The sequence below is a fragment of the Halomonas sp. PAMB 3232 genome, from assembly GCF_031954225.1.
Classification (GTDB): Bacteria; Pseudomonadota; Gammaproteobacteria; order Pseudomonadales; family Halomonadaceae; genus Vreelandella.
Genome location: NZ_CP134865.1, coordinates 1486910 through 2409655 on the forward strand (window position 1 = coordinate 1486910; position 922746 = coordinate 2409655).

832 protein-coding genes, 12 tRNA genes, 6 rRNA genes, 2 other RNA genes, 6 pseudogenes and 2 riboswitches (2 of these 860 only partly in view) are annotated in these 922746 nt (G+C 61.8%); of the genes and pseudogenes, 387 read left to right on the plus strand and 471 right to left on the minus strand.

Annotation, left to right across the window (positions count from 1 at the left end):
• Positions 1–195: the 3' end of a DNA topoisomerase IV subunit A gene (parC, locus tag RN346_RS06715; RefSeq protein WP_311962533.1), read on the plus strand. 2058 nt of this gene lie to the left of the window's left edge; only the last 195 of its 2253 coding nucleotides appear in the window; its start codon lies off the left edge, out of view; its stop codon occupies positions 193–195.
• Positions 196–199: 4 nt separating this feature from the next.
• Positions 200–1129: a phosphoserine phosphatase SerB gene (serB, locus tag RN346_RS06720; protein WP_311962534.1), complete on the plus strand. Its 930-nt coding sequence runs from the start codon at positions 200–202 to the stop codon at positions 1127–1129.
• A 102-nt stretch (positions 1130–1231) separates the two neighbouring features.
• Here the strand turns inward: serB and RN346_RS06725 are convergent, their stop codons facing one another.
• The 7 genes from RN346_RS06725 to RN346_RS06755 form a co-directional block, all read right to left on the minus strand.
• A complete protein-coding gene (locus tag RN346_RS06725; RefSeq protein WP_263584391.1) occupies positions 1232–1618 on the minus strand; it encodes a Na+/H+ antiporter subunit G in 387 nt (128 codons plus the stop codon).
• Positions 1619–1649: 31 nt separating this feature from the next.
• Positions 1650–1919 (minus strand): K+/H+ antiporter subunit F, encoded by a 270-nt coding sequence (locus RN346_RS06730; protein ID WP_263584390.1) that lies wholly within the window; start codon positions 1917–1919, stop codon positions 1650–1652.
• Positions 1913–2410, minus strand: coding sequence for a Na+/H+ antiporter subunit E (locus tag RN346_RS06735; protein WP_311960635.1), 498 nt, complete (start codon positions 2408–2410; stop codon positions 1913–1915). Before RN346_RS06735 ends, RN346_RS06730 begins: the two co-directional genes overlap by 7 nt.
• Positions 2407–3918: a monovalent cation/H+ antiporter subunit D gene (locus RN346_RS06740; RefSeq protein WP_311962535.1), complete on the minus strand. Its 1512-nt coding sequence runs from the start codon at positions 3916–3918 to the stop codon at positions 2407–2409. Before RN346_RS06740 ends, RN346_RS06735 begins: the two co-directional genes overlap by 4 nt.
• Positions 3915–4247, minus strand: a complete 333-nt coding sequence (locus RN346_RS06745; protein ID WP_311962536.1) for a Na+/H+ antiporter subunit C — start codon at positions 4245–4247, stop codon at positions 3915–3917. Before RN346_RS06745 ends, RN346_RS06740 begins: the two co-directional genes overlap by 4 nt.
• A gap of 1 nt (position 4248) precedes the next feature.
• Positions 4249–7074, minus strand: coding sequence for a monovalent cation/H+ antiporter subunit A (locus RN346_RS06750; protein WP_311962537.1), 2826 nt, complete (start codon positions 7072–7074; stop codon positions 4249–4251).
• 208 nt (positions 7075–7282) lie between these two features.
• Positions 7283–7498 (minus strand): hypothetical protein, encoded by a 216-nt coding sequence (locus RN346_RS06755; RefSeq protein WP_263584385.1) that lies wholly within the window; start codon positions 7496–7498, stop codon positions 7283–7285.
• A gap of 505 nt (positions 7499–8003) precedes the next feature.
• On the opposite strand from RN346_RS06755, the gene RN346_RS06760 reads away from it, so the two are divergent.
• Positions 8004–8867, plus strand: coding sequence for an ion transporter (locus RN346_RS06760; RefSeq protein WP_263584384.1), 864 nt, complete (start codon positions 8004–8006; stop codon positions 8865–8867).
• Between the two features lie 59 nt (positions 8868–8926).
• On the opposite strand, the gene RN346_RS06765 is transcribed toward RN346_RS06760, so the two are convergent.
• From RN346_RS06765 to RN346_RS06780, 4 genes are all read right to left on the minus strand, one after another.
• The gene (locus tag RN346_RS06765) at positions 8927–9829 is read right to left on the minus strand and encodes a ParB/Srx family N-terminal domain-containing protein (protein ID WP_311960639.1); all 903 of its coding nucleotides are present in this window, start codon (positions 9827–9829) and stop codon (positions 8927–8929) included.
• A 154-nt stretch (positions 9830–9983) separates the two neighbouring features.
• Positions 9984–12005 carry a pyrroloquinoline quinone-dependent dehydrogenase gene (locus RN346_RS06770; RefSeq protein ID WP_311962538.1) on the minus strand — a complete coding sequence of 674 codons (2022 nt, stop codon included), beginning with the start codon at positions 12003–12005 and terminating at the stop codon, positions 9984–9986.
• Positions 12006–12013: 8 nt separating this feature from the next.
• Positions 12014–12379 (minus strand): hypothetical protein, encoded by a 366-nt coding sequence (locus RN346_RS06775; RefSeq protein ID WP_263584381.1) that lies wholly within the window; start codon positions 12377–12379, stop codon positions 12014–12016.
• Positions 12380–12466: 87 nt separating this feature from the next.
• On the minus strand, positions 12467–13426 hold the full coding sequence (locus RN346_RS06780; RefSeq protein ID WP_311962539.1) for an AraC family transcriptional regulator: 960 nt from the start codon (positions 13424–13426) through the stop codon (positions 12467–12469).
• Between the two features lie 239 nt (positions 13427–13665).
• Here RN346_RS06780 and RN346_RS06785 point away from each other — a divergent pair, with 239 nt between their 5' ends.
• Positions 13666–15828: a TonB-dependent siderophore receptor gene (locus RN346_RS06785; protein WP_311962540.1), complete on the plus strand. Its 2163-nt coding sequence runs from the start codon at positions 13666–13668 to the stop codon at positions 15826–15828.
• A gap of 103 nt (positions 15829–15931) precedes the next feature.
• Positions 15932–17011: a hypothetical protein gene (locus tag RN346_RS06790; RefSeq protein ID WP_311962541.1), complete on the plus strand. Its 1080-nt coding sequence runs from the start codon at positions 15932–15934 to the stop codon at positions 17009–17011.
• On the opposite strand, the gene RN346_RS06795 is transcribed toward RN346_RS06790, so the two are convergent.
• From RN346_RS06795 to RN346_RS06820, 6 genes are read right to left on the minus strand one after another with little or no spacing between them, the layout of a single operon-like run.
• Complete coding sequence (locus tag RN346_RS06795; protein ID WP_311962542.1) at positions 16961–18178, minus strand: four-carbon acid sugar kinase family protein; 1218 nt, start codon at positions 18176–18178, stop codon at positions 16961–16963. The two genes, RN346_RS06790 and RN346_RS06795, sit on opposite strands and share 51 nt — an antisense overlap.
• A gap of 2 nt (positions 18179–18180) precedes the next feature.
• The gene (locus RN346_RS06800; RefSeq protein WP_263584376.1) at positions 18181–19428 is read right to left on the minus strand and encodes a RuBisCO large subunit C-terminal-like domain-containing protein; all 1248 of its coding nucleotides are present in this window, start codon (positions 19426–19428) and stop codon (positions 18181–18183) included.
• On the minus strand, positions 19425–19970 hold the full coding sequence (locus RN346_RS06805; protein ID WP_263584375.1) for a VOC family protein: 546 nt from the start codon (positions 19968–19970) through the stop codon (positions 19425–19427). Before RN346_RS06805 ends, RN346_RS06800 begins: the two co-directional genes overlap by 4 nt.
• A gap of 8 nt (positions 19971–19978) precedes the next feature.
• Positions 19979–21253 (minus strand): TRAP transporter large permease, encoded by a 1275-nt coding sequence (locus RN346_RS06810; protein WP_311960648.1) that lies wholly within the window; start codon positions 21251–21253, stop codon positions 19979–19981.
• The gene (locus RN346_RS06815) at positions 21244–21744 is read right to left on the minus strand and encodes a TRAP transporter small permease (RefSeq protein ID WP_311962543.1); all 501 of its coding nucleotides are present in this window, start codon (positions 21742–21744) and stop codon (positions 21244–21246) included. The genes RN346_RS06810 and RN346_RS06815 overlap by 10 nt, the downstream gene beginning before the upstream one ends.
• A gap of 3 nt (positions 21745–21747) precedes the next feature.
• The gene (locus tag RN346_RS06820) at positions 21748–22752 is read right to left on the minus strand and encodes a TRAP transporter substrate-binding protein (RefSeq protein ID WP_311962544.1); all 1005 of its coding nucleotides are present in this window, start codon (positions 22750–22752) and stop codon (positions 21748–21750) included.
• A gap of 108 nt (positions 22753–22860) precedes the next feature.
• Between RN346_RS06820 and RN346_RS06825 the strand changes: the two genes are divergently transcribed.
• Positions 22861–23892 carry a LacI family DNA-binding transcriptional regulator gene (locus RN346_RS06825; RefSeq protein ID WP_311962545.1) on the plus strand — a complete coding sequence of 344 codons (1032 nt, stop codon included), beginning with the start codon at positions 22861–22863 and terminating at the stop codon, positions 23890–23892.
• 109 nt (positions 23893–24001) lie between these two features.
• Here RN346_RS06825 and atzF read toward each other — a convergent pair whose 3' ends face one another.
• The 8 genes from atzF to epmB form a co-directional block, all read right to left on the minus strand.
• On the minus strand, positions 24002–25822 hold the full coding sequence (atzF, locus tag RN346_RS06830) for an allophanate hydrolase (protein WP_263584370.1): 1821 nt from the start codon (positions 25820–25822) through the stop codon (positions 24002–24004).
• Between the two features lie 55 nt (positions 25823–25877).
• Entirely contained in the window at positions 25878–29501 is a 3624-nt protein-coding gene (uca, locus tag RN346_RS06835; RefSeq protein WP_311962546.1) for an urea carboxylase, read from the minus strand.
• A gap of 77 nt (positions 29502–29578) precedes the next feature.
• On the minus strand, positions 29579–30220 hold the full coding sequence (locus RN346_RS06840; RefSeq protein ID WP_263584368.1) for an urea amidolyase associated protein UAAP2: 642 nt from the start codon (positions 30218–30220) through the stop codon (positions 29579–29581).
• Between the two features lie 10 nt (positions 30221–30230).
• On the minus strand, positions 30231–30953 hold the full coding sequence (locus RN346_RS06845; protein ID WP_263584367.1) for an urea amidolyase associated protein UAAP1: 723 nt from the start codon (positions 30951–30953) through the stop codon (positions 30231–30233).
• Positions 30950–31744: an ABC transporter ATP-binding protein gene (locus RN346_RS06850; protein WP_311962547.1), complete on the minus strand. Its 795-nt coding sequence runs from the start codon at positions 31742–31744 to the stop codon at positions 30950–30952. The genes RN346_RS06845 and RN346_RS06850 overlap by 4 nt, the downstream gene beginning before the upstream one ends.
• Complete coding sequence (locus RN346_RS06855) at positions 31741–32568, minus strand: ABC transporter permease (RefSeq protein ID WP_263584365.1); 828 nt, start codon at positions 32566–32568, stop codon at positions 31741–31743. The genes RN346_RS06850 and RN346_RS06855 overlap by 4 nt, the downstream gene beginning before the upstream one ends.
• 77 nt (positions 32569–32645) lie before the next feature.
• Positions 32646–33695: a putative urea ABC transporter substrate-binding protein gene (locus RN346_RS06860; protein WP_263584364.1), complete on the minus strand. Its 1050-nt coding sequence runs from the start codon at positions 33693–33695 to the stop codon at positions 32646–32648.
• A 126-nt stretch (positions 33696–33821) separates the two neighbouring features.
• Positions 33822–33938, minus strand: a riboswitch (guanidine-I (ykkC/yxkD leader).
• A 216-nt stretch (positions 33939–34154) separates the two neighbouring features.
• Entirely contained in the window at positions 34155–35174 is a 1020-nt protein-coding gene (epmB, locus tag RN346_RS06865) for an EF-P beta-lysylation protein EpmB (protein ID WP_311962548.1), read from the minus strand.
• Positions 35175–35297: 123 nt separating this feature from the next.
• On the opposite strand from epmB, the gene efp reads away from it, so the two are divergent.
• Positions 35298–35864, plus strand: coding sequence for an elongation factor P (gene efp / locus RN346_RS06870; RefSeq protein WP_263584362.1), 567 nt, complete (start codon positions 35298–35300; stop codon positions 35862–35864).
• An 83-nt stretch (positions 35865–35947) separates the two neighbouring features.
• Positions 35948–36928 carry an EF-P lysine aminoacylase EpmA gene (gene epmA, locus RN346_RS06875; protein ID WP_311962549.1) on the plus strand — a complete coding sequence of 327 codons (981 nt, stop codon included), beginning with the start codon at positions 35948–35950 and terminating at the stop codon, positions 36926–36928.
• 4 nt (positions 36929–36932) lie between these two features.
• Here the strand turns inward: epmA and RN346_RS06880 are convergent, their stop codons facing one another.
• On the minus strand, positions 36933–38483 hold the full coding sequence (locus RN346_RS06880; RefSeq protein ID WP_311960656.1) for a DHA2 family efflux MFS transporter permease subunit: 1551 nt from the start codon (positions 38481–38483) through the stop codon (positions 36933–36935).
• Complete coding sequence (locus RN346_RS06885) at positions 38480–39643, minus strand: HlyD family secretion protein (protein ID WP_311962550.1); 1164 nt, start codon at positions 39641–39643, stop codon at positions 38480–38482. The genes RN346_RS06880 and RN346_RS06885 overlap by 4 nt, the downstream gene beginning before the upstream one ends.
• A 60-nt stretch (positions 39644–39703) precedes the next feature.
• Between RN346_RS06885 and RN346_RS06890 the strand changes: the two genes are divergently transcribed.
• A complete protein-coding gene (locus RN346_RS06890; protein ID WP_311962551.1) occupies positions 39704–40459 on the plus strand; it encodes a TetR/AcrR family transcriptional regulator in 756 nt (251 codons plus the stop codon).
• Here RN346_RS06890 and asd (RN346_RS06895) read toward each other — a convergent pair.
• Genes asd (RN346_RS06895) through rsgA form a run of 3 tightly spaced genes read right to left on the minus strand, consistent with a single transcriptional unit; the run spans position 40449 to position 43242 of the window.
• Positions 40449–41306: an archaetidylserine decarboxylase gene (asd, locus tag RN346_RS06895; protein WP_311962552.1), complete on the minus strand. Its 858-nt coding sequence runs from the start codon at positions 41304–41306 to the stop codon at positions 40449–40451. The genes RN346_RS06890 and asd (RN346_RS06895) overlap by 11 nt on opposite strands.
• A 49-nt stretch (positions 41307–41355) precedes the next feature.
• Positions 41356–42198 carry a sulfurtransferase gene (locus tag RN346_RS06900; RefSeq protein WP_311962553.1) on the minus strand — a complete coding sequence of 281 codons (843 nt, stop codon included), beginning with the start codon at positions 42196–42198 and terminating at the stop codon, positions 41356–41358.
• A gap of 12 nt (positions 42199–42210) precedes the next feature.
• A complete protein-coding gene (rsgA, locus tag RN346_RS06905) occupies positions 42211–43242 on the minus strand; it encodes a small ribosomal subunit biogenesis GTPase RsgA (RefSeq protein WP_311962554.1) in 1032 nt (343 codons plus the stop codon).
• 94 nt (positions 43243–43336) lie between these two features.
• On the opposite strand from rsgA, the gene orn reads away from it, so the two are divergent.
• Complete coding sequence (gene orn / locus RN346_RS06910) at positions 43337–43906, plus strand: oligoribonuclease (protein WP_263584354.1); 570 nt, start codon at positions 43337–43339, stop codon at positions 43904–43906.
• 1 nt (position 43907) lies between these two features.
• On the opposite strand, the gene queG is transcribed toward orn, so the two are convergent.
• Positions 43908–45014, minus strand: coding sequence for a tRNA epoxyqueuosine(34) reductase QueG (queG, locus tag RN346_RS06915; RefSeq protein ID WP_311962555.1), 1107 nt, complete (start codon positions 45012–45014; stop codon positions 43908–43910).
• Positions 45015–45191: 177 nt separating this feature from the next.
• Here queG and RN346_RS06920 point away from each other — a divergent pair, with 177 nt between their 5' ends.
• The 11 genes from RN346_RS06920 (at position 45192) to RN346_RS06970 (ending at position 58401) form a co-directional block, all read left to right on the plus strand.
• Positions 45192–46709, plus strand: a complete 1518-nt coding sequence (locus RN346_RS06920; RefSeq protein WP_311962556.1) for an NAD(P)H-hydrate dehydratase — start codon at positions 45192–45194, stop codon at positions 46707–46709.
• 9 nt (positions 46710–46718) lie between these two features.
• Positions 46719–47177: a tRNA (adenosine(37)-N6)-threonylcarbamoyltransferase complex ATPase subunit type 1 TsaE gene (gene tsaE, locus RN346_RS06925; RefSeq protein WP_263584351.1), complete on the plus strand. Its 459-nt coding sequence runs from the start codon at positions 46719–46721 to the stop codon at positions 47175–47177.
• A gap of 31 nt (positions 47178–47208) precedes the next feature.
• Positions 47209–48666, plus strand: coding sequence for an N-acetylmuramoyl-L-alanine amidase (locus tag RN346_RS06930; RefSeq protein WP_311960661.1), 1458 nt, complete (start codon positions 47209–47211; stop codon positions 48664–48666).
• A gap of 81 nt (positions 48667–48747) precedes the next feature.
• Entirely contained in the window at positions 48748–50661 is a 1914-nt protein-coding gene (gene mutL / locus RN346_RS06935; protein ID WP_311962557.1) for a DNA mismatch repair endonuclease MutL, read from the plus strand.
• Positions 50662–50685: 24 nt separating this feature from the next.
• Positions 50686–51624 (plus strand): tRNA (adenosine(37)-N6)-dimethylallyltransferase MiaA, encoded by a 939-nt coding sequence (miaA, locus tag RN346_RS06940; RefSeq protein ID WP_263584348.1) that lies wholly within the window; start codon positions 50686–50688, stop codon positions 51622–51624.
• 182 nt (positions 51625–51806) lie between these two features.
• Positions 51807–52055: an RNA chaperone Hfq gene (hfq, locus tag RN346_RS06945; protein ID WP_263584347.1), complete on the plus strand. Its 249-nt coding sequence runs from the start codon at positions 51807–51809 to the stop codon at positions 52053–52055.
• Between the two features lie 33 nt (positions 52056–52088).
• On the plus strand, positions 52089–53399 hold the full coding sequence (gene hflX / locus RN346_RS06950) for a ribosome rescue GTPase HflX (protein ID WP_311962558.1): 1311 nt from the start codon (positions 52089–52091) through the stop codon (positions 53397–53399).
• Positions 53400–53519: 120 nt separating this feature from the next.
• Entirely contained in the window at positions 53520–54803 is a 1284-nt protein-coding gene (gene hflK, locus RN346_RS06955; protein ID WP_263584345.1) for an FtsH protease activity modulator HflK, read from the plus strand.
• On the plus strand, positions 54804–55715 hold the full coding sequence (gene hflC, locus RN346_RS06960) for a protease modulator HflC (protein WP_263584344.1): 912 nt from the start codon (positions 54804–54806) through the stop codon (positions 55713–55715).
• Positions 55716–55909: 194 nt separating this feature from the next.
• On the plus strand, positions 55910–57103 hold the full coding sequence (locus RN346_RS06965; protein WP_311960664.1) for an ATP phosphoribosyltransferase regulatory subunit: 1194 nt from the start codon (positions 55910–55912) through the stop codon (positions 57101–57103).
• Positions 57103–58401 carry an adenylosuccinate synthase gene (locus RN346_RS06970; protein ID WP_263584342.1) on the plus strand — a complete coding sequence of 433 codons (1299 nt, stop codon included), beginning with the start codon at positions 57103–57105 and terminating at the stop codon, positions 58399–58401. The genes RN346_RS06965 and RN346_RS06970 overlap by 1 nt, the downstream gene beginning before the upstream one ends.
• A 107-nt stretch (positions 58402–58508) precedes the next feature.
• Here the strand turns inward: RN346_RS06970 and cobO (RN346_RS06975) are convergent, their stop codons facing one another.
• On the minus strand, positions 58509–59108 hold the full coding sequence (gene cobO / locus RN346_RS06975) for a cob(I)yrinic acid a,c-diamide adenosyltransferase (RefSeq protein ID WP_263584341.1): 600 nt from the start codon (positions 59106–59108) through the stop codon (positions 58509–58511).
• 172 nt (positions 59109–59280) lie between these two features.
• Here cobO (RN346_RS06975) and RN346_RS06980 point away from each other — a divergent pair, with 172 nt between their 5' ends.
• From RN346_RS06980 to RN346_RS06995, 4 genes are all read left to right on the plus strand, one after another.
• Positions 59281–59766 (plus strand): YajQ family cyclic di-GMP-binding protein, encoded by a 486-nt coding sequence (locus RN346_RS06980; protein WP_263584340.1) that lies wholly within the window; start codon positions 59281–59283, stop codon positions 59764–59766.
• A gap of 144 nt (positions 59767–59910) precedes the next feature.
• Positions 59911–62541 carry an aminopeptidase N gene (pepN, locus tag RN346_RS06985; protein WP_311962559.1) on the plus strand — a complete coding sequence of 877 codons (2631 nt, stop codon included), beginning with the start codon at positions 59911–59913 and terminating at the stop codon, positions 62539–62541.
• A 33-nt stretch (positions 62542–62574) separates the two neighbouring features.
• On the plus strand, positions 62575–63534 hold the full coding sequence (gene yegS, locus RN346_RS06990; RefSeq protein ID WP_263587326.1) for a lipid kinase YegS: 960 nt from the start codon (positions 62575–62577) through the stop codon (positions 63532–63534).
• Positions 63535–63594: 60 nt separating this feature from the next.
• Complete coding sequence (locus tag RN346_RS06995; RefSeq protein WP_311962560.1) at positions 63595–64983, plus strand: hypothetical protein; 1389 nt, start codon at positions 63595–63597, stop codon at positions 64981–64983.
• A gap of 72 nt (positions 64984–65055) precedes the next feature.
• On the opposite strand, the gene RN346_RS07000 is transcribed toward RN346_RS06995, so the two are convergent.
• On the minus strand, positions 65056–65259 hold the full coding sequence (locus tag RN346_RS07000; protein WP_252107491.1) for a cold-shock protein: 204 nt from the start codon (positions 65257–65259) through the stop codon (positions 65056–65058).
• A 130-nt stretch (positions 65260–65389) separates the two neighbouring features.
• Here RN346_RS07000 and RN346_RS07005 point away from each other — a divergent pair, with 130 nt between their 5' ends.
• Positions 65390–66046: a LysE family translocator gene (locus RN346_RS07005; RefSeq protein ID WP_311962561.1), complete on the plus strand. Its 657-nt coding sequence runs from the start codon at positions 65390–65392 to the stop codon at positions 66044–66046.
• A 19-nt stretch (positions 66047–66065) separates the two neighbouring features.
• Here RN346_RS07005 and RN346_RS07010 read toward each other — a convergent pair whose 3' ends face one another.
• Positions 66066–68030, minus strand: a complete 1965-nt coding sequence (locus RN346_RS07010; RefSeq protein WP_263584336.1) for a transglycosylase SLT domain-containing protein — start codon at positions 68028–68030, stop codon at positions 66066–66068.
• A gap of 135 nt (positions 68031–68165) precedes the next feature.
• Here RN346_RS07010 and RN346_RS07015 point away from each other — a divergent pair, with 135 nt between their 5' ends.
• From RN346_RS07015 to sixA, 4 genes are all read left to right on the plus strand, one after another.
• Positions 68166–68498 carry a YkvA family protein gene (locus RN346_RS07015; RefSeq protein WP_263584335.1) on the plus strand — a complete coding sequence of 111 codons (333 nt, stop codon included), beginning with the start codon at positions 68166–68168 and terminating at the stop codon, positions 68496–68498.
• 151 nt (positions 68499–68649) lie between these two features.
• Positions 68650–70554 carry a molecular chaperone HtpG gene (gene htpG, locus RN346_RS07020; protein ID WP_311962562.1) on the plus strand — a complete coding sequence of 635 codons (1905 nt, stop codon included), beginning with the start codon at positions 68650–68652 and terminating at the stop codon, positions 70552–70554.
• Between the two features lie 135 nt (positions 70555–70689).
• A complete protein-coding gene (locus tag RN346_RS07025; protein WP_311960669.1) occupies positions 70690–71760 on the plus strand; it encodes an NAD(P)H-dependent glycerol-3-phosphate dehydrogenase in 1071 nt (356 codons plus the stop codon).
• Positions 71750–72229: a phosphohistidine phosphatase SixA gene (sixA, locus tag RN346_RS07030; protein ID WP_263584332.1), complete on the plus strand. Its 480-nt coding sequence runs from the start codon at positions 71750–71752 to the stop codon at positions 72227–72229. The genes RN346_RS07025 and sixA overlap by 11 nt, the downstream gene beginning before the upstream one ends.
• Positions 72230–72307: 78 nt before the next feature.
• On the opposite strand, the gene gatB is transcribed toward sixA, so the two are convergent.
• Genes gatB through gatC form a run of 3 tightly spaced genes read right to left on the minus strand, consistent with a single transcriptional unit; the run spans position 72308 to position 75569 of the window.
• Positions 72308–73762 carry an Asp-tRNA(Asn)/Glu-tRNA(Gln) amidotransferase subunit GatB gene (gene gatB, locus RN346_RS07035; protein ID WP_263584331.1) on the minus strand — a complete coding sequence of 485 codons (1455 nt, stop codon included), beginning with the start codon at positions 73760–73762 and terminating at the stop codon, positions 72308–72310.
• Positions 73762–75222, minus strand: coding sequence for an Asp-tRNA(Asn)/Glu-tRNA(Gln) amidotransferase subunit GatA (gene gatA / locus RN346_RS07040; protein ID WP_311962564.1), 1461 nt, complete (start codon positions 75220–75222; stop codon positions 73762–73764). Before gatA ends, gatB begins: the two co-directional genes overlap by 1 nt.
• A gap of 59 nt (positions 75223–75281) precedes the next feature.
• A complete protein-coding gene (gene gatC / locus RN346_RS07045; RefSeq protein ID WP_263584329.1) occupies positions 75282–75569 on the minus strand; it encodes an Asp-tRNA(Asn)/Glu-tRNA(Gln) amidotransferase subunit GatC in 288 nt (95 codons plus the stop codon).
• 226 nt (positions 75570–75795) lie between these two features.
• Between gatC and RN346_RS07050 the strand changes: the two genes are divergently transcribed.
• The 7 genes from RN346_RS07050 to tldD are packed head-to-tail and all read left to right on the plus strand — an operon-like array spanning position 75796 to position 85692.
• Complete coding sequence (locus RN346_RS07050; RefSeq protein ID WP_018915723.1) at positions 75796–76833, plus strand: rod shape-determining protein; 1038 nt, start codon at positions 75796–75798, stop codon at positions 76831–76833.
• Positions 76834–76856: 23 nt separating this feature from the next.
• Positions 76857–77798, plus strand: a complete 942-nt coding sequence (mreC, locus tag RN346_RS07055; RefSeq protein WP_263584328.1) for a rod shape-determining protein MreC — start codon at positions 76857–76859, stop codon at positions 77796–77798.
• Complete coding sequence (mreD, locus tag RN346_RS07060) at positions 77791–78285, plus strand: rod shape-determining protein MreD (protein WP_263584327.1); 495 nt, start codon at positions 77791–77793, stop codon at positions 78283–78285. The genes mreC and mreD overlap by 8 nt, the downstream gene beginning before the upstream one ends.
• Positions 78282–78884 carry a nucleoside triphosphate pyrophosphatase gene (locus tag RN346_RS07065; protein ID WP_263584326.1) on the plus strand — a complete coding sequence of 201 codons (603 nt, stop codon included), beginning with the start codon at positions 78282–78284 and terminating at the stop codon, positions 78882–78884. Before mreD ends, RN346_RS07065 begins: the two co-directional genes overlap by 4 nt.
• A 54-nt stretch (positions 78885–78938) precedes the next feature.
• The gene (gene rng, locus RN346_RS07070; RefSeq protein WP_311962565.1) at positions 78939–80402 is read left to right on the plus strand and encodes a ribonuclease G; all 1464 of its coding nucleotides are present in this window, start codon (positions 78939–78941) and stop codon (positions 80400–80402) included.
• A complete protein-coding gene (locus RN346_RS07075) occupies positions 80402–84241 on the plus strand; it encodes an AsmA-like C-terminal region-containing protein (protein WP_311962566.1) in 3840 nt (1279 codons plus the stop codon). Before rng ends, RN346_RS07075 begins: the two co-directional genes overlap by 1 nt.
• A complete protein-coding gene (gene tldD / locus RN346_RS07080) occupies positions 84241–85692 on the plus strand; it encodes a metalloprotease TldD (protein WP_311962567.1) in 1452 nt (483 codons plus the stop codon). The genes RN346_RS07075 and tldD overlap by 1 nt, the downstream gene beginning before the upstream one ends.
• Before the next feature lie 22 nt (positions 85693–85714).
• Here tldD and yjgA read toward each other — a convergent pair whose 3' ends face one another.
• Entirely contained in the window at positions 85715–86245 is a 531-nt protein-coding gene (gene yjgA, locus RN346_RS07085) for a ribosome biogenesis factor YjgA (RefSeq protein ID WP_263584322.1), read from the minus strand.
• 93 nt (positions 86246–86338) lie between these two features.
• Here yjgA and pmbA point away from each other — a divergent pair, with 93 nt between their 5' ends.
• Entirely contained in the window at positions 86339–87679 is a 1341-nt protein-coding gene (gene pmbA / locus RN346_RS07090) for a metalloprotease PmbA (RefSeq protein WP_263584321.1), read from the plus strand.
• Positions 87680–87753: 74 nt separating this feature from the next.
• On the opposite strand, the gene RN346_RS07095 is transcribed toward pmbA, so the two are convergent.
• From RN346_RS07095 to RN346_RS07145, 11 genes are all read right to left on the minus strand, one after another.
• A complete protein-coding gene (locus RN346_RS07095; RefSeq protein ID WP_311962568.1) occupies positions 87754–88293 on the minus strand; it encodes a hypothetical protein in 540 nt (179 codons plus the stop codon).
• A gap of 72 nt (positions 88294–88365) precedes the next feature.
• On the minus strand, positions 88366–88635 hold the full coding sequence (locus RN346_RS07100; protein ID WP_263584319.1) for an HPr family phosphocarrier protein: 270 nt from the start codon (positions 88633–88635) through the stop codon (positions 88366–88368).
• Between the two features lie 55 nt (positions 88636–88690).
• Positions 88691–89605, minus strand: a complete 915-nt coding sequence (rapZ, locus tag RN346_RS07105; RefSeq protein WP_311962569.1) for an RNase adapter RapZ — start codon at positions 89603–89605, stop codon at positions 88691–88693.
• A gap of 96 nt (positions 89606–89701) precedes the next feature.
• Positions 89702–90172, minus strand: a complete 471-nt coding sequence (locus tag RN346_RS07110) for a PTS sugar transporter subunit IIA (protein ID WP_263584317.1) — start codon at positions 90170–90172, stop codon at positions 89702–89704.
• 4 nt (positions 90173–90176) lie between these two features.
• A complete protein-coding gene (hpf, locus tag RN346_RS07115) occupies positions 90177–90485 on the minus strand; it encodes a ribosome hibernation-promoting factor, HPF/YfiA family (protein WP_263584316.1) in 309 nt (102 codons plus the stop codon).
• Positions 90486–90566: 81 nt separating this feature from the next.
• Positions 90567–91979, minus strand: coding sequence for an RNA polymerase factor sigma-54 (locus RN346_RS07120; protein ID WP_311962570.1), 1413 nt, complete (start codon positions 91977–91979; stop codon positions 90567–90569).
• Positions 91980–92084: 105 nt separating this feature from the next.
• Positions 92085–92810, minus strand: coding sequence for an LPS export ABC transporter ATP-binding protein (gene lptB, locus RN346_RS07125; RefSeq protein ID WP_263587325.1), 726 nt, complete (start codon positions 92808–92810; stop codon positions 92085–92087).
• A gap of 34 nt (positions 92811–92844) precedes the next feature.
• A complete protein-coding gene (gene lptA / locus RN346_RS07130) occupies positions 92845–93336 on the minus strand; it encodes a lipopolysaccharide transport periplasmic protein LptA (RefSeq protein ID WP_263584314.1) in 492 nt (163 codons plus the stop codon).
• Between the two features lie 2 nt (positions 93337–93338).
• The gene (gene lptC / locus RN346_RS07135) at positions 93339–93977 is read right to left on the minus strand and encodes an LPS export ABC transporter periplasmic protein LptC (RefSeq protein WP_311960677.1); all 639 of its coding nucleotides are present in this window, start codon (positions 93975–93977) and stop codon (positions 93339–93341) included.
• Between the two features lie 121 nt (positions 93978–94098).
• Entirely contained in the window at positions 94099–94629 is a 531-nt protein-coding gene (locus tag RN346_RS07140) for an HAD family hydrolase (RefSeq protein ID WP_263584312.1), read from the minus strand.
• Positions 94630–94664: 35 nt separating this feature from the next.
• Complete coding sequence (locus tag RN346_RS07145) at positions 94665–95651, minus strand: KpsF/GutQ family sugar-phosphate isomerase (protein WP_311960678.1); 987 nt, start codon at positions 95649–95651, stop codon at positions 94665–94667.
• Between the two features lie 272 nt (positions 95652–95923).
• Between RN346_RS07145 and RN346_RS07150 the strand changes: the two genes are divergently transcribed.
• The 9 genes from RN346_RS07150 to hisD all read left to right on the plus strand — a co-directional run bounded on the left by RN346_RS07150 (position 95924) and on the right by hisD (position 102733).
• Positions 95924–96745: an ABC transporter ATP-binding protein gene (locus tag RN346_RS07150; protein WP_263584310.1), complete on the plus strand. Its 822-nt coding sequence runs from the start codon at positions 95924–95926 to the stop codon at positions 96743–96745.
• Positions 96745–97545, plus strand: a complete 801-nt coding sequence (gene mlaE / locus RN346_RS07155) for a lipid asymmetry maintenance ABC transporter permease subunit MlaE (RefSeq protein WP_311960679.1) — start codon at positions 96745–96747, stop codon at positions 97543–97545. The genes RN346_RS07150 and mlaE overlap by 1 nt, the downstream gene beginning before the upstream one ends.
• A 15-nt stretch (positions 97546–97560) precedes the next feature.
• Positions 97561–98025: an outer membrane lipid asymmetry maintenance protein MlaD gene (gene mlaD, locus RN346_RS07160; protein WP_263584308.1), complete on the plus strand. Its 465-nt coding sequence runs from the start codon at positions 97561–97563 to the stop codon at positions 98023–98025.
• Positions 98026–98102: 77 nt separating this feature from the next.
• Positions 98103–98762, plus strand: coding sequence for a phospholipid-binding protein MlaC (locus RN346_RS07165; protein WP_263584307.1), 660 nt, complete (start codon positions 98103–98105; stop codon positions 98760–98762).
• The gene (locus RN346_RS07170; RefSeq protein WP_311962571.1) at positions 98759–99097 is read left to right on the plus strand and encodes an STAS domain-containing protein; all 339 of its coding nucleotides are present in this window, start codon (positions 98759–98761) and stop codon (positions 99095–99097) included. Before RN346_RS07165 ends, RN346_RS07170 begins: the two co-directional genes overlap by 4 nt.
• Positions 99098–99200: 103 nt before the next feature.
• Entirely contained in the window at positions 99201–99452 is a 252-nt protein-coding gene (locus RN346_RS07175) for a BolA family protein (protein WP_263584305.1), read from the plus strand.
• A gap of 10 nt (positions 99453–99462) precedes the next feature.
• Positions 99463–100725 (plus strand): UDP-N-acetylglucosamine 1-carboxyvinyltransferase, encoded by a 1263-nt coding sequence (gene murA / locus RN346_RS07180; RefSeq protein ID WP_263584304.1) that lies wholly within the window; start codon positions 99463–99465, stop codon positions 100723–100725.
• 27 nt (positions 100726–100752) lie between these two features.
• Entirely contained in the window at positions 100753–101409 is a 657-nt protein-coding gene (gene hisG, locus RN346_RS07185; RefSeq protein ID WP_252107526.1) for an ATP phosphoribosyltransferase, read from the plus strand.
• Between the two features lie 10 nt (positions 101410–101419).
• Positions 101420–102733 carry a histidinol dehydrogenase gene (hisD, locus tag RN346_RS07190; RefSeq protein ID WP_263584302.1) on the plus strand — a complete coding sequence of 438 codons (1314 nt, stop codon included), beginning with the start codon at positions 101420–101422 and terminating at the stop codon, positions 102731–102733.
• A 54-nt stretch (positions 102734–102787) separates the two neighbouring features.
• On the opposite strand, the gene RN346_RS07195 is transcribed toward hisD, so the two are convergent.
• Positions 102788–104029 (minus strand): Do family serine endopeptidase, encoded by a 1242-nt coding sequence (locus tag RN346_RS07195; protein WP_311960682.1) that lies wholly within the window; start codon positions 104027–104029, stop codon positions 102788–102790.
• Between the two features lie 216 nt (positions 104030–104245).
• On the opposite strand from RN346_RS07195, the gene RN346_RS07200 reads away from it, so the two are divergent.
• Positions 104246–105007, plus strand: a complete 762-nt coding sequence (locus tag RN346_RS07200) for a Nif3-like dinuclear metal center hexameric protein (protein ID WP_311960683.1) — start codon at positions 104246–104248, stop codon at positions 105005–105007.
• Positions 105008–105078: 71 nt separating this feature from the next.
• On the opposite strand, the gene RN346_RS07205 is transcribed toward RN346_RS07200, so the two are convergent.
• The gene (locus RN346_RS07205) at positions 105079–105594 is read right to left on the minus strand and encodes a ZapG family protein (RefSeq protein WP_311962572.1); all 516 of its coding nucleotides are present in this window, start codon (positions 105592–105594) and stop codon (positions 105079–105081) included.
• A gap of 220 nt (positions 105595–105814) precedes the next feature.
• Here RN346_RS07205 and zapE point away from each other — a divergent pair, with 220 nt between their 5' ends.
• The 5 genes from zapE to RN346_RS07230 all read left to right on the plus strand — a co-directional run bounded on the left by zapE (position 105815) and on the right by RN346_RS07230 (position 109411).
• Positions 105815–106996 (plus strand): cell division protein ZapE, encoded by a 1182-nt coding sequence (zapE, locus tag RN346_RS07210; protein WP_311962573.1) that lies wholly within the window; start codon positions 105815–105817, stop codon positions 106994–106996.
• Positions 106997–107223: 227 nt separating this feature from the next.
• Positions 107224–107652 carry a 50S ribosomal protein L13 gene (rplM, locus tag RN346_RS07215; protein ID WP_252107532.1) on the plus strand — a complete coding sequence of 143 codons (429 nt, stop codon included), beginning with the start codon at positions 107224–107226 and terminating at the stop codon, positions 107650–107652.
• 13 nt (positions 107653–107665) lie between these two features.
• Positions 107666–108055: a 30S ribosomal protein S9 gene (rpsI, locus tag RN346_RS07220; RefSeq protein ID WP_252107534.1), complete on the plus strand. Its 390-nt coding sequence runs from the start codon at positions 107666–107668 to the stop codon at positions 108053–108055.
• Between the two features lie 204 nt (positions 108056–108259).
• On the plus strand, positions 108260–108886 hold the full coding sequence (sspA, locus tag RN346_RS07225; RefSeq protein WP_263584298.1) for a stringent starvation protein SspA: 627 nt from the start codon (positions 108260–108262) through the stop codon (positions 108884–108886).
• A gap of 48 nt (positions 108887–108934) precedes the next feature.
• Complete coding sequence (locus RN346_RS07230; protein WP_263584297.1) at positions 108935–109411, plus strand: ClpXP protease specificity-enhancing factor; 477 nt, start codon at positions 108935–108937, stop codon at positions 109409–109411.
• A 98-nt stretch (positions 109412–109509) separates the two neighbouring features.
• Here RN346_RS07230 and RN346_RS07235 read toward each other — a convergent pair whose 3' ends face one another.
• Genes RN346_RS07235 through RN346_RS07250 form a run of 4 tightly spaced genes read right to left on the minus strand, consistent with a single transcriptional unit; the run spans position 109510 to position 112607 of the window.
• Positions 109510–110082 carry a BON domain-containing protein gene (locus RN346_RS07235; RefSeq protein ID WP_263584296.1) on the minus strand — a complete coding sequence of 191 codons (573 nt, stop codon included), beginning with the start codon at positions 110080–110082 and terminating at the stop codon, positions 109510–109512.
• Between the two features lie 48 nt (positions 110083–110130).
• Positions 110131–110724 (minus strand): phosphoheptose isomerase, encoded by a 594-nt coding sequence (locus tag RN346_RS07240; protein ID WP_311962574.1) that lies wholly within the window; start codon positions 110722–110724, stop codon positions 110131–110133.
• Between the two features lie 19 nt (positions 110725–110743).
• A complete protein-coding gene (locus tag RN346_RS07245) occupies positions 110744–111115 on the minus strand; it encodes a YraN family protein (protein ID WP_311962575.1) in 372 nt (123 codons plus the stop codon).
• On the minus strand, positions 111105–112607 hold the full coding sequence (locus tag RN346_RS07250) for a penicillin-binding protein activator (protein WP_311960684.1): 1503 nt from the start codon (positions 112605–112607) through the stop codon (positions 111105–111107). The genes RN346_RS07245 and RN346_RS07250 overlap by 11 nt, the downstream gene beginning before the upstream one ends.
• 128 nt (positions 112608–112735) lie before the next feature.
• On the opposite strand from RN346_RS07250, the gene rsmI reads away from it, so the two are divergent.
• The 17 genes from rsmI to lpxC all read left to right on the plus strand — a co-directional run bounded on the left by rsmI (position 112736) and on the right by lpxC (position 131916).
• Positions 112736–113593, plus strand: a complete 858-nt coding sequence (gene rsmI / locus RN346_RS07255; RefSeq protein ID WP_263584293.1) for a 16S rRNA (cytidine(1402)-2'-O)-methyltransferase — start codon at positions 112736–112738, stop codon at positions 113591–113593.
• A 76-nt stretch (positions 113594–113669) separates the two neighbouring features.
• Positions 113670–114017, plus strand: an RNA gene (gene rnpB / locus RN346_RS07260) — RNase P RNA component class A.
• Between the two features lie 45 nt (positions 114018–114062).
• Complete coding sequence (gene rsmH / locus RN346_RS07265; protein WP_311960686.1) at positions 114063–115013, plus strand: 16S rRNA (cytosine(1402)-N(4))-methyltransferase RsmH; 951 nt, start codon at positions 114063–114065, stop codon at positions 115011–115013.
• 2 nt (positions 115014–115015) lie between these two features.
• The gene (ftsL, locus tag RN346_RS07270; RefSeq protein WP_263584291.1) at positions 115016–115348 is read left to right on the plus strand and encodes a cell division protein FtsL; all 333 of its coding nucleotides are present in this window, start codon (positions 115016–115018) and stop codon (positions 115346–115348) included.
• Entirely contained in the window at positions 115345–117051 is a 1707-nt protein-coding gene (locus tag RN346_RS07275) for a penicillin-binding protein 2 (protein WP_263584290.1), read from the plus strand. Before ftsL ends, RN346_RS07275 begins: the two co-directional genes overlap by 4 nt.
• A 15-nt stretch (positions 117052–117066) precedes the next feature.
• Positions 117067–118560 (plus strand): UDP-N-acetylmuramoyl-L-alanyl-D-glutamate--2,6-diaminopimelate ligase, encoded by a 1494-nt coding sequence (locus RN346_RS07280; RefSeq protein ID WP_263584289.1) that lies wholly within the window; start codon positions 117067–117069, stop codon positions 118558–118560.
• On the plus strand, positions 118560–119903 hold the full coding sequence (gene murF / locus RN346_RS07285) for a UDP-N-acetylmuramoyl-tripeptide--D-alanyl-D-alanine ligase (protein WP_263584288.1): 1344 nt from the start codon (positions 118560–118562) through the stop codon (positions 119901–119903). Before RN346_RS07280 ends, murF begins: the two co-directional genes overlap by 1 nt.
• 19 nt (positions 119904–119922) lie before the next feature.
• Complete coding sequence (mraY, locus tag RN346_RS07290) at positions 119923–121005, plus strand: phospho-N-acetylmuramoyl-pentapeptide-transferase (RefSeq protein ID WP_263584287.1); 1083 nt, start codon at positions 119923–119925, stop codon at positions 121003–121005.
• 33 nt (positions 121006–121038) lie between these two features.
• Positions 121039–122415, plus strand: a complete 1377-nt coding sequence (gene murD / locus RN346_RS07295) for a UDP-N-acetylmuramoyl-L-alanine--D-glutamate ligase (protein WP_311962576.1) — start codon at positions 121039–121041, stop codon at positions 122413–122415.
• On the plus strand, positions 122412–123593 hold the full coding sequence (gene ftsW, locus RN346_RS07300) for a putative lipid II flippase FtsW (RefSeq protein WP_263584285.1): 1182 nt from the start codon (positions 122412–122414) through the stop codon (positions 123591–123593). Before murD ends, ftsW begins: the two co-directional genes overlap by 4 nt.
• Before the next feature lie 14 nt (positions 123594–123607).
• The gene (murG, locus tag RN346_RS07305; protein ID WP_409335789.1) at positions 123608–124705 is read left to right on the plus strand and encodes an undecaprenyldiphospho-muramoylpentapeptide beta-N-acetylglucosaminyltransferase; all 1098 of its coding nucleotides are present in this window, start codon (positions 123608–123610) and stop codon (positions 124703–124705) included.
• A gap of 53 nt (positions 124706–124758) precedes the next feature.
• Complete coding sequence (gene murC, locus RN346_RS07310; RefSeq protein WP_263587323.1) at positions 124759–126171, plus strand: UDP-N-acetylmuramate--L-alanine ligase; 1413 nt, start codon at positions 124759–124761, stop codon at positions 126169–126171.
• A complete protein-coding gene (locus RN346_RS07315; RefSeq protein ID WP_263584283.1) occupies positions 126168–127097 on the plus strand; it encodes a D-alanine--D-alanine ligase in 930 nt (309 codons plus the stop codon). The genes murC and RN346_RS07315 overlap by 4 nt, the downstream gene beginning before the upstream one ends.
• Before the next feature lie 22 nt (positions 127098–127119).
• A complete protein-coding gene (locus tag RN346_RS07320) occupies positions 127120–127833 on the plus strand; it encodes a cell division protein FtsQ/DivIB (protein ID WP_311962577.1) in 714 nt (237 codons plus the stop codon).
• A 506-nt stretch (positions 127834–128339) separates the two neighbouring features.
• Complete coding sequence (gene ftsA, locus RN346_RS07325; RefSeq protein WP_263584281.1) at positions 128340–129629, plus strand: cell division protein FtsA; 1290 nt, start codon at positions 128340–128342, stop codon at positions 129627–129629.
• Between the two features lie 34 nt (positions 129630–129663).
• Positions 129664–130839 carry a cell division protein FtsZ gene (gene ftsZ / locus RN346_RS07330; protein WP_263584280.1) on the plus strand — a complete coding sequence of 392 codons (1176 nt, stop codon included), beginning with the start codon at positions 129664–129666 and terminating at the stop codon, positions 130837–130839.
• A gap of 165 nt (positions 130840–131004) precedes the next feature.
• Positions 131005–131916, plus strand: coding sequence for a UDP-3-O-acyl-N-acetylglucosamine deacetylase (gene lpxC / locus RN346_RS07335; protein WP_263584279.1), 912 nt, complete (start codon positions 131005–131007; stop codon positions 131914–131916).
• 119 nt (positions 131917–132035) lie between these two features.
• Here the strand turns inward: lpxC and RN346_RS07340 are convergent, their stop codons facing one another.
• Positions 132036–132506 carry a DUF721 domain-containing protein gene (locus RN346_RS07340; RefSeq protein WP_263584278.1) on the minus strand — a complete coding sequence of 157 codons (471 nt, stop codon included), beginning with the start codon at positions 132504–132506 and terminating at the stop codon, positions 132036–132038.
• Positions 132507–132611: 105 nt separating this feature from the next.
• On the opposite strand from RN346_RS07340, the gene RN346_RS07345 reads away from it, so the two are divergent.
• From RN346_RS07345 to RN346_RS07360, 4 genes are all read left to right on the plus strand, one after another.
• Complete coding sequence (locus tag RN346_RS07345) at positions 132612–132998, plus strand: hypothetical protein (protein ID WP_311962578.1); 387 nt, start codon at positions 132612–132614, stop codon at positions 132996–132998.
• Positions 132999–133052: 54 nt separating this feature from the next.
• Entirely contained in the window at positions 133053–135791 is a 2739-nt protein-coding gene (gene secA, locus RN346_RS07350) for a preprotein translocase subunit SecA (protein ID WP_311962579.1), read from the plus strand.
• A 42-nt stretch (positions 135792–135833) separates the two neighbouring features.
• Positions 135834–137051, plus strand: a complete 1218-nt coding sequence (gene argJ, locus RN346_RS07355; RefSeq protein WP_311962580.1) for a bifunctional glutamate N-acetyltransferase/amino-acid acetyltransferase ArgJ — start codon at positions 135834–135836, stop codon at positions 137049–137051.
• Positions 137052–137169: 118 nt separating this feature from the next.
• A complete protein-coding gene (locus RN346_RS07360; protein WP_311962698.1) occupies positions 137170–138117 on the plus strand; it encodes a Nudix family hydrolase in 948 nt (315 codons plus the stop codon).
• Positions 138118–138202: 85 nt separating this feature from the next.
• Here the strand turns inward: RN346_RS07360 and RN346_RS07365 are convergent, their stop codons facing one another.
• On the minus strand, positions 138203–139105 hold the full coding sequence (locus RN346_RS07365; protein ID WP_311962581.1) for a carbon-nitrogen hydrolase: 903 nt from the start codon (positions 139103–139105) through the stop codon (positions 138203–138205).
• Positions 139102–140172 (minus strand): agmatine deiminase family protein, encoded by a 1071-nt coding sequence (locus RN346_RS07370; RefSeq protein WP_311962582.1) that lies wholly within the window; start codon positions 140170–140172, stop codon positions 139102–139104. The genes RN346_RS07365 and RN346_RS07370 overlap by 4 nt, the downstream gene beginning before the upstream one ends.
• A gap of 201 nt (positions 140173–140373) precedes the next feature.
• Here RN346_RS07370 and RN346_RS07375 point away from each other — a divergent pair, with 201 nt between their 5' ends.
• Together RN346_RS07375 and RN346_RS07380 are read left to right on the plus strand one after the other, a co-directional pair.
• Positions 140374–141615 carry a lipoprotein-releasing ABC transporter permease subunit gene (locus RN346_RS07375; RefSeq protein ID WP_263584272.1) on the plus strand — a complete coding sequence of 414 codons (1242 nt, stop codon included), beginning with the start codon at positions 140374–140376 and terminating at the stop codon, positions 141613–141615.
• A gap of 10 nt (positions 141616–141625) precedes the next feature.
• Complete coding sequence (locus RN346_RS07380) at positions 141626–142345, plus strand: ABC transporter ATP-binding protein (RefSeq protein ID WP_263584271.1); 720 nt, start codon at positions 141626–141628, stop codon at positions 142343–142345.
• A gap of 4 nt (positions 142346–142349) precedes the next feature.
• Here RN346_RS07380 and RN346_RS07385 read toward each other — a convergent pair whose 3' ends face one another.
• The gene (locus RN346_RS07385) at positions 142350–142901 is read right to left on the minus strand and encodes a DUF2062 domain-containing protein (protein WP_263584270.1); all 552 of its coding nucleotides are present in this window, start codon (positions 142899–142901) and stop codon (positions 142350–142352) included.
• 91 nt (positions 142902–142992) lie between these two features.
• On the opposite strand from RN346_RS07385, the gene RN346_RS07390 reads away from it, so the two are divergent.
• Genes RN346_RS07390 through murB form a run of 7 tightly spaced genes read left to right on the plus strand, consistent with a single transcriptional unit; the run spans position 142993 to position 150554 of the window.
• The gene (locus RN346_RS07390) at positions 142993–145260 is read left to right on the plus strand and encodes a DNA internalization-related competence protein ComEC/Rec2 (RefSeq protein ID WP_311962583.1); all 2268 of its coding nucleotides are present in this window, start codon (positions 142993–142995) and stop codon (positions 145258–145260) included.
• A 55-nt stretch (positions 145261–145315) separates the two neighbouring features.
• Positions 145316–147052 (plus strand): lipid A export permease/ATP-binding protein MsbA, encoded by a 1737-nt coding sequence (gene msbA, locus RN346_RS07395; RefSeq protein ID WP_311962584.1) that lies wholly within the window; start codon positions 145316–145318, stop codon positions 147050–147052.
• Complete coding sequence (gene lpxK, locus RN346_RS07400; RefSeq protein WP_311960699.1) at positions 147049–148104, plus strand: tetraacyldisaccharide 4'-kinase; 1056 nt, start codon at positions 147049–147051, stop codon at positions 148102–148104. The genes msbA and lpxK overlap by 4 nt, the downstream gene beginning before the upstream one ends.
• Positions 148097–148306, plus strand: coding sequence for a Trm112 family protein (locus RN346_RS07405; protein ID WP_252107600.1), 210 nt, complete (start codon positions 148097–148099; stop codon positions 148304–148306). The genes lpxK and RN346_RS07405 overlap by 8 nt, the downstream gene beginning before the upstream one ends.
• Entirely contained in the window at positions 148307–149086 is a 780-nt protein-coding gene (kdsB, locus tag RN346_RS07410) for a 3-deoxy-manno-octulosonate cytidylyltransferase (RefSeq protein WP_263584266.1), read from the plus strand.
• Positions 149083–149547: a low molecular weight protein-tyrosine-phosphatase gene (locus tag RN346_RS07415; protein WP_311962585.1), complete on the plus strand. Its 465-nt coding sequence runs from the start codon at positions 149083–149085 to the stop codon at positions 149545–149547. The genes kdsB and RN346_RS07415 overlap by 4 nt, the downstream gene beginning before the upstream one ends.
• On the plus strand, positions 149547–150554 hold the full coding sequence (gene murB, locus RN346_RS07420) for a UDP-N-acetylmuramate dehydrogenase (RefSeq protein ID WP_311962586.1): 1008 nt from the start codon (positions 149547–149549) through the stop codon (positions 150552–150554). The genes RN346_RS07415 and murB overlap by 1 nt, the downstream gene beginning before the upstream one ends.
• A 100-nt stretch (positions 150555–150654) precedes the next feature.
• Here the strand turns inward: murB and rne are convergent, their stop codons facing one another.
• Entirely contained in the window at positions 150655–154092 is a 3438-nt protein-coding gene (gene rne / locus RN346_RS07425; RefSeq protein WP_311962587.1) for a ribonuclease E, read from the minus strand.
• A 720-nt stretch (positions 154093–154812) separates the two neighbouring features.
• On the opposite strand from rne, the gene RN346_RS07430 reads away from it, so the two are divergent.
• The 3 genes from RN346_RS07430 to sppA are packed head-to-tail and all read left to right on the plus strand — an operon-like array spanning position 154813 to position 157579.
• A complete protein-coding gene (locus RN346_RS07430; protein WP_311960702.1) occupies positions 154813–155754 on the plus strand; it encodes an RluA family pseudouridine synthase in 942 nt (313 codons plus the stop codon).
• Between the two features lie 9 nt (positions 155755–155763).
• Complete coding sequence (locus RN346_RS07435) at positions 155764–156417, plus strand: HAD-IA family hydrolase (RefSeq protein WP_311962588.1); 654 nt, start codon at positions 155764–155766, stop codon at positions 156415–156417.
• A 37-nt stretch (positions 156418–156454) separates the two neighbouring features.
• Entirely contained in the window at positions 156455–157579 is a 1125-nt protein-coding gene (gene sppA, locus RN346_RS07440) for a signal peptide peptidase SppA (protein WP_311962589.1), read from the plus strand.
• Here sppA and RN346_RS07445 read toward each other — a convergent pair.
• Positions 157576–158190 (minus strand): Maf family protein, encoded by a 615-nt coding sequence (locus RN346_RS07445; RefSeq protein ID WP_311960703.1) that lies wholly within the window; start codon positions 158188–158190, stop codon positions 157576–157578. The two genes, sppA and RN346_RS07445, sit on opposite strands and share 4 nt — an antisense overlap.
• Before the next feature lie 388 nt (positions 158191–158578).
• Between RN346_RS07445 and RN346_RS07450 the strand changes: the two genes are divergently transcribed.
• The 15 genes from RN346_RS07450 to RN346_RS07520 all read left to right on the plus strand — a co-directional run bounded on the left by RN346_RS07450 (position 158579) and on the right by RN346_RS07520 (position 171618).
• Positions 158579–159127, plus strand: coding sequence for a YceD family protein (locus RN346_RS07450; RefSeq protein ID WP_263584258.1), 549 nt, complete (start codon positions 158579–158581; stop codon positions 159125–159127).
• Positions 159128–159163: 36 nt separating this feature from the next.
• Positions 159164–159334, plus strand: coding sequence for a 50S ribosomal protein L32 (gene rpmF, locus RN346_RS07455; RefSeq protein ID WP_252107626.1), 171 nt, complete (start codon positions 159164–159166; stop codon positions 159332–159334).
• A 42-nt stretch (positions 159335–159376) separates the two neighbouring features.
• A complete protein-coding gene (gene plsX / locus RN346_RS07460) occupies positions 159377–160429 on the plus strand; it encodes a phosphate acyltransferase PlsX (RefSeq protein WP_263584257.1) in 1053 nt (350 codons plus the stop codon).
• 87 nt (positions 160430–160516) lie between these two features.
• On the plus strand, positions 160517–161479 hold the full coding sequence (fabD, locus tag RN346_RS07465; protein ID WP_311962590.1) for an ACP S-malonyltransferase: 963 nt from the start codon (positions 160517–160519) through the stop codon (positions 161477–161479).
• A 44-nt stretch (positions 161480–161523) separates the two neighbouring features.
• Entirely contained in the window at positions 161524–162267 is a 744-nt protein-coding gene (gene fabG / locus RN346_RS07470; protein ID WP_263584255.1) for a 3-oxoacyl-ACP reductase FabG, read from the plus strand.
• 124 nt (positions 162268–162391) lie between these two features.
• A complete protein-coding gene (gene acpP, locus RN346_RS07475) occupies positions 162392–162625 on the plus strand; it encodes an acyl carrier protein (RefSeq protein ID WP_008956801.1) in 234 nt (77 codons plus the stop codon).
• 186 nt (positions 162626–162811) lie between these two features.
• Positions 162812–164050: a beta-ketoacyl-ACP synthase II gene (gene fabF, locus RN346_RS07480; RefSeq protein ID WP_311962591.1), complete on the plus strand. Its 1239-nt coding sequence runs from the start codon at positions 162812–162814 to the stop codon at positions 164048–164050.
• A 6-nt stretch (positions 164051–164056) separates the two neighbouring features.
• Positions 164057–164860: an aminodeoxychorismate lyase gene (gene pabC, locus RN346_RS07485; RefSeq protein WP_311962592.1), complete on the plus strand. Its 804-nt coding sequence runs from the start codon at positions 164057–164059 to the stop codon at positions 164858–164860.
• Between the two features lie 18 nt (positions 164861–164878).
• Positions 164879–165886 carry an endolytic transglycosylase MltG gene (mltG, locus tag RN346_RS07490; RefSeq protein WP_263584252.1) on the plus strand — a complete coding sequence of 336 codons (1008 nt, stop codon included), beginning with the start codon at positions 164879–164881 and terminating at the stop codon, positions 165884–165886.
• A gap of 47 nt (positions 165887–165933) precedes the next feature.
• The gene (tmk, locus tag RN346_RS07495) at positions 165934–166587 is read left to right on the plus strand and encodes a dTMP kinase (RefSeq protein WP_311960708.1); all 654 of its coding nucleotides are present in this window, start codon (positions 165934–165936) and stop codon (positions 166585–166587) included.
• On the plus strand, positions 166578–167561 hold the full coding sequence (locus RN346_RS07500; protein WP_311962593.1) for a DNA polymerase III subunit delta': 984 nt from the start codon (positions 166578–166580) through the stop codon (positions 167559–167561). The genes tmk and RN346_RS07500 overlap by 10 nt, the downstream gene beginning before the upstream one ends.
• A gap of 49 nt (positions 167562–167610) precedes the next feature.
• Positions 167611–167946 carry a PilZ domain-containing protein gene (locus RN346_RS07505; RefSeq protein ID WP_311962594.1) on the plus strand — a complete coding sequence of 112 codons (336 nt, stop codon included), beginning with the start codon at positions 167611–167613 and terminating at the stop codon, positions 167944–167946.
• A gap of 51 nt (positions 167947–167997) precedes the next feature.
• Positions 167998–168828, plus strand: a complete 831-nt coding sequence (locus tag RN346_RS07510) for a TatD family hydrolase (RefSeq protein WP_311962595.1) — start codon at positions 167998–168000, stop codon at positions 168826–168828.
• Positions 168829–168862: 34 nt separating this feature from the next.
• Complete coding sequence (locus RN346_RS07515) at positions 168863–169423, plus strand: DUF1285 domain-containing protein (protein WP_311962596.1); 561 nt, start codon at positions 168863–168865, stop codon at positions 169421–169423.
• The gene (locus tag RN346_RS07520; protein WP_311962597.1) at positions 169420–171618 is read left to right on the plus strand and encodes an ATP-dependent helicase; all 2199 of its coding nucleotides are present in this window, start codon (positions 169420–169422) and stop codon (positions 171616–171618) included. Before RN346_RS07515 ends, RN346_RS07520 begins: the two co-directional genes overlap by 4 nt.
• 64 nt (positions 171619–171682) lie before the next feature.
• Here the strand turns inward: RN346_RS07520 and RN346_RS07525 are convergent, their stop codons facing one another.
• Entirely contained in the window at positions 171683–173347 is a 1665-nt protein-coding gene (locus tag RN346_RS07525) for an electron transfer flavoprotein-ubiquinone oxidoreductase (protein WP_263584245.1), read from the minus strand.
• A 426-nt stretch (positions 173348–173773) separates the two neighbouring features.
• Here RN346_RS07525 and RN346_RS07530 point away from each other — a divergent pair, with 426 nt between their 5' ends.
• From RN346_RS07530 to RN346_RS07640, 23 genes are all read left to right on the plus strand, one after another.
• A complete protein-coding gene (locus tag RN346_RS07530) occupies positions 173774–174523 on the plus strand; it encodes an electron transfer flavoprotein subunit beta/FixA family protein (protein WP_263584209.1) in 750 nt (249 codons plus the stop codon).
• A 52-nt stretch (positions 174524–174575) separates the two neighbouring features.
• Positions 174576–175502 carry an FAD-binding protein gene (locus tag RN346_RS07535; RefSeq protein ID WP_311962598.1) on the plus strand — a complete coding sequence of 309 codons (927 nt, stop codon included), beginning with the start codon at positions 174576–174578 and terminating at the stop codon, positions 175500–175502.
• A gap of 235 nt (positions 175503–175737) precedes the next feature.
• Entirely contained in the window at positions 175738–176349 is a 612-nt protein-coding gene (locus RN346_RS07540; RefSeq protein ID WP_252109813.1) for a superoxide dismutase, read from the plus strand.
• Positions 176350–176880: 531 nt separating this feature from the next.
• Entirely contained in the window at positions 176881–177102 is a 222-nt protein-coding gene (gene nrdH, locus RN346_RS07545) for a glutaredoxin-like protein NrdH (RefSeq protein ID WP_252109812.1), read from the plus strand.
• 9 nt (positions 177103–177111) lie between these two features.
• Complete coding sequence (gene nrdI / locus RN346_RS07550; protein ID WP_263584244.1) at positions 177112–177543, plus strand: class Ib ribonucleoside-diphosphate reductase assembly flavoprotein NrdI; 432 nt, start codon at positions 177112–177114, stop codon at positions 177541–177543.
• An 11-nt stretch (positions 177544–177554) separates the two neighbouring features.
• Complete coding sequence (gene nrdE / locus RN346_RS07555) at positions 177555–179708, plus strand: class 1b ribonucleoside-diphosphate reductase subunit alpha (RefSeq protein ID WP_409335796.1); 2154 nt, start codon at positions 177555–177557, stop codon at positions 179706–179708.
• A 24-nt stretch (positions 179709–179732) separates the two neighbouring features.
• Positions 179733–180704 carry a class 1b ribonucleoside-diphosphate reductase subunit beta gene (gene nrdF, locus RN346_RS07560; protein WP_263584242.1) on the plus strand — a complete coding sequence of 324 codons (972 nt, stop codon included), beginning with the start codon at positions 179733–179735 and terminating at the stop codon, positions 180702–180704.
• Between the two features lie 6 nt (positions 180705–180710).
• Entirely contained in the window at positions 180711–181148 is a 438-nt protein-coding gene (locus RN346_RS07565) for an NUDIX domain-containing protein (protein WP_311962600.1), read from the plus strand.
• 179 nt (positions 181149–181327) lie between these two features.
• On the plus strand, positions 181328–183250 hold the full coding sequence (gene thrS, locus RN346_RS07570; protein WP_311960717.1) for a threonine--tRNA ligase: 1923 nt from the start codon (positions 181328–181330) through the stop codon (positions 183248–183250).
• A gap of 60 nt (positions 183251–183310) precedes the next feature.
• On the plus strand, positions 183311–183802 hold the full coding sequence (gene infC, locus RN346_RS07575; protein WP_263584239.1) for a translation initiation factor IF-3: 492 nt from the start codon (positions 183311–183313) through the stop codon (positions 183800–183802).
• Positions 183803–183883: 81 nt separating this feature from the next.
• Entirely contained in the window at positions 183884–184078 is a 195-nt protein-coding gene (gene rpmI / locus RN346_RS07580) for a 50S ribosomal protein L35 (protein ID WP_311960718.1), read from the plus strand.
• 36 nt (positions 184079–184114) lie between these two features.
• Positions 184115–184468: a 50S ribosomal protein L20 gene (gene rplT, locus RN346_RS07585; protein ID WP_009097607.1), complete on the plus strand. Its 354-nt coding sequence runs from the start codon at positions 184115–184117 to the stop codon at positions 184466–184468.
• Positions 184469–184667: 199 nt separating this feature from the next.
• The gene (pheS, locus tag RN346_RS07590) at positions 184668–185687 is read left to right on the plus strand and encodes a phenylalanine--tRNA ligase subunit alpha (RefSeq protein WP_263584237.1); all 1020 of its coding nucleotides are present in this window, start codon (positions 184668–184670) and stop codon (positions 185685–185687) included.
• Positions 185688–185713: 26 nt separating this feature from the next.
• Positions 185714–188089, plus strand: a complete 2376-nt coding sequence (pheT, locus tag RN346_RS07595) for a phenylalanine--tRNA ligase subunit beta (protein ID WP_311962601.1) — start codon at positions 185714–185716, stop codon at positions 188087–188089.
• Between the two features lie 56 nt (positions 188090–188145).
• Entirely contained in the window at positions 188146–188442 is a 297-nt protein-coding gene (locus tag RN346_RS07600) for an integration host factor subunit alpha (RefSeq protein ID WP_252109802.1), read from the plus strand.
• 258 nt (positions 188443–188700) lie between these two features.
• A complete protein-coding gene (locus tag RN346_RS07605) occupies positions 188701–189159 on the plus strand; it encodes a flavodoxin domain-containing protein (RefSeq protein ID WP_263584235.1) in 459 nt (152 codons plus the stop codon).
• On the plus strand, positions 189159–189527 hold the full coding sequence (locus RN346_RS07610) for a hypothetical protein (RefSeq protein ID WP_263584234.1): 369 nt from the start codon (positions 189159–189161) through the stop codon (positions 189525–189527). The genes RN346_RS07605 and RN346_RS07610 overlap by 1 nt, the downstream gene beginning before the upstream one ends.
• Before the next feature lie 171 nt (positions 189528–189698).
• Positions 189699–191045: a trigger factor gene (gene tig / locus RN346_RS07615; RefSeq protein WP_263584233.1), complete on the plus strand. Its 1347-nt coding sequence runs from the start codon at positions 189699–189701 to the stop codon at positions 191043–191045.
• A 75-nt stretch (positions 191046–191120) separates the two neighbouring features.
• Positions 191121–191738 carry an ATP-dependent Clp endopeptidase proteolytic subunit ClpP gene (gene clpP, locus RN346_RS07620; RefSeq protein ID WP_252109798.1) on the plus strand — a complete coding sequence of 206 codons (618 nt, stop codon included), beginning with the start codon at positions 191121–191123 and terminating at the stop codon, positions 191736–191738.
• Between the two features lie 75 nt (positions 191739–191813).
• The gene (gene clpX, locus RN346_RS07625; RefSeq protein ID WP_263584232.1) at positions 191814–193094 is read left to right on the plus strand and encodes an ATP-dependent Clp protease ATP-binding subunit ClpX; all 1281 of its coding nucleotides are present in this window, start codon (positions 191814–191816) and stop codon (positions 193092–193094) included.
• A 277-nt stretch (positions 193095–193371) separates the two neighbouring features.
• Positions 193372–195792 (plus strand): endopeptidase La, encoded by a 2421-nt coding sequence (lon, locus tag RN346_RS07630; RefSeq protein WP_311962602.1) that lies wholly within the window; start codon positions 193372–193374, stop codon positions 195790–195792.
• A gap of 190 nt (positions 195793–195982) precedes the next feature.
• On the plus strand, positions 195983–196255 hold the full coding sequence (locus tag RN346_RS07635; RefSeq protein WP_252109795.1) for an HU family DNA-binding protein: 273 nt from the start codon (positions 195983–195985) through the stop codon (positions 196253–196255).
• Between the two features lie 111 nt (positions 196256–196366).
• On the plus strand, positions 196367–198190 hold the full coding sequence (locus RN346_RS07640) for a SurA N-terminal domain-containing protein (protein ID WP_311962603.1): 1824 nt from the start codon (positions 196367–196369) through the stop codon (positions 198188–198190).
• A 122-nt stretch (positions 198191–198312) separates the two neighbouring features.
• Here the strand turns inward: RN346_RS07640 and RN346_RS07645 are convergent, their stop codons facing one another.
• A complete protein-coding gene (locus tag RN346_RS07645) occupies positions 198313–199095 on the minus strand; it encodes a UDP-2,3-diacylglucosamine diphosphatase (protein ID WP_311962604.1) in 783 nt (260 codons plus the stop codon).
• A gap of 14 nt (positions 199096–199109) precedes the next feature.
• Complete coding sequence (locus tag RN346_RS07650) at positions 199110–199607, minus strand: peptidylprolyl isomerase (RefSeq protein ID WP_263584228.1); 498 nt, start codon at positions 199605–199607, stop codon at positions 199110–199112.
• Between the two features lie 166 nt (positions 199608–199773).
• Between RN346_RS07650 and RN346_RS07655 the strand changes: the two genes are divergently transcribed.
• The 10 genes from RN346_RS07655 to RN346_RS07700 all read left to right on the plus strand — a co-directional run bounded on the left by RN346_RS07655 (position 199774) and on the right by RN346_RS07700 (position 212265).
• Positions 199774–201453 (plus strand): glutamine--tRNA ligase/YqeY domain fusion protein, encoded by a 1680-nt coding sequence (locus RN346_RS07655; RefSeq protein ID WP_311960723.1) that lies wholly within the window; start codon positions 199774–199776, stop codon positions 201451–201453.
• Between the two features lie 7 nt (positions 201454–201460).
• Complete coding sequence (gene cysS, locus RN346_RS07660) at positions 201461–202852, plus strand: cysteine--tRNA ligase (RefSeq protein ID WP_263584226.1); 1392 nt, start codon at positions 201461–201463, stop codon at positions 202850–202852.
• Positions 202853–202934: 82 nt separating this feature from the next.
• Positions 202935–203843, plus strand: coding sequence for an ABC transporter substrate-binding protein (locus tag RN346_RS07665; protein ID WP_311960725.1), 909 nt, complete (start codon positions 202935–202937; stop codon positions 203841–203843).
• A 3-nt stretch (positions 203844–203846) separates the two neighbouring features.
• Entirely contained in the window at positions 203847–205043 is a 1197-nt protein-coding gene (locus tag RN346_RS07670) for an ABC transporter permease (RefSeq protein ID WP_311962605.1), read from the plus strand.
• On the plus strand, positions 205040–206005 hold the full coding sequence (locus tag RN346_RS07675) for an ABC transporter ATP-binding protein (RefSeq protein WP_311962606.1): 966 nt from the start codon (positions 205040–205042) through the stop codon (positions 206003–206005). Before RN346_RS07670 ends, RN346_RS07675 begins: the two co-directional genes overlap by 4 nt.
• Entirely contained in the window at positions 205995–206762 is a 768-nt protein-coding gene (locus RN346_RS07680; RefSeq protein WP_311962607.1) for an ABC transporter permease, read from the plus strand. The genes RN346_RS07675 and RN346_RS07680 overlap by 11 nt, the downstream gene beginning before the upstream one ends.
• Positions 206763–206943: 181 nt before the next feature.
• Complete coding sequence (locus RN346_RS07685; RefSeq protein WP_311962608.1) at positions 206944–208146, plus strand: thiamine pyrophosphate-dependent dehydrogenase E1 component subunit alpha; 1203 nt, start codon at positions 206944–206946, stop codon at positions 208144–208146.
• Between the two features lie 2 nt (positions 208147–208148).
• Positions 208149–209126: an alpha-ketoacid dehydrogenase subunit beta gene (locus RN346_RS07690; RefSeq protein ID WP_263584222.1), complete on the plus strand. Its 978-nt coding sequence runs from the start codon at positions 208149–208151 to the stop codon at positions 209124–209126.
• Positions 209127–209141: 15 nt separating this feature from the next.
• On the plus strand, positions 209142–210413 hold the full coding sequence (locus RN346_RS07695) for a 2-oxo acid dehydrogenase subunit E2 (RefSeq protein ID WP_311962609.1): 1272 nt from the start codon (positions 209142–209144) through the stop codon (positions 210411–210413).
• A gap of 31 nt (positions 210414–210444) precedes the next feature.
• Complete coding sequence (locus RN346_RS07700; protein ID WP_311962610.1) at positions 210445–212265, plus strand: protein kinase domain-containing protein; 1821 nt, start codon at positions 210445–210447, stop codon at positions 212263–212265.
• A gap of 4 nt (positions 212266–212269) precedes the next feature.
• Here the strand turns inward: RN346_RS07700 and RN346_RS07705 are convergent, their stop codons facing one another.
• The 5 genes from RN346_RS07705 to RN346_RS07725 form a co-directional block, all read right to left on the minus strand.
• Entirely contained in the window at positions 212270–212890 is a 621-nt protein-coding gene (locus RN346_RS07705) for an ABC-type transport auxiliary lipoprotein family protein (protein WP_311962611.1), read from the minus strand.
• Positions 212887–213828 carry an MlaD family protein gene (locus tag RN346_RS07710; RefSeq protein WP_311960731.1) on the minus strand — a complete coding sequence of 314 codons (942 nt, stop codon included), beginning with the start codon at positions 213826–213828 and terminating at the stop codon, positions 212887–212889. The genes RN346_RS07705 and RN346_RS07710 overlap by 4 nt, the downstream gene beginning before the upstream one ends.
• A 7-nt stretch (positions 213829–213835) precedes the next feature.
• The gene (locus RN346_RS07715) at positions 213836–214651 is read right to left on the minus strand and encodes an ABC transporter ATP-binding protein (protein ID WP_311962612.1); all 816 of its coding nucleotides are present in this window, start codon (positions 214649–214651) and stop codon (positions 213836–213838) included.
• A complete protein-coding gene (locus RN346_RS07720) occupies positions 214648–215760 on the minus strand; it encodes an MlaE family lipid ABC transporter permease subunit (protein ID WP_311962613.1) in 1113 nt (370 codons plus the stop codon). Before RN346_RS07720 ends, RN346_RS07715 begins: the two co-directional genes overlap by 4 nt.
• A gap of 109 nt (positions 215761–215869) precedes the next feature.
• On the minus strand, positions 215870–217570 hold the full coding sequence (locus RN346_RS07725; RefSeq protein WP_311962614.1) for a sulfate permease: 1701 nt from the start codon (positions 217568–217570) through the stop codon (positions 215870–215872).
• Between the two features lie 250 nt (positions 217571–217820).
• Between RN346_RS07725 and RN346_RS07730 the strand changes: the two genes are divergently transcribed.
• Positions 217821–219464 (plus strand): methyl-accepting chemotaxis protein, encoded by a 1644-nt coding sequence (locus RN346_RS07730; RefSeq protein WP_409335790.1) that lies wholly within the window; start codon positions 217821–217823, stop codon positions 219462–219464.
• Here RN346_RS07730 and rarD read toward each other — a convergent pair.
• Positions 219441–220343 (minus strand): EamA family transporter RarD, encoded by a 903-nt coding sequence (gene rarD, locus RN346_RS07735; protein WP_311960735.1) that lies wholly within the window; start codon positions 220341–220343, stop codon positions 219441–219443. The two genes, RN346_RS07730 and rarD, sit on opposite strands and share 24 nt — an antisense overlap.
• A gap of 77 nt (positions 220344–220420) precedes the next feature.
• Here rarD and RN346_RS07740 point away from each other — a divergent pair, with 77 nt between their 5' ends.
• Positions 220421–221236, plus strand: coding sequence for an amidohydrolase (locus RN346_RS07740; RefSeq protein ID WP_311962616.1), 816 nt, complete (start codon positions 220421–220423; stop codon positions 221234–221236).
• Complete coding sequence (locus RN346_RS07745; RefSeq protein ID WP_311960737.1) at positions 221236–221940, plus strand: pseudouridine synthase; 705 nt, start codon at positions 221236–221238, stop codon at positions 221938–221940. The genes RN346_RS07740 and RN346_RS07745 overlap by 1 nt, the downstream gene beginning before the upstream one ends.
• A gap of 207 nt (positions 221941–222147) precedes the next feature.
• Here RN346_RS07745 and RN346_RS07750 read toward each other — a convergent pair whose 3' ends face one another.
• From RN346_RS07750 to gloB, 6 genes are all read right to left on the minus strand, one after another.
• Positions 222148–223740 (minus strand): dipeptide ABC transporter ATP-binding protein, encoded by a 1593-nt coding sequence (locus tag RN346_RS07750; RefSeq protein WP_311962617.1) that lies wholly within the window; start codon positions 223738–223740, stop codon positions 222148–222150.
• Positions 223733–224803: an ABC transporter permease gene (locus RN346_RS07755; RefSeq protein ID WP_263584193.1), complete on the minus strand. Its 1071-nt coding sequence runs from the start codon at positions 224801–224803 to the stop codon at positions 223733–223735. Before RN346_RS07755 ends, RN346_RS07750 begins: the two co-directional genes overlap by 8 nt.
• A 2-nt stretch (positions 224804–224805) precedes the next feature.
• Complete coding sequence (locus RN346_RS07760; protein WP_263584192.1) at positions 224806–225879, minus strand: microcin C ABC transporter permease YejB; 1074 nt, start codon at positions 225877–225879, stop codon at positions 224806–224808.
• A 30-nt stretch (positions 225880–225909) separates the two neighbouring features.
• Positions 225910–227766: an extracellular solute-binding protein gene (locus tag RN346_RS07765; RefSeq protein WP_409335791.1), complete on the minus strand. Its 1857-nt coding sequence runs from the start codon at positions 227764–227766 to the stop codon at positions 225910–225912.
• A 115-nt stretch (positions 227767–227881) separates the two neighbouring features.
• Positions 227882–229114: a transglycosylase SLT domain-containing protein gene (locus tag RN346_RS07770; RefSeq protein WP_263584190.1), complete on the minus strand. Its 1233-nt coding sequence runs from the start codon at positions 229112–229114 to the stop codon at positions 227882–227884.
• A 24-nt stretch (positions 229115–229138) separates the two neighbouring features.
• Positions 229139–229906 (minus strand): hydroxyacylglutathione hydrolase, encoded by a 768-nt coding sequence (gene gloB, locus RN346_RS07775; RefSeq protein WP_311962619.1) that lies wholly within the window; start codon positions 229904–229906, stop codon positions 229139–229141.
• 112 nt (positions 229907–230018) lie between these two features.
• On the opposite strand from gloB, the gene RN346_RS07780 reads away from it, so the two are divergent.
• Genes RN346_RS07780 through nudC form a run of 4 tightly spaced genes read left to right on the plus strand, consistent with a single transcriptional unit; the run spans position 230019 to position 232813 of the window.
• Positions 230019–230813 (plus strand): methyltransferase domain-containing protein, encoded by a 795-nt coding sequence (locus RN346_RS07780; protein ID WP_311960741.1) that lies wholly within the window; start codon positions 230019–230021, stop codon positions 230811–230813.
• Complete coding sequence (rnhA, locus tag RN346_RS07785; protein WP_311962620.1) at positions 230810–231295, plus strand: ribonuclease HI; 486 nt, start codon at positions 230810–230812, stop codon at positions 231293–231295. The genes RN346_RS07780 and rnhA overlap by 4 nt, the downstream gene beginning before the upstream one ends.
• Positions 231283–232020 carry a DNA polymerase III subunit epsilon gene (gene dnaQ / locus RN346_RS07790; RefSeq protein WP_311962621.1) on the plus strand — a complete coding sequence of 246 codons (738 nt, stop codon included), beginning with the start codon at positions 231283–231285 and terminating at the stop codon, positions 232018–232020. Before rnhA ends, dnaQ begins: the two co-directional genes overlap by 13 nt.
• Entirely contained in the window at positions 232013–232813 is an 801-nt protein-coding gene (nudC, locus tag RN346_RS07795; RefSeq protein WP_311962622.1) for an NAD(+) diphosphatase, read from the plus strand. Before dnaQ ends, nudC begins: the two co-directional genes overlap by 8 nt.
• 4 nt (positions 232814–232817) lie before the next feature.
• On the opposite strand, the gene RN346_RS07800 is transcribed toward nudC, so the two are convergent.
• The gene (locus RN346_RS07800; protein ID WP_263584184.1) at positions 232818–233129 is read right to left on the minus strand and encodes an SCP2 sterol-binding domain-containing protein; all 312 of its coding nucleotides are present in this window, start codon (positions 233127–233129) and stop codon (positions 232818–232820) included.
• Between the two features lie 195 nt (positions 233130–233324).
• On the opposite strand from RN346_RS07800, the gene sohB reads away from it, so the two are divergent.
• Positions 233325–234365, plus strand: a complete 1041-nt coding sequence (gene sohB, locus RN346_RS07805; RefSeq protein WP_311962623.1) for a protease SohB — start codon at positions 233325–233327, stop codon at positions 234363–234365.
• Between the two features lie 26 nt (positions 234366–234391).
• Here the strand turns inward: sohB and RN346_RS07810 are convergent, their stop codons facing one another.
• Positions 234392–234712, minus strand: a complete 321-nt coding sequence (locus RN346_RS07810) for a metalloregulator ArsR/SmtB family transcription factor (protein ID WP_263584182.1) — start codon at positions 234710–234712, stop codon at positions 234392–234394.
• A gap of 313 nt (positions 234713–235025) precedes the next feature.
• Here RN346_RS07810 and RN346_RS07815 point away from each other — a divergent pair, with 313 nt between their 5' ends.
• Together RN346_RS07815 and RN346_RS07820 are read left to right on the plus strand one after the other, a co-directional pair.
• The gene (locus RN346_RS07815; RefSeq protein ID WP_311962624.1) at positions 235026–236942 is read left to right on the plus strand and encodes an acetate--CoA ligase; all 1917 of its coding nucleotides are present in this window, start codon (positions 235026–235028) and stop codon (positions 236940–236942) included.
• 122 nt (positions 236943–237064) lie between these two features.
• A complete protein-coding gene (locus RN346_RS07820) occupies positions 237065–237424 on the plus strand; it encodes a hypothetical protein (protein WP_311960745.1) in 360 nt (119 codons plus the stop codon).
• Positions 237425–237620: 196 nt separating this feature from the next.
• Here RN346_RS07820 and RN346_RS07825 read toward each other — a convergent pair whose 3' ends face one another.
• From RN346_RS07825 to RN346_RS17055, 6 genes and pseudogenes are all read right to left on the minus strand, one after another.
• The gene (locus RN346_RS07825; protein ID WP_311962625.1) at positions 237621–238037 is read right to left on the minus strand and encodes a DUF3617 family protein; all 417 of its coding nucleotides are present in this window, start codon (positions 238035–238037) and stop codon (positions 237621–237623) included.
• 99 nt (positions 238038–238136) lie between these two features.
• A pseudogene (locus RN346_RS07830) lies at positions 238137–238451 on the minus strand (integrase core domain-containing protein); the annotation flags it as partial.
• Positions 238447–239523, minus strand: a complete 1077-nt coding sequence (locus RN346_RS07835) for a hypothetical protein (protein WP_311962626.1) — start codon at positions 239521–239523, stop codon at positions 238447–238449. The gene RN346_RS07835 and the pseudogene RN346_RS07830, both read right to left, overlap by 5 nt.
• Before the next feature lie 112 nt (positions 239524–239635).
• Positions 239636–240007 (minus strand): KilA-N domain-containing protein, encoded by a 372-nt coding sequence (locus tag RN346_RS07840; RefSeq protein ID WP_311962627.1) that lies wholly within the window; start codon positions 240005–240007, stop codon positions 239636–239638.
• A gap of 638 nt (positions 240008–240645) precedes the next feature.
• Positions 240646–240879, minus strand: a complete 234-nt coding sequence (locus RN346_RS07845; RefSeq protein WP_311962628.1) for a DUF6246 family protein — start codon at positions 240877–240879, stop codon at positions 240646–240648.
• Positions 240774–241016, minus strand: coding sequence for a terminase small subunit (locus RN346_RS17055; protein WP_409335797.1), 243 nt, complete (start codon positions 241014–241016; stop codon positions 240774–240776). Before RN346_RS17055 ends, RN346_RS07845 begins: the two co-directional genes overlap by 106 nt.
• Before the next feature lie 153 nt (positions 241017–241169).
• Between RN346_RS17055 and RN346_RS07850 the strand changes: the two genes are divergently transcribed.
• Complete coding sequence (locus RN346_RS07850; RefSeq protein ID WP_311962629.1) at positions 241170–241784, plus strand: hypothetical protein; 615 nt, start codon at positions 241170–241172, stop codon at positions 241782–241784.
• A 5-nt stretch (positions 241785–241789) separates the two neighbouring features.
• Here the strand turns inward: RN346_RS07850 and RN346_RS07855 are convergent, their stop codons facing one another.
• Positions 241790–242050 carry a hypothetical protein gene (locus tag RN346_RS07855; RefSeq protein WP_311960748.1) on the minus strand — a complete coding sequence of 87 codons (261 nt, stop codon included), beginning with the start codon at positions 242048–242050 and terminating at the stop codon, positions 241790–241792.
• 323 nt (positions 242051–242373) lie between these two features.
• On the opposite strand from RN346_RS07855, the gene RN346_RS17060 reads away from it, so the two are divergent.
• Positions 242374–242844 (plus strand): site-specific integrase, encoded by a 471-nt coding sequence (locus RN346_RS17060; protein WP_409335798.1) that lies wholly within the window; start codon positions 242374–242376, stop codon positions 242842–242844.
• Positions 242845–242883: 39 nt separating this feature from the next.
• Here RN346_RS17060 and RN346_RS07860 read toward each other — a convergent pair.
• A tRNA-Ser gene (locus tag RN346_RS07860) sits at positions 242884–242974 on the minus strand.
• A 57-nt stretch (positions 242975–243031) separates the two neighbouring features.
• The gene (locus tag RN346_RS07865) at positions 243032–244738 is read right to left on the minus strand and encodes a potassium/proton antiporter (protein ID WP_263584179.1); all 1707 of its coding nucleotides are present in this window, start codon (positions 244736–244738) and stop codon (positions 243032–243034) included.
• 145 nt (positions 244739–244883) lie between these two features.
• Between RN346_RS07865 and RN346_RS07870 the strand changes: the two genes are divergently transcribed.
• Positions 244884–246086 (plus strand): ABC transporter substrate-binding protein, encoded by a 1203-nt coding sequence (locus RN346_RS07870; RefSeq protein ID WP_311962630.1) that lies wholly within the window; start codon positions 244884–244886, stop codon positions 246084–246086.
• A complete protein-coding gene (locus tag RN346_RS07875) occupies positions 246083–247468 on the plus strand; it encodes an exonuclease domain-containing protein (RefSeq protein ID WP_311962631.1) in 1386 nt (461 codons plus the stop codon). The genes RN346_RS07870 and RN346_RS07875 overlap by 4 nt, the downstream gene beginning before the upstream one ends.
• Before the next feature lie 3 nt (positions 247469–247471).
• On the opposite strand, the gene RN346_RS07880 is transcribed toward RN346_RS07875, so the two are convergent.
• Positions 247472–248278, minus strand: coding sequence for an alpha/beta fold hydrolase (locus tag RN346_RS07880; RefSeq protein WP_311962632.1), 807 nt, complete (start codon positions 248276–248278; stop codon positions 247472–247474).
• Positions 248279–248309: 31 nt separating this feature from the next.
• Positions 248310–248978 carry a 7-cyano-7-deazaguanine/7-aminomethyl-7-deazaguanine transporter gene (locus RN346_RS07885; RefSeq protein WP_263584175.1) on the minus strand — a complete coding sequence of 223 codons (669 nt, stop codon included), beginning with the start codon at positions 248976–248978 and terminating at the stop codon, positions 248310–248312.
• A 509-nt stretch (positions 248979–249487) separates the two neighbouring features.
• Here RN346_RS07885 and RN346_RS07890 point away from each other — a divergent pair.
• Entirely contained in the window at positions 249488–249715 is a 228-nt protein-coding gene (locus tag RN346_RS07890) for a hypothetical protein (protein ID WP_263584174.1), read from the plus strand.
• 64 nt (positions 249716–249779) lie between these two features.
• Here RN346_RS07890 and RN346_RS07895 read toward each other — a convergent pair whose 3' ends face one another.
• The gene (locus tag RN346_RS07895; RefSeq protein ID WP_263584173.1) at positions 249780–249953 is read right to left on the minus strand and encodes a hypothetical protein; all 174 of its coding nucleotides are present in this window, start codon (positions 249951–249953) and stop codon (positions 249780–249782) included.
• Between the two features lie 101 nt (positions 249954–250054).
• Between RN346_RS07895 and RN346_RS07900 the strand changes: the two genes are divergently transcribed.
• Complete coding sequence (locus tag RN346_RS07900; RefSeq protein WP_311960752.1) at positions 250055–250231, plus strand: hypothetical protein; 177 nt, start codon at positions 250055–250057, stop codon at positions 250229–250231.
• 71 nt (positions 250232–250302) lie between these two features.
• On the opposite strand, the gene RN346_RS07905 is transcribed toward RN346_RS07900, so the two are convergent.
• Positions 250303–251073, minus strand: coding sequence for a dienelactone hydrolase family protein (locus RN346_RS07905; protein WP_311962633.1), 771 nt, complete (start codon positions 251071–251073; stop codon positions 250303–250305).
• Positions 251074–251276: 203 nt separating this feature from the next.
• On the opposite strand from RN346_RS07905, the gene RN346_RS07910 reads away from it, so the two are divergent.
• From RN346_RS07910 to RN346_RS07930, 5 genes are all read left to right on the plus strand, one after another.
• On the plus strand, positions 251277–251957 hold the full coding sequence (locus tag RN346_RS07910) for a Bax inhibitor-1/YccA family protein (RefSeq protein ID WP_263584170.1): 681 nt from the start codon (positions 251277–251279) through the stop codon (positions 251955–251957).
• An 87-nt stretch (positions 251958–252044) separates the two neighbouring features.
• Positions 252045–252434 (plus strand): sulfurtransferase complex subunit TusD, encoded by a 390-nt coding sequence (gene tusD, locus RN346_RS07915; RefSeq protein ID WP_263584169.1) that lies wholly within the window; start codon positions 252045–252047, stop codon positions 252432–252434.
• 49 nt (positions 252435–252483) lie between these two features.
• Positions 252484–252849, plus strand: a complete 366-nt coding sequence (locus RN346_RS07920; RefSeq protein WP_263584168.1) for a DsrE family protein — start codon at positions 252484–252486, stop codon at positions 252847–252849.
• A gap of 25 nt (positions 252850–252874) precedes the next feature.
• Positions 252875–253162 carry a sulfurtransferase complex subunit TusB gene (gene tusB, locus RN346_RS07925; RefSeq protein WP_263584167.1) on the plus strand — a complete coding sequence of 96 codons (288 nt, stop codon included), beginning with the start codon at positions 252875–252877 and terminating at the stop codon, positions 253160–253162.
• Between the two features lies 1 nt (position 253163).
• On the plus strand, positions 253164–253514 hold the full coding sequence (locus RN346_RS07930; protein WP_311962634.1) for a TusE/DsrC/DsvC family sulfur relay protein: 351 nt from the start codon (positions 253164–253166) through the stop codon (positions 253512–253514).
• A 9-nt stretch (positions 253515–253523) separates the two neighbouring features.
• On the opposite strand, the gene RN346_RS07935 is transcribed toward RN346_RS07930, so the two are convergent.
• Positions 253524–254156, minus strand: a complete 633-nt coding sequence (locus tag RN346_RS07935) for a helix-turn-helix domain-containing protein (RefSeq protein WP_263584165.1) — start codon at positions 254154–254156, stop codon at positions 253524–253526.
• A 91-nt stretch (positions 254157–254247) separates the two neighbouring features.
• Entirely contained in the window at positions 254248–255201 is a 954-nt protein-coding gene (locus tag RN346_RS07940; RefSeq protein WP_311962635.1) for a histone deacetylase family protein, read from the minus strand.
• Between the two features lie 99 nt (positions 255202–255300).
• On the opposite strand from RN346_RS07940, the gene RN346_RS07945 reads away from it, so the two are divergent.
• Positions 255301–258048 carry a bifunctional acetate--CoA ligase family protein/GNAT family N-acetyltransferase gene (locus tag RN346_RS07945; protein WP_311962636.1) on the plus strand — a complete coding sequence of 916 codons (2748 nt, stop codon included), beginning with the start codon at positions 255301–255303 and terminating at the stop codon, positions 258046–258048.
• A 59-nt stretch (positions 258049–258107) separates the two neighbouring features.
• On the opposite strand, the gene pdxH is transcribed toward RN346_RS07945, so the two are convergent.
• The 4 genes from pdxH to RN346_RS07965 all read right to left on the minus strand — a co-directional run bounded on the left by pdxH (position 258108) and on the right by RN346_RS07965 (position 260414).
• Positions 258108–258752: a pyridoxamine 5'-phosphate oxidase gene (pdxH, locus tag RN346_RS07950; protein ID WP_311962638.1), complete on the minus strand. Its 645-nt coding sequence runs from the start codon at positions 258750–258752 to the stop codon at positions 258108–258110.
• A 71-nt stretch (positions 258753–258823) separates the two neighbouring features.
• Positions 258824–259213: a DUF2069 domain-containing protein gene (locus RN346_RS07955; RefSeq protein ID WP_263584161.1), complete on the minus strand. Its 390-nt coding sequence runs from the start codon at positions 259211–259213 to the stop codon at positions 258824–258826.
• Positions 259210–259833: an NAD(P)H:quinone oxidoreductase gene (gene wrbA, locus RN346_RS07960; protein ID WP_263584160.1), complete on the minus strand. Its 624-nt coding sequence runs from the start codon at positions 259831–259833 to the stop codon at positions 259210–259212. Before wrbA ends, RN346_RS07955 begins: the two co-directional genes overlap by 4 nt.
• On the minus strand, positions 259830–260414 hold the full coding sequence (locus RN346_RS07965) for a gamma-glutamylcyclotransferase family protein (protein WP_311962639.1): 585 nt from the start codon (positions 260412–260414) through the stop codon (positions 259830–259832). The genes wrbA and RN346_RS07965 overlap by 4 nt, the downstream gene beginning before the upstream one ends.
• A 136-nt stretch (positions 260415–260550) precedes the next feature.
• Between RN346_RS07965 and smrA the strand changes: the two genes are divergently transcribed.
• Positions 260551–261165 (plus strand): DNA endonuclease SmrA, encoded by a 615-nt coding sequence (gene smrA, locus RN346_RS07970; RefSeq protein WP_263584158.1) that lies wholly within the window; start codon positions 260551–260553, stop codon positions 261163–261165.
• 91 nt (positions 261166–261256) lie between these two features.
• On the opposite strand, the gene RN346_RS07975 is transcribed toward smrA, so the two are convergent.
• From RN346_RS07975 to metH, 3 genes are all read right to left on the minus strand, one after another.
• On the minus strand, positions 261257–261805 hold the full coding sequence (locus RN346_RS07975; protein ID WP_311962640.1) for a DUF934 domain-containing protein: 549 nt from the start codon (positions 261803–261805) through the stop codon (positions 261257–261259).
• Positions 261795–263450: a nitrite/sulfite reductase gene (locus tag RN346_RS07980; RefSeq protein WP_311962641.1), complete on the minus strand. Its 1656-nt coding sequence runs from the start codon at positions 263448–263450 to the stop codon at positions 261795–261797. The genes RN346_RS07975 and RN346_RS07980 overlap by 11 nt, the downstream gene beginning before the upstream one ends.
• Positions 263451–263629: 179 nt before the next feature.
• On the minus strand, positions 263630–267346 hold the full coding sequence (metH, locus tag RN346_RS07985; RefSeq protein ID WP_311962642.1) for a methionine synthase: 3717 nt from the start codon (positions 267344–267346) through the stop codon (positions 263630–263632).
• A gap of 280 nt (positions 267347–267626) precedes the next feature.
• Here metH and nfuA point away from each other — a divergent pair, with 280 nt between their 5' ends.
• Together nfuA and RN346_RS07995 are read left to right on the plus strand one after the other, a co-directional pair.
• Positions 267627–268229, plus strand: coding sequence for a Fe-S biogenesis protein NfuA (gene nfuA, locus RN346_RS07990; protein ID WP_263584154.1), 603 nt, complete (start codon positions 267627–267629; stop codon positions 268227–268229).
• Positions 268230–268549: 320 nt separating this feature from the next.
• A complete protein-coding gene (locus RN346_RS07995) occupies positions 268550–270190 on the plus strand; it encodes a BCCT family transporter (protein WP_263584153.1) in 1641 nt (546 codons plus the stop codon).
• A gap of 52 nt (positions 270191–270242) precedes the next feature.
• Here RN346_RS07995 and RN346_RS08000 read toward each other — a convergent pair whose 3' ends face one another.
• Positions 270243–271316, minus strand: coding sequence for a DNA-binding protein (locus tag RN346_RS08000; RefSeq protein WP_311962643.1), 1074 nt, complete (start codon positions 271314–271316; stop codon positions 270243–270245).
• Between the two features lie 292 nt (positions 271317–271608).
• Between RN346_RS08000 and RN346_RS08005 the strand changes: the two genes are divergently transcribed.
• Together RN346_RS08005 and RN346_RS08010 are read left to right on the plus strand one after the other, a co-directional pair.
• The gene (locus tag RN346_RS08005; protein ID WP_311962699.1) at positions 271609–272730 is read left to right on the plus strand and encodes a tyrosine-type recombinase/integrase; all 1122 of its coding nucleotides are present in this window, start codon (positions 271609–271611) and stop codon (positions 272728–272730) included.
• A gap of 47 nt (positions 272731–272777) precedes the next feature.
• The gene (locus RN346_RS08010) at positions 272778–273194 is read left to right on the plus strand and encodes a SufE family protein (RefSeq protein WP_311960769.1); all 417 of its coding nucleotides are present in this window, start codon (positions 272778–272780) and stop codon (positions 273192–273194) included.
• Here RN346_RS08010 and yidD read toward each other — a convergent pair.
• The 15 genes from yidD to RN346_RS08085 form a co-directional block, all read right to left on the minus strand.
• Entirely contained in the window at positions 273191–273481 is a 291-nt protein-coding gene (gene yidD, locus RN346_RS08015; RefSeq protein WP_263587318.1) for a membrane protein insertion efficiency factor YidD, read from the minus strand. The genes RN346_RS08010 and yidD overlap by 4 nt on opposite strands.
• Before the next feature lie 55 nt (positions 273482–273536).
• Complete coding sequence (gene hisI, locus RN346_RS08020) at positions 273537–273998, minus strand: phosphoribosyl-AMP cyclohydrolase (RefSeq protein WP_263584150.1); 462 nt, start codon at positions 273996–273998, stop codon at positions 273537–273539.
• 36 nt (positions 273999–274034) lie between these two features.
• On the minus strand, positions 274035–274499 hold the full coding sequence (locus RN346_RS08025) for a transcriptional repressor (RefSeq protein WP_263587317.1): 465 nt from the start codon (positions 274497–274499) through the stop codon (positions 274035–274037).
• A 30-nt stretch (positions 274500–274529) separates the two neighbouring features.
• A complete protein-coding gene (locus tag RN346_RS08030; protein WP_311962644.1) occupies positions 274530–275531 on the minus strand; it encodes an alpha-L-glutamate ligase-like protein in 1002 nt (333 codons plus the stop codon).
• Entirely contained in the window at positions 275528–277051 is a 1524-nt protein-coding gene (locus RN346_RS08035) for an inactive transglutaminase family protein (RefSeq protein WP_263584148.1), read from the minus strand. The genes RN346_RS08030 and RN346_RS08035 overlap by 4 nt, the downstream gene beginning before the upstream one ends.
• A 63-nt stretch (positions 277052–277114) precedes the next feature.
• A complete protein-coding gene (locus RN346_RS08040; protein ID WP_263584147.1) occupies positions 277115–277948 on the minus strand; it encodes an ATP-dependent zinc protease in 834 nt (277 codons plus the stop codon).
• 260 nt (positions 277949–278208) lie between these two features.
• Positions 278209–278604, minus strand: coding sequence for an ectoine synthase (locus RN346_RS08045; protein WP_263584146.1), 396 nt, complete (start codon positions 278602–278604; stop codon positions 278209–278211).
• A gap of 63 nt (positions 278605–278667) precedes the next feature.
• Positions 278668–279939 carry a diaminobutyrate--2-oxoglutarate transaminase gene (gene ectB / locus RN346_RS08050; protein WP_263584145.1) on the minus strand — a complete coding sequence of 424 codons (1272 nt, stop codon included), beginning with the start codon at positions 279937–279939 and terminating at the stop codon, positions 278668–278670.
• Between the two features lie 97 nt (positions 279940–280036).
• Positions 280037–280618 (minus strand): diaminobutyrate acetyltransferase, encoded by a 582-nt coding sequence (ectA, locus tag RN346_RS08055; protein WP_263584144.1) that lies wholly within the window; start codon positions 280616–280618, stop codon positions 280037–280039.
• 248 nt (positions 280619–280866) lie between these two features.
• The gene (gorA, locus tag RN346_RS08060) at positions 280867–282249 is read right to left on the minus strand and encodes a glutathione-disulfide reductase (RefSeq protein WP_311962645.1); all 1383 of its coding nucleotides are present in this window, start codon (positions 282247–282249) and stop codon (positions 280867–280869) included.
• 190 nt (positions 282250–282439) lie between these two features.
• Positions 282440–283060 (minus strand): peptide-methionine (S)-S-oxide reductase MsrA, encoded by a 621-nt coding sequence (msrA, locus tag RN346_RS08065; RefSeq protein WP_311960774.1) that lies wholly within the window; start codon positions 283058–283060, stop codon positions 282440–282442.
• A gap of 9 nt (positions 283061–283069) precedes the next feature.
• Complete coding sequence (locus RN346_RS08070; protein ID WP_311962646.1) at positions 283070–287500, minus strand: translocation/assembly module TamB domain-containing protein; 4431 nt, start codon at positions 287498–287500, stop codon at positions 283070–283072.
• Positions 287501–287509: 9 nt separating this feature from the next.
• On the minus strand, positions 287510–289360 hold the full coding sequence (locus RN346_RS08075) for an autotransporter assembly complex protein TamA (RefSeq protein WP_409335792.1): 1851 nt from the start codon (positions 289358–289360) through the stop codon (positions 287510–287512).
• A gap of 85 nt (positions 289361–289445) precedes the next feature.
• On the minus strand, positions 289446–290267 hold the full coding sequence (locus RN346_RS08080; protein ID WP_263584140.1) for a hypothetical protein: 822 nt from the start codon (positions 290265–290267) through the stop codon (positions 289446–289448).
• A 9-nt stretch (positions 290268–290276) separates the two neighbouring features.
• On the minus strand, positions 290277–291566 hold the full coding sequence (locus RN346_RS08085; RefSeq protein ID WP_311962647.1) for a nucleotide sugar dehydrogenase: 1290 nt from the start codon (positions 291564–291566) through the stop codon (positions 290277–290279).
• A 206-nt stretch (positions 291567–291772) separates the two neighbouring features.
• Here RN346_RS08085 and ubiG point away from each other — a divergent pair, with 206 nt between their 5' ends.
• Complete coding sequence (ubiG, locus tag RN346_RS08090; RefSeq protein ID WP_263584138.1) at positions 291773–292516, plus strand: bifunctional 2-polyprenyl-6-hydroxyphenol methylase/3-demethylubiquinol 3-O-methyltransferase UbiG; 744 nt, start codon at positions 291773–291775, stop codon at positions 292514–292516.
• Positions 292517–293221: an HAD-IA family hydrolase gene (locus RN346_RS08095; RefSeq protein ID WP_311962648.1), complete on the plus strand. Its 705-nt coding sequence runs from the start codon at positions 292517–292519 to the stop codon at positions 293219–293221.
• A 48-nt stretch (positions 293222–293269) separates the two neighbouring features.
• On the opposite strand, the gene RN346_RS08100 is transcribed toward RN346_RS08095, so the two are convergent.
• From RN346_RS08100 to RN346_RS08160, 13 genes and pseudogenes are all read right to left on the minus strand, one after another.
• A complete protein-coding gene (locus RN346_RS08100) occupies positions 293270–294031 on the minus strand; it encodes a YciK family oxidoreductase (protein ID WP_263584136.1) in 762 nt (253 codons plus the stop codon).
• Positions 294032–294049: 18 nt separating this feature from the next.
• Positions 294050–294862, minus strand: coding sequence for a tol-pal system protein YbgF (gene ybgF, locus RN346_RS08105; protein ID WP_263584135.1), 813 nt, complete (start codon positions 294860–294862; stop codon positions 294050–294052).
• An 84-nt stretch (positions 294863–294946) separates the two neighbouring features.
• Positions 294947–295501, minus strand: a complete 555-nt coding sequence (gene pal, locus RN346_RS08110) for a peptidoglycan-associated lipoprotein Pal (RefSeq protein ID WP_311962649.1) — start codon at positions 295499–295501, stop codon at positions 294947–294949.
• 77 nt (positions 295502–295578) lie between these two features.
• Positions 295579–296865, minus strand: a complete 1287-nt coding sequence (tolB, locus tag RN346_RS08115; protein ID WP_263584133.1) for a Tol-Pal system beta propeller repeat protein TolB — start codon at positions 296863–296865, stop codon at positions 295579–295581.
• The gene (tolA, locus tag RN346_RS08120; RefSeq protein WP_311962650.1) at positions 296865–298100 is read right to left on the minus strand and encodes a cell envelope integrity protein TolA; all 1236 of its coding nucleotides are present in this window, start codon (positions 298098–298100) and stop codon (positions 296865–296867) included. Before tolA ends, tolB begins: the two co-directional genes overlap by 1 nt.
• A gap of 7 nt (positions 298101–298107) precedes the next feature.
• Entirely contained in the window at positions 298108–298551 is a 444-nt protein-coding gene (gene tolR / locus RN346_RS08125) for a protein TolR (RefSeq protein WP_263584131.1), read from the minus strand.
• Positions 298552–298562: 11 nt separating this feature from the next.
• Positions 298563–299243, minus strand: coding sequence for a protein TolQ (tolQ, locus tag RN346_RS08130; RefSeq protein ID WP_311962652.1), 681 nt, complete (start codon positions 299241–299243; stop codon positions 298563–298565).
• A gap of 116 nt (positions 299244–299359) precedes the next feature.
• Complete coding sequence (gene ybgC / locus RN346_RS08135) at positions 299360–299758, minus strand: tol-pal system-associated acyl-CoA thioesterase (RefSeq protein ID WP_263587315.1); 399 nt, start codon at positions 299756–299758, stop codon at positions 299360–299362.
• Positions 299759–299817: 59 nt separating this feature from the next.
• A complete protein-coding gene (gene ruvB, locus RN346_RS08140) occupies positions 299818–300855 on the minus strand; it encodes a Holliday junction branch migration DNA helicase RuvB (RefSeq protein ID WP_263584129.1) in 1038 nt (345 codons plus the stop codon).
• A 59-nt stretch (positions 300856–300914) separates the two neighbouring features.
• Complete coding sequence (gene ruvA, locus RN346_RS08145; protein WP_311962653.1) at positions 300915–301523, minus strand: Holliday junction branch migration protein RuvA; 609 nt, start codon at positions 301521–301523, stop codon at positions 300915–300917.
• A gap of 119 nt (positions 301524–301642) precedes the next feature.
• Positions 301643–302194 (minus strand): crossover junction endodeoxyribonuclease RuvC, encoded by a 552-nt coding sequence (ruvC, locus tag RN346_RS08150; RefSeq protein ID WP_263584127.1) that lies wholly within the window; start codon positions 302192–302194, stop codon positions 301643–301645.
• Between the two features lie 129 nt (positions 302195–302323).
• On the minus strand, positions 302324–304105 hold the full coding sequence (aspS, locus tag RN346_RS08155) for an aspartate--tRNA ligase (RefSeq protein WP_311962654.1): 1782 nt from the start codon (positions 304103–304105) through the stop codon (positions 302324–302326).
• A gap of 133 nt (positions 304106–304238) precedes the next feature.
• Positions 304239–304517: pseudogene (locus tag RN346_RS08160) on the minus strand (FmdB family zinc ribbon protein); the annotation flags it as partial.
• A 187-nt stretch (positions 304518–304704) separates the two neighbouring features.
• On the opposite strand from RN346_RS08160, the gene RN346_RS08165 reads away from it, so the two are divergent.
• The gene (locus RN346_RS08165) at positions 304705–305652 is read left to right on the plus strand and encodes a D-2-hydroxyacid dehydrogenase (RefSeq protein WP_311962655.1); all 948 of its coding nucleotides are present in this window, start codon (positions 304705–304707) and stop codon (positions 305650–305652) included.
• 33 nt (positions 305653–305685) lie between these two features.
• On the opposite strand, the gene RN346_RS08170 is transcribed toward RN346_RS08165, so the two are convergent.
• The 9 genes and pseudogenes from RN346_RS08170 to RN346_RS08210 form a co-directional block, all read right to left on the minus strand.
• Positions 305686–305961 carry an acylphosphatase gene (locus RN346_RS08170; RefSeq protein ID WP_311962701.1) on the minus strand — a complete coding sequence of 92 codons (276 nt, stop codon included), beginning with the start codon at positions 305959–305961 and terminating at the stop codon, positions 305686–305688.
• Between the two features lie 21 nt (positions 305962–305982).
• Positions 305983–306882, minus strand: a pseudogene (locus RN346_RS08175) (YihY/virulence factor BrkB family protein); the annotation flags it as partial.
• Between the two features lie 152 nt (positions 306883–307034).
• Positions 307035–307952, minus strand: a complete 918-nt coding sequence (locus RN346_RS08180; RefSeq protein ID WP_263584124.1) for a LysR substrate-binding domain-containing protein — start codon at positions 307950–307952, stop codon at positions 307035–307037.
• A 33-nt stretch (positions 307953–307985) separates the two neighbouring features.
• Positions 307986–309404: a cardiolipin synthase gene (cls, locus tag RN346_RS08185; RefSeq protein ID WP_263584123.1), complete on the minus strand. Its 1419-nt coding sequence runs from the start codon at positions 309402–309404 to the stop codon at positions 307986–307988.
• A 100-nt stretch (positions 309405–309504) separates the two neighbouring features.
• A complete protein-coding gene (locus tag RN346_RS08190) occupies positions 309505–311010 on the minus strand; it encodes a fumarate hydratase (RefSeq protein WP_311960781.1) in 1506 nt (501 codons plus the stop codon).
• 200 nt (positions 311011–311210) lie between these two features.
• Complete coding sequence (gene nei / locus RN346_RS08195) at positions 311211–312035, minus strand: endonuclease VIII (protein WP_311962656.1); 825 nt, start codon at positions 312033–312035, stop codon at positions 311211–311213.
• A 2-nt stretch (positions 312036–312037) separates the two neighbouring features.
• The gene (uvrB, locus tag RN346_RS08200; RefSeq protein ID WP_311960782.1) at positions 312038–314062 is read right to left on the minus strand and encodes an excinuclease ABC subunit UvrB; all 2025 of its coding nucleotides are present in this window, start codon (positions 314060–314062) and stop codon (positions 312038–312040) included.
• Between the two features lie 24 nt (positions 314063–314086).
• Positions 314087–314521 (minus strand): OsmC family protein, encoded by a 435-nt coding sequence (locus tag RN346_RS08205; RefSeq protein WP_311960783.1) that lies wholly within the window; start codon positions 314519–314521, stop codon positions 314087–314089.
• Complete coding sequence (locus tag RN346_RS08210) at positions 314518–314715, minus strand: hypothetical protein (RefSeq protein WP_263587268.1); 198 nt, start codon at positions 314713–314715, stop codon at positions 314518–314520. Before RN346_RS08210 ends, RN346_RS08205 begins: the two co-directional genes overlap by 4 nt.
• A 208-nt stretch (positions 314716–314923) precedes the next feature.
• Here RN346_RS08210 and RN346_RS08215 point away from each other — a divergent pair, with 208 nt between their 5' ends.
• Positions 314924–315877, plus strand: a complete 954-nt coding sequence (locus tag RN346_RS08215) for a folate-binding protein (RefSeq protein ID WP_311962657.1) — start codon at positions 314924–314926, stop codon at positions 315875–315877.
• Between the two features lie 101 nt (positions 315878–315978).
• Here the strand turns inward: RN346_RS08215 and RN346_RS08220 are convergent, their stop codons facing one another.
• From RN346_RS08220 to RN346_RS08250, 7 genes are all read right to left on the minus strand, one after another.
• Positions 315979–317568, minus strand: a complete 1590-nt coding sequence (locus tag RN346_RS08220) for a peptide chain release factor 3 (protein ID WP_263587266.1) — start codon at positions 317566–317568, stop codon at positions 315979–315981.
• Between the two features lie 222 nt (positions 317569–317790).
• Positions 317791–318000, minus strand: a complete 210-nt coding sequence (locus RN346_RS08225) for a putative motility protein (protein WP_311962658.1) — start codon at positions 317998–318000, stop codon at positions 317791–317793.
• Positions 318001–318114: 114 nt separating this feature from the next.
• Positions 318115–319359, minus strand: a complete 1245-nt coding sequence (locus tag RN346_RS08230) for an FAD-binding oxidoreductase (protein ID WP_311962659.1) — start codon at positions 319357–319359, stop codon at positions 318115–318117.
• 340 nt (positions 319360–319699) lie between these two features.
• Positions 319700–319774, minus strand: a tRNA-His gene (locus tag RN346_RS08235).
• Positions 319775–319827: 53 nt separating this feature from the next.
• Positions 319828–319902 (minus strand) — tRNA-His (locus RN346_RS08240).
• 55 nt (positions 319903–319957) lie between these two features.
• Positions 319958–320034, minus strand: a tRNA-Arg gene (locus tag RN346_RS08245).
• Between the two features lie 88 nt (positions 320035–320122).
• Positions 320123–320199, minus strand: a tRNA-Pro gene (locus RN346_RS08250).
• A gap of 201 nt (positions 320200–320400) precedes the next feature.
• On the opposite strand from RN346_RS08250, the gene folD reads away from it, so the two are divergent.
• On the plus strand, positions 320401–321255 hold the full coding sequence (gene folD, locus RN346_RS08255) for a bifunctional methylenetetrahydrofolate dehydrogenase/methenyltetrahydrofolate cyclohydrolase FolD (protein WP_311962660.1): 855 nt from the start codon (positions 320401–320403) through the stop codon (positions 321253–321255).
• Between the two features lie 54 nt (positions 321256–321309).
• Positions 321310–322014, plus strand: coding sequence for a 5'-methylthioadenosine/S-adenosylhomocysteine nucleosidase (mtnN, locus tag RN346_RS08260; RefSeq protein WP_311962661.1), 705 nt, complete (start codon positions 321310–321312; stop codon positions 322012–322014).
• A gap of 134 nt (positions 322015–322148) precedes the next feature.
• Here mtnN and pyrC read toward each other — a convergent pair whose 3' ends face one another.
• A complete protein-coding gene (pyrC, locus tag RN346_RS08265) occupies positions 322149–323186 on the minus strand; it encodes a dihydroorotase (RefSeq protein WP_311962662.1) in 1038 nt (345 codons plus the stop codon).
• Positions 323187–323396: 210 nt separating this feature from the next.
• Between pyrC and RN346_RS08270 the strand changes: the two genes are divergently transcribed.
• The 3 genes from RN346_RS08270 to RN346_RS08280 are packed head-to-tail and all read left to right on the plus strand — an operon-like array spanning position 323397 to position 325690.
• A complete protein-coding gene (locus RN346_RS08270; RefSeq protein WP_263587260.1) occupies positions 323397–323822 on the plus strand; it encodes a hypothetical protein in 426 nt (141 codons plus the stop codon).
• A gap of 23 nt (positions 323823–323845) precedes the next feature.
• Positions 323846–325123 carry an ATP-binding protein gene (locus tag RN346_RS08275; RefSeq protein ID WP_311962663.1) on the plus strand — a complete coding sequence of 426 codons (1278 nt, stop codon included), beginning with the start codon at positions 323846–323848 and terminating at the stop codon, positions 325121–325123.
• 27 nt (positions 325124–325150) lie between these two features.
• Positions 325151–325690, plus strand: coding sequence for a response regulator transcription factor (locus RN346_RS08280; RefSeq protein ID WP_263587258.1), 540 nt, complete (start codon positions 325151–325153; stop codon positions 325688–325690).
• A gap of 36 nt (positions 325691–325726) precedes the next feature.
• On the opposite strand, the gene RN346_RS08285 is transcribed toward RN346_RS08280, so the two are convergent.
• On the minus strand, positions 325727–326500 hold the full coding sequence (locus RN346_RS08285; RefSeq protein ID WP_311960789.1) for a 3-hydroxybutyrate dehydrogenase: 774 nt from the start codon (positions 326498–326500) through the stop codon (positions 325727–325729).
• A gap of 155 nt (positions 326501–326655) precedes the next feature.
• On the opposite strand from RN346_RS08285, the gene RN346_RS08290 reads away from it, so the two are divergent.
• Positions 326656–326916, plus strand: coding sequence for a GrxA family glutaredoxin (locus RN346_RS08290; protein WP_263587256.1), 261 nt, complete (start codon positions 326656–326658; stop codon positions 326914–326916).
• Positions 326917–327026: 110 nt separating this feature from the next.
• Positions 327027–327791 (plus strand): DUF1338 domain-containing protein, encoded by a 765-nt coding sequence (locus RN346_RS08295; protein WP_311962664.1) that lies wholly within the window; start codon positions 327027–327029, stop codon positions 327789–327791.
• 30 nt (positions 327792–327821) lie between these two features.
• On the opposite strand, the gene RN346_RS08300 is transcribed toward RN346_RS08295, so the two are convergent.
• Both RN346_RS08300 and RN346_RS08305 read right to left on the minus strand, forming a co-directional pair.
• Entirely contained in the window at positions 327822–328487 is a 666-nt protein-coding gene (locus RN346_RS08300) for a CoA transferase subunit B (protein WP_263587254.1), read from the minus strand.
• A 61-nt stretch (positions 328488–328548) separates the two neighbouring features.
• Positions 328549–329247 (minus strand): CoA transferase subunit A, encoded by a 699-nt coding sequence (locus RN346_RS08305; RefSeq protein ID WP_311960790.1) that lies wholly within the window; start codon positions 329245–329247, stop codon positions 328549–328551.
• A gap of 156 nt (positions 329248–329403) precedes the next feature.
• On the opposite strand from RN346_RS08305, the gene RN346_RS08310 reads away from it, so the two are divergent.
• From RN346_RS08310 to RN346_RS08320, 3 genes are all read left to right on the plus strand, one after another.
• Positions 329404–330327, plus strand: coding sequence for a LysR family transcriptional regulator (locus RN346_RS08310; protein ID WP_311962665.1), 924 nt, complete (start codon positions 329404–329406; stop codon positions 330325–330327).
• A 150-nt stretch (positions 330328–330477) separates the two neighbouring features.
• Positions 330478–331359 carry an acyltransferase gene (locus RN346_RS08315; protein ID WP_311962666.1) on the plus strand — a complete coding sequence of 294 codons (882 nt, stop codon included), beginning with the start codon at positions 330478–330480 and terminating at the stop codon, positions 331357–331359.
• 83 nt (positions 331360–331442) lie between these two features.
• Positions 331443–332249, plus strand: a complete 807-nt coding sequence (locus RN346_RS08320) for a LysM peptidoglycan-binding domain-containing protein (protein WP_311962667.1) — start codon at positions 331443–331445, stop codon at positions 332247–332249.
• A gap of 72 nt (positions 332250–332321) precedes the next feature.
• Here RN346_RS08320 and gcvT read toward each other — a convergent pair whose 3' ends face one another.
• Both gcvT and RN346_RS08330 read right to left on the minus strand, forming a co-directional pair.
• Entirely contained in the window at positions 332322–333434 is a 1113-nt protein-coding gene (gcvT, locus tag RN346_RS08325; protein WP_311962668.1) for a glycine cleavage system aminomethyltransferase GcvT, read from the minus strand.
• Positions 333435–333536: 102 nt separating this feature from the next.
• Positions 333537–334937, minus strand: a complete 1401-nt coding sequence (locus RN346_RS08330; RefSeq protein ID WP_311960795.1) for a sodium:alanine symporter family protein — start codon at positions 334935–334937, stop codon at positions 333537–333539.
• Positions 334938–335364: 427 nt separating this feature from the next.
• On the opposite strand from RN346_RS08330, the gene gcvH reads away from it, so the two are divergent.
• Both gcvH and gcvP read left to right on the plus strand, forming a co-directional pair.
• Positions 335365–335751: a glycine cleavage system protein GcvH gene (gene gcvH / locus RN346_RS08335; protein ID WP_263587247.1), complete on the plus strand. Its 387-nt coding sequence runs from the start codon at positions 335365–335367 to the stop codon at positions 335749–335751.
• A 74-nt stretch (positions 335752–335825) separates the two neighbouring features.
• Positions 335826–338723, plus strand: coding sequence for an aminomethyl-transferring glycine dehydrogenase (gene gcvP / locus RN346_RS08340; protein ID WP_311962669.1), 2898 nt, complete (start codon positions 335826–335828; stop codon positions 338721–338723).
• Positions 338724–338836: 113 nt separating this feature from the next.
• Here the strand turns inward: gcvP and RN346_RS08345 are convergent, their stop codons facing one another.
• Positions 338837–339727, minus strand: coding sequence for a LysR family transcriptional regulator (locus RN346_RS08345; protein ID WP_263587312.1), 891 nt, complete (start codon positions 339725–339727; stop codon positions 338837–338839).
• A 162-nt stretch (positions 339728–339889) separates the two neighbouring features.
• Between RN346_RS08345 and ppnN the strand changes: the two genes are divergently transcribed.
• The 4 genes from ppnN to RN346_RS08365 all read left to right on the plus strand — a co-directional run bounded on the left by ppnN (position 339890) and on the right by RN346_RS08365 (position 342605).
• A complete protein-coding gene (gene ppnN / locus RN346_RS08350) occupies positions 339890–341275 on the plus strand; it encodes a nucleotide 5'-monophosphate nucleosidase PpnN (protein WP_311960797.1) in 1386 nt (461 codons plus the stop codon).
• Positions 341276–341305: 30 nt separating this feature from the next.
• Positions 341306–342031 carry a sulfite exporter TauE/SafE family protein gene (locus RN346_RS08355; RefSeq protein WP_311962670.1) on the plus strand — a complete coding sequence of 242 codons (726 nt, stop codon included), beginning with the start codon at positions 341306–341308 and terminating at the stop codon, positions 342029–342031.
• 97 nt (positions 342032–342128) lie between these two features.
• The gene (locus RN346_RS08360) at positions 342129–342332 is read left to right on the plus strand and encodes a hypothetical protein (protein ID WP_263587244.1); all 204 of its coding nucleotides are present in this window, start codon (positions 342129–342131) and stop codon (positions 342330–342332) included.
• 93 nt (positions 342333–342425) lie between these two features.
• Positions 342426–342605 (plus strand): hypothetical protein, encoded by a 180-nt coding sequence (locus RN346_RS08365; RefSeq protein WP_263587243.1) that lies wholly within the window; start codon positions 342426–342428, stop codon positions 342603–342605.
• A gap of 54 nt (positions 342606–342659) precedes the next feature.
• Here RN346_RS08365 and RN346_RS08370 read toward each other — a convergent pair.
• The 6 genes and pseudogenes from RN346_RS08370 to RN346_RS08395 form a co-directional block, all read right to left on the minus strand.
• Positions 342660–342736: transfer RNA gene (locus tag RN346_RS08370), tRNA-Pro, on the minus strand.
• 104 nt (positions 342737–342840) lie between these two features.
• Entirely contained in the window at positions 342841–343644 is an 804-nt protein-coding gene (locus RN346_RS08375) for an inositol monophosphatase family protein (RefSeq protein WP_311962671.1), read from the minus strand.
• Between the two features lie 65 nt (positions 343645–343709).
• Positions 343710–344162, minus strand: a complete 453-nt coding sequence (locus RN346_RS08380) for an anti-virulence regulator CigR family protein (protein WP_311962672.1) — start codon at positions 344160–344162, stop codon at positions 343710–343712.
• Between the two features lie 314 nt (positions 344163–344476).
• Positions 344477–344611: a hypothetical protein gene (locus tag RN346_RS08385; protein ID WP_311960801.1), complete on the minus strand. Its 135-nt coding sequence runs from the start codon at positions 344609–344611 to the stop codon at positions 344477–344479.
• 73 nt (positions 344612–344684) lie between these two features.
• A pseudogene (locus RN346_RS08390) lies at positions 344685–344966 on the minus strand (anti-virulence regulator CigR family protein); the annotation flags it as partial.
• 274 nt (positions 344967–345240) lie between these two features.
• On the minus strand, positions 345241–345672 hold the full coding sequence (locus RN346_RS08395) for a prepilin-type N-terminal cleavage/methylation domain-containing protein (RefSeq protein WP_311962673.1): 432 nt from the start codon (positions 345670–345672) through the stop codon (positions 345241–345243).
• 221 nt (positions 345673–345893) lie between these two features.
• Here RN346_RS08395 and pilB point away from each other — a divergent pair, with 221 nt between their 5' ends.
• From pilB to RN346_RS08425, 6 genes are read left to right on the plus strand one after another with little or no spacing between them, the layout of a single operon-like run.
• Positions 345894–347639 carry a type IV-A pilus assembly ATPase PilB gene (gene pilB, locus RN346_RS08400; RefSeq protein WP_311962674.1) on the plus strand — a complete coding sequence of 582 codons (1746 nt, stop codon included), beginning with the start codon at positions 345894–345896 and terminating at the stop codon, positions 347637–347639.
• Between the two features lie 8 nt (positions 347640–347647).
• Positions 347648–348874, plus strand: a complete 1227-nt coding sequence (locus RN346_RS08405) for a type II secretion system F family protein (RefSeq protein ID WP_263587239.1) — start codon at positions 347648–347650, stop codon at positions 348872–348874.
• A gap of 53 nt (positions 348875–348927) precedes the next feature.
• A complete protein-coding gene (locus tag RN346_RS08410; protein ID WP_311962675.1) occupies positions 348928–349773 on the plus strand; it encodes an A24 family peptidase in 846 nt (281 codons plus the stop codon).
• 28 nt (positions 349774–349801) lie between these two features.
• Positions 349802–350428: a dephospho-CoA kinase gene (gene coaE / locus RN346_RS08415; protein WP_311962676.1), complete on the plus strand. Its 627-nt coding sequence runs from the start codon at positions 349802–349804 to the stop codon at positions 350426–350428.
• Positions 350429–350485: 57 nt separating this feature from the next.
• Positions 350486–350716 carry a DNA gyrase inhibitor YacG gene (gene yacG, locus RN346_RS08420; RefSeq protein WP_263587236.1) on the plus strand — a complete coding sequence of 77 codons (231 nt, stop codon included), beginning with the start codon at positions 350486–350488 and terminating at the stop codon, positions 350714–350716.
• Positions 350717–350761: 45 nt separating this feature from the next.
• Entirely contained in the window at positions 350762–351634 is an 873-nt protein-coding gene (locus RN346_RS08425) for a DNA replication terminus site-binding protein (RefSeq protein ID WP_311960806.1), read from the plus strand.
• On the opposite strand, the gene RN346_RS08430 is transcribed toward RN346_RS08425, so the two are convergent.
• The 10 genes from RN346_RS08430 to RN346_RS08475 all read right to left on the minus strand — a co-directional run bounded on the left by RN346_RS08430 (position 351606) and on the right by RN346_RS08475 (position 364179).
• Entirely contained in the window at positions 351606–351956 is a 351-nt protein-coding gene (locus tag RN346_RS08430) for a hypothetical protein (protein WP_311960807.1), read from the minus strand. The two genes, RN346_RS08425 and RN346_RS08430, sit on opposite strands and share 29 nt — an antisense overlap.
• A 614-nt stretch (positions 351957–352570) precedes the next feature.
• Complete coding sequence (locus RN346_RS08435) at positions 352571–352957, minus strand: histone-like nucleoid-structuring protein, MvaT/MvaU family (RefSeq protein WP_311962677.1); 387 nt, start codon at positions 352955–352957, stop codon at positions 352571–352573.
• 263 nt (positions 352958–353220) lie between these two features.
• Entirely contained in the window at positions 353221–354903 is a 1683-nt protein-coding gene (gene rpsA / locus RN346_RS08440) for a 30S ribosomal protein S1 (protein ID WP_252108694.1), read from the minus strand.
• A 193-nt stretch (positions 354904–355096) separates the two neighbouring features.
• Complete coding sequence (gene cmk, locus RN346_RS08445) at positions 355097–355786, minus strand: (d)CMP kinase (protein WP_311962678.1); 690 nt, start codon at positions 355784–355786, stop codon at positions 355097–355099.
• The gene (locus RN346_RS08450; protein ID WP_311962679.1) at positions 355783–358050 is read right to left on the minus strand and encodes a bifunctional prephenate dehydrogenase/3-phosphoshikimate 1-carboxyvinyltransferase; all 2268 of its coding nucleotides are present in this window, start codon (positions 358048–358050) and stop codon (positions 355783–355785) included. Before RN346_RS08450 ends, cmk begins: the two co-directional genes overlap by 4 nt.
• 17 nt (positions 358051–358067) lie before the next feature.
• A complete protein-coding gene (gene pheA / locus RN346_RS08455; RefSeq protein WP_311962680.1) occupies positions 358068–359159 on the minus strand; it encodes a prephenate dehydratase in 1092 nt (363 codons plus the stop codon).
• Between the two features lie 4 nt (positions 359160–359163).
• On the minus strand, positions 359164–360267 hold the full coding sequence (serC, locus tag RN346_RS08460) for a 3-phosphoserine/phosphohydroxythreonine transaminase (RefSeq protein WP_311957879.1): 1104 nt from the start codon (positions 360265–360267) through the stop codon (positions 359164–359166).
• Positions 360251–362980, minus strand: coding sequence for a DNA gyrase subunit A (gyrA, locus tag RN346_RS08465; RefSeq protein ID WP_311962681.1), 2730 nt, complete (start codon positions 362978–362980; stop codon positions 360251–360253). Before gyrA ends, serC begins: the two co-directional genes overlap by 17 nt.
• Positions 362981–363272: 292 nt before the next feature.
• The gene (locus RN346_RS08470; protein WP_311960872.1) at positions 363273–363602 is read right to left on the minus strand and encodes a DUF3140 domain-containing protein; all 330 of its coding nucleotides are present in this window, start codon (positions 363600–363602) and stop codon (positions 363273–363275) included.
• Between the two features lie 142 nt (positions 363603–363744).
• Positions 363745–364179 (minus strand): thioesterase family protein, encoded by a 435-nt coding sequence (locus RN346_RS08475; RefSeq protein ID WP_263587226.1) that lies wholly within the window; start codon positions 364177–364179, stop codon positions 363745–363747.
• A 201-nt stretch (positions 364180–364380) separates the two neighbouring features.
• Here RN346_RS08475 and RN346_RS08480 point away from each other — a divergent pair, with 201 nt between their 5' ends.
• The 6 genes from RN346_RS08480 (at position 364381) to nth (ending at position 370741) form a co-directional block, all read left to right on the plus strand.
• Positions 364381–365319: a recombination-associated protein RdgC gene (locus RN346_RS08480; RefSeq protein WP_263587225.1), complete on the plus strand. Its 939-nt coding sequence runs from the start codon at positions 364381–364383 to the stop codon at positions 365317–365319.
• A 68-nt stretch (positions 365320–365387) separates the two neighbouring features.
• A complete protein-coding gene (locus RN346_RS08485; protein WP_263587224.1) occupies positions 365388–366566 on the plus strand; it encodes a 1-acyl-sn-glycerol-3-phosphate acyltransferase in 1179 nt (392 codons plus the stop codon).
• A gap of 102 nt (positions 366567–366668) precedes the next feature.
• Positions 366669–366950, plus strand: a complete 282-nt coding sequence (locus RN346_RS08490) for a hypothetical protein (protein ID WP_263587223.1) — start codon at positions 366669–366671, stop codon at positions 366948–366950.
• Positions 366951–367084: 134 nt separating this feature from the next.
• Positions 367085–369121, plus strand: coding sequence for a methionine--tRNA ligase (metG, locus tag RN346_RS08495; protein ID WP_311960873.1), 2037 nt, complete (start codon positions 367085–367087; stop codon positions 369119–369121).
• 1 nt (position 369122) lies between these two features.
• Positions 369123–370109, plus strand: coding sequence for an RnfABCDGE type electron transport complex subunit B (locus tag RN346_RS08500; RefSeq protein ID WP_311960874.1), 987 nt, complete (start codon positions 369123–369125; stop codon positions 370107–370109).
• Positions 370106–370741, plus strand: coding sequence for an endonuclease III (gene nth / locus RN346_RS08505; RefSeq protein ID WP_311960875.1), 636 nt, complete (start codon positions 370106–370108; stop codon positions 370739–370741). The genes RN346_RS08500 and nth overlap by 4 nt, the downstream gene beginning before the upstream one ends.
• Positions 370742–370751: 10 nt before the next feature.
• Here the strand turns inward: nth and RN346_RS08510 are convergent, their stop codons facing one another.
• Positions 370752–371810 carry a DUF3524 domain-containing protein gene (locus RN346_RS08510; protein ID WP_311960876.1) on the minus strand — a complete coding sequence of 353 codons (1059 nt, stop codon included), beginning with the start codon at positions 371808–371810 and terminating at the stop codon, positions 370752–370754.
• 262 nt (positions 371811–372072) lie between these two features.
• Here RN346_RS08510 and RN346_RS08515 point away from each other — a divergent pair, with 262 nt between their 5' ends.
• Together RN346_RS08515 and RN346_RS08520 are read left to right on the plus strand one after the other, a co-directional pair.
• Positions 372073–374028, plus strand: a complete 1956-nt coding sequence (locus RN346_RS08515) for an exonuclease domain-containing protein (RefSeq protein ID WP_311960877.1) — start codon at positions 372073–372075, stop codon at positions 374026–374028.
• 145 nt (positions 374029–374173) lie between these two features.
• The gene (locus RN346_RS08520; protein ID WP_311960878.1) at positions 374174–375394 is read left to right on the plus strand and encodes an EAL domain-containing protein; all 1221 of its coding nucleotides are present in this window, start codon (positions 374174–374176) and stop codon (positions 375392–375394) included.
• 11 nt (positions 375395–375405) lie between these two features.
• On the opposite strand, the gene RN346_RS08525 is transcribed toward RN346_RS08520, so the two are convergent.
• Positions 375406–375720: an HlyU family transcriptional regulator gene (locus RN346_RS08525; protein WP_263587216.1), complete on the minus strand. Its 315-nt coding sequence runs from the start codon at positions 375718–375720 to the stop codon at positions 375406–375408.
• Positions 375721–375819: 99 nt separating this feature from the next.
• On the minus strand, positions 375820–377040 hold the full coding sequence (locus RN346_RS08530) for an argininosuccinate synthase (RefSeq protein WP_263587215.1): 1221 nt from the start codon (positions 377038–377040) through the stop codon (positions 375820–375822).
• 210 nt (positions 377041–377250) lie between these two features.
• Between RN346_RS08530 and rnt the strand changes: the two genes are divergently transcribed.
• Positions 377251–377919, plus strand: a complete 669-nt coding sequence (rnt, locus tag RN346_RS08535) for a ribonuclease T (protein ID WP_311960879.1) — start codon at positions 377251–377253, stop codon at positions 377917–377919.
• 133 nt (positions 377920–378052) lie between these two features.
• Entirely contained in the window at positions 378053–379312 is a 1260-nt protein-coding gene (locus RN346_RS08540) for a 6-phosphofructokinase (protein ID WP_263587213.1), read from the plus strand.
• An 83-nt stretch (positions 379313–379395) separates the two neighbouring features.
• Here RN346_RS08540 and RN346_RS08545 read toward each other — a convergent pair whose 3' ends face one another.
• Positions 379396–381108 (minus strand): protein kinase domain-containing protein, encoded by a 1713-nt coding sequence (locus RN346_RS08545; protein ID WP_311960880.1) that lies wholly within the window; start codon positions 381106–381108, stop codon positions 379396–379398.
• 351 nt (positions 381109–381459) lie between these two features.
• On the opposite strand from RN346_RS08545, the gene ppa reads away from it, so the two are divergent.
• From ppa to purH, 8 genes are all read left to right on the plus strand, one after another.
• Positions 381460–381990, plus strand: a complete 531-nt coding sequence (gene ppa / locus RN346_RS08550) for an inorganic diphosphatase (protein ID WP_263587211.1) — start codon at positions 381460–381462, stop codon at positions 381988–381990.
• Positions 381991–382140: 150 nt separating this feature from the next.
• Positions 382141–383964 carry a protein-disulfide reductase DsbD gene (gene dsbD / locus RN346_RS08555; RefSeq protein ID WP_311960881.1) on the plus strand — a complete coding sequence of 608 codons (1824 nt, stop codon included), beginning with the start codon at positions 382141–382143 and terminating at the stop codon, positions 383962–383964.
• A 286-nt stretch (positions 383965–384250) separates the two neighbouring features.
• Positions 384251–384724: an acetyl-CoA carboxylase biotin carboxyl carrier protein gene (gene accB, locus RN346_RS08560; RefSeq protein ID WP_311960882.1), complete on the plus strand. Its 474-nt coding sequence runs from the start codon at positions 384251–384253 to the stop codon at positions 384722–384724.
• Between the two features lie 31 nt (positions 384725–384755).
• Positions 384756–386096, plus strand: coding sequence for an acetyl-CoA carboxylase biotin carboxylase subunit (accC, locus tag RN346_RS08565; protein ID WP_263587208.1), 1341 nt, complete (start codon positions 384756–384758; stop codon positions 386094–386096).
• An 87-nt stretch (positions 386097–386183) separates the two neighbouring features.
• Positions 386184–387095: a 50S ribosomal protein L11 methyltransferase gene (gene prmA, locus RN346_RS08570; RefSeq protein ID WP_311957889.1), complete on the plus strand. Its 912-nt coding sequence runs from the start codon at positions 386184–386186 to the stop codon at positions 387093–387095.
• Between the two features lie 84 nt (positions 387096–387179).
• Complete coding sequence (gene dusB, locus RN346_RS08575; RefSeq protein ID WP_311960883.1) at positions 387180–388220, plus strand: tRNA dihydrouridine synthase DusB; 1041 nt, start codon at positions 387180–387182, stop codon at positions 388218–388220.
• Positions 388217–388531 (plus strand): DNA-binding transcriptional regulator Fis, encoded by a 315-nt coding sequence (gene fis / locus RN346_RS08580; protein WP_263587205.1) that lies wholly within the window; start codon positions 388217–388219, stop codon positions 388529–388531. Before dusB ends, fis begins: the two co-directional genes overlap by 4 nt.
• 61 nt (positions 388532–388592) lie before the next feature.
• Positions 388593–390173, plus strand: a complete 1581-nt coding sequence (gene purH, locus RN346_RS08585; RefSeq protein ID WP_311957891.1) for a bifunctional phosphoribosylaminoimidazolecarboxamide formyltransferase/IMP cyclohydrolase — start codon at positions 388593–388595, stop codon at positions 390171–390173.
• A gap of 101 nt (positions 390174–390274) precedes the next feature.
• On the opposite strand, the gene RN346_RS08590 is transcribed toward purH, so the two are convergent.
• From RN346_RS08590 to RN346_RS08605, 4 genes are all read right to left on the minus strand, one after another.
• Positions 390275–391735: an NAD-dependent succinate-semialdehyde dehydrogenase gene (locus RN346_RS08590; protein WP_311960884.1), complete on the minus strand. Its 1461-nt coding sequence runs from the start codon at positions 391733–391735 to the stop codon at positions 390275–390277.
• Positions 391736–391871: 136 nt separating this feature from the next.
• The gene (folE, locus tag RN346_RS08595) at positions 391872–392423 is read right to left on the minus strand and encodes a GTP cyclohydrolase I FolE (protein ID WP_263587202.1); all 552 of its coding nucleotides are present in this window, start codon (positions 392421–392423) and stop codon (positions 391872–391874) included.
• Positions 392424–392575: 152 nt separating this feature from the next.
• Entirely contained in the window at positions 392576–393571 is a 996-nt protein-coding gene (locus RN346_RS08600; RefSeq protein WP_311960885.1) for a serine/threonine protein kinase, read from the minus strand.
• Between the two features lie 31 nt (positions 393572–393602).
• Positions 393603–394322 carry a ComF family protein gene (locus RN346_RS08605; RefSeq protein ID WP_311960886.1) on the minus strand — a complete coding sequence of 240 codons (720 nt, stop codon included), beginning with the start codon at positions 394320–394322 and terminating at the stop codon, positions 393603–393605.
• 79 nt (positions 394323–394401) lie between these two features.
• Here RN346_RS08605 and RN346_RS08610 point away from each other — a divergent pair.
• Positions 394402–394486, plus strand: a tRNA-Leu gene (locus RN346_RS08610).
• A 145-nt stretch (positions 394487–394631) separates the two neighbouring features.
• On the opposite strand, the gene RN346_RS08615 is transcribed toward RN346_RS08610, so the two are convergent.
• Positions 394632–395129 carry a hypothetical protein gene (locus RN346_RS08615; RefSeq protein ID WP_311960887.1) on the minus strand — a complete coding sequence of 166 codons (498 nt, stop codon included), beginning with the start codon at positions 395127–395129 and terminating at the stop codon, positions 394632–394634.
• 224 nt (positions 395130–395353) lie between these two features.
• Here RN346_RS08615 and RN346_RS08620 point away from each other — a divergent pair, with 224 nt between their 5' ends.
• Positions 395354–395983, plus strand: a complete 630-nt coding sequence (locus RN346_RS08620) for a hypothetical protein (RefSeq protein ID WP_263587198.1) — start codon at positions 395354–395356, stop codon at positions 395981–395983.
• A gap of 28 nt (positions 395984–396011) precedes the next feature.
• Here RN346_RS08620 and RN346_RS08625 read toward each other — a convergent pair whose 3' ends face one another.
• Positions 396012–396773 carry an SDR family NAD(P)-dependent oxidoreductase gene (locus RN346_RS08625; RefSeq protein ID WP_263587197.1) on the minus strand — a complete coding sequence of 254 codons (762 nt, stop codon included), beginning with the start codon at positions 396771–396773 and terminating at the stop codon, positions 396012–396014.
• 122 nt (positions 396774–396895) lie between these two features.
• On the opposite strand from RN346_RS08625, the gene RN346_RS08630 reads away from it, so the two are divergent.
• The 4 genes from RN346_RS08630 to RN346_RS08645 all read left to right on the plus strand — a co-directional run bounded on the left by RN346_RS08630 (position 396896) and on the right by RN346_RS08645 (position 400571).
• Positions 396896–397435 carry an FxsA family protein gene (locus tag RN346_RS08630; RefSeq protein ID WP_311960888.1) on the plus strand — a complete coding sequence of 180 codons (540 nt, stop codon included), beginning with the start codon at positions 396896–396898 and terminating at the stop codon, positions 397433–397435.
• A 233-nt stretch (positions 397436–397668) separates the two neighbouring features.
• On the plus strand, positions 397669–397962 hold the full coding sequence (locus tag RN346_RS08635) for a co-chaperone GroES (RefSeq protein ID WP_252108658.1): 294 nt from the start codon (positions 397669–397671) through the stop codon (positions 397960–397962).
• Positions 397963–398022: 60 nt separating this feature from the next.
• Positions 398023–399666, plus strand: a complete 1644-nt coding sequence (groL, locus tag RN346_RS08640) for a chaperonin GroEL (RefSeq protein ID WP_311960889.1) — start codon at positions 398023–398025, stop codon at positions 399664–399666.
• Between the two features lie 167 nt (positions 399667–399833).
• Positions 399834–400571: an RNA methyltransferase gene (locus RN346_RS08645; RefSeq protein ID WP_311960890.1), complete on the plus strand. Its 738-nt coding sequence runs from the start codon at positions 399834–399836 to the stop codon at positions 400569–400571.
• Positions 400572–400643: 72 nt separating this feature from the next.
• On the opposite strand, the gene RN346_RS08650 is transcribed toward RN346_RS08645, so the two are convergent.
• Positions 400644–401990 (minus strand): Na+/H+ antiporter family protein, encoded by a 1347-nt coding sequence (locus tag RN346_RS08650; RefSeq protein WP_263587194.1) that lies wholly within the window; start codon positions 401988–401990, stop codon positions 400644–400646.
• Positions 401991–402205: 215 nt separating this feature from the next.
• On the opposite strand from RN346_RS08650, the gene RN346_RS08655 reads away from it, so the two are divergent.
• The 5 genes from RN346_RS08655 (at position 402206) to mntR (ending at position 406264) form a co-directional block, all read left to right on the plus strand.
• Positions 402206–403600, plus strand: coding sequence for a GntP family permease (locus RN346_RS08655; protein ID WP_311960891.1), 1395 nt, complete (start codon positions 402206–402208; stop codon positions 403598–403600).
• A gap of 82 nt (positions 403601–403682) precedes the next feature.
• Positions 403683–404444, plus strand: a complete 762-nt coding sequence (locus tag RN346_RS08660; protein ID WP_263587192.1) for a DUF1538 domain-containing protein — start codon at positions 403683–403685, stop codon at positions 404442–404444.
• Entirely contained in the window at positions 404441–405214 is a 774-nt protein-coding gene (locus RN346_RS08665) for a DUF1538 domain-containing protein (protein ID WP_311960892.1), read from the plus strand. Before RN346_RS08660 ends, RN346_RS08665 begins: the two co-directional genes overlap by 4 nt.
• 23 nt (positions 405215–405237) lie before the next feature.
• Complete coding sequence (locus RN346_RS08670; protein WP_311960893.1) at positions 405238–405576, plus strand: P-II family nitrogen regulator; 339 nt, start codon at positions 405238–405240, stop codon at positions 405574–405576.
• Positions 405577–405787: 211 nt separating this feature from the next.
• Positions 405788–406264 (plus strand): manganese-binding transcriptional regulator MntR, encoded by a 477-nt coding sequence (gene mntR, locus RN346_RS08675; RefSeq protein ID WP_263587189.1) that lies wholly within the window; start codon positions 405788–405790, stop codon positions 406262–406264.
• 13 nt (positions 406265–406277) lie between these two features.
• Here the strand turns inward: mntR and RN346_RS08680 are convergent, their stop codons facing one another.
• The 6 genes from RN346_RS08680 to RN346_RS08705 all read right to left on the minus strand — a co-directional run bounded on the left by RN346_RS08680 (position 406278) and on the right by RN346_RS08705 (position 409608).
• On the minus strand, positions 406278–406979 hold the full coding sequence (locus RN346_RS08680) for an RES family NAD+ phosphorylase (RefSeq protein ID WP_311960894.1): 702 nt from the start codon (positions 406977–406979) through the stop codon (positions 406278–406280).
• Positions 406973–407371: an antitoxin Xre-like helix-turn-helix domain-containing protein gene (locus RN346_RS08685; RefSeq protein WP_263587187.1), complete on the minus strand. Its 399-nt coding sequence runs from the start codon at positions 407369–407371 to the stop codon at positions 406973–406975. Before RN346_RS08685 ends, RN346_RS08680 begins: the two co-directional genes overlap by 7 nt.
• Positions 407372–407444: 73 nt before the next feature.
• On the minus strand, positions 407445–408206 hold the full coding sequence (locus tag RN346_RS08690; RefSeq protein WP_311960895.1) for a DUF3750 domain-containing protein: 762 nt from the start codon (positions 408204–408206) through the stop codon (positions 407445–407447).
• A 126-nt stretch (positions 408207–408332) separates the two neighbouring features.
• Positions 408333–408429: signal recognition particle sRNA small type (ffs, locus tag RN346_RS08695), an RNA gene on the minus strand.
• 52 nt (positions 408430–408481) lie between these two features.
• Positions 408482–408558 (minus strand) — tRNA-Met (locus tag RN346_RS08700).
• Positions 408559–408675: 117 nt separating this feature from the next.
• Positions 408676–409608, minus strand: coding sequence for a choline ABC transporter substrate-binding protein (locus RN346_RS08705; protein WP_409335759.1), 933 nt, complete (start codon positions 409606–409608; stop codon positions 408676–408678).
• A gap of 193 nt (positions 409609–409801) precedes the next feature.
• Here RN346_RS08705 and betI point away from each other — a divergent pair, with 193 nt between their 5' ends.
• The 5 genes from betI to RN346_RS08730 all read left to right on the plus strand — a co-directional run bounded on the left by betI (position 409802) and on the right by RN346_RS08730 (position 418214).
• Entirely contained in the window at positions 409802–410386 is a 585-nt protein-coding gene (gene betI, locus RN346_RS08710) for a transcriptional regulator BetI (protein WP_263587184.1), read from the plus strand.
• 36 nt (positions 410387–410422) lie between these two features.
• Entirely contained in the window at positions 410423–411892 is a 1470-nt protein-coding gene (gene betB / locus RN346_RS08715) for a betaine-aldehyde dehydrogenase (RefSeq protein ID WP_311960896.1), read from the plus strand.
• A gap of 56 nt (positions 411893–411948) precedes the next feature.
• Complete coding sequence (gene betA, locus RN346_RS08720) at positions 411949–413631, plus strand: choline dehydrogenase (protein ID WP_311960897.1); 1683 nt, start codon at positions 411949–411951, stop codon at positions 413629–413631.
• A gap of 263 nt (positions 413632–413894) precedes the next feature.
• Positions 413895–416384: an acyl-CoA dehydrogenase gene (locus RN346_RS08725; RefSeq protein WP_311960898.1), complete on the plus strand. Its 2490-nt coding sequence runs from the start codon at positions 413895–413897 to the stop codon at positions 416382–416384.
• Between the two features lie 174 nt (positions 416385–416558).
• Positions 416559–418214, plus strand: a complete 1656-nt coding sequence (locus RN346_RS08730) for an FAD-dependent oxidoreductase (protein ID WP_311960899.1) — start codon at positions 416559–416561, stop codon at positions 418212–418214.
• A 58-nt stretch (positions 418215–418272) separates the two neighbouring features.
• Here RN346_RS08730 and RN346_RS08735 read toward each other — a convergent pair whose 3' ends face one another.
• The 3 genes from RN346_RS08735 to RN346_RS08745 all read right to left on the minus strand — a co-directional run bounded on the left by RN346_RS08735 (position 418273) and on the right by RN346_RS08745 (position 421693).
• Positions 418273–418497 carry a hypothetical protein gene (locus RN346_RS08735; RefSeq protein ID WP_263587179.1) on the minus strand — a complete coding sequence of 75 codons (225 nt, stop codon included), beginning with the start codon at positions 418495–418497 and terminating at the stop codon, positions 418273–418275.
• Between the two features lie 498 nt (positions 418498–418995).
• The gene (locus RN346_RS08740) at positions 418996–419754 is read right to left on the minus strand and encodes a DeoR/GlpR family transcriptional regulator (protein ID WP_263587178.1); all 759 of its coding nucleotides are present in this window, start codon (positions 419752–419754) and stop codon (positions 418996–418998) included.
• Positions 419755–419833: 79 nt separating this feature from the next.
• Positions 419834–421693 carry an SLC13 family permease gene (locus RN346_RS08745; RefSeq protein ID WP_311960900.1) on the minus strand — a complete coding sequence of 620 codons (1860 nt, stop codon included), beginning with the start codon at positions 421691–421693 and terminating at the stop codon, positions 419834–419836.
• Between the two features lie 215 nt (positions 421694–421908).
• On the opposite strand from RN346_RS08745, the gene RN346_RS08750 reads away from it, so the two are divergent.
• A complete protein-coding gene (locus RN346_RS08750) occupies positions 421909–422556 on the plus strand; it encodes a TenA family protein (RefSeq protein WP_263587176.1) in 648 nt (215 codons plus the stop codon).
• Positions 422557–422610: 54 nt separating this feature from the next.
• Here the strand turns inward: RN346_RS08750 and RN346_RS08755 are convergent, their stop codons facing one another.
• Complete coding sequence (locus tag RN346_RS08755) at positions 422611–423588, minus strand: NADPH:quinone reductase (protein ID WP_311960901.1); 978 nt, start codon at positions 423586–423588, stop codon at positions 422611–422613.
• Positions 423589–423726: 138 nt separating this feature from the next.
• On the opposite strand from RN346_RS08755, the gene RN346_RS08760 reads away from it, so the two are divergent.
• Positions 423727–424482 carry a glycerophosphodiester phosphodiesterase family protein gene (locus RN346_RS08760; protein WP_311960902.1) on the plus strand — a complete coding sequence of 252 codons (756 nt, stop codon included), beginning with the start codon at positions 423727–423729 and terminating at the stop codon, positions 424480–424482.
• A 42-nt stretch (positions 424483–424524) separates the two neighbouring features.
• The gene (gene nfo, locus RN346_RS08765) at positions 424525–425385 is read left to right on the plus strand and encodes a deoxyribonuclease IV (RefSeq protein WP_311960903.1); all 861 of its coding nucleotides are present in this window, start codon (positions 424525–424527) and stop codon (positions 425383–425385) included.
• Here nfo and RN346_RS08770 read toward each other — a convergent pair.
• Positions 425355–425942 carry an XRE family transcriptional regulator gene (locus RN346_RS08770; RefSeq protein WP_311960904.1) on the minus strand — a complete coding sequence of 196 codons (588 nt, stop codon included), beginning with the start codon at positions 425940–425942 and terminating at the stop codon, positions 425355–425357. The two genes, nfo and RN346_RS08770, sit on opposite strands and share 31 nt — an antisense overlap.
• 161 nt (positions 425943–426103) lie before the next feature.
• On the opposite strand from RN346_RS08770, the gene RN346_RS08775 reads away from it, so the two are divergent.
• Positions 426104–427522: an amidase gene (locus RN346_RS08775; protein WP_311960905.1), complete on the plus strand. Its 1419-nt coding sequence runs from the start codon at positions 426104–426106 to the stop codon at positions 427520–427522.
• Positions 427523–427686: 164 nt separating this feature from the next.
• Complete coding sequence (locus tag RN346_RS08780) at positions 427687–428886, plus strand: benzoate/H(+) symporter BenE family transporter (RefSeq protein WP_311960906.1); 1200 nt, start codon at positions 427687–427689, stop codon at positions 428884–428886.
• Positions 428887–428907: 21 nt separating this feature from the next.
• Here RN346_RS08780 and RN346_RS08785 read toward each other — a convergent pair whose 3' ends face one another.
• A complete protein-coding gene (locus RN346_RS08785; RefSeq protein WP_263587169.1) occupies positions 428908–429342 on the minus strand; it encodes a hypothetical protein in 435 nt (144 codons plus the stop codon).
• Between the two features lie 266 nt (positions 429343–429608).
• Here RN346_RS08785 and RN346_RS08790 point away from each other — a divergent pair, with 266 nt between their 5' ends.
• The 6 genes from RN346_RS08790 to RN346_RS08815 all read left to right on the plus strand — a co-directional run bounded on the left by RN346_RS08790 (position 429609) and on the right by RN346_RS08815 (position 436675).
• Positions 429609–431336 carry a proline--tRNA ligase gene (locus RN346_RS08790; RefSeq protein WP_311960907.1) on the plus strand — a complete coding sequence of 576 codons (1728 nt, stop codon included), beginning with the start codon at positions 429609–429611 and terminating at the stop codon, positions 431334–431336.
• Positions 431337–431354: 18 nt separating this feature from the next.
• Positions 431355–431897: a transglycosylase SLT domain-containing protein gene (locus tag RN346_RS08795; protein ID WP_409335760.1), complete on the plus strand. Its 543-nt coding sequence runs from the start codon at positions 431355–431357 to the stop codon at positions 431895–431897.
• A 412-nt stretch (positions 431898–432309) separates the two neighbouring features.
• A complete protein-coding gene (locus RN346_RS08800; RefSeq protein WP_311960908.1) occupies positions 432310–432879 on the plus strand; it encodes a methylamine utilization protein in 570 nt (189 codons plus the stop codon).
• Positions 432880–432950: 71 nt separating this feature from the next.
• A complete protein-coding gene (locus tag RN346_RS08805) occupies positions 432951–435293 on the plus strand; it encodes an EAL domain-containing protein (protein ID WP_311960909.1) in 2343 nt (780 codons plus the stop codon).
• A gap of 27 nt (positions 435294–435320) precedes the next feature.
• Complete coding sequence (locus tag RN346_RS08810; protein ID WP_311960910.1) at positions 435321–436193, plus strand: DUF3034 family protein; 873 nt, start codon at positions 435321–435323, stop codon at positions 436191–436193.
• Between the two features lie 11 nt (positions 436194–436204).
• Entirely contained in the window at positions 436205–436675 is a 471-nt protein-coding gene (locus RN346_RS08815) for a group 1 truncated hemoglobin (RefSeq protein WP_311960911.1), read from the plus strand.
• Between the two features lie 6 nt (positions 436676–436681).
• Here RN346_RS08815 and RN346_RS08820 read toward each other — a convergent pair whose 3' ends face one another.
• The gene (locus tag RN346_RS08820; RefSeq protein WP_311960912.1) at positions 436682–437200 is read right to left on the minus strand and encodes a peptidylprolyl isomerase; all 519 of its coding nucleotides are present in this window, start codon (positions 437198–437200) and stop codon (positions 436682–436684) included.
• A gap of 106 nt (positions 437201–437306) precedes the next feature.
• Here RN346_RS08820 and RN346_RS08825 point away from each other — a divergent pair, with 106 nt between their 5' ends.
• On the plus strand, positions 437307–438665 hold the full coding sequence (locus RN346_RS08825; protein WP_263587162.1) for an AmpG family muropeptide MFS transporter: 1359 nt from the start codon (positions 437307–437309) through the stop codon (positions 438663–438665).
• 27 nt (positions 438666–438692) lie between these two features.
• On the opposite strand, the gene RN346_RS08830 is transcribed toward RN346_RS08825, so the two are convergent.
• A complete protein-coding gene (locus RN346_RS08830; RefSeq protein WP_311960913.1) occupies positions 438693–440531 on the minus strand; it encodes an SEC-C metal-binding domain-containing protein in 1839 nt (612 codons plus the stop codon).
• Positions 440532–440676: 145 nt separating this feature from the next.
• On the opposite strand from RN346_RS08830, the gene RN346_RS08835 reads away from it, so the two are divergent.
• A complete protein-coding gene (locus RN346_RS08835) occupies positions 440677–441270 on the plus strand; it encodes a GNAT family N-acetyltransferase (RefSeq protein ID WP_311957926.1) in 594 nt (197 codons plus the stop codon).
• 4 nt (positions 441271–441274) lie between these two features.
• On the opposite strand, the gene RN346_RS08840 is transcribed toward RN346_RS08835, so the two are convergent.
• Complete coding sequence (locus RN346_RS08840; protein WP_311960914.1) at positions 441275–442534, minus strand: AarF/ABC1/UbiB kinase family protein; 1260 nt, start codon at positions 442532–442534, stop codon at positions 441275–441277.
• A 111-nt stretch (positions 442535–442645) separates the two neighbouring features.
• Here RN346_RS08840 and RN346_RS08845 point away from each other — a divergent pair, with 111 nt between their 5' ends.
• Complete coding sequence (locus tag RN346_RS08845) at positions 442646–444586, plus strand: DNA topoisomerase III (RefSeq protein ID WP_311960915.1); 1941 nt, start codon at positions 442646–442648, stop codon at positions 444584–444586.
• 202 nt (positions 444587–444788) lie between these two features.
• On the opposite strand, the gene RN346_RS08850 is transcribed toward RN346_RS08845, so the two are convergent.
• A complete protein-coding gene (locus RN346_RS08850) occupies positions 444789–446114 on the minus strand; it encodes a DUF945 family protein (RefSeq protein ID WP_311960916.1) in 1326 nt (441 codons plus the stop codon).
• Positions 446115–446504: 390 nt separating this feature from the next.
• Between RN346_RS08850 and RN346_RS08855 the strand changes: the two genes are divergently transcribed.
• Positions 446505–447935: a YfcC family protein gene (locus tag RN346_RS08855; protein WP_311960917.1), complete on the plus strand. Its 1431-nt coding sequence runs from the start codon at positions 446505–446507 to the stop codon at positions 447933–447935.
• 16 nt (positions 447936–447951) lie between these two features.
• Here RN346_RS08855 and RN346_RS08860 read toward each other — a convergent pair whose 3' ends face one another.
• Entirely contained in the window at positions 447952–448887 is a 936-nt protein-coding gene (locus tag RN346_RS08860) for a LysR family transcriptional regulator (protein WP_311960918.1), read from the minus strand.
• 168 nt (positions 448888–449055) lie between these two features.
• Between RN346_RS08860 and RN346_RS08865 the strand changes: the two genes are divergently transcribed.
• Complete coding sequence (locus RN346_RS08865; RefSeq protein ID WP_311960919.1) at positions 449056–450489, plus strand: M20 family metallopeptidase; 1434 nt, start codon at positions 449056–449058, stop codon at positions 450487–450489.
• Between the two features lie 99 nt (positions 450490–450588).
• Here the strand turns inward: RN346_RS08865 and RN346_RS08870 are convergent, their stop codons facing one another.
• The 6 genes from RN346_RS08870 to RN346_RS08895 form a co-directional block, all read right to left on the minus strand.
• Positions 450589–451212 (minus strand): NUDIX hydrolase, encoded by a 624-nt coding sequence (locus tag RN346_RS08870; RefSeq protein WP_311957933.1) that lies wholly within the window; start codon positions 451210–451212, stop codon positions 450589–450591.
• A 25-nt stretch (positions 451213–451237) separates the two neighbouring features.
• Positions 451238–451477, minus strand: coding sequence for a hypothetical protein (locus tag RN346_RS08875; RefSeq protein WP_311960920.1), 240 nt, complete (start codon positions 451475–451477; stop codon positions 451238–451240).
• Positions 451478–451547: 70 nt separating this feature from the next.
• Positions 451548–452846 carry a S8 family serine peptidase gene (locus RN346_RS08880; RefSeq protein ID WP_311960921.1) on the minus strand — a complete coding sequence of 433 codons (1299 nt, stop codon included), beginning with the start codon at positions 452844–452846 and terminating at the stop codon, positions 451548–451550.
• A gap of 143 nt (positions 452847–452989) precedes the next feature.
• Positions 452990–453763 (minus strand): M48 family metallopeptidase, encoded by a 774-nt coding sequence (locus RN346_RS08885; RefSeq protein ID WP_409335799.1) that lies wholly within the window; start codon positions 453761–453763, stop codon positions 452990–452992.
• A gap of 44 nt (positions 453764–453807) precedes the next feature.
• Positions 453808–454845 carry a hypothetical protein gene (locus tag RN346_RS08890; protein ID WP_311960922.1) on the minus strand — a complete coding sequence of 346 codons (1038 nt, stop codon included), beginning with the start codon at positions 454843–454845 and terminating at the stop codon, positions 453808–453810.
• A gap of 204 nt (positions 454846–455049) precedes the next feature.
• Positions 455050–455418, minus strand: a complete 369-nt coding sequence (locus RN346_RS08895) for a DoxX family protein (RefSeq protein WP_311960923.1) — start codon at positions 455416–455418, stop codon at positions 455050–455052.
• Positions 455419–455519: 101 nt separating this feature from the next.
• Here RN346_RS08895 and RN346_RS08900 point away from each other — a divergent pair, with 101 nt between their 5' ends.
• Positions 455520–456905 (plus strand): PAS domain-containing methyl-accepting chemotaxis protein, encoded by a 1386-nt coding sequence (locus RN346_RS08900; RefSeq protein ID WP_311960924.1) that lies wholly within the window; start codon positions 455520–455522, stop codon positions 456903–456905.
• Positions 456906–457015: 110 nt separating this feature from the next.
• Positions 457016–457939, plus strand: coding sequence for a 2-dehydropantoate 2-reductase (locus tag RN346_RS08905; protein WP_311960925.1), 924 nt, complete (start codon positions 457016–457018; stop codon positions 457937–457939).
• 45 nt (positions 457940–457984) lie between these two features.
• On the opposite strand, the gene RN346_RS08910 is transcribed toward RN346_RS08905, so the two are convergent.
• The 9 genes from RN346_RS08910 to RN346_RS08950 all read right to left on the minus strand — a co-directional run bounded on the left by RN346_RS08910 (position 457985) and on the right by RN346_RS08950 (position 467112).
• On the minus strand, positions 457985–458611 hold the full coding sequence (locus tag RN346_RS08910) for a glutathione S-transferase family protein (RefSeq protein ID WP_263587144.1): 627 nt from the start codon (positions 458609–458611) through the stop codon (positions 457985–457987).
• 69 nt (positions 458612–458680) lie between these two features.
• Positions 458681–459583 (minus strand): 3-hydroxyisobutyrate dehydrogenase, encoded by a 903-nt coding sequence (mmsB, locus tag RN346_RS08915; protein ID WP_311960926.1) that lies wholly within the window; start codon positions 459581–459583, stop codon positions 458681–458683.
• Between the two features lie 63 nt (positions 459584–459646).
• Positions 459647–460762 (minus strand): enoyl-CoA hydratase/isomerase family protein, encoded by a 1116-nt coding sequence (locus RN346_RS08920; RefSeq protein ID WP_311960927.1) that lies wholly within the window; start codon positions 460760–460762, stop codon positions 459647–459649.
• A 72-nt stretch (positions 460763–460834) separates the two neighbouring features.
• Positions 460835–461989, minus strand: a complete 1155-nt coding sequence (locus RN346_RS08925; RefSeq protein ID WP_311960928.1) for an acyl-CoA dehydrogenase family protein — start codon at positions 461987–461989, stop codon at positions 460835–460837.
• Between the two features lie 219 nt (positions 461990–462208).
• The gene (locus tag RN346_RS08930) at positions 462209–463201 is read right to left on the minus strand and encodes a branched-chain amino acid ABC transporter permease (protein WP_263587141.1); all 993 of its coding nucleotides are present in this window, start codon (positions 463199–463201) and stop codon (positions 462209–462211) included.
• 2 nt (positions 463202–463203) lie between these two features.
• Positions 463204–464091: a branched-chain amino acid ABC transporter permease gene (locus RN346_RS08935; protein ID WP_263587140.1), complete on the minus strand. Its 888-nt coding sequence runs from the start codon at positions 464089–464091 to the stop codon at positions 463204–463206.
• Between the two features lie 53 nt (positions 464092–464144).
• The gene (locus RN346_RS08940) at positions 464145–465380 is read right to left on the minus strand and encodes an ABC transporter substrate-binding protein (protein ID WP_263587139.1); all 1236 of its coding nucleotides are present in this window, start codon (positions 465378–465380) and stop codon (positions 464145–464147) included.
• Between the two features lie 176 nt (positions 465381–465556).
• Positions 465557–466318 (minus strand): ABC transporter ATP-binding protein, encoded by a 762-nt coding sequence (locus RN346_RS08945; RefSeq protein ID WP_311960929.1) that lies wholly within the window; start codon positions 466316–466318, stop codon positions 465557–465559.
• Positions 466315–467112: an ABC transporter ATP-binding protein gene (locus tag RN346_RS08950; RefSeq protein ID WP_311960930.1), complete on the minus strand. Its 798-nt coding sequence runs from the start codon at positions 467110–467112 to the stop codon at positions 466315–466317. Before RN346_RS08950 ends, RN346_RS08945 begins: the two co-directional genes overlap by 4 nt.
• A 350-nt stretch (positions 467113–467462) precedes the next feature.
• Here RN346_RS08950 and RN346_RS08955 point away from each other — a divergent pair, with 350 nt between their 5' ends.
• The 9 genes from RN346_RS08955 (at position 467463) to RN346_RS08995 (ending at position 477725) form a co-directional block, all read left to right on the plus strand.
• Positions 467463–467882 (plus strand): MerR family DNA-binding transcriptional regulator, encoded by a 420-nt coding sequence (locus tag RN346_RS08955; RefSeq protein ID WP_263587136.1) that lies wholly within the window; start codon positions 467463–467465, stop codon positions 467880–467882.
• 68 nt (positions 467883–467950) lie between these two features.
• The gene (locus tag RN346_RS08960; protein ID WP_263587135.1) at positions 467951–469120 is read left to right on the plus strand and encodes an isovaleryl-CoA dehydrogenase; all 1170 of its coding nucleotides are present in this window, start codon (positions 467951–467953) and stop codon (positions 469118–469120) included.
• Positions 469121–469129: 9 nt separating this feature from the next.
• Positions 469130–470737 carry a carboxyl transferase domain-containing protein gene (locus RN346_RS08965; protein ID WP_311960931.1) on the plus strand — a complete coding sequence of 536 codons (1608 nt, stop codon included), beginning with the start codon at positions 469130–469132 and terminating at the stop codon, positions 470735–470737.
• 16 nt (positions 470738–470753) lie between these two features.
• Entirely contained in the window at positions 470754–471575 is an 822-nt protein-coding gene (locus RN346_RS08970; protein ID WP_311962702.1) for an enoyl-CoA hydratase-related protein, read from the plus strand.
• Complete coding sequence (locus tag RN346_RS08975) at positions 471572–473608, plus strand: acetyl/propionyl/methylcrotonyl-CoA carboxylase subunit alpha (protein WP_311960932.1); 2037 nt, start codon at positions 471572–471574, stop codon at positions 473606–473608. Before RN346_RS08970 ends, RN346_RS08975 begins: the two co-directional genes overlap by 4 nt.
• 2 nt (positions 473609–473610) lie before the next feature.
• Positions 473611–474513, plus strand: coding sequence for a hydroxymethylglutaryl-CoA lyase (locus tag RN346_RS08980; protein ID WP_311960933.1), 903 nt, complete (start codon positions 473611–473613; stop codon positions 474511–474513).
• Between the two features lie 62 nt (positions 474514–474575).
• Positions 474576–476285, plus strand: coding sequence for an AMP-binding protein (locus RN346_RS08985; RefSeq protein ID WP_311960934.1), 1710 nt, complete (start codon positions 474576–474578; stop codon positions 476283–476285).
• The gene (locus tag RN346_RS08990; RefSeq protein WP_311960935.1) at positions 476282–477100 is read left to right on the plus strand and encodes a class I SAM-dependent methyltransferase; all 819 of its coding nucleotides are present in this window, start codon (positions 476282–476284) and stop codon (positions 477098–477100) included. The genes RN346_RS08985 and RN346_RS08990 overlap by 4 nt, the downstream gene beginning before the upstream one ends.
• A 37-nt stretch (positions 477101–477137) precedes the next feature.
• The gene (locus RN346_RS08995; protein ID WP_263587129.1) at positions 477138–477725 is read left to right on the plus strand and encodes a hypothetical protein; all 588 of its coding nucleotides are present in this window, start codon (positions 477138–477140) and stop codon (positions 477723–477725) included.
• A 79-nt stretch (positions 477726–477804) separates the two neighbouring features.
• Here the strand turns inward: RN346_RS08995 and RN346_RS09000 are convergent, their stop codons facing one another.
• The gene (locus RN346_RS09000; protein ID WP_252108577.1) at positions 477805–477996 is read right to left on the minus strand and encodes an E3 binding domain-containing protein; all 192 of its coding nucleotides are present in this window, start codon (positions 477994–477996) and stop codon (positions 477805–477807) included.
• Positions 477997–478042: 46 nt separating this feature from the next.
• Positions 478043–480715 carry a pyruvate dehydrogenase (acetyl-transferring), homodimeric type gene (gene aceE / locus RN346_RS09005; RefSeq protein ID WP_311960936.1) on the minus strand — a complete coding sequence of 891 codons (2673 nt, stop codon included), beginning with the start codon at positions 480713–480715 and terminating at the stop codon, positions 478043–478045.
• 132 nt (positions 480716–480847) lie between these two features.
• Here aceE and RN346_RS09010 point away from each other — a divergent pair, with 132 nt between their 5' ends.
• A complete protein-coding gene (locus RN346_RS09010) occupies positions 480848–481744 on the plus strand; it encodes a LysR family transcriptional regulator (RefSeq protein WP_311960937.1) in 897 nt (298 codons plus the stop codon).
• A gap of 60 nt (positions 481745–481804) precedes the next feature.
• Here RN346_RS09010 and RN346_RS09015 read toward each other — a convergent pair whose 3' ends face one another.
• A complete protein-coding gene (locus RN346_RS09015) occupies positions 481805–483700 on the minus strand; it encodes a monovalent cation:proton antiporter-2 (CPA2) family protein (protein WP_311960938.1) in 1896 nt (631 codons plus the stop codon).
• A 130-nt stretch (positions 483701–483830) separates the two neighbouring features.
• Here RN346_RS09015 and RN346_RS09020 point away from each other — a divergent pair, with 130 nt between their 5' ends.
• The 3 genes from RN346_RS09020 to RN346_RS09030 are packed head-to-tail and all read left to right on the plus strand — an operon-like array spanning position 483831 to position 486198.
• Entirely contained in the window at positions 483831–484118 is a 288-nt protein-coding gene (locus RN346_RS09020; RefSeq protein ID WP_263587125.1) for a trp operon repressor, read from the plus strand.
• On the plus strand, positions 484115–485542 hold the full coding sequence (locus RN346_RS09025; protein WP_311960939.1) for an anthranilate synthase component I family protein: 1428 nt from the start codon (positions 484115–484117) through the stop codon (positions 485540–485542). Before RN346_RS09020 ends, RN346_RS09025 begins: the two co-directional genes overlap by 4 nt.
• The gene (locus RN346_RS09030; RefSeq protein WP_263587123.1) at positions 485539–486198 is read left to right on the plus strand and encodes an aminodeoxychorismate/anthranilate synthase component II; all 660 of its coding nucleotides are present in this window, start codon (positions 485539–485541) and stop codon (positions 486196–486198) included. The genes RN346_RS09025 and RN346_RS09030 overlap by 4 nt, the downstream gene beginning before the upstream one ends.
• 78 nt (positions 486199–486276) lie before the next feature.
• Here the strand turns inward: RN346_RS09030 and rluF are convergent, their stop codons facing one another.
• The 6 genes from rluF to cysM all read right to left on the minus strand — a co-directional run bounded on the left by rluF (position 486277) and on the right by cysM (position 495693).
• The gene (gene rluF, locus RN346_RS09035; RefSeq protein WP_311960940.1) at positions 486277–487329 is read right to left on the minus strand and encodes a 23S rRNA pseudouridine(2604) synthase RluF; all 1053 of its coding nucleotides are present in this window, start codon (positions 487327–487329) and stop codon (positions 486277–486279) included.
• A 72-nt stretch (positions 487330–487401) separates the two neighbouring features.
• Positions 487402–490050, minus strand: coding sequence for a phosphoenolpyruvate carboxylase (ppc, locus tag RN346_RS09040; protein WP_311960941.1), 2649 nt, complete (start codon positions 490048–490050; stop codon positions 487402–487404).
• Positions 490051–490089: 39 nt separating this feature from the next.
• Positions 490090–490917 (minus strand): nucleoside triphosphate pyrophosphohydrolase, encoded by an 828-nt coding sequence (gene mazG / locus RN346_RS09045; RefSeq protein WP_263587120.1) that lies wholly within the window; start codon positions 490915–490917, stop codon positions 490090–490092.
• Positions 490917–493193, minus strand: coding sequence for a GTP diphosphokinase (gene relA, locus RN346_RS09050; protein ID WP_263587119.1), 2277 nt, complete (start codon positions 493191–493193; stop codon positions 490917–490919). Before relA ends, mazG begins: the two co-directional genes overlap by 1 nt.
• 65 nt (positions 493194–493258) lie before the next feature.
• Positions 493259–494677 (minus strand): methyltransferase domain-containing protein, encoded by a 1419-nt coding sequence (locus RN346_RS09055; protein ID WP_311960942.1) that lies wholly within the window; start codon positions 494675–494677, stop codon positions 493259–493261.
• 119 nt (positions 494678–494796) lie between these two features.
• Entirely contained in the window at positions 494797–495693 is an 897-nt protein-coding gene (cysM, locus tag RN346_RS09060; RefSeq protein WP_311957957.1) for a cysteine synthase CysM, read from the minus strand.
• 90 nt (positions 495694–495783) lie between these two features.
• Here cysM and RN346_RS09065 point away from each other — a divergent pair, with 90 nt between their 5' ends.
• Positions 495784–498489, plus strand: coding sequence for an ATP-binding protein (locus RN346_RS09065; RefSeq protein ID WP_311960943.1), 2706 nt, complete (start codon positions 495784–495786; stop codon positions 498487–498489).
• An 8-nt stretch (positions 498490–498497) separates the two neighbouring features.
• On the opposite strand, the gene acpS is transcribed toward RN346_RS09065, so the two are convergent.
• From acpS to rpoE, 11 genes are all read right to left on the minus strand, one after another.
• Complete coding sequence (acpS, locus tag RN346_RS09070; RefSeq protein ID WP_311957959.1) at positions 498498–498875, minus strand: holo-ACP synthase; 378 nt, start codon at positions 498873–498875, stop codon at positions 498498–498500.
• Positions 498876–498877: 2 nt separating this feature from the next.
• A complete protein-coding gene (pdxJ, locus tag RN346_RS09075; protein ID WP_311957960.1) occupies positions 498878–499693 on the minus strand; it encodes a pyridoxine 5'-phosphate synthase in 816 nt (271 codons plus the stop codon).
• A 91-nt stretch (positions 499694–499784) separates the two neighbouring features.
• On the minus strand, positions 499785–500486 hold the full coding sequence (recO, locus tag RN346_RS09080) for a DNA repair protein RecO (RefSeq protein ID WP_263587307.1): 702 nt from the start codon (positions 500484–500486) through the stop codon (positions 499785–499787).
• Positions 500487–500511: 25 nt separating this feature from the next.
• On the minus strand, positions 500512–501411 hold the full coding sequence (era, locus tag RN346_RS09085) for a GTPase Era (RefSeq protein WP_263587113.1): 900 nt from the start codon (positions 501409–501411) through the stop codon (positions 500512–500514).
• Positions 501408–502103 carry a ribonuclease III gene (gene rnc / locus RN346_RS09090; RefSeq protein WP_263587112.1) on the minus strand — a complete coding sequence of 232 codons (696 nt, stop codon included), beginning with the start codon at positions 502101–502103 and terminating at the stop codon, positions 501408–501410. Before rnc ends, era begins: the two co-directional genes overlap by 4 nt.
• A 40-nt stretch (positions 502104–502143) precedes the next feature.
• Positions 502144–502947: a signal peptidase I gene (lepB, locus tag RN346_RS09095; protein ID WP_311957962.1), complete on the minus strand. Its 804-nt coding sequence runs from the start codon at positions 502945–502947 to the stop codon at positions 502144–502146.
• A gap of 15 nt (positions 502948–502962) precedes the next feature.
• Positions 502963–504777 (minus strand): translation elongation factor 4, encoded by a 1815-nt coding sequence (gene lepA / locus RN346_RS09100; RefSeq protein ID WP_263587110.1) that lies wholly within the window; start codon positions 504775–504777, stop codon positions 502963–502965.
• Positions 504778–505025: 248 nt separating this feature from the next.
• Positions 505026–506441 (minus strand): DegQ family serine endoprotease, encoded by a 1416-nt coding sequence (locus tag RN346_RS09105; RefSeq protein WP_263587109.1) that lies wholly within the window; start codon positions 506439–506441, stop codon positions 505026–505028.
• A 167-nt stretch (positions 506442–506608) separates the two neighbouring features.
• Positions 506609–507631, minus strand: coding sequence for a MucB/RseB C-terminal domain-containing protein (locus RN346_RS09110; RefSeq protein WP_311960944.1), 1023 nt, complete (start codon positions 507629–507631; stop codon positions 506609–506611).
• A gap of 61 nt (positions 507632–507692) precedes the next feature.
• Positions 507693–508448 carry a sigma-E factor negative regulatory protein gene (locus tag RN346_RS09115; protein ID WP_311960945.1) on the minus strand — a complete coding sequence of 252 codons (756 nt, stop codon included), beginning with the start codon at positions 508446–508448 and terminating at the stop codon, positions 507693–507695.
• Between the two features lie 261 nt (positions 508449–508709).
• Positions 508710–509309, minus strand: coding sequence for an RNA polymerase sigma factor RpoE (rpoE, locus tag RN346_RS09120; protein WP_263587106.1), 600 nt, complete (start codon positions 509307–509309; stop codon positions 508710–508712).
• Positions 509310–509799: 490 nt separating this feature from the next.
• Between rpoE and RN346_RS09125 the strand changes: the two genes are divergently transcribed.
• A complete protein-coding gene (locus tag RN346_RS09125) occupies positions 509800–510870 on the plus strand; it encodes a 3-deoxy-7-phosphoheptulonate synthase (RefSeq protein WP_311960946.1) in 1071 nt (356 codons plus the stop codon).
• A 103-nt stretch (positions 510871–510973) separates the two neighbouring features.
• Here the strand turns inward: RN346_RS09125 and dinG are convergent, their stop codons facing one another.
• Positions 510974–513103, minus strand: a complete 2130-nt coding sequence (gene dinG, locus RN346_RS09130; protein WP_311960947.1) for an ATP-dependent DNA helicase DinG — start codon at positions 513101–513103, stop codon at positions 510974–510976.
• Between the two features lie 5 nt (positions 513104–513108).
• Positions 513109–514383, minus strand: a complete 1275-nt coding sequence (locus RN346_RS09135; RefSeq protein ID WP_263587103.1) for a DEAD/DEAH box helicase — start codon at positions 514381–514383, stop codon at positions 513109–513111.
• A 143-nt stretch (positions 514384–514526) separates the two neighbouring features.
• On the opposite strand from RN346_RS09135, the gene RN346_RS09140 reads away from it, so the two are divergent.
• Together RN346_RS09140 and xthA are read left to right on the plus strand one after the other, a co-directional pair.
• Positions 514527–514775 carry a hypothetical protein gene (locus RN346_RS09140; protein ID WP_252108537.1) on the plus strand — a complete coding sequence of 83 codons (249 nt, stop codon included), beginning with the start codon at positions 514527–514529 and terminating at the stop codon, positions 514773–514775.
• Positions 514775–515602 carry an exodeoxyribonuclease III gene (gene xthA / locus RN346_RS09145; protein ID WP_311960948.1) on the plus strand — a complete coding sequence of 276 codons (828 nt, stop codon included), beginning with the start codon at positions 514775–514777 and terminating at the stop codon, positions 515600–515602. Before RN346_RS09140 ends, xthA begins: the two co-directional genes overlap by 1 nt.
• A 26-nt stretch (positions 515603–515628) precedes the next feature.
• Here the strand turns inward: xthA and RN346_RS09150 are convergent, their stop codons facing one another.
• The 9 genes from RN346_RS09150 to RN346_RS09190 all read right to left on the minus strand — a co-directional run bounded on the left by RN346_RS09150 (position 515629) and on the right by RN346_RS09190 (position 523741).
• On the minus strand, positions 515629–516705 hold the full coding sequence (locus RN346_RS09150; RefSeq protein WP_311960949.1) for a hypothetical protein: 1077 nt from the start codon (positions 516703–516705) through the stop codon (positions 515629–515631).
• Between the two features lie 2 nt (positions 516706–516707).
• Positions 516708–517490, minus strand: coding sequence for a TonB family protein (locus tag RN346_RS09155; protein WP_311960950.1), 783 nt, complete (start codon positions 517488–517490; stop codon positions 516708–516710).
• Complete coding sequence (locus RN346_RS09160) at positions 517487–517894, minus strand: biopolymer transporter ExbD (protein WP_311957970.1); 408 nt, start codon at positions 517892–517894, stop codon at positions 517487–517489. The genes RN346_RS09155 and RN346_RS09160 overlap by 4 nt, the downstream gene beginning before the upstream one ends.
• Positions 517887–518429 (minus strand): MotA/TolQ/ExbB proton channel family protein, encoded by a 543-nt coding sequence (locus RN346_RS09165; protein ID WP_263587097.1) that lies wholly within the window; start codon positions 518427–518429, stop codon positions 517887–517889. Before RN346_RS09165 ends, RN346_RS09160 begins: the two co-directional genes overlap by 8 nt.
• On the minus strand, positions 518430–519788 hold the full coding sequence (locus RN346_RS09170; protein ID WP_311960951.1) for a MotA/TolQ/ExbB proton channel family protein: 1359 nt from the start codon (positions 519786–519788) through the stop codon (positions 518430–518432).
• Entirely contained in the window at positions 519785–520555 is a 771-nt protein-coding gene (locus RN346_RS09175; RefSeq protein ID WP_311957972.1) for a DUF3450 domain-containing protein, read from the minus strand. Before RN346_RS09175 ends, RN346_RS09170 begins: the two co-directional genes overlap by 4 nt.
• A 393-nt stretch (positions 520556–520948) precedes the next feature.
• Positions 520949–521818, minus strand: coding sequence for an OmpA family protein (locus RN346_RS09180; RefSeq protein ID WP_263587094.1), 870 nt, complete (start codon positions 521816–521818; stop codon positions 520949–520951).
• 295 nt (positions 521819–522113) lie between these two features.
• Complete coding sequence (locus RN346_RS09185) at positions 522114–522581, minus strand: DUF2489 domain-containing protein (protein WP_311957973.1); 468 nt, start codon at positions 522579–522581, stop codon at positions 522114–522116.
• Between the two features lie 134 nt (positions 522582–522715).
• A complete protein-coding gene (locus RN346_RS09190; protein WP_311960952.1) occupies positions 522716–523741 on the minus strand; it encodes a COX15/CtaA family protein in 1026 nt (341 codons plus the stop codon).
• Positions 523742–524091: 350 nt separating this feature from the next.
• Here RN346_RS09190 and RN346_RS09195 point away from each other — a divergent pair, with 350 nt between their 5' ends.
• Both RN346_RS09195 and RN346_RS09200 read left to right on the plus strand, forming a co-directional pair.
• A complete protein-coding gene (locus RN346_RS09195) occupies positions 524092–524301 on the plus strand; it encodes a hypothetical protein (protein WP_263587091.1) in 210 nt (69 codons plus the stop codon).
• A 10-nt stretch (positions 524302–524311) separates the two neighbouring features.
• Positions 524312–524641, plus strand: coding sequence for a DUF6482 family protein (locus tag RN346_RS09200; RefSeq protein ID WP_263587090.1), 330 nt, complete (start codon positions 524312–524314; stop codon positions 524639–524641).
• Positions 524642–524666: 25 nt separating this feature from the next.
• On the opposite strand, the gene RN346_RS09205 is transcribed toward RN346_RS09200, so the two are convergent.
• Positions 524667–525299 (minus strand): TetR family transcriptional regulator C-terminal domain-containing protein, encoded by a 633-nt coding sequence (locus RN346_RS09205; protein WP_311957975.1) that lies wholly within the window; start codon positions 525297–525299, stop codon positions 524667–524669.
• A 180-nt stretch (positions 525300–525479) separates the two neighbouring features.
• Between RN346_RS09205 and xdhA the strand changes: the two genes are divergently transcribed.
• From xdhA to guaD, 4 genes are read left to right on the plus strand one after another with little or no spacing between them, the layout of a single operon-like run.
• A complete protein-coding gene (gene xdhA, locus RN346_RS09210; RefSeq protein ID WP_311960953.1) occupies positions 525480–526931 on the plus strand; it encodes a xanthine dehydrogenase small subunit in 1452 nt (483 codons plus the stop codon).
• The gene (gene xdhB, locus RN346_RS09215; protein ID WP_311960954.1) at positions 526915–529338 is read left to right on the plus strand and encodes a xanthine dehydrogenase molybdopterin binding subunit; all 2424 of its coding nucleotides are present in this window, start codon (positions 526915–526917) and stop codon (positions 529336–529338) included. The genes xdhA and xdhB overlap by 17 nt, the downstream gene beginning before the upstream one ends.
• Complete coding sequence (gene xdhC / locus RN346_RS09220; RefSeq protein WP_311960955.1) at positions 529335–530207, plus strand: xanthine dehydrogenase accessory protein XdhC; 873 nt, start codon at positions 529335–529337, stop codon at positions 530205–530207. Before xdhB ends, xdhC begins: the two co-directional genes overlap by 4 nt.
• A 14-nt stretch (positions 530208–530221) precedes the next feature.
• A complete protein-coding gene (gene guaD / locus RN346_RS09225; protein ID WP_409335800.1) occupies positions 530222–531526 on the plus strand; it encodes a guanine deaminase in 1305 nt (434 codons plus the stop codon).
• A 111-nt stretch (positions 531527–531637) separates the two neighbouring features.
• Here guaD and rrf (RN346_RS09230) read toward each other — a convergent pair.
• The 11 genes from rrf (RN346_RS09230) to RN346_RS09280 form a co-directional block, all read right to left on the minus strand.
• Positions 531638–531753 (minus strand): 5S ribosomal RNA (gene rrf / locus RN346_RS09230).
• 130 nt (positions 531754–531883) lie between these two features.
• A 23S ribosomal RNA gene (locus RN346_RS09235) occupies positions 531884–534773 on the minus strand.
• A gap of 264 nt (positions 534774–535037) precedes the next feature.
• Positions 535038–535113, minus strand: a tRNA-Ala gene (locus tag RN346_RS09240).
• A 110-nt stretch (positions 535114–535223) separates the two neighbouring features.
• Positions 535224–535300 (minus strand) — tRNA-Ile (locus RN346_RS09245).
• Between the two features lie 85 nt (positions 535301–535385).
• Positions 535386–536920: ribosomal RNA gene (locus tag RN346_RS09250) — 16S ribosomal RNA — on the minus strand.
• Together the 16S, 23S and 5S rRNA genes with 2 tRNA genes alongside form the textbook arrangement of a ribosomal RNA operon.
• Positions 536921–537197: 277 nt before the next feature.
• Complete coding sequence (locus RN346_RS09255; protein ID WP_311960956.1) at positions 537198–538196, minus strand: adenosine deaminase; 999 nt, start codon at positions 538194–538196, stop codon at positions 537198–537200.
• A gap of 26 nt (positions 538197–538222) precedes the next feature.
• Positions 538223–539932 (minus strand): thiol reductant ABC exporter subunit CydC, encoded by a 1710-nt coding sequence (cydC, locus tag RN346_RS09260; RefSeq protein ID WP_311960957.1) that lies wholly within the window; start codon positions 539930–539932, stop codon positions 538223–538225.
• Positions 539929–541602 (minus strand): thiol reductant ABC exporter subunit CydD, encoded by a 1674-nt coding sequence (gene cydD, locus RN346_RS09265; protein WP_311960958.1) that lies wholly within the window; start codon positions 541600–541602, stop codon positions 539929–539931. The genes cydC and cydD overlap by 4 nt, the downstream gene beginning before the upstream one ends.
• Before the next feature lie 4 nt (positions 541603–541606).
• Positions 541607–542608, minus strand: a complete 1002-nt coding sequence (gene cydB / locus RN346_RS09270; protein WP_263587082.1) for a cytochrome d ubiquinol oxidase subunit II — start codon at positions 542606–542608, stop codon at positions 541607–541609.
• Between the two features lie 2 nt (positions 542609–542610).
• Entirely contained in the window at positions 542611–544026 is a 1416-nt protein-coding gene (locus RN346_RS09275) for a cytochrome ubiquinol oxidase subunit I (RefSeq protein ID WP_311957982.1), read from the minus strand.
• A 203-nt stretch (positions 544027–544229) separates the two neighbouring features.
• Positions 544230–545204 (minus strand): calcium/sodium antiporter, encoded by a 975-nt coding sequence (locus tag RN346_RS09280; RefSeq protein ID WP_311960959.1) that lies wholly within the window; start codon positions 545202–545204, stop codon positions 544230–544232.
• A gap of 216 nt (positions 545205–545420) precedes the next feature.
• Here RN346_RS09280 and RN346_RS09285 point away from each other — a divergent pair, with 216 nt between their 5' ends.
• The 8 genes from RN346_RS09285 to RN346_RS09320 all read left to right on the plus strand — a co-directional run bounded on the left by RN346_RS09285 (position 545421) and on the right by RN346_RS09320 (position 553741).
• A complete protein-coding gene (locus RN346_RS09285) occupies positions 545421–546770 on the plus strand; it encodes a paraquat-inducible protein A (protein ID WP_263587079.1) in 1350 nt (449 codons plus the stop codon).
• Complete coding sequence (gene pqiB / locus RN346_RS09290) at positions 546763–548445, plus strand: intermembrane transport protein PqiB (RefSeq protein ID WP_263587078.1); 1683 nt, start codon at positions 546763–546765, stop codon at positions 548443–548445. The genes RN346_RS09285 and pqiB overlap by 8 nt, the downstream gene beginning before the upstream one ends.
• A gap of 12 nt (positions 548446–548457) precedes the next feature.
• Entirely contained in the window at positions 548458–549045 is a 588-nt protein-coding gene (locus RN346_RS09295) for an ABC-type transport auxiliary lipoprotein family protein (protein WP_311960960.1), read from the plus strand.
• 221 nt (positions 549046–549266) lie between these two features.
• Positions 549267–550550 carry a DEAD/DEAH box helicase gene (locus RN346_RS09300; protein WP_263587076.1) on the plus strand — a complete coding sequence of 428 codons (1284 nt, stop codon included), beginning with the start codon at positions 549267–549269 and terminating at the stop codon, positions 550548–550550.
• Positions 550551–550630: 80 nt separating this feature from the next.
• Positions 550631–551134: a hypothetical protein gene (locus tag RN346_RS09305; protein WP_311962704.1), complete on the plus strand. Its 504-nt coding sequence runs from the start codon at positions 550631–550633 to the stop codon at positions 551132–551134.
• 2 nt (positions 551135–551136) lie between these two features.
• Positions 551137–552345 (plus strand): MFS transporter, encoded by a 1209-nt coding sequence (locus RN346_RS09310; protein WP_263587075.1) that lies wholly within the window; start codon positions 551137–551139, stop codon positions 552343–552345.
• Complete coding sequence (locus RN346_RS09315; RefSeq protein WP_311960961.1) at positions 552342–553418, plus strand: asparaginase; 1077 nt, start codon at positions 552342–552344, stop codon at positions 553416–553418. The genes RN346_RS09310 and RN346_RS09315 overlap by 4 nt, the downstream gene beginning before the upstream one ends.
• Before the next feature lie 83 nt (positions 553419–553501).
• Complete coding sequence (locus RN346_RS09320; RefSeq protein ID WP_263587073.1) at positions 553502–553741, plus strand: DUF2789 domain-containing protein; 240 nt, start codon at positions 553502–553504, stop codon at positions 553739–553741.
• Between the two features lie 16 nt (positions 553742–553757).
• Here RN346_RS09320 and RN346_RS09325 read toward each other — a convergent pair whose 3' ends face one another.
• Both RN346_RS09325 and RN346_RS09330 read right to left on the minus strand, forming a co-directional pair.
• Positions 553758–554426, minus strand: coding sequence for a TVP38/TMEM64 family protein (locus RN346_RS09325; RefSeq protein WP_263587072.1), 669 nt, complete (start codon positions 554424–554426; stop codon positions 553758–553760).
• Positions 554419–554835: an SRPBCC family protein gene (locus RN346_RS09330; RefSeq protein ID WP_311957984.1), complete on the minus strand. Its 417-nt coding sequence runs from the start codon at positions 554833–554835 to the stop codon at positions 554419–554421. Before RN346_RS09330 ends, RN346_RS09325 begins: the two co-directional genes overlap by 8 nt.
• A 199-nt stretch (positions 554836–555034) precedes the next feature.
• On the opposite strand from RN346_RS09330, the gene queC reads away from it, so the two are divergent.
• From queC to RN346_RS09350, 4 genes are read left to right on the plus strand one after another with little or no spacing between them, the layout of a single operon-like run.
• Positions 555035–555751 carry a 7-cyano-7-deazaguanine synthase QueC gene (gene queC, locus RN346_RS09335; RefSeq protein WP_311960962.1) on the plus strand — a complete coding sequence of 239 codons (717 nt, stop codon included), beginning with the start codon at positions 555035–555037 and terminating at the stop codon, positions 555749–555751.
• Positions 555738–556382 (plus strand): 7-carboxy-7-deazaguanine synthase, encoded by a 645-nt coding sequence (gene queE, locus RN346_RS09340; RefSeq protein WP_311960963.1) that lies wholly within the window; start codon positions 555738–555740, stop codon positions 556380–556382. Before queC ends, queE begins: the two co-directional genes overlap by 14 nt.
• The gene (locus RN346_RS09345; RefSeq protein WP_311960964.1) at positions 556382–557218 is read left to right on the plus strand and encodes a 6-carboxytetrahydropterin synthase; all 837 of its coding nucleotides are present in this window, start codon (positions 556382–556384) and stop codon (positions 557216–557218) included. The genes queE and RN346_RS09345 overlap by 1 nt, the downstream gene beginning before the upstream one ends.
• Before the next feature lie 2 nt (positions 557219–557220).
• Entirely contained in the window at positions 557221–557511 is a 291-nt protein-coding gene (locus RN346_RS09350; RefSeq protein WP_263587067.1) for a YkgJ family cysteine cluster protein, read from the plus strand.
• 33 nt (positions 557512–557544) lie between these two features.
• On the opposite strand, the gene RN346_RS09355 is transcribed toward RN346_RS09350, so the two are convergent.
• Positions 557545–561444 carry an AAA family ATPase gene (locus RN346_RS09355; protein ID WP_311957988.1) on the minus strand — a complete coding sequence of 1300 codons (3900 nt, stop codon included), beginning with the start codon at positions 561442–561444 and terminating at the stop codon, positions 557545–557547.
• A 30-nt stretch (positions 561445–561474) separates the two neighbouring features.
• On the minus strand, positions 561475–562131 hold the full coding sequence (locus RN346_RS09360; RefSeq protein ID WP_263587065.1) for a tRNA-(ms[2]io[6]A)-hydroxylase: 657 nt from the start codon (positions 562129–562131) through the stop codon (positions 561475–561477).
• Positions 562132–562630: 499 nt separating this feature from the next.
• On the opposite strand from RN346_RS09360, the gene acnB reads away from it, so the two are divergent.
• The 3 genes from acnB to RN346_RS09375 all read left to right on the plus strand — a co-directional run bounded on the left by acnB (position 562631) and on the right by RN346_RS09375 (position 567855).
• Positions 562631–565234 (plus strand): bifunctional aconitate hydratase 2/2-methylisocitrate dehydratase, encoded by a 2604-nt coding sequence (gene acnB / locus RN346_RS09365; protein ID WP_311960965.1) that lies wholly within the window; start codon positions 562631–562633, stop codon positions 565232–565234.
• Between the two features lie 165 nt (positions 565235–565399).
• On the plus strand, positions 565400–565906 hold the full coding sequence (rraA, locus tag RN346_RS09370; RefSeq protein WP_409335761.1) for a ribonuclease E activity regulator RraA: 507 nt from the start codon (positions 565400–565402) through the stop codon (positions 565904–565906).
• A gap of 71 nt (positions 565907–565977) precedes the next feature.
• A complete protein-coding gene (locus RN346_RS09375; protein WP_311960966.1) occupies positions 565978–567855 on the plus strand; it encodes a glycerophosphodiester phosphodiesterase family protein in 1878 nt (625 codons plus the stop codon).
• Between the two features lie 28 nt (positions 567856–567883).
• Here RN346_RS09375 and ggt read toward each other — a convergent pair whose 3' ends face one another.
• Both ggt and ppsA read right to left on the minus strand, forming a co-directional pair.
• Complete coding sequence (gene ggt, locus RN346_RS09380; RefSeq protein WP_263587061.1) at positions 567884–569674, minus strand: gamma-glutamyltransferase; 1791 nt, start codon at positions 569672–569674, stop codon at positions 567884–567886.
• A gap of 147 nt (positions 569675–569821) precedes the next feature.
• A complete protein-coding gene (gene ppsA / locus RN346_RS09385; protein ID WP_311957992.1) occupies positions 569822–572200 on the minus strand; it encodes a phosphoenolpyruvate synthase in 2379 nt (792 codons plus the stop codon).
• A gap of 294 nt (positions 572201–572494) precedes the next feature.
• On the opposite strand from ppsA, the gene RN346_RS09390 reads away from it, so the two are divergent.
• Positions 572495–573328, plus strand: a complete 834-nt coding sequence (locus RN346_RS09390) for a pyruvate, water dikinase regulatory protein (RefSeq protein WP_263587059.1) — start codon at positions 572495–572497, stop codon at positions 573326–573328.
• A 20-nt stretch (positions 573329–573348) separates the two neighbouring features.
• On the opposite strand, the gene RN346_RS09395 is transcribed toward RN346_RS09390, so the two are convergent.
• The 4 genes from RN346_RS09395 to RN346_RS09410 all read right to left on the minus strand — a co-directional run bounded on the left by RN346_RS09395 (position 573349) and on the right by RN346_RS09410 (position 576279).
• Positions 573349–573927: a hypoxanthine-guanine phosphoribosyltransferase gene (locus RN346_RS09395; RefSeq protein ID WP_263587058.1), complete on the minus strand. Its 579-nt coding sequence runs from the start codon at positions 573925–573927 to the stop codon at positions 573349–573351.
• A gap of 94 nt (positions 573928–574021) precedes the next feature.
• Positions 574022–575032: a beta-N-acetylhexosaminidase gene (gene nagZ / locus RN346_RS09400; protein WP_311957993.1), complete on the minus strand. Its 1011-nt coding sequence runs from the start codon at positions 575030–575032 to the stop codon at positions 574022–574024.
• A 73-nt stretch (positions 575033–575105) separates the two neighbouring features.
• Positions 575106–575624, minus strand: coding sequence for a L,D-transpeptidase (locus tag RN346_RS09405; protein WP_311960967.1), 519 nt, complete (start codon positions 575622–575624; stop codon positions 575106–575108).
• A complete protein-coding gene (locus RN346_RS09410) occupies positions 575602–576279 on the minus strand; it encodes a TetR/AcrR family transcriptional regulator (RefSeq protein ID WP_263587055.1) in 678 nt (225 codons plus the stop codon). The genes RN346_RS09405 and RN346_RS09410 overlap by 23 nt, the downstream gene beginning before the upstream one ends.
• A gap of 217 nt (positions 576280–576496) precedes the next feature.
• Between RN346_RS09410 and lexA the strand changes: the two genes are divergently transcribed.
• Positions 576497–577171 carry a transcriptional repressor LexA gene (gene lexA, locus RN346_RS09415; protein WP_263587054.1) on the plus strand — a complete coding sequence of 225 codons (675 nt, stop codon included), beginning with the start codon at positions 576497–576499 and terminating at the stop codon, positions 577169–577171.
• Positions 577172–577365: 194 nt separating this feature from the next.
• Here the strand turns inward: lexA and purU are convergent, their stop codons facing one another.
• A complete protein-coding gene (purU, locus tag RN346_RS09420) occupies positions 577366–578220 on the minus strand; it encodes a formyltetrahydrofolate deformylase (RefSeq protein WP_311960968.1) in 855 nt (284 codons plus the stop codon).
• 260 nt (positions 578221–578480) lie between these two features.
• Here purU and RN346_RS09425 point away from each other — a divergent pair, with 260 nt between their 5' ends.
• Positions 578481–580064, plus strand: a complete 1584-nt coding sequence (locus RN346_RS09425) for a ribonuclease J (RefSeq protein WP_263587052.1) — start codon at positions 578481–578483, stop codon at positions 580062–580064.
• A 49-nt stretch (positions 580065–580113) separates the two neighbouring features.
• Here the strand turns inward: RN346_RS09425 and moaE are convergent, their stop codons facing one another.
• The 10 genes and pseudogenes from moaE to RN346_RS09475 all read right to left on the minus strand — a co-directional run bounded on the left by moaE (position 580114) and on the right by RN346_RS09475 (position 587966).
• Positions 580114–580614, minus strand: coding sequence for a molybdopterin synthase catalytic subunit MoaE (moaE, locus tag RN346_RS09430; RefSeq protein ID WP_311960969.1), 501 nt, complete (start codon positions 580612–580614; stop codon positions 580114–580116).
• Positions 580615–581409 (minus strand): cyclic pyranopterin monophosphate synthase MoaC, encoded by a 795-nt coding sequence (moaC, locus tag RN346_RS09435; RefSeq protein ID WP_263587304.1) that lies wholly within the window; start codon positions 581407–581409, stop codon positions 580615–580617. It abuts the gene before it with no gap.
• 108 nt (positions 581410–581517) lie between these two features.
• Positions 581518–581994 (minus strand): annotated as a pseudogene (mobB, locus tag RN346_RS09440) (molybdopterin-guanine dinucleotide biosynthesis protein B); the annotation flags it as partial.
• Positions 581995–582006: 12 nt separating this feature from the next.
• Complete coding sequence (locus RN346_RS09445) at positions 582007–583236, minus strand: uracil-xanthine permease family protein (protein ID WP_311957999.1); 1230 nt, start codon at positions 583234–583236, stop codon at positions 582007–582009.
• 131 nt (positions 583237–583367) lie between these two features.
• Positions 583368–583997 (minus strand): uracil phosphoribosyltransferase, encoded by a 630-nt coding sequence (gene upp, locus RN346_RS09450; RefSeq protein ID WP_252109223.1) that lies wholly within the window; start codon positions 583995–583997, stop codon positions 583368–583370.
• 79 nt (positions 583998–584076) lie between these two features.
• Positions 584077–584760, minus strand: coding sequence for a uracil-DNA glycosylase (ung, locus tag RN346_RS09455; protein ID WP_263587049.1), 684 nt, complete (start codon positions 584758–584760; stop codon positions 584077–584079).
• A 6-nt stretch (positions 584761–584766) separates the two neighbouring features.
• A complete protein-coding gene (gpt, locus tag RN346_RS09460) occupies positions 584767–585246 on the minus strand; it encodes a xanthine phosphoribosyltransferase (RefSeq protein ID WP_252109225.1) in 480 nt (159 codons plus the stop codon).
• Between the two features lie 7 nt (positions 585247–585253).
• The gene (locus tag RN346_RS09465) at positions 585254–585799 is read right to left on the minus strand and encodes an adenine phosphoribosyltransferase (RefSeq protein WP_252109226.1); all 546 of its coding nucleotides are present in this window, start codon (positions 585797–585799) and stop codon (positions 585254–585256) included.
• 38 nt (positions 585800–585837) lie between these two features.
• On the minus strand, positions 585838–587136 hold the full coding sequence (locus tag RN346_RS09470; protein ID WP_311958000.1) for an NCS2 family permease: 1299 nt from the start codon (positions 587134–587136) through the stop codon (positions 585838–585840).
• 209 nt (positions 587137–587345) lie between these two features.
• The gene (locus RN346_RS09475) at positions 587346–587966 is read right to left on the minus strand and encodes a riboflavin synthase subunit alpha (protein WP_311960970.1); all 621 of its coding nucleotides are present in this window, start codon (positions 587964–587966) and stop codon (positions 587346–587348) included.
• A gap of 435 nt (positions 587967–588401) precedes the next feature.
• Between RN346_RS09475 and RN346_RS09480 the strand changes: the two genes are divergently transcribed.
• From RN346_RS09480 to RN346_RS09495, 4 genes are all read left to right on the plus strand, one after another.
• A complete protein-coding gene (locus tag RN346_RS09480; RefSeq protein WP_263587046.1) occupies positions 588402–589445 on the plus strand; it encodes a methionine ABC transporter ATP-binding protein in 1044 nt (347 codons plus the stop codon).
• A complete protein-coding gene (locus RN346_RS09485; RefSeq protein ID WP_263587045.1) occupies positions 589426–590079 on the plus strand; it encodes a methionine ABC transporter permease in 654 nt (217 codons plus the stop codon). Before RN346_RS09480 ends, RN346_RS09485 begins: the two co-directional genes overlap by 20 nt.
• 117 nt (positions 590080–590196) lie before the next feature.
• Positions 590197–590991: a MetQ/NlpA family ABC transporter substrate-binding protein gene (locus tag RN346_RS09490; protein WP_263587044.1), complete on the plus strand. Its 795-nt coding sequence runs from the start codon at positions 590197–590199 to the stop codon at positions 590989–590991.
• Between the two features lie 102 nt (positions 590992–591093).
• A complete protein-coding gene (locus tag RN346_RS09495; RefSeq protein WP_311958004.1) occupies positions 591094–591573 on the plus strand; it encodes a GAF domain-containing protein in 480 nt (159 codons plus the stop codon).
• Positions 591574–591635: 62 nt separating this feature from the next.
• Here RN346_RS09495 and RN346_RS09500 read toward each other — a convergent pair.
• Together RN346_RS09500 and RN346_RS09505 are read right to left on the minus strand one after the other, a co-directional pair.
• Positions 591636–591712 (minus strand) — tRNA-Val (locus RN346_RS09500).
• 36 nt (positions 591713–591748) lie between these two features.
• Positions 591749–591825, minus strand: a tRNA-Val gene (locus tag RN346_RS09505).
• Between the two features lie 166 nt (positions 591826–591991).
• Here RN346_RS09505 and RN346_RS09510 point away from each other — a divergent pair.
• Positions 591992–593062, plus strand: a complete 1071-nt coding sequence (locus RN346_RS09510; RefSeq protein WP_311958005.1) for an endonuclease/exonuclease/phosphatase family protein — start codon at positions 591992–591994, stop codon at positions 593060–593062.
• 18 nt (positions 593063–593080) lie between these two features.
• Here the strand turns inward: RN346_RS09510 and RN346_RS09515 are convergent, their stop codons facing one another.
• The gene (locus RN346_RS09515; protein WP_311960971.1) at positions 593081–594457 is read right to left on the minus strand and encodes a class II fumarate hydratase; all 1377 of its coding nucleotides are present in this window, start codon (positions 594455–594457) and stop codon (positions 593081–593083) included.
• A 306-nt stretch (positions 594458–594763) separates the two neighbouring features.
• Between RN346_RS09515 and RN346_RS09520 the strand changes: the two genes are divergently transcribed.
• On the plus strand, positions 594764–595138 hold the full coding sequence (locus RN346_RS09520; RefSeq protein ID WP_311960972.1) for a phasin family protein: 375 nt from the start codon (positions 594764–594766) through the stop codon (positions 595136–595138).
• Between the two features lie 29 nt (positions 595139–595167).
• On the opposite strand, the gene hda is transcribed toward RN346_RS09520, so the two are convergent.
• Both hda and RN346_RS09530 read right to left on the minus strand, forming a co-directional pair.
• A complete protein-coding gene (gene hda, locus RN346_RS09525) occupies positions 595168–595872 on the minus strand; it encodes a DnaA regulatory inactivator Hda (RefSeq protein ID WP_311960973.1) in 705 nt (234 codons plus the stop codon).
• Positions 595869–596975 (minus strand): AI-2E family transporter, encoded by a 1107-nt coding sequence (locus RN346_RS09530; protein ID WP_263587038.1) that lies wholly within the window; start codon positions 596973–596975, stop codon positions 595869–595871. Before RN346_RS09530 ends, hda begins: the two co-directional genes overlap by 4 nt.
• Positions 596976–597170: 195 nt before the next feature.
• On the opposite strand from RN346_RS09530, the gene purM reads away from it, so the two are divergent.
• Together purM and purN are read left to right on the plus strand one after the other, a co-directional pair.
• The gene (purM, locus tag RN346_RS09535; RefSeq protein ID WP_311960974.1) at positions 597171–598253 is read left to right on the plus strand and encodes a phosphoribosylformylglycinamidine cyclo-ligase; all 1083 of its coding nucleotides are present in this window, start codon (positions 597171–597173) and stop codon (positions 598251–598253) included.
• Entirely contained in the window at positions 598250–598984 is a 735-nt protein-coding gene (gene purN / locus RN346_RS09540; protein WP_263587036.1) for a phosphoribosylglycinamide formyltransferase, read from the plus strand. The genes purM and purN overlap by 4 nt, the downstream gene beginning before the upstream one ends.
• A gap of 78 nt (positions 598985–599062) precedes the next feature.
• On the opposite strand, the gene dcd is transcribed toward purN, so the two are convergent.
• The 3 genes from dcd to RN346_RS09555 all read right to left on the minus strand — a co-directional run bounded on the left by dcd (position 599063) and on the right by RN346_RS09555 (position 601904).
• Positions 599063–599629 (minus strand): dCTP deaminase, encoded by a 567-nt coding sequence (gene dcd / locus RN346_RS09545; protein WP_252109239.1) that lies wholly within the window; start codon positions 599627–599629, stop codon positions 599063–599065.
• A gap of 9 nt (positions 599630–599638) precedes the next feature.
• Positions 599639–600439, minus strand: coding sequence for an iron-sulfur cluster carrier protein ApbC (apbC, locus tag RN346_RS09550; protein ID WP_311958010.1), 801 nt, complete (start codon positions 600437–600439; stop codon positions 599639–599641).
• Positions 600440–600584: 145 nt separating this feature from the next.
• Complete coding sequence (locus RN346_RS09555) at positions 600585–601904, minus strand: kinesin (RefSeq protein ID WP_311960975.1); 1320 nt, start codon at positions 601902–601904, stop codon at positions 600585–600587.
• Between the two features lie 281 nt (positions 601905–602185).
• Between RN346_RS09555 and RN346_RS09560 the strand changes: the two genes are divergently transcribed.
• The 3 genes from RN346_RS09560 (at position 602186) to RN346_RS09570 (ending at position 605976) form a co-directional block, all read left to right on the plus strand.
• Positions 602186–603085, plus strand: coding sequence for a GGDEF domain-containing protein (locus RN346_RS09560; RefSeq protein WP_311960976.1), 900 nt, complete (start codon positions 602186–602188; stop codon positions 603083–603085).
• 125 nt (positions 603086–603210) lie between these two features.
• Positions 603211–604401, plus strand: a complete 1191-nt coding sequence (locus tag RN346_RS09565) for an amino acid aminotransferase (RefSeq protein ID WP_311960977.1) — start codon at positions 603211–603213, stop codon at positions 604399–604401.
• A 93-nt stretch (positions 604402–604494) separates the two neighbouring features.
• Entirely contained in the window at positions 604495–605976 is a 1482-nt protein-coding gene (locus tag RN346_RS09570; RefSeq protein WP_311960978.1) for an NCS2 family permease, read from the plus strand.
• On the opposite strand, the gene RN346_RS09575 is transcribed toward RN346_RS09570, so the two are convergent.
• The 18 genes from RN346_RS09575 to leuC all read right to left on the minus strand — a co-directional run bounded on the left by RN346_RS09575 (position 605939) and on the right by leuC (position 626128).
• Positions 605939–607261 (minus strand): MATE family efflux transporter, encoded by a 1323-nt coding sequence (locus RN346_RS09575; RefSeq protein WP_311962706.1) that lies wholly within the window; start codon positions 607259–607261, stop codon positions 605939–605941. The genes RN346_RS09570 and RN346_RS09575 overlap by 38 nt on opposite strands.
• 148 nt (positions 607262–607409) lie before the next feature.
• The gene (locus tag RN346_RS09580; RefSeq protein WP_311960979.1) at positions 607410–607994 is read right to left on the minus strand and encodes a YceI family protein; all 585 of its coding nucleotides are present in this window, start codon (positions 607992–607994) and stop codon (positions 607410–607412) included.
• Positions 607995–608057: 63 nt separating this feature from the next.
• Entirely contained in the window at positions 608058–608615 is a 558-nt protein-coding gene (locus RN346_RS09585) for a cytochrome b (RefSeq protein ID WP_263587030.1), read from the minus strand.
• A 266-nt stretch (positions 608616–608881) separates the two neighbouring features.
• Entirely contained in the window at positions 608882–610090 is a 1209-nt protein-coding gene (locus tag RN346_RS09590) for an O-succinylhomoserine sulfhydrylase (RefSeq protein ID WP_311960980.1), read from the minus strand.
• 29 nt (positions 610091–610119) lie between these two features.
• Positions 610120–611640 (minus strand): amidophosphoribosyltransferase, encoded by a 1521-nt coding sequence (gene purF / locus RN346_RS09595; protein WP_263587028.1) that lies wholly within the window; start codon positions 611638–611640, stop codon positions 610120–610122.
• A gap of 99 nt (positions 611641–611739) precedes the next feature.
• Positions 611740–612330: a CvpA family protein gene (locus tag RN346_RS09600; RefSeq protein ID WP_263587027.1), complete on the minus strand. Its 591-nt coding sequence runs from the start codon at positions 612328–612330 to the stop codon at positions 611740–611742.
• A 2-nt stretch (positions 612331–612332) separates the two neighbouring features.
• Complete coding sequence (locus tag RN346_RS09605; RefSeq protein ID WP_311960981.1) at positions 612333–613004, minus strand: SPOR domain-containing protein; 672 nt, start codon at positions 613002–613004, stop codon at positions 612333–612335.
• 58 nt (positions 613005–613062) lie between these two features.
• A complete protein-coding gene (gene folC, locus RN346_RS09610; RefSeq protein ID WP_311960982.1) occupies positions 613063–614352 on the minus strand; it encodes a bifunctional tetrahydrofolate synthase/dihydrofolate synthase in 1290 nt (429 codons plus the stop codon).
• On the minus strand, positions 614345–615349 hold the full coding sequence (accD, locus tag RN346_RS09615; RefSeq protein WP_311960983.1) for an acetyl-CoA carboxylase, carboxyltransferase subunit beta: 1005 nt from the start codon (positions 615347–615349) through the stop codon (positions 614345–614347). The genes folC and accD overlap by 8 nt, the downstream gene beginning before the upstream one ends.
• Before the next feature lie 99 nt (positions 615350–615448).
• Positions 615449–616252: a tryptophan synthase subunit alpha gene (gene trpA, locus RN346_RS09620; protein WP_311958017.1), complete on the minus strand. Its 804-nt coding sequence runs from the start codon at positions 616250–616252 to the stop codon at positions 615449–615451.
• A gap of 8 nt (positions 616253–616260) precedes the next feature.
• Positions 616261–617448, minus strand: a complete 1188-nt coding sequence (gene trpB / locus RN346_RS09625) for a tryptophan synthase subunit beta (protein ID WP_311962707.1) — start codon at positions 617446–617448, stop codon at positions 616261–616263.
• A gap of 145 nt (positions 617449–617593) precedes the next feature.
• Positions 617594–618223 carry a phosphoribosylanthranilate isomerase gene (locus tag RN346_RS09630; protein WP_311960984.1) on the minus strand — a complete coding sequence of 210 codons (630 nt, stop codon included), beginning with the start codon at positions 618221–618223 and terminating at the stop codon, positions 617594–617596.
• A gap of 57 nt (positions 618224–618280) precedes the next feature.
• Positions 618281–619237: a tRNA pseudouridine(38-40) synthase TruA gene (gene truA / locus RN346_RS09635; RefSeq protein ID WP_311960985.1), complete on the minus strand. Its 957-nt coding sequence runs from the start codon at positions 619235–619237 to the stop codon at positions 618281–618283.
• Positions 619238–619270: 33 nt separating this feature from the next.
• Complete coding sequence (locus RN346_RS09640; protein ID WP_311960986.1) at positions 619271–621508, minus strand: FimV/HubP family polar landmark protein; 2238 nt, start codon at positions 621506–621508, stop codon at positions 619271–619273.
• A 176-nt stretch (positions 621509–621684) separates the two neighbouring features.
• Positions 621685–622797 (minus strand): aspartate-semialdehyde dehydrogenase, encoded by a 1113-nt coding sequence (gene asd, locus RN346_RS09645; protein WP_263587019.1) that lies wholly within the window; start codon positions 622795–622797, stop codon positions 621685–621687.
• Between the two features lie 98 nt (positions 622798–622895).
• On the minus strand, positions 622896–623978 hold the full coding sequence (leuB, locus tag RN346_RS09650; protein ID WP_263587018.1) for a 3-isopropylmalate dehydrogenase: 1083 nt from the start codon (positions 623976–623978) through the stop codon (positions 622896–622898).
• A gap of 29 nt (positions 623979–624007) precedes the next feature.
• Positions 624008–624655: a 3-isopropylmalate dehydratase small subunit gene (leuD, locus tag RN346_RS09655; protein WP_263587017.1), complete on the minus strand. Its 648-nt coding sequence runs from the start codon at positions 624653–624655 to the stop codon at positions 624008–624010.
• A 3-nt stretch (positions 624656–624658) separates the two neighbouring features.
• The gene (leuC, locus tag RN346_RS09660; RefSeq protein ID WP_263587016.1) at positions 624659–626128 is read right to left on the minus strand and encodes a 3-isopropylmalate dehydratase large subunit; all 1470 of its coding nucleotides are present in this window, start codon (positions 626126–626128) and stop codon (positions 624659–624661) included.
• 183 nt (positions 626129–626311) lie between these two features.
• On the opposite strand from leuC, the gene RN346_RS09665 reads away from it, so the two are divergent.
• The 5 genes from RN346_RS09665 (at position 626312) to RN346_RS09685 (ending at position 633390) form a co-directional block, all read left to right on the plus strand.
• Complete coding sequence (locus RN346_RS09665) at positions 626312–627184, plus strand: LysR family transcriptional regulator (RefSeq protein ID WP_263587015.1); 873 nt, start codon at positions 626312–626314, stop codon at positions 627182–627184.
• Positions 627185–627391: 207 nt separating this feature from the next.
• Positions 627392–629818 carry a poly-beta-1,6 N-acetyl-D-glucosamine export porin PgaA gene (gene pgaA, locus RN346_RS09670; RefSeq protein WP_311960987.1) on the plus strand — a complete coding sequence of 809 codons (2427 nt, stop codon included), beginning with the start codon at positions 627392–627394 and terminating at the stop codon, positions 629816–629818.
• Positions 629818–631770: a poly-beta-1,6-N-acetyl-D-glucosamine N-deacetylase PgaB gene (gene pgaB / locus RN346_RS09675; protein WP_311960988.1), complete on the plus strand. Its 1953-nt coding sequence runs from the start codon at positions 629818–629820 to the stop codon at positions 631768–631770. Before pgaA ends, pgaB begins: the two co-directional genes overlap by 1 nt.
• A complete protein-coding gene (gene pgaC / locus RN346_RS09680; protein WP_311960989.1) occupies positions 631767–633041 on the plus strand; it encodes a poly-beta-1,6-N-acetyl-D-glucosamine synthase in 1275 nt (424 codons plus the stop codon). The genes pgaB and pgaC overlap by 4 nt, the downstream gene beginning before the upstream one ends.
• Positions 633007–633390 carry a PgaD family protein gene (locus RN346_RS09685; RefSeq protein ID WP_263587011.1) on the plus strand — a complete coding sequence of 128 codons (384 nt, stop codon included), beginning with the start codon at positions 633007–633009 and terminating at the stop codon, positions 633388–633390. The genes pgaC and RN346_RS09685 overlap by 35 nt, the downstream gene beginning before the upstream one ends.
• A 146-nt stretch (positions 633391–633536) precedes the next feature.
• On the opposite strand, the gene RN346_RS09690 is transcribed toward RN346_RS09685, so the two are convergent.
• Positions 633537–633995, minus strand: a complete 459-nt coding sequence (locus RN346_RS09690) for a hypothetical protein (protein WP_311960990.1) — start codon at positions 633993–633995, stop codon at positions 633537–633539.
• 86 nt (positions 633996–634081) lie between these two features.
• Positions 634082–634498 (minus strand): GFA family protein, encoded by a 417-nt coding sequence (locus RN346_RS09695; RefSeq protein WP_311960991.1) that lies wholly within the window; start codon positions 634496–634498, stop codon positions 634082–634084.
• Positions 634499–634700: 202 nt separating this feature from the next.
• Here RN346_RS09695 and RN346_RS09700 point away from each other — a divergent pair, with 202 nt between their 5' ends.
• A complete protein-coding gene (locus RN346_RS09700) occupies positions 634701–636014 on the plus strand; it encodes a hypothetical protein (RefSeq protein ID WP_311960992.1) in 1314 nt (437 codons plus the stop codon).
• A gap of 21 nt (positions 636015–636035) precedes the next feature.
• Here the strand turns inward: RN346_RS09700 and RN346_RS09705 are convergent, their stop codons facing one another.
• A complete protein-coding gene (locus RN346_RS09705; RefSeq protein ID WP_263587007.1) occupies positions 636036–636554 on the minus strand; it encodes a zinc ribbon-containing protein in 519 nt (172 codons plus the stop codon).
• A gap of 183 nt (positions 636555–636737) precedes the next feature.
• On the opposite strand from RN346_RS09705, the gene leuS reads away from it, so the two are divergent.
• The 5 genes from leuS to RN346_RS09730 all read left to right on the plus strand — a co-directional run bounded on the left by leuS (position 636738) and on the right by RN346_RS09730 (position 642295).
• Positions 636738–639323 (plus strand): leucine--tRNA ligase, encoded by a 2586-nt coding sequence (gene leuS / locus RN346_RS09710; RefSeq protein ID WP_311960993.1) that lies wholly within the window; start codon positions 636738–636740, stop codon positions 639321–639323.
• Entirely contained in the window at positions 639320–639826 is a 507-nt protein-coding gene (locus tag RN346_RS09715) for a hypothetical protein (RefSeq protein ID WP_311960994.1), read from the plus strand. Before leuS ends, RN346_RS09715 begins: the two co-directional genes overlap by 4 nt.
• A complete protein-coding gene (gene holA, locus RN346_RS09720; RefSeq protein ID WP_263587004.1) occupies positions 639823–640884 on the plus strand; it encodes a DNA polymerase III subunit delta in 1062 nt (353 codons plus the stop codon). The genes RN346_RS09715 and holA overlap by 4 nt, the downstream gene beginning before the upstream one ends.
• A gap of 78 nt (positions 640885–640962) precedes the next feature.
• The gene (locus tag RN346_RS09725; RefSeq protein ID WP_263587003.1) at positions 640963–641361 is read left to right on the plus strand and encodes a PA2779 family protein; all 399 of its coding nucleotides are present in this window, start codon (positions 640963–640965) and stop codon (positions 641359–641361) included.
• Positions 641362–641368: 7 nt separating this feature from the next.
• Positions 641369–642295, plus strand: coding sequence for a PA2778 family cysteine peptidase (locus RN346_RS09730; RefSeq protein WP_311960995.1), 927 nt, complete (start codon positions 641369–641371; stop codon positions 642293–642295).
• 60 nt (positions 642296–642355) lie between these two features.
• Here RN346_RS09730 and sthA read toward each other — a convergent pair whose 3' ends face one another.
• The 9 genes from sthA to RN346_RS09775 form a co-directional block, all read right to left on the minus strand.
• On the minus strand, positions 642356–643747 hold the full coding sequence (gene sthA, locus RN346_RS09735; RefSeq protein ID WP_311958038.1) for a Si-specific NAD(P)(+) transhydrogenase: 1392 nt from the start codon (positions 643745–643747) through the stop codon (positions 642356–642358).
• A gap of 70 nt (positions 643748–643817) precedes the next feature.
• Entirely contained in the window at positions 643818–644072 is a 255-nt protein-coding gene (gene nqrM / locus RN346_RS09740) for a (Na+)-NQR maturation NqrM (RefSeq protein WP_263587000.1), read from the minus strand.
• Positions 644073–644317: 245 nt separating this feature from the next.
• Positions 644318–645550, minus strand: a complete 1233-nt coding sequence (gene nqrF, locus RN346_RS09745) for an NADH:ubiquinone reductase (Na(+)-transporting) subunit F (protein WP_263586999.1) — start codon at positions 645548–645550, stop codon at positions 644318–644320.
• 61 nt (positions 645551–645611) lie between these two features.
• The gene (gene nqrE / locus RN346_RS09750) at positions 645612–646229 is read right to left on the minus strand and encodes an NADH:ubiquinone reductase (Na(+)-transporting) subunit E (RefSeq protein ID WP_227390977.1); all 618 of its coding nucleotides are present in this window, start codon (positions 646227–646229) and stop codon (positions 645612–645614) included.
• A 1-nt stretch (position 646230) separates the two neighbouring features.
• Positions 646231–646899 (minus strand): NADH:ubiquinone reductase (Na(+)-transporting) subunit D, encoded by a 669-nt coding sequence (locus tag RN346_RS09755; protein WP_263586998.1) that lies wholly within the window; start codon positions 646897–646899, stop codon positions 646231–646233.
• 2 nt (positions 646900–646901) lie between these two features.
• On the minus strand, positions 646902–647723 hold the full coding sequence (locus RN346_RS09760; RefSeq protein ID WP_263586997.1) for a Na(+)-translocating NADH-quinone reductase subunit C: 822 nt from the start codon (positions 647721–647723) through the stop codon (positions 646902–646904).
• Positions 647723–648946 carry an NADH:ubiquinone reductase (Na(+)-transporting) subunit B gene (locus tag RN346_RS09765; protein WP_263586996.1) on the minus strand — a complete coding sequence of 408 codons (1224 nt, stop codon included), beginning with the start codon at positions 648944–648946 and terminating at the stop codon, positions 647723–647725. Before RN346_RS09765 ends, RN346_RS09760 begins: the two co-directional genes overlap by 1 nt.
• 1 nt (position 648947) lies before the next feature.
• Complete coding sequence (locus RN346_RS09770) at positions 648948–650297, minus strand: Na(+)-translocating NADH-quinone reductase subunit A (protein WP_263586995.1); 1350 nt, start codon at positions 650295–650297, stop codon at positions 648948–648950.
• A 281-nt stretch (positions 650298–650578) separates the two neighbouring features.
• Positions 650579–652036, minus strand: coding sequence for a glyceraldehyde-3-phosphate dehydrogenase (locus RN346_RS09775; RefSeq protein WP_311960996.1), 1458 nt, complete (start codon positions 652034–652036; stop codon positions 650579–650581).
• Positions 652037–652389: 353 nt separating this feature from the next.
• On the opposite strand from RN346_RS09775, the gene mfd reads away from it, so the two are divergent.
• On the plus strand, positions 652390–655842 hold the full coding sequence (mfd, locus tag RN346_RS09780; protein WP_311960997.1) for a transcription-repair coupling factor: 3453 nt from the start codon (positions 652390–652392) through the stop codon (positions 655840–655842).
• 95 nt (positions 655843–655937) lie between these two features.
• The gene (locus RN346_RS09785) at positions 655938–657080 is read left to right on the plus strand and encodes a L,D-transpeptidase family protein (RefSeq protein ID WP_311958051.1); all 1143 of its coding nucleotides are present in this window, start codon (positions 655938–655940) and stop codon (positions 657078–657080) included.
• A 176-nt stretch (positions 657081–657256) separates the two neighbouring features.
• On the opposite strand, the gene RN346_RS09790 is transcribed toward RN346_RS09785, so the two are convergent.
• The 6 genes from RN346_RS09790 to RN346_RS09815 form a co-directional block, all read right to left on the minus strand.
• A complete protein-coding gene (locus tag RN346_RS09790) occupies positions 657257–657520 on the minus strand; it encodes an Lpp/OprI family alanine-zipper lipoprotein (protein WP_252109286.1) in 264 nt (87 codons plus the stop codon).
• Between the two features lie 240 nt (positions 657521–657760).
• Positions 657761–658387 (minus strand): L,D-transpeptidase, encoded by a 627-nt coding sequence (locus RN346_RS09795; protein ID WP_311960998.1) that lies wholly within the window; start codon positions 658385–658387, stop codon positions 657761–657763.
• Between the two features lie 103 nt (positions 658388–658490).
• Complete coding sequence (locus RN346_RS09800; protein WP_311960999.1) at positions 658491–658961, minus strand: 2-hydroxyacyl-CoA dehydratase; 471 nt, start codon at positions 658959–658961, stop codon at positions 658491–658493.
• A 112-nt stretch (positions 658962–659073) separates the two neighbouring features.
• Positions 659074–659535, minus strand: coding sequence for a DUF6586 family protein (locus RN346_RS09805; protein WP_311961000.1), 462 nt, complete (start codon positions 659533–659535; stop codon positions 659074–659076).
• The gene (gene topA, locus RN346_RS09810) at positions 659532–662159 is read right to left on the minus strand and encodes a type I DNA topoisomerase (RefSeq protein ID WP_263586988.1); all 2628 of its coding nucleotides are present in this window, start codon (positions 662157–662159) and stop codon (positions 659532–659534) included. The genes RN346_RS09805 and topA overlap by 4 nt, the downstream gene beginning before the upstream one ends.
• Positions 662160–662498: 339 nt before the next feature.
• Complete coding sequence (locus RN346_RS09815; protein WP_311961001.1) at positions 662499–665102, minus strand: DUF3141 domain-containing protein; 2604 nt, start codon at positions 665100–665102, stop codon at positions 662499–662501.
• A 206-nt stretch (positions 665103–665308) separates the two neighbouring features.
• Here RN346_RS09815 and RN346_RS09820 point away from each other — a divergent pair, with 206 nt between their 5' ends.
• Complete coding sequence (locus RN346_RS09820) at positions 665309–666298, plus strand: LysR family transcriptional regulator (protein ID WP_263586986.1); 990 nt, start codon at positions 665309–665311, stop codon at positions 666296–666298.
• A gap of 203 nt (positions 666299–666501) precedes the next feature.
• The gene (gene lipA, locus RN346_RS09825) at positions 666502–667554 is read left to right on the plus strand and encodes a lipoyl synthase (protein ID WP_311961002.1); all 1053 of its coding nucleotides are present in this window, start codon (positions 666502–666504) and stop codon (positions 667552–667554) included.
• A 99-nt stretch (positions 667555–667653) separates the two neighbouring features.
• On the opposite strand, the gene lipB is transcribed toward lipA, so the two are convergent.
• From lipB to RN346_RS09880, 11 genes are all read right to left on the minus strand, one after another.
• The gene (lipB, locus tag RN346_RS09830; RefSeq protein ID WP_311961003.1) at positions 667654–668328 is read right to left on the minus strand and encodes a lipoyl(octanoyl) transferase LipB; all 675 of its coding nucleotides are present in this window, start codon (positions 668326–668328) and stop codon (positions 667654–667656) included.
• Between the two features lie 29 nt (positions 668329–668357).
• Positions 668358–668669, minus strand: a complete 312-nt coding sequence (locus RN346_RS09835) for a DUF493 domain-containing protein (protein WP_311961004.1) — start codon at positions 668667–668669, stop codon at positions 668358–668360.
• Positions 668670–668739: 70 nt separating this feature from the next.
• Positions 668740–669939 carry a D-alanyl-D-alanine carboxypeptidase family protein gene (locus RN346_RS09840; protein WP_263586982.1) on the minus strand — a complete coding sequence of 400 codons (1200 nt, stop codon included), beginning with the start codon at positions 669937–669939 and terminating at the stop codon, positions 668740–668742.
• Between the two features lie 61 nt (positions 669940–670000).
• Positions 670001–670975 carry a septal ring lytic transglycosylase RlpA family protein gene (locus RN346_RS09845; protein WP_311961005.1) on the minus strand — a complete coding sequence of 325 codons (975 nt, stop codon included), beginning with the start codon at positions 670973–670975 and terminating at the stop codon, positions 670001–670003.
• Positions 670972–671991: a lytic murein transglycosylase B gene (mltB, locus tag RN346_RS09850; protein WP_311958061.1), complete on the minus strand. Its 1020-nt coding sequence runs from the start codon at positions 671989–671991 to the stop codon at positions 670972–670974. Before mltB ends, RN346_RS09845 begins: the two co-directional genes overlap by 4 nt.
• Before the next feature lie 46 nt (positions 671992–672037).
• Positions 672038–673198 carry a rod shape-determining protein RodA gene (gene rodA / locus RN346_RS09855; RefSeq protein ID WP_263586979.1) on the minus strand — a complete coding sequence of 387 codons (1161 nt, stop codon included), beginning with the start codon at positions 673196–673198 and terminating at the stop codon, positions 672038–672040.
• Positions 673198–675105 (minus strand): penicillin-binding protein 2, encoded by a 1908-nt coding sequence (gene mrdA, locus RN346_RS09860; RefSeq protein WP_263586978.1) that lies wholly within the window; start codon positions 675103–675105, stop codon positions 673198–673200. Before mrdA ends, rodA begins: the two co-directional genes overlap by 1 nt.
• 63 nt (positions 675106–675168) lie before the next feature.
• Entirely contained in the window at positions 675169–675636 is a 468-nt protein-coding gene (rlmH, locus tag RN346_RS09865) for a 23S rRNA (pseudouridine(1915)-N(3))-methyltransferase RlmH (RefSeq protein ID WP_263586977.1), read from the minus strand.
• A 27-nt stretch (positions 675637–675663) separates the two neighbouring features.
• Positions 675664–676059, minus strand: coding sequence for a ribosome silencing factor (rsfS, locus tag RN346_RS09870; protein ID WP_263586976.1), 396 nt, complete (start codon positions 676057–676059; stop codon positions 675664–675666).
• A gap of 78 nt (positions 676060–676137) precedes the next feature.
• On the minus strand, positions 676138–676794 hold the full coding sequence (gene nadD / locus RN346_RS09875) for a nicotinate-nucleotide adenylyltransferase (RefSeq protein WP_311961006.1): 657 nt from the start codon (positions 676792–676794) through the stop codon (positions 676138–676140).
• Positions 676791–678098, minus strand: coding sequence for a glutamate-5-semialdehyde dehydrogenase (locus tag RN346_RS09880; RefSeq protein ID WP_311962708.1), 1308 nt, complete (start codon positions 678096–678098; stop codon positions 676791–676793). Before RN346_RS09880 ends, nadD begins: the two co-directional genes overlap by 4 nt.
• A gap of 272 nt (positions 678099–678370) precedes the next feature.
• On the opposite strand from RN346_RS09880, the gene RN346_RS09885 reads away from it, so the two are divergent.
• Genes RN346_RS09885 through RN346_RS09895 form a run of 3 tightly spaced genes read left to right on the plus strand, consistent with a single transcriptional unit; the run spans position 678371 to position 681599 of the window.
• A complete protein-coding gene (locus RN346_RS09885) occupies positions 678371–679237 on the plus strand; it encodes a hypothetical protein (protein ID WP_263586974.1) in 867 nt (288 codons plus the stop codon).
• Positions 679234–680166 (plus strand): diguanylate cyclase domain-containing protein, encoded by a 933-nt coding sequence (locus RN346_RS09890; RefSeq protein ID WP_311961007.1) that lies wholly within the window; start codon positions 679234–679236, stop codon positions 680164–680166. The genes RN346_RS09885 and RN346_RS09890 overlap by 4 nt, the downstream gene beginning before the upstream one ends.
• Positions 680167–680201: 35 nt before the next feature.
• Positions 680202–681599 carry a bifunctional DedA family/phosphatase PAP2 family protein gene (locus RN346_RS09895; protein ID WP_311961008.1) on the plus strand — a complete coding sequence of 466 codons (1398 nt, stop codon included), beginning with the start codon at positions 680202–680204 and terminating at the stop codon, positions 681597–681599.
• A gap of 11 nt (positions 681600–681610) precedes the next feature.
• Here the strand turns inward: RN346_RS09895 and RN346_RS09900 are convergent, their stop codons facing one another.
• The 3 genes from RN346_RS09900 to mpl are packed head-to-tail and all read right to left on the minus strand — an operon-like array spanning position 681611 to position 684305.
• Positions 681611–682234: a LysE family translocator gene (locus RN346_RS09900; RefSeq protein WP_263586971.1), complete on the minus strand. Its 624-nt coding sequence runs from the start codon at positions 682232–682234 to the stop codon at positions 681611–681613.
• A 55-nt stretch (positions 682235–682289) separates the two neighbouring features.
• The gene (locus RN346_RS09905; protein WP_311961009.1) at positions 682290–682928 is read right to left on the minus strand and encodes a flavin prenyltransferase UbiX; all 639 of its coding nucleotides are present in this window, start codon (positions 682926–682928) and stop codon (positions 682290–682292) included.
• Positions 682929–684305: a UDP-N-acetylmuramate:L-alanyl-gamma-D-glutamyl-meso-diaminopimelate ligase gene (gene mpl, locus RN346_RS09910; RefSeq protein ID WP_263586969.1), complete on the minus strand. Its 1377-nt coding sequence runs from the start codon at positions 684303–684305 to the stop codon at positions 682929–682931.
• Between the two features lie 218 nt (positions 684306–684523).
• On the opposite strand from mpl, the gene RN346_RS09915 reads away from it, so the two are divergent.
• A complete protein-coding gene (locus RN346_RS09915) occupies positions 684524–684910 on the plus strand; it encodes a glutathione S-transferase N-terminal domain-containing protein (RefSeq protein WP_263586968.1) in 387 nt (128 codons plus the stop codon).
• A 27-nt stretch (positions 684911–684937) separates the two neighbouring features.
• On the opposite strand, the gene RN346_RS09920 is transcribed toward RN346_RS09915, so the two are convergent.
• Positions 684938–685492, minus strand: a complete 555-nt coding sequence (locus RN346_RS09920; RefSeq protein ID WP_311961010.1) for a hypothetical protein — start codon at positions 685490–685492, stop codon at positions 684938–684940.
• A gap of 307 nt (positions 685493–685799) precedes the next feature.
• Between RN346_RS09920 and RN346_RS09925 the strand changes: the two genes are divergently transcribed.
• The 7 genes from RN346_RS09925 (at position 685800) to pepQ (ending at position 693903) form a co-directional block, all read left to right on the plus strand.
• A complete protein-coding gene (locus tag RN346_RS09925) occupies positions 685800–687386 on the plus strand; it encodes an ABC transporter substrate-binding protein (protein ID WP_311961011.1) in 1587 nt (528 codons plus the stop codon).
• Between the two features lie 161 nt (positions 687387–687547).
• A complete protein-coding gene (locus tag RN346_RS09930; protein WP_311958076.1) occupies positions 687548–688597 on the plus strand; it encodes an ABC transporter permease in 1050 nt (349 codons plus the stop codon).
• The gene (locus tag RN346_RS09935; protein WP_263586964.1) at positions 688594–689529 is read left to right on the plus strand and encodes an ABC transporter permease; all 936 of its coding nucleotides are present in this window, start codon (positions 688594–688596) and stop codon (positions 689527–689529) included. The genes RN346_RS09930 and RN346_RS09935 overlap by 4 nt, the downstream gene beginning before the upstream one ends.
• A gap of 7 nt (positions 689530–689536) precedes the next feature.
• A complete protein-coding gene (locus tag RN346_RS09940) occupies positions 689537–690553 on the plus strand; it encodes an ABC transporter ATP-binding protein (RefSeq protein WP_311961012.1) in 1017 nt (338 codons plus the stop codon).
• Complete coding sequence (locus RN346_RS09945; RefSeq protein WP_311961013.1) at positions 690550–691629, plus strand: oligopeptide/dipeptide ABC transporter ATP-binding protein; 1080 nt, start codon at positions 690550–690552, stop codon at positions 691627–691629. Before RN346_RS09940 ends, RN346_RS09945 begins: the two co-directional genes overlap by 4 nt.
• Positions 691630–691678: 49 nt before the next feature.
• Positions 691679–692590: a LysR family transcriptional regulator gene (locus tag RN346_RS09950; protein WP_263586961.1), complete on the plus strand. Its 912-nt coding sequence runs from the start codon at positions 691679–691681 to the stop codon at positions 692588–692590.
• Positions 692591–692601: 11 nt separating this feature from the next.
• Positions 692602–693903 (plus strand): Xaa-Pro dipeptidase, encoded by a 1302-nt coding sequence (gene pepQ, locus RN346_RS09955; protein WP_311961014.1) that lies wholly within the window; start codon positions 692602–692604, stop codon positions 693901–693903.
• Positions 693904–693942: 39 nt separating this feature from the next.
• On the opposite strand, the gene RN346_RS09960 is transcribed toward pepQ, so the two are convergent.
• Positions 693943–694719, minus strand: coding sequence for a TatD family hydrolase (locus tag RN346_RS09960; protein ID WP_311961015.1), 777 nt, complete (start codon positions 694717–694719; stop codon positions 693943–693945).
• Between the two features lie 119 nt (positions 694720–694838).
• The gene (locus tag RN346_RS09965; protein ID WP_311958082.1) at positions 694839–695447 is read right to left on the minus strand and encodes an OmpW family outer membrane protein; all 609 of its coding nucleotides are present in this window, start codon (positions 695445–695447) and stop codon (positions 694839–694841) included.
• Between the two features lie 612 nt (positions 695448–696059).
• On the opposite strand from RN346_RS09965, the gene RN346_RS09970 reads away from it, so the two are divergent.
• Both RN346_RS09970 and RN346_RS09975 read left to right on the plus strand, forming a co-directional pair.
• Positions 696060–696914 carry a MoxR family ATPase gene (locus RN346_RS09970; RefSeq protein ID WP_311961016.1) on the plus strand — a complete coding sequence of 285 codons (855 nt, stop codon included), beginning with the start codon at positions 696060–696062 and terminating at the stop codon, positions 696912–696914.
• A gap of 3 nt (positions 696915–696917) precedes the next feature.
• The gene (locus RN346_RS09975; RefSeq protein WP_311961017.1) at positions 696918–698093 is read left to right on the plus strand and encodes a VWA domain-containing protein; all 1176 of its coding nucleotides are present in this window, start codon (positions 696918–696920) and stop codon (positions 698091–698093) included.
• 89 nt (positions 698094–698182) lie between these two features.
• Here the strand turns inward: RN346_RS09975 and RN346_RS09980 are convergent, their stop codons facing one another.
• The gene (locus RN346_RS09980) at positions 698183–698743 is read right to left on the minus strand and encodes a hypothetical protein (protein WP_311961018.1); all 561 of its coding nucleotides are present in this window, start codon (positions 698741–698743) and stop codon (positions 698183–698185) included.
• A 177-nt stretch (positions 698744–698920) separates the two neighbouring features.
• Between RN346_RS09980 and RN346_RS09985 the strand changes: the two genes are divergently transcribed.
• Positions 698921–699358: a RidA family protein gene (locus RN346_RS09985; RefSeq protein WP_263586954.1), complete on the plus strand. Its 438-nt coding sequence runs from the start codon at positions 698921–698923 to the stop codon at positions 699356–699358.
• Positions 699359–699366: 8 nt separating this feature from the next.
• Here the strand turns inward: RN346_RS09985 and RN346_RS09990 are convergent, their stop codons facing one another.
• A complete protein-coding gene (locus RN346_RS09990) occupies positions 699367–700854 on the minus strand; it encodes a cobyric acid synthase (RefSeq protein WP_263586953.1) in 1488 nt (495 codons plus the stop codon).
• A gap of 98 nt (positions 700855–700952) precedes the next feature.
• A complete protein-coding gene (locus RN346_RS09995) occupies positions 700953–703322 on the minus strand; it encodes a S8 family serine peptidase (RefSeq protein WP_311961019.1) in 2370 nt (789 codons plus the stop codon).
• 340 nt (positions 703323–703662) lie between these two features.
• On the opposite strand from RN346_RS09995, the gene RN346_RS10000 reads away from it, so the two are divergent.
• The 7 genes from RN346_RS10000 to RN346_RS10030 all read left to right on the plus strand — a co-directional run bounded on the left by RN346_RS10000 (position 703663) and on the right by RN346_RS10030 (position 710347).
• Entirely contained in the window at positions 703663–704583 is a 921-nt protein-coding gene (locus RN346_RS10000) for a glutaminase (RefSeq protein WP_311961020.1), read from the plus strand.
• A gap of 119 nt (positions 704584–704702) precedes the next feature.
• Positions 704703–705743, plus strand: a complete 1041-nt coding sequence (locus RN346_RS10005; protein WP_311961021.1) for a LacI family DNA-binding transcriptional regulator — start codon at positions 704703–704705, stop codon at positions 705741–705743.
• Complete coding sequence (locus RN346_RS10010; RefSeq protein ID WP_311961022.1) at positions 705736–706749, plus strand: ABC transporter substrate-binding protein; 1014 nt, start codon at positions 705736–705738, stop codon at positions 706747–706749. Before RN346_RS10005 ends, RN346_RS10010 begins: the two co-directional genes overlap by 8 nt.
• Before the next feature lie 2 nt (positions 706750–706751).
• A complete protein-coding gene (locus tag RN346_RS10015; RefSeq protein ID WP_311961023.1) occupies positions 706752–707636 on the plus strand; it encodes an ABC transporter permease in 885 nt (294 codons plus the stop codon).
• On the plus strand, positions 707633–708421 hold the full coding sequence (locus RN346_RS10020; RefSeq protein ID WP_311961024.1) for an ABC transporter permease subunit: 789 nt from the start codon (positions 707633–707635) through the stop codon (positions 708419–708421). The genes RN346_RS10015 and RN346_RS10020 overlap by 4 nt, the downstream gene beginning before the upstream one ends.
• 38 nt (positions 708422–708459) lie before the next feature.
• Positions 708460–709524: an ABC transporter ATP-binding protein gene (locus RN346_RS10025; protein ID WP_311961025.1), complete on the plus strand. Its 1065-nt coding sequence runs from the start codon at positions 708460–708462 to the stop codon at positions 709522–709524.
• Positions 709517–710347, plus strand: a complete 831-nt coding sequence (locus RN346_RS10030; RefSeq protein WP_311961026.1) for a phosphodiesterase — start codon at positions 709517–709519, stop codon at positions 710345–710347. The genes RN346_RS10025 and RN346_RS10030 overlap by 8 nt, the downstream gene beginning before the upstream one ends.
• On the opposite strand, the gene RN346_RS10035 is transcribed toward RN346_RS10030, so the two are convergent.
• Positions 710328–710840 (minus strand): O-acetyl-ADP-ribose deacetylase, encoded by a 513-nt coding sequence (locus tag RN346_RS10035; RefSeq protein ID WP_311961027.1) that lies wholly within the window; start codon positions 710838–710840, stop codon positions 710328–710330. The genes RN346_RS10030 and RN346_RS10035 overlap by 20 nt on opposite strands.
• Positions 710841–710864: 24 nt before the next feature.
• Complete coding sequence (locus RN346_RS10040; RefSeq protein WP_311961028.1) at positions 710865–711734, minus strand: methylated-DNA--[protein]-cysteine S-methyltransferase; 870 nt, start codon at positions 711732–711734, stop codon at positions 710865–710867.
• Positions 711735–711936: 202 nt separating this feature from the next.
• Here RN346_RS10040 and RN346_RS10045 point away from each other — a divergent pair, with 202 nt between their 5' ends.
• Positions 711937–712527: a LysE family translocator gene (locus tag RN346_RS10045; RefSeq protein WP_311958097.1), complete on the plus strand. Its 591-nt coding sequence runs from the start codon at positions 711937–711939 to the stop codon at positions 712525–712527.
• Here RN346_RS10045 and RN346_RS10050 read toward each other — a convergent pair.
• The gene (locus RN346_RS10050; protein WP_311961029.1) at positions 712486–713361 is read right to left on the minus strand and encodes an AraC family transcriptional regulator; all 876 of its coding nucleotides are present in this window, start codon (positions 713359–713361) and stop codon (positions 712486–712488) included. The two genes, RN346_RS10045 and RN346_RS10050, sit on opposite strands and share 42 nt — an antisense overlap.
• Before the next feature lie 174 nt (positions 713362–713535).
• On the opposite strand from RN346_RS10050, the gene RN346_RS10055 reads away from it, so the two are divergent.
• On the plus strand, positions 713536–714348 hold the full coding sequence (locus tag RN346_RS10055; protein ID WP_311958099.1) for a DUF1206 domain-containing protein: 813 nt from the start codon (positions 713536–713538) through the stop codon (positions 714346–714348).
• 14 nt (positions 714349–714362) lie between these two features.
• Positions 714363–714965, plus strand: coding sequence for a VTT domain-containing protein (locus RN346_RS10060; RefSeq protein WP_311958100.1), 603 nt, complete (start codon positions 714363–714365; stop codon positions 714963–714965).
• On the opposite strand, the gene RN346_RS10065 is transcribed toward RN346_RS10060, so the two are convergent.
• A complete protein-coding gene (locus tag RN346_RS10065; RefSeq protein WP_311958101.1) occupies positions 714962–715276 on the minus strand; it encodes an antibiotic biosynthesis monooxygenase in 315 nt (104 codons plus the stop codon). The genes RN346_RS10060 and RN346_RS10065 overlap by 4 nt on opposite strands.
• A 189-nt stretch (positions 715277–715465) precedes the next feature.
• Here RN346_RS10065 and RN346_RS10070 point away from each other — a divergent pair, with 189 nt between their 5' ends.
• Together RN346_RS10070 and RN346_RS10075 are read left to right on the plus strand one after the other, a co-directional pair.
• Positions 715466–716047 (plus strand): isochorismatase family protein, encoded by a 582-nt coding sequence (locus RN346_RS10070; protein ID WP_311961030.1) that lies wholly within the window; start codon positions 715466–715468, stop codon positions 716045–716047.
• Positions 716048–716108: 61 nt separating this feature from the next.
• On the plus strand, positions 716109–717068 hold the full coding sequence (locus RN346_RS10075) for a helix-turn-helix domain-containing protein (RefSeq protein WP_311961031.1): 960 nt from the start codon (positions 716109–716111) through the stop codon (positions 717066–717068).
• Here the strand turns inward: RN346_RS10075 and RN346_RS10080 are convergent.
• The gene (locus tag RN346_RS10080) at positions 717037–717456 is read right to left on the minus strand and encodes an MAPEG family protein (protein ID WP_263586935.1); all 420 of its coding nucleotides are present in this window, start codon (positions 717454–717456) and stop codon (positions 717037–717039) included. The genes RN346_RS10075 and RN346_RS10080 overlap by 32 nt on opposite strands.
• Before the next feature lie 282 nt (positions 717457–717738).
• Here RN346_RS10080 and RN346_RS10085 point away from each other — a divergent pair, with 282 nt between their 5' ends.
• Complete coding sequence (locus tag RN346_RS10085; RefSeq protein WP_311961032.1) at positions 717739–718482, plus strand: class I SAM-dependent methyltransferase; 744 nt, start codon at positions 717739–717741, stop codon at positions 718480–718482.
• A gap of 34 nt (positions 718483–718516) precedes the next feature.
• On the opposite strand, the gene RN346_RS10090 is transcribed toward RN346_RS10085, so the two are convergent.
• Positions 718517–718924, minus strand: a complete 408-nt coding sequence (locus RN346_RS10090; protein ID WP_263586933.1) for a DUF4019 domain-containing protein — start codon at positions 718922–718924, stop codon at positions 718517–718519.
• A gap of 296 nt (positions 718925–719220) precedes the next feature.
• On the opposite strand from RN346_RS10090, the gene RN346_RS10095 reads away from it, so the two are divergent.
• Positions 719221–720663 (plus strand): hypothetical protein, encoded by a 1443-nt coding sequence (locus tag RN346_RS10095; protein WP_311961033.1) that lies wholly within the window; start codon positions 719221–719223, stop codon positions 720661–720663.
• 78 nt (positions 720664–720741) lie between these two features.
• Here the strand turns inward: RN346_RS10095 and RN346_RS10100 are convergent, their stop codons facing one another.
• From RN346_RS10100 to RN346_RS10125, 6 genes are all read right to left on the minus strand, one after another.
• Entirely contained in the window at positions 720742–721215 is a 474-nt protein-coding gene (locus RN346_RS10100) for a DUF1456 family protein (RefSeq protein ID WP_311961034.1), read from the minus strand.
• Between the two features lie 9 nt (positions 721216–721224).
• A complete protein-coding gene (locus tag RN346_RS10105; RefSeq protein ID WP_263586930.1) occupies positions 721225–721647 on the minus strand; it encodes a tetratricopeptide repeat protein in 423 nt (140 codons plus the stop codon).
• Between the two features lie 110 nt (positions 721648–721757).
• Positions 721758–722372: a DNA-3-methyladenine glycosylase I gene (locus tag RN346_RS10110; RefSeq protein ID WP_311961035.1), complete on the minus strand. Its 615-nt coding sequence runs from the start codon at positions 722370–722372 to the stop codon at positions 721758–721760.
• Positions 722373–722511: 139 nt separating this feature from the next.
• On the minus strand, positions 722512–723066 hold the full coding sequence (locus RN346_RS10115; RefSeq protein WP_311961036.1) for a GNAT family N-acetyltransferase: 555 nt from the start codon (positions 723064–723066) through the stop codon (positions 722512–722514).
• A gap of 128 nt (positions 723067–723194) precedes the next feature.
• Entirely contained in the window at positions 723195–723644 is a 450-nt protein-coding gene (locus RN346_RS10120; protein ID WP_263586927.1) for a GNAT family N-acetyltransferase, read from the minus strand.
• Positions 723645–723690: 46 nt separating this feature from the next.
• A complete protein-coding gene (locus RN346_RS10125; protein WP_263586926.1) occupies positions 723691–724434 on the minus strand; it encodes a class I SAM-dependent methyltransferase in 744 nt (247 codons plus the stop codon).
• A gap of 256 nt (positions 724435–724690) precedes the next feature.
• On the opposite strand from RN346_RS10125, the gene RN346_RS10130 reads away from it, so the two are divergent.
• From RN346_RS10130 to RN346_RS10145, 4 genes are all read left to right on the plus strand, one after another.
• A complete protein-coding gene (locus RN346_RS10130; RefSeq protein WP_311961037.1) occupies positions 724691–724948 on the plus strand; it encodes a helix-turn-helix domain-containing protein in 258 nt (85 codons plus the stop codon).
• On the plus strand, positions 724945–726219 hold the full coding sequence (locus RN346_RS10135; protein ID WP_311961038.1) for a HipA domain-containing protein: 1275 nt from the start codon (positions 724945–724947) through the stop codon (positions 726217–726219). Before RN346_RS10130 ends, RN346_RS10135 begins: the two co-directional genes overlap by 4 nt.
• 106 nt (positions 726220–726325) lie before the next feature.
• Entirely contained in the window at positions 726326–727813 is a 1488-nt protein-coding gene (locus RN346_RS10140; protein WP_311961039.1) for a mechanosensitive ion channel family protein, read from the plus strand.
• A gap of 106 nt (positions 727814–727919) precedes the next feature.
• Positions 727920–728417, plus strand: coding sequence for a type VI secretion system-associated protein TagO (locus tag RN346_RS10145; RefSeq protein WP_311961040.1), 498 nt, complete (start codon positions 727920–727922; stop codon positions 728415–728417).
• Positions 728418–728432: 15 nt separating this feature from the next.
• On the opposite strand, the gene RN346_RS10150 is transcribed toward RN346_RS10145, so the two are convergent.
• Together RN346_RS10150 and sugE are read right to left on the minus strand one after the other, a co-directional pair.
• A complete protein-coding gene (locus tag RN346_RS10150; RefSeq protein ID WP_311961041.1) occupies positions 728433–728753 on the minus strand; it encodes a hypothetical protein in 321 nt (106 codons plus the stop codon).
• Positions 728754–728771: 18 nt separating this feature from the next.
• Positions 728772–729089, minus strand: a complete 318-nt coding sequence (gene sugE / locus RN346_RS10155; protein ID WP_311958120.1) for a quaternary ammonium compound efflux SMR transporter SugE — start codon at positions 729087–729089, stop codon at positions 728772–728774.
• A 240-nt stretch (positions 729090–729329) separates the two neighbouring features.
• Between sugE and RN346_RS10160 the strand changes: the two genes are divergently transcribed.
• Positions 729330–730526: a DEAD/DEAH box helicase gene (locus RN346_RS10160; protein ID WP_311961042.1), complete on the plus strand. Its 1197-nt coding sequence runs from the start codon at positions 729330–729332 to the stop codon at positions 730524–730526.
• A gap of 126 nt (positions 730527–730652) precedes the next feature.
• Here RN346_RS10160 and rho read toward each other — a convergent pair whose 3' ends face one another.
• Positions 730653–731606: a transcription termination factor Rho gene (rho, locus tag RN346_RS10165; RefSeq protein WP_311961043.1), complete on the minus strand. Its 954-nt coding sequence runs from the start codon at positions 731604–731606 to the stop codon at positions 730653–730655.
• Positions 731607–731692: 86 nt separating this feature from the next.
• Complete coding sequence (locus RN346_RS10170; protein WP_311961044.1) at positions 731693–732091, minus strand: GFA family protein; 399 nt, start codon at positions 732089–732091, stop codon at positions 731693–731695.
• Between the two features lie 147 nt (positions 732092–732238).
• On the opposite strand from RN346_RS10170, the gene RN346_RS10175 reads away from it, so the two are divergent.
• A complete protein-coding gene (locus RN346_RS10175; protein ID WP_311961045.1) occupies positions 732239–732511 on the plus strand; it encodes a type II toxin-antitoxin system Phd/YefM family antitoxin in 273 nt (90 codons plus the stop codon).
• Between the two features lie 28 nt (positions 732512–732539).
• Entirely contained in the window at positions 732540–732803 is a 264-nt protein-coding gene (locus tag RN346_RS10180) for a Txe/YoeB family addiction module toxin (RefSeq protein WP_311962709.1), read from the plus strand.
• Positions 732804–732836: 33 nt separating this feature from the next.
• Here RN346_RS10180 and RN346_RS10185 read toward each other — a convergent pair whose 3' ends face one another.
• From RN346_RS10185 to cbiE, 11 genes are all read right to left on the minus strand, one after another.
• Entirely contained in the window at positions 732837–733292 is a 456-nt protein-coding gene (locus RN346_RS10185; protein ID WP_311961046.1) for a hypothetical protein, read from the minus strand.
• A gap of 95 nt (positions 733293–733387) precedes the next feature.
• Positions 733388–733957: a HEPN domain-containing protein gene (locus RN346_RS10190; protein ID WP_311961047.1), complete on the minus strand. Its 570-nt coding sequence runs from the start codon at positions 733955–733957 to the stop codon at positions 733388–733390.
• Positions 733958–734104: 147 nt separating this feature from the next.
• On the minus strand, positions 734105–734992 hold the full coding sequence (locus tag RN346_RS10195; protein WP_311961048.1) for a hypothetical protein: 888 nt from the start codon (positions 734990–734992) through the stop codon (positions 734105–734107).
• A 119-nt stretch (positions 734993–735111) separates the two neighbouring features.
• Positions 735112–735495, minus strand: coding sequence for a hypothetical protein (locus RN346_RS10200; RefSeq protein WP_311961049.1), 384 nt, complete (start codon positions 735493–735495; stop codon positions 735112–735114).
• 194 nt (positions 735496–735689) lie between these two features.
• Complete coding sequence (locus tag RN346_RS10205) at positions 735690–736406, minus strand: DUF4365 domain-containing protein (protein ID WP_311961050.1); 717 nt, start codon at positions 736404–736406, stop codon at positions 735690–735692.
• A 496-nt stretch (positions 736407–736902) separates the two neighbouring features.
• Positions 736903–737343, minus strand: a complete 441-nt coding sequence (locus RN346_RS10210) for a YtoQ family protein (protein WP_311961051.1) — start codon at positions 737341–737343, stop codon at positions 736903–736905.
• A gap of 99 nt (positions 737344–737442) precedes the next feature.
• On the minus strand, positions 737443–737976 hold the full coding sequence (locus tag RN346_RS10215) for a hypothetical protein (RefSeq protein WP_311961052.1): 534 nt from the start codon (positions 737974–737976) through the stop codon (positions 737443–737445).
• Between the two features lie 37 nt (positions 737977–738013).
• Complete coding sequence (gene cobF, locus RN346_RS10220; RefSeq protein ID WP_311961053.1) at positions 738014–738778, minus strand: precorrin-6A synthase (deacetylating); 765 nt, start codon at positions 738776–738778, stop codon at positions 738014–738016.
• On the minus strand, positions 738775–739569 hold the full coding sequence (gene cobM / locus RN346_RS10225; RefSeq protein ID WP_311961054.1) for a precorrin-4 C(11)-methyltransferase: 795 nt from the start codon (positions 739567–739569) through the stop codon (positions 738775–738777). The genes cobF and cobM overlap by 4 nt, the downstream gene beginning before the upstream one ends.
• The gene (locus RN346_RS10230; RefSeq protein WP_311961055.1) at positions 739569–739973 is read right to left on the minus strand and encodes a cobalamin biosynthesis protein; all 405 of its coding nucleotides are present in this window, start codon (positions 739971–739973) and stop codon (positions 739569–739571) included. Before RN346_RS10230 ends, cobM begins: the two co-directional genes overlap by 1 nt.
• Entirely contained in the window at positions 739970–741178 is a 1209-nt protein-coding gene (cbiE, locus tag RN346_RS10235) for a precorrin-6y C5,15-methyltransferase (decarboxylating) subunit CbiE (protein WP_311961056.1), read from the minus strand. The genes RN346_RS10230 and cbiE overlap by 4 nt, the downstream gene beginning before the upstream one ends.
• Between cbiE and RN346_RS10240 the strand changes: the two genes are divergently transcribed.
• Positions 741177–741917, plus strand: a complete 741-nt coding sequence (locus RN346_RS10240) for a cobalt-precorrin-6A reductase (protein WP_311961057.1) — start codon at positions 741177–741179, stop codon at positions 741915–741917. The genes cbiE and RN346_RS10240 overlap by 2 nt on opposite strands.
• Here RN346_RS10240 and cobJ read toward each other — a convergent pair.
• The 19 genes from cobJ to cobT form a co-directional block, all read right to left on the minus strand.
• Positions 741906–742655, minus strand: a complete 750-nt coding sequence (gene cobJ / locus RN346_RS10245; protein WP_311961058.1) for a precorrin-3B C(17)-methyltransferase — start codon at positions 742653–742655, stop codon at positions 741906–741908. The two genes, RN346_RS10240 and cobJ, sit on opposite strands and share 12 nt — an antisense overlap.
• Complete coding sequence (gene cobI, locus RN346_RS10250) at positions 742652–743377, minus strand: precorrin-2 C(20)-methyltransferase (protein WP_311961059.1); 726 nt, start codon at positions 743375–743377, stop codon at positions 742652–742654. Before cobI ends, cobJ begins: the two co-directional genes overlap by 4 nt.
• Positions 743374–744003, minus strand: a complete 630-nt coding sequence (locus RN346_RS10255) for a precorrin-8X methylmutase (protein WP_311961060.1) — start codon at positions 744001–744003, stop codon at positions 743374–743376. Before RN346_RS10255 ends, cobI begins: the two co-directional genes overlap by 4 nt.
• The gene (locus RN346_RS10260; RefSeq protein WP_311961061.1) at positions 743987–745144 is read right to left on the minus strand and encodes a cobalamin biosynthesis protein CobG; all 1158 of its coding nucleotides are present in this window, start codon (positions 745142–745144) and stop codon (positions 743987–743989) included. Before RN346_RS10260 ends, RN346_RS10255 begins: the two co-directional genes overlap by 17 nt.
• Positions 745141–748956, minus strand: a complete 3816-nt coding sequence (gene cobN / locus RN346_RS10265; RefSeq protein ID WP_311961062.1) for a cobaltochelatase subunit CobN — start codon at positions 748954–748956, stop codon at positions 745141–745143. Before cobN ends, RN346_RS10260 begins: the two co-directional genes overlap by 4 nt.
• The gene (gene cobW, locus RN346_RS10270) at positions 748956–750056 is read right to left on the minus strand and encodes a cobalamin biosynthesis protein CobW (protein ID WP_311961063.1); all 1101 of its coding nucleotides are present in this window, start codon (positions 750054–750056) and stop codon (positions 748956–748958) included. The genes cobN and cobW overlap by 1 nt, the downstream gene beginning before the upstream one ends.
• On the minus strand, positions 750043–751431 hold the full coding sequence (locus tag RN346_RS10275; protein WP_311961064.1) for a cobyrinate a,c-diamide synthase: 1389 nt from the start codon (positions 751429–751431) through the stop codon (positions 750043–750045). Before RN346_RS10275 ends, cobW begins: the two co-directional genes overlap by 14 nt.
• Positions 751431–752018, minus strand: a complete 588-nt coding sequence (gene cobO / locus RN346_RS10280; RefSeq protein ID WP_106375451.1) for a cob(I)yrinic acid a,c-diamide adenosyltransferase — start codon at positions 752016–752018, stop codon at positions 751431–751433. Before cobO (RN346_RS10280) ends, RN346_RS10275 begins: the two co-directional genes overlap by 1 nt.
• Entirely contained in the window at positions 752015–753736 is a 1722-nt protein-coding gene (locus RN346_RS10285; protein WP_311961065.1) for an ATP-binding protein, read from the minus strand. Before RN346_RS10285 ends, cobO (RN346_RS10280) begins: the two co-directional genes overlap by 4 nt.
• Positions 753733–754587: an ABC transporter ATP-binding protein gene (locus RN346_RS10290; RefSeq protein WP_311961066.1), complete on the minus strand. Its 855-nt coding sequence runs from the start codon at positions 754585–754587 to the stop codon at positions 753733–753735. Before RN346_RS10290 ends, RN346_RS10285 begins: the two co-directional genes overlap by 4 nt.
• A complete protein-coding gene (locus RN346_RS10295) occupies positions 754584–755561 on the minus strand; it encodes an iron ABC transporter permease (protein WP_311961067.1) in 978 nt (325 codons plus the stop codon). Before RN346_RS10295 ends, RN346_RS10290 begins: the two co-directional genes overlap by 4 nt.
• Positions 755558–756439, minus strand: a complete 882-nt coding sequence (locus RN346_RS10300) for a cobalamin-binding protein (protein ID WP_409335762.1) — start codon at positions 756437–756439, stop codon at positions 755558–755560. The genes RN346_RS10295 and RN346_RS10300 overlap by 4 nt, the downstream gene beginning before the upstream one ends.
• A complete protein-coding gene (locus tag RN346_RS10305; protein ID WP_311961068.1) occupies positions 756429–758240 on the minus strand; it encodes a TonB-dependent receptor domain-containing protein in 1812 nt (603 codons plus the stop codon). Before RN346_RS10305 ends, RN346_RS10300 begins: the two co-directional genes overlap by 11 nt.
• A gap of 135 nt (positions 758241–758375) precedes the next feature.
• Positions 758376–758581, minus strand: a riboswitch (cobalamin riboswitch).
• A gap of 20 nt (positions 758582–758601) precedes the next feature.
• Complete coding sequence (locus tag RN346_RS10310) at positions 758602–759069, minus strand: bifunctional adenosylcobinamide kinase/adenosylcobinamide-phosphate guanylyltransferase (protein WP_263586889.1); 468 nt, start codon at positions 759067–759069, stop codon at positions 758602–758604.
• Positions 759021–759665, minus strand: coding sequence for a histidine phosphatase family protein (locus tag RN346_RS10315; protein ID WP_263586888.1), 645 nt, complete (start codon positions 759663–759665; stop codon positions 759021–759023). Before RN346_RS10315 ends, RN346_RS10310 begins: the two co-directional genes overlap by 49 nt.
• A complete protein-coding gene (locus RN346_RS10320; RefSeq protein ID WP_311961069.1) occupies positions 759617–760378 on the minus strand; it encodes an adenosylcobinamide-GDP ribazoletransferase in 762 nt (253 codons plus the stop codon). Before RN346_RS10320 ends, RN346_RS10315 begins: the two co-directional genes overlap by 49 nt.
• Positions 760375–760965, minus strand: coding sequence for a bifunctional adenosylcobinamide kinase/adenosylcobinamide-phosphate guanylyltransferase (locus RN346_RS10325; RefSeq protein WP_311961070.1), 591 nt, complete (start codon positions 760963–760965; stop codon positions 760375–760377). The genes RN346_RS10320 and RN346_RS10325 overlap by 4 nt, the downstream gene beginning before the upstream one ends.
• An 82-nt stretch (positions 760966–761047) precedes the next feature.
• A complete protein-coding gene (cbiB, locus tag RN346_RS10330; RefSeq protein ID WP_311961071.1) occupies positions 761048–762016 on the minus strand; it encodes an adenosylcobinamide-phosphate synthase CbiB in 969 nt (322 codons plus the stop codon).
• Positions 762016–763050 carry a nicotinate-nucleotide--dimethylbenzimidazole phosphoribosyltransferase gene (gene cobT / locus RN346_RS10335; protein WP_311961072.1) on the minus strand — a complete coding sequence of 345 codons (1035 nt, stop codon included), beginning with the start codon at positions 763048–763050 and terminating at the stop codon, positions 762016–762018. Before cobT ends, cbiB begins: the two co-directional genes overlap by 1 nt.
• A 451-nt stretch (positions 763051–763501) precedes the next feature.
• On the opposite strand from cobT, the gene edd reads away from it, so the two are divergent.
• The 3 genes from edd to RN346_RS10350 all read left to right on the plus strand — a co-directional run bounded on the left by edd (position 763502) and on the right by RN346_RS10350 (position 767386).
• A complete protein-coding gene (edd, locus tag RN346_RS10340; protein ID WP_311961073.1) occupies positions 763502–765391 on the plus strand; it encodes a phosphogluconate dehydratase in 1890 nt (629 codons plus the stop codon).
• Positions 765391–766356, plus strand: coding sequence for a glucokinase (gene glk, locus RN346_RS10345; RefSeq protein WP_311961074.1), 966 nt, complete (start codon positions 765391–765393; stop codon positions 766354–766356). The genes edd and glk overlap by 1 nt, the downstream gene beginning before the upstream one ends.
• A gap of 76 nt (positions 766357–766432) precedes the next feature.
• Complete coding sequence (locus tag RN346_RS10350) at positions 766433–767386, plus strand: carbohydrate kinase (RefSeq protein ID WP_311961075.1); 954 nt, start codon at positions 766433–766435, stop codon at positions 767384–767386.
• 83 nt (positions 767387–767469) lie between these two features.
• On the opposite strand, the gene RN346_RS10355 is transcribed toward RN346_RS10350, so the two are convergent.
• From RN346_RS10355 to zwf, 3 genes are read right to left on the minus strand one after another with little or no spacing between them, the layout of a single operon-like run.
• Entirely contained in the window at positions 767470–768132 is a 663-nt protein-coding gene (locus RN346_RS10355) for a bifunctional 4-hydroxy-2-oxoglutarate aldolase/2-dehydro-3-deoxy-phosphogluconate aldolase (RefSeq protein WP_263586879.1), read from the minus strand.
• Positions 768133–768170: 38 nt separating this feature from the next.
• Positions 768171–768836, minus strand: a complete 666-nt coding sequence (pgl, locus tag RN346_RS10360; RefSeq protein ID WP_263586878.1) for a 6-phosphogluconolactonase — start codon at positions 768834–768836, stop codon at positions 768171–768173.
• A 1-nt stretch (position 768837) separates the two neighbouring features.
• Positions 768838–770331, minus strand: coding sequence for a glucose-6-phosphate dehydrogenase (zwf, locus tag RN346_RS10365; RefSeq protein WP_311961076.1), 1494 nt, complete (start codon positions 770329–770331; stop codon positions 768838–768840).
• Between the two features lie 261 nt (positions 770332–770592).
• Between zwf and RN346_RS10370 the strand changes: the two genes are divergently transcribed.
• Complete coding sequence (locus tag RN346_RS10370) at positions 770593–772083, plus strand: TrkH family potassium uptake protein (RefSeq protein WP_311961077.1); 1491 nt, start codon at positions 770593–770595, stop codon at positions 772081–772083.
• Here the strand turns inward: RN346_RS10370 and RN346_RS10375 are convergent.
• The 6 genes from RN346_RS10375 to RN346_RS17065 form a co-directional block, all read right to left on the minus strand.
• Positions 772080–772802: a response regulator transcription factor gene (locus RN346_RS10375; RefSeq protein WP_311961078.1), complete on the minus strand. Its 723-nt coding sequence runs from the start codon at positions 772800–772802 to the stop codon at positions 772080–772082. The two genes, RN346_RS10370 and RN346_RS10375, sit on opposite strands and share 4 nt — an antisense overlap.
• A complete protein-coding gene (locus RN346_RS10380; RefSeq protein ID WP_311961079.1) occupies positions 772792–775404 on the minus strand; it encodes a sensor histidine kinase KdpD in 2613 nt (870 codons plus the stop codon). Before RN346_RS10380 ends, RN346_RS10375 begins: the two co-directional genes overlap by 11 nt.
• Positions 775405–775480: 76 nt before the next feature.
• On the minus strand, positions 775481–776158 hold the full coding sequence (gene kdpC / locus RN346_RS10385; RefSeq protein WP_311961080.1) for a potassium-transporting ATPase subunit KdpC: 678 nt from the start codon (positions 776156–776158) through the stop codon (positions 775481–775483).
• Between the two features lie 11 nt (positions 776159–776169).
• Entirely contained in the window at positions 776170–778206 is a 2037-nt protein-coding gene (kdpB, locus tag RN346_RS10390) for a potassium-transporting ATPase subunit KdpB (RefSeq protein ID WP_311961081.1), read from the minus strand.
• A gap of 10 nt (positions 778207–778216) precedes the next feature.
• Entirely contained in the window at positions 778217–779908 is a 1692-nt protein-coding gene (gene kdpA, locus RN346_RS10395) for a potassium-transporting ATPase subunit KdpA (protein WP_311961082.1), read from the minus strand.
• A 9-nt stretch (positions 779909–779917) separates the two neighbouring features.
• The gene (locus tag RN346_RS17065) at positions 779918–780031 is read right to left on the minus strand and encodes a potassium-transporting ATPase subunit F (RefSeq protein WP_208623638.1); all 114 of its coding nucleotides are present in this window, start codon (positions 780029–780031) and stop codon (positions 779918–779920) included.
• 173 nt (positions 780032–780204) lie between these two features.
• Between RN346_RS17065 and trkA the strand changes: the two genes are divergently transcribed.
• A complete protein-coding gene (trkA, locus tag RN346_RS10400) occupies positions 780205–781578 on the plus strand; it encodes a Trk system potassium transporter TrkA (protein ID WP_263586870.1) in 1374 nt (457 codons plus the stop codon).
• Between the two features lie 4 nt (positions 781579–781582).
• On the opposite strand, the gene RN346_RS10405 is transcribed toward trkA, so the two are convergent.
• From RN346_RS10405 to RN346_RS10415, 3 genes are all read right to left on the minus strand, one after another.
• Positions 781583–782314 carry an anti-sigma factor domain-containing protein gene (locus tag RN346_RS10405; RefSeq protein ID WP_311961083.1) on the minus strand — a complete coding sequence of 244 codons (732 nt, stop codon included), beginning with the start codon at positions 782312–782314 and terminating at the stop codon, positions 781583–781585.
• Positions 782311–782874 (minus strand): sigma-70 family RNA polymerase sigma factor, encoded by a 564-nt coding sequence (locus RN346_RS10410; RefSeq protein ID WP_263586868.1) that lies wholly within the window; start codon positions 782872–782874, stop codon positions 782311–782313. The genes RN346_RS10405 and RN346_RS10410 overlap by 4 nt, the downstream gene beginning before the upstream one ends.
• Positions 782875–783004: 130 nt before the next feature.
• Positions 783005–783526, minus strand: coding sequence for a DUF3455 domain-containing protein (locus tag RN346_RS10415; protein ID WP_263586867.1), 522 nt, complete (start codon positions 783524–783526; stop codon positions 783005–783007).
• 268 nt (positions 783527–783794) lie between these two features.
• Between RN346_RS10415 and RN346_RS10420 the strand changes: the two genes are divergently transcribed.
• Entirely contained in the window at positions 783795–785786 is a 1992-nt protein-coding gene (locus RN346_RS10420; protein ID WP_311961084.1) for a bifunctional 2',3'-cyclic-nucleotide 2'-phosphodiesterase/3'-nucleotidase, read from the plus strand.
• A gap of 135 nt (positions 785787–785921) precedes the next feature.
• Here the strand turns inward: RN346_RS10420 and gap are convergent, their stop codons facing one another.
• Complete coding sequence (gene gap, locus RN346_RS10425; RefSeq protein ID WP_263586864.1) at positions 785922–786926, minus strand: type I glyceraldehyde-3-phosphate dehydrogenase; 1005 nt, start codon at positions 786924–786926, stop codon at positions 785922–785924.
• Positions 786927–787204: 278 nt separating this feature from the next.
• On the opposite strand from gap, the gene pyk reads away from it, so the two are divergent.
• Together pyk and RN346_RS10435 are read left to right on the plus strand one after the other, a co-directional pair.
• Positions 787205–788668: a pyruvate kinase gene (gene pyk / locus RN346_RS10430; protein ID WP_311961085.1), complete on the plus strand. Its 1464-nt coding sequence runs from the start codon at positions 787205–787207 to the stop codon at positions 788666–788668.
• Between the two features lie 58 nt (positions 788669–788726).
• The gene (locus RN346_RS10435) at positions 788727–789215 is read left to right on the plus strand and encodes a methylglyoxal synthase (RefSeq protein ID WP_263586862.1); all 489 of its coding nucleotides are present in this window, start codon (positions 788727–788729) and stop codon (positions 789213–789215) included.
• Between the two features lie 28 nt (positions 789216–789243).
• On the opposite strand, the gene cra is transcribed toward RN346_RS10435, so the two are convergent.
• Complete coding sequence (gene cra, locus RN346_RS10440; protein WP_311961086.1) at positions 789244–790221, minus strand: catabolite repressor/activator; 978 nt, start codon at positions 790219–790221, stop codon at positions 789244–789246.
• 193 nt (positions 790222–790414) lie between these two features.
• Between cra and ptsP the strand changes: the two are divergent.
• The 4 genes and pseudogenes from ptsP to pgi all read left to right on the plus strand — a co-directional run bounded on the left by ptsP (position 790415) and on the right by pgi (position 797774).
• A pseudogene (gene ptsP / locus RN346_RS10445) lies at positions 790415–793250 on the plus strand (phosphoenolpyruvate--protein phosphotransferase).
• Complete coding sequence (pfkB, locus tag RN346_RS10450) at positions 793250–794218, plus strand: 1-phosphofructokinase (RefSeq protein WP_311961087.1); 969 nt, start codon at positions 793250–793252, stop codon at positions 794216–794218. The pseudogene ptsP and the gene pfkB overlap by 1 nt, the downstream one beginning before the upstream one ends.
• A complete protein-coding gene (locus tag RN346_RS10455) occupies positions 794215–795954 on the plus strand; it encodes a PTS fructose-like transporter subunit IIB (RefSeq protein ID WP_311961088.1) in 1740 nt (579 codons plus the stop codon). Before pfkB ends, RN346_RS10455 begins: the two co-directional genes overlap by 4 nt.
• 161 nt (positions 795955–796115) lie before the next feature.
• On the plus strand, positions 796116–797774 hold the full coding sequence (pgi, locus tag RN346_RS10460; protein ID WP_311961089.1) for a glucose-6-phosphate isomerase: 1659 nt from the start codon (positions 796116–796118) through the stop codon (positions 797772–797774).
• A gap of 547 nt (positions 797775–798321) precedes the next feature.
• Here pgi and RN346_RS10465 read toward each other — a convergent pair.
• The 4 genes from RN346_RS10465 to RN346_RS10480 form a co-directional block, all read right to left on the minus strand.
• Positions 798322–799134, minus strand: coding sequence for a DUF2971 domain-containing protein (locus RN346_RS10465; protein WP_311961090.1), 813 nt, complete (start codon positions 799132–799134; stop codon positions 798322–798324).
• Positions 799135–799176: 42 nt separating this feature from the next.
• On the minus strand, positions 799177–800064 hold the full coding sequence (locus RN346_RS10470; protein ID WP_311961091.1) for a hypothetical protein: 888 nt from the start codon (positions 800062–800064) through the stop codon (positions 799177–799179).
• 79 nt (positions 800065–800143) lie between these two features.
• A complete protein-coding gene (locus RN346_RS10475) occupies positions 800144–800899 on the minus strand; it encodes a HEPN domain-containing protein (RefSeq protein WP_311961092.1) in 756 nt (251 codons plus the stop codon).
• A 268-nt stretch (positions 800900–801167) separates the two neighbouring features.
• Positions 801168–801647, minus strand: a complete 480-nt coding sequence (locus RN346_RS10480) for a GNAT family protein (protein WP_311961093.1) — start codon at positions 801645–801647, stop codon at positions 801168–801170.
• A gap of 150 nt (positions 801648–801797) precedes the next feature.
• On the opposite strand from RN346_RS10480, the gene RN346_RS10485 reads away from it, so the two are divergent.
• Together RN346_RS10485 and RN346_RS10490 are read left to right on the plus strand one after the other, a co-directional pair.
• Entirely contained in the window at positions 801798–802001 is a 204-nt protein-coding gene (locus RN346_RS10485; RefSeq protein WP_311961094.1) for a hypothetical protein, read from the plus strand.
• A 24-nt stretch (positions 802002–802025) separates the two neighbouring features.
• Positions 802026–802736 (plus strand): hypothetical protein, encoded by a 711-nt coding sequence (locus RN346_RS10490; protein ID WP_311961095.1) that lies wholly within the window; start codon positions 802026–802028, stop codon positions 802734–802736.
• A gap of 115 nt (positions 802737–802851) precedes the next feature.
• Here RN346_RS10490 and RN346_RS10495 read toward each other — a convergent pair whose 3' ends face one another.
• The 6 genes from RN346_RS10495 to RN346_RS10520 all read right to left on the minus strand — a co-directional run bounded on the left by RN346_RS10495 (position 802852) and on the right by RN346_RS10520 (position 809808).
• On the minus strand, positions 802852–804693 hold the full coding sequence (locus tag RN346_RS10495; protein ID WP_311961096.1) for an autotransporter domain-containing protein: 1842 nt from the start codon (positions 804691–804693) through the stop codon (positions 802852–802854).
• A gap of 223 nt (positions 804694–804916) precedes the next feature.
• Complete coding sequence (locus RN346_RS10500) at positions 804917–806143, minus strand: amidohydrolase family protein (RefSeq protein ID WP_311958187.1); 1227 nt, start codon at positions 806141–806143, stop codon at positions 804917–804919.
• A 23-nt stretch (positions 806144–806166) separates the two neighbouring features.
• Positions 806167–807474 carry a TRAP transporter large permease gene (locus RN346_RS10505; protein ID WP_263586848.1) on the minus strand — a complete coding sequence of 436 codons (1308 nt, stop codon included), beginning with the start codon at positions 807472–807474 and terminating at the stop codon, positions 806167–806169.
• 9 nt (positions 807475–807483) lie between these two features.
• A complete protein-coding gene (locus tag RN346_RS10510; RefSeq protein WP_263586847.1) occupies positions 807484–807984 on the minus strand; it encodes a TRAP transporter small permease subunit in 501 nt (166 codons plus the stop codon).
• Positions 807981–808610, minus strand: a complete 630-nt coding sequence (locus RN346_RS10515) for a TetR/AcrR family transcriptional regulator (RefSeq protein WP_263586846.1) — start codon at positions 808608–808610, stop codon at positions 807981–807983. The genes RN346_RS10510 and RN346_RS10515 overlap by 4 nt, the downstream gene beginning before the upstream one ends.
• Before the next feature lie 61 nt (positions 808611–808671).
• Positions 808672–809808 carry a C4-dicarboxylate TRAP transporter substrate-binding protein gene (locus tag RN346_RS10520; RefSeq protein WP_311961097.1) on the minus strand — a complete coding sequence of 379 codons (1137 nt, stop codon included), beginning with the start codon at positions 809806–809808 and terminating at the stop codon, positions 808672–808674.
• Between the two features lie 184 nt (positions 809809–809992).
• On the opposite strand from RN346_RS10520, the gene RN346_RS10525 reads away from it, so the two are divergent.
• Both RN346_RS10525 and RN346_RS10530 read left to right on the plus strand, forming a co-directional pair.
• Positions 809993–810712: an AzlC family ABC transporter permease gene (locus RN346_RS10525; protein ID WP_311961098.1), complete on the plus strand. Its 720-nt coding sequence runs from the start codon at positions 809993–809995 to the stop codon at positions 810710–810712.
• Complete coding sequence (locus tag RN346_RS10530; RefSeq protein ID WP_311961099.1) at positions 810709–811017, plus strand: AzlD domain-containing protein; 309 nt, start codon at positions 810709–810711, stop codon at positions 811015–811017. Before RN346_RS10525 ends, RN346_RS10530 begins: the two co-directional genes overlap by 4 nt.
• A 15-nt stretch (positions 811018–811032) precedes the next feature.
• On the opposite strand, the gene RN346_RS10535 is transcribed toward RN346_RS10530, so the two are convergent.
• The 5 genes from RN346_RS10535 to RN346_RS10555 all read right to left on the minus strand — a co-directional run bounded on the left by RN346_RS10535 (position 811033) and on the right by RN346_RS10555 (position 814652).
• The gene (locus RN346_RS10535; protein ID WP_311961100.1) at positions 811033–811479 is read right to left on the minus strand and encodes a hypothetical protein; all 447 of its coding nucleotides are present in this window, start codon (positions 811477–811479) and stop codon (positions 811033–811035) included.
• Positions 811476–812036 (minus strand): cysteine hydrolase family protein, encoded by a 561-nt coding sequence (locus tag RN346_RS10540; RefSeq protein ID WP_311958192.1) that lies wholly within the window; start codon positions 812034–812036, stop codon positions 811476–811478. Before RN346_RS10540 ends, RN346_RS10535 begins: the two co-directional genes overlap by 4 nt.
• Before the next feature lie 67 nt (positions 812037–812103).
• Positions 812104–812487, minus strand: a complete 384-nt coding sequence (locus RN346_RS10545; protein WP_263586840.1) for a nuclear transport factor 2 family protein — start codon at positions 812485–812487, stop codon at positions 812104–812106.
• A gap of 169 nt (positions 812488–812656) precedes the next feature.
• Positions 812657–813100 carry a hypothetical protein gene (locus RN346_RS10550; protein WP_311961101.1) on the minus strand — a complete coding sequence of 148 codons (444 nt, stop codon included), beginning with the start codon at positions 813098–813100 and terminating at the stop codon, positions 812657–812659.
• 109 nt (positions 813101–813209) lie between these two features.
• The gene (locus tag RN346_RS10555; RefSeq protein WP_311961102.1) at positions 813210–814652 is read right to left on the minus strand and encodes an alkaline phosphatase; all 1443 of its coding nucleotides are present in this window, start codon (positions 814650–814652) and stop codon (positions 813210–813212) included.
• A 180-nt stretch (positions 814653–814832) separates the two neighbouring features.
• On the opposite strand from RN346_RS10555, the gene RN346_RS10560 reads away from it, so the two are divergent.
• Positions 814833–815918, plus strand: coding sequence for a PA0069 family radical SAM protein (locus RN346_RS10560; RefSeq protein WP_311961103.1), 1086 nt, complete (start codon positions 814833–814835; stop codon positions 815916–815918).
• Positions 815919–815924: 6 nt separating this feature from the next.
• Here the strand turns inward: RN346_RS10560 and RN346_RS10565 are convergent, their stop codons facing one another.
• Positions 815925–816176, minus strand: a complete 252-nt coding sequence (locus tag RN346_RS10565; RefSeq protein WP_263586836.1) for a hypothetical protein — start codon at positions 816174–816176, stop codon at positions 815925–815927.
• Positions 816177–816186: 10 nt separating this feature from the next.
• Positions 816187–817359 carry a Na/Pi symporter gene (locus RN346_RS10570; protein WP_311961104.1) on the minus strand — a complete coding sequence of 391 codons (1173 nt, stop codon included), beginning with the start codon at positions 817357–817359 and terminating at the stop codon, positions 816187–816189.
• Between the two features lie 143 nt (positions 817360–817502).
• Here RN346_RS10570 and RN346_RS10575 point away from each other — a divergent pair, with 143 nt between their 5' ends.
• Positions 817503–817817 carry a winged helix-turn-helix domain-containing protein gene (locus tag RN346_RS10575; RefSeq protein ID WP_311961105.1) on the plus strand — a complete coding sequence of 105 codons (315 nt, stop codon included), beginning with the start codon at positions 817503–817505 and terminating at the stop codon, positions 817815–817817.
• Here the strand turns inward: RN346_RS10575 and RN346_RS10580 are convergent.
• The 5 genes from RN346_RS10580 to coxB are packed head-to-tail and all read right to left on the minus strand — an operon-like array spanning position 817814 to position 824985.
• Positions 817814–818764 carry a bile acid:sodium symporter gene (locus RN346_RS10580; protein WP_311961106.1) on the minus strand — a complete coding sequence of 317 codons (951 nt, stop codon included), beginning with the start codon at positions 818762–818764 and terminating at the stop codon, positions 817814–817816. The genes RN346_RS10575 and RN346_RS10580 overlap by 4 nt on opposite strands.
• Positions 818761–820992 (minus strand): cation-translocating P-type ATPase, encoded by a 2232-nt coding sequence (locus RN346_RS10585; RefSeq protein ID WP_311961107.1) that lies wholly within the window; start codon positions 820990–820992, stop codon positions 818761–818763. Before RN346_RS10585 ends, RN346_RS10580 begins: the two co-directional genes overlap by 4 nt.
• A gap of 22 nt (positions 820993–821014) precedes the next feature.
• Complete coding sequence (locus RN346_RS10590; protein WP_311961108.1) at positions 821015–821374, minus strand: hypothetical protein; 360 nt, start codon at positions 821372–821374, stop codon at positions 821015–821017.
• Positions 821375–823918 carry a cytochrome c oxidase subunit I gene (gene ctaD, locus RN346_RS10595; protein ID WP_311961109.1) on the minus strand — a complete coding sequence of 848 codons (2544 nt, stop codon included), beginning with the start codon at positions 823916–823918 and terminating at the stop codon, positions 821375–821377.
• Entirely contained in the window at positions 823915–824985 is a 1071-nt protein-coding gene (gene coxB / locus RN346_RS10600; RefSeq protein ID WP_311961110.1) for a cytochrome c oxidase subunit II, read from the minus strand. The genes ctaD and coxB overlap by 4 nt, the downstream gene beginning before the upstream one ends.
• Before the next feature lie 35 nt (positions 824986–825020).
• Here coxB and RN346_RS10605 point away from each other — a divergent pair, with 35 nt between their 5' ends.
• The gene (locus RN346_RS10605) at positions 825021–825482 is read left to right on the plus strand and encodes a DUF2231 domain-containing protein (protein ID WP_263586829.1); all 462 of its coding nucleotides are present in this window, start codon (positions 825021–825023) and stop codon (positions 825480–825482) included.
• 60 nt (positions 825483–825542) lie between these two features.
• Here RN346_RS10605 and RN346_RS10610 read toward each other — a convergent pair whose 3' ends face one another.
• From RN346_RS10610 to RN346_RS10645, 8 genes are all read right to left on the minus strand, one after another.
• A complete protein-coding gene (locus tag RN346_RS10610; RefSeq protein ID WP_263586828.1) occupies positions 825543–825968 on the minus strand; it encodes a CopD family protein in 426 nt (141 codons plus the stop codon).
• Between the two features lie 197 nt (positions 825969–826165).
• Positions 826166–826972: a DUF2797 domain-containing protein gene (locus RN346_RS10615; RefSeq protein ID WP_311962711.1), complete on the minus strand. Its 807-nt coding sequence runs from the start codon at positions 826970–826972 to the stop codon at positions 826166–826168.
• Positions 826973–827024: 52 nt separating this feature from the next.
• Positions 827025–827309, minus strand: a complete 285-nt coding sequence (locus RN346_RS10620) for a DUF1315 family protein (protein ID WP_311961111.1) — start codon at positions 827307–827309, stop codon at positions 827025–827027.
• 24 nt (positions 827310–827333) lie between these two features.
• A complete protein-coding gene (locus RN346_RS10625) occupies positions 827334–828185 on the minus strand; it encodes a rhomboid family intramembrane serine protease (protein ID WP_311958204.1) in 852 nt (283 codons plus the stop codon).
• A gap of 231 nt (positions 828186–828416) precedes the next feature.
• Positions 828417–829382: a metallophosphoesterase gene (locus RN346_RS10630; protein ID WP_311961112.1), complete on the minus strand. Its 966-nt coding sequence runs from the start codon at positions 829380–829382 to the stop codon at positions 828417–828419.
• Positions 829382–830311, minus strand: a complete 930-nt coding sequence (locus RN346_RS10635) for an NAD(+) kinase (RefSeq protein WP_263586823.1) — start codon at positions 830309–830311, stop codon at positions 829382–829384. Before RN346_RS10635 ends, RN346_RS10630 begins: the two co-directional genes overlap by 1 nt.
• Positions 830312–830432: 121 nt before the next feature.
• Positions 830433–831314 carry a carboxylate/amino acid/amine transporter gene (locus RN346_RS10640; protein WP_311961113.1) on the minus strand — a complete coding sequence of 294 codons (882 nt, stop codon included), beginning with the start codon at positions 831312–831314 and terminating at the stop codon, positions 830433–830435.
• Between the two features lie 80 nt (positions 831315–831394).
• On the minus strand, positions 831395–831982 hold the full coding sequence (locus tag RN346_RS10645; RefSeq protein ID WP_311961114.1) for a YqaE/Pmp3 family membrane protein: 588 nt from the start codon (positions 831980–831982) through the stop codon (positions 831395–831397).
• A gap of 322 nt (positions 831983–832304) precedes the next feature.
• Here RN346_RS10645 and RN346_RS10650 point away from each other — a divergent pair, with 322 nt between their 5' ends.
• The 5 genes from RN346_RS10650 (at position 832305) to RN346_RS10670 (ending at position 839499) form a co-directional block, all read left to right on the plus strand.
• Positions 832305–832664, plus strand: a complete 360-nt coding sequence (locus RN346_RS10650) for a hypothetical protein (RefSeq protein ID WP_263586820.1) — start codon at positions 832305–832307, stop codon at positions 832662–832664.
• A gap of 189 nt (positions 832665–832853) precedes the next feature.
• Complete coding sequence (locus RN346_RS10655; protein WP_311961115.1) at positions 832854–833687, plus strand: AraC family transcriptional regulator; 834 nt, start codon at positions 832854–832856, stop codon at positions 833685–833687.
• 174 nt (positions 833688–833861) lie between these two features.
• Positions 833862–837053: a bifunctional proline dehydrogenase/L-glutamate gamma-semialdehyde dehydrogenase PutA gene (gene putA, locus RN346_RS10660; RefSeq protein ID WP_311961116.1), complete on the plus strand. Its 3192-nt coding sequence runs from the start codon at positions 833862–833864 to the stop codon at positions 837051–837053.
• Between the two features lie 163 nt (positions 837054–837216).
• On the plus strand, positions 837217–838707 hold the full coding sequence (gene putP / locus RN346_RS10665; RefSeq protein ID WP_263586817.1) for a sodium/proline symporter PutP: 1491 nt from the start codon (positions 837217–837219) through the stop codon (positions 838705–838707).
• A 153-nt stretch (positions 838708–838860) separates the two neighbouring features.
• The gene (locus RN346_RS10670) at positions 838861–839499 is read left to right on the plus strand and encodes an OmpW family outer membrane protein (RefSeq protein ID WP_311961117.1); all 639 of its coding nucleotides are present in this window, start codon (positions 838861–838863) and stop codon (positions 839497–839499) included.
• Between the two features lie 91 nt (positions 839500–839590).
• Here the strand turns inward: RN346_RS10670 and RN346_RS10675 are convergent, their stop codons facing one another.
• Positions 839591–839923, minus strand: coding sequence for a YqcC family protein (locus RN346_RS10675; protein ID WP_263586815.1), 333 nt, complete (start codon positions 839921–839923; stop codon positions 839591–839593).
• A 288-nt stretch (positions 839924–840211) separates the two neighbouring features.
• Between RN346_RS10675 and RN346_RS10680 the strand changes: the two genes are divergently transcribed.
• From RN346_RS10680 to RN346_RS10695, 4 genes are all read left to right on the plus strand, one after another.
• Positions 840212–841246 (plus strand): DUF3549 family protein, encoded by a 1035-nt coding sequence (locus tag RN346_RS10680; RefSeq protein ID WP_311961118.1) that lies wholly within the window; start codon positions 840212–840214, stop codon positions 841244–841246.
• Between the two features lie 152 nt (positions 841247–841398).
• The gene (locus tag RN346_RS10685; protein WP_311961119.1) at positions 841399–841839 is read left to right on the plus strand and encodes a RimK/LysX family protein; all 441 of its coding nucleotides are present in this window, start codon (positions 841399–841401) and stop codon (positions 841837–841839) included.
• Positions 841840–841877: 38 nt separating this feature from the next.
• Positions 841878–842786: a 30S ribosomal protein S6--L-glutamate ligase gene (rimK, locus tag RN346_RS10690; RefSeq protein WP_263586812.1), complete on the plus strand. Its 909-nt coding sequence runs from the start codon at positions 841878–841880 to the stop codon at positions 842784–842786.
• A gap of 88 nt (positions 842787–842874) precedes the next feature.
• On the plus strand, positions 842875–843321 hold the full coding sequence (locus tag RN346_RS10695) for a hypothetical protein (protein ID WP_252109740.1): 447 nt from the start codon (positions 842875–842877) through the stop codon (positions 843319–843321).
• 12 nt (positions 843322–843333) lie between these two features.
• Here RN346_RS10695 and RN346_RS10700 read toward each other — a convergent pair whose 3' ends face one another.
• From RN346_RS10700 to RN346_RS10755, 12 genes are all read right to left on the minus strand, one after another.
• A complete protein-coding gene (locus RN346_RS10700) occupies positions 843334–844131 on the minus strand; it encodes an ElyC/SanA/YdcF family protein (protein ID WP_311961120.1) in 798 nt (265 codons plus the stop codon).
• A 20-nt stretch (positions 844132–844151) separates the two neighbouring features.
• Positions 844152–844721: a putative Fe-S cluster assembly protein SufT gene (gene sufT / locus RN346_RS10705; RefSeq protein WP_263586810.1), complete on the minus strand. Its 570-nt coding sequence runs from the start codon at positions 844719–844721 to the stop codon at positions 844152–844154.
• A gap of 5 nt (positions 844722–844726) precedes the next feature.
• The gene (locus RN346_RS10710) at positions 844727–845992 is read right to left on the minus strand and encodes a cysteine desulfurase (protein ID WP_311961121.1); all 1266 of its coding nucleotides are present in this window, start codon (positions 845990–845992) and stop codon (positions 844727–844729) included.
• Between the two features lie 25 nt (positions 845993–846017).
• A complete protein-coding gene (gene sufD / locus RN346_RS10715; RefSeq protein ID WP_311961122.1) occupies positions 846018–847358 on the minus strand; it encodes a Fe-S cluster assembly protein SufD in 1341 nt (446 codons plus the stop codon).
• Positions 847355–848104 carry a Fe-S cluster assembly ATPase SufC gene (gene sufC / locus RN346_RS10720; protein ID WP_263586807.1) on the minus strand — a complete coding sequence of 250 codons (750 nt, stop codon included), beginning with the start codon at positions 848102–848104 and terminating at the stop codon, positions 847355–847357. The genes sufD and sufC overlap by 4 nt, the downstream gene beginning before the upstream one ends.
• A gap of 82 nt (positions 848105–848186) precedes the next feature.
• On the minus strand, positions 848187–849629 hold the full coding sequence (sufB, locus tag RN346_RS10725) for a Fe-S cluster assembly protein SufB (RefSeq protein ID WP_263586806.1): 1443 nt from the start codon (positions 849627–849629) through the stop codon (positions 848187–848189).
• Between the two features lie 69 nt (positions 849630–849698).
• Positions 849699–850163 carry an SUF system Fe-S cluster assembly regulator gene (locus RN346_RS10730; RefSeq protein ID WP_263586805.1) on the minus strand — a complete coding sequence of 155 codons (465 nt, stop codon included), beginning with the start codon at positions 850161–850163 and terminating at the stop codon, positions 849699–849701.
• A gap of 225 nt (positions 850164–850388) precedes the next feature.
• Entirely contained in the window at positions 850389–850727 is a 339-nt protein-coding gene (locus RN346_RS10735; RefSeq protein WP_311958214.1) for a zinc ribbon domain-containing protein YjdM, read from the minus strand.
• A gap of 66 nt (positions 850728–850793) precedes the next feature.
• Positions 850794–851267 carry a YbhB/YbcL family Raf kinase inhibitor-like protein gene (locus RN346_RS10740; RefSeq protein WP_311961123.1) on the minus strand — a complete coding sequence of 158 codons (474 nt, stop codon included), beginning with the start codon at positions 851265–851267 and terminating at the stop codon, positions 850794–850796.
• Positions 851268–851326: 59 nt separating this feature from the next.
• Positions 851327–851869 (minus strand): hypothetical protein, encoded by a 543-nt coding sequence (locus RN346_RS10745; protein ID WP_311961124.1) that lies wholly within the window; start codon positions 851867–851869, stop codon positions 851327–851329.
• 65 nt (positions 851870–851934) lie between these two features.
• Entirely contained in the window at positions 851935–852324 is a 390-nt protein-coding gene (locus RN346_RS10750; RefSeq protein WP_263586801.1) for a thiol-disulfide oxidoreductase DCC family protein, read from the minus strand.
• A 168-nt stretch (positions 852325–852492) separates the two neighbouring features.
• Positions 852493–865896 (minus strand): carbohydrate-binding protein, encoded by a 13404-nt coding sequence (locus tag RN346_RS10755; protein ID WP_311961125.1) that lies wholly within the window; start codon positions 865894–865896, stop codon positions 852493–852495.
• A gap of 607 nt (positions 865897–866503) precedes the next feature.
• Here RN346_RS10755 and RN346_RS10760 point away from each other — a divergent pair.
• The 3 genes from RN346_RS10760 to RN346_RS10770 all read left to right on the plus strand — a co-directional run bounded on the left by RN346_RS10760 (position 866504) and on the right by RN346_RS10770 (position 870160).
• On the plus strand, positions 866504–868261 hold the full coding sequence (locus tag RN346_RS10760) for a type I secretion system permease/ATPase (protein ID WP_311958217.1): 1758 nt from the start codon (positions 866504–866506) through the stop codon (positions 868259–868261).
• Positions 868258–869592, plus strand: a complete 1335-nt coding sequence (locus RN346_RS10765; RefSeq protein WP_263586798.1) for an HlyD family type I secretion periplasmic adaptor subunit — start codon at positions 868258–868260, stop codon at positions 869590–869592. Before RN346_RS10760 ends, RN346_RS10765 begins: the two co-directional genes overlap by 4 nt.
• A gap of 100 nt (positions 869593–869692) precedes the next feature.
• Complete coding sequence (locus RN346_RS10770) at positions 869693–870160, plus strand: flavodoxin family protein (RefSeq protein WP_311961126.1); 468 nt, start codon at positions 869693–869695, stop codon at positions 870158–870160.
• Positions 870161–870221: 61 nt separating this feature from the next.
• On the opposite strand, the gene fadA is transcribed toward RN346_RS10770, so the two are convergent.
• Both fadA and fadB read right to left on the minus strand, forming a co-directional pair.
• A complete protein-coding gene (gene fadA, locus RN346_RS10775; RefSeq protein WP_311961127.1) occupies positions 870222–871400 on the minus strand; it encodes an acetyl-CoA C-acyltransferase FadA in 1179 nt (392 codons plus the stop codon).
• Positions 871401–871424: 24 nt separating this feature from the next.
• Positions 871425–873596: a fatty acid oxidation complex subunit alpha FadB gene (fadB, locus tag RN346_RS10780; RefSeq protein WP_311961128.1), complete on the minus strand. Its 2172-nt coding sequence runs from the start codon at positions 873594–873596 to the stop codon at positions 871425–871427.
• A 282-nt stretch (positions 873597–873878) separates the two neighbouring features.
• Between fadB and RN346_RS10785 the strand changes: the two genes are divergently transcribed.
• Both RN346_RS10785 and slyA read left to right on the plus strand, forming a co-directional pair.
• Positions 873879–875084 carry a DUF5924 family protein gene (locus RN346_RS10785; RefSeq protein WP_311961129.1) on the plus strand — a complete coding sequence of 402 codons (1206 nt, stop codon included), beginning with the start codon at positions 873879–873881 and terminating at the stop codon, positions 875082–875084.
• Between the two features lie 72 nt (positions 875085–875156).
• Positions 875157–875609, plus strand: a complete 453-nt coding sequence (gene slyA, locus RN346_RS10790; protein ID WP_263586793.1) for a transcriptional regulator SlyA — start codon at positions 875157–875159, stop codon at positions 875607–875609.
• Here slyA and RN346_RS10795 read toward each other — a convergent pair.
• On the minus strand, positions 875606–876124 hold the full coding sequence (locus RN346_RS10795) for a preprotein translocase subunit YajC (protein WP_311961130.1): 519 nt from the start codon (positions 876122–876124) through the stop codon (positions 875606–875608). The genes slyA and RN346_RS10795 overlap by 4 nt on opposite strands.
• A 142-nt stretch (positions 876125–876266) precedes the next feature.
• Between RN346_RS10795 and RN346_RS10800 the strand changes: the two genes are divergently transcribed.
• Positions 876267–876719: a universal stress protein gene (locus tag RN346_RS10800; protein WP_263586791.1), complete on the plus strand. Its 453-nt coding sequence runs from the start codon at positions 876267–876269 to the stop codon at positions 876717–876719.
• 78 nt (positions 876720–876797) lie between these two features.
• Here RN346_RS10800 and RN346_RS10805 read toward each other — a convergent pair whose 3' ends face one another.
• Positions 876798–878714: an ATP-binding cassette domain-containing protein gene (locus RN346_RS10805; RefSeq protein ID WP_311961131.1), complete on the minus strand. Its 1917-nt coding sequence runs from the start codon at positions 878712–878714 to the stop codon at positions 876798–876800.
• A 98-nt stretch (positions 878715–878812) separates the two neighbouring features.
• The gene (locus RN346_RS10810; RefSeq protein ID WP_311961132.1) at positions 878813–880465 is read right to left on the minus strand and encodes a fatty acid--CoA ligase; all 1653 of its coding nucleotides are present in this window, start codon (positions 880463–880465) and stop codon (positions 878813–878815) included.
• Positions 880466–880646: 181 nt separating this feature from the next.
• On the opposite strand from RN346_RS10810, the gene RN346_RS10815 reads away from it, so the two are divergent.
• Positions 880647–881507, plus strand: a complete 861-nt coding sequence (locus RN346_RS10815; RefSeq protein WP_311961133.1) for a TatD family hydrolase — start codon at positions 880647–880649, stop codon at positions 881505–881507.
• A 1-nt stretch (position 881508) separates the two neighbouring features.
• A complete protein-coding gene (locus RN346_RS10820) occupies positions 881509–881991 on the plus strand; it encodes a hypothetical protein (protein WP_311958227.1) in 483 nt (160 codons plus the stop codon).
• Here the strand turns inward: RN346_RS10820 and RN346_RS10825 are convergent.
• A complete protein-coding gene (locus RN346_RS10825; RefSeq protein WP_311961134.1) occupies positions 881988–882578 on the minus strand; it encodes an elongation factor P hydroxylase in 591 nt (196 codons plus the stop codon). The two genes, RN346_RS10820 and RN346_RS10825, sit on opposite strands and share 4 nt — an antisense overlap.
• A gap of 138 nt (positions 882579–882716) precedes the next feature.
• Between RN346_RS10825 and RN346_RS10830 the strand changes: the two genes are divergently transcribed.
• From RN346_RS10830 to RN346_RS10840, 3 genes are all read left to right on the plus strand, one after another.
• A complete protein-coding gene (locus RN346_RS10830) occupies positions 882717–884138 on the plus strand; it encodes an MATE family efflux transporter (protein WP_311961135.1) in 1422 nt (473 codons plus the stop codon).
• A gap of 4 nt (positions 884139–884142) precedes the next feature.
• Positions 884143–885141: a DUF3080 family protein gene (locus tag RN346_RS10835; protein ID WP_311961136.1), complete on the plus strand. Its 999-nt coding sequence runs from the start codon at positions 884143–884145 to the stop codon at positions 885139–885141.
• A 113-nt stretch (positions 885142–885254) separates the two neighbouring features.
• Positions 885255–885953: a hypothetical protein gene (locus RN346_RS10840; protein WP_263586783.1), complete on the plus strand. Its 699-nt coding sequence runs from the start codon at positions 885255–885257 to the stop codon at positions 885951–885953.
• Positions 885954–885974: 21 nt separating this feature from the next.
• On the opposite strand, the gene tusA is transcribed toward RN346_RS10840, so the two are convergent.
• On the minus strand, positions 885975–886217 hold the full coding sequence (gene tusA / locus RN346_RS10845) for a sulfurtransferase TusA (protein WP_263586782.1): 243 nt from the start codon (positions 886215–886217) through the stop codon (positions 885975–885977).
• 26 nt (positions 886218–886243) lie between these two features.
• Here tusA and RN346_RS10850 point away from each other — a divergent pair, with 26 nt between their 5' ends.
• Positions 886244–886531 (plus strand): antibiotic biosynthesis monooxygenase, encoded by a 288-nt coding sequence (locus tag RN346_RS10850; protein WP_263586781.1) that lies wholly within the window; start codon positions 886244–886246, stop codon positions 886529–886531.
• 32 nt (positions 886532–886563) lie between these two features.
• On the opposite strand, the gene rlmM is transcribed toward RN346_RS10850, so the two are convergent.
• The 8 genes from rlmM to RN346_RS10890 form a co-directional block, all read right to left on the minus strand.
• Positions 886564–887631 carry a 23S rRNA (cytidine(2498)-2'-O)-methyltransferase RlmM gene (gene rlmM / locus RN346_RS10855; protein WP_311961137.1) on the minus strand — a complete coding sequence of 356 codons (1068 nt, stop codon included), beginning with the start codon at positions 887629–887631 and terminating at the stop codon, positions 886564–886566.
• Between the two features lie 189 nt (positions 887632–887820).
• Positions 887821–888012: a hypothetical protein gene (locus RN346_RS10860; RefSeq protein WP_263586779.1), complete on the minus strand. Its 192-nt coding sequence runs from the start codon at positions 888010–888012 to the stop codon at positions 887821–887823.
• Between the two features lie 163 nt (positions 888013–888175).
• Positions 888176–888291, minus strand: a 5S ribosomal RNA gene (rrf, locus tag RN346_RS10865).
• Positions 888292–888421: 130 nt separating this feature from the next.
• A 23S ribosomal RNA gene (locus tag RN346_RS10870) occupies positions 888422–891311 on the minus strand.
• 282 nt (positions 891312–891593) lie between these two features.
• A 16S ribosomal RNA gene (locus RN346_RS10875) occupies positions 891594–893128 on the minus strand.
• 553 nt (positions 893129–893681) lie between these two features.
• Positions 893682–895490 carry an acyl-CoA dehydrogenase C-terminal domain-containing protein gene (locus tag RN346_RS10880; protein WP_311961138.1) on the minus strand — a complete coding sequence of 603 codons (1809 nt, stop codon included), beginning with the start codon at positions 895488–895490 and terminating at the stop codon, positions 893682–893684.
• A gap of 192 nt (positions 895491–895682) precedes the next feature.
• A complete protein-coding gene (locus RN346_RS10885; RefSeq protein WP_311961139.1) occupies positions 895683–896450 on the minus strand; it encodes an SDR family NAD(P)-dependent oxidoreductase in 768 nt (255 codons plus the stop codon).
• Between the two features lie 15 nt (positions 896451–896465).
• Positions 896466–898142 (minus strand): AMP-binding protein, encoded by a 1677-nt coding sequence (locus RN346_RS10890; RefSeq protein WP_311961140.1) that lies wholly within the window; start codon positions 898140–898142, stop codon positions 896466–896468.
• A gap of 387 nt (positions 898143–898529) precedes the next feature.
• Between RN346_RS10890 and RN346_RS10895 the strand changes: the two genes are divergently transcribed.
• Positions 898530–899717 carry an acetyl-CoA C-acyltransferase gene (locus RN346_RS10895; RefSeq protein WP_311961141.1) on the plus strand — a complete coding sequence of 396 codons (1188 nt, stop codon included), beginning with the start codon at positions 898530–898532 and terminating at the stop codon, positions 899715–899717.
• 75 nt (positions 899718–899792) lie between these two features.
• On the opposite strand, the gene pstB is transcribed toward RN346_RS10895, so the two are convergent.
• The 5 genes from pstB to RN346_RS10920 all read right to left on the minus strand — a co-directional run bounded on the left by pstB (position 899793) and on the right by RN346_RS10920 (position 905915).
• The gene (gene pstB, locus RN346_RS10900) at positions 899793–900602 is read right to left on the minus strand and encodes a phosphate ABC transporter ATP-binding protein PstB (protein WP_252109181.1); all 810 of its coding nucleotides are present in this window, start codon (positions 900600–900602) and stop codon (positions 899793–899795) included.
• Between the two features lie 84 nt (positions 900603–900686).
• Positions 900687–902045, minus strand: coding sequence for a phosphate ABC transporter permease PstA (gene pstA / locus RN346_RS10905; RefSeq protein WP_311961142.1), 1359 nt, complete (start codon positions 902043–902045; stop codon positions 900687–900689).
• A 6-nt stretch (positions 902046–902051) separates the two neighbouring features.
• Entirely contained in the window at positions 902052–903431 is a 1380-nt protein-coding gene (pstC, locus tag RN346_RS10910) for a phosphate ABC transporter permease subunit PstC (RefSeq protein ID WP_311958236.1), read from the minus strand.
• Positions 903432–903557: 126 nt separating this feature from the next.
• Entirely contained in the window at positions 903558–904574 is a 1017-nt protein-coding gene (locus RN346_RS10915; protein WP_311961143.1) for a substrate-binding domain-containing protein, read from the minus strand.
• A 153-nt stretch (positions 904575–904727) separates the two neighbouring features.
• The gene (locus RN346_RS10920; protein ID WP_311958238.1) at positions 904728–905915 is read right to left on the minus strand and encodes a multidrug effflux MFS transporter; all 1188 of its coding nucleotides are present in this window, start codon (positions 905913–905915) and stop codon (positions 904728–904730) included.
• Positions 905916–906107: 192 nt separating this feature from the next.
• Here RN346_RS10920 and RN346_RS10925 point away from each other — a divergent pair, with 192 nt between their 5' ends.
• Complete coding sequence (locus RN346_RS10925; protein ID WP_311958239.1) at positions 906108–907751, plus strand: methyl-accepting chemotaxis protein; 1644 nt, start codon at positions 906108–906110, stop codon at positions 907749–907751.
• A gap of 28 nt (positions 907752–907779) precedes the next feature.
• On the plus strand, positions 907780–908715 hold the full coding sequence (gene tal, locus RN346_RS10930) for a transaldolase (RefSeq protein ID WP_311961144.1): 936 nt from the start codon (positions 907780–907782) through the stop codon (positions 908713–908715).
• A 106-nt stretch (positions 908716–908821) separates the two neighbouring features.
• Here tal and RN346_RS10935 read toward each other — a convergent pair whose 3' ends face one another.
• The 8 genes from RN346_RS10935 to RN346_RS10970 all read right to left on the minus strand — a co-directional run bounded on the left by RN346_RS10935 (position 908822) and on the right by RN346_RS10970 (position 919918).
• The gene (locus tag RN346_RS10935) at positions 908822–909337 is read right to left on the minus strand and encodes an STAS domain-containing protein (RefSeq protein WP_263586769.1); all 516 of its coding nucleotides are present in this window, start codon (positions 909335–909337) and stop codon (positions 908822–908824) included.
• Complete coding sequence (locus RN346_RS10940; RefSeq protein WP_311961145.1) at positions 909327–910520, minus strand: PP2C family protein-serine/threonine phosphatase; 1194 nt, start codon at positions 910518–910520, stop codon at positions 909327–909329. Before RN346_RS10940 ends, RN346_RS10935 begins: the two co-directional genes overlap by 11 nt.
• An 8-nt stretch (positions 910521–910528) precedes the next feature.
• Positions 910529–911248: a VacJ family lipoprotein gene (locus tag RN346_RS10945; protein WP_409335801.1), complete on the minus strand. Its 720-nt coding sequence runs from the start codon at positions 911246–911248 to the stop codon at positions 910529–910531.
• A gap of 135 nt (positions 911249–911383) precedes the next feature.
• On the minus strand, positions 911384–912505 hold the full coding sequence (locus RN346_RS10950) for a beta-ketoacyl-ACP synthase III (RefSeq protein WP_311961146.1): 1122 nt from the start codon (positions 912503–912505) through the stop codon (positions 911384–911386).
• 115 nt (positions 912506–912620) lie between these two features.
• Complete coding sequence (gene hrpA / locus RN346_RS10955) at positions 912621–916622, minus strand: ATP-dependent RNA helicase HrpA (RefSeq protein WP_311961147.1); 4002 nt, start codon at positions 916620–916622, stop codon at positions 912621–912623.
• A gap of 101 nt (positions 916623–916723) precedes the next feature.
• Positions 916724–918418, minus strand: a complete 1695-nt coding sequence (locus RN346_RS10960) for an AMP-binding protein (protein ID WP_311961148.1) — start codon at positions 918416–918418, stop codon at positions 916724–916726.
• A 187-nt stretch (positions 918419–918605) separates the two neighbouring features.
• Entirely contained in the window at positions 918606–919385 is a 780-nt protein-coding gene (locus RN346_RS10965; protein ID WP_263586763.1) for a class II glutamine amidotransferase, read from the minus strand.
• Positions 919386–919411: 26 nt separating this feature from the next.
• Positions 919412–919918, minus strand: a complete 507-nt coding sequence (locus RN346_RS10970) for a hypothetical protein (RefSeq protein ID WP_311961149.1) — start codon at positions 919916–919918, stop codon at positions 919412–919414.
• A 61-nt stretch (positions 919919–919979) separates the two neighbouring features.
• On the opposite strand from RN346_RS10970, the gene RN346_RS10975 reads away from it, so the two are divergent.
• Together RN346_RS10975 and RN346_RS10980 are read left to right on the plus strand one after the other, a co-directional pair.
• The gene (locus tag RN346_RS10975; RefSeq protein ID WP_409335763.1) at positions 919980–922070 is read left to right on the plus strand and encodes a S9 family peptidase; all 2091 of its coding nucleotides are present in this window, start codon (positions 919980–919982) and stop codon (positions 922068–922070) included.
• 224 nt (positions 922071–922294) lie between these two features.
• On the plus strand, positions 922295–922429 hold the full coding sequence (locus tag RN346_RS10980) for a hypothetical protein (RefSeq protein ID WP_263586760.1): 135 nt from the start codon (positions 922295–922297) through the stop codon (positions 922427–922429).
• Positions 922430–922444: 15 nt separating this feature from the next.
• Here the strand turns inward: RN346_RS10980 and RN346_RS10985 are convergent, their stop codons facing one another.
• Positions 922445–922746: the 3' portion of a YcgN family cysteine cluster protein gene (locus tag RN346_RS10985; protein WP_263586759.1), read on the minus strand. 145 nt of this gene lie beyond the right edge of the window; the window shows 302 of its 447 coding nt (coding positions 146–447); its start codon lies beyond the right edge, outside the window; its stop codon occupies positions 922445–922447.

The following is a 922746-nucleotide window of genomic DNA, read 5'->3' on the forward strand; positions in this document are numbered from 1 at the left end:
GCCGCGCGGCGCGAAGAGTTCGTGCGCGATATGGTGGTGCTCAGTGAAACCACCGAGCTCGTCATCCACGCCGGCAAGCGCAAGCTCACCCTGAAGAGCGCCGATCTGGCATACTACCGCGGCGAACGCGGGCGCCGGGGCAGCAAGCTCCCGCGCGGTTTTCAGAAAGTGGATCGGCTAGAGGCTGGAGAGTAGCCACATGGCACGTAGCGAAAAACGCCTGACCGTACTGGCGCCGGTACTGACACCGGCCATCGAATCTAAAGTGGCCGCACTGATGGGGCGCTTCGACCTTACCGAGCAGCGCGCCACCCGCCTGGCAAGCCGCGGCGAGGGCGCGGCGCTGGACGCCATCGAATACGTGGTGAGCGCCCCGGTTGCGCAGGACGACCCGCAGTGGCAGGCGCTTCGTCACGCCGCGCTCGAGGTCAGCGAAGCGCACCCGGTGGATATCGTTTTGATGGAGGCCGGCGAGCGCGCGTTCGAGCTCGTCTGTTTCGACATGGATTCGACGCTGATCAAGGCCGAAGTGATCGACGAGCTTGCCAAGCGCCACGGCGTGGGTGAGCTGGTCGCCGAGGTCACCGAGCGCGCCATGCGCGGCGAGCTCGACTTCAAGGCGAGCTTTCGCGAGCGCATGGCCAAGCTCGAGGGCCTGTCCGAAACCGTGCTCGAAAGCATCGCGTTGGAACTTCCTTTGATGGACGGTGCCGAGCGGCTGATGAAGAACTTGAAGCGCCTGGGCTATCGTACCGCGATTCTCTCCGGCGGTTTTACGTATTTCGCCCGTCATCTGCAAACGCGCCTGGGCTTTGACGAGATTCACGCCAACGAGCTGGTGATCCGCGATGGCCTGGTTACGGGGGAGACGAGCGAGCCGATCGTCGATGCCGAACGCAAAGCGCTGCTTCTGGAGGAGATCGCCCACCGCGAAGGGGTATCGCTTGCCCACACCGTGGCGGTAGGGGATGGCGCCAACGACCTGAAGATGCTCGCCAAAGCCGGCATGGGCGTGGCCTATCATGCCAAACCGTTGGTGCGCGCGAAGGCGCAGCTGGCGGTGTCGACTGTGGGTCTCGACGGGCTTTTATACCTTCTGGGCCACGCGGAAGACGCGCTTTCGCGCTAAAACGTGGATCGACTCATGAAAAAAGCGGCGCCTAGAGCGCCGCTTTTTCGTATCTGTCGTTTTCGTACCTGTCTTTTCCGTAACGGTGAAAGGGAAAGGGCTCTAGCCGTGGCCCTTGTCCGGGTGCGGTACCGGCTTTTTGCCCACTTCCTCGTCGCGCAGCTCGAAAGGCACGCCGCCGGTCTTTTTGGCGTGCTTCAAGCGCAGGTGCAGGCCGGTCTTGGCCAGCAGGTGGGCGCTGACCGGCGCGGTGATGAACAGGAACAGCGTAATCAGCATCTCCTGAATGTCGATGTGGCCATCCACGCTCCAGAAGTAGCCCATCGAGGCGACCAGCATACACCCGATACCCAGCGTCGAGGCCTTGGTCGGCCCGTGCAGGCGCATGTAGAAGTCTCGCAGGTGCGCCATGCCAAGCGAGCCAATGAACACGAACACGCCGCCGGTCACCAGCATGAGCGACACCAGCGCTTCGATTAGAAAGGCCATGGCCGCGCTCCTTGTAACGTCGAAAGAAGACTCATTCGATGATATCCCCCCGCAGAATGTATTTGCACACCGCGACGGTGCTGATGAAGCCGAGCATGGCGATCAATAGCGCCGACTCGAAGTAGGTCTTGCCGCCGAGCCACAGCCCGAGCAGCACGATCAGCGCGATGGAGTTGACGTACATGGTGTCCAGCGCCAGCACGCGATCCGGCAAATCCGGCCCTATCACCAAACGGTACAGGTTCAAAATCAGGGCGATCACCACCAGCGTCGAGGTGATGTACAAGGCCACGCTCAGCATTCGTAAATCTCCTTGAGAGGGCGCTCGTAGCGCTCGCGAATCTGCTCGATCAGCGCCTGCTCGTCCTCCACGTCCAGCACATGGATCAACAGCGACTTGCCGTCCAGGCGCAGGTTGGCGGACACCGTGCCCGGCGTCAGGCTGATGGTGCTGGCCAGCACCGTGATGGTGAAGCGCTCCTCCAGCATCAAGGGGTACTCGATGAAGTGCGGGTTGAGCCGCTTCCACGGGTTGATCAGAAGCTTGGCCACCTCGAAGTTGGCGATCACGATGTCCTTGAGTACGCGCAGGATAAAGCGCGCCAGAAGCCGCGGCTTCTTGATCTGCATGTGGCCATCCCAGAAGCGGTAGGTCACCAGAGGTATGAGGATGGCCAGCGTACCTCCGAGCAGTATCTGCCCCGGGGCGTAGCTGCGCGCCATCAACAGCCACACGATCAGCAGTAGAAGTGACAGAACCGGCGTGGGCAGCCATTTACGCGGGGTAATCATAGTTGGCCTCGCGACGGTGAAAGAAGCGTTTCGGTCAAGCGCTCGGGGTTGGCGAGCTGCTCGGCGGTGGCCTGGGTATAGACGCTGACCGGGTGGGCGAACACCACCAGCAGAGGCGCCGCGCTCAAAAGCCAGATCACACCGAACCACTGCAGCGCCGGAAGCCTTGTGCCGGAAGGACTACCGTGGGCGCTGCGCCAGAAAAGCGTCGAGCCCGCCCGGGAGAGCGCGATCATCGAGGCCAGGCTTGCCAGCAAAAGCGTGGGCCAGAGCCACAGCCGCTGGGTGTCATCAGCGGCGGCAAGCACCAGCGCCTTGCCGATCGCCCCGGAAAGCGGCGGCACGCCGACCACGGCAATCGCGCCGATAAAGAACAAAAGCGCCAGCGCCTTGCCCTGTACCAGCGGGCGCGCCTTGACCAGCCGCGTGCCTGCCTTGCCGCGCTGCACGCCGATCATCTCGGCGAGCAAAAAGAGCCCGCCGGTGATCAGGGTGGTGTGAACCAGATAATAGAGCAGCGCCGAGGCGGACACCTCGCTTCGCATGCCGGCGCTCACCAGTAATGTGCCCACCGACAAAAGCACCAGATAGGCGATGAGCATACGCAGATCGCGCGACGACAGAATGCCCACGGCGGAGGCGGCCAGTGTGGCCAAACCCAGCCACCACACCCAGGCCTGTTCGAGGGCGGCCAGAGGACCGGCGGCGTCGCCGAAGATCAACAGATAAACGCGCAGGATGGCGTAGATGCCCACCTTGGTCATGATCGCAAAAAGCGCCGCCACCGGCGCAGGCGCTGCGGCGTAGGCCCGCGGCAGCCAGAAATAGAGCGGCAGGATCGCGGATTTGAGCCCGAACACCACCAGCAGAATCAGCCCTCCGGCGGTCACCAGCCCCTGACGGTCGGCGGGAAGCTCGGCCACGCGAAGCGCCATGTCCGCCATGTTCAAGGTGCCCAACGCGCCGTAGAGAATGCCCGCGGCGATCAAAAACAGCGACGAGCCGGCCAGGTTCATCACCACGTAGTAGACGCCGGACTGAATGCGTGCCTTGCCGCCGCCGTGAAGCAGCAGGGCGTAGGAGGCGAGCAGCAGCACCTCGAAGAAAACGAACAGGTTGAACAAATCGCCGGTCAAAAAGGCGCCGTTGATCCCCAACAGCTGCCACTGAAAAAGCCCGTGAAAGTTGCTGCCCTTTTCGTCGTCGCCGGCGCAGGCGAACACCACCGCGCCCAGGGCAAGCACGGAAGTGAGCAGCAGCATCAGCGCGGAGAGGCGGTCCAGCACCAGCACGATGCCGAACGGCGGCTGCCAGTCGCCCAGCGCGTAATAGAGAATCTCGCCGCTTGACGCGCGCCCGACCAGCGCCATGGACACCGCCAAAAGCATGAGCGTAGCCACGACGCTGACCGCACGCTTGAAACGGACCAAGCCTTCACGGCGGTAGAGCAGCAGAATACCAGCGACCAGCGGTACCACGATGGGAAAAACTACAAGGTGTTGCATCATTCGCGGTCTTCCTTCTTGCCGTCGACCTGGTCGTTACCCAGCTCGCTTCGCGCGCGCATGGCGAGAATCACCACGAAGGCCGTCATGGCGAAGCCGATGACGATGGCGGTCAGCACCAGCGCCTGGGGCAGCGGGTCGGCGTAGGCCCCTTCACCGTGCACCAGCGCTGCGCCGTCGGTGGTGAGCCCGCCCATCGAAAACAGAAACAGATTCACTGCATAAGAGAGTAACGTTAGCCCCACTACTACCGGGAAGGTGCGCCCCCTGAGTGTGAGATAGAGACCGCAGGCGCTGAGCACGCCGGTGGTCACAGCGTAAAGCGTTTCCATGTCAGAGGCTCTCCTTGTTCGTGCCGGCGTCGTCGGATTTGGTCGCGTTCACCACCGGGCGGTGGGCGGTCGTGACCTTACCCAGGTTCGCGAGAATCATCAGCGTGGCGCCGACCACGGCCAGATACACCCCGAGATCGAACAACAGCGCCGTGGCCAGCTCGAACTTGCCCACCACCGGCAGGCTAAAGTAGCCAAACGCCGAGGTCAGGAAGGGATGGCCGAAGAGCCAGCTGCCAAGCCCGGTCAGCGTGGCCACGGCCACACCTACGACGGCTATCGGCTGGAAAGGGAAGTCCAGTCGGCTTTGGGCCCACTCCACGCCACGGGCCATATAAAGAAGAATCAGGGCCACCGCGGTGATCAGCCCGGCAATGAAGCCGCCGCCGGGTTCGTTGTGCCCGCGCAGGAAGATGAACGCCGACACCAGCAGCGCCAGCGGCAAAAGCGCCAGCGAGATCGAGGTGAGAATCGCCGGGTAACGGTCCGGCGACCAGATCCGGCCTTCACTGTCGCTGTGAGGGATGAACAGCCGTAGCCGGTTCAGAAGCTTGAAGATGGCAAGCCCGGCCAGCGCCAGCACGGTAATCTCGCCCAGCGTATCGAAGCCGCGGAAGTCGACCAGAATGACGTTGACCACGTTATGGCCACCACCGCCGGGCACGCTGTTGTCCATGAAAAACTGCGAAATCGAAAACGATTCGCGGGTCATGACGGCGTAGTTGAGACTCGCCACCACGCCGCCGAGCCCGCCGGCCAGTACGATATCGCGCAAGTTACGCTTGGCGCTCGACTCCGGCGGGGTCTTTTGCGGCAGGAAAAACAGCGCCAGCATCAGCAGAATCATCGTGACGACCTCGACCGAAAGCTGAGTCAGGGCCAGATCCGGCGCCGAGAAGCGCGCGAAGGTCAGCGCCACGAAAAGCCCCACCACCGACAGCATTAAAAGCGAGATCAGACGGTAGCGGTGGGTGATGGCCGTGGCCAAGCCCCCGAAGATCAGCATGACCGCGCCCAGCACCACGATGCCATCCACCGGCTGATTGCCAAGCTCCCCGGTCAGCTCGGTCATTTGGGCAAGGCCGATGGCGCCCATGACAAACGTCGCCAGCAGCAGCCAGCCCATGTAGCGCTGCAGCGACTGGCCATCCCAGACGGCGATCAGCTGCTCGCAGCGCTGACCCAGACTCACCAGCGCGCGTTCGAACACGCGGGTGGCATCGACCGGCGCGAAGGACTCCTTGAAGCGGCGCAGGTGCGCGTGCTGCCAGTAAAGCGCGCCGCCGATGACGAAGGCGACCACGCTCATCAGTAGTGGCAGATTGAAGCCGTGCCAGATCGAAAGATAGAAATCGAACGGTGCCTGCAGTACTGCCTGACTTGCAAGCGATAAAAGGCCCGTTGCCATGAACGCGGGAAGAATGCCGATCAGCAAGCACAGCCCCACCAGAATCTCCACCGGAAGACGCATCATCCGCGGCGGCTCGTGGGGCGCCTTGGGCGACGGCTGGCGGGGTTGTTTGACGCACACTGCGATGACCAGACGCACGGAGTAGCCGACCGACAGGATGCTGGCGATGGTCGCCAGCATCGGTATCAGCCAGCTCAACCCGCCCAGCAGCGATGATTCGAGCGTTTCGGTGAGAAACATCTCCTTGGAGAGAAAGCCGTTGAACAGCGGCACCCCGGCCATGGATGCGGCGGCCAGTGTCAGCAGAAGGGCGGTGATCGGCATGCTCTTTCTGAGCCGGCCGAGCATTTTGAGTTCGCGAGTGCCCGCTTCGTGATCGATGATGCCGGAAATCATGAACAGCGCCGCCTTGAAGGTGGCGTGGTTGAGAATATGGAAAAGCGCTGCCAGCACCGCCATGGGGGTGCCTATGCCCAACAGCACCGTGATCAGCCCCAGGTGACTCACGGTCGAAAACGCGAGAATGCCCTTGAGGTCGGTCTTCAAGAACGCGAACCAGGCGCCGTAAAGCAGCGTGATCATGCCAACGATGGGCACCACGAGCTGCCAAAGCGCGCTATCGGAAAGTGCCGGATGCAGGCGCGCCATCAAAAAAATGCCCGCCTTGACCATGGTCGCCGAGTGCAGATACGCGGACACCGGCGTGGGTGCTGCCATGGCGTTGGGTAGCCAGAACTGAAACGGAAACTGGGCGGATTTCGTGAACGCGCCCAACAGCACCAACGTGAGCATGACCGGGTAGCGCGCATCCTCGACGATCAGCGCTCCGCTTGCCAGCACCTGGTCCATGTCGAAGCTGCCGACGATATCGCCTAACAGCAAAACCCCCGCCAATAGCGCAAGGCCGCCGGCGCCGGTCACGGTCAGCGCCATGCGCGCGCCCTTGCGCGCGTCGTTCTGGTGCGACCAAAAGCCGATCAGCAGAAACGACGAAAGGCTCGTCAGTTCCCAGAAAAGCCACAGCAAGAGCAGGTTGTTGGACAGCGATATACCGACCATGGAAGCCATGAACAGCATCAAAAAGCTGTAAAAACGCCCCACCGGCTCCTCTTCGGAGAGATAGAAGTGGGCGTAAAGCAGAATCAAAAGCCCGATGCCGAGAATCAAGAGGTTGAACAGCAGCGACAGGCCGTCCAGGCGAAAGGCCAGGGCAAGGCCAAGCTCAGGTAGCCAGTCGGCGAAAAACCGAAGCGACTCCCCCGCGTTGAGCGAAGGAATCTGCCAGAGCGTCAGGCCCAGGGCGATCGCGGGCGCGACCATGGTGGCGAGCGAACACGTCAAGCGGGAGCGCCGTCCCGCCATGAGAGGCACCAACACTCCCAAAAGCGGAAGTAAAGCAATCCAGAGCAATGTCATCGGGGCATCCAGCACAGGTGTAATCGTGGCGAGCGCCTTTAGCGCTTTCGAACGAATTCGGGCTTTAAAGCCAGCTCAGCGTAAACAAACCGAAAGAGGATACCACTAACGGGAAGGCTTGCGGCTTTGGTCTGAGACGCACACTTAAAATGACCGCCTACGTTGGTGTCAATTTTGTCCATTCAACCGCGGCGGGGACAAGAACGCTTTAAAGCGTGCCGATGACTCTGAAGCTGTAGTCGCTTTCGTCGACCTCGAGTACTTCGACGGAGTAGCCGCCGCAGCCGTGGGCACGGTCGACGGGGAAAAGCCCAGTGGGAATCGCCACGACATCGCCCATGCTTATACGGTCGTTGACGAGAACTTCGAGATCCTTGCGAGGTATTCGTTGCGTGGTATCGATCACGTCGCGGTGCCTGGTCATGGGGCTTTCCTTAGCCAAAGCATGATGTTAGATGAACGGATGAGCATCATTTAAACGATCGAGGCGGATTATAGTAATCGAACGCCCATTCGCCAACGCGTTTTTTACGCCATTCGTTTGCACATTTTCTTGCATTCTGTACATGGCTGGTATAACTTTAAGTCGTTCGCGGCAGGACGCCGCTTCTGGATACGGATATCGCGTTCACGGATGAATGCATGATGCCATGATGGCAGCCCGTCGCCCCCGCAAGGGGGCTTTTTTTGCCCGCTTCAAGGCCATTTCAGCGGCTACTGAACGCCGCCGCCTGCACGCCTTACGCTCCTGTTTCTTCTCTGCCCCATTCTGGCGCTTTTTCGTTGCGTTTTTGCGACACGAAAAGCCGTAACTTCCAACGTCGGATCAATATCGTCTGCTCTATCGAACGCGTATTTTAGGGTAGAATGCCAGCGCTCGCGCCCGGCGCGTGCTCTTTCTTCCCTGGCTTAAAGGCGTATAGGTTTAGATGAGTGCTTCCCTGAGTACCTGGCAGGCGCGCTTCGAGAAGCTGCGCAGTAACAAGGTCTTCGAAACCTTCGTGATCTCGATCATCGTGCTGTCGGCACTGGTGATCGGTGCGCGCACCTACGACGAGGTGAGCCGATTCGAGCGGTGGCTGGGCTATCTGGACGTAGCGGTCACGCTGTTCTTTCTGGTCGAGGTGCTGATTCGCATGGCCGCCGAGCCGCGCTTGCGCGACTTCTTCAAAAAGGGCTGGAACGTCTTCGACTTTTTGATCGTCACGGCAAGTTTGATCCCGATGGATGAGTCGGAGATGGTGCTGCTGGCCAGGCTTCTGCGCATTTTCCGCGTGCTGCGACTGGTGTCGATGATTCCCGAGCTTCAAATGCTGCTCTCGGCGCTGGTGAAGTCGATTCCACGAATGGGCTACGTCGCGCTTTTGATGTTCATCATCTTCTATATCTACGCCGCGATCGGAAGCTTTCTGTTTCATACGGTGGACGAGCAGCTTTGGGGCAACATTGCGCTGGCCATGCTCACGCTTTTCCAGGTCGCCACCTTCGAGAGCTGGGCGACGGCCGTGCTGTATCCCACCATGGAGCAGTTTCCCTACGCCTGGATCTACTTTCTGACGTTCATCTTCCTCAACGCCTTCGTATTTCTGAACATGATGATCGGCATCGTGCTCGATGTGATGCAAAAGGAGAGCGCCCAGATGGCGCTGGATAACGGCGAGGGCGAAGAGGCGGAGATATCGATGCTACGCGGCGACGTCAAAAAACTTCAGGCGCAGCTCGACCGTATGGAGGCGGCGATGACTGGCCAGCGCGACGGCTCGAATGCCGACCGACCCGTGTCCGGACAGTAACGCCGTTCATTTTGCGTCACCGATGAGCCGCGCCTCGGCACCCGCCGAGGCGCGGCTTTTTACTCGGTAAAAAACGCGTAGGTGAGCTTGCCACGAGGGGAGAGCAGCTTGTCGAGCGCCGGCTGGTCGAAGGCGTCGAGCCGGCCCATCTGCTCGGCGGTCAGGGGGCCGCTGGCCGTCTCGGCGATAACCGTGTCTGCAGGGGCGTTCACCATCAGGCGCGCCGCGTGCTCCACCGCCTCGGCGTAGCCATCAAGGCTCTCCAGATCAAAATTCGCCAGCGCCATGCGCTCTTCGAGCCACTGCCCCCAGTAGAATTCGAGAAACGGCGGCGGCGTCTCCGGCTTGTCGTAACCCACACCGCGAGTGAAATAGACCAGTGACCGGTAAGCGTCGTCGACCTGATGCGCGCGACCGAGCCGTTTGGGCAGCTCATCGACGGTAATAGGGCCAGAGGGGCTTTCGAGCCATACCTGGCGCTCGGCCTGCAGGGTGTTCCAGAACGTCTGCCTATCCGCAAGGTCGCTGTAGTCGTCGGTGATCAGCACTGGCATGCGAAAGGCATCGCCCTGCAAGGTAATGAAGTTGCTGAACGTGTGGTGGCCATCGGTCAGGTAGAACTCGCCGCCTGGGGCGATCACGGCCGTCTTCATGTCTTCGGGGTGGCTGCCTGGCGCGTCGACGCAGTCGAAGCTCGCTAGATCTTCAAGCGTTGAGGCGTCGTCGAAGCGCGCGATTTCGCTCTGGCCGGCGGTTTCGCAGTACTCGTCGAAGAGTTTTTCCCGGTCCTGGGCGAAGCGGCCCTGCTTGTAATCCATCTGGCGGTAGCCAAGCGCCGGCTGGGTAGGGCGCAGCTCGCCCAGGGTGACTGTTTCGATACGCACGGCCTCATTTTGTGCAAGGGCCGAGGCGGCTATCGGGGCAAGAGCGACGAGGGCCAGAAGTGGCAGCGTTGTCTTCATTTTTTCTCCACGTGAGGGGCGATGCGCGCCCATTGTGGTGATCGAAGATGACACTGCGTTGACGGTCAGCCGTTTTATCCTGTTTTGGCTGGTTTTTTTGGCGTTCTTATAAAAAAAGGGCGACCCGCAGGCCGCCCTTTGATGAATGCCGGCGTTACTCCGGCAGCGCGTAAACCACGACCTGGTCGCCCACGTGGTCCTTCAGGATGGTGTTACCGCCGGCCACGAAGGCCACGTACTGGCGGCCCTCATACTCGTAGACCGCCGGGTTGGCGACCACGGGGGCCTGCGCCTGGTCGGACCAGAGCTGCTCGCCGGTCTCGAGCGAGTAGGCACGCACCTTGGCATCCATGGAGGCACCGATGAAGATCAGGCCACCGGCGGTGACCGCCGGGCCGCCAATGGTCGGCGAGCCCCAGCTTTCGGGCATGAAGAAGCCGAACTGCTGAGAGGCGCCGACCGGGCCGCGCCATTTCACCTCACCGGTGGTCATGTCGATGGCCACCAGTTCGCCGAAGGGCGGCTCCCAGCAGGGCATGCCCAGCCAGTTGCGCGCTACTTCAAGACGCATACCGTAGGGTGCGCCCTGTTGAGGCGCGAAGCCGCTCTCGTTACCCGAGCCGCTGTCGGCTTCTTCGTACGCCTCGCGATCGAAGAGCTTGACGTACTGCACGATGTGCGAGGTGTTGACCACCGCCGTTTGGCTTGCCGGGTCGAAGGCCACGCCGCCCCACTGAACGCCGCCGGCGCTGTCCGGGTAGGCAAGCGTGCCTTCGCCCTCGGTGGTCGGTGGGGTATACATGCCCTCGTACCAGAGATCGTCCCAGAGCGCGGAGCACTGTCCGAAACTCACCGCGTCCGCCAGCGCCCAGATGTCGGGCTTCTCGGACTGATCGAGCAGTGGGGCGGGCAGCGTCGGGAAGGGCTGGGTAGGCGCGTAGACTTCGCCTTCCACGTTGCCATCGCCACCGGGCACCTCGCGCTCCTCGATCGGCCAGACGTCCTCGCCGGTTTCGCGGTTGACCACGAACAGAAAGCCCATCTTGGTGGCCTGCATCAGCGCGGGAATCTCTTCGCCGTCGACGGTGATGTCCATCAGCGTGGGGGCAGAGTTGATGTCGTAGTCCCAGATGTCGTGGTGCACCCACTGGCGCGACCAGACCACTTCGCCGGTGTCGATATCGAGCGCGGTGGTCGAGGTGGCAAGCGGCACTTCCTCGGTGCGGTTGCCGCCCCAGAAGTTGGGCGAAGGCGAGGCCACGGGCAGATACACGAGCCCCAGCTCCTCGTCGGCGCTCATGTGCGTCCAGACATTGGTGGTGCCACTTCGCTCGCGCATTTCATCAGAAAGTGCCTCAAACGTCCATTCGCGCTCGCCGGTGCGCGCGTTGATGCCAAACACCGTGCCCGCAGGCGCCACGCTCTCGGCCCAATCCTTGCCCGCCCAGCCGAGAATCAGCCGGTCACCCACCACCGTGGGCGGCTGCAGTAGCGACAGGGGCCAGTTTTCCGGCATGTTGTTCCAGCTATTGACGTTCAATACGCCGCCGTCGGCGAAATCCTCGCACAGCTCGCCGGTGTCGGCATCGAGTGCGAAGAGCTGAGCATCCATGGTGCCAAAATAAACGATCTTCTGGCAGGCTTCGCCTTCGACCGGATCGTCGGCCTCCCAGTAGGCCACGCCGCGGCTTTTCAGCGCCGGCTGGGTCAGCGCCTCTTGAGACGACTGGGTGTCGAACTGCCAGCGCTCCTCGCCGGTGGCAGGGTCCAGGGCAAAGACGCGATACATGGGCGTGCCGATGTAAACCGTGTCGTTGGCGAACACCGGCGTGGCGGACCAGACCGAGGGCGCGGTATCGCTGGAGCCGTCCGAGACGTCGCCGGTATGAAACTCCCAGGCCTTTTCGAGATCACCCACGTTTTCGACGTTGATCTGGTCCAGCGGGCTGTATTTCTGGGCGTTTAGCTGGCCGTGAAAGCCATCCCACACCGCACCTTCTGGTACCAGAGGAATCGGAGAGGCGGCGGCTTCACTGGCCTGTGCTTCACCGTCGGCGGGCGGCGACGGCTGGGCGAACAGCGGGAGTGGCAGCAAAAGGGTGGCAAGGCCGAGCCGGGGCAGGCTTTTCGATAACGCGTCGGTCGGGCGCAAACGATGACTATTCGTGGTCGACATAAAGCGGCTCACCGGCGGTCAGAAGTGGAAGATGACGATCGAGAAAACGTGTCGATCAAAAGCCCCAGAAGGCCCAGAATCAGCACCGCGCAGAGCCACCACTGATGCAGCAGCAGCGCGGCGAACCCGGTGCCTAAAAGCCCGATCAGCGCCAGCACGCGAAGCGCGATGGCACCGGCTCCCCGGCGCCACTTGAAAAGTAAAAGCGCGGCCACGGCAAGTGCAATACAGCCAAAAAGCGCTGTCAGCGCCCCCAGCGTTCCGGTCACGCCGGTCAGCGGCGTCAGGTAGGCGTACAGGGCAAGGCCCGCGCCCACCAGGCTTGCCACCAGTAAAATTCCAACGCCCGGGCGGCGTTTCGATGCGTCATCCATCGCGCGTGCAACTCCTGAATTGATCAATGGGTAGGCCCATGAGGCTGCCTTAGCTTAGCAAAGGTCTGGTCGAGTGTTCGGAAAAAATCAGCGGCCGCGTTGCGCCATGGCAAGCGCGCGGCGTCGATAGCCGTTCGGGGAGGTGCCGAATTCGCGCTTGAATGCCGTGGCGAAGTTGGTGGCGCTGCTGTAGCCGGCAAGGGTCGCGGCCGCTTCCACATCCGCGGCACCGCGCTCCAGCGCCTCGCGGGCAAGCGTCAGATGGTGGCGGCGTAGAAACTGCCCCAGTGCCTCGCCGTGGGCTTGATAAAAGCGCCGCTGCAGAGTGCTCAGGCTCATGCCAAGGCGTTTGGCCAGGGCTTTTTGATCGAGCCCGCGCGCCTCGCCCCGGTCGATGAGGGCCATGAGGGGGTCGAGCCGGCGCTGACGCGGCGCGGGGGCCTCGACAGGCGCAAGCGAAAGCGCCTCACCGGCCAGAAGCCGGGCAAACCCGCCAAGCATCAAACGCGTCGCCGGCGTCATGGCATCGAACCGTTGGGCGAAGAGCGCATCGCCCAGCGCCAGAAGCCCCGGTGAGGGCGTCCAGCGGCGAAGCTCGCAGGTGACGGACGACGACGCGTAGCCGTGGCGGGAAAGCCAGTGAGGTGAGAGCGACAGTGTCAAGGTGCGCTCGCGCGCGCCCACGCGCCCGGACCGCGTGAAGGCGGTTTTATCCGGCAATGTGACGATGAGCGCGCGGTCGGGCTCATCGGGCCCAAGGCGTGCATCGCACTCGCCGTAGCGCACCTGGGCGCCCCCCTCCATGACCAGCGCGATCTTCACGCCCGCCGGTAGCAGCGCCTGGCTCTTGAGACCGAAGCGGTCCTCGACATCCGCCAGGCGCAGCTTCATGCCTGGCTCAAGCTCGCTGACCCACAGGCGCCCGAGTAGCGGCGGCGCGCGCTGGTCCCAGCTGGGCGCTTCGAAGCGCGGGCGTTTGACGAGCTGCACCGAGTGTTCGTGCAGGTCGGTGGTGCTGATTTGTCCTTTATCGCCTTCGCTATCCACGTCCCTGGTCCTGTTGGTAAGCCCGCTTACCGGGTTGGCTGTTTCTGCATGGCACCGTTTACGCGTAGCAACGTTTATGCATAGCAACGTTTTCGCATAGCAATGTGACGCGCCTGCAAAGGTTAAAGGCGTTGCGAGCTGCCATAATCCGCTGCCTCGAATTTTATTGCAACGTATTCTCATTCGCAAAGAAAGCGCCGGTTGCGTGACCAATTTCAAGGGATCAAGAGAGAGCTGACATGACGTTCGATAGAGCGCGTATTTATCAAGGTGTGGCCGCCGCGGGCAGCGCTGCGCTGCTGCTGGGATGGGCACCGAATGCACTGGCCCAGGCGAGCGCCGAAGCCACACGGCTTGAGACCGTCACGGTTCAGGGCAATCACCTTTACCAGATGCTACCCTCGGAAGTGACCGGCGGTTATAGCGTCGATGCCGCCACGGTAGGCACCAAAACGCCGGCATCGCTGCGCGACATTCCTCAGTCGGTCAGCGTCGTCACCCGTGAGGCGATCGAGGATCAGAACTTCACCACCCTCGATGAGCTTGGCCGGCGCACGCCGGGGCTTCGCGTGCTCTCCAACGACAACGGCCGCTCTTCGATCTATGCCCGCGGCTTCGAGTATGACGAGTACAACATCGATGGGCTGCCCGCGCCGATGACCAGCATTACAGGGTCGGTGCCAACGCTTGCGGCGTTTGACCGGGTCGAGATCATGCGCGGGCCGTCCGGGCTTTTCAACAGCACCAGCGAGATGGGCGGGATCGTCAACCTGGTGCGCAAGCGGCCCACCCATGACCCGCAAGGGCGTATCAGCGTCGGCGCCGGCACCGACCAGCAGCGCGCCGCCCAGGTGGACGTCTCCGGCCCCATCGACGGCGATGACGGCCGCGTGCGCGGTCGGCTGGTGATCGATCGGACCCACCACGGCGAATTCGTCGATCGCAACACCAATCGCCAGAACGATATCTACGCGGCGATCGATGTCGACCTGGATGACGCGACCACTTTCGGGCTTGGCTACATTCACAACAGCAAGGACATCCGCGTCAACAACGGCCACCCGGTCGGGCCCAGCGGCGAACTACTCTACGGCTCGCGTTCGGATTTCTATGGCGCAAACTGGAATGATTTCGACAGCTATGCCAACGACTGGATCGCCGAGCTGACCCACCGCTTCGACGGCGGCGGCTTCGGGCGCCTCGCGGCGCGCTACTCCGATCGTAACGCCGGCTATAACTACGCCTTCGGCGGCAGCGCCCTGGACCAGAACGAGCTCCTGACGGTCGCCGGCATCGGCAGTCGTATCGACCAGCAGGCGGTCGCGCTGGACGCCAGCTACAGCCAACCCTTCGCCGCTTTCGATAGCGTCAGCGAGTTCGTGCTCGGCGCCGACTACAAGCGCTTCGATACCGATACCGAGTCCGGGCGTTCGCGTAGCCTGACCGGCAGCCGCGTGACCCGAGGCGAGCTCAACGAGATAAGCTACGTCGACGTGCTGGGCGCCGCGCGTGCCACCGGCAGAGGCTACGCCCATACCGATACTCGGCTGGAGGAGAGCGGCCTCTACGGCAAGCTGACGCTGCGCCCGGTGGACCCGCTCGCGCTGATCGCCGGCACCCGAGTGAGTCACTACGCCGTCGATTTCGAAGACCTGGCCGCCGACAATGACCAGGATCGCAGCGGCACCGAAGCCACGCCCTACGCCGGGGTGGTGTTCGACGTCGACGCCAATCACTCGCTCTACGCCAGCTACTCCCAGGTGTTCAAGCCGCAGACCGCCGAGGGCCCGGACGGCAACCTGATCGAGCCGCGCGAAGGCGATCAGTACGAAGTCGGCGTAAAGGGTAGCTACCTGGGCGGCGACCTCAACGCCCGACTCAGCGCCTTCCGGCTGTATGACGATAACCGCGCAGGCACCCCGCCAGATACCGGCGCAAGCTACGCAGTGCCGATCGGCAAGATGCGCATCCAGGGCGCCGAGTTCGAAGTCACCGGCAGCGTCACCGACCAGTGGGACGTGATCGCCGGCTACACCTATCTCGACACCGAGGTGCAGCAAAGTGGTGATGATCGTGAGGACGCCATCTTTCTGCTGATGCCACAAAACGTCGTCAACCTCTGGACCCAGTACGATTTTGCCGGCGAGGCGCTTGGCGGACTGCGCGTGGGCGCCGGCATGACGGCGATGAGCGACTTCAACTCGAGCAGCGGCGTCGAGGCGCCGGGCTACGCCGTGTTCGACGCGATGATTGGCTACGATTTCAACGACAACGTCAGCGGCCAGCTGAACTTCAACAATATCTTCGATCGCGAGTACTACAACCGGGTCGGCGGCGTGAACACCTTCAACATGCCGGGCGCGCCCGCCAACGTCATGGCGACCCTGAGCTACGACTTCTAACGCCCGCCCGTCAAGGCGGCTCGCTCCCGCGCGCCGCCTTTCATCTTGAGTTTTCGCCGCGTTCGTCTTTAATGGGCGCTTTGGCCACCCTGGAGGAGCGCCCATGAACCCGGCACGCATCACTCTTGCACTGGCCGTGGGGCTTGCCGGGTTTCTGACCGCGCTGGCCTCGAGTGAGGCCTTCGAACCGCGCCTGGTACGGCTGGAGGCGCAGCGCGCGCTGCCCTCGATCGACGCGTCACTCGCCCAGGAGAGCGCCGAGATCAACGCGGTGTTTCTGCACTACGCCGACACCCCCGCGCTCTGGATGAACGCGCACCTGGCGCTGGAGCGTTTTGGCTCCGCCGCCCGTGAGGCGCTGCTCGCCTATGCCTATCTTCCCGCTTTTCAGGACGTGCTGGCACGCTTCGGGGCGCAGGCGCTGTTGCCGATTGCCTACTATCGCGAACACGATGTCGCAACGCTCAAAGCCCGGCACTGGCTGGGTGAGCGCTACCGCGAGGCGAGCCGCTGGTGGAACGAAGCCGATGACACGCCGGTCGAGACCGCCGAGTGGAGCGCGGATCAGCGCGGACTGATGGGCATTGCGCTACTTGGTGAAGATGGCCACGCGCTGTTGAACCAGTTCGCGGTGGACTCGAGCGGTGACATCCACTGGCTGCAAGGCGAGCGTATCGTCACCGGAGTGGGGGACTTCTTCACTGGCGGCGTGCGCGGGCTGGAAGGGCAGTGGCGCCGCGATGAGGCGATCGGCGCGGCGGACGTCGGCTGGGCCGGGGTCGATCTCTTGCTGATGGCGAGCACGGTGAAGGTGCTGCGCGCCGGTCGCTTGGCCCGCGGTGCCCGGGTAGGCAGCGTGGAAGCCCGCGGCGCCCAAGCGGGCGCGCGCTCCGGCGCGTTTGCCGGCACCGCCCGCTTTGCCACGCTCCCACGAGTGGCGAAAGTAGCTGCCTTCACCGCCACCGCCGTGGTGGTGATCCGCCACCCGTCGCTGGTCAGCGCGCTGGGCGCCAACCTGGCAAAGTGGCTGGGCCTGCCCGCCTGGCTTGGACAGTTCGCGATCTGGCTGGTCGTGCTGCTGCCTTTATTGATCGCGGTGCGGTTTGTGTGGCGGTGGGTGCTGGCGCCGCTTTTATGGAGCCTCGCCCTGCTGATGCGTCATTCGAAACGCCCGATCAAATAGCTTCACCGCGCCCATCTGGCCGCCTTTCATGATGACGGGAAGCGTACGCCCGTCCGCCAGGTTCGCCACGCAGATGGGAACGCCGGTATCGAAAGGGCCGAGATAATCGATGCTTTTCGGCGCTATCTGGCGAAGCGCCAAACTCGAGGTATCGCCCCCGGCAATCAGCAGCGTGCCGACCGGCGTGGCCGCCACCAGCGAGGCGATCAGTTCGGCGCAGCGCTTTGCTACCTCAAGCGGGCTCATGGCGTGGGTGGTGTCGGCGTCCAGGGCGACCAGCACGCTTTGGCCTTCCTGCAAACGGCGCGCGATGCGTTCGCGATCGGGCTTTTCATTATCTGCCAGGCTGCGCGTCGAAATCGAAAGGCATTCAAACTGCCGAACGGCGGCGACCTGCTCGGCGGTCACAGCGGAGCGGCTGCCGGCAAATACGAGCAGCGGGCCGGGCAGCTGGGTGGGGGAAGGCAGCGTCCGTTGCTCGGGGTACAACGCCTGGGCGACGCTACTTGCCCCGACCCAGAGCTGGGGCATGGGCTCGGAGCTAAAACGTTGGCCGATCCGCTCGAGATCCCGCTGCTCCAGAGCGTCGCAAAGAAGTGGGCCGGCGGGCAGCGCCTGATCGCTTTCAAGGCTCGCGCGATCGAGCAGCGTGACATTTGCAAGCCCCATGGCGTCGAAATGACGGCGCAGGTCCGCCTCGTTCATGGGCGTGACCGGATGGCGCTGCATGACCGGGTGACGGTCGATGCGGTAGGTGTGGCCGTCGCTTGCCCTGGCGAAAAGAGTCCCGAAGACGCAATAGCGTCCCAGGCTCGGCTGGCCGCCGATGATCAGCGTCGTCGCGGGCTTGAGCTCGGCGCTCAGCACTCTGATCGCAACGGCGATGTTGCCGGTCGTTTCGCTGCTGTCGAAGGTGGAGCACACCTTCAGATGAAGAATATCCGGGCGGTGAGGACGCAGCTGTTCGCCCAAGCAGCGCATCTTTTGGGCAAGGCGCGATTGATCCATGCTGCGTGCCGAGGTGGCGATGCCGAAGGCGTCCAGGTCGGCCACCTCGTCCACTGTGGGGGGGGCGAGATAGAGCCGTGCTCGCAGCCCCGCGCGGCACAGAGTGGCCAGCGTATCCGAGGCGCCGGTAAAGTCATCGGCGATGAATACGTAGCGCATGGCTAGCGGCTGCCGAAAAAGTCGAGCGCCTCGGCCAGCGCCGGGCGGTGAGTGCAGGACAGCGGCTCACCGGCCTCGATGCTCTGCCAGGCTTCTTTAAGGCTTGCGACTCCCGCCGCCGCGCCGCCGGGGTGGGCTAGAATGCCGCCACCGGCAAGAAACATGAAGTCGGCACTTTGGGTCTTGTCGACGGTGAAGGGCAGCGTGCCCGCCCACTGGCCCGAGGAGAACACCGGCATCACGCGATCGTCGGTGGCGCCGAGAGGCATGAGCGACAGTTTGGCCGCCTGGGCTACCTCCTCGGTGGCGTCGGCGAACTTGCCGTTCATGCCGTGCACGTGCATGTGATCAATCCCGGTCAGGCGGTAAAGCGTCTGATAGGCGTTGAAGTCGATGCCCAGCGCCGGGTGGCGGGCGAAAGCGCCGAAACCGTTGCGGTGGCCGTGAATGGCGAGCTCCGTCGAGGCGCGCAGGGTCTGCATCGCCGAGAGCCCGCACCAGTTGAGGCTCGCCATCACGCAGTGGCCGCCCTCTCTTTGGACGTGGTCGGCGTGGCGGCGCATGGCGTCGAGCTCGTCGGTGATGTTGAACGCCACCATGACGTTGCGCCCGCTGCGCTCCTGGTAGCGTTTGAGGCGCGGCATCACCGCGCTAACCCGCGCCTCGACCGGGGCGTGAGGAAGATTGCCGGCGATTTCGTCATCCTTGATGAAATCCACCCCCGCTTCGCAAAGCCGCTCGACCAGATCGGCGGTCTCCTCCGGGGTCATGCCAATATTGGGCTTGAGGATGGTGCCAAAGAGCGGGCGCTCGAACGCCCCCACGGCCTCGCGAGTACCCGCCACCCCCAGCGCCGGCCGCGGGTAGCGGTCGCGGTACTCAGGGGTGAGCGCAATCGCCATTAGACGAAGCCCGGTCAGCTCGCCCAGATCGAACAGATTGCCGGCCACCGTTGCCGCCAGGGTCGGCAGGTTCACCCCGACGTTGTCCTCGGGGTACTCGATGTCGACCGCTACCTTCTTCCAGGGGCCGCGCACGTTTTTGCGCGCCAGATAGGCGCTGTAAAGCGTGGGCGCCTCCCGTTCCTCGAGCACTTCGAGCCTCGTCACGCGCGCCCGGAAGCGTTCACGTAGGGCGTCGGTTTCGCTCTCGAGCCTGACGAAAGTGGCGCAGCTCTGTTCACCGGCCATCATGTCTGCCACCTGATGCGGGTCGAGGGGCGTTTCCAGATGATAGGTGGCGCGAATCATTTCCGGGGCTCCGAAAGATCGGGGAAAGAACGTATTGGGTCGCTGCCGTCCCAGTTTTCTGACGCCTCACGAATCATCTCGAACATCCGTCCCTTGGGGCCGAGCACTTCGGAAAGCTCGATGACGGTGCCCGGGTGGTACTCGCGGTCGAAATAGACGAAACGGCCGTTACGGCCCACTTCGCCGCTCATCTTGACGCGATAGCCGCGAGCCTGCATGGCGGCCAGATCCGCATCAAAGGTTTCGGTCCAGAACGCAACGTGCTGCAGGCCCGTGTTACCCGCTTCAAGAAAATCGCGGTACATCGAGGGAGCATCGTTGCGCGCCTGGATCAGCTCTACCTGAATGAAGCCGGCGTTGGCCAACGCCACCGAGTTGTGCACCTCGTAATGTTCTCCTTCGTAGAGATAGTTTTCGATGGGCACGCGAGGGTTGTAGAAGAAGGGCCCCACGCCCATCACATCGGTCCAGTAGGCCATGGCTTTTTCGATATCGGTGACCACGTAACCCAGTTGGCGAAGCGCTCCAAGATATTGGCTCATGACGTTTCCTACATGACAAGGTTGGGCAACCAGGTGGACAGGGCGGGCACCAGAGTGACCAGCGCCAGGGCTGCGAAAAGTGAGAGATAAAAGGGGGCCACGCCGCGAATGATCTCCGAAAGCGGCATTTTGGTGATGATCGACACCATGTAGAGGCTCATGCCCACTGGCGGCGTCAAGAGTCCGAGCATCAGGTTGAGCACGAACACCACCCCAAGCTGCTCTGGCGCCACCCCCGCCTGCAAAAGTGCCGGGGTGACGATCGGTGCGATGATCAATATGGCCACGATCGCCTCCAGAAACATGCCCACGACCAGCAGTAGAAGATTCAATAGCAGCAGCAAGACGAGCGGGTTATCCGATACGTTCAAAAGCCACTCGCCGGCCAGGGCCGGGATGCGGTCCATGGTCAGCACCCAGGCAAACAGCGCCGCCGAGGCCACCACGAACAGCACGTTCGCCGTCGACAGCACGGTTTCACGGGTACATTCCAGAAACGAGCGCACGCTTAACGAGCGGTAGACGAGCACGCCGATCAGCAGGGCGTAGGCCGTCGTGACGCCCGCCGCTTCCGTTGGCCCGAAGTAGCCGCTGATCATGCCGCCCACCAGCAGCACCGGTGCCAGAAGCGCAGGCAGCGAAATCAGCGTTTTTCTACCCAGCGCCTCGAGACTCGGCTGCACGTCGTCCCGGGGGAGCTTGTAGTGCCTTGCCATGAGGCCGATCTGCACCATCAGCGCGATCGCCACGACAATGGCCGGAAGCACCCCGGCCAGCAGCGCCCGAATGGTCGATACCTCCGCTGCCGTTGCGAAGATGATCAGCGGTATCGAGGGTGGAAAGATCGGGCCAATCGTCGCCGCGGCGATGGTCAGGCCCGCAGCGAACCGTTTGGTATAGCCCTGTTGCTCCATCTGGCGAATCTGGATGCCGCCAAGCGCGCCGATGTCCGCCAGCGCCGCGCCGGACATGCCGGAAAAGATCAGGCTGGTGAGCACGTTGACATGGGCCATTCCGCCGCGAATGCGCCCGACCACCATGCGCATCAGCTCGAATAGATGCGTAGTGACGCCGGTCGCGCCCAATAGAGACGCTGCAAGTATGAATAGCGGTACCGCCAGAAGCGGCGTGCTGTCCAGGGTATTGATCGCTCGCTGAGCCATCACCGTGAACGGCAGGTCATAGAGAAAAATGACCGCGCCGGCGGAGAGCCCCAGGCTGACAGCCACCGGCGCGCCGAACAGCAGGCTGGCTGCAAAGATCAGCAGTAGCGTCAGGGACATGAGGGTGTCTCCCGGTGAGCCAGCCGCGAAAGGCGATGAAGCGAGACCACTGCCAGCAGTGCGATGCTGACCAGCGCCGGCATGTAGAGCCACAGGTTTGGAATGCTCAGCGCCGGTGAGGCGAAGCGCCCGGCGCGTAGCAAAAACCGGTAGAAGCCGTAGAGCGTCAGCGCGCAGAAGCCGAGGGTGGCAAGTTCACCTAATGCCAGGCATAACCTGCGTTTTACCCCCGACAGGGCGTCCGCCAGCATCGTTACCGCCACGTGCTGGCCGTGAAAGAGCAAGTAAGGTGTGGCCAGATACACCATCGAGATGCCCGCAAAGCGCGCCGCCTCGTCCGCCCAGGGAAGTCCCGTGTTGAACAGGTTGCGAGCAATGACCTGGGCGACTACCAGTACTGTGATGATGACGAGTAGCGTCATCGCGATCCCCAGACAGAGCTCGGTCAGCCGGCCAAGGCTTCGCGTCAATAGAGTGTTTTCGGTGCTCATGGCTTAGCGCGTTTCGCGAATCAGCTGGTAGAGATCGCCGTACTGCTCGTCAAACTCCTCGGCAATGCGCGCTTGAACGCGGCTTTTAAAGGTTTCTACGTCCAGCCCCTGCTCCGGCCCGACGATCTGCATGCCCGCCTCGGCAAGCGTTGCAAGGTCACTGGCTTCGGCCTCCAGCATGGCGTCGGTGGCGCGCTGGCGTACTTCCTGAGCGGCTTCGGCGATCGCTGCCTGGTTTTCTGGCGACAGCGACTGCCAGGTATCGTCACTGATCACAACGACTTGGGCGGCGCTGATGTGGCCGGTCAGCATCAGATGACTCTGCACTTCGTTGAGCTTGGCGGTGACTACGACGTTGACCGGATTCTCCTGCCCCTCGACCACGCCGGTGGCAAGCGCAGTGGGCACTTCCGACCAGTCGACGGGCACCGGAATGGCACCCATGCCTTCGACGGTGGCCATATAGATGGGGAAGGGGATCGAGCGAATCTTGACGCCGTCGAGATCCTCGGGCGTCAGAATTTCCTGATTCGCCGTCAGGTGACGGGTGCCGAAATAGAAAGCGTAAAGAAGGCGCACGCCGGAGGCCGCGGCGAGCTCCTCGTTGAGCTCGCTCATGACCGGCGAGTCGACATCCATCACCGCCATCAGGTGATCGACATCACGATAAAGGTAGGGTGTATCAAAGGCGGCGAAGGGGGCATAGAGCGAGCCAATAGCGCCGGCGGTGTTATGGGAGAGCGCAATTGACCCCGTCGAGACCGCCTCGGCAAGCTCTTGAAGCCGACCAAGCTGGGAGTTCGGGTACATTTCGACGCTCACCTCGCCGCCTGTTTTCTCCTCGATGGCCTCTGCCAGCCATTCGGCCTGCATGCCGGCGATGGAGGTGGGCGTGTGCATGTGCCCGTAGCGCAGCGTGACTTCCTGAGCCGAGGCAGTGGCAACGCTCAATCCGAGAGCGCCGGCCAGTAACGTGAGATGGCTAGTGCGTACCAGTTTGGCTAGCATTGTTATTCTCCTGCTGATGGTTTTTTATTGTTTTGCAGCCAGGCGTTTTTCACCCACCCGCAGGTTTGAGGCTAGGGCAGCTCGGGGTGCTTGGGCAATGAGGAATTCATGATGGTTTTTGATGTAAAACGCCCGCTGATTTCTGATATCGCCTCTGCCGCCGGGGTGTCGACGGCGACCGTGGATCGCGTGCTCAATCGTCGCCCTGGCGTGCGAAAGGTGACGCTGACCCGAGTACTCAAGGCCGCCGTCGAGGTGGGCTATCTGGACGCAGCGGACATGAACCGGCGGCTCGGACCCACTTTCGCCAAGGTGGTCTTTCTATTGCCTCAGGGCAGCAACCCCTATCTCACCGGGCTCAACCGCTACGTTCGCGAAATGGCCAAGCTCTCCGTCGAACCGTTGAAAGTCAGCAGCCACTTCATCGAAAGCTTCGATCCCGAAGCGCTGGTGCAGGCACTGCGCCGCTACGGAAAACCCTCGGATGTGGTGGTTTTCATGGCCATTGAACACCCCAGAGTGCGCCAGGTGATCGACGAGTTGACCAGTCTTGGTAAGCGGGTAGTGACCATCATTTCCGACTTGCCTACCTCGAGTCGAAACGCCTACATCGGCATCGATAACTTCGCCGCCGGGCGCACGGCCGCCAAAGTGATGGGGCGTTTTTGCCGCGCCGCCTCGGGAAAGGTGGCGCTGGTGGCCGCAAGCCGTGCCTACCGCTCTCACATGGAGCGCGAAATGGGCTTTCTGGCGCTGATCGAAGAGAGCTTTCCCCACCTGACGGTGATCGGCCCCCAGGAAGGTCACGACAATCGGGATGAAAACTACGTTAACGCAAGCCGCCTGTTGGCCAGGCATTCGGATATCGTGGGTATCTACAACGTGGGCGGCTCCTCCGACGGTATCGGCCGCGCCCTGCGAGAATCGAGACGAGACAAGGCGGTCTGCTTCATGGGCCACGGGCTCACGCCGGATACGCGCACCATGCTGGTGGACGGGACAATGGACATGGTCATCACCCAAAGCCCCAGCGCCATCTACGCCCGCGCGATGGAGATCGCCAGCGGCGAAATGGCTGAAACCACCGGCACCGTGGCCATGGAAATCTATTTTTCGGAGAATTTGCCCGCCGTGCGCTAGCCGGTAAGCAGCCCAGGACTCCACTACAGTCGCTTACCGGTAGGTTAGAAAGGCTCGTTATACAGTGAAAGGGACAGTGAAAGGGTATCGCTGCAACTGTATCCAGTGTTTATTTCGCTTGCTTCAACCACCCCCGCCAGCCGCCGTAATCACTCACGTCCCTGGCGGGGCCGGGCTCGTTGAGCGCGCCGGCGCTGCAGATGAAGCCGCACTTCCAGCTTCCGTCCGCGAGCTCGACCTGGCCAAGGCCCAGCGGGACGGGGATGCCCGCCAGGAAACTGCCTACGGTATCGATGGGCAGGCGCCATACTTCCACCTCGATCGCTTGGCCCTGCTCATCGCGCACCATCGCCGGGCGCGCGGGTGGCCCGCCGGCAAGGGCATAGAGCTTGTAACGCGGTGCGCTTTGGGTGCTCTCCACCTTGATACCGCCGCGCTCGGTCAACTGATGATTGAGCGGCAGCCCTTCCAGGTGCGCGCCGCAGACCACGATCTCCATGGTGCCGTTTTGAGCCGGTGTCGCCAGTGGCTCGATGGCGGGTCTCTCGATTCCGCTGGCGCCCAGCGGAAGCCGAGTGCGCGCCTCGAGTGCGCGCGCCAGCGACAAAAGCTGCAGGTCGGCGAAGGCCGGACCGAAGAGCGTCACGCCTACCGGCAACTCGCGCTCGGTAAAGCCGATCGGCACGGCCAGTGCGCTGTAGTCCAGAAGATTCATGAAGTTGGTCCAAATACCTAGGCGCGAATTGGCGCCGATCGGATCCTTGGCGACCTCGGCCTTACTCGGATGCGTGACGGTCGTCGGTGAGAGCATGACGTCTACTTGCTGGATCAACGCATCGGCCTGACGTTTGTATTCGGCTAGCTTGTAGCGAGCATCGAAGGCGTCCACCGCCAGCGGCGTTGCTCCGCCCTGGGTGATCTGAAACGTCACTGGATGCACGGCCTTTGGGCTTTCGGCCATGAGCTTTTGGATCACATGGTAGCGCTCGGCGACCCATGGTCCTTCGTAGAGTAGGCGGGCAGCGGCCAGAAGCGGAGTACAGTCGAGCTCGACCTTTTCACCGCCCAGCGCTTCAAGCTTTGTAATCGCCTGGTGCATGCCTTGGGTATAGGCCGCATCGGTCTGCCACTGTGATTCTAGCGGCACCCCGAAACGAAACGCCGCAGGCGGCTGACCGTAGCGTTGGCCCTGCACGGCGAAATCGAAGCGACGCGACCAAGCGCACTGCTCGTCGTACACCGCAGTTAGCGCCAGCAGAGCGGCGGCGTCGTCGCAGGTCAGGGTAAACAGGCTAATGGTATCGAGCGTGGCGCAGGCAGGGACGACGCCGCGGGTGCTCAGAAGCCCAAGGCTCGGCTTGACGCCGTAAAGGTTGTTGAAACAGGCGGGCACGCGCCCCGAGCCCGCGGTATCGGTGCCCAGCGCAAAGCTCACCATACCCGCCGCGGTCACCACCGCCGAACCACTACTGGAGCCACCGGGAATGAATGTCGGGTCGAAGGCGTTGGCCGGTGTGCCGTACACATCCAGCGCCCGTTCACCTACCAGCCCTGTGGCAAACTGGTCCAGGTTGGTCTTGCCCAAGGGAAGGGCCCCGGCATCGATCAACTGTTGGACCACGAAGGCGTGCTCGTCAGGCGTGTAGGCGTAGGCAGGGCTTCCCGCCGTAGTGGGTACGCCCGCCAGATCGATATTATCCTTGATGGCAAACGGAACGCCGTAAAGCGGCAACGTAGCGGGAGACTCTTCCTCTAGCTTCTGAAGGTAGGGCGTTAACTGCTCGCGGGTTAGGCGAGTGATCCAGGCGGAATTTGGACCGAGACGTTCAGCCTGGTCCAACAACTCGTCGATCAAGCTGGCAGGCGTCAGCTCACCGCTTGAATAGGCTTGATGAAGACTTTTGATGTCCAGCGGGCGCAAGGCGGTCATGAGCGGCTCCTTGGGTGATGGAGTGGGTGTCGATGCGGTGTTGCATGCGTAACGCTTATGAGTCGACATCCACCGGGTCCTCGAGAACGATCAACGGCTGGCCCGGCCCCACCGCGCCTCCTTCGGCCAGGGGTAAGCGAGCCACGCGTCCGGCGCTTTGAGCGCTGATCTCCACTTCCATCTTCATGGATTCGACCAGTGCCACGGGCTGGCCCGCTTCCACCAGGTCGCCCTGTTTCACCAGCAGTCTCCATAGGCTGCCCGTCACCGGGCTTTCGACGCCCCGCTCATTTTCATCGAGCGCTCCCACCTCGGCGCTGGCGGGTACCTGATCCTCGAAGGTGAACTGTCCGTTGGCGCGCCAGGCGGCCATTTCGGCTTGGAACGCTTCGTCGCGCTTGCGGCGAAACGCCTCGATGGCCTCGACGTTCTTGTCGATTTCGGCCTGGTAGTCGGCCAAGCGAAAGCGAGTGGTTTCGATGGAAAGATCAAAGCGGCCATGGGGGAAATCGCGACGAATTTGCATCAGTTCGTCATGGCTAACGTCGTAAAAGCTCAACTGATCAAAAAAGCGCAGCAGCCACGGGTTCGTAAAGTGCTCGGTCGTGCGGTAACGATTCCACATCTGAAGCGTTCGGCCGACGAACTGATAGCCCCCGGGCCCTTCCATGCCGTAGACGCATAGATAGGCGCCGCCGATGCCGACGGAGTTTTCCGCCGTCCAGGTGCGCGCCGGGTTGTACTTGGTGGTTACCAGACGCTGGCGCGGGTCGAGCGGCGTGGCGACCGGCGCGCCCAGATAGACATCCCCCAGCCCCATGACCAGATAGCGGGCGTTGAAGACGATGTCGCGCACCTGCTGCTCGCTGTCGAGCGCGTTGATGCGGCGGATGAAATCCAGGTTACTCGGACACCAGGGTGCGTCAGGGCGCACGCTGCGCTGATACTTGTCGATCGCCTCTTGGCAGGCCGGGTCGTCCCAGGAGAGCGGCAGATGCACCACGCGGGATTCGACCTCGAGCGATTCGATGTCGGCAAGTTCGTGCTCGGCGCGGGCCAGGTGCGCAAGTAGCGCTGCAAGGCTCAGGGTATTTGGATCGTAGTGAACCTGCAGCGAGCGGATGCCGGGCGTCAGCTCCATGAGTCCGGGCAGGGTATGTTCGCGCAGCCAGAGCATCCAGGCATGGGCGCGAAAGCGCAGGGCGATGTCCAGCGTCATGGGGCCAAACTCGATCAGCAGGAAGTCATCTCCCGCGCGACGGTAGACGATGCGCTCGCCGGCCTGCTCGGCGCCAACCTCGCGCAGGATCGGGCTCGAGGCGTCGCGCTCGATATCGATCTGGCCGGCGGCGCTGAGCGAGGCGAGCTGCTCGCACTGGCGTTCATCGAGTGCGCGGGCGCTTTCGAGCGTGACCGGCACGAAGCGTACCTTGCTTCCGGCGGTGAGCTGGCCCAGCTTCCAGCGCTCGGCGCGCACGACGGTCGCCGGGCAGACGAAGCCGCCAAGCGATGGGCCATCCGGGCCCAGAATCACGGGCATGTCGCCGGTGAAGTCGATGGTGCCAAAGGCATAGGCGTTGTCGTGAATGTTGGAGGGGTGTAGACCCGCCTCGCCGCCGTCCGTACGCGCCCACTCCGGACGCGGGCCAATCAGGCGCACGCCGGTGCGGCTCGAGTTGTAGTGCACTTCCCATTCGTGAGCGAAGAACTGCTCGATATCCTGATCGGTAAAAAAGTCCGGCGCGCCGTGGGGGCCGTAAAGCACCGCGATTTCGACCACGCTGGCCGGGTCGTCGATGGCAGGTATCAGTGCGGGGTCCAGCGTCTGGTGAGACGTGGGTTCGAGTGCAGGCAGATCCAGCAGGTCGCCGCTGCGTAGTGCCCGCCCGCCGTGGCCGCCGAACTGGCCCAGGGTGAAAGTGCTGCGCGAGCCCAGATAGCGTGGGCAGTCGATGCCTCCGCGCACCAGCACGTAGGCGCGTGCGCCGGCACTGGCCTTGCCAAGGGCCAGGGTGGCGCCGGCCGGTACGTCCAGTACCTGCCAGAAATCTACCGGGTTGCCGTCGAGCGAGGCGGAAAGCGGTGCGCCGGCCAGCACGATTTGCGTGGCGCGATGAAAGCGCAGGGTCGGGCCGTTGAGAGTAATCTCGAGCCCGGCGGCTTCGGCTGGGTTGTCGAGCAGGCGGTTGCCCAGGCGAAACGACCAGTCATCGAAGGGACCTGAGGGTGGCACGCCCACGTCCCAGTGGCCCTGGCGGCCCGGGTGGTCCTGAATCGTGGTCAGCGTTCCCGGCGCCAGCACCTCGATGGCCGGCGGCGCCCAGTCCAGCGTGGTCAGCCAGTGGGTGTCGATGGCAGCCGTCTTGAAGCGCTCGGCGCGCAGCACGTGAGAGAGCCAAGTGCGGTTGGTAGCGATGCCATACACTGACGATGCTTCGAGGGTGGCGGCGAGCTCCTTGATGGCGTGTTCGCGACTGTCGGTGTGCACCATCACCTTGGCGAGCATCGGATCGAATAGCGCTGAGACCTCCAGCCCCGATTCGATGGCGTGATCGACCCGGAGCCCGGCGCGCTCTGGGAAGTGAACCTCGGTAAGAAGCCCTGCACTTGGGCGGAAGTCGTGGGCCGGGTCTTCGGCGTAGAGGCGTACTTGCATGGCGTGGCCGAGAGGGGCGAGCGCGGCGGCCAGTGCTTTCAAGTCGAGCGCTTCGCCCGCGCCCAGCCGCACCATCCACTCTACGATGTCGACGCCGTACACCAGCTCGGTGACGCCGTGCTCGACCTGCAGGCGGGTGTTGACCTCGAGAAAGTAGAAGGCTTCACGGTCGGTATCGTAGATGAACTCGACAGTGCCGGCGCTACGGTAGGCGACGGCTTCGCCCAGTTTGACTGCGGTGGCGTGCAGCGCCTGACGCACAGACTCGGGCAGGTTGGGTGCCGGGCACTCTTCGATTACCTTCTGATGGCGGCGCTGAGTGGAGCAGTCGCGCTCGCCGAGTGCGATGACCGTACCCCTGCCATCGCCAAAAAGCTGCACCTCCAAGTGGCGGGCGCTGGCGATATAGGCTTCCAGAAACACGCCGTCGTCGCCGAAGTTGCGCTCACCCAGCCCCTTGACCGACTCAAACGCGCGGGAGAGCTCGGCCGGGTTGCGGCAAACCTGCATGCCGATGCCGCCGCCGCCGGCGGTAGATTTGAGCATTACCGGGTAGCCGATACGCTCGGCGCTGGCGTGTGCCTCATCGAGGCTTTTCAGAAGCTTTGATCCCGGCACCAGTGGTACGCCGGCGCGTTCGGCCAGCGCGCGCGCTTCGTGCTTCAAACCGAACTGGCGAATCTGCTCGGCGGTCGGGCCGAGAAACGTAATGCCTGCAGCGTCGCAGGCCTCGATAAAGCGGGTATTTTCGGATAAAAAACCGTAGCCCGGGTGCACCGCTTGGGCGCCGCTCTGGCGGGCGATGGCGATCAGTTTATCGATAGCGAGGTAGGTGTCGGTGGCGCCGCCTTCGCCGAGTGAATATGCCTCATCGGCCTGGTGGACGTACGGGGCGTCGCGGTCGGCGTCGGCATATACGACGACGCTCTGGATACCGAGGCGGTGCAGCGTGCGCAAAAGCCGTGTCGCGATGGCGCCGCGGTTGGCGATCAAAACTTTGGTGAAAGAGGTGGCGTGTGTCATGGCGGCCTACCAGCAAGGCGGGTCGTCCCGCGTAAGTTCAGGCGATCCGGGGTCGTCCCCGGGCCTCTCGCTGCGTGTCAGTCTTCCCAGACGATCAGTTCGATCGGGGTAGGGTTGTAGCCGTTGCAGGGGTTGTTGAGCTGCGGGCAGTTGGAGACCAGTACGGTGACGTCCATATTGGCGACCATCTCGACGTACTTGCCCGGAGCGGAAATACCATCCTCGAAGGTCAGCCCACCGTCGGCGGTCACCGGCACGTTCATGAAGAAATTGATGTTGTGGGTGATGTCGCGCTTGGTGAGTCCGAACTCCGGATAGTTGGCGATCGCTTCCATCCAGTTATCGCGGCAGGAGTGCATATGGCGCTTCTCCAGGTCGTAGCGCACCGTGTTGCTTTCGCTCGAACAGGCGCCGCCCAAGGTGTCGTGGCGACCGCAAGTGTCGGCGGTGATGGTCAGCATCACGCGGCCCTCGCTTGAGATCAGACGCGAGCCGGTGGTGAGATAGACCGCCTGCTGTTCACGCACGGTGTCCATCGCGCTGTAGCGCTCTGCGCTGTCCTCGGCGCTGAAAAAGAGCGTGTCGGCGGCTTGGTTGCCTTCGAGATCCAGAATGCGCAGGGTCTGGCCGCGCTTGACGGTGCCGATGTAGTGGTCGCCGGCGTCGATCCGAGTGCGGCTGAGCGCAGTGTCTGGATTCAGGGGACTGTCGGTGATCATGGCGCTCTCCTTATAGGCCGAGATGATAAAGACGGTTGTTGGCGAACCCTCGAGCGTTTTCCGGGCGTGACTGGAAGCACGGGTCGTCGATCGTCGGCGCGGCGGCGGTATCGAGCGCGATATCGACGCCGCGATGCGGGTACTCCTTTGCCGGGTCGAGCGGGTGCGGGCAGGTGTGCAGCAGCACGAGGGTGTCCATCTCAAAGCGCAGCGTCACGCGGCTGCCGGGCTGGCAGTGGCCGGACACGTAGCGGAGCCGGCCTTCGTTGTCGCTTTCCACCCGCGAGAAGAGGTTTAGGTTGGCCGCCATGTCGCGCCGGCCCAGCCCGTACTTGGCAAGCTCGACGAGAAAGGCATCCACACCTGTACGAGTCCACTGATTGCGCGCCTTCTGGTAACTTTGGTGTGCCCAGCCCTTGGCCTTCAGGTGTTGCGCCATCAGGTTGCCGCCGACGCTGTCATGCCAGCCCAGCTCGTCTTTCGTGATAGAGGCGAAGATGCGGCCCATGTCGGAGTAAAGGCAGTGGCCCTCGGTCAGCTTGAAGGTGTGCTGGCACTTCAGGGTGTCCGGCAGGTTCAGCCGTTCCAGCAGGTTTTCCGGGTTGTAGCACAGCAGGCCCACGTTCGTGTCGGCGTCGCGGGCGGTCAGCGTCAGCGTCGTGTGGCGGCGCACACGCAGCGACCAGTGATGCCCGCCGGGCAGATGGGTGGTGTAGGCGGGGTCGCTTGTCATAATAGAGTCTCCTCGATATGGGTTTTCACGCCACCTCGCGTCAGTGCCTCGGTAAGGGCCGTGGCCGGGCGCTCGCGCGATATCGGCAGGTCGTAGGTGATGGTGGCGCCATAGGCCTCTGGCGCCTGAGGGTCGTGGCGCGTCTTGTCGAAGACCCAGAGCCGCGTGCCCAGCTCGAAGGCCTCCTTGAGGTCGTGGGTGATCATGAAAATGGTCAGTTTCTGCTCCGCCCAGAGTTTGGTGATCAATGCATGCATGTCCTGGCGGATGCCCGGGTCGAGCGCACCGAAGGGTTCGTCGAGCAGCAGAATGCGCGGGCGCATCATCAGTGCCTGGGCGATCGCCAAGCGCTGTTGCATGCCGCCGGAGAGTTCGTGAGGATACTTGTTAAGAGCGTGGCTCAAGCCCACCTCATCGATCCGTGCGCGGGCGTTTTCGATGGCACGGCGCCGGGCGCGGCCGAAACTCTTGCCAAGCAGAGGCGAGGCCTCGAGCTCCTCGGCCATCATGACGTTACCCAGTACTGTCAAATGCGGAAAAACCGAGTACTTCTGGAACACCACGCCGCGGTCCGGGCCAGGCTCGTTGGGAATCGGGCAGCCATCGAGGGCAAGCTCGCCCTTCGAGGCATTTTCGGTGCCCAGCAGCATCTTGATAAAGGTGGTCTTGCCACAGCCCGAGGCGCCTACCAGAGTGACGAATTCGCCTTCATCGACCTCGAAGTTGAGGTTCTCGAGCACCACGTGGTGCCCATAGTGTTTTTCCAGTCGCTTGGCGGTTAAAAGACTCATGACTTGTCTCCTTCACCGGCGTGGTACCACGGGAAAACGAGCCTTGAGGTCCATGCCAACAGCTGGTCGAGCACGAAGGCGAGCAGCGTGATCCAGGCGACATAAGGCAGGATGATGTCCATGGAGAGATAGCGGCGTACCAGGAAGATGCGATAGCCCAGCCCTTCCTGCGCGGCGATGGCTTCGGCGGCAATCAGAAACAGCCAGGCGGTGCCGAGCGCCAGGCGCGTGGCGTTGAGAAGCCGCGGTGTCAGCTGCGGCAGAAGAACGCGCAGCAGTACCTGCCAGGAGCTGGCGCCCAGGGTTTGGGCCTTGATCAGCTGTTCATCGGGCAGGCGCAGTGCGTGACCCTGCAGGTCGCGAATCAGAAAGGGCGTGACGCCGATCACGATGAGCGCGATCTTCGAGGCTTCACCGGTCCCGAAGGCGATGAACAGAATCGGCAAAATCGCCATGGGCGGAATCAGCGAAAGCACCGTGACTAGTGGCGAGAGTTTGGCGCGAAGGATCGGCAGCCCGCCGGTCAGAATGCCGATTAGAAGGCCCAGCAGCGCACTGATACCAACGCCGATCAGCAGTCGCTCGAGGCTTGCAAAGGTGTCGGTCCAGAGCGTGATCTCGCCGGTGCGGACGTTCTCGGCGCTCGCCAGGTGGTAGAAGGATTGGGCCATGGTGGCGGGTGCCGGCAGCAATCGATCATTGGGGTTATTCGCCAGGCGCTCGCTCGACAGGCTGATATAGAGCATGGCGAGCAGTGCAAAAGGCACCAGCCCCAGCAGCCAGCGGCCGCCTCGCGGAGGCGTTAAATTGATAAGGCGCTTCATGGCAGTGTCCGTCCAGGGGTGAGTCCAGAGTGGCGGCGGCTTTCAACCCGCCGCCGGGCGGTGCACGTCGGGGCGGCTCAGCGAGCGTCCATGTACGCCTGGGTGAAGGTGGGGTCGAAACGCAGTTGCACGTTGTTTTCATCGCCGAAGACGCCGCTGGGAGTTTCGATGCCGATGATGTCGTAGTCCGGCGCCATTTCGCCCAGCAGCCCGTGGCGGAAACTGAACTCGGCGACCCGCTCCATGTTCTCCAACAGCGCCGGGCTCTCCATCAGCTCGACCGCCTCGGCGGGGTCGGTGTAGAGGTAGGTAGCAGCGAGCTGTTCGCGGTAGCCGTCGAGATCGGTGCCCGCGGCATCGGCCATCGTCGAAAGGGCCGCTTCATCGCCCTGCTCAATGAGCCCCATGACCTCGTACCAGGCGCCGACCAGCGCATGGCCGAGTGCCGGGTTGTCGGCAAGCGTTTGAGTGTTGACCACCATTAGATCCAGGATCTCACCGGGAATTTCCGCCGAGGTATACACCACGCTGGCATCGTTCATGTCGGCGATGGTGCCGAGCTGCGGGTTCCAGGCGACCACCGCCTCGGTAGTCGCGCTGGCGAAGACGCCGACGATATCGGCATCGGCGGTGTTGACGGTTTCGATATCTCGCTCGGTCAGGCCTACACTTTCGAGCGCCCGGGCGAGGAAGTAGTGCGACACGCTGAACTGCACCAGATTGACCTGGCGGCCCTCGATATCGGCCAGGCTGTCGCTGCCCTTGAGCACGATGCCATCGTTGCCGTCGGAGTAGTCGTTAACGATTAGGGCGGTGGAGTCCACGCCGCTGGCGGCGGGAAGGGTGAGGGCATCCATGTTGGTCATGGCACAGCCGTCAACATTGCCCGAGGTGTACTGATTGATCGATTCGACGTAGTCGTTGATCTGGACGACATCGATCGTAATGCCGTATTCATCCGCCCATTTATCGACGATGCCCTCGACATCGGCGTAGGCCCAAGGCATCCAGCCGGCGTAAATCGACCAGCAGACGCTGAAGCTATCGCGCTCCTGAGCTGCGGCAGGGGGAGAAACGGTGGAGAGCGCAAGTGTGGTCGCCAGCACGGCGGAGGGAAAAGCTGTCAAGCGCAGACGTTTTATGGGAAAAGGGTTTTTTACAGCAGAAGCGGCGGCGATTGAAACGTAGCGGGTCATGAGAGCCTCCAGCGGCTAAATAAAATATCGGGGGCATCGGCGCATTTCTGTGCCTTATCCTCCCGGGCTTTTATCCCGCCGTGTAACCCTGCGCTTGCAGGGTCGATCGCTCTCGGACCAGTCACACCGTCGGGGCGTATCTATGACGGTGCCGGAACCCTAGCGATCCATTGGAAACTCGATTGTGTGGCAGCTGGCTGCCGATACCCCGTATTCAACGCTAAATTCAATACAAGATGCCGGCCATCCTTTTTTTAATCCTTTTAATTCAGATGCTTGAGTTTAGGGTTGCGCTTGTCCTTGGAAGCACTACCCACGCGGTCGCGCTTTGCTGGTGCGTAAAAAAAACGATGGCGCTGTTTTGGTGCAGTCAAGAGCTCATGAAGCGCCTCAAAGCGGCGTCTTGCTCACTTCACCTGGCACCTCGCGAACGAGCCGTGGCATCAAAAAACCGGGTAGGTGGGCGCGCAGTTGAGCCACCAGCGCGCGCGCCTCGTCGTCCGGCACGTCGAAATGCGCCGCGCCTTGCACCGGGTCGAGCACATGCAGGTAGTAGGGCAGTATGCCTGCCTCGAACAGCCGCTCGGAGAGCGCGGCCAGTACCGGAACATCGTCGTTGACGCCGCGTAACAGTACGCTTTGATTTAAAAGCGTTACCCCGGCGCGCGTGAGCCGCTTGCAGGCGTCGATCACTGCCTGGTCGATCTCGTTGGCGTGGTTGATGTGCAGCACCATCACTTTTTGCAGGCGCGTGGTCGAGAGCCAGGCGAGCAGGGTGTCATCGATGCGGTCAGGGATCACCACTGGCAGCCGGGTATGGATACGCAGGCGCTTGAGGTGCGGGATCGCCTCGAGCTCGCCGACAAGCCAGGCGAGCTGACGATCGCTTGCCGCCAGCGGATCGCCGCCGGAGAGAATCGCCTCATGGATGCTGGCGTCCTGGCGCAGGTAGTCGAGGGCTTCCTGCCACTGAGCGCGAGAAGGGGAGTTCTCGGCGTAGGGGAAGTGGCGGCGAAAGCAGTAGCGGCAGTTGACCGCGCAGGCGGGACTGGCGATCAAGAGCACTCGGCCCCGGTATTTATGGATCAAGCCGCGGGCGGGGCGGTGCTCGGCTTCCTCCAGCGGGTCCTGAACGAAACCCTCGAACATTCGCGTTTCGTCACCCAGTGGCAATACCTGGCGCAGCAGCGGGTCCGCCGGGGCGTTATAGGCCATGCGCGAAAGATACGCCTCGGGCACGCGCACCTCGAACAGCGCGTGGCCCTGGCGGGCGCCGGCCAGCCACCGATCATCCAACCCCAGGCGCTCGAGCAGAACCCTGGGGTCGCGAATCGCGTGTGAGAGCTGGCGCTGCCAAAGGGGGCGGGCATTATCCTGGCCGTCGTCGGTGCGGGCGGTCGGGATCCTCATGTTCTCCTGCAAAAAAGTCCTCCTTCGGGTTATCATGCGCGCACTTGTTCAAGGCATCGCTAAAAAGGTGCCTAACCGCAGCGTCGATATGCGTTATTCAGCAACCGATTAGTGAGAGAGATCATGGCGAACTATTCTACCAACGAATTCAAGGGCGGTTTGAAAGTAATGCTCGACGGCGACCCGTGTTCGATCGTCGACAACGAACTGGTTAAGCCCGGCAAGGGCCAGGCGTTCAACCGCGTGAAGCTGCGTAACCTCATGACCGGCCGCGTCTGGGAGCGTACCTTCAAGTCCGGCGAATCGCTGGAAGGCGCCGACGTCATGGAACTCGAGATGGAGTATCTCTACACCGACGGCGACATGTGGCACTTCATGAAGACAGACGGCTCCTTCGAGCAGTACGCGGTCGAGAAAAAAGCGCTGGGCGACACGGCCAAATGGTTGAAAGAGCAGGTGGCTTATACCGTTACCTTGTGGAATGACAAAGCGATTGCCGTATCGGCCCCCAATTTTATCGAGCTCGAAGTCGTCGAGACCGACCCGGGCCTGAAGGGCGACACCGCCCAGGGCGGTTCCAAACCGGCCACGCTCTCCTCGGGTGCCGTGGTGCGCGTACCGCTGTTCATCAACCAGGGCGAAGTGTTGAAAGTCGATACCCGCTCCGGCGAGTACGTCTCGCGCGCGTGATGTTACCCGGCTCGTCGTCCATTCGCCGAGCCTCACCTTGAAGCCACGCCGATGCGTGGCTTTTATTTTTTAAGGATACGGCAATGGCCATCGAGTGGCGCCCCAGCGCGGAGATCGAAACGCTCAAGGCGCGTGCGCGCCTGCTGACCCGAGTACGCGCCTTCTTTGCCGAGCGCGGCGTGCTGGAGGTAGAGACGCCCGTACTCGGTCAGGGCGGCAGCACCGACGTGCATCTGGCGTCGCTTTCGACCCGCGCGCTGACCGGCATGGAGTCGCGCACGCTCTGGCTTCAAACCTCGCCGGAGTTTCACATGAAGCGGCTTTTGGCCGCGGGAAGCGGGCCGATCTTTCAGTTGGCGCGAAGCTTTCGCGATGGCGAGGTGGGCGCACGCCATAACGTCGAGTTCACCATGCTCGAGTGGTACCGCCCCGGTTTCACCCTGGTCGATTTGATCGAGGAGACGACCGCGCTGATCAAGGCGCTGCTGCCCGCACCCAACCTGCCACTTGCACGTTACGGCTACCGCGCGCTGTTCCAGCGTCACCTTGGCCTGGACCCGTTCACCGCGCCGCTTGATGGGCTGCGCCGGCTGGCCGAGCAGCGCGGCCACATGCCGGCGGGGCATCTGGCGGCAGAGCCACGCGATACGTGCCTCGATCTACTGATGAGCGTGGTGATCGAGCCGACGCTTGGTCGTGACGAAATCAGCGTGGTGATGGACTACCCGGCAAGCCAGGCGGCCCTGGCCCGCCGCCACCAGGATGATGACGGCGAGTGGGTCGCCTCGCGCTTCGAGCTCTACGTAGAGGGCCTGGAGCTTGCCAACGGCTACGACGAGCTGACGGACCCCTCTGAGCAACGCGCGCGATTTATCGAGGATAACGCCGCGCGCGAGCGACTCGGCCTTGCGCCGGTGGCCATCGACGAGCGGCTTCTAGCCGCGCTCGAACACGGCATGCCCGAAGGCGCCGGCGTAGCGCTGGGCATCGACCGGCTGATTCAGCTGGCGCTTGGCAAGCACCGCCTGGAAGAGGTGCTCGCGTTCGCCACGCCCCGCTGCTGAAAGCTCAGGCGCGAATGCGCTTGAGCAGAAATACCAGCGGTACCGTGACGATGTAGACAAGCCCCAGCCAGGTGAAGATGTCGTTGAAGGCGAGCACCTGGGCTTGCTGGGAGACGCGCTGAGCGATCAGTCCGATGGCCGCCTGGTGGGCATCGGCGACGGCGCCCGAGAGCATCGCCTCGTATTTGGCGATTTCGGCCACGACCACCTCGCGGCTGGTATCGATGGCCGGAATCAGCTGATTCCAGTGAAAGTCCTCGCGAATGTCGCGCACCGTATCCATGAGCGCCAGCCCCACGGCGCCGCCGAGGTTGCGCATCACGTTGAACAGCCCGCTGGCGTTGCCGACTTCCTGGGCCGGCAGCGTGCCGAGCGCAATGCGTGAGGCGGGGATGATGCACATGATCAACCCCATGCCGCGCACGATCTGCGGCAGGCAGAACTGCCAAAAGCCGGACTCCACGGTGAGGTTCGCATTCATCATCGTGCCGACGCCGACCAGCAGAAAGCCCGCGAACAGCAACAAGCGCAGGTCCAGATGGTTGGTGGCCTTACCGACCAGCGGCGCGCAGAAGAACATCGTCACCCCGGTGACGAACATCACCTGGCCGATCTGCAGGCTCGAATAGCCGCGCACGTAGCCGAAGAACAGCGGCATGATGTAGACCAGCCCGTAAAGCGCGATGCCGATGATAAAGCCCATGCCCGCGCCAATGGCGAAGTTGCGGTTGGCGAAGGCGCGCAGGTCGACGATCGGGTGCGCGCTTCTCAGCGTTCGAGTAAAGAACCAGACGCCCGTGACCAAACAGAGCAGGCTGAACAGGACGATCTCGTGGCTGGCGAACCAGTCCTCGCCCGGGCCCTCTTCCAGCACGAACTCCAGTGAGCCGAGAAACAGCGCGATCAGGGCAAGCCCGATCACGTCGAGCCGGCGTGCAAGCGCGTGATTGGGCTTGTCGATATCCAGAAAATTCCAGGCCGCCCAGCACACCAGAATGCCGGGAATCACGTTGGCCAGAAACAGCCAGTGCCAGCTCTGGGTTTCAGTGATGTAGCCGCCGATGGTCGGGCCGATCGATGGCGCCATGGTCACCACCATGCCGATCACCGCCTGCACGCTGCCCATCACCCGCCGCGGGAAGATCGAGAAACTGATCGCCTGGGTGATCGGGATCATCGCCCCGCCCATGAAGCCCTGAATGGCGCGCAGCACGATCAGCTGCTCGATGGAGCCTGCCAGCGCGCAGCCCAGGCTTGCCAGGGTAAATCCCGCACAGGAGAGGGTGAAGGCGACCCGCGTGGAGAGAATGCGCATCAGCATGCCGGACAGCGGAATCATCACGATCTCGGCAATCAGATACGAAGTCTGCACCCAGGAGATCTGATCCTGGCTCGCCGAGAGCCCGGACTGGATCTCGGTGAGCGAACTGGCGACGATCTGGATATCCAGAATCGCCATGAACATGCCAAATACCGCGGCGATGAAGCCGATACGCTGCGGCCAGGGCGGCATGTCGCTGACGCCCTGGCGGCCTGGTGGGGAGGTCGTGCTCATGGTGTCGCTTGAACGTCGGACGAGGCGTTGGTTTTTCGATCGTCGCGCTCGGGATCAAGGTCACGCGTGTCGATCTCGGGCACCACAGAAAGGCCGGCACGTAAAAGGCCGAGTGACTCACGAGGCCCGGTCACGCGAATGCGCACCGGCACGCGCTGCACGATCTTGTTGAAGTTGCCGGTGGCGTTGTCCTGAGGCAGCAGGCTGAATTCGGTGCCGGTGGCCGGCGACAGGCTCTCGACCACGCCTTCGAAGGTGATGTCCGGGTAGGCGTCCAGATGAACGGCGGCAGGTTGGCCCAGGCGGATGCGCTCGAGCTGGGTCTCCTTGTAGTTGGCGCTGACGTAGGCCGACTCGATGGGCACGAGCTGCATCAGCGTCAGCGACGGCTGTGCAAGCGCGCCGGTTTTGACCCGCAGGTTGCCGATGACGCCGTCGCGCGGGGCGGTGAGGCGGGTCTTGTCGAGCTGGTGCTGGGCGTAGGCCAGATCGGCGGCGGCGGCCTCCTGGCTTGCCTCGGCGCGGGTAACGTCGCTTTCGGCCACCGCCAGCTGGCGCTCGGCGGAAACGACGGCGGCGCGGCGGCTGGCCAGGTTGGCCTCGGCCACGCGCAGCGCGCTCTCGTCGTCCTCGCGCTGTTGGCGCGAACCGTAGTTGTTGGCGGCCAGCGACGACGAGCGCGCAAGGTGCGAGCGCGCACGGTCGACGTCGGCCTGGGCGGCATCCACCTGAGTGCGCGCCTGGTCGATGGCGGCTTGCTGCAGCGCCACTTGGCGCTGGGATTGGGCAAACGACGCCGCGGCCACGGCCTGCTGCGCTCGGGCCTGGTTGAGCTGGTCGCGGTAGCTGGCATCGTCGAGCTGCACGAGCAGATCGCCCTGCTCAACGGCCTGGTTCTCGATCACCGCCACATCGACCACCCGCGCCGAAAGCTCCGCGCTCACTGCGACGCTGTCGGTGCGTATGTAAGCGTTGTCGGTGTCGATCATGAACCGCCCCACCTGCCACCAGCCGACGAGCCACCAGCCCAACGCGGCTAGCGCGATCAAACCGATGACCAACAAGAGCCATTGTCGCCCGCGCTTTTTAGGTTTGGCCTGCGCGGTAGGCGCACCGTGGGAAAGGTTGGCGGTATCGCCTTGAACGTCGCCCTGAGCCATGGCTACTCCTGAGTTGGAACGTTTCGGCCGCGTGCCGAAAGGATAAGGATCAATAGTGTAATGAATGCTACACTACATATCCAGCGCTGCGAGATCAGCGCAGTTTTTTTGTCGGTGGCGCCGGGTAGCTTTAATGTGCCGACCAGGCGTCGCGAAAAGAACAAGTCGATGGGAGCGGAAAGGACAGTGGAAGCAGAGGAAAATAGTGATGCCCGGATCCCCCGGGGCGTAGCACGACGTGAGCGGCTGTTGGATGCGGCAAGAGACGTGTTTCTGGAACAGGGGTATGCCGGGGCCAGTGTTAACGACGTGGTGGCCCGCGCCGGCGGGTCGCTCGCCACGCTCTACAAGCAGTTCGGCAGCAAGGAGGGGCTATTCACCGCGGCGATGGAGCGCCATATCGAGACCGCCTGGGCGGTGATCGAGGCGGGGCGGCGCGACCGCCAGGCGCCGGAGCAGGTCCTTTTTGAACTTGGCCGGCGCATGCTGATGCTGGTGTTCGACCCCGGCGTCATTCGGCTGATGCGCGGGCTTGCGTTCGAGGCCGAGCGCGCCCCGGCGCTTGGCGAGCTGTTTCTCGTACGCGGCCCGGACCGTACCCGCGAGGCGCTGGCGGACTATCTAAGTGATCAGGTCGAGCAGGGGAGGTTGGCACTCGAGGCGCCCCGGGAAGCGGCGGGCATTTTCATGGGCATGTTAATGGGCGAGTGGCACATCAATGCGCTGCTCGGCCGGGACCTGGTCATCGACGAGGCGCGCTGCAACGCCCGGGCCCGACACTGCGCAGCGATCTTTCTGGAGGGTGTCAGGCGCTGACCGGCGTGATAGCGGGCATATCGGCCAAACGCTGGCCCATCTGGACCGGTGTCTCCGGCGCCAGATCGTCGAAATCGACCGGGTTCTCGAAGCACATCACCACCGTCGAGCCCAGCTTGAACCGCCCCATCTCCACGCCGCGCTCGAGGGTGATCGGTTGCTCGAAGCGGGTGCGCTGCGGCGTGCCTGCCAGTGGCGTGATCTGGCCCGCCCACACGGTTTCGATCGCGGCCACCACCATCGCGCCGACCAGCACCATCGAAAACGCCCCCTGGGGGCTATCGAAAATGCACACCAGCCGCTCGTTGCGGGCAAACAGGTTCGGCACATGGCGAGCCGTGGCCTGATTGACCGAGAAGATGCGCCCGGGCACGTAGATCATCTCGCGAAGCGTGCCGGTCAGGGGCATGTGCACGCGGTGATAGTCGCTTGGCGACAGATACACCGTGGCGAAGCTTCCGCCCATGAACTCTTCGGCAAGTACCGCGTCGCCGCCCAGAAGCGTCTGTGCCGAATAGGTGTGGCCCTTGGCCTGCAAAAGCTGGCCAGCCTGTATCCGCCCGTGGCGCGAAAGCGCGCCGTCCGCAGGGCTCAAAAGGCCGTCGCCGAGCGGACGGGCATCCGCTTTGAGCGCGCGGGTGAAGAATGCGTTGAAGTGGGGGTAGGCCGTCGGGTCGGGTTCCAGCGCCTGGCTCATGTCGACGTTGAAGCGCTTGATGAACGCCTTGATCAGCGCGTTCTTGAGCCAGGGCGTTTCGCTCTGGGCAAACACGCCGGTCAGCCGCGAGATCGCGTGGTGCGGAAGCGGATACTGAATCAGCGAAAAAGCTTTTTGAGATAGCGTCACGTGGCGTTCTTTTCGTCAGAGGATCAAACATCCCGGCGCGGGGCGGGCACTACTTTTCGATCGGCGTGTCGTCGCGGTTGCCCCATTCGCCCCAGGAGCCGGCATAGCCGCGAATGTTGAACCCGAGCGCTTTGCCGACCAGCCAGGTAAAACTGCTGCGGTGGTGGCTCTGGCAGTGGGTGGCGATCTCCATGTCCGGGGTCAGGCCCATCGCCTCGAGCTCGGTGACAAGCTCGGCGTAGTCGCGAATGCGAAGCGCGCGCTTTCGGTCCATGGCGTCGACCCAGTCCATGTTCACCGCGCCCGGAATGTGGCCCAGGTGCTTGTTGTTGCCTTTTTCGCCGTCGTACTCGCCCCTGGAGCGTGCATCCCACACCGCAAAATTTCGATCCTCGAGCTTGCCCTTGATCTCGTCACAGGTGATCAGCACCTGCGGATTGAGAATCTCGGCGTGGTACTCGGAAGGCGTGGGGCGGGTCTGCTCCTGGCTTTCGTCGAGGCCTTCGTCGCGCCAGGCGTGAATGCCGCCGTTCAAGTACGAGTAGCGGGTGTGGCCGATGAGCTCCAGCGTCCAGAGAAGCCTTGCTGCCCAGCCGCCGCCTTCGTCGTCGTAGGCGATTACGTGGGTATCGCGAGTCAGGCCCAGGGCGCTGAACAGCTGCGAGAGAAAGCCCACGTCCGGCACGTCGTTGGGCACCGGGCCCTCGCCGCGCAGCAGGTAGCGAAAGTCGAGATACACCGCGCCCGGCACGTGGCCCTGGCGGTAGCTGTCCGGGTTGGCCGGCACGTCGATGATCAAAAGCTCGGGGGCGTCCAGTTTGGCCGCAAGCTCTCCTGGCTCGACGATCAAGGGCAACACGTTGGCTTCGCTGGATGGGTGTTCAGCACTCATGAACCGCTCCTGTCATTGGGCGCCTGGGGCGCTTAGGCTATCGAGTATGCGCCGGTAGCTGGCAAAACGTTCAGGATGAATCTTGCCTGCCTCGACGGCGTCAAGTAAAGCGCAGCCAGGCTCCTGGCGATGGCGACAGTCGCGAAAGCGGCAGTGGCCGATAAAGGGATGAAACTCGATGAAGCCGTCGGTCACTTCCTGCTCGCTCAGGTGAACGAGCCCGAACTCGCGAATGCCGGGCGAGTCGATCAGCTCCCCATCCTCCACCTCACGGGCGTTCATGGTGTAGAGCCTGGCGGTGGTGGTGGTGTGCGTGCCCTTGCGCGAATCCTCCGAGAGCGCGCCGATCCTGAGCGACTCCTCGGGCAGCAGCAAATCGATCAACGATGACTTGCCTACGCCGCTCTGGCCGACGAACACCGAGGTGCGGCCATTGAGCTGTTCGCGAAGCGCACTCAGGCCTTCGTCCGTGGCCGTCGTGGTGCGTACCACCGGGTAGCCAAGGCCTGCGTAGCGCTCCAGCAGCGCGCCGAGCTCGCCGCCGTCATCGGGTAAAAGGTCGGTCTTGTTGAGCACCAGCACCGGCGCGATGCCGGTCGACTCGGCGGCGACCAGGTAGCGGTCGATCAGATTGGGGTGAGGGGCGGGCTCGACGGCGAAAACGATCAAAATCTGGTCGATGTTGGCCGCCACCGGCTTCAAGAGCCCGCGGGCGTCCGGGCGCTTGAGCACGCTCTCAGGCTCTACGCGGGCGACCACCACGCCGGAGCCCTCCTGGCCGGCGCGCCAGATCACCCGGTCGCCGGTGACCAGGCCTTCGAGATTGGCGCGCAGGTGGCAGCGCACCGGGGTGCCTTCGGCATCGCGGACCTCGAGCGTGCGACCGAAATGCGCCATCACGCGCCCGGGCTGCTCGGCGCCGTATTCGCCGGCGGCGAGCTTTTCGCTATCGTCGGTTTCGCGCTTTTGCGCCCGGTTGGCGCGCTCGGCCTGGATCTTCTCGACCCGCCAGCGCTGCTGGCGGCTTAATTTACGTTTGCTCATGACCACCTGATGATCGGTACAATGGCATTAGTGTACCTGTTAACGTGGCGCGGGTAACGACCCCGCCGCCCTGATCCTCGCTTTGGAGAACACCATGCCTGACACAACTGCCCCGCGCCGCGACCTGCTCGTCTGGATCGACCTGGAAATGACCGGACTCGACCCGAACAAGGAGCGCATCATCGAGGTCGCCACGCTCGTCACCGACGCTGACCTGAACGTGGTCGCCGAAGGCCCGGTGATCGCGGTGAATCAGAGTGATCGCCTGCTCGCCGGCATGGACGACTGGAACCAGAAAACCCACGGCGAGTCCGGTCTCGTCTCCCGGGTCAAGGCAAGCCAAGTGGATACCGCCCAGGCCGAGCGCGAGACGCTGGCGTTTTTAAGCCGCTATGTCGAACCCGGCACCTCGCCGATGTGTGGCAACAGCATCCACCAGGACCGGCGCTTTCTGGAACGCGAAATGCCTTCGCTCTGGGCGTTTTTCCACTACCGCAACCTGGACGTCTCTACCGTGAAGGAGCTGGCCAAGCGCTGGAACCCGAAGGCGCTCGAAGGGTTTGGCAAGAAGAACGTACACCTGGCGATGGATGACATCAAGGAGTCGATCGCCGAGCTTGCCCACTACCGCAAGACGTTCTTGAAAGCCGACGCCGGGCAGTAATCTAGACGGCGGAGGCGATGCGCGCGCCGCGCTTTTGTCGCTGCTCGGCGAGCGCCCAGGCGACGTGCTCGCGCACGAGCGCGCTTGGGTAGGCGCGCCGGGCACTGAGCGCGGCTTCCACCTCACGGCTCCAGGGGGCGTTACCCAGCCCCACCGCCAGGTTTCTCAGCCAGCGCTCGAAGCCGATGCGGCGAATGGCACTGCCGGCGGTCTTGTCGAGAAACTCCTCTTCGCTCCAGGCGAACAGCGAGATCAGCGAGGCGCGGTCCAGGTCGTGGCGGGGGGCGAAGTCCTCCTCCGCGCTCGCCCTGGTAAAGCGGGTGAAGGGGCAGACCAGCTGGCAGTCGTCGCAGCCGTAGACCCGGTTGCCCATTGCGCGGCGAAACTCGAGCGGGATCGCGCCGTGAAGCTCGATGGTCAGATACGAGATGCACTTGTTGGCGTCGATGATCTTGTCATCGACGATGGCGCCGGTAGGGCAGGCCGTCTGGCAGGCGTTGCAGCGCCCGCAGTGCTCGGTGTCGAAAGGCGCATCGACCGGCAGCGGCAGATCCGTGTAGAGCTCGCCAAGAAAAAACAGCGACCCGGCTTTCGGGTTCAACAGCATGGCGTTCTTGCCGAACCAGCCAAGCCCCGCCTTCTGCGCCAATGCCCGCTCCATCACCGGCGCCGAGTCGACGAACGCCCGGTAGCCAAACGCGCCCACCTCCTGCTCGATCTTTTTGGCAAGCGTGGCCAGGCGCTTTCTGATCAGCTTGTGGTAATCGCGGCCCAAAGCGTAGCGCGAGACGTAGGCGAGCCCCTTTTGGCCGAGCACCCTGGTGGTTTCGACCTCCGGCGGCAGGTAGTCCATGCGCGCGCTGATCACCCGTCGGGTGCCGGGTTCGAGCTCGGCGGGGCGGGTACGTTTGGTGCCGTGTTTGGCCATGTAGGCCATTTCGCCCTGATAGCCGTTATCGAGCCAGGTCTCGAGATGCGCTTCGTGCTCGCCAAGGTCGGTATCGGTGATGCCGATCTGCTGAAAGCCGAGCTCGCGCCCCCAGGTCTTGATCAGCGACGCCAGACGTTCGAGTTCATCGACAGAGAGTGAAGCGGTGGGTGTCGCCATGGTGGATCAACGTAGATGAGTGTGGCAGGTGAATGAAACGGCAAAGCGCGGGCGCGCTATGCTACCCCATAAGTCGTTTTGACGACACGGCCATGCATTTCGATCCATACTGTGTCGATCAATACTGTGGGCCAGACCCCGTTCACCGACCCTTTACCGATAGCATAAGGAGCTTTCGTGTCGATTTCAGGCCAGACGCTCAACCCCGCGCTTACCGTCGAGGCCCTGCGCCCGCTTTACAAGGCCGCCCAGGTGCGCGAGCTCGACCGGCGCACCATCGCCGCCGGCATCGAAAGCTTTGCGCTGATGCAGCGCGCCGCTTCCAGCGCCTGGCACAGCTTTCGCTCGCGCTGGCCCCAGGCGAAAAGCGTCACCGTGGTGTGCGGCAGCGGTAATAACGGCGGCGACGGCCACGTGCTCGCGGCGCTTGCCATGCAGGCCGGGCTCAAGGTGCAGCGCATATCGACCCGCGCGCTCGAGTCACTTGAAAACGACGTTGTCCGCGCCGCCGAGCTTGCCAGCGCCGCCGGTGTAGGCTTTGAGCGCTACCGCGAAGGCATGGCGCTGACCGGCGAGGTGATCGTCGATGCGCTGTTCGGCACCGGGCTTTCGCGTCCGGTCGAAGGCGAGGCGCGCGCGGTGATCGACGACATCAATCGCGCAGGGCAACCGGTACTGGCGCTGGACGTGCCGTCGGGCATCGCGGCGGATACCGGCGCGGTACAGGGCGCCGCGGTGCACGCCCACTGCACGGTGACGTTCATCGGCGACAAGATCGGCCTTCACACCGGCGATGCGCCGGGCTACACCGGCGAAATCGATTTTCGCGCGCTCGGGGTCAAGGCCCAGGCCTTTTTCGATATCGTGCCCGCCGCCTGGCGCCTGGACGAGAGCTGGCTGGCGCCGGCCTTCGCGCCCCGGCCCCGCGCCGGGCACAAGGGCGCTTTCGGCCACGTGCTGGTGATGGGCGGCGCGCCGGGCTTTGGCGGCGCTGCGCTTTTGGCCTCCCAGGCGGCGGCGCGGCTGGGCGCCGGCAAGGTCAGTCTGGCCACCGCCGCCGAGCACGTTAGCGCAAGCCTGACGCGCTGCCCGGAGGTCATGGCCCGCAGCGTGACCGGCGGCGCCGATGCCCTCGCGTTTGCGGGTATGGCGGACGTCATCGTGGTTGGCCCGGGGATGGGCGAGGGTGCCTGGGGGCAGGCGGTGCTGCAGGCTGCGCTCAAGACGGATGCGCCGCTGATCGTCGATGCCGATGCGCTCAACGTGTTGGCGGCGCGTTGGCCGGGGCTTTCTCGCGACAACTGGGTGCTCACACCCCATCCGGGCGAGGCGGCAAGGCTTTTGGGCTGCTCCACCGCTGAGGTGCAGGCCAACCGGCCGGCGGCCGCCCGCGCGCTGCAGCGAAGCCGGGGCGGAATCGTGGTGCTCAAGGGCGCGGGTAGCCTGATCGCGGGGCCTGGGGGCTTGGTGGTGTGCCCGTTTGGCAACCCCGGTATGGCCTGTGGCGGCATGGGAGATGTGCTCAGCGGCATGCTCGGCACGCTCGTCGCCCAGTTCGACGATCTCGAGCTTGCGACGCGCCTGGGCGTCATGGTGCACGCACTGGCCGGCGACGCGGCGGCAAAAGAGCACGGCGAGCGTGGCTTGCTGGCAAGCGATCTGGCATCCTATGCACGCATTTTGATCAACCCGTGAAGGCCTTCCATGCAGGTGCAGTTGAATGACGAAAACGCCCATGTCGCCTTTGGCGAGGCGCTGGGGCGCGCGCTCGAAGGGCGCGGGCGGGTGTATCTCGAAGGCGAGCTGGGCGCGGGGAAAACCACACTCACCCGCGGCATCCTGCGCGCCTATGGCCATCAGGGCGCGGTGAAAAGCCCGACCTACACGCTGGTCGAACCCTACGAGTTCGACGACCGGCGCGTGTATCATCTCGATTTGTACCGTCTTGGCGACCCCGAAGAGCTCGAGTTCATCGGCGGTCGCGACATTTTAAGTGACGAGGCGCTCTGTTTGATCGAGTGGCCCAGCCGCGGCGCCGGCTGGCTGCCCGGCGCCGACGTGCACATCGAATTGAGCGTGGCCGCCCAGGGACGAACGGCCACGCTGACGGCAAAGAGCCCGTGGGGCGAGCAGGTGCTCGCCAACGTGAAGGCGTTTACGTGATAAACCGCAAAAGTGGTGTGAATCAATGGAAATGAGTAGCCCATTCAAACGTCTGCTCAAGGCAACCGTGCTCGGTACTTTGGCGCTATCGGCGTCCCTTCAGGCCGCGACGGTCGAAAGCATGCGCCTTTGGGCGGCGCCGGACCACGCGCGGCTGGTGTTCGATCTCTCCGGCGCCGCCAGCGCCGACGTCTTTTCGCTGGACAACCCGTCACGGCTGGTCATCGATATCGACGACACCCAGCTCGACACCGACGCCTCGACGCTGCCGCTTAATGACAGCGCCATCGATGCGGTGCGCACCGGAAGGCTCGACGGCGGCGGGCTGCGCGTCGTGCTCGAGCTCAACCGCGCGATCACCCCGCGCCACTTCATGCTGGCGCCGAACGATCAGTACGGCCACCGGCTGGTGGTGGATCTGGAGTACCCCGGCGAAAGCGCGGTCGAAAACCCCATCGACCCGATCGAGGCGATGATCCGCGAACAGGAGATCCAGGCTCAGCGCGCCACCGCTCAGGCCCAGGCGATCGCACCGCCGGATGCGCCGGTGGCCGAGCGCGCCCCCACGGCGGTCCAGCCCGCCCAGCCCCATCCGCGTCGCGACATCATCATTGCCGTCGATGCCGGTCACGGGGGCGAAGATCCGGGGGCGATCGGCCCCAGCGGCACCCGCGAAAAGGACGTCGTACTCGATATTGCCAAGCGCCTGGCTGCAGACATCAATGCAACCCAGGGCTTCAAGGCGGTCCTGACCCGCGATAGCGACTACTACATCGGCCTGCGTCAGCGCACCCAGCTCGCCCGCGAGCAGAAAGCGGATTTCTTCGTGTCGATTCACGCCGACGCCTTTTCCAGCCCGCGCCCTCAGGGAAGTTCGGTATTTGCGCTGTCGCAGCGCGGCGCGACCTCGGAAACCGCCCAGTGGCTTGCCGACAGCGAAAACCGCTCGGACCTGATCGGCGGGGTGGACGGGTCGCTGTCGCTGCGCGACAAGGACCAGGTGCTGCGCGGGGTGCTGTTGGATCTGACCATGACTGCAACGCTCAACGACTCGCTCGCCATCGGTGGTGAGGTGCTCGACCGGCTCGGGCGGATCAACCGGCTGCACAAGTCGCGCGTCGAGCAGGCAGGCTTTATGGTGCTGAAGTCGCCGGACATCCCGTCGCTTCTGATCGAGACTGGCTTCATCTCCAACCCGGACGAGGAGCGAAAGCTACGCGATCCGACCTACCAGCACACGCTGGCCCAGGCGATCTTTGGCGGCCTGCGCGCCCACTTCGAGCGCAACCCGCCGCCGGCGAGTCTGCTTGCCTGGCAGCGCGACAACCAGCGCGCGCCGACCGGCAACGAGTACCGCATTCAGTCCGGCGATACGCTCTCGACGATCGCGCTTCGCCACGGCGTGCCGGTGAACCAGCTCCGTCAGGTCAACGACCTGAATGGCGACGTCATCCGCGTGGGCCAGGTGCTGCGCATTCCCGGCTCCTGAGAACTTGGCTTGAGAAAATGCCGTCAGAACGTAAGTTGAGAGCCTGGCGTGAAAACCAGGCTTGAGAACGTGAGGTGATGAGTGTCTGAACAAGGTCGAACCCCGCGGATCCACGTGCTCGACCCGCGGCTTGCCAACCAGATCGCCGCGGGCGAGGTGGTCGAGCGGCCGTCGTCGGTGACCAAGGAACTGATGGAAAACGCCATCGACGCGGGCAGCCGGCGCATCGAAATCGAGATCGAGCAGGGCGGCACGCGCCTGGTGCGCGTGCGTGACGACGGCATCGGCATAGGCGAGGAGGATCTGCCGCTGGCGCTGGCCCGTCACGCGACCAGCAAGATCGAGAGCCTCGAGGATCTGGAGGGCGTGAGTTCGCTCGGCTTTCGCGGTGAGGCGCTGGCCTCGATCAGCTCGGTGTCGCGCCTCGAGCTCGTCTCCAACGCCAGCGACGATCCGACCCGCGGCTTTCGCGTCGTCGCCGAAGGGCGCGGCATGGAGGCGCGGGTCGCCCCGGCGCCGCACCCCAAGGGCACCAGCGTGGCGGTGCGCGATCTGTTCTTCAATACCCCCGCCCGGCGCAAGTTTCTGCGCACCGAAAAGACCGAGTTCGCCCACGTCGAGGAGGCGTTTCGCCGCCAGGCGCTGTCGCGCTACGACGTCACCTGGGTGCTGCGGCACAATCAAAAAACCGTCCATCAGCTGCCCGCCGGCGACTCCGCCGCCGCCCGGGAGCGGCGCATCGCTTCGCTTCTGGGCAAGAATTTCATCGAGCACGCCCGCTATATCGAACGCGAGGCGGGCGGGCTCAAGATGAGTGGATGGGTGGGGCTGCCCACGCATTCGCGCGCCCAGGCGGATCAGCAGTACTTTTTCGTCAACGGGCGGGTAGTGCGCGACCGGCTGGTGGCCCACGCGGTGCGCCAGGCCTACCGCGACGTGCTCTACAACGGCCGCCACCCGGTGTTCGTGCTCTATCTCGAGCTCGACCCGGACGTGGTCGACGTCAACGTCCATCCGACCAAGTACGAAGTGCGTTTTCGCGACTCGCGCATGGTGCACGACTTTCTCTACTCGAGCCTGCACCACTGCCTGGCGGCCTCAAAGCCCTTTGATGCCAGCGCCGAGGGCGACGAGCCGCCGGCGCCTGAGGCGTCGCCAACGGCCGACGGTAATGCCGCCGCGCCAGATGAGCCCACGCCGCGCTGGCAGCAGCAGGGCATGGCGCTCGGCGAGGGCCCCGCGCGCCACCCCGGCGCCGAGCGCGTGCGCCGCTTCATGCAGGGCTATCAGGCGCTGCACCCGGATCACGAAGAGAGCCTGCTCACGCCGCAGCCGTCTCCCGAGCAGCGCCCTGACTCTTATCAGGTGCGCGAAGCGCCGGTGGCGATGCCGGAGAGCGACCCGACCAGTGCGCCGCCGCTCGGTTTCGCGCTGGGTCAGCTTCACGGTATCTACATTCTGGCTCAGAACGCTCACGGGCTGGTGCTGGTGGACATGCACGCCGCCCACGAGCGCATCGTCTATGAGCGCATGAAAGCCCAGATGGCCCGCCAGGGGGTGGATACCCAGCCGCTGCTGGTGCCGGTGTCGCTCGCCGCCAGCGGTCAGGAGGTGGCCACCGCGGAGAGCGAGCACGAGGCGATTGCCGCGCTGGGCCTGGAGCTCGACATCGCAGGCCCGGAGACGCTTCTGGTACGCAGCTTGCCGGCACTGCTGAGCGGCGCCGACCCGGAAGGGCTGATTCGCGAAGTGCTCGAGGAGCTTTCGAGCTTTGGCCAGAGCCACCAGGTCGAGGCGAGGCTACACGCGCTTTTATCCACCATGGCCTGCCACGGCAGCGTGCGCGCCAATCGCCGGCTGACCCTCGATGAAATGAACGCGCTGCTGCGCGACATGGAGCGCACCGAACGAAGCGATCAGTGCAATCACGGCCGGCCCACCTGGACACAAATGAGCATGAAGGCGCTGGACAAGCTCTTTTTACGCGGCCAGTAGCCCTCGATACGGAGTCTTTCGGCCATGGTCGACACACGCCCTTTGGCGATTTTTTTGATGGGTCCGACCGCGGCGGGCAAGACCGACACCGCGATCGCTCTACACGAGCGCCTGGGCTGCGAGCTGATCAGCGTCGACTCGGCCATGGTCTATCGCGGCATGGACATCGGCAGCGCCAAACCGAGTCAGCAGGAGCTTGCTCGTGCGCCGCACCGCCTGATCGATATCCGCGAACCGGAAGCGCCCTATTCGGCGGGGGATTTTCGCGACGACGCCCTGAATGAGATGCGACAAATTACCGCGGCGGGGCGCGTGCCGCTGCTGGTCGGCGGCACCATGCTCTACTACAAGCGCCTTTTTGAAGGCGTCGCGGATCTGCCCGCCGCGGATGAAACCGTGCGCCGGGAGCTGGACGCGCAGCGCGAGGCGCTGGGTTTGAGCGGCCTTCATGCGATGCTTGAAAAGGTCGACCCGGTCTCCGCCCAGCGCATTCACCCCAACGACCCTCAGAGGCTGTTGCGTGCGCTGGAGGTGCACCGCATTACCGGTCGGCCCATGAGCGCGCTCTGGGCCGAGCAGCGCGTCGAAAACTTTCCATACCGCGTGGTGTCGATAGGTCTCGCGCCCGCCGAGCGCCGCGTTCTGCACGAGCGAATCGCGCGGCGTTTTGAAACAATGTTGTCCGAGGGCTTGATAGACGAGGTGGCCGCCCTCAGAAAGCGAGGTACCTTACACAAGGACCTGCCGGCCATGAAGAGCGTCGGTTACCGGCAGGCCTGGGAGCACCTGGAAGGTGAATACGACGAGCATACGCTTTGCGAGCGCGGCATCATTGCTACTCGCCAGCTCGCTAAACGTCAGCTAACCTGGTTGAGAAGCTGGCCGTCACTTCACTGGATCGATTCAAGCGCTTTGGGTCTTGACGATAAGGTGCTGAAAATCGTGCGCGAAAGCGGTGCTTAGCGTAAGATAGTGTTTTCGTGAGCGCGTTTTTAAAAGCCCTCGACGACATTCGTAACGCCTGGTTTTAATACCCGGTTGTAGCATTTAGTGGTAACACCCAGCCTTTCGGGCAATAAGATTGCGGTAGCGCCCCTGGCGCGCCATTTAACAACCCACTCCAGACAGTTTTAGGGAGAAGCAGCATGTCCAAAGGGCAGTCCCTCCAGGATCCGTACCTGAATATCTTGCGCAAGGAACGTATTCCGGTTTCTATTTTTCTGGTCAACGGTATCAAGCTTCAGGGCCAGATCGAATCCTTCGATCAGTTCGTGATCCTTTTGCGTAATACCGTGAGCCAGATGGTTTACAAACACGCTATTTCCACCGTGGTGCCGTCGCGCAACGTACGTTTGCCGGCCCAGGACCCGGCCGCTCCTGAAGCGGACCTCTAAGCGGTGGATAGCCTGAAAGACATGAGGTATTGATTGTTTTTTGAACGCCCAGACGCCGGTGAAACGGCGGTGCTTGTTCACGTTGACTTTTACGATGAACAGGCCAGAGAAGACCCGGGTGAGTTCCTCGAGCTTGTACGCTCTGCCGGAGCCGAACCCGCGACACTGCTGACGGCCAGCCGGCAGCGCCCTGACCCGCGCACGTTCATCGGGTCGGGCAAGCTCGACGAACTAAGAGCCTTGCTCGCCGCCCACGAGGCGGAGCTTGTGATCTTCAATCACAGCCTGGGTCCCTCGCAAGAGCGTAACCTCGAGCACGAGCTCAAGTGCCGCGTGCTCGATCGCACCGGTTTGATTCTCGATATCTTCGCTCAACGAGCCCGTACCCACGAAGGTAAGCTGCAAGTCGAGCTTGCCCAGCTTGAATACATGTCCACGCGCCTGGTGCGCGGCTGGACCCACCTCGAGCGCCAGAAGGGCGGTATCGGTCTTCGCGGACCGGGTGAAACCCAGCTCGAAACCGACCGCCGCCTGCTGCGAGGTCGTATCAAGGCGATTCACAAGCGCCTTGACAAGGTGCGCAGCCAGCGCGAACAGAACCGCCGCGCGCGCTCTCGCGCCGAGATTCACAGCGTTTCGCTGGTCGGCTATACCAACGCCGGCAAGTCAACGCTTTTCAACGTGCTCACCGATGCTAAGGTGTACGCCGCCGATCAGCTTTTCGCCACGCTCGATCCCACCCTGCGCCGTTTGGAAATCGACGACGTCGGGCCGATCGTGATGGCCGATACCGTCGGCTTCATTCGTCATTTGCCGCACAAGCTGGTCGAGGCGTTTCAGGCAACGCTCCAGGAAGCCGCCGAAGCATCGCTTTTGATTCACGTGATCGATGCGGCAGATCCGGATCGCGAGCTCAACGTCGAGCAGGTGGACCGCGTGCTCAAGGAGATCGGCGCCGACGACGTGCCGGTGCTCAAGGTGATGAACAAGATCGACCGCTTCGACAGCGCCCCGCGCATCGAGCGCGACGATAGCGGGCGCCCGGAAGTGGTTTGGCTCTCCGCGCAAAATGGCCAGGGTCTCGATCTTTTGCACGAAGCGCTCTCACAGCGCCTGGCCGACGACGTCATCGGATTTTCGCTGACGCTCTCACCGGAGCAGGGTAAGCTTCGAGCGGGCCTTCACGAGCTCAACGCCGTGCGCGAAGAAGCGTTTGATGAGAACGGCCGCTCGGTGTTGGATGTTCGCCTGCCCAGGCGCGATTTCAATCAGCTAATGGCTCAGCTTGGTGAGCGTGCCAATACCTACTTGCCCGAGTCGCTAAAAGTGACCGATGAGTGGTAGCGTATCGATAGACGCCACGCAAACGGCACAAGGATTTTTTAAAGCAATAATATTATAAGCACGGCGGCCTCGCTCTCACGCGGGGCCGTGTGCAGGTGAACACCTTAGTGGAGACGAAGTATGGCCTGGAATGAGCCTGGTGGTGGCAACCAGCATGACCCCTGGAGTGGCGGTGGCCGACGCGGTGGCAAGGATGACCGTGGCCCGAACGGGGGAAGTAATGGCGGCAATAATGGGGGCAACAACGGCGGCAACAATAACGGCGGAAACAATCAGGGACCGCCGGATTTGGACGAGGCGCTGAAGAAGTTCCAACAAAAGCTCAACGGCATGCTCGGCGGTAGCGGCAAGAAAAGCGGCAACGGCGGCGGTCAAAGCGGCGGCGGCAAGCCGCGCAACTCCTTCGCGCTGCCGGGGCTGTTGATCGTACTGGCACTGGCGATTTGGGCGGCCATGGGGTTTTATCTCGTGGATCAGTCCGAGCGCGGCGTCGTGCTTCGCTTTGGTGAGTACCAGGGCATCGTCGAGCCGGGCCTGCAGTGGAACCCGCCCTTGATCGACGACGTGCGCATGGTCAACGTGACCCGCGTGCGTTCGGTATCGCAAACCCAGTCGATGTTGACCCGCGACGAGAACATCGTCGAGGTCGAGATATCCGCTCAGTATCAGGTCTCCAACCCGCGTGATTTCGTGCTCAACGTGCGTAACCCGTCGCTTTCGATCGAAAACGCGCTGGATTCCTCGCTGCGTCACGTCGTGGGCGGTACCGACATGATCGATATCCTGACCTCGGGCCGTGAGATTCTCGGCAGCTCCGTGGCTAGCCGCCTGCAAACCTATCTGGACGCCTACGGTGCCGGTATTCGTCTGCAGACCATCAACATCGAATCGACCTCCGCACCGGCGCCGGTCATCGACGCCTTCGACGACGTCATTCGTGCCCGCGAGGATCGCCAGCGTACGATCAACGAAGGCATGGCCTATGCCAACGCCATTATCCCGGCGGCTCAGGGGCAGGCGCAGCGTATCGTCGAGCAGGGCCAGGGCTACCGTGAATCCGTGGTCGCCGAAGCCCAGGGTCAGGCGAACCGCTTCACCGCACTGGTAGGCGAGTATCGGAATGCCCCCGAGATCATGCGTGAGCGTATGTATCTGGACACTCTCGAAGAGGTCTACGGCAACACGCCCAAGGTGCTTTTGGACGTCAGCGACAATGCGCCCTTGATGTACCTGCCGCTGGATCAGCTGCGTAGTGGCAGCGGCGGTGGCAACCGTGCCGCCAGCACCTCGAACCAGAACGATGAACAGATCGACCCGTCGGTGCTCGAAACCCTGCGCAACACTCAGGGCAGCAGCAACAGTTCGTCGTCTAACAATGGCACCATTCGCAGGGAGGGCCGCTAAATGATTAACAACCGATCCCTGCTGATCGTCGGTGGCCTGGCCGCCATCGCCTGGCTTGCCAGTAATACCCTCTACGTAGTGGACGAGACCGAACGTGCGGTGAAGCTGCGCTTTGGTGAGGTCGTCGAAGAGAACATTCAGCCTGGCCTGCACGCGAAAATGCCGATCGCCCAGACGATCCGCAAGTTCGATACCCGGCTTCTGACGCTGGATACCGACACCAGCCGCTACCTGACTCTCGAGCAGAAGGCGGTCATCGTCGACTCCTACGTCAAGTGGCAGGTGGTCAATCCGACCCGCTACTACGAGGCCACCGCCGGCGATGAGATGATGGCGATTCGCCTGATCCAGCCCCGCGTGGACGAGAGCCTGCGTAACGAGTTTGGCCGACTGAACCTTCAGGAAATCATCGCCGAGCGCCGTGATGACCTGATGATCGGTCCGACCGAAGAGCTCGACAACCTCATGCGTGAAGAGCTGGGCGTGGCGATACGCGACATTCGCATCAAGCGAATCGATCTGCCCGATGACGTTTCCGCGGCGGTTTTCCAGCGCATGCGCTCCGAGCGCGAGCGCGAGGCCCGCGAGTGGCGCGCTCAGGGCCAGGAAGAGGCGGAGCGTATTCGCGCCAACGCCGACCGCCGCCGTCAGGTACTGCTCGCTCAGGCCAACGAGCGCGCCGAAACCCTGCGCGGTGAAGGCGATGCGGAAGCCGCGGCGATCTTCTCCCAGGCGTACGGTCAGGACCAGGAGTTCTTCTCCTTCTGGCGCAGTCTGGACGCCTACCGCACGAGCTTCGCCGACGATGGCAACATGCTGGTGCTGGAGCCGGATAGCGACTTCTTCCGCTACCTGCGAAGCCCCGACCAGGACAATGGCGCAAGCCAAAACGCCGGTGCGGGCGACGAATAAGCGTTGCGGGTCGAGCCTCGCCGGCGGATAGTCGGCGGGGTTCACCTGACCGCCAAACGTGGTAGACTTAATTGAACCGGGCGTTCGCCCGGTTTTTTTGTGGCCCTCGTTTGGCGCGGGTGCGTTTTTGGCCAGGGTGCCAACGACGATTTCATCGAGTCCCGGGGCCTTCATCGTCTTGCAGGATTGTTCACATGACCATCGCTGACCGCTGGCTGCTGCCCGACGGCATGGATGAGGTGCTACCGCCTCAGGCAAGCCGTATGGAAGAGCTGCGCCGTACGCTGCTGGATCTCTATTACGTCTGGGGCTACGACCAGGTGATGCCGCCGCCCGTCGAGTTTCTGGACTCGCTGCTGACCGGCACCGGCACCGAGCTCGATCTGCAAACCTTCAAACTGACCGACCAGCTGACCGGGCGCATGATGGGCGCCTCCGCCGACGTGACCCCGCAGGTCGCGCGCATGGACGCCCACTCGCTCAAGCGTCAGGGCCCGGTGCGCCTTTGCTACTGCACCAACGTGCTACGCGCCAAGGCCGACCAGCATCAGGGCGGGCGCAGCCCGGTTCAGGTCGGCGTCGAGCTCTTCGGGCACGCCGGGCTCGAGGCGGATAGCGAGATCATCCGGCTGGCGCTGGCGAGTCTTTCCGCCGCCGGGGCGAGTGAGATCCACCTGGCACTGGGCCATATCGGCATCTTTCGCGCGCTGGTCGAGGCTGCTGCCCTCGACCGCGACCAGGAGAGCGCAATTTTTGATGCCCTGGCGCTCAAGTCCCCGGGCGAGCTTTCGCGTCAGGTGAGTGCTCACGTCAAGGACCCGGTGCTTTCCGACATGTTTTTGGCGCTGGGCGAGCTTCACGGCGACGCCACGATCCTGGCCGATGCCCGCGAGCGCTTTGCCGGTGCCCCGGCGTCGGTCGCCGCCGCGCTCGATCAGCTCGAAGCGCTCAACCGGACGGTGCTTGCCCACTTCGATGTGGCGCTCTATTTCGATCTGGCGGAACTCAGGGGCTACCAGTACCATACCGGCATGATGTTTGCCGCCTACGTGCCCGGCTACGGCCACGCTCTGGCCAAGGGCGGGCGCTACGATGATACCGGCCGCGCCTTCGGCCGGGCCCGCCCGGCGACCGGCTTTTCGATGGATTTAAAGCAGCTGGCCTCGCTTGCCTCGGCCGCGAAGGAGCCGGGGTTGATCTGGGCGCCGTCAACGGACGACGAGGCGCTACAAGCGGCGATCGAGTCGCTTCGCCAGCAGGGCGAGCGGGTGATTCAAGCGCTGCCCGGACAGCGCAGTGAACCGGCGGAGCACGATTGTGATCGCCGCCTCGAGTTTATCGACGGTCGTTGGCAGACAACGGCCCTGACACAAGAGACGAGTGCATAATGGGTAAGAATGTCGTAGTCCTGGGCACCCAGTGGGGTGACGAAGGCAAGGGTAAGATCGTGGACCTGCTGACCGAGTCGGCAGCGGCGGTCGTGCGCTTTCAGGGCGGCCACAACGCCGGCCATACGCTGGTCATCGACGGTGAAAAAACCGTCCTGCACCTGATTCCCTCCGGCGTGCTGCGCCCGGGCAAGACCTGCATCATCGGTAACGGCGTGGTGCTATCGCCGGAAGCGCTGATCAAGGAGATCCGCGAGCTCGAGGACAAGGGCGTGCCGGTGCGCGAGCGCCTGCGCCTGTCACCGGCATGCCCCTTGATCCTGCCCTACCACGTGCGCCTGGATCAGGCCCGCGAAAAGGCTCGGGGCGTGGCCAAGATCGGCACCACCGGCCGCGGCATCGGCCCGGCGTATGAGGATAAGGTGGCGCGTCGCGGCCTGCGTCTGGGCGACATGCTCCACCGCGAGCGTTTCGCCTCGAAACTCGGCGAAGTGCTCGATTACCACAACTTCGTGCTGGTGAACTACCACGGTGAAGCGCCGGTCGATTTCCAGGAAGTGCTTGACAGCGCCATGCAGATGGCCGACGAGCTGCGCCCGATGGTGGGCGACACCGTGAGCCAGGTCCACGATCTGCGCAAGGCCGGTGAGAACATCCTGTTCGAAGGCGCCCAGGGCTCGCTTCTGGACATCGACCACGGCACCTACCCGTACGTGACCAGCTCCAACACTACCGCCGGCGGCACCGCTACCGGTTCCGGCGTGGGGCCCTTGTATCTCGACTACGTGCTGGGCATTACCAAGGCTTACACCACCCGCGTTGGCTCCGGCCCGTTCCCGACCGAGCTTTTTGACGATCACGGCCGGCATCTTGCCGAGCGCGGCCACGAGTTCGGCGCCACCACCGGCCGGGCGCGCCGCTGCGGCTGGTTCGACGCCGTCGCACTTCGCCACGCGGTGCAGATCAACTCCGTCTCCGGCATCTGCCTGACCAAGCTCGACGTGCTCGACGGGCTCGAGAACATCCGCGTCTGCGTGGGCTATCGCAGTAAGGATGGCGACGTGCTGGAAAATCCGGTGGATTCCGAAGGCTACGAAGCCGTCGAGCCGGTCTACTTCGATCTGCCGGGCTGGAAGGAGTCGACCCTCGGCGCCAAGAAGGTCGAGGATCTCCCGGCCAACGCTCGCGCTTATATCAGCTATTTGGAAGAGCAGGTGGGCACCAGCATCGACATCATCTCGACCGGCCCGGACCGTAACGAGACCATCGTGCTGCGTAATCCGTTCGATGAGCAGTAACGTCTAAAGCGACGCGCTGAGAAACGCAGGCCCGCCGGGCCCGCTCGAAAACGCCGCCGGCTTTCCGGCGGCGTTTTGCGTTTAACCGATGAGTCCGACTCAAGAACTCAAAAATCGATACCGCGGCGCGCTTTCAGGCCGTTGTTGAAGGCGTGGCGGGTTTCCTGCATCTCGGTGACGGTGTCCGCCATGGCCACCAGCTCCCGATGGGCGTTGCGCCCGGTGATGATCACGGTCTGCTCACGGGGGCGATTCTCGAGCGCCTTCTTGACCCGCCCGATCTCCAGATAGCCGAATTTGAGCATGTAGGTGATCTCGTCGAGCACGACGAGGTAAGTCTCGGGGTCGGCCAGCATTTTCTCGGCCTCTTCCCACACTTCAAGGCATGCCTGCGTGTCGGTGTCGCGGTTCTGGGTTTCCCAGGTGAAGCCGGTCGCCATGATGGCGACACGGAGGTTCGGGTCGTCCTCCAGCCGGTTGCGCTCGCCGCACTCCCAGAGCCCCTTGATGAACTGCACCACACCCACCTTGTAGCCGTAGCCCAGCGCCCGGGTCACCGTGCCCCAGGCGGCGGTGGTCTTGCCCTTGCCGTTACCGGTGTTGACCAGAATCAACCCCCGCTCCTCATCGGCGCTGGCCACTTTCTCATCCACGCGGGCCTTGAGTTTTTCCATCGACGCCTTGTGGCGGCTTTCGCGATCGCTCATGTTCGTTTCCTTCGATAGTCAGGCTCGCTCAGGGTAATGGATCGCGGCGGCGTTGGGTATGGCGGTCGCTGCGGCGGTAAATGTATCGCGGCGAATGGATCACGACCGGCGTATCGCAACCGGCGTCTGGCTGCTCTAGAATGGCGGGCAACCTCTTGTTAAGGAACGCACCATGCCCTCATTTGATATCGTCTCCGAATTCGATCGCCACGAAGCGGCCAACGCGGTGGATCAGGCCAACCGCGAAGTGGGCTCGCGCTTCGACTTCAAGGGGGTCGACGCAAGCTTTGCCCTGGAAGGGGACAACGTGGCGCTGGAGGCCGAAGTGGATTTCCAGCTCAAACAGATGCTCGACGTACTGCGCGCCCGCCTGATCGCTCGCGGCATCGATGCCCGCTGCATGGAAGAGAAAGACCCGGTGCTCTCCGGCGTCAAGGCGCGTCAGGAAGTGGCGCTCAAGCAGGGCCTGGACGCGGCGCAAACCAAGGATATCGTCAAGCGCATCAAGGCCAGCAAGCTCAAGGTGCAGGCGCAGATCCAGGGCGAAAAAGTGCGCGTCACCGGTAAAAAGCGCGACGACCTGCAGGCCGTCATGGCGCTGTTGCGTGGCGAAGAGGGCCCGGACCTGCCGCTTCAGTTCGACAACTTCCGCGACTAGGGCCCATGAGAGAGGGCTTGTAAGTCCCGACCCGTGCAATTGATTCGCGTCCGGGTCGACCGAGCCGCGCCAACACGAAAGCGCGTCTCGTCTATACTGGATGTTCCAAAAACAGCGATGTGACCCAGCAAGGAGCTATGCAACATGTCCGATCCGCAGCCGGTTTATCTAAGCGACTACCAGCCGCCCGATTACAGCGTGACCCACACCGAGCTGACGTTCGATCTTGACCCTGCTGCTACCCGTGTCAAAGCCCGTCTTTTTATCGAGCGAAGCGCCACCGCCGCTGAAAGCGCGCCGCTGGTGCTCGACGGTGAACACCTTAAACTGATGTCACTGTCGCTCGACGACCGCGTCCTTGCGCCTGACGACTACGCGCTGACTGACGAAACACTCACCATCGCTCAGGTGCCGGCGCGGTTTTGTCTTCAAAGCGAGGTCGAGATCGACCCGCAAAGCAATACCGCACTCGAAGGGCTCTACCAGTCCAGCGGCATGTACTGCACTCAGTGTGAAGCCCAGGGCTTTCGCCGAATTACCTTTTACCCGGACCGCCCGGACGTCATGGCCACGTTCAAGGTCACCGTCGTCGGCGATGAAACCCGCGAGCCGGTACTGCTTGCCAACGGCAACCCGGTCGAGAAGGGCACTTGTGAAGGCGGGCGCCACTTCGCGGTGTGGGAAGATCCGCACCCCAAGCCGAGCTATCTGTTCGCGCTGGTCGCCGGCGACCTGCACAAGGTGAGCGACAGCTTCACCACCCTGAGCGGCCGTGAAGTGGCCCTCGAGATCTGGGTGGAAGAGGAGAACCTGAACAAGACCGAGCACGCGATGGCCTCCCTGAAGCGCGCCATGGCCTGGGACGAGCAGGCCTACGGGCGCGAGTACGACCTGGATCTGTTCATGATCGTGGCGGTGAACGATTTCAACATGGGCGCGATGGAGAACAAGGGGCTCAATATCTTCAACTCGGCGGCGGTGCTGACCCACCCGGACACCGCCACCGACGCAACCTTTCAAACCGTCGAAAGCATCGTCGCCCACGAGTATTTTCACAACTGGTCCGGCAACCGGGTCACCTGCCGCGACTGGTTTCAGCTCTCGCTCAAGGAGGGTTTCACCGTCTTTCGCGACCAGTGCTTCTCCGCGGACACCAATTCCGCGCCGGTCAAGCGCATTCAGGACGTGTCGTTTTTCCGCACCGCCCAGTTCGCCGAAGACGCCGGCCCCACCGCCCACCCGGTGCGCCCGGACCACTATATCGAGATCACCAACTTCTACACCCTGACGATCTACGAGAAGGGCGCGGAAGTAGTGCGCATGCTGTGTAACCTGATCGGTGAAGAGACGTTTCGCCAGGGCGCGGACCTCTACTTCGAGCGCTTTGACGGCCAGGCCGCCACCATCGAAGATTTCGTCGGCTGCATGGCCGAGGTCTCCGGCCAGGATCTTTTACAGTTCATGCGCTGGTACGGCCAGGCGGGCACGCCGGAAATCGATGCCTTCGGCGAGTACGACTACGTTCACGGCGAGTACCACCTCACGCTTCGCCAGCGCACGCCGGCAACGCCTGGCCAGACCGACAAACAGCCGCTGCACATTCCTGTGCTGATGGGCCTGGTCGGCACCAAGTCCGGCCAGGATCTGACGCTGACCCTGAACGGTGAGTCGCTTGGCAAGCAGGGCGTGGTGCACTTGACCGAAAACGAGCAGACGTTCGTCTTCGAACACGTGGCCGAGGCGCCGGTGCCGTCGCTTTTACGCAACTTCTCCGCGCCGGTGACGCTGCACTACCCCTACTCCCGCGAGGATCTGGCATTTTTGCTGACCCACGACAGCGACGGCTTCAACCGTTGGGACGCCGGCCAGCGCCTGTCGATGCTGGCGCTGGACGACTTGATCGCCGCGCATCGAAACGGTGTCGAGAAGGTCATGGATACGCGGGTGGTCGAGGCGTTTCGCGCGCTGTTGACCGAGGAGCAAAACGACAAGGCGGTGCTGGCCGAGATGCTCACACTGCCTACCGAAGCCTATATCGCCGAGCAGCAGCGCATCGTCGATGTCGACGCCATCCATAACGCCCGCGAATTCATGCGCCAGTCGCTGGCGCTGGCGCTTCGCGACGAGTTCATCGCCACGTATGAAGCGAACACCCAGGACGAGCCCTACGCGCCGACGCCGGAGCAGATCGCCACGCGCAGTCTGAAGAACGTCGCGCTTGCCTACCTGATGTCGATCGAGGACGAGAAGGGCGTCGCGCTCTGCCAGGCGCAGTTCGAGGCGGGGCTCAATATGACCGATGTGCGCCAGGCCCTGACGCTTTTGGTACACAGCGACCGCGACGATCTGGCGACCCCGGCACTCAAGGCGTTCGGCGAGCAGTGGGCGCACGATTCGCTGGTGATGGATCAGTGGTTCACGGTGCAAGTGACGCGCCCGCAGTCCGATGTGCTCGAGCGCGTGCGTTATTTGATGGACCACCCGGCGTTTTCGATCAAAAATCCCAACAAGGTGCGCGCGCTGATCGGCGCGTTTACCCAGAACCGGATCAACTTCCACCGTCTCGACGGCCAGGGGTACCGGCTTTTGGCCGACGTAGTCATCGAGCTCAACCGCCTGAATCCGGAAATCGCCGCGCGTTTGATCACGCCGCTGACGCGCTGGCAGCGTTTTGATGAGCCACGCAAGGTGCTGATGCGCGACGAGCTCAAACGAATCAGCAGGGAGCCGCTCTCCTCCAACGTGTTCGAAGTGGTGGAGAAGGCACTGGCCTGAAAGGGCGAACCAACCATGGAAAGGAAACCGCCGGTGACAGACTCGCAAAAGCGTTACTTACTGATCGTGAACGGTAAATCCTCGGGTGATCCGATGCTTCGCGAGGCGGTCCTGGCCGAGCGGAAGGCGGGAAAAGAGATCACGGTGCGCGCGACCTGGGAAGGCGGTGACGCCGCCGAGTTCGCCGAAAAAGCCGTCGATGACGGTATGACTCACGTGATCGCCGCCGGCGGCGACGGTACGGTCAACGAGGTGGTCAACGGGCTGATGCGCGTGGCTCACGACCGTCGCCCGGCGCTGGGCATCGTGCCGATGGGCAGCGCCAACGACTTCGCCACCTCCGTCGGGCTGCCGTTGGAACCGGGGCCGGCGCTGTCGGCGGCGCTCTCTTTTGAGGGGGCACCGATCGACGTGGTGCGCATGACCGCCGGGCAGGGCAGCGAGGCGGACGTTAGCTACTATATCAACATGACCACCGGCGGCTTCGGCGCCGAAATCACCTCCACCACGCCCAAGATGCTCAAGCGCATGCTGGGAGGCGGGGCCTACTCGCTGATGGGGGCGCTCAAAGCCTGGCGCCACCAGAGCTATCGCGGCACGCTGCACTGGCAGGAGCACGAGCAGAGCGAGTCGCTTTTGCTGTTGGCGCTGGGTAACGGCCGCCAGTCCGGCGGTGGCCAGGTGTTGGCCCCGCGTGCCAGACTTGATGACGGCCGCCTCGACGTGCTGCTGGTCAAGGATTTTTCATCGGTATGGGAGCTGCCCACGCTGATCGGCGAGCTGCAGAATTTTCCCGCCGAGGGGCGCTACGTACGCTACTTTACCGCGACGAAGCTCACGGTCACGACCAAAGCCGACGATGCGCCTTGGCCCTTGACCCTGGATGGCGAGGCCCGTCATCACGAACGCTTTAGTGTCGAGGTCGTGCCGCTGGCGCTCAGCGTTTTGTTACCCGAGGGCTGCACGCTGCTGTCCGCCAATGATCATCCCTGATAACCCATATTGAGCCATCAATAGCGCCATTACACATGGCCACCAAAGGAGAGTCGCCCGATGGTAAATCGCTTGTGGATTCCGCTGCTGGCAAGTCTGGCGCTCGTGCTGAGCGCCTGCGGTGATAGCCAGGAAGAGCCGACCGTCGAGCCGGAATCGACGGACAGTGCCGTCTCCGATGATGAGGTCATCGACAACGAAGAGGCCCCCTTGGCCGCCGAGAACGCCGCCGACATGCCCGATGCCGGTGAAATGGAGGACGACGTCGAAGCGCGCCAGGCCGCTGAGGAGCTCGAACAGGCCGAGGCGCTCGACGCTGAAGGCGCCGAGTCGACGGTCGGCGAAGAGGTGCAGGCCGGTGAAGATACCCTGGCTGCCGACCCGGAAGAGGCGCTCGATGAAGAGAGCGCCATGCCAGGTGAAACCACCCGCTCCGATGTCGATGAAGTGATCGCCGAAACCGAGCGCCGCTTCGAGGAGGCGCAGCGCCAGCTCGAGCAGCAGTTCCAGGAGGTCGAGAACCAGACGCCGGAACTCGACCCCGCGGAGAGTGAAAGCTTCTCCAGCGACTGGGAAGTCGAAAGTAGCCTGCCCGAAAGCGAGCGCCAGAACGAGAACCTGGACGCGACGGATGTCGATGCCCTGATCGAGGATACCGAGCGGCGCTTCGAAGAGGCGCAGCAGCGTCTGAACGAGCAGTTCCAGGAGATGGAGCGCGAGCGTAGCACCGGCGCAACGAACGCCGCGGCGCTGGGCACAAGCGCCCACCAGCCCGGCAGCGGAAGCTCGATGCTCAGTACCGCCGCGATCGCCGGCGCCGCGGCGGTAGCCACCGCGCTCATCGCCAACCGTGGCGGCAACGATAACGATGACGAAGACCGATCCGCCGCGCAACAAAGCGCTGCTCAGAGCGACGTTTCCGAGCAGAGTGTTGATCCGTCATCCAGCGCCTCGATGAGCGATAGCGCAGGGAGCACCAACGCCGACGCCGCGTCTTCGAGCGAGACGGCAAGCGGTGCCGCTCAGCCCGGGCCAGCCGCTACCCCCCAGGAAGCGACGGCGGCCCCGGGCGGCGATACCAGCGCCGGCGATGAGCAGGGTGCTTCCACTTCGCCAAGCGACGATACGGCGCAAGCGCCTGCCAATGACGACGGTACCGAGGCGTCGCAAAACGCAACCGCGGCCGAGACTGAAGAAGCCGCCGCCGCGCCGGGTGGCGAAAGCGTAGAGGAGGCTGACGCAGCGAGCGACGACGCTTCGATCGATCAGCGCGCCAATGACGAGAGCGACAATGGCTCGAGTGCGGCTACAGAGGAGCCCGGCGCGCTGGAATCAAACGGAACCGGCGAAGTAGAAGGTGAAGAAGTAAACGACGCCGACGCTGAAAATGACGAGGCGCCGCTCGACGAGCAGGAGCGCGATCTCGATGAGCTGAACGCCGCGCAGTGACCCGGCGGCACTTTAGTCGATGTTCAGGCAATAAAAAGGCCCGCCAGGCGGGCCTTTATCTTCGCGCGCCGATCAGGAAACGCGAATGTTGGAAGCCTGAAGGCCTTTCTTGCCTTGCGTGACTTCAAAAGTGACTTTTTGACCGTCCTGCAGGGTCTTGAAGCCTTCAGCCTGAATTTCTGAGAAGTGCGCAAAAAGGTCGTCGCCGCCGTCATCCGGAGAGATGAAGCCATAACCTTTCGTGTCGTTGAACCACTTGACGGTACCAGTTGCCATCTTTCGTTTCCTTAACGAGCTTTTAATAATAGATAGGCGCTTTTAGCGCCTACAAAATCACTTTAGAAGTAAAAAAAGGGGTCGTCCAGTGACGACGTCAGGATTCTTTTAACGCAAAGAGCGCCGCTTTATGAGCCCTATTACGCTGGTAGATGCCCAGTTCATTCCCTTTCTGATCGCGATCACGCTGCTCTCGATCACCCCCGGCGTGGACACGCTGCTGGTGATTCGCAATACCGCTCGCGGCGGCGTGCGCGACGGCGTCGTCACCAGCCTTGCGATCTGCTGCGGGCTGTTCGTGCACGCCACGATTTCCGCGCTGGGTATCTCGCTCATTCTGTTGCAGTCCGCGATGGCGTTCAATCTGCTCAAGCTCGCCGGGGCTGGATATCTGGTATGGTTGGGCATCACCAGCCTGCTGGCCGCCAGGCGCGGCGTGGCGTTGCCCGTCGGCGCGCTCGACCAGCCGCACTCGCCGGTGCCGCTGTGGAGGCCGATTCGCGAAGGGCTCTTGTCCAACGTGCTCAACCCCAAAACGGTGGTGTTCTACATGGCGTTTTTACCGCAGTTCATCGCCCCCACCGAGCCAGTGCTTTTGAAGTCGCTGTGGCTCGCCGGCGTGCATTTCGTGATTGCCAATGTCTGGCAAATTGGCGTGGTGCTGCTGGTGGGAAGTGCCGGGCGATGGCTGGCCAGCGCTCGCTTTGCGCGAGTGCTCAACGCCACGACTGGCGCGGTGCTGGTGCTCTTCGGCCTGCGCCTGGCGCTCGAGCAGCGCCCGGTTTAGCCGGGCGCTGAGGATGTGGCTAGCGAAGCGTGAGCAGGGCGCGGTCGTAGCGACTCTGCTGCTCGTTATCGCTCAAGAGCGTCACGCCCTGGCTGTCGCCGCCCCGGGCCAGGCTTTCGAAAATCACTCGGTAGCTCAGCACCGCCTGAACGTAGTCGCGGGTTTCACGAAACGGAATGCTCTCAACGAACAGGTCGAACGACTCCATGCCGCTGCCCAGCCACTGGTCGACCCGGCCGGGGCCGGCGTTGTAGGCCGCCGTCGCCGCCAGGCGGTTGCCGCGGTAGCGGTCGAGCTTTTCACGAATATAGGTGCTGCCCAGGCGAATGTTGAGCTCCGGGTCGAGCACCCCGTAAGGCCCCGGGTCGGCCAGGCCCAGCTGGCGGGCCACCTGGGCGGCGGTGCCCGGCATCAGCTGCATCAAGCCGCGGGCACCGGCAGGCGAGAGCGCCACCGGGTTGTAGGCGCTTTCGCGACGGGTAATCGCCATTAAAAGGTAAGGGTCGACCCCGGTCTGGTTGCCCCAGCGCATGAAACTTTCACGGTAGGCCGGCGGGAAGCGCCACTCCAGTGCATCCCACATCTCGCCGGCGATGGTGGTTTGCACCAGCCGCGCGTACCACTGACGCTGGGCGGCGTAGTCTGCCAGCGCCCGGGCCTCCAGCGGGGGCAAGGTGCGCGCGGCGTAAAGCCACTCGCTGTTGGCCAGGCCGTCTTCACCGATACGCAGCAGTGCCTCGGTGCGCTGCACCACCGGAAGGTTCGCGGTGCGCTCGCGCGACACCTCGTCGAAGTAGCTGACCTCGTTGTTCAACCGGTAGGGAATGCCGAGCTTCTCCGCGGCGGCGAAGCCGTAAAAACTGCGGTCCAGCGCTGCCTCGCGATAGCGCGCCTCGGCGGCGTCCCGGTTACCCAACTGCTCGTTGGCCCGAGCCAGCCAGTACTGCCAGCGGCTGCTCTCCTGCTGGGTCGGCGGCATCTGGGCGATCCAGCGCATGACGTCCTGCCACTGGCGATCTTCGAGCGCGCGGCGCACGCGGAGCTCGAGCACTCGCTCGCTGCCAAGCGAAGGCAGCACGCTGTCCACCCAGCCAAGCGCGCCGGGTACGCTTCGAACCAGCGCATAAAAGGCGAGTTCTTCCTCGATGACGCGCTGCGCGTCGCTATCGAGCGCCAGCCGGGGCGACAGGCTCTGCCAGGCGCTCAGCGCGGCGGGCGTGTTTTCCTGGGTGTAGCGCTGCATGCCGGCCTGATAGAACGCCGCGCTTGCCGCGCACTGTGGGCCCAAACACGCCGGCGCCTGGGCAATCATCGAGGCGCTGCGGTGGGTGGCCTCCACGGTGTCGATGGCGCTTTGCCACTGCCCGCCCAGCAGGCCGTTAAGGTAGTTCGAAAGTCCGATGTCACCGGCCTGCCAGGCCAGCATCTTGCGTTCCCACACCGCGCGGTCATCGATCGTACCGTCGGCGCGCAGGCGATTGAAGAGCGTGTCGCAGGCGTTGGGCTGGGAGCTGCCAGTGCGCCAGAGATCGAGCCCTGCGGCGCGCGCCTCCAAAGGCGCCCGGTCCAGCAGTGCCGTGTAGTAGTAGCATTGGCGGGCGGTGCCGTCCGGCACGCCGTCGGCGATAGCCAACAGGTCGTTGTAACGCCCGGCGTAGCCGTAATTGGCGATTGCCTGGCCGCGCATCCACTCGGAAAGTGGCGAATCGCTGTAGCGCTGGAGAAAGTCCTGAACCTCGCCGGAAGAGACGTTGGGAAGACGCCCGCGCAGGCGATGATACTCGACGTAGCCTTCGAGCACGTGGCCGGCGATGGCGCGCTCGTCGACGCGCTGCCACTGCTGGTCGCGGGCAGCGTTGAGTGCCGCGCTCATTTGGGCGTCCGTTGCCGCCAGACTCGGCGTGGCAACTCCCTGGGCGGCTAAACCGACGAGCGCGGCGACGCCCAGCGCTTTAAGGCGAAAACGTAATCGCAAAACCGGCATGGCTTCCTCTCTTTAAACGGGTGGCGCTGACTGCTGGGGTATTGAGCGTCTATAGTGGACCATAACGGCGCCGCTTGCCCCTACAATTGGGGGACTTGACGCGTTGACCTGCATTTTTCACAAGGACGAATACTCATGGCACGATGGATGAAAGGGTGGTGGCTTGGGCGCTTGAAAGGCCGTGTTGGGGCGTTCAAGCGTATCGCGCGGGCGTTGAAACTGTTTTTCCCCATGACGCGCGATGTCGTGAGCGGCCGCTACCGTCCGGTGCCCTGGTCGGCGTTTGGCATGATGGCGCTGGCGCTTGGCTATCTGATCATGCCCTTCGATTTGATTCCGGACTTTCTCTTTCTCATCGGCGTCGTCGATGACGCGCTGATCATTGGCTGGCTTCTGGATCGCATCGACCGGCGTTTGATTGGCTATCGGGCGTGGAAGTACGGCGACCCGGAACCGCTGGACACCTGATCCTTGAACCTGAGCCTTGAACCCCGGGCCCTTGCTCGGTATCACCGTGTTCTTGAAATCATTCGGCCTGGCCCCATATTGACGTTCACACGAACGTTTCGCGCTAAAAAAGCGCATTGGTAACGCAGCAATAGGCAATTGAGGGCTACGCATGAGCACGGCAACCCACGAAGAAACGCTTGGTTTTCAAACGGAAGTCAAACAGCTTCTGAACCTGATGATCAACTCCCTGTACTCCAACCGGGAGATCTTTCTCCGCGAGCTGATCTCCAACGCTGCGGATGCCTGCGACAAGCTTCGCTACGCCGCGCTCGATAGCGACGCGCTGTACGAAGGCGACAGCGACCTGCGTATCGAAATCGAGCACGATGCCGCCGCCAACACCGTGACGCTGCGCGACAACGGCATCGGTATGAACCGCGACGACGTGATTTCCAATTTGGGCACCATCGCGCGCTCCGGTACCGCCGAGTTCATGCAACAGCTCACCGGCGAGCAGCAAAAGGACGCCAAGCTGATCGGCCAGTTCGGTGTCGGTTTCTACTCCGGTTTCATCGTTGCTGACGAAGTGGTCGTGCGCACTCGCAAGGCGGGCAGCGAGAAAGGTGAAGGCGTGGAATGGCGCTCGAAGGGCGAGGGCGAGTTCAGCGTCGCCGACCTCGAGCTCGATTTTCACGGCACCGAAATTACCCTGCACCTCAAGGACGATGCCAAGGAGTACGCCGACGACTACCGCTTGAAAGGGCTGGTGCGCAAGTACTCGGATCATATCGAAGTGCCGGTGCGTATGCCGAAGGTCGAAACTGCAAAGGACGATGACGGCAACGAGATCGAAGGTAGCGAAGTCACGACCTGGGAGACCATCAACGAAGCCACCGCGCTTTGGGTGCGTCCGAAATCCGAGGTGAGCGACGACGAGTACAAGGCGTTCTACAAGCACGTCGCCCATGATTTCAGCGACCCCTTGACCTGGAGCCACAACAAGGTCGAAGGCAAGCTCGAGTACACCAGTCTTCTGTATGTGCCCGGCCGCGCGCCGTTCGACATGTTCGAGCGCGACGGTGCCCGCGGCGTGAAGCTTTACGTACAGCGCGTGTTCATCATGGACGACGCCGAGCAGTTTTTGCCGCTCTACCTGCGCTTCATCAAGGGGGTGCTGGATACTCGCGATTTGTCGCTCAACGTGTCGCGTGAAATTCTTCAGCAGGACCCGAAGGTCGAAAAGATCAAGGGCGCACTCACCAAGCGCGCGCTGGACATGCTCAAGAAGCTCTCGAAAGACAGCGAGCAGTACCAGACGTTCTGGAACACCTTTGGCAGCGTGCTGAAGGAAGGCCCGGGCGAAGATCCCTCCAACCGCGAAAACATTGCCGGTCTTCTGCGCTTCGCTTCGACGCATACCGATACCGCCGCTCAGGATCAGTCGCTGGCCGGCTACATCGAGCGCATGAAGGAAGGTCAGCAGAAAATCTACTACGTGGTCGCGGACAGCTTCAACGCAGCGAAGAACAGCCCGCACCTCGAAATCTTCCGCAAGAAAGGCATCGAAGTCCTGCTGCTGTCGGATCGCATCGACGAGTGGCTGATGAGCCATCTGACCGAGTTCGACGGCAAGTCGTTTGCGGACGTGGCCAAGGGCGAGCTCGACCTTGGCGATGTGGAAGACGAAGAGGAGAAGAAGGCCCAGGAAGAGACCGCCAAATCGAAGGAGGCGCTGGTCAAGCGAGTGAAAGAGGCGCTGGCCGAGGGCGTTCAGGAAGTGAAGATCACCCATCGCCTGACCGACTCCCCGGCCTGCGTGGTGCTGCCCGAGCACGAAATGGGCTACCAGATGCGCCGCATCATGGAGGCCGCCGGCCAGCCGATGCCCGAGGTGAAGCCGATTCTCGAGCTCAACCCGGATCACGCTCTGGTGGCGCGCCTGGAAGGCGCCGAGGGCGAGCAGTTCACCCAGCTGGCCCACATCCTGCTCGACCAGGCCATCATCGCCGAAGGTGGCCATCTCGACGACCCGGCCGCCTACGTCAAGCGGTTGAATAGCGTTCTTACCGCCTGATCAGCGTTTAAGCAATGCGGCCCGCCTTTTGGCGGGCCGTTTTTTTAGCGCTAGAAAACAGGCCGTTATCCAGCGTCCTGGTCAAAGCGATAAGTGATAAAGTAGCTGCATCGCCCGAAAGAGTAGGATGACGTCATGGCTTTGGAGCAGATCAAGGTTGCGGTGCTCGGCGGCGGAAGCTTCGGCACCGCGCTTGCCAGTATCGCCGCCGATAACGGCGCCCAGGTGTGCCAGTGGATGCGCGACGAGGCGCTGGTCGAGCAGATCAACACCGAGCACCGAAACGGGCGCTACCTGCCCGACTACGCAATCAACGAGGCAGTCACCGCCTCGACCAACATCCGCGAAACCGTCGAGGGCGCGGCGCTAGTGCTCGTCGCCATTCCCTCCAGCGCCTTTCGAGACGTCGTGCGTCAGGCCAAACGGTGGCTTACAAAAGAGCAAATTCTCGTCAGCACCACCAAGGGCATCGAGCAGGACAGCTTTTTGCTGATGAGTCAGGTGCTGGAAGAGGAGACGGGTTTTCCCCATATCGGGGTGATCGCCGGCCCCAACCTTGCCTCGGAAATCGCCGACAAGCAGCTGACCGCCACCGTGGTGGCAAGCCAGGACCCGCTGACTCGCACCCGTGTGCAGCAGGCGCTGGGCTGTGGCTACTTTCGCGTTTACGCCAGCAACGACCGCCACGGCGTGGAGCTCGGCGGGGCGCTCAAGAATATTTACGCCATCTCCGCTGGCATGGCCGCCGCGCTTGGCATGGGCGAGAACACCCGCAGCATGCTGATGACCCGGGCGCTGGCGGAAATGGGCCGCTTCGCCGTCGCCCAGGGGGCGAACCCGATGACCTTTCTGGGCCTGGCCGGGGTGGGCGATCTGATCGTGACCTGCTCGTCGAAGCTTTCGCGCAACTATCGCGTGGGCTTTGCCATGGGCGAAGGGCGTACGCTCCAGGAGGCCATCGACGCGCTGGGCCAGGTGGCGGAAGGCGTCAATACGGTCAGGCTCGTGCGCGACAAGGCGAGGGAGATGAACGTCTACATGCCGCTTGCCGAAGGGCTCAACCGGGTGCTGTTCGAAGGCGTGGCGCCCAAGGAGATGGCCGGCATGCTGATGATGAACGAGCACAGCAGCGACGTGGAGTTCGTGCTGCCCCGAGAGGCCGTCCATCGGGCGCACAGCGAAACGGGAGGCGCCCATGGCAAGTGATGCTCGCCTTTTGATCATGCGCCACGGCGAAGCAGGGCCGGGGCAGGTCGACCATGCGCGCACGCTGACCGCCCAGGGCGAGTACGAGGCGGCGCGCATGGCCGGCTGGCTTGCGGCTCAGGACGATTTGGGGGCGGTCAGGCTCTGCGCGAGCCCCTATCGGCGCGCTCAGCAAACCGCCGCCGCGGTGAGCGATGCGCTCGGCGTGCCGGTCGAAACGCTATCGAACATCACGCCGGACGATGCGCCGCGGGCGGTGAGCGATTGGCTCCTGGCGCAGCCGGAAGGCGAGACGATCATGCTCGTGAGCCACATGCCGCTGGTCGGCGCGCTGTGTGGCTATCTGGTCGAGGGGCGCGAAACCCGTGGCCCCGCCTTTGCCACCGGCGCCCTCGCCGAGCTCACGGCGCCGGTATGGGCGGCCGGGGTGGCCCGGCTCGTGCGCTTTATTGAGCCCGGCCAGCTTTAGCAGGGCCGAGCGTCAGATACCCAAACGGCGGCCCGAAGGCCGCCGTTTTGGCGTTAAGCAACTGCCCTGCAAAAGGGATCAAAGCAGCGCGTCGAGCTTCTCTTTCAAGAGACCGTTGACCTGCTGCGGGTTGGCGGTTCCGCGCGAGGCTTTCATCACCTGACCGACGAAGTAGCCGATCATCTTGCCGCGCTTTTCCGGCTCCGCGTCGCGGTACTGCGCGACCTGGGCCGGGTTCTCCGCAATCACCTCGTCGATCATCGCCTCGATGGCACCGGTGTCGGTCACCTGTTTCAGGCCCTTGGCCTCGATCACCTCGTCGGCGTCGCGCCCCTGGCCGTTCCACAGCGCCTGGAAGACCTCCTTGGCAGCCTTGCCATTGATCGTGCCGTCGACCACGCGCTTGATGAGCTGACCCAACTGCTGCGCTGACACCGGGCTTTGCGCAACGCCCAGGTTTTCCCGGTTGAGCGCCCCGGAGAGTTCGCCCTGAACCCAGTTGGCCGCCTGCTTGGCGTCACCGCAGACCTGGTACACTTCCTCGAAAAACTCCGCCATTTCGCGACTGGCAGAGAGCACGTTGGCGTCGTACGCCGACAGCCCCAGCTCGTTTTGAAAGCGCGCGCGCTTGTCGGCGGGTAGTTCCGGCAGCTGACCTTTCAAATGGTCGAGATACGCCTGGTCGAGTACGACCGGCAAAAGGTCCGGGCAGGGGAAGTAGCGGTAGTCGTTGGCTTCCTCTTTTGTCCGCATGCTGCGCGTCTCGTCGCGCTCCGGGTCGAACAGGCGCGTCTCCTGGACCACCTTACCGCCGTCCTCGATCAGCTCGATCTGGCGTTCGACCTCGAAGGCGATGGCGCGCTCGACGAAGCGAAACGAGTTGACGTTCTTGATCTCGGCGCGGGTGCCAAACGCTTCCTGTCCTTTGGGGCGCACGGAGACGTTGACGTCGCAGCGCATCGAGCCTTCCGCCATGTTGCCGTCGGAAATGCCAAGATACGTGACGATCGAGTGGATCGCCTTGAGATACGCCGCTGCCTCTTTCGCGCTTCGCATGTCCGGCTCAGAAACGATCTCCAGAAGCGGGGTGCCGGCGCGGTTCAGGTCGATGCCGGTCATGCCCTGGAAGTCTTCGTGCAGCGACTTGCCTGCGTCCTCTTCCAGGTGCGCGTGGTGGATGCGGATGCGCTTGGTCACCTCGTCATCCAGGGTGATCTCGACCTCGCCCGGGCCCACGATGGGGTGGTACATCTGGCTGGTCTGATAGCCCTTGGGCAAATCCGGATAGAAGTAGTTCTTGCGATCGAACACCGATACTTCGGGAATGCCGGCGTGTACTGCGAGGCCGAACTGAACGGCCATCGCCACGGCCTGCTCGTTGAGCACGGGCAAGCTGCCGGGTAGCCCCAGGTCTACCGCGCTTGCCTGGGTGTTGGGCTCACTGCCGAACGCGGTCGACGCCCCGGAGAAGATCTTGGAGCGGGTAGCGAGCTGAACGTGAACCTCCAGCCCGATGACGGTTTCCCATTGCATTAGGCGTTCTCCTCGGCGAGTGCGGGACGTTGAAGGTGCCAGTCGGTGGCCTGCTGGAACTGGTGGGCCACGTTCAGAAGCTGCGCCTCGGCGAAGTGGGTGCCAAGAATCTGAAGCCCGACCGGGCGGCCGTCGACGAAGCCTGCCGGCACGCTCATGCCGGGAATGCCCGCCAGGTTGACGGCGATGGTGTAGATATCCTGCAGATACATCGACACCGGGTCCTTTTTCGCGCCCAGGTCAAACGCCGTGGTCGGCGCGGCCGGGCCCATCAGCACGTCGACGTCCTCGAACGCATCGAGGAAGTCCTGACGGATCAGACGGCGGACTTTCTGCGCCTTGATGTAGTAGGCGTCGAAAAAGCCTTCCGAGAGCGTGTGCGTGCCGATCAAAATGCGCCGCTTCACCTCTTCGCCGAACCCTTCCTGGCGGGTACGGGTATAAAGGTCGATCAGATCCCTTGGATCTTCACAGCGGTGGCCAAAGCGCACGCCGTCATAGCGCGACAGATTCGACGAGGCTTCTGCCGGGGCGATGACGTAGTAGGCGGGAATGGCGTAGTGGGTGTGCGGCAGGCTCACCTCGCGCACGGTCGCGCCGAGCGACTCGTACACCTTCACCGCCTCGCGCACCGCGCGCTCGACGTCCGGATTCAGGCCGTCACCGAAGTACTCTTTCGGCAGGCCGATCTTGAGCCCGGAAAGCGGCGCATCGAGCTGCTCGGTGTAGTCCGGCACGCCGCGGGTGGCGCAGGTGGAGTCGCGCACGTCGTGACCGGCGATGACGTTGAGAAGATGCGCGCAATCCTCTGCGCTGCGCGCCATGGGCCCGGCCTGATCGAGGCTCGAGGCGTAGGCGATCATGCCAAAGCGCGAAACGCGCCCGTAGGTGGGCTTGAGGCCGGTGATGCCGCAAAACGCGGCGGGCTGGCGAATCGAGCCGCCGGTGTCGGTGCCGAGCGCGGCTGGCACCAGGCCCGCCGCGACCGCCGCTGCACTGCCGCCGGAGCTTCCGCCGGGCACTGCCCGGAGATCCCAGGGGTTTTTCACCGGGCCATAATGGCTGTTCTCGTTGGAGGAGCCCATGGCGAACTCGTCCATGTTGGTCTTGCCAAGGCTTACGGTGCGCGCGGCATTCAGTTTTTCGACCACGGTCGCATCGTAAGGCGCTTCGAAGTTATCCAGCATTTTCGAGCCACAGCTGGTTTTAACGCCTTTGGTGCAGAAGATGTCCTTGAGCGCCAGTGGAATACCGGCAAGCGCGTGGGTGTCGCCCGCGGCGCGCGCCTTGTCGGCGGCTTCGGCGTTATCCAGCGCCTGTTCGGCGGTCACGCTGATAAAGCTGTTGAGCTTGCTGTCGAGCCGCTCGATCCGCTGTAGATAGTGGGCGGTGATCTCTCGGCTCGAGAGCTCGCCGCTTTTCAAGGCGGCCGCCAGCTGGGTTACGGTTTGATTATGCATGACCCAAAAGCTCCGTTCGGGGCGAATATGAAAAGTCGAAAGGGCGGGAGGAGGTGGCCTCACTCCACCACGCGAGGCACCAGGTATAGGCCGTCTTCCACCGCTGGCGCGCAGCGCTGATACTCGTCGCGCTGATTGGAATCGGTGACTTCGTCGGCGCGCAGGCGTTGGGTGGCGTCGAGCGGATGGGCGAGCGGGGCGACGCCGTCGGTATTCACCTGCTGAAGCTGGTCGACCATGTCCAGAATTCGGCTGAGATCGTCCACAAAACGGCCGGCCTGATCGTCGCTGATCGCCAGCCGCGCCAGGTGCGCGGCCCGGCGCACGTGAGATTCTTCAAGTGCCATGATCGCGGTTTCCTCACAAACGTAATGGAACGTATTTCGCGTTGGGCGGTATACGTACGGTCAACAAGACGCCGTCAATCGACAGAACGTCACTAAAATAGCCGCAAAAGGTACCACACAATCCACACAACGGGCAGGGGAGCGACTCGTGCTTGCTGCCAAGGGGTTGCGGTGATACCGTTTGCATCCGCACAGGGTTCCCGGTCTGCACTAGGTAACAACATCCATGTTCAAACGCTTGAGGGGGCTGTTTTCCAGCGATCTATCGATCGATCTGGGTACGGCCAACACACTGATTTATGTACGCGGTCGCGGCATCGTCCTGGACGAGCCTTCCGTCGTCGCCATTCGCCAATCGGGCAATATGCGTAGCGTCGCCTCCGTCGGCGCCGATGCCAAACGGATGCTGGGCCGCACGCCGGGCAACATCACGGCGATCCGTCCGATGAAGGATGGCGTCATCGCCGACTTCACCGTGACCGAGCAGATGCTCCAGCACTTCATTCGTAAAGTGCATCAAAGCACCTTTTTGACCCCCAGCCCCCGCGTTCTCGTGTGCGTGCCGTGCATGTCGACCCAGGTCGAGCGCCGCGCCATTCGTGAATCCGCCGAAGGCGCGGGCGCCCGCGAAGTGTTTCTGATCGAAGAGCCGATGGCCGCCGCGATCGGCGCTGGACTTCCGGTCGAGGAAGCGCAGGGGTCGATGGTCGTCGATATCGGTGGCGGTACTACCGAAATCGCGATCATCTCGCTCAACGGCGTCGTCTACTCCGAATCCATCCGCGTAGGCGGTGACCGTTTCGATGAGGCGATCACCGCGTACGTGCGCCGCCACTACGGCAGCCTCATCGGTGAAGCTACCGCCGAGCGTATCAAGGAAGAGATCGGCTGCGCCTACCCCGGCGGCGAGCTTCGAGAAATCGATGTTCGCGGGCGTAACCTGGCCGAAGGCATCCCCAGAAGCTTCACGCTCAACTCCCACGAGATTCTCGAGGCACTGCAGGAGACGCTCGGCTCGATCGTCGCCGCGGTCAAAAGCGCGCTCGAGCAGTCACCGCCCGAGCTTGCCTCGGACATCGCCGAGCGCGGCCTGGTGTTGACCGGTGGCGGGGCGCTCTTGCGCGATCTGGACAAGCTGATCGCCGAAGAGACGGGCCTTCCCGTGATCGTCGCCGAAGACCCGCTGACCTGCGTGGCGCGCGGCGGTGGTAAAGCGCTGGAAATGATCGATCAGCATACCTTCGAGCTGCTCTCGAGCGACTGATTCCAGCGGTTTACTGCGAGGGGTTGCCTATTAAACCGCTATTTTCGCACGGCCCCATTCCGGGCTACCGGTTCTTCTTTTGCGTGCTGGCGGCAAGCGCCTTGATGTTTGTCGACCAGCGCTTTACGCGCATGGAAGACGTACGCGCTCAGCTCACCATGGTCGTTGCACCGGTTCAGTGGGTCGTGAGCCTCCCAAGCGACCTGCTGAACTGGGGCTCTTTGGTGCTTTCCGACCAGCAAGCGTTGGTGGATGAAAACCGTCTTCTGCGCGAGCAGATTCTGACGCTTTCACACCGCGGCCAGCGTCTGGCCAACCTGACCTCCGAAAACGCCGAGCTGCGCGAGCTTTTGAGCGCCGCCGAGCGTACCGAAATTCCCTACATGTCGGCGGAGCTTTTGTCGCTCGATAACGACCCGTTCAGCCACCAAATGGTGATCGACCGCGGCCACCGCAACGGCGCCTACGTCGGCCAGCCGGTGATCGACGCCTTCGGGCTGGTCGGCCAGGTGACGGCGGTGTCGGCCTACTCGAGCCGGGTGCTGCTGCTGGCCGATGCCAGCCACGCCTTGCCGGTGCAGGTGAATCGTAACGGGCTGCGCTTCATCGTGCAGGGCACCGGGCGCTACGACAGCGTCAGCGTCCTTCACGTGCCGGACACCGCCGATATCCGCGAAGGCGATCTCTTGACCACCTCGGGGCTTGCCGGGCGCTTTCCGCCGGGCTACCCAGTGGCGCGGGTCACCGAGGTCTATCACGACCCGGGCCAGCCTTTTGCTCAGGTGAGTGCGGTACCGTCGGCGCAGCTGACCCGTTCGCGCCACTTCTTGTTGCTGTTTCCGCCGCCGCTGGAACAGGAGGACGAACCACCGTTGTGGGACGCTTCGATGACGATTTCGCCGGCGGCGATCCACGCCTCGCAGCGCCTTAACGAGGCGGCGTCTTCGGAGGTCCCCAATGGCTAGAGCGCCGGTGATTCCGCTGGTGGTGGTATGGCTGAGCCTGGTGCTCTCGCTGTGCCTGCAGGTCATGCCGCTGGCCGATGGTTGGCAAGCCTTTCGCCCGGACTGGATCGGTTTGATGCTGGTCTACTGGTGCATGCGCGTGCCGGACCGCGTGGGGGTACTGCACGGTTTCATGATCGGGCTGATGCTGGATCTGATCGAGGGCAGCGTACTGGGGCAGCACGCGCTGGTGTACACCACGCTCGCGTTTCTGGCGGCGCTGGTGTACCCGCGCTTTCGCGCCTACTCGCTGGTTCAGCAGGCGGTGCTGGTGCTGGTGCTGCTAGGGCTCGTGCAGCTCATCGAGCAGTGGCTGCGGGTGCTGACCGGCAATTTCACCATCCATCTCTCGTTTTTGATCTCCGCGCTGATCAGCGGGCTGCTGTGGCCCTGGCTTGCCACCATGCTCCTGGCGCTCGAGCGCCGAGCGGTCAAGGGCGCGTCGTGAGTGTTGATGGCGCCCACCGCGCGCCGACGCTGTGTCTGGCCTCTGCCTCGCCTCGGCGCAAGGCGCTTTTGGCCTCCATTGGCGTGGCGGTCGAGGTGCGCGCCAGCAACATCGATGAAACGCCCCTGGAAAACGAGTCGGCCCACGACTACGTCGAGCGCCTGGCCATCGCCAAGGCCCGGGCGTGCTTTGGTGCGACCGGGCTAGCCGTACTTGGCTCCGATACCGCCGTGGTGCTTGATGGCCGCGTGCTGGGCAAGCCTGAAAGCGCTGCTCACGGCCGCGAGATGCTCGCCGCGCTTTCCAGCCGGACCCATCAGGTCATGACCGGGGTCGCCGTGATCGGCCCTGCGGGTACGCTCTCAACGGTGGTCACCACCGAGGTGCGCATGAGAGCGATCAGTGATGCTGAAATCGCGCGCTACTGGGAGACCGGCGAGCCCTGGGACAAGGCCGGGGGCTATGCGATTCAAGGCCTGGCCTCCGTATTCGTCGAGGAAATTCGGGGCAGCCACTCGGCGGTGGTCGGACTTCCGCTTTTCGAGACGGCGGCGTTACTTTCGCGCCAGGGTGTGTCCGTTTGGTCGGCTCGCCTGTAAAGTGGTTGGGACATGGAACCCCCTTGAGGCCAGCGAGCCCATAAGGAAGAGCGCATGAGCGGTGAAGTCCTGATCAATCTGACCCCCATGGAAACCCGCGTGGCGCTGGTCGAAAACGGCGTGCTGCAAGAGGCGCTGATCGAGCGTTCGCGCCGGCGCGGGATCGTAGGCAATATCTACAAAGGCAAGGTGGTGCGGGTTCTGCCTGGAATGCAGGCTGCCTTTGTCGATATTGGCCTCGAGCGCGCCGCCTTCATTCACGCCCACGAAGTGATGGCCGAGGCGGGCGCCGGCGAGCCGCACCCGCCGATCGGGGTACTTCTGCACGAGGGCCAGGCGCTGGTGGTGCAGGTCACCAAGGACCCGATCGGCACCAAGGGTGCGCGGCTGACCACGCATCTGTCGATTCCGTCGCGCTATCTGGTCTACATGCCCGACTCGCCCCACCACGGCGTTTCCCAGCGCATCGAGGACGAAGGCGAGCGCGAGAGGCTGAAGGCACTGCTCGACAGAAGCATCGAAGCACAAAGCCTGGAGATCACCGGCGGCTTCATCGTGCGCACCGCTGCCGAAGGCGTGGGTGACGAGGAGCTCGAAAGCGACATGTACTTTCTGCTGCGCATCTGGCGCAAGGTGAGCGAGCGCAAGGTGAGCGCTACGCCCCCGAGCGTCATTTACGACGACCTGCCGCTGTTCATGCGTATTCTGCGCGACGTGATGCGTGACGACATCGAAAAGGTGCGCATCGACTCGAGAGAGAACTTCGTCAAGCTGGTCGAGTTCGCAGAGGAGTTCATGCCCTACGCGGTGGATCGCATCGAGTACTATCCCGGCGAGCGGCCGATCTTCGATCTCTACAGTGTCGAGGACGAAATTCAAAAGGCGCTGGCGCGCAAGGTGCAGCTCAAGTCCGGCGGCTATCTGGTGATCGATCCGACCGAGGCGATGACCACCATCGACGTCAACACCGGCGGCTACGTGGGCCACCGCAATCTCGAGGAGACCATCTTCAAGACCAACCTCGAGGCGGCCACCGCCATCGCCCGCCAGCTGCGCCTTCGAAACCTGGGCGGTATCATCATCATCGACTTCATCGACATGATGGACGTCGAGCACCAGCGCCAGGTGCTCAGAGTGCTGGAGAAGGCGCTGGAGCGCGACAACGCCAAGACCAAGTGCACCGGTGTGACCGAGCTCGGACTGGTACAGCTGACGCGCAAGCGCACCCGTGAAAGCCTCGAGCAAACGCTTTGCGAGGCGTGTTCGACCTGCCACGGACGCGGCACCCTGAAAACGCCGGAAACCGTCTGCTACGAAATCTTTCGCGAGATTCTGCGCGAAGAGCGCGCCTACAGCGCCGATACTTACCGAGTGCTGGCCTCCCAGCCCGTGGTCGACCGGCTGCTCGACGAGGAGTCCGCGGCGGTCGCGGATCTGGAGGCGTTCATCGACAAGACCATTCGCTTTCAGGTCGAGCAGCACTACTCACAGGAACAGTACGATATCGTGCTGATGTAATGACGCCAGTGGCTTATCTTCTACGCGGACTGCTGATGCTGGTAGCCGCGCTCCTTGCCCTGATTGCCGTGGCCCTTTTGGTGCTGCGGCTTTCGTTTAGCCAGGCCGACAGCCTGATTCCCTCGATCGAGTCCCTGCTCGAGACCCACATCGGCGCGCCGGTCTCCATCGAGCATCTGTCGCTATCGCTCGAGCGAAACGATCTGGTACTGCGTTTGGAGGGGCTTACGGCCAGCACTGACCAGGCGCCGCTTTTAACGCTGCCGAGTGCTTACCTTCGCCTGGACACCTGGGCTTCGCTCAAGGCGTTTGCGCCGATTTTCAGCGATGCCCGGATAAGCGAACTCGACGTTCACCTCTACCAGCTCGACGATGGATCCTGGGGATGGCCCGACCCGGCAACGCTTCCGCTGCTGTTCGCCCAGGAGCCCAGCGTGGATCTCAACCGGATCGACCGCTGGACCGCGCTGGTGCTCAAGCAGCGGCTTTGGCTGCGCGATAGTCAGCTGACCCTGCACGGACGCGAGCAGACCCTGGCGCTGAACGCGCCGCGTTTGCTGCTCGGCGGTAGCGACGAGCTCGCCCGCTTCGAAGGTACGGTCAATATTCTCGATGCAGATACACCCGCTGACCAACGCGCCTTGCCTGCGCTAATCGTGCAGGCGGAAATGCAGCCGGGCCCCGGCGGGCCGAGCGACTTCTCCGCCGCGGTACAGCTGGAGCTTCAGCTCGATCATCTGGTGGCGCTTGGCGACGTGTTCCGCGCCGATCACATGCCTTACATCGAGCAGGCCGGCGGGTCGGTGCGGCTTTGGGGCGAGTGGTTCGGCGGCCGGCTCGATCGGGTGCGCGCCGGCGTCGGTATTCCCCAACTGACGCTCAGACAGCAAGAGCAGTTCGCCGTTCTGCGCGATATTCAGGCCAGCGGCGAGTGGGAGCGCGACGGCGACGGCGGCGAGGCCTGGCTCAGCGGCGACGCCAAAAGCGTCGAGTGGGCGCAGCCGGACAACGTCAGCGAAGGCCCGGCTCTGCCGCGCCACTGGTATTTGACCCACCAGCCTGGCCGCTGGGCACTGCGCACCAGCGCGTTTGAACTGGCTTCGCTGACGGCCTGGCGAGAGTACGCCTTTTTGCCCGAATCGCTGACTCGGGTATTGCAAACGCTTTCGCCCAGCGGCCAAGTGAAGGGGATTGCACTTGGTCAGCGTGACGGCCACTGGGGCGTGGACGTCGCACTCAACGACGTAAGCGTCGAGCCTTGGCAGCAGGCGCCGGGAGGCGGGCCGCTCGATGCCTGGGTACAGGCGCGGGACCGTCGCGGACGGGTAACGTTTTCAAGCGACGGTGACAGCCAGCTCAACTTTCCCGGCGTGTTCGCCGAGCCCATGGCGCTTCGCCACGCCCGCGGTATGGTGGAATGGGTCTACGACGGGCCCAATACCATGGTCAGCGGCCGCGAGCTCGACATCGATTGGAACGGCGCCGAGATCACCGGGGGCTTTGGTTTGATCAACGGCCAGGGCCGCGGCCAGTTCGGCCTCAATATCGACTTTGCCAACGTCGACGCTATCGCCACGCCGCTGCCCCAGTGGCTCCCGGTGAAGGTGTTGGACGAGGGCCTGCTGGAGTGGCTTTCAAACGACGTGGGCGGGGTCGTGCCCAGCGGCTCGCTGCGGCTAGGGCTTCCTATTGGTGAAAACCGCTCGGGCAACCCGCCCACCGTGGCGTTGGCGCTCGATATCGAGCAGGGTTTCTTGCCGATCGGCGAGGGCTGGCCGATGATCGAGGACGTCGCTGGTCGGCTGAGCTTTAAAGGCCAGACGCTCAGCGCGCGCGTCGACCGCGCCCAGAGCCTGGGGGTCCAGGCGCGCGATGGCGAGGTGACGCTCGAGGATGACCACTTGGCGGTCGACGGCGAACTCGCCAGCAGCGCGGCCTCGATGATCGATTTCATTCAGGCCATACCGGAGGTCGACACGTCGTTTCTAAGCGATGTGCGCGCCAGCGGCGAGGTCGATGGCGACCTGCAGCTCACCCTTGAGCTGGATGAGCCCGACACGCTCGCGCTCGACATCACGGCGCGTCCATCGCTTTCGCGGCTAAGTCACGCTGCTTTCGCGCAGGCCCCGCTGACCGACATCGGCGGCGAGCTGAACTGGCAGCAGCGTGGCGAGCGCTTCGCGCTTTTGGGTAACGCCCAAGGGCGACTGCTCGACGGGCCCGTTCGCGCCGACTTCGACGTGCCGGAAAGCGGTATTTCGCTTGGCGGCGTGGTCGATACCGGCGAGCTTTTCACCCTGGCCGGGGTGGACCCTCAGCGCACCAATGCGCTGTTGAATGGCCGGGCTGACTGGAACGGCCACATTCGTCTGGAGCCCAGCATCTGGCTTGGGTTTCAAAGCGATCTGGTGGGCGTCGAAAGCCGCTTGCCCGCACCATTCAACAAATCCCGCGGTACGCCCTGGCCGCTCGAGATCGAAGGCGAGGTCGAAAATGGCGCGCTACATGCTCGCCTGGGCGAGGTGGTCGAGGCTCGGCTGCGGCTAGGTGACGCCGTCGACGGGGCGGTGGCCATTGGCCGCGCCGCGACGCTACCCGAGGTGCCTCCCGGCGGCGGGCTGGCGCTCCAGGCGAATCTTGCACGGCTCGACGTGCTCGACTGGCAGCGTGCGCTCGCCCCGCTGACCGAGGGCAGTGGGCAACGCGAGGGACCGCCAGAGATTCCGCGCTTCGATACCCCGGTGAGTCTGATGCTCGATACGCCGTGTTTGAGCGCCAATCAGCGCTGCCTGGGGGCGCTCAGCCTGTCGGCGCAGCTGGCTGATCAAACGCTCGACGCTCGCGTTGGCGGCGATATCGTCTCCGGCCGGGTGGCGTATCAGCCAGCGCTTGAGCGGCCTCTGGACATTACCGTGGCCTCGCTCGACGCCGACCGGCTGGTGGGGCTTTCGCTGGGCAGTGAATCTGCTCCGGCGCCGGACTCCTGGCTTGCGGCGGTCGAGACCTCGCCGCCCGAGGTGTTCAGCGCCCCGGCCTGGCTTGGTGATGTGCCCAACGGACGCTTGAGGCTTGCCGAAGTCAGCCTTCATGATCACCGCATCGGCCCGCTCACCGCTTACTGGCAAACCGGGGAGCGACGCTTTGCGCTGTCGCCGGTGGGGCTTACGCTGGGCGAGCTGTCGTTGACCGGCGAGCTTTTCTGGCAGGATCACCAGACCCGGGCGGATATCGCCGTGCGCGGTGGGGACCTTGGCACCGCGCTCGAGGAGCTCGGTCAGCCGGTGCCGATGACCAGTCGCGTGACGCGCGCTAACGCGTCGCTCGAATGGTTGGGGGCGCCCTGGCAGGTCGATCTGGCCCGCGCCACCGGCGAGCTCGATACCGATATTCGTGATGGCCGCTTTTTATCGATGAACTCGCCCTCGGCAAAGCTCGTCGGGCTCTTGAATTTCGACAACCTGCTGCGTCGTTTACGGCTCGATTTTACCGACATCACCGGCGAAGGCATGGCCTTCGATCGTCTCAAAGGCAGTGCAACGGTCGCCGGTGGGCGTTTAACGCTTCGCGAACCCTTGCAAATCGAAGCGCCGGCCGCCACGTTAAGATTCAATGGACATGTTAACCTGCTCCAACGCGAACTCGACCAGCATCTTGGCGTCACACTGCCCGTTAGCCAGACGCTCCCCATCGCCGCGCTCGCGGTGGGCGCGCCGGTGGCGGGCGCGGCGCTGTTCGTTGCCGACCAGCTGTTTGGCGAGACGCTAAACCGAGCGACCACTTTACATTTTCGCGTGCAGGGTCCCTGGACCTCGCCGCGGGTTACGCTAAAAGGCCCCTAATGACCGCACACACGAGTGATTTGGATTTTGCCGCCTCTATCCTGTTGACGCCCGGGGGGCTGGATTTAAAGGCGCTGGACACCGGGCTCGACGTCGCGCTTGGCGCCGGGGTCGACTACGCGGATCTCTACTTTCAGCGGACCTGGCAGGAGGGCTGGGTGCTGGAAGATGGGCGCGTGAAAGAGGCCAGCTACAACATCGACGGTGGCGTAGGCGTACGTTCTCTGGCCGGTGAGAAGACCGGCTTCGCCTACTCCAATCAGATCAACGCCAACGCCCTGCTGGATACCGGACGTACCGCGGCGGGCATCGTGCGCAGCGGCCAAAAGCGCGCCGGCCAGCCGGTAGCGATGACTCATGCCGAGCACTTCTATGCCGGGATCGATCCGCTGGCGGGGCTTAGCGCTGAGGAGAAGGTGGCCATGCTGATGGAGGCCGACCGGGTAGCGCGGGCGGCGGATCCGAGTGTCAGCCAGGTCAGCGCTTCGCTTTCCGGCACTTATGAGGTGGTGCTGGTGCGGGCAAGCGACGGCACGCTCGCCGCGGACATTCGTCCGCTGGTGCGCTTCAACGTCAGCGTGATTGCCTCCAAAAACGGCCGCCGCGAGCGCGGCGGCGCCGGCGGCGGCGGGCGCTACTCCATGGCCACGTTAAAAGAGCAGGGCGCGCCGGCGATTTACGCCAGGGAGGCGGTACGCCAGGCGCTGGTCAACCTGGAGGCCATCGATGCCCCAGCGGGTCAGATGCCGGTAGTGCTCGGTGCGGGCTGGCCGGGCATTTTGCTCCACGAAGCCGTCGGCCACGGCCTGGAAGGTGACTTCAACCGCAAGGGCAGCTCGGCGTTTTCCGGGCGCATGGGGCAACAGGTCGCCGCCAGAGGCGTGACCGTGGTGGACGACGCGACGATCATGGACGGGCGCGGCTCGCTGAGCGTCGACGACGAAGGTACGCCTGGCCAGAATACGCCGTTGATCGAGGACGGTATTCTTACCGGCTACATGCAGGACAAGCTCAACGCACGGCTGATGGGCATGGCGCCGACCGGCAACGCGCGGCGCGAGTCGTTTGCCCACCTACCCATGCCGCGCATGACCAATACGGTGATGCTGGCCGGTCAGGACGACCCGGACGAGATCATCAAAAGCGTCAAGCGCGGCATCTACGCGGTGAGCTTTGGCGGCGGCCAGGTGGATATCACCTCGGGCAAGTTCGTGTTCTCGGCAAGCGAGGCCTACATGATCGAGGACGGCAAAATTACCGCGCCGGTCAAGGGTGCGACGCTGATCGGCAACGGCCCCGAGGCGATGGGGCGAGTGTCGATGATCGGCCACGACATGGCGATGGATACCGGCGTCGGCGTATGCGGCAAGGAAGGCCAGGGCGTGCCGGTTGGCGTGGGTCAGCCCACGCTCAAGCTCGACGAGCTGACCGTGGGCGGCACCCAGTCCTGACGCGCCTGGCGGTGAAAGAGGATTAGAGAACGAGCGTTTCGCGAAGGTGTTTGAAAAGCTTGCGGGCGCTGGCCGGCGGCTTTTCCTGCTCACGCTCCTTTTGAGCGTTGCGAACGAGCTGGCGAATGGCCTGGCGATCCGCGGTGGGGTGCTCCGCCATGAACGCATCGACCGCTGGATCGCCTTCGTCGATCAGCCGGTCGCGCCACTTTTCGAGGCGGTGAAAGGCGTGATCGCGCTGGTTCTTCTCCGCTTCAATGGCGTCGAACACCGCCTGAATCGCGTTCAGATCCTCCTTGCGCACCAGCTTGCCTACGTACTGCATGTGGCGCCGGCGACCTTCATGGGAGCGAATGCGGGAGGTTTCATCGATGGCGGCGAGCATGTCGTCGGAGAGCGGAAAGCGCGCGCGCTCGGCGGGCCTCATCGCAATCAGCGTTTCGCCCAGCGCCTGCAGCTCGTGCATTTCGCGCTTGAGCTGGGATTTGCTGGGCCGCTCCGGGGCGTCGTCGAGCTCATCGAAAGACTCGACCGCAGGGCGTTTTTTAGGCATACGTCACTCACTTGATAGATTTGTCGCCGGCTAGTATATCAGCTGCGACCCTTACATTGATCCGCCCGCGACAGCGGCGATAAGGAGAACGTTATGGCACAGGCATTCGACGCGGCCGCGCAGCAGCAGGAGCTCGTCGCGCGGGCCGAAGAGGCGCTGGCGCTGGCCAAAAAGCTGGGCGCCGACCAGGCCGAGGTAGGCGCCAGCGTCGACCAGGGACTGTCGGTGAGCGTACGCCTGGGTGAGGTCGAAACCGTCGAGCTTTCCCGGGATCAAGGCATCGCGGTGACGCTTTACGTGGGCAGCCGCAAGGGCAGCGCGTCCTCCAGTGACGCGAGTTCCGCCTCGATCAAGGCGGCAGTCGAGAAGGCGCTGTCGATTGCGCGCTATACCGGTGAGGACCCGGCGGCCGGACTCGCCGAGGCCTCCCTGATGGCCACCCACCTGCCTGATCTCGACGTGCATCACCCCTGGGCGCTGGATACCGAGCGCGCCACGGAGCTCGCGCTTGCCTGCGAGCGCGCCGGGAGCGAGGTGGCCGGCATTCATCAGTCCGAAGGCGCCTCGCTTTCAAGCGGCGAGGGTGTGCGGGTGTACGCCAATAGCCACGGTTTCGTAGGCACGCAAAAGGGCAGCAGTCACTCGCTCTCCTGCATGCTGATCGCCCAGGATGAGCAGGGCATGCAGCGCGATTTTGATTACACCAGCGCCCGCGACCCGCGGGCGCTGAGAGACCCACAAAGCGTGGGGCGCGAAGCGGCCAGGCGTACCCTGCGCCGGCTGGGCGCCAAACGCCCGCCGACCGGCACGTTCCCGGTGCTGTTCGACCCGTCTCTGGCATCCGGGCTGGTGGGGCATCTCATGGGAGCGCTGGCCGGCGGCGCGCTCTACCGCGAGGCCTCTTTTTTGTGCGACAAGCTGGGCGAGCCGCTGTTTCCCGAGTGGTTCAACCTCGAGGAGCGCCCGCTGGAAGTCGGCGCCATGGCAAGCTCGCCCTTCGACGGTGAAGGCGTGCAGACGCGCCACAATCGCTTTATCGAAGATGGGCGCATCGCAAGCTATATGCTCTCGTCCTACAGCGCCCGGCGCCTTGGCATGACCACGACCGGCAATGCGGGCGGGGCACGCAACATCCGCCTCGAAGCGCCGCAGGAAAGCCTGGAGTCACTGCTGGCGCGCATGGGGCGCGGCGTGCTGGTGACCGAACTGATGGGCCAGGGCGTGAACAGCGTAACCGGCGACTACTCCCGCGGCGCTGCGGGTTTTTGGGTCGAGAACGGCCAGATCCAGTATCCGGTCGAGGAGTTCACCATCGCGGGTAATCTGATGACGATGTTCAAGGGCCTCCAGGCGCTGGGCGACGACATCGATACCCGGGGCAGTATCCACACGGGAAGCTGGCTGGTCGACGCCATGACCGTCGCCGGCGACTAAACGCGCAACACGTACGATAGCCCGCGACGGCTCGAACTGCGTCGCGGGTTTTTTTATGGGTAGCGTTTTTCAAATTAGCTTTTGGGGCGGTACTGGGCGTCCAGGTTCAGGCGCTCGAGCAGACGCTCGAACAAAAAGTACTCGGGCCCGGCGAGCGAGCGACTCAGGCAGTCCAGATACTCCCGGCGTGGGTAGCGCCGCCAGCGCGGCAGCTTGTAAGCGTCGAGGTCGATGGCCACCATGCGGCCCTCATGGACCAGAAAATTCTCGGTGTGCAGGCCGCGACAGTGAATGCCCTCGTGATCGAAAGCGGCCAGCGCGTCCAGATACTGCTCCTGTAGATTTGGGGAGTCGAGAATGTGGGCCCTGAGCGGCTCACCGTGGACGTTGTCGGTGACCAGCCGGTAAGGGCGAGCCTCGACGATGCGCGGCGTGGCGATACCGAGCGCCTCCAGGCGCCCGGCGACCAGGGCGAAGTTGTGCCCAGGGTAGGGGCGAATGCGCGTTAGATAGCGCAGCCGGTCGAAGGCCTTGGGATGAAAGGTTTTGATGAAATGATCGCGGGCCGGGTCGAAATAGACCCGGGAGTACTTGCCGGTCTGAATGAGCTGCATGATGGGGCCCGATAGATGAGCATCGGCCGCTGAGAACCGATCGATGAAAAGGCGTAGCGCCCTGGACGGGGATCAGGCGTCCTCGTCGAAGCGCGCCTCGAACAGCGCCTGTAGGGCGTCCAGCGCCGCCTCGGCATCGTCGCCCGTGGCCTCTACAACGAGCTCGGTGCCGCAGGGTGCGGCCAGCATCAAAAGTGACATGATATTGGCGGCATCGGCTTTCTGGGTCTGCCGGTAGACGTGCACGCTCGCCTCGAAACGCTGCGCGCAGGTTACGAGTTTGGTGGCGGCGCGGGCATGCAGGCCGCGCTGATTGGTCAGTGTCAAACGTCTTTCTGGCACCTGTTTCCCTGTTTTCCGCTCGTTGCTTATGGTGGTGCTGATCCCGGCCCCTGCGTTACGCCGTTGATCGGTCGTCAACAGCGTTTGAGCCGCTCGTGGCGTCGAGGCTAAAGTGAAGGCCCAGCTCCCGGTGGCGAACTTGAACACCCCCGCGCGAGGCGAGCAGATCCTGCGCCAGCCGGTCGACCATGTAGACCGAGCGGTGCTGGCCGCCGGTGCAGCCAATCGCAACGGTCATGTAGCTACGCTGGCTATTCTGATAGGCGGGCAGCCACTTCTCGAGCCAATCGAGAATGTCCTGGCGCATATCACCGACCACCGGGTAGCTCTCCAGAAAACCGACGATCGCGTCGTCGCGACCGGTGTGGGGGCGTAGCGTCGGGTCCCAGTAGGGGTTGGGCAGGCAGCGAATGTCGAAGACGATATCGGCGTCCAGCGGCACGCCACGCTTGTAGCCGAAGGACTCGAGCGTGAGCGTAAGCTGGCTTTGGCGCTGGTGCCCCAGCTGGTCGGTGATGCGTCGGCGCAGATCGTGCACCGTGAGCCGCGAAGTGTCGATCATCAGATCCGCCAGCTCGCGAATGCCGAACAGCGTCTGCTCCTCCTGGGAAATCGCCTCTTCCAGCGTCATGTCGCTGTCGCGGGTGAGCGGATGGCGCCGACGAGTGGCGGAGTAGCGCTCAAGCAGCGTGCGCGCGTCGGTGGTCAGATAAATGACCTGAACGCGGGTGCTGCCGTTTTTGATGTCCTTGAGCAGCGCAGGGAAGCGTTCAAGCGCGGTGGGCAGATTGCGTGCATCGATGCTCACCGCCAGGTGCGTGCGCTCACCGTGCTGGCCAAGCTCTTCGACCAGCGAGCCCAAAAGCATTGCCGGCAGGTTGTCGATGGCGTAGTAGCCCAAATCTTCCAGCGCCTGAAGCGCAATGGACTTCCCCGACCCGGAGCGGCCGCTGATGATCACAAGTTGCATCGTGTCTCTCTTCGGTCAGTGAGCGCTCTTATCGGCACACGCCTGTACGTAAGCGCGATTGCGATTGAAAGGCCGGGAAAAGCGAAGGTGGTGGGCTTACCCCTGCGCCTGCTCGCGAATGCGGGCGGTGACCAGCTCTAAAAGCTCGCGCTGGCTTTCACACTTTCGAAACTGCGCGCGGGTCGTGGCGTCGTTCATGATGGTGGCGACCTGGCCCAAAAGCGCCAGATGCGTGTCGTCCGCCTCTTCCGGTACCAGCAGCACGAACACCAGATCCACTGGATCGCCATCGATGGCGTCGAAGTCGACGGGTTCGGCGAGCTTTAGAAAGCCGGCGATCGGCGCGCTGCAGTGCGGACTTCGGGCGTGGGGAATCGCGACCCCATTGCCGATGCCGGTACTGCCAAGGCGCTCACGACCGACCAGCCGGCTGAAGACTTCCTGACTATCCAGGCTCGGTGTGTTTTGAGCGATGAACGTGCTGAAGAACTCCAGCACCCGTTTTTTGCTGCCCCCGGGGACGTCGAACAGCACGCGCTCCGGGGGGAGTATGGTTTCCAGGGTCATCGAATTAACGCACGCCAGCGCCCTGGGCGCGGGCCTGTGCTTTTTCCTTGTGTTTTACCAGTTGGCGGTCGAGCTTGTCGGCCAGGGCGTCGATGGCGGCATACATATCATTGTCCTCGGCTTCGGCGTGTACGTCGGCGCCCGAAGCATGCAGCGTGCAGGCGGCCTGCTGACGCTCCTTTTCGATCGACAGCGTCACCTGCACGGTGGTGATGTTGTCGTAGTGGCGTTCGATACGCTCGAGTTTCTCGTTGACGTAGTCACGCAGGGCGTCTGTCAGTTCCAGGTGATGACCGGTAATGTTCACTTGCATCGACGTACTCCTAATCCAGGACTGTCCTTCGATTGTAACCCTTTTTCCGCCATTGCAAAGCCCTGCCGGCAAGTTTCCCGTTTAACGTAAACGGCGCCGCTCACTGGAGGAGGGAATGCCCATCGCTTCGCGGTATTTGGCCACGGTGCGCCTGGCCACGTTGATGCCGTTGGCCTCAAGTAGCGTGACCAAATGGCTGTCCGATAGCGGCTTGCCTGGCGTTTCGTCTTGAATCAGTTTTTTGAGCCGGGCGCGGATCGCGGTGCTGGAGTGGCTGTCGCCGCCGTCCTGACCGCTCACCTGGCTCGAGAAAAAGTACTTGAGCTCGAATACGCCGCGGGGCGTGTGAATATATTTTTGCGTCGTGACCCGCGAGATCGTCGACTCGTGCATCTCCACCGCTTCGGCGATGTCGGCGAGAATCAACGGTTTCATCGCTTCTTCGCCGCGCTCCAGAAAACCGATCTGGCGAGCGATGATTTCGCGGCCAACGCGCAAAAGGGTGTCGTTTCGACTCGACAGGCTCTTGATCAGCCAGCGCGCCTCCTGCAGGTGTTCTTTCAAGAACTGATTGTCCTGGCTCTTGTCGGCGCGCTTGATGAGGCTGGCGTAGTCCGGCTGAACGCGAAGCTTGGGCAGCGCCTCCGGATTGAGCTCGAGATGCCAGCCTTCCTGGTCGTGACGGACCACCAGATCCGGGGTGATGTAGCTTTGGTTGGTGGCACCAAAGGCGCTGCCCGGGCGCGGGTCGAGGCTTCGAATCAGCCGGACGACGTCGTCGAGCTGCTCGTCATCGAGGCTGAGGCGGCGTTTCAACAGGCGCAGGTCGTTCTTGCCCAGCGCTTCCAGAAACTGACGCACCAGGCGCCGGGCCTGCATCAGCAGCGGGGTATTGTCGGCAAGCGCTGCCAGCTGTAGCAGCAGACACTCGCGCAGATCGCGGGCGAACACGCCGGTGGGCTCGAACTGCTGCACGCGCAGCAGCACGTTTTCCACCTCCCGCTGGCTCAGGCCGTCCAGGCCCTGGGCCTTGAGGCCTTCGCGAATGTCGTTAAGCGGCTGGGTCAGGTAGCCGTTGGCATCCAGCGCGTCGATCAGGCTTTCGGCAATGGCATGGTCTCGTGGGCTGGTATCCGTCATCGCCAACTGCCACAACAGATGCCCCTGAAGGCTTTGGCCAGCGGCCTGGCGCTCGAAATCCGGGCCTTCGCCGCTGCCACCGGCGGCCATGTCCTGGTAGGTGTCGGACCATTCGCTGTCGGTGGCAAGCTCCTGGGGGATGCTCTCTTCCCACTCGGTTTCTGGCGTCTCCTGGGTTGTCTCTTCGCCGAATTCGTCTTCCTGCTCTAAAAGCGGGTTGGCGTCGAGCGCCTGCTGGATCTCCTGGCGCAGGTCCAACGTCGAGAGCTGCAGCAGGGCGATCGCCTGCTGCAGCTGCGGTGTCATGGTCAGCTGCGTACCGACGCGCAGCTGTAGAGAAGCTTTCATGACCATCGAAGAACCACTCGTTACTCGTAAAGCTCCACACTAGAGCGAGACGGGGTTCGACGCAAGTGCAATAAATATGCCACTACCCGGAACTTTATGGTTGTCACCGGGTTAGAGGCGAAAATCTGCGCCCAGATAGACCTCGCGCACCTTTTGATCGCCAAGAATGGCGTCGGCGTCGCCGCTTGCGATGATATGGCCGTCGCCGACGATATAGGCGATGTCGCAGATATCCAGCGTTTCACGGACGTTGTGGTCGGTGATCAACACGCCGATATGGCGCGCCTTGAGCGCAAGGATGATCGACTTGATCTCGCCGACGGAAATTGGATCCACCCCGGCGAAGGGTTCGTCGAGCAGGATGAAGGCCGGGTCAGTGGCCAGCGACCGGGCGATTTCCACGCGGCGGCGCTCGCCGCCGGAGAGGCTCATCCCCAGGTTGTCGCGAATGTGGGTGATGTGAAAATCTTCCAGCAGCTGCTCCAGGCGCGCCTGGCGGGCAGGGCGGTCCAGCTCCTTGCGCGTCTCCAGAATGGCCATGATGTTGTCGGCCACCGAGAGCTTTCTAAAGATCGATGCCTCCTGGGGCAGATAGCCGATGCCGGCGATGGCGCGCTCGTGCATCGGTGCCCGGGTCAAATCCAGCTCGTCGATACCTACGCTTCCGGCATCCGCCTTGACCAGCCCCACGATCATGTAAAACGAGGTCGTCTTGCCCGCCCCGTTAGGGCCAAGCAGGCCCACGACGCTGCCCTGGGTGATCTCCAGATTGATATCCTTGACCACCCGGCGACGCTTGTAGCTTTTGGCCAGGTGGCGGGCGTGAAGCGTCTTGATCGCTTCAGGTTGGGTGCTCGACACGATGACTCTCCTATTGCGCGGGCTGCAGCGTCATGCGGATGCGCTGGTTGTCGCCACCGCTGACGTCGGAGCGCGCCTGAACCACTTCGCGGTCGATAAAATACTCCAGCCGCCCGCCACGAAAGCGGTCGCTGCGCTGGGTGAGCTCGGCCTGATCGATCAGCTCGACCCGGCGCTCGCTGACGTGGTAAACGATGCGTCGCGCCCAACCCTCCATGGGCGCCGGCTCATTTTCGAGCTGGTTGCGAAGATAGGCGCGCTCGCCGGTGGCGGTCGCCTGGGAGAGCTCGCCGGCATCGTTGCGCGTGATTTCGACGCGGTCGCCGCGAATCTGCATCTCGCCCTGGCGAATGTTGACGTTGCCGGAATAGACCGCGGTGCCCGCACGCTGGTCGAGGTCGAGCCGGTCGGCTTCCACTTCGACGGGCGCCTGGCTGGTTTGCGCCTGGGCGGTCAGCGGCAGCGCCAGGCTCAGCAGTGCGATTCGTAAATAAGCGTGCATAACTACTCCTGCAAGGTGGAATCCGAAACGGTAGGGTCCTGGGGTGTCGGGTCGGCGGCTTGTTGCGCTTGAACCGGCGGATGCGTGCCGCGCACGTTGTCGCTCAGGCGTACCTGGCTTTCATCGAGCCAGACGTCCATGCGCTCGGCACTCATACGTTGGGGCGGCTGCTGCAAAAGTGCGGGCGCCTCGGTATAGGCGTGGCGCTCGAGACCCTCGTAGTGTAGGCGCTCGGTATCGAGCTGCCAGCCCTCGTCCGGGGCGAGCAGCCGGGCATTGCCTTCCAGGATCAGCGTCTGGCGCTCGTTTTGCAGCGTGCCATGATCGGCGCTGGCAAGCCATTGACGCTGCTCACTGTCGTAAAGCGTTGCCCGCGGCGCCTCGATTTCGGTCAGCGCGCGCTGGGGCGTATGCACCAGCCGCGGCGTATCGAGGCGCTGAGAGACCCCGCCGGTGTCGTTGAAAAGCGTAAGCCCTGCATTCTCGAGCACGTGGCCGGGCTCTTCGCGCTGTACGTCCGGGTCGACCGCGACCGTCGCCGGGCCGCCCGGGTCCAGCCACACAAGCCAGGCGCCCAGGGCGATGACCAGGGCGGGAAGCCAAAGGCGTTTTTTGATCCGTCTTGCCGTCGAGCCCGGCATCGTGTCACCTCGGGGTCGGTTCAAGGGCGGCTTTCGTCGAGGAGAGCCGGTGAGTCTTGCGCGCGATCATCGCGACCGCAAGGTTATAGACAGGTAGTCATGTTAAAGATAGGTAGTCATGTTAAAGATAGGTATCCATCACCGCGTCCCAGTGGCCCTGGGTCATCAGCAGCGTGTCGCAAATTTCGCGCACCGCACCGTGGCCGCCGAGCGCATCGGTGATCCAGTCGGCGTGGGTGTGCATATAGTCCGGGGCGTTGGGGACGGTGATGCCGACGCCTGCGCGCTTGATGCACTTGAGATCCGGCAGATCGTCACCGCAGTAGGCCACCTGATCGAGATCCAGTGATAGCCGCGAGCAGAGCGCTTTAAGCGTGGCGAGCTTGTCCTCGACCCCCTGGTGGACGTGGGTAATGCCGAGGGCGGCGGCGCGCTGGCTGACCATGGGAGAGTCGCGGCCGGTAATCAGCGCAACGTGAAAGCCGGCGCGTTTGAGCAGTTTGAGCCCGTGTCCATCCTGGGTGTGAAACGCCTTGATCTCGATGCCGTCGGCCTGGAAATAGAGGCGTCCATCGGTCATGACGCCATCCACGTCGATGGCAAGCAGGCGAACGTTACGAAGGCGGTCGTTGAGAGCGTCGGGGACGGCCATGGGGACTCCGTTATCATCAATAAGGTAAACGTTGATCAAATCACGCCGCTGGAGAGCAGGTCGTGCATGTGTAAGGCACCGATCGGGCGCTCGTGTTCATCCACGACCGCCAGCGCCGTGATACGGCTATCTTCCATCAGGCGTACCGCTTCGGCGGCGAGCATGTTGGGCCCCACGCGCTTGCCGGGCCGTGTCATCACCTCGTCGACGCTGACTTCGCGAAGGTCGAAATGCTCGTCCAGGGTGCGGCGCAGATCGCCGTCGGTATAGACACCGGCCAGACGCCCCTGATCGTCCACCACGCAGGTAAAGCCCAGCCCCTGGCGGGTGATTTCCAGCAGCGCATCGCGTAGCGGGCTTCCAAGCGCCACCGCCGGCAGGCGATCGCCGCTGTGCATCAAGTCCTTGACGCGCAAAAGCAGGCGCTTGCCAAGACTGCCGCCGGGATGCGATAGCGCGAAATCCTCGGCGGTGAAGCCTCTCGCTTCCAGCAGCGCCACCGCCAGCGCATCGCCCAGTGCAAGGGCGGCGGTGGTCGAACTGGTCGGGGCGAGATCCAGCGGGCACGCCTCGCGGGCAACGCCGCTGTTTAGATGCGCATCGGCGTGAGTGCCAAGCGTAGAGTCCGGCCGGCCGGTCATGCTGATCAAGGGCACACCCAGACGCTTTAATAACGGCAGCAGCGCTGTGACCTCGGCGGTTTCACCGGAGTTGGACAGTGCGATGACCACATCGGCGCGGGTGATCATGCCCAGATCGCCGTGGCTCGCCTCGCCCGGATGGACGAAAAACGCCGGCGTACCGGTGCTGGCAAGCGTGGCGGCGAGTTTACCGGCGATATGGCCGGATTTCCCCATGCCGGTGACTACGACGCGCCCCTGGCAGGCGAGAATCAGGGCGCAGGCCCGGTCGAAATGTTCGTCCAGCTTCTCCTGGAGCTCGCCAATGGCGGCCTGCTCGATCGAAAGCGTGCGCAGGGCGCTTTCGCGTAAAGCGCCGGGGGTGCCGTGAAACGCGGGCATGAGGGCCTCTTGAATAAAGATGTCGTGGGACAGCGCTCTAGAATAGCATTTTGCGCTGGCGCACTGGTACGGCCATTTTTAACAAGGCGTTAGCGCCTTTGGCGTCAAGGATTTGCGCGTTGGTTAAGGCGGCGACAGGTGGCGTTAAGGTACAATGTTCGCTACTATTCGAAAACACTGTTTTTTTTGAAAGCCGGTCCTGATGAGCCCGCGTTCCTGCGTTTGCGGTTAGTTGGTCAGCTATCCGCCCCAAGAGGAGGGTTTATCCACCCATGACTCCCGCGCCCTTCATCGAAATCGAAAATCTGCATTTCTCTCGCGGTGACCACGACATCTTCCGCGGTGTGAACCTTCGTATTCCGCGCGGTCAGGTCACCGCCATCATGGGGCCAAGCGGTACGGGCAAAACGACGCTTTTAAAGCTCATGGGCGGGCAGCTCACGCCGGACCGTGGACGGATTCTGATCGACGGTCAGGACGTGCACCGGCTTTCGCGCAAGGCGCTGTTCACGCTGCGAAAGCGAATGGGCATGCTGTTTCAAAGCGGGGCGCTGTTTTCGGATTTGAACGTATTCGAAAACGTCGCGTTTCCGCTGAGAGTACACACGGACCTCCCTGATGCCATGATTCGCGATCTGGTGCTAATGAAACTGCAGGCAGTGGGGCTGCGTGGCGCCCGCGAGTTAACCCCTGCCGAGCTCTCCGGCGGTATGGCCCGGCGCGTGGCGCTGGCTCGCGCCATTGCGCTCGACCCGGAGCTGGTGCTCTATGACGAACCTTTCGTTGGTCAGGACCCGATCTCGATGGGCGTGCTGGTCCAGCTCATCAAGCGGCTCAACGAAGCGCTCGCTTTGACGTCGGTGGTAGTGTCTCACGACATCAAGGAGACGCTGAGTATTGCCGACTACCTCTATCTGATCGCCGATGGTCAGGTCGTGTCCGAAGGCACGCCGGCCACCTTCGATACCAGCGACGACCCGCGGGTGAGCCAGTTCGTTCACGGCGAGCCGGACGGCCCGGTGCCGTTTCACTACCCGGCGCCGGGATTTTATAGCGATATGCTGGGCCAGACGCACCCCAAAAGGACAGGATGATGCGGTCACTACTAACGCAAGCCAGCCACCGCATCACGCGGTTCGGCCGTAAGGCGTGCGAAACCGTCGAAGCATTGGGCCGGGCCGGCGCGTTTCTCGCCCAGGCAGGCATTGGCGTTCCTTCCAGGGAAGGGTTTTCGCTGTGGCTTCGTCAGATGCACTTCGTGGGCGTGCTGTCACTGGCCATCGTGCTCGTCTCCGGGCTTTTTATCGGCATGGTGCTGGCGCTGCAGGGCTATACTATTCTGGTCGACTTCGGCGCCGAGCAGGCGCTGGGGCAAATGGTGGCACTGTCACTGCTGCGCGAGTTGGCCCCGGTCGTAGCCGCCTTGCTCTTTGCCGGACGCGCAGGCTCGGCACTGACCGCCGAAATCGGCCTGATGAAGGCGACCGAGCAGCTCACCAGCATGGAGATGATCGGGGTCGACCCGCTCAAGCGCGTGGTCGCGCCCAGACTTTGGGCCGGGTTCGTTGCACTGCCCATTTTGACCGTTGGATTCAGCGTCGTGGGCATTTACGGCGGCTATCTTGTCGGTGTCGAGTGGCTGGGCGTGTTCGAGGGCTCCTATTGGAGCAACATGCAGGCCAGCGTCTCTTTCATCGTCGATGTAGGCAACGGCATGATCAAGAGTCTGGTGTTCGCCCTGGTGGTGACCTGGATTGCGGTGTTCCAGGGGTATGACCTGGTGCCTACTTCCGAGGGGATTTCCCGCGCCACTACCCGCACCGTCGTGTACTCGTCTCTGGCGGTGTTGGGGCTCGATTTTGTACTTACCGCCGTGATGTTCGGCGGCCTTTGATAGCGGAGCACGTTGATGAAACGCAGTAAAACCATGGAGTTCGGCGTGGGTTTGTTCATGCTTGCGGGCATTGTCGGGCTGGTGTTCCTGGGCCTTCGGGTCAGCGGGCTGTCGCTGTCGGCGCCAACGCAAACCTTTCAGCTTCAAGCCAACTTTTCCAATATCGGCGGTCTAAAGCCCCGAGCCCGTGTGACCATGGCCGGCGTCACCGTTGGCCGGGTCGAATCCATCGATCTCGACACCGAGTGGTACGACGCCCGCGTCGTGCTGAGTCTGGACAGCGAGCTGGAAGGCCAGCTCTCCCAGGACTCGACCGCGGCGATTTTGACCGCAGGGCTTCTGGGCGAGCAGTACATCGGGCTTAGCGTCGGCGGTTCGCCCGAGATGCTCGAGGATGGCGGCGTGATTCGCGACACCCAGTCGGCGCTGGTGCTCGAGGAGCTCATTCAACAGTTCGTATCCAACATGGCGGGCAGCTAGCGGCTGAACCGTATAGATAGGTCAATATTCACCAGATCGACACTCACAAGACCCACACTCACAAAGAGGTAAGTGCCATGCAAGCGATCCAACACCCGCTCCGTTACTGGCTGACCGCGCTGCTGGCGGCGGTGGCCTTTGCTCTGCCGCTGACCGCAAGCGCCCAAAGCCAGTCGCCAGAGGCGATGATTCGTGACAACGTCACAAGTTTCATGTCACGCCTGGAAGGGCGTAAGGACTACTACGCCAGCAATATCAACGAGCTCAAGGACGTCGTCGACGATACCCTCGACGAAGTGGCGGACTTTCGCTACATCGGCGCAAGCGTCATGGGCAGCTACTTCCAGAACGCTACGCCGGACCAGCGCAGCCGTTTCGCCCAGGTGTTTCGTCAAACGCTGATCGACACCTACGCCAAGGGCCTGGTCACCTACGACTATGAGGACCTGCGCGTACTCGACAACCAGCGCGGTCAGCGCTACGAGGACCAGGCCAGCGTCGATATGGAAGTCGTCGCCACCAACGGCCAGGTCTATCCGGTCAGCTACAGCTTGCGGCTTGCCAACGGCGAATGGAAGGTCGTCAACGTCATCGTTAACGGCATCAACCTGGGGCTGACGTTCCGCAACCAGTTCGACCAGGCGATGCGCCAACAAAATCGCGACTACGATGCGGTCATTCGCAACTGGGCACCGGAAGTGGGCGTCGACGAGCTCGAGCGCGGAGGCGATGCGTGAGCCAGCTGTTACAGCACGGCGGCGTCACTCTCGGCCATTCAAACGAGGTGCTCGTGGTTGAAGGCGACTTGATCATGAACGTGGCGGCCCGAGTGGCCGCTGCGGGCACGCAGTGGCTCGAAAACGAGGCGACCTCCCGGGTCGCCTTCGATTTATCCGGCGTACAGGTGGCCGCGAGCGTGGCGATCAGCGTGCTGCTCGAGTGGCTTCGGACCTGCCGCGAGCGCGGGCTCGATGTCGAGCGAATTACGCTTTCTGCGCCTTTGATGCGGCTCGCCGTTCTGGCCGAGCTCGACGAATTGGTTGCTCATCCTCACCACGCGCTGACCGACTAATCCCCGCCCATCGCCAAGCGCGGCGCTTTTCTTTATGATGTCGGCTCCGTTTTCGACGACCGATTTTCAATTCACCGACGTCCCCAGAGGAGTTTTCTGTCTCATGCAACCCAACGAGGTAAAAGCGCTGCTTGAATCCCGCATCGACGGATGTGACTTTCATATTCAGGGGGAAGGTTGCAACTTTCAGGTGGTTGCCGTGGGGGAAGCCTTTGAAGGGCTTTCACCGGTCAAGCGTCAGCAGCTTGTCTATCAGGCACTGAGCGACGAAATCGCCTCCGGCGCGCTGCACGCGATCAGTATCAAAACCTATACTCCGGCGCAGTGGCAAACCGCGCCGGAAAACGCCCAATAAGAGGCGGAGCATGGATAAACTCCTGATTACCGGCAACGGCCGCGCCGACGGTGAAGTGTGGGCGAGCGGCGCGAAAAACGCGGCACTCCCCATTCTTTGCGCCAGCCTTCTATCGAAAGGGCCGGTCGTGATCGGCAACCTGCCGCACCTGCAGGACATCACCACGACCCTCGAACTGCTGGGCCGCATGGGCGTTGAGCCGGTGATGGGCGAGCGTTTGAGCATTCAGCTCGACGGCTCCCAAGTCACCGAGTGCCACGCGCCGTATGAGCTGGTCAAGAAAATGCGCGCCTCGATTCTGGTGCTCGGCCCGCTGCTTGCCCACTTTGGCCAGGCCGATGTGTCGTTGCCCGGCGGCTGTGCGATCGGCTCGCGCCCGGTGGATCTGCATATCCGCGGGCTGGAGGCAATGGGCGCCTCCATTCGCGTCGAAGCCGGCTACATTCGCGCAAGCGTCGATGGCCGCCTCAAGGGCGCGACCATCTACTTCGATACCGTGACCGTCACCGGTACCGAAAATCTGCTCATGGCGGCCACGCTCGCCGAAGGTAAAACGGTGCTGGAAAACGCGGCCCGCGAGCCGGAAGTGGTGGATTTGGCCGAGTGCCTGATCAAGATGGGCGCCAACATCAAGGGGCACGGCACCGACACCATCGTCATCGAAGGGGTCGAGTCGCTTCACGGCTGTGAGCACGACGTCATGCCGGATCGCATCGAAACCGGAACGTTTCTGGTCGCGGCGGCGATGACTGGCGGACGGGTGAAGGTGACGCGCACGCGGGCCGACATTCTGGAGGCGGTGCTCGCCAAGCTCGAGGAGGCGGGGGCCGATATCACCTGCGGCGAAGACTGGATCGAGCTCGACATGCACGGCAAGCGCCCGAAAGCGGTCAATATTCGCACCGCGCCCTATCCAGCGTTTCCCACCGACATGCAGGCGCAGTTCGTGGCCATGAACGCCGTGGCCGAAGGCCACTCGCGGGTGGTGGAAACCATCTTTGAAAACCGCTTCATGCACGTTCAGGAGCTCAACCGCATGGGCGCCAACATCGCGCTCGAGGGCAACGCGGCGCTGATCACCGGGGTAGACCGGCTCTCTGGCGCGCCGGTGATGGCCACCGACCTTCGCGCCTCGGCCTCTCTCGTGATTGCGGCGATGATGGCCGAAGGCGAGACGTTGGTAGACCGCATCTACCATATCGATCGCGGCTACGAGTGTATCGAAGAAAAAATGCAGTTGCTGGGGGCGAAGATTCGCCGCATTCCCGGCTAGCCACGCGACCAACCACTGGCCTAATCCATGAGTAAGCAACTGATTCTGGCGCTCTCCAAGGGGCGCATTCTGGAAGAGACGCTGCCGCTTCTGGCCGACGCCGGCATTACGCCGGCGGAGGATCTCGGCAAAAGCCGCAAGCTGTTATTCGATACCAACCTGAGCGATGTCAAACTGGTCGTCATTCGCGCCACCGATGTGCCTACCTACGTCCAGCTCGGTGCGGCAGATCTGGGGATCGCCGGCAAGGACGTGCTGCTCGAACACGGCGCCGAAGGCCTTTACGAGCCTGTCGATCTCGACATTGCCCGATGCAAGCTGATGACCGCCGGTGTCACCGGGCAGGCGCCCTTGAAAGCGCGTCGCCGGGTCGCCACCAAGTTCGTCAACGTGGCCCGGCGCTACTACGCCGAGCAGGGCATTCAGGCCGAGGTGATCAAGCTTTATGGCGCCATGGAGCTTGCGCCGCTGATGAACCTCGCCGATGAGATCGTCGATATCGTCGACACCGGTAACACGCTACGCGCCAATGGTATGGAGCCGCGGGAGCTGATCGCCGAAATCAGCACGCGGCTGGTGGTCAACAAGGCTGCCATGACCATGAAGCACGATCGCATCAAACCCTTGCTTTCACGGCTGCAGGACGCGGTTTCAAAGCGCCAGGCAGCGTCTGCCCAATCCTGAGAGGTGTTCGATGAGTGATAAAGCGGCCTTGATCCACCGGCTCTCCACGGCCGACGGCGCGTTTGATGCAAGGCTCGACGCGCTGCTCGATTGGGAGGGGGTTTCCAACGAAGAGGTTCAGGCGCGGGTGAGCGCCATTCTTGCCGATGTCAAAGCGCGCGGCGATCAGGCGGTGATCGAGGCGACCAATCGCTTTGATCGCCTCAGTGTTGCCAGCATGTCCGAGCTTTGCCTTGCGCCAGAGCGGCTCAAGGCCGCCTTCGATGGCCTGCCTTCGGATCAGCGTGAGGCGTTAAACGTCGCTGCCGAGCGCATTCGGCGCTACCACGAGCATCAAAAGCCCAGCGGCTGGCAGTATGAAGAGCCGGACGGCACGGTGTTAGGGCAAAAGGTGACGCCGCTCGATCGCGCCGGTATCTACGTGCCCGGTGGCAAGGCGGCGTACCCCTCGTCGGTGTTGATGAACGCTCTTCCCGCCCATGTGGCAGGTGTCGGCGAGATCGTCATGGTCGTGCCGACGCCGGACGGTGTGCTCAACGAGCTGGTGCTCGCGGCGGCGCATCTGGCCGGGGTGGACTACGTCTTCACCATCGGCGGCGCCCAAGCGGTAGCGGCGCTCGCATTTGGTACCGAAAGTGTGCCGCGGGTCGACAAGATCGTCGGGCCGGGCAACATTTACGTGGCCACCGCCAAGCGCGCGGTGTTTGGTCAGGTCGGCATCGACATGATTGCCGGGCCCTCGGAAATTCTCGTGGTCTCGGACGGGCAGACCGACCCGGAGTGGCTGGCGATGGATCTCTTCTCCCAGGCCGAGCACGACGAGGACGCCCAGGCGATTCTCGTTAGCTGGGACGCCGAGCACCTCGACGCCGTCGAGCGCGCCATCGAGCGGCTTTTGCCTACGCTCGAGCGCGAGGCGATCGTGCGCGCGTCGCTCGCTCGGCGCGGCGCGCTGATTTTGTGCCAAAACGAGGAAGATGCGCTGGCGCTGGTCAATCGCGTCGCCCCCGAACACCTGGAGCTGTCGGTGGCCGAGCCCGAGCGGCTTGCCGAGCACGTGCGTCACGCCGGTGCGATCTTCATGGGCCGCTATACCGCCGAGGCGCTGGGCGACTACTGCGCCGGGCCGAATCACGTGCTGCCCACCTCGGGCACCGCGCGGTTCTCGTCGCCTTTGGGCGTGTTCGACTTCCAAAAGCGCTCGTCGATCATCCACTGCTCTGCCGAAGGCGCCTCGGCGCTTGGCAAAACGGCGTCCGTGCTTGCCCGGGGCGAGTCGCTTACCGCCCACGCCCGCTCGGCGGAATACCGTATTCGCGATTGAGCGTCGGTAAGGGCTACCCTGAGATTTTTGGCAGCGCCTGGCGCTGCCTTTTTTTCAGGACTCGGCGCGCCGGTCGAGCGTCATTTCGGTCGGCGTGGGGCGCTCGCCCACTTCCAGCGTTAATTCGATACGCTCACCGTTGCGTACCACGGTGAGCGGAAGCGTGGTGCCCGGTGCGATCGAGGCGATGTCGCTCATGGTCGCGCGGGCATCCAGAATGGCCTGGTTGTCGATGGAGAGCAGCACATCGCCGGGCTGAAGGCCCGCCTGGGCCGCCGGGCCGCCGCTCACCACGCCTGCCACGATGACGCCCTGCGGGGTGCGCAGCCCAAACGATGCCGCCAGCTCCCGCGACAGCGCCTGCGCCTCGATACCCAGCCACCCGCGGATGACCCGACCGCGCGTCACCAGCTCGTTCAAAATGCTGTGGGCCAGGTTCGCCGGAATGGCGAAGCCGATGCCCTGAGACCCGCCGGAGCGTGAAAAAATCGCCGTGTTGATGCCGACCAGGGCGCCTTCGGCGTTGACCAGCGCGCCGCCGGAGTTGCCCGGGTTGATCGCCGCGTCGGTTTGAATGAAGTCCTCGTAGGCGTTGAGCCCCAGATGGCTGCGGCCGGTGGCGCTGATGATGCCCATGGTGACCGTCTGCCCCACGCCGAAGGGATTGCCAATCGCCAGCGCCACATCGCCCACGGCGACTTCCTGGGAGTCGCTTAGCTCGATCACCGGAAGATCGTCCAGGTCGATACGCAGTACCGCCAGATCGCTTTCCGGGTCGGTGCCGACCACGTCGGCCAGGGTTTCGCGCCCGTCGCGCAGCGCCACCTGGATCTGGTCGGCGTCGTTGATGACGTGGTGGTTGGTCAGTACGTAGCCGTCCTGACTAATGATCACCCCGGAGCCCAGGCTCGACAGCATGCGCTGGTGCGCGGTCGGGTCATCGCCGCGGAAAAACTGTTGAAAGAAGGGGTCGGACATCAGTGGGTGCTGGTCGCGCTCGACGATGCGCGACGAGTAGATGTTGACCACCGCCGGGGCGGCCTGGTCCACCGCGTCGGCGTAGCTTGCCGGGCCCTGGGTGCGGTCGAGCGGAGCGGCCTGGCGAATTTCCGGGCGCGGACGCTCTGGTGCCTCAATACTATTCTGCGAGGTCGGCACCATCGCCTGCGGCGGCGCGGGCTCGGGTGTCGATCGAAACGGGTTGGGCAGATGATTCGGAAAAACGAAGAGTAAAAACGCCGCTAAAAGGACGCCGGTCACGATAGGCCACACATAGGGCAGCACGTAGCGGTGCATGCGGTACATCCTCAGCCGTTGGCGATCACTGGGTCTCGATGGGAGCCGCGTGCCGGTTCGCGGTAACGCGGCGTGGGCTTTACACTATAACGTTTTGCAGCAACATCACGTTTTGCAGCAACATCAAATTCTGCAACGACATAAAGCTCTGCAATAACCGTTAGGGTAACACTTTTGCCCACCTTCCTCAGTAGCTTAGCTCTAAAAGGAGACGACGTGGTTAACCGCGACCAGCTAGCCAGTGCCCTCGACCATCAGCTTCGCGCCTCGCGCTTCAAGGATTACACCGTCAACGGCCTTCAGGTGCAGGGGCGTGAGTCCATCACCCGCCTCATGACCGGCGTCACCGCAAACCAGGCACTGCTCGACGAGGCCGTGGCCTGGCAGGCCGACGCGGTGCTGGTGCATCACGGCTACTTCTGGAAAAACGAGCCGGTGGCGCTGACCGGCATGAAGTACCGGCGCATCAAGACGCTGCTCGATCACGACATCAACCTGCTGGCCTATCATTTGCCGCTGGATGCCCACGCGGATCTCGGCAACAACGTCGAGCTCGCTCGGCGGCTGGGTTGGAAGGTGGAAGGGTGTCTCGACGGCGAGCTGGGCGAGGGGCTTTTGTACGCCGGTCGGCTACCCGAGGCGCAGTCGATTCAAACGCTTGCAGCCAGCGTCGAAGCCGTACTCGAGCGTGCGCCCACGGTGATCGAAGCGCCCAACGTGGCGAGTATCGAGCGCATCGCCTGGTGTACCGGCGGCGCCCAGGACATGATCACTCAGGCGTTTGATGCGGGGGCTCAGGCGTTCGTCTCCGGCGAGATCTCCGAGCGAACCACCCACCTGGCTCGGGAGATGGGAATTCACTATCTGGCCGCTGGCCATCACGCCACCGAGCGCTACGGCGTTCAGGCGCTCGGTGAGTGGTTGGCCGACGAGTACGGGCTGACCCACCGCTTCGTGGATATCGATAACCCGGCGTGATTCTTGCGCCTTCAAACGAAAAAAGCGAGGACTCGACGCCCTCGCTTTTTGGGTGGTGATGCGCCAGTCCATCAATAACGCGGCGGCTGATCCACGGCGGGTTCCTTGGCCCTGGAGTCCTTGAGGCCGTACTCTTCGGAGAGCGTACCGCCCTTGCCGTCGGCGTAGTCGCGCGGCGTTGGCGGGGTCTCTGAGGTTTGCGGAGTCTTTGACGTCGCTTCAGCCGGCGCCGGTGCGGCGGGCTTTACAGGTTTGGGCGGGGCAGTGGTCTTGCTCGCCTGAACGGTCTCGTCGAAGGGGGCGGCCGGAGTGTGGGCGAGCTCCCACTGCTCGGTGTTGGTGTCGAGCTTGTCCTCGAGCTCATCGGCCTGATGTCGAATCGCCTCCAGGCATTGGCGAACCTCGCCAACATGGCGCCCCTGGGCCTTTTTCAGCTCGGCAATCTGATGCTCGCGCTCCAGAAGCGTTTGTTTCAGTGATGCCCGATGGCGTTCCCCTTTGCTCATGAGGCGATAGCACAAAAGGCCGATCAAAAAGCCAATGACCAGGCCGATGAGCACGAATAACAAGGGTGAGTTTGCTTCCACAGTTTTCTCCCTAAAACCAGGTTGGATCAGTTCAAGCGCAGCGCTCACGCAAACTTCATTATAGGCGCCTGTAGGCCTTGTGGGTCAATGCGCCGATGCGCCAAGGCGTGATCGTGCGTATAATCAGCCGAATTTACAGCGCGTTGCATCGCGCTTGCCCACTACACCGCCTTGCGGCAGTTCCGTGACTGGCCGCGGTTTAAACCGGGAGAGTGTTTGAATGTCATCGAAAGCCGCCTCGGCAAAGGTTTCCGCCACGCATCCGTCCACGCCCATGGCGCGCTACAAAAGTGATCTCGAGCGCGATGATTTTCAATACGATGCCACCCAGGAGAAAGCGGTCGAGCACCTGCAGCGCCTCTACGACGATCTGTTGGCCACCCCCTCGACTACGCCCAAGACCGTGGTCGCCAACAAGGGGTTCAAGGCGCGCATGGCTGGGTTCGTCGGCAAGAAGAAAACCCCGGATGAGGCGCCGATGCCGCGGGTCAGTGGGCTCTACTTCTGGGGCGGCGTGGGGCGTGGCAAAACCTACCTGGTCGACACCTTCTATGATGCGCTGCCGTTTTCCGAGAAGATGCGCACCCACTTTCACCGCTTCATGCAGCGGGTGCACAACGAGCTCAATCACTACAAGGGCGAGAAGAACCCGCTGGAGCTGATCGCCGGCAAGTTCGCGTCTGAAGCGCGAGTGATCTGCTTTGACGAGTTCTTCGTCAAGGACATCACCGATGCGATGATTCTGGCCAACCTGCTGGAGGCGCTGTTCAAGCGCGGCGTCGTACTGGTGGCGACCTCCAACATCGTGCCGGATGATCTCTACAAGGATGGCCTGCAGCGCGCGCGCTTTCTCCCCGCCATCGATCTGCTCAACCGCCATTGCGAGGTGGTCAACGTCGACTCCGGCGTCGATTATCGCCTGCGCGCACTACAGCGTGCCGAGATCTTTCATACCCCCTGCGACGAGGCCGCCGAAAAAGAGCTTGCGCGAAGCTTCAGGGAAATTGCCGGTCAAAGCGGAGAGGAGGGCGCGCCGCTCGAGGTCAACCACCGCGTGCTCAAAACACGCCGGCTCTATGAAGGGACCGCCTGGTTCGAGTTTCGCGAGCTTTGTGACGGCCCGCGTAGCCAGAACGACTACATCGAGCTCGCCCGGGAGTTTCACACCGTGCTGGTGTCGAACGTGCCCCAAATGAGCGCTAAAACAGAAGACCAGGCGCGGCGTTTCATCAATATGGTCGATGAGTTCTACGACCGCGGAGTGAAGCTTTTGATGTCGGCCCAGGTGTCGGTGGAGTCGCTTTACACCGATGGCAAGCTCGCTTTCGAGTTCGAGCGAACGCTCTCAAGGCTTCAGGAGATGCAGTCTCAGGAGTACCTGGCGCTGGCGCACAAGCCCTGACTCCTGGGCCCGGGCTCATGAACCAGGATTCACAAGCGCTGGCGCGGTGACGATGGCGCCCGGAGAAAAATTCGCCCGGGCGCTTAACTTGTCGCTACTGCTCGTGTAGAATGCCGCCTCGCTAACCGTTACTGGCCGCGTTTGACGGGTCGTAACCAAAAAAAATAGGGATGGTGCACGGCCCTGGGCCGCGTTACCCAATACACTTTATCTGGTGAATTTCATCCATGAAGACGTTCAGTGCTAAGCCGCAGTCCGTCCAGCGCGACTGGTATGTTGTCGATGCCACGGACAAAACGCTCGGTCGTCTGGCTACCGAAATCGCTCGCCGCCTGCGTGGCAAGCATAAGCCCGAATTCACGCCTCACGTTGACACCGGCGACTACATCGTCGTGATCAACGCCGAGAAGATTCAGGTCACTGGCAAGAAAGCCACTGACAAGAATTACTACCGTCACACCGGATACCCGGGCGGTCTGCGTTCCATGACCTTCAACCAGCTCAAGGATCATGCGCCGGAGCGTATCATCGAGTTTGCCGTCAAGGGCATGCTGCCGAAAGGTCCGCTGGGTCGCGCCATGCACTCCAAGCTCAAAGTGTACGCGGGAACCGAGCATCCCCACGCCGCCCAACAGCCGCTTGAACTGAACATTTAAGGAAATCTTCGCCATGTCACAGCAATACTACGGTACCGGGCGCCGCAAGACTTCCACCGCTCGTGTGTTCCTCAAGCCGGGTTCCGGCAACATCACCGTTAACAACCGCGCGCTTGACGAGTTCTTTGGTCGCGTTACCGGTCGTATGGTGGTTCGCCAGCCGCTCGAGCTGACCGAAACGCTGAACCAGTTCGACGTCTACGTGACTGTCGAAGGCGGCGGTGGCTCTGCCCAGGCCGGCGCCATTCGTCACGGCATCACCCGCGCGCTGATGGAGTACAACGAAGACTTCCGTCCTGCGCTGCGTGCCGCCGGCTACGTGACTCGCGATGCGCGTCAGGTCGAGCGTAAGAAAGTCGGTCTGCGCAAAGCACGTCGTCGTCCGCAGTTCTCCAAGCGTTAATTTTTTTACGCGCTTTGAAGACAACGCCCAGGCCCTTGGCCTGGGCGTTTTTTGTGTCAGGTCGTTGCGTTGACGCCACCCGGGTCCAAACCGCGCTGAAAATGTTAAGGTGCCTTGGGCGCTTTGGGATGGCGCGGGGCCGTATCCCCCAGGCGGGCGCTGACATGTTATTATTGTCTATTGTTTTGATGCGAGGATGCTTTCATGGGTGTTGTGGCCAAGCGGTCTTCTATGATCTTTTACTCCGGTAATGACGATCATTTTAGCCATCGAGTGCGCATTGTTCTGGCTGAAAAAGGGGTCGCCGTCGACATCGTTGACGTTAGCGACGATCAGCCGCCGCAGGAATTAGCCGATCTCAACCCCTACAACAGCGTACCCACGCTTTTGGATCGCGATCTGGTGCTGTACGAGTCCAAGGTGATGATGGAGTACCTGGACGAGCGTTTCCCGCATCCGCCGCTTCTGCCCGTTTATCCGGTTGCCCGCGCTCAGAGCCGGCTCTGGATGCACCGCATCGAGCGCGAGTGGTGCCCGATGCTCGACCAGATCCGCACCGGCGGCAAGAAAGAGGCCGAGAAGGCGCGTAAGGAGCTTCGTGAAAGTCTGATCGGTATCTCGCCGATCTTCGAGGATATGCCTTTCTTCATGAGTGAAGAGTTCACCCTGGTGGACTGCTGCCTTGCACCGATCCTTTGGCGTTTGCCGGAGCTCAACATCGAGCTTCCGGAAAAGCAGGTCAAGCCGCTGATGGATTACATGGCGCGGGTATTCGAGCGCGATGCGTTCAAGGCTGCCCTGAACGAGCGCGAAAAAGAGATGCGCGCGTAAATGCTTTTGGTCCCGCTCGCGGGGCGTTATGGAAACAAGGGGAGTCTTATGAAGTCGAGCCGTCCCTATATTGCCCGGGCGCTGTACCAGTGGCTTCTGGACAACGAGCTGACCCCGCACCTGGTGGTCGATGCGACCCAGCCCGGCGTCGAGGTGCCGCGTCAATTCGTGCAAAACGGTCAGATCGTGTTGAACGTCGCCCCAACGGCGGTGCGCGATCTGTTCATGGAGAACGAGGCCATCGGCTTCAGCGCACGCTTTGGTGGCCAGCCGATGCAGGTCATGGTGCCGATTGAGGCGCTGATCGCCATTTACGCCCGTGAAAACGGCGCGGGCATGGTGTTTGGTCAGGAGCCGGAACTCGACAGCGACGATGAGGAGCTCGAAACCTCGGAGATCGATGAGAGCGAAAGCACTGGCCCGCAGCTAAGCGTCACCGGCCCTGCCGACGAAAGTCAGGGCGATGCGCCGAGTAAGGAGAAGGGCAAGGCCAAAAAGAAGCCAACGCTTCGCGTCGTCAAATAGCCGCACCCTTCGCACGAAAAAGCCCCGCACACGGTCAGTGTGCGGGGCTTTTTCGTGGCTTGTGATCGCGCCAATGATTCAGGCCTTCAAGGCGCCGATCAGTCGATGTAGTCGAATACCTTGACGATGCGCTGGATACCGCTGACGGCAGAGGCCGCATTGACGATGCGATCCGCTTCCTGACGCGTCACCATGCCCATCAGGTAGACGCTGGCGTTCTCGGTGGTCACCTTGAGCTTCGATGAATCGATGTGCTCGTTGGTGGCCAGGTGGCTTACCACGTTGGTTGTCAGCCAGGTATCGGTCAAGCGCTGGCTCGTGGGTAGGTTGGCGGCGATCGAGAGCTGGTTGTGTACCTGGTTGACGCCACGCAAGCCGCCGGTCACCTCACCCGCCATGGTGCGTAGCTCTTCGCTCGGCACCTGGCCGACCAGCAGCACCGTGCCGTTATAGCTGTGGGCGCGAATGCGCGCGTCGCCCAGACGGGCGTCCGCCTGATCGAGAGCGCGCTCGATCTGGCGCTCGATGGTGGCGTCGACCGCCTCGACGTCGTCGCTGCGCTGGGCGTAGTTGGACGGGTTGGACGCCGAGTTGTTGGCGCAGCCGGCCAGCAGCACCGCGCTGCAGGCGGTGATCAGGCAAAAGGAACGAAATGCGTTGCGAAGGGCCATCGCCGACTCCTGAAAATATGAATAAAAAAGGTCGTGTGAGCGGTGGGCCTAAGCGCCGCCGCCGAATAGCTGCTCGTCGATGAGATCGCACAGGCAGTGGATCGCCAGCAGATGTACCTCCTGGATGCGCGCGGTCGAGGTGGCCGGCACGCGGATTTCACAGTCGTCCTGACCCAGGAGCGAAGCCATGTCGCCGCCGTCGCGCCCGGTCAGCGCGACCACCGCCATGTCGCGATCATGAGCCGCCTGGATCGCCTGAACGATGTTGGCGGAGTTACCGCTGGTCGAAATCGCCAGCAGGATATCGCCTGGCTGGCCCAGCGCCCGAATCTGCTTGGAGAAGACTTCGTTGTAGCTGTAGTCGTTGGCGATCGAGGTGAGCGTCGAGGTGTCGGTGGTCAGCGCCAGTGCCGGAAGGCTTGGGCGTTCGCGCTCGAAGCGGTTTAAAAGCTCAGCCGAGAAGTGCTGGCTATCGCCGGCGCTGCCGCCGTTGCCGCAGGCAAGAATCTTGCCCTCGTTGACCAGGCATTGCACCATCATTTGGCTGGCGACTTCGATGAACGGCGGCAGCACTTCGCTGGCGTAGGTTTTGGTATCAATGCTGGCATTGAAGTGGCTTAAAATGCGGGATTGAAAGTCCATGAGGGCTTCCTGGTATAAGTCAATATGCGTCAAACGCCGCCTTCTCCCAATGAAACTCGAGAGCAGGTGGATGACCGGTGATCGCTAGAATATCAAAACGACAGGGTGTCGAGACAGCCGTGTGCGCTAAATAGAGCGACGCCGCCCGAATCAGGCGGCGCTGCTTTTGTAGCGTAATGGTTTCGAGCGGGTGACCGCTTCGCGTCGTGGCGCGGTGCTTGACCTCGACAAATACCAGCGTGTCGCCATCTCGCATGATCAAATCGAGCTCGCCGCCCTTGATCTGATAGTTCGCGCTGACAAGCGTCAAGCCTCGCTCTTCGAGCCACCGAGCCGCAAGCTGCTCGGTGGCGGCACCGCGACGGCGCGCGGTTTGCGGCTTATTCGTCACCCAAAAGTCCCGGCGACAGAATCGGCGCGGGGCGGCCGTTCTGGAAGCGCGCCCAGGGCAGTTCGCGGTAAATACGTCCGTCGCCGGCGATCGACAGCGTGCCGGTGCTGCCGTTGAAGCCTTGAAGGGAGGAGAGATCGGACAGGTGCGTAGCAAGCTCGAGCGCATCGACGCCCATCGCCTGAAGGCGGAACAGCGAGGCGTCGCCTTCGCCGTGAAGCGCCTGGTAGCTCGAGTAGAAGGGCAGCGCTTCGGCTCCGCCCACCGCAGCGTCCGGAATTTGCCACGGGATGTCGACGAACATCACGTCATCGAGATCCTGATTCAAGCGCCGCTCCTGGGTGCCTTCGTGCAGGTGCGAGGTGGCGTAGATCGGCAGCTTCTGAGCGTAATAGAAGTCCATCATCGGCGGCACCTGGCGGGCGTACTCGGGCAACGCGAGCAAGAATAGCCCATCGGTGTCACCCAGCTGAGCGCGACCGCCGCTGACGTTCAGTGCCGTTTCCACCGCGCTTGAGACGTCGTTGCTCGGGTTATAGCGCACGGCGTTGGGTACTTCGCCGCCCAGTTGGTGGAACTCGTTCCAGAAGGCCTCGCCCACGCGGCGGCCCCAATCGTTGTCCGGCACCATGACCGCTACCTGGCGGCGACCGTCCTGATAGGCGCGCCGCGCTACCTGGCGGGCTTCGTCTTCGGCGGACAAGCCGTACTGGAAAAGGCCCGCGGCCTGGTTTTGTGCGCTGCTGCCGTAGTTCAGCGCCAGCGTCGGAAGCGGAACGCTCGCGCGCTGCTCGAGTTGGGTAACGTCTTCCTTGTCCAGCGGGCCGACGATCAACTGGGCGTTCATTTGCTGGGCGCGGCTGTAAAGCTCGTCCGTGGAGTACTGCGAGGAGTCGATGAAGGTCAGCTCGACGCCCTGGCCGCGAACCTTGTTGTGCTCGCGCATGGCGTTACTGATGGTGTCGGCAACGCTACTGAGTGGTCCGGACTGGGGTAGTGCGACCATGATTCGGCGAATGTCTTCGCCCTCCAGTGCCGGCAGGGTGGCCTGAACACGGCCCGGCTCGTCCATTGCCTGGCGGGCCCACTGTGCCCGCTCGCGCAGGGTTTGCTGCTCATTACCCTGCATCGGTAGCTCGTCATCCAGCACTTGCGTTGCGCGCAGTACCGCGCGTGGGTCGTCGAGTGCCCGAGCGAGTTCAGAGTAAAGCAGTGCCCAGCGTACCCGGTCGCGCTCGGACAGGCTAGCCTCGTCCACCGCAGCGGCGGCGTCGAACGCCGCTTCGCGCTGGCCTTGGCCTGCCAGAATGGTGGCGGCTTCGAGCCGGCTCAGTGAGGCCTGCTCGGGGCCTTGCTGTTCGGCCTGGCTCAACAGCCGCCCGGCGTCTTCGTCGGATATGCGGTCGACACCGCCGGGCTGTTGAATGGCACAGCCGCTGATCAGTAAAGCCGTAAAGGCGGTGGCGAGCAGGCCACGGAGTGAACGTTTCATGTATGCTTCCTTGGTTTTTTCGTTGGCGCTGTTTAAAGCCGAGGACGAATCCCTTAATCCTTGCACAAGCATAGCGCACCATCAGCGATAGCTATCGGTCAATCCAGAATAGTCAATCAGGAGCCAATATGAGCTACCAGCCTCCGGGCACATTGTACGTGGTTGCCACGCCAATTGGGAATTTGGAGGACCTGACGCCGCGTGCCGCCCGGATTCTTGAAAGCGTATCGCGCATCGCCGCCGAGGACACCCGGCACAGCGCAAGGCTTTTAAGTCACTTGGGGATCAGCAAGCCTCTACTGTCGCTTCACGAGCACAACGAAGCGCACCGGGTAGACACGCTCGACGCCTATCTCGAAGCCGGCGAAAGTATCGCCTTGATCAGCGATGCCGGAACGCCCCTGATCAGTGACCCGGGGTTCATTCTGGTAAGAGCGCTGCGTTCGCGCAACCGCCATATCGTCCCCATTCCCGGGGTGTGTGCGCTGACGGCCGCGCTTAGCGGGGCGGGGCTACCCACCGACCGCTTCATCTTCGCCGGTTTTTTGCCCGCCAAGGCCGGCGCCCGGCGCCAGGTGTTGGAGAACTACCAAAAGCGCGAAGAGACGCTGGTGTTCTACGAATCCCCTCACCGGATAGCGGCCACCCTCGAGGCGCTCGCCGAGCAGATGCCAGAGCGTCCCATCGTGCTGGCCCGTGAGCTGACCAAAACGTTCGAGACCTTCTTGCAGGGGGTGGCATCAGAGCTTCTCGATATTCTGGCCGCAGACCCCAATCAGGCGCGCGGCGAGTTCGTGGTCATGATCGGCGGCGCGCCGGCAGCACGCGAGGTGCGCGAGCAGAGCATCGACGACGAAACGCTGTTGAAAACGCTGCTCGATGAGGGCGTGGGCGTGAAGCAGGGCGCGGCGATTGCAGCGAACCTTCTGGGCGGGCGCAAGAAAGAGTGGTACGCGCGGCTTCAAATGATGAAACCCGACTCATAAGGTAGGTAAGGGCCTTGAAACGCGTAATGAAAACCGAGCATTGAGGCGCGGGCAGGGCGCTGGTATGCTTGCCGCCGGAGTTGGCCAGACAGTCGCCGCTGCGCGTGCGCAGGGGAGGAAAGTCCGGGCTCCATAGGGCAGAGTGCCAGGTAACGCCTGGGCGGCGCGAGCCGACGGAAAGTGCAGCAGAGAGTAGACCGCCGGTTCCTTGTGGACCGGTAAGGGTGAAAGGGTGCGGTAAGAGCGCACCGCACGCCTGGCAACAGTGCGTGGCAAGGTAAACCCCACTCGGAGCAAGACCAAATAGGGACCCATTGGCGTGGCCCGCGCTGGGTCCGGGTAGGTTGCTTGAGCGCTTTGGCGACAAAGCGCCTAGAGGAATGACTGTCCACGACAGAACCCGGCTTATCGGCCGACTCCCCATTTCCATAAAAGGCCCGTCAGGGCCTTTCAACACAGCGTGCGTAACATGTCCTCTGTAAGCCAGCCCGTTTCCGACTTTCGCCATACCAGCGTGTTGCTGGACGGCGCGGTCGATACCCTCGTTCATCAAACCGACGGTGTCTATCTGGACGGGACCTTTGGCCGCGGTGGCCATTCGCGCCTGATTCTTTCACGCCTCGATGAGAGCGGCCGGCTTTTGGCCATGGACCGCGACCCGCAGGCGATCGCTGCCGCCGCCGAGATCGACGACCCACGCTTTGCGATCACCCGGCGCGAGTTCGCTCGCCTTGGCGAGTACGCCAAAGAGCTCGGCCTTCACGGCAAGCTCGCCGGCATCCTGTTGGATGTCGGCGTGTCGTCGCCACAGCTCGACGACCCGGAGCGCGGTTTTAGCTTCATGCGAAACGGCCCGCTCGACATGCGCATGGATCCGACCCAGGGCGAAAGCGCAGCGGATTTTCTGGCGCGCGCCAGCGAAGCCGATATCGCTCACGTGTTCAAGGCTCTCGGCGAGGAGCGCTTTGGCAAGCGCCTGGCGCGTGCGGTCGTGACCCGCCGCGCGGAAAAACCCTTTACCCATACCCTCGATCTGGCCGAGGTGCTCAAGGCCGCCCATCCCGCCTGGGAGAAAGGGCGCCACCCTGCGACCAAGGCCTTCCAGGGGCTGCGGATTCACTTGAACGGCGAGCTCGATCAGCTCGACGCCGCGCTCGAGGCGGCGCTCGAGGCGCTGGCGCCGGGTGGGCACCTGGTGGTGATCAGCTTTCACTCGCTCGAGGACCGCCGGGTCAAACGCTTCATTCGCCACCACGTGCGCGGCGATAACGACCTGCCCCGCGGCGTGCCGATTCGTGACGATCAGATCAATCGGCGGCTCGAGGCGCTCAACAAGGGCGTGCGGCCAAGCGAGGACGAAGTGGCGCAGAATCCGCGCGCGCGAAGCGCCGTCATGCGGGCGGCCAAAAAGCGAGGCTAGCCATGCTGGATCGAATCGATTACTGGTGGTCTGTCATGCGCAGCGAATGGCCGTTCAAGCTGCGCCTGCGCGCGTGGCCGCTGATCATTGCCGCGCTGTTTCTGGCCTGTCTGCTGACCGCCCTGGCCGTGGTGGTGACCACCCACATGACGCGTACCCAGTTCGCCCAGCTCCAGCGTCTGGAGCAGGAGAAGAACCAGCTGCAAACCGAATGGGGCCAGCTGCTGCTCGAAGAGGGCGCCTGGTCGACGCCGGCCCGGGTCGAGCAGATCGCCACCGAGCGTCTTGAAATGCGCATTCCCGATGTAGACGATGTCGAGGTGATTCGGCCATGAATCAACGCCGCCGGGGAGGCTCGTCCCGACAGCACCCCGTAGCGCCGCCGCTGGCGGGCGGGCGCTTTCTGTTCATTTTGATTCTGGTGGCGCTGGCCGCCTGCGTGCTGGTCGGGCGCATCACGCTTTTACAGGTCATCGATCGGCCCTTTTTGCAAAGCCAGGGCGATGCGCGCACGCTGCGCCACGAAGTGATCCCTTCCCACCGCGGCATGATCACCGATCGAAACGGCGAGCCGCTGGCGATCTCGACGCCCGTGGTGACGCTTTGGGCCAACCCTCAGGAGCTGCCATCGGATGGCATTCAGCGCGTCATGCTCGCCCAGGCACTGGGGATGAGCCTTGATGATTTCGAGGCGCGCGTCGAGCGTTACGATAGCCGCGAGTTCATGTATCTTCGCCGCCAGATGACGCCGGAGGCGGCCCAGCGCATTCTCGATCTGCGCACCCCCGGCGTGTATCAGCAGCGCGAGTACAAGCGCTACTATCCGGCCGGCGAAGTCGCCGCCCAGCTTCTGGGCGTGACCAATGTCGACGATGTGGGCCAGGAAGGCCTCGAGCTTGCCTACCAGCCATTTTTGGCTGGCCACCCGGGCCAGCGCCGCGTGCTCAACGACCGGCGCGGACGGCTGGTGCGCGAGCTTGGTGTGATCAGCGACGCTCAGCCCGGCGGCGAGCTGACCCTCTCCATCGACCAGCGCATCCAGTACATGGCCTATCGCGAACTGCGCGCGGCAGTAGCGGAGAACGAAGCCGACGGCGGCGTGCTGGTGACCATGGACGTGCGCACCGGCGAAGTGCTGGCGATGGCCAACCTGCCATCCTACAACCCCAACAACCGCGCCGGGCTCGACCCTCGGGGGCTTCGCAACCAGGCGCTGGTCGACGTGTTCGAACCCGGCTCGGTCATGAAGCCTTTGGCCATGGCGGCGGTGCTGGAGAGTGGCGTGGTGGATCGTGACGTGGTGATCGACACCTCCCCTGGCTGGATGCGTATCGACCGCTTCACCATTCGCGACGTCAGCAACCACGGCAAGCTCACTCTGGCCGGCATTCTGGAGAAGTCCTCCAACATCGGGATGTCGAAGCTCGCGCTCCAGCTCGACGACACCGCGATCTGGGAAAAATATAACCAGCTTGGCTTTGGCCAGAGCCCGGGCACCGGCTTTCCCGGCGAGTCCACGGGCAGCCTGCCGGCGCCGGTGCGCTGGTCGCGCAGCGAGCGCGCCGCGCTCTCCTACGGGTACGGGCTTTCGGCCTCGGCGGTGCAGCTCGCCAGCGCCTATACCGCGCTTGCCAACGACGGCGTGCGCATGCCGCCTTCGATTCTGCGCCTCTCCGAGCCGCCCCAGGGCATTCCGGCGATTCAGCCAAGCGTTGCCAACGATCTGCTCGACATTCTGGAAAGCTCCGTCGGGCCTGATTCCGGCGGGCGCCGTGCCCGGGTCGAAGGGTATCGGGTCGGCGGCAAGACCGGCACGGTGCGCAAGACCGGCCAGCAGGGCTATGCCGAAAACGCTTACCGCAGTGTGTTCGCCGGCATTGCGCCAATTTCCGACCCGCGCATCGTCACGGTAGTGATGATCGATCATCCGCGGGCCGGGCAGTTCTATGGCGGCGCGGTCGCCGCGCCGGTTTTCTCCAGCGTCACCGGTAACGCCTTGCGCCTGCTCGACGTGCCGCCCGATTACGAAGTGCAATAGCGTAAAGGAGACAAGATGACGTCCAGCCCCGCCCGCCTTTGGGAGGCGTTGACCAAAGGATGGCCGCCTCAGCAGCTGCCATCGGCGCTGCCGGCGCTTGCCGATGAGTTTTGCATCACCAGCGACTCCCGCGCGATCAAAAGCGGCGACGTATTCGTCGCGGTGCCCGGCAGCGCCCGGGATGGCCGCGAGTTTATCGACGCAGCGCTCGAGCAGGGCGCGGCACTGGTACTCGCCCAAGCCGATGGCCCGAGCGTGCATCTGGAAGGCCAAGTGCTGCATCTTCCGCATCTGTCGCGCCGGCTGGGTGAGTTCGGTCGAGCGCTCTTTGCCGTACCCGGCGGGCTCGACCTCATTGGCGTGACCGGCACCAACGGCAAAAGCTCGGTGACCCACTACATTGCCGCACTCAGCGAGCAGCTGAACACACCAGCGGGGGTGATCGGTACGCTCGGCACCGGTCGGCTCGACCGTTTGAGCGATAGCGGCCTCACCACCCCGGGGCCGCTGGCGCTCCAGCACGCGCTATCAAAGCTTGCCCAAAGCGGCGCCCGGCGCGTGGCGCTGGAGGCGTCGTCCCACGCGCTCGATCAGGGGCGCCTCGACGGCTGTCCGATCAGCGTCGGCGTGTTCACCAACCTGAGCCGCGATCATCTGGATTATCACGGCAGCATGGCCGCCTACGCGGCGTCCAAGGCCAAACTTTTTCGTCGCTCCGAGATTACTCTCGCCGTGGTCAACGCCGCAGACCCGCTGACCCGGCTCATGCTGGCCGGGCTTGAAAAAGGCGTGCGCGTGCTGGCGGTGGGTGAGGATCAGGCCTGCACGCTGCGCGTCGTGGGCTGGCATCCTCACGCGCTGGGGCAGAACGCACTGATTGCTACGCCGGACGGCGAAAAGACGCTCGAACTCGGCCTGATGGGGCGATTCAACCTCGACAACGTGCTGCTCGCCATCGCCACGCTCTATGGTTTGGGCGAGCCGCTGGAGGCGCTGTTCGACGCCGCCGGCCGGCTTGCGCCGGTGCCCGGTCGCATGGCGCTGCTCAAGGAGCAGGGCGCCCCGAGCGTGGTCATCGACTACGCCCATACCCCGGATGCCCTCGGCGCCGCCCTCGGCGCGCTTGGCGAACATCTGGGCGATGCCGGCAAGCTCTGGTGCGTCTTCGGCTGCGGCGGCGAGCGCGATACCGGCAAGCGCGCGGAAATGGCGCGCGTCGCTGAATCTCTCGCCGATCACTGCGTCATCACCGATGACAATCCGCGCGGCGAGCCCGCCGACGTCATCCGCCGGATGATCATCGAAGGCTTTAGCGAGAACGCCTCGTTTCGCGAGGTGGGCGATCGTCGCGCCGCCATTGCGGAGGTGGTCGCCCAGGCCAGCCCCCAGGATGTCGTTTTGATCGCCGGTAAAGGGCACGAGCCCTACCAGGAGATCGACGGCGTGCGTCATGCCTACCGCGACGATCTCGAGGTGCAAAAGGCGCTGGCCGCTCGAGGCGTGCGCTGATGCAGTGGAGCTCACAGCGAGTCGCCAAGGCGCTCAACGTCACGCTTGCCGATGACTTTCCGGCGTGCTCGTTTTCGGGCGTCACTACCGATACGCGCCAAGTCATTCCTGGCGCGCTTTTCGTAGCGCTCAGAGGCGAGCGTTTCGACGGCCATGACTTTCTGGCGCAAGCGCTGGAGCAGGGCGCCGCGGCGGCGCTGGTCGAGACACCCATCGAGAGCGCGCTGCCCCAAATCGTCTGCGCCGACACGCGCCTGGCGCTGGGGCTTTTGGGTCGCGCGCAGCGCCAGCAATTTGCCCATCCTCTGGTGGCCGTCACTGGCAACAGCGGCAAGACCACGGTCAAGGAGATGACGGCAGCGCTGCTTGCTCCGCTCGGCCCGGTGCTGGCAACCCAGGGCAATCTGAACAACGACTTTGGCGCGCCGCTGACGCTTCTGCGCCTGGCCCCCGAGCATCGGGCAGCGGTGGTGGAACTCGGCGCCAATCATCTGGGTGAGATCGCCTGGACCAGCCGGCTCGCCGCGCCGGAGGTTGCCATCATCACCAACGTGACCGGCGCGCACGTCGGCGAATTTGGCGGCCTGGGGCAGATCGCCCAGGCCAAAAGCGAAATTCTGCTCGGGCTCTCGCCCGCGGGTATTGCCGTGCTTAACGCCGAGGATCACTACTTCTTGACCTGGGCGGCGCTCGCTCCTGGGCCGGTGGTGAGCTACGCCGTCGAGGCCGAGGCGGATGTCTGCGCCCGGGCTCTTTCCTGCGACTCGCAAGGGCGGTATGCTTTCACGCTTGTTCAAAACGGTGCTTCGCTTGGCGAGGTGCAGCTCAAGCTTGCCGGCAAGCACAACGTCAGCAATGCCTTGGCCGCCGCCGCCGCCGCGCTTGCCGTGGGAGTGGCACCCAAACGCGTCGTCGAGGCGCTGTGCGCTTTTGCGCCGCTGAAAGGGCGGCTTAGTGTCATGGGAGGGCCAAGCGGCACGACGCTTCTGGACGACACCTACAACGCCAACCCGGGGGCGATGAAGGTCGCACTCGAGACGCTCATGCGCTTTCCCGGCCCACACTGGTTTGCCATGGGGGCGATGGGCGAGCTTGGCGAAGAAAGCGAGGCGCTTCACATTGAGGTTGGCCGCTTTGCGCGAGCGCTGGGGGTCGATACGCTGCTGACCTGCGGCGACGCCGCGCGTGCAGCGAGCGATGCCTTTGGTCGCGGGCACCACTTCGACGACCACGAGACGCTTGCGCGTCATCTTATTAATACGCTGCCGCCCAACGCCACGCTGTTGGTGAAAGGGTCACGCAGTGCGGGCATGGAACGCGTCATCGCCGCGCTGCTCGGTTGAAACAGGGTAAACGCCGTTCATGTTACTTCACCTGGCGAACTTTTTAGCTCAATACCAAAGCGCCTTTCAGGTTTTCAACTACCTCACGCTTCGCATCATTCTTGCCGCCATCACCGCGCTGATGATTTGCCTGTGGCTTGGCCCCTGGGTCATCCGCCGGCTCGTCGAGGGCCAGATCGGCCAAGCGGTGCGCGACGATGGCCCACAGTCGCACCTCTCCAAGGCCGGTACGCCCACCATGGGCGGGGTCATGATTTTGATGTCGATCGCCATCAGCACGCTGGTGTGGGGCGATCTGACCAACTACTACGTGTGGGTGGTGCTGGCGGTGACGCTGGGTTTCGGCGCAATTGGTTGGGTCGATGACTACCGCAAGGTCGTGGAAAAAAATCCCCGGGGCTTGCCCGCGCGCTGGAAATATTTCTGGCAGTCGGTAGTGGGTCTGGGCGCGGCCCTGATTCTCTATCTCAATGCCACCAGCGCCGCCGAGACCAGCCTGTTACTGCCGCTGGTCAAGGATTTTGCGCTGCCGCTGGGGCTTTTCTATATCGTGCTGACCTATTTCGTCATCGTCGGCAGCTCCAACGCGGTCAACCTGACCGATGGCCTGGATGGTTTGGCGATCATGCCGACGGTGCTCGTCGCCATGGGGCTGGCGGTGTTTGCGTATGCCAGCGGCAACGCGGTGTTCGCCAACTATCTGCATATTCCCTTCATTCTCGGCACCGGTGAAATCGCGGTGTTCTGCGCCACCATCGCCGGTGCCGGGCTTGGCTTTCTGTGGTTCAACACCTATCCCGCCCAGGTCTTCATGGGCGACGTAGGGGCGCTTGCGCTGGGCGCTGCGCTGGGCGTGGTCGCGGTGATCGTGCGCCAGGAGATCGTGCTGTTCATCATGGGCGGGATCTTCGTGGTCGAAACGCTCTCGGTCATCCTGCAGGTGGGCTCGTTCAAGCTCACCGGTCGGCGCATTTTCCGCATGGCGCCGCTTCATCACCACTACGAGCTCAAGGGCTGGCCGGAGCCGCGCGTGATCGTGCGCTTCTGGATCATTACCGTGGTGCTGGTGCTGTTGGGGCTTGCCACCCTCAAGGTGCGCTAGCCTCGGGCGGGGTGCAACGTAAGGAGCCAACCCATGCATATTCCCGAGGGAGTGACCGCAGTGATCGGCCTGGGCGTGTCGGGGCGGGCGATTTGCCGCCACCTGACGCGCCTGGGGCGCTCCTTTGCGATGCTCGATACCCGCGCTGCGCCGCCCGGGCTCGAGGCCTTCAAGGCCGAGTACCCGGACGTTGCTACCTACTGCGGCCCGCTCGACGCGGTCGATTTCAGCCGCGCCTTCGAGGTGGTGATAAGCCCCGGGGTCGACCCGCTCACACCGGGTCTGGAAGGGCTTCTGGACGAGCACAACCCGGCGACCAACGAGCCCAGGCTTGTCGGCGAAATCGCGCTGTTCAAGCGAGCGGTAAAAGCACCGGTTGCCGCCATTACCGGCGCCAATGCCAAATCCACCGTGACGACGCTGCTGGGCGAGATGGCGCATGCATCCAACGTGGCCGCCGCGGTGGGGGGCAATCTGGGCACTGCGGCGCTCGATCTGCTGGAAGCCCATCCCGATGCCGAGCTTTACATTCTCGAGCTTTCGAGTTTTCAGCTCGAAACCACGCCGCGTTTGGGCGCGGCGGCGGTGGCGTTTTTAAACCTGAGCGAAGATCATCTCGATCGTCACGCCACCCTCGAGCGCTACCGCCAGGCGAAGGCGCGTATTTTCATCCATGCAGGACTTGCCGTCGTCAACGCCGACGACCCGCTTACCTGGCCTGATGACACCGCCGTGCCGGTCGTGCGCTTTACCGGCCACGCCCCGGGTCAAGAAGAGTGGGGGCTTGTCACCTTCGAGGGCCAACAGTGGCTCGCCAGAGGCGCTGATCGCGTGATGCGTGTTGATGCGCTCGGCATGGCCGGACGGCACAACTATATGAACGCGCTGGCGGCGCTGGCGCTTGGCGAGGCGCTGGGATTTTCCCGCGCGGCGATGCGTGCGGTGCTCGAAACGTTCAAGGGCTTGCCGCATCGTAGCGAAGTGGTCGACACCTTGAACGGGGTGCGCTTCGTCAACGACTCCAAGGGCACCAACGTCGGCGCCACACTTGCCGCCATCGAAGGGATCGGCGCCACGCTCGAAGGCCGGCTGGTGCTGCTGGCCGGCGGCGTCGGCAAGGGCGCGGATTTCACGCCGCTAGCCGCTCCCCTGGCGCGCTACGCCCGCCAGGTGCTGGTGTTCGGCGCCGATGCCCAGCGCCTCAAGGCCGCCCTGACCCCGACGGTAGCGGTTCGCGAAGTAGAGACGCTTGAGCAGGCGCTGGAAGCCGCGCTGGAGGTGGCCAGGCCCGGCGACTGTGTGCTGCTGTCACCGGCCTGCGCGAGTCTGGATCAGTTCGCCAACTATGAGGCGCGCGGTGAGGCGTTTCGCCAATGGGTGTTACGACAACGCAGTGAGGTGAACGCATGACCCGGCGCCAGCGCTTCTTGAAGGCGATCAGTACGAAAAATCTACCCTGCGACGTATGGCTGATCGTGGCCGTGGTCACCCTTGCCGGGCTTGGCTGGATCATGGTCAGCTCCGCCTCCGTTGGGCTTTTGGAAAACAGCTTCTACTATTCGCGCCAGCACGCCCTTTTCCTGCTGGTCTCGGGGTCGGCGTGTCTGTTCATGCTCTGCGTACCGCTGGAGGCCTGGCGCCAGAACGCCTCGCTGATCCTGATGGCCAGCATTTTTATGCTCGTTCTGGTGTTGCTGGTGGGCCAGGAAGTCAACGGCAGCAAGCGCTGGATTTCGCTGCCCGGCCCCTTGCCGAGTCTGCAGATCTCTGAGCTTGGCAAGGTGGGGCTGATCTTTTACATGGCGGCGTTCATGTCGCGCTTCACGTATGAGCTTCGCACTCGCGCGTTCAGCATGTGGCGGCCGATCGCGGTGCTTGCCGTACCCGCGGGGCTGCTGTTTTTGGCGCCGGACTTCGGCGGCATGGTGGTCTACACCGTTTGCGTGATCGGGATGCTGATGATGAGCGGCGCCTCGATGGTGCTGTTGATCGGCAGCGGCGGCGTGCTCGCCTTCGGCGCGGTGATGATGGTCGTGATGGAACCCTACCGCTTGGCGCGCTGGACGAGCTTTCTCGACCCCTGGGCGGATCAGTTCGCCACCGGCTACCAGCTGACCCAGGCGCTGATCGCCTTCGGTCGCGGCCACATTTCCGGCACCGGCCTTGGCAACAGCGTGCAAAAACTCCACTACCTGCCCGAGGCGCACACCGACTTCATCTTCGCGGTCATCGCCGAGGAGCTCGGTATGATCGGCGCGGTCTGCGTGGTGGCGCTGTTCACCCTGTTCGTTACCCGTGCCATGCTCATTGGCCGAAAGGCAGAGCTTGCCGGCCACCTTTTCGGCGCCTATGTGAGCTACGGCATCGGCTTCATCATCGCCGCCCAGGCGTTCATCAACATGGCGGTGAGTTCAGGGCTTTTGCCCACCAAGGGGCTTACGCTCCCGCTGATTAGCTACGGCGGCTCGAGCCTTCTGGTCACCGGTATGATGATCGGGCTTTTGCTGCGCGTGGATGCGGAAACCCGTCACCGCCCGCGGCGCGCCTCTACCCCTTATAAATCTCGCTTCGAGCCGCGTTTATCTTGAGTAAGGAGTCGTTTGTGACGACGAACGCACGTCGACGCATGTTAATCATGGCCGGCGGGACCGGCGGCCACGTCATTCCCGCGCTGTCGCTGGCCCGGGCGCTCATGGCCCAGCACGTGGACGTGGAGTGGCTGGGCAGCCCTCGTGGTATCGAAAACCGCCTGGTGCCGGAGGCGGGCATCCCGCTCAATACCGTGGCGATCAGCGGGCTTCGCGGCAACGGGGCGGCGGGCTGGTTCAAGGCGCCGCTGAATTTGAGCCGCGCCGTGCTGGATGCCCGCCGCGTCATCAAACGCTTCAAGCCGGACGTCGTCGTGGGCCTGGGCGGCTTTGCCAGTGGCCCAGGGGGGCTTGCGGCCAAGCTCTGTGGCGTACCGCTGGTGATCCACGAGCAAAACGCCGTGGCGGGGCTGACCAATCGCGTATTATCACGGCTGGCCAACAAGACCTACGCCGCCTTCGGCAACGCCTTCGGCCCCCGAGCCGAGGTGATCGGCAACCCCGTACGTAGTGACATCGCCGCACTGGGCGAAACGCCGCGCACCGATGTCGAGCTCAGCACGCGCCCGCTCAGAATGCTGGTGGTGGGGGGCTCGCTCGGCGCCGTCGCACTCAACGAGCGCCTGCCGGTAGCGCTGGCCGCACTCGGCGAAGGCGATCGCCCGGAGGTGTGGCACCAGGCGGGGCAGGAGCGCGACGCGGCGACGCGCGAGAGCTACCAAACGCTTGGAGTGCCGGCGCGGGTCGAGGCGTTCATCGACGATATGGCGGCGGCCTACGACTGGGCAGATCTGGTCGTCTGCCGCGCCGGCGCCTTGACCGTAGCGGAGCTCGCCGCCGCGGCCAAACCGGCGCTGTTAGTGCCGTTTCCCTTCGCCGTGGACGATCATCAGCGCGTCAACGCCGAAGTGCTCGTCGAGGCGGGTGCGGCGCGCTGCGTGGTGCAAAGTGAGCTGACCCCGGAGCGGCTGACCGCGCTTTTGGACGAGCTATTGACCCGTGACACCCTGGTCGAGATGGCCGCTTGCGCGCGCCAAGCGGCGCATCTGGACGCTTTGGAGCGTTTGACGGCAGGATGCCTTTCGTTAGTGAAGCAAGGAGATTCGGCGTGACCGATTTGACAACCGATAAGCCATCGCACAGCGTGCGTCCCAGCGGCCCCGGTATGCGGCGCATCAAGCGTCTACACTTCGTCGGTATTGGCGGGGCGGGCATGTGCGGTATCGCCGAAGTGCTCGCCAATCAGGGCTATGTGGTCAGCGGCAGCGACATGCGCGTATCGCCTGTTATTGATCGCCTACGCAGCTGTGGGGTCGAGGTCTTCATCGGTCACGCCGAGCTCAATGTTCAGGGCGCCGACGTCGTGGTGGTGTCGAGTGCCATCGACGAGACCAACCCGGAAATCCGCTGGGCCCACGAGCATCGGGTGCCGGTGGTGCGCCGCGCCGAAATGCTCGCCGAGCTGATGCGCTTTCGCCACGGCATCGCGGTGGCCGGTACCCACGGCAAGACCACGACGACGAGCCTGACCGCGACGCTTTTGGCCGAGGGCGGGCTCGACCCGACCTTCGTGATCGGCGGCAAGCTCACCAGCGCCGGGGCCAACGCTCGCCTTGGCGAAGGCGACTACCTGGTGGCGGAGGCGGACGAGTCCGACGCGTCGTTCTTGCACCTTCAGCCGATGGTGTCGATCGTCACCAACATCGACGCTGACCACATGGCGACCTACGGCAACGACTTCGAGCGGCTCAAGACCACATTTATCGAGTTTCTGCACAATCTGCCGTTTTATGGCCTTGCCGTGCTCTGCACTGACGACGCCCACGTCAAGGGCCTGTGTGAACAGGTGAAGCGCCAGTTCGTGACCTACGGCTTCAACGAAGAAGCGGACTACCGTATTACCGATTTCAGCCAGCGCGAGGGCGAGGTGAGCTTCACCGCGCAAAGGCCCGACGGCGCCGCCCCGCTTGACGTGCGCCTGGCGATGCCTGGGCGCCACAATGCGCAAAACGCCATGGCCGCCATCGTGGTGGCCACCGACGCTGGCGTCAGCGACGAGGCGATTCTTGCGGGCCTGGCAAGCTTCGCCGGGGTGGGGCGGCGCTTTCAGGTACACGGTCACTTTCCCGCGCCGAATCAGACCGGCGAGGTCATGCTGGTGGACGACTACGGCCATCACCCGCGAGAAGTCGATATGGTGATTCAGGCGGTGCGCGCGGGCTGGCCCAAACGGCGGCTGGTGATGCTGTACCAACCTCATCGCTATAGCCGCACACGCGACTTGTTCGAGGACTTCGTGCGCGTGCTCTCCCAGGTCGATACGCTGGTGCTTCTGGACGTTTACAGCGCCGGGGAGGCAGTGATTCCCGGTGCGGAAGGGCGTACGCTTGCCGGCTCCATTCGCCAGCGTGGCGAGGTCGACCCGCTGTTCGTCGAGCACAAGCACGAGCTTGCAGCGCTTTTGAAACGGGTGCTGCGCCCGGACGACATTTTGATTACCCAGGGCGCCGGGGACGTCGGCGGTATTTCGCTGGCGCTGGCGAAGGCCGGGCTTGCGTTGGATGAGGTTGAGCTATGAGCGTAACGGCAGCGGGCAGCGCGGCTGAGAACGTGGTGGTGGTGCTGGGCGGCACGTCCGGCGAGCGCGAAGTGTCGCTGAAAAGTGGCGCGGCGATCCTGGAGGCGCTCAAGCGTCAGGGCATCAACGCCCAGGGGTACGACCCGCGTGAGGGCGGACTCGCTGGGCTCGAGGCGCTGGCGCCCTCAAAGGTGTTCATCGCGCTTCACGGGCGCGGTGGCGAGGACGGCACCTTGCAAGGGGCGCTGGAGCTTTTGAACATTCCGTACACCGGCAGTGGCGTGCTCGCCTCGGCGCTCGGTATGGACAAGGAGCGCACTAAGCAGGTATGGCGCGCCCAGGGCTTGCCAACGCCGGAGAGCATCACGCTAAGTGACGCCGCCGACTGGTCGGCGGTCGTCGACACGCTGGGTCTGCCCATGATCGTCAAGCCCGTGCATGAGGGCTCGACGCTGGGAATCAGTATCGTCAAAAGCGAGGCCGAGCTAAAAGCCGCCTACACGGAAGCGGCTCGCTTTGACGCCCAAGTGATGGCCGAGCGCTTCATCGCCGGTGAGGAGTACACCGTCGCGATTCTGGGCGATCAAGCGCTGCCCGCCATTCGTGTAGAGGTCCCCGGCGGGTTTTACGATTACGAAGCCAAGTACCACTCGAACACCACGCTTTATCATTTGCCCTGCGGGCTGAGCGAGGAGGGCGAGCAGGCGTTGGCGGCGCTGTGTCAAAAAGCGTTTCGCGCCATGGGCGGCCGTGGCTGGGGGCGCATCGATGTGATGCGCGATAAGGACGGCGCGTTCTGGCTCATCGAGGTCAACACCGTGCCCGGCATGACCGACCACAGCCTCGTGCCCCAGGCGGCGGCTCACGCCGGCATTGGCTTCGATGAGCTGGTCGTCAACATTCTCCAGACCGCCGTCGTCCGGTGAGCAATCCCGGTGATAGGACCTTATGAAAAAGCGTAACGCCTGGCTTGGGATCATTCTGCTCGCACTGCTGCTCGGCGGCGGGGGCAGGGCGCTGTGGCTCTGGCTTGACCGTCCCATCGAGCGCGTCTCGATTCGCGGCGAGTGGGAGTACGTCAGCGCCGACTATCTGCGCACCCAGTTGGCGCCGCTGGTACAAAACGCCACCTGGCTATCGGCGGATCTTGGTGAGCTGCGTGAACGCGCGCTCACCATCGGCTGGCTTTTCGAGGTGCGTATTTCGCGGGAGTGGCCCAACGCGCTGGTGTTCGAGCTCATCGAGCAGCAACCGATCGCGCGCTGGAACGACGATTTCCTGCTCAACCCGGAAGGCGAGCCCTTCGCGTTCGCCCCGCTCGCGGTACCGCCGAACCTTCCTGACCTCGCGGGGCCAGTGGGCAGTAGCGAGGAAGTGCTCGACTACTATCAGCGCCTGACGAATCACTTCGCGACATTGTCACTGTCGTTATCTCAGCTTCGTCTCGAGCCGCGCGGGGCCTGGCGGCTACAGCTCGATAACGGCGCGTGGGTGATGCTCGGGCGGCGCGAACACGGCACGCGCCTGGCGCGGCTTACCGCCTCCTGGCAGCGCGAGCTTTCGCGTCAGGGTGACCAGATTCGCTATATTGATTTGCGCTATCCCAATGGCGTAGCGGTCGCCTGGCACGGCGAAACCGAATTCGACGATAGCGAAGAGTAATGACTCCCTCGTCATTAACCGCGGTCGACGTTTACTTAAAAGTGAGCGTTTGCCAACAAGGAAAAGCCATCACTGGGGTTTAAATTCTTCGCCAAGCCCATTATCGTGGGCGGGAGCAGTCGTATAATGGTGGGCGTTTCTATATGATGGCTTTCGACCGTCTCTTCTAGCGCTTTTTGGACAGTCAAGCGATTCAAGGCGATAGATGATCGAATCAGGGCGGCTTTAACGGGGGATGCGTTCAAGCCCGCTTTTTATAAAAGCATGTATAAATAAACATGTGTTGGCGTCGATGTACAGTGCATTTTAGAGAAAAGCCGTGATAGTGATGACGATTTGTTTTTAACAAGGCGTTCATAAACGCGGCGCTTTTTGGATTTAACGGATCAGGCCGACGCCCCTGCTCGTTTCATCCGATCCATGTTGATGTTCATTGGTAGATAAGCGGTTGCCGACCATCGATCGTTTATCGGTTAAAAGATTACTATAAGGAGATAACCCGACTCATGGCAGGCTCACCCAACGCATCCAATATGGTTGTCGGGCTGGACATCGGAACGTCCAAGGTCGTCGCGATCGTCGGTCAACCCACCGACGATGGCGGCATCGAAATTGCGGGTATAGGTTCTCACCCTTCACGGGGAATGAAGCGCGGCGTCGTGATCAATATCGAATCGACGGTTCAGTCGATTCAGCGTGCGGTCGAAGAAGCCGAGCTCATGGCTGGCTGCGATATCCATTCGGTCTACGTCGGCGTCGCCGGCAGTCATATTAGCTCGATGAATTCAGATGGCGTCGTCGCGATCAAGGAACGCGAAGTCACTCCTTCTGACATTGATCGTGTTATCGACTCGGCCCGTGCCCGGGCCATTTCCGAGGGGCAGCGGGTGTTACACGTGCTGCCCCAGGAATTCTCCATCGATGCCCAGGGCGGTATTCGCGAGCCGCTGGGCATGTCTGGTGTGCGCCTGGAGGCGCAGGTGCACCTGGTCACCGCGGCCTTGAACGCGGTGCAGAATATCGAAAAGTGCGTGCGCCGCTGCGGGCTGGAAGTCGACGCCATCATTTTGGAGCAGTTGGCCTCCAGCATGGCGGTACTGACCGAAGACGAGCGCGAGTTGGGTGTTTGCATGGTGGATATCGGTGGGGGAACGACCGATATGGCCATCTTCAGTGAAGGCGCGATTCGCCATACGGCGGTCATTCCCATCGCGGGCGACCAGGTCACCAACGATATTGCGATGGCGCTTCGAACGCCGACGCAGCACGCCGAAGAGATCAAGGTCAAGTACGCTTGCGCGCTGACCCAGCTGGCCGCAAGCGATGAAATGATCAAGGTGCCCAGTGTAGGCGATCGAGCGTCGCGCGATCTTTCGCGCCAGGCACTGGCCGAGGTGGTCGAGCCGCGCTACGAAGAGCTCTTTACACTGGTACGCGATGAATTACGCCGTAGTGGCTACGAAGACATGGTGGCCGCCGGGGTCGTGTTGACCGGCGGCACATCGCGCATGGAAGGGGTGAGCGAGCTGGCAGAGGAGATTTTCCACATGCCGGTACGTATCGCCTGCCCGCAGAACGTGCGGGGGCTTGCGGACGTGGTTCGCAATCCCATCTATGCGACAGGCGTCGGGCTTTTGCACTATGCACTGCAGGAGTCCCGCCACGGACAGGGTCTTGAGAGCCATGGTCGGGCCAACGCACCCCACAAGGGGCGCGGTGAGCACGTCCAGCGTGATAGCAGGGACGATCATTCGGCGCTAGCGAAAATCAAAGGCTGGTTCAAAGGAAATTTCTGACAGGGCCGCAAGCGCGGTTCAGGAGACGGGGCTTATGTTCGAATTGGTAGATAACGCACCCTCGAGCAGTGCGGTCATCAAAGTAGTGGGTGTGGGCGGCGGCGGTGGTAACGCCGTCAACCACATGGTGGAAAGCAACATCGAAGGCGTCGAGTTCATCTGCGCCAACACCGACGCGCAGGCGCTCAAGCGCGTTTCCGCCAAAACGGTATTGCAGCTGGGCGGCGAGATCACCAAGGGCTTGGGCGCCGGTGCGAACCCGGAAGTCGGGCGCCAGGCCGCCATGGAAGATCGCGAGCGGATCGCGGAGCTTCTGGAAGGTGCCGATATGGTGTTCATCACCGCCGGCATGGGCGGTGGTACCGGTACCGGCGGTGCGCCGGTGGTGGCTCAGGTCGCCAAGGAGCTGGGGATTCTAACGGTGGCGGTGGTCACGCGCCCCTTCCCGTTTGAAGGCCCCAAGCGTATGCGCGCCGCGGAAGAGGGCATGAAGGAGCTTTCCGAGCACGTCGATTCGCTGATCACTATCCCAAACGAGAAGCTTCTATCGGTACTGGGCAAGAATGCTACGCTCTTGACCGCCTTTAGTGCGGCCAACGACGTGCTGCTCGGCGCCGTTCAGGGCATCGCCGAGCTGATCACCAGCCCCGGTATCATCAACGTCGATTTCGCCGACGTGCGCACGGTCATGTCCGAAATGGGTATGGCGATGATGGGTACCGGCGGGGCCACCGGTGAGAACCGCGCTCGCGAAGCCGCTGAAAAGGCGATTCGCAGTCCGCTGCTCGAGGATATCGACCTGCACGGCGCTCGCGGCATTCTGGTCAACATCACCGCGGGCCCGGATCTGTCGATTGGCGAGTTCAACGACGTCGGTGCGACGGTTCAGGAGTTCGCTTCTCAGGAAGCGACCATCGTGGTGGGAACCTCCATCGACATGGAAATGTCCGATGAGCTGCGCGTGACCGTGGTCGCTGCTGGCCTCGATGGCACCAAACCCAAACAGGCCGCCCGCGAGCCGGCTCGCCGCGCCACTTCCGAGCCTGCCGACTACCGCAAGATGCAGCAGCCGACGGTGACGCGTCAGCAGTCCGCGGCTCGCGCCGAGGCGCAGGAGTCTTCACCCAAGCCGCGCGCCGAGAAACGTCGTTCGGCCGAGTCTGACGACTATCTGGACATCCCCGCGTTTTTGCGCCGCCAAGCGGACTGATTTAAACGACCGTCGGTTTTACCCCAGCGGGCGAGCGTTTTAACCGAGAAATATTGGTTAAAACGCTCGTTTGCTGTTAAAGTAAACACTGTTCGATAACTTCCCTTTTTACGGTCGGCGTCGGTTTCTTGACGAAGACCCCGTTATCAGAGTTTTACCACGCCCATGATCAGACAACGTACATTACAAAACGTGATTCGCGCTACCGGAGTGGGTCTGCACTCGGGTAAAAAAGTCCATCTGGCGCTGCGCCCGGCCCCCGCGAACACCGGTATCGTATTCGTTCGAACCGATCTGGACCCCGTGGTACACGTGCCCGCTCGCGCCGAGCTGGTCGAGGACACCCGTCTATGCACCGCGCTTTCGCAAAACGGCGTCAAGGTCGCGACCGTCGAGCATTTGATGTCGGCGTTTGCCGGTCTCGGTATCGATAACGCCTACGTCGATGTGAGCGCCGCCGAAATTCCGATCATGGACGGCAGTGCCAGCCCTTTCGTATTTTTGATTCAGTCCGCTGGCATTCTCGAGCAGGACGCCGCCAAGAAGTTCATCCGTATCAAGGAGCGGATCGCGGTTCGGGATGGCGACAAGGAAGCGGTATTTTTGCCCCATCAGGGGTTCAAGGTGTCGTTCTCCATCGATTTCGATCACCCGGTGTTCGAGCAGCAGCATCAGGACGCGCTGATCGACTTCTCAACGACCTCCTTCGTCAAGGAAGTATCGCGGGCGCGTACCTTTGGCTTCATGCGTGACCTGGAGTTTTTGCGCTCCAATAACCTGGCGCTCGGCGGAAGCCTCGATAACGCCATCGTGGTCGATGACTACCGAATCGTGAATGAGGGCGGTTTGCGCTACGAGGACGAGTTCGTCAAGCACAAGGTGCTGGACGCGATCGGCGATCTCTACCAGCTGGGCTTTAGCCTGATCGGCGAGTTCCGCGGCGTTAAATCCGGTCACGCGCTGAACAATCAGCTTTGTCGCGAGCTGCTCGCTCGCCCCGAAGCTTATGAAGTCGTCACGTTCGAAGACGAAAAGGACGTAGCGCCGATCTCCTACGCCGCGCCGGCCATGGCCTGATTCTTCAGACCAGACGCTGAGCCCTGAAGTATGAGGGTTGGCGTTTTAAAGCGGGGCGCGGTTGAAAACGTCATCGGCTCCCCCATTTATAAAGCACCGCTTGGCGGTGCTTTATGCGTTCAGGAAGATGGGTTCTTGCGTGCAGCGTGGGAAGCCAGGCGCTCGAGCGCCCCTCTTAGGCGGCTATCCTGAGTATCTTCGGCGCACTGGGTGAGCGTTTCACTCGCTTTTTGCGAAAGCGCCCGGGTATTGCGTGGCGGCGCGACGATCGGGCGAACCGGGCGTACCTTGAAGTGAAAGCCGGTAACGGCTTCGAACCCGGGCAGCTGATGCAGCAGCTGTAAAAGTCGGTGCTGCTCGAATCTAAGCCAGGCAAGCCAGCTTGCCTGGCCGCTGATCAGGGTCAGACGGGCGTCGCTGAAGCCGCCGACAAAAATGTGCTCACGCATCTCTTCAGGCAGGTGGGCGCGCAGGTGGCGCTGGGCCTGATCGATCAGCCGCGACTGACGCATCAAGTTGCTAATGTCGGAAGAGCTTTTAAGCACCTGGCCGATGGGCTGTGCGCGAGAACGCTTAACCTTTATACTCATACGCTTAATTCCAGAAAACCGGATCCGTGCGCTTTCGGGCCGCCAGTTGCGAGCGGCCGGGGCGTTATCGAAAGAGCCTAACACGCCAGGGAGTCGACACCCAGCATGTCATCCATGTCCGCGCCTAGCCCCCGGATAGCCCTGCGGCGCGCTCGCCGCAGCGGGCTTGCGCGCTGGTGGCTGGCGGGGCTTCTGGTCAGTTGCCTGCTACCGGTGTCGCTATCACCGCTATCCGCCGTCAAGTCAAGCGAGCGCGCGGCGACGATCTGTCTTTGGGTGCCTGCCATTCTGCGGGTTCAGTCGCAGCGTTTGGCCCGTCGGCGTCGAGTTCGCTCCCTATTGCGTCGTGTCAAAAAAATCACCACGCGCGTAGAAAAGCGTCGTTTGATCGCCTCTCGCCTGGCCTTGCCCCGGGTCGCCGCCCGCGACGTATTGATTCCGCGCGGCCCGCCCGCCGCCCAGCGTCACTTCCGTCTTTACCGTTTCGCTTGAAACAGCTTTTTTAAGGGTGCTCCGCTGGTGCGCTTGAAATGATTTGGAAACTTCATGATTAACACATTATTGCGCAAGGCCATTGGCTCCAAGAACGACCGCGACGTGAAACGCATGACGAAAAGCGTGCAGGACGTCAACAAGCTCGAAGCCGAGATCGAGGCGCTGGACGACGCCGCGCTACAGGCGCAGACCGGCGAGCTACGTACGCGCCTGGAGTCCGGCGAATCGCTGGACAAGCTGTTGCCCCACGCCTTTGCGGTCGTGCGCGAGGCGAGTAAGCGCGTCATGGGCATGCGCCACTTCGATGTTCAGATGGTCGGTGGCATGACGCTTCACCGCGGGCGCATTGCGGAAATGAAAACCGGCGAGGGCAAGACGCTGGTGGCGACGCTGGCGGTCTATCTCAACGCGCTGCCCGCCAAGGGCGTGCACGTGGTCACGGTCAACGACTACCTGGCCCGGCGTGACGCCGAGTGGATGCGCCCGCTCTACGAATTTCTCGGATTGACCGTGGGCGTCATCTTCTCGGGCCAGACCGGTGAAGAGAAGCGTCACGCCTACAAGTGCGATATCACCTACGGCACCAACAACGAGTTCGGTTTCGACTACCTGCGCGACAACATGGCGTTCTCGCTGGAAGAGAAGGTGCAGCGCGACCTGCACTTCGCCATTGTCGATGAGGTCGACTCTATCCTGATCGATGAGGCGCGCACGCCCTTGATCATCTCCGGCGCGGTGGACGAGAACACCGAGCTCTACAACGTGGTCAACGGCTTGGCGCAGCACCTCGAGCGTGGCGAAGTGAGCGAGGACGACGAAACGCCGGTCAGCGGCGACTTCGTGCTCGACGAGAAGCAAAAGCAGGTCGAGCTTACCGAGCAGGGCCACAACAAGGTCGAGGAGATGATGCGCTCCCAGGGCCTGCTGGGCGAACACGACTCGCTCTACGCCGCCCAGAACCTGAACCTTCTCCAGCACATGCACTCGGCGCTGCGCGCGCGCAATCTCTACCAGCGTGACGTGGACTACATCGTCGTCGAAGGCCAGGTGGTCATCGTCGACGAGCATACCGGGCGTAGCATGCCGGGCCGGCGCTGGTCCGAGGGCCTGCACCAGGCCGTGGAGGCGAAAGAGGGCGTGACCGTGCAGCGCGAGAGCCAGACGCTTGCCTCCACGACCTTTCAGAACTACTTCCGTCTCTACGAGAAGCTCGCCGGCATGACCGGCACCGCCGATACCGAAGCCTTCGAGTTCCGTCAGATCTATGGCCTCGACGTGGTGGTCATCCCGACCAACCGGCCGCTTGCGCGCAAGGACTTGAACGACCTGGTCTATCTCAGCGGCGAAGAGAAGTTCGAAGCGATCATCAAGGACGTCCAAAAGGTGACCGAAGCGGGTCGCCCGGTGCTGGTGGGTACCGCTTCGATCGAGACCTCCGAGTACCTGGCCCAGCTGATGCGAAACGCCGGCATGCAGTTCAACGTACTCAATGCCAAGCAGCACCAGAGCGAGGCCGAGATCATCGCCCAGGCCGGTCGCCCCGGGGCCGTCACCATCGCCACCAACATGGCCGGACGCGGTACCGACATCATGCTCGGCGGCAACTGGGAAGCGGATGTCGCCAAGCTCGACAACCCTGACGAGGCGCAGATCGCCGCGCTCAAGGCCGACTGGCAACAGCGCCACGATGCGGTGCTCGAGGCGGGCGGGCTGCACGTGATCGGCTCCGAGCGCCACGAGTCGCGGCGCATCGACAACCAGCTTCGCGGCCGCGCCGGTCGTCAGGGCGACCCGGGCTCCACGCGCTTCTTCCTGTCACTGGAAGATAGTCTCATGCGTTTGTTCGGCTCCGACCGGGTCAAGCGCCTGATGCAGGCACTGGGACTCGAGCGCGGTGAGGCGATCGAGCACAAGATGGTGTCGAACGCCGTCGAGCGGGCGCAGAAGAAGGTCGAAGGACGCAACTTCGACATTCGTAAGCAGCTTCTGGAGTACGACGACGTCGCCAACGATCAGCGCCGGGTAATCTACGAGCAGCGCAACGACGTGCTGGCCGCCAATGAGGTATCCGAGGCGGTGATCGGCATTCGTGAAGAGGTGATGGAGAGCACCATCAGCGACTACGTGCCGCCCCAAAGCCTGGCCGAACAGTGGGATCTTCCCGGGCTCGAAGCGCACCTGAAAACCGAGTTCAACCTCGACGCGCCGGTCACCCAGTGGGCTGCCGAGGACGATCGCTTCAGCGAAGAGAAGCTCAGAGAGCGCCTGCAGACCATGCACCGCGAAGCGTATGACGCCAAGATCGTCGCCGCCGGTCAGGCGCTGATCCAGCGCTTCGAGAAGCAGGTCATGCTCCAGGTCCTCGATACCCGCTGGAAAGAGCACCTGCAATCGATGGATCACTTGCGCCGGGGTATTCACCTGCGCGGCTACGCGCAGAAAAACCCCAAGCAGGAGTACAAGCGCGAAGCCTTCGAGCTCTTCCAGCAGCTTCTGATCAACATCAAGGAAGACGTGACGCGTATCCTGAGCCACGTGCAGGTGCGCCAGCCCGAAGAGGTAGACGCTCTCGAGCAGAAGCGCCGTGAAGACGCCGCGCGCGAAAAGGCAGCCGCCTCCGAGGCCCAGCGCGCCGCGGACTCAGGCGGCGCCGAGGCCCCGGCTTCACGCTTGGACGGCGGTAGCGAAGCCGCCCCGCAGCGGCGCGAAGCGCCGAAGGTCGGGCGTAACGACCCGTGCACCTGCGGCTCTGGCAAGAAGTACAAGCAGTGCTGTGGCAAGCTTCAATGACGCGCGCCCTACGCGCACCGATAGACGTTACAGGAGAAGAGCATGGCGGTGGGTCACTGTCCGTTTCCAACGATGGCGCCTCTTGAAGGGGTACGCCTGGGCTCCGCCATGGCGGGGATCAAAAAGCCCCAGCGTCGCGATCTGGTGGTCATCGAGCTTCCAGCCACCGCCGTAACGGCGGCGGTGTTTACCCAAAATGCGTTTTGCGCTGCGCCGGTCATTACCGCCAAATCGCATCTGGCGGCAACGCCGTCCTCACGCTACTGGGTCATCAATACCGGCAACGCCAACGCCGGTACCGGCGAAAAGGGGCTTGAAGACGCCAGGCGCACCTGTGAGGCAGCGGCCGAGCAGGCTGGCGTTGCCAGCGAGCAGGTGCTGCCGTTCTCCACCGGCGTGATCGGCGAGCCGCTGCCCATGGAGCGGCTGCTGGCGGGGCTCCCTGACGCGTTTAAAGCGCTATCCAGTGACAGCGAGGCCTGGAAGCTTGCCGGTGAGGGGATACTGACCACCGATACCCGCGCCAAGGGTGCCACGGTCACCGCCGAGATCGATGGCGAGCGCTTTAGTATCAACGGCATCACCAAAGGCTCGGGCATGATCAAGCCCAACATGGCCACGATGCTTGGGTTCGTGGTGACCGATGTCCGTATCGAGCAGTCGCTTTTGCAGCGGCTTTTGCGCGAAACCGTGGACCGCTCCTTCAACGCGATCACGGTGGATAGCGACACCTCGACCAACGACGCCTGCATGCTCGCCGCGACCAACACCGGCGTCTGCATTGAAACCGACGAGCAGATCGCGGTGTTTCGCCAGGCGCTACAGGGCGTGATGACCGAGCTTGCCCAATCGATCATTCGCGATGGTGAAGGGGCGACCAAGTTCGTCACTCTGGACGTTGAAGGCGCAATGACCCGCCAGGAGGCGCTGGACGTCGGCTTCACCGTAGCGCACTCGCCGCTGGTAAAGACCGCGCTTTATGCCAGTGACGCCAACTGGGGGCGGATTCTCGCCGCCGTCGGGCGCGCGCCGGTCGATGACTTCGATGTCAGCCGCGTGGTGATCGATCTGGGTGATGTGCGTCTGGTCGAAAACGGCGGCCGGGCGGCGAGCTACTCTGAGCAGGCGGGCAGTCGGGTGATGAAGGGGGAGGAGATTACCATTCGTATCGATCTGGGCCGGGGCGAGACGCGCGCAACCGTCTGGACCTCGGATCTGTCGCACGATTACGTCTCCATCAACGCCGACTATCGAAGCTAGGCGCGCCGTCTTTTTAAAGCCGTTTCTGGACAAGAGCGCTAGTACAAGGCTTCGCTCTTTGTAGTCAAGTGCCCGGCTCGCCGGGCGCTCCAATGTGGAAAAGAACGTCATGAATGTAATGGTAAAACGACGGGTTCACGTCGCCGCGGCCGCCATCGTCAGCGCCGATAAAAAGCACGTACTGATCGCACGACGGCCCTCCAACGTGGATCACGGCGGGCTGTGGGAGTTTCCCGGCGGCAAGCTCGCGCCCTACGAAACCGGGCTCGAGGGCTTGAAGCGCGAGCTTCACGAAGAGCTCGGTGTCGAGATCCGCCGCGCCCAGCCGCTCATTCGCGTTCACCACGAGTACAGCGACAAGCATATCCTGCTCGACGTTTGGCAGGTGCACGAATTTGCCGGCGAGCCGTTCGGGCGTGAAGGCCAGGCGGTTCGCTGGGTCGCGATGGAGGATCTGGTCGGTTATCCCTTCCCGGCGGCCAATCTGCCCATTTTGCGCGCGGTGATGCTGCCCAAGGAGTACCTGATCACCGGCGAGGAGCCGGACGATGAGCGCTTTGAAAGCCTTCTGCGCCGCGCGCTCGACGAGGACGGCGTTCGCCTCGTTCAACTGCGTGCGAAGGGCCTTGCGCGCGATGCCTACGTACAGCGCGCGCAAACGGCGCTGGCGCTGTGCCGCGAGTTCGGCGCCAGACTTCTGCTCAACGGCGAGCCCGAGCTTCTGGAGCAGGTCGACGCCGACGGCATTCACCTGACCAGCCAGCGCCTGATGGAGCTCGAGCGGCGCCCGATCGGCGAGGGCAAGTGGCTTTCTGCCTCGACCCACGATCAAACTCAGCTCGACAAGGCGGCCACGCTTGGCTGCGATTTCGTCACGCTGTCGCCGCTTCGCACCACGCCGTCGCACCCGGATGTGGCCCCCATGGGCTGGCATGACTTTCAGCAGCTCGTCGAGCGCGCCGGCATGCCGGTATTCGCGCTGGGCGGGATGACGCGTTTCGATGCCAACCACGCCCGCGCCGTCGGCGCCCAGGGCATCGCCTCGATTCGCGATTTCTGGAAATAGACGCCAACGTCGAACCCGTTCTGGCTTGAACGAAAACGCCGGCGCTCAATGCGCCGGCGTTTTCGTATTGAGTGAAGAGGGCGTATCAGTCGCGATAGCGCCGCGTCAGATCGCCGTAGCCGTCCACGCGGCGGTCGCGCAGGTAAGGCCAGATGCGCCGGGTGCGCTCGCTTTTTTCCATGTCGAGAGTGACCACCAGCTGCTCGGTCTCGTTGCTGGCGTGGGCCAGAAGCTCGCCCTGAGGGCCGCAGACGAAGCTGCCGCCCCAGAAGTCGATGCCCGAGCCGACGCCGGAGTGGTCCGGCTCGAACCCTACCCGGTTGGCGACCAGCACCGGCAGGCCGTTGGCCACGCCGTGGGCACGCTGAACCAGCGTCCACGCCTCCTTCTGGCGGGCCTGTTCCTGCTCGTCGTCGGTCTTGTCCCAGCCGATCGCGGTGGGGTAGAGCAGCAGCTCTGCACCGGAGAGCGCCATCAGCCGCGCCGCTTCCGGATACCACTGATCCCAGCACACCAGCACGCCGAGCCGGCCGACTGAGGTATCGATCGGTGTGAAGCCTTCGCCCCGGCGCTCATCGACGTCGCCCGGGGTGAAGTAGAACTTCTCATAAAAGCCCGGATCGTCGGGAATGTGCATCTTGCGGTACTGGCCGACGCGGCCACGCGCGCCGTCGAAAACCACCGCGGTGTTGTGATAGAGCCCCGCGGCGCGCTTTTCGAAAATCGAGCCGACCAGCACGATGTCGAGCTCGCGGGCGAGCGCTTCCAGGCGCTGGCTCGTCGGCCCATCCAGCGGCTCGGCCAGGTCAAAAAGCGCCGGGTCCTCGTACTGACAGAAGTAGTGGGTGGCGTGAAGCTCCTGGAGCAGCACAAGCTTCGCCCCGCGCCCGGCGGCGGCGCGTACGCCCTCTTCGGAGGCCGCAAGGCTCTTCTCCTTGTCCGGCCAGGCGTTTTGCTGAATGACGGCGACGGTCAGTTCTCGGCTCATGAGGCCTCCTTGAAACGGGCAGGGTTGAGCGTGCCCTTGGGTAGCTGCATGGTCAGGCAGTGCAGGCTGCCGTGCTGGCGAATCACGCTGTGGCACTCGATGGGAACGATCTGGCGCTCGGGAAACGCCTGAGCCAGGGCATTGAGCGCCTCCACATCCGCCGGGTCGGCGTAGGTCGGCACGAGCACGGCGCCGTTGATGATGGTGAAGTTGGCGTAGGTCGCCGGCAGCCGGTGGCCGTCGTCCGGGTCGAGCGCCGTGGCAGGCCAGGGCAGGGCGATCAAGCGGTAGGGCTCGCCGTTTGGCTGGCGAAACGCCTTGAGCTCGGCCTCCATCGCTTTTAGCGCCGCATGGTGCGGGTCTAACTCGTCGTCGCAGCGCACGTAGGCGATGGTGTCAACGCTGCAAAAGCGCGCCAGGGTGTCGATGTGGCTGTCGGTGTCGTCGCCTTCGAGATAGCCGTTTTCGAGCCACAGAATGCGCTCGACGCCAAAGTCTGCCTTGAGCGCTTGCTCGACCTCTGCCTGGGAAAGCGTTGGATTACGGTTCGGGTTCAAAAGGCACGCTTTGGTCGTCAGTAACGTTCCCTGGCCGTCGGTTTCGATACCGCCCCCTTCGAGCACCAGCGCCCGTGGCAGCACCTGACAGGCCCAGACGTTCTGCGCCTCGAGCGCGCGTGTCAGGGCGTTGTCTCGACGAGCAGGAAACTTGCCGCCCCAGCCCGTGAAGGTGTAATCGAGCAGCGCCATGTCACCGTCTTCCGCCATAACGCCAAGCGGGCCATGATCTCGCGCCCAGGTGTCGTCGGTGTCGGCCTCGATAAGAAGCAGCCGCTCGCGGGGTACGCCAAGGGTCGCAAAGCGGGACTCCAGGCGCGCACACGTGGCGGCGTCCGGCACGCTTACGATAACGCGCTGATAGCGCGCAGCGGCCAGCACGATGCGCTCCATCGTTGCCTCGATGCGCTCTAAAAGCGGCTGCCAGTCGCCGTCGGCGCGCGGCCAGGTGAGCTGCAGGCCGTCCTGAGGGTGCCATTCCGGCAGCAAACGGTAAGGGAAAGTTGCCAAGGATGAGTGCTCTCGTTGCCAGGGAAAACGCCGGCGTCGAGACCGGCCAAAAGGCGCAATGTAGGGGGTCACCGGGCAAGTTGCAAGCCAGCCGTGCCCGGCCAGGCGGGTGAGAAGGTTTGTATTTACAAGGCGCGTTTACCCATGCAGGGCGTTGAAAAAAACCGTACCATGGGCGCCAGTTAACCAAGAGATGACGCCATGCTTGATCGTTTGCCTTTTCTGGTGGGGCTGCGCTACGTGCGCGCTAAACGCCGGAACCACTTTATTTCGTTTATTTCGCTGATTTCCATGCTGGGGCTCACACTCGGCGTGACCGTGCTGATTCTGGTGCTGTCAGTGATGAACGGCTTCGACTACGAACTGCGAAACCGCATTCTGGGCATGGTGCCGCACACCAAGATCGAATACCGCCCGGGGCTCGTGGAATGGGAGGCACTGGCCGACCGGCTGATCGAGCGCGACCGGGTGATCGGCGTCGCCCCCTACGTCGAGCAGCAGGGCATGTTCTCGGCCAGCGGGCGCAATCAGGGCGCGATGGTGACCGGCATCGACCCGGCCTGGGAAGACCAGGTGTCGATCATCGGTGATCACATGCGCGAAGGCGAGCTTTCTGATCTGGCGCCGGACTCCTGGAACGTGGTGCTCGGCTCGATGCTGGCCAACCGGCTGGGAGTAGGCGTCGGCGACCGTGTCACGCTGTTGGTGCCCGAGGCCTCGATCACCCCCGCGGGTGTGTTTCCACGGCTCAAGCGCTTTACCGTTAGCGGCATCTTTAGCGTCGGCGCCGATCTCGACGGAAGTCTGGCCTACGCCAATATTTCGGATATGCAGACGCTGGCGCGGCTGGGCGACGCCATCGGCGGGCTGCGCTTGGAGCTCGACGATCTGTTCGCTGCCGGTAGCGAAACTCAGGCGATCGTCAACGATCTCGGGCCGGGCTACATCGGTCGGGACTGGACCTTCACCCAGGGCAGTCTCTTTCAGGCGATCCAGATGGAGAAGCGCATGATCGGGCTGCTGCTGACCGTGATCGTCGCAGTGGCCGCGTTCAATATCGTCTCGACGCTGGTCATGGTGGTCACCGACAAGCGCGCCGACATCGCTATTTTGCGCACCATTGGCGCCACACCGCGCTCGATCATGGGCATCTTCATCGTTCAGGGGTTGACCATCGGCATCATCGGTATCGCGCTTGGCGTGTTGGCCGGGGTGGTGCTGGCGCTAACGATTTCGGACGTGATCGGCTGGTTCGAATCCGTCACCGGCATTCAGTTTTTGGATTCCGGCGTCTACTTCGTCAGTCACCTGCCCTCGAAACTGATTTTCAGCGACATTCGCAATATCGTACTCGCCGCTTTCGGCCTGACCTTCCTGTCGACGCTCTATCCGGCCTGGCGGGCCGCGCGCGTGCAGCCGGCGGACGTACTGCGCTATGAATAAGGACGCGCCCATGACCACAGCCACTTCCCACGCCCCGGTGATGCTCTCCTGTCAGTCGCTCACCCGCATCTATAGCGAAGGGCCCCAGGATTTGACGGTACTCGACGGGCTCACCCTCGAGGTGCGCGCTGGCGAGCGCGTGGCCATCGTCGGAAGCTCCGGCTCCGGCAAGACGACGCTTTTGAACCTGCTCGGCGGTCTCGACCGCCCAAGCCAGGGCAGCATCACCATCGCCGACGAGTCGCTGGCCGGGCTCAACGAGACCCAGCTTGGCCACTTTCGAAACCGCTACATCGGCTTCGTCTATCAGTTTCATCATCTGCTGGCGGAATTCAGCGCGCTGGAGAACGCAGCGCTTCCGCTGATTATTCGCGGTCAGCGCAAAAAGGTCGCCGAAGAGCGTGCCATGCAGATTCTGACGCGGGTAGGAATGAAGGCGCGGGCGGATCACAAGCCCGGCGAGCTCTCCGGCGGCGAGCGCCAGCGCGTGGCGATCGCACGCGCCCTGGTCACCGACCCGAGCCTTGTACTGATGGACGAGCCGACCGGCAATTTGGATCAAACCACCGCCGGCACCATCCTGAGTTTGATGGACGAACTCGCCCGCGAGAGCGCCTGCGCTTTCGTGATCGTGACCCACGATGTGGGCCTTGCCGCTCATCAGGATCGCGTGATGCGCCTGAACGCGGGGCGGCTGGAAAACGACACGCCCGGCGCTACGTTCAAGTAGCGCGTTACTTGTCGAACTCGGATTCGATTTTGGCCCGACGCCGCCGACGCTTTTGTCGGCGGCGTTTCCAGTTGTAGGAGACGTGCCAGCGCCAGAGCAGGCGAATGGCCACGTTGGCGAGAACGGCGAGCACAACGGCCGTGACGATCGAGCCTAAAAACAGCGGCGGCAAGAGATCGTGCATCTGCTCGGCCAGCCAGCGCGTCGAAATACGCGACGGTGCCTCGCGCACCGGCGCGCCCATCAAAAACGTTCCCACCCGGTAGTTGAAGTAAAAAATCACCGGCATGGTCAGCGGGTTGGTGATCCAGACCAGACTCACCGATAGCGCCAGGTTGCAGCGCACGATCCGCGCGCCGAGCGCGGCCACCATCATCTGCAGCGGAATCGGCAGCAGGGCGCAAAAGATACCGACGCTAAAGGCGTTGGCCACGCTTTTACGCGTTAACAGCCAGAGCCCGGGGTCGGCGATCAGGGGCGCCATGAAGCGAAGCGATCGCTGGCGTCTCAGGGTGTCGGGCTTGGGCATGTAGCGCTGCAGGAAACGGCGCGGCATGTCGGTTACTCTTTGAGATAGTGCGCTCCATTATCCACATCGCGCGCCGCGAAGGCTACGCCGGTCGTCACGTACCGGTATGGGGGGGAACATGCGAACAGGGGTGGTCGCGCCGGCGGCCATGGCAGCGCTCGGCGCGGCGATACTTGCCGAGTACAGCGGCGCCGAAGGGCGTTTACTGCCCGCCCTCGGCGCGGTGCTGGTGGCCACGCTTTTGCTCGTCAATCGCGTTCCCCGGGTGCTGCCCGCGCTGCTGGCCGGCGGCTGGGTACTGTTCGGCGTTCATCTCGAGTGGCAGCGAACCCTGCCGGCGGGGCTCGGCGGCGAGGATCTCAGCGTCATTGCGCGCATCGATGAGGCGCAGCGCGATGAAGGCTTGAGCCGGCTAAACCTGCAGCTGCTCGAGTGCGAAAGCCCGGCGCAGCGCCTGGCGTGCTCCGGGCTCGATCGCGTGCGCGTCAGCGCCTACGGCGATACCGCCTTTGAAGCGGGCCAAACCTGGCGGCTCACGCTTCGCCTGCGCCCGCCCGGCGGGTTCAAAAACCCACATCGCTTCGATTACGCTCGTTGGCTCTGGCGCGAGGGCATCCATGCCACCGGCTACGTGCGCCCGGCCCCGGCCCCGCAGTTGATCACCCCAGAGCGTTCGACGTTGAGGTCACTTGCACTTGCACATATCGACGCCACTTCCCTGGATGCACGCACCAAACGCTGGCTCGCCGCGCTCAGCCTGGGCGCGAGCCAGCGGTTGACCCAGGACGATTGGACGCTCTTGAACGCCACCGGCACCACGCACCTGGTGGTCATCTCAGGCTTGCACGTGGGGCTGGTGGCCTCAATGGTGCTCTGGATCAGCCGGCTGTTGGCCAAGCTGACAACGCCGCAAAACTGGCGGCTGCGCGCCTGGCCCTGGGCCGCGGCGGGGCTTGCCTGCGTGGGTTACGCCGCGCTTGCGGGGCTGGGGCCGCCGGCAATGCGCGCCATGGTGATGACGCTGCTCGGGCTCTGGGTACTCAGCGGGCGCCACGCGCCAGGGGTCTGGCAGGCCTGGTGGCTGGCGCTTTTACTGGTCGTGCTGGTCGACCCACTTGCACCCTGGCGTCCAGGGCTATGGCTATCGTTTGTCGCCGTGGCGTGGCTGATCGTCATTTGGCAGGGGCGAGCGCGCCCTCAGGGCGTCAAGGGCTGGGTCTGGGCGCTGGTGCGAACGCAGCTTTTATTGTCGCCGCTGATGGCAGCGGCGGTGCTGGTCAGCTTTGGTCGCGTGGCGCCGGGGGCGCCGCTGGTGAATCTGCTCGCCGTGCCCTGGGTGAGCGCGGTCATGGTTCCGCTGGCGCTGCTGGGCTGGCTGCTGGCGCCGCTGTTCGGCGCCGGCGAGCTCGTCTGGCGCGGCTTTGGAGCCGCCCTCAACGTTTTTGATGCGCTGTTACGCATCGCCCTTGAAGCGCTACCGCTTTGGGAGCCCGCAATCGAGCTGCGTTTTGCGCTGGCCGCGGCGCTTTTACTATTGGCGCTCTGTTTCGGGCTCGCCTTCGTGCCACGCTGGCTGCGGGTGGCCTCCTGCGCGGTGGCCGTCGCGCTGCTGTTTTTCTCCCAGCCCAAATCGCTTGCGCCCGGGGTTTTGCGCGTCACCGTTTTCGATGTAGGCCAGGGCCAGCTCATCGAGCTTCAAAGCGCCACACAGCGGCTTTTGTACGATACCGGTCCGCGTTTTCGAAGCGGGTTCATGCCGATCGAGTCCTTATGGCCGCCGGGACAGCGCTTCGATCGTGTGATCGTCAGCCACGGTGACAGCGACCACGCCGGCGGCGTTCGGGCGCTTTTGAGCGAACACAAGGTTACGGCCTGGCAGGCGCCCGAAGGCGAGGCGGTAGCCGCACCGTTTACGCCCTGCGCCCGAGGCCAGCACTGGACACACGACGAAATCGCGTACCGCGTGCTCTGGCCACCGGCCGGGGAGAACGCGCTCACGCCTAACGAGCGCTCCTGCGTGCTCGAGGTCAGCGTGGGCGAACATCGGCTATTGATCACCGGTGACGTCGGGCGCCAGACCGAGCGGCGTCTGATCGGTGATTTGAAGTCCCCGGTCAGCGTGCTGGTGGCGGGCCACCACGGCAGCCGCTCGAGCTCCGGGGTACAGTTCGTACGTGAAAGTGCGCCTGGGCATGTGATCTTCAGCGCCGGGCGTGACAACGCCTTTGGCCATCCGGCGGATGAGGTGGTGCGCCGGTATCAAAGCGTGGGGAGCTGCCTTTGGAGCACCGCGGAGGACGGAGCGCTGACATTTCATGTCGAGAGGGGCCAAGCAATACGCGTCGAAACGGCGCGCGCGTCGGTGAAAGGGCGCAAGCGGTGTTGATACGCCGCGCCTTAGGGTAGAATTCGGCGCACTGCACTTTAGGGCTGGAGCACGCGTGACCGATTCGAGCTGGGCGTTGTACAAACGCTTGTTGGAGTACGTAAAACCCCATTGGAAAATGTTTGCGTTGGCGATCATCGGTTTCGTGATCTACGCCGCGTCCAGCACGGCGCTGGCCGAGATGATGAAGCGCCTGATCGACGGGATACAGAACCCGGACGCCGCCTTTCGCTTCTTTTTGCCGCTGTTCGTGGTGCTGATGTTCGCCGCCCGCGGGGTAGGAACGTTCTTGAGCACCTACTACATGGCGTATGTGGGTCGCTACGTGATTCATACGCTGCGCTGCGACGTGTTCGATCACATGCTGCATCTGCCCGGGCGCTTTTTCGATCAGCACTCGAGCGGTCATCTCGTCTCGCGCGTCACCTACCACGTCGAGCAGGTCGCGGGTGCGGCAACCAACGCGGTCACGGTGATTCTGCGCGAAGGGCTCTTCGTCGTCGGGCTGGTGCTCTATCTGCTCTGGACCAATTGGATGCTGACGCTGCTCTTTTTGGCCGTGACTCCGGTGATCGCCGTGGTCGTGAGCTTCGTCAGCAAGCGCTTTCGCAAGATTTCCAAGCGGATACAGAACTCTGTGGGCGATGTGACCCACGTGGCATCAGAGGCGCTCTCCGGCTATCGGGTAGTGCGCACCCACGGCGCCGAGACCTTCGAGAAAAAACGCTTCGAGCGCGCCAGTGAAGAGAACCGCCGCCAGAGCATGAAGCAGGCGATGACCAAGGCGATCAGCTCGCCGGTGATTTTGATGCTGGTGGCGATTTCCATGGCGCTACTGGTGTGGCTTGCCATGGCGCCGGCCTTTTTGGCCGACATGACGCCAGGCGAGTTCGTGGCCTTCATCACCGCCGCGGCGCTGATGATCAAGCCGGTGCGCCAGCTCACCGAAATCAACGGCGACATTCAAAAGGGGCTGGCCGCCGCTTCCGAGCTGTTCGCGGTGGTGGATCTGTCCACCGAGCCGGATAACGGCACGTTGATGCCCGAAACGCTCAAGGGGGAGGTGCGCTTTGAAAACGTGAGCTTTCGCTACGATGAGGAGCAGCCCAACGTGCTCCACGACATCGACCTGCACATCGCGCCGGGCGAGATGATCGCCATCGTGGGGCGCTCCGGCGGCGGCAAGTCCACGCTGGTCGGGCTTTTGCCGCGCTTTTATCGGCCATCCGAGGGGCGTTTGCTCATCGACGGTGTCGATAGCGACGACTACGCGCTCGGTGCGCTTCGAAAGCACATCGCGATCGTCTCGCAGCAGGTCACGCTGTTCAACACCACCATCGCCGCCAATATCGCCTACGGCGAGGACGCGCCAGACCGGGCGCGCATCGAGGAGGCTGCAAAGGCGGCCTACGCCAGCGAGTTCATCGACCAGCTTCCGCAGGGCCTTGATACGGTGGTCGGCGAAAATGGCCTCACGCTTTCCGGCGGCCAGCGCCAGCGCCTGGCGATTGCCCGTGCGATCTATCGCAATGGGCCCATTCTGGTGTTCGACGAGGCGACCTCGGCGCTCGATTCCGAATCCGAGCGCTATATTCAAAAGGCGCTCGAGTACGTCTGTAAAGGCCGCACGACGCTGGTGATCGCTCACCGACTCTCTACCATCGAGCGCGCCGATCGCATCGTCGTGATGGACCAGGGGCGGATCGTCGAGCAGGGCACTCACGAGGCGCTGCTCGAGCGCCAAGGCGCTTACGCCGCGCTCCACCAGATACAGTTTCAGGAGTACGCGTGAGCCTTGCCAGCCGCTGGCTCGACGGGGTCTACCGGGAGCGTCTCTCCCGGGCGCCCTGGCTTCTACCGCTTCTGCCCTTGAGCGCGCTTTATGGCGCCGTGATCAAGCGCCGCGCTCGCGCCTATCGCACGGGTAAAAAAAGCGTCTGGCGCGCGCCGGTGCCGGTCATCGTGGTGGGTAACATCACCCTCGGCGGTACCGGCAAGTCGCCGCTGGTGGCCTGGCTTGCCGCTTTTTTGACGCGTCAGGGCTATACGCCTGGCATCGTCACGCGAGGCTACGGCGGCCGCGCGCCGGCTTATCCGCTGATCGTGGAGGAAACGACCCCGGTCGAGCACTGCGGCGACGAGCCGCTGATGCTCTTTCGCCAAACCGGCGCGTGCGTGGCGGCGGACCCGAACCGTCCGCGCGGCGCCCAGGCGCTCATCGAGCGCGGCTGCGACATCATCATCAGTGACGATGGCCTGCAGCATCTGGCGCTGGGCCGCGATATCGAGCTTCTGGTGGTCGACGGCGTGCGGGGGCTTGGCAACCGGCGCTGCCTGCCCGCCGGGCCGCTGCGGGAGCCGGCGGACAAGCTTGAAAGCGTGGACGCGGTGATCGTCAACGGTACTCTCGCAAGACCGCTGCCCGTCGAGCCGGTCATGATGACGCTCGCCCCGGCGCGATGGCAGCGGGTGGGCAGCGGCGAGCACGCCGCGCTCACACCGCTCCCCTTCGAGTCTCCAGTGCACGCGGTGGCGGGTATCGGCAATCCCGAACGCTTTTTCAAGACGCTGGAGGCCCTTGGCGTCGAAGGCGAACGACACGCGTTTTCTGATCATCACGCGTTCGATGCCAAAACGCTTGCGTTTACTCCGCCCAGGCCGCTCGTGATGACGGCCAAGGACGCGGTAAAGTGTCGGACGTTGGCACCAAAAGAGAGCTGGGCGCTGGAGGTCGAGGCCGAGCTTCCCGACGCGTTTGGCGTTTGGCTTACCGACGCGCTGGCCACGCGGCCCCCGAATGAATCACTATCGACCCACACACACGAGGAAGGCGTTCATGGATAAGGAACTCTTGGCAATGCTGGTTTGCCCGCTCTGTAACGGCAAGCTCGAGTATGACCGCGACGCGCAGGAGCTCATCTGCTACTACGATGGGCTGGCCTACCCGATTCGTGAGGGTATCCCGGTAATGCTGCCGGAAGAGGCGCGCGTACTCAGCGCCGACGAGAAGCTCAACACCTCCCCGGGACGCACGGGGCAGGCGTAAATGGCAGGCTCAACGGATTTCGTCGTCGTCATTCCGGCGCGCTTTGGCTCCTCGCGCCTGCCCGGTAAGCCGCTTCTGGAGATCGCCGGTGAACCAATGGTGGCCCACGTTTGGCGCCGCGCCAACCAGAGCCAGGCCCAGCGCGTGGTGGTGGCCACCGACGACGAGCGTATTCGCGAGGCGCTGGTGCCGCTGGGCGCCGAGGTCGTCATGACCCGCGCTGATCATCCCTCCGGCACCGACCGCCTGGCGGAAGTGGCCGAGCGGCTGGGCCTCGACGACGACACACTGATCGTCAACGTCCAGGGCGATGAGCCCTTGATTCCGCCGGCGCTGATCGACCAGGTGGCCGGGCGGCTGGCCGACGACCCTGAGGCGTCGATCGCCACGCTTGCCGAGCCGATCGTGGATGTCGAGACGCTATTCAATCCGAACGTGGTGAAGGTGACCTGCAGCCACGCCGGGCGCGCGCTCTACTTCTCACGAGCGCCTGTGCCCTGGGATCGCGAGCAGTTCGCGCAGAAGCCGAGCCTTCTGAGTACCGATGCCTGGCTCAGGCACATCGGCATCTACGCCTATCGAGCGAGCTTTTTGCGCGATTACCAAAACATGGCGCCCTCCCAACTCGAGCAGCTGGAGCAGCTCGAACAGCTCAGAGCGCTTCAGCACGGCCACTTCATTCAGGTGGCGCTGGCCTGCGCGCAAAACCCCACCGGGGTGGATACGTTTGAAGATCTGGCGCGGGTGCGTTTACTCATCGAACAAACGGAGGCCCAATGACGCGGGTACTGTTCGTCTGTCTGGGCAATATCTGCCGCTCACCGAGCGCCGAAGGCGTGTTTCGCAAGGCACTCTTTGACGGCGGGCTCTCTTGTGATGTCGAGGTCGATTCCTGCGGCATCGGCGACTGGCACGTGGGTAAGGCGCCGGACGAGCGCGCTCAAAAAGCGGCGCTTCGCCGCGGGGTGGATATCGGCGGGCTCAAGGCGCGCACGCTTCGTCGCGAGGATTTCGACGCCTTCGACTACGTGCTTGGCATGGACCGCGATAACCTCGATGCCATTCGAGCAATGGCGCCTGACGGCTGCCGTGCGCGCACCGGGCTCTTTCTGGAGTACTCGGATGCCGGCGAAACCGAGGTGCCGGACCCGTACTTCGGCGGCGAGCAGGGCTTCGAGCACGTCCTGGATCTGATCGAGGCTGCCTCGCACGGGCTGATTAGAGCGCTGAGAAAGCGCTGATGGCTGCAACGCTTGAACAGCGGGTGGATCTGACCCGCGCCAATACGTTGAGGCTTCCCTGCACGGCGGACATCGGCGCCCGCCCCAGAACGCCTGGTGAGCTTCGCCAGGTGCTGGATACGTGCCGCGAAAACGAGTGGCCGGTCACGCTGCTCGGCGGCGGCAGCAACGTGCTGCTGCCAGAGCATCTTCCTGGTGCGGCGATCACGCTGGAGTTCGATCAGTGGTGGATCGAACGGAGCGGTGATGGGGGCGTCGCTTACGTAGGCGCCGGCGTTCACTGGCATACGCTGGTGATGACGCTCGCCGAGCGCGGCTGGTGGGGGCTCGAGAACCTGGCGCTGATTCCTGGGCGCTGCGGGGCGGCGCCGGTGCAGAACATCGGCGCCTACGGCGTCGAGCTCGGCGACTGCCTCGAAGGCGTACAGGTCATGGCGCTTGACTCCAGACGCGTCTACTGGCTCTCACGGGAGCAGTGTGAATTGGCCTACCGTGACAGCATCTTCAAGCGCGAACTGGCGGGAAAAGTCGCGATTCTGCGCCTGGCGCTGCGGCTCTCCCGAACCGGAGCGCCCAAGCTTGGCTACGGTGATCTGGCCCAACGAGTCACCAGCGAGGCAACGCCGCTTCAGGTTGCAAAGGCGGTGTGCAGCACGCGTCGGGAGAAACTGCCGGACCCGAACGTGCTCGCCAACGCCGGCAGCTTTTTCAAAAACCCGGTGGTAAGCGACGCCACGGCCCAGACGCTGCGCACTCGGTACCCGGATATGCCGAGCTTTGCACAGCCCGACGGGCGCTATAAGCTCGCCGCGGGCTGGCTCATCGATCAGTGCGGGCTCAAGGGCCAGCGCTTCGGCGCCTTTGGGGTACACGAGCGCCAGGCGCTGGTGATGGTGCATTTTGGCGGCGGCAGCCGTGTGGAGCTGCTCGATGTCGCCCGGCGCCTGGTCGAAACGGTCGAATCCCGCTTTGGCGTGCGTTTGGAGCCGGAGCCGCGAAGGCTGTGAGCGCTTTTGTAAGCTCGCGTTTTTCCAGGCACGTCCTGCCAAACACGTGATTCAGACATAAAAAAACCCCGCCAGAGGCGGGGTTTTTCATGGGCGCGGTTTACTCCTGGCCGGCACTGCCTTGCTTGCGCTTCTCGCGTGGGTCGTTGTGCGCCCGGCGGCGGCGCTTCGGCGCCGGTTTGGCGGAGGCGCTGTCGCCTTGAGAGGCAGGCTCGGCGTTTGCCTCGTCAACGCTCTTTTGCGCCTCGGTTGGCTCGGCCGCTGCGCGCTCTGTCGGCGCAGCAGGCGCTGCCTCCGGCTCGACCTCGGCCGCTACATTGGCGGCGCTGTCAGCGTTCGGATCGGTTTGATCCTCGGCGCTGGCATCGACCGTCGCGGCAGTTTCGGCTTTCGGCGCTGGCTCAACGCTTTCGAGCTGCTCCGTCGGGTTTGACGTCTCGCGGCTCACGTTGAGTGAAGTCTCATCGGCAGGGGCGTCGTCCTGAGCCTCGGAAGAGGCGAGGGCTTGCTCCTTCGGCGTCTGAGCATCGTTTTCAACCGGCACTGGTTCGTCGGTCGGCGCCGGCTGCGCTTTGGGCGTTTCCTCGGCAACCGCTTGGCCGGAAGCCGCTTCCTGATCAACGGTCGCGGGCGTCTCGACGGCCGGGGTTTTTTCCGGCTGCGGTGCGACGCTTTCCGCCGCGGGAGTCGGCTCGGCGGTTTCGGCGTTTATCAACGCTTCGTCGGCGCTTGAACCCGTATCGGCATCCAGGGCATCGCTGTCGGTCGACGCTTTGGGCGCCTGGGCCGAGGGCTGAATGTCGCTCTGCGTCGGGGCGCTTGCCGCGTCAATCGTTTCCGGCTTGGCGGTGTCTGCCTGCGGCGTTTTTTGCTCAGCAACGGGCTCGCTGGTCTCTTGCAAAGCCTGTGCTTTGCTTTCCTGCTTCAGGGGCTGCGCGGCGAGAGCGTCCTCGGTGCCTGGCGCCGGCGCTGCAGCCGGGGCGTTCTCGGCGGCAGGCGCTTGCTCGCTCTTCGCCTTGTTTGCCGGTGCCTGCTCGCGCTGAGGGGACTCGACGCTGGCGGGCTCGCTTGCCGTACTCTTCACGTCGCTGACGCTCTCAGCGGGCGCCGGCGCGTTGGCGGCATCGCGCTGAAGCGCAAGCTGCTCGGCTTCGGCTTTCGGGTTGATCGCCTGCTTGCGCGAGCGGTTGCGCGGGTTGTTGCGGGTGCGCTTGGGCTTGCCATCGTCCTTGGGCGCGTCCTGCTTCGACTCGGCCTTGACATCGGCTTTCTGCTCGCCCTTGGGCTCGGGCTTTGGCTCGCTTTTGGGCGCTGCCTTGGCGTCGGTCTCGGCGGGCGCGCGGCTCTCGTTTTTGGGTTTGGCGTCGCGCGACTTGTCGCGGCGGCCGTCGCTTCGTTTGTTGGACTGAGCCTGGCCGGCGTCGCTTTGCTCACCGCCACGCTCGCCTTGACGCGCGGGCTTGGCGCTATCGCTGGCCTTCGCCTCGCCGGATTGCGCGTTGCTCGCCTGGGCGCTGTTGGACTGGCCGTTGCGACGACGATTACGCGTGCGGTTCGGGCCACTGCGCTTGTCGCTCGACTCGTCGTCGCCCTTGGCACTTTGGCCACTGCGGGCCTCCGCTTGGCTCGACTCGCTGCGGGCCGCGTCGTTGTCCGGGCGCTTCTCGCGCGCCGGCTTTCCGCGCTCGCTGTTTTGACCGCGCTCACTGCCCTGGCCGCGCTCGTTGGAGGCGCTTTTTTCGCTTGTCCGGGGCTTGCGAGAGGCGGGCTCGGCGGCGGGCTTTTGCTCGCTGGTGGCGGCTTCATCGCTGCCCAGCAGTTTGGCGAAGCCGCGAATCAAGCGGCCCAGTACGCCGGTCTCCGCATTGCCCGGCGCCTCGGATTTGGCGGCGGGAGCGGGGGCGGTATCGGTTTGCAGCGATGCTGGTGCCGGGGCGTTGTGAGCGACGGTCTTGACCGCGGCTTCGGCGCGTTGGGCCGGCGGGGCGAAGCTTGCATCCGGCTCCTTGCCGACCTCGGTCTCCATCGAGAGCTCGTAGCTCGAAAGGGTATGGCTTTCGTCCTCGTCGAGGTGATCCGAGCGCAGGCGTTGCACGTCGTAGTGTGGCGTGTGCATGTCCGGGTTGGGTAAGAGCACCACGCGAACGTCCTGACGCGCTTCGATATCGGCGAGCACGCTGCGCTTTTCGTTGAGCAAGAAAGTGGCGACCGGCACCGGCAGAATGGCGCGAATCTGGGCGCTGCGCTCTTTCATCGCCTCCTCTTCGATCAAACGCATGATCGAAAGCGACAGTGAGCGTACGTCACGAATACTGCCCTGGCCGTCACAGCGCGGGCAGACCCCGCCGCTGGTTTCGCCAAGTGAGGGGCGCAGACGCTGGCGCGACATCTCCATCAGGCCGAAGCGCGAGATACGTCCGATCTGGACGCGCGCACGGTCGAGCTTGAGCGCGTCGCGCATGCGGTTTTCGACTTCGCGCTGGTTGCGCGCCGGGCCCATGTCGATGAAATCGATGACCACCAGCCCGCCGATATCGCGCAGGCGCAGCTGGCGGGCGATCTCGTCAGCGGCTTCCGAGTTGGTCTGAAGGGCGGTTTCCTCGATGTCGCTGCCACGGGTGGCGCGCGCCGAGTTGATGTCGATGGAGACCAGCGCCTCGGTATGGTCGATCACGATCGAGCCGCCGGAGGGCAGCTTCACTTCGCGCTGATACGCCGTTTCGATCTGGGATTCGATCTGAAAGCGCGAGAACAGCGGCACTTCGTCGGTGTAGAGCTTGATCTTCTGCTGATACGACGGCATTACCTGGCGAATGAAGCCCAGCGCCTCGGCGTGAATGTCGGGGCTGTCGATCAGCACCTCGCCGATGTCCTGGCGCAGGTAGTCGCGCATGGCGCGAATGATGACGTTGGACTCACGGTAAACGAGAAACGGTGCCGGACGCTTGGAGGCTTCGGCAGTGATCGATTCCCACACCTGGGCCAGGTAGTCCAGATCCCACTGAAGCTCTTCGGCGCTGCGCCCGATGCCGGCGGTACGCACGATCAGCCCCATCTTGTCCGGCACGGTCATCTGCGACATCGCATCCTTGAGCTGGCTGCGATCATCGCCTTCGATACGCCGTGAGATGCCGCCGGCGCGCGGATTGTTGGGCATCAAGACCAGAAAACGTCCGGCCAGGCTGATGAAGGTGGTCAGCGCCGCCCCTTTGTTGCCGCGCTCCTCTTTATCGACCTGAACGATGACTTCCTGACCTTCCTTGAGCACTTCCTTGATGCTGGGGCGCCCGGAAACGTCTTTCAGAAAGTATTCGCGTGAGATCTCCTTGAGCGGCAAAAAGCCGTGGCGCTCGGCGCCGAAGTCGACGAACGCCGCTTCCAGAGAGGGCTCGACCCGGGTGATCTTGCCGCGGTAGATATTGGCTTTTTTCTGTTCGCGGGCGCCGGATTCGATATCCAGATCGTACAGGCGTTGACCGTCGACGAGCGCAACCCGCAGCTCTTCGGGCTGGGTTGCGTTGATGAGCATTCTTTTCATGGTGTCTCGCAATGCGTGTGCACCGATGCGCCGTCAAGGCGTTGGCGTCGACGAATCGCTTTTGCTGCGTGCTTGTGCTCGGCGCATGGCTATGCTGACGCATTGAGCCGGGGGCAGTGTGGCCCACGCGGCTAGGAGGCGTTGAGTACGTGGCGGAGGCAGAACGTGTTTCGGTGGCGTTGACGTCCATCCGGCCCTGCTGACACCGCCGACACCTGGCATTCATCGATTCGTCAACGCCGGTATCGGCACAGCGTTGATCCTGACGCGCCGGGCCGGGTTTTGGATGGCACTTTCGATCGATAACTCGAGCAGTGACATTTGAACCCCGAGCCGGGGCGTAACGTATATTCCAATTTTTCGCGGCGGCCAACCAGGCATCACCACGAACGCTACCGCCTGTCGGGCGGCAGGTTTACTGCGTTTTTTTACATCCGGTAATGGGTAATGCGTACACTATTCCATTGGACCTTCGCTCGGGCCTGCGTGTTGGACGGGCAGGCGCTTGGGCAGAGCGCTTGGGCAGGAAAACAACGGTGTCTGTCGGGCGTACCCAACCTGCATCACGCCCTGCCAATGAGCCATTTGGAATATAACAGGTAAGCCTGGCGCCAGCAATTGACGCAATGGCGCTAGCACTGGGTTAGAATGGGGCGCTTTGGCATTGATGGTTCTACAACCGACCAGACGAGTGTCACAACCGACCAGGAGCATGCGGCGATGGCCGAAGGGCGCGAAGTGCAGTGGGTGGAGATCGCCCCGGAACAGGCGGGTCAGCGGATCGATAATTTTTTGATGACCCGTTTAAAAGGGGCGCCCCGCGCCTTGATCTACCGCATCGTGCGTAAGGGCGAAGTGCGCGTCAATAAAAAGCGCGTCAAGGTGGACTATCGACTCAACGCCCATGATCTGGTGCGCGTGCCGCCGCTTCGCCTGACCCCGCGCGAGGCGCAAAAGGAGGTCAGCGACAGCCTGCGCGATCTTCTGATCGGCAGCGTCATCATGGAAGGCCCGGAATGGATGGTGTTGAACAAGCCATCGGGCCTTGCGGTGCATGGTGGAAGCGGCGTGAAGATCGGGCTGATCGAGGCGCTTAGGCAGGTGCGCGACGACCTGAGCTTTTTAGAGCTGGTTCATCGGCTGGATCGTGACACCTCCGGATGTTTGCTGCTCGCCAAGTCCCGCGAGGCGCTGGTGACGCTCAATGAGTCGCTCAAAAAGCACGCCATGGACAAGCGCTACGTGGCGCTGGTCAGCGGGCGCTGGCCGGCGCGCAAGACCTATGTCAGCGCACGCCTGGACCGGTATGACGCCGGCAACGGCGAGCGCCGCGTGCGGGTCGACCCGAATGGCAAGGTCTCGCGCACCCATTTTCAGGTGCTGGAAGCCTTCGAGAAAGCGACGCTGATCGAGGCGGAGCCGGTGACCGGGCGTACCCACCAGATTCGCGTGCACGCCGCCCACGCCGGCCACGCGCTGTTGGGCGACGACAAGTACGCCACTAAAGAGAGCGGCCACATGTCGCGCCAACTCGGCGTCGAACGGCTGTTTCTGCACGCCCGCGCGCTGACCTTTCCCGAGCCCGGTAACGGCCGCCCTGTTACGGTGAAGGCGCCGCTGCCCGAAGCGCTCGAATCCGCCCTTGCCCGCGCGCGCCGCTAAGGATCGACCATGCGTTATGAGCTGATCATTTTCGACTGGGACGGCACGTTGATGAATTCGGTGCCTAAAATCGTCGCCTGCATGCAGGCCGCCGCCCGGGAGGCCGAGTGGGGCGAACTCGAGGTGGGCGCGATCGAGAACATCATCGGCCTGGGGTTGCCCGAAGCGATTGCCACGCTCTGCCCGGGCATCGACGATGAGCGCGCCGAAGCGCTCAGGCAGCGCTACTCGCACCACTTCGTGGTCGAAAACACCACACCCATGCCGTTTTTCGACGGCGCTCTGGAGGGGCTTTCGCGGCTCAAGTTTCGTTCGGGGCAGCGCCTGGCGGTGGCCACCGGCAAAAGCCGCCGCGGGCTCGACCGGATCTTTCGCGAAACCGGTAGCGGCGAGCTTTTTGATGCCAGCCGCACTGCGGACGAAACCCGCTCGAAGCCCCATCCGCAGATGCTCGAGGAGCTCTTGTGCGAGCTCGATATCGATGTCTCCCGCGCGGTGATGGTCGGCGACACCGAGTATGACCTTGAAATGGCCCGCGCACTCGGTATGGACCGTGTCGGCGTCACCTACGGTGTCCATACCTCTGCCAGACTTCGCCAAAGCGAGCCCCGCTGGGTGGCGCACAGCGTTTCCGATCTTTTCAACTGGCTCGAAGGCGAGTAGCTCGCCCGACCGCCCATCCCGCTGACAGGAACATGCCATGAACAACGACGAGGGACGTTTCGACCCGCCGCCGCGCCGCCGTCTGGACGCGCAGAACGATACGGCGACCGGCCGTGAGGATCGCTGGACTGAGGGGCCGGAAGTGGCCAAAAGCGAGCGCGGCGAGACGCTTGCGGGCGCGCCGGATGACAGCAGCGAGACCCTGCGCGAGCGCCAACGGCTGGCGCAGATCGAAATGATGGATCGCTGGATCGGCGGCGTACTCACCGAGCAGCGCCGCAGCCGGCGTTGGAAGCTCTTTTTCCGTCTTCTCATGCTGACGCTGGTGCTCGCGCTGCTCTTTTTTGCGCTCTACCGCGTATTCTTCCCGACTTCCGGTAGCGCCGCGCCCACGCAAAAGCACCTGGCGCTGGTCGAGGTTCATGGCGTGATCGCCGGTGATGCGCCGGCCAACGCGGAGCGCATCATCAAAGGGCTCGACCGCGCCTGGGAGGCGGACAGCGCGGCCGCCATCGTGCTGCATATCGACAGCCCCGGCGGAAGCCCGGTGCAGTCTCAGCGAGTCTACGCGGAGATCATGCGGCTCAGAGAGCAGGGCGACAAGCCGATCATCGCCGTGATCGAGGATATCGGCGCCAGCGGCGCCTACTACATCGCTTCGGCGGCGGACACCATCGTCGCCTCGCCGGCGAGCCTGGTGGGCTCCATTGGCGTGATCTACGCGGGCTTCGGTTTTCAGGAAGCGATCGATGAGCTCGGCGTCGAGCGCCGGGTGATGACCGCTGGCGAGAACAAGGCGTTTCTGGACCCGTTCCAGCCGCTGAATGACGAGATCGCCGCCTTCTGGCAGGGCGTGCTGGAGCAGACGCATCAACAGTTCATCGATGACGTCGTCGCCGGGCGCGGCGATCGGCTGGTGCAGAGCGACGAACTCTTCTCCGGTTTGATCTGGAGCGGTGAGCAGGCAATCGAGCTGGGGCTCATCGATGAGTTGGGTAGCCTTGAGCAGGTCGCCCGCGCGCAGGTCGACGAGGCCGCCTGGGAGAATTATACCCCGCGCCTCGACCCCTTCGAGCGCTTTACGCGGGGCTTCACCGGCGCGGCGGCAGAGCTTCTGGGCGTCGAAACCACGCGCTCGCCGCTGCGTTTCGAGGCGCGTTAGGCCGTCGCCACGCGCTCGCCGAGCGGGTCCATGCCCGCCTGGCGCAAAAGCGTGCATAGCGCCATGAGCGGAAGGCCGATGAGCGCGTTGGGGTCACGCCCGTCGAAGGCGTCGAACAGCGTGATCCCAAGCCCTTCCATGCGAAAGCTGCCGGCGCTATCCAAGGGCTGCTCGGTCGCAACGTAGCGCTCGATCTCGTATTGAGTCAGCGTTCGAAAGACGACCTCGAAGGGCTCGACGATGACCTCGTGCTGACCGCGGCGGGTGTCGAGCAGCGCCAGGCCGGTCAAAAAGCGCACCCGGTGGCCGGAGAAGCGCGAAAGATTGGCGCAGGCGCGCTCATGAGTGTGCGGTTTGCCGAGGATCTCGCCGTCGAACAGCGCGATCTGGTCCGAGCCGATGATCAGGTGGTCGGGAAACTCATCGGCAACGGCGCTCGCCTTGCCCAGCGCCAGGCGGTGCACCAGCGCCTCTGGCGACTCATTCGACTCAGGCGTTTCGTCGATATCCGGCGAGCGGCACTGGTAAGGAAGCTGGAGGCGGTCGAGCAGCGCTTTGCGAAAGCGGGAGCTCGAGGCGAGTACGAGCGGGGCATTGGCGACTTCGGGCACGGTGTTCTCCTTGGGCCTTTAAAGGGCGTTATAAAACGTCAGTATTCAAAAGTCGGTCAGCTCGGTAAAAGCACTCGTCCGGGTTGTATTAAACCGCTGTCGCCCACAAGTTTTAAAACGCGGTGCAAGGCGGTTTATAAAAGACTTTGAAAACCTGATCTAAAACAGTAGTTAAAAACAGCCCGCCAGGGTAGTGCTGGATGACTCAACGTAGCTTTAGGCAGGCGGGCGCTTAAAGAGGAAAGCGCTTTTTAGAACGTTTTAATACCCATTGATAACGCTTTTTATACCGCCTTGCGTAAAACGTGTGAGATTAACGCCTAAAAGGGCAAAGAAATGGTGGTACGGCTTTGACAGGGCCGCGGCGAGTGCCTATCATTGCGCGCCTATGTTGACCTCACAACTCCCCAGTCGGGTCGAGCCTTATAAGCTCGCCGCCCGCGACGAACGACTCGAAGGCCAAGTGGCGCTCGATAGAATGCCCCGTTTGGCCGAAGAGGCTGGTGAACAAACCGGCGAATGCTTTGCATCGCTTGCGTTTGGTATCGATGCCCAGGGTCGTCGTGAAATTCGTGGCCATGTGCGTGCAACGCTCTCGCTTGCGTGTCGCCGCTGTCTGGTGCCGCTAAGCCAGGACGTGTCGAGCGACTTCCTGCTGGGAATGATTGCCGACGAGGCGCTGGCGTCCGAGCTTCCTGCCAGTCACGAGCCGGTACTGGTGGAAAACGAACAGCTGGACTTGCTGACGGTTCTCGAGGACGAACTCATCCTCAGTTTGCCGCAAGTGGTCTATCACGACGAGGCCGAGTGTCATGTCTCGTCAGATCAGCTGGTCAGCAAGACGGACGGCGCAGCCGATGCGCCTGCCCCCGCATCGAATCCTTTCGCGGTGCTTGGCGCCTTGAAAGGAAAGGACTCATCCGACGGTAAGAAGTAAGCGGTACTTACCTACTTAATCCAGGAGTAACATCCCATGGCAGTTCAAAAAAGTCGTAAAACTCGTTCCAAGCGCGGCATGCGTCGTAGCCACGACGCCCTGACGGGCCCGACCCTGTCCCAGGACAAGGAAACCGGCACTACCCACCTGCGCCACCACGTTGCGCCGGACGGCTTCTATCGCGGTCGCAAGGTCGTCGAGGTATAAGCCTCACGTCTTGTTTAAACGGCAAAACGGAGCCAGTCTCACGTGCGCCTAGCGATTGATGCAATGGGGGGCGATGAAGGCCCCCGTTGTATCGTCGAAGGGTCTGCCAGGGCGGTAGTCGAACGCCCGGAGCTTGAACTGGTTCTGTTTGGCCCTGCTCAGCGCCTGGCGACTGAGCTTAAGCGCTTGCCGCGGCCTTTGGCTGCGGCAGCGTCGCGTTTGGTGGTTCGTGATACGCCGGATTATGTGCGTCCGGACGCCACTGCGGCCTGGGCGCTACGCTACGGCCACGCCACCAGCATGGCCGCCATGCTGTCGATGGTCAAAAGCGGCGAGGCGAGCGCCGGCGTGAGCGCAGGCAACACCGCCGCGCTCGTCGCGCTGGCCCGACGCGACGTGGGGCTTTGCGGTGGGCTCTCGCGCCCGGCGATCAGCACGTCGATTCCGTCCGGGCAAAACGGGCGCTGCTATTTACTGGATCTCGGCGCCAACGTGGACTCGCCGCCGGAGCGGCTGGTGGATTTCGCCCTGATGGGGGCGGCGATGGCGCAGTGTCTGGACGGCATCGAGAAGCCCAGCGTTGCGCTATTGAACGTGGGAGTCGAGGCAGTCAAGGGCAGTGCCAGCGTGCGAAAGGCCGATGCGTGTCTTCGCGAGCGCGCCGAGTCGCTCGGTCTTGATTATCGCGGCTATGCCGAGGGCGGCGATATCTACCGGGGCGAGTTCGACGTGGTGGTCTGCGATGGTTTCATCGGCAACGTGACGCTCAAGGCGAGTGAAGGTCTGACCCGTATGCTCGTAAAGCGTTTGCAAACGGCGCTTGGGTCGCGTCCGAGCGGGCGGCTGGCGAGTTGGCTGGCAAGGCCCTTGTTGCGCCAGCTTCAGCATGAATTGAGTCCGGTGCGCTATAACGGTGCCACTCTTTTGGGTCTTAAAGCGAGCGTGGTGAAAAGTCACGGCAGCGCCGACGCCGAAGGTTTTTACTACGCGATCGAACGCGCGCTACACCAGGTAGCGCACAGTCTGCCCGCCCGTGTCGAGCGCCTGCTTTTAGAGCGAGGCCCGCGCGGGGCGAGCAATAAAACAACGCATTGAAAGTTGATTGGACGGCCGGCTGCCAGCGGCGCCGTCTTGTCCATGTGCTCGAATGAGCAAATGCCTACTAGAGCAAAGGTGAACGATATGTCACAACCCCTTGCCTTCGTGTTTCCCGGTCAGGGTTCGCAGCAGCCAGGCATGCTGCGCGAGCTGGCCGAGCGCTACAGCGTGGTGGGAACGACATTCGAGGAAGCGTCGGATGCCCTGGGCTTCGATCTGTGGAAAATCGTCCAGGATGGCCCGGAGGAGGCGCTCAACAAAACGGCGTGCACTCAGCCGGCGCTTTTGACCTCAAGCGTTGCGATCTGGCGCGTCTGGCAGGAGCTCGAAGGCCCGCGGCCCGGCATCATGGCCGGCCACAGTCTGGGTGAGTACAGCGCCATGGTGTGCGCTGGGGTCGTGGGGTTTGCCGAAGGCGTGCGCATGGTGCGCCTGCGCGGCGAGGCGATGCAGGATGCCGTGCCCGACGGTGAGGGCGCGATGGCTGCGATTCTGGGCCTTGGTGACGACGCCGTGGAAGCGGCGTGCGCAAGTGCTGCCCAAAACGAGGTGGTCGCCGCCGTCAACTACAATTCGCCCGGCCAGGTCGTGATCGCTGGCCACAAGGGCGCGGTGGAGCGGGCGATCACTGCCTGCCAGGAAGCCGGTGCCAAGCGCGCGATGGCGCTACCGGTATCGGTGCCATCACACTGCGCGCTGATGCGTCCGGCCGCCGAGCGGCTCAGCGCCCACATGAAAGAGATCGAATTTCGCGCGCCACGCTATAAGGTCGTGCAAAACGTCGATGCAAAGGCTCACGCCGACATCGACACGCTGCGCACGCGGCTGATCGAGCAGCTCTATCAGCCGGTGCGCTGGTCGGCCTGCGTCGAAAAGATGGTCGACCAGGACGCGAGCGTTTTCATCGAGTGCGGGCCGGGCAAGGTATTGACCGGGCTCAACAAGCGTATCGTGCGCTCGATCAAGGGTTTGGCGGTCAACGATCCGGACAGTCTCGAGCAGGCCCTCGAGCTTGCCCGCGAAGCGGTCGCCGACCATCGCGCGTAGGCGCTACACTGGTCAGATTCTCAAACGGTTAAAGGCAAAGCGTTATGACCATCGAAAGTAAAGTTGCGCTGGTAACCGGCGCCAGTCGCGGCATCGGTCGCGCCATCTCGCACGAGCTCGGCCGCCAGGGTCGCATCGTCATCGGTACGGCCACCAGCGAGTCCGGTGCGCAAAAGATCGATGCGGATTTGAAAGAGCAGGGTATCGAAGGCGCGGGTATCTGCTTGAACGTTACCGATCAAGCGAGCATCGATTCTGTGCTCAAGGAGATCGGCGAGCGTTTTGGTGCCCCGACCATTCTGGTCAATAATGCCGGCATCACGCGCGATAACCTGTTGATGCGCATGAAAGAAGACGAGTGGGATTCGGTCATGGATACCAATCTCAAATCCGTTTATCGTGTAAGTAAAGCTTGCCTTCGCGGTATGACAAAGGCACGCTTTGGGCGTATCGTATCGATCAGCTCGGTAGTGGCCACCATGGGCAATCTGGGCCAGACCAACTATGCGGCCGCCAAGGCGGGCATGGAGGGCTTTAGCCGGGCGCTGGCGCGGGAAGTCGCGTCTCGTGCGATCACCGTCAATACCGTGGCGCCAGGGTTTATCGCAACCGATATGACCGAGGCGCTGCCCGAAGCGCAGCACGAAGCGCTGTTGAAACAGATTCCTCTGGCGCGCCTGGGCGGGCCGGAAGAGATCGCTGCGGCGGTGGGCTTTTTGACCAGCGACGCGGCAGGCTACATTACCGGCGAGACGCTTCACGTGAACGGCGGTATGAATATGCGTTGATGGCCCGGATTCGACGGTTGCGTCGACTCTGGGGCGTCTATAAACTACCCGCAGCTTTTGGCTAGCGGTTCCCGATATAGCTGGTTATCAATAACGGCTAACTGTGAATGACTGGAGTACGTTGATGAGTACCATTGAAGAGCGCGTTAAAAAAGTCGTGGCCGAGCGCCTGAACGTCAAGGAAGAGGATATCCAGAATAGCTCTTCGTTCACCGAAGATCTGGGCGCTGATTCGCTTGACACCGTAGAGCTCGTTATGGCGTTGGAAGAGGAATTCGACACCGAAATTCCTGACGAAGAAGCCGAAAAGATCACCACGGTTCAGGAAGCGATCGACTACGTCAACGCCCATCAGTAAGGGCTGATCGACGCGATCGTCCAGACAGGCAGTCGATGTCTGGAGAAAAAAGAGCCGCCCCCATCCGGGGCGGCTTTTTTGTGTCGGCGGTTAAGTGAATTCGTTGGCCAATCTCCGGTATACTAGGCGAAATTTTTTACAGCAGGCCGTTTGGGTCTTGTACCAAGGATGCCGGGAGGAAAGCTGATGGCGCGTAGAAGGGTAGTGGTAACCGGGCTTGGCCTGGTCACGCCAGTGGGCAATACGGTCGAGCAAACGTGGGCCAATATCGTGGCGGGTAAAAGCGGCATTGCGCCGATCGAGCATTTCGATGCCAGCAGTTTCAATACTCGTTTTGGCGGGTCGGTGAAGGGCTTCGATATCGGCGAGTACCTTAATCCCAAGGACGCTCGCAAGATGGATCTGTTCATTCAGTACGGCATGGCCGCGGGTGGACAGGCAATCAGCGACGCCGGGATCGAGTGCACCGAAGAGAACGCCGCGCGTATTGGTGTGGCGATCGGCTCGGGCATCGGCGGGCTTCCGATGATTGAGCAGAACCACAACGCGCTCAACAAGGGCGGCGCGCGGCGCGTGTCGCCGTTTTTCGTGCCCGGCTCGATCATCAATATGATCTCAGGCAACATGGCGATCCAGCACGGCTTCAAGGGCCCGAACATTGCGATCACCACCGCCTGTACCAGCGGCACACATAACATCGGCTACAGCGCACGCACCATCGCCTATGGTGACGCCGATGTAATGATCTGTGGCGGTGCCGAAATGGCGACTACGCCACTGGGTCTGGGCGGCTTTTCTGCAGCGCGAGCGCTCTCCACGCGTAACGACGACCCGCAGGCGGCCAGCCGCCCCTGGGACGTGGATCGCGACGGCTTCGTGCTCTCCGACGGCGCTGGCGTGCTGGTGCTCGAAGAGTACGAACACGCCAAGGCGCGCGGCGCGAACATCTACGCCGAGCTTTCGGGCTTTGGCATGAGCGACGACGCCTTCCATATGACCGCGCCGCCGGAAGACGGCCGCGGCGCGGCGCTCGCCATGAGCAACGCCATCAAGGATGCCGGCATTGACCCGGAGAAAGTCGACTATATCAACGCTCACGGCACCTCGACCGCGGCGGGCGATCTCGCCGAAAGCCGGGCCATCGAGCGCGTCATCGGCGCGGGGGCCAAAAACGTGGCGGTGAGCTCGACCAAATCGATGATCGGCCATCTTCTTGGCGCGGCGGGCGCGGTCGAAGCGGTCTTCAGCATTCTGGCGATTCGCGACCAAATCGCGCCGCCGACCATCAACCTGGACAACCCGCAGCCGGGCTGCGATCTCGACTACGTGCCGCACACGGCGCGCGAGATGCGCATCGACACTACGCTCTCCAACTCCTTTGGGTTTGGCGGCACCAACGGCTCGCTGCTGTTCACGCGGGTATAAACGCCGATGCCCGAGGCCTGCCACGTACCCGGCGATGACCGCGGGCTCGCGTTTGGCGACGGGCTGTTCGAGACGGTGCTGATGCGCGCGGGCCAGCCGCTTTTGTGGTCCTTCCACGTCAAGCGTCTGGCCCGCGGTTGTCAACGGCTCGACCTTCCCATGCCTTCGCTCGATGCGCTGGAGGCGAGCTTTACGCTTGACCCGGCGCGCGGGCTCGAAGTGCTCAAGCTGGTCGTGACCCGGGGCAGCGGTGGCCAGGGGTACCAAACGCCCGAGGTATCCGAGCCGCGCCTGCTAGTGAGCTATCGCCCCTTTACCGCTCCGGTCGAGCGCTGGCGCCACGGCGCCTGCGTGCGACTTTGCGAGCTGCGCTTGGGCCATCAGCCCCGGCTTTCGGGCATCAAGCATCTGAGCCGGCTCGAGAACGTGCTGGCGCGCCAGGAGTGGCGTGACCCGGACATTCACGAAGGACTTTTGCTCGATACCCAGGGGCTGCTCATTGAGGCGGTCAGCATGAACGTGTTCTGGCGTGACCGCGGGCGAGTGTTCACCCCAATGCTCGAGCAGTGCGGCGTGGCGGGAACGCTTCGCGACGCGCTGATCGAGCAGGGCCACGTCGAGGTTGCCGAGATCGACGCGCGCGCGCTTTTGGGCGTCGAGGCGCTGTGGGTCGGCAACTCCGTTCAGGGGCTTTGGCCGATTCATACCCTGCTCGACGCCGGTGGTGCCGCGCTTGCGCACTGGCCGCTCACGCCAGGCAGCCTTCAGCGCGAGGCGCATCGTCTTCTGGGCTACCCGGATTCATTTTGACAAGAGGCAGCGAGTGACATGGTGAAACGACTGCTGGGGGCGCTGCTGGTACTAGCGCTGCTCGTCGGGGCGGCGCTGGCCGGCGGCTACGTGTACTGGCAAAGCCGGCTCGACGCGCCGGTGACCCTCGATGAACCGACGCTTTATTACGTAGCCCCCGGTACCGGGTTCAACCAGGCGATCGCCGATCTCGACGCCCAGGGCGTGGTCGACGATAGCTGGGCGTTTCGCCTGCTGGCGCGCATCGCACCCGATGAGGTGCCACGGCTTCGCGTCGGCGAGTACCGCATCACGCCGGACATGAGTGCGCGCGAGGTCATGGCGCTACTGGGCAGTAATGACGTGGTGACTTACGCGCTGACCGTGCCCGAAGGATGGACGTTTCGTCAGATGCGCGAACGTCTGGACCGCGCCGAAAAGCTCGACAACCGCACTGCCGGCATGAGCGATGACGAGGTGATGGCGCTTCTGGGTCGCGAAGGCACCTACCCGGAAGGCTGGTTCTTCCCGGATACCTACCGCTATCACTTAGGCATGAGCGACGTCGACATCCTTCGCCAGGCGCTCGAGCGTATGGAGCAGATGCTCGATGAGGCCTGGGAAGACCGCGCCGATGATCTCACCATCGAGTCGCCCTATGAGGCGCTGATCATGGCTTCGCTCATCGAGCGTGAAACCGGGGCGCCGGAAGAGCGTCGCGAAATCGCGGGCGTGTTCAAGCGGCGCATGGAGCAGGGCATGCGCCTGCAAACCGACCCCACGGTGATCTACGGTATGGGCGAGCGCTACGATGGGCGCATCACTTACGCGGATTTGCGTGAAGCCACGCCCTACAATACCTACGTGATCGACGGCATGCCGCCCACGCCCATCGCAATGCCTGGCCGGGCCTCACTCGAGGCCGCCGTCAACCCGCTTCCCGGTGAGACGCTCTATTTCGTCTCCAAGGGGGACGGCACGCACCATTTTTCGCGCACCCTGCGCGAGCATAACAACGCCGTCAATCGCTATATACGCAATCAGTAAGGCAGCGCCGGGGAGCCCGGCGCTGCTCACGGTTTTACGAGGTGTCAATGACCCAGCGCGGTCGCTTTATTACCCTGGAAGGGGGCGAAGGGGTGGGCAAATCCACCAACGTTGCCTTCGTGGCGCAGTGGCTTCGAGCACAAGGGCGTGAGGTCATCATGACCCGCGAGCCCGGCGGCACCCCGCGGGCCGAGTCGATCCGCGAGCTGCTGCTGGCCACCACGTTTGATGAGCCGCTCGATAGCGACGCCGAGCTTCTTTTGATGTTCGCCGCCCGCGCCCAGCACCTGGCCGAGAAGATCGAGCCGGCGTTGGCCCGCGGGGTTTGGGTGGTGTGCGACCGCTTCACCGATGCTACCTTTGCCTACCAGGGCGGCGGGCGCGGCATCGATCCCGCACGCATTGAAATTCTCGAGCGCTTCGTACAAAAGGGGCTCGCGCCGGATCTGACCCTGCTGCTCGATATGCCGCCGGAGGCGGCGAAGGCGCGTTTGGAGGGCCGGCGACAGGCCAGCAATACCGAGCCGGATCGCTTCGAGCGCGAGCAGGCCGCCTTTTTCAGCGCCGTACGCGATGCCTACCATGCGCGCGCCGCGGCCGACCCAAAGCGCTTTGCCTTGATCGATGCGCAAAAGCCGCTCGATCAGGTTCAAGCCGCCCTGACACGGGCGCTGAGCGAGCGGGTGGCGGCATGGCGCTAGCGGATCTTCTGCCGTGGCATCGCGAGATGTGGCAGCAGTTTCTGCGACTCTCACGCGAGAGGCGCATGCCCCACGCGCTGCTGCTCAGCGGCGCCCGCGGGCTTGGCAAACAGCAGCTTGCCGATGCGCTGGTGGCGCGTACGCTGTGCCTGGACCCTGGTGAGCAGGCCTGCGGCCACTGCCACAGCTGCAGCATGCTCGCCTCGGGCTACCATCCAGATTTGATGCGCATTAGCCTGGAGGAGGGCAAGCGTCAGATTCGGATCGACCCGATTCGTGAGGTCAATCGCTTCGTTCACCAGACCGCCCAGCAGGGCGGCTACCGGGTGATCGTCATCAGCCCGGCAGAGGCGATGAACAGCGCCGCCGCCAACGCGCTGCTCAAGAGTCTCGAGGAGCCCGGCGAGCAGACGCTGTTTATTCTGCTGTCGGACGTGCCCTCGCGCATGCTGCCCACCATACGCTCGCGCTGTCAGCAGTGGTCGCTGCCGAGCGTGCCTTTCGAGCAGTGTCAGGGCTTTTTGACCGAGCAGTTGGGCAGCGACGAGGCACTTTTCTGGTGGCAGGTGTCCGGGGGGCTGCCGCTCTTGGCCGTCGAGCTTGCCGCCCCGGACGAGCGCGCGCTGCGCCACCAGATTCACGATAGCTTCGAGCAGCTGGTGCGCGGCGCGGAGCCGGTTTCTGAAGCGGCGCGGCTGGACCGCCAGATGATCGACGCCATATTATGGTACGGTATCGCCTGGCTCGAGGATCTGATCCGGCTCGGCCTGACCGGCCAGACCACGGCGCTGCACAATCCGGATCTGGAGCCGCTCTACCGGCAGGCGGTCAAGAATGCCCGTGTTCAGGACTGGTTTCGCCTGCTGGATTACGCGCGCGAGCAGCGCCGGCTACTGTCGATGGGTACCAACCCCAATCCTCAGCTGGTGCTCGAGGCGTGGCTGGTGCGCTGGTCGGCGCTTCTGCGCTCCTGACCGCTGCCTGGCCGCCACCACCCGTTTAACGCCACTGCACGAGGTGTCGATGACCGCTCAAAAAGCCCTTTCGCTGACGGTGCCGGATATTCCCACGCTGCTCTCGGCCTACATGCCTTATCTTGAGCGCGGCGGCATGTTCGTTCCTGTCGACACGTTCTATCGCCTCGGGCAGGTAGTGCACCTGCTGATCACGCTGCCCGGTGAAAGCGAGCGGCTGAGCGTGACCGGCACGGTCGTTTGGGTCTCGCCGGCCGGTATCAGCGGGCGGCGTATGGCGGGTATCGGCGTGCATTTTGGTCTTCAGGACTACGCGGTGCGCGACAAGATCGAAACCCTGCTCGCCGGCCAGCTCGACGACGCGCCGGCCTCCTTTACGCTCTAGCTAACACGTCATACCTTCGCATCCCAACGTGTCGTTTTATCCGAGGCCTTAATGTTTGTTGACTCGCACTGCCATCTGGATCGTCTCTCCGAACACACCCACGACGGCGATGTCGACGCTGCCCTCGCGGCGGCGCGCGCCGCCCACGTGAGCCAGTTTCTGGCGATTGCGGTCACGCTCGACGATATGCCCGGTCTGGCCGCGCTGGCGCGCCGCCATCAGGACGTGGCGATTTCCGCGGGGCTTCATCCGCTGGCCAAGGTGGAGCGCGAACCCAATGTCGAGATGATCAAGGAAGCCGCGGAGCAGTTCGCAGCGGTGGCGATCGGTGAAACCGGGCTCGACTATCACTACCGCGATCGCGTGAGCATCGAGGTGCAGCACGAGCGTTTCAAACGCCACTTGATCGCCGCCACCGAGCTCGAGCTTCCGGTGGTGGTACACACGCGCGAGGCGAAAGAAGAGACCCTGGCGCTTTTGCGCGAGCATACCGACCCCAATGTCGCCGGGGTGCTGCACTGCTTCACCGAAGATATCGAGATGGCCCGCGAGGCGATTCGCCTCGGCTTCTACATCTCGCTTTCCGGCATCGTCACGTTTGCAAGCGCGAAGTCGCTTCGCGAGCTCGCTCGAGTGCTGCCGCTGGATCGGCTGTTGATCGAAACCGATAGCCCATATCTTGCCCCGGTACCTCATCGCGGTAAACCCAACGAGCCCGCCTGGGTAGTAGAAGTCGCCGAATGCATCGCCGCCGAGCGCGGTATCAGCGTCGACGAAGTCGCCATGCAGACGACGGCCAACTTCTACCGTCTCTTTCGCGGCGCCGCCCCCGATGCGCCGCCCCACGTTCAACAGGCGCTCGCCCAGGCCGGGCTCGTGTGAGCCCCGCCTGCGTGGGCCCCGTCGGGAGAACGCCATGAACATCGATCGTCTGCTCTCGCACCGTCCGGACTCGGCCACTGTGCCGCCGGTGGATCAGTGGCACCCGGCGCTTAGCGGCGATATCGATATCGTCATCGACGCCGACGGGCGCTGGCGACACGAAGGCGAGCCCTTCGGCCGCCCGGAAATTCCACACCTTCTGGCCACGCTCTTGCGCCGCTTCGATGAGGGGATATGTCTGGTCACGCCGGTCGAACGCTGGCGAGTCACGGTCGAGGATTTACCTTTCGTGATCGTCGAAGCGGATTTCAGCGAGGGCGCCTGGTGGTTCACCACCCAGTTCGACGACGTCGTGCGCCTCGATGACGCCCGCCCGATGACGCTCAGCGAAGCCCCGAACGGCGAGCTCATGCCGGAAATCCCGGTGCGCTTTGGCCTGGCCGCCAGGCTTCACCGCAACGTTTTCTACCGGCTGGTCGACGAGGCGGTGCTCGAGGAGCACCCGGCTGGGGCAAGGCTGTGTCTCGAGAGTGCCGGCGCGCGCTACCCGCTTGGCGAGCTTGGCGGCGACGAGCGCGCCCGCGAGACGCCGTGAACCTGACGCCGGAACAGCGCGCGGTCATCGAACACGCAGATGGCCATGCCCGGGTGGCGGCGGTGGCCGGTGCGGGCAAAACCACGACGATGGCCGCCCGTGTGCTGCGCCTTCTCGAGCGCGGTGTCGCCCCCAGGCGTATTCTGGTGCTGATGTTCAACCGCTCCGCGCGAGAGGATTTTCAGCGTCGCCTGGCGATCATGGCGCCCGCCGGCCAGGCGCTTCCCGACGTGCGCACGTTTCACTCGCTGGGGCACCGGCTCACCCAAAGCCTGTGCCGGTGGGGGGCGCTGGAGCAGCGCCAGCTTCTATCGGCGGAGTGGCAGCTCGAGCGGCTGCTGCGCCAAGCGAGTCTCAACGTGCTGGCGGATCAGCCCGAGCGGCGCGAAACCGCGCTCGACGCCGACCGGCTCGAAACGCTGGCGCACTTTTGTGGGCTGGTGAAGGCGGAGCTCTGCACCCCGCAGATGCTTTTCGAACGGTTGGAGCTCGAGCAGGAGAGCGATTACTTTCCCGACGCCTTTGTCGAGGCCGAGCGGCTTTTGAAGGATCACGCGCTGATGACCTACGCGGATCTTCTCTATCGCCCGCTGAACGCGCTGGAGGCAGACGCAGCGCTTCGCGCGCGCGTCGAGGGCTTTCTCGACCACGTCATCATCGATGAGTATCAGGACATCAATACCGCCCAGCAGCGGCTTTTGAAGGTGCTGGCAGGCAACACGGCGAGCGTGATGGCGGTAGGAGATGCCAACCAATGTATCTATGAGTGGCGCGGTGCCCGGCCGGACACCATGCTCGACGACTTCACCGCGACCTTTGGCGCAGCCACCGACTACCCGCTGTCGAGCACCTTTCGTCACGGCCATGCACTGGCACTGACGGCCAATCACGCGATCATGCAAAACGCTCGCCGCCCGGACCAGCTCTGCCTGGCCGCACCGGGCAATGTCGCTACCCGGATCGAGGCCGGCCAGGGCAATCGGCTGCTGCTCGAGGTGCTCGGTCAGTGGCAGGCGTCAAACAGAGCGCTCGACGAGGTGAGCCTTCTGGTGCGCAGCTGGGCGCTGTCGGTGCCGTTTCAGCTGGCGCTGCTGCAAGCGGGCATTCCGTTTCGTTTGGCACGCGAGGACCGCTTCGTGTTCCGCCTGCCGCTGGTGCAGGCGCTGGCCGGGTATCTCAAGCTTTCGCGCCGCCCGGCGCTGTTGAAGGACCCGAACCATCTCATGCTGCTGCTCGCCCAGCCCACGCCCTTCGTGGCGCGAGAGCGGCTGAGCCGTCTGGCGCACCGGCTGGCCGAGACTCAGACCTTTCCCGAGCGCAGTGACCCGCTTCTGGCCTCGCTCAAGCCGATCCAGCAGCGCACGCTGAAAAAGCGCTGGGCACTGCTGTGCGACCTGCCGACGCTCAGCGCCTGGCCGCCGGCGAAACTTTTGCAGCACGTGGTGACGACCATCGAGGCGGAAAAGACGCTCAAGCGCGCCGCCGCGCGCCGCGATAAAGGTGAAGAGGACGTGCGTCTTTTGGACGTGCTGATCGAGCAGGCGCAGAGCGTACAGGACCCGGACGCCTTCATCGAGCTGCTGGAGCGCCCGGTGGAAAATCAGGCCGGCGGCGTGCTGATCAGCACGGTGCATGGGGCGAAGGGCCTGGAGTGGCCGCTGGTCGTGGTCGCCGGGGTCAACGAAGAGGATTTTCCCCATTACAGCCGCGACAACCCGCTTTCCGATGCGCGCCTGGAAGAAGAGCGTCGGCTTTTCTACGTGGCGATCACTCGCGCCCAGGAGCGGCTTTTGATTCTCAACGACGCGGGGGCGCACCGTGCCAGCCGCTTCATTGCCGAGAGCCGCTGGCACGACGGCGTGCGGGTGGCCGAGGCGCTTAAGGCACCGTCCCCGCCGGAAGCGGCGCTTAGCGTCGAGTCGACGGCGCTGATCGAGCGCTATCTCACGCGCCTGGGGCGTGAGGACATCCCCTTGACGACGGCGCCGGCAGGCAAAGCGCCGGCGCAAGGCGTGGGCGAGTTCTATCCGGGGCAGCGGTTGATGCACGAGGTATTTGGCGAAGGGGAGGTCGCCGCGGTGGAGGGCAATCCTCAGGATCCGGTGATCGACGTGCGCTTTACGCAGGCCGGGCGGCGCCGGCTGATTGCCCGGCGCGCGCCGATTACGCTGCTGGAAACCGCCAGGCCCGCCTGATCGGCGGGCCTGGCGGTTTGAGAAAGCTCGGCCTCGTGAGGCCGAGCTGATACATGCAAAGGTGCTACATGTTGGGGTAGTTCGGCCCGCCGCCGCCTTCTGGTGCCACCCAGGTAATGTTCTGGGCCGGGTCCTTGATGTCGCAGGTCTTGCAGTGCACGCAGTTCTGGAAGTTGATCTGAAAGCGCGGTTTGCCCTGATCGTCCTCCACCACCTCGTACACTCCGGCCGGGCAGTAGCGCTGCGCCGGTTCGGCGTATTTGGGCAGGTTGTGCTCGATGGGAATCGACGGATCCTCGAGTTTCAAGTGACAGGGCTGGTCCTCTTCATGGTTGGTGTTGGAAAGAAACACCGAGGAGGGCTTGTCGAAAGAGAGTTTGCCGTCCGGTTTGGGGTAATCGATCTTCTCGAACTCGTCGGCGGGCTTTAAAGCGCCGTGGTCGGTGGTGGTGTCATGAAGCGTCGGCAGCTTGTTGCCAACGAGCTGGTTGACGAAATTGAACGCGCCGCCGCCGACGTTACCGTACTTGTGCATCGCCGGGCCAAAGCTCGCATTCTCCTTGAGCTCCTGATAGGCCCAGCTCGACTCCCACTTCGCGGTGAAGCTTGAAAGCTCGGCACCACCTTCATCATTTGACTTGATCGCCTCGAATACGCTCTCGGCGGCCACCAGCCCGGATTTCATCGCAGTATGAATGCCCTTGATCTTGGCGAAGTTCAGCGTGCCGGCATCGCAGCCGATCAGAAGCCCACCGGGGAAGGTCATTTTCGGCAGGCAGTTGTAACCACCCTTGGTAATGGCGCGCGCGCCGTAGGCGACGCGTTTGCCGCCTTCCAGATACTGGCGTAGCACTGGATGGTGCTTCATGCGCTGGAATTCGTCGAAGGGCGAGAGCCACGGGTTTTTGTAACCCAGGTCCATGATCAAGCCGACCACGACCTGCTGGTTTTCAGCGTGGTAAAGAAACCAGCCGCCGTGGGTGTCGTTTTGAAGCGGCCAGCCGGAGCCGTGGACTACCAGCCCCGGCTCGTGCTGTTCGGCGGGTACGTCCCAAAGCTCCTTCAAGCCAATACCGTAGTGCTGGGGGTCGCGGCCTTCGTCGAGGGAAAACTCGCGGATCAGGCGCTTGCCCAGGTGCCCGCGCGAGCCCTCGGCAAAGAGGGTGTATTTGGCCCGCAGCTCCATGCCCGGCATATGGCCATCCTTGGGCGTGCCGTCGGCGGCAACGCCCATGTCGCCGATGAGAATGCCGCGCACCGCGCCATCTTCGATAATCACGTCCTGAGCGGCAAAGCCGGGAAAGATTTCGACCCCCAGGGCTTCGGCCTGCTCGGCCAGCCAGCGACACAAATTGCCCGCGCTGATCACGTAGCGGGTCTGGTCGCCGCCGGTGTTGTGCATGCTCTTCGGCACCAGCGCGTGGGGCAGTTTGCGAGCGTTCTCGCTATCCTTTAACAGGTAAAGGTCGTCGCGGGTGGCCGGCGTGTTGAGCGGGGCGCCGCGCTCTTGCCAGTCCGGGAAGAGCTCATTCAGCGCGCGCGGCTCCAGCACCGCGCCGGATAGAATATGGGCTCCGACTTCGGAGCCTTTCTCCACGACGCATACGCTGAGCTCCTGCTCGGCTTCGTTGGCTTGCTGCATCAGGCGACACGCCGCCGCCAGGCCAGAGGGCCCCGCACCAACGATGACAACGTCCATCTCCATGACATCGCGCTCTGCGTTTTCCACTGGTCTCTCCTTATTCTCGTTAGTACCGTATCTTATAAAAACACGGACTTAATACTAAACGGTCGTTTGCTTCTGGTTATACCCCATGATAGGCATAATACCGGGCCTGGGTCATCACGACGATGGTCTGCCGGGCATTTGTGGCGCCTTGACCAGCGTTTCGGCTTTGTCGGAGCGCCGGATTTATCGTTTCAAAAGCGCTATATTAGCGTCAGACGGCATTTTAACGGTCTGGCGTTGTCGGGCGTAGACAAGCTGTGGCACATTGATGTGAACACTCGTCTGTCAAACGCTTGAATGAATATCGTATCGAGCAGGCCTTTTTCATTTTTTAGAGCCAAGCGGCATTAGCCACCGCCACAACGCACTGGCCGCCGAGTTACTCACGCCAGCGCCCGGGCTTCTTATCAGCCAAGCGAGGAAACCATGAAAGTACTAGTCGCGGTCAAACGCGTCATCGACTACAACGTGAAAATTCGCGTCAAGGCCGATCATTCGGACGTGGATCTGACCAACGTCAAGATGGCCATGAACCCCTTCTGCGAGATCGCCGTGGAAGAGGCGGTGCGCCTGAAGGAGCAGGGCGTGGCCACGGAAGTGGTCGCCGTGAGCATCGGCCCGAAAGCTGCCCAGGAGCAGCTGCGCACCGCGCTCGCGCTGGGCGCCGACCGGGCGATCCAGATCGAGACCGACGAGCGCGTCGAGTCGCTGGCAGTGGCGAAGCTGCTGGCGAAGGTGGTCGAACAGGAGCAGCCGGGTCTTGTGATTCTCGGCAAGCAGGCGATCGACACCGACAACAACCAGACCGGCCAGATGCTCGCAGCACTGTCCAATCTGCCCCAGGCCACCTTCGCCTCGAAGGTTGCCGTCGACGGCGACCGGGTCAGCGTCACCCGCGAGATCGACGGCGGCCTGCAGACGCTGTCACTGTCGCTTCCGGCGATCGTCACCACCGATCTGCGCCTCAACGAGCCGCGCTACGCCAAGCTTCCCGACATCATGAAAGCCAAGAAGAAGCCGATGGACGTCAAAACGCCGGCGGACTACGGCATCGAGGTGGCCTCGAAAGTGAGCCTGGTGAAGGTCGAAACGCCGGCCGAGCGCAAGGGCGGGGTAAAAGTGGCCTCGGTCGACGAGCTGGTCGACAAGCTCAGGAACGAAGCGAAGGTGCTTTGATCACCCCACCTTCCGCTTGCCTCTTTCACCGTTATTCCAGGGAGTACACTCCATGAGCATTCTGGTACTGGCCGATCTTCACGACGGCCATCTGCTTGACGCCACCGCCCACGTGGTGGCCGCCGCCCGCGAGATCGGCGGCGATATCGATGTGCTGGTCGCCGGCGACGGCGTCCAGGCCGCGGCGGAGGCCGCCGCGAAACTCGACGGCGTCACCCGGGTTCGCCTGGCGGATAACGCCGTCTACGCCCACCAGCTCGCCGAGCCGCTGGGTGCGCTGGTGGTGTCGCTGGCCGACGACTACAGCCATATTCTCACCAGCGCCTCGACCACGGGCAAGAACGTGCTGCCGCGGGTCGCCGCGCTCAAGGACGTCAGCCAGCTTTCCGAAATCGTGGCGGTCGACGGCCCGGACACCTTCAAGCGTCCGATCTACGCCGGCAACGCCATCGCCACGGTGAAAAGCGACGACACGCTCAAGGTCATGACCGTGCGCACCACGGCGTTCGATGCCGTGGGCCGCGACAACGCGGCCGCCATCGAGGCAGTGGACACCGTGGTCGAGAACGACCAGTCGCAGTTCGTCGGTGAGGAGCTCGCGCAGTCCGACCGCCCGGAGCTGGGGGGCGCGAAGGTCGTGATCTCCGGGGGCCGTGGCATGGGCAACGGCGAGAACTTCAAGCTGCTCGACGGCATCGCCGACAAGCTCGGTGCGGCGGTCGGCGCCTCCCGGGCGGCGGTGGACGCGGGCTTTGTGCCCAACGACATGCAGGTGGGTCAGACGGGCAAGATCGTCGCGCCGGATCTGTACATCGCGGTGGGCATCAGCGGCGCCATCCAGCACCTGGCGGGGATGAAGGACTCGAAGGTGATCGTGGCGATCAACAAGGACGAGGAAGCGCCGATCTTCCAGGTGGCGGACTACGGCCTGGTGGGGGATCTGTTCGAGCTTCTGCCGGAGCTTGAGAGCAAGCTCTGATCGCGTCTTGACGTTTTTCCGCCTGTTGGCGGATGATCGAAAGTCGGCTGCCGGGCAGCCGGCTTTTTATTGCGCGCCTATTAGATAAAGCGCTGATTGTTAGCTAGAGTGCTAGGGCGCGCAGCGCCAATGCACGTTTGCGTTTCGAGGAAAATTCCGCCCAAGCGGTTGAAAAGAGTAGGGCGTGACCGCACCTATTCGATGAACATCAAAAGTCACTCAAGGAGATGATGACATGGCACATACACTACCCGAACTGCCGTATGCCTACGACGCACTCGAGCCGAACATCGACGCGATGACGATGGAAATTCACCATTCGCGTCACCACAACACCTACGTGACCAACCTGAACAGCACGCTCGAAGGCACTGGCCTTGAAGATCTGTCGATCGAAGAGCTGGTGTCCAATCTGGACCGCGTGCCGGAAGAGAAGCGTCAGGCCGTGATCAACAACGGCGGCGGTCACGTCAATCACTCCATGTTCTGGCAAATGATGTCGCCCAACGGCGGCGGTCAGCCCAAGGGTGACGTTGCCAAGGCGATCGACAGCGAACTGGGTGGCTTCGATACCTTCAAGGAAGAGTTCAAAAAGGCCGCCACCGGCCGTTTTGGCAGCGGTTGGGCGTGGCTCTCCGTGACGCCGCAGAAAAAGCTGGTCGTCGAGAACACGCTGAACCAGAACAGCCCGCTGATGGACGGCAACACGCCGATTCTGGGTCTCGACGTGTGGGAACACGCCTACTACCTGAAGTATCAGAACAAGCGCCCGGACTACATTGCCGCCTTCTTCGAAGTCGTCAACTGGGACGAAGTCGAGCGTCGCTACCAAGCCGCTATTGCCTAAGACGTTGACCGATCAGCAAGGCGCTTTGAGCGCCTTGTCGAAAGCCCGGCTCCGGCCGGGCTTTTTGCTGCGCGCTTGACGCACACGCTGTTTTTTCATCGCGGCTCTCTCGCCGCCTCGCTGCCTTCTCCATCGCTGTAGGGCCTGGGTATTCATTGTCGGCATTCATCCCGACATGCCACCACGCACATTCTTGCGTTTTCACACGGCTCGATTTTGCTGGAAGCGCGTTTTTTTGACGTCAAAGCTAAGGTGGATAACCTTTCAAAACCCGGTCATTAACGTCGCTCAAAACGGCTTTAATCGATGGATATCGCGCTTGCAGTTCGCTTTTTTTCAAAGCCCTTTTTGGCTGAGCCGCGCCGCTGCGCTGGGTACACTTTGTCAATAACCTGTGGATTAAAAAATACCATATATGCTTGAATTGATTTTGCAGTGGTCTATATATAGTATGCGTAGTCTGTTTAGAGGGGGTCGGGCACAACCGGTGCTCTAGCCCAAAAACGCCGCTATGAAAAGGAAAAAATAGCCATGGCCATCCAGATTTACAGCAAGCCCGCCTGCGTTCAGTGCACCGCCACTTACCGCGCGATGGACAAGCAGGGAATCGAGTACACCGTGATCGATATCACCGCTGAAGACGGCGCCCAGCAGGAAGTCGAGGCGCTGGGTTATCGCCAGCTGCCCGTCGTCGTGGCCGGTGACGATCACTGGTCGGGCTTTCGTCCGGATCGTATTCAGGCACTGGCTTAATTTCGTGCCATGCTGACGGACGCTCACGCACCGTTGGCTGGCACGCTGGTGTATTTTTCCACCCGGTCAGGCAACACCCATCGTTTCGTGGAAAAGCTGGGGTTGGCGGCGCACCGGCTGCCGATCAACCGCAACGACCCGGTTCCTCATATCGACACCCCTTACGTGCTCATTACCCCGACGTATGGTGGGGGCGGCACTAAAGGGGCGGTGCCGGGTCCGGTGATCCGCTTTTTGAACGATGAGCACAACCGGCGCCTCATCCGAGGCGTCATTGCCGCTGGCAATACCAATTTTGGCGAGGCTTACGGGCTGGCGGGGCGTATCGTCGCCCAGAAGTGCCAGGTGCCGCTGCTTTATCGATTTGAGCTTTTGGGCACTGACGATGACGTCGCCAGGGTTCGCAAAGGAGTAGAAGAGTTTTGGAAACGACAAACGTAGCCACTACCAACGTGCCTGAAACGAAAAAACCGGCGGCAGAAGCGAGCCAGACGCGTACGCTGGACTATCACGCGCTGAACGCGATGCTGAATCTTTACGGTGCCAATGGCGAGCTTCAGCTCGACAAGGACCGTGAAGCGGCGCGCCAGTACTTTCTGCAGCACGTCAATCAAAACACGGTTTTTTTCCACTCGCTGGAAGAGAAGCTCGACTACCTGGTGGAAGAGGGCTACTACGAAGCCGAGGTGCTTGGCCAGTACGCGCCGACTTTCGTCAAGGCGCTGTTCGAGCAGGCCTACGCCTACAAGTTTCGTTTCCCAAGCTTTCTGGGCGCGTTCAAGTACTACACCAGCTATACGCTGAAAACCTTCGATGGCAAACGCTATCTCGAGCGCTACGAAGACCGCGTATGCATGGTGGCACTCACGCTTGCCCGCGGTGACGAGGCGCTTGCCAAATCGCTGGTCGACGAGATCATCAGCGGGCGCTTCCAGCCGGCTACGCCAACGTTTTTGAACTGCGGTAAGCAGCAGCGCGGCGAGCTGGTGTCGTGCTTTTTGCTGCGTATCGAAGACAACATGGAGTCGATCGGCCGTTCCATCAACTCGGCGCTGCAGCTCTCCAAGCGCGGCGGCGGCGTGGCGTTCTTGCTGAGCAACATTCGCGAGTCCGGCGCACCGATCAAGCGCATCGAGAACCAGTCCTCCGGCATCATTCCCATCATGAAGCTGCTGGAAGACGCCTTCTCCTACGCCAACCAGCTCGGCGCGCGCCAGGGCGCGGGTGCGGTCTACTTGAACGCCCACCACCCGGACATCCTGCGCTTTCTGGATACCAAGCGCGAAAACGCCGACGAGAAGATTCGTATCAAGACGCTCTCGCTCGGGGTGACCATTCCGGATATCACCTTTGAGCTTGCCAAGCGTAACGACGACATGTACTTGTTCTCGCCCTACGACGTGGAGCGGGTTTACGGCAAGCCGTTTGGCGATATCAGTGTCAGCGAGCACTACCACGAGATGGTGGCAGATGCGCGCATTCGCAAGCAGAAGATCAACGCACGCGCCTTCTTCCAGACGCTGGCGGAGCTGCAGTTCGAGTCCGGCTACCCCTACATCATGTTCGAAGACACGGTGAACCGGGCCAACCCGATCGCCGGGCGCATCAACATGAGCAATCTGTGCTCGGAGATTCTGCAGGTCAACACGCCGACCGAGTACGATGAAAGCCTGAACTACAGCAAGATCGGTCAGGACATCTCCTGCAACCTGGGCTCGATGAACATTGCCAAGGTCATGGACTCCGGCGATATCGGCACCAGCGTGGACATCGCCATTCGTGGCCTGACCGCAGTCTCCGAGATGAGCAACCTCAAAAGCGTGCCCTCGATCGCCGAAGGCAACGCCAAGTCGCGCGCCATCGGTTTGGGTCAGATGAACCTGCACGGCTTTTTGGCTCGCGAGCACATCTACTATGGCTCGGAAGAGGGGCTGGATTTCACCAATCTCTACTTCTACTGCGTAGCGTTTCACGCCATTCGTGCGTCGAATCAGTTGGCGATCGAGCACGGTGATACCTTTGCAGGCTTTGCCGACTCCACCTACGCCTCGGGCACGTTCTTCGACAAGTACACTGACGAGGCGTGGCTGCCGAAGACCGAGAAGGTGCGCGAGTTGTTCGAGCGCAGCGGCATCGCGCTTCCGACTCAGGGTGACTGGGAGCAGTTGAAGACGTCGGTCATGGCGCACGGCCTTTACAACCGTAACCTGCAGGCCGTACCGCCGACCGGGTCGATCTCGTACATCAACCACTCCACCTCGAGCATTCACCCGGTAGCGGCGAAGATCGAGATTCGCAAGGAAGGCAAGCTTGGCCGCGTTTACTACCCGGCGCCGTTCTTGAATGAAGAGAACTTCGACTACTTCCAGGATGCCTACGAGATCGGCCCCGAGAAGATCATCGACACCTACGCCGAGGCGTCCAAACACGTCGATCAGGGCTTGTCGCTGACGCTGTTTTTCCCGGATACCGCCACCACGCGCGATATCAACAAGGCGCAGATCCACGCGTGGCGCAAGGGCATCAAAACGCTTTACTACATTCGTCTGCGTCAAAGCGCGCTGGAAGGCACCGAAGTCGAAGGCTGTGTTTCCTGCACGCTGTAACCACGTAACGAAAGAGACCACTCAATGAACACCATGCAACGTCTATCACGGGTCGACGCCGTTAACTGGAACCGGCTGCAGGACGACAAGGACCTGGAGGTCTGGAACCGTCTGACGAGCAACTTCTGGCTGCCGGAAAAAGTGCCGCTGTCCAACGATATCCAGTCCTGGAACACGCTGACTCAGCAGGAAAAGCAGCTGACCATCCGTGTGTTCACGGGCTTGACGCTTCTGGACACCATCCAGGGCAGCATCGGCGCGCCAACGCTGATGGAGGATGCGCGCACGCCCCACGAAGAAGCGGTGTACACCAACATCGCCTTCATGGAGTCGGTGCACGCGCGCTCCTACAGCTCGATCTTCTCGACGCTTTGTACCACGCGCGATGTCGACGACGCGTTTCGCTGGAGCGAAGAGAACCCAATGCTCCAGGCGAAGTCCGAGCTGATTCTCGAGCGCTACCGCGCAGACGATCCCTTGATGCGCAAAGTCGCCAGCGTCTTTCTGGAGTCGTTTCTGTTCTACTCCGGCTTCTACCTGCCCATGTACTGGTCGAGCCACGCCAAGCTCACCAACACGGCGGATTTGATCCGCCTGATCATTCGCGATGAGGCGGTGCACGGCTACTACATCGGCTACAAGTTCCAGCAGGCGCTCGCCGAGGCCACCCCGGAGCGCCAGCAGGCGGTCAAGGATTACGCCTACGAGCTGCTTTTGGAGCTTTACGACAACGAGGTGCGCTACACCGAGTCACTTTATGACGCGGTCGGCCTGACCGAGGACGTGAAGAAGTTTTTGCACTACAACGCCAACAAGGCGCTGATGAATCTGGGCTTCGAGCCGCTCTTTCCGAGCAGCGTGACCGACGTGGACCCGACCATCATGGCCGCGCTTTCGCCAAGTGCCGATGAAAACCACGACTTCTTCTCCGGCTCCGGTTCGTCCTACGTGATCGGCAAGGCGGTCGCCACTGAAGATGACGACTGGGCGTTTTAAGTCATCATGAGCGATAGCGTTGTAGCAGCGAAAGCGCCCACGGGGGCACCCCTGCCTACGCTTTACATCGCCGCGGCGATTGTGATCAACGCCGCCGACGAGCTTTTGCTGGTGCGAAAGCGCGGCAGCCGTTTTTTCATGCAGCCCGGCGGTAAAATCGAGCCGGGTGAGCCGGCAAGGCAGGCGCTGGTTCGCGAGCTCGAAGAGGAACTTGGGGTTTGCGTTTCGCCGGAACGTCTCGAGCATGTGGCGCGCCTCAAAATCGAAGCGGCCAATGAGTCGGATACGCTGATCGATACCGAGCTCTTTCGTCTGGACCTCGATGAGCGCGTCGAGGCGGCGGCGGAGATCGCCGAGGCGGTGTGGGTCACGCCGCACAAGGCCCGGGCGCTTACGCTCGCGCCGCTGACCCGTGAGCACGTTCTGGCGCTGGTGCGCGGCTAACGATTTCAAGCGCCGCAAGGGTAAGCCCGGCGCCGGTGTCTCGCCGCCTGAAAGTCTGCTAGGCTACGCGCCTGCTCATCAATGGGCAGGCGCTTTTGCGTTTGAAACGAACCCTCAAGCCATTGATAGCGATATGTGATCCCTGGTATGGATCACCACTGCGCTCAAGGAACACCCGAATGCCCATAGTGACACTGCCCGACGGCAGCCAACGTACGTTTGACGAACCGCTTTCCATCATGGCTCTCGCCGAGTCCATTGGCCCTGGTTTGGCCAAGGCGTGCGTGGCCGGAAAGATCGACGGTGTGCTGGTCGATGCGGCCGATGTAATCGAGCACGACGCCGAGGTCGCGATCATTACCGCCCGCGACCCGGAAGGCATCGACATCATTCGCCACTCCAGCGCGCACCTGATTGGGCATGCGGTAAAGCAGCTCTACCCGGACGCCAAAATGGCGATCGGCCCGGTGATCGAAAACGGCTTCTATTACGATATCGATTTTGGCCGCTCGGTCACGCCGGATGATCTGGAAGCGATCGAAAAACGCATGCAGGCGCTGATCGACACCGAATACGACGTGGTCCGCGAATACGTCGACCGCGACCAGGCGCTGGAAACCTTCGTTGCCCGCGACGAGCCCTACAAGCAGGAGATCGTGCGCGAGATCCCGGACGGCGCGGCTATCCGCCTGTACCACCACGAAGAGTACACGGACATGTGCCGGGGCCCGCACGTGCCCAACACGCGTCATCTTAAAGCGTTCAAACTGACCAAGCTGGCCGGCGCCTACTGGCGCGCAGACGCCTCCAACGCCATGCTCACGCGCATCTACGGTACGGCTTGGGGCGACAAAAAGCAGCTCAAGGCCTACCTGAAGCGCCTGGAAGAGGCGGAAAAGCGCGACCACCGTAAGCTGGCGCGCAAGCTCGATCTCTTCCACATGCAGGAAGAGGCGCCGGGCATGGTGTTCTGGCATCCCAACGGCTGGGCGCTGTGGCAGCAGGTCGAGCAGTACATGCGCGGCGTCTATAAAGAGGGCGGCTACCAGGAAATCCGCTGTCCGCAGGTCATGGACGTGTCGCTGTGGAAGAAGTCCGGCCACTGGGACAACTACGCCGACGGCATGTTCTTCACCGAATCGGAGAAGCACGAGTACGCGCTCAAGCCGATGAACTGCCCGGGCCACGTCCAGGTGTTCAACTCCGGGCTTAGAAGCTACCGCGAGCTTCCGGTACGCTTTGGCGAGTTCGGCGGCTGCCACCGCAACGAGCCGTCCGGCGCGCTGCACGGTATCATGCGCGTGCGCGCCTTTACCCAGGACGATGGCCACGTCTTCTGCACCGAGGCTCAGGTCGAGCCGGAAGTCACGAGTTTCCATCGCCAGGCGCTGAAGGTGTACCAGGACTTTGGCTTCGAGGACATCGCGATCAAGATCGCGCTGCGCCCGGAAAAGCGCATCGGCAGCGACGAGGTGTGGGACCGCGCCGAAGACGCTCTGCGCGGTGCGCTCAAGGCCTGTGACGTCGAGTGGCAGGAACTTCCCGGCGAAGGCGCGTTCTACGGCCCCAAGATCGAGTATCACATGAAGGACTGCCTGGGTCGTGAGTGGCAGGTCGGCACCATGCAGGTCGACTTCATGATGCCCGAGCGTTTGGGCGCGCAGTACGTGACCGAAGAGGGCGAGCGCAAGGCGCCGGTCATGCTGCACCGGGCGATCGTCGGCTCCATGGAGCGCTTCATCGGCATCCTGATTGAACATTACGCCGGGGCTATGCCATTATGGCTGGCACCCGAGCAAATGGTCATCATGAATATCACCGATTCGCAGCGTGATTACGCGCTGGAATTGGAGAAACGCTTGCAAAAAAGCGGTCTTCGCGTCAAGGCAGACTTGAGGAACGAGAAGATCGGCTTTAAAATCCGTGAGCATACGTTACAGAAAATTCCCTATCTCCTTGTGGTCGGAGATAAGGAAGTCGAAGCTGACTCAGTGGCCGTGCGAACTCGCAGCGGCGAAAACCTCGGCACCATGACCGTCGATGACTTCATCGAACGCGCAAGCGCCGAGAGAGCAGCCCTGGCGACATCGTCAATTGCCTAAGGAGACAGAGCAATCAAGCGAAGCAACCCGCGCGGGCGTCCTGCAGACAAGCGCCCACCAATGAACGAGCGTATTACCGAAGAAGAAGTCCGTTTGATCGACGCTGAAGGTGAGCAGCTGGGCGTTGTGCCCACTACCGAAGCGTTGGAACGTGCTGAAGCTGCCGGTTTGGACCTCGTGCAAATTTCAAATGCCGATCCTATCGTCTGCAAGATCATGGATTACGGCAAGTTCGTTTTTGAGTCGAAAAAGCAAAAAGCGGCTCAAAAGAAAAAGCAAAAGCAAATCCAGGTCAAGGAAGTCAAATTCCGGCCCGGCACTGACGAAGGCGATTACCAGGTGAAGCTCAAAAACCTGATTCGCTTTCTCGAAGGTGGTGACAAGGGCAAGGTCACTTTGCGTTTTCGTGGTCGCGAAATGGCGCACCAGGACATCGGCCGCAAGCTGATGGAACGGATCGCGGCAGACCTCGAAGAGATCGGTTCGGTGGAATCCTTCCCGAAAATGGAAGGCCGCCAGATGATCATGATTCTTGCCCCCAAAAAGAAGTGATCCAACGGCGAATTTAACGGGTCAGCGCTTGGCGCTGACCGGCCCTGGGTTTTCTAAAAAACATCGAGCGGAGTTATTCTCATGCCGAAAATCAAAAGCAACAGCGGCGCTGCCAAGCGCTTCAAGAAGACGGCTAACGGCTTCAAGCACAAGCAGTCTTTCCGTAGCCACATCCTGACCAAGAAATCGACCAAGCGTAAGCGTCAGCTTCGCGGTATGAAGCAGATTCACGCAGCAGACAAGCCGCTGATCCAGCGCATGCTGCCGAATCTGTAAGTCGTTTTCGAATTTTTTTAAAGTCAGGAGTGTGTCATGACTCGAGTCAAGCGTGGCGTTGTCGCCCGTCGTCGTCATAAGAAAGTACTGAAGCAGGCTAAAGGCTACTACGGTGCTCGTTCGCGCGTTTTCCGCGTTGCCAAGCAGGCCGTCATCAAGGCCGGCCAGTACGCGTACCGCGACCGTCGTAACCGTAAGCGTCAGTTCCGTGCCCTGTGGATCCAGCGTATCAACGCCGGTGCCCGCATTAACGGCATGTCTTACAGCCGTTTCGTTGGTGGCTTGAAGAAAGCCGGCATCGAAATCGACCGTAAGGTACTGGCGGATCTGGCGGTTCACGAGAAAGCAGCGTTCGCTGCCATCGTGGAAAAAGCCAAGGCTGCCCAATAAGGTTTTAGGCCCGCTTTGGCTTGAAACCAGGGTCATGTCCCGATGACCCATGCAGGGGAAGAGCAGCCGCTCTTCCCCTGTTTTTTTGCCATCGAAAAATCATTGCTATTGAAACCCTGGCTATTGAAAATTCATCCAATAAGGTCCCGTTCTGGCGACGCCTTATTGGATGAAAACCGCTTAATTCGGAGTTTAATGGATGGACCACCTGCCTACGCTGGTATCAGAGGCGCGCGACGCGATCAAGGCCGCGCAGAGCGTCGCTGAACTGGACGAATTACGAGTTCGCTACCTGGGCAAGAAGGGCGAGGTCACCGCGCTGTTGAAGGGGCTCGGTAAGCTCAGCGCCGAGGAGCGCCCGGCGGCGGGCGAGCGGATTAACCAGGCGAAACAGACGTTAGCTGGGGAAATCGACGCCAAGCGTGAGGCGCTGGAAAGCGAAGCGCTCAACGCGCGCCTGGCGGCAGAGAAGATCGACGTGACGCTGCCGGGGCGCGCCCACGCGCCGGGTGGACTGCATCCGGTGACGCGTACCCTCGAGCGTATCGAGAGCCTGTTTACCCGTATCGGCTATGACGTAGCGGTGGGGCCTGAGATCGAGGACGACTACCACAACTTCGAAGCGCTCAATATTCCCGCGCACCATCCGGCCCGCGGTATGGCGGACACCTTCTATTTTGACGCCACGCGCCTTCTGCGTACCCACACCTCGCCGGTGCAGGTGCGTACGATGAAAGAGAGCGAGCCGCCGATTCGCATTGTCTGCCCCGGGCGGGTCTATCGCAGCGACTCGGATCTCACCCACACGCCGATGTTTCATCAGGTCGAGGGGCTGCTGGTCGATGAGGGCGTAAGCTTCGCCGATCTCAAGGGCACTATCGAAGACTTCCTGCAGGCGTTTTTCGAGCGTGACGATCTGATGGTGCGCTTTCGTCCCTCCTACTTTCCGTTCACCGAACCCTCTGCCGAGGTGGATATTCAGTGCGTAATGTGTAGCGGCGATGGCTGTCGGGTCTGCTCGCACAGCGGCTGGCTCGAGGTCATGGGCTGCGGCATGGTGCATCCGGAAGTGTTCAAGCACTCTGGCATCGACACCGAGCGCTACACCGGTTTCGCCTTTGGCATGGGCGCCGAGCGCCTGGCGATGCTGCGCTACGGCGTCAACGACCTGCGACTGTTCTTTGAGAACGATCTGCGTTTTTTACGTCAGTTTGCCTAACCACGCCGCCAGACACAGGAACGAGCATGAAATTTTCAGAACAGTGGCTGCGTGAGTGGGTATCGCCGCAGCTGGACACCCAAACGCTTGCCGACCAGATCACCATGGCGGGCCTCGAAGTCGACGCCGTCGAGCCCGTAGCCCCCGCCTTTGAAGGCGTGGTAGTCGCCGAAGTCATCGCCAAGGAGCCGCATCCGGACGCCGATAAGCTCAACGTATGCCGCGTCAACGACGGCACCGGTGAGGTGCAGGTGGTGTGCGGGGCGCGCAACGTGGCCGTTGGTCAGCGTGTTCCTTTCGCCCAGGTCGGCGGGGTGCTGCCCGGCGACTTCAAGATCAAGAAAGCGAAGCTTCGCGGCGTCGAGTCCTTCGGCATGATTTGCTCCGCCTCGGAGCTTGGCCTCGAAGAAGAGACCTCCGAGGGTATTTTCGTCCTGCCGGAAGACGCTCCAATCGGCGACAGCGTGCGTGCCTACCTGATTCTCGATGACGCGACCATCGAAGTGGACCTGACGCCTAACCGGGGCGATTGTCTGAGCGTCAAGGGCATGGCCCGAGAAGTCGGTGTGCTCAACCGTCTGCCGGTTCAGGCGCCTGCCTGTGAGCCGGTGGCGCCGAGCATCGAGCAGCGCTTTCCGGTCAGCGTCAGTGCCGGTGAGCAGTGCCCGCGCTACGTATCGCGGGTGATCGACGGCATTGATCTGACGCGGCCTACGCCGCTCTGGATGGCCGAGCGCCTGCGCCGTAGCGGCGTGCGCACCATCGACCCGGCGGTCGACGTCACCAACTACGTCATGCTCGAGCTCGGCCAGCCGCTTCACGCCTTCGATCTGAATAACCTGAGCGAGGGTATTCAGGTGCGTATGGCAGAAGAGGGCGAGCGACTGACGCTGCTCGACGGTCAGGACATCGCGCTGCGCCCGGATACGCTGGTGATCGCCGACGCCTCTGGGCCGCTGGCCATGGCCGGCGTCATGGGGGGTGAGTCCTCCGGCGTCAGCGCCACCACGCGCACGCTGTTTCTCGAGGCCGCCTACTTCACCCAGCTAGCGGTCGCCGGCCAGGCACGCTCCTACGGGCTGCACACCGACGCCTCTCACCGTTTCGAGCGCGGTGTCGACCCGTCGTTGACCGTTCAGGCGATCGAGCGGACTACGCGCCTGTTGATCGATATTTGTGGCGGTCAGGCGGGGCCCGTGTGTGAAACGCAAAACGAGGTGGATCTACCCAAGGCGCGCCGTATCACGCTGCGTGAGACGCGCCTTGGTCAAGCGCTCTCCAAGGAGCTCGCGGTTGACGAGGTCAGCGATATTCTCGACCGTCTCGGGCTTACAAGCTCGTATGCCGACGGCGAGTGGCAGGTCGCGGTGCCGAGCTGGCGTTTCGATATTGCCATCGAAGAGGATTTGATCGAAGAGATCGCCCGCATCCACGGCTACAACAATCTGCCGGTACGCCGCCCGGCGGCGCGTTTGGCGTTGCGCTCGGCCAACGAGGCTCGGCTGACCCAGTCAGCGTTCAAGAACCGGATGGTCGCTCGCGGCTATCAGGAGGCGATCACCTACAGCTTCGTCGCGCCGGAGCTTCAAAAGACGCTCATGCCCGAGGCGGTCTCGCCGGTGCTGGCCAATCCGATCTCGGCGGATCTGTCGGTCATGCGTGCAAGTCTTTTCCCGGGGCTGGTGCGCGCGCTTTCGCACAACCTGAACCGCCAGCAGCACCGTGTACGCCTGTTCGAAACCGGGCTGGTTTTCCAGGGCGAGCTCGATTCGCTCACCCAAGCGCCGATGCTGGGCGCGCTTGCGTGCGGGCCGCGCGAGCTCGAAGGGTGGAGTAGCGACAAGACCGCGGTGGATTTCTTCGATCTCAAGGGCGATCTCGAAAGCCTTCTGGCGATGGGCGACGACAGCGCCTGGCGCTTCGAGCCCGGCGAGCACCCGGCGCTACATCCGGGCCAGTGCGCCGAGCTGTTCCACGGCGATCAACCCGCCGGCTGGATCGGTACGCTACACCCGAAAGTGCGCGCGGAGCTTGGTTTAAAAGTCGACGCGGTACTGTTCGAGGTGCGCCTCGATGCACTGAGCGAAGGCGTGATTCCCGCCTTCGCGCCGCTGTCCCGCTATCCGGAAGTGCGCCGCGATCTCGCCTTTAGTCTCGATGCGCAAACGCCGGTGCAGGCGCTTCTCGACTGTGTGAGCCGCGAGGCCGGCGATCATCTTGAGGATCTCAAGCTTTTCGACGTCTACACGGGTAAAGGGGTGGAACCGGGGCAGAAGAGTATCGCCCTGGGCTTGACCTGGCAGCATCCATCGCGCACGCTGAATGATGATGAAATCAATCAGCGGGTGGATTCGATCGTGGCCGAGGCAAACGCCACGTTGAATGCGCAGCTTCGCGGCTGACACGTAACGGTCGCAAGCAACATCGTTGGCAATGGTGGGCGACAAGGAGAAGCGATATGGGGGCGTTGACCAAAGCGGAGCTGGCCGAGCATCTACACACTGAGCTTGCGCTGTCCAAGCGCGAAGCCAAGGCCATGGTAGAGACGTTTTTCGAAGAGATTCGTGCCTGCCTGCGGGAAAACGAGCAGGTCAAGCTTTCCGGTTTTGGCAACTTCGATTTGCGCGACAAGCGCGAACGGCCGGGTCGAAACCCGAAAACCGGCGAGGAGATCCCGATTTCCGCCCGCCGCGTGGTGACCTTTCGCCCGGGCCAGAAGCTCAAGCAGCAAGTCGAGCACTTCACCGACGCTTGAAGGTCCATACCTGAGTCGTTGCGCGCGACGCGCGTGCCCGTATCAGGCGCCTCTTAACGGGGGCGCCTTTTTTGTGCGCTGCCTTGCGTCAGCGGGCGGGCGCCAACGCGCCCGAAATGCGTTTTGCGGTCAAGTCGTGTTAATATCCGAGCAAATTCATCGGGTATAGGTCGGATACTGTCCGCCCCGTGCTTTCATCGTTTATAAGAACGTTTATCGAGAACGTTTTTCAAGAATTGCTTACCGAGGAGTTCATCAATGCCTCAGCTCAATATTCTGGTGGGTACCATGTACGGCGGGGCGCTCGATGTGGCCGAGCAGGTCAAGCCGCTGTTCGAAGCCGCCGGGTATACGGTCGCCATCAAGGAGCAGCCGGTCGTTGAGGACGTCAAGGAGCAGGCGCTGGCGCTTTTTTGCGTCTCCACTACCGGCAGCGGCGATTTTCCGGGTAACTTCGTTCCCTTCGTACGCCAGCTCAAGGATCAAAGCCCGGCGCTAACAGAGCTCAATTACGGGCTCATCGCGCTTGGCGATAGCTCCTATGACGATACCTTCTGCGGTGCCGGCCGGGCGCTTGACGCGCTGCTCGAGGATCTGGGCGCAAAACGCCTGGGCGAGCGTCTGGAAGTGGACGCCATGGAGACCTTCATGGCGGACGACGCCGCGCTCCCCTGGGTCGAGGCCTGGATCGACGAGCAGTCGCTCAAGGTCGCCTGATGCAGCCGGGACGCTGTGAACGGGTAGGGGTAGCGATCGGCCTGTGCGTGCTCATGTTGTCGGTGATGCCACGCTACGTGGCCGGCGGTTTCGATACGCGTTTGACCCTACTGCTGGTCGCCATCGTTTTGGTGGCCGGCGCGGCGATTGCCAACTGGCGCATGCTTTCAAAAGAGGAGCGCAAGCGCCTGCCGTCGCTGTTGAAACGGCTGGTGTTGTCGCTGGGTCTTGGCACCGCCGCTATGGGAGTGTGGCATCTGCTGATGACCGACTGGCTAAGCTGGCAGCAGTTCATCTCCCACGCCGCCACCTGTGGACTTTTACTGTTTGCCGTCAGTCTTGGCTGGCAGCGAAAACCGTCTGACTGAAAAGGGAGCGCGGAATTTCACTGAAACTCCCTTGTAATTACGCAGTGCGCCCCCATCTTGCGAACATGGTGGGCACCCCGGCGCTTGCCAGTTCGCGCCGGGGTTCTTAAAATCGCCCCTTTAACTATCGATACATATTCACTACAACGCCCAGCCGCTAGAGGACAATTCATGCAAGTTTCTGTCGAGACGACCTCCCCCATCGAACGTCGCATCACCATCCAGGTACCGGCGGCGGACATCGACGAGGCCGTCAGCGCTCGCTTGAAAGACACCGCGAAAAACGTTCGCTTGAACGGTTTCCGCCAGGGCCGGGTTCCGATGGACGTCGTGCGTCAGCGCTATGGCGACAGCGTTCGCAGCGAAGTGGTGGGCGAAGTCATGCGCGAGCGCTACGTCCGCGCCATTACCGACGAGGGTTTGAACCCCGCCGGCTACCCGCAGATCGAGCCGAAGGTCAACGAAGCGGGTAAGGATTTCGAATTCGTGGCGGTCATGGAAGTGTACCCGCAGGTCGAGCTGAACTCGATCGAGGGTACCGAGGTGGAGCGCCCGGTCGTTGAAGTCAGCGAAAGCGACGTCGACGAGATGATCGAAACCCTGCGCAAGCAAAATGCCGAGTGGCAGGAAGTGGACAAGGCCGCGGCAGACGGCGACCAGGTCACCATCGATTTTCAGGGCTACCTGGGCGACGAGCCGTTCGAAGGCGGCAGCGCCGAGAACCATTCGCTGGTCATCGGCTCCAACAGCTTCATTCCGGGCTTCGAAGAGCAGCTGATCGGCGCCAAGGCGGGTGAAGAGAAGACGCTCAACGTCACCTTCCCGGAAGATTACCAGGCCGAACATCTGGCCGGTCAGCAAGCGTCCTTCAAGGTCACGGTTCATAAGGTCAGCGCCCAGGAACTTCCGGCGGTCGATTCCGCGTTCTTCGAGCGTTTCGGTGTCGAAGATGGCGACGAGTCCAAATTCCGCGCCGAAATCAAGAAGAACATGACCCGCGAAGCGTCCCAGGCGGTTGATAACCGCGTCAAGCAGCAGGTGCTAGACGCGCTTAAAAACGCCAACGACATTTCCGTTCCCAGTGCGCTGGTGCAGCAGGAAACCGACGGTATGAAGCGTCAGGCCGCTCAGCAGTTCGGCCTCGGCGAAGACTTCGACGTCAGCCAGCTGCCGAACGAATTGTTCGCCGACCAGGCCAAGGGGCGCGTTCAGGTCGGCCTGCTGCTTGCCGAAGTCATCAAGGCCAACGAACTCGACGCCTCTGACGACGAAATCAAGGCGAAAGTCGAGGAGTTGGCCGAGCAGTACCAGGACCCCTCTGAAGTGGTCGAGTACTACATGGGTAACAATGAGCTCAAAACGCAGGTCAAATCCGCTATTCTCGAAGAGAAAGCGGTCGACAAACTTCTTGAGCAGGCAAACGTCAAGGATGTCGAAATGAGCTACCAGCAGGCGCTGGCCGCGGCTCAGCAGCAGGCGGAGCAGGGCGAGGAAGAGAGCGAAGAGTCCAACGCCTGACCTTGATCCTGAATGATCTCGTGGCGCACTCCCTCCGGTGCGCCTCTCCCTTACCGGACGCAAGGAATCACCCGTATGAGTGAGTTTGATATTCAAAACGCCGGCGGTTTAGTGCCCATGGTGGTTGAGCAAAGCGCCAAAGGGGAACGAGCTTACGATATTTATTCACGGCTTTTGAAAGAGCGCGTCATTTTTCTCGTTGGCCCGGTCGAAGACTATATGGCCAACCTGGTCGTGGCGCAGATGCTCTTTCTGGAGTCTGAAAATCCGGATAAAGACATCCACCTGTATATCAACTCGCCGGGTGGCTCGGTCACTGCAGGAATGTCGATTTACGACACCATGCAGTTCATCAAACCGGACGTGTCGACCGTGTGTATCGGTCAGGCCGCCAGCATGGGCGCGCTACTTTTGACCGCAGGTGCCGCGGGCAAGCGTTACTGTCTGCCCAACTCACGCGTTATGATCCACCAGCCGCTGGGCGGCTATCAGGGGCAGGCCTCTGACATCGAGATCCACACGCGGGAAATTTTGGGTATTCGCGAAAAACTCAACCACATTCTTGCCCATCACACGGGCCAGGATATCGAGAAAGTCGCCCGCGATACCGACCGCGACAACTTCATGAGCGCCAACCAGGCTCAAGAGTATGGCCTGATTGACGCAGTGCTGGATAAGCGGCCTGCATCCTGATAGCGTAAACGGATTTCCGCTTTTCCAACGAGCTTTTCCGGCGGCGAAAGCCGCCGCAGTGATAGGGGTACGCCAATGGCCGACGGCAAAGGCAAGGACGAAGGTGGCAAACTGCTTTACTGCTCGTTTTGTGGCAAGAATCAAAACGAAGTTCGTAAGCTGATTGCTGGCCCGTCCGTATATATCTGCGATGAGTGTGTCGATCTGTGTAACGACATCATTCGCGAGGAAGTTCTCGAAGCCGATGCCGAGAGCGACGAAGAGCGTCTGCCTACACCTCGCGAAATTCGTTACACCCTGGATGACTACGTCATTGGGCAAGACCGCGCGAAAATGGTGCTTTCCGTTGCGGTGTACAATCACTATAAGCGTTTGAAGACCGACGTGCGCGAAAGCGATGTGGAGCTTGGTAAGTCCAACATCCTGCTGATCGGCCCGACCGGTAGCGGCAAGACGCTTTTGGCTGAAACCATGGCGCGGCTTTTGAACGTGCCGTTCACGATTGCCGATGCCACCACGCTGACCGAAGCGGGTTACGTGGGTGAAGATGTCGAAAACATCATTCAAAAGCTTTTGCAAAAGTGTGATTACGACGTCGAGAAAGCCGAACGCGGTATCGTCTACATCGATGAGATCGACAAGATCTCGCGCAAGTCGGACAATCCCTCGATCACTCGCGACGTGTCCGGCGAAGGCGTGCAGCAGGCGCTTTTGAAGTTGATCGAAGGCACGACCGCGTCGGTTCCGCCCCAGGGCGGGCGCAAGCATCCGCAGCAGGAGTTCGTGCAGGTCAACACGGCGAATATGCTCTTCATCGTAGGTGGCGCCTTTGCCGGCCTCGACAAGGTCATTCGCGACCGCTCCGAAAAGGGCGGTATTGGCTTCAACGCCAGCGTGAAGAGCAAGGAAGCGTCCAAGGGCGTGGGCGAGCTTTTGGCCGCTGTCGAGCCGGACGATCTGGTCAAGTTTGGTTTGATTCCCGAGTTCGTCGGGCGTCTTCCGGTCATCGCAACGCTCACCGAGCTTAACGAAGACGCGCTGATTCAGATTCTGACCGAGCCGAAGAACTCGCTGGTCAAGCAGTACGCCAAGCTCTTCGAAATGGAAGATGTGACGCTTGAGTTTCGCGAAGAGGCGCTTCGCGCCGTGGCCGCCAAGGCCATGGAGCGCAAGACCGGCGCGCGGGGCCTGCGCTCGATTCTCGAATCGGTACTGCTCGACACCATGTACGAGATTCCCTCGCTCGAGGACGTCAGCAAGGTAGTGATCGACAAATCGGTCATCGAGGGCGAAAGCCAACCGCTTTTGATCTACACCAATCAGCAAGAGAAGCGCGTTGACGGAACCGACGGCTAATCGCCCCGCGTTCGATCCAGGATCTGCTTGCACCACCGTCAAGGGGTCGCCTATGCGACCCCTTGTTGTTGTAGAAAGGTCGCCGACGCAAGGTTCTTGACCGAAGGTTGACCCAGCGCCGATCGCGTGGCGCTTTACCAGTGCGCCGCGCCGGGCCGAACCCGGATCACTCAGCGAGCCAGCGGCTGACGTTACCAGGCCGCGTCTTCCACATTGTTGGGCGCTTTGAAGTGGTAACGCTTTATCGAGCGCCTATCCGATTTGAGGAACGTCTGCGATGCAGCAGAACGCCGATCAGACACAGTGTTTACCCATGTTGCCGCTGCGCGACGTGGTGGTATACCCGCAAATGGTGATTCCGCTGTTTGTGGGGCGGGAAAAATCCATCCATGCGCTGGAAGCAGCCATGGAAGCGGACAAGCGCGTCCTGCTGGTGGCCCAGCGCGAAGCCTCCCAGGACGAGCCCGATAACGACGACCTGTACCGCATGGGTACCGTCGCCGACATCATGCAGCTTTTGAAACTGCCCGACGGCACCGTCAAGGTGCTGATCGAAGGCAGTTTCCGCGCCGACGTGGTCGATATCGAAGAGAACGAGGCGGGCTACACCCAGGCCCATTTGACGCCGCGGGAAAGCGAGCCCTTGACCTCGCGCGAGCAGGAAGCGCTGGTGCGCGTGCTGCTCAATCAGTTCGAGCAGTACGTCAAGCTCTCCAAGAAGGTGCCCAACGAGGTGCTCAATTCGCTTTCCGGCATCGAGGATCCGAGCCGGTTGGTGGACACCATTTGCGCCCACCTGTCGCTCAAGATCGGCGACAAGCAGGAGCTTTTGGAGATGGATCGCGTGCGCGATCGCATCGAGCACCTGATGGCGCTGATCGAGTCCGAAATCGATCTGCTGCAGGTCGAAAAGCGCATCCGCTCCCGGGTCAAGGAGCAGATGGAGAAGACCCAGCGCGAGTACTACCTCAACGAGCAGATGAAGGCCATCCAGAAAGAGATGGGCGAGCTCGACGACGTGCCTAACGAAGCCGAGAAGTACGAGAAGGCGATCCAGGACGCCGGTATGCCCAGGGAGGCCGCCGAGAAAGCCACTCAGGAGCTCAACAAGCTCAAGATGATGGCCTCGAACTCCGCCGAAGCCACGGTGGTGCGCTCCTATCTTGACTGGCTGATCGCCGTGCCGTGGAAAAAGCGCACCCGGGTCAAGCACGACCTGATCAAGGCCCAGGAGGTGCTCGACGAGGACCACTACGGGCTTGAAGAGGTCAAGGCGCGCATTCTCGAGTACCTGGCGGTACAAAAGCGCGTGAAGAAGATGAAAGGGCCGGTGCTTTGTCTGGTCGGCCCGCCCGGGGTGGGCAAGACCTCTCTGGGTCAGTCGATTGCGCGGGCCACCAACCGCAAGTACGTGCGTTTGGCGCTCGGTGGAGTGCGCGACGAATCCGAGATTCGCGGCCACCGGCGCACCTACATCGGCTCGCTTCCGGGTAAGCTGATGCAGCGCATGGCGCGCGCCGAAGTGAAAAACCCGCTGTTTCTGCTCGACGAAGTCGATAAACTCGGTATGGATCACCGTGGCGATCCGTCTTCGGCGCTGCTCGAGGTGCTCGACCCGGAGCAGAACAACAGCTTCAGCGATCACTATCTCGAGCTCGATTACGATCTCTCGGAGACGCTGTTCATCTGCACCGCGAACTCGATGAACATTCCCGGGCCGCTGCTGGACCGGATGGAGATCATTCGCCTACCGGGTTACACCGAAGACGAGAAGCTCGCGATCGCCAAGCGCTATCTGTTGCCCAAGCAGCTCAAGGCCAACGGCCTGAAGAGTGAAGAGCTGGCGCTCGATGACGAGGCGCTATTGGAACTCGTGCGCTACTACACCCGCGAGGCGGGCGTGCGTGAGCTCGAGCGTCAGATCGCCAAGGTGTGCCGTAAGGTGTTGCGTGAGCGTGTCGAGGCAGAGGTAAGCAAGTCAAAAGACGCCAAGGAGCCGCCGCGCACGCTCGAAGCCGAGCACATCGAGACCTACGCCGGCGTGCGTCGCTATAGCTACGGCCTGGCCGAGCAGGAAGACCAGGTGGGTCGCGTGACCGGGCTTGCCTGGACCTCAGTGGGCGGCGAAATTCTCAACATCGAATCCGTGGTCACGCCGGGCAAGGGCCGGATCAACAAGACCGGCTCGCTTGGCGATGTGATGAAGGAGTCGGTGAGCGCTGCGCACACGGTGGTCAAGGCGCGGGCGGCCACCTTTGGTATCGCTGCAGAGCGCTTTGAGAGCGAAGATCTGCACATCCACGTGCCAGAGGGCGCTACGCCGAAAGATGGTCCCAGCGCCGGCGTTGCCATGGTAACGGCGATGATCTCTGCCTACACCGGTCGCCCGGTTCGCTGCGATGTGGCGATGACCGGCGAGGTCAATCTGCGCGGCGAAGTGATGCCGATTGGCGGGTTGAAGGAGAAATTGCTGGCAGCGCGCCGGGGTGGTATAAAGACCGTCCTGATCCCTGAGGAAAACCGCCGTGATCTCAAGGAGGTACCGGATAACATCAAGGGAGCGCTTGATATTCGCCCGGTACAGTGGATAGATGACGTGTTAGCGGTAGCCTTGGCCGAGGAGCCGGTAGCGGGGGCGCCTGCGCTTAAAAACGCCGATCCGTCGTTTACCGGCAGTACCACGGCCAGTACGCATTAAGCGTTAGAGCCCGTAGAGGCTTGCAAGTATAAGGAGCGCCCGGGCCCTTCGTTGGGGCGGGCGCTCGTATCCGGGTCGCTTGACAGGTATTTCAAGGCATTGCTATAAAACGCAGCTATGCTTTGAGCTTGTACCCGCCGGTGACCGCGCCGTTCAGAGCCATTTTTTCGAAACATTTAAGGGGTGAAGTGTGAATAAGTCCGAGCTGATTGAAGCTATTGCCGCGTCTGCAGATATTCCGAAAGCAGCGGCAACCCGCGCATTGGATGCCATGGTCGAGTCTGTCACCGATAGCCTCAAAAAAGGCGAGAGCGTTTCACTGGTGGGCTTTGGTACGTTCGCCATTAAGGAGCGCGCCGCGCGTACCGGCCGTAACCCGCAAACCGGCAAGCCGATCCAGATCAGCGCTGCCAAGGTGCCCAACTTCAAGGCGGGTAAAGCGTTGAAAGACGCCGTCAACTGATTGACCCGCGTTTGCTGTAACGTAATGGGCGCATCGCGAAAGCGATGCGCCCATGTTATTTAAAGGGCCCTCACCGGGCGCGACAAATGGCTGTGACGATCTGAGGCAAGCATGCTGCAAAGTATTCGCAACGGTTCCCGAAGCTGGGGGGCTAAAATCATCATTGGGCTCATGGTGGCCGCCATGGCGCTGTTTGGCGTGGAGTCGCTGTTCAGCGCTTTCGGTCGCGACCCCAATCAAGTGGCAAGCGTCAATGGCGAACCCATTATGCGCCAGCAGGTAGAGGTCGAGGTGCAGCGAGCGATGCGCTCGGGCCAGGTACCGCCGGAGCAGGAGCGCGCGCTTCGAAACGACGTGCTCGACCAGCTGATTACCCAGGAACTGTTGGGCCAGTACGCCGACGACGGCGGCTTCCATCTGTCCGACGAGCAGATCGATCAGGTCATCGTCACGCTGCCTGAGTTTCAGGACGGGCAGGGCCGCTTCAACGCAGATATCTTTCGCAATCAGCTCGGCCGTGCAGGCTATACCCCACTGGCGTTTCGCGAAGAGCTAAGAAACGATCTCAAGCGCAGCTACCTGCAACAGGGCCTGGCCCAAAGCGATTTCGTGCTGCCCAGCGAACGCGAACGCATGCTCGCGCTGCAAAACCAGCAGCGCAGCTTTCGCTACGTGATGCTCGACCAGGGCGATATCGACTTCAATCCGAACGTCACCGACGAGCAGGTCAGCGACTACTACGATACCCACCCGGAGCGCTTCGAGCGTCCAGAGCAGGTGAAGGTGGAGTACGTGGTGATCGACCGTCAGGAGATGGCTGAGAGCGTCGAGGTCGACGATGCGGCGCTGCGCCGCGCTTACCGCGCCCAGAGCCAGACCAGCGACCGCCAGATGTCCCACATCATGGTCACGTTTGGCGACGAGCGCAGCCGTGAAGAGGCAAAGGCGCGCGCCGAGCAGGCGCTGGCTGCCATCGAAGGCGGCGAATCCTTCGAGCAGGCGGCCCAGGAGTACTCCGACGATACCGCCAGCGCCGAGCAGGGCGGTGATCTGGGCGTCGTCTCCCCGGGCATCATGGGCGAGGCTTTTGACGACGCCGCGTTCTCGCTGGCCGAAGGGGAAACCTCGGGGCTGGTGGAAATGGGCAACGCCTTCCACGTGCTGCGCGTGACCAGCGTCGAAGGCCCGAGTTTCGAGGAGCAGCGCGAAAGCCTCGAGCAGACCGCCGCCCTCGATGAGGTCAACGACGACTTCAACCGCCAGGTACAGCGTTTGATCGATGAAAGCTTCGCCGCCGACGATCTGCAAAGCGTGGCGGAGGATCTGGGCTTGACGCTATACCAGACCGACTGGATCACCCGTGATGGCGGAACCGGCGTGCTTTCAGAGCCTGGCGTCATGGATGAGGCCTTCACCGACGACGTGCTGGAAGAAGGCTACAACAGCCAGGTCATCGAGCTCGATGACGACCGCCGTTTGGTGCTGCGCGCGGCGGATCACCGTGACGCCACGCTGCTGCCTTTGGACGAGGTGCGAAGCGACATCGAAGGGTACGTCGCCGCCGCCCAGCGCCAAAATGCGCTGCAGGAAGAGGCCCAGCGGCTTATCGAGGCGCTGAGAGATGATGAGTCGGTCGACATCGACTGGCAAGAGGCCAGCGATATTTCCCGCCAGGGGCCGACGACGCTGCCGGCGACGCTGGTCGACGGCGTGTTTGCCATGCCGCGCCCGGTTGACGGTGACTCAAGCTACGCAAGCGTACTGATGCCCGCAAGCGTGGCCGTGGTGGCGCTCGATAGCGTAAGCACGCCGGAGAGCGGCGAAGGCGATCAGGCAAGCGAGTTCGTCGCCCGCATTTCCGAGCAGCTTCGCGCCCAGGCCGCGGTCCAGGGGCTGATCGAGCAGCTCAGAGACGACGCCGACATCGAGCGTTAGACACTCAATCGAGCCCTCGTTATCACTGGAGGGCTCTCTTGAATGATACGAAAAAGCCGATCCAGTGGATCGGCTTTTTCATGTCCGCGGGTTGCGTGCCTTTGGCGCCGCGCCGGTCGTGTTTAACCGGCGTCCGGCTCGGGCGGCGCATCCAGCGCGAAGCGGCGAAGCCGCGGGGTTGGCAAGCCATCACAGGCTTCGATCACGATGTCCCACCCCTGGTGCGGCTGCCAATCGCCCAGCACAAAGCGCCGGGCCGGTACGTCCTCGACGGTCAGCTCGTGCACCATCGGGCGATGGGTGTGGCCGTGAATCATGGTGCTCACACCGGTTTGGCGCAGTAGCGCCGTCACCTCTGACGGGGTGACGTCCATAATCGCCTCGGCCTTGCCGGCATTGGCGCTGTCCGACTCCAGGCGCAGCTTCCTGGCCAGCGCCAGGCGCTCGCCCAGCGGCATGGCGAGAATGTGCGCCTGCCACTCGGGGTTTCGCGACTGGGCGCGAAACGCCATGTAGCTCTCGTCCTGAGTGCAGAGGCTGTCGCCGTGCAGCAGCACGACGGGCAGGCCCTGAAGCTCGGTCTCGAAGGTGTCGGGCAAAAGCGTGGCGCCGCAGTCGCTTAAAAAGCGCTCGCCAAGCAAAAAGTCGCGGTTTCCGTGCTGAAAATAGACGGCGGTACCGGCATCGACCAGCGCGCGCAGGCGCGTGGCGACCTCGCTTGCCACCTGGGCGCTGGGGTGCGGGGCGTCGAGGGTGTCGTCGCCGATCCAGGCGTCGAACAGATCGCCCAGAATGTAGAGCGCCTCGGCCCCTTGGGCGGTGTGTTCAAGATAGCGAAAGAACCCCCGGTTGATCTCGGGGGTATCGCCGCTCAAGTGCGTATCGGCTACCAGCAGCGTGCGCATAGGCCTCCCGGTGATCACTCGTCTTTGACGTAAGCGCGCTCGATGACGACGTCCTCGGCGGGTACGTCGGCGTGCATGCCGCGGCGGGTCGTGGAGACGCCCTTGATGGCGTTGACCACGTCCATGCCGTCGACCACTTCGCCGAACACCGCGTAGCCCCAGCCCTGCAGGTTCTTGCCGCTGTGGTTGAGAAAGCTGTTGTTACCCACGTTGATGAAAAACTGCGAACTCGCCGAGTGCGGGTCCTGGGTGCGCGCCATGGCGAGTGTGCCAATGGTGTTCTCAAGGCCGTTGTCGGCTTCGTTTTCGATCGGGTCGCGGGTCGGCTTTTGCTCGAAGTTGGTGTCGAAGCCGCCGCCCTGGACCATGAAGCCGTCGATCACGCGGTGAAACAGCGTGCCGTCGTAGAAGCCGTCACGCACGTACTGCTCGAAGTTGGCGGCGGTGTTCGGGGCCTTGTCGTGATTGAGCGCAACGGTGATGTCGCCCATGCTGGTCTGTAATACGATCATGGTTAAATTCCTGTTGAATGAAGGCGTTCGCCTTGGCGCTGTGCATCGGCGTCGCGTTATAATAGCGGTTTTGCCCGGCGCCGCGAAGCGCTACGGTTTTACTCCGGGACGACGCGCACTGCTTTTCGTCCGGCACGCCATCCACTGTGAGGTTATCAACACCGCCATGACCAACGAGACCACCAAAGCGCCGAACTTCATTCGCAACCAGGTACGCGACGAGATCGAAAGCGGGCAGGTCAGCACGATCGTGACGCGTTTCCCCCCGGAGCCCAACGGCTTTTTGCACATTGGCCACGCCAAGTCGATCTGTCTCAACTTCGGGTTGGCCCGTGAACTCGGTGGTGACTGTCATCTGCGGTTCGACGATACCAACCCGGCGAAGGAGGAGCAGGCCTACATTGACGCCATCAAGGAGGACGTCGAGTGGCTGGGGTTCGAGTGGGCGGGCGAGGTGCGCTTTGCATCGAGTTATTTCGACCAGCTCTACGCCTGGGCGCAGCACCTGGTGCGCGAAGGCAAGGCCTACGTCGATGACCTGAATCCTGATGAGATTCGCGAATACCGCGGCACGCTGACCGAACCCGGCCGCCCGAGCCCTTATCGCGAGCGCGGAGTCGAGGAGAACCTGGATCTGCTCGAGCGCATGCGCCTAGGTGAGTTCGGTGAAGGCGAGAAGGTGCTGCGCGCCAAAATCGACATGGCCTCGCCGAACATCAACCTGCGCGACCCGATTCTTTACCGCATTCGCCACGCAAGCCACCACCAGACGGGCGATGCCTGGAAGATCTACCCCTCTTACGACTTCACCCACGGCCAGTCGGATGCGCTCGAAGGCGTCACCCACTCGATCTGCACCCTGGAGTTCGAGGATCACCGCCCGCTTTACGAGTGGTTTCTGAACAACCTGCCGGTGCCCAGCAAGCCGCGCCAGATCGAGTTTGCGCGCCTGAACCTGAACTACACGCTCACGTCCAAGCGCAAGCTGAAACTGCTGGTCGATGAGAAGATCGTCGAGGGCTGGGACGACCCGCGCATGCCGACCATCTCCGGCATGCGCCGGCGCGGCTACACCCCGGCCTCGATTCGCAAGTTCTGCGAAATGATCGGCGTGACCCGCGCCGACGGCGGTCTGGTCGACATCGCCATGCTGACCCACGCGATCCGCTCGGATCTCGAGGACAATGCCCCGCGCGCGATGTGCGTGATGAAGCCGCTCAAGGTGGTGCTGACCAACGTCGACGAAGGCTTCGAGGAGGTGTACGAGGTGCCCGGTCACCCGGCCCGCGACGACATGCCCGTGCGCCGCGTGCCGCTGACCCGCGAGCTCTATATCGATCAGGAAGACTTCATGGAGGATGCCCCCAAGAAGTTCTTCCGCCTGGCGCCGGGCAAGGAAGTGCGCCTACGTAACAGCTACGTGATCTGCTGTGACGAAGTAATCAAGGATGATGCCGGCGAGATCGAGGAGCTTCGCTGCTCGGTGGATTTCGATACCCTCGGCAAGAACCCGGAAGGGCGCAAGGTCAAGGGCGTGATCCACTGGGTGAGCGCGGTTCACGGCGTGCCCATGGAAGTGCGCCTCTACGACAACCTGTTCATGGTCGAGCAGCCGGACCGTGACAAGGACGCGGATTTCCTCGATCACCTGAACCCGGAGTCGCTGGTCGTCTGTCAGGCCGTTGGCGAGCCGAGCCTTGCGGATGCCACGCCGGAGTCACGCTACCAGTTCGAGCGGGTGGGCTACTTCTGCGCCGACCGCCACCTCTCGACGCCGGAAAAGCTCGTCTTCAACCGCACCGTCGGGCTGAAGGACAGCTGGGCGAAAATTCAGAAAAAGGGCTGAGGTGGCCATGCAGATCTACAACACGCTTACCCGGGCCAAGGAAACCTTCACCCCGATCGAACCCGGCAAGGTGCGCATGTACGTGTGCGGCATGACGGTGTACGACTACTGCCACCTGGGTCACGCCCGGGTGATGGTGGCGTTTGATGTGATCACCCGCTACCTGCGCGAGCGCGGGTTCGAGGTCGACTACGTGCGCAATATCACCGACATCGATGACAAGATTTTAAAGCGCGCCGAAGAGAACGATGAGCCGATCGGCGCGCTCACCGAGCGCATGATCGCCGCGATGCACGAGGACGAGGCGCGTCTTGGGGTGCTTCCGCCGTCACGAGAGCCGCGGGCCACTGGCCACATCGACGACATCACCGCGATGATCGAGACGCTGATCGACAAGGGCTTTGCTTACCGTGCCGACAACGGCGACGTCTACTACCGGGTACGCAAGTTCGCAGGCTACGGCAAGCTCAACAACCGCCAGCTCGACGACATGCGCGCGGGTTCTCGTATCGAGGTGGACACGCACAAGGAAGACCCGCTCGATTTCGTACTCTGGAAAGCCGCCAAGCCGGGTGAGGCGCACTGGGGCTCGCCCTGGGGCGACGGTCGGCCTGGCTGGCACATCGAGTGCTCGGCGATGTCGACGTGCTGCCTGGGCAATACGTTCGATATTCACGGCGGCGGCCCGGACTTGACCTTCCCGCACCACGAAAACGAGATCGCCCAATCCGAGGCCGCCACCGGCCAGACCTACGTCAATACCTGGATGCATGCGGGCGCGGTGCGCGTCGACCAGGAGAAGATGTCCAAGTCGCTCGGCAACTTCTTCACCATCCGCGACGTGCTCGAAGAGCATGACCCAGAAGTGGTGCGTTTTCTACTGGTGGCGAGTCACTACCGAAGCCCGATCAACTACTCGGTGGGCTCGCTGGTCGAGGCGCGAAAATCGCTGATCCGCTTCTACACCGCGCTTGACGGTGTCGAACTTGCCTCTGCGTCGCAGCCGATGGAGGAGACATCGTTCGATGCTCGCTTCAAGGCGGCGATGGACGACGACTTCAACACCCCGGAAGCGCTGGCGGTGCTGTTCGATCTGGCCCGCGAGGTCAACCGCGCCAAAACCGAGGCGCCGTCGGGCGCGCCGGCGTTGGCTTTTGAGCTCGTTCGCCTGGCCGGCGTGCTGGGGCTTTTACAGCAGGCACCGAGCGCGTTTCTCAAGGGCACCGCGAGCGCGGCGATCAGCGACGCCGACATCGAAGAGAAGATCGAGCAGCGCAAGCAGGCCAAGATGGACAAGGACTTCGCCCGGGCCGACGCCATTCGCGACGAGCTGGCAGCGCTCGGTATCGTGCTCAAGGACTCCCGCGAAGGCACGACCTGGGTGGTCGAGGCGAGCTAGAGCGGGGAGTGGGTGTGGCGCTTGACGGCGCGACACCTATACTCAACGCTTTGATGAGCCAATTGAATAAAGGATGATGACAATGCGCTCCATGGTTAAACCCACGCTTGCAACGCTGGCGCTCGCCCTCACAACCAGCGCCGCCCAGGCCGATGATCCGGTGGTCGTCGCGTCGAAAATCGATACCGAAGGCTCGGTGCTTGGCGAGCTGATCATTCAGACGTTGGAGCGCGAAGGGATTCCGACGGAAAACCGTCTGCAGCTCGGTGCCACCAGCGTGGTACGAAGCGCCATCGAAGCCGGCGAAATCGATCTCTACCCGGAGTATACCGGCAACGGCGCGTTCTTTTTCGACATGACCGACAGCCCGGTCTGGAACGACGCCGATCAGGCCTTTGAAGCCGTGCGCGAGCGCGACGCGCAAAATGGTCTGGTGTGGCTGCGCCCGGCCAGCGCCAACAACACCTGGGCGATCAGCGTGCGCGGCGACCTGGCCGAGGAGAACGATCTCAAGACGCTGGACGATTTGGCCGAGTACCTGGAGCAGGGCGGTGAATTCAAGTTCGCCGCCAGCGCCGAGTTCGTCGAATCCGAGCAGGCGCTGCCGGCGTTCCAGAACGCCTATGGCTTCGAGCTGTCCGACGATCAGCTGCTGGTGCTTTCCGGCGGCAACACGGCTGCCACCATGCGCGCCGCCGCTCAGCAAACCAGCGGCGTCAACGCGGCGATGACCTACGGCACCGACGGCGGACTCAACGCGCTCAACCTCGTCGTGCTCGAGGACACCAAAGGCGTGCAGCCGATCTATCAGCCCGCGCCGCTGGTGCGTGAAAGCGTACTCGACACCTACCCGGCCATCGAGGAGAGCCTGGAGGCGGTGTTCGAGACGCTCGATCTCGAAACCCTGCAGCGCTTGAACGCCGACGTAGCGGTCAACGGGCTGTCGCCGGATCAGGTGGCCCGCGACTACCTCGATAGCCTGGGCGACTGATCGATGCCATTACGGGCAGTGGCCCGGCTCAAGGCCGGGGCGCGAACGCTTGCGCCCAATGCGGTACTGCTGACGCTTTCGATCGTCATGCTCGCGGCGCTTTGGCTGACCTCCACGGTCAGCGTTGCGCCCAACCGTATCGTCCCCGGTAGTGCGTTTGGCGTCGTCGATGCGTTCGGCGTGGTGGGAGCGCTTTTGATCTCGCTGCTGCTGCTGGCGCTGGCGGCGCTGTCGCTCAAGGCCGAGCCGGTCAATTACCAGGCGATGCTGCTGCTCGTGGTGCTGATTTTGCTGCTGATGCCCTTCGGGTTGATGGTCGCTGGCCATTTACTGATCGACCCGGCGCTTGCCCAGGCGCGGCTCGGTATCGGTGCGGGCTACTGGACGCTGCTGTTCGTGCTGCTGTTGTGTCTGATCGAGCTTCGCCTGCGGCTTGGGCTCAAACGCCTGGCCACCGCCGCGCTGCTGGTCGGCGTGACGCTCATCTGGTGGCTCTGCGCTCGCCTCTGGCTCGACGAGCTGGCGCTGGTACAGGAGTTTCATTCGCGTCAGAGTGCGTTTTACGCCGCCTTGTCCCAGCATCTGGTGCTGGTCGCCAGCGCCGTGGGCGTAAGCCTGGTACTGGGTATGACGATTGCGCTGTTGATGCGCCGTTTCACTCGAGTGGAAAAAGTCGGGTTTGCGCTACTGAACTTCTTTCAAACCATCCCCAGTCTGGCGCTTTTCGGGCTCTTGCTGGCGCCGCTTGCCTGGCTTGGTGCCAACGTGACTTTTTTGCGCGATCTCGGCGTGAGCGGCATCGGCAATACGCCGGCGCTGGTCGCGCTGATCGCCTATAGCCTGCTGCCCATTGCGCGAAACACCTATATTGCGCTGGGCGAGGTGCGCCCGGACACGCTGGAAGCCGCTACCGCCATGGGGATGCGACCGGCCCAACGGTTCTGGCAGGTTCGGTTTCCGCTGGCGCTGCCGGTGCTGCTGGAAGGCGTGCGTATCACCACCGTTCAGGCCGTGGGACTTACCGCGGTGGCCGCACTGATCGGCGCCGGTGGATTGGGCACGTTCATTTTTCAGGGGCTGGGCCAGGCCGCCATGGACATGGTGCTGCTCGGGGCGCTGCCGATCGTGGTCATGGCGCTGATCGTGGATGCCGGGCTCGGGGCGCTGGCCGAACTCACCCGTCACGGAGGACAGGCATGATCGAGCTCTCTCACGTTTCCAAGCGCTTTGGTGAAGCCACCGCGGTCGACGATATCTCGCTGACCGTCGGCCAGGGCAAGTTCTGTGCGCTGGTCGGCACGTCCGGCTGTGGGAAGTCGACCACGCTTCGCATGATCAACCGGCTGATCCCGCATAGCGACGGCGAGATCACGCTGAATGGCGAGCCTCTCGAGAGCTTCGATCCGGTCAAGCTAAGACGGCGTATCGGCTACGTTATCCAGAGTACCGGGCTGTTTCCCCACTGGAGCGTGGCGCGCAATATCGGCCTGGTGCCAAGGCTTTTGAAATGGCCCGCGGAGAAGGTCAACGCGCGGGTGGAGGAGCTGATGGGCGTTTTCGGACTGCCCGTGAACGAGTTCGCCCATAAGTACCCTCACCAGCTCTCCGGCGGTCAGGCGCAGCGAGTGGGCGTTGCGCGGGCGCTGGCCGCCGACCCGGATATTCTGCTAATGGACGAGCCGTTTGGCGCGCTCGACCCACTGACGCGCGAAAAACTCCAGGACGAGCTCTTACGCCTGCAGGCCAAACTGCACAAGACCGTAGTGTTCGTTACCCACGACATGGACGAGGCGTTGAAGCTTGCCGACCACCTGGTGGTGATGCGCGATGGTCGCATCGTGCAGCAGGGCAGCCCGCTGGCGCTTTTACAGCACCCGGCGGACGCCTTCGTGGAATCCATGCTCGGCGGGCTCGAGCGCGGGCTCAAGCAGGCCGCGCTGACCAGGGTGAGGGATCACATGACCTCGCTTGGCTCGGCCATTCCTGCCCATGCGCGTATTCCCGGCGACTTCACCCTGCGCCAGGGGCTTTCGATGATGATGCGCGATCACTGCGACCGGCTCACGGTGGTCGACTCAAGCGACGTGCCCATCGGTGAGCTCACGCTTCGCCGGTTGATCAAGGAAGCCCAGACCGAGCGGGGCGTTCACCGTGCAGGCTAATGTTGCATCGTTGCGCCCCGGTTGTTCACCGCGCTGGCTGGTGCCGCTTGGCTGGGTGGCGCTGCTGGCACTGGCGGTCTTCGGCATGCCCTATGTCGACGGTTTTTTTCGCTGGGTTGCACCGGATGCCCGCCAGGTCATCTATAGCCGCGCCAGCTTTCTCGACCTGTTGGGCCGCCATTTACTGGTGGTCGGCGTGGCCGGAGCGGTCACTATCGTGGTCGGCGTGCTGGCGGGCATCGGCGTCACCCGCCGGCGTGGGCGCGACTTTCTGCCGCTGGCGGGTCAGCTTGCCTCCATTGGCCAGACCTTTCCGCCGGTAGCGGTACTGGCGCTGGCGGTACCGGTGCTGGGCTTTGGCACGCTTCCGATCATCGTTGCGCTCATGCTGTACGGGCTTTTGCCCATTTTGCGCAACACGCTGGCGGGTCTACAGGGCGTGGACGTTGGTACCAAAGAGGCGGCGCTCGCCATGGGCATGACCCAGCGACAAATTCTCTGGCGTGTGGAGCTGCCGCTCGCTGCTCCGGTGATTCTCGCCGGCATCCGCACTTCGATCACGATCAATATCGCCACCGCCGCGCTGGGGGCGACGGTCGGGGCGAGCAACCTGGGCGACCCGATCATCTCCGGCATCGTCAATGCCAACATGGCTTACGTCCTCCAGGGCGCGCTCTTGATCGCGCTGCTGGCACTCACCGTCGATAGCCTTTTCGACCTTTTCCAGCAGGCGCTGGCCAGGCGCTCCGCCGCTTAACCCCCATCTTGTTAGCGCTTTCCAAGCGCGCGCTTGGGCTCTGCGCCCTAAGTCGTATCTCTAAAAGTGGTTCGCTGCGTTACTGTTCACGTGTTGCGTTGATCGCTGCTGGTTATATCCACTGGCAAAAACGGTCGACACCGACAACACTGCCTTCAAAAGGGGCATACAAGGATAAAAAATGACACGCTTCGATCACCAGCCGAGTTTCATGACCGGCGACGAGTTTTCCATCCCGACCTTTGGCCTGCTCGACCCGGAAGGGACGCTTTATGACGGTGCCACGGCCCCGGCGCTCGAGCGCGACCACGCTCGGCGCTTGTACAAGGCGATGCTCGCCACCAGGCTTCTCGACGAGCGGATGCTCGCCGCCCAGCGCCAGGGGCGGCTGAGCTTTTACATGCAGTGTACCGGTGAGGAGGCCGCCATCGTCGGTGCCACCGCTGCCCTCGATGAGCGCGACATGATCATGGCGCAGTACCGCGAGCAGGGCGCGCTGATGTATCGCGGCTTCACCATCGATGAATTCATGAACCAGCTGTTCGGCAATGAGCTGGACTACGGCAAGGGCCGGCAGATGCCGGTGCACTACGGCTCGCGCAAGCTGCACTACATGACCATTTCATCGCCTCTGGCAACCCAAATCCCCCAGGCCACGGGCTACGCCTACGGCCAGAAACTCGCCGGTGACGGCCTCTGCACGCTGACCTTTTTCGGCGAAGGCGCGGCCTCGGAAGGCGACTTTCACGCCGCGCTCAACATGGCGTCGGTCCACCAGGTACCGGTCATCTTTTTTTGCCGTAACAACGGCTACGCCATCTCGACGCCCGCGGTCGAACAGTTCGCCGCCGACGGTATCGCCCCACGGGCGATGGGCTATCGCATGCACGTCATTCGCGTGGATGGTAACGACGCGCTGGCGGTGTTCGAGGCGACCCGCCAGGCGCGCGGCATCGCCGTCGAACAGAACAAACCGGTGCTGATCGAGGCGATGTCCTATCGTCTCGCGGCCCACTCTTCGTCAGACGACCCGTCGGGCTACCGCGCCAAGAGCGAAGAGGAGACCTGGCGGCTCAAGGACCCGGTGCTGCGCTTTAGAAAGTGGCTTACCCACCAGGGGTGGTGGAGCGACGATGAGCAGAGCGAGCTCGAGGAGTCGCTGCGCCGCGAGGTGCTGGAGACCCTGAAGCGCGCCGAGAAGCGTGCCGCGCCGCCGCTGGACTCCCTGATTACCGACGTTTACGCCGAAGTGACCCCGGAGCTTACGCGCCAGCTCGACGGACTCAAGCGCCATATCCGCCGCTACCCGGAGGCCTACCCGAAGGGCGCCAAATCGCTGGATCTGGACATCGCGCCCGCCGCGTCCACGGATGAGGAAGTGTAGCCATGGCTAAAATGAATCTGCTTCAGGCGATCAACGGGGCGCTGGATATCGCCATGGCCGAGGATGACAAGGTCATCTGCTTTGGCGAGGACGTGGGCGTGTTTGGCGGCGTTTTCCGCGCCACCAGCCATCTTCAGGAGAAGTACGGCAAGGCGCGCTGCTTTAATACGCCGCTGGTCGAGCAGGGCATCATCGGCTTCGCCAACGGCCTGGCCGCGCAGGGCTCGGTGCCGGTGGCCGAGATCCAGTTCGCCGACTACATCTTTCCGGCGTTCGATCAGATCGTTAACGAAACCGCCAAGTTTCGCTACCGCTCCGGCGATCTTTTCAACGTCGGCGGTTTGACCATCCGCACGCCCTACGGCGGTGGCATCGCCGGCGGGCTCTACCACTCGCAGTCGCCGGAAGCCTATTTCACCCATACGCCGGGGCTCAAGGTGGTGGTGCCGCGAAACCCCTACCAGGCCAAGGGGCTTCTGCTCGCCGCGATCCGTGACCCGGACCCGGTGCTGTTTCTCGAGCCCAAACGCCTTTACCGCGCCGCCACCGGCGAGGTACCGGAAGAGGACTACCAGCTCCCCCTCGGACAGGCGGAGATCACCCGCGAAGGCGGCGACATCACGCTGGTCGGTTGGGGCGCGCAGATGGAGGTGATTCACAAGGCCGCCGAGCTTGCCGAGGAGCAGGGCATCGACTGCGAAGTGATCGATCTTCGCACGCTGGCGCCCTGGGATAGCGACGCCGTAGTCGAGTCGGTGCTAAAGACCGGGCGGCTGGTGATTAGCCACGAGGCGCCGTTGACCGGCGGGTTTGCCGGCGAGATCGCCGCCACCGTGGCCGAGCGCTGCTTTCTCTACCTGGAATCCCCCATTCGCCGCGTGACCGGGCTGGACACGCCGTTTCCGCTGGTGCTCGAAAAAGAGTATCTGCCGGATCACCTCAAGATCTTCGAGGCGATCCGTGAAAGCGTCGATTTCTAATCCGGGAGAGACACCATGAGTGATTTTGTACTGCCGGACATCGGCGAAGGGATCGTGGAGTGTGAAGTGGTCGAGTGGCGCGTCCAGGAGGGCGACCGGCTCGAAGAGGACCAGCCGGTCGTCGAGGTGATGACCGACAAGGCGCTGGTCGAGATCACCGCCGCCGAGGCGGGCGTGGTCACCAGGCTTTACGTGCAAAAAGGTGAGATCGCCAAGGTGCACGCGCCGCTCTACGCCTACCAGGCCGATGACGCTGAACCCGATGAGGAGAGCGCTGGCGCAGCGAACGAGAGCAAGGTCGAGGCATCCCCGAGTGAACAGCCGGCGTCACGACCGACAGCGCCAGAAGCTTCATCCGTCTCCAATACTGATACCCAAAAGGCGCCGGATGCTTCGCCTCAACAGCGCCATAGCAAAACGCCGGCGAGCCCGGCTGTGCGTCGGCTAGTGCGCGAGCACGATCTCAAGCTCGACGAGATCAAGGGCAGCGGTAAGGACGGCCGGGTGCTGAAAGAAGACGTGCTGGCGCATCTGAACGGCGTAAGCAGCGATAAGAACCAGGTGCCAGCCGAGGACACTTCTGGCGAGCGCACCGAGCCACTTCGCGGAATGCGTGCCGCGATGGCCAAGCGCATGGTGCATTCGGTCAGCACCATTCCCCACTTTCACTACGGCGAAGAGATCGACGTCACCGAGCTTCTGGCGCTTCGCGAGCGGCTCAAGCCCTCGGTCGAGGCAGGCGGCGAGCGGCTGACCCTGATGCCGTTTTTCATGAAAGCGATGGCGCTGGCGATCGCGTCCGAGCCGCTGGTCAACGCCCGGCTTAATGAGGCGGCAGACACCCTTCACTACGCCGCCCACTGTAATATTGGCATGGCGGTGGATGGCAAGGCGGGGCTGATGGTGCCCAACGTCAAAGGGGTCGAGGCGCTCACGCTGATGGAGCTTGCCAGGGAGATCGGCCGGCTGACCCAGGCGGCGCGAGAAGGGCGCGTCGATCAGGCGGATCTCAAGGGCGGCACGATCACCGTCTCGAACATCGGTGCGCTTGGCGGCACCTACGCCGCGCCGATCATCAACGCCCCGGAGGCGGCGATCGTCGCCATCGGCAAAAGCCAGTGGCTGCCGCGTTTCGATGCAGCGGGGACGGTCGAGCGCCGGGCGATCATGACGGTGACCTGGGCAGGCGATCACCGCTTCATCGATGGCGGCACCATTGCGCGCTTTTGTAATGCCTGGAAAGGCTTTTTGGAGGCGCCGGAGTCGATGCTTTTGCATCTACGCTAGCCACTGACCGCAAAAGCCCGACGAGGGAGCGATGCCCAAGGCGCTACAGCAGTTCTACATTCCCGAAGAGCAGTCGGTTTATCTTCTCAACCATCGGGATGCGCGAAAGCTCAAGGACTGGGTAGCGCTTTGCCAGGCCGAGCTCGGCCAGCTCGGGTTCGAGGCGATCGAGCTGATCGGCAAGGGCGCCTACGGCTTCGTCTTTGCCGGCCGCGCCGAGCAGGGTGCCACCCTCCGCCATTACGTGTTCAAATTCTCGCGTATCACCCTACCCACGCATCTGCAGGAGCGCCTCGAGGAGGAGGCGTTCATGCTCGATCAAATTGACCATCCGCGCATACCGCGGCTGATCAGCTATCAGCGCATTCGCGGCCAGTCGATTCTGGTCATGGAGCGGGCGCCGGGCCTGAATCTGGAGGAGATTTCGCTGCGCTACGGGCGGCTATCGCCCCGGCTGGTCGTCAACATCGCCGCGCAGCTCGCCGATATTCTGCTGGCGCTGCGTCAGGAGACCGGCCCCCACGGCCGTCCGCTAGTGCATGGCGACATCAAACCCTCGAACCTGGTGTATGACGCCGCTCGTGAGACCGTGGCGCTGATCGACTGGGGGTCATCGGTCTTCGCCCAGTTGGATAGCGACCTGCAGCCGGTCGGCAGCAACGTCATGGAGCTGATGTCCAATCATCTCCAGCACACCAACGCGCGCCTGGGCGACGTCTATTTCATTGGCGAGGAGCAGCTGAGCGGGGCGCTGTCGTCACCGCGTTTTGATGAGCAGGGCGTGGCCGGCACGCTCTACGCACTCGCCTCGGCTCAGTCCTGCCGATTCGGCCACCGCGCCATTCCGGCAAGCTCGCTGGGCCTTCCCGTCGAGTTCGCCCGCACGCTCGACGCCATGCTCGACCCGGACCCCGCTACGCGTCGCCAGGCCGGCGACTACTTTCTCGCGCGCATGCCCGCCATGGCGCGCACGGTGATGGTGGATCTGCCTGAAAAGCCCGCCGTGGCGCTGATTCCGGTCTGGGCACGCCCGGCCGGCGCCGAGATCGATACCGTGGTATACAGCTCGCGCAAGGCGTTTCTGCGCGAAGCCAACGTCGAGCCGGCGCTGGATGACGTCAATGACGTGCAGCTCGACCGCTACTACAAGCAGTTCATGCAGGGGATGGGGGAGACCGAAAAGGCGTTTCTCGCCTCAGTGAGCCGGCTGGGCAGATACCCGGTCGTGGGGGGGCTCGCCATTCGCTGGGAAGCCGACGGGGTCTATATCGACTCCTCCTTGAACCTGCACGACCCGGCCAAACGCCCGGCGTTCACTCAGGCAGTCAACAACATGGTACACCTGGCCCGCGCCATTCATCGTCAGGGGGTGTTCAAAAGCTGCCTGTTCGACGCCCGCCAGACGCTGCATCTGGAACGGGCGAGCGAAGCTGAGCCTTTTGAGCGCCAGCCAGACACCCGTATTCGCTTCGAGCAAAGCGCCACGCCGGAGGAGAACCGCACCCGCCAGCACAGCTACTTCGAGGACGGCCCCGATCCGGAAGAGCTTTTGGCGCTGCCTGATACCATCATGGCGCTGCTCAAACGGCTCAACGAGATCCACCACACCGGCATGATCATCTTCGAGGCCCATCCGCGACACCTGAAGATTCACAGCTACTACCGGCTGCTCGACCCGGACCAGGAGCACGCCTTTACAGCGCTACTGGATCGGATACTCGACGCGGTCAATTTGATCGACGGGTTGGGGGTCTCCGGCTTCATGAAAATGCCCTATAAGGACACCCGGTTTTTTTCCCACCTCGAGCGCCAGCCCGAACGCTTTTACCCCAAAAACCCGCGGGCGCTTTGACGTTTCAATTCAGGCGCTCGGATTCGAGCGCGTCGCTTGAAAGGTTGGCGAGCCACTCAACGAGCGCGGCGCTCAAGCGGTCGCTGGCCTCGCCAAAGGCGTCGACGACATCGGGAATTTCGACGCTTGCCGCGCGGGCGCTAGCGATCAGGGTTTCGTTGGCGATCGGCTGTCGCTTTCCATCGACGAGCTGAACGTCGAGCTGGATGCGCGCCGCTGGAGGCGTGCGGTCGTACTCGCTTTGAAAGTGCCTGAGCTCGCTCACCAGCAGCAGATCCGACGGCAGCCGGTCGACGCTAACACCTTCGAACAGACCGCTTTGCGAAAGCGCATCGATCAGGCGGGTTTGTATCAGCGCTGGAGCGTCCTCGTGCCAGCGCGCTCCTTCGTAAACGTTGACCACGTTGCGATCCGGATAGACCACGATACGGTTGCCGCTGAACAGATGCCCCGCTTCCGGGGCGGCGACGCCCAGGCGCTTATCGCCGAGCAAGGGGTTGTTCGCCGGGGGTTGACTGGCGGCGACCGGCAGGCGGTAGAGCGTGGCCGGGTCGCTTTTCGGCAGCACCGAACAGCCCGCCAGCAGCGCGGCCGCGAAAAGGCCAAGGCCTACGCGAATCTTCATGGGCGAAACTCCTCTATTTGGTCACGACCCAGTAAAAAGTCGGTCGGGTTCTCTTCGAGATCGCGGGTGATACGATCAAGCGTGGTCAGCGTCGAGCGCAGCGCCGAGAGAGCCGGGGCGACGTCCTGAGTGCTGGCAAGGGTACTTTCGACCGCGGCGGCGTTGTCGTCGACCAGCTGCTCGATGCGCTGAGCGGCCCGGGCAACGTCCTGGCTGGCGCTGGCCGCGCTCGCCATGACCTGCTGGCCATCCTCGCGCAAAAGCCGGGTGGTCTCGTCGCTGAGCACCTCGATGCGTTCAAGTGTGGCGGTAGCCTGGCGGGACGTATCGCCAAACAGCGCCATGTTCTCGTCGAGCGCGGCACGCTGGGACGCGATCATGTCAGTGATCTCGGCAATATCGGTCAGAATGTTGCCCGCCTGCTCGCGGCTCTCGTCGTTGAACAACCGGTTCACGTTCTCGAGAATGGCGTTGACGTTGTCGATCATCTCCTCACCCTGCTCCATGAACGTGGCAATGGGCGAAGGATCCGCCTGGATGAACGGCACCGCATCATCGGACTGTGCGTACAAAAGCGGACTTTCCGGCGCGCCGCCTTCAAGCTGTACCGACATGCTGCCGGTGATGCTGGGAATCGAGAGCTTGGCGCGGGTATCGATCTTGATCGGCGTCTCCCTTTCGACGCGAATCGACACCACTACCTGGCGCGGGTCGGTCGGGTCGAGCGCCATATGGGTGACCTCGCCGACCTCAATGCCGTTGTATTGCACCGAGCTCCCTTCGGATAGCCCGCTGACGCTTCTGTCGAACAGAATGCGGTAGGGCCGATACTCCTGTTCACCGGCGGCCTGGCTCATCCAGAGCGCGAACACGAGCGCGCCGGCCGCGGTCAGCAGGGTAAAAAGGCCAATTAAAACGTGATGCGCACGGGTTTCCATGAGCGTGTCACTCCTGATCGAAAGAGGAAGCGGCGGCGCGACCCCGCGGGCCGTTGAAGTACTCCTGAACCCACTCGTCGTCGGTTTGGGCAACGTTTTCCAACGTATCCGCCACCAGCACGCGCTTTTGCGACAGCACCGCGACCCGGTCGCAGGCCGCATGGAGCGTGTCCAGGTCGTGGGTCACCAGAAACACGCTGAAACCGAGCGCATCGCGCAGCGTCTTGATCAGCTGATCGAAAGCGGCGGCGCCGATGGGGTCGAGCCCTGCGGTGGGCTCGTCCAGAAACAGGATATCCGGGTCCAGTGCCAGCGCGCGGGCCAGCGCCACCCGCTTGATCATGCCGCCGGAGAGCGATTCCGGCGACTTGCGTGCGTCCTCTGGTGAAAGTCCCACCAGCGAGAGCTTGATGCGCGCCAGATATTCGGCGTCCTCGCGCGGCAAGCCGCTGTGCTCGATCAGCGGCAGGGCGATGTTCTCCTGCAGGTTCAGCGAGCTAAACAGCGCCCCCTGCTGAAACAGCACGCCGAAGCGACGCTCGACCCGGCTGCGCGCCTCGTTGTCCAGCGTCGAGAGATCCGTCCCCAGCACCTCGATGGTGCCTTCGTTAGGACGCTGCAAACCAACGATGCTTCGAAGCAGCACCGACTTGCCGGTGCCCGAGCCACCCACCACGCCGAGAATCTCGCCTTTTTCGACGGTCAAATCGAGATGCTCGTGCACGGTGTGATCGCCGAACCGGTTGACCAACCCCTGAACGCGGATGACCGGCTCGCGACCAGCTTCTGTGCTTTTTGCGGTCGTGCCATCGTCGCGACTCACCAGCCCATCTCCATGAAAAAGAGCGCGGCCAGCGCGTCGATCAAAATCACCATGAAGATCGACTGCACCACGCTCGAGGTGGTGTGAGCGCCGACCGACTGGGCGCTCCCGGCGACCTTGAACCCCTCAAGACAGCCAATGACCGCGATGATGAAGGCGAACACCGGCGCCTTTACGAGCCCGACGAGTAAATGATTGAGCGAGACGCTCTCCTGCAGCGTACTCATGAACTGATAGAACGGTATATCGAGCGACACCGCACAGACCACCGCACCGCCGAGCAGGCCGCTGAGCATGCCGATGAACGCCAGAAGCGGCAGACTCACCAGCATCGCCAGAATGCGCGGCAGCACCAGAAGCTCGATCGGGTCGAGTCCCAGCGCCTTGAGCGCATCGATCTCCTCGTTGGATTTCATTGCGCCAAGCTGGGCGGTAAAGGCGCTGGCCGTGCGCCCGGCCAGCAGAATGGCGGCCAGGAGCACGCCGAATTCGCGCAGAAACGAGAACGCTACCAGATTGATGGTATAGACGGTCGCGCCGAAGCTCTGCAGCACCGTTGCGCCTAAAAAGGCGACCACCGCACCCACCATGAAGGTGAGCAGCATGACGATGGGCACGGCGTTCAAACCACTTTGCTGAACATGGGCGACGGTCGCCGTTACCCGCCAGCGCCGCGGATTGACCATCACCGGCAGCGCCGTTGCCAGCACCAGCCCGATAAAGCCTAAAAGCTCGCGCTGCTGACGATAAAGCGCCTCGACCTTCTCGCCGATGCCGGCGAGCATCGACACCAGCCGATTCGGCGTGTCGGTCTCCAGGGTCAGCGAAACGTCCATGGCGCTGGCAATACGCATGATCAGCGCGCGCTGCGAGTCGGGTAAATCGCTTGCCCACTCATCGACCTGAACGGCGCGCTCGACGCCTAGAAGATCGACCAATAGCGCCGCGCCGGCAGTATCAATGCGATCAAAGCCCTCGAGCTTTACCTCGGGTTCGGACTTTTGACCAAGGTCGTCGAGCGCCTTTTTAAGCGCCATGTAATGCTCGAGCGTCCACTCCCCCTTGAGAGTGAGCGTGTCTCCCTCGCGTTTGAACCACTGCGTTGGCATTGCCGCTCCCGCGTCCTTTCGATCTCGCGCTTTTCATGATGCATTCAAACGAGCGTTAGTGAAAAGCTCTGGACGCAAGCTTAGCGCACTATGCGCGGTTTGGGAGCGATCAGTAAAATTCGCGCCAGGCGGTGTAGGTACTCAAAAACACCCGTCCGGTGAGCGCATCCAGAAAGTCGCTCTGCTTGAGCCGGTCCATGACCGGCCCCTTCACTTCGGAAAGGTGGAGCTTCACGTTGGAGTCTTTTAGACGTGCGTTGATCGCATCCAGACTTTCGAGTGCCGAGGCGTCGATCAGGTTGACCGCCGAGCAGATCAACACCACGTGCTCGATTTCCGGGCGGCTGGCCACCAGATTGTAGACGGTATCTTCCAGGTAGCGCGCGTTGGCGAAATAGAGGCTTTCGTCGATACGCAAGAGCGCGGCGCTCTTCGGCGCCTGCACATCGTGGCGCTGGATATTGCGGAAGTGCTCGGTGTCCGGCACCCGCCCGACCAGCGCACTGTGCGGCCGGCTGGTACGGTAGAGAAACAGCGCAAGCGAGAGCGTTACGCCGCCGATAATCCCCGCCTCGACGCCTTCCACCAGGGTCAGCACGATGGTGAGCGCCATGGCGGCAAAGTCACTGCGCGAGTAGCGCCAGGTCTGACGCAACATGGGGATGTCGACGAGGGTCAAAATCGACACCGTGATGGTCGCGGACAGCGTCGCGATAGGGAGATAAAACAGCCAGCCGGTGAACGCCAGCGTGACCAGCGCAATGCCGAGGGCAGTAAAAGCGCCGGCCGCGGGCGTTTGCGCGCCGGCATCGAAATTGATTACCGTGCGCGAGAGCCCACCGGTCACCGGCATGCCGCTGGTCACCCCAGCGGCCAGGTTCGCCGCGCCCAGGCCCACCAGCTCCTGATTGGGTGAAATGCGCTGGCGCCGTTTGGCGGCGAGCATCTGTCCCATCGAGACCGACTCTACAAAGCCCACCAGGCTGATCAGCAAAGCGGGAATAAACAGCGCCTTCCATAGCGTAATGTCGCTTAGCGGAAAGCTGAACGCGGGAAGGCCGCCGGGTACGTCGCCGACCACGGCCACACCTTGTGACGCCAGATCCCAATGCCAGCAGACGAGCGTAGTCACGATCACTGCGAATACCGGCCCCGCTTTGGTCAGAAGATCCGCAAGCCCTGCTGGAACGCCAATCTTCGCAAACGCCCGTTTGCCAAATCGACGCATCCCGACCAAAAAGAGCAGCGTCCCCACGCCGATCACGACCGTGAAAACATTGATGGACATCAGGTTGGGCGCAAGCGTCATGACGCGCTCGACGAGGGTGAAGCCGCTGCTCTGGATGCCCAGCAGGCTGCCAAGCTGACTGGCGGCGATCAAAATGCCCGAGGCGGTCAAAAAGCCGGAAATCACTGGATGGCTTAGAAAATTGCTAAAAAAACCCATGCGGGCGATGCCCATACCCACGAGTATCAGCCCGGAAAGTAGCGACAGCACCAGCGCCGCCTCCAGGTACAGTGCGGAGCTGGGCTCGGCGACTGCGCTCAGCGCCGCGCCGGTCATCAGCGCGATGATCGCCACTGGCCCGACCGCCAGCGTGCGGCTGGTGCCCATCAAGGTATAGAAAAGCTGCGGCAGAATACTGGCGTAGAGCCCCACTACCGCAGGCAGGCCCGCCAGCAGCGCGTAGGCGAGTGATTGCGGAATCACCATGACCGTCACGATGAGTCCAGCCAGAAGGTCCGCGCTAAAAAGCCCCCGGTGGTAGTGGGGTAGCCAGGTAAGGATGGGGAAGTAACGCTTGAGCATAAAAAAGGAGTCGGCCTCTGAAACGTTGCATTACGCCTCTATAGTAGCGCGTTCGATCTAACCTTAGAGCTTATCGATAAAAAAAGAGCGTCATTCTCCCAAAGTGCTACTTTCAGACCGCGCATTACGGGGTAATCTCGATGGCAAGTACCAGGCTTTTCGAGGGTGCACTGTCAGTAAAAAGTACTGCCACACGTTTTAATAGACGCCACCTTTATAACCATAATAATCATGTTGAAAAGGGAATTTTATGTTTTTACTCCGATGGCTGATGCCAGCTGTGCTTTTAATGCTTGCTTTTTGGCTGGTGACGCTTGGGGGGCATTTTGGCTATCTTGCCCAGCTTCCAGGCGTGCTGGCAGGCGCGCTGGCGCTCGCCGCTTTTTTACAGCGTGTGTACGATTCACGGGATCAGGGGGCGGCCCGCGCGGGGCACTTCAAGCCGCTTGCCGACTACGCCTCGCTCAAGGCGATGGCCTACCGGTTGATGGGGCGGGCCAGCAGCACGGCGATCGCCTCGGCACAGGTGTCGCACACCGCCGATCTGATGGATCAGCGGCTTGTCAATCAGGAGCGCATGGCAAGCGAGGCGGCATCGAGCATGGCGTCGATCAACGCGACGATTCTACAGGTCAGCGCTAGTGCGACGCGGGTCGCCGAGCTCGCCGAAAAAGCGCGCCATGCAAGCCATCATCATCAGTCGAGCCTAACGGCGATCGTGGACGACATGAACGACGTGGCGAAGCAATCCGTCGAGGCCCTCGATGAGCTGGCCGCGCTCAACGATAGAATCGAACGCGTGCGCAGCGTGACGTCGATGATCGAAGCCATTTCCGAGCAAACACATCTTCTTTCGCTCAATGCGTCGATCGAGGCGGCCCGCGCCGGTGAGCACGGCTGTGGCTTTGCCGTGGTGGCCGGCGAAGTGCGAAGTCTGGCACAGAAAAGCTCTGAAGCGACTCAGCGGGTCGACGAGCTGGTGCGTGACATGCACCAGAGCGGTCAACGCGTCATGTCGACCATGAACGAACTGATGGTACGGGTTCGCGAGCGCTCCAGAGGCATGCAGGCGGTCGGGGCTGGGCTTGATGACACGACCCGCGAATTCGATGATGTCGGTGAGGAGATCGGCGGGGTGGCAAAGGCAATGGAGAATACGAAGGCTCACAGCGAGACGGTGACCCGAACGCTCTCCCAGCTCGAGCGCGATGTAGACGAGGGCAATCGCGACATGCACGACCTGGCGGTTCAGGCGCGAGAGCTCATGGCCGCCGCCGAAGGCGTGGATGGTGAACTTGCTCAGCAGCGCCTGCACGGCCGCCATCAAACGGTTTTCGCAGCCGCGCGCGAAAGTGCCGATCGCATCCAGGCCCTGTTTGAAAAAGCGATCGCCCGCGGCGAACTCACTCAAGAGGCGCTGTTTGCCCGGAATTATCAGCCCGTGGCGAATACCGACCCACCGCTTTATCGAACCGGTTTCGATGCCTTCACCGATGCGCATCTACCCACGCTTCAGGAGCCGCTGCTGACGTCGCTGGAGGTGAACTACGCCATCGCCTGCGACCGTCAGGGATACGTACCCACTCATAACGCGGCGGTGAGCCGCGCGCCCACCGGCGACCCGGCCCACGATCTGAAGTATTGCCGCAGCAAGCGAATTTTCGACGACCCGACGGGAAAGCGCTGCGGCGCGCACACCCAGCCACTTCTGCTGCAAACGTACCGGCGCGACACCGGCGAGATCATGCACGATCTGTCGGTGCCGATTTTCATCAACGGCAAACATTGGGGTGGTTTTCGCGTGGGCTACCCGCCCGAACGCATCGAGCGCGAGCAAGGCGAGAAGCTCAGGCCCCCGGCGCTTGCCTCGCTAAGCGCCGGCGCGCGGACGTGACTGCCAGGAGGACCACGAGTAGAGCGCAAGCCCCAGCCAGATCATGATGAACGTGATGAGTTGGATGGTGCCGAGCGGCTCGTCGAACACGGTCAACGCAATCAGAAACTGCATGCTCGGGTTGATGTACATCAAAAAGCCGATGGTCGACAGGCGCAGCCGTCGGGCGGCGCCAGCAAAGGCCAAAAGCGGAAGCGCCGTTGCGACACCACAGCTGATCAAAAGCGCGCTGGTCGGCGCATCCATTAGGAAATGCGAGGCGCCCTGGGCGCTGAGCCAGGCCAGCGCGAGCAGTGCCAGTGGCAACAGCAATAGCGTTTCGACGAACAGCCCCGAAAGGCCGTCCAAAGGCACCTGCTTGCGAAAGAGCCCGTAGCTTCCGAAACTCAGTGCCAGCATCAGACTAATCCAGGGCAGCTCGCCAAGCGTGACGAGCTGAATGACGATCGCAATACTGGCAAGCCCGAGGGCGGCGAGCTGCGTTTTGACCATCGTTTCACGCAGCACGATCACCCCGAGGGCGACGTTGATTAGCGGCGTCAAAAAGTAGCCAAGGCTCGCCTGAAGCACCTGGTGGCTTTCCACCGCGTAGATATAGAGCCCCCAGTTGGCGCCGATCAGCACCGCGCAGATCAATACCCGCCCCAGCCGCCTGGGCGCTCTCAATGCACTCGTCACCGGCGCCCAGCGCTTGAGCAGCGTAATCACCGCGATCAAAAACACGCAGGACCAGACGATGCGGTGAAGCAGCACCTCAAAAGCGGGCACGCCGCTAAACAGTGCGAAATAGAGCGGAAAACAGCCCCACATCACATAGGCGGTCAGTCCAAAGGTAACGCCCTTGACGGCTTCCGGGTCGCGAGTAGGGGGCGATAGCATGACGGCCTCATCATCAAAAAATGCTAATCTAGCACACAATGTCATCATTCATCGGTAGAGCAACAAGGAGACCCGGTATGGCCGAGTTGAAAACGAGCCTGGTGCAGTGCGACCTGCGCTGGGAAGACCCCAAGGCCAATCACACGCATCTTCAAACGCTACTTGGCGAGCTCGACGGCCGCGATACCGACCTGATCGTGCTGCCGGAAATGTTTGCCACCGGCTTTACCATGAACTCCCGAGACATGGCCCAGCCCATGGCGCAGAGCGAGAGCGTGGCTTGGCTCTTGGACCAGGCGAAGGCGCGCGACTGCGTGATCACCGGGAGCGTGGCAATCGTCGATGACGGTGAGTACTACAACCGCATGATCTGGGCCACTCCGGACGGCAAGATCGACTATTACGACAAGCGCCATCTGTTTCGCATGGCCGGCGAGCACGAGCGTTACGGTATGGGCCGCGAGCGCAAACTCGTCGAACTCAAGGGCTTCAAAATCCTGCTCAGCGTCTGCTACGACCTGCGCTTTCCAGTCTGGTCGCGCCAGCAGCCGGGCGAGGGCGAGCACTTCGAGTACGACGCGCTTTTGTGCGTGGCCAACTGGCCGGCGCCGCGGCGCAATCCCTGGCGTACGCTGCTTCAGGCGCGGGCCGTCGAGAACCTGAGCTACGTCATCGGCGTCAACCGCGTGGGCGAAGACGCCAAGGGGCTCGCCTACAGCGGCGATTCGATGCTGGTCGACTTCAAGGGCGAGCCGCTCATTGACCGGCCCGCGCATAGCGCCTTCATTGAAACCGGCACGCTCGATAAAACCGCCCTCGATGAATTTCGTGAGAAGTTTCCCGCCTGGCAGGACGCGGACCGCTTCGAGCTTTTGCCAGGAGTGGGCCAGTAATGCGTCTGGATCGTTTTCTTAGTGAAACCACCGAACTCACGCGAAGCCTGGCCAAGCGCGCGCTCAAAAATGGCGAAGTGACGCTCAACGGCGAACCGGTCAAGCAGGCATCCATTCACGTCGATACCGCCCAGGATGTCATCGAGTTAAGCGGTGAACGGCTGGCGCTCGTTGGGCTTCGTTACGTGATGCTCCACAAGCCCGAAGACGTGGAGTGCACCGCACGGCGCGGGCTCTACCCGCGCGCGATAGATTTGATCGATCTGCCCAGGGCGGAGCGGCTACAGCCGGTCGGGCGCCTCGATGTGGATACCACCGGGCTTTTGCTGTTGACCGATGACGGACAGTGGTCTCACCGCATCACCTCACCGAAGCACCGCTGTGCCAAGGTTTACATTGCTGACCTTGCCGAGCCCGTCGAAGGGGCCGCAGCAGAGCGCGCCGTTGCGCAAATCGCCGAAGGCGTGCTGCTCGATGACGACGATACGCCTACCGCACCGGCGACACTCGAATTTCTGAGCCCGACGCGGGCATCGCTTGTGATCACCGAGGGACGCTATCACCAGGTCAAGCGGATGTTCGCCGCGCTCGGCAACCGCGTGGTGTCGCTTCATCGTCAATCGATCGGGCCGATCGCGCTGCCCGACGAACTCGCCCCGGGCGAGTGGCGCGAACTGACGGCGGAGGAGATAGCGCGTTTCTGAGTATTTCAGAGGCCACCCATAACTGCGTACTCACAAGCTCAATTTATACCGTTATCTTGCCTGTTGGCTACAAGCTGCAAAGTAGTGGCGAAATTGGAAATCGTTAAACAGAGTTTTCGAGCAGTGCTATGCACCGGTCATGAAAACCGGTGCATTTGAGTCGACGCAATGCCCGTTTTGGGCTGAAACCCGTTTTAGTCGCGCCTGCTAGGGTTCTACGGCAGCGAGCTGAGCGGCGTCGAGCAGCGCGCGGGTGTAGGCGTGCTGCGGGTTTGCCAGCACCTCGTTGGTGGGCCCCTGTTCGACGACTTCGCCATCCTTTAATACCAGTACGCGGTGCGCCATGGCGCGGACCACGGCCAGGTCGTGGCTGATGAACAGGTAGCTGAGCTGGCGCTTGGCCTGCAGCTCGCGCAGAAGGGCGATGAGCTGCTTTTGCACCGTGCGGTCCAGCGCCGAGGTCGGCTCGTCCAGCACCAGAAGCTCGGGCTCCAGAATGATCGCCCGGGCCACCGCGATGCGCTGGCGCTGGCCGCCGGAGAACTCATGCGGGTAGCGCGCCGCACAGCTTTCGGGCAAACCCACCTCCTTGAGCGTGTGCGTCACGCGGCGCGCGACCTCTTCGCTTGAGAGTTTTGGGTAGTGAAAGCGCAGCCCTTCGCTGACGATATCGAACACCGACATACGCGGTGACAGCGCCCCGTAAGGGTCCTGAAACACCATCTGCAGGCGGTGGCGCTCGGCTCTCAAGGCGCGACCGCCCAGCGTACCCAGCGGCGTCTCGCCCAGGGTGATTTCACCCCGAGAGGGCACCAAACGCATGATCGCCGAGGCCAGTGTCGTTTTGCCAGAGCCGGATTCGCCCACCACGCCTAGGGTTTCCCCCGGGGCGATGTCGAGGTCTACAGTTTTGACTGCCTCGAACGCGGGGCGCTTGCGTTTGAATAGCCCGGCGGCGGGGCGCTCGAAGCGCACGCTGAGCCCGCGGGCACGCAAAAGCGGCTTGGTGGCGCTGACCGGCGCTGGCTGCCCGGTAGGCTCGGCATCGATCAGCGCCTGGGTATAGGCGCTTTGTGGGTGGCGAAACACCTCCTCGACCCGGCCGGTCTCCTCGACGCGGCCCGCCTTCATGACACACACCCGCTCGGCGAAGCGGCGTACCAGGTTCAGGTCGTGGGTGATGAACAGCATGCCCATGCCGTACTCGTCGCGAAGTGCTTTCAACAGCGCCAGAATCTCCTGCTGCACGGTAACGTCGAGCGCGGTGGTGGGTTCGTCGGCGATCAAGAGGGCCGGGTTGTTGGCGATCGCCATGGCGATCATCACCCGCTGGCGCTGCCCACCGGAAAGCTGGTGCGGCCAGGCACTCAAAAGCTCGTCGGCGCGGGGCAGTTTGACCTGCTCCAGTAGCTCCTTCGCCCGCCGGTGGGCGGCCTGGCCTCTCAATCCCTGATGCAAGCGCAGCGCCTCAAACAACTGCTTGCCGATGCGGTGCAGCGGATTCAGTGAGGTCATGGGCTCCTGAAACACGAAGCCCACGCGGCTGCCGCGAAGTCCGCTCCACTGCGCCTTGCTTTGACGGTTGAGGTCGGTGCCCTCCAGCCAGCGCTCGCCGCTCACCCGGGCGCTGGCGGGCAGCAGATCGATCGCTCCCAGCGCCGACACCGACTTGCCCGAGCCGGATTCCCCCACGATCGCCAGCGTTTCGCCGCGATGAACCTCGAGTGAAAGCCCGTCCACCACCGGCTGACCGTCGAAGGCAACGCTAAAATGGTCGAGGCGAAAAAGCGGTTCAGGCATGCGAGGCTCCCGGCGCAGGCGTGGCGCCGTGGCTGACGTGGCGAGGATCGAAAGCGTCTCTCAAACCCTCGCCGATGAACACCAGCAGCGAGAGCATGATGGCAAGCGTCATGAAGGCCGTGATGCCAAGCCAGGGCGCGTGCAGGTTGTTCTTGCCCTGGGCCGCCAGCTCACCAAGCGAGGGCGCGCCCGGCGGCAGGCCAAAGCCGAGAAAGTCCAGCGCGGTTAGCGTGCCGATGGCACCAGTGAACAGAAACGGGATGAAGGTGAGCGTGGCGACCATGGCGTTGGGGAGCACGTGGCGCCACATGATCAGCCGTGAGGGTAGCCCCATGGCTTTGGCCGCGCGCACGTACTCCAAATTACGCGCGCGCAGAAACTCGGCGCGCACGATATCGACGAGCCCCAGCCAGGAGAAGAGCAGCATGATGCCCAACAGCCACCAGAATCCGGGTTGCACGAAGCTTGCCAGAATGATCAGTAGAAACAGCACCGGAAGCCCCGACCAGATCTCGGTAATGCGCTGGCCGATCAGGTCCACCTTGCCGCCAAAATAGCCCTGCACGCCGCCGGCGAGTACGCCCATCACGATCGACCCGGCGGTGAGCACCAGGGCGAACGCCACCGACAAACGAAAGCCGTAAATGACCCGAGCCAGCACGTCGCGGCCCTGGTCGTCGGTGCCCAGCCAATGGCGCGAATCCGGCGGTGCCGGCGAGGGCCGGCTCATCTGCATGTCGAGCGTCTGATAGGAGAACGGAATCAGCGGCCACAGCGCCCAGCCGTTGTCCGCGATCTGCTCGCGAATGAAGGGGTCGAGGTAGTCGGTGCGGGTCGGTAAGAAGCCGCCGAACTCGGTTTCCGGGTAGTCGATGAGAAGTGGGGCGTACCATTGGCCATCGAAGTGCATAACCAGCGGCTTATCGTTGGCGATCAGCTCGGAGGCTAAGCTTACGACGAACAGTACGCCAAAGATCCAGAGCGAGACCCGGGCGCGGCGGTTGGCGCGAAACGCCGCCAAGCGGCGTCGGGTAATGGGCGAGAGGCGGTGAGCAGCGGCCATGGTCAGGACTCCCTGGTCGCAAAGTCGATGCGCGGATCGACCCAGACGTAGGTCAAATCGGACAGCAGCTTCAATAGCAGCCCGATGACGGTATAGAGAAACAGCGTGCCGAAAATCACCGGGTAGTCGCGCTGCATCACCGCTTCGAAGCCGAGCAGGCCCAGCCCGTCGAGCGAGAAGATGACCTCGATCAAGAGCGCCCCGGTGAAGAAAATGCCGATCAGCGCCGCGGGAAGACCCGCGATGATGATCAGCATCGCATTACGAAACACGTGGCCGTAGAGAATGCGATTTTCGCTTGCGCCCTTGGCGCGGGCGGTGAGCACGTACTGCTTGTGGATCTCGTCGAGAAAGCTGTTCTTGGTCAGCATGGTGAGCGTGGCGAAGCTGCCAATCGCGGTGGCCGCGACCGGCAGCGCAATGTGCCAGAAGTAGTCCTTGATTTTGCCAAGCGTCGAGAGCTCGTCGAAATTGGGCGAGGTGAGGCCTCTGAGCGGAAACCAGTCCAGGTAGCTGCCGCCGGCGAACACCACGATCAGCAGAATCGCGAATAGAAAGGCGGGGATCGCATAGCCCACGATGACAAGCCCCGAACTCCACACGTCAAAGCGCGAACCGTGGTGCAGCGCCTTGCGAATGCCCAGTGGGATCGAGATCACATAGACCAGCAGCGTGGACCAGAGCCCGAGCGAAATCGACACCGGCAGGCGCTCGATCATCAGGTCGATCACCGGGCGGTCGCGAAAGAAGCTGGTGCCGAAATCCAGCCGCGCGTAGTCCCACAGCATGGTGAAAAAGCGCTCGTGAGCGGGCTTGTCGAAGCCGAACTGCTGCTCGAGCTGTTCGATGAAGCGCGGGTCGATCCCTCGCGCCCCGCGGGAGTCGTCGTTGACCTGGATGTCGGCGCCGCCCATGTCCAGTCGCGTGCTGGCCATGGCGTTCGCGCCTTCGAAGCGCGCCAACATCTGATCGATCGGCCCGCCTGGCGCGGCCTGCACGATGATGAAGTTGAGCAGCATGATCCCCAGCAGCGTGGGGATCATCAGCAGCAGTCGGCGAAGAGTGTAGCGGGCCACGGTGCGCTCCTGGCGGTGGTCGAAAAAGCCCTAGCGGTGGCGCTCGAGCCGGGCTTCGCGTTCGCGGTCCACCCACCAGGCGTCGAGGTCCATGGCGTAGGCGGGAAACGGCTCCGGATAGCCGAACTTGTCCCACACGGCGATACGCGTCTCGCCGGAGTAGTAGTGCGGGATGGCATAAAAGCCCCAGCGCAGCACGCGATCCAGCGCTCTTGTCGCGGTGTCGAGCTCCTCGCGGTCGGAGGCCGAGATGATGTGGTCGACCAGATCGTCCACCGCCGGGTGGGCCAGCGCCATGCGGTTGCGGCTTTGCGGCGCCTCGGCGGCGGCGCTCGTCCAATAGTCGCGCTGCTCGTTGCCCGGGTTGTTCGACTGCGGATAGTGGCTGATGACGATATCGTAGTCGTAGTTGCGCACCCGGTTCAGGTACTGGTTGATATCGACGATGCGCATCGAGGTCTCGATACCGAGGCGCGCCATGTTCCGGAGCATCGGCTGCACCACGCGCTCGAGCGCGGCGTCATACATCAGCACTTCCAGCCGCAGCGGCCTGCCCGTTTCACGGTGGATCAGCTCGCCGTCCTCCACCTCGTAGCCGGCCTCGCGCAAAAGCGTGAGCGCCCGGCGCAGGCGTTCGCGAAGCGCGGTAGGCTCATCAATGGGCAGCGGCTCGGTGAAAAGCCGATCCGAGCCGTGGGAGGCCAGCAGTTCCTCACGGTGCGGCTCCAGAAGCGCAAGCTCGGCTTGCGAGGGCAGCCCGGTCGCTGCCATCTCCGAGTCCTGGAAGTAGCTTTCGGTACGCTGGTAGGCGTTGTAGAAAATATTGGTATTGAGCCAGGGGAAATCGAAGGTGAGCGAGAGCGCCTCGCGTACCCGCGGATCCTGGAATTTCTCTTTTTTCAGGTTGAAAACGAAGGCCTGCATCATGGCCGGGTTGACGTCCGGCACGGTGATACGCTTGATCAACCCGTCGTTGTAGGCGGGAAAGTCGTAGCCGATCGCCCAGGTCGCCGCGCGGGCGTCTTCGCGAAAATCGATCAGTCCCGCCTTGAACGCCTCCCAGGCGATATCGCGGTCGCGGTAGTAGTCGTAGACGATGCGATCGAAATTGTAGCGGCCGATATTGACCGGCAGGTCCTTGCCCCAGTAGTTCTCGTCGCGCTCGAACACGATACGCCGGCCCGGGTCGACCTCGCCGATGCGGTAGGGCCCGGAGCCCGGGTGGGCGGCGAGGGTGGGCGAGGTAAAATCCCTGGGCTCCCAGTAGTGGCGCGGCAGGATCGGCAGCTGCGCCACGATCAGCGGAAGCTCTCGGGAGGTGGTGTCGCTGAACTCGAAGCGTACCTGGTGCTCGCTCTGGGCGATCACGTTCGAGACCCCCGCGTAGTAGCTGGCAAAAAACGGGTTACCCTCTTCGCGCAACAGGTTGAACGTAAACACCACGTCGTAGGCGGTAACCGGTTCGTTGTCCTGAAAGCGCGCCTCCGGGCGCAGGTCGAACTCGATCCACTCGCGCTCCGGGTCCAGGCGCACGCCTTCGGCGAGAAGCCCGTAGAGGCTGAAGGGCTCGTTCGGGTTGCTCGCCATGAGGGTATCATAGACGTAGCTGCTCACCCCAGTGGCAGGGGTGCCGCGAATGATGAACGGGTTGGTCGAATCGAAGCTCGACCCCACCGAGGTGTGCACGATGGAGCCGCCCTTCGGCGCCTGGGGATTGACGTGGGGAAAGTAGGCGAAGCCGTCGTCAAGCTCCGGGCTATCGTAGAGCGAGAGCGCATGAGTGGTTTCGACCATCGCACTTTCGGGTTCGTCCAGAAGCGCCTGGGGCACGTGCTCGCTCTGCGCCAGCGCCGGTAGCGCTAGCGCCCAGGCGGTAAGCGCCAGCACGCGCAAGCTCGTTACCCGTAAGCGCTTTATCCAAAAGCTCTTTACAAAGGCCACACCGCTTCGCATCGAGGATGTCCTTGGGGTTAAAAAGTCACGACGCAGCAGCCTGAAAGCGTTATGTGTTGCTCTCCTGACGCGCCGACAGTGCCAAAAGCTGGCCCGGCTGGATCGCACTCGGCCGCTCGAGTGCATTCCAGCGAATCAGGTCGCGCTGGTCAAGATTATAGCGCGCAGCGATGGCAGAAAGGCTATCGCCGCTTTCAACGCGATGCACCGACGGCGTCTGCGTCGAGGCGAGCACCGGGGCGCTGTTTTGCGAAAGCTCGGCGATTAGCGCGGTGTCGGCCTCCTCGGGAACCAGCAGCGTCTGGGCGCTGCGCGGGCCGGCCTGTGCCGCCAGAAGCCCCGGGTTCAGCTCCACCAGACGCTGCTGGCTGACGTCCAAAAGGGCCGACGCCTCGGCCAGGCTCAAGGGCGTTGCCAGCTGCACCTTGGCGAAGGCCGGCGAGGCGTGAATGTCGGGTAGCGTCACGCCGTAGCGCTCAGGATCCTGAATGATGGTCGAAATCGCCTTGAGCTTGGGCACGTACTGCAGCGTCTCCGAAGGCAGACTGAGATCCCAGTAGCTGCCTTCCAGCCCTTGTCCCTGGGCGCGGCGCACCGCCTTGTTCACCGTACCGGCGCCAGCATTATAGGCGGCAAGCGAGAGCATCATGTCGCCGTGGTACCACTGCTCGGCCTGGGATTCGAGATAGTCGAGCGCCGCCTGGGTCGAGGTTAGCACGTCCAGCCGGCCGTCGTAGCGGCTGTTGCGGGTCAAGCCCAGCGCGTCGCCGGTCCGTGGCATGAACTGCCAGAGCCCCGCCGCGCCCATGTGGCTTTTCGCGCTGGGGTCAAACGAGCTTTCCACAAAAGGAATCAGCGCAAGCTCGCCGGGCAAGCCGCGTTCGCTGACCTGCTCGGTGATATAGGCAAGCCAAGGCGTTGCCCGCTCGATAATGGCGACGATGTTTTCCGGGCGCGCGCGGTAGTGTTCGATCCACTCGTCGACACGGGCCTGGGCGTCCGGGCGCAGTGTTTTGTCCTGCCACTGAAAGGAGGTGCGAAGCGTGGTCCAGACGCTTTGCGGCTCCAGAGTGAGTGAATCCCAAAAGTGAGCGTGATAGGCATCGAGTCTGGCCGGGCGCTCGGCGGCGCGCTGTGAAACGCTCGGCGCGGTTGGGGCCGGCGTGAAAGTCGGGCGGTTGGCAGAGGCTTCGGAGTTCGTCGCAGCGGCCATCAAAAGGCCCATGATGACGGTGCTGCCAGCGCTTAGCACAAAGCGCTGGCGAATCGTTTGATAGGTCATAGCAAATCTTGTCGGGTAAAGGCGTTAGAAACGGTTTTTCCACTCGCGAAGCGTGGTAAACGTCGCGAGGTCGTCACCATTTGGGCCCTGTTCCCCGGCGGCGCGGCGCACGCTGTCGGTGCCCACGCGCAGATAGGGATTGATGGCAAGCTCGCGCCCAATGGTGCTTGGGAGGGTGGGGCGATCCATCGCACGCGCTTTCTCGCACTCATCCAGTGCGTTGGGAATGGCCTTGTTGTCCGGGTCGGCCGCCCGGGCGAAGGTGAGGTTGGCCTTCGTATATTCATGCCCGCCAAACACCAGCGTATCGTCGGGAAGTTTGGCAAGCGTTTGGAGCGAGGCGTGCATCTGCGCGGGCTCGCCTTCGAACAGCCGCCCGCAGCCGGCGCAAAAGAGCGTGTCGCCGCAAAACAGAAGCGCTGGAATGCCCGCGGCAAAGTAGCTCACATGATCCAGGGTGTGGCCGGGGGTGGCGATGACCTCGAACATGCGGCCCATGACGCGAATTTCGTCGCCGTGACCGACCACCTCATCGAGTCCTTCGATGGTGGAGTCCTTCGGGCCGATGACGTGAGGCGAATAGCGTTTTTTGAGCTCCTTGATCCCACCGGTATGGTCGTGATGGTGGTGGGTGATCAGCATAGTGGCGAGCGTCAGGCCCTCACGCTCCAGAAGCTCGATGACGGGGGCGGCTTCACCGGGGTCCACGACACAAACGTTGGGGCTGGTATCCTGTCTTAGCAACCAAATATAGTTGTCGCTAAGGGCGGGAATCGGTGTCACGCTCATCATGGGCGAGATCCTTTAACGTTTTTCAAAACGCTACTGCGTGTGCCTGCCGCGTCTGCAAGAATTCGCACGTAGCCGCGCAAAAAAGTCGCTACTTTGGAGGGAAGCGCGTTTCATGTCAAATTCCCCGATGGCCGCAGAGCTTGCTCGGCGTATGGTCCAAAGCCAACCTTATTGGCAGGGCCCGGCGGGTCGCTCGCTTTGGGAAGCCCAGCGCGCCTGCCTTGGGCCGGTAGTCGAAAATCGCCGCGGCCAGCACTGCCTGGAGATGAGCATGGGCCGTTCGCTGATGTCGCTTTCTCAAATTCCTCATCGCGTGCGCTGGGCGCCGACTCATGAGCTTGCCGAGTCGGACTCGACACTGGTGTGTCCGCCGGACTGCTTTGCGCTGCCGGAGCGGTCCATGGATACCGTGATCCTCCATCACTGGCTCGAACAGCTGCCGGATGCCCACTTCACACTCAAGGAAGCCGCCCGGGTGACGAGTGACCACGGCGTACTGGTACTATTTGGCTTCAACCCACTGTGCGCCAGCGGGCTTTTGAAGCGCCGGCGCCAGGGCCACTCGGCGTTTCCTTTCAACGGTGACTGGCAGGGCGTGAACCGGCTGCGCGACTGGCTGGCGTTTGTCGACTTCGAGGTGAAACGCGTAGACTACTGCTGTTTTCGCGCCCGTATGAGCGCAGCCTGTGGCGAGCGCTGGGAGGCCTGGGGGCGGCGCCATAACCTGCCGCTGGGGCAAAGCTACATGATCCAGGCCTGCCGGCGAGAGCGCGGCGCGCCTATCGAGCGGGTTCGGTTCAAGCTGCCCTCGCGGGCGCCGTCCTCATCGCTTGGCGCCTCGCGCCACGGTGCCCGACTTGCGCCCCCAGGCGAATCCTCCTCTCGTATGTCAAAGGAACGTCAGTGACCAAGCAAGACAAAGAGCCCCGTGTGGTGGTGTACACCGACGGCGCCTGCCGTGGAAATCCAGGCCCCGGCGGCTGGGGCGTGGTACTTGAAAGCGGCCCGCACCAAAAGACCCTCAAGGGATTCGAGCCGCAGACCACCAACAATCGTATGGAGCTGATGGCCGCCATCATGGCGCTGCGCACGCTCAACACTGCCTGTCGGGTCGAGCTCTGGACCGACTCCCAGTACGTGCGCCAGGGCATTACCCAGTGGATTCACAACTGGATCAAGCGCGGCTGGAAAACTGCCTCGAAGCAGCCGGTCAAAAACGCCGAGCTTTGGAAAACCCTGCACGAAGAGACCAGGCGTCACCGCGTCGAGTGGCACTGGATCAAGGGACACAGCGGTCACCCGGGCAACGAAAAAGCCGATGACCTGGCCAACGAAGCGATCGATGAGGCCAGCGACGATCAGAAAAGGAGTAGCGCATGCGGCAAGTAATCCTCGACACCGAAACCACGGGTATCGAAACCCGAGACGGCCACCGCATGGTCGAGATCGGCGCGGTAGAGATGATCAACCGCCGCCTGACCGGACGCACCTATCACCAGTACATCAACCCGGAGCGCCACATCGACGCAGAAGTCGTGGCGGTCCACGGTATTGACGACGCGAAGGTGGCCAACGAGCCGGTGTTTTCCCAGATCGCCGATGAGTTCTGGGCGTTCATCGAAGGGGCGGAGCTGGTCATACACAACGCACCGTTCGACGTAGGCTTTATCGATCACGAGCTGAACCTGGCCAATCAGCGTCGCCAGGGCCCGGCGCTTGGCCCGGTGCGCGATCACTGTCGCGTGCTCGATACGCTGACCATGGCGCGCCAGATGCACCCGGGCCAGCGCAACAGCTTGGACGCGCTGTGCAAGCGTTATGATATCGACAACGGCCACCGCGTCCTTCACGGCGCTCTGCTTGACGCCGAGATTCTCGCCGACGTCTATCTGGCGATGACCGGCGGCCAGACCGCGCTTAGCCTCGATGCCGAAGCGAGCGCCGAGCGCGAAGAGTCTTCCGCGGCAAGCGAGGGGCTATCGATCCAGCGCCTGTCGCTTAAGCCCGGCGCGCTCAAGGTGGTTCGCCCCACCGAGGAAGAGGAGGCGGCCCACGCTGCCAAGTGCCAGGCGCATTCGCTTCACTGGCTTGAGAGCGCTACCCCCAATGCTTAAACGCAACATCCCCCTGAATGCCGGCGAAGGCCATGTGATTCGCCTGGCGCGTGGGCGGCTGGCGCCCGGCGTCAGCACGCAAGAGGGTACGCTGACGCCGCTTCAGCCGTGGCAGCCCTGGAGCGCCGATATGCAGCCGCTTTGCTACTGGGACGACGAGCCGGTGGCGCTCTCTATCGAGCAAACGCCGCAGGAGGGCTGGATCGAAGGTCGGGAGTGGCTTTCGCTACTGCCGGAGAGCTGGTTCAGCCTGCTGTCGACGGCGCTGCAGGTGAGCGCTTGGCTCGACAACCACCGCTTCTGCGGGCGTTGCGGCGCACAGGCAACGCGGCTGGGCGCCGAGTTCGCCATGCACTGCGACGCCTGCGGTCACCGCAACTATCCGCGCATCTCGCCCTGTATCATCACGCTGGTAACCCGGGGGGAGGCAATGCTGCTGGCGCGTAGCCCGCGCTTTGCACCCGGGCGCTACTCCACGCTTGCCGGCTTCATCGAACCCGGCGAATCGGCGGAGGAGGCGGTTCACCGCGAGGTGTTTGAAGAGGTGGGTGTGTACATCGATAATCTGCGCTACCACAAGAGCCAGGCGTGGCCGTTTCCGCATTCGCTGATGCTGGGCTACTTTGCCGAGGCCACGACCCGGCGCATCCACATTGACGGCGTCGAGATCAGCGATGCGGCCTGGTTTTCACCGCGCAAGCTGCCAACGCTTCCTCCGGCCTACTCCATTTCCCGCGAGTTGATCGAGACACACCTGGCGCGCGTGCGCGGCGACGACTACTTGACTGAATAGGCGTCTACTGGCTGGGGAACAGGCTCGTCAGTTTGGTTGCCAGCATGACGTTGCCAGAGGCCTTGAGTTTACCGCTCATGAACGCGCTCATGCCGCTGATGTCGCCGGTCATGATGCCGCGTAGCGTCTCCGTGCTGGTTGTCAACGTCACCGACGGGTCATCGTGCTCGCCTTCGTGAATGCCGAGGGTGCCGTCCTGAACGTGCAGGTAGTGGCTCTGCTCGTCAGTGAAGTGAAACTGAAAGATTTCATCCATGCCCTTCGCCGCTTGTGGGTCGAAGCGCGATTCGAGCTTTTCAAAGGTGGTCGAGGACATCGAGGGTTTCCTGTAGCGTGTCGTTTAAAAAATTGGGCGATGTTTCGCCACGATAGGAGGATACTGGATAGAAGGAGTCTAGCGTGGCGCCCGCGAAGAGCCTATTTAAAACACGCGTTTTAATCAAGCGAGTATATTGGGCTATCCTGGCTTCGTACTTGCGCATCGAGGCGTATCGACCCAAAGGAGAGGGACATGAGTGAATGGACGGCTGAGATAGGCACCTTTCTGGTTCAGAGCGTGATTCTTACCCTGCTGGTGCTGTTGGCAGGCTTTCTTCTCATGCGCGGAAAACGTGGTGGGGAGCGCGGCGCCTCGCTAAAGGTCGAGTCGCTCAACGATCAGCGCCGCGCGCGCAACCGGCGGCTCAAGGTGAACGCCACCGCTCAGGGCGCGCGTAAGAAGCTGATCAAGCAGCTGCGCCGCGAGGAGAAGGAGCGCCAGAAAACGGCCAAAAAGAGCGAAGAGGGCGCGGCCGCGCGCCTCTGGGTGCTCGATTTTCACGGCGATATCAAGGCCTCTCGCACCGAGCAGTTCGCCGAGGAAGTATCGGCGGTGATCGAAGTGGCGGGCGCTCAGGATGAAGCGGTGATCCGTCTCGAGTCCGGCGGCGGGCTGGTGCATGCCTATGGGCTTGCCGCCGCACAGCTCGACCGACTTCGCGAGGCGGGTATTACCACCACGGTGTGTATCGACAAGGTCGCCGCCAGCGGTGGCTACATGATGGCGTGCACGGCGCATCATATAAAGGCCGCACCCTTTGCGGTGATCGGCTCGATCGGCGTGGTCGCCCAGGTGCCCAACATCCATCGTTTGTTGAAACGCAATGATATCGACGTCGAGATGCTCACCGCCGGGCGCTACAAACGCACGCTGACGGTGCTGGGTGAAAACACCGAAGAGGGCCGGGCCAAGTTCATCGACGATCTTGAAAATACGCATAAACTCTTCAAGCAGTACGTGGCCCGTCATCGTCCGGCCCTGGATATCGACCGCTTGGCCACCGGCGAGATCTGGTACGGCAGCGAAGCGCTGGACGAGCGGCTGATCGATAGCGTCGGCACCAGCGAAGCGTATCTGGTCGAGCGCATGAAAGAGGTGGAGGCGTTCACGGTCAAGCTCGAGCCGCCCAACACCCTGGGGCGGCGCATTAGTGTCGCAGTATCCAGCGGTATCGAGCAGGCCGTGACCAAAGCGCTGGGCGCTATCGACGCGACCGGCTGGCAGCGGCGTTAGCGCCTGTCGATATCGGTCTTTGAAAATCAAGCCGCGTAGTGAAGCGCCAGGGCGGAAAGTATCGCCCTGGCGCTTTCGCTTTTGAGCGAGTAATAGATGGTTTGCGACTCCCGCCGGGTTTGTACCAGCCCATCGCGACGCAGAATGGCCAGATGCTGGGAAAGCGCGGACTGGCTTAGCGCAAGCTGCTGGTTGATCTGCGTGACCGAAAGTTCGGCCTCGGCCAGCAGGCAAAGAATCTGCAAGCGTTTTTCATTGGCGAGCGCCTTGAGAAGCAGGGTGCCCGCTTCCAACGCCTGCCCATTATGCTCGAGAAGGCGAGCGGCGGCGCTTGAGTGAGTAGCCATGGTTTTCTCCTTGCCGAGACGAGGGAAACGCGTGTTCCCGTCAAAATGCCATCGCGGCGATGCGGTTTGGTAGCGGTCAGCGGTCTTTCGTTGAAATATTGTTAATCAATAGTCGGTAAATTAGCGAATTTTGTCCAAATCGGCGTTTAACGCTGAGTCAATGATAGTAAATACAGCTGACTGTCGACAATTTTCACCATTTCGCACCCAAGGGTGCCGGATTATCCGATGGTTTAACGGCGAAGCTCCCGGTTTTGTGGTTAAAGTGTCAACAACAGGGGTTGACCGCTAACACAATAAAGACAGGGTGACCATGAGCCGCTATCACGCTACCCACGCATACTCCATCGAATCGCCCGCCGAGTTTTGGCAGGAGCAGGCCCAACGCATTCCCTGGAAGCGCTTTCCCGAGACCATTCTTTCCTGGGACGAACAGAGCCACGCCCGCTGGTTCGAGGACGGCACGCTCAACATCTGTTACGCCGCGCTCGATCACCATGTTGAAAAAGGCCGTGGCGAGCAGGTGGCACTCTACTACGACTCGCCGGTCACCGGCGCCCGGGAAGTGCTCACCTACCGTGCGCTGCGCGACCGGGTGGCCTACGTGGCCGGCGGGCTCGATAAGCTGGGCGTTGGCAAGGGCGACCGGGTCGTGATCTATATGCCCATGGTGCCGGAGGCGGTCATCGCCATGCTGGCCTGCGCGCGGATCGGCGCGGTTCACTCGGTGGTGTTCGGCGGCTTCGCCGCCAGGGAGCTTGCGCTTCGTATCGAGGACGCCGAGCCCAAAGTGGTGATCAGCGCTTCCTGCGGGATCGAGGTGAACACGGTGCTGCCCTACAAGCCAATCGTCGATCAGGCCATTGCCCAGAGCGTCTTCAAACCCGAGGCGCTGGTAGTGTTCCAGCGCGAGGCCGAGCGCGCCCCGTTGAACGAGGGCGAACACGACTGGCAAACTCTCGAGCAGAGCGGCGTGTTCGCCGAGTGCGTCGAGGTCGAGGCGACCCACCCGCTCTATATCCTTTACACCTCCGGCACTACCGGCAAGCCCAAGGGCGTGGTGCGCGATACCGGCGGCTACGCCGTGGCGCTTGCCTACTCCATGGAGGCGGTGTATGGCCTGGCGCCGGGGGACGTATGCTTTACCGCCTCTGACGTCGGCTGGGTGGTGGGCCACTCCTATATCGTCTACGGGCCGCTTTTGCGCGGCTGCGCAAGCGTGGTGTATGAGGGCAAGCCGGTAAAAACGCCCGACGCCGGCAGTTTCTGGCGCATCATCGATGAATACAGGGTGAAAAGCTTTTTCACCGCGCCCACCGCCTTTCGCGCGATCAAGAAGGAGGATCCGGAGGCGCTCGAGCGGCGCCGCTACTCGCTTGCGAGCCTTGAGCACGTCTTCGTTGCCGGCGAACGCCTCGACCCGCCAACGTTTCACTGGCTAAGCGACGTGTTGAACGTGCCGATCATCGATCACTGGTGGCAAACCGAAACCGGCTGGCCCATCGCCGCCAATTTGGCGGGCATCGAGCTCGCCCCGGCCAAAGCGGGTTCGGCAACCTACCCGGTGCCGGGCTTCAACGTCGAGATCATTGGCCGCGAAGGCGAAAAGAGCGCGGCGATGGAGGAGGGTAGCGTATTGATCAAGCAGCCGCTGCCGCCAGGCTGCTTGAGCGGTATCTGGCGCGACCCGGCGCGTTTTCACAGCGCCTACATGGCCGCGTTTCCCGGCTACTACCTGACCGGCGACGGCGGCTATTTCGACGACGACGGATATCTCTTCATCATGGGGCGCACGGACGACGTGATCAACGTGGCCGGCCACCGGCTCTCGACCGGCGAGATGGAGGGCGTGCTCGGTGCGCACCCGGCGGTGGCCGAGTGCGCGGTCATCGGTATTCATGACGACCTGAAAGGCCAGCGCCCGGTGGGGTTTGTGATTCCCAAGGACGGCTTCGACGGCGAAGAGGCCGCTTTGGAAGCCGCGCTCATTCAGCAGGTGCGCGAGACGATCGGCCCGGTAGCCGCGTTCAAGCAGGTGCTGATCGTCAACCGCCTGCCCAAGACCCGCTCGGGCAAGATTTTGCGCAAACTGCTGCGCACGTTGGCCGACGGCAAGCCCTATACCGTACCCTCGACCATCGACGACCCGACAAGCCTCGACGACGCCCAGGTCGCCATGTCTCGCCACGGCGTAGGGCGTGTCGATGAAGCCAGACCGGCGGAGCAGTAAGCCAGGCGCGGCCCTGAAGTGGCCAAGAGCAATATCCTGCAGGCCGGTAAGCAGGTAAAATCGCATGCTAAAGGATGCGAGCCAAATAGAGATCGTTTAAGCACACATGCGGAGTGAATGGGATGATGAAACCGGTAGGCTTGCTCGCGGCGCTGTTGCTGATGAGCGCGGCCCACGCTCAGGACAATCGCTACACCTTCGATGACATGGAGCAAACGGTGAACGAAGCCTTCGCTAAAGGAGTGGAGTGCCAGGCCAGCACCGATGAGGTGATGACGCCCGAGTGCGAAGCGTTCAGGGAGTTTCACATCGAGCGTTACTCCACCGGGCTTTTGAAATTCGGCCAGGAAATGAACACGGCTGATTACAACGTCTACGGCGGTATCAAGGAGTCACGGATCGATGAGATGTTTCGAAAAATCGATGAAATCGGCAAGATGGAAACGTTTATCGACTCGCTATCGCCGCGCTCAAGGATTTAAGCGAACGAGTCGCTAGCGGCCAGCGAGAGCCTGGCTTTTTCTTTGGTTACCCCTGGCCGATGCTGGCGCCTGACTCGGAATAGTGCCCCAGCGTTCGGGTATGACGCTGCGAATACCCTAAAAAGTGGGTCAGAAGAATAAAAGACATCAAAAAAGCCACTTCAATGGGCGGCCTTGAGTGGAGGCGCTGGCTGCGTTAACAGTCTTCTGAAACCCAATGGCTCTCTTGCGATGAGGTCATGGTGTCGACGTTTGTGACGTGAGTTCTCGTAGAGAAATGTTTATCGCTATGCCGTGTTGACGATATAGCGATATCGACATTCAAATCAGGCGTGAACTTTGAGGCTTTAACCTCCAGCGTGTCCGTATCATCCGAGATATCGATTTCTTGAAAGCCTTCTTCAGAGAAGTGTTGTCGTATAGTGGGCTTGAAATCCCGCGCTTCCTCCGCGGTGATGCATTGGTGTTCGATGTAGGTTCCTTGCTGTACTTCTGGAGGCGCTTCCCCTTCGATCGTGACCGTTGTTTCCCATAGGCCAGGTTTAACTTCAAAGGCCCCGGCTGGTAGAGAAACCACTACAAGCAATGAGCCAAGCAGGCATTTCTTCAGCATATTTCCTCCATACATAAATCAAAAAGCGCCATGGATAGCCCAAGTCGTGGGCGGCTTTAAGCGTGACGAGATTAGGCAGCTCAAACGCACGTGTAGTGCTCAAGTAATTAGGCCACTATTTTTTTGAGCTTTCCAATAGAGCCGCTCAGCCACATTGGGCGGCAGCCCATCATTATGCTTGTGGGGCCGGTGGTCACTGTAACAGCCGATTAGATAATCCGTGATTGACCGCTTCGCCGGGACAAAGCACGAATAACCGGTCTCCGATGTCCATTCCGTTTTCAAACTTCTGAAAAAGTGCTCTGTCGGGGCGTTATCCCAGTAGTTCCCTCGATGGCTGGGGCTCTGCGTGATCTGATATCGCCAGAGTAGCTGGCGGAATGCCAAGCTGGTGTACTGGCTCCCCTTGTTATTCGTCTTCGTCCTCTTCTTGGTTTTCTAACTCCTCGAGCTTATCACTCCAATCAGCAGGGCTATCGTATATCTCGCCGATGCTGATTAGTGTCCCGCGAATAAAATCGCCGTTATCATCGTTAAATACGGCTGAATATTCTATCTCGACGGATTTTCGAACGTTATCGGAAAAGGCCTCCATTAGGCGGTTTTCTTTTCTTGTGCCTAAGTAGCCCATGTCGTACTTGATCGTTATTTGTCGATCGAACTGTGGCGAATAAAAGGAAACTCTTACCTCCTGTCGAGAAACTAGGCGCTTCATTTGCTCAACAGTTACGATATCAGTGTAGGTTTCCGAGTCAGCCGATACAGGCATATCGTGAGTAATGCGTTCAATATCCTGCTCTTCTAAATTCTGTCCAGAGTAGTTTATGTGATCAGCATCACTGACAGAGTGAACAATCCCTCTGTGCCCCTCTTCTACATGACGACGAAAGCCGCTTATCGCCTGCTCAGCTCTTGGACTAGCGCTTGATACCTCGACAATAAGCTCGGCAATACTCTCGGTGTGATCGTAGGCGTCACGCTGCCGATCATTATTGATTTGTGCCATTTCTTGAGCGTGTTGATGCTCTAGATACGAATCAAAAGCAAAATACCCCGCAGTGATACCTGCTACGATTCCAATAGTTGCAATTTTCTGTCGGGGCGTCATGTCTTTGAATCCATCCCTGATGCTTTGAGCAATAGCTTCAAAAATCCTCTCAAAGCCCTTGGCGATTACATCTGAACAACCTTCTGTAATTTTGAAGGTGATCGAGTCGAAAAGAGCAATATCTTCTTTTTTCAGACGCTGAAGGTTGCTGGTGCCATACTTGATTTCAGCATAGCCACGCTTCAAATCGTAGACAAAATCATAAAGAGACTTCGCCAGGTCGGGCGTGATAGTGCTGTGATACTTGTCACCCTCAATCTTAATCTGAAGCGTTGGCCACTCCGAGAAATCGAGTCTATCGATATCATGAAGCGAGCCATTTTCCAGAAGCTCGAAAATCTGGCCCATGCCATTCAGTACAATTCTGTCATCTACCATGCCGCTCCCCAGCGCTAAATTTTATTCGCTCAGGGTATCGCGAAGGTGATGGCGGCGCTAGCCTTCGACGCATACCGCAGGCGGCGAAGTAGGCTAGGCGTAGATTGGTTGGCTATGCTTGGCGATCCCGTATAGGCAGACTCATTTGCAGCTGATCGCGCCAATATTCAGCCCTCGCCTCAAATATTGGCTTCTGCCAACGGTGAACAGCCAGTTCCTCAACCCAGCGAGCAAAGGCAACTCCCATTCTAGGGTGAAGCCATGTGACGCCATACCTCCCGCGCTGGGACCTAATTAAATACCCGGAATCAAGGGTATTGAGAAATCGAGCCAGTGAATCCATATAAAGCTGCATTCCGATGTTTTCCAGCCAGTGTTCCAAGCGCTTGCCAAAATGCTTAGCAATGTCGGTCGCATTAATCCAGCCATCAACGTTGAACCGGAATACCTGATCCTGATACAGGAAGGGGATAACGTTTTTCATTGCGGGCTTCCCTTGAGTAAAAAACTCTGTTGCCCAAAAACGTCAGCCCCTAGTGGGTCCACCGACCGCTGCCAACGTTTCTCCAAGGCTCTTTCTGAAAGGTTCTAGGGATTGATCACATCGGGCATGGCGCACAAAAAAGCTGTCTCAGTGTGCGGCTGCTGGCAAATGTTGAAGATTTGCTAATACTGGTAGGGCGTGTGTCCGCACGCTCAACTAGGAGGATATTATGTCTAAATGGCCAGATAACAAAGGCAAGGCGTGGTCTAAGCAAGATGTCGCCCAGCTAAAGAAATTTGCAAAAGACAACACGCCGACAAGGGTCATTGGGTTAAAGCTTGGTAGAACGGAAGACTCCGTTTACTCAAAGGCCCAGCAGGAAGGGATTAGCCTAAAACCGACTAACCAGTCTCCTTATAATAGGAAGAAGTAATTTCATTCCATAGCTCGTATGCATGCCGCTCCTCGTCAATAGACCTGAAGTTATGACCGGCGAGGGCGGTTCACGATTCATGGTTTTCGAGGAGTTCTAAAGACTGCCTTTGACGAGCTTGGGCTGCTCTTTGATGCGCTGCCGAAACTGAATAATGTGTTCGACCGCCGCCGCCGCCTCCTCGGTCGGCTGCTCCGACTTCTTGCTATCTGCTTCCGGAAACTTGGCATCCATCGCGCTGAAACTTGATCATGGTCAAAGACCAGACTTCGCGGGCGGATAGTCCAAGATGCGTCTGTACGGCGGCCACGAACTCGGCAGAGTCGAAGGCGTTCATCGGTTTGCCACCACCCTTACGCGGCTTGGGCGCGCCGACAATACCGGCCACTGCCAGCCCGGCGCCCAGCACATAGACGTTTTGCAGCGGCAGTGTGGCCATGACATACCCCGGCCTGCGGTCTTCTTGCTGTACCCGGCACGGATCGCAGTTTGAGTTGCGCTAATGTCAATAATGTACTCATCAACGAAACGAGACTGCCGGGCTGTCAGCGCGGCAGCACTTATGGCAGTCTTCATGGTTTTCCTAATATTCAAACAGCCATGCAATGAAGGCTGGCTTAGTTTTATGAGGTAGGCACGATGGGGGAAAGTTACCTGCAAGTCTTTGTGGCTTCGCTGCCAGTAATAGGGGCTCTAATAACGTGGATCACTCATTCTCGAAGCTACAAATTGACCCAAAGCAATATCCAAACGAATTTCAGGCTGAAGATCTTTGACTTTTGGTTATTACACCAAAATGAAGCTGTACTGTCAGACGATCCTGATAAGCAGTTGAAGCATCTATTCTACCTCTACTCGGGTAAAAGCGTGGATGGTCGTCTCGTATGGGCCGCATTACGTGGACATCCTGACCCGGAGGCTCTTGAACGGTTGCCTTTAGCTTATACTGATGTAGAGGTGGATGAGTCTTCAGGATTAATACGTCAGAAACAGCCGCCTTGGAAGATCGACGGCAAGGAGGCCGTCCTTTTCATATTCTACTTCCTTGCTGCAGCGTGCTGGGTGTTTCTTTTAGGCCCTTGGCCTGGATGGGTTTACCAAGAGCCTGAGGCGATAAGCTTTGGGCGGAAGATTGGCGTTGCCGCAGTTGTCATATTAGTAAACGCTGTCTTCTTGATGTACGTAAGGTATTGTTTCCATTTCATGGGTAAAGCGAGAGCTGTGAGACTGCTGACCCAGACTAAGCGCATGAAGATAAGGCACTCGATTCGTCTCTGGTGGCTTAATTTATTTCAGAGGATTAAAAGGCTTTCCTGTTGGTTTAGGAAGCGAGATTCACTCTGAAACAGCTATTTCTGAATGTACTGGTAGATTTTTTGTGGGGCACGGGCCTGCTTTTTCGCGACTTGGCCTTGCTGCCAAGTAGTAATGCCGTGTTCGGCGGTTTGGCCGGCAATATACCCACCCACGCCCAACTTCATCAGATTCCAAAGCGCTTCGGGCACGGGCAGCGTGACCCCGGCGCCGAACATTGCGCTCAGGTAGGGCGCGATGAGGTAGTTGTTCGCCACGATGGTCAGCATCAGAATCGGGCGCCAGTTGCGCTGCATCCAGCTTTCGCCGGCGGCCTCGCCCAGAATTACCTACATCGGGCTCTTAAGCGCGCTGTTCTCCCTATCGATGAGCTGGGTCTCGTACTTAAGTCTAGAGGCTTCTTCCTTGTCCGTGATGGAGTGGGCACTGCCCACCCAACCAAGGCGGGGACTCAAGGAGCTGCCCGTGCGTGTTCGCTGGATTACGGAGTCAGATGCTGATCGACTAATCAAAGCCGCGCGTACGACTCGAGAGGGCGACTGCCTTGCTGACTTTATCGTGCTGGCACTGAATACTGGCGGCAGAAAAAAACGAGTTGCTCAAGCTCGAATGGCGGCGAGTGGACTGGGAGAACGCGTTGATAACGCTGGAGCCGGATGACATCAAGTCAGCGAAGCGGCGAACCATACCGCTAAATGATAACGCGATGGTCGCCTTGAAGCGACGATACCGGTACAGCCAAACGTATCGCGCGGCATCGCCCTGGGTTTTCTGCAAGCGTGATGGCAGCCGTTACGTTTACCCGAAACCGGTGTTCAAGAAGGCATGGGAGAAGCCGCGGATTGTTGATTTCCGGATTCACGACTTGCGATATACCTGCGCTAGCTGGTTGGTTTCCAAGGGAGTGCCGTTGGCTGACGTCAAAGACGTGCTGGGCCACTCCACGATCAACATGACTGAGCGGTATGCCCAGCTGGCAACTCACCGGGCGAGGGATGTCGTAGCTAGACTGGGATCACGTTCCAGTCACGCTGGATCACCGGTAGGGAATACTGAAGAGTTGATGGTTAGGAAAGGCGAAGGGCAGTAACGAAAAAAGCCCCGTAGAAACGGGGCTTTATAATCGATTTGGCGGAGGGACAGGGATTCGAACCCTGGATAGGCTATTAACCTATGCCGGTTTTCAAGACCGGTGCATTCAACCGCTCTGCCATCCCTCCGGCTTATGGGTGCGTATACTACCACTATTTCCTTGGAAGTCAACGCCTTTGGCCAAATTAGTAAAGCCTTAGGCCGACGCGGGTGATATTGCCACCCTGCATTTCGCTCACGACCCAGTGGATGCCGTGCCAGTCGATGTCGTCGCCGACCACCGGGTGGCCGCCCACGCGCAGCGAAACGAATTCCGCCAGGCTCATTTCCTGTTCGCCGGGACTCAAGGTCAGCCCGTAGGCCTGGGCGATGTCCCGCATGTAAGCGCTGCCTTCCAGAGTGAAGGTACCGAAGAAAGCGCGCTCCTGCTTGAGCTTGGCGTCGCCGTTGAACAGCCGGTTGAGCGCGGTCAAATCTTCCGACCGACCGATGACGCAGATCACATCCTCGAGTTTCAGCCGGGTGTTGCCCTTGGGGTGGAGCATGACGTGATTACGAAACAGCGCCGAGATGAGCGCACCGGAAGGGAAGCGCAGCAGGCGGATCGGCACGTCCTCGAGATCCTGGTTTTCGACCACGTAGACGAACATCTCGAAGTCGTTCTCCGGCAGAATGCCCAACGGCCCGCGCCGGTTGGGCGTCGTGCCGGCGGGCACCTGGATCTTGAGCCAGCGGGCGACCAGCGTGAGCGACCCCCCTTGGATCAAAAGCGACATCAGCACTACCGCAAAGGCGACGTTGAAGTAGAGCGAGGCGTTCTCCACGCCGCCGATCACCGGAAAGATCGCCAGCACGATCGGCACCGCGCCGCGAAGCCCGACCCAGGCGATGAAGAACGTCTCGCGCCAGCGAAACTTGAAAAACGGCTTGATGGTGATGAACACCGCCAATGGGCGAGCGATGAAAATCAGCGCCAGCGCCACCAGCCCCGCCGGCAGGATGACCTCGACCAGCTGGCTCGGCGTAACCAAAAGCCCCAGCACCAAAAACAGGCCGATCTGGCTAAGCCAGGCCAGGCCGTCGTGGACGGGCAGGATGAAGTTCAAATGCCGCCCCGGCTGGTTGCCGATCATTAGCCCCGCCAGATAGATCGCCAAAAAGCCGCTGCCGCCGAGAACGCTGGTCAACCCGAAGACGCTAAAGCCCAGCGCCAGAGCCAGCATGGCGTAGAGCCCCGGCGCCAGGTCGAGCCAGCGCAAGAGCTTCGCAGAAAGCCAGCCGCCGCCCAGGCCCACGACCAGGCCGATGCCAAATTGCGAAACGAAGAATACGAGGGTTTCGACGATGCCGCCCATGTCGCCGACGAGCAGCTCGACCAGCATCAGCGTGAGAAAGATCGCCATCGGATCGTTGGTACCGGACTCGATCTCGAGCGTGGCGCTGACCCGCTCGTTGAGGCTGACCCCGCGGCCGCTGAGCATCGAAAACACCGCCGCCGCGTCGGTGGAGCCGACGATCGCCCCGACCAACAGGCCTTGAATCAGGCTGAGCTGAAACACCCACATGGCGATGATGCCGACGATGGCGCTGGTGATGAACACCCCGGCGGTGGCCAGCGACAGCGCCGGTTTGAAGCCGACCCTAAAAGTTTTGAGGCGAGTGCGAAGCCCGCCGTCGAGCAGAATCATCGCCAGTGCCAGGTGGCCGATGACGAAGGCCATGCTGTAGTCGTCGAATACGACGCCAAGCAACCCCTCTTCGCCGGCGAGCATGCCCAGCCCCAGAAAGATCAGCAGCAGCGGAACGCCAAACATTGATGAGAGCCGGCTGGCCAGAATGCTCAGCGTCATGAGAATGCCGCCGATCAAAAAAAAGGTATACAGTGCGTCCATGTCTCTCCGTCTCTACATCAATGCCGCTCTATTATTGCACGCCCCCCGCTATTTTACTGCGCCTTAAGGCTTTATGGCGGGCCAGGGCTGGTCAGGGCCGGCGGCCACCCGCTACACTCCGGCTTCACGCCCCTGGAGTGTAGCGATGCCTCACCTGACTATCCGCCGGCAAGCGCGCTTGCTGTTCGCCGGTGCGTTTTGTCTATTGTTTTTTTCCTGGCCGGCGCTGGCCGCAGAGGGGGAGGCGGGGTCTGATCAAGATGCGGGGGCTGTGTCGCTCGAAAGCGAGGTCATGCTACCGCCCGAGCTATGGCCCGACGCCGCCCCCCTGGCCCGCGATGAAAGCACCGCCGGCGCCGAGCCTCGAGCCGCGCCGCCGGCTCAGTCCGAGCCGGTGCCTTCGGCCACCCTTGCGCTGCCGCCGCCGCTTGATCCGCCGCCGCTGACCGAAGTGACGGTCATGCTGGACTGGTACCTGAGTCCACAGCACGCCATGCTTTTGATCGCCCAGGCGCGGGAACTGTTCAAGGCGCAGGGGCTGGCGGTAGAGCTTTTGAGCCCGGCGGACCCGACCATTCCGCTCAAGCTATTGGTGGCCGAAGAGGTGGACCTGGCGCTGACTCGCCAGCCCATACTGCATCTGCAGGCACATCAGGGCGAGCCTCTTACGCGGGTGGGAACGCTGATCGAAACGCCCTTGAACGCGGTGATCGTGACCGGCAGCGTTGCCGAAACGGACGACGTTGCCTTGCTGGCCGGGCGCGATTACGGCTTTTCTACCCGAGAAGGCGAGACCATCGTAGCCGAGCGGCTCATCCCTCAGTCGCTGCGTCAAACCGATGGCTTCAAGGCGCCGGTCAATGTGCACTTCGACGCCGCCGCTGCCGTGGTGCGCGGTGACGCCAACGTGATCGCCGACGGCTACTTTGCCTCGCTTCCCCAGCAGCTCGCACCTGAGGGGATCGAGAGCCACGTCATTCGTTTTGAGGAGATTGACATTCCCCGTCACGATGGCGTCATCGTCGTGGCCAACAGCCAAACGCTTGGTCGCCATGGCGCGACCTGGGCGCGCTTCATGAGCGCCGTCGAGCAGGCGAGCCACTGGATGATCGAAAACCCCGAAGCGTCCTGGACGCTGGTCGCCGAGCAGCACCCCATTCTCGATAATGCGATCAATGAGGCGAACTGGGAGTCGCTTCTGCGCCGCCTGTCGTTGAGCCCGGCGGCGGTGAACACGCGCCGCTACCAGGCGTTTGAGACCTACTTGCAAAAGCGAGGCCTTATCGAGGAGACGTTACCGGTATCGCGGCTGGCGGTCGACCCGCACACGCTGGGCGCAGAGCCATGAGCGAACCCGCCCTGACGTTTATCGACGTGGAAACCACCGGTACGAGAGCCACCCGCGATCGCATCACCGAAATCGCCGCGCTGAAGGTGGTTGAAGGGGAGATCGTCGATCGCTGGGTGAGCCTGATCGACCCGGGCACCAGCATTCCGCCGTTCATCTCGAAGCTTACTGGCATTCACGACGATATGGTCGCCGACGCCCCGCGTTTCGAGACGATCGCCGAGGCGTTCAAAACGTGGCTTGGTGAGAGCTGTCTGGTGGCGCATAACGCCCGCTTCGACGCGAGCTTTTTGCGCAACGCCTTCAAGCGCGCCGGGCTCGACTATCGCCCCCGGCTGATGTGTACCCTGCGTATCTCGCGAAGGCTCGAACCCGAGCAGCGCCAGCACAACCTGAAAAGCCTGCTCGCGCGCTTCGATATTCAGACCGCGCGCGCCCACCGCGCCGAGGACGATGCCGAGGCGCTTTGGCGGCTGTGGCAGGCCTGGCAGCAGCGCTTTCCCGCCGAGCAGTGGCAGGCCGCTACCGGTCAGGAGCGAGAGCACCGCAACCTGCCAGCGCATCTCGACAGCGCTCTGGTGAGCGAGCTCCCGCCGCGTCCTGGAGTGTATCTCTTCTATGGCCACAATCGGCTGCCGCTTTACGTGGGTAAAAGTATCAACCTGAAAAATCGGGTGAAGGGGCACTTTCAGCGCGACCACCAGGACGACAAGGCGATGCGCATGCTCCAGCAGATTCAGCACATCGAGTGGGAGGAGACCGCCGGCGATTTGGGCGCCCAGCTCCGCGAGGCGCAGCTGATCAAGGAGCTGATGCCGATCATGAATCGCCAGCTACGCCGTCAGGGCGGCCTGAAAACCTGGTTCTGGCCCGACGGCGAACACGTGCCGACGCTTGCCGGAAGCGCCGTACTGATCAGCTCGGCGCCGGGCGAGCGTTTCGGGCTTTTTCGCCACGCGCGCGAGGCCAAACAGGCGCTCAAGACGATCATCGAGGAGCACAAACTCTGCCCGCAGGTGCTGGGGCTCGAGAAGGGAAAAGGGCGCTGCTTTGCCAATCAGCTCGGCAAGTGCGCCGGCGCGTGCTGTGAGAAGGAGTCGCTCGAGGCACATACCCAAAGAGCGCAGGCGGCACTCGAGCGTTTGAAGGTGAGTGCCTGGCCCTGGCCCAACAGGATCGTCATCCGCGAAAAAAGCGTTCATACCCGTAAAAGCGCCTATCACACGGTGGATCACTGGTGCTACCTCGGCAGCGCGGTGTCGCTTGCCAAGGCCAGACGGCTCGATTTCGAGGCAGTTCAGTTCGACGTGGATACCTATCGCATCCTGAACCGCTTTTTGCGAAGCCCCGAGGAGCATGGGCTAAGCATCACGCCGCTCTAGGCCTTATTTATCCTCTTCATTCATGAAAGCGCTGACCGCTTGCTGGAACGCCTCGGGCTGGTCGGCGTGCAGCCAGTGGCCCGCCTCTTTTAGCGTGATCACTCGCGCGGTCGGCAGCATCTCTTTCAAGGCCGGGATCATGTCATCGGTGACGTAGTGTGAGTCGGCGCCGCGCAGCACCAGCGTTGGGCCCTGGTAGGGCTCTTCGCCGGCGGGCAGGCCGATGATGGCGTCATAATCTGCCTGAATCTCGTCGAGGCCCACGCGCAGCGACATCTGTTTGTCGTCATTGCGCACCAGATTGGTCGCCAGAAAGAGTCGAGTAGGGCGAGCGCTAACGTGCTCGGCCATGACCGCATCGGCACGCTTGCGATCGGTAGGTTTGGCTTCGCGCACCGCGTTCAAGGCGCTAAAAACGTCGTCGTGGCCGTGGTCGTAGCGCACCGGGGCGATGTCGCCGACGATCAATGATGCCGTAAGCTCCGGCGCCAGCCGCGCCAGGCTGATGGCGACTTTGCCGCCCATCGAGTGACCCAGGATGTGTGCCCGCTCGATCTTCTCCTTTTTGAGCAGCGCAATCACGTCCTGACTCATCGCCTGGTAGTCCATGCCGTCGGCGTGGGGGGAGCGGCCGTGGTTGCGAAGATCCACCGCTAGCACTCGGCGCTGCTGTTGCCATACCTTCAGGTGCGAGCGCCAGTTGTCGGCGCTACCGAGAAGGCCGTGCAGCACGACGAGCGGCGTTTTGTCGGGGTCAGCGCCTTCGAGGGCCTCGATGAAATGAAGATCAACCGGAGTAACGCGGCTCATTGAGCCTCCTTGATGGGCACGTTTTTTTGAATCAGGCGACTCGTGGGGCGCGGTCGCGCTGTCCTGTCCAGACCACGAGACGCCGGGTTAGCCAGGCCAGCAGCAGGCCGTACAGCGGCAAAAAGAACAGCAGGCTGATGGCCAGCTTGATCGCATAGTCCACCGCGGCGATTTCCACCCAGTGGGCCGCCATGAACGGGTCCGGGCTATTGTAGAAAGCGGTGAAGAAAAAGGCGAACGTGTCCGCCAGGTTGCCCAGTACCGTCGAGAAGACCGGCGCGACCCACCAGGCCCACTGGCGCAGCCGGTCGAACACCTGAACGTCGAGCAGTTGGCCGAGAAAGTAGGCCAGAAAGCTTGCCAGTGCGATGCGCGCCACGAACAGGTTCCACTCACCAAGCGCGCCGATGCCGGCGAAGCTTCCTTGAGGGAAAATGACCGATACCACGTAGGAGATCGCAAGCGCCGGGAACATGACACGCAAGATGATCGACCGCGCCGGCCCCTTGCCGAACAGGCGAACGGTCAGATCGGTGGCCAGAAAGATGAATGGAAAGCTAAACGCCCCCCAGGTGGTGTGAAACCCGAAAAGCGTGAAAGGTAGCTGAACGAGGTAGTTGCTGGCGGCAATAACGCCAATATGAAACAGCACCATGATCAGAAGGCAGCGGCGGTGCTGAGCGTCGGTCAGTGCAAACATGTGAACGGCCTTTTTAATAGCAGGAGGGGTTAGGGAACCCTCTGATAGGCGCAAGCGCCGGGGCCGCGCATTATACGCAAACCCCCGGCCAATTAAAGCGGATGCCTCTTTTCGAGGCTTGCTCTTTTTGGCAGGTGCTCCCTTGTTTCCAAACTGCGGCTATACGCCGCGTCCTGCAGGCGTGGCAAGGTGGTTATTCTTGAGCATCGAAGCCTGTGGCCAAGCGCGCTAATAAACCTCGAAAAGCGAGATGTTGGCGAGTAAAACCAAAGGTGTTGAGTTGCCGCTGACTTTATCGGGCGGTGGCATCGAGGGTTATCTATAAGATTGAATTAGAAAGATAGTTGAATAGACGCGACCGTGGATGATGGGCGACACTCGCTTGAATACCGCGATAAAAAATGGCCGGAACCACTCACACCGCGTCAGCGGTGATTGAGGTTATTTTCAGGAACCTATTGGCACTTGGCGTGTTCAATATCATCAGGTGGTCAGGAAAGGAGAAACCAATGAAGCATCTTGAGAAGTGCGAGCAGTGTGGCAAGGAGTATGACCCCTCTGAACCCAAGGGAGCGCCGGAAGACCCGGACAATTGCGGTAGCTGCGGCGCCGACATCAAGCCCAAAGGGCGTCATTCGAGCTTTCTGGTCGATGACAGCAACGAAGAAGACGGCGGCGAGCACAGCCTTGAAAAAACGTTGAGAGAAGCCTCTCACAAGGCCGACACAGACGATTAAACAAAAACGGTTCAGCTTAAGCTGAACCGTTTTTTTATGCGGTCGAGGCGTTTAGATGCGTAGCCTAGTAGGTCGCCTCCGTACGTGAGCCGCGCAGGCAGTCGCCATAGTGCATGGTATCACCAAGCTGTTCTGCCTGTTTACGACACTCTGCCGAGCGCGAAGAGCTAGTGCCAGAGGCGCAGCCGGCGCTTACCAGCATGATGGCCACCAGACCCAGAGCGAACATGGACTTCATAACTTTCTCCTGACATTGACTTGTTTAACACCGTGCGATGATAGCAGTCCTGCCTCTCTTTGGGCATTGGCTGTATGCATACGAACCCGCAAGGAGGACCGATGGATAAAATCTATGCCTGGGATGTCAAGCGCGAACGCATCGTATACCGCGTTCCCGGACAAACCCTCGAGGACGGCCGCGAGGATAGCGATCTACACCCGGTTTGGCTGCCCGCCGAAGCCGACGACCTGCCCGAGGGCGTCGAGATCGAGGATTTGCGGGAGGTCGAAAGCTGAAAATCCCGCCCCTAATGAGTTCCAGAAAAAGGGGCAGGCATCGATGGGCAGGCGTTTCTAACACGCTTGGCTCAAAGCATTTCCTCGAGCCACTGCTGGAACGTGGCCCAGGAGCGTTGATCGGCGCGTTCGTCATAGCGGTCGCTGCCAAAAACGCTAAAGGCGTGGGGGGCTCCAGAGTAGATGCCGATCTCATAGGTGATGTTGGCCTCTTCGAGCTCTGAGGCCAGCGTTGCAACATCGTCCAAACTCACCATTTCATCAGCGCCGCCGTGAGCGATAAAAATCGGCGGCGTATCGCTTGCGTAGGACTGACCCTCGGGCGTATCCAGGCCGCCGTGAAAACTCGTGTAGGCGGCGATGTCATCGGCTTCACCGGAGCGTGCCATCTCAAGCGCCACGGTGCCGCCGAAACAGTAGCCCATAATGACGGTTGCGCTTGCCGCACCCTGCTCGCGCGCCTGCGTCAAGCCTGCCAGCGTCAGTTCGCGCATCCGCTCACGATCTTCGTATAGCGCGCTGGTAGCGGCCTGCTTCGCTTCCACTTCCTGGGGGCGGTTACCCTGACCGAAGAGATCCACCGCGAACGCATCGTAGCCCTGTTCGGCTAGCATGTCGGCGCGCTCGCGCTCGTAGTCGTCGACGCCGTCCCAGTCGTGGACGATCAATACGCTGCCTTTCGACTCGCCCTGGGCTTCAACGAAATAACCTTCGAAGCTCTCGTCACCGACCTGGTAGGTAACGTCTTTCCCTTGAGGGTCAAAGCCAAATGCCTGGGTACTTAGAAGAACTGCAACAGTCAGCGCGTTGAGTTTCAGGATACGATGAGTGGATAGCGTCATGGTGACTCCTTTTATCAGGTGTAAGTAGAGCGAATAAACTCGCATTTATTCGGGGCGTGGTATATCCATGAAGTTAGCATAGACACATTGCGTTGAATCTTCGTCCAACGATGAGCTTTTTTTGAATTTGAAGGGCTTGCACCGGGAACTACGTCACGGCATGCTTGTCCGTTGTTAGTACGACTACCAGGGAGTTTATAACCATGGCGTTCAACGATTCGCACACCGTACGACCGCAGCAGGATCAGGCGGTTAGCGGCGCTAGAGCCAACAAGGTACTGCGTAATACCTACGCACTTTTGGCCATGACGCTGCTGTTCTCGGCCGTTACCGCTGGCGCTTCTGTCGCGCTCGGCGTACAGCAGATGAACATTTTCGTCTTCTTCATCGGCGCTTATGGGCTGATGTTTTTGGTGCATAAAACCGCCAACTCCGCCGCTGGGCTTCTGGCCACGTTTGCCTTCACCGGTTTCATGGGCTTTACCCTTGGCCCGATCATCTCGGCCTATCTGACGCTGCCCAACGGCGGTGCGCTGATCATGAACGCGCTGGCCATGACCGGCCTGACCTTCATCGGTCTTTCCGCCGTCGCGCTGATGACCAAAAAGGACTTCAGCTTCCTTGGCAACTTCCTGATGGCGGGCGCCATCGTGCTGATCCTGGCCATGGTGGCTGGACTGATCTTCCAAATTCCGGCGCTGTCATTGATGGTTTCTGCCGGTTTCGTACTTTTCGCCTCGGCGGCGATTTTGTACCAGACCAGCGAGATCGTTCACCGCGCGGGCGAAACCAACTACATTCTGGCGACCGTTACGCTCTATGTCTCCATTTACAACCTGTTCGTAAGCCTTCTCTCCATTCTGGGCATCATGAGCAGCGACTGATTTTTTGGTCGACCCGCTACCCAAACAGACCCTACTTCGGTAGGGTCTGTTTTTTTATAGGCAGTTCATGCCCGCAACGAGAGCGAAATGAAATACGGACTACTGGTGACCGGCGCACCCTATACGAGCCCGGCACCGCATTCGGCGCTACGCTTCGCCCACGCCGTAATCGACAGGGGCCACACGCTAATCGGCGTGTTTTTCTATCAGGATGGCGTGCACAATGCCTCGTCGCTAATGAGCCCGCCCCAAGATGAGCTTAATTTAAGAGAGGCGTGGGCAGCGCTCAATCGTGATCACGCCACGGCGCTTGACGTATGCGTGGCGGCGTCGCTTCGCCGAGGCGTGCTCGACCGAGCCGAGGCCAAACGCCATGGTCTGACCCAGCACACGCTTGAAGCGCCCTTCGAGCTCACGGGGCTGGGCCAGCTTTTGACGCTGCAAAAAAGCTGCGACCGATTCATTACCTTCGCCTGACGCTTCACTCCCCGAGCGTGATTCCCGAACTCTCCACTCGAGGCAAACGATGACCGAGCACCCCGCCCGCCTGATTACGCTAAGAAGCGCCCCCTTTGCGTCCAACGCGCTCAGAGAAGGCCTTGACGTGGCGCTGGTGGCCGCGGCGTTCGGTGAGCCGGTCACGCTTTTATTCGCCGGCGAGGGCGCTTTGGCACTACTGAAATCGCAACAGGCCGGTGCGCCGGGGCAGAAGGCCGTGCTACCCACGCTCGAGATGTTAGAGATGTACGATATCGAGGAACTGCTGGTGCCCGAAAGCAGCCTGGTAGAGCAAGGGCTCGACGCCGGTCTGCTGATCGATGCCGCGCGAGTGATTTCTGAAAGCGAGCTGGCCGCGCTTTATCAGCGCGCGCGAGACGTTCTTCATTTCTGATGGTTGCCGATATTAAAGAGGACGCATGCTGCATATCTTGAATCAGCGGGTCGATGCGAATTGCGCAACGAACATGCTGCGCGTGGTCGCCAAAAGCGACGAGGTCGTGCTGATCGAAAAAGCCGTTCAGGCGTGCCTGAAGCCTGAGTGGACAGGGTTCGAGCAGTGCAAGGGCCGGGTATATTTACTCCAGGAAGACCTGGCGTCACGAGGGCTCATTGATGTCGCCAAGCGGCAGACGTTTTCCATAGTGGACATGGCAGGATTTTTAGCGCTCTCGGAGCGCCATGAACAGTGTGTGACTTGGTATTGATATGAAAGATGAAAATTTATACCGTTATCTTGATTGCAACGAAAATCTGAAACTGGATCCTGAAGGATATCTGGTGGATCAAAAGTCGTGGAACAATGAGGTTGCCGAGGCGTTGGCGCGTGATGAAGGGTTGGCGCTGACGCCGGCACATTGGGAAATCATTGCCGTCGTGCGGGAATTCTACGCTCGTTTTGAGATGGCACCGGCCATGCGTGCGCTGGTCAAGGCCACGCGCCAAGCGCTGGGTGAAGAGAAGGGCAATTCGCTTTATTTGATGTCGCTTTTCCCGGAAAGTCCGGCGCGGCGCGTGGCGCGCTTGGCCGGGCTCCCCAAACCGACCAACTGCCTTTGAGAGCCGGGGCTAGATCAAGTCGCCCCGCGTACATACGGACAGTACCACCGCATCCTCGACGCTGGTCGATACCAGCGCGTGGCCCATGTCGCTGTCGAAGTAGATGCTGTCGCCCTCGGTGAGCGCCTGCGGGGCGTAGAACTCGCTGTAGAGCAGTATGTCGCCTTCCAGCACCATCAAAAACTCCTCACCGTCATGGCGTACCCACTGCTGGTACGCCTCGAAACTCCGCGCCCGCACGACCGTCTTGAAAGGTATCATGCGCTTTTGCGCCAACTGGTGGCCCAAAAGCTCGTGTTCATAAGTCGGGGTAGGGTGAAGCTGTCCTTTACCCTTGGGCGTCAAGTCACGCCGGCCCATGGTGTAATGTTCGCGCTTGGGCGGGGTGAATAGTTGGGGCAGGTCGATGGCAAGCCCGGAGGTGAGTTTCTGGACGACGCTAAACGTCGGCGAGACCTGGTCGTTTTCGATTTTTGATAGCGTCGAGCGGGCGATGCCGGTGCGACGGCTGACGTCTTCGAGTGTCCAGGTATTGGCCAGGCGAATCTCCTTGAGCCTGGCGCCCAAGCGCAGCGGCTCGACGAACTCCTTGCGCCCCGATGCGATCCTTAAGGCCGCGTGCTCGTCATACGTCTCGGTCATGAATCAGCGCCGTCCTGTTTGCCTGTCGTTACCATGATCAAGGCGCCATGTTAACACGATTGCCTTTTATACCGTTTCCATGCACGGTCTTTCATGCGCCAGCCCCGGGAGCGGCCTCGAAAGGTAGACCCAATAGTGCCTTGAGATGCGCGCTGCAGCCGCTGGCCAACGACTTCGGGTTGTAGCCGCCCTCGAGAACAGACACCAGTCGGTTTTCAGCGTAGAGTTTTGCAATCTCCATGGCCTGGCACGTGATCCAGTAGTAATCCTCATCCTCGAGCTCGAGCTCGCCCATGGGGTCGTCGCGGTGGGCATCAAAACCGGTGGAGAGCAGTACCAGATCCGGCTTGAAGTCGTGTAGCGCGGGCAGCCATTGCTGCTCGACGGCCGATCGAAAGCCTGCGCTTTTGGTCCCCGCCTCCAGCGGCGTATTGACTACGTTTGGCCACTCGCTTTTGAGATAGCGCCAGGGGTAGAAGGGAAACTGGTAGCTTGTGCAGATCAACACGTCTGGGTCGTTTTTGAAGATATCGATGGTGCCGTTGCACTGGTGAACGTCGAAATCCAGAATCGCGACGCGCTTTGCGCCGTAATGTTCGCGGGCGTGGGCCGCGCCAACGGCGACGTTGTTGTAAAAGCAAAATCCCATGGCGTCGGCGGCCTCGGCGTGGTGGCCTGGCGGGCGCACGGCGCAGAACACGTTGTCGGCCTGACGCTTGAACACCTGGTCGATGCCCTTGACCACCGCGCCCGCTGCCACCCGGGCGGCTTTGAGCGTATCCGGGTTCATCAGCGTGTCGCTATCAAGCGATGTGAGGCCTTGCTCGGGGAGGCAGCGCTCCAGCGCCTCGAGATGGCGCTTTGCGTGAACCCGCGCAAGCGCTGCCGGCTCGACTTCCCTGGCTTCGCCCTGCATGGTTTGCTGCAAGAGCCCATCCAGCAACAGGCGCGCCCGTATGGCCTCGAGCCGCGCAGGGCTTTCCGGGTGGTCCGGGCCCATGTGGTGCAACACGCAGTCGGGATGGGTAAGGTAGGCGGTAATCATGCAGGCGCTCCATTCAATGTCAGGCTACCTTAATCGCTATGAGTGCGTGCGCGACACTGATCATAAGTCGTACATGAAATACCCCCAGGAGATGCGTTCGTGAGCACCCGCTTTTTACATCACTTTTTCGAGCCGCAAACGATCGCCGTCTTTGGCGCCTCTGAAAAGCCGGAGTCTCTGGGCGGGCTGGTGCTCGGCAATCTTCAGGAGGGTGGGTTCAAAGGTAAACTTTGGGCGGTCAATTTAAAAGGCTACGACGAGGTTTTCGGCGTTCCCTGTTTCAAAGGCGTCGATGAGCTTCCCGAGCCGCCGGGGCTTGCGGTGATCTGCTCGCCGGTGGAAGGGGCACCCGGGCTCATCGAAAAGCTCGGTCGCAAGGGCGTCAAGGCGGCGCTGGTACTCTCGGGCGGGGCGTATCTCGATCGCGAGCAGGGCAGCGAAGGCTCGATTCGAGAGCAAATGCTTCAGGCCGCTCGTGTCTCGGGCATTCGCGTGCTGGGCCCGGAGTGCATGGGGCTGATCGTGCCCAGCAAAAAGCTCAACGCCTCCTACGCCAGCCAGCCGGTCAAGCCCGGGCGGGTGGCGTATCTGGGCCAGTCCGGGATGCTCGCTAACGCCATGATCGACTGGGCGGCGGGGCGCGAAGTAGGCTTTTCTCACCTGATCAGCGTGGGTGATAGCGTCGATGTGCTGCTGCCGGATCTGATCGACTACGTGAACCAGTTCTCGCCGGCCCAGGCCATCTTGCTCCACCTGGAGCGTATCAAGGACGCGCAGCACTTCATGACGTCGGTACGCGACGCCTCGCGTAACCGGTTGGTGCTGGCGATCAAAAGCGGGCGAACGCCGGAGTCGGATATCTCCGGTATGGCGCCGACGCCGGGTATCACCCACCGGGACGTGGTGTTCGATGCTGCCTTCGCCCGTGCCGGCGTCGTGCGCGTCAACGATTCCGACGAGCTCTTCGACGCGCTGGAGACGCTTTCACGCATGCGCCCGCTGCGCGGCGACCGCCTTGCGGTGGTCTCCAACGGCCTTGGCCCGGCGATGCTCGCCATCGACAAGCTCATAAGCGCCGGCGGCACACTCGCACGCTTTAGCGATGAAACCCAGACCGCGTTGACCGAGCGTAAGGTCGATCGCAGCAAGCCCGGCGAGAACCCGGTGGATCTGGGCGGCAATGCCACCCCCAGGCGCTTCGTCGAGGCACTGGAGATCGTCACCGCCGACCCTAACGTGGACGCGGTACTGGTCGTCCATGCGCCGACCCGCCTGGCGCCGTCGGTCGAAACCGCCCAAGCGCTGATCGACAGCCGCAAACGCTTCAAGCGTAACCTGCTGACCAGTTGGATGGGCCTCAAGGAGGCGCTCAAAGCGAGAAGCACGTTTAGCGCCGCGGGTATTCCTACCTATATTTCGCCGGAAAAAGCGGTCAAGGCGTTCATGCACATGGTCGACTACCAGCGGGTACAGGCGCTTTTGCACGAGATTCCGCCCAGTTTGACCTTCGACACTCGCGCCGCTGACCGTCAGGCCTGCCGGGAACTGATCGCGAAAGCCAAGGAACAGCGCCGCTACACGCTCACCCACTCGGAAACCGCGACAGTGCTCGAGGCCTACGGTATCCCCACCGCGCCGAGCGTCTATTTGCAAAACCCGAGCGATGCGCTCAAGGAGCAGGGGCACTTCGCCGGCCCCAAGGCTCTAAAGGTGGTACACGATGGCAACTGCCACCCGTACCGTTACCGCCGCCACCCGCACAAGATTTCTGCCGGGCTGCTGCAGGATCTGGTCACCCCAAGCCAGGTCGCCGAAGGCGTTCAGCGTCTGGGCGACAAGGTGCGCGAGAAGTTTCCCGAGTACACCATCCAGGAGTACTGCCTGCAGCCCATGCAGCGCGGCAAACACTCGATGCAGATCTGTGCGGGCATCACCCGTGATCCGGTGTTCGGCCCCTTGATCGTGTTCGGTATCGGCGGCTACAAGGTGAACGTGTTGGCGGATCGCCAGGTGGCGCTGCCGCCGCTCAACATGAGTCTGGCCGCGGACATGGTGGGGCGCACCCACGCCGCCTCGCTGATTCGCGAACACTCGGGCGAGGCGGAGCGCGATATCGAGCGGCTCTGCCAGTTGCTGGTCAAGCTTTCGCAGATGGCTTCGGATCTGGTTGATCTGCGCGGGCTCGAGCTCAATCCGCTTTTGTTGAACCGCGATGGGCTGCTCGCGGTCGATTTCGCCATGGATCTGGGCCCGCCGGCGCGCTTTGCGATCATGCCGTATCCGGAGGAGCTTCGTGAGTGGGTTACGCTCAAAAACGGTTGGCAGGTCGAGGTGCGCCCGATTCGCGCCGAGGATGCACCGCTGATTACCCGCTTTCACACTCGGCTTTCCGAGGAGAGCATCCGGTTTCGCTACTTCCACAACAAGTCGAACCTGTCCCAGCGAGATCTGTCGATCCTTTCGCACATCAACTACGACCGCCAGATGGCGTTCATCGCCGAGCACCAGCACGATGACGGTAGCAAGGAGATGCTGGGGGTGGTACGGGTCTACAACGACGCCGACAACCTGCGGACCGAGTTCTCGATCATCGTGCGTGACGATCTGCAGGGGCTGGGAATCGGTAAGCTATTGATGGAAAAGATGATCAGCTACTGCAAGAGCGTGGGCACCATCGAAATGATCGGCAAGATCATGATGGATAATCATCCGATGCGCGCGCTGATGAAACATCTGGGGTTCACCAGCCGCTACAACATGGACGAGCAGGTGATCGACGCCGTCCTACGCCTCAACGAGCCGGACAGCGATTGGCAGCGCCATCGCCTTGAAAGCCTGCCGGATTGAGCTGCATCAAAACGCCCTTGGCAGCCCAGGGCGGGCAGGGGCGTTTGTCGATGCGGGTATCAAGGCGCGAGGCGAAAGCGGCTCCAGGGGCCGTCGTCCTGGCGCTCGAAGCGTATCCGATCGTGCAGGCGGCTGGGTTGGCCCTGCCAGAACTCGATCATGTCCGGCTTTATGCGATAGCCGCCCCAGTGGATCGGCCGCGGTATCGTTTGGCCATCGTAGGCATGCTCAAAACGTACCTGGCGCTCCTCGATCCATTTGCGATCCGGGATCACCACGCTTTGGGTCGCGATCCAGGCGCCCAGCTGACTACCTCGCGGCCGGCTCTGAAAGTAGGCGTCGGACTCTTCAGGCGCGACCTGCTCGACTGCGCCCTCGACCCGTACCTGGCGAGAAAGCCCCGGCCACCAGAACGTTGCCGCCGCGAAGGGCACATTGGCAAGCTCGCTCCCCTTATGGCTGTGGTAGTTGGTGTAAAACGTCAACCCTTGGGCATTGACGCCTTTTAACAGCACCACGCGGGCGTGAGGACGGCCCTGGCTGTCGGCGGTGGCCAGCGTCATGGCGTTGGCGTCCTGGCCATCGCTTTCGAGAGCGGCCTCTAACCACTGGTCGAAAAGCGTGAAGGGGTCGTCCGGCATGGCGGCTTCTTCCAACAGCCCGCCTTCGTAGTCACGCCGAACATCGGCAATATTACGGTTCATGATCGCTGCTCCCTGAAGCGTGGTTGAGTGTCGTTATTTTAACGGGTGTCGTCGTTTTTTCATCGAGCCGGTCAGCGCGACACCTTTCGCGCGCCAAACCGGGCATAGCCCAGCGAGCCGAAAAACAGCGCGGCAGCGGCGGCGATTTCAAGCGCCCCGCGCAGAAACTGCCCGGTGGCCGCGGCAAACATCACGCCCTGGGCGATATACAAAAGGCTGACGAAGGCGAGCCAGGCATGGCCCCGGGGCCGCTTGCCGATGATCGACGGCAAAAAGAGCAACAGCGGCAAAACAAAAGCCAGTACCGGGCGCCAGCTGTACTCGTCGCCCTGGACCTGAAAACCGCGCAGCATCACAAGCCCCAGCAGTACCACGAAGCTGATCAACACCAGCCGGCGCGTTTTTTGGCTCAGCGCCTCGCGCCCGTGACGGCGCTCCAGATCGAGAAGCCACTGCCTCATGAGGACGCCTCGCGAAGCGCCTCTAGCGCCACCGCCAGCCGCGCCACACGTCTGCCCTGGGCGACGCACAGGGCGCGCTCGTGCTCATCGATCACGCGATCGCTGCGCCCACCCGCCACGTGGCTCGCCCCATAGGGCGTGCCGCCGGTTTGGGTCTCGATCAATTCGGTTTCATTATAGGGGATGCCCGCGTAGACCATGCCGTGGTGCAAAAGCGGCACCAGCATGGTCAAAAGCGTGCTCTCCTGACCGCCGTGCATGCTCGAGGTCGAGGTGAAGCAGGTGGCGGGCTTGTCGATCAGCGCGCCGTTCATCCAGAGATTGCTCGTGGTATCGAGAAAGTATTTGAGCGGGGCGGCCATGTTGCCAAACCGGGTAGGGCTTCCCAGTGCCAGGCCGCTGCAGTGGCGCAGATCCTCAAGGTCGGCGTAAATGGCGCCTTCTTCCGGCACCTCGCTTTCCACGGCTTCGGTCGTGGGCGAAACCGAAGCCACCGTGCGAAGCCGCGCCTTGATACCCGCCACGCTTTCGACCCCCGCCGCGACCTGGCGCGCCATCTCCCGCGTGGCGCCGGAGCGCGAATAGTAAAGCACCAGAATATAGGGGGTGTTGTCGCTCATGAGGTTTCCTTGAAAAGCCGAGTCTTGGCGCGCGGATCAGTTGCGTCGTTTGCCGCCGGCCAGTGGTAACCCGGCAGGTCCGGGGCGCCTGAACCGGCAAGCACCATTCGCTTATATCCTACCAGAGCCTGCTCGTTGGGCGCAGCCGCGTTGGTTGACGCCTCATTGGCCAAGCGCCGGTAAACCCAGGCCACCTCGCCGCTTTCGAGCTCGACCTCTTCACGGCGGTAGCGAACGCCCAGCCGCTCATAGCGGTCGAGTCGCGAAAGCTGCTGGGGCGTAACGGTTAGCAGAAGCCCTTGAACCGTGCCCTGCGGGGCCGGCGAAAGGTCGAGGCCATTTTTGGTGAAGCCTTTTAGTGCGTCGGCTTGCGCTTCGCCACCGGTATGCATCACCACCCAGCGCACCGGAGCAAAACGCAGCGTGCCGTAAACGAACACCTGGTGGCTTCGCTGCTCGATAGGCGCAATATGGGCCGGGCGCTCGTAAAACCAGGGGCTTAGCATGGTCATCCAGAGCCACATCGCCACGCCCAGCACGACGAGTAGCCCCAGGGCCAACCCCCTTTTTATCCAGATCATGTTCTATCCTTGTAGTGTCCGCCGTCCCTGCATGATGCAAAACGTGTCATGCAAGATAGTCCTTGAAAAGAGAGCCCTTAAGCCCGGCGCCGCTTTATGCCAGGATATCGATTGCACCCACTCCGAGGAGCCCGCCATGAATCAGCCACTTCGTGATGATTTTCGTGAAGACTTTCGTGAAGACATGGATTTTCGCGCTTTTGTCGGTGATGTGAAACCCCTGGCGAAGGGCCGCCGGGCGGATACGGGCGACCGGCGCTCCAGGCCCTCCGAGGCGCAGCTGGCCCGGCGAGAAAGCGCCGAGGCGGCTATTGATCAGAACAACTTTCTGTCCGACGACTTCGTCGATCTATTGCCGCCGTTCGACCCGCTCGAGTACCGCCGCGAGGGTATCCAGCAGGGCGTGGTCGATAAACTCAAGCACGGCGGCTACCCCGTTCAGGCGCAGCTCCACCTGCTCAGGCGCCCGCTCGCCGAGTGCCGGCGGATGCTCTTTCCCTTTATCCAGGACGCTTTTGGTCATGATCTGCGCTCGGTGATGATCGTTCACGGCCGCGGGCGTGAGATCGACAGCCCCGCCAACGTGCTGCGCTCGTATCTGGCCAAGTGGCTTTGCCAGTTCGATGAGGTGCAGGCGTACGTTTCGGCGCAGTCTTCTGACGGGGGGCTCGGAGCGACCTGGGTAATGCTGCGCAAAAGCGACCGCGCCAAGGCCAACAACCGCGAGCGCCAGCAAAAGCGCCGCGGCTAACGCGCTCAATGCGCCAACGACAAAAAAGGCAGCCCGTAGGCTGCCCTTTCAATTAGCGGCCAGAAACGCGCCGCTCGGTTTTATAAAGCGTTTACTCGGCAGCGGCCAGGCGGCGCTCGAACAGCGCTGAGCGCGTCTGGACATCGGTCTGATAGCGCACGCTGAACGCCCTGAGCGCGCGCAGGGCGGTTTCCGGATCCTGATCCTGGCGCAGCGCCATGGCGTTGAAGCCGCAGCGCTCCATGTAGTTGAGCTGATCGATCAGCACATCGCCCACCGCGCGAAGCTCGCCCGTAAAGCCGTAGCGCTCGCGCAGAAGCCGCGCCAGGCTGTAGCCGCGCCCGTCGGTGAAGGCGGGGAAGTCGATCGCCACCGCGTGAGCCTTTTTCAGCTCTTCACCCAGCGCCGGTGTAAGCTCGGTGTCGCTGGTCAACAGCGGGGCGAGGTCGGTGTCACCCAAGTGCTCGCGCCAGAGCGCCAACGGGACGAACGCCGGCAGCTGCTCGGGCAGGGCCTCACCGTCATACGAGACGCACCAGGCGTTCTCGGCGGCGAGCTCGCCGTCATTGATCAAATGGTCGACGTGAACCGGCGCCGGGGCGGTATCCTGTGCCGCGGCGTCTTTGGCATCAGTGGGCATACACGCGCTCCTTGAAGGGTTTCAGGCCGATGCGGCGGTAGGTATCGAGAAAGCGCTCGTCCTCGTGGCGCTCGGCCACGTACACTTCGAGCACTTTTTCGACCACGTCAGGCACGTCTTCGCGGAAGAACGACGGGCCCAGAATCTTGCCAAGCGAGGCGTCGTCGGTGGAGTTACCGCCGATCGAGACCTGGTAATACTCCTCGCCTTTTTTATCGACCCCGAGAATGCCGATGTGGCCGACGTGGTGGTGGCCGCAGGCGTTCATGCAGCCCGAAATATTGAGATCGATCGGGCCCAAATCATAGAGGAAATCCAGATCCTCGAAGCGCTCCTGCAGCGACTGGGCGATCGGGATCGACACCGCGTTGGCCAACGAGCAGTAGTCGCCGCCGGGGCAGCAGATGATGTCGTTGAGCGTGCCGACGGTGGGGTTGGCCATGCCGAGCGCCTCGAGCTCCTGCCAAAGCGTTTCGATCTCGTCGACCGGCACGTCGGACAGCACCAGGTTCTGTTCGTGGGTCACGCGAATTTCGCCGAAGCCATAACGGTCTGCCAGATCCGCGACCGCGTCCATCTGATCGGCGGTCACATCGCCTGGGGCGTGCTCGCGGCGCTTGAGCGAGAGCGTTACCGCCTTGTAGCCCGGCACCTTGTGGTCGGTCACGTTGTTGGTGACAAAGCGCGCAAAGGCGCGGTTCTCGCCGCGTAACGACTCGAAAGCGTCGATTGCGCTTTGTGCCACTTCGCGGCGCTCGGGCTCGGGGAAGTGGCGTTTGGCGTCATCCACCGCGGCCTGGTTCAGCGTCTGGGGGCCGTCTTTCAGATGCGCCCACTCCTCTTCGACGCGGCGGCGATACTCTTCGACGCCCAGCGCCTTGACCAGAATCTTGATGCGCGCCTTGAATTTGTTGTCGCGGCGGCCGAACTGGTTATAGACGCGAACGCAGGCCTCGAGATAGGTGAGCAGGTGCTGCCAGGGCAGGTCCTCGCGTACGGTTTCGGCGATCATCGGCGTACGGCCCAGCCCGCCCCCGGCGAGTACCTTCACGCGTAGCTCGCCGTCTGCGTTGTACCAGAAGCGCAGGCCGATATCGTGAACCTGAATTGCCGCGCGGTCGTGACTGGCGCCGCTGACCGCGATCTTGAACTTGCGCGGCAGGTAGGCGAATTCCGGGTGCAGCGTGGACCACTGGCGAATCAGCTCGCACCACGGGCGCGGGTCTTCGACCTCGTCGTTGGCGATACCGGCGAACTGATCGCTGGTCGTGTTACGAATACAGTTGCCGCTGGTCTGGATGGCGTGCATCTGCACCTTGGCGAGCTCACCCAGAATGTCCGGCACGTCTTCCAGCGCCGGCCAGTTGAGCTGCAGGTTCTGGCGCGTGGTGAAGTGGCCGTAGCCACGGTCGTAGCGCCGCGTGATCTCGGCCAGCGCTTTCAACTGATGGCCGGCGAGCATGCCGTAGGGAATGGCGATGCGCAGCATCGGCGCATGGCGCTGAATATACAAACCGTTTTGCAGGCGCAGCGGGCGAAATTCCTCTTCTCCGAGCTTGCCGGCCTGGTAACGCTCCATCTGATCGCGGAACTGAGCGACCCGCTCATCGACGAGCGTTTGGTCGTGAATATCGTAACGGTACATGTGCACGGTCCTGCATGGCGAAATGGTCACGTCGAGACGGACGGTCGAGTACCGCCACCTTAACGCAGATCGTCATATTCTATGAAAGAATATATAATTATCTTTTTATTCTTGAATGATATTTATAAAGCGTATGCACGCCGGCACCGGTTGTAAAGCCGGCGCCGGGTGGCGGCACTTCAAACCGCGGCGCTGGCCGCCGGTTCCGGCTCGTAGGAGAGCACTGGAGAGAGCCAGCGCTCTAGCTCCTCGAGGCTCATGGCCTTGCGCGCCGCCAGCGCCTCGACCTGGTCGCGGGTGATCTTGCCCGTGGAGAAGTACTTCGACTGCGGGTGGGCGAAGTACCAGCCGGACACCGCCGCGGCTGGCCACATGGCGAAGTTCTCCGTCAGCGCCAGCCCGGTGTTCTCGGTGGCATCCAAAAGCCTGAACAGGGTGGCTTTCTCGGTGTGGTCGGGGCAGGCCGGATACCCCGGCGCCGGGCGAATGCCCTGATATTTCTCGGCAATGAGCGCATCGTTATCGAGCGTTTCATCTTTCACGTAGCCCCAGAACTCCTTACGCACGCGCTCGTGGATGCGCTCGGCAAACGCCTCCGCCAGCCGGTCGGTGAGTGCCTGGACCATGATCGCGCTGTAGTCGTCACCGGCTTTTTCATAGGCTTTCGAGAGCTCATCGACGCCATGACCGGTGGTGACCGCAAAGCCGCCGATCCAGTCGGGTTTGCCGCTCTCCTTGGGCGCGACGAAGTCCGCCAGGCTGTAACAAAGCCCGTCGCGGCCCTTGGTGGTCTGCTGGCGAATATGGTGCAGCCGCTCGACGACCTGCTCGCGGCTTTCATCGGCGTAGACCTCGATCACATCGTCATCGACCGTGTTGGCCGGCCACAGCCCGATTACCCCGCGGGCGTGGATATGGCCCTCGGAGAGCAACTTCTCGAGCATCACCTGGGCATCCTCGAACAGGTTGCGCGCCGCCTCGCCGACGACTTCATCGTTGAGAATCTTCGGATACTTGCCGGCGAGCTGCCAGCTCATGAAAAACGGCGTCCAATCGATGCGCTCCACCAGCTCACGCAAATCGTAGTTTTCGAACACGGTGATGCCGGGCTGCAAGGGGGCGACGGGCGTCACCTCGTTCCAGTCGGTCTTGAAGCGGCGCTTGCGCGCTTGGGTGTAGTCGAGATCCGCCGCCTTGGGTCTGCGCTTGGCGTTGCGCTCGCGCACCACCACGTACTCATCGCGAATGCTCTGGACATACTCCGCCTTCAGGCTCGGCGTCAACAGCCGCCCGGCCACGCCGACGGCCCGCGAGGCGTCGGTGACGTAGATCACCGGGTGCTCGTACTGCGGCTCGATTTTCACCGCGGTGTGCGCTTTCGACGTGGTGGCGCCACCGATCAGAAGCGGCAAATCCATGCCGCGGCGCTGCATCTCCTTGGCCACGTGTACCATCTCGTCGAGCGACGGCGTGATCAGCCCGGAGAGGCCGATGATATCGGCATTGTGCTCTTCGGCGGCCTTGAGGATCTTTTCGGCGGGCACCATCACGCCCAGGTCGATCACCTCGTAGTTGTTGCACTGGAGCACCACGCCGACGATGTTCTTACCGATGTCGTGAACATCGCCTTTTACCGTGGCCATGACGATCTTGCCCTTGGCCTGGGTGTCCTCGCTCTTTTCCGCCTCGATGTAGGGAATCAGATACGCTACCGCCTGCTTCATGACGCGGGCGGATTTAACCACCTGTGGCAAAAACATCTTGCCGGCGCCGAACAGATCGCCGACCACGTTCATGCCGTCCATCAGGGGGCCTTCGATCACCTCGATGGGGCGCGCGGCCTGGGCGCGGGCCTCTTCGGTGTCGGCTTCGATGTGGGCGGTGATGCCCTTGACCAGCGCATGCTCGATGCGCTTGTTCACCGGCAGGCCGCGCCACTCCAGGTCCTCCTTTTTCGGGCCGCTGCTGCCGTCGCCCTTATACTCGTCGGCAATGTCCAGAAGGCGCTCGGTGGCGTCATCACGGCGGTTGAGCACCACGTCCTCGACCGCGTCGCGCAGTTTGGCCGGCAGGTCGTCGTAGACCGCGAGCTGACCGGCGTTGACGATGCCCATGGAAAGACCGTTCTTGATCGCGTGGAACAGGAACACCGAGTGGATCGCTTCGCGCACCGGGTTGTTGCCGCGAAAGGAGAACGACACGTTGGAGACGCCGCCGGAGATCATGGCGTGGGGCAGGTTCTCGCGAATCCAGCGGCACGCTTCGATGAAGTCCACCGCGTAGTTGTTGTGCTCCTCGATGCCGGTGGCGATGGCGAAGATGTTGGGATCGAAGATGATGTCCTCGGAGGGAAAGCCGATTTCATCGACCAGCAGGCGATACGCTCGTTCGCAAATTTCGGTCTTGCGCGCGAAGGTGTCCGCTTGGCCTTCCTCATCGAAGGCCATGACCACGATCGCCGCACCGTAGCGCATGCACTTGGTCGCCTGCTCGCGAAAGGCGGCTTCGCCTTCCTTCAACGAGATCGAGTTGACGACCGCCTTGCCCTGCACACACTTGAGCCCGGTTTCGATGATCTCCCATTTGGAGGAGTCGATCATGATCGGCACGCGCGCGATGTCCGGCTCGCCGGCGATCAGGTTCAGAAAACGCTCCATGGCTTCCTGGGATTCGAGCATCCCTTCGTCCATGTTGATATCGATCACCTGGGCGCCATTTTCCACCTGCTCCAGCGCCACCTCGAGCGCGGTGGTGAAGTCCTCTTCGACGATCAGGCGCTTGAAGCGCGCTGAGCCCGTGACGTTGGTGCGCTCGCCGACGTTGACGAACAGCGAGTCCGCCTCGATGTTGAACGGCTCGAGCCCGGAGAGCCGGCACGCCGTCGAGCGCTGCGGGATTTGACGCGGCGCCACATCGCGCACCGCGTCAGCAATGGCGCGAATGTGTTCCGGGGTCGAGCCACAGCAGCCGCCGATGATGTTGACCAGCCCGCTTTGGGCGAACTCGCCGACGATGGCGGCCATCTCTTCCGGGGTCTGATCGTACTCGCCGAACTCGTTGGGAAGCCCGGCATTGGGGTGTGCGGAGACATAGGTGTCGGCGCGGGTCGAAAGCTCTTCGAGATAGGGGCGCAGCTCCTCGGCGCCAAGGGCGCAGTTGAGCCCGACGGTCAGGGGCTTGGCGTGGCGCACCGAGTTCCAGAACGCCTCGGTGGTCTGACCCGACAGCGTACGCCCGGAGGCGTCGGTAATCGTGCCGGAGATCATCACGGGAAGGCGCTTGCCCAGATCCTCGAACAGCACTTCGAGCGCGTAGATTGCCGCCTTGGCGTTGAGCGTATCGAAGATCGTTTCGATCATGATCAAGTCGCTGCCGCCATCGATCAGCGCCGCCGCGGCTTCATAGTAGTTCTCGTACAGCGCATCGAAGGTGACGTTGCGCTTGGCCGGATCATTGACGTCTGGCGAGAGCGAGGCGGTGCGCGAGGTCGGGCCCAGCACCCCGGCCACGAAGCGAGGGACGCCGGTCTCTTCGGTCACCTCGTCACACACCCGGCGCGCAAGCCGCGCGGCTTCGCGGTTGAGCTCGATTACCAGCTCCTCCATGCCGTAATCGGCCTGGGAGAGGCGGGTGCTGTTGAAGGTGTTGGTTTCGAGTATGTCCGCGCCGGCCTCGAGGTAGTCGCGGTGGATGCGCGCGACCAGTTCGGGCTGGGTCAGCGCCAGCAGGTCATTGTTGCCCTTGAGATCCGATGGCCACGCCTTGAAGCGCTCGCCACGGAACTCCGCCTCGCTGAGCGCTGCGTTTTGCAACATGGTGCCCATACCGCCATCCAGAAGCAGGATGTTTCGGGAAAGACGTTGGGTGAGCGATGCGGTCATATCTCGTAAAGCCATGGCGAAGGGGAGTCTCCAACAGCGCAATCAGGGAAGTTCGGCGCGAACATCGACGCAAATGGCGCTTATCATATCAAACGCGCTTGATCGGGGCAGCACTCGGGGCGTCAACTGGCCAGGCTTTCGCGCCAATATCGACGGTAAAAGGGCTGGCAAGAGCTGCAGGAACTAATAGTTTACTAAAATGGTCGGGATTGTGTCCGCAGTCGGTTTTGCATACCATAGAGGCAAATGACATGTGACGCGGCACCGCCGCTACCACAGGAGGATGAGACCGCTCATGACCACGACTATCGAAGCGCCCGGCATCGACATCACCGATAGCGCCCAGGACTATCTTGCGGAACTGCTGGAAAAGCAAAACGTGGATGGCATTGCGGTGCGTATCTTCATCACCCAGCCCGGCACCCCCTACGCGGAAACCTGCCTGGCTTACTGCCGCCCAGGCGAAGAAGAGCCTACGGACGTGCTGCTCGAGCTCGAGAAGATCAACGTCTATCTCGACAAGAACAGCTTGGCGTTTTTGGAAGAGGCAGTGGTGGATTTCAACGCCGACCGCATGGGTGGACAGCTCACCATCAAGGCGCCCAACGCCAAGATGCCCAAGGTGAATGCGGATAGCCCGCTGGAAGATCGCATCAACTACGTGCTTTACAGCGAGATCAACCCGGGTCTTGCCGCTCACGGTGGCGAGATCAAACTGATTGAGCTGACCGACAAGAAGGTGGCGGTTCTCGCCTTCGGCGGCGGCTGCCAGGGCTGCGCGGCGGTGGATTTGACATTGAAAGACGGCGTCGAGAAAACCCTGATCGAGCGCATTCCGGAACTCGCCGGTATCCGCGACGTGACCGACCACTCGGATACGACCAACGCTTACTACTGATACGTGTCTGTAAATGGTCGGCTGAGGTTGTAGGCGTTTTTACTGCCTTATCGAACACGCTTGACAGTGAAAAGCGCCCCGCCATCGCGGGGCGCTTTTTTTAGCGCTTGGGTCACCGGTATCGATCACGCTGCTCCGGTCGACAGCGGGATTTTAACCGACAGTCAACGCTTGGCTGCGTCAGAAAATTGATAAAACGGCGCCCGGTAGTATGGTTGAGTAAAGACGTGCGACTTGGGTTTCGCTCTCTTGAGCCCAATCACTAATAACTCTTAACTCTACCAACACGTTCGGGAGACAGGATCATTAAAACGTCGTCGATGTTATCCAACATTCACAAGCCGATCTTTTTCGGCTCGCTAGGGCTTTTGCTGCTGGTAACGCTACCCTTGATTCTCTTTCCAGAAGTGGGGCGTGTGTGGGTCATGGCGGCGCAGGCGTTCGTGTCGCGTAATTTTGGCATGCTCTACTTGGGAATGGGGCTCGCGTCACTAGGCTTCATGATCTATATCGTGTTCAGCGACATCGGCCAGATCAAGCTCGGCGATATCGATGCCGAGCCGGAGTTTTCGCTGCTCTCCTGGGGGGCGATGCTGTTTGCCGCCGGGATCGGCGGGGCGGTGGTGTTCTGGGGCATGGTGGAGTGGATGTACTACCTTCAGTCGCCGCCGTTTCATCTCGAGCCGTTTTCCGAGGAGGCGACCGCTTGGGCGGCCACTTATGGCATGTTCCACTGGGGGCCGATCGCCTGGTCGATCTATCTCGTACCGGCGCTTCCCATGGCGTACTTTCTTCATGTGCGCAAGAACAAGGTGCTGCGCATCAGCGAAGCGATTCGCCCGGTACTGGGAGAGAAACTCGCGCGAAGCTGGCTGGGCAACGTCATCAATATTCTGTTCATCTTCGGTATGCTGGGCGGCGGCGCGACTTCATTGGGCATTCTGGTACCACTGATCAATGAAGGACTGGGCAACCTTTTCAATTTCACGCCTAACGCCTTTAGCCAGATTCTGGTGCTGATAGGTACCACGGCGCTCTTTGCCGCCAGCGCCTGGCGCGGTCTCAAGGGCGGTATCGAGCTTCTGTCCGACATCAACATGTGGTTGGGTCTTGGCGTGCTGCTGTTCGTTCTGGTGGCCGGCCCGACGGTGTTCATTCTGGAGACCGGACTCAACTCGATTGGCCTGATGCTGAGCAATCTAGTGCGCATGGCGACCTGGACCGAACCCTTCGGCGCGCTTGGCGGTTTCGAGGAGACCGGCTTCTCACGTAGCTGGACGATTTTCTACTGGGCCTGGTGGCTGGTGTTCGCACCCACGGTCGGGCTTTTCATCGCGCGTATTTCCAAGGGGCGCCGGATCAAGACCATGGTCGCGGGATCGATCTTTTTCGGGTCGCTGGGCTGTGCGCTATTTTTCATCATTCTGGGTAACTACGGGCTCTACCTGCAGTTGAGCGGCACCCTGGACGTCATTCAGATCATGAACGACAGCTCTGCCAACGCGGCGTTCTACGCGGTGCTCGGCGAATTGCCGCTAACCTGGCTGGTCACGGCGGCGGTCGTGATACTGCTGTCGATCTTTACTGCAACCACCTTCGACTCCATTGCCTACATTCTCTCGTCTGCGGCGGAGAAGAATCTGGAGGAGGAGCCGGGGAAATTCCACCGCCTGTTCTGGGCGTTCACGCTGTCGTTTCTGCCCATGTCGCTGCTGTTTTTGGGCGGGCTCGAGACGCTGCAAACCGCCAGTATCGTTAGCGGCGTACCGCTTCTGTTGATCGCGGTGCTGTTGATGATGTCGATGGTGCGCGCGGCAAAGTACGATCTGCGCTACCAGCCGGACTATTCGGATCCCGAGATCAATATCGAGGAGTTTCCCGAGAACGATCCCTGGAGCGAGGAAGGCAGCTGGGAGCTGCCCGATGAAGCCGAGGACGAGGCGCCAAAACCGCAAACCTGAGCGTCTGGTTTTAATCGGCTCGCCTCACATGGGCTCTACGAAGGCCACTCCGTCAGCGGGGTGGCTTTTTCGTTTCTTCTTTTTGACGCGCCGCTTTAAGGGTTTGAGGCAACTCCTTGAGCTGGCGATGAAGCGCCTCGACCTGCTCATTGAGCGTCTGCTGCCAGGCGTTGGCCTCGCTCGCTTGCGAGCGCGTTGTTATCAGACGCTGTTCGGTCTCTTCGCGTTCTCGCGCCAGCGTCGCGTTTTGCTCCTTGAGGCGCTGATTCTCCTGCTCGAGGCGCGCCAGGCGCTGCTGGGCGCTTTGCTCGTCGCGACTTTTTTGCTGTAGCGCCTGCTTTTGGCTCGCCAGCGACTCTTCCAGAGCGCCCAGTTTTTGCTCCATTTGACTCACACGCTTTTGGTGCGCCTTGTCCTGCTGGGCGCGCTCCTGTCTGAGCGTATCCAGTAGCGCCATGAGCTTGCCTTCCGAGGCCTCGTTGCGCTCCTCTTCCTGACTCAGCCGCTGCTCCCAGCTGCTTTGAAGCGCCTGACGCTCCTTTTGGCCGCTCTCTTCCAGCGCGTGATAGCGCTTCTCCAACGCCTCGAAGGCGCGATGAGAACGTTCGGTTTGCTGTTCGGCGCGGGTGGCCTGCTCGACGAGCTGACTCTGGGTCGATTCGAGCGTGGCCAGATCACGGCTCAACGCTTCGAGTCTCGCTTCGGTGTGACGCAAATGCTCTGTCAGTGCTTTCTCGCGCTGCTCGGCGTCAAGAGCGTTCTGGTCGGCCTGCTCGGCGGCTTCGCGCGCCTCGAGCACCTGGCGATTGGCATCCTCCCGATAATGGGCCAGCGCTTCGTTGGCGACCTCCTGAGCCTGCGCCCAAAGCGAGCTGGCCGCGTTGGCCACCACTTCCGGCACTCCTTTGGGCGGCGGCACGTCGCGATTTTGCTCGCGCTCACTGCGCCACTGACGAAAGTGCTCACTGATGGTGGTGAAACTGCCGGTGCCCAGCACCTCGCGAATACGCTGAACGCTGGGAGTGTCTCCCTGACTCAACAGCGTATCGATCGCCTGTTGAACGTCCCCGTACTGAATACCGCTACGCGCCATGATGTCGATTCCAATGACTGGTAAAGACACCATTTTGCGACATCTTTTCGATTTAAACAATAATTACGTAAAACGTAATATGTAATTTTATTTATTATACTGTTAAAAAACTCAAGATTACACGTATTATCTTGAGTTTTTTTAGATGTGGCGGCAGAATTTGGCGTGAGGCGTGAGGCGTGAGGCGTGAGGCGTGAGGCGTGAGGCGTGAGGCGTGAGGCGTGAGGCGTGAGGCGTGAGGCGTGAGGCGTGATGCGTGATGCGTGAGGTATTAAAGAGGTAAGGCGTAGTGAGTAATGAGGTTTACACCCTTCAAGAAGATGATATTTCGAGGGTTTTTGACGTCATCGGTAGGGCAGAAGGCGTTGCCCATATTACGGCTTCAAGCGACGCCGAGGCGGTCGGACTATGGCTAGCCGAGTACCGCGAGAGCCCGCAAACCTTCAAGGCGTATCGGCGCGAGGCGGAGCGGCTGCTGCTGTGGCTCTCAGACACACGGCGGCGTTTGGGCGAACTCGATCGGGAAGGGCTGCGTGAATTCGAGGCGTTTCTCGAAGACCCGCAGCCGGCCTCGCGCTGGGTGGGGAGTGGAGCGCCGCGCTCGAGCCCCGCCTGGCGGCCGTTTCGTGCAGGGCTGTCGCCGGCGAGCCGGCGTCAAAGTCTGGTGATACTTCAAGGGCTTTACGGCTGGCTGGTCGAGGCCGGGTGGGTCGCGCACAACCCGTTTCGGCTGATGCGCGACAAGTCGCGTCGGCTCAATAACCAAACACTTGGCGTCGAGCGTTACCTGGAGTACGAGCTTTGGCAATGGCTTTGGGGCTGGCTGAATGGAGATACGGAGGAGGGCGCGAGTACCCGTCAGCGCTATGAGCGGGCGCGGTGCCGGTTCATTTTCAGTTTTGCCTATCTGCTGGCCCCGCGTATTAGTGAGATGGCCAGCGCCCGTATGGAGGATTTCGTTTTCAGGGAAGGGCGCTGGTGGTGGGTGGTGACCGGCAAGGGGCAGAAAACCGCACGCATTCCTCTGCCCGAGGATATGCTGGGCGCACTGGCCGAGTGGCGCTTGGCGCTGGGGCTCTCATCGCTTCCTGCGTTTGACGAGGCAACGCCGCTTCTGCGCGCGCTCGACGGTGTTCGCGGTATCAGCGACAACCAGCTCTACCGGCTGATCAAAAAAACCTTCGCCCAGGCCGCCGAGGCGCTGGAGGCGGAGCAGGGCGCGCCGGGCCACATCGAGGCCCTACGCCACGCGACACCCCACTGGCTGCGCCATACGTCGATTACTCACCAGGCGCAGTCGGGTATCGAACTCAGGTACCTGGCCCAAAGCGCGCGCCATGCGCGTCTTGAAACCACCAGCCGCTATCTGCATACCGAGGCCGAGCAGTGGCACACCGAACAGCAGCGCCATCGTCTGGGCGCTTCACCCACAAAACGGCGCGATTGAGCGTTATAATGACGGCCAAATTTGCCTAATGCCTTCAAGGAGAAACCATGAGCACGCCAGGCCCCGAGCTCGCCCAGCAGGAACTGATCGAAGAGTTCGAGATGTTCGACAACTGGATGGATCGCTACCAGTACATCATCGATATGGGCAAGCAGCTGCCCGACTTTCCCGCCGAGTGGCAAACCGAGGAGTACAAGATTCAGGGGTGTCAGTCCAACGTCTGGATGAACCACGAGCAAGACGGCGACAAGCTGGTATTCAAGGCGACCTCAGACGCGGCCATCGTTTCCGGCCTTATTGGCGTGCTGCTGCGCATCTACAGCGAACGCACCCCGGCCGAGATTACCGCCACCCAGCCGCACTTTTTGCAGGATCTGGGCCTCGATAAGCACCTTTCGCCGACGCGCAGCAACGGCCTGCACGCCATGCTCGAGCGCATCTATCAGGTCGCGCAAAGCGCCTAATCGGATCGATCGTTGCAGCAGTGTGTGTTGCCGGTTTTGGATTTATCGCACTCGATTTCGTCGTCGCGGCAAAGCGCTTCGCTGCGCCCGCCGGGCACCGGGTCCATGCCGCCGGGGTGGCCCGGATGGCATTTGACGAGTCGTTTCAAGGCCATCCAGCCGCCCTTAAGCGGGCCGTGTACCTGGATGGCCTCGATCGTGTAGGAGGAGCAGCTCGGCCAGAAGCGACAGCGCGGGCCGAGCAGGGGGCTCAGGATGAGCTGGTAGAGCCGAACCAGCGCGATCATCAGGGCGCCAGGGGTTTTGATGATCCCTTTCTTGACCGCCCGCCAGGCGTTCACGTTAGCGCTTGGCGTAGAGCGTGGCCGGGTCGATGAGCGGCGCGCTGGTGATGGCGGCTTTCTCAAAGTCGACGGCGATATAAAAGCAGCTGCGCCGGCCGGTGTGGCACGCCGGACCGGTTTGGTCTACCTGCAAAAGCACGGTATCGGCGTCGCAGTCGAACGCGGCGGACACCAGCGCCTGCTGCTGGCCGGAGCTTTCGCCCTTCCGCCAGAGTTTGCCGCGCGAGCGGGAATAGTAGCAGACCCGGCGGGTCGAGAGGGTCTCCTCGAGCGCCTCGCGGTTCATCCAAGCCATCATCAGTACTTCGCCGCTGTCATGCTGCTGAGCGATGGCGGGTATCAGGCCGTCGCTATTGAACCTGGCCGCGTCCAACAGCGTTTGGGTCGGCGGCAGCGTCTCATCGCATCCGGCGGATTCGAGCGCCTTGAAAAGCGAGGCGTGCGGGTCGAAACGGGACATAACGGATACTCGTTTGAAGGGTCGCTAAGAAAAAGGTCAGTCGGCGGCGGCGTTTGCCTGGCCGCTTTCCCGGCAGGTAGCGCAGTAGCCCTGTAATTCGATGGTCTGACGCTCGACGTTGAAGCCTTTTTCTCGCGCAAGACCCACCAGCTCGTCGCTGATGGCATCCAGGTGCAGCTCTTCAACGTGACCGCAAAGGCGACAAATCAACAGCTGAAAGCCGTGGGTGTGCTCGGGGCAGGCGCAGGCGATGTAGGCGTTTTGAGACTCGATGCGATGAACGAAGCCTTCGGTGATCAAAAACTCGAGCGCGCGGTACACCGTCGGCGGACGCGCGGCGGCGTGTTCGCTGGAGAGCTGGTCGAGCAGGTCGTAGGCTTTCAGCCCACCGCCGCTGTCGGCGATCATTTCGAGCACGCGCTTGCGAATCGGGGTGAAGCGCACGCCGCGATTGATGCATTGCGATTCGGCTTGCTGCAGTAACGTATTGGTTTTCATCATCAGCGACCGGGTCAACATGGTGAGCCTAGTTTACGCGCTCGCCGTCTCTGTGTCAGGGGCGCTAACGAGCTCACTTTGGCGCGCGAAGTGATGCTGGGCAAACGCCACGCGCTCCTTGGCGCTGACGCCGTCGGGCTGGCGTTCGATCAGATCGAGGCGTCGGCGAAGTCCTTCGCCGTTGGTCATCTGAATGGCAAGCCCGGGCCGGGCGTTGAGCTCCAGCAACATGGGGCCGTGTACCCGGTCGAGCACCATGTCGGTGCCCAGATAGCCAAGGCCGGTCATTTCATAACAGCCGGCGGCCAAATTCAGGAGCGTGTCCCACTGTGGCACGACCAGGCTCGCCAGATCGTGGCCGGTATCCGGGTGGCTGTAGCAGGGGCGGTCGAACTGAACGCCTCTGAGTGCCGCGCCGGTGGCGATGTTGAGCCCCACGCCCACTGCACCCTGGTGCAGGTTGGCCTTGCCATCGGAGGCGGCGGTGGACAGGCGCATCATGGCCATCACCGGGTAGCCCTTAAAAACGATGACGCGAATGTCCGGCACGCCTTCGTAGGTGTAAGCCATCAGGCTTTCATCGAAGTTGATCAGTGTTTCGATCACCGCGACGTCCGGCGAGCCACCAAGCGAATAGAGCCCGGAAAGGATGTTCGACACGTGACGCTCGAGGTCGACCAGGGTCAAGTGCGCGCCGCTGGGTTTGATGAAGACGTTGTCATCGTCAACGTTTTCGATGACCAGAATCCCCTTGCCGCCACTGCCCTTGGCAGGCTTGATCACAAACCCCTTGTGCCCGGTGAGCATGGCGCCGATATGCTTGACGCCGAACTGGGTGCTCACCGTGCCGATCAGCGCGGGCGTGGTGATGTCATAGCGCTGGGCCAGCAGCTTGGTCTTGAGCTTGTCATCCACCAGCGGGTAGAGCTTGCGCGAGTTGTAGCGGCCGATGTAGCGAATGTTGCGCCGGTTCATGCCGATGATGCCCTTGTCTCTTAGCCTGGAAGGCCAGGTCCAGTCCTTGAACCAGCTCATGAGGGCTTCTCGTCATCAATAATCGGCTTGAAGCGGCGCAGTTCGAGCAGGCGATAACCGGTGTAGTTACCCAGCATCAAAATGAACGCCATCAAAATCAACTGCACGCCGAGGAAGTTGAAGGTGATGTGGCGAATCCAGGGGTTGTTCATGGCCAGATACGCGAGCACCGCGGTCACCAGACTGCCACCGCCTTGGATCAGTACCTGCTTCGGGCCTTCTTCCTCCCAAAGAATCGACATACGCTCGATGGTCCAGGCCAGAATGATCATCGGGAAGAAGGTGACGGTGAGCCCCGCCGAGAGGCCCATGCGATAGGCGAGCACGGTGAAGGCGGCGATGATCGCGATGACCGTGATGATGACCGCCGATACCCTCGCCACCAGCAGCAAATTCAAGTGCGACAGGTAGTTTCGGATCACCAGGCCCACCGCGACGATGAGCAGAAAGCCGATCAGGCCGGTTAAAAGCGTGGTTTGAATGAACGCCAGCGCGATCAGAACCGGCATGAAAGTACCCGAGGTTTTCACCCCGATGAAGACGCGCAAAAGCACCACCACCAGCGCCCCGATGGGGATCAGCAAAATGGTCTGGAACAGCGCCTGCTCCTCCAGCGGTAGGCTGTGAATCGAGAAGTTCAAGAGCGTGCTGTCCGAGCGGTGGTTACGCACCGCCGCCGACGCCGGTTGGTTGTGGGTCAGCATCGAGAAGCTGACCTGGGAATTGGTGCCGCCCTGAACCTCGAGTACCGCGCGGCCGCCGGTTTCCCACAGCAGCAGATTGTCCGGGCGGCCACGCTCACCGGTCCTTGGATTGAACACTGTCCACTGCTCGCCGGTTTCGTCGAACACCTGAATCCAGCTGGTCAGCGACTGGCGCCGGCGCGCGTCTTCGAGCATGAGGCCGCTGATTTCCCGCGCCTGAACACCGGCCTGGTTCAATAGCCGTACGATCAGCGCCGTCGGCGTCTCCTGGCTCAACAGCAGCCGCGCGTTCTCGGCCTGACGTTCGCCGTTGAGATCGAGGATCAACTCGCGGGCAAACGTGGCGTTATCGGCGCTTCGCGCCCAGGCCCGCTCGATGATCTGCTCGGCGGCGCTATCGTAGGGCGCCCCCCAGGGCGTCGGCGTCGATAGCCCGGGCGGCGTCTGGATAGGCGCGCGCGCTTCGGGCGATACCAGCATTTGCACCGAGTAGTAAAGCTGCTGGCTACCGGCGGCGTTGCGGATGGTCCACTGCGCCTGGCGGCCCAGCTCGTCGGCGCTATAGGCGAGGCCATAGCCCGATGAGGCCGTGTTTTCGGTCAATACACGATAGCCCGCCTGATGCGACGGCAGCGCCAAATCGACCTGAACCGGGCCATCCTGGGCGTTGAACGTGATCACCGCCTCGATCTCCCACACCTGGCGCTGCTCGCCGGGGGTCCAGGGGATTTCGAACTGAACGTGACGATGAATGCTGGCCGCGATACCCACGACCAGCAAAAAGCCCACGATTAAATAAAACGCCAAGCGTGACATGAAGGTTGATTCCTTGCGGCATTAAACGACAGGGGAGAGCGGTGGCTCGAGGAGGTAGAGCGGCTACTCTTCTGTATCGTCCTGATCTTCAGAGACTTCATCGTCAGCGGCCTGGTCGGCAGGTTCGCCGCCGGGGAATTCGGGCCGATCGTGAACGTAGGTTTGGGCGACGTCGATGGTGGCAATATCCATCATGAAGCGCCGTCCCAGCAGCACCGGGAAATCCAGGTGGGTACGGTCGTTGAGCGTGAATTCGACGTTTTCGCGAATGGGCCCTAACGTCATCAACAGCGAAATGACCGGGCGCGACTCTTCGCCGGAGGCCTGCACGATGCGCACGCGACGCTGGATCGGCGCTTCGATCCATTCGTCTTTAACGCGCTCGACCGCCACGTCTTCGTCGTTGAGCGCGAGCTTGAAGCGTACCCAGTCTTCGCCGTCACGCTCGAAGCGCGTGATATCGGACGCCGACAGCGACGATGTCGAGGCCCCGGAGTCGATACGCGCCTTGAGGTAGGTACCGATCGCTGGAAAGCCGACCCATTCGCTGCGCCCGAGCACCGTTTTGGCGTTGTGTACCGGCTGAGCTTCGCACTCTTCACGCACGATGAGGGGTTCGCCGCCGCGCGCCTCGATAGTCGCCACGTCCTTTTGCAAGACACGCAGTAGGTTGCCCACTTCATGCATGTTGGATCTGAGCGTTTCGTACTGGCTCGTTTGGCGCGACTCCAGCGCTTGGGTGTCACACTGTTCTAAAAGCGTGGACTCGAGCTTTGTGATGCGCGCGTTGAACGCGGCATCATCAAGCGGCGGGGGCTCTTGAGGCGCTGGCGGTTGAGCAGCGCAGGCTACCAGTAGCGGCATGCCTGCCATCAGCCAGGTCAGTTTCGTGCGCATAGATCGGAAGTCCCTTACCAAACAAGAGCTGGGATAATATGAAGAAGTGCGTCCGGTTGTCCAATGATGTTAAGGGTTTTACTCAATGACTGCCATATGATTTAACATAATATATATTATGCGAACTAGTAGATGCCGGTCTGATGTGTAGAGATCTGCTTGCCCATGCAAGGTTAAAACGTCACAGGAACCCGGCCATAAAAAAGACAGCCCGCTTGGGCTGTCTTCGAGATACTGCATCATGGTGTCACGAGCGACGCTTACTCTTCAGGCGGCGCGTAGGAGCCGTCTTCGCGGTGTACTTCCTTGCCGGTCAGCGCCGGCGTGAAGACACACGCCACGGTCATGCCCTGTTCCTTGCCACGCAGCAGGTGCTCGTCGTGCTGGTCGAGCATATAGATGTCGCCGGCCTTGATCGGCCAGATTTTACCATCGGCGATGGTTTCCACTTCACCTTCGCCTTCGTAGCAGAACACGGCTTCGTAGTGGTTCTTGTAGTGAATGTGGGTTTCGGTGCCCGGAAAGATCCGGGTGATGTGAAACGAGAAACCGGCCTTGTCGCTGGCCAGCACCAGACGCGTGCTGTCCCAGTTACCGTTCTCAGCGGTTACCAGGCGGTCGGTCTTGCGGGCTTCTTCCAGGTTGCGAACGATCATCGGTGTGCTCCTTGAAAGGCGGCCGTCGATGGCCGCCGAAACGATGGCTTGGCGTTGGATCCGTTATTGGCCGCTGATCACGGCGTCGACACATTTTTCCAGAATATCGAGGCCTTCGATCAGGTCTTCATCGCTGATGGTCAGCGGGCACAGGCACTTGACGACTTCGCCGGCCTGACCGCTGGTTTCGATGATCAAACCGTGCTCGAACGCCTTACCGGTGATCGCATCGGCGATATCGCCATCGACCACGTCAATACCGCGCATCAGGCCACGGCCACGCTCGGTGGCGGGCATGCCGTTATCCGACAGGCGCTTGGCCAGCGTCTTGAAGCGCTCCTCGACGATATGGCCCTTGCGTTGAACATCGCGCTCGAAGGTATCGTTGGACCAGTATTTTTTCAGTGCAGCGGTCGCGGTGATCATGGCCAGGTTGAAGCCGCGGAACGTGCCGTTGTATTGGCCCGGTTTCCACTGGTCGAGCTCCGGGCGCATCAACACATGAGCAAACGGCAGGCCGAAACCGGACAGCGACTTGGAGTTGGTGACCATATCCGGTTTGATGCCGGCGTGCTCGAAGCTAAAGAACTTGCCAGTACGCCCGCAGCCCGCCTGAATATCATCGACGATCAATAGCAGATCGTGGTCGTGACAGATACCTTCCAGACGCTTCAACCATTCGAGGCTCGCCACGTTGATACCGCCCTCGCCTTGCACGGTTTCGACGATGACCGCCGCAGGAATATCGAGCCCGCCGGACTTGTCCGCCAACAGCTTCTCAAAGTAGTCAAGGGTATCGGTGTGCTCGCCCATGTAGCCGTCATAAGGCAAGAAGCTTGCGCCCTGGGTCGGAATGCCGCCGGTGGCCTCGCGGAACTTGCGGTTACCGGTAGTCGCCAGCGCCCCCATGGTGACACCGTGAAAGCCGTTGGTGAAGGTGACGATGTTGTGGCGCCCTTTGGCCACCCGCGCCAGGCGAATGGCGGCTTCGACGGCGTTGGTACCGGTCGGCCCCGGCAGGTGCACCTTGTAGTCGAGCCCACGCGGCTTGAAGATCAGCTCGTTGAGCGTATCGAAGTAGTCACGCTTGGCCGCCGTCCACATGTCCAGCCCGTGTACTACGCCGTCCGAGGCGAGGTAATCGATCATCGCTTCTTTCAGGTGCGCATTATTGTGGCCGTAGTTCAACGTGCCAGCGCCGGCGAGGAAATCGATGTATTCGCGGCCGTTTTCATCGGTCAAACGGGCGTTTTTAGCCTTGGTGAATACTACGGGAAACGAACGCGAATAGGTGCGTACGTTGGATTCCATCCGTTCAAACGTTTGGGTCTGCATCATGACCTCCCTTTCAAAAAATTTCCTGTCTCAAGCGCTTAAAAAACCTTGAGACGGTTCGATGAATTTTCAAGGTGTCGCGCGGCGCTCGACCTGGCTAGACGATGTGATCGGTTTGAAAAGGTCCGATGCGCACGAGGTTTTCCGGGTCGTGCTCACCGCCGAGCTGTTCGGTGGAGAAATATTCGCGGCTGTTGAGCGGTGCCTGCCAGCGCGCCGCCAAGCGGCGAAAAAGCCCCCAGGACGCGAGATTGTCCGGTGTGATAGTGGTTTCCATGTGGTGTACGGCGCTGAGCTCGTCACGCGACATGATGGCCTCGATCAGCCTGCGCGCTAACCCGGTACCGCGCGCTTTCTCTCCTACCGCGACCTGCCACAGAAAAAACGTGTCCGGTGCGTTGTCCTTTACATAGCCGGAAACGAAGCCGACGATCTCGCCCTCTTCATTGGTCGCCACGGCGCAAGTATCGCGAAACTGGGTGGCGAGCAGCAGATAGGCGTAGGCAGAGTTGACGTCCAGCGGGGGGCACGCCTTGACCAGCTCGAAGATACCCCAGCCGTCGTCGGCATTGGGCTTGCGGATATAGAGCGGCGTCTGTTCATTACCGACCACGGCGTCAGCGACGGTCGGCCGCGCCAGGTCGAACGATGGGGTAAAAGGCGTTGTAGGCATGCTCATGGTGATACTTCGCCGTTGCGAATTCCAGCAGGATCATAACAGCTGATGACGTATAACTCAAAGCTCATATTATCCTTGGCTCCCTTTTCAATAATTTTTAATTATATGTGACGGGCAATGCTGTACGGTATATCGATCCTCTCTGTGACCGTTAAAAGCTTAGTCCAACTTCGATGAAGTGGTAAAAAAAAGCGGGCTTTCGCCCGCTTGTCATGAATCGCCCCGGTTACACTACGTCAGCATGCGGGTCAGGTACGCGAGGGTTCGCGCATGGTGACGAGTTCCTCGGAGCCGGTCGGGTGAACGCCCAGAGTGCGGTCGAAATCGGCCTTGGTGAGCCCGGCGCGTACGGCAATGCCGACGTTTTGAATCAGCTCGCCCGCCTCTTCACCCACGATATGCGCGCCGACCACAACGTCGCTTTCATCATCCACCACCAGCTTCATCAGCATTCGCTCGTCGCTTCCGGAAAGCGTGTGCTTCATGGGTTTGAAGTCGGTACGGTAAACACGAATGTTGGCGAAGCGCTCCCGGGCAGCCTCTTCGGTCAGGCCAACGGTGCCGATGTTGGGCTGGCAAAATACCGCGGTGGGAACGCGCTCGTAGTCCAGCGGCTCCGGTGTAGTCTCGCCAAAGTGATGCTCGACGATCTGCATCGCCTCGGCGATCGCCGCCGGCGTAAGCTCCGGACTATCGATCAGATCACCCAGGGCCAGAATCGAGGGCACGCTGGTCTCGAAGCGCTCGTTGACCGGAATCTTGCCGCTGTCGTCGAGCTCGATGCCCAGCGCCTCGATCCCCAGCCCGCTGACGTTGGCACGCCGCCCGGTGGCCACCAGCACGGTATCGACGGTGAGCGTATCGCCATTGGTGAGCCCCACGTTCAGGCCATCGTCGCCGCGCTCGATGCGCTCGATGTTGGTGTCAAAGTGCAGATTGACGCCCTTTTTCTTCATTTCGTCGCGGGTAAAGGCGCGTACCTCGTCATCGAAGCCGCGCAGGAAAAGCTCGCGGCGATAAATCAGATGCGTTTCGCTGCCCAGGCCGTTGAAGATACTGGCGAACTCGACGGCGATATAGCCCCCGCCCAGTACCAGAAAGCGCTGGGGAAAGGTGTCGAGATCGAATACCTCATTGGAGGTGACGGCCAGGTCGCTGCCCGGAAAGTCGGGTACCCAGGGCCAGCCGCCGGTGGCGAGCAGAATTTTGGCCGCGCTCACCTCACTTTCGCCCTTGGCAGAGCTCATTGACACGGTATGGGCATCCTTGAGCGTCGCCCGGGCGTTATAGAGCGTGACGCCGGCGTTTTCCAGCAGGCGCTGATAGATGCCGTTTAGCCGCTTGATCTCGCCGGACTTGTTGTCTCTGAGCGTCGGCCAGTCGAAGGTCGGCGTATCCGGCAGATGCCAGCCGTAGCCCGCGGCGTCATCGAAGCTGTCGCGAAAGTGAGAGGCGTAGGCGTAGAGCTTTTTCGGCACACAGCCCACGTTGACACAGGTGCCGCCCAGGTAGCGGTCTTCGGCAATGGCCACCCGTGCGCCTCGAGCCGCTGCGGTACGCGCGGCGCGCACGCCGCCGGAACCGGCTCCAATGACCAGGAGATCGTAATCAAAATCAGCCTGAATCGACATAAATACTCCTTGCAGTTCGACGTCGTTCAATCGAAGAGCCGTTTCATTGAACAGCTGTCGTAGTGAACCGTCGTCTTCTTTAACGTAAGCCGCTCGCTCGAGAGGCTCGAGCGAGCGGAAAAGGCCAACAGGTTGGAAAACGCAGACGACCGGCTAGACCGCCGATGGGGTCTGCGTGAATCAATAAAGCTTAGCCAATCGCACAGGTCACGCCAGTGCCCTTCAAACCGCAGTAGCCGCCGGGATTCTTGTCCAGGTACTGCTGATGGTAGCCCTCGGCATAGTAGAACCTGTCCAGCGGATAGATGTCGGTGGTGATGCGCCCCTTGCCCTGCTCATCGAGCGCCTTCTGATACGCATCACGGCTCTGCTCGGCCTGCTCGCGCTGGGCGTCGGTCGTGGTGAAAATCGCCGAGCGGTACTGGCTACCGATATCGTTGCCCTGCCGGTTGCCTTGGGTCGGGTCGTGCTCCTCCCAGAAGGTGCGCAAAAGCGTGGCCAGCGAGACCTGGTCGGGATCATAGACCACTCGCACCACCTCGGTATGGCCGGTGCGCCCGGTGCAGGTTTCGTCATAGGTCGGGTTGGGGGTTTCGCCACCGGCATAGCCTGCGGCGGTCACGTGTACCCCGGGAATTTGCCAGAAGAGACGCTCGACGCCCCAAAAGCAGCCCATGCCGAGGACGATCTCCTCGAAGCCGTCAGGGATCGGCCCCTTCAGGGCGTTGCCGTTGACGGTATGGGTCTCGCTTGTTTCGATCGGCGTATCACGGCCTGGCAGTGATCCCGATGTTCTGGAAAAAAGTGTCATGGCCACCTCTTATTGCCGTGGGAGTATCGGTGGAAGTATCGTCGGTGAGCCCGGACGCGAGAAGGTGTAGATCAAGTCGACCGCCTGACTCGTGCCGGTAACCACCTGGACGTAGAAATTACGCCAAAGCGTATAGCGTAAGGTTAGTTCAGCGATGGGCGAAAAGATTCCCACACCGTAGCTAATTCGCAAATCGTCGGTAAGCTGACCGCTGAGTGCGACCTGGCTTTCGTCACCGGCGCCGGTGGTATCCAGAGTCAAGTCGTTGATGCCGAAAGCCTCCCCAATCGAGCCGACCGCCCCGCCGGTGCGCCCGAGCGACATACCGATCAGCGCCGTGGTCAAGGCGCTGTCGACACCGCCGGAGGAATCCGGGGCGCGCCCGCGAAGTACATAAGAAAGCGCGCTGTTCTCCGGCATCGCCGGCTCCGAGAAGATCGCTACGTTCGGTTCTTCGGCGGTGCCGGTGACTCTGAGCCCCGCGATCACGTCGTCCTGAGTCACTTCCGGGTTTCGGATCGCCTCGAAATTGAGCACGGGAAGCCCGGGCGGGCCGCTGAACAGCAGCTGACCGCGACGAATGAGCAGATCCTGACCGAAGGCCTGGAAGCGCCCGTCTACCAGGTTTACCTCGCCAAAGAGTTGCAGCACCCCGCTGTCCTGGCGCACCTCCAGACTGCCCGCCAGGTTCGATTCCAGCCCATAGGCGGAGAGCTCCATGTCGTCGCCCAGGTTCAGCGTGATCAGCATGTCGATCTCCATACCGCCGGCGGCGAGTTCATCCGCCGCGCTCGGGCCTTCGCCGTTGGCGGTGCGCAGCCGTGCGATGCGCTCGGCCTCGCGGTCGTCGCGCTCGGTGATGATGATCTCGTCGCCGCTTGGGGTAATCGCCGAGGCCGGCAGGCTGCCGATTTCCAGCCGCGCCCAGGGAATATCGACGTTGCCGCGAATCTGGAGTCGCTCCGGGTTGACGCGGATACGAATGTTTGGCGCCGCTTCGAGGCGCCCGAACTGGGGCAGCACGACCAAAAGCGGCTCCTGAACCGCGTTCAGGTCGACGCCTGCCCGCCACTGCTCGTTCTCCGGCCAGTAGGCGTCACCGGAGATGTTGAGCCGGCCGCGCTCGGCGGCGATGAAGCCGTCGATGCTGCCCTGGCCGCCGTCGAAGCGCAGCGCAAGCTCGCCGTCCTGAACGTCGATCGGAATGTCCGGGCCGCGGGCACGCACGCCGCGAAGGGCCAGCGTGCCCTGCAAATCCGGCTGGGCGGTCGTGCCGCCAATCGAAACGGTGCCGTTGAGCGCGCCCTGCAGCTCATCGAGCTGTGCGACCAGCGGCAGGTACGGTTCGAGCACGATATTGCTGGCGCGCAGCTCGCCGTTGAGCCCGCCCCGGCCGATCGGGTCGCTCACGCTCAGATCCAGCGCCAAACGCCCCGCCTCGGACAGCGACAGCACCACGCTGGCGTTGGCGTTGGCCTGGTTGGCGTCGATCTGAGCGTCCAGATTGATCACCGGCAGGCGCACCGGCTGGCCGTAGCCGTCGACCGCGGTGATCGCCAGTTCGCTCAAAAGCTCGACGTCGGCCTGCCAACGCGCACCGCCCTGGCTCCAGGAGAGCGCCAGGTCCGCGGTGGTGTCGCCGTCCAGACGCCACTCTTCGGGCAAAAACGGCTCGAGCGCTTCCATCGGCACTTCGCGCACGGTCAGAAGCGCCCGGCCCTGTTCGGCCGAAGCGTTGACCGTTTCTGTCGAGCAAACGAGCCCGCCTTCGAGCCGGCGCAGGCAGAACGGCGACAGCCGCGCCTGGCCATTGGCCAGGTTGTAGCGCAAATCCAGCGGGCTCTCCAGACGAATATCGCCAGCGTCAGAGTCGATCTCAAGCGGCGTAACGTTGGCCTGATAGAGCTGGTTGGCCTGATCGAAACGTCCGCGCAGGGCAAGCTCGGCGCGCTGCAAGGCGCTGGTATCATCGCCCTGCACATCAAGCGACAGCGTGTGCTGGGAAAGCAGGCCCTCGAGGGTCAGCTCCAGGCGTTGCAGCGTCTGGCCACCAGCCACGACCCGGTCGAGCAGCAGGTCGATGTCCAGGCGCGGGTCATCGATGCCGCTGATATCGGCGTCAAGCGAAAGCCGCTCGACGGCGTTGTCGGCAAAGCGCAGGTCGCTGCCTTCGAGGGCGGCGTTGATTTGCGGCTGCTCGATGCTGCCGCGCGCCTGAACATTGCCGGCCAGACGCCCGGCAAGCTGCGGGTGAATGGTTTGCAGCTGATTGAGCGCGATGTCGGCATCGATCGACAGCGCCTGCTGGCTCGCCCGGCCCTGGGCGGTCAGGCGGTTGTTGCCTTGGGTGAAGACCAGGCTCTCGATGTCGGCCTCGAGATCCGAGTTGGCGCGCAGAGACGCCGCCAGCGTGAGCGGGTAATCGCGAAGCTCGCCCTCGATATCGAGCGTAGGGAGATCGATCAGCCAGCGCTCGCCCTGCTGAAGCACGCCCAGTTCGATATCGCCGTTGAGCGAGCCGTCGAGGTCGGCAACGAAGTGGGACGGATCAAACTCGTCGAGGCGAATCGTCGTGTCCAGCGTAATGGCGTTGGCCCAGTTCACGCGCCCCTGGCTTGCCAGGCGGCTCTCGTCGATTTGAAGCGCAAGCGTCGACCAGCCGAAGCTGCCCGTATCGCCGCTACCCTCCAGGTTCAGCGATAGAAGCGGCACGTCCGGGCCTTCGGCCTCGACGTCGAGGGCCAGGGTGTAGGCATTGATATCGCCGCTGGCGCGCAGATCCAGATTCTGCACCACCCAGGGGGGGACGTCGGCGCTCTCGGAAGTGATCAGCGGCCACTGCAGCCGATCACTTTGAAGCCGCGCAGTAAAGGGATAGTTCGGGTCCTCGATATCGGCGCGCGCCTCGAGTCGGGTGTTCTCCACGCCGTCGGCATCCAGCGTTACCGTGAATTCTTCGAGGCTACCGTTGGCGCGTAGATCCAGGTTCTGCACCACGAAGGGCTCGGCGGCGGTGTCGGCGTCTTCCGGCACGTTGAGCGGCCACTGGAAGCGCTCGCTTTGCAAACGCACATCGAAGGGGTAGCTCGGATCATCGAGATCCACCTGCCCATCCAGGCGCGTGTCATCGATGCCCTCGGCATCGACGGTCACCGCGAAGGCTTCCAGATTGCCGCTGGCGCGAAGGTCGAGATCCTCGACTCGGATGGGCTCGGCGTCACTGCCCTCCACCGGTGTGAGCGGCCACTGCAGCTCGTCGGTTTGCAGGCGCACGTCGAACGCGAACAGTGGGTCGAGTACGTCGACGCTGGCATCGAGCACGACGTTGACCAGCCCCTCGGTATCGAGCTCGCCTTCAAGTTCGGCAAGCGAGCCGGACAGTGCAAGCGACACCGTGTTGCCGGAAAGCTCGGGAAAGCGCTCCGGCAGGTAGAGCGTGGTGGCCAGGTTCAGATCGAGCGGATACTCCTCGGCCAGGCGGATCGTGCCGTCGAGATTCACCTCGGCGTCCGGAGTAAGCACGTAGAAGGTATCGATCGCGATGTCGTGCTCGACCGCCGAGCCCACCAGGGTGAGCCGCTCGACGCTGTAATCGACCGCGCCTTCCAGGGCGAAGTCGTTGATGGCGAGCTCTTCGACGATGACGTCGATCGGCAGCATGATGTCGGGAAGCTGGGTACGGCCCTGTTCCGTGACCAGCACCCCGCTGTCCTCCTGCTCGGCGGGCTCGGGCGCCGGCGGCGTATGCACGGCAATGGCGCCGTCGATTCCGGTGGCGTCCAGCGGCGTCTCGAGCCCCTGAGTCAAACGCACGCCCGGCGACGGCGGAAGGTAAACTCGGGGCTGGTCAAGCTCCGTGGGGGCCAGGCGTACGCTCTGGCCCTCGGCGATCGCGGCGCTGGTCAGCGAATCGACGGTGATGCGCGTGCCGTCACCGAGCGTGACCGCGGTATCGTTCAACACCAGTTCACGAAGCTCGATGGGAAACGGCAGCGTGATGCGAAGCGGCGGCTGGTTGTCCGGCGGCGGCTCCGGCTCGTTCTGGCTCGCGCCCAGGCGAATGTCGGCGCCTTCGGCGCGCAGCGTGTCGATACAGAGCCTACCGGAAAGCAGGCAGTCGTCGGCCCAGCGAAGTTCGAGATCGTCGATCGCCACCTGCACGCCGGCGACGTTCATGCGAAAGCCCTGTAGCGTGAACTCGTCGAGCAGACCGCCGGACTGCGCCTCAACACTGACGTAGCCGCGTTTCTCGGCCTGGGAGAAGAGCTGCGCCGTCCCCCAGGGCGACAGTGCCGCGCCCAGTACCAGTGCGACCAGGCCAAACAGCCATAGCGGCACGAGGATCAACAGGCGAATCACACTCCAAACGGCCAATCGGGTACGCGCGCCGGAGGAGAGCCGCTTTTTCGTTCGCGGCTTTTTCTTTGCAACGTCTGCCAAAATGCGCTCCTAGAACTCGGGGCCGATAGAGAAGTGAATGCGAAAGTCGTTGTCTTCATCATCAAAAGGATGGGCGACGTCGAAGCGAATGGGGCCGACCGGCGATATCCAGCGCACGCCAAGTCCGGCGCCGGTTTTAAGATCGTCGGCGCTCCAATCGTCGAAGGCGTTGCCGTTGTCGACGAAGGCCGCGCCCCACCAGTCGCCGGTGACGCGGCGCTGATACTCGAGCGTCGAGGTCAACATCTGCTGGCCGCCACGCAAAAGCCCATCGTCGTCGCGAGGCGACAGGCTCTCGAAGGAGTAGCCGCGCACGCTTTGATCGCCGCCGGTGAAAAAGCGCAGCGACGGCGGAATCTTGTCGAAATCGTCGGTTTCGATGGCGCCGACGCCCAAGCGCGCCAAAAAGCGGTTGCTGTCGCCCAGGGTGCGAATCCACTCGGTATCGCCGGTCACGCGCAAAAACGTGGCGTCCGAGCCCCATAACGTATCGGAATACTCCAGCGACAGCTGCTGGCGGTCACCCCAGAGCGGAAAGCGCGTGGGCCGCGTGCGTGTGCGCGACCATTGAATGCCGGGATAGTAGAGCCACACTTCATCCGAAAGATTACCCTGGGTGAAATCCTCGTAGGTGGTGCGCACGTAAAGGGTTTGCACCCAGCGGTTGTCGAACTCCCAGCGCCGCGCGAACTCTACCGTGCCCTCGAGCGACTCGGTGTCGTTGTCTTCACGCTTACGAATACCGTACTGCAGTCGGTAGTTGTCGCGAATCGGGTCTTCGAGCGGAATGTTGTAAACCCCGGTGAAGCGCTGGTCCGGCCCCGAGATATAAAGGTCGTGGTTCAGGCTGTGACCGAGGCTATTGATCCAGGGCTGCTGCCAGCCAAAACGAAGCCTGGGGCCAACGTCGGTGGCGTAGCCGATACCGGTTTCGAACTGATGACGGTCGGCGGGCTCGACGGTGACATCGATCGGCAGACGGTAGTCGTTGGGCTGGCCCACGCTCAACGCACTTGCAAAGGCGGCGCTCGAGAGCCTTGGGCGCTTTGGCTGGGAGGCAGTGGCGGAGTCGTACCAGGCCGCCCCACCGCCGGTCGGCGTAATGACGAGCTCCTGAGCGGTTTGCAGGCGCGGGCGAACGGTCACCGAGCGAAACCAGCGGGTCTCGCCCAGGCGCTGGTTGTAAAGCGCGATCGACTCGGCAAGATAAGGGTCGCCGGGCTCAAAATCCTGCATCTGTTTGAGCCGCTCCGGCTGGATATGGCTTCCCACGATGCGCGTTTGGCCAAACCGGTAGCGCGGGCCGCTATCGAAATCCATGTAGAGGCGCGCGCTTTCCTGATAAGGGCGCACTTCCATGCGCCGGTCAGTAAAGCCCCAGTCGAAGTAGCCGCGCTCGATGGCAAGCCCGGAGAACTCGGAGCCGAGCTGATCCCAGGGCTCGTGTTCGAGCACATCGCCCTCTTTGAGCGGGAAGTCGTTCAGCGCCTCTTGAAACGGCGGGTCGTCCTGAGCATCGCCTTCGATGTTGATCGAAAGCGTTTCGATGCGCACCTGGGGGCCGGGCTCGATACTGACTCGAACGGGTTCGGCGAGGGTCACCTCGACCTCTGGCTCGTAGTAGCCGAATACGCGCATCGCTTCCTGAGTGCGTTGGCGAATTTCGCCTTCCAGGCGCAGGTCGGTGTAGCGCTCTTCGTCGATATTTTGCAGGTAGGCGTCGATGTTCTCTTCGACCGGGCCCGACACGCCGCTGACGGTGGCTTCCAGCGCCCAAAGCGGCGGGCTTATCATCAATAAAGGGGCTGCCAGGTAGAACGCTACGGGCATCGCCGTAAATCGCTGACGGTATCGTTGCATGGTGTCCTTCTTTTACCTGATCAGACGGGCGACAGGCGAAGGCCGGGCGATACCCTTCGCCCCGGCGTTTTCACCCTTTTTTGAATTATCGCAGCATTTCCATTTGAGCACTAAACGCTAATTGCGCCTGACGCACCTGACGAACATCGCTCTCAAGTGCCCTGATACGCTCATTGAGCGAGGCGGTAGCGCGCTCGAGCGCCTGCTGGTCGATACCCGTTTCAGCGTTTTGGGACGCCTCGGCGAGTTCATCCAAACGTTCATCGAGATCATTGCGAAGCTCGATCAGTTGGTTGTCGAGGGTCACGCGCTCGCGGCCTAGCCGCTCTTCCAACGCGGCGACCCGCTCGGCGGTGTTCTGGTCTAAAGAGGCCACCTCTTCGAGCAGGTTTTGGCGCCCGGCGGTGCCCGCCTGCTCGAGCGCGCTCACCGAACTGCGTACGGCTTTGAGCTGGCGCTCGTTGAGCTCGGCCGCCTCGCGCTGCGCCGTTAGCGTTTCGCGAAGCTCGTCGATCGCCTCGAGCGACACCGTGTCCTCGCCATCGGTCAAAAGCCCGTAAAGCTCTTCACGGGTATTGGTCAGGCGCACGGCGAGTTGTTCCTGTTCCTGAAAAAGCGTGGTCATCTGGGCCTGCATGTAGCTGACCGAGTCGACCACGTCGGTGTCGCTGGAGTCCAGCCGTGCGTGCAGATTGGAGACTTCACCACTTACCCGGCGAACCTCGTCCAGAAGGCGCTCGCGCTCGTACCAAAGGCCCGCGGCCAGCGCCGCCAGCAGCGCGATGACAAGCAGTAGTACGAGCCACAGCGGCCAAAGGCGCGGACCTCGACGATGGCGCAGATGCTGGGCGCCCAGGCTCTGGTCCACGTCGGGCACGATACGCTGGGACGGGGTGGCGTCAGACATTAAAGTTCCTCAATGAGTCGTTGGGTCGGCGCGTCGGCCGATGCCTCGGTAGCGCAGCCCGCAGCTGGCAACGAAGGCCGGATCGAAAATATTGCGTCCATCCAATATCAATTTAGCATTTAAAAGCTCGGTCAGACGGTGCCAGTCCGGGTTCCAGTAGTTTTTCCACTCGGTGACCAGCATCAGCGCATCCGCCCCTTCGCAGGCCTGGTAAGGATCGTCGGTATAAAGCGTCAGATCCTCGCGCTCACCGAGCAGCGCGGCAAGCGCCGGGGTGGCGGCGGGGTCGTGAAGCTGCACCTTCACGCCTTGAGCCCAGAGAGCTTCCAGCAGTGTGAGCACCGGCGCATGGTCGATGCGTGCGGTGCCGGGTTTGAACGCCGCCCCCCAGATCGCCACGGTCTTACCGGCCAGGTCGCCGTCGAAAAACGTCCAGAGCTTTCTAAAGAGCGTCTCTTTTTTCTGCTCGTTGATATCCATGACCTGCTCGAGCAGCGCGGAGTAACGCCCGCTTTGCGACTGCACGTCGGCCAGGCGCATCAAATCCCGTGAGAAGTTGGGCCCGCCGAAGCCACACCCCGGGTAGAGATACTCAAAGCCAATACGCGTGTCAGCCCCCATCCCCTGGCGCACGTGCTCGACGTCCACGCCCAGGGTGTCAGCGAGCCCGGCGATTTCGTTCATGTAGCTGATACGGGTTGCCAGCATGCCGTTGATGGCGAGCTTGGTCAGTTCCGCGGCGCGCCTTGGCATCAGTTGAAACACATCGCGGCGGCGATTGAAAGCGCGCAACAGCTCGCGAGCGATTTGTTCGCCCTGGGCATCGTCACAGCCTAAAAGCCAGCGGGTCGGGCGCGTGAACGACTCCCAAGCCCGCCCCTCCTCGAGGGTATCCGGCAACGCAACGCTACTGTGCTGTTCACCCATCAGAGCATTGAGGCGCTCGGTATCGCCAACGGGGAACGTGGAGTTATTGATGAGTACCGCGCGATGCTCGCGAAGGAGCGGTGCGCTCACAAGTGTCTCCGCTGACCGGCGCTGTTCCGGCGAAAGAGCCAGCCACACCACGTCCATCGGCGCTGCCTCGTCGAGGGAGGTCACGATGCGAAGCGTCTGCTGTTCGAAGGCCTGACCGATATGGGCCATGAGTTCGGGCTCACGGCGCAGCCAGTCGAGGGTGGAAATCACCTCCCAGGGGGCGTCCTCGTGCAAAAGCCAGTCGATGCGATGACCCACGAAGGCCAGCGCCGACGCCGCCGTGGCGGCACTGAGTTCGCTGCCGTAAAGAAGTACGCGCATCAACCATGCTCCTTGCGCAATTGCCGGATAAACAGGGCCTTTTGGGTCATGTCGACGTCCTTTTCATGCGCTTCGCGCCTGGAGTGGTTAGAATGCAATAATACAAAACCGGGGGGTGGATGCCACCTTGTAGCTTAATGTAACCAATTTTTTTGGTAAACGGGCGCCGGTAACGTCTCGCGTTGACAGGATAAGGGAGTAAACCCATGCAAGCGACCCCAGAGGATAGCACCGCCAATCGCTATCAAGGTAACGTCGATCAGGCGGAAGTGGCGAAATTTGAAGCACTTGCCAGCCAGTGGTGGGATGAGACAGGAGAGTTCAAGCCGCTTCATGAGATCAATCCGCTACGCCTTGATTTCATCGACGCCCGCGCCGGGCTTGCGGGCAAGAAAGTGCTCGACGTGGGCTGTGGCGGCGGAATTTTGAGTGAGTCGATGGCGCGCCGCGGCGCCGAGGTGATTGGCATCGACCTTGGCGAGGCCCCGCTGGGCGTGGCACGGGTGCACGCCGAGCATCAAAACGTCGAGCTTACGTATCGCAACGTCAGCGTCGAAACCCTGGCCGACGAGTCGCCGGGAGCGTTCGACGTCGTCACCTGCATGGAGATGCTCGAGCACGTGCCGGACCCGGCCTCGGTCATTCGCGCGTGCTGCACGCTGGTACGCCCCGGTGGCTATGTCTTCTTCTCGACGATCAACCGCACGCCGAAATCCTACGCCTTCGCCATCGTCGGCGCCGAGTACGTGCTGAACCTCTTGCCCCGCGGTACCCACGACTACGCCAAATTCATTCGGCCATCAGAAATGGCGAGCTGGGCACGCAAGGCGGGGCTCGAGGTGCGCGAGCAGACCGGGCTGACCTACAACCCTTTCACTCGGCGCTACAAGCTGGTGGCCAACGACGTCTCGGTCAACTACATGATGTACTGCCGCCGGGTGGGCCACTGAATGGCTCTCGCTTCCACCAATCACGTGACCAACTCGGCCAGCGCCGAGCTTCCCGCGCCCAGGGCCATTTTGTTCGATCTGGATGGCACGCTGGTCGATACCGCGCCGGATCTGGCCAATGCCACCAACGCACTGCGCCGCTTTCACGGCCAGCCGCCCCTGCCCTTCGAGCAGATTCGCCGGGAAGTCTCCAACGGCGGCAGCGCCCTGGTGACGCTGGCGATTGGCCTTACGTCGGACGCCGAGGGCCACGCAGAGGCGCGCCAGTATCTACTGGATGCCTACGAGCAGGCCGTCGCCACCCATAGCCAGGTGTTCAAACCGCTGGACACCTGGCTTGCCGGCTGGCACGGCGAACAAAAGCCCTGGGGGATCGTCACCAACAAGCCTCGCCGCTACACGCTGCCGCTGTTGGAGGCGCTGGCGCTTTCGCCCGGCGCACTTCTGTGCGCCGACGATCTGAGCGTGAAAAAGCCGGAACCCGAGCCGCTCTGGGAGGCGGCGCGGCGCCTCTCGATCGACCCGGCGCACTGTTGGTACATCGGTGATCATCGGCGAGACATCGAAGCGGCGAAGGCGGCGGGCATGACCGCCATTGCGGTGGGCTACGGCTATATCAGCGAGCAGGATGACTACCGCCGCTGGCCCGCCGATATCTGGTTTGACACCTGCGAGGCGCTGGTCGAGCGGCTGGCCACGTTTTAGCGCTCTAACGTTTTGACGCCTCGGCCGCCGCTCGTCCATGTTAGCCCATCAGGCTTTTGGCGGCTGGGCGTCAATTTTTTGTCCGGTCACGCCGCGGCTATCCGGGCCCATCAGCCACAGGTAGGTCGGCATGATTTGCTCCGGGGTGCGCAGCGTGGTCGGGTCCTCGTCCGGGTAGGCGCCGGACCGCATATCGGTGCGAGTCGCGCCCGGATTCAGCGTATTGATGCGAAGATGCTCGTGCGCCTTGAACTCGTCGGCCAGCACTTCCATGAAGCCTTCGGTCGCGAACTTCGACACGCTATAGGCACCCCACTGCGCCCGCCCTTTTCGGCCCACGCTGGATGAGGTGAAAATCAGCGAGGCATCGTCGGCGCTGTCCAGCAGCGGCAAAAGCGACTGGGTCATCCAGATCGGACCGTTGATATTGACCTGCATCACCTGCTCCCAGAGTTCCGGCTCATACTCCTCGAAGGGCGTGATGGTGCCCAGCAGTCCGGCGTTATGCAGCACGCCATCCAGACGGCCAAACTCACGGTCCAGCCGGCTTGCCATGTCGTCGTAGTCCTCGAGCAGCGCACCTTCGATATTGAGCGGAAAGATCGCCGGCTGCGGGTATCCCTGGGCTTCGATCTCGTCGTACACGCGCTCGAGCTTTTCGAGGGTGCGGCCCAGCAAAATGACGGTGGCGCCGTGGCGGGCATAGTCGAGCGCGGCGACGCGGCCGATACCATCACCGGCGCCGGTGACGAGAATAACGCGATCCTTGAGCAAGTCAGGTCGGGCCTGATAATCGATCTTGCAGGTCATGCATAACCTCGGGGTGAATTATCCGGCGGACTGGCGAAGAAAGTCGTTGGCCAAGCCGGCGGCGCTGCTTTGCGGGTAATCGTCTCGCACCTGCTCGAGCAGCTCGCGGCTGCGCTCGGTTTCACCCTGGCGTGCCTTGACCAATCCCAGCTTATAAAGCGCGTCCGGCACCTTGGAGCTTGAGTCGAAATCGTTGATGACGCGGCTAAACGCGTCATCCGAGGCGGAGAGCTCGTTTTCAGCAGCGTAAAGCTCACCAAGCCAGTAGTAGCCGTTGGCGGTCAGGCTGGTATCCGGATGAGCGGTGACGAAATCGTTGAAGGCATCGATCGCCTCGCTAAAGCGGCGTGCCTGGACGTGGGCGAAGGCGGCCTGATAGTCCGCCTGAGCGTCTTCGCTGACGTTGCTTGCCGAGGACGATGAAGACGATGCGGCCACCTCCTCGGCGGCCTCGGGTTCGACCTGGGGTGCGGTCGGTGCTGACGGCGTGGGCGCCGGGGCACTTTGCAGGTTCATCAAGCGGTCTTCGATATCGAGATACTGCTGCTGCGACTGGCGTTTGAGTTGCTCCATCTGATGGCGAAGCTCCTCGATTTGACCCCGCAGGCGTTGAATCTCCTGCTGATGCTCCTCGACCTGATTGAACAGTACCAGGTTACCGCCAGAGGCTTCCTGACGCTGAGTTTGCGAGTAGAACCCGCCGGAACCGGAGGACATGTCCTGAACCAGCGGCTGCTGAGCGAGCACCGCGAGAGGCAATACGGACAGCGGGAGCGCAATGGCTCCCGCACCGCACAGCCTCCCAAAAAAACGTTTGAGACTGTGATTCATGATGACTCCCAAAGACGCCCCAAGGCAGTACTGCCCCGGGGCGCTTGATAGCTTAACGTCTAACCGTCTGACCCATTAGCCGAATTAGTAGCTAAAGACCACGCGACGGTTTTGCGAGTAGGCGCTGTCGCCCTGACCGCTGGCCGCCGGACGCTCTTCGCCGTAGCTGACAACGCTCATTTGAGACGGGGAAACGCCTTGAATGTTCAAAAAGCGCTGAACGGCGCGGGCGCGACGCTCGCCAAGTGCCATGTTGTATTCACGCGTACCGCGCTCGTCGGTGTGACCCTGTAGCGTCACGCGGGCGTTGGGGTTGGCCTGCAGGTAGCGCGCATGGCCCATCACGACGGATTCGTACTCGCTTTTGATCGTGTCGCGGTCGTAATCGAAGTAGATGGTACGCACTTCAGGAATGCGTGAGTCGGCCTGCTGGCCAGCGCCGTAGCCGGAGCCCGAGGTGGAACCGTACTGGCCGCTACCGTTGGTGCCCATACCGGAACCGGTGCCGGTACCGGCGGTGCTGCCGCTTTGGCTACCGTATGCGTCACCGTCCTGGGTGCCGCCGGTGCTCGAACAGCCCGCAACGGCCAGAATGGAGAAGGCGACTGCTAGAGAGCGAGCCAATGGCTTAAGTTGCATGATCAGACTCCTTGCCTGAAAAACAGAATTCAATGTTGTTCAACGTTTCTGTGGTTCAACGTTTCTGTGGTTGAACTTCAGTTTAAAAAGGGAGACCACGCGGGGTCGCGTACTTCACCCTGTGCTGCCGGCAGTCTGAATGACGAGCGGCCATCCGCCGAAACGGCACTCAAAAAGCCACTTCCACCCTGTTGGGTAGCGAAGATTACCATGGTCCCGTTCGGTGCAACACTAGGAGATTCATCCCGCGTTGACTCACTCAAGACCACCAAACGACCGCCGTCGAGTTCCTGGCGTGCCACTTGATAACCGCGGTCCGACCGGTGGACCAAAAAGATCTGATCGCCTTCCGGTGAGTAGCGCCCGCGAGCGTTGTAGTTGCCGGTGTAGGTCACCCGATTGGCGTTTCCACCGTTGGCGGACATCTGATAGATCTGGGGGCCGCCGCTGCGATCCGAGGTGAAAAGAATGTTGGCGCCGTTGGGCGAAAAAGCCGGTTCGGTGTCGATGCTGTTGCTGTCGGTCAAGCGATTGAGCGAGCGGCTGCCGATATCGAGTACGTAGATATCCGGCTGGCCATCCTTGGAAAGCGACATCGCCAAGCGGCGGCCGTCCGGCGACCAGGCCGGCGCGCCGTTGATGCCCTCGAACGATGTTGCCTGTACGCGTTGACCGCTTGAAACATCCTGAATATAGATCGCCGGGCGCTCGGTTTCAAAGGAAACGTAGGCCAGCTTACGCCCATCCGGAGACCAGGCCGGCGACATGATCGGCTGATCCGACGTCAGCACCTGTTGGCTGCGGGCACCGTCGGCGTCTGCTACGTACAGGCCGAACTGCATGTTGTCGCCCAGCCCCTGAGCGGTAACGTAAGCGATTTTGGTCGAGAACGCGCCGCGGATGTCGGTGATCGCCTCGAACACCTGGTCACTGATGTAGTGGGCCGCACCGCGCAGGTCGTTGCCGCTGACGTTGACGGTTTCGCCGATCATGCGCGTCTGGCCGCTGATATCCATCAGATCGAACTGAATCTGATAGCCGCCGCCGGTTTGCTGGGCACGCCCGACCACCAGGTAGCGCGTATCGAGCGAGCGCCAGGTGCCGAACTGAACGTCGTTTGCCTGACTTGGGCGTTCGAACATGGCGCTGCGCGCGAGCGGCGCGAACATACCGCTACGCTCCAGATCGTCCTGAACGATTTGCGCCACGTCTTCCGGCAAGCCCTCGCCCCCTTCGAAGGGCACGACGCCAATGGGAAGCGCCTGATCACTGCCGCGCGTGATTTCGATCGTCAGGTTGGCGCTTGCGACGCTGCTGATCAGCAGCAGCACACAAAATAGCCAGGCTTTACTCAAGGTTTGCATCAACGTACCCCCGATGGAGTGAAGTTAAAGTTTATCGGTCGCGATCGTATATCGCGCTGCTGTTCCGGTGTCAGCTGTAACAGCTCACGAAACGGTGCGGCTTGTTCGACCGCCTGAACGGCGGATTGATCGAAAGCGCTGTTGCCGCTCGACGTTACTATATTAGTCAATAGAACTTCCCCCGAGGGACCCAGGCGCGCACTTATTACCGCGCGCAGGTTGTCGGCCCCGCCCGGAATAATCCAGGCCTGCTCCACGGCACGCTGCACCAGGTTACTGAAGTTGTTCGCCGCCTGCTGCGCTTGCTGGGCGTTGGCCGCGGCGGCCGCCGCCTCGCCTTCGAGCTGACGCTGCATGGCGGCTTCTGCCTCGCGCTGGCGCTGTGCTTCGGCTTCGCGTTCACGCTGCGCCTCGGCCTCGCGCTGACGCTGCTCCTCTACTTCTCGCTCACGCCGCGCTGCCTCCTCGCGTTCGCGCTCGGCCTGGGCTTCTGCTTCGCGACGAGCTTCTTCTTCGCGCTGACGCTCGGCTTCCGCTTCCGCTTCGGCCTGGCGCTGGCGTTCGGCCTCGGCCTCGGCCTCAGCTTCGGCTTCACGGCGGGCTTCCTCTTCACGCTGACGCTCGGCTTCCGCTTCTCGCTCCTGGCGGGCCTGCTCTTCACGCAGCCGTTGCTGTTCAGCCTCTGCCTCGGCGCGCGCCTGCTCTTCGGCGGCGCGCTCCTCGGCCAGCCGCTGGGCCTCCTCTTCGCGTGCCTGGGCCTGAGCTTCCTGCTCCTGGGCAAGCCGCTCGGCTTCTTCAGCGCGGCGTGCGGCTTCGGCTTCGGCCTCTTCAAGCGCCCGGGCGCGCTCCGCCGCGGCGGCTTCGGCTGCCGCCTCGGCCTCGGCCTGGGCGGTACTTTGATCGGGTTCAGGTTCAGGTTCTGGGTCAGGCTCGGGCTGCGGTTCGGGGTCCGGCGCGGGCTCGGGCTCGGGAGTCGGCTCCGGCGACTGTTGGGTTTCGCTACTGGCGCCGCTTTCAAGCGCAGCCTGTTGCTCGATCGCCTGCTGCGCCTGATCGGTGAAGGTTTCGGTACTCACAAACGTCGCCTGAACGATCGAGGTGGTATCCGGCTCCTCGGTGGACGATGGCCAGCTCACAAGGCTGAAAAGAAGAATCAGCGCGTGCACCGCCACGGCGAGCACTAGAGGCCAGGTGTAGCCGACGTCCTGTGGGTCACGAAAAGCGTCATGGGCCATAAAAGCGTTACCCTTGGCCGTCCTGCGGCGGCTCGGAAAGAAGCCCCACGTTGGCCACGCCCGCACGCTGAAGCGTACTCATGAGCACCACGATCTGACCGTAGGGCACGTTGCGATCGCCCCGAACCATGACCGGCGTATTGGGCACGCGCTGCAAAATGGCGACCACACGCTCGGAGACTTCGTCGATGGTGACGCTGCTGGTGTCTTCGCCCAACGTGATATAGAAGCTCCCCTCGTCATCGACGGAGATGATGATGGGATCATTGTCTTCCTGATTCTCGATGGGCTCGGAGCTGACCTGGGGCAGGTCGACCTGAACGCCCTGGGTCAGCATGGGGGTTGTGATCATGAAGATCACCAGCAGTACCAGCATGACGTCGATGAAGGGAACGACGTTGATCTCGCCCATCGGCTTTTTCTTGCCGCCGCGATTGAATGGCCCGTGCATGGTGAACTCCCTTAGCCGACGCTTTTGGTGCTATCGCGACCCTGAAGATTGCGATACAAAATGGCGTGAAACTCTTCGGCAAAGTCTTCGTACTTGCCCAGCAGCCGGCCGACATCGTTGGAGAGACGGTTATAGAAAATGACCGCCGGAATGGCCGCAAAAAGGCCCATGGCGGTCGCGATCAGCGCTTCGGCGATCCAGGGCGCGACGGTGGCAAGGGTGGCCTGTTGGGAAAACGACAGCGCTTGAAACGAGCCCATGATGCCCCAGACCGTACCAAAAAGACCGATGTACGGGCTTGCCGAGGCGACGGTGGCCAAAAACGTCAGATGCTGCGTCAGACGGTCCTCTTCGCGCGACCACGCCACCCGCATGCTGCGCTGAACGCCTTCCAGAACGGTGTCCGGGTTGCGCGTTTTGGGCATCAAACGGTTGAATTCGCGGAAACCGGATTGAAAGATGTGCTCAGCGCCGTGGCGCGGGTCGTCGGCGGGAATGTCGCGGTAAAGCTCGTTGAGATCCACCCCGGACCAGAACGACTCTTCGAACTCGCTGTACTCGCGCTTGGCGCGACGCAGAGCGATACTGCGCTGGAAAATCACCACCCATGAGAGGATCGACCCCACCACTAGCAGCAGCATGACCAGCTGTACGACGGTGCTGGCACTCATTATCAGGTGGGGGATGGACATGGTGTTATCGTTCACAGTGGCCCTCATTGGTCAGTCAGCGCAAACGCGCCTGGGTGGTCCGTCGGTTGAATACAAAGCCCCGCTCAAATGCCTTTAGCAAGTGCCGCGCTCAAGCGTCAAGCCGATGACGTCTGGCACTCGGCCGAAACCGTTCGGAGCGCTTCGGGCCATGCCCGGGGGCGCAGCGTGTGGCGATCAAGGCAGGCTATCTCGACTGTCGCGCGGCAAAGGAGTTCCTCGTTTCGCCAAACGCGCTGCTCGAACGTCATCCTGCAGCGGCCCATATGCTCGACGTGCGCATCGACGCTGAGCGCATCGTCGAGCCTTGCCGGCTTGCTGTAGTGACAAGCCAAGCGGTATACCACTAGCTGCGTGCCTTCGTCCAGCAGCGTTTGCTGGGAAAAGCCCAATGCTCGTAGCCATTCGCTGCGAGCGCGCTCCATGAACTTCAAATAGTTAACGTAGTAGACGATGCCGCCGGCGTCGGTATCCTCGATGTAAACGCGCACCGGCAGTTGAAACGCCTGGTTTTGTTTACATTGGCGCTGTTCGCACTCAACTGGTTCGGACTGGCTCACGGGCGGCGCTCCCCTTCCACATCGACGCTCTGCTCGTGGGGCACGCGATCGAAATGCAGCCACGCCTGGCGTGTCACCATGCGACCGCGCGGCGTGCGCATCATCAAGCCCTGCTGGATCAGGTAGGGCTCGATCACGTCCTCGATGGTATCGCGCTCCTCGCCGATCGCCGCCGAGAGTGAATCCACGCCAACCGGGCCGCCGTCGAACTTGTCGATCATGGCGAGCAGCAAGCGCCGGTCCATGTGATCGAGCCCGTGGTGATCCACGTTTAGCATATTGAGCGCGGCGTCCGCTAACGCTGCGTTAACGACGCCGTCGCCCTTGATGTCGGCGTAGTCGCGCACGCGGCGCAAAAGCCGGTTGGCGATTCGCGGCGTGCCGCGCGAGCGCCGGGCCACTTCGATGGCGCCCTCCTCGTTGGTTTCGACGTTCAAGAGCCTGGCCGAACGGGAGACGATTTCGGTCAGCTCTTCGAGGTTGTAAAACTCGAGGCGCTGTACGATGCCGAAGCGGTCGCGCAGCGGCGAGGTCAAAAGCCCGGCGCGGGTGGTGGCGCCGACCAGGGTAAAGCGTGGCAGGTCGAGCTTGATCGAGCGCGCCGCCGGGCCTTCACCGATCATGATATCGAGCTGAAAATCCTCCATCGCCGGGTAGAGAATTTCCTCGACGACTGGCGAGAGCCGGTGAATTTCATCGATGAAGAGGACGTCCCCCGGCTCCAGGTTGGTGAGCATCGCGGCGAGATCGCCGGCGCGCTCGAGCACCGGGCCTGACGTGGATTTGAGCCCAACGCCCATTTCGGTGGCGATGATGTTGGCAAGCGTAGTTTTGCCAAGCCCTGGCGGGCCGAACACCAACGTGTGGTCCAGGCTCTCTTCGCGCAGGCGCGCCGCGCCGATGAAGATCTCGAGCTGCTCGCGCACGCGCGGCTGGCCGATATAGTCGCGAAGCTTTTTAGGCCGAATGGCGTGGTCGAGCCGCACTTCGCCCTGTTCCGGCGCGGCGGCGATGAGCCGGTCGTGTTCTAGCATAAAACCCCATGACTGGCTGACGTAGAATTGGTTGGCCTCGAATGAGTGGGTGCGTTCACTCAGCCTCCCATGCGCCGCGTCAGCGCCGCCTTGATCAGCGCTTCGGTGCTCTGATGCGGATCAAGGTCGGACAGCATTTTAGCGGCTTCGGTCAGCTTGTAACCCAAACTCACCAGCGCGGCTTCGGCGTCGGCGGTGTTGTCGCGCGGTGGCGCCTCGCCGGTGGCGCCTTCCAACGCCAACGGCGCGTATTCACCTCGCTCCCATTCCGGGAACCGGTCACGCATCTCGATAATCAGCCGCTCGGCGGTTTTCTTGCCCACTCCTGGAAGCTTGGTCAGCGCCTTGGCGTCGTCGTCGCGCACGCAGCGCATGAAGGCGTCTTCATCCATGCCGGAAAGAATCGCAAGTGCAAGCTTCGGCCCCACGCCGTTGACCTTGATCAACGCGCGAAACAGCGCGCGTTCCTGCTCTCGGGCGAAGCCGTACAGCAGGTGCGCGTCATCGCGGATCGTCAGGTGGGTGTAGAGCGAGACTGGCTCGCCCGGAGCGGGCAGCGCCACCAGGGTCGTCATCGAGGCCTCCAGCTCATAGCCGACGCCGTGCACGTCGACGACCACCCAGGGCGGGTGTTTTTCCAGCAGCGCGCCGCTTAAACGACCAATCATGAACGACCTCATTCCCAAACCAGAAGATGATCAAGCGCTGGCGGGCAGCGCTCGAAACCGGGATTACTATATGACGACTCTGTACTTATGACCAGTGGTGCCGGTGCCTTGTGGCGTTGTCAAAGCCGCCAGCGCCCGCTCGAACGACGCCTGGCGCCGCGCGCGGGCGTGGCCAGAAGCCCCTGGCCCGCGTAGGCGTGGCTCAGCGCGATCGCCAACGCGTCGGCGGCGTCGGCCTGGGGCGTGGCGGAAAGGTTCAAAATCGCGGTGACCATGTGCTGCACCTGAGACTTGTCCGCGCCGCCCTGGCCGGTCACCGCCTGCTTGATCTGGCGGGCAGCGTATTCGGCGATGTTTAAGCCGTGGTTGGCCATGCACACCAGCGCCACGCCCCGGGCCTGGCCAAGCTTGAGCGCTGAATCCGGGTTTTTGGCCATGAACACGCGCTCGACGGACACTTCAGTAGGCCGGTGAAGCCCGACCACCTCGGCAAGGCCGGCGTAAATTTGCGCCAGGCGCTGCTCGAGTGCCCCGTCGGCGGTACGAATACAGCCGCTGGCAACGTAGACCGGCCGGGCGTTGACCAGCTCGATCACGCCGTAGCCGGTGATTCGCGAGCCCGGGTCGATGCCCAGAATGCGCCGGGGCGGATCAGTGGGCCGTTCATTCATGTTGCTGCTCTCCAACCGGCTGGTCTCCAGCCGGCAAAGGTGGGCCTCTTGTCTGAATAGAAAGGCACCTTGAAACGAAAACACCGGCGCGAACGCCGGTGTTTGAGCCTGCTCGATAGTGAGACGACGTTACTGCGCGGCGTCTTCGGCTTTCGCTTTCTGGCGCAGGCGGATGTTGAGCTCCTTGAGCTGCTCGGCGCTCACCTCGCCCGGGGCGTCGGTCATCAGACACGCCGCGCTTTGGGTTTTCGGGAAGGCGATCACTTCACGAATGGTCTTCGCGCCGGCCATCAGCATGACCAGACGGTCGAGGCCGAAGGCCAGGCCGCCGTGGGGCGGCGCGCCGTACTGAAGCGCGTCGAGCAGGAAGCCAAACTTCTCCTGGGCTTCCTCTTCACCGATGCCCAGGATCTCGAACACGCTGCGCTGCATGGTTTGATCGTGGATACGGATCGAGCCGCCGCCGAGTTCGGTACCGTTGAGCACCATGTCGTAGGCGCGCGACAGCGCCTGGGCCGGATTGGCCTTGAGCTCTTCCGGCGAGCAGGACGGTGCGGTAAACGGATGGTGCAGCGGGCTCAGGCGGCCGCTGCCATCGGTTTCGAACATCGGGAAGTCGACGACCCACAGCGGCGCCCACTCCTGGGTGTAGAGTTTGAGGTCGGCGCCGAGCTTGACGCGCAGCGCGCCGATCGCTTCGTTGACGATCTGAGTCTTGTCCGCGCCGAAGAAGATGATGTCGCCATCCTCGGCACCGACACGCTCCAGAAGCTCTTCGACCACGTTCTCCATGAACTTGACGATCGGCGACTGCAGCCCTTCGAGGCCCTTAGCGCGCTCGTTGACCTTGATCCAGGCCAGGCCCTTGGCGCCGTAGATACCCACGAATTTGGTGTACTCGTCGATCTCCTTGCGCGACAGGCTGGCGCCGCCCTTGACCTTCAGCGCGGCCACGCGGCCATCGTCGGCGTTGGCCGGGCCGGAGAAGACCTTGAAGTCGACCTGCTTCATCAGGTCGTCGACGTCGGTCAGCTCGAGCGGAATGCGCAGATCCGGCTTGTCGGAGCCAAAGCGGTCCATGGCCTCCTGCCAGGTCATGCGCGGAAAGTCGGGCAGCGTGACGTCGAGCACTTCCTTGAAGAGCTTTTGGATCATCGACTCGGTGATACCCATGATATCGCTCTCCTCGACAAAGGAGGCCTCGATATCGATCTGGGTGAACTCGGGCTGACGATCGGCGCGCAGGTCCTCGTCACGAAAGCACTTGGCGATCTGGTAGTAACGATCGAAGCCGGCGACCATCAGAAGCTGCTTGAACAGCTGCGGCGACTGCGGCAGCGCGAAGAATTCGCCAGCGTGGGTGCGGCTCGGAACCAGGTAGTCGCGCGCGCCTTCCGGTGTTGCCCGGGTCAGTACCGGCGTCTCGATGTCGAGAAAGCCTTCGTTTTCGAGAAACGCGCGTACGCTGTGGGAAATGCGCGAGCGCAGGCGCAGCTTCTCGATCATGTCCGGGCGGCGCAGATCGATATAGCGATGCTTCAAGCGCACTTCTTCACCGACCTTGCCGTGTTCATCGAGCTGGAACGGCGGCGTAGCGGCGGTGTTGAGTACCTCGACGTCCTTGGCCAGCACTTCCACCATGCCAGTGGGCATGTTGGGGTTCTGGGTACCTTCCGGGCGCAGACGGACGCGACCGGTAATACGCAGCACGTATTCATTGCGAGCACGGTCGGCGGTTTCGAACGCCTGGGCGGTATCCGGGTCGACGACGAACTGCGCGATGCCGTCACGATCGCGCATGTCGAGGAAAATGACCCCGCCGTGATCACGGCGACGGTGGACCCACCCACAAACGGTCACCGTTTGATCTACCAGAGTTTCGTTAAGCTGGCCGCAATAATGGCTGCGCATGTTTCATCCTGTTCTGTTACGTGGCAATAAAAGTGGCGCGGGCATCGCGCCGTGACCGGCGCGGCTAGGCCGCGGCGCCCTTATCCTTTGATGAACCGCCTTTTGACGAGCCGTTTTTCGACGAGCCATCCTTTGCAGAGCCGCTCGGCGTAGGCGCGTCGCTTTTCGCACTGGTGCTATCCTTACCGCTCGAGGCGCCCTGACTGTCCGCGGCAAGATTTTTCTTACCACCGGTCTTGAAATCGGTTTCGTACCAGCCGCCACCGGCCAGGCGAAAGCCCGCCGCCGATACCAGCCTTGAAAGCTCGTCCTGGGCACATGCCGGGCAGTGGGTCAGCGGGTCGGCGCTGATTTTCTGTAATTTTTCCATGCGATGACCGCAGGCCTTGCACTCATACTCATAGATGGGCATGTTGATGGCTCCTGAAAAGCTCAACTGGACAGGACGTCGATGACCCAAGCGTTGCTGGGCCGTGACAATATGTGGCCTGTGGTCATAAATTCCAAGACAGCGGCCCGCAAAGCCGCCCATTATACCCTTTTGTGCCCCCTGCCAAGCAAGGTTTGGCGGGGCTCGCCGTCCATATGGAGATCATCAAATGCCCCACGCGGTAATGCTCGATGCGAAAAGCATGGGTCCTGGTATCGATTTCACCGCCATTCGCGACAGCGTGTCGTCGCTCGAGGTGTTCGACCAGACAGCGTCGGACGAGGTTGTCGAGCGGCTCAAGAACGCTGATATCGCGCTGGTCAACAAGGTCAAACTGAGCCGCGACGCCCTCGACGCCCTACCCTCGCTCAAGCTGATCTGCGTGATGGCCACCGGGGTCAACAATATCGATATGGACGCCGCCAGGGACAACGGCATCGCGGTGAAAAACGTCACCGCCTACGGTACGGCGAGTGTCTCGCAACACACGCTGATGCTGATGCTCACCCTGGCCGCGCGCTTGCCGCGCTATCAGCAGGATGTCGCCTCCAGGGCCTGGCAGCAGAGTGCGTTTTTCTGCCTGCAGGACTACCCAACGCTGGAGCTTGCCGGCAAGCAGCTCGTGATGGTCGGCCAGGGAGAACTCGGCTCCGAAGTAGCGCGGCTGGCCGAGGCGTTTGGCATGAACGTGCGTTTTGCGGCCCGCCCCGGCGATGAGGCGAACGACGAGCGCCAAAGTCTTGATGAGCTGCTGCCCCAAGCCGACGTGATCAGTCTGCACTGCCCGCTCAACGAACAGACGAAGCATCTGATCAACCAGGCGCGCCTGGAGAAAGCGAAATCCACGCTTTTACTGATCAACTGCGCCCGCGGTGGCATCATCGATGAGCACGCCGCGCTGCAAGCGCTTCGCGACGGTCAGATTGGCGGACTCGCCGTCGATGTGCTGCCCGAAGAGCCGCCTCGCGAGGGGCACGCGCTACTGGATGCGCTGACAGCCATTGAGCCGCTCAATCTGATCGTCACCCCGCACAACGCCTGGATCACTCCCGAAGCGCGTCAAAACATCGTTCGTTTGACCGCCGAGAACATCGACGCCTACAAAAAGAGCGCCTGAGGCGCTCTCGTAAAACGGGTTTTGCCACGGCCCTCATGCCGTGGTGAAACTTTCGGGCACGTGGGCCTCCTTGACTTGCTCGAGGCTCACGTCAGTCACATGAGCGCCTTCCGGGCCATGCCATAGCCAATCGACGAGCGAGTCGACCGCCTCCTCTTCCCCGCATATCAGTACCTCGACGCGGCCGTCGGAGAGATTTTTAGCGTAGCCGCTGACACTGGTGGCCAGCGCCTTTTCCCGTGTGGTGCTGCGAAAATTGACGCCCTGGACCTTCCCTGTCACAAATGCCCGTACGCTTTTAGTCGACATGTCAGCCTCCTTGAACTCCTTCACGAACTCGTGCTTGACGCGAACGGCGCTGTTACGCGGAATGATCGCCCGACCACGGCGGGTCAATAGCGAGCGCGTAAACGCCGCGCCGAACAGCAGAATCAGCGAACTGTAATAGACCCATAAAAGCACCATGACCACCGAGCCCGCCGCCCCGTAGGTCGAGGCCGTGGCGGTATAGGCAAGATAAATGGCGATCAAATTGCGCCCGATGGTGAATAGAATCGCCGTGACCAGGCCGCCAATGAACACGTCTCGCCAGCGCAGCACGACGTCCGGCAGCACCTTGAAGATGGTTGCGAACAAAAGCGTCACCATGCCAAGCGATACCAGCGACTCGACCGCGCGGGTAAAAAAGCTGACATAGGGCACGATATAGTTCGCCGCCTGCAGCATGCCCCTCACCACGACGCCCAATACCAGCGATACCAGCAGGATGAAGCCGATGGCAAGCACCACGGTGAGCGACAAAAGACGGGTCTTGATGAAGATGAATACGCTGTTGGAAGTAGGCTTGGCGGTTACATCCCAGATCGTGTTGAGCGAGAACTGCATCTGACCAAAAACGGTCGTTGCGCCGATCAGCAGCGCTCCAAAGCCCAAAAGCGTTGGCAGCAATCCCGACTCCTCGATACGCGATTGGGCGACCGCCTGCTCGATGGCGGAGGCCGCATCGAGGCCGAGCGTTCCCTGAAGCTGAGCCACGATCTGCCCCTGGGCAGCTTCTTCACCGAGCACCATACCAATGACCGTCACGGCGATGATGATCGTTGGCGCGAGCGAAAAAAGCGTATAGAAGGCCAAGGAGCCTGCGTAGCTAAAGGCGTTTCGCTCGAGCCAGAGCGCGATGGCGTCCTGCACCACGTGCCACCAAAAAAGCAGTGTTCTTTTTACCTGCATGTTGATTCCCTTGCAAAATGCATTATAAGTGCGCCTTATATCGAGCGCTTGTATGGTCTGATCAGCATATCTAACTATAGTCTGCCGCGCAGCGTTGTCGTGATGTCGGCAAAACTTGCCCCTAAGCGCGCAATGAACGGCTTTGAGGATTATCAGGCCTGCAAAAAGTCGCGGGGAAGCTTCATCATCTGGCGCCACAGCCGCTCGACGCCCGGTTTGTGGACCAACGAGCAGCGGTAAAGGCGAATTTCCAGTGGGATATCGAGACTCTCGTCGCCGGCGCGTACCAGCCGGCCACTTTTAAGCTCTTCGCGAATGCAGAAATCCGGGATCCAGGCCATGCCTACGCCTTGCAGCACCATCCCTTTCAGCCCTTCCGCCATTGCGGTTTCGTACACCGTACGCAGATTCAATCGGCGCGGGTCGTTCTTGAGCACCATGTGCACGCTTTTACCCAAAAAAGCCCCCTGGCTATAGCTCAGATATGGTACCGGGTCGGGTTGGTCGAGGGTAAACAGCGGCTTGCCCTGTGCGTCTGCAAGCGATACCGGCAGCATGTTGACGTTACCGATCGAAAACGAGGGAAAGACCTTGGTGTCGAGCTGCATGGTGGCAAAGGGGTCGAAGTAGGCGAGCATCAGATCACAGTTGCCCTCGCGCAGCACGTGGATCGCTTCGCCGACGTTCATGGCCACTAATCGGGTGGGTAGCTCTCCCACTCCCTTTTGCAGCCGCGAGATCCAGGGGGGGTAGAAACTTAGCGCAAGCGAGTGCGCCGCGACGATATCCAGCGCCTCGTTGGCGATCGATAGCCCCCTCAAGTGGTTCAACGATTCATTGAGCTGATCGACCAGGTTGCGCGCGGTGACCAAAAAAAGTTGGCCCTCCGCAGTCAGCCCGATGGGTGTGGTCGAGCGATCCACCAGCGTGGTGCCCAGCGCCTGCTCCAGAGCGCGAATGCGCCGGCTGAACGCGGGCTGAGTGACGTGGCGCTGTCGTGCAGAGGTGGAAAAACTGCGCGTATTGGCGAGCGCGACGAAATCCTCGAGCCATTTGGTTTCCAGATTCACCCGGTTCTCCTCGATTCGGCCTTCATCCTAGCGCTACTGAATGGGCGCGGTTAAATACGCGGCTCGCGACACGACCTTTTTCCAAAGCGGGCGATTGCGAATTTCATCGATCGTCACGCGACGACAGTGGGTAAAGTCCTCTTCCAGCATGTGGGCGACGCTCAAGGCAAAGGATTCAGACGGCATATACGCGGTAATTTCGAAATTGAGGCGAAACGAGCGGTTATCCAGATTTACCGTGCCAACCGTTGCGGCTTCTGAGTCAATAAGCATAACCTTTTGATGTAGAAATCCGGGAAGATAACGGTATATTTTTACACCCGCACGCAGCATGTCGGGTAAAAATGAAAAAGCCGAAAGAAACACCAGAAGATGGTCCGGACGCTCGGGGATCATGACGCGCACGTCCACTCCCCGCATGGCCGCCAGGCGCAGCGCGTCCTGAACGCCCTGGTCCGGCACGAAATAGGGGCTGGTCACCCATAGCCGGTCGTTGGCGCTATGAATCAGCTGCTGTACCAGAAGACTTGCGGTATCGTGCTTGTCTGCCGGCCCGGAGGGTACGATCACCACCTGATGATCCATTTGGGCGTGATTTTCCGCGTGCCAATTCAGCGTGATCACTTCCCCGGTCGCCCAGTGCCAATCTTCCCAAAAAGCTTCCTGGAGGCCGAGTACGCCCGGGCCCTGAAGCGCCAGGTGCGTATCTCGCCAGGGGCCGTGACGCGGGTTCTCCCCCAGATATTCGATACCCACGTTGAAGCCCCCGACCCACCCCTTTTTACCGTCTACCACCATGATCTTGCGATGGTTACGAAAATTGAGCTGAAACCGGTGCTTGAAGCCGCGGGAAGATCCGAACGGGCTAACCGCTACCCCTTCGCTTTCGAGCTCCTTGAAGTAGCTGTCGCGCAGTTTGCGGCTGCCAAGCTCATCATAAAGAAAGTAGACCCGTACGCCGCGCCTGGCCGCCTCGAGCAGGCGCGCTTTTAGTGCCTGACCAAGCCGGTCGTCACGTACGATGAAAAATTGCAGCAGCAGGTAGTCGGTCGCCTCGTCGATTCCCTGAAACAGATTTTCGAAAGTGGCTTCCCCATCGATCAGGAGCTCGGCGTGGTTACCCTTGGTCAACGGCATCATCGCCAGTTGCTCGACCGCCTGAATGTCCCGCGTGGCGGGCAGCGAAATATGCGGCTTCATGTTATTACGATAGCGGCGCAACACGCGGCGCAACACGTTGTCTTTGGCGCCACGAGCGGTCACGTAGCCGTAAAAGCGCGGCCGGCCGAACAGCCAGTAAGCGGGCAGCGCAACGTAGGGGAACGTGAGAAGTGACATGATCCAGGCAACGGCGCCCTGGGAGGTACGGCTCGACATCAGCGCCATGACGGCGGACACGACCCCCATGAGATGAATCAGTAAAATGGCCGTACCGATAAGCCATGAGGTCATCTAACGCTCCCTGCCATGGACATGAATTCCCTTGTGATTTCGCATGTGCAAAAGCCCCGCAATACGGGGCTTTGTCGGTCTATAATTGCAGGCGTTCAGTTTACGCGGTTTCGGCGATGATTGCCTTCCATTTGGCCGGGCCGGTCTGGTGCACCGACGTACCTTTCGTGTCGACGGCGACGGTGACCGGCATGTCTTCTACTTCGAATTCATAGATGGCTTCCATCCCCAGGTCCTCGAACCCGACCACGCGCGACTTCTTGATTGCCTGGGCGACGAGATAGGCCGACCCGCCGACGGCCATCAAATAAACCGCCTGGTTGTCGCGAATCGCCTCGATAGCAGCCTCGCCCCGCTCCGCCTTGCCGACCATGCCCAAAAGGCCGGTCTCCTCGAGCATGGTGCGAGTGAACTTGTCCATCCGCGTGGCGGTGGTCGGACCCGCGGGGCCAACCACCTCGTCGCCGATTGGGTCGACCGGGCCGACGTAGTAAATGAAGCGCCCTTTCATATCGACAGGCAGCGGTTCGCCCTTGCTGATCATGTCGGTCATGCGCTTATGGGCGGCGTCGCGCCCGGTCAAGAGTTTGCCGTTGAGCAGCAGCGTATCGCCCGGCTGCCAGGTTTTGACTTCTTCCGGCGTGACGCTGTCGAGATCGACCCGCTTGACGTTTTCACCCACTTCGCGAGTAATCTCCGGCCAGTCCTCGAGTTTGGGCGCAGGCAGCGCGACCGCGCCGGAGCCATCGAGGGTGAAGTGCGCGTGACGGGTGGCGGCACAGTTGGGGATGATGGCGACCGGCTTGTTCGCCGCGTGGGTCGGGTAATCCTTGACCTTGATGTCGAGCACCGTGGTCAGGCCACCCAGGCCCTGCGCGCCGATACCGGTTTTGTTGACTTTATCGAACAGCTCCAAACGCAGCTCTTCGGCACGATTACTCGCCCCACGTGCCTGCAAATCCTGAATGTCGATCGGATCGAGCAGCGCTTCCTTGGCGATTTCCATGGCTTTCTCGGCGGTGCCGCCGATACCAATACCGAGCATGCCCGGCGGGCACCAGCCAGCGCCCATTTTAGGTAGCTGTTCCAGCACCCAATCGACGACGCTATCGGACGGGTTCAGCATCGCGAACTTGGATTTCGCCTCGCTACCCCCGCCTTTCGCCGCCACGTGGATATCGACCTTGTCGCCGGGCACGAGCTTGTGGTGAATGATGGCGGGCGTATTGTCTTTGGTGTTCTGGCGCTTGCCGTCCGGGTCGGCAAGCACCGAAGCGCGCAGTACGTTGTCGGGCAGCAGGTAGGCGCGGCGAACGCCCTCGTTGACCATATCGTCGAGGCTCATGTCCGCCTCCCAGGTCACGTTCATGCCCACGTGAACAAACACGGTCACGATGCCGGTATCCTGGCAAATCGGCCGATGGCCGGTGGCGCACATCCGCGAGTTGATCAGGATCTGGGCGATGGCGTCCTTGGCGGCAGGGTTCTCTTCGCGCTCATAAGCGGCCGCCATGGCGTCGATAAAGTCTTTCGGATGGTAATAGGAGATGTACTGAAGGGCGTCGGCAACGCTTTGAATAACGTCATCCTGCTTGATCACGGTCATGAACAACGGGCTCCTCGGTGGATCGATTTCAAGCGGCTATTTATCAAGGGGATTTTTCAACCCGTTAGCCGTTCTAATTCATCGATTATACCTGATCGCTGCATCGCCGGCAGCTTTGCTGTTGTCGCTGGATTTTTTGCAAAGACCTAAATTATAAATTTTTTATGTTGCATAAAAGATAACGGTATAAATATTTATCGTTAAGTCGCCGGCTGGCAGTGCGGGCACCAGTAAAGGCGCCGCGACCCTACCATTTGTCGTTCGATGATGTCGCCACAGCGATGACATGAGAGCCCGGCGCGCTCGAATACGCTAAAGCGCCATTGGCGCCTGGTTTCACCCGCTGCCTTGGCCTGCTCGATCCACGCCTCGCGGTTCGTCACGCCCGCCTGCCGGTAAGCCTGCCACGTGGTGTCGATAATGATCTGCGCCAGCTGCTCTCGCTCGTTATCGCCAAGGTCGACCGGGCGCTTTTTGGGGTTGAGCCCGGCGTAGAACAAAATTTCCGAGCGTAAATAGTTGCCGAGCCCCGCCACGAGCCCCTGATCCAGCAGCAGCGCCCCGAGGCTTCGACGGTGAAAACGCGAATCGTCGAGCCGCGCCAGCACGCTGGCAGCCGAGACGTTTTGACTCAAGAGATCCGGTCCAAGCCTTGCGAGAAACGGATGTTCATTAAGCGCATCAGCGTCGAGTAGCGCGATGCTTGATGCGCTGTAGAGACTCGCCGCCCTGCCCTCGGTGACGAGCCTTACGCGCAGCGAGCGATTGGTCTGAGGCGGCTTGTGGGCGGCGTGGAGTTTCCATACCCCGTAGAGCTGATTATGAGAATAGAGCACGCGCTGGTTATCGAAACGAATCAGCATCGCCTTGCCGCGGGTTTCGACGGCTTCGACCCGCGTGTCGGTCAGGGAATCCGCCTGGGTTTGTAGCTCTTCGAAGGCGAACCAAGCGTGCTCCAGCACGCGCCCGCCAATCTGTTTTTCGATGCGATCCGCTGCGCGGCGGATCTCTGGTCCTTCCGGCATGTTTACCCCAGTACCAGCTGTTTCTCTTTCATTTGGTTGAGCTGGTCGCGAAGGCGCGCCGCTTCCTCGAATTCAAGATTCTGGGCCGCCTCGAACATGGCGTCTTCCAGCTTGCCAATCGCTTCACCCAGCTCGTGCTGGCCCATGTTGGCGATATCGTAGTCCGGCGTAGCACTTTTCTTGCGATCTGCCCCGCGACGGCCGTTGGTCTTCTTCGCCCCGGGGGCCTGGGCTGCCTCGAGAATGTCGGCCACGGAGCGCGTGACGGTGGTCGGCGTGATGCCGTGCTCTTCGTTGTGCGCCATCTGTTTGGTGCGACGCCGCTCGGTTTCGTCCATCGCGCGGCGCATCGAGTCGGTAATACGATCGCCGTAGAGAATCGCCTTGCCGTGGGCGTTACGCGCAGCACGGCCGATGGTCTGGATGAGCGAGCGCTCGGCGCGCAGAAAGCCCTCCTTGTCCGCATCGAGAATCGCCACCAGCGACACCTCGGGAATATCCAGGCCCTCACGCAGCAGGTTGATGCCCACCAGCACGTCGAATTTGCCCAGGCGAAGATCGCGGATGATCTCGACCCGCTCGACGGTGTCGATATCCGAGTGCAGGTAGCGTACGCGCACGTCGTGGTCGTCGAGATATTCGGTCAAGTCTTCGGCCATGCGCTTGGTGAGGGTGGTGACGAGCACGCGCTCGCCGACCGCCGTGCGCTTGTGTACCTCGGAGAGCAGATCATCGACCTGGGTACTGGCCGGGCGCACTTCGATTTCCGGGTCCAGCAGGCCTGTCGGGCGAACCACTTGCTCGACGACCTGGCCCGCGTGTTCGGCTTCGTAGTTGCCGGGCGTGGCGGAAACGAAGATCGTCTGCGGGCAGATCGACTCCCACTCCTCGAATTTCATCGGCCGGTTGTCCAGCGCCGAGGGAAGCCTGAAACCGTATTCGACCAGCGTTTCCTTGCGCGAACGGTCGCCCTTGTACATGCCGCCCACCTGCGGAACGCTGACGTGGGATTCGTCGATGAACAGCAGCGCGTCGTCGGGCAGGTAGTCGAAGAACGTCGGCGGCGCATGGCCTGGGTCGCGCCCGGAAAGATAGCGTGAGTAGTTCTCGATACCGTTGCAGTAGCCAAGCTCCAGCATCATCTCGATATCATAGAGCGTGCGCTGCTCGAGACGCTGCGCTTCCACCAGGCGTTCGTGCTTTCTAAGCCACTCCAGGCGCTCCTTGAGTTCACCCTTGATCGACTCGATCGCCTCGAGGATCGTTTCGCGCGGAGTGACGTAGTGGGATTTCGGGTAGATCGTCATGCGCGGCACCTGACCGCGCACGTCGCCAGTCAGCGGGTCGAACAGGCGGATGGAGTCGATCTCATCGTCGAACAGCTCGACCCGCACCGCCTCCTCGTCGGAGTCCGCGGGAAAAATATCGATGACGTCGCCGCGTACCCGGTAGGTGCCGCGGCGAAAATCCATGTCGTTGCGCGTGTACTGAAGTTCGGCAAGGCGGCGCAGGAACGCGCGCTGATCGATCAACTCGCCCCGAGTAAAGTGCAGGCGCATCTTCAGGTACTGGTCCGGGTCACCCAGGCCGTAAATTGCAGAGACCGATACCACGATCAGCGCGTCGCGGCGCTCCAGCAGCGCCTTGGTCGCCGACAGGCGCATCTGCTCGATGTGATCGTTGATCGAGGCGTCCTTCTCTATGAAGGTGTCCGAGGACGGCACGTAGGCTTCCGGCTGGTAGTAGTCGTAGTAGGAAACGAAGTACTCGACCGCGTTGTCCGGAAAGAACGCCTTGAACTCGCCATAAAGCTGAGCGGCCAGGGTCTTGTTAGGCGCCATGACGATGGTCGGGCGCTGAAGCTGTTGAACGATATTGGCCATGGTGAAGGTCTTGCCCGAGCCGGTCACGCCCAACAGCGTTTGATGGGCAAGCCCCGACTCGAGCCCGTTGATCAGGCCCTTGATGGCATTGGGCTGATCGCCCGCAGGCTGAAACTTCGACGTTAGCCGGAACGCTTTGCTCATCACTACTCCCGTTCTTGAAAAGGACTATTGGCGCGAGGCGTCAGTCGCACTCGCAAGCCGGGTCTCGATGGTGACCGTTGCCTCGGTCATCAAGCGCTGCACCGGGCAGCGGCTGCTGATGTCCAGAAGTTTCTGTTTCATCGCGTCATCCAGCGGCCCCTGGAAGTCGAGACGTACGTCCAGCCCATATTCGCCTTCACGCTCCTTGCGGTCGTCACGCGCAATGGTCACCGTGATACCTTCGAGCGGCCACTCCTTGCGCCTGGCGTACATCTGCACGGTGATCGCCTTGCAGCTGCCCAGCGCCATATCGAAGTAGTCGTGGGGGTCCGGGTCCTGGCCGTCGCCGCCAAGCCCTTTGGGGGCATCGGCGTAAAGGGCCTCGATGCTTTCGACCTCGATACGGTGGCGAAACGTCCGGTTGCGTTCGCTGATCAGCGTGATGGGGGTGCGCATCATGAGACCTCGACGCCTAGCTTGAGATCCTTCACCGCCTTGACGAGGGTCTGGTGGCTCGCCCGTCCTTCCACTTCCGCACCGTGGCGGCCGACCTCCGCACTCTCCACGCCGTCGAGCATCATTAGCGCGGTGGTGATTCGGTTGACCTGATCGGCGTTTTGTACACCCTTGAAGCTCAGCGATTGAGTAGCCATGACACGTCCTTTACTTGAGCCGGCGCCAGCGCCGGTAAACTCGTGCAAAGGCTTGCTGCAAAACCGGGCAGCAGAACCTATGCAAAACTGATACAGACCGAGAAGTCTAGCACGGCGGGCCAGGCTTGCAATTACAACCTGGCGCCCGCACCTGCCTTGAGTAGTGTTAGGCTAGACGCATTCTCAATCCCCTTGCCGTGGAGCATGTATGGCAACCGAACACCTACCCACTTTTAATGGTGAAGTGCGCCTCGATCACCTATCAATACTGGACATCAAGGGCGAGAACGCCGAGAAGTTCCTTCAGGGCCAGACCAGCGCCCAGGTGAGCCTGGCCAACGGTTCTTTCGCCCCGCTCACCTGCTTCTGCACGCCCAAGGGGCGCATCATCGCCAACGGTCAGCTTTTCCGGGTTGCCGAGCACCATTATCGCCTGCTGGTCAGCACCACGCTGGCGGACAAGCTCGCGACTCACCTTAAAAAGTTTGCCGTGTTCTATCGCGCCGAGCTTAGCCTCAATTGCGCCATCGCTCTGGTGGGTGCCGGACCAGCCCAGGCCCTCGAGCGCGCCAGGGCACTGGGGCTCGTGCTACCCGCAAGCGGCTATCTGCACAGTGGCGACGAGAAGGCATCGGTACTGCGTCTGCCTTTTGAAGAGCGCTACCTCTTTTGTATCGAGGACGATATGCCCGACGCCGATGCGGCGCTCGAAAACGCCTGGCGGCTGGCGGACATTCGAAGCGGCATCGCCTGGCTTGACGAAGTCCAGGAAGATCATTTCCTGCCGCAAATGATCAACTGGGAAGCGCTGGGGGGTATCAGCTTCAAGAAAGGGTGCTACACCGGCCAGGAAGTCGTAGCGCGGGCGCACTTTCGCGGCCAGGTCAAGAAGCGCTTGGTGCGCGCAAGCCTGAAGGCGGATGCACTGCCCGCCGCCACTGAATCGCTGGTAAGTGACGAAAACAAAAGCCTGGGCGAGGTGGTCAGCAGTGCCTTTGGTGATCAGGGGCACGTCGAGCTGCTGGCGGTGGTGGCAACCAAGGCCATCGAGGAGCCGCTGCCGCTTTATTTGAACCAGCAGCCCGTAACGCTCGAGTCGCTGCCCTACGCCGTCGAGCGCCTGGACCCGGAGCAGCTCTCGGCGAGTCTGATGTCGACCTAACGAGCCCGCTATATCAAACGGCCCGGCAAACGTCAGTCTGCCGGGCCGTTTTGCCTGAAGCCGCGTTATGCAATAAACGACTTCAACATGCTACGAGAGACTTAGTGCTCGCGGGTAGGCTGGAAGCGAATGTCTGGCCAGCGCTCCTGAGTCATCTGCAGGTTGACCCGGGTCGGGGCGATATAGGTGAGATAGCCTCCGCCATCGATGGCAAGGTTCGCACTCGCTTTGCGCTTGAACTCCTCAAGCTTCTTCGCATCGTCGCAGTATATCCAGCGGGCGGTCTGCACGTTCACCCCTTCGTAAATACAGTCGACCTTGTACTCCTCTTTCAGGCGGTGCGCGACTACGTCGAACTGCAGCGTTCCCACCGCGCCGAGAATCAGGTCGTTGTTGTCCATCGGCATGAAGACCTGGGTGGCGCCCTCTTCCGAAAGCTGCTGCAAGCCTTTCTGCAGCGCCTTCATTCTCAGCGGATCTTTCAGGCGCACGCGCTTGAAAAGCTCCGGGGCAAAGTGTGGGATGCCGGTAAAGCGCATGTCCTCGCCCACGGTGAAGGTATCGCCGATCTGTACCGTGCCGTGATTGTGCAGGCCGATGATATCGCCAGGCCAGGCTTCCTCGACCTGGGAGCGGTCCGAGGCCATGAAGGTCAGGGCGTCGGCGATCTTGACGTCCTTGCCAATACGCACGTGGCGCATCTTCATGTTCTTCTCGTACTTGCCGGAGCAAACCCGTAAAAAGGCGATGCGGTCGCGGTGATTCGGGTCCATGTTCGCCTGAATCTTGAACACGAAGCCGGTGAAGCGCTCGTCACTGGCGGTCACTTCCCGGGTGTCGGTCTCGCGCGGCTGCGGCGCCGGGGCGTATTCGACGAAGCCATCGAGCATTTCGCGCACGCCGAAGTTGCCCATGGCGGTGCCGAAGTAGACCGGGCTCAGCGCGCCGCGCCGGTAGGCGTCGAGATCGAAAGCGTGGGAGGCGCCGCGCACCAGCTCGATCTCCATGCGAAGCTCTTCAGCCTGCTCTTCACCGAGCAGCGTATCGACTTCCGGACTATCCAGCCCTTCGATGCGCTTGTCTTCGGAAATACGATTGCCTTGGCCCTGGGTATAGAGATGGATCACATCGTTATAGAGGTGATAAACCCCCTTGAAGTGACGCCCCATACCGATCGGCCAGGTCATCGGCGCACACTGAATGTTGAGAACCGTTTCGACCTCGTCCATCACCTCGATCGGGTCGCGAATGTCACGGTCCATCTTGTTGATGAAGGTGAGAATCGGCGTGGTGCGCAGTCGGCACACTTCCATCAGCTTGATGGTACGGTCCTCGACGCCCTTGGCGCCGTCGATCACCATCAGGGCGGAGTCGACCGCGGTCAGCGTCCGGTAGGTATCTTCCGAGAAGTCCTCGTGACCGGGGGTGTCGAGCAGATTGACGATACGCCCACCATAGGGGAACTGCATCACCGAGGTGGTCACCGAGATACCGCGCTCCTGCTCCATCTTCATCCAGTCGGATGTCGCGTGGCGGTCATTGCGCTTGCTCTTGACCGAGCCCGCCATCTGAATGGCGTTTCCAAACAGCAGCATCTTCTCGGTAATCGTGGTTTTACCCGCATCCGGGTGCGATATGATAGCGAAGGTGCGTCTAAGCTCCGCTTCACGGGCCAACTGCGTCTCTTTCATCGTGCCTCAATAAACATGTGTACTCAGCCATGTACTCAAGACATGTGCTAATAAAGTTGAGCGGGCTGAGTGAGTAGGATTGGGGCGAATTGTAACGTTCCGGGCCAAACGGTGCCACGCCCTTTCAAGCGTGCTATCGAATGCCTGCATAGGTGCATAAAAAAAGAGCCGCCAATAGCGACTCTTTTTTGTTGTAGCCTACACCAGGTGGGGTTTGCTCGATCAAGCGTAGGTGTTGATTTGCGTTCCCAGCGACCCTTCGGTTGCCAGATCCGGCTGCGCCGTCACGTTGGCACTGGCCAGTACTTCGGTCACCTGCTGGGCCTGCATGTCGAGTGCCTGGCGAAAAAGCTGCATTTGCGCCTGTTCAGCGGTTTGCGCCTGATTCATGTAAAGCGCCTGACTAACGGCGTTGCTAGCTGTGATATCCATTATCTCACCTCACATTAAAACCGTAATGTCGTCAAGCTTAGCAAGCACTAGAAAAATGCGCCAGCAAAGCGCCATTTTACCAATTCAAAAAACCGGTTCATTAAAACCTATTTATTAGAAACGATCGGCGCGAAACGGCGACATATCGATGGCAGGTGTCTTGCCTTCCATGATATCCGCCAGAAGCTCGCCGGTCGCAGGCCCCAGAGTAAAGCCCTGATGGCCGTGACCGAAAGCGAACCATAGCCCTTGATGGCGAGGCGCCGGGCCAATGATCGGTTTCATGTCCGGTAGACACGGCCGTGCGCCCTTCCAGGCGACCGGCTCCTTGCGCTCGGCGAGCGGGAAAACGCCCCGAGCGACGTTTTCAGCAGCCTCGAGCTGGTGCTCGTCTGCCGGCGACTCAAGCCGGTCGAGCTCGGCGCCGGTGGTCAGACGCACACCCGCGTTCATGGGCGCTAGCAGATACCCGACCTCGGCATCCATCAGCCAGTAGTTGAGCTTCGCCGGCGCCTGTGTGGCGTAGTGCATGTGGTAGCCGCGCTTGACGAACGTGGGAATGCGATAGCCAAGCTTCGAGGCCCACTGGCCCGCCCAGGGGCCCAGCGCCATGACCACATCGTCGACCGCAAGCTCACACTGATCGGTCTTTACCCGATAGCCTTCGCCTTGGGGCTCCACATCCTCGATATCGGCCTGAAGGATGGTACCGCCTTGCAGAACGAACGCATTGGCGTAAGCGGCCACCAGCGCCCCCGGGTCGGCCACCGTCCAGGGATCGAGCCAGTGGATGGCGCCGATGATCTTCTCACTCAGATCCGGCTCCTTTTCGATGAGCGCGGCGCGGTCCAGCACCTCGAAGCGAACGCCATAGAGCTTGAGCGCCTCTTTGGCCTCGACCCCGCGCTTGTCGAGTTTTTCCTGAGTCCGGTAGATTTCCAGCCAGCCATCCCGACGCACCAGATGACCCGCGCCGGCCGCTTCGATCATCTTGCCGTGCGCCTCCAGGCAAAGCCCGATGAGTGAGGCGTACTCGGGAACGATTTTCTGATACCGCCCGGTGGAAGAGTTGTGCCAGTAGCTCACAAGTGGCGAAAAAGCGTTGAGCATGCCTTTGGGGCGGTAGCGAATGTCGACGCGCCTGTTGGGCAGTACGCTTAAAATCGTTTTCATGTCCCGAGGAAACGCGTAAGGGCGAACGGCTTCTCGCTGAACGATGCCGGCGTTGCCATAGGAGGTTTCGCGTCCGGGCTGGCGCCGGTCGATCAGCGTTACGTCGAAACCCCGCTTTTGAAGATGCCACGCGACGCTGACGCCCACCATTCCCGCACCGAGTACCGCTACCTGCCGCTTGGCCATCGACTCTCTCCCGCCCTGTCATTATGTGTGGTGGTAAAACTGGATATCCTGAATGAGGATAAAATTACCACCTCTTGCGGGCGCAATGCACAGCGGAATCGACCGTTTTAATCGTTTTACTCAGGCTGAAATATTGGTTTATCTGATTCCGCGGTGGAAAATGTCTTTAAAGCCCAATAAACAGGAAAAAACACTACGGCCAATAAAGTGACTTTATTGAGCAGGAATGGCCATTTGAAAAGGTTTAAAACGCACAAAACCTTCGAGGCGAAAGCGCTCGAAGTAGGAGAAAATACGATAGGAGGAAACATTGACCAACGGAGGGAAAAGTAAAGGTTACTGGGGTGGATGATGGGGATCGAACCCACGACCACCGGAGCCACAATCCGGGGCTCTACCACTGAGCTACATCCACCACAACCTGTTACCTGTACTGCCTTGACCATACGCTGCTTTGACTGCCATCAATGGGGTGGATGATGGGGATCGAACCCACGACCACCGGAGCCACAATCCGGGGCTCTACCACTGAGCTACATCCACCATTGACGCTAAAGCAAAACGTACTGCCTGCGCTCGAGCACTGCGACCACTTTCGTGGCACGCCCAGCAGGACTTGAACCCGCAACCTACGGCTTAGAAGGCCGTTGCTCTATCCGGTTGAGCTATGGGCGCACAAGGTATTCTCGAACCGAACACCGCTGAGCACTCTACCACAACCCACGCCCGGAGAAGCTCTATGCCACTTGAAGCGCGAGGTACGTGGTCGGGATGGAGGGATTCGAACCCCCGACATCCTGCTCCCAAAGCAGGCGCGCTACCAGACTGCGCTACATCCCGATGACTACCCTTGACGCTGCCGCTTGGCCCGTCTCAAGCGAGGCACATACTACTATTTTTAATTTTAAAGTCAAGACTTAAAGGCTTTGACGCTGTTCGCTTTGCCTACCAGGCCCAACATGCGAAAATTGGTCATTCGCTGACGTCTCCACCTTGCGTCGGCTTTTGATTCGCTCATCACCTCCTAAGGGACCTCACTACATGACCGCCCAACTCATCGATGGCAAAACCATCGCCGCTAATGTCCGCCATCGCGTTGCCGAGAAAACCGCTGCCCGCTTACAGGCCGGCGCTCGCGCCCCCGGATTAGCCGTGGTGGTGGTAGGCGATGACCCGGCCTCTCATGTGTACGTCAATAACAAACACCGCGCCTGCGACCAGGCCGGCATTCTCTCCTTTCAGCATCAGCTCTCGACCAACACTACCCAGCACGAGCTCGAAGCACTGGTCGACCGTTTGAACAACGACACCCAGGTCGACGGCATTCTGGTTCAACTGCCGCTGCCGGAGCATCTGGATGCCCGCCCGATCCTCGAGCGCATTCGCCCGGACAAGGATGTCGACGGCTTTCACCCCTATAACCTGGGCCGGCTGGCTCAGCGTTCTCCCGCGCTACGCCCCTGCACGCCCAAGGGGATCATGACGCTGCTATCAGAGAGTGACATCGACGTGCGCGGCCTGGACGCCACGGTGGTCGGCGCTTCCAACATCGTGGGCCGGCCGATGGCCATGGAGCTGATGCTGGCGGGCTGTACCACCACCGTGTGTCATCGCTTCACCCAGAATCTGGAGGCTCACGTTCGCCGCGCGGATCTGGTCGTGGTCGCCGTAGGCAAGCCAGGGCTCGTCAAGGGCGAGTGGATCAAGCCAGGGGCCGTGGTCATCGATGTCGGCATCAACCGCCAAGAGGATGGCAAGCTCGCCGGCGACGTGGATTTCGAAGCGGCCGCCGAACGCGCAAGCTTCATCACGCCGGTACCCGGTGGCGTCGGCCCGATGACCGTGGCCACGCTTTTGGAGAACACCCTGGAAGCCGCCGAAGCGCACGACGCTTGAATCACCTGAACGACTCCCCCACTGGACCTACAATCGACCAAGGAGCACGCCCGAGTGCAACGCATTGGAATCATCGGCGCGATGGCGCAGGAAGTAAGCATACTGGCGGGCCAGCTCGAAGGGGTTGAGCGCCTCGAGCATGCCGGGTTCGTGTTCTATAGCGGCACGCGTCACGGCCTCGAGGTCGTCATCCTGCAGTCAGGTATTGGTAAGGTGAACGCCGCGGTGGGTACGGCGGTGCTGCTCGAGCGCTACCAGCCCGAGGCGATCATCAATACCGGCTCGGCCGGCGGCTTCGCCCTGGATCTCGATATCGGCGACATCATCATCTCGAGCGAAGTGCGCCATCACGATGTCGATGCGGTGGTGTTCGGCTATGAAATGGGTCAGGTACCCGGCATGCCCGCCGCCTACGTGGCCGATAGCGCGCTTTGCGACGTCGCCCGTCAGGCAATTATCGACCTTGGTGAAGTGAACGTGCGCGAAGGTTTGATCGCAACCGGCGACGCCTTCATGGCGGACCCGGCGCGCGTTGCCGCCACACGCGCGCAGTTTCCCGCAATGCTTGCGGTCGAAATGGAAGCCGCGGCCATCGCGCAAACCTGCTATCTCTACGGCTGCCCCTTTGTGGTGATCCGTGCGCTTTCCGATATTCCCGGCGCCGGCGACAATCACCTCTCCTTCGAGCAGTTTCTGGACATCGCGGCGGATCACTCCTCGCGCATGGTCGACGCCATGCTGATCCGGCTCGGTCAATAAAAGACCTGGCTAATAAAAGACCTGGCCAATAAAAGCGCCTGACGCTTCTTCAAAATGCACGTCGTCAAAACACATCGAGCGCGCCTAACGGCGCGCTCGATGTGTTTATATCAACAGCACTTTCCAATGCACTGTTAGCGCACCATCGACCACTCCAGCGCTTCTCCGGCCAGCAGCGGTACGATCGAGCATCCGTCGCCGTAAGCGTAGTGGGAGGGCAGCGCCAGCGCACGACGCTCGAGGGTAACGCGATCAGCATTCGGCGCCAGCCCGTAAAAGCGTGGGCCGTTGAGGCTCGCGAAGGCCTCGAGTTTATCGAGCGCTCCCATTTGATCGAAGGCAGTGGCGTAAAGCTCGAGCGCTGCCGGCGCGGTGTAGGCGCCCGCGCAGCCGCAGCTCGACTCCTTGTCGGCCTTCTCGTGCGGCGCGCTGTCGGTACCCAAAAAGAATTTCGGGCTTCCGCTGGTGGCGGCTTTCAGCAGCGCCTGGCGGTGCTGTTCACGTTTTAGAATCGGCAGGCAGTAGTAGTGCGGGCGAATGCCGCCGGCCAGCATCTGGTTCCGGTTGAACAGAAGATGATGCGCGGTAATCGTGGCGGCCAGGTTATCGGGGCCATTGGCCACGAACTCGGCGGCCTGCTGGGTCGTGATGTGCTCGGACACCACCTTGAGCGTCGGGTGGCGTTCGAGCAGCGGCTTGAGCACGCGCTCGATAAAGGCCGCTTCGCGATCGAAGATGTCGATATTGCTATCGGTCACCTCACCGTGAATCAAAAGCGGCATGCCGACCCGCTCCATGGCGGTAATCGCGGCCTCGCAATGGGCGATATCGGTCACCCCGGACGCCGAGTTGGTCGTCGCTCCAGCCGGATAGAGCTTGACTGCCTTGACCACACCGCTGGCATGCGCCTTCTCGATCTCGTCAGCGGTGGTGAAATCGGTCAGGTAGAGCGTCATCAAGGGCTCGAACGCACTGTCCGGCGCGAGCGCCTTCAAAATGCGCTCGCGGTAAGCCAGCGCCTGGTCGGTCGTGGTGATCGGCGGCTTCAGATTGGGCATGATGATCGCACGCCCCATCTGCGCGGCGGTGTGGTTCACGACCGCCTCGAGCACCTCGCCGTCGCGCAGGTGAAGGTGCCAATCATCAGGGCGAGTCAACGTAATAGAGTCCACGGTCTATCCTTTACAAGCGGTATGTAGAAAGCGCCCGCCAGTATACCCGAAGCCAGCCAGGGATGAATCCGGAGCTTCGATGCAACGGTTCGACCAGCAGTTTAATCCTCCGCCGGGGGGCCACAGCGCCTGGCAAGTGTCGTATCATGTCAGCGCTTTACTTCGCTTTGTCATCTCACATTCAGACCTTTTCCAGGACATTATCCGCCTATGCAAAACGTGAGGCGCTACGCTGACATTCTCACCAGCATCGAGGGGCTAATGTGGCTCGCGCTCGCCTGGTCCGTTTCCGCATCGACCCATCGGGGCAGTACCGAACCAACGATTGCGATGCTCTTCGTGGTGGGCACGCTGGTGCTGTTTAGCTGGGCGCATAAGCCCATGCGTTTCATGCTGCGCCGCTACCATGTGCGCAAGCGCCGCACCGATATGTGGATTCACACCCTGGCGCTGCCGCTTCTGCTGGCCATGCTCTTGCATATTTTATTGGAGGCGCTTGTGGGCCGGGCCTGGCTTCCGCCCAAGATTCTGGTTTTCAACCTGCTGGCGACCGCTGGCTGGCTGACCTATGTGATGACGCTTTTCATCAAGTTCGTCATTCACTCGGTCAAGACGTCTCGCGCGCACTCCCATTGACCGTCACCGACAAGTAGCCTTTCATGCAAACCGCCCTGCCGCTGCCGCTTTCGACCCCCAACCGCAACCTGGTGCGCCTGACCATCGTTCGAGGTATCACCTGGACCGGCTTTTTGTTGGCGATCCTTATAGGCGTCGAGGTGCTCGATTTCGAGCTCGAGACCGCCACGGTCATCAGCGTCGTGGTATCCATGGGCCTTTTGAACATCCTCACCTGGTGGCGGCTCGGGCGCCCGCGGGCCGTCAGCCATCTTGAGTATCTTCTCCACCTGCTGGCGGACATTGCCGGGCTGACACTGCTGTTCTACTTCACTGGCGGTTCGACCAATCCATTCATTACCTACTACCTGGTACCGGTGACCATTGCCGCGGCAACGCTGCCCTGGCGCCACGCCTGGATCATCGCCGGTTGCGCCATGGCGGGCTACAGCTACCTGATGGTGGATTACCACCCCATCGCCCAGCTCAGCCATATCGATAGCGACAGCCTTTTGAACCTGCATGTCGTGGGTATGTGGCTCAACTTCGGGCTTTCGGCGGGGCTTGTTACCTTTTTCATTTACAAAATGGCCCATGCGCTTCGAAGCCGCGACAAGGCGCTATCGCGCACCCGTGAAGCCGCACTTCGAAACGAGCAGGTGCTGGCGGTGGCCACCCAGGCAGCGGGCACCGCTCACGAACTCGGCACACCGCTTTCCACCATGGCGGTGCTTTTAAAAGAGATGCAGGCGGAAGCCGCTGACGACTCGCCGCTTTATGAGGACATCGCGCTGTTGCGCCAGCAGGTAGATGTCTGCAAATCACGGCTGCAGCACCTGGTCACCAGCGCCGACCGTCGACGCATGGCGGAGCCGGAGGTTCAGGATGGCGAGGCCTGGCTTTCCAGCGTCATCCAGCGCTGGCTGGTCATCCGCCCGGATGTCACCCATACGCTCGAGACGCCGAATCGCCGCGGGCGACCCTGGCTACTGGTCGATGCTACCCTCGACCAGGCACTGACCAACCTTTTGAACAACGCCGCCGACGCGCATCCGGACCAAATCGCCATTCGACTGGACTGGTTCGACGATAACGTCATCATCGACATTCGCGACCACGGTCCGGGGGTTTCGATGTCGATCGCCGACCAGCTCGGCGACACCTTCGTGTCGACCAAGAGCAAGGGCATGGGCATTGGTCTATTTTTAACCCATGCCACCATCAACCGTTTTGGCGGCGGCGTGAGCCTTTATAACCACCCGGAAGGCGGCACGCTTACCGAGGTAACGCTGCCGCGCAGCGACGCGCCGGAGAAGGCGTGAGTGCTGCCCAACGAAAGCGAGAAGACCATGCACACAGATGACCAGCGCCTTTTGATCGTGGATGACGACGACGTGTTTTGCCACGTGTTAAGCCGAGCGCTTACCCGCCGCGGCTTCGATGTGAAGGTCGCTCACGATGCCGAGCAGGCGCTCGAGATCGCAACGTCGTTCTCACCGACCATCGCCACACTCGATCTCAAACTCGAGCACAGCTCCGGGCTCAAGCTTTTGCCGGAGCTCCTATTGGTGGTGCCGGATTGTCGCGTCGTGGTGCTCACGGGCTACTCGAGCATCGCCACCGCCGTCGAGGCGATCAAGCTTGGCGCGGTGCACTACCTGTGCAAGCCGGTGGACGCCGACGATGTCATCGCGGCATTTGAAAACGGCGGCGGCGACCCGGACATCGAGCTTGCGGACAACCCGCCGTCAATTAACCGTATCACCTGGGAGCATATTCAGAAGGTGCTGCAGGAGCACGACGGCAACATTTCCGCCACCGCGCGGGCGCTGGGCATGCACCGGCGCACCCTGCAGCGAAAGCTGCAAAAACGTCCGGTTCGACGCTAATGCAGCCATTCGGTAAAACGAAGTTACCCAGCCGAATCAGTGCGCCGTCCAGCCAAGGTCGATATTGAAGCTCGAGCCGGTCACGGAGCCGGCGGCATCGGAGGCCAGATAGCACACCAGCTGAGCGACCTCGGCGGGTTCGATCAGGCGCTTGATTGCAGCGTCCTTGAGCATGATCTTCTCGATGACTTCCTGCTCGTCCATCTTGTGCATCTTCGCCTGATCGGCGATCTGGTTTTCGACCAGGGGCGTTTGGACGTAGGCCGGGCACACGGCGTTGGCGGTAATGCCCTGCTCCCCACCCTCCAGCGCGGCGGTTTTGGTCATGCCGATCAAACCGTGTTTGGCGGTCACGTAGGCGGCCTTGCCCGGTGAGGCCACGTGGGCGTGAATGGAGGCGATATTGATGATGCGGCCCCAGCCGTTTTCGCGCATCGAGGGCCACACCGCCTGGGTAAGCAAGAACGGCGCGGTGAGCATCAAATTCATGATCGCTCGCCACTTCTCTTCGGGAAACGACTCGATATCGCTGACGTGCTGAATACCCGCGTTGTTGACCAGGATATCCACTCGACCAAAGCGCTTGATCGCCTCCTTGACGGCGTTTTTACACGCCTCGGGGTCGGTCAGGTCGGCCTGGTAGAACGCCGCGCCCTGGTCGCTGGCGATCTTTTCACCCGCCTCGTTGAAATCCACCGCCAGCACCTGAAACCCTTGCTTGCAAAAGTGCTCGACCACGCTTGCGCCGATTCCACTGCTCGTACCCGTTACCAGTGCCACCCGAGGCGTTGTATCCGCACCTGCCGACATAGTCATCTCCTATAAAAAAGACATCCAGTTACTATGAGAACCCACTCAGTATAGAACCGTGATCGTGCGTTGAACCAACGCGACGCGTTATTGTTCAACGCAGCCCTCCTGAGCGACAATGATCGAAACGCCATTCACCAACCCAAGGAATTTTCATGTTCGTGGTAATTTTTGGCCGTATGAGCTGCCCTTTCTGCGTTATGGCCAAGCAGCTCGCCGAGCAGCTCGAAAACGCTCATAAAATAGAGGGTTATCGCTACGTCGATATGCCCTCGGAAGGCGTGACCAAGGAAGATATCGCCAAAACCGCCGGCAAACCGATCCACACCGTGCCTCAAGTATTCATCGACCAGAACCACATCGGTGGCTTCTCCGAGTTCGACCGCTACGTTCGTGACAACGACCTGCTCGCCTGATGCGTTGATAGCCCTCACACTCTCACGCGGAACCCGTGTAGAACCTTGCTGCCTATACTGGGAGGGCATCCTCCCTAACAAGACCGAAAAAGTCGGCAAGGACACGCGCCATGCAACGTGAAGAGTTCGAACGCCAGCTTTGGCTCGATTACATTCATACCCATCCGGATGTTGGCGGGCTGGGCATCTGGCCGCTGGACGTCAAGGCGGACTACCTCACCCTGCTGACCCTCAATCACGGCCCCTTCAGCGCACGGCGTCTCACCCAAACGCTCCAGCGAATGGGGTACGCTTGCGCTACTCAATACGCCCTGGCAGACAAGGGGCTGATCATTCATTTGCTCGGAGCGCCGGGCAGCAGCTGGCTGGTGCTGGTAGAGCTTCAGCTTGGTGCCCTGTGCACCACGCCGCGCAACGCCTTGATGGCGCTGATCGAACAGAGCCACCCGCAGGACTGCAAGGGACATAACCTGTTGTGTCGCGGGCGGCCCTGGCCCATGCCCTCCTGGGCGCTCTATCAGCAGCTGGAAGCGGAGCACCCGCTGGCAGCATGGCTCGCCGCCATGGGTCCACGGCTGCACCATGCCGGCTTTGACTGCCGGGCGCTCGGCGAACCCATCACCGCCCTCGACAAAGCGCTGGGCCAAGCCGGTATGCAGTGCTCGACGAACCGACAAAACGGCATTTTCCCCGTCTCGAGTTCGCTCGAGCACCGCTTCTATCCCGCCATGCCGCAAAAGCTGGTGTTTCGCGAGGGCGATGAGCACCGGCTCTGTCTTGGCGGGCTGGCACTGGCGCAAAAGGTGCTGAGCGAAAGCTCCGCCACCCTGGGCGAAGAGCTTTTACCGGCCCACACCCGCTGCGAGATGGCGTGACGAACACGCCATCTCGCCTTTTACGTGACATCAGGGCTCGGCAAACTCCATCTCCGGCACGTGATCGGGCACGATGAGTTTGCCGGCAGTTTTCTCCTTGATCTCCTCGACGCTCACTCCCGGCGCACGCTCTTTCAACACGAACGCCCCGTTCTCGATCTCAAGATAGGCAAGATCGGTCAGCACGCGGCTAATGCAGCCCGCACCGGTCAGCGGCAGTTCGCATTTTTCCAACAGCTTGGATTCACCGTTTTTGGAAGCATGGGTCATGGTGCAAATGATGTTCTCGGCGCCGGCGACCAGATCCATCGCCCCCCCCATGCCCTTGATCAGCTTGCCGGGAATCATCCAGGAGGCGATGTTGCCATTCTGGTCCACCTCGAAAGCGCCCAGAACGGTCAGATCCACGTGGCCGCCGCGAATCATGGCAAACGACTCTGCGGATGAAAAAATCGCCGCCCCCGGGCGGGCCGTGACCGTTTCCTTGCCGGCGTTGATCATGTCCGGGTCGAGCTCTTCGTCAGTCGGGTAGCGCCCCATGCCCAACAGCCCGTTTTCGGACTGCAGCATCACGTCGATGCCTTCCGGGACATAGTTGGCCACCAGGGTGGGAATGCCGATTCCGAGATTGACGTAGAAGCCGTCCTTGAGTTCGCGGGCAACGCGCTGGGCCATCTGCTCACGTGTTAGCGCCATGGTAATGTCCTCAAATCAATAATGATTGGTCGATGGAGTCGGTGTCGATGACGTCCGGCGGTTAGTTTCGAACCGTGCGTTTTTCGATGCGCTTTTCGAACGAGCCCTGAATGATCCGGTCGACGTAGATGCCCGGCGTGTGAATCTGGCTCGGGTCCATTTCGCCGGGCTCAACGATCTCCTCGACTTCCACGACGGTGATTCGGCCGGCGGTGGCGGCCATGGGGTTGAAGTTCTGCGCGGTGTGGCGATACATCACGTTGCCGTAGCGGTCCGCCTTCCAGCCCTTGACGATGGCGAAATCACCCACCAGTGCCTCTTCGAGAATGTAGTGGCGGCCGCCGAACTCACGTACTTCCTTGCCTTCAGCGATCGGCGTGCCGTAGCCGGTCGCGGTATAGAACGCCGGAATGCCCGCGCCGCCGGCGCGCATTCTTTCGGCTAGCGTCCCTTGAGGCGTCAGTACGACGTCGATCTCTTCGTTGAGCATCTGCTGCTCGAACAGCGCGTTCTCGCCGACATAAGAGGCGTAGATCTTGCTGATCTGACGCTTTTCGAGCAGAAGGCCGAGGCCGAAGCCGTCGACACCGCAGTTGTTGGAAGCCACGGTCAGATCCTTGACGCCGCGGCGCTGGATCTCGGCAATCAGGTTTTCAGGAATGCCGCAGAGCCCGAAGCCGCCCGCCAGCACGGTCATTCCGCTCTCGATACCTTCCATCGCTTCTTCATAAGAAGCGACGCGCTTGTCGAATCCTGCCATGGGTAACCTCGCTGTTGTCGGTAGAGCCTCTCGCACTGAAAAGGCGAACAGGCGTATTCAAGAGGATAGCTGCCCGAGCCAGTGTTGTGCCGGGCGATATATTTGTTAAGTTTGTTTTTCTTATGAATTGATTTAAACAACTTATGAAGAGTCGCCATGACCGTCAAGCAGCTTCGTGCGTTTCTGGCCGTCGCTCAAACCCTGAGCTTTACCCAGGCCTGCGAGCGGTTGCACCTTTCACAGCCGGCGCTCTCTCTGGCGATCAAGGGTCTGGAGGAGTCGCTCGGAGGCAAACTTCTGATCCGCAGCACCCGCCACGTTCGCCTGACCCCGGAAGGTGAATCGCTTCTGCCACTGGCCAAGCACTTATTGGCGCAGTGGGAAAACACCGAGGAGCGTCTGCGCGAACGCTTCACGCTGCAGCTGGGTCGGCTCAGCGTGGCGGCCATGCCCTCCTTTGCCTGTGGCCTACTGCCCGAGGCGCTGGCGAGCTTTCGCCAGCGCCACCCGAAAATCAACGTCACGGTACACGATGTCATCAATGAGGACGTCATGGCCATGGTGCGTGCCCGTCAGGTCGAGGTCGGCATCCTGTTCGCCCCGGAAGGACTGGGCAGCTTGACCTTCACGCCGCTTTTCGAGGACCACTTCGTCGCCGTTGTCCCACCCGAAAGCCCGCTTGGCCGTCGACCACTTGACTGGCAGCGGCTCTTGCAAGAGGACATGATCACGCTGCAGCGCCCGTCACGGGTGCGCCGCCTGCTCGAGGATGGCTTGGCGCGCCAGGGATTTGAGCTCTCCATCGCCTTCGAGAGCCACCAGCTTTCGACCGTGGGAAGTATGGTCGCCCGAGGGCTCGGGGTGAGCGCGGTTCCGTCGATGTGCATTCCCCAGATGCACGCGCTGGGCGCGCGCTGTGTAGCGCTCACTGAGGGGTTGATCGAGTGCCAGGTGGGCATGCTCACGCATCAGGAGCTCTCCATAGCCGCCCAGGCGCTTCGCACGGTGCTGATCGACACCGCCGCTCCTCTTTTTGAAGCCCGCTGGCAGTCGCCGAGCACCGGATTTACTGGGAAGTAACGCCTTGATCCTTTAGGATTTAGCCAAAAGCCGGCGGGGGCCGCCGGACAATGCGTTCCAACCGGGCCGCCGGGCGTGCCAGCGCGGTCACGGGCAAAGCGGCTTACCAAGAGTCAATAAAAGGGCGCGGGGCACTTAAGGAGGGTGAGTATGCCGGTCATCAAGGGAGTCGTTAGCATAGTGCTAATGACGCTTACCACGCTTTTCTGGGGCGTGCCGCTTCTCGTACTCACCTTTCTCAAGGTCGTGGTACCGGGGCGGCGTGCTCGTCAGTGGCTGCTCGACCGGCTCTGCGCGGTGGCGCTGAACTGGATCGGGCTCAACCTTTGGTGGATGAAGCGCTGGCTCAAGCCCAACGTCTCCCTGGACGTTCCCGACTCGCTAAGCCCTGAGCAGTGGCTTCTGGTGATTTCCAATCATCGCAGTTGGACCGATATTTTCATCCTGTTCATGGCGATGCATCGGCGCATTCCCATGCCGCGGTTTTTTCTCAAACACCGGTTGATCTGGATTCCCATCGTCGGTCTGGCCTTCTGGGCGCTGGAGTTTCCCTTCATGCGCCGTTTTAGCCGCGAGCAGATTGCCAAAAATCCAAAGCTCGCTACCATTGACCGGGAGTCGACCGAGCGCGTGTGCCGCCAGGCGCGCCACGCGCCAATTTCGATCTACAATTTCGTCGAAGGCACCCGTTTTAGCGTGGCCAAACGCGACGCTCAGCAGAGCCCGTATCGACATTTACTGCGGCCCAAGGCCGGCGGCGTCGCCCAGGTGCTCGGGCTCCTTGGCGACCAACTCGACGGCGTTATCGATGTCACCATCAGCTACGCCAACCCATCGCCAACCTTCTGGGGTTTTCTTTGTGGTCAGGAAGCGCCCATCACGCTGGTGGCCCGCAAACTCGAGATCCCCGACTGGATGCACACCGCAAGCTATCATCAACAACCGCAGCACAAGGAACGTTTCCACGCATGGATCAACTCACTCTGGCAGGAAAAAGACGCGCTGCTGGAAACGCTCAGCGATCACGCCTAACGCTTTGGATTGGTGTTTGCCTGCTGGCCGGCGTTCTTGGCGGGTGCGCGGGCTCGTCACCCTCGTCGGGTCAGCGGGTTAGCGTGGGTAGCAGCGCCAGCGCCATTAACGGTCAGTGGGTCGAGGTACGCCGCGGCGATACACTGGGTGAGCTTGCCAACCGCGCGGGCGTACCGCTGGAGCGCCTGGAGCGGTTTAACCCCGGGGTCAATGCCAGAGGCCTGGCGGTGGGGCAACGCCTTTTGATTCCTACTCAACAGGAGCGCGCCCCGTCCGGCGGGCCCTATCGCTACCAGATCCGCCCGGGCGATACGTTTTCCAAAGTCGCGCGCCACTTCAACACCACGGCGGGGCGCATTCAAAGTGCCAACTCGGGCACCTCACCCACCGCGCTGCGTGTGGGCCAGGTCATTAGCGTACCGCTGAGTGGCGCATCCGCCGCACGAGCAGCCTCCTCCAACGCCTCGAGTAGCGCCAGCCGCCCGGCCCCCACGCCGAGCGCCAGCGTCCCGTCGTCGGCGCGCAACTGGCCTTGGCCGCTGGAGGATTACCGCATCGTGCGCCGCTTCGGCACCGACAGCCGAGGCACGCTTCAACCGATGCTGCTGGCGACTCAAGCGGGCGCGCGGGCCCAAGCGGTCGCTCCGGGTGAAGTGCGTTTCGCCGATGGTATGCGCCAGCTGGGTGAAGTCGTGATCGTGCATCACGCCGATAACCTGCAAAGCGTCTACGCGCTGTGTGACAACATCCTGGTCAGCACCGGCCAGAACGTCAGCGCCGGCGAGCCGCTTTGCGAAGTCGGTCAGAGTAACGCCACCCAGCGTTATGACCTGCTGTTTGATTTGCGCCTGGGTGGCCAGCCGATCGATCCGCGCCAGGTGCTTCGCTAGCGCCCCAACGCGTTACGGACAGCTACAAAAAAGCCCCGGCCATCGCCGGGGCTTCTCGGTCAGGACGTAGGCCTAGCCGCGATAGTACCCCGGAGCAACGAACGGCGTTTTAACCACGGTCATCGGCAGCCTCTTTCCACGCACTTCGGCGTAGACCACCGTCTCCACCGCTTCGAATTCGCGGGCCACGTACCCCATGGCGATCGGCTTGCCAACGCTTGGCCCAAAACCGCCGGACGTGACCACCCCAACCTCGTCACCCTGCTCATCGACTAGGCGCGCGCCTTCGCGTACCGGTGCCCGGCCATCGGCGACCAGACCCACCCGCTTGCGCGTATGATCCTTCGCATCGATCTGGTGAAGCACCACGTCGGCGCCAGGAAAGCCGCCTGCGCGTTCGCCGCCGTGGCGGCGGGGCTTGCCGATCGCCCAGATCAGGCCGGCCTCGATGGGCGTGGTCTGCATGTCCATATCGTGACCGTAAAGGCAGAGCCCAGCTTCCAGGCGCAACGAGTCCCGCGCGCCCAGGCCGATCATTTCCACCTCCGGCTCGCTCAAGAGTGCTTTAGCGAACGGCTCACAGTCCGGCTCGGCTACCGAGATCTCGAAGCCATCCTCACCGGTATAGCCACTGCGGCTGACCCACACGTCAAAGCCGGCCACGTTGAAACGCCCATGCTGCATGAAGGTCAGCGCGCACGCATCCGGGCAGAGACGCTGCATGACGTTAACAGCCTCCGGGCCCTGCAGTGCCAGAAGGCCGCGCTCCAACACCTCGATATCGTGGGTGTTGCCCAACGTGGCGCGCAGGTGCGCCAGATCCTGATCCTTGCACGCCGCGTTCACCACTAGGTAGAAATGATCACCGGCGTTGACCAGCATCAGATCGTCGATGATGCCGCCCTCGGTGCCGATGAACAGCCCGTAGCGCTGATGATCTTTCGACAGGCCCACGAGGTCGGCGGGAACCAGCGATTCAAGCGCCTTTGCAACGTCCGGGCCGGACACCGCGATCTGGCCCATGTGGGAAACATCGAACAGCCCGCATTGTCGGCGGGTATGTTCGTGCTCTTTCTTGACGCCGAGCGGGTACTGCACCGGCATCTCATAGCCGGCGAAGGGCACCATTTTGGCGCCCAGCGACTCGTGCAGCGCGTGTAGCGGGGTTTTCTTGAGTTCGGTCATGCTCGTTCCTCAATATCTGATCTTCGATATCTTTTCATCGACATCAAAAGAGCCGGGAAGCGTGATTCGCCCCCGGCTCGAGTCAACGTGTTGCGCTCATGCTTACTTGTCGTGATCCAGCGCTTCGCCGGGGAGCACGTCCTTGCCGGCGAAGTAGTCGCGCGCAAGCTTGAACACCACCGGCGACAGTAGCGCCAGCGCGATCAGGTTGGGAATCGCCATCAGCGCGTTGAACGTATCCGCCATCAGCCAGATGAACCCCAGCTGAGCCATGGCACCCAGCGGCAGCGCCAGCACGAACAGCACGCGGTAAAGCATGATCGAGCGCGTGCCGAACAGAAACTGAAAGCACTTCTCGCCATAGAACGACCAGCCCAGGATGGTGGTAAAGGCGAAGATCGCAAGCGCGACGGCCACGATCTGATTGCCCCAGCCGGGCAGCGCCGCATCGAAGGAGAGCGCGGTCAGCGAGGCGCCCTCCTCACCTTCGAGCCAAACCGTGGAGGTCAGAATGACCAGCGCGGTAATGGTGCACACGACAAGCGTGTCGATGAAGGTGCCCAGCATCGCGATCAGACCCTGGCGCACCGGATTTTTGGTTTGCGCCGCGGCGTGAGCGATCGGCGCGCTGCCAAGACCCGCTTCGTTGGAGAAGATACCGCGCGCCACACCGAAACGAATCGCCGCCATGACCGCCGCACCGGCGAAGCCGCCAGCGGCCGCCGCCGGGTTGAAGGCGTAGTAGAAGATCAGCCCGAACGCTTCACCGAGCTGGTCGGCGTTGACCACCAGAACCGCAAGCCCTGCCAGCACGTAGGCGATGCCCATGATCGGTACCAGCTTGCCCGCCACGTTGGCGATCCGCTTGATACCGCCCAGAATCACCGCGCCGGTGAGTACCATGATCACGACGCCGGTCAGCCAGTGCGGCACGCCAAAGGTCGCATCCATGGCATCGGCCACGGAGTTGGCCTGAACGGTATTGCCGATGCCGAAGGCAGCGACCGCGCCGAAAAAGGCGAACAGTACGCCGAGCCACAGCCACTTTCGGCCCAGGCCGTTCTTGATGTAGAACATCGGCCCGCCCACGTGGTGGCCGTTGCTATCGGTTTCACGATAGCGCACGGCGAGCACTGCCTCGGCGAACTTGGTCGCCATGCCAACCAGCGCAGTGATCCACATCCAGAACACCGCCCCCGGCCCACCCAGGGCAATCGCCGTGGCCACACCGGCGATATTCCCCGTACCGACGGTGGCGGAAAGCGCGGTCATCAGCGCGTTGAACGGCGAAATCTCGCCGTCGTCGGTTTTATGCTCGACGCCCTTCACCCGTTTCGGGTCGCGCCCCTGCCACAACAGCTTGAAGCCCGTGCCGAGCTTGCGCACCGGCATCAACTTCAAGCCCACCTGAAGATAGATCCCCACCCCGAGCAACAGGATGAGCATCAAAGGCCCCCATACGACGCCGTTCACGGCGCCTACCAGACTGGTTAAAGTCTCCACGACATTACTCCTTATCCCTTGAAGCATCCGCTGGATGCTTTTTGTTATGGCTGATTTTTATGTTCGGCTCGCCCTGCTCTATACGGTGGCAAAGCGTTGACTGAACGCCGAGCGCGACCAGGCCCAGGACCCGTCCCCATTCGGCGCTCGATTTCCCCGTTTTACACCATTACCCCTATCGCCCGCCATGCGCTTTACGCGTTTTAGCTCGCAAAACCTCGCCAAGCGATTGATTTCACGCACTGCTACAAATGATCGGGCGCTTTCACAAGGCTATTTTCTTATACCCGATCGCGCTATGGAAATTTGTTTCCTATCAGAAACACGGTACCATAGCGTCCATCATCGACGCCCGGCGAGAGGCTCGCCAAGCCCCCGGCCAGGCGCTACCATGGTGGTTCAGACAACCGTTCAATAGGGAAACGACATGAGCAACTTGCCTTCCAACCTTCGCTACGCCAAAAGCCACGAATGGGTGCTCGATAACGAAGACGGTACCGTTACCGTGGGCATTACCGATCACGCTCAAAAGGCGCTGGGCGACGTGGTGTTCGTCGAGCTTCCGGACGTTGGCCAAACCCTGAGCAAGGGCGACGAGTTCGGCGTCATCGAGTCGGTCAAGGCGGCCTCGGATCTCTACGCGCCGGTCAACGGCGAAGTGGTCGAAGTCAACGAAGCGCTCGACGATGCGCCGGAAACCGTCAACGAAGCGCCCTACGAAGGCGGCTGGATCATGAAAGTGCGTCTCGACGATACCGGCCTTGACGGCCTGCTCGACGCCGATGCCTACCAGGCCACACTCGCCGACGAGTGATCTTGAAGCGCCTGCCCTGGCAGGCGCCTGCGTTTTACCCTGCACGGTTTTTCCATCACGTCCGGAATTTTCTCATGCCCTTTGAAACACGCCGCCTGGCCGAACTGGCCGACCACGATGCCTTCATCAAACGCCACAACGGCCCGGGAGAGCGCGACGTTAGCGCGATGCTCCAAGCGCTGGGCATCGAAGGCTTAGAGGAGCTGATTCAGCGCACCGTGCCCGATGACATTCGCCTGGGCCGCGAGCTCGCACTCGACGACCCCCAGGGCGAAGCCGAGGCGCTGGGCTATCTTGCCCAGCTGGCGCGCCAGAACCGGGTTGCCAAAAGCTACATCGGCCAGGGGTATTACAACACCCATCTGCCGGCGGTGATTCAGCGTAACGTGCTGGAAAATCCGGGCTGGTACACCGCCTACACGCCCTACCAGCCGGAAATCTCCCAGGGCCGTTTGGAAGGGCTTTTGAACTTCCAGCAGGTGGTGATGAATTTGACCGGCATGGAGCTTGCCAACGCCTCGCTGCTGGACGAAGCGACCGCGGCGGCAGAGGCCATGGCGCTTTGCAAACGCGCCAACAAGAAGAGCAAGTCCAACGCCTTCTTCGTTGCCGACGACGTCTTCCCACAAACCGTCGACGTGGTACGCACCCGCGCCGAGTGCTTCGGCTTCGAGCTGATCATCGCCCCGGCAGAATCGCTTGCCGAGCACGACGTCTTCGGCGCGCTGTTTCAATACCCCAACGCCAGCGGCGCCATCACTGCGCTCGAAACGCTGTTGACCACCGCCAAAGAGCGCGGCGTGATGAGCTGCGTGGCGACGGATCTTTTGAGCCTGGTACTGCTCAAGGAGCCCGGCGCGATGGGGGCCGACATCGTTATCGGCAACTCCCAGCGCTTTGGCGTGCCGATGGGCTTTGGTGGCCCCCACGCGGCGTTTTTTGCCACCTCCGACAAACTCAAGCGCTCGATTCCCGGGCGGATCATCGGTGTGTCCCAGGACAGTCGCGGCCATACCGCGCTGCGCATGGCGATGCAAACCCGCGAGCAGCACATCCGCCGTGAGAAAGCGACCTCCAATATCTGTACCGCCCAGGCGCTGTTGGCCAACATCGCCGGCTTCTACGCCACGTACCACGGCGCCGAAGGGCTCAAAAAGATCGCCGCCCGGGTTCACCGCCTGACCACCCTGCTGGCGTTGGGCCTCGAGCAGGCCGGCGTAACACTTACAAGCGACAGCTGGTTCGACACGCTACGCCTGACCGGCGTGGATGCGGGCAAGATTCACGGCCGCGCGATGACCGTCGATATCAACCTGCACTATTTCGAAGGCGGCGACATCGGCGTGAGCCTCGACGAAACCACCACCGCCCACGACGTGAGCACGCTGTTCGATGTGCTGCTGGGCGATGAGCACGGTCTGTCGCTGCCGCCGCTCGAAGAGCAGGTGATGAATGAAGAGCGCTCGGGCATTCCGGCCGCCTATCGCCGTGAAAGCGATTTTCTGACTCACCCGACGTTCAAGCGTTACCGCAGCGAAACCGAAATGCTGCGCTACCTGAAGCGCCTGGAGAACAAGGATCTGTCGCTGGCCCACGCCATGATTCCGCTGGGCTCATGCACCATGAAGCTCAACGCGACCAGCGAGATGATTCCGATCTCCTGGCCGGCGTTTGCCAAACTGCACCCCTTCGCGCCGCGCGACCAGGTGGCCGGCTATCATCAGATGATCGATGAGCTGGCAGCGTTTCTGGTCGAGATTACCGGCTATGACCACGTGTCGATGCAGCCCAACTCCGGCGCTCAGGGCGAGTACGCGGGGCTTTTGGCCATTCGCCGCTACCAGGCCGCCCAGGGCGAGGGCCACCGCAACGTCTGCCTGATCCCGAGCTCCGCCCACGGCACCAACCCGGCGTCCGCGGCCATGGTGAGCATGGAAGTGGTCGTGGTCGAGTGTGACAAGCAGGGCAACATCGACCTTGATGACCTGACCCAAAAGGCTGAGCAGCACAAGGATCGCCTCTCCGCGGTGATGATCACCTACCCGTCGACCCACGGCGTGTTCGAATCCCACGTGCGTAAGGTGTGTGAGGTGGTGCACGCCAACGGCGGCCAGGTGTATGTCGATGGCGCCAACATGAACGCTCAGGTCGGTCTAACCCGGCCTGGCGACTTCGGCGGCGACGTTTCGCACCTGAACCTGCACAAGACCTTCTGTATTCCCCACGGCGGCGGCGGTCCGGGCATGGGACCGATCGGGGTAAAAGCGCACCTGGCACCCTTTGTTGCCAATCACGTGGTCACGCCGATCAGCGGTGTAAAAACCGAAGGCGGCGCGGTGGCCGCGGCGGCCTTCGGCAGCGCCTCGATCCTGCCGATCTCCTGGGCTTACATCAAGATGATGGGCGCGCGCGGACTGCGCGAGGCGACCGAACTGGCGATCCTCAACGCCAACTACATCGCCAAGCGCCTCGAAGAGAGCTACCCGATTCTCTATCGCGGCCAAAACGGCACCGTGGCTCACGAGTGCATCATCGATATTCGCCCGCTCAAGCAGAGCTCCGGCATCAGCGAGGAGGATATCGCAAAGCGCCTGATGGACTACGGCTTCCACGCCCCGACCATGTCCTTCCCCGTGCCGGGTACGCTGATGATCGAGCCGACCGAGTCGGAGTCGCTTTACGAGATCGACCGTTTCTGCGACGCCATGATCAGCATTCGAGGCGAGATCAAGCGTGTCGAAAACGGCGAGTGGCCGCTCGAGAACAATCCGCTGGTCAATGCCCCGCACACCCAGCGCGATCTGGTCGATGCCGAATGGGATCGTCCCTACGATCGGGCACTCGGCGCGTTCCCCTCGGAGGCGGTCATGGCGGCGAAGTACTGGCCCGCGGTCAACCGGGTCGATAACGTGCTTGGCGACCGGCAGTTGATCTGCTCCTGTCCGAGCATCGACGACTACCGAAGCGAATAGCCCCCTCGTCTTTTGGCACGACAAGCCCCGCCGCGCGCATCGCGGCGGGGCTTTTTTATACGTTTCGATACTTATGCGTTTCGTTGCCAACGCTTTCGTTACTTATGCCTGCGTTACTGAGCGGTTTCCTGAAGCCGCTGCGCCTTGAAGCCGTCGAGCAGCTTTTGATAACGCTTGGGCGGGGTGGCGTCGCGCCGTGTCAGTACGTAGAGCACCTCGTCGACACCGACCGGAAGCGAAAGCGCCCGTACCTGGCGCTGCCAGGGCGAGGTTTCGAGCACCAGCCGCGACACCACGGTAAACCCCAGGCCCCGGGCCACGGCGTCGAGCACCATGCTCACCTCATTGGTAAATCCTTGATGGCGGAAGTGGCTCATCGAGCGAAATTCGTCGGGATAGTTGGCGCGCAGCAGGTGGTTGGCGTGGTTGATGCCGTCGTAGTAGTTGATGAAGCCCAGGCCCATCAACTCGGCAAGCGTAGAGCCAGCGAAGTCCGCCGGCACGACCAGGCAAAGCGGCTCGGTATGCCAAACGGTGCAGGAGAGTTCCGCACTTTTGACCTGTTCGGTGGCGATACCGATATCGTAGCGCCCATTGATCACATCCCCGACGATCTCGTGGTTGAAGGCGAAGCTGTAGCTCACCGTCAGGTTGGGGTGCATCTGCTGCTGCCCCAGAATGAACGGGTAGAGCATGAGTCCTACGCTTCCGGGTGATGCAATACGGCACTCGCCGCTATCGATTAAATCATCATCCAGGGCGTGTCGAAACTGCTCGTGCTCGGCAAAGAGCTTGAGCGCGTAGTCGTAGGCGCGACGCCCGGACTCGGTCAGCGTGAAGCTCTTGCCCTTGCGCTCGATCAGCGTTTTATCCAGATACCCTTCGAGCTTTCGAATGTGCTGACTGACACCCGGCTGGGTCATTTCCAGGCGCTTTGCGGTGCGCGTGAAGCTGCCGGTTTCCACCAAAGTGATGAACGTTCGAAAGTAGTGGGCATTGAACATGAGAAGCGCCATGGCAAAAGAGTCGTCAGGTGACGCAACCCGGCCACCCAAACGCGTAAGGTTAGCATAACCGGCAAGTGAAGGCGGCCTTGCGCCAGCCCCGATGCTTGCGTGATAGTATGGAAATCAACCGCGATCAATTACATAGAGACCGTCTCACGCATGAATGAAGTTCTGTCACCTCGCCCGACCATCTCCAGCATCATCTCGCCGGAGGGCAGCCTCGAAGTACTCTCGCAGCAGGAGGTCAACCGGCTGCAGAGCACCTCGCAAACCGGTCTGCACGACCTTTTGCGCCGCTGCGCGCTAGCGGTGCTCAACTGCGGCAACCCCTCCGATGACAGCCTCGCGATTCTCGAAGCCTACAAGGATTTCGACATTGAGGTGCTCCAGCAGGATCGTGGTATTCGCTTGAAACTGACCAACGCCCCGGCGGAAGCCTTCGTCGACGGCCACATGATCCGCGGTATTCGCGAGCATCTCTCGTCGATTCTTCGCGATATCGTTTACGTCTATAACGAGATCCAGCAGCACAATCGCTTCGATCTGACCACCGGTGAAGGTACGACCAACGCGGTGTTTCATATTCTGCGCAAGGCGGGCACGTTAAAGCCCGGCCTCGACCCGAGCCTGGTGGTGTGCTGGGGCGGCCACTCGATCTCACGCCAGGAGTACGACTACTCCAAGGACGTGGGCTATCAGCTGGGCCTGCGCGAAATGGACATCTGCACCGGCTGCGGCCCGGGCGCCATGAAGGGCCCGATGAAAGGCGCCAACGTGGCCCACGCCAAGCAGCGGCGCAAGGGCGGGCGCTATCTCGGGATTTCCGAGCCGGGCATCATCGCCGCCGAAGCGCCGAACCCGATCGTCAACGAGCTGGTGGTAATGCCGGACATCGAAAAACGCCTCGAGGCCTTCGTGCGCCTGGGCCACGGCATCATCGTGTTCCCCGGCGGAGTGGGTACTGCCGAGGAGATTTTGTATCTGCTCGGCATTTTGCTCCACCCCAACAACGCCACCATGCCCTTCCCCCTCATCTTCACCGGCCCCGCGGATTCCGCTGCCTACTTCGAGAAGATCGACGAGTTTCTGGTCTACACCCTGGGTGAGGAGATTCGCCGCTACTACACCATCATTACCGGCGACGCGGTGGCGGTCGCACGGCGCATGCGCGAAGGCATCGACACGGTTACGCACTTTCGCCGCGAGCACCAGGACGCGTTCTACTACAACTGGCGCCTCAACATCGCCCGTGAGTTCCAGGCGACCTTCGAGCCGACCCACGAAGCGATGAAAAGCCTCGCGCTTCACCGCCATCAGCCGACTCACGAGCTTGCCGCCAACCTGCGCCGGGCGTTTTCCGGTATCGTCGCCGGCAACGTAAAAGAGCCGGGCATTCGCGCGATCAAGGCGTATGGGCCCTTCGAGCTCTCCGCCGAGCCGGAACTGATGACGCGCCTGGACGAGCTCTTGAGCTCCTTCGTCGCCCAGGGGCGCATGAAGCTCGACGGCCAGCCCTATACGCCCTGCTACGTGCTCAAGAAGTGAGCTTTTACCGACTCATCCAGAGATGAAGGCGTGATCGTTGCGTTTTTGACCCTACTTGCCGCCGGCGTCGTCAAGGGAGCGATTGGCTCCGGCGTGCCGGTGATCGTGGTGCCGATCTTCACCATGCTCTACAACGTGCGGGTGGCGATTGCGCTACTGGTGGTCTCCAATCTTTGCAGCAACGCGCTTCAGGTGTGGCAGTACCGCCGACATCTGCTGCCCTGGCGCTTTCTGGCCACCTTCTCGATCGCCGGGTGTGCTGGCATCGTGGTCGGCACCTGGGGGCTCGTCGCGCTGTCTCACGATACCCTGTCGCTTGGCGTCGCGGGGGCGATCGTGCTTTACCTGATAATCAAACTGCTGCGGCGCAAAATGGCGCTTTCGATGGCCTGGGCGCAGCGGCTCGTTTTACCGGTGGGTCTGGTCGGCGGCGTACTTCAGGGCGCGGCGGGCATGTCGGCCCCCGCCTCGATCACGTTCTTGAACGCCATGCAGCTCGAACGGCGCGTATTTATCGGCTCGATCTCGGTTTTTTTCTGCGCGATCACCGTCGCGCAGATTCCCGCGCTGCTGGCTGCGGGGCTTTTAAACGTGGAGCTTACGCTTTACAGCGCGGCTGCCTTTGGCGTCATTGCACTGGGCATGCCGCTTGGCACCGCACTTGGCAAGCGATTGCCCTACGTGTGGTTCGACAATCTCATCGTGCTGCTGCTAGCCGCCATCGCGGTAAAAATCATCTCCGATACGTTTCTTTGAATCAGACGTGCAACGTTTGACGCAAATGCCGAACGAAACACTATACTGAGTACACGCGACATCGCGCTTTATGTACTCCCAAGGAAAGGATACTCACATGGAAATGATCAACCAGCTTCAGGAAGGCCCGACCAAGGCGTTCGCCAAACACTGCTTCGAAGCCCACTCCCCGGAAGAGCTCGAAAAGGCGGCCGAAGGCGCGCCGGACGAAGCTGAAATGGAGCATTGGGGTATCAACGCGGGCCAGTGGGAAGAAGCCGTAACCACCGCACTCGCCGACCACCGCGCCCAGCAGGAGTAAGTGCCTTGCATTGCCGCTCCAATCGAGCGGCGTTATAGCTCGAACGCTGCACGCTAGACAACCAATGCCCTCTTACTTTATCAAGGAGGCTGTATGAGAAAGTGGATCATGCTGGCGGTGTTCAACTGGCTGCGAAAGCCCGCCAATCGCCAGAAGGTAAAAAACGCCTGGGACAAGCATCGCGGAAACACTCCCAATCAAGCTCAGCGCCCTCAAAACGCGCGCCCTGGTGGCCAGCAGGGCCGACCAAATGAGCTCAATGACCGCTACTGACCAGCCATAAAAAAACCGCCGCTCGGGATAAACCAAAGCGGCGGTTTTTAGTATTGGTCGGAGTGACAGGATTCGAACCTGCGACCTTTGCAACCCCATTGCAACGCGCTACCAAGCTGCGCCACACTCCGATGCCCATTGGCTTAACGCCTCAGGACGGTGCGTATACTAGCGTTTTGCGCTTCAAATGAAAAGGCCTTTTTACGCTTTCTTATCAAATGCTTGGCCAAGGCTTTCAAATTGCATCGAGTAAAAGCGACTTCATCGATTGGAAAACACCGGGCGCGGTGATCAGAAGCTCTTTTGGGTAAAGATCGATTGAGACACCTTCAGGTACCTCGACCAGCCGGCCCACCGTCGCCCCTGCTTCCCGGGCAATCACCCAGCCCGCGGCGAAATCCCAGGGCGATACCGTTTCGACATACGCGTCCAAGCGCCCGCAGGCGATGTCGCAAATATCGAGTGCGGCCGCGCCATTGCGGCGGATATCCTGGCAGTGGGTCAGAATCGTTTCCAAACGTGGCATCAGCGCCTTGCGTGCGGCGCGCTCATAGGGAAAGCCGGTGCCTACCAGCGTGGATGGAAGCTCGGTGGCGCTACTTGGCTTGATCGGCTGGCCATTGCAGAATGCGCCGCCACCCTCACATGCGGTAAAGGTTTCATCGAGAAACGGCGCGTGCACGACGCCGACCTTGCCCGCACCCGCCTCGAGCCACGCGATCGAGACCGCTACATGACGAAGTCCCTGGGCGAAGTTGACCGTGCCGTCGATGGGGTCCACGACCCATAGCGGCGATTTCGTACCGAGCCCCTGCTCCGGACTCAGCTCTTCACTCAACTGCAGCTCGCCGGGGAAGTGTTTGTCGAGCTGCTGACTGATAAAGGTATCGACCGCCACGTCCACATCGGTGACCAGTTCGATACCTTCCTTCAAGCGCTGATCGAAGCACTGCTCTTCTCGCGCTTTAACGATCATGCGCCCTGCCTCTTCGGCAATGCGCACCGCCTCGGCTAAACGTGCTTCCAAAGTAACCGCCATGCTGACTCCCTTACCGTTGTGCTAAACGCTTTATGGTAAGGAGTCCTCATGGCGGTGTCATGACATTAACGAACCAGCGCGTTGGTGATGATATCGACGACCACTTGGGTAGCCGCTTCGATCAGCACCACATCGGCCCCCACGCGGCGCCACTCATAGCCGGAATACTGCGGAAGCTCACGATAAACGGAATCGTCGAAGCGTTTGGCGATCCCGGGCGGCAAGGGTTTACCCTGCTCCAAACGGTTTTGCATACCCGGCGGCAGGGAGGAGTCAGCGCGAACATCGTACTGGCGAAGGATGCGCAGAATATCCTGGTCGTTGAAACGCGGCAGGTCGCTGTAGGAGTGCGACTCGTCATGGCCGCGGTGTGAATTGCCGCGCTGATGGTGTTCCTGGTGATGGCCTTGCGAATTGCCTCGCGCGCCATGGGCTGGCGCGTGGGCGGGTTGGGCTAGCGCAACGGTGTGCCACGTCAAGGAAGCGGCTACCACGATGCTTAATGTAGAAATTTTCATATCAAGGCTCCTTTTGAATGGAACCCTTAGCTTAGTATGAAATTAAGGATGAATTATGAACTTAGATGTAACTATTATTTTTTAAAAAAACAAATTATCATCATGTTATTACAAAGACCATCTTACACCATTAATAACTAATGCATGATCACTTTGACAGGTTATGCATCTGCATTTTGGTTCTTATATTTTGTTACAGCTACATCGTCAACATTAACTTTAAATCTCAGTTAATCATTAAACTGCATCTAACTGATGAAAACCGGGTGAGCTCTTCGCTGATAAAAATATTGATCGCCACATCGACATCGACATCAGTCATCAGCTCGACTCTTTTTCTTTAAACGCTGGTTCAAACTCTGCTCTTCTCGCGCTCTAACGACCATACGCCCCGTCTCTTCGGCGATGCGCCCCGCCTCTTCCAAACGTGACTTTAAAGTAACCGCCATGTTGACTCCCTTACCATTGTGCTAAACGTTTTATGGTAAGGCGTCCTCATGGCAGTGTTATGACCGTAACGAATCAGCGCGTGACAATTATATCTACAACTACTTGAGTAGCCACTTCGATCAGCACCACATCGGCTCCTATGCAGTGCCACTCATAGCCGGAATAATGCGGAAGCTCACGATAAACGGAATCGTCGAAGCGTTTGGCGATCCCGTGCGGCAAGGGTTTACCCTGCTCCAAACGATTCTGCGTACCTGGGGGCAGGGAAGAGTTAGCGCGAACGTCATATTGGCGAAGAATGCGCAGAATATCCTGGTCGTTGAAACACGGTAAATCGCTGTAGGATTGCGACTCTTCATGGCTGCTATGCGAATTGCCGCGCTCGTGGTGCTCCTGATGCTGACCTTGCGAGTTGCCTCGCGCGCCATGTCAGTAAAGTGACCAACGCGATGCTTAACTTTAAGATTTTCATATCAAGGCCCCTTTGAATGGAACTCTAGCTTAGTTTGAAACTGAGGACTGATTATGAATTAACATCATTTACAGGAAGTTTAAATATTTAATTAAAAATCCAGCATCAAATCAATAAACGACCGCCTGGAGACGGCCGCTTATTGTATTTTTGAATCTAAATAGAATCTTGATCGGCGGTAATTTGACCACGGTTAGTAATATAAACTTCTTGCCCGCGGTTTTGTGTCACAACTGTCTCAGCTAATGCAGAATCTGCGGTTGCACCGTCGCTACTTGTTCCAACCTGTTGAAATAGAGCGATCAATTCATTAGATGTTGGATCACTTGAATCATTTACGTTACAAGATTGAAAATCAAAGGTTATAGAATCCGTATCACCAGTAGCTGACGATGCTACTGCCAGAGAGCGAAAAGAATTCAATTCGGCAATACAAGCACTACGCTCAGACCGATCCAAATAATTACCATACTGCGGCACCGCAATCGCCGCCAAAATACCGATGATCGCGATGACGATCAAAAGCTCGATCAAGGTAAAACCGCTTTGGTAGTACCGGCGTAGCTGAGAAGTCGTGGGGGTTTGCATACGTTGGATCCCTTGCGTTGTGCATTATGGAGCTAAAATAGCTTAGCCGCTTGGCTTGTCACATTAGCTCAGCCCCTGCAAGCTGACAACTAGCTTTATAAGCCTTTTTTTAGCGCTATTCAGACGTTTTGACCAAACACATTCGTGCAGTATAGTGCTTTTAGGTGGCAGCGTCCGATGTCAGCTGCTTTCCCCATGCACCTCCTGCGCTGCGAGCCCCTATGTCCTCATCCGCCTTCGATCAGCCCTTGGCTTCACGCGCGCTTAGCGGTATCGCGAAACGGCTCGTCGCTCATGAGGTGATGACCCAGGGGCAGGCCGAAGTCGCCGATACGACGTCTGCCGAGCTCGAAGTCTCCTTTCTGGAACACGTGGTACAAAGCGGGCTGGTGGGCTCGGTCGATGCAGCGCTCGCGGCGGCCTGGGAGTACGGTTTGCCGGTGGTAGATCTGGAGGCGATCAAGATCAGCGCGCTTCCCCCGGCCAGCGACTATCCGGTCAAGATTCTCGAAAAGCTGAACGTTTTGCCGCTGGCACGCCACGGCCACCGGCTGACCGTAGCAGTCCCCTACCCGGCCACGCTCACACGGCTCGACGAGCTTCAGTTTGCGACCAGCCTGAGTGTCGAGGGCGTGCTGGCGCCGGTCGAGCAGATACGCAATAACCTGGCGCAGTACGTCTCGCAAAACGAGCGCAGCCTGCTGGATGAGTTGGAAGGCGTGGACGACGCCGTGGGCGAGCTCAATGTCGTGCAGCAGGAAGAGGATGAAGAGGTTACGCTCGAGTCCTCGGTGACGAACAAGGATGACGCACCGGTCGTGAAGTTCGTCAATAAGGTGCTGCTGGACGCCATCGGCCGCGGGGCGTCGGATATTCACTTCGAGCCGTTCGAATCCCAGTACCGGGTTCGCTTTCGTATCGACGGCATGCTCATCGAGGTCGCTAAACCGCCCTTTTCGATGCGCGACCGAATCGCCGCACGCCTGAAGATCATGTCGCGACTCGATATCTCCGAGCGTCGCCTGCCCCAGGACGGCGCGATCAAGCTTCAGCTCTCGCGCACCCGCTCGATCGACTTTCGCGTCAACTCACTGCCCACCGTGTATGGCGAAAAGCTGGTGCTGCGGATACTCGACCCCTCCTCGGTGCGACTCGGCATCGAGCAGCTGGGCTTTAGCCCCACACAGCAGCGCGAGTACGAATACGCGCTCAAGCGCCCTCAGGGCATGATTCTGGTCACCGGGCCAACCGGCAGCGGCAAGACCGTGACACTTTATACCGGCATCAACATGCTCAATGAGATCGAGCGCAATATTTGTACCGCTGAGGATCCGGTCGAGATCAAGGTGTCCGGCATCAACCAGGTCAACGTGCTGCCCAAAATCGGACTCAACTTTGCCAGTGCCCTACGGGCGTTTTTGCGCCAGGATCCGGACGTGGTCATGGTCGGCGAGATTCGCGATCTCGAAACCGCCGAGATCGCCGTCAAGGCGGCGCAAACCGGCCACATGGTGCTCTCCACGGTTCACACCAATTCGGCGGCGCAAACCCTGACGCGCCTGGCCAACATGGGGGTGGCCTCTTATAACATCGCAAGTTCGGTCACGCTGATTATTGCTCAGCGCCTTGCGCGCCGGCTTTGCCCGAGCTGCAAAGCGCCGGCGGACATTCCTCAGGAAGCGCTTTTAAAAGCCGGCTTTAGCAAGGAGCAGCTGACCAACGTGACGATCTATAAAGCGGTTGGCTGTAAACAGTGCACTCAGGGGTACAAGGGCCGGGTCGGTATTTATGAAGTGCTGCCGATCAGCGATGCCATGCGCAACCTGATCATGCGTGACGGCAACGCACTCGAAATCGACGAGCTGGCGCGCAAGGAGGGCCACCCGAGCCTTTACCAAAGCTGTCTTGCGCGCGTACTCGATGGCAGCACGAGCCTTGAAGAAGTCAACCGTATCAGCAAGGAGTAGCCCCGGTGATGGCCAAAGCAAAAGCGCGGACGAAGCTTGCCCCCCTGCATCGCTGGAAATGGCAGGGCAAGGGGCCGAAGGATCGCCTCATGAAAGGCGAGCTGATCGGCCGCAGCCGGGAGGAAATCGTCGACCAGCTCGCCAAGCAGCGCATCACCGTTCTCAAGATTCAAAAACGCAGCAGCTTTAGCGGCCGAGGCAAGGTAGCCAGCGTCGATATCATGCTGTTCGCACGCCAGATGGCCACGATGATGCGCGCCGGCATTCCGATTCTCCAAGCGCTTCAGGCGATTTCCGAAAGCATGAAAAAGCCCGCCATGGTCGATCTCACCCAGCAGATCATGCGTGATGTCTCCTCCGGCGATAGCCTCTCCCAGGCCATGGCGCGCCACCCCAAACAGTTCGACCGGTTGTTCGTGAACCTGGTCAATGCCGGGGAGCAGGCCGGCGCGCTGGATCAGATGCTCGAGCGTATCGCGATTTACAAGGAGAAAGTCGCCTCGCTCAAAAGCCGGGTGAAAAAGGCGCTCTGGTATCCGGCCGCAGTACTCACCATCGGCCTTGCCGTGACCATGATTCTGCTGGTCGTCGTCGTGCCGGAATTCGAAAGCATGTTTCAGGGCTTCGGCGCGGAGCTTCCGATGCTGACCCAGCTCACCGTTCAGTTTTCCGAACTCGCTCAGGTGTTTTGGCTGCCCACACTGGCGCTGATCGTCGGCGCCATACTGCTGCTCAAGGCGGCGGCGCGGCGCTCGGATAAGGTCGCGTACAAGATCGATCAGTTTCTGTTGCGCCTGCCGGTGCTGGGCGACATTTTGCATAAATCCGCGGTATCGCGCTTTACGCGCACGCTGGCGACCACGTTCAGTTCCGGCGTGCCGCTGATCGAAGGCCTCGAAACCGCCTCCGGCGCGGCGGACAATCGCGTTTACATGAAGGCGATCAATGAAGTACGCCAGGATGTGACCACCGGCCAGCAGCTTCACTTTGCCATGCGCCTGACCAACCGCTTTCCCGCCCTGGCGGTTCAGATGGTGAACATCGGTGAAGAAGCCGGTTCCCTGGATGCCATGCTCAATCGAGTGGCCGACTATTACGAAGAGGAGGTCGAAAACAAGGTCGATACCCTCACCTCGCTGATGGAACCGGTTATAATCGTGGTGTTGGGGCTTCTGGTCGGCGGCGTCGTCGTCTCCATGTATCTGCCCATTTTCGAAATAGGAACCGCGCTTTAATCGCGTAGGGTCATTCAACTACACACCGCCATTCAACCACGCTTCGGAGCACCATGGGCGTATCGCCAGCCATTCTGTACCCGCTCGTTTTCGTCACTGGCCTCTGTTTTGGCAGCTTTTTGAACGTTGTCATCACGCGTTTACCCGTTATGCTGATGCGACGCTGGCGTGAGGAGGCGCAGCAAGCCCTCGAAATTCCTGTCGATCACGCACCGCGCTTCAACCTCGCCGTGCCCGCCTCGATGTGTCCGCGCTGTGAAGCACCCATCGCCTGGCACGACAACCTGCCACTTCTGGGCTGGCTCAAGCGCCGCGGCCGCTGCGCCCATTGCCAGACGCGCATCAGTGGGCAATACCCGCTCGTCGAGCTCGCCGGTGGACTCCTGGCGGTGGCCGTCGCCGCGCTTCATGGCTTTGAGTCTCAAGCGCTGTTGGTATATGCGGCCTGTTTGACGCTGCTGGCGCTGGCCGTGATCGACTTTCGCACTTTTTTACTGCCGGATACGTTGACCCTGCCGCTGCTATGGCTAGGGTTGGTTTATCAGCTGCTGTTTCAGCCGTTTATACTCACGCAGGCAGTCATCGGGGCGATCGCGGGCTATCTAGCGCTCTGGAGCTTCTACTGGCTCTTCAAGCTGGTTACCGGTAAGGAAGGCATGGGCTATGGCGACTTCAAATTGCTGGCGGCGCTGGGCGCCTGGCTTGGCTGGCCATTCTTGCCGCTTTTGCTAGTGCTCTCAGCGGGGCTTGGCGCAGTGGTCGGTGGGCTCGCCCAACTGCTCTCGCCCACTCTGCGCGGCAAGCCTCTTCCCTTTGGCCCGTTTCTAGCGCTCGCCGGGTGGGTGTGTCTTTTGGTCGGTGATGAGCTGTTCGCGCTCTACGCCGCGCTAAGCTATTGATCCGTACTCAAGTAAATGGCGCGATAATATGATCATTGGATTGACGGGCGGTATCGGCTCGGGCAAATCGACGGTGGCAAAAGCGTTCCAAGCGCTTGGCATCGGCTACGTGGATGCCGACGACGTTGCCCGAGAGATCGTCGAGCCTGATGAGCCTGCGCTTTCAGAAATCGCCGATCATTTCGGCCGGCACCTATTAAAAACGGATGGCAGCCTCGATCGCGCCGCGCTTCGCGAGCGTATCTTCAACGAGCCGTCCGAGCGCGCGTGGCTCGAGTCGGTTACCCATCCGCGCATCCGCCAACGCATTGTCGAACGCTTGCAGGTGCTGAAGCGCCACTCCCCTTACGTGCTGCTCGTCTCGCCGCTGCTGTTCGAATCCGGCCAGGCGGCGCTGGTCGCGCGAACGCTGGTCGTCGATGTTAGTATGGATACCCAGCGCGAGCGAACCCTGCGACGGGATGGCGTTAGCGCCGCACAAATCGAGGCCATACTGGCCGCTCAGCTTTCGCGCGAAGAGCGTTTGGTGCGCGCCGACGATGTGCTGGACAACGATGGCGCCCCGGAGCGACTCAAGGCGCAGGTGGCGGCGCTTGACCAGCGCTATCGCCACATGAGCGAGTCGAACTCGCCGCAGGAACCAAAGCGTTCGTAAATATTCCAACAGGAAGTTAAATCCGATACCGCGAAAGCGTTTTTACTCAGGAGTTTTATGTCCCCTGCCAACGATTCCCCGTTCGAAGTCGACTGCCCTCAGTGCGCTACCAAAGTGGCTTGGGCGCCGGAAAGCGCCTATCGACCGTTTTGCAGTAAGCGCTGCCAACTTCTGGATTTGGGCGCCTGGGCAGATGAGTCGCATCGTATCGGCGGCGAATCGGCCATGGATGAAGCGGATATCGAAACGCTGCTCGCCCAGGCCGACAAGGATGCGCCGCTCTCATGAGGGGCTTTGCCGATACGGCGCTCTACGCCGGGGCTGCACTCTTCCATGACTAGCCCGGCGCCTGCTGCCTATCATCTTTTCTTCGAGCTGGATGCGCGCTTCGATGAGCTAATGGCGGCGATCGACCACGCAGCGTCGCTTTTCGAGGCTCAGCCGCCGCTTAGCTGGCGACTCGAAACGAACGCCGAGGGGCCCCACTGGTTTCGTCAGGCACTGATGGATATGTGGCACGTTGAAGGTCAGGACGGGCGTGAAACGCGTAATTACATCGCCGTCGTGGCGGCGGATGAACCACTCCTTCTAGCGGTCGAAGAGGTCAATCGGAAGAAAGATGCTATTGGCGAACTGATTGGGCGTATCAAGGCGCTCTCTCCTCACGCGCTATCTGAGGCCAAGAGTAGACTGCCTGCACGCCACCCCCATGTGGACGACATGCTGCGTAAAAGTGGTATGGCGCGCCTTCATTTAAAGCAGTGCTGGCGCCATGTACCGATCGCGCCGGCGCCGGTGGCCAGGGTTCGGCTTGCCTGGTACACCAGCGGGCGCTCGATCAAAAAACTCAGCGTCCGGGATGCTGAAAAAAAGCTTTTGCAGCTCGATACCGACGCACCTCATATTCGGATTCAGCTGCAAAAACTCGCGGGGATCCCCAGTAGTGAAACGCTGGCTCAGGTGCAGGCCCAGGCTCCGCTCATGCGCGCCAATCTGTTTTTTATCGAACCGCTGGAAGATGGCCACACGCGAAGAGCGCATAATATTGCCATGCCGCTGATCGTTCCAAACGTCGAGGCACGTTTGCCGCATATCAAGGCGCCTAACAGCCAGGCGCCCACCGAGCGAACTCGCGCCAAGCGTCGTGATGAAAAGCTCGAGAGCGATCCGTTTCTGCCTAGCCTTCGGATCTATCGCTACCGCTGAGCGCTGCCACGGTAGGTTCGCTGATCGCAGGCGTATCTTCTCTGGACCAAAGACCGCATTCCAGCAGACTTTCAATCAATGCCAGGGCTTTTTTATCGCGGTAGCCTGACTCGATGCACAGCGCTTTCAAGCGCTCCTCGAATTGGCGCTCACGCTCTTGTAAGCGCGTCTGATGCTCTTCCTCTTCCAGATCCTTGAGCGAGCGCACGGGAGGGCCGGTGGGGATATCAAAACGATTGCCTGGACTTTCAAGCTGTCGCAAGGCTTCGGCGAAGGCGTCGTCGAGCTCGCGAAACTTGCGCAGTTTATCGCGTTCATCCACTTGTTTATGGGCCTTTTGATATTTCATTGAACTTGAATTCACACCTTACTTAAGAAAAGAGAGCGTTCTTTATTGGCACTAATTGCTGACTTTAACGGCACTATTTTCATGTGTGCAAAACTCGTCAGCGTCAACCGGAATCAGGTGCCTTGAAACGACAAAAGCTACAAATATTCAAACCGCGGTGAGAGCATATCCTGCTCTGTATCCACGTAAAGCGTCAGTGAAAAAAGCCAGAAGGTAGCCGCTTCATCTTGGCGGGAGGTTGCTCGTTAATACTCGTCGACAAATACTACGAAAGATACCCGGGTCTGGGACGCCCTCCTGCCCATCGAATACGAGCGCCTACTACTATAGCGCATATATCCGAGTCTGGAAGAACGATATTAATCGAATCACCCTAACGGTGAGCGCTTGAACCATGAAGTCAAAATTTGATGCCATTTTCCGGATTGAGTTCCGTAGGCAAGGCTTCGAATATCGCAGTGTCTTAAAACAAGGCAGAGTTGCCGGCAGGAATGCCTAACACTACCAGACACGTTTACCGCTCATGAACACTGCTACCACCCCGAGAAACAAAAAACCGGCGCCCCAACGAGGGCGCCGGTCATGTTTTAGCTATCCTGCTGCTCGAGCCAGGATTCTACGGTTTCATCACCGTACTCGTCTTTCCAGCTGCGCAGGCCTTTATGATTGCCGCCACGGGTTTCAATGACTTCACCAGTGTGCGGATTCTTGTACACTTTCAAACGGCGCTTACGGCGATTGCTGGGGGTAGCAGAAGCCTTGGAAGCAGCACTGCTGCCTCGCTGGTCGCTTGACGGGTCAAGCATGGCAATAACATCGGTCGGTTTTTTACCGAACTCGTTCATTAACGCTTCGAGTTTGGATTTAAACTCCAGCTCACTTTTAAGTCGCTGATCGCCTTCCAGACGTTGAAGGTCTTCCTGCAGCTGCTTTAACTGCTGCTCTTTTTGCATGTATTCATTCAGCAATGACATGGGGCTTCCTTGATAAACTATGGCTGGAAAAGCAAAACGTCTTTTAAAGCCGTCTACTTATCGCGAGGCGGCGACATTATTACTTCAATTTCACTAATTGACAATAGTCTAGTCCATTCAAGGACAAATACTAATCGTTTTTTATATCAACGCTTGAAACTTAACAACTTGTGGTCGTAAAGAGTGCGTCATGGAAAAGATTCAACTCAGCCAAAAAAAAACGCCACCCGAAGGTGGCGTTTTTTGAGATAGAGCCGGAACGATTAGTCCTGACCCATCTGCTGCTTGATCAGATCACCGATCGTGGTAGCACCGCCACCGCCGGTTTCGGAGTCCTGCTCGCGCAGTTTCTTCATGTTCTGACGAGTATCGTCCTGCTCTTTCGCTTTGATCGACAGATTGATCTGACGGCTCTTGCGATCGACGTTCACGATACGCGCTTCGACGCTGTCGCCTTCGTTCAGCACGTTACGCGCGTCTTCGACACGGTCAGCGCTGATTTCAGACGCCTTGAGGATAGCAACAACATCGGTTGCCAGCTCAACGTGCGCTTCTTTTGCATCGACTTCGACAACGCGGCCAGTCACGATGCTGCCCTTGTCGTTGACCGAGAGGTATTCAGCCACCGGATCGGAATCCATTTGCTTGATACCCAGGGAGATGCGCTCGCGCTCCGGGTCGATCGACAGGATAACGGCTTCGGCTTCATCGCCTTTCTTGAAGTTACGAACCGCTTCTTCGCCAGTCTCTGTCCAGGAGATGTCGGACAGATGAACCAGACCGTCGATGCCGCCTTCCAGGCCAATGAAGATACCGAAATCGGTGATCGACTTGATGGTGCCAGAAACGCGGTCGCCCTTGTTGTACTCGGCGTTGAAGGTTTCCCACGGGTTAGCGGTGCACTGCTTGATACCCAGGGAAATACGACGACGCTCTTCGTCGATGTCCAGAACCATGACGTCGACATCGTCGCCCACTTGAACGACCTTGGACGGATGGATGTTCTTGTTGGTCCAGTCCATTTCAGAGACGTGAACCAGACCTTCGACACCCTCTTCGAGCTCTGCAAAGCAGCCGTAGTCGGTCAAGTTGGTCACCACGGCGTGCACCTTGGTGCCTTCCGGGTAACGCGCCTTAATGTTGACCCACGGATCTTCGCCCAGTTGCTTGAGACCCAGCGATACGCGGTTACGCTCGCGGTCGAATTTCAGCACCTTGACGTTGATCTCATCGCCCACGGCGACGATTTCGGACGGATGCTTGATGCGCTTCCAAGCCATGTCGGTGATGTGCAGCAGGCCGTCGACGCCGCCGAGGTCGACGAAGGCGCCGTAGTCGGTCAGGTTCTTGACGATACCCTTGATCTGCTGGCCTTCCTGAAGCGTGGCAAGCAAAGCTTCACGCTCGGCGCTGTTTTCAGCTTCGAGGACGGCGCGACGCGATACAACGACGTTGTTACGCTTCGGGTCGAGTTTGATGACCTTGAAGTCGAGTTCCTTGTTTTCCAGGTGCGCAGTATCGCGAACCGGACGAACGTCGACCAGTGAACCCGGCAGGAAGGCACGGATGGAGTCAACGTCGACAGTGAAGCCGCCTTTAACTTTACCGTTGATCACGCCCTTGATGATTTCGTCTTTCTCGAAGGCCGCTTCCAGAATCTTCCAGGCTTCAGCACGCTTGGCTTTTTCACGCGACAGGCGCGTTTCGCCGAAACCGTCTTCGACGGCTTCCAGTGCAACGTGAACGTCATCGCCGATGGCGATAGTGAGTTCACCGTTGTCGTCGCGGAACTGTGCCGCGGGGATTTGGCCTTCGGATTTCAGACCAGCATTAACGGTAACCCAGTCACCGTCGATGTCGACAACCTGGGCCGCGACGATGGCGCCCGGCTCCATGTTGATGTCGTTAAGAGACTGTTCAAACAGTTCAGCAAAGCTTTCGCTCATGGTTTTCCTACGTGATCAACGTTGTTGAGGCGTAATGCCTTCTCCGTACCACCAGCGAGTACGGGCCTATGTAACTCAGCTTTCAGGGGTGTTAGCGCTGGTTGGACCTGACCGGGCTCTCGGATATGAACGATCATATGACTTGCCGCCCTGCCATGTCGTGACACCTTCCCAAAAACGCCGCAAGGGAGAATCAGTCTGCGCTTGAAAGCCCTTTTTGGGCCAGCAACTGCGTTAGACGATCAACCACTTCCGGTATACTCAGGCGCGTGGTGTCAAGCGTTACGGCATCGGATGCCGGCTTGAGCGGAGCCACACTGCGCTGCGTGTCGCGTGCATCGCGTGCCTGAATCTCCTTCAAAAGACTCGAAAGACTAGCATCCACGCCGGCGTCCTGCAACTGCCTGAAGCGTCTTCGCGCCCGTTCCTCGGCACTGGCGGTCAAAAATACCTTGACCGGCGCATCGGGGAAAACGACCGTACCCATATCCCGCCCATCCGCCACAAGCCCGGGCGTCTGGCAAAAGTTGCGCTGGCGCTCCAAAAGCCCCTGGCGAACGCCGGGAAGCGATGCCACCTGGGAGGCGCGCTCGCCGGCCTGCTCGGTGCGAATGGCCAGCGTGACGTCTTCGCCTTCCAGTAGCGTACGCGGCGTGCCCTCTTCTACTGGAAACGCGACGTCCAGCGACATCGCCAAGCGTTCGAGGCCGCCTTCGTCGTCCAGCGCCACGCCGTGCTTGAGCGCCGCCTGGGCGGTCAGCCGGTAAAGCGCGCCGCTATCGAGCAGATGCCAGCCCAAGCGTTCGGCGATCAAGCCGCTAATGGTGCCCTTGCCGGCGCCCCCGGGGCCGTCGATGGTGAGAACGGGAACCTCGACATTCACTGGCGCACCTCCTCGGCACTCATGCCGATACGCTCGAGAAGCCCTAGAAAGCCCGGGAAGGAGGTCGCCACATTGGCGCAGTCGTCGATCGTGATTTCGCTGGAGGCGCGCAGCGCCGCCACCGCAAAGGCCATGGCAATACGGTGATCGCCCAGACTATCGACGTTGCCACCGGTGTAGTTGGGCGCCGGTGAATCATCCTGCTGAGCGCCCACGATATCGATACCGTCATTGAGCATCGTGTGCTCGATACCCAGAATCGCAAGACCGTCGGCCATGGCCTGCAGCCGGTCCGACTCCTTGACGCGAAGCTCTTCCGCCCCGCGCAGGCGCGTAGTGCCCTGGGCGTTGGCGGCGGCAATGAACAGCGCCGGAAATTCGTCGATGGCCAGCGGCACCTGCTCGACCGGAATATCGATGCCCGTCAGCGGCGCGTAGCGAATACGAATATCCGCCACCGGCTCGCCGCCTACCTCGCGCTCGTTATCGAACGCAAGATTCGCCCCCATCAGCGTTAGAATATTGATCACGCCGATGCGCGTCGGATTCATGCCCACGTGCTCGAGGGTAATATCCGACCCCGGGGTGATCGCTGCGGCCACCAAAAAGAAGGTCGCCGAAGAGATATCCGAGGGCACGTCAATGGGCCCGGCGGTCAGGCCGTGGCCGCCTTCCAGCCAGCACGTATCGCCTTCGCGGTGAACCGGGTAGCCAAAGCCATTGAGCATGCGCTCGGTATGATCGCGGGTCGGCGCGGGTTCGCGCACGCGGGTTTCGCCTTCGGCGTAAAGCCCGGCGAGCAGCAGGCATGACTTCACCTGGGCGCTGGCCATCGGCATATCGTAATGGATCCCCTTGAGGGCCGCGCCGCCCTTGATGACGAGCGGCGGGCGCCCGCCGTCGGCGGTCTCGACGGTGGCCCCCATCGCTCTCAACGGGTCCGCCACGCGGCCCATCGGGCGCTTGGTCAGCGATTCGTCGCCAGTGAGTTCGCTATCAAAATCCTGCCCGGCCAAAAGCCCGGCAAACAGGCGCATGGCAGTGCCGGAGTTACCGACGTAAAGGGGCCCCGCCGGCGCCTTGAGCCCGTGCAGGCCCACGCCGTGAATGATTACACGCCCCTGGTGCGGGCCTTCGATGGCCACCCCCATTTCGCGAAACGCCTGAAGCGTGGCCAGACTGTCCTCGCCTTCGAGAAAGCCCTTGACCTCGGTTACGCCTTCGGCAAGCGCCCCCAGCATGATGGAGCGGTGCGACATCGATTTGTCGCCGGGCACCCGCAGGCGCCCCTGGGCCTGGCCGCCGGGCTTGACACGGTAGGTAACGCGCGCATGAGAGTGCATATGGTATTCCGCCTGATAGCTTGTTTGACTGAGTAAGGTTCCAAAGTAGCGCCGCGCATGGCTGGCTCGATCGAAGGTGGCGATCAACGCGTCGCTATCGCCGCGCTCGATGGACGTTCTAAGCGTTTTCAGGCCCGCCTCGAAGTCGTCGAGCGACGCCAGCACCGCCTCGCGGTTGGCAATGAAGATGTCGCGCCACATGACCGGGTCGCTGCCGGCGATTCGCGTGAAATCGCGAAAACCGCCAGCGGCGTAGCGAAAGATATCGAGGCGCTGGTCCTGACGTGCCAGCGTATCCACCAGCGAGAACGCCAGCAGGTGCGGCAGGTGGCTGGTGCGCGCCAGCACCTGGTCGTGGCGCTCAACGCTCATCTCCAGCACCTCGGCGCCGCAGGCTTGCCAAAGCGCGTACACTCGGCCCAGCGCCACGGGATCGGTGTCGGGCTCTGGCGTCAAAATCACCTTGTGGTCGATGTAGAGCGCCGGGTTGGCAGCGGCCACGCCGCTTTTCTCCGAGCCGGCGATCGGATGCCCCAGCACGACATTGGTGGGAAGCTCACTGAACACACGCTCGACGCAGTCGCGAATCACGCCCTTGGTGCTGCCGACATCGGTCACGACGACGCTGGCCGCCGCACGGTCGAGCCCCGCCTTGAGACGTTCCAGCACCGGCTCCATCGCCAGCACCGGCACCGCCAGCACCACCAGCGAAACGCCATCCAGCAGCGCTTCGAGCTCACGGCCACCGCTGTCGATCAGCCCCATTTCGACGCCGAGCGCGATCTCGCCTTCGTCCGGGTCGCAGGCCAGAATCTCGCCTTCGAAGCCCCTGCTCTTGAGCGCAGCGGCGAGCGAGCCGCCCATCAGGCCAAGCCCGACGATGAGAATGCGCGGCTCATAACACACCCCTGCAACGCTCATCGAAGAGAGCCGCTTTGTCACATGACACCCTGGGGGTAGGAACCCAGTACGCGCAGCTCGAGCGCGCCGCGGCTGACCTCTTCGAGTACCGACGCCACTTCGGGCTCGTCGGTGTGGCCCTTGAAGTCGATGAAGAACACATAGTTCCAGGCGCCGGTGCGTGAGGGGCGCGTTTCGATGCGGGTAAGATCGATACCGTGACGGTGAAACGGCTCGAGCAGATCGTGAAGCGCGCCGGGCTGGTTGCGCATGGCCACCACGACCGAGGTTTTGTCTTCACCGCAGCTCGGTACGCCTTCGCTGCCGATGATCAAAAAGCGGGTGGAGTTATCCGGCCGGTCCTCTATCTTTTCTGCAATATGGGTCAGCCCGTAGAGTTTGGCCGCCATGTCGCCGGCGATCGCCGCGCTGTGCCACTCGGTCTTGACCAGCTTCGCCGCCTCGGCATTGGAGGCCACCGGCACCCGTTCGGCGTGGGGGAAGTGGGCGTCGAGCCATTTGCGGCACTGGCCAAAGGATTGCGGATGCGAATAAATTCGCGTGACCTTGTCGCGGCGAGTATTCTCGCTGACCAGCAGGTGGTGATGAATACGCAGAACGACTTCGCCGCAGATCTTGATCGACGAATCGATGAAGGTATCCAGGGTGTGATTGACCACGCCTTCGGTGGAGTTCTCGACCGGCACGACTCCATAGTTGACGGCGCCCGCCTCGACCTCGCGAAAGACTTCATCGATGGCCGCCATCGGCAGACTCACGGCGCTGTCGCCAAAATGCTTGAGCGCCGCCTGCTGGGTAAAGGTGCCTTCTGGTCCGAGATACGCCACCTTGATGGGCTTCTCCAGCGCCAGACACGCCGACATGATTTCACGAAATAGCCGCGCCATCTCTTCGTCGTCCAGCGGCCCTTCGTTGAGCGACATGATCCGGCGCAGCACTTGGGCTTCGCGCTCGGGCCGGTAAAATACCGCGTTCTCATCGTCGGCAAGCTTCACGCGGGCGACCTGCTGAGCGCAGCGGGCGCGATCGCTGATAAGACGCACGATATCCTCGTCGAGCTGGTCGATGCGCTGGCGAAGTTCACCCAAATTGATTGGCGTATCTGACATGGGGTTAGCCTTTTCGTTGTTCGAAATCGTGCATGAAGGCGATCAGCGCGTCCACCGCGGCTTCGGGCACGGCGTTATAAAGACTTGCGCGCATGCCGCCGACACTGCGGTGGCCCTTCAGGTTCAAAAGCCCCGCCGCCTCCGCCTCGCTCAAAAACGCCTTGTCCAGGGCGCTATCGGCCAGTACGAACGGCACGTTCATGCGCGAACGGTTATGTTTGGCGATCGGGTTGGAATAAAAGCCGCTTTCATCGATGGCGCGGTAGAGCTTGTCGGCCTTGCGCTGGTTCAGCGCATCCATGGCGTTTAAACCGCCCATGTCGTTCTTGAGCCAGTCGAACACCAGCCCCGACAGATACCAGGCGTAGGTCGGCGGCGTGTTGACCATCGACTCGGCCTCGGCCAGCGCCTGATAGTCGAACAGCGTCGGCGTCTTCGCCACGGCGTGACCGGCGAGATCCTCGCGCACGATGACCAGCGTCAGCCCCGCCGGGCCGATGTTCTTCTGGGCGCCGGCGTAGATGATGCCGAAGTCGGCCACGTTGGTCGGCCCGGACAAAATGCTGGAGGACATGTCGCACACGAGCGGCACGTCAACGCCGTCGGCGCGCGCAATCGTTGGGACATAGTCGAACTCGAGCCCGCCGATGGTTTCATTGGCGGTATAGTGCAGGTAAGCGGCGGCGTCGCTTATTGAGAGGCTTGAAAGCGGCGGCACTTCGGTATGGCCGTTGGATTCGCTCTCACCCGCTACGTGGCAATCGAACCCTAACCGTTTGGCCTCGGTGAGCGCCTTCTTGCCCCAGATACCGGTCTGAATGAAGTTGGCGCTGCCGCCTCGCCCGAGCAGGTTCATGGGGAGCATGGCGAACTGCATGCTCGCCCCACCCTGCAGGAACAGCACCCGGTAGTTATCGGGAATGGCCATCAGCTCGCGAAGATCCGCTTCCGCCTGCCTGGCGATTGCGATGAACTCGTCGCTTCGATGGCTCATTTCCATCACCGAGAGGCCGCGCCCCTGGTAGTCGAGCATCTCACGCTGAGCGCGCTCCAGAACGGCGGTGGGCAGGGCCGCAGGCCCCGCGCAGAAGTTATAGTGACGTGTCATCGGCGCTACCTTGCTCTTGCTCACCCTGATTGTCGCCGGCGTTCTCGGCGGTGCTGGCGTCAGCCTCGAGCGCCTCCGCTTCGTCGACCAGCACCTCCTCAGGCTCATCGACGCGCACGGTTTTAACGAGCTGTTCTTCCTTGCCCAAGCGAATCAGCATCACGCCCTGGGTGTTGCGCGAGGTGGTGGAGACCTCCTCGACTCGCGTGCGCACCAGCGTGCCGCGGTCGGTGATCAGCATCATTTCGTCGGCGTCATACACCTGCATGGCCGCCACCAGCGCGCCGTTACGCTCGCTGGTCTGCATCGCGATCACGCCCTGACCGCCGCGGCCCCTGAGCGGGAACTCCTGAAGGCGCGTACGCTTGCCGTAGCCTTTCTCGCTGGCGGTCAGAATGTAGATCTGCCCCTCTTCGATCGGCGTCTCGGCGGCCGCTTCGGGTGCCGCCGACTCATCGTCGCCGCCGTTTTCCTGGTCGATCTGCTGGCTCTTGGGAATGATCAGGCTGATCACTTCCGCGTCGTCGAGCAGGCGCATGCCGCGAACGCCGCGGGCGGTGCGGCCCATGGCGCGCACGTTACCCTCTTCGAAGCGGATCGCCTTGCCGTTGGACGAGAGCAGCATGGCGTGATCGGTACCCGACGTGATCGCCGCGCCCACCAGGCGGTCGTCCTCTTCGAGATCGATGGCGATCAGGCCCACCGAGCGTGGCCGCGAGAACTGCTCGAGGCTCGTGCGCTTGACGGTGCCCTTGGCGGTGGCGAAGAAGATGTAGTGCTCCGGGTCGTAGTCGCGCACCGGCAAAATCGCGTTGATCGCCTCGCCTTCGTCGAGCGGCAGCATGTTGACCAGCGGCTTGCCGCGTGAGCCACGGCTGGCGTTGGGCATTTCGTACACCTTGAGCCAGTACACCTTGCCGCGGTTGGAAAACAAGAGCACGGTGTCGTGGGTCGAGGCGACCAGCAGATGCTCGATGACGTCCTCGTCCTTCATCGAGGTCGCGGACTTGCCGCGACCACCACGGCGCTGGGCCTGGTAGTCGGACAGCGGCTGGGTCTTGGCGTAGCCGGAGCGCGACACGGTGACGACCATGTCCTCTTCGGCGATCAAGTCCTCCATGGAGAGGTCGAGGTGGCTTGCCTGGATCTCGGTACGGCGGTCGTCGCCGAACTGGTCGCGCACCGCGTGAAGCTCTTCACGGATGACTTCCATCAAACGATCCGGCGAGGCCAGAATCTCGGTCAGCTCGGCAATGCGCTGAAGAATCGCCAGGTACTCGTCGAGAAGTTTTTCGGTTTCAAGCCCGGTCAAACGGTGCAGGCGCAGCTCCAGAATCGCCTGGGCCTGAGCCGGCGATAGCCGATACTCCGTGGCCAGCGTATTGAGGCCAAAGCCTTCGTCGAGATCCTCGGGCTTGCAGGAGGTCGCCCCGGCGCGTTCGAGCATCGCCGTGACCTGGCCTGGCTGCCACACCTGTTCGAGCAGCTTCTCCTTCGCCTCGGCGGCGTTGGGCGAGGCCTTGATGAGCTCGATCACCTCATCGATGTTGGAGATCGCAACGGTCAGGCCTTCGAGAATATGGCCACGCTCGCGCGCCTTCTTGAGCTCGAACAGCGTGCGCCGGGTGACGACTTCGCGGCGGTGGCGAATGAACGCCTCGAGCATCTCCTTCAGATTCAGCGTGCGCGGCTGGCCGTTCTCCAGTGCCACCATGTTGATGCCAAAAACGTTTTGAAGCTGAGTCTGGGCGAAGAGGTTGTTGACCACCACCTCGCCGGATTCGCCGCGCTTGATCTCGATGACCACGCGAAGCCCTTCCTTGTCGGACTCGTCGCGAAGCTCGGCGATGCCTTCGATGCGCTTCTCTTTCACCAGCTCGGCGATCTTCTCGATCAGCCGCGCCTTGTTCACCTGATAGGGCAGTTCGGTGATGATGATGTGATCGCGGCCGCTCTTGTCATCGTGCTCGATGGTGTGCAGCGCGCGCACGTAGATGCGCCCACGTCCGGTGCGGTAGGCGTCCAGAATCCCCGCGCGGCCGTTGATGATACCCGCAGTGGGGAAATCAGGCCCCGGGATGTACTGCATCAGATCATCGATGGTCAGCGTGTAGTCGTCGATCAGCGCCAGACAGCCGTCGATCACTTCGCGCATGTTATGCGGCGGGATGTTGGTCGCCATACCCACGGCGATACCCGAGGAGCCGTTGATCAGTAGATTCGGTACGCGCGTCGGCAGTACCTCGGGGATTCGCTCGGTGCCATCGTAGTTATCGACCCAGTCGACGGTATCCTTTTCCAGATCCGCCAGCAATTCGTGGGCCAGGCGCGCCATGCGCACCTCGGTGTAACGCATGGCAGCGGCGTTGTCGCCGTCGATCGAGCCGAAGTTACCCTGGCCGTCGACCAGCACATGGCGCATCGAGAAGTGCTGCGCCATGCGAACGATGGTGTCGTAAACCGCGCTGTCGCCGTGAGGGTGGTATTTACCGATGACATCGCCGACCACACGCGCCGACTTCTTGTACGGTTTGTTCCAGTCGTTGCTCAGCTCGTGCATGGCGAACAGCACGCGGCGATGCACCGGCTTCAAACCGTCGCGCACGTCGGGTAGCGCGCGGCCGATGATGACGCTCATCGCGTAGTCGAGGTACGACTGTTTTAGCTCGTCTTCGATATTGACGGGCAATATTTCTCTGGCGATGTCACCCATGAAAGTCAGATCCTTTGCACTGCATTGGCACTGCGAGAGTTGAAAGCGCTTGAAGGCCGCTTGAACGGCCTATCAGAGGCGAACATAGTCGCAGGTATCATACCACTGTGTGAGCATCATGGGCAGTCAGAGAGCACGCCAAAGCGTTGACCTGAAAGAACAGTAGGCCCCCAAGGGGTCGTGAAAAAAGCGCGTGGCGGGACACTCAGACGCGCCGAGTCTGAATCGAGCGTGTTAAAAGCGGCCAAAGGCAGTGCTCGGCCGCGGGTAAAACCCGAGAGGCGTTCGCCGATTATTTCAGCGGATCGTGTCCCCAGTTCATTAACGAGTAGCGCCAGCGCGAGGTCTTCTTGTCCTCTTTCTTTGGTGGTTGCTTGAGATGACGCGCCACGTACTGGTTCACCTTCTTCATATGGCTATAGTCGCTATCGGTCAGCTCGTCCTTGTTTTTGCGCTTGATCTCGACGATACGCCGCCCCGACTTGTGCCCGGTCGACTCACCGCCGTCACTATCCCCCACGGATTTGGACTCGTCGGTCTCAAGCCACTCCTCGAGCTCCTTGGGCGCCATGTTGACGGCCTCCCGAAACTCCGTGTAGATCGCATCCTTGTCATCGCTCATAGCGAATGCCCTTTCCCATCGAGAGTGTTGTCAAGGCGCAGCCATCGCCCGCTGCGCTTGGCCTGGTAACCCGCGCTCTGGGGCGGCGGGATAGTAAGAGTCTAGCCCCTAAAATCGCAAAAAATGAAAGCGAGTGGGCGACTTAAAGGGCGAACTCGGTTTTGGCCACTCGAATGCGCTTCATCGTCTCGAGAATTTCGCCGTCGATCGTGCTGGCTCGGCCGGCATTCATGTCCATCAGCACGAACGTCAGGTCCGCTTGAGCCACTACCTTGCCGTCGGCACGCAAAATGCGGTGATGGCAAAGCGCGCTGCGCTCGCCGACCTCGATCAAGCCGGTCATTACAGTGAGGTCATCGTTTTGCACCGCGGCGCGTTTGTAATCGATGTTCAAATTGACCACGACGAAAGCGCGCCCGGAATCGTGCATTTCGCGTACGAGCCGCGCGTGCTGATCGAAGTAGGACCAACGCCCCTCCTCCATGAACTCGAGATAGCGCGCATTGTTGACGTGCCCATAGCCATCCAGGTGATAACCCCGAACGCGAAGGCCGACTCGATTGATCAAAGATGACATACTGACTCCTTATTCGATGTAAAAAACGCGCATTTCGCTTTTGGCAGGCGCCCCGAAGAAGAATAATTATCCGTCTAACGACCGCTTACGCAATCAAACACAAGTTTGAAACGTAGGCAATAAAACCCGGTGCATGCGTGAGGCTGGCAGTCGCGTCGGCGTTTCGCCATAATGTGCCCCCTTTTGGATAGGATTGGTGATATGTGGTTTAAACACCTGCACTTGTATCGTCTGCACGGCGAGGTAGCACCGGATGCCGCGGCACTCGAGCGCGCTCTGGAGCCTTTAGCATCGAGGCCGCTGGGCGGCTCGGATGCTCGTCGGCTCGGGTGGACAGCGCCGGCAGGTCGTTTGGGAAGCGGTCAGCTTCTGCACGAAATTCAAGGTCACCGCCTGTTGTCGGTATTGCGCCAGGAGCGTCTTCTGCCTGCCTCGGTCGTCAAGGAGGAGCTCGATGACAAGGTCGCCGATATCGAAGCCCAGGAGGCGCGCAAGGTTTCCCGCAAGGAGAAGACCGCACTCAAGGAGCAGATCACCGAAGAGCTGATGCCGCGCGCGTTCGTGCGCAGCCAAAAGGTAGATCTATGGTGGGATACGAAAACCAATCTGATCGGCATCAACGCCAGCTCGCGCACTCGCTGCGAAGAGATTCTCGATCTGCTGCGCGAGAGCCTGGGTAGCCTCAAGGTCACTCCCGTAAGCTCCGAAACGCTGCCGATTCGCGCGATGACGGCCTGGCTTGGCGACGCCGCCAGCCGCCCGGCGGACATGCAGCTCGGTGATCAGGTCGAGCTCAAGGCCAAGGGCGACGACGGCGTACTGCGCGCCCGCCAGGTCGACCTCGACAGCGACGAGATTCAGCAGCTGTTGGAGAGCGGCCGCCAGGCGAGCAAGCTCGCTCTCGGGCTCGAAGGCCGGCTGAATTTAGTGCTTCACGACGATCTGGCGCTGAAGTCGCTGCGCTTTGGCGACGCGCTGATCGAAGAGGCCGATCACGCCGATGATGGCGACGACGCCCTGGCGCGACTCGAAACCGATTTCATCCTGATGGCGCAGTCGCTTTCTCAGGACATTCCCAGGCTGCTCGAGTGGCTTGGCGGCGAGGCGAAAAAAGAGCCGGACGCCCCGCAAAGCGCTTGATGCGAGTTGAACGGCGCGCGCCGCTGTCCAACGCTTCTCGATTTGGCTCACTCTAATAAACGGATCGCATGACTGACCAACTCCACGCCCCCAACGCCTCGACCGATGATCCCTGGGCCGACATTCGCCCTTACATGGATCACGAGGTGCACGACGTGCTGTCGCGGCTCGCGCGCGACAGCGAGCTTCTGGACGCGTTGACCCGGTTCAAGCTGCCCCGATTGGCCAAGTGGGCCCCCGGGGTGGCACGCCTGCTCGCCGGGCGCGCCGTGCGCCGCGAGGTCGATAACGTCGCCTCGGTGTATGATTTCCAAATGCGTATCGCAAGCTACATGGAACGCATGATACGCACCACCACCGATGCCTTCGAAGTCACGGGGCTCGAGAAGCTCGACGACGACAGCGCCTATCTGTTCATCGGCAACCACCGCGACATCTCGCTCGACCCGGCCTTCGTCAACTACGCGCTCTACCAGGCCGGACGCGACACGGTGCGTATCGCTATCGGTGACAATCTGTTGAAAAAGCCCTACGTCACCGATCTCATGCGGCTCAACAAGAGCTTCATCGTGCCCCGAAGCGCCCGCGGCAAACGCGCGATGCTGGCGGCCTACCAACAGCTATCGGGCTACATTCGCCACTCGATCACCACGGACAACCACTCGATCTGGATGGCCCAGCGCGAAGGGCGTGCCAAGAACGGTATCGATCGCACCGATCCGGCGATCGTCAAGATGCTCACCATGGCGCGCCGTGGCGACGCCGGCGAGTTCGTTTTCGGCGATGCGATCGCCGAGCTCAAGCTGGTACCGGTGTCGATCAGCTATGAGTACGACCCTTGCGACGTGCAAAAAGCCCAGGAGCTTTTCGACATCGCTAACAAGGGCAGCTATTCAAAGACCGAGTTCGAGGACATCCGCTCGATCGTTGCCGGCATCACCGGCACCAAGGGGCGCGTGCAGCTGCGCTTTGGTCAGCCGATCGGCGCGGACATGGCGACCCCGGACGAAGTCGCCGCCGAGATCGACCGCCAGGTGATCGGCGGCTACCGGCTGTTCCCGAGCCACTATTTGGCCCTCGAGGCGCTGGGAGAGGCGCCGGAGCTGATCGCCCGCAGCGCCATCAGCCGCGATGATCGCGCACGGTTCAACGAGCGGCTGGCCTCGGTTTCCGATGAGCTAAAACCCTATTGGCTGGCCCAGTACGCCAACCCGGTCAAACACAAGGCCGGGCGGCTGCGCGTCTAGCCGCAGCGCGTGCCTCATGCCGCGCGTGGCAAAAAGTGCTATGGTCAAGGCATATTCGAAATGGTCAAGGCCTTGTGATGACAAGGCGATAAGGAGCGCATCATGTCCGCATCCGAAATTCAGAAAACCCGCGTGATCAACGAGCTGCGCGGCTTCATCCGTAAGCTTTTACAAGACCCGGAAATTCTCACGCAGTCGCTGAACGTGGCGCGCCAGGAGTTCGCCGAAGGCTCGAGCCCGGCGGTCATGGCGCGTATCGCCAACGAGATCTCGGGCACCACCAGCGTCCATATTCCCGAAGACCCCGCCGAGCACTCTGAGGCGGACAAGCTTTTTCTAGAGCTTTTAAAGGAAGTGGTACAAGAGGAGCAGGCGCTCTACTGAACCCCTGCTGACCAGCGCGGCCCAACGTGCCGCGACCTGCGGCTTTTTGAGTGCCCCGTTATCGGCGAAGTATCGGCAAAGTGCCCTCTTCGCCGTCTTTATTTGTTACAGGCTAATTGGAACGTCCACGAACCATGTCAAACACTGCCCCGCGCAACATTCTGGTGACCAGCGCTCTCCCCTACGCCAACGGTGACATTCACCTTGGCCACCTGCTCGAGTACATTCAAACCGACATCTGGGTGCGCTTTCAAAAGAGCCGGGGCCAGCGCTGCTTCTACGTGTGCGCCGATGACGCCCACGGCACCGCGATCATGCTGCGCGCCGAGCAGGAAGGCATCACCCCCGAGGCGCTGATCGAGCGAGTGTCGAACGCCCACCAGGCGGACTTCGCCAAATTCGGCGTGGGTTTCGATAACTACCACTCCACCCACTCGGAAGAGAACCGCTACTTCAGCGAGCAGATCTACACCCGCCTGCGCGACAAGGGCCATATCGCCACCCGTGACATCGAGCAGATGTTCGACCCGGTCAAGGGTCTGTTTCTCGCGGACCGCTTCATCAAGGGCACCTGCCCGAAGTGCAAGGCCGACGACCAGTACGGCGACAACTGCGAAAAGTGCGGCGCGACCTACACGCCGGCGGAGCTGATCGACCCGGTATCGGCGATCTCGGGTGCGACGCCAGAAGTGAAAAGCTCCACCCACTACTTCTTCAAGCTGCCCGAGTTCAGTGAGTTTTTGCAGGCGTGGATCAGTGACGGCCACGTGCAGCCGCAGATTCGCAACAAGCTGATGGAGTGGTTCGAATCCGGCTTCAACGAGTGGGACATCTCCCGCGACGCCCCCTACTTCGGCTTCGAGATTCCCGATGCGCCGGGCAAGTACTTCTACGTCTGGCTCGACGCGCCGATCGGCTACCTGGCCAGCTTCAAGAACCTGTGCGAACGCGAAGGCATCGATTTCGATAGCTTCTGGGAAAGGGACTCCGAGGACGAGGTCTACCACTTCATCGGCAAGGACATCGTCTACTTCCACGCCCTGTTCTGGCCGGCGATGCTCCACGGGGCGGATATGCGCACCCCCACCGCGGTGAACTGCCACGGCTTTTTGACCGTCGACGGCGCCAAGATGTCGAAGTCGCGGGGCACCTTCATCAAGGCTGCCACCTACGCCGAACACCTGAATCCGGAGTATCTGCGCTACTACTTCGCCGCCAAGCTCAGCGCCGGCGTCGACGATCTGGATTTGAATCTCGACGACTTCACCGCCCGGGTCAACTCCGATCTGGTCGGCAAGGTGGTCAACATCGCCAGCCGCTGCGCGGGCTTCGTCAAAAAGCTCGGCGGCGGCACGCTTTCCGCAGACTGCGCCGAGCCGACGCTCGTACAGCGCTTTATCGATGCCGGCGACGACATCGCTCAGGATTTCGAAGCGCGCGAGTTCGGCCGCGCCATGCGTAAAATCATGGAGCTCGCCGACGAGGCTAACACCTACATCGCCGATAAGGCGCCCTGGGCATTGGCCAAGGAGGAAGGCCGCGAGCAGGAGGTGCTGGATATCTGCTCCGTGGGCATCAACCTGTTCCGTCAACTGATGGTGTACCTGGCGCCGGTCGTGCCCGCCATGGCCGTTGAAGCGCAGCGCTTTCTCAAGCTCGAGCGCCTTGACTGGCAAAGCCGCACGGCCGTACTGACCGATCACGCCATCGAGAAATTCAAGCCGCTGATGACGCGCATCGAGCGCGACAAAATCGACGCCATGATCGAGGCATCGAAGGAGGACCTGGTGGAAGAGCAGAAACTCAAGGAAACACCCAAGGGGCCGCTGGCGGAAGAGCCGATCGCCGATGAGATCGGTTTCGACGACTTCGCCAAGGTCGATTTGCGCATCGCGCGGATCGCCAAGGCGCAGTACGTCGAAGGCGCGGACAAGCTTTTGCAGCTCACGCTGGATTTGGGCGGCGAAACCCGCAACGTCTTCTCCGGCATTCGCAGCGCCTACTCGCCGGAGGCGCTCGAGGGTCGGCTGACCGTGATGGTCGCGAACCTGGCCCCGCGCAAGATGCGCTTTGGTATGTCCGAAGGCATGGTGCTGGCAGTAGGCGATAATGAGGGCATCTACCTGATGTCACCGGATAGCGGCGCCAAACCGGGCCAGCGGGTGATGTAACGTGCTCGCCACGCAGTTAATCGATGCCATCGACGCCGAGCTTCCGCAAACCCAGTGCACCAAGTGCGGACATGACGGCTGTCGTCCCTACGCCGAGGCGATTGTCCAGGGCGAAGCCATTAACCGCTGCCCGCCCGGCGGCGATGAAACGCTCAAGCGGCTGGCCGGGCTGACCGGTCGCCCGGTCATTGCGCTGGCCGAGCCGCCCCAGCCCCCGCTGCTGGCGGTGATTCGCGAGGCCGAGTGTATCGGCTGCACCAAGTGCATCCAGGCCTGCCCGGTGGATGCCATTCTCGGCGCGGCCAAACAGATGCATACCGTGATCGAGAGCGAATGCACCGGCTGCGAGCTGTGCGTCGCGCCCTGCCCGGTCGACTGCATCGACCTGGTACCTCATCCGCAGTGGCAGGCGGCGTCCACACCCGACGAGCAAACCGATTACCTGGAGCAGCGCGCCCTCAAGGGGCGCTCGCGCTTTATTGCGCGTAACCAGCGCCTGGCCGCCGAGGCCGAGGCCAAAGCGCAGCGCCGCGCCAAACGTCACGCCGCCAGCCCGCCCGCTGTGGCCGCCCCGCAAGCGCCCGAGCTCTCGCCAAGCGCCCTGCGTGCCAGTCGCGCCCGCCAGGCGGCGGCGCTCAAGCGCCTCGAGCGCAAGCTGGCCGCCGAGCAGGATGACGCTCAGCGCCAGGTCGTAGCCGATCAGCTAGCGGCGCAGCGCCAGAAACTGGACGAGCTCGACACCACGCTTGAACGCCTTTCCGGCGTCGCGCCCGCCACGACGACCGAGCCCAACGCCACGCGCCGCCACCAGAAGCGGCTGGCGCTCAAGGCCGCCGAGCAGTCGCTTCGCCACGTGCGCCAGCAGCTCGCTCACGCCAAGCGCCAGCAGGATAGCGCGGCGGTGCGCCAGGTCGAAGAGCAGCTCGACAAGGCCCAGCAGGTGGTCGATTCAACCCGCGCGGCGCTCGATTCGGAAACGACTCCATGAATGCTCAAAAACGTACCGAGATCTTCTCCCGGCTTCAGGCGGAAAACCCGCACCCGACCACCGAGCTCAACTGGAGCACGCCCTTCGAGCTTCTGACCGCCGTGCTCCTGTCGGCCCAGGCGACCGACGTTGGCGTCAACAAGGCGATGGCCAAACTCTTCCCCATCGCCAACACGCCACCGCAAATTCTGGCGCTCGGATTGGAAGGACTCAAAGAGCACATCAAGACCATCGGCCTTTACAACACCAAGGCGCAGAATCTGATGAAAACCTGTCAGTTGCTCGTTGAGCGCCATCAGGGCGAGGTGCCCAAAAGCCGCGAGGCGCTGGAGGCGCTGCCCGGCGTCGGGCGCAAGACCGCCAACGTGATCCTCAACACCGCCTTCGGCGAGCCGACCATCGCGGTGGACACGCATATCTTTCGCGTCTCCAACCGCACCGGCATCGCCAGGGGCAAGAACGTGCTGGAAGTGGAGCAAAAGCTCGAGCGCCACGTGCCCCGCACGTTCAAGCAGGACGCTCACCACTGGCTGATTCTGCACGGCCGCTACACCTGTATCGCCCGCAAGCCGCGCTGCGGCAGCTGCCTCATCGAGGATCTGTGCGAATACAAGGAGAAAACCGAGCTCTGACCGCCCCCGGTCATTTCCCCACAATTAATTCGCGGTAGCGCGCCTGCCACTGCGGCCACTCGAACGTCTGAAGGTCGAGCGCTGGTGGCCGGCTTTCCGGAACCTCCAGCCACCCCTTCAGGCGCTCGAAAAGTCCGTCGCGTGTACCGTCGTAACAAAACGCTGCCGGGTAGAGTTCGGGAAAGCAGAGCCGCGCAGGGACCAGCGGGCGAGCGCCGCGCTGGGCGGCCTCCATGATGGCAAGCCCCTGAAACTCGTGCCAGGCGGTCGATACCACGATGCCGCCTTCGTCCAAAAGCGCCTGGTATTGTTGGTATTCGAGCGGCCCCCAGCAGTGGATATGCGCGCCAAGGCGCTCCCTGGCCTCATCAAAAACCGCCGGGGCGTCGCGAAAACGCTGCCCCACCACGGCAAGTTCAAACGAGACGCCTGCCTGGCTTAGTTGGAACAGCACCTCAAAAAAGTCCTGCGGGTTCTTGTCGTACTCCCAGCGATGGTTCCAGATGATTCGATTGATAGACGAACCTGAAGCGGCCTCGCCTGGACGTGTCTCGAGCGGTACCGGGAGAACACGTGCGCGACGCCGTAGCGCCTCCAGCGGCGCGGCAACGGGGAGTTTGTCCGGCATCTTTTTTAGAAACGCCTTCGCGCCGTCGATGAAGGAATCACGATTGAAGGCGGTGTTGAACGCGACCTCGTCGGCGGCCAGCGCCGAGTAGAGATTGACCATCATCGCCTCGACGGGCGGGCGCTGCTCGCTCGAACTCGGATAGGCAAACTGGTTTTCGTGGAAGTAGACGATCTTGCGCGCCTGCCCCAGGTGCGGAAAAAGCCCGATGAGCGTGGCCAGGTCCACCATCGAGGTAGCGAGTACGACGTCAAACGCCTGACTCAAGGTGGCGTGCTCCCTGAGCCACCAGCTCAGCGGATTGCCGCGAATACGCCACGCGAAATGACGCGGCGTAAGGCTTAGCCGCACCCACTCGATATCGTCCAGCCGCGCCGTCAACTGATCCGCCCAGTAGCGGTGGCTAACCGCCTCGTACGCCGAGAGTAGCAGTACCCGCATGCCCTGTCCTATTGACTAACGCTTTTAAAAGAGGCGGGATTATAGCAATCCTCGATGCGCCCCGCTTTCAAGCAATCACCGGCGGATTTGCACCAAGGTCGCCTAGGCGCAAGGCGCCTATCTACTTAAACTTCATTTTCAAAGCCCTGATGGGAATCGAGGCCTATCGCTATATCGAACCACTCAAAAGGCGTGATATTGCACACTCCGGTTACGGCTCTACCCCGTCGCCAGGCGTTTGGCCTTTTCAGGAGTAAACGCCATGCGTAAAGGGCTACCCACCCCGCAATGGCTCGTAGGCCTTTGGCTGTTACTGGGAGGCATAAGCCTCGCAGGCGGCACCATTTTCGCAGCGTGGCTCGACAGTCGTCTGGCGCTGGAGCCTGCTGCCAGGCTTTTAATGTGGCTTTGCGCACTTTCAGGTGGAGCGACGCTGCTGGCGGTTGGGTATCTGCTCGAGCGTTATCTCTTCATACCGCTGCGTACGCTGCATTCGGAGCTGGGTAAACTGATCGCCCATCCGGACAAACCCATCGATGCTCCCGGCGGCTGGCTCGAAAGCCTGGGCCCGGACCTTTGTCAGATTGCCAGGCGCTGGAGAGACGACCGCGAACGGTTAAAGAACGCCCACCGAGACGGAGCGCGAGAAGCCGCGCGAATCCGTCAGGAGTTGGAAGGCCTGATCGAGCGTTTACCAACCCCCGTACTGCTTTTCGATCAGCACGGCAGGTTGCTACTTTTCAACCCGGCGGCCAGCGCGCTTTTCCCCTCGCCGTTCAATTTGGGCCTGGGCAAGGAGCTCAAGCATCTTCTGCCCGACCCGGTACTGGCCGCGCGTTTTAATGCGCTAGTTGAAGCGATGGATGCGGACGACACCTTTTCGCGCGACGTCCTGACCAGCGCTTTTGAGCGGACGATATCGGCTAGCCTGACCCGGCTTTCCTACACGCCTTGCGAGATTCTGGTGACACTCAAGGACGTTACGCGCGTCTGGCAAAACGAGTTGGGAATTAGAAAACGCCTGACGCTGACGCTTGATTCGCTCGAGCAAACCGTGCCGGCATCGTCACTCTCCCTACTCAAGGAGCTTTGGCACCATAGTGAGTTGGTCAACGAGCGCCTGAGCTCGATCTGGTCCAACGCGTTCTGGCATACCCTGGATGAGCAGTTAAATCCCTCGCTCAAACTGATCACGCCGATCGGGGTACCGGGCTGGTTCAAGGGCCACGCGCCGTCGCTGATCGCGCTTTTCGATTTACTGGTGACCCAGCTGCACGGCCAACTGCCTCAATGCCGCTTCGAGGGCTCGCTGGTTCATGAGGAAAAAGGCGTTTGGCTAGCTTTCATCTGGCAAGGGGGCGCCATCGAGCAGACACGACTAAATCAGTGGCGAAACGCGGTGATCGACTCACTTCCGCTTTCGCCCACGGTGGGCGACATTCTTGGACTCCATGGCAGCGAACTTTGGAGTGAACAGGACGCGGATGGTGTTCACGCGCGCCTTTGCGTATCGCTTAAAAGCTCGACGCGCCAAAGCGCTCCAGACCCCGATATTGCCTCACGGCCCGAGTTTCATGACTTCGATATCGCCCGCCTGGCGCCGCCCCAAACGCCGCTTTCCGAGCGCGCGCTGGATCAACTGGCTATCGTTGCCTTCGATACCGAAACGACCGGGCTCGACCTTCGCGGCGCCGATACGCTATTGAGTCTTGGCGCCTGTCGCATCGTCAATAACCGGCTGCTGGCAAGCGACGTGTTTGAGCGCTACATCAACCCCAAGCGCGCTATCCCCGCCGCGAGTACGGCCATTCACGGCATTCGCGATGAAGATGTGCGCGATGCTCCCGCCGCAAGCGTGGTGCTTGAAGCGTTTGAAACCTACGCTCGCGAAGCGGTGCTTTTGGCCCATAACGCCTCGTTCGATCTGCTCGCACTGAGCCAGGCAGGTAAGCGTCTCTCCCATCCGATACTGGATACCCTGCTGATATCCAAAGCGTTGGACAGTGCTCTGCCCGGCCACGATCTCGAATCCCAAGCAAAACGCTATGGACTATCGATTCCCCCGGGGGCTCGCCACACCGCTTTGGGGGACGCCCAGCTAACCGCCGAACTGTGGCTTTCGATGTTGCCGCGTCTCAAGGCGCGCCACATTCTCACACTCGATCAACTATTGGCTTTTCAAGCCAGCGCTCTGGACCGCCGTGATGGCAGCTTGTAGACACACATCAACTGTCGTTTTAGGCATAAGCCGTTTACACTAAAGCAATCATTATTTTCTTAAGCACAATAATGTGACTATAACCAGATTAATATAAATTAATTTGACGCTCCAACTCCCTGCAAACTCGGAATGCACTCATCGAATGAACAGTGACACACCCGCGGAGGCTAGTAAAAACTATACGATTGCCCTGCAACCCATCGTTGACGGTCAACTTCGCCATGTCGCAGATGAGCTTCTTTATCGCGGCCACTTTGATGCCACCACAGCCAGTATCGACGACGATGTCAAGGCAACCGCCCGCGCCTGCTCCGTTGCAATTTATGAAATTGGATTAAAAAAACTTTGTGGCGCGCGCAAACTGTTCGTCAACGTCTCGGAGCAGTGGCTGCTCAACCCCGACTTGCACGCCTTGCCTGCCAACCAGGTGGTACTGGAAATTCTTGAATCGACGCGCCCGACCCAGGAGGTCAAAAAGGCGCTGGAGCGGTTAAAAGCGCAAGGCTACACCCTGGCGATCGACGACTTTCAAACACAGGAAGATCACCAATCGCTGTTGGAATACTGCGATATCGTCAAGCTGGATATTTCATCCGATATCACCCATGAGATGATCAAATCACTTCAGCAACAAAAACTGACGCTACTGGCCGAGCGCGTGGAAACGCGTGAGGAGTTCGAGCATTTCAAGGCGTTGGGAGTGACGCTTTTTCAGGGCTATTTTTATGAGCGGCCAACCGCTCAAAAAACTCGCTATGTTCGCCGCTCATCTCCAAAGGCCAACCTGCTTCGCCTGATTGCCAAGCTCTACAAGCCGGAAATCAATATGCAGGAGATCAGGTCGTTGGTCGCGCAGGACCCTTACCTGGTGGAAGCCGTATTGAGACGCGCCAACTCGGTTTGGCACGCGCTTGCAAAGCCCTCCTACAAGTTGAGTGATTGCATTCAGCTTCTGGGGGTCAACGAGCTTAGAACGATGGTGACGATTATTCTTTTTGCCAATAACAGTCCGGCCAACAAGCTCAACCTGATCAAGGGCTTGACCAAGGCACTGGCCTGCGAGCAGGTAGCGAAAAGCAGGCACATGGATGACGAAGAGGGGTTTATCATCGGACTCTTGTCGCACATGCCGGTGATTCTGAATATCGATCTGGACACGTTGATGAAAGAGCTCAACCTCGGCGGCAGCTTTTGGCGCGCCCTGATCACGCGAGAAGGTCATTTCGGCGCGATGCTCAACGACGTCGAATCAGCCGAAAGCGGTATCAAACTGGAGGGCCTGCCGGATTCATTGATACTAAGCGCTGCCGCGCGCGCACGATCACTGATCGACAATACGCTCGTGTTATACCGACAGCGTTAGGACTCGACCCGTCAGCTTTTATCTCGCGGGTCCGGCTCGAACATCGCCTCTCCGACCTCATCGATATAGCGCTTGGCCTTGGTGACCATCATTTCGTCGCAGGCCTGGCGCGACGGCAGCATGTCCGAGCGCTCGAAGCGGTGCTCACGCGCTTGGCCATCCTCAAATGTTTTGCTGATCGTACCGCTCACCCGGTACTGCCCGCTCTGGGCATCCGGTGTGGAGACGATCGCGAAGTCGCAATAGATTACCGGTTCGGAAGCCCGGGATGTGGCAGCGGGCTTCTCGCTCCCGCCCATCAGGGCCGATAGTAGTTTCTTGAACATGACGCTCTCCAGAATCGATTGACCGACAACATCTTGATATGAAAACGGCCAGTCAGACTGGCCGTTTTTATTCACATCAAGCGTGCATCACGGGGCGGCTCAGCTCTGCTTGCGGCCCTTGCCAGCGGCGATGCGCAGGCGCAGCGCGTTGAGTTTAATGAAGCCCTCCGCGTCTTTTTGGTCGTAAGCGCCGGCGTCATCCTCGAACGTCGCAATCGACTCATCGAACAGCGACTGCTCGGACTTGCGGCCCACCACGGTGGCGTTGCCCTTGTAGAGCTTCATGCGCACGACGCCAGACACGTTGCCCTGGGTCTCATCGATGGCGGCCTGCAGCATGCGCCGCTCCGGGCTCCACCAGTAGCCGTTGTAGATCACTTCGGCGTACTTCGGCATCAGCTGGTCTTTCAGGTGCGCTTCTTCGCGATCCAGCGTCAGCGACTCGATGGCGCGGTGGGCGCGCAGCATGATGGTGCCACCAGGCGTTTCGTAGCAGCCGCGTGACTTCATACCGACGTAGCGGTTCTCGACGATGTCCAGACGGCCGATGCCGTTATCGCCGCCGAGCTTGTTGAGCTTCTCGAGCACTTCGTGGGGCTTGAGGGCTTCTCCGTCGATCGCGACGATATCGCCCTTCTCGAAGGTGAGCTCAATATAGGTCGGGGTCTCGGGCGCCTCTTCCGGCGAGACGCTCCAGCGCCACATGTCTTCTTCGGCTTCCGCCCAGGGGTCTTCCAGAATGCCGCCCTCGTAGGAGATGTGCAGCAGGTTGGCGTCCATGGAGTACGGCGATTTCTTCTTCTTGTTGGAGAAGTCGACCGGGATGTTGTGCTCTTCGCAGTAAGCCATCAGCTTTTCGCGTGAAGTAAGGTTCCACTCGCGCCAGGGCGCGATGACCTTGACGCCGGGCTTCAGGGCGTAGCCGCCGAGCTCGAAGCGTACCTGGTCGTTGCCCTTGCCGGTCGCGCCGTGGGAGATCGCATCGGCACCGGTTTCGTTGGCGATCTCGATGAGGCGCTTGGCGATCAACGGGCGGGCAATGGAGGTGCCCAGCAGGTACTCGCCTTCGTAGATGGTGTTGGCGCGGAACATCGGGTAGACGTAGTCGCGAACGAACTCTTCGCGCAGATCCTCGATGTAGATTTCCTTGACGCCGAGGGCCTGCGCCTTGGCGCGCGCCGGCTCGACTTCCTCACCCTGGCCGATGTCGGCTGTGAAGGTCACGACCTCACAGTTATAGGTCTCTTGCAACCATTTGACGATTACGGATGTGTCCAGGCCGCCTGAATACGCCAGCACAACCTTTTTGACATCGGACATTCTTGACTCCTTGGGGTTAGCAAAGCCCGTTTTAACGTCGGACTTTATCGAATGAGTTAAACCAAGAGTATAGCGCTCTCAATGAGCCGGGAACACCGTCAACGACGCCGCCAGGGTAAAGCTGCTAGAATCAGGGCACTGTTAGCGAACGCCTTCGCTATCCCCGACCGACGACTTCTTTACCGACTACTCGCTTTTAAGGAGAGCTGCATGAGCGAGGCAATAGCCCGCGACCTGATGGCCCAGCGTTTTCGCAGTTATCTACCGGTCGTCATCGATTTGGAAACGGGCGGCTTCAACGCCCAGCGCGACGCGCTGCTTGAAATCGCCGCGGTGACGCTGACGATGGACTCCGACGGCAACCTGCTACCCGATGATACCTACTCGTATCACATTCAGCCTTTTGAAGGCGCCAACGTCGAGCAGTCCGCGCTCGATTTTACCGGCATCAACCTGGACGACCCGCTCAGAAAACAGGTCGCGCTCTCCGAGGCCGACGCGCTCGGCGAAATTTTCAAGCCGATCCGCAAATCGGTCAAGGCGCACAACTGCTCTCGCGCCATTCTGGTCGGCCACAACGCCGCCTTCGACCACGGCTTTTTGAACGCCGCCTCCGCTCGCTGCAATGTCAAAAGAAGCCCCTTTCACCCTTTTTCGAGCTTCGATACCGCAACGCTTGCGGGCTTCGTTTACGGGCAGACGGTGCTGGCCCGCGCCTGCCGCGCCGCAGGCATCGAGTTCGACAACAAGGCCGCGCACTCGGCGCGCTACGATACCGAACGCACCGCCGAGCTCTTTTGCACCATGGTCAACCGCTACAAGGATTTGGGTGGCTGGCGGCTGGCTCAGCAGGAGCAAGACCTGGATATAGCGGAGTAAGCACTCGCCCAACCATACTTGGGCCTGATGCAGTCCCGAGCGCTTTACGCTAAAATCCCGCCGTTTACGATGCGACTGGCCGGGCTCAAACGACCGGCCACGCTCTCTTTTGATCAGGAGTTAAAAGGTTTCCATGGCTCAGCACAACGCCTTCTACGCCCAGTCCGGTGGCGTCACCGCCGTCATCAACGCAAGCGCCTGCGGCGTGATCGAAGCCTGCCGCCAGGCGCCCGACCAGATTGGCAAGGTGTACGCCGGTCACAACGGCATCATCGGCGCGCTGACCGAAGATCTGATCGACGTGACTCAGGAGAGCGACGACGCCATCGCCGCACTGCGCCACACGCCCGGCGGCGCGTTTGGCTCGTGTCGCTACAAACTCAAGGATATCGAGACTCACCGTGCCCAGTACGAGCGCCTGATCGAAGTATTCAAGGCCCATGATATCCGTTACTTCTTCTACAACGGCGGCGGCGACAGCGCCGACACCTGCCTGAAAGTCTCCCAGCTTTCGGAAAAGCTTGGATACCCGCTCACCGCTATCCACGTGCCTAAAACCGTGGACAACGACCTGCCGATCACCGACAACAGCCCGGGCTTTGGTAGCGTGGCCAAGTACATCGCCACCTCCACCCGAGAGGCCTCCCTGGATATCGCCTCCATGTGCGCCACCTCGACCAAGGTGTTCGTACTGGAAGTAATGGGCCGCCACGCCGGCTGGATCGCCGCCTCCGGAGGGCTGGCCGGTGAAGGTGAAGGTGAGCCGCCGCACCTGGTGATCTTTCCGGAGATCGCCTTCGATCGCAAGGCCGTCATGGCACGCGTCGATGAGAGCGTCAAGAAGTACGGCTACTGCGTGATCGTGGTGTCGGAAGGCGCGCGCTATGAAGACGGTACTTTCCTGGCGGACGCCGGCAACACCGACGCCTTCGGCCACCGCCAGCTCGGCGGCGTGGCGCCCACGCTTGCCGGCATGGTGAAGCAGGATCTGGGCTACAAGTACCACTGGGCGGTCGCGGATTATCTGCAGCGCGCCGCGCGTCACTTGGCCTCCAAAACCGACGTCGAGCAAGCCTACGCCGTGGGCCGCGAGGCCGTGAGCCTGGCGCTGGCGGGCAAAAACTCGATGATGCCGGCGATTCGCCGTATCTCGCAAACGCCTTATCAGTGGGACGTAATCTCGGCGCCGCTGTCGCAGATCGCCAACCAGGAGAAGTTCATGCCACGGGACTTCATCTCGGACAACGGCTTCGCCATCACCCAGGCCTGCCGCGACTACCTCTCGCCGCTGATCCAGGGCGAGGACTTCCCGCCGTTCGAGAACGGCCTGCCGAAGGTCGCCAAATTGAAGCTTGCAAAGGTCGAGCAAAAGCTGCCTACCTTTACCCTTTGAGCGCGATCGACTTGCGCCGGTGACGGCCGATAAAAAAGCGGGGCGATGATTACATCGCCCCGCTTTTTTGTGCTCGCCAAACGCTAGCGTAAAAGCCAGGAGAGCACGAGCAGCAGCAGCAGGATACCTGCCACGCCCTGCCAAAAACGCCGGGGCTCGCTTCGCATTTCGACATGGGGCACACGGCCAAGCGGTACGCGAAGCGCGTACAGAAGTTCCGACATTTTGCGAAAGCGAAGTGCCCGCTGCGGGTCCAACGCCCGGCGCAACGCATCGTCCAGCGCCGAGGTAATCTCGGGGTTGGCGCTGCGCGCGCTTTTGTAGGTAAGCGACTCGAGATCGGTGTGGCTTCTAAGCCGGTCCGGCGTCAGCGTGTAGGGGAGCGCGCCGGTCAAAAGCCAGTAAACGGTGGACGCCAGCGAATACTGATCGCTTCGCCTTCCAACGCTGTCGCCAAGCGCATACTCGGGAGCGGTGTGCTCGGTGAACCCCACCTGGCGCAACAGCTCGCCGGAGTTACGGTGGCCTTCCATATCGCGCATGTGGCAGGCGCTAAAGTCCGCCAGCACTACCTTGCCGTGGGTATCGATCAGCACGTTGTCCGGCGAAATTTGCTGATGAATGATGTCGCGATGGTGTAGCGCCTGCACCGCCTTACCGAGCTGATTGGCGATATCCAGGCGCTGTTTCAGGCTCGCTTGGGGGTGGCGGTCTGCCCACTCTCTGAGCGTTTCGCTTTCGACAAACGCCATCAGGTAGTAAAGGTAGCGTCTGGGCCTTGATGGCTCGATCACCCGCACCACGAAGGGCGAGTTGACTCGCTCCACGACCCACTGCTGAAGCAGAAAATGCTCGAGGTAGGCGTTTCTCAGCGAAAGTTCCGGGCTTGGCGCCTTCATGACCATCTGGCGCTGGGAGTGAACATCGCGCACCTGGTAGACGCGGGACTGGGCGTTGCGCGATAAAACCCGCTCGACTTCCAGCCCGTCCAGGCGCTGCCCCGGGGAGAGCTCCGGTGGAATCGGCAAATCGCCGTAAATCAGCGCTGGGTCGTCCTCGGTCTCTTCGGGCAGCTCGTCGATGCGCAGTATCTGAAAGCAGAACTGATCCCCGCCGTAGCCGCGCTCCTGGGCGCGCTCTCTGGCTTCGCTTGCCAACCGCTCGCAGGCGGCGTCCAGGTCACTGGCGTTTTCGCGGATCAGGCGCACGTAGTCCGACGGCATGAGCGTGCCGCGAACGCCTTGCGTGGTGAAGACGAAAAAGTCGCCCTGCTTGAGTTCGACCAGGCTGTAATCGATGTCGAGGCTGCCATCCATGCCCAGCGCCCGGGAGGGGTAGCGATAGCCGCCCACGTCGGTGACGTGGTCGCGGGTAAGCTGCTCGAACTCGGCCCCACGCAGGCGAAACACCAGCGTATCGCCCATATGAAACAGATTGGCTTCACCGCCTCTGAAGATCATTGCCGACATCGAGGAGACGAAGCTGCCCTCCTTGACGTGCTGGCTCTGGCTGTAGCACCAGCTATTGAGCGCCAGCATCACCCGGGTGGCCGAGGTCTTGATATCCCAGTGCTCGGGCGTGGAGTAGTAGTCGGCCATGAAGCCGCGCACGCTCAGATCGCCGGCCTGTTTGGCCATGGTGTTGCGCGACAGCGAATCGCTGATCACCGCGCAGGCACCCTTGAGGTTGAGCAAGGGAGTGTCGGGCACGCTCACCGACATGGAGCTTCTGTGCTTTCGCCGGTCCGGGGCGACGAAGGCCTGGCCGTAGCTGATCAGTAACTGAGCGTGCCCCACTGTATTCTCCTTGGCCTAACGTGCTACATCACTAAGGTACGTCGACAAAAGGCGTCGCGTCCAATGCACCGGGCGCGTCCCCGAGCGCTCCCTCGATGTTCGCTATCATACACGCTGCGCTATGGTTGCGATGCCCCATTGATCCTCGGTATAGCCAAACGTCCCTCTTGCCTTCTCGAAGGCGGCAGCGACGTCGAATCGAGGCGTGAAATTTGGTGTTCGAGCGTCGTTGAATTGGTAATCAGCGGCGCTTGTTCGTATAATTCGTCACAATTACGCAAGACATCAATCGCTTAAACCATCAACTAAACCACCGCTTGAATCACGCACGTCAAAAGCCAAGGATTGAAAATGAACTTCGACCACATTCCCGCTGGAAAGGATCTGCCCAACGATATTTACGTGGCAATCGAAATTCCGGCTAACCACGCGCCGATCAAGTACGAAATCGACAAGGATATGGGCGCGCTGCTGGTTGACCGCTTCATGGCAACGCCGATGTTTTACCCGGCCAACTACGGCTTCATTCCGCACACTTTGGCTGACGACGGCGACCCGCTGGACGCGCTGGTCGTCACACCGCATCCGGTCGCGCCCGGCAGCATCATTCGCGCTCGCCCCGTCGGCATCCTGAACATGACCGACGAAGCCGGCGAAGACGCCAAGCTCGTCTGCGTGCCGCATCCCAAACTGAGCACGCTTTACGACGACGTGCAGGAAGTCACTGACCTGCCGGAACTGCTTCGCCAGCAGATTGCCCACTTTTTCGAAAACTACAAGGATCTCGAAAAAGGCAAATGGGTCAAGGTCGAGTCCTGGGAAGGGGTCGAGGCCGCGCGCAAGGCGATCGAAAAATCCGTGTCGGCCTACGAGAAAGCGTAACCCCTCGTTGGTCCACCGTGAAAGAAGCCGCCTTCGGGCGGCTTCTTTCGTTGAAGTGCCAGCGTCTATCGGCGCGTCACGTCACCGCAGTCGCTACGCTCACCGTCTCCGGTCTGCTATTTTGGCCAGGTACGTTTTCAGGAAGCCGCCGTGTTATCGATCAAACGCTTACTTTGTCTTCTTTTGCTGATAGCCCCGCTGGGTGCTCAGGCGCAGTTTTTTTCCAGCAGCGGCCAGTCCGACTTTCTCCCGGTACTCGAGGCATTCGAAAGCCAGGCCTGGCACGACGGCGAGCGGGTTTACGTCGGCGTCGACATCGCCGATGGCTACTATCTTTACCGCCATCAGCTTGACCTTGAAGGCAACGGCCTCGAATCGCTCCAGATTCCCCAGGGCGAAGCGCACACCGATGAGTTTATGGGCGAAGCCCAAGTGTTCCGGCATCAGTTGGTGTTCCAGGCGCCGCTGGTCGAGGCGCATGACGGGCCGATGTCGCTCGAGTTTCGCTTTCAGGGCTGCGCCGACGCGGGGCTTTGCTATCCGCCGGAGCAGATCACGCTCGAGGCGGCGCAAACCACCGCGCCCCCCGCCTTTGCCGATGCCCTCGCCGAAAGCGACACCGCCGCCCCCATCGATACACCGGTGGATTTTGGCGCAGTGCAAAGCGAGGACGGGCACTTTAGCGCGCTGATCAGCGAGGCGAGCCTGCCGCTGGCGCTCGGTCTTTTCCTTTTGGCCGGTATCGGGCTGACCTTCACGCCCTGCGTGCTGCCGATGCTGCCGATCCTCTCGTCGATCATCGTCGGCCAGAATCCGAGCCGGCCGCGCGCCTTTATGCTTTCGCTGAGCTATGTGCTGGGCATGGCGATGACCTACGCGCTCGTGGGCGTACTGATGGGGCTTTTCGGCGCTGGCCTCAATCTGCAGGCAAGGCTTCAGTCGCCGCCGGTGCTGATCGGCTTTGCTGCTCTTTTCTCTCTATTCGCGGTCGCCATGCTGGGCGCGTTCAACCTGAGCCTTTCGCCCAAACTCGCCAACCGGGTCGAGCGCTGGCAGTCGCGTGCGCAGCAAAGCGGGCCGATGGGGCTTGCGCTTGCCGGGGCGCTGTCGGTACTGGTGGTATCGCCGTGCGTGACCGCGCCGCTGGCCGGGGCGCTGGTGTTCATCTCGAGTACCGGTGACGCGTTGATGGGCGCAGCGGTGCTGTTTACCCTCGGGCTTGGCATGGGGCTTCCGCTACTGCTGGTCGGTACCTTCGGCACGACGCTTCTGCCGCGCTCCGGCGCCTGGATGAACGGGGTCAAGACCGCGTTTGGGCTATTGCTGTTTGGGGTGGCCATCTGGATGGTCGAGCGTTTGATCGCCCCACCGCTGGCGCTGCTGCTCTGGGCGGCGCTGGCCATTTCCACCGCCCTGACGCTTGGGGCGCTTGCGCGCGCCGCCGACGGCTGGGCGCGGGCGCGCCAAACCCTGGGGCTGATGCTGCTGGTGTGGGGTGGCGCGCTGGTGCTGGGCGCCGCCGGCGGCGGCGGTGACCCGCTGCGCCCGCTGGATCACGCTGCTTCATCGTTCTCGCCTGGCCAAAGCCTTGAGGCGCGCGCCTTCGAGAGCGTCGAGGGACTCGACGGACTCAACGAAGCACTCTCACGAAGCGACGAACGACTCGCGTTCGTTCACTTCACCGCCGACTGGTGTATCTCCTGCAAGCTGATGGAGCGCGATGTCTACCCCGACCCACGCGTGATCGACGCCCTCAAGGACATGGCGCTGATCGAGGTCGACGTTACGCAGACGACGCCCAACACTCGCGCTGCTTTAGAGGCCTTCGATCTGTTCGGCCCCCCGAGCCTGCTGTTTTTCGACGGTGGCCGCGAAATTCGCCAGGCGCGTATTCAAGGCGAAGTCGATGCAAAAGCGCTTGCCGAGCACCTTTCTTCACTCAAACGCGCTTTAAACACGAGACCGAGCGCCTGATGCAAACCGTCGTACTCCTGGCGCCCTCGTTTTCAAGCAGTACTGACCCCTGGCGCCGCAGCGGCCGCCCCCATCGAGAGCCCTACGCTGGACAACGCCGGCGTTTTTCGGCAAACTCCGCTCCCAATGGCGTTAGCGGCGGTTTTAAGGCATAAAGGCCTGTAACGTTCGTTAACGTGTCGCCTTTCGTTCGTTTTATCGTTTGGTTTACTGCGCCCTTCGGCGTGCCCCTTGAAGGTGCGCCAAGGCACATTTATTCACTGTTCAACACTACCGGGGCCCAGCAATGGATATTCGCAAGGTTAAAAAACTGATCGAACTGCTCGAAGAGTCCAACATCAGCGAGATCGAGATTCAAGAAGGGGAAGAGTCGGTACGCATTAGCCGCCACCCGGACGGTTCGACCTGGCAGCCCCAGCCAATGCCGCAGTACGGCTACCCGAGTCACGCCCACCCCGCGCCGGCCCCCGCCGCGCCCGCTTCCGGCGGTGACGCGAGCGCAGAAGCGCCGGCCAAAAGCTATCGCGGCGAAGCGGTCAACTCGCCCATGGTCGGCACGTTCTACAGAAGCCCGGCGCCGGGTGCGAAGTCCTTCGTCGAAGTGGGCGATACTGTCAAACAGGGCGATACGGTGTGCATCGTCGAGGCGATGAAAATGATGAACCAGATCGAAGCCGATCGCGACGGCGTGGTAGAGGCCATCCTGGTGGAAGACGGCGAGCCGGTGGAATTCGACCAGCCCATGGTCGTCATCGCTTAACTCTTTCATTTCAATACGGGTGGATTCTCCCATGCTGGACAAGGTACTTATCGCGAATCGCGGCGAGATTGCCCTGCGCATACTTCGCGCCTGTAAAGAACTCGGAATCAAGACCGTGGCGGTGCACTCCAAGGCCGACCGAGATCTGATGCACGTGCGTCTGGCCGACGAAGCGGTCTGCATTGGGCCGGCGCCGTCGGCGCAGTCCTACCTCAACATTCCGGCGCTGATCAGCGCCGCCGAGGTCACCGACTCGAGCGCCATACACCCCGGCTACGGCTTTTTGTCCGAAAACGCCAACTTCGCCGAGCAGGTCGAGCGCTCCGGTTTCACCTTCATCGGCCCGCGCGCCGAGACCATCCGCCTGATGGGTGACAAGGTCAGCGCCATCGAGTCGATGAAGGCGGCGGGCGTGCCGACCGTGCCCGGCTCCGACGGCCCACTGGGCGACGACGATGCCGCCAATCTGGCGACCGCCAAGCGCATCGGCTACCCGGTGATCATCAAGGCCGCCGCTGGCGGCGGCGGTCGCGGTATGCGCGTGGTGCATACCGAAGGGCACCTGCTCTCGGCGATCACCGTGACGCGCACCGAAGCCAGCGCCGCGTTCGGCGACGGCACGGTGTACATGGAGAAGTTCCTCGAGCGTCCGCGCCACGTGGAAGTCCAGGTACTGGCCGACGGTCAGGGCAACGCCATTCATCTCTATGATCGCGACTGCTCGCTTCAGCGCCGCCACCAGAAGGTACTGGAAGAGGCCCCGGCACCGGGCATCGACCCCGAGGCGCGCGCCAAGGTGCTGCAAGCGTGTCGTGACGCCTGCATCGAGATCGGCTACCGCGGCGCCGGCACTTTCGAGTTCCTGTATGAGGACGGTGAGTTCTTCTTTATCGAGATGAACACTCGCGTGCAGGTCGAACACCCGGTCACCGAAATGGTCACCGGTGTCGATATCGTCAAGGAGCAGCTGCTGATCGCCTCGGGCTTGCCGCTGTCGATTAGCCAGGATGACGTGCAGATCAACGGCCACGCCTTCGAGTGTCGGATCAACGCCGAGGATGCGCGCACGTTCATGCCCTCGCCTGGCAAGGTCACGCTGTTCCACGCCCCGGGGGGCCTGGGCGTGCGCATGGACTCGCACATGTACACCGGCTACAGCGTACCGCCCCACTACGACTCGCTGATCGGCAAGCTGATCACCTGGGGCGCAAGCCGCGATACGGCGCTGACGCGCATGCGTAACGCGTTGGACGAGCTGCTGGTGGAAGGCATCAAGACCAATATCGACCTGCAAAAAGACCTGGTGCGCGATAGCTACTTCCGCCAGGGCGGCGTCAATATTCACTATCTCGAGAAAAAGCTCAGCAGCTAATCCCTGCGCGTGCTTGACACGGGGTGGCCTGGCCACCCCGTTATCGTTTATCCCGATCCCATTTCGACCCCATTTTCGGAGAGTGCCATGCCCTGGCTACAGCTTCGCGCCCACGTTGCCCCGGAGCAGGCAGAACTGCTCGAAGAGCTTTTGCTGGAAGAAGGCGCCACGGCCATTGGCCTTCAGGACGCCGAGGACGATCCGGTGTTCGAACCTGACCGCGGCACCACCCCGCTCTGGCAGGAAACCATTCTGACCGGTCTTTACGACGATCTCGAAGGGGTCGATGCGATGCTTGGTCGAATCGAAGCGGCCTGGGCGGAACAGATGCCCGGCGAGGCGTGCCCCGCCATCGAATACGAGCTCTTGGCCGATCGTGACTGGGAGCGCGAGTGGATGGACGACTTCTCGCCGCTCAAAATGGGCGAGCGGCTCTGGATCGTGCCGAGCTGGCACGAGCCGCCGGAGCCCCACGCGGTCAACCTGATTCTCGACCCGGGCCTGGCCTTCGGCACCGGTACTCACGCCACCACCGCGCTGTGTCTCGAGTGGCTCGATGGCCTGGCCGTCGAGGGGCAACTCGATGACAAGACCGTGCTCGACGTTGGCTGCGGCTCGGGAATTCTCGCCATCGCCGCGCTCAAACTGGGCGCAGCCCGCGCCGACGGCACCGATATCGACCCCCAGGCGCTTCAGGCCAGCCGCGAAAACGCCGAACGCAACGCCATCGCCGAGGAAAGGCTCTCGCTTTACTACCCGGAGCAGCTCGAAGGTGAAGGCTACCCCGTGGTGACCGCCAATATCCTGGCCGGCCCCCTGGTCGAGCTCGCGCCCACCATCGCAGGTTACGTGGCGCCCGGCGGGCGTATCGCCCTCTCCGGCATTCTGGCCAACCAGGCCGATGACGTGGTGAAAGCCTACGAGGCCGAAGGCATCGTGATCGACGAGCCGGCCCTCAGGGAAGGCTGGGTGCGGCTGACCGGCAAGCGCCCGGGTTAATTGCCGCATGGCCTTCACGCTCGCGGCGCTGCGGCGTATCATACGCCCCTTTAATGCGCCTACCGCTTGCTCGATACCAACACCATGACGCGACCTTCTTCAACGCTTTTGACCATCGGCGACTACCAGCTGCAAAGCCCGGTCATGCTGGCGCCAATGGCTGGCGTGACCGACCGCCCGTTTCGCAGGCTCTGCCGGCGCCTTGGCGCGGGCTGGGTCGTGGGCGAGATGGTCACCGCCGACCCCTCGCTTTGGAACACCCGTAAATCGCGCCTGCGCATGGATCATCAGGGCGAGCCCTCACCTCGCGTGGTGCAGATCGCTGGCGGTGACGCCGCGATGCTCGCCAATGCCGCCAGACTCAATGCCGAGCTCGGCGCCCAGGTGATCGATATCAATATGGGGTGTCCGGCCAAAAAAGTGTGCAACAAGGCGGCAGGCTCGGCACTGATGCGTGATGAGGCGCTGGTCGCCGAGATTCTCGAGGCCGTGGTCAGCGCGGTGGACATTCCGGTGACGCTCAAGATTCGCACCGGCTGGTGCGCCGACTCCAACAACGCGCTGGCCGTTGCCCGGCTTGCCGAATCCAGCGGCATTCAGGCGCTGGCGATCCATGGCCGTCACCGCGAACAGCGCTATACTGGATTGGCCGAGTACGACACCATCGCCGAGGTCAAATCAAGGCTGTCGATTCCCGTGATCGCCAACGGGGATATCACCTCGCCAGAGAAGGCCGCGTTCGTTTTGCGCCACACCGGCGCCGACGCGCTGATGGTCGGTCGCGCCGCACAGGGTAACCCGTGGATTTTCGAGCAGATCAATCACTACCTGGCGTACGGCGAACGGCTCGAGACGCCGCCGCTTACCACCCGGCGCGACGTACTCGATGAACATATAAAGGCCCTGCACGCCTTCTATGGCGATACCATGGGCGTTCGCATCGCGCGCAAACACCTTGGCTGGTACCTCGATGAGGATACGCGCTTTGATAGCGCCCAACGCAAGACCCTAAAACAACAATTCAACGCGCTCGGTACGCCACAGGCCCAGTTCGAATGGATCGACAAAGCAATGACACCAGACGCCGCGGCGCACCTGCTCGCTAAAGGAAGCCATGCTGCATGAACGAACGTTTCTTGATGAACAGCGAATTGACCCCGCTTGGCCATCCGCCTTCAGGGGCGCAGGAGCCACCTCAGCCGCTCAGAGAAGCCGTAGAGAGCGCTATGCGCCGTTACTTCGAGCATCTCGATGGCAGTCAGGCAACTGATCTGTACGCCATGGTGATGGCCGAAGTAGAGGCGCCGCTTCTGGCCTGCGTGATGGATCACACCGACGGCAACCAGACTCGCGCCGCCGACGTGCTGGGCCTTAACCGCGGTACGCTGCGCAAAAAACTCAAGCAGTACGGTCTTATTGAAAGTGACGCCCCTTGAGTGGGGCGTCGTCGTTTTTAATCCCTGACTCTTTTTATCCCTAACTTCCATGAGCACCCCAATGGCAGATAGCACCCCCACCCCCGTTCGCCGCGCCCTTCTCAGCGTCTCCGATAAAACCGGCATCGTCGACTTCGCCAAAGGGCTGGTCGAGCAAGGCGTCGCCCTGCTCTCCACCGGTGGCACCTTCCGCCTCTTGCAGGAAAACGGCGTCGAGGTTCAGGAAGTGTCCGAGCATACCGGCTTTCCCGAAATCATGGACGGCCGCGTCAAGACCCTGCACCCGAAAATTCACGGCGGCATTCTGGCCCGCCGCGGCCAGGACGATGCGGTAATGGCTGAAAACGACATCGACCCGATCGACATGGTGGTGGTGAATCTTTACCCCTTCGCCGCGACCGTCGCCCGCGACGACTGCACCCTGATGGACGCTATCGAGAATATCGACATCGGCGGGCCGACGATGGTGCGTGCCTGCGCCAAGAACCACGCCTACACCACCATCGTCGTCAACGCCGACGACTACGCCCGCGTACTCGGTGAAATGGCCGTCCAAAACGGCGCGGTAAGCGACGCCACTCGCTTCGACCTGGCGGTCAAGGCCTTCGAGCATACCGCCAGCTACGATGGCGCCATTGCCAACTACCTGGGTCGCAAGGTCAGCGACAGCGACGCCGCGTTCGCCCGCACCTTCAATCTGCAGCTCGAAAAGAAACAGGACATGCGCTACGGCGAGAACCCGCATCAGCAGGCGGCGTTCTACATCGACCCCGATGCCAGCGAGCCGAGCGTGGCCACCGCCGTGATTCGCCAGGGCAAGCCGCTCTCCTACAACAACGTGGCGGATACCGACGCGGCCTTCGAGGCGGTCAAGGCGTTCGATGAAACCGCGTGCGTGATCGTCAAACACGCCAACCCCTGCGGCGTAGCCACCGGTGCCACGGCGCTCGAGGCCTACGACAAGGCGTTCGCCACCGACCCGACCAGTGCCTTTGGCGGCATCATCGCCTTCAACGTGGCGCTCGATGCCGACACCGCAAGGGCGATCGTCGATCGCCAGTTCGTCGAGGTGATCATCGCCCCCGGCATCAGCGATGAAGCGGCCGAGATCGTCGCGGCGAAAAAGAACGTACGCCTTCTGGAAGTCGCGCCGCTGACTGGAGCACACCCGGGCGCAGCGTTGGACTACAAGCGTGTCAACGGCGGTCTGCTGGTACAGGAGCTCGACCAGGGCAGCGTCACCCGCGACGAGCTGACCGTGGTGAGCAAGCGTGCCCCCACCGAGCAGGAGCTGAGTGACTTGCTCTTCGCCTGGCGCGTGGCGAAGTTCGTCAAATCCAACGCCATCGTCTATGCCAAAAATGGCCAGACCATCGGCGTGGGCGCGGGCCAGATGAGCCGCGTTTATTCGGCCAAAATTGCCGGTATCAAGGCCGAAGATGAAGGCCTTACGGTGCCCGGCTCGGTCATGGCGTCTGATGCCTTCTTTCCCTTCCGCGACGGCATCGATGCCGCGGCGAAGGCCGGTATCACCGCGGTGATCCAGCCCGGCGGCTCCATGCGCGACCAGGAGGTGATCGACGCCGCCGATGAGGCCGATATCGCCATGGTCTTTACCGGCATGCGCCACTTCCGCCACTAACGTGGCGCTGAGCCAAGCGACATCGCCGCGCGCGATACCGCTAAATCAAAAAGCCCGGGCGAATGCCCGGGCTTTTTTCATCGAGAAAGCAGTATCGAACGTCAGCTTCCCAGATCGATACACAGATACTTGGTCTCCAGGTACTCCTCCAGGCCCTGATGACCGCCCTCTCGACCCAGGCCCGACGCCTTCACGCCGCCAAACGGTGCCGCCGCGTTGGAGATCAAACCGGTGTTGATACCGACCATGCCGTACTCCAGCGCCTCGGCGACCCGCCAAACGCGCGCCAGATCCTTCGAATAGAAGTAGGAGGCAAGTCCGTACTGGGTATCGTTGGCCATTTCGATGGCGGTCTCTTCGTCATCGAAAGGAAAGACCGCCGCCAGCGGGCCGAACGTCTCTTCACGGGCCACTTTCATCGAGTCGTTAGCGAAGCTGATCAGCGTCGGGGTGAAGAAATTACCACCGAGCGGATGCGGCTGACCGCCGAGCAGCAGCTCGCCGCCCTTGTCCACCGCGTCCTGAACGTGCTCGCTCACCTTCTTGACCGCGTTATCGTCGATCAGCGGGCCGATGTTGATGTCGGGTTTTGTGCCATCACCGACGTGCAATTCGCTGTTCATCGCCGCCGCGAGCTTTTCACAGAAGGCGTTGATGACGCTGGACTGCACCAGAAAACGGTTGGTACAGACGCAGGTTTGGCCGGCGTTGCGAAACTTGGCCGCCATGGCGCCTTCGACAGCGGCGTCCAGGTCCGCATCCTCGAACACGATGAACGGCGCATTACCGCCCAGCTCCAGCGAAATTTTCTGGATGTGTTGAGAGGCCTTGGCCATCAGGTCGCGGCCCACCTCAGTGGAGCCGGTGAAAGTGATCTTGCGAACCTTGGGGGACTCGGTCAGCGCTGCGGCGATCTCGCTGGCGCTCCCCGGCACCACGTTGAACACCCCGCGGGGAATGCCCGCACGCTCGGCCAAAAGCGCAAGTGCGGTGGCGGAAAACGGCGTTTGGCTGGCGGGCTTGACCACGATAGTACAGCCAGCGGCCAGCGCCGCGCCCGCTTTGCGGGTAATCATGGCGGCCGGGAAATTCCAGGGAGTGATGGCGCCGACCACGCCGACCGGCTGTTTGGTCACCACGATGCGCTGGTTGGCGCTCGTGGCCGGAATGGTTTCGCCGTAGATGCGCCTTGCCTCTTCGGCAAACCAGCGAATGAAGCTCGCCGCGTAAGCGATCTCGCCTTCGGCTTCCTTGACCGGCTTGCCCTGCTCATGGGTCATCAAAACGGCCAGGTCGTGCTGATGCTCCATGATCAGATCGAACCATTTGAACAGCAGATCCGAACGCTCCTGGGCGGTCATCGCCCGCCAGGCGGGGAGCGCGCGATCGGCGGCGTCGATCGCACGCTCGGTTTCCGCCCGGCCCAGACGCGGCATGTCTCCCATGCTCTCGCCGGTCGCCGGATTGATGACGTTGATCTGCTCGCCGCTGTCCGCGGCGACCCAGCTGCCGTCGATATAGGCAAAGGGGCAGTACAGTTCGGTTTCCTTGAGCGCTTCCATGACATACTCCTGACCGAAAGGTGGTCGCTATTGGCCAAACTCTCTATCGAGCTAAACATGTCATGCTAGGACGAATCGATGCGTTTGACCAAATGTTTACCCGCCCCATCGCACATTTTCGTAAGGCCAAGCCGACTCAGTTAACCAAAGTCAAAAACTCCTGGCGCGTGGCCTGACTGCTTCTAAAGCGCCCGAGCATGACCGAGGTGGTCATACTGGAGTTCTGCTTTTCGACCCCGCGCATCATCATGCACAGATGGCGCGCCTCGATCACCACGCCCACGCCCTTGGCACCGGTCACTTCCTGCACCGTTTCGGCGATCTCGCGGGTCAGGTTCTCCTGGATCTGCATGCGCCGGGCGTACATGTCGACGATACGCGCGAACTTGGAGAGCCCGAGCACCTTGCCATCCGGCAGGTAAGCAATGTGGCACTTGCCGATGAACGGCAAAAGGTGATGCTCGCACATCGAGTAGAGCTCGATGTCTTTCACCAGCACCATTTCGTCGGTCTGCGACTCGAATACGGCGTTGTTGATGATTTCGTCCAATGACGTTTTATAACCCGCATTGAGAAACTGCATCGCCTTGGCGGCACGGGTCGGGGTATCGCGCAGTCCTTCCCGGTCGGGGTCCTCGCCGAGCGCGGTGATAATGTCGCGATAGTTCTTTGCAATGTCATCGGTCATGATGAGCCTCGTTCAACCTGGCTTTCGGACAGCAGTGAATAGAAAAGCAGTATGCTGGGCGCATTTTACCCTACCCGGCGCGGGGAAGGCAGAGTCAAGCCGTTCAAAAAGCGTGACGAAACATCCACATCCCGACATCGAGCGGTAAAACGTCAAGCCAGCCAGCGCGGCTGCTCGAGCTGCAACAGCTGCTGTTCGAGCTGGCGAATGTGCTGATCCCAGTAGCCGTTATCGCCCACCCAGGGAAAGGCGCGGGGAAAGGCCGGATCGCTCCAGCGCGACACGAGCCAGGCGGTGTAGCGAATCAGCCGGTAGGCGCGCAGCGGCTCGATGAGCGTTAACTGCTCGCTCGGAAAGGGCCGGCTCTGCTCGTAGCCTTCGACGACCTCGTTTAGCCTCGCCTGCCACCCCTGCTCGTCCTCGGGCAGAAGCATCCAGACGTCCTGAATCGCCGGCGCCATCATGGCGTCGTCGAAATCCACCAGCGTAAAGTGCTCATCGCGGCCAAGTACGTTGCCAAGATGGCAGTCGCCGTGGATGCGAATCAAGGGAGCGCTGGCCCAGTCGCAGCGCGCAAGCGCGGTCAGGGTTTTATCGACCGCGCTCGAATAGGCCCGGCGCTGCTGCGCATCGAGCCGGTCGCTTGCCAGCACCCGTCCCCTTGCATCCTCGATGTCGGCGTCGACGTCGAACGTGTGGCGATGCACGAAAGCGCGCTGGGCGCCCTGCTCGTGAAGCGCCCCCAGCGCCTCACCAAGCGCAAAGAGGTGCGCCGGGTTGTCGAGCTCCGGCGCCTGCCCGGTGCACTGGCGAAACAGGGCAAAGCGAAGCCCTTGATACTCGAAAAGCGATTGGCCTTCGTCATTGCGCCAGGGGGCGCTTACCGGCACACGAGCCCGGTCGAGCTCGGTGAGAAAATCGTGCTCTTCCTGGATCGCCGCGTTTGACCAGCGCGCCGGGCGGTAAAACTTCACCACCCAGCGCGCTCGGTCGTCGTCCTGAAACATCAGCACGCGGTTTTCGTAGCTGTTGAGCGCGAAGGGCTCGACGGCCGGGTAGACACCGACGGATTCCACGGCGGACATGACGACGTCCGGGGAAAGCGCGCTAAAGTCATGGGCCGTGGCATTGGCCATCGCATCGACCATAAGAGAGTTCCTGAACAAAACTTGGATTCTATCAGCTGTTGCCCAGCGGCGTCCGCGCCGGCGCCCAAAGGTCGACCCGTTCAGCGCCCTGCTCAAGCGCCAGCCGCGCGAGTTCGTGGGCGGTCGCGCCGGTGGTGACGACATCGTCGATGATAGTGAGGTGCGCCGGCAGCGGCGCAGATAGTCGAAACGCCCCCTTCAAGTTGGCCGCCCGCTGGCGGCGGCCCAGCGTACGCTGCGAGGGCAACTGCTTGACACAGGTGGCGCCAAGCAGGGGCAGTGAGAGCCGCCGCGAAAGCTCATGGGCCAACCAGTGGGCCTGGTTGAAGCCGCGCTCACGAGCACGGCCGGGGTGCATGGGCACTGGCAGCAGCGCCTGCCCCAACTGCGCCGGCGGCTTTGCGAGCATCAGCTCGACCAATAGCGTCCCCGCGCGGGGCGAGGCCTGAAACTTGAAGTCGCGCACCAGCGCCTTGACGGCCCCTTCGTAAAGATACTCCGCCGTGGTCACGGTAAACGCTGGCGGCGCACTCAGGCAGTGGCCGCAAAGCCGGGCGCTTGTCTGATGGTCGAAGGACGTTAACGGCTCTTTACAGCGAGGGCAGGCGGCATCGTTATGCTTTAACAGCGCAAAACACTCATCGCACCAGCCCTCGATACGCGCGTGAGACGACAGGCAAAAAGCGCAGTAGCCCGGCAGCGCCCTCTTGAGCCAGCTACCGGCCGTCACAACCCAACGTGTCCACGCCATTTCGCCCTCCCGCGGGTAAAATACCCGCGCTAGCGTATTGACCCTGCTCGAAAAGTTGGTACCATACGCCTCGTCTTCTGCGGATGTGGTGGAATTGGTAGACACGCTAGATTTAGGTTCTAGTGCCGTAAGGTGTGGGAGTTCGAGTCTCCCCATCCGCACCAATTTGATTTTCCTCGTATTTCTCTCTTCCAGCAGTTCCTTTCGAGCCTACTGAATTAATCGATGTGACCAAGTTGTGACTCGGTTAACGCACCCTTGACGGCTTTATCGACTCTCCTTTCAAGCTATATCTTTCCGAACCATCCCTCATTGTGGCGAAAACGCGTAGTCCACCACTAGCAAGTTCATCGTGCCGCTCTCATCGTCGACCTCGGTAAGCTCGATCTTATCGGCCATGCGGATCAGGTTAAAGTTGTGCGGCATGTAGACGTAGAAGTCCGCATCGGTACCGCTTTCCAGCGTAATGGTCTCATGAGTGTTAGGCGGGCCATAAAGATCCCGGATTCTCTCTGCCTCGGCGCGCGCATATTTGCCCTTGTACGTCGCCTGCAGCTCGGTCAGCCAATTATCGTGGAAGGTGTAGAGATAGGTTGCCGGATGCACTTCTCTCGGCGCCTCGAGCGCGTGATAGCGTTTGACCGCCGGGGGCCCTTGTTCGTCCATCGCTGGATCGTGTTCGAGATCGATCAACGCTCTTACCTGCAGATGCGAAAGCCCGTTCTCGAGCCCTAGCGCACCATTCCACGCCAGAGCCGAGCCGCTAACCAATATCAGGACCACAGCCAGCACCCACTTTCGTATCACGATGTCACCTCTAAATGCGTTGCTGGATCATTGAAACGGTGCGTCACGTCCGCCAAACGCTTATGGTAGCAAAGCCCCTTGAGAAAGGTCCCCTGCGCTTTCGCGAAGCGCAAGGATAAAGCCAACACACCGCTGACACGACATCGCATCACATACATCAAGGATTTTACATCGGCGCTCGGATAGATTTTCCACCCACCCTCATTTGTTAAAAGGATACAGCCATGGAGTGGCTCAATAACAACGCCCAGGCCATCTCGGCGGTCACCAGTATTTGTACGCTGTTCGTCTGGCTTTTCTACGCTCAACTGCTCTACTACAACTTCTCCCGCCAGCGCCGTCCGCGCGTGATTATCAACCGGGGTAAAGGCGTTGGGCTGGATGCGCTGTGTCTGGTCAGTAATATGAGCACCGAGTCGGTTTACATTCAGCACGTCATTGCGGTTTTGCACACCGACAGCCACGACTACCATCTGGACATCGTCGAGTATCAGCAGCAAAGCGATGACGATGAGGAAGATTGCTACCGCACCCACCAGGGGCCGCTGGACTCGGGCGATCATATCCATCTTCAAAGCTTTGGCTCGATCGTCAATCAGATTCAGAACCACTGGGACGTCGACCAGCGCTCTCTCGAGCAGTCGAACCTGCAGCTCGAAATCCGCGTGATCGCCATTTACGGGCCGGAAGACCTGCCCATTGGCGCCTCACGCCGTTTCGATCTCGTCATGAACGCGGAACCCAACCGCCAGCTCGTTCCCACCAGTATCGATACCGAACGCCTGGTGAGTCGTCGCTCGCGCAAGCGCGTCGTGAAGTGGGCCAAGGACATCGAGCTTCACAAGGCCCAATAGTGTTCGCAGGCGTAACGGCGCCTGAACGTTAAAGGCGCAGCCCTCCGTCGCACTCGATGATGCGGGCGGTGAAGTAGTCGTTCTCGAACACGAACGCCACGCTTTGGGCGATGTGGGACGGCTCGCCAAGCTCCTTGAGCGGCACGCTCTTCTTGATGCGCTCGAGCATGTCCGGACGCATCGCGGCGGTCATCTCGGTGGCCACGAAGCCAGGGGCGACGGTCGCGGCGCGAATATTGTAACGGGCGAGCTCCTGGCCCCAGGTCACACTCAGCGCGTGGATCCCCGCCTTGGCTGCGGCGTAGTTGCTCTGGCCCATGTTGCCGGCTTTGGAGATACTCGAAATATTGACGATAACGCCCGCGTGGTTCGCCTCGATCATCTGCGTGGCGGCTTCGCGCCCGCAGAGAAACGCGCCGGTCAGGTTCACGTCGATCACACGTTGCCAGGCCGAGAGCGACATGCGCTTTTCGATTGCGCCCTCCCGGGCTTTCACCAGCATTGCATCGTCAGTGATCCCCGCATTATTGACGCAGCCGCTGACCGGGCCAAGCGCCTCCTTGATGGCGGCAAAACCGTCGATCACCGACGCCTCGTCTGAAACGTCGACCACGAACCCTTTCGCCTGAATGCCGCGCTCGTTCAATGACGCTACGGCCTTATCGAGCGTGTCACGATGCGTATCCAAAAGCGCGACGCTGGCGCCCTGCTCCCCCAAATGCTTGGCCATGGCCAGGCCCAACCCCCGGGCCCCGCCGGTAATCGCGATCACCTTGTTATCCACGTTCATTTGATTTTTCCCCAGTTGATCCAACGTTCAAAAGCGGCGTTGATGAGCTGATGACACACGCGGCTGCTTGTTTTTACGTTTTTTGACACCATAGAGGGTACTAACGTTAGCGGGAGGCAGCCATGCCCATATTACTGTTTATATCGATTTTCACCCTGCTCGACTTCGTCGTGCTGTTTTCGGTGGGAAGCCATATCGGCCTAATGACCACGTTGATACTGGTGCTCCTCACCGGCTTTATCGGGCTTCATCTCATTCGCCGCGAAGGAGTGTCGACCTTGGCACGAGCGCGCTCGCGCCTACAGGCCGGCGAAATTCCGTCTTCCGAGCTTTTCACCGGCGCGGCGCTGATTTTCGGCGGCGCGCTATTGATGGCGCCGGGCTTTCTCTCCGACGCTCTGGGCCTTGCGTGCTTGATTCCCAACGCCCGCCGACTGATGGGCCGGGCGTTTACCTGGTTTGGCCTCAAGGCGAGCGTTTATCAGCCGGGTCAGTCACAGCGCTCGGGCGCGTATACCGCTGAGGCACCGTTTGGCCATGACCAGCAAACACACCGGGAGTCGCGGGCCGGCTCAAATGAGCACCGCGCCGGATTTGACGAGCGTGAGCCCACCACGCTCGAGGGTGAATTCATCAGCCGCGACGATCAGCGCCAGCGCTGATCCAGCTAGAGGGTTTTGAGACTTAAGTCCAGGCGCCCGGGATAATTTTTTTGTCACCGGGGCCTTGAAAGGATCAGGCTAGCCCCCACTTTTCGAGTCAGCACAGATTCGGCAACGGCATACGCGGTTGCCTTTGACATGAAGGCAAAATGCCTTCGCTTCTCGAGGCCCCGCCACGAGAATTCACTTAAAATTGCCCGCCGGGCTTTGACGAACCTCAGGAGAACGAGAGCATGAATATCCGTCCCTTGCACGATCGCGTCGTTATTCGTCGCGTGGAAGAAGAACAGAAAACCGCTGGCGGCATCGTGCTACCGGGCAACGCCCAGGAAAAGCCCACGCGGGGCGAAGTGCTCGCGGTAGGCAATGGCCGCATTCTGGACAACGGTGAAGTTCGCGCCCTCGACGTCAAGGTAGGCGACACCGTGATTTTCAAGGACGGCTTCGGCGTCGAAAAGCAGAAAATCGACGGTGAAGAAGTTCTGATCATGAGCGAAGCCGATATTCTGGCGGTCGTCGAAGGCTAATTCGACTGTCTCGCGTATTTACTTTCACACTTTTTATCTTGAATTCAGGAAGTAACGATCATGGCAGCTAAGCAAGTCAAGTTTTCAGATGATGCTCGTAAACGTATGGCGCGCGGCGTTGATACGCTGGCCAACGCGGTAAAAGTGACGCTCGGCCCGAAAGGCCGCAACGTGGTACTGGACAAGTCCTTCGGCGCGCCGACCGTGACCAAGGACGGTGTATCTGTCGCCAAGGAAATCGAACTGAAAGACAAGTTCGAAAACATGGGCGCGCAGATGGTCAAGGAAGTCGCTTCCAAGACCTCTGACGCCGCCGGCGACGGCACCACCACCGCTACCGTTCTGGCCCAGGCAATCGTCGCCGAGGGTTTGAAAGGCGTGACCGCGGGCATGAACCCGATGGACCTCAAGCGCGGCATCGACCAGGCGGTTGCAGCGGCGGTCAAGGAAATCCAGGCGATGTCCGTGCCCTGCACCGACACCAAGTCCATCGCCCAGGTCGGCACCATCTCTGCCAACGGCGACAAGCGCATCGGTGAAATCATCGCCGAAGCGATGGACAAGGTCGGCAAGGAAGGCGTCATCACCGTCGACGAAGGCCGTGGTTTCGAAGACGAGCTGGAAGTGGTCGAAGGCATGCAGTTCGACCGTGGCTACCTCTCGCCCTACTTCGTCACCAACCAGGACACCATGTCCGTCGAACTAGAAGACCCGTACATCCTGCTGGTCGACAAGAAAGTCTCCAACATCCGCGAGCTGTTGCCGGTGCTGGAAGCCGTTGCCAAGCAGGGCAAGCCGCTGGCCATCATCGCTGAAGACATCGAAGGCGAAGCGCTAGCGACACTGGTCGTGAACAACATGCGCGGTATCGTCAAAGTGGCCGCCGCCAAGGCGCCGGGCTTTGGTGATCGTCGCAAGTCCATGCTGCAGGACATCGCGATCCTGACCAACGGCACCGTGATTTCCGAAGAAGTGGGTCTGACGCTCGAGCAGGCGAACCTGGATCATCTGGGTACCGCCAAGCGCATGACCATGTCCAAGGAAAACACCACCATCATCGATGGCTCCGGTCAGGAAAACGACATCGAAGCACGCGTCAATCAAATCCGCACGCAGATCGAAGAGACCTCTTCGGACTACGACAAGGAGAAGCTGCAGGAGCGTGTTGCCAAGCTCGCCGGCGGCGTCGCGGTTATCCGTGTGGGTGCCGCGACCGAAGTCGAAATGAAAGAGAAGAAAGCCCGCGTTGAAGACGCGCTGCACTCTACTCGCGCAGCGGTCGAAGAAGGCGTCGTACCTGGCGGCGGTACCGCGCTGGTTCGCGTCATGGCCAAGGTACAGGGCCTGACCGGTGACAACGAAGACCAGAACCACGGTATCAACATGGCCCTGCGCGCCATGCAGTCGCCGCTGCGTCAGATCGTGACCAACGCCGGTGAAGAGCCTGCGGTCGTGATCAACCGCGTGAAGGACGGCGAAGGCAACTTCGGCTACAACGCGCAAACCAGCGAGTACGGCGACCTGTTCGAAATGGGCGTACTGGACCCGGCGAAAGTGACCCGCACCGCGCTGCAGTCAGCAGGCTCCGTCGCTGGCCTGATGATCACCACCGAGTGCATGATTGCCGACGATCCGGAAGAGAAAGAAGCCGCGCCGGACATGGGTGGCATGGGCGGAATGGGTGGCATGGGCGGCATGATGTAAGCCCCCAATCCCTGTTGTAATGCCTTGAGCTAGCCTTTTACAGCTAGCCTTGAAAGAACCCCGCCTCGTGCGGGGTTCTTTGCGTTGAGCTCTTGTCAGCACGCGTACTGCCCGGGCTTTAAAGCGTGCTACCATGCGCGCTTTTCCAGACGCCAAGGTCTTTCGCCGTGCTTTCCCGAATTCGTATCGTGCTCGTTCATACCTTCCACCCCGGCAACATTGGCGCCGCCGCGCGGGCAATGAAGACCATGGGCCTGATTGATCTCGTGCTCGTCAACCCGCGTGAATTCCCAAGCGAGGAGGCGACCCGCCTGGCCGCCGGCGCCACGGACGTGCTCGAAAGCGCTCGCGTAGTCACAAGCCTGAATGAAGCGGTGCAGGATTGCGTGCAGGTGATTGGCGCCAGCGCCCGCCTGAGAAGCCTGCCGCTGCCGCACTTCGACGAGCCCGACGAGATGGCCCAAAGCGCCGTGGAGAACGCCGAACACGCCCCGGTGGCGCTGGTGTTCGGCCGCGAGCGTTCGGGGCTGACCAATGACGAGATTCGCGAGTGCACCCACCAGGTGAGCATTCCCGCCAACCCGGAATATGGCATTCTCAACCTCTCCCAGGCGGTGCAGATTCTGGCGTATGAGGTACACCGCGCCTGGCGCCGGCGACCGCAAAGCGATTTTTCCTACCAGCGCCCGGTGGAGGCCACACCGCCCACGCGCGAGCAGCTCGACCACTTCCAGGTACACCTGGGGCGACTAATGCGCGAAAGCGGTTTTCTGACCCAGCCCCACGCCCGCACCGAAGAGCAGCTTCAAACGCTCTTTACCCGCGCCGAGCCCAGCCGCAAGGAGTTGTCACTTCTGCGCGGCCTTTTGAGCGCGTTCGAAGCGCACCTGCCCAAGGAGCGCTAGGCAGCGCAGAGCGATACGCCACGCACAAAAAAGGCAGCCGACGCTGCCTCTTTTGTTGTATGCGCAGGGCTGTTAGAGCCACATGGCGCCGAGCCAGCCAAACGCGATCAGCGGCAGGTTGTAGTGCAAAAAGGTCGGCACCACGCTGTCCCAGATATGATCGTGCTGACCGTCGACATTGAGCCCGGAGGTCGGCCCAAGGGTCGAGTCCGAGGCCGGCGAGCCCGCATCGCCGAGCGCGGCGGCGGTGCCCACCAGTACGACCGTGGCCATGGGCGAAAAGCCGAATTGTACCGCCAGCGGCACGAAAATGGCGGCGATGATCGGAATGGTCGAAAACGATGAGCCGATCCCCAGCGTAATGAAGAGCCCCACCAGCAGCATGGTCAGCGCGGCCAGGCCCCGGTTGTCGCCGAAAATCTCGAAAGCGCCGTTGACCAGCGTGTCGATGTGGCCGGTTGCTTTCATCACCTCGGCAAAGCCCGCCGCCGAGATCATGATAAAGCCGATCAGCGCCATCATGCGCATGCCGCTGGTGAAGAGGTCATCCGCCTCGCGCCACTTGAAGATGCCGCCCATCGACAGCACACCGATGCCCACGAGCCCGCCCAGAATCATCGAGCCGGTATAGAGCTGAAGCCCGAGGGCGGCCACGATCGCCACGCCGGACATGACAAGCCCCAACGCATGAGGCGTGGCCGGGGCGGTAGACACGAGCGAGGTGCTCGCCGCGACCTCTTTTTCCGCGTAGCCGCGCGCGCCGCGATAGCTCACAAACAGCGCGACCAGAAGGCCGATGGCCATGCCGCCGACCGGAATGGCCATCGCCATCGGCACCATCGAGCGGGTGATGTCGAGTCCCAACGGCTCACCGGCGCTGTTGAGGTTGGCCAGCAGAATATCGTTGAGAAAGATCGCGCCAAAGCCCACCGGCAGCAGCATATAGGGCGCGGTCAGCCCAAACGTGAGCGCGCAGGCCACCGCCCGACGATCAAGCTTCAGGCGATTCATCAGCGCCAGCAGCGGCGGGATCAGAATGGGAATGAAGGCGATATGCACGGGAATGGCGTTTTGCGAGAAGATCGCCATCAATAGAACGGCACCAAGCAGGATCCACTTGACCCGGCTCTGGTGCGCCGCCGTGGCCTCCTGGCCCAGCAGCCGAATCAGGCGGTTGGCCAGCATATCCGGAAGGCCGGAGCGTGAGATCGCCACGGCAAACGCGCCGAGCGTGGCATAAGCCAGCGCCACCTGAGCGCCGCCGCCGACGCCGTCGTTGAACGCGCCAAGCGTCTCCTCCAGCGATAGCCCGCCGACCAGCCCCCCTACCAGCGCCCCGGCCACCAGCGCGAAAACCACCGAGACACGCAAAAGCGACAGTGCCACCATCACGAGCACTGCAATCATGACTGCATTCATCGAATTACCCAAAGCCTTGAAAAGCGGATTGAAGCTTGCATCCAAGCAGAAGGTGGCGAATCTTAGCAGATGCGCCGGCTTTTTAGCAGGCTAATCCCCGTTTGGCTCTGTTTGCTTGCTTACGACTTTAGTCGCCTCACCATTGCTGCCTTGCAGCATCGCCTCTACGCTTTTGCCCTTATCGATCTTTCAAACCATCAAGGGCCTGACGACTCATGAGCATGCTGGCGATTATCGTCTCTCTCGTTTTACTGATGTTTCTGGCCTACCGGGGGATTTCGGTACTGCTGCTGGCGCCTTTGATGGCATCGCTTGCGGTGCTGCTCTCCGGCGACGGCGCCTTTTTGCTGCCGGTGTATACCGATACCTTCATGAGCGCGCTCGGCGGCTACGTGACCCAGTTCTTTCCGCTGTTCATTCTGGGGGCGCTGTTTGGCCAGTTGATGGCGGACTCCGGCGCGGCGCACGCCATCTCGACCGGCATCGTCAAGCGCCTCGGCACGCGCCATGTCGTGCTCACCGTGGTCATGGCCTGCGCGGTGCTGACCTATGGCGGGGTGTCGCTGTTTGTGGTGGCGTTTGCGCTCTACCCGATCAGCCGGGAGCTCTTTCGTGAAGCGAACGTGCCCAAGCGCCTGATTCCAGCGTCCATTGCGCTGGGCTCGTTCACCTTTACCATGACTGCGCTGCCCGGCACGCCGGCGATCCAGAACGCCATCCCTATCCCCTACTTCGGCACCAACAGCTTCGCCGCGCCAGGCCTTGGGGTGATCGGCGGCGTGATCATGCTGGGGCTGGGCATCACCTATCTTCAATCCAGAGTTCGCAAGGCCAGCGCCAACGGCGAGGGTTACGGCACGCATACCGAGAAGGAGCGCGAAGATACGCCGGACGACGCTCCCGCGGCGACCATGGCGCTGGCGCCTGCGCTGATTCCGCTAGTCATGGTGATCGGCCTCAACGCGCTGTTCACTTACGGCGTGTTCCCGGCGCTGGATTTGAGCTTCATCGACGCCGCCTTCGATAACGTCTCTGCCGATAGCCAGGCCGGCCTGTGGGCGATTTTGATTGCGCTACTCAGCGCCTCGGCCTGGCTGATGGTGACGCGCTGGCGCCACTGGGCGGATTTGAAAGCGACGATCAACAAGGGGTGTCTCGGCTCGCTTTTGCCGATTTTCAACACCGCCTCGGAAGTGGGCTACGGCGCGGTGATCGCAAGTCTGGCGGGCTTCGCCCTGATTCGCGACGCGGTGCTCAACGTCTCCCCAAACAATCCGCTGATTTCAGAGGCGCTTGCCATGAGCGTGCTGGCCGGTATTACAGGCTCTTCCTCCGGCGGGCTATCGATTGCGCTTGAAACCCTGGGCGAGGAGTATCTTGCCATGGCGCAGCAGGCAGGTATCGACCCGGAACTGATGCACCGCGTGGCAACGTTGGCCGCTGGCGGTATGGACACGCTGCCCCACTCCGGCGCGGTGATTACGCTATTGGCGATCTGCGGGCTCACCCACCGCCAATCCTACGCCAACGTCGCCATGGTCACGATCGTACTGCCGATAGCGGCACTCGTTAGCGTCATTACGCTGGGTACGCTGTTCGGAAGCTTTTAGGTTCACAGCAAAGCTTGTCCCAGGTCATGAACCGGACCGGGGCGTTGGGTAACATGATCCGACGCCCCCTGGACGTGACCCCATGCTTTTCGCTCTCTCGATGTTACATCAGCTCAAAAACAGCCTGCGCGATCTAACGCCGATCGTGCTGGTGATGGGCTTTTTCCAGCTCGTGGTGATTCGCCAACCACTGCCGGATACGTTGGCACTCGCCGACCTCGCTTTTGGAATACTCTGCGTGCTGCTGGGGCTGACGCTATTCATCAAGGGGCTCGAGCTCGGACTTTTCCCACTGGGCGAGCGCCTGGCCCACGCCTTCGTCACCAAGGGCTCGCTTTTCTGGCTGCTGCTGTTCGCCTTCGCACTGGGCTTTGGCTCGACGGTGGCCGAGCCTGCGCTGATCGCGGTTGCCGCGCGGGCTGGTCAGGTGCTTTTTGACGGCGGGCTGATCGAGCAAACCAGCCAGGCCCGGTTTGCGCTGACGCTCAGAATGGTGGTGGCGCTCTCCGTGGGCGCCGCGGTCGTACTCGGCGTGATGCGCATCATCAAGGGCTGGCCGCTGCCGCCACTGATCGTCGGCGGCTACGTGCTGGTGCTGATGCTCACTCTCTTCGCCCCCACGGAGCTGGTCGGCATTGCCTTCGATTCCGGTGGCGTGACGACCTCGACCATCACCGTACCGCTGGTCACCGCACTGGGCGTGGGCTTGGCCTCCAGCATCAAGGGCCGCAATCCGATGCTCGACGGTTTCGGGCTGATTGCGTTGGCCTCGATCATGCCGATTATTTTCGTGCTCGCCTTCGGCATCCTGGGCCCTGGCGCCTTGACAGGCGGTGGGCTGTGAACCTCTGGCAGAGCCTCTGGGCAACGCTTGGCGACATCGCGCCGATCGTACTGATCGTGTTCGGCTTTCAGTACGGCGTGATTCGAAAGCCGCTAAAGCGCCCGGCGCACATCGCGCTGGGTTTCGTCATGGTGTGGCTTGGGCTGGCGCTGTTTCTGGTGGGTCTCGAAAACGCGCTGTTCCCACTGGGAGAGCTCATGGCGCAGCAGCTGACCCACGCGGAATTTCTGCCTGCGCTGCCCGACGGGGCGGCGCGTCACTGGAGCGACTACTACTGGGTCTACCTGTTCGCCTTTGCCATCGGCGCCAGCACCACCATTGCCGAGCCAGCGCTAATGGCAGTGGCGCTGAAAGCGGGTGAGATCTCCGGCGGCACGCTCAATCCCTTGATGCTGCGCATTGCGGTGGCGCTGGGCATGGCGGTCGGCATCACTTTGGGCGTCTGGCGCATCGTCATGGGCTGGCCGCTTCACGGGTTCATCATTGGCGCTTACGTGTTGGTGATTCTGCAGACGCTGCGCGCGCCGAAGGCCATCGTGCCGCTGGCGTTCGACTCCGGCGGCGTGACCACCTCGACCATCACCGTGCCGATCATCACCGCGCTCGGGCTCGGCATCGCCGGTGCCATTCCCGGGCGCAGCCCGCTGGCGGACGGCTTCGGCATGATCGCCCTGGCCTGCCTGTTCCCGATCATGAGCGTCATGGCCTACGCCCGGCTAAGCCAGCTACTTGCCAAACGAAAGCGCGCCGGCGAGGCCAAGCGTGTCTAACACAAGGTAGAAAGGAGAAAAGCATGCGTTTCAAACTGATCGTGGCACTGGTGGAGGATGCACTCACCGACCGGGTCATGAACGCCGCCCGCGAGGCTGGCGCCACGGGCGCCACCGTGATCAACAACGCCCGCGGCGAAGGTCGCCACCAGGCGCGTGGTTTTCTGGGCATCGAAATCACCGCTCAGCGCGACGTGCTACTTTTTCTGGTCGATGCGCAAAAAAGCCGCGCTGTGCTGGATTCAATCGCCGACGCCGGCGAGTTCGACGAAACGCCGGGGACCGGCATCGCTTTTCAGGTCGACGTGGAAGAGGCGCTGGGCGTGCAAAGCCAGATTCAGTCGCTCAACGAGCGCGAATAGGTCGGCGCGCCAGCCAACATGATGAACCCCGAGTAGAAATTATCACAGACGCCTTACCTGCTCCGCTCTTCGCCCCGATGTGCTAGTATGCCCGCAAACGTGGTCGGCTTTGCGAAAGCACCGAGGCGATTGCTCGCCCTACGCCCCCATCGGGGTCGATACTCAGGCGCGCCACGCGACACTTTCCATCTACTGTCAGTAAGTCCTGCCAATGAGTGATGAATCCACGCCGCACCGCTCGCTCAAGGGCGGCCACAGCCACGATGCGCTACCGCCGGTCGAGCAGCACGCACGCCAGTACGAAACGGTGCGCAACGCTCATGAAACCGAACTGATCGAGGATTACGTCGAACTCATCGGGGATTTGCTGGATCACCGGGGCGAGGCGCGCGCCGCGGATATCGCCAACCGCATGGCGGTCAGCCAGGCAACCGTGTCAAAAATGATTCGCCGGCTCAACGAGCTGGGGCTGGTCACGAGCCAGCCCTACCGTTCGCTGTTTCTAACCGATGAAGGTAGGAAGATGGCCCAGACGTCCCGCGGTCGTCACGACGTCGTCCTCCATTTTCTGCGCGCACTCGGCGTGCCCGACAGCACCGCACGCATCGACGCCGAAGGCATGGAGCATCACGTCAGCGACGAAACGCTTGCCATCATGCAGCGCTTTACCGACGACAACGCCGGTTAGCTTCCCCCTTGTATCAGCGGGGGCCAAGGGTCGTGAGTCGATTCACCTGAGCCAGCCCCGCGTTCCAGACCATTTCGATATGCGTGGTCTGGACGACATCCTCCACCCAACGCGGGGTCATCAGTGCCCAGCACACCGCGCCTTCGCGGCGTACCGAGCGGTAGCGAAGCCCCGGCTCACCGGCGCGGCGAAGCGCGTGGCCCAGCGTGCGGGACTCGGTGTAGCTATCCGGGTCGTAAATGGTGTGGCTGCTCTCGAGCGCGAGGCCATCACGACACGTTTTCTCATCGAACGTGCAGCGCAGCCCACGAAATACGAAGCGTTCAAAATGCAGCGCCGGCACCCGCTCCCAGTACGCCGTTTGATGATGGCTGACCTCGGCAATGGCGGTGTCCAACGTATCGGCGATATAGAGCACACCAAAACTGCCGTCACTAAAGCGAGAACCGTCCGGATTGACGTGGGTAAACGCAGCCGCGGCGTAGGAGCAGCCGCGAATGTGAAAGGGAATTTCCTCCAGCGGCAGCAGCGCCAAATTGCCCAGCTCGTTACACAGGCGTGGGTTGGTCAACGCCTGAAGCTGATAAAGCGCCTCGAACTCGTCGCGGTCGGCCACGTCGTCAAATAGCGCGATCGGCGGAAACTTGCTGTTGATCAGCCGATACCCGACCACCCGGTTCGACGGAATCGGCGCAAGCTCTTTAGGCGCTACCACTGCGCGCCTCGCAGGCTATCGAGACGCTTGAAGGTCTCGTACAGCGCCGCGAAGTCACCGCCGCCGATCACCTCGAGCGGCGTTCGGCCGTTGAAGTAGGGGTTATGATTGGCCATGGAAACGAACCCGTACACGTTCTCCGGATTCTCGAACAGCGTACGCAGCGCGGCGTGAATGTTGAGCAGGTAGCTTACGCGGGTGAGCTGGTCGCTATCGAGCTTGATTTCTGCAAGGTCACCTCGCCGCGCGCGCGCGTAGGTCGAGTGTGAGACGCGCAAAATCGCCTCGCCCTGCTCGTTGCTGGCCTGCCACTTGTCCAGAATGCGCACCGCGGTCTTCAAACCGACGGCAGCGGCGGCCTTGTTACCTTCAAGACGGGTGACTGTTTGCATCGCTACTCTCCAAAACCTTGTCTGTAAATACTAATCGAATAAAAATGTATCTGCAAACAAGGAGCGCGACGGTTTATTCGTGCCGAATGACCGGACGCGTCATGCCGATCCGCCCAATGCCAGGAAGCTTTAGCGCCGGGCGCAGTACATCCACTCCCAGGCTGAGCCCTAACAGATTCAGCTCGACGCCCTCCTCCCAGGCAAACATCACGCCAAACACACCACCGAGCGAAAACTGATAGCCGGTGCCGCTGGGCGTGGCGGCGAACCAACTGCCGAAAAGATAATCCTTACCCACCGCCGTTACCGGCAGCGCCATGTCGAGGCCATCGATTTGGCGCACCATCCAGGCAATGAAACTGTTGCTGTTGGGCCCCGGCCAGACGCGATAAAGATTGACTTGCGGGTAGCGGGTAGCGGCGTCCTCTATAAGAGGAATCAACCGAGCAGCTTGGCTGCCGCGATAATCAGCCAGCAGGGTCGGGGCTTGGCCAAACCAGGCCCGATCCGGCGTATCGCTGGCCGATACCACCGTGGGTCGGCGCCAGCTCAGCACTTGATGCAGCCGGTAGTTCGGCGCGCCCTCGGCCTTGGTCGCAATCCAGATATGCACGCCAAACGCCCCGCGCCAGCTAAACGCCCGCGCGGCGTACACCTGCACCACCGCCGGCGCGTACGCCTCGGGCAGCGGCGCCAGCCCGGCGGAGTCACGGTTGGCGCTGGACCAATGACCGCCACTTTCGACGCGGTCGGTCAAGAGTAGCCACGCCGGGCCTGCCAATAGCAACGCCAGCATCAGCACGCAGGTTAAAAGCCACAGGAAAAGCGTTTTCATGACGATCCTTGCATCACCGTACCGAAGGCATGGTATCGAACGCGCGAAACGAGTGGTTCAACGAATGGAGGAAGTCAAAAACAGAATCAGAACGAAAAAAAAGGGGGGGGGTAAAACGGGTGGCGGCCCCAAAAGCCACATCCCGGCACACGCATCCACCACTACCGTTGCTCCCTTCCGGGCCTGGCGGGGTTTGCAGTTTCGCGTTGCGGGAGGACCTAAGGGGCCACCATAGTGATACAGACTTTTGAAAACTGCCTGTATCGCGCGTGATGTGGTGGCTACGCCCTGATTTGAACAGGGGACCCCATCATTATGAGTGATGTGCTCTAACCAGCTGAGCTACGTAGCCTTTGCCTCATCAGCGGGTGCAGAGTATGCCCACTTTAAACGCAAAAGGCAAGCCAAAATGGCCTGCCTTTTTCGCCAAGTGGTTAAAACTCAACGGGCTTTGGTGAAAGCGCTGCGGTCAAAGCGCCTCACGTACTGCGGGTAACCCTTCGTCACCGTCAATCGTGGTCACGCCGTCGAGCCACTCGGCCAGCAGGTCATCGTGCTCTTTCAGATAGGCGTTGGCGGCGTCACGGGCGGCGACGCCGTCATCCATGATGGATGCCATCAGCTCGTTTTCCATCTCGAGGGTGAAGCTCATGTTCTCGAGCAGCTGGCCGACGTTCGGGCACTGCTCGACGAAGCCGGCGCGGGTGTTGGTGTACACCGTCGCCCCGCCCAGATTGGGGCCGAAGTAGTCATCGGCATCCGAAAGATAGGCCATCTCGAAGTTGGTGTTCATGGGGTGCGGCTCCCAGCCGAGAAACACCATCCACTCCTCGTTGGGCACGCGGGTTCTAAGCTCCGAGAGCATGCCCGCCTCGCTCGAATCGATCACCTGCCAATCGCCCAGCCCATAGGCGTCGTCACTGATCATCTGCTCGATCAGCTCGTTGCCATCGTTACCCGCTTCGATGCCGTGGATACGACGGTCGAACTCGTCGGCGTGCTCGGCCAGATCCTCAACCGACGTTACGCCGGCGTCATACACGTACTGCGGCACCGCCAGGGTGTACTTCGCCCCTTCCAGGTTTTCGGTAAGGCGCACCACGTCGCCGTCTTCCACGTACGGGTCGCTGATGGAGGCCATCGACGGCATCCAATTGCCCAAAAATACGTCGAAGTCGTTGTTGCGTAGGCCAGCGTAGGCGATCGGCACCGATACCGTGTCCACGCGGGGCTCGTATCCGAGCGCCTCGAGCACTTCGCTGGCCATGGCGGTTGTGGCGGTAATGTCGGTCCAGCCCACCTCGGCAAAGCGCACGGTGCTGCATTCATCGGCCATCGCCGTTGCGGGCAGCGCGGTCATGACCGCCAGTGCGCCTAAGCGTGCCTTTTTCGTATTGCTCATCATCTATCTCCTGTGGGTGTCAACCTAGCTTAGCCGCTATAGCGCGGTCAAGTGAACGCGGTTTTATTTATTGAACGTTCAATTAAAAAATGCCACGCTATAAGAACATCACGATAGGTGCGGAATTTCAAATCGAGCCGTGAGCGCCTTGCCCTTTAAACCAAACGGTATCCAACGATTCAGGGAGGTCATCGTGCCCAAAGTGGGAATGGAGCCCATTCGCCGTCAGCAGCTGATCGCGGCCACCATGGCCGCCATCGACGAAGTGGGGCTTGGCGAGGTCACCATCGTGCGTATCGCCCGCCACGCCGGCGTCTCTTCAGGCATCATCAGCCACTATTTCGGCGGCAAGGATGGGCTTTTGGAGGCCACCATGCGCCAAATCCTGACCGACTTGAGTCAGGCGGTCGCCCGTCGACGCCGCGCACTGAATGAGCAAGGCGCCCGCGCGCAGATCGGTGCCATCATCGAAGGCAACTTCGATCGTTCCCAGATCAGCGGCCCGGCAGCCAAGACCTGGCTGGCGTTCTGGGCCAGCAGCATGCACCGCCCGGCGCTGGCGCGGCTGCAAACCATCAACGACCGCCGCCTTTACGCCAACCTTTGCTACCAGTTTTGCAAGGCGATGCCGCGCGAGCAGGCGAAAAACGCGGCAAAAGACCTGGCCGCGTTGATCGATGGGCTCTGGCTTCGCGGCGCCCTCGCTCGAGAAGGGCTCGACGCCGATGCCGCCCGCGATTTGGCGCTTGCGCACCTGGACCGGCTACTGACCGCTTAGCCCGCTGACTGACGACACGCTTTAAAGGAGTCTTGTATGGATACCCAACACATCGAACCGCTTTACATCGACGGCCGCGCGGTCGCTGCCACCTCTGGCGAGACGTTCGACGTCGTTAATCCCTTCGATGGCGCAACGCTTGCGCGCGTGGGGCAGGCAAGCCAGCAGGACGTTGACCGCGCCGTCGAAGCGGCAAGCCAGAGTCAGCGCGTGTGGGCCGCCATGACGGGCATGGAGCGCTCGCGCGTGCTGCTCAAGGCCGTGACGCTTTTGCGCGAGCGCAACGACGAACTTGCAAGGCTCGAGACCCAAAACACCGGCAAGCCGATCAGCGAAACCGCGAGCGTGGACATCGCCACCGGTGCCGATGCGCTCGAATACTTCGCCGGCCTGGCGCCGGCGCTGGAAGGCAGCCAGATTCCGCTGCGCGAGGACTCTTTTGTCTATACCCGGCGCGAGCCGCTTGGGGTGATCGGCGCGATTGGCGCCTGGAACTACCCGATCCAGATCGCCTGCTGGAAAGCGGCGCCGGCGCTCGCCGCGGGTAATGCGGTGGTGTTCAAGCCAAGCGAGGTCACCCCGCTCTCAGCGTTGAAGCTCGCCGAGATTTTCACCGAGGCCGGTCTGCCCAACGGCGTATTCAACGTGGTGCAGGGCGACGGCCAGGTCGGCGCGATGCTCACCGAGCATCCGGGCATCGCGAAGGTGTCGTTCACCGGCGAGGTGGGTACCGGCAAACGGGTGATGGCAGCCGCCGGGGGCTCCACGCTCAAGGAAGTCACCATGGAGCTTGGCGGGAAGTCGCCGCTGATCGTCTTCGCCGACGCGGATCTCGAGCGCGCCGCCGATGCCGCCATGATGGCCAATTTCTACTCCAGCGGTCAGGTCTGCACCAACGGCACGCGGGTCTTCGTCGAGGCGAGCGTCAAGGAAGCGTTCGAGGCCAGGCTCGTCGAGCGCGTTCGGCGTATCAGGGCGGGCGACCCGCTGGACCCGGCAGTGAATTTCGGCCCGCTGGTGAGCTTCGAGCATCAGTCGAAGGTGCTCTCCTACATCGCACTGGGCAAGCAGGAAGGCGCGCGCGTGCTTGTCGGCGGCGATGAGTGGATAAAGGGCGAGTACGCAAGGGGCGCCTGGGCGGCGCCCACCGTGTTCACCGACTGCACGGATGGTATGCGCATCGTACGTGAAGAGATTTTCGGACCAGTGATGTCGGTGCTCGCCTTCGATGACGAGGTTGAGGTGATACGTCGCGCCAACGACACTGATTTTGGTCTGGCGGCGGGCGTGTTTAGTGAGTCGCTCAACCGCGCGCATCGCGTCATTCATAAACTCCAGGCAGGAATCTGCTGGATCAACACCTGGGGCGACTCCCCCGCCGAGATGCCGGTGGGCGGCTATAAAGCCTCCGGCATCGGCCGCGAAAACGGTGTCGAGACGCTCTACCACTACACCCAGATCAAATCGGTGCAGATCGAAATGGGGCCGTTTGCCTCGGTCTTCTAGCGTTTCGAGCGGCAAGCGCTACGCGAGTATCACGAGTTCGATTCTGGGAGGTGTTCATGGCCTGGCAAGGCGAGTTTGACTACATCATCATCGGCGCCGGCTCAGCGGGTAACGTGCTGGCCGCGCGGCTAAGCGAAGACGCGGATACGAGCGTGCTGCTGCTCGAAGCCGGCGGGCCGGACTATCGGTTCGACTTTCGCACCCAGATGCCGGCGGCGCTGGCCTTTCCGCTACAGGGCAAGCGCTATAACTGGGCCTTCGAGACCGAGCCGGAACCCTGGATGAACCACCGGCGCATGGAGTGCGGCCGGGGCAAGGGCTTGGGCGGCTCGTCGCTGATCAACGGCATGTGTTACATCCGCGGTAACGCCCTGGATTACGACCACTGGGCGAAACAGCCGGGCCTGGAAGCGTGGGACTACGCAAGCTGTCTGCCCTACTTCAAAAAGTGCGAAACCCGCGACATTGGCGAAAATACCTACCACGGCGGTAACGGCCCGGTCAGCGTCACCACGCCAAAAAGTGACAACAACCCGCTCTATCGCATCTTCATCGAGGCCGCCAAACAAGCGGGGTACGCCGAGACCGATGATGTCAACGGCTACCGCCAGGAGGGCTTTGGCCCGATGGACCGTTTCGTCACGCCCAAGGGGCGGCGTGCCTCCAGCGCTCGGGGCTACCTGGATGCTGCAAAAAAGCGCGGCAATCTGCGCATCGAAACCCACGCGCTCACCGATGCCATCGAGTTCGAGGGCAAGCGCGCGGTAGGGGTTCGCTACCATCGCAAGGGGCAGACGCACCGGGTGCGCGCCAAACGCGAAGTGCTTTTGTGCGCCGGCGCGATCGCCTCGCCGCAGATTCTGCAGCGCTCCGGCGTGGGCGAGCCGGAGCATTTGAAAGCGCTTGGCATCGAGGTCGTTCACGCGCTTTGCGGCGTGGGTGAAAACCTGCAGGATCACCTGGAGATGTACATTCAGTACGAGTGCAAGCAGCCGATCTCACTCTACCCGGCGCTGAAGTGGTACAACCAACCCAAAATTGGCGCCGAGTGGCTGTTCAAGGGCACTGGCATCGGCGCGAGCAACCAGTTCGAAGCCTGCGGCTTCATTCGCTCGAACGACGACGAGCTCTGGCCAAACCTTCAGTACCACTTTTTGCCCATCGCCATCAGCTATAACGGCAAAAGCGCCGTTCAGGCGCACGGCTTTCAGGCCCACGTCGGCTCGATGCGCTCGGAAAGCCGTGGGCGCGTGCGCCTGCGTTCGAAAGACCCGAGCGCGGCGCCCAGCATTTTGTTCAACTACATGGCGACGGAGAAGGATTGGGAGGAGTTTCGCGACGCCATTCGTCTGACCCGTGAGATCATCGACCAGCCGGCCTTCGATGCCTACCGCGGCCGCGAAGTCGCACCGGGCCCAGAGGTGCAAAGCGACGAGGCGCTGGACGCCTTCGTGCGCGAGCATGCGGAAACCGCCTACCACCCATGCGGCAGCTGCAAAATGGGTGAAGGCCCTGATGCCGTCACCGACGGCCAGGGCCGCGTTCACGGGCTCGAGGCGCTTAGAGTCGTCGACGCTTCGCTCTTTCCACTGATTCCCACCGGCAACCTGAATGCGCCGACGCTGATGCTGGCGGAAAAAATCGCCGACCATATCCGCAATCGAGCGCCGCTGCCGCGCGAGCAGGTCGACTACTACGTGGCCGGCAGTGTGCCGGCGCGAAAAGCGCCCAAGCGATAGCTCAAACGACCGCCTGACCACGTCTTGCACGCCGCGGCGGCCCGCGGCGTTTTTTCGTTTTATCGCTTGACGCATATTTTGCGTATCGCGTCAGGCTCGAAGAGTTCATACGGCGCATCAACCACTATACTGAGAGCGATACTCGACGCCAGGGTGAAGTACTTGCGCGGGATAGCGCGAGTCTGCCACTATTCAAACATCCGTTTAAATACGTACCCCCAACCACGTTTGAATAATCCTTATAAACGATATGGAGAGATTCTATGCTCACGCTACTGCTGATCGTGCTGGCCATCGTGGGCCTGCTCGTCGTGATGCGCCGGGAGGCCGGCGCGGCGCCGGCCGTCGGGGTGTTGGCCGTGCTTGGCCTAATCGGGCTGGTGTTCGACGCCCCGGTCATCGGCTTTCTTCTTCTGCTGGTAGCGCTTGGCGTGGCGGCAGCGGGTTTGCCGGCGCTGAGAAGGCTGTGGCTCACGCCGCGCGTGTTCGGCATGTTCAAAAAGGTGGCACCGAAAGTGTCCGACACCGAGCGTACCGCGCTCGAGGCCGGCAGCGTGTCCTGGGACGGCCAGCTCTTTTCCGGCAAGCCGGACTGGAACGCCCTTCTAAGCTATAAGGACGAGGGCCTGCGCGAGGACGAACAGGCGTTTCTGGATAACCAGTGCGCCACCGCTGCCGGCATGTGTAACGCCTGGGACATTTCCATCGAGCGCGCCGACCTGCCTCAGCAGCTTTGGGACTTCCTGAAGAAAGAACGCTTTTTCGGGATGATCATTCCCAAGGAGTACGGCGGTCTTGGTTTTTCCGCCAAGGCGCAGTCCATGGCGCTGCAAAAGCTCTCCGCCAATGAAACCCTGATGGTCACCGTGGGCGTGCCCAACTCGCTCGGCCCGGGTGAGCTTTTGATGAAGTACGGCACCGAAGAGCAGAAGAATCATTACCTGCCGCGCCTGGCCGACGGCCGTGAAATCCCTTGCTTCGGCCTGACCGGCCCTCGGGCGGGGTCGGATGCCACCTCACTGCCGGACACCGGCGTGGTGTGCAAGCAGACCGTCGACGGCAAGGAAGTACTGGGCATCAAGCTGACATTCGAGAAGCGCTGGATTACCCTGGCACCGATCGCCACCGTAGTAGGCTTGGCGTTTCGCCTGTTCGATCCGGAAAAACTTCTCGGTGACGAAGAAGATCGCGGCATCACGCTGGCACTCATTCCCCGCGACACCGAGGGCATGGAGATCGGCCGGCGTCACCACCCGATCGGCAGCCCCTTCATGAACGGCCCGATCAAGGGCGTGGACGTGTTCGTGCCGCTGGATACCATCATCGGCGGCCAGGATATGATCGGCCAGGGCTGGCGCATGCTGGTCGAGTGCCTGTCTATCGGACGCTGCATCACCCTGCCCTCGGGCGCTACCGGCACCGCACGCTACGCGCTGGGCTGGAGCGGCGGTTTTACGCGCGTCCGTCGTCAGTTCAACGTTCCTGTTGCGGAAATGGAAGGCGTGCAAGAGCCGCTGGCCAAAATGGCTGCGCTTGGCTACATCGCCCAGGCCACGGTGTATCAAACCGCTAACCTGATCGACCACGGCGAAAAGCCTGCGGTGCCCTCGGCGATTCTGAAAAGCCAGCTCACCGAGTTCCAGCGTGAAATTCTAAGCCACGCCATGGACGTGCACGGCGGTAAGGCGGTCACGCTCGGCCCGCGTAACTATCTGGGGATCGGCTACAGCGCCAACCCGGTGGCGATCACCGTGGAAGGCGCCAACATCATGACGCGTAACCTGATGATCTTTGGTCAGGGCGCGATTCGCTGCCATCCCTACGTACTCGATGAACTCGCCGCCAAGGACGCAAACGACGTCAAGGCTTTCGACACGGCGTTCTTCAAGCACGCCGGGCTGATCTTCGGCAACGCCGCGCGCGCGCTGACGCTGGGAATCGGCATTGGCAAGCCTTCGGTGCCGTTCGATGCTCCCGCCGCCGCCTATGCCCAGGACATCGCACGCCTGTCCGCAGGCTTTGGCCTGTGCGCCGACGCTGCCATGGCAAGCTTGGGGTCGGCGCTCAAAAAGCGCGAGATGATCTCGGCGCGCCTGGGCGACGTGCTTTCCAATCTGTATCTCGCCTCCATGGTACTCAAGCAGTGGCAGGCCGGCGACAAGGTCGAGGGTGAAGAGGCACTGCTGCACTATAGCTGCCGCTTCCTGCTGCACCGCGCCGAGCAGGCCTTTGTCGAAATTTTCGACAACCTGCCCAACCGCGCGCTGGGCAAGGTGCTCAACGCTGTAGTGATGCCGTTGGGCCGTCGCTGGAACAAGCCGCACGACGATCTCGCCCGCGATATAGCCCATCGTGTATCCACCCACAGCGCACTGCGCACCAAGCTGCTGCGCAATACCTGGGACCAGGACGACGGCGAACAGCGCAACCCCCTGGCGCGTTACAACGCACTGCTGGTGGAGTACGAGCGCGCCGAGAAGATCTACCGCACGGTCAACAAGGCCTACGCCAAGGGCGAGATCGCGCAAACCGCGCTGCATCCGGAAGCCCGGGTCGAAGCGGGTCTGGAAGCGGGTATCGTCAGTCAGGAAGACGCCGAATTCATGCGCACTTTCGAGAAAGAGGTGCTGGAGATGCTCACCGTAGACGATTTCGCCTATAACGAGTTCGCCACCGACAAGTCCACCCTGATCGATCACAATCCCGCGGCGCCCAAGGCACCGCCGGTCAATGCCGAGGAGAGCGTCAAGTAACACCTCTTTTATCGAATCTCTAGCCGGCCCTGGGCCGGCTTTTTTTATGCCTTTCGCTTGGCATTTGCGCGTGTCAAACGCGTTGAATGTTCGAAAACGATCATCTATAGTTTCGTTATTGAAAATATCAAGCGACGTATCCACGTTCGCGCTTTCGACCCAACGGAATTCGCCATGACGCTTCGAACTCAGAATCTCGAAAAGCTGCCAAGTGAAGAGTATGACGTGCTGATCATCGGCGGCGGTATCAACGGCGCCGCCGCCGCCTCGGCGCTCGCGGGTAAAGGCGCGAAAGTGGCGGTGATCGACCGCGGCGACTTCGCCGGCAGCACCAGCATGCACTCCTCTAATCTGGTGTGGGGTGGCATCAAGTACATGGAGAGCAACGACTTCGCGCTGGTGCGAAAGCTCTGTAAAAGCCGCAATCACCTGATCAAGAGCTACCCTTCTACGGTCAAGGAGATCCGCTTTCTCACGACTATCTCCAAGGGCTTTCGCCACTCGCCGCGTTATCTATGGGCGGGTACCTGGCTCTACTGGCTGATGGGTAACGGTTTTACGAAGCGACCCCGCCTGCTGTCGCCAAAGAACATCAAGCAGGAAGAGACCATCATCGACACTGAAAACGCCGTTGGGGGCTTCGAGTACTCCGATGCGTATCTCTACGACAACGACGCCCGCTTCGTTTTCAATTTCGTGCGCCAGGCAATGACCTTCGGCGCGGTGGCGGCCAACTACGTCGAATCATTGGGTGCCGAGCGCGAAAACGGGTGTTGGGTGACCCGCGCGCGCGACGTGATGACCGGCGATACCTTCAACATCCGCTCAAAAGTGCTGATCAATGCCGCCGGCCCTTGGGTCGATGAGCACAACGCGCTGACGAAGCAGTCCACCTCGCACCAGCACCTCTACTCCAAGGGCATTCATTTGATCGTGCCGCAGCTCACCGAGCAAAAGCGGGTGCTGGCATTTTTCGCCAACGACGGCCGGCTGTTTTTCGTCATCCCCATGGGGAACCGCACCTGCATCGGCACCACCGATACCCACATGGAGAACCCGTACCCGGAGGTCACGCAGGAAGACATCGCGTTCGTGCTCGAGAACATCAATGCACGCTTGAGCCTCGAAACGCCGCTGACCGAAAAGGACATCATCTCCACCCGCTGCGGCGTGCGCCCGCTGGCGGTCAAGGCGGACAAGGGCCAGAGCCGCGACTTTTTGCAGCTCTCGCGCAAGCACGTGATCGACACTCACGAATCCACCGCCCATATCAGTATTTTTGGCGGCAAGTTGACCGACTGTTTGAACGTGGGTGAGGAGATCAGTGACGAAGTGCAAAAGCTCGGGGTAACGCTTGGCGCCCCCGCCACGCGCTGGTACGGCGAGCCGGATGACAAGGTGAAGGCATCGTTCATGCAGCAAGCCCGCGACGCGAAACTCGACGCGCTGACGCCGGCCACGTCCAACGAGAAGCTCTCGTCGCGGCTGTGGCGGCGCTACGGCAACGACGCCTTTAGCCTGCTGGAAAAAATCAAGGCTGACCCCAGCCAGGCGGAAATTCTGATCGACAAGACCGAGTACATCCGCTGCGAGCTTGAGTACGCCCGCGATCACGAGATGATCACCGAACTCGAGGACTTTCTGCGCCGGCGCGCCAAGGTATCGCTGGTGGTTCACCGCGACGAGCTGATGAACTCCGAGGGGCTCAAAAAAGCCTGTGAGGTGCTGTTCGGCGACCAGGCCCAGACCCGGCTCGATACCTATTTCGCCGAGAACCCGGATACGACCCGCCCCAACGCCCCGCGCTCGGAAGCAGCTCTGGCCGAATAACGGCGTTATCGGTAAAAACGAGAAAGCCCCCTCGCGGGGGCTTTCTCGTTCAAAGGCGCTACTCTTCGTCTTCGATAATCAGCTGCGAATCCTGGGCGAGTACCTCCTCCCAGGCCTGTTCCATCGAGTAGCCTGCGCGGGTGTCGATCGTGTCGATCACCTCGACCGCCTGCTGAAGCGACTCGCCTTGACATTTGAGCGCCAGCACCAGTTTGGCCAGTTCCTGCTTGCTGAACGTGCTGGCGATACGGTCGGCCTGCTGAGTGAGTTCGATGCAGTTCATAAACCACCTCTGTTTGTTTTATTACTGTGTTTGTTTTATCACTGTGTCTGTTTTATCACTGTCGGCTAATGAGCTTATAAGCGCCTGAGGGTGGGCGCAGACGCCGCAGGCGGTAGACCTCGCGGTGCCGTGCTGGCACGCATTGACCGGTTAAGTAGGCGCGCCGGGCTTTGAAAGGGTTGGTGTTTCAAAGCCATGGTGTGACTATGGTCGAGCCTCGTTTGGCCAACAATCCGCCATTGGCAGGGTCTCTGGTTGTAGTTAAACGACAGAGTGTCGTACTTCGCGTTTATCGTGTCAGCCGTTTTCAAACGAGCGTATTATCGAACGTTTCGGCCCTTTTACGCGGCGTTAGTCGGCATAACGTCGAACGAAAAAGCCGCGATCTTTGTCGCGGCCCTGAATAAAAAAGCGCTATTTATTTAAACAGACGGCTGGGCGTGACGGCCCTGACCATTTGAAGTCAGGACACGCTATCAAAGTGAAATGTGGGTAGGTTCAGGCGATATGCAGCGCCACGCCGTGTTCGCTCAAAAGCTTGACGATCGGCTCCGGGGGGCGGCGGTCGGTGAATAGCGCATCGAGCTGGGCGATATTGCCCTGACGCACGACCGGATTGCGGTGAAACTTGGAGTGGTCCGCGGCCAGATACACCCGGCGCGAGTTGGCGATGATCGCCTGGGCGACCCGTACTTCCTGATAATCGAATTCTAAAAGCGAGCCATCTTCGTCGATACCGCTGATACCGATGACGCCCACGTCGACCTTGAACTGGTTGATGAAATCGATGGTCGCCTCGCCGATGATGCCGCCGTCGCGAGAGCGTACCTGGCCGCCAGCAACGATCACCGAGAAATCCTCCTTGCGCTGCAAAATGGCCGCGACGTTGAGGTTATTGGTGATGATCTCGAGGCCCTTGTGCTCCAAAAGCGCCTGAGCGATCACTTCGTTGCTGGTCCCGATGTTGATGAACAGCGACGAGTGATCCGGAATCTGCTCGGCCAGCGCCCGGGCAATGCGCTCCTTCTCCCCCAGGTTGAGCGTCTTGCGCGTGCTGTAGGCGGTGTTGACCGTGCTCGACTCCACCCCGGCGCCGCCGTGAACGCGGCGAATGCGCCCTTCGTCCGAGAGCGTATTGAGATCGCGGCGCACGGTTTGCGGCGTCACCGTGAAGTGCTCGGTGAGCTGCTCGATACTCACGTAGCCGTGCAGGCGGACCAGTTCGACGATAGCGTCCTGGCGGTGTTGCTGATTCATGGGCCGAGCCTTTTGATTCAGCGGGCAATCGAAGTGCCCGCCTATTGTTTAACGATGCATTTACACCTGCGCGAGCACGCTAGCCCGACAGCGGCCACACCAGCAAAATCACGGGAATCGCCGTTACCATCACCACCAGCGACAGCGGAAGCCCAAGCTTCCAGTAGTCGCTGAAGCGGTAGCCACCGGGGCCAAGCACGAGAGTGTTCGACTGATGTCCAATGGGCGTCAAAAACGCGCTGGAGGCGCTGACCGCCACCGCCATCAAAAACGGCTCCAGCGCGACATCGAAGCCGTTGGCCAGGCTCACCGCGATGGGGGCCATCAAAAGCGCGGCGGCGGCGTTGTTGACGATATTGGAGAGCAGCATGCAGAGCAGAAATAGCCCGCAAAGCGACACCACGACCGGCCACTCGGCGCCAAAATACAACAGCGAATTGGCGATGATATCAGCGCCGCCGCTGGTTTCAAGCGCCTCGCCCACCGGCAGCATCGCCGCCAGCAGCACGATCACCGGCCCGTCGATGGCGTTATACCCCTCTCTCAGCGGTAGCACGCCGATCAGAAGCGACACCAGCGCCGCCGTGCTCATGGCCACTGCCGCGGGCAGCAAATCGAACAGCATCGACACGATGGCCAGTGCGAAAATCCCCAGCGATAGCGCCAGCTTGCGCGGCTGCCCCAGGTGCAGCTCGCGGCTGGCCAGTGGCAAACACCCAAGCGACGAGAGGCTATCGTTGATCTCTTTTTCACTGCCCTGGAGCAGCAGCACGTCGCCGGTTTGAAAGCGAATGTCGCGCAGGCGCTGCTTCAAGCGCCCGCCGTCCCGGGCTACGGCCACCAGGTGCAGGCCAAACTGGTGGTTCAAGCGAAGCTGACGCACGCTACGATTGATCATCATCGAGCCGCTTCGCACCACCGCCTCGACCAGCTGCAGGCCTTCAGTATCGATGGCCTCATCTTTTGCTGGCTCGCTCGCTTTATCGGCGTTTTTTGCGGCGCGCTCGTCCTCTTCGCGGTCGTCCTCCTCGAGCTCGGCGACCGCGCTCAAGCCCGCCTTGTCCTCGAGCAGTTGAAGCTCCTCCGGGCCCGCCTCGAGCAGCAGAATATCGCCCTGTTTGAGCACGCCGTGAAACGAGTACCCTGCCCGGCGGTTGTCATCGCGCACCACGGCCAGCACGGGAATGGTTTCGTCGAGCTCGTCGCGAAGCTGTTGCAGCGTCAGCCCGTTGGCCCTGGACTCTTCCGAGACCTTGAGCTCGACCAGGTAGTTGGCGGTGTCGAACATGTCCGCCGCGCCGGCGGCGCTGTTGCGTTTGGGCGTCAGGCGCCAGCCCAGCAGCACAATGAACGCAAGCCCTGCCAGCGCCACCGCCACGCCGACCGGTGAAAAGCTGAACATGCTGAAGTTTTCACCGGTGATGTTGCCACGGTAGGTGGAAATGATGATGTTGGGCGGCGTGCCGATCAGCGTCGTGAGCCCGCCGAGCAGCGAGCCAAACGCCAGCGGCATCAGCAAAAGCGAGGGTGACGTGTTGTGTTCCCGCGCCAGGCGCATGGCCACCGGCAGCAGCAGCGCCAACGCGCCGACGTTGTTCATCACGCCGGAAAGCACCACGACCGTGCCCACCAGTGCAAGCAGCTGCAACAGCAAACGCTCGCCGGCTTTCATCACCTGGGCGGCGATGATATCCACTACGCCGGAGCGCTCGAAACCGCGGCTGATCACCAGCACCGCCGCCACGGTAATCACCGCCGGGTGGCCAAAACCGGCAAAGGCCTCGTCGGCGGGCACCAGCCCCAGCAGTACCGAACTCAATAGCGCGGCCAGGGCGACGACATCATAGCGAAAGCGGCCCCAAATGAAGGCGACCAGCGTCAAAGCGAGTATCATGAAAATGAGCGTACTGGGGGCCAATCCGATAGCCTCGATCGCCATGTAACGGTGTCTCCATTAAACGCCGAGCCCAAGCGCCGGCGGTGTGGTGTATCCCACTTGATAGATCAAAACACAATATAAGTTAACTGATTCTGCGAGTTTTTTTAAACGTGATCGGCGGTGGCGCCCACTCACAAGCACGTTTGAATCATTTGTCCTGCTCGCTAAACTACCCAGTCACTCCTCTTTGAAAACGATAACAGCGAGATAACCTCATGGATCTATGCCAGCGGCTGCGTCAGGCGGCCAACCCGTACTGGGACGCCTCGGTCAATCACCGTTTCGTCGATGAGCTCTTGAGCGGTCACATCGATGACGAGGTGTTCGCCCGCTACCTGGTACAGGACTTCTGCTTTTGCGACAGCTTCGTGCGGCTACTCGGGGCGGCGGTGTGCGCCGCCGATGATCCCGAGGCGCGCCTGACCCACGCGCGCCAGCTCAGCGTGCTGGCCGGCGGCGAGTACCGCTACTTCATCGACTCCTTTCAGGCTCTCGGTGTGGCCGAAAATCACTGGCGCAACCCGCCCATTGCCGAGCCGACCCAGGCCTTCGTCGAGTTGATGGACCGGGCCTGCGCCTCCCAGGACTACGCGCTGATTCTCGTGGTGCTGGTGGTGGCAGAGTGGCTCTATCTGGAGTGGGCGCAGCGAAGCCCGACGCCGCCGCCCGAGCGCGCCGAGCACCGCGACTGGATCGTGATCCATAACGAGCCGGCTTTCGTGCAGTGGGTCGACTTTCTTAAAAGCGAGCTCAACCGCGTAGGTGAAACCCAAAGCTTCGAGAGCCTGCGCGCGCCCTTTGTCGAGGCCAGCCGCATCGAAAAGCGCTTTTTCGATATGGCCTATGACGGCCCGGATGCCTGATCGATACGCCACCCCGACCCCGGGGTGGCATCAAGCAGGCCTTCAGGTTCGAATTCAGGGAAGCAGGATGGTCGAGCCGGTCGTCTGGCGCGACTGCAGCGCATCCTGAGCCTTGCCGGCCTCTGCCAGCGGATAGCGGTTGGCCACGTCGATGTCGATCTTGCCGCTTTCGATCATCTCGAAGAACTCGCTGCACATCTGCTCCAGGCGCTCGCGGGTGTCGGCGTAACCGTTGAGGCTCGGGCGCGTGACATAGAGCGCCCCCTTCTGGTTGAGAATGCCGATATTGACACCTTCGACCGGGCCCGAGGCGTTACCGAAGCTGACAATCAGCGAGCGCGGCTTCAGACAATCAAGCGAGGTCTCCCAGGTATCCTTGCCAACGGAGTCGTAGACCACGTCGCACATCTGGCCACCGGTGAGTTCGCGCACCCGCTCGACCACGTTCTCTTTCGAGTAGTTGATCGTCGCCCAGGCGCCGTTTTTCTCGGCAAGCGCGGCTTTCTCGTTTGAGCTCACGGTACCGATCAGCTTTACGCCCAGCGCCCTGGCCCATTGACAGGCGATGGAGCCCACGCCACCGGCAGCGGCATGAAACAAAATGGTCTCACCCCCCTTGAGCTCATGGGTCTGGCGCAGCAAATACTGCACCGTCAGGCCCTTGAGCATACTCGCCGCGGCGGTTTCGAAGTCGATACCGTCGGGGAGCTTTACGACCTTGTCGGCGGGCAGCGTGTGGAGCTCGGCGTAGGCCCCCAGCGGGCCCTGGGCGTAGGCGACCCGGTCGCCCTCTTTCAAGTGACTTACGCCCTCACCCACCGCGTCTACCACGCCGGCGCCTTCGGTGCCCAGCCCCGAGGGCATGCCGGGCGCGGGATAGAGTCCGGTACGAAAATAGATATCGATGAAGTTGAGCCCTACCGCCTTATTGGCGATGCGCACCTCGCCCTTGCCCGGCGCCTTGACGTCGACCTCCTTGAGCTCGAGCACGTCTGAGCCGCCGGTTGTTGCAAACTCGATCCGCTTGGCCATGACCACTTTCTCCTGTGTGAGTGAACGGCTAAAGAGCGTCATCCAACCGCGTTAACCGTTATAAATCAAGCGGTGCCATTGGGTTGTCATACGCCCATGCTAGACTGAGCGTTTTCAACCAGCACTCGGTGAATTCCCATGTCGCACCCCGGCATTTTGTTACCGGCGCTCGTCGCCCACCGCGGCTACTCGGCTGCCGCCCCGGAAAATACGCTAGCGGCAGTACGCGCCGCGTTTGATGCCGGCGCTACCTGGGTCGAGCTCGACGTGCAGCTTTTGGGCGACGCCACGCCGGTCATCTGGCACGACCAGGACGTTCGCCGCTGCTCCGACGGGCGCGGCGAGCTTTCCAAGCTTAGCCTGCAAAGCGCCAGGGCGCTCGACGTGGGCGGCTGGTTTTGCGACCGCTACGCCGGTGAGAAAATGGCGACGCTTGACGAGATGATCGCGCTTCTCGACGAGCTCGGCATGGGCGTGAATCTCGAGATCAAGGTCAACAAGGGCCGCGACGCCAATGCGCTGGTCGATGCGGCGCTGCCGCCGCTGATGGAGCGAATCCCCGCCGAGCGGCGTATCGTCTCCTCGTTCGATGAAAAGGCGCTCAGGCGCTGCCGAACGCTTGCCGGCCCCGACCGCCTGGCCCTTGGTGTGCTGTTCGGCGCCACGCCCGCGCGCTGGCAAACGCTGTGTGAAGAGCTCGAGGCATTCAGCGTTCACCCGGACTGGACGCGGCTCAAGCGCTCCCAGGCCATGGCGATGGTCGAGGCGGGCTATAAGGTGCTCTGCTACACCCCCAACGACCCGAGCGCCTTCGAGCCCCGCTGGGCCTGGGGGGTCTCGAGCGCGATCACCGACCAGCCGGAAACGTTCAAGCGTTTTTTGGATCAGCGTTAACCGGCATAATAGCGTTACACTCGCAGACCTCGGGAAGTTGTCATGAAGTATATCGGTGCGCACGTTAGCGCGGCCGGCGGCCCGGATCAGGCCGTTCACCGCGCCGTCGAGATCGGCGCCAACGCGTTTGCGCTATTCACCAAGAATCAGCGCCAGTGGAAAGGCAAACCCCTGACCATCGAGGCCATTAGCGCGTTCAAGAAGGCTTGCCAAAAGCACGGCTTCGCCTCGAACCAGATCCTTCCCCACGACAGCTACCTGATCAACCTGGGTCACCCGGAAGCCGAAGGCCTCGAGAAGTCCCGCGCGGCGTTTCTCGACGAAATGCAGCGCTGCGAGCAGCTAGGGCTTTCGCTGTTGAATTTTCATCCAGGAAGCTTTCTGAAAAAGATCAGCGAGCGCGACTGTCTGCTGCGTATCGCCGAGTCCGTCAATCTGGCACTCGATCAAACCCGTGGCGTCACCGCGGTGATCGAAAACACCGCCGGGCAAGGCACGAATCTGGGTTGGCGCTTCGAGGATCTCGCCACCATCATCGAGCACGTCGAGGATAAAAGCCGGGTCGGCGTGTGCATCGACACCTGCCACGCCTTCGCCGCCGGTTACGATCTGCGCGGCGCCCGGGCGACCGAGCAGACCCTCGACGAGCTGGGAAGCGTGGTGGGGTTCGAGTATCTGTGCGGCATGCACCTGAACGACGCCAAGAGCGAGTTTGGAAGCCGCGTGGATCGCCACCATAGCCTGGGCAAGGGCAATATCGGCCTGGAGGCGTTTACCACCATCATTCAGGATGAACGCACCGACGGCATCCCCTTGATTCTCGAAACCGTCGAGCCGGCAAACTGGGCCGACGAGATCCGCTGGCTGCGCGCTCAGTTGCCGGACGCCGCGCCCGGCAGGTAGTGGATCACATCGTGAAAGCGCAGCCGCTTTTCGGTAGCGTTGCGCATGGCGTGGGGCCGGTCGGCGTGAAAGCGCAGCCCCTCGCCCTCTTTCAGGGACTGCCACTGCCCGTCCAGACAAAACTGAAGCTCGCCTTCCACCACCACGATATGCTCGACCACGCCGGCGGCGTGCGGGGCGGACTCGCTCAACGCGTGGGGGGCGAGTTCGATCATGAACATCTCGAAACCCAACAGCGGATCGAAGGGAAACAGCAGCCGCGCCTGCATGCCCACGCTGTCTTCCCCCCACACCGGCACGTGCTGGTCGCACTCGAGCGCCTCACGAGTCGCCGCGCCGCTGTCAAAAAGACTCGAAAACGACACGCGAAAGCCGCTGGCGATCTTCCAAAGCGTCGAGACCGTTGGGCTCGACTCCCCCCGCTCGATTTGCCCGAGCATCGCCTTGCTCACGCCGGTTTCGACCGCGGCGCGGTCCAGACTCCACGCCCGCTCGCGGCGAAGGCGTTTAACGGTATGGGTAACGTGCGCGGCGATCGGCGTCGGTGGGCTTGCCATCCAGGGCTCCTGACATGCCCCGAGTACGCAGGGCGTGGGTGAGAATCAAAAGCGCAAGTTTTGCAGCTAATGCGTTCGTTGCCTAGGCTTACAGCGACTTGACGCTTGAGGAGCCCCTCCAAGCGGCGTCACCCAAGGACGACAATCGACAAGGAGCTACCGTGAGCGAAACCGATCTAGGCCTGATGGACGCCAACTCCCTGCGCACGCTTTATCAAGATAAGCAGGCGTCGCCGCTGGAAGCCACCCGCGCCGCCCTCGAGCGTATCGAGCGTTTCAACGACCAGGTGAACGCTTATGTGCACGTCGACCGTGAAGGCGTCGAAAGCGCAGCCAAGACCTCCGCGCGCCGCTGGGGTCAGGGCAAACCGCTAAGCCCGATCGACGGCGTGCCGGTATCGATGAAGGATCTCGCGCAGGTCGCAGGGATGCCCTGCCGGGAAGGGTCGCTGACCACCTCGAAAGCGCTGTGCGACACCGACTGCCCGCCGGCGCGCATGCTGCGTGAGGCCGGCGCGATCATTCTGGGCAAGACCAACACGCCGGAGTTTGGCTGGAAAGCGGTGACCGACAACCGCGTGTTCGGCGCCACCAGCAACCCCTGGGATACAAGGCTTACTGCCGGTGGCTCCTCCGGCGGCGCCGCGGCGGCGGCGGCGCTGAACATGGGGGTGCTGCACCAGGGCGGCGATTCCGGCGGCTCGATTCGTATCCCTGCCGCCTTCACGGGCACCTTCGGCTTCAAACCGAGCTACGGCTGGGTGCCGCAGTGGCCGCCGGCCAAGGAGCCGAGCCTTTCGCATCTGGGCACGATCACCCGCTCAGTGGAAGACTCGGTGGCGATGCTCAACGTCATCGGCCGCTACGACTACCACGACCCCTACGCCACACGCGGCCAGCCCGACTGCTGGGGCGAGGATCTCGGCAAAAGCCTGGAAGGCCTGCGAATCGGCTACTCGCCTGATCTTGGCTATGCATCGGTCGACCCGCAGATCGCCGACAAGGTACGCGAGGCCGCCAACGCGCTTGCCGAGCTCGGCGCCGAAGTGGTCGAGGTCGACCCGGGGCTGACACCGGCCATCGATACCTTCAGAAAGCTCTGGTTCACCGCCTCGCTTCACCAGTGGGAGCAGCTCGATGACAAGCACCGCGAGCTTTTGGACCCGGGGCTGGTCGCCAATGCCAAGGAAGCCGAAGGCTGGACGGCGCTGGAGTTTTTCCGCGCACTCAACGAGCGCGCCTACATCACCCAGCGCCTGGAGCACTTCAACCGCGAGTATCACCTGTTGATGACGCCGTCGGTGACGCTCTCGCCTTTCGAGATCAATCACGAGGTGCCGCCGGGAAGCGACATGCGCGACTGGGAAGAGTGGGCCTCGTTTAGCTACCCATTCAACCTTAGCCAGCAGCCGGCGGCCTCCGTGCCCTGCGGCTTCACCAGTGAGGGCCTGCCCGTGGGCTTTCAACTCGCCGGCGGCAAGTACGACGATGTACGCGTGCTCAGAGCCTGCCACGCTTACATGAAGCGCCACCCCACTCGCTTTCCAAGCATTCCTGACCCGTCACATAGGGCCGGTTGATCGCCCGGCGCCGCCTTGGGGCGGCGCTTGTTTTTTTGGCGCCTTTTTCCTCGTTTACCTGCTGTAAGCCATCTGGTCGCCTCTGATGGCCATTGTGCGCTATAGCGCACGGTGGTAACGTCGCGTTTGTGCGTTATAACGTTCAATTGCAATCGGGGCCACCCATGTCCACCTCAGAAAACAGTCAGCCTTACCGCTTCTCACTCTGGCGCGATACGAGTTTTTCGACCGTGACGGCGGGGCTGGTCGCGGTCGTCATCAGCTACACGAGCTCGGCGGCGATCGTGTTTCAGGCCGCCGAGGCGGCGGGCGCGACAGCGGCGCAGATTAGCTCCTGGCTCTGGGCGCTGGGAATCGGCATGGGGCTAACCACGCTCGGGCTGTCGCTTTACTACCGCATGCCGCTACTGACCGCCTGGTCGACGCCGGGCGCGGCGTTTCTGGTCACGAGCCTGCCGGGCGTGCCGATGAACGAGGCAATCGGGGCGTTTCTTTTTTCAGCGCTTTTGATCACGCTATGCGGGGTCACGGGACTATTCGAGCGGCTGATGCGCCACATTCCCAACGCGATTGCCCAGGCGCTGCTGGCGGGTATCTTGCTGCGATTCGGGCTGGAGCTTTTCGGGGTCATGCAGAGCCAGTGGATGCTGCCGATGATCATGCTCGTTGCCTGGGTGATCGGGCGCCGGTTCTGGCCGGCCCTGGCGGTCCCGGGGGTGCTGCTGGTGGGGCTCGTTGCCGCGGTGATGCTGGGTCAGGTCGACGCGGGCAGCATTCCACTGACGCCGGCCGCTCCTGCCTTCACCGCTCCCGCGTTTGCGCCAACGACGCTGATCGGCGTCGGCATTCCGCTTTTCATCATCACCATGGCGACCCAGAACCTGCCTGGGGTGGCGGTACTGAGAGCGGCGGGCTATCAGCCCAACGGTTCGGCGCTGATGGGCTGGACCGGGGCGGCCACGATGGCGCTGGCCCCGTTGGGCGGTTTTGCCCTGAACATGGCGGCGATCAGCGCGGCGGTCTGCATTGGCCCGGACGCCCACGCCGACATGCGAAGGCGCTATGCGGCGGGTGCGGCGGCCGGCGCGTTCTATCTGGTGATGGGGCTATTCGGCGCGACGGTCACCGGGCTCTTCAACGCCCTGCCCCAGGCACTGATCGTGGCGCTGGCCGGCATTGCGCTGCTGGGTACGCTTAGCGGCGGGCTGGCCGGTGCCTTTGCCAACGCCGCAGAGCGCGACGCGGCCATCGTAACGTTTTTGCTGACTGCATCGAGTGTCAGCCTGTTGGGGATCGGCAGCGCTTTCTGGGGACTGCTCCTTGGGCTCATCACCCTGAAGTTGACTCAACCCCTCGGGCGCTGAGATTGAAGAATGCCCCAGCGATCAAAGAACGCCCAGGCGCTCGCTATCGTGGACGCCGGACATGCGCACCATGGCGAGCGCCTCGTCGAGGCTTTCCACCTCCTCCATGATCATCAATTCGTTGTGCAGATCGACCGGCTGGCCGGCCTTGTCGGAAAGAATCCGCTCGAGCGAGGCAAGATCCGAGGTGTCGTCGAGCGTGAAGGTATCGATGGAGGCGCTGGTATTGCTCGGGAGATAAATCGTACCGTTGGAGAAATCCACCGCGTAGGCAATGACGCCCGGCAGAATGAAAAACAGAAGCCCAACGCCGTTGGCGATAGCGACCACCGGGTCGACATTGCCGCTGAGCTGGCCCTTGCGCTCGGGATGAAACAGCGTACCGCAGCCGCTCATGCTCACGACGAGACTCCCCACCAAAGCAATGCTTGCACCACGACGTTTGAGCTGCTTCATCGATTCCCTTCCTTAAAAGTGATGGTGACCCCAAGCGAGAAAAGCGCCTTCATTCGAGCGCGCGCCGGGTCGGTTATACCCCTTGAAGCGGCGGAGTCTAGCACGATTGCATCCGGCGCCGGAGCGGCGGGGTTAATTTTGCCGGCTTTACCGCGTGCTCGTACAATGCAATCATTCAACGCTTGAAAGCGCCTCACAGCGCCGCGTCACGCTATTTCGATCGCCACGTTTTACGTATTACCGACTCAAAAGGAAGTTTCACGCTCATGCGCGCCAGCCAACTACTGATTGCCACCTTGAAAGAGACCCCGGCCGATGCGGAGGTCGTGAGTCATCAACTGATGCTGCGCGCCGGCATGATCCGTCGTTTGACCTCGGGCCTCTATACCTGGCTACCCTTGGGGCTTCGCACGCTGCGCAAGGTCGAGCGGATCGTGCGCGAAGAGATGAACCGCGCCGGCGGCCAGGAAGTGCTGATGCCCGCGGTACAGCCGGCGGATCTATGGCAGGAGTCCGGCCGCTGGGAGCAGTACGGCCCGGAGCTTTTGCGCGTCAAGGATCGCCACGAGCGCGACTACTGCGTTGGCCCGACCCACGAAGAGGTGATCACCGATCTGGTGCGCCGCGAGGTGTCGAGCTACAAGCAGCTGCCGATCAACTTCTATCAGATTCAAACCAAGTTTCGCGACGAGATTCGCCCGCGCTTTGGCGTAATGCGCTCGCGCGAGTTCATCATGAAGGACGCCTACTCCTTCCACGCCGACGAAGCGTCGCTGGCCGATACCTACCAGGCCATGTATGACGCCTACACGCGCATCTTCACTCGCCTGGGGCTCGATTTTCGCCCGGTGATCGCCGATAACGGCTCGATCGGCGGCACTGGTTCGCATGAATTCCACGTGCTGGCCGACTCCGGCGAGGACGACATCGTCTTCTCCAACGGCTCCGACTACGCCGCCAACATGGAAAAGGCCGAGGCACTGGCGGCGCCGCTGGGTAGCGATGCCAAGCGCGAAGCACCCAGCCAGGAGATGCACCTGGTCGATACGCCCAACGCCAAAACCATCGCCGCGCTGGTCGAACAGCACGGCTTGGCGATCGAGAAAACCGTCAAGACGCTGATCGTGCGCGCTGCCAACGGTGGGCTGATCGCACTGTTGGTGCGCGGCGATCACGAGCTCAATGAGGTCAAGGCGGAGAATTTGCCCGAGGTTTTCGCCCCGCTCACCATGGGCAGCGAAGAGGAAATTCGCGCCGCCGCCGGCGCGGGCTTTGGCTCACTCGGCCCGGTGAATCTCGATATGCCGATCATCGTCGATCATAGCGTTGCGCTGATGTCGGACTTTGGCGCCGGCGCCAATATCGAAGGTAAGCACTACTTCGGCATCAACTGGGAGCGCGATCTGGCGCTGCCCCAAGCGGCGGATCTGCGCAACGTGGTCGAAGGCGACCCGTCGCCGGACGGCCAGGGGACGCTGTCGATCAAGCGCGGCATCGAGGTCGGTCACGTGTTTCAGCTCGGCACCAAATACTCCGAGGCGATGGACGCCAAGGTGCTCGGCGACAGCGGCAAGACCCTGCACCCGTGGATGGGCTGCTACGGTATCGGCATCACTCGCGTGGTGGCCGCCGCGATCGAGCAGAACCACGACGATGCCGGCATCATCTGGCCTGACGCCATCGCGCCGTTCAACGTGGCGCTGGTGCCGATGAACGCGCACAAGTCCCAGCGCGTGCGCGAAGCCTCTGAAGCGCTCTACCAAACGCTGACCAACGCCGGCTTCGACGTACTGCTGGACGACCGCGATACGCGCCCGGGGGTGAAATTCGCCGACCTGGAGCTGATGGGCGTACCTCACCGCATCGTGATCGGCGATCGCAGCCTGGATAACGGCGAGCTCGAGTACAAGGGCCGCCGCGACGCTGAGGCTACCATGGTCGCCGAAGATCAGATCGTCGCGTTTTTGGGCGAAAAGTCCGGCCTGAACGCCTGACGCAGGCTCGCTGCGAGCGTGGTGGCGCGGCTTACATCAGCCCTTGCACTGGCGGCGCTATGTCTGGTGGTAGCACCAGCGGTTAGCACCGCCGAGCCCCCGCTTCGCTCGACCCTCGACGGCGCTGCCTATCAGGACACCGCGATGCGCCAGTGGGCCGCGCGCATGCACGCGCCGCTTTCGCGCTTCATTAGTGATGCCGGCCAGCGCGACGCACTGCTCACAAGGCTTTATCAGGAGGCTCGGCTCGCCGGGCTTCCGCCGAGTTTGATATTGGCGCTGATCGAGGTGGAGAGCGCCTTTCGGCCGGACGCGGTCTCCTCCGCCGGCGCCACGGGCCTCATGCAGATCATGCCCTTTTGGGTCGCCGAGCTTGGCCTTCCCATCGACGATTTGACCGACCCCCACCGCAACCTTCGCTACGGCTGCACGATTCTGGCCCACTATCTGGCCGTCGAGAGCGGTGATTTTACCCGAGCGCTTGCCCGCTACAACGGCAGTTTGGGCAACACCTGGTACCCCGAGCGCGTACTGCGCGTTTGGCAAAGCGCCTGGCGCTAGTCTCAAACGGCGTTTCTCCTCTCTACTCTCTATCAAGCGCACGCGACTCAAAGAGTGTCCGATGCTTTTTCGCTGGCTCTAACGCTTGCTATTTCACTGTGAACCCCACTCGCCGTTCGGCTTTTTCTCTCGCGCTCTTACTCGACGGGTAGCGTTCGCAAGGATCGCCAAAACGCGGCATCAGTACAAACCTGATCAATTTATTTACTGTTTTTTTCCTAAAGTTGGCTTACCGTTAGCCGTAAAGAATGACTTGAAGTGGCTAAAGCCACAGGATAGATCTCATTACTTCTCAAGCAACGCCGGGGGCTTCGTGGCATTAACCACTCAACGTGTTCGACACCACTTGGCGCGCTTTGCCGCATGTGCTCTTTTCACCTATTCCTTTAGCGTGTCGGCGGCCACCGTTACCGTGACCGACAGCACTGGCGCCCCGCTCGAAGACGCGGTGGTCGAAGTCCACTACGCCGGCGCCGCGGCGCCGGCGCGTGAAGGCCAGATCTATCAACGCGGGGCGGCGTTTCACCCCCATGTGCTCACCGTGCCGGTAGGAAGCTACGTCTCGTTTCCCAACCAGGATACGACGCGCCACCACGTCTACTCCTTTTCACCGGCGAAAACGTTTGAGCTCAACCTGTATCTACAGGAAACCCCGGAGCCGGTGCTGTTCGATAAGCCAGGGGTCGTGGTACTGGGATGCAACATTCACGATCAGATGCAGGCGTTCATCGTCGTCACTGACGCCCCCTTCGCCGACAAAACCGGTCCTGACGGCGTGGTACAAACGCCGACGCTGCCGGAGGGCGAGCACGCGGTGCGCGTTTGGCACCCAAGACTCGATGATCGCCAGCAAATCTGGTGGGAAGGCAACATTTCTGGTGATCAGCCGCTGAACGTTCAACTCGAGCTCAACGCGCTGACGCCAGAAACGCCACCTCTTTCACCGCTACAGCAGCGTTTTCATCAGGCCAACGAGCATTAACGTGACCCTGTTCGTCGCTTTGTCATGCCTTCAGCCCTGGTGTTTGCCTGCGCCGCCTGTCCGAGGTCGCCATGCGCTTTAGAACGCGCTTGATGCTGGTTTTGCTTACCGTCGTGATCCTGTCGCAGTTGGCGACCGGCGCGGCGTTTCTGCGTGCGACGCAAAACGACATCATCGTCAAGGGCAATCAGCGACTGGAAGTCGGTGCCAATGTGTTCCAACAGCTCTTGAGCGCCCGCGGTGACCAGCTTGGCAACAACATTGCCATTCTCGCCGACGATTTCGGTTTCAAAAGCGCGGTATCGACTCAGGACAATGAAACGCTCTATTCGGTGCTGGCCAATCACGGCACCCGCGCCAACGCCGATATCGTGCTGCTGACCGACCTGGATGGCCGCGTACTGGCAGGCAGCCACCACGCCCGCGATAGCGCCATGCCCTTTCCCCAGCTTTTCGAGCGCGCCAACCTTAACGGCTCGGCAGTCGGGGTTGTGGTAACCGAGGGCGAGCCCTATGAGTTTGCATTGCTGCCGGTACGCGCGCCGCATCTGATCGGCTGGGTCGGCATGGGGTTTTTGATCAACGAGACGGTCACCAGCGAGATCAAGGCGCTGACCGGCCTCGACGTCAGTATCGTGACCTACCAGCAGGGGCGTATCAGCTCGCTTTCAAGCTCCCACCCAGAGGCCCTGGCCTTAACGCTGATTAACGACAACAGCGAACAGCTTCAAAACGGCGATTACTCGTTGACCGGTCAGATGACGCCAGATGACGAGTACCTCTCCTACTCGAGCATGCTCTACGCCGGCGGCAACGCCCAAACCCACGTGCTTTTGCAGCTTTCCCGCAACGAGTTACTGGGCGCCTACCGGTCGCTTCGCTGGCAGCTTCTGGGCATCGTGGCGCTGATTTTGATCGCGACCGCTGTGGTGGCCATGTGGAGCGCCCGCAGCATCAGCAGGCCGCTGATGGCGCTGGCATCGGCGGCCAAGCGCATCGGTCGTGGTGAGCGCGTCGACGATCTTGCCAGCGGCACCAGGCACAGCGAAACCGGCCAGCTCGCCTCGACGCTTCTGACCATGCAAGACGAGATCGCCAAGCGTGAGGCCGTGCTTCACTACCAGTCGCGCCATGATCTTTTAACGGATCTTCCCAATCGTATCTGTGCCGAGGAGGAGATAGAGCGCGCCATTGCCGCCGGCTCCGCTTTTATCCTGATGCGCCTTGCGATCAACAATTTTCGCGACATCAAGGATACCTTCGGCTACGCCCTGGGCGACAACGTGCTGGTAACGCTTGCCAAGCGATTGCATCAGCTCGAAAGCGGCCGACGTAGTGCCTACCGGCTGGATGGCGATGAACTGCTTTTAATGCACGTTGACATCGAGACCGATGCCGATTGGCGCCGCCCTCTTTTTGCCGCGCTATCCGCGCCCATTCATCTGGATCGTTCGCCGATAACGCCTTCGCTCAGCATCGGCGAAGTTCACTTTCCCGATCACGGCGACTCAACTCAACTTTTGCTGCGCCGTGCCGATATCGCGTTAGACATGGCCAAACGCCAGCGCTGCATTCACCAGCGCTACCAGCAAGGGCAGGATGAATTACACCAGCGCCAGCTCACGCTGATTCGTGATCTCAAGCGCGCGGTTGATAACGGTGAACTGTGGATGGCGTACCAGCCCAAGGTCAATACGCGCACCGGCCGCGTCAATCAGTGCGAGGCGCTGATGCGTTGGCAGCACCCGACGCTTGGCTTCATTCCGCCGGACGAGTTCATCGCATTGGCCGAGCGCTCGGGCCAAATCGGCATGCTGACCAACTGGATGCTCTCACACATCTGCGAGCAGCTCGCTCGCTGGAAGCAGCGTGATTACCACCTGTCGGTGGCGGTCAATCTGTCGACCAGCGACGTGATGGACCCCGGGCTTTGCCAACGTATCGCGGCGCTGTTGAAACAGTACCAGCTTGGCGCTCGGCAGCTCAGCGTCGAGGTGACCGAAAGCGCGATGATGCAGGATGTCGAGGTCGCCACAAGAACGCTGCTCGAGCTTGGCCGTATGGGCTTGAGCATCGCCATCGACGATTACGGGACCGGCTATTCGTCGCTGGCGCAAATCAAGCGCCTGCCGGTCAACGAGCTCAAGATCGACAAGTCCTTCGTGCTGGCGCTGGACACCCAGGCGGACGATTTCACCATCGTGCGTTCGACCATCGAAATGGGGCATAGCCTCGGGCTCAAGGTCGTTGCTGAAGGCGTCGAGAATCGCGCCAGCGCCGAGCTTTTAAGCGAGGTTGGCTGCGACCACCTGCAGGGCTACTGGATTGCCAAGCCGATGCCATCCGACGCGCTGCCGGCGTGGCTCGACGCCTTCGAGACGCTATCGCTGCCAACGCCGGGCCTGCCGGTTTAATACTCGAGTACACCCGGGAGGGTCAGCATGTTTCGCTTTACTGCAACGTCATCCATCGCGCGAACGCTTTGCCGGCTGGCAGGCATCACCTGTTTGGGCCTTATGGTCGCGTCCGGTAGCGCCCAGGCCGGTAGTCGCATCATGAGCACCGGCGGCGTCAGCGCCATCGAAGGCGCCGCCGGTGGCGGGCTTTCCCCCTGGGCGGTGCTTGCCAGTACCGCAAGCGACGAGGAGTTTGGCGCCACGGCCTTCGTCTCGCGCGCGTGGCTCGACGACTACCGCCTGACGGTCGGCGGCGCCAGCCTGAATATTGTTGACCGGGTCGAACTCTCCTACGCCCGCCAACGCTTCGAGCTACAAACCCTGGGCGGGGAGCTCGAGCAGGACATATTCGGTGCCAAGGTGCGCCTGTTCGGCGACGTGCTGTATCACCCGCTGGGCATCTGGAGCGCGGGCGTGTTGCACAAACGGCTCGTCGATGGCGCGACTCCAACCGCGCTTGGCGCCGAGCATACCGAAGGCACTGACGCCTATCTCAGCGCAAGCAAACTGCTGTTCGCCGCCGTGGCCGGGCGCAACGTCATGCTCAACGCTACGCTTCGCAACACCGAGGCCAACCAGGGCGGTCTTCTGGGATTTGGCGGCGACCAGGGGGGCCGCGAGTGGGTCGCCGAGGCAAGCGCTGGGGTATTTCTCACCCCGCGCTGGATCGTGGGCACGGAGTATCGGCAAAAGCCCGACAATCTGAGCGTGGCCCGCGAAGAGGACTGGCAGAGTCTCTATAGCGCCTACTTCTTCAACAAGCACGTTTCACTGACAGCTGCCTGGCTCGATCTGGGTGACATCGCAGGTCTTGCCTCGCAGCGCGGCGGCTATCTTTCACTTCAGGCAGCTTTTTGAGCGAGGGCGCGATGACACAAACTCCCACCCATGCGTATCGATATCAGGCGCGGCGCGCTCTTCAGACAGCGGCGCTGATCACGATCCTCTTGAGCCTTGGCGGCTGCGCCCACATCGCCCCATCGACCACGCTTTACGAGCGCTTGGGCGGTGAAAGCGGGATCGAGGCAGTAGTCGAACGCTTTCTCTATCGCGTCGCCGATGACCCTGAATTGGTCGGTTTTTTCGCCAACACCAATATCGACCACCTGGCCGGCTCGCTTGCCAACCAGTTTTGCGCCGTCAGCAACGGGCCATGTCGCTACGAGGGTCCGCCGATGGAGCGCGCCCACCAGAACATGGGGATTACCGATGCCCACTTCAATCAGCTGGTCGAGCATCTGGCGGCCGCGCTGCGCGAAGAGAACATAGCGCTTGGGGCGCAAAACGAACTGCTTGGCCGTTTGGCCCCGATGCACGCTGACGTTATGCGCTATCAATAGCGGGCGTTACAGCACCTTGCGATCTTCTACCTTATCGTGTTCGGTTCCCGGGGGCAGCGGATGGCCCTTGGCGAGTTCGGCGCGACTGGCAGGCCTCACATCGAGCACCTCGACCCGGTAGCCAAGCGTTCGCCCGGCCAGCGGATGGTTCATGTCAACGCGCACGCTGTCGCCTTCAACCGATAGCACGGTGACGATTTGCGGTCCCGCCTCGCCTTCGGTTTGAAAACGGCTGCCGGGGGCGAGCTCGGCGCCGCTAAAGGCCGTCCTGACAAGCGTTTTCACCAGCGCTTCATCGCGCAGCCCGTAGGCATCGATGGGGGCCAGCGTGACGCTAAAGGTATCACCTGGCGCCTTGCCCGCCAGGGCGTGCTCGAGTCCGGGCAGAATATTGTCGTGGGCGTGAAGGTACTCCAGCGGCTTCTGGCGCGCGCGGGAGTCATCGAGCACCTTTTCGGCGCCAGTTTGGGTAACGTCGCTCAGTAAGTAGTGCAGGGTCACGACCTGATGGGGCGTAATCGACACGGAAAACTCCTCTCCGGTAAGCTGTCGGTTCTTTCAGGCGAGCAGTTTAGCATTGACGCCTTTTCTCAAGGCCACCCCGCCCGGTTTTTTCTGGAGTTTCTCGACGATGGCAATCCCTACCCCCAGGCGCAGTTGGAAAAGCGCTCTGGCTGTCTATTTCTGTGCGCCGGTCATGACCATGCTGTTTTTGGGATTTTCCGCCGGGCTCCCCTTTCTGCTGGTGTTTTCCACGCTGTCGGCCTGGCTTCGAAGCGACGGCGTCGAGGTCGCCGCCATCGGCTTTTTCTCCTGGATCGGCATTCTCTACTCAATCAAATTCTTCTGGGCACCGGTGGTCGACCGCCTGGAGCTACCGGTACTCGGCCGCATGCTTGGCCAGCGCCGGGGCTGGATGCTGCTGGCCCAGGCGTTGATCGCCGCAGGGCTCGTGGGCATGGCCGGCGTCGACCCGGTGGGCAACCTGGGCCTGGTAGCGGCGTTTGCGCTGCTGGTCGCCTTTGGCTCCGCCACTCAGGATATCGCCGTGGACGCCTACCGGATCGAGTCGGCCAACGACGACCTGCAGGCGGCGATGTCCTCGACCTACATCATCGGCTACCGCTGCGGCCTGATTGCCGCCGGCGCCGGGGCGCTCTATCTCGCGGCGCACTACTCCTGGCAGATCGCGTACCTTGGCATGGCCGGGCTCATGGCGGTGGGCGCGCTGACCGTACTGATTCGCCCGGAGCCGCCGCGCGCCGCGCTTTCGATTCAGCTCGTACGCGAACCCAGCGTGCGCGCGTTTTTGCGCCAAAGCCGCGGCCGGCCGAAGTGGCTTCGGCGCATCACCGCCTGGGCGATCGGCGCGGTGGTATGCCCGTTTCTCGATTTCTTTCGTCGCTTCGGGGTCAAGGCGCTGGGGCTTCTGGTGTTCATTGCGGTGTTTCGAATCAGCGATTTGGCCATGGGCTCGATGGCCAATCCGCTCTATATCGATCTTGGGTTTTCGCTCGAAACCATCGCCGCGGTGACGAACATCTTCGGCATCGCGATGAGCATTGCCGGGGGTATCCTGGGCGGGCTTCTGGTGGCGCGCTACGGTATTGGTCCACTCTTGATCGGCGGCGCCGCGTTCGTCATGATGACCAACCTTCTTTTTACCGCGCTTTCGCTGATCGGCGATGCGGTGCCGATGCTGGTGGTGACCATCATTGGCGATAACCTCGCCAACGGGCTGGCGAGCGCCGTATTCATCGCGTTTTTGTCGAGCTTGACGTCGAAAGCCTATACCGCGACCCAGTACGCGCTCTTTTCATCGCTGATGACGCTGCCGGGCAAGTTTTTAAGCGGGTTTGGCGGGCTGGTGGTGGCAAGCCACGGATACGCCACCTTTTTCGTGGTGGCGACCGTGCTGGGGCTGCCGGCGGTACTGCTCGCCGTATGGGTCAATCGGGACCGCGATCTGTTTGGCGCGCCAAAACGCTAGCGCGACAAGTCGCTCAAAAAAAGCCGATCAGGACGTCTTGGCCTTTGACCGGCGCTGTTCGAGCCATTCGAGCGCCCCTTTGGTAGTGCGCCACTGATCGCGCATCAGCGTGCGGTACTGCCACGCCTCGGCGCGCGAGCCCGGATCGACCTGCCCGTCGGCGTGGGGGTGCGAGGGCTTCGGGCTCTCGGCGCACAGAAGCTCCAGCGCGTAACGGTTGTGGGCCATCGCCAACCCCAGCGCGTCCTCGGCGGCCTCGTGCTCACCCAAACGGTAGAACGCCAGCGTGCGCCCCATCAAAAGCCCCAGCACTTGGGAGCCGTCGTCCTTTTCACACGCCTCGGTGAGCGTGAGCGCCTCCTGGTTGCGGTCGTCGCGCAAGAGCTGGTCGAGCACCAGCTCCTTGAGGCCGAGGCTATCCTCGCGGTCGATCGCCAAAAGCTCCTCGGCGAGTTCGCGGGAGTGTTGCCGGGCGCCGCGCTCCATGCCGACCACCAGCGCAAGGCCGGTGCGCAGCAGCATGACGTTGTGAGCGTCGTCCCAACAAAGACTTCCCTCACCGGCAGCGCGCGCCTGCTGCAGCCAGCGCGAAAGCCGCACCGCCAGCGGCTCCAGTAGGCTCGGCGCCATCCAGGGAAGGCTGCCAAAGCGGCTGGTCAGCGCCAGGGTCACATCCTGCACGACCTGAGGGGCGTCGAGCCACTCCGGGTGCGCGCAAAGCTCGGACATCCACTCCACCGCGTTACCCCAGGGATCGTCGCGAAACCCCAGCGCCACGTCGTCGTCGACCCAGACCTGAAACTGCTCGTGCCAGGCAGCGAAGAGCGTCTCTTCGCGGGCGGTGGTGGTGTAGTGAAGGCGCTCGCCATCTTCGGAAGGCTTGATATCGAGCTTTGGCGCGATGGGGAGTGCGGCCAGCAGCGACTGCAGTGAAATCAGCGGCGTGGCCAGATCTTCCTCGGCGCTCAACAGCTGATCGGCGAGGGTCGCGCCGGGGTTGTCCGCCAGCGCCGACAGAAACTCGAGCTGCTCCTCGTCGAGCCCGCCCTGGCGCGAAAGTCGACGGTACCAGAAGTCGGCGCGCTCCTTCGCTTCCTCCTCGTGGCCTTCGTGGAGCAGCAGCATGGCCTCGATGTAGGCCAGCGTCGGCGAGTCCGGCAGCGCCTGCATCGCTTTAATGAAGGCGCCGCGGGCGCTGTCGAGATCGTCGTTGTCCAGATGCATCAGGCACAGCCGTTCGAGCGCCACGCCGCGCAGAAACAGCGGGCCGCGCTCCATGACCTCGTCGAGCAGGTCGGCGCGCTTGCGGGTGAAGCCGCGCTCCTGGTAAATATCGAGCAGGATTTCAAAGGCAGGTTCGGCCTGGTCGGGCAGGCGCGACCAGTCGCTGCCGTCAAACAGCGACTCGAGAATCTGCATGGCGCGGCCGGTCTGGCCGCTTTCGGCGGCGATCAGCCCGGCTTCGAGCAGCGCCTGAGCCGGGGCGCAGCGGCTGTCGAGAGCGGCCTTGAGCGTGGCGCCCTTCCACTCCTTGAGCGAGAGCATCCACATCATCTGGGCCGGAATGTCGGTCGGGAAATCGACGCGCTGGCAGCACTGCTTGTACTTGCGACCGGAATCACACCAGCAGGGCTCGTTGCGTCCGGGCGTGGCCAGGGGTTCGCTGGCGAAATCCAAACGCTCGAGCGGCGCCTGGGACCATAGAATCGGCGCCAGCGCTTGGGCGGTGGCGATATCGCCGTTGAAAAACTCGGCGCCGCGGGCGCGCACCCAGGTCATGAAATCCGGGTAGTGTTCCTGCTGTCTGATTGCCGAGAGTGCCCCTGAGGCAAAACCCAGCAGTTGATCGACCCATACCGCCAGCATTGCCATCTCCACTGTTTTGAAAGCGCCATAGTCTAGCACGCCCCAAGGGCTTCTCGCAGAAGGATTGGCGCGGCGAGAAGTGGCTGTTAATGTTCGACGAGCTTACCGCCACGCACGCTTGACGTTGACCATTTTCGGAGCCGCGATGACCACCGTTTCACTCGCCATCTGCCAGGGGCTGGCGATCACGCCGCACCTCGAAGCGCTCGCCCGCCTGCGCATTCGCGTTTTTGCCGATTACCCCTACCTGTACGACGGCGACCTGGCCTATGAGGCCGAGTATCTGGACCGCTACGCGCAGAACCCAATGAGCCTGTTCGTGCTTGCTTTCGATGGCCACACCCTGGTCGGCGCCTCCACGGGCCAACCGCTGGCCAATGAAGTCGCCGAATTCCGCGCCCCTTTCGAAGCCGCAGGCATCGACCCGGCCGGGGTGTTCTACTACGGAGAGTCGGTACTGCTGCACGAATACCGAGGTCAGGGGCTTGGCAAGGCGTTCATGGCCGAACGCGAAAAGCACGCCAGGGCTCAAGGGTTCGATACCGCGGCCTTCTGTGCCGTGGAGCGCTCCCCCCACCACCCGGCCAAACCCGAGGGCTACCAGCCGCTGCACGGCTTTTGGGAGCGCCTTGGCTATCGCCGCCAGGCCTCGCTTGCCGCGCGCTTTGCCTGGAAGGATATCGGCGAGCGTGAAGAGACCGAGAAGCCGCTTGTGTTCTGGCTCAAGGCGCTGGACTAACGGCTTACCGCTCGGGCGGCGCGAAGCCGGCCCAATCCAGAAGCGGCGTGACGCGCGCGTGCATATCAAGGCGCGCCTCCAGGCGCACCAAATTCCAATAGTGGCCGTTGAGCGCCCGCGACAGCAGCAGCGTATCCGCCGGCGGCTGCAGCCGATCCATCGCGCCCCATACCTTGGGCGAAAGCTCACGCAGGCGCCGATGCACGCGCACATCGCCGAAGTCCTGCTCGCCGGGCGCGAACAGCGGGGCCACGCACTCGGCGGCTTCGTGGTAAAGCGTCAGCGGCGCGCCCTGGCCCTGGCGGCCGCCCATCTCGCGCATCGCCTCGTCCATGGCCATCGCATCCTTCTCAAGCGTTGCCTTTAACAGCGCCATCATCGCCATGAGCCGATCTTCAGGTACCGGAATCACCGCGCCGAAATCGTAAATGATCAGCCGTCCCTGGGCGTCGGCGGCGAAATTACCGGCGTGGGGGTCGGCGTGCAGCTCGCCAAAGGTGAAAAGCTCCTCGGTGATCCAGTCCGCCAGCGTCTGCGCTACCTTTTGGCGCGTGGCATCCTCCATGCTTTCGAGTTCACGCAGCGGCGTGCCGCCAACGAAGCGCATGGCGAGCACGTGGGTACCGGAAAGCGCCATCAGCGGCTCGGGTATGACCAGCCGCGGATCGTGGGCATAGCGCGCCCGGTAGCGCGCGAGCGCTCGGGCCTCGGCCTGATAGTCGAGCTCATCGCGAAGCCCGGCGGCGAGCTCCTCGAACATCGCATCCAGCCGCGCCTGGGGCACCTTGAACCAGCGCCCCAGGCGCATGATGCGCCTAAGCTGCGCCAGGTCGCTTTCGAGCACCGCTGAAAGGCCCGGGTACTGAACCTTGAGCACGACGGTTTCGCCATCGCGGGTGATGGCCTTGTGCACCTGCCCCATGGAGGCGCTGGCGAAGGGGCGCTCTTCGATCTCGCGAAAATGGGTGTCCAGGTCGTCGTACTGCAGCACCAGCGCTTCACGAATGCGCGGCCAGGGCATCGGCTCGGCCTGGCGCTGCAGGCGGGCAAGCTCCTCGGCAAGGTCCGGCGGCAACAGATCGTCCCACTGCGACATCATCTGCGCCATCTTCATGGCCGGGCCCTTGAGTTCCGAGAGGCCCTCGAACAGTGCCTCGCCCAGCGCGCGCCAATCCGCCTGGCCGCCCAGCCGGGTCTTCAGCATCGCCCCGCCGGTGCGGGCGCCAAGGCCCATCAAACGCCGTGTTCGTCCGCGATCGCGCATCGGTTTTCCTCATTGGTCAATGTGTCCAAGCGTGCTTTCCGCGCGCTGCGCCTTATTCATCCCCTCTGTTACCATAGGCGCAATTTCACGACTCGTTAAGGTAACGCCGGCATGCGCTTGATTATCGCCGAAAAACCCAGCCTGGCCCGGGCCATCGCCGATGCACTGCCGGGCAGTGGCCAGCGCCTGGACGGCGCCATCGCCTGCGGCGACACCACCGTGACCTGGTGTTTGGGCCATCTTCTCGAGCAGGCCGCCCCAGAAGTGTATGACCCCGCCGACAAGCAGTGGCGCCTGGACCGGCTGCCGATCGTCCCTGGCACCTGGAAACTGGCGCCGCGCGCCAAGGCCCGCGGCCAGCTCGCCGTGATCCGCAAGCTGATCAAGCAGGCAAGCGAAGTCGTGCACGCCGGCGATCCGGACCGCGAAGGCCAGCTTCTGGTGCAGGAGGTGATCGAGTACCTGAACTACCGCGGGCCGGTATCGCGCCTTTTAATCAGCGACCTGAACCGCCCGGCGGTGGCTCGCGCGCTCTCGAGACTCAAGAGCAACGCCGAGTTCCAGCCGCTCTTTCAGGCTGCCCAGGCACGCTCCCGGGCGGACTGGCTTTACGGGATCAACCTGACCCGCGCCTGGACGCTCACCGGCCGTCAGGCAGGTCACAACGGCGTGCTTTCCGTGGGCCGTGTACAGACGCCGGTGCTCGGGCTGATCGTGCGCCGCGACAACGCCATTCGCGACTTTGCGCCCTACCCGTTCTACCCGCTCTGGGTGGATCTCCAGGTGGCACAAGGCCAGCTTCGTGCCTGGTGGGTACCCGGCGAGCGCCAACCGCTGGACGACCAGGGCCGGCTACTCGAGCGCGCCCCGGCGGATACGCTGGCAGCAAAACTCCCCGGCGCCGAGGGCCGGCTTGCCAAACTCGAACAAAGCGAGAAGCGCCAGAACGCGCCGCTGCCCTACTCGCTCTCGGCCCTTCAGGTTGACGCCGCGCGCCGCTTTGGGCTCTCCGCGCAGACGGTGCTCGACGTGTGCCAGCGCCTTTACGAGCAGCACAAACTGATCACCTACCCGCGCTCGGACTGTCGCTACCTGCCCGAAGAGCATCTGCCGCTCGCTCAAAAGAGCTTGGCGGGTGCCTGTCGAAACGATGAAACGCTCGCCGGGTGGCTTGCCGGCGCGGATTTTTCGCTGCGCTCGAAAGCCTGGAACGACAAGCAGGTCGGCGCTCACCACGCCCTGGCCCCAACGGGCAAGCCCGCCGACTTCTCGGCGCTTTCCAACATCGACGGCCAGGTGTTTCGCCTGATCGTGCGCAACGTGATGGCGCAATTTTATCCGGTGCTGAGAACCTTCGAGGTCAAGGCGGAGTTTCACCTCTTGAACGAGACCTTTCGCGCCCGGGGTCAGAGCGTGCTCGCCCCCGGCTGGAAGCCGCTATTCACCACCAAAGAGGACGCGCCGCCGCTGCCGCCGCTGATCCAAAACGAGCCCTGCCGGGCGCTGAATGCCGGCGTGGAGGAGAAAGAGACTCGCCCGCCGGAGCCTTTTACGGACGCCAGCCTGATCAAGGCAATGATGAATATCGGGCGCTACGTGGAGGATCCTGAGGTGCGCCGCACGCTTCGCGACACCGATGGCCTGGGCACCGAGGCGACCCGCGCCGGCATCATCGAAACGCTGGTGCAGCGCGGCTATCTCGTGCGCAAGCAAAAGGCACTGCGCGCAACCCGCTTGGGCACCGCGCTGATCAGCGCCCTACCCAACGCGGTGAGCACACCGGAGCGCACCGCGCTTTGGGAGCAGCGGCTAAGCGCCATCGCCGAGCAAAGCGACAGCGCCCCCGCCTTTCAACAGGCGCTGATCGAAGACCTGCACGGGCTCTTGAAGCAAAGCGACGCTGGCCGGCTGCGTTCGAGCCTGCAAACGGCCCAGGGCGAAACCGCCGCCCCGGTAAAACGCACGACAAGAACGCGAAAGAGCGGCACGGGATCGAAAAGTACGCCTCGGCGTAAAAGCACCACCGCCAGAAAGACGACCCGTAAATCCTGATACCGATTTCTGACGCTAAATAAAACTCGATTTTCTGAATATTCCATCAAGTTGGCTAGTGTTTTTTAGCCAACCTAAGATAACGGTATAAAAAGGTCGCCGAGCTCAACGCTAAAGGACTTGGGCACGATGCCCCCCACCGGCGATACAGGTCTCATCGCAGCGGGGGCCAACGGGGTAAACAGCGGCGGGAATGGCCCCCCTAAAACAGCGTCTCCCCGTTGAGGGTCAGTTGGCCCTGCTCCCACTTGAGCGTTTGTTGCTCACGCTCGGCGTCGATCAAAAAGCGTGCCATCAGCGGAAGCTCATCCATCACCGCTTCCGGCGGGGTGACCATGCTGGCCTCGAAATGGACGCGCTCACTTAAGTAGGCGTTGGCCTGGGCTTCGCTCATGGGGGCATTTTGAGGTGTGATGAGCTCGCGTGCCGGCGTATCGGTATGGCGGGCGAGACTAAAAAGCGCCTCTCTCGAGAGATTCTCACCGTCGAAGCCCATGTCGATCTTCAGCTGCGGTTTAAAATCGAGATTAAGCGCCGGCACGACGATATGGGCCTCCAGCGGGTCGATACTGACTGCGGGGCTGCTGGCCAACACCGTGTAGCCGTTGTCGATTGCTTGAGTCAGCGACTCGCGGTAGCGCGCCTCGTCGAAGCTTGCCGGGTCTCGCTCGCGACGATAGTTCTGGGCACTCAGCATGGCAAAAGCTTCGTTATAGTCCTGAAACGCTTGCATGTCCCAGCGCTCGGCGGCGATCTCCATCGATAGGCTGCCCATCGATGTCCCGTCAACGCCGACATCTGCCACTTTGAAGGTGCCGGCTTGATCGACCCGCCGGGGGTTGTCGTCGAGTTCGGCGGAGGGCTGCGTCAGGGCATCAAACACGACGTCGTCCAAATAGATGTTGAGCCCTTGGGTCGCAATTTCTGCGCGGGGAAGCTCGAGTCGCTGCACCACCTCGCTGCCTTCATCGCCGCGGGTATCCATTTCGAAACGCGGCGTGGTGAGGCGCACGACCGAGCCATCGACGTAGGTAAACCCGAGTGCCTCGATGCGCGTATCGACGTGCCAGCGTGTGTCGTCCTCGATATCGAGCGCCATGACCACGCCGGTGGCCTCGCCGTCGAACTCCTTGAAGCCCAGCGTATCGGCGGTGAGCTGGCCTTCGGCCCCGCTCCAGGAGGCGACCATATCGATGTCGATATCGCCTTCGAAAAGTGCCTCATTCGGGTGCAGAGTGCCGGTCACCGGGCTTTTGAGCACACCGTGATCCACGTGCAGATCGAGCGCGGCGGTGGCGTCTTCGAAACCGACGGCGCCGAGCGTGGCACGCGCGTTGGTTTCGAAAAGCGAGCGGTCGATCTCGATGTCCGTGACGCGCCAGCCAGGCGAGGCGTCGATACGCTCGAACGCCTGGTTCAGCGATTTTTCCACTTCATTGCCCACGATCGCCTGAGCGCCGAGATAGCCCCCCGCGCCCACCACGACCACGGCGCCCACGATCACCAGCGCTTTCGAACTAACGGCCATGCCGCGCTCCTTCTATAGGGTTTAAAAGAACAGGGGTTAAAAAAACGGTTTAAAAAGCCGTCGAGCTTAATTTAATAATGATTATTGTTTCAATAAAAAATCAGCGGCGCTCATCCGACGGGCGCCATTAGCTTGCTCAAAACAGAAAGGCGCTTTGATAAATACACAATTGCCGCCGTTTGGCTTCCCTGGTAGTTTGATTTCGATAACGACCTGAAGGGTTTTCCGCTGTTTGCACGGGCCGCCGGGTAACGTCACTAAAAGCGGCCGCCGCCTCTTGTTGATCGCGAGCTCGTTTTAAACGTTGCCGCGCCCGCCTGCCGCTAGTGATGACAAACCCCACCCGCACGCTTTCTCACTAAAACCATAACGCTCAAAGCGGAGAGAACGATGAAAGAGACGCCGAATTCTATCGAGGCGGACGCGCAGCCGGTGAAGAAAAAGCGCGCCATGCCGGATGTATTCATTATCCTGTTCGGTTTCATGGTGCTGGTACTGATCGCGTCCTACATCGTGCCCGCCGGCACCTACGAACGAACGGTCGAAAACGGGCTGACCCAGGTCGATACCGAGAGCTTTCGCTATATCACCGGGGATTCGCTCAGCGTAATGGACCTTTTTACCGCCATGCACAACGGGCTGGTGGCGGCGTCGACGCTGGTATTTCTGATTTTGATCGTGGGCGGCGTGCTCAAGGTCATCGAAACCACCGGGGCGATCAGCGCCGGTATTCACCGTTTGATCGCGATGGCCAAAGGCCGCCAGAACGTGCTGATCTGGATCTTTTGTGGCACGTTCGCCACGCTCGCCTCGGTGGGCGTGGGCGCGAACCTGGCGATCGCGTTCATTCCCATCGGGCTCTTTTTGGCGCGTTCGATGAAGCTCGACCCGGTGGTGGGCGTCGCCATCATCTTTTTGGGCTCCTACGCGGGCTTTGGCGCAGGCGTGTTCGACCCCACCGTGACGGTGACCGGGCAAACCATCGCCGAGCTTCCGCTGTTTTCCGGCTTTGTCTACCGCGGCGCCATCTTTGTGGTGTTTTTGGGAATCACCGCCGCTTACATCTGCCGCTACGCTAAACGCATCAAGCAGGATCCGACGGCCAGCGTCATGGGAGCCGAGGCCTTCGCAGATGCTCAGGCTGGCCGAGAGCCGGACGAGATCACGGCCTTTACCCTGACCCACAAGCTGGTGCTTGGACTGTTCGTCTTTGGTTTCGGGCTCTTTATCTTTGGCGCGTTCAACTACGGCTGGAGCATACCGCAGCTCTCCGCCACTTTTTTGATGATGGGCGTGGCGACGGCCTGCATCGCGAGAATTTCGCCCAACGACTTCATCAAGCGGCTGATGAGTGGCGCGGGTGATGTACTTTACGGGGCGCTGGTGGTCGGCGTGGCAGCCGCGGTGATCGTGCTGCTGCGCCAGGCACAGCTGATCGATACCATCGTGCACAGCGTGGCCACCTCGCTCGATGGCCACGGCAAGGTAATGGCCATGGAACTTCTGTACGGCTTCAACCTGCTGTTCAACGGGCTGATTACCTCGGGTACCGGTCAGGCAGCCATCGTCATGCCGATCATGGTGCCGATCGGGGACATGCTCGAAGTGACGCGCCAGGCCACCTTCATCACCTTCAAGCTCGGCGATGCGGTGACCAATATCGTTACCCCGCTTTCCGGTACGCTGATGGCGTGTCTGGCCATCGCCCGGGTCTCGTACGTGGAGTGGTTCAGGTTCGTGCTGCCGCTGGTGCTGCTCTGGATCGTCACCGGTGCGCTCTTCGTCGGCGTGGCCGTGGCGATCAACTACGGTCCTTTCTAGGGCTTGAGGGCTTTGATCACTTACCGCCTTCGCCCTTTCCGGCGAAGGCGGTTTTTTCTGCCTCGCTCAGCGCTGCGCTGAGCGCGTCCAAAAACCGTTCGGTGTGCTCGGGCAAAAGGCGATCCGCCATCACCTGCACCTGCAGGCTGCGCTGGGCCAGTTGAGGCTCCTTGAACGGAATGTGAACAAGCCCTGCCTGTTGCACGCGCCCACTGACCGACATCGCGCTGCAAAGACCCACCATGTTCGAATGCTCGCTGACCGCGGTGTACGTCACGCCCAACGTGTTACAGGTGATGCGCGGGTGAAGCGTTACACCGGAGAGGCTGCACGCCACGTCGAACAGATAACGCACCGTCGACCCGGTGTCCGACACGGTCAGAGGGTAGTCGGCTAGATCCTTCATCTCCAGCGCCTCAACAACCGCCAGCGGGTGATCGCTTCTCATCAGTGCGCCGATCGCGGCGCTGTAGCTCGACACCACCTGCACGCCGATATCCACCGACAGGCTGAACGTCAGCGCGATATCAACGCTACCCTGTTTGACGAGCTCAGAGGCACGAGCGGACTCGACGACCTCGATATCGAAACCGATTTCCGGATGATCGATAACAAAGCGGGCAATGACGCTGGGCAGACAGTGCCAGGCCATGCCGTCCGGGCAGGCCACGCGGATGGTCTGGCGCTGCCGGGCCGTTGCCCCGCGCATCTGCTCGACCACGCTGTCGAGCTCCAGCTGGTTGCGAAGCGCATAGGCCTGAAGCAGTCTGCCCGCCTCGGTCAGCACCATACCCCGCGGCTGACGGTTGAACAGCTTGAGCTCCAGACGCTGCTCCAGATTGGTGATTTGACGGCTGACCGCCGACACCGCCACGTGAAGCTCCCCCGCCGCCGCCGACAGCGAGCCGGTTCTCGCCACACTTTGAAAGTACCGCAAGTTGAGTTCCTGCATGGCGATCCTCGGGTGTCCCGTTGCAAGGCAGTCGCAGTAGAAAGCGCGCCAGACCGGCGCTCTTTGTTTGCAAAAAATAGAAAGCTCAATTGATATTTTATTGATTGCCGCAAATCAGGGCAAACGATACGCTCAAACCATTCACTTTAACCGCACGACGAGGGCTTCATGACGACCGCGACCGCAACCGCGCACGCCAACCGACAACACGCCATCGACCTGGCGCTTGAAACGCTCTCCAGCGGCGAGTTTTACGACACATTGGCACGCCGCGTTGCCCTGCGCACGGTGAGCCAGGACGCGGAGTGCAGAGCAACGCTGTCGGCGTACCTGGACGATGAAATCGAGCCGCTGTTGGGCCGGCTTGGCTTCACCTGCCGGCGCATCCCCAACCCAAAAGAGGGCCTGCCGCCGCTTTTGATCGGTGAGCGTATCGAGGATGTGTCGTTGCCTACACTGCTGCTTTACGGCCACGGCGATGTCACCGATGGCCAGGAGAGTACCTGGAGTGACGGTATCGACCCCTGGACGCTCACCTTCATCGATGGCCGCGTGTACGGGCGCGGCACCGCGGACAACAAGGGTCAGCATAGCGTTAACCTCGCCGCCCTAGAAGCAGTGATCGAGGCGCGCGGCGGCACGCTTGGCTACAACGTCAAGATGCTGTTCGAAATGAGCGAAGAGATCGGCTCACCCGGGCTCGAAGAGACCTGCCGGCTCTACCGCGACGCGCTGTCATCGGATCTGTTTCTCGCCTCTGACGGCCCGCGCATTCGTGACGACATGCCCACCCTGTTTCTCGGCTCTCGCGGGGTGCTGCAGCTCAAGCTGACGCTTGATACCGGAAACGGCGGGCGCCATTCCGGCAATTGGGGCGGCGTGATCACTAACCCGGCGGCGGTACTGAGTAACGCTCTGGCCACGCTCGTCTCCCAGCACGGCGAAGTGCTGGTCGACTTTCTCAAGGCCCCGGCGATCAGTGAAGACGTCGCGCGGCTGATTCGCGACTTGCCGGTGGGCGGGGGCGCCCTGGACCCGACCATCAACCCGGCCTGGGGGGAGGCATCACTCACCGACGGCGAGCGGCTTTATGGTGCCAACACGCTCGAAATTCTGGGGCTTAGCGCCGGGCGCACCGACAAGCCCGTCGGCGCGGTACCTGAGCGCGCCGAGGCCGTGCTTCAGCTTCGCTTTGTCAAAGGCACCGATTGGCAGGCCGCCGAGACCAACCTGCGACAGCATCTGGACCGCCTGGGCTTCGAGGAGATCGCCCTCGAGATGCTGGGCGGCTACGCCGCGACCCGCCTGGACCCGAGCCACCCATGGGTCGGCTTTGTCGCCGCATCCGCCGAGCAAAGCCTCGACGGCCAGGTTCACATTCTACCCAATCTGGGCGGCACGATCCCCAATCACTGCTTTTCCGACGTGCTGGGCCTTCCCACGGTCTGGCTGCCCCACTCCTACCCGGCGTGCAATCAGCACGCCCCGAACGAGCACCTGCTGGAAAGCATCGTTCGGGAAGGGCTTGTCATGGCGGCGGGGCTATTCTGGGATTTGGGCGAGGCCCAAACGAAGATGGCGTTCAAGAAAGCCACCGTTTAGCGCCCTGAACAAGACCGCGCTCTGGGCAACCGGCGTAGCGGTAACGTTCAGGCCGATCAAAGGCGGTCATAAAAAAAAGCGCTGGCGCGGTCGCAGCGCTTAATCGCTATAGATCCCCGGCGCGTTGGAGGCCGCAAAAGCCCAGCACTCGTGAATATCGATGGGCAGCGTGCGGCCTTCGGAGAGCGGCGGCAGATCGTCGAGGGCGAAAAAGTCCGCGGCGTCGGTTTCGTTGTTGGCCACGAACGCGCCGCCTTCCAGCGTGCAAACGTAAAACAGCTTGTAGATGTGGTCCGGCGAGTAGTAGGCGTACGGGTGAAGGCTCCGGTCCTTGAGCATGGCGAGTCGCGGATGGCTTGCCCGGTAGCCGGACTCCTCAAAAATCTCCTTCAATACGCCTTCACTGGGGCTTTCGTTGATGTCCGCCCAGCCGCCGGGCAGCGTCCAAAGGCCATCCTTGATCTCCCGCACCAACAGCACCCGGCCGTGCTCATCGAACACTGCGCCGCGCACATCCACCTTGGGCGTGGCGTAGCCCTTGTCCGGAATGATCAGGTTTTCGATCTTCTCCACGGGTACGTCGCCCAGCACCGCGAACATTTGATTGGTCAGCGTTTCGAGCTGGCGGTAGCGCTCGAGCTCGTACTTGTTGGTCGTGTAGGTCTGGCCTGTTTGGGCGATGGAACGAAGCGACTTGGCAAAGGCGAGCCAATCGTGAGTCATTCTGAATGTCCTTGTATAGAGTGGCCTACCGGCGGGTGTCGGCATCCATTGAGCCGAGATCGAAAGGAATATCGGGGGCGATATCCTCCACGCCATCGATGTGTCTGAGGCGCTCGGCGGTGGCGCTATCGGCCTCCCCGGTAATACAGCCGATCTCCTCCATCAGCTCGCGCACGGCCAAGCCTTCTCGGCCAAGCCGGTCGGCGAGTTCACCGATCGAGCAGCCGCTGGCAACGGTGACGATCCAAAGCTCGATTCTTGCCACGATGACTCTCCGTTGATGGCCGGCGCAAGGCGCTGTTATTCAGGCGCCTTGCACCGGCGGTGGCCATGATTCAAGGCGCCTGAACCAGCCCGGCACCGACCTGCTCCTCGCTTAGAGGCAGCGATTGGGCCGACGCTATAAGCCGCTGCCACAGGCTCGCGCCGCGCAGCAAGGCGTCCGACTGCGCCCAGAGGGCGGCGCAACCGGCCACGTGGGGCGTGGCCATGCTGGTGCCACTGATGCTCTTGTAATTGACCGGCCGCGGCCAGGCGGAAAACACATCACGCCCGGGGGCGGCGATCTCGACCTTGCCCACGTTGGAAAAGTTCGAGCGCGCAAGGTTTGGGTCGAGCGAGCCGACCGAGAAGATGGTCGGCGAATTTGCCGGCGCCCCGGTCGGGGCATTGTCGTTGCCGGATGCCGCGATCACCAGACACCCTTTTTCGAGCGCCGCCGCGCCTGCCCGGGTGTAGGCCGTCTGTACCGGGCTTTGGCTACCCAGCGACATCGAAATCACCTCGCAGCGATTCGCCACCGCCCAGTTCATGCCGGCCAGTACGCTGCCGCCGGTGCTGCCGCCGGCGTTGGTCAGCACCTTGCCCGCGAAAATGGCCGCCTCGAACGCCACGCCATAGCCCGGCGTTTTGCCCGCGGCGTTTCGCGGGCCCGTCGCGGTGCCGATACAGTGGGTACCATGACCGTTCATGTCCTGCACCGGCTCACCGACAAACGAGCGGCTTTCGACCGCACGGCCAGTGAAATCCGGATGATTCAGATCCATGCCGGAGTCCAACACCGCCACCTTGATGCCCGCCCCGGTGAATCGGCTTTGGGCCACCTTACAGCGCGCAAGCCCCCAGGTAATATCGTTGTTGATCGGGGCGTCCTCATCGCACTCGGATCGATCTCCGCCCAGGTCTCGCGCGATGGCGTTGGCGGCACTCAGGAAACCGCGCAGGTACTCGGAGTTCTCCGCAAAGGCGAAGTACTCGGGCTCGATGATCTCGATGGCAGGGCATTTAAAGGCGTCGTCATGAATACTCATACCGCGACTTTCCAACGCATCACCGCCGATCAATACCACGCCAAGTTCCGGGAAGATCATCGCTTCGGCGTCGCCGGCCTCTTCCAGATTGACTGCCTGACCGTCGAAGTCCCGGGCATCCGCTACCCTGAACTGGCACGCTTTTAGCGCTTCGATGCCCTCATCGAGCATTCCGTCGCGAAAACTGATCAGATACCGCCCGGTTTCCAGACAGCCGCTGTCGCGCTCGACCGCGGCCATCAATAGCTGATGCGAGCCACAGGCGACGGAGCGAAGCGGCGCGGCACTGGGTGTGTGACTATTGGGGTGGGAATCGTTGGCCATCCTGGCACCTTCTGACTGAATCTATAGTGGGCATTCGAGCGGCCCGAACCGGCGTTACAGCGAACGCCAAGCCGCGCTGCTTTCAGCGTAACGCACTCACGCGGCTTCGCCAGCGCCGAGCGCCCGGCTGGCCGATACGTGCCTTAACCTGGGCACTGGGCGTGGGTTACCGACCGGTAAACGCGTTGGGTCGCTTCCTGCTGTTGCTCCAGCGCGCTAATACGTGATTGGTGTGCCGGGTGCGTGGAAAGAAGCTCCGGCGGCTGGTCGCCACCGGCTCTAGCCATGTTACGCCAAAGCGCAACGCTTTCACTCGGGTCGAACCCGGCACGAGCCATGATGATCAGCCCCATGCGGTCGGCCTCTTGCTCGTGCGTGCGGCTAAACGGCAGCGTAATTCCGAGCTGGGCCCCGATGCCCAGCGCCTGCATGAGCTGCTGCTGACCCAGCTCCCCTTCCCCGAGCATGCCCACCACCAAAAGCCCCGCCTTGATACCCAGCTCCTGCGTCAAACGCTCGTTGCCGTGATCGGCCAGCACGTGGGCGACCTCGTGAGCGATGACGGTGGCCAGCTGGCTCGGCGTCTCGGCCACGTTGAGCAAACCGCTGTGCACGCCGATACGTCCGCCGGGCAGCGCGAAGGCGTTGGGCGAGGCCTCCTCGAACACCACGACCTCCCAGCGGTCGGGAAACACGAGATCGGGGTAGCTGGCTTCGGCGCCCGCCACGACGTGGCGCGCTACGCACTGCACGAGCCGATTGGCCGACTCGTTCTGGCTCAAGCGATTGGTTTTTTGCAGCTGCTCGAAAGAGTCCTGCCCCATCTGCGCCATCAGGGTCTGCGGTACCAGCGCCAGCCGCGAGCGTCCGGTCGGCGTTTCATCGCAGCCGGCCAGTAGCACCACAATTGCCAGCAGCGGCGCGCCTAAAACGCACTTCCCAGACCAGCGGATGCGACACCTCACGTGAGTTGCAGCATGGTGTAGGGGGCTTCGCAGGCGTGGCGTTCATCGCGCTCATCGACGCTTCCCAGCCCCAAGTGGCGATCGTTGTCGTAGGCGACGAACAGTCGATCACGGTCCAGCACCGCGAGCCCCTCGGCCTTGTGCTCGAACTCAAGCGCCTCGCCGGAAGGCGTTGTCACCAGTGTCGGGGGCTTGCCCGCGTAGAACTCCTCGAGGCTCACGCTCCACAGATAGCCGCCAATGCGCTCCTGGCCCTGCTCTACCACTTCGAAACTGTTCAGCAGAAAAAGCCGCTGGTGGTAGGGGTCGTACTCCAGGCTCGAAAGACCGCAATCGAAGCGGACCGCCGGGTGTTGACCTGGCTCGAAAGCGTAGTATTCGCGCATGTTATCGGTGAACACCAGATTGGCGTTTTCATCGATTCGGTAGTGGGCACCAACGATGCGGCTCACGTAGCGAAAGTCATCGAAGGCCTGCCCCTGCTCGCGAATGCCGAACAGCAGAAGACCCTCATCCTGTTCACCGGGCACTGCCGCGAGCCCTTCGATCTTGTAGTAGGGAAAGCCGATGGCGTCGTTCAATTTAAGGCGAAGCTCGAGCGAGCCTTCGACCCCGTCGCGCGGGTCCGGGTCCACCGCCTGCACTTTTTCCGGCTGGCCCAGTGGCCAGATCAACAGGTGGTTATAGTCGTTCAGGTCGTGGCTTTCGCCGTCGATACGATCGAACCCCGTGGTGGCCAGCACATGTCGGCCGTCGGCGGTCAGCGACATGTCCTCGTACTTGATCGCACGCTTGATCAGCGGCGCGGTAAAGTACTCGAGCTGGCTATCGTCCGGGCCATTGTCGGTCATGGCAACGGAGAACACCGCCGAGCGCGTCTCGCCGGGAATCGGTTTGTCGCTGGCCAGAATCATGCGTTGGCCGTCAAAAAGCACGGCAGACACTTCCACATTGACAAGCGCTCCCTGCTCGTCGCGAAGCCCGGCGGGGAAGCAGTGAAGGGTACCTTGCTGCGATATGGTGGCGTGGGTCATCGCTCAACTCTTCCTAAAGGTAAAATCAGCAGGATAGCTCATTGGGCAGGTGCGTCGAGCGCACCCGCACGGCGCGGGACTTGCAGCCACGACAGGGAGCACATTCATGACGATGAAGTTCGTCGGGATATCGTTGGCACGTGCACAATACCTTCAAGGCTTTCCCCCACTTCAAAGCCCAACGCGCGACCCTGATCGCATTTCTCAGCGGGGCGCTTTGCGATGAATGGCCCACCAGACGAACGCGATCAGCAGCGCCTGAAGCGGCAAGCGAGCATAAAGAAGCCACACGGGAATGGAGGGAAACGCCTCGGGATGAAGCGCCATATGCACATTGGCCGGAAACACGGCCACCATCAGCGCTATCAGCCCCCAGCCCGCCAGCTTTCGAGTCGATGGAACCAGAATACCCACGGCGCCCAACAGCTCGAAGACACCGCTGATGAGCACCAGCTCCCGGTGAAAACCCAGATAGTCCGGCATGGCCAGAATGAAGAAATCGGTCAGGGCGAAGTGAGCGATACCGCCGATAAGAAAGAATAGAGCGATAAGGAGCAAAGGTATGGCGGGCATGAAAAAGCTCTGTGTTTTTTGCATACGCGATTGGATCATATGAGCACTTAATTAGCGGGACGCGTTCACCGAATAAAAAATCTGTCCAATACAGCATTGCGTTGAAGAAGCTAACGCTCAAGGGGCGGGCAGATCTGCCGATAGCTAGCGATATCGCTATCCGGAGTTTGCTGATGTTTAACCTTCGCCTCAAGAAAAAACCAAAAACTCAGCGTGGAGGAGTCGCAACGCTTCGTCAGATCCAGAACCAGATGGAGCGGGGAATGCTGTCCATCACGCTGGACGCTGACCTGCGTATTTCAGCGCTTAATCAAGGCTTTGCCAGTGCGCTGGGTTACAAGCGCGAGCAGTTGTTAGGCAAACCGTTAAAAGACTTTCTTCCGACGTACGTGACGGAGCTACCCTGCTTTCGAGCCTTTAATCAGGCCATCGCCGCGTTCGACCCCGTCAATGACAACTACCGCTACCTGCATGCCGACGGTTCGCTCGTCTGGCTGAATATCGACTGGCTGCCGATACGTAAAAGAAGCGGCAAGCTCTCTTTCGTTCAGGGCTACGGGCGCGAGGTCACTCAGAAAGTCGAAGGGGCCAAGGAGAGTGAGTCGTTCATTGCGGCGCTGCTTCGCTCCACCGCCGTGATCCAGTTCAACCTCGATGGCACCATCATTACTGCCAACGAGCAGTTTTTGCAGGCAACGGGCTACCGGCTGGAAAACATCGCCGGCCGCCACCACCGCATGTTCTGTCCCAGGGACGTAGTGGAATCGCCGGAGTACGCCGGCTTCTGGCAAAAGCTCAATAGCGGTGAATACGTGTCGGACCGCTTTAAACGGCTCGATAGCCGAGGCAATGAAGTTTGGCTGGAAGCCAGCTATAACCCGGTTTACAACGCCGATGGCCATCTCTGTAAAGTGGTGAAGTTTGCAAGCGTCGTCACCGACCAGGTGGCGCGAGAAACCCTGGTACGCGAAGGCGCCACCCTGGCGTTTGAAGTATCACAACAAACCGATATCAGCGCAAAGAAAGGCGCGAACGTCGTGCAGCAGACCGTCGACACCATGCGCCAAATTGCGGAGGAAATGCAGGCCGCGAACGGCAGTATCGAAGCGCTGAGCCAGCAGTCGGTACAGATAAACGCCATCGTCCAAACGATCAGCGGCATTGCGGTGCAGACCAACCTGTTGGCGATCAACGCCGCCATCGAAGCCGCGCGGGCCGGCGAACAGGGGCGCGGGTTCGCGGTCGTGGCCGACGCGGTACGAAAATTGGCAGCCAGCACCAGCGCCGCTACGGTGGAGATCGGCGGCGTGGTAGAAAAAAACCAGCGGTTGTCGGATGACGTCACGCGGCAGATGCTCAACACCCGAGAAGAAGCGGAGCAAGGGCTGGAGCTTGCAAGCCAGGCGGGCAGCGTCATTCTAGAAATTCAGGAAGGCGCCCAGCAGGTGGTGGATGCGATACAGCGTTTCTCCAACGACCTGAAGTAGCGATCAAAAGCCCCCAAGCGGCAGACGAACCAAAGTCCGCTGTTCGACCTCGTTTGCAGAAAGTGAACGCGCTATGGTGAAGGCACTATCGCAATGAAGTGTCGCCCTTGATGAACGCATCACACTGGATACTTGGCCCGGGCGCAATAGGCCGACTGCTCGCCCACTCGCTCGCGCCAACGTGCGAGGTCACGCTGATTGGCCGGCGCGCGCTGCCACTTTTTCAAACGCTGCACTCTGCAAAAGGCGAGCGACGAACGCAATCGATAACCTGCGCCACGCCCGCCCAGTTGACGCAGGGGGCGTCTGCGCCCCCCGCGTGGCTGCATATCACCACCAAAGCCATGGCCGTCGAGCCAGCGTTTGAGACGTTGCACGCGCTGCTACCAGCCACTACCCCGCTGGTGCTTTGGCAAAACGGCTTTCTCACGCAGCCTGAACTCACCAACCGATGGCCCGGCCCGGTGCTATGTGCCAGCACAACGGAAGGCGCGTATGTCACCGGTAATGACCGTATCGTTCACGCCGGGCGTGGGCACACCTTCATCGGCGACCTGAACGGACGCCACACCGCTTTGGCACAGGCGCTGGCAGCACAACTTGATCGCGCCGGGCTTGCGACTACCGCCGTCGACGATATTCGGCGCCGACTGTGGCAGAAGCTGGCGGTGAACGCCGCAATCAATCCATTAGTGGCCATCCATGGCATACGCAACGGCGAGCTGCGCGGCGCGGCTTATGCCAGTGACGTCGAGGCAGTGATCCGCGAAGTCGCGGCCATCATGGCGCTTGAGAAGATCGTGGCACCGGATGGCCGTGATGAGCAGGATAGCTGGCGGGCACTGGTGTGGGGCGTGATTGAGGGCACCGCAAATAACAAGGCGTCGATGCTGCAGGATGTGGAGGCCGGCCGACCCACCGAACGGGCGGCGATTCTGGGGCCGCTGATCGCGGCCGCTCGGCAGCACGGCTTGACGGTGCCGGTTCTGGAAGCGCTGGACAAGGCGCTGGCCAAACTGGAAGCGCGTTATTAGCCAAGGCTCTCGCCAGGCGCCCGCGTACTCGCGCGGGCAAGCCACTTAGCTAACGGGAATCATCACCACTTTCTGAAACGCCGGCCGCTCGGTCAGTGATTGGTACCAGCGCTCCAGGTGGGTGCGCGGATTCCAGGTAAGGCCGCAGTTCCACAAGTTGTAAATGAACGGCGCGACGGCGATATCGGCCAGACCGAACGCGTCGCCGGAGAACCAGGGTTGACGTTCCAGCGCATCGTCCAGAAGCGCGAAGAGCTCCTCGCAGGCGGCGGTGCCCTCCTCCAGCTTTTGCAGATCGCGGGCTTCGGGTGGGGTGCGAACATAGCTCATCAGCATGACACGGTGCGCCGGGCTGAGCCGCGTATTGGCCCAGTCCATCCACTTCTCGGCCTGGGCGCGCTTGGCGGGCTCATCGATCCAAAGCGTGCCCTCGCCGTACTGGGCGGCCAGATAGCGTACGATAGTATTGGACTCCCATAGAACGCTGTCGGTGGCGTCATCCTTGAGCGTCGGCACCAGGGCATTTGGATTCATGGCCTGATACGCCGCTGTATCGTTTACGCCGTGCTGAAGCCCGGCCTGAACCTGCTCGTAAGCGATGTCGAGCTCTTCGAGCGCCCAGCGCACTTTTTTGACGTTAGTGGAGTTGTCGCGGCCCCAAAGCGTAATCATGTCGATCCTTCGTTGGTGGGTTATGAAAATCCAGTTTGGTGCTCGTCAAGGCAAGTAGCAAGGCCTCCCTCACTCTCCATCTTTCTTGTCCCGATAGAACGTCATCAGGCTTGAAAAATCGAGCCGGCCGTGACCGTTTGCCTTGTGCAGCGTAAACAGGGCGCGGGCGGCGGAGCCCATCGGTACCGGCGCGGCGCTTTGCTGGCTGATATCCATGGCCAGCCCCAGATCCTTGACCATCAGGTCGGTCAGAAAGCCGCCCTGGTAGTCGTTCGACGCCGGGGCGTTCTCCATCACGCCAGGGTACGGATTGTAGACGTTCAGCGCCCAGTTGCCGCCGGAGCTTTGCTTCATGATCTCCGAGAGTATCGCGGGGTCGAGGCCGTTTTTCACCCCCATGTTGATCGCCTCGCAGGTGCCGGCCATCAAAATCGCGAGCATCATGTTGTTGCACGCCTTGGCCACCTGCCCCGCGCCGTGCTCGCCCGCGTGAAAGATGTTCTTGCCCATGACATCCAACACAGGCTTGGCCTGTTTGAACTGCGCTTCGCTGCCGCCCACGATGAAGGTCAGCGTGCCTGCCTGGGCGCCGCCTACCCCACCGGATACCGGCGCGTCGATGAAGCCAATCCCCTTCTTCTCCAGCGCCGCGGCGACATCCCGGGCGCTTTCGGCATCGATGGTAGAGGAGTCGATGACCAGCGCGCCCTGCTCGATGATCTCCTTGAGCGGCGTTTCGCCATCGACGAACAGCGAGCGCACGTGCTGGCCGGCGGGCAGCATGGAGATCACGATGTCGGCGCCACGGGCGGCGTCTGCCGCCGAGGCGGCGACTTCGCAGCCGTGGGATTTGGCGCTTGCCAGCGCCTCCCGGCTGAGATCGAAGGCGTGCACGTCGAAGCCGGCCTTGGCCAGATTGGCGGCCATCGGGCCGCCCATGTTACCCAAACCGATGAAAGCGATCCTGGTCATGGTGATTGTCCTTGTTATTGAAATTGGATGGTCAAGAAGCCACTGGATGACTCGAAACCCGCGTTAGCCGAGCGTTTCCAGCGGGTTCGTTTGCCAGGGCGAGGCCAAAAGCTCGTCGATGAAGAACTGCTCGACCGAGGCGACGTCCGGGTAGCTCCAGGCCGGCGAGCCGTCCTTGTCGACCAGCAGCGCGCGCACGCCTTCGGGAAACTCCTTGTGACGGCAGCACTGTACCGACAGTGCAAGCTCCGAGCGAAAGACCTCGGCAAGCGACATGTACTTCGCGCGTTTGAGCTGCTCGTCGATCAGCGCGATCGACACCGGACTTCCGTGGGCCAGCGTCTTCTGGGCGCGGCTGAACCAGCTGTCCTCGCTTTCAACCGCTAGAATCGCGGCCACGATCTGCTCGGTGGTGTCGTGATCCATCAGCTCACGAATCAAGGGCGTGGCGTTGAGAACCGGCGTGTCGAGATCAAGAAAGGTGGTTTTCGAGGCCTGCTCCAGCTCGCGCAGGGTGCGATTGACCACGCCCTGGGCGTCGATGGTGCCCTCCTGCTGCCAGCGCGCCTGGGTCAGAGAGGCCATGAGCGCCGGGTACTGGTCGCTCTTGATACAGCGGTCGGCAAGCCCTAAATGCACCGCATCCACCGCGTTGACCGGACCTCCTGTCATGGCCAGAAAGCGCCCGGTGCCGACAGGCAAACGGTTCAAGAACCAGCTCGCGCCAACGTCCGGGTAGAGGCCGATGGTGACCTCGGGCATGGCCAGTCTCGAGGTTTCGGTCACTATGCGATGGCTGCAGGCGCTCAGTAGCCCCATGCCCCCACCCATGACGATTCCGCTACCCCAGCAAACGATCGGCTTGGGATAAGTATGAAGCTCATAGTCGAGGCGATATTCGCTTTCGAAAAAGCGCTCGGGAAAGTGCGGATCCTGGTCGCCGGTAATCGATTTATACAGGCTGACCACGTCGCCCCCAGCACAGAAGGCCTTTTCGCCGGCGCTGTCGAGCACGATGGCCACGACTCTCGCGTCTTCCTGCCAGGCGGCGAGCTGCGGGCGCATCAGCTCGATCATCTCGAGCGTCAAGGCGTTGAGCGAGCGCTCGGCGTTGAGCGTGATTTCGCCCACGATATGGCCATCGTCGGTGGCGTGCTCGTCAAACAGTACGCTACTCATCAAGGTATCCTTATGGTGTGAATCGCCGCTCCTGGCGTTCGTTTAAAACGTCACCTTCACTATAGCTCTTTACTATAGCTCGCCGGCTCCCTCGGCCAACGCCCGGCGAGCAATGATCAGGCGCATGATCTCGTTGGAACCTTCCAGAATGCGGTGAACGCGCGTATCACGCACGAAGCGCTCCATCGGATACTCCTTGATGTAGCCGTTGCCGCCAAAAAGCTGCAGCGCCTCGTCACACACCTTGAACCCGATGTCGGTGGCAAATCGCTTGGCCATGGCGCAGTAGGTCGGCGCATCTGCGTGGCCAGCGTCGAGTTTGGTCGCGGCCATGCGCACCAGCTGGCGCGCCGCCACAAGCTCGGTGACCATATCGGCCAAGCGAAACTGCAGCGCCTGAAACTCCGCCAGGGGCTTGCCGAACTGCTTGCGTTCGCGCAGGTAGTCGCGCGCCTCGTTGATCGCACGCTGGGCGGTACCGACCGAGCAGGTCGCGATGTTGATGCGCCCACCGTCCAGTCCCTTCATCGCGATCTTGAAGCCGTCGCCTTCACGGCCCAACAGGTGGTTGGCCGGCACGCGTACGTCGTCGAAGGTCACCATGCGCGTGGGCTGGCTATTCCAGCCCATCTTGTCCTCCTTGCGCCCGTAGCTGATGCCATCGGTTTTGGCATCCACGGCAAAAGCGGAGACGCCGCCGGCGCCTTCACCCCCGGTACGCGCCATCACGACCAGAAAATCGGTGCTGCCGGCGCCGGAGATGAACATCTTGCTGCCACTTAGCACGTACGCATCACCATCACGTTGGGCGGTGGTCTTGAGTGAGGCGGCGTCCGACCCCGCACCGGGTTCGGTCAGGCAGTACGACCCCAGAAACTCGCCAGTGGCGAGTCGCGGCCCCCACTGCTCGACGACGTCCGGCTGGCCGAAGCTCGCCAGCATCCAGGTGACCATGTTGTGAATGGTGAGATAAGCGGTGGTCGAGGTGCAGCCCATCGAAAGCTGCTCGAAGATGATGCTCGCATCCAGCCGCGATAGCGCAAGCCCACCAACGCTCTCCGGGGCGTAGAGCGAGCAAAAGCCCAGCTCTCCGGCGCGCTTGATCACATCGACGGGAAAGTGCGCCTCGCGGTCCCACTGCGCGGCGTGGGGTGCCAATTCCTTGTCGGCAAAGTCCTTGGCCAACTCCGCAAAGGCTACCTGGTCGTCGCTTAGCTCGAAATTCATGGCGAAGTCTCCATCGAGGCCGAGCGCCTATGGCGCCTCGCCCCGCGTGTTGTCGTTATTTATTAGGGGTCACGCAAATTGACGTTAACGTTAACTTATATTTTAAACCAGCCGCGCGCAACGCTTGGCCCTTAGAACCTTTGGCGTAGGCACTGTGTTTCCATAAAGTCCTGCGCGATAAAAAAAGACGCCTTGAGGCGTCTTTAAATGAAAGGCTGGTTACTTGAAATTCTTGCGATAAAGCGTTGCGAGCTCGCCGACGATGCCGCTTCGAAAGCTCAGCACGCAGAGCACGAAGATGGCGCCGAGAATCACGCTGACCCAGTTACCCAGCGGCGACTGCGCCAGCAGGTGCTGAAGGCTGACGACAAGCGAGGCGCCTGCCAGCGGCCCTAACAGCGTGCCGACCCCGCCCAGCAGCGTCATCAGGATCACCTCGCCGGACATGTGCCAGTGGGCGTCGGTGAGCGAGGCGAGCTGGAACACCACCGTCTTGGTCGCCCCGGCGAGCCCGGTAAGTCCGGCCGAGAGCACGAACGCCAGAAGCTTGTAGGCGTCGACGTTATAGCCAAGCGACACCGCCCGCGGCTCGTTTTCGCGAATCGCCTTGAGCACCTGACCAAACGGCGAGTTCACGGTGCGCTGAATGAGCGCGAAGCCCACTAGAAACACCGCGAAAACGAAGTAGTACATCGCCAGGTTACTCTGCAGGCTGATCAGCCCAAAGAGCTCGCCCCGGGGCACGCCGTGAAGGCCATCCTCACCGCCGGTAAAAGGCGCCTGAATGAACACGAAGAACATTAGTTGCGCCAACGCCAGCGTCACCATGGCGAAATAGATGCCCTGGCGTCGAATCGAAAGCACCCCGAACAGACATCCCAGCAGCGTGGCGGCAAGCGTCCCCGCTAGAATACCAAGCTCCGGCGTAAGCCCCGGGTAACTTGCCAGAAGATACCCGGTGACATAGCCGCCGCTGGCCAAAAACGCGGCGTGTCCAAAGGATAAAAGACCGGCGTAGCCCAGCAGCAGATTGAAGGCGCAGGCGAACAGCGCAAAGCAGAGAATCTTCATTAAAAAAACCGGATACGCCAGCAGCGGTGCCACCAGGCCCACCGCGACCAGTACCACGTACAATAGCGCGCGGCGCTGCCCCGCCCGGCGCTTTCGCCTGGCCTCGACGTTCGGCGCGCTCAGCGCTTGTGAGTCCGACATGGCTATGCCTCCTTTCCGAAAAGCCCGGCCGGGCGCAGCATGAGAACCAGTATCATCACCAAAAAGATCACCGTATTGGCGGCTTCGGGGTAGTACACCTTGGTGAGCCCTTCAATCACGCCCATGCCTAAACCGGTTAAAATGGCGCCCAGAATCGAGCCCATCCCGCCGATGACCACCACGGCAAACACCACGATCAGAAGGCTCGACCCCATGGTGGGTGACACCGGATAAAGCGGCGCGGCCAGCACGCCGGCAAAGGCGGCCAGCCCCACGCCGAAACCGTAGGTCAGCGTGATCAAAAGCGGTACGTTCACCCCGAAGGCCTGCATCAGCTTGGAGTTCTCGGTGCCCGCGCGTAGATACGCCCCGAGCCGCGTACGCTCGATCATGAACCAGGTAAACAGACACATGGCCAGTGCGGCCACCAGCACCCAGGCGCGGTAGGTGGGCAAAAACATGAATCCGAGATTCAATCCGCCCTGCAGGATCTCCGGCGTGGCGTAGCGCGCGCCTGACACGCCAAAGAAGTTGATCAGCGTGCCCTCGAAGATCAGCGCCAAACCAAAGGTCAGAAGCAGCCCGTACAGATGATCCAGATGAGCGATGCGGCGAAGCAGAAAGCGCTCGATCAGCATGCTGAGCCCGCCCACGGTAAGCGGCACCAGCACCAGTGCCAGCCAGTAATTGATGCCCAAAGTGTTGAAGGCCAGAAGTGCGGCAAAGGCGCCCAGCATGTACTGCGCGCCGTGGGCGAAATTGACGATTTTCAAAAGCCCGAAGATCACCGCCAACCCCAGGCTCAAGAGCGCATAAAAGGCGCCGTTGACCAGCCCCAGCGTAAGCTGGCCCATGAACACCGCCATGGGCACGCCGAATATCATCGTCATTGCGATCTCTCCTGCGGGGCGGGCTCACCGCCCCGCGCGTTGACGGCCCGAGATTAGTTCTGCACCAAATCGCACTGGCTCTCGGCAAGCGGGCGGTAGGCCTCTTCGGCGGGAATGGTGCTGAGAATCTCGTAGAGATCCCACTCGCCGGTGGACTCAATCGGCGTTTTCACCTGGGCGAGGTACATGTCGTGCACCATCCGCCCGTCTTCGCGAATGCGCCCGTTGCGGGCAAAGAAGTCGTTGATCGGCTGGGAGGCCATCTGCGCGCGCACGGCCTGGGCCTCGTCGGTGCCTGCGGCCTCGACGGCCTTCAAGTAGTGCATGGTGCTCGAGTAGATGCCCGCCTGAACCATGGTCGGCATGCTACCCACCTCATCGAAGTAGCGCTGTGCCCACTCGCGGGCTTGGTCGTCCATGTCCCAGTACCAGCCGGTGGTGAGCAGCAGGTTTTGCGTGGCCTCAAGACCCAGCGCGTGCACATCGTTCAAGAAGATCAAAAGCCCCGCCAGCTGCTGGCCGGACTGCGTTAGCCCGAACTGGCTGGCGGTAGTGATGGCGTTGACCGTATCGGCACCGGCGTTGGCAAGACCAACGATCTTCGCCCCGGACCCCTGGGCCTGCAAAATGTAGGAGGAGAAATCGCTGGTGGGGAACGGATGGCGCACGCCGCCAACGATCTCACCGCCGTTGGCTTCCACTACGCTGGTCACGTCCGCTTCCAGCGCGTGGCCGAAGGCGTAATCCGCGGTAAGCAGAAACCAGCTGTCGCCGCCCTGCTCGACCACCGCCTTGGCGGTGCCGTTGGCCAGCGGGTAAGTATCGTAAACCCAGTGAATATGGTTGGGCGTGCAGTGCTCGTTGGTCACACTCGAGGCCGCCGAGCCCGAGACGAGCCCCAGCCGGTCGTTCTCCTCGAGCACTTTGGTCACGGCGATCGTGACCGACGAGGCGACGAGCCCTCCGACCATATCGACGTTTTGCTGGTCGATCCAGCCGCGCACGGTATTGGCGCCCACATCGGCGCTGTTACGGTCGTCGGCGCTGAACACTTTGATCGGCGAGCCATTGACGCTGCCGCCAAAGTCATCGACCGCCATTTCAAGGGCGGTCAACCCGCCGGGGCCGGCAAGATCCCGGTAGGTGCCGGACATATCGGCCAGATAACCGATACGCACCTCGCCATCGCTGATCTCGGCGTGAGCGGCAAGGGTCAGGGTCGATGCCACCGCGACGGTGATGCTCGACACCAGCGTTTTCTTGCTCGGCAGTTGTTGGATAAGCGCCATGTTCGTCTCCGGGCCTGAGGCCTTGTAGTTATGATCAGCCGTTATGATTAGCCGTTAGGGTTGGTTGTTATGGTTGGTTGTCGGACGTTTAACGGGTGCTGCGTTTACCGCTTCTTTTATCGATACTCCGCCGGAGGCTGCTTCGTTCTCCCGCGGTCTCCTGCCATGCAAAAGACTCACACACCCAGCAGCGCGTTGAGATGCTCGCGCCTGGATGAGAGCTCGGCGGCGCTGATCTCCTCGATGATTTCGCCGTGCTCCATGACGAAGTGGCGATCCGCCAGGGGGGCAGCGAAACGAAAGTTTTGCTCGACGAGCACGATGGTCATGCCGCTGGCCTTGAGCTTGACCAGCACGTCACCAAGCGCCTGTACAATGACCGGCGCCAGCCCCTCGGTAATCTCGTCGAGCAGGAGAATGCGCGCGCCGGTGCGCAGAATCCGTGCCATGGCGAGCATTTGCTGCTCGCCACCGGAGAGCCGCGTGCCGGGGCTTTTGCGCCGCTCGTAAAGGTTCGGGAACATCGCGTAAATGGCGTCCAGACTCATGCCACCGGAGCTGACCGTAGGCGGCAAGAGCAGGTTCTCGTGCACATCGAGGCTTGCAAAAATGCCGCGCTCTTCCGGGCAGTAACCCACGCCGAGCCGCGGAATGTGGTGAGGCTTCATGGCGAGCGTTTCCTGACCGCCGATGACGATCGACCCGGTGCGCCGGCCCACCATGTTCATGATGGCCTTGAGCGTTGTGCTGCGCCCGGCGCCGTTGCGCCCCAAAAGCGTGACCAGTTCGCCCTCTTTTACGTTGACGTTCACCCCGTGAAGAATATGAGATTCGCCATAAAAGGCGTGCAGATCGGTAATCTTGAGAATGTCCCGCGCCCGCGTAGCCGTGCGCCCTTCAACGGGTTCGCGAACCGTCTCATCACTGGCGGTACTCATGCGCTCACCCTCTCACCGGTTGTCTCGACGTCTTCGCTGCCCATGTACGCCTCGCGTACCAGCGGGTTACTCGACACGCTGGGGTAGTCGCCTTCGGCCAGCACGGCGCCGCGAGCCAACACCGTGATTCGGTCGCAAAGGCGGCTCACCACGCTAAGGTTGTGTTCGACCATCAGCACCGTGCGGCCCCTGGATACGCGCTTGATCAGCTCGACGATACGATCGACGTCTTCGGCACCCATGCCCTGGGTGGGCTCGTCCAGCAGCATCATGACCGGGTCAAGCGCCAGGGTCGTGGCCACCTCAAGCGCCCGCTTGCGCCCATAAGGCATCTCGACGGTCAGGGTATCGGCGTAGGCGGCAAGCCCGACTTCATCGAGCAGCGCCATCGCCCGCTCATTGAGTGGCTCGAGGCTTTTTTCGGATTTCCAGAAGTGAAACGACGTGCCCAGTCGACGCTGAAGCGCCACGCGCACGTTCTCGAGGGCGGTCATGTGCGCAAACACCGCCGAAATCTGAAACGAGCGCACCAGCCCCAGCCGGGCGATCTGGTTCGATTTGAGCGACGTGATGGGCTTACCGCGGTAGAGGATCTCGCCGCGCGTGGGCGGTAAGAACTTGGTGAGCAGATTGAATACCGTGGTCTTGCCGGCACCGTTGGGGCCGATCAGCGCGTGAATATGGCCCTCCTGCACCCGTAGATCGACGCCGTCCACCGCGGTGAAGCCACGAAAGGTCTTGGTCAGCCCGCGGGTTTCCAGCACCGGCGGCGGGGTGCTTGCATCAACGCTCATGAGGGCAATCCTTGATGGTCGAGAATTATTGTTGTTCTGGATCGTACCCGCCGTCGCGGTTGGCAACGGCTTTCGCAGGAAGAGGCTTGGCCCTGTTGTCGTTGTCACGGGCCGTGCCTTTACCTTCACGTAAGGTACAGCTTCAACCTAACAACACGCTGTCATCACTGACAATTACAACTTTGGTCCAAACAATGACCGATAATCTGCTAACAAAATTATAAGCTTAGCCTTTACAATCAGTTAACCGAAAACCTAATCGCAACGGTTCGGAAAGACTTTCTTTACGTTAACGTAAACTTGTTTTAGCCTCAGGTCAGACGACCGTAACACCGCCACGAGATACGCCCATGAGCAAGACCTATTCGATCAGCGAGCTGGCCGCCGAGTTCGACGTCACCACGCGCAGCATTCGCTTTTACGAAGACCAGGAACTTCTGCGCCCCGCCCGCCGAGGTCAGACCCGTATTTACAGCAGCCAGGACCGCGTGCGCTTGAAGCTCACGCTACGAGGCAAGCGCCTGGGATTATCGCTTGCCGAAATTCGTGAGCTGTTCGAGCTATGGGATGAAACCCGGCGCGGCAGTGAAAAGCAGCTCCACCTGATGCTGGAAAAGATCGGCGAGCGCCGTGCGGCGCTGGAGCAGCAGATGAAGGACATCACCATGGTGCAGCTCGAACTCGAAAGCGCCGAGATTCGCTGCCGTCAGGCCCTCGAAGAGCTCAACCAGAAGCAGGCCGATGAGGAACGCACCAACGTCTCGGGCTGAAGCACTCCATTGAGCACGCCACAGCGCCCCATCGAGTCAATAACTTAACAACATCAAGGTGACCGACGATGCACTCTCTTTATACGGAACTCGACTTCGGCCTCGACGAGGACATGAACATGCTGCGCCGCGAAGTGAATGCCTTCGCGGCTAGCGAGATCGCTCCGCGCGCCGCCGAGATCGATCAGAAAAACGAATTCCCCAACGACCTGTGGCGCAAGTTTGGCGACATGGGCCTTCTGGGTGTCACCGTCTCGGAAGAGGATGGCGGCAGCGGTATGGGGTATCTCGCTCACTGTATCGCCATGGAGGAAATTTCGCGCGCCAGCGCCTCGGTCGCGCTCTCCTATGGCGCCCACTCCAATCTCTGCGTCAATCAGATAAAGCGCAACGCCTCCCCCGAACAAAAAGCAAAATATCTGCCGAGGTTGATCAGCGGCGAACACGTAGGAGCACTGGCCATGTCCGAGCCCGGCGCGGGGTCTGACGTGGTATCGATGAAGCTGCGCGCCGAGAAGCGCGGCGACAAGTACGTTTTGAACGGCAACAAGATGTGGATCACCAACGGCCCGGACGCCGACGTGCTGGTGGTCTATGCCAAAACCGACCCGGACGCCGGCTCGAAAGGCATTACCACCTTCTTGATCGAAAAGGGGATGCCGGGATTTTCCACCGCGCAGAAGCTCGACAAGCTCGGCATGCGCGGCTCCAACACCTGCGAGCTGGTGTTTCAGGACTGCGAGGTGCCCGAAGAGAACGTGCTCGGTGAGGTTGGCAAGGGCGTACGCGTGCTGATGAGCGGGCTCGATTACGAGCGCACGGTGCTCGCCGCCGGCCCCATCGGCATCATGCAGGCTGCCATGGACGTGGTGGTGCCCTACATCCACGAGCGCAAGCAGTTCGAGCAATCGATCGGTGAGTTCCAGCTCGTCCAGGGCAAGGTCGCGGACATGTACACCACGCTCAACGCCTGCCGGGCGTATCTTTACGCCGTGGCCCGCGCCTGCGACCGGGACCAGACCTCGCGCAAGGACGCCGCCGGGGTGATCCTCTACTGCGCCGAAAAGGCGACCCAGGTGGCGCTGGACGCCATTCAGCTGCTCGGCGGCAACGGCTACATCAACGAGTACCCTACCGGGCGGCTTCTGCGAGACGCCAAACTCTACGAGATCGGCGCCGGCACCAGCGAGATTCGCCGCATGCTGATTGGCCGCGAACTGTTCAGCGAAAGTCGTTAAGGGGGCGCGATGAGCACACTGACCACCCAGATCAACCCGCGCAGTGACCTGTTCCAGCAAAACGACGCCGCCCTGCGCGCCGAGGTCGACACGCTTTTCGAACTGACCGAGGTTATCGCCCAGGGCGGCGGCGCCAGCGCCCGCGAACGTCACGAAAGCCGTGGAAAGCTCTTCGTGCGCGATCGGATCGATCATTTGATCGACGAAGGCGCGCCGTTTCTCGAGTTCTCGGCGCTGGCCGCCCACGCGGTGTACGAAAGCGACGTGCCCGCTGCCGGCGTGGTGACCGGGATCGGCCGCGTCAAGGGCGTTGAGTGCGTGATCGTCGCCAACGACGCCACGGTCAAGGGCGGCACCTACTTTCCGCTGACGGTGAAAAAGCATCTTCGCGCCCAGGAGATCGCCCGCAAGCATCGCCTGCCGTGTATCTACCTGGTCGACTCCGGCGGCGCCTTTCTGCCCCGTCAGGACGAGGTGTTCCCTGACCGTGACCACTTCGGGCGCATCTTCTACAACCAGGCCACGATGTCCGCCGAGGGCATCCCACAGATCGCCGTGGTGATGGGCTCCTGTACCGCCGGCGGCGCCTACGTACCGGCCATGGCGGACGAGTCGATCATCGTCAAGGAACAAGGTACGATCTTTCTCGGCGGCCCGCCGCTGGTCAAGGCAGCCACCGGCGAGAGCATCAGCGCCGAAGCCCTGGGCGGCGCCGACGTGCACGCCAAGGTTAGCGGCGTGGCGGATCACTACGCCGAAAACGACATGCACGCGCTTCAGCTCGCCCGCGGCTGTATCGCCCGGCTCAACTGGCAAAAGCGCGGGAAGCTCGCCATGAAAGCGCCCGCCCCGCCCAGGCTCGACCCCGCAGAGCTTTACGGCATCGTGGGGGTCGATCTCAAGAAACCGTTCGATGTGCGCGAAGTGATCGGGCGTATCGTCGATGGCTCCGAATTCGACGAGTTCAAGCGCTATTACGGCGACACCCTGGTCACCGGTTTTGCGCATATCCATGGCCACCCGGTGGGGATCGTGGCCAACAACGGGGTGCTCTTTTCAGAGAGCGCGGTGAAAGGCGCGCACTTCATCGAACTCTGCGCCCAGCGCAAGGTACCGCTGGTGTTTTTGCAGAACATCACCGGCTTCATGGTCGGCTCCAAATACGAACACGAAGGCATCGCCAAGCACGGTGCCAAGCTCGTGACCGCCGTGGCTTGCGCGAAAGTGCCCAAGTTCACCGTCTTGATTGGCGGCAGCTTCGGCGCCGGCAACTATGGCATGTGCGGGCGCGCTTATGATCCGAATTTACTGTTCATGTGGCCCAACGCGCGTATTTCGGTGATGGGCGGCGAGCAGGCCGCCGGCGTGCTCGCCCAGGTCAAGCGCGAGCAGTACGAGCGCGAAGACCGCGCGTGGTCGGAGGATGACGAAGAGGCGTTCAAGAAGCCAACCCGCGAGCAGTACGAGCGCCAGGGCCACCCCACCTACGCTAGCGCAAGGCTTTGGGACGATGGCGTGATCGACCCGCTCCAGACCCGCGACGTGCTGGGGCTTTCCCTGGCCGCCGCGATGAATGCCGAGATCGAAGAGACGCGCTTTGGCGTGTTCAGGATGTGATGCCATGAGCCATTTGATGAGCCATTCGACACTGACGATTGAAAACGCCGTGGCGCACCTGAGCCTGAACCGCCCGGCGGTACACAACGCTTTCGACGACCACCTGATTGCCGAGCTGACCGACCACCTGAAAGGACTGCTCGAACCCATCGAGCGCCAGGAGGTGCGGGTGTTGGTGCTCGGCTCCGAAGGCAAAAGCTTCTCGGCGGGGGCGGATCTCCACTGGATGAAGCGCATGGTCGACTACAGCCATGACGATAACCTAACGGATTCGCGCAAGCTTTCTGATCTGATGTACCGCCTCGATACCCTGCCCTGCCCGACGCTTTGTCGGGTACAGGGTGCAGCCTTTGGCGGCGCAGTGGGCCTGGCCGCCTGCTGTGACGTGGTCATCGCCTCACTAAAGGCCCGATTCTGCCTCTCCGAGGTCAAGATCGGCCTGTCGCCGGCGGTCATCAGCCCTTACGTTCAGCGCGCCATCGGTGCCCGGCAAGCGCGGCGTTACGCGCTGAGTGCCGAGGTGATCGACGCCGACACGGCGCTGGCGCTCGGCCTTGCCCACCAGGTAGTCGAGCCGGAGACCTTGGATCACGCGGTAGAGGTCATGACCCAAACGCTTTTGGCGGGCTCACCCCGGGCGCAGCGGGCCACCAAGGCCCTGCTCGCCGCCGTGGGTCAATCGCCGGATTCCGACGCTACCCGCGAAAAAACGTGTCAGACGATCGCCGAGCTGCGGGTAAGCGACGAGGGCCAGGAGGGGCTTTCGAGCTTTTTCGATAAGCGCCTGCCTGCCTGGGCACCGCAGGATGACACCGATAACGCCGGGGAGCGCCCATGAGTAAAGCAACCAGCAAGTTCGATACGTTGTTAGTGGCCAACCGCGGTGAGATCGCCTGCCGAGTGATGCGCACCGCGCGCCGGCTGGGTATCAAGACCGTAGCGGTCTACTCCGATGCCGATGCCAGCGCCCGCCACGTGCGCGAGGCCGACGAGGCCGTTCGTTTGGGCCCCGCTGCCGCCCGCGAAAGCTACCTGAACATCGAGGCGGTGATCGCAGCGGCTCGCCAAAGCGGGAGCACCGCGGTGCATCCGGGCTACGGCTTTCTTTCCGAAAACGGCCGCTTCGTCGAGGCGTTGGAAGCCGCGGGTATTACCTTCGTCGGCCCGCCCGCCTCCGCGATCGCCGCCATGGGTGACAAGTCTGCCGCCAAGGCGCGCATGGCAAACGCCGGCGTGCCGCTGGTACCGGGTTATCACGGTGACGATCAAGGCGACGACACTCTTTTGGCGGAGGCCAACCGTATCGGCTACCCGGTCATGCTGAAAGCGAGCGCCGGCGGCGGCGGCAAGGGCATGCGCGTGGTCGAACGCGAGGCCGACTTCCAGGCTGCCCTCGAAAGTTGCCGGCGCGAGTCAAAAGCCTCCTTCAGCGATGACCGCATGCTGATCGAGAAGTATCTGGTCAAGCCTCGTCACGTCGAGGTGCAGATATTCTGCGATCGTTTTGGCGCAGGCGTCTATCTCTTCGAGCGCGACTGCAGCGTTCAGCGCCGCCATCAGAAAGTACTGGAAGAGGCTCCGGCGCCGCACATGACGGAAGCGCTTCGCGCCGCCATGGGCGAGGCCGCCGTGCGCGCAGCGAAAGAGATCGGCTACGTGGGCGCGGGCACCGTCGAGTTTCTGCTCGACGTTGACGGCGCCTTCTACTTCATGGAGATGAACACGCGCCTGCAGGTCGAGCACCCGGTGACCGAGATGGTGACCGGGCTCGATCTGGTCGAGTGGCAGCTGAGAGTCGCCATGAACGAGCCGCTGCCCTGCGCGCAAAGCGAACTCACCCTGAACGGCCATAGTTTCGAGGCGCGCCTTTACGCCGAAGACCCGGCCAACGAGTTTCTGCCCGCCACCGGCACCCTCACCCGCTTCTCGCTCGACATAGAGGGCGCGGGGCTTCAGACAGCTCAGGTGCGTTTGGACAGCGGCGTTGATAGCGGAGATGTGGTCTCGATGCATTACGACCCGATGCTCGCCAAGCTGATCACTCACGGCACGGATCGTGACGCGGCGCTCGCCACGCTGAACCGAGCGCTGGCCGCCCTCGACGTGCAGGGCGTGGTGACCAACCGCGCCTTTCTGCAGCGCCTGGCCGGGCATCCGGCATTCAAAGCCGCCGAGCTCGATACCGGTTTCATCGTGCGCCACCACGACGACCTATTCCGTCAAAACGAGCCGACGCCCCAGGCGTACGCTCGCGCCGCGCTGGTGGCCATCGAGACGCTTGCGAAAAGCGCCGGCCGTCAGGATGTGTCGCCCTGGGCGCACAGTGACGGCTTTCGCTTGAACGCGCCGCACAAGGTGCGTATCGCGCTGGCCGACAAGCGCGAAGAGAGCGAGACCGTGGTGGTCGAAGCGACCCGCACTCGCGCGCAAGCCGGCTGGACGCTACGCGTTCAAAACGAGCGATTCGAAGGGTCGCTCTCGAGGCTTGCCGGTGATGCGGTGGCGGTCACACTAAACGGCCACCGCCGGCGCTTTCAGGCTCAGCTCGAAGAAGACAACCTGGCACTGAGCGATAGCGCGGGTGAAACCCGGCTCGTTTGGCAGCGCCTGGACGCGCTCAACCACGCCGCGATCGAGGCCGCCGCAAGCTTGACCGCGCCGATGCACGGCACCGTGGTGGCGCTTCTGGTCGAGCCCGGCGCGCCGGTCGAGAAAGGCATGCCGCTGATGGTGATGGAGGCGATGAAGATGGAGCACACCTTGAGTGCGCCGGCAGACGGTACGGTCGAGCAGTTTCGCTTCGCCGCCGGCGACAGTGTTGGCCAGGGCGACGTACTACTGGACTTCGCCGCGACCGACGAAGGAGCGTGACCATGGCCCTTCCACAACGCGTACGTCTGGTCGACATGGCTCCGCGGGACGGGCTGCAAAACGAGCCCGGCGAGGTGGTGGCCACTGCCGTCAAGGTCGAGCTGATCGAGCGCCTGGCCCGAGCAGGGCTTACCCATATCGAGGCGGCGAGCTTCGTCTCCCCCAGGTGGGTGCCGCAAATGGGCGACGCCCGGGAGGTGATGCTGGGCATTCACCGCGAATCGAACGTGACCTACTCCGCCCTGACCCCGAATTTGAAAGGGTTGGAGAACGCGCTGGAAGCGAACGTCTCCGAGGTTGCAGTGTTCGCCGCCGCTTCTGAAGCGTTCTCGCAAAAAAACATCAACTGCTCGATCGACGAGTCGCTTGCGCGTTTCGAGCCGGTGATGGCCCGCGCCAGGCAGGCGAACGTGCGCGTGCGCGGCTACGTTTCCTGCGTGCTGGGCTGCCCCTACGAAGGCGACATTGCCCCGGCCCAAGTGGCGCGGGTGGCGGGGGCGCTTTATGAGATGGGCTGCTTCGAGGTGTCGCTGGGCGACACCATCGGCGTCGGCACGCCGTTGAAAGCCCGGCAGATGATCGACGAGGTAGCGAAGGTTGTGCCCGTCGAGCATTTGGCGGCGCACTTTCACGACACCTACGGCATGGCGATCGCCAACCTTTTTGCGGTGCTCGAGCAGGGCGTGGCCGTCATCGACGCCTCGACCGGGGGGCTGGGCGGCTGCCCCTACGCCAAGGGTGCTTCCGGTAACGTGGCGACCGAGGACGTGCTCTATCTGCTGCGGGGGCTAGGTATCGAGACCGGCGTGAATCTTGAGTCGATCATCGAAACCGGCGAGTGGATCACCGGGCAACTTGGCCGCGCACCCGCCTCGAAAGTCGCCCGCGCCCTGGAAGCGCACTAGGCCCATCTATTTTCTCGATCTTGGCCACAACAACTATCAGAACAACAATCAGGAGAGACCTCATGGCGCCGAATACTCCCACTCTACCGAGCTATACCAGCAGCGTTGCCGATAAGCCGCTTCTGGGCATGACCATCGGCGACAAGCTCGACCAGATCGCCGCGCAGTACCCGGATAACGACGCGCTGATCGTGCTGCACCAGAACGTGCACTGGAGTTATCGCGAGTTCAATGAAGAGGTCAACCGCTGCGCCCGGGCGCTGCTGTCCCTTGGCGTTCAGCGCGGCGACCGCGTGGGGATCTGGGCGCCCAACGGCTCGGAGTGGACGCTGACGCAGTTCGCGACCGCCAAGATCGGTGCGATTCTGGTCAACATCAACCCGGCCTACCGCACCCAAGAACTCGACTACGCGCTCAACCAGTCCGGGGCGCGCTATCTAATCTGCGCCGACCGTTTCAAGACGGCGGACTACCGCGCCATGCTGTTTGAACTCGCCCCGGAGCTTGACACCTGCGAGCCGGGCAAGCTTCGCTCGAAGCGCCTTTCCCAGCTCGAGTGCGTGGTGAATCTGAGCGATGAGCGCCACCCCGGGATGTGGCGCTGGCGCGATATGCTGGATGAGGCGAGCCGCACCGACCAGACGACCCTCGATACGCTGCAGGCCACGCTCCAGTTCGACGACCCGATCAACATTCAGTACACCTCCGGCACCACCGGCTTTCCCAAGGGCGCAACACTTTCGCACCACAACATCCTCAACAACGGCTTTTTCGTCGCCGAGAGCATGGGCTTCACCCCGAATGATCGGCTGGTGATTCCGGTGCCGCTCTACCACTGCTTCGGCATGGTAATGGGTAATCTGGGCTGCATGACCCACGGTGCGGCGATGATCTACCCCGGCGAGAGCTTCGATGCCGGGCAGGTGCTCAAGGCGGTGCACGAGCAGCGCGCCACGGCCCTGTTTGGCGTGCCGACCATGTTTCTGGCCGAGCTCGAGCACGAGGAGTTTGCCGCCACAGACTTCTCGAATCTACGGACCGGCATCATGGCGGGATCGATCTGCCCGGCGGCGGTGATGAAGCAGGTGATCGAGAAGATGAACATGAAGGGCGTACAGATCGCTTACGGCATGACCGAAACCAGCCCGGTCTCCGCCCAGACCGGCGCCGATGACACGATCGACAAGCGTGTCTCCACCGTGGGCCGTACCCAGCCGCACCTGGAAAGCAAGGTCATCGACCCGATAAGCGGCGCGGTACTTCCTCGCGGCGAGATCGGCGAGCTTTGCACGCGCGGCTATAGCGTCATGCTCAAGTACTGGAACAACGAACAGGCCACGACGGATGCCATCGACAGCGCCGGCTGGATGCACACGGGCGATCTTGCCACCATGGATGACGAGGGCTATCTGCAAATCGTCGGGCGCATCAAGGACATGGTGATTCGCGGCGGCGAGAACGTCTATCCCAAGGAGGTCGAGGAGTTTCTCTATACCCATCCAGACGTTGCCGATGTGCAGGTTACGGGCGTTCCGGACGAGAAGTATGGCGAAGAATTGATTGCCTGGGTTCGGCTCAACGCCGATGCCGGGGAGATCACCGGTGAGGATTTGCGCGCCTTCTGCAAGGACAAGATCACCCACTTCAAGATTCCCCGCTACTTCAAGTTCGTCGACGCGTTCCCCATGACGGTGACGGGCAAGATCCAGAAATTCAAGATGCGCGAGATCTCGACGCACGAGCTGGGACTGGACAAGGAGACATTGTCGTGAGCGAGTCGCACTCGCTGGCCGCCCACTACCACCAGGCGCTACGCGACGATGCGGTGCTCGAGCAGATCAAGCGCCACTACCCGGACGGCGCCACGCCTTTTCAACTCGCCCCGCTGGATCAGCTTCATATCGGCGGGCTCAAGGCGTCAATGCGGCTGTTCGAGCGGCTCGACCCGGTGGGTCAGCCGCGCGTGCTGGATATTGGCGCGGGGCTTGGCGGGCTCGTGCGCTTGGGCGCCTCGCTTGGTTTCACGATGACCGGGCTCGACATCACCCACCGCTTCAACGTCTTGAACCGAAAGATTGGCCAGTTAACCGCGCCCGGCGCCGACTACACAGTGGTCACCGGCGACGCCCGCCGCCTCCCCTTGTCGCACGACAGCTTCGACGCGGTGATTTTTCAGCACAGCCTGATGAACATGCCAGCGCTTGCGCCGGTGCTCGAAGAGGCTCACCGCGTGCTGCGCCCCGGCGGGAGATTGGTGCTCCACGAGCTGACCCGGGGCAACCGCCGCGTGGCGCTGCAGTATCCCGTGCCCTGGGCGGCCAGCGCCGAGCACACTCACCTTCTGACACTCGAGGCTCTTTTGACGCGGCTGCGCACCTGCGGGTTCATGGAACTCGAGGTAAAAAATGTGAGCGACGAAGCCCGCGCCTGGCGGGCGCGTCAAAGCGATAAGGAACAGGTGACAGCGGCACCGGTGCTGTCGCCGCAGTGGGTGTTTGGCGAGCGTTTTGCGGCGATGGGAAAGAATTTGCTGACAAATTTGACCAATCGCGCAATTGAAGTGGTCGAAATCGAAGGGCGTTGCTAGGATTGGATTGGGCCTGGTTTTAAAAAAGGATAAGACAATGCCAGCAAACCGCTTGGCAAGCACCCTTTTATGCGGCGTTCTCGGCAGCTCTTTTCCCTTGCTGTGTCTGGCAAGCGAAAGCAGCTACCTGAATACCGAACTGCTTCCCAAATCCTACACCGCCCCGGACAGCGAGATGGTGGCGCTGTCCAACGGCGTAGTGCTAGAGGGAAGCAATCTCAACAGTATCGACAGCTACACCTCTGGCTTTCGCCTGACCGCGGGCTTTAGCCCCGAGCATTTTCCCCAGGTCGATATCGGCGCCGAAATCGCCTACCGCGAAAGCGAAGAGGTATTCACCACCTCGAGCGTAGCTCCTTTAGTTCAGGACACCCTGGCATTGGGCGGCGCACTGGTTGCAGGGCTTCGAATGGGCGCGTTCAGCGTTTACGCCAAGTCCGGGCTGACCGAGTGGCGCGGCGAAAACGAGCTCGAAGGCAGCGAAAGCGGCACCGCCATGCTGCAAGGCTTCGGCGCGACCATGACCGTCAAACGGCTAGTCAGCCGTCTGGAGTACGAGCGCATCGACGCGCCCACGCTCAGCCACCTGACCCAGCTCAACGCCTCGATTCATTTGCCGTTTTAAGTGTTCCCTTAACCGGGTTGTATAAACTACTCGTATATATCGAAGCTGCCAGCGTATTTTGAGCTGAATACAAAATAGCTTATTCGCTCTTTCTTTTTCGCTCGTCCATGACGTGGCGAACGAAGTTTTTGACATCTTCCTCGACGATGCGCTCTTTCAAACCGCTGGGTTCTACCTCGGCAAGATTGACCCCTAGCGTACGCGCCAGCATGCGCACACAGGGAGCCGCATGGATCTGGTGTCCGGTCACAGTGATAGTGTCATTTTCCAAGGCTTTCTCTCCCTCTGTTTCGATAATCGTTTGTGATAACCAACGCTTAACTAACAAGCGGAGAAAGCCGGTCAGGCTTGATATTGAAGCGAATAATGGCTTGCTCGACAATGCCCGCGCTGACCTCACCTTTCTCGCAAAGGGCCACGAGCGCCATCCAGGCAATGTAATAGCGGTCGACCTCGAAGAAGGCGCGCAGCTGTTCGCGGCTGTCGGAGCGGCCAAAGCCATCGGTACCCAGCACGTAATAATCATTCGGCACCCAAGCGCGCACCTGGTCGGCGTAAAGTTTCATGTAATCCGTGGCCGCGATGACCGGGCCTGAGCGGTTTTCGAGTGCTTGAGTGAGCCAGGGTTTTTCATGCACCTCTTGGGGTTTCATAAATCGTTGCCGGTCGTACTCGAGCGCTTCGCGACGCAGCTCGTTGAAACTAGTCACACTCCACACATCGGCGGCTACGCCAAAATCGAGCAGCAGTTCCCGCGCGGCTTCGGCCTCGCGCAGTATGGTGCCCGAGCCTAGTAGTTGAACGCGGGTTTTTTGGTCGTCCTCGCCTGCCTGCAGCAAGTACATACCACGAATGATGCCCTCCTGGGCGCCGTCAGGCATGGCGGGATGAGCGTAGTTTTCGTTCATGATCGTCAGGTAGTAAAAGCACTCCTTGTGCCGTTCGTACATTTCTTTTAAACCGTGCTGAACGATGACGGCGATTTCATAACCGTAGGTAGGGTCATAGGTACGGCAGTTAGGGATGGCGGAGGCCATTAGGTGGCTGTGACCGTCCTGGTGCTGCAGGCCTTCACCATTGATGGTGGTACGCCCGGCGGTGCCGCCGATCATGAAACCACGCGTCAGCATATCGCCGGCGGCCCAAGCAAGATCCCCGATGCGCTGAAAACCAAACATTGCATAGTAGATATAAAACGGGATCAGTATCTTGCCATGATTGGCATGGGAGGTGGCCGCCGCGATCCAGGAGGCCATCGCACCGGCTTCGGTGATACCTTCCTCCAGAATCTGGCCCTTGATGTCTTCGCGGTAGTACATGATCTGGCCGGCATCGACAGGCGCGTATTTCTGCCCGCCCGCCGCATAGATGCCCAACTGACGAAACATGCCTTCCATGCCGAAGGTGCGCGCTTCATCGGGAATGATGGGTACGATCCGCTCGCCCAGCTGCTTGTGCTTGGTAAGCCCGGTCAACACTCTAACGAACGCCATCGTGGACGATATTTTGCGCTCGCGCGTGCCCTTTAACTGCGCGGTGAATACCTTGTCGTCAAGCGCCGGAATGGATAGCGTCTCGTGGTCGGTATTGCGCGCGGGCAGGTATCCGCCGAGCAGCGTGCGCCGCGCATGAAGGTAGTCGGTTTCCGGGGCGTCATTACCTGGCCGGTAATAGGGCATCGGGCCGCTTTTGAGCTGCTCATCGCTGACGGGAATAGCAAAACGATCACGCAAACGCTTGAGCCCTTCAAGCTCCATAGTTTTGATGTTGTGCGCTTCCATGTCGGCCTCACCATGCTCGCTTCCCATGCCGTACCCCTTTACGGTATGCGCGAGAATCACGGTGGGTTTGCCGTTGGTGCTTTTGACGGCTTTTTGATAGGCGGCGTAAATCTTTGACGAGTCGTGGCCGCCGCGTGTCAAATTTTCGATGTCCTGATCCGATAAGTGCTCGACCCGTGCAAGCAGCTCGGGATCCTTGCCGAAAAAATGCGCGCGCGTATAAGCGCCGCCCTGGGCCTTGAAGTTTTGATACTCGCCGTCAACGGTTTCGTCCATCAGCCGCTGCAGGCGACCATCGTGATCGCTTTCGAGCAGCGCATCCCAGCCGCTCCCCCAAACGACCTTGATGACGTTCCAGTGGCTGCCCAAAAACGAGCTTTCGAGCTCCTCCATGACGCGGTCGTTGCCGCGTACCGGCCCGTCAAGGCGCTGGAGATTGCAGTTGATCACAAATATCAGATTGTCGAGCTTTTCGCGGCTTGCCAGGTTCAAAGCGCCGAGCGTCTCGACCTCATCGCACTCACCATCACCGAGAAAAGCCCATACCTTACGCTCACCAAGGGGCTTTAAATCCCGGTTATGCAGGTACTTCATCAGGCGCGCCTGATAGATCGCTTGAATGGGCCCGAGCCCCATCGACACCGTTGAGAACTGCCAATAGTCCGGCATGAGGTAAGGGTGCGGGTAGGACGGCAGCCCGCCACCACCGACTTCGCGGCGAAAGCGGTCTAACTGCGCCTCAGACAAGCGCCCTTCGAGATAGCTTCTAGCGTAGATACCCGGCGAGATATGGCCTTGAAAATAGACCAGGTCTCCTTCACAACGCGAAGTGGATCCTTTGAAAAAGTGGTTGAACCCCACCTCGTAAAGCGTACTGCTGGACATATAGCTTGCAAGGTGACCGCCGATACTTTTGTCTTTTGCATTGGCGCGCACGACCATGGCAATACTGTTCCAGCGAATGGCAGCGCGAAGCTTACGTTCGATGTCGAGATTACCCGGGTAGTCCGGCTCATCACTAACGGCAATCGTATTACGGTGCGCGGTATTAAACGTACGCGCAATATTTAAACCCTGTTTTTCTGAATAAGAGTGCAATGAATCAAATAGAAATCGCGCTCTATTTTCGCCTTCTCTATCAACGACCGACGCTAATGCATCCAGCCATTCCTGTGTTTCGCTTTTATCTATTTCAACAGTATCTTTCATATCAACCTCGAATAACGTAAAACACGGGCTGGCGGCACTTAAAAGTCGTAAAGCATAATGACAAAACCTTAATATTGACTTTAGCAGTGCACAACATTACTTTATGAAAAACACTTTCCCAGATCTGGTGAAATGAATTTAAATTACTTGAAAATATTCGTGGTCGTTGCCGATCAGGGGTCGATCACGGCGGCCTCAAAAGCGCTGGGAATTCCCAATTCGACGGTCGCCAGGCAGCTCACACAGCTCGAGAATCAGCTGGGCAAGCAGTTGATACTGCGAAGTAGCCGGCACCTTCGCTTGACCGAGGAAGGCAAGCGTATTTATCAAAAAGCAGCGTCACTTATCACCGAGCTCGACGAGGTTGAAAACGAGATAAAGTCCGAGCAAGGCTACTTATCCGGAAAGATCACCCTAGCGATACCTTCCGAGTTTGGCGTTAAATGGCTTAACGAGATAATTGCCGAGTTTGCACTTGCCCACCCCAATGTCTCTATCGAGTGCATTACGAGCATGGCACCGCTGGATCCCGTAAGAAGAGATATCGATATTTCTATCGCCTATCATCGCGGCAACTTCGAAGACAGTAGTTTAATCCTGCGAACACTCGTTAAACTTTCCAGCGTCGTTGTTGCCTCCCCTGAGTTGATAAAAACGCATGGAATGCCAAAAACTATCGCAGAGCTTGAAAGTTTGCCCTGCCTATCGACACTTCTGGCTCTTAAAGAGAACCCCTGGCACTTCATTGGCCAGGATAACGCGTTATTTCACCTCAACGTCAGCTCGCGCTATAAGGTGGACAGTAGCCAACTACTGATTGCCGGCGCGTTGAAAGGTATCGGCTACGCCATCATACCCAGAGTTTTTTGCGAGCAGTATCTCGACATCGGTCGCCTGATCGAGATCAGTCTCGATCACACGCCGGCTCCTCTGGAAATCGTGGCTATTTACCCCAACCGCGCCATCAACCACCGGTCCAAAAGACTCGTCGAGGTGATCGCCAGCGCGTTGACCCAAACGCTGGGCTGACTCGCCTTTAAACGTGTTCGCCGTCACCTATGCGCTTACGACCCTTCGCCTCGAACTCGATCACTCTTTTTTATCCGGCACGTCTACCGGCGCGGTCCAGATCGGCACGTCCTCTTTTTGTGGCTCGTTCTCCTGTTCATCCATGGCGCTGCTAAGCGCTTCTTCCAGACGTCTAAAGAGCTCGCCATAACGGCGGCTGAAGCGCTGGCCGCCTTCGATCTCCTTCCACGCCTCGAATAGCTCCGCATCGTGTGCGTCTTCGCTCTGCACGAAGGACCAGGCCATCTTCTTGGCGCGCATCGGGTGTACGCCGAGCGCGGTGAGCGCGTGGCTGCCAAGTTCCAGAGCCGAGTGGTAGGTTTCGCTGACCACGTCATCGGCGCCGGCCTCGCGCAGGCGATAGCCGTGGCCGCGGTCAAAGGCACGGGCCAGCACCCACACGTTCGGATAAAAGCGTTTGACGTGCTCGACGGTGCTCACGGCACGGTCCAGGTCGTCGATCGCTACCACCAGCAGGCGGGCGTTGGCGATGCCGGCGCGGTCGAGCAGATCCGCACGGCTGGCATCGCCAAAATAGCTTTTGATATTGATACTGCGCGCGTTCTCGATCTGCTTGAGCTCGAGATCCAGCGCGACCAGCGGCACATCGCTCGCTCTCAACAGCCGGCACACGATTTGACCAAAGCGCCCGGCGCCGGCGACGATCACCGGCGACTCCTCGTCGAAGTCATCAGCCTTTTGGGCCTCGGTTTTGCCGGCGAGATAGCGCGGCACCACGAGCTTATCGAAGGCGATGAACAAAAGCGGCGTCAAAAACATCGAAAACGCCACCACCAGCGCCAGAAGCTCAGCAAGCCCTTCGCCAATGACGCCGTTCTGACGCGTGTAGGTCAAAAGCACGAAGCCGAACTCGCCGGCCTGGGCCAGGCTGAGTGTCATCAACCAGCCGTTGCTGCCGCGAATGCCAAACGCGTAGGCAAGCCCGATCAGCAGCGCGCCCTTGACCGCCATAACGCCCAGTCCCAGCAGTACCACGGCATGCCACTGCTCGATGAGCACGCCAAAATTGATGCCCGCTCCCACGGTAATGAAGAAAAGCCCCAGCAATAGCCCCTTGAACGGCTCGATATTGGCCTCGAGCTCATGCTTGAACTCGCTGTTTGCCAGCACGACGCCGGCCAGAAAGGCGCCCAACGCCGGTGAAAGATTCACAAGCCCCATTAGCGCGGCAATCCCGATCACCAGCATCAAGGCGCTGGCGGTAAAGATTTCGCGAAGATTCGATTTCACTACGTAACGAAACAGCAGCGGCATCAGGTAATAACCGGCGCCAATCACGAACCCGACTGCCCCCACTACCACCAGTGCGTGGGCCCAGCCGGGCAGACTCGCCACCAGGTCGGCGTTGTCGTGGCTGGCCTGAGCGGAGCTTTCATCCACGCCGGCCACCGCCAGCAGCGGAATCAGTGCCAGAATGGGGATCACCGCCATGTCCTGAAACAGCAGGATGGAAAAAGCACTGCGCCCGCCTTCGGTGGCGGAAAGCCCCTTTTCGTTCAGCGTTTGGAGCACGATGGCGGTAGAAGAGAGCGCCAGCACCAGCCCGACGGCGAGCGCCGTTTGCCACACCACGCCGAGCCATACGCCGATCGCGGTACCGGCGGCGGCGGTCAGTACCACCTGCAGCCCGCCAAGACCCAGAAGCCTGACGCGCATGGCCCAGAGGCTTTTGGGGTCGAGCTCCATCCCGACCAGAAACAGCATCATCACCACGCCAAACTCGGCAAAATGCTGGATGGTGTCGGTTTCCTGACCCACAAGCCCAAGCATTGGGCCGATCACCACCCCCGCGACCAGATACCCCAGCACCGAGCCGAGCCCGAAACGCTTGGCCAGCGGCACGGCGATCACCGCCGCCAGTAGATAGATAAAGGCTTGAATGAAAATGTGGGTCATCGACTCTCTCGGGATGGCGCGGTGCGCTTACTAAGGGGTGTACATGATGGCGTTGGAAGGCGATCGGCTTGACAGGCCGTGCCAAAACGTTATGTACTAGTACGCTAGTACAAACGAAAAGGCTTTTAACGTGGCTAACAACGTACCAGATAAGGCGGCAGAGGATGGTTTCAAGTCCGAGCTCGTGCGCTATCTGCTCGACATCGACACAGAGCGCGCGATGGATCACGCGCTCGATAGCCTGCTAACGCCTTCAGAGTATCAGGAAATCGCTAAACGGCTACAAATTTTCAAGCTGCTCGATGAAGGCGTGGCGCACCGAAAAATCGCCGAAACACTGGGCGTCGGCATCGCTACGGTTTCCCGAGGCGCCCGGGCATTTTCTTCCAACACACACGTATTCAAGGACACTCCATGAGCGCCGGCCCCACGCCTTTTACTCTGCCGCGAAAGCCACACTACGTCACGCTTGCCGCCGACTGCGATTTCTTCGCGTTGTTTCAGAAGATCGAGCGCGCTTTCGAGAACTGCTACATGCTCGAATCTCTGGGCGAAGATAGCCACATGGCGCGTCACTCCATCATCGGCTTCGACCCGGAATACTTGATCTACGCCAACGGCCAAACGCTCACGATCGAGCACCGCGACGGTGAGATCGATCATCACGAGAGCGACAACCCTTACGAGCTTCTGCGCTCGCTGATGCCGCAGAACATCATCTCGCGCAAGTACGCCGGCGGCCTGTCCGGCTACCTGGGTTACGACGCCATGCAGTATTTCGAACCGACGCTTACGCTCAAGGCGAGCGACGATTTCGACACCTTCCGCTTCGGCCTATACAAGGACGGGCTGATTCTCGACAAGATGACCGGCGAGGTCACCTACTTCTACTACGACGATAGCCGCTTCGAGTATCTGCAGGGGCTGATCGAGTCCGACGATGTTGCCCCCGGCGCGCTCAAGATTACCGCCCTTGGCGACACCATGACCCGCGACGAGCACGCGGCGGCGGTGGCGAAGGTGAAGCAGGATATCGTCGATGGCAAGGTCTTCCAGTGCGAGGTGGGCTTCAAAAAGCGCTTTCGCATAGAAGGCGATACGCTGGCGCTGTACGGTGAGCTTCGGCGCATCAATCCATCACCGCAAATGTATTACGTCAGGTTCGGCGAGCAGCGCCTGATCGGCGCAAGCCCGGAGCTTTTGTTCCGCCTGCGCCAGGGCGAAATGGAGACGTTTCCACTGGCCGGCACCACGACCCGTGGCAAGACCGCCCAGGAAGACACCCAGCTTGCCCGGGCGCTGTTGAACGATCCCAAGGAGATCGCCGAGCACAATATGATCGTGGATTTGCATCGCAACGATATCGGCCGGGTCGCCCAGTTCGGCACGGTCAAGGTGAGAAGCCTGATGGACATCAAGCGCTTTAGCCACGTGCAGCATATCTCCAGCGAGATCGTCGGTATAATCGATCAAAACGAGGACATGTTCACCGCGCTTGCCAGCAACTTCCCCGCGGGAACGCTGACCGGCGCGCCAAAAATCGAGGCGATGAAGATCATCGATGACCTGGAGACCGATGGCCGCGGGCCCTACGGCGGCGCGGTGGGCCAATTCTCCTTCAACGGCGACTGCACCTTCGCCATTCCCATCCGTACCGTGTTCGTCAACGGCGAAAACGCCTACGTGCAGACCTGCGGCGGCAACGTCTATGACAGCAACGCCGAGGATGAGTACGAGGAGATCCGCCGCAAGTTCGCCGGCACCCGAAAGGCCCTGGCGCCGTTCATGGACGAGCCGGAAGACGTCAAGGGATCAGAAACCGCCACGGAGAACCCGGCATGAACGTTTTGATCATCGATAACTACGACTCCTTCACCTACAACCTTTACCAGTTCATCGGCGAGATTCTGACCGCGGAGAAAAACCGCGGCGCGCTCGAGCGTTTTAATATTACGGTCAAGCGCAACGACGAGATCGACTTCGACGCCGTGGCGGCCATGGCGCCAGATCGCATCATCATCTCGCCGGGGCCGGGCTCCCCTAACGATCCGCGCTACTTCGGCGTCTGCGGTGAGGTGATCGAGAAGCTTGGCCCGACCACGCCGCTTCTGGGCGTGTGCCTGGGGATGCAGGGCATCGTTCATGTCTTTGGTGGGCAGGTGATCAAGGCGCCGCTGCCGATGCACGGCAAGATCAGCCCGATCAATCATGACGGCCGCTCGGTCTTCAAGGACGTACCGGATCAGCTCGAAGTCATGCGCTACCACTCGCTGATCGCCGATGCGGCCTCGCTTCCCGAATGCCTGGAAGTGACCGCGACCGTCGGCGGGCTACCGGCGGCGGACTTTGCCGAGCGCAAGCGCTGGCAGGCCGCCGGCGAGTTCGAGCTGATGGGCGTCAAGCACCGCGACTACCCGATTCACGGCATCCAGTTCCACCCGGAGTCGTTCGCCACCGAAGGCGGCAAGGAGCTGATCGGTAACTTCCTGCTGGCGTGATGCTTCGAACATTGGCAAGAAAACCGAGTGCTTTCACAAGCGCTCGGTTGTTTGATTCCGGGATATCGTTTTACGGCGCTAGCGCTTACCTTTACCCCGCGCGGGTTTGGCCGATACAGTCCGCCCCTTTGTTGCCGGCTTGCCGCCGTTTTTTGCCGAAGGCTTACCGGCGGTTTTATTGATCGGCTTACCCGCGGACTTTCCCGCTCGCTTGCCCTGAGCGGCAGGCTTGCCCTTTGCCGGGGGCTTGCCGGCCCCCTTGGGCGAGGGTTTGCCGTTACCGGGCTTGCCCCGCCCGGCGGGTTTGGCCTTGTGCGCGGTGCCGCTTCTTCCCCTGGACGGAGCACCCGCTTTGCTGGAAGTGCCCTTTCGCGCGCGCGGTTTTGGCTTTTGCGCCGCCGGCGGCGCGGCCTCGGAACCCTCGGTAAGAGCGACGATCGTGTCGATCTCCCTGGGCGTTAGATCGCGCCAGTCGCCCAGGGCAAGGCCCTTGAGCGACACGTTCATGATGCGCGTGCGCACGAGCTCCACCACCTCGAAGCCGAAATATTCACACATGCGGCGAATCTGGCGATTGAGGCCCTGAACCAGCGTGATGTTGAAGGCAAACGTCGACACCTTCTCCACCTTGCACTTTTTGGTGACCTGGCCAAGGATCGGCACGCCGGCCTGCATGCCGCTAACGAACTCGTCGGTCACGGGTTTGTTGACCGTGACCACGTACTCCTTTTCGTGATTATTGTTGGCTCTGAGAATCTTGTTGACCAGATCACCGTTGTTGGTCAGCAGGATCAGCCCCTGGGAGTCCTTGTCGAGGCGGCCGATGGGAAAGATGCGCACGCCGTGGCCGACGAAATCGACGATGTTGGCCTTTTCGCTGGACTCGGTGGTGCTGACGATGCCCACCGGCTTGTTCAGCGCGATCAGCACCAGGTCCTCTTCCTCCTGGGGCTCGATCTCCTGGCCGTTGACCTTGACCCGATCGCCGGGCACGACCTGATCGCCGGTCGTTGCGCGGCGCCCGTTGATGTAAACGTTGCCCTGCTCGACGAAGCGGTCCGCCTCGCGGCGCGAGCAGAGCCCGCTTTCGCTGATGTACTTGTTGATCCGGGTCGATGTTTTAAGCGACATAACACGCCTGACTTGCGTTTAAAAAGAGACGCCGCCGCCCAAAGGCGGCGGCAAGAGGCTACGCACGGGGCGTTATCCGGTGTTTCTGAGTCCGGCGGCGATGCCGGCCATGGTGACCATCAGCGCGCGGGAAAGGTCGGCGCTGATCGCGCCGTCGGCGTCGCGGTTACGCTGCAAGAGCTCCGCCTGCAGGCCGTGAAGCGGGTCGATGTAGGGATTGCGCACGTCGATCGCCTGACGAATCAGCGGCGTGTTCTCCAACAGCGCCTTTTGATCGGCGATATCCAGCACGGCGACTTCTAGGCGCGCGAAGCGCTCACGCAGCTGCTTGCCCAGCGCCTTGAGTGAGGGCTCATCGACCAGCCGATGCTCGTAGTAGGCGGCGATCGCCACGTCCGCCTTGGCCAGCAGCATCTCGAGCATGTCGAGGTAGGTGCCAAAAAACGGCCACTCGCGCCGCATTTCTTGGAGCACTTCTCGCCCGCCGGGCTGCTCGAGGCGATTGGCAAAGGCCTCGCCGCTGCCAAGCCAGGCCGGCAGCATCAGGCGTATCTGGGTCCAGGCGAAGATCCAAGGAATGGCGCGCAGGGTTTCCACGCCGCCGTCCTGACGGCGCTTGGTCGGCCGCGAACCCAGCGGCAGCCGCCCCAGGGCGCCTTCTGGTGTCACCGCGCGGAAATAGGGCACGAAGTCCGGGTCCTCGCGGACCACGCCGACATAGCCCGCATGCGCCACGCGGGCGAGCTCGTCCATCTCCTTTCGCCACTCGGGCTGCGGGGCCGGCGGCGGCAACAGCGTGGCCTCCAGCACCGCGCAGGCGTAGATCTCCATCGAGCGCAGCGCGATATCCGGCTGGCCGAACTTGAAGCGGATCATCTCACCCTGCTCGGTCACGCGCAGACTTCCATTCACCGAGCCCGGCGGCTGGGAGAGAATCGCCGCGTGGGCCGGGCCGCCGCCGCGCCCGACGGTGCCGCCGCGCCCGTGAAACAGCGTCAAATCGACCCCGTGGCGCTTGCACACCTCGACCAGCGACTCCTGGGCGCGGTACTGCGCCCAGGCCGCGGCCAGCTGGCCGGCGTCCTTGGCGGAGTCGGAGTAGCCGATCATCACTTCCTGGCGTTCCTTGACCAGCGACCGATAACCCGGCAACGCCAGCAGTTTATCGATGGCGCCGGCGGCGTTGTCCAAGTCGTTGAGCGTCTCGAACAGCGGCGCGATGGGCAGCGACACTCGCCCACCGATCTCTTTCATCAACAGCGCAACGGTGAGTACGTCCGAGGGTTCGGCGGCCATGGAGATGATGTAGGTGCCGAGCGCCTCGGCGTGCTCACCCGCAATCACCTTGAAGGTATCGATCACTTCACGCGACTCCGCCGAGCACTCCCAGCGTCTGGGAATGAGCGGGCGGCTGGAGGCCAGCTCCTCGAGCAAAAACGCCTGACGGTCGGCCTCGTCCCACTGCTGATAGTGGCCAAGGCCAAGCTCGCTGGTCAGCTCTTCCATCAGCTGGGTATGGCGGCTCGCCTCCTGGCGCAGGTCAAGCTTGGTGAGCGTGACGCCAAATACCGCCACGCGGCGCAGCGTATCGAGCAGCGCCCCATTGGCGATGGTGTCAAGGCCAACGTCACACAGCGAGCGGTAGCAGGCCAAAAGCGGCGCGTAGAGCTGATCGCGGGTTTCGATGATCGGCCCGCCGTCGAAGTTGTAACCGTCAAGGCCCGCTTTCGCCCAGTCGCGCGTCGCCTCGACCTTTTGCAACAGGCGCTTCAAAAGCTCGCGGTAGGGCTCGGCAACGTCGCCCACTTCGGCTTTCATGGCGCTGTTTGCCTTCCACATGGAAAGCTCGGTCTTGAGCTGATCGAGATCGCGAAGGTAGAGATCCGCCGCCATCCAGCGGCCAAGCAGCAGCACCTCTTTGGTCACGCGAGCGGTCACGTTCGGGTTGCCGTCACGGTCGCCGCCCATCCAGGAGGCGTAGCGAATCGGCGCGGCGTCCAGCGGCAGGCGCTCGCCGGCGGTTTCGAGCAGCAGGTTGTCCAAATCGCGGTGAAAATCCGGCACCGCCTGCCACAGCGAATTTTCGATCACCGCGAAGCCCCATTTGGCCTCGTCGACCGGGGTGGGCCGCTCGTGGCGAATTTCATCGGTATGCCAGGCTTGGCTGATCAGCTCGTTGAGCCGCCCGCGGGCGCGCTCGCCGCGCTCGGGGTACTCGTCAGCGCTTTCGATGACGCTCAGGCACTCGTCGATGGCGTCGTACTTTTGAATCAGGGTGCGGCGAATGACTTCGGTCGGGTGTGCGGTCAGCACCAGCTCGACGCGCATGTTGGCCAGCGTTTCCACCAGCGAGCGCGGCGAGTTGCCGGCCTGACGGGCGCGCTCCAGAAGCTCGCCGAGCACGGGCTGGGTGCCGGGCTTGTAATCCTCGACCCGGCGAAAGCGCGCGCGGTAGTGCTGCTCGGCGATGTTGGCCAGGTTGAGAAACTGGTTGAATGCGCGGGTGACCGGTAACAAATCACGCTCGGGCAGCTCGCGCAGGTACTCGATTAGCGCGCGCTGCTGCAGCGTATCGCCCTGGCGGCCTTGCTTTGCGTGGGCGCGAATCGTCTCGATCTTGTCGACGAAGCTCTGTCCCAGGTCGTCGGCGATGGTACGCCCGAGACTGTCACCTAAAATACGTACGTTCTCACGAAGCGATTCGTGTAGATCATGACTCATTAACCTGGCCTCCCGGAAAGTCCGTGTGGGGTGTTGTTGTTAACTGCGCTCCTGGCGCTTGGCGGCCTGCCAGTGGCGCTCCATTTCATTCAAGGTGGCGTTTGACATCGAACGCTGCGACTCATTGAGGGCGCGCTCGACGTAGCGAAAGCGACGCTCGAACTTGGCGTTGGTCGCGCGCAAACACGTCTCGGGGTCGGCATCGAGGGTGCGCGCGAGATTGGCCACGGCGAACAGCAGATCTCCGACTTCCTCGCGCGCGTGGGCCGTATCATTGGCGGCCAGCGCCTCTTCGACCTCGCCAAGCTCTTCACGAATCTTGTCGAGCACGCCGCGGGTATCCGGCCAATCGAACCCGACCCGCGCAGCGCGCTTGGAGAGCTTGTGGGCGCGGCTCAGCGCCGGTAGCGTTTTGGGCACATCGTCCAGCGTCGAGGCGTTATCAATGGCGCGCCCGTTGCGCTCGTCGTCTTTCAGCGCCTCCCAGCGGTGTTTGACCTGACGCTGCTCGACCTCGTCGGCGCTTTCCCCCGGGGCGCGCCGTGAGGCGAGCGTGCCTTCGGGAAACACGTGAGGGTGGCGGCGAATCATCTTGCGCGTGAGCGTGTCGACCACATCGAAAAAATCGAAGCGCTGCTCCTCGAGGCCGAACTGCGCGTAATAGACGATTTGAAAGAGCAGATCACCGAGTTCGCCCGGAAGCTCATCGAAGGCGCGCCGCTCGATGGCATCGGCGACTTCATACGCCTCCTCGATGGTATGGGGCACGATGGTGTCCCAGCGCTGCTCAACATCCCAGGGGCAGCCCTGTTCGGGGTCGCGCAACACGCGCATCAATTCGAGCAGGTCCGCCAACTCATAGCGCATCAGTGACTCCCCTTGCGCGCGTTTTTTTCCGGGTCGGCGTCGCGCAGCCTTCGCACTTCGGTGACGTTGGGCAGCTGCTGAATACGCGAGAAAAGCCGCCCCAGGGTTTCGAGCCCATCAACTTCCAGGGTGATACGAAGCCTTGCGATGCTTTCATCGGTGTCGGTCAGGGTGTTCACTGCCAATACGTTGACCTTTTCGTTGCCCAAAAGCCCAGTCACGTCGCGCAGAAGGCCCGAGCGGTCCCAGGCCTGAATTTCGATAGCCACCGGGTAGCGCGTGTGGGCGCGCTCGCCCCACTCCACCTCGATGATGCGCTGCGGCTCGTCGAGGCGGTGCTGCAATACGTTCGGGCACTCCTGACGATGAATCGTCACGCCGCGCCCCTGGGTGATGAAGCCGATGATCGGCTCGCCAGGTACCGGGTTGCAGCAGTTCGCCATGTTGGTTTTCAGGTTGCCAACGCCCAGTACGGTGATATCGCCCTGAGGCGCCTTACTCTGCTGGCGGCGCGGTTTGGCCAACAGCCGCGCGAGTTTTTCCTGGTCGTCGCTTTCGCCAAAGAGCTGCTGAGCCTGGTGAAGCACCTGACCGATGCGCAGATCCCCCGCCCCGAGGGCGGCGTACATGTCATCGGCGCTCTGGTAGTTGACCGCTTCGGCGAGCTTTTGCATATCGAGGCCGTCGACGTCCAGGCGCTTCATCTCACGCTCGAACAGCGCCCGACCCTCTTCGAGGTTCTGGTCCCGTGCCTGATGCTTGAACCAGGCTTGAATTTTGGCCCGCGCGCGGGAGGTGCGCACGTAGCCCAGACTGGGATTGAGCCAATCGCGGCTCGGCCCGCCCTTGGTCGCGGTCAGAATTTCGACCTGCTGGCCGGTTTTCAGCTTGTAGTTGAGCGGCACGATGCGCCCGTTGATTTTGGCGCCGCGGCAGCGATGACCGATTTCGGTATGCACCCGGTAAGCGAAGTCGATGGGCGTGGCGATGCGCGGCAGATCGATCACGTGGCCGTCCGGAGTGAAGACGTAGATCCGATCCGGGGCGACGTCGCTTGCAAGCCCTTCACGCAGGTCACCGTAGCCGCCGACCTCATCCTGCCACTCGAGTACCTGCCTGAGCCAGGCGATCTTCTCTTCGTAGCTGCGGCTTTTGGCGTTGGTGTCGTGGCCCTTGTAGCGCCAGTGGGCGCAGACGCCGAGCTCGGCTTCATCGTGCATGGAGAAGGTGCGAATCTGGATTTCGAGCACCTTGTTTTCCGGCCCCATGACGGCGGTGTGAAGCGACTGATAGCCGTTTTTCTTCGGGTTGGCGATGTAGTCGTCGAATTCATTGGGCACGTGGTGCCAGCGTGAATGCACGATCCCCAACACCGTGTAGCAGTCGGTGACCGCGGGCACCAGAATGCGCACCGCGCGCACGTCGTGTACCTGAGAAAAATCGATCCGCTTGCGCTTCATTTTGCGCCAGATCGAGTAGATGTGCTTGGCCCGCCCTTTGACGTCGAACTCATTGATGTTCTGGGCGCGCATCAATGTCTCGAGCGTGCTCACCACGTCCTGAATGTAGCGGTCGCGGTCGAGACGTTTCTCCGCCAGCAGTTTGGCGATGGTCTTGTAGTCCTGCTCGTGCAGGTAGCGAAACGAGAGATCCTCGAGCTCCCACTTGATCTGGCCAATTCCGAGGCGGTGTGCCAGCGGCGCATAGATATCGGCGACCTCGCGGGCGACCTGCAGGCACTTCTCGCGCGGGGCGTCCTTGACCTGGCGTAGCGCGCAGGTGCGCTCGGCGATCTTGATCAGCGCCACGCGCACGTCGCTGACCATGTTGACCAGCATCTTGCGCAGGTTTTCCTGCTGATTGTGCTGGGCCATGGCGTGATTCGAGGTCAGCGGGTAGCTGATGGCCGCCATCTGCAGCACGCCGTCGATGAGGTTGGATACCTCTTCGCCAAAACGCTTGGTGATGCCCTCCAGGCTGATCAGTCCTTCGCGCACCGAGCGGTAGAGCACCGCTGCTTCGAGCGCAGCCTGATCGAGCTTGAGATCGGCGAGGATGTCCGCCATTTCGAGCCCCATGCGAAAGCTCATGCCCGGCGACAGCCATACGCGATGGGTCTTGGGTGCCTGGCGCTCGAGCATTTCGGCCAGCTCGCAGGCTTCGATCAGCCGCTCGGGTTCGGGTAGGCGAACGCTCTCTTTCAGGCGCGTCAACCACTGCTCTACATCCACCCGGCCGGTCTGGGTTAGCGGCTGGTCTTCACGCACTTTCACCATGGCAATGACTCGTCCTTTAAACTAACGGCGCTTATCCCGCTGTAAGTGTAGCGCCAAATGAGGGTCTAACCTCGGTATTCGAACAGCACCATCGTTTCGACGTGTGCGGTATGTACGAACATGTCCGCCAGGGCCACCGCCGCCTCGCGGTAGCCCTGGCTTAAAAGATGCGCCGCATCGCGCGCAAGCGTTGCCGGGTCGCAGGAGATATAGACCACGCGGGGCACGCGGTAGCGGCCAAGCGCCCGGCAAATGGCCTCGGCGCCGTCGCGCGGCGGGTCGAGCACGACCGCATCGACGCCTTGATCGTCTTCGAACAGCGCCGCTACGCTCGCCTCACGACTCAAGTCCGCCTGCAGAGCGGCGATATCGAGCCCGTGGCGCGCGGCGTTTTGCTCGATCCGCGCGACCATGGTTTGGCTGCCTTCCACGGCGTGCACGTTCGCGCCCTTGAGCGCCAGTGGCACACTGAAGTTACCGATCCCGGCGAAGAGATCAAGTACGCGTGGCGCCGGCGAGGATGCAAGCGTCGGTGTCAGCCACTCCAACACCTGATTCACCATACGCTGGTTGACCTGCTGATTGACTTGAAGAAAGTCTCCCGGCTCGAAGCCCAGGGTCACGTTGGGCGGTGGCTCTTGCTCGACACCATCCGGGTCAAGGTACAACTCATCCTCGAGCGCCGGCGCCTCGCCGTACCACTCGAGTGTCGCGTTCTCACGCCCGACGAAGGCGCCTACGCTAACGCCCTGCTCAAACGCAAAGGCGCGCCAGGCGGCGGCGTCCTGAGCGTTGGCCTTGAGCTGGCGCACCAGCACTACCGGCGCCCCGGCTGGTTTGATCAGCTCGAGATGCCCTACCTGACGCGGGGCGCTCAAGGTATCGAGCAGCCCCTTGAGCGGGGCGATCAGCGACGAGAGTTCGGCCACCAGCACGTGGCAGTGCGCGATATTCACCAGGCGGTGGCTACCCGCTGCGCGAAAGCCCAGCAGCACGTTCTCCTGGCCATCCACGCGCACGCCGAGGCGAGCGCGACGGCGGTAGTGTTCGGTGTCGCCGTCAAGCGGCGTAATTTCAGATAGCGTCATGCCCTGACGCGCGAAGAGCTCCTTGACCACCTGGCGCTTGTGCTCGCGCTGGGCCGGTAGCGCCAGGTGCTGCAAATCGCAGCCGCCGCAGCGCTCGAAATAGGGGCACGGCGGCGTGACCCGATTCTCCGAGCGCGTCAAAAGCGCCTTGATATGAGCCTCGTCGAAGCGCTTTCTCTGGGTATGCACCGCCGCCTCGACGGTTTCACCGGGCAGCGCCTGTTCGACGAACACGGTTTTGCCCGCCGCGTCATGGGCGATACCGCGCCCGTCGTGGGCGAGCCGGCCGATGGTCAAGGCAGTGCCATCGGCCCCTTTTATCGGCGCCGCGGCAGGCGTACGGGCAAGCCCCGAATGCCCGGATTTGGGGCGCGACGGCCGCTTTTTACCCAGCATAAAAACGATCCAGCACCGTGTGGTCTATCCAGAGCATTGTGTATTCCAATCATCGTGTTTCAAAAAAATCGGCGCCTGTTAGAGCTTTTGGCCATGCGCACATCGTTAGACGAGCCGGCCTACGAAGCCGTATCGAACAAATTGGTCGAGAGGTAGCGGTCGCCACGGTCGCAGACGATGAAAACGATCACCGCATTTTCCACCTGCTCGGCAATCCGTAGTGCGCCCGCCAGGCTCCCGCCGGAGGAGACGCCGGCAAAAATACCCTCTTCACGGGCGAGCCTTCGCATGTGGCTTTCGGCCTCTTTTTGGCCGATATCGAGCACCGTATCCACCCGCGGGGCTTCGAAGATGGCCGGCAGGTACGCTTCTGGCCAGCGACGAATACCGGGAATGCTCGCGCCATCTGCCGGCTGTAGGCCGACGATCTCGATCGCGCTGTTTTGCTCTTTCAGATAGCGCGACACGCCCATGATGGTCCCTGTCGTGCCCATGGAGCTGACGAAGTGGGTGATCTCGCCGCCGGTCTGACGCCAAAGCTCCGGACCGGTGGTGCGATAGTGCGCCAGCGGATTGTCCGGATTGGCGAACTGGTTCAGGGGCTTGCCCTTGCCGCTTGCGATCATCTCATCGGCGATGTCACGCGCTTCTTCCATGCCGCCCTGTTGGCTTGCCGAGATCAGCGTGGCGCCAAAGGCGGCCATGGCCTGCTTGCGCTCGCTGGAGGCGTTTTCCGGCATCACCAGCACCATGTTGTACCCCTTGATCGCGGCGGCCATGGCCAGCGCAATACCGGTATTGCCCGAGGTGGCTTCCACGAGGGTGTCACCTGGCGTGATCTCACCGCGCGCCTCTGCCTCGGCCAGCATCGACAGCGCCGGGCGGTCCTTCACCGAGCCCGCCGGGTTGTTACCTTCGAGCTTGGCCAGCAGCGTATTGTTACGCCCGGCGCTGATGCGCTTCAACCGCACCAGCGGCGTATTACCGATCACATCTTCAAGCGTGGGATAGTCCATCGTCCATTCCTTATCGTCACCGTTGTGTTGCATTATATCGAGGCTGCCTGTGACTGGACAGGTAACCCACGGAATCAATGAGTTTCATTCATGTCCCTGAATACGCGTACGCTGCTGGCCCTGGTAGGCATTCCGCTTGTCATTTACGCCGCCATGGCCGCGCTACTACTTCTGCACAACGCCGGTACCCAGCAGCGACTTTTTACCGAGCGACTGGTCGGCGCCAGTGAAGCGCTGGCGCCAGGGCTCAACGACGCCCTGGGTGAGGGCGACGAGTCGCGCGTGGAGCGCCTAGCGCGCCAGCTCATGGAGTACAACGCTCTGCGGGCGCTGACGCTGTTCGACGAGCAGGGCAACCGGGTGCTGGCATTGGGTCGCCCGCTTCTGGCGGCTCAGCGGCTCAGCGTGCCCCGCAGCACCACCCTCATCGAAGACCGAAACATCTGGCGCTTGCAGGTCCCGCTGTCGATCTATCACGGTAACGACGGGGCGGGCGCCGGCGGCAGTGGCCGCTGGCTCGAAGCCGAAGTCGACACCCGTACGCTTGCCCTGGAGCGCTACCGGTTGTTGGCGCTGCTGAGTCTGGGCGGCGCCGCGCTGGGGGCAGTTTTGCTGCTGTTATGGCGCGCGTTGAGCCGCTATCTCACGCGTCCGCTCGAACGCGCCAACCAGGCGCTCTTTCGCCTTGCTCACGGCGATTATGAACGCCGTTTGGGCAAGCATGAGGCGGCCGAGTTCGACGCGCTGGGGCAAAGCATCAACGAGGTCGGCGAGCATCTCCAGCACTTTCAGCGCGACATGCAGCGCCAGATCGAGCTTGCCACCCGGGAGCTTTGTGAGTCGATGGAAACCGTCGAGGAGCAGAGCATCAAACTGGATCTTGCGCATCGTAGCGCGGTCAAGGCCAACGCGGTCAAGTCCGAGTTTCTGGCCAACATGAGCCACGAAATCCGCACGCCGCTCAACGGCATTATCGGCTTTTGCCGCCTACTCGGACGCTCCGAACTCGACAAGCGCCAACTCGAGTGGCTGCGCCAGGTCCACCGCGGCTGCGACAACCTGCTGCGGTTGGTCAACGACGTACTCGATTTTTCGAAAATCGAGGCCGACCAGCTCAACCTCGAGGAGGTGGCGTTCGACATGGCGACGGTAATCGATGACGTCATTGGCCTGAACGCACCGGAGGCTCAACGAAAGGGGCTCCATCTATTGGGTCTTCTCCTCGACGATATTCCCACGCCGCTTTGCGGCGACCCGATGCGACTTCAGCAGGTACTCAATAACCTGGTCGGCAACGCCATCAAGTTCACAAGCGTAGGAGAGGTCGTGGTGCGCGCCGAACTGGGGCAACAAGAGGGCCAGCACGTCGTACTCAACGTCAGCGTCAGCGATACCGGAATCGGCCTCAGCGCCGAGCAGCAGCACGGGCTATTCGATGCCTTTACCCAAGCTTCTCCCAGCCACTCGCGGGAGTACGGCGGCAGCGGCCTGGGCCTGAGCATCTGCCGCCAGCTGATTGCTCGCATGGGCGGCGATATTTCGATCGACAGCGCACCGGGTGAAGGCGCGCGCTTCTCGTTCACACTCCCCCTGCGCGCCCACGGCGCGGTCAGCGCGCGCGCGCCGCTCGATTTGAAGCAGATAGTGGTGCGTTTGCACGAGCCTCACCCCACGACCCGCGCCATGCTGGAAAACTGGCTGGCTCATTGGTGCGCCCGCCCGGTATCGTTTGCCGACACCGATGACACGACGCTTTTGATGCTGGCGCTTACCCCGCAGGACTTCGTCGCCCCACGCCGGCATTACTGGGAATCGGTGATCGAGCAGGCCCAGCGCCCCACCCTGATCCTTGCGCTGGGCGTGCAGCTCGACCTGCCCGACTGGCCGCTGCCGTTTGGCGGCGACATCATCAGTAAACCGCTCACACGCCGCCGGATGATAGCAGCCCTCGAGACGCTGTTTAACGGCGGCCCCACACCGGCTGACGACGTCGAAGACGAGCTCACACCAACAGGGCCGGTCAGCGTACTAATCGTGGACGATAACGCCGCGAATCGTATGCTGCTCAAGGCGCTTTTGGAGAGCGACCACCTTGAGTTGGTGCTGGCCGACAGCGGCTACGGTGCGCTCGAATATGCGCGGATGCGCCACTTCGATCTGGTGTTGATGGATATTCGCATGCCGGGGCTGGACGGGCTCGAGACCACCCGGGCGCTTCGCCAGATCGACGGCGCTTGGGCGCGCTGCCCGATCGTGGCGGTCACCGCTCACGTCCCCGAGCACCAGCGCCAACGCTGGCTCGCCCAGGGCTTCGACGATGTGTTACTAAAACCCGTGGACGAAGCCGCGCTGGAGAAACTGATCAAACGCTTTTTGGGCATGACGCTGGTGTCGCCAGCCGATGAACTGATGGAGGCCGGCGAGATCAAAACGAACAGCTCGCCGCCCGCACTCGATTTGGCGCTGGGCGCCGCTCGAGCTGGTGGAAGCGAGGCGTTCGCCAAGCGCCAGCTGCTGCTTTTGATCGACAGTCTGACGCAAAGCAAGGCGCAGATCGAGCAGGCGCTCGAGCAAAACGATCGTGAGGCGCTGCTCGAGGCGGTTCACGCGCTCAATGGCGCCTGCCGTTACTGCGGCGCCCCGGCGCTTGGTGAGGCGGCTTTTGAGCTCGAACAAGCGCTTCACCGCCATGATGTCGATGAATCGGCCCGGATCTCAAAAGCGCTCGAGGCGCAGGCGATGGCCCTGCTCGACGAAATCCGGGCGCTGAGCGCCCAACGCTTCATGCTCGTTTGATCGTGCCGTCAGCGTTCGAGTACGACGAAGGCGAGCGCATACTCCGCCTCGTCGCTGATCGACACATGGGCGCTTTGTGCACCGCTTTGCTCGAAAAGCCGCCTGGCTTCGCCGGTAAGCTCGAGAACGGGTTTGCCGAGCGCATCGTTGAGCACCTGAATATCGCGCCACTGCATGCCCGCGCGAAGGCCAAGCCCCAGCGCCTTGACGAACGCCTCCTTGGCCGCGAAGCGCTTTGCCAGGAATGCCGGCGAACGGTGTCGGCTCACCCAGTTCTCGTGCTCAAGCGGGCCCAGGATGCGCGCGGCGAAGCGTTCACCGTGGCGCACCATGGCGGTTTCAAAGCGCGCGACCCGCGCAATGTCCGATCCAATCCCCACGATCACACTCAGTGCCCGCAGCAGCCGTTTGCGTGATCGTGATCATGCGAGTGCTCATGATCATCGAGCGCAGCCATCAACCCCGCTTCCTGACCGGCGATGATCAATCGCTTCATTTCCGCCACCGCCTCCTTGAGGCCCACGAACAGCGCGCGGGCGATGATGGCATGACCGATATTGAGCTCGTTGACGCCGGGAAGCGCGGCGATCGCCTCCGCATTATGGTAGTGAAGGCCGTGGCCCGCGTTGACCACCAGCCCCAGCGACACCGCATGAATTGCGGCGGCGTTGAGCCGGGCGTACTCGTCCTTGGCCGCTTGCGAACCCACGACCGCCTCGGCGAAGGCGCCGGTGTGCAGCTCGATGGTCGGCGCCCCGGCGCGGTGCGCGGCGTCGATCTGCTCGAACTCCGGATCGATGAACAGCGACACGTCGCAGCCGGCCTGCGCCAGACGCTCGCAGGCGCTCTGAATCTGATCGAAGCCGCCCACTACGTCCAGCCCGCCTTCGGTCGTCAGCTCCTCACGCTTTTCCGGCACCAGACAAACGTGGGCCGGTTTGAGCTCTTCGGCAAGCGCCAGCATCTCTTCGGTCACCGCCATTTCCAAATTCATGCGCGTGTTGAGCATCTCGGCCAGAAGGCGCACGTCCCGCGGCTGGATATGGCGGCGGTCTTCGCGAAGATGGACCGTGATGCCGTCGGCACCGGCTTCTTCTGCCAGCAGTGCGGCCTGCACCGGGTCCGGGTAGCGCGTACCGCGGGCCTGCCTGAGCGTGGCGATATGATCGATATTGACACCGAGTAAAATCCGCGGGGGGTGCATGGCGCTCTCCAGTGCGTGATCCAAAAATGAATGCGTCGGTTTAAAGGCTAACGTTGAGAAACCAGGATGTCAGGAGCCCGGATGGGACACGTCAGGATTCTCCCGAACTCGCGCGGCGCCGGGCCAGATCCACCATCAGCTCACGCGAGCGTAAAGGCTTTGACCCCAAATGCGGCGCGAGCGCGGCGCGCATGACCGCCTTCAGCGCCCCGGAAAGCCCGTCCGGCGTCCAGTCGCCCTGGTCGAGAATGCGCAGCGCCCGCCCTTCGATGCCACGCTCGAAAGGTACGAACGCGCGGCTTTGCGACTCGAACCGATAGCGCCCTTGAGGGTCGAGAGCGTCGCCTTCCGGGGTGGTGAAGCGCGGCGTCGCCCCGAGCGCGTCGAGCAGCGCCCACTCGAAGCGGCGAAGCGCCAGCGCCCGTCCGCTTGGCTGGGGCAGCGCGTCGAGTAGGGCGCTATAGAAGGCGAACACCTCCTCGGCGGCAAGTTCCAAAGGCAGCAGCCGAGTGGCGATTTCGTTGGCGTAGAGTCCGCAAAGAAGCCCCTCCCCTACCAGCAGCGCCGTTTGTCCGCGCGATTCCATCAGGGTCAGACGCTTTAACTCATGATCGCCGCGCCAGGCCACGAACAACGGCGTGAATGGCTGCAAACGCTGGCGGGATTTGGAGCCCGGACGCTGGCCGCCGTGGGCGACCGCCCGAATGCGCCCGTGGTTCAGCGTTAGCAGATCGACCAGGGCGCTGGTTTCTCGGTAAGGGCGCCGATGAAGCAAAAACGCGGGCTCGGCCATGGTGGCTTTGCTCAAGATAGTGGGCTCAATCGAGATCGTAACCCAGGCTTTTGAGCGCCCGGTCATCGTCGGACCAGCCGCGCTTGACCTTCACCCACAGGTTCAGCATCACCTTGGTACCGAGGGTGCGCTCCATATCGAGGCGCGCCTCGCGGCCGATACTCTTGATACGCTCGCCGTTTTCGCCGATCAAAATGACCTTTTGCCCCTGACGCTCGACGAGGATCAGAGCGCTAATGTGGGTGACGCGCTCGGTCTCGCGGAACTCCTCGATCTCGACGGTCATCTGGTACGGCAGCTCGTCGCCGAGCTGGCGCATGACTTTTTCGCGAACGAGCTCAGCGGCCATGAAGCGAAGGCTACGATCGGTGATCTGGTCGTCCGGGAAGAAGTGGATACTTTCCGGCAGGTGTTTGGCGACCTCCTCTTCCAGCGCCTCGACCTGAGTGCCGTGCTTGGCGGAAATCGGAATCACCGCGGCGAAGTCGCGCCGCGCGCCGACCTCACTAAGCCAGGGCAGCAGCGAGGCCTTGTCCTGCAGGCGATCCACCTTGTTGACCGCCAGCACCACCGGCGCCTTGACGTGCTCCAGGCGCGCCAGCACCGCCTGGTCTTCTTCGGTCCAGCGCGTGCGATCGATGATGAAGACCACGCAGTCGACGTCGCGAAGCGCCTGGGTGGCCGCCTGGTTCATGAAGCGGTTGATCGCCTTGTTGCGATCCTTGGACATGATGTGCATGCCCGGGGTATCGACATAGATGAACTGGGTCTCGTCCACCGTCTTGATACCCATCACCTGATGGCGCGTGGTTTGCGGGCGCCGGGAGGTGATGGACACCTTCTGCCCCAGAATACGATTCATGAGGGTCGATTTGCCTACGTTAGGCCGCCCAACGATGGCCACAAAGCCGCAGGTTTGACTCATGACGCGGGATCTCCGGGAGTTTTTTCAAGGTGGGTGAGCGCCTCTTCGGCGGCTTGCTGCTCGGCGTGGCGCCGGCTAGGGCCTTTACCGGTCGTATGCTCGCTCAAAAGATCGATATAGCACTCGACGGTAAAGGTCTGAGCGTGGGCCTCGCCCTTTACGGAGACGACTTCGTAGCGTGGAAGCGCCGCCTGGCGTGACTGCAAAAATTCCTGCAGACGGGTTTTTGGATCCTTTTGAGTGTCCTGCAGCGAGGTGCTCTCAAGACGCTCCCGATACCAGGCGAGCACTCGCTCGCGTACCGCGTCCATACCGGCGTCGAGGTAGATCGCGCCGATGACCGCCTCGACCGCGTCGGCCAGAATCGACTCGCGTCGGTGCCCGCCGCTTTTCATCTCGCCGGAGCCCAGGCGCAAACACTCGCCAAAGGCCATTTCACGGGCAAGTTCTGCCAGCGTTTGGCCCTTGACCAGGCGCGCGCGCAGGCGAGAAAGCTGGCCCTCGCGGGCCTGGGGAAAGCGCTCGAAAAGCGCCTCGGCAATGACGAAATTGACGATCGAGTCGCCCAGAAACTCCAGGCGCTCGTTATTGCGCCCACCGAAGCTGCGATGGGTCATCGCCAGCTCCAGAAGCGACTCATCGCCAAAGGTGTAGCCGATTCGTCGGCAAAAAGCGTTCAGGGAATTACTCACGATGCTCCTACGTCTTCGACGTTGACCTGGGCGGTGCGACTCATTCGATTCGCCTTACGCTCGAAAAACTGGGCAGTCCACCGTCCCAGTGCATCCAGACGGCAAACGCGCGCCCGACGATGTTTTCCTCCGGCACGAACCCCCAGTAGCGGCTGTCGTTGGACTGGTCGCGGTTGTCACCCATCATGAAATACTCGCCCTCGGGCACGATGACTTCGCCCATCTGGGGGCCCGGGTCGCGAGGATTGTTGTAGATGGCGTGGCTGACCGGCCCCAACCGCTCATTCAATAATAGCTGTTGCGGCGAGGCGGCGGGGCCCTCCTCGATCAGCGTTTTGGCGACCGGCTCGCCGTTGATGTAGAGCTGTTTGCCTTCATAGCGAATGCGATCGCCCGGCAGGCCCACCACGCGCTTGATGAAGTTCACCGACGGCTCGTCAGGGAAACGAAACACCATGACTTCACCGCGCTCGGGCTCACCGACCTCGACGAAGCGCTCGTTAATCACCGGCAGACGCAACCCGTAGGCGAACTTGTTGACCAGAATGAAATCGCCCACCTCGAGCGTCGGCCGCATGGAACCGGAGGGAATTTGAAACGGCTCGACGATGAAACTTCTAACCACCAACACGACCAGCAGTACCGGAAACAGCGAGCGCGAATAGTCGACCGGCCAGGACTCCTTTTCGAGTTTGGCGCGGGTGGTGGCGTCGAGTTCGCCCTGGGCGGCCTCTTCGGCATTGATCAGGCGGCGGCGGCGACGCGGGCGAAACCACAGGGCGTCGAGCAGGTAGATGACCCCGGTGATCGCGACGGCCAGTACCAGTAGTAGTGAAAAATCCATGAGGGTGTCGTCTTCCTAGTCGTTGACCTTGAGCACAGCAAGGAAGGCATCCTGAGGAATTTCCACACGCCCGACCTGCTTCATCCGTTTCTTACCCGCCTTCTGCTTTTCCAACAGCTTTTTCTTACGGCTGACGTCACCGCCGTAGCACTTCGCCGTTACGTTCTTGCGCAACGCCTTGACGGTAGAGCGCGCCACGACCTGACCACCGATGGCCGCCTGGATCGCCACATCGAACATCTGGCGCGGAATCAGCTCGCGCATTTTCTCGACCAGCAGGCGCCCGCGGGAGTGAGCGTGGTCGCGGTGAATGATCACCGCCAGCGCATCGACCTTGTCACCGTTGATCAGTACGTCGAGGCGCACGAGTTTTGCCGCCTCGAAGCGCTCGAAGTTGTACTCGAGCGACGCATAGCCCTTGGAGATCGACTTGAGCCGATCAAAAAAGTCCATCACCACTTCTGACATGGGGAGCTCGTAGGTGAGCTGGATCTGGCTGCCCAGAAACTGCATGTCGCGCTGCGTGCCCCGGCGCTGCTCGCACTCGGTGATCACGTTGCCGACGTAGTCCTGGGGCACGAGAATGCTCGCCCGCACCACCGGCTCGCGCATCTCGTCGACATCCGCCATGTCGGGAAGCTTCGAGGGGTTGGAGACGTAATTGACGTCGCCGTTTTTCATTGCAAGCTCGTAAACCACCGTGGGCGCGGTGGTCAAAAGATCGAGATCGTACTCGCGCTCGAGGCGCTCCTGAACAATCTCCATGTGGAGCGTGCCCAGAAAGCCGACGCGAAAACCAAAGCCCAGCGCGTCGGAGTTCTCCGGCTCGTAGTCGAGCGAGGCGTCGTTGAGCGCGAGCTTTTCGAGCGCGTCGCGAAAATCCTCATAATCGTCGGCGCTGACCGGGAACATGCCCGCATAGACCTGGGGCTTGACCTTTTGAAAGCCGGGAAGCCGGGCCACGTCCGGGGATTTGGTATGGGTGATGGTATCACCGACCGGCGCGCCGTGAATTTCCTTGATACCGGCAACGATAAAGCCGACCTCGCCGGCGCGCAGCATGCCGGTTTCCTTTTTGAGCGGCGTAAAGATACCGACTTCCGAGGTGTTCCAGTCGCGCCCGGTCGACTTGATACGAATCTTGTCGCCCTTTTTGAGCGTGCCGTCGAAAAGACGCACCAGCGAGACGACGCCCAGGTAATTATCGAACCAAGAGTCGATGATCAGCGCCTGAAGCGGCGCATCCGGGTCACCCTTGGGCGGCGGAATATCGCGCACCAGCCGCTCCAGAAGCTCGCCGATGCCGATGCCGCTTTTCGCCGAGACCTGGCAGGCGTCGGTCGCGTCGAGCCCGATGATCTCCTCGATCTCATGACCCACGCGATCAGGGTCGGCTTGGGGCAGGTCGATCTTGTTGAGCACTGGCAGCACCTCGAGGCCCTGCTCGATAGCGGTGTAACAGTTGGCCACCGACTGCGCCTCGACCCCCTGGGCGGCGTCGACGACCAGCAGTGCCCCTTCGCAGGCGTAAAGCGAGCGGGAGACTTCATAGGAGAAATCGACGTGGCCGGGGGTGTCGATGAAATTGAGCTGGTAGACGCTGCCGTCGGCGGCGGTGTAGTCAAGCGTCACCGACTGCGCCTTGATGGTGATCCCCCGCTCGCGCTCGATATCCATCGAGTCGAGCACCTGCTCCTTGAGCTCGCGATCGGTCAAGCCCCCGCAGGTCTGAATCAAACGATCCGACAGCGTGGACTTGCCGTGATCAATGTGCGCGATAATGGAGAAGTTGCGAATATGCTTAATTTTACTGGTATTTTCTGATGACATTACGCTTTGCAATCCGGGGTATGTACGAAGCCCTGTACAGTACAAAAAAATAACACGGCCACGTGCAATGAATAATTGGCAGCATTGTACCGTTAGCAAGACGCGGGTGCCATGTTCATTGCGCCGCGCCCGAGCGCCTGGTCCGCTTCACGCCCTGCGCGGTCGAACCACTGATGGCAAAACGCCCCGGCGGGCCGGGGCGTTGACGATCACTTTGTATCGACTCGGCGTGATCCGAGTAAAGCCGTTTACTCTTGCAAGCGCAGCGCGATGAACAGCGAGCGACCGTCGCGGTAGAGGCGCACCGGGATGGCGCGGTCGTTGGGTAGTGACTCGACGATGCCAGCAAGCTCCTCGGCAGACGTTACGCTCTTGTGATCGACGCTGACGAGAACGTCGCCTGGCTGAATACCAGCGTCAGCGGCAACGCTGCCCGCCTCGACCTGGCGAACTTCCACACCGCCGCCAATGCTCAAACGCTCCTGGAGCTCCTCACTTACCTCTCCCACGCTCACGCCCAAGCGGGTTTGTTCGTTGCTACCGTTCGCGGCACTGCCCTGCTCGGACTCAGGCCAGCTGCCGAGCTGAAGGGTCTGCTCGATCTCTTCTCCGTCGCGAATGACCGTTAGCGACACATCGCTTCCGGGAGCAACGCGACCGATCAGGCGTGGCAGCGTGCTGGAGCGGTCGACCTCTTCACCGTTGACGCCAACGATCACGTCCCCGGCCTGCAGGCCGCCTTGTGCCGCCGGGCCTTCCGGGTCGAGATCCGCGATGAGCGCGCCGATGGCGTCGTCCATGCCAAAGGATTCGGCCAGATCGCGGGAGACAGGCTGAATCATCACGCCCAGCCAGCCGCGGTTGACGTGGCCTTCCTCACGCAGCTGGTCGGCCACGTTCATCGCCACGTTGATCGGAATCGCGAAGGAGAGCCCCATGAAGCCACCGCTGCGGGTGAAAATCTGGGAGTTGATGCCGATGACCTCGCCTTCGAGATTGAAAAGCGGCCCGCCAGAATTACCCGGATTGATCGCGACATCGGTTTGAATGAAAGGCACGTAGGCGTCGCGCGGCAGCGTGCGATTGATCGCGCTGACGATACCCGCGGTCACCGAATGGTCGAAACCAAAGGGCGAACCAATGGCCGCCACCCATTCGCCGACCTGAAGATCGTCGGAATCGCCCAAATTGAGTACCGGCAGGTTGTTGGCATCGATTTTCAAAAGCGCCACGTCGGTTTGCTGGTCGCTACCGATCAGCTCGGCAGAAAGCTCGCGACGATCGTTCAAACGCACAAGAATTTCGTCGGCATCCTGCACCACGTGTGCGTTGGTCAGCACGTAGCCATCGGCGCTAATGACGAAACCCGAGCCCAGGGACTGGCGCTCTTCGCTACGACCGCGCCCCTGCTCTCCGGGTGGTGCCGGGAAGCTGTCGCCGAAGAAGTGGCGGAAAATTTCCGGAATGTCCTGACCGCCGAAGCCGCGCATGTCGGGGCCGCTTCGCTGAACCGTTCGGCTGGTCGAGATGTTGACTACGCCCGGGGCGGCGTCTTCGACCAGCTCGGTAAAATCGGGAAGGTTTTGTGCGTAGGCCGATTGGCCCATTATCAGCAGCGCCGTCATGCACAGCCAAAGCGAGTAGGAAACAACCGAACGCCTCATGGGATAAAGCTCCTCGTTCTAACAGCAATCACACCTGGGAAGGGATTCGGCTCATCGAGCCATCAAGCAGATTAAAGACTCATCGCTGGGAAAAACGTTCCATTTGCCTGCTAACCGCTTTACCAAGCCTTACGATACGTGCCGAGCGGGTAGGCGCAAGCAGGCTTTTAGCCGCGGCCAGGAACGTGTGCACCGAACTCGATCGACTGAACGATGCGGCGCACCTGCCCGGCCGGCAGCTCACCGATCGCTACGAGCTGCCAGCGCTCACCTTCGATATCGACAAGCTCGATCGCGATTCCTGAAACCCCCAGCGTGTAGGCGCCTGCTTCGAGCGCTTCATCGCCCGCTGGCGCGGCAAACACGCTCACCGACGAAAGGCCGTCGCTGAAAAAGCGCTGCGGCATGGGGTTACTGCTGGTGATTTGGGCCGGTTGCGCTACGAAGCCCTCTGGGAGCCAGTTGACTTCCCAATCTGGGTCCGCCAGACCACGGCTTTGCTCACTCATGAGCGGGCCTTCGTAAAGCGACGGCGATTGAAGCTGGGTCATCTGAAAGGTTTCGACCACGCGGGACTGGGTATCGCTCAGCTCGTGCTTGAGCAACAGGCCGGTCTCCTCATCGACCCACCAGGTATGGGCGTAACGATTGTCATCGTGAGGCTCGAAGCGCAGTCTGGATGCCACGCGCCCGGCCACGCGCTCTTCATTTTCGAGCGATACATCGTAATAGGTTTCGACGTGTTCAGCCCAGGCACGGGGCGTAACCGCAATATCGAAATCGCTCTCACCGGGAAGCGCCCAAGCCAGCTTGCCGGCCTGAGAACGGCGCTCGACGCTAATGGAAGGCCCATCCAGGTGCTGAACGACCTGCTGACGCACCCCATCCTGAACGCGATGAGAAAGCGCCAGCGTGCGTACACCGATACTGTTGATGGAGACCGCGCGGGCCTGGTATTCATAGCAGTGGCTTGCCAGCATCGTACGGATTAGCCACTCGTCGACGGAACTCGGTGCCTGAGTTAAAAGCGGGGTGGAACAGGTCTGGCGAGCCGCTTCTGTCGAGGGCGCCGTGGAGGGCTGATCGGCCTCGCTGCTCGCCTGAGCAGTTGCGGGAAACGAAAGCGCCACGACTGCTGCACAGAGCGCCCCCCTTGCAAACCACGACGCTGCCTCGACCCTCACGATCATCCCTCATCCTTTAATCGCTACCGATAAAAACGCTTACTGAACTGCCGGTCGCGCCAGCCGATTAGCGCTGACCAAGCGGCTCGACGATAGAGGATGAGCGCATGAGCGGCATCCAGCTATCGCCACTGCCTGCGGCGGCTCCCTGCGCGTGCTGCTCGAGGTAGGACTGGAGCAGGTTGATTTGATCGGCGTCGATGGCGCTCGTGGGCGCAGAAAACGTCTGAGCCGCGTTGGACACCGCCGGCGTCGAGGCGCCAAATGATTCGCTTACGTTCATCAAGCCGCTGCGACCGGCCTGACCGTTCACACGAAACGCCGTTGGCTCGAACATGGGAACGTCAGAAGACGTCACCGCATTGGTACCGCCCAAGCTTGCCGGCTGCACTTGAGCGCCAGCGTTCGAAGACACCGCGGCCAAGTCGCTGCCTCCTTGAGTGGCGGTTGAAACGCTGCCGTCACTGTTCAAAAACTGCACCCCAGTGACGACCATCAGCGATACCGCAGCGGCAACGCTCGCCCCACGGGCAAACGAGACGCGACCGGGTTTGGCAAGCGAGCCAATGCTCGACGTGTCTTGCTGTGCATCGAGCTGCGGCGCCGGCTCGTTTTCAAGCCGGGCCATGATGCCGGCGGAGAGGTCAAGGCTCACATCAACCGAGCGCTCGCGCTGCATCATACTGCGAGCCAAGTGGTAGCGGCGCCAGGACTCGGCAGCGCCTGCTTCTTCGGGCAGTGACTTGAGCACGCGGCGAAGCTCCAGCTCTTCGCTTTCGCCATCCATCAATGCCGATAGTGATTCTCGTGTATTCAAACTCATACTTACACCCTCACGCTGTGTTTAAAAACGTCTCGAGCCACGGTTGTCGGTATGGCCGCGAGCGTATTCACAGGCCAACACTTGAGTTTGGCGCGCCCCATCAAGGCATTACCAATCACTTGATTGATCTGACGGCGCGCCATACTTGCTGTTTACTTGCTGGTTAATCTGGTCACGCACTATGACGCCGTTGACCGCTGACAGTTCACAAAAAAGTGAAATTGCTTATGGGATTTTCTAGCGGCCCGCGCCATCTGGCGTTTACTCATCGCGGCTATTGCGTGAGGTGCTGACCAGCGGCCGAATATGTTCATCTACCGCTTCGCGCGCCCGAAAAATGCGCGAACGCACCGTGCCCACCGGACACTGCATGACCTGGGCGATATCTTCGTAGGCAAGTCCATCGAGCTCGCGAAGCGTAATGGCGGTACGAAGATCGTCCGGCAGGCGCTCGATTGCCTCGAACACTGCCGCTTCGAGCTGGTCCCGCGCAATCGAGGCTTCAGGAGACTCACTGTCCGCTAGCCGGCCGCTCTGGTCGAGCATCTCGGCATCGACGATATCCAGATCACTGCCTGGTGGGCGGCGTCCGCGCGAAACGAGATGGTTTTTTGCCGTGTTGATCGCGATACGGTACATCCACGTATAGAAAGCGCTTTCTGAACGAAATTTACCAAGCGCCCGGTACGCCTTGATGAACGCTTCCTGAGCGACATCCTGAACCTCGGCATGATCGTGAACGTAGCGACCGATCAGTCCGATTATCTTGTGCTGATATTTTTTCACAAGCAGATCAAAAGCGCGTAAATCACCTTTTTGGGCACGTTCAACCAGCTGCTGATCCGTTTCACGAGTGCTCATTCACACTCTCCCCCGGCTCGAACGCTTAACGCCGATCCTTGATACCCTTCGCCCTCCGAGGCGGGCTTTAACAGCATGCAACATAGCGTCCCTTGGGCAAATTAAATAAATCATTGACCGTAAATAAACTGATTGGCCAAGGACGTCACTCGTACGGAGCGGTTTATAAACCGGCCCGCCGAACGACTGGAACAGTGGCCCGTATCGAGCGCGGCCCGGCCTTGCCGACACTAGCGTCGGACTTTTTTGCGTGACCGCCTACCTGATAGGCGATAGAGGCGTTAGCGCTCCTTGCACGTACTCCATGTACGTACTCCATGTACGTAGTGTTACGCGTTATCTGCCGTGCATCAAGCACATTGCCGCGCGTATCAAATCCATGAGCAGACACTATCGGTGAACACCGGGTTCCGTAACAATTGATTTTTACTCTCTTAACGCGCCATAGTAGTGCCCAATTTTACCCAGGCTGCCACGTACAGGAAGCACCATGTCCGATCAACAAGTGAGTAACTTAAACGTTCTGGCTCAGGATGTCTTGACGACGCCGGACGCGTTGAAAACCGCCGTCCCATTGACCGAAAAAGCCGAGCAGACCGTCATCGAGGGCCGTCGGGTCATCCAGAACATTCTGGATGGCAAGGATCCGCGCCTTCTCATGGTCGTGGGCCCCTGCTCGATTCACGACGTGGATGCCGCGATCGATTATGCTAAAAAGCTTCGTGCCCTCGCCGATGAGGTCAGTGATTCGCTCTATATCGTCATGCGCGTCTACTTCGAGAAGCCACGTACCACGGTCGGCTGGAAGGGATTGATCAACGACCCGCACCTGAACGACTCCTTTGAGATCGATGAAGGGCTTCACATCGCGCGCAAACTGCTGGTGGAGCTTGCCGAACTCGGCCTACCGCTGGCCACCGAGGCACTGGATCCGATTTCGCCGCAGTATTTGCAGGACTGCATCAGCTGGTCGGCGATCGGCGCGCGCACTACCGAGTCGCAGACGCATCGCGAGATGGCCTCCGGCCTCTCCTGCCCGGTTGGCTTCAAAAACGGTACCGACGGAAGCCTGGATGTCGCCATGAACGCGCTCGAGTCGGTGGCCAACCCGCACAACTTCCTCGGTATCAACCAGGCAGGCCAGGTATCGATCATTCGCACCCGCGGCAACGCCTATGGCCACGTGGTGCTGCGCGGCGGCAACGGCAAACCCAACTACGATAGCGTCAGCGTCGCGCTTGCCGAAAAGGAGCTGGCCAAGGCGAAGCTCTCCGCCAATATCATGATCGACTGCTCTCACGCCAACTCCAACAAGGATGCCGCGCTGCAGCCGCTGGTACTGGAAAACGTCACCCATCAGATCCTCGAGGGCAATACCTCGATCATGGGCCTGATGGTCGAATCCAACCTGGGCTGGGGTAACCAAAAGCTCACGGCGGATACCAGCCAGCTCACCTACGGCGTGTCGATCACCGACGCCTGCATCGATTGGGATACCACCGCAGAGGCGTTCAGAAAAATGAACGACCAGCTCGCCCCGGTGCTTGCCAAACGTAAATAGCACATTGATCCGAGACCACAAAAAAACGCCCCGCGAGCAGTCGCGGGGCGTTTTTTGTGCGGCTTTCATCTTCAAACCCGACGCCAAACCTTATGCCTTGGCCTCAAGCGCTGATCTCGCGGCGAAACGGCGGCAGAGCGTCCAGTAGCGCCTGGCCGTAGCGGCGCGTAATGACTCGCCGATCCAGCAGCGTAATCACGCCCTGATCGCTCTCCTTGCGAATCAGCCGGCCACAGGCCTGAACCAGCTTGATCGAGGCGTCCGGCACGCTGATACGCATGAATGGATTACCGCCCTGGCTTTCGATCCACTCGGCAAGCGTTGCCCCTACGGGGTCGTCAGGCACCGCGAAAGGCAGCCTGGTAATGACCACGTGCGTTAGATAGTGGCCGGGCAGATCGATGCCCTCGGCAAAGCTTGCTAAACCAAAGATGATGCTGCCCTCGCGCCGGTCCACCGCGGCGCGATGGCGTTCGATCAGCTCGCGTTTGGGCAGCGCGTCCTGAGCCAGCACCCGCTCGCGGGCCTTTTCCGTCAGCGCCTTCTCGACCGCTCTGAGCTGAGCGCGCGACGAGAACAGCACCAGCACCGCCTCACGTTCATCGAGCGAGTCGACGAAGGTGACGATAGCACGCTCGTGAGCGTCACGGTCGCCCGGGTCCACCGCCTCTGGCGGCACTCTCAGCACCGCGTTGGCGTAGTCGAAAGGGCTTGGCAGCGCCTGATAACGGTAGCGGTTAGCCAGCCCCGCCCGCTCCTGAAGGCGCTCGAAGCGCCCAAGCGCGGTTAATGTGGCCGAGGTCACCACCGCACCGTGGCAGCGCCCCCAGAGGTGTTTGGCCAGCGTATGCGCCGCGGATACCGGGCTTGCCGAGAACTCGATCTCCGGCTCGCCGCCGGCGCGGCTCAGGGTGACCCAGCGCGCGCTTGGCGCCACGTTGGGCGGGTCCTGCTCACTCATGCTTTGCCACAGCGCGTGGGCGTCCAGGCTTCGCCCGTGCAGCAGCGCCACCAGCGGCAGCCAGCTTTCGGCCTGCTCGCGCTCGAGGCCGGTTTGCTTATCCGGGTCCAGGGTTTCACGCAGAATATCGCTGATGCTCTCGAGCGCCCGCGAAAGGGTCGCGAACTGAGTAACCAACTGGCTCGCCTGTTCTCTGAGCGCCTCGGGCAGCTGCCCCTTCTCGAAGCGAAACTGGTGCAGAGACTCATCGTCCGTTAGTCCCCGGTCGCGTCCGGCGAGCTGGTGGCCCAGGCTGAACACATCGCCCAGCGCCGGCTCGAGCCCGCGCAAGAGCTCGGGAAGCCCTGCCAGAAGCCGGGCTATGGTGGGCTGACCACCAAGGCCCGTGTTCAGCTCGCCAAGGCTCGATTTCAGCGTACCCAGCCAGCGCAGGCAGGCGTTGACCGCAAAGCGGTGGGCAAAGTGGGAAAGCGCCTTGTCCGGCAGGTGGTGACCTTCATCGAACACGAAAATGCACTCCGCCGGGTCCGGCAGTATCGCCCCCCCGCCGAGCGCCAGATCCGCTAGCACCAGGTCGTGATTGGCGACGATGATATCGGCGTTTTCGAGTTCGCGCCTTGAGCGGAAAAAGGCGCAGGCACCAAAGTGACCGCAGCGCCGACCGGTGCACTGGCGATGATCGACGGTCAAGCGACGCCAGTGGCTATCGTCGATCGACTCAGGCCAGTTGTCGCGGTCGCCCTCCCAGGTGCCGCTGCCGTAGGCTTCGGCCATGTCGGTGGCCAGCACGGTAAACTCGCTGCCCTGCTCGGCCAGCGACTGTTCGAACAGCGAATGGGTCGGGTTGGGTTCGACGCCTTCCAGCGCCTGATCCAGGCGCGCCACGCAGACGTAGCGCCCTCGCCCCTTAGCCAGAGCGTACTTGAACGTTAGCCCGCTGTGGCGGGAGAGCGCCGGCAGATCCTGGTTGAGCACCTGCTCCTGAAGGGCGACCGTGGCGGTCGAGACGATCAGGCGCTTACCGCGGGCCTTGGCCACCGGCAGCGCCGAAATCAAATAAGCGAGCGTCTTGCCGGTACCGGTGCCCGCTTCCAGCACGCAAACGTGCTGGTCGCTGACGCGCTTGCCTTCACCATCGACTTCGATATCGCCCAGCGTGCGGGCAATTTCGGCGATCATCAGCCGCTGACCGTAGCGTGGCGTCAGCGACAGCTCCTCGACCACCTGACGATACGCCGTTTGGATGCTCGCCTTGAGCTCGTTGTCCAGCATCGCGTTTAAAGCATGCCTTCCGGCGGATGCTCGCAGGGCAGTTTGTCGTTGATGTAGCGCTCGATTTCCGGCAGCGAGAACGCATCCTCTTCACCCACGAAGCTGATCGACACGCCCTTGGCACCGGCGCGACCGGTGCGGCCGATCCGGTGAACGTAGTCCTCCGGGTCTTCCGGCAGCGTATAGTTGATCACGTGGCTGACGTCTTCGATGTGGATACCGCGACCGGCAACGTCGGTGGCGACCAGCACCTGGATCGCGCCTTCACGAAACTCCTCGAGGGTCTGGATCCGCTGGCCCTGGGGCACGTCACCAGAGAGCATCGCCACGCTTACACCCGCCTTTCTCAGCGCGCTATCGAGCTTGCGCACCAGATCCCGGCGGTTGCCGAACACCATCACACGCTCGAAGCTCTCCTGCTCCAAAAGCTTGACCAGCAGACGCTGCTTATCATCGTCGGAGACGAGGTAGACGCGCTGATCGATGTCGGCCTGGTTCTCGACGGTGACCTCGATCTCGACGTGGGCCGGGGTCTGCGTCCACTGACTGGCAAGGTTCAGGATATCGTCGGTGAAGGTGGCCGAGAACAGGAACGTCTGCCGCTCCTCTTTCTTTGGCGTGTAGCGGATGATGCGCTTGACGTCGGGGATGAAGCCCATCGAGAGCATGCGATCGGCCTCGTCGAGCACCAATACCTCGACCTCGGAGAGATCGATATCACGCTTTTGATGAAAGTCCAAAAGCCGACCGGGCGTGGCCACGAGAATGTCGACGTTTTTGGTCAACGCTTCGCGCTGGGCCTGATACTCCATACCGCCTACGACGCTTGCAACGGCAAGATCGGTGAAGCGCGAAAGCGCTTTGGCGTCCTTCTCGATCTGCAGCGCAAGCTCGCGGGTAGGCGCGATGATCAGCGCCCTGGGCGCGCCGGGCTTTTGCCCGTTCGGTGCCGGCTCTTCCAGAAAGTAGGCGAGCACCGACATCAAGAACGCGGCGGTCTTGCCGGTACCGGTCTGGGCCTTGCCGACGATATCGCCGCCCAGAAGCGTCTGGCGCAGCGCCTCGGCCTGGATGGGGGTGCAGTATTCGAACCCCTGGGCGTGGATGGCGCGCATCAAGGGCAGCGGCAAATCGAAGTCATGAAAGCGCCACTTGCCGGCCACGGCGGGCACCTGAAACTGGCGTAAATCCCAGCCGGATTGACGGCGGCGCGGCTTACGGCGACGACGTTTGGGCTTGCGGTTCTGGGCCGATGCTGTGGTCTGTTCCGACTCGCTCATAGGCTTTCTATCTGTCCATTACGGTGGATGTTGGCATCACGACGCGCATAGTGTATCACAGGGCGCGCCAATTAGAGCGGTGCCCGGTGTGCCCGAAACGCTTGCCTGTTAGAATGGCGATCAAATCGATCAAGGAGCGCGACATGACGCGTAAGAAAAAAACCCGTTCGCTGGCGGACAAGGTCACCATTCGTACCGGCCGGCGCAAGGACTATAAAAAGTGGCGCAAGGAGAACCCGGATCAGGTCGCACCCTCGCGGCGTTTCGTGGCTAAAAAGCAGCAGCAGCGCAAACTCCAGGCGGTACGCAAGCTCGCCCGCGAGCAAAGCGGCCAATCTATCGAGATCCATCCCGAGCGAAAGGACGACCCCACGCCGGGAGACAACGCCTGATGCGCTTGGTCTCGTTCAATATCAACGGTATCCGCGCCCGCCTGCATCAGCTTCAAGCGCTGATCGACACCCAGGCCCCGGACATCATCGGTCTGCAGGAAACCAAGGTGCAGGATAGCGAGTTTCCGATCAAGGATGTCGAGGCGATGGGTTACCACGTCGTCTATTACGGCCAAAAAGGGCACTACGGCGTGGCCATGCTCACTCGCCAGAAGCCACAGTCCGTGGTCTACGGCTTCCCCGATGATGAGGAAGACGCCCAGCGGCGAATGATCGGCGTTACGCTCGCCTGCGAAGACGGTGAGCCGGTCACGATCTACAACGGCTACTTCCCCCAGGGGGAAAACGTGTCGCACCCGACCAAGTTTCCCCACAAGGAGCGCTTCTACCAGCAGCTTTCACGCCTGCTCGACACGCGCCACCAACCAACCGAGCGCCTGGCCATCATGGGCGACTTCAATATCTCTCCTGAAGATCAGGACATCGGTATCGGTGAGCCGGCTCGCAAGCGTTGGCTGCGCGAGGGCAAAACCAGCTTTCAGCCGATCGAGCGCGAGTGGCTCGAAGGCATCAAGGCCTGGGGATTGACGGACAGCTATCGCGTCTGTCACCCGGATGATGACGAGCGTTTTAGCTGGTTCGACTACCGTTCGAAAGGCTTCGACCGTGAGCCCAAACGCGGGCTGCGGATCGACTACATTCTGACCACGAAAGCCCTTCGTGATAAGGCGAGCGGCGCCGGTATCGATTACGACCTGCGCGCCATGGAGCGCCCTTCAGATCACGCCCCGACCTGGAGCGATTTCGCGCTCACGCTCGCCCCCTGACAGTGTCAGGCGTTGCTCGGGCGCGTTTAGTGCAAGCTTGCAAGCCAGGCATCGACCTCTTCGTCGCCAAGCGCCTGGGCCTGTTGCCAAGCGCGCTCGGCGCGGGCCTCATCGTTCCAGGCGTAGGCGAGCTGGCCATAGCGGCGCCAGTATTCGGCTTTACCGCTTTGCTCGGCAAGCGCCTGCCATGCATCGAGCGCCCGCTCACGATCTTTCGCCCGGCTCCAGGCCGCAGCCACACGGCGAAGGGTAGCCTCGCTGCGCGCCAGGCGCTCGCCGTCAAGCGCCGCCTGGAGGTGCTCGGCGGCTCGGGCGGGCGTACCCCCGGCAAAATGAAGCTGGATCAGCGTCTCGAAATCCTCGTCGCTTTCGAATTTTCCCAGCTGCCACGCAGTTTCCCAAAGCCCGGCGGCCACACCTGCCTGCCCCGCCTGCTGAGCAAGCCCGGCGGCCTGGCGCCACTCGTTGCTGCTACTCTCCTCATCCAGGCCCTCGAGCAGCCACCCAAGCGCCTGCTCGCCCTGGCCGGCGCGGCGCATCACGTTCAAAGCCAGCGCCTGGCGAGCCTCGGTTGTTGGTTCGCTCTGCTCCAGAAGCGACGAGAGGCGTTCGGCGGCGGCGTCCCACTGGTCATCGTCGGCCAGCAGTCGCACCAGTTGCCAACTCATGTCGGCGTCGCTGCCGTTTTCTAGCCACTGCTGGTAAAGCGTAATCGCTCGAGTACGCTGCCCAGCGGCGCGGCGTAGCTGCGCTTCTTCGCGCAGCCAGCGGCGGGCCTGCTCGCCGCCGACGCTCGAGCGCGCCCGAGCGCTGGCAAGCCGGTCGGCAGCGGCGCCGGTATCGCCCTGGCGCGACAGGGCGCCGGCCGCCAACTGGTAATAGAGCGCACTCGCCCACTGATCCGAACGGTTGCCGCTTTCAAGGCGCTCGGCCTGACGAAGCGCGCGCTCGACGACACTTTCGAGCGCCTGCTCGCCCTGGGCGCTGGCAAGCGAGCCCTGCAACGCATTGAGGTCACGAATGATATCGCCAGAGAGCGGCGCGTCGGCCTGGGCCGCTGCGACCCAACCGCTAAAAAACAGTAAAAGCGCTAAACGTTTCATGGCTACCTCAGCTGAAAGTCGATGCGCTGGGTGGCGCGGCGCAGCTGCTGGCTGGGTGGAAATTGCCAGCTGGCAATGGCATCTCGCGCGGAGTCCTCGAACACGCGCCGCGGCTGCGCATTAATCACTTGAATGGAGCCGGCATCCACGCTGCCATCGCGACGAATGACGAAACTCACTTCGACAAACCCTTCCATATTGCGCCGCAGCGCACGATTCGGGTAGACCGGGTCCGTTTTACTGGTTGCTGCGATCTGCCCGACGCTCACCGGCTCATTGGAAACCGGCGCTTGCGGCGCGGGTGCGGGCGCAGACTGGGCCGGCGCCGGTGACGGCGAAGGTGAAGGCGCCGGCTGGGGCGATGGCGTCGGTGCCGGCTGGGGCGCTGGATCAGGCGTTGGTTCGGGCTCAGGTTCGGGGGTCGGCTCGGGCACCGGCTCCGGCGTGATTTCGGTCAGTTCCGGCAGGTCACTGTCGAGCTCGACGGGCTCGACCGGCTCGTCGGGGAGCTCCACTTCCGGGAGCGCAATGGTGCTGTCCGCACTCGCCAGCGGTTCTGGCGTCGGCATGGGCGGCGGCTGGGCGGCGGTGGGCGGCGGCGCCTCCGCCGGCGCCGGCGCTTCCGGCTCCGGCGCGATCTCGGGGGCTTCGACCATGTTCATGCTCATGGTGATCTCAGGCTCCTCAAAAGGCTGATCCGGCGGCGTGACCAGAAGGGCCAGACACCAGAAAAGCCCGACCGCCAGTGCCGCGCCCGCCAGAAGCGATAGCAGGCGACGAATCATTGCGCGCCCCGGCTCGCGGCCACCGCCACCTGGTCGACTCCGGCCTGCTGAAGGCGATCCATGACTTCGATGAGAAGCCCGGTGGTGGCGTCGCGGTCGGCCTGAATCACGACGGAGCCGTCGGCGCTCAAGAGCCCCGCCACTTCCTGACCGACACTGTGAACGTCCACGGGGCGACCATCGACCCAAACCGCGCCTTCCGGCGTGACCGCGACCAACACCTGAGCATCCGGACGTGGGCTTGCCGAGCTCGACTCTGGGCGCTCGATCTCGATGCCGCTTTCGTTGATGAAGCTGGTGGTGACAATGAAGAAAATCAACATGATGAACACCACGTCGAGCATCGGCGTCAGGTTGACGTCGGCGCCTTCCGCGGCGCTATCGGCTGAATGACGTCTACGCATCGTTACTCTCCAGGGCACGCGCCAATCGATCGTGAAGACGCTGATCCTCGCGACGGATCACGTGCTCCAGGCGACTAATGAATAAAAGTCCTACAACGGCAATGGCCATACCCGTCAGCGTGGGGAGCGTTGCACGCGCCACGCCATCGGCCATCGCGCGGGCCTGCTGGGTGTCGCTGTAGGTCAGGCTATCGAATACCGAGATCATGCCGGTGACGGTGCCCAAAAGCCCCAGCAATGGGCAGAGTGCGACGAGTAGTTTGAGCCAGGGCAGGGGTCGGCGCAGCCGGCGAACCAGCGCATCGGACCAGACCTGGCGCAGCGTGCGCGCGCTCCAGCTGCGATGGTCCTCGCGCGCGGTCCAGCGCTTGATCAGCTGCCGACGGGCGCGCCGCCACGTGACTCGGTAGTACCACCAGCGCTCGATCGCCATGGCAAACACCGCAATCGCGACGACGGCGAGCACCACCAGTACGACCCCGCCCGCTTCGATCAGCCGCTCGACGGGCTCGAGCCAGAGAGGAAGCGTCGGCATTTAGCTCACCACTTTGCCATCATGGGCGGACTGCGCTTCCAGATGATCGGCAAGCGTAGCACTGGCTTCGCCTTCGATGACCTGGGTCAGGTAGCGGCTACGGCTCGAGAGCGCAGTTTGTGCGAACAACAGCGGTACCGCCGTCACCAGCCCCAGTACCGTGGTCACCAGTGCCTGGCTGATACCGCCGGCCATCAGCTGCGGGTCGCCGGTGCCGAACACGGTGATCGCCTGGAAGGTAACGATCATGCCGGACACGGTACCCAAAAGCCCCAACAGCGGCGCAATCGCGGCGAGTAGCTTGACCATCGGCTGGCCGCGCTCGATGCGCGGAAGCTCTGCCAATACCGCCTCGTCCAGACGCGCTTCCAGCGCTTCGGGCGTTTGGTGCTTGTCCATGTCCTTGAAGCGATGCAGCACGCGCCCCAGGGGGTTGTTATCCTTGAGGTTATCGAGCGAGCGACGCTGGCGATTGACGCGAGCGCTGACGACCCACAAATAGAGATATTGCGCCAGTGCGACTAAAAGCCCGATCACCCCGAGTACGACGACCACATAGCCCACATAGCCACCCTGCTGAAAGCGCTCCCAAAGACTTGGCTGCTGTGTCAGTGCCGTGAGCACGCTACCCTGAGACGGGTCGATGGCAAACTCACGGCTGTCGCCGCGATAATACTCCCCCAGGACACGCTCGATTTCGCTTGGGGTGCGCGGCAGCGTCGACACCGAACCGTCCTCTTCACTGACGCGCAAAAGCGCCGTGTCGGTGAAGGCGGCAAAATCACCGAGCCGCACGACATCGCGCTCTTCGATGTTGCCTCCGGCATCGGCCACTGGCAAGCGCACGCGCTCGGCCTGGCCCGTGGCAACGCTAAGCCTGGCGAGGCTGTCGACCACGCGTTCGAGCTGGGCGCGCTCCAGCACGTCCACGCTGTCCAGTCGCGGAGGCAGCTCGGCAGCGCCCAGCGTGAGAAGGCTTTGCGCGCCCAACTCGTTGCGTACTTCATCGCTTTGGCGCGCAAGCATCGAGAGCAGCGAAGAGAGCTCTTCGCCCTGCTCGCCCTGACGGCTGGCGAGCGCGTTGCCACGTTCGGTTTGCGCTTCTTGTTGCTCGGCTAGCGCTTCCCGGCGCGCCAGAGCGTCGGCGTTGGCGGCGCGGGCATCCGCCAGCGCCTGCTCGAGCGCCTGCTGGTCGTTCAAAAAGCCTTCCAGTCGAGCCTGGTCGCGCGCCTCGGCGGCCTCGCGCGCTTCGCTCAACGATGAAAACTGGCTCGTTTGCGCAAGCGCCGGTGTCACTAGCAGACAGCCCAGAACGAAGGCGCCCAGCGCACGCCAGCGCTTTGGTGTTGATACGTTCATGACGGGTTTTCCTGCTCGGCGGTGATCGATAGCGGGAGGTAGAGAAGCTCGGGTGTGCGCTGATCGTCGGCAATGCGCAGGGCGTTTCGCACTTCGCGCCGGCCGTGCTCGCCCAGTGGCTGCCACTGGCCGCTCTCGGCGTTCCAGAGCGCGCCTTCACGCCCGTCCGGCGTCAGGTAGTAGTAGCCAATACGCCCGACCCGCAAATAGTCGACCTCGCGAGCGCTCCCTTCTTCAAGCGTCAGCCGACCGCGCCAGTGATCGATTGCGCGGCCGTACTCGAGCTCTACCCGCCAGGTTTCCAGGAGCTGTTCGATGCGCTCGGCGCTACTGGCCCCCTGAAGATTCTCTATACGCGCAAGGCGTTCGTCGAGAAGAAACGGAAGATCGTTTTCGATGAACGACGTGAGCTGCTCGGTCATGTCCTGCTCGATCACGGGAAGTGCTGCACGCGTTTCGCTAACGGTATCCAGTGCACTGCCCAGCGTCTGCTGCCGCTCGGCCTCCTGTGCCAAGCGTGCGGTAAGAGCGGCATTCGACGCTTTGAGCGAGCGGGTTTCGCGCTCGAGCTCTCTGAGCTCTTCAAGAGCCGTGCGTGTCTGCTCATCAGCGGCATCGATTTGTTGCTGAAGGGCCGACTGTTGTTGTTGGGCCTCGACGCCCTGTGCGGCCTGGTCGAGAGCTTCATCGCTTGCGATCGCGTGAGTACTCACCAATACGCAGACGCTCCAGCCTCCCAGCGAGCTAAAGAAGGGCCTTTTCAGCACGATACTTCTCCATTGCGGTTAAACGACAGCCGGGCTGCCACGCCTTGTATTCGTTAAACATAATAACGATTTACGTCTGTCCAGTGGTTACATAGCGTACCACTAAAAAAATAAATGACAATATTTATCATTAACATTCAGCCGCGGGAATGTATACGAAAGGGTCACAAATCGTTCAGTAAACGCCGGTAACAAGCTTAAAGCGGCGTTGAGAGGAATGGATCAAGTTTGGAATGGAAAATGAAACGCCATTGGAAAGAAATGTGGCGAAACGCTGGCGCCAACGCCAAAAAGCAAAGCGCCGGCCGAAGCCGACGCTTTATTTGGATCCTGACCGCAAATGCGATTCGGATCGGTAACGGATACCTAACTATCCATTACGTCACGAGTGGCTTAGTTCCACTCGTCCAGTTCTACACGACGGTTCTGAGCACGACCTGCGTCGGTGTCATTGGTCGCGATCGGACGCTCTTCACCGTAGCCCACAGCGCGCATGTCGCTGGCCGGTACGCCACGCTGGTTCAGGTAACGAGCCACGGACTCGGCGCGCTCCTGAGACAGCTGCATGTTGTACTGGTCGGAACCAACAGAGTCGGTATGACCAGCGATGCTTACGCGAACGCCCTGGTTGTTGACCAGACGCTCGGCAACGCCGTTCAGAACCTGCTGGGCTCCAGGCGTCAGGCGCGCAGAGTCGAACTCGAAGTTAACGTTTTGCAGTACAACGCTCTCTTCACAGCCCAATGCGTTGACTTCGACACCGGCCGGAGTGTTCGGGCACTGGTCGCGGTAGTCCGGCACGCCGTCGTTATCGGAATCCAGCGGGCAACCTACGGCGTCAACCTGTACGCCGGCCGGAGTACCCGGGCACTGGTCGCGGTAGTCCGGTACGCCGTCGTTATCGGAATCCAGCGGGCAGCCTTGCGCGTCAGTGGCAACGCCAGCGGGTACTTCGCCGTAAGTCGGGCACTGCGGCTCGACCGGCTCGGGCGTGCGGTCGGCACACAGCAGAGCGCCGATAGCCGCACCAGCGGCTGCGCCGGTAGCGGCACCGCTTTCTTCGTCAGAACGACCGCTAACGCCGTAACCGATACCGCCACCGATCAAACCACCAGCCAGACCGCAAACGGCCGGATGCTGGTACCAGCTACGATCGCTGCTAGCGCTGGCTTGACCTGACGATTGGGAAGCAGAGCTGGCACACCCGGAAAGGCCTACTACCAAAGCCGACCCGATGAGCAAGCCTGTCGTTGATTTTTTCATGCAAGACTCCTTCTTGATCCAATGCTAACGAGGTCGATTAACCACGTTGGTCCAATGCTTCTTATATAACGAGAGCATCCGTTTTTTCGTTTGATCGGTGTGTAATGAACCAAAGCTCACTTACCCGATCGATTCGCCAATCGTCCCCTACCTGTGAGGCAAGCTGGATGGCATCAATGCCTTGATATCAACTTCTTGCCAATATCGGCATATCTAGCATAGCAAAACTCTTGTAACTGACGCCAAGAAAAGTACGCTAACTTCCAGGGCGCGTCTATAGAAGAGCTTTGCTCAATTAGTGTAGCGCCGAGCGGCCCTTGGCGCGCCATTCAAGCACCGCTTTCGCCGCTTTCAATACGTCCGAACGCATTTCGGTTTCCACTTCGATGCGCTCCTTGTCCTCTTGCATGCGTTCACGCGGAGTGAGCTGCTTTCTGGCCGAATGCGTCTTCAAATGGCGCGTTCGGTTATACACATCGGCAAACGCTTGAAACTCTTTACGTTCGGTAAGGCTTGGGTCGACTATTTCGAGCAACACTTTACATCGCCAGCTGCCTTCGGTGATATCGACCTGCTCCTGCACCAAGGCGCTTGCCACATAGTCGAGGTTTTCGAGGCTGTTTTGCTGGGCACGTTGATCCTCTTCAAGACGAAAGGCCTCGCGCCTTTTGACCTCTTTGCGCAGTGTAATGGCGTAGACGCTCAATCCAATCACGACGCCCGCGCCCACGAGTAGCAGTATTAACGCCCAAAGAGAGTTCATGCGCCAGTCCTGTCAGGCCGTATGTGCTCATCGCTCGATAGTTTATACATGCCTTTGCCTTTACCGAATCAATATTTGTGCGGAAATTGTACACTCTATATAGCTGATTTGCCCAATGTTATCGAGAAATTAGTTCAACGCGGCTGTTTTATCACGCTGTTTTCTTCATTTAGCTGACGCCAGTGCCACCAGGCCAAACAAAAACTTGCCGAAAGCAGTATTGCACCGGCGGTATGCAGTAGGGCCAGCCAGAGCGGCAACCACATCAATACGTTCGCTGCGCCCAACGCCGCTTGAGCAAGATAGGCGCCAAGCGTCAATCCAAGCACGCCACGAAGTGAAGCAGATCGTCTGTACCGTAAAAAAAGCGCCATCAAAGCAAGCCCTAAAAGCAGCGCCCCGAATCGATGAATGACCTGAATGGCGGTGCGCGCCTTTGCGTGTAGCTGCCCGTGCAAATAGTTCGGGCCTACCGTTTGCGTTAGATGTAGCGCTTCGCTGAAATCCATCGGCGGCCACCACTGCGCGTTACAGGTAGGAACCCCCTGACAAGCAAGCCCGGCGTAGTTGCTGGTAACCCAACCGCCTAGTGCCAGTTGCAGTACCAAAAGCAAAGCGGCGAGCGCCCAAAGCGCGTTACCTGCACGATTCCTCAAAGGCTTTTGCTGTCGACTTCTACGAACGCGTAGATAAAGCCATAGAAACAGCATGAGCACACCAATACCGCCCAGAAGGTGAAGCGTCACCACCTGAGGCCAAAGCTTGAGCGTAACGGTAAACGCGCCGAAGGCACCCTGCAATGCAATGATGCCCAGCAGCGTGAGGCTCAACTGCCAGGGATAGTCTTCAAGGCGACGAAGCGCGCGGCCCAATAACACGATCAAAACGACCAGCGCTCCCAAAAGCGTTGCCATATAGCGATGAATCATCTCCATCCACGCCTTGGCGGGCTCCAGCGGCGCATCGGGATGCTTGAGTACGGCGTGTTCACTATCCGGCACCAAAAGGCTTCCATAGCAGCCAGGCCAGTCGGGGCAGCCAAGCCCGGCATCAACGAGCCGAGTCCAGGCGCCTAAAAGAATCACGCAGGCTGTCAAAAGCACTCCTGCGAGCGTGAGATAATCAAGCCATTTCAACCGTTTCTCCATGGCGGTCTGCATACTGTTTCCTTACCGTCGGCCCGGCTCTTGATGATACGCGCGCCTTGAAATAGAACGTTTGAAATAGAACTGTCGGTTTAGCCAAGGCTTTGAAGCGATCCGAACTCGGCAAAGCGAGAAAGATGCGCTCTCGACCTTATACGTGGCGGCGGGAGTTTCGCGACATCCGCTTTTTTACCCAATGCCGGCCCTGCCTGTAGAGCGTCGCGTACCAGCGATCTCCCGTGTTGGCTAAATTGCGCGACGGTGGGCGCCACTATCCGCTATAGTTTGGCGAGTCAGGGTAGCACTATCGCGCCGTAGGCAAGATGGTTTCGTATCCACGCAAAAAATTCCCGGGGAGTTATTCAATGTTTCAACGCTGTACCTTCTTGTCTGCCTCATTGATGGCCGCCGTGCTGGCCGGCATTTCCGGCTGCACGACCTACACCTGGCCTGACGGCTCTCAGGAAACCGTGATCGGTGTCGTACCTGAAGACGAAAATCAGCGCTTCGAGGAACAGCGCGCCGAAGGAGCACGTTACCGCGTACCAGGCGTTGCCTCCGAACCCCCGCAGTAGGAGCGCTTCGATGCCACTCGACACCATTACTCTGGAAGCGCTTGCTAAAGAGACCGTGCCGGCAGCCACCTACCGCATCGAGATTCATGCGCTGGATAGTAGCTGGTACGTGGTTCGCCTTCACGGTCGAGAAGACGTACTAACGCTAGTGGATGAGAGTCAACGTGCGGTGCGCTATACCGGCCCGCAATGGGTAAGCCGGGCGTTTAGGCCGCTTGGCTTTACCGATGCCGTTTTAACACACTCCGATGTCTTCGATGAAATGATCGGCGCTCCGACCCAAACCGTTTCACCCGAAGAGCGCCTGGCTTTTGGCACGCGCGTTGCGCTTCAAACCTGACCTGTACGTCAAGAGCAGGTAACGCTCACCCAATACCGCACCCTTTCAAAATGACTCGCTCCAGGAAAGCGCTGATATCGGCAATGTCTGTGTGACTCAAGCGCTCACGCCCGAGGATGGCATTCACCTGAGCGCCATAGTCGGCGTAGTGCTGGGTCGACGACCAGATCAGAAATATCAGATAGCGTGGGTCGACATCGTCCATTTTCCCCATCGCCGACCAGGCTTTGATCACGGCGGCGCGACTTTCGACCCAGGCCCTGAGCTCGCCTTCCAGGTAGTGCTCGAGAAATGGCGCCCCGGCCAGAATTTCCGCGGCGAACAGACGTGAGCCCTCGGGATAGCGCTGGCCGAGCTCGATTTTGGTGCAAATAAAGCGACCGAGCACCTCGCGCGGATCGGATTGCGGGGTGATATCGTCGATCACCGCGTTCCAGCGCGTCATCATCCGGCCCAATAGCTTGAGATATAGCGCCTGCTTGTTTCCCATGTAGTAAAGAATGTTGGCCTTTGGAAGGCCGGCCCGGTCGGCGATGGCCTGCAGGCTCGCTCCGCGGTAGCCGTGCAGCGCGAAAACGCACTCGGCCGCGTCCAGAATGGCCTTCTCCTGGGCCTCACGCCCGCCTCTCTCCTTCGGGGTTTGTCGGGAGCTTTTCATAGGGCTTCCTTGAGCGTTGAACAACGGTGGCGGCTGCTTTGATAACGGCCGATGAAACGCACTAAAAAAGCGCGCTCCAGCACCGTTTGAGGGCACCCAACAAAGTCTTGCACATCGATTTATTTTAACCCAAGCTCTAGCGTATTGACCGATTGGTCAGAACAAAAAAGAGGGACGACCATGGCAAGCGTCGAGTTTTTGCTCAATGGCGTGTTGAAACGCTGTAACGTAGCGCCGGATACCAGCGCGCTCAACCTGCTACGCGATACGCTTGGGTACACCGGCACTAAGGAAGGCTGTGCCTCTGGTGACTGCGGTGCCTGCACCGTTGCCCTACGCGACGCTAATGCGCCGAACGCGGACTTTGCTAGCGTCAACGCCTGCATTACGCCAGCGCATCAACTGCAAGACAAACTGTTGGTGACCGTTGAAGGGCTCGAAACGGCTGAAGGATTACATCCCGCCCAGCAGACGATGATCGAGTGTCATGCCAGTCAGTGCGGCTTTTGCACGCCGGGCATTGTCATGTCGCTTTTTACCCTCTATCAGGGAAATGCGCTCAAAGCGCCTTTTAGCCATCGGGTACTGGAAGAAGCGCTGGGGGGAAATCTCTGCCGCTGCACCGGCTACCGCCCCATTCGCGATGCGGCACTTCAGATGCAAACCATGCGCTGGCAGCCGCCGGCTTGGCTCGATGCCGCCAGCTCTGCCGCACAATCGATGCCATCCAACGACCCGCCGGGTGACGCACTCTTTTTTAAAAGCCCCACTTCACTCGATGCGCTGCTGACGCTACGCGCGCGTCATCCAAACGCACGGCTGGTGGCCGGCGCCACCGATCTGTGGCTTGAGAACACCCAGCAGCTCAAGGCGCTCAATCAGCTGATCGATGTGACCCGGGTGGATGAGTTACGCCATATCGAGGCGAGTGACGACCCGTCCCGGCCAGGTTGGTGGATCGGCGCGGCGGTGACGTATACCGAGCTTGAAACGCTTTTCGAGCGCCATTTCCCTGCGTTTGCCCACCTGCTCTCCCGGCTGGGCTCTCGCCAGATTCGAAACCGCGGCACGCTGGGCGGTAACATTGCCAACGCCTCTCCTATCGGCGATACGCCGCCGGTGCTTTTAGCACTGGGGGCCTGGCTCGAAATCGCGGGACCGAGCGGCGCGCGCAGTCTGCCGCTCGAAAGCTTTTTTATCGATTATAAAAAAACCGCCCTGCAAAGCGACGAGGTGATTAGCCGTATATTCATTCCTGCGCTGACCGAGCACGCAACGCTGCGCGTCTGGAAGCTCTCCAAACGCCGTGAAGACGATATTTCCGCCGTTCTTGGCGCCTTTCACTATGCTATCGACGATGGCGCTTTCAGCCAGGTACGCCTTGGCTTTGGCGGCATGGCCGCCATCTCGAAACGTGCGTTACACGCTGAAGCCGCGCTCGAGGGCCAGCCGGTGACTCAGGCGAGTTTTCAAGCGGCGCAGCGGGCGTTAGCCAGGGATTTCGAGCCCATGTCGGATGTGCGGGGTAGCAGCCACTACCGTGAACAGGCGGCAGCCAATCTGCTGGAACGGCTTTACCTGACGCTCACCATGCCCACTCAAGAGGTCATGATTCATGCGTACGCTCACTAAGCTCGATAGCGAAAGCCGTCACGCCCGTCGCGAACTCGACGATCACATCAAGGGCTCCGGGCCCCTGGCGCGCCACACCGTTGACAGCGACGGGCGGCGTCAGGCCGGCTCGTCGAGCCATCACGAAAGTGCTCGCAAGCATGTAACCGGTAAGGCGAGCTACATCGATGACCTCAAGACACCGGCAGATGCGCTACACGTCGCGCTTGGCCTGTCACCAGCGGCGTTTGGCACGCTGACGACACTCGAGCTCGACGCGGTGCGTCAGGCTGAAGGCGTAGTAGACGTTATCACCTTTGCCGATGTGCCGGGCCATACGGACATCGGCCCGGTCTTTCCGGGCGACCCGATTTTCGTCGACCGTGATGTCAGTTACGCCGGCCAATGTCTGTTTGCCGTCGCGGCGACCTCCTTTCAGGCGGCCCGACGCGCGGTGACACTCGCCACTATCGAAATCGATGAGCGCCCCGCCCGCCTCGACCCGGTGGCCGCCGTCGAACAGGGTGAGCTGGTACGCCCGACTCACGTCCAGGAACGCGGCGATTGGCAGGCAACCCTTGCGCACGCGCAAACGCTCGTTGAAGGCACGCTGTTCGTCGGCGGACAGGAGCATCTTTATCTAGAAGGCCAAGCCTGCGTAGTGTTTCCCACCGAGGACGAAGGTGTTCTGGTCCATACTTCCAACCAGCACCCCAGCGAAACGCAGAAGCTGGTCGCCGAGGTATTGGGTATCCCTTTTCACGCGGTCACCGTCGAGGTGCGCCGCATGGGCGGCGGTTTCGGCGGCAAGGAGACGCAAGCCTCACCCTGGGCATGCATCGCGGCCATCATCGCACGACGCACGGGCCGCGCCACCCGCCTGCGGCTACCGCGCACCGCCGATATGCAGGTCACCGGCAAGCGTCACCCTTTTCACAACCGCTACCGTTTGGCCATCGATGAACGCGGCGTCATTCAGGGCGGTGATATCACCGTAATTGGCGACTGCGGCTATTCGCCAGATCTTTCAGACGCTATCGTCGATCGGGCCATGTTTCACGCCGATAATGCCTATTCGCTGGGCAACGCCCGCGTGACCGGGCACCGGGCGAAAACCCACACGGCGTCCAACACCGCTTTTCGCGGTTTTGGCGGCCCCCAGGGAATGATGGCGATCGAAGCGGCGATGGATGATATCGCTCGCCAGATCGGCGAAGACCCGTTGACGGTTCGCAAACGCAACTTCTACCGCAAGGGTTGTCAGACGACGCATTATGGGCAAACCGTCGATCAAATTGCGTTGCTGCATACGCTGGTCGAAAAGCTCGAAAAAGACAGCGATTATTGGGCACGCCGTAATGCCATGACTGCGTTCAACGCCTCTAGCCCGGTCATCAAGAAGGGTCTGGCGCTCACGCCGGTGAAGTTCGGTATTTCGTTCACCGCACAGCACCTCAATCAGGCCGGCGCCCTTCTACACGTCTATACCGACGGCAGCGTGATGATCAATCACGGTGGCACCGAAATGGGTCAGGGTCTTCACACCAAGATCTGTCAGGTCGTCGCCCGCGAGCTGGGGCTCGATCTGGACGACGTGCGCATCAGCGCCACGCGTACCGACAAGGTGCCCAACACCTCACCCACAGCGGCGTCCAGCGGCGCGGATTTGAATGGCATGGCGGCGCGCGACGCGGCGAGCCGCCTGCGTGAGCGCCTGTTCGATTTTGCCGCCGCCCATTTCGAAGGCGGTTTGGATCGCGAAGGCATGCGCCTGGAAGAGGGTGAGCTGATCGCCGGATTTGGCGAAAGCGAATATCACCTGCCTTGGGGGGAGCTGGTGCAAACCGCCTACCTCAACCGGGTCTCGCTTTCCGAGAAAGGCTTTTACGCTACCCCACTGATTCATTACGACCGCTCGATGGGCCAGGGCCGTCCCTTCTACTACTTCGCCTTCGGCGCCGCCGTTTCTGAAGTAAGCGTTGACACGCTGAGCGGTGAGTACCGGGTCGATCGGGTCGATGTGCTCCACGATGTCGGGGATGCGCTCAATCCGGCGATCGATATTGGTCAGGTCGAAGGGGGCTTTATCCAGGCGATGGGTTGGCTGACCAGTGAAGAGCTCAAGTGGAGCGACAAGGGGGCGCTTTTAAGCAGCAGCGCGGCCACCTACAAGATTCCCACCTTTGGCGACTTGCCGCCGGTCTTCAATGTCTCGCTCATGGAGGGCCACCCTAACTCGATGGCGAGCCTTTATCGCTCCAAAGCGGTAGGCGAGCCGCCCTTCATGCTGGGCATCAGCGTCTGGTCGGCGCTGCGCGACGCGCTGTCGAGCCTGACGCACTATCGATGCTCGCCGACACTGGACACCCCGGCAACCCCCGAGCGGGTCATGCTGGCCGCTCAGGCCATCAGGCCCAAAGCGCTATGAGCGGCGCCGCAAATACGCCTTGGCATGCCGCGCTGCACGATTGCCAACAAAACGGCACGCCGCACGTACTGGCTACTCAGGTGACCGCTCAGGGCTCGACCCCTCGTGAACCCGGTGCACGCATGATCGTCACCTCGGATCACGTCTTCGATACCCTGGGCGGCGGTACCTTCGAGTGGCAGACCATTCAGGCGGCGCGGCGCTATCTGGAGCAGGACAAAGCCGGCTTTCATCTGGAGGCGTTCGCGCTTGGCGGGCGAAGTGGCCAATGCTGCGGTGGCTTCGTCAACGTTCTGCTGGAAGTGTTTCCGGGTACGCAAACTCACTTGGCGGTGTTTGGTGCGGGCCATATCGGGCGACACGTGATAGAGCTTACCGATCCGCTCGACTGGCAGCGCTACTGGTGCGATAGCCGCCCAGACACGCTACCTTTGACGCCTGAGTCGCCTCGCCTGGCGCTGTTACCCCTCGAGAACGTAGGCCAACGCGTCAACGCGCTACCGTCGGGCTGTCACGCGCTGGTGATGACCCACAGCCACGATGAGGACTACGCTCTGATCGAGGCACTCATCGAGCGCGATGATATCGCCTCGATCGGCCTGATCGGTTCCGAAAGCAAGTGGGCCAGCTTCACAGGCAGACTTCAGCGAGCGGGTCATTCGCCTGCCTCTATCGAGCGTGTACGCAGCCCGATTGGCACGTTCAATGGTGCCAAGCTGCACCACAAGTCACCTTACGCCATCGCGCTTGCCGCAGTGACCGAGCTTTTATGGCTTATCGATACTTCCCCTGATAGCGCCACCCGAGGGCTCGAAAGCGCCCCGCTTCGCGCACTTTTCAACGATCATCAACCCGTTCAAGTGACCTGACCGTGACCCAGAATATGTTTATCCGCGCCGAACTTTTGAGTTTCGCCAAGCCTCCGGGCGCCCAGGACCGGCCCGCTGCTGGCAGTGTCGAGCATTTCGAAGACGGTCTTTTATGGCTCAGGGAGGGACTGATTCACGCGGTAGGTCGTTTTAACGAACTTTCCAGCGAGCTTCCCGCCGGCGTCGATATCATCGATCACAGCGACAAGCTGATCATGCCGGGCTTTATCGACAGCCATGTCCATTACGTGCAGCTCGATATCATGGCTTCCTACGGCCGACAGCTACTCGACTGGCTCAACGAGTACACCTTTCCCGAGGAGTGTCGTTTCCAAAGTGCCGAGCACGCCGAGGTGCTTTCGCAAGCGTTCCTGAACGAAATGTTGCGCGCGGGAACGACGACCGCCCAGGTATTCGGCTCGAGCCACGCGATCTCCATGGACGCTTTCTTCGGTGCCTGTCAGACACGCGGACTACGTATGCTGGGTGGCAAGGTAATGATGGATCGCAACGCGCCCGAGGCGCTTCTCGATGGCACAACCGGCATCCAGGATACCGAGCGACTGATCGCCGATTGGCACGGACGGGAGCGGCTGGGCTATAGCGTCACACCTCGTTTCGCACCGACCTCGACAAAAGCGCAAATGGACGCTGCGGGTGCGCTTTTGCGCAGTGACCCAACGCTTTGGCTTCAAACCCATTTGGCGGAAAATCGCGGCGAGCTTGCCTGGGTGGCAGAACTCTTTCCCGACAGTCAGGACTATCTGGCCGTTTACGAACGCGCCGGGCTCGTGGGGCCTAAAAGTACGTTTGCCCACGGCGTACACCTAAATGAGAGTATGCGTGAGCGCCTGGCCGCCCAGGGAGCCAACATCGCCTTCTGTCCCAGCTCCAATCTGTTTTTGGGCAGTGGGCTTTTCGATCGTGACGCGGCAGACCGCGCGGGCATGGCGTTCACCTACGCAAGCGACATTGGCGCCGGCACCGACTTGAGCGGCTTTGCGACGCTTAAAAGTGCCTATCAGGTAGGCCAACTCAACAATCAGCCGCTCACCGCATGGCAGGGTTTTTATGGCCTGACCCATGGGAACGCCAAAACGCTCTCGCTCGACCAAAAAATTGGCCAACTAAAGCCTGGTCTCGAGGCGGACTTCGTTGTGGTTGACCCAAATGCCACCGAACTATTGAGCCGCCGCATTCGCCGCTGCAGCACGTTAGGCGAGCGCCTTTTCGCGCTCATGATGCTGGCAGACGATCGCGCCATTTTCGAGACCTGGGCGAACGGCGAGTGCCAGCATAGCCGTGATGGGTTGTTGTAGAAGCAGACTTTAACCGGCAGTGCGGCGCAGCCGCTCTGCTCTCCACCGGCCTATCCTTCACGCATAAAAAAAGCCCCGAACACAAAGTGCTCGGGGCTTTTTCGAATAGGTGCCTGACGATAACCTACTCTCGCATGGGGAGACCCCACACTACCATCGGCGCGTTGCGGTTTCACTTCCGAGTTCGGCAAGGGATCGGGTGGTTCACGCAAGCCATGGTCGTCAGGCGTAACTTTCAATGTATATCGGCTGACGGTTTCGTGATCGTCTCGTTCGACATGAAGCCTTTTGCTTCATGTTCGTGCGTATCCGGTTCCTGCTTCGTTGTCACTGCGGGCCGAACCCCTTGGGTGTTATAGGGTCAAGCCTCACGGGCCATTAGTACACGTTAGCTCAACACCTTGCGGTGCGTCCACACCGTGCCTATCAACCAGCTGGTCTCGCTGGGCCCTTCAGGAGGCTCGAGGCCTCGGGGATGTCTCATCTTGAAGGGGGCTTCCCGCTTAGATGCTTTCAGCGGTTATCCCGTCCGCACATAGCTACCCGGCAATGCCACTGGCGTGACAACCGGAACACCAGAGGTGCGTCCACTCCGGTCCTCTCGTACTAGGAGCAGCCCTTCTCAAACATCCAACGCCCACGGCAGATAGGGACCGAACTGTCTCACGACGTTCTAAACCCAGCTCGCGTACCACTTTAAATGGCGAACAGCCATACCCTTGGGACCGACTTCAGCCCCAGGATGTGATGAGCCGACATCGAGGTGCCAAACACCGCCGTCGATGTGAACTCTTGGGCGGTATCAGCCTGTTATCCCCGGAGTACCTTTTATCCGTTGAGCGATGGCCCTTCCATACAGAACCACCGGATCACTAGAACCTGCTTTCGCACCTGCTCGACGTGTCTGTCTCGCAGTCAAGCACCCTTATGCTCTTGCACTCATTGCACGATGTCCGACCGTGCTGAGGGTACCTTCGTGCTCCTCCGTTACTCTTTGGGAGGAGACCGCCCCAGTCAAACTACCCACCACACACTGTCCTCGACCCGGATGACGGGTCGGAGTGAGAACACCAATGATGCCAGGCCGGTATTTCAAGGGTGGCTCCCTCCGAACTGGCGTCCGGAGTTCCTAGCCTCCCGGCTATCCTACACAGGCAACATCAGTATCCAGTGTGAAGCTATAGTAAAGGTTCACGGGGTCTTTCCGTCTAGCCGCGGGTACACCGCATCTTCACGGCGATTTCAATTTCACTGAGTCTCGGGTGGAGACAGCGTGGCCATCATTACGCCATTCGTGCAGGTCGGAACTTACCCGACAAGGAATTTCGCTACCTTAGGACCGTTATAGTTACGGCCGCCGTTTACCGGGGCTTCGATCAGGAGCTTCGGACGAATCCTAACACCATCACTTAACCTTCCGGCACCGGGCAGGCGTCACACCCTATACGTCCGCTTGCGCGTTGGCAGAGTGCTGTGTTTTTACTAAACAGTTGCAGCCACCTGGTATCTTCGGCCGGTTCAGGCTCGGGGAGCAAGTCCCTTCACCCTACGCCGGCGTGCCTTCTCCCGAAGTTACGGCACCATTTTGCCTAGTTCCTTCACCCGAGTTCTCTCAAGCGCCTTGGGATTCTCACCCTGACCACCTGTGTCGGTTTGGGGTACGGTCGCACATGATCTGAAGCTTAGAGGCTTTTCCTGGAAGCGTGGCATCAGTGACTTCCGGCCCAAAGGCCGTTCGTCTCGCATCTCGGCCTTGAACGCCCGGATTTGCCTGAGCATTCAGCCTACCTGCTTTCACCGGGACAACCAGCGCCCGGCTCACCTAGCCTTCTCCGTCCCCCCATCGCAATCATGTCCGGTACGGGAATATTGACCCGTTTCCCATCGACTACGCCTTTCGGCCTCGCCTTAGGGGCCGACTCACTCTGCTCTGATTAGCATCGAACAGAAACCCTTGGTCTTCCGGCGGGGGAGTTTTTCACTCCCCTTATCGTTACTCATGTCAGCATTCGCACTCGTGATACCTCCAGCAGACCTCTCGATCCACCTTCGTCGGCGTACACGACGCTCCTCTACCGCGCATCCATAAGGATGCACCCGTAGCTTCGGTACCTGGTTTAGCCCCGTTACATCTTCCGCGCAGGCCGACTCGACCAGTGAGCTATTACGCTTTCTTTAAAGGATGGCTGCTTCTAAGCCAACCTCCTGGCTGTCTGAGCCTTCCCACATCGTTTCCCACTTAACCAGGATTTGGGGACCTTAGCTGACGGTCCGGGTTGTTTCCCTTTTCACGACGGACGTTAGCACCCGCCGTGTGTCTCCCACGCTGCACTCACCGGTATTCGGAGTTTGCCTCGGGTTGGTAAGTCGGGATGACCCCCTAGCCGAAACAGTGCTCTACCCCCGGTGGTGATACGTGAGGCGCTACCTAAATAGCTTTCGAGGAGAACCAGCTATCTCCGGGCTTGATTAGCCTTTCACTCCGATCCACAAGTCATCCAAATCTTTTTCAACAGATCCTGGTTCGGGCCTCCAGTTGATGTTACTCAACCTTCACCCTGCTCATGGATAGATCGCCCGGTTTCGGGTCTATATCCAGCGACTGGTCGCCCAGTTAAGACTCGATTTCTCTACGCCTCCCCTATTCGGTTAAGCTCGCCACTGAATATAAGTCGCTGACCCATTATACAAAAGGTACGCAGTCACAGAACGAGTCTGCTCCCACTGCTTGTACGCACACGGTTTCAGGATCTATTTCACTCCCCTCGCCGGGGTTCTTTTCGCCTTTCCCTCACGGTACTGGTTCACTATCGGTCAGCCAGGAGTATTTAGCCTTGGAGGATGGTCCCCCCGTCTTCAATCAGGGTTTCTCGTGCCCCGACCTACTCGATTTCACTGTGCTCGGATTTCGGCTACGGGACTATCACCCGCTATGGTCAGACTTCCCAGACTGTTCGCCTATCGATTGCACAACTTAAGGGCTGGTCCCCGTTCGCTCGCCGCTACTGGGGGAATCTCGGTTGATTTCTTTTCCTCGGGGTACTTAGATGTTTCAGTTCCCCCGGTTCGCCTCGTACCCCTATGTATTCAGGATACGATACCGACCTTGTGGTCGGTGGGTTTCCCCATTCAGAGATGTTCGGGTCACAGGTCGTTTGCCACCTCACCGAACCTTATCGCAGGCTTCCACGTCTTTCATCGCCTCTGGCTGCCTAGGCATCCACCGTGTGCGCTTCATTGCTTGACCCTATAACCCGAAGGAGTCCGGGCCCGCAATGACAACGATTGCCGGATACGCTTGAGACGTATCACAAAACAATTGCGTATCGAGATCACGTCACGATCACAAAAGCCAAAGCTCATGTCACCGTATCGTCATTTGATACTGTCAGCATGATATACATTGTTAAAGAGCGACTGTTCGATGAACAGTGACAAGACGGCTTTTAAAACCCTGCCTTGTCAATGATCACAAAACAACAAACGGTACAACAACACGGCAACGAGATAATGGTGGAGCCAAGCGGGATCGAACCGCTGACCTCCTGCGTGCAAGGCAGGCGCTCTCCCAGCTGAGCTATGGCCCCATCGTTTTGCAATTTCACCTCTTGCCATCAACTTCCGTGAGACACGACAAAACGCAACAACGTACAGACCACCATACGAAGAGCTTTTGAACGCGGACATTACGGAAATTTGGTGGGTCTGGGCAGACTTGAACTGCCGACCTCACCCTTATCAGGGGTGCGCTCTAACCAACTGAGCTACAGACCCAAGAGGGGATCGTGCCAAACCGTTTGCTCTATCACTTGATCAGGCAATTCATTGTGGACGTTTACCGCGAGGATGACGCATCGTTTAAGGAGGTGATCCAGCCGCAGGTTCCCCTACGGCTACCTTGTTACGACTTCACCCCAGTCATGAACCACACCGTGGTGATCGCTTTCCCGAGGGTTAAGCTAACCACTTCTGGTGCAGTCCACTCCCATGGTGTGACGGGCGGTGTGTACAAGGCCCGGGAACGTATTCACCGTGGCATTCTGATCCACGATTACTAGCGATTCCGACTTCACGGAGTCGAGTTGCAGACTCCGATCCGGACTGAGACCGGCTTTTCGGGATTCGCTTGCTCTCGCGAGTTCGCTGCCCTTTGTACCGGCCATTGTAGCACGTGTGTAGCCCTGCTCGTAAGGGCCATGATGACTTGACGTCGTCCCCACCTTCCTCCGGTTTGTCACCGGCAGTCTCCCTAGAGTTCCCGCCATTACGCGCTGGCAAATAGGGACAAGGGTTGCGCTCGTTACGGGACTTAACCCAACATTTCACAACACGAGCTGACGACAGCCATGCAGCACCTGTCTCTGCGTTCCCGAAGGCACCCCGGAATCTCTTCCGGGTTCGCAGGATGTCAAGAGCAGGTAAGGTTCTTCGCGTTGCATCGAATTAAACCACATGCTCCACCGCTTGTGCGGGCCCCCGTCAATTCATTTGAGTTTTAACCTTGCGGCCGTACTCCCCAGGCGGTCGACTTATCGCGTTAACTTCGCCACAAGGTGCACAAGGCACCCAACGGCTGGTCGACATCGTTTACGGCGTGGACTACCAGGGTATCTAATCCTGTTTGCTACCCACGCTTTCGCACCTCAGTGTCAGTGTCAGTCCAGAAGGCCGCCTTCGCCACTGGTATTCCTCCCGATCTCTACGCATTTCACCGCTACACCGGGAATTCCACCTTCCTCTCCTGCACTCTAGCCTGACAGTTCCGGATGCCGTTCCCAGGTTGAGCCCGGGGCTTTCACAACCGGCTTGTCAAGCCACCTACGCGCGCTTTACGCCCAGTAATTCCGATTAACGCTTGCACCCTCCGTATTACCGCGGCTGCTGGCACGGAGTTAGCCGGTGCTTCTTCTGTGGGTGATGTCCTTCCTGACGGGTATTAACCGGCAGGCCTTCTTCCCCACTGAAAGTGCTTTACAACCCGAGGGCCTTCTTCACACACGCGGCATGGCTGGATCAGGCTTGCGCCCATTGTCCAATATTCCCCACTGCTGCCTCCCGTAGGAGTTCGGGCCGTGTCTCAGTCCCGATGTGGCTGATCATCCTCTCAGACCAGCTACGGATCGTCGCCCTGGTGAGCCGTTACCTCACCAGCTAGCTAATCCGACATGGGCTCGTCCGATAGCGGGAGCCGAAGCCCCCTTTCTCCCGTAGGACGTATGCGGTATTAGCCTGGGTTTCCCCAGGTTATCCCCCACTATCGGGTGGATTCCCATGCATTACTCACCCGTCCGCCGCTCGCCACCAGGAAGCAAGCTTCCCGTGCTGCCGCTCGACTTGCATGTGTTAAGCCTGCCGCCAGCGTTCAATCTGAGCCATGATCAAACTCTTCAGTTTAAAATCAGTGTGATTCTTGCCTGCCCATGTACGACGACATGACGCAGAGGCGAATCAATCCTGGCTCAAGGTTCAAACGAATTTACCGTGATACCTCGAAAGGTATCGCTGTGTTCGTCTGCCTTGATATAAGGTGACTTGTCACCCTCATCGGCAAACGCCCACATGAATTGCCTGATCAAATTGTTAAAGAGCTGACCGAAGGGCGCTGCCCGTTCGATGTGGGGCGTATTCTACTCACTTATGGTTATACGTCAACCCTATAGCGCACTTTTTATCACTCGCCTATGGAATCGAGGCGCTGGAGCAACGCTTTACGGCGCGGCTCGGCAATGAAGGCTTCTTCCAGCGCGTTGCGATTGAGCGCCTTGAACACGGACTCGTCCCAGCCAAAGGCATCCCGACAAGCGATATGATTGGCCAGCAACCCACCGCCGAAATAGGCCGGGTCGTCGGAACTGATGGTGACTTTCAACCCCTCTTCGATGAGCGCAGGAAGCGGATGCTCGCCAAGCTCGTCGATCACTTTCAGGCAAACGTTCGAAAGTGGGCAAACGGTCAGCACGACTTGTTCGCTTCGAAGACGCTCGACCAGCTCGCTATCGTCCAGGCAGCGGACACCGTGATCCACCCGCGTTATCTTGAGCTCATCAAGCGCCTGGCGGATGTAGTCCGCCGGCCCCTCTTCGCCGGCGTGGGCGACCAGCGCCAGCCCTTCTTTAGCGGCGCGCTCGAACAATGCCTTGAACTTGACCGGCGGATTGTCGCGCTCAGCACTATCCAAGCCAATGGCGTCGAGCCGTGTCCAGTAGGGAGCGGCCTGCTCGAACACCTCGAGTGCTTCTTCTTGAGAGCGGTCGCGTAGAAATGCCATGATCATGCCGATTGACAGATCCAACGACGCCTCGGCCTCCTCTTTCGCCCGAAAGAGCCCCTCCATTACCTCGTCCAGCGCCACGCCGCGAACCAGGTGCGCCTGCGGGTCGAAGTGCATGTCGATATGCACCACGCCTTCATCGCTTGCGCGCTTGAAATAGTCGATCGCGAGATCATAAAAATCCTCACGGGTGCGCAGTACGTTCATGCCCTGGTAGTAGAGATTCAGAAATCCCTGCAGGTTATCGAACCGGTACGCTGCCTTGACGTCCTCGACGCTCGCGTAATCGAGCGCGATACCGTTGCGTTTGGCGAGGCGAAACATCAGCTCCGGCTCGAGCGACCCTTCGATATGCAGGTGAAGTTCGGTCTTGGGCAGTTGGCGCAGGTACTCGTACATGATTTCCCCTCTTGAAAGATACGGCATCAAACGCTGGCCGAATCCAGCTGACCGTGGCAAAGGGAACGACTATACGTGAGCCCCGGAAGCAGCGATACATCGTCGATCTGGTGAACGAAGTAGATCGCCGTTCGACCCACGAGCCACTGATCGAGCGACGCCGCCAGGTGGCGAGCGGTGTCACTGTCGACGCCGGCGAAGGGTTCATCCAGCAGCACGACGCCTGGATTTCGCAGAAAAAGACGTGCCAGCGCTACGCGCTGGGCCTGGCCACCGGAGAGCTTGCGCCCCTTCTCCCCCACGGGTGTTTGAAGTCCCTCGGGCTCGCGGCGCACCCAATCAGCCAACGCCACGCGCTCGAGCGCCTGCCAAAGCGCTTCATCGTCGGCGGACTCGTTGGCCAGGCGAAGATTATCGGCAAGGGTGGCATCGAAAAGATCGACCTGCTGGGAGAGAAAGGCGAAGCCGCTGGCGCGCTCATCATTTAAAAGCGCGTAAGGCGCCTGCCCCCCCACCGTCACACTTCCGCTACTCGGCACCAGTCTCCCCAGAATTAGATGAGCGAGCGTCGACTTGCCCGCCCCGGATGCGCCGGTAATCGCCACGCGCGCACCGGCAGGCACTTTCAGCGAAATCCCTGATAGCGCCGGCGCCAACATGGCCGGATAGGTATAGCCAGCATCACTCAGCGTCACACTGACGCCAGGAGAACCTTCTGGAAATATCGCGCAAGGTTGCTCGTCAGAAACGGCCTTCGGCGTTAGCTGGTTGAGGCGCTGAACGCTTGCGTAACTTGCCCCGAGCTTGATGAACGCAGACGGAAGCGCTGTAAAGAGCTCACCGGCGCCAAGCACGACCAGTAGCAGCATGATCGCCACCGGCGATGCGATATCGTCGACGAGCGCGGCCTGGCTTAAAAACCAGAGCACCCCGATTAAAAGCACGCCCGTAACGAGCAGGATCAGCGCGTTACCCAACGCCGCCTTCGCCGCCAGCCGACGCTGATTGGCGCCGGCACCGGCCTCCAGCGCTTCGATATGCGCCTGGTGCCAACGCCTGGTTTGGTAGCTTTCAAGCTCGGCGCTGGCCTGGATCTGGTCGAGCACCCGGTTACGCAGCGCACTCTGATCGCGCACCTGCTGATGGCTCTGGCGAAACCCAGACCAGGCGAAGCCAAACGTAAGCACCATCCACAGCGCGCCAAGACTCATCCCCACGATCACCGCAAGCCCCGGCAGCCAGAGCGCGATGAAAAGGGACAGCAAACCGATCGCCAGCAGCGCGACCAGCGGCGGCATTAACAGGCGCAGGTAGAAGTTATCGAGGGTATCGATATCGGCGGTGAGCCGGGTCAGCCAATCGCCTGCGCGGCGTCGGCTCAAGGAGGCGGCGTCCAGATGGGTCAGGTAACCAAATACCTTGAAGCGCAGATCCGCCAGCAGCGTCAACACCGCGTTGTGGTTATATAAACGCTCGACATAGCGCGCGACGGTGCGAAGCAGGGCAAAAAAGCGGATACCGCCACCGGGAACGTAGATATCCAGCGTCGAGGGCAGCCCCGCCGCCAGCGCCATACCGGCGAAAGCGCAGGCGGTGATGAACCAGCCCGAAAGTCCCAACAGCGCAAGCCCTGCCAAAACCGTTGTCAGCATCAGCGCCGCGCCGATCAAAAAAACGCGCCGGCGCCTTGTCAGCAGAAAGATCCAGGGGCGAAAAGCGCAGATCAGCTCTTTCATGGCGTGACCTCCAAAACGCGGCCGCCGTCGCAGTGAAGATGGCGGGTGGCGATCGTCAGCACCTGCGGGTGGTGTGTGGCGATCACCAGCGTACGCCCATCCCTGGCCCAGGCCTTGAGCGCATCGATCACCAGCGCCTCGGTGGCGGCATCGAGATTCGAGGTCGGCTCGTCGAGCAGCACCAGCGGCGCGGCGCTGAGATAGACCCGCGCCAACGCCAGCCGCTGCGCCTGCCCGCCGGAAAGCCCAACACCCCGCTCGCCAAGCGGCGTTTCGAGCCCCTGAGGCAGCGCGGTGAGTAGCTCCCCAAGCCCTGACCGAGCGAGCGCGTCCAATAGCGCCCTCTCGCCCGCTTCGGGATTGGCGAGTCTCAGATTTTCCGCAAGACTTCCCTGAATCAGACACGGGCTTTGGTCGAGCCAGGCGATCTGGCCCGAGCGGCGATAGAGCGCGCCTTCCTGTGGCGCCATAAAGCCCGCCAGCAGCGCCAGAAGCGATGACTTACCGCTACCGGAAGCGCCGGTGAGCGCCAGAATATCGCCTTGTGCGATGGTGAGATCAACGTGCGATAAAATGGCGTCGCGCTGGGGGTAGCCCACCGAAACGCCTTTCAACTCGCAAAGCGCTCGGTCATGTCGAGGCACAACATGCGTTTGAGGCATCCAGTCGGGCTCGTTGAGAATGAACACCAGACTTTCCGCGGCGCCCAGCGCCGTTGCCCGGTCGTGGTAGTGCTGAGAAAGCGTGCGCAGCGGCTGGAAAAACTCTGGCGCCAGCAGCAGTACGGCAAGCCCGGAGAAGAGCGAAAGCGACGCCGCCGGGCCGAAATCGAGATAGCCCAAAAGCCCAAAGCCCACGTATATCGCCACCACCGCGATGGCCACCGAGGCGAAGAACTCGAGCACCGCCGAGGAGAGAAATGCCAGGCGCAAGGTTTTCATCGACAGCCGCCGGTATTCGTCGGTGGCGTACCAGACATCCCGGCGCGCTTTCGCCGTGCGCCCGAATAGCTGTAGCGTACTCATACCGCGCACCCGGTCGACGAAGTGAGCAGAGAGTCTCGAGACGGCGCTAAACTGCTCGCGGTTCATCCGCTCGGCGCCCATGCCTACCAGCGCCATGAACAGCGGAATCAGTGGCGCCGACAGGAGCAAAAAGATGACCACGACGTAATCGAGCGCACCGACGACCGCCGCAATCAGCAGCGGCAGTATCAGCACGATGCGAAGCTGGGGGTGAAAGCGCGCGAAATAGCCCTCCAGCGCATCGACGTGCTCGACCAGCTGAGTGGCCAGCGCCCCACTTTGATGATGGGTGAGCCAGAGCGGGCCGAGCGTGGCAAGCTTGTCCAGAAGCGATGTTCTCACTCGCTGGCGAATGCGAAGGCTCGCCTCGAACGCCAGCACCTCCTGGCCCCACTGGAGCGCCGCGCGAAGGCCCACCAACGCCAAAAGCATTAAAAAAATGCTCGAAAGCCCTGACAGCGGCCGGGCGTGTACGAGAATCTGATCGACGAGCCAAGCCAGCCCCACCAGCAGGCCGGTGGTACTGGCCCCGGCCAGCACCCCGCACACCGCCGCGCCCGAAAGCCTTTTCTTCTCAGCCAGGGCCAGTTGCTTGAGCCACTGGCGCGGCGTCAGGGTCGCAGGGGATGGAGGTGCCGATCTCATGGGGTTAGTGGTACCCCTCACCAACGCGAACCTTGCCGCGGAACACCCAATAGGTCCAGGCGGTATAGGTCAGCACGACTGGAATGACGAAGAGCACGCCAATCAGCAAGAAAAGCTGTGATTCCGGCGCCGAGGCGGCGTCCCACAGCGTGTAGTTCGGCGGTACGATCACCGGCCACTTGCTGAAAATCAGGCCAAGATAGGTAAACACATAGATCCCTACGGTGGCCACGAACGGAACGCCTTCGCGCTTGTGCTGGACGCTTCGAAAAACGATAAACGCGCACAGCAGCGCCAGCGTCGGGAAGATCCAGATAAAGCGCAGCTGGCCGAACCAGCGCTCCCACACCAGCCCGTCGATGAACGGTGTCCAGAGGCTGATGATCGCGAATACGATCAGTACGCCCGCCAGCAGCATCGGCGTGATCCGGTAGGCCCACGCCTGGATATAGCCTTCGGATTTCATGATCAGCCAGGTCGCACCCAAAAGCGCATAGCCTGCCATCAGCCCAAGCCCGGTAAGAACGGAGAACGGGGTCAGCCAATCGAATGCGCCGCCGGTGTAGACGAAGTCCTCGACAGGGAAGCCCTGAATATAGGCGCCGACCACCGCGCCCTGAGCGAACGCCGCGACCGCCGAGCCCCAGCAGAACGCACGGTTCCACCAGCGGCGGTTGCGCCGTGACTTGAAGCGAAATTCAAAAGCGATACCGCGGAAGATCAGCCCCGCCAGCAGCAGGAACACGCCGATGTAGAGCGCGGGCAGAAAGACCGAGTAGACCAGCGGAAAGGCGCCTAAAAGCCCCGCGCCGCCCAGCACCAGCCAAGTTTCGTTGCCATCCCACACCGGGGCGACGGAGTTCATCATGACGTCCCGGGCATCCTCGTCCGGGGCGAAGGGAAAGAGAATGCCTATCCCCAGGTCGAAGCCGTCCATCAACACATACATGATGACGCCAAACCCGATGATCACAGCCCATATGATAGAGAGATCGAACATTTCCATGATTAGCTCCTGACCGGCTCAACGTCGTCGTCAAAGGGGGTATGCGCGGCGGAAAGTGGGCGCTTGGGACGGTCGGCGTCCGGGTCGACCTCTGCCCGGGCGTCGTGGGGCAGCATGCCGTTGCGCACCACGCGGGTGAGATAATAGATGCCGGCGTAGAACACCACGGCGTAAACCAGCACGTAACCGGTGAGCGAGAACAGCGCCATGCCGCCGGTCAAGGAAGGTGTCAGGCCCTCGGCGTGGGTCATCATGCCGTATACAAGCCAAGGGGCGCGGCCGGATTCAGTGACAATCCAGCCGGCCAGCACCGCCAGAAACGGCGTGGCGATCATGCCGACCAGCACTTTCAAATACAGCGTGTTCTCATAGACTCGGGCCCGGCGGCGCAGAAGCAGCCCGGCGAAGGCAACGGCGATCATGACAAGGCCAAGGCCCACCATCACGCGAAACGACCAGAACACCAGCGCGACCGGCGGCTGCTCTTCGGGCGGGGCTTCGCTGATGCCGGGAATCTCGCCGTCGAGGGTGTGGGTCAAGATGATGCTGGCAAGGTTGGGAATGCCCACTTCGAAGTGGTTCTCCTGGGCCTGCTGATCCGGGATCGCGAACAGCAACAGCGGTACGTTGCCGCTGGTTTCCCAGTGCCCTTCCATCGCCGCCACTTTGGTCGGCTGATGCTCGAGCGTATTGAGGCCGTGGTAATCACCGATCACCGCCTGAGCCGGCGTGAGCACCATCAAAAGCCACAAACACATGGAAAGCGCCCGGCGATTGGCCGCCACGTCGCGGCCGCGCAGCAAGAACCAGGCACTCACGCCAGCCACCACGAACCCGCCGGTGATGAACGAGGCCACCGCCATGTGGGCGAAGCGGTACGGGAAGGAGGGGTTGAAGATCGCCGCGCTCCAGGACGTCACGTGGAAGCGGTTATCGATCAGCTCCACGCCAGCCGGTGTGTGCATCCAGCTATTGGCAGCGAGAATCCAGAACGCGGAAATGAAGGTACCCACCGCAACCATGGTGGCCGCGAACAGGTGGACGCCCTCCGGCACCTTACCGCGACCAAAGAGCAGAATGCCGAGAAAGGCCGCTTCGAGAAAGAAGGCGGTCACGACTTCGTAGCTCAGCACCGGGCCGATAAAGTTGGACGCCGCCAGCGAGAAGTTGCTCCAGTTGGTGCCAAACTGGAAGGACATGACGATGCCCGACACCACGCCCATGGCGAACACCACGGCGAAGACTCTTGTCCAGAACAGCGCCAACCGATCCCAGGCCGGATTCTGAGTCTTGAAAAAGAGTCCGTGAAGCAGCGCGATGTAGGACGCAAGCCCTATGGTGAAGACGGGGAAGATCGTGTGAAAACAGACGACGAAGGCGAACTGTATTCGCGACAACATCAAGGGGTCGAGTTCCATGACACTCTCCTGAAACCGGGGAAAAGTAAGGCGCGCCCATGGGTAACAAAAGCCTGGTCGTGTCAGGAAGGTATTGACCGTTGCAAAGGCCAGGCTAATTTTTACTCACGCTTTCATCTTACTGCGTCAACGCCCGGGTTACACGGGCTGCTCGGTGCCAATGATGTGTCGCAATGACGCACATCAATTTATCGTGATATTGCTCAGCTCATGACCACCACGCTGATCATGTACGCGGTGTAGCCAACGAAGGCTGCGAACAGCACGCCGCCTTCCAACCGGTTGATTCGCCGCGGCCGTCCGCGCCAGGAAAACGCGAACAGTACCATCAAAAGCGTCATGCAGGTCATCACACTCCAGTCGCGCACCAGCACCTCGCGCCCGGCCTCTATCGGTGTGATCACACCGGCAAGTCCCACCACCGCCAGGCTATTGAAAAGATTCGAGCCGACGACATTGCCCAGCACCATATCGTGTTCGCCTCGGCGCAGCGCGCTGATCGACGAGGCGAGCTCGGGAAGCGAGGTGCCCACCGCCACCACGGTCAAGCCGATGATCAGGTCGCTGACACCGAAGGCCTGGGCGATCTCGACCGCGCCCCACACCAGCATCCGCGAGCTGACGATCAAAAGCACTAGCCCGATCAGCGTCCAGGCGACCGACTTGCCTTTGGACATGGGCTGGGCATCGAGGTTTTGGGTCACCTCTTCGACCAGCGGGTCCTGCTGCTGAGTGCGCGAATGCCAGATGCTGTAGCCGATGAACAGCGTAAGCGCTACCAGCAGCACTACCGCCTCGAGCCGCGATACCCAGCCGTCGAACAGCATGTAGCCGGTCAGCGCCATAACGATGACCAGAAGCGGCATTTCCTTGCGAATCACGCTCGAGTGCACGGCAAGCGGGGCCAGCAGCGCAATGAAACCCAGCACCAGGCCGATATTGGCAATGTTGGAGCCGTAGGCGTTACCGACGGCAAGGCCCGGGTTGCCCTGAAGCGCCGCCAGTACCGAGACCATCATTTCCGGGGCCGAGGTGCCGAAGCCGATGACCAGCATCCCGATCAACAACGGCGAAAGCCCGAGCCAGCGCGAGGTCGCCGCGGCCCCCTCGATGAATTTTTCCGCGCTCCAGATGAGCAGTACCAGACCAATCACGACCGCCAAAGCAGCGAGCAGCATACGAAGTCCTTCGTCAGGGATATAAAAGAGGCAAAAGCGCCCGCATCGTTATTCAGCCAGTGTCGCGGGTCAAGTGTGCATCGACCGTTTAGGCTATTTTGTTTATGAGGCGGTCGGCGACGTTTGACAGCCCTGACCGCTCAACGTATTAATCGAACCCAAAGCATTGTCGAGACGAGCGAATTGCGCTACTACCAGTTCAAGAAACGCCCTACCGTGGCACTTTCACCGCCGCTAGTCGATACGTTGCCGCCAGAGACGCGGCTAACACGCCGGCGCCTGCGCGCCTGTCATGAATGTGACTGGGTCAGCGCTCTGCCGCCGCTGGGCTCTGGTGAAAAGGCGTCCTGCCCGCGCTGCTTGCACACCCTGGTCAAGCGTAACCGCTACCCGGCCCAGCGCAGCATGGCACTAGCGATCGCGGCGTTCGTGGCGCTGCTGGTGGCGGTGTCGTTCCCCTTCGTTAGCTTCAACGTCAGCGGCGTGAGTAACCGCATCGAGCTGACCCAGACCGCCACCACGCTGATCAACTTTCACCAGCCGTTGGTGGCCATCGCGGTCATCATGACCATCGCCGTGCTGCCGGCGCTCTACCTGTTTGGCGTCATGTGGTTGCAGTACGGGCTGCTGCGCGGCCGCCACATGCCCTATAGCCGTGATATCGCCCGCTCGCTCGCCCACTTTCTTCCCTGGATGATGGCGGATGTCTTCATCATCGGCGCGCTGGTGAGCCTGATCAAGGTCGCCGGGCTCGCCCAGATTCATCTGGGCATCTCCTTCTGGGCCTTTTGTATCTTCGCCATACTTTTGCTCAAGACCAGCCAGTCGCTGGACGCCGACTGGATGTGGTTTTCACTGGAAGGCGAGCCGCTGGCCCCGGAAGGCACGCTGACCGGCACCACCGCCGCCGGCCAGGGCGTGACGGGTTGCCCAACCTGCGGGCTGATCAACCGGCTGCCGGCAAAGGGCAAGGTGCGCTGCCAGCGCTGCCACGAGACGCTGCACCGGCGCGTACCGCACAGTTTACAGCGCACCTGGGCGCTGCTCTTCGCCGCCACGGTCATGTATATTCCGGCCAACGTTTATCCTATCATGACCACCACCAGCCTAGGCTCGAGCTCGCCATCGACCATCATCGGCGGCGTGGTGCAACTCATTCAGATGGGTTCCTGGCCGGTCGCGGCAGTCATTTTCATTGCCAGCGTCATCGTCCCGGTGGGTAAGCTCTTCGCCCTGGCCTGGCTTTGCCTGATCGCCAGGCGAAGCGACGAGCTCAGGGCGCAAAGCCGTACTCGGCTCTACCGATTGACCGAGTTCATCGGCCGCTGGTCGATGGTCGACGTCTTCGTGGTCGCCATTCTGGTGGCGCTGATTCGCGCGGGCTCGCTGATGTCGATCACCCCGGGCCCCGCCGCGCTTGCCTTTGGCGCAGTGGTCGTGCTAACCATGCTCGCCGCGATGGCTTTCGACCCGCGCCTTCTGTGGGACACCCCACCCCCGCGCCCAACCAGGCACAGGCTCAACACCCGGTTTAAAATAGCGACCAAGGAATCAGTGGATGGCTGAGGATTCACCGCAACTCGACACCCCCCCACCCGAAGAGAACGAGCAGCATCGGGCCAAATCGTCTCGTCAGACACGCCTGTCGCCCATTTGGATCGTGCCGATCGTCGCGCTGGTGATCGGGTTGTGGCTGGTCTACGACAACTACACCAGCCGAGGAACGCTGATTACGCTGACCAGCAACAATGCCGAGGGCATCGAGGCCGGCAGCACTCTGATTCGAAGCCGCAACGTGGAGATCGGCATCGTGCAGAGCGTGCGGCTTTCCGACGACCTTTCCCACGCGGTGATGAGCGCGCGTATTCAGCCCGAGGCCGAGGCGATGCTGCGTGAGGATAGCCGCTTTTGGGTGGTCAAGCCGCGTATCGGCCGTGAAGGCATCAGCGGGCTCGGCACGGTGCTTTCCGGCGCCTACATCCAGCTTCAGCCCGGGCGCTCCGAGGAGCCCCGGCGCGAGTTCGAGCTAAGCGACGTGCCGCCGGTGGCGGTGGCAGGCCAAGCGGGGCTACAGATTAGCCTGGTCAGCCAGCTCGGCAACTCGCTGCGCGTGGGTGACCCGGTATCCTACCAGGGCTATACCGTGGGCCGTGTCGAGGACAACCGCTTCGATGCAGAATCACGCACCATGCAGCATCAGATCTTCATCGAGGAGCCCTACGCCCAGCTCGTCACCGACAGCACGCGCTTCTGGAGCGCCAGCGGTATCGATTTTCGCCTCGACGCCGACGGCGTGCGGGTCAACGTCGAATCCCTCGAAGCGCTGTTGGGCGGCGGCGTCACCTTCGGCGTGCCGGAGGAGCTGCCGATGGGGCGGCCGGTGGCCAACAACGCCCGCTTTACGCTTTACGCCGACGAGGACGACGCGCGCGAAGGCACCTTCAACCGCTATCTTGAGTACGTGCTGCTGGTGGACGACACCGTGCGCGGGCTTTCGCGCGGCGCGCCGGTGGAGTTTCGCGGCGTGCGCATGGGCACCGTGGCCGCGGTGCCCTGGAACTTCACTGCACCACAGCCCAACTCTCGGGCACAGTTCGCCATTCCGGTGCTGATCCGCATCGAACCCCAACGCCTGGGCATCGAAAGCGAAGATATCGACCTCGAAGAATGGGAGGCGCGCTTTGATCGCATGTTCGATCTGGGCCTTCGCGCCTCGCTCAAAAACGGCAATTTGCTGACCGGTGCGCTGTTCGTCGACCTCAACTTCCAGCGCGACCTGGCCGGGCAGCACGTCAACGAGACCTTCTCCGAGCGCACTATCTTCCCCACCGTCGCTGGCGGCTTCGCCCAGATTCAGGCCCAGGTCACGAGCCTTCTGGACAAGCTCAACGCGCTCGAGGTGGAGCCACTACTGGCCGGGCTCGATCGCAACCTGCAGGCCTCTGAAAGCGTGCTCAACGAGGTGCGCGAGGTGAGCTCATCGCTCAACGCCATTTTGAGCGACCCGGACACCCAGGCACTGGGTGGCAACGTCAACGCTACGCTCGAGGAGCTGCGCACGACGATCGAAGGGCTTTCGCCTTCGTCGCCGGCCTATCAGGATCTGACGTCGGCCATCGAGCGCCTCGATCGTTTGATGCGCGATCTTCAGCCGCTGACGCGCACGCTCAACGACAATCCGCGGGCGCTGCTTTTCGACAACCTGGATGCGGAAGACCCGATTCCGCGCGCCCCGCGATAAGAGGATGACGCCATGCGCAACCCAACGCTGACATTCGCCGCCATCATGGGGCTTGGCCTGTTTCTCGGCGGCTGCGCCTCGAGCGTGACGCCGCCGGCGCGCTATATGCTGCCCGCCACGCCTATCGCCACGCCTGCTACCCCAACGGAGCGCACGCTGCAGGTACGCGCGCCCAAGCTTTCGCACTACCTGGACGTCGACGGCATCGTCATGCAGCTCGACGACATCACCCTCAACGCAGCGCGCGAACACCAGTGGGCGGAAGAGCTTGGCCGCCAGCTCGAGCGCGGGCTTCGCGCGCGCCTCTCCCAGGAGCTTCCACTGGTGCAGGTGGTGGGTGCCCAGGGCCGTCAAAACGATGCGCTGACGCTTTCGCTCGAAGTGGATCAGTTTCAGGGGCGCTATGATGGCAACGCCGTTGCCAGCGGCCAGTGGCAGCTTCGCGGCGCCGGCAACGAGCTTTTGGCGCTGGAAAGCTTCAACGCCGAAACCGAGCTTCGAGAGGATGGCTACCCGGCACTGGTGCGCGCGCTTGGTCAGAGCCTGGATCAGGTTGCCCGTGATATCGCCAGGGAAATTCGCACCGGCGGTTACTTCTAATCCCCCGCTCGCAACGCCCTTCTCGCGCTCGGCATTTTGTGCCGGGCGCGAGGTCTTTATGCGGCGCTTAAAAAGCGTCGATCTCAAATGCCCCTCGCAGCCAGGCGCGCTATCTGGCAAACTTCGCTGCCGCGCGGGGCGACCCCGCGCGTTTTTATTCATTACGAACCTGGCCCAGCAAGCGCGCACGAGCGCCTTCGCTGTGCGATGGCGGAGAACGCATGAGCTTTACCGAACTTGGTCTGCAGGACGACTTACTACGCGCCATTAGCACCCAGGGCTATACCCAGCCAACGCCCATCCAGCAAAAAGCCATCCCGCTGGTGCTGGCCGGGCGCGATTTGCTGGCCAGCGCCCAGACCGGCACGGGTAAGACCGCCGGGTTCACGCTGCCGCTGTTACAGCTTTTGAACAACGGCAAGCGCCCGGGCAAGCGCCAGGTGCGCGCGCTGGTGCTGACGCCGACGCGTGAGCTGGCCGCTCAGGTCGGTGAAAGCGTGACCGATTACGGCAAGTACCTGTCGCTCACGTCGCACATCATTTTCGGCGGCGTGGGCCAGAACCCGCAGGTCCAGGCGCTCAAGAACGGCCTCGACGTGCTGATCGCCACGCCCGGGCGGCTGATGGATCTGCAGCAGCAGGGCCACGTCGACCTCTCAAAAGTCGAAATCCTGGTGCTCGACGAAGCCGACCGCATGCTCGACATGGGCTTTATCCACGACATCAAGCGCATTTTGAAGCTGTTGCCGAACAAGCGGCAAAACCTGCTCTTCTCCGCCACCTTCTCCAACGAGATCCAGACGCTGGCCACACAGCTTCTGGATAACCCGGCGCTAGTCGAAGTCGCCCCGCGCAACACCACGGCCGAGAAGATCGAGCAGAGCGTGTACCGCGTCGATCGGGAGAAAAAGCGCGAGCTTCTGGCGCACCTGATTAGCCAGCACGGCTGGTTCCAGGTGCTGGTGTTCACCCGTACCAAACACGGCGCCAACCGCCTGGCCGAGCAGCTCTCCAAGCAGGAGATTCCGGCCATGGCGATCCATGGCAACAAGAGCCAGGGCGCACGCACCCGGGCGCTGGGCGCGTTCAAAAGCGGCGATTTGCAGGTACTGGTCGCCACGGATATCGCCGCCCGCGGGCTCGACATCGACGAGCTGCCCTTCGTGGTCAATTTCGATTTGCCCAACGTCGCCGAGGATTACGTCCACCGTATCGGGCGCACCGGACGCGCCGGCAGCAACGGCGAGGCGGTGTCGCTCGTTTGCGTTGACGAGCACGCGCTGCTGGCCGGCATCGAGAAATTGATCAAACAAACACTGCCGAAAAAGATTGAGCCTGGCTTCGAGCCAGACCCCAACGCCAAGCCCCAGCCGATCGAAAACGGTCGCCGCGGTCAGCGTCAACCCGGCGGCGGGCGCGGTCAAGGCCAACGCTCGGGCCAGGGCCAGAACCAGCGCCAGGGCGAAAAATCGGACAAGGCGCCACGCCGGCGCGCTCGTCGCTAGCGCGTTGTCGGTGAATATGCGAAAGTCGTGCGTTTTCGGGCGCGCGCCTTTCGCGTCCAGCAGAACCTGTTCAGGGAGTGATTATGGCGTCTCAACGTATCAATGATTATCGGCAGTGGCTGGTCTTTCAACGCCAGGAGCAGCTGAGCCGCGAGCATCAGGGGATTACGCAGCGTCTTGAAGATGCCAGGGTAACGCCCAACCAGGTGATCCAGGCCTACCGCAGCATGGCGGACAAGGCGGCCACCGAAGGCGCCTGCTACCGCACGCTGTTTCTGCGTGAAAGCGATGAAACTTCGGCGCTGGTGTGCGAAGGGTGGCTGTTCATTCGTCGCGTACTCAGTGAAGGCAACACCACGCGCGTGCGCGCCACGCTTTTGGAAACCTTCACCCTCGACGACGGAATTCTTTCGCCTGGCGACAAGCCCGCGCGCAAGGTCACGCTCGAGATTTTCGAAAAGCTCGATATCAACAAGGGCATGCGCACCGACGTTCGCGTGGACTGCCTGGAAAAGCCCGAAGATTATCACTTCATCACCCTGATGGATGTCGCTCGGGGCGACCTGCGACGCCACCTTAAGTAGTCATGGCTTCGAAGCGAGCGCTATCGTTTATCGCCCTGATGTTCGTGGTGGGGCTGAACCTGCGCCCGGCGCTTTCATCGGTGGCGCCGCTTCTCAACCGCTTGCAGGAAAACGCCGGGCTTAGCCCGGCGGCGGCGGGCCTTTTGACCACCCTGCCGGTACTCTCACTGGGCCTCGCTGCACCTCTAGCCCCGCTGCTCTCGCGCCGACTGGGCGCCGAGCGGGCGCTCAGCGCGGCTCTTGCGCTTTTGACCGCGGCACTGCTTTTGCGCCCCGTGCCGCTTGATGGGGCGCTGTTCGTCGCTACCGCCCTGGCGGGCGCTTCCATCGGCATTGCGGGCACATTGCTGCCGGGGCTCGTCAAACGTGAGCTGCCCCAAAGCGCGGACCTTTTGACCGGGCTTTACACCATGGCGCTCTGCCTTGGCGGCGCGCTGGGGGCCGGGCTCTCCGTTCCTTTGGCGAACGCGCTGGGCGGCTGGCCCTTGAGCCTGGCAAGCTGGGGGCTGCTCGCGCTTGCCTCGCTGGTGCTGTGGGTCTCGTTTGCGCCCAAACCGACCGCGAGCGTTCAAACAGCCACCGCCAGCGCGTCGCTGTCGGCGCTTTTGCGCCAGCCCCTGACTTGGCAGATCATGCTCTACATGGGGCTTCAATCCTCCATGGCCTATATCGTCTTTGGCTGGCTGCCGTCGCTTTTGATCTACCGAGGCTACGGGGAGAGCGAGGCGGGATTTCTCATGGCGGTCTCGATCGTGTGTCAGCTCGGCTCGGCGCTCGGCGCCCCCTGGCTTGCACGCCTTGGCCGTGACCAGCGCCCGGCGCTTTTTGCCATGCTCGCCGCGACCGCGCTGGGACTGTTCCTTTTGATGATCGCCCCGCTTGGCTGGCGCTGGCTGGGCGCACTGTCACTCGGCGTGGGCCAGGGCGGCTGTTTCAGCTTGGCACTCGGGCTTTTGGTGCTGCGCACCGCTAACGCGGGGCTTGCCGGAAAACTCTCCGGGCTCGTTCAGGGCGGAGGCTATACCATCGCCGCGGCCGGCCCGTTTGGGGTGGGTCTTTTGCTGGAAGTCGGCGCGCGTATCGAGCACATTGCTTGGCTCTTGTTGGCGCTGATCGGGGTCTGCGTCGTTTTCGCCCATCTGGCCGGTCGCAACCGCCAGCTCGACGACGCCAGCGGCAGGCTTCACGTTACTCGACAGGACATTGCATGAACAAGGCTCCCAGGCTTCTCGACGACGCCCGCCGCGGCGAGCGCGTGCTCGTAATCTACACCGGCGGTACGATCGGCATGCACGCCAGTGCCTCTGGCCTGGCGCCCGGTAGCGGCTTCGATACGCGCCTTGCACGCGCGCTGGAAACGCTCTCGATCGATGAGCAGAGCAGGCTTCCGGCGTTCGACGTCGAAAGTCTCGAGCCGCTGATCGACTCCAGCGCGGCCACCCCGCTCACCTGGCAGCGCATCGGCGCGCTGATCGCCGAGCGCTTTGTCGACTATCGGGGGTTCGTGGTTCTTCACGGCACCGATACGCTGAGCTTCACCGCCTCGAGCCTTGCCTACCAGCTCCAGGGACTCGACCGGCCGGTGATCGTGACTGGCGCCATGCAGCCGCTGGAAGCACCCAACAGCGACGCCCTCGCTAACATCCATGGCGCGCTGCGCTACGCCGCAAGCCCCACGCTCAAGGAGGTGGGGGTCTACTTCGCTGGAAAGCTTCTGCGCGGCGCACGAAGCGTCAAACAGCACAGCGAAGCCCCCCACGCGTTTGAAAGCCCCAACTACCCGCTTTTGGGCGAGCGCGTAGGCGAGGATGTCATCGAGTACCCAAGCCGAGGGCTTGGCGCGAGCCAGCGCGGCGCGCCCCGTTTCGAGCTTGCAAGCTACGCGCCGCTTGCCCAGGGCGAAGTGGCCCGCATTGGGCTCTGGCCCGGCATCAGCGCTTGGCAGCTGGAAGCGCTTTTGGGAGATGCGCGCGTGAAAGGCGCGCTGCTCCAGCTTTGGGGAGCGGGCAATCTGCCCGGCGATCCGGCGCTTCTAGCCGTGCTGGCCAGGGCCTGCGGCGAGGGCAAACTGCTCGCCGCGGTGAGCACCTGCCCTCAGGGGAGCGTTCGTTTCAGCACCTACGCCGCGGGCGCGGGGCTTTTCGATGCCGGCGTGCTATCAGGGGCGGACATGACGCCAGAGGCCGCCCTCACCAAACTCGTTCATCTGTTGGCGCAACCGATCGGTGAAGCGGACCGCCGCCAGCGCTTTTTGACGCCGCTGGTAGGCGAGCGCCAGGGCTAAGCTGGCGCCGTGCGATATTCGAACTATTTTTTTAAGGCAAGGCTCAGCCTTGTCGATGACAACCCAAGGAAAGGAAGAAAATGATGGATCAACCCGTACACGAATTCAGCGATCTCTTCGAGCAGCTGGGGCTTGCCTCGGACAAGGCCTCCATCGAAGCGTTCATCGAGAAACAGGGGCCGCTTCCGGCGTCCACGCCGATTGCCGAAGCAAGCTGCTGGAACGACGCTCAGGCGGCGTTTTTGCGCGAAGCGATTGCCGACGATGCGGACTGGGCCGAGGTCGTGGGCCATCTTGACGCCGCCATGCACCAGCCGCACTGACATTCCCCCCTTTTTTTTAGTGCCTTTCGCGCGCCGCGTCCACGCGGCGCCGATACCACGCCCCGGCCAGTAACAACAGCGTCAGCGCCAGAAGCGGCAACAGCATGTCGAACTGCAGCGCGTTCTCCTGCTCGATCGCTTCGAGCGTCTTATAAATCGCGCTACTGTACACCCCCCACTTGATCGAGAGTCCCAGCGCCGCCGCGGCGAGATAGGGTTTGAGTGCGAGCCCGCCAAGCCCGGCGGCGTAGTTGATCACCGAATGGGGAAAACCCGGTAAAATCCTGAGCGCGCACTGCGTCAGCATATCGCTTCGCCGCTCGAGCGTTTGCATCACGCGCGCAGTAAGCCCGCTGGGGGTTATCCGCGCGCGAAACCGCGCAGCCAGAAGGTAAGCGACCCAGGCGCCGGCGACGCTGCTCAAGGTGAGCATCAGGGTCGCGGCCAGCGGCGGATAGAACGGCGCGATCAGCCAAAGCCCGATACTGCCGGGAAGCCCGATGGCAAGTGTGGCCGCCATGATCAGCATGACGCTTGCGATGATGGCCGGGTGATGGGACGTGTCGGCGGCCCAACGCTTGAGAGCCGACAAATTCGGCGAGTACCAGAGCCAGACGTAACCAAGCATTGCCAGCAGGGCGAACAGCGCCACCCAGCGCCAGCAGAAATACCCGTGTCTAGCCATTAAGCCTTGCTTCGACCCGGTCGAGGATCTGCCGGCTCACCTTGCCGACCATGGGTTTGGCGGCCTTGTTGACGGCTTTTTCCATCAAACGGTTGCGAATGTCATAGGTCAGGGTGAGCGAGACGCGCGTGCCCTCCCCGACCGGCTCTAGCCGGTAGCGCCCCTGGTTTTTCACCCCATCAAGCGACTCCCAGGCAAGCGTGTGGGGGGCGTCTATCTCGGTGACCTCGACATCGAAGGCCCAGTCCATGCCGACGGCGCGAACGTGCCAGCGGTAGCGGTTGTCCCCGAGCGTGTCGATCGAGTGGATCATATCGGAGTAGTCGGCGAAATCCTCGACGCGCCGGAGCAGTTCGAATACCTGTTCGGGCGGAGCGTGGACGATTTCGCTATGTTCTATGGTCGCCATGAGTGCGTCTCGAAAAGCTGAATGAACGTGCGGGGCGCCGCGCTCAAGGCGCGAACGTGCCAACGCTCTGGCGTAGGGTAGCCCGGGCGTGGGCGCTAGCCAAGCGCGCCGTGAGTGCGTAAACTGCGCTGCGTTCCGGACCGGACCCCGGACTCTTGCCGTCAAGGCTCAATAAATTCTCCGGCCAGCGAGTATTAGCATGTCATCCCCTTCCTGTACACACTCCCCCGCCACCGTGGTGATCTACTCCGGCGGCATGGACTCCTTTACCGTTCTTCATCGCGCCTTGAAAGAAGGTCTTGGCGTACACGCGCTCTCCTTCGACTACGGCCAGCGCCACCGCCGCGAGCTCGACACCGCCAAAAAGGTGTGTGAAACGCTCGAGATTCCTCATCAGGTGGTGGACATTCGCGCCATTCACGGGCTGATCGACAACTCCGCGCTGACCAACGACGCCGCAGCCATGCCCGATGCCGACTACGCCGAAGAGAATCTGCAGGCGACGGTGGTGCCCAATCGCAACATGATCCTACTGTCGCTGGCCATCGCCAAGGCGGTGAACATCGGCGCCGGGCGCGTCGACTACGGCGCCCACGGCGGCGATCACGTGCTCTACCCGGACTGTCGCCCGGCGTTTGTCGAGGCGATGCGCCACGCCGCCGCGATCGCCAACTTCGAACCCATCGAGGTGCACGCGCCCTATCTTGCCGCCACCAAGGCCGAGATTCTGCGCGAGGGCCTGGCTATGGGGCTCGACTACCGCGACACCTGGACCTGCTACGAGGGCCGCGAACTCGCCTGCGGGCGCTGCGGTAGCTGCCGCGAGCGCCTGGCCGCCTTTGCCGAAAACGGGGTGACCGACCCGCTCGAGTACGCCTCGACCAATGATTCGGAGGCGAACGATGTATCACGTTAAGGAAGCGTTCTACACCCTGCAGGGCGAAGGTGCCCAGGCGGGGCGGGCCAGCGTATTTTGTCGTTTTACTGGCTGCAATCTGTGGTCCGGTCGCGAGGTGGACCGCGAGACCGCCGCGTGCACCTTCTGTGATACCGACTTCATCGGCGTGGACGGCGAAGGCGGCGGGCGTTTTCATGATGCCGCAGCACTGGCCGAGCATCTCAAGGCGCTATGGCCCGAGGCCGCCAGCGGCGCCGTGCCCTACGTGGTGTTTACCGGCGGCGAGCCGCTTTTGCAGCTCGACACCGCACTGATCGAGGCCATCAAGGCGAAAGGCTTCGAGATCGGAGTGGAAACCAACGGGACTGTCCGCGTGCCCCCGGGCATCGACTGGCTCTGCGTCAGCCCCAAGGGAGCCACGACGCTCAAGGTACTGGCCGGCGACGAGTTGAAGCTCGTCTACCCGCAGCCTGAGGCCACCCCAAAACGCTTCGAGGCGCTCGACTTTACCCACTTCTTCCTTCAGCCGATGGACCAGGGCACGACCGCGGACAACCAAGCCCGTGTCCGTGCCACCACCGCCTACTGCATGGCCCATCCACGCTGGCGGCTGTCGCTTCAGACGCACAAGATCGCAGGATTCGCCTAATGGCCCTTTTCGTTAAAGAACTCAGTCATATCGATGTCTCGGTCTGGTGCCCGCAAAACGGCCTGACCGGCGTGAGCTGGCGGGTGGATGCCAGCCTGGAAGGCGAGCTTGGCGAGGACGGTATGCTGTTCGATTTCGGTCGCGTCAAACCCTTCATCAAGAAGACGCTCGACGCCGGGGTCGACCACACGCTACTGGTACCAGTGCAGGCGCCGGGCGTGAGTGTCGAAGCCTGCGACGAAGGTCTTTGCGTGCGTGCCACCGCGCCCTACGCATTTGAGGTGCGCGGCCCACTCCAGGCCTTTACGTTGATCGAGGCGGCCACCATCGAGCGCGCCGCACTCGCCGACTCGATCAGCCAAACGCTGACCCGGACCTGCCCGGAGAACGTCGAACGGGTGACGCTTACGTTTTTTGACGAGGTCATCGACGGCGCGGCCTATGGCTACAGCCACGGGCTGAAGCGTCACGACGGCAACTGCCAGCGTATCGCCCACGGTCACCGCTCGCGCCTCGAGATTTATCAGCACGGCGAGCGCCAGCCGGCGATCGAGCGTCGCTGGGCAAGCTGGCTCGACCAGCGCTACCTGCTCGAGCGCGCCGATATCGATACGCAAGGCGAAACACGGCTGACGTGTCGCTACATGGCCGGCGAAGGCGCGTTCGCCCTCACCCTGCCGGTGGAGCGCTGCGCGGTGTTGCCCTACCCAACCACCGTCGAGAACATCGCCCGCTGGCTCGCCAAAGAGATCGCAAGCGAGACGGGCACGCCGACGCGGGTACACGCGTTCGAGGGCTTCAACAAGGGCGCCACCGGCGAGAGCGAGGGGGTGTGAGCATGGCGGCGCTGATTGCCAGAGAGAAGCCCGCCGCCCCCAACGGCGGCTGTCGCGCCGGCTGCGGGGCGTGCTGTATTGCGCCATCGATCAGCTCCGCCATTCCGGGCATGCCCGGCGGCAAGCCTGCCGGCGTTCGCTGCGTCCAGCTCGATGACGACAACCTGTGCCGGCTATTTGGCGATCCGCGCCGGCCAGCGGTTTGCGCGCGGTTCGTGTTCGATCACGACGTGTGCGGGGAGCGCCGCGACCAAGCGCTAGCCACGCTCGCCTGGCTCGAGGCGAGTACCTGACTCGCCTCGACCGACTCACCTGGAACCGGCGTTTTAGCCCTCCATCCCGGCGGGCTGCGGCAGGCGCCGTTCCAACAGGTTGATCCAGCGCACCAGCACCGGCGCATCGCTGTGGCTGACGCTTGAAAGCTTTTCACGGAAGAGCTCACGCGTCTTTCGATCCTCTGGGGCAATATGGGTCAGCCAGAACTCGAGCGCGGCGAGCTCGTGGTGGCGATTGCCCTGCTCGCGAGCGTGGTCGATGGCAAGCTCGGTCAGCGCGGTCACCTCGCTTTTCGAGTAACCCTGCAGATGACGCACTTTGGCAAGCTGGGTGGCGATCTCCGGTAAAAACAGGCTGCTGCGTTCACGGGCGATGGTCAGGCACTGATCCAGATACTCCTCAGCGGTAGAGAGCTCCCCAAGCTCGATACAGGCGTCGGCGTACCAAAGCACCGGACGCTGAAAGCGGTCACGCCCATTGAGCTCCGCCATCTGATCGAGACTCTCCTTGAGCCTTGATAGCCCCGCCGGGTCACCGCTGAGCGCCTGCTGCCAGCCAAGCACGCCCTGAGCGGAGATTTGCCATAGCTGTAGATCCGGTGTCGCGGTCATCGCCGCGGCGCGCTCGGCGTGGCGCGCCGCCAGGTGAACGTGACCGAGCTGACGATAGAGCGCGGTGGCGAACATCAGGGCGATGGCAAGCGTACCGGGGTGGCCAATTTTCTCGGCCAGACGAATCGCCGCGGCGATATGGCGCTCGGCACGCTGGTAATCGCCGCGAAGGCACAGCGTCCAGCCTTGAAAGCAGGCCGCGCTCACCTGGGGGTGCTCCGAGAACGGCAGCCACTCGATCATCATCGGCGCATTGAGCGGGTCGAGCTCGTTGAAGTGGTCGAACGCCTGAGCGATACGTCCAGCCCAGTACTCGCACTGGGCGCCGGCGTAGTCGGCGAGCCGGCCATAGCGCGGATCCTCCAGCCGCTTGGCGATATTGGAAAGCGTCGCGGCAAGCGCAAAGGCGTCGGCGTGGGCATAGCGCTGGCTGCGGCTCAACCAAAGCCCCCACTTGACCAGAAAGATCTGCTCGAGATCCTCCGGGTCCTCGAGCGGGTCGCCTCCCGCATCGCGCAAAAGCTCCCGGGCGCTGACGAAACACTCGTGAGCGGTCGGCGAGCCGTGGCCTTCAAGGGCGAAAGCAGCCTGGCCCTTGACGGTGAGAAGACTCACTTCACGCTCGAGGTGATCCGCCGCCTCCCCCAGACAGCCCAGACCGAAATCTGCCATCTTGAGCGCGGTGCGGTTGGCGCTGACCTTGAGCGCCTCACGGGCAGCGAGTTCGAAGTAGCGCGCGGCGCGGGTTTGGTGGCCACTGCGGCGCAGGTGATTGGCAAAGTCGCCGGGGTGACGGCTGATCCACATCGGAAAGCGCTCTTCGATCAGCGTGACGACCTGCTGATGAAGCGCGCTGCGCACGTCCTTCGGGCAGGAGAGGTACGCCGCTTCGTGCAGCAGCTGATGGCTGAACTGATACTCGCTCTCAATGCCGGGCTGCTCGAAGGCATCGATGATTTCGAGCTGGCGCATATGCTCCAGCGCCTTCAACAGTCGGCTCTTGTCGGTCTGACTGGCGGCGAGCAGCATGTCGAAGCGAAAACGCCGGCCGAGCACCGCCGCCACGTGAGCAATGTCGCGGTCGCGCTCGAGCTGGTCGACCCGGCTGGTCAGAAGGCCCAAAAGGCCCTTGGGCAGCTCGTTGAACTGCACGCTGCGACCTTCTCGACGATCCATGTCCAGCCGCCGGCAGATCTCCTGTAGATAGAGCGGTACGCCATCGCAGCGCTCGACGATCTGATTCTTGAGCCTTGGGCTCAGGTGGATCTGGTAGCGTTTGGCAAGCTGGGTCAAAAGCCGCCCGGACTGGCCAGCGTCGAGTTTGCCAAGCGATATCTGCTGGTCCCAGTGCAGCTTGACCGGCAGCGGCTCGCGGCCGTGGTGGCTGGCCACCAGCATGAAGGCGGTGTTGATGGGAAGCCTGGCCTGCAGCCCGGTTAGCACCTTGAAAGAGGGTTCGTCGAGCCACTGCAAATCGTCGATCATCAGAAGCAGCGTGCGGCTTTGCGCCTCGCGCTCGATCAGCCGATGTAGAAGCCTTGCGACCAGCTCCACGGCGTCGCCGTTTTGGGTGAGCTGGGCACTATCCTCGACTTCCCGCGCGCCCAGGGCCTGCTCCAAAAGCTCCTGGCGCGCCTCGTCGAGGGGCGTGATCTCGAGCGTTTGCTGCAGCGCGTGGAGCGTTTCCAGATCACACGCTTTTTGGCAGTGCCAGGCAAGCAGCTGGCGGGCGACGCCGTAGGGCTCCAGTACCGAAAGGCGCGTGGTGGGCAGCCAGCACACCGCCGCGTCGCGACTGAGCTCCAATTGGCGAAAACCGACCATCAGCGCGGACTTGCCCATGCCCGTGCCGCCGCGCACCAGAATGCTCTGGCGCAGCCCGATGCTCGCCCGCGCCTGGCCGTCGCGCAGCGCTCTCAACGCGGTTTCGCGGCCGATGAGACTCGGCGGCGTGGCATCGCGCCCACCTTCGTTTTGCCCCAACACCAAAGCGCGCAGGCGCACGCGGCCATCACTGGCCACCAGCCGCGACGAAAGTCTGGGCTGCAAGTCGAGCGCCGGCGGCATGTGCTGGCTCGCCTCTTGCGAAATCACCAGCTCACTGCCTTCGGCGGCGCTCATCAGCGACAGCGAAAGCTGGGTCACCTGGCCCAGGGGGTCGGCGAGCTGGCGCTCGGGCAGATAGACGACCCGGCCGCTGTTGAGCCCTGCGGCGAGCTCGAAACTCGGCGCCTGCTGCTCGATACTCCAGCGCCGCGTGATCTCCTGGGGCAGCGCCTGGCGGCAGTGCTCGTAAAGCGCTACCAGCTCGGCGAGCTGGTGGGCCGGGCCGTGGGTGCCGAAGCAGGCAAGCCCTACCCCGCCGGTCGCCCCGGGGAGCCAAAAGCCGCCCAGGTGATGGCACTGCTGCTCCAGCCAGCGCAAAAGCTCGAGCTGGAGCGTCAGGCAGTGGCGCATGGCGCCGCGCTCCTGCCAGTCGCCCTTGAGCGTCAGGCGAATGGCCATGACCGAGAGCTGACGTAGCTCGATTTCGTCCTCGCGCAGCGGCTTGCTGTCGGCGGCCAGCGCCCTCGAGTAGGCGCCCTGGGGGCTGACGATCTGCGTCTCGACCTGGCCGTCAGACCAATAGCTTGCCAGCTGTAGAAAGCCAGGTTCGGGCTGCTGTCCCGAGAGCGCCAACAGCTGCAGATAACTTTGATACTGCTCGTGGGCCGCGGCCATGTGATTGTTTTCGGCGAGCTGGCGTACCAGCCGTTCGTGAAACGGACCGTAACCCGAGAAGCTGCTGACCAGCTCCTCGATCACCGCGTCCGGCACGTCGCTTTGCGTCTCGAGCACCTGTTCGGCGAAGCGGATCACCCGCTGGCGCCACTCGTTGCGCGTCTGTACCAGCCAGCGCTGAAACTCGCTGCAGTTGGCAAGCGACAGCTCTTCGACCAGATCGCCCTGGTAACAGGCCATCACCGCCTCGAGCCTATCGAGATCCGCCGGGCCTTCGAGCAGCGTTTGCAGCTCGTGCAGATCGACCTGCCAGTGCGCCGGCAGGTTGAAGGCGATGGTCTGACGCGACACGTTGAGCACCGTGTCGGCGTTGTCGCCAAGCGACTGGCGCAGACAGTGAAGGGCGTGGCGCAGGTTGGTGCGCCCGGAGGAGAGCCCCTGATCCGGCCAAAGCAGCTCGGCGAGCGCGGCGCGGTTGACGGGCTGGCGATGCAAACACAAATAAATCAGCAGCGCCTTGACTTTGTCGTAGCTGAAATGGGTCAGTACGTCCTCTCCCAGCGACAGGGAGAAATGGCCAAAAAGGGTCAGCTTGTCGATCTGCTTGGCATCGCGCATGAGACTCATCCTGTCTGGACGGGGCTCGACTTAAGCCGGCACACCGCTATGAAAACGAAATGCTGTATCGGTTGAGGTGATCAGCTCGGCTTCACGCGCCACGAAAAAAGCGATGCGATCATCGATCGGCTCTGCCGTTTGCTGCCGCGCCAGCAGCAGGTAATCCTCGAAGTGGCGCCCTTCCGACTTGACCAGCGTGCGATAGAACCGGGCGAGCTCTTCATCGAGGTAGGGAATCAGCCGCGCGAAGCGCTCGCAGCTGCGCGCCTCGATCAAGGCACCAATGATCAGGATATCGATCAGCCGCTCCGGCTCGTTGGCGCGCAGGTGCTGTCTGAGCCCTTCGGCGTAGCGCGACGCGCTCAGGTGGGTATAGGTAACGCCGCGACGCTCCATCAGCCCGACCACCTGCTCGAAATGCAGAAGCTCCTCGCGGGCGAGCTGCGACATTTTGGAAAGCAGCAGTGGCTGGTCGACATGGCGATATAGAAGATGCATCGCCGTGGAGGCAGCTTTCTTTTCGCACTGAGCGTGATCGATCAGCAGCGTTTGCGGGTTGGCCAGCGCCCAGCCAAGCCACGCATCCGGCGTTTTACATGCCAGAAAAGCGCTGAGGCTTTCCGGCAGCAGGTCTTCGGCGCCAAGCGCGTGATCCTGCGACTTCAATTCGGCTAACTCTATCGACATATACGGTTACCAAGCGCCTTTGCTAATGAAATACGGTACAACGCCCTGGCGCGGCGTCCGTGTCTTCGGGTCATCGTCATTTTTCAAACGTTGACGGCAAAACCATAGCACGTATTTAACTCAACTTTGGCCACGGTTTGCGCCCGGCGTAGCGCTTTGGCGGAGTCTTAACCGTTGACAGCCGCCCGCGCCTTTAACGCTCTCATTATTAAATGGTCTATAGCGGTGTGATTGCAAACGGCTTTTAACGTGATACGCGTGTGCGCGGCGAACATTGATAGCTCGACTGATCAAGAAAAGCCTGTTTAAACGGGCGTTTGTCACGCTGGGGAGACCGCACAAAAGGTCAGTGGGGCTGCTCGCTTAACATTGTCGACAGTTTCACGTAGAATCGCCGCCATCCACCAGACGCTGCCTTTCAAGCGACTATCACGTGCCCAGGCATGCCCGAAACGCGCGGGCTGGCCGGGTACCATCAAGAAAACGAGAGGGCCCCAACGTGCTTGAAGCTTATCGCCAACATGTCGAGGAACGCGCCGCCGAGGGCGTACCACCCAAGCCCCTGAACGCCGAACAGACCGCGGCCTTGATCGAGCTTTTGAAAAACCCGCCGGCTGGCGAAGAGGAGTTCGTTTTAGATCTGCTCACCAACCGTATTCCGCCGGGCGTCGACGAAGCCGCCTACGTCAAGGCGGGCTTTCTGACCGCCGTTGCCAAGGGTGAAACCGAGTCACCGCTGGTCGACAAGACGCACGCGGTCAAGCTTCTGGGCACCATGCAGGGCGGCTACAACATCGTCTCCCTGGTCGAGCTTCTCGATAATGAGGAGCTTTCCAGGGAAGCCGGCGAGCAGCTCAAGCACACTATTTTGATGTTCGATGCCTTCCACGACGTGGAAGAGCGCGCCAAAAACGGCAACGCCGTGGCGAAAGACGTCATCGCCTCCTGGGCCGAGGCGGAGTGGTTCCTCTCCAAGCCTGCGCTCGAGGAAAAGATCACCCTGACCGTGTTCAAGGTGCCCGGCGAAACCAACACAGATGATCTGTCCCCGGCGCCTGACGCCTGGTCGCGCCCGGATATTCCGCTGCACGCCAACGCCATGCTCAAAAACGAGCGCGAAGGCATCAAGCCCGAAGTGCCCGGCTCGCTCGGCCCGCTCGATCAGATCAACGAGATCAAGGAAAAAGGCTACCCGGTCGCCTACGTTGGCGACGTCGTAGGAACCGGCTCCTCACGCAAGTCCGCGACCAACTCGGTGCTGTGGTTCTTCGGTGACGACATGCCGTACGTGCCCAACAAGCGCGCCGGCGGCTTCTGCTTTGGCGGCAAGATCGCGCCGATCTTCTTCAACACCATGGAAGACTCCGGGGCGCTTCCCGTCGAAATGGATGTCGACAAGCTCGAGATGGGCGATGTCATCGATATCTACCCTTACGAGGGCAAGGTGTGCAAGCACGGCACCGATGAGGTCCTCACCACGTTCGAACTCAAGACCCAGCTGATTCTGGATGAAGTACGCGCCGGTGGCCGTATTCCGCTGATCATCGGCCGTGGCCTGACCGGCAAGGCGCGCGAGTCCCTCGGCCTTCCCGCCTCGGACGTATTCCGCCTCTCCGAGCAGCCCAAGGATACCGGCAAGGGCTTTACGCTGGCCCAGAAGATGGTCGGCAAGGCCTGCGATCTTCCCGGCGTGCGCCCGGGCATGTACTGCGAGCCGAAGATGACCACCGTTGGCTCGCAAGACACCACCGGCCCGATGACCCGCGACGAGCTCAAGGATCTGGCGTGCCTGGGCTTCCAGGCGGATCTGGTGATGCAGTCGTTTTGCCACACCGCGGCCTACCCCAAGCCCGTAGACGTGGATACCCACCACACCCTGCCCGACTTTATCATGAACCGCGGCGGCGTCTCGCTTCGCCCGGGTGATGGCATCATCCACAGCTGGCTCAACCGTATGCTGCTGCCGGACACCGTCGGCACCGGCGGTGACTCGCACACCCGCTTCCCGATGGGCATCTCCTTCCCCGCGGGTTCTGGTCTGGTCGCCTTTGCCGCCGCCACCGGCGTCATGCCGCTGGACATGCCGGAGTCGGTACTGGTGCGCTTCAAGGGTAAGCGCCAGCCTGGCGTTACGCTTCGCGATCTGGTCCACGCGATTCCGCTTTACGGCATCAAGCAGGGGCTTCTGACCGTGGCCAAGTCCGGCAAGAAGAACGCCTTCTCCGGCCGCATTCTCGAAATCGAAGGTCTCGAGGATTTGACCGTCGAGCAGGCCTTTGAGCTTTCCGATGCCTCCGCCGAGCGTAGTGCAGCGGGCTGCACCATTACGCTGTCTGACGAGAGCGTGACCGAATACCTGAAGTCGAACATCACGCTTTTGAAGTGGATGATCGCCAACGGCTACGGTGATGAGCGTACCATTAGCCGGCGCATCGAAGGGATGGAAGCCTGGCTTGCCAATCCGAGCCTGATGCGCGCGGACAAGGACGCCGAGTACGCCGAGATCATCGAAATCGATCTCGACGAAATCAAGGAGCCGGTGCTGTGTGCGCCGAACGACCCGGACGATGCGCGGCTTCTGTCCGACGTTGCCGGCGAGAAGATCGACGAAGTCTTCATCGGCTCGTGCATGACCAATATCGGGCACTTCCGCGCGGCGGGTAAACTGCTCGAGAAACAGCCGGCGGGCAGCCTCAAGACACGTTTGTGGCTGGCACCGCCGACCAAGATGGATCAGCATCAGCTGACCGAAGAAGGGTACTACGGTATCTACGGCCGCGCCGGGGCGCGGATGGAAATGCCGGGATGTTCACTGTGTATGGGTAACCAGGCCCGCGTCGAAGCGAAAAGCACCGTGGTGTCTACGTCTACACGTAACTTCCCGAACCGTTTGGGCGATGGTGCCAACGTGTACCTTGCCTCGGCGGAACTGGCGGCGGTTGCCGCCGTCGAAGGCCGCCTGCCAAGCGTTGAAGAGTACCAGCGTTACATGGGTGAATTTGACGCCATGGCCGGCGAGATCTATCGTTACATGAATTTCCACGAAATCGAGGAGTATCAAAAGATTGCCTCGAACGTGATTCCGGTTGCTCAGGAAGCCTAACCGCTTTGTGGTAACCGACCCATCGCCGATGCTCGCACCATCGCAGAGGGGTTATCCGTTTTCCTCTCTGAGCCGATGACCGAACGCCCCGCTCCTCTTTTGAGGGCGGGGCGTTTTTTATCGCTCGCTTTCACCCGTTTCGTTTTTGCCAAGGAGTGCTGCCCCATGATGACCCTGCCCGCCTCTCCCTCAGGCCTTGTGACCCCGGATTTATGCGACGCTCACCCGGACGTGGCCGTGCTCGACCCGCTGTTCGTGAACCTGGGCGGTCTCGACGCCTTTTTCGGCCCCGTGCGCACGATCAAGTGTTTCGAGGACAACTCGCGGGTCAAGGAGGCGGTAGCCGAGCCTGGCAACGGCGCGGTGCTGGTGGTCGATGCCGGCGGCTCCTATCGCTGCGCGATGCTTGGCGACATGCTCGCACTCAAGGCGGCGGAGAACGGCTGGGCAGGGGTGGTCATGTTTGGCTGCGTGCGCGACGTGGATATTCTGGCGACGCTTCCCCTTGGGGTGATGGCGCTGGGAAGCCACCCGCGCAAAAGCGAGAAAAACGGCGAGGGACAACGCGACATTCCCGTCACCTTCGGCGGTGTGACGCTGACACCGGGTCAGTGGCTCTACGCCGATAACAACGGCATCCTGGTGTCCGACACCGAGCTCGCTCTCGACTAGAGAATGCGCACTGATCGACCATCGGGCGCGGCGCCGGCGCCGCGCGCTCCATCACTTCGAACGTGTTTGCCATGCAGCCGCTGAAACCGCTGGGCCGTGCCCTTTACCGAACGCTCAAGGATCACTTGAGACCGCTGATCGCTTTTCATCTGCTCTATACGCTGCTGGCCTCGGCGCTTTTACTGCCGGCCATCGGCTGGCTGTCGCAAAAGCTTTTAGCCACGCTCAACCGCACCGTCATCACCACCGAGGCGCTGACCGCGCTGCTTTTTAGCCCGCTCGGGCTTTTGACGCTGTCGGTGGGGCTCTGGTTCGCGTTTTTGCTGATCTACTGGCAACAGGCCGGCATGCTGGTCGTGGCGACCCGGCCGCGCAACAACCACTATCAACTCGCCTTCGAGGCGCTGTGGCAAAGTACCCGACGCCTGCCTGCGCTTGCCGGGCTGATCGTCGTTCAGGTGGGGTCACACCTGCTGCTGCTGGCGCCGTTCATGGTCGCGCTCGCCTGGCTTTATGATGCGCTGCTCGGCGGCATCGACCTTTACTATCTTCAGCGCATTCGCCCGCCAGTGCTTTGGTACTTTCTGGCCTGCGCGCTGCCGCTGGTGCTTGGCTGGATGAGCCTCGCCGCCTGGCTTTATCTTCGCTGGATGCTGGCGCTCCCTTTGGTCGCCCTGACGCGCTGCTCGCCTTTATCGGCGCTCAAACAGAGCGTGCCGCTCACCCGAGGCTGGCGCCGCTCGATCGGCGTGGTGGTGCTCACGCTGCTGGTGCTGATCGTGGCGCTACCGGTGCTCGTCACCTGGCTTTTTGACCTGGTCGTCACCCCGCTTCTCTGGTGGCTACCGGAGCGAAGCGCGGTGCTGATTCCAGCGATGCTTGCCTACCTCACTGGCTTTGTGCTGATCACGCTGACCATCACGTTTCTCGGCATTGCGCTGAACGCGCTGCTCTCGGCCTGCCTTTACCAGCAGCTTGGCAGAGGCGAACCGTCGCCTGCACCCGGCGAACGTTCCAGCCGCTTCACCTGGGCGCTGGAGCTTGCAGTACTGGCATTTGCCGGACTGCAGGCCTGGTGGATTCTCAATAGCTTCGAGCTGGGCGACAACGTCAAGGTGATCGCCCATCGTGGCAGCTCCATGGTAGCGCCGGAGAATACGCTTTCCGCGGTGCGCCGGGCGCTCGAGGATCGCGTCGACTACGTGGAGCTCGACGTACGCCTCACCGCCGACGACGCGGTGCTTTTGTACCACGACCGAAGCCTTACGCGCCTGACCGGCGACCCACGCGACTTCGTTGAGCTGACCCGCGAGGAGCTCTCCGGCTTCGATGTGGGCAGCTGGTTCGGCGACGCCTTCGCAGGCGAAGCCATAGCCGGGCTCGACGAGACGCTGGAAACGGTGCGCGGTCGGGCGGGGCTGATGATCGACATGAAAGCCGCCCCGGAAAACCAGCAGCGCCTCGCCGAGGCGGTGCTGGCGGCGCTGGATAGGGAATCGGATATTCGCTATCGCTGCTGGGCGCGCCAGCCAAGCGCGCTGAATGCCATGAGTGAGTGCGGCTTTCCCAACGCGCTTTTGGAGATGCGCGTGGCGACCATGACCCCCGCGATTGCGCGCTTCATCAAGGAGCAGGCGCCTGCGCTACGCGTAACGCTGCTGGCTCAGCTCATCCTGCCGGGCACCCTTGACCGGCGTCAGTTCGACGCCTTGGGGCTGAGACACAACCGCATCACCCACCAGGAGATCGAACTCGCCGCGCGCTACGGCTACGAAATTCACGCCTGGACGGTGAACGACCGCGCGCGGATGTCGACGCTGATCGACCTGGGCGTCGACGCGATCATCACCGACTACCCGGAGCGGCTCAACGCGCTCAAAAAAGACCGCCAACGCTTGAGCGATGGCGGTCTGATGCTGGTGAAGCTGCGCAACTGGCTACGCGAGTAGCCCGTTGTAAAAGGCTATTCGCCCATGGCTACTCGCCCATGACCACGCCTTCGCGGCGGGGGTCGGCGCCGCCGAAGAGCGTGCCGTCTTCCAAGCGGCGAATCGCCTGAAGGCCGCTGGTCAGCTCGCGCTCGCTGACGTTGTGCCCACGCTCCATGAGCGAGCCGATGGTGGCCTCTGGAAAGCGCCCCTCTTCGAGCCAGACATCGCCGCCAAGGGTCACCGCGTGGGGCAGGTTCAGCGCCTCCTGAGCACTCAGGCCCCAGTCGCGCATGGCCAGAAGCGTTCGCGCGGTGTAGGAAATGATTGCGGCGCCGCCCGGGGAGCCCAGGCTTGCAACGAAGTCGCCGCTCTCCTGGTCGAACACCAGCGTCGGGCTCATGCTCGAGCGCGGGCGCTTGCCGGGCTCGACCCGGTTGGCCACCGGCTCACCGTCGACCTCGGGCGTGAATGAAAAATCGGTCAATTCGTTGTTGAGCATGTAACCACCGGCAAGCTCGGTGCCGCCGTCGGCCATGATGCGCGACCCGAATGCCTGCTCGATGGTGGTGGTCATGGCCAGGGCGTTGCCCTCTTCATCGACGATACTGATGTGGCTGGTGCCGTACTCGGGTTGGGTCGGCTGGCTTGCATAGCTCACCTCGAACTCGCCGGGGTTCCCGGGCTCGGCGCTCTCACCCATGCTCGACTCTTCGATCAACTGGCTGCGGCTTTCTAGGTAAGCCGGCGCCAGCATGGTGGTCCAGTCGCCGCCCGGCGCCTCGACGAAGTCCGGGTCGGCGATATAGCGGTTGCGATCGGCAAAGGCGAGCCGTGACGCCTCGAGAAACTGGTGAAGCCAGCCGCTGCTGGCCGCACCGTTGTCCAGCGGCGCTTCGACCATGGGCTGGCTTTCGAGCATGCCGAGAATCTGCATCACCGTCAGGTGCCCGGAGGACGGCGGCGGAAAGCCGCACACACGCCACTGCTGCCAGGGCGTACAGATCGCCTCGCGATTGACGCTTTCGTAACCGCCTAGATCATCGAGCGTGATCGCGCCAGGGCGCTGTGGGTGGTTTTGCACGCGCGCAACCAGATCCTCGGCGACGTCGCCTTCATAAAACGCGCGGCTGCCTTCATCGGCAATACGGCGCAGCACCGCGGCAAGCGCCGGGTTGGTCAGCGTCTCGCCGACCGCGAGCGCCTCGCCCGCCTCGTCATAGTAAAAGCGCGCCGCCAGCGGGTCATCGCGCAGCGCCGGGTCGTCGGCCAGGCTCGTGTGCAAACGCTGGCTCACTTCAAAGCCCTCTTCGGCCAGCGTAATCGCCGGCACGAACAGCGACGCCCAGTCCAGCTGGCCGTGGGCGGCGTGGGCGGTCTCCAGCATCTTGAGCGTGCCGGGCACGCCCACCGAGCGCCCGCTTGCCACCGCGTCCATGAACGCCATCGGCTCGCCGTCTTGCATGAAGAGGTTTTCATCCACCGCCTGCGGTGCGGTTTCGCGGCCATCGAAGGCGCTGACGTTTTCGCCGTCGTAGTACATCAAAAAGGCGCCGCCGCCGATGCCGCTGGACTGCGGCTCGACCAGGGTCAGCACCATCTGCACCGCAATGGCGGCGTCCAGGGCGTTACCGCCGGCCTTGAGGATTTGATACCCCGCGTCGGTCGCCAGCGGGTTGGCGGCGGCCACGGCGAATTTCTCATTGGCCCAGCCCGGCTTTTCCTCATAGCCCGATCCCACCTCCGGCGTCACCGCGGGCGTTTCGTAGGTGAAGCCAAAACTGTAAAGCGGCACCAGCAGCAGGCCGGTCAGGGGCAGCGTTGCCCGTAGTAACTGCATGATCACTCCTTTGACGTCTCAACGCGTAAACGCCGGCACATCTGAACGGAAAAAACGGGGTTCGACACTCACTCAACAAGATAGCCTATAAAACGCATCCGCCCGGCACAATGGCCGGGCGGGTCGAGGCTTAAAAAACGTATCGATTTAGGCGATGGTTTCACCGGCCAGCATGAACCAGGTTTCCAGCACCGCGTCCGGGTTGAGCGAAACCGAGTCGATGCCCTGCTCCATCAGCCACTTGGCAAGCTCCGGATGATCCGACGGCCCCTGACCGCAAATGCCGACGTATTTTCCTTTCGCCTTGCACGCCTGGATCGCCATGGAGAGCAGTTTTTTGACCGCCTCGTTACGCTCGTCGAACAGGTGCGCGACGATACCTGAGTCACGATCGAGCCCAAGCGTTAGCTGGGTCAAATCGTTGGAGCCGATCGAGAAGCCGTCGAAGTACTCCAGAAACTCGTCGGCCAGCAAGGCGTTTGCCGGCAGCTCGCACATCATGATCACTTTCAGGCCGTCCACGCCGGCGCTGCGCTCCAGGCCGTTGGCGGCGAGCAGCTCGACGACCTGTTTCGCCTCGCCGGTCGTGCGCACGAAGGGCACCATGATCTCGACGTTCTTGAAGCCCATTTCATCGCGTACCCGCTTGAGCGCTTTGCACTCGAGCTCGAAACAGGGCCGAAACGATTCGGACACGTAGCGCGAAGCGCCGCGAAAGCCGAGCATCGGGTTCTCTTCGCCGGGCTCGTAAAGCTTGCCGCCGATCAGGTTTTCGTACTCGTTGGACTTGAAGTCCGACAGGCGCACGATCACGCGCTGCGGATAGAACGCCGCCGCCAGCGTCGAGATACCCTCGACGAGCTTGTCGACGTAGAAGCTGACCGGGTCATCGTAGCCGGCGGTGCGAGCGTCGATCACCTGCTTGAGATCCGGCGTCTGGCGGTCGTACTCCAGAAGTGCCTTGGGGTGAACGCCGATCATGCGGTTGATGATGAACTCGAGGCGCGCAAGGCCCACACCGGCGCTGGGTAGCCCGGCAAAGCCAAAGGCGCGGTCCGGGTTACCGACGTTCATCATGATCTTGAACGGGATGTCCGGCATGGCGTCGACGCTCGACACCTTGCACTCGTAATCCAGAAGTCCTTCGTAGACGTTGCCGGTGTCGCCTTCGGAGCAGGACACCGTAACGTCCACACCCTCACGCAGCGCCGTGGTGGCATCGCCACAGCCCACGACCGCGGGAATGCCGAGCTCGCGGGCGATGATCGCCGCGTGGCAGGTGCGCCCACCGCGGTTGGTGACGATCGCCGAGGCGCGCTTCATGATCGGCTCCCAATCCGGATCGGTCATGTCGGTCACCAGGATATCGCCGTCATGGATCTTGTCCATTTCGTCCGGCGTCATCACGATCTTGACCGTACCGCTGCCGATCCGCTGGCCAATGGCGCGCCCGGTGATCAGCTTGCGCCCCTTCTCTTTCAGGTGGAAGCGCTCGAGCTTGCCGCCCTCCTGCTGGGAAACTACGGTTTCCGGGCGCGCCTGAACGATGTAGAGCTTGCCGTCGTCGCCGTCCAGCGCCCACTCGATGTCCATTGGCCGCTGGTAGTGCTTCTCGATGATCATCGCCTGGCGGGCAAGATCCATGACCTGCTCATCGTTGATACAAAAGCGCCCGCGATCGGAAAGCGGCACGTCGACGGTGGCCACGGACTTGCCGGCGCTGGCGCTTTCACCGTAAACCATCTTGATCAACTTGGAACCGAGCGTGCGGCGCAGTACCGCCGGGCGGCCGGCTTCAAGGGTCGGCTTGTGAACGTAGAACTCGTCCGGGTTGACCGCGCCCTGCACCACGGTTTCTCCCAGCCCCCAGGAGGCGGTGACGAACACCGCGTCACGGTAGCCGGACTCGGTATCGAGAGTGAACATGACGCCGGAGGCGCCGGTTTCCGAGCGCACCATTTTCTGAACGCCGGCGGAGAGCGCCACGTTTTCGTGGGCGTAGCCGCGGTGCACGCGGTAAGAGATCGCACGGTCGTTGAACAAGGAGGCGAACACTTCGTGCACGGCGCGTTTGACGTTATCGAAGCCTTCGATGTTGAGGAAGGTCTCCTGCTGGCCGGCAAAGGAGGCGTCCGGCAAATCTTCCGCGGTGGCGGAGCTGCGCACCGCGGCCTTGAGATTCGGGTGGCGCTCCTGAAGTGCCGAGTAGGCATCGCGCAGCGCGGCCTCGAAACTCGGCGGCAACGGCGTATCGATGATCCACTGGCGGATGGTGCTACCCGCCTCGGCAAGCGCCTTGACGTCGTCGACGTCCAGACGCGCCAGCAGCGCGTTGATACGGTCGTTCAAGCCTTCATGGGCGAGAAATTCGCGATAGGCGTGAGCGGTGGTGGCAAAGCCGCCAGGAACGGTGACACCGGCTTCCGCCAGGTTGGAGATCATCTCGCCGAGCGAGGCGTTCTTGCCGCCCACGCGCTCGACGTCGTTCATGCCCAACTGCTCGAACCACACAATGTACTCTTGCACGCAACACCCCTTTTGTCTTCAACGGCTAACGTTCACCGCGCCTTGAACCAGGTGACGGGGCAACCCCGTCATGTCGGTCACTGTCATCGAGCGTGTCACCCTATCACCCGCCCCTCGTATTCGCCATTAGTCTAAGTAACAAGTCACTGAAGGTTTTTTACAACATAGCGGCATTGAAGGGCTTTTCTGTAGTCGGGCGCCTGCGAGCGGCCTTTGGCTTCGCGTTTGCGACACGTTGTGCTGGCGCGATGAAGCGGTAAGAATAGCGCTTGAATTCACAGGCAGGAGAACGACATGAAACGCACGGCGTTTTTCATTTCCGACGGGACGGGCATCACCGCCGAGAGTCTGGGACGAAGCCTTCTGGCGCAGTTCAGCGGCGTCGAGATCACGATGCTGACCAAGCCCTACATCGATACGATCGAAAAGGCCCAGGCGCTGGCAGACATCATCGACGCCACCGCCAACCGCGACGGCCAGCGCCCGATCATCATCGACACCATCGTCGATCAGGACATTCGCGATGTGATCCGTCGCGCCGAAGGCTTCAAGGTCGACGTCTTTTCGACCTTCCTCGAGCCGCTGGAGCAGGAGCTTGCGACCCACTCCTCTTACAGCGTGGGCCGCACCCACGCCATCGGCAGCGACGACGTTTACATGGATCGCATCCACTCGGTGCACTTTGCGCTCGATAACGACGATGGCGCGCGCACCCACCAGTACGATCAGGCGGACGTGATCCTGGTGGGCGTGTCACGCTGTGGCAAGACCCCCACCTCACTGTATCTCGCGCTGCAATTCGGCATCCGTGCGGCCAATTACCCGCTGACCGACGACGATCTGGACGAGGACGGAAGCCTCAAGCTTCCCAGGGTGCTCGCCCCGCACCGCCACAAGCTTTTTGGGCTGACCATCGACCCGCGACGGCTCTCGGCGATTCGCAACGAGCGCCGCCCGAACAGCCGTTACAGCTCGATCGATCAGTGCGTGCAGGAGGTCGAACAGGCGGCGTCGCTCTACCGGGCGATGAGCATTCCGTTTATCGACACCACGCGCTTCTCGATCGAGGAGATCTCGACGCGCATGATCGCTGAAACGGGGCTGGCGCGGCGCTTCTCACCCCGTTAAACAGTACGATCAAAAACGCCTCAAAGGCCCTTGGGCGCAAAGATGCCCGGGGCGTTGCGCCAGTAGCCCTTGTAATCCATGCCAAAGCCGAACACATAGCGGTCCGCCACCTCCAGGCCACAGTAGTCCGCCTTGAGCCCGGGCACGGCCTTGCGATCGTGCTTTTTATCGACCAGCACCGCGGTCGTGACGCTGGCCGCCTGGGCCTCTTCGCAATACTTCAAAATCGCGGCGAGCGTGGCGCCTTCATCGAGAATATCGTCGATGATCACCACGTGACGCCCGGCCATCGGCACCTCCGGCGAGACGCGCCAGAAAAGCTCGCCGCCGCGCAGCTCGTTGCGATAGCGCGTGGCGTGCAGGTAATCCACTTCCAGCGGAAAGCCCAGACGCGTCAGCAGGTGGCCGGTGGTGATCAGACCGCCGTTCATCACGCAGTAAAAAACCGGCAGCTTGTCGCCCAAATCCGCGGTAATGGCCTCTGCCATGCGGTCCAGCGCCTCTTCGACCTGGGCCTGGGTGATCAGGCAGTCGGCGTTATCCATCAGTTCGCGCATCGAATCCAATGATTCGAGCGCTTCTTTATCGAGTTTGGCCATCATGGGCTCCGGTAGCGGTAGCAAAAAAACGAAGCGCGATCAGCCGCCCGCGCTTCGAGAGTCTAAAGAGGTGTCGAGTTGGGCGCGCCGTGTGTTAATCGACTAGCTCGCCAAGCCTTGCATTCGTGCGGCGCCAGCGCTTGAGCGCGGACAGCGCCTTGAGATCCGGCCGCGCGCGGGCGTAGCGCAACTTGCCGATGCGCTTGTTGCCAAGCGCCTGGCAGTGACCTACCACCTCGAGCGCGGCGTCGCGGTCGTTGCATACCAAAAGCATGTCGCAGCCCGCGGCCAGCGCCGCCTGGGCGCGATCGACGGGGCTGCCCGCTACGTGGGCCCCGGCCATGGTGAGATCATCAGAAAAGATGGCGCCCTTGAAACCGAGCGATTCTCTAAGCATCCCAAGCCAGGCGGGAGAGAAGCCCGCCGGGCGCGGATCGAACGCCGAATACACCACGTGAGCGGGCATGACGCCGTCGAGCTGCGAGGCCAGGCGGGTAAATGGCAACAGATCCCGGGCCTTGAGCGCAGCAAGGGAGCGGGAATCTTCGGCAAGCGTCACGTGGGTGTCGGCTTCGATGCCGCCGTGGCCGGGAAAGTGCTTGCCGATGGCGGCCATGCCCGCCTCGTGGAGGCCGTGGATGAAGCGAGCGCCGAGCGCGGCGACGTGCTCCGGGTTGTCGCTGAAGCTGCGATCGCCGATCACGCTCGACACTCCGCTCTCCACATCGAGCACCGGCGCGAAGCTCAGGTCGAGCCCGCAGGCGGCCATTTCCATGCCCAACAGCCAGCCGGTGTCGCTTGCCAGCTGCCCGCCCTGCTCCGGGTCTTCGGCGTAGAGCTCGCCGATACGCGCCATGGCGGGCAGGCGCGTCACGCCGGATTTGATGCGCTGGACACGACCGCCCTCCTGGTCGATACCGAGCAGCAGATCGGGTCGAATGCGGCGTATGTCCTGGCACAGTGCGCTGACCTGCTCGGCGCTTTCGACGTTGCGTGCAAACAGGATCACCCCGCCCACGGCGGTATCGGCCAGAAGCGCTTTTTCGGCGCGCGTGATAAAGGGCCCTTCGAGGTCGAGCATGACCGGGCCAAGCGGTTGCGTCATCGGCATCTATCCAGCAAAACGGTCGCTCATTCTAGTCGATCGCCGCGCTCAAACAAAACCGGCGGGTCGTGGGTCAGGTATGAAGCCAAACCGGCGTACCCGGCACGGCGACCTCGAATACCCACAGCAGGTCCTGATTTCTCAGGCGCACACAGCCGTGGGAGGCCGCAACGCCCATGGGCTCATGTGGCGGAGTGCCGTGCAGATAGATATAGCGGCGTTGGGAGTCGACGGATCCGCCACGGTTGACCCCGGGCTCGAGCCCGCAGAGCCAAAGAATACGCGTCAAAATCCAGTCACGATCAGGATTTTGTTCACCCAAAGTGGGACTAAAAACTTCACCGGTAAAGCGGCGCCCGCGAAACACCGCGTTTTCCGGCAGGCCCTGGCCGATCGAGGCGCGCACGTAGTGCCAGCCGCCAGGCGTCTGGCCGCTGCCTTCGTGTTGCCCCACCCCGTTTGCACCGGACGACACCGAGCATTCGTGAACCACCCGCGTTCCCTGCCAGGCGCGAAGGCGCTGCTCGGTGAGGTCGATTTCAAGCCATGGCGCCTCGGTTGGCGGCAGCTCAGCCAGAATGGGCGTGGCCATGATGAGCCTCCTCGATCGCCGGGGGAAGCGGCGCGTTCATGGCGGCAACGACCACCGGGCGCAGTCGGCGCACCAGATCACGTACCGAGACCTGCTCGTTGTACTCCTTGGCCGCGATGTCGCGCAGCGCATCGAGCCCGGAGAGCGTGAAGATCACCGTGCCGAGCATGAAGTGCAGCCGCCAGAAGCGCTCGGCGTCGGGCAGGCCGGGTGTGGCGCGGCGAACGAGCTCGACAAAGCGAGTGAAGACATCGCCGTACTGCTCCTGGATATAGCGGCGAAGGTGGCCCTGAGCCTGACTGTAGGCGAGCCCCAGCAGGCGCATGAACACTTTCAAGCTGTTGCGCTCGGCCGGCACGGTCAACACCGTCGTGGCCATGGTTTCGAGCAGTACTTCCAGAGGAATCTCGTCATCACCATAGCGGGCGTGCAGCTCATCCAGCGCTTCGTGAAAGCGTTGGCTGAAGGGGTCGAGATAGCGCGCAAACACCGCCTGAATCAGCGCCTTTTTCGAACCGAAGTGGTAGTTCACCGCCGCCAGGTTCACCCGCGCCTTGCTGGTGATGTTGCGCAGAGAGGTCTCTGCAAAGCCACGCTCGGCGAACAGCACCTCCGCCGTATCCAGAATACGCGTGACGGTATCAGACTGCGCCATGGCGCCCTCCAGAAAACGAGTGTTTAAAACATCGCGAAATAGTAGGTCATTAAAACGCCGGGCTCAATCGTGCGAAACCCTGATATGCCCTCTTTTAAGGGCGAACGGCTTTATAATCCGTGGCTTGAGTCATATACTGGACAGAGGAACATACTGTATACTTAAACACATATATTTAAGTCATTTTTTATAGTTACCTTTTACCCTGGAGTCAGCCATGCCTCGTCCTCTTACCGTTCGTCAGCAGCACGTATTCGATTTTATCGTGAAGACCATGAACGAGTACGGCTACCCACCCACCCGCGCCGAAATCGCCAAAGCGCTGGGCTTTCGCTCACCCAACGCGGCCGAAGAGCACCTGCGCGCGCTCGAGCGCAAGGGCGCCATCCGTATCATTCGCCACACCTCCCGCGGCATCCGCCTGCCAAATCAGGAAGGGGTGGAAGCAGCGGAATCCGCCGCTGAAGCCAGCGACAGCGTCGAATCCGCGACCCAGGGGCTGCCGATCATCGGCGAAGTGGCCGCGGGCAGCCCGATTCTGGCCGCCGAACACATCGATCGTTACTGCCCGCTGCCGGCGGAGTATTTCACGCCGAAGGCCGACTACCTGCTGCGCGTACGCGGGCTGTCGATGAAGGATATCGGCATTCTGGAAGGCGACCTGCTGGCGGTACACCGCACCGAGCGGGTACGCGACGGCCAGATCGTCGTGGCGCGCCTCGAGGACGAAGTCACCGTCAAGCGTTTTCGCCGCGACGGCCACCAGGTCACGCTGCACGCCGAGAACAGCGATTTCGCTCCGATCGAAATCGATCTTCGCACCCAGCAGCTCGATATCGAAGGTGTCGGCGTTGGCGTGATTCGCGGGGGCAGTGGCCAAGCGCTGGGTTAATTGACCTATCGATTGAGACAGGGAAATGTGGCGGTGCCGGGCAACCCTGCGCGAGGGCGCTGTGAACCCTTCCCTGGGCGCTACTTTCGCCATCCATGGCGAAAGACCCTCGCTACGGTCAGCCCGGCACGGCGGCCCGTATTGTCATCCTCAAGCTTATAAACTAAAAACGGGGCACTTTCGTGCCCCGTTTTTTAGTTGAAGACGACCGTCTTGTTGTCGTCGATCAGCACGCGATCTTCCAGGTGCCACCTGAGCCCGCGGGCGAGCACGGACTTCTCCACGTCGCGGCCAAAGCGCACCAGATCCGTGGGCGTGTGACAGTGGCTGACGCGGTGGATGTCTTGTTCGATGATCGGGCCGGCGTCGAGCTCTTCGGTCACGTAGTGGCAGGTCGCGCCGATCAGCTTCACGCCGCGCTCGAACGCCTGGTGATAGGGCTTGGCACCGGCAAACGACGGCAAAAAGCTGTGGTGGATGTTGATGATCTGGCCGGCGTATTGGCTACAGAGCGCCGGCGGCAAAATCTGCATGTAGCGCGCCAGCACGATGCAGTCCGCCTCGAGCGCCTCGACCTGGCGCTGCACCGCATCGAACGCGGGCTGCTTGTCGCTGGGGTCGACCGCGATGTGGTGATAATCGATCCCGTACCACTCGCTTAGCGCGCGCATGTCCGGGTGGTTGGAGATGATGCCCACGATGTCGCAGTCGAGCTCGCCAGCCTGCCAGCGGTAGAGCAGATCGACCAGGCAGTGGGACTCTTTCGACACCATGATCACGACCCGGCGCCGCTTTTGGGTATCGACCAGCGCCCACTGCATCGAAAACGCGTTGGCGATGGGCGCAAACGCCTGTTCGAGCTCGGCCGCGCTCATGCCGATGGAGTCGGCGAGAATCTCGTAGCGCATGAAAAATCGGCCCGTTTGCAGATCCGAGTGCTGGCTCGCCTCGGTGATGGAGCCGCCGTGCTGAGCGATGAAGCTCGACACGCGCGCCACGATGCCTACCTGATCGGGGCAGGAAACCACTAAACGGTAATAATGCGACATGAATACACTCTTGATACACGTTTCGAAGACGCGACCCGACGGGGTCGTCAAGAACCGTTGAGGCCTTGGGGGGCGTTAGTGTAGCGCAAGCGGCGATCGGGAACACTGCCAGGATTGTTAGCCGCCCCCGCCTTACCGTATAGTTAAAGTCTTACTTTTCAGGCTGTTCAAAATCAATGGATCCATCCCGCGTTCAACTTCGCCCCCGACGCCGACCGCCCCTGCGCATTTTGCCGCTTGGGGGCTGCGGTGAAATAGGAATGAACCTGACGCTTTATGGTTTCGATGGTCACTGGATCGCCATTGATTGCGGGATGATGATTCGACAGGATCTTCCCAGCGCTCCGCTACAGGTGCCCAGCACCGATACGCTGGCCGAGCTTGAGATTACCCCTAAAGCGCTCTACATCACCCATGGCCATGAGGATCACATCGGCGCGGTCGCCTGGCTTTGGCCCAAATGGCAGTGCCCGATCTACGCCACGCCCCTGGCCGCCGGGTTACTCCGTCACAAGTTTGCCGAACACAATCTTTCAAGCGCCGCGATTCGCGTGATCGAGCCCAACGATGCCCTCGAAGAGGGCCCGTTCACGCTGCGCTATTTACTGATGACCCACTCGATTCCCGAGAGCTGCGCGATCATGATGCTCGCCGGCGGCTACCGGGTATTGCACACCGGCGACTGGAAGCTCGACCCGACGCCTTTGATCGGGCCGAGCGTCGACCCGGCGCACTTTCAGGCGCTGGCACCGCTGGATCTGGTGGTGGGTGATTCGACCAACGCGCCGCTTCCGGGCAGTGCCGGCAGCGAAGGTTCGGTGGCCAACGCGCTGACGCAAACGCTCAAGGCCTGTACCGGGCGCGTGGTGGTCTCCTGCTTTGCCAGCAATCTGGCGCGTGTGTGGGCGATCGGCCAGGCGGCGGCCCAAAGCGGGCGCCGTGTGAGCCTGATGGGCCGCTCGATGGAGCGCATGGTCGGTGTGGCCCGCGGTCTTGGCTATCTCGACGATTTTCCGCCGCTGGTGCCGCCCCAGGACCTGGGCTATCTGCCGCCGGACGAAGTGGTGGTGATCGCCACCGGAAGCCAGGGCGAGCCGCGCGCCGCGCTCCAGCGCCTGGCCCAGGGCCGCCACCCGTTCATGGACCTGGAAGCCGGCGATAACGTCATTTTTTCCGCCAAGGCGATTCCCGGCAACGAGCGCCCGATCGCGGCGCTCAAGAAGCGTTTCACTCAGCTCGGCGTTCAGCTTTTCGACGAGAACAACCACCCGGAGCTTCACGCCACCGGCCATCCCGCCCAGGAGGAGCTCAAAACGCTCTACCGCTGGGTTCGGCCCACCGCGCTGCTGCCGGTTCACGGCGAAACGGTGCATCAGCAGGCGCACCAGGCGCTGGCGCAAGAGCTCGGCATCAAGGCGCCGCTGGCCCCGGTCAATGGCGATATGCTGTGTCTGGATAACGAAGGGTTACGCGTTGAGGCGCGCCACCCGCAGTTGCCCCAGGTGGTGGATCAAAACAGCGTGACGCGCCACCCCGGGCTTGCGGACGGCCAGTCGAGCGGCGCGCGGCGCGGCACGCTGTTTCTGGCACTGCCGGTATGCGCTTCTGAGACCGGCTGGCAGCGTATCGGGCGTTTGATGCTCGACGCCAGTGGCGCCAGCCCCATCGACGAAGAGAGCTTTAGCGATTGGCTCGACGAGCGGCTCGACGAAATCGAAGTCGACTCCCTCGCCGAACTCAGAGAAGCACTGACGCCGGGGCTGGTTCGCTGGCTGGGACACCACTGCCAGCATCTGCCGGAGGTGCACCTTCAGATCATGGCGACCGAGCCGCCCGGCGCTTGAGCCGGGTAGCCCCTTACACGCGCCTACCAACGCCCTCCTTGATCGCCTCCTACCAGCGCGCGGCATCGTCAAAATCGGTGGCGCGCTCCTTGACCCAGTAATCGCCCTGGCGCGAGTGCTCCTTTTTCCAGAAGGGTGCGCGGGTCTTGAGAATATCCATGATGAAGTCGCAGGCACTGAAGGCGTCGCGCCGGTGAGCGCTGGCCACCACCACTTGTACGATCGGATCCCCCGGGCGCAGATGCCCGACCCGGTGCACAATCACCACGCCTTTGAGCGCCCAGCGCGAAGCGGCCTCCACCGCGATATCGGTGAGCGCCTTTTCGGTCATGCCCGGATAGTGCTCGAGCGTGAGCCCCGTGACGTCCGGCGTTTCGTTGAAATCGCGCACGAGGCCGGTGAAGCTCACCAGCGCCCCGACATCCTGACGATGTTCGATGAGCGCCTCGTAGCCCTCATCAAAAATGAAGGCCTCCTGCTGCACGCGGATGTGAATAGGCGGCGTATCCGCGCCCGAAGCGAGCGCTTGCTCAGAGGAAGGCGTCTGCATTCAGCCTCCGGTAACTGGCGGGAAAAAGGCGATCTCGTCTTTATCGGTGATTGGCGCGCTATCGTTGGCCATCACCTGGTTGACGGCGCAGAGCGTGCGCTTGTCCGCCAGTGCGGAAAAGCGCGCGTCGCGCGCCTTCAGGTACGCCTTGAGCCCGGCCACGTCGCGGCTTTCGAGATCAGAAAGCGACAGCGATAGATCACTTTCGCCGACCTGCTCACGCAGCTCGGCCAGAAACTTGACCCGTACGCAGGGCGACACGCTACAGCGCTCGCCCACGCTCACCTCGCCCGGGTTACCCTCGCCGGTGACGATCGGCCCATTCTGGCGCTGATAGTCGCCGCGCACCCCACCCTGCTTGCTCTCGAGCTGAATCGCCTCGATGCGCATCTCCTTGTCGACCGCCTTGCACATGTCGTAAAGCGTCAGGCACGCCACCGACACCGCGGTTAGCGCCTCCATTTCGACACCGGTACGCCCGCTGAGCCGGCAAAGCGCCTCGACATTCACCGCCCCGGTGTCGAAATCGAGGGTAAAGTCGACGCTCACCTTGCTCAGCGACAGCGAGTGACACAGCGGAATCAGTTCAGAGGTGCGCTTGGCTGCCTGAATACCGGCGATACGCGCCGTGGCCAGCACATCGCCCTTGGGAAGCTCGCCGTCGCTCAAGAGCTTGAGCGTAGCTGGCGCCATGACGATGCGCCCTGACGCCACCGCTTCCCGGCGGGACTCCTCTTTATCGGCGATATCCACCATATTGGCTTCGCCCTGGGCGTTCAGATGCGTCAGCTGCATGTCGTTATCCCTGGTCATTGCGGTGCTCTCGTCACGGTGCGCGCGGGTCCATTCGAGTACCCAGCGCGCGATCTCGTCGATGTTATCAAGGTTTAGCTGCGGGATAGAAGCGTCAAGCCGCTCGGGGGCTTCGCCCTTGAGCGCCACAGCCACCACGTTGTCGCTTTGTATAATCGACTCATCGCCAATGCCATCGCGGTAGAGCACGAGCTTGGAAAGCGGCCAGGTCTTGAAACCCTCGACGATGACCAGGTCCGGCCGGTGTGCCGCCATGAGCGACAGCAGGTGTAAAAGATCGGGCCCTTCCTGGCCGGCTTGCCTCTGCGCCGGCGTCTCCTGCATCAGCGCGTAGCGCTGATTGGATGCCACCAGCATCGGCGCGGCGCCGGCCTCGCGAAGCCGGTAACTATCCTTACCGGGCTTGTCGATATCGAAGGCGTGGTGGGCGTGCTTGATCACACCCACGTTCAGGCCGGCCTTTTTAAGGCGCGGCAATAGTTCGGTCAGAAGCGTTGTCTTGCCCGTTCCGCTCCAGGCCGCCACGCCCAGCACCGGAAACGGCGCACTGATGGGTTGCAAGAGCATCTCCACGCCCGCCTAGGCGAGCTCTTTTTCCGGGGGAAGAATGGCATTAAGCACGATACCGACCAGCGCGGCCAGGCTAACGCCCTGAAGGGTGAACTGGCCGCCGCCAAACTGCATGCCGCCAATACCGAATACCAGGATCAGCGACACCACGACCAGATTGCGCGGCTCGGTCAGCGACTGCCCCGCGCGCACCAGGGTGTTCATGCCCACCACCGCGATCGAGCCGAACAGCAGCGTCATTATGCCGCCCATGACCGGCCCCGGAATGGTCAGCAGCAGCGCGCCGAGCTTGCTGATAAAGGCCAGCAGAATCGCCAGCACGGCGGCGACGATCATGTAGATCGGGTTGAACGCGCGGGTGAGCGTGACGGCGCCAGTGACTTCCGAGTAGGTCGTGTTGGGCGGGCCGCCGAACAGCGCCGCCACCATGGTGGCCAGGCCGTCGCCCAACAGCGTGCGATGCAGGCCGGGCTTTTCCAGATAGTTTTGCCGCGTGACCGAGCCGATCGCCACCATGTCGCCAATATGCTCGACCGCCGGGGCGATCGCCACGGGAATCATGAACAGAATCGCCGCCCAGTGAAAGCTCGGCGCGGTGAAGGCCGGTACCGACAGCCAGGCCGCCTCGCGGATGGGCGTGAAGTCGACCACACCCATGATCAGCGCCAGCGTATAGCCGGTGACGACCCCACCCATGATCGGCACCAGACGTAGAAGCCCGCGACCGAACACCGCCAGCACCAGGGTGACGAAAAGGCTCGCCATGGAGAGAAAGATCGCTTGACCGTAGCCGATGTTATCGCTGGTATCTCCCACCGCCATACTCACCGCCGTCGGTGCCAGGGCAAGGCCGATCACCATGATCACCGGCCCCACCACGACCGGCGGCAGCAGTCGATTCAGCCACCCCACCCCTTTTAGACGAACGATTTGCGAGATAACGGTATAAACCAGACCCGCGGCGATCAGCCCGCCAAGCGTCGCCGAGACGCCAAAGTGGGCGATCGAGCCTTGAATCGGCGCAATGAAGGCAAAGGATGACGCCAGAAACACCGGCACGCTTTGACGGGTCACGCCGTGAAAGACCAGCGTACCCACGCCGGCGGTGAACAGCGCCACACTCGGGTCAAGACCGGTCAAAAGCGGCACCAGCACCAGCGCGCCAAAGGCCACGAAGAGCATCTGGGCGCCGGTCAGAAGCGTTCTGGGCCAGGACTCACGGGATGAAGCGGTACTCATATCACGTTCCTTAACGTACTCTTGGTACCCAACGGGCACCGGCGTTATCAGTTGCGATGCAGGCGGCTCATAGTGGCCACCCAAAAAAAAGCCCCCGGCGCAAAGCGCAAGGGGCACGGTATAAAACGCGATCAGCGCGTTCCGAAGATCTTGTCGCCGGCATCGCCCAACCCCGGCACGATATAGCCGTTCTCGTCCAGGCGCTCATCGACGGAGGCGGTGTAGATATCGATATCCGGGTGCGCCTCGCGCACGCGCTCGATTCCTTCCGGCGCAGCGACCAGCACGATCACTTTCATGCTTTCGCAGCCGCGCTCGCGCAGCATGTCGAGCGTGGCGATCATCGAGCCGCCGGTGGCGAGCATCGGGTCGATGACGATCGCCATGCGCTCTTCGATATCGTTGGCGAACTTGGAAAAATAGGGTACCGGCTGGAGCGTCTCTTCATCGCGATAAAGCCCGACCACGCTGACCCGGGCGCTCGGGATCAGGTCGGTGACACCTTCGAGCATGCCAAGGCCTGCACGCAGAATCGGCACGACGGTGACCTTCTTGCCCTTCAAGCGCTGGGTCTTGATGCGCTCGCCGTTCCAGCCCTCGATCTCGTGATCCTCGATCTCGAGATCCTTGGTCGCTTCGTAGGTCAGCAGTTTGGCCACTTCCCCTGCCAGTTCGCGAAAGCTCTTGGTGCTCAGACCCCCTTCCCGCATGAGGCCCAACTTGTGCTGGACGAGCGGATGATTAATGGCGTAAACACTCATGGAACTACCTCACTGCAGGGTTAAAAGCGCCCGGCCGGCGCAAAATTGCGCGCTATTCTACCCGCAACCGGGGGCAAGGTTAAGGGGTCGCGGGCAATTGCCAGGTGATCGGCGCGCGCCCCTGCTCTTCCAGGAAACGATTGGCCTGGGAGAAATGACGATTCCCCAGAAAACCGCGATGGGCCGACAGCGGCGACGGGTGCGGTGATTCCAGAATCAAATGCCGCGACTGATCGATCAGCGCTTTCTTCTGTCGGGCGTGACTACCCCACAGCAGGAAAACGCACGGCTCGGCGTGCTCACTCACCGTTTTGATTGCCGCGTCGGTGAAACCCTCCCACCCCTTGCCGCGATGCGAGGCGGCATTACCGCGCTCGACGGTCAAGGCGGTGTTCAAAAGCAGCACGCCCTGTTTTGCCCAGTCTTCCAGAAAGCCGTGGTTGACCGGCGTAAAGCCGACGTCGCTTTCAAGCTCTTTGTAAATATTGACCAGCGACGGCGGCACCGGCACGCCAGGCATGACCGAAAAGCAGAGCCCATGGGCCTGATTGGGCCCGTGATACGGGTCCTGACCCAGAATAACGACCTTTACCTGTGAAAGCGGCGTTAGCTCGAAGGCACGAAACCAGTTCGAGGAGTGCGGGTAAATCACCTTTTTCGCCGCTTTCTCTTCGGCCAGAAACGCCTTGAGCGAGGCCATGTAATCGGCCTGAAACTCCTGGCCCAGCCACTGACTCCACTCTGTCGGTAAAGGGTCGGTCATCTCATCTCACTTTTTGATTTGGTCGGCGAGCGGCTCGACATAGGCAACGCCCATGTCCCAGGGAAACTGGATCCAACAGTTTTGGCCAACTTCGGTCAGGTATTGATCGACCAGCGGACGGCCGTCGGGCTTGGCGTAAATGGTGACGAAGTGCGCCTTGGGCAGCATTTCGCGCACCGCGCGAGCGGTCTTGCCAGTATCGACCAGGTCGTCGACCAGAAGCCAACCATCGCCGTCATGATCGACGCCTTTCAATACACCAAGCCCGCCCTGATCCATGTGGTCATAGCTTTTGATGCAGACCGTATCGATCAGGCGAATGTTGAGCTCGCGGGCGATGAGCGCGGCAGGAATCAGCCCACCCCGAGTGATCGCAACGATCCCCTTGAAGTCGCGCTCGATGAGCTGATGGCACAGGGCGCGCACGTCGCGGTGAAGCTGGTCCCAGGAAACCGTGAAATGCTGATGGTAACGTTCGCTGCTCATGGGGGCGTCACTCGTCTTCGTTGAAGGAACATACCGCGAATACGCTAAAGCCTGCGTCGCGAATCTTTTGCGAGCCACCAAGCTCCGGCAGATCGATGATCGTCGAGGTTTCCACGACCTGACCACCGCTTCTTTGGATCAGGTTGGCGGCGGCGAGCATGGTACCGCCGGTGGCGATCAGATCGTCCATCAGCAGAATGCGATCCTGCTGTTCGAAGGCATCGGCGTGAAGCTCCACTTCGGAGTGACCGTACTCCAGCGTATAGGTTTCGCTGATGGTCTTGAACGGCAGTTTGCCCTTCTTGCGTACCGGCACGAAACTGCAGCCAAGCTCGTAGGCCAGCGGCGCGCCGATGATAAAACCGCGCGCATCGATCGCTGCGATGGCATCCAGATCCATGTCCTGATAGCGGTGCACGAAGCTATCGATCAGTTTACGAAAGGCCGAGCTATTTTGTAGCAAAGGGGTAATGTCGCGAAAATTGACGCCCTGTTCAGGCCAGTCGGGAACCGTGCGAATAACGGACTTGATGTAGTCGCCGTAGATGCTCATCGCGTCTCTCATGGGTTGGTAAAAGGCCAGGCGCCTGCCTAGCCGAAAAAGAAGAATTTAACTGCGAACAGAATCCCCAGCACGACCACCGCCGGATTGAGATCCGCAAAGCGCCCGGAGAGCACTTTGATGCCCACGAAGCTGATGAACCCAAGCGCGATGCCGTCGGCGATGGAGAACGTAAGCGGCATGGCGAGCGCGGCGATCAGCACGGGGGCTGCGTCGGTGGCATCGTCCCAGTTGGCATGGGCCAGGCTTCCCGCCATCAGCACCGCTACGTATAAAAGCGCGCCGGCGGTGGCGTAGGTGGGAATGGAGCCGGCGAGCGGGGCGAAGAACAGACTGATCAAGAACAGCACACCAACCACCACCGCGGTGAGGCCCGTGCGCCCGCCGGAGGCGATGCCCGCGGTGGATTCGATGTAGCTCGTCGTGGTCGAGGTGCCGAGTACCGCGCCGGACATGGACGCGGTGCTATCCGCCATCATCGCGCGGCCGATACGCGGAAGCTTGCCGTCCTTGTCCAGAAGCTTGCCGCGGTGGGCAACGCCGACCAGAGTGCCGGAGGTGTCGAACAAATCGACGAACAGAAAGGCGAAGATGACGCTGAGCATCGCCACGTCCAGCGCGCCCGCCAGATCCATCGCCATGAAGGTCGGCGCAATGGACGGCGGCATCGACATCAACCCGCCGTACTGATTATGACCAAGCGCCATCGAGACTACGGTCACACCGAGAATCCCGATCATCACCGCGCCGGTGACGTTTCGATAAGCAAGAGCGGTGATCACGAAAAAGCCCACCATCGCGTAGATGGCGGAGGGCTGGGTCAAATCGCCCAGCGACACCAGCGTTGCCGGGTTTTCCACCACGATACCGGCGTTCTTGAGCGCGATCATGGCCAGAAACAGTCCGATACCCGCCGCGATACCGAGGCGCAAAGACATCGGAATGGAGTTGATGATCCACTCGCGAATCTTGAAGATACTCAGCAAAAAGAAGGTCAAGCCTGAAAGGAACACCGCGCCGAGCGCCGCCTCCCAGGTGTAGCCCATTCCCAGTACCACGCCGTAGGTGAAGAAGGCGTTGAGGCCCATGCCCGGCGCCTGGGCGATGGGGTAGTTGGCCCAGAGCCCCATCACGAAACAGCCGATGGCGGCGGCGACACAGGTCGCCACGAACACCGCGCCGTAGTCCATCCCCGCTTCCGACAGGATGCTCGGATTGACGAAGATGATGTAGGCCATGGTCAAAAACGTGGTGATGCCCGCGATCACCTCGGTTTTGACACTGGTGTTTTGCTCGGTGAGCTTGAAATAGTTATCCAGACCCTTCATATCGTTGTGATCCCTGCGCCCTTTGCCAAGAAAAGCCGCACAGTCTACCGAAAGCCCCAAACCGATGCGAGCCGGTAGTGCGCCGCTCATGAGTGCGGGCAAGCCCGCCGTTTCGTTGCCACTCACTGTCTAGCAAGCTTCAGGCCATGTATTAACCGTTCGGTCAAACCGGCCCGACCAACGCCGTGTGCCCCTGCGCTACGTCGGGCTCACCCGCGCGCTGCCAGCACCCGCTCGACGGTTTCGACGATGACCTGGGTTTGCGGGTCGATTTCGATATTCACCCGAGACCCCGGTAGGCGCTCACCCAACACCGTGCGCTCGAGCGTCTCGGGAATCAGGTTGACGCTGAACTCCACACGCTCGCCGGCCGGACGAACGTCGCCCACGGTAAGGCTGATACCGTCGACGCCAATATAGCCCTTCTCGAACACGAAACGCCCGAAACTTGCGGGCAGCGAGAACCAGAGCCGGCGGTTGTTGGGCGCTTCATCGATGGCCACCACGTCCGCCATGCTGATGATGTGACCGGACATCGAATGGCCGCCGATCTCATCACCAAAGCGCGCGGCGCGCTCTATATTAACGCAGTCGCCGACCCCAAGCGCACCAAGATTGGTCAGCCTGAGCGTTTCGCGCATCAAATCGAAGCTGACCCGCTCGCCGTGGATTGCGGTGACGGTCAGACATACGCCGTTATGCGATACCGACGCCCCGAGCTCGAGCCCTTCGTTTAGCGGTGCCTCGAGCGCCACCACGTGGGTTCGAAACTCCTCGAGCTCGCGCACTTCGACCACGCGAGCGACTCCCTGCACGATACCTGTAAACATCACTCCCCCTGATTGGCGCCCGACCATCGAGGGCCGGGATTAAAGCGTCATTATCGCCTTTTAAGCCGGCCAGGCCAAAGTGCGTTTGTATCGATTGTTGGCAATAGCGCATTCCTGCTGAATGCGCGATAACGGCACTCAAAACACTTGCCCGTGCGCCGATCGCGACCGATTTTGTCAGTCACCGCTTGGCACCTGGTCTACGTTGACAACCCGCCGGGGGCTATTTAGACTTTCGCCGCAACGACGATAGACGCCGATTTATACCCGGATTGCGGGCGTCCACCAGCCAACGGCGGTGAAGTGCAGCTAAAAGGGCGAGCCCAGCATTGATGGCCACCCGTCGGGGTGGCTTTTCTGTTTTAGCCCCTTTGTTTTAACCCTTTTTTTAACCCCGCCACTTCCCGTCTTCGGCCTCACATAAAGGCAGACGCCATGATCGAACTTAGTAACGTCAGTAAAACCTTCGGCAGCGGCCCCCGCGCGGTCCACGCCCTCAAGAACGTCAATCTCACCGTTCCAAGAGGCGCCATTCACGGCGTGATCGGGCTTTCCGGTGCTGGCAAGTCGACGCTGATTCGCTGCGTCAACCTGCTCGAGCGCCCGAGTGAAGGCCGCGTTTCGCTCGACGGCCGCGACATCACCACCCTCAAGCGGCGTGAGCTCAACCGCACTCGCCACCGCATCGGCATGATCTTTCAGCACTTCAACCTGCTGACCACGCGCACGGTCTTCGACAACGTCGCCCTGCCCCTGGAACTGATGGGTCAAAAGCGCGCCGATATCAAAACGCGCGTCACGCCGCTTTTGGAAATGGTGGGACTCGTCGACAAGGCTCGCATGTACCCCGCCCAGCTCTCCGGCGGCCAGAAGCAGCGCGTGGCGATCGCCCGGGCGCTGGCGAGCAACCCCCAGGTGCTGTTGTGCGACGAGGCGACCTCGGCGCTCGACCCGCAAACGACCAGCTCGATTCTCGAGCTTCTGCGCGACATCAACCAAACGCTTGGCATCACGATTCTGCTGATCACCCATGAAATGGAGGTGGTGAAGTCGATCTGCCACCGGGTCAGCCTGATCTCCGGCGGCGAGCTGGTCGAGGACGCCGACGTCGGCGACTTCTTCACTGCCCCCAGTACGCGGCTCGGCCGCGAGTTTCTCAACGACTTCTTGCAGCTCAGCCCGCCCAAGGAGCTGATCGCAAGACTCTCCGACACCCAAGGGCCGCAGAGCCATCCGGTCGTGCGTCTGACGTTCTCGGGCGATGCGGTTTCCACGCCGCTCATTTCGCGCCTCGCCCGCGAGTGTAGTGTCGATGTCAGCATTCTGCAGGCCAAGGTCGAATCCATTCAGGAGCGCACGCTGGGGCTGATGATCGCCGAACTTCTGGGAAGCCCCGAGCAGACCCAACAAGCCATGGCGTATCTTCAAGCGCATCAACTACAGGTAGAGGTACTAGGCTATGTCCAGCGCGATGTTTGATCTTGTTCTCCAGGCCACGCTCGATACGCTCTATATGGTCGCGGTCTCCGGGGTCATCGCGACGCTTTTAGGTCTGCCACTCGGCGTGCTGCTCTACGTGACCCGCCCGCGCCAGATCATGGCGATGCCGGTGCTCAACCAGGTGCTGAGCCTTGTCACCAACATCGGCCGCTCGATCCCCTTCATCATTCTGATGGTCGCCATCATTCCGTTCACGCGCATGCTGGTGGGCACCTCGATCGGCATCAACGCCGCCTCGGTGCCGCTAACCATCGCGGCGATTCCGTTCGTGGCACGCCTGATCGAAGGCGCACTCAACGAAATCTCGCCCGGGTTGGTCGAATCCGCCCAGGCGATGGGCGCCACCCCTTGGCAGATCATCTGCAAGGTGCTGATCCCCGAGGCGCGCGGCGGCATCATCACCGGCCTCACCATTACCGTAGTGACGCTGGTGAGCTACTCCGCGATGGCCGGCGCGGTCGGTGGCGGCGGGCTGGGGGATTTGGGCATTCGCTACGGCTACAATCGCTTCAACCCCACCATCATGCTGGTCACGGTGGTCGTGCTGGTGGTCATGGTGCAGGGTTTTCAGAGTCTGGGCGACTATCTGGTGCGCAAGAGCGACCGTAAATAGCGCCTTGAAATCGGCCGGCATGGCACATATATAACTCGAAAGCATTATGGGCCGGTTTTTTATTGCTATAATACCCATTACGTTAGAATCGTTACGCCCGTTAACAGGAGAGACATCATGCAAAAGCAGCTATTCGGCGGTTTGACCGCGCTGGCCCTGGCGATCAACGTCGCCAACGCGCAGGAAGCCAAAAGCATCAAAATGGGTACCGTGGCCGGCCCGGAAACCGAAGTGATGCAGGTTGCCGCGCGTATCGCCAAGGATGAGTACAACCTCGACGTCGAGATCATCGAGTTCACCGACTACGTCACGCCGAACGCCGCTCTTGCCGACGGTAGCCTGGACGCCAACGCTTACCAGCACGCGCCCTACCTCGAAACGATGAACAGTGACCGCGGCTACGATCTGGTCGCCGCCGGCTATACCTTCGTCTACCCGATTGGCGCCTACTCGGAGAAGTACGAGAGCCTCGATGAGCTGCCGGACGGCGCCCAGATCGCGCTGCCCAACGATCCGACCAACGAAGGCCGCTCGCTGATTCTGATGCATAACGAAGGCCTGATCACGCTCAACGACCCGGAGAACCTGGAAGCGACGCCGATCGACATCGCCGAGAACCCGCGCGATTTTCGCTTCCGCGAAATCGAAGCCGCTCAGCTTCCGCGCATTCTGCCGGACGTCGACATGGCGTTCATCAACAACACCTTCGCCCAGCCGGCAGGCCTGAGCCTGGACGATGCGCTGGTGCGCGAAGGTGCAGAGTCGCCCTACGTCAACCTGATCGCGGTAAGAAGCGGTGACGAGGAGCGAGAAGAGATCCAGCAGCTCGTCGACGCCTACCAGCGCGATGAAGTGATCGAAAAAGCCGAGGAGCTGTTCCAGGGCGGCGCGGTACCTGGCTGGACCGAATAACCGCTCACGGCAATGACAAACCGGCCTCATGAGACCGGGCATTCAGCAGGTCGGCCTTTATGGCCGACCTGTTTCATTTCAAGAGATCAAGGAGGCCCGCCCATGGCCTGCGCCGACTACGCACTGTTGAATCGCCAGCTCGAGTCGCTGCTCGACACCCGCGACTGGCTGACCAATACCGCTCAGACCTGCGCCTTCATCATGGAAGCGCTCGACTCACTCAATTGGGTCGGCTTTTATTTGCAGCAAACGCCCGAGCTTTTGAGTCTGGGCCCGTTTCAAGGCAAGCCCGCCTGCAACCCGATACCCTTCAGCAAGGGCGTGTGCGGGGCAGCAGCGCGTACTCAAACGACCCAGCGGGTCGACGACGTGCACGCCGTGGCGGATCACATCGCCTGCGACGCCGCCTCGAACGCAGAGCTGGTCGTCCCCATCGTGGTCGGTGGCAAGGTGTGGGGCGTACTCGATATCGATAGCCCAGAGCCCGCTCGCTTCAGCCAGGAAGATCAAGCCGGCATCGAGTCACTGGTCGCGACGTTCATCGCGCGCACCGACCTGCCCCTGCCCGGCAGCGCGGCCTGACGGTTTTACTTTCCACGCAACGCAAAACGCCCCGACCAAAAGGCCGGGGCGTTTTTGAATTCTGGTAGGACCAGGCGGATTTGAACCGCCGACCTCCACGATGTCAACGTGGCGCTCTAACCAACTGAGCTATGGTCCTTCACTATTCACCGATTCACTGCCTGAAAGCGGCAGATGGTAGGACCAGGCGGATTTGAACCGCCGACCTCCACGATGTCAACGTGGCGCTCTAACCAACTGAGCTATGGTCCTTCAGTGCGGTGCGTATTCTATCTTTTCACGGCGTAATTGCAACCGTTTTTTTATCGAACGCTTTTTTATAGAGTGTTGAAAAGAAAGTTCTCTTTTACATCGACACGTCTTTCGACAGCCAGCTAAGCTTACTCGTGTATTGTTATCCCATGTTAAGGAGGCTGGTTTGCCTGAGCTCTTGTTGGGCGGCATTTCGCTGCTCTTGCTGCTTGTCACGGCGGTCCCGCACATTCGTCTGCGATGGTGGCTTGTTCGCAGCTTCGAATTTCCCCGTGTTCAAATCGCCATCGCCGCCCTTTTAAACGCCTTGGCCGTTTATTTCCTGCTCGACCCCGGCCATTGGCGCTCCGTCGCCGGCATTTTCTCGCTGATCGCCCTGTTCGTGCAGGTCGGCTACATACTGCCCTGGACGAAACTCTGGCCTCTTGAGGTTCAAAACGCAAAAAACCCGCCTGAAGATCAAACCCTCAAGCTGTTGGTCTCCAACGTGCTGACGCCCAACCGCAATGCCAAGGGTCTGATCGAGTTGATCGAAACGAATCAGCCGGACATCGTTTTAACGCTTGAATCGGATCAGTGGTGGGGCGACCAGCTCGACGCTGCCCTGAACGAAAGATGGCCATATAGCGTTCGAGTACCGCTGGACAATCTTTACGGCATGCACCTCTATTCGCGCCTCGAATTGACCGACACCGAAGTCAAATGGCTGATCCAGGACGACATTCCGTCGGTGCACACTTACGTTACGCTGGCAAGCGGCGCGCGGATACGCCTTTACGCAGTTCACCCACGCCCACCTGCCCCCAGCGAAAGTGACAAGTCACTATGGCGCGATGCCGAACTTTTATGGGTAGGTAAACACATCCACGAAGATCCGAAACCCTCCCTGGTCGCGGGGGATCTCAACGATGTCGCCTGGTCGCGTACCACGCGGCGCTTCTGTCGCGTAGGCGGCATGCTCGACCCACGCCGCGGGCGCGGCATGTTCAGCACCTTTCATGCCAACTATCCGTTCATGCGCTGGCCGCTGGACCATATTTTCGTCACCGAGCACTTCACTTTGGTCGACATGCATCGACTGGAAGGATTTGGCTCGGACCACTTCCCGATTCTCGCCACCTTCTGCTATCGCCCTTCTCGTCAGGACGAGCAGCCAACGCCGGATGCAAGCGAAGAGGAGCGTGAAGAGGCCGACGAGACGATTGTTGAGGGCAAGACGGAGAAACAGGAGAAGTAACCCGCCCTGCCCGTTGGCTCACTCCGGAACGCCGCCTTTAGTCAGCACGGCCGGATCAAGCAGCCGCTCGAGGGTCTCGCGATCCAGATCGGTCTCCTCCTCTGCCACATCGATGATCGGCCGCCGTGCCTGGTACGCCTTCTTGGCGACCGCAGCGGCGGCGTTGTAGCCGATGGTGCTGTTGAGCGCGGTCACGAGGATGGGATTTCGCGCCAGCGGCTCCTGCAGATGATCCTCGCGTACCTTGAAGGTGGCGATCGCGCGGGTGGCCAGAAGGCTTGCGGTATTGCTCATTAGCGTGATTGAGCTTAGAAGATTCGAGGCTACCAGCGGCAGCATGACGTTGAGCTGAAAGTTACCGCTTTGCCCGGCCACGGTGATAGCGCTATCGAGGCCGATCACCTGGGCAGCTGCCTGGGCCGCGGATTCGGGAATCACCGGATTCACCTTACCCGGCATGATGGAACTTCCCGGCTGCAGCGCCTCGAGTTCAATTTCCCCAAGCCCCGCGAGCGGCCCGGAGTTCATCCAGCGAAGGTCGTTGGCGATCTTCATCACCACGCAGGCAAACCCTTTGAGCTGGCCCGAAAGTTCGACGGCGGCGTCCTGGCTCGAAAGACTGGCGAAAAAGCTGTCGTTGGGCGTAAACGAAAGCCCGGTCTGACGGCTGAGCTCGTCGGCCATCTTCTCGGCAAAGCCTTCCGGCGCGTTGATACCGGTACCCACGGCGGTACCGCCCTGGGCCAGGCGCTGTAAGCGCGTCATGGCGCTATCAAAACGCTCGATGGCCTGGCCGACCTGGCTCGACCACGCGCCAAGCTCCTGGTCCATACGCAGCGGCATGGCATCCATCAGGTGGGTGCGTCCGGTCTTGACGACGTTCTTGAGCTCCTCGGCGCGCTGGTCGATCGCATCGCGCAGGGTCAACAGTGCCGGGCGCAGCGACTCCTTGACGGCGATCGCGGCGGCGACGTGAATGGCGCTGGGGATGACATCGTTGCTCGACTGCCCCATGTTGACGTGATCGTTGGGGGTGACCTCGACGCCTTCACGGGAGGCAAGGGTCGCCAGCACCTCGTTGACGTTCATGTTGGTCGAGGTGCCGGAGCCGGTCTGGTAGACATCGATGGGGAACTGGTCGTCGTGCTCGCCGTCGATCACCGCCTGAGCGGCTTTCTCGATGGCGCGGGCGCGCGACTCGTCGAGATGGCCAAGCGAGAGGTTGCTGCGCGCAGCGGCAAGCTTGATGCGGGCTACCGCATGAACGAAAGCGGTGGGCATGGGCGTGTTCGATACCGGAAAGTTATTGATTGCCCGCTGGGTTTGAGCGCCATACAGCGCGCTTGCCGGTACCTCGAGCTCTCCCATGCTGTCGCGCTCGATACGTGTTTCCATACGTTTTCTCCTTAAGAGCGAGCCGCTCGTTCGGCTGGCGTTGACGCGTTTAGCAAACTACCCACTTTACCCTAGCCATTGGAGCGGCTATCGACAACGTCGAGCCGATTGATAACGCCATTCGTGCGTTCGGCCAGCCTCTACAGGGCGCTTCGAAAACGCTCATGTTGCAGTGCACAAAAACCGTTGTTAAGCTTCATGGCAGCAGCCATTCGCATGACCAGTAGAAAACTGTCGTAATGCGAGCAAGGACAAGGTGCGCGAACAAGGCCTTGTGCGTTTCAAATGACTAACGGGAGAAATATCATGGCAACGTTCAATCACTCGCCGATCAACGAGCAGTTCCACTCGCTTTTTCTGGGCCCCTTGCAGGCCTGCGTTTCGCTTGGCGTAGATACTTCAGAGAAGCTGGTCAACGCTCAGCTCAGCGCGCAAAAGGCCTACGTCGACTTGGGTCTGGAGCAGGCGCGCCAGCTGATGCAGGTGAAGGACAGCACTGAGCTTCGCGAGTACATGGAAGGCCAGCAGCGCGTGGCCAAAACGCTGGCCGAACGCGTCAAGGGCGATGCCGATCAAATGACATCGATTCAGCGCGACTTCTTTCAAAAAAGCCAAAAGCTGACCGAAGAGAACGTGCAAAAGGCGCAGCAACTGGCCAGCAACCTGCGGAAAACCGCCTAGCGGCCAATCGCCCGATCAATGTCGGGCGACTACCAGCCAAGTGCGGATTTGACGAAGGGAATCGTCAATTTGCGCTTGGCCGATAGCGAGGCTTGATCGAGAGTTTCGATCGCCGCGCAAAGCTCGCCAAGCTCCCGCGGGCCGCGGTGTAAAATATAGCGGGCCACGTCGTCGGGAAGCTCCATTCCCCTGGCGCCGGCGCGCAGCTTCAATGCCTGCAGCCGGTCCGCGTCGTCCAGCGAATGCAGGTGATACGTCACTCCGAAACTCAGTCGTGAAGCCAAGTCCGACAGCGCCACGTTGAGTTGGCGCGGCGGGGCGCTGGCGGCGATGATCAGCCCTTTGCCTGCGTCACGCAGCCGGTTGAAGGCATGGAAAAGCGCTTCTTCCCAGCGCTTGCGTCCAACCACGCACTCCAGATCGTCGATCGCCACCAGGTCGAGGCGTTCGATATCCTCGAGCATCAATGGCGGGAAGTGCCCCAAATCCGCCAGCGGCAAATAGAGCGCGCGCTTGTCACGATCCGAGGCGGCGTGGCAGGCGGCCTGCAACAGGTGGCTTCGCCCGCTACCGGGCGAGCCCCATAGATAGACGAAGGGTTCCGCGTCCGGCTCGAGCTGGCGGCCAAGCGAGGTCAGAAGTGAGGCATTGGCACTGGATGCGAAGTAGTTATCGAAGGTGGCGTCGTCGCGAAGCCCGACGCCCAGCGGCAGCTGAGCCGGCACTCTGCTCATGGAATCTCCCTGTCCCTGTCGTGATCGAGCCGGTTGAGCGACTTGGCGCCGGTAAGCTTCGCCTCGCCGTACAGCTCGCTATTTTTATACCGCTCGATCACCTCGCGCAGAAGCACCATGATGACCGCCGCGGCGGGTAGCGCCAATAGTACGCCAGTCAGTCCAAAAAGACTGCCCCCGGCCAGTACGGCGAAGATCACCGCCACTGGATGCAGGCCGATCTTGTCGCCCAAAAGCTTTGGCTGTAGTACCACGCTCTCCATTACCTGACCCACGCTAAACACGGCCAGTACGCCAACAAGCCCCCACCAACTTTCGAACTGGAAAAACGCGACCACCAGCGCCACCCCCAACCCAACGATGAACCCCAAAAAAGGCACGATGCTGACAAGGCCCGACACCACGCCAATCAAAAGGCCGAAATTGAGCCCGATCAGCGTAAGTCCTAGTGCGTAGATCACGCCAAGGCTCAGCATGACCAGAAGTTGGCCGCGCAGGAATGCGGCCAGCACCGCGTCGCAGCGTTTGGCGAGTCTGGCGGTATCGCGGGCGTAGTGGCGCGGCACCAGATCCGCCATGTTGGCCAGCAGGCGGTCCCAGTCGAGCAGCAAATAGAACGTGACCACGGGAATCAGCGCCACGTAGGTGATCCAGGTGACGAACGCCGCCCCGGAACGGCCGATGCTCGCCAGCGCCTGGGCCAGATAACCGCCGGCGTCGCGCCAATTCTCCAACAGCGTGGCTCTCACGTTGCCAAGTTCGGCGCGCACGTCATAGCCGGTCCACTCCAGCACCTGGGGTGCCAGGCGATTTTCGACCCAGGTGAAGATGTCCGGCAGCGCCTCGCCAAGCTGCTTGATCTGCGAGACGATCAGCGGAATCAGGATCAACAGCGCCGCGGCCAGCAGTAAAAAGAGCGCGACGAAGACGCTGGCCACCGCCAGCGGGCGCTTCATGCCCCACTGCTGGAGTTTGTTGGCGATAGGGTCGACCAGATAAGCGAGGATCATGCCTGCCACGAACGGCATCAGCACCGAATCCAGCAGGTACACAAGGCCCACCAGCAGCAGGATAAACACCACAGCCCAGGTAGAGTGGCGCATACTCGAATCGCTCCTTAAATGGTCGCCTGTCGCGACATAACGTCATGTTATCGTTGTAAGATAACGTGTCTTGCACGATAACTCGACAGGACAATGCGGCAATCGATGCCAAATGGTACAATCCGCCGAATTATCGGCCGCCCGCGGCCGCGACCCTTCCTATCCCGTACTGCCATAGGCTCCAAAGGACCTGTCATGACCCAGACAACCCCTCCTCCGGCTTCCCCGTCACTTAGCTACAAGGATGCCGGAGTCGATATCGATGCCGGCAACGCCCTGGTAGAGCGTATCAAGCACGTGGCCAAGCGCACGACGCGCCCCGAGGTCATGGGCGGTCTGGGTGGTTTCGGCGCGCTTTGCGAACTGCCCGAGGGCTACCGTCAGCCGGTGTTGGTCACCGGTACCGACGGCGTGGGCACCAAGCTGCGCCTGGCGATGGATCTTGGCAAGCACGACACCATTGGAATCGACCTTGTCGCCATGTGCGTCAACGACCTGGTCGTTGCCGGCGCCGAGCCGTTTCTGTTTCTCGACTACTACGCTACGGGCAAGCTCGATGTCGATATCGCCGCCGACGTAGTGACCGGCATCGGCACCGGCTGCGAGCAAGCGGGCTGCGCGCTGGTCGGCGGTGAAACCGCGGAAATGCCGGGCATGTACGAAGGCAATGACTACGACCTGGCCGGCTTCTGCGTCGGTGTGGTCGAAAAATCCGAGATTCTCGACGGAAGCCAGGTCGACGAAGGCGACGTGCTGCTGGGCCTCGCCTCGTCCGGCCCTCACTCCAACGGCTACTCGCTGATTCGAAAGATTCTTGAGGTCAGCGAGTCTGCCCTCGATGAGCCGCTGGATGGCCAGCCGCTGGGCGATGCGCTGATGGCGCCGACGCGCATCTACGTCAAGTCGCTGCTTTCCATGCTGCGCGAAAGCGAGCTTTCGATTCACGCGCTGTCGCACATCACCGGCGGTGGCCTTTTAGAAAACATCCCCCGCGTACTGCCGGAGCACCTGGCCGCACGGGTCGACGTCAGTACCTGGAAGCGCCCGGAGGTTTTCAACTGGCTGCAGGCCAAGGGCAACGTCAGCGAAGTGGAGATGCACCGGGTGCTCAACTGCGGCATTGGCATGGTGGTAGTCGTGCCCCAAGCGCAGGCCGACGAGGCGATGAGCTATTTGCAGGATCAGGGCGAAACCGTTTACCGCATCGGTGAAATCGTCAAGCGCGAAGAGGACGCGGTGATTCTCGAGAACCTGGCCGCGGGAGAGGCCAGCCAGTGAGCGATAACGAGTACACAAGCGACACGCTCAACGACATGACTCCAGAGCCGGTCGATCAGCGCCGCATCGTGGTGCTTATTTCCGGCAGCGGCAGCAACCTGGCAGCGCTGATCGAAGCCCAGAATCACGACCGGTTGGGCGGCGAAATCGTCGCGGTGATCTCCAACGAGCCCGCCGCGTTCGGGCTCAAGCGCGCCCACGAAGCCGGCATCGAAGCCGTTGCGCTGCCCCACCGCGAGTACGAAAGCCGCGAGGCCTATGACGGCGCGCTGATCAAGGTGATCGAGCGCCACGAGCCGGACCTGATCGTGCTGGCAGGCTTCATGCGCATTTTGACGCCGCGCTTCGTACAGCGCTTTCTGGGCAGAATGCTCAACATCCACCCGTCGCTTTTACCTGACTACCAGGGGCTCAACACCCACGCCCGAGCGCTGGCCGACGGGCGCGATCTGCATGGCTGTAGCGTGCACTTCGTCACCGAGGAGCTCGACGGCGGCCCGGTCGTGCTGCAGGCCGAGTGTCGCATCGATGAAGACGACGATGAGCAGCGGCTAAAAGACAAGGTGCACGCCCGCGAGCATCTGATTCTGCCCATTGCCGTGCAGTGGTTTTTGCAGGGCCGGCTCAACTACTCAAGCGATAAGGTCACCATCGACGGCCAGCCGCTACCGCCCCAGGGGATGCGCCTGTCTCATGACGACGCCGCCGAAGAGCTCGACGAAGACGTTTGACGGCTCCCTTGATAGCAAAAAGCGCGCCTTCCCGGGTGCGCTTTTTTTATGCGGCTGTTGATGCGATGACCTGTGAGGTCAGGTACGTGGCAGCGTCACGCCGCGCTGGCCCATGTACTTGCCGCCCCGATCCTTGTAGGAGGTTTCACACTCCTCGTCGGCGGCGAGAAAAAGCATCTGCGCCACCCCTTCGTGGGCGTAAATCTTCGCCGGAAGATTGGTGGTGTTGGAGAACTCCAGCGTCACATGGCCCTCCCACTCTGGCTCCAGGGGCGTGACGTTGACGATGATACCGCAGCGCGCGTAGGTGGATTTCCCCAGGCAAATGGTGAGCACGTTACGCGGGATACGGAAGTACTCCACGGTGCGCGCCAACGCAAAGGAGTTGGGCGGAATGATGCAGACATCGCCCTTCACGTCGACGAAGCTCTTGTCATCGAAGGCCTTGGGGTCGACGATCGCCGAGTGGATGTTGGTGAACACCTTGAACTCGTCGGAGCAGCGCACGTCGTAGCCGTAGCTCGATGTGCCGTAGGAGATGACCCGCTGGTCGTTGACGTGGCGCACCTGCCCCGGCTCGAAGGGCTCGATCATGGCGTCACTTTGCGCCATGCGGCGAATCCACTTGTCAGACTGAATACTCATTGCTGCTCATCACTCGCTAAAGGAAATCGTGGGGCCGCTTTGTTGCGTTCCCATCACCGAAGCCGCCACCTGGCGGGCGATTTCGGCAAAGGTTTGGCTCTCGTCGCTTTCGGGGCTCGAGACCACCGTGGGCTTGCCGGAGTCCGCCAGCTCGCGAATGGACATCGCCAGCGGAAGGCGCCCCAACACTTTCGTGGCGTACTCCTGAGCGATGCGCTCGCCGCCGCCAGTACCGAAAATGGCCGCCTCATGGCCACAGCTTTCGCACTTGTAAAGGCTCATGTTCTCGACCACGCCCACCACCGGCACGTTGACCTTGCGAAACATCTCGATGCCCTTGCGCGCATCCAGAAGCGCGATATCCTGGGGGGTCGTGACGATCACCGCGCCGGATACCGGCACCTTTTGGGCAAGTGTCAACTGGATGTCGCCGGTGCCAGGCGGCATGTCGATCAGCAGAAAGTCGAGCTCGCCCCACTGGGTCTGATTGAGCATCTGCTGAAAGGCGCCAACGACCATCGGGCCACGCCACACCATCGCATCGCGGGAATTGACCAAAAACGCCATCGACATTGCCTTGAGCCCGTGGGCCTGAAGCGGCATAAACGCGTTTTCACCGGCAGGCTGAGGCCGCGTGCCCTCTTCCACACCGAGCATTTGCGCCTGGCTTGGGCCATAGATATCGGCGTCGAGCACTCCAACGCGATACCCCTGGGCGGCGAGCGCCAGCGCCAGGTTTACGGTGACGGTGGATTTCCCCACGCCCCCCTTGCCGGACGCTACTGCGATTATGTGCTTGATCCCATCCATTGTACGCTCCTTTGCACAGCGTTTAAGTGGCTAAATCATACGCGCTGGCGCCCGGTTCATAAACTCGAAACGATAAAAAGCGGGTACGGCGTTTGCCGTACCCGCGTAGCGACTTCTTAATGCTGCCCGTTCAAGGGAAAACGCTTTACTGGGCAGCACTCTGCTCGTCGGTTTCCTCCTCGCCTTCATCGTCCTGCGAAGAAGCGCCGTTGGATTGGCCGGACTGGTTTGAGCTCTGACCAGTCGGGCTCTGTCCAGTCGGACTCTGTCCACCCTGATTCTGCGCGCTGCTCTGACCATTCTGTCCGCTTTGGCCCTGTGACCCCTGGCCCTGACGGTTCTGGGCTTGACCAGACTCCCCCTGAGACGACTGGCTCTGTCCACTCTGACCACCCTGATTCGACTGCTGGCCGTTGGGAGCCAGATTGGGCACCTCGTCTTCGCTGGCGTCGTCGACTTCAAGGCGAGCGTCGAGCGCGGATAGTTCTTCGCGCCAGTCGCTGAGCTGACTTTCCAGCCGCTCGAGCTGCTGCTCACGCGTTTCGATATCGCTTTCGACGTTTGAGAGCTCTTCGCGACCCATATCCAGGGCCACCATGAGATCGTCCATTTCCGAGCGAACCTGTGTCAGGCTCTGCGCCTGCTCATCGCGCTGTTCGGTGAGCGAATCGATTTCCGACTGAAGATCATCGCGCTCGCTGCTTGCGCTTTCACGCTCGCTTTCCAGCTGATCGACCTCCTGCTGGGCACTGTCGATCTCTTCTTGTAGTGATGCGAGGCGCTCTTCGGCGTCGCTCACCTGGCTTTCGAGCTCCTCGAGCTGCTGCTGAGCTTCGTTTTGCGCGTCGAGTACCTGCTGACGCTGCTCTTCGGCCTGCTGGCGTGCGGTTTCCGCTTCCTGACGGGCCTCTTCGGCGCCTTCACGCGCCTGCTCGATCTGGTTCAGATTCGACTGCGCTTCATCACGCGTCGAGGTGATCTCGTCACGCTCGTCGCGCAGCGACTGCATGTTTTCCTGAGCGTTTTGAAGCTCCTGTTCGAGGCTCTCGACTTCCTTTTCGAGCGAATCGCGCTGGTTTTGAAGTTCTTCGAGACGCGACTGAATCGTTTGGGCCTCTTCCTCGGCCTGCTGCACGCTTTGCTGGGCCTCCGCCTGGCGCTGCTCGAGCGATGCAATCTCTTCGCGCATCGCGCCGAGGTCGGTTTCCGCCTGCTCGATTTCGCTAACGCGCTGGCTCAGGCGCTGATTTTGCTGCTCGGACGTCGCCAAATCGTTTTCCAGAACGTCGATACGATCGCGATGGGTATTGGCGTTGGACTGCGCCATGATGGCCCAAACGACGGCCACGGCGGCAATACCGGCAATGGCCCGAACGCGGTTATGTTTGAAGAGCTCGCTGGTGCTGAGCTTGCCGCCGCGGGGCTGACCGGCGGGTTGTTGATCCAGCTTGGTGTCGTCTGCCATGGTGCGTCCCTGAGGAATCTGTTGATTTTCAAAGTTGGTATTTAAAAACAGTAGTTAACTTGCCCGACACCCGCCAGTTATTCTCCCAGAACATCGTTTCAACGCAGTCAACGTTAGCCAACCATTAAATAATTATGTGACTAAAAACGGCCATGGTTATGACGATAAAATATAAAGATCCACGGTCGATGTCAGTAAAGGCTTACAGAAACCCGGTCGTTAACACGCTACCCTGTCAGCTCATTTTTCATTTTTTCAACGTTTCCCATGTGGTACACCGCATGTACGTGATCAATTCATCCTTGACGGCGCCCACCACCGAAGCGCTTCTGCCCTGCCTGCCGGGGGTCATATTCCAGCTCGACCGCTCGCCAGATGGCACCCTGCGTTTTACCTATCTGGAAGGCGATCGCGACATACTCGACCACCTGGACCGCGCGGCACTGACCGACAGCGCCAATGAGGCTATTGCACAGCTCACCGGCGAACACTGGCCGATGGTGAGTGCCGCCATCGAGCGCTCTGCGCGCTGGCTTGTGCCGTTGGCCACCCGTTTTCGGCTTTGCCATCCCTCTCGCAAGGCTTACTGGATCGGCGTTAGCGCGTCACCAGTGCGCGCCGACGACGGCGTTCGCTTCAACGGCATGATGATGAACATCACAGGCCAGGTGGTGAACGAGCAGCGCCTCGAGAAACGCTGCCATACCGACGTGCTGACGGGGCTTCCCAACCGCCGCAAGCTAATGCTGGAGCTCAACCGTTTGAGCATGGTCAGCGAGCAAGACTCGACCCCCTTTTCGATCATGATGATCGATGTCGATCACTTCAAACGCTTCAACGATCGGTTTGGTCACGCCTACGGCGATGAGATTCTGCGCGCGTTGGCCGAGCGCACCAGAGCGCTTTTGCGCGACAGCGACATGCTGGCAAGACTGGGGGGTGAAGAGTTCGTGGCGGTGGCACCACGCACAACGCTTGGCCACTGTTACCGCGTCGCCGAGCGCGTGCGCGACAGTATCGCGAAGCTCGATTTGGGCGCCGGCACCGGGGAGGTCACCATCAGCATCGGGGTCGCTGAGTACCGCTCGCAGGAGATACTCGCCACACTTTTGAAGCGCGCAGACAAGGCGCTTTATCGCGCCAAGGACACCGGGCGAGACTGCGTTTACTCCATCCAGTGAAGCCAGGGCGCTCAAGACGGCGACTCTTTTACCGATTACCCGGCCAGCGGTGTGGCAGTTCCCGTAACGCGATGGCATCATAAAGCGCTGCATATTATTCATCGCTTAACGAGGTAGTCATTTCAATGTTCGAGCATATTGAGCGGGTCCCGGGTGATGCCATTCTTGGACTGATCGATGCTTTCAAAAAAGACACCAACCCACAGAAAGTGGATTTGGGCGTCGGCGTTTATCGCGATGCCAACGGCAATACGCCGATCATGCGCGCCGTCAAGGAAGCAGAGGCTCGTCTGCTCAATAACGAAACGACCAAAACCTACATTGGCTCTCACGGCGCGCCCGCCTACGGTGAAGCCGTGCTGCCGATCGTACTGGGTGAAAACTCGAGCGTACTGAGCCAGAAACGCGCCAGCGCCACCCAGTCCCCCGGCGGCACCGGCGCGCTGCGATTGGCGGCGGACTTCATCGCCGGCCAGATGCCGGGCAAGGGCATCTGGGTCAGCGACCCCACCTGGCCGAACCACCACGGTATTTTCACCTCGGCAGGTATCGAGCTTCACAAGTACCCCTACGTCGACCCGGACAACCGCCTGGACTTCGAAGGCATGGTCAGCGCGCTCAAGAAGATTCCCGAGGGGGACGTTGTCGTGCTGCACGCGTGCTGTCACAACCCGACCGGCTTCGATCTCTCCCAGGCGCAGTGGCAGGAAGTGCTCGAGATTGTGAAAGAGCGCAAGCTTCTACCGCTGGTCGATTTCGCCTACCAGGGCTTTGGTGAAGGGCTGGAAGAGGACGCTTACGGCGTACGCCTTCTCGCAGAGAACCTGGATGAGGTGATCATCACCAGCTCCTGCTCAAAGAACTTCGGCATCTATTGTGAGCGTACCGGTGCGCTGATTCTGGTGGCGAAGGACGAAGAGCAGATGGAGAACGTGCGCTCTCAGGTCGCCATCGTTGCGCGCGAAAACTACTCCAATCCGCCGGCGCACGGCGGTGCCATCGTCAGCGAAATTCTCCACGACCCGGAGCTTTGCCAGATGTGGCGTGAAGAGCTGACCGAAATGCGCGATCGCATCAATACGCTGCGCCGCGATTTCGTCGAAGCGCTCAGGCCTTATGGCCTCGCTGACAAGTACGCTTGCGTTGCCGAGCAGCGTGGCATGTTCTCCTACACCGGCCTGACACCGGAGCAGGTCGACCGTCTGCGCGACGAGTTCGGCATCTACATGGTGCGTTCGGGCCGGGCCAACGTGGCCGGTTTCTCCCAGGAGAACCTGCCCTATCTGGCCAAGGCGATCGCCGCCGTCAACGAGTAACGCAGTACCTTCACAAGCGCCCAGACAATCGTCTGGGCGCTTTTGTTTCCGATCATCAAAACTGACCGATCAGTCAAATTTCCGAGGCTTTCCATGGCGGCCCACGGCTTTCGCTATCCCTGGTATAAAAAAGAAGACACCGACGCGTTTTTCGCGCTGTTTCAAAACAACATTGCCAACTTCGTGATCATCGCGATCACCATGCTGGGCATGGACTTTCCCGCAGAGATCGTCTTCGGGCAGGTTCTGCCCGGGGCGGCGGTCGCGGTCATGGCGGGCAACTTCTACTACGCCTGGAGTGCGACGCGCTTGGCCCACCGGGAGCAGCGAAGCGACGTGACCGCACTCTCCTACGGTATCTCGACGCCGGTCATGTTCGTCTTTCTTTTCGGCGTGCTGCTACCGGCCAAGCAGTTGACCGGCGATGCCACGCTCGCCTGGCAGGTGGCGGTGGCGGCCTGTTTCATCAGCGGCGCCATCGAGGCGCTGGTGAGCCTGGTCGGGCGCTTCGTGCAACACCATTTGCCGCGAGCGGCCATGCTCGGCGCGGTGGCGGGCGTGGCGCTCACGTTCATCGCCGGCGAAATGCTGTTCAAGACGTTGGAGATGCCGGTCATCGGGCTACTGGTGCTGGGCATTACCATCGTGGGGCTGATCGCCCGGGTGAGCATGCCGTTCAAACTTCCCGCGTCGCTGTTTGCCATCGTGCTGGGCACGGTGATGGCGTACCTGATCGGCGATGCCGGTGGCGAGCGCTTTAGTGACGCCTTCACGCATCTGGGCTTTTATCCGCTGCTGCCGAATTGGGCCTGGTGGGACGGGCTTGGGCTGCTGTTCGGCGGGATGCTGGCGGTGCTGACCGTGGTGCTACCCATCACGCTTTACAACGCCATCGAGACGATGAACAACGTCGAGGCGATGGAAGCCGCCGGCGATAAATACGACGTGCGCGAATGTCAGGCGGTGGACGGCGCAGGCACCATGATCGGCGCGCTGTTCGGCGGCGTGTTTCCAACCACGGTGTACATCGCTACCGTCGGCGCCAAGTGGATGGGCGCCGGGCGCGGCTACAGCATTGCCAACGGCGCGGTGTATGGCCTGGCGACCATGCTTGGGCTGATCGCCGCCCTCGCGGCGATCATTCCCGTTTCCGTGGTCGCCCCCATCCTGGTGTTCGTGGGGATCTCGATGATCGCCACCGCGTTCCAGGCCAACGACACCCGCTACTATCCGGCGGTCGCGCTGGCCATGCTGCCCTACTTCGCCAACTACGTCTCGACCCGCTTCAACCGCGGCGCCGAAGAGGTCGTCAGCGGTATCTCCTCGGCCATCGTGGTGATGGGCCAGGGCGCCATGTTCATGGCCATTCTGCTCGGCGCGATGACGGTGTGCGCCATCGACCACCGCTTTCGCAAGGCGGCCATCTTCGCGCTGGTCGCAGCGGGCTTCTCGTTCGTTGGCCTGATGCACGCACCGAAGCTTGCGCTCAACGCCGCACCGGACTTCGTCATGGGATATCTTGCTATGGCGCTACTGTTTAGCTACTTCGCGTTTCAGAAAGCGCGTCATCCCTGACATCGGCAGGCGCCGCCTGGCGGTGCGGGCGCGACAGTATGCGCCGCAGCACGATCCAGGCGGCGAGTCCGGCCATCACGTTGCCGATCGCGGCGCCGGCGGCCAGCCCCACCCAGCCGAAAAGCAGCGTCCCGAGCCACAGAGACGGCAGGTAGAACACGAACAGCCGCGCGCTGGACAAGAGCATCGCCCGAAGCGGCCAGCCCAGCGCGTTGCCTGCCGACACCACCAGCATGCATACGCCGAGCAGCGCATAGCTTGGCAGCATGAAGCGGATCAGAAGCGTCAGCGCCTCGCGCACCTCCGGGTTACCCGCCAGCGCCGCGGCCACCCAGGGCGCAACGAGTGCCAGCACGATGCCGAGGGCAAGCTGCCACACCAGCGCCACCTTGAGCGCCAGGCGCATCAGCCGATGAATCTGTGCCCAGTCGCCCGCCCCATAGCAGCGGCCAAGCCAGGGCGGCAGCGACATGGTCATGGCGAGAATCACCATCAGTGACATGGTTTCCAGCCGATTCGCCAACCCCCAAGCCGCCACCTGAACATCGCCGAGTCCAGCAACCGCGGTGATCGCCAGCATCGCGGCCAGCGGCGGCATTAACTGGCTGACCATCGCAGGCCCGGCGATACCGATAAAACGTCGCCAGGAGGCTCGCGCTTCAAGAACAATGCCGTCGAACGCCAGCCACCGATGGCGTGCCAGTTTGCGGCTAATCACCGCGAGCCCGACGCCAAAGGCGACGACGCTCGCCCAGGCCGCACCAGGAAGCCCAAGCCCGGGCCAGTCGCCTGCGCCAAAGATCAGCAGCGGGTCGAGCGCCAGGTTGACCGCACTGCTGAGCACCATCATCTTGCCGGGCAGGTAAGTATCGCCATGGGCGCGAAAAAGGCTGTAAACGAAGTATAACAGCGCGGCCAGCCAGGCAGAGAAAAGCTGCGGGCCCCAGTAGGTTCGTATATAGCCAAGTGCAGTATCATCGGCGCCCAGAAGCGTGAAAATAGGCGCCTGCAACAGCCAGAGCAGAATGCACAGCGCGCCGATGACGCCGCCACCGGCGAGCAGTACGAGACTTCCCAGGCGCCGTGCACGCTCGTCTTCGCCCGCCCCCAGCGCCCGAGAGACCAGCGCGGCGATGGCAATTCCCATGCCGACCTGCACGCCGATGATCAAAAACGAGAGCGGAAAGGTGAACGACTGCGCCGCCAGCGGCGCCGTGCCCAGGCGCGCAATGAAAGCGCTATCGACCAGTTGAAAGCCCAGCAGCGCGAGAACGCCGATGGCCATCGGCCAGGTTTGTCGCCACAAGGTGAGGCCCAGAGTGTGCTGACGCGAAGTGGCCAAGACGAAACTCCTATCGAAAATTTTTTGCGACTCAAAACGCAAAAGCGCCACCGCCCCGGCCGGGGCGATGGCGCTTTTTAACACGGTGGACTTACTGGCGGATACCTTCGAACACCACGTAGAGTTCGAGCTCGTGCATGGCTTCCGGGAAGTCGCTCATGTCGATACCGTAGTCGCTTAGGGTGATCATGGTGCTACCCTCGAAACCAGCGCGGTAGTTGCCCCAGGGGTCGTCACCTTCACCGATCAGGGTCACCGGCATTTCGAGTTCCTGGGTTTCGCCGTGCAGCGTCAGCTCGCCGGTCAGCGTGCCTTCGTTGTCACCTTCGGACTCGAAACCGGTCGAGGTGAACGTGGCCGTCGGGTACTCGCTGGCGTTGAGGAAGTCCTCGCTCAGGATATGACGGTCGCGCTCGGCGTGATTGGAGTTCAGGCTATTGACCTGCACTTCCATCTCGACGGTTGAGGCGTCCAGATCGTTTTCGTCGTAGGTGAATTCGCCGGAGAACTCCTCGAAGCTACCCAGAATGTAGGACATGCCCAGGTGGCTGATCTTGAACTGTACGAAGGCGTGCTGGCCTTCGGTATCCACCACGTAATCGGCGGCCTGGGCCTGGCTTAGCGGTACCAGCGCAGCGGCGGCAACGGCAGTTGCAACAAGGCTCTTTTTCAACATTGAAACGTCTCCTCTCTTTCCCTGGTTGAGTCGGGGCGCCCTCCGGCGACCCGGGTGAAATCGTTAAGCTCGGCGTCGGCTATCAGCCGGGCTGAGCATACGCGAAAGCGTCGTATGACGGTTGACGAAATGATGCTTGAGCGCGGCCAGCGCGTGGCCCGCGGCGATGACGATGAGCGTCACCGCGCTGTACCAGTGAATGTCGCCAGCAATGGACGCCTGATTGGGAAGACTCGACAGCACCGCCGGCATCTCGAACCAGTCGAAGACGCTTACGCCTCGCCCGTTCGCCGTCGAAATCAGATAGCCGCTCAGCATTACCAGAAGCAGCAGCACGTACAGGCCGATATGCCCTACGTGGGCGGCAAGGCGCTCGAACCGGCTGCCCTCACCTTCTGGGGTAGGCTGCACGAGCCGCCAGACAATACGCGCGGTGGTGACCATCAACAGCAGGATACCGATCGAGCGGTGTACCCAAGGCCCCTGATTGTACCAGGGGTCGTAGTAGCCAAGACCGGTCATCCACCAGCCTAGTATAAAAAGGCCGATCACGGTCAAGGCACTGAGCCAGTGAAACGAAATGCTGACAAGCCCCCACCCGCTTCGTGTATTGCGCCACATGCCCCGGTCCCTAATGAAGAGTTACCGTCTTTTGTTGTCAGAACGGTAAATAAGGTTTTGATTTGGAAAGTGGGCAGAGCATAACGGTTTACCGGTGTGAGCACCGCTGAAAAAAGCGGGACAGTTCGTTCGTAAAAACCGTTTATTACCACGCTAACAATACGGTTGGCGTCAACATTTTCGAACGCCACCTTCACATTTGGACGATTCAAACACGAAAAACCCCGCCAGGGCGGGGTTTGAAGAGAGCTGAAAGAGCCCTTGCACTAGCCTGCCAGCGCATCGAGCCCGCGGGCAAGGTCAGCGCGGATGTCCTGCTGGTCCTCCAGCCCCACCGCGATGCGGATCAGCCCCGGGGCAATCCCGGCGGCCTCGCGCTGGGCATCAGACAGCCGGCCATGGGTCGTCGTGCCCGGGTGGGTGATGGTGGTTTTGACATCGCCCAGGTTGCCAGTGATCGACAAAAGCCGTGTGGCATCGATCACCTGCCAGGCACCCTCCTGGCCGTTGACGACCTCGACCCCCAGCACGGCGCCGAAGCCGCGCTGCTGTTTTTTGGCCAGTGCGTGCTGGGCGTGATGCTCAAGACCGCTGTAGTGCACGCGCTCGACCGCCGGATGCTCGGCGAGCCACCTGGCCAGCGCCAGGGCATTTTCACTATGAGCCTTCATGCGCAGCGAGAGCGTCTCGAGCCCCTTGGTGAAAATCCAGGCGTTGAACGGGCTCAGGCAAGGGCCACAGGTGCGCACCACGCCGAACACCTCTTCGAGCAGATCAAAGCGCCCTACCACGGCGCCGCCGATGGCGCGCCCCTGCCCGTCCAGGTACTTGGTCGCCGAGTGGATCACGAGATCAGCGCCCAGCGCGATGGGCTGCTGAAGTGCCGGGGTCAAAAAGCAGTTATCGATGGCAAGCAAAGCGCCATGCTCTTTGGCGATCCTTGAAAGCGCTGCGATGTCCGCCACCTCAGACAGCGGGTTCGACGGCGTTTCGGCAAACAGTAGTTTGGTGGCGGGCGTCATCGCCTGCCGCCAGGCCTCGAGATCGGAAAGCTCGACGTAACGCGTGGTAATGCCGAACTTGCCCAGATACTTGTCGAACAAGCTTACCGTCGAGCCAAACAGCGAGCGCGAGGCGACGATCTCGTCGCCCTGGGAGAGCAGCGCCAGCGCCGTCGAAAGAATCGCCGCCATGCCGGAGCTGGTCGCGACACAGCGCTCCCCGCCTTCGAGCGCCGCCAGACGGCGCTCGAAGGTATGCACGGTCGGGTTGGTGAAGCGGGAATAGACGTTGCCGGCTTCCTTGCCACCGAACTTGCGCGCCGCCTCGGCGGCGCTTTCGTAGACGAAGCTCGAGGTCGGAAAGATCGGCTCGGAATGCTCCTGCTCGAACGTCCGGTGATGGCCGGCGCGAATGGCCAGCGTGTCCAGCGCGTACTCGGGAGCGTCGTTTGAGTGATCGAAGTCGTCCTGCATAAAGCTACCTTTGGCAATCCGTGGGCGTGTCAGTCGTCCAGATCGTCGTCCTGGTTGTGCATGTCGACCAGCGCGTGATCGCCGGCGCTTTGATCCTTGGCGGCATCGTTGCGGTTGGCTTCCAGCACGGCCAGGTACGCCTCGTCGATATCGCCGGTCACGTAGTGTCCGTCGAAGACCGAGCAGTCGAACTCCTTCATGTCGGGGTTCACTTCGCGGCACGCCTCTTTCAGGTCGTCAAGGTCCTGATAGAAAATGCGGTCGGCGCCGATCAGCTCGCCCACTTCCGCTTCCGTGCGCCCATGAGCGATCAGCTCCGAGGCGACCGGCATGTCGATGCCGTAGACGTTCGGGTAGCGAACCGGCGGCGCGGCGGAGGCGAAGTAGACGTTGCGCGCGCCGGCGTCGCGAGCCATCTGGATGATCTGCTTGCAGGTCGTGCCGCGCACGATGGAGTCGTCCACGAGCAGCACGTTCTTGCCGCGAAACTCGACGTCGATCGCGTTGAGCTTTTGACGCACTGATTTTTTGCGCTGGGTTTGGCCCGGCATGATGAACGTCCGCCCGATGTAGCGGTTCTTCATGAACCCTTCGCGATAGGTCACGCCCAGGTGCTGTGCCATCTCCAGCGCCGAGGTGCGCGAGGTATCGGGAATCGGGATGACCACGTCGATATCGTGATCCGGCCACTCGTTGAGGATACGATCGCCAAGCTTCCGGCCCATCTGCATGCGCGTGCCGTACACATAGGCGCCGTCGAGCAGCGAGTCCGGGCGCGCGAGATAAACGTGCTCGAAAATGCAGGAGTAAAGCTCGGGGCGATCCGCACACACCTGGGTGTGGTAGTTGCCCTGCATGTCGACGAAGATCGCCTCGCCCGGGCCCAGGTCGCGCTCGAGCTCGAAGCCACCGACATCCAGCGCCACGGACTCGGACGCGATCATGACCTCCTGGGTATCGCCCTCCTGACGGGTACCGAACACCACCGGGCGAATGCCGTGCGGATCGCGAAATGCGACCATGCCGAAGCCGTTGATGATCGCTACCGCCGCATAGCCGCCCTTGCAGCGACGATGCACCCGGCGCACCGCATCGAAGATGTCCTCGGCGGTCAAATGCAGGCCTTGCTTTCCGAGCTCGTGGGCGAACACGTTGAGCAGCACTTCCGAATCGGAGCTCGTATTGATGTGGCGAAGATCGGTCGAAAAAAGCTCCTGCTTCAACTGCTCGGAGTTGGTCAGGTTACCGTTGTGCGCCAGCGCAATGCCGTAGGGCGAGTTGACGTAAAACGGCTGGGATTCGGCTTCGCTCGAGGAGCCCGCCGTTGGGTAGCGCACGTGACCGATCCCCAGATGACCTTTCAAGCGCGCCATGTGGCGGGTGTGGAAGACATCGCGCACCAGGCCATTGCTCTTGCGCAGTAGAAAGCGTCCCTCGCTCCACGTCATCATGCCCGCGGCGTCCTGCCCTCGGTGCTGAAGTACGGTCAGCGCATCGTAAATGCCCTGATTCACCGCTTGCCCGGCCAGAAGGCCCACAATACCGCACATTCGTGTTACCTCTCTTTGTGCTGCGGCTTACCCCAAGGCAAGCTCGAGCGTGTTCAAACCTGAATGTTACTTGTCCGCCATCGCTATTTCCCCGCCGCGTCAACGCACGTTCGAGGAGGGCAAAGGCGCACTCGAGGAGTCGTCCGACGGCCCAAACGAGCGAAGCTCGGGCAGGCTGATATCGCGAAGCGATTCGGGCGCTCGGGGAAGCTCGCGCTCCCATTGATTAAGCTGGCTGACGGCCCAGTCTCTTAGTTCGATGAAGGGGGGGCGTAGGCTCGCCTGCTGCCAGGCCTGTAAATCCGAAAACGGCGTCAAGGTGATCAGGACCGTAGCGATCAACAGCACCACTACGCCCCGGGCCAGGCCAAAGGCGGCGCCGGCGAAGCGGTTCAAAAGCCCCATGCCGACCCACACGATCGCTGCGTGCACCAGTCGAATCACGATGCCGCAAAGCAGAATCACCGCAAAGATCACCAGCGCAAAGGCCAACACCAGGCGCGCATCGTAGCTGTCGATCATGCCGCTCAAGAGCTCGGCGACCGGATCGGCGAGCACCCGGGCCACCATTAGCGCCACGACCCAGGCGCTCAGCCCCAGCGCTTCACGAACGAAGCCACGCAAAAACCCCACCATCATGGACAGCGCCATCACGGCCAGAAACAGCGCGTCGAGCCAGGTCAGCGCCATCGTCAATCTCTAACCCGCACCAGCAGCCCCTGAACGTTGGCCCGCTGTTTGATCAGCGCCATCGCCGACTCACCCTCTTCCGAGGTGGCATAGGGGCCGACGTAGACCGAGGTGAGGTTGTTGTCCCGCGCGCGGCGAAACGCGCTGAACCCCTGGTTCGAAAGCTGCTCCGAGAGGCGCTGGGCGTTGGAGATATCGCCGAAGCTGCCAACTTGAACCGCCCACTCACCCTGCGCGGCAGTCGCGGGTGCCGAGGCGGATTGGCTCGCACTCGATGACGTGCTCGACGTTGCCGTGTTGGCCGCCACGATCTCGGCGATCGGGTCCGACTGGGCCGGCGTCTCTTCTGTCGGCTGCGAGGCGTTGGAGCCACTCTGGGCGGCGGCGACGCGATCGGTGAGGGGTGCTCGGGGGTCGGCCGGCACGGCATCAATAGCCTCCTGACCATCGCCACCCTGGGCCGATTCACCGTCGGTCAGCGCCTCGACGCTCGCCGGTGCCTGGGGTGCGGGCACGTCACGACGCGCCACGCTTTCGGGCTGTTCAATGACGAACGTGGGCTGAGGACGCTCCTCGCGAGGAGCCGGGTCGCCCATCAGCCACGGCACGAAAATCGCCAGCAGCGCCAGGAGTATCACGATTCCGCTAATGCGTTCCGCTTTACCGTATTTCATATCCCTCTCCTTACAGCGTGGGGCCGGCTCGAGCGCCAGATGTAGCGCGGTGGCTGTGTCAGGCCTGCGGCAGCGGGTACTCCAAAAGCGCGGCAACGGTTTTGAACGACCCCATGGCGAGTACGCGATCACGGCCGTCGAGCTCGGCCCCAATGATGTCGACGCCCTGTGTAGGAGAATCGGCCAAAGCGTGAACCACGCCGCCCTTCGCTCTAATGCGCTCGGCAAGATCCTCGGCGGGCCGCCCGCGCTCACCGTCAAGGCTGACGCAGACCCAGTCGCTGATGCAAGGCATCAGGGCCTCCAGCACGCCATCGGCGTCCTTGTCCTTGAGCATACCGATCAGCGCCCACTGGCGAGCGCCTTCCTCGAGCGTTGGCAAACGGCTGGCGACGTAACGAGCGGCGTGGGGGTTGTGGCCTACGTCCAGGCACCACTGACCGATCCACTGCATCCTGCCGGCCACGATAAGCGAGCGAAACGCCTGGTTGACCAGTGCGGCGTCGAAGCTTACACCGACGAGCGCTAGCGCCTGGAGTGCGGTGGCGGCGTTGTCGATGGGAAGCCCCGGGTCGATGAGCGCATCCAGGGAGACGGTGTCGCCTTCGTCGGTCAAGCCGTGCCAGCACCAGCGGGTGATCAGATCGTTACTCGCCTTGGCGTCAGCGCTGTGCTTGAAGGCCACGCCCAGCGCATGAAGCGTCGAGGCCATTTCGATAGCGGTCTCGGCGACGCTCACCGGCAGAGACCGGCTGCCTAACACGGCGGGCTTCAGCGGCCGGAAAATACCGGCTTTTTCGCGACCGATCTGCTCAATGTCGGTGCCCAGGTAATCGGCGTGATCGAGGGCGACAGTCGTCACGATACTCACGTCCGGCTCAACGATATTGACCGCGTCCAGACGCCCACCCAATCCCACTTCCAGAAACGCCAGATCCAGCGCCTGCTGAGAAAGACACCACAGCGCACAGAGCGTTCCCGCCTCGAAATAGGTCAGGCTGATCGCCGGCTCCTGAGTGCGCGCCTTTTCGACCCGCTCGAAGCCTTCGATCAACTCGGTGTCACCGGCAAGCTGGCCGTTGATCGTTACGCGCTCGTTGTAGCGTACCAGGTGCGGCGAGGTATAGGTGCCGGTGCGGTAGCCGTGAGCGCGGGCGACGGCCTCCATCATGGCAAGCGTCGAGCCCTTGCCGTTGGTGCCTGCCACCATGACTACGCGCGTGGCGACCGGTCGCTCCAAAAGGCCCATGCGCTCGGCCACGTTTGACACGCGCTCGAGCCCCATGTCGATACCCACCGGGTGCAGGGTTTCCAGGTGTTCGAGCCAGCCGGCTAACGTGTCAGGCATTGCGGTTGGCTTCATCGTTTGAAGAGCCGGTCGGGGCCGCCTTGGACTTGGCTTCGACCTCGCTTGCCAACGCCTCCTCGTCTACCACCGGCTCATTGACCTCGGCCGCTGCCTCGACGCTCTCCTGATCAAGAGGGCGCGCGCTCTGGTGGGTGAGCTTGCGCAGTACGCCGCCGACCCGCTCGCGCATTTCGTGGCGATGAACGATCATGTCGACGGTGCCGTGCTCGAGCAAAAACTCGCTGCGCTGGAACCCTTCCGGAAGCGTTTCGCGCACCGTCTGCTCGATGACCCGCGGGCCGGCAAAGCCGATCAGCGCGTTGGGCTCGGCGATGTTGAGATCACCCAGCATCGCAAGCGACGCCGACACGCCGCCGAAGACCGGGTCGGTCAGCACGGAGACATAAGGCACGCCCGCCTGCTTGAGCTTTTCCAGCGCCGCGGAGGTCTTGGCCATCTGCATCAGGGAGAACAGCGCCTCCTGCATGCGCGCCCCGCCGGAGGCGCCAAAGCAGACCAGCGGAATTTCCTCTTCGAGGGCGACGGTCGCCGCGCGGACGAATTTCTCGCCCACGATCGCGCCCATCGAGCCGCCCATGAAGGTGAATTCAAACGAGACGGCGACGATCGGCAGACCGTCGAGCTCGCCGCGCATGGCGATCAGTGCATCCTTCTCGCCGGTCTCCTTCTGAGCGGCGCTCAAACGGTCCTTGTACTTTTTGGAGTCCTTGAACTTGAGCCGGTCGACGGGTTCGAGATCGGCGGCGATCTCCTCGCGCCCTTGCTTGTCCAAAAACCAGTCAAGACGTTTGCGCGCGGTCAGCCTCAAGTGGTGGTCGCACTTGGGGCAAACGTTTTGATGTTTTTCCAGCTCCGGCAGGTAGAGAACCGCTTCACACTTGGGGCATTTACGCCAAAGACCGTCGGGCACGCTGGCACGACGGTCCTTACGCTGGATACGGCCCATGGAGGGTACGATTTTGTCTAACCAGCTCATATCAAAAAGGCTTCCGTAGTCGTCAACGCCCGGCCTTGCCAGGCTGTGAGTGTCGTCGATCAAAGTTCGTCATAAAAACAGTTTAGCCGATGAAGAGGCTCAGGCGTCCATCGCGGTGCGCATCTCGGCAAGCACGCTTTTAAGCTCGCCGGCGATCACCTCCGGCGTCTCCAGATTGTCGGCAATGCGGTTCACCAGCGCACTGCCGACGATGACCCCATCGGCCACTTTGGAGACTTCGGCGGCGGTGACGCCGTCGCGAATGCCAAAGCCCACGCAGAGCGGGAGATTCGTCATTTCACGCAGCGGCGCGAGATGCTCGGCCACGTCCTGGGCGTTGAGCGTGGCGGCGCCGGTGACGCCCTTGAGCGACACGTAATAAAGGTACCCTTCACCGTGGGCGCATATTGTAGCGGCTCGGGCATTGGAAGTGGTAGGTGCAACCAGGAAAATTGCCGCCAAATCACGTGCTTTCAATAGCGGCCCGAACTCCTCGGCCTCCTCTGGCGGCATGTCCACCACCAGTACACCGTCCACGCCAACGCTTGCCGCCCGGTCGGCGAAATGGGCATAGCCAATGCGTTCGATCGGATTCAGATAGCCCATCAGCACCACCGGCGTTTCACTATCGGCCTGGCGAAACTCGGCGACCATGTCCAGAAGGTCCACCAGCCGGGTGCCTTTGGAGAGTGCGCGCTCGCAGGCCTTTTGAATCACCGGGCCGTCGGCCATGGGGTCGGAAAACGGCACGCCCAGCTCGATCACGTCGGCACCGGCCTCGACCAGGGCGTGCATGAAGCCCACGGTGTGCTCCGGGCCCGGGTCGCCGGCAGTGATGTAGGGGATCAAGGCCTTGCGGCCCTGGCGTTTGAGTTCGTCGAAGCGCTGATCGATACGGTTCATGCTCACCCTTAAAACTTGAGTCCATCAATGTCGGCAACGGTCATGATGTCCTTGTCGCCACGACCCGAGAGATTGACCACGATATGCTGGTCAGCGCGCATGGTCGGCGCCAGCACCTTGGCGTGCGCCAGCGCGTGGGCGGACTCCAGCGCCGGCATGATGCCTTCCATGCGGGTCAGCTCGCGAAACGCCTCGAGCACCTCTTTATCGTTGGCAGCCACGTAGTTGACGCGCCCGGCATCCTTCCAGAGCGAATGCTCCGGACCCACGCCCGGGTAGTCGAGCCCGGCAGAGATCGAGTGAGTGTCCGACACCTGCCCCGCTTCGTCAGACATCAAATAGGTACGGTTGCCGTGCAGCACGCCTCTGGGGGCATTGGAGGCCAAAGGGGCGGCGTGGCGGCCGGTTTCGACGCCGTCGCCGCCGGCTTCGACGCCGTACATGGCGACATCGTCATCCTCCAGAAACGGGTAAAAGAGCCCGATGGCGTTGGAGCCACCGCCCACGCAGGCGACCAGCGCATCCGGCAGCCGACCGATCTGCTCGAGCGACTGTCTGCGCGCTTCCCGCCCGGTCACGGCGTTGAAGTCACGCACCAGCTGTGGGTACGGGTGCGGGCCCGCCACGGTGCCGATGATGTAGAAGGTGTTATCGACGTTGGTGACCCAGTCCCTGAGCGCCTCGTTCATGGCGTCCTTCAGCGTGCGCGTGCCGGACTCGACCGGAATCACCCGAGCGCCGAGCAGGTGCATGCGGTAAACGTTGAGCTTCTGGCGCTCGACGTCCTGAGCCCCCATGTAGACGTCGCACTCAAGCCCCAGCCGTGCCGCGACCGTAGCGGTGGCCACACCGTGCTGGCCGGCGCCGGTTTCGGCGATCACCCGAGGCTTGCCGGTCTTTTTCGCCAACAGCGCCTGGCCGATGGTGTTGTTCACCTTGTGCGCGCCGGTGTGGTTCAAATCCTCGCGCTTGAGCCAGATCTGCGCGCCGCCGAGCGACTCGGACCAGCGTTTGGCATGATAAAGCGGTGAGGGTCGGCCGACATAATGGGCCAGATCGAAATCGAACTCGGCCTGAAAGTCCGGGTCGTCGCGCAGGCTGGCGTAGGTCTTTTCCAGGTCTTCGAGCGCGAAGCTCAGGGTTTCCGACACGAAGCGACCACCGTAGGGGCCGTAGTGGCCGCGCGCGTCCGGCATTTTGGTCAAATCGCTGAACCGGGTCTTCACAGTTTCGGTATCACCAGTCGCTGAAACAGTCACAGAGGTACCTCACAAGATCGCCCGAGCAGGCAAACGGTAAATGAACGTGGTTATTGAGTGAATAGAACCTGATGGCCTCGACTCAGTGGCAAGCCCCGGCGTCGCCGAGTGCTACCTGGCGCACGAAACCGCTCATCGCCACCGGGTCCTTGACGCCCGGGGCGGCCTCGATACCACCGGAGACATCCAGCGCAAAAGGCGCTACGCGCGCCACCGCGTCACCGGCGTTGGCCGGGGTCAATCCACCGGCGAGGATAACAGGTTTTTCGAGATCTGCGGGAATTCTGGACCAGTCGAAGGTCTCCCCGGTTCCGCCGGGAACACCAGGTCGATAGGCGTCGAGCAGCAGCGCCCGGGCGCCCGAGTACTCCCGCGCCGCGCGCTGAAGATCCACGTCGTCGCGCATGCGCAGCGCCTTGATCCAGGGCCGCCCGAACTGCTCGCAAAACGCCGCTGATTCGTTACCGTGGAACTGCAGCAGATCGAGAGTCGGCAGACACCGCTCAATGACCTCAACCGGCTGGTCGACGAAGAGCCCGACCCTTGTGACGAAGGCCGGCACTCGGGCACTCAACGCCTCCAGACGCGCTTTGGAAACGGCGCGCTTGCTGCCCGGCCACATGACGAACCCCAGCGCGTCGACGCCGAGGCCCACGGCGGCGTCGATATCCTCCGCTCGGGTCATTCCACAAAACTTGATGCGCGTGCGCATGGCGCTTCTCCGGATAACGGGGCTTTAGGGCCTGCAAAGCCGTTGGCCCGGCAAGGCTTAGCTTGCAGAATTTTCATCAACAGGATTTTCGCGGGCAGGCGAATCCATTTTGGGGGCGAAAGAAAGCTTGCGGCGAGCGGCGATGCGCGGATTGTCTGGAAGCGTACGGTCACCGGTCCACTCACCGGTGAACGCCAGAAGATGGGGCCCCAGCGGCTCGCGGGGAAGCGCGAAGCGCTCGTCGAAGACCGAGTCGACGAAGTGAAGCCCGCAGGCCGGCGCGGTGACGTCTCCATCCCGGCGGCTTTTCTTCGCCAGTAGCGCCGCAATGTAGCTTTCATCCTTTGCGCCGCGCCCCACGCTTGCCAGTGCCCCCGCGATATTGCGGATCATGTGGTGCAAAAAGGCGTTGCCCTGAATATCGATCACCACCAGCTGGCCAAACCGGCTCACTTCGCAAAAGTGCATTTGCCGCCAGGGCGTTTTGGATTGGCACCCCGCCGCGCGAAAGCTCGAAAAGTCGTGCTCGCCCACCAGCGCCTGGGCGGCGCGATGCATGGCGGGCGCATCCAGCGGGTCGCGACACCAGGTGACCTGATGGCGCTCGAGCACCGGGCGGCTGGGCTGGTTCAGGAAGACGTAGCGGTAGCGCCGTGCCAGCGCCCCCAAGCGAGAGTGGAAATCGTCGCCGACCGGTTTGACCCAGCGAATGGCGACATCCCTGGGGAGGTTGGTATTGGCGCCGAAGATCCAGGCCTTTTCGCTGCGCGCGGCCGGCGGGTCGAAGTGAACGATCTGGCGGGTCGCGTGGACGCCGGAGTCGGTGCGACCGCTTGCGTGGATCTGCACCGGCGCGCCGGCCACTTTAGCCAGCGCCTCCTCCACCGCCGCCTGAACGGAAGCGGCGTGCTTCAAGCGTTGAAAGCCGCAAAAGCGCGTGCCGTCGTATTCGATACCGAGCGCCAGCCGTCCGTCGAGCGGCGTGGTTTCATCGAAATGGTAAAAAAGCGTCATCAGCCACGCCGTATTGGAAATCAGGGAAAAGGGTCAGCCATTATCCCGACGTCGCGGTTTAAATGCTACCTCCTCGATTTCCCACTCGGGGCTCGACGCTGGCGTCTCGGCTACGGGCGGCGGGTACTCACTCGGGGCAGACGGCGCTTCATCGGTAGTCGTCAGGCTTTCAGGCCGGTAGTCGATGGTATGGTTGGGCGGCCGAGCCGGCTTTTGAGGCGCCAGCGCCAGTGCTTCCTCTTCCTCTGCCGTGGCGGGTGCGGGCTCCCCGACGCTCGACGCCATCGAGGCCCCACCCTCTTCCCACTCGCTTGGCGCTGGCCGAACGCGCGCTTGGCCGCTCAAGGCGCGACGCTCGAGCGCCAGGGTCTGTGGCGCGGGCGCCTCGGTGATGGCGTGAAAGGTCGGGGGTTCTTGTGCCTCGCGGGCGCGCTCTTTCTCGCCGAGCGACACGTTTGTCGGCGCGGGTTCCTCGACGGCGGCGGGCGGCACGGCGGCGGGCGGTTCGGGCTGGTGGGCGGCCTCCGGTGCAGGCGCTTTGGTTGGCTCCACGGGCGCGGCACTTGCCGGCGCGGCGGGCTTTACGGTGGGCTCGGCCCGGGCGGGGCCGGCGGGTGCGGGCCTGGCCGACGCGTCAGGGCTCACGGGCGGCGGCGCGGCGACTGGGGCAGGCTCCCACTGGCGCTCGCGGCGTTTGCGACTGATCACCATCGCGGCCAGCAATAGCGCCAACCCAAGCCCTACCGGCCAGACCCAGTGCTCGCGTAAAAGCGCCAGCGGCCCGAGAGAAACCTCGCGGGCGCTGCTTTGCGCCGCCGTGCTGGGCGCCGGTGCGTCAGGCGCCGCCGCGCCAGATAGCGTTTGGGTCGTTGGCGTCTGAGCAGGAGTCGAGGCCAGGGCGCGCACCTCGTCGAGCGCCTGGCGCAGCTCGGCCACCTCAAGTGTGAGCGACTCGATCTCGGCGGCCTGGCGCGCCTGCTCGTCGAGCATCGCGCGATACTCGCTTTCCGTCGGCGCGGCTTCGACCGTGGCGAAAGGCGAAAGCGATGCCAACACCTGGCCAAGCACATCGGTGGACAGCGGGCTGTTGGCCCAGGCCCGACCGTCGGGGATCGGCTCGCCGCTGACCGCCAGTGCCGCCTCGATACTTTGCGGTGTGACCTCCCGGCTCGGCGTCTCACTGGCCAGATCGTTCATCAGCGCAAGCGCCTCGACCAACTCGCCACCGTCCCCTGCGACCTCTTCGCGCTCTTCTTCTCCAGCGCTTTCCGCCATCAGCGGCGCGTCCGTGGCTGGTGAGCGCTCGCTGGGTGCAGGCGCCTCGGTTGGCAGACGCTCGGCGGAATCTGCGGGCTCTTCAAGCGGAGCGTTTTGCGCCATTTGTGAGCTGGAGGCCAGCGGCGGGTCGGACTCAATACCGGGCGCTTGGGTCGCCGCGCTTCGCACAGTGACGGCCTGCGCCGCCTGCTGCGGGCTAAGGCGCAACGCCTGCTCTCGTCCCGGGATCTCGAGGCGCTGGCCAACTCTGAGAGTGTCGATGCCACCGCTTTCGAAGGCCGCCGGGTTGGCATCGGCCAGGGCGATGACCATCTGCTGAACGTCGACGCCGGGCGGGCGGGTGCGAAGCGCGATGTTCCACAGCGTGTCGCCGCGGGCGACCGTGGCATAGGATGCACCTGGCGAGGACGTGCCTGTTGAGGACGTGCCTGTTGAGGACGTGCCTGTTGAGGACATGCCTGTTGAGGTCGTGCCTGTCGAGGACGCCGTTGGCGCGTCCCACGGCGCGTTGGAAGACAAGGCAGCTGCCGGCGCCGGTTGCGAAGGCGAGGAAACCGGCGCGGGAGGGGCGGCAAGCCGAGTGTCCGTCGTGCCGGGCAGATAATCCACCGGGTCAAACAGCAGCGTAACCATCTGCGTCTGGCGACCTCGCGGGGTGGTCAGCGTAATCAGCACGTCGAGCCAAGGCGTATCGACGGCGCGGGCGCCGCTCAAGCGTAAGAACGTACGCCCGTTCTGACGCACTGGCATGACCTCGACGTCAGAGAGCAGCGGCGACCAGGCAAGGCCCAGAGCGCTGAACGCGGCGGGCTCGGCCACGGCTGCGTTGATATCCTCGACACGCAGATTATCGGCGGCCAGCAGGCTGATCCTGGCATCGAGCGGTGCCTGCAGCGGCGAAAGCGTCGTGGCCGGCCCGAACTCTACGGCAAGCGTTGCCGGACTGAGCGTTGCAAGAGCGCACCAGACGCCCCCGGCGAGCGTTTTTTTCATCCAGGCCCCTCGAGATTGATTACCCAGCGCCCACCGCGCAGGCACTCCATCATACTTTATTACCATACCCCAGTGAGTACGACCCTCCTACGCGAGTTTAGCGATTTTTTTAGCCGGGCAAATAAAAAGGGAGGCCGCCTGGGCCTCCCTTTTTCAAGCGATGACTACGCTCGCGATCAGTGCTCGCGCAGAATTTTCAGCATGCGCTTGAGCGGCTCCGCCGCGCCCCACAGAAGCTGGTCGCCAACGCTAAAGGCGGAGAGATACTCGCCGCCCATGTTGAGCTTACGCAACCGCCCTACCGGCACGTCCAGCGTGCCGGTCACGGCGGTCGGCGTGAGGCCGGCGATGGTCGCTTCCTTGTCGTTGGGAATCAGCTTGACCCAGTCGTTATGCTTGGCGATGCGGTCCTCGATCTCGTCGAGCGGCACATCCTGCTTGAGCTTGATGGTGAACGCCTGGCTGTGCGAGCGCATGGCGCCAATGCGCACGCAAAGTCCGTCGATCGGAATCGGGTTGTCGCCAAGCCCCAGAATCTTGTTGGTCTCGACGAAGCCCTTCCACTCTTCGCGGCTTTGACCGCTGTCGAGCTTGCTGTCGATCCAGGGGATCAGGCTACCGGCCAAGGGTGCTGTAAAGTTCTCAGTGGGGAAATCCCCTCCGCGCATTTTGGCGGTCACCTGGCGGTCGATCTCCAGAATGGCGCTGGCCGGATCGGCAAGCTCCGACGCCACGCTTTCGCGCAGATCGCCCATCTGGTTCAAAAGCTCGCGCATGTGCTTGGCGCCGGAGCCGGAGGCGGCCTGGTAGGTCATCGAGGTCATCCACTCGATCATGTTGGCCTCGAAAAGCCCGCCTAGCCCCATTAGCATCAGGCTGACGGTACAGTTGCCGCCCACGAAGGTTTTAGCGCCCTTGGCCAGCTGCTCGTCGATGACGTGGCGATTGACCGGGTCGAGCACGATGGTCGCTTCGTCTTCCATGCGCAGGGTGCTGGCGGCGTCGATCCAGTAGCCGTTCCAACCGCTGTTGCGCAGATCGCCGTACACCTTTTTGGTGTAGTCGCCGCCCTGGCAGGTAATGATCACGTCCAGCGCCTTGAGCGCCTCGATATCGAAGGCGTCCTTGAGCGCAGGCACGTCGACACCGATGTCGGGGCCTGGCTGGCCGACCTGAGAGGTGGTGAAGAACACCGGTTCGATGCCGTTGAAATCACCCTCTTCCTGCATACGGTTCATGAGTACCGAACCCACCATGCCCCGCCAACCGACAAAACCGACCTTCAACATGCTTTGATCTCCCGTAAATTGAATCCTGTCTCACCACTATAACAAAAGACGTCGGCCGCTGCGCAAAGCGGCCGACGCCGTGGAAAACGAAGCGACCATCAGGCCAGCGCGTTGAACGCCTCGATTACCGCGTCACCCATCTCGACGGTGGACACGCTGGTTTCGCCTTGCTTTGCGATGTCTGCCGTGCGAAGACCCTGGTCGAGCACGTTGCCCACCGCGGTTTCGATGCGCTCGGCCAGGCCGGCTTCGTTCAGCGAATAACGCAGCATCATGGCCACCGAGAGCATCATGGCCAGCGGGTTGGCGATGTTCTTCCCGGCGATATCCGGGGCGCTGCCGTGGCAGGGCTCGTACATGCCCTGGCCAGTTTCGTTGAGCGAAGCCGAGGGCAGCATGCCGATGGAGCCGGTGAGCATGGCGGCGGCATCCGACAGGATATCGCCGAACATGTTGCCGGTGACCACCACGTCGAACTGTTTGGGCGCGCGCACCAGCTGCATGGCGGCGTTATCGACGTACATGTGCGAGAGCTCGACGTCCGGGTACTCCGGCGCCAGCCGCTCCATGACTTCGCGCCACAGAATGGTGACCTCGAGTACGTTGGCCTTGTCCACGGAGCAGAGTTTCTTTCCGCGCTTTTGCGCCATTTCGAAGGCGACCCGGCCAATGCGCTCGATCTCACTTTCCGAATAGATGTAGGTGTTGAAACCTACGCGCTCGCCGTCACGCTCCTCGATGCCGCGGGGCTGGCCAAAGTAGATGCCGCCGGTAAGCTCGCGCACGATCATGATATCGAGCCCGGCCACCAGTTCAGGCTTCAGGCTCGAGGCGCTGGCCAGCTGCGGATACAAAAGCGCCGGGCGCAGGTTACCGAAAAGCCCGAGGTTCTTGCGCAGGCCCAAAAGGCCCTTCTCAGGACGTTTGGAGAGATCCTCGATCTTGTCCCACTTCGGACCGCCGACGGCGGCGAGCAGGATGGCATCGGCAGATGTGGCTTTTTCAAGCGTCTCAGCGGGCAGCGGCTCGCCATGAGCGTCATAGGCGCTACCGCCCACCAAGGCTTCTTCGACCTCGATATCGAGCCCTGCGTCCTGGCAGGCTTTCAACAGGCGCGCAGCCTGGGCGGCGATTTCCGGGCCGATACCGTCGCCGGGCAGCAGCAATACTTTCTGGGTCATACGAATTCCTTAAAAAGCGTCGGTAAACGTCAAGCACTCTGACGGAAAAGCCACGGGCGCGCCTGGCGGTGCTTCTCCTCGAACGCGCGAATGGCGTCCTCGTCCTGCAGCGTAATGCCGATATCATCCAACCCTTCGAGCAGGCAGTGCTTGCGAAAGGCGTCTACCTCGAAGGGGAAGGCGTCGCCGCCGGGCGTGGTCACGCGCTGATTTTCCAGATCGACGTCGAGTCGGTAGCCCTGCATCGCTTCGACTTCCTGAAACAGCTGCTCGACCTGCTCTTCGGGCAGCGTGATCAGCAGAATGCCGTTCTTGAAGGCGTTGTTGTAGAAGATATCGGCGAAGCTTGGCGCGATGACCACGCGAAAACCGAAGTCTTCCAGCGCCCAGGGGGCGTGTTCGCGGGAGCTGCCGCAGCCGAAGTTGCGCCGGGCGAGCAGCACCTGGGCGTCCTGGTAGCGCGGCTGATTGAGCACGAAGCCGTCGTTGAGCGGGCGCTTGGAGCAGTCCTGGCCGGGCTGGCCCTCGTCGAGGTAACGAAGCTCGTCGAACAGGTTCACGCCAAAGCCGGTGCGCTTGATGGATTTAAGAAACTGCTTCGGAATGATCAGGTCGGTGTCGACGTTGGCGCGATCCAGCGGTGCCACCAGACCCTCGATGCGTTCGAACTTTTTCATGGCTTAGGCCTCCTGGGCGTGGTTGGCATCATTGGCGGGGAGCGTGCGCACGTCGACGAAGTGGCCGGCGATCGCGGCGGCGGCGGCCATCGCCGGGCTCACCAGATGGGTGCGCCCGCCGTAGCCCTGACGGCCCTCGAAGTTACGGTTCGAGGTCGAGGCGCAGTGCTCGCCGGCGCCGAGCTTGTCGGCGTTCATCGCCAGACACATCGAACAGCCCGGCTCGCGCCACTCGAAGCCCGCGTCAGTAAAGATTTTGTCGAGGCCTTCGGCTTCCGCCTGGCGCTTCACGAGCCCCGAGCCCGGCACCACCATGGCGAGCTTGATGGAGTCCGCCACTTTCTTACCCTTGGCGACCTTCGCGGCCTCGCGCAAATCCTCGATGCGCGAGTTGGTGCAGGAGCCGATGAACACCTTGTCGAGTTTGATATCGGTGATCTTCTGGTTCGCCTGCAGGCCCATGTACTCCAGCGCCCGGGTGTGGCTGCGCTTGACGGTGTCATCGGAGGCGGCCAGCGGATCCGGCACCTGGCCGGAGATGCCGGTGACCATTTCGGGGCTCGTGCCCCAGCTCACCTGAGGCTCGATCTCTTCGGCCTTGAGGGTCACGACCTTGTCGAAATGAGCATCGTCATCGGACACCAGCGCGCGCCAATCGGCCACCGCGGCCTCCCACTGCTCCTCGGTCGGGGCGAAGGGGCGTTTGGCCAGATAGTCGATGGTGGTGTCGTCGACGCCGATCAGGCCCACCCGGGCGCCGGCTTCGATTGCCATGTTGCACACGGTCATGCGCCCTTCCATCGATAGCGAACCGATGGCGCTGCCGGCGAACTCGATGGCGTAGCCGGTGCCGCCGGCGGTGCCGATCTCACCGATGATCGCCAGCACCACGTCCTTGGCGGTCACGCCAAGGCCAAGCTCGCCTTCCACCCGCACCTGCATGTTCTTCATTTTTTGCGCCAGCAGGCATTGGGTCGCCAGCACGTGCTCGACTTCCGAGGTACCAATGCCGTGGGCGAGCGCGGCGAAGGCGCCGTGGGTCGCGGTATGGGAGTCACCGCACACCACGGTCATGCCGGGAAGCGTGGCGCCCTGCTCCGGGCCCACCACGTGCACGATGCCCTGGCGCGGGTCGTTGATCTTGAACTCTTCGATGCCGTACTCGACGCAGTTGTCGTCGAGTGTCTGTACCTGGATCAGCGAGACCGGGTCTTCGATGCCACTGTTGCCGGCGGCGCGCTCCTTCTGCGTCGTCGGCACGTTGTGATCCGGCGTTGCCAGGTTGGCATCGAGGCGCCAGGGCCTGCGCTTGGCCAGGCGCAGACCCTCGAAGGCCTGGGGCGAGGTCACTTCATGGAGCAACTGGCGGTCGATGTAAATGAGCGCGGTACCGTCGTCGCGCTGCTTGACCAGATGCTGATTCCAGAGTTTGTCGTAAAGGGTTTGACCTGACGTGGCGTGTTGCTCTGACATGCTGCTCTCCCGGGCGGTGCCCTGCTGATTCGGTCCGGTGCTCTTTCAAGCCGCCTCTTCGGGCGTTATAGGGTCAATCGTTATGTATAGCGTCAGTGTTACGCGCCTCGCGCATAAAAGCAATTCATGTTATTCATGCAATAGATTCCATAATGGAATAGCAGCCCACCGAGTAAAAACGCCATGGATACCCAAAGTCTGCAGGCTTTCATTGCCGTCGCCGATACGCAGAGCTTTTCGCGGGCCGCCGAGCAGCTTCATCTTACCCAGCCGGCCATCAGTAAGCGCATCGCCACGCTCGAGACCCAGGTAGGCGCGCGGCTTTTTGATCGCATCGGGCGGCGCATTTCGCTGACGGAGGCGGGCCGGCTACTACGGCCTCGCGCGCTTCATATCATGCAGTCGGTCGAAGATAGCCGACGGGCGCTGGCCAATCTTTCCGGTCAGGTAGGCGGAACGCTGACGCTCGGCACGAGCCATCACATCGGGCTTCATCGTCTGCCGCCGATCTTGAAGCGCTACACCGAGCGCCATCCGAACGTGGCGCTGGACCTTCGCTTTCAGGACTCGGAGCTCGCCTACCAGGGCGTCATCGATGGCACGCTCGAAATCGCCGTAGTCACCCTCGCCCCGACACCGTCCGAACAGCTCGAAACGGCCGAACTCTGGCGTGACAGACTCTGCTTCGTCTGCGCGCCGGATCATCCGCTGGCGCGTAAGCAGACACCACTCACCCTGGACAGGCTCAGCACCTTTACCTGTGTCATGCCCGGGCTCAAAACATTCACTCACTCGCTGATCGAAAAGCGCTTTCTTGGCGTCGGGCTTACGCTGTCCGTGGGGATGGCGACCAACTACCTCGAAACGCTTAAAATGATGTGCAGCGTTGGGCTTGGCTGGAGCGTACTGCCGGAAAAAATGCTCGACGACACACTTGTGGAACTAAACGTTGAAACGCCGCCCATTGAGCGCCCGCTTGGCTATCTCGTCCATACCGACCGGACGCTCTCCAATGCGGCCAGGCAGATGATCGAGGCGCTGACGGCAAGCTATTGAAAAGCTGTACGAGTGGCTTTCATTCTAATGATAAAAATAAAATTAAAACCTATTAAAAGGCATTAATTACACCTCGTTTAAAAACGAAATAGGCACTTATATCGTTCAATTTTCTTCCTGATTTTACAATAAGTAAACTCCTATACACTAAAAGTTACATTTACTTACACAAATGTGACCACTCTAGCCTGTGTAGGATACGCCCCCATGCAAAGCCCTCTTCGCCGCTTTTGGCCTCTTGGCCTGCTCGCAAGCCTGATGGCAGGAGCGGCCCATGGTCAAAGCACCACGGATCTCACCCGTGAAGCACTGGTTCTAGACGCGCGGGAGGGCAACCTGACCTCCTCGATCAGCGGTCTCGAAACGCTCTATCGACAGACCGGCGATGCGTGGGTGCGTGCTGATTTGATCGCGCTTCTACTGCGCGCCGAACGCTTCGACGATGCGCTGGCCGTTTGCGCCGGCTGCTCTCTGGAGCAGTACCGCTCCAATGAACTCGAAAACCTTGGCGGCGCGGCGCGGCGCGTGCAGGCTTTTGATCAGGCGCTGGCCTTCTATCAGACGCTGGCGCGGCGCGACCCGCAAAATGGCCAAGGGTATCTAGGGCAGGCGCTGGTCAATACCGACCTCGAGCGCTACACCCAGGCTCAAATCAACCTCGAGAACTACGAGCAGGTCGCGGGCACGACGGCGCAGGGGCTGGAGGCGCGCGGCTATCTTGCCTCGCGCACGCAAAACGCCACCCAGGAGCTCGCTGCCCGCCAGGCGCTGATCGAGCGGGATCCGAGCAACACAAGCGAACTGCAGGCGATTTACCGCCTGGCGGTAGGTTTGGGCGCCAGCGGCGCGGCACGCGATCTGATGAATCAGAATCCGGACGTTTTCAGTGCCAGCGACCGGCTTTGGCTGGCCTACTACGAAGCGGTCACCGACATTCGCTTAGGCATTCATACCGACACGCCGTCGCGCACCGCAAGCGGCCTCACGCAACTCGAAACCGTACTGTCCAACGCCGAGCTTCCCGATCAGCTCAAAACGCTGGCCGAGTACGACAAGGTGGTCGCGCTTGCCGAGCTTCGACGCTTTAGTGAAGCCGAGGCACTCTCCAAACGCCTAGAGCTTCAGCACGGCACCCTGCCCGATTACGTGCTCCGCGCCCGTGCGCTGGCACTTGGCGGTCTTGGCCACCCCGATGAGTCCGCCACGCTCTATCGCGGGATCATCGCGCGCTCGCCGGGTATGGCGATCAACCCGGACGACCCACTCAACGAGGGATTGTTCTTTAGCTACACCGATGCGCAGCGCTTTGCCGAAGCCGACCGGCTATTAAAAAGCTGGCTCACTCAGGAGCCGGAGTACCGCTGGGACTTTACCCGCACGACGCAAATTCCCAACGCCAATTACCAAAAGGTGCTGCTGCTCGACGTGCTGCTGACCGCCTGGCGCGGCCAGATAGGGGAAGCAAGCGATCGGCTGGCGGCCTATCAGGACCAGGCGCCTGGCGACCCTTACCTGACGATTACCCAGGGCGATCTCGAGCGTATTCGAGGCTTGCCGCGAAAAGCCGAAGCCACGTACCAAAGCGCCGAGCCCATGCTTGCGCCGGATCAGCGCTATCAGGCTGAGCACGGCGTGCTTTTAGCGCGGCTTCAGCGCGGCCAGTGGGCCGGCACGACGGATGCAATCGCCCGCGAGATCACTGATGCCCGGCCCAGCCCGTCCCGCGATGAGCTGGCCCGCGAGTGGCGCGAGGCCCGTGCCCCGCAGCTGAGCGCTTCGTTTACCCGGAGCAGCGGCGAAGGCGTGAGCACCCAGGCATCGAAAGAGTGGCGCTCGCAAGTGCGCCTCGACGGGCCGCGCAATGCTCAAGGGTCGCGCCCGTTCATCACTCAAACCAATCAGTACGGCGAGTTCGACGACCAGGACCTGCGCGCGGGCACGACCGTTGCGGGCTACGAGCTCAACCTGTACCCGGCAACGGTGGTCCTGTCGGCGGGTCACGGCGCTCAACTGGGCAATGACTTCGTCGCTCAGGCCGAACTCAGATACGCCGCCAGCGATCACGTAACGGCTACCGTCGCGGCGGAGCACAACACCCTCGACACCCCGCTTCGCGCGCTCAACGACGGCGTCAGCGCCGACCGCTATCGCGGTGAAATCGCCCTTTACCGCGACGAGCGCGGCGCAGGCGCCCTTGGCGTGTCGGCAATGGATTTCGATGACGGCAACCTTCGCCGCTCGGCCTACGGCTACTGGCGCGAGACGCTCTATCACCTGGACCGCTGGCAGGTGAACGGCGAGGCCCAGGTCGCGGCATCGGCCAATGACGAGGTCGAGGCGAGCTACTTCAACCCCGAGCGCGATGCGAACGTGGCGGGCGTGCTGTCGGTGAACTACGAAATCCCGCTGGACTACCGCCAAAGCTTCATTCAAACGCTGTCGCTCGGCGCTGGACGCTACTGGCAAAAAGAGTTCGACGACGAGAACACCTGGTCGATCGGCTACGGCCACCGTTTCGAGCTTGCCCCCACGTTCAGTCTCGAATACGGCATCACCCGCGAACGCGCGGTGTATGACGGCATTGCCGAGTACGACAACACCTTCACCGCTGGCTTTATCTGGAGATTCTTGTAATGCACTGGCGCACGCTCATTACCGGTCTGGTGTTGCTCTTGTTGAGCGTTCAGGCGCACGCCGAACGCACCCCTGACGATTTCGTCGTCATCAGCTACCACGACGTGGTCGACCGTCAGGTCACGCCGAACCTGCCGATCTACCCCCAGACCATTACCCGCGCCCGACTGGTCGAGCACTTCAACTTGATCGATGCCGAGGGCTACCGGCCGGTCAGTTTTCAGCAGATCCTCGATGCCCGTAACGGCGGCGCACCGCTGCCGGACAAGGCGGTCCTGTTGACCTTCGACGACGGCTACGCAAGCTTTTACGACATCGTCTTTCCGCTGTTGAAGCTTTATGATTTCCCCGCCGTCCAGGCCGTGGTGGGCAGTTGGCTCGACGTGCCTGCCGGCGGCCAGGTGCCCTACGGCAATATCACCCTACCCCGCAGCCGTTTTTTGAGCTGGGATCAGGTCCGCGAGCTCGACGAGTCGCCGCTGGTCGAGATCGCCTCGCATACTTTCGATCTTCACCAGGGTGTGCTCGGCAACCCTCAGGGCAACGAGCAGGGTGCGGCGGTCACCACGATCTGGAACCGCCAGACCGGCTATGAAAGCGAAGCCGCCTATACCGCGCGCATTCGCGCCGACATGGCCCGCACCCGCGAGCAGTTCGAAGAGCACCTGGGGCGCGAGCCGCGCATGATGGTCTGGCCCTACGGTGCTTACAGCCAGGCGACCATCGATCTGGCCGCCGAAGTAGGCATGCGCTACACCTTCAGCCTTTTGAGCTCGCCCAACCGCTCCGGCGAGTCGCTTGCGAGCATTCACCGCTACCTGATCGATCAGGAGACCAGCCTGGAGACCCTGGGCGAGATTCTCGCCAACAACGTGTGGGAGAAAGAGTCCCTTCGCATCGTACACGTGGATCTGGACTACGTTTTTGATCCGGACCCGGTTCAGCAGGAGCAGAATCTGGATCGACTGATTCAGCGTATCTATAGCTACGGCATCACCACGGTTTATCTCCAGGCGTTCGCCGACCCGGAGGGAGACGGCGTTGCCAACGAGCTCTACTTCCCCAACCGCCACCTGCCGATGCGTGCCGATTTGTTCAACCGCGTGGCCTGGCAGCTCAAAAAGCGCGCCGGTGTGAAGGTGTACGCCTGGATGCCGGTGCTCTCCTTCGATCTCGGTGACGACCATCGCTACGTTCTCAACGACCGCACCGGAGGCGAGGCGCCGGAGCACTACCGCAGGCTCACCCCATTCGATGCCGACAACCGCCGCATCATCAACGAGATCTACCAGGATCTGGGGCGTCTGACCAAGTTCGACGGCGTGCTCTTTCACGACGACGCCTTTTTCACCGATCACGAGGACGCAAGCCCGGCGGCACTCAGCGCCTATGAAAACGCCGGCCTGCCCGGTGATATCGAAGCGCTTCAGCAGGAGAATCAGATACAGCGCTGGACCGACTTCAAGGAGCAGTACCTGGCGGACTTTACTCGGGAGCTTTTACGCTCGGCCAACTACTACCGTCAATCGGACAACAAGGCGTTCACCAGCTCGCGCAACCTGTACGCCACCACGATCATGAACCCGGAAAGTCAGCAGTGGTTCTCGCAAAGCCCCGAAGGCTTCGCTCAGGCCTACAACTACGTGGCGGTTATGGCGATGCCTTACATGGAGGAGGCAGACGACGACCCCAACGGCTGGCTCAGAGAGCTTGCTCGGCGTTCACTTTCCCGGGTCAGTGCCCAGCAGCTCGTGTTCGAACTTCAAACTCAGGACTGGCGTACCCAGACACCGATTCCGAGTGAAGAGATCGCCGAGTGGATCCGTATTCTGCGAGAGGAAGGTATCAAGCACATCGGCTACTACCCGGACGATTTCCATGAAAATCATCCCAATATCGACGTGATCAGACCGTACTTTTCCCAAGGCCAACGCTTTAGAAAACTGCCATGAACCTACTCGACCTTCTGGCCACCTTTACGCTTGGCTACCCAAGTGTCATGGCCACCATCTGGATCTGCGGTGGCGTGTATTTCTACCTGCACTGGGAGCGCAAGCAGCCCAAGACGACCCCGTTTCAGTTCGACTCGTCGGCGCCGGCGGTCACGGTGCTGCTGCCCTGTTACAACGAGGGCCTGAACGTCGACGAGACGGTGCAGCACCTGTTCAAGCAGAACTACCCGAACATGGACGTCGTGGCGATCAACGACGGCAGTCGCGATGACACGCTGGCTCGCCTACAGTCGCTCGCCGCGCGCTACCCCAAATTGACGGTGCTGGATCAGCCCAACCAGGGCAAGGCCAGCGCCATGAACAACGGCCTGGCCCACGCCAGCGGCGACATCATCGTGGGCATCGATGGCGATGCGATTCTCGATTACGACGCCGTCGGCTTCATGGTCAGCCACTTCGTCGCAAGCCCTCGGGTGAGCGGCGTCACTGGCAACCCCCGGGTGAGAACCCGCTCGACGGCGATCGGCAAGATTCAAACCGGCGAGTTCTCGGCGATCATCGGCCTGATCAAACGCGCCCAGCGCATCTACGGCATGGTGTTCACCATCTCGGGCGTCATCTGCGCATTTCGCCGTCAGGCGATCGAGAAGATCGGTGGCTGGAGCACCGACATGATCACCGAAGACATCGATGTGAGCTGGCGGCTTCAGCTCGACGGTGGCCAGGTTCGCTACGAGCCCCGCGCCATGTGCTGGGTGCTGATGCCGGAAACCCTGCGCGGGCTTTTCAAGCAGCGCCTGCGCTGGGCCCAGGGCGGTGGCGAAGTGTTTCTGCGCTACTTCACCCAAACCATGCGCTGGAAGAACCGTCGCTTCTGGATCCTGATGCTCGAGTACATCGTCAGCGTCGTCTGGTGCTATTCGGTACTGGCGCTGATCGTTGCGTGGCTGGTCAGCAAGGCGCTGACGCCGGACGAGTGGCCGGTGACCGGCAGCGTGCTCTCCTATTTCAGCAGCATTTTGATTTTCATCAGCTTCATTCAGTTTTCGGTGAGTTTTTACATCGACAGCCGTTACGACCGCGACATTCTCAAGTGCGTTTACTGGAGCATCTGGTACCCCTTCGCGTACTGGATACTCAACCTGGTCACCGTGATCATCGCCTTCCCCAAAGCGATGACGCGCCAAAAAGGACGGCTAGCCACCTGGCAAAGCCCCGACAGAGGAGAGCCCTTCAATGAGCAACAAGCTGATGCCCGTGATCATCGATAACCCTTGCCAAAAATGCTGGCAGTACCGCACGCGCGATACCGTGATGGCGCTGGCAACGCTCGGCTTGTGGCTGGTGGTACTTTCAAGGCTGCACACGTTCTACACCGTCGAGGACGCCATCATCGAACAGCTCTACAGCTCGACGATGCTGCAGCTGCTGGCGGCAGGCTTCATCGTCACGTTCCTGACCTTTCATTTGTGGGCGGTGTACAACCGCTACCTCTACAAAAACCTTCTGCGCCGCGCCGAACGCGTCGCCGCTATCCCGTTAATCGAGAATGAGTACGCAGCGCCCTTCTCGACCGATATGGGCACGATCTTCCAGCCAGAGAAGGAAGTAGTTCGCTAATCGTTTTCAAAAAAGTACTACGTAAAACGCCCGGGTCGACGTGCATCGCCCGGGCGTTTTCCTTAAGGCCAGTGCCAATGCTCCGTTGATCTGGAGAACGTACCGCTTTCAAGCGTTTAACCCACGCGCTCCCTTCAGGCAGCGAGCTAGCGAAACAGGTTACGTCCGCGTTTTTTGCGCCGGTAAAAACCGGACGCCAAAAACGCAAGCCCCAGTCCCATCAGCATGCTGACCCCTTTAGCCGCGGCTCCTCCCATTGGGCTACCGTGCCAAAGAGCGTGGCCCATAAAGGCGAGCATTGCGATCGTGATTAGCACTCCGGCAAGCATCAGCGCCTGCCAGGGGACCCACACTTCGCGGGGTCTCTCGCGCTTTCCTCGCGCCAGCCCCCAGCCGGCGGCCAGCGCGATCGTGCCGAGCCCGGTCAACAGGGAGAAGAAGATGGCAAGACTCAGTGCCCCTTCCGTCAACGAATCGCTCAGCTCACCGATAAGCGCGTAGCCCATCAGCAGGCCCAGCAAAAGCGTGACCAGCCCTATCAGCGCAATGATCGCGCCGGCTATTCGTTGAGCCGCGCTCAAACGGCGCGGGCGAAACGTGTTCACAAGAAGGTCCTCATTGATAGAGCTTACCGGCCCCGAGTAGAAAACCATCCTGAAACGAGGCCAGTTCTTGCATCTTCACGCTTGCCTCAGGCGTGTTTGGCAAAAAGCTCTTCGCCGGTCAGGTCGTGGATTCGCTCACAAAACGAGTAGAACGCCGGCTTCTGGTCGATGAAGACCTGGCTTTTGAGCCGCCACGCACCGTCGCTCTGTAAAAGCCCCACCGGCACCAGATACTCTCCGGACGCGTTGAGGCGAAAGAACAGGTGCGTGCCGCAGCCGCTACAGAAGCCGCGCTGCGCCCACTCGGAAGAAGCGAACGTCGAGATCCGCTCTTCCCCTTCGAAATCGACGCGGGTACCGCAGCTGACTACCATCAGCGGCCCCCCGCTCCACTGGCGGCACGTCGCGCAGTGGCAAACGTCGACGTTCAGGCTTTCCGGGCGGGCGGTGATGCTAACGGCGCCGCAAACACAGCGGCCCTGATGCTCTGACAAGGTTTCCATGACACTCTCCCATCGTTGTTATTGAAAAAATCGCTGTTACAACAGCCAGCCGTTGCCATCACTCGATGGTACGCAAAGTCCTTAACGATAATCAAAGGATAGCCGCTTATCGCGTGCGCCAACTGATTAACACGCGACAGACCGCGCTGGTTTTTAAGGGCCGATTTCATTAGCCTGCGAGTCACGTTTTAAAGGAGTCTTCATGGACAGAACCACCGCGCGGCGGCGTCTGGCGGGAACGCTGGCGTTTTCGGGTTTAGTGGCGCAAATCGCCGGCTTCACGCCCTGGACCGATACACATCCGCTTGTGAGCTACCTGCTGTGGGCGGCGGTGGTGCTGCTATGGAACGATATTCCGCGCCGCTCGCGACTTCAGGCGGGCGTACTGATCGGGATGGGGGCGTCGATGCTGCTGACCGCCCATCTGGTGTACGGAGCACCCATCGACTGGCCGCACGTGCTCGAAGGCAACGTATTCGTCGTCGCGATGCTGGTCGGGGTGAGCTTCATTTCGCTGGTGGGGCGCCAGGGCAATCGGCCCGCGGCGGGCAAGCGGCTCACCGGCAGCGGCGGCGTGTTGCGCACCTGGCTGGGGGTTCATTTTCTCGGCACGATTTTAAACCTCTCCACGGTCTTCATGGTGGGCGACCGGATCGCGCGACGCGCGCCGCTCACCGCCCCCCAGTTTCTGGCGCTGAACCGCGGACTCTCGAGTGCGGCGCTCTGGTCGCCGTTTTTCGCCTCGATGGGCGTGGTGATCGCTCTGGCACCGGCGGTCGAGTACAGCCAGATTGCGCTGGTAGGCTTTCCGATTGCGATGCTCTCCGGGGTGATCACTACCTTCGAGCTTAATCGGCGCTTCGATTTGCGCGAGGTCGATGGCTTTTCGCTTTCGCCGAAAAGCCTGTTCATGCCGCTGGGCATGGCCCTGGGCGTCATGCTGTTTCACTTCGTGCTGACACCGCTGCTGTCGATCGTCAGCATCATTACCTTTCTGGTTCCCGCCGTAGCGGTGGTGGCGAACCTGCACGAAGGACCGGTCTTTACCGTCAAACGGGTTCGACAGCACGTTTTCAACCGCCTGCCCGCGATGCGCGGCGAGCTTTCACTGTTTCTAGCGGCGGGGCTTTTGACCATCGGGCTTTCAACGCTGGTCAGCGCGGCGGCGGGTGACGACTGGACGCTCTTCGAGCACTTCGGGATCGTTCAGGCGATGGCGAGTTTCGCCGCCATTACGATAAGCGCGCTGGCCGGGCTTCACCCGATCATCGGCGTTTCAATCCTGGCCTCGGTTCTGAATCTCGACGCCGGCGAGCAGACGCTCTTCGCCTTCGTGGCGCTCAGCGGCTGGGCGGTCGGCACCAGTGTCGGGCCGCTTTCCGGGATCAACCTGTCGCTGCAGGGGCGCTATGGCGTCAGCGGCTATCAGATGATGCACGACAATCTGGTGTACGCCGCCATCATGAGCCTGCTCTCGCTGGCGGCGATCGCAGGCATCGGAACGTTCGGAAACTGAGCCGGCGTCACAAGCCGAATATCAGGTTTCGACGATTTTCGTGGGGAAGCGATAGAAGTAGCGGTGACCGCACTGATGGCAAGGTTCGATGCGCGAGACACGCTCGAGCATGACCTGGGTATCACAGTGCACGCAGGCCATGAGCCCGGGTGCGGCCATTTCGCCTTCGCAGTAATCTGCCCGGGCGGCTTCCAGGTCATCCTCGAAACGTTCGCGCTCGACCACGCTGCGATCGGCGATGGATAGAAGCGACTCAACCACTCGCCGCGACAGCGTATCGACGTCGATCCCCAGCCACTGAGCCACCTGCTTGCCGGAGTCCGCCATGTAGTGGCGCATGTCTTTCAAATCGCGCTCGACCCAAGCGCGCAGCAGCGCCAGCTCGTCTTTAGTGTACTCTTCGAACTCGGCCTCGAAGGCGACGGCGTCGTCCAGATCCTTTTGCAGGTTCGTCCAGGTCAATTCGCCCGCGCCGTTTTTCATGCGCTCCAAAAGACGCTCGTAGCCTTCGCGTAAACGGTGGTCGTTATCTCGTTCCATGGATGCTCTCCTTTCTCAATACCGCTTTAAATACCGCGCTTGACTGCCTGGCCGCTATCGCCGGCTAACCGTTCAAGGTTACATCAGCATAGGATACAATCGGCATTACTGATCTGACAGCCGTCATTCTCATTCATACCGCGCCCGAATCGGGCGAACTACGCCAAGGCATTGAAAAAACCGATGGATGCACATTATAGCCCTCGCGAGATCGAACGTGACGCCCAGCAGTACTGGGACAAGAACCAGTGCTTCAAGGCGGTAGAAGACGCCAATCGCGAAAAGTTCTACTGCCTCTCCATGTTCCCCTACCCCAGCGGTAAGCTCCACATGGGCCACGTGCGCAACTACACCATTGGCGATGTGGTCTCGCGCTTTCATCGGATGCAGGGCAAGAACGTTCTGCAGCCCATGGGGTGGGACGCCTTCGGCATGCCGGCGGAAAACGCCGCCATTCAAAACCAGGTACCGCCGGGTGAATGGACCTACCAGAATATCGATTATATGCGCACCCAGCTCAAGGCGCTGGGCTTCGCCTACGACTGGAGCCGCGAATTCGCCACTTGCGATTCGAGTTACTACCGCTGGGAGCAGTGGTTCTTCGGCAAGCTGATCGAAAAGGGCCTGGTCTACAAGAAGATGTCCACGGTCAACTGGGACCCGGTGGACCAGACGGTGCTGGCCAACGAGCAGGTGATCGAAGGCCGCGGCTGGCGCTCCGGCGCTTTAGTCGAGCGCAAGGAGATTCCGCTGTGGTTTTTGAAGATCACCGACTACGCCGACGAACTGCTGGCGGATCTCGACAAGGTCGAATGGCCCGAGCAGGTCAAGACCATGCAGCGCAACTGGATCGGTAAGTCGAGGGGCGTCGAGCTCAGCTTCGACATCGAAGCCCAGGGCGGCGACGCGTGTGAGCCGCTGTCGGTTTACACCACTCGCCCGGATACGCTGATGGGCGTGACCTACGTGGCCGTCGCCGCCGGCCATACGCTTGCCAAAGCGGCCGCCGAGCACAACGCAGAGCTTGCCGCATTTTGCGAAGAGTGCGCCAGAGGCGGCACCTCGGAAGCCGAAATGGCGACCAAGGAGAAGCTCGGCATGCCCACCGGCCATCAGGCCGTGCACCCGATCACCGGCGAGCGCGTGCCGGTTTACGTTGCCAACTTCGTGCTCATGGAGTTCGGTACCGGCGCGGTCATGGCCGTACCCGCCCACGATCAGCGCGACTGGGAGTTCGCCACCAAATACGGCGTCGCGATCAAACCTGTGATTGCCGATGAGAACGGCAACACGCCGGATCTAAGCCGGGAAGCCTTTGTCGAGCACGGCACGCTGATCAACTCCGGCGAGTTCGACGGGCTCGGTTTCGAGGCGGCGTTTGACGCCATTGCCGGAAAGCTTGCCGAGCTTGGCCGCGGCGAAACCAAAACCAACTTCCGTATTCGCGACTGGGGCGTGGCCCGCCAGCGCTACTGGGGCGCGCCGATTCCGGTCAAGTACGGCCCGGAAGGTCAGACCGTGGCGCTCACCGACGATGAGCTACCCGTCGAGCTTCCCATGGAGGTCACCGTCGACGCCTCGGGCTCGCCGCTCAAGAAAATGCCGGAATTTTTTGATCTGGGCGATGGCTGGACGCGGGAAACCGACACTTTCGACACCTTCATGGAGTCCTCCTGGTACTTCGCCCGCTTCGCCTGCGCCGATAACCACGAGGCGATGCTCGACGAGCGCGCCAACTACTGGCTGCCGGTGGATCTTTACATCGGCGGCATAGAGCACGCGATTTTACACCTGCTCTACGCGCGCTTCTTCCACAAGCTGATGCGCGATTTCGGCCTGGTCGAGAGTGATGAGCCGTTCCAGCAGCTGCTCACCCAGGGCATGGTCATCGCCGAGACCTACTACCGCACGCTCGATAACGGCGGTAAGCAGTGGTTCAACCCGGCGGACGTCGATGTGAAGCGCGACGACAAGGGCCGCCCGATCAGCGCGGTGCTGGTGAGCGACGGCGAGCCGGTCGAGATGGGCGGCATCGAGAAGATGTCCAAGTCGAAAAACAACGGTGTCGACCCGCAGTCGATGATCGAGCGCTTCGGCGCCGACACGGTACGTCTTTTCATGATGTTCGCCGCGCCGCCGGAGCAGTCGCTCGAGTGGTCCGACTCCGGCGTCGAAGGCGCGCACCGCTTTTTGAAGCGTATCTGGCGTCAGGTCAACGAGCACATGGAGGCCGGCGAGCCCCAGCCGCTCGATAAAGGCGCGCTTAACGACGACGAAAAAGCTCTGCGACGCAAGACGCACGAGACGATCAAGAAAGCGAGCGACGACATCGGTCGGCGCACCACTTTCAATACCGCCATCGCGGCAGTGATGGAGCTCTCCAACGCCGTCGGCAAGTTCGATGCAACCGCCAGCCAGGGCCTGGCCGTGGCACGCGAAGCGCTCGAGGCCTGCGTACTGATTCTCGCGCCGATCACCCCGCACCTTTGCCACACCCTTTGGCAGCAGCTTGGCCACCAGGAGCCGGCCATCGAGGCGACCTGGCCCGCGGTGGATGAAGCGGCGCTGACCCGTGACAGCCTTGAGCTTGTCGTGCAGGTCAACGGCAAATTGCGCGCCCGCCTCGAGGTACCGGCGGATGCGGATAAAGCTTCCATCGAGCGTCTGGCGATGGAGAACGACAACGTACAGCGCCATCTCGAGGGCCAAACGGTGCGTAAGGTCATCGTGGTTCCGGGCAAGCTGGTCAACATCGTGGTGGGCGGATGAGCACACTCTATACACGCCGGCGGTTACTCGCACTGGGGAGCGTCGCCGTATCGGCGGCGCTACTGGCAGGCTGTGGCTTTCGGCTGCGCCGCGAAGGCACATTGACCAGCCTGCCGCCGCTCAGCCTCGAAGGCGACACCTCCACGTCGCTTGCCCGCGAGCTCGACAGCCTACTTACCCGCCAGGGCACCGACGTGACCCCGGGCGCCCCCTGGCGGGTCACGCTGGGCACGCCGGTGGTCGAGAACCGGTCGCTGGGAAGCGAAGGCCGCGCCAACCGTGACCACGAGCTCACCATGCGCGTAACGCTTTCGGTACAGCGGCGTGAGAACGGCGCCTACGCGCTCAACAACGATATCGTCTCGACGGCCACGCGCATTCGTATCAACGAGGACGACCTCTTGAACCGAGAATTGCTGCTGGACGAGGCGAAACAGACGCTATCGCGTCAGCTCGCCCAGCGCATCGTCGAGCGCCTGGCGACACTCGAGGCGTCGCCTTGAAGGTCTTTGCCGACCAGCTAGGCGGCCAGCTCGCCAAAAAGCTTCCGCGGGCGGTGATCGTCGCCGGTGAAGAGCCGCTTCAGCATCGCGACGCCTGCGACGCCGTGCGCCAGGCCGCGCGCGGCGCCGGCATCGAGGAGCGCGAAGTACTCGACGTGGAGCCCAACTTTGCTTGGGGGCGGCTTCTCGAAACCGCCAGCAACCTGTCGCTCTTTGCCAGCAGCAAGCTTTTGGAGCTGCGCCTTGGCACCCAAAAGCTCGGCCAGGAGGGCGCGAAAGCGCTCGCTCAGTACGCCGAGCTGATGGAGCAAAGCGACGATGTCCTGCTGATCAGCATGGGCAAGCTCGACGCCAAGCAACAGAAAAGCGCCTGGTTCAAGGCGCTCGACAAGCACGGGCTGTTCGTGCCGGTGTGGCCGGTGGATGCCTCCCGGCTCGGCTACTGGCTGCGTGACCGCGCCGGGCTTCACGGCGTGCAGATCGATCTGGACGCCGCGCGTCTTTTGGGCGAGCGCACCGAAGGTAACCTGCTTGCCGCCGACCAGGAGCTTCAAAAGCTTGCGCTGATTCACCCGCCGAATACGCGGCTCAACGTGGACAGCATCGCCGTGGGCGTCGAGGATAGCGCCCGCTTCGACGTCTTCAACCTGTCCGACGCGTGCCTCAAGGGCGAGCCGCAGCGTGTCTCAAGAATCGTCACCGGGCTTAGAAGCGAAGGCGTGGAAGCGCCGATCGTCCTCTGGGCATTGACCCGAGAACTTCGAACGCTTCTGTCGCTGCACCAGCATCTGGATCAGGGGCAAAGCTTCGAGCACGCTTGCAAGACGCAAAAGCCGATGATTTTCGACAAGCGCCGACCGGCCTATCAAAAGGCGATCAGCCGCCTGCCGATGAAGCGTTTGCACAAGCTTTTGCTGATGGCTCAGCGACTCGATCTCGCGGTCAAGGGCGCCAGTGGCGTGCCGCTCTGGCCAGGCCTTCACGATTTGGCGATGACGATGGGCGGCGCCAAGGGTATACTCGCCGAAACCCCGTGGACCTACCGCATCGGGGTTTAGTGCGCCGCTCTTGCGTGGCGCCTTCATCACCAACTTTATTAGAAAAAGCGCTCTGATAGCGTTCAAGGATCGAATACCATGAAAACCCTGCGTTCCACCCTGTCTGCCCTGTTGATTCTAGCGTTGGTCGTCACCAGCCTTCCGATCATGGCCTCTGTGGACGCCTCCAATCGCGCCCTGATCTCCACGCAGTCAGTGCTCGCCAGCGACCAGGCCGGCGCCGAGCGTCAGCGTATCAGCGACGTGCTCGCCCGTGCCGATGTCCAGCAGGCCCTCGTTAACCAGGGCGTCGACCCGGTCGAGGTTCAGGCCCGCGTGGCCGCTTTAAGCGATAGCGAAGCGAAAGAGATGGCTCAGCGTCTGGACGAGCTGCCCGCTGGCGCCAGCGGCGTAGTCGGCGCGTTGTTTGCCGTATTCATCATCCTGTTGATCACCGATATTCTCGGTCTGACCGACGTCTATCCGTTCACGCGCTAAGCATTCGATGCGTCGTCTCGCTCACTACGCCCGCACTGCGGGCGTTTTTGTACTCGCCCTTTGGCTTAGCGGCTGTGCGCGACATCCGGTGCTGCTCGAAAGCACGTATCGAACCATCACGCCTCGCGTCGAGCTGACTGATGTGCCCTTCTTCGCCCAACGCGAGTATCAGTGCGGCCCGGCGAGTCTGGCCATGGTACTCAACCATCAAGGCGAAAGCGTTGCCCTGGAGACGCTCATTCGCGAGGTTTACCTGCCCGGTCGCGAAGGCAGCCTGCAGCCGGAAATGCTCGCCAGTGTGCGCCGTCATGACTTGATCCCCTATGTAATCCGCCCCACCCTGGATGCGTTGCTGCACCACCTAAACGCGGGTGAGCCGGTCGTGGTGATGCAGAACCTGGCGCTGCCTGTCTACCCGCTGTGGCACTACGCGGTCGCGATCGGTTTTGATTTGGCCAACGAGCGGCTGCTATTGCGAAGCGGTGAAATCGAGCGTCATGCGCTCGCTTTCAGCCGTTTCGACGCCACCTGGGCGCGCAGCGAGCGCTGGGGATTCGTGGTCAAGGCGCCAGGAGAGCTGCCCGTCGATGTCTCGGCGCGCGGCGCGGTGGACGCCATCAGCGCGTTCGAGGCGCTGAACGGCGCAAGCGCGGCACTACCCAGCTGGCAGGCGCTGGTCGAGCGTCACCCTGAAAGCGGGCTGGCCTGGTTCGCGCTGGGAAACGCCTTTTATAGCGAAGGTGAACCGAGCAGCGCACGCCACGCCTTCGAGGCGGCTACCCGCGCAGACCCGATGCTTGGCGCAGCGTGGCTGAATATGGGGTTACTGCTGGCACTCGAAAACGATATGGAGGCGTCACAAGCGGCGCTGCGCCGAGCCGCCGAAATCGCAGGCCCGTGGCAGGCGCGCGCTCAGGAGCTACTGGACGACTGACACCTCGACCCAACAAAAAAAAGGGCCCAACTGGGCCCTTATCGGTCGATAAGCGTTTCATCAAAACACCCGATTCAACCCATTTTGCGCCGCCACCCGGTAGGCTTCGGCCATGGTCGGGTAGTTGAAGGTGGTATTGACGAAGTAGCGCAGCGTGTTCGCCTCGCCCTCCTGCTGCATGATCGCCTGGCCGATATGAAGAATTTCCGAGGCCTGGTCACCGAAGCAGTGGATACCCAGAATCTCCAGCGTATCCTGATGGAACAGGATTTTGAGCATGCCGACCGTGTCGCCAGTGATCTGTGCCCGGGCGGTGTCCTTGAAAAACGCCTTGCCCACTTCGTAGGGCACCTTCGCCTCGGTCAGCTCGCGCTCGTTGGGGCCAAAGGAGCTGATTTCGGGAATGGTGTAGATGCCGGTTGGAATATCGGTGACGAAGCGATACTCCTTGTCGAGCAGCTCGTTGCTAGAGTTCAGGCCCTGATCGTAGGCGGCGCTGGCCAGACTCGGCCAGCCGATCACATCCCCGGCGGCGTGAATATGGGGAAGCTCGGTACGGTAGTGATCATCGACACTGAGCTGGCCGCGGCCGTTGGGCTGCAGCGCGATATTCTCAAGGCCGAGTGAATCGGTGTTACCGGTGCGCCCGTTGGCCCACAGGAACGCGTCGGCACGAATCTTCTTGCCGGATTTGAGATAGACCACGACGCCGGACTCGTCGGGCTCGACACGGTCGTACTCCTCGTTATGCCGAATCAGCACGCCGTGCTTGCGCAGATGGTACGACAGCGCATCGCTGATTTCGTCGTCCAAAAACGACAGCAAACTATCGCGGCTGTTGATCAGATCGACCTTGATACCGAGCCCGGAGAAGATCGATGCGTACTCACAGCCGATGACGCCGGCGCCAAAGATCACCATGGTGCGCGGCGTGTGCGCCATGGCAAGAATGGTGTCGGAGCAGTAGATGCGCGGGTGGCTGAAGTCGATGTCACCCGGGCGGTACGGGCGCGAGCCAGTGGCGATCACGAACTTCTTCGCCACCAGCTCCTCGACGCCTTCCTGACGGTCGCGAACGAGGAGCGTATGCTCATCCTTGAAGCGCGCGGTGCCGTGAATCAAGTCGATACGGTTGCGCGCGTAAAAGGTGGTGCGCATTTCGACCTGTTTATCGATGGTATCGCGGGAGCGCTCCATGACGCGTGGGTAGGAGAACATTCGCGGCTCGCCGATGTCGCGAAACATGCGGTTGGTATTGAACGCCATGATCTGCTTGACCTGGTGGCGCAGCGCCTTGGAGGGAATGGTCCCCCAGTGGGTGCAGTTTCCGCCGACCTGCGGCTGTTTCTCGATGATGGCCACGCGCTGATCGTTCTTTGCCGCGTTGATGGCCGCGCTCTCGCCCGCGGGCCCCGTACCGATCACCACGACATCGTAATTGTGAACCGCCATACCGTCTGCGTCTCCTCGATCCCATTTCGCGCACGCTAACGCGTGTGCGGTCCTGTCCCTTGCGTGGCGCTCAGCGCCGCGTGGCATCGTAGCCCAGATCCGCGCCGCGGCTCTCGTCGCTTGCACGACGAGCGCTTCCGCGCTTGCGGTTCTCTTCCTCGCAAACCTTGTCCTTGCCGCCGCAAATATCGCAGCCGTCCTTCATGCCGATCTGATTCAAGCCACCGCAGGAGCCTGCAATGGGCTTGCGCCCGACCAGCACACCCACCGCCATCGCGGTCATGATCAGCGCCATGAAACCAAATACCAGTAGCCAAATAGCCATTGAAACCTCCTGGGACGTTACCTGCCCTCGAGACAGTTGCGATAAGCAAAAGTGCCTGGCGGAGCAGTTGTGCGTCGTTACTCAAGGTGTACGGCCTCATTATACCGTAAATACGGGGTATGATCAGGCAGTAGGCCTTTTAACCAAAACCGGCTTTGAGCCTGGTTCATCGAAACGGGCGTGCAAGCGCTATAAAAAGAGCGGGGCCGGCCCATGGCCAGCCCCGCTCTGCGTACATCGACTTCTTATCCGCCGAAGTCGTCCAGCATGATGTTTTCCGGCTCAACGCCCATATCCAGCAGCAGTTTGATCACGGAGGCGTTCATCATGGGCGGACCGCACATGTAGTACTCGCAGTCCTCCGGCGCCGGGTGATCCTTCAGGTACTCTTCGTAGAGCACGTTGTGGATGAAGCCCGTCGCCCCTTCCCAGTTGTCTTCCGGCAGCGGATCGGAAAGCGCCAGGTGCCATTCGAAGTTCGGGAACTCCTCGGCCAGCTGATCGTACTCCTCGTTGTAGAACGTTTCGCGCCAGGAGCGCGCGCCGTACCAGAACGAGATTTTGCGATCGGTCTTCAAACGCTTCAACTGATCGAAGATGTGGCTGCGCATCGGCGCCATGCCGGCACCACCGCCGATGAAAATCATCTCGGCATCAGTGTCCTTGGCGAAGAACTCACCAAACGGCCCCATGACTTCCACCTTGTCGCCTTCTTTCAGACTGAAGACGTAAGTCGACATCAGGCCCGGCGGGTGGTCCGATTTAGGCGGCGGCGTGGCGATACGGATGTTGAACTTGAGAAGACCCTTCTCTTCCGGGTAGTTCGCCATCGAGTAGGCGCGGATGACCTCTTCGTTGTTCTTGTGCCGAACGTCGAACAGGTTGAACTGCTCCCAGTCGCCGCGATACTCCTCGTCGATATCGAAATCCGAAAACTTGATATCGTAAGGCGGAGCCACCAGCTGCACGTAGCCACCGGCGCGGAAGGCCACTTCTTCGCCTTCGGGAAGCTTCAGGTTCAGCTCCTTGATGAAGGTCGCAACGTTGGGGTTCGCGGTAACCACGGTTTCCCATTTCTTGACGCCGAACACTTCTTCAGGCACTTCGATCTTCATGTCCTGCTTGACCGGTACCTGACAGGACAAACGCCAGCCTTCCTTCTTTTCACGCATGGTGAAGTGCGACTCTTCGGTAGGCAGAATCGAGCCGCCGCCCTCTTCCACGCGGCATTTGCACTGCGCGCAGGAGCCGCCGCCACCGCATGCGGAGGATAGGAAAATGCCGTTGGCCGCCAGCGTGTTCAAAAGCTTGCCGCCGGCCTGGGTCTTCAGGGTGTTCTCGGGGTCGTCGTTGACTTCGATCGTCACGTCCCCGCTACTCACGAGCTTGCTGCGCGCTGCCAGAATGATCGCCGTCAAACTGATGACGATGACCGTGAACATGACAACACCGAGCAAGATGATGGATGTATCAACCATATCGGTTTCCTATTGCTGAGGGTGTTCTCGGCGACGAGGCGCCGCCGAGAACACCGGCCGATTAAAGCTGAATGCCCGAGAAGGACATGAAGCCCAGGGACATCAAGCCAACGGTGATGAACGTAATACCCAGACCCTGTAGGCCACCGGGAACGTCGCTGTACTTCAGCTTTTCGCGGATACCCGCGAGTGCGGCGATCGCCAGCGCCCAGCCGGTACCGGCACCGAAGCCATACACCACGGCCTCACCGAAGTTGTAGCTACGCTCGACCATGAACAGTACACCACCGAGGATGGCGCAGTTCACGGTAATCAGCGGCAGGAAAACGCCCAGCGCGTTATAGAGCGACGGCACGTACTTGTCCAGAAACATCTCCATGATCTGGACCAGTGCGGCGATGACGCCGATATAGGAGAGCAGACCCAAAAACGACAGGTCGATGTTCTCGGCACCTTCGATACCAGTCCAGGTCAACGCGCCTTCCTGAAGCAGGTACGTGTAGACCAGGTTGTTCACCGGCACGGTGACGGTCAGTACCACGATGACCGCGATGCCCAGGCCAATGGCCGAGGAGACCTTCTTCGAGACCGCCAGGAACGTACACATGCCCAAAAAGAAGGCAAGCGCCATGTTCTCGACGAACACCGAAGCGACGAAAAGGCTCAGATAGTGTTCCATGTTACACGGCCTCCTTCGGCTTGGTGTTTTCCTTCATCTTGAACTCGTTCTCCTCGACCTGCTCCGGGTTGATCGAGCGCAGTACCCAGATCAAAAGGCCGATGATGAAGAACGCGGAAGGCGGCAGAAGCAGCAGGCCGTTACCGATATACCAGCCCCCATCCTGCACGGTCGGCAAAACGGTGAAACCGAACACGCTGCCTGCACCCAGAAGCTCGCGGAAGAAACCCACGACCATCAGCACGAAGCCGTAACCCAAGCCATTACCGATACCGTCGAGAAACGACATGCCCGGCGTGTTGGACATGGCGAAGCCTTCGGCACGTCCCATCACGATGCAGTTGGTGATGATCAGACCAACGAACACCGAGAGCTGCTTGGACATCTCGTAGGCGTAGGCTTTCAGAATCTGATCGACCACGATGACCAACGAGGCGATGATCGTCATCTGTACGATGATCCGGATCGCGGAGGGGATGTGATTACGAATCAGCGAGACGAACAGATTCGAAAACGCGGTAACGAAGATAACCGCCAGCGCCATGACCAGCGATACGCTCATGCTGGTGGTGACCGCCAGCGCCGAGCAGATCCCCAGAATTTGCAGTGCGATGGGGTTGTTCTGAAATATGGGCGCGGTCAACACGCCCTTTGCATTTACATCCGCCATGATCAAGCCCCCTCAACGTCGTTGAAGTTGGTGTCGGTGTCTTCGGCGTCATCCGGCTCGGCGTTTTCACGAAAACGCGCCAGATACGGGCCAAAGCCCTCTTCGCTGAGCCAGAATTGCAGCATGTTGGTCACGCCGTTACTGGTCAGCGTGGCGCCGGACAGCGCATCCACTTCGTACTCGCTGCTGGCGCCGCCCTTGGTCAGGTGAATTTCCGGCGACAGGTCACCCTCGTCGTCGTAGATCTTTTTACCTTCCCACTGAGCCTGCCAGCGCGGGTTGTTCACTTCCGCACCGAGCCCGGGCGTTTCGCTGTGCTCGTAGTAGGTGATACTCACGATGGTGTTGCCGTCACCTTCCACGGACAAAAAGCCGCGCATACGGCCCCACAGGCCTTGACCGCGAATCGGCAGCACGATCTGCTCGGGGCTGTCGGGATCACCCACAAGATAGACGGTCGAGTAGCTTTCGACCCGCGAAAGACCGGCAATGTCACGGTCACCGGAGAGCGTGCGGCCAGTGGCCGGATCGCGCGAGGCTTCGAAACCGTCGTACTCGTCGGCATCATACTGATCGGTGTACTCACCGGTCTCGAGCTCAACGACGCGCCCGGTGATCTGCTCGCTGAACGCCTCTTCGACATCCATCCCCGGCTCGTAAAGCTTGGCCACGTTGAGGATGTTGGTTTTACGGTCGAGCTCCTGGTTGAGCTGCTGGGTGGGGCGAAGCGCCACCGCGGCCGTCGACACGATCACCGAACAGACGATACATAGCGAAAACGCCACGATCAGAATTTTCTTGATGGAGTTATTACCTTGTGCCATTAGGCAGTCTCCTCGGCCGGTGTACCGACGCGCTTCTTGCGCCGTTTGACATTGGCCTGGACGAAGAAGTAATCGATCAAGGGTGCGAACAGGTTCGAGAACAGGATCGCCAGCATGATGCCTTCCGGGAAGGCCGGGTTCACCACGCGGATCAATACCGTCATCACACCGATCAATGCACCAAAGACCAGGCGGCCCTGGTTGGTCATCGAAGCCGACACAGGGTCGGTCGCCATGAACACCATGCCGAAAGCGAAGCCGCCGATGACCAAATGCCAGTACCAGGGCATCGCGAACATCGGGTTGGAGTCGGAGCCGATCAGATTGAACAGCGTGCTGGTGATCACCATGCCGAGGAAGACCCCGAGCATGATTCGCCAGTTCGCGACCTTGGTCCAGAGCAGTACGGCAGCACCCATTAGAATCGCCAGCGTCGATACCTCACCCACCGACCCCGGAATGAAGCCAAGGAAGGCGTCCGTCCAGCTGAAGGTGTTGGCCAGAGTATCCATGCCGTCCTGATACGCCATGGAGAGCGCGGTCGCACCGGTATAGCCATCGGCGGCGACCCAAACGCTGTCGCCGGAGATCTGCGCCGGGTAGGCGAAGTACAAAAACGCCCGTCCGGTCAACGCCGGGTTGAGGAAGTTCTTGCCCGTACCGCCGAAGATCTCCTTACCGATGACGACGCCGAAGGTGATACCCAGCGCCACCTGCCAAAGCGGGATGGTGGCGGGCAAAATCAAGGCGTAGAGCACCGAGGTCACGAAGAAGCCTTCGTTCACCTCGTGGCCGCGTTTGATCGCGAACAGCACTTCCCAGAACCCGCCGACGGCGAAAGTCACGAGATAAATCGGCAGAAAGTAGGTCGCGCCGAGCACGAAGTTCGCCCAGAAGCTGCCCGGGTCGTGGCCGCCGGCCACCGCCATCATGATCGCTTCGCGCCAGCCGCCCATGGAGGCGTAGCCCGCATCGATCGCGACGTTAGCCTGCCAGCCGGCGTTCCACATGCCAAAGAACATGGCCGGGAACGTGCATAGCCACATGGTGATCATGATCCGCTTGAGATCGATACCGTCGCGGATATGAGCGGTGGTCTTGGCCACGCTCGGCGGCGAATAGAAAATGGTGTCGACCGCTTCATAAAGCGGATAGAACTTCTCGTATTTGCCGCCCTTGTGGAAGTGCGGCTCGAGCGTGTCGAGTGTCTGTCGGATACCCATATCAGGCCTCTTTCTCGATCATGGTGAGGTTGTCACGCAGGATAGGGCCATACTCGTACTTGCCGGGACACGCGTAGGTGCAAAGCGCGAGGTCTTCCTCGTCGAGCTCCAGGCATCCAAGGTCCATGGCAGATTCGATGTCACCCACGATCAGCGACCGCAGAAGCTGGGTCGGCATCACGTCCAACGGCATAACCCGCTCGTAGTTGCCCACCGGCACCATCGCCCGCTCGGAGCCGTTGGTGGAGGTGGTCGGCGCGAAGTTGTTGAGCCCCTTGAATTTGGACAGATAAATGCCCATGACCGAGTGGCGGTTCGTGCCGGGCGAAAGCCACCCCATGAAGGTACGCTTGTTACCCTCTTCGAGGAGACTCACCTGATTGTGAAAGCGGCCGAGATAGGTCAGCTTGCCTTCGGCGGCAAAGCCCGAGAAGACGGAGCCGGAAATGATCCGCGTGCCGTGCGGCTCGATCACCTCGCCTTCGAAAAGCTCGTCAAGGTTCGCGCCGAGGCGCGTACGTACCAGACGCGGCTTTTCAGAGCGCGGGCCGCCCACGGCGACGATCCGGCTAACGTCGAGCTTGCCTTCAGAAAACAGCTTGCCGAAAGCGATCACGTCCTGATAGCCGATGTGCCATACACTCTTGTGCAGCGCGACCGGCGACAGGTAGTGAATGTGGGTGCCGACCAGCCCCGCCGGATGCGGGCCCTTGAAGCTTTCGGTCTTCACACCCTCGATGTCGCCACCGGGAATGGAGGCGTTTTCACCCGTGCACAGAAAAACGTTGCCCTCGGTCAGGCGGGTTAGCACCTTGAGGCCGTCTTCGAATGCCTGGGTATTTTCATCGATGATGACACCGGGGTCAGCGCTGAGCGGATGGGTATCCACCGCGGTGACGAAGATGTCGGAAGGCGTCGCGTCGAGCGCCGGCGTGCGCGAGAAGGGTCGCGTACGCAGCGCCGTCCAAAGCCCTGTTTCGACCAGTTGGTCGACGACCAGCTGGCGGTCGAGAGTGGCCAAGGCGTCACGCTCGTGAGAAGCGAAGGTCATCGCTTCTTCGTTTTCGTCGACCTTGATGACCACAGAGAGTAAACGTCTTTTTTCGCCACGGTTAATGGCTACCACTTCACCGCCGGCCGGAGCGGTAAAGCGCACCCCTTCCGTTTTCTTGTCGGTGAACAGTAGCTGGCCCAGTTTGACCTTATCCCCTTCCTGAACTTCCATGGTTGGCTTCATGCCAACGTAGTCAGTACCCAGGATGGCCACATGGCGCACTGGCTGCGCATCGTCGATACGCTGCTCAGGCGCTCCCGTGATGGGAAGATCCAGGCCTTTTTTGACTTCGATCATAGTCTCGCCCAGTTGATGGATCGGATATACGAAGGTAAGGGGTTCGAATGCTTCTTTTCTGCATAGAGATTTTTTGTTGGCTGTGCAGATTGTTACCAGTCAGGCCCAAGCACGCTTGAACCACCCCGAAAAATCTACCGTATTATAAAGATAAGCGCGGCCAATGACCACATCCACCACCGCCTCCTAAAGTGCTATATACATATACACCCAGGTTTATTTACCCATAAAAAAACGCCACCTTATCGGTGGCGTTTGAGGCCTTGAGCATTGCGAGAGCGTCAGTGGCGCGGCAGTTTCAAAAACTCGACGTTGGACATGTGCTGCAGAATGCGGATCACCTGGCAGCTGTAGCCGAACTCGTTGTCGTACCACATGTAGACCACCGCGTGGTTGCCGTTGGCGATGGTCGCCTTGGCATCGACGATACCGGCGTGGCGATTACCCACGAAATCGGACGACACCACCTCCGCCGAGTCGACGAAGTCGATCTGCTTTTGAAAGTTGAAATCGATCGACATCCGGCGCAGGTAGTCGTTGAGCGAGGCGGCGTCGGTCTCCTTCTCGAGCGTCAGGTTCAAGATCGCCATGGAGACGTTGGGCGTGGGCACGCGAATGGCGTTGCCGGTCAGCTTGCCTTCGAGCTCCGGTAGCGCCTTGGCCACCGCCTTGGCCGCGCCGGTTTCGGTCAACACCATGTTGAGCGCGGCGCTGCGACCGCGACGATCGCCCTTATGATAGTTGTCGATCAGGTTCTGGTCGTTGGTGTAAGCGTGTACGGTTTCGACGTGGCCCGTCTTAACGCCATACTCGTCGTTGAGCACCTTGAGCACCGGTACGATGGCATTGGTGGTGCAAGAGGCCGCCGAAACGATACGATCATCGGCACCGATAGACGTGTGGTTGATGCCGTAGACAATGTTCTTGATGTCGCCCTTGCCCGGCGCGGTGAGAAGCGCCTTCGCCGCGCCCTTGCACTCCAGGTGCTGGCCAAGGCCCGCTTCGTCGCGCCAGATGCCGGTATTATCGACCACCACCGCGTTATGGATACCGTAAACGGTGTAGTCGACCTCCGCCGGCGAGTCGGCGTAGATCACCTGCACCACGTTGCCGTTGACGGTCAAGGTGCGCGCCTCGACGTCGACCGAAATCGAGCCCTCGAAAGGGCCATGCACCGAGTCGCGGCGCAAAAGGCTCGCGCGCTTTTCGAGATCCTTGCCAATATCACCGCGACCGCGCACCACGATCGCACGCAGGCGCAGAAGATTGCCCCCACCGGCCTTCTCCACCAGCACGCGGGCCAATAGCCGGCCGATACGGCCAAAACCATAAAGCACGACATCCTTGGGCTCGCCAATGCTTGCGCCCGCCTGGTAGCCGTCGACGATCTCATCGAGCTCGCGGGTCAAAAAGGCGTTCAAATCACCGCCGCCTTGATGCTTGAAGCTGACCGCGAGCTTGCCGATATCGACGTGGGCCGGTCCCAGATTCATCGCCGCCATCGCCTCGACGATCGGGAACGTGTCCTGAACCGACAGCTCAGTGCCTTCGATTTTACGCACGAAGCGGTGATCCTTGAGAATGCGGATGACCGACTTTTTGATCAGCGAGCGCCCGAACATGGTGGCGACAACGTTGTTCTGACGATATAGCTTCCCGACCAGCGGAATCATCTGCTCGGCAAGTGCTTCGTCGCTTTGCCACTGTTGAAAAACGTTCTCGAGCGTTGACTGACTCACGGGCGGCCTCTTTACGTGTTGAATCGGGGAAGATAATCGACGTGTATTATCCGGGGCTTACGGTGAGGCCGCAATCAAAGGATAGTCGCACGCCGTGTAGGGGTATTACAGAAACGTCCATTTGACTACAAACTCAAAACGCGCTTGCCGCTACGCAAAACCGACCCGGAGCGCCTCTAGCCGGGCAGCTCAACCTGTCATGGCCTATGGTGTATGATGCTCGATTTGCCCGGACACAAACTTTAGTCGATCAGCCGTCACATGACAGCTACCCATCGACACGGATTCAAGCGATCGTCGCTTAAACGACAGACATTCATACGACAGATATTCACACGATAGATACTTAGACTATGTCCTCTTTTTCCCTGCTCGACCCACCCAGCCCCCAGGGGGTACGGGATACGCTCTATTTAACGGCGCCGCCGGGCAGTGCAACGGCGCTGGCACTGGCGCGCATCGCAGGCAACGGCCCGCTTTTGGTCATCACGCCAAGCACCGCCAGTGCCCAGCGCCTGGAACAGGACCTGGCTTTTTACAGTCAGGTACCGGTATTGCCGTTTCCAGACTGGGAGACGCTGCCTTACGACAGCTTTTCTCCGCACCAGGATATCGTCTCAGCGCGGCTCAGGACGCTGAAGCTGCTCCAGGAAGGCGTCAAGGGCATCGTGCTGGTATCGATCAACACGCTGATGCAGCGCCTTGCGCCGGTCGACTACATCGCCGGGCGCGTCATGACGCTTAAAGCCGGCGCGACGCTTGCGCGCGAAAGCTTTCGCGAGTCGCTAATGCGGGCCGGCTACCGGGCGGTCGAAACCGTGTATGAGCCCGGCGAGTACGCCATGCGCGGCGCGCTGATCGACCTGTTCCCCATGGGGGTCGATGAGCCGATCCGCATTGACCTGTTCGACGATGAGATCGAAACGCTTCGCCATTTCGATCCAGGCAACCAGCGCTCCACGGAAAAAGTCGAGGCGATCGAGCTTCTGCCCGCCCATGAGTATTCGCTGAGCCGCAGCGCCATCGCCTGCTTTCGCGAGCAGTTCGAAACCCTGTTTGACGTCGACCCGCGCCAGTGTCCGCTTTATAACGATGCGCTCAAGGCGATCCCCTCCCCGGGGCTCGAGCACTACCTGCCACTGTTTTTCGACGAAACCGCCTCGCTTTTCGAGCACGTCACGTCAGACACGCGGGTCGCGCTTCTGCCGGACGTGTACGAGGCCGCCGAGCAGCACTGGCGCGCGATCGAGTCGCGCTATGAGAACCTGGGGGTCGACCCGACCCGCCCGCTGGTGCCGCCGAGCCGCGCGTTCATACCGGTCAACGACCTGTTTGCCCGCATCAAGGAGCGCCCCCGGCTGGAACTTCTTCACGACGGCGCCACTCAGCGTCACTCCCATGCACCAGAGGCTCAGGCGCTGCCTGCCCTCGCCCTCAATGCGCGGGCGCAGAAGCCGTTCGAAGCGCTTTCCGGTTTTTTGGCCACTAACCCGGAGTCGCGCGTGCTGTTCGTCGCCGAATCGCGGGGGCGGCGCGAAGCGCTCGAGGAGCTGTTAGCGCCGCTGCGCCTGGGGCTCGAGGCGGTGGACGGGTTCGACGCGTTCATGGCCGGCCAAACGCGCGCCGCCATCACCGAAAGCCAGGTATCGAGCGGGCTATGGTTGACCGACCCGAACGTGGCGGTCATCACCGAAACCGAGCTTTTCGGCGACGTGGTGCGCCAGACCCGGCGCCAGGAGAAAGCGACTGACGACAACGAGCTGGCGGTACGCCATCTTTCCGAGCTCAAGGAGGGCGCGCCGGTGGTTCACCAGGCCCACGGTGTCGGGCGCTACCTGGGGCTCGAGGCACTGGAAGCTGGCGGCCAGGCCAACGAGTTTTTGGCGCTGCAGTACGAGGGCGGTGCCAAACTCTACGTGCCGGTCGACAGCCTCCACTTGATTTCGCGCTACAACGGCGCCGATGACGAAAACGCCCCGCTCAATAAGCTCGGCTCGGACCAGTGGGAGAAAGCGCGACGCAAGGCCGCCGAAAAGATTCGCGATACCGCCGCGGAACTGCTCGATATCTACGCCCGGCGCGAGGCCCAGCAGGGCACGGTGTACGACACACCGGACGCCGAGTACAACCGCTTTGCTGCCAGCTTCCCGTTCGAGGAGACGCCGGATCAGAAGGCCGCGATCGAGGCGGTCATCGGTGACATGATTTCGCCCCAGCCGATGGATCGCGTGGTATGCGGCGATGTCGGCTTTGGCAAGACCGAAGTCGCGATGCGCGCCGCGTTTCTGGCGGTTCAGTCCGGCCGTCAGGTGGTCGTGCTGGTACCCACCACCCTGCTCGCCCGCCAGCACTTCGAGAACTTCCGCGACCGCTTCGCCGACACCGCCGTCAACATCAGCCTCATTTCGCGCTTCACCGGTAGCAAGGAGATGACCAAAACCCTCGAGAACATCAAGGAGGGCCAGGCGGACATCGTTATCGGTACCCACAAGCTGCTCTCGAAAAGCGTCGAACTGCCCAAAATGGGGCTTTTGATCATCGACGAGGAGCACCGATTTGGAGTTGCCCAGAAGGAGAAGCTCAAGACTCTGCGCGCCGAGATCGACATTCTCACGCTCACCGCCACGCCGATTCCACGCACGCTGAACATGGCGATGAGCGGCATTCGCGATCTTTCGATCATCGCCACGCCCCCGGCCCGGCGTCTGTCGGTCAAGACCTTCGTTCAGCAACGCAACGAAAGCCTGATCAAGGAGGCGCTGCTGCGAGAAATTCTGCGCGGCGGCCAGGTTTACTTCCTGCACAACGAAGTCAAGACCATCGAGAACACCGCCGAGCAGCTTCGCGAGCTGGTGCCCGAGGCGCGCGTGGGCGTGGCCCATGGCCAGCTACCGGAGCGAAGCCTGGAGCGCGTGATGTCGGATTTTTATCACCGCCGCTTCAACGTGCTGGTCTGCTCAACGATCATCGAAACCGGTATCGACGTACCGAGCGCCAATACCATCCTGATCGAGCGCGCGGACAAGTTCGGGCTGGCTCAGCTTCACCAGCTGCGCGGGCGGGTTGGGCGCAGCCACCACCAGGCCTACGCGTACCTTCTGACGCCGCCGCCCAAGTCGATGACCCGCGATGCGGTCAAGCGCCTGGAAGCCATCAGTGCCTCCATCGATCTGGGTGCGGGCTTTCAGCTCGCCAGCCACGATATGGAAATTCGCGGCGCCGGGGAGCTTTTGGGTGACGAGCAGAGCGGCCAGATGGAAACCATCGGCTACTCGCTCTACATGGAAATGCTCGATCGCGCGGTCAAGGCAATCCGCGCCGGCAAAACGCCCAATATCGAAGCCCCGTTCAATACCGGCGTCGAAATAGGGCTCAACCTGCCAGCGCTAATCCCCAACGACTATATTCATGATGTGCAGCAGCGGCTGGTGATGTATAAGCGCATCGCTAATACGCAAAGCGATGCCGAGCTCAAGGAGCTCCAGGTCGAGCTGATCGACCGTTTCGGCTTGCTCCCGCAACCGCTCAAGAACCTGATGCGACAGACTCGCTTGCGCCATCGCGCCGAACCGCTGGGCATCGCGCGTATCGAGGCCGGCGAAAGCCGTGGACGGGTTCTGTTCAGTGCCGACACCCAGGTCGACCCGCTCACCCTGGTGAAGCTCATTCAAACCTCGCCGGCGCACTACCGCCTCGACGGCTCGGACACCTTGAAGTTCGAATTCGCCATGGAAAAACCCGAGCAGCGCTTCGAGGCCGTCGAAAACCTGTTGGGTCTTCTTAACCAAAAAGTAGCGGCAGCGTGAACCTTGATGCAAACTTGACCTTAAGCCGCCTACACAAGCGGATAGGCTCGAATCAGGCCGCCATGCGGCGGTGGATCAACTCATTAGGAACGACCATGAAAACACGACGCACCCTTAACCTTTGGGGGCCAACCAGCCTGGCCGTACTGCTGGCCGCGACCCTGGGCGCCCCGGTCTACGCGCAAGAGGCGACCGAACAGCCGCCCCAGGTGGCGACACCGGGTCTCGACGCCGACGCGCTTGCCAGCGCCGAGCAGGTCAGCGCGCAGCGCGAGCTGCCCCGCGGCCATTTCCGTCTGCCGGAAGAAGGCGACATCGTCGGCCAGTACTACACCGTCACGGTAGACGATCCGGAAGAGACCCTGCTCGATATCGCCAGGCGCCACAACATCGGCTACGAAGAGATCCGCATGGCGAATCCGGATGTGAGCCTTTGGGTACCCGGTGAAGGCACCGAAGTGATCATTCCGGCCCAATACATTCTGCCGCCGGCAGAGCGTAAGGGGATCGTGGTGAACCTGTCCGAGCTTCGCCTCTACTACTACCCGGAAAACAGTCCCGGTATCGTCGAAACCTATCCGGTAAGTGTGGGCCGTGAAGAGTTCGCGACGCCGGTCGGCATGACACAGACCACGGTCAAGGTAAAGGACCCGGCCTGGGCCCCGCCCGCCTCCATGCGCCGTGAAGCGGCCGAGCGCGGCGACCCGGCACCGGAAATCGTACCCGCCGGCCCGGACAACCCGCTGGGCCGTCACGCGATCCTGCTGGGCATGCCGAGCTATTTGATTCACGGCACCAACCGCCCAGACGGGGTCGGCATGCGCGTCAGCCGCGGCTGTATTCGCATGTACCCGGAAGATATCGAGTCGCTTTATGAGCGCGTACCCAGCGGTACCCAGGTCAACCTGATGGATGCACCGTTCAAGGCCGGCTGGGGTGCCGACGGCACGCTTTACGTGCAGTCCTACCCGCAACTCGAAGAGAACGTGGGCGACTTCGAGCCGCTTTTGAACGCCATCGAGCGCGTCGAGTCGCTGACCGACGAGGAGCTCGAGATCGACTACGAACAGGTCAAGCGCGCGGTCGAGTCTCCGAACGGCCGTTTCGTCGCCCTTTACGGCCCCCAGGCCCAGGCCCCGGCGCCCGAGTCCCCCGCCGAGAAGGCGCCTTCCGAGCGTCAGGGCCTGTTCGAGGATATCGAGCTGAGTGCCACCGTCGAGTCTGACAGCGACGCCTAAGGGTGTAAGCAGTGAAAAAGGGCACCCCACCGGGGCGCCCTTTTTTATGCCCCCTCGATCAGCAGCCGCGTATCCCGCGCTGACCTCAGGCATTAAAAAACCCCGCACAAGGCGGGGTTTTTTTACATCTAACGCAGACCGCTGAGCCGTTTGAGTGCTCAGTGGTCCATGCAGAATTACTTCTGCATGGAGCGCTGGAACTGACGGCTCATTTCTTCACGGCCTTGCTCAGACATCTGCAGAGCGGCTTGCGCGTCGCGCTGAGCCTGGTTTGCAGTGTTCAGAGCCTGAGAAGCCATGCTGCGAGCTTCTGCAGCGTCAGCCTGTGCAGATTCAGCAGTCATGCGTACTTCTTCCAGCGCGCTGGTAGAGGCACAACCAGCCAGAACGGCCAGAGAAGCAGCGGCAGCAGTCATTTTCAGAGCAGTCTTCAGAGTCATGATGTTCTCCTTGAGTCTTCCTTGGGTACTACGTTGAAGGTCTAACAAAGCGTAAGGCTAGAAGCTAGCTTAAGATTTGTCTACCTGCGGTAAAGGTTCTTTCCAATGACCGACTCGATGATCCAATCACGTGTGATTCGGGTCACGTTGTCGAAGTCAAACGCTGTTTTATATTAGTCCACAACGCTTGTCTATAGTCACTGTCCAAAACCTCGAACTTCCTTATGGATCACCATCATACTAGCGGATCACAACGCGAGTGCCAACATCGACCAGCGATGCAATGCGCTCGATCTGCTGATTGTTGACGGCGATGCAGCCCTGGGTCCAGTGATAGCGCCCATGAATGTCTGGATCGGAGGTGCCGATACCGTGAATACCGATCGCCCCACCGAGCGCGGTGTTTTGCGGCGGAAAGCCGTAGCGGCGGTACTCGTCGAAGTAGGCCTCGTAATCGGCCTGGGTGTAGACACCCTTCTCCAGCGCCATACGCGCATGGGCCGGCGTGGGGTAGTCGATACCGATGAAAATGCGCCACTTGCTCTGGTTATTGAAGCGGTAGATGCGAAATTCGCCCAAGGGTGTGGTGCTATCGCCGCGCACCCGGTGGGTACGCGCCCCACCGGTTCCCCGGGAAATCGGCGAGAAGTGCTCGATTCGGTCGCTACCGCGAAAAATACTCAACGATGAGGCCTGATCGTCGATCAGCACCCAAAGCTCGCTACTGTGACGCGGCGCCGCCGCGCGGCTGATGAGCGTGCCCACGAGATCACTCGGTGCCTGTGTCACGGGAGCAATGACGTTGGCACTGGCCACGGCCGGAAAGCCCATGGCGAGTGCTAAAAAGCGGCGGCGGTTTACGGGCATCGATCGGCTCTCGGTACGGGCCGGGGCAACCGGCCAGCGGGTATGAATGGGCTGGAACGTTTATACCCCATTGCCCCGGTGCCTGTCAGCGCCCAGGCTAAAATCAGATATCCTCGAACTCGCGCATGCTGGTCACGATCTTGCGAAGCTCGGCTTCGTGCCCTTCGGCGAGGGAGTTGAAAAACGCCGCCTCTTCCTCGATTTTGGCGCACTCGGCGCGGTGGGCGTAAAGCGCGCGAAGATTCTCCTGGGCTTCCGAGGCGGTTTCGATCACGCCATCGATCGAGTCGGCCACGCTGCGCTGGGTAATTTCTTCGAGCCTTGGCGGCTGGGGAAAATCGCCGGTTTCGTCGAACCATAGCTCCATCACTTCGCTATGATCAGAGCCGTCGTGAAACAGCGCCTCCAGCCCGCTTTTCATCTTGACCTCGCGAGAGGCGAGATAGGTCAACGCCATCGACAGCCGCTCGTTGTCGGTACGATCGGCGCCATCACTGTAGCGCTTGGCCATGCGGGCGTGGTAGTCCGCGGCCCACGTAATCAAATCCTTGACCTGGTTGTAACGCGTATCCATGAGTTCTCCTTGTGAACAGCGCGGGCAGTCACCGTTGCCCGCTCGACACTTTCTTTCAAGCGCGTACTCTAGAGCCTTTAGCGCCGGCCGGGTTCCCCAGAAAACGGATGCATCACCACTCGTGGCTGGTTTCGCGCAGCGCCGCCATCTCTTTTTTGGCCGCCTGAACGCTTTGATAAAGTGAGGATGCAAACGACGCCTCGCTTGCAAGCGCGATCATCGAAGGGTTGTTGATGGGCCGCTTGGCCGCGCCTTCATCGCCGTGAAGCTTCAAAAGCGCGCTGATCAGCCAGCCAAGCCAGCTTTCGGGCTGGCCGGCCAAATCGCGCAGACGAATCAGCTCGGCAAGCTCCGGGCCGTCGGCTGCCAACAGCGTCTGCCAGCGGCGCGTATCCAGGCGCGCGTGCTCGGTGACCTCGGCGAGAAAGCTCTCCAGCGCCAGCTCGAATAGCGCCAATGCCCCCTCTTCGATCGCCATCTGGCGCGTCACGTAATGCTCGTCGTCATGAACCGGCGTTTCGATCAGAAGCTCCGCCTGATAGAGCAGCTGGTTGGTGCGGGACCGGGCACTCACTTGCGCTTGTCCTCGACGTGCCACTTGCCGCCCTCGAAGGTGGCCTTCCAACCGGTCGCCTTGCCCTCTTCATCGGTCATCACGTACTGCTCCTTGTTCTTGCGCGAGTAGCGAATCTGCGCCGGGCGGCCATCCGGATCTTCGCTCGGCGCCTTGAGAATGAAGTGGTACTTCTCCGGTAGCTCATCCTTATGCGCCTTGAGCTCCTTGACCAGCGGCGGGCGCGTTTCACGATTCTTGGGAAACTTGCTGGCGGCCAGAAACAGCCCGCTCGCCCCGTCGCGCAGCACGTAGTGATCCTCGACCTTTTGACAGGCGAGCTCTGGCATCGGGATCGGGTCCATCTTCGGCGGGGCCACTTCGCCGCTTCTCAGCAGTTTGCGCGTGTTCTTGCACTCGCTGTTGGTACAGCCAAAGTATTTGCCGAAACGCCCGGACTTGAGCTGCATTTCGCTGCCGCACTTGTCGCACTCGATGACCGGGCCTTCGTAGCCCTTGATCTTGAACTTGCCGTGCTCCACCTCGAAACCGGTGCAGTCCGGGCTCTGGCCACAAATGTGCAGCTTACGCGTTTCATCGATCAGATAGCTGTCCATCGCCGTGCCGCACTTGCCGCAGCGGCGTTTGGCGCGAAGCGCATCGGTTTCCGCCTCTTCGCCGGCGTCTTCGGCCACCACTTCCTCGCCGGGGATCAGGTCGATAGTGGTCTTGCAGCGCTCCTTGGGCGGCAGGTTGTAGCCGCTGCAGCCCAGAAACACGCCGGTCGAAGCGGTGCGGATCTGCATGTCGCGCCCGCAAGCCGGGCACTCGATGTCCGTGGGCACCGGCTGGTTAGGGCGCATGCCCTCCTCGCTTTCCGCCCGGCCAAGCTCTTCACGAAATTCGCCGTAGAAGCTATCGAGTAGCGCCTGCCAGTTGCGCTCACCTTCGGCCACTTCGTCGAGACTATCCTCCATGCGCGCGGTGAAGGAGTAGTCCATCAAATCCGGAAACGACTCCTTCAAGCGCTCAGTGACGATATCGCCGAGCTTTTCGGCGTAAAAGCGCCGGCTTTCAAGCTTGACGTAGCCGCGATCCTGAATGGTCGAAATGATCGCCGCGTAGGTCGAGGGCCGACCGATGCCCTGTTTCTCGAGTTCCTTGACCAGGCTCGCTTCGGTGTAGCGCGCCGGTGGCTTGGTGAAGTGCTGCTGCGGGTCGAGCGCCTCCAGCGTCATCGGTGTTTTGACCGGCAGGTCCGGCAGGCTTTGATCTTCGTTTTTACCCGCAGGCTTGATGACCCGGGTATAGCCATCGAACTTCAGCACCCGCCCCTTGGCGCGCAGATCATAACCGTCTACCTCGACGCTCAGCGTGCTCGACAGGTACTCCGCCGGCACCATCTGGCAGGCAACGAACTGGCGCCAGATCAGCTCGTAAAGGCGCTCGGCGTCGCGCTCCATGCCGGAAAGATCGCTCGCCTTGCGCGACACCTCGGAGGGGCGAATCGCCTCGTGGGCCTCCTGGGCGCTCTCCTTGCTCGAGTAGCGGTTGGGGTTTTCCGGCAGGTAGCGCTTACCGAATTCGCCCTCGATATAGTCCCGCGCGCTCTCGACCGCATCCTTTGACAGATTGGTGGAGTCGGTACGCATGTAAGTGATGTAGCCCGCCTCATACAAGCGCTGGGCCATGGTCATGGTCTTTTTCACCGAGAAGCCGAGCCGGCCGCTGGCCGCCTGCTGCAGCGTCGAGGTGATGAAGGGCGCGCCGGGTTTGGAGCTGGTCGGCTTGTCTTCACGGTTGGTGATCGAGAGCGAGGCGCTTTTCAGCGCCTCGATACGCGAGTAGGTCTCATCCTGTGAGGTCGGGCGAAACGCCTGGCCATCCTGACGGGCGAGCGCGAAGCGTACCGGTACGCCGTCTGGCGACACCAGATCGGCGTGCACGTCCCAAAACTCTTCAGGGATGAAGGCGCGAATATCGCGCTCGCGCTCGACGATCAGGCGCACCGCCACCGACTGCACGCGCCCGGCGGAAAGGCCGCGGGCGATCTTCGCCCACAAAAGTGGCGAGAGCATGAAGCCGACCACGCGGTCGAGAAAGCGCCGCGCTTGCTGGGCCTCCACACGGGGAATGTTGAGCGCCCCCGGCGACTTGAACGCATCCTGAATGGCGTTTTTAGTGATCTCGTTGAACACCACGCGCTTGTAGCGAGCATCGTCACCGCCAATGGTCTCGCGCAGGTGCCAGGCGATCGCCTCCCCTTCGCGGTCCAAATCCGTTGCGAGATAGACGGCGTCGGCCTTTTCCGCGAGCTTTTTGAGCTCGGCGACGACCTTCTCTTTACCGGGGAGAATTTCGTAATGGGCCTCCCAGCCGTTGGCCGGGTCGATACCCATGCGCCGAATCAGCTGATCGTGGGCTTTCTTCTTTTTGTACTCCGCCTTTTCATCCGGCGAAAGCTTTCGGGTCGCTGCGGCCTGGCGCGCGCGCTCCTTGGGGTCGACGGCGGTCTTGCCCGAGCCGCTGGTCGGCAGGTCACGAATATGACCCACGCTCGACTTAACGATAAAATCGTTGCCGAGATACTTATTGATCGTCTTCGCCTTGGCGGGCGACTCGACGATGACCAGTGACTTGCCCATAGTGCTCCACTTCCTGTTGCCTAAGCGTTCAAGAGCGCTCTTGCGCGCTGTGCCCAAGAGCCGCTCTAAATACGTGCCGCGCTGAAAACGTTTAAAACGCCAGGCGGCCTGAAAAATGCGCCTACCCTACCCCAGCCCTTTCCCAAGCGCCAGTGGCGCCATACGCCAGGCGCCCTTTACTAAATAGGGGTCTAACCCCGCGTTTGCAAATTTTCGTTCAAAAAAGCCCCGCGTCTTTAAATCCTGATCGTCTCGACCCCGATCGACCAGAGGCAATAAAAAAGCCCCCGGACAGGCCGGGGGCGTTGGAGCTAAAGTCACTCGAAAAACGCTACATCGTTAGCGCCGTGTACGCGGCTTGGCTCGCGAGGTGCTGGTGCGCTTGGCGCCGCCGGCTTTGGCCTTGCTCGCCTTTGCTGACGTCACCCCGGCGTCACTCGAGGGTTTGGCGTCAGCGTCCGGCGCTTCAACTTTTTCAGCGGCGGTTTCGTTTGGAGAAGACTGCTCGTCGGCTTTGGTCAACGCGGCGGCACTCGATGAAGCTTGCTGATCCTCGGCGCTTTCAACGGATTTGCCGGCTGCCGACGTTCTCGCCGCACTGTCAGCACTGGTGCTCGACGCATCGTCTTCGACGTCGACTTTCGCTTCCTGAGCCGGCGCGACGGAAGCGGGCGCCGATGCCTCGACGGGTTTTTCCGGGCTGCGCGCACGATCAAAAAGCACCTTGATCTGCTCGAAGCGCTCGGCGCCACGCTCGCTAAGCTCACCGCTGGCGCCGAACACCTGACTCAAGTGCTGCACGTGCTTGTCCAACGCGGCGTTGTCCTCGCCTTCCAGCAGCGTCGGCAGCGACTCGAGCGCCTTTTCGCGGTCGAGTTTCAAAATGAAGAACTGCTCGCGCACCAGGCGCTTGAACTCCTCGAGCGTCGTTTGGGTTTCAAGTTCGGCACGAGAGGCGCGCAGGCGCTTGAAATTGCGCTCGTCAGTGGCGGGCGCACCGCCCAGTACGTAGATGATCGAGCGAACCACCGCCTCGAGCGGCCCGCCCTGGTTGATTTTTTCGCGCAGCGCCTCCTTGCGCTGTTCGATGAAGCGAAGGTGCTCGGGCTCCGCCCCCGGGCGGCGGCGATGTACGTGAGCATCGCCATAAAGCCCTACTGCGGCCTGAAGCTGCGGCTGACCGTACATCGACAGAAACATCTTTTCGGTGGCGCCATCGCGAACGTCGCGGAAAGTATTGAGCCCATCGACGATCTGGTCCGACACAAAGGATTCGAGCGTTTTAAACAGGTTGTCGTCGCTTACCTCGACCCGGTTTTCACGTACCGCCTGAGCCATCATGGGCAAGAACACGGTCAAGGGGTTGCGATCCGACATCAGCCGATACCCCAGGCGGATCGGGTGCATTCGACGCATGAACCGCGCCGACTCCGGGGTGACCATCGCCTGAATCAAGGGCTGCAGGTAGAGCCGGTAAAAGCCCAGATTGATTTCAGAGATACGTGCAACGGTGGCAAAGCGCCGGTCGTCATCGACGCGGTGATGTACCTCGTCGTCCAGCTCATCGAAATTCCGCGGGGTGAATTCGAGCAGATAATCGCGCTCGATCAGGTCGGCGTCCTTGCGCTCGCTGGCATGCGTTATCGTCGTTTCATAAAGCCCCGGCGGCATGACATCGATGTAATCCATGTTGGCCGTGAATTCCGAGTGCTCCTTGCGCGAGACGCTGCCGGAAACGAAGATTCCCAGGTGGCCGGTGGTATCGTGCATGCAGTAGATGATGGTCTGCTCGTTGGCGACGATATCGTCTTCGCCCTCGTAGAGATCACGAATCCAGCCAAGCGCCTGGGGTGGCGGGGTAATGTCGTCGCCGCGGGAGCAGAACACCACCACCGGCGAGCGCAGGTTACGAAGATCGATACGCCGCCCGTCACGGCTCACCAGCTGCGCGGTGGAAAGACGGTTACCCACGAACAGGTTATCGACGATGTACTGAATTTCATCGCCGCCGAGAATGACGTGCCCGCCCCACCAACGCTCGAACTCAAGATAACGCGTGGATTCGGTGTCGACATTGGCGTACAGGTGATACTGCTTCTTCCAGTAGGTGTTGGCCGGGTTCAGGCGCTCGAAATTCTGCACAAGCCAGGCACCGTCGAACTGGCCATTGCCAAGATCGCTGGTCAGCGCGGTGATCCAGCTACCGCCGGCCATACCGCCAGTATAGCGCATCGGGGCCTTGCCGCGCTCGCCGGCCCAGTAGGATAGCGGCGCGCCGGCGATCAAAATGGGGCCGAACACGTCCGGCTCCAATGCCGCCGCCATCATCAGCTGCCAGCCCGCCTGGCAGTTACCCACCACCATTGGCTTTTCGGTGATGTCCGGATGCAGCGAAATGATATGACGCAGAAATTCGACTTCCGCCTCAACCACGTCCTCGACGGTCTGGCCAGGCTCCGGATAGGGCAAAAAGCCGATGAAGTAGCACGGGTGGCCTGCTTTCAACGCCACGCCCAATTCACTGTCGGGTTTGAAGCCGCCAATGCCCGGGCCGTGGCCGGCGCGTGGGTCGACCACCACGAAGGGCCGCTTTTTGGGGTCGACGTGTGTGCCTTCCGGGGGAAGCACGCGCAGAAGCTCGTAGTTGGTGGGGTGTGCAAGGGTACGACCGTCCATCACCACTTCGGTCTTGAATCCCAGCACGCTGGGCTTGGTCAGCTCCATGTGCTCGAGATACTGATTGCCGCGCACGCGCATGACGTCCCAATAGAGGATGCTGCGCTCGATGCTATCACGCCAGTAACTCGCGGCAGCGCGGCCAAAACCAAACGGGTCCATCATGCTGACCAGCGACTGCTGGCCGGATGAGGCCTCGCCGCTTTTCTGACCCGGAAGTCCGGGGAGCCAGCGACCCGACAGTAAGGGATTAGCGAGAAAATTCATGGTTTCTCCTGATGGATTGGTGCCCGAGACGCATCCACGCAACACGCCCTCATGCTGCAATGCAATATAGTCTAGACCAAAGCAGTCAAAGCGTCGATAACGTCGAAACCGTCGGGACGTGGCGGCCTTTTCGGTGATAGCATCTCCCCGCACCTGGCCCGCCGCTCATCGACCCTTGCCGCGGCCTGTTACTGATCGAGGATTGCATGACCCCGACCGGCCTGCTCAATCGTCTGACCTTTCGCCAGCTCCAGGTGTTTCAGGCGGTCTATCAAAAGCGCTCCTACTCTCGCGCCGCCGAGCAGCTCGGGCTCACGCAGCCGGCGGTGAGCGCCCAAATTCGCCAGCTCGAGCACGCTCTGAAAGCGCCGCTTTTCAACTACGCAGGGAAAACGCTCTACGCGCTACCCGCCGCGGATACGCTGGCGATTTCCACCCGGGAAATCATCGGTCAGCTGGCCAGGCTTTCGATGAACCTGTCGGATCTCGATGGGCGCATCAAGGGCGAGCTCAATCTCGCTGCCGTCTCGTCCGCCCAATACGTGGTGCCCTATCTGCTTGCGCGCTTTCGCGCCCAGTACCCGGATATCAACGTGCGCTTGAAAGTGTGCAATCGAAGCCAGGCGCTCGAACGCCTGGCCGAGCAGCGCGACGATCTGGTGATCATGGCGATGGTACCGCAAAACGACGCGCTCTCGGTGACGCCACTTTTGGAGAACGAGCTGATTCCGGTGGTATGGCCGGATCACCCGCTATTGACCATGCCCTCGCCCACGCTTGCGGACTTTGCGCGCCACTTCATACTGATGCGAGAGCCCGGCTCCGGCGTGCGCAACGCCTTCGAACAGCTGGCCGCCGATCAGGAAGTAGGCCTTGCCCATCGAATCGAGCTTGGCTCCAACGAGGCCATCAAACAGGGCGTCATGGCGCACCTGGGCGTGGCGGTACTTCCTCAGCTGGCGGTCAAGCTCGAGCTCGAGCACCACCTGTTGGCAAGCCCGCAGCTTCCCGCTTTTCCGATTCGCAGGTCCTGGTGCGCGGTTAACCGACGCGATCAGCTCCTGACCCCAGTCGCCGAGCTTTTTTTGCGCTTCACTAAAGAGCGCCTGGATGAGTACCGCCGCTTTTTTCAGGCCCGCGCCACGCCGCTACCGGGTCACGCGGTGTCGTGCCTGCCGGTTGAAAGCCCCCCGTGACCGGCGCTGGCGCTGTTTTGCCCCTTGCCAACTATGTTACATTAGCGCTACTACCTACGTCGTATCGCGCCGGTTCGGCCAGCGGCGTAGAGACCGCACTTTAAGGAGTGTCTTTTAGAAAGCGCCGGTTGATCGACCGGTCGTTCGCGCTTTTCAAACCCGCTCCTTGATTTAGCCCGTTGCACAGTAGAGAGGCGCTTTTTATGAGCAACACCCCCACACAGCGTGTGTCCAGCGGCCAAAAGTATCGTAACGAGCACGGCACCTCCGCCATCAAGGATGGCATGAAGGTTCGCCGCGAAGAGCCCCAGTCGCCGTCGCTCGAGCGCAAGCCCAAGTGGCTGCGCGCCCAGATTCCCGGCGGCGAGCGTTTTGAGGCGGTGAAGAAGAACGTCTCCACCCACCGCTTGAGTACGGTGTGCGCCGAATCGCACTGCCCCAACATGGGCGAATGCTGGAGCAACGGCACCGCCACCATCATGCTGATGGGCTCGGTATGCACCCGGGCGTGTCGCTTCTGCGCCGTGGATACCGGTAACCCTCACGGCTGGCTCGATCATGAAGAGCCCGAGAATACTGCCAAGTCTGTCGAGCTGATGGCGCTACGCTATATCGTGCTGACCTCTGTCGACCGGGACGACCTCGATGACGGTGGCGCCGCTCACTACGCCAGCTGCATTCAGGCGATCAAGGCGCGGACCCCGGACGTGGTGGTCGAGGCACTGACGCCGGACTTCGATGGCCGGCTGGACGCCATCGAGCGCGTGGTCGATTCAGGGCTCGAGGTCTTTGCCCAGAACGTGGAAACCGTGGAGCGGTTGACTTCTCGCGTGCGTGACCCGCGCGCCGGCTACCGCAAGACCCTCGACGTGCTGGCGCATGCCAAGAAGCACCGCCCGGACGTGATCACCAAAACGAGCCTGATGCTGGGCCTTGGCGAAACCGATGAAGAGATCCTGCAGACCTTCGACGATCTGCGCGAGATCGGTGTCGATATCGTCACGCTCGGTCAGTATCTGCGCCCGACGAAGAACCACCTTCCGGTGGAGCGCTGGGTGACCCCGGAAGAGTTCGACCGCTACCGCGTACTGGGTCTGGAAAAAGGCTTCATGGAAGTTCCCTCCGGGCCGCTGGTACGCTCGAGCTACCGCGCCGACAAGGTGTTCGAAAAGAACAATCTGGGGCTTGCCGCGCCGGCCGCCGTCCCGGGCCAGCAGCAGGATGAAAACCGCATTCCGGCGTTCAACGTCGGCTGATACGCCTTTCAAGCGCCCATCAAAAAGCGCCTGCCCTTTTGGGGCAGGCGCTTTTTTATATCACGCCGATGCGTCGTCGCTCACTTTTACCGTTTTGCGCTAAAGCGTTTTGGTCTGAACCGGTCCAAGCGGGCGTTTGAGCGTTGCGGCAAGCGCGCGGGCAAGCTTCTCACCCACCTCATCACAGCTTGCCTCAGGCCCTGACGGCTCGATCAGATCCTGCAGGCGAGTCACCGCCATACCGGCGTAGCCGCAGGGGTTGATGCGCGCGAAAGGCGCAAGATCAGCGCTGACGTTCAGCGCCACGCCGTGGTAGCTTGCGCCGCGGCGAATGCGAAGCCCGAGCGAGGCGATCTTGGCTTCGCCCAAAGGCGTTGCCACGTAGACGCCGGGGGCGTCCGGTCTTGCCCGGGCGCCGATACCAAAGCCCTCGAGCACCTCGATCACCGCGTTTTCCAGCGCGCTCACCAGCTCGCGTACGCCGATTTTGGCGCGGCGCACGTCCAGAAGCGGGTAGAGCACCACTTGGCCCGGGCCGTGGTAGGTCACCTGCCCGCCCCGATCGGTTTGCACCACAGGGATATCGCCGGGCATCAGCAGATGTTCCGGCTTGCCGGCCTGGCCCTGGGTGAACACCGGATCGTGCTCGACGAGCCAGAACTGATCCGGCGTTGTCTCGTCGCGCTCGTCGGTGAGCGCGCGCATCGCACGCCAGACCGGCTCATAAGCCTGACGGCCGAGCCGGTAAAGCTCGATGGGGGCGTCAATTGCCATCGAACGCTCGTCCATCACGTGATCGTTCATCACACGACCATGTGTACACGGCCGGTCGCCTTGAGCTCTTCGAACAGCGCGCCAAGCTGCTGCTCGCCGGTGGCGCGAATCGATACCCGCACCGACTGAAAGCGGCCGTTGCGGCTGTCGATCACCTGCATGGCGCCGGCATCGAACTCGGGGTCGTACTTCACCAGTATTTGACAGACGATGGCGGCGAAGTCTTGCGCGGCGTCGCCCACGACCTTGAGCGGATAGTCACATGGGAACGTGATTTTCGGGGGCTCGCTTGGCTTTTGCGTGCGCAGGTCGCGAAACCCGTTGTTTGCACCCTTTTTCATGGCTTGCCTTTGGTTGCAAAAGTTAACTGCAAAATGGCGCGCCCGGTGGGCGCGCGAAGATATCAAACGCTTAGTCGGTGAAACGGCTAAACAGCCCGCTGAAAAAGCGCTGTACCTGATCGAACAGGCGCTTGAATAGCCCGCCCTCTTCCACGCTTTCAAGCGCGGTCAGCTGGCGCTCGCCTACCATCTCTTCGCCCAGGTAGACTTCGAGCGTACCGACGTTGTCGCCCACGGCGACCGGGGCCTGGAGGTCTTCGTCCAGGTTCAGGCGCGCGCGCAGCTCTTCGTTGCGATTGCGCGGTAGCGTCATGAATACTTCGCCATCTACACCGACGCGAAGCTCGTTGATATCACCGCCCCAAACCCGCGGGGTAGCGAGTACCGCACCGCGCTCGTAAAGCTTCATGGTTTCATAAAAACGAAAACCGTAGCTCAAAAGCTTCTGGGTTTCCTGGGCGCGGGCTTCTTCGGAGTTGGTGCCCATTACTACTGAAATCAAGCGCATGTCGTCACGCTTGGCCGAGGAGACCAGGCAATAACCGGCATCGTTGGTCCAGCCGGTTTTCAAGCCATCGACGGTCGGGTCGCGCCACAGCAGGCGGTTACGGTTGGGCTGGTCGATACCGCCGTAGGAAAAGCTTCTCTGCGAGTAGATCTGATAGTGCTCGGGGTAGTCATTGATGATGTGCTGAGTCAAAAGCGCCAGGTCATGGGCCGACGAGTAGTGGTTATCGTGGGGCAAGCCCGTGGCGTTTTCGAAATGCGTGTTGCGCATGCCGAGCCGGTCGGCGTGCTGGTTCATCAGGTCGGCAAAGGGCGCTTCGCCGCCGGCCAGGTGCTCGGCCATGGCCACGCTTGCATCGTTACCGGAGACGATGACGATACCGTGGAGCAGATCCTCCACCGACACCTGGTCGCCCACCTCGATGAACATCTTGGAGCCGCCGGTGCGCCAGGCGTTTTCGCTGATGTTGACCATATCGCTCATGTTGATGGTGCCGCGGTCGAGCTCGCGCTCCACCATGTAAGCGGTCATCAGCTTGGTGATACTCGCCGGCGGCAGACGCTCGTCGGCGTTGTGCTCGACCAGTACGCGGCCGCTATCGGCATCCATTAAAATCCAGGAGCTCGCGGCAAGCTGCGGCGCCGCGGGTATGATGGTCTGGGGCTGGGGAATCACCTGAGCCGTGGCGGGCAGGGCCACTGCGGTCACCGTTGCGATCAGACAAAGACGAGCGGTACGGCGAAACGCATTGAAAATAGTCATTACTCACTTCTCACTTGCATCAATAAAACGTCAAAAAACGAAAGGTATCGGACACCGCCGATTATCTCACAACGAAAACCTGAGAGAAGCCTGCCTGGCCCAGCGCCACTCGGGCCTGCTGCTCCTGATTCGGCGACATGGGGCCGACCTGTACGCGGTGTACATCGTCATCGCTTTGCACACGCACCGAGTGTAAAAGCTCGCCGCCCAAGCGCTGCTGGAGGGCGCGGGCGCTCTCTTCGTTGCCGAGCGCGGCGATTTGTAGATAGATTTCGTCACCGCCTGTCGCCGACTGAGCGCGCGCCGGCGCCGGTGTTGGCGCGGCGGCCGGCGCCGGTACAGACGCTACGGCGGGCGCCCGCGAAGACGCAGCGGCGGGCACGGGCCTTGCGCCCCCGCCTCGATTGGCCAGCCACTGCTGCGGGTCGATCGCTTCGACGCGTACCCGGCCGGTGCCGTTGTCCAGAATTCCAAGGCGCGCCGCCGCCGCGTAGGAGAGATCGATTTCGCGGTCGCTGTGGAACGGGCCGCGGTCGTTGACCCGCACGATGACCGAATTGCCGCTATCGAGACTGGTGATTCGGGCAAAGGTCGGCAGCGGCAGCGAGCGGTGCGCCGCCGACATCTTGTACATGTCGTAGATTTCGCCGTTGGAGGTGGCGTAACCATGAAATTTCTCGCCGTACCAGGAGGCGGTGCCTTGTTTGGTATAGCCCGAAGCGCTCGGCAGCACGTGATATGTTTCGCCCCACACCTGATAGGTCGAGCGGTTGCCTGCCCTTGAGGGCGCCTCGATGCGCGGCTGGGCATCCGGTACCTGACTGACATCCGGCGGCTCGACCGGGTAGGCATCGCCGCTCATGGCGTAGCGCTCGCCGCTCCCGCTGGCGGTACTCGCCGCAGCCGGTGCCGTCTCGCGAGGCGGATGGTTGGCGTTGACCGTGGTCGGCGCATTTTGGCCCGCGCACCCGGTCACGAGCGTCAGCAGCGCCGCGCCCGCGCCCAGGGCGCGGGTCTGTTTGAACAGTTGTCTCATTGCTGGCCCTCAAGCGTGTCGGCAATGGCCCCGGCGAGCTCGACCACCGCCATCGCGTAAAGGTGACTGTGGTTGTAGCGAGTGATCACATAAAAGTTGTATTCGCCGACCCCGTAGCGGGTCTGGCCGTCGGCGAGTTTGAGCGCCAGCGGCACGATATCAAGCGCCGGGTCGAGCTCATCGTCGCTGATAAGCCCCGCCTCGGCAGCTTCGCGAACCGTCACACTCGGCGCCCGAGTCTGGTTGAACGAGAGCGCCTGCTCGGCGGCCTCGCTGCCCGCTGCCTCGTGGTAGATCGGCGCGCCGGCCTGCCAGCGGTGCTCGGCGAAGTAGTTGGCGACACTGCCGATCGCATCGACCGGATTTTCCCACAAATCGCGGCGCCCATCACCATCGAAGTCGACCGCGTAAGCCTGGTAGCTGGTGGGGATGAACTGCGGATAGCCCATCGCCCCGGCGTAGGAGCCCAGCACGCTTTCCGGCGCAACTTCCTGCTCGTGGGTGATGGCCAAAAACGCCGCCAGCTCGCCGCGGAAAAAGCGCCCGCGCGATGGGTGGTAAAAGGCGAGCGTCGCGAGCGAATCCAGCACGCGGTGATCGCCCTTGTAGCGCCCGTAATAGGTTTCCACACCGATGATCGCTGCGATCACCTCGGGCGGTACGCCGTAACGCTGCTCTGCGCGATCAAAAGCCTCCTGATGGGCGCTGATGAACGCAGCGCCCTGCTCGACTCGCTCGTCACTCATGAAGATATCGCGGTACTCGTGCCATTCCAGCCGGCGCTCGGCGGCGCCTTCCATGGCGTCGAGCACCTCCTGGCTGAAGCTCGCCTCGTCGAGCGCCTGATCGAGCCACGCCCGGGGAATACCCTGACCTGAGAGCTCGTCGATCAGCTCCGCTGTCGCCGGGTGCCGCTCGGGGTCAAATGCGCTTTCCGGCTCGCCCCACGCCGGTAAGGCGCCGGCCATCGCCACCGCCAACACAATGCCGCCAACGCTTTTTCGGGTCCTGCCCATTCCCCACACTCCTTTGTCATAAAATCGCGTCAACACCGGTCAAGCACTAACGCGACAGCAGCCGCCGATGGGCATGAATCGACATGAGAATACCGAAGCCGGCCATCAAGGTCACGCTCGATGTCCCGCCGTAGCTCACCAGCGGTAGCGGCACGCCCACCACCGGCAGAATACCGCTGACCATGCCGACGTTGACGAAGACATAAATGAAAAACGTCAAAATGATGCTGCCGGCATAAAGTCGCCCGAAGGTCGCCTGGGAGCCGGCGGCGAGCCACAGCCCACGGCTAACGATCAGCGTGTAGAGCACGAGCAGCAGCGTCATGCCGACGAGGCCGAACTCCTCGCCCAGCACCGCGATAATGAAGTCGGTATGGCGCTCGGGCAGAAACTCGAGCTGCGACTGGGTACCTTCGAGCCAGCCCTTGCCCCAGATGCCGCCGCTGCCGATCGCCGTGGTGGATTGAATGATGTTCCAGCCCGACCCCAGCGGGTCGCTGTCCGGATCGAGAAACGTCAGCACGCGCTGGCGCTGATAGTTGTGCATGTTCATCCACAAAAGCGGCAGCGCCGCGCCCGCCAGCGCCGCGATAAACGCGATCAGCCGCCAGGAAAGCCCTGCCAGCAGCACCACCAGCACCGCGGCACTTGCGATCAAAAGCGACGTACCCAAATCCGGCTGAATCGCGGTCAGCACCACCGGCGCCCCGATGATGATGGCGCATACCACCAGATCGCGAAGCCTGGGCGGTAGCTGGCAGCGATTCAGGTACGCCGCCACCATCAGAGGCACCCCCAGCTTCATCATTTCCGAGGGTTGAAAGCGAATTACGCCAGGAATCTCGAGCCAGCGCTTGGCGCCCATGCCGATATCGCCAACGATTTCGACCGCCACCAGCATGGCAAGCCCCACGCCATACGCCAGCGGCGCCCAGCGCAGAAAGGTGGTGGGGCTGAGCTGGGCCAGCGTGAACATCACTACCAGCGCCAGTCCAAAACGTATCGCCTGGGCGATGACGACCTCAATGCGCTGACCCGATGCGCTGTAAAGTACTATCAGCCCGCTGGCCATCAGTACCAACAGCATGGCCAAAAGCCACGGGTCCAGGTGCAGGCGCTCCCAGATACTCTTGCGCCGGGCGATACCGCTATCCGGCGGACGAACCGGGTGGCGGCGAAAGCTGCGGGGTAGTGGCCAGGGCACCATCAGTTACCCTCCACGCCGGTGCTTTCATCGCTCATTTCATCGAGTATTTCCTCGGCCTCGGGGGCCTGGTCGCGCAAAAGCCAGGCATCGGTCATGGCACGTGCCAGGTGCGCGGCGTGGGTACTGCCGCCGCCGGCGTTCTCGACGATCACCGACACCGCAATTTGAGGCTCCTCGATCGGTGCGAAGGCCATGAACAGCGCATGGTCACGCAGGCGCTCTTCGAGTTGGTCGGCGTTATAGCGCTGATCCTGACCCAGTGAAAAGACCTGGGCGGTCCCGGATTTACCGCCCATCCGGTACTCGAGACCGACGCCGGTGCGCCGCGCGGTCCCTTCGCTACCGGAGAGCACTTTCTCCATCCCGCTGAAAACGCGATCCCACCAGCTGTCATTGCTGAGTTCGATATCATCCAGCGTATCCGGCAGCACCGCTGGCATCGGCTCGCCCCCAATGCGCCGCGCAAGATGGGGCTTCACCCAGTGTCCACGGTTGGCAAGCGTAGCCGTGGCGCTGGCAAGCTGCAATGGCGTGATCTGTAGATACCCTTGCCCGATCCCCACCGACAACGTCTCACCAGGATACCAGGCCTGATTGAAGCGCGCCCGCTTCCACTCCCGCGACGGCAAAAGCCCGGTGCTTTCGCCCTGCACATCAAACGCCACGCGCTGGCCAAAGCCAAAATTACTGAGCTGCTCGTGAATGTTATCGATGCCCAAGTCGTGGGCCAGTGAATAGAAGTAGGTATTGTTGGAGACCGCCAGCGCTCGCTCGAGATTGACCCGGCCGTGACCCCAGCGCAGCCAGTTGCGGTAGCGGCGCGAGTCGTTGGGCAGCTGGTAGTAGCCTGGATCGTTGATCGTGGTGTCCGGCGTGATCACGCCCTCGATCAGTCCGGCCAGCGCCATGAACGGCTTGATCGTCGAGCCCGCCGGGTAGTGCCCGCGAATGGCGCGATTGAAAAGCGGAAGGTCAATATCTTCCTGAAGCCCGCGGTAGGACGCCACGTCGATGCCGGTGACGAACTGATTGGTATCGAAGCCCGGCGTCGAGACCATGGCGAGGATTTCGCCAGTGGCAGGCATGATCGCCACGATCGAGCCGCGGCGGCCGTCCATGAGCTCGTAGGCGAGCGCCTGCATCGACTTATCGAGCGTGAGCGTCAGGTTCTGCCCGGGTACCGGGTCGGTGCGCCCCAGCTCTCGAAGCACCCGCCCCCGGGCGTTGGTCTCTACCTTGCGAAAGCCGGCCTCGCCGTGCAGCTCCTCTTCGTAGAAACGCTCGACCCCGGTTTTACCGATAAAGTGCGTGCCGGCGTAGCGGCCAGTGTCCAGCTCCTTGAGCTCGTCGGCGTTGATGCGCCCGACATACCCAAGCGCATGGGACATGATCTCGGCATCCGGGTAGTAGCGCAAAAGCTGAGCCTCGACCTCGACGCCGGGCAAGCGGTGGCGGTTGACCGCGAGCCGGGCTATCTGATCCTCGCTCAGATCACTCATCAACAGCGCCGGCTGGAAGGGGCGCTGGCGCTGGCGCGAGCGCACGTTGAAGGCCTCGATCTCCTCCTCGGGCAGCTCCAGAAGCTCGACCAGAAGCGCCAATGTCTCATCCAGGTCGTCGACGCGCTCGCGCACCAACGTCAGGTTGTAGGTCGGGCGATTTTCCGCCAGCAGCACCCCGTTGCGGTCGAAAATCAGCCCTCGTGTGGGCGGCAGTGGCTCAACGCGCACGCGGTTTTTTTCCGAACGGGTGGTGTAAAGGTCGTGCTGTACGATCTGTAGATAGGCGAGACGACCGGTCAGAACCCCGGTCAGTAGCAGCACGAACACGATCGCCAAAAGCGACCTGACCCGGAAAATGCGAAGTTCCTGTTCGGCGTTTTTTAGCGTGTCGCGGCGCTTGCGCATAACAGCAGGCAACTCTTGAAACTGGCACGAGCCGACGCGGGCATGGGGTGCCCGGCCGTGCGCCTAGCGGTGGTAAGGATGACCGATGAGCAGCGTCCACGCGCGGTAGAGCTGCTCGGCAAGCATGACCCGCACCAGCGGGTGTGGAAGCGTCAGCCCCGAAAGCGACCAGCGCTGGTGGGCAAGCGCAGACACGGAAGGCTCCAGCCCATCCGGCCCGCCGACCAGCAGCGCGATATCGCGCCCTTCCATGCGCCACTGCCCCACTTCCTGGGCGAGCTGCTCGGTGCTGATACGCTTGCCATCGACTTCGAGCGCCACGACCAGCTCATCTCCGCGAAGCTTTTCGCGGATGCGCTGCCCTTCCTGGGCCCGGGCGCGAGCGACGTCGGCGTTTTTGCCCCTGGGGCCCAGCGCGATCTCCTCGATCTCGAGGCTAAACTCGCGCGGCAGGCGCTTTCTGTAGGTGTCGACACCCTCTTCGACCCAGCCGGGCATTTTGGTGCCCACGGCGAGAAGACGCACTTTCATGAATCGATGCTCATTTCAATCAGCAACTTACGACATCGTAATGCGCTGGTCCGGCTTTTGCAGCGTTTCGTTGATCATCTCGTCACCGGCGCCGTCGCTCGGCAGATCCGCCCAGAGGCGCTCCAGATCGTAAAGTGCGCGGGCTTCGGGCAGCATGACGTGAACGAGCACGTCGCCCAGATCGACCAGCACCCAGTCGGCGTTATCGCCGCCTTCCACGCCCTGGGGCTTGAGCCCCGCAGCCTTGGCCTTTTCGACCACGTTTTGCGCAAGCGCGGAGACGTGACGGGTCGACGTGCCGCTGGCGATCAGCATCAGGTCGGTGACCTGAGTCAACTGCGAAACGTCCAGTTGGGTGATGTCGCGCGCCTTGAGCTCTTCCAACGCGTCGATCGCCAGGGTTTTCAGTGTATCGATTTGCATGACTCCTCGAATATCCTCGTGTGGTGGTCAACAAATAGCGGGCCATTGTAACGGCTTCTATACCGACTACCAGCGCTATTAGCGACTTTGATAGAGCTCGCGGGCAAAAATCTGCGTCTCGACGGCCTCGGGCAGCAGGTAACGCACGCTTTTGCCTTTGGCCAGGCGCGCCCGAATCTCAGTGGCGGAAATCGCCATGCGCGAGTCAAGCTCGAGAAAAAGAAAGCGTCCAAACGGATGCTCCATCAAATCGACGACCGTATCGACTGCGCGATGGCCGACCAGTTCCGCAAGCGCCGGCGGCAACGTGTCGCTATAGCCGGGCCGCGCGATCACTACCAGGTGGGCCAGCTCGAAGATCGCCTCGGGCTGGTGCCACTGGGTCAGGCGTAAAAAGGTGTCGAATCCAATTACCATGCTAAGCCGCGCCTGGTCGCCGTACTCGCCTCGAAGCTCTCTGAGTGTCGCGACGCTGTAGGAGGGACCGTCTCGCTTGAGCTCGCGGTCATCGGCGATCAGTCCAGGGGTGTTACCGATACCGGCGCGCAGCAGCGCGAAGCGCTCCTCGGGCGCGACCTGGGGCGTATCGCGAAGCGGCGGCCGAGGAGCGGCCACCATGTGAAGATGCTCGACGCCAAGGGCCTCGCGCACTTCGACCGCGCTTCTCAAATGGCCCAGATGAACCGGGTCGAAGGTGCCGCCGAGCATGGCGACATTGGCAGGCGCTTCGCTCATTGACGCACCTGGCCCTCGCCCAGCACGACGTACTTTTGTGTGGTCAGGCCTTCGAGACCGACCGGGCCGCGGGCGTGGAGCTTGTCAGTGGAGATACCGATCTCCGCGCCCAAACCGTACTCGAAGCCGTCGGCGAAGCGGGTCGAGGCGTTGACCACCACCGAGCTCGAATCCACCTCGGCCATGAATCGCCGGGCAAGCGAATAGTCCTCGGTGACGATCGCATCGGTGTGCTGCGAGCTGTAGCGCTCGATGTGCGCCATGGCGTCATCGATGCCGTCCACCACGCGCACAGCCAGAATCGGCGCCAGATACTCGGCCGCCCAATCCTCCTCGGTGGCCTCGAGCGCCTGAGGCAACAGCGCGCGGGTGCGCTCGCAGCCGCGAAGCTCCACCTCGAACTCGGCAAAGGCCCGCGCGAGCTCCGGTAAAATGAGGTCGGCGACAGCAGCGTCGACCAGCAGCGTCTCCATGGTGTTACAGGTGCCATAGCGATGGGTCTTGGCGTTGATGGCGATGGCGAGCGCCTTGGCCGGGTCCGCGGTAGCATCGATATAGACGTGACAAACGCCGTCGAGGTGCTTGATGACCGGCACCCGCGCCTCCAAGGAGATACGCGCGATCAGCGACTTGCCCCCCCGGGGAATGATCACATCGACGAACTCGGGCATCGTGATCAGCGCCCCCACTGCGGCGCGGTCGGTAGTGGCGACGACCTGCACCGCACTTGAGGGAAGCCCGGCGCTTTTAAGGCCGGCCTGAAGGCAGGCGTTGAGCGCGGCGTTAGACGCTTTCGCCTCGGAACCACCGCGCAGAATGCAGGCGTTGCCGGATTTGAGGCACAGACTCGCCGCCTCGATGGTGACGTTGGGGCGCGACTCGAAGATGATGCCGATCACACCCAGCGGCACACGCATCTTGCCGACCTGGATACCGCTGGGGCGGTAGTTCATCGCGCTGATTTCCCCGACCGGGTCGGGCAGCGCGCCGACCTGCTCGAGGCCCGTGATCATGGCGTCGATGCGCGCTTCGGTCAGCGCCAGCCGGTCCAACAGCGCCGCATCCAGGCCGTTTTGGCGGCCGCGCTCGAGATCCGCCTGGTTGGCCTCCAAAAGCGCCGGGCGGGCGGCGTCGAGCTCGCGAGCGATCGCGCAAAGCGCGCGGTTTTTACTCCCGCTATCCGCGGCGCGCAGCGTTTTCGCCGCGGCCCGGGCGCGCTGGCCAAGCTCTTTCATATAGGCCGGCACGTCGGTTTCGGCCAGCGCGGTCAGGGCGTTATCGTGATCGGCGCTTGCAACGCTCATGCTCTCTCCCAGTGTGGTCATCGTGGTGCCTGCATAGACTCGCCCCGTATTGGCGGGTGTTGGCAAGATTTGGCAGGTGTCAGCGAGTCGGACCGTCCGCTCGACGGCTGCCCGCTGCAACGGTGGAAACATCTAATAACATTATCACCCACAAAATAAATAGACTAAACGTTATACTGAGTTTTCGAATTCGAACCACCCGTACGCCTTAGACGTAGCGTCGCTTTTTCGCATCAGGCCCTCTTCTCAAACCGAGTCAGCAGTCAGTTACCATGCCAAACGAGTACAAAGTATGCTTTTTGAGAATCAACCTGCTGCTGGCCGCCGCCGCGCTCGCTTTCTGGTCCTACGGGGCACCGGCTCCCGCCGCAATTGCACTTTGGGTCGGCGCGTTCTGGCTGTTGCTCACAGCGACCCTTATGGACTTCAACCTGCGCCGCTCGCGGGATCTAAGCTGGCAGCTGTTGACCATACTTTTGCTGCTGTATCTGATCGCGGCCGCGCCGGAGCGCCATGGCATCCTGGTCTGGGTCTGGGCGGCATTTTTCTTGCTCCCTCAAAGCCGGATGATGCTCACCTTCAACGTGTTGGGCGCCGCCGTCAGCTGGGTACTAGTGGCGCTTGCCACGCCCATGGCTCAAGCGCTGATGCTACTGCTGGCGCTGGGTGTTCTATCACTTTTGGCCTATGCCCAAAGCCGTAAACTGGTCGACGTGCACGGCTCCAGCGTACGCCAGCGGCTGCGCTTGATTCCGGGGCTCAATCTGTGGCCCGCCGAGCAGCTTTTGCGCGATTTGAACCGTGAGCAGATTCGCGCCAAACGCGAAAACATCCACGCCGAGGTGATGATCGTTCACGTCAAGCGTCATCAGCTCTGGTCCTGCGCCCAGCGCCTTTGCAATTTGACGCACGCTTTCGAGAGCGTTTACCGCCTCGATGGATCATCGCTTGCAGTGCTGCTGCTGTGCACCGACCCTCATGACATGAACGAGCGTCGCCAGCGGCTTTGCAGTGCGCTCCCCGGCGACACTCGTTGTCAGTACGTTGCGCTCAGCGAGCTTGGATCAGAGCCGATCACGATCAAATCGCTCACCCGTCAATCCGTCGCGATCGACGCGCCCAGAGAGTGCTGTTCATGACCCGATATTTTCATCCGCGGGCGCTGATGTCACTGACGTACGTTGCCTGCCTGTTGATTACCGCCTGTTATACGCTGTGGCTCTACGCCATGGGCTACTATCGCGAACTGATGGTGCCGCTGTTTATCACGCTGCTACTGATAACGGCGGTGCTTTTGCACTGCGGCCGCGCTCTTTCGCCTTACGGGCCTCGGGCAATTTTGCTTGCCAGCGCCTATATCGGCGTCTCCTCGGCCTTCTACTTCGGCCTGGCACACTCACTGCTTTGGCTGGGCCTTCCGGTGGCGGCGGCGTTCGTGCTGCTTCCTCACTGGAGCGCGCTTTGTTTGAATTTGCTCTATACGCCGCTTTGGTGGCTGATACCGCCGGTCGAAAGCGATTTGTTTCCTCTTTCCTTCGGCTATTTGGCGATCATTTTAATGTTCGCTTTGCCGCCCTGGGAGCTGGCCAGACGCCATGCGCTGCTGCGCGCCTCTGATCCTCATGACAACGAATGCGACGCTTACGATATCGATACGCTCAAGGAGCGGCTGAGCAACGAGTTCCAGCGCGCGCGACTGCTCGACAAACGACTGGCGGTGTTGGTGCTCCATTTGCCCCAGCTCGACATGGCCGAAGAGCAGTTCGGCCTTCGCACGAAAAAAGCGCTGCTGGAGGCGCTTTGTAGCGAGGTCAACCGCCGCTGTCGCGATCACGACCTGCTGGGCCGCTTGGGCGGTGCGAATTTTTGGCTGGTTCTGCCGGACACCAGCGAAAGCGGCGCGCTACTGGTACGCGAGCGTCTTTATCGGGCGCTTTCAAGGCGAGTGCTGATCGAAACCGGCCCGCTCGAGGCGCGCATCGGTGTATGCTTACCGCGGCCCGACGAGCGTTTTACTCGCTTCATTCTGCGTCTCGAGCGGCTATCGGAAACGCTACATCGTCATTGATTAACACAGCACCCCGACCATGAACGGAGTCTTTTGTGTCGCTCGCCGAACAGCTGATGGATCTATCGCTTTCACCTTTTACGCTGCTTCTTCTGATCTTTTTGATATCGGCGCTCGAGTCGCTGGCCGTGGTGGGCCTTTTGGTCCCCGGCGTGGTGCTGGTAACCGCAGCCGCCTCCATGGCGGGCCATCAGGGAGTGGATATGCTGGGGCTGTTGCTGGCCGCGTTTTTCGGCGCGGTCGCCGGCGACGGAGTCAGCTTCAAGCTCGGCTATGACTACCGCGAACAGATAACGCGCCGGTGGCCGCTGTCCCAGCATCCAGAGTGGCTGGAGCGCGGGAGGCGCTTTTTCGAGCGTTACGGTATCTATTCGGTGTTCATCGGCCGCTTCGTCGGGCCGGTGCGGCCCATCATTCCGCTGATTGCCGGCATGATGCGAATGCGCCCGCGTACCTTCGTATGGGCCAACCTGAGCTCGGCGCTGGTATGGGCCCCCGCCTACGTGCTGCCGGGCTATCTTTTGGGCCACACCTGGCAGCGCTACCTGACACTTCCGCCTAACATCGAAGCCGCACTGATGGTCATTGGCGCGATCACAGTGGCACTAGCGGTCGTGTTCTCCTGGGGGCGCGCCCAGGTGGGACGCCACGGCCGGCTCTATTTGATGACCGCGCGCCTGGCGCGGCGTCTGCCTTTGGCGCGCCGCCCCTGGCTTGCCATGAGTCAGTCCGGCGAAGTACCGCTGGCCTCGCTGCTGCTGTTGATCATCGCACTGACGGGGTTCTGCGCTTGGACGCTGTACGTGCTGACCTCCCCGGAGTCGCTAACGCTCGATCTGCAGGCCCAGCGGCTGTTCGACTGGCTTCGAACCGAGCCGCTGCTGTGGTTTAGCCTGGGGTTGGCCAAACTCGGCGACAAGCTCGGCATTGCGGTACTGATGACGCCCTGGGCGCTGTGGCTTGTGCTCAAACGACGCTTCGACGTGCTCGCGTGCTGGGGGGCAGCACTTGGCGGCGTTGCGCTTTTAAATATTGTCGGCAAGGCGGTATTCGGCCGCGCCCGGCCGGAGACGCCGGATTACCTGGTTGGCTCGCTCTCCTACCCCAGCGCCCATACGTCCGGTTTCGTGGTAGTGGTGGGTCTTGCCGCCGCGTTCATCGCCGCCGAGTGTTCGCGTCGCTATCGCCTGTGGGTCTACTGGGCAGCGATCATCATCGTGCTGCCCATGGCGCTGTCGCGACTTCTGCTTGGCGTGCACTGGCTGAGTGACCTGATCGGCGGGGCGCTTTTAGGGCTTTGCGTATGCGCGTTGACCCGACTTTTATGGCAACACCGCGTACGTGCGCCGCTATCGCCCTGCCCGTTTGCCGCGCTGATGGGGATAACGGTAGTGCTGGTCGGCCTGCGCATCGCTTTTTTGCCGCCGGTGTAGCGAGAACGAGCCTAGCCCAGCGCCAGCCAGAGCCCCACGCCGATCATCAGCGTGCCGGCAATGCGGTTCATCAGGCGCACGTTACCGCTTTTGCCCAGCGTTTTGCGAAGGGTCTTGCCGCCGGTGGCGTAAACCAGAAGGCTTGCAAACTCGATGACGAGAATCACCGCGATCAGCGCGACGAGCTGGTGAAAAAGCGCCCGGCTGCTGTCGAGAAACGGCGGCAAAAGGGCGACGAAAAACGCCCACCCTTTCGGGTTGGCAATCGCCGTGACGAACCCTTGGCTTGCCAGCTGAAGGCGCCCGGCAGGCTTTCCGGTCTCGATCTGGTCAGGGATCGCCATGCGCCCTCGCGAGCGCCACATCATCACGCCAAGATACGCAAGATACGCCCCGCCAACCCACTTGAACACGGTAAAGAGCGCCGGCTGCTTGAGCATCAGCGCGGCCACGCCAGCGCCCGCCGCTGCGGCCACCAACCCCACGCCCAGAAGCTCCCCGGCCATCATCCAGAGCGTGCGTTTGACGCCCTGGGTCATGCCCAGCACCATTGAAAGCGTCATGCACATACCCGGCGTCAGCGATACGAACAAAAAAGTGGGAATGAAGACGGAAAGCGTGGCCCAGGAGAGCATGTGCGTGAATCCTTGAAAAAGTCGATATGAACGGCCAAACCTCAGCGGGGCCTACCTATTCGCCTTCGCCCCAGCGCGGCATCAGGGTGTGGGCGATACCGAGCTGATTGAGAATGCGCGCGACGATGAAATCGATCATCTCATCGATCGTGCGCGGGCGGTGATAGAACCCGGGAGCGGCAGGTAAAATCACCGCGCCCAGCCGGCTCAGCGTCAGCATGTGCTCGAGATGAATCGCCGAGAACGGGGTTTCCCGCGGTACCAGCACCAGCGTTCGCCGCTCCTTGAGCGCAACGTCTGCGGCGCGCTCGATCAAATTGTTGCTCGCCCCGGTGGCGACCGCCGACAGCGTGCCGGTCGAGCAGGGGCAGATCACCATCGCCGACGGCGCCCCGGAACCCGAGGCGACCGGCGCCATCCAGTCCTCGCGGCCGAAGCAGCGAATCTGGCCCTCGAAGGCCCCGCTCAGCGCCGTCAAGGCCTCCTGCAGACGCTCGGGCTTGGCGGGCAGATCCACGTCGGTTTCGGTTGCGATCACCATGTGCGCCGCCTTGGAGATCATCACCCACACCTCGTGGCCGGCCTCGATGAGCACCTCGATCAATCTGAGCCCGTACTGGGCGCCGGAAGCGCCGGTCAGCGCCACGCTCACTGGCGCCTTGAAGGTTGGCGCGGTATTTGGCTGTGTCGACATTTAGCTCTCTCTGGCGCGAAGCGCGCTCAACAGGCGTTCATGAACCCCGGCAAAGCCGCCGTTGGACATCACCACGATGCGATCCTGAGGCAGCGCCTTGGCCACAACCGCACTGACCAGCGCGTCGATATCGTGATAGAGCGCGCCGTGGCCCTGCTCGTCGACCAGCGAGGCCATCGACCAGTCAAGCCCGGCAGGTTCGAACCAGAACACCGCATCGGCATCGTCTACGCAGGCTTTCAGGCGGTCACGCAGCGCTCCCAGCCGCATGGTATTCGAGCGCGGCTCGATGACCGCCAGAAGCCGCCCCTTGGGCGTGGCAGCGCGCAGGCCTTTCAGGGTCGCGGCGATTGCCGTGGGGTGGTGGGCAAAATCGTCGATCACCTGAACGCCGGCGATGTCGCCGCGCACTTCCTGGCGGCGGCGCGGGGTTTGAAAGCGTGAAAGCGCAGCACAGGCCCGCGGCAGGTCCACGCCCAGCTGGCGCGCGCAGGCGAGTGCGGCGAGCGCATTGCAGGCGTTGTGCTCGCCGGTCAGCCCCCACTCCACCACGCCATCCTCAGAGGTGTCGCCCTGCTCGAAAATGACCTTGAACCGGCTGGCATCCGGCTGCTCCAGCTGGTAACGCCAGGGGCTTTGCGCGTCGCTCCCGAAAAAGGTTACCGGTGTCCAGGCGCCCATGTCGAGCACGCGCGAAAGCGCCGGCTGATGGTCGGCCACCAGCAGCAAGCCGTTGCCCGGCACGGTGCGCACCAGGTGATGGAACTGGCGCTCGATCGCGGCCAGGTCCGGGAAAATATCGGCGTGGTCGAACTCCAAATTATTGAGCACGGCAACGTGTGGACGGTAGTGGACGAACTTGGAGCGCTTGTCGAAAAAGGCGGTGTCGTATTCGTCGGCCTCGACCACGAAGGGGCCATTCGGTGCCCCCAGGCGCGCCGAGACGCCGAAGTTGCGCGGCACGCCGCCGATCAGAAAACCCGGCGCCTGGCCCGCGCTCTCCAATAACCAGGCGAGCAGGCTCGCCGTGGTGGTTTTGCCGTGGGTGCCGGCAACGGCGATGACCTGGCGGCTGGGGAGCACGTAGTCGGCGAGCCACTGCGCGCCGGAGGTGTAGCGCAGCGTCGAATTCAAAAGCGCCTCGACCTCGGGGTTTCCGCGCGAGAGTGCGTTGCCCACCACCACCAGGTCGATATCCGGGCCGAGATTCTCGGCGCGGTACCCCTGCATCAGGGCGATACCCGCCTCCTCGAGCTGAGTACTCATGGGCGGGTAGACGTTGGCATCCGATCCGCTGACCCGGTGGCCAAGCTCGCGGGCCAACAGCGCCAAACTCCCCATGAAAGTGCCACAGATACCGATAACATGCAGATGCATGGGTCGCTCCCTTACTCGCCGACATCGCGTTTGCAGCGGCGCACATGAAAAACGTAAAAAAATCAGCCGATGAGACTAGCATGCCTTGGCCGAGCGCTCACCACTGCGGCTCAATTAATCCGCCCACGGTGTGACAACGAAGGCGCTTTGTAGCAGGATTGCCGCTTTATCCACCCACCCTTTCGAGCGGGGCGCTATTTCGCCCTTTGGAGTACACGATGCGTAGTGTGATTCGCACCTTCTTTCGCGGCGTTCGCCTGGTAGTGACGCCGTTCATGCTGGCTCAGGAAAAACTCTCCACGCCCCAGGGTAAGGAGCGCACGACTGATGAGCAGGCCCAGGTGGATGAAGCTTGCCAGGCACTTGCGCTTTACCAGTTTCGTAGCTGCCCGTTTTGCATCAAGGTACGCAAGGAGATCGCCCGGCTGAATCTCCCTATCGAAACCCGCGATGCCCAGCACGACGCCGAGCACCGACAGGCGCTCGAGCAAGGCGGTGGCAAGATCAAGGTGCCGTGTCTTCGCATCGAACGCGACGGCGGTCAGACCGAGTGGCTTTATGAGTCCAGCGACATCAACGCTTGGCTCGAATCGCGCTTTGGCTAGCCCTTGAAACTGTCTTTAAAACAGCTTTTAAAACTCCACCCGCCGAGCGCGCAGTTCAAAGCGCCCCGAAAGCGTGGCGGGCTCATTTTCGCTTTGCCCCCCGGGGGCGCGCTCGAGCTCAAAATCACCGTCGATCCGACCAACAAGCGTGAGCCAGGCGCCATCGCGCTCGGCGCGTGTCAGGGTGACGTTAAGCGCGCCAGCCGCCGCGTGGTACACGGGCCCGGTGGTGTCACTGCTAATGAAGTAGACCGCTTCGGCTTGCTCGAGCGTTAGCGCCTCGCCCGCCTCGCTCAGCGATAGTCGCAGCGCCAGCGAGTCGCGGGGGCTCGGATCACTAGCGTCAGTAAACCCCGTAATATCGACCACCAGTGCCTGGCGCTGCTCGACGAAACTGGCGCTGACATCCTCATTTTCTCCGTGGAGATACCAGGCTATCGGCTCACCGTCGAAGGTGGCGCTGATCGCCGGCGCCGGCTCGGTGTCTGCCAGCACTGTCGCCGATAAAAGCGTTGCTAACGCGGCGTGCATGGTCAGCGCGCCCAAAAGGCGTCGTAAGGATGTCAGCGTGCGCGCAATCATGGCGTTCTCCTGTTCTGGCAGGGGATAAATCATACGTTAGTTTTATTTCATATATAAGGCACGGTGCGGCCTGGCGCCGGCTCATTCAGCAGATGAATGAGTCGTGTCATTTTTTCGATTGTGTCCGGTGATGGCCTCTCTCTATGTTATTAGCACTGCGCCGTTGAGGGCGCGGCACTCTCAAAACCTCCTTCGAGAGTGCCGCTTGGCGTTCGATGCTGGCACTGACCGTGTCTTTTGAACCAGCGCCGGTAGCTCAACGGCGCGGGTCACAGTGAATCAACAATAACGTGGGATGGGAACAAACATGATGTCCAAAAAAGCCGTTTTTAAAAAAACCCTGCTGGCTTCGATCATCGGCGCAGCCTTTGCAGGCTCCGCGCTTGTGTCGACGGCGGCGAGCGCCGAAACACTGCGTATCGGCTACGCTGCCGACCCGGAAACGCTGGATATTCACGAGCAACTCTCCGGCGGTATGCTGCGCTTTTCACATCTCTCTTTCGACCCCCTGGTGCGTTGGACCAAGGATTTCCAGTTCGAGCCGCGCCTGGCCACTGAGTGGGAACAAGTCGACGATACGCACCTGCGCATGACGCTGCGTGAAGGCGTGACCTTCCACTCCGGCAACGAGTTCACCGCCAAGGACGTGGTCTGGACCATCGAGCGTCTCAAGGAGAGCCCGGACTACCGCGCGATCTTCGAGCCGGTCGAAAGTGCAGAAGCCATCGACGACTACACCGTCGAAATCACCACTGCCGAGCCCTATCCGCTGCTGCTCAACCTGGCCACCTACATCTTCCCGATGGACAGTGAGTTCTATACCGGTGAGACAGAGGATGGCAGCGACAAGTCTGAAATCGTCAAGGCAGGCGACTCCTTTGCCTCGCGCAATATCTCGGGCACCGGACCTTTCGAGGTCACCAGCCGCCGTCAGGGCGTGCAGGTGGACTTCGAGCGCTTCGACGACTACTGGGATACCGAAAGCGAAGGTAACGTATCCGAGATCATTTTGACCCCGATCTCCGAGAACGCCTCCCGCGTGGCTGCCCTCCTCTCCGGCGGCGTGGACTTCATCGACGCCGTGCCGCCCAACGATCTGGATCGCGTGCGTGAGGCACAGAATATTAATCTGATCGAGGTGCCCGGTACGCGCATCATCGGTTTCCAGCTCAACGAAGAGCGCGTCGAGGCGTTTCAGGATGTTCGCGTGCGCCAGGCCGTGGATCTGGCCATCAACCAGGAAGGCATCGCCGATCGTTTGATGCGCGGCTTCGCCACACCCGCCGGTCAGCTCTCCGCTGAAGGCTACGTCGGCCACAATCCAGAGCTTGTTCCGCGCTACGACATCGAACGCGCTCAAGAGTTGATGGCGGAAGCGGGCTATGAAGATGGCTTCACCATCGACATGATCGCCCCGAACAATCGCTACGTGAACGATGCCCAGATCGCCCAGGCCGTCGCCAACATGCTCTCGCGCATCAACATCACCGTGAATCTTCGCACCATGCCGCTGGCCCAGTACTGGCCGGAGTACGACGAGCGCGGCTCGGACATGGCGATGGTGGGCTGGCACTCGGATACCGAAGACACCGCCAACCTGTTCCAGTACCTGACCTTCTGCCCGGATGAAGAGACCGGCGCTGGCCAGTACAACTACGGCGGCTACTGCAACGAGGAGATCGACGCGCTGGTGACCGAGGCCGACAGCGAAACCGATCTGGAAAAACGCGCCGAGATGCTGAAAGAAGCCGAAGCCATGCTTTACGAAGACGTGGGCTACATCACGCTTCACTGGCAAAACCTGGCTTACGCCGCTGCCGACGGTGTCGACATCGAGCCGGTCGTCAATGCGATCGACTTCCCCTACCTGGGTGATCTGGTCATCACCCGGTAATTCCAGGGTCACTACGGCCCATCAGGCTCGACGCTTTAGCACGGATGCTTCGCTCTCCACCCGGTGGGGAGCGAAGCGTTGCGTTGGGCTTTATCCGGCATTGACCCCAGAGCTTTTTGCCAACGACCTTCCTGATAACGTACACACAGGTGGCGTACGCCATGATTGCATTTCTCATCAAGCGGCTGATGCACGCGGTACTGGTGATGTTCGTCATCAGCGTGCTGGCCTTTGCCATTCAGGACAACCTGGGTGACCCAGTACAACAGCTGGTGGGTCAGTCGGTCCCCGAAAGCGAGCGCGAGGCGCTGCGCGAGCGTTTGGGTCTCAACGACCCCTTCCTGGTGCAGTACGCGCGCTTTGCCACAAACGCCCTCCAGGGCGACTTCGGCCAGTCCTATTTCTACCGCGAGCCGGCGCTGGAGGTCATCGCCCGCCACCTGCCGGCAACGCTCGAGCTGGTGTTCGCTGCCACGCTGATCATCGTCGTGCTGTCGGTGCCGATCGGGGTTTACAGCGCGATCAAGCCGCGATCCCTCGTGTCGCGCTTTTTCATGGGTGTATCGATCATCGGTATCTCGGTCCCGGTCTTTTTGACCGCGATCGTGTTGATCCAGATCTTTTCGATCGGGATCACGATCACGCTCTTTCCCGAGCAGACCGGCTGGGGTGCCTGGCTCAACGGGGTGCTCTCGACCTCGGGTAACATGCCCTCCTTCGGTCGCGGGTATGATCTCGTCCACGTGGTCGGCCACTGGGACACTAATCTGGCGAGCCTGAACGGTTTACAGCATCTGGTGCTGCCCGCCATTTCGCTCGCCTCGATCATGTTGCCGCTATTCATTCGCCTGATTCGCGCCGAAATGATGGAAGTGCTGCAGTCCGAGTACGTGAAGTACGCCCGCGCCAAGGGCATTTCGATGCGCCGCATCTACTTCGTGCACGCGCTCAAGAACACCATGCTGCCGGTCATTACGGTCGGCGGCGTGCAGATCGGCACGATGGTCGCCTATACCATCCTGACCGAAACCGTTTTCCAATGGCCCGGCATGGGACTGATGTTCCTGGAAGCGATCAACCGGGCCGACATTCCGCTGATCGTCAGCTACCTGATGATCGTCGGCGTCATTTTCGTGGTGACGAACACCATCGTGGATTTGATCTACGGCTTCGTTAACCCCACCGTCAAACTGACAGGTAAGCCCGCATGAGTGCCACGACCGCCCCGAGCCGCTGGGAGCGCCTGCGCGACTCCTATCTGTGGTACAGCTTCAAGCGCGACCGCACCGCCCAGCTGTGCCTTTTCGTCTTCATTTGTTTGGTGATCGCAGCGTTTGCCGCGCCGTTGATCGCCCCGACCGACCCCTATGATCTGCGTCAGATCAACATTCTCGACTCGGAATTGCCGCCGTTCTGGATCGACGGCTTCGACGAGCGCTACACCCTGGGCACCGACGCGCAGGGGCGCGATCTCTGGTCGATCATTCTTTACGGGACGCGCGTGTCGCTTCTGATCGGCTTCGGCGCGGTGATTCTGCAGGCGCTGATCGGCGTCACGTTTGGCCTGATGGCCGGCTACCTGGGCGGGCGTGTGGACGCGCTGTTGATGCGCCTGGCCGACATCCAGCTGTCGTTTTCGACGCTGATGGTGGCCATCGTGGTCGGCGCGGTGGTCAAGGCGACCATGGGTAGCGCCTTTTACAGCCAGTACGCGGTGATCATGCTGATTCTGATCATCGGCCTGGCCGAGTGGCCGCAGTACGCGCGCACCGTGCGCGCCTCGGTGCTGGCCGAGCGGGGCAAGGAGTACGTCGACGCCGCCCGCGTGATGGGGCTCAAGAGCCGGCGCATCATGTTTCGCCACGTGCTGCCCAATACGCTGTCGCCCATTTTCGTCATCTCCACGGTACAGATCGCCAACGCCATCATCTCCGAGGCGGCGCTCTCATTTCTGGGCCTTGGCATGCCGGAGACCCACCCGTCGCTTGGCTCGTTGATCAAGGCCGGGTTCGACTATATCCAGTCCGGCTCCTGGTGGATCACGCTGATTCCGGGTGCGGTGCTGGTGGTGCTGGTGCTCTCGATCAATTTGCTCGGTGACTGGCTGCGCGATGTCATGAACCCACGACTCTACAAGGGGTGAGACCACCATGGCACTACTCGAAGTTTCAGGACTCGACGTGCGCTTTGCGCTGCGCCAGGGCGAAGTACGCGCGCTGCGCGACGTCAGCTTCACCCTGGACCGGGGCGAGCGCCTCGGCATCGTTGGCGAATCCGGCGCGGGCAAATCCGTGGCGGCCTTCTCGCTTTTGAACCTGATCGCCAAACCCGGCTTTATCGCTGGCGGTAGCGTCACGTTCGAGGGCCAAACGCTCAACACGATGTCCGAGCGGGCACTCAGGAAGGTACGCGGCCACCGTATCTCGATGATCTTCCAGGACCCGATGATGACGCTCAACCCGGTGCTGTCGATCGGCGAGCAGATGGTGGAGTGTCTGAAAGCGCACCGCCGGATCTCCAGCAAGGCCGCCCGCGCCATTGCGCTGGACAAGCTCCAGCAGGTGCAGATCCCGTCGCCGGAAAAGCGCCTCGATCAGTACCCGCACGAGCTCTCCGGCGGCATGCGCCAACGCATCATCATCGCCATCGCGCTGCTGCTCGATCCGGACATCATCATCGCAGACGAACCCACTACCGCGCTGGATGTCACCATCCAGGCCGAAATCATGGCGCTGCTGCTCGATTTGTGCGAGCAGCACAACGTCGGTTTGATCCTGATCACCCACGATTTGGGCGTGGTCAGCCAGGTCACCCAACGCATGCTGGTGATGTACGCCGGACGGGTGATCGAGCAGGGCCCGACCCGCGAAATCATCAACGACCCGCAGCACCCCTACACCCAAGGGCTGATCAACGCCCTGCCGCAAATGGCCACGCCCGGCGAGAAGCTCAACCAGATCCGCGGCAGCATGCCCTCACTTTCCAATTTGCCCAGCGGCTGCGCCTTTCATCCGCGCTGCGACTTTCGCATTCGACCCAACGGCGAGCCGCGCGCGGCGTGCGTCGAGCAGGTGCCCGGCTTCGTCGACACCGGGAACTGCCGAGTGGCCTGCCATATGGTGGCGGAAATGCTCGAAGACCGTCGGCTGAAGGAGGAAACCCCATGAGCCTCGAGGCGACCCACGCAGAGCCGACCGAGAACGTCATCGCAAGCGATGCGCCGAATAGCGCGCGCGGCGATGCGCTGCTTGAAATTCGTGACCTGAAAAAGCGTTTCTCGCTGTCCGGTGATTTTCTCGATCAGCTGCGCTTCAAGAAAGGCAGGATCACACGCCATCAGGAGCACGTGCACGCGATCAATGGCGTCAATTTGGACATTCAGCGCGGCGAGGCGCTTTGCGTGGTGGGCGAATCCGGCTGCGGCAAGTCGACGGTGGCACGTACCGTCATGGGGCTTTTGAGCCCCTCGGAAGGCGAAATACGCTATGACGGTCAGCGTATCGACGATTTGAGCGCGCGAAAGCTGCTGCCCTATCGCAAGCGCATGCAGATGATCTTTCAAAATCCCTACGCTTCGCTCAACCCGCGCATGACCATCCAGCAAACCCTGGAAGAGCCGCTGCGCTTTCATCACCCGGAGTGGGACCGCGCGAAGGTAGCCGACAAGGTCGAGACGGTGATGCGCTCGGTGGGCATCGACCCGGACTGGGGCAAGCGTTTTGGCCACGAGTTCTCCGGCGGTCAGCGACAGCGCATCGCCATCGCCCGGGCGCTTGCGGTGGACCCGGAATTCATCGTCGCCGACGAGCCGATCTCGGCGCTGGATGTCTCCATTCAAGCGCAGGTGCTGAACCTTCTAATGGACGCTCAGCGCGAGCGCAACCTGACCTATCTGTTCATTACCCACGACCTGGCGGTGGTCGAGCATTTCGGCACGCGGGTAGCGGTCATGTACCTGGGCACGGTGTGCGAAATCGCCACCACTGCTACGCTATTCGACAAGCCGCGCCACCCCTACACCCAAGCGCTCTTATCGGCGATACCGCGGCTCAAGGATGACCGGCCACAACATATTCGCCTTTCCGGCGAGGTGCCGACGCCGGTGAATTTGCCCAGCGGCTGCGTGTTCCACGGACGCTGCCCCCACGCCAATGCACGCTGCAAGGCGGAGATCCCGCTGTTGCAAACCCAGCCTGACGGCACCCGGGTGGCCTGTCACGGCGTCGAAGAGGGCCGACTGTGACGCCGCGTCACCCGTCTGGCGTCGCTTTTTCATCACGATGGGGTAAGGCATGGAAATCCGCTGGCTAGAAGACTTTATCGCCCTGGCCAGAACCCGGCACTTCTCGCGGGCGGCGGACGAGCAGCATGTCACCCAGCCCACCTTCTCAAGGCGTATCAAGCTGTTGGAAGAGGAGATGGGCGCGACGCTGATCAACCGCCAAACGCTGCCGCTATCGCTGACCCCGGCAGGTGAAGAGTTTCTGACGCTTTGCGAGCAGATCACCGACCGCGTGCGCCTGACCCGCGACCGGGTGCAGGAGATCAGCGCCGGCGAGCAGCGCCGCATCATGTTGGCCGCGCCGCAAAGTCTCTTGTCACGGTTCATGCCTGAGTGGCTCGAGGGACTGGGCTGGCAGCATCAGGTCCAGCCCTACCTGCGGGCGACGGGCTGGGCGGCCAGCGACTACTTTCAGGCGCTGGGCCGCGCCGAGTGCGATCTGGCGATCTGCTATTGGCCGACCGGGCGTTTCGATCCGGATATCGACACCAGCGCCTGCGTTTACCGGGTGATCGGCACCGAGCGGCTGATTCCCGTCATCGCGGCAAGCCTGACCCACCAGCCCGGTGCCCAGCTTCCCGGAAGCCCTACCAAACCGGTGCGCTGGCTTGCCTATCCCAAGCGCAGTCTACTGGGCGGGGCGATCAAGGCCCACCTGGCAAGGCTTTCGCACAGCAGCTACCTGAGCGCGCAAAGCGACAATCTTTTTGCGGCGAATATCAAGGAACTCGTGCTTCTGGGCTATGGTATGGGGTGGCTGCCCGAGCGAAACGTCAGCGCCGAGCTCGAAAGCGGCGCGCTGGTGCGCGCCGGGGATACTCGCTTCGACGTGTCCACTGAGCTTCGCCTGTACCGCCATCAGAAAAAACACCACGCCGAGCTGGAGAGGCTCTGGAGCGAGCTACCCGCGCTTCACGTTTAAAAGGGACGACCATGTCAGAGACACTTTTTGCCTTACAGCTGGCGCACTTGAAGCGCCTGGATCGCGCCTACGCCGGGATTCTCGAGCGCGAAGGCCTCGAGAGCGTGGCCATCTACAGCGGCCATAGTGAGCCCTTCTTCGCCGATGACCACGCACCCGCTTTTCAGGCCTATGGACACTTCATGCACTGGGTCGGCTTGGCCGGGGCCGAGCGCAGCTGGGTCGTCATCAAGCCAGGGCAAAAGCCCCAGCTGCTGCTCTACGCCCCGAGCGATTTCTGGCATCTGACGACCACTCTACCCGAAGAGCCCTGGATCGAAGCCTTCGATATCACGCTCTGCAAGGAACCCACCGCTCCAGCGCTTTCGTCCAAAGCGGCGGTGATCGGCGACGTCGAGCGCCTGGACGCGCGTCAGCAAAAGGCGCTGTCCGGGGCGCAGTTCATGCCTCAGGCGCTGATCACCGCGCTCGACGAGCTGCGCGTGATCAAAAGCGACTACGAACTCGCCTGCCTGCGCGAGGCTAACCGTTTGGCCAAGGCGGGCCATCAGGCGGCCAAGGCGGCGTTCATTGGCGTGGGCGCCGAGCTCGACGTTCAGCTTGCCTACCTGGGCGCGAGCCGTCAGCGCGAGTCCATGGTGCCTTATCAGAATATCGTCGGTTTGAACGGCCACGCCGGCGTGCTGCACTATCAGCACTACGACCTGACTCCGCCGAAGCACAGGTACAGCCTGCTGGTGGATGCGGGTCACCGCTTTCGCGGCTACTGCGCCGACATCACCCGCACCCACGTCGGCCCGGACGCGCCGGAAATCTTCGCCGCTCTGGTCGTGGCGCTGTACGGGCTCAAAAACGAGCTGGTTCAGAGCATCGGACCCAACGTCGAATTTTTGACGCTGCACGAACAGATGCACCGCCGCCTGGCGAACATTCTGGTGAGTTTCGATCTTTACAAGGACAGCGTCGAAAGCGCAGTCGATCTCGGCGTTACCCGCGCCTTTTGCCCTCACGGTCTTGGCCATCTGCTGGGCCTACAGGTACACGATGTGGCGGGCCTCAAGAGTGAAAGCGGCTCTCCCCTGCCCGCCCCGGAAGAGCACCCGGCGCTGCGCCTGACCCGCACGCTCAAACCCGGCATGGTCGTCACCATCGAGCCCGGGCTCTACTTCATTCCCATGTTGTTGGCCCCACTCAAGGAGCGCGAGCTTGCCATCAACTGGCCGCTGGTGGACTCGCTAATCAACTGCGGCGGCATTCGGGTCGAAGACAACGTCGTGGTCACCGAATCGGGGTTCGAGAATCTAACGCCTTGAAGCGGGCGCCCTGAAGCAGAGAGCGAGGCAACCCGCCGGCTAAATTCCAAAAAGCCGGCGGCTGTTGTCGCGGATGGCATCGAGGATCTCCTCCGGTGACTCTTCGCGAATCTCGCAAAGGCTTTTAAACACGTGTTGAATACGCTCGGGCCGGTTGGGTTCGCCCTGAAACCCCTGAACGGGCATGTCCGGCGAGTCCGTTTCCAGCAGCAGTTTTGAGAGCGGTAGCCGCGCAAGCGTACGGCGCGTCTTGGTGGCGCGCTCATAGGTCATGGTGCCGCCTACGCCAATAAAATAGCCCACCTCGATGAACGCTTGAGCCTGCTGCAGGCTTCCGGCAAAGCCGTGCACGACACCCGTTTTAGGTAGCGCTAGGCGACGCAGGTGCATCGCGAGCTTATCGTGGGTGCGCCGCGAGTGCAGGATCACCGGCAGCTCGAACCGGCGGGCCAGTTTGAGCTGCGCGTCGAGCAGCGCTTCCTGCTTTTCGAACTGCGGGTTGTCGATAAAGAGATCCAGCCCGATCTCACCGATGGCGACCAGTTTCTCGGGGCGCTTTTCGAGCCACGCCTCGAACTGGCTCACGTGCTCCTCCTTGAATTCACTAATGGTCATTGGGTGAATCCCGAGCGCGGCATGGATGGGCTCGAACCGCTCGGCCAGCGCCATGACGCCGTCGAAGCGCTTTGCCGTAACGCCAACCGCAATAATCTTTTCAACACCCGCCTGACGTGCCTGCTCCAGACTCCGCAGCTCATCGCCATAAAACGGGGGGAAGTCGAAGTGGCAGTGAGTATCAACGAATCCTGCGGACATGCCGGCTCTTCTCCAGGGCTTTTACAGGTGATAGTAAATCGGTTAGATGCGCTCATACAAAAACGCCCGGCTTTCGCCGGGCGTTTCATGTTCATGGATCGAAAATCGATCACGCCATTTTAGAAGCGTAGTGTAACGCCGCCGCCAATGGTAACCGGGTCCATTTCGACATTACCGATGGTGTCGCCGTTGACACGATAGTCGGAATCGACGTCGGCATAGTTGGCAAAACCGTTGAGCATGACGTTATCGGTGACTGCCAGATCAATACCTACCTGGGCCGCCGCGCCGTAGCTGTCCTTGATTTCGACATCGCTCGGCACACCAGAGAAACGGGTGTAGTTGAGACCCGCACCCACGTAGGGCTGCACTTTGGACTCGTAGCCACCCAGCGGGTAGTAGTTGACCATCAGGTTGACCGGCAGGCGGTCGGTAGTACCCACGTCGCCCAGGGCGTCAGTGTTCAATTGATGCTCGAACTTCTCAGAACCGTTGAGTTCGATGCCCACGTTGTTGGTGAACAGATAGCCCAAACCGTAGGTGAAACCGCTTTCGTTTTGAACATCCAGCGAACTACCCAGAAGGTTACCGTTGCTGGAACCGGTATCGGTTTTAGCGTAACCGCCGCGAACGAAGACGTCACCCGCCTGGTAGGCAAGCGCGGCCTGGCTTGCCATTAGAACGCTTGCAGAAATTACGGCAGCTGAAATTACTTTAACTTTGCTCATCACGGTCATCCTTTTAGTTTGCCGATGGCTCAATTTGCCACGAACGACGCCGTTGCCTCCGGCTTACTTATACAATATATACTAATCGAACAGTGTTTCCAAACATTCAGTGGAAGTCTTTTATAATATTTTTTTCTAACGACCGCTGTTTTATAGCCATAAAAAAAGGTCCCCCTAAGGGGACCCAGGTGGAGCACGCCAGCTCACTCGGTGTATCGTCCGGTTGGACGACATGGCAACGAAGGGAGAATCGAGAAGTCGTTTGATTCTATTCGTATGCCTCTTGCCCATTTATATTGCGAGCGGCGTGCCACTATTTTTTTACACTTTAAAAATCAACTACATATAAAAAAATTCCGTATCACCACTTACTGCGCCCCTGTTCATGCTCTTTTAACGCGCACCATCAGCGGGCACAAAAACCCGTTTTTGCATCATTGCGTTGCACTAAAGTCGTATTCGATCGGAAAATTTTCGCTGCTTCAGCCACTTGCCGTACTGCTGGCCCCAGCGTTACGCGGTGACGACGCTTTGTGACACGCCACGTGTCACGTAAACTGATCCGCTATCGCATCTTGATCCGCTTCCCATCCGGCCTTCAAAGGAGCCCCCATGGCGTTCGATTCCACTACCTCCTACATCGCAACCGAGGCGCTCAAGCAGGCGGTCAACGCGGCCGTTATGCTCGAGCGCCCGCTCTTGATCAAGGGCGAGCCGGGGACAGGGAAAACGCTGCTGGCCGAGGAGCTTGCCCGCTCGTTCGATACCGAGCTTTTGACCTGGCACATCAAGTCGACCACCAAAGCGGCTCAGGGGCTCTACGAATACGATGCGGTCAGCCGGCTGCGCGACTCCCAGCTGGGTGTCGAGGGTGTCGAGAACGTCGCCAACTACATTCGTCCCGGCAAGCTGTGGGAAGCGTTCACCGCCGATAAGCGCGTAGTGCTGTTGATCGATGAAATCGACAAGGCGGACATCGAGTTCCCCAACGATCTACTTCAGGAGCTGGATCGCATGGAGTTCTTCGTTTATGAAACCGGTGAAACCGTACGCGCCCGGCACCGCCCGATCATCATCATTACCTCGAACAATGAAAAAGAGCTGCCGGATGCGTTTTTGCGCCGCTGCTTTTTCCACTACATCGACTTTCCCGATCGCGACACCCTGCAAGCGATCGTCGATGTCCACTTTCCCGACATCGCGCCAACGCTCGTTTCCGAGGCGCTCAACGTCTTTTTTGAACTGCGCGAGGCGCCAGGGCTCAAGAAAAAGCCCTCGACCTCGGAGCTGGTCGATTGGCTGAAGCTTTTGATGAGCGACGAGCTTTCCCGTGAAGCGCTTTATCACCGCGACCCCTCAAAAGCGCTGCCGCCCATGGCCGGGGCGTTGATCAAAAACGAACAGGATACCCATCTGTTGGAACGTCTCGCGTTCATGATGCGCCGCCAAAAAGGGCCGGGGCGTTAAGCCATGTTCATCGGCCTGTTTGAGACGTTGAAGCGCACTGGGGTGCCGGTTTCGCTGCGCGAGCTGCTCGACTTGCACGCGGCGCTCGAGTCCGGCGTGGTATTCGCCGATATGCAAAGCTTCTACCATGTCGCGCGCACGGTGATGGTCAAGGACGAGCGTTACTTCGACCGCTTCGATCGCGCCTTCGCTGCCTGGTTCGAGGGGCTCGAAAGCGTGGAGGCCGGCATCGAGGCGCTGATTCCGGACGAGTGGCTGCGTCGCGAATTCGAGAAGCAGCTCTCCGAGGAGGAGAAAGCGAAAATCGAGTCGCTGGGCGGGCTCGAGGCGCTAATCGACACCTTCAAAAAGCGTCTGGAAGAGCAGAAAGAGCGCCACGCCGGCGGCAACAAGTGGATCGGTACCGGCGGCACCAGCCCCTTCGGCGCCTACGGCTACAACCCGGAAGGCATCCGTATCGGCCAGGACGGCTCGCGCCATCGCCGCGCCACCAAAGTGTGGGACGAGCGCCGCTTTCGCGACTACGACGACAGCCTGGAGCTTGGCACGCGCAATATCAAAATGGCGCTACGTCGGCTTAGAAAGTTCGCCCGCCAGGGCGCGCGTTCAGAGTTCGACATCAAGGGCACCATTCGGGAAACCGCCCGCGATGCGGGGCTTTTAAACGTGCAGATGCGTCCGGAGCGCCATAACGCCGTCAAGATCCTGCTGTTTTTAGACGTCGGCGGCTCGATGGACGATCACGTACGCGTGTGCGAGGAGCTCTTCTCCGCGGCGCGCTCGGAGTTCAAGCACCTGGAATACTTTTACTTTCACAACTGTGTCTACGAAGGCGTCTGGAAAAACAATCGCCGCCGCGGCAGCGAACGTCTCTCGACATGGGAGCTTCTGCGCACTTACGGGTCGGATTACCAGGTCGTGGTGGTGGGCGATGCGGCGATGTCACCTTACGAGATCACCCACCCGGGTGGGAGCGTCGAGCACTTCAACGAGGAGCCGGGAGGCGTTTGGCTAGAGCGTTTGACGAAGCACTTCCCGAAACTCGTATGGCTCAACCCGGCCCTGCCGCGCACCTGGGAGTACACCTACTCGACGAAGCTGATTCAGGAAATCGTCGAGGATCGCATGTACCCGATGACCGTCGAAGGGCTCGAAACGGCCATGCGCGAGCTTTCGTGAGTGCTTTGATGTCGTCAGTGCTTTGATGTTATAAGTGCTTTGCTTTCGCAGCCACTTTTTATACGAGCAAAGGCCAGGCTCGAATGACGTTAAAGCGCGCTCGGCGCGCGCTCGAGGCCTTCCAGGAAATCACGCTTGGCCGCCTCGAACGCTTTCGGGTCGTGCTTGAAGCGACGCAGTATCCGGTCGTGATCCAGCGTCAGGGTGGGTGAAACGTCCTCGAGACACGTCGCCGGATGGCGGGCGTTGAGTCCGACCCGCTCGCCGTTTTCGCCGTCGAACCAGCGTTTGAGTCCGCAATCCTGATAAAACGCCACCTGAGAGGGCTCGCCCACTTCGACCTTGAGCGGCACGTTGAGGCTAAGCTCGCTGATCAGCCGCGCCCTGGCGCCCTCGCGCTGCTCCCAGGCCAAACTCAGCGTCATGCCCTCGCCCTTCTCGTCGAGCACCAGTAGCGCCAGCGCCAGAATCTCGCCGCCGCTTCCCGTACCGGCGATGAGCCGCGCGGCTTCCTGCTCGAACAAAACGTTTTGGGTGCCCGTGAAGACCACCAGCGGGGTCAGGCCCGCCTGCTGGCCGTACACCTTTGCACACAGTTTGGCGAGACACGCGCGGCGCTCGCGGGGCTCTTTAATCTGGACAACCTTCATTGCGCTCTCTCATCGTGCTTATTTCTGACCAACATCGGCGCGCGTGCAGCGCCGTTCAAGGCTCGCAAGCCTAGAGCAAACCGCGCCTGGGTGCCAGAGCGATCACGCAAAGCAAGCGCTCATGTGCCAGGCTGGTCGCACAGAACGCAATATCCCCCAGGCCGACAAGGAGAGCCCGTGCCCCAGTTCATCAACGACCCGACCCTGCCCAAACCCGATTTTCCCGGCAGCCACATGGTGGTGGATGACCAGTATGTGTTCATTTCCGGACTGACCATTGCCGATATCGTCGAAGAGGATCAGGTCATCGGCGACGTCGCCAAGGAGACCCACCGTATCATGCGCGAGCTCGAGCGCATGCTGCGCCAGGAAGAACTTGAATGGCGCGATGTGGTGCGCGTCGATATTCACATGACCGACCTTGGTGAGATCAGCAAACTCGACAGCGTCTACGCCGAATTTTTCGACGCGGGCCAGTACCCGGCGCGTACCTGCACCGAGGCGAGCCGCCTGTGCAAGGGCAGCAACGTGGAGATCACACTGATGGCGAGCCGCAGCCGACGCTCACAGAAAGAAGGCAACCCCCAGCCCGATTCGGATACCGGCCCGGAATAACCCCTTCCCTATTCCAAACGCCTTCGAGCCTGGCCTTTGCTCGAAGGCGCGTTTTCGAGTATGTCGAGAATTCGCTCGATATCCAGATGCGCCTCCAGCGTGTCGGCCAGGCGTTCTAGCTCGCGCTCGCGATGGGCGCTATAGTCGACCACACTGCTCGATGCGAGCCCCAGCCGCGCAAGCAGCGCCTGACACGCCTCGGCGCCGTCGAACACCCCGTGAAGATAAGTGCCCAGCACCTGGCCATCTTCGCTTATGGCACCGTCGAGATGACTGCCCAGATCGAACAACGCGCGCTCCAACGCGGCGCCGTGACTAACGCCGTTGTGGATCTCGTAGCCGCTCACGCGCACGCCCTCTTCGATCATCACTCCGTCCACGTTTCGAAGCTGTTTGCCTTTGGCCATGGTCGTGGTGAGCGCCAAAAGCCCGAGCCCCGGTACGCGCCCGGCGGGCCCTTCGAGCCCCTGCGGGTCCTCGACCCAGTCACCGAGCATTTGAAACCCACCGCAGATCCCCAGCACGCGCCCGCCGTAACGCAGATGGCGAGTAATCGCCGCCTCCCAGCCATTTCGCTTGAGCCAGCCAAGGTCGCTCAGCGTGCTCTTGCTGCCGGGCAGAATGATGGCGTCCGCCGGAGGAATCGGCTCGCCTTCCTGAACGAAGCTCAACGTGACCTGGGGGTGCAGGCGTAAGGCGTCGAAATCGGTGTGGTTGCTGATGCGAGGAAGCCTGGGCACCACCACGTTCAGCGTTTGGGCACTTTTTTCGGCCTGAACCCCGGCGATAGCGTCCTCAGCGTCGAGCAGGTGGCCCTTGAGATACGGCAGCGTGCCGAAGACCGGCTTGCCGGTGTGCTGAGTGAGCCACTCGAGGCCGGAGCCGAGCAGGCCGATATCACCGCGAAAGCGGTTGATGATGAAGCCTTGAGTGCGGGCCTGCTCGGACGCGCTCAAAAGTGCCAGCGTACCGACGAGCTGGGCGAACACGCCGCCGCGGTCGATATCGCCGACCAGCAGCACCGGGCAGTCGACGGCTTCGGCGAAGCCCATATTGGCGATATCGCCTTTTCGCAGGTTGATCTCGGCAGGACTACCCGCGCCTTCGGCGATGATCACGTCGAAGCGCTCGCTCAGCGCCTCCCAGGCGGCCATGACGCTCTCGGAAGCGGTGCGTTTGAAGGTGTGGTAGTCGAGCGCGTCCATATGGCCATGCACGCGGCCGCGCAGAATCACCTGGGCACCACGGTCGCTTTCGGGCTTTAAAAGCACCGGGTTCATGTCGCTATGAGGCGCTACCCCCGCCGCCATCGCCTGCAGCGCGGTGGAGCGGCCGATTTCGCCTCCGTCGACAGTCACGGCGCTATTGAGTGCCATGTTCTGGGGTTTGAAGGGCGCCACCGATACGCCGCGGCGCGCCAGCACCCGGCAAAGCCCGGCCACCACCGTGCTCTTACCCGCATCCGAGGTCGTGCCCTGAATCATCAGCGTGGCCATACGCGCGCCCCTATTTAAAAGGGCGAACTCTAGCGGCTGGCGGCGGGGCTGGCAATGGCCATAGCAGCCGCCATGCAAAGGGAATGGGGCGGCGTCACCTACCAGCGGTAGCGATAGTTGACCACCGCCGCCGTATCGTCGGGCGCGTCGGCGTCGTGGCCGGGCTCGAGGGTGTGCAGTAGATTCACCTGCCACTCGTTATGTTCGCTACTGGCGAAAGCGTAACCAAGCTCGATGTCCACCTGACGCCCGGAAGGCGACAGCGACGCCTCACGGGTTTCGCGCACCACGGTGCCGTCGAGGTGCCGACCGACCGGCACCTCGACGCTGGCATCTGCACTCTCGATGCGCAGCGGCTGGCGAACGCTCAGCGCCAGCCGTTCATCGGCGCGCGCCCCCTGGCCCTGCCACTGCGCGCCCAGCGCCATTTCACGAGCCACGATGTTATCGACGCTTGCCAGCAAACCGCTGCCACCGGCATTACCACGGGCCTGCTCGAATTCGGCGAACCCGCTGAAGCCGCTGCCCAACACCATTTGAAGTTCGACGCCAGCAAACGTCATGTGGTTATTTTCCCCGAGGCTCAGTGCGCCGGTGCCGTGAGCGCCAAGCAGTCCTTCCTGCTCGTTCAGCCGGCCAATATGGGTCGCGAGGCTCAGCGCCGGCGTCAGTGTGAACGAGGCGCCGATATCCGAGCGGTTCGAGCGGTAGCGGCTCTTCTTGGAAGCTTCGACGTCGCCGGCCCAGTGCGAGGCGCTCACCTCGACACGCTCGCCCAGCGCGTAGCGGGTTTGCACGCCGCTGACGCTATCGAGCCCTTGGGTCAGCGCCGAGCCGCCTTGAAAGGAGATCATCGGCATCATCGACGACTCGGCGTAGCCACTCATCGGGCTTGCCTGATCGCCGTCGAAGCGAAAAGCGCTGAAGCCAGCCGCGCCGAGACCGGCCGTGCCGAGGCCCGCCGCGCCGAAGTCCACGTCGAAACGACTCGCAAGCGGGGTGCCAGCGCTATCCGTGCTCGCCGTGAACTGATAAGCGCCGCTGTCGATGAACTGTGTATCGACCGCCTGAACCGAAGCGCTGGCAACGCGCTCCATGCTGTTGCGCAGCTGGTCATCGTACGCTTTGCGCGGCTGAGCATTGCCGCTCAGGTCGATCGCGTAGTCGCGCCCCAGCGCGTCGAACGCCGCAACGTTTTCAAGCGCTTGGGTACTGGCGAGTGCATCGCCGTAGGCGCCGGAGAGCTGGGCGAAGGAGGCGCTGGCAGATTCACCGCCAAGTGCCACGCTCTCGCCGCTGGGAACGACCAGCTCGCCGGCAGGCGCCAGTGCCGCGTCGATATCGGCGGCCCCCTGGCCTAAATAGAAGAAACCACAGTTGGCGGTGCCTGAGGCGCCGCAGCTGTTTTGGCCAAACAGTGCGCTGTCGCGGCGCGCGGTTTCCAGCAGGCGCTGGCTCACCTGCTGCGCTGTCAGGTGAGGCCAGCGCGCGATGATTCCCGCAGCGTACTCCGCCACCCGGGGCGCCGAAATGGACGTGCCCTGCGCCCCCACCTGACGGTTGACGAAAGGCGCGGCCAGCGTGCGCGACTGTAGCCGGGCATCGTCGCCTGGAAAGCTGCTCAACGGGTGCAGATTGCCCTGCTCATCACTGCCCACGGCAATCAGCGTCATATCGAAAAGCGCCGGCTGGCTTGCATACAGCGGTTTGCCTTGGGTATCGATTGCCGCGCCGCTGTTACCGGCGCTGACGACATACACCGCGCCCTTGCCATCGTTGGCATTAACGACACGCTGATAGGACTCATTCGTCGAAACGCCGTTGAAGCTCAGACGCGGGTCACTGGCCTCCAGCCGCCGCGAGAAGCTGGTATTGATGACCCGCGCCCCGCGAAGCGCCGCCTCGCCAATGCCGTAATCCAGCGTACTGCTGTAGGTCGTCCCACTGGCATCTTCTACCTTGATCAGATCCAGCCGGGCGTTACCGAGCTGACCGCCGGAAATAGTCGAGGCGACCACGCTGCCGTGCCACTCATTGCCCCCGCTTACATCCTTGAGCCCGGTATGCACGTTCAGGCTGTCGATCACGACATCGTTATTGAGGATACGGTCGATATCGAAGCCGCTATCAACGATGCCGACCCGCACACCCAGCGGCTCGATCATGGGATATCGATTGGAAGGCGCTTCATCCGTGGGTGATTCCACGGGCACCCGACTGACCGGCGGCTTTTCGATCGGCGGCGGTTCAACCGGAGCAGGTGCAGGCGCAGGAGGCGGTTCAACCGGGGCGGGGGCAGGCTCGGGCTGGTAAATGCCGGTAGAGGAGTCATCCGGGGCGCCACCTCCCCCACCGCCGCCGGAGCTGCAGCCGGCAAGTGAAACGGCGGAAAACGCCAGTGCGACCGCGACGACCAGCGAGCGAGGTTTGAACGGCGCGGCAGGCAAATGAACATTCGAGATTTTCATGGGAGCCCTTTGAATGAGCGTGACGGCGAGCAGGAGAACGTCCAACGCCGTACCGCAAACCCCGACGGTGTCATTCTCGCATTTAGTGCGCCCAATCTAGCCCATTTTTATTAGACCATTTAAAAGAGTTAGGCCTTTAAATGGGGATATTTCGTCAAATAATGAGCATCCCCCTCTTCGGTCCTATAATTCTTTTTAATGAATCACCGGTTGGTCATTCAAGCCGCTTTCATCAAACGCTCACTACCGACCCACGGCAAGCCTTGCACCGACCGCTGGGCAGACAAGCTGCGCGGTTTCGGCTAGGGTAATTGGCCCTTTACGCCATCGATCGCCAGCCATGCAAACGCTTTTAAACGACATCACCGAACAGCTCGCTCGTGAAACCGAGCGCGGCAAGGTCGCCGACTACATTCCCCAGCTCGCCGAGGTCGACCCTCATCAGTTCGGTATCAGCCTGGCCACGGTCGAGGGCGAACGCTTCTCGGCCGGGTGCGCGGCCACGCCGTTTTCGATTCAGAGCATTTCGAAGGTGTTCACGCTCACCATGGGGCTTGGCAAGCTCGGCGACGGCCTGTGGGCCAATGTCGGCCGTGAGCCTTCGGGGGATCCGTTCAACTCTATCGTTCAGCTCGAACACGAAGGCGGCAAGCCGCGTAATCCGTTCATCAACGCCGGTGCGATCGCCGTGGTGGATGCGATCATGATGGGGCACGAGCCGCGGGAGTCGCTTGCCGAGATTCTAAGCTTCGTGCGCTATATCGCCGACGATACGAGTATCTGCTTCGACCGCCAGGTCGCCGCTTCTGAGATGGCGCACAAGGACCGCAACGCCTCGCTTGCCCACTTCATGAGGGCCTTCGGGCGCCTTCGCCACGATGTCGACAAGGTGCTGGGCACCTATTTTCATCAGTGCGCCATCGCCATGAGCTGCGAGCAGCTCGCTCACGCCGGGCTCTTTCTCGCCTCGAACGGGGTCAACAAGCCCAGCAACCTGCGCGTGGTCTCGCCCCAGCGGGCGCGGCGGATCAACTCATTGATGATGATGTGCGGCCATTACGACGCCTCCGGCGAGTTCGCCTTTCGCGTGGGGCTTCCGGGCAAAAGTGGCGTCGGCGGAGGCATTCTCGCCATCGCCCCAGGGCGCGGGTCGCTGGCAGTCTGGTCGCCGGGTCTCGACACCTACGGCAATAGTTTGCTGGGCGCCAGGGCACTGGAGATGTTCGTCCAGCGCACCGGTTGGTCGGTGTTTGGGCATTAATTAAACCTTTCTCCTTTTTTTTAAAACGGACATCCAATCGACACGGCGTTGTCATGAAGCACCGCTAGCCTCTGTGATCACCAATGAGATCGATCTCATTTTTCGACACAGGATGACCGATGGCGGATATAGCGAGCGTGGCAAAGCGTGCAGGGGTCTCTCGGGCCACTGCGGCACGCACCTTTTCAAGCCCTGAACTAGTGCGCGACCAGACCCGCGAAAAGGTCCTGGCCGCCGCTCGGGAGCTGCGTTTTCGGCCCAACACCGTGGCACGTCAGCTGCGCGCCCAGGCCACCCGGATGATCGGCGTCATGGTGCCGAGCCTCGACAACCCGGTGTTCGCCGAGCAGCTTCAGGCCATGGAGGTCGCCGCCCGCGAGCGCGGCTTTTCGCTTTTGATCACCACCAGCGAGTACGACCCGGCCCGCGAGAGTGACATCGTCGAGTCGATGTTGCGTCAGCGGGTGGATGGGCTCGTGCTGACCGTGGCGGATGCCGACCAGAGCCCGCTACTCACCTCACTGCGCCGGGAGTCCACGCCCTGCCTGCTGGTCTATAACCCGGCGGGCGAAAGCGGCTTTCCCTCGATTGGCGTGGATAACCGCGCTGCCAGCGAAGCGGCCACCCGCCACTTGATCGATCTCGGCCACACCCACATTGGCATGGTGGCCGGGCCGCTTCTGCAATCCGACCGGGCCCGCCAGCGCTTCGAGGGCTACCGCCAAATGATGCAGAACGCGGGGCTTACGTCGCGCGCCTTGCTCGAGATGCCGCGCCATACCCGGGCCGAACTCGCCCCGATCAAAAGCCAGCTCGAAGGCCCAAATGCCCTCACCGCGTTGATCGCTACCAACGACCTGCTCGCCATCAGCCTGATCGGCGAACTCACCCGCGCCGGGGTCAAGGTACCCGGCGACGTCTCGATCATGGGGTTCGACGGGATTGCCCTTGGCAAATGCCTCTACCCCTCGCTTTGCACCATCGAGCAGCCCCGCGCCGACATCGGCCGCGAGGCCGTCAACGCCCTGCTCGCTCTGCTCGAAGGCGAGCAACCCGCGCCACCGCTTCTGCCCTACACCCTGCGCGAAGGCGAAAGCGTGGCACCTCCTGTTGCCATCACTGCTCTCTGTTCGACCCAACGAGGTTCTCACCATGCGTAACACTCCCGTACGTCTGCTGCTTGCCACCGCCCTGACGGGTGTCTCGAGCCTTGCCGCGGCGCAAGGCGCCACTACCGCGATCTGCTACAACTGCCCGCCTGAGTGGGCGGACTGGGGCACCCAGCTTGAGCTGATCGAAGAGAAAACCGGTATCCAGGTGCCCCAGGACAACAAGAATTCCGGCCAGTCGCTGGCCCAGCTGGTCGCCGAGGCGCAGAGTCCAGTGGCGGACGTGATCTACTACGGGGTCACCTTTGGTATTCAGGCCATGGAAGCCGATGTGGTCGAGCCCTATCAGCCCGAGCACTGGGACGAGATTCCGGAGGGGTTGAAGGACCCGGAAGGCAACTGGTTCGCCATCCATTCCGGCACGCTCGGCTTCATGGTCAACGTCGATGCGCTCGACGGCGCGCCGGTGCCGACTTCCTGGGATGACCTACTCGACCCGGCCTATCGCGGCATGATCGGCTATCTCGACCCGGCCAGCGCCTTCGTGGGTTACGTGGGTGCCACCGCGGTCAACCTGGCCCTCGGCGGTGACCTCGAGGACTTCACCCCGGCCATCGACTACTTCAACGCGCTTGCCGACAACGACCCCATCGTGCCCAAGCAGACCAGCTACGCGCGCGTGCTTTCCGGCGAGATTCCGATCCTGCTGGACTACGACTTCAACGCCTACCGCGCCCGCTACAGCGATGGCGCCAACGTCGAGTTCGTGATTCCCGAAGAGGGCAGCATCGTGGTGCCCTACGTGATGAGCCTGGTCAAGAACGGGCCCCACTCGGACAACGGCCGCGAAGTACTCGATTTCGTGCTATCTGACGAGGGCCAGGCGGTGTGGGCCGACGCCTACCTGCGCCCGGTACGCGAAGAGGCGATCTCCGACGAAGCGCGTCAGGTGTTTTTGCCCGACAGCGACTACGCCCGCGCAAGCGCGGTGGATTACGCGGCCATGGCGCAGGCGCAGCGCGAGTTCTCCGAGCGGTATCTCTCGGAGGTTCGCTGATCATGTCCGCCACACTCAAGCAGCCCTTCGGGGCTGCTTTTCTCGACCGACACCGGCGCACCTCCCGCCGGGCGCAGCTGATTACCCTGGTCGCGCTGGTGCCAGCGCTGACCATCTTCACGGCGTTCTGGCTGCTACCGTTCTCGCGGCTTCTGCTGATGGGAGCGGAGGCGGATCGCGCCAGCGGCGTTAGCGCCTACCTGACGCTCTTGACCCACCGCCAGTACCTGATCAGCCTGGCGACCACCGTCACGCTTTCGCTGGCGGTGTCGGTCGCGGCGGTCGGGATTGCCGGCTTCGCCGGTTTCTTTCTAGCGCGCCACCGCTTTGCGGGCCAATCGCTGCTGGTGGCGATCCTGACCTTCCCACTCGCCTTTCCCGGCGTCGTGGTGGGTTTTCTGGTCATCATGCTCGGCGGGCGCCAGGGGGCGCTGGCGCAGACCAGCCTGTGGCTGTTCGGTGAGCGCTGGGTGTTTGCCTACTCGCTGCTGGGCCTGTTCATCGGCTATCTCTACTTCTCGATCCCGCGGGTGATCACCACCGTGATGGCGGCCTGCGACAACCTCGATCAGAGCCTGGAGGAGGCCGCGCGCTCGCTCGGCGCCAGCCACTGGCGGGTGATGCGCGATGTGATCATTCCCGGCATCGCCCCGGCGCTGCTCTCCACCGGCGCGATCTGCTTCGCCACCAGCATGGGCGCCTTCGGCACCGCTTTCACCCTGGGGACGCGGCTGCCCATTTTGCCGCTGAACATCTACGGCGAATTCACCAACTACGCCAACTTCGCGATGGCGGCGGCGCTTTCAGTGGTGCTTGGGTTGATTACCTGGGCGGCGCTGGCGCTGGCGAGGAAGCTTGCGAGCAACGCCCTGGGAGCCTCGGTATGAGTCAGCGTCTGCGTTTTTCACTGCAGCTGGGGTTCACCCTGCTGGTGTGTCTTTTCATGATCGTGCCCATCGCCATGTCGATCATGGCAGGGCTGACCGAGAACTACTTTCAGGGCTTGCAAAGCGGGCTGACGTTGCGCTGGGTGAGCGAGGTGTGGGCGCTCTACTCGGGCACCATTTGGCTTTCGATCAAGCTGGCGATGGCGTGTCTAGTCATCACCACGCTGATCGGCGTGCCGGCAGCTTACGGGCTTCTGCGCAGTCGCCACCGCGTCGCGCACGCCATCGAGGAACTTCTGCTGCTGCCGGTGGCGGTACCGGGGCTTGCCACAGCGCTGGCGCTTTTGCTGGCCTACGGCAGCTTCCGCGAGTTTCGCTCGAGCTGGCTGTTCATTTTGATCGGCCACGTGCTGTTCACTCTGCCGTTCATGGTGCGCGCGGTGCATTCGGTGATGCACACCGCCCGCCTGCCGCTTCTGGAGGAAGCCGCGGCGAGTCTCGGGGCGAGCCCCTGGCAGCGCTTTTTCGGCGTGGTCGTGCCCAACTGCGCCAGCGGTATTCTGGCCGGGGCCTTGATGGTGATCACACTTTCGATCGGCGAATTCAACATCACCTGGATGCTGCACACTCCGCTCACCAAGACCCTACCGGTCGGCCTTGCCGACAGCTACGCCTCGATGCGCCTGGAAGTGGGTTCCGCCTACACGCTGGTGTTTCTGCTCATGATCGTGCCGCTTCTGGTGATGATCCAGTGGGCCGGAAAGCTGACCGGGCCGCGCCGCTAACCCCGCCCCCTCAATTGAATACGTTTTAGAGAGCGATCATGTCCCTATCCTCGAGTATCACGCTGACCCGGTGCAGCCGCACCTTCGCCGGCGGGCACGTCGCCCTTGAGCCGCTGGATCTTCACATCAAGGCGGGCGAAACGTTGGTGCTTTTGGGCCCCTCGGGCTGCGGCAAGACCACCACGCTCAGAATCATCAGCGGCCTGGAGCGCCCGGACCCGGGCGGTCAGGTGCATTTCGGCGAGCGTGATGTCACCGCCCTGCCCATCGAGAAGCGCGATGTCGGCATGGTGTTTCAGAACTACGCGCTGTTTCCCAACATGAACGTGGCCGACAACATTACCTACGGGCTTCGCATTCAAAAGCTTTCCCGCGCCGAGATCGACCGTCGCCTGGCGGAGGTGTTGGAGATGGTGGATTTAAAGGGCTACGCCGAGCGCTCGATCGGTGCGCTTTCCGGGGGGCAAAAGCAGCGCGTGGCGCTGGCCCGGGCGATTGCCGTGCGCCCCCGCGTGCTGCTGTTCGACGAGCCGCTGGCCGCACTCGACGCCAAGCTTCGCGACCGGCTGCGCCTGGAGATCGGTGCGCTTTTGCGCGAGCTCGGCATCACTGCGGTGTACGTGACCCACGACCAGGACGAGGCCATGGCGCTCGGCGATCGCATCGCCGTGATGCAGGCCGGGCGCATCGCCCAGCTCGGCAGCCCGCGCGAGATCTATCACCAGCCTGCCAACGCGTTCGTGGCGGACTTCATCGGCGCAGTCAACCGCCTTGCGGTGCAATCGCAGGTATCCGACGGCACGTTTTGCGTACCCGGCTGCACGCTGCGCGCCTCGCACCTGGCCACGGCCAACACCCTTTACTGCCGCCCGGAAGACATCCAGGTGGTGCCCATCGAGAACGCCCAGCTCAAGGGCCGCATCATCGAGAGCGTTTTTCTGGGCCAGGCGCAGCAGCTGGCAGTGGATACCGGCAATGACACGACGCTATCGGTACGCGTCTCGTCACGCCAAAGCTGGCCGACGGGCAGTGAAATCGGCCTGATGATCCCGGAGCAGGCGCTGTTTCACCCATCGGCCAGCGGAGCAAGCGCGCATGGATAAGCCCTTTCTGATTGCCCAGATCACCGACCCGCATATCAAGGCCGACGGCAAGCTCTCCTACCGCCAGGTCGATACGGCGCGTGCCCTGACCCAAGCGATCGACACGCTCAACGCGTTGACACCGCGCCCGGATCTGGTACTCATCAGCGGCGATCTGGTCGATTTTGGCCATCCCGAGGAGTACGCCACGTTCACCAGGCTGACCGAGGCGCTGACGCGGCCCTTCTACGTCATTCCCGGCAACCACGATCACCGCGCCAACCTGCGCGAGGCGCTTGAGAGCCATCGCTACCTGTTCCAGCACCCCGAATATCTGCACTGGGTAATCGACGACTACCCGATCCGCCTGATCGGCCTGGACACGCTGGTAACCGGCAAGCCCCACGGCGAGCTCGATGCCGCAAGCCTTGCGTGGCTGGAGGCTACCCTGGCAAAGCGCCCGGACACCCCGACGCTGGTCATGCTGCACCACCATCCGTTTGTCAGCGGTATCGACCATATGGATCGTCAGCCACTGCTCGATGCCGGGGCGTTCGAAACGGTGATCGCGCGCCATCCGCAGGTCGAGCGCGTGCTGTGCGGGCACCTGCATCGCAGCCTGCAAGCGCGCTTTGGCGGTACTCTCGCACTCAGCTGCCCGGGGGTGTCGCACCAGGTGAGCCTGGATCTAAGCATGGATGGGCCGGCGCACTTTCAGCTGGAGCCGCCGGGCTATTTGCTGCACGCCTATACCCCGCAAAGCGGGCTGATCACCCACCAGGGGTTCATCGAGCGCTACCCCGGCCCCTACCCGTTCTTCGACGCTAACGGGCTGATCGATTGAGCAGCGCCTCATACACCGCCAGGTCACTTTCCGAGAAGCAGCAAAACGTGACCGATTCGACCGTCGAGTGTTCACTCATCGCCGCCTTGACCGTTTCAACCGCGACCTCGGCGGCACGCTCGATGGGAAAGCGGTAAATACCGGTACTGATGCTGGGAAACGCGATGGAGCGGGCATTGACGGACGCGGCGAGTTCCAGCGCGCGGCGGTAGCAGCCGGCGAGTTTCTCGGCCTCGCCGCGCTCGCCGCCGTTCCATACCGGGCCAACGGCGTGGATCACATAGCGAGCCGGTAGCCTGAAGCCGTCGGTTAGCTTGGCATCGCCTGTCTCACAGCCGCCGAGCGTGCGGCACGCCTGTTTGAGTTCGGGCCCGGCGGCGCGGTGGATCGCGCCGTCCACCCCGCCGCCGCCCATCAGCGACTGGTTGGCGGCGTTGACGATCGCATCGACATCGAGTGTCGTGATATCGGCCTGAATCGCATCGATGTTCATGGGGCTCTCCCTTGTTTAACTCGTTCAGGTTAACGATAGCCGACCCGGCTCCGGGCTGCCCTCCTTCGCGCTTTTTTGGCCGCTCTCCCAGGCCTGCACCATTTGCTTGCGCGCCACGCCCCAGCGGTAGCCGCCCAGCGCCCCGCTTTGCTGGATCACCCGGTGGCATGGGATCCAGAGCGCGACCGGATTCGCCCCAACGGCGCTGCCGACCGCCCTTGAGGCGCCGGGCTTGCCAAGCGCCCTGGCCAGCTGGCCGTAGCTTGCAAGCTCCCCGGCGGGAATCGCGAGCAGCGCGCGCCATACCGCAACCTGAAAATTGGTGCCCGCCACGTGCAGCGACAGTGCTCGCGCGTCACCAAACGCGCCGTCGAAAAGCGCCTCCACCACGTAGCGCGTGGCCTCGGGCTGGTGAATTAGCTGGCTTTTGGGCCACGCAGCGGTTAGCCCGGCGAGCTGCTCGCCCATTCCATTGGCGCCGATAAACCCCAGCCGGCAGATACCCCGCTCGGTGGTGGCCGCCAGCGCCGCGCCAAAGGGGGTTGAGTGAACGCCGTAGCGAATGGTGAGCCCGTCGCCCTGTCGCTTGTGCTCGCCCGGGGTCACCGCGTCGAGCGAGACGAAGTGATCGTAAAGCCGGGAGCCGCCACTAAGCCCCACCGCATGGGCGGCCTGAAGCAGCGAATCGGTCGAGGCCATCAGGCGCTTGGCGCGCTCAAGGGTCAGCGCCTGTAGAAAACGCTTGGGCGAAATGCCGGCATAGCGGCGAAAAACACGTTGAAAGTGCGCGGGGCTCCAGCACACGTGAGCGGCCACCTCGGCAAGGCTTGGCTGGTTCGCCGCGTTCTCTACCATGTAGGCCATCGCCTTTTCGATCCGCCCGTACTCGTCCATTGCCCGCTCCGTTGTTTCTGCTCTTCGAAGTCTAAGCGCCTTGTGACCGGCTGCCGACCCGAATCCTGCGCTCCTTTCAACCCTGAACCATTCCGCTTTCACACAATGCGACAGCGCCGCGGCGCCACCTCAATTTTTTACAATACTCAGGGGGCTGGCATTGAAATACTCTGGGCCTCTTCTCCACCATGGAATCATCACCATGAGTATCTCGCTACTGCTGCCCATGTCCGCCTTTGCCCTGGCGGCCTCCATCTCGCCGGGGCCGGTCAACCTGGTGTGCCTGAGCAGCGGCACTCACTACCCCATTGCGCGCGGCCTGGTATTCGTGACCGGCGCCACGCTTGGCTTCATCGCGCTATTTCTAAGCGTAGGCGCCGGGCTTTATTCGCTTTTGCGTCACTGGCCAATGCTGGAAATCCTGCTGCGATGGGCAGGCGTGGCATTTTTGCTCTACCTGAGCGCCAAACTGGCACTGGATGACGGCAGGCTTTCCCACCGTGCGCCCGCCAAAGCCCCCGGATTCTGGACCGGCGCGGTGATGCAGTGGCTCAACCCGAAGGCGTGGCTTGCCTGTGCCTCCGGCATCAGCGCCTACACCGGCGCCAGCGCCAAGCTGACGCTGCTGTTTGCCGCGCTCTATCTTCCCATCTGCTGGCTGTCGCTTTCTTGCTGGGTTTACGCCGGAGCGTTTTTGAAGCGCTACGTGAGCAATCCGACCCTTTTGGTCGTGATCAACCGTGTGCTTGCGCTACTGCTGGCCGTGAGCTGTCTGTTCATCGTGCTGGACTAACGAAGGTGGCGACGTTGAAGGCGTTCGGTACTGATGCGGCGTGGCAGCGAGTAGCCGCTTGAAGGTGCGCTGAAAGTGGGGCTGGTCATTGAAGCCTAGCGCCAGCGCCGTCTCTGCGATGGAGTGGCCCTGGTTTAACCATTCGCGCCCCAGCTGGACGCGCCGATTGATCAGATAGGCTCTGGGCGTCATGCCGTAATGGCGTTTGAAGCCTCGAATCAGGTGCCCTTCGCTGTAGCCGCTCACGTGGCATAGCCGCTCGAGCGTGAGCGCCTCTTGCGCGTGATCGTCAAGATATGCGGCCAGGCGCTCCAGCGCCGCCGGCACGTGCGCGGGTGAGCGCGCAGGGGTCATCGCCAAATGTGTCAGCACCGGCAAAAGTGTCTCGGTAAGCGCCGCGCGTTTTTCATCGAGGCTCGCCTTGTCGCTTCTCAAACACGTCGCCATACGCCGGTAACGGCGGTAGAGCGCGGGCTTTGACAGTACCGCCGTGGCAATATCCTGCCACTCCGGGCCGCTTGAGAGCCCCGCGCGATAGCGTAGCTCGCTCACCCAAGCGACCTCCACGTACAGCATCATATACGCCCAGGGCTCATGCTCGATGGGATTGCAGGCGTGCACCCAGCCAGGATTCATCAGCACCAAATCCCCCGCGCGAATGGCGTGCGTGTCGCCCCGGTAGTAGAACGTGCTGCTCCCCTTTGTGACCGCGCCGAGCGACCAGTGAGTATGGCTATGGAGTGCGTAGGCGACTTGGCGAGCATCGCTGATGCAGCGAAGCTCTACCTGAGGCAAACGCGGGTCACGCCAGAAAAGAGGAGTCGATGCGTTCATTACCGTACCTTTCGAAAATGAGTCGTGACCGGGTGACAAAAGCGCCCATGCCGAAAGCGTTAGTCCTTTGGCGCTCGATCACCTACCCTACAGGGTAGGTTTTCAAGCGCCCAGCTCGGGGCACCGGCTTCATACAGGACTATGAAGCGTCGCCATTTTAGTCAGGAGGACGTCGTGGCTCATAACACGCCCGATCATAAAGACGCCATTCAGCTCTACGCCCGTATGGGCTACGCCTCACGCGGTATCGTCTATTTGCTGGTCGGGGGGTTAGCGGCGCTGGCCGCTTTCGGCCAGGGCGGGCAAACCGAAGGCAGCCGCGGCGCACTCGAGCGTCTCCTGAGCGCGCCGTTCGGCCAGGTGCTGCTGGGGCTAATCGCGTTGGGGCTTGTGGGCTACGCCATGTGGCGCTGTATTCAGGCGATCAAGGACGCCGACAATCACGGCACCGACCCCAAGGGGCTCGCCATTCGTGCAGGACTTTTGATCAGCGCGGTCACCCATACGCTGCTGGCGTTCTATGCCGCCAGCCTGATCTTTCGTTTTGGCGGATCTTCCTCAAGCGGCTCCGGCGGCTCCCAGGGCGCAGTGGGCTGGCTTTTCGAGCAGCCGTTTGGCCGCTACCTGGTGGGGCTGGTAGGGCTTTGCGTGATTGGCGCCGGGGTGGCCCACTGCCTCAAGGGCGCAAAAGCCAAGTTCGACAAACACTTCGATATGCCTGAATCCACCAAACGCTGGGCGTACCCGGTATGCCGCTTCGGTTTGGTCATAAGAGGCATCGTATTTTTGATTGTCGGCGGTTTTTTCATCATGGCGGCGTATCATATCAACCCCAGTGAAGCCGGCGGTACCGAAGAGGTGTTTAGCGCACTTCGCACCCAGGCCTTCGGTCAGTGGCTGCTGGCTTTCGTGGCCATCGGGCTGTTCGCCTTTGGCGCCTACAGTGTGCTCGCGAGTATCTATCGCCGCATCAACCCGGGGATGTAGAAACGCACATGGCCATGGCATCGAAGCGTACCAAAGCGTGGCTTGCGCGCCTTAACGGCTCCAAAAACATGCTCTGGCTTTTGGGTACGCTGTCGTTTCTTGAAACGATCATTCTGCCCATTCCGCTCGAACTCATTTTGATTCCGCTGATGGCCGCCAACCGTGAGCGCATCTGGCGACTGGCCGCGGTCACCACCGCCGGATGCCTGTTGGCCTCGCTGGTCGGCTACGGCGTGGGGCTTTTGCTCTTTCAGTCGATCGGCACCTGGTTCATCGCCTTCATGGGAATCGAGCAGAGCTTTCAGACCTTCCAGACGTTTTTCAATCAGTACGGCTTCGCCGCCATTCTGGCCATCGGTATCCTGCCGATTCCGTTTCAGGTCGCCATGATCACCGCCGGGCTTTCGAACTATCCGGTGCTGCTGTTTGTGCTGGCGGCCCTGATCGCTCGCGGGCTTCGCTACTATGGGCTGGCCTGGCTGGTTAGCCGCTTCGGCCATCGGGTATTGGTGCTTTGGAAGCGCCACGCCCTATTGACCAGCGTTGTGGTCGGCCTGTCGGTGTTGCTGTTGACTCTGTTGCTGCAGTTTCTAGCGGGACTGATTATGTCGTCCTAGACTCCGTAGTCGCGCTCGACCCTGGCAATGCGGGTGCGAAAATGGCGATACCACCGCTGATGGCCTAACCGCTGCGCCTCCTGGTGCTCGGCGTGACTTTTCCACGCCTTGATCGACTCGATATCCGCCCAGTAGGAGACCGTCACGCCTACCTCCTCGCGTGCGGACTCCACGCCTAAAAATCCCGGCTGCTCGGCGGCGAGCGCGACCATGCGCGCGGCCATTACCTCGTAACCTTCGGTGTGCTCGGTAAGCGTCGAGGTAAAGATCACGGCGTAGTACGGAGGTTCGGGCGTTGCGGCTAGTAGCATGGCGGCTTCTCGCTGGGCGTGTTGAAATCGTCATCCTATCCATCGCACATGGGAGCGCCAACCCGAAATCGAGCATCCTGCGCCGAAAGGCGCAATGGCCGTTTTCGTCCGGTTTGTGGCCGTGAGTTGTCTCGTCGTAGTGACAGCGCCTCGTTAAGCTGGAACCTCACTCAAATCAAGAGGTTCACCATGGCACCTGCCAACGCTTCAAACCCCGCGACCGCCCTGCTTCTGATCGACGTTCAGGCCTCCTTTCCTGCCAAGGAGTATTGGGTCGAGAGCCTGGCCAATGCCTGGAAGCCGAAGCAGCGCGCCCTGCTCGATGCTGCCCACGCTGAGGGTATTCCAGTGGTGCGCATTTTCCATGAAGCGCCGGGAAGCCAAGGGCCGTTCGACCCCGACCAGGGGATGATTCAACCGCTCGACGGCTTTGATGACCCCACGGCGATTACCTTTCACAAGCGCGTACATAACGCGTTTAGCGATACCGGGCTTGAACAATGGCTATGCGAGCGCGCCATCTCTCGCTTGGCGATTAGCGGTATTCGTACCGAGCAGTGCTGCGAAACCACCGCGCGGGTCGCCTCGGATCTGGGCTTCGAGGTCGACTTCGTCAGCGACGCCACGCTCACGTTTCCCATGACGCGCCACGGTGTGACCTGGTCCGCCGAGGATATCAAGGCGCGCACGGAGCTGGTGCTGGAGGGCCGCTTTGCGCGTATCATCGATACTCAAAACATGATCGATGAGTGGCAAACCCGGCGTGACTAGCTTTCGACCCCTGAATTCGCCGCCCGCACGTGGGAATGCCCCACTACGGGTGGCAGTGCTGATGATGCCAGGCCAAGTGCCGCTCGATCTGATCGGCCCGCTTCAGGTACTGCACTGCGCTGAGCGCCTCTCCTTGAGCATCGAGATCAGCTACCTGGGACCGAGCCCGGCGCTCGAGTGGCTAGGGCCTCTTACCCTCGGCGGCATCGCGCCGCTGCCGACCGCGCTTTCGCACCACGACCTGCTACTAATCCCCGGTCAGTATCGCAGCGCGGTCGACCCGTTAGCTCAGCGGGCGTGTATCGAGTGGCTGAGAGCCAACGTTAACCAGGTCGATACCATGATGACGGTGTGTTCCGGTACGCTGTTGCTGGCCGAGGCCGGCCTGCTCGACGGCCGCCGCTGCACCACCCACCATACCCTTTTGGATCAGCTGCGCGAGAAGGCGCCTGGGGCCCGCGTGCAGGGCGATTGTATCTTCATCGAAGACGGGCGCTACTTGACCAGCGCGGGCATTTCCACGGGCATCGATACCATGCTGCACTGGTTGACCCGTATGGGCGGCCACGCACTGGGGCTTTCGGTGGCGCGCGAGATGGTTCTTTATTTGCGCCGCAGCGGTCAGGAGCCCCAGCTCGGCGCCTGGCTCGAAGGCCGTAATCACGTGGATGAGCGTATTCACCGTGTGCAGGACGCTATATGCGCCGCCCCCGCGAAGGCCTGGCGGGCGGAGGTGCTGGCGTCCCAAGCCGCCATGAGCGAGCGACATTTCCGGCGTCAGTTCAAACAGCTGACCGGCATGCAAGTGAGCGACTACATCAGCGGTTTGCGGCTACAGCGAGCCAAAACCCTAATGATTGAAACCGCCTGGACACTCGACCGCATCGCCGAAGAGTCCGGCTTTGGCGACGAACGGCAACTTCGCCGCTGCTGGGCGCGCGTGGAGATACGCCCGCCCGGCGAGTGGCGCCGCGACCAGCCAATGGCGATTACAGCGCCAACAGAATTTGAATCGCCATAACGATCATACACACAAGCCCCACGCCGTAGGCGATGGTGCGCCAGGGCTGAAGGCGTGCAAGATAGGCGAGCGTATGCGCGTAGCGCGCCGCGGTGAATACCATGAACAACCACATGGCAAGCCCGGGCGACGCCCCGACCAGCACGTAGGCTACGCCCAGAGCCAAAAAGATGGGGATATTCTCCAGATCGTTGGACCAGGCCTTACTCGCCTGCTGCACCTGAGGAAGTTCCTCCCTGGACGGCTCCTTCCCCGCCATGCGCGCGTCTTCCGGGGTCTTGAACGTCATTTTGGTAATACGGTGATACCCCTGGTACAGCCCGGTCGCCCACATCTTCACAAACAGCAGCACCGTCGCCACGGCGTACCAGTAAACGGCGTCATCCATGATGACCTCCTTGGATCGGTTGATGGCCGCCGTGGCAAACCCCACCACGGCTCAAAGCCACTGTAAGCATAGCTGACCCTGGCACCAGCGGAGAAAACACCGCTGGTGTTTAGAGGTGATCGCCATGAACGGCTGGAACCGGCTCGCGGTCAGCATGCGCTTCACACCAAATATGGGAACGTAAGCGGCGATTGCCCATTCTGAGGGCCTTTTGACACCGGGCTTCTAAAATCCAAAGCGCTCGTTTACCATGCGCCACCCCCTTTTCGAGCGCTGCCTGTCATGTCTGCCAACGCCCTGTATACCGACCTCTCCCGCTACTACGACGTCATGTGCGAGGAGATCGACTACCCGGCGCAGAGCCGCGCCGTACAGCGCTTGAATCAGCTTTTCGGCAACGGCGGGCGTCGCCATCTGGATCTGGCCTGCGGCACCGGCCCCCACGTGCGCCACTTTCTCGACGCAGGCTTTGATAGCATCGGACTCGACCTCAACCCGCCCATGCTGGCGCAGGCCGCCAGGCGCTGCCCCGAGGCGAGTTTCAGCCATCAGGACATGGGCGACTTCGTCGTCGGTGAGCCGCAGGATCTGATCACCTGTTTTCTCTACTCGATTCACTACAACGCGGATGTCGAGCGCCTAAAGGCGTGCATCGAAAGCGCCTGGCGCGCGCTCGAGGCGGGCGGCGTAATCTGCTTCAATGCCGTGGACAAGGAGAAGATCGACAACGCCCTTTCGATCAAACACACCGCGCGCCGGGAAGAGGAGACGTTCACGTTCAGCTCGGGCTGGCACTACCCGGGTAAAGGCGAGCGTCAGTCGCTAAAACTCTGTATCGAGAAAACCACCGCCGGACAGAGCGAGCGCTGGGTCGACGAACACGCCATGGTCGCCGTGAGCTTCAAGGAACTCATCGCGCTGCTAACGCCCTACTTTACCGTCGAGGTGTTCGAGCATGATTTCCAGGCGATCACGCCCTGGAACGGCGAAACGGGCAACGCGCTGTTCGTGTGCGTCAAGAACTAACCATGTATGCCAAGGGCGAACCCGAGAATATCGGCTACTGCACGTAGTAGCCGCTCACCCGCCAGGTCCCATCCTCGAAGTGCGGCGTGACGGTCTCGGTCACCTGCTTGTTGGCGAAGCTGGTTTGAAAGGTAAATATCTTGAGATCCCCGCGCGGCGCACCGGGCATGGAGGTGTCGCTGACCACGCGCAGCGGGTGGCGCGACTCCACCGGCCCCATGTCTTTTCGCGCAAGCTCAACGGTGCGCGCCAGCATATCCGGCGATAGCGGGCGCTGTAGAAGCGGCGACGCCGACTCCCAGGCTTTCTCGAACTCTCCGCTGTCGATGCTGGCAAGCCAGGCCATCACCGCGGTTTCGGCCGGGTCGCTATGGGCAACGGCGTGGGCGGGTAGTATGGATAAAGCGAAAGCCGCCATTAAGGTACGGTGCGAAGTAGGCATAAAGGGGGCTCGTGTGGAAAAGGGTGTCTTCTGTATATCGGTCGTGCGGCGTCGGGCTTTAGCTCGTGACAACGCCTTTCAACGTGCAAAGCGTTGACCCTGTTTAATTCAGCCGGCGCAGGTGACGCTGGCAAGCGCCGTATTTGCTTTAGCCAAGCGTTGTCACTAGGGTATTGAGCGGGCAGCGCCTCTCACGCCTTCTCGCATACCGTTTTCGGTGATCGGCGGTATGTAACCCAGCCAGCCTTCAATAATTAAAAAACGGCATATAAAACGACACTCGCAAGGAAAACATCATGTCATACCCACGCGTATGCCAGTTCAAGCGACTGGCACTCGGGCTTAGCGTCTCTGCGGCCATGCTCTCCAGCGCCCAGGCACAAACCAGTGACTCGCAAACCATCGACGAGCTGCGCGCCCAGCTCAACCAGATGCAGCAGCGCATCGAGCAGCTCGAACGCCAGCAGTCCTACGGCGCATCAAACAACGACCAATCGATGGCATCGAATCAGGGCACTTCCAGTCAGAGCGGCGCTGGCCAGAGCGGTTTCAATCAAAGCGGTTCCAGTCAAAGCAACGCCAGCAAGGACGCTTATGGTGAGGGCACCGCCACGGGCACCTCGGCCAACGGCGAAGAGGCCCAGCTCGCCCAGCAGAACCAGCAAACGCTTCAAGAGATGCAGCAGGTCGAAATCGGTGGGCTGCTCGAACTCAGCGGCAGCGTCAACGACTGGGATAGCCAGAGCAAGGACACCTCGGGCGATCTCGACTTCGGCAAGTTCGTCGTGACCGTTCAGGGTGAAACCGGCGCTATCGACTACTCGCTGGCCTACCGCTTCTACGACGACTACCATTTTTTGCAGCACGGCTGGATCGGCTACAACCCCACCGAGGAAGACTCGTTCAAGCTGGGCCTGGTGCAGACGCCCTTTGGCAACATGGATTACGGCTACCTGGGCTGGTACGGCAACCTGGGCTATCTGGCGGGCTTCAACGATAACCAGAACGCCGGCATCAAGTGGGATCACTCCGCCGGGCCCTGGGACACCTCGCTTGCGTTTTTCAAAAGCGACAGTCTGGGCGATGGCAACGAGCACTACGGCGCCAACGCCGTGGGCGATGGCGCCCAGGGCAACAGCGAAGAGAACCAGGTCGCGGCGCGCCTAGGCTACACCTTCGGCCATGACACCGATTACGCCATCCAGGTGAACGTCTCGGCGAAGGGCGGTCAGCTCTACAACCGCAACACCGAACGCAGCGGCGACAATTGGTCGGCGGCACTCGGCGTGGACGGAAGCTACGGCAACTGGCGCACGCTGGTCCAGGCTACCACCTACGAGTACAACGCTAAAAATCCCGACGAGGCGACCTCGGGCATTTCCGATAACGCCCTGCAGATCGGCGCGTTCAACTTCAACTACCTGATTCCCGCTCAGGGCGAAATCTACTCGGCGAGCGTCGGTTACAACATGGACGTGGACTGGGGCCCGGTTGAAAGCCTCTATTTCTTCAACGACTTCAGCGTGATCGACCCTTCAAACGACTTTACCAGCCTCAACGGCGGCTTCGGCGATCAGCAAAACCCGATGGTCAACGATCTGGGCGTGCAGATGACCGCCGGGCCGTTTTTCGCCTGGTTCGATATCGTCTCGAACAAGAACGGGCTGAACTACTTCGGCTCGCCGGTCGACGACGGCTGGAACACCGCATTTTTGACCAACTTTGGCGTCGAGTTCTGATCAAAGCGCCCACGCAAAAGGCCACCTGTCGAGGTGGCCTTTTTTGTATCGAGCGTCGCGCTCAGCGGTCAACGCCGGTCAGGATGCCGGCGGCGTTGGGCGGTGCTGATGCTGCAGGCCCATCAGGAAGGTGCGCAGCACCTGGTCCTTACACTCGCGGTAGTTCTTGTGGCTGGGTTTGCGAAAGAACGCGCTCAGCTCGTGGGAACTCAGCGGCAGCCCTTCACTCTTGAACAGCGCCAGAATGTCCTCGGCCTGCAGGTTCAAAGCGATGCGCAGCTTCTGAAATACCTGATTATTGGTGAGTTTGGACTCCGGTGTCGGTGCCGGGCCTTCAAGCTTGCCGCGCTTGTAGCTGATGAAGCCGTTCAGAAACCCCGCCAGATCCTTGTCTCGCATTGATTTGAAGGCCTCGTCGTCATCCTTTTTGAGCCAGGCAGTGACCTGCTCCTGGGACACCTCGACGTCAGCCAGCTTGAAAATGGTGACGATGGCGGTGTCCTTCAAATCGAAGGCGTAGCGTAGGCGGCGGAAAATATCGTTATTGGTCAAGATTGAATCCTAACGGGGGGTCAGCGTGGTTAAAAGCGCGTCGATCTCGGCTTTTAGCTCGTCATCTTCGATGTGCGCGGCGCTGGCCTTGGCCTGGCGCAGGCTCTTGAGAGCGGCATCCGACTCATCGAGTTCCACCTGAAGCGTCGCCATGGAGTAGCCGATCGAGGCGACATAGTCCGGCAAGGGCCGGGCCGCGGCTTTATCCAGCGCTTTCTGGTAAAGCGCCAGTGCCTCATCCGACTCCTCGGTGAAGTCCGCCAGCGTCTCCCACTGCTCCGGGTGATCCTTTTCAGTGTACTCGTTGTCGATACAGAGCGCCTCGAGCTCGCCATAAAGCGCCTCGAAGCTCTCACGGTCCTCGTGGTGAGCGGCCTTCATCAGCTTCTCGGCCAGCTCATAAACCGCCTTATGGATTTTGGTGTTGATCACAGCACTACCTTGAAAATCGAATGAATGGACGCGGCTGTCTTACCGGGCGGCCTTTTCACCATTGTAACGCGCGTGGCCGCTGCGAGCTTTGCTATTTATAGTCTCACGCGTTAATGAGCGGGTCGGATAAATGCTCGGCGGGCTTCTTCGATATGAGGACGTAAAAAACACGTCTCGGCGTGATCGTTGATCATCCCCATCGCCTGCATGAAGGCGAACACCGTAGTCGGCCCCACGAATTTCCAGCCCCGCTTCTTGAGATCTTTCGAGAGTGCTACGGAGGTTGGCGAGGTCGAGACGCTCTGCGGCACGGCCACTTCATCGGCCTCGGGCTCGAAGCGCCAAAAGTACGCCGCGAGCGAGCCCTCCTGCTCGATCATCTCAACCGCGCGCCGGGCGTTATTGATCACCGCCTCGATCTTGCCGCGATGGCGAACGATACCGGCGTTCTGGAGCAGGCGCTCGACGTCACGTTCATCGAAAGCCGCCACCTTGTAGAAATCGAACCCGGCAAAGGCCGCGCGAAAATGCTCGCGCTTGGTCAGAATCGTGCGCCAGCTCAGCCCCGCCTGAAACCCTTCCAGGCTGATCTTCTCGAACAGGCGCTGATCATCGGCGACCGGAAAGCCCCACTCGCGGTCGTGATAAGGCTCGAGCTCGCCGGGTGACACCGCGCACCAAGCGCAGCGGCGTTTTCCGTCCAGGCTTTGAGTAGTCTTGTCCATCAACTCGGCATCCGATCAGTCAAAACGAGTGAGCAGCTTAAAAGTGGCGGCTTGATGTGTTGTGCTTTGGCGTGCACGACGGCCTCACAGTAGCCTATAAGCAGGTGAAAAAACCTTGAAGACCCGTAAGCGATCAGCGCTACGATGCAAGTCCACTCTCTGTCATGTTTCCTTTACTAGAGCACCACTGTTCCCGCGTCTGACGATACATTCGCAACGTGCAGCCGTGATATTCCTGAATCTCGAAATGATCGAATCCTGCTTTCGCGGCGACCTTTTGCGAGGCCGTATGTTCTGGCTCGATCAGGGCAACGACTGAGGGCAGCGACTTCTCGTTGAACGCTTGATCGAGCACTGCCTTTACCGCCTCGGGAGCAAAGCCCTGATTCCAGTAGCGCGCGGCCAGCCGGTATCCCAGCATGATCTCTTCAACGCCACCGATTTCTTCAGGGCTGACGCCGCAAAAACCGATCAGCAGGTTAGTATCCTTCTCCACCAGCGCCATTGGGCCCATTCCGTGGGCTGCATAGCACGTACAGCACCACTCGATGAATTGGCGTGTGGCCACTTCATCGAGCACACCGCGCATGGAATATTTCATGACCTCTGGGTCACCCAGAATTGAAGTGAGAGCCGACAAATCATTTAGAGAAAGCGGACGAAGCCGCAGCCTGTGAGTTTCAAGGTAGCGCATCCCTTTTCCTCGTATCGCTTGCGATGTTGATAAGCTATTGCTTATTAAGTTATCACATAGCGGCACGCCATTTGACAGAGCCTGGCGGGGCCACAATGATGCCACTCGCAGAGTGAGAACATCTGGTGTCAATCGAGTACACGATATAGTCTCAACGCATCCAGGTGCTGCAGGCCATTTTCGATGATCGGTTCGGAATAATTTTCCAGGAAATGATTTTTCAAGACTCGATCGACTCTGAACCCGTGGCGCTGATAATAGGTCAGTTGATAGCCGAACGCCCCGGTATTGAGTTCTACCCGCTGCATGTTCCTGGCTTTAAGCTCACCTAGCGTATAGCTCAGCAAGCCAGAGCCTATCCCCTGCTTCTGAAACGGCGGGCATACCGCGATATTGACAATTTCGGCGGTCTTCACGCCGATCGGTTTAACGATACATGCGCCAATCGTTTCACCGGCGCTGTGCACAGCGAAGCACCACGCGTTCTTCCGATAGGATGCAATGCTGCGCTCGGAGGGATCCGCTTCAAGTAAAAGCGGAAGGGGAACCTCGCCGGCGCACACCTCTTTGTAGTCCACGTTCACCTCGAACGAAATGCGCCAAGTGATTGTGCGGCAGTCTTGATTAGCGCCCGGCGTACTGCAGAATCTCGTAGGAGTAGGCGTATTGGAAGGTGCCGGTCAGATCAATACAAGAAAGGTCTTCGCGTAGTTCGGACACAATGGCGTTCAGGTCCCTGCCCTTTCGAACGGCGTCTTCAATATTCGACTGCGTGGTGAGATACCCCACCAGAGAGTCGAGCGAGAATGTTATCGGCAGCCAGCCCTTTTCGCTTGCAAGAGTGCAGAGTTCGGGGTCGTCGGTGAGCTTCATGTTTTCGTAGCGCGTACGTGGCGGTGATGGATATCGTGTCAGATAGTCGTTACGAAACCATTCATTGAACAGGTGCGATGTCGCATGCCCCAAAAATGAGAAATTGTAAACGATCCAGACAGCACCAGGCTGGGACGCAGCTTTATAAACAGCCACCGCTTGTGCAACGTCGAACCAATGAAAGGCCATGCACGTGGAGATAAGGTCAAAACGGCCCAGCTCGGCAAGCGCGGTGTAATCCGCTTTTCTGACCGCAAGACCACGCTCTTGTGCAATGTTCAACATTTCGCTCGATGAATCGATACCGACGACATCCCGGGCTATATCCAGCAGGGGAATGGTAGAGTCGCCTGTACCGCACGCGACATCCACCGCTCGTTCAAAACGCTCGACAGGTAGATGACGCTTCATGATCTGAAAAAGTGCCTGATGGGCTTTCGGACGATATCGATCATATCGCTGCCCAACGCCTTTATCGGCGAAATACCCGGTCATTTCGGCTTCCCTAAACAACGGCTTTTCAACCTGGTGTCATTTTCAGCATCTATTTAAATAATTAAATCTGCATGGCCCAAGAGAACAAGCCTTTTTTTGCCCTCGACGCGTTCTCTCGCCCACTCTCAAAATCTTCCCTACAAGGATAAAAACAGAGCATTGACACTTTGATGAATACGTATTTTCCCAATAGGGATAAAAAAGCTATACTAGCGCTTATCCGATTCAATTTTTCCTTATAAGGAAAAAAAAGCCTATGAGTACTTCTCGGATTCCCGCCATCGCTACGCCATTGACCGTTACCCGCCCAGAAGACCTGGGCCAGCTCATCCGCCAAACGCGCAAACGCCAAGCGCTGACCCTTGAAACCTTGGCCGGGCTTTGTGGCGTGAGCATACGCTTTCTCAGCGAGTTGGAAAACGGCCGAGCCTCCTGCGGTTTGGGGAGGGTTCTGCTGGTACTGGAAACGCTGGGAATCGAGCTTTCGGCACAGCCTACGGATATCGATACATGATGCCTGATCACTTGAACGTTTGGTCCGGCCGAAAACGGGTTGGCGCGCTGTGGCGCGGCGATGATGGTCGTTTAATGGGATTCGAATACGATGCTCAATGGCAAGTCAACGGGCACGCCATCTCCAATAGCTTGCCCCTTGATCAACGCCTCTGGCCGCCCGAGACGCTGACGGCCCACCACTGGTTCGGCAACCTGCTTCCCGAAGAGCAGGCACGGGCCGCGTTGATCCGCCAGCTGGGCATTCCCGATGACGATTTTGCGCTACTGGCCGCGATCGGCGGTGATTGCGCCGGCGCGCTTTTGGTTCTGCCGCCTCACCTCACCCCTGAAGCGCTAGAGACACAGTCAGCAAGCGTGCCTCTTTCACCCACCGATCTAAACGAATGGGCGGGCTTCAATCAGCGCTACGCGCTTTTTCATCCATCTCCAGGCAGTGTTCAGCCGCGCCTGTCACTGGCCGGTGCGCAGGATAAGATACCGGTCATCTGGCAAAACGAACGTTTTCACTTACCTCAGGGATTGTCGTCTTCGTCCCACATCGTCAAATTCGCGGTCGAGGGGCGCGACCTGATCATTTATAACGAGCTGTATCTCAATACGCTCGCAAGCCTGGTAGGTCTGCCCTGCCCGGCCACGTTCGTACGCCATACGGGAAAACACGCGCTGCTGATCGTCGAACGCTTTGATCGCAGCAACGTAAACGGGCAGCACGTGCGAATACATCAGGAAGACTTATGCCAAGCCCTGGGCCTTGCCCGTACACATAAATACCAGGAGCACGGCGGGCCGCACTTTAGCGAGTGCATACAGCGCATCAGAGAAGTCTGCAAACCGCCGGCCCCAGCGCTTACGCAGCTGCTTCGCTGGCAAATTTTCAACGCGCTCGTCGGCAATAGCGATGGACACGCAAAGAACGTGTCCCTACTTCAGGATGAGAAAGGCAAGTGGCACATGGCACCGGCCTACGACCTGGTCGGAACGGTGGTACTAGGGTTCGATCCACATCTCGCCTTTTCCATCGGCGAACAAACCAACGCTTGGCAGCTTTTGCCACGGGACTGGCAGACGCTGGCCGCGCAAAGTCGCATGAGCTATCCCTTTATCAAGCGCGAAATCGAGCGGCTGCGTCAACGTCTTCTGGCATGCAGCAATTCAAACGAGCTCAAGAGCCGCTTGTTGACAGCCGGCCTGCCCGAAAAAGCCTGGATGCGTCTTCAGCAGCAGCGCCAGCATATCGCTAAACAGTGCCGGAAGGCCGAGCGCTGGTGAACATTTAGCGCATCGATGTATTTGAGCACCCGGCCACGTTGAGCCAGAAAAACCCACTAGACTTGGCCAACACGCTCCGCTTTCGATGACGACACCAGGGATGGTCATGGCCGCTTATTTTCACCCTCTCCGCACACTTCGTGTACTTCGCTTCCCCGCCACAATACTGCTGCTGGGTATGATGCTGCTGAGCGCCTTCACCTACGCCAGCGACGATGCTACCGCCCCGGTAGAGCCGAGTGGCGAATCGCCAGCAGGACAAATCGAAACCACGCCTTCGCCGCAAAAGGATGCGGAGATCGCTCAGCGCATTGGCGGCATCTTTTCCGAAATCGAGGGGCTCTCGGCGGTCGAGGTCAGCGTGACCCAGGGGATCGTGACGCTGGCCGGGGAAACGGCCAACGAGCGCAAGGCGCAGCAGGCGGTGGGGCTGGCCAATCGGCTGACCGACGTGGTCATGGTGGATGATCAGATCGACCGCACGCTGGATGTTCAGGACAACGTTGCAACTGCTTACCAAGGGCTACGCGCCAAGAGCCAGAGCCTTTTGCGCGCGCTGCCGCTGATCGTGGTGGGCTTTCTGATTTTTGGCGTAGTGGCCTGGTTCGGGGCGTGGCTCTCGAATCGCACGCATCTTTGGCAGCGAGTCACGCCCAACCCCTTCGTCGCAGAGCTGTTGGGGCAAACGATCAAGGTCGTGTTCATCGTACTGGGGCTGATCATGGCGTTGAGTCTGGTGGGCGCCGAGACCATCATCGGCACCCTTCTGGGGGGTGCCGGGGTGATCGGCATCGCGATCGGCTTTGCGGTCAAGGACACCATCGAGAACTACATCGCCTCACTCATGCTCAGCATCCGCCAGCCCTTTCAGGCCCGCGATCACGTGGTCATCAACGACCGTGAAGGCATCGTGGTGCGCCTGACCTCGCGCGCGACCATTCTGATGACGCTGGAAGGCAACCAGCTGCGCATTCCCAACGCCGACGTGTTCAAGGGCATCATCCTCAACTACACCCAAAACCCGGAGCGCCGCTTCGATTTCGAGCTGGGCGTGGATGCCAACGACGACCCGCTGGCCGCCATCAAGGTGGGCCTCGATGCTCTGAACGGGCTGCCCTTCGTGCTGGGCGAACCCAAGGCCGTGGGGGTCATCACCAACGTGGGGGATTCCAACATCGTGCTGGAGTTTCAGGGCTGGGTGAACCAGTCCACCACGGATTTCGGCAAGGCGCGCAGCATCGCTATCCGCGAAACCAAGCACGCGTTGGAGCATCACGGCTTCACCCTGCCCGAGCCGATCTATCGGCTCAGCTTTCGCCCGGAGCTTGAGGAGTCGCTGATGCGTATTCAAAGCGGGAAGCTCGCCGAGCGCGATTCGGCCTTACCAGCAGCGACCGAACCGGAGCTCGATAGCGCCGCAGACAAGGAGAAACAGCAGGCGAAAGCGCGCGCTCAGCAAATACTCAAAGGCGAACAGACCGACGGCGTGTTCGACGCGCGGCCCGACGAGAAGCTAATGAAAAAGGTAGAAGAAGAGATCGCGCAGACCTCCAGTGAAACGGATCTGTTGAGCAAACGGCCGGCGAAGGAGTAGCGTTATCGAGTACAGCAAGGCACTGCTCGACGTTTTATCGTTTAATATCGAGAAACCGAGAAATGATAACGCCCCCATCGAAACGAACGCGCTCGAAGGACAATGCATGAAGATCGATAAAACCCTGCTCGCCCTTTTAACCCTCATACCCGCCGTGGCCCTCGCCCAGGACGAACCCGCCGGCTCGCAGTGGCAAACCGAAGAGCATCACGACGAGGAGCTGGATCTCCACTTCGTCGTGCTCAAGACCCACGCGACCGGACTTGCCTACCCGACGGTGGTGTTTCGCTGCTTCGAGGACACGACCGTGGCCTACTTCAACCTGTTCGATCAGGACGAAAGCGAGGCCTACGAGTACGAAAGCGTCACGGTAGCGCTCGATGACGCCGACCCCGAGCCGGTCGACATGGCGCCGATCGACGACGGCCACGCGCTGGGCTTCTGGCAGGGCGACGAGGCCATCCCGTTCATCGAAAGCCTGTTCGGTACGCAAACGCTGAGCCTGAACGCGACGCCGGTCGAGGGCGACCCCATCGAGCTTGCGTTCAACATCGAAGGTATCGAAGAGCGCATCGAATCGGTGCGGGATTCGTGCGGCTGGTAGCGGTTGAGTAACCCTTTAGGCGATGGCGTTGAGCGCGGTTTCGAGCGCTGACAGCGGATACGTCACGCCTTCAACGACGGCGATGGCCTCAAACGGGGCCACCTCGACAACGTACTCGCGGTCGCCTTCGGGAAAGCGCGCCAGCGTCAGGATGATTCGCCCCGGGCGCTCGTTGACGCGGCGCAGATCCCAAAGGCCGCTCGTGAGATCGAGCACCACATAGCCGGTGGCGCGCTCCCGAATGACCGGCGAATAGACCCAAAGCGACATGCGCGGCTCGAAAGCGACGGTCGTGATTTCGTACTGCCCGTCGAGCAAGTAGTGCGGTGTTTCCATTCTGCCCCCTACCCTTCGTCACGCGTGGGAAAGCTTGAGCCCCACCAGCCCCGCCACGATCAGCGTCAAACTCACCAGCTTGAGTACGCCCACGGATTCACCAAACAGCACGATGCCCAAAACCGCGGTACCCACCGCCCCGACGCCCACCCAAATGGCGTAAGCGGTGCCGACGGGCAGGCTCTTGAGCGCGAGGCCCAGCAGTAGAAAACTCGCGGCCAGCGAGAATACCGTCCATGCGGTCGGCCAGAGTTTCGTAAAGCCTTCGGAGTACTTGAGCCCGATGGCCCAGCCGATTTCCAGAAGACCCGCGATAAACAGAATGACCCAGCTCATCTATTCCTCTTGGCCTGTTACTCGATCAATGTTCCACTGATGGATACTCAGCGTGTTCATGCCCAACGGCGCAATTATCACACGGCGGCACCCGTCATTTAGAACCACGAGGCTCGGTCGACATTGGCGAGCGCCTTTAAAGCCATCACAAGGCGATAAATCGGCACCGTAACAAGCTCTGCGCTATACTGCGCCACTTTTCTTTTCGACCCCATCCAAGACGATCCGTCAGAGCCCCTCATGCCCTTTGCAAAACTCGGCTTATCCAGTCCTCTGGTTCAAGCGATTACCGAACTTGGCTACACAACGCCCACGCCCATCCAGGAACAAGCGATTCCTGTCATTCTCTCGGGCAAGGACCTGGTGGCCACCGCCCAGACCGGCACGGGCAAAACCGCGGCCTTCGTTCTGCCGCTGCTCGAACGCTTCAGCACCGCAGGCGAACTACGCGCCAAACGCATTCGCGCGCTGATTCTGGTGCCGACTCGGGAGCTGGCGGTTCAGGTCGAGGCAAGCGTAGCGCAATACGCCAAGCATTTGCCCCTGACCTCCATGGCCGCATACGGCGGCGTGGATACTGCGCCGCAAAAAGAGCGTTTGATCGAAGGGGTCGATATTCTTGTCGCCACGCCGGGCAGGCTGCTGGACCTCGCGCACCAGCGGGCGGTGCACTTCGATGAACTCGAGGCCATGGTGCTGGACGAAGCGGACCGAATGGTCGACATGGGCTTTGTCGATGACATTCACAAGATCATCGTGCGCCTGCCGGAAAAGCGTCAGAACCTGCTGTTCACGGCCACCATGACCAACGAGGTTCGCGCGCTGGCATCAAACTTTTCCAACAGCAAGAAGACCGAGCTGGCGGCGGACATCTCCATTACCCCGAACGTGCGCGCCGCCGCCAGCATCGAGCAGTGGCTCATCACGGTCGATAAGGACACCAAGTCGGCGCTGTTGAGCCACTTGATCACCGAGAATGCGTGGGATCAGGCGCTGATTTTCGTCGAGAAAAAACACAGCGCGGCCAAGCTGGTGGCCCAGCTCGAAAAGCGCGGCATCAAGGCGGACTCCATCCACGGCGGCCGAAGCCAGGCGATGCGCGAAACGGTGTTGGGTCAGTTCAAATCCGGCGAGCTGAAGTATCTGGTCGCTACGGGGGTTGCCGCGCGGGGGCTGGATATTGGCGAACTGAGCCGCGTGGTGAACTACGATTTACCCTTTCCGGCAGAAGAGTACATTCACCGTATTGGCCGAACCGGCCGTGCGGGGGCCACGGGTGAAGCCATCTCCCTGGTCGACATCAGTGACTTCAAGAACCTTTGCGCCATTGAAAAGCGGCTGAACAGCCTCATCGAGCGCCGGGAAGTTGAGGGCTTCCCGGTCAAGAAAGCGGTGCCCGTTTCACACCTGAATCACGGTAAAAAAGCCAAGCGCTAGCACGACGCCAGAAGCTCACGCCTTGAACGAATCAAAGGGTGAGTTTCGCGACGACCGCTTTGGCGATCAGGCCCCAGCACAGCCGCCCAGGAGTAAACGCTGAGCCCTCAACGTTTACTCTCACCTTTAAGCGGGTGAAAACGCGTTCAGCAGCTCGGCATTAGTCGGGTATTTATGCAATAACTCACATAACTTTTGAGCGCCTTCGGCGGGTTTGAGCGGGGTCAAAGCGCGACGCAGTGTGCGCACCTTTTCGATATCTTTTGCATCGATCAAAAGCTCTTCCCGGCGGGTGCTGCTTTTGGCGATATCGATGGCCGGGAAGATCCGCTGGTTGGCCACGTCGCGTGACAGCACGATCTCCATATTGCCCGTGCCCTTGAACTCCTCGAAAATCACCTGATCCATACGGCTGCCCGTATCCACCAGCACGGTGGCGAGAATGGTGAGCGACCCACCGTTTTCGATCTTTCGCGCCGCACCAAACAGCTTGCGCGGTATTTCCATCGCCCGGCTATCCAGCCCGCCGGACATGGTGCGGCCATTGCCCCGCTGCTCGGCGTTATGCACACGCGAAAGCCGCGTCAATGAGTCGATCACGATCATCACATCGTGCCCTTCGCCGGCCTGCCGACGCGCCGTTGCCAAGAGCTTATCGGCCATTTGCACGTGGTGGGTGTAGCTTTCGTCTGATGACGACGCGTGTACCTCTGCCGATACGCTGCGCCTGAAGTCCGTCACTTCTTCCGGGCGCTCATCGATCAGCAAGGCATACAGTTTGATATCCGGGTGCGCCTCGGCCACGGCCTGGCAGATGTGTTTGAGCAGTGTCGTTTTGCCGGAACCGGGCGGTGCCACGATCAACCCGCGTTGGCCCATCCCGATAGGCGTGATCAAATCCATCGCCCGCACGCTGCGCTCGGTGGAGCCGGCTTCCAGCCCAATGCGTGGGCACGGATGAATCGCAACGCCATTTAGAAAGCGTTTTTCGGGATCATCCAGGAATTGATCTTCAACGACGTCGGCGGGTTTGGCCTCTTGCTGCCGTTTGACCTTCAAGCCTAATGTTTTTCTCGTCATAAGATCGATGGAGCGCCTTGGGTAAGCTGGGTGCATAGAGTAATGGCTGGGCTTTGAAAATGATATTAAGCCCGAGCAGCACTGCTTCAGCCATTTTCAGTAGACTGGGGCAAATCATCGGCAATCTCGTACCACGGCGCCTTGTTACCCACGAATACATGGCGGTTTGGGCGCACACCGGGATCAACGTCGAGAGTGCCAAGGGGAAGCGCGTAAACCTCCGGCTTTGCCAAAAACCGGGTATGAATGCTGGAGCCACAGGTCGAGCAGAATACCTTGAACTCCCCCGGCGATGACTCGTAGGTTTTAAGCAGCTCTTCGCCTTTGACGGTTCGCCAATGTTCGGCCTGCACCTTGGCACAGGTTCGAAACGCCGCCGCGTGGAGTTTGCGGCACATTGAGCAGTGGCAGTGGTAAACGTCGGTAAGGGGGCCGGTTATTTCGTATTGGACGCCGCCGCAAAGGCAGCTGCCTGATAGGGTCATTTTTTGGCTCGCTATTTGATAAAGCTGCTAGCCTGCGCGGCTACGGAATGGAAACGAAGCTGCAATGTAGTAGACGTAGCCGTGACTGGCCTTATTAGGGCTAGTGCGATACAGTTGTACGGAGTTTCCGTACGTAATGGTGGAGTCATGGATATCATCAGTGTAAACAAATTTAGAGACAACCTGAAAAGCCTTGTAGAGCAGGTTGTTAACAACCATGAACCCCTCAAGGTGACACGTCGCGCCGGAGAGGCTTTCGTCATCATGAGTGCTGAAGACTGGGAAAGAGAACAGGAAACCCTGCATGTGCTCCAGAACCGGGACCTGATGCAGCAAATTGCGACCTCTCTCGAGACTCACAGCCGTGGCCAAGGATACACACCCAATGATGAGCAGATGAATGAGATCACTGGTATTTGAGGGCAGCACCTGGGAAGCCTATGAAAAGATGCGAGAGAAAGACAAGAAGCTGCACAAAGCGCTCTGCAAATTGCTGAAAGAAATGCTCCGCTCCGACGACCCCTCCACTGGAATAGGCAAACCTGAACCGCTGAAACACAATCTATCAGGCCTATGGTCACGGCGCATCTCACAGAAAGACAGACTTATATACCGATTCGACGACACCTCTATATACGTTTTTGCTATTGGTGGGCATTATGATCATGCACTAGCGCCTGTAGCTGCGACAAATTTCGAGCGAAGCGAGTAATTTGTCCGACAGCCTACATTTGTTAGGGCTGCATTATTGGTATGTTGTTTTAATGCCAAGATATTTACCGATATTAGATATTGATTTTGAATTTTCTAGCGCAAAATTTGTTTTCTTAGCATTGTAAGAAATGCTGTTCTCAAACTCTCTAGCGGATTCGCTCATGCCATATGAAAGCAGATTGAAACTCTGGGCTGATAGTATGATGTTTTCTTTGGATGGTATGCCAAATAAGAGTCGCGCAAGCCAGTAACAAGAAATTATCGAGGATTTTGATAAGATTTCTGCGGCATGATCTTTGAGTTTATTAGATATTTCCATGTCGCAGGTCGCGTTAGTGAGTGCAGCTTGATGCCTTAGTAAGGTGCTACCTGCCAATGAGATAGAGATCTTAAGCTGCTGAGATGGCTCAATAACTAGTTTTAATAAAACCTGCGTAAATGAAAATATCAAAACAGCACTTAAGATCGTTAATGTAAAACTTATCATGAATTCTTCACCGATTTACCCTAACGCCGCAGCACGCGCGACTTTGTAGTGAAGGCGCAGCCGCAACGAAAAAGCCGTCGCTGTGCCTGCGATTGTTAGATTTTTTCCGCGGCAAGCAGCTTCTCAATATTGGCCACAAGGACGCGAATCTCAAGAATTCGTTTAAATGTTTTCTGATATTCAATCTGATTAAGCCTGCCGTGTTGGTTATAATCACCTGCGTGCACAATCTTATGCCTTCTTTCTACTAGCTTTTCTATAGAACCAAGCAACCTTTTCCTTTTGCTTAAATCTTGAGCCGATAAAGTCACTGGCTTCTCGAACCCTATACACCTATAGAGTTTGTCTACTATTTTGAAGTTTTGTGTAACAAATGTTGAAAGATGTCTTCGCACCAAATTTGACATGACTCTTTTCGGCCTTTTGTTGTCAAACATCTCAATGGATTTTTCAAGTGTCATGCCGGAATTTGAAAGAAGCTCTTTGAGTCCTTTATTCAGGCCTTCCTTCTTGATATAAGGCACCAGCGCCTCGCAAAACCTATCCGTAAAATATGCATCCATTGCTGCAACTGACAAAACAACTCCTGCGCGAAACAGATCATCGTCTGATTCATCCCATGCTGCGCCACCTGCCTTCCAAGCTTCCCAGTGCCGCTTAATCATTCCGACGGCTCGGTTATGGCATTTTATGAACTTTTTAGCTGAGTTACTTTGTTTCATAGAAATTAACGACCTGCGCAGCGGACTAATTGAAGCGACGAAGGAGCAGAAATTTGATCCGCCTGCCGCCTTTTGTTATGTGCTGACTTGCTATGGCACATCGAACAATATCCGCCAATCTTCATCTGGATCGAAGGAATCTTCATTCTCATCGTCAGCACACCATGAACCAAAGAAATCTTCGACATGCCCTTCTGACATGATATGAAGGATATTCGTTGGGCGGGGATGCTTACGTGCCAGATACTCTAATCGATACCAATCTTCCTTATCGTGAAAGTGGACACCCTCCATTTCGATATCCGTCACCTGCGAAAGGACTTTTTCTTGAAGCTCAAAGGATTCCGTTACGTTTTTCTCAATCGACGCTTCAAGCAGTTCAGATTGCAGTTGGGCAACTTCCAGAAAACAACGAGAATATTCATAAATATCGAAATTCGGCCTTGGAAAACGGTCTCCACTAGAAGGCGCTCTGTACGAAATCAGTTCCCTGAAGGCTTTGAGGTGGAGAACGGCCTGTTTTACACGTCCAGATAGGTCGCGATTGAATTGGCTGATCTCGTCACATGCAACATTTATTGTCTTTGAATGCGTCATCATTAGGAGCTCGCCATCATTCCAAGCAGCATTAGGGCTCGTAAACGCAATGGCACGAAGTGAATGCATGACAGTGTAGTAGCTGAGATATGATGTTACTGCGCGTAGATTATGTTCTTCTGCATATCTCAAACTTTGCGCCATCACTGAAGCAGCCAAAACCATTTTTGCCGAAAAATAGGCTCTGACCGTCCACTCAGAATTGAGATCTGCATTCCAACTCTTGGTTATTGGGGCAAATTGCTGCATTAATTTTTGTGCTCTTCGAAAAACGATCTTTTCTTCGAAGAGCCCCGGGATCTGATGGAAGTCGTACCACCATTCGCGGCCAGCATACTGCATTTTTCCGCCTAATGTTTTTCTAACTTGGATGTGGCTCATCTTATATATTCCAAAGGCACATAACGCCGCCAGCACGCGCGGCTTTGTAGTGGAGGCGAAACCGCAACGAAAAAGCGGTCGCTGTGCTTGGTCTGGTTAGCGCAATCACTCGGTTTCGCCTACCGATCCAAAAGCAGCTTCGTTAATGGATAGTATGCCCGATAGAATCCCTGTGCTATTTCCAAATCCTGCGAAAGCCATCGTCTTCTCCTCACCTCAGGCACACCATTTTTTCCCTTGAGCCAAGTGAAAACACCCGCCAGAACGGAGCTATATTGGTCAATCATTCTGTCGACCATGCTAAGCTGTGGCGATGGTCGACCAAGCTTTTGAATAGCTCTATCTTCAATTTCGTAAAGCGATGCTTCCAGCCGCTTTAGCTTTTTGTCAGGCAACCTAAGATCTTTCGTCAAGGAGTTGATCAACTCTGAATAGATTGAATCAAGCTCTAACCAGACTCTCTCAGCTTTTGAGATGAACGAGTTATCATCTTCTTCCACCACAAATGACTCGGGCAACTCTTCGAGTGACGATTTGCCATGAAACTGAAATCGCATCCAGTGTACGGCTTTAGGCTAATTAACTTGTTCCTTGAGTGCATCTGTTGCAGTGTGATTATCTTCAAGCCAAGAAACGTGGGCAATAGCGTTATTATCTCGATTGTCTTTCAAGCTGCGGTATACATGAATTGTTGCCCTCAACGGGGTGCGACGCCCCCTTCTTTCTCTTGAAGCTGACCCGCAATATGGTTGAGCGTGGTCCAAAAGTGAGCCGGGCGCCAAGGCCCTTTCCACAAAACTCGTATGTTCTTCAGCCACACCTTGGCCTGAGGAGGGACAAAGGGAGTATTTGTAGAAATAACCTCGTAGTGATTTCTCGCAATCACGTTCTCGGAAAAGCCCGCAAGCTGAAACGCATGAAGCGAATAAAATTCGGCTATTTCCGTCTTCAACAGTGAAGGCAAGTCATCTGTTCGAGGAACCGTTATCGTTATCTTCTGTTGCTTAAGTTCTGCAAGTCCCGCTGGGGCTACATCCCCTATAAGTTTATCTACGGCGCGGGCAAAAAACTGTGGCTCATTGCCGACCAGCTCCACAGCGACAACAAAAACGGGGATTGGGATCGCCGCCCATCTACGCAGGTGATCAAGGTCAATTCGCCTCTTAACAATGACGTCATTTGAGACAAGTGCGACTTCGGCTTCATGCCCCTTTATTTGAAGCAAACCTATTCTCGGACCACTTCCGATATCAGCTTGACCAATATAGCCCTCAAGCTCGACGAGCAAATCCTCACCTCTGTCATGCTCATACTTAGAGCAGAAAAGCTCAGCATCAAGCAAGACATCACTGACTTTTGTTTCAGCTCGCTCCCCGGTAAGTTGCGAGCGGTTGCCGCCTTTCCTATCGCTCAAGGCCACCTCTCAAAATTAAAAATCCATGACCGCATGAAGCTTTAACAGTGATTATATAGACGGCTGCATGACATCAATAAACGCGCCAGCACATTCATTGATGTTATACAGCTGTCAAAAATAATCGTAACCGGCTGTTTTGTATATTTTCTCAAAAATCCTGGGCAGCACATTTATTATTCGCGTGCCCGATCGTTTTGCCTGTTCCAATCATACTCTATTCACAAATTTATATTAGGTCACGTGGTAATTTAGTGACATCGGTCAGCAATAGGTCGTAGGTCTGGGGGAAATGCAGGTGAGAGATGTTTCGGGTGAGGGAATGAGCTTGGGCCAATTTTATGGCGAGAAGTGAGAGTTGCGGCAGTATCGGGGCAGCTGGCGCTGCCCTTCGCGCGCTGAAGCGTGCTCCTACCAGTGCTCTACACTGTTGTGGCTCATTAGGAGCATTGGCACTTGCAGGCCCCGTTGGCCTGCAAGTATTTCTCAGGCCGGCTTAGTCTTTAAGCACGTACCTCAGCGTCTCAACGACCTGCTCAGTAGTCGTACACCAAGCCTGCGCCCCCGCATCCACTTCCTTGAGCGGGTGGACGATGTCTTCGGCGTGCAGAGTGATGTAGGGCTTGGCGAGTGCGGAGCAATAGCCCGCATCAAACGCGGCGTTCCACTGCTTGTACTTGTCACCAAAGCGCACGACGACCAGATCGCTTTGCTCGATCAGCGTGCGGGTGCGGATGGCGTTGACCTTGGAGGACTGGTGGTCGCGCCAGAAGCCGCTCTCAGGCTTACCAAAGTGGTCACCGGCGGCGTCACTGGCGTCGTGGTCGGTGACCGGGGCGGTGAAGACGATGTCGAGCCCGACCGCCTCGGCGCCGCGTTGGATCTCGTCGCGCCAGTCGGTGTGAATCTCGCCGGAGAGGTAGACGTAAAAGCTCATGGGGTGCTCCTTGGGGGTCAATGCGTGGTGAGGTGATGGTTGGAAATCGTGAGCGCCGGAAGATTCCGCGCTACTCAAGTTCGCGACGTGAGAAGCGCCCTACTCTGCGCGCCGCGCTTGGTCGATGCGTTCGATCAGCTCATCGACCTGGTGGTTTTCGAGCCGAAGGCGTTTGAACGAAATTTCCGCGAACCCGAACTTGCGGCGGATAGGGAGAAACGCTACTTCGCGGCTTGCGCGGCAACTGGCAGCGGCCTCGCGCAGCGTTAGCGTCACCTTGTCCGGCGAGCTCATGGCGGCGTAGTTCACGTTCATCACGTCCTTAAGCTTGATCGTTTCGTGCCGCTCGCCATAGACGAAAATCAAATGATCCCCGCCGTCGTAAACGCGGTCGGCCAAGCCGGCGAACACCTTTTTGAACATCCGCCAGCCCGCCACCAGCATGATCAACGGTATCAGCAGAAAAAGCGTAAAAGAATCTGCGGTGATCAGCCCGACCAGGAAGATGAAGCCCACCACCGATAGCCATAGAAACGGAAACACTCGGCGGCTGAAAAAGGCCGAGCGCGAAATGACCGGCAGGTTCTGGTACATCGGCGTCGTCCCAACAGCGGCGATTAAAACGTTGGCCATCATTTTATGGAAAAACCTTCCAGATGCCTACCGGCGCTCAAAGAAGCGGCTCGCGGGCCAGCAGATAACTATCCATGATCCAGCCGTGCTGGTCGCGAAGCGCGGTCCGGCGCTCGAGAATCTGTTGCTCGACGTCTTTCAGGCGCCCTTCGATCAGGCACTGCTTCTCCATGCTAAGATACGCCCCCCACCAGATATGCACGTGCTTATCCTCGAGCACACTGAACGCCCCGCCGCTGTCGAGCATTACGGCAACGGTTTCGGCATCGGTCGGCCAGCCCTTCTCGCGCAGGCGGCGGCCGGTGGTGATGTGAACGGCGCCGGCCAAAGCGTTGAGCGGTATGCGGTGCTCGGCGGTGAGCACCTGAAGGCTGGTGATGCCGGGGATGACGTTGACTGTGAGCGCGCGCCCGGCGTCCAGCAGGCGCTTTGCGATGCGCAGGCTGCTGTCGTAAAGCGAGGGGTCGCCCCATACCAGCATGGCGGCGCGCCCGCCGTCGGGCAGGTGTTCGTCCAGAAGCTGCGCCCATACCGCGGCAATCGCGGCGTGCCAGTCGTTCACCGCGCCCAAGTACGGCGCCTCACCATCGCGGGTGGGCAGGTCGAATTCGATGATGCGCGTGGGGCTTTCACCTTCCAGCAGCTCGTCGCAAAGCAGGCGGCGCAGGTCGATGAGATCCGCTTTTGATTCACCCTTGCGCGGTAGCAGCACCACGTCCGCCGCGTTCAGCGCGCGCACGGCGGCGAGTGTGACGTGCTCGGGGTTGCCGGTGCCGATGCCGATAAAAGCAAGCTCGATCACGGCGCGCCCTCCTCGCCGCCGGCAAACGGCGAATCCGCCGATTGGGGCCGAAAGCGGCGATCATAACCTACCGCGTACAGGCTGCTTTCCTGGAAGTCGTCGGCTTCGAGGACCGGCCCTACCAGAATCAGCGCCGTGCGCTGGAGCGTGTGGTCGATCAGGGATTCCACCGTGGACAGGCGAGCGCGCACCACGTGCTCGTCCGGCCAGCTGGCCCGCCAGACGATGGCCACCGGGCACTCTTTACCGTAATGCGGCGTCAGGCTTTCCACCACTTGGGCCAGGTTGTGAATGGAGAGGTGAATGGCGAGCGTTGCCCCGGTGCGGGCGAAGTGGGCAAGCGTTTCCCCTTCCGGCATGGCGCTTGCTCGGCCCGGTGTGCGGGTCAGCACCACGGATTGCGCCACGCCGGGCAGCGTCAACTCCTGGCCAAGCGTTGCCGCCGCGGCGGCAAACGAGGGCACGCCGGGGGTGACACTAAACGGAATATCCAGCGCCCGCAGGCGGCGCAGCTGCTCGCCCATGGCGGACCACACCGAGAGATCGCCGGAGTGCAGCCGGGCGATATCCTGGCCTTGCGCGTGGGCGGTCTGGATTTCCTGCATGATCTCATCGAGCGACAGCGGCGCGGTATTGATGATGCGCGCACCAGATGGGCAGTGCTCGAGAATTTGTTCGGGAACGAGCGACCCCGCATACAGGCACACCGAGCAGGCGGCGATCAAATCACGCCCGCGCAGCGTGAGTAAATCCGGCGCGCCGGGGCCTGCGCCAATAAAATGAACCGTCATCATCCAACTCCTTGCGCCGCAGTGGTGGCCACCGCGGCCGTGGCCTTTCTATCGTTTGAAACCGTGCGCGGACCCAAAAGCCGCGCCCCTTGGCCCGCGGCCAGCAGCGCCACGGCTTCGGCCACGCTGCCGGTGCCTTTTTCACGCAGGCTGTAGGCGGAATGCGTCAGTGTGGTGGCGCTGGGGAGTGCTGCGTCCGCCACGCTTATGACCGAAATGTTACGGGCGCTTCCCAGCGCTTGAACCAGGGGCAGCATGCTGTGCGCCGCCGCCAGCCGGTCAATGGGGCCGTACTCGGCGATCAGCTGATCCAGCGCCTGCTCAAGCGACGCCTGCGTTGCCGGCGACCGAAAGCCGAACCCGGCAACGGTATGCGCGGGGCTGGCGGCTTTTTGAATGGTCATCGAACGCCGCGCCACTGCACGATCGGGTAGCTGGCTTTCCAGCCCCGTCGCGTGCCCATGGGGGCGGCGTGGGCCAGCTCCAGGCGCAGCAGTTCGCCGCCGGCCTGTTGCTGCCAGTGCGCAAGTAGAGCTTCGGATTCCAGGGTGACCGCGTTGGCCACTATCCGCGTGCCGCTGGGCAACACCAGCCATAAGGCATCCAGTAGCTTCCGGGAAAGCCCGCCGCCGATAAACACCGCATCGGGCAGCGGCGCGTTTTCGAGTACCGCTGGGGCGCGGCCTTCGTTGACGTCCAGCCAATCGACGCCCAGATTGCGCGCATTGCGCCGCGCCCGGGCGGCGCGATCAAAATGCTGCTCGAAGCCGATGGCCTGGTTATCCGGGTGGGCCAGCAGCCACTCGATGGCAATGGAGCCAGAGCCCGTGCCGATATCCCACAGCCGCTCACCGGGTCTGGGGGCCAGTGCGCAAAGCGTCAGGCTTCGCACGGCCTGCTTGGTGATCTGGCCATCGTGCTCGAAAAAGTGATCCGGCAGGCCCGGCGTGAGCGGCAGCGCGGGGCCGGAACCGGCCACCTCGATACCCACCGCCACCGGGTGGGCGATATCCTCGGGAAGCGCTTCAGCCAAGCCCAGCGTGAGGATGCGCTCCTCCGCACCGCCCAGCGCTTCCAGCACGGTGAGCCGGGAATCCGCAAAGCCGAATGTTTTAACCAGCGTGGCCAGTTCAGCCACGGCGGCGCCATCGCGCAGCAGCACCAGCAGGCGCCGGCCGCTTTGCAGGTAAGGACGAATGCGAGTGAGTGGTTTGGCGTGCAGGCCCAGGCAAGTGCAGCGCTCGAGCGGCCAGCCAAGCCGCGCCGCCGCCAGGCTGAAGGTCGAGGGCGATGGCACGGCACTCCACTCATACGCCTCCAGGTGGCGCGTAAGGCTAGTGCCCGCGCCAAACCAGAACGGGTCATTGGAGACCAGCATGACCACACGGCGGCCGCGCTCGGCCAGAAGCGCGGGGATGCCCTCAATAAACGGCACCGGCCACTCGCGTACCTCCGCGTTCAGCGGGGGCAGCAGGCGCAGGTGGCGGCGGGCGCCAAATACGATCTCGGCACTCTCCAACAGTTCGCGGCTTGCCGCTGTCAGGCCCGCTGTGCCACTCTCCCCCCATCCTAACAGTGTGAGCCAGAAAGCCTTGTCAACTAACGCCATGATTAATGTCCTGATTCTTGGGGGTACGAGTGAGGCCAGCGCCCTGGCTTGCGCCATAAGCAAGCGTGGTATTGCCGCCATCTTCAGCTATGCAGGCCGCGTCAAAACGCCTAAAGCGCAGCCGCTGCCCACCCGCGTGGGCGGTTTTGGCGGCGCCGAGGGTTTGGCGGCCTTTATCACCCAACAGCGCATCACCCATATTATTGATGCGACCCACCCGTTTGCCTCACAAATGAGCCTGAACGTGCTGGCCGCCAACCGGCAAACCGGCGTACCGGCGATTGCCCTGACGCGCCCGGCATGGCGACCTGCCGCTCATGATGACTGGCAGCACGTCGCGAGTATCGAAGCGGCGGCAAGCGCCCTGGAAGGCCCGCCCCAGCGCGTGCTGCTCGCCATTGGCCGCATGCATCTGGCCGCGTTTACCGCCAGGCCCCAGCACCACTATGTGCTTCGCCTGGTGGATGCGCCCGCCGCCCCGCCACCGCTTGCCCATTTCACCACCACGGTGGATCGCGGCCCCTTTACGCTGGAAGGCGACCTGGTCCTGCTCAAGCACCAGCGTATCGAGCGCATCGTGTGCAAGAACGCCGGCGGCGACGGCGCCCGCGCCAAGCTCGATGCCGCACGCAGGCTCGGCGTGCCGGTGATCATGATCGAGCGCCCCCAGCTTCCCGCCCGCCGTGAGGTGCACGGCGTCGATGAGGTGCTGGCCTGGCTTGACGATTCACGACGCTGAGCGCGGTGTATACACCAGCGGCGCGCCACTGCGTTCGATCAACCGCGTTTGCCGGGAGCCGACGATCACCAGCGTGCGCATGTCCGCCATGTCGGGCGTGGCCTCACCCAGTGTCGTCACGCGGATAGACTCGTCCGGCGTTGACACCGCCCGGGCGAAGATGATCAGGCGCTCGGGCTCGCACGCTTCACGCAGCACGTCCAGGGTGCGTTCAAACCCCACCGGGCGCGATTTGGAGCGCGGGTTGTAGAACGCCATGGCAAAATCCGCTTCCGCCGCCAGGCGCAGGCGCTTTTCGATCAGCGCCCAGGGCTTCAGGTTGTCGGATAGATTGATGCAGCAGAAGTCGTGCCCCAGCGGCGCGCCCGCGCGGGCGCTGGCGGCCAGCATCGCGGAAATCCCCGGCAGTACCTGAATATCAAGCGCCCGCCACGCGGCGTCGCCGGCTTCCAGCGCCTCGAATACGGCGCTTGCCATGGCAAACACGCCGGGGTCGCCGGAAGACACCACCACCACCCGGCGGCCCTCGTGCGCCATGCACAGCGCGGCCTCGGCGCGGCGAATCTCTTCACGGTTGTCCGAGCCGTGGCGGGTCAGGCCCTCGCGCGGGGCGACGCGCTCGACGTAGGGCACGTAGCCGACCACGTCCGTGGCCTGGTCGAGCGCGGCCGTGACTTCCGGGGTAATCATCGATTCCGCCCCCGGCCCCAGCCCGACGATTTTGACCCAGCCGCTCATGGGCGCCTCCCGTGTCCGTGAATCAGCACGATGGAAAAGTACGGCACTTTGTCTCCGGCATCCTTCAGCGGCACCACGCGCTGGTTCTCCATGGCGGCGTACTCAATCAGCCAGGCGTCCGCCTCGCGCCCGGCACTTTTCAGCGCCCGGCGCAGCTTGTCCAGGTGGCGGCCGATCTTCATCACCACCAGCGCGTCGGTTTGGCGGATGCGCTCGACAAGCGTGTCTTCCGGCAGTGTCGCCATCGCCACGGTGAGCACGTCATCGCCCCAGGTAATGGGGGCGCCAGAAGCGGTCCACGCCGCCGACATGCCGGTAATCCCCGGCACCACGGAAACCGGCACGCGGTTGCGCAAGCGCGTATACAGATGCATGAACGAGCCATAGAAGAACGGGTCACCTTCGCACAGCACGACGACATTGCACCCGGCCTCGGTCATCTCGATCAGCTGCGCCACGCTGTGTTCGTAAAACGTCGAGAGCAGTTGATTGTAGCGCGGGTCGTCGAAGGGAATTTCCGTGGTGACCGGGTACTCCATGGGCATCTCGACCACGCCGGGCGCCAGCAGGCCCTCGACGATGCTGCGCGCGTGCCCGCGGCGGCCCTTCTTGCGGAAATAGGCGATATGCGTCGCACCACGGATCAGCCGGTCGGCGCGCACGCTCATCAGATCCTGGCTGCCGGGCCCGAGGCCCACCCCAAACACGCAACCCTTGCTCATTCGACACGATCCGCCAGGGCGTTGATGGCGGCCACCGTCACGGCACTGCCGCCCAGGCGCCCACGCACGATGCAGCTGGGAAGCTCGGGCGTGGCAAGCAGCGCCTCCTTGGACTCCGCCGCGCCCACAAAGCCCACCGGGCAGCCGATGATGGCCGCCGGGCGCGGGCAGTCCGGGTCTTCGAGCATGTTGAGCAGATGAAACAGCGCCGTAGGCGCGTTGCCAATCGCCACCACCGCGCCTTCCAGGTGCGGGCGCCACAGTTCGAGCGCCGCCGCCGAGCGGGTGTTGGCCATCTCAAGGGCAAGCGCGGGGGTGCGCTCGTCATTGAGGGTGCAGATAATCGCGTTATCCGCCGGCAGGCGCTTGCGGGTAATGCCTTCGGATACCATGCGCGCATCGCACAGAATCGGCGCGCCCGCCTCTAGAGCGGCGCGCGCCTTGTTGACCACGTCATATTGAAAATGGATATGCGCGGCCAACTCGACAAGCCCCGCGGCGTGAATCATGCGCACGGCCACGGTCTCTTCCTCTGCAGAAAAGCGGGCAAGCTCGGCCTCGCGGCGAATGATCGCAAAGGACTCCCGGTAAATCGCCGGGCCGTGGGTTTCATAGGTGTAAGGCACCCAAACTCTCCAGATAAATGAAAACGTCAGACTCGCTCAGCCCGGTAGCCACCGGCGCGCTATCGGCGCGGCCGTCGGTAATGACATCAAAACGCCCGTTGCGGCCGGTCAGGCAAATGGCCGCCGGTTGCCGCCGGGCGCAGCCCTTGGCGCAGCCGGAAATATGCACGCTGGCGGCGTCCACCTCCGTCAGCCGCTCGGCCAAGGAGTGGGTGGCGACACTCGCCTGCTGGCAAAAAGGCGCGCCGGGGCAGGCGTCCATCACCAGCCGCGGGTCGTCATTCTGACCAATGACCTCGTCAAGCGCTGGCATGGCGGCGGCGCCCGGCTGCTTGATCAGCAGTCTGCGCCAGGGCGTTACCCGCAGGGCGCTCACCGCCTTCGAGGCGACCAGCGTGCGCAGCGTCTGGGCGCTTACCCGCCCAAACGGCAGGCCGGCCACCACGCCCCCCTCATGCTTGCCAATGGCCAGTTTCGCGCCGGGCGGGGCCGGGGGCGTATCTGCCACTGCCCAGGCGGGCAGCGGTGCGCGGTGCTTGGCCATACGCCCCGCCGCCGCGCCGCCGCTTTGCATGAACCAGTGGGTCAGGCGAATCAAGAGCGCCACGGCGGCCTCGGCATCGGTCACCGCCGTGCCCAGTGTGTGGCCCTCCAGGCGTACCAGCAGGCCACCGTCTGCCGAGCGCTCGATGCGAAAATCCGCGGGGCTATCGCGCAGCACCGGCGCGGCGCCCGCGTCGATGGCGATGCCTACCTTGGCGGGCATTTCGGCAAGCTCCGCGCCCCGTGCCTGCAACTGCCGGGCGATGGTGTGGGTGGCGTCCCCCGCTTGCCACGCCGGGGCCAGCATCAGTTGGGGCTGGCGTTCGGCCTCACTGCTGTCGCTCACCAGCTGATGCTCGATGAGAAACGCCATCAGCGGCGGCCAGCTGGCCTCGGTCACGCCGCGCAGCTGGATATTGGCCCGGCGGGTCAGTTCAAGCAACCCGCTGCCGAAGCGCTCGGCGGCCTCACACAGCGCCAGTGCCTGTGTGCGGGTCAGCTCGCCCAGCGGCGGGCGCACGCGCACAAGCCACCCGTCACCGGTGGCCATGGGCCGCCAGGCGCCGGGGCACCAGCCCTTTACTTGCGGCTCGCTCATGGGCCGCCCCGCTCTCGGGCTTCGTCCATTTCCAGCAGCAGGTCTTCAAGGGCGGCGCCGTGTTCGCCGGGCGCCTGCCACATGCCGCGCTGGGCGGCTTCCAGCAGGCGCTCGGCCATCTCTTCAAGGGCTGCCGGATTGTGGTCGCGCAGAAACTGCTGGTTGGCGGGGTCGAGCACCAGGGCGTCGCTGACCTGGGCGTACTGGTAGTCGGCCACCAGGTCGGTGGTCGCGTCATAGGCAAACAGGTAATCCACCGTGGCGGCCATTTCAAACGCGCCTTTATAGCCGTGTTCGCGCATGGCGTTGATCCACTTGGGGTTGAGCACCCGCGAGCGGATCACCCGGGCAAGCTCTTCTTTCAGCGTGCGAATCCTGGGTACCGCCGGGTTGGCGTGGTCGGCGTGGTAGATCACCGGCGCCTGACCGGCAAGCGCACGGCTGGCATTGGCCATGCCGCCCTGAAAGGCGTAGTAGCTGTTGGAATCGAGGATATCGTGCTCGCGGTTATCCTGATTCTGCATTACGGCGTCCAGCCCCTGGAGCTGCTGCTCGAAGGCGCCTCGCGCGGCGGTGCCGGAATCCGCAAACTGCCCGTAGGCGTAGGCCCCGGCGCCCAGGTAGGCCTCGGCCAGGTCATCGGCGTTTTCCCAGCTGCGGTTCTCGATCAGCCGGTTAAGGCCCGCGCCGTACTCGCCGGGCTTGCTGCCGAAAATGCGATAGCGAGCTTCTTGCGCCGCCTGCTCGGCACTCAGGCCTTCGTCTTGCAGCGTTTTCTGGCGCGCCATCACCGCCTGGCGGATGGTGTTGCTGTCGCCGGGCTCCTCAAAGCTCGCCACCGCCTGCACGGCGGCATCGAACAGGCGGATCACATTGGGAAACGCATCGCGGAAGAAGCCGGACACCCGCAGCGTCACGTCCACCCGCGGCCGATTCAGCAGCATCGAAGGAATCACCTCGAAATCGATCACCCGCTGGGAGCCCAGCGACCACTTGGGCCTCACGCCCATCAGCGCAAAGGCCTGGGCGATGTCGTCGCCGCCGGTGCGCATGGTGGCGGTGCCCCAGATGGAGAGCCCCAGCCGGCGCGGGTAGTCGCCGTTATCCTGCAGGTAGCGCTCGACGAACGCCTGGGCGGACTTTTCGCCCAAGCGCCAGGCGGCGGGCGATGGAATCGCGCGGTTGTCCACGCTGAAGAAGTTGCGCCCGGTGGGCAGCGTATCCAGCCGCCCGCGGCTGGGGGCGCCGCTGGGGCCGGCGGGTACGAAAAGCCCGTCAAGGCCATCGAGCAGGGACTGAATTTCCAGCGACACGCCGCGCTGCATGGTCGCCCACAGCGTGCGGGCAAAGCGCAGCTGCTCCGCCGTGGCGGGGTAATGGGAGGTAAGCGCTTCAAGGGGGCGGTCACCCAGCACGTACTCATTGACCCAGTGCTCGGCTAAAAGCTCCAGGCGCTCGCGGGTGTCCGCGCCGGTGCGCCAGGGGGCATCCAACTGCTCGGCGAGAATAGCGGGCCTGGCGCCCTGCCACGGCTCGCTGCCGGCGGCCAGCGGGTCGATATCGAGGGCCAGGTCGCGGGCGAGGTTGTGCAGCAGGCCGCGGCTTGCCACGCCCTCGCCTCTTGGCAGGCGCAGCAGCGCCACCAGTGTGCCCGCGCGCTTTTCACGCGGCGGCGGCGTGCCCAGAATGTGCAGGCCGTGGCGGATCTGGGCTTCCTTGATATCGCACAAGAAGGTATCCAGGGCGTTGAGTATCTCGGCCTCGCACTCACCGTTCACCGCATGGGCGAGTTCCCGGTCGATGCCGGTGTCGCGCAGGTGCGCAAGAATCTGGCTGCGAATCAGCGCCTCGCGCCGCGGGTCCATATCCAGCGCCTGGTAGTACTCGTCACACAGCGCCTCCAACTCGGCCATGGGGCCGTACAGCTCGGCGCGGGCCAGCGGCGGCATCAGGTGGTCGATGATCACCGCTTGGCTTCTGCGCTTGGCTTGTGCCCCTTCGCCGGGGTCGTTGACGATAAACGGATAGAAGTGCGGCAGCGGCCCCAGCGCAATATCCGGCCAGCACTCGGCGCTGAGCGCAGTGCTCTTGCCTGGCAGCCACTCGAGATTGCCGTGCTTGCCCACGTGAATCACCGCGTCTACCCGGTAGTGTTCGCGCAGCCACAGGTAGAACGCCAGATAGCTGTGCGGCGGCGCCAGCTCCATATCGTGGTAGGACTGGGTCAGGTCCTCGATAAAGTCGCGCTCGGGCTGAATGCCTACAAAGGTGTCCCCAAGGCGGATACCCGAGATCATCAGCCGCCCCTGGCGGCACTTGGGATCGTCTTGCGGCGCGCCCCAGCGCGTCCAGATGGTGTTCTGGAGCGTAGCGGGCAGGGTTTGAAACCAGGCCAGATACTCCTCAACGCTGATGCTTTGCCAGCAGGCGCGCTGATCGAGGCTGCCGTGGTCGTTGGTGACTGCGCCTTGTAACCGGCGGATCAGCTCGTCGCCGTCCGCGGGCAGCTCGTCCACCGGGTAGCCGGCACCCTGCAGGGCGCTCAGAATATTCAGCGTCGAGGCGGGCGTATCCAGCCCTACCCCGTTGCCGATGCGCCCGTCGCGGTTGGGGTAGTTGGCCATGACCAGGGCGATGCGTTTTTGCGCGTTGGGCGTTTCACGCAGCCAGCAGTAGCGCCGCGCCAGTTTTGCAACGAACGCCGCACGCTCCGGGTGCAGGGCATGGTGAGTAATCGAGAGCTGGCAGCGCTCGTTAAAAAAGGCCTCGGCCTTGAAGCCCACGGCCCGGGTGATCACCCGCCCGTCCATTTCCGGCAGCACGATCTGCATCGCCACATCGCGGCTGTGCAGCCCGGCGGCCATGCCCTGCCAGTCCTCCACCGTGCTGCTGGCCAGCATCGCCTGAAGCACCACGGGACGACCAATGAACAGGCTTTGCATTTCATCGCCCAGCCCGTCGGTTTCATCGGCGTTGCGGTTCACCGAAAAGCTGGTGGTGTTGATGATCAGCGAGGCGCCGGTCTGCTCGATGAGATGATTGGCAAACTCGATGCACGGCCCCTCCTTCAGCGAGGCCACGGCCACCGCCAGCGGCGCCAGCCCTTCGGCCTCGAGTGCGGCCAGCATGCCGTCGATCACGCCGGTGTTGGCGCCCTGCAAATGGCTGCGATAGAACAGCAGCAGGCACACCGGCCGGCCGTCTTCGTACTGCTTGCGCCACTCGCTGAGGCTGGCCGCCGGGCGGCTCGATTCACGTTCCTGCGGGGCGTAAATCACTGCCGCCGGAATCACCTTGGGCTCCTGCCAGGCAAACGCACGGATTAGGCAGTGGCTGGCAATAAAGCGCAAAAGCCCTTCGGCGTTATCTACGCCGCCTTCACGCAGGTAGCGCCACACGCGGTAGGCGTCATCGAAGCCGATGCTCGAGTCTTCCAGCAGCGCGTCATCCGGCGCGTCGCAGCCCGGCACCAGAATCAGCTGGCGCTCCGGCTTCGCCGCCGCCCAGGCCAGCAGGCGCTCATGGCCATACTGCCAGTAGCCCTTGCCACCTAACAGCGACACCACCACCAACCGGGCCTTTTCCAGCACCCGATCTTCGTAGAGATCATACGCCGCCGGCTTGATCAGGTTCATCCAGTTGGCCAGGCGCACCGAAGGGTACGCCTCCCCCAACCGCTCGGCGGCCTGAGCCAGCGCCGAAAGATTGCTGTCGGCGGCGGACAGGATGACGATCTCGGCGGGGCTTTGTTGAAGATCGACGATGCCTTCATCGTCGACAAAGCCCCCGGGCTTGGCGGCAAATAGATGCATTAAGGTGTCGCCGCAGTCTCGGCAGCGGCCAGCGCCTCGTGCAGCTCGGTGCTATCAAGCCCGCGGCCGATAAATACCAGCTGGGTCTGGCGCGGCTCGTCCTGGCGCCATAGCCGGTCGAAGTAGCCGTCCAGACGCTCACCCACCGCCTGAATCACCCGGCGCATGGGCTTGCCGGGGATAGCGGCAAAGCCCTTGGCGCGGTAGATCTCGTGGCTTTTCAGCAGCGCCTGCAGGTTGCTTTCAAGGGCGGTGGCGTCTACTTCGCCCAGGGTAATCACGCAGGAATCGAAGTGGTCGTGGGCGTGGTCGTGGTGTGCGCCTTCGGCATGGTGCTTGTCGTGATGATTGGTAATCTTGTCGATATGCGCTTCACTGGCGGCGCCAATGCCCATCAGGGCTTCCAGCTGGGCCGTATCAGTGGCCTGGGTCTGGTCGATAAACAGCGTCTTGACCGAGGCCGGTACCCGCGCCTGCACCAGCGCTTCCACCCGGGCCTTTTCATCGGCGCTCAGCAGATCGGTTTTGGTCACCAGGACTAAATCCGCCGCGCTTAACTGATCGTCAAGAAGCTCTTGCAGGCTGGGGTCATGGTCCAGGCTGTCATCCGCCAGACGCTGGGCGGCGACCTTGGCTTCGTCGCTGGCAAAGCGCCCGGCGGCCACGGCGGGGCCGTCGATCACGGTAATGATGGCATCCACGGTGCAGTGCTGGCGGACGTCCGGCCAGTTGAACGCCTGCACCAAGGGTTTTGGCAGCGCCAGGCCGCTGGTCTCGATCAGGATATGGTCGATATCGCCGCGCCGCTCGACGAGCTTTTTCATCACCGGCAGAAACTCTTCTTCCACGGTGCAGCAGATACAGCCGTTGGCGAGTTCATAGATGCCGTCGTCCCCTTCGAGCGCCTGGCCTTCACCGGGCTCACAGTCGAGGGCGCAGCTGCGCAGCAGGCTGGAGTCGATATCCTGCTCGCCGAATTCGTTGACGATCACGGCGATCCGCTTGCCGGTGATCTGGCGCAGGATATTGGCAAGCAGCGTGGTCTTGCCGCTACCCAGAAAGCCAGTCACAACCGTGGCGGGAATTTTATTTAACTGCATGAAAGGATTCCTCAATATGGGAGCTTGCGGCCGTGGCCTGCGCTGAATCGTTGCCGGGAGCGTGGCTGAAAAGACGCGCCACCGCGGCCGGGTTATTCGGGAAAAACAGGTGCAAGTAGGTCGTGGTCAGGCGCCCGGCCCGGTAGATCGGCTCGCCAGGTGCGGGGTGGCGCTGACGGCGCCCGTAAGCGATGGGCTCAGGCGTTTGCCCGGCCATGGAACGATGGTGGGCATGGCCGCGAATGGGCCCTTCGGGCAGCTCGGCGGTCTGCATACCCTGGCAGCCTCGGCGCCCGCGCATGGCGCCGTGCCCCGGCAGTAAACCGAGCATGGCGTGCGTGTTCTCGGCGTAGTCGGTGAGCGTTTCCAGGCTATACAGCATGCCACCACACTCGGCGAGAATGGGGTTGCCCGCGCGAAAGAAGCCTCTAATGGCATCGCGCATGGCGGTGTTCGCCGCCAACGCCTGCGCGTGAAGCTCCGGGTAGCCGCCGGGCAGCCACAGCGCATCGCACTCGGGCAGGTCGGCATCGGTAAGCGGTGAGAAAAAGCGCACGCGCGCGCCCATCTGCGCCAGCGCATCCAGGTTGGCCTGATAGATAAAGCTGAACGCCGCATCGCGGGCCACGCCTATCGTATGCCCGGTCAGCGCCTGCGGCACCGCAGCAAGCGCCTCGGCCGGCGCACTGAAACTGACCGGCGAAAGCGTGGCCAGCGCGTCCAGCAGCCCCGCGGCTTCCAGCGCCTGCGCCGCGGCCTCGAAACGAACTTCCAGCTCAAAACGAATCTCTTCGGCCTGCACCAGCCCCAGGTGGCGCTCGGGAAGTGTCAGTTCAGGGTCACGGGGTACGGCGGCCAGGAACGGTAGGGTGTCAGGCAGCGCGCCTTCAATCAGCTCCCGGTGGCGCTGGGAGCCGCAATTGTTGGCAATCAGCCCGGCAACATGGATATCGTCACGAAAGCCAGCAAGCCCCGTTACCAGCGCGGCGGCGGTTTGGGCCATGCCTTTGACATCCATCACGATGGCCATGGGAATGCCAAACAGCGCGGCCAGATCGGCGCTGGATGGCTCGCCGTCATGAAGGCCCATGGCGCCTTCCACCAGAATCAAGTCGGCCTCGATAGCGGCTTCATAAAAGCGCTGGCGGCAGTAGGCTTCACCGGCCATCCATAAGTCGAGCTGATCCACCGGCTGGCCGGAGGCCTGGGCGAGAATCTGCGGGTCCAGGTAATCCGGGCCGGTCTTGAACACCCGCACCACCTTGCCCTGATTGCGCAGTAGCCGCGCAAGCCCGGCGGTTAGCGTGGTTTTGCCTTGGCCTGAGGCGGGGGCCGAAATAAACAGCGCGGGGCAGCTGGCAGAAGGTTGGTTCATCAGTATTCGATCCCCGCTTGCGCCTTGACGCCGCCGCGAAACGCGTGGCGCTCGTCTTGCACGATGCTGATGGTGTCGGCGATCTCCTGAAGCGGTGTAGCCATGGTGCGTCCGGTGATGATCACGTTCTGGTGCGCCGGGCGGCGCTGTAACGCCTCGACCACGGGGGCGGTATCCAGGTAGCCGTACTTGAACATGTAGCTCATTTCATCGAGCACGATCAGCCCGTACTCCGGGTTCTCGAGTAACCCCTTGGCCACGGCCCAGGCGGCCTCTGCGGCCTCGATATCCCGCTCGCGGTCCTGGGTTTCCCAGGTGAAGCCGTGGCCCATGATGTGCCAGTCGAGCCTTGGGTGGTCGCGAAAGAACAGGTACTCGCCGGTCTCGCGGCGACCCTTGATGAACTGAATGACGGCGCAGCGCTGGCCGTGGCCCAAAGAGCGCGCCATGGTGCCGAAGGCGGAGCTGCTTTTGCCCTTGCCGTTACCCTTCAGGAGAATCAGCACGCCGCGCTCCTGCGTCGCCTGGCTGATGCGCTCATCGACCACGTCTTTCTTGCGCTGCATGCGGCGTTGATGGTCCGTCATGAAAACTCCTTGATTGGCAGTGTGCAGTAGCGTGCGTCAAGCTCCCGGGCAAGCCTTGCCCCCTGGCCGCGCTTGACTCTGGCGCCTTCGGTATCCAGCACCAGGCAGTCGCCTGGCGGCGCCAGACCCACAAGGGACTCCCGGGTGCGGCCATCGGTAATCAGGTAGGTATGAATGGCAAGGCCCGGCTCGCGGCGCTGCCACTGGCGCACCAGCTGGCCTGCCTGAACGATCATGGCGCGCAGCGGCGTGCCGCCCCCGCCCTCCGCCGAATCGAGCCGGGCCGCCAGGCTCTTGGGCGCACTCTGGCGGGGCAGCAACGAGGTGATGGTGTCGTTGCCGAAGCCAAACACCGCCATCTGCTCACGCCCCAGATACGCTTGGCGAGCAAGTGACTCGACCCAGCCCTTGGCACGGCCCAGCAGGCGCTGGCCCAACGTCGAGCCGGACGTATCCAGCAGCACCAGGTGCACCTTCGGCTGCCCGGCCCGCGCCGGGCGGTAGCGGAGTGTTTGCCAGGGCCAGGCGCCGCGGTTGGCGGCAAGCGTGGCAAAGGTATCCAGGCGCGGCGCGGGAGGCAGCGTGCGTGTGTGCGCCCCGTGCCCCAACTGGTGGCCCTTGCGGGCGCCGCCTTCGGCAGCGCCGCGCTTGCTACCCGGCAGCATTGGAGCTTCAGGTAGGGCCGCCGCTTCCGTCTGCCGGGTTTGATTAACGGGAGGCATCGCGCCCCACTGCCCCGCCTCGCCCGGCTGCCCCGCGCCGCTGCCTGCTTGAGCCTTGCTGCCAGTGGGCGGCGAGCCGCCGCCGCTCTGTTCAGAGGGCGGAGCAGGTGGCGGATTGTTTGAGGCGCGCGGCGTCTCTTCCCGGGTGCGCCGGTGCGAAAGCACCCAGGGGGCGACGGTGTCGATATCGGTTTGGTCGATGGCTTCCTGGCCCTGCCAGGCGGCGTGGGCCTGGGCGGCGCGGTGCCAGGTCACGTCAGCGCGCAGGCCCTCGACGCCCACCGCCTCGCAGCGCTTGGCGATCTGCTCGTATACCCAGTCCGGGGCGCTTACCGCGTCGAGCCGCTGCCGGGCGCGTTCGATGCGCTGGGTCAGCGAACGCTGCTCGGCGTCAAAATCCGCCGCGTAGCCTGCGGGGTCACGGTCGAACGCTTCGCGCTGGCGCACGATGGCGATGCGCTCTTCCACGCTGATCGAGGCCGGCTGCTCCAAACAGAGGCCGAAGCGGTCCAGCAGTTGCGGGCGCAGCTCGCCTTCATCCGGGTTCATGGTGCCGATCAGGCCAAAACGCGCCGGGTGAGAGTGGCTCAGGCCGTCGCGCTCGACGATATTGACGCCGCTGGCGGCCACATCGAGCAGCAGATCCACCAGGGTGTCGGGCAGCAGGTTGACCTCATCGACGTAGAGCACGCCGTTGTGCGCCTTGGCCAGAAGCCCTTCGTGAAAGGCGGCCTCGCGCTCGGTGAGCACTTTCTGAATATCCAGGCTGCCGGTCAGGCGCTCCTCACTTGCCCCGAGCGGCAGCGTGACAAACGGCGACGGGCCAAGGCTCGTGGCCGGCAGGATGGCGGCCAGCGCCCGGGCCAGGGTGGATTTGGCGCTGCCCCGCGGGCCGCTGATCAATACCCCGCCGATGCGCGGGTTGACGGCGTTGAGCAGCAGCGCCGTCTTGAGCGCGTGCTGGCCGACCACGGCGGCAAAAGGGAACGGGGTCATGGGTGCCTCCAGGCACTGTCAGAAAGATCCGTGGGGGGTGCGGCGCGTTCCACGCGCGGCATGTAGACCGGCGCGCCGTCCATTTGCGCAACGCTCAGGCGCTGACGATAAAGCCGCTCCAGAGCGCCCAGCGTCATCACCTCGTCGCATCGCCCGGCGAGGGCCTCGCCGTCCGGGTAGAGCAGCAGAACGTGGCTGCACCAGCGTGCGGCCAGGTTGAGATCGTGCAGGCACATCATCACCGCACGGCCCTGGCGGGCCTCGACGCTTATCAGCGCCATCACCGCGCTTTGATGGTGAAGGTCCAGGTGGTTGGTCGGCTCGTCCAGAAGCCACACGGCAGGGTTCTGGGTCAGCACGGTGGCCAGCGCCACGCGCTGGCGCTCGCCGCCGGAAAGCGTGGAGACCGGGCGCGATGCGAGCGCTTCAAGATCGAGCGCGCTCAGGGCCGACTGCAGCCGCTCGATATCCTCGAGGCTTTCGCGCTGCCAGAGCGACAGGTACGGGTGGCGGCCCATCATCACGGTCTCGGAGACCGTGGCGGGGAAACCGTCCATGCGCTCCTGAAACAAGAGCCCCAGCCGCCGGGCGATAGACCGACGCCTGAGCGAGCCAAGCGGTTGCCCATCCAGGCATACGCGTCCCGTGCGCGGCGCGGTGAGGCCCGCCAGGGTGTGCAAAAGCGTCGTCTTGCCCACGCCGTTGGGGCCGAGCACCCCCCACACCTGACCAGGTTCGAGCGCGAACTCCATCGCTCCACCTGCGCTTCTGCCGGGGATGGCAAGTTTCAGGCCCTCTGCCTCGAGCCGTGGCGCTTTCGCCTCGGGCGCTTTCGCACCACGCCGGTTCATGGGCGGCTCCGGTACAAGAGCAGCAGGAAGGTGGGCACGCCGAGCAGCGCGGTGATGACACCGACCGGCAGCTGCTCCGGGGCAATCAGCGTGCGCGCGAGCGTATCGGCCAGCAGCAACAGCGTGCCGCCAGCCAACGCGCAGGCGGGCAGGATACGGCGCTGGTCGTTGCCCAGCACCAGGCGCAGCATGTGCGGCACGACCAGCCCCACGAAGCCGATGCTGCCGGCGGTGGTGACCGCCACGGCGGTCAGAAGACTTGCCAAAAGATAGATGCCCCACTCGAAACCACGCACGGTCACCCCCAGGGCGGCGGCCTGCAGCGAACCACGGGCGAGCACGTTGAGGCTTCTCCCCAGCGGCCATAAAAGCGCGCAGGTCAGCAGTAAAACGACAAGCGGCGGCCAGGGCGTGCGCGCGTAGGCAAGATCGCCCATCAGCCAGTAGAGCATGCCCGGCAGGCGCTCGGCGGGGCTCATGGCGAGCATCAACGTGACCAGCGCGCCCCAGCCCGAGGCCACGACCACGCCGGTGAGCAGCAGTCTCGCCGGCGTCCAGCCGCCGCGGCCCTGAGCGAGGCCAAACACCAAAAGCGTTGAAAGGAGCGCCCCGGCAAACGCCGAGCCGGTCACCAGCAGCCCCCCCAGGCCCGCCAGCATCGCGCCAAGCGCCCCGATGCTGGCCCCGCCGGAAAGCCCGAGCACGTAGGGGTCGGCGAGCGGGTTTCGCAAGAGCACCTGCATCAGCGCCCCCGCCACGGCGAGCAGCCCGCCCACGGCAAAGGCGGAAAGCGCCCGGGGCAAGCGAAGATCGAACACCAGGGTGTGAGCGAGGCTATCGCCCTCCCCGAACAGCGCCTGCATCAGCTTTGCCACCGACAGCGAAGCGCTGCCGGTGGCGAGCGCCAGCAAAAGCGCGGCCAGGGCGAGCGCCGTCAGCGCCACGGGCCAGAAACTCAGGGAGCGGCCATTCACGGCGCATCTTCCCGAGCCGTCGCGAGATGCCCGCAAAGAAGCCTCGCCCCTTCGGCCAAACGCGGCGTGGGCCGCTGAAGGAGGGACGGCGGCACGAAGTAGAGGTGATCGTTTTGCACCGCACGAAGCTCGGGGTACCGGGTCCAGTGATCGAGCCAGTCGCGGTTCTCCTCGCCCATGCCGCCGGCCACGATCACGGCCGGGTCGGCGGCGAGCACCGCCTCGTCATCGAGGCGCGGCACCAATCTTCCCAGCTCGCCAAACACGTTGCGCCCGCCGCACAGGCGGATCACCTGGCCAATCAGATGCTCGTCGTTGACGCTCATCAGCGGTGAGTCCCACACCTGGTAGAAGGTATCGACCGACGCTTCCCCCGCGTACTGCGCCCCGAGCGCGGCCATGTCGCTTAAAAAGCGCTCTGCCACGCGGCGACCTTCCGCTTCGGTGCCGGCAAGCGTGGCGAGGCGCTCGATGGCGCCGGCCACGCCGTCGACGCTGCGCGGCTCGATATAAAACACCGCCATGTCGAGGGCTTCCAGCGTCTCGAGCTGCTCGGCGGGGTTGCCGGTCACCCAGCCGATGGCCAGATCCGGTTCGAGCGCGACCAGCGCTTCCAGATCGAGCCGGGTATGGCTGCCGACCGAGACAACGTCTCGAGCCTCGGGCGGATAGTCGCTGTAAGAGACCACCGCGACCACGCGATCACCCGCGCCGGCGGCATAGACGAGTTCCGTCGCGCCAGGCGAAAGCGCGGCGATACGGCTGGCAGGCGCGCTCAGGCACACCTCGCGATCCAGGTCATCGAGCGCGCACACTTCGGCCCGAGCGGCGCTAACGCAAAGCGCCGCCGCCAACCCCACAAGCCATTTATTGACCAAAGTTGACGCTCAGAAACGCCGCGCGCCCGGCGTTGATGTAGTCGGCGCCGTCGAACGAGCGCGTAGTGACGTAGTCCTGATCCAGGGCGTTTTCCAGCGTCACCCGGGCACTCCACAGCGGTGCGAATTCCCAGCCGGCGCGCAGGTTCACCAGGCCGTAGCCGGCCAAGCGATCCTCGTTGGCCGCATCCCGGTAGCGGTGGTTCTGGGCGATCCAGGAGCCGCCGGCCGAAAACTCGCCGAGCTCGCGGTCCACGTCCAGGCGCAGACTCTGGGTCGCGCGGTTCTGCAAACGGCTGCCGGTGGCGCGGTTTTCCGGGTCGGTGTAGGTGAGCGCTGCGGCAACCGTCCAGCCGCCCTGCTCCACGCCGCCGGAAAGCTCGGCGCCGCGAATGCGCGAGGTCGGCACGTTGAACTGCTCGCCCTGGCCGGCAATCAGGTTGTCGATGTCGGTCTGGTAGAGCGCGGCGTCCCAGAAGACGCTGGCGTACTGGCCGCGGGCGCCGAGCTCCACGGTTTCGGAGGTCTCGGATTCGAGATCCGGGTTGCCGAAGTCCGGGTAGTAAAGCTGGTTATAGGTCGGCGCGTTGAAGGCGGTGCCGACGCTCGCCCGCAGGGTATGGTTCGCGTCGAGGTCGAAGCCGAGCGCCACGCTTCCGGTCACCTCGTCGCCGTAGCTTTCGTTGTGATCGAAGCGGGCGCTGGTTTGCAGGGTGAACGGGGCGAAATCGAAAAGCGCCTGGGTGAAGGCGGCGGTGTTGTCGCGGCTCGTCTCGTCGTAATCGACGGTGCTGTCGATGCGGTCTTCGCTCTGCTCGACGCCGGCAATGAACTCGTGAGCCCCCACGGTGAAGGTGTTTTCAAGCCGCGCGGTGCGGATGGTCGTATCGAAGGTGGAGTCGCCGAACTCGTCAACGTTATCGCTTTCGTCGCGGGCCTCGGAAAGTGTCACCCGCGAGCGCCAGGCATCCCCCACCGGAAGCTCGGCATAGACGCCGGCGACCTGCTGGACAAAGTCGTTCTCGCCGCCGTCGTACTCGTTGTTGCCGCGTGCGCGCAGCGCCAGTACGCCGGCCTCGCCCCCGTTATCAAACGTGTGCGACACCCGGGCGAGTGCCGTGGTGTTGTCATAGCCCTTGTCGTCACCGCTGCGGCGCACCGGCACGCCGTCGGTGTTGAAGTGGCTCGCCGCGAAGCTATAGCGGGTGCCGCCCTCTGACCCGCTGAGCCCTGCGCTTGCGCGCGCCGTGCCGAAGGAGCCGCCGCCAAACGAAAGCCGGGGCTGCGGGCCGTTGCCCTCCTCCGGGGCGTGGGTGAAGAGCTGCACGACACCGCCGATGGCGTCCGCCCCGTAAAGGCTTCCTTTTGGTCCGCGCACGATTTCGGCGCGCTCAAACAGGCGCGGGTCGAGACTTCCCCAGGCCGCCCCGCCGCTGGTGGCCGAGCGCAGGCGAATGCCGTCGATCAGCAGCACGTTCTGGCTGCTGCCGGTACCGCGAAGAAACACGCTCGCATTCTTGCCGAAGCTGCCGTTACTGGAAACGTCGACCCCGGGCTGGCCACGCAAGAGGTCCGTGACGCTGACAGGGTCCTGCCGGTGAAAAGTGGCCTCATCGAGCACGGTGACGGATGAAAGGCTTTGATTCGCGGTGCGCGGGGCAAGAGCCGCGGTTACGACCACCGGGTTGAGCGGCTGCTTCTCCTCGGGAGTGTTCGAAGACACCGTTTGGGCGTGAACGGCCAGCGGCAGTGCGGCGAGCGTAAAGGCGGCAAGCCCCAGGGTGGGTCGCGCGTAGGTCATGATAAGCCCCTTGAGCCGTGCTCACCCGCACGGCCGATTTTTTTATGGCCGCGCGGCGAAGGAGCAAGGGGAAATGCGGGGTCGAGTGCCCCGTATCAGCCCTGAGCACGCCCTCCGCGACTCGGCATTGATGGTAGTGAAACCGTGGTTTTGGGCCGGTCTCCGGGCTGACGAGCAAAAAGGCGAGGCCTTTTTCAAACGGCGGCCTTCCCATGTCGCGCGCGACACAGTGGCGTAGTGGCCGTTGTTGACTCGATTACCGTTGCGGGGGCAGCGCTGGAATGGACACCAGCTTCCCGTTTAACCGACGCAAGGTCGGCACCCAAAAGTGAGCGTAAACTAGCAAGCCGTTAAGGCCAGGTCAATCGCACTCGGCCAGGCTCGCTTGCGCAATGCTGGGCGCGGCCAGGCGCTGCACCAGGCCGTGACGCACGTACCAGACACGCTCGGCGTGGCGCGCGGCGTCCTGGCTGAACCAGCCGTTGAGATCGCGAAGGCGGCGCTCTTCGCGCGCCATGGGTACCAGCCCTCGGCCGACCTCGCTCAGGATCAGCACGATCGTGGCGTTGCACGCCTTCGCGGCACGGCAAAGCGCGGCCAGATCCTCGCGCCACTGGGCGCGCAGGCGGTCGCTGTCGGTATCAAAAGCGCCGTCGCGGGCCACCCAGTCGAGCACGCCGTTGATCACCAGCGGCGTGTCGGGAATCAGAATCGAGTGGCAGTCCGCCAGCCGCTGGCCCGGGGCGAGGGTCCACCAGGCGGCGTTTTGAAAGCGCGTTTTTACGGCGTCGCGCTTGCCTGCGCGGGCACCGCCGATGAAAAGCTGCATTGCCACTCTCCTTCTCTAGCGCGATGGGACAGGTTCAGGCGCCGGCCGGTGGCCTGGGTCACCGTGGCCTCCCAGAAATCCACGGTTTCAAAACGCCGTCTCAGTTCACGAATCACGCCGCCGTGGGTGACGGCCAGCACGCGCCGGTGGCCCAAAGCGCGCGCGTTGTCGGCAAGCGTCGACAGCCAGCCGTCAAGGCGCGTGCGCAAATCCCCGGCGGATTCGCCGCCGGGGATTTTAAGCTCTCCAACGCTATCAATCCATGCCCTGTAGCCCGGATTGTCCTTGAGTTCGTCGTAAACCTTGCCTTCATACTCGCCGAAATCGAGCTCGCGAAGTCGGGGCTCCAGATAAACGCTCTCAGTCGCAGCGTCGGGCCGGGCCCACTCGAGGGTTTGACGACAGCGGGTCAGATCGCTTGCGTAGATCGCATCGAAGTGCTCATCCTCCAACGCTTTTTTGAGCGCATTGAGCCCCGGCTCGGCGTCGGGAAACAAAAGCGCGATATCACGCTGGCCCTGGTAGCGCCGTTCAAGGTTCCAGGCGGTCACGCCGTGGCGAACCACCACCAGCTCCACATCAAGATCACTAGCCAAAGCTCGACTCCTTCTATTAACGCGCCAATCATGTCGCCGTTGATGCCCTTGAAGGCGCGAAGCACCCCGGCGCGAAACAGCACGGTAAACAAAAGCGCCCCGGCCAGCCAGCCAAGTAAGGGCGGATAAAAAAGCGCCACGCCCAAAAGCGGCACCAGCGAAAGCGCCACGTCCACAGGGGCCAGCGAGCGCTTGAACGCGTAGGCGAGCCCGCTGGGTTGGACGCAAGGGCTCAGCACCAGCATGGCGGCGCCGGCAAAGCGGGCAAGCGCCGGCACGATCAAAAACCAGAGCGCGGGCGCGCCGATATCAACCAGCGCACAGAGCAGCACCGCCTTCCAGGCGAGCAGGAAAAAAAGCGCCAGTATCCCGAAGCTACCCACCTGCGGGTCCTTCATAATTTCCAGGCGCCGCGCAAGCGGCTGATTGCTGCCAAGGGCATCGGCCAGGTCCATCGCGCCGTCCAGATGCAGGCCGCCGCCGAGCGCCACCCACAGGCTCAAAAGCGCCAGTGCGGCGATGGGCGCCGGCAGCGCTAATGCATCAAACGCCAGCGCAAAAAGCCACAGCAGCGCACCGATGAATAGCCCAACCAATGGGTAGGCGCGCAGCGCCCAGCGCCGGGTCGACGCATTCCAGGGGCACTCGATCGGCAGCGGTACGCGGGTCAGAAATTGAAACGCCAGCACGGCGCCGTAGAGGGCGTTTTTCACGGCGATGACTCTTCGCTGTTTCGGGACGTGGTGTCCAGGTGGGGATGAACGTCGAGATCAGCCTTCCACTCGATGGCGCACCCAGCGATTACTTCGATCACCGAGTCCGCTTGCTGGGCCAGCAGCCGGTGAAGGCGCTGCAAAAACGTCACGAAACGCCAGACGCCCGGGTCCGACGGCAGCGGCGCTTCGTTGAGATCGTTGGAGACGATGACCAGGTGCAGGCCTCGAGTGCGGGCATCGCCGAGCAGCTTTTTTAGGCAGCGCAGACCCTCCCGCTCGGCCTCAAACGGCTCGAACGCCGGGCCAAACAGTAGCTGGCTGGCCCAGAGGGTGAGGCAGTCGAGCAGCACTGCCTGGCCGTCGGGTACAGAAGCGACCGCTTCGTCCGGGTAAAGCGGCGCCTCCAGCGTGACCCAGCGGGCGTCACGGCGGGCCTGGTGGCGCGCGGCGCGCTCGCTCATTTCGCCGTCGTCCTGGCGGGCGGTGGCCACGTAGTAGCAGCGCTCGCCCCCCGCCGCCAGCGTGAGCGCTTCGGCCAGTTGGGATTTACCCGAGCGTGCGCCGCCGCTGACGAAAACGATCATCGTACGCTCGAGTGCGAGCAGCGCGTGATATTACACGGCGCGAGCCTTTCACCCGCGCCGCCGGCCGGCTTTTTTGGGCTTTTCACACCGCTTCTCCTGCCGTACCCAGCGCGATCATCATGAGTAGAAAAAGCCCCCAGGCTCCGTGCATCAGACCAATGGTGATATCGATGTGGCGCGCCGTTAGCGCGACGCGCCCCGGCCCCAGCGTGGCGCGGTGCGAAAGCTCGCCGCCATAGACGTTCACGCCGCCGAGCTTCACGCCCAAAAGCCATGCCACCATCGCCTCCGGCCAGCCCGCGTTGGGGCTGGGATGGCGCGGCGCCTGGCGCCGGGTGTGGGTAAAGGCGCCAGCCACCGCCAGCGGCTCGCGCCCCAGGGAATTCCAGAGCGCCCCCGCCGCCCACAGGCACACGGCGGTCAGCCGCGCCGGCAGCCAGTTGGCGACGTCATCGAGTTTTGCCGAGACGTAGCCGAAATCCGCGAAGCGTGCGTTTTTGTAGCCCACCATCGAGTCCAACGTATTCACCGCCTTGTAAGCCAGCGCCAGCGGCGCGCCGCCAATGAGTGCGAAAAACAGCGGCGAGGTGATGCCATCAACGGTGTTCTCGGCGACGGTTTCGACCGCGCCGCGGGCGATTTCGGGCTCATCTAGCGTGGCGGTATCGCGCCCGACCACGCGCGACAGCGCCTCTCGCGCCGCCTCGAAATCCCCCCTGGCGAGCGGCGCGGCGATGGCTCTGCCTGCGTCCGCCAGCCCCTTGATGGCAAGCGTGGTGGCCAGTAGCCAAAGCTCCGCCGCGACCTTCAGCCAAGGATGCACCATGCTCAGCAAATTGAGAAGAAGCGTTGCGAGCCAAAACGTGCCGGCAACGACCAGAAGCGTCAATAGCGCCCCCTTGAGCCGCCGCGCGTACCGTCCGCCGCGGTTGAGCCGCGCTTCCAGCACCGTGATCACCCGTCCCATGCCGACCACCGGATGCGGCAGCCCGCGAGGGTCGCCCACCACCAGATCGATCGCCACTGCCAAGAGTATTAGCGTTACGCCCACTAGCGCGTCACCCCGGCATTCTCAAACGTGGCCATCTCGCTGATCATCGCGCAGGCGGCTTTTAACAGCGGAAAGGCGAGTGCGGCGCCGCTGCCCTCGCCCAATCGCATATCGAGTTCGAGCAGCGGGGTCGCGGCGAGCGCCTCGAGTGCGACGGCGTGACCGGGCTCGGCGGAGCGGTGGCTGAAAATCAGAACCTCGCGCACCGGCGGGCAGAGCCGCACCGCCGCCAGCGCCGCGACGGTGGCAATGAAGCCGTCGACCACTACCGGCAGGCGGCGCTCGGCGCTTGCCAGCATCGCCCCGGCCATGGCGGCAAGCTCGAGCCCGCCAACGGCGGCCAGCACCTCGAGCGGCTCGCTTCCCGGGGCCCGGGCGACAAGCGCCTTTTCGATCACGTCGATCTTGTGCGCCAGACGCGCTTCGACAAGGCCGGTACCGGCGCCCACCAGCGGGCCGACGGGCCGGTTCAAGAGGGCGGCGAGCACCGCGCTGCTGGCGGTGGTGTTGGCGATCCCCATCTCCCCCAGAATCAGGCACCTGCAGCCGGCACGCGCGGCGCGCTCGACGGCGTCGACGCCCACCTGCAGGGCCTGGTCGAGCTCGGCGGCGCTCATCGCGTTTTCGCGGGCGAAATTGCGCGTCCCGTGGCGTACTTTAGCGTCCACCACGCCCTCGGCGCGGACATCGCTTGCCACGCCAACGTCGACCACCTCGATACGCGCCTCGATCTGGCGGGCGAAGACGTTGATCGCCGCCCCGCCCTGGGCGAAGTTGGCGACCATCTGTGCGGTCACTGCCTGGGGAAAGGCGGACACACCCTCCTCGGCCACGCCGTGGTCGGCGGCGAAAACGACGATGCTGGGCGGGTCGACGTGGGGCGTGAGCGTATCGGTGATATGACACAGCGACACCGCCAAATCTTCCAGCCGGCCAAGGCTTCCCGGCGGCTTGGTCAAGGTATCGAGATAGGCCCGCGCGCGCGTTTGAAGGGTGGTATCGAAAGGCGTGATACGCGAAAAGTCGCGGGGCATGGCAAGCTCCGAAAGCAAATGGGTAAACGAGTAAGCAGCTATAATAAGTGGGTATAAAAAAGCACCCATCGAGCCGAGGGCGACTGCCAGACCATGGTAACAAAGCCCGAGGGCGCTGGCGCCTGTTCCCGACATGACCCTCGGGGGCTGGATCGCGGCTTACCCTTCACCTTTAACGCCCTTTTGGGCATGCTGAACCTTTCGAGCATGCTGATGAAAAACGCCCGTGGGCTGGCCAACAGCTTGGGCTGCGAGCGCCAGGTACGCTTCACCGCCCTTTTCATCGACCGCGCGGGCGCTTTAGTAGGAAAGTTACCAAAATCGCGACTAAAATCCGCGCCAAAAGGTTTAATGCTGCTCCATACAGTCTTAAACTGGCCTAAAAGCATGTAAAATTACTACATAGAATTACTACATAGCATGCCCTGACTAACGCCTAGCCGAGGTTTTCATGACGTCCACCACTTCCGCCCCGTTGAACGACACCGTCGCCAAGGTGACACAGCGCATTCGCGAGCGCTCCAGGGAGCGCCGGGCGCTTTATGAAAAGCGCATGGCTGACCAGCACCAGCGCGGCGTGCATCGCGCCGAGCTCTCCTGCGGCAATCTGGCCCATGGCTTCGCCGCCTGCAGCCCGCAGGAGAAGGATTCGCTGAAGCTGATGAACAGCGCCAACCTGGGGATCATTTCGGCCTACAACGACATGCTCTCGGCGCACCAGCCTTTCGAGACCTTCCCCGCGACCATTCGCCAGGCGGCGGGTGCGATGGGCTCGACCGCGCAGTTCGCCGGCGGCGTGCCGGCGATGTGCGACGGCGTCACCCAGGGCCAGCCGGGCATGGAGCTTTCGCTTTTCTCCCGCGACGTCATCGCCATGGCCACCGCCGTAGGGCTTTCGCACAACATGTTCGACGCCGCGCTTTACCTGGGCGTGTGCGACAAGATCGTGCCGGGGCTTTTTATCGGGGCGGCGCGCTTTGGCCACCTGCCGGCGATGTTCGTGCCGGCCGGGCCCATGCCGTCGGGCTTGCCCAACAAGGAGAAAGCGCGGGTGCGCCAGCTCTTCGCCGAGGGTAAGGTGGGCCGCGCGGAGCTTCTGGAAGCGGAGTCCGAGTCCTATCACAGCCCCGGCACCTGCACCTTCTACGGCACCGCCAACTCCAACCAGCTGATGATGGAGGTGATGGGCCTGCATCTGCCGGGCACCTCGTTCGTCAATCCGGGCACCGAGATGCGCGAGGCGCTGACCCGCTTTGCCACCGAACAGGCGATTCGCAATACCGAGCCCGGCGGCACGTATCGCCCGTTCTACAAACAAATCGACGAGCGCGCCATCGTCAACGCCGTGGTCGGGCTTCTCGCCTCCGGCGGCTCCACCAACCACACCCTGCACCTGATCGCCATGGCCGCCGCCGCCGGCGTCACGCTGACCTGGGACGACTTCACCGAGCTTTCCGCGGTCACGCCGAGTTTAATGCGCGTCTACCCCAACGGCCAGGCGGACATCAACCACTTCCAGGCCGCCGGTGGCATGAGCTACCTGTTCCGCGAGCTGCTTGGCGCGGGCCTTTTGCACGGCGATATTCCCACCGTGTTCGGCACCGACCTGACCGCCTACACCCAGGAGCCCTTCCTGGAGGACGGCAAGCTCGTCTGGCGCGAAGGCCCGGAAAACAGTCTCGATGACGAGGTGCTGCGCCCGGTGGCCACGCCCTTCGCGCCGACCGGTGGCTTGACCGTAATGGATGGCAATCTGGGCCGCGGGGTGATCAAGATTTCCGCGGTCACCGAGGAGCACCGCGTGCTCGAGGCGCCGGTGCGCATTTTTGATGACCAGAACCAGATGAAAGGCGCGTTCGAAGCCGGCGAGCTCGACCGCGACGTGGTCGTGGTCGTGCGCTTTCAGGGCCCGAAGGCCAACGGTATGCCGGAACTTCACAAGCTCACGCCCTACCTTGGCGTGCTGCAGGATCGCGGCTTCAAGGTCGCACTCGTCACCGACGGGCGCATGTCCGGCGCCTCGGGCAAGGTGCCCGCGGCCATTCATATCAGCCCGGAAGCACTTGACGGCGGGCCGCTGGCCAAACTGCGCGACGGCGACGTGGTCTTTCTGGATGCCAACACCGGCGTGCTCGAAGCCAAAGTGGACCCGGCGACCTGGGCCGAGCGCGGCCTCGCGCACGCCAACCTGGATGCCTACCACGTCGGGATGGGCCGCGAGCTCTTCGGCGGGTTCCGCCATCTGGCGATGCGCGGCGAGGAAGGCGCCGGCGTGTTCGGCGGTTTCGAGGCAGACGACCTGGCCCGCCAGCAGAGCCAGATCAGCGAGGAGGACGCCTGATGCGACCGGCGCTGATCGGCGATATCGGCGGCACCAACGCCCGCTTCGCGCTGGTCATTCCCGGCGACACGGCGCCCTATGACATGCTGAATCTGCCCTGCGCCGACTACGCCGGGCCCATCGAGGCCATTCGGGATTATCTCGAGCGGGTGGGTGCCATCGATGAGATGGCCCCTGTCGAGGCGTGTCTCGCCTTCGCCTGCCCGGTTCACGCCGAGCGGGTGAAGATGACCAACAACCACTGGGCGTTCGACAAAAGCGATGTTCAGGCAGCGCTCGGCCTTTCGCTTTTCAAGGTGATCAACGACTTCACCGCCCAGGCGCTCGGCGTACCCCACGTCGATGAAACGCATCTTTTCGAGGTACAGTCAGGCCGCGCGCAGCCACACTCGGCGCGGCTGATCATCGGCCCGGGCACTGGGTTGGGCGTGGCCGGCGTTTTTCCCGGCCGCCACGCCTGGATTCCGCTGCCCACCGAAGGCGGCCACGTCAGTTTCGCGCCGATGGACGAGCAGGAGCTGGCGCTTTTACGCTTTTTCCAGAAGCGCTACGGCCGCGTCAGTGTCGAGCGCGTGCTGTGCGGTCAGGGGCTTTTCGAGCTCTATCTTGCCTATTGTGAGCTGGAGGGCGTCGCCCCGCGCTTTCAAACCCCGGCCGAGATCAGCCAGGGCGCCGACGACGACGACGCCCTGGCGCGTGCGGCGCTGCTGCGCTTTTTAAAGATTCTGGGCAACGTGTGCGGCGATGCTACGCTCACCATGGGCGCGCGCGGCGGTGTCTATCTCTGCGGCGGCATCCTGCCCCGGCTGCTCGACTGGCTGCCCCAAAGCGAGCTCAAAAGCGCCTTCAACGACAAGGGCCGGATGCAGGCCTACAACGCCGATATTCCCATTCAGGTGGTCACCCACCCCTGGACGGGGCTACTGGGCGCCGCCGAAGCCCTGCATAACGAAGAGGTTACTTAGCCACCTCTGTTGGGCACGAACAAGCGCCCGGGTCTTAATAAAACAATGAGCGCAAAGCGCGTATGAGGAGGTATGCATGACGCCAGTCGTGACCTTTGGCGAGGCGCTGGTCGATATGCTTTCTAGCCGATTAGGCGACGAAGCAGGCCCGGAAACGTTCACCCCCTATGCCGGCGGCGCGCCCGCCAACGTGGCGGTGGCCTGCGCACGGCTGGGTGTAAAGAGCCGGTTTCTTGGTATGGTCGGCGATGACAGTTTCGGGCGCTTCATTACCGCCGAACTCGCCCACCACGGCGTGGAGACTCAAGGCATCGTCACCACGCGTGAAGCGCGAACGGCGCTGGCGTTCGTTTCACGAGACGCCGAGGGCGAGCGCACCTTCGACTTCTACCGCCCGCCAGCCGCGGATCTGCTGTATCGCGAGAAGCACCTTCCCGGAGACACCTTCGCACGCCCGGTGATCTGGCACGTGTGCAGTAACAGCCTGACCGAGCCCGCCATTTTCGACACCACCCTTGCCCTGACTCGCCGGGCGCGCCGCTCAGGCGCTCTGGTCAGCGTGGACGCCAACCTGCGCCACAACCTGTGGGCCGGGGGGATGGCCTCGATCGAGCGCGTGATTGAGCTGCTCGACGAGGCCGCGCTCATCAAGGTCTCCCGCGAAGAGCTCGACTACCTGCGCGGCGACCAGCCCCCGGCCCGGTGGCTCGACGCGCGCCTGGCCGCCAGTGCCAACGCGATACTGGTGACCGACGGCCCTCACGAGGCCGTCCTTAAAACCGCCCACTTCGAGCATCGCCTCACCCCGCCGCCGGTCAAGGCGGTGGATACCACCGCCGGTGGCGACGCCTTCATGGGCGGCTTTCTGGCACGGCTCTGCCGGCTCGACAACATCGAGCGCGCGCTAAAAGACCCTGACGTGCTGATCGAAGCCCTTACACTGGCCTGTCGCTGCGGCGCCCACGCCGTTACCCGCCCCGGCGCCTACGCTGCCTTGCCTACTCGAGGTGATATTCCCGGTTTCGAGTAGACATAGGCGCCTAACATGCCCTCTTGAACGAAAAAGGCCCGAGCGGTTGATCCGCTCGAGCCTTTTTTACTTGGCGCAAGAGCCTAGTGGTGAAAACGCTCCGCCGCTTGCTGGGCGAGCTTTTTGATGCCCTCCCAGTCCTCGGCGTCGACCATTGCTTTCGGTGTCAGCCAGGAGCCGCCGATGCACATGACGTTGGGCAGTTTCAGGTACTCCTCGGCGTTGTCGAGGGTGATGCCGCCGGTGGGACAAAAGCGCGCCTCGGCAATTGGGCCGCCAAAGGCCTTGATCGCCTTGGCGCCGCCGCTCGATTCTGCCGGGAAGAACTTGAAGCGGCGGTAGCCGTACTGCCAGCCGGTCATCAGCTCGGAGACGGTGGAGACGCCGGGTAGCATCGGTACCGGGCTCTCTACACCATAGCGGTAGAGCGCCTCGGTCGTGCCGGGGGTGACGACGAAATCCGCGCCGGCCTCTTCGGCCTGGCGATACTGGGCGGGGGTAAGCACGGTGCCCACACCGATGCTCGCGCCCGTCAGCTCCTTTTTCATGCGCTTGATGGCCTCGAGCGCGCAGTCGGTGCGAAGCGTCACTTCCAGTACGTTGATGCCACCGTCGATCAGCGCGCGGCCCATGGGCACCGCGTCTTCGATACGCTCGATGGTAATCACCGGGATGACCTCGGCCTTGAGGCAGATGCTGTCGAGCTCGGCGGTACGGCTGGACGGAAGCTGTTTATCGATTGTCATAAAATCTCCAAACCCTAACGCGGGCGTGCAGTGGGGGGTCAGGGTGCCCAGTAGATGGCCAGCGGGCAGCTTAAAAAGGCGCGGATAGGCAGCTGTCGAACATCGTCGCCTCCCATGGCGCTGCCGAGTACGGCGCGCTTGTCGTCGCCGGTGATGTGTAGAAAGTGGCGCCGCGCCTGGTGCAGGCGGTCGGCGCTCAGGGTAATGCGCGGCTGCGGCTGGCTGGGCGTGCGCACCGCGACCAGCGCCTCATCGGTGGTCATGGCAAGGCCAAGCTCGGGGCTATCGGGAAAGAGCGAGGCGGTGTGGCCATCGCCGCCCATGCCCAGAATGACGACGCTTGCCGGCCAGGCGAGCGGCTCGAGGCGCCGAGCGACCTCTTCCACGCCTTGCTCCGGCGTTGCGGCCTCGCTGGTCAAGGGGATGAAATCGGCGTTTGCTGCCTCCCCCACCAGCAGATGCTCACGCACGAGACGGGCGTTGCTGTCCGGGCTTTCGACATCGACCCAGCGCTCGTCGGCCAGCGTCACCTGCACCCGCTCCCAGGCAAGCGGCCTTTGGGCGAGGGCGGTAAAAAATGGCACCGGCGTGGAGCCGCCGGAGACGACCAAAAGCACCTTCTCCTGGCGCTCGAGATCCTCGGCCAGGGCCTGATAAACCGCTTCGGCCAGCTGCTCGGCCAGCGCTTTACGTGCGTTGCTCATGTCAGTAGTCCTCGTACCAGCTGCGCCCGTCCTGGGTGATCATGGCGATCGACGCCACCGGCCCCCAGGAGCCCGCCGGGTAGCGCCGGGGCGGCGTTTCGCGCGTTTTCCAACCTTCGATGAGCTGGTCGCACCAGTGCCAGGCGTACTCGACTTCGTCGCGGCGCACGAACAGGTACTGCTGGCCCTTCATCACTTCCAGCAGCAGCCGCTCGTAGGCATCGGGAATCCGCGACTTGGGAAAAGCGCTGTTGAAGTCCAGATGCAGCGGGCCGGGGCGCAGGCGCATGCCCTTGTCCAGGCCGCTATCCTTGGTCAGTACCTGAAGCGCGATGCCCTCTTCCGGCTGCAGACGGATGATCAGCTTGTTGGCGGCGATATCGCGCTGGTCGGGGTCGAAGATGTAGTGCGGCTGCTGGCGAAAGTGAATGACGATCTGGGACAGCTTTTCCGGCATCCGCTTGCCGGTGCGCAGGTAGAACGGCACGCCGGCCCAGCGCCAGTTGGACACCTCGGTTTTCATCGCCACAAAGGTTTCCGTGCGGCTTTCGGTATTGGCGTCGTCTTCTTCCAGGTAGCCCGGCACGGACTGGCCATCGCTAGTGCCGGCAATGTACTGACCGCGCACCACGTCGCGCCCCAGCGCCTCGCCGGTAAACGGCTTGAGCGCCTTGAGCACCTTGACCTTTTCGTCGCGAATGGCATCGGCGTCCAGATTCGACGGCGGGTCCATGGCGATCAGACAAAGAAGCTGGAGCAGATGGTTTTGCACCATATCGCGAAGCTGGCCGGCGTCGTCGAAGTAGCCCCAGCGCCCTTCGATACCCACCTTCTCGGCCACGGTGATCTCCACATGTGAAATGTGGTTCTGATTCCACTGGGTGCCGAACAAGGGATTGGCAAAGCGCAGCGCGATCAGGTTTTGTACCGTTTCTTTACCGAGGTAGTGGTCGATGCGGTAGACGCGCTCTTCCGGGAAGACAGCGCCGATGGCGTCGTTAACCTCTTTCGAGGACGCCAGGTCGTAGCCGATGGGTTTTTCCACCACCACGCGGGTGTCGTCGTCGAGGCTTTCGCTCGTTGATAGGTTATGGCAGATATCGCCGTAGATGCGCGCCGCCACGGAAAGATACACCACCATGGGATGCTTCGAGCCTTCGCGCCACTGTTTGATTGCGGCGTAACCTTCGGCCTCTTTGAAGTCGAGCTGCAGGTACTCGAGCCGGTTCAAAAAGCGCGCGAGACTTTCCGGGTCCTGATCATCATTTTTGAGACGTTTTTGGAGCGCCTCATTGACCAGCTCGCGAAAAGCCTCGGTATCGTGCTCTTGGCGGGCAAGCCCCAAAATGCGCGTGGCCTCAGGCATCAGCCCTTCGCGGTCGAGATGATAAAGGGCTAAAAAGAGCTTGCGCGTGGCAAGGTCCCCCAGCGCGCCGAACAGCGCCAAATCGATGGCGTGGTTGGGGTCGCCCAGAGGGGATTGGGGCTGGCTCATCGTGACTCCTTGAATCTTGAGGCCGCTCAACGTTGTTTAATTACCTAAAATTTATCCGATGGCGGCTACTATACGCAATAAACGATGTAATTTTACTACTAAATGATCACTGCTCGGCCAGCGCGTCTGAATACGCCGCCGTGCCAGCCAGGACCGCTCGCTAAAGACTTGCTGGCATAAAAAAAAGTATCCCTTACTTTTTACAGACTTTTTATACTACCCCGTGCTGAGATAGCGCTGGATGATCCTCGAGGGAACGCAATGCCCTTTTTGAATGTGCATAGAGTGAAACACTGGGCGCTTCGCCGGCGCTTTGCGCCCATCGTGCGAATTCTGGCGGTGCTCTGGGTAGTGCTGGCGCTTTTCATGCTGGTGCCGCTAGTGGTGCTGCTCTGGGAACATGACCCGGACGCCAAGGCCTTCATTCTGGCGATCGTGATCGTGATGACGCTCGCCGGGGGGGCGCTTGCCGCGACGCACCGCGTTCCCATTGAGCTTAAACCCTGGCAGATGTTTGTGCTAACCGCGGCAAGCTGGGCGAGCGTCAGCGGCTTTGCAAGCCTTCCCTTGATTCTGGGCGCCCCGCAATTGAGCGTCACCAATGCGGTGTTCGAATCGGTGTCGGCGATCACCACCACCGGCTCCACCGTGATGGTGGGCATCGAGCATCTTTCTGACGGCCTCAAGCTCTGGCGGGGTTTGATGCAGTGGCTCGGCGGTATAGGCATCATCGTGATGGGCATCGCCATTCTGCCGTTTCTGAAAGTGGGCGGCATGCGCCTTTTCCATACCGAGTCCTCCGACTGGTCGGACAAGGTGATGCCGCGAACAGGCGGCATTGCCAAGGCTACCTTGAGCATCTATGTGGCGCTGACCCTACTGGCCATGATCTGCTACTGGCTAGGCGGCATGCGCCCACTGGACGCCATCGTGCATGCCATGTCATCGCTTTCGACAGGCGGCTTTGCCAACTCCGACGCCTCCTTCGGGGCTTATGCGGAAAAGCCCTGGCTCTTGTGGATGGCCAGCGCCTTCATGCTCAGCGGCGCGCTGCCCTTCGTGCTGTATATCCGCTTTATCCGCACCTCACGCAGCGCGCTGTGGAAAGACCAGCAGGTACGCGGGCTCTTGAAGCTGCTGCTGGCGGCGATCCTGATCCTCAGCGCCTGGCGGGTGCTTCAGGGCGATGACTGGTTCGTGTCGCTCACCCACGTTACCTTCAACGTGATTTCCGTTGTCACCACCACTGGGTACGCGTCGGATGATTACACGCTGTGGGGGTCGCTGCCGGTGGTGGCGTTTTTCTACCTGACCTTTGTCGGGGGCTGCAGCGGCTCCACCAGCGGTGGCATGAAGATCTTCCGTTTCCAGATTGCCATGCTGATGCTGCGCAACCAGCTGCGCTATCTGATTCATGCCAACGGTGTCTTCACCACGCACTATAACCAGCAGCCGGTTACCAGCGATATCTCCAGAAGCGTGGTGGCGTTTTCCTTCTTCTTCTTCATCACCATCGCGGTGCTGGCCCTGCTGCTCTCTGTGCTGGGGCTGGACCTGGTAACCGCCGTGACCGGGGCGGCCACGGCGGTGGCCAATGTGGGCCCGGGGCTTGGCGATACCATTGGCCCGGCCGGCAACTTCTACACCCTGCCGGATGCGGCGAAATGGCTTTTGTGCATCGGCATGCTGATGGGCCGGCTGGAAATCCTCACTGTGGTGGTACTGATGACACCGATGTTCTGGCGTCGCTAGATGGCGTTCGCACGCACGGGCTCCACTAAAAGCCGATACCCGACGCCGGCTTCGGTCTGCAGCAGTACCGGCGTCTGGGGGTCGTCGCCGAGTTTCTGGCGCAGCCGGCTGACCACGATGCGAAGGTAGTGGGTATCGTCCACGTGGGTCGGGCCCCACACTTCCTTGAGTAGCTGGGTCTGGGTCACCACCCGGCCCGCATAGCGGCACAGGCGGGCCAGCACCGCGAACTCCTTGCGAGTCAGGTGCACCGGCACCTGGTTCAACGCTACCCGGCGAAGCTCAAGGTCAATGGTGAGCCCCTGGCTTGTATAGCAGCTGGCGACCGCCTCGCCCTTCGCCCGCAGCGCCTGGCGCTGCACGGCGCGGATACGCGCCAGAAGCTCCTGAATGCCGAACGGCTTGGTCACGTAGTCGTTGGCACCGTTATCCAGCGAGCTGACCTTCTCCTCTTCACGGTCGCGCACGGAGACCACGATCACCGGCACGCTGCTGTGCTCGCGGATGTCGCGCAGCACCTCATGGCCATCCATGTCGGGCAGCCCCAGATCGAGCAGCACCACGTCCGGCGCCTGGGTATACACCGCGCCCAGCGCCTGCTCGCCGTTCTCGGCTTCGATTACTGAGTACCCCTGGGACGCCAGACTGATGCGCAGAAAACGCCGAATCTGCGGCTCGTCGTCAACAATCAGAATGCGTGTGCTGCCTTCACTCTTCATCGGCTCTTCCTGGGTCGGTCTCCAATAGCGGCAGGGTCATGATGATGGCGGTGCCCCGCCCGCTTTCTGCGGTATCGGCACTGATCGTGCCCCCGTGGGCGCCGACCATGCCGCGGCAGATCGCAAGCCCCAGGCCACTGCCGTGAGCACTGCGGTCGCCGTCGCCACCGCTGTAGAACATGTCGAATACCTGCTCGCGCAGATCGTGAGCAATGCCCGGCCCCTGATCCTCGATGGTGATCACCAGCGTCGCGGGCTCTCCTTCACGCAGATGCGCCTTGATACAAAGCTCCCCACCCGGCGGTGAAAATCGCTGGGCGTTATCCAGCACGTTGACCAGCGCCTGCTCGATCAGCGCCGGATGAACGTACAAAAGCGGCAGTGACGCGGGCCAAAACCGGCGCACCGTCACGTGCTTCAAGGAGTGCCCCAGGCGTTTGAGCGCCGAGTTGACCAGGTCCTCGAACGCCACCCAGTCACGCTCGAGCTTGAGCGTGCCGTGGCCCAGGCGCGTCATGTCCAGCAGGTTCTGGATGTAGCGGTTAAGGCGCTCACTTTCGGACAGAATACCGTCGAGCAGTTCGCGCTGGTCACTGTCGCTGAGCTGTGGCCTGAGGTCGATCAGCGAGCTGGTCGCCCCGATGATCGAGGCAAGCGGCGTGCGCAGATCGTGGGAGACCGATGACAGCAGCGCCGAGCGCAGCCGCTCGTTCTCCTCGGACACCCGCGTGGCGTTGAGCTCGGCTACCAGGCGGGTACGCTCCAGCGCCATGCTGAGCTGGCGCACCAGGGTATCCATCAGCGCTTCCTGCTCGTGGCTCAAGGCCTTGGGAGCCGCCGACAGCTTGAGCGCCAGCATGCCCACGCCTTGCCCCTGCACGGTCAGCGGCGTCAGGCGCCAGGCCTGCTGGCTGAGCGTCTGGGTGCCGCGGCCGCTGGGTTTCTGGTGCTGCCAGCTCCATACCGCGGCCTGTCGGGCGGTGATGTCCAGGTGCTCGGAAGCCGGCAGCGCATGCACTACGCGCACTTCGCTGGCACTTTCGGCACTCTCGAGAAAGGCGGTAGGCACCGCAAAGCAGTCCACCAGGGTATCCACCCCCACCTTGGCAACGCCTTTGCTGTCGGTCGCCATGGAGAGCTGCTCGGCGTAGCGCAGCAGCAGCCGGGTCTGATCGCGGCTTGCGCGCAGCGCCATCAGCCGCTGACGCCCGCGCCCGGCAAGCTGGCCCACCACCAGGGCCACCAGAAAGAACAGCACCACCGTCAGCAGCTGGCCGCGCTCCACCATCGCAAAGGTCAGGCGCGGCTGGGTAAAGAAGAAATTGAACACCAGAAAACCGGCCACGGCGCTGAACATGGCCATGGTGGTGCCTGCCCACACGGCGCTGAACAGGACCGCGGCCAGAAACACCAGCGACAGATTGGCAAGCTCCAGCCAGGGTTCCAGCAAAAGCGCCACGCCAAGCGATGCCGCCACGCCCAGGCTGGTGGCGATGAACTGAGAAGGACGCAGCCGTACCCCCAGGCGACGCAGCGGCCGACGGCGGTTGCCGCTCCCCTTTGCCACCACGACGATATCGAATGCCTCGGCACGGGCCAGCAGCCGCTGAGCCAGCGGCCGCGACCATGGCCATGTGCGGCGCCTGACCTCGCGCCCCACCACGATGGTGGTGGCATTGATGGCGCGGGCGTAATTGACCACTTCCCCCAGCTGGCTTTGCCCCTGCAGGCGTAGCGAATCACCGCCCAATCGGGTCACCAGGCTGAAGGTCTGTTCGACCGCCAGCTGCTGCTCGGCGCTGTCGGCACCCTTGTCTACATAGACGGCGCGCCACACCGCCAGGCGCCGCTCGGCCATCCGATGGGCCGCGCGCACCAGCGATATATCCTCGTCACCGCCGTTGATGACCACGACCAGATGCGGCCTGACCGGCCAGGGCCCCGCCCGCCCACCGGCGTCCATGGCCACCTTTACATCGGCATCGACCCGCTCGGCCATGGTCTGAATGGCCAGCTCGCGCAGCGCGTTGAGGTTCGACTCGTTGAAATACCCCTCCATGGCGGCCCGGGCCTGCTCGGGGATGTACACCTTGCCACGCCTCAGTCGCTCGAGTAACTCTTCGGGCGTGAGGTCAACCAGCGATACATCGCGGGCGCGCTCGAGCAGCGTATCGGGCACGGTTTCGCGCATGCGGATGCCGGTAATCCTGGCGACGTCGTCATTGAGGCTCTCCAGATGCTGGACGTTGACCGTGGTCCACACGTCGATGCCCGCCTCCAGAAGCTCCTCGATATCCTGATAGCGTCTGGCGTGGCGGCTGCCGGGGATATTGCGATGGGCGAGTTCATCCACCAGCAGAATGCCGGGGCGCCGCGCCAGGGCGGCATCGAGATCGAACTCGTGAAACGTTCGCCCGTGGTGCTGCAGGGGCGAAAGCGGAATGCGCGCCAGCCCCTCGCACAGCGCCTCGGTGTCGGCACGCCCGTGGGACTCCACCACGCCGATCACGATATCCTCGCCCTCTTCCATGCGTTCACGCGCGGTGCGCAGCATGGTGTAGGTCTTGCCGACGCCAGGAGCGGCGCCCAGGAATACACGCAAACAGCCGCGCGCCTCCCGGCGCGCGGCTTTGAGTAATGCATCGGGATCGGGCCGCGGATCCGCTGAATACATCGTGTCACTCCACGGTGTTTGAAGGGGTATCGTTTGCTGCCGAGTCAGCCCCCGGTGCAGCCGGGTAGCGTTCATCAAGGCTTGCGTTCAGACGCAGCACGTTGATCACCGGCGCCCCCAGCCAGCCGGTATTCTCAAGGGCGGGCTCAAGCAGCGCGGTCACGCTAGCTTCGTCGATTTGGCGCGCCTGCGCTACCCTTGCCACCTGGAGCCTGGCGGCTTCCGGCGACATATGCGGGTCAACCCCGGAACCGGAGGCGGTAATCAGATCGACAGGTATCTGATCGACACTGACACCTTCACGCCGGGCAATGGCCTGGGCGTCGGCCTCGGCCCGCTCGCGCAGCGCCACGTTGCTGGGTGCCAGATTGGAGCCGGATACACTGGCCGCATCGTTGCCTGCGGCAGAGGGTCGGCCGATAAAGTAGCCATCACCGACAAAGGTCTGGGCGACCAGGCGAGAGCCGATGACCCTTCCCGAGGCGTCCCGCAGCAGGCTGCCGCCCGCCTGTTCCGGAAACAGCCAGCCGCCGACGGCGGTGGTGGCCAGGGGGTAGGCAAGCCCCAAAAGCACGGCCATCACGGCCAGAAAGCGCAGCGCGCTGCTCCACGAGGCGCGTGTCTGGAGGGCCTCGTCTTCCACGGGTAACGTTTCTTGCTCGACGTTCTCGACAGTTTCCATCGATGTTTCTCCTAAAGGAACAGGGCGATCAGCATGTCCAGCAGCTTGATGGCAGGGAACGGCAGCAGCAGCCCGCCGAGCCCATAGATGAGCAGATTGCGACGCAGAAGCTCCGTGGCCGAAGCCGCCTTGACCGACACCCCGCGCAGGGCGAAGGGAATCAGTGCCGGAATGATCAGCGCATTGAACAGCACCGCGGCCAGCACCGCCGAGGTAGGCGAGTGCAGATTCATCACATCCAGCACGCCAAGCGCTGGAATGCTCGCGGCAAACAGCGCCGGCAGAATGACGAAGTACTTGGCGACGTCGTTGGCCAGCGAAAACGTGGTCAGCGCTCCGCGCGTCACCAGCAGCTGCTTGCCGATTTCCACCGCGCTGATCAGCTTGCCGGGGTCGGAGTCCAGATCCACCATGTTGGCGGCCTCGCGGGCGGCCTGAGTGCCCGAGTTCATCGCCAGACCAAGATCCGCCTGGGCAAGCGCGGGCGCATCATTTGTGCCGTCCCCTACCATGGCCACCAGGCGGCCGCTGGCCTGCTCTTCGCGAATCAGCGCCAGCTTGCGCTCCGGCGTCGCCTCGGCAATGTAGTCATCCACCCCTGCCGTGGCGGCAATCGCCGAGGCGGTGATCGGGTTGTCGCCGGTGATCATGACCGTCTTGATGCCCATGGCGCGCAGCTCGGCAAACTTCTCTGCAATACCGCTCTTGATCACGTCAGACAGTGCCACCACGCCCAGCAGCTGCTTGCCTTCGGCCACGGCGATGGGCGTGGCGCCGTCTCGGGAAATACGCGCAATCACCTGCTCGTAGTCGCCGGGTATCTCGCCGCCCTGCGCCGTCACCCAGGCGGCGATGGCGTTGGGCGCCCCTTTGCGCAGCGTGCGTCCGCTCGTCAGGTCAACGCCGGATAGCCGGGTCTGTGCGCTGAAGGCTTCAAACGTGGCGCCGTTAGCCTCTTCACTGAGCTGACTATCCACGCCCTGCTCGGTGGCCAGCGCGACAATCGAGCGGCCTTCCGGGGTCGGGTCGTCCAGTGAAGTCAAGAATGCCACGTCGCGCAGGCGCTGGCGCGATACCTGCTGGCAGGGGGCAAACTCCGTGGCGCGGCGATCCCCCAGGGTAATGGTGCCGGTCTTGTCCAGCAGCAGCGTATCGATGCTGCCGGCAATCTCGACGGCCTTGCCCGACTTGGCCACCAGGTTGGCGCGCAGGGCGCGCTCCATGCCGGCAATGCCGATGGCCGGCAGCAGGCCGCCGATGGTGGTGGGAATCAAACACACCAGCAGCGCCACCAGCATCACCGTGGACGTTTCCACACCGACGAAGGCAGCCATGGGCACCAGGGTCACCACCACGATCAGAAACACCAGGGTGAGCATGGCCAGCAGCACCGACAGCGCCAGCTCCGAAGGCGTCTTCTGACGGCTGGCACCTTCGACCAGGGCAATCATGCGATCCAGCAGCGACTCGCCGGGATTGGCGCTCACCTCGATGATCAGCTGATCCGACAGCACCTTGGTACCTGCGCTGACACCGCTGTTATCGGTACCGGCTTCACGCAGTACCGGGGCGGATTCGCCGGTCACCGCGGATTCGTTGATGGACGCCGCGCCCTCGACGATGTCGCCATCCGCCGGAATCAGCTCACCGGCCATCACCTTCACCCTATCGCCGCGGCGCAGGGAATCGGCGGACACTGGGTGGATCGAGCCATCGGCATCGAGCCTCTGCGCGGTGAGTTCCCCCTTGGTCTTGCGCAGTGCCCCGGCGTGCGCCTTGCCGCGTGACTCCGCCAGCGACTCCGCGCCGGTGGCGAACAGCACCGTGGCCAGCAGCAGCAGCGCAATGGCCAGGGCAAAGCCACCGTTTTCACCCTGGGCAAAGGCCACGGGGGTCAGCGCAAAGCACATCACGGTGCCAATGGCGACCACGGCCATGACGGGATTGCGGGCCAGAAGCTGCGGCGCCAGGCCCTTGATCGCGCCGGTGACCACCTGCCCCACGGGCAGCGAACGGCGTGGCTTGTTGACTAACGGTGTATCTGACATCTCGTTTCTCCTAGAAGCCCTGCACGACGGCTTCGGCAATGGGGCCCAGCACCAGCGCCGGCAAAAAGCCCAGCAGATTGACAATCACGATCACCCCGGCGGTCAGGCCCATGAACGCCAGGCTGTCCATGGGAAGCGTGCCCCGGCCAGCAGGAGCCGCGCGCTTGCCCGCCAGCCACGCGGCCACCGCCAGAGGCACCAGCATGGGCAGAAAACGCCCCACCAGAAGCGCCACGACGCAGGCAAGGTTCCACCAGGGCGTGTCGTCCCCCAGCCCCTCGAAACCGGAGCCGTTGTTGGCAAATGCCGAGGTAAATTCGTAGAGCACCTGGGACAGGCCATGGAAGCCGGGATTCGAGTTCTGCACGGCGCCAGGCATGGCCACCGTGAGTGCCGAAAGCCCCAGAATGACCAGCGGCTGGGCCAGAATTGCCAAGGAAATCCAGCGCATCTCGCGGGTCTCCAGGGGCTTGCCGAAAAGCTCCGGTGCCCGGCCGACCATCAGTGAGCCGACAAAGGCGGCCAGCATCAGGTAGAGAAAGAAGCCAATCAGCCCCACCCCTATGCCACCAAAGGTCACGTTCACGAACATGTCCATCAGCAGCATCATGCCGCCCATGGGGTTGAAGCTGTCGTGCATGGCATTGACCGAGCCGTTGGAGGTCTGGGTGGTCCAACTGCCCCACAGCGCGGAAAGGTCCGTACCGAAACGCAGCTCCTTGCCCTCCAGGTTGGCCCCGGGCTGGGAAAGCTCGGCAAGCGCGACGTTGGGCATCCGTTCGGAGTAGACCACCACCGAGGTGGAGACGAGCGAGAACACCAGCATCACCACCCCCACCCCCAGCATGAGCCGCCGGCGACCGCTGATCAGGGCAATGGCAAACAGCAGCGCCACCGGAATCAGCGTCAGCGAGGCGGTTTCAATCACGTTGGCAAGCGGCGTGGGGTTCTCGAGCGGCACGCTGGAGTTGGGTCCGTACCAGCCGCCACCGTTGGTACCCAGCTGTTTGATGGCGACCATGGAGGCCACCGGCCCGAGCGGAATGGACTGTACCTCCTCGACCTGGGGATCCAGCATTTCAACCTGAGGCGCCGCCTGATAGCTTGCCGGTACGCCCTGCCAGGTGAGCAGCAGCGCCACCACGACGGCCAGAGGCAGCAGAACGCGTACCACGCCGCGGGTCAGGTCCTGGTAGTAGTTGCCCACGCCTTTGAGCACGCTGGCGCCGCGCTTGATCAACAGCGTGCGCGCGATGGCCACCAGCACCGCAAGCCCCGTGGCCGGGGTCAGAAACTGCAGCGTGACAATCGCCAGCGTCTGGCTCAGGTGCGAAAGCTGCGCCTGGCCCGAGTAGTGCTGCTGGTTGGTGTTGGTCGCAAACGATACCGCCGTATGCAGCGCGGTATCCCAGGGCATGCCGGCGATACCGTCCGGGTTCAGCGGCAGCATGCCCTGGAACATGAAGACCAGCCAGGCCAGCAGGATCAGCCCTGCATGGAGCTTCAGGATGGCCAGCGCATAGGCCTGCCAGGTCATGCTCTGATGGCTGTCGATACCTGCCAAGCGGTAGATGGGGGTTTCAATGACGGCGAACAGCGCATCCATCCGGGTTCGCCTGCTCCCCAGCGCCCGCCCCATGTAGAGCCCCAGCGGCACGCCGAGCAGTGCCACCAGCGCGTAAATCGCGATCATGTCATTCATGGCGATCTCCTAGAAACGCTCGGGGCAGATTAATGCGTAGAACAGATACGTGGCCGTAACCGTCGCGATGATCAGCAGTACAATATTCATCAATACGCCTCCTGTGATTGACCCAACGAGCATAAGAAGAGCAGGCGTAAAAATTCGATGTCGTTTGGGGCCTCAGGCGTTAAAAAGGCGTAAAAAAACGCCATTCAAGGCGTTTTGGAGGGATCTTGCGACCGCGTGCTCTCGACAGCTTCCCCATGAATAAGGGACTATCGACGCTGCCCTGTTGATCAAGTGAACCTGCCCCGATGAAAATCATCATTCTTGGCGCCGGCCAGGTCGGCGGTACGCTGGCCGAACACCTCGCGCGTGAAGAGAACGACATCACCGTGGTCGACACCGATGCCGCCAAGCTTCGCGAGCTGCACACCAAACTCGATATTCGCACCGTCACCGGCGCCGGCTCCTACCCCATCGTGCTGCGCCAGGCCGGCTGCGAGGACGCCGACATGCTGATCGCCGTCACCAACTCCGACGAAGTCAACATGATCGCCTGCCAGGTGGCGCATACGCTGTTTCGCACGCCGACCAAGATCGCCCGGGTGCGCGCCACGCCCTATCTGACCCGCAAGGGCCTGTTCGCCCACGAAGCGATTCCCATCGACGTGCTGATCAGCCCCGAGCAGGTGGTCACCGATCACGTGCGCCGCTTGATCGAACACCCGGGGGCGCTGCAGGTGCTGGAATTCGCCGGTGGGCTCGTCCAGCTCGTCGCGGTCAAGGCGTTCTACGGCGGCCCGTTGGTGGGCCAGGACCTCGCCTTTCTGGGGCGCCACATGCCCAACGTCGACACCCGCGTAGCGGCCATCTACCGGCGTAACCGGCCGATCATCCCGCGCGGCGACACGGTGATCGAAGCCGACGACGAGGTGTTCTTTCTCGCCGCGCGGCGCGATATCCGCGCGGTGATGAGCGAGCTCAGACGCGTCGAGCGCGGCTTTCGCCGGGTGGTGATCGCCGGCGGCGGCAACATCGGCGAGCGCCTGGCCGAGCATCTCGAGCACAGCCATCAGGTCAAGATCATCGAGCACAGTCTCGAGCGCTGCACCACCCTCTCCGAGCGGCTCGACCGCACCGTGGTGCTGCACGGCAGCGCCACCAGCAAGCGCCTGCTCGAGGAGGAGAACATCGAGGATTGCGACATCTTCTGCGCGCTGACCAACGACGATGAAGTCAACATCATGTCGTCGCTGCTGGCCAAGCGGCTGGGGGCCAAAAAGGTGCTGACGCTGATCAACAACGCCGCCTACGTGGATCTGGTGCAGGGCGGCGAGATCGATATCGCCATTTCACCGCAGCAGGCGACCATCGGGAGCCTTCTCACCCACGTGCGCCGGGGCGATATCGTCAACGTGCATTCGCTCAGACGCGGGGCTGCCGAAGCGATCGAAGCGATCGCCCACGGCGACAAGCAGTCGTCGAAAGTGGTGGGCCGGGCGGTGCGCGACATCGACCTGCCCGAGGGCACGACCATCGGGGCGATGGTGCGCGGCAAGGAGGTCATTATCGCCCACGGGGACGCCACGGTGGAAAGCGGCGATCACGTGATTCTGTTCGTGATCGATAAGCGCCGGATTCGCGACGTCGAGCGGCTTTTCCAGGTGGGCTTGAGCTTTTTCTGAGGGCTCAGATCTCCACGGCGCGCCCGATATACTCGATGGGGCCGGTGGGCAGGCCGGTGGGCGAACCGGTGGCGTCTTCCAGCGTGAGCTCGAAGAGCTGGTTGTCCTCGAGCGGCGGCAGGTCATCGAGGTTCAGGCGGATGGGCTCACCGGGTTCGACCAGCCCCAGTGACACGGGCCGCTGCCAGTCGTCGGCCTTGGTCCAGAACTCCAGCGTCTTGCCTTCGGGCACCTCGAACGTGCCCAGCGGTATCAGCTCGATTTGACGGCGGTTGGCCGCCTGCACCACCCAACCGGCAGACTGGTTCTGCGGCGCCAGCAGCACCACCATGTACTCCGGCGTGGCGGGCCCCAGCGGCTGCAGCAGCAAAAGCGCGGCCATCAGGATCGTGGCGGCGACGCCCATTCCGGACACCGCGCGCCAGAAGCCAAGGCGCTGCCAAAGGCTGGGCGCCTGGACGGGCGGGTTCGACAACGAGGCCGTGTCGACCGGCGCCGGGCGGCGCTCGTCGAGGCTTCGCTGAATACGTGGCCAGAGAAAATCGCTCGGGGCCACCGGCTCGGTCAGCGCGTTGTAGGGGAAAAAGCGCTCTTCCCAGTCGCGGACCGCTTGCTGGAGGGCTGGGTCGTTTTCCAGGCGCGCTTCGAATGCCTGGCGCTCGGTAAAACTCAGCGTGCCGAGAACGTACTCTCCCGCCAGGGCGTGGTTGTCATCGTGTTGATCGGCGGCTTTCATGCCAGACACTCCCTTAAACGCACCAGGCTGCGCTTGATCCAGGCCTTGACCGTGCCCAGCGGCGCACCCGTGTGTGCGGCGATTTCTGCATGGCTCAAGCCATCGACATAGGCCTGAAGCACGCAGTTGCGGCGTTCGACATCGAGTTCTTTCAAGCATTCGTCCATTCGCTGGCCGGTTTGCCAGTCGAAGGCGTCGACGCTCTGCCCTTCCGGGCGTCTCACATCCTGCTGCTCGAGGGTATCCGGCTCGACCTCGTCACCACTCAGGTCACGTCGTCGAATGGCGTTGAGCGCCAAGTGACGGGCGATGCTGTAAATCCAGGTACGGGCGGCGCCCTTTTGCGGGTCGAAGGTATCGGCCCGCTGCCAGATCGACAGAAAGGCGTCGTGGACGATGTCCTCCGCCATACCGCGGTCCTTGACGATACGCAAAACGACGCCGAGCATCCGTGCGCCTTCCTGGCGATAGAGGGCGTGAAGCGCCTCCTGCTCTCCGTTGGTGCAGCGTCGTAGCGTTTCGGCGACATCTAATTCGTTGATGTTTTCGGACACAGCCATGCTCCCTCGTGATGCGCTGGCTCATTTCCCTGTGCGCGGAGGTAGCATAACGAGTAAGGGCTCGCTTAACGAGCCCTTGATTCAACTGAGGCGGGCCAAGCCCTCCTCACTGCTTCTTATAGCGCGAGGCTTACTCGGCCATGAAGAAGTTGTAGTCGGCCTGATACGTGACGATGGCGGTCGCGCCTTCGTGGTCGGCGTTACACTCCATGTCCGGGGCGACGCCGCCTTCGGTATTCAAACGTTGAATGTAAGTAACGCCAGTCATGGCGCCTTCGCCTTCGGCCGGGTTGGCTTCGACCAGCTGAAGCGGAATGTTGCCTTCACCGTTGTCGGCAGTGGCAAGCTGGGTACCGGTCACTTTGGAGCCGTCCAGCGCTTCCCACGTGGCGGGCGGGCCGTAATAGCTGCCAACCTGGTTGCCGTCGCTGTCGTTGAGCGCCGCGCTCGGGCCCTTGAAGACCCACTCGACGTCGCCGGAATCGTTGGTTTCACACATGTATTTGATCGCACCAACGCCGACGGTTTCGAGCGCAACGGCGTGGCCGTCCGGTACCTGGACGTCCTCTGGCGTTTGTGCCAGAGCAGCGTGACTGAAGGATGCAATCAGGGCGGTTGCCAGGGTAGCACGCGTTAGATGTTGAATAATCATTTCAGTCTCCTTAAAGGTTGTTGTCAGCCGCATCATTCCCGGCGGCTGTACAGGGGATACACACGAGCCTCCCGTTTGGATGCACTTTTTTTAAAATTTTTTTGGCGCGCCACGCGCTATCCGCTTTTGGGCCTTTTCTTTTATAGTCAAAACAGCGTCTTACCCTTCGAAAAACAGGGGCGTCAACGTAGCGTCATAGGGTCTCGCTACGCTTTAAAGAAAACCCTACCGCCTTTTGCCTTTTGCCTTTTGCCTTTTGGAGTACTGCATGTCGTTACACCAAGCGCCGTATACCCTGTCACGCCGCACCTTTCTGGGCGGGCTTGCCGCCTCCTCCTCGCTGATTCTGCTGCACCCGTTCGCCGTGCACGCCTCGCCCCGGCAGGCGCACCTACGGCTGATGGAAACCACCGACATTCACGTCAACGTGCTGCCCTACGACTACTACGCCGATCAGCCCAACGACACCATGGGGCTTGCCCGCACCGCCTCCTTGATCGACGCGGTGCGTGCAGAGTCCACCAACGCGATGCTGATCGACAACGGCGACTTTCTCCAGGGTAACCCAATGGGCGACTACATCGCCTACGAACGCGGAATGCGTGAAGGCGACCGTCATCCGGTGATCGACGCCATGAACGTGCTGGGCTACGACGTCGCCACCCTGGGCAATCACGAGTTCAACTACGGCCTGGACTTCATGTTCAAGGTGCTCAACGGGGCCAACTTCCCCTACGTTTGCGCCAACCTGACCCGCGGCGCGCTGGCGGCCAACCCGCGTGACGACGATCTTTTCCTGCGCCCTTATCTCATCAAGGAGAAGACGATCATCGATGGCGCCGGGCGCGCCAGCACCGTCAAGGTGGGCTTCATCGGCTTCGTGCCGCCGCAAATCATGGTATGGGACGAAAAGCATCTTGCGGGCGCCGCCAATACCCGCGATATCGTCGAGGCGGCCAACGCCTGGGTGCCGGTCATGAAGGAGGAAGGCGCGGACATCATCGTGGCGTTGTCACACTCGGGGATCGACGGCGCGCGGCCGACTGAGCGCATGGAGAACGCCTCGCTCCATCTGGCCGGGGTCGAAGGGATCGACGCGATCTTCACCGGCCATCAGCACCTGGTCTTTCCCGGTCCCACCGACTTTCAGAACATCGACGGGGTCGACCCGCAGCGCGGCACGCTGATGGGCAAGCCGGCGGTCATGGCGGGCTTCTGGGGCTCGCACATGGGACTGATCGACCTGATGCTCGAACGCGACGGCGACCGCTGGCGCATTGTCGATTTCACCACCGAGGCGCGGCCGATCTATCACCGCGAAGAGAGCCGCGAAGTGGTGCCCACCGTGACCTCCAGCGCCGCCGTCACCGCCGCCGTCAGCGAGGAGCACCAGGCGACACTCGACTACATCCGCACGCCGGTCGGACGAAGTGCCGCGCCGCTCTACTCCTACTTCGCGCTGGTCGCGGACGACCCCTCGGTTCAGCTCGTCGCCAATGCACAGACTTGGTACATCAAGGAGATGCTGAAAACCGGCGAGTACGCGGATCTACCGGTGCTCTCCGCCGCCGCGCCGTTCAAGACCGGCGGCCGCGGCGGGCCCGACTACTACACCGACGTTCCGGCCGGCGATATCGCCATCAAGCACGTGGCGGATCTGTATCTTTACCCCAACACCATTCGCGCCGTGGCGGTCACCGGCGCCCAGGTGCGCGAGTGGCTCGAGATGTCCGCCGGCATGTTCCACCGGGTGCCCGAGGGCGCGGTGGATGCGCCGCTTCTGAACAAGGACTTCCCCTCCTATAACTTCGATGTGATCGACGGCGTGAGCTATCGCATCGATCTGTCAAAGCCCGCGCGCTACACCGCCGAAGGCGAGCTTGCCCGCCCGGAGGCGCGCCGCATCGTCGATCTGACCTTTAACGGCGCGCCGATCGATTTGGAACAGCGGTTCGTGGTGGCCACCAACAACTACCGCGCCGGCGGCGGCGGCAACTTCCCCGGCATCGACGCGGATGCGGTCATCTTCGTTGGCCCGGACACCAACCGCGACATCATCGTGCGCTATATCGTCGAGCAGGGAACGGTGGACCCGGCGGCAGATTTCAACTGGTCGTTCAAGCCGATGCCGGACACCACGGCGCTGTTCGACACCGGGCCCGGCGCGCAGCGCTACCTGGACGACGTGGCACAGACCACGGACATCGAACCCGCCGGGGACGGTGACAACGGCTTCGCGCGCTATCGCATCAAGCTTTGAGCGTTTACACGTGCAGGCGCCTTCGGCGCCGGCACGTGCCAAAAGCGGGCGTTAACGAAAAGGGGCGCGGCGCCCATGGCGCCCCGCCCCTTTCGATGTGAGAAGCTACCCGAGGCACAGCCCCGGGTGGCCGGCTTACTGCGCCGCTTTGTGCATGGCAAGCGCGGTATCGAGCATGCGGTTGGAGAAGCCCCACTCGTTGTCGTACCAGGCCATGATCTTGACCAGCCGGCCGTTGACCCGGGTGTGGTTGGCGTCGAACGTCGAGGAGTTCGGGTCGTGGTTGAAGTCGATCGACACCAGCGGCTGGGCGTTGACCGCCAGCACTTTGGAGTTCGCCGCGGCCTTTTCGACGATCTCGTTGATCTCGGCCTTGGTCGTATCGCGGCCAGCGGTGAAGGTCAGATCCACCAGCGATACGTTGATGACCGGCACGCGCACCGCCAGACCATCCAGCTTGCCGTCGAGCTCCGGCAGCACCAGCCCGACCGCCGCCGCGGCGCCGGTTTTGGTCGGAATCATCGAGTGCGTGGCGCTGCGCGCGCGGTACGGGTCCGAGTGGTAGACGTCGGACAGGTTCTGGTCGTTGGTGTAGGCGTGAACGGTGGTCATCAGTCCGTTCTCGATGCCGACGGCGTCGTTGAGCGCCTTGGCTACCGGCGCCAGGCAGTTGGTGGTGCAGGAAGCGTTGGAGACGACGGTGTGCTCGGCGGTCAGGATGTCATCGTTGACCCCAAACACGACGGTCGCGTCGGCGTCCGGGCTCGGCGCCGAAATCAGCACGCGCTTGGCACCGGCCTCGATGTGCTTGGCGGCAGCGGCGCGCTTGGAGAAAAGCCCGGTGCACTCCATCACAAGCTCAACGCCAAGCGCCTTCCAGGGCAGGTTGGCCGGGTCGCGCTCGGAGGAGATCGCGATGCGGTCGCCGTCCACGGTAATGCTCTCTTCATCGTGCTCGACGGCGAAGGGGAAGTGGCCGTGCACGGTGTCGTGACGCAGCAGGTGGGCATTGAGCGACGCCTCGCCCAGATCGTTGATCGCCACGACCTCGAAGCGGTCGCGGTAGCCGTTTTCGTAAAGCGCGCGCAGCACGTTGCGGCCGATACGACCAAAACCGTTGATGGCAATCTTGATGCTCATGAGACACCTCGTTTGGCAGATAAAAACCGCGTTTGAAATCGGTCGAGAAAATTAAAGAAGGCAAGCAGCGGCAAAATCGCCAATTCAGTAAAAAAATTACAAAAAAGTGAAAGATACGCGTAAATGAAGCCGATCATGTCGCATTCAGGCGCTCCTGCCCGCTAGCCCTTCGAATATGTAGTAAAATTACTATAAAAACGTTATCCTGGTCCAATCATTAATCGTGGAATTTGGCCCGCTTTTCGCCGCGCGGCCAATGTCGTTCAGGAGACGCCCCAATGAGCAACAACGCCCCCGCCCTTCCCCTGCGTCGGACCAAAATCGTTGCAACGCTGGGCCCGGCCAGCGACCGTCCCGGCGTGCTCGAGGCGATGATCGAGGCGGGGGTGGATGTCGTGCGGCTCAACTTCTCCCACGGCGCCAAGGAAGATCACCAGCGCCGGCTGGAAGCGGTTCGCGAGATCGCCGCGCGCCTGAACAAAAGCGTAGCAGCGCTTGGGGATCTGCAGGGCCCGAAAATTCGCATCGCCCGCTTCAAGGATGGCCCGGTCCATCTCAAGGCAGGCGACGCCTTCGTGCTGGACATGGCGCTGGATAGCCAGGAGGGCACCGCCGAGCGCGTGGGCTGTGACTACAAGGCGCTGATCGATGACGTTGCGCCGGGCGACCGGCTGCTGCTCGACGACGGGCGCGTGGTGCTCGACGTGAGCGCCATTCAGGGTCAGGAGGTGCATACCACGGTGCACGTGGGCGGCAAGCTCTCCAATAACAAGGGCATCAACAAGCAAGGCGGCGGTCTCTCTGCCCCGGCGCTGACCGAAAAGGACAAGGAAGACCTGAAAAGTGCGGTCGAGATCGGCGTCGACTATTTGGCGGTGTCGTTTCCGCGAAGCGCGGCGGACATGATCGAGGCGCGCGAGCTGCTCGGCGAGGCCGGCCGTGAAATCGGCCTGGTCGCCAAGCTCGAGCGCGCCGAGGCAGTGGCCAACGATGAAACCCTCGATGGCATCATCGAGGCCTCCGAGGCGGTCATGGTCGCGCGCGGCGACCTGGGCGTGGAGATCGGCGACGAGGCGCTGATCGGCACCCAAAAGCGCATCATCAAGCACGCCCGTTCGCTCAACCGGGCGGTGATCACCGCCACGCAAATGATGGAGTCGATGATCGAATCGCCCCTGCCCACCCGGGCCGAGGTGTTCGACGTGGCCAACGCCGTGCTGGATGCCACCGACGCGGTGATGCTCTCTGCCGAAACCGCCGCCGGCGAGTTCCCGGTGGAAACCGTCGAAGCGATGGCGCGGGTCTGCCTGGGCGCCGAGCGCGAGCGCCTGGCCCAGTCGTCGAATCACCGCATTCATGAAGGCTTCGAGCGCATCGATGAAACCATTGCGCTATCGGCGATGTACGCCGCCAACCATCTGACCGGCGTGCGCGCCATCGCCTGCATGACCTCGACCGGCTATACGCCCTTGATCGCATCGCGCATCCGCTCGGCGCTGCCCATCGTGGGCCTTGCCCACAGCCCCATCGCGCAGCGGCGCATGGCGCTTTATCGCGGCGTGGTCTCGATTCCCTTCGATACCTCAAACATGGAGGCCGCCGAGGTCAATCGCGAGGCGCTGGCGCTGCTCAAGGCCCACGGATTGGCGCGCGCCGGCGAGCATGTCATTCTTACCCGCGGCGATCACATGAACGCCCACGGCGGCACCAACACGATGAAAGTGCTCGCGTTGGAGGAGTGATCCTTTATAAAGCCACCGTCGTGTTTTAATCCGATTAGAAAAAGAACAGGAGTGATCCATGCTTGATGCGCGCCCACCTCGCCAGGCCTCTCGCACGCTTGCCGCCCAAAAGCGTATTGCGCTGATTGCCCACGACGGCAAAAAAACCGAGCTGATGGAGTGGGCAACGCGCTGGCAGGACACCTTGCGTCGACATACGCTCCTGGGCACCGGCACCACCGCCGGGCGGCTCAAAAAGGCGCTGGGGCTGGAAGTCGAAGGCTTGATGAGTGGCCCGCTCGGCGGCGACCAGCAGATCGGCGCGCGTCTGGCCGAGCAGCGCCTGGACATGCTGATCTTCTTCTGGGACCCCTTCGCCCCGCAGCCCCACGACCCGGACGTGAAGGCGCTCTTGCGCCTGGCCGCGCTCTGGAACGTGCCGGTGGCTTGTAACGCGGCCAGCGCCGACTTCATGCTCTCCTCACACTACATCGACGAGGAGTACGCAATGATGATCCCCGACGCCGAGGCCTGGGCCCAGGCCCGCGCGCCAGAGCGGGCCGAATGACCCGCCCAGGTTCCTTGCTCTTTAGCGCCTAACGGGTGCGTAGCTGGCGCGGCACCACCTGCTGACCGGTCTGCGCGCGCCCTTCGATGGCATCGAGCGCACATGCCAGCACTCGCCTGGCCATCGCATCGTGATCCTGAGCGACGGTGTTGATCGGCTGGGGCAAAAAGTCGAGCAGGCGGTGGTCGCCAAAGGTGGCAAGCCGGACGCGCTCGGAAAGCCCGCCTTTGGCCAGATAGTGGTCGAACACACCTTCAAGCAGCGTATAGGAGGCAGTGACGATGGCATCCACCGGCGCGTTTTCCCGTTCGAACGCCGCCAGCAGCTCGGCGCCCTCGCCGCGCTCGTAGCGGCTGGCGCAGAGAATCTGCCCGTCCAGTTCGCGCTCGGCCAGGGCAGCCTCGAAACCGGCGCGCCGGTCGCGGCTGATCGAAAGCCCGGGCATCGCCTCCATCCAGAGAATCCGCCTGGTTGCCTCATCGATCACCGAGCGGGTCAGCTCCCGCGCCGCCTCGAAGTCGTCGCTCACCACGCTTGCAAAGCGTGACAGCGACAGCCCCCGGTCCACCCCGACGATGCGCGCGCCGTCGCGGGCAAGCTCCAGGTAAAACGGGTCATCCTGGCTTAAACAGCTGGCGGTGATCAGCACGTCGCAGCGCCGGGCGCGCAGCGCCAGAGCGAGCTGGCGCTCGCTGTCGGGGCAGTCGTCGGAGCTGACCACCAGCAGCTGGTAGCCTTTTTCGCGGGCACCGCGCTCCAGGCGCTTGGCGAGGCGCGCGTAGCTTGCGTTCTCAAGGTCCGGCACGATCAGCCCAAACACCCGGCTCGCCCCGCGCCGTAGCGCCGCCGCCTGAGGGTCGACGTGATAGCGGTGTGCCCGCACCACACTCATCACCTTCTCGATGGTCGCCGCGCTAATGCGGCGCTGCTCCGCCTGTCCGTTGATCACGTAGCTTGCCGTGGTGCGCGAAACGCCGGCCAGTCGTGCAATGTCGGCAAGTGTCATGTCGTGTCCTCACAATGTGCCGTTGAGTGTATCAGCGCCTTGACTAAGCCCCTATTGACTAAGCCCCTACCAACGTCTAAAAACACACCCCTTGTGCCTTCGGGTGAATCGTTTCAGCATAGCGTCATCGAGAATAGCATTACGCGAGGGCGAGGTGTACGCACCGCGCCTGCCCGCCTTACAGGAGAATTCAATGCTCACACTTGGCCCTCACGATATCCTGCCGGGTTGCCAGGCAAGCGACTGGCACGCCGCGCTGGACGCCGCCGCCGATGCGCTGATCGAGGCGGGGCTGGCCGCCCCCGGCTACCGTGACGGGCTGCGCGCCCGCGAAGCCCAGTCGTCGACTTATCTGGGTAACGCCATCGCCATTCCCCACGGCACCCCGGAAAGCCGCGAGCACGTGCGCCAAACCGGCGTGCGCGTGCTGCAGTTCCCAGAGGGCGTCGAATGGCACGACGGCCACCGCGTCCACGTGCTGGTGACCATCGCCGCGCAAAACGACGAGCACCTGAACATTCTACGCGCGCTCACCCACGTGCTGGACCGTGACGGCGTGGCAGACGCCCTGGCACGCGCCGGCTCGCGCGAAGAAATAGCCGCGCTGCTCGCCAAACAGGTGCCGACGCCCCAACTCGATGGGCAGACGCTGTGCCTGAAGTTTCCCGCCCAGGGGCTCATGGAGCTAGCGCTGGCCGCCGCAGCCAGGCTCTATCAGGGAGGCCTGGTGGATAACGCCTTTATCGCCGCGATCGCCGATAAACCGCCGATGTGGCTGGGCGACGGCTACTGGCTGACCCGCCACGCCAGTACCTCCATCACCCCGGCGTTGGCACTCGCCACGCCGGCGGATGAAACGCTTGAAAACGACGGCCACCCGGTGCACGCCCTTTTCTGCCTGGCGGCCAACGCCGACTACCATTTACCGCTTTTGACGCAGCTCGACACGCTGCTTCAAAACGTCGAGAGCCACACCCTGGCCAGTGCCGACTCCGCCCGCGCGCTTTCGCTGCTGGCCGGTGAGAACGCCGCCACGCCGACCCGGCGCGTGCGCGTGCTTAACCCCCACGGCCTGCACGCCCGCCCGGCCAAACAGCTGGTGCAGGTGGCGCGCAGCCAACCCGTGGCCGTTCAGGTGCGTCTTGAAGAGGGAAGCCCGGCCAGCGTTTCTGCGTCGAGTTTGACCAAAGTAATCGGCCTGGGCGCCCGACGCGGACAGTGGCTTGCGCTCTCTGCCGAAGGCGAAGGCGCCGAGGCCGCGCTCGAAGCCGTCGCCGGCGCCATCGAGGCGGGGCTTGGGGAGAAGGTCACGCCCTTTGACGGCGGGTTCGCCGCCCCCGCCGCCGCCGACCATGAGGAGAAAGCGGTGCCTGCGCTTGCCCCGGATACGCCCCATCAGGGCGTGGCCGCCTCCCCCGGGCTTGCGATCGCCCCGGTGTTCGTGCTGCGCGCACCGCAGTTCGACTACCCGGAAAAGGCCGCGTATGCCGACATCGAGCGCGAACGGCTGTGGGCCGCGATCGAGCAGAGCAAGGCGCAGCTTAACGCGCTGGTGCGCAACGCCGCCGGCGGCGACGTGGCCGACATTCTTTCGATGCACGCCGAAATGCTCGACGACCCGGAGCTTCATCACGCCGCGAAACACCGCTGCCCACGCCCAGGAGATGCTGGCGGACCGGCTGTTGGCCGAGCGCGCCGCGGACCTTCGCGACGTAGGCCGCCGCGTGCTCAGCGTGCTGTGCGACTTCGAGCTTCCCGAGCCGCCGGCACACCCCTACATTCTGGTGACCGAGGATGTCGGCCCGTCGGACGTGGCGCGCCTGGATACCGAGAAAGTGAAAGGCCTTTTGACCGAGCGCGGCGGCGCCACCGCCCACAGCGCGATTCTGGCGCGCGCCTTGGGCATTCCCGCCGTCGTGGGCGCCGGTCGCGCGGTGATGGCGCTGGGCAATGCCAGCATGATGATTCTCGACGGCGACCGCGGCCGGGTAACGCCCTCGCCTAGTGAGGAGCGCCTGAGCCGCGCCGAGCAGCAGCTGCTCGATCTCCAGGCGCGCGAAGCGGATGCCTGGGAGCGCCGCTTCGAGCCCGCCAGAACCCGCGACGGCCACCCGGTCGAGGTGGCGGCCAATCTCGGCAATACGCTGCACGCAGCGGACGCGGTGGAGCGCGGCGCCGAAGGCGTGGGCCTTTTGCGCACCGAGTTTCTGTTCATGGCGCACTCGAGCGCCCCGGACCTGGCCACCCAAACCAGCGAGTACCGCCAGGCACTCGAGGCGCTGGCCGGCCGGCCGCTGGTGGCGCGCACGCTGGACGTCGGCGGCGACAAGCCGCTGCCCTACTGGCCGGTGCCCCAGGAGGACAACCCGTTTCTGGGCCTGCGCGGCATTCGCCTGGCGCTGACCGAGCCCCAGGTGCTCGAAACCCAGCTCAAAGCGCTGTTGATGGCCGCCGCCCCGGACGCCCAGGGCAACGCGCGCCCGCTTCGCATCATGCTGCCGATGGTCAAGGACGTGGCCGAGTTTCGCGCAGTGAAGGCGATCTTCGACCGCCTGCTGGGCGAAATTCCCGAGGCCGAGCGCGCCTCAGACGTGCAGCTGGGCGTCATGATCGAGATTCCCTCGAGCGCGCTGCTGGCGCCGAGCCTGGCCGCCGAGGTCGACTTCTTCTCGATCGGGACCAACGACTTGACTCAGTACACACTCGCCATCGACCGCGGCCACCCGGCGCTCTCCGCCGAGGCCGACGGCCTGCACCCGGCGGTGCTGCGCCTGATTCAAATGACCGTCGAGGCCGCCCACGCCCAGGGCAAGTGGGTCGGCGTGTGCGGCGAGCTTGCATCGGACGCCGCCGCCGTGCCGGTGCTGGTGGGCTTGGGCGTCGACGAGCTCTCGGTTACCGCCCGCCAGGTGCCGCTGGTGAAAGCGCGGCTTCGCGAGTTCGACCTCGATGAGGCCCAACGCTGCGCGGCACTTGCGCTTTCAAAGGCGACGGCGGGTGACGTGCGCGACGCGCTGGAGGCCAACTGATGGCGCGGATCATGACGCTGACGCTCAACCCGGCGCTGGATCTTGCCTTCGCCCTCGATACGCTGGCACCCGGCGCGGTCAACCGCCCGCATCACGCCCAGCTCGACGCCGCGGGCAAGGGCGTCAACGTGGCGCGGGTGCTGGCCGGGCTTGGCCATGAAGTGATCGTCGGCGGCTTTCTCGGCGCCGATAATGACGGCCCGTTCAAGCGCGCTTTTGAGCAGCTAAAAGTGACCGACGCGTTCTTGCGCGTGCCGGGGGAAACCCGCATCAACGCCAAGCTGGCCGAAAAAAGCGGCCGGGTCACCGACATCAACGGCCCCGGCATCGCGGTCGACGCCAACTCAATCGCCGCGCTGATCGCCACGGTGGAAAACGCGCAAAAGGCCGCACCGCTCGACGCGCTGGTGCTGGCCGGGAGCCTGCCGCCGGGGCTCGACCTCGAGGCGTTCGGCGATCTGTTACGCCGGCTCAAGGCCACCGGCGTGCCGCTCTGGGTCGATACCAGCAACGAAGCGCTCAAGTGCGCCATCGACATCGCCCCGGCCGCGGTCAAGCCCAACGAGCTGGAGCTTGCCGACTGGGCGGGTAAGCCGCTCGACACCGCCGAGCGTCGTCTTGAGACGACCCAGCGCCTGCACCGGGCGGGGATCGACCACGCGCTTCTCTCTGCCGGTGAACACGGCGTCACCTGGGTCAACGCCCAGGGCGCCTGGCGCACGACGCCGCCGCGCGTTCACCCTGTCAATACCGTGGGCGCCGGCGATACGTTCGTGGCCGCCATGCTGCACGGTTTGCTCAGCGCGTGGCCGCCAGAGCAGACCCTTCGCTTTGCAACGGCCCTTTCCGCGGAGTCGGTGCGCCACCCCGGCGTTGGCGACCCCAATGCCCGCGACTTTTCAACCCTGGAACAAGAGACTCACGTCGAGCGCCTGCACGCCGGTAGTCCCGAGGGAGCCTTTCAATGAACGTTATTCTCATCACCAACTGCCCCAGCGGCATGGCGACCACCTTTCTTGCCGCCCGGCGCCTGGAGCAGGCCGCTACGCGGCTTGGCTGGCAGGCGCACGTCGAGATGCACGGCGCGCTGGCCCCGGTCGAGCAGGCCAGCCGCGAGCAAATCGACGCTTCTGATCTGATCGTGGTGGCCGCCGAGCAGGTGCCGGACCCGGCCCGCTTCGAAGGCAAGCGGCTTTATCACGGTAGCATCGAGCAGGCACTGCCGGACCCGGCCGCGTTTCTCGCCACCGCCAAGCGCGAGGCGCCGCTTTACACCCCGGCCCCAATGCCGGCCGACGCCGAACCCGCCGACACTGCGGGCACGGGCGCCAAACGCATCGTGGCGGTTACCGCCTGCCCCACCGGCGTGGCCCACACGTTCATGGCCGCCGAGGCGCTCAGCGAGGCGGGCCGCGCGCTTGGCCACGCGATTCGCGTGGAAACCCAGGGCTCGGTCGGCGCTCAGGACCAGCTCACGGAAGAAGAGATCGCCCAGGCCGACGTGGTGATCCTCGCCTGCGATATCGAGGTCGACCCCACGCGCTTTGCGGGCAAACGGGTCTATCGCACCTCCACCGGCACGGCGCTCAAAAAGCCCCAGTTGACCATCGAAGCGGCGCTGGCTGAGGCCAGCGTAGAGGACGGCGCGGCCGCCCCCGCTTCCAGCCAGACCAAAAGCCTCAAGGAGAAAGGTGTTTACAAGCACCTGCTCACCGGGGTGTCGTTCATGCTGCCGATGGTGGTGGCGGGCGGGCTGATCATTGCGCTGTCGTTCGTGTTCGGTATCGAGGCGTTCGAAGAACCCGGAACACTGGCCGCCGCCTTGATGCAGATTGGCGGCAGCGCCATGGGGCTTATCGTGCCGGTGCTGGCGGGCTATATCGCCTACTCCATCGCCGACCGGCCAGGCATCGCGCCGGGGCTGATCGGTGGGATGCTCGCCGCCGACATCGGCTCCGGTTTCATCGGCGGTATTCTCGCCGGCTTTCTTGCGGGCTACGTGGCGCTGGCCGTCACCCGCGGCGTGAAGCTTCCTTCGAGCGTCGAGTCGCTCAAGCCCATTCTGATCATTCCGTTTGTCGCGAGTTTGATCACGGGGCTGGTGATGGTGTACATCATCGGCGAGCCGGTTGCGGCGCTGCTGACGGCGCTGGAGAACTATCTCGAGTCGCTGGACTCCACCAACGCGGTCATTCTTGGGCTGTTGCTGGGCACGATGATGTGCGTCGATCTGGGCGGGCCGATCAACAAGGCCGCCTACACCTTCGGAGTAGGCCTGATCGCCTCGAACACCTATGGGCCGATGGCGGCGGTCATGGCAGCCGGCATGGTGCCGCCGATCGGCATGGGGCTCGCAAGCGTTCTGGCGCGCTACAAGTACGCCCCCGCCGAGCGTGAAGCGGGCAAGGCCTCCTTCGTGCTCGGGCTGTGCTTCATCAGCGAAGGCGCGATTCCCTTCGCCGCCAAGGACCCGCTGCGCGTGATTCCCTGCTGCATCGCCGGCGGCGCGGTGACCGGCGCGCTCTCGATGCTGGTCGGCGCCAAGCTGATGGCGCCCCACGGCGGCATCTTCGTGCTCCTGATCCCCGGCGCGATCACCCCCGTACTGCTCTACCTGGGCGCGATCATCATAGGTTCGCTGATTACCGCGGTGAGCTACGCCTTTTTGAAGCGCGGCGCGGCGCAGGTGGTCGTGGCAAGCTAAGCTCACATGATTGAAAAGCGCCTTAACGGTTGGTTTTATTACGTTAAAGGCGCTTTTTTTTGCCCGGCGTTTGCGCTCCACCATGTTTTATGTAGTATTTTTACACAACAATACGCGCTGGCGACTGACCGGCCAGCGCTTTCAATAAGGTACTTCTGCCCATGTTCCAACTCACCCGCAGCGTCACCTGGCAGGCCCTCGAGCGCCTGCGCGATAAAACCCATCACGACCGCATTCGCGACTACTTCTTAAGCGACCCAAAGCGCTTCGAAAAAATGAGCCTGCGCGTGGGCGGGCTGTTTCTGGACTACTCCAAGCATCACGTCTCCGACGACGTGCTGACCAAACTGCTGGAGCTGGCCGACCACTCCGCGCTGGTTCAGCGCCGGGCGCAGATGTTCTCCGGCGACATCATCAACGTCACCGAGAACCGCCCGGTACTGCACACCGCGCTCAGAAACCCCGGCGACGAGCCGGTGTACGTGGATGGCGAGGACGTGATGCCGGAGATCACCCGCACCCGCGAGCAGATCAAGCGCTTTTCCGAGGCGGTCAGAAGCGGCGAGTGGAAAGGCTACAGCGGCAAACCCATCAAGGACGTGGTCAACATCGGCATCGGCGGCTCGGACCTGGGCCCCAACATGGCGGTGCGCGCGCTGTTGAAATATCGCCACCCGGAGCTGCACTTTCACTTCGTCTCCAACGTCGACGGCACGCACATCCAGAAGGTGCTCTCACGGCTCGACCCGGCGACCACGCTGTTCATCGTCTCGACCAAGACCTTCTCCACCCAGGAGACGCTGCTGAACGCCAAGACCGCGCGGCGCTGGTTTCTGGAGAACGCCGGGGATGACGCCGACGTGGGCGCGCACTTCATTGCGGCTTCCACCAACCGTAAAGCAGCGATGGAATTCGGCATTCGCGAAGAGAACGTGTTCGAGTTTTGGGCCTGGGTGGGCGGGCGCTACTCCATGTGGTCATCGATTGGCCTGCCGATCGCGCTCTCCATCGGCTTCGGGGGCTTCATCGAGCTGCTGGAAGGCGCCCACGAGATGGATCGCCACTTCATCGAAGCGCCGTTTGCCGAGAACATGCCGGTGCTGATGGCGCTGATCGGGATCTGGTACATCAACTTTATCGGCGCCGAAACCCAGGCCATCGTGCCTTATGACCAGGCGCTGAACCAGCTGCCATCGTTTTTGCAGCAGCTCGATATGGAATCCAACGGCAAGTCGGTGGATATCTTCGGCCACCCGGTCAACTACAAGACCGGGCCGATCGTGTGGGGCCAGACCGGCTCCAACGGCCAGCACGCGTTTTTCCAACTGCTGCACCAGGGCACGCGCTACGTGCCGATCGACTTCATCGCCTCGCTCAAGCCCGAGCCCGGCATGGAGGAGCACCACTTTGCGCTTTTGACCAACATGCTCGCCCAGGCCAACGCCTTCATGGAAGGCAGCCAAAGCGCCGGTCAGGAATTGAGCCAGGACCCCTACAGCTGCCCCGGCAACCGCCCCTCCAGCACCCTGCTGCTCGACGAGCTGACACCCAAAAACCTCGGCGCGCTGATCGCGCTTTACGAGCACAAGGTGTTCGTTCAGGGCGTGATCTGGAACATCAACTCCTTCGATCAGTGGGGCGTGCAGCTGGGTAAGCGCATTGCCGGAGAAATCAGCGAGCGTATTGATACCAATGCGGCTGATTTTGATGCGTCTACGCAGGGGTTGCTGGAGTTGGTGCGGGGGCATTTTTCGGGTAGCGGTGCTGAAGAGGATGGTCAGGCTGAAAGCGGTAAGAAGATGAGCAAGGAAGAGAAGTAGACGGTTTTAGTTGTCGCACTAAGTGGTAGGCAGAAGCCTTGGCTTAATGGCCGGGGCTTTTTTAAATGAGCAGAGCGGATTCTGTAAAGGCAATAAGCGCTGGTTAAACCGCTTCCATCCAGTACTGCATTTGGTCTCTGCACATCTTGTAAAACTCAGGCGCTCATATAACGTGATGGCGACTGAAGGTGATGCCTTTTGAGCAAGCAAAGTGATCTTTAACAAGGTAACCGGATCGTAAGCCGATCGGCCGGTCGCATCGTTGCGGTACTTGGGATGGGAAACGGATAAGTCGAACTGGTATTCAGCTAGATAGTGCAGCGCGTGTTCAAAGATGCCCAGCTAGAGCTGATAATGGTAGTTGATCCCCACCATGGCATTCTGATCGTAGTAAAAAGCCTTAAGGCGCGGCATGCTGAACCCTCCTCGGCTGTTTTCTTAATCCTGACAAAACGTAGGCGTCAACGAAGTTTTTCTACAGCCTCGTCGCTTTGGCTTTGAGGCATGCCGGTGCACAAGCGTAGGTGCATTCTACAACAGCCACTAGTTAGCTTTTGTTGATAGATGGTTTTGCAACGAGGTTCCATGAGTGAACGTCGGGTTCACATTTCATCATCTTAATATCTTTTCTCCCCCAAGACTTAAGCACACCTTTCAACTCTTTATCGGTAACAGAGCCGCCTTTGGTAACGTTTCTATATAAATGTCGTCCCAAGTAAATTTCTTTGAGCGATTTCTCTGATACATCAAAGCAGTATAGAGGTCTACCAGAGACAGTTACCTTATTACATTCACGATGACGACCACCACCTGTGTGATAACCGAAGGGGATTTCTCCAATATTTTTTACAACACGAACTTCTTCTTCGTACGCCCACTCGAGAGACTTATATAGAAAAGCTCTCTTCATTAGATTGAAGGCATTCGAGTCAAAACGAAGGCTACCACCAATATCCATTAGCTCATTCTCGCCAATCACGGGTAGATCATTGTGCGGCTTCGTAGCTGAGTAGATCATCTCTCCATACTGGCTTGGAATCACATTGCTTTTCGGGTCTGAAAAGCCGGCCAAATCACAATCAAATCCAAGCACTACACCTTGGTGAGAGTCTCCATAATGCGACCACATAAGCGCGTTTAACGGCTGCCGAGTCAACGATAAAACACCGTATTTTCTCGAAAAACGATTTCTACAAGCATACGTAGCGGTTTCCGCGCTTATAGGCCCTTCGCTATCTTTAAAACCAAAGGCTGTGCATTCGAAAGGGTCGTTCAAATCTTCAAGGCATGAAAATCCTAGAGATAGGGTATCGATCACCTTTCGCGCTGCACCGAAGGACATATACTTGTATAGAATCATAATCTCCCTCAGAAGAAGCTCACGCCCAAAGCAGCAGCGCGTTTACGCGTCCGACTGCCTTTGATTGTTAGATTTTTCTCTTTTGAATCGGCTAACAAAATGCCAAATTATTGTAGCAATTAATGAGGCAAGTATACCTAACCCAAAACTTATACCCCGCTCTACCCATATAGTTCTTTCTATATCTCTTCTTTGTTGAAGAAAGATAGCATCAACAACCTGCTGATTTGCATTCACTATAGGCTCAAGCTCAGATTTCTTTGCTTCCAGATCTTGGATGAGCGACTTAGTGGCTTCAATTTCACCTATCTTGCTTGAAATAAACTCAGCTAAGTCATTTAGATTTTCCTCGGTAGTTCTAAGTAATTCAAACTGTTCCGTGTAACTTTGAGTTTTTTCAAGCTTTTGTGATCTTGCTTGTTCTGACGTGTATATAGTTACTGCTAAACTTATAGATGCGACTAATACACCTAATGCAGAAATAATAGACGTTGGCTGGGGTGACTTTTTATAGCTTTTTACCCAGAAGTCGACAAATGCTTCAGCAAAAGCATCAAATCGAAAAAGCACTAGTGATTTTACAATCCTTACAGCCTCTTCATGCTCGTCTTGAGGTGGTTCGTGATAGGTATCGAATTCGCTTTTAAGGATTTCGGCTCCTGATGAATTCTCATTGGTCATATTAATTATGCCAACTGGGCACTCCCAAACCTCAAATTTCAAGCGTATTTCGTTACCGCAATTGCGACACGGTTCATCAAGTTCATAACCATACTGAACCTCCTCTCCCATGTCCCTATTAGAGCCTGATTCAGGCTCGAAGCAAAAGTCTTCATCATGCAAGAAATGCTTCGCGCCACATTTCTCACATTTATATGTGGCTTTGCCAGTTATTCCATCACTCATGGTGCTTGGTATTTGCTCCTTCAAATCTAACGCCCAAGCTCACCCGACGCGGACCGCATAGCGGTACGCGGTCGGGTGGAGCGCCGAGTTAGCGGCTTTCGGACTAGTTCGCGCCAAAGAGCATTTCCTCGAGCTCAAGCTTACTTGGGACACGACCCATGTCGATAACCTTGAAAAGAACCTCTCGAAGGAGAGTGAATGTCTGCAACAGGTGATCTGGTTCATGTGTTGGCGTCCCATGCGCAGCGGCTGATCGCTTGTCATACAGTTTTGCGATTGCTTTCTGCCGCTCGGCGCGCTTTCCTCCTGGCTCTTCAAGAAATGATGCTATAAGCGCTGAAACCCTGAACCGTAGTTCTGCTTTTGCAGGAGAGAACAGGGCTTCCAAAGCACCCCAAAGGGAAATTAGTGTCAATGCATGGTTCTCAATGAACTGCCCAGAGTCGATGGCTTCGACCGCAAGAGCAAACTCCGGACTGCTTTCCATAAGTTTGTGGGTATTTTTCCACCGTTCGCTTACCCAAGACACGGCATCCGGATCAACTCTCCCTCCAACTACACCGAGAGGGAAGTGGCGCCACTGTACTTCGTACGGAAGAAGCGCTGCGTCTGCATCTGGAATTTCGGCTAGCGTATCGAACGGGTAATTAGCGAATACCGGCAACGTGATTGCAGGATTAACGCCCAGCCTCAGAAGGAATAGCAAGGTCCTAGCAACCGCAATCTTCGATCCGAAATCGGATTCGATACGTGCAGGTATGTGTAGTTCCGCATTCACATCAAAACTGAATCCGCCGGATGCACTTTTCCATGGACCCGGATGGTGCTTGCCGGGCGGAGCCGGTTTGAATGCCATCATGAAGGGAGCAAATAGGTGAGCGAAGGTTCTTCGAAGAAGAATGCCCTCTCCGAGGTCGTAGGACTCCTCGACTAGTTCAATCCCGGATAGCCCCGCGTGTACGTCACTTCCAAATATTGTGCTCATAGGCTCAGATGCAGCTAACAGTGATTATATACCCGGCTGCATAACCTCAATGAACGTGCCAGCGCGTTCATTGAGGTTATCTAGCCGCCTGGATCAAAACTATCTCATTGATCCTATTACCAGCAAAGAAAATTTTGGCTGCCTATCCAAAATTAGCTTGCCTTCGCCGGCTTAAAAAATCGTTAAGATGCGCGCACACTTCTGGCCACTCTCCCCTGCGCAGGCTATACATCACTGTGTCACGAATGGTGCCATCGCGACGCAGCTTATGCCCGCGTATCACACCATCCTTTTTCACGCCCAACCGCTCAATGGCACGTTGGCTTGCGTAGTTGAAGTTGTCGGTGCGCCAGCCCACCACGTTACAACCCAACGTATCGAACGCATGTGTCAACAGCAGCAGCTTGCAGGTGGTATTGATATGGGTACGTTGCGCGCGTTTGGCATACCAGGTGTGGCCAATCTCCAACCGTTTTACCTCGGGCAAGATGTCGTTATAGCTGGTCGTGCCCAGCACGGTACCGCTGGTCTCATCGATAACGGCAAACGCAAAACGGTGGCCTGCCTCCCGATCTTTCAAGGCGGTTTCAATAAAGCCGCGTGTTTCATCAGGTGAAGGCACCGGTGTGACGCGTAGATTCCACAGCTCGCCATCGGCGGCAACGCGCGCAGGCCACCTCCCTGGTAGTGGCGAAAACGGTTAGCCGTGATCTTGATAAAGTTATCTGTGGAGCAGCCGATAGGTTCTATTAATAAAAATGAGGGATCGGCCATGAAGATCGGATTTTCCAACCTGGTGATGATCAATACTCGCCGTGAGCCCTCCTCTGGGCTGAGCACGGCGCGGGTAACGGGCCAACCCTTGTCGGTGGCCGCTCTCAACACGGACGACCCGCAGACCAAACGGCTCAAGAAACAGAAAGAAGCATTCGAAGCGCTGGCATCGCTGCCAAGCCCCAGGGAATCGGCGATGTAGAATGCGTCGCAAAAGGTAGGCTTTTTGAAGCAGCGGCTGGAGTCGCTGAAAGCGATGATGCGCTTTGCCTCGCCAGAGCAGCTCAAGGCGATGGCCAGCGAGCTCAAATCCATTGCCCGGGAGCTGGGTGCGGCGGCGCGTCAGCTAAGCGGCGGTGGCGGTGGCGCGAGCGCCGGCCCCACCATGACGCCCACGGTCAACGCGGCCCAAGGTGGTCACGCCGGCGTATCGGCGCCGCTCGACGCGAACGCGCAAACTGAGGCCAGCAGCGCCGAACGCGGTGTCGAGGCCGCCAACGCGACGCTCGAAAGCGCCGAGGCGACCACCGCCGAGGAGCCCGTAAGCGGTAGTGAGCAATTGGAAGCGCAGGAGCAGGAGCAGGAGCGAAAGGAGTCGCTCGCGCCATCGGATGTATTAACGCAGGCGCCCTCTTTCGCGTTGCCAGGCGCCGAACGTGCCCCAACCATTAGCGCAAGCGAACACGCGCTGCGCTCGATTCTGACCGATGCCAAAAAAGCGTTTCAGGAGGCGGCCAGTGAGCTGAAGTTTTCCCTTCACAAGGAACAAAAAGAGGCGCGCCGCGAGCTCAAACAAGCCGAAGAAGAGATGGACAAGGTCGACCATTCGCTTGCCAGGGCCGAATCCCACGCCCTCTACTCGACCCTGGGCCAACTGCTGCCGACCTCAACCGCCCATGTCGCCACGGCCGCGGTCAGTATCGATATCAAGGTGTAAGCGGTAGGTTCACTTTGCCGCGTACCAACGGCTACATCCCACAGTGCGATGATCCAACCGCACTGCGGGGTGTGGCCGTGCCGCTTGAATACACTGAGCGCGAGAACCTGCCGAATTAGAAGCGCTTACCCAGACTCAAGAATAGCGCGCTGCTGTCAGCGTCCTCGACATCGACGCTGGCGCCAATCTGAGCGTCGAAACCGCCAAGCGTCGCGCGGGCGCCTAAATCGACCTCGACATAGTCGCGGTCAAGATCGAGCCGGGGCGCGCGGTAATCACCCAGCTGTGGCAGGGTTTGCAGGGTGGCGCGGCCAGCGTCGCTCGTTTCGAACTCGCGGCTGTAGCTCACCTGCAGGTAGGGGTTGAACGTCGCCCCGTCGCGCCGAACCTGCCAGCCCAGCCGCCCGATGAGCGAATCGACGTCCCGGTCGGGATACGCAAGCGCCGTCGAGGAGCGCGTGGTTTCATCAAAGCCGTCGAGCTCGACGCGCTGCCAGGTCAGCCCGGCGATGGGGCCGGTTTTAATATCGCTTCCGGCAACGGAGAAGGCGCTTACATCGACGCCGGCGTTCACTGCCGCCGTCAGGTTGTTACCCTGCGTGGACCCGCTGTGGCGCCGAGTGGCGCTGCCCAGCTGAACGTCGCGGTCGGTATCGACATCGAGCCAGCTGTAGCTCAGCTGAGCGCTGGCCCAGGCGCTGTCGGTGTACCAGCCGGTGAACAGTCCAAGCGTCGACGCCTGTTGCTGAAAACTTCCGCGACCGCCGCCGAAGTCGGCGTCCTGATCGCCGTAGCCAGCGAACCCGCCCAGCACGACGCCGTCCTGGTACCAGTCCACGCCAAGAAGCCCCGACGGCGTATTGGCATCATACAAATCGCTCGAACCCGGCTGCTGGCGCTCGGCACGAAGATCGCCCCACCAGCGCACGCCGTTATCAAGCGGTATGGCGTTCAGGTGCTCGGCGACCCGATTGGCGCGGGTTCGCCCACTAAGCACTGCCGAGTGGGTCACCAGCTGCTGCAGCTGCGGCGCCTCGATCAGCGATACCACGGCTTCGCCGATGATGCGGTGGGTGGCACTCGAGGGGTGAATCTCGTCGGCGAACAGGTAACGTTCGCCGGCGTTCGGCGCGATCAGCGTCGCCTGGTTACAAAGCGGCAGCGGCAGGGTGCAGGCGGGATCAACGACGTTGGTAAACCCGTAGGCGCCGGGCGCGGCAGCGACCTCCTGCAGAAGTGCGAAGGTATCGACCGGGATCACATCAACGCCGCTTGCCGCCACGGCGGTATAAAGTGTCTCGTTGTATTGCCGGGCAAGCGCGGTGGCACCGGCGCGGGTAGCCGGGTCGCCGTTGAAGCGCGGCGTCAGGCCAAGGTCGGGCACGTTAAAAAGCAGCACGTGGCGGGCGCCAGCGCCTTGCAGCGTAGAGATGAGCCCGGCGGTGGCCACGGCCGTATTGCCAATGACGCTTGCGGCGTCCGCCCCGCTGCTTACGGTAAAGAGATCGTTCGCCCCGCCCCAGACGGCGTAGAGCGCATCCCCGTCGGCGACGCCGCCGGTCGAAGCCAGGTAGCTTGCCAGTTGATCGCTCACCGCGGGAGCGGCGCCGAACAGGCTGCTCGAAGAAGCGGCTACCCGCGCCCCGCCGGCGGCGTAATTATTGCCCCCGGCATTGGCGGGAGCGGCGTTGCTGTCGTAGCGCGCGGCGACGTGTTCGGCCCACACCGGCCCCGGGTTATCGGTAAAGCGGCCGACGAGGTCGAGCCGGTCGGGCGGGATGGGCAGCAGCTGCCCGATGGTGGCGCGGTAGTAGCCGCTGTCGGTCAGGCTATCGCCGAAAAAGACGGTCTCGTTGAAGGCGTCATCGAACGTGCTGGCGGCAAGCGCCGAGAGCGGCAAGGCGCCTACAGCGACGAGTATACTCAGCGCCAAGCGCCGGTAGCGAAACGTTGGCATGACAGTGATCCCCTGATAGCTGTTGTTGTAGGTCGTGGGGTGATGGCTAACCGGCGCCCCGGGCAGCGCGTCACGTTTAGCGATGTCTGATGTTATGGCACAGCGCCCTGCCCGCTGCAAGAAGGTATACAGACGATCAGCACGAGGGGATTGTCGCCCGATACACATAAAAAAGCCGCCGACGCGAAATCGCGTCGGCGGCTTTTTAAATCCCTTGGCGGGGTTAGAGCGTATTCTTGTACGCCACGCCGCCTTTCATGATCAGCATCAGCTGTTCATCGGGCTTGGTCAGAACGGTGATGTCTTCGAGCGGGTTGTCCTTGAGAAGGATGACATCGCCGCGGGCGCCGGGAATGATCTCGCCGAAATCGCCCACACAGCCGTAGGCATCCGCGGCGTGGCTGGTCGCACCGCGGATCAGCTCGTCGGCGGGCACCACGTCCTTGCGCAGATGGAACTCGTTGAGCTGATGGACCTGCATGCGGCCAAGAAGATCGGAGCCGTAAAGCATCTTCACACCGTGCTCCTGGGCCATTTTCAGCGCCTTGCCGCCGGCCTCGAGCACTTCGAACACCTTGCGCTGCAGCTCTTCGGCCATGCCCGCCTCGACCCCTTCGCGCGCCAGCGCATCGTAGGTGCTCAGCGTCGGCGTCAGGTAGGCGTCGTGCTCGATGAACAGGCGGCAGCTCTCTTCGTCCATCAGGTTGCCGTGCTCGATGGTTTTCACACCGCGCGGAATCAAGCGGTTGATGGCGCGAGCGGTGTAGGCGTGGGCCATGGTGTGAATATTGGCGGCCGTCGCTTCCTCGACGATGGCATCGATCTCTTCCAGCGAGAACTGGGTGCTGTCGATACGATCCGTGGGTGAGGCTACGCCACCGGAGGCCATGATCTTGATCTGCGTGGCGCCCTTGCGGATCTCGTCGCGGGCGGCCTGGCGCACTTCGCTTACGCCGTCGCACACGCGGCCAAGGCCCGCGCAGCAGAAGCAACCCTCAAACGTTTGCTGGCCCGGCCCGCGCATGTCGCCGTGGCCGCCGGTTTGGGAGAGCGCGCGCCCGGCGTACATGATGCGCGGACCGGCCAGAGCGCCTTCGTCCACCGCCTTGGCCAGGCCGTAGTCCGCGCCGCCGGCGTCGCGCACGGTGGTGAAGCCGCGCATCAGCATGGCTTCAAGAAGCTCGGATGACTTGGCGCCAACGTAGAACGGCGACAGCGTTCCCAGCAGCGCGAAGTTCGGCGTGATCGCGGTAACGTGGACGTGGGAATCCACGAGCCCTGGCATCAAATAATGGCCCTTGGCGTCGATTATTTGGTCGTCGCTGCCCTCGAGCGGTGAGGCGCTGACCGCGTCGATACGGCCGTCCTTGATGCGCACCTCGTGGTTTTTCAGCACTTTGCCGGCGCGGGAATCGATGACGTTAGCGTTGATGAAGCGAATCGTAGACATGGAAGTTCCTTGAAGTGAAGGCGTCAAAACATTTTCTGCGGAAGATAAAGGGAAAGCGCAGGAATCAGCACGATGAGCAGCAGCGCAACGATGTCCATGACGATGAACCAGCTCACGCCCTTGAAGACTTCGCTCAGGCTGACGCTGTTACCCAGCGACCCCTTGATGACGTAGACGTTGAGACCGATCGGCGGCGTAACCAGCCCAACCTCCAAAAGCTTGACGACGATGATGCCGAACCAGACGAGGTTAAGGTCTGCCCCTTCCACCAGCGGCAGAATCAGCGGCAGGGTCAAAAGCAGAAGACCGATCGAGTCGATGAACATGCCCAGAATCAGATAAATCAGGGCGACGGCCAGAATGATCCACCAGGTCTCGGTGCTCACGCCAAGAATCAGCTCGGAAAACGCCGAGGGCACGCCGCTCATCGCCAGAAAACGGGTGAAAAAGAGCGAGCCGATCAGAATGATGAAGATACTGGCGGTGCTCACCGCCGTTTGCGTCACCGCCTCGCGCACGGCGGCAACGGTGAGCGTGCGCCGTGCCAGCGCAATGACCGCTGCGATGGTGGTACCCACGGCGCCGGCTTCCGTCGGCGAGAAGATGCCGGTGAAGATACCGCCGAGCACCAGCGCGATCAGAAGCGGCAGCGGCCAGATGTTCTTGAACGCCTCCCACTTTTCAGACCAGCTCGAGCGCACGTTGGCATCGCCTGCCAGGCTCGGGTTGAGCTTGGTACGCACCATGATCATCGCGATGTAGAGAAGCGCCGACAGCACGCCGGGTAGAAAGCCCGCCATGAACAGCTGGCCCACGGAGACCTGGGCGTACACCCCGTAGAGCACCAGCAGTACGCTGGGCGGAATGAGCGAACCAAGCGTACCCGACGCCGCCACGGTGCCGGTGGCCAGGCCCTTGTCGTAGTTGTGCTTGAGCATTTCCGGCACGGCGATGCGCGACATGGCAGCAGAAGTGGCCACACTCGAACCGGAGGCGGCGGCGAAAAACGCCGAGGCCATGACGCTCGAGACCGCAAGCCCGCCGGGCAGGCGCGCCAGGTAAAGCCGCATCGCCTGAAAAAGCCCCTGGGTCATGTTGGTCGTGGTGCACAGATACCCCATGAACAAAAACATGGGGGCGGCGGTCAGCTCCCAGGTACCGGCGAAGTCAAACGGCGTGGCGGAAATCATGCCCCAGGCCACGCGCATACTGGTCATTTCGCCGATACCAATGATCGACACAAGCCCCAGGGCGATGCCGATGGGCACCCTCAAGGCGATCAAGGCCAAAGCGATGGCAATGCCTGCCACGCCTATCTCGATATTACTCATGGGTTGCTCCTACAGGGCTTGGCGCAGTCGCACTGCCTTGATCATGTTGGCGAGAATGGCCAGGCACATGGCGGCGAAGCCGGCCGGCAGCGCCCAGCGGCTGGGCCACAGGTAGAACGTGAAGTTGGCCATGGCGGTTTCCTGGCGCAGGGTGGCCCGCAGTGCGTCCAGGTAGCTCTGGTAGCAAAGCATGCCGAAATAGACCAACCCCAAAGCGCCTGCGAACAGGTAGAACGCCAGCTGCACGCGGGCAGGCAGGCGCCCCACCACGACATCGACGCTGATGTGCTCGCGCTGAAGCTCGACGTAGGCAATCGGCAGAAAGACCACCGCGACCATGTAATAGAACGAGACGAACTCGAGGGTACCGGTGAAGGACTTGCCGAAGAAAAAGCGAAGCGCTACGTCCAGCGTGACGTGAAGCGCCATCAGGATCAGAAACAGCGCGGCCAGCACCAGCGCGCTTTTGGCGACCCATTGACTCAAGGATTCAACGATGCGCGCGATCATACAGTTTCTCTTGTCATAGCCTGGGAAGATGAAAAGCCAAGCTCGATGAGGGCATCCCTCCAGAAAATCAGCATGTCGTGGTAAAGCTCCGGGTCGTCGCGCCAAATGCTTTGCGCGCCCATGCCGCGCATCATGCAAAGCGTGGCGTTCAGCGCCACGCGGTTTTGCCGCGACGTATGCCGAGAGCTTGCCACCAGCTGTTCCCAGATGGCTTCCAACGAACCGTTGAACCTGGCTGCAAGGGGGATGAGCACTTTCATGATGTCGGGATCGGTACGCGCGGCGCTCAGATACTCCAGCGTCACCATGTACAGATCCCCCTTGAAGTGCTCATGAAGTACTCTCAAGAGGCTGTCGAAATCGAAGTTACCCTCGCGCACGCTGATCGTCAGCTGGCGAACGCTCTCGACCTCGCGGTTGAGCAAATCCTCCAGCGCCGACTGCATCAACAGCGTTTTCGACGGGTAGTGATGCACCAGCGCCCCTCGAGAGACCCCGGCCTGACGAGCGACATCCACAGTCGAGGTGTCACGTATGCCCTTGGCCAGCACGCATTCGATCGTTGCCTGCATCACGCGTGCCTGGGTATTGCGTGAACGCTCTTCCTGATTCTGTCGCTTCGTCATGACGGTCCCTTATCGATCTTGTAGATATTGGCTGGCTTGAAAAAAGCCACTCTACGTCAAATCAATAAATACCGTAATCCGCCGGGAGCTTGCTGTAGATTTCGTCCATCGCCAACTGGGCCAGCGCTTCTTCATCGGTGCGATCGACGCCTTCCAGCAGGGTTTGCCACTTGTCGATGGTGGCGAGGAAATCATCGATCAGCGCTTCGGGGTCTTCCACGCCGTACTCGTCGCGCGCCTTGTCGTAAACGCCGGACAGCGCCTTTTCGCGGAAGGCTTCGACGGAAGCCATCAGGTCGTCTTCCGGCTCGTAGACGTTGTTGCCGTGCTCTTTCGCCTCTTCGATGGCGGACTCCGCGGCAGCGATGAACTGAACCACCATGCGCGTCATGGCCTGAGCGGTGGCCTGTTTGAAGACATCACGCTCTTCATCGTTCAAGCCGGCCCAGAAACCTTCGTTGAAGCCCCACTGTGGGCCAGACCAGTACATGCCGGTGGGCAAAAGCGTGGTGTGCTCCGCCACTTCCCACAGCGAGCGGTCGATCAGGTCGTTGGCCGCGTTGGTCGCGCAGTCCAGCGAACCGCGGTCGAGGCCGCTGTACATTTCGCTGGAAGGCACGTTGACCGGCGTACCGCCCGCCTCTTCCACCCACGCCGATACGGTCGAACCCGCGGTGCGAATGCGCTTGCCGCGCAGCTCCTCGAGATTACGCACCGGCTCGCGGCAGAACATGACGTAGGGCGGCGTGCTGTAGGCCCCCAGGTAGACGATACCGAGATCTTCCCACTCCGCCAGCTGGGTGGGGTTGTTCATGCTGAAATCGGTCACGGCGAGAATGCTCACCAGCGGATCGGCGTAGTTGAAGCCAAGCTCCTGCACGGCGTTGGCGACCGGCATTTCGGACGGCGTATAAATCGCGGCATGGTGCGCGACCTGAACGATGTTGTCCTGAATACCCTGAAGGTTGGCGCGAGGGGCCAGTAACACCGTGCCGGTATAAACCTCGGGCGCCAGCTCTCCCCCGGAGAGCTCTTCGACCATCTCCGCCCACTCGATATAGCCGTAGCGTGAATGGGGGTGCTGCTGATCATAAAACGAGTTAGCGATGAAAGACGTTTCAGCCTGGGCCGTGACGCTTAAAGCGGGCAGGACGAATGCAGAAACGGCCACCGCGAGTGATGTGCGTTTGAAGTTCATGGTCAGGTTTCCTGGAGCAAATTAAACAGCATTATTAATGTTATGTTATTACGTATTTAACGTTTGCAAGTTTCAAACTTTGAAGCGCTAATGCATTATCGAATCTAAACTTATGTAAAAATAAAAACAAGCAGGTCTGTTTGTTTTTTTCTGAAAGAGTATTTTCACTGCTGGTAACTCCCTGATGAGTCAACAAAACGAGACAACGCTCGATATCGCCGGTACGTGGCAAGGCATCCGCCTGATGCTGCCGCTGGCGTGTTTCACTATCGCCTTCGGGCTCGCCTTTGGCGTAGCGGCCTCGCACCATGGCCTGGCCGCATGGCAGGCGATGTCGATGAGCGCGCTGGTGTTCGCCGCCCCCTCGCAATTCGCCGCGCTGGAACTTTGGCAAGCGCCGCTGCCCCTGCTGGCACTGGCGGGTACGACGCTTGCGATTCACACTCGGCACATGCTGATGGGCGCCTCGCTCTACCCCTGGCTTGCGCCTTTACCGCGCCGGCAGCGGTTTGCGGTCATTTTCCTGGTCACGGATTCGAACTGGGCGCTGGCGCTTTCCAAATACCACCAGGGCGAGCGCAATGTCGGTATTTTGCTGGGCGGCGGTATTGCGCTTTGGGCGGCCTGGGTGCTGGGCACCGGCGCGGGGCTCGTGTTCGGCGGCGGCATCACTCATCCGGAGCGCTTCGGGCTGGATATGATCATGCTCTGCTTTCTGCTGGTGATCGTGATCGGCAATCGGCCCCGAGCGTTCATGGTGCTGCCCTGGCTTGCGGCGGGCACCAGCGCGCTGCTGGCGTACTGGTGGCTGCCGCCCTTTCTGCACGTCATGGTAGGGGCACTGACCGGTGGGGGCGTCGCTGTGCTGCTTGCCCGATACCAGAGCGTGAAGGTGAGCGAATGATGACACCGACCGTCTGGTCGTCGCTTGCGGCCATTTCGATCATGGTACTTGTCGGCTATGGCTCGCGGGTGCTGGGGCTGATCGTCATGGCGCGACTGACGCTTGGACCGAACGTGCGCCTTTTCATCGACGCCATGTCGAGCTCGGTGCTCATCGCCATCCTGACGCCGATGATCGTTCACGGCGATCACGCCACTCGCGTCGCGGCCCTTGCCGCCGGGCTAGTGGCGGTCGCGTTGAAAAGCCCGCTCGCGTCCATCGCCGTGGGTATCGTCTGCGCAGCGCTTTGGCGCTGGCTGTTCTAACGCTTGAAAAAAACGCTATGCCCCTGCGCTCACTGCCTGGCAGGTCGTTTCTTCGCCGGACTCCTTGAGGCGCAGGGTCATGGCATTTTCATCGCGGGAGACCACTTCGATCGGCGCCGAAGGCTCGAGATAAAAAGCGCGGCTTGCTTCGAGAAACTCGGGCGAAAACAATCTGAGCTCATCCGTGCGAGGAACGAGTTCTATCTCTTCGGGGTAGGCAATGAACGTGTGGCCGACAACGTCCTTATGCCCGGTGATGAAGACCTGCAGACGCGAATGGCTTCCCGGAACGCTGCTTGTTCGATAGTCGAGCGTCAGCGTTTCCTCATAGGTGAGATCTTTTCGTGTCGTGACGCGACTTTCGATGTGCTCTTCCATGCCGTCCGGGTAGACATTGTCCGAGGTACAGGTCCAGTCACCCAAGCCAAACAGGGAGATTCCCGCCATTGCCAGTTCAATCATTCTTCTAACGCCTCATCGAGCATTTCTTCGGTCGAGCGGATACGCGCGTACTCCCCATTCAGATTCGCAAGCGACATGGCGTGAACCTCGTCAGCCGAGCGTTCCACCCCGGCATAATCGCGTTTGGCGAAGGTGAAGGTAGCGTCATGAACGACCGTGACATCGAAGCCGAGATTACCCGCGCTTCGCACGCTGGCCTCCACCGAGTTGCTGGTGCTGACACCCACGACGACGAGACGCTGAATATCGCGCACGCGAAGCCACCGCTCGAGCCCCGAATGGACAAAGGCATCGGGAACGTTCTTCTCGACCACGTGCTCGCTTTCCCATGGCGCCAGTGCCGGCTGGAATTCGGCGCCCTCTTGTCCCGGCCAGAAGGGAGAGTCCAGCGAGCGGGAGATATGGCGTACGTGAACGACGGGGGCACCTGCATCACGCCACACGCCGAGCAGCCGCACGATGTTCGTCTCGGCACAGGCGTTGTTGCGAGCCCCTGCAGCGGGGTCGCTCATGCCGCGCTGCATGTCGATGATGAGAAGAGCGGGAAGCTCGAACATGAATAAAACCTTTAAAAATGAAAACGCCAGGCTCGAATAGCCTGGCGTTTTTCGGGTGCCGACAACCTTACAGCATGCGCGGAATTTGCGAGGAGTGGTGGTGCAAAATCGGCGCTTCTTTTGAAAGATCAACGACGTAGCTAAAGCGCGCCTCGAAGTTCAGAAGCTCGCCTTCGACCTCAAAACGCCAGTTGTAGAGGCCGGTCAGCGCGGCAACGGTTTCGGAGACTTCCTGAATGATCAGGGTCTTTTCGTGCAGCGTGATGCTCAGCCCCGGGCGCGCGCCCAGGCGCTCGAAATAGTCGCGATGCTTCTCGCGGGTGTTGGAAATACGGTTGGAAAAGGTGGGAATCAGTACGGCGTTCTCATCGTAGAGCGACAGCAGTGCTTCGACGTCGGCGTTGTTGATTGCCTGCATCCACTCGTTGAGCACGTCATGGGGAGTTCTCATATGACTAACGACCTCTTTAACCAATGTCGGTGACCTGATGCCGCGGGCTCAAACGGCGGTGACCTTTTACGACAGTGACTTTACAAGCCCATCATTCTTATACCAAAGATGTAGCGCGTACTATCTTACCCAAATCGACACGCGAGCGCATGGCGAGTTCCCAGGCCCATTAAAATTCCCGCAATCGCTTGAACAATTTCCCCATGGCGCTGACCCCCAGTATCAGCGCCAGGCCGATCAGGAGCGCGGCGAGCGAGCCGATGTCGAGCCCCCCGCCCCACTGCCAGCGGGAAAGCAGACTGCTCAGGTGCTGTACCACCAGATACACGCCGATGAGAAAGCTGCCCGCACGCACGAGCCCCGCCTCCCCGACCACGCTGTCAGACGCCGACTCATTCGGGTGAAGCCTTTGCGCAAGCGCGGGCGCCTTGAACCATAAAAGCACGCCCAGCAAACACGGCAGCACGAGACTGGCGGAGAACAGTAGTCGCCAGTCTTCGAACGCCTCTGCCGTAGCGAAGGCCGCGGGCAGCGACGACGCCAGCGCCATGAGCGGGCGGGTCACGAGATAGACGGCGAGAAGGCGAATCGCGATGATCGAGAACGCGCGCATGGAGACTCCCGGCAAAACCGTCAGCATACGTTCATCTCACGCGTTCTAAAACACGCACAAAAAAAGCCCCCGGCGATTTCGCCTGGGGCTTTGTGGCGGCGCAGGGACGTTACGGCGTGTCGCTGTCCTCGTCGATACCGAGCGCGTTCATCGCGGCGCGGAATACATCGGTGTTGTCCACCCACTGCTGGGCGTTTTCGTCCACACCGTAGGTGGAAAGGCCTTCATCGCGCTGGGCCACATCGAGGAAGTACTCGGCGCCGGCGCCCTGGGCGTAAAGCGGCACGAGCTCGCGGGTGTGGTTATCCGAGTGCCAGCGCACCAGCGGCAGCGCGCCGGCGCCCTGGCTTACGATCGGGCTGTAGGCGTTCTGATCCGAATCCGGGCCCTGCAGCAGGCCGTTGCCGTGGTCGGTGGTCACGATGATCATCGTCTCGTCCCAGTCGCTGTTCGCCTCGACCCACTCGACCGCAGCTTCCACCGCTTCATTGAAATCGACCTGCTCCTCGACCAGGCGCGGCAGGTTGTTGGCGTGCGCGGCCCAGTCGACGGCGCCGCCTTCGACCATCAGGAAAAAGCCTTCGTCGTTTTGCTTGAGCACTTCGAGCGCGCCGCGGGTCAGCGTCGGCAAGTTCGGCACGTTCTCGATCAGGTTGCCAGCTTCCACGCCCGGGCGGTTGAACTGCAGCGTGGCGTGGTTCTGCGCCACGCCCAGCACCTTGTCCGCCTCGAGGGTCAGCTCGCCGTTGGCCAGCGCCTCGAAGTCGTCGCGGCTTTCGATCAACTGGTAATCGGTGTCGCCATCGAGCACGCGCTGCCAGGTGGCTTCGCCGCCCACGTAGCGAAAGGCGTCTTCGTCCGGGTTTTCGACTGCGTTACCGGCGTCGTCGAAGTACGGGTGGCCGGCGCCGAACACCACGGTGGCAAGCCCGGAATCGATGATCTCTTCACCGAGTGCTGCGTATTCGTTGCGGCTGGGGCTGTGGCCCAGAAACGCGGCGGGCGTCGCGTGGCTCAGCTGCACCGAGCTCACCACGCCCAGCGCCCGACCGCTCTCGACCACGTACTCGCCGATGTGCTTCATGCGCTCGTCATTGTTCGACCAGTTGATGGCGCTGTTGTAGGTCTTCTGGCCGGTGGCCAGCGCCGTGCCGGCGGCGGCGCTGTCGGTGAAGTTCTCGCGGGCGTAGTTGTAGCCGGCGAAATAGCCGTCGTAGTCGCCCAGTTTGCCCTCGAAGCCCACGCCCTCGGCCGCCTCATCGCTCCAGAGCTCGGCGGGGTCGAACTCGACCTTGCCTTCGTCGCTCATGGTCGGCTCGGTGGCGGTGGTCAGCGGGTAAGTGGCGGTGAAGACCTGAGTGTCGAAGTCGTCGTACACTTCCTGGCCCAGCACTGCGTGGCGGTAGTAGCTGGCGGCGCGGAAGGTTTCGATGCCCGCGCCGTCGGTGATCATCAGAATGACGTTTTTGGCACCGTGTGGTTGGGCAAGCGCCGGCGTGGCAAAAACGGACCCTAAAGCAAGCGCGAGCGCGCAGCGTTTGAAAGCGACCATGCTGTTCATCCAAGTCATTGATTAAGAGAGGCTTAAATTAGCCACGCCAGATGACAGCGGGATGAACGTTTAGCGCGATTTCAGTGACACTCCGTGCACTACAGCCAGCGGTTGTCGTTAGCATGAGCGGCAATATAATGTATATTCATACAGCCAACCTATTGCCGATCGGATAGCGTCATGTCGGATTCACGCGCCCTCCCCCCGGGCAGTATCGTTCACAAGGGCCGCGGGGCAACGTTCGACCCGCACAACCGCTTTGCGCCCAGTGTCAGCGTCGAGGAATCCGACGGCTGGTGGCAGGAGCACGCTCCCTTAAGCCTTGCCACCGAGGTACGCGAGGAGCCAAGCAAGAGCGCGCTTGCGTGGAACAGCTCACCGGATCTCTCCTTTGATCGCTCGCTCAATCCTTACCGCGGCTGCGAGCATGGCTGCATCTACTGCTTCGCCCGGCCCTCGCACGCCTACTGGGACATGTCGCCGGGGCTCGATTTCGAAACCCGGCTGATCGCGCGTACCGGCATGCTCGATCACCTGCGCGACGAACTCGCGAAACCCGGCTACGTCTGCCGGCCGATCAACCTGTCCGGCAACACCGACTGTTATCAACCGATCGAGGCGACATATCGCACCACCCGACACCTCCTCGCGTTTTTGCTCGAATGCCGCCACCCGGTCACGCTGGTGACCAAGGGAAGTCTCGTGCTGCGCGATCTGGATCTTTTGAAACAGATGGCCGAGCACCGGCTGGTGCGGGTGCTGGTGAGTCTGACGAGCCTCGACAGCGACCTAAAACGCACCCTGGAGCCGCGAGCGGCTTCGCCCCAGGCGCGGCTGAAGGTGATTCGCGAACTCAGCGCCGCCGGGGTGCCGGTGGGGGTGTTGATCTCGCCGGTGATACCGGGGCTGACCGACCAAGAAATCGAGCGGCTGATCGAAGCGGCCCGCGGCGCCGGCGCGCGCACCGCGAGCTGGATGCTTCTACGCCTGCCCCGCGAAGTCGCGCCGCTGTTCCAGGCGTGGCTGATGGCCCACTATCCCGAGCGCGCCGACAAGGTGATGAGCCTGATTCGCCAGTGCCGGGGCGGCAAGACCAACGAGGCGGCGTTCGGCAAGCGCTTTCGCGGTGAAGGCGTGTTCGTCGACATGATCGAGCAGCGCTTCAAGCGCGCCAGCCGTCAATGGGGCATGCAGCCCCGCGCCGAGCAGGGGCTCAACACGCGCGACTTCAGGCCACCCCGTGCTCAGGGCGACCTGTTCGACTAACCAACGCTAACGGTTCGGGCCGCGCCGCGCCTTGAGCTCGTCGAGCACCAGCGCGAAGAAGCCGCGGATCTCCTGAAGCTTCGGCCGGGCCTCGACCATCAGGGTGTCCATCTTTTCGAGCTCCTGAGTCTGGGCTTCTCGGGCGTCGAGCTCAGCGCGAATTTCGTCGATGATCTCCACCGAGTCGTTCAACATCGCCTTGAGTTCGGCGGTCGAGGTGGTGTGCAGGCTTGGCCTGGAACCTTGTTCAATACTCATGGCGCCCTCCTTACAGTACGGTAACAGCGATCAACAGGGCCGGCAGCGCGATGAACACGCCCAGCACCCAGCCGGCGGCCAGCGCCTTGCGCTCGGCGGCGACCCGGCCCAGCCACTGCGCCCCTTTCACCGGTAGCAGACGCAGAAACGGCAGTCCGCCGATGATCAGCACGGCGCACAGATTGAAAAGCAGATGCACCAGGGCGATCTCCAGCGCCAACAGCGCCGTGGCACCGGAAATCGCCGTGGCGGCCAGCAGCGCCGTCATGGTGGTGCCGATATTGCTGCCGATGGTGAACGGGTAAATCTGGCGCAGCGTGAACGCGCCAGAGCCGGCCATGGGCACCATCAGGCTGGTGGTCGTGGAGGACGACTGCACCAGCATCGTCACCAGCGCCCCGGAGGCCACGCCGGTGAACGGCCCGCGGCCGATGGCGCTGAGCATGATTTGTCTGGCGCGCCCAACCATCAGCGTCTTCAACAGCTTGCCGATGTAGCGAATGGAAAGAAAAATCAGCGCCACGCCGATGACGATCAAGGCGATACCGCCGGCCACCGCCGGCAAACTCGACACCAGCTGGCCTGCGGTGTCCGTCACCGGCTGAGTCAGCTGCCCCACGATATTGACGTTATCCAGCGAAAGATCGGCATCGCCGTAGAAAACGCCAGCGACGGCGCCGGCCATGCGCTCCAGCGGATGGAACAGGATCTCGATGGGAAGCAAAATCACCACGGCCAGCAGATTGAAGAAGTCGTGCACGGTAGCGGCGGCAAAGGCGCGGCGAAACTCGTTCTTGTCGTTGACGTGGCCCAGGCTCACCAGCGTATTGGTCACCGTGGTGCCGATGTTCGCCCCCATGACCATGGGTACCGCCACCGCAACCGGCAGCCCCCCGGCCACCATGCCAACGATCACCGAGGTCACCGTCGAGGACGACTGGATCAAGGCGGTGGCGACGATGCCGACCATCAGGCCGACGAAGGGGTTGGTGGCGAACTCGAACAAGCGCTCGGCGTGATCGCCGGTGGCGAGCTTGAAGCCGTCGCCGACGATGGATACCGCGCAGATCAGAAAGTAGACTAACAGCAATAGCGTGAGCCACTGACGCAGGCGGCCCTGCTTCTCCTTTTGCGCCGGGCGAGCGTAGCTCTCTGGCGCGGCGCGATGGGTCGTCTCTACCATGGTGATCCCTCCGGCGGTTGGTAACGTGGCGCACGTTCACCCTTCCACGTTGCGCGCCGCAGGTGACAGCCTGATGACGCCCGCGTGACGACGCTCACTTATTCCTGATATCACCCCTTTGAACCACCGAGCCGGAACGCCTTATGACCCAGCCCTCGAGTAAGCAGCCCTTGAGCAAGACCCGATCGAGTTTCTACCGCCGCCTCTACGTGGCCCACCTGATCGACCAGGGCGTGGCCAGCGTGCCGGCACTGATCGAGGCCACCGGCATGCCCCGTCGCACCGCTCAGGACACGATCAAGTCGCTCGACGAGCTCGATATCATCTGCGTTTTTGAGGGCCAGGAAGGCGAGCGGCACAACATCGGCCGCTACGTGCTCGAGAGCTGGGGCGCGATCGACCGGCGCTGGGTAAAAGAGCACGCCACAAGGCTGGGCGAGGCGCTGGGCTACTGCTAGCGCTTATCGCTCACCCAAGTGCTAGTGGGGCGACGGACGAGCAGTCTGGCCGCCAGCGGCGAGGTAATCATCTGGATGACGGCGAAAAACGCCGCGGGAATGGCGATCTCCGGCGAAAGCCCGGAGGCCGCGACGAACGCCGCCGCAATGCTGAACTCCTTCTTGCTCGTGGTAAAGAGATACGCCACCACCTCTGACCGCTCATTGGTGATCAGCCTGGACGCCGTGCCCACTACGTAGCCTGCCAGGTTCAAACACAGCGCTGCGGCAGCGATCACTAGCGCGTAGGCGCCGTACCCCAGAATGGTCGCGGCGTTGGGACCCACCACCGCCAGCAGTATCAGCAGATAGAGGATGGAGCCCAACCCCGCGTAGCGGTCGTCAAAGCGGGCAAGCGTTGTGCTGAACCGGGTGCGCAGCGCCACGCCCAGAAGCGTCGGAACGAAAACGATCAGTAAAAGCTCGACCACGATGGCGAAAAGCGGCACGTCGAGCTCGATGCCGGTAAGCGCGAGAAACAGCAGCGGGACCAGCAGCGGTGAAAGTGCCGTAGTGATCGCGTTGAACACCGCCGCCATCGCCACGTTGCCCCGCGCCATCAGCACCAGAAGCGGTGATGACACGTCGGTGGGCAGCGTGCCTAGAAGCGTCTGCCCCGCGGCGAGCGCCCCGGTGCCGAAAAAGAGCCGCCCGGTCAGCCAGCCCAGTAGCGACATCGGGCCGTACACCAGACAAAGCGCCAGCAGCGGCCGCGAGGGGCGGCGCAGCACCGCGCCGACCTGATGGGCATCGAAGGTCAGGCTGATGACGAACATCAAAAGCGCCAGCAGCGGACCAATCAGCGGCGCCAGCGCCACGCCCGCCGCCGGGTACAAAAGCCCCAGCGCGGCCACCGCCATCACCAGCCATAGAAGCTGCGCCTCGACCCAGACGATGACCCGACTCATGGCGAGCCCTTTGCAGAGTCACCGTCGACCGGCGCCCAGGCGAGCCGGGCGGCGTTCAGCGTCACGCTTAAAGAGCTCGCCGCCATGGCCAGCACCGCCGCCAGCGGCGGCACCGCCATGACGATGACCAGCCCCAGCGCCAGGGTGTTGTACACCGCCGAGAACACCAGGTTCTGGCGCATGACGTTGCGGGTACGCCTGGCCAGGCGCAGTAGCTGTACCACGCCGCCAACACCGGGTCGCAACAGTTGGGCCGCCGCCCCTTCACGGGCGGCATCGCTTGCCTGCATGGGCGCAACGCCCACACCCGCGGCGGCCAGACAAAGCGTGTCGTTGACCCCGTCGCCGACATAGAGCGTGGGTGACGCAAGCCCCGCCAGCAGCCGTGCTTTCGCCTCCGGCGAGCGCTGGGCGTAGCACGCATTGGGCGCCAGACCCACCTGCTCACCCAGCCAGCTCACCGCGCCCTGGCGGTCACCGCTGATCAGCGCCGTGAGATAGCCCTGCGCCTGCAGCGCGCGAACACTCGCCCGGCCATCCTCCACCGGCGGGTCAGCGAGATAAAACGTTGCCAGCCACCCGCGCTCGTCGGCCAGCACCACCTGGGAGGCAAAGGCATGGTCGGCCTGATGGGCCGCACCTTCAAGCGTGACGCCGCGCTCGCCAAGCCAGCCCAAACTTCCCATCCACCAGCGCTCGCCGCGCTCAAAAGCGATCACCCGCCCGGCGCCGGCGACTTCGTCCAGGCGCACCACGCGGCTTACGCCCTCCTCTTCGTTCTGTTTATCGCCACTTTCAAGCGCCCAGCGCAACAGCCCCTGGGCCAGCGGATGCTCGCTTTGCCGGGTGGCGGCGGCGAGCTTTCGATGAAAGTCACCACCGAGCGCATCGCGGCACTCGGCGTGAACGACCCGGTGGCGGCCGGCGGTGAGCGTGCCGGTTTTATCGAAAGCCACCGCACGCACTCGGGCCAGCGTCTCGAACGCGCCGGGGTCTCGCAGGGCCACGCCGCGTTGCAGCGCCTGGTCGCTGCCGGCAAGCGTTGCCAGCGGCACGGCCAGCCCCACCGCGCAGGGACAGGCGACCACCAGCACGGAAAGCGCTCGTACTACCGCCTCATCAAGGCTTGCGCCCAGCATGAAGGCCACGGGCAGCGTGATTAGCGCAAGTACCAGCGCGACAGGGCTCAACCAGGCCGCGAAACGGTCGGCCAGCTTGTGAAGCTCCCCCTTTTGGGTTTGCAGCAGGCGCATCTGCTCACACAAATGATCCCGGCGCCGCTCGCCGGGCGTAGCGTTTACCCGAAGCCGAAGGGCCACTTCGCCGTCGGCCTCGATGAAGCGGTAGCCGGCGTAAACCCGCTGGCCCGCGACCAGATAGCGCGGTACGCTTTCACCGGAGAGCGTGGCGGTATCGAACCAGCCGGCGCTCATCAGTTCACCGTCGAGCAGCAGGGTCTCGCCCGGCGCCAGGCGTTGAACATCGTTCATGCACGCAGCGCTCAGCGGGTGCGACGCGATTTGCCCTTCCCGCTCGAGCGTCACATCGCCCGGCGCCAGCGCCAAGGCCTCGAAGGCTTTCAGGCCCCGCTGGCGGCACAGCGTTTCGGCCAGTCGCCCGACCAGCAAGAGCGCGATCAGCATGACGGCCGTATCGAAGTACACCTCGACAGACCCTTGGCCAAGAAGCCAGACCGACACCGCCATCGCCCCCAGCACGCCCAGGCTCACCAGCACGTCCATGCCTGGCCGGCGGGCCAACAGCGTACGAAACCCGGCGCGGTAGAACGGCACGCCGGCGTAGAGCACCACGGGAAGCGAAAAGGCGCCGGAAACCCAGGCCATGACCAGCTCGATACGCCCCGCCGGTACGGCGCCGGCGTAGATCAGAATCGAGGCGAGCATCGTCCACATGCCGAACACCGCGGCGACCCCCAAACGAAGACTCAGGTAGCGCCCCTCTTGTTCGAGCCGCTCGGCGGCGTCCTGCACCGCCTCGAGCTCGCCCAGCCGATAGCCGATGCGCGAGACCCGCGGCGCAAGAGTTGTAAGCGCGATGGCCTGTGCCTCGCCCTGTACGTACACCGTGGCGGTGGGATAGTGAACGCTTGCCTGGGTAATGCCGGGTGCGCGCTTCAAAACGCCTTCGACGGCAAGCGCGCAGCTGGTACACCACATGCCGTGCAGGCTAAAAAGCGCGGTCGAGCCGGCGGGCGCGCTATCGCTCATGGCGTCGATCGCCCCACCGGCGTTACAGACAGGGCGGCACGCCGATGATCGGCATGCCGGTAAAGACCACCCCAAAGGCGGAGAAGAAATAGAGCCCGGCGGAGACCAGCGCGTTAAAGCGCGGCCGGCCGGTAAGCTCGCGGCCTACCTTCCAGCCGGCCCAGGCAAGCCAGAAAAGCAAGACGGTGGTGGCGACGCTGACAAGCCCAAGCCCCAGGTTGAGGCCCGTCAGTGAGCCTTGATCCGGTGCCGGCGGCGCTACGGCGCAGGCCACCGACAGCCCGCCGTACACCGCCACGAACCAGATACTCCAGAGCGTGAGCCCGACGATCAAATGCGCCGGATGGCCAAGGTGTAGTCGCTTGAACGCGGTTGGCATCATCTAGCCTCCCATTACGCGGGGCAGCACGCCGAGCGCGCCGACCAGCACCCAGAACGTCACCAGGTTGTAGCGCCAAAGCTGCACCACCACTGCCGGCTCGAAGGGCGCGTGGGCACCCACGTAGCCGCAGCGCACGCGAAACCCCTGCATCGCGGTGAGAATCATCGCAAGCGCCCCATGGAACAGCGCGTACACCAGCCCCACCAGCAAAATCGCATCGTGGCTGGTTTGGGTAGGCTCGAGCCCGGCACTCAGCAGCGACCAGAGCACCAGCCCCACCTGCACCGCGCCCAGCAGCGCGGCGATGAAAAACCCGCCCATCAGGCCGCTATCGCGGCGGGCGCGAAGCCCGCGTACCAGCTTCTCCATGACGCCGGCGCCCACCGTGAGCGCGATGCCGGCGCTGACCAGCACCAGCAGTGAAAGCGGCGACACCTCGGGCATGCGCCACTCGGGTGAGACGGTCCAGAGATAGAACCAGCCGAAAAGATACGAAAGAAAGAACGACCCGTTGGCGATCGAGAACGTCGCCATCGCCCAGACGCCGGGCCCGCTCATGGTGCGCGAATGCAGGGGCGGGTCGCCTTCCTTGACCTCGGCGTCCGGGGCGGCCTTGGGGTGGGCGCCGTTCTCCCAGGCCCAGCGCAGCAAAAACACCCCGGCGACGATGACGAACACCGCGGCGACCGGGTAGAGGCGCGTCAGCAGACTGACACACACCACGGCCAGCGCCAGCGCGGCCAGAAACGGCCACCAGGAGTTGCCCGGCAGGTGAACGATTTCGCGCACCTTGCCGGTGATGGAATCAGATCCCCACATCTCGCGCCGCCCGTGGCTCGCCACCGCCAGGCCATGTTTGCCTTCGGCCATGGTGCGCGGTAAATCCGGGTTGTCCCACAGCGGGTGGCGGGTTTCGATGTTAGGCAGGCTTACGAAGTTATAAGCGCTTGGCGGCATCGTATTGGCCCACTCAAGCGTATCCGCGCCCCAGGGGTTGTGTTTGGCCGGCTTGCCGAAGCGAAAGTGCAGCGCGATATCGATCAACACCATGGCGATGCCGGCGGACATCACGAAGCTGGCAACCGACGAGAGCAGGTTGAAGATCTCCCAGCCGTTACCCGCTTCATAAGTGTAGATACGCCGCGGCATGCCCAGAAGCCCGGTCCAGTGCATGATCAAGAACGTGCCGTTGAAGCCCAAAAAGGTGAGCCAGAAGCCCCAGCGACCGATGGTTTCCGACGGCATGCGCCCGGAGAACAGCGGCAGCCAGTAGTAGAAGCCCGCCATCAGCGGAAAGAGCATGCCGCCGACCAGCACGTAATGCATGTGCGCGACCACGAAGTGGGTGTCGTGTACCTGCCAGTTGAACGGCACCAGCGCCAGCATCACGCCGGTCAAACCGCCGCAGACGAAGATGATCAAAAAGCCCAACACCCAGAGCATCGGCAGTTTGAATTTCGGTTTACCGAGCCACAGCGTGGCCAGCCACACGAACACCTGAATGGCGGTGGGCACCGCCACCAGCATACTCGCCGCCGAAAAGAACGCCTGGGCAAGCTGGGGGATCCCCACCGTGAACATGTGGTGCACCCAGAGCCCGAAGCTGATAAAGCCGGTGACGATGATGGCGAACACCACCCAGCCGTAGCCGACGATCGGCCGGCCGGCGAATACCGGAATCAGCGTGGAAATGATGCCCGCGGCGGGCAGGAAGATGATGTACACCTCCGGGTGGCCAAAGAGCCAGAAAAGATGCTGCCATAAAAGCGGATCGCCCCCACCGGCCACCTGGAAAAACGGCATGCCGACCGCGCGCTCGAGCTCGAGCAAAATGCTGCCCAGAATCAAGGGTGGAAAGCCGACCACGATCATCAGCGCCATGGCGAGAATGTACCAGGCGAACAGCGGCATCTTGTGCAGCGCCATGCCCTGGGTGCGGGTGCGCAATATGGAGACGACGATCTCGACCCCCGCAGAGAGCGCCGAGATTTCGACGAAGGTGATGCCCAACAGCCAAAAATCCGAGCCGAGCCCCGGCGAATACTCGCTGCTCGAAAGCGGCGTGTACATGAACCAGCCGGCATTGGGCGCCATTTCGATGACCAGGCTCGAGGCCAGAATGATGCCGCCGAAAAGGTAGCAGAAGTAGCCAAGTGAGGTCAGCCTGGGGCAGACCAAATCACGGGCGCCGATCATCTTCGGAATCATGTAGATCGCCAGCCCCTCGAGCACGGGAATGGCGAACAAGAACATCATCACCGTGCCGTGCATGGTGGTGACCTGGCTGTAGATCTCCGGGGTCATGAAGTTCTGGTCGGGGGTGGCGAGCTGGGTGCGCACCAGCATCGACAAAATGCCGCCGAACAGGAAAAACGCCATCCCGGTGATCATGAAGCGCAACCCGAGCGTGGTGTGGTTGACGATGGTCAGCGCCTTGATGCCGCGCGGGTTGCCCCAAATGTCGTGCAGGTCGTCGTGCAGCGTGCGGCCATCCTCCGGCTCTTGCGGGTCCTGGGGCGTCGCTTGACGATTGATGGTTGTCATGGGGTTAAAGTCTCCAGCCAGGCACCCAGGCCCCTAAGCGTTTCGTTATCCAGATCGTCGTGGCGCGGCATCAGGTTGCTGGGCTTGAGCGTCTGATGGTTTCTCAGCCACTGGTAGACCGCGCCCTCCTCCATGGCCATTACGCCGGCGCCCAAGGCTTCGCGGCCACCGACATCCGAGAGATTCGGGCCGATGTTGCTCGCGCTGATACCCGCCACCTGATGGCAGCCAGAACAGAACCGAGTGAAGTTGTCGCGGGCGGTATCGAAGGCTGCGTTTTGGGCGGCAAGCTCGGCCAGCGCTTCGTCACTGCGCGCGGCAAGCCAGGCGTCGAACTCCGCACGCGGCAGCGCCTCGACGTGAAGCTGCATATGAGCATGGCCCACGCCGCAAAGCTCGGCGCACTGGGCGCCGAACACGCCGGGCTCGTCGGCCTCCAGGCGAATGCGGTTGATACGCCCGGGCAGCATGTCGATCTTGCCGCCCAAACGCGGAATCCAGAAGCCGTGGATGACATCGGCGGCGGTGACATGAAAGTCCACCGGCTCGCCGGCAGGCATCATGAGTTGATTGGCGGTCACGATTTCACCACCTTCGGCCCCCGGGTAGCGTACCTCCCACCACCACTGATGCCCGATGACCTCGATCACCTCCGGCGGCTCGTCCAGCGGCAGCGTCAGCATGCGCTTGCCGGTGGGCACGCCAAACATCAAAAGCGCAATGACCGTGAGTGTGGGCAGAATGATACCGCCGCCGATGATCCAGCGTCGGCCGATGCGCCGCTCCTGGGCGGGAGTGCGGGTAACGTAACGCTTTTTGAAGGTATAGAGCCAAAGCGCGATCACGACGACGAACACGACGGTTCCGAAGCCCAGCATGACGAACCAGATCAGGCGGATATCGCGCGCCGCCGGCCCCGCCGGGTTCAAGATCGAGTGGTCGCCGCCGCAGCCGGCCAACAGTATCGGCACGGCCAGTAAAAGCGTTAACGCGGCCAGGTTGACCCGCCGTCGCGATGCGCGTTGAATACGCCTTGGGGGCGGCGCCGAATGGTTACGTTCCCTCATACTCTTTTCCCTTTGTCTGCCCACAGGACGTGTCCATGGCATCCACTCCGCAGCGTTCCATAAAAAGCCGCGCCTCGCTGGCCGGTCACCCGCTTCATCCGGTCATGATTCACTTCCCGGTGGCGGCATTGATGGCGCTGGTCGCAAGCGATCTGGGTTACTGGTACACGGGTGACCCCTTCTGGGAGCGCAGCGGCCTGTGGCTTGCCGGCGTCGGTGCCTTTGGCGGCTGGATCGCCTCGATCGCCGGCATAATCGATCTGGTCACGGTGTCGCGTATTCGCCGTTTGATCACTGGCTGGAGCCATGCCATCGTCGCCGTGGTGATGCTCTCGCTTGCCTCGCTGAACTGGCTGTTGCGTCTGAATTCGCCGGAAGCCATTCTGCCCTGGGGGCTTGCGATATCGCTGGTCACCGGCGCCCTGATTGCGCTGGCCGGCTGGCTCGGCGGCCAACTCGTTTACGAACATGCGGTCGGCGTCGACGTCGACGAATGACACCGCCCCACGGCCCACGCCACCCTGTTTACGCTTGAAGCACCTTTTATTTCTCATCGCCTAGCCCCACGCCAGGGGCTTTGCCAGTACGAACCCCAGCACGCCGAAGATCCCCACCAGGCTTAGCAGAAGCCCCAGCAGCGTGGCGGTTTTGACGCCGCGATAGATCCCCATTTCCAGGCGCAGAATTAGCCAGCCAAAGGCGCCGTGGGCTGCCACCATCAGCACGACCGCGCCGAGCTTCAAAATCAGCCAGCCGCCCATCAAGTCATGAAGTAGAAACAGCAGGGTGCCGGAGCCGATCGCCAAAAGTGCGGCGGGTGTGGCAACGGTGTTGTAGAAAAAACGCGGCATGGGCGGGGTGCCCTGAGCAAAGCCCGCATCCCGGCGAAGCGCCAGACTGTGATTTAACAGCGCCGGGAGATACAGCAGCGAGCCGCACCAAATCACCAGCGCTGCGATATGAAGAAGTTTTAACCAGGGCATCACGGCGTCCTTGCAATGCTTTAAAAGCGCTTTCGAATGAAAAGCACGTCAAATGAAGACTCTGGAGTCGCCGGAAGGACGAGCCAGCCAGAAGGCTTGCAATCGAGTGAGCACGTTCACCGAGCCCCCCGCCCGCCTCTGCCGGGCCGGTCAGGGGTTGAGGCTGTTCTTACCTTAGCCAACTAGCCACGGGCTGGCTAGCAAAGCGAGTCAACGCTTACATGGTAGCCGGTAAACTTGCGCAGGTTGATGACGCCGGTATCGAAGATCAGGTACTGGCCCTTGACGCCGTTCAGTACGCCCTCGACCACCGGCTGCTTATCGAAGTTGTGCGAGGCGATCTTGCGGGGGAACGACTCGACCGGGTAGCGAATATCGAGCGGGGTTTCATCGAGTAACCGAATCGCCTCCCGCCCGTAGGTCTCGCGTAGCGCGTCCAGGCCGCTGGCAACGGCCTCGAGCAGCCGGTCGCGCTCCTTGATCAGATCGAGCGGCTCGACCTCGCCCTTGAGCATGGCGCGCCAGTTGGTGCGATCCGATACGTGCTCCTTGAACAGCATCTCGACGAAGCCGGACTGCTGGCGGCTGGCCACTTCCATGATCGGCAGCGCCTGGATGGCGCCCTGGTCGATCCAGCGGGTGGGCATGTTGGTCTTGCGGGTGATGCCGACCTTGAGCCCGGAGGAGTTGGCCAGATAGACGATGTGCGGGGTGAAACAGTGCGCCTCGCCCCATTCCGGCTCGCGGCAGGTGCCCTGAAAATAGTGGCAGGTTTCCGGCTTCATGATGCAGGTGTCGCACTGCGCCAGGCGTTTGAAGCACGGGTAGCAGTAGCCCTGGGCGAAGCTCTTGTTGGTCTTGCGCCCGCAGTGGGTGCAGGCAATGTGGCCATCAAAGTGCAGGCGAAGCGGCGTGCCGATCAACGCGTTGAGCGCCAGTCGTTGCTCGCCGGCGCGCAGGTGATACGTGACTTCACTGCCAGGTGCCTCGAGCGTGCCCGCCATTTTGCTCAGATGGCCGGACACACGCACGGCGCTTGACTCGCTTGCGAACAGATCAGTCACCCGAGACGTCCCGGCCCAAACCCGCCATTTCCGGCGATACGCCTGCGCCGGTGGCCCCTGCGCCACAGGTGCGCCGCTCGAGATAGCCCACCCGGTTCTCTTCGGGCACGTTGTTTTCGATTTCAAAACGAATCACCGCCTCGAGACACAGCTCGGTTTGCTCGGCGGTCAAAAAGCGGCCATCCGGCCATTTACGCAGTGATACCGCCTGCTTGAGGCTTTCGTAAATGCTCGGGGTCATCTGGCTGATCATGCGCTCAAAGCTCATATCATTCATGCAGGGCTCCAGTCGTATCGAAGGTCAGGGCGTGGACCGTGGACGTTTGGCGCAATAGTACCAGCCCGAGGCCAGCCCCACGAGTAGCCCGCCCAGGTGCGCCTCATTGGCTACGTTGCCAAAGCCCACCCACTCGGCAAGCGAGGTCATGGTGAACACCATCCATCCCAGCATGAACACCACCAGCATCTGCGGCACGAAAAAGCCGCTTTCGGGGCGCTTACGTGAGACGAGCCAGACGTGGCCCAACAGCGCATACACCACCCCGGACATGCCGCCGAACAGCACCGTGCCGGTGGCGTACTGCGCCAGATTCGAGCCGATGCCCGCCACCAGCAGCAGCGCCACCATCACGCGGCTGCCCTGCAGCGCTTCGATCTGACGACCGAAGTACCACACCCACATCAGGTTGAAGATCAGGTGCATCAGGCCAAAGTGCAAAAATGCCGGAGTCAAGAGCCGCCACAGCTGGCCGCCGGTCAGCGTCTCCATCAGGTGTTGGGCAACGAGCTGGCCGTTGACCACGCCGACCGGCACGATGGTCAGCGCCGTAAGTACGCCGTCGCCCAGGGTATTCATGAGCACGAAGACTAAAACGCTCAAACCGATGATGAGCGATGTAACGGGCAGGCGGCGTAAAAGCGTGGCGCCCTGAGTGCGCTGAGCGCTTTGGGGGCGCGGGCCGGTAATCAGCGTTTCGCCCTGCTGCCAGCGGCGCACCAGCGCGGTCAGCTCGGTTTTCTGACGGGGGTCGGCGAGCCACAGCGTCAGGCCCTCCGGCTCTTCGGTGATCCGATGACCAATCCGGTAGTGCCAGAGCGCCTGGCGAAGCTCACGCGTGTCGGCATCAACGGGTAACAGCATGACGGGGTGCATGACACCTCCCTGGAGTAAAGGATCGGCTGCCCGGCGCGGTGGTTTCGTCATGAGCGTAAATCGTGCGCATAAAAAAACCGGCGGAGGGGGCCGCCGGCTTAAAGCAAGGGATCATTCAAGGGAACACTTACTCTGATAGCCAGCGGCGGGGTTAGTTCAGCCATTTTCAAAAAAAGATGTTTCTTAATGTATCTACTCATAATCTGAATTAGAAAGCGCTCGGTAGCCCGCTCAAATGCGGCTGCTCTCTTCACGGTGAACGTCCACCCAAACGAAGCGGTCGGCGCTCAATTCACGCTCGCCGTCGAAACGATAGGCCACCAGCCGCCCGTACTTCACCGCGCTGTAATCCAGACACGCGATGTTGCGCGCGGGCAGCGCCGGAATCCCCTCACACCAGTAGTGGCCAATGAACAGCGCCCGTTGCTCGGCGTCGTAATAGCCAAGCCCTTCGCGCTCGGCCTCGCTCAGCGGCCGGGTTTCCAGGTGATCCGGCAGGTTGTCCGGCTGAAACACCACGTCGCCCCAGCGCTTGGGATTGGCGGCCCAGAAATGGGCGCGAAAACTTTTGCGCGTAAAGCCATCGCCGGAGTGGATGGCCACGCCTTCGGGCAGTGCGATGCTGGGCCCTCGGGTCAGCCGGTCGACGATGGCAAACGCCTCGGTCGATGAATCGGCGGACTCCTCCAGCAATTCATCGGTCAGACACGCGTTGGGCGAGCGCTTCTTGAGCGCCTCGATCAGCGCTGCGTCCCAGCAGGCGTGCACCACGCGAAAGTCGTCGAACTCCAAAAACAGCGGCAGCGTCTTGAACCAGGCGAGCGTGTCTTCCCACTCGTTGGTGTGGTCGCGGTACTGGTAGAGCGTGTCGGCGATGATGCGGTTGTGGCGCGGCGAATGCTCGCGCAGCCAGCGCCGCTCGCTCCCCTTCGGAGCGGGATGGGTGTAGGCCAGGGCGTGGTGCTCATGATTGCCCATCACGATATAGGCCTCGCCTTCGTCGACCATGCGCCGGGCGATCTGCACCGCCAGGCGAATACGCGGGCCGCGGTCGATCAAATCGCCCAGAAAGACGGCTTTGCGCGTCGGGTGGCGATACACCCCGGCGCGTTGTTCGTAGCCCAGCTTTTCGAGCAGCGTCGAAAGCGTCGCCCCGCAGCCGTGGACGTCGCCAATGAGATCATACCCTTGGCTCATCAATCCCCCAGCCGATGACTCCAGCCCAGCTTGCTGCGCAGGATGTCGTAAAAATTGTGGCCCAACGGATGAACGAGCTGAACGCGGGCGGGCTTGCGAGTGATCACCAGCACGTCGTCGGGCTTGGCCACCGCGCGGGTCTGGCCGTCGCAGCTGATGTGCGGGTAGGTGTGGTTGGTTTCGCCGATATGAATCCGGATTTCGCTCGCCGCGTCGATCACGATCGGCCGGCTCGAAAGCGTATGGGGAAACATCGGCACCAGCGTTACGACGTCGAGCTTGGGGTGCATGATCGGCCCGCCGCCGGAGAGCGCGTAGGCCGTCGAGCCGGTAGGCGTGGCGACGATCAGCCCATCGCTTCGCTGACTGTAGACGAAGCGGCCGTCGACGAAGAGTTCGAATTCGATCATGCGCACCGCCTTGCCCGGGTGCACCACCACTTCGTTGAGCGCGTCGCCCCGGCCCACCGCCACGCCGTTGCGGTAGAGCACCGCGTCGAGCAAAAAGCGCTCTTCGACCTCGAACTGCCCCGCCAGCACCTCACCGACCCGGGTTTCGAGCTCGTCCGGGGAGATATCGGTGAGAAAACCGAGCCGCCCGCGGTTGACGCCCAGAATCAGGGTGCCGCTTTGGCACAGCGAGCGCGCCGCGCCCAGAAGGCTTCCATCGCCGCCGACCACGATCACCAGGTCGCAGCGCTCGCCGAGCATGCGCCGGCTGGTTTCCGGCTGGCCATGATCGGGAATCATCGTGGCAGTGCGATCCTCGACCAACACGCGATAGTCATGTTCGACCAGATACGCCACCAGCCGCGAGAGCGAATCGACTACCTTGTCGCTGCCGAGCCGGCCGATCAGGCCGATCGTATTGAACGGTCTTTCGACCGTCGCGTTGGTCATGCTGGACGTACGGGTTGGCGTGGTGGGCATGGGCGGCTCTCACTGTCATTATCGCCCATTATGAAGACCCGCCCGCACGCGGGCAAATCCGGCGCCTTGTTTATCCGATACTTATCGGCAAAGCAGGCCTTGAGAGCGACTACTTGGCGGCTCAGGCGCGCTCGAGCGTGCCGGTGAGTTGGCGGCGCTTGAGCCACCACTGATTGAGCCAGAGCGAGGCGACGATGATCAGCCCGCCCAGTGCCAGCCGCCCTATATCGGCGTCGCGGTTCCAGATCACCAGGTTGACGATCAGCCCCGCCGGTACCAGCGCATTGTTCATGATCGCAAGCGTGCCGGCATCGACCCGGGTCGCCCCCTGGTTCCAGGCGAAGTAGCCCACGCCCGAGGCCGCAAGCCCAAGCCAGGCGAGTACGCCCCACTGAAGCGTCGTGGTGGGCAGCGCCTGAATGTCACCCAATAGCAAAAAGGCCGTCAGTGCGACGATCAGCGCGCCGATGAAAAACCAGCCAAACACGTGGTGCCAGGCAAGCGTTTGAGACTGCCGGGCCACCAGCCGGCGATACCCCACCTGGCCGATTGCAAAGCTCAAGTTCGCGCCCTGGACCACCAAAAAACCAAGCCAGAAGCCGCTGTCCACGCCCTGGTAGCGAATCACCGCTGCACCGATCACCGCCAGCGTCGCGGTCACCAGATAGATCGGTGTGAAGCGTCGAAAGAGCAGGTCGTCGAGCAGCGCGATGTAGATCGGCGTGAGCACGGTGAACAGCACCACCTCGGGCACCGAAAGCAGCAAAAAGGAGTGGTAGAGAAAGGTGTACATGACGCCGAGCTGAAGCGCACCAAGCGCCATGAGCGTAAACCGGTCGCGCCAGCTCAAAAGTCTGGGCCGCAAAAACGGCAGAAACACCAGTAGCGCCAGCGACACCCGCACCAGCACGGCGAAGTAGCTATCCACCTGCCCGGACAGATAGACACCGATCAGCGAGAACGAGAACGCCCAGAGCGCCGTGACGCCAACGAGATACCCCATGGTAAACCCCGAAAATTATAAAAAGTTGACGGGATTATACGGCGCTCGGGGAAAAGGTAAAGCTCGGCGCACGAGGTTCGTTAGCGGCGAAGCACCCAGGCGAGTGCGTAGATGACGCCGGGCAGCCAGCCCAAAAGCGTCAATACCAGCGCGATCACCACGCGCCTGGCCCCGCCGCCGGCAAGCCCGATACCCAGCGGTGGCAGCAGTACCGACAGCGCCGCGTAGGCGGCCTTGAGTCCGGCAGGCTCATCGATCGAGGCTTTAACTGAGTCGCTCCCCGGCGATTTGACGTCCGGCGTTGGTGCCGCCACTTTATCGGGCTTAGCGGGTTCGGGAGTGAAGTGCTCGACGGCGCTGGCCCTGGCGGGCGAGCTCACTTCTTCGCGTTCTACCGGTGCGTGTTGCGCTTTTTTCTCGCGACGCTCGCGTTCGACGGCCTTACGATGCGCCTCTTTATCGATTTTCTGCTCGAGGGTATCGGCGTCGTCCGCCAGATCCTCGTGGTAGCGTTCCCAGTCTTCCCAGTCGTGGGGCGTACCGGATTTGGGCCGCCCGTCACCGGCGCCTCGAGCCCTGGCCCAGGCTTTCTCTTCCAGCGTATTGGGCCGATCCGGGTCGCGCTCGACGCCAACGCCTTTACGGTTCATGTATTCGCGGGCATCCATAGTCGGCTCCTTGTGTGTCAATGCCGGCGCTTCGCCGCATTTAGCGCAAGCGCCTGATCAATGCAGACCGGTCAAAATAGCAGTAGTATAGGCAAGCCAAAAAAAAACCGCTGCCAGAAGGCAGCGGAAGCAAGGGATCGAAAAAGAAGCCAGTACAACACTTCTAGCGGCTACTGTCGCAAGGATGCGGCCGTAGCGAAGGCTATAACGCGTTGCCTGTACACTATCTGACAGCGATTTGGTAAAAAGTTCTCAACGGGACAAAAATTTTCTACCCGCAAGCGGGCGGCGACCGCGTTCGAACCGGTAAGGAGCACGAGTAATGGCGCTTTATTTATTGGTGCTTGGCGTTTGTTTGCTGGTGATCGGTTCGGTGCTGGTCATCTTGATGACGACCAGCACCCCGCGTTATCGCACCGAGCCCAAGGATTTGCTCGCGCTCTTCGACAAGGCGCTGGCAAGCCGGGTCAGCGAAACCGAGTGGAACGCCATGATCGGCTACCCCATTCGTCATGACGAGTATCTCGACGGCGTGCGCCGCCGGGCCTCACAGCTCATGGAACAGTACGGCCGGCGCTGGCAGATCGCCCAGGGCAAGCCGCTTCTCAACGCGGCGGGCCAGCAGGAGCTTCAGGCGCTGCGCGATCACCTTGCCGCACACACCGCCCTGCGCCAGCGCTAGGCTCTGTCTGAAAAGTGCCTGCGCTCAACAATATGGCGTTAAAAATTGGCTCGTGCGCGAGTTCGATCAGAATACTCATTTACACACTGAAAACTCCGTTTCTTCGCCAATTTTTGCCTTGTCTTGTCTTCGCTCACCGACTTTTCAGACAGACCCTAACGTCCCGCCATGCCCGAGAGGAGTTCGTCAATGCTTAGCACCATTCGCCAACTGCCGCTTTCGAGCGCGGTCAAGAGCCACGCTCACGACTTCCATCAGATCGTGATCACGCTCTGCGGCTCGTCGACGTTCGAGATCGAGGGGCTCGGCGGGCGAGTCAACGCGTTTTCCGGCTGCCTGGTGCCCGCCAACCACGAACACTACTACTCTGGGCAGGGCTACAACCGCCAGCTCATCTTCGATATTCCCGATGACGCCCCGGCGCTGACCGGTGAGCACCGCGAACTGATCGCGCTGTTCGACGCGCCGCGCTTTTTCGCCCTCGACGGCGCGCTTCGCCACTACCTGGCGTTCGTCGAAAGCGAACTCGATCACGGTTTTTATGGCCAGGCGCTGGAGCAACAGCCCGACCGGGTCGCCGCAACCCTGCTCGGCGCCTTGAAGGCGCGCCTGGCGACCCCCCTGCCCGCCTCGCGCCGCCAGCTGGATTTGGCGCCGATCGACCGCTTCATTACCGCAAGGCTCGCCGAGCCCTTGAAGGTGGCGGATCTGGCTCGGCTGGCGTGTCTGAGCGAGGCCCACTTCTCGGCACGCTTTCGCACCCAAACCGGGCTCTCGCCCTGGCAGTACGTTCGTCAAAAGCGCCTGAGCGCGGCGCGGGAGCTGGTCGCACAGAGCCGGCTGGCGCTGGCCGACATTGCCGTACAAACCGGCTTTGCCAATCAAAGCGCGCTTTCACACGCCTTTCGTCGCCGCTACGGCTGCTCACCGCGGGCGCTGCGCAATCAGCTGAGTACGCCCGCGCCGGGCGCAGCGGCGTCCGGCGCCGCGTCATCCCACGCCACGCTCGACGGATGGCGCTAAGCCAACGACACTGAGCCCAGAGCGTCGTGCCAGCGACACGACACCGCGCTTTCCGTGAAATCGACACGTTTTGGCGCGAAACTGACATACACCCGCTCGCCCGGCGCTCTACATTCGAGCGTCATCGGGCGTACCGCTCGGCCGTTTTCCACCTACCAACTCCCGGGGGCCAAAATGCTCAACGCCAAAAAAATGCGTGACCCTGCCGTGTGGCAAACCGATCTCGATTCGCTTTTGAAGACCGTAAGCGATCACTACATCGTCGATGAAGACCACTACGTTGCCGAGTTGATCAAGGTGCTGGACGCCGGGCGCGAGGATTTCGAACGTATCGGCGCCAACACCGCCGAGCTTGTGCGCGACGTGCGTAAAATGGATACCGCCGTCGACACCATCGATGAGCTGTTACAGCAGTACAGCCTGGACACTCACGAAGGCCTGATGCTGATGTGTCTGGCCGAGGCGATGCTGCGCATTCCGGACAAGGCCACGGCGGACGCGCTGATCGAGGACAAGCTGGGCCCGGCGGATTGGCAGTCCCACGTCGGCAAGAGCGAGTCCTGGATGGTCAACGCCTCGACCTGGGGGCTTTTGATGACCGGCCGTGTGCTCAAGCTCGACCACCCGCGTGAAGGCCAGCCGGCGAACTTCATCAACCGCCTGGTCAACCGCATGGGCGAGCCGGTGATTCGCCGCGCCATGGTCGAGGCGATGAAGATCATGGGCAAGCAGTTCGTACTCGGGCGCGACATCGACGAGGCACTCAAGCGCTCGAAGCCGCTGTTCAATAAGGGCTACACCTACTCCTACGACATGCTGGGCGAAGCCGCGCGCACCCGTGACGACGCCAAGCGCTATTTCGATGACTACGCCAAGGCCATCGAGGCTGTCGGCAAGACCTCCCAGCGTTTGGACGCCAAAACGCCGAAGCCGTCGGTGTCGATCAAGCTCTCCGCGCTGCACCCGCGCTACGAGTTCGGCCGCCGCGAGCAGGTGCTCGCCGAGCTGGTCGATACCGTGATCAAGCTGGTTCGCCGCGCTCGCGAGCTCGACGTCGCGCTGACCATCGATGCCGAAGAAGTCGACCGTCTGGAGCTTTCGCTCGAGGTGTTCCGCGCCATTTACGAAAGCGACGCTGCCCGCGGCTGGGGCCACTTCGGCCTCGTGGTCCAGGCCTACTCCAAACGCGCGCTGCCGGTGCTCCACTACCTGAACCGGCTGGCCGACGAGCAGGGCGACGAGATTCCGCTGCGTCTGGTGAAAGGCGCCTACTGGGACAGCGAGATCAAGGAGTCGCAGCAGCTGGGCGTCGACGGCTACCCGGTCTACACCCGCAAGGCGTGTACCGACGTGGCGTACCTGGCCTGCGCACAGTTTCTGCTCAGTGACGACACCCAGGGGCGCATCTTCCCGCAGTTCGCCACCCACAACGCTCACACCGTGACGGCGATCGTAGAGCTGGCCAATGCCGGCAACCGTGCCTTCGAGTTCCAGCGCCTGCACGGCATGGGCGAGGCGCTTTACGATGCCGCCCTCACCCGCGCCCCGGAAGGTACGTACTGCCGTATCTACGCCCCGGTCGGCGCCCACAAGGATCTACTGCCTTACCTGGTCCGCCGGCTTCTGGAAAACGGCGCCAACTCCTCCTTCGTGCATCAGCTCGTCGACCCGGACGTGCCGGTAGAGTGGCTTTGCCAGCACCCGGTCGAGACGCTCAAGCAGTACGATACCTATACCAATACCCGCATTCCGGCCCCGCGCGACATTTATGGCCCGAAGCGCAAGAACTCGCGCGGCGTGAACCTGAACATCCGCAGCCATCATGACCCGCTCAAGGAAAAGATGGCCGCGTTCATGGACACGCAGTACACGGTCAAACCGCTGCTGGCCTTCGACATCGAAGACGATGCGGGTGCGACCCACGAGGTCAAGGTGCCGTTCGATCGTTCCCTGAGCGTGGGCACCGTGCAGTGGACGAGCAAGGAGCAGGCGGCCAAAGCGCTGGACGCCGCCTGGGCGGCGTTCCCGCGCTGGGACGACACGCCGGTTTCTGAGCGCGCTGCGATGTTGCGCCGGCTGGCGGATCTCATGGAAGAGCACATGCCGGAGCTGATGACGCTGTGCTCACGTGAAGGCGGCAAGCTTTTGACCGACGGCGTCGATGAAATCAAGGAAGCGGTGGATTTTTGCCGCTACTACGCCATGCGCGCCGAGGAGTCCTTTGGTGAGGTGATCGAGCTGCCCGGCCCGACCGGCGAGTCCAACCGCCTGACCATGGGCGGCAAGGGCGTGTTCGCGGCGATCAGCCCGTGGAACTTCCCGGTGGCGATCTTCTGCGGCCAGATCGTCGCCGCCGCGGTCGCTGGCAACACCGTACTCGCCAAGCCCGCCGAGCAGACCTCGATCATCGCCCACCGTGTGGTCGAACTCATGCACGAGGCCGGCATCCCGCGCGACGTGGTACAGCTTCTGCCCGGCGACGGCCCGACCGTGGGCAGCGTGCTGAGCGGCGATTCGCGCATTACCGGCGTGGTCTTCACCGGCGGCACCGACACCGCGCAGCTGATCAACCGCTCGCTCGCCGCGCGCGAAAACGCGCCGCTGCCGACGCTGATCGCCGAAACCGGCGGCATGAACGCGATGATCGTGGACTCCAGCGCCCTGCCGGAACAGGTGGTGGTCGACGTGATCCAGTCCGCGTTTCAAAGCGCCGGCCAGCGCTGCTCGGCACTGCGCGTGCTTTACCTGCAGGATGATATCGCCGACCGGGTCATCGAGATTCTCCAGGGCGCGATGAACGAGCTGCGCATCGGCGACCCGCGCGATCTCGGCACCGACGTCGGCCCGGTGATCGACGAGGAAGCTCGCGAAGGGCTGATGGCGCACATCGAAAAGCTCAAGGGCGAGAACCGTCTGGTCGCCGAAACGCCGATGGCGGCTCAGTACACCCAGAACGGCACCTTCGTGGCGCCGGTGGCCTTCACCATCGACAGCATCGAGGCGCTCGAGCGCGAGCAGTTCGGCCCAGTACTGCACATCGTGCGCTATAAAGCCCGCGACATCGAAAAGGTGATCGATACCATCAACGCCCGCGGCTACGGGCTCACCTTCGGCGTTCACAGCCGCAACGAGTCGTTCGCCGCCCACATCGCCAAGCGCATTCGTGTCGGCAACGTCTATATCAACCGCAACATCATCGGCGCGGTGGTGGGCGTGCAGCCCTTCGGCGGCCAGGGCCTCTCCGGCACCGGCCCGAAGGCAGGCGGCCCGCACTACCTGCAGCGCTTCGTCACCGAGAAAACCGTCACCAACAACACGGCGGCACTCGGCGGCAACGCCTCGCTGCTGGCCCTTGGTGACGAATAGCGTGTGACGAATAGCGCGCGATGAATAACGTGTATGAATAAAAACCTTGACCTTCACCCCTTCAGGGGGTGAAGTAAAATTGACTGCTCGGCCGGCGAATCGCTTTTGAGTCGATAACAATAAGTCGCGCCGATCTTTACTTAAAATCCAAAGGGGAACTTCCATGGCTATTGGCGTGTGGATCAGTCTTTTCGCTTATTTTGCGCTCATGGTGGGCATCGGCCTCTATGCCATGCGCACCTCGACCTCCACCTCCGAGGACTACGTGCTCGGCGGGCGAACCTTGAGTCCGAAAGTAGCCGCGCTCTCCGCCGGCGCCTCGGACATGAGCGGCTGGCTGCTGTTGGGCCTGCCCGGGGCGATGTTCGTCTCGGGGCTGGGCTCGGCCTGGATCGGTATCGGCCTGTTCGTGGGCGCGTTTTTCAACTGGCTGTTGGTGGCACCGCGCCTGCGTGAGCAGACCGTGCATTACGGCAACGCCATCACCATTCCGGCGTTTTTGGCCAACCGCTTTCCGACGCGGGCGCTGTCGCTGCGCACGGTGTCGGCGATCGTCATCGTGGTCTTCTTCGCGGTCTATACCGCATCGGGCCTGGTCGCCGGTGGGCGGCTGTTCGAGAGCGCTTTCGCCGGGGTGATCAACCTGGGTGGGTTCAGCGACTACGGTACCGGCATCATCATCACGCTCGGCGTGGTGCTGGTCTATACCGTGGTCGGCGGCTTTCTTGCGGTCAGCCTGACGGACTTCGTGCAGGGCTGTATCATGATGCTGGCGCTGATCATCATGCCGGCGGTGGTGCTGTTCGGCGAAGGCGGCGGCGGCTTCACTCAGGCCTCGCAAACCCTCAACGAGGTCGACCCGACGCTGCTCTCCTGGACGGACGGGCTCACCTTCATCGGCTGGCTCTCCGCAGTCACCTGGGGGCTTGGTTACTTCGGTCAGCCGCACATCATCGTGCGCTTCATGGCCATTCGCAGCCTCAAGGACGTGCCGATCGCACGCAACATCGGCATGAGCTGGATGGCGGTGTCGCTGATCGGTGCGGTATCGCTGGGTATCTTCGGGCGCGCCTACGCCATCCGTAACGGCATGGACGTGGAAAACCCGGAGACGATCTTCATCATCCTCGCAGACCTGCTCTTCCACCCGCTGATCACCGGCTTCCTCTACGCGGCGCTGCTGGCGGCGGTGATGAGTACCATTTCGAGCCAGCTGCTGGTTGCCTCGTCGTCGCTGACCGAAGACTTCTACCGGCTGTTCTTGCGCAAGGAGGCCTCCGAGAAAGAGACCGTGACCGTGGGCCGAGTGAGCGTGGCGCTGGTGGGGATCGTTGCCGCGATCATCGCCTCCGACCCGGAGTCTCAGGTACTGGGGCTGGTGAGTAACGCCTGGGCAGGTTTCGGCGCGGCCTTCGGTCCGCTAATTCTGCTGTCGCTGATGTGGTCGCGCACCAACGGCGCCGGTGCCATTGCCGGTATGGTGGTGGGTGCAGTGACCGTGATGCTCTGGATCACGCTGGGCTTCAACGCCGAATTTCTGGGCGGGCCGGGCATCTACGAGATCATCCCGGGCTTCATCGCCTCGTTCATCGCGATCATGGTGGTTAGTAGCGCCACTCGCGATGCCGGCGAGTATCGCCATATCGAACGCTAAGCGCTCAAGCATGAACAAGGCCACCTTCGGGTGGCCTTTTTTGTACGCCGTCGCTTAAGTCGTTGAGCCAGATCAAAAAGGCCCTCTGCCGCTGGCGTTACGCTGTACCAACGCTATCAGCGCCAAACGTCACGCTATCACGAGGGAAGCATCATGGGTCGACTCTGGACTACCACTATCACTGCCACCGGGTTCGCCGCGGCCGCCCTCATTACCAGCACCCCGGCGCTGGCCTACGGCCAGGGCGATTTCTTCACCCGCATCGGGGTCGCCAAGGTCGCCCCTAAAAGTGATAACGGCACGCTCGATACGGCGCTGGGCGACCTTGGTGTCGATGTCGAGGATGAGTCGGGCTTCGCCTTTACGCTCGGCTACCGTTTTCACGACAAGCTCGGCGTCGAGCTGCTCGCCGCCCTCCCCTTCGAGCACGACGTTCGCTTGAACGGCGACAACATCGCCTCGACCAAACACCTGCCACCGACGCTGACACTGCAGTACTACCCGCTCGGCGGCACCCAGTCGCGGGTTCAGCCTTACGTTGGCGCCGGGGTCAATTACACCCGTTTTTCAAGCGAGGAAGTAGATATCGACGGCGTGGGGCTGGCGCTGGACGACAGCTGGGGCGCGGCGGGACAGCTCGGACTCGATCTGATCATCGACGAGCACTGGACCTTGAACGCTGCGGCCTGGTACCTGGATATCGAAAGCGACGCCACCGTGGCGGGAAGCGCGGCCGGCAGTATCGACATCGACCCGGTGGTGGTCATGGCGGGGATTGGCTACCGCTTCTAGCCCATGGATCGTTCAAACGCTTGCAAAAAGAAAGCCCGACGCTCGACGCCGGGCTTTTGGCATGCCAGTGCTTAACAGGTAAGCGGCATTTCTAGCCTTCGGTCACGACCTTGTCGACGCGCTCGACGGCCTGAACGACCAGCAGCTGATCGCTTGCGCGCACCTTCTCCTGCTGAAGATAGGCGGCGACCGCCGGGGCGACCTCGCACTTTGCCGGCATTCGCGCCTTGGCCTCGACCAGCGCGTCGAGTCTTGCGATGAAGACGAAGCGCAGCCACTGCGGCAGCGACATGGTATCGACGCAAAATGGCTGGCGGCTCTCGAACGCCGGGGCATCCGGGGTGGGCATACGCCAGAGGCCGGCCGCCTTCATCGCGGCTTCGAGCTCGCGCAGCGACTGGTGAAGCGATGGATGTACGCTCATAAGCTCCTGGGGAGTCGGTGCATGAACGTGCCATTATCGCCTTTTCGCGCCCGCGTTGCCATGAGGGCGCGCATCGCTTTGCCGCCACTTTTACGGTTATCCACGGATTCACAGAAAACCTGCAAGAGGCTGTGGATAAACTATGGAAAGGTGACGAGATGCTTACGGCGATGGGCCCTGGGTCAAGTTGTTCAATTTTTGATCATCAAGAGGCGCTAGCGCGCAAACTCCGGCTGACACCGGGGGCGGCTCAAGGTAGAGTGCCCGTTCGCGAAAGGAAAGGATCACATGCAAGCACTGAATACCCTGGACGAGTTCTTTAAGCGAAGCGGCGCCGAGGTGGCCATTTACCATATGGGCCGACGCGTCACCCCGTGCCCGCGAGAGACGCTGGCCGCCTTCGAGCGCGGTGAGACGGCTTGGCCCATGCCCTGGCAGGGGCAGGCGCGCGTGGCCGTCGCGTTTCGCATCGGCGACATGGCCGAGCCCGCGATCTGGTTTCTCGCCTTTGCCCTCGACGAACAGGGCATGCTGTCGCCGGCTTCCCGCGACGGCTTTTTGAACCGCCTGGTGGAAACCCTGGGGCGTAACGTGGCAAACGTTGGTCAGAATGAGGCGAGCAGTGAGCACTTCATGCAGGACAACCCCCTGGCCTTCACCCCGAGCCTGCCGTTTCAGGCCATGCTCAACGCTCGCGCCACCTTCGACCAGCATCTTCCCGCCAGCCAGCACTTCGAGCCGGTGGAGGCTTACCTGAGCGGTCAGCAGACCATCGACTGGCAGGCATTGGGCCTTCAGGGTATTGCCGACTACACTGTGCGCAGCGACGCGCTCACCCAGCAACACCTGGCCGATTCGATTACGGCAAACCAGTTTGAGCGCGATGTGATTCGCCCACTCTGTCTGTGTTTGGAACACTGCGTGCTCGACGAGCGGCTGGTAATGGCGCTGATCGAGCGCGGCGAGCTTGCCGCAAGCGAAGGCGATATCGAAACGCTGTGCGCCTGCGTACGCGCGGTGGGCGCCAGTGAAAGCGCGGCCGTAGGGCGTTGGTATCTGGCGCTGCTCGAGGACTCGGCGGCGTGCGGGCCGGACGTACTGGCGGCGATCGCCGGGCGCGGCTGGGAGTGGCTAGAAGACGCCGAGCGGCTGCCGCTGTTTCTGCACCGCCTGGCGGCTCGCGAAGATACCGACTTCAACGCCCTAGTGCGCGATATCGCGCTGGTTCCGCGGCTGCGGCTTTTGGTCCTCATGACGCTGCGCGATGCCCCCGAGGGCAGCGCCGTACAATCGCGGCTGGCGAAGTTGGCCCCGCGCCACTAACGTTAATGAAACCAGTCATTAATAAAGTCAGTCGTTAATAAAGTCAGCCGTTAATCAAGCCGGTGGTTGAAGCCAATCCGTTTTCGTAGCGATACCCGGGCCTTATCTGGAATTCGGCCCGGGCCTTCGACCCGGGCGCGCAAGGAGTGATCGTGAAGGAACTACCTTATCAGGTGAAAGCCGTCATCGGGCGTCGCGAAATGGTGACCCTGCCGGAGCTTGGCCTGCATCTTTGCTGCAAGGCCGATACCGGCGCGCGCACCTCGGCGCTTCACGCCGAGGAGATCACGACCGAAGAGGACGAACACGGCCAGCTCTGGATCAGCTTTGTTACCCATAGCGGCGGGCCCGCCACGCCCTCGCACCGCTATACGCTCCATTTGCATGACCGGCGCCGCGTCACCAGCTCCAACGGCCACAGCGAGTGGCGCTACGTGATTCGCACGCCGGTGATACTGGGCGAGCTCAATTTCCCCGTCGAGCTAACGCTCACCGACCGCAGCAATATGCGCCATCCGATGCTGCTGGGTCGTCGCGCCATGCGCCGCCTGCTGGTCGCGCCGGGCGCCGCTTTTTTGCACGGCGAACCCTAAACCTGCACCTCTTATCGTGATCCGAACCGGAGCCCTGTATGCATATTGCCCTGCTTTCGCGTAACCGCAACCTCTACTCGACGCGCCGGCTCATCGAGGCCGCCGAGGCCCGTGGCCATACGGCTCGCGTGGTCGATACCCTGCGCTGCTACATGAGCATCGCCGCCCACCACCCGTCGATTCACTACAAGGGCGCCGAGATCGAGCGTTTCGACGCGGTCATTCCGCGTATCGGCGCCTCGGTCACCTTCTACGGCTGCGCGGTACTGCGCCAGTTCGAGATGATGGGTACTTACGTGGTCAACGATTCGGTGGCGATCACCCGCTCGCGCGACAAGCTGCGCTCGCTGCAGCTTCTCTCGCGCAAGGGGCTCGGGCTTCCGATCACGGGCTTTGCCCATTCGCCGGATGACATTCCCGATTTGATCACCATGGTGAAAGGCGCGCCGCTGGTGATCAAGCTGCTCGAAGGTACCCAGGGAATCGGCGTGGTGCTCGCCGAGACCAACCAGGCCGCGGAGTCGGTGGTGCAGGCGTTCATGGGCATGAAGGCCAACATCATGGTGCAGGAGTACATCAAGGAGGCCAAGGGCGCCGACATTCGCTGCTTCGTGATCGGCGACAAGGTGGTGGCGGCGATGAAGCGCCAAGCCGCCGAAGGCGAGTTTCGCTCCAATTTGCACCGTGGCGGTACCGCCAGCGTCATCCGTATTACGCCGGAGGAGCGCTCGACGGCGATCCGCGCCGCCAAGGCGATGGGACTTCAGGTCGCAGGGGTGGATCTTCTACGCGCCAACCACGGCCCGGTAATCATGGAGGTCAACTCCTCGCCCGGGCTTCAGGGTATCGAAACCGCGACGGGCAAGGACATCGCCGGGCTGATCATCGAGCAGATCGAGAAAAACGCGGCCCCGTCGCGCAAGGCCCCGCCCAAGCCTAAAGGTTAAGGTAAAACCGCTAAAATAATCCGCTCAAGGGGTGGCAAATCCCGGCCACCCCCGCCACAATTTGCGTCACCGAAGGAGGTAGACGCTCATGTTTCTTGATAATCGCCAGGTGGCGATGGACAGCGTGCTGGAAGCGCTGGCCGACAGTATTGACTATTTCCAGGATAACCTTGAACGCCTGCGTCCCTCGCTGCGTGACAGCCTCAAACCGTACTATGCCGCCAGGCTCAAACAGATGCGCCAGCTACAGTCGCTTGCGCGCACCCATCTCAAGATGCTGCCTCGCGATGCCGACGTCGAACGCGACGACTTTCTGTGGCTTTGGAGTCGGCTAAAAAGCTTCGTGGGTAACGACAGCCAGGTACTGATCAACGAGCTGCTGGAGCAGGAGCGGGTGCTGATGCAGGCGCTCTCCACGCTCTTCACCCACCCGCTGCCCGAGCCGATCGAACCGGTGATCGATGCCGCAATGAAAGCGTGTCGCGAGCTGATTCGCGAGCTCTACAGCCTGCAAAAGCAGCGCGCCAAACGCTGATCTTTTGAACGTTTACCGAGCGGGCTTCTTCGGTGCCTGGCGCTCGAGCGTTGCATCGCCCTCTTCCAGCGCGGCGTCCTTTAAAGAGAGTACGACCGGCAGCCGGTAGACCAGCGGTACGTAGCCGGCCTCTTGCGCCTCGCCGGGGCCCACCTCGATGGGCTCCGCCGGGCCGAGAAAGTGGGGCGCGCGCCCCCAAAGATAAAGATCGCCCAGGGTGGCCACTCGGGCGGCGACTTCGCGAAGCCGCAAGCGCCACTCCCCCGCCGCCCGGCGCTGCTCCGCCACGCACCCCGTCACCTCCATTCCCAGCGACCGGCCGATGTAAACCGCCCGCGGCAGATGCCAGCTTTGGGTCACCAGCACCGCCTCATTGAGCTGGAAGACGTCCTTCGCCCGCGCCAGGGTGTCGTAGGTACTGAAGCCGGCGAAATCCAGCGTCATCTGCGTGGACGGTACACCGCGGCGGTGAAGGTCGCGCCACATGGCTCGCGGCTCGTTATAGGCCTGGGTGCGGTTATCGCCGGAAAGTAGCAGGTGATTGACGCGCTCGCGCGCGATCAAATCCGCGGAGGTGCGCATACGGGCGTTGAAGTGAGGGTTTCGAAGCCCGCTGCGAGTCCAGTTCGAGGTGCCGAACACCACCGCCACGTCACTTGTACGGCACTGGGCCACGGGCCGGTCGATGTAGCGGGCGGTGCTGGCCAACACCCAAACGTTGCCGGCTATAAACACGAATGCCGCCAGCAGCAAAAGCGCTGCCAGCGATATCAGTAGCCACTTGATCGTGCGTTTCACGAAACTAGCCATTCAGCAGCGCCCCGGCCGCCCTAGAACATGCCGAGCTCAAGTTTGGCCTCGTCGCTCATCATGTCCCGACTCCAGGGCGGGCTGAAAACGATCTCGGTATGCACCTTCGAGATCTGCGGCGCGCCGAGGATCTTGCTGCGCGCGTCGGCGGCGATCACCTCGCCCATGCCGCAGCCAGGGGCGGTCAGCGTCATGCGAACGGTCACCATCCGTTCGCCGCTGATCAGCCGGTCGATGCGACAGCCGTAGACCAGCCCCAGATCGACGATGTTGACCGGAATCTCCGGGTCGAAGCAGGTTTTGAGCTGATCCCAGACGAACGCCTCGATCTCCGCCTCGGAGGCCGACTCATCGAGTGTCGGTGTGGGCAGGGACTCGAGCCCCAGCGCGTCCAGGTGACGCCCTTCGATCAGGTAGAGCCGCCCTTCGAAGCCCACGCTGACCGTGCTGCCCTTGGCCTGCATGACGCTGACCTCGCTATCCTCGGCCAGCGTCTGGGTGGTGCCAAAGGGAATGGCAATTGCCTCGACATCACGCTGCAGCGGCAATTTCTGGCCTCGGGTCAGGCTTGCGATTTGCTCGATATCCATAGGCGTTATCTCACCATTTTAATGACACGTTCGAGCGCCGCCACGAACGTGTCGACCTCCTCGAGCGTATTATACGCCGCAAAGGAGGCGCGGCACGTCGCCTCGACCCCAAAATGGTGTAAAAGCGGCTGCGCGCAGTGGTGGCCGGTGCGAATGGCAACGCCCAACTGGTCGACCAAAAGCCCGATATCCTGGGAATGGGCGCCGTCGACGACGAACGACAGCACCCCGGCCTTGTTCGGTGCGGTACCGATGATGTTGAGCCCGTCGATCTGGCTTACCCGCTCGGTGGCGTGGGCCAAAAGCGCGCTTTCCCACTGACCGATCGCCTCGATCCCCACGCTTTCTACCCAGCCAAGCGCCTCGCCCATGGCGATCACCTCGGCAATTGCCGGCGTGCCCGCCTCGAACTTGTGCGGCGTTTCAGCGAAGGTCGTGCCAGAGGGCTCGAACGAGACGGTCTTGATCATCTCGCCGCCGCCCTGCCAGGGCGGCATCGAATCGAGCAGCGCCTTCTTGCCGTAGAGCACGCCCGCGCCGGTCGGCCCGTATACCTTGTGCCCGGAGAAGGCGTAGAAGTCGGCGTCCAGATCCTGCACGTCGATCTTCTGGTGCGGCGCGGCCTGGGCGCCGTCGACCAGTATCAGCGCCCCCTGCTGGTGGGCAAGCCTTGCCATCTCCTTGATGGGGTTGATGGTGCCCAGAGCGTTGGAGACGTGGTTCACCGCCACGAGTTTGGTGCGCTCGTTCAGAAGCCCGCGGTAAGCGCGGATATCGAGCGCGCCGCGCTCGTCGACCGGAATCACCTTGAGGGTAAAACCACGCTCGGCGGCCAGAAGCTGCCAGGGCACGATGTTGGAGTGGTGCTCCAACATCGAGATCAGCACCTCGTCACCGGCGCCCAGATTCTGGCGCCCCCAGCTCTGCGCCACCAGGTTGATCGCCTCGGTGGTGCCGCGGGTAAAGATGACCTGACGCGAATCCTCGGCGTTCAAAAACGCCTGAACCCGGGCACGGGTGCCTTCGAACGCCGCCGTCGCCTCGTCGGCCAGCGTATGCAGGCCGCGATGGATATTGGCGTTGTAACGCGTGTAGTAGTCGTTGAACACGTCGATCACGCGCGAAGGCGTTTGGCTGGTCGCCGCGTTATCCAGATACACCAGGGGCTTTCCGTGAACCTCGCGAGCGAGTATCGGAAACTCATCGCGCAGCGCCTTCAAATCGAAAGGCGCCTGGACGGCAGGACGCACATCAATGGCGGTGTCAGGCATGGCTCGCTCCTTGGTGATTAAGCGCTTACTCGTTGAGGGCGGCGGCGATCTCGACCAGCCCCGCCAGGTTGAAGCGCTCGGGCAGTTTGCCCGCCACGGCGAGCTCGACGCGCTCGCTGATCTCATCGAGCGTAACCTGCTCGAGCACCTCACCGGCGAAAGCCAGCGTCAGCAAACCGCGTGCGGTGGCCTCGTCGATACCGCGGGTGCGCAGCGCATAGACCGCCTCTTCGTCGAGCTGGCCGGTCGTGGTGCCGTGAGAGCACTTGACGTCGTCGGCGTAGATCTCGAGCTCCGGTTTGGCGTCGATGTGGGCACGGTCCGAGAGCAGCAGGTTCTGGTTGCTCTGAAAGCCTTCGATCTTCTGGCTGTCGCGCTTGACGTAAACGCGGCCGTTGAACACGCCGTGAGCGCGGTCACCGAGAATGCCCTTGTAGTTCTCGTTGGAGAACGTCAGCGGCGCGTTGTGGTTCACCTTGGTGTGGTTGTCCACGTGCTGGCGACCCTGGCCAAAGAACAGCCCGTACAGGTTGGTATAGGCGTTTTCGCCGTTGAGATCAGCGATGATGTCGTTACGCGCAAGCGCCCCGCCAAGGTTCAGGTTATACGAGGTGTAGACGCTGTCGCGGCTTTGCTCCACGTGAATGCTCGCCACGTGGAAATCGCCGATCGGCGCTTCCTGAAGCTTGTAGTGGGTCAGGATCGCGCCGCGATCGAGCATCAGCTCCGCCACCACGTTGGTGAAGTTGGCGGCATTCGCTTCGCCGGCGTAGTGCTCGATCACCGTCGCTTCACTGCGACCGCCCGCCTCGACGAGAATGCGCGGGTGGCACATGACCGCCTCACCTTCGCGGGAGAGAAACTGCAAAATGATCGGCTTGTCGACCACGGTGTTGGGTGCGATGCGTACCACCGCGCCCTCTTCCATGAATGCCGTGTTGAGCGCGGCGAACGCCGAGAAGTCGACGCTGGTCAGCCGACCAAGCGGTCCGCCGACCGCTTCGTGGTTCTCTTCCAGGGCTTGCGAGAGCGGCAGCACCTGAACGCCCTGGGGCAGCGCATCGATATCGGAAAGCTTCGGTGCGAAAACGCCGTCGACGAAGGAAAGGCGATACGCTTCGACCGGCAGTGTCAGCGTTGCCGCCTGGGCCTGGGAGAACTCGCCATCGTCGGCAAGTTTGAAGTGGCCCTGAGCAATGGCGCGCACGTCGGTGTACTTCCACTCCTCGTCGCGGCGGGTGGGAAAGCCCATCGCCTCGAAGCGGGCCGCGCCCGCCTGGCGGCGGGCGGCGATCCAGCTCGGCTCGCCGCTGTAGTTGACGCTGCGCGTTTTTAGCGTATCCAAAAACGTCTGGGTATCGCTCATGCCACGGACTCCTCGATACCTTCGTATCCGTTCGCCTCGAGGGATTTGGCAAGCTCGGCGTCGCCGGTCTTGACGATGCGGCCATTGACCAGCACGTGCACCTTGTCCGGCACGATGTAGTCGAGAAGACGCTGGTAGTGCGTGACCAGCAAAATGGCGCGATCCTCGGCGCGCAGGCTGTTGACGCCGTCGGCCACGACTTTCATGGCGTCGATGTCGAGTCCTGAGTCGATCTCGTCGAGCATCGCCAGTTTCGGCTGAAGTACCAGCATCTGGAGGATCTCGTTACGCTTTTTCTCGCCGCCGGAGAAGCCTTCGTTGACCGCACGCTGCAGAAAGCTTGCGTCCATCTTCATGAAACCAAGCTTCTCTTTAACCAGCTTCATGAACTCGGGCGCGGGCATTTCGCCTTCACCGCGAGCAGCGCGCTGGGCATTGAGCGCCGACTTCAGCAGATAGATGTTCTTGACCCCCGGAATCTCGACCGGGTACTGGAAACCGAGCAGCAGGCCCGCCTGGGCGCGCTCTTCGATTTCCATCTCCAGCACGTCCTTGCCTTCAAACGTGATGCTGCCCTGGGTCACTTCATAGCCATCCTTACCGGCGATGACCGCCGATAGAGTCGACTTGCCGGCGCCATTGGGGCCCATAATGGCGTGAACTTCGCCGGCGTTGATGGTCAGCGTCAGGCCCTTGAGGATTTCGTTGCCTTCGACGGTGACGTGTAAATCGGTAACTTCCAACATGGTAATAACCCTTCAAAATCCAGCGAGTCGCAGGTGCGACGCTTAAACAACAGGTAGTGGCGAAAAATGCTGGCGTCGGCGCTTAGCCGACCGCGCCTTCCAGCGTCACGTTCAAAAGCGCCTCGGCTTCGACGGCGAACTCCATCGGCAGCTCCTGGAAGACGTCCTTGCAGAAGCCGTTGACGATCATGCTCACCGCGTCCTCTTCACTGATACCCCGGCTCTGGCAGTAGAAGAGCTGGTCTTCGCCGATCTTCGAGGTCGTCGCTTCGTGTTCGATTTTCGCGGTGGAGTTGCCGATCTCCTGATACGGGAAGGTGTGCGCCCCGCAGGTATCGCCAATCAACAGTGAGTCGCACTGGGTGAAGTTACGCGCGCCCTTGGCTCTGGGGCCGATCTTGACGAGTCCACGGTAGGACTGATCGCTACGCCCGGCGGAGATGCCCTTGGCGACGATATAGGAGCGCGTACCCTCGCCCACGTGAATCATCTTGGTGCCGGTATCTGCCTGCTGGCGACCGTTGGTGACTGCCACGGAGTAAAACTCGCCGATGCTGTCCTTGCCGCGCAGCACGCACGAGGGGTATTTCCAGGTGATCGCCGAGCCGGTTTCGACCTGGGTCCAGCTAATGCGCGCACGATCACCGCGGCACTCGCCGCGCTTGGTGACGAAGTTGTAGATACCGCCGACACCGTTCTCGTCGCCCGGGTACCAGTTCTGCACGGTGGAGTACTTGATGTAAGCATCATCGAGCGCCACGAGTTCGACCACCGCGGCGTGGAGCTGATTCTCGTCGCGCATCGGCGCGGTGCAGCCCTCGAGATACGACACCGTGGCCCGGCTTTCGCAGACGATCAGGGTGCGCTCGAACTGGCCGGTATTGGCGGCGTTGATACGGAAGTAGGTCGAGAGCTCCATCGGGCAGGTCACGCCTTCCGGCACGAACACAAACGACCCGTCGGTGAACACCGCCGAGTTGAGCGCGGCGAAGTAGTTATCCGCCTTGGGTACGACGGTGCCCAGGTACTGTTTGACCAGCTCCGGATAGTCGCGGATCGCCTCCGAAATCGAGCAGAAGATCACGCCCGCCTCGGCCAGCTGCTTTTTGAACGTGGTCGCCACCGACACCGAGTCGAACACCGCGTCCACGGCCACACCGGCAAGGGCCGCTCGCTCGTGCAGCGGAATGCCAAGCTTTTCGTAGGTTTCCAAAAGCTTGGGGTCGACTTCGTCGAGACTCTGCGGGCGGTCTTCCGGGCGCTTGGGCGCGCTGAAATACGAGATCGCCTGGTAGTCGATCGGCGGGTAATCCAGGTGCGCCCAGGAAGGCTCTTTCATTTTGAGCCACTGACGGTAGGCGTCCAGGCGCCACTCGAGCATCCACTCTGGCTCGCCTTTCTTGTTGGAAATAAAGGCGATGGTGTTTTCGTCCAAACCAGGTGGCAGCGTGTCGCTCTCGATGTCGGTCACAAAGCCATCTTTGTATTCGCGACGAACCAGCTGTTCCATCTCTTCGCTTGCCATGGTCGTACCCTCCAGGCCGTTGGGTGGCGAGCCTGCTCGCCGTCCATAAAGTTAACGCCTTTGCGTGTCTTAAGCAGACACCGCCGACAGGCTGATCGTTTGAATAGGTAGCGCAATAGGCAGTTTGATCGGTGAGGTATCCGCCAGATGCGAAAGCGTGACGCTCTCGAGGAGCGTGCGCAGCGCAATCGACACCCGCTGCCAGTTGTCGGAGACGCCACAGCTGCCCGCAAGCTCGCACTCGCCTTCGGCATGGCTACACTCGGTCATCGCCACCGGCCCTTCGATGGCGGCAATGATGTCCGCCGCGGTAATTTGGGAGGCGGGGCGCGCAAGCCGGTAGCCGCCCTGAGCGCCGCGCTGGGACGTCAAAAGCCCCGCCTTCGCCAGCATCTTGAGCGTTTTGCTCACCGTGGGGTGAGGCAGGTTGACGGTGCCGGCCAGGTCCGCCGCCGCGTGCGGCGTTTCCGGGTGGCGGGCAATTTGGGCCATCACCACCGCTGCGTAATCTGTCAGCCGAGAAAGCTTTAGCATTGAGGCTCCCGATGGGGGTCGCTTTCGATTGAGGACCATTTTAGTCCTGTATGAAAATGATGTGAAGCCCCGGACTCCCCTATTCAACGAAAAGCGGCGTTTTCGTGCACGTTCGCCGCCAATCCAATCATAAAAGCCAATCATTCTCATTTGTAAGTACTATTATAAGTACTATCGAACCGACGCAAAAAGGCCCGCCAAATGGCGGGCCCCGTATCGATTACATCAGGCTTTTTTGACGAACTGCGACTTGAGCTTCATCGGGCCGATCCCGTCGACCTTGCAGTCGATGTCATGATCGCCGTCGACCAGGCGGATGTTCTTGACCCGGGTGCCGACCTTGACCACCGAGGAGCTCCCCTTGACCTTCAGATCCTTGATGACCGTGACGGTATCGCCATCGACGAGCGGGTTGCCGTTGGCGTCGCGTACCACGCTTTCAGTCTGTACCTCTGCCTCACCGGTTTTGGACCACTCGTTACCGCACTCCGGGCAGACGTACTGCAGGCCATCATCGTAGGTATAGGCGGAATGGCAGGCGGGACAGTTGGGCAGCTCGCTCATCGAAGGCTCCATCGCGGGAAAACAAAGCGAGGGAGCCTACACACATTGCGCCCGTCACACCAGCACTTAGCGCTGGTAGGTACCGACCAGGCGGTTCATACCGAGAAGATGCGGCTCGATTTCGGTGAGCAGTTCCGACAGCGTCAGCCCCTCGGGTAGCGAGGTCTGTTGATCCAGCGCCAGCACCCAAAAGTAATAGAGGTGTTTACCATGATTTTCCGGCGGCATGGGGCCGGCGTAGCCGGGTTTGTCGAAATCGTTATTGCCGGCGGTGCCGGTGGTAGCGCTCTCTGGAAGCTCGGACAAATCGCCTGGCAGGTTGTATAAAAGCCAGTGAACGAAACCGTAGCCGCCGTTTTTGACCAGCGGCGCGTCCGGGTCATGGCAAATCACTGCAAAGCCTTTCGTGCCTTCCGGGGCGCCCTGCCAGGCAAGCGCCGGCGAGACATCGTCGCCCTCGCCGGTGTACTGGGCGGGTATCGGCTGGTGATCAGAAAAAGCGCGGCTGGTGACTTGCATCGTGGATAGCGCAAAGGCCATGTGAAAGCTCCTTCAAGTGTCGTCCATGTAAGCGGGCGCCGTCCCGCGGTTTTAGTGCGTTAGTACGTGGCGGGCAGCGCCAGCGCATCGGCGTGCTGCTGCTGCCACTGGCGAGCCGTGGCCACGTTGTCGGCGTTGGTGTTTGGGTCGAGCGCCCCATCAAGGGTAATCGTGTCGCCGCGGGTTCTGGCCATCAAGAGCGGGTCCTGGGTGGCGAGCTCCAGCGCGTAAAGCGCGAGCATCAGCTCAAAATCGTCCCGAGTATCGAGGCGGGCCAGCAACAGCGGCACCGCCGGCAGACCGATCTCGCCGAGCTTCTCGGCGGCGACATAGCGGGGCCCGTGGCTGCCCGGCGCGACAAAGCGCGGATCCGACAGTCGGCTAACGAAGTAGGCCGCCCGCTCTTCGGGGCTGGTGGCCAGCGGCGGCTCCCAGTAGATATCGGTCATGCCGTAGCGAGGCATCGTCGTGTAGCCCGTGCTGGTGCTTTGCGGCGTTTCTGGCGCTGTTGCCGGCGTGGCCGGCGGTGGCGTGCGGCCTGCGCAGCCGGCCAATAAAGCGGCGGCGGCGAGCGCCAGTACGGCACGTGCGCGTTTTCCCATGTTCATCACGTTTTCTCAGGCCCTTCTCTCATGTCAAGGCGTAGCGATTGGGTGAAGGCCGCCGATCATGATGACCAGCGCCCCTGGCGCTTGAGGCGCTTTTCGACCCAGTGGTCGTAGTAGCGGCGAAGCCCCTGCTTGATGCCGGGCAGGCCGATAATATACGCCCCCGGCACGAGCCAGGGAATACGCTTCATCAACAGCCGGTAGGCGTCGATCCCTTCGATGATACGGCCGTTTTCAAGCTCGATGTGCAGCGAGCGCAGCGCGGTGTCGCGTGCAATGCCGCGCGCGTTGAGCGTCTGCTCGTACTCGGTGACGTCGCACCACGCGATATCGTCGCCTCGCCGCCCGGCCAAGCGTTCGAAAATTCGCCGGTCCTTGCGACAGCTCGGGCACTGGCCGTCGTAAAAGACCCGCAAATTATCGCGTTTGGAAATGTCAGGGTGATTCATGGGCAGTCGCTCCCTTTCGAGACTTCAGTGTGGCACTGCCCGGAGACAACGCAAGCCGCAGTGGGCGATGAACATCGATAAAAAAGCCCGCGCTTTGGGAAAAGCGCGGGCTCGAGGGTCGAGCCGCCGGGCGCATTACCCGGCGCGTTGGTGAGGACTATCGAGCGGTCAACTCCACTCCCCCTGTTCCTGCAAACCGCCGAGGCTGACGTCGCTGCTGAACGCCACCACGTCATCCATCGGGAAGCCCATCGCCTCGGCCTCGGGGTCGAACGCCATCGTTCTGGTGGTACTGAAGGCCTGCGCGTCCTGCCCGGCGTCGCGGGTGATCTGGAACGAGGCCAGATCCATCGAGCCACCGTTGAAGGTCACACGCAGCACCTGAACCCCTTCGGCCAGATCGAGCGTGAGCGTCGGCCCTTCGACGTACACGCCCCAGTTGCCGGAGTTGGGCACCGCGGCCGTTGCCTGCTCGTAGAAGCCGCCGTTTTGCTCCACCGCCGCGGTAATCGTACGCCCACCGTTAGGGCTGGCGGTCACAAACGATAGCGTATGGGTACCAGCCTGCTCGACGTTGATGGTGTACTCCAGCCACTCGCCTTCATCCACCCAGCCCACCGCTTCGCCGTCGCCGACAATATCCACGCCATCGCCAGGACGATAGTCGGTTCCAATCTGGAAATCGTCGGCGTCGTTGTAGGAGATGCCCTGCCCGCCCTCATCGTAGTCCACCGCATTGAGCGTGAGGCCCTCATCGGCATCTACAGTCCAGGGCACGCCGCCGGCGTTAAAAGCCTGCTGGCCGTCGCGCGCCAGAGTGAACGACGCCAAATCCTGGGAGCCGCCGTTGAAGGTCAGCCTAAGTACCTGCTCGCCGGCCTCGAGTGCCACCTGGGAAAGCTCGGTGCGCTGGAAGTTGCCCCAACCGCCGGTGGGTGACACCACGACCGCCTCGCTTGTGACGTAAGGCACACCCTCGCCCTGGGTGAAGGTCGCGGTAATGCTGCGCTGCGGGCCGCTGCCATCACCCAGCGCCGACAAAAACGACAGGTCATAGACGCCGGCCTGCTGAATATCGAGGGTGTATTCGACCCACTCGCCTTCGTCCACCCAGCCGATCGCTTCACCGTCACCCACGATATCCACGCCATCCCCGGGGCGGAAATCGCTGCCGATCTGGTCGGCCTCGGCGTCGTTGTAGGCCACGTCCTGTCCCCCTTCATCGTAATTCACCGCGTCCAGCGTGAACCGGCTGCCGACCTGCCAGGGATCGCCGTCCTCTGTAAAGGCGCGCTGGCCGTCATCCACCGGAGGTTCGACCGGCGGCTCCACCGGTGACTCGACGCGCGTCAGATCGAAGGAGGCCAGATCCATCGAGCCGCCGTTGAAGGTTAGCCGCATTACCTGCTCGCCGGCCTCGAGCGCCACCTGGGTGGTGTCGGTGCGGGTGAAGCTGGTCCAGCTGCCGGTCGACGCCACGCCCACCGAGGAGGTCGTCACGTAGGGGGCATCCCCCTTGGCGAAGCTTGCGGTAATCGAGCGCGCCGCGCCGCCGGTGGCGCCCAGCGAGGTGAGGAAGTCCAGCTCATACACGCCGCTTTCGCTGACGTTGATGGTGTACTCGACCCACTCGCCGTTTTCGATGAAGCCGATCGCCTGGGAAGGCGTGGAGATGTCCACCCCTTCGTCACTGCGGAAGGTACTGCCGAAATGCTCGACGGTGGTATCGTTGTAAGCCACGCCCTGGCCGCCGTTGTCATAAAGCCGCGCTTCAAGGCTGAGCCCCTCATCCCCCACCGCCCACGGCGTTTGAGTCGCATTGAAGGCGCTTTGATCCTCGATTGCCGGGGCCTCGAAGTCCAGCGTGAAGGAGGCTAAATCGAGCTGACCGCCGTTGAAGGTGAGCCTGAGTACCTGCTCGCCCTCTTCGAGCTCGAAGGTCAGCGGCCCCACGGTCTGGAAGTTACCGAAGCTGCCGGTATTGGGCAGGCTCTGGGTCTGGGCCGGGGTATAGAAGCCGCCGTTTTGCTCGAAAGCGGCGGTGATGCTCTTGCCGGTGCTGGTCGCCGAGGTCGAGAAATTCAGCGTATAGGTGCCGGCGGTTTCGACGTTAAGGGTGTACTCGACCCACTCGCCGTTGGCGACATAGCCGATCGCCTCGCTGCCGTTGGAGATGTCCACCGCTTCATTGGCACGAAACGCAGCGCCCTGGTGCGCGGCGGTGGTGTCGTTGTAGGCCACCCCCTGGCCGCCGTTATCATAGAACTTCGCCGCCAGCGTCAGGCCGTCGCTGCCCACCGCCCAGGGCATTTCCGTGGCGTTATAGGCACTTTGTTCGACCGGCGCCGGCGCCTCGAGGAAGTTAGGCACGCCGTCGTTATCGTCGTCATCATAGAGATCCACCCGGCCGTTGCCGTCGGCGTCTTCCGCCCCGGTGGGGTCGTAGGTGGCGACGTTTTCGACCAGGAAGATATTGTCGTTGTAGTCGTAGTTCACCCCCGCGTAATCCTGGATGACGATGTAGGTGTTCGGGATCACGTTACCCGCGGCGTCCCTGGCGATATACACCCGAATCAGGTGGCCGTCGTTCTGGTCCCAGTTGAGGTTGGTACCGGGATTACCAATGGCGTCGATGGTGTCCTCGTAGAGGTTGGCGTCCGGGTCCGACCAGGAGATGTAGCCCTGCCGGCCGGAGATCTCGGCGAAGAAGCCAAACGGCGCGTCGCGATCGAGCGTCGTGGCAGTCAAACCGTTTCCACCCAGGGTGCGCGGCAGAAGCGTCTGTCCGTCGGCGCCGTCGTGGGCCAGAATTTCGTCGCGGTCGCGGCTATCCACATCGTGGATGAACAGTCGCGCCACGTCCCCCTGGGTGTGGTAGGCCGCAAGCTGGGTGATCTTGACCGGCGCACCCGCCTCGGCGCGCTGGAAGTAGGGCGAGAGAATCTCGTCGCCGTTGGCTTCCACCAGCCCACCGCGGTTCATGATGCCCTCCGCCACGTTGGTCGAGTAGCCAAAGGCGTTGACGATCTCCTGAACCAGCGGCTCCTGCCCGCTTTCGGAGCGGTTCTGGGCCAGGCCCGCCAGGGCGATCGTCTTCTGCGCCGAGTCGGCGTCGCTCGAGCTTATCACCAGGCTCGCCTCGTAAAGGCTTGCATCGTCCGGGTCGTCGGCGATGAAGCGCAACGTTACGTCGACCGACTCGCCCGGCTGCAAACTCACTGCCGTAAACGGCTGGGTAAGCTCGAACAGAGTCGTATCGCTGACCGCGATGGCATCGATATCGAGCACCTCGATGCCATCGTTGCGCAGCGTCATCGTGACTTCGTCGTGGACCACCTGGGCGGCGTTGGCCGGGTTTTCGATGCGCGACATCACCAGCCGGTCATTGGAGGGCACGCCGTCGTTGTTGATCACCGTGAGCTGACCGCCGGTCACCGGCGAGACCCCTTCGATCACGAACATGTTGTCGTTGTAGTCGTAGTTGATGCCGGTGTAGTCCATGACGCCCAGGTAGGTATTGGGAATCACGTTGCCTTCACCGTCGAGCGCGCGGAACATGCGCACGGTGTAGCCGCGCTCGATGCCCGCTGCATCCGCCGGCGGCGTGCCGCCGCCTTGTGGATTGAGCGCCGGGTCGGTGGAGAGATTCGCCACCTCGATGCCGAAGAGACCCTGCCCGGTCCAGCCGCCAGGGATATCGGCGCGGGTGAACGTGGCCGTAGAAAAGTCGCCGTTGCTCTTGATCGGCAAGAGGCTCTGGTTGTTATCGCCGGCGTGGTTGCTGAAGATGATATCCTGGTTCTTGTTGCCAGGATTATGGATACCGATCGTCGCCCCACCATCGCCGTGGTAGGCGGCCAACTGGGTGATCTTCGCCTGGCTTACGCCATCGGCCAGCGACCAGTAGCGCGATAACACCTCGTCGTCGTTGACCGGGCGGTAAAGGTCGAAGTCGTTGAGCACCGAGTTCTCGCCGCCGCCGACGGTGGTCAGGCCCTCGATCCGGTTACCGAAGCCGAACACCTCCCACACCTCGTTGACGTTGGGTTCCCAGCCGCCTTCATCGCGGGCCTGCCAAAAGCCGGCCATGTGGATTTCGGCGACCGGCGTCTCGGCGTCGTTGGTGATCAGGCGGATGCGCCCTTCGAACACGCCGTCGCCGGCATCGTTGGTGGGCGGCGTGTAGCTTGCCCGATCGAACAGCACGGCAATGTCGAGCGACTGGCCGGCAGCCAGCGTCAGTCCTTCGAAAACGTCCGGGTCGGCGAGCACGAAGGGGCCATCGATATCGGCATCGAGAATCACCAGATCCTCGCTGCCGGTGTTGGAGAGCGTGACCGTTGCGCTCTCCTTGAAGTCGCGGTTCGGGTTCGAGGCGCTGTTGTTCTCCAGATAGTTGAAGTGCAGCCGATCGGAGAAGTAGGCCGCGTCGCCGCTTTCAATGACCAGATCGGCGCTTTCGTTGACCGCTACCGGGGCCACGTCGAGATAGTCCAGATCACTCGCCCCGTTGGCGCTGGAGACCACGCGCAGGTTGTAGTCGACGCCCGCTTTCAGCGCCACGTAGGTGCCCTGCTCGCCGGCATCGCCCACGCCCGGGTAGCTCAGTACCTCCACCGGTCGACCGTTGAGCGTCAGCGTCAGCCCCTGGCCGTTGTCGGCGCCGGCGTTGGCCGCCAGGTCGAGCCGGTAGAGACCGTCGGCATCCACGTTGAAGTAGAAATCCGCGGTCAGGTCGTTGATGGTACGGGCGCTATCACCGCTTTCGAGTTCGATGCGCGCGCCGCTCGACACATCGGCGTACACCGGTATGAAGGTATCCGCCGGCGCATCGAACACCCGCAAAAAGTCGATGTTGGGGCCGTTGGCGCCCGGGGCGGTGACGCTTACGGTGTTGCTGCCCGCCTGCAGATTGATCAGCACGTTCTGGAAAAACCAGTCGTTTTCTGCGGCGTTACTTTGACCAGCGAAATTGACCAGCCCCAGATCGACGCCATTGACGGTGAGCGACAGCGGCCGATCGGCCTTGGTGGCCGCCAGCGCGTAACGAAAGCCCACGTCGTAGTTGCCGGTGGTGTCGACGTTCACCGTCCAGGTAATGCTCTGATCACTGGTGCCGTCGAAATCGACGTAGCCCGTGCCGGAGGCGTTGCGGTCATCGGCGCTTTCGGGCACGGCTACCGCGCCGTCGAGCACGGCGTTCTCGGCTTCGTAGTCGGTAAAGCCTGCGGGGTTATCGCCGCCGACCACGCGCAGAATCTCGAGCTGGTCGATATTGGGCCCGGTATTGGCCACGGCTTGCAGCCGCACGGTGTTCTGACCGCTGACGAGCGTGGCCGCCACGTCCTCGGTGAGCCATTCCGCCCAAGCTGCGTCGCCGGTCAGCGTCGCCGGTGGGCTGAAGTCGAACACGCCAACGCTCACGTTATTGACGAACACCTCCAGCGGCCGGTCGGTGGTGCCGCCGTTGGCGTAGCGAAGCCGCAGCACTGACTCGCCGGCGTCCGCAGTATCGAGATCGAAGGTAAAGGTCAAAAAGTCCACGTTGGTGGAGCCGAAGTCCGCGTAGCCGCCGAGCACTCCGTCGTTATCGTTGGTGTTGCCGTCGATACCAAAGGAGCCGGGGCGCAGGCCGTTGGGCAAGCCTTCGGTGGTTTCGGGATTGATGGCGTCCCGGATCTGAATCTGGGCGCCGGCGCCGGTGGCGATAGTCACCGCGGTAGCGTCCTCCGGCGTTCTATCCTCGGCCTGGATCACCAGCAGTGATTCGAGCTCGCCGGGCACCGGATCGACGGGATCGACCGGATCGATGACGCCGCCGGGGGCCGGGTCGAGGCGGATGATCTGGCTCTGCCCGTTGGCGCGGTTCAGCGTCAGGATATAGAGCTGGCCGGTGATCGGGTTCTCGATGATGTCGAGCGGGTCGACATAGCTAATGACGTTGCCCTGGGGGTCGCGCAGCACGTCGTCACCGATCACATTGCCGTTGGCATCGAGGGTTATGCTGCGCACGTCGTCGCCGCCGGAGTACTCGGTGAACAGCACGTTGCCCTGCAGATTGCCGCCGAACACGCCACTCTTGTACTCCACCGCGCCGTTGGGCGAGCGGTTCTCACCGAGCGAATAGACCCCCCCGATGTCGTAGGTGCCTTCCGGATTGGTGCCGACCGGGTAGCGGTCCACCTGATGGGGGTCGACGCCGCCGGTCGGGTTGCCGCCGTTCATGATGTACTCGTCGCGCAGCGGATTGGGGTGACCGTAGTAACCGCCCTCGACCACCTTGAACAGGTAGTCGTCCTGCTTCTCGACGTTGGTGTAGCGCTCGTTGACCGGGGTCGACGGGTCATCGGGGACGTTGCCGCCCGCCGCCGAGCCGTTGGTCGGCACGTACAAGAAGCCGTTGGAGTGCCAGACCAGATCGTAAGCGTTACGCGCGCCGGTAGCGAAGATCGTCAGCACCGCGTCCTCGGCGAAGGGGTCGTAGTAGCTTTGCAGCACGTTGCCATCGGCGTTTTGCACCGTGGCCACGCCGCGCTCGTCAAAGACCAAAAACTCGCCGTTGCCCATCGGAATCGGGTCATCCTTGGGATGGCCATCCGGGTCGTTGTAGCGGGTGTTCTGGCCGTTGTTCGGCACTGGTTCGGTGGAGACATCGAAGCCTCCGGGCGGCGCATCGCGGGTCGGGTCGATCTCCATGACCGCGGCGTTGAGCAACCGCTCGGGGCGGTTACCCCAGGCGCTGTCCGGCTCGCCCATCGCCGAGTTGGAGCCCTGGATGAGATACAAAAGGTGCGTCGGCACGTCCGGGTTGGCGGTAGCGTCGTATTCCGGATTGGCGCGGAACTCGAGGCTGTTGGTGACGTGGTCACCGTTGGAGCGCGGAAGCCCGGTGATGTAGGGCTCGGCGGTGCCGGAGAAGCCGCCGTTGTCGTCGAGAGTGATCCTGGTGATCCGCCCGCTGAACTCCGGCACGCCGTTGTCGCGGCCGTTGAGCGGAATCGGATAGTTGTCGGTGATCCAGAGCACGTTTGGATCAGTGGGGTCGACCACCAGACCGATGATGCCGCGCCGGTCATTGCCGCTCTCCGCGCCCGCCTCGAAGAAGTAGTCGCCGGGAAGCGAAAGCTCCTGACGGTTGCCGAGCGAGCCGGTCGCAGGGTCGATATCATAACGCAGAATCTGACCGCCAATGGTTGCGATGTACATGGTCGAGCCGTCGGCGGTGATCTCGAGCGAGGTAAAGCCGAAGGCGCCATCGGCAGCGCCGTCAAGCTCGATCACATCGTTGAAGGCCACGTCACGCGCCACCACTTCCGGCTCGGCGCCGGTGACGAAAGTGTTGGTGTACTTCTGGAACTCGCGGGTGGGCGCTGTGAGATCGTCGTTGGCGCCGCGGTCCTGGAAGCCGTCGATCACCAGGGTGTAGCTGGTGAACGGCTTGAGCATCTGACTCGGCGAGATGGTCAGCGAGTCGAAGCCGCCGGTGGTGTTGACGTTGAAGGCGACCTCTTGGCCGCTGACGGTTTCGAACAGTTTCACCGAGCCGTCGGTGAGACTTTCGAGCAGCGCGCCGCCCCGGCCGTCGACCACCGAGATACCGACGAAGATGTCGGACGATGGGTCGACGCCGGTCGCCACGGCGCTATCGTCGGGCTCGAGATTGACCTCGACTTCGTTCTCCCCCACGCCGGCGATGGCACGGGCGTCGGTGAAAAAGGCGTAGTCCTCGAAGGCCGGGCGGTCGTCGTTCGGCGTCAGATCCGGCAGCGCCTGGATCTCGATGTACTGGATCTCGGTGTTTTCGTTATCGAGACCCAGCGAGTCCAGCGTCAGGCGGCCATCAGACACCTGAACGATGCGGGTGACCAGATCCGAGCGTACGCCCTGGGTGTCGTCGGCCGGGTTGGTGTCCGCCGGGAAGTCCGCAGGGCGGAACGGCGTGAACGGCGTATTGAACAGCTCCCCCTCGACGTTGAGCACGTTACGGCTATCGTAAGGCCCGGATGTGTCGCCGATCGACACGGTCACCTCGTAGTAGCCATCTTCGAGCTCGATCTCCCAACCGGCGCGCACGTAGGCGCTTCCGGGCTGGTCGAAGTGGGCGTAGGTCCCCAGGCGTGGGTCGAGCCCGGCGATGTCGTCGGTGCGGTCGTTGACCGCCACGCTGGTCAAACTCGAAATATCCAGCGGCGTGGTGCCAGGCTCGCCATCGTAAATCGACGCCTCGGTGACCCAGCCGTACTGGTAGGTCTGGCCATCGATGGTGACCGACTGAGTGCCAAAGCCCTTTCCGACATCGGCGATATAGCCTTCAGGAATCGCCACCCCTTCCGGCTGGAAGTTGATCTTGATGGCAAAGCGCTCGCCGGGTTCGACGACGACCGGTGGCTCGACGCCTTCCCGGGTGATGCTCAGCCGGTCGATATTGGGACCGGCGTTGGTCAGGTTGGCCAGGCGTATGGTGTTGCTGCCCGCGACGAGTTCGACGTCGAGCGTGGTCTCGGTCCAGTTCTGCCAGTCGGTGGCACCCACGCCGGTCGAGGCGAAGGCAAGACTGCCCTGGGAGGCACCGCCCACCAGCACGTCCATCGGCCGGTCCACACCGCTGGTGCCGGCGTTAGCGTAGCGCACCGTGAGCTGATAGGTCCCCGTCTGGTCGACGACGACGCTAAAGGAGGCGGCGTCGCCGATATTGCTCCCCATGTCCAGGTAGCCACTGCCGGTAAAGCCGTCCCACAGGCCATCGGCGCCGGCGTCGGCATTGGTTTCCGGGTTGGCGGCGTTGCGCACCTGGGTATCCAGGGTCGTCCCCACGTTGCTCGGGTCATCGATGGCCAGCGCCTCGCCTTCGATGGTGAATTCGAAAGGCGGCGTCGTCGGCGTTTCGCCCTCTTCCGACAGGGCAAACGTGATCTGGTCGATATTGGGACCGTTGGCCACACCGCCGTTTGCCGCGGCAGGAATGGTCAACGACAGCGTATTGGCGCCGACCTCAAGCGTGACCTCGACGGTCTGCTCGAGCCACGCATCCCAGGGGTCGTTGACGCCGTCGTTGGGGGCATTGGCAAATGCCAGCTGCGGCCTGGCGGCGCCGTTGACGGCCAGATCCAGCGGTCGTGGGGCGGTACCGCCGTTGGCGTAGCGGATCGTTGCCGTGTAGGTGCCCGCTGCTGGCGCGTCGATGTTGAAGGTGATCCGGTCGCCGGCGTCGGTACCGAAGTCCAGGTACGCCCCGCCCACCGCGCCTTCGCGGTAGGTGCCGAAGTCGTCCGGGTTGGCGGCATCGACCACCCGGGTGACCGCGCCCTGGGCGGTGCCGCCCACATCAGTGACCACCGCCGTCTCGGCCTGGATCGTGAAGGGTTCGACCACCGGCGTTTCACCGCCGCCGCCTTCGTCGATATCGTTGACCGTGATCAGCGTGCTCTGCGAGACGCTCGTTTGCCCATCGGATACCGTGACGGTCAGCTCGTAAACGCCGTCCTCGTTGGTGTCAGCGGGAAGTTCCGCATCCGGCGCGTTGATGAACGATAGCGCCCCGGTCGCCGCATCGAAGCGGAAAAGCGCCGCGTCACTGCCGGATAGCTGAACCGACAGCGCGTCGCCGTCGGCGTCTGCCAACGCCAGGTTGGCTATCAGCGTACTGTTTTCGTCGATAGCAACGTTCGCAGCGAGGCCTTCCAGCGTGGGTGCAGCGTTGACCGGAGCGTCGATACGCTCGAACACCAGCGAGTCGATCCGCATCAGCTCACCGCCGGCGCCGCGAAGCGCAAGGCTTGCGATATCGCCGGCAGTCACTTCAAACGGCGTTTCGAACACGATCTCCTTGCGGTTACCGCTCTGGCCGGCGTTGCCGCGGGCGCCCACTCCCACCAGCGTGCCGAAGGCGTCACTTAGCACCACGTTGTCGCTCAGGCTGTTGCTTTGAACGTTGCGCGCCTGCAGTACGGTGTCGCCAATGGTGAGCGTCAGCGAGCCTTCGCCGTCGTTTTCATCGAACACGTAAAGTTTCGCCACGTACCAGCCAGGTTCTATCCCGCCGGCGGCAAGATCGGTACCGATAGTGGCCGGGGCGTTGCTGGTCAGGCGAATCAGCTGCTCGTTGGAGGCGCTGGCGTTACCGGTGACGATCAGGTTGGACCCATCGAGATCGGTGAAATTCTCCGCCTCGATGGTGACCGCCCCGCCGACCTCGACCCCTTCGATCAAAAAGCTCAGCGTTTGAGTGGCAGAGAGCCCCGCCGGGTCGGTAGCGCGGATGACGATGTCGAAGGCGCCGCTTATGGTCGGAGTGCCCTGGATGACGCCGTTGACCACCTCGAGTCCGTCGGGCAGGTTCTCGGCACTCAGCGTCAGGCTGTCGCCATCCGGGTCGCTAAAGAGCGCGGCCAGATCATCAAGCGCTATCGCGGTGAAACTCTCCCCCACTTCGCCGAAGTAGGGCTCGAGCGCCGCGGGTGTGGCGACCGGCGCCTGGTTGACGTTTTCGATGGTGAGTGCGAAATCCGTCGACGTCGTGGCGGCGCCATCGTCGGCGATGATCGACACGGTATAGGTGCCCGGCGTCAGGCCATCGAGGCTTCCGACCAGCGCCTGCTCGACGATGCTCAAACCGGCCACGGTGACCGGCTGGCCGCTGCTGTCGACGACATCGAAGCGGTAGCTGAGCGCATCGCCGTCGTCGTCGACGAAGGGCAGATCCATCTCGAGCGACGCACCTTCTTCCAGGCTCAGATCGGCGATGCCGCCGCCGACCACGCGCGGGGCGCTGTTGGTGTCGGCCTCGGCGGCGTCAAAAAGGCGCACATCGCTGAAGCGAGTGCTGCCCTTGGCGCCGATATCGTCGTCGTTGATGAACACCAGCGAGTCGATCGTGGTGCCGGCGTGGTTGCCCAGGTCGATGGTGAAACGCAGCGTGCCGTTACCGGTATCCACGCCCTGGCCACGCAGGTCGACGAAGCCGCCCTGGGACTGGGTGCCCCCCAGCTGGTAGACGCTGTTGCCGCCGTTGAAGGGGTTGGCATCGTTGTCAAAGCCAACCGCGACGATCTCCGGCACCGGCGACTCGGAAATCGCGATTTCCAGGGTCAGCCTGGACTGGTCGGTGATAATGTAGCTCTCGCCAAGCCCTGCCCGCTTCCAGACGTTATCCGTCAGCGTGAGCGTTGCGCCTTCATCGGATACCGTCGCCCCCGTGCCGCTTGCCGGATTGTCCTGGGCGTCGTTGTAGGCGCTGATGGTGGCATCACCGAAAAGCACATCGAGCGCGGCAGGCGCCGGCTCCTCCTCCACGGTTTCGAGGGTCAGCGCGAGAGTACGCTCGGCGCGGTTGCCGAAGGCGTCGCGCACCAGAAGCGTTGCGGAAAGTGCGCCCTCCTCGAAGCGTGACAGATCAAGCAAAAAGCGGCCGCTTTCGTCCGGGGTGACCTCTTCGACGCTTACACCATCGTCGAAACTGACGCCAACGAAGGTCACATCGTCGTCGAGCCCGGTCACGCTGAAGCCGGCGGTGGCGGCCTCGGCCGTATCGATGACGAGCGTATCGGCGCTCAAATCAAGCGTTGTGGCGTCGGCGTCGGCGCTGACGTCGCCGACCGGGCCGCTGCCGGCAGTGGTAACCTCGAGCCGGTCGAGGTTCGGGCCGCTGGAGGCGCCCGCAGGGATGCTCAGCACGATGATATTTTCACCGGCGGTGAGCTCGGTGGTCAGGCTTTGATAGCCCCAGACGTCGAAGCCTTCCGGCGCAAGGTTGGTGGCGTTGGGGTCGGTGGTGACGAAGGGCTGATTACCCAGCGCCTCTCCGTTAACAAAAAGCGCCATGGGCCGATTGCCGTTGCTGGCGTAGCGAAAATTCAGATCGTACTCGCCGGCCTCCAGAACGTTAACGGTAAAGGTCAGGCTGTCGCCCGGCTGGCTGCCGTAATCGACGTAGCCAGTGCCGGAGTAGTCCGGGCGCAGGCCTGAAAACGTCGTGCCGCTTTCGGGGTTATTGGTATCGCGCACCAGCGTCGCCGCGCCGTTGGTGGCGCCAAGGGTGGCGTCCTCGGCCTGAATGACGACCGGCTCGATGACCGGGTTAGCCGGCGTTTCGGGGTCGACGACCGTCGGCGCAATCAGTGCGACTTCAACCTTGTCGATGTTGGGCCCGTTGGCGGCACCGCCAAGGCGCAGCGTATTGCTGCCGGCGGCAAGCGTAATCTCGAGCGTTTCCGTCGACCACCCTTCCCACTGGCTGGCGGCGAGGTTAGCCGGGCGGTTGGCTTGCGGCACATCGGACACGTCGTCCGGGTAGTAAGCCGGCGCGTTGGTCGGCGCGAAGGCGAACGTGCCCAACGGGCTGACCGCCCCACCCTCGACAAGGCCCAGATTGAGCGGGCGTGAAGAACTCGTCGCGTAGGTGATCGTGACGTTGTAGGTGCCGGCCGTGGCGACATCCAGCGTGAACTCACCATAAGCGTCGGCGTTGCCAAGCGCCCAATCCAGATAGCCTGCCCCTTCGGCGCCGACCCGGAAGGTTTCGTTACCCGTGGTGAAGCTTGCGATGTTGTCGACCGTGGTCGCGCGGTTGGTGGCGCTGTTTTTTACATCGGCGCTGGGTGACACCACCATGTCCTCGGCCTGCACGACGTAGACATTCGGGTTGGGTGCGCGCACCTCCAGAAAGTCGAGATTGGGGCCGCTGGCGCCGTTGGAGGTGAAGCTAACGCTGTTTTCACCGGCCTTGAGCTGCACGCGCACGGTGCGCTCACCAAAGTCGCTGAAATCCGTTGGCTCAGAGGTCAAGGTGGTGCTCGGTAGATCGAACATGCGATCGACGAGCTCGCCGTTGACGTCCAGACGCAGCGGGCGGTTGCGCTCGCTACCATCGGCATTCTGGCTCAGCGCGTAGCCCAGCGCCAGGTCGTACTCCCCATCCTGCTCGACGCTGAAGATGAACGTCAGCGTTTCGCCGCCAGCTACCCCATCGCCGTAATCGACGTAGGCCTGACCGTCGGCGTTGACCGCGTTGGCCACCTCCGGTCCGGAAACCACGTTGATCCCCGGGCCGCTCAGCGTCGCGTAGGCACCGCTGGACACCTCCTGGTTTTCGGCCTGGATACGAATGGGAGTAAAACCGGATACGGCGGCGGCGTTGATCATGGCGTCAGGCTCCATCGAGGTCTCGGGGTCGATCATCAAGGCTTGTACAGCGAAGGCATCGTGCGTTTGGGGTGCGACAGGCGCTTGTGCGCTGCTATCGTCTGTAACGGTCAGGTTGAGCGTGTAGAGCGAGTCGGGGAGCAACCTGCGCTGCTCGTCCAGCGCCTCGAGTCTCAGGCTTAAAGGGCCCGCAGGTGGGGCAGGTAGTGACTCGAAAACGAACGGGTGTTCGAGACTTTCGAGCACCTTGGTTTGGTTGTTTGCGTCCTGCCAATACAGGCGCAGCGTATGAATGGCATCGTCCCAGGCAGTGTGTTGGGTATCGATATGAAGTTTGCTGTTCGCGAATATCGTTCCCTCCCACTTTTTTTCTGTTCCCGAGAGGCTTGATAACGCTTTGGATTGATTATCTAAAAGCGATACTAAGTACATGGCCCACCCCATTTTTATTGGAATTATCAAGAGCCTTTAAAGCGCAGCGGACATCGGAGCATTTTTATAAGTATGAAACGACGATGTCCTTCGCCAGAGACACTTGCCAACCTCACCTGACCTCCCGGGCCCAGCGCGTGGTTAGCATGGAGTTTAATCAGACTTCAAAAGCAAGCGGAAGTGGGTATCAGAAAGCCTGGAGCCCACGCTACATGCGGGCTTCACGTGAGCGGAAAAATAAAAACTTGTTAATTCAGCTCTCTTAAAACGCTAACTAAACCGCGATATCCAAAAAACATTGGGAACTTAAGAAAACGGTATTAACGAAAATAATAGCTTTTGATTATTAATTTAATGATCACAGAAAACATTAGCTCCTAAGACTTACTGTTCTTCTCTCTTATTAATTAAATAATGGAAAATTGAAAAAAATAGCCCGAGGTTAAAACAGCGATCCTGATACGCTGGCAAAACTGATAACAATAACAAAATGACCCTGCGTTCATCTTGCAGCCCTCTTACCAACGCCTTGATGTTTCAAGCGAACCGACCCATACGCCACGGTGGGGCGGCCAATAATAACGACAATCCTGCCCTGGAGCGTGCCATGCTAAAACCCAAAGAAGGCTCGGATCTTGCGAAGGTGCTCGGCACCTGCCGACGAAGTTTTATCTACGTGGGTATATTCAGCCTTTTCATCAACCTGTTGATGCTCGTTCCACCGCTTTACATGCTGCAGGTCTACGACCGGGTGATCACCACGAGAAGTCTCGAGACCCTGCTCATGCTGACGCTGGTCACGGTATTTTTCTTTCTGGTCATGGGGGGGCTTGAGCTCATGCGCTCGCGCATTCTGGTGCGGGTTGGCAACAAACTCGACGTGCGCCTCAGCCGTCGGCTCTACGCCGCGATGTTTCAGCGCTCACTGATGAGCCCGGGAAAACCCTCCGCCCAGCCGCTCAATGATCTCACCACGCTGCGCCAGTTTCTGACGGGCAATGCCCTGTTCGCCTTCTTCGATGCCCCTTGGGTGCCGGTTTACATCGCCGTGCTGGCGCTATTTCACCCCTGGTTCGGGCTCTTCGCTCTCGGCGCAGGGCTCATTCTGGCAACGCTTGCCATTATCAACGAGCTCAGCACCAAGGCGCTGTTGAACGATGCCAACGGTCAGCACGTCATGTCCCAGGATCTGGCTAACAGCAACCTTAGAAACGCCGAGGTACTTCACGCGATGGGGATGCTTCCGGGCATCATGGGGCGCTGGAGCGCGCGCCACTACGACTACCTGATGCTGCAGTCCCGCGCCAGCGACCGCGCCGGAGTGATCACCAATACCTCCAAGGTGCTGCGGCTGATGTTCCAATCGCTGATTCTCGGGCTTGGGGCGTACCTGGTGCTGACCGGCGATATCACCCCGGGCATGATGATCGCGGGCTCGATTTTGATGGGCCGGGCGCTTGCGCCAATCGATCAAATGATCAATGGCTGGAAAGGTTTTGCCGGCGCGCGCACTGCCAAAGCGCGTCTCGAGGAGCTTTTGGTGGCCATTCCCGCTGAGCAGCCGCGCATGCCGCTGCCCGCACCCAAGGGGCGGCTAGTGCTCGAAGGCGTGAGTGCCGCGCCCCCCGGGCAAAAGCTCGCCACGATTCGCGACATCGATCTTACCGTGGCGCGCGGCGAGCAGATCGCGATCGTCGGACCGAGTGCCGCGGGTAAGTCGACGCTGGCCCGGGTGGTGCTGGGTATCTGGCCCAGCCAGCTTGGCTGCGTGCGTCTGGACGGCGCGGATATCGCTCAGTGGAATCGCGCCGCACTGGGCCCTCATGTGGGCTACCTGCCCCAGGATATCGAGCTTTTCGACGGCACGGTTTCTGAGAACATCGCTCGTTTGGGCGAGGTCGACCCGGAGGCGGTGGTCAGGGCGGCGCGCAAGGCGGGCGTTCACGACATGATTCTGGCGCTGGAAAACGGCTACGACACCTGGCTCTCTCATGGGGGCAACGCCTTATCGGCAGGCCAGCGCCAGCGTATCGGGCTTGCCCGGGCACTCTACGGTAAACCGGTACTGATCGTGCTGGACGAGCCCGATGCCAACCTGGACGACGCCGGCGAGGCATCGCTTGCCGAGTGTCTGGTGGGTCTGCGCCAGGAAGGCACGACGACGCTGGTGATTACTCACCGCACGCGGCTTTTACAGAGCGTCGACAGAATTCTGGTGCTCAGGGATGGCAGCATCGCCTCGCTCAAACCGCCGGCGCGCGTTCAGCCCGCTGTGCGCATGACCGCCGACGGCCTTCGTCCCCAGCCGGTGACCACGCTACGCCCTAGCGCCCGTGGCCGTAATCCACAGGAGAATCAGCCATGAACACACAAACACCCCCGGGCTTCCCCGCCGCCGCCAACGATGAGCTTCCGCTGGAAGATACCCGCTACCGGCGCATGGGTGTGATCATTCTGGCCGTGGCGATCGGTGGTTTCGGCAGTTGGTCGGTGTTCGCCAACCTGGCAGTCTCTGTGGTGGCACCGGGCTCGGTCTCCGTTGAAAGCTTTACCAAAACCGTTCAGCACCTGGAGGGCGGCATCGTGGAGCGCATCCTGGTCGAGGATGGCGACCACGTCGGCGCCGGCGATGTACTGATGGTACTCGATGACACCCAAGCGCGTTCCCAGCTCGAGGTCATCCGCGCCAATTACCTCATCAGCCGGGCCACGGAAGTCCGGCTACTGGCCGAGCTCAGCGACGCCGATACTCTCGACTTTCCTGTCGAGCTGACCGAATCCACTAGCCCACGCGTACAGGATGTGCTCGATGTGCAGCGGCGGCTATTTCATTCACGGCGCGCATCACTGGAGAGCACGCTGGCCTCGCTCGACGAGCAGGTTACCCAGATGAACGAACAGATCCAGGGTCTGACCAACACCCAGTCAATCAACCAGCGGCGCATCGGCTCACTGGAAAACGACGCGGCGAACCATCGCCAGCTCTTTCAAAGAGGCATGATCAGCAGTCAGCGCCTGCACGAGCTCGAGCGCGAAAGTCTTGAGTATCAAAGTGTCAACGCTCAGCACGCCGCCGACGTGGCCAGGCTCAATTCTCAGGTGAGTGAAAACACGCTGCAAAAACAGGTGCGCCTGCAGGAGTTCCAGCAGCAGGTCGGTGAGGCGCTGCGTCAAACCCAGGCGGAGGTAGCAGACGCCGAGGAGCGCCTGACCGCGCTTTTGGACAACGTTGATCGCACCGAGGTGATCGCTCCGGTCACGGGCACCGTGGTAGGACTTCAGGTGCACACGCCCGGCGGCGTCATTCGCCCCGGCGAGGCGCTCATGGATATCGTACCCTCGAACGTCGGCTTCATCGTCGAGGCTCGGGTGCCGGATCACGATATCGACCATCTCTATCATGGACAGCCGGCGGAAATTCGCTTCAGCGCCTTCAATCAGCGTCTCTCCAACGTGATCGAAGGCGAAGTCGTGCATATCAGTGCCGACAGCTTCGAGGACGAAGCGACGCGAGCGCGCTATTACAAGGTGCGTTTACGGGTCACACCGCAAGGCGAGGAGAACATGACCGAGAGCATGACGCTTCTGGCGGGTATGCCTGCCGAAGTGATGCTCAAAACCGGCGATCGCAGTTTTGCAAGCTATATCGCCAAACCGATCACGGACATGCTCGCCCGCGCCATGCGCGAAGACTGATGCCGGGCCGCCCCTCGTCGCATCGTCGAACCGTTCGAGTTGGCACTGCCGGCGTATAAACGTGTAGCGTAGCGCTCATCATCAATGAAGGAGCGCTACCATGAGTACCAAACGGCTTTTGATCATTAGCCATGCGCCCTCTCCCAACACGCGCCGGCTGCGCGACGCCGTGATCGAAGGCGCAAGCGACGAGGCGGTCGAAGGTATCGAGGTGCGCGCGCTCGCCCCGCTCGACGTCACCCCGGACGAGATCATCGCCGCCAACGCGGTGGTCATCGGCACGACGGAAAATCTGGGCTACATGGCCGGGCTGACCAAGGATGTGTTCGATCGCTGCTACTATCCATGCATCGAGCATACCGAGGGCCTTCCGTTTGCCTTCTACGTCAGGGCCGGGCTCGACGGTACCGGCACGCGCCGAGCCCTCGAGGCAATCACCACCGGTCTTCGCTGGCGTCTGGTTCAGGCGCCGCTGATCTGCCAGGGCGATTTCGACGAGGTGTTCATCGACCAGTGCAGAGAACTCGGGCTTTCGATGGCGGCGAGCCTGGAAGCGGGCATCGTCTAAACCCAAAAACGGCACCCGAAGGTGCCGTTTTGCGTTGCCACGCGTAAGACGTACTTGACGCCTATTTTAGCCGTTCGAACACCGTGGCCACGCCCTGGCCCATGCCGATACACATGGTGGCAAGGCCAAGCGTGGTGTCCTGCTGGCGCATCACGTTCAAAAGCGTGGTGCAGATGCGCGAGCCGGAGCAGCCCAGCGGATGGCCCAGCGCGATCGCGCCGCCGTGAAGATTGACCTTCTGATCGAGATCGTCCAGAAAACCAAGATCCTTCAATACCGGAATGCCCTGGGCGGCGAAGGCTTCGTTGAGCTCCACGGTTTCGATATCCCTGGCGGAAAGCCCGGCGGCCTTGAGCGCCTTTTTCGATGCCGGCACCGGGCCGTAGCCCATGATGGAGGCGTCGCAGCCGGCCACACCCGTCGAGAGTACCCGGGCGATCGGCTCTAAACCCAAAGCCTGAGCGCGCTCGTAACTCATGATCGCCATCGCCGAGGCGCCAACAGAAAGCGCCGAGGAGGTGCCCGCGGTGACGGTGCCGTTACGCGGATCGAACACCGGTTTGAGCTCGGCCATGGACTCAAGGCTTGCATCGCCGCGCACGACTTCGTCGTGCTTGACGTTGACCCGGAAGCCATTGCTGTCGTGGCCTTCGACACCGATGATCTCGTTGTCGAAGTAGCCCTTCTCGTTGGCGGCCTTGGCCCGCTGGTGTGAACGTACGCCGAACTTGTCCTGCTCTTCACGGGTGACGCCGTGCATCTTGCCCAGAAGCTCGGCGGTCAGGCCCATCATCATGGCGGCCTTGGCGGCGTACTTGCTCGCCGACGGGTTGACATCGACACCGTGGGCCATGGGCACGTGCTCCATGTGCTCGACGCCGCCGATGACGTACATGTCGCCCATACCCGCCTTGATGTTCGCCGCGGCGATGTGCAGCGCGGTCATCGAGGAGCCGCACAACCGGTTCACGGTTTGCGCCGGCACGGTACGCGGAATGCCGGTCATGATCGCCGCGTTACGGGCGATGTTCATCGACTGCTCGAGGGTCTGATTCACACAGCCCCAGATCACGTCGTCGACCTCCGCCGGGTCCAGGCTGGCGTTACGCTCGAACAGCGCCTGCATCACCGCCGCCGACAGGTTTTCGGCGCGCACGTTGCGAAATGCGCCGTTTTTGGCCTTGGCCATGGCGGTACGAACCCCGTCGACCACCACGATATCCCTTGGATTCAAACTCATCATATTTCTCCTGTTCGCGGTGACTTAGGCCTGGTCTTTGTAGAAACGCTCGCCGTTTTGCGCCATTTGCTTGAGCTTTTCAGTCGGCGCGTAAAGCGGACCAAGTTCCTCGCTGAGCTTTTCGGCCTGCGCCACGAAGGTGTCCACGCCCATGGCGTCGATATAGCGCAGTGCCCCGCCCCGGAAGGGAGGAAAACCGATGCCGTAGATCAGCGCCATGTCGGCTTCGGCGGGCGTGTCGACGATGCCGTCTTCCAAACAGCGCACGGTCTCCAGACACAGCGGCGTCATCATCCGCGCGATGATGTCCTCGTCCGAGAACTCCTTCTGCTCGCCGGCAACTTCCTTGATGAGCTTGTAGGCTTTTTCATCGGTGACCTTTTTGGGCTTGCCCTTCTTGTCTTCCTCATAGGCGTAGAAGCCCTTGTCGTTCTTCTGGCCCAAACGGTCGTTCTCAAACATCACCTGAATGGGCGTCTTGCCTTCGCGCGCCATGCGATCCGGGAAGCCTTCCGCCATCACCTCGTTGGCGTGCACCGCGGTGTCCATCCCCACCACGTCGAGCAAATACGCCGGGCCCATTGGCCAGCCGAACTTCTCCATCACCTTGTCGACGTGCTGGAAGTCGGCGCCCTGCTCGACCAGAAAGCTGAAGCCGCCAAAGTAGGGAAACAGCACGCGATTGACCAAAAAGCCGGGGCAGTCGTTGACCACAATCGGCGTCTTGCCCATGGCGCGGGCGTAGGCGACGGTCGCTGCGACCGCCTCGTCAGAGGTCTTTTCGCCACGAATGACTTCCACCAGCGGCATGCGGTGCACCGGATTGAAAAAGTGCATGCCGCAGAAGTTGTGCGGGCGCGCCAGGTTCTTTGCCAGCCGGTTGATCGAGATCGTCGAAGTGTTCGAGGTGAGGATGGTGTTCTCGCCGACGTTCTTCTCGACCTCGGCCAGTACGCCCTCTTTCACTTTCGGGTTCTCGACCACCGCTTCGACGACCAGATCGACGTTTTCGAAGTCGCCGTAGGAGAGCGTCGGGCGAATGTTGGTGAGCTTTTCAGCCATCTCTTCAGGTGTGAGTTTTTTACGCTCGACCTGCTTGCCAAAAAGCTTGCGCGCCTCTTTCAAACCAAGCTCGATCGCCTCGCCCTTGATGTCCTTCATCAGGATCGGCGTGCCCTTTGAGGCGCTCTGGTAGGCGATACCGCCGCCCATGATGCCAGCGCCCAGCACCGCGGTCTGCTTGACCGGGCGGGCCTGTTTTTCGTACTTGCCGGCCTTTTTCTTGACCACCTGATCATTCAGGAAGAGCCCGACGAGGTTGAACGCCACGCTGGTCATGGCGAGCTTGGCAAACGCCTTCGCCTCGATCGCCTGGGCGCGCGCACGCTCCTCGCCAGCGCCTTTCTGGATGACCTTGATCGCTTCGATCGGCGCCGGATAGTGCGGGCCCGCCTTGCCGGCGACATAGCCCTTGGCGGTCTCGAAGGCCATCATCTGTTCGATGGCGTTGAGCTTCAAAGGCGCCTTCTTCTCGGCGCGGCGGCTTTGGTAGTCGAGCTCGCCGGCGTTGGCGCGGTCGAGCATATCGAGCGCGGCGGCCTCGAGCTGGTCGTGGGCGACCACGGCGTCGACCGCGCCCATCTTGAGCGCCTCGGCCGGGCGGTTTTCGCTACCGCCGGCAATCCACTCGATGGCGTTGTCCGCGCCGATGATGCGCGGCAGACGCACGCAGCCGCCCCAGCCCGGCAAAATGCCCAGTTTGGTTTCCGGCAGGCCCATCTTGCCCTTCTCGCTCATGACGCGAAAATCGCAGGTCAGAAGCACTTCGCAGCCGCCGCCGAGCGCCAGCCCGTTGACCGCGGCCACGGTGGGAAACGGTAGATCCTCGATGGCGTTGAAGATGTCGTGGACCTTGAGGTTCATCTCTTCAAGATACGCTTCGCCCTTGTCGAACAGCGAATGAAACTCGGTGATGTCGGCGCCGACAATGAAGACATCCTTGGCGCTTTTGATCAAAAGGCCCTTGAGGTCGCGCTCGCCTTCGATCGCGCCGACCGCCTCGCCCAGCTCCTGCACCACGGCGCTGGAAAGCTTGTTGATGGACTCATCCTTCAAATCGAAAGTGAGCGTTGCGATGCTGTTGCCACCTTGGGTGTCACGACGCTCCACCGTGATGGCGTTGCCTTGATAGATCATCCGCGCTGTCTCCACTGGTACGGGCTTTACAGATACGAGCTCTACAAATCGGGCGGGGGCCGAACGCGGGCCTGCCGCAATTTTCATACGGTCGTTTGATCGCTCAAGCCTGGTCGAGTTGCCTGTCAAGGTCAAGCCTCCAACGACGCCTCAAGCGGACGATACGCCCGCAAAACGCTACGTTAGAAGACGCAGCCCTTGCCGTTCAAGGCCTGGCGAGGCTCTATCGACTTTCGTTGCAATCCCTGGGATTATAGGCGCTTTCTCAACGAGTGGACCGTCATGGGCGCTTTTCTGACTCCTACACGCATGGCCAAGTGGCAGTCACTTGCCGAGCGAATCGTTCTCCGGGTCAAGCCCTGGGCCTTTTTATGGCCACCCATCGCCTTCGCCGCCGGGCTCGGCAGTTTCTTTTTGGTGGACCGTCAGCAGTGGTTGGGGGCGGCGCTGGCGCTGGGACTATTGCTGGCCTGGGGGCTCATGCTCTCGGAGAGCCTTTTGTCGCGCGTACTGAGAAAGCGCGGTCAGGAGGGCCTGCCGCGCATGGTCACCACCTTTATCGCGCAGATGATCCACCAGGAAACGCTTTTTTTCACCCTGCCTTTCATTTTGATCACCACGGTGTGGAACAGCGGCCAGCTCATCTTTGCACTACTCGTGTTGGCGATGGCGATTTTGTCGATCGTCGACCCGCTCTATTACAAGTTGGCCGGGCGCTCGCGAAGCCTTTATTTTCTGTTCCACGCCCTGTGCGTGTTTCTCGTGCTGCTGGTGATTTTGCCGATCATGGTGCACCTGACCACCGGGGAAAGTCTTGCGCTGGCGCTCGGCTTGACGGTGTTGATTGCGCTTCCAAGCTTCTGGCACCTGGTCAAGGCAAGAACGCTTACGCGCCTGTGCCTGTTTCTCCTTCTGCTGGTCAGCCTGGCGCTCGCGGGCTGGGTCGCGCGGGTGTGGGTGCCGCCGGCCACGCTCTGGATGACGGGAAGCGCGCTTTCACCAGAATTCGACACCGCCAATCGAACGCCGCTGGGTGAGATGACGCTAACGCCAGAGGCGCTGGCAAGCCGTGGGCTCTACGTCTATACCGCCATTCGCGCCCCGCGAGGCTTGAGCGAAACCGTTCACCACGTTTGGCACCACAACAGCCAGGAGCTGGATACGGTGGAGCTCGATATCAGCGGCGGTCGCGAGCAGGGCTACCGCGCCTGGAGTCATAAGAACAACTTCCCCCAGGACCCGACCGGCAACTGGCGAGTCGATATCATGACCGCCGGTGGCCAGCGGCTGGGGTTGATTCGCTTCGTGGTGGCGGCCGATTCCAATGAGGCAAGCGTCGCCGATGGTCGCATTCGCGCCAGCGGCATGAGCCGGCTACACCTGGGGCGGTTCGTTGCCGGGCGGGGCGAAAGTGAAGAAGATAGTGAAAGCGAGGAAGGCGTCGAGAGTTATGAGCGCGTTGAAAACGTCTCCAATGAGGCCCGCTAATATCCGGCGGGCGCTTGCAATCAGCGCCCGAGGTTATGACAATTCGCTGAACACACTCACGGATCGTGACTCATGGCTTCAACAATAGGTTTTCGACTTGCGCGTTTACCGCACCTGTGGCGCTCCATTCTGGATCGAAGGCTGGCGCCGCTGGGGCTTACGCAAACCCGCTGGGTGACTCTTTACCATTTATGGCGCCTGGGCGAAGGCCACCCCCAGTGCGATCTGGCCAAGGCGATCGGCGTCGAGGCGCCTTCCTTGGTGCGCACGCTGGGCCAGCTCGAGGAGCAGGGGCTGATCGAGCGGCGCGCCTGCGACAACGACCGGCGCAGTAAACGCATCTTTTTGACACCGAAGGCCACGCCGCTGCTCGAAAAAATCGACAGCGTGGCAAGTCAGGCGCGCGAAGAGATGTTCGCGGGCTTGAGCGACGAGCAGCTCGACACGCTCGACGAGTGGCTGGGCGTGATCGAATCCAACGGCCTCGCCATCCAGTCCCGCGACCAGCAGGGCCCCATCGCCTAACGCGAAGAGCCGCTCAGCGCCAAATGATCCGCCTGGCCTGCGAGCGTTTGAGTGAGCTCGCGAAAGGACGCCATATAGAGCGTAAAGCGCTCAGGCCCCTGCGATTCCCACCACCAAAGCGTCATGGCCTGGGCGCTGGACTCGATCACCAGCGCATCCGTTGGCAGGCGCTCCAAAAGCGCCTTCAGCGAGGTCTCGGCCGCCGCCGGCAGCGGCCTGAGCGGCGCGATGCGCCAACGCCAGCCGGCGTGATAGTGCTCCAGCGCCTCGCTTGCGTGGGCATCGCGCACCAGCACGAAATCCGGCCCCGGTGCTTTTTGCGCGTAGGCAAACCGGTAGCCTGGCATGAAGCCCTTGAAGTTATGCAGCGGCGGCGCGGCCAGTTTCACCTCCACCCCTTCCTTGCGCGCAAAGCTTCGCAGCGCATTCTGCCGCGTTTGGCGCGGATTGGGTTTGAGCCACATGACCGGCGCGGCCACGAACAGCACGACGCCCAGCACGATCAACCATTCCATTTACGACATCCCTCTTTCAACCGATCGATACTTGCGTTAAAAAAACCCGCGTTTGGGCCGTTGTGAACCCCATGCGTTGCGCTTACAGTGAACATTACCCGACAAAGGTGCTCTTTGTTGCTTATTGCGAAGGAGATGGGTCATGAGCTATCACCATATTCTGGTCGCGGTTGATTTGACCAAGGACTCCCACCGGGTGCTCGAGCGCGCGATCGCCGTCTCGCAGCGAAACGAGCACGCCAAAATTTCGATCATGCACACCCTGGAGCCGCTCGGTTTCGCCTACGGAGGCGATATTCCGATGGATTTGACCAGCATTCAGGATCAGCTGGACGACCACGCTAAAAAGCGCCTGTCGGAGATCGCCACGCCCCACGTCAAGCCCGAAGATCAGCACGTGGTGGTCGGCATGCCGGATACCGAAATTCATCGCTTCGCCAACGATCGCGGTGTCGACCTGATCGTGGTGGGCTCCCACGGCCGTCACGGCTTCGCGCTGCTTTTGGGCTCCACCTCGACCGGCGTTCTCCACGGCGCGCCCTGCGACGTGCTGGCGGTGCGCGTGGGCCAAAAAGGCGAGCAGACCGACGAATGACGCCGTGGTCCCGCTAGCGCAAGGCGCCCCGCGGGGCGCCTTTTGTTCATCAAACGCTGCCAAATCCTGCCGGCCTGTCTACTCGCCCGCCATCGCCTCGAGCTCCATCCAGCGCTCCATGGCCGTTTCCAGCCGCGCCTGTACGCCCTGCAGCTCGTTGAGCTTTGCCGTTACCTCGGTGGCGGGCTTTTGATAGAACGTCGGCTGGCCGATCACCTTCTCAAGCGCCGCTATCTCCTCTTCCAGGGTTTCGATTTCGCCGGGCAGCGCCTCGAGCTCACGGCGCAGGTTGTAGGAGAGCTTGGCCGACTTTTTCGCCGGGGCGCTTTTGGGCTTCTCGGCACTTTTCGCTTCAACCTTGCCGGTCGGCTCGGTGTTCTGGCGCGCCGCGCCCTCCCACGGGGCCGGGGGGAGCTTTCCGCCCTGACGAATCCAGTCGCTGTAGCCGCCGACGTACTCGCGCACCGCGCCGTCGCCTTCGAACGCCAGCATGCTGGTCACCACGTGATCCATGAAGGTTCGGTCGTGGGAGACCAGCAGCAGCGTGCCGTCGAAATCGAGCAGCAGCTCTTCCAGAAGCTCGAGGGTTTCCATGTCCAGGTCGTTGGTCGGCTCGTCGAGCACCAGCACGTTCGCCGGCTGAGTGAAAAGCTTGGCCAACAGCAGCCGGTTGGACTCGCCGCCGGAGAGCGCCTTCACCGGCTGGCGTACCCGGTCCGGGGTGAACAGAAAATCCTGCAGGTAGCTCATGACGTGGCGGTCGCGCCCGCCAACGCTGACACGGTCGCTGCCCTGAGCGACGTTGTCGTAGACGGTTTTCTCGAGCTCCAGCCCCGCGCGCAGCTGATCGAAGTAGGCGACCTTCAAATTGGTGCCAAGCTGGACGCTGCCCTCGGTGGGTTCGAGTTGGCCGAGCAGGATCTTCAAAAGCGTCGTCTTGCCCGCGCCGTTGCGGCCCAAAAAGCCGATGCGGTCGCCGCGCATGATTTCGAGATTGACGTTGTCGAGGATGACTTCGTCGCCAAAGCGCTGGCTGACACCCTTGAGCTCGACCACCCGCTTGCCGGTGCGCTCGCCGCTGTCTACCGTGAGGTTCGCGCTTCCCTGACGCTCGCGGCGCTGGCTGCGCTCGGCGCGCATCGCTTCCAGCGCACGCACGCGGCCTTCGTTACGGGTACGCCGCGCCTTGATGCCCTGGCGAATCCAGGTCTCTTCCTGAGCCAGCTTCTTGTCGAACTCGGCGTTTTCGCGCGCCTCCACTTCGAGCTCGTGCTGCTTGCGTGCCTGGTACTCCTCGTACTTGCCCGGGTATCGGCCGAGCTTGCCGCGGTCGAGCTCCAGAATATGGGTGGCAAGCTTCGAGAGAAACGCCCGGTCGTGGGTGATCAACAGCACCGCGCCGTTGAAGGCGAGAAGCTGCTCCTCGAGCCAGGCGATGGTGTCGAGATCCAGGTGGTTGGTGGGCTCGTCGAGCAGAAGAAGATCCGGCTCGGAGACCAGCGCGCGGGCCAGTGCCACCCGCCGGCGCCAGCCGCCGGAGAGCGCGTTCATCTCCGCCTCCGGCGGTAGCCCCAGGCGCGTCAGCACGACATCGATACGCTGATGAAAGGACCAGCCGTCGATCGCCTCGATACGCGTTTGAAGCGTAGCCATCCGGTTCATGTCCGGGTCGGGGTCGTTGATCAGGTGCTGGTATTCGGACAGAAGCTCGCCGGCCTCCGGCAGGCCCATGGCCACCACGTCGAAAATCGTCATGCCGGAGGACTCCGGCAGCTCCTGGGCGAGCACGCCGACCTTCAGGCCCGGCGCGCGCCAGACGGTGCCGTCGTCGGCCTGGATGTCACCGGCGACCAGTTTCAAAAGCGTCGACTTACCGGTGCCGTTGCGACCCACCAGCGCCAGCCGCTCGCCCTTCTCCACCGTAAGCTCAGCGCGGTCCAGCAGGGTCTGTGTGCCATAGGCCAGTTGTAGCTGCTCAAGTCGTAACAGGGTCACGCGGTATCCTCCATGTCGTCAGGCGCACAGTGTAACGCATGGCCCGGTTGAACGGTGAACTCGAATCACCGCCGCCCGAGCCATCCGGCGCCGATGACTCAGAGCCCGCTTCGAATGCGCTTTTTATCCAGCTTGCCGACGCTGGTCTTGGGGATCTCATCGACGAGACGAATATCTCGCGGCACGCCCCAACGGTTGAGCTTGCCGTCATCGACGAAGCGCTCCATGAAGGAGATCAACGCCTCAATAGAGGGCGGCTCGTTGAGGTTCTGAGCGACGACCCAGGCCACCGGCCGCTCACCCCACTTGTCGTCGGCAACGCCCACCACCGCCACTTCAGCGACCTCCGGGTGCTGGCTCAAAAGGCTTTCCAGCTCGAGCGACGACAGCCACTCGCCGCCAGTCTTGATCACGTCCTTGATGCGGTCACTGATGGTCAAAAACCCCGCCTCGTCGATCGAGCCCACGTCACCGGTGTGAAGCCAGCCGTCGCGCCAGAGCTCTTCGCTGCGCGTCTCTTCCTTGAAGTAGGCCTGCGTCAGCCAGGGCGCCTTCATGCGGACTTCCCCCACGCTTTGGCCATCATGGGGTAGCGGCTGGCCCTCGGTATCGACCACCTGAAGATCCACGAAAGGCGCCGGTAATCCTGCCTTGCAGCGCCAGGCAAGTTGAGTCTCGTAGTCGGCCTCCTCGACGTGGCGCGGTAGAACGTCGATCGTCACCACCGGGCAGGTCTCCGACATGCCGTAGGCACTGCGGGTATCGACCCCCAGCGCCCAGGCGCGCCGCGAAAGGCTCTGGGTCAGGGCACTGCCGCCCAAAAGCACCTTCCAATCGGTGAGATCCACCCGCCTGGAGGAGACCGCCTCGGTGCTTAGCACCATGTTGAGCAGCGTCGGTACGCAGTGGGAGAAATCGACCCGCTCCTCGACGAGCAGCTTGACCAGCATCTCGGCGTCATATCGGCCGGGATAGACCTGGGTGGCGCCCAACAGCGTGGCCGTGTAGGGCACGCCCCAGGCATGAACGTGGAACATCGGCGTAATCGGCATGTACACCTTGTCGCGACTCAAAAGCTCCACGCCCTTCGCCTGGAAAAGGTTCGCCTCGCTCAGCGTGTGCAGCACGAGCTGGCGGTGGGTGAAAAAGACGCCCTTGGGATTGCCGGTGGTGCCCGTGGTGTAGAAAAGCGTGGCCACGGCGTTTTCATCGAAGGTGGGAAAGTCGAAGCGACGCGGCTGCTCGGCCAGTAGCGCCTCAAACTCACCAACGACGTTGAGCGACGTATTAACCGCGTGTGGCGTCTCCTGGCAAAGCACGTAGCCGCGTACCCGATCGAGTTTTGGCGCCAGCGGCTCGAGCAGCGGCAAAAAATCCTCGTGGGTCAGCACGAAGGTGTCCTCGGCGTGCTGCATGGTGTAGAGAATCTGCTCCGGGGCCAGGCGTACGTTCACGGTATGCAGCACCGCGCCGATCATGGGGATGGCGAAAAAGCACTCCAGATAGCGATGGCTATCCCAATCGAGTACCGCCACCACGTCGCCGGCCTCGACACCCTGAGCGGTCAGCAGGTGCGCAAGCTGATGCACGCGCTCCTCGAAGCGGCGATAGTCGTGGCGGCTGTGGTCGCGGTAGACGATCGGGTTGGCGCCGGCGGCGCGTACGCCGGCGCTCAGCAAATCCCCAATCAACAGCGGTGGGTTCGTCGCCGAGGCGGTGGCGGGCAGGATTTTGGGGGTGACGTTGGGCATGGGCGGCTCGCTTTTTATTGCTGTGTTAAACGGCTGTTTGATCGCCTTTAGTGTTCACCGCCCGTTGATCCGGCGCAATCCGTTCCCACTTCTGCTTTGGTATTAGCCGGACGTCCCTCCAAGCCGTTACAATGGCGCGACTCTCACCCGCCGATACGGCGCCCACCTGCAGGAGCCGGGTTTGACCACAACCGACACGCCATCCTTTTTACCCGAGGCGCTGTGTTTTCGCCCGCGCGAGGCGCTGGTGGATATCGGCGCCAACCTGACCCACGAAAGCTTCGAGCGCGATCTGGACGCGGTCATCGAGCGCGCCCAGGCAGCTAACGTGACGACGATGATCGTGACCGGCACCGATCTTGCCCACGCCGAGCAGGCCGTGGCGTTGGCCAAGCGCTTTCCCGGTCTTTACGCCACCGCCGGCGTCCACCCCCACGATGCGAGCGGCTGGAGTAATGAACTCGCCCGTCAGATGGCGGCGCTGCATAAAGCGCCCGCGGTGGTGGCGGTCGGCGAATGCGGGCTCGACTTCAACCGCAACTTCTCCACCCCCGCGGAGCAGGAGAAGGCGTTCGAGGCGCAGCTGTCGCTTGCCGCCGAAAGCGGTTTGCCGCTGTTTCTTCACGAACGCGACGCCGGCGCGCGCATGCGCGAAATACTCAAGGCCTGGCGCGACGATATTTCTAAAGCGGTGATCCACTGCTTCACCGGCGAGGCGCAGACGCTCTACGGCTACCTGGATCTGGATCTGCATATCGGCCTGACCGGCTGGATCTGCGACGAGCGCCGCGGCCATCACCTGCGCCCGCTGTGCAAGGACATTCCGCTCAACCGGCTGATGCTCGAAACCGACTGCCCTTACCTTCTGCCACGTAACCTGCCGGCCAAGCTCAAGGGCCGACGCCACGAACCGGCACTGCTGCCCTGGATCAGCCGGGAGATCGCTAATTGGGCCGGCGTGGAAGAAGAAACACTGATCAATGAAACCACCCGCACCGCCCGGCGCTTTTTCAATCTCGATAGCGCCTTGAAGGAGAATTAACGTGGCCGAAATGCCCGGATTTATCGCCATCGAAACCGGCGAAGAGGATGGCCTGCCGCTGGCGATCGCCTGGTCGCTGCCGGATGGGCGCATCAAGCAGACGCTGATTCAGCCCGACGACAGCTGGATCGAGGAGGACACCAACGTCTCCGGCGCCTACAGCATCGAAGAGCTCGAAAGCCTGGGCGTAAGCCCGCTGGACGTGATTCGCGAGCTCGAAACCGACCACTTCTCCGCCACGCTCTACACCAGCGACAACGGCGAGGACGAAGCGGCGCTGGCCCGCCTTTTCGACACCTACGGGCTGGACCCCTTCATCGAGCTGGCGCCGGCCCACGTGCTTTACGATCGGCTATCGAGCGGCGAGTGGCACCGCCTGCGCGGCGACACTTTCAGCGACCGTGGCCTCGAGCCCATGCGCGCCGAGCACGAAGTCGAGGTGATGCTGGCCCTGCATCAGCGCCTGAGCGAGCGCGAAGATTAGCCAGCCACCTTGTCATTGGGCGTTTTGGTGCCGAGTGCTTCAAGACCTGCTGTAACGGCGCCATCGAGCGTATCCTCCTGCTGATAAAAGCGCGATAGCGCCCGGCGAAACGCCCGGGCGCGAAGTGGCAGCCCTTCGCGCTCGAAACGCGCCGCGCGCTCGAGCACCTTCGCTTCAAAGGCGGCCCGGTCGACCTCGACCGCCCCGCCCAGGTTATCGACGCTCACGTTGAAGGCGCGCCCGCACGCACGGGTAAAGAGATACTCCAGCGCCTGGGGGGCGATTTCGGCGCGCTCGAACGCCGCCTGCTCGAAAGCGTCGCGCCCATCCGGCAGATACCAGTAGCCGTAATCCTCCTGCTCGCGGCGTTTGGCGCCGGCGATGCACCAGTGGCTGATTTCATGCAGGGCGCTGGCGAAGAAGCCGCGCGCGAAAATCACCTGGTGATACGGCGTCTCGCTCGTCGCCGGCAGGTAAAGCGGCTCGTCGCCGCCCTTGATCAGCCGCGTTTGGTAGGTGTCGGCGAATACGCCATCAAACAGCGCGATGATATCGGCCAGCGTCCAGCGCTCGAAGGTCTTGGTCACTATCGCGTCACTTCAAAAAAGGGGTGGAAACACGGTCTCGGTAAATGCGGCCGCCGAGACCCGCTTACAGGCATCCGGCGGCGAAATTTGCTACGCTTGCGCCCTTTCATCGACCCCCTCACGTGGAGGAGCCTTGCCGTGGGCGCCGCCGTTCATCGTATCAAATCCCTCTACGGGCCCGAAACTCGTCTGCTGATCGCGCTGGCGCTTCCCATCGTGGGCGCCCAGCTCGCCCAAGCCGCTATCGGCGTGGTCGATACCATGATGACCGGGCGCTTTGGCGCCACCTCGCTTGCCGCCGTCTCGGTGGGCTCGAGTCTCTGGACGCCGCTGATGCTGTTCATGACCGGCACGCTCATGGGCGTGACGCCGATCGTTGCGCACCTGCTGGGCGGCCAGCGCACCGCGGACATTCCCAGGGCGGTCCACCAGGCGCTCTGGGTCGCGCTGGTGCTCGGCATCGTGGCCGCCTTTTTACTGCATACCGCGACGCTTCCCGTGTTCGAGCGCATGGACGTACCCGAGGCCGTGGCGCGCGAGGCGAGCGCGTATCTGGGCGCGGTCGCCTTTGGTATGCCGGGCATCGCGCTGTTTCAGGCGCTGCGCGCGTTTTCCGACGGCATGAACCATACCCGCCCGGCGCTCTGGATCAGCCTGATCGGCCTTTTGATCAACGTACCGAGCAACTACGTGCTGATCTACGGCGGCGACGGCCTGATTGACCTGTTTGGTGCCTGGCTACCCACCCCGCTTGCTACGCTGCCCGCGCTTGGGGCGCTGGGCTGCGGGATCGCCACCGCCCTTTCCATGTGGTCGATGGCGCTGGCCATGGCCTTCTACACCGCCCGTAGCCGCAGCCGCAACTACCAGGGCATTGCGCTTTGGCAGCGCCTGTATCGCCCGTACTGGGCCGGCATTCGCGAGCTGGTCGTGGTCGGCATGCCGATCGGCGTGGCGATCTTCGTCGAGGTGACGCTGTTCACGCTGATTGCGCTGTTCATCGCAAGCCTCGGTGAAGTCACCGTGGGCGCCCACCAGATCGCGCTAAGCTATACGTCGCTCTTGTTCATGCTGCCGCTGTCGCTGAGCATGGCGCTGACGGTGCGGGTAGGCAATACGCTCGGCCAGGGGCGCCCGGCGCACGCAAGGCATGTCGCCTGGAACGGCATCGCGCTGAGCGTTCTCATCGCCGCGGTCAACAGCGCGTTTTTATGGCTGAGCGCGAAGCCGGTGATCGCACTCTATACCGCCAACCCGGAGATTCAGACGCTGACGCTTTCGATCATCTCGCTGGCGGTGATCTTCCAGCTCTCCGATTCGCTGCAGGTGAATCTGGCCGGCGCGCTCAGAGGCTATAAGGACACCCGGATCGTCATGGTAATCACCGTGCTCTCCTATTGGATCGTCGGCCTGGGCGGCGGCTACTGGCTAGGCACCCAGGGGCTTGGCGGTCTCACCGGGCCGCTCGGCGTTCACGGCTACTGGGTCGGCCTGATCGCCGGGCTAAGCACCGCGGCACTGCTTCTCGGGTGGCGCCTGAAACGGGTCAGCCTGAGGTAAGCGCATGAAACGTTGCCTTTCGATGATAGCCCCACTGTTTTCAGCGCTGCTGCTGAGCGCCTGTGGGAGCAATGAAGATCCGGCCTGGCAGGCGTATCACCAGACGCTTGAAAGCGCGCTCGACGCCGAGCCGATCGCCCGCGAGGCACCCTCCAACATCGGCGCCTTTCCAGACCGCCGCGAGCGGCTGCTCGACGTGCCGGACATCCGTGAAAGCATGTTCAACGTCTACGCGCTTCGCGAGTGCGATATTACCTCGCTGGTAGCGGCGCGTAACAACCAGCTTGGGCGCGTCGCGCCCCCCAGCCAACACTGGCTTTACGAGCGCGAGCTGTGGCGGCGTCTGGAACGCTGCTCCCAAAGTGACGTTGTTGAAGGGCTGGGTGAAAACGACCGAGCGCGGCTTTTGAACCTGACCGCGCTCAAGACCGAACAGCTGCCCGCCGTAGGCTTCAATGCGCTGTTCGACTCAGAGGAGTGGGAAAAGAACTTCTCCCGCGCGAGCCAGCCGCTCGAATTGACGGCGCTGCCGAACATGACCCGCGAACTCGAGGCGCTAGGCTATCTCGAGACCATGGTCCTCAACACCTACGACCTCGAGTGGCAGGCGGACTCCGCCACCCTCGAGCAGCATCTTAAAGCCCTTCAGGCGCGCCCGCTGACCGCCGAAGTGCTGCGCACGCTGTTGCTGGGTGCCGAGCGCCTGAACGAGGCCAACCGGCTGCTCGCAAGCCACCTGCCCGCCATGCAATGCCTGCCGGCTTGGCAAAGTGACTGGCTGGCAAATATGGCGCGTGCCGCTCGGCGCTGGCTTGGCCAGGTCAACGCCTTGATCGATGCGCATGAGGTAAACGCCCCAGCGGCGGTGGCCGAGTATCAGCGTCAGTGGCTCTCTCTGGAGACCGCAAGTGCTCCCTGGCCACGCTTTGAAGCCGCGCTGATGGAGCACCTTGCGCTTCGCACGGCCTACCCGGTGTGTACACGGAATCAAGGCGTTGATTAAAAAATAAGTAGGTTCTCTTAACCTGGCGTCCAACCTGTGCTATTGGTTGAAATACGCGGTAGGCAGTTTCGCGCCTATCAACGTCGTGACCACGCAGCACCAGGAGGGACACTATGGGTCGACCCCATTCACCCCACTCTGCCCAGGTCATCGACCTGGAAACCGCGCGCCAACGTCAGCAGGCGCGCAAGTGCGTGATTCGTCTAGCCCCCGAGCTCGACGGACTCGAGATGGTTTACCAGCTCGCTGCGAGTCCCGACACCTATTACGGCCTGCCGATACTGGCGTGGGGCTTGCGTGACGACGGTAATGTCGTGGGTCTGGTGCCCTGGATGAACGGGCTGTGCGCCTGCAACGAGCTCGACAGCCAGGAAAACGGTCATTTCGTCGGCTATCGCGACCCGGAAACCGAGGAAATTTTCGAGCTACCACCGGAGCATAAGCACGCCGAACTCATCGCGGCGGCAGACTACTTCGAGTACGAAGCGTCAAAAGACGTGGCGCTGATTCAGCAAATTCCCGACACGCTCGGCACCCACGCGCTGTGCATGAACCAGGAAGATGCGCCCTGGCATATGAAACCGGTGTTTGGTTGGCGTCTTTATAGCAATGGGAGCGTCGAGGCGCTGCTCGCCGACGAAGAGAAAGCGCAAATGTCGCCGATCATCCTGGGTGATTCTTGCCTATTCGATGCCCATACCCGCTATCAGACCATCTACTTCTTTCAGCGCCACATCGCCAATCGGATTCTCGAAGAGGACCCGGCCACACTGGAGGCGCTGGCGATGATGGTCGTGCCCGACGACGAGTAGTGCCGGGTACCGCTCGATGGCTCACGCAAGGCGAATGAAGTAACGGTATTCGCCTTCGTGTTCACGCTGGGTCATCAGTTCGTGGCCCAAGAACTGACAGAACTTGGGCACATCGCGCGTAGTGGCGGGGTCGGTCGCCACGACTTCGAGAACCTGCCCGGCACTCATGTCGCGGACCTTATTATGCATAAGCATAATGGGCTCGGGGCAGTAGAGTCCGGTAGTATCCAGCGTAGCGTCACAGGCGGGCGTCGTATCAGTCATCTCGGGCCTCGGTAAGGAAGTGGCATATGGTTAAAGTTATCATCGAACGGCGCATCATGCCCGGCCTTGAGCAGGAGTACGAGCAGGCGGCCCGAGAAGCGATGCGCGTCTCGCTCGGCGTCAGTGGCTTCGTCAGCGGTGAGACGCTGGTCAGGGTTGGCCAGCCGGACCGTCGCCTGATGATCACCAAGTGGCGCGATCTGCGTGCCTGGAAAGAGTGGCACCAAAGCGAGGCAAGAGCTAGGGCGATGGAACAAATCCTGCCACTTCTCACCGAAGACGAAACCGTGCAGGTATTTGAAGCCGCTCTTTGATAGGTGACGATCCGCTCGCCGGGTACGCGGGTCTAGTGCGTTAACCGCACGTGAACCGTCACCTCTTCACGATCGTGATAAAGGTGGCGACAGCGAATTTCTGCACTCACCCCCGCCTCTTTCAGCGACTCCTCAAGGGTGTCCAAACAGCGCGCCACTTCGTCCCAGCGCTTTTTCATCGGCAGTTTCAAATTGAAGATCGCCTCACGGCACCATTGGCGCGTCAGCCACCGCTGTACCATGGTCAATACGCGCACGGGCTTGTCGACGATGTCGCACACCAGCCAGTCCAGCCGCTGGTCCGGCGCCCAAACGAAGCCGTCCTCTTTCAAGTGATCGACCTGGCCGGTTTTCATCAACGCCTTGTCCATCGGGCCATTATCGATCGCGTAGACGTACATGCCGCGCTGAACGAGCTGCCAGGTCCAGCCGCCAGGGGCAGCGCCCAGATCTGCCGCCTGCATGTGTTCGGCAAGCCGGGTATCCCACTGATCCCGGGGAACGAACTCGTGCCACGCCTCTTCGAGCTTGAGCGTCGAGCGACTGGGCGCGCGCGAGGGAAAGCGTAGCCGGCGAATGCCGTTTTTGAGCTCGCTGCGATTGCCGGGAAAGCTGATGGCGAGCTGGACCCGGTCGCCGCTGGTCCAGAAAACGTGCAGCCGCCGACCGCCGGCCTTACGCCTGAGCGCGCCGCGCTTGGTCAATAAGCTCTCCAGCGGCTTCGTCAATGCCTTGATCAGCCCGGCCAGCGCCTTGCCATCGTTGGTATCCGGCGTTTCATGCCAGATCTCCTCGAAGCTCCAGCGGCTCGATTTGATCTGCTCGAGCATCGGCGTGAGCCGGTCCTCCTTCGAAAGCGACAGCGGAGCCAGCGCGGCTAGACTCTGACGCGCAAAGATGAGCTTGTCGAATCGCGCGTCGCGATGCAGCGTGTTGATCGGCTCTTCGTCGGTCCGCGTCAGGCTCGCCCAGCCCTCCCCTCGCTGTGGAACGCAGGGTACGCAAGCCAGCGCGGCGTGGTGCTGCATCTCCGCCAGCGCATCGGGCTCGAAGCCCGGGCGGCAGTACACAAGCCAGGTTGCGGGCGCTATTTCACTCACGGGGGACTCCACTCTGTGCCGGTCGCATTGAATTCGAGGCGCATCATACCATCGCAGGACACGTTATCGGGCGCGAACTGCTTATTTACAATAAGATCACGCTGTCATCGTTTGCCACGGCGAGCTTTCGATAGCCCGAATACAGAAAAGCCGCCCATGGGGCGGCTTTTCTATAACCAGCGGCGAATATCAATTCTCTGCGGCATCCTCGATATCTTCACCCGCATCTTCGATGCTCTCGCCGGCGCTTTCAATGCTGTTATCGATATTTTCGCCCGCTTCTTCTGCCGGACCCTGATCGTTGTCGCAGGCTGCAAGCCCGCCAGCCATCAGTGCGATCAAAGCGGCCATCAATAGTTTTTTCATCATGTCTCCTTTCATTTTTTACGCTCCTTTTTGCCGAATTAAACGACCTTTGCATCATACGGTTTTTATTCAACGAAAGACAACCGACAGCTTTTTCATTGTCTCGCGTCAGGACACGTATTTTCCATGCACAAAAAAAGCCCCGAACACAGAGTGCTCGGGGCTTTTTCGAATAGGTGCCTGACGATAACCTACTCTCGCATGGGGAGACCCCACACTACCATCGGCGCGTTGCGGTTTCACTTCCGAGTTCGGCAAGGGATCGGGTGGTTCACGCAAGCCATGGTCGTCAGGCGTAACTTTCAATGTATATCGGCTGACGGTTTCGTGATCGTCTCGTTCGACATGAAGCCTTTTGCTTCATGTTCGTGCGTATCCGGTTCCTGCTTCGTTGTCACTGCGGGCCGAACCCCTTGGGTGTTATAGGGTCAAGCCTCACGGGCCATTAGTACACGTTAGCTCAACACCTTGCGGTGCGTCCACACCGTGCCTATCAACCAGCTGGTCTCGCTGGGCCCTTCAGGAGGCTCGAGGCCTCGGGGATGTCTCATCTTGAAGGGGGCTTCCCGCTTAGATGCTTTCAGCGGTTATCCCGTCCGCACATAGCTACCCGGCAATGCCACTGGCGTGACAACCGGAACACCAGAGGTGCGTCCACTCCGGTCCTCTCGTACTAGGAGCAGCCCTTCTCAAACATCCAACGCCCACGGCAGATAGGGACCGAACTGTCTCACGACGTTCTAAACCCAGCTCGCGTACCACTTTAAATGGCGAACAGCCATACCCTTGGGACCGACTTCAGCCCCAGGATGTGATGAGCCGACATCGAGGTGCCAAACACCGCCGTCGATGTGAACTCTTGGGCGGTATCAGCCTGTTATCCCCGGAGTACCTTTTATCCGTTGAGCGATGGCCCTTCCATACAGAACCACCGGATCACTAGAACCTGCTTTCGCACCTGCTCGACGTGTCTGTCTCGCAGTCAAGCACCCTTATGCTCTTGCACTCATTGCACGATGTCCGACCGTGCTGAGGGTACCTTCGTGCTCCTCCGTTACTCTTTGGGAGGAGACCGCCCCAGTCAAACTACCCACCACACACTGTCCTCGACCCGGATGACGGGTCGGAGTGAGAACACCAATGATGCCAGGCCGGTATTTCAAGGGTGGCTCCCTCCGAACTGGCGTCCGGAGTTCCTAGCCTCCCGGCTATCCTACACAGGCAACATCAGTATCCAGTGTGAAGCTATAGTAAAGGTTCACGGGGTCTTTCCGTCTAGCCGCGGGTACACCGCATCTTCACGGCGATTTCAATTTCACTGAGTCTCGGGTGGAGACAGCGTGGCCATCATTACGCCATTCGTGCAGGTCGGAACTTACCCGACAAGGAATTTCGCTACCTTAGGACCGTTATAGTTACGGCCGCCGTTTACCGGGGCTTCGATCAGGAGCTTCGGACGAATCCTAACACCATCACTTAACCTTCCGGCACCGGGCAGGCGTCACACCCTATACGTCCGCTTGCGCGTTGGCAGAGTGCTGTGTTTTTACTAAACAGTTGCAGCCACCTGGTATCTTCGGCCGGTTCAGGCTCGGGGAGCAAGTCCCTTCACCCTACGCCGGCGTGCCTTCTCCCGAAGTTACGGCACCATTTTGCCTAGTTCCTTCACCCGAGTTCTCTCAAGCGCCTTGGGATTCTCACCCTGACCACCTGTGTCGGTTTGGGGTACGGTCGCACATGATCTGAAGCTTAGAGGCTTTTCCTGGAAGCGTGGCATCAGTGACTTCCGGCCCAAAGGCCGTTCGTCTCGCATCTCGGCCTTGAACGCCCGGATTTGCCTGAGCATTCAGCCTACCTGCTTTCACCGGGACAACCAGCGCCCGGCTCACCTAGCCTTCTCCGTCCCCCCATCGCAATCATGTCCGGTACGGGAATATTGACCCGTTTCCCATCGACTACGCCTTTCGGCCTCGCCTTAGGGGCCGACTCACTCTGCTCTGATTAGCATCGAACAGAAACCCTTGGTCTTCCGGCGGGGGAGTTTTTCACTCCCCTTATCGTTACTCATGTCAGCATTCGCACTCGTGATACCTCCAGCAGACCTCTCGATCCACCTTCGTCGGCGTACACGACGCTCCTCTACCGCGCATCCATAAGGATGCACCCGTAGCTTCGGTACCTGGTTTAGCCCCGTTACATCTTCCGCGCAGGCCGACTCGACCAGTGAGCTATTACGCTTTCTTTAAAGGATGGCTGCTTCTAAGCCAACCTCCTGGCTGTCTGAGCCTTCCCACATCGTTTCCCACTTAACCAGGATTTGGGGACCTTAGCTGACGGTCCGGGTTGTTTCCCTTTTCACGACGGACGTTAGCACCCGCCGTGTGTCTCCCACGCTGCACTCACCGGTATTCGGAGTTTGCCTCGGGTTGGTAAGTCGGGATGACCCCCTAGCCGAAACAGTGCTCTACCCCCGGTGGTGATACGTGAGGCGCTACCTAAATAGCTTTCGAGGAGAACCAGCTATCTCCGGGCTTGATTAGCCTTTCACTCCGATCCACAAGTCATCCAAATCTTTTTCAACAGATCCTGGTTCGGGCCTCCAGTTGATGTTACTCAACCTTCACCCTGCTCATGGATAGATCGCCCGGTTTCGGGTCTATATCCAGCGACTGGTCGCCCAGTTAAGACTCGATTTCTCTACGCCTCCCCTATTCGGTTAAGCTCGCCACTGAATATAAGTCGCTGACCCATTATACAAAAGGTACGCAGTCACAGAACAAGTCTGCTCCCACTGCTTGTACGCACACGGTTTCAGGATCTATTTCACTCCCCTCGCCGGGGTTCTTTTCGCCTTTCCCTCACGGTACTGGTTCACTATCGGTCAGCCAGGAGTATTTAGCCTTGGAGGATGGTCCCCCCGTCTTCAATCAGGGTTTCTCGTGCCCCGACCTACTCGATTTCACTGTGCTCGGATTTCGGCTACGGGACTATCACCCGCTATGGTCAGACTTCCCAGACTGTTCGCCTATCGATTGCACAACTTAAGGGCTGGTCCCCGTTCGCTCGCCGCTACTGGGGGAATCTCGGTTGATTTCTTTTCCTCGGGGTACTTAGATGTTTCAGTTCCCCCGGTTCGCCTCGTACCCCTATGTATTCAGGATACGATACCGACCTTGTGGTCGGTGGGTTTCCCCATTCAGAGATGTTCGGGTCACAGGTCGTTTGCCACCTCACCGAACCTTATCGCAGGCTTCCACGTCTTTCATCGCCTCTGGCTGCCTAGGCATCCACCGTGTGCGCTTCATTGCTTGACCCTATAACCCGAAGGAGTCCGGGCCCGCAATGACAACGATTGCCGGATACGCTTGAGACGTATCACAAAACAATTGCGTATCGAGATCACGTCACGATCACAAAAGCCAAAGCTCATGTCACCGTATCGTCATTCGATACTGTCAGCATGATATACATTGTTAAAGAGCGACTGCCATAAGCAGTGACAAGACAACGCGTGGCGTCTGGCTTGTCACTGCTCATCAACAGCATCTGATCAGGCAATTCATTGTGGACGTTTACCGCGAGGATGACGCATCGTTTAAGGAGGTGATCCAGCCGCAGGTTCCCCTACGGCTACCTTGTTACGACTTCACCCCAGTCATGAACCACACCGTGGTGATCGCTTTCCCGAGGGTTAAGCTAACCACTTCTGGTGCAGTCCACTCCCATGGTGTGACGGGCGGTGTGTACAAGGCCCGGGAACGTATTCACCGTGGCATTCTGATCCACGATTACTAGCGATTCCGACTTCACGGAGTCGAGTTGCAGACTCCGATCCGGACTGAGACCGGCTTTTCGGGATTCGCTTGCTCTCGCGAGTTCGCTGCCCTTTGTACCGGCCATTGTAGCACGTGTGTAGCCCTGCTCGTAAGGGCCATGATGACTTGACGTCGTCCCCACCTTCCTCCGGTTTGTCACCGGCAGTCTCCCTAGAGTTCCCGCCATTACGCGCTGGCAAATAGGGACAAGGGTTGCGCTCGTTACGGGACTTAACCCAACATTTCACAACACGAGCTGACGACAGCCATGCAGCACCTGTCTCTGCGTTCCCGAAGGCACCCCGGAATCTCTTCCGGGTTCGCAGGATGTCAAGAGCAGGTAAGGTTCTTCGCGTTGCATCGAATTAAACCACATGCTCCACCGCTTGTGCGGGCCCCCGTCAATTCATTTGAGTTTTAACCTTGCGGCCGTACTCCCCAGGCGGTCGACTTATCGCGTTAACTTCGCCACAAGGTGCACAAGGCACCCAACGGCTGGTCGACATCGTTTACGGCGTGGACTACCAGGGTATCTAATCCTGTTTGCTACCCACGCTTTCGCACCTCAGTGTCAGTGTCAGTCCAGAAGGCCGCCTTCGCCACTGGTATTCCTCCCGATCTCTACGCATTTCACCGCTACACCGGGAATTCCACCTTCCTCTCCTGCACTCTAGCCTGACAGTTCCGGATGCCGTTCCCAGGTTGAGCCCGGGGCTTTCACAACCGGCTTGTCAAGCCACCTACGCGCGCTTTACGCCCAGTAATTCCGATTAACGCTTGCACCCTCCGTATTACCGCGGCTGCTGGCACGGAGTTAGCCGGTGCTTCTTCTGTGGGTGATGTCCTTCCTGACGGGTATTAACCGGCAGGCCTTCTTCCCCACTGAAAGTGCTTTACAACCCGAGGGCCTTCTTCACACACGCGGCATGGCTGGATCAGGCTTGCGCCCATTGTCCAATATTCCCCACTGCTGCCTCCCGTAGGAGTTCGGGCCGTGTCTCAGTCCCGATGTGGCTGATCATCCTCTCAGACCAGCTACGGATCGTCGCCCTGGTGAGCCGTTACCTCACCAGCTAGCTAATCCGACATGGGCTCGTCCGATAGCGGGAGCCGAAGCCCCCTTTCTCCCGTAGGACGTATGCGGTATTAGCCTGGGTTTCCCCAGGTTATCCCCCACTATCGGGTGGATTCCCATGCATTACTCACCCGTCCGCCGCTCGCCACCAGGAAGCAAGCTTCCCGTGCTGCCGCTCGACTTGCATGTGTTAAGCCTGCCGCCAGCGTTCAATCTGAGCCATGATCAAACTCTTCAGTTTAAAATCAGTGTGATTCTTGCCTGCCCATGTACGACGACATGACGCAGAGGCGAATCAATCCTGGCTCAAGGTTCAAACGAATTTACCGTGATACCTCGAAAGGTATCGCTGTGTTCGTCTGCCTTGATATAAGGTGACTTGTCACCCTCATCGGCAAACGCCCACATGAATTGCCTGATCAAATTGTTAAAGAGCTGTTCGACGAACCGTTCGATGACCTGAACCGCTTGCCCGTCGAGGAAGGCGTATTCTACGCATTCCGGTGAATTTGTCAACCGCTGATTTCAGCGAGTGAAGCGAGCCATTCAAACCTGCCGAACAGTGCTCTAACTTCCTGACAAACCGAAGGTTTTCACCTTCATCCACCGCTGGAAACGCTTGGCGTCCCCGGCAGCGGATGCGTACTTTACGGATTTGGTCGGGCGAGTGCAAGCGGTTTGTGCAAAAAGTTCAGCGAGCCAAACGAAACGCTATAAGAAGCAGGCAAAAACAAAAAAGCCGGCAGATCGAACTGCCGGCAAGAAGGTAATCAGTTATCGCCCGGTAGTCGGCGTTAGATTTCGAAGCCCAGACCGAAGTCTTCGCTCGATATCGCCATCAGGCTTGCCGCCCCGGCCTGAATCATTTGGGCGTGAGCCCGGGTGCGCGGAAGCAGGCGCTGATAGTAAAAGCGGGCGGTGTCGATCTTCGCCTGATAGAACGCCTCCTCGTCACCGTTGAGCCCGGTCGCCGCGCTCTTGACGGCGCGGGCGAACAGATAAGCCAGCGCCACATAGCCCGAGTACATCAGATAGTCGACACTGGCTGCGCCCACTTCTTCGCGGTCCTGCATGGCTTTCATGCCCACGCCCATGGTGAGCTCGCCCCACTCGGCGTTGAGTTTGGCAAGCGGCTCGATGAACTCCTTGAGCGCCGGGTTATCGGCTTCGGTCTTACAGAATCTGTGAATCTCTTTGGTAAAGACCTTCAGCGACTCGCCCTGGCTCATCAGCACCTTACGGCCCAGTAAATCGAGGGCCTGAATGCCGGTGGTGCCTTCATAAAGACGCGTGATGCGCGCGTCGCGCACCAGCTGCTCCATCCCCCACTCCTTGATGAAGCCGTGACCACCAAAGACCTGGACACCTTCGTTGGTGCTTTCGAATCCCACCTCGGTCAAGAACGCCTTTACGATCGGCGTCAAAAGCCCCAGCAGCGTATCGGCACGCTCGCGCTCGTCACCCGGTGCTGCGTGCTCCACCTGGTCGAGCAGCTGCGCCGCGTACAGCACCAGCATGCGCCCACCTTCGGCGAAGGCTTTCTGGGTCAGCAGCATCCGACGCACGTCGGGATGCACAATGATCGGGTCGGCGGGCTTTTCCGGGGCTTGCTTGCCGGAGAGCCCGCGCATCTGCAGCCGGTCGCGGGCGTAGGCGAGCGAGTTCTGGAAGCTCGCCTCGATCAACCCAAGCCCCTGAATACCGACGCCGAGGCGCGCGGCGTTCATCATGGTGAACATGCAGGCAAGGCCCTTGTGGGGCGGGCCGACCAAATAACCCGTGGCGCCGTCGAAGTTCATCACGCAGGTGGCGTTGCCGTGAATGCCCATCTTATGCTCGAGCGAGCCACACACCACGCCGTTACGCTCGCCGACGTTGCCCTCGGCGTTCGGCAGGAACTTGGGCACCAGGAAAAGCGAAATGCCTTTCGAGCCTTCCGGGGCGTCCGGCAGCTTCGCCAGTACGAGATGCACGATGTTCTCGGCAAGATCGTGCTCGCCGGCGGAGATGAAGATTTTGGTGCCGGTCACGGTATAAGCGCCGCCCTCTGCCGGTACGGCGCGGGTCTTGATCAAACCAAGGTCCGTGCCGCAGTGGGGCTCGGTCAGGCACATCGTCCCGGTCCAGACGCCCTCGACCAGTTTGCTGAGATAGGTGGATTTCTGCTCGTCAGTACCGTGGTGGCGCAGTGCGTCGACGGCGCCGTGAGAAAGTCCGGGATACATTCCCCAGGCTAGGTTGCTGGCACAGATCATTTCCGAGAGCGCCATGGCAAGCGACGGCGGAAGTCCCTGGCCGCCGTGCTCGACCTCGGCGGAGAGTCCGGGCCAGCCGCCTTCGACGTACTGCAGGTACGCCGCACGAAAGCCATCCGGCGCCTTGACATCGCCGTTTTCCAGCCGCGTACAGCCCTCGGCATCGCCGATCTGGTTGAGCGGTAGCAGCACCTCACGGGCGAAGCGCCCGCCCTCCTCCAGAATGGCGCCGACCACGTCCGATGAGGCGTCGTCGCCTTTGCCGATCGCGGCGTAGTGCGCGGGGTAGTCGAGCATTTCGTCCATGACGAAACGCAGATCACGCAGGGGGGCTTGGTAGCTGGGCATCGCGGGTCTCCTCAACCGTGGCCGAAAGCCATAGAAAAAGGCGGCTTTCAAACGATTGTTTGAAATTAGCGCGACGCCGCACGCCCGTCAAGCAGGCGTTTGAATTTGACCGCTACTTAGATGCACTCTTTAGTCGAATAGCGAACGGTCACTTGCCCTTTTTGAGATAACGCGGGCGCAAACGGTTCGTGCTCACTGCATGCGAATACCGCCATCCAGGCGAATTACCTCGCCGTTGAGCATCGGGTTGGTGATGATCTGCTCGGCCAATTGGGCAAACTCGTCGGCGCGGCCAAGGCGCTTGGGAAACGGCACGGCGGCAACCAGAGCATCATAGGCATCACGCGGAATCTCGCTCATCATCGGCGTTTCGAATACCCCTGGCGCGATGGCCATGACGCGCACCGCGTGGCGCGAAAGCTCGCGGGCAGCGGGCAGGCTCATGCCGACCACCCCAGCCTTGGAGGCGCTGTAAGCACACTGCCCCACCTGGCCGTCGAAAGCGGCCACCGAGGCGGTATTGACGATCACTCCGCGCTCGCCGGACGCCGTTGGCGCATTCTTCGCCATCGCCGCGGCGGCCAAGCGCATCACGTTGAAGGTGGCGACCAGGTTGATCTGAACCGTTTTAGCGTAAGCGTCGAGATCCGCCGGATGGCCTTCGCGGTCGACCAGCTTGGCCACGCTCACCACCCCGGCGCAGTGCACCACGCCGGCCAGGCCCTGCTCGCCGCCGAGAGCGACCGCCGCCTCGATCACCTTCTCCATCTGTTCACTCGATGTGATGTCTGCGGTCATGGCGCGGGCGCGCTCGCCGAGCGCTTTCGCCTGCTCATGCACGCGCTCGCTCACATCGCACAGCAACACGCTTGCGCCAAGGCTCAAAAGCCGCTCGGCGGTCGCCGCGCCGAGCCCGGAGGCGGCGCCGGTGATCAGAAATGCGCGCTGATTTATTTCCATATTAAAGCCCTTTTATCAAAGCCCTTTGCCGGGATTATCAAACGTGGCGCTCGCCTGAGCGCGCAGCTTGAAACGTTGAATCTTGCCGCTGGGGGTTTTTGGCAGCTCGTCGACGAACTCGATCTCGCGCGGAAACGCGTGAGTCGACAGGCGCTCGCGCACCAGCGTGCGGATCTCTTCGGCCAGCGCTTCGGTCGGCTCGAAGCCTTCGCGCAGTACCACGAACGATTTGATGATCTCGCCGCGAATCTCGTCAGGCTTGCCTACCGCCGCCGACTCTGCCACGCCGGGGTGCGTCATGACGCTGTTTTCGACATCGGTCGGGCCGACCCGATAGCCCGCGGTGGTGATGATATCGTCGTCGCGCCCGGCGAACTGAAAGCTGCCGTCCTCGTTTTTGATCACGACGTCGCCGGTCAGGTAGTAGCCGTTCACGAACGGGTTCTTCTCCTGCCAGGTGTAGCCCTGGAAGAAATGCACGGGGGAGTGGTCGATATCCACCGCGAGCACCCCGGGCTCACCCGGCGGAAGCTCGTTGTACTCGGCGTCGAGAATCGCCAGCCGGTAACCCGGTAGCGGCACGCCCATGCCGCCCACGTGTTTGGGGTGATCGAGGCCGTGGTGGCAGTTGCAGGTCATGCCGGTTTCGGTCTGGCCGTAGTGGTCCATCACCGCGCAGCCCAAAGCTTTCTCGACCCAGTTAACGACCTCGGTATTGAGCGGCTCCCCCGCCGAGCTCGCCGCGCGAAGATTGAGACTCTGATGGGCGTCATCGAACAGGCTTGATGCCTTCATCAGCCGGTAGGCGGTGGGTGCGGCGGCGAAGTTGGTGATGTCGTGACGCTTCATGAACGCAAGCGCCCCTTCGGCGCTGAAGCCCGCCTCGCAGAAGTGCGTGGTTGCACCCAGTAGCAGCGGCCCGGCGATGGCGTAATAAAGCCCGTAAGCCCAGCCCGGGTCGGCCATGTTCCAGAAACGGTCCTCGCGCTTTAGATCCACCGCAAGCTCCATATAAAGCGCGAACGCCGCCATCGCCTTGAGCGGCACCGCCACGCCCTTGGGCTTGCCCACGGTGCCGGAGGTAAACATCTGTAGAAACGGCGCCTGAGGGTCGAGCCGCGGCGGCGCGTCGCTCATGGGCGCATGCGCCAGCGCCGTTTGCCAGTAGAGATCCGCCGAGTGCTCATCCGTTGGGCCACCGACGGCCAGCACCGGCGGGCAGCGCTCGATGCCGTCGAACTTGTGCCGGTTGGCGTGATCGGTGATGACCAGCTGGGTATCGGCGCGGCTCAAACGGTATTCCACCGCGTCCGGCCCAAAAGCAGTAAAAAGCGGCTGATACACCGCGCCGATGCGCCAGGTCGCCACCACGGCCACCAGCAGCGCCTTGGAACGCGGCAGCATACAGGCGATGCGGTCACCCTCTTTCAAGCCCTGGTCGCGTAGCCAGCCGGCCAGCCGCGCACTTTCGGCGTCGAGCTCGCGATAGGTGAGCGTATGCACCTGCTGATGAGTATCTTCGTGTACCAGCGCCAGCGTCTCGCCGCGTCCCTGTTCAAGATGGCGCGCGCAGCACGCCTCGAACGCGTTGAGCTTGCCATCCTTGTGCGTATCGAGACCTTCGATCACGGTGTCAGTCGAGAAGCGCTCGAGATAGTCGGCATAGGCGGGAAGTGAAGCAGTGTGAGTCATGGCGGCTCTCTGTTGTTATTGAATCGAGCTATTGAATCGAGCTATTCGGTCAAGCTATGGGATCGAGCGTGCAACAAGAGACTTGCATTCCGCAGGCATTGGTTTACGTTAACGGAAACTTGCCCTTTGGCTAACGCTAAAAGGATTGCCGGGCCAGCGCAAGCGAGCGGCGCTACAACGACGTTAGACGTTGGTCGCGCCCAACGGTGAACCTTATGCTGCGGCCACCTGTTCATCGCGATACTTTTCAACGGCTACCATCACTACAACAGCCGTATCAGTGGTTTTTGGAGTCGTTTTTACAATCGTTTTTAAAATCGTCTTGATAGCCGTCTTAACAACCGTCTTTATAGCCGTCTTTATAACAATGCCATCAGGAGACTTCCCATGAGCAGCGCCAACGACATCGTCTTTCTATCCGCCACCCGCACGCCCATGGGCGCGATGAGCGGCAGCCTTGCAAGCCAGAGCGCGCCGGCACTGGCGGCGGTCGCCATTCGCGCCGCGTTAGAGCGGTGCGCCATCGCCCCGGACGCCATCGAGGAGGGTATTCTTGGCTGCGTGCTGCCCGCCGGCGTCAAGCAAGGCCCTGCCCGTCAGGCCATGCGCCAGGCCGGCATTCCCGATGCGATCGGCGCCACCACCATCAACAAACTGTGTGGCTCGGGGATGAAGGCGGCAATGCTGTGTCATGATCTGATCAAGGCGGGCACGAACTCGGTGATGCTGGCCGGCGGGATGGAGTCGATGTCCAACGCCCCGCACCTGCTCACCAAAGCGCGCAGCGGCTACCGGCTGGGCCACGGTGAGCTCAAGGACCACATGTTTTATGACGGCCTGGAGGATGCCGAAACCGGCAAGCTGATGGGGGTATTCGCTCAGGAGATCGCAAGCGCTCGCGGCTACACCCGCGAACGTTTGGATGACTTTGCTATCGCCTCGCTCGAGCGGGCGATGAAGGCCAATGAAGACGGCTCTCTGGATGCCGAGATGGCGCCGGTGACGGTCACCACCCGGCAAGGCGAGAGCGTGATCGATAAGGACGAGCAGCCTTTCCAGGCCCGCCTCGACAAGATCCGTACCCTGCGCCCGGCGTTCGCCAAGGACGGCACCATCACCGCGGCGAACGCAAGCTCGATTTCCGACGGCGCGTCGGCGCTGATCATGGCAAGCCGCGAAGGCGCCGAGCGCATGAAAGTGAAGCCTCTGGCGCGCATGCTCGGCCACGCCACCCACTCGCGCCACCCGAGCGAGTTCACCATCGCCCCGGTGGGGGCGATCGAGTCGCTATTGAAAAAGGTCGGCTGGAGCGTGGATGACGTCGACCTTTTCGAGATCAACGAGGCGTTCGCGGTAGTCACGCTCATGGCGATCGACGATTTGGGCCTGGATCACGCCAAAGTGAACGTCTTCGGCGGCGCCTGCGCCCAGGGCCACCCGGTGGGTTCAACCGGCTCGCGCATCATCGCGACACTGATCCACGCGCTGCGCACGACCGGCGGCAAGCGTGGGGTGGCGAGTCTGTGTATCGGCGGCGGCGAAGCCACGGCGGTGGCAGTCGAGCTGATCGATTGATCATCAGGCAGCTTTCACGAAAAAAACCCGCATCGACTCGATGCGGGTTTTTATTGACCCAAACAGCGGTAGTGTTTAGCCAAAGCGCCCGGTGATGTAGTCGTGGGTGCGCTGATCCTGGGGGTTGGTGAAGATGTTGTCGGTGGTGTCGACCTCGGCAAGATCGCCCATGTGGAAAAACGCGGTACGGTCGGCCACGCGCGCGGCCTGCTGCATATTGTGAGTCACCATGACGATGGTATAGCTCTCGCTGAGCTCGTCGATCAGCTGCTCCACCTTCGCCGTGGCGATGGGGTCGAGCGCCGAACACGGCTCGTCCATCAGGATCACGTCCGGGCTCACCGCCACGGTGCGCGCGATACAAAGGCGCTGCTGCTGGCCGCCGGAGAGCCCGGTGCCGGGCTTGTCCAACCGATCCTTGACCTCGTCCCACAGCCCGGCGCGGCGCAGGCTGCTCTCGACGATGTCATCGAGTTCCGCCTTGCGCTTGGCAAGCCCATGAAGGCGCGGCCCGTAGGCAATGTTCTCGTAGATCGACTTCGGGAACGGGTTGGGCTTTTGAAACACGATGCCGACCTGAGCGCGCAGCAGCACAACGTCGCGATCCGGCGCGTAGATATCGCGCTCATCGAGGGTGATCTTGCCCTCGACACGGCAGATGTCGATGGTGTCGTTCATGCGGTTCAAACAGCGCAGAAACGTCGACTTGCCGCAGCCCGAGGGACCGATAAAGGCCAACACTTCGTTTTCGTAAATATCCAGATCGATGCCATTGATCGCCTGGGTATCGCCGTAGAAAACGTTGACACCTTCGGCCTTGAGCTTGACCTTGTCTGTTGCCTTGCTGACGCGGTTTTCACCGTTACCGACGCTGACGCTGGACATGGCGCCGGATGGTGCGCGCGCCCCGGCATTCGTCGACTCGGAATTCGCAGAAGAGCTCGCAGAAGAGTGCGTAGAAGTATCCACTTACCACCTCGTTTCGAATTTTTTACGCAGCCAGATGGCCAGCGCGTTCAGGCTGAGCATCAGGCCCAACAGCACGATGATCGCCGCGGACGTGCGCGCCTCGAAGAAATTGCGCAGCTCGTTACCCTGCCACAGATAGATTTGCACCGGTAGCGCCGTGGACTGATCCATCGGCGAGCCCGGCACGTTGGCCACGAACGCGTTCATGCCGATCAGCAAAAGCGGCGCCGTTTCGCCCAGCGCCTGAGCCACGCCCAGAATCGAGCCAGTGAGAATGCCCGGCAGTGCCAGCGGCAGCACGTGGTGAAACACCGTTTGCACGCGCGAGGCGCCAATACCCAGCGCGGCCTGGCGAATCGAGGGCGGAATCGAACGTAATGATGCGCGCGTGGCGATGATGATCGTCGGCAGCGTCATCAGCGTGAGCACCAGGCCCCCGACCAGCGGCGCCGACAGCGGCAGGCGCAGGTAGCCAATGAAGATCGAGGCGCCCAGCAAGCCGAAGACGATCGACGGTACCGCGGCCAGGTTGTTGATGTTGATCTCGATGAGATCGGTCAGGCGATTTTTGGGCGCGAACTCCTCGAGATAGATCGCGCTCGATACCCCCAGCGGTACCGACAGCGAAATCACCACCATCATCATGAACAGCGACCCCATGAAGGCACCGGCAAGCCCTGCCGAGGCGAGCGAGCTTCGCGAGTCGGTATTCATGAATAGCGACGTGCTAAAGGACTGACGCAGTACGTCCTGCTCTTGCAGTACATCGACCCAGGCGCGGGACTGCGGGCTCAACTGCAGGCGCGCATCCGGCAGATCCCGGTCGATGTTGCCCTTCACCCACACGTCGACGTCGGCGCTGGCGAGCATCTTGAGCGACACGGTTTCACCTAAAAGCGAGGGGTCCTCGGTGAAGCGGTCGCGCAGCGCATAGCGCTCGCCGGAGGCGACCAGCGCGCGCAGGTCGCGAAGCTGGCGTGGCTCGACCTCTTCGCCCAAGGCCTGCTCGAGCGAGGTATCGATCAACGACTGCCAGTTCACCAGCCCTGCCTGAGTCAGCCACTGGGTCATGCGCTCATCGAAGGCGAACTGGCTCTCGCCCGCTTCGCGCTCGGGTTTGGGCGGAAGGTCGATGACGTCCGGATCAAACGTCACCTCGGTATAGAGCGTGGCCTGCCAGAAGGCGGGAATGCCCTTGCTCAGGATGCTGGCGAACAGAATGGCCACCAGGGTCATGCCGGTCAGTACCGCCACCAGCCCCAGCCGACGGAACGTGTTCTCCTTACGGTGACGTTTGGAAAGCGACTTCTCGATCGTTTCGAGGCGATGCTGGCGGCGCTGCTCAATCGTTAGGGACATGGGCATCTACTCGTATTGCTGACGATATTTGCGCACCACGACCAGTGCGATGACGTTCAAGCCCAGCGTGATCACGAACAGCGTCAAACCGAGCGCGAAGGCGACCAGCGACTGGGGGCTGGCGAAGTCCATGTCCCCGGTGAGCTGGTTGACGATGGTCACGGTGATCGTGGAGACCGCCTCGAACGGGTTGGCGTGCAGCACCGGGTTGTTGCCCGCCGCCAGCACCACGATCATGGTCTCGCCGATCGCCCGGCTCGCCGCAAGCAAAAACGCCCCAACGATGCCGGGAAGTGCCGCAGGCAGCACCACCTGGCGCACGGTTTCCGATTTGGTCGCGCCAAGGCCCAACGCGCCGTCACGAAGCGACTTGGGCACCTGCGTGATGATGTCATCGGACAGCGACGAGACGAACGGAATGATCATGATGCCCATGGCGATGCCGGCGGTCATGGCGCTGGTAGTGCGGATATTGATGCCCACCAGATCACCGAGCATCGACAGAAACGGGCCGATGATCGTCAGCGCGAAAAAGCCGTACACGATGGTGGGAATGCCCGCCAGAATCTCGATGATCGGCTTGGCGATGCTTCGAAGCCAGGGCGAGGCGTACTCTGCCATGTAGATGGCCGTCATCAGCCCCACGGGGATGGCGACCAAAAGCGCGATGGCGCTGACCATCAGGGTGCCCCACAAAAGCGGCAGCAAACCGAACTCGCCCTGCCCGCTCGCACCAGCGGTGCTAAAGCGCGGGTTCCACACCGTGCCGAAGAAGAAGTCTGCCGGGTGGATGAAACTGAAAAAGCGCAGTGCCTCGCCCAGCATCGACAACACGATGCCGACCGTCGTCAGGATAGCGATCGCCGAGCTGGCGGCCAGCGCAAAGGTAATGACCCGCTCGACCTGGTTGCGCGCCCGCCAGGTCGGTGAAATGCGTCGACGGGCCAGCACCAGCCCCGCCACCGCCAGCACCGCCATCACCGCGATCAAGGCGATGTTTTCAAGCGTTTGCAGCCGCGCCATGTGACTCGCCGCGGCAAGCTCTTCCGGGCTCCCGCCGCCGGCCACACCGCGCCCGTCGGCCAGCGCCGAGATGCGTCGCATCAGGGTCTGCATTTCCTGGTCGCCCAGCCCACTTACAAGCTCCGGGGGCAGTTGGCCTGTGACCAACGTGTCGATCAGTTGGGGCGCCAGAAACGACCAGAGAAGAAAAATGGCCAGCGCCGGCAGCCCGCACCAGAGGGCAACCAGCGCGCCGTAATAACCCGGGCGCGAGTGCAGTCGCACGTCGCGGCTTGACGCCACCGCGCGGCTGCGTGTCAGCCCCAGGTGATATGCCAAGGCCATCAGCATCAAAAGCGTGGCGATCAAGGCAAAATTGCTCATGGTATGTCTTCGCCTTTTACTTTCTACGTTTAAACGCCGGCATCGAATGCCTCGATGCCGGCGCAATCACTTTCTCACCTGCCTTGCGTTGTCAGGCACGGCGCCTGTCGCAAGGCGGGCCAGACGTTACTCGGCGCTGACCACGGTGCGCGACTCGAACTGCTCGAGCTGCTCCTGACGCTCGCCTTCGTCCATCGGGATCAGGCCTGCGTCTTCCAACGGGCTTCCGTAGCCAGAGGTCATGTCGTTGAGGAAGAACTCGGTGTACTCGGCAAGGCCGGGGATGACGTCCAGGTGCTCGCCTTTCACGTAGAAGAACAGCGGACGTGATACCGGGTATTCACCGGAGCCGATGGTTTCGAGGCTCGGCTCGACGCCGTCCATGGTCGCCACTTGCAGACGGTCGCGGTTCTGGTCGTAGAAGCTCAAACCGAACACGCCCACGGCGTTCTCCTGGGCGTCCAGGCGCGCCAGGGTTTCGGTGTAGTCGCCGGCGATTTCGACGATACGGCCGTCACCGCGCAGCGTGTTGCAGGCGTCTTCTTCCACTTCCGCGACGGCTTCGCAGCCGGCGTGCAGCACGCGCTCTTCGAATACTTCACGAGTACCGTGGTTGGAAGCCGGAATGACCAGCGTGATTTCCTGGTCCGGCAGGCTATCGTCGATATCGGACCAGTTGGTGTAGGGGTTGTCGACCAGCTCGCCGTCCTGGGGCAGCTTGGCGGCGGCGGCCTTGAAAACGAATTCCGGCGTCAGCTCGAATGCGTTTTGATCCAGGCGCGAGGCGAAGACGATACCGTCGTAGCCGAATTTCACCTCGAGAATGTCGTTGACGCCGTTCTCGCCGCAGCTTTCGACTTCGCTTTGACGAATCGGGCGCGAGGCGTTGGCGATGTCGATGGTGTTTTCACCGACGCCCTGACAGAACTGACGCAGACCACCGCTGGAGCCGCCGGAGCCCACGACCGGCGTGTTGAACTGGGAATAGGTGTTGCCAAACTCTTCTGCAACGATACTGGCAAACGGCAGTACGGTAGAAGAGCCCGCAATCTGAATGGTGTCGCGAGCCATGGCTACGCTGGATACGCCAGCGCTCAGGGCGGCGACTACGGCAACACTTAGCGTCTTTTTGGTTACATTCATCGTTGCGTTCCCCTTGGTGTGAAATCCAGCGCGCCGCTGGAAAAGGTGGCCCTGTGGCCTTCAACACCGAGGAGTCTGCCGCGCTTTGATTGCAATTATATGACAGCGCCGCGCTCACCTGCTTTTTTTAACGTGCACGGCCCAAGGCGCGTATCAAGGCGGCGTTACTGAGCGCGGCGTCAGCCAGCGCACGCCCAGGTTGCCCAGCAGCGCGACCGTCAGCATGGTGAGCAGCATCGGCCCCAGGTGATCGACCTCAAAAAGCCCGACCACCACGCCGGCAAGCGCCCCACAGGTGAACTGAATACCGCCCAAAAGCGCCGTTGCCGTGGCGCTGATATGGCCAAAATGATCCAGCAGCGACGAGATGGCGTTGGGCGTGATCAGCCCGATCATGCCGGTGAACAGCATGATCAATGGCACCACGACATAAAGCGAGGCCAGCCCCAGGGCGTTGACGAGCACCAGCGCCAGCGCCGCCACCAGCTGTACGCCCAACCCCAGGCGCAGGTTTTGCTGCGGCGTGCGGTAGCGCAGAAGATAGATATTGACCCGATTGGAGAGCGCGATGACCACCACATTGACCCCGAACACCGCCGGATAAACATGGGGAGAGAGCGAGAAATAGTCCAGATAGAGAAACGGTGAGGCGGTGACGAAGGCAAAAAGCCCGGCGAAGGAGGCGGCGACCGCGCAGATATACCCCATCGCCTCGCGGTGGCGCAGCACGCTTGCATAGTTACGCAGCACTTGGCGCGGCGAAGCGGCCGGCAGGCTCATGTCGCGCGTTTCCGGGAGCTTCGTCCCCAAAAGCCAAAGCAAAAATCCGGCGTAGGCCGCCAGAAACACGAAGATCAGCCACCAGTCGCCGACGCGCAGCAAAAGGCTGCCCACCGCCGGCGCCACCAGCGGCGCCAGCATCATGATCATTGCCATGGTCGACATCACCCTCGCCGCTTCGCGCCCGCTAAAGCAGTCGCGCACGATCGCCGCCGAATTCACCACGCACGCCCCGCCGCCGAGCGCCTGCACGAAGCGCCAGGCCAGCAGCGCGCCAAGGCTATCCACGGTGGTGATCAAAAGGCTGGCCAGCAAAAAAACCACCAGCCCGCCCATCAACACCGGCTTGCGCCCGACCCGGTCGGAGAGTGGGCCAAAACAGAGCTGGCCAAGCGCAAAGCCGAACAAGAACATGCTGATCGAAAGCTCGGTGCGGTGAATACTTTCATCGATCGCCTGGGCCAGAATACCGATCGCCGGCAGGTACGCATCGATGGCAAACGGCGCAAGCGCGGTGTTGGCGGCGACCAAAAGCGCCACCCGGCGTGAGTTGAGCTGCATGAATCTCCCTATCGCATCGCTACCCTGTCATCAAGCACCCGAACCGAAACATCACGGCGTTAGCGACGAAAACGCCCGGCGCGCGTGCTTTCATGATACGGCACTTCTTCGCCGCTCGAGGTCCCGGTTCAAAAAACCGCAACAAACCGCGCTTAGTCTACTGCTATTTTACTACGCGAACCCGGACTGCCCATGACCCTCAAAGCGCTTCACCACCTTTCGCTTCGCACGCTGGCCTTGGCGGCGCTATCGCTGGTCACGCTCTGCGTCGTGGCCCTCGCCCTGCTCGCCTGGAGCGTGATCGAACGGGGGCAAAACGATCTGGCGCTGCTCGAGCGGGTCAACGTCCAGCAGGCGTCCTCGCTCAATCGGGTGCACATATCAGGCCTTGAAGGGCTTCACCGCCTCGACCGGGCGCTCGAGCGTCAGCTCCGGCCCTCGCTTGGCGACCCGATCGAGGCGCTCGAAGCGGTAGAAAGCGACCTCGAAGAGATGAACAGCGGCCTGGCGCGATTTCTCGCTGCCAGCGCCGACTACGCCGGCCGCGACGCGCTCGAGGCGTCGGCTCGGGCGCTGATCGCCACGATGGAGCAGCAGCTTGCGGCGGTACGCGCCGGCGACCGCGGCGGGTATCGCGAGCTTACCGCCCAGGCACTCACGCTCAGCCAGGCGTTTAGCGAGCAGGCGCGCGCCTTCTATGCCCTGGCGGATCAACAGGGCTCTACCCTGCTCTCGCGCGCCGAGCGCCAAGCCGCCACGCTCGGCCAGGCGCTGATCGCGGGCGTGCTGGCAACGCTCGGTATTCTGCTGATGATCGCCGTGATCGGGCAGCGCTACTTTCTGCGCCCGATCAAAACCCTGGTGGGCCATCTTCGTACCCTCGCCAGGGGCGATTTGAGCCGGAAGGTCGAGAGCCCGGGGCGTAATGAAATCGGCCAACTTTACGCCGAGCTAGACACCATGCGCCGCGCGTTCATCGACACCGTCACCCAGCTTCACACCCAGAGCCGCTCGATGTTCGAAAGCGCCCAGCGCCTGGCACTGGGAAGCGAAGAGCTGACCGTACAGAGTCGTGAGCAGCAGGCCTTTCACGCGGCCACGACCACCACGCTCGACGAGCTCACCACGCACACCGCCTCCACCGCCGGCTTTGCCGCCGAGGCGGCCAACCTGACCGCTTCGGCCCGAGCGCGCACGGCCGAAGGAAGCGAGGTGATGAGCGACTTTCTCGCCACCATGGAGCGCATCCAGGCGCGCGCTCGCGAAGTGGACGGGATCGTCGAGGCCATCGATGCGATCGCGTTTCAGACCAACATTCTCGCGCTCAACGCCTCGGTGGAGGCAGCACGCGCCGGCACCGAGGGCAAGGGGTTCGCGGTGGTGGCAGAGGAGGTCAGAACGCTCGCCACGCGAAGCGCCGACGCCGCCGGCGAGATCAGAGCGCTTCTGGCAGAGTCGGGCCGCCAGATCGAGCAGGGCTACGCGCGCTCGCGCCAGGCAAGCGACACCATGCACGACATCGCCGACGCTGGCGAGCAGGCCAATCGCCTGATGGCGCACATCGCCAGCGCCGCCCAGGAGCAGCATCGTCATATCGAGCGGCTCAACGCCACGCTTGCCGAGCAGACCCAAACCCACCGGGCCAGTGCCGACCGGGTCGAACAAAGCGCCCGGGACGCGCTCGCACTCGAGCAGATCGCCGAGGCGCTCAGAGAAGCCGCCGACGCTTTTCAAATCGACGATGCTCCGCCGGCCGGCTTTCACTGGCGCCCCGACCAGGCGTTGGTGCAATCGGCCCGCGGCAATATCCACAGACCGGAAGCCTTGTTAGAGTAGGGCTGGACTCAACAGGGAGGAGCCTTACATGAGCACGAGCCTACTCGCGCAGCTAAAAGAGATGACCAAGGTCGTCGCCGACACCGGCGATCTGGAAACGATCCGCCGCTTTCGCCCGGAGGATGCCACCACCAACCCGTCGCTCATCCTGCAGGCCGCCCAGCAGGAGGATCGCCGCGAGCGCCTCGCCGTCATCGCCCGCGAAAGCGCGGACATCGACGAGGCGGTGGATCGGGTTGCGGTAGAGATCGGCTCCGAAATCAGCGAGCTGGTGCCAGGCTACGTCTCTACCGAGGTCAGCTCGCGACTCTCGTTTGACCGCGAGGCAACGATCAAAAAAGCGCACTCGCTGATCGAGCGTTACGCGAAAAACGGCGTTCCCGCCGAGCGAATTCTGATCAAGACTGCCTCGACCTGGGAGGGGATTCAGGCGGCGCGAGCGCTCGAGCGCGACGGCATTCGTACCAACCTCACGCTCTTGTTCGGCTTCGCCCAGGCCAAGGCCTGCGCCGACGCCGGCGCGACGCTGATCTCGCCCTTCGTCGGACGTATTCTCGACTGGCACAAGGCGCAAAATCCGGACGGCGACTTCAGCGGCGACAACGACCCCGGGGTGGCCTCGGTCAAGCGCATCTTCGAGTACTACAAGGCGCAGAATTACGCCACCATCGTGATGGGCGCAAGCTTTCGCAACGTCGACGAAATCAAGTCGCTCGCCGGCTGCGACCGCCTGACCATCTCGCCGGCGCTGCTCAACGGGCTCGATGAAGAGCACGGCACGCTCGAGCGCAAGCTGAGCGTGAAAAGCGCGAAGGTAGGCGCCGATGACGCCTTGAGCGAGCAGGAGTTTCGCTGGGCGATGAACGATGATGAAATGGCCCACGACAAGCTCGCCGAAGGCATCCGCAAGTTCATGGCGGATCAGAAAAAGCTCGAGGAGCTGCTGGCCAAACTGCGCCAGTGATCACCCCGGCGGGGCGGGCCGTGCCACCCAGGCGGAGATGATAAAGGCCCCGGGGGTTGCGCCCCGGGGCCTTTGATGTCAAGCGAAGGGTCATCGAGCGATGACCCTAGTGTACCGGCGAGTCCTGGGATTCCAGCATGTCGACCAGCGGCTGAAACTGTTCGCGGTTGTGTTCGTTCATGTGCATCAGGATACGGTGAGCCTCGAGGATTCGATCACGCAGCCCCTCCTCGTCCGTGGGCACTTCGGGCAGCTCGGTCAGCGTCGGGTCAATGCCGCCCGCGTTTTGAAGCGGCGCCTCGACCAGGGTAAAAAAACGCGCGAACCCCATCACATCCAGCATTTTCTGAATATCGGGGTTGTCAGCGATGATCGTCGGCGGATGTTCCAGACGCCCTTTCACCGCCATGGCTACCTTGGCCAGAAAGCCCAGGGCACTGGAGTCGACGTTACTCGCCTCGCGCAGGTCGATCATCACCGAGCGAAGCCCGGGCGTGTCGGCGAGCCGCTGGGCCTGGACGTCGAGCGTGGCGCAGAGCGTCAGGCGCACGTCGCCACAGAGCTTCAGGATGAAAACCCCGGAATCGAATGCCGCCTTGATACGGCCTTCCTCAATCAGCATGACCAAATCCGCTCACCATCATGATTGTCAGATCGTCGGGTAAAGCGTTGCGGTCCTGGCTCTCCTCGTCAGCCGTCTCCCCCTCCATCAGCAGGGCGTTGGTCTGAACCAGCCGGTCGCGCAACCGCTCGAGTGTCTCACTCTCGCTTACTAATTGCTCAAGCTCCATGAGCCGCGTGTCGAGCGTCTTACCCGGCAAGCATTCCAATACGCCGTCTGAACAGAGCCACAGGCGAAAGTCAGGCGGAAGGTCACAGCTAAGAGAAGGATACTCGATATCGGGGAAAAGCCCGACCGGCATGCCTTCGCCTTCAAGGCGCGTCAGGCCCTGGTCGGTCACCAGTATCGGCATCGGCAGCTGTGCACCGAGCGAATAGTGAAGGGTCTTGGCCTCGTGGTCAATCACCCCTACGAAAAGGGTGGCGTGCTTGCCGATATCGGTATCCTGAAGCTCGCGGTTGAGCGCCTTGAGCCACGTGGCGGCCAAACGCTCCGGCCCTTGGCCGTCCCACTCGTTAAGCCAGCGAATAAACAAGTACTTGAGCAACACCGTGACGAAGGCCGACGAGGCGCCGTGGCCGGATACATCGGCAAAATAGAAGGCGCTGAAGCGCTCATTGAACGGCTGATAGTCGAGAAAATCGCCGGACAAATAGAGCGACGGCGCGAACCAGTAATCGAATCGAATGCCGTTGATAGTGCGCGCGTTCACCGGCAGCAAACGGCGCTGGATATGCCCGCCGCTTTGCTGGTCCATGCGCAAAAGCGCCAGGTGCGTCTCCAGGCTTTCGTTGAGCTCCTTGAGGCGCGCCCGGTCGCGCTCGCGCTCGCGGGCAAGCGCACTGAGTTCGACCGCCTTGCGAATCATGCGCCGTAAAAGCTCGCTGTGTCGCAAGGGGTCGACCACGTGATCCAGAAGTCCGCTCTCCACCGCCTGAAAGAGCGCCTGGTCCTCACGGGAGTCGCTGACTACCAACGTTGGCACCCGGGCGGCCAACAGCGCCCACTGCTCGCGGGGCACCACGCCGACCCGCGCCACAACCAGCGCGACGTTGTCGGGCAAACGTTCGATGTCGCTGGCGGCCAGCACCGCCATGTCGCGGCAGGTGATGGCGCGAGTGAGCGCATCGCGCTCATCGCCCGGGGCATCGATGACCGCGATCAGATGCTTGGAGGAATCCATATCAAGCCTCAGTCGGCGACGTCATCGTCACCAAAATCTGCATCGTCGAATTCAAAGCTGTCCATGGCGAAGGGGTCGTCACCGAGCTCGCCGTCGTTGATCATGAACTGGCGACGCTGCAGGTAGGCGTCGCGAATGAATTGGTAGCGGTCGCCGCTGATCAGCGACTCCTGGTCGAGCAGCCCCGCCCGGGTGTCGATGACGTTGAGCGCGGTCAGGCTGATACGTACCGCATCGTCCTCGACGTAGGTATTGGGGTAGGCCGCGATATCCGCCGGCAGGCCCGTGGTGTCGCGCAGCGTGCTCGGGCCGAGCAGCGGCAACACCAGATAGCGCGAGTCGCTCCAGCCCCAGCGCGCCAGGGTCTGGCCGAAATCTTCCTCGTCGGCGGTGATCTCCATGTGGGTCGCGTAGTCCAGAAGACCACCGATCCCGACCGTCGAGTTGATCAAAAACCGCGACGTCGCAAGCCCGGCGTTGGCCGGCTTGCCCTGCAAGAGGCTGTTGAGCGCGGTGCGGATCTCGCCGAGGTTGGAGAAGAAGTTGCCCACGCCAGTCTGTACCGGGTCTGGCGTGACGTTGCGATAGCCGGTGGCGACCGGCTTCAACGCGTAGCGGTCAAGCACGTCGTTGAAGGCGAACACGCGCCGGTTGAAGCTCTCCCAGGGGTCGTCCGGGTGCGCCTGCTGCGCCGTCGTTTGGGTGCTGGCACAGCCGGACAGCCCCATGGTGGCCAGCAGCACGACCGGCAAAACGCTCTTGAGCGCGCCGGCGTTGAGTCGATTGGCCCTTGAGGCGGCTAGTAACCCTGACATGATGATTCCCTCTTTTTAGTGTGTCCCTGCTTTATTTAATACACGCGTCTACTGACAGCGCAGCACGACGCTGCCGGCGCTATAGCCTGCCCCGAAGGAGCAGATCAGGCCAGTGTCGCCAGTCTTGAAATCGTCGCGGTGCAAGTGAAACGCGATGATCGATCCGGCAGAGCTCGTATTAGCGTAGCGATCGAGAATGATCGGCGCCTGACTTTCGTTGGGGTCGAACCCGAGCACCCTGCGCGCGATCAAATCGTTCATGTGCCGGTTCGCCTGATGCAGCCACAATCGCTTGACGTCAGAGCCTTCGAGTTCGAGCGAGGCCAGATGCGAGGTGATGAGACTGGCCACCATCGGGCACACCTCCTTGAACACCTGCCGCCCCTGCTGCACGAACAACTTGTCGACGCCGAGCGGGTCGCTGTCGGTCACGCGGTTCAAAAAGCCGGCGTTGTTGCGAATGGCGTTCGAGAACCGGGTGACCAAACGTGTGCCCAGCACCTCGAAGCGCTGGCTCGCCCCGGCGAGATCGCTTCGCTCGAGCACCACCGCCGTGCACGCGTCGCCGAAGATGAAATGGCTGTCGCGGTCGGTGAAGTTCAAATGCGCCGAGCAGATTTCAGGGCTCACCACCAGCGCGCGCTTGACGCTTCCTGACGCGATGGCGTTGGCCGCGGTTTCGATGGCAAAGGTGGCTGAGCTGCAGGCGACGTTCATGTCGAAGCCGTAGCCCGCGGTGCCGAGCGCCTGCTGGATCTCGACCGCCACCGCCGGATAGGCGCGCTCCAGATTCGAGCAGGCCACGATGACGAGCTCGATTCCCTCGGCCTCGACGCCGGCGTTTTTCAGCGCCTGCCCAGCGGCGTGAACGGCCATCTCGCACTGGATCGACGGCTCGTCGTCGCTGCGCTGAGGCAGATTTGGGCGCATGCGCGCGGGGTCGAGAATACCCTCAGCATCGAGCACGTACCGGCTTTTGATGCCCGAGGCCTTTTCGATGAATTCGCTGCTCGAGTAGGCCAGCGCCTCGCGCTCGCCGGCGGCAATTTCGGCGCTAAAGCGCTCGTTGTGACGGTCAACAAACGCGTTGAACGTCGCGACCAGCGCCTCGTTGTCGATGGCGTGTTCCGGTGTATATAGGCCCGTGCCGGTAATCACCACGTCATTCATACTTGTTCTCCCTCGCGTTGTGCTCAACGACCCCGGTACCTGGCCTGCTTAGGCACTCGGCCTGCTGCGTTGAGTGTCATCGTCGCCCCCGGCCCTGGAGGGCGCGCGTTGCGCCTTACGGGCGCGTAATCTCTTCCCACTGTTTTTCGAGGCGCTTGACCGACACCGGCATGAGAGTACCGAGCTGCTGGGCGAACAGCGACACGCGAAGCTCCTGAATCCACCAGCCGAAGGCGACCAGCACCGGATCCTCGACCTGGCCGCGGCGCTCGCTTTCACGCCTTGCGTCGAACTTCGCCTCCAGCGCCTGAATCTCTTTCATCATCATCTGGTCGCGCCCGCGCTCGCGCCCCGCCTTTTCAAGACGTATCAGCGCGGCGTCGAAGTACCGAGGGTACTCCGAAAGCCACGCCCCCGCATCACGGATGAAGCCAGGATAGACCAAACGCTGCATTTGCGCCCGCACATCGCTATAAACGAGTGCTTGGGAGAAGTCGAGATTGCCCTTGAGCCGCTTGGCAAGTTCGAGATGCGCCTTGAGCGCCGCCTCGACCTCTTTCAAGAGTTTTTCGGCGCGCTCGGGCAGCTGGTCTTCCACCTCATTAAGGCGGGTCTCCAGCTCCCCCGATGAGCGCGGCAGCGGATCGATGGCCACGACCTGGGTAAACACCGCCAGCAGCACGTCGTCGATGAATGCGGACTTCGCGCCGACGTTGGTGAACAGCAGCGCGCACTTTTCAAGACGTGGCAGCGCGCGAATGGCCTTGACCCGCTCGCCGCGCTGGGTGATCGCAAGCCGCGCCACACCTTCCCGGTGCGCGGCCAGGGCCTTGGCCGGGTGATCGAATAGCGCCACCTTGAAGGACGCTCCGTCGACGGTCAGCGCCGGGTAAGCCTCCACGCGGATGCCGGCCTGGGTAGTCACCCGCGACTCGGGCAGCGGCGATGGTGGGAGCTCGTTTAGAGCCGGTGCCTGGGTGGCCTCTCTGGCCAGCGCCTGGGCGCCCAAATTGGCCGCTTGCTCGAAGCGCTTTTCCAGCGCGCGCACGTCGCGCCCCTGGCCGAGTGTTTCACCCGCGTGGTCGACCACGCGCACGTTCATGATCAGGTGCGCGTCGAGCTGGTCGAAACGCCAGTCGTCCGGGTGAACGCGGGTGCCGGTGCGCTGGCGCAGAAACTCGCCCAGCGCCTCGGTCAGTGGGCGCTCCCCGGGCAACAGCGTTTGCAGCGCGGCGTCGACCCAGTCGGGAATCGGCACGACCTGGCGGCGAATGCTCTTGGGCAACGACTTCAGAAGCGCAATACACTTTTCGCGCAAAAGCCCCGGCACCAGCCACTCCAGCGCGTTTGCCGGCAGCTGCGAAAGCATCGCCGCAGGCACGGTAAGCGTGACGCCATCGTCTTCGGCGCCGGGGGCAAAGTGGTAGCTTACCGGGTAGGCAACGCCCCCCAGGGTCAGGTAATCCGGGTACTGGGCACGCGTGACGTCCTCGGCCTCGCGTGCCTTGAGCGAGGCGATGTCGAAGTGCAAAAGCTCGGGCGTTTCGCGCTCGGCCTGCTTGCGCCAGTGCTCGAAGCCCTTGCCGTTGACCACATCAGACGGAATGCGCTCATCGTAAAAGGCAAACAGCGTCTCTTCATCGACCAGAATGTCGCGACGCCGCGCCCGGTCCTCGAGCGCTTCGACCTCGTTGATCAGCTCACGGTTGTGGGCGAAAAACGCGCCTTTGGTCTGGAACTCGCCTTCGACCAGCGCCCGGCGGATGAAGATCTCGCGGGACGCTTTCGGGTCGATGGGACCAAAATTGATCCGCCGGCGTGAGACGATCGGAAGACCAAACAGCGTGACCTGCTCGAAGGCCACGACCTGAGCGCGCTTCATTTCCCAATGCGGCTCGCTGTAGCTTCGCTTGACCAGATGTTCGGCCTGAGGCTCGATCCACGTCGGATCGATCTTCGCTACGGTGCGGGCGTAGAGTTTGGTGGTTTCGACCAGCTCGAACGCCATTACCCATTTGGGCGTCTTTTTGGCGAGCCCCGAGCCCGGGTGGATGAAGAACTTGCGGTTGCGCGCGCCCAGATATTCGCGGTTCTCGAGCAGATTACCCAGATTCGACAAAAGCCCGGAGAGCAGCGACTGATGAAGCCGGGCCGACGTCTTGCGCCTTGCCTGGCGCGCCTGCTCCTCGCTTTCGTCTTCATTGGCAGGCAGCGGCCCCGGCACCTCGATCTCCATGTCGCGCAAAAGCTGTCTGAGCTGGCGGAACGTGTCGTGCCACTCGCGCATGCGCAGGTAATTGATGAAATGATCGCGACACCAGCGGCGCAGCTGGCTGCTGGAAAGCGAGGCGCGCGCGTTTTCGATGCCGTGCCACAAATTCAAAAGCGCGACGAAGTCGGAGTCCGGGTCGTGCCATTTCTGGTGGGCCTGATCGGCCGCCTGACGTTTGTCCGCCGGGCGCTCGCGCGGGTCCTGGATCGCCAGCGCCGACACCACCACCAGCACGTCGCGAAGGCTCTGGCGCTCGGCGCCTTCGAGCACCATGCGCGCAAGCCTAGGGTCGATGGGGAGCCTTGCGAGCTTGCGCCCGAGCGGGCTAATCTGCTCTTTCTGATCCACCGCGCCGAGCTCGAACAGCAGCCGAAAGCCATCCTTGACGAAGCGGCTGTCCGGCGGATCGACGAAGGGAAACGCCTCGATGTTGCCAAGCTTCAACGAGAGCATCGACAGGATTACCGAGGCGAGATTGGTGCGCTGGATTTCCGGGTCGGTGAACGCCGGGCGCGAGAGAAAATCCTCCTCGTCGTACAGGCGAATACACACGCCTTCGGCGACCCGCCCACAGCGGCCCTTACGCTGGTTGGCGCTGGCCTGGCTGATCGGCTCGATGGGCAGACGCTGGATCTTCGCCCGGTAGCTGTAGCGGCTGATGCGCACCAGCCCCGGGTCGACCACGTAGCGAATGCCGGGCACGGTGAGCGAGGTTTCCGCCACGTTGGTGGCCAGCACGATGCGACGGCCGCGGTGCGGGGCAAACACCCGGTTCTGCTCTTCGTTGGAAAGCCTTGCGTAGAGCGGCAGCACTTCGGTGCCCTTGAAATCCGCCCGGCGCAGGGTGTCGGCGGTTTCGCGAATCTCGCGCTCGCCGGGCAGAAAAATCAGCACGTCCCGCGGGCCGTGCAGCCAGCCGCGCTCGCGCTCCAGGGTTTCGATCTCACCAATCGCCTGAAGAATCCCCTCCTGGAGCGTGCGATCCTCTTCGTCGTCGTCGCTTCTGACCAGCGGACGGTAGAGCACGTCGACGTCATACGCGCGCCCGGAGACCTCGACCACCGGGGCGGGCTTTTTGCCGTCGCTGAAGTGGGCGGCGAAGCGCTCGACGTCGATGGTCGCCGAGGTAATGATCACCTTGAGATCCGGGCGCTTGGGCAGCAGGCGCTTGAGATATCCCAGCAGAAAGTCGATGTTGAGACTGCGCTCGTGGGCCTCATCGATGATGATCGTGTCGTAGCGCCAGAGCATCGGGTCGTGCTGGGTTTCGGCCAGCAGGATCCCGTCGGTCATCAGCTTGACCAGGGTGTTCGGCGCACTTTGATCGGTGAAGCGCACCTGATAGCCCACCTGCTCGCCCAGATTCACCTCGAGCTCTTCGGAGATACGCATGGCGACGCTGCGCGCGGCAAGACGCCGCGGCTGGGTGTGTCCAATCAGCCCCCGGCGGCCGCGGCCGAGCTCCAGGCAGATCTTGGGCAGCTGGGTCGTCTTGCCAGAGCCGGTTTCACCGGCCACCACCACCACCTGGTGATCGCGTATCGCCTCCAGAATGTCCTCGCGGCGCTCGACCACGGGAAGATTGGGCGGGTAGCTGACCGCCACATGGGTCGAGGCACGGCGCTCGAAATGGCGCTGGGCCTTGTCGATGTCGCGGCTTAGTTCGGCCAAGCCGCGGTCGATGGGCTTGTCCTCACGCAGACGCCGCTTGAGCCCGTCGACTCGCCGCGCCAGGCGGTGGCGGTCGCGAAGGGTCAACTCGTCGAGGGCGCGCTCGAGCTGCGTTACCTGGTCGGCGCTGGTCAAGGAGGGCGTCTCGGTGGTCACGTTAGGCTCAAATTCCATCTGGAGAAACAAAAATTCGGCCCGCCTGAAAAAGCGGGCCGAACAGTATAGCGCTTTCACTCGCAACAGGGCTAACCCGGCAAGGCGCCCCTCCCCTGGGGTCAGACGTTCGCCTGCTCCTCGCCCTTCTCTTCGCTTTTTTGCTCGTCGCGCAGCTCGCGGCGCAGCACCTTGCCCACGTTGGTCTTGGGCAGCTCATCGCGAAACTCGACGTACTTGGGCACTTTATAGGCGGTCAGCTCTTTCTTGCACCAGGCGCGCAGCGTCTCGGCGTCGAGGCTCGAATTTTTCGAGACCACGAAGAGCTTGATCGCTTCACCCGCGTCTTCATCCGGCACACCCACCGCTGCCGCTTCGACGACGTCCGGGTGGCCGGCCACTACGTCCTCGATCTCATTGGGATAGACGTTGAAGCCGGAGATCAGAATCATGTCCTTTTTACGGTCCACGATGCGAATGTAGCCGTCATCCTGGAGCACGGCGATATCGCCGCTGTGAAACCAGCCGCCTTCGTCGATCGACTTTTTCGTCTCGCCGTCCTGGTTCCAGTACCCCTTCATCACCTGAGGCCCCTTGATGCAGAGCTCGCCGGGCTCACCCAGAGCCACATCGTGACCGTCGGCGTCCACGGTCTTGACCGAGGTGCCCGCCACGGGCTTGCCGATGGTGCCAAGCTTGATGGCGTCGGTGGGGTTGAAGCTCACCACCGGCGAGGTCTCGGTCAGCCCGTACCCTTCCGCCACCGGGCAGCCGGTCACCTCTTCCCAACGCTGGGCGACGGGTTTGGTCAGCGCCATGCCGCCAGAAATAGTGAGTTTCAGGTGCGAAAAGTCGAGCGCTTTGAAGTCGTCGCGCTGGCACAGCGCGTTGAACAGCGTATTGAGCCCGATAAAACCGGAGAACTTGAGCTTCTTGAGCTCCTTGACGAAGCCGGGCAAATCGCGGGGGTTGGTGATCAGCACCGAATGGTTGCCGGTATCCATCAAAAACAGACAGTTCACCGTGAAGGTGTAGATATGATAGACCGGCAGCGGCGCGATGATCGTTTCGCTGCCGTCCTTCAGGTGCTTGCCGATCGCCGCACGCGCCTGCAGCATGTTGGCGATCAGGTTGGTGTTGGTCAGCATTGCGCCCTTGGGCCGGCCGGTGGTGCCGCCGGTGTATTGGAGCGCTGCGACGTCGTCCGGGGTGCGTTTGACCGGGGTAAAGTCTTTCTCCTGGCCGGCCTTCATGACCTGGCGAAAGCCGGTGGCGCCAGGCAGCCGGTAGGTCGGCACCATCTTCTTGACGTACTTGACCGCGGCGTTGATCAGCCAGCGTTTCGGCACGCCGTGAAGATCGGCGAGTTCGGTGACTACCACGTGTTTGATATCGGTTTTGTCGAGCACCTTGTCGAGCTTGTGCGCCATGTTCGCCAGAATCAGGATCGCCTTTGCGCCGGAGTCCTTGAACTGGTGGGCCATTTCACGTTCGGTGTAGAGCGGGTTGGTGTTGACCACCACCAGCCCCGCGCGCAGCGCGCCGAACACCGCCACGGGAAACTGCAGCACGTTGGGCAGCTGAATGGCGATGCGATCGCCGGGCTTTAGATCGGTATGATTCTGCACCCAGCTGGCGAAGCGCCCGGCATAGCGGTCGAGCTCGTCAAAGCTCAGGGTTTGCCCCATGCAGCTAAACGCGGGCCGGTCGCCGTAGCGTTTGACGGCGTTGTCGAAAACGTCGACAACGGAATCAAATTGATCCAGTCCTTCAAGCGTGGGGCCATTCAAAATGGGAGCATCGGCGTGTTCGCTCATGGTGCAATCTCCGCTATCCGTGTCGATAAGTGGACCGACCTTGTTGTTTTGTTAATCGTTTGACGATCTTGTGATGTTGACGTCGCTCCAAGATATACCAGGGGCGCAGGGCTGTAAAACGCTCGATTGAAACTACTGTTTCATGCGAGCCATGCGCCTGGCTCGAAACCGACGTGTCGCGTGCTCATTATGGTGCGTAACGCGCCTTTATGCTTCCCTCTCGCCATACCAGAAGCTCGCCGGGCAGCATCGTCGTCCACACCTCGTTGTGCGTCAGCGGCGCGGTGGCGATCACCGAAACCACATCATTCGCGGTGGTGTGCTCGCTAAAATTGACCGTCATTTCGGCATCCGACAGCTCCGCCTCGCCAAAGGGGGCACGTCGGGTAATGTGCGCGAGTTTGGTCGAGCAGTAGCTATAAAGCGACTCACCGTCGGAGAGCAGCAGGTTGAAGACGCCAAGCCCCCGCAGGCGCTCGCAGAGCGTGTGCAAAAGCGCCGCGACCGGTTCGAAAGATGCAGGCGGAGTTGGAAACGCGCGGCGAAGCTCACCCAACAGCCAGCAAAAGGCGTGTTCGCTGTCCGTCGAGCCGACCGGAGTGTAGACATCGAGCGCAAGCTCCTGCCACCCGTCGAGCTGGCCATTGTGTGCGTAGCACCAAAGGCGGCCCCACATCTCGCGAGTGAACGGATGGGTGTTGGCCAGGCGCACGCCGCCCACGTTGGCCTGGCGGATATGGCTGATCACCACGTTGGATTTGATCGGATAGTCGCAGATTAGCCGAGCGATGGGCGAATCCACCGATGGGTGCGGGTCGCGAAATTCTCGGTAGCCGCCCTGCTCGTAGAAGGCGATGCCCCAGCCGTCGCGGTGGGGGCCGGTTCCCCCGCCGCGGTGCAGAAAGCCCGAAAAGCTAAAGCAGATATCCGTCGGCACGTTGGCGCTCATGCCTAAAAGCTCGCACATGGGGCTCTCCTTGCCAGGTGTTTAGCCTAGTTGATCACCGGCTCGCGACGTTTGGTGTCACCACCGGCGCTTCGCGTTTTAGGCGCCGCGCGTTTGGGGCCGGCATTGCGCGGCGCGCGCGGGCGGTCGTCATCGCCGTCGTCGTGGTTTGACGGACCGCGTTTGGTCGGGTCACGCTTGGTCGGCGCGGCCGGGCGGCGAACCCACCAGAGCGCAACACCCGCGCAGGCGCCCAGCGCGATGCCGATGAGAAGCCAGACCAGCCCGCCCCACAGGGCCGAGGCGCTGTGCTCGAGAAAGCCGACCGCCGACACCATCGCTGCCGGCGCCCAGCCGGTGTAGAACTCGTTCTCCTCGATCAGCGGCAGGCTAAAGCGCGCAGGTATCCACATCGCGCCGGCCACGCCCCAGGTAAGGACCAGCCGCGGCAGGCGCGGCAAAAACGACAACGCAAAATACACCGCCAATAGCACTACCAGCGAAACCCCGTAATAACTTAGCCAGAGCAGTGACATTGAGCCTGTAAACAGCATAATACCCTCGTGTGGGTGAACGCACCCGCGGTTGATTTCCCGTTATGGTACCTGTCAATTTATGAAAGCACAGCCTGGCATGCGCAAAGACTCGCCCGTGGCGCGCTACTATCGCGCCGACGACCCCCACTGGCACTGGCTGGAGCAGCGCGACACGGCTGAGGTCGACGCTTTTCTGACCGCGACCAACGAGGAGCACGAGCGCTGGTTTCGCCCGCTCGCGCCGCTTGCCGACACGCTCTATCAGGAAAATCTTTCCCGGCGTGAGCTGGCCGTCAAAAGCCTTGAGACCGCACTCGACGTGTTTACGTTCTGGAGTGAAACCGGCGAAGACGACGACTACCCGCGCTGGTGGCGCGCCCCGCTCGACAACCCCGGCGCGCCGGAGTGCTTTTTCGACGTGGTGGCGCGCGCAGAGGGGCACGCCTTTTTCGAGATCGGCGACATGGCGCTCACCCCGGACGAGCAGTGGCTTGCCTGGAGCGAGGACACCCAGGGCGACGAGCGCTACACGCTGTGGCTGAAAGCGCTGCCCAACGGCGAGCCGCACAAGCTGGCAAGCGATATCGGCCCGGCGCTTTGCTGGGCGGAGGATCAAACCCCACGCGGCGCCACGCTGCTGTTCACCCGCTTCGATGCCACCCAGCGCCCGGACAGCCTGTGGCGCTGCGCGGTGGATTTCGCCAACCCCGCCCAGGATGCCCCGGCCACGCTTGTGCTGCGTGAGGACGACGCCGAGTTCTGGCTGGGCGTGGGCAAAACGCGCTCGAAGGCCTGGCTTTTGATCGAAACCAGCGCCAAGGACACCAGCGAAATTCTCGCCGTGCCCGCCGACGCCCCGGCCACGCCGCCTCTGCTGCTACATCGGCGCGTGAAAGGCGTCGAGGCGAGCATCGACCACCGCCCCGGCGCCTTCTACCGGCTGCAAAACCAGGCCGGGCCCCACTTCGCCCTCGACGTACTCGACGAGCACGCCCTGACCGAGGAAGACGCTGAAAGCGCCGAGTGGCAAACGCTGATTGCCCATCGGGACGATCAGACCCTGGAAGGCGTGGATGCTTTTGCCTGGGGGCTGATCGTGGCCGAGCGCGACCACCACCAGGCCCAGACGCGGCTGCGCCGGCTGGTGCTCGAAGGCAATGGTGTTATTACCCAGGATGCGCCGATCGAGCTGGTCGAGCTGCCCTGCTCGCAGCTCATGGAAGACGCACCGCACTTCGACACCACCGTGGTACAGGTGCGCGAGGAGTCCTTCACTCGCCCGGCGAGCTGGTACGCGCTGGATCTGGAGAGCGGCGAGCGCACGCTGCTCAAAACCCTGGCGGTGCACGGAAACCTCAAACCCGAGCAGCTTGCCAGCCGCCGCCTCTGGGCCACGGCCCCGGACGGTGAGCGCGTGCCGGTATCGATCGTGGCACGGGCGGATTTGATCGATGCCCCGCTACCCACCCTGCTGTACGGCTACGGCGCCTACGGCGAGCCGCTGGACCCCTGGTTTTCGATCGCCCGGCTGTCGCTTCTAGAGCGCGGCGTGGCCTTCGCCGTGGCCCACGTTCGCGGCGGCGGCGAGCGCGGCGAGCCCTGGTATCTGGACGGCAAGATGGCGCACAAGGAGAACAGCTTCTCTGATTTTCTCGCCGCGCGTCAGGCGCTGGTCGATCAAGGCGCGAGCCTCGATGACAAAATCGTCGCCTGCGGCGCCAGCGCCGGCGGGCTTTTGGTGGGCACCTGCCTCAATCGCGCCCCCGAGGCGTTCTGCGCCGCCGTGTTGGACGTGCCGTTTCTCGACGTGCTGCGCACCATGCAAAACCCGGAGCTTCCGCTCACCACCGCCGAGTACAGCGAGTGGGGCAACCCGGCAGAGCCGGAGGTGTACGCGCGCATTCAGGGTTATTCGCCGGTGGATAACGTCAAAGCCCAGGCCTATCCGCCGCTCTGGATCGAAGGCAGCTGGTTCGATACCCGCGTCAGCTACTGGGAGCCGGCCAAGTTCTACGCCCAGGTCACCCAGGCCCAGCAGGCCGACGCCCCGGTGTTGCTTTACACCGACAGGGAGAGCGGTCACGGCGGCGCATCCGGGCGCTTCAAGGCGTGGAAGGACGCCGCCCGCCAGGACGCGTTCATCCTGTGGGCGCTGGGTCTCGACAGGTAAGCCCTTATAACGCAAGCGTTCATCGCAATATCCAAAAATGCGCTCGCAATTCCATGCGAGCGCTTTTTATTGAACGCCAATAATTCGATTTTTTAAACGCCGCTAACTTAATGGAAACGTTTTCCAAAAATACTTTTCAGCCGTACAGGAGTGCGCCATAATAGCCGTTAGTCGCATAGACGAAAGTTTTATACCTTAACGGCGCCTCGGCGCAGGAGAGCAGCATGAAGTATCAGGAACAGTTTCTGACCATTTGGGACACCCCGGCGACGCAGACCGAGCGCCAGAAAAAAGCCGCCAAACCGCGCGTGTCGCTTTTCAAAAGCCTGTCGCTGATGCTGGTGGCGCTCAAGCGTTAAGCGCTCAGACGGGCGCTAGCGAATGGGCAGCACGGCAATGATGTGCTCGTCCCACTCGCGCTCCGGCACGTCATCCTGAGAAACAGCGAAGCCGCGAACGCTAATACCCTTGCGGTGGACGCGCTCGGCGTCGTTACTCAAGAGCGGGTGCCAGCCGGCCAGCTTGCGCCCTTCTGCCACCCGGCGATAACCGCAGGTCGCCGGTAGCCAGTTGAATTCGCGCACCAGTGCCGGCGTTAGCTGAGTACAGTCCGGCACGGTATCGAAGCGGTTCTCGTAGTCGCTACACTGACAGCTGTGTGTATCGAGCAAGCGAC

Excerpts from the sequence above, each read along its gene's own strand:
- RN346_RS10525 (WP_311961098.1), top strand. The coding sequence starts at position 809,993 with ATGAGTCAACAAAACGAGACAACGCTCGATATCGCCGGTACGTGGCAA.
- RN346_RS08705 (WP_409335759.1), bottom strand. The coding sequence starts at position 409,608 with ATGAGCAATACGAAAAAGGCACGCTTAGGCGCACTGGCGGTCATGACC.
- RN346_RS08520 (WP_311960878.1), top strand. The coding sequence starts at position 374,174 with ATGAACAGTGACACACCCGCGGAGGCTAGTAAAAACTATACGATTGCC.
- mrdA (WP_263586978.1), bottom strand. The coding sequence starts at position 675,105 with ATGCGCAAGCGCCGCGACACGCTAAAAAACGCCGAACAGGAACTTCGC.
- lepA (WP_263587110.1), bottom strand. The coding sequence starts at position 504,777 with ATGTCATCAGAAAATACCAGTAAAATTAAGCATATTCGCAACTTCTCC.
- nudC (WP_311962622.1), top strand. The coding sequence starts at position 232,013 with ATGCTTAAACGCAACATCCCCCTGAATGCCGGCGAAGGCCATGTGATT.
- prmA (WP_311957889.1), top strand. The coding sequence starts at position 386,184 with ATGCCCTGGCTACAGCTTCGCGCCCACGTTGCCCCGGAGCAGGCAGAA.
- ggt (WP_263587061.1), bottom strand. The coding sequence starts at position 569,674 with ATGCAGTTACTACGGGCAACGCTGCCCCTGACCGGCCTGCTGCTGGTG.
- RN346_RS09315 (WP_311960961.1), top strand. The coding sequence starts at position 552,342 with ATGAACAAGGCTCCCAGGCTTCTCGACGACGCCCGCCGCGGCGAGCGC.
- RN346_RS10305 (WP_311961068.1), bottom strand. The coding sequence starts at position 758,240 with ATGACCTACGCGCGACCCACCCTGGGGCTTGCCGCCTTTACGCTCGCC.
- RN346_RS10570 (WP_311961104.1), bottom strand. The coding sequence starts at position 817,359 with ATGGTAGAGACGACCCATCGCGCCGCGCCAGAGAGCTACGCTCGCCCG.
- RN346_RS06785 (WP_311962540.1), top strand. The coding sequence starts at position 13,666 with ATGACGTTCGATAGAGCGCGTATTTATCAAGGTGTGGCCGCCGCGGGC.
- RN346_RS08655 (WP_311960891.1), top strand. The coding sequence starts at position 402,206 with ATGAGCATGCTGGCGATTATCGTCTCTCTCGTTTTACTGATGTTTCTG.
- RN346_RS09800 (WP_311960999.1), bottom strand. The coding sequence starts at position 658,961 with ATGGATACGCGTTACAACCAGGTCAAGGATTTGATTACGTGGGCCGCG.
- gatB (WP_263584331.1), bottom strand. The coding sequence starts at position 73,762 with ATGCAATGGGAAACCGTCATCGGGCTGGAGGTTCACGTTCAGCTCGCT.
- uvrB (WP_311960782.1), bottom strand. The coding sequence starts at position 314,062 with ATGAGCAAAGCGTTCCGGCTAACGTCGAAGTTTCAGCCTGCGGGCGAT.
- yjgA (WP_263584322.1), bottom strand. The coding sequence starts at position 86,245 with ATGCCTAAAAAACGCCCTGCGGTCGAGTCTTTCGATGAGCTCGACGAC.
- RN346_RS09155 (WP_311960950.1), bottom strand. The coding sequence starts at position 517,490 with ATGATTCGTCGCCTGCTATCGCTTCTGGCGGGCGCGGCACTGGCGGTC.
- RN346_RS10860 (WP_263586779.1), bottom strand. The coding sequence starts at position 888,012 with ATGAAAGGAGACATGATGAAAAAACTATTGATGGCCGCTTTGATCGCA.
- RN346_RS07820 (WP_311960745.1), top strand. The coding sequence starts at position 237,065 with ATGATGAAACCGGTAGGCTTGCTCGCGGCGCTGTTGCTGATGAGCGCG.
- RN346_RS08600 (WP_311960885.1), bottom strand. The coding sequence starts at position 393,571 with ATGGTCGATGCGATGGCCAATGCCACGGCCCATGACTTTAGCGCGCTT.
- RN346_RS08995 (WP_263587129.1), top strand. The coding sequence starts at position 477,138 with ATGCCAGCAAACCGCTTGGCAAGCACCCTTTTATGCGGCGTTCTCGGC.
- betA (WP_311960897.1), top strand. The coding sequence starts at position 411,949 with ATGGCCTGGCAAGGCGAGTTTGACTACATCATCATCGGCGCCGGCTCA.
- RN346_RS08035 (WP_263584148.1), bottom strand. The coding sequence starts at position 277,051 with ATGTCACGCTTGGCGTTTTATTTAATCGTGGGCTTTTTGCTGGTCGTG.
- epmA (WP_311962549.1), top strand. The coding sequence starts at position 35,948 with ATGGCCATCGAGTGGCGCCCCAGCGCGGAGATCGAAACGCTCAAGGCG.
- secA (WP_311962579.1), top strand. The coding sequence starts at position 133,053 with ATGATTAACACATTATTGCGCAAGGCCATTGGCTCCAAGAACGACCGC.
- RN346_RS10475 (WP_311961092.1), bottom strand. The coding sequence starts at position 800,899 with ATGATGGCATTCAAACCGGCTCCGCCCGGCAAGCACCATCCGGGTCCA.
- RN346_RS07280 (WP_263584289.1), top strand. The coding sequence starts at position 117,067 with ATGACGTCCAGCCCCGCCCGCCTTTGGGAGGCGTTGACCAAAGGATGG.
- RN346_RS10020 (WP_311961024.1), top strand. The coding sequence starts at position 707,633 with ATGAGTCAGCGTCTGCGTTTTTCACTGCAGCTGGGGTTCACCCTGCTG.
- RN346_RS07535 (WP_311962598.1), top strand. The coding sequence starts at position 174,576 with ATGAGCATTCTGGTACTGGCCGATCTTCACGACGGCCATCTGCTTGAC.
- RN346_RS07725 (WP_311962614.1), bottom strand. The coding sequence starts at position 217,570 with ATGCTCAAGCGTTACTTCCCCATCCTTACCTGGCTACCCCACTACCAC.
- purU (WP_311960968.1), bottom strand. The coding sequence starts at position 578,220 with ATGTCGCATTATTACCGTTTAGTGGTTTCCTGCCCCGATCAGGTAGGC.
- RN346_RS09015 (WP_311960938.1), bottom strand. The coding sequence starts at position 483,700 with ATGACCCACATTTTCATTCAAGCCTTTATCTATCTACTGGCGGCGGTG.
- tolQ (WP_311962652.1), bottom strand. The coding sequence starts at position 299,243 with ATGTCCATCCCCCACCTGATAATGAGTGCCAGCACCGTCGTACAGCTG.
- RN346_RS10355 (WP_263586879.1), bottom strand. The coding sequence starts at position 768,132 with ATGACAATCGATAAACAGCTTCCGTCCAGCCGTACCGCCGAGCTCGAC.
- wrbA (WP_263584160.1), bottom strand. The coding sequence starts at position 259,833 with ATGAGCGACAACACCCCCTATATTCTGGTGCTTTACTATTCGCGCTCC.
- RN346_RS10530 (WP_311961099.1), top strand. The coding sequence starts at position 810,709 with ATGATGACACCGACCGTCTGGTCGTCGCTTGCGGCCATTTCGATCATG.
- RN346_RS07935 (WP_263584165.1), bottom strand. The coding sequence starts at position 254,156 with ATGACCGAGACGTATGACGAGCACGCGGCCTTAAGGATCGCATCGGGG.
- RN346_RS08985 (WP_311960934.1), top strand. The coding sequence starts at position 474,576 with ATGGCGCCGAATACTCCCACTCTACCGAGCTATACCAGCAGCGTTGCC.
- RN346_RS08000 (WP_311962643.1), bottom strand. The coding sequence starts at position 271,316 with ATGGTGTCTTTACCAGTCATTGGAATCGACATCATGGCGCGTAGCGGT.
- RN346_RS08525 (WP_263587216.1), bottom strand. The coding sequence starts at position 375,720 with ATGTTCAAGAAACTACTATCGGCCCTGATGGGCGGGAGCGAGAAGCCC.
- RN346_RS10650 (WP_263586820.1), top strand. The coding sequence starts at position 832,305 with ATGGCGCTTTATTTATTGGTGCTTGGCGTTTGTTTGCTGGTGATCGGT.
- uca (WP_311962546.1), bottom strand. The coding sequence starts at position 29,501 with ATGACACACGCCACCTCTTTCACCAAAGTTTTGATCGCCAACCGCGGC.
- RN346_RS10675 (WP_263586815.1), bottom strand. The coding sequence starts at position 839,923 with ATGAGCGTACATCCATCGCTTCACCAGTCGCTGCGCGAGCTCGAAGCC.
- edd (WP_311961073.1), top strand. The coding sequence starts at position 763,502 with ATGACGTCCACCACTTCCGCCCCGTTGAACGACACCGTCGCCAAGGTG.
- RN346_RS09065 (WP_311960943.1), top strand. The coding sequence starts at position 495,784 with ATGTCCCTGAATACGCGTACGCTGCTGGCCCTGGTAGGCATTCCGCTT.
- RN346_RS08165 (WP_311962655.1), top strand. The coding sequence starts at position 304,705 with ATGCCCCACGCGGTAATGCTCGATGCGAAAAGCATGGGTCCTGGTATC.
- RN346_RS09375 (WP_311960966.1), top strand. The coding sequence starts at position 565,978 with ATGCAGCCGCTGAAACCGCTGGGCCGTGCCCTTTACCGAACGCTCAAG.
- RN346_RS09990 (WP_263586953.1), bottom strand. The coding sequence starts at position 700,854 with ATGGCCACGCTGATGATTCAGGGCACGACCTCGGATGCGGGTAAGAGC.
- RN346_RS10605 (WP_263586829.1), top strand. The coding sequence starts at position 825,021 with ATGGCATCCACTCCGCAGCGTTCCATAAAAAGCCGCGCCTCGCTGGCC.
- RN346_RS10160 (WP_311961042.1), top strand. The coding sequence starts at position 729,330 with ATGCCCTTTGCAAAACTCGGCTTATCCAGTCCTCTGGTTCAAGCGATT.
- cbiE (WP_311961056.1), bottom strand. The coding sequence starts at position 741,178 with ATGGCGTTAGTTGACAAGGCTTTCTGGCTCACACTGTTAGGATGGGGG.
- RN346_RS06965 (WP_311960664.1), top strand. The coding sequence starts at position 55,910 with ATGACCATCGCTGACCGCTGGCTGCTGCCCGACGGCATGGATGAGGTG.
- RN346_RS06745 (WP_311962536.1), bottom strand. The coding sequence starts at position 4,247 with ATGGAAACGCTTTACGCTGTGACCACCGGCGTGCTCAGCGCCTGCGGT.
- RN346_RS09725 (WP_263587003.1), top strand. The coding sequence starts at position 640,963 with ATGAAAACCCTGCGTTCCACCCTGTCTGCCCTGTTGATTCTAGCGTTG.
- rimK (WP_263586812.1), top strand. The coding sequence starts at position 841,878 with ATGCATATTGCCCTGCTTTCGCGTAACCGCAACCTCTACTCGACGCGC.
- RN346_RS09200 (WP_263587090.1), top strand. The coding sequence starts at position 524,312 with ATGCCACTCGACACCATTACTCTGGAAGCGCTTGCTAAAGAGACCGTG.
- RN346_RS09900 (WP_263586971.1), bottom strand. The coding sequence starts at position 682,234 with ATGCTCTCCTGGGCCACGCTTTCCGTCTTCATTCCCACTTTTTTGTTC.
- sufD (WP_311961122.1), bottom strand. The coding sequence starts at position 847,358 with ATGAGCGATACCCAGACGTTTTTGGATACGCTAAAAACGCGCAGCGTC.
- aceE (WP_311960936.1), bottom strand. The coding sequence starts at position 480,715 with ATGAAAGATACTGTTGAAATAGATAAAAGCGAAACACAGGAATGGCTG.
- RN346_RS08635 (WP_252108658.1), top strand. The coding sequence starts at position 397,669 with ATGAATATCCGTCCCTTGCACGATCGCGTCGTTATTCGTCGCGTGGAA.
- hpf (WP_263584316.1), bottom strand. The coding sequence starts at position 90,485 with ATGCAAGTGAACATTACCGGTCATCACCTGGAACTGACAGACGCCCTG.
- mltG (WP_263584252.1), top strand. The coding sequence starts at position 164,879 with ATGGTGAAACGACTGCTGGGGGCGCTGCTGGTACTAGCGCTGCTCGTC.
- RN346_RS17065 (WP_208623638.1), bottom strand. The coding sequence starts at position 780,031 with ATGCTCGTTGGGTCAATCACAGGAGGCGTATTGATGAATATTGTACTG.
- RN346_RS07000 (WP_252107491.1), bottom strand. The coding sequence starts at position 65,259 with ATGGCAACTGGTACCGTCAAGTGGTTCAACGACACGAAAGGTTATGGC.
- RN346_RS10740 (WP_311961123.1), bottom strand. The coding sequence starts at position 851,267 with ATGGCCTTTGCGCTATCCACGATGCAAGTCACCAGCCGCGCTTTTTCT.
- accD (WP_311960983.1), bottom strand. The coding sequence starts at position 615,349 with ATGAGCTGGTTAGACAAAATCGTACCCTCCATGGGCCGTATCCAGCGT.
- clpP (WP_252109798.1), top strand. The coding sequence starts at position 191,121 with ATGAGTGAGTTTGATATTCAAAACGCCGGCGGTTTAGTGCCCATGGTG.
- rluF (WP_311960940.1), bottom strand. The coding sequence starts at position 487,329 with ATGTCGCTTAAAACATCGACCCGGATCAACAAGTACATCAGCGAAAGC.
- RN346_RS10215 (WP_311961052.1), bottom strand. The coding sequence starts at position 737,976 with ATGGCCAACGTTTTAATCGCCGCTGTTGGGACGACGCCGATGTACCAG.
- RN346_RS06760 (WP_263584384.1), top strand. The coding sequence starts at position 8,004 with ATGAGTGCTTCCCTGAGTACCTGGCAGGCGCGCTTCGAGAAGCTGCGC.
- RN346_RS10260 (WP_311961061.1), bottom strand. The coding sequence starts at position 745,144 with ATGAGCGAGCCGCAAGTAAAGGGCTGGTGCCCCGGCGCCTGGCGGCCC.
- mlaD (WP_263584308.1), top strand. The coding sequence starts at position 97,561 with ATGAAACGCAGTAAAACCATGGAGTTCGGCGTGGGTTTGTTCATGCTT.
- RN346_RS08970 (WP_311962702.1), top strand. The coding sequence starts at position 470,754 with ATGAGCCATTCGACACTGACGATTGAAAACGCCGTGGCGCACCTGAGC.
- cobM (WP_311961054.1), bottom strand. The coding sequence starts at position 739,569 with ATGACGGTTCATTTTATTGGCGCAGGCCCCGGCGCGCCGGATTTACTC.
- RN346_RS07810 (WP_263584182.1), bottom strand. The coding sequence starts at position 234,712 with ATGGCTACTCACTCAAGCGCCGCCGCTCGCCTTCTCGAGCATAATGGG.
- RN346_RS10765 (WP_263586798.1), top strand. The coding sequence starts at position 868,258 with ATGAACACACAAACACCCCCGGGCTTCCCCGCCGCCGCCAACGATGAG.
- RN346_RS10555 (WP_311961102.1), bottom strand. The coding sequence starts at position 814,652 with ATGGTCGCTTTCAAACGCTGCGCGCTCGCGCTTGCTTTAGGGTCCGTT.
- nrdH (WP_252109812.1), top strand. The coding sequence starts at position 176,881 with ATGGCCATCCAGATTTACAGCAAGCCCGCCTGCGTTCAGTGCACCGCC.
- RN346_RS07670 (WP_311962605.1), top strand. The coding sequence starts at position 203,847 with ATGCCATTACGGGCAGTGGCCCGGCTCAAGGCCGGGGCGCGAACGCTT.
- RN346_RS06730 (WP_263584390.1), bottom strand. The coding sequence starts at position 1,919 with ATGCTGAGCGTGGCCTTGTACATCACCTCGACGCTGGTGGTGATCGCC.
- RN346_RS08865 (WP_311960919.1), top strand. The coding sequence starts at position 449,056 with ATGACGACCGCGACCGCAACCGCGCACGCCAACCGACAACACGCCATC.
- moaC (WP_263587304.1), bottom strand. The coding sequence starts at position 581,409 with ATGCAGCTGACGCATCTGAACGCCCAGGGCGAAGCCAATATGGTGGAT.
- RN346_RS09410 (WP_263587055.1), bottom strand. The coding sequence starts at position 576,279 with ATGGCGCAGTCTGATACCGTCACGCGTATTCTGGATACGGCGGAGGTG.
- RN346_RS08790 (WP_311960907.1), top strand. The coding sequence starts at position 429,609 with ATGCGCGCCAGCCAACTACTGATTGCCACCTTGAAAGAGACCCCGGCC.
- RN346_RS07835 (WP_311962626.1), bottom strand. The coding sequence starts at position 239,523 with ATGGTAGATGACAGAATTGTACTGAATGGCATGGGCCAGATTTTCGAG.
- RN346_RS06740 (WP_311962535.1), bottom strand. The coding sequence starts at position 3,918 with ATGATGCAACACCTTGTAGTTTTTCCCATCGTGGTACCGCTGGTCGCT.
- RN346_RS08345 (WP_263587312.1), bottom strand. The coding sequence starts at position 339,727 with ATGTTCAATGCCCACTACTTTCGAACGTTCATCACTTTGGTGGAAACC.
- RN346_RS09465 (WP_252109226.1), bottom strand. The coding sequence starts at position 585,799 with ATGAGCATCTACGGCGACTACATCAAGTCCGTTATTCGCACGGTTCCC.
- epmB (WP_311962548.1), bottom strand. The coding sequence starts at position 35,174 with ATGAGGATCCCGACCGCCCGCACCGACGACGGCCAGGATAATGCCCGC.
- msrA (WP_311960774.1), bottom strand. The coding sequence starts at position 283,060 with ATGACACTTTTTTCCAGAACATCGGGATCACTGCCAGGCCGTGATACG.
- sufC (WP_263586807.1), bottom strand. The coding sequence starts at position 848,104 with ATGTTGGAAGTTACCGATTTACACGTCACCGTCGAAGGCAACGAAATC.
- RN346_RS08805 (WP_311960909.1), top strand. The coding sequence starts at position 432,951 with ATGCGCTTTAGAACGCGCTTGATGCTGGTTTTGCTTACCGTCGTGATC.
- RN346_RS10325 (WP_311961070.1), bottom strand. The coding sequence starts at position 760,965 with ATGATCGTTTTCGTCAGCGGCGGCGCACGCTCGGGTAAATCCCAACTG.
- tig (WP_263584233.1), top strand. The coding sequence starts at position 189,699 with ATGCAAGTTTCTGTCGAGACGACCTCCCCCATCGAACGTCGCATCACC.
- RN346_RS08215 (WP_311962657.1), top strand. The coding sequence starts at position 314,924 with ATGGCAACCGAACACCTACCCACTTTTAATGGTGAAGTGCGCCTCGAT.
- tolA (WP_311962650.1), bottom strand. The coding sequence starts at position 298,100 with ATGGCCCATGACGCTTTTCGTGACCCACAGGACGTCGGCTACACCTGG.
- lipB (WP_311961003.1), bottom strand. The coding sequence starts at position 668,328 with ATGGCAATTGACGCCCCCATCGAGCTTTACCGGCTCGGCCGTCAGGCT.
- RN346_RS07510 (WP_311962595.1), top strand. The coding sequence starts at position 167,998 with ATGTTTGTTGACTCGCACTGCCATCTGGATCGTCTCTCCGAACACACC.
- RN346_RS07885 (WP_263584175.1), bottom strand. The coding sequence starts at position 248,978 with ATGTTTGCACTGACCGACGCTCAGCACCGCCGCTGCCTTCTGATCATG.
- orn (WP_263584354.1), top strand. The coding sequence starts at position 43,337 with ATGCCTGACACAACTGCCCCGCGCCGCGACCTGCTCGTCTGGATCGAC.
- RN346_RS07755 (WP_263584193.1), bottom strand. The coding sequence starts at position 224,803 with ATGGCCGCTGCTCACCGCCTCTCGCCCATTACCCGACGCCGCTTGGCG.
- coxB (WP_311961110.1), bottom strand. The coding sequence starts at position 824,985 with ATGAGGGAACGTAACCATTCGGCGCCGCCCCCAAGGCGTATTCAACGC.
- lipA (WP_311961002.1), top strand. The coding sequence starts at position 666,502 with ATGAGCAACACCCCCACACAGCGTGTGTCCAGCGGCCAAAAGTATCGT.
- ftsZ (WP_263584280.1), top strand. The coding sequence starts at position 129,664 with ATGTTCGAATTGGTAGATAACGCACCCTCGAGCAGTGCGGTCATCAAA.
- RN346_RS07565 (WP_311962600.1), top strand. The coding sequence starts at position 180,711 with ATGAGCGATAGCGTTGTAGCAGCGAAAGCGCCCACGGGGGCACCCCTG.
- RN346_RS10840 (WP_263586783.1), top strand. The coding sequence starts at position 885,255 with ATGGGTCGACCCCATTCACCCCACTCTGCCCAGGTCATCGACCTGGAA.
- dusB (WP_311960883.1), top strand. The coding sequence starts at position 387,180 with ATGACGCGACCTTCTTCAACGCTTTTGACCATCGGCGACTACCAGCTG.
- rplM (WP_252107532.1), top strand. The coding sequence starts at position 107,224 with ATGAAGACGTTCAGTGCTAAGCCGCAGTCCGTCCAGCGCGACTGGTAT.
- RN346_RS10915 (WP_311961143.1), bottom strand. The coding sequence starts at position 904,574 with ATGAATGTAACCAAAAAGACGCTAAGTGTTGCCGTAGTCGCCGCCCTG.
- RN346_RS07340 (WP_263584278.1), bottom strand. The coding sequence starts at position 132,506 with ATGAGTATAAAGGTTAAGCGTTCTCGCGCACAGCCCATCGGCCAGGTG.
- murA (WP_263584304.1), top strand. The coding sequence starts at position 99,463 with ATGGATAAACTCCTGATTACCGGCAACGGCCGCGCCGACGGTGAAGTG.
- apbC (WP_311958010.1), bottom strand. The coding sequence starts at position 600,439 with ATGGATGGGATCAAGCACATAATCGCAGTAGCGTCCGGCAAGGGGGGC.
- RN346_RS10635 (WP_263586823.1), bottom strand. The coding sequence starts at position 830,311 with ATGCCCACCACGCCAACCCGTACGTCCAGCATGACCAACGCGACGGTC.
- RN346_RS08010 (WP_311960769.1), top strand. The coding sequence starts at position 272,778 with ATGAGCACGCCAGGCCCCGAGCTCGCCCAGCAGGAACTGATCGAAGAG.
- hflK (WP_263584345.1), top strand. The coding sequence starts at position 53,520 with ATGGCCTGGAATGAGCCTGGTGGTGGCAACCAGCATGACCCCTGGAGT.
- RN346_RS06790 (WP_311962541.1), top strand. The coding sequence starts at position 15,932 with ATGAACCCGGCACGCATCACTCTTGCACTGGCCGTGGGGCTTGCCGGG.
- RN346_RS10070 (WP_311961030.1), top strand. The coding sequence starts at position 715,466 with ATGGCACCTGCCAACGCTTCAAACCCCGCGACCGCCCTGCTTCTGATC.
- efp (WP_263584362.1), top strand. The coding sequence starts at position 35,298 with ATGGCGAACTATTCTACCAACGAATTCAAGGGCGGTTTGAAAGTAATG.
- groL (WP_311960889.1), top strand. The coding sequence starts at position 398,023 with ATGGCAGCTAAGCAAGTCAAGTTTTCAGATGATGCTCGTAAACGTATG.
- RN346_RS10700 (WP_311961120.1), bottom strand. The coding sequence starts at position 844,131 with ATGGCTAGTTTCGTGAAACGCACGATCAAGTGGCTACTGATATCGCTG.
- RN346_RS06820 (WP_311962544.1), bottom strand. The coding sequence starts at position 22,752 with ATGCTAGCCAAACTGGTACGCACTAGCCATCTCACGTTACTGGCCGGC.
- RN346_RS09845 (WP_311961005.1), bottom strand. The coding sequence starts at position 670,975 with ATGAGACAACTGTTCAAACAGACCCGCGCCCTGGGCGCGGGCGCGGCG.
- lexA (WP_263587054.1), top strand. The coding sequence starts at position 576,497 with ATGCCTCGTCCTCTTACCGTTCGTCAGCAGCACGTATTCGATTTTATC.
- rsfS (WP_263586976.1), bottom strand. The coding sequence starts at position 676,059 with ATGCAAATCGATACACTGAAAACCCTGGCGATCGACGCGTTGGAAGAG.
- RN346_RS10060 (WP_311958100.1), top strand. The coding sequence starts at position 714,363 with ATGGCATCGAAGCGTACCAAAGCGTGGCTTGCGCGCCTTAACGGCTCC.
- sugE (WP_311958120.1), bottom strand. The coding sequence starts at position 729,089 with ATGAGCTGGGTCATTCTGTTTATCGCGGGTCTTCTGGAAATCGGCTGG.
- yidD (WP_263587318.1), bottom strand. The coding sequence starts at position 273,481 with ATGATCGCGCTGGTTCGGCTCTACCAGCTCATCCTGAGCCCCCTGCTC.
- metH (WP_311962642.1), bottom strand. The coding sequence starts at position 267,346 with ATGGCTTTACGAGATATGACCGCATCGCTCACCCAACGTCTTTCCCGA.
- RN346_RS10540 (WP_311958192.1), bottom strand. The coding sequence starts at position 812,036 with ATGTTCGAGCTTCCCGCTCTTCTCATCATCGACATGCAGCGCGGCATG.
- RN346_RS07175 (WP_263584305.1), top strand. The coding sequence starts at position 99,201 with ATGCAACCCAACGAGGTAAAAGCGCTGCTTGAATCCCGCATCGACGGA.
- RN346_RS07050 (WP_018915723.1), top strand. The coding sequence starts at position 75,796 with ATGTTCAAACGCTTGAGGGGGCTGTTTTCCAGCGATCTATCGATCGAT.
- RN346_RS07315 (WP_263584283.1), top strand. The coding sequence starts at position 126,168 with ATGAGCGTAACGGCAGCGGGCAGCGCGGCTGAGAACGTGGTGGTGGTG.
- RN346_RS10965 (WP_263586763.1), bottom strand. The coding sequence starts at position 919,385 with ATGTGCGAGCTTTTAGGCATGAGCGCCAACGTGCCGACGGATATCTGC.
- RN346_RS09180 (WP_263587094.1), bottom strand. The coding sequence starts at position 521,818 with ATGAAAAAATCAACGACAGGCTTGCTCATCGGGTCGGCTTTGGTAGTA.
- cobO (WP_263584341.1), bottom strand. The coding sequence starts at position 59,108 with ATGAGCGATCGCGAAAGCCGCCACAAGGCGTCGATGGAAAAACTCAAG.
- RN346_RS07740 (WP_311962616.1), top strand. The coding sequence starts at position 220,421 with ATGGCCGAGTTGAAAACGAGCCTGGTGCAGTGCGACCTGCGCTGGGAA.
- RN346_RS06930 (WP_311960661.1), top strand. The coding sequence starts at position 47,209 with ATGAGTAGCCCATTCAAACGTCTGCTCAAGGCAACCGTGCTCGGTACT.
- upp (WP_252109223.1), bottom strand. The coding sequence starts at position 583,997 with ATGAGTGTTTACGCCATTAATCATCCGCTCGTCCAGCACAAGTTGGGC.
- RN346_RS07800 (WP_263584184.1), bottom strand. The coding sequence starts at position 233,129 with ATGTCCTCGACCACCTTTGAAAAGCTCGAATCGCGCTTCGACCCACAA.
- RN346_RS09480 (WP_263587046.1), top strand. The coding sequence starts at position 588,402 with ATGATCGAACTTAGTAACGTCAGTAAAACCTTCGGCAGCGGCCCCCGC.
- RN346_RS07645 (WP_311962604.1), bottom strand. The coding sequence starts at position 199,095 with ATGCGCACGCTGCTGGTAGCCGATACGCACTTGAGCGGCGATACCCCC.
- rne (WP_311962587.1), bottom strand. The coding sequence starts at position 154,092 with ATGAAAAGAATGCTCATCAACGCAACCCAGCCCGAAGAGCTGCGGGTT.
- RN346_RS10940 (WP_311961145.1), bottom strand. The coding sequence starts at position 910,520 with ATGGATTCCTCCAAGCATCTGATCGCGGTCATCGATGCCCCGGGCGAT.
- RN346_RS07675 (WP_311962606.1), top strand. The coding sequence starts at position 205,040 with ATGATCGAGCTCTCTCACGTTTCCAAGCGCTTTGGTGAAGCCACCGCG.
- pdxJ (WP_311957960.1), bottom strand. The coding sequence starts at position 499,693 with ATGCACCCCCCGCGGATTTTACTCGGTGTCAATATCGATCATATCGCC.
- fadB (WP_311961128.1), bottom strand. The coding sequence starts at position 873,596 with ATGATCTATCAAGGCAACGCCATCACGGTGGAGCGTCGTGACACCCAA.
- RN346_RS10010 (WP_311961022.1), top strand. The coding sequence starts at position 705,736 with ATGCGTAACACTCCCGTACGTCTGCTGCTTGCCACCGCCCTGACGGGT.
- RN346_RS08740 (WP_263587178.1), bottom strand. The coding sequence starts at position 419,754 with ATGAATCAGCAACACCGCCAGGACGCTATCGTCGAACTGGTCCGCCTG.
- RN346_RS08810 (WP_311960910.1), top strand. The coding sequence starts at position 435,321 with ATGTTTCGCTTTACTGCAACGTCATCCATCGCGCGAACGCTTTGCCGG.
- RN346_RS08890 (WP_311960922.1), bottom strand. The coding sequence starts at position 454,845 with ATGACCCACGCCACCATATCGCAGCAAGGTACCCTTCACTGCTTCCCC.
- RN346_RS10645 (WP_311961114.1), bottom strand. The coding sequence starts at position 831,982 with ATGGATGCCCGCGAATACATGAACCGTAAAGGCGTTGGCGTCGAGCGC.
- RN346_RS08845 (WP_311960915.1), top strand. The coding sequence starts at position 442,646 with ATGCGCTTGATTATCGCCGAAAAACCCAGCCTGGCCCGGGCCATCGCC.
- RN346_RS10130 (WP_311961037.1), top strand. The coding sequence starts at position 724,691 with ATGAGTACTTCTCGGATTCCCGCCATCGCTACGCCATTGACCGTTACC.
- RN346_RS10455 (WP_311961088.1), top strand. The coding sequence starts at position 794,215 with ATGAACGTTATTCTCATCACCAACTGCCCCAGCGGCATGGCGACCACC.
- rplT (WP_009097607.1), top strand. The coding sequence starts at position 184,115 with ATGACTCGAGTCAAGCGTGGCGTTGTCGCCCGTCGTCGTCATAAGAAA.
- cobT (WP_311961072.1), bottom strand. The coding sequence starts at position 763,050 with ATGCCCCGCGACTTTTCGCGTATCACGCCTTTCGATACCACCCTTCAA.
- gpt (WP_252109225.1), bottom strand. The coding sequence starts at position 585,246 with ATGAGCAGCGAACGTTACCATCAGCATTTCACGGTTTCCTGGGACCAG.
- pepN (WP_311962559.1), top strand. The coding sequence starts at position 59,911 with ATGTCCGATCCGCAGCCGGTTTATCTAAGCGACTACCAGCCGCCCGAT.
- RN346_RS08950 (WP_311960930.1), bottom strand. The coding sequence starts at position 467,112 with ATGAGCGTTGATGCAAGCACCCCGCCGCCGGTGCTGGAAACCCGCGGG.
- RN346_RS08485 (WP_263587224.1), top strand. The coding sequence starts at position 365,388 with ATGACTGACCAACTCCACGCCCCCAACGCCTCGACCGATGATCCCTGG.
- hisG (WP_252107526.1), top strand. The coding sequence starts at position 100,753 with ATGAGTAAGCAACTGATTCTGGCGCTCTCCAAGGGGCGCATTCTGGAA.
- RN346_RS10465 (WP_311961090.1), bottom strand. The coding sequence starts at position 799,134 with ATGATTCTATACAAGTATATGTCCTTCGGTGCAGCGCGAAAGGTGATC.
- cysM (WP_311957957.1), bottom strand. The coding sequence starts at position 495,693 with ATGGACTATCCCACGCTTGAAGATGTGATCGGTAATACGCCGCTGGTG.
- sppA (WP_311962589.1), top strand. The coding sequence starts at position 156,455 with ATGAACAACGACGAGGGACGTTTCGACCCGCCGCCGCGCCGCCGTCTG.
- RN346_RS09765 (WP_263586996.1), bottom strand. The coding sequence starts at position 648,946 with ATGGGTATCCGACAGACACTCGACACGCTCGAGCCGCACTTCCACAAG.
- RN346_RS08925 (WP_311960928.1), bottom strand. The coding sequence starts at position 461,989 with ATGAATTTCGAGCTAAGCGACGACCAGGTAGCCTTTGCGGAGTTGGCC.
- RN346_RS09445 (WP_311957999.1), bottom strand. The coding sequence starts at position 583,236 with ATGAGTACCGCTTCATCCCGTGAGTCCTGGCCCAGAACGCTTCTGACC.
- RN346_RS17055 (WP_409335797.1), bottom strand. The coding sequence starts at position 241,016 with ATGAAGACTGCCATAAGTGCTGCCGCGCTGACAGCCCGGCAGTCTCGT.
- RN346_RS08945 (WP_311960929.1), bottom strand. The coding sequence starts at position 466,318 with ATGAGTACCGCCAGTGATGAGACGGTTCGCGAACCCGTTGAAGGGCGC.
- RN346_RS10585 (WP_311961107.1), bottom strand. The coding sequence starts at position 820,992 with ATGAGCGATAGCGCGCCCGCCGGCTCGACCGCGCTTTTTAGCCTGCAC.
- RN346_RS07140 (WP_263584312.1), bottom strand. The coding sequence starts at position 94,629 with ATGGCCGTCCCCGACGCTCTCAACGACCGCCTTCGTAACGTTCGCCTG.
- RN346_RS07780 (WP_311960741.1), top strand. The coding sequence starts at position 230,019 with ATGTCAAATTCCCCGATGGCCGCAGAGCTTGCTCGGCGTATGGTCCAA.
- RN346_RS06810 (WP_311960648.1), bottom strand. The coding sequence starts at position 21,253 with ATGTCCCTGACGCTACTGCTGATCTTTGCAGCCAGCCTGCTGTTCGGC.
- folC (WP_311960982.1), bottom strand. The coding sequence starts at position 614,352 with ATGCCTGACACGTTAGCCGGCTGGCTCGAACACCTGGAAACCCTGCAC.
- RN346_RS07655 (WP_311960723.1), top strand. The coding sequence starts at position 199,774 with ATGACCAACGAGACCACCAAAGCGCCGAACTTCATTCGCAACCAGGTA.
- putP (WP_263586817.1), top strand. The coding sequence starts at position 837,217 with ATGGCTATTGGCGTGTGGATCAGTCTTTTCGCTTATTTTGCGCTCATG.
- RN346_RS08380 (WP_311962672.1), bottom strand. The coding sequence starts at position 344,162 with ATGAAAATTTCTACATTAAGCATCGTGGTAGCCGCTTCCTTGACGTGG.
- pgi (WP_311961089.1), top strand. The coding sequence starts at position 796,116 with ATGTTCCAACTCACCCGCAGCGTCACCTGGCAGGCCCTCGAGCGCCTG.
- RN346_RS09890 (WP_311961007.1), top strand. The coding sequence starts at position 679,234 with ATGACCCGATATTTTCATCCGCGGGCGCTGATGTCACTGACGTACGTT.
- RN346_RS10610 (WP_263586828.1), bottom strand. The coding sequence starts at position 825,968 with ATGCCCTGGTTAAAACTTCTTCATATCGCAGCGCTGGTGATTTGGTGC.
- era (WP_263587113.1), bottom strand. The coding sequence starts at position 501,411 with ATGAGTCAAACCTGCGGCTTTGTGGCCATCGTTGGGCGGCCTAACGTA.
- serB (WP_311962534.1), top strand. The coding sequence starts at position 200 with ATGGCACGTAGCGAAAAACGCCTGACCGTACTGGCGCCGGTACTGACA.
- RN346_RS10880 (WP_311961138.1), bottom strand. The coding sequence starts at position 895,490 with ATGCCCAGCTACCAAGCCCCCCTGCGTGATCTGCGTTTCGTCATGGAC.
- RN346_RS10770 (WP_311961126.1), top strand. The coding sequence starts at position 869,693 with ATGAGTACCAAACGGCTTTTGATCATTAGCCATGCGCCCTCTCCCAAC.
- tusB (WP_263584167.1), top strand. The coding sequence starts at position 252,875 with ATGCTGCATATCTTGAATCAGCGGGTCGATGCGAATTGCGCAACGAAC.
- RN346_RS08230 (WP_311962659.1), bottom strand. The coding sequence starts at position 319,359 with ATGGCCAAGCGGCAGGTAGCGGTACTCGGTGCGGGAATGGTGGGCGTC.
- pilB (WP_311962674.1), top strand. The coding sequence starts at position 345,894 with ATGTCCTCATCCGCCTTCGATCAGCCCTTGGCTTCACGCGCGCTTAGC.
- RN346_RS09190 (WP_311960952.1), bottom strand. The coding sequence starts at position 523,741 with ATGCAGACCGCCATGGAGAAACGGTTGAAATGGCTTGATTATCTCACG.
- RN346_RS08920 (WP_311960927.1), bottom strand. The coding sequence starts at position 460,762 with ATGAGTAGCGTACTGTTTGACGAGCACGCCACCGACGATGGCCATATC.
- lepB (WP_311957962.1), bottom strand. The coding sequence starts at position 502,947 with ATGGATTTTTCACTACTACTGGTACTGGCCGTCGCGATCACCGGGGTC.
- RN346_RS07745 (WP_311960737.1), top strand. The coding sequence starts at position 221,236 with ATGCGTCTGGATCGTTTTCTTAGTGAAACCACCGAACTCACGCGAAGC.
- kdpC (WP_311961080.1), bottom strand. The coding sequence starts at position 776,158 with ATGGAAACTGTCGAGAACGTCGAGCAAGAAACGTTACCCGTGGAAGAC.
- rpmF (WP_252107626.1), top strand. The coding sequence starts at position 159,164 with ATGGCAGTTCAAAAAAGTCGTAAAACTCGTTCCAAGCGCGGCATGCGT.
- RN346_RS08085 (WP_311962647.1), bottom strand. The coding sequence starts at position 291,566 with ATGCGCGTACTTCTTTACGGCAGCGAACTCAGTGCCGCCACGGCGGCG.
- topA (WP_263586988.1), bottom strand. The coding sequence starts at position 662,159 with ATGGGCAAGTCACTGGTCATCGTCGAGTCGCCCGCCAAGGCGAAGACG.
- RN346_RS08685 (WP_263587187.1), bottom strand. The coding sequence starts at position 407,371 with ATGCAAACAGTCACCCGTCTTGAAGGTAACAAGGCCGCCGCTGCCGTC.
- xthA (WP_311960948.1), top strand. The coding sequence starts at position 514,775 with ATGCGCTTGGTCTCGTTCAATATCAACGGTATCCGCGCCCGCCTGCAT.
- nth (WP_311960875.1), top strand. The coding sequence starts at position 370,106 with ATGAATGCTCAAAAACGTACCGAGATCTTCTCCCGGCTTCAGGCGGAA.
- RN346_RS08280 (WP_263587258.1), top strand. The coding sequence starts at position 325,151 with ATGCACACAGATGACCAGCGCCTTTTGATCGTGGATGACGACGACGTG.
- RN346_RS08660 (WP_263587192.1), top strand. The coding sequence starts at position 403,683 with ATGCTTTTCGCTCTCTCGATGTTACATCAGCTCAAAAACAGCCTGCGC.
- RN346_RS10620 (WP_311961111.1), bottom strand. The coding sequence starts at position 827,309 with ATGAATGATATGAGCTTTGAGCGCATGATCAGCCAGATGACCCCGAGC.
- murC (WP_263587323.1), top strand. The coding sequence starts at position 124,759 with ATGCGGCGCATCAAGCGTCTACACTTCGTCGGTATTGGCGGGGCGGGC.
- RN346_RS07025 (WP_311960669.1), top strand. The coding sequence starts at position 70,690 with ATGGCTTTGGAGCAGATCAAGGTTGCGGTGCTCGGCGGCGGAAGCTTC.
- RN346_RS06845 (WP_263584367.1), bottom strand. The coding sequence starts at position 30,953 with ATGACAAGCGACCCCGCCTACACCACCCATCTGCCCGGCGGGCATCAC.
- acpP (WP_008956801.1), top strand. The coding sequence starts at position 162,392 with ATGAGTACCATTGAAGAGCGCGTTAAAAAAGTCGTGGCCGAGCGCCTG.
- rsmH (WP_311960686.1), top strand. The coding sequence starts at position 114,063 with ATGTCCTCTGTAAGCCAGCCCGTTTCCGACTTTCGCCATACCAGCGTG.
- leuS (WP_311960993.1), top strand. The coding sequence starts at position 636,738 with ATGGATGCACATTATAGCCCTCGCGAGATCGAACGTGACGCCCAGCAG.
- RN346_RS06995 (WP_311962560.1), top strand. The coding sequence starts at position 63,595 with ATGGTAAATCGCTTGTGGATTCCGCTGCTGGCAAGTCTGGCGCTCGTG.
- RN346_RS08530 (WP_263587215.1), bottom strand. The coding sequence starts at position 377,040 with ATGTCCGATGTCAAAAAGGTTGTGCTGGCGTATTCAGGCGGCCTGGAC.
- cobO (WP_106375451.1), bottom strand. The coding sequence starts at position 752,018 with ATGACGGACCATCAACGCCGCATGCAGCGCAAGAAAGACGTGGTCGAT.
- RN346_RS09300 (WP_263587076.1), top strand. The coding sequence starts at position 549,267 with ATGAGCTTTACCGAACTTGGTCTGCAGGACGACTTACTACGCGCCATT.
- RN346_RS09570 (WP_311960978.1), top strand. The coding sequence starts at position 604,495 with ATGGCGGCCCACGGCTTTCGCTATCCCTGGTATAAAAAAGAAGACACC.
- cls (WP_263584123.1), bottom strand. The coding sequence starts at position 309,404 with ATGACCTCATGGCTTATCGGTACGGCCATTTTACTGATTCATCTCATG.
- RN346_RS10575 (WP_311961105.1), top strand. The coding sequence starts at position 817,503 with ATGACCCAGCCCTCGAGTAAGCAGCCCTTGAGCAAGACCCGATCGAGT.
- RN346_RS09665 (WP_263587015.1), top strand. The coding sequence starts at position 626,312 with ATGGATACCCAAAGTCTGCAGGCTTTCATTGCCGTCGCCGATACGCAG.
- RN346_RS10505 (WP_263586848.1), bottom strand. The coding sequence starts at position 807,474 with ATGAGTAATATCGAGATAGGCGTGGCAGGCATTGCCATCGCTTTGGCC.
- RN346_RS07275 (WP_263584290.1), top strand. The coding sequence starts at position 115,345 with ATGAATCAACGCCGCCGGGGAGGCTCGTCCCGACAGCACCCCGTAGCG.
- RN346_RS10240 (WP_311961057.1), top strand. The coding sequence starts at position 741,177 with ATGATTAATGTCCTGATTCTTGGGGGTACGAGTGAGGCCAGCGCCCTG.
- RN346_RS09310 (WP_263587075.1), top strand. The coding sequence starts at position 551,137 with ATGGCTTCGAAGCGAGCGCTATCGTTTATCGCCCTGATGTTCGTGGTG.
- pqiB (WP_263587078.1), top strand. The coding sequence starts at position 546,763 with ATGGCTGAGGATTCACCGCAACTCGACACCCCCCCACCCGAAGAGAAC.
- RN346_RS09995 (WP_311961019.1), bottom strand. The coding sequence starts at position 703,322 with ATGAAAATCTCGAATGTTCATTTGCCTGCCGCGCCGTTCAAACCTCGC.
- RN346_RS09030 (WP_263587123.1), top strand. The coding sequence starts at position 485,539 with ATGAACGTTTTGATCATCGATAACTACGACTCCTTCACCTACAACCTT.
- sixA (WP_263584332.1), top strand. The coding sequence starts at position 71,750 with ATGGCAAGTGATGCTCGCCTTTTGATCATGCGCCACGGCGAAGCAGGG.
- RN346_RS10075 (WP_311961031.1), top strand. The coding sequence starts at position 716,109 with ATGATGCCAGGCCAAGTGCCGCTCGATCTGATCGGCCCGCTTCAGGTA.
- RN346_RS09295 (WP_311960960.1), top strand. The coding sequence starts at position 548,458 with ATGCGCAACCCAACGCTGACATTCGCCGCCATCATGGGGCTTGGCCTG.
- RN346_RS10495 (WP_311961096.1), bottom strand. The coding sequence starts at position 804,693 with ATGCCAACGTTTCGCTACCGGCGCTTGGCGCTGAGTATACTCGTCGCT.
- ruvB (WP_263584129.1), bottom strand. The coding sequence starts at position 300,855 with ATGCTAGAACACGACCGGCTCATCGCCGCCGCGCCGGAACAGGGCGAA.
- leuC (WP_263587016.1), bottom strand. The coding sequence starts at position 626,128 with ATGTCAGAGCAACACGCCACGTCAGGTCAAACCCTTTACGACAAACTC.
- miaA (WP_263584348.1), top strand. The coding sequence starts at position 50,686 with ATGGTCGACACACGCCCTTTGGCGATTTTTTTGATGGGTCCGACCGCG.
- fadA (WP_311961127.1), bottom strand. The coding sequence starts at position 871,400 with ATGAGTTTGAATCCAAGGGATATCGTGGTGGTCGACGGGGTTCGTACC.
- RN346_RS10810 (WP_311961132.1), bottom strand. The coding sequence starts at position 880,465 with ATGCCCAACGTCACCCCCAAAATCCTGCCCGCCACCGCCTCGGCGACG.
- RN346_RS09110 (WP_311960944.1), bottom strand. The coding sequence starts at position 507,631 with ATGATCGTGAGGGTCGAGGCAGCGTCGTGGTTTGCAAGGGGGGCGCTC.
- RN346_RS08905 (WP_311960925.1), top strand. The coding sequence starts at position 457,016 with ATGAACGCATCACACTGGATACTTGGCCCGGGCGCAATAGGCCGACTG.
- RN346_RS07955 (WP_263584161.1), bottom strand. The coding sequence starts at position 259,213 with ATGAGGCAGTGGCTTCTCGATCTGGAGCGCCGTCACGGGCGCGAGGCG.
- mlaE (WP_311960679.1), top strand. The coding sequence starts at position 96,745 with ATGCGGTCACTACTAACGCAAGCCAGCCACCGCATCACGCGGTTCGGC.
- RN346_RS09695 (WP_311960991.1), bottom strand. The coding sequence starts at position 634,498 with ATGGAAACCTTGTCAGAGCATCAGGGCCGCTGTGTTTGCGGCGCCGTT.
- hfq (WP_263584347.1), top strand. The coding sequence starts at position 51,807 with ATGTCCAAAGGGCAGTCCCTCCAGGATCCGTACCTGAATATCTTGCGC.
- RN346_RS10095 (WP_311961033.1), top strand. The coding sequence starts at position 719,221 with ATGTCATACCCACGCGTATGCCAGTTCAAGCGACTGGCACTCGGGCTT.
- RN346_RS08435 (WP_311962677.1), bottom strand. The coding sequence starts at position 352,957 with ATGTCATTGCTGAATGAATACATGCAAAAAGAGCAGCAGTTAAAGCAG.
- RN346_RS10520 (WP_311961097.1), bottom strand. The coding sequence starts at position 809,808 with ATGAACTTCAAACGCACATCACTCGCGGTGGCCGTTTCTGCATTCGTC.
- sohB (WP_311962623.1), top strand. The coding sequence starts at position 233,325 with ATGAGTGAATGGACGGCTGAGATAGGCACCTTTCTGGTTCAGAGCGTG.
- nrdI (WP_263584244.1), top strand. The coding sequence starts at position 177,112 with ATGCTGACGGACGCTCACGCACCGTTGGCTGGCACGCTGGTGTATTTT.
- RN346_RS09770 (WP_263586995.1), bottom strand. The coding sequence starts at position 650,297 with ATGATCGAAGTCAAAAAAGGCCTGGATCTTCCCATCACGGGAGCGCCT.
- RN346_RS09355 (WP_311957988.1), bottom strand. The coding sequence starts at position 561,444 with ATGCGCGATGCCAAGCAGATCGACAAGCTGACCCTTTTTGGCCATTTC.
- RN346_RS10170 (WP_311961044.1), bottom strand. The coding sequence starts at position 732,091 with ATGACCCTATCAGGCAGCTGCCTTTGCGGCGGCGTCCAATACGAAATA.
- RN346_RS07930 (WP_311962634.1), top strand. The coding sequence starts at position 253,164 with ATGAAAGATGAAAATTTATACCGTTATCTTGATTGCAACGAAAATCTG.
- fabF (WP_311962591.1), top strand. The coding sequence starts at position 162,812 with ATGGCGCGTAGAAGGGTAGTGGTAACCGGGCTTGGCCTGGTCACGCCA.
- folE (WP_263587202.1), bottom strand. The coding sequence starts at position 392,423 with ATGACCGATGACATTGCAAAGAACTATCGCGACATTATCACCGCGCTC.
- RN346_RS08045 (WP_263584146.1), bottom strand. The coding sequence starts at position 278,604 with ATGATCGTTCGCAACCTGGAAGAAGCCCGCAAGACCGACCGCCTGGTA.
- rpsA (WP_252108694.1), bottom strand. The coding sequence starts at position 354,903 with ATGAGCGAAAGCTTTGCTGAACTGTTTGAACAGTCTCTTAACGACATC.
- RN346_RS09880 (WP_311962708.1), bottom strand. The coding sequence starts at position 678,098 with ATGAGCGTTGCAAGCGCCGATCACGATAACGCCCTGACCGCGCTGGCC.
- rraA (WP_409335761.1), top strand. The coding sequence starts at position 565,400 with ATGATGACCCTGCCCGCCTCTCCCTCAGGCCTTGTGACCCCGGATTTA.
- RN346_RS07505 (WP_311962594.1), top strand. The coding sequence starts at position 167,611 with ATGACCGCTCAAAAAGCCCTTTCGCTGACGGTGCCGGATATTCCCACG.
- RN346_RS10500 (WP_311958187.1), bottom strand. The coding sequence starts at position 806,143 with ATGTCTACGATTCGCTTCATCAACGCTAACGTCATCGATTCCCGCGCC.
- leuD (WP_263587017.1), bottom strand. The coding sequence starts at position 624,655 with ATGAAAAAGTTCGAACGCATCGAGGGTCTGGTGGCACCGCTGGATCGC.
- lptA (WP_263584314.1), bottom strand. The coding sequence starts at position 93,336 with ATGCACGCTTATTTACGAATCGCACTGCTGAGCCTGGCGCTGCCGCTG.
- RN346_RS09010 (WP_311960937.1), top strand. The coding sequence starts at position 480,848 with ATGAATTTAAATTACTTGAAAATATTCGTGGTCGTTGCCGATCAGGGG.
- RN346_RS07095 (WP_311962568.1), bottom strand. The coding sequence starts at position 88,293 with ATGCAGCTCATTCAGACCGGCAAGTACTCCCGGGTCTATTTCGACCCG.
- RN346_RS07075 (WP_311962566.1), top strand. The coding sequence starts at position 80,402 with ATGACGCCAGTGGCTTATCTTCTACGCGGACTGCTGATGCTGGTAGCC.
- fabD (WP_311962590.1), top strand. The coding sequence starts at position 160,517 with ATGTCACAACCCCTTGCCTTCGTGTTTCCCGGTCAGGGTTCGCAGCAG.
- RN346_RS08450 (WP_311962679.1), bottom strand. The coding sequence starts at position 358,050 with ATGAGCGTTGCAGGGGTGTGTTATGAGCCGCGCATTCTCATCGTCGGG.
- ppc (WP_311960941.1), bottom strand. The coding sequence starts at position 490,050 with ATGAGTCATGATCTACACGAATCGCTTCGTGAGAACGTACGTATTTTA.
- RN346_RS10680 (WP_311961118.1), top strand. The coding sequence starts at position 840,212 with ATGCAAGCACTGAATACCCTGGACGAGTTCTTTAAGCGAAGCGGCGCC.
- RN346_RS08375 (WP_311962671.1), bottom strand. The coding sequence starts at position 343,644 with ATGGCGGTTACTTTGGAAGCACGTTTAGCCGAGGCGGTGCGCATTGCC.
- RN346_RS09105 (WP_263587109.1), bottom strand. The coding sequence starts at position 506,441 with ATGAGGCGTTCGGTTGTTTCCTACTCGCTTTGGCTGTGCATGACGGCG.
- RN346_RS10110 (WP_311961035.1), bottom strand. The coding sequence starts at position 722,372 with ATGGACAAGACTACTCAAAGCCTGGACGGAAAACGCCGCTGCGCTTGG.
- RN346_RS07995 (WP_263584153.1), top strand. The coding sequence starts at position 268,550 with ATGTTATCCAACATTCACAAGCCGATCTTTTTCGGCTCGCTAGGGCTT.
- pheT (WP_311962601.1), top strand. The coding sequence starts at position 185,714 with ATGAAATTTTCAGAACAGTGGCTGCGTGAGTGGGTATCGCCGCAGCTG.
- murD (WP_311962576.1), top strand. The coding sequence starts at position 121,039 with ATGCATATTCCCGAGGGAGTGACCGCAGTGATCGGCCTGGGCGTGTCG.
- RN346_RS08540 (WP_263587213.1), top strand. The coding sequence starts at position 378,053 with ATGGCTCAGCACAACGCCTTCTACGCCCAGTCCGGTGGCGTCACCGCC.
- RN346_RS08290 (WP_263587256.1), top strand. The coding sequence starts at position 326,656 with ATGTTCGTGGTAATTTTTGGCCGTATGAGCTGCCCTTTCTGCGTTATG.
- RN346_RS09170 (WP_311960951.1), bottom strand. The coding sequence starts at position 519,788 with ATGAACGTATCAACACCAAAGCGCTGGCGTGCGCTGGGCGCCTTCGTT.
- RN346_RS10015 (WP_311961023.1), top strand. The coding sequence starts at position 706,752 with ATGTCCGCCACACTCAAGCAGCCCTTCGGGGCTGCTTTTCTCGACCGA.
- zapE (WP_311962573.1), top strand. The coding sequence starts at position 105,815 with ATGTCATCGAAAGCCGCCTCGGCAAAGGTTTCCGCCACGCATCCGTCC.
- RN346_RS06890 (WP_311962551.1), top strand. The coding sequence starts at position 39,704 with ATGAATGCTACACTACATATCCAGCGCTGCGAGATCAGCGCAGTTTTT.
- RN346_RS10125 (WP_263586926.1), bottom strand. The coding sequence starts at position 724,434 with ATGACCGGGTATTTCGCCGATAAAGGCGTTGGGCAGCGATATGATCGA.
- RN346_RS07695 (WP_311962609.1), top strand. The coding sequence starts at position 209,142 with ATGAGTGATTTTGTACTGCCGGACATCGGCGAAGGGATCGTGGAGTGT.
- RN346_RS08855 (WP_311960917.1), top strand. The coding sequence starts at position 446,505 with ATGAAAGAGACGCCGAATTCTATCGAGGCGGACGCGCAGCCGGTGAAG.
- RN346_RS08025 (WP_263587317.1), bottom strand. The coding sequence starts at position 274,499 with ATGATGAAAACCAATACGTTACTGCAGCAAGCCGAATCGCAATGCATC.
- RN346_RS07710 (WP_311960731.1), bottom strand. The coding sequence starts at position 213,828 with ATGGAAACCCGTGCGCATCACGTTTTAATTGGCCTTTTTACCCTGCTG.
- argJ (WP_311962580.1), top strand. The coding sequence starts at position 135,834 with ATGGCGGTGGGTCACTGTCCGTTTCCAACGATGGCGCCTCTTGAAGGG.
- RN346_RS08205 (WP_311960783.1), bottom strand. The coding sequence starts at position 314,521 with ATGATGCGCACCCCCATCACGCTGATCAGCGAACGCAACCGGACGTTT.
- RN346_RS08960 (WP_263587135.1), top strand. The coding sequence starts at position 467,951 with ATGCACTCTCTTTATACGGAACTCGACTTCGGCCTCGACGAGGACATG.
- RN346_RS08760 (WP_311960902.1), top strand. The coding sequence starts at position 423,727 with ATGTCGCACCCCGGCATTTTGTTACCGGCGCTCGTCGCCCACCGCGGC.
- RN346_RS07230 (WP_263584297.1), top strand. The coding sequence starts at position 108,935 with ATGAAGTCGAGCCGTCCCTATATTGCCCGGGCGCTGTACCAGTGGCTT.
- RN346_RS06900 (WP_311962553.1), bottom strand. The coding sequence starts at position 42,198 with ATGAGTGCTGAACACCCATCCAGCGAAGCCAACGTGTTGCCCTTGATC.
- pmbA (WP_263584321.1), top strand. The coding sequence starts at position 86,339 with ATGGCACAGGCATTCGACGCGGCCGCGCAGCAGCAGGAGCTCGTCGCG.
- rpoE (WP_263587106.1), bottom strand. The coding sequence starts at position 509,309 with ATGAGCACTCGTGAAACGGATCAGCAGCTGGTTGAACGTGCCCAAAAA.
- RN346_RS10230 (WP_311961055.1), bottom strand. The coding sequence starts at position 739,973 with ATGACCATTCAAAAAGCCGCCAGCCCCGCGCATACCGTTGCCGGGTTC.
- RN346_RS08030 (WP_311962644.1), bottom strand. The coding sequence starts at position 275,531 with ATGAGCTGGTTCAAGGACTGGACCTGGCCTTCCAGGCTAAGAGACAAG.
- sufB (WP_263586806.1), bottom strand. The coding sequence starts at position 849,629 with ATGGCAAGCGAAGAGATGGAACAGCTGGTTCGTCGCGAATACAAAGAT.
- RN346_RS07640 (WP_311962603.1), top strand. The coding sequence starts at position 196,367 with ATGCTGCAAAGTATTCGCAACGGTTCCCGAAGCTGGGGGGCTAAAATC.
- lptC (WP_311960677.1), bottom strand. The coding sequence starts at position 93,977 with ATGCCGGGCTCGACGGCAAGACGGATCAAAAAACGCCTTTGGCTTCCC.
- RN346_RS07150 (WP_263584310.1), top strand. The coding sequence starts at position 95,924 with ATGACTCCCGCGCCCTTCATCGAAATCGAAAATCTGCATTTCTCTCGC.
- RN346_RS09205 (WP_311957975.1), bottom strand. The coding sequence starts at position 525,299 with ATGAAAAGCTCCCGACAAACCCCGAAGGAGAGAGGCGGGCGTGAGGCC.
- tmk (WP_311960708.1), top strand. The coding sequence starts at position 165,934 with ATGACCCAGCGCGGTCGCTTTATTACCCTGGAAGGGGGCGAAGGGGTG.
- queE (WP_311960963.1), top strand. The coding sequence starts at position 555,738 with ATGTATCACGTTAAGGAAGCGTTCTACACCCTGCAGGGCGAAGGTGCC.
- RN346_RS09700 (WP_311960992.1), top strand. The coding sequence starts at position 634,701 with ATGGACAGAACCACCGCGCGGCGGCGTCTGGCGGGAACGCTGGCGTTT.
- pgaB (WP_311960988.1), top strand. The coding sequence starts at position 629,818 with ATGCACTGGCGCACGCTCATTACCGGTCTGGTGTTGCTCTTGTTGAGC.
- RN346_RS08895 (WP_311960923.1), bottom strand. The coding sequence starts at position 455,418 with ATGCCCGCCATACCTTTGCTCCTTATCGCTCTATTCTTTCTTATCGGC.
- RN346_RS07375 (WP_263584272.1), top strand. The coding sequence starts at position 140,374 with ATGCTTGATCGTTTGCCTTTTCTGGTGGGGCTGCGCTACGTGCGCGCT.
- RN346_RS10005 (WP_311961021.1), top strand. The coding sequence starts at position 704,703 with ATGGCGGATATAGCGAGCGTGGCAAAGCGTGCAGGGGTCTCTCGGGCC.
- RN346_RS08965 (WP_311960931.1), top strand. The coding sequence starts at position 469,130 with ATGAGCACACTGACCACCCAGATCAACCCGCGCAGTGACCTGTTCCAG.
- RN346_RS10210 (WP_311961051.1), bottom strand. The coding sequence starts at position 737,343 with ATGAGCTTTTACGTCTACCTCTCCGGCGAGATTCACACCGACTGGCGC.
- RN346_RS10420 (WP_311961084.1), top strand. The coding sequence starts at position 783,795 with ATGTCGTTACACCAAGCGCCGTATACCCTGTCACGCCGCACCTTTCTG.
- RN346_RS10885 (WP_311961139.1), bottom strand. The coding sequence starts at position 896,450 with ATGGAAATAAATCAGCGCGCATTTCTGATCACCGGCGCCGCCTCCGGG.
- serC (WP_311957879.1), bottom strand. The coding sequence starts at position 360,267 with ATGACACGTCACTATAACTTCTGCGCGGGGCCTGCGGCCCTGCCCACC.
- RN346_RS07610 (WP_263584234.1), top strand. The coding sequence starts at position 189,159 with ATGCAGCCGGGACGCTGTGAACGGGTAGGGGTAGCGATCGGCCTGTGC.
- RN346_RS08620 (WP_263587198.1), top strand. The coding sequence starts at position 395,354 with ATGGAGTGGCTCAATAACAACGCCCAGGCCATCTCGGCGGTCACCAGT.
- RN346_RS10410 (WP_263586868.1), bottom strand. The coding sequence starts at position 782,874 with ATGGCTGTGTCCGAAAACATCAACGAATTAGATGTCGCCGAAACGCTA.
- RN346_RS09935 (WP_263586964.1), top strand. The coding sequence starts at position 688,594 with ATGAGTGCCACGACCGCCCCGAGCCGCTGGGAGCGCCTGCGCGACTCC.
- RN346_RS07195 (WP_311960682.1), bottom strand. The coding sequence starts at position 104,029 with ATGCACCGCTACGTGCTGCCCTATGTGTGGCCTATCGTGACCGGCGTC.
- mfd (WP_311960997.1), top strand. The coding sequence starts at position 652,390 with ATGTCCTCTTTTTCCCTGCTCGACCCACCCAGCCCCCAGGGGGTACGG.
- purF (WP_263587028.1), bottom strand. The coding sequence starts at position 611,640 with ATGTGCGGTATTGTGGGCCTTCTGGCCGGGCAAGCGGTGAATCAGGGC.
- RN346_RS07855 (WP_311960748.1), bottom strand. The coding sequence starts at position 242,050 with ATGCAGCGCAACTGGCGCCCGATTCTGATGCTGACCATCGTGGCGAAC.
- accB (WP_311960882.1), top strand. The coding sequence starts at position 384,251 with ATGGATATTCGCAAGGTTAAAAAACTGATCGAACTGCTCGAAGAGTCC.
- RN346_RS10960 (WP_311961148.1), bottom strand. The coding sequence starts at position 918,418 with ATGAGCGAACACGCCGATGCTCCCATTTTGAATGGCCCCACGCTTGAA.
- RN346_RS09940 (WP_311961012.1), top strand. The coding sequence starts at position 689,537 with ATGGCACTACTCGAAGTTTCAGGACTCGACGTGCGCTTTGCGCTGCGC.
- RN346_RS10750 (WP_263586801.1), bottom strand. The coding sequence starts at position 852,324 with ATGAATCACCCTGACATTTCCAAACGCGATAATTTGCGGGTCTTTTAC.
- pabC (WP_311962592.1), top strand. The coding sequence starts at position 164,057 with ATGCCCGAGGCCTGCCACGTACCCGGCGATGACCGCGGGCTCGCGTTT.
- murF (WP_263584288.1), top strand. The coding sequence starts at position 118,560 with ATGCAGTGGAGCTCACAGCGAGTCGCCAAGGCGCTCAACGTCACGCTT.
- RN346_RS09755 (WP_263586998.1), bottom strand. The coding sequence starts at position 646,899 with ATGGCGGATGTAAATGCAAAGGGCGTGTTGACCGCGCCCATATTTCAG.
- ectA (WP_263584144.1), bottom strand. The coding sequence starts at position 280,618 with ATGAGCATGCCTACAACGCCTTTTACCCCATCGTTCGACCTGGCGCGG.
- RN346_RS09885 (WP_263586974.1), top strand. The coding sequence starts at position 678,371 with ATGCCAAACGAGTACAAAGTATGCTTTTTGAGAATCAACCTGCTGCTG.
- RN346_RS08310 (WP_311962665.1), top strand. The coding sequence starts at position 329,404 with ATGACCGTCAAGCAGCTTCGTGCGTTTCTGGCCGTCGCTCAAACCCTG.
- RN346_RS07750 (WP_311962617.1), bottom strand. The coding sequence starts at position 223,740 with ATGCCTGAACCGCTTTTTCGCCTCGACCATTTTAGCGTTGCCTTCGAC.
- RN346_RS09975 (WP_311961017.1), top strand. The coding sequence starts at position 696,918 with ATGTTCATCGGCCTGTTTGAGACGTTGAAGCGCACTGGGGTGCCGGTT.
- RN346_RS09915 (WP_263586968.1), top strand. The coding sequence starts at position 684,524 with ATGCGTAGTGTGATTCGCACCTTCTTTCGCGGCGTTCGCCTGGTAGTG.
- RN346_RS07650 (WP_263584228.1), bottom strand. The coding sequence starts at position 199,607 with ATGATCGTATTACAGACCAGCATGGGCGACATCACCGTTGCGCTCAAT.
- RN346_RS09785 (WP_311958051.1), top strand. The coding sequence starts at position 655,938 with ATGAAAACACGACGCACCCTTAACCTTTGGGGGCCAACCAGCCTGGCC.
- RN346_RS08930 (WP_263587141.1), bottom strand. The coding sequence starts at position 463,201 with ATGTCGGACTCACAAGCGCTGAGCGCGCCGAACGTCGAGGCCAGGCGA.
- queG (WP_311962555.1), bottom strand. The coding sequence starts at position 45,014 with ATGGCGACACCCACCGCTTCACTCTCTGTCGATGAACTCGAACGTCTG.
- RN346_RS09715 (WP_311960994.1), top strand. The coding sequence starts at position 639,320 with ATGAGCACACTCTATACACGCCGGCGGTTACTCGCACTGGGGAGCGTC.
- RN346_RS10895 (WP_311961141.1), top strand. The coding sequence starts at position 898,530 with ATGAGCAGCGCCAACGACATCGTCTTTCTATCCGCCACCCGCACGCCC.
- RN346_RS09820 (WP_263586986.1), top strand. The coding sequence starts at position 665,309 with ATGACCCCGACCGGCCTGCTCAATCGTCTGACCTTTCGCCAGCTCCAG.
- dinG (WP_311960947.1), bottom strand. The coding sequence starts at position 513,103 with ATGCTGGACAACGAGCTCAAGGCGAGCATCCAAACGGCGTATCGTCAG.
- nrdF (WP_263584242.1), top strand. The coding sequence starts at position 179,733 with ATGAACACCATGCAACGTCTATCACGGGTCGACGCCGTTAACTGGAAC.
- RN346_RS07700 (WP_311962610.1), top strand. The coding sequence starts at position 210,445 with ATGCCCAAGGCGCTACAGCAGTTCTACATTCCCGAAGAGCAGTCGGTT.
- RN346_RS10000 (WP_311961020.1), top strand. The coding sequence starts at position 703,663 with ATGCAAACGCTTTTAAACGACATCACCGAACAGCTCGCTCGTGAAACC.
- RN346_RS08955 (WP_263587136.1), top strand. The coding sequence starts at position 467,463 with ATGAGCAAGACCTATTCGATCAGCGAGCTGGCCGCCGAGTTCGACGTC.
- RN346_RS08870 (WP_311957933.1), bottom strand. The coding sequence starts at position 451,212 with ATGACTCACGATTGGCTCGCCTTTGCCAAGTCGCTTCGTTCCATCGCC.
- RN346_RS10550 (WP_311961101.1), bottom strand. The coding sequence starts at position 813,100 with ATGCGCGCGTTCTCGATCATCGCGATTCGCCTTCTCGCCGTCTATCTC.
- trkA (WP_263586870.1), top strand. The coding sequence starts at position 780,205 with ATGAAAATCATCATTCTTGGCGCCGGCCAGGTCGGCGGTACGCTGGCC.
- RN346_RS06735 (WP_311960635.1), bottom strand. The coding sequence starts at position 2,410 with ATGATTACCCCGCGTAAATGGCTGCCCACGCCGGTTCTGTCACTTCTA.
- dnaQ (WP_311962621.1), top strand. The coding sequence starts at position 231,283 with ATGCGGCAAGTAATCCTCGACACCGAAACCACGGGTATCGAAACCCGA.
- RN346_RS07980 (WP_311962641.1), bottom strand. The coding sequence starts at position 263,450 with ATGTACCGTTACGATATTCACGACCAAACGCTCGTCGATGAGCGGGTC.
- ectB (WP_263584145.1), bottom strand. The coding sequence starts at position 279,939 with ATGCAGACCCAAACGTTTGAACGGATGGAATCCAACGTACGCACCTAT.
- RN346_RS07605 (WP_263584235.1), top strand. The coding sequence starts at position 188,701 with ATGCCTCAGCTCAATATTCTGGTGGGTACCATGTACGGCGGGGCGCTC.
- RN346_RS07845 (WP_311962628.1), bottom strand. The coding sequence starts at position 240,879 with ATGGCCACACTGCCGCTGCAAAACGTCTATGTGCTGGGCGCCGGGCTG.
- RN346_RS09275 (WP_311957982.1), bottom strand. The coding sequence starts at position 544,026 with ATGGAACTCGACCCCTTGATGTTGTCGCGAATACAGTTCGCCTTCGTC.
- cobN (WP_311961062.1), bottom strand. The coding sequence starts at position 748,956 with ATGCATCTATTTGCCGCCAAGCCCGGGGGCTTTGTCGACGATGAAGGC.
- sspA (WP_263584298.1), top strand. The coding sequence starts at position 108,260 with ATGGGTGTTGTGGCCAAGCGGTCTTCTATGATCTTTTACTCCGGTAAT.
- tusD (WP_263584169.1), top strand. The coding sequence starts at position 252,045 with ATGAAATACGGACTACTGGTGACCGGCGCACCCTATACGAGCCCGGCA.
- gatA (WP_311962564.1), bottom strand. The coding sequence starts at position 75,222 with ATGCATAATCAAACCGTAACCCAGCTGGCGGCCGCCTTGAAAAGCGGC.
- RN346_RS08815 (WP_311960911.1), top strand. The coding sequence starts at position 436,205 with ATGACACAAACTCCCACCCATGCGTATCGATATCAGGCGCGGCGCGCT.
- RN346_RS09980 (WP_311961018.1), bottom strand. The coding sequence starts at position 698,743 with ATGAAGGTTGTCCAGATTAAAGAGCCCCGCGAGCGCCGCGCGTGTCTC.
- RN346_RS08385 (WP_311960801.1), bottom strand. The coding sequence starts at position 344,611 with ATGGCGGTTACTTTAAAGTCACGTTTGGAAGAGGCGGGGCGCATCGCC.
- RN346_RS10150 (WP_311961041.1), bottom strand. The coding sequence starts at position 728,753 with ATGGAAACACCGCACTACTTGCTCGACGGGCAGTACGAAATCACGACC.
- RN346_RS08395 (WP_311962673.1), bottom strand. The coding sequence starts at position 345,672 with ATGCAAACCCCCACGACTTCTCAGCTACGCCGGTACTACCAAAGCGGT.
- hisD (WP_263584302.1), top strand. The coding sequence starts at position 101,420 with ATGAGTGATAAAGCGGCCTTGATCCACCGGCTCTCCACGGCCGACGGC.
- kdsB (WP_263584266.1), top strand. The coding sequence starts at position 148,307 with ATGGCAGGCTCAACGGATTTCGTCGTCGTCATTCCGGCGCGCTTTGGC.
- RN346_RS08270 (WP_263587260.1), top strand. The coding sequence starts at position 323,397 with ATGCAAAACGTGAGGCGCTACGCTGACATTCTCACCAGCATCGAGGGG.
- RN346_RS09330 (WP_311957984.1), bottom strand. The coding sequence starts at position 554,835 with ATGGCGACCATAGAACATAGCGAAATCGTCCACGCTCCGCCCGAACAG.
- RN346_RS10145 (WP_311961040.1), top strand. The coding sequence starts at position 727,920 with ATGAAGATCGATAAAACCCTGCTCGCCCTTTTAACCCTCATACCCGCC.
- sufT (WP_263586810.1), bottom strand. The coding sequence starts at position 844,721 with ATGGATATCGAGCAAATCGCAAGCCTGACCCGAGGCCAGAAATTGCCG.
- htpG (WP_311962562.1), top strand. The coding sequence starts at position 68,650 with ATGAGCACGGCAACCCACGAAGAAACGCTTGGTTTTCAAACGGAAGTC.
- RN346_RS10735 (WP_311958214.1), bottom strand. The coding sequence starts at position 850,727 with ATGAGCGAGCTGCCCAACTGTCCCGCCTGCCATTCCGCCTATACCTAC.
- RN346_RS09150 (WP_311960949.1), bottom strand. The coding sequence starts at position 516,705 with ATGAAACGTTTAGCGCTTTTACTGTTTTTTAGCGGTTGGGTCGCAGCG.
- RN346_RS09320 (WP_263587073.1), top strand. The coding sequence starts at position 553,502 with ATGGATCAACCCGTACACGAATTCAGCGATCTCTTCGAGCAGCTGGGG.
- dcd (WP_252109239.1), bottom strand. The coding sequence starts at position 599,629 with ATGAGTATTCAGTCTGACAAGTGGATTCGCCGCATGGCGCAAAGTGAC.
- RN346_RS10655 (WP_311961115.1), top strand. The coding sequence starts at position 832,854 with ATGCTTAGCACCATTCGCCAACTGCCGCTTTCGAGCGCGGTCAAGAGC.
- ftsA (WP_263584281.1), top strand. The coding sequence starts at position 128,340 with ATGGCAGGCTCACCCAACGCATCCAATATGGTTGTCGGGCTGGACATC.
- RN346_RS06800 (WP_263584376.1), bottom strand. The coding sequence starts at position 19,428 with ATGATTCGCGCCACCTATCATCTGGAAACGCCCCTCGACCCGCATCAG.
- RN346_RS09835 (WP_311961004.1), bottom strand. The coding sequence starts at position 668,669 with ATGAAAAAGGGTGCAAACAACGGGTTTCGCGACCTGCGCACGCAAAAG.
- kdpB (WP_311961081.1), bottom strand. The coding sequence starts at position 778,206 with ATGTCAGATACACCGTTAGTCAACAAGCCACGCCGTTCGCTGCCCGTG.
- RN346_RS10185 (WP_311961046.1), bottom strand. The coding sequence starts at position 733,292 with ATGATAAGTTTTACATTAACGATCTTAAGTGCTGTTTTGATATTTTCA.
- RN346_RS09280 (WP_311960959.1), bottom strand. The coding sequence starts at position 545,204 with ATGCTGCTCGCTGCTTTGGCGGTCGTGATTGGTCTGGTACTGCTCATC.
- RN346_RS09605 (WP_311960981.1), bottom strand. The coding sequence starts at position 613,004 with ATGAAATACGGTAAAGCGGAACGCATTAGCGGAATCGTGATACTCCTG.
- pstB (WP_252109181.1), bottom strand. The coding sequence starts at position 900,602 with ATGTCCAGCGTCAGCGTCGGTAACGGTGAAAACCGCGTCAGCAAGGCA.
- RN346_RS07540 (WP_252109813.1), top strand. The coding sequence starts at position 175,738 with ATGGCACATACACTACCCGAACTGCCGTATGCCTACGACGCACTCGAG.
- nfuA (WP_263584154.1), top strand. The coding sequence starts at position 267,627 with ATGACCACGACTATCGAAGCGCCCGGCATCGACATCACCGATAGCGCC.
- RN346_RS09760 (WP_263586997.1), bottom strand. The coding sequence starts at position 647,723 with ATGGCACAAGGTAATAACTCCATCAAGAAAATTCTGATCGTGGCGTTT.
- tusA (WP_263586782.1), bottom strand. The coding sequence starts at position 886,217 with ATGACTGATACGACGCCCGCCTGTGACGCTACGCTGGATACTACCGGA.
- RN346_RS08780 (WP_311960906.1), top strand. The coding sequence starts at position 427,687 with ATGTCCACCTCAGAAAACAGTCAGCCTTACCGCTTCTCACTCTGGCGC.
- RN346_RS10050 (WP_311961029.1), bottom strand. The coding sequence starts at position 713,361 with ATGAACGCATCGACTCCTCTTTTCTGGCGTGACCCGCGTTTGCCTCAG.
- RN346_RS08650 (WP_263587194.1), bottom strand. The coding sequence starts at position 401,990 with ATGAATGCAGTCATGATTGCAGTGCTCGTGATGGTGGCACTGTCGCTT.
- RN346_RS07385 (WP_263584270.1), bottom strand. The coding sequence starts at position 142,901 with ATGCCGCGCCGTTTCCTGCAGCGCTACATGCCCAAGCCCGACACCCTG.
- putA (WP_311961116.1), top strand. The coding sequence starts at position 833,862 with ATGCTCAACGCCAAAAAAATGCGTGACCCTGCCGTGTGGCAAACCGAT.
- RN346_RS10695 (WP_252109740.1), top strand. The coding sequence starts at position 842,875 with ATGTTTCTTGATAATCGCCAGGTGGCGATGGACAGCGTGCTGGAAGCG.
- RN346_RS07240 (WP_311962574.1), bottom strand. The coding sequence starts at position 110,724 with ATGGACTTTCAATCCCGCATTTTAAGCCACTTCAATGCCAGCATTGAT.
- RN346_RS09255 (WP_311960956.1), bottom strand. The coding sequence starts at position 538,196 with ATGTACGAGTACCTGCGCCAACTGCCCAAGACCGAACTTCACCTGCAT.
- betB (WP_311960896.1), top strand. The coding sequence starts at position 410,423 with ATGGATACCCAACACATCGAACCGCTTTACATCGACGGCCGCGCGGTC.
- RN346_RS08315 (WP_311962666.1), top strand. The coding sequence starts at position 330,478 with ATGCCGGTCATCAAGGGAGTCGTTAGCATAGTGCTAATGACGCTTACC.
- rpmI (WP_311960718.1), top strand. The coding sequence starts at position 183,884 with ATGCCGAAAATCAAAAGCAACAGCGGCGCTGCCAAGCGCTTCAAGAAG.
- RN346_RS10135 (WP_311961038.1), top strand. The coding sequence starts at position 724,945 with ATGATGCCTGATCACTTGAACGTTTGGTCCGGCCGAAAACGGGTTGGC.
- gloB (WP_311962619.1), bottom strand. The coding sequence starts at position 229,906 with ATGATGAGCGTGACACCGATTCCCGCCCTTAGCGACAACTATATTTGG.
- RN346_RS07705 (WP_311962611.1), bottom strand. The coding sequence starts at position 212,890 with ATGAAGATTCGCGTAGGCCTTGGCCTTTTCGCGGCCGCGCTGCTGGCG.
- RN346_RS08910 (WP_263587144.1), bottom strand. The coding sequence starts at position 458,611 with ATGATTACGCTTTGGGGCCGCGACAACTCCACTAACGTCAAAAAAGTG.
- RN346_RS09520 (WP_311960972.1), top strand. The coding sequence starts at position 594,764 with ATGGCAACGTTCAATCACTCGCCGATCAACGAGCAGTTCCACTCGCTT.
- RN346_RS07405 (WP_252107600.1), top strand. The coding sequence starts at position 148,097 with ATGGATAAGGAACTCTTGGCAATGCTGGTTTGCCCGCTCTGTAACGGC.
- RN346_RS10580 (WP_311961106.1), bottom strand. The coding sequence starts at position 818,764 with ATGAGTCGGGTCATCGTCTGGGTCGAGGCGCAGCTTCTATGGCTGGTG.
- xdhA (WP_311960953.1), top strand. The coding sequence starts at position 525,480 with ATGGCAAGCGTCGAGTTTTTGCTCAATGGCGTGTTGAAACGCTGTAAC.
- RN346_RS10745 (WP_311961124.1), bottom strand. The coding sequence starts at position 851,869 with ATGGGAAAACGCGCACGTGCCGTACTGGCGCTCGCCGCCGCCGCTTTA.
- RN346_RS07825 (WP_311962625.1), bottom strand. The coding sequence starts at position 238,037 with ATGCTGAAGAAATGCCTGCTTGGCTCATTGCTTGTAGTGGTTTCTCTA.
- RN346_RS08670 (WP_311960893.1), top strand. The coding sequence starts at position 405,238 with ATGCGTTTCAAACTGATCGTGGCACTGGTGGAGGATGCACTCACCGAC.
- RN346_RS07965 (WP_311962639.1), bottom strand. The coding sequence starts at position 260,414 with ATGATCTGGATAAAAAGGGGGTTGGCCCTGGGGCTACTCGTCGTGCTG.
- queC (WP_311960962.1), top strand. The coding sequence starts at position 555,035 with ATGTCATCCCCTTCCTGTACACACTCCCCCGCCACCGTGGTGATCTAC.
- glk (WP_311961074.1), top strand. The coding sequence starts at position 765,391 with ATGCGACCGGCGCTGATCGGCGATATCGGCGGCACCAACGCCCGCTTC.
- RN346_RS08275 (WP_311962663.1), top strand. The coding sequence starts at position 323,846 with ATGCAAACCGCCCTGCCGCTGCCGCTTTCGACCCCCAACCGCAACCTG.
- fabG (WP_263584255.1), top strand. The coding sequence starts at position 161,524 with ATGACCATCGAAAGTAAAGTTGCGCTGGTAACCGGCGCCAGTCGCGGC.
- RN346_RS07875 (WP_311962631.1), top strand. The coding sequence starts at position 246,083 with ATGAGCGAACCCGCCCTGACGTTTATCGACGTGGAAACCACCGGTACG.
- RN346_RS08475 (WP_263587226.1), bottom strand. The coding sequence starts at position 364,179 with ATGTCATCTTTGATCAATCGAGTCGGCCTTCGCGTTCGGGGTTATCAC.
- rarD (WP_311960735.1), bottom strand. The coding sequence starts at position 220,343 with ATGCTATCGCCCCCTACTCGCGACCCGGAAGCCGTCAAGGGCGTTACC.
- RN346_RS09025 (WP_311960939.1), top strand. The coding sequence starts at position 484,115 with ATGAGCGCCGGCCCCACGCCTTTTACTCTGCCGCGAAAGCCACACTAC.
- RN346_RS10630 (WP_311961112.1), bottom strand. The coding sequence starts at position 829,382 with ATGAGCCAAGGGTATGATCTCATTGGCGACGTCCACGGCTGCGGGGCG.
- RN346_RS06770 (WP_311962538.1), bottom strand. The coding sequence starts at position 12,005 with ATGTCGACCACGAATAGTCATCGTTTGCGCCCGACCGACGCGTTATCG.
- RN346_RS10835 (WP_311961136.1), top strand. The coding sequence starts at position 884,143 with ATGAAACGTTGCCTTTCGATGATAGCCCCACTGTTTTCAGCGCTGCTG.
- RN346_RS07345 (WP_311962578.1), top strand. The coding sequence starts at position 132,612 with ATGTCATCCATGTCCGCGCCTAGCCCCCGGATAGCCCTGCGGCGCGCT.
- RN346_RS10140 (WP_311961039.1), top strand. The coding sequence starts at position 726,326 with ATGGCCGCTTATTTTCACCCTCTCCGCACACTTCGTGTACTTCGCTTC.
- rlmH (WP_263586977.1), bottom strand. The coding sequence starts at position 675,636 with ATGAAAGTGCGTCTTCTCGCCGTGGGCACCAAAATGCCCGGCTGGGTC.
- cydB (WP_263587082.1), bottom strand. The coding sequence starts at position 542,608 with ATGGAAATGTTCGATCTCTCTATCATATGGGCTGTGATCATCGGGTTT.
- RN346_RS06805 (WP_263584375.1), bottom strand. The coding sequence starts at position 19,970 with ATGAGCCAATATCTTGGAGCGCTTCGCCAACTGGGTTACGTGGTCACC.
- RN346_RS08730 (WP_311960899.1), top strand. The coding sequence starts at position 416,559 with ATGACGCTTCGAACTCAGAATCTCGAAAAGCTGCCAAGTGAAGAGTAT.
- RN346_RS10275 (WP_311961064.1), bottom strand. The coding sequence starts at position 751,431 with ATGAACCAACCTTCTGCCAGCTGCCCCGCGCTGTTTATTTCGGCCCCC.
- RN346_RS09560 (WP_311960976.1), top strand. The coding sequence starts at position 602,186 with ATGTACGTGATCAATTCATCCTTGACGGCGCCCACCACCGAAGCGCTT.
- RN346_RS09575 (WP_311962706.1), bottom strand. The coding sequence starts at position 607,261 with ATGGCCATCGGCGTTCTCGCGCTGCTGGGCTTTCAACTGGTCGATAGC.
- cra (WP_311961086.1), bottom strand. The coding sequence starts at position 790,221 with ATGACACTTGCCGACATTGCACGACTGGCCGGCGTTTCGCGCACCACG.
- fis (WP_263587205.1), top strand. The coding sequence starts at position 388,217 with ATGAACGAACGTTTCTTGATGAACAGCGAATTGACCCCGCTTGGCCAT.
- RN346_RS07120 (WP_311962570.1), bottom strand. The coding sequence starts at position 91,979 with ATGGTCATGAAAGCTTCTCTACAGCTGCGCGTCGGTACGCAGCTGACC.
- RN346_RS10310 (WP_263586889.1), bottom strand. The coding sequence starts at position 759,069 with ATGCAGCTTTTCATCGGCGGTGCCCGCGCAGGCAAGCGCGACGCCGTA.
- nqrF (WP_263586999.1), bottom strand. The coding sequence starts at position 645,550 with ATGGTTGATACATCCATCATCTTGCTCGGTGTTGTCATGTTCACGGTC.
- RN346_RS08360 (WP_263587244.1), top strand. The coding sequence starts at position 342,129 with ATGGAAATGATCAACCAGCTTCAGGAAGGCCCGACCAAGGCGTTCGCC.
- RN346_RS09925 (WP_311961011.1), top strand. The coding sequence starts at position 685,800 with ATGATGTCCAAAAAAGCCGTTTTTAAAAAAACCCTGCTGGCTTCGATC.
- RN346_RS09165 (WP_263587097.1), bottom strand. The coding sequence starts at position 518,429 with ATGCCGACGCTTCCTCTCTGGCTCGAGCCCGTCGAGCGGCTGATCGAA.
- ruvA (WP_311962653.1), bottom strand. The coding sequence starts at position 301,523 with ATGATTGGTCGTTTAAGCGGCGCGCTGCTGGAAAAACACCCGCCCTGG.
- mltB (WP_311958061.1), bottom strand. The coding sequence starts at position 671,991 with ATGGGCAGGACCCGAAAAAGCGTTGGCGGCATTGTGTTGGCGGTGGCG.
- ftsW (WP_263584285.1), top strand. The coding sequence starts at position 122,412 with ATGACCCGGCGCCAGCGCTTCTTGAAGGCGATCAGTACGAAAAATCTA.
- RN346_RS10670 (WP_311961117.1), top strand. The coding sequence starts at position 838,861 with ATGGGTCGACTCTGGACTACCACTATCACTGCCACCGGGTTCGCCGCG.
- RN346_RS09640 (WP_311960986.1), bottom strand. The coding sequence starts at position 621,508 with ATGAAAAAAACGCTCGCCGGGGGCGTCTGGTGCGCTCTTGCAACGCTC.
- RN346_RS08425 (WP_311960806.1), top strand. The coding sequence starts at position 350,762 with ATGACTAGCCCGGCGCCTGCTGCCTATCATCTTTTCTTCGAGCTGGAT.
- RN346_RS08980 (WP_311960933.1), top strand. The coding sequence starts at position 473,611 with ATGGCCCTTCCACAACGCGTACGTCTGGTCGACATGGCTCCGCGGGAC.
- RN346_RS07720 (WP_311962613.1), bottom strand. The coding sequence starts at position 215,760 with ATGCCAACGCAGTGGTTCAAACGCGAGGGAGACACGCTCACTCTCAAG.
- accC (WP_263587208.1), top strand. The coding sequence starts at position 384,756 with ATGCTGGACAAGGTACTTATCGCGAATCGCGGCGAGATTGCCCTGCGC.
- RN346_RS07005 (WP_311962561.1), top strand. The coding sequence starts at position 65,390 with ATGAGCCCTATTACGCTGGTAGATGCCCAGTTCATTCCCTTTCTGATC.
- RN346_RS10850 (WP_263586781.1), top strand. The coding sequence starts at position 886,244 with ATGGTTAAAGTTATCATCGAACGGCGCATCATGCCCGGCCTTGAGCAG.
- RN346_RS10115 (WP_311961036.1), bottom strand. The coding sequence starts at position 723,066 with ATGCGCTACCTTGAAACTCACAGGCTGCGGCTTCGTCCGCTTTCTCTA.
- gorA (WP_311962645.1), bottom strand. The coding sequence starts at position 282,249 with ATGTCGATTCAGGCTGATTTTGATTACGATCTCCTGGTCATTGGAGCC.
- RN346_RS09495 (WP_311958004.1), top strand. The coding sequence starts at position 591,094 with ATGGCCTGCGCCGACTACGCACTGTTGAATCGCCAGCTCGAGTCGCTG.
- pheS (WP_263584237.1), top strand. The coding sequence starts at position 184,668 with ATGGACCACCTGCCTACGCTGGTATCAGAGGCGCGCGACGCGATCAAG.
- cobI (WP_311961059.1), bottom strand. The coding sequence starts at position 743,377 with ATGAGCAAGGGTTGCGTGTTTGGGGTGGGCCTCGGGCCCGGCAGCCAG.
- pheA (WP_311962680.1), bottom strand. The coding sequence starts at position 359,159 with ATGTCAGATACGCCAATCAATTTGGGTGAACTTCGCCAGCGCATCGAC.
- RN346_RS08750 (WP_263587176.1), top strand. The coding sequence starts at position 421,909 with ATGGATCTATGCCAGCGGCTGCGTCAGGCGGCCAACCCGTACTGGGAC.
- RN346_RS09840 (WP_263586982.1), bottom strand. The coding sequence starts at position 669,939 with ATGACTATTTTCAATGCGTTTCGCCGTACCGCTCGTCTTTGTCTGATC.
- RN346_RS09350 (WP_263587067.1), top strand. The coding sequence starts at position 557,221 with ATGGCGGCGCTGATTGCCAGAGAGAAGCCCGCCGCCCCCAACGGCGGC.
- cydC (WP_311960957.1), bottom strand. The coding sequence starts at position 539,932 with ATGAAAGAGCTGATCTGCGCTTTTCGCCCCTGGATCTTTCTGCTGACA.
- RN346_RS09950 (WP_263586961.1), top strand. The coding sequence starts at position 691,679 with ATGGAAATCCGCTGGCTAGAAGACTTTATCGCCCTGGCCAGAACCCGG.
- RN346_RS07870 (WP_311962630.1), top strand. The coding sequence starts at position 244,884 with ATGCCTCACCTGACTATCCGCCGGCAAGCGCGCTTGCTGTTCGCCGGT.
- ctaD (WP_311961109.1), bottom strand. The coding sequence starts at position 823,918 with ATGACAACCATCAATCGTCAAGCGACGCCCCAGGACCCGCAAGAGCCG.
- RN346_RS09905 (WP_311961009.1), bottom strand. The coding sequence starts at position 682,928 with ATGTCGACACAGCCAAATACCGCGCCAACCTTCAAGGCGCCAGTGAGC.
- nfo (WP_311960903.1), top strand. The coding sequence starts at position 424,525 with ATGAAGTATATCGGTGCGCACGTTAGCGCGGCCGGCGGCCCGGATCAG.
- gcvH (WP_263587247.1), top strand. The coding sequence starts at position 335,365 with ATGAGCAACTTGCCTTCCAACCTTCGCTACGCCAAAAGCCACGAATGG.
- RN346_RS09325 (WP_263587072.1), bottom strand. The coding sequence starts at position 554,426 with ATGGCTAGACACGGGTATTTCTGCTGGCGCTGGGTGGCGCTGTTCGCC.
- relA (WP_263587119.1), bottom strand. The coding sequence starts at position 493,193 with ATGGTGAAAGTGCGTGAAGACCAGCCGCTAACCCAGACCGGCCGGGTG.
- gatC (WP_263584329.1), bottom strand. The coding sequence starts at position 75,569 with ATGGCACTTGAAGAATCTCACGTGCGCCGGGCCGCGCACCTGGCGCGG.
- rsgA (WP_311962554.1), bottom strand. The coding sequence starts at position 43,242 with ATGAGCAAACGTAAATTAAGCCGCCAGCAGCGCTGGCGGGTCGAGAAG.
- RN346_RS06825 (WP_311962545.1), top strand. The coding sequence starts at position 22,861 with ATGATGGTTTTTGATGTAAAACGCCCGCTGATTTCTGATATCGCCTCT.
- smrA (WP_263584158.1), top strand. The coding sequence starts at position 260,551 with ATGAATCAGCCACTTCGTGATGATTTTCGTGAAGACTTTCGTGAAGAC.
- RN346_RS07600 (WP_252109802.1), top strand. The coding sequence starts at position 188,146 with ATGGGGGCGTTGACCAAAGCGGAGCTGGCCGAGCATCTACACACTGAG.
- mpl (WP_263586969.1), bottom strand. The coding sequence starts at position 684,305 with ATGCATCTGCATGTTATCGGTATCTGTGGCACTTTCATGGGGAGTTTG.
- mmsB (WP_311960926.1), bottom strand. The coding sequence starts at position 459,583 with ATGACCAGGATCGCTTTCATCGGTTTGGGTAACATGGGCGGCCCGATG.
- RN346_RS10285 (WP_311961065.1), bottom strand. The coding sequence starts at position 753,736 with ATGACCCCGTTCCCTTTTGCCGCCGTGGTCGGCCAGCACGCGCTCAAG.
- tsaE (WP_263584351.1), top strand. The coding sequence starts at position 46,719 with ATGCAGGTGCAGTTGAATGACGAAAACGCCCATGTCGCCTTTGGCGAG.
- rodA (WP_263586979.1), bottom strand. The coding sequence starts at position 673,198 with ATGGTGCCCTGGCCACTACCCCGCAGCTTTCGCCGCCACCCGGTTCGT.
- RN346_RS09580 (WP_311960979.1), bottom strand. The coding sequence starts at position 607,994 with ATGTTGAAAAAGAGCCTTGTTGCAACTGCCGTTGCCGCCGCTGCGCTG.
- RN346_RS09515 (WP_311960971.1), bottom strand. The coding sequence starts at position 594,457 with ATGGAAACACGTATCGAGCGCGACAGCATGGGAGAGCTCGAGGTACCG.
- RN346_RS09565 (WP_311960977.1), top strand. The coding sequence starts at position 603,211 with ATGTTCGAGCATATTGAGCGGGTCCCGGGTGATGCCATTCTTGGACTG.
- rnt (WP_311960879.1), top strand. The coding sequence starts at position 377,251 with ATGAGCGAGGCAATAGCCCGCGACCTGATGGCCCAGCGTTTTCGCAGT.
- purH (WP_311957891.1), top strand. The coding sequence starts at position 388,593 with ATGGCAGATAGCACCCCCACCCCCGTTCGCCGCGCCCTTCTCAGCGTC.
- RN346_RS07110 (WP_263584317.1), bottom strand. The coding sequence starts at position 90,172 with ATGACCCTGGAAACCATACTCCCCCCGGAGCGCGTGCTGTTCGACGTC.
- RN346_RS09555 (WP_311960975.1), bottom strand. The coding sequence starts at position 601,904 with ATGGCAGACGACACCAAGCTGGATCAACAACCCGCCGGTCAGCCCCGC.
- RN346_RS10560 (WP_311961103.1), top strand. The coding sequence starts at position 814,833 with ATGTCGGATTCACGCGCCCTCCCCCCGGGCAGTATCGTTCACAAGGGC.
- RN346_RS07500 (WP_311962593.1), top strand. The coding sequence starts at position 166,578 with ATGGCGCTAGCGGATCTTCTGCCGTGGCATCGCGAGATGTGGCAGCAG.
- RN346_RS09485 (WP_263587045.1), top strand. The coding sequence starts at position 589,426 with ATGTCCAGCGCGATGTTTGATCTTGTTCTCCAGGCCACGCTCGATACG.
- RN346_RS10485 (WP_311961094.1), top strand. The coding sequence starts at position 801,798 with ATGAAGATCGGATTTTCCAACCTGGTGATGATCAATACTCGCCGTGAG.
- RN346_RS07435 (WP_311962588.1), top strand. The coding sequence starts at position 155,764 with ATGCGTTATGAGCTGATCATTTTCGACTGGGACGGCACGTTGATGAAT.
- RN346_RS07415 (WP_311962585.1), top strand. The coding sequence starts at position 149,083 with ATGACGCGGGTACTGTTCGTCTGTCTGGGCAATATCTGCCGCTCACCG.
- RN346_RS08745 (WP_311960900.1), bottom strand. The coding sequence starts at position 421,693 with ATGGCGATCGAGGCTATCGGATTGGCCCCCAGTACGCTCATTTTCATG.
- rng (WP_311962565.1), top strand. The coding sequence starts at position 78,939 with ATGAGCGGTGAAGTCCTGATCAATCTGACCCCCATGGAAACCCGCGTG.
- RN346_RS07165 (WP_263584307.1), top strand. The coding sequence starts at position 98,103 with ATGCAAGCGATCCAACACCCGCTCCGTTACTGGCTGACCGCGCTGCTG.
- mntR (WP_263587189.1), top strand. The coding sequence starts at position 405,788 with ATGAGTGATGAATCCACGCCGCACCGCTCGCTCAAGGGCGGCCACAGC.
- gap (WP_263586864.1), bottom strand. The coding sequence starts at position 786,926 with ATGAGCATCAAGATTGCCATCAACGGTTTTGGTCGTATCGGCCGCAAC.
- RN346_RS08170 (WP_311962701.1), bottom strand. The coding sequence starts at position 305,961 with ATGTCGACTAAAAGCGTACGGGCATTTGTGACAGGGAAGGTCCAGGGC.
- RN346_RS09135 (WP_263587103.1), bottom strand. The coding sequence starts at position 514,383 with ATGAGCGAGTCGGAACAGACCACAGCATCGGCCCAGAACCGCAAGCCC.
- RN346_RS08075 (WP_409335792.1), bottom strand. The coding sequence starts at position 289,360 with ATGCAACGATACCGTCAGCGATTTACGGCGATGCCCGTAGCGTTCTAC.
- RN346_RS10590 (WP_311961108.1), bottom strand. The coding sequence starts at position 821,374 with ATGATGCCAACCGCGTTCAAGCGACTACACCTTGGCCATCCGGCGCAT.
- RN346_RS10970 (WP_311961149.1), bottom strand. The coding sequence starts at position 919,918 with ATGCTGTTTACAGGCTCAATGTCACTGCTCTGGCTAAGTTATTACGGG.
- nei (WP_311962656.1), bottom strand. The coding sequence starts at position 312,035 with ATGCCGGAAGGACCAGAGATCCGCCGCGCAGCGGATCGCATCGAAAAA.
- RN346_RS07665 (WP_311960725.1), top strand. The coding sequence starts at position 202,935 with ATGCGCTCCATGGTTAAACCCACGCTTGCAACGCTGGCGCTCGCCCTC.
- RN346_RS10760 (WP_311958217.1), top strand. The coding sequence starts at position 866,504 with ATGCTAAAACCCAAAGAAGGCTCGGATCTTGCGAAGGTGCTCGGCACC.
- RN346_RS06725 (WP_263584391.1), bottom strand. The coding sequence starts at position 1,618 with ATGGCCTTTCTAATCGAAGCGCTGGTGTCGCTCATGCTGGTGACCGGC.
- guaD (WP_409335800.1), top strand. The coding sequence starts at position 530,222 with ATGTTTATCCGCGCCGAACTTTTGAGTTTCGCCAAGCCTCCGGGCGCC.
- hda (WP_311960973.1), bottom strand. The coding sequence starts at position 595,872 with ATGAGCAGAGTGCCGGCTCAGCTGCCGCTGGGCGTCGGGCTTCGCGAC.
- nqrE (WP_227390977.1), bottom strand. The coding sequence starts at position 646,229 with ATGGAACACTATCTGAGCCTTTTCGTCGCTTCGGTGTTCGTCGAGAAC.
- RN346_RS08190 (WP_311960781.1), bottom strand. The coding sequence starts at position 311,010 with ATGACCGTGATCAAGCAGGATGACGTTATTCAAAGCGTTGCCGACGCC.
- RN346_RS06885 (WP_311962550.1), bottom strand. The coding sequence starts at position 39,643 with ATGGCTCAGGGCGACGTTCAAGGCGATACCGCCAACCTTTCCCACGGT.
- RN346_RS07815 (WP_311962624.1), top strand. The coding sequence starts at position 235,026 with ATGAGCCGCTATCACGCTACCCACGCATACTCCATCGAATCGCCCGCC.
- gcvP (WP_311962669.1), top strand. The coding sequence starts at position 335,826 with ATGCCCTTTGAAACACGCCGCCTGGCCGAACTGGCCGACCACGATGCC.
- RN346_RS09590 (WP_311960980.1), bottom strand. The coding sequence starts at position 610,090 with ATGCAGGACGACTTCGATCACTCAAACGACGCTCCCGAGTACGCGCTG.
- RN346_RS08590 (WP_311960884.1), bottom strand. The coding sequence starts at position 391,735 with ATGGAAGCGCTCAAGGAAACCGAACTGTACTGCCCCTTTGCCTATATC.
- RN346_RS10030 (WP_311961026.1), top strand. The coding sequence starts at position 709,517 with ATGGATAAGCCCTTTCTGATTGCCCAGATCACCGACCCGCATATCAAG.
- clpX (WP_263584232.1), top strand. The coding sequence starts at position 191,814 with ATGGCCGACGGCAAAGGCAAGGACGAAGGTGGCAAACTGCTTTACTGC.
- RN346_RS07320 (WP_311962577.1), top strand. The coding sequence starts at position 127,120 with ATGAAAAAGCGTAACGCCTGGCTTGGGATCATTCTGCTCGCACTGCTG.
- RN346_RS08850 (WP_311960916.1), bottom strand. The coding sequence starts at position 446,114 with ATGGCCGTTAGTTCGAAAGCGCTGGTGATCGTGGGCGCCGTGGTCGTG.
- RN346_RS08480 (WP_263587225.1), top strand. The coding sequence starts at position 364,381 with ATGTGGTTTAAACACCTGCACTTGTATCGTCTGCACGGCGAGGTAGCA.
- RN346_RS10415 (WP_263586867.1), bottom strand. The coding sequence starts at position 783,526 with ATGATTATTCAACATCTAACGCGTGCTACCCTGGCAACCGCCCTGATT.
- pepQ (WP_311961014.1), top strand. The coding sequence starts at position 692,602 with ATGTCAGAGACACTTTTTGCCTTACAGCTGGCGCACTTGAAGCGCCTG.
- RN346_RS10890 (WP_311961140.1), bottom strand. The coding sequence starts at position 898,142 with ATGACTCACACTGCTTCACTTCCCGCCTATGCCGACTATCTCGAGCGC.
- RN346_RS10510 (WP_263586847.1), bottom strand. The coding sequence starts at position 807,984 with ATGATCGCGCGCATCGTTGAATCCTTGAGTCAATGGGTCGCCAAAAGC.
- RN346_RS09795 (WP_311960998.1), bottom strand. The coding sequence starts at position 658,387 with ATGCCCGTAAACCGCCGCCGCTTTTTAGCACTCGCCATGGGCTTTCCG.
- pgaA (WP_311960987.1), top strand. The coding sequence starts at position 627,392 with ATGCAAAGCCCTCTTCGCCGCTTTTGGCCTCTTGGCCTGCTCGCAAGC.
- RN346_RS09055 (WP_311960942.1), bottom strand. The coding sequence starts at position 494,677 with ATGCTGGGTAAAAAGCGGCCGTCGCGCCCCAAATCCGGGCATTCGGGG.
- RN346_RS06775 (WP_263584381.1), bottom strand. The coding sequence starts at position 12,379 with ATGGATGACGCATCGAAACGCCGCCCGGGCGTTGGAATTTTACTGGTG.
- RN346_RS08490 (WP_263587223.1), top strand. The coding sequence starts at position 366,669 with ATGTCCGCATCCGAAATTCAGAAAACCCGCGTGATCAACGAGCTGCGC.
- RN346_RS09490 (WP_263587044.1), top strand. The coding sequence starts at position 590,197 with ATGCAAAAGCAGCTATTCGGCGGTTTGACCGCGCTGGCCCTGGCGATC.
- RN346_RS08825 (WP_263587162.1), top strand. The coding sequence starts at position 437,307 with ATGGCAATCCCTACCCCCAGGCGCAGTTGGAAAAGCGCTCTGGCTGTC.
- RN346_RS07530 (WP_263584209.1), top strand. The coding sequence starts at position 173,774 with ATGAAAGTACTAGTCGCGGTCAAACGCGTCATCGACTACAACGTGAAA.
- nagZ (WP_311957993.1), bottom strand. The coding sequence starts at position 575,032 with ATGACGCAACCGCTTGGCCCGGTCATGCTCGACCTCGAAGGGCCCTTT.
- kdpA (WP_311961082.1), bottom strand. The coding sequence starts at position 779,908 with ATGAATGACATGATCGCGATTTACGCGCTGGTGGCACTGCTCGGCGTG.
- RN346_RS08860 (WP_311960918.1), bottom strand. The coding sequence starts at position 448,887 with ATGCAGGAACTCAACTTGCGGTACTTTCAAAGTGTGGCGAGAACCGGC.
- RN346_RS08770 (WP_311960904.1), bottom strand. The coding sequence starts at position 425,942 with ATGGCAAGCCCACCGACGCCGATCGCCGCGCACGTTACCCATACCGTT.
- RN346_RS08840 (WP_311960914.1), bottom strand. The coding sequence starts at position 442,534 with ATGCGCGATCGCGGACGAACACGGCGTTTGATGGGCCTTGGCGCCCGC.
- RN346_RS09395 (WP_263587058.1), bottom strand. The coding sequence starts at position 573,927 with ATGGCCAAACTCGATAAAGAAGCGCTCGAATCATTGGATTCGATGCGC.
- RN346_RS10025 (WP_311961025.1), top strand. The coding sequence starts at position 708,460 with ATGTCCCTATCCTCGAGTATCACGCTGACCCGGTGCAGCCGCACCTTC.
- RN346_RS07365 (WP_311962581.1), bottom strand. The coding sequence starts at position 139,105 with ATGAGCCGAGAACTGACCGTCGCCGTCATTCAGCAAAACGCCTGGCCG.
- RN346_RS08830 (WP_311960913.1), bottom strand. The coding sequence starts at position 440,531 with ATGCTGGCGGTATGGGTCGATCAACTGCTGGGTTTTGCCTCAGGGGCA.
- RN346_RS10545 (WP_263586840.1), bottom strand. The coding sequence starts at position 812,487 with ATGAGAACTCCCCATGACGTGCTCAACGAGTGGATGCAGGCAATCAAC.
- RN346_RS09115 (WP_311960945.1), bottom strand. The coding sequence starts at position 508,448 with ATGAGTTTGAATACACGAGAATCACTATCGGCATTGATGGATGGCGAA.
- RN346_RS09945 (WP_311961013.1), top strand. The coding sequence starts at position 690,550 with ATGAGCCTCGAGGCGACCCACGCAGAGCCGACCGAGAACGTCATCGCA.
- yacG (WP_263587236.1), top strand. The coding sequence starts at position 350,486 with ATGTCCCCTGCCAACGATTCCCCGTTCGAAGTCGACTGCCCTCAGTGC.
- sthA (WP_311958038.1), bottom strand. The coding sequence starts at position 643,747 with ATGGCGGTTCACAATTACGATGTCGTGGTGATCGGTACGGGGCCCGCG.
- RN346_RS07430 (WP_311960702.1), top strand. The coding sequence starts at position 154,813 with ATGGCCGAAGGGCGCGAAGTGCAGTGGGTGGAGATCGCCCCGGAACAG.
- pyk (WP_311961085.1), top strand. The coding sequence starts at position 787,205 with ATGAGCAACAACGCCCCCGCCCTTCCCCTGCGTCGGACCAAAATCGTT.
- RN346_RS09730 (WP_311960995.1), top strand. The coding sequence starts at position 641,369 with ATGCGTCGTCTCGCTCACTACGCCCGCACTGCGGGCGTTTTTGTACTC.
- RN346_RS06880 (WP_311960656.1), bottom strand. The coding sequence starts at position 38,483 with ATGAGCACGACCTCCCCACCAGGCCGCCAGGGCGTCAGCGACATGCCG.
- RN346_RS10405 (WP_311961083.1), bottom strand. The coding sequence starts at position 782,314 with ATGAAAGCCGCCGATCAACACGATGACAACCACGCCCTGGCGGGAGAG.
- RN346_RS09160 (WP_311957970.1), bottom strand. The coding sequence starts at position 517,894 with ATGCGTAGACGTCATTCAGCCGATAGCGCCGCGGAAGGCGCCGACGTC.
- RN346_RS07920 (WP_263584168.1), top strand. The coding sequence starts at position 252,484 with ATGACCGAGCACCCCGCCCGCCTGATTACGCTAAGAAGCGCCCCCTTT.
- ppnN (WP_311960797.1), top strand. The coding sequence starts at position 339,890 with ATGAATGAAGTTCTGTCACCTCGCCCGACCATCTCCAGCATCATCTCG.
- mreD (WP_263584327.1), top strand. The coding sequence starts at position 77,791 with ATGGCTAGAGCGCCGGTGATTCCGCTGGTGGTGGTATGGCTGAGCCTG.
- RN346_RS10975 (WP_409335763.1), top strand. The coding sequence starts at position 919,980 with ATGAAAGCACAGCCTGGCATGCGCAAAGACTCGCCCGTGGCGCGCTAC.
- zwf (WP_311961076.1), bottom strand. The coding sequence starts at position 770,331 with ATGAGCCAGCCCCAATCCCCTCTGGGCGACCCCAACCACGCCATCGAT.
- gyrA (WP_311962681.1), bottom strand. The coding sequence starts at position 362,980 with ATGGGTGACATCGCCAGAGAAATATTGCCCGTCAATATCGAAGACGAG.
- moaE (WP_311960969.1), bottom strand. The coding sequence starts at position 580,614 with ATGCAGACGCCTTCCTCTGAGCAAGCGCTCGCTTCGGGCGCGGATACG.
- RN346_RS10085 (WP_311961032.1), top strand. The coding sequence starts at position 717,739 with ATGTCTGCCAACGCCCTGTATACCGACCTCTCCCGCTACTACGACGTC.
- RN346_RS07690 (WP_263584222.1), top strand. The coding sequence starts at position 208,149 with ATGGCTAAAATGAATCTGCTTCAGGCGATCAACGGGGCGCTGGATATC.
- RN346_RS07015 (WP_263584335.1), top strand. The coding sequence starts at position 68,166 with ATGGCACGATGGATGAAAGGGTGGTGGCTTGGGCGCTTGAAAGGCCGT.
- pfkB (WP_311961087.1), top strand. The coding sequence starts at position 793,250 with ATGGCGCGGATCATGACGCTGACGCTCAACCCGGCGCTGGATCTTGCC.
- hisI (WP_263584150.1), bottom strand. The coding sequence starts at position 273,998 with ATGTCCCGTTTCGACCCGCACGCCTCGCTTTTCAAGGCGCTCGAATCC.
- RN346_RS07360 (WP_311962698.1), top strand. The coding sequence starts at position 137,170 with ATGGTAAAACGACGGGTTCACGTCGCCGCGGCCGCCATCGTCAGCGCC.
- RN346_RS08935 (WP_263587140.1), bottom strand. The coding sequence starts at position 464,091 with ATGACGATGATATTCGGCGTGCCCATGGCGGTGTTCATGGGCCAGCTT.
- recO (WP_263587307.1), bottom strand. The coding sequence starts at position 500,486 with ATGGCCGAGCCCGCGTTTTTGCTTCATCGGCGCCCTTACCGAGAAACC.
- RN346_RS10785 (WP_311961129.1), top strand. The coding sequence starts at position 873,879 with ATGGGCGCTTTTCTGACTCCTACACGCATGGCCAAGTGGCAGTCACTT.
- RN346_RS06980 (WP_263584340.1), top strand. The coding sequence starts at position 59,281 with ATGCCCTCATTTGATATCGTCTCCGAATTCGATCGCCACGAAGCGGCC.
- RN346_RS07910 (WP_263584170.1), top strand. The coding sequence starts at position 251,277 with ATGGCGTTCAACGATTCGCACACCGTACGACCGCAGCAGGATCAGGCG.
- RN346_RS09930 (WP_311958076.1), top strand. The coding sequence starts at position 687,548 with ATGATTGCATTTCTCATCAAGCGGCTGATGCACGCGGTACTGGTGATG.
- RN346_RS09970 (WP_311961016.1), top strand. The coding sequence starts at position 696,060 with ATGGCGTTCGATTCCACTACCTCCTACATCGCAACCGAGGCGCTCAAG.
- mazG (WP_263587120.1), bottom strand. The coding sequence starts at position 490,917 with ATGCGCTATGAGTTGGCGGACCTGCTCGAATTGATGCGCGTGTTGCGC.
- RN346_RS10190 (WP_311961047.1), bottom strand. The coding sequence starts at position 733,957 with ATGATTAAGCGGCACTGGGAAGCTTGGAAGGCAGGTGGCGCAGCATGG.
- tal (WP_311961144.1), top strand. The coding sequence starts at position 907,780 with ATGAGCACGAGCCTACTCGCGCAGCTAAAAGAGATGACCAAGGTCGTC.
- RN346_RS08300 (WP_263587254.1), bottom strand. The coding sequence starts at position 328,487 with ATGGCGCTAACACGTGAGCAGATGGCCCAGCGCGTTGCCCGCGAACTC.
- RN346_RS10195 (WP_311961048.1), bottom strand. The coding sequence starts at position 734,992 with ATGAGCCACATCCAAGTTAGAAAAACATTAGGCGGAAAAATGCAGTAT.
- RN346_RS09125 (WP_311960946.1), top strand. The coding sequence starts at position 509,800 with ATGTCCGATCAACAAGTGAGTAACTTAAACGTTCTGGCTCAGGATGTC.
- RN346_RS08785 (WP_263587169.1), bottom strand. The coding sequence starts at position 429,342 with ATGAAGCAGCTCAAACGTCGTGGTGCAAGCATTGCTTTGGTGGGGAGT.
- RN346_RS10950 (WP_311961146.1), bottom strand. The coding sequence starts at position 912,505 with ATGAATGACGTGGTGATTACCGGCACGGGCCTATATACACCGGAACAC.
- trpB (WP_311962707.1), bottom strand. The coding sequence starts at position 617,448 with ATGCCGGACGCGCGCGGCCACTACGGCCCCTACGGTGGTCGCTTCGTG.
- RN346_RS09140 (WP_252108537.1), top strand. The coding sequence starts at position 514,527 with ATGACGCGTAAGAAAAAAACCCGTTCGCTGGCGGACAAGGTCACCATT.
- RN346_RS10945 (WP_409335801.1), bottom strand. The coding sequence starts at position 911,248 with ATGGGGCTGTCCGGCTGTGCCAGCACCCAAACGACGGCGCAGCAGGCG.
- cobW (WP_311961063.1), bottom strand. The coding sequence starts at position 750,056 with ATGCAGTTAAATAAAATTCCCGCCACGGTTGTGACTGGCTTTCTGGGT.
- xdhB (WP_311960954.1), top strand. The coding sequence starts at position 526,915 with ATGCGTACGCTCACTAAGCTCGATAGCGAAAGCCGTCACGCCCGTCGC.
- RN346_RS10615 (WP_311962711.1), bottom strand. The coding sequence starts at position 826,972 with ATGGCGGGCACGCTCGAGGCACCTGGCAGTGAAGTCACGTATCACCTG.
- RN346_RS08755 (WP_311960901.1), bottom strand. The coding sequence starts at position 423,588 with ATGGCCAAGCGGATCGAGTTTGCAACAACCGGCGGCTCAGACGTGCTC.
- RN346_RS09470 (WP_311958000.1), bottom strand. The coding sequence starts at position 587,136 with ATGAAGGGTCTGGATAACTATTTCAAGCTCACCGAGCAAAACACCAGT.
- RN346_RS07770 (WP_263584190.1), bottom strand. The coding sequence starts at position 229,114 with ATGACCTATCAAACGATTCGCCAGCGCTTTGTGCTAAGCGCTGGCAGC.
- RN346_RS10640 (WP_311961113.1), bottom strand. The coding sequence starts at position 831,314 with ATGGGGTATCTCGTTGGCGTCACGGCGCTCTGGGCGTTCTCGTTCTCG.
- ubiG (WP_263584138.1), top strand. The coding sequence starts at position 291,773 with ATGCAAGCGACCCCAGAGGATAGCACCGCCAATCGCTATCAAGGTAAC.
- RN346_RS10925 (WP_311958239.1), top strand. The coding sequence starts at position 906,108 with ATGACCCTCAAAGCGCTTCACCACCTTTCGCTTCGCACGCTGGCCTTG.
- RN346_RS06850 (WP_311962547.1), bottom strand. The coding sequence starts at position 31,744 with ATGAGTCTTTTAACCGCCAAGCGACTGGAAAAACACTATGGGCACCAC.
- RN346_RS10625 (WP_311958204.1), bottom strand. The coding sequence starts at position 828,185 with ATGCACCCCGTCATGCTGTTACCCGTTGATGCCGACACGCGTGAGCTT.
- RN346_RS06765 (WP_311960639.1), bottom strand. The coding sequence starts at position 9,829 with ATGAAGACAACGCTGCCACTTCTGGCCCTCGTCGCTCTTGCCCCGATA.
- RN346_RS06970 (WP_263584342.1), top strand. The coding sequence starts at position 57,103 with ATGGGTAAGAATGTCGTAGTCCTGGGCACCCAGTGGGGTGACGAAGGC.
- RN346_RS10370 (WP_311961077.1), top strand. The coding sequence starts at position 770,593 with ATGCCCTTTTTGAATGTGCATAGAGTGAAACACTGGGCGCTTCGCCGG.
- RN346_RS10180 (WP_311962709.1), top strand. The coding sequence starts at position 732,540 with ATGCGAGAGAAAGACAAGAAGCTGCACAAAGCGCTCTGCAAATTGCTG.
- RN346_RS10515 (WP_263586846.1), bottom strand. The coding sequence starts at position 808,610 with ATGACGAAGCGACAGAATCAGGAAGAGCGTTCACGCAATACCCAGGCA.
- ftsL (WP_263584291.1), top strand. The coding sequence starts at position 115,016 with ATGCTGGATCGAATCGATTACTGGTGGTCTGTCATGCGCAGCGAATGG.
- RN346_RS08880 (WP_311960921.1), bottom strand. The coding sequence starts at position 452,846 with ATGGCCAACGATTCCCACCCCAATAGTCACACACCCAGTGCCGCGCCG.
- RN346_RS09530 (WP_263587038.1), bottom strand. The coding sequence starts at position 596,975 with ATGCGCCACTCTACCTGGGCTGTGGTGTTTATCCTGCTGCTGGTGGGC.
- RN346_RS09685 (WP_263587011.1), top strand. The coding sequence starts at position 633,007 with ATGAGCAACAAGCTGATGCCCGTGATCATCGATAACCCTTGCCAAAAA.
- rapZ (WP_311962569.1), bottom strand. The coding sequence starts at position 89,605 with ATGCAACTTGTGATCATCAGCGGCCGCTCCGGGTCGGGGAAGTCCATT.
- RN346_RS09360 (WP_263587065.1), bottom strand. The coding sequence starts at position 562,131 with ATGTCGATAGAGTTAGCCGAATTGAAGTCGCAGGATCACGCGCTTGGC.
- RN346_RS07905 (WP_311962633.1), bottom strand. The coding sequence starts at position 251,073 with ATGACGCTATCCACTCATCGTATCCTGAAACTCAACGCGCTGACTGTT.
- RN346_RS09920 (WP_311961010.1), bottom strand. The coding sequence starts at position 685,492 with ATGATTGCGCGCACGCTGACATCCTTACGACGCCTTTTGGGCGCGCTG.
- RN346_RS10080 (WP_263586935.1), bottom strand. The coding sequence starts at position 717,456 with ATGGATGACGCCGTTTACTGGTACGCCGTGGCGACGGTGCTGCTGTTT.
- RN346_RS09475 (WP_311960970.1), bottom strand. The coding sequence starts at position 587,966 with ATGTTTACAGGTATCGTGCAGGGAGTCGCTCGCGTGGTCGAAGTGCGC.
- RN346_RS08095 (WP_311962648.1), top strand. The coding sequence starts at position 292,517 with ATGGCTCTCGCTTCCACCAATCACGTGACCAACTCGGCCAGCGCCGAG.
- RN346_RS07250 (WP_311960684.1), bottom strand. The coding sequence starts at position 112,607 with ATGAAACGTTCACTCCGTGGCCTGCTCGCCACCGCCTTTACGGCTTTA.
- RN346_RS09600 (WP_263587027.1), bottom strand. The coding sequence starts at position 612,330 with ATGGCGCTGACCTGGCTCGACGCGCTGTTTCTGGCCGTGATGGCGCTG.
- RN346_RS09815 (WP_311961001.1), bottom strand. The coding sequence starts at position 665,102 with ATGAATTTTCTCGCTAATCCCTTACTGTCGGGTCGCTGGCTCCCCGGA.
- RN346_RS08040 (WP_263584147.1), bottom strand. The coding sequence starts at position 277,948 with ATGCGCACGAAACTGACCTGGCTGATGGCAGGCATGCCGCTACTGGTA.
- RN346_RS10035 (WP_311961027.1), bottom strand. The coding sequence starts at position 710,840 with ATGAACATCGATGCGATTCAGGCCGATATCACGACACTCGATGTCGAT.
- ung (WP_263587049.1), bottom strand. The coding sequence starts at position 584,760 with ATGACCGACCCTTTACCGACAGAGTGGAGTCAGTGGCTGGGCCAGGAG.
- RN346_RS09405 (WP_311960967.1), bottom strand. The coding sequence starts at position 575,624 with ATGGCCACGCCCATTCTGGCTGAGCTGCCGCCAACCGAGGCGCCATGG.
- RN346_RS08515 (WP_311960877.1), top strand. The coding sequence starts at position 372,073 with ATGCGTAAAGGGCTACCCACCCCGCAATGGCTCGTAGGCCTTTGGCTG.
- RN346_RS10535 (WP_311961100.1), bottom strand. The coding sequence starts at position 811,479 with ATGATTGAACTGGCAATGGCGGGAATCTCCCTGTTTGGCTTGGGTGAC.
- RN346_RS07975 (WP_311962640.1), bottom strand. The coding sequence starts at position 261,805 with ATGCCCACTGATGCCAAAGACGCCGCGGCACAGGATACCGCCCCGGCG.
- RN346_RS07940 (WP_311962635.1), bottom strand. The coding sequence starts at position 255,201 with ATGATTACCGCCTACCTTACCCATCCCGACTGCGTGTTGCACCACATG.
- RN346_RS07450 (WP_263584258.1), top strand. The coding sequence starts at position 158,579 with ATGTTGACCTCACAACTCCCCAGTCGGGTCGAGCCTTATAAGCTCGCC.
- RN346_RS10710 (WP_311961121.1), bottom strand. The coding sequence starts at position 845,992 with ATGCCTGACACCGCCATTGATGTGCGTCCTGCCGTCCAGGCGCCTTTC.
- cobJ (WP_311961058.1), bottom strand. The coding sequence starts at position 742,655 with ATGAGCGGCTGGGTCAAAATCGTCGGGCTGGGGCCGGGGGCGGAATCG.
- RN346_RS09630 (WP_311960984.1), bottom strand. The coding sequence starts at position 618,223 with ATGCGCACGCGCATCAAGTTTTGTGGAATGACCCGAGCGGAGGATATC.
- RN346_RS09965 (WP_311958082.1), bottom strand. The coding sequence starts at position 695,447 with ATGAGCAAAGTTAAAGTAATTTCAGCTGCCGTAATTTCTGCAAGCGTT.
- RN346_RS10795 (WP_311961130.1), bottom strand. The coding sequence starts at position 876,124 with ATGGAATGGTTGATCGTGCTGGGCGTCGTGCTGTTCGTGGCCGCGCCG.
- RN346_RS08405 (WP_263587239.1), top strand. The coding sequence starts at position 347,648 with ATGGCCAAAGCAAAAGCGCGGACGAAGCTTGCCCCCCTGCATCGCTGG.
- rsmI (WP_263584293.1), top strand. The coding sequence starts at position 112,736 with ATGAGCTACCAGCCTCCGGGCACATTGTACGTGGTTGCCACGCCAATT.
- RN346_RS09585 (WP_263587030.1), bottom strand. The coding sequence starts at position 608,615 with ATGTGGCGCAATACACGAAGCGGGTGGGGGCTTGTCAGCATTTCGTTT.
- RN346_RS08220 (WP_263587266.1), bottom strand. The coding sequence starts at position 317,568 with ATGAAAGAGACGCAGTTGGCCCGTGAAGCGGAGCTTAGACGCACCTTC.
- rho (WP_311961043.1), bottom strand. The coding sequence starts at position 731,606 with ATGACGAGAAAAACATTAGGCTTGAAGGTCAAACGGCAGCAAGAGGCC.
- RN346_RS07890 (WP_263584174.1), top strand. The coding sequence starts at position 249,488 with ATGAAGCATCTTGAGAAGTGCGAGCAGTGTGGCAAGGAGTATGACCCC.
- RN346_RS07895 (WP_263584173.1), bottom strand. The coding sequence starts at position 249,953 with ATGAAGTCCATGTTCGCTCTGGGTCTGGTGGCCATCATGCTGGTAAGC.
- RN346_RS08365 (WP_263587243.1), top strand. The coding sequence starts at position 342,426 with ATGAGAAAGTGGATCATGCTGGCGGTGTTCAACTGGCTGCGAAAGCCC.
- folD (WP_311962660.1), top strand. The coding sequence starts at position 320,401 with ATGACCGCCCAACTCATCGATGGCAAAACCATCGCCGCTAATGTCCGC.
- xdhC (WP_311960955.1), top strand. The coding sequence starts at position 529,335 with ATGAGCGGCGCCGCAAATACGCCTTGGCATGCCGCGCTGCACGATTGC.
- RN346_RS10375 (WP_311961078.1), bottom strand. The coding sequence starts at position 772,802 with ATGAAGAGTGAAGGCAGCACACGCATTCTGATTGTTGACGACGAGCCG.
- slyA (WP_263586793.1), top strand. The coding sequence starts at position 875,157 with ATGGCTTCAACAATAGGTTTTCGACTTGCGCGTTTACCGCACCTGTGG.
- nadD (WP_311961006.1), bottom strand. The coding sequence starts at position 676,794 with ATGAGCGAAGCGCCTGCCAATGTCGCCATGCTCGGCGGCACCTTCGAC.
- pstC (WP_311958236.1), bottom strand. The coding sequence starts at position 903,431 with ATGAGCAATTTTGCCTTGATCGCCACGCTTTTGATGCTGATGGCCTTG.
- RN346_RS08835 (WP_311957926.1), top strand. The coding sequence starts at position 440,677 with ATGACCACCGTTTCACTCGCCATCTGCCAGGGGCTGGCGATCACGCCG.
- RN346_RS09195 (WP_263587091.1), top strand. The coding sequence starts at position 524,092 with ATGTTTCAACGCTGTACCTTCTTGTCTGCCTCATTGATGGCCGCCGTG.
- hflC (WP_263584344.1), top strand. The coding sequence starts at position 54,804 with ATGATTAACAACCGATCCCTGCTGATCGTCGGTGGCCTGGCCGCCATC.
- RN346_RS07390 (WP_311962583.1), top strand. The coding sequence starts at position 142,993 with ATGCGAACAGGGGTGGTCGCGCCGGCGGCCATGGCAGCGCTCGGCGCG.
- RN346_RS07145 (WP_311960678.1), bottom strand. The coding sequence starts at position 95,651 with ATGCCCGCGTTTCACGGCACCCCCGGCGCTTTACGCGAAAGCGCCCTG.
- RN346_RS10920 (WP_311958238.1), bottom strand. The coding sequence starts at position 905,915 with ATGCAGCTCAACTCACGCCGGGTGGCGCTTTTGGTCGCCGCCAACACC.
- RN346_RS10040 (WP_311961028.1), bottom strand. The coding sequence starts at position 711,734 with ATGGACGAGTACGGGCGGATCGAAAAGGCGATGGCCTACATGGTAGAG.
- RN346_RS07380 (WP_263584271.1), top strand. The coding sequence starts at position 141,626 with ATGACCACAGCCACTTCCCACGCCCCGGTGATGCTCTCCTGTCAGTCG.
- RN346_RS08410 (WP_311962675.1), top strand. The coding sequence starts at position 348,928 with ATGGGCGTATCGCCAGCCATTCTGTACCCGCTCGTTTTCGTCACTGGC.
- RN346_RS07730 (WP_409335790.1), top strand. The coding sequence starts at position 217,821 with ATGTTTTTACTCCGATGGCTGATGCCAGCTGTGCTTTTAATGCTTGCT.
- pstA (WP_311961142.1), bottom strand. The coding sequence starts at position 902,045 with ATGTCCCTAACGATTGAGCAGCGCCGCCAGCATCGCCTCGAAACGATC.
- RN346_RS08470 (WP_311960872.1), bottom strand. The coding sequence starts at position 363,602 with ATGAGCGATGACAAGGATGCGATCTACACGGAGTTTCGGGAGGCCGTC.
- RN346_RS08100 (WP_263584136.1), bottom strand. The coding sequence starts at position 294,031 with ATGACCTGCAAGATCGATTATCAGGCCCGACCTGACTTGCTCAAGGAT.
- RN346_RS09345 (WP_311960964.1), top strand. The coding sequence starts at position 556,382 with ATGGCCCTTTTCGTTAAAGAACTCAGTCATATCGATGTCTCGGTCTGG.
- RN346_RS10755 (WP_311961125.1), bottom strand. The coding sequence starts at position 865,896 with ATGTACTTAGTATCGCTTTTAGATAATCAATCCAAAGCGTTATCAAGC.
- nqrM (WP_263587000.1), bottom strand. The coding sequence starts at position 644,072 with ATGGCTATTTGGCTACTGGTATTTGGTTTCATGGCGCTGATCATGACC.
- truA (WP_311960985.1), bottom strand. The coding sequence starts at position 619,237 with ATGACGCTTTTTTACCATTTCGATGAAACCACGCCGCTCGACGGACGG.
- RN346_RS08210 (WP_263587268.1), bottom strand. The coding sequence starts at position 314,715 with ATGGCTACTCAATCGCTGAGCTTCAAGGGTGTACAAAACGCCGATCAG.
- RN346_RS09705 (WP_263587007.1), bottom strand. The coding sequence starts at position 636,554 with ATGGAACGAGATAACGACCACCGTTTACGCGAAGGCTACGAGCGTCTT.
- RN346_RS07880 (WP_311962632.1), bottom strand. The coding sequence starts at position 248,278 with ATGAGCCGCGTTACTCCGGTTGATCTTCATTTCATCGAGGCCCTCGAA.
- tolR (WP_263584131.1), bottom strand. The coding sequence starts at position 298,551 with ATGCACGGGCCATTCAATCGCGGCGGCAAGAAAAAGCCGATGGGCGAG.
- infC (WP_263584239.1), top strand. The coding sequence starts at position 183,311 with ATGAACGAGCGTATTACCGAAGAAGAAGTCCGTTTGATCGACGCTGAA.
- RN346_RS08630 (WP_311960888.1), top strand. The coding sequence starts at position 396,896 with ATGCCCATATTACTGTTTATATCGATTTTCACCCTGCTCGACTTCGTC.
- RN346_RS08975 (WP_311960932.1), top strand. The coding sequence starts at position 471,572 with ATGAGTAAAGCAACCAGCAAGTTCGATACGTTGTTAGTGGCCAACCGC.
- RN346_RS06795 (WP_311962542.1), bottom strand. The coding sequence starts at position 18,178 with ATGCGCTACGTATTCATCGCCGATGACTTTACCGGCGCCTCGGATACG.
- RN346_RS09185 (WP_311957973.1), bottom strand. The coding sequence starts at position 522,581 with ATGAACTCTCTTTGGGCGTTAATACTGCTACTCGTGGGCGCGGGCGTC.
- RN346_RS07235 (WP_263584296.1), bottom strand. The coding sequence starts at position 110,082 with ATGGCCCTTCGCAACGCATTTCGTTCCTTTTGCCTGATCACCGCCTGC.
- RN346_RS06755 (WP_263584385.1), bottom strand. The coding sequence starts at position 7,498 with ATGACCAGGCACCGCGACGTGATCGATACCACGCAACGAATACCTCGC.
- RN346_RS07900 (WP_311960752.1), top strand. The coding sequence starts at position 250,055 with ATGGATAAAATCTATGCCTGGGATGTCAAGCGCGAACGCATCGTATAC.
- pgaC (WP_311960989.1), top strand. The coding sequence starts at position 631,767 with ATGAACCTACTCGACCTTCTGGCCACCTTTACGCTTGGCTACCCAAGT.
- RN346_RS08225 (WP_311962658.1), bottom strand. The coding sequence starts at position 318,000 with ATGGATATCACAGCTAGCAACGCCGTTAGTCAGGCGCTTTACATGAAT.
- RN346_RS07840 (WP_311962627.1), bottom strand. The coding sequence starts at position 240,007 with ATGAAAAACGTTATCCCCTTCCTGTATCAGGATCAGGTATTCCGGTTC.
- RN346_RS07685 (WP_311962608.1), top strand. The coding sequence starts at position 206,944 with ATGACACGCTTCGATCACCAGCCGAGTTTCATGACCGGCGACGAGTTT.
- atzF (WP_263584370.1), bottom strand. The coding sequence starts at position 25,822 with ATGACCGCCTTGCGCCCGCTGGACATCAAAAGTCTTCATCAAGCCTAT.
- RN346_RS10065 (WP_311958101.1), bottom strand. The coding sequence starts at position 715,276 with ATGCTACTAGCCGCAACGCCCGAACCTCCGTACTACGCCGTGATCTTT.
- thrS (WP_311960717.1), top strand. The coding sequence starts at position 181,328 with ATGCCCATAGTGACACTGCCCGACGGCAGCCAACGTACGTTTGACGAA.
- RN346_RS07515 (WP_311962596.1), top strand. The coding sequence starts at position 168,863 with ATGAACATCGATCGTCTGCTCTCGCACCGTCCGGACTCGGCCACTGTG.
- cysS (WP_263584226.1), top strand. The coding sequence starts at position 201,461 with ATGCAGATCTACAACACGCTTACCCGGGCCAAGGAAACCTTCACCCCG.
- RN346_RS09790 (WP_252109286.1), bottom strand. The coding sequence starts at position 657,520 with ATGACTCTGAAGACTGCTCTGAAAATGACTGCTGCCGCTGCTTCTCTG.
- pgl (WP_263586878.1), bottom strand. The coding sequence starts at position 768,836 with ATGAGCAACGCACGTAAAGCGCTGGCCGAGCAGCTGGCCGAAGCGGTT.
- RN346_RS08080 (WP_263584140.1), bottom strand. The coding sequence starts at position 290,267 with ATGTCTGACGCCACCCCGTCCCAGCGTATCGTGCCCGACGTGGACCAG.
- RN346_RS10175 (WP_311961045.1), top strand. The coding sequence starts at position 732,239 with ATGGATATCATCAGTGTAAACAAATTTAGAGACAACCTGAAAAGCCTT.
- RN346_RS10290 (WP_311961066.1), bottom strand. The coding sequence starts at position 754,587 with ATGAACCGGCGTGGTGCGAAAGCGCCCGAGGCGAAAGCGCCACGGCTC.
- lon (WP_311962602.1), top strand. The coding sequence starts at position 193,372 with ATGCAGCAGAACGCCGATCAGACACAGTGTTTACCCATGTTGCCGCTG.
- hrpA (WP_311961147.1), bottom strand. The coding sequence starts at position 916,622 with ATGGAATTTGAGCCTAACGTGACCACCGAGACGCCCTCCTTGACCAGC.
- RN346_RS08940 (WP_263587139.1), bottom strand. The coding sequence starts at position 465,380 with ATGGCGCTTATCCAACAACTGCCGAGCAAGAAAACGCTGGTGTCGAGC.
- mraY (WP_263584287.1), top strand. The coding sequence starts at position 119,923 with ATGTTACTTCACCTGGCGAACTTTTTAGCTCAATACCAAAGCGCCTTT.
- aspS (WP_311962654.1), bottom strand. The coding sequence starts at position 304,105 with ATGCGCAGCCATTATTGCGGCCAGCTTAACGAAACTCTGGTAGATCAA.
- RN346_RS06750 (WP_311962537.1), bottom strand. The coding sequence starts at position 7,074 with ATGACATTGCTCTGGATTGCTTTACTTCCGCTTTTGGGAGTGTTGGTG.
- cydD (WP_311960958.1), bottom strand. The coding sequence starts at position 541,602 with ATGAGATCGGCACCTCCATCCCCTGCGACCCTGACGCCGCGCCAGTGG.
- lpxC (WP_263584279.1), top strand. The coding sequence starts at position 131,005 with ATGATCAGACAACGTACATTACAAAACGTGATTCGCGCTACCGGAGTG.
- RN346_RS10800 (WP_263586791.1), top strand. The coding sequence starts at position 876,267 with ATGAGCTATCACCATATTCTGGTCGCGGTTGATTTGACCAAGGACTCC.
- pdxH (WP_311962638.1), bottom strand. The coding sequence starts at position 258,752 with ATGAACCGTAATATTGCCGATGTTCGGCGTGACTACGAAGGCGGGCTG.
- ybgF (WP_263584135.1), bottom strand. The coding sequence starts at position 294,862 with ATGAATCACAGTCTCAAACGTTTTTTTGGGAGGCTGTGCGGTGCGGGA.
- RN346_RS08690 (WP_311960895.1), bottom strand. The coding sequence starts at position 408,206 with ATGAAAACGCTTTTCCTGTGGCTTTTAACCTGCGTGCTGATGCTGGCG.
- purM (WP_311960974.1), top strand. The coding sequence starts at position 597,171 with ATGACCCAGACAACCCCTCCTCCGGCTTCCCCGTCACTTAGCTACAAG.
- RN346_RS09960 (WP_311961015.1), bottom strand. The coding sequence starts at position 694,719 with ATGTCCGCAGGATTCGTTGATACTCACTGCCACTTCGACTTCCCCCCG.
- ppa (WP_263587211.1), top strand. The coding sequence starts at position 381,460 with ATGAACTTCGACCACATTCCCGCTGGAAAGGATCTGCCCAACGATATT.
- RN346_RS10730 (WP_263586805.1), bottom strand. The coding sequence starts at position 850,163 with ATGCTAAAGCTTTCTCGGCTGACAGATTACGCAGCGGTGGTGATGGCC.
- RN346_RS09425 (WP_263587052.1), top strand. The coding sequence starts at position 578,481 with ATGAACCTGACGCTTTATGGTTTCGATGGTCACTGGATCGCCATTGAT.
- RN346_RS10980 (WP_263586760.1), top strand. The coding sequence starts at position 922,295 with ATGAAGTATCAGGAACAGTTTCTGACCATTTGGGACACCCCGGCGACG.
- RN346_RS07010 (WP_263584336.1), bottom strand. The coding sequence starts at position 68,030 with ATGCCGGTTTTGCGATTACGTTTTCGCCTTAAAGCGCTGGGCGTCGCC.
- tolB (WP_263584133.1), bottom strand. The coding sequence starts at position 296,865 with ATGCAAACCTTGAGTAAAGCCTGGCTATTTTGTGTGCTGCTGCTGATC.
- RN346_RS06840 (WP_263584368.1), bottom strand. The coding sequence starts at position 30,220 with ATGATCACCGACAGTCCCCTGAATCCAGACACTGCGCTCAGCCGCACT.
- RN346_RS08735 (WP_263587179.1), bottom strand. The coding sequence starts at position 418,497 with ATGAACTGCATCGAACTCACTCAGCAGGCCGACCGTATCGCCAGCACG.
- RN346_RS08295 (WP_311962664.1), top strand. The coding sequence starts at position 327,027 with ATGCAACGTGAAGAGTTCGAACGCCAGCTTTGGCTCGATTACATTCAT.
- rpsI (WP_252107534.1), top strand. The coding sequence starts at position 107,666 with ATGTCACAGCAATACTACGGTACCGGGCGCCGCAAGACTTCCACCGCT.
- RN346_RS09390 (WP_263587059.1), top strand. The coding sequence starts at position 572,495 with ATGAAACGCACGGCGTTTTTCATTTCCGACGGGACGGGCATCACCGCC.
- RN346_RS10565 (WP_263586836.1), bottom strand. The coding sequence starts at position 816,176 with ATGAGTATTGAACAAGGTTCCAGGCCAAGCCTGCACACCACCTCGACC.
- RN346_RS10350 (WP_311961075.1), top strand. The coding sequence starts at position 766,433 with ATGACGCCAGTCGTGACCTTTGGCGAGGCGCTGGTCGATATGCTTTCT.
- ruvC (WP_263584127.1), bottom strand. The coding sequence starts at position 302,194 with ATGAATGAACGGCCCACTGATCCGCCCCGGCGCATTCTGGGCATCGAC.
- RN346_RS06855 (WP_263584365.1), bottom strand. The coding sequence starts at position 32,568 with ATGAAGCGCCTTATCAATTTAACGCCTCCGCGAGGCGGCCGCTGGCTG.
- asd (WP_263587019.1), bottom strand. The coding sequence starts at position 622,797 with ATGTTGAAGGTCGGTTTTGTCGGTTGGCGGGGCATGGTGGGTTCGGTA.
- RN346_RS08605 (WP_311960886.1), bottom strand. The coding sequence starts at position 394,322 with ATGGCGTGGACACGTTGGGTTGTGACGGCCGGTAGCTGGCTCAAGAGG.
- leuB (WP_263587018.1), bottom strand. The coding sequence starts at position 623,978 with ATGACCCAGAAAGTATTGCTGCTGCCCGGCGACGGTATCGGCCCGGAA.
- RN346_RS07865 (WP_263584179.1), bottom strand. The coding sequence starts at position 244,738 with ATGGACGCACTGTATACCTTTTTTTTGATCGGCGGCATTCTCATGACG.
- RN346_RS08725 (WP_311960898.1), top strand. The coding sequence starts at position 413,895 with ATGCTCACGCTACTGCTGATCGTGCTGGCCATCGTGGGCCTGCTCGTC.
- RN346_RS10090 (WP_263586933.1), bottom strand. The coding sequence starts at position 718,924 with ATGCCTACTTCGCACCGTACCTTAATGGCGGCTTTCGCTTTATCCATA.
- RN346_RS08305 (WP_311960790.1), bottom strand. The coding sequence starts at position 329,247 with ATGGCAGGATTCGACAAGCGCGTCGCTTCTTATGAAGAAGCGATGGAA.
- RN346_RS10435 (WP_263586862.1), top strand. The coding sequence starts at position 788,727 with ATGCTTGATGCGCGCCCACCTCGCCAGGCCTCTCGCACGCTTGCCGCC.
- pal (WP_311962649.1), bottom strand. The coding sequence starts at position 295,501 with ATGCAACTTAAGCCATTGGCTCGCTCTCTAGCAGTCGCCTTCTCCATT.
- RN346_RS08510 (WP_311960876.1), bottom strand. The coding sequence starts at position 371,810 with ATGCGGGTACTGCTACTCTCGGCGTACGAGGCGGTTAGCCACCGCTAC.
- coaE (WP_311962676.1), top strand. The coding sequence starts at position 349,802 with ATGATCATTGGATTGACGGGCGGTATCGGCTCGGGCAAATCGACGGTG.
- RN346_RS10935 (WP_263586769.1), bottom strand. The coding sequence starts at position 909,337 with ATGCTGATTGAGGAAGGCCGTATCAAGGCGGCATTCGATTCCGGGGTT.
- RN346_RS10045 (WP_311958097.1), top strand. The coding sequence starts at position 711,937 with ATGAGTATCTCGCTACTGCTGCCCATGTCCGCCTTTGCCCTGGCGGCC.
- gcvT (WP_311962668.1), bottom strand. The coding sequence starts at position 333,434 with ATGACCGAACTCAAGAAAACCCCGCTACACGCGCTGCACGAGTCGCTG.
- metG (WP_311960873.1), top strand. The coding sequence starts at position 367,085 with ATGTCAAACACTGCCCCGCGCAACATTCTGGTGACCAGCGCTCTCCCC.
- RN346_RS08625 (WP_263587197.1), bottom strand. The coding sequence starts at position 396,773 with ATGAACGTGGATAACAAGGTGATCGCGATTACCGGCGGGGCCCGGGGG.
- RN346_RS08285 (WP_311960789.1), bottom strand. The coding sequence starts at position 326,500 with ATGTCGGCAGGTGCGGATACAACGCCTCGGGTGGCACTGGTAACGGGT.
- trpA (WP_311958017.1), bottom strand. The coding sequence starts at position 616,252 with ATGAACCGTATCGATCAGCGCTTCGACGAACTCAAACGCCAGGGCCGC.
- RN346_RS06815 (WP_311962543.1), bottom strand. The coding sequence starts at position 21,744 with ATGAGCACCGAAAACACTCTATTGACGCGAAGCCTTGGCCGGCTGACC.
- tldD (WP_311962567.1), top strand. The coding sequence starts at position 84,241 with ATGACCGCACACACGAGTGATTTGGATTTTGCCGCCTCTATCCTGTTG.
- murB (WP_311962586.1), top strand. The coding sequence starts at position 149,547 with ATGGCTGCAACGCTTGAACAGCGGGTGGATCTGACCCGCGCCAATACG.